The 889,270-nt window shown below is 71.6% G+C and carries 864 protein-coding genes, 3 rRNA genes, 7 pseudogenes and 2 riboswitches (2 of these 876 cut by a window edge); of the genes and pseudogenes, 348 read left to right on the top strand and 526 right to left on the bottom strand.

Going from position 1 to position 889,270, the window contains the following annotated elements; genetic code table 11:
* Positions 1-280: the 5' portion of a discoidin domain-containing protein gene (locus ACQUQD_RS37925; RefSeq protein ID WP_428956755.1), read on the bottom strand. The gene continues 1,595 nt to the left of window position 1, outside the view; 280 of the gene's 1,875 nt are visible here — the first part of the coding sequence; it begins with the start codon at positions 278-280; its stop codon lies beyond the left edge, outside the window.
* Positions 281-603: 323 nt separating this feature from the next.
* Between ACQUQD_RS37925 and ACQUQD_RS37920 the strand changes: the two genes are divergently transcribed.
* Entirely contained in the window at positions 604-2,358 is a 1,755-nt protein-coding gene (locus ACQUQD_RS37920; protein ID WP_428957754.1) for a coagulation factor 5/8 type domain-containing protein, read from the top strand.
* On the opposite strand, the gene ACQUQD_RS37915 is transcribed toward ACQUQD_RS37920, so the two are convergent.
* Together ACQUQD_RS37915 and ACQUQD_RS37910 are read right to left on the bottom strand one after the other, a co-directional pair.
* Positions 2,347-2,616: a DUF5133 domain-containing protein gene (locus tag ACQUQD_RS37915; RefSeq protein ID WP_428956754.1), complete on the bottom strand. Its 270-nt coding sequence runs from the start codon at positions 2,614-2,616 to the stop codon at positions 2,347-2,349. The two genes, ACQUQD_RS37920 and ACQUQD_RS37915, sit on opposite strands and share 12 nt — an antisense overlap.
* A gap of 114 nt (positions 2,617-2,730) precedes the next feature.
* Positions 2,731-3,450, bottom strand: coding sequence for a PP2C family protein-serine/threonine phosphatase (locus ACQUQD_RS37910; protein ID WP_428956753.1), 720 nt, complete (start codon positions 3,448-3,450; stop codon positions 2,731-2,733).
* 315 nt (positions 3,451-3,765) lie between these two features.
* Between ACQUQD_RS37910 and ACQUQD_RS37905 the strand changes: the two genes are divergently transcribed.
* Together ACQUQD_RS37905 and ACQUQD_RS37900 are read left to right on the top strand one after the other, a co-directional pair.
* Positions 3,766-6,129 carry an ATP-binding protein gene (locus ACQUQD_RS37905; protein WP_428956752.1) on the top strand — a complete coding sequence of 788 codons (2,364 nt, stop codon included), beginning with the start codon at positions 3,766-3,768 and terminating at the stop codon, positions 6,127-6,129.
* 76 nt (positions 6,130-6,205) lie between these two features.
* On the top strand, positions 6,206-7,936 hold the full coding sequence (locus ACQUQD_RS37900; RefSeq protein WP_428956751.1) for a sensor histidine kinase: 1,731 nt from the start codon (positions 6,206-6,208) through the stop codon (positions 7,934-7,936).
* 9 nt (positions 7,937-7,945) lie between these two features.
* Here the strand turns inward: ACQUQD_RS37900 and ACQUQD_RS37895 are convergent, their stop codons facing one another.
* The 3 genes from ACQUQD_RS37895 to ACQUQD_RS37885 all read right to left on the bottom strand — a co-directional run bounded on the left by ACQUQD_RS37895 (position 7,946) and on the right by ACQUQD_RS37885 (position 10,044).
* The gene (locus tag ACQUQD_RS37895) at positions 7,946-8,647 is read right to left on the bottom strand and encodes a response regulator (RefSeq protein ID WP_428956750.1); all 702 of its coding nucleotides are present in this window, start codon (positions 8,645-8,647) and stop codon (positions 7,946-7,948) included.
* Between the two features lie 95 nt (positions 8,648-8,742).
* On the bottom strand, positions 8,743-9,201 hold the full coding sequence (locus tag ACQUQD_RS37890) for a Crp/Fnr family transcriptional regulator (protein ID WP_428956749.1): 459 nt from the start codon (positions 9,199-9,201) through the stop codon (positions 8,743-8,745).
* A gap of 255 nt (positions 9,202-9,456) precedes the next feature.
* Positions 9,457-10,044, bottom strand: coding sequence for an Rv1733c family protein (locus ACQUQD_RS37885; RefSeq protein ID WP_428956748.1), 588 nt, complete (start codon positions 10,042-10,044; stop codon positions 9,457-9,459).
* Positions 10,045-10,306: 262 nt separating this feature from the next.
* On the opposite strand from ACQUQD_RS37885, the gene ACQUQD_RS37880 reads away from it, so the two are divergent.
* From ACQUQD_RS37880 to ACQUQD_RS37870, 3 genes are all read left to right on the top strand, one after another.
* Positions 10,307-11,170 (top strand): universal stress protein, encoded by an 864-nt coding sequence (locus ACQUQD_RS37880; RefSeq protein ID WP_428956747.1) that lies wholly within the window; start codon positions 10,307-10,309, stop codon positions 11,168-11,170.
* Positions 11,171-11,250: 80 nt separating this feature from the next.
* Positions 11,251-12,855 carry an alpha-amylase family glycosyl hydrolase gene (locus tag ACQUQD_RS37875; RefSeq protein WP_428956746.1) on the top strand — a complete coding sequence of 535 codons (1,605 nt, stop codon included), beginning with the start codon at positions 11,251-11,253 and terminating at the stop codon, positions 12,853-12,855.
* Positions 12,856-12,975: 120 nt separating this feature from the next.
* A complete protein-coding gene (locus tag ACQUQD_RS37870) occupies positions 12,976-13,884 on the top strand; it encodes a TIGR03619 family F420-dependent LLM class oxidoreductase (protein ID WP_428956745.1) in 909 nt (302 codons plus the stop codon).
* 30 nt (positions 13,885-13,914) lie between these two features.
* On the opposite strand, the gene ACQUQD_RS37865 is transcribed toward ACQUQD_RS37870, so the two are convergent.
* Complete coding sequence (locus ACQUQD_RS37865; protein ID WP_428956744.1) at positions 13,915-15,123, bottom strand: cytochrome P450; 1,209 nt, start codon at positions 15,121-15,123, stop codon at positions 13,915-13,917.
* A 148-nt stretch (positions 15,124-15,271) separates the two neighbouring features.
* Between ACQUQD_RS37865 and ACQUQD_RS37860 the strand changes: the two genes are divergently transcribed.
* Entirely contained in the window at positions 15,272-16,285 is a 1,014-nt protein-coding gene (locus tag ACQUQD_RS37860; RefSeq protein WP_428956743.1) for a LacI family DNA-binding transcriptional regulator, read from the top strand.
* A gap of 506 nt (positions 16,286-16,791) precedes the next feature.
* Entirely contained in the window at positions 16,792-18,252 is a 1,461-nt protein-coding gene (locus ACQUQD_RS37855; RefSeq protein WP_428956742.1) for a PP2C family protein-serine/threonine phosphatase, read from the top strand.
* A 46-nt stretch (positions 18,253-18,298) separates the two neighbouring features.
* Here the strand turns inward: ACQUQD_RS37855 and ACQUQD_RS37850 are convergent, their stop codons facing one another.
* Positions 18,299-19,792 carry a DNA-binding protein NsdB gene (locus ACQUQD_RS37850; protein ID WP_428956741.1) on the bottom strand — a complete coding sequence of 498 codons (1,494 nt, stop codon included), beginning with the start codon at positions 19,790-19,792 and terminating at the stop codon, positions 18,299-18,301.
* A 233-nt stretch (positions 19,793-20,025) separates the two neighbouring features.
* Between ACQUQD_RS37850 and ACQUQD_RS37845 the strand changes: the two genes are divergently transcribed.
* On the top strand, positions 20,026-21,177 hold the full coding sequence (locus tag ACQUQD_RS37845) for an aminoglycoside phosphotransferase family protein (RefSeq protein ID WP_428956740.1): 1,152 nt from the start codon (positions 20,026-20,028) through the stop codon (positions 21,175-21,177).
* A gap of 387 nt (positions 21,178-21,564) precedes the next feature.
* Complete coding sequence (locus ACQUQD_RS37840) at positions 21,565-23,544, top strand: N-acetylmuramoyl-L-alanine amidase (protein WP_428956739.1); 1,980 nt, start codon at positions 21,565-21,567, stop codon at positions 23,542-23,544.
* A gap of 77 nt (positions 23,545-23,621) precedes the next feature.
* Here ACQUQD_RS37840 and ACQUQD_RS37835 read toward each other — a convergent pair whose 3' ends face one another.
* The 4 genes from ACQUQD_RS37835 to ACQUQD_RS37820 form a co-directional block, all read right to left on the bottom strand.
* A complete protein-coding gene (locus ACQUQD_RS37835; RefSeq protein ID WP_428957753.1) occupies positions 23,622-25,844 on the bottom strand; it encodes a glycoside hydrolase family 95 protein in 2,223 nt (740 codons plus the stop codon).
* Between the two features lie 255 nt (positions 25,845-26,099).
* Positions 26,100-26,597 carry a hypothetical protein gene (locus tag ACQUQD_RS37830; RefSeq protein ID WP_428956738.1) on the bottom strand — a complete coding sequence of 166 codons (498 nt, stop codon included), beginning with the start codon at positions 26,595-26,597 and terminating at the stop codon, positions 26,100-26,102.
* A gap of 58 nt (positions 26,598-26,655) precedes the next feature.
* Positions 26,656-29,538: a helix-turn-helix transcriptional regulator gene (locus ACQUQD_RS37825; RefSeq protein ID WP_428956737.1), complete on the bottom strand. Its 2,883-nt coding sequence runs from the start codon at positions 29,536-29,538 to the stop codon at positions 26,656-26,658.
* A 100-nt stretch (positions 29,539-29,638) separates the two neighbouring features.
* Positions 29,639-30,271: a CGNR zinc finger domain-containing protein gene (locus ACQUQD_RS37820; RefSeq protein ID WP_428956736.1), complete on the bottom strand. Its 633-nt coding sequence runs from the start codon at positions 30,269-30,271 to the stop codon at positions 29,639-29,641.
* A 64-nt stretch (positions 30,272-30,335) separates the two neighbouring features.
* On the opposite strand from ACQUQD_RS37820, the gene ACQUQD_RS37815 reads away from it, so the two are divergent.
* Positions 30,336-31,058, top strand: coding sequence for a leucine-rich repeat domain-containing protein (locus ACQUQD_RS37815; protein WP_428956735.1), 723 nt, complete (start codon positions 30,336-30,338; stop codon positions 31,056-31,058).
* Between the two features lie 28 nt (positions 31,059-31,086).
* Here the strand turns inward: ACQUQD_RS37815 and ACQUQD_RS37810 are convergent, their stop codons facing one another.
* From ACQUQD_RS37810 to ACQUQD_RS37785, 6 genes are all read right to left on the bottom strand, one after another.
* Entirely contained in the window at positions 31,087-32,001 is a 915-nt protein-coding gene (locus ACQUQD_RS37810; RefSeq protein WP_428956734.1) for a universal stress protein, read from the bottom strand.
* A gap of 181 nt (positions 32,002-32,182) precedes the next feature.
* The gene (locus ACQUQD_RS37805; protein WP_428956733.1) at positions 32,183-32,425 is read right to left on the bottom strand and encodes a DUF397 domain-containing protein; all 243 of its coding nucleotides are present in this window, start codon (positions 32,423-32,425) and stop codon (positions 32,183-32,185) included.
* A gap of 95 nt (positions 32,426-32,520) precedes the next feature.
* A complete protein-coding gene (locus ACQUQD_RS37800) occupies positions 32,521-33,696 on the bottom strand; it encodes a thiolase domain-containing protein (RefSeq protein WP_428956732.1) in 1,176 nt (391 codons plus the stop codon).
* Entirely contained in the window at positions 33,693-34,757 is a 1,065-nt protein-coding gene (locus ACQUQD_RS37795; protein WP_428956731.1) for a thiolase domain-containing protein, read from the bottom strand. The genes ACQUQD_RS37800 and ACQUQD_RS37795 overlap by 4 nt, the downstream gene beginning before the upstream one ends.
* Positions 34,758-35,723 (bottom strand): Zn-ribbon domain-containing OB-fold protein, encoded by a 966-nt coding sequence (locus ACQUQD_RS37790; RefSeq protein ID WP_428956730.1) that lies wholly within the window; start codon positions 35,721-35,723, stop codon positions 34,758-34,760.
* 228 nt (positions 35,724-35,951) lie between these two features.
* Entirely contained in the window at positions 35,952-36,752 is an 801-nt protein-coding gene (locus tag ACQUQD_RS37785; protein ID WP_428956729.1) for a crotonase/enoyl-CoA hydratase family protein, read from the bottom strand.
* Positions 36,753-36,936: 184 nt separating this feature from the next.
* On the opposite strand from ACQUQD_RS37785, the gene ACQUQD_RS37780 reads away from it, so the two are divergent.
* Positions 36,937-38,556 carry an acyl-CoA synthetase gene (locus ACQUQD_RS37780; RefSeq protein ID WP_428956728.1) on the top strand — a complete coding sequence of 540 codons (1,620 nt, stop codon included), beginning with the start codon at positions 36,937-36,939 and terminating at the stop codon, positions 38,554-38,556.
* Positions 38,557-38,627: 71 nt separating this feature from the next.
* Positions 38,628-39,410: a GNAT family N-acetyltransferase gene (locus tag ACQUQD_RS37775; RefSeq protein WP_428956727.1), complete on the top strand. Its 783-nt coding sequence runs from the start codon at positions 38,628-38,630 to the stop codon at positions 39,408-39,410.
* 28 nt (positions 39,411-39,438) lie between these two features.
* On the opposite strand, the gene ACQUQD_RS37770 is transcribed toward ACQUQD_RS37775, so the two are convergent.
* On the bottom strand, positions 39,439-40,275 hold the full coding sequence (locus tag ACQUQD_RS37770) for an alpha/beta fold hydrolase (protein WP_428956726.1): 837 nt from the start codon (positions 40,273-40,275) through the stop codon (positions 39,439-39,441).
* A gap of 160 nt (positions 40,276-40,435) precedes the next feature.
* Between ACQUQD_RS37770 and paaK the strand changes: the two genes are divergently transcribed.
* Complete coding sequence (gene paaK / locus ACQUQD_RS37765) at positions 40,436-41,731, top strand: phenylacetate--CoA ligase PaaK (RefSeq protein WP_428956725.1); 1,296 nt, start codon at positions 40,436-40,438, stop codon at positions 41,729-41,731.
* A gap of 102 nt (positions 41,732-41,833) precedes the next feature.
* On the opposite strand, the gene ACQUQD_RS37760 is transcribed toward paaK, so the two are convergent.
* On the bottom strand, positions 41,834-43,345 hold the full coding sequence (locus tag ACQUQD_RS37760; protein WP_428956724.1) for an acyl-CoA synthetase: 1,512 nt from the start codon (positions 43,343-43,345) through the stop codon (positions 41,834-41,836).
* A gap of 117 nt (positions 43,346-43,462) precedes the next feature.
* Here ACQUQD_RS37760 and ACQUQD_RS37755 point away from each other — a divergent pair, with 117 nt between their 5' ends.
* The gene (locus tag ACQUQD_RS37755; protein ID WP_428956723.1) at positions 43,463-45,877 is read left to right on the top strand and encodes a penicillin acylase family protein; all 2,415 of its coding nucleotides are present in this window, start codon (positions 43,463-43,465) and stop codon (positions 45,875-45,877) included.
* 65 nt (positions 45,878-45,942) lie between these two features.
* Here the strand turns inward: ACQUQD_RS37755 and ACQUQD_RS37750 are convergent, their stop codons facing one another.
* Positions 45,943-47,499 carry an acyl-CoA synthetase gene (locus tag ACQUQD_RS37750; protein WP_428956722.1) on the bottom strand — a complete coding sequence of 519 codons (1,557 nt, stop codon included), beginning with the start codon at positions 47,497-47,499 and terminating at the stop codon, positions 45,943-45,945.
* Between the two features lie 210 nt (positions 47,500-47,709).
* On the bottom strand, positions 47,710-48,810 hold the full coding sequence (locus ACQUQD_RS37745) for an NAD(P)H-dependent flavin oxidoreductase (protein WP_428956721.1): 1,101 nt from the start codon (positions 48,808-48,810) through the stop codon (positions 47,710-47,712).
* A 169-nt stretch (positions 48,811-48,979) separates the two neighbouring features.
* Between ACQUQD_RS37745 and ACQUQD_RS37740 the strand changes: the two genes are divergently transcribed.
* Positions 48,980-50,800, top strand: coding sequence for a serine hydrolase (locus tag ACQUQD_RS37740; RefSeq protein WP_428956720.1), 1,821 nt, complete (start codon positions 48,980-48,982; stop codon positions 50,798-50,800).
* A 275-nt stretch (positions 50,801-51,075) separates the two neighbouring features.
* On the opposite strand, the gene ACQUQD_RS37735 is transcribed toward ACQUQD_RS37740, so the two are convergent.
* The 4 genes from ACQUQD_RS37735 to sigJ (ACQUQD_RS37720) form a co-directional block, all read right to left on the bottom strand.
* Positions 51,076-52,626, bottom strand: a complete 1,551-nt coding sequence (locus ACQUQD_RS37735; RefSeq protein WP_428956719.1) for a phytoene desaturase family protein — start codon at positions 52,624-52,626, stop codon at positions 51,076-51,078.
* A 101-nt stretch (positions 52,627-52,727) separates the two neighbouring features.
* Positions 52,728-55,007, bottom strand: coding sequence for a tetratricopeptide repeat protein (locus ACQUQD_RS37730; RefSeq protein ID WP_428956718.1), 2,280 nt, complete (start codon positions 55,005-55,007; stop codon positions 52,728-52,730).
* Between the two features lie 88 nt (positions 55,008-55,095).
* A complete protein-coding gene (locus tag ACQUQD_RS37725) occupies positions 55,096-55,968 on the bottom strand; it encodes an oxygenase MpaB family protein (RefSeq protein ID WP_428957752.1) in 873 nt (290 codons plus the stop codon).
* A 58-nt stretch (positions 55,969-56,026) separates the two neighbouring features.
* Positions 56,027-56,965 (bottom strand): RNA polymerase sigma factor SigJ, encoded by a 939-nt coding sequence (gene sigJ / locus ACQUQD_RS37720; protein ID WP_428956717.1) that lies wholly within the window; start codon positions 56,963-56,965, stop codon positions 56,027-56,029.
* A 150-nt stretch (positions 56,966-57,115) separates the two neighbouring features.
* Here sigJ (ACQUQD_RS37720) and ACQUQD_RS37715 point away from each other — a divergent pair, with 150 nt between their 5' ends.
* Positions 57,116-58,198, top strand: a complete 1,083-nt coding sequence (locus tag ACQUQD_RS37715) for an LUD domain-containing protein (RefSeq protein WP_428956716.1) — start codon at positions 57,116-57,118, stop codon at positions 58,196-58,198.
* 19 nt (positions 58,199-58,217) lie between these two features.
* Here the strand turns inward: ACQUQD_RS37715 and ACQUQD_RS37710 are convergent, their stop codons facing one another.
* Both ACQUQD_RS37710 and ACQUQD_RS37705 read right to left on the bottom strand, forming a co-directional pair.
* Positions 58,218-59,396 carry an acyl-CoA dehydrogenase family protein gene (locus tag ACQUQD_RS37710; protein ID WP_428956715.1) on the bottom strand — a complete coding sequence of 393 codons (1,179 nt, stop codon included), beginning with the start codon at positions 59,394-59,396 and terminating at the stop codon, positions 58,218-58,220.
* A 101-nt stretch (positions 59,397-59,497) separates the two neighbouring features.
* The gene (locus ACQUQD_RS37705; RefSeq protein ID WP_428956714.1) at positions 59,498-59,992 is read right to left on the bottom strand and encodes a ferredoxin; all 495 of its coding nucleotides are present in this window, start codon (positions 59,990-59,992) and stop codon (positions 59,498-59,500) included.
* A 171-nt stretch (positions 59,993-60,163) separates the two neighbouring features.
* Here ACQUQD_RS37705 and ACQUQD_RS37700 point away from each other — a divergent pair, with 171 nt between their 5' ends.
* On the top strand, positions 60,164-61,045 hold the full coding sequence (locus ACQUQD_RS37700; RefSeq protein WP_428957751.1) for a GNAT family N-acetyltransferase: 882 nt from the start codon (positions 60,164-60,166) through the stop codon (positions 61,043-61,045).
* A gap of 92 nt (positions 61,046-61,137) precedes the next feature.
* On the opposite strand, the pseudogene ACQUQD_RS37695 reads toward ACQUQD_RS37700, so the two are convergent.
* Positions 61,138-61,218: pseudogene (locus ACQUQD_RS37695) on the bottom strand (hydrophobic protein); the annotation flags it as partial.
* A 60-nt stretch (positions 61,219-61,278) separates the two neighbouring features.
* On the opposite strand from ACQUQD_RS37695, the gene ACQUQD_RS37690 reads away from it, so the two are divergent.
* The 5 genes from ACQUQD_RS37690 (at position 61,279) to ACQUQD_RS37670 (ending at position 65,451) form a co-directional block, all read left to right on the top strand.
* A complete protein-coding gene (locus tag ACQUQD_RS37690; RefSeq protein ID WP_428956713.1) occupies positions 61,279-62,250 on the top strand; it encodes a cation diffusion facilitator family transporter in 972 nt (323 codons plus the stop codon).
* A 73-nt stretch (positions 62,251-62,323) separates the two neighbouring features.
* The gene (locus ACQUQD_RS37685; protein ID WP_428956712.1) at positions 62,324-62,728 is read left to right on the top strand and encodes a VOC family protein; all 405 of its coding nucleotides are present in this window, start codon (positions 62,324-62,326) and stop codon (positions 62,726-62,728) included.
* Complete coding sequence (locus ACQUQD_RS37680; RefSeq protein WP_428956711.1) at positions 62,706-63,356, top strand: DUF6328 family protein; 651 nt, start codon at positions 62,706-62,708, stop codon at positions 63,354-63,356. Before ACQUQD_RS37685 ends, ACQUQD_RS37680 begins: the two co-directional genes overlap by 23 nt.
* Before the next feature lie 327 nt (positions 63,357-63,683).
* Entirely contained in the window at positions 63,684-64,175 is a 492-nt protein-coding gene (locus ACQUQD_RS37675; RefSeq protein WP_428956710.1) for a response regulator, read from the top strand.
* Positions 64,176-64,434: 259 nt separating this feature from the next.
* Complete coding sequence (locus ACQUQD_RS37670) at positions 64,435-65,451, top strand: hypothetical protein (RefSeq protein ID WP_428957750.1); 1,017 nt, start codon at positions 64,435-64,437, stop codon at positions 65,449-65,451.
* Between the two features lie 87 nt (positions 65,452-65,538).
* On the opposite strand, the gene ACQUQD_RS37665 is transcribed toward ACQUQD_RS37670, so the two are convergent.
* Together ACQUQD_RS37665 and ACQUQD_RS37660 are read right to left on the bottom strand one after the other, a co-directional pair.
* Positions 65,539-66,171 (bottom strand): HdeD family acid-resistance protein, encoded by a 633-nt coding sequence (locus ACQUQD_RS37665; RefSeq protein WP_428956709.1) that lies wholly within the window; start codon positions 66,169-66,171, stop codon positions 65,539-65,541.
* Between the two features lie 59 nt (positions 66,172-66,230).
* Positions 66,231-68,762 (bottom strand): ATP-dependent Clp protease ATP-binding subunit, encoded by a 2,532-nt coding sequence (locus tag ACQUQD_RS37660; RefSeq protein WP_428956708.1) that lies wholly within the window; start codon positions 68,760-68,762, stop codon positions 66,231-66,233.
* Positions 68,763-68,857: 95 nt separating this feature from the next.
* Here ACQUQD_RS37660 and ACQUQD_RS37655 point away from each other — a divergent pair, with 95 nt between their 5' ends.
* Positions 68,858-69,235 carry a DUF488 domain-containing protein gene (locus ACQUQD_RS37655; RefSeq protein ID WP_428956707.1) on the top strand — a complete coding sequence of 126 codons (378 nt, stop codon included), beginning with the start codon at positions 68,858-68,860 and terminating at the stop codon, positions 69,233-69,235.
* A 6-nt stretch (positions 69,236-69,241) separates the two neighbouring features.
* Here the strand turns inward: ACQUQD_RS37655 and ACQUQD_RS37650 are convergent, their stop codons facing one another.
* From ACQUQD_RS37650 to ACQUQD_RS37630, 5 genes are all read right to left on the bottom strand, one after another.
* A complete protein-coding gene (locus ACQUQD_RS37650) occupies positions 69,242-69,625 on the bottom strand; it encodes a helix-turn-helix domain-containing protein (RefSeq protein WP_428956706.1) in 384 nt (127 codons plus the stop codon).
* A gap of 104 nt (positions 69,626-69,729) precedes the next feature.
* Entirely contained in the window at positions 69,730-70,089 is a 360-nt protein-coding gene (locus ACQUQD_RS37645; protein WP_428956705.1) for a luciferase family protein, read from the bottom strand.
* 110 nt (positions 70,090-70,199) lie between these two features.
* Positions 70,200-71,420, bottom strand: a complete 1,221-nt coding sequence (locus tag ACQUQD_RS37640) for an acyl-CoA dehydrogenase family protein (RefSeq protein WP_428956704.1) — start codon at positions 71,418-71,420, stop codon at positions 70,200-70,202.
* A gap of 29 nt (positions 71,421-71,449) precedes the next feature.
* Positions 71,450-72,100: an HAD family hydrolase gene (locus ACQUQD_RS37635; protein ID WP_428956703.1), complete on the bottom strand. Its 651-nt coding sequence runs from the start codon at positions 72,098-72,100 to the stop codon at positions 71,450-71,452.
* Positions 72,097-72,909 carry an SDR family oxidoreductase gene (locus tag ACQUQD_RS37630; RefSeq protein ID WP_428956702.1) on the bottom strand — a complete coding sequence of 271 codons (813 nt, stop codon included), beginning with the start codon at positions 72,907-72,909 and terminating at the stop codon, positions 72,097-72,099. Before ACQUQD_RS37630 ends, ACQUQD_RS37635 begins: the two co-directional genes overlap by 4 nt.
* Positions 72,910-73,113: 204 nt before the next feature.
* Between ACQUQD_RS37630 and ACQUQD_RS37625 the strand changes: the two genes are divergently transcribed.
* Positions 73,114-73,764: a TetR/AcrR family transcriptional regulator gene (locus ACQUQD_RS37625; RefSeq protein WP_428956701.1), complete on the top strand. Its 651-nt coding sequence runs from the start codon at positions 73,114-73,116 to the stop codon at positions 73,762-73,764.
* Here the strand turns inward: ACQUQD_RS37625 and ACQUQD_RS37620 are convergent.
* The gene (locus ACQUQD_RS37620) at positions 73,740-74,324 is read right to left on the bottom strand and encodes a PadR family transcriptional regulator (protein ID WP_428956700.1); all 585 of its coding nucleotides are present in this window, start codon (positions 74,322-74,324) and stop codon (positions 73,740-73,742) included. The genes ACQUQD_RS37625 and ACQUQD_RS37620 overlap by 25 nt on opposite strands.
* Positions 74,325-74,402: 78 nt before the next feature.
* Here ACQUQD_RS37620 and ACQUQD_RS37615 point away from each other — a divergent pair, with 78 nt between their 5' ends.
* Entirely contained in the window at positions 74,403-74,795 is a 393-nt protein-coding gene (locus tag ACQUQD_RS37615; RefSeq protein WP_428956699.1) for a nuclear transport factor 2 family protein, read from the top strand.
* A 3-nt stretch (positions 74,796-74,798) separates the two neighbouring features.
* Here the strand turns inward: ACQUQD_RS37615 and ACQUQD_RS37610 are convergent, their stop codons facing one another.
* A complete protein-coding gene (locus ACQUQD_RS37610) occupies positions 74,799-75,719 on the bottom strand; it encodes a LysR family transcriptional regulator (protein ID WP_428956698.1) in 921 nt (306 codons plus the stop codon).
* A gap of 110 nt (positions 75,720-75,829) precedes the next feature.
* Between ACQUQD_RS37610 and ACQUQD_RS37605 the strand changes: the two genes are divergently transcribed.
* The gene (locus ACQUQD_RS37605) at positions 75,830-76,525 is read left to right on the top strand and encodes a type 1 glutamine amidotransferase domain-containing protein (protein ID WP_428956697.1); all 696 of its coding nucleotides are present in this window, start codon (positions 75,830-75,832) and stop codon (positions 76,523-76,525) included.
* A gap of 24 nt (positions 76,526-76,549) precedes the next feature.
* Here ACQUQD_RS37605 and ACQUQD_RS37600 read toward each other — a convergent pair whose 3' ends face one another.
* Positions 76,550-76,963: a Zn-ribbon domain-containing OB-fold protein gene (locus tag ACQUQD_RS37600; protein ID WP_428956696.1), complete on the bottom strand. Its 414-nt coding sequence runs from the start codon at positions 76,961-76,963 to the stop codon at positions 76,550-76,552.
* Positions 76,964-77,077: 114 nt separating this feature from the next.
* Positions 77,078-77,794: a TetR family transcriptional regulator gene (locus ACQUQD_RS37595; protein WP_428956695.1), complete on the bottom strand. Its 717-nt coding sequence runs from the start codon at positions 77,792-77,794 to the stop codon at positions 77,078-77,080.
* Between the two features lie 117 nt (positions 77,795-77,911).
* Here ACQUQD_RS37595 and ACQUQD_RS37590 point away from each other — a divergent pair, with 117 nt between their 5' ends.
* Together ACQUQD_RS37590 and ACQUQD_RS37585 are read left to right on the top strand one after the other, a co-directional pair.
* On the top strand, positions 77,912-78,700 hold the full coding sequence (locus tag ACQUQD_RS37590) for an electron transfer flavoprotein subunit beta/FixA family protein (RefSeq protein WP_428956694.1): 789 nt from the start codon (positions 77,912-77,914) through the stop codon (positions 78,698-78,700).
* A 61-nt stretch (positions 78,701-78,761) separates the two neighbouring features.
* The gene (locus ACQUQD_RS37585; RefSeq protein ID WP_428956693.1) at positions 78,762-79,724 is read left to right on the top strand and encodes an electron transfer flavoprotein subunit alpha/FixB family protein; all 963 of its coding nucleotides are present in this window, start codon (positions 78,762-78,764) and stop codon (positions 79,722-79,724) included.
* A 30-nt stretch (positions 79,725-79,754) separates the two neighbouring features.
* Here the strand turns inward: ACQUQD_RS37585 and ACQUQD_RS37580 are convergent, their stop codons facing one another.
* Together ACQUQD_RS37580 and ACQUQD_RS37575 are read right to left on the bottom strand one after the other, a co-directional pair.
* Entirely contained in the window at positions 79,755-80,342 is a 588-nt protein-coding gene (locus ACQUQD_RS37580) for a hypothetical protein (protein WP_428956692.1), read from the bottom strand.
* A 171-nt stretch (positions 80,343-80,513) separates the two neighbouring features.
* Positions 80,514-80,963 carry a cyclic nucleotide-binding domain-containing protein gene (locus ACQUQD_RS37575; RefSeq protein WP_428956691.1) on the bottom strand — a complete coding sequence of 150 codons (450 nt, stop codon included), beginning with the start codon at positions 80,961-80,963 and terminating at the stop codon, positions 80,514-80,516.
* Between the two features lie 213 nt (positions 80,964-81,176).
* On the opposite strand from ACQUQD_RS37575, the gene ACQUQD_RS37570 reads away from it, so the two are divergent.
* Complete coding sequence (locus tag ACQUQD_RS37570; RefSeq protein ID WP_428956690.1) at positions 81,177-82,253, top strand: D-alanyl-D-alanine carboxypeptidase family protein; 1,077 nt, start codon at positions 81,177-81,179, stop codon at positions 82,251-82,253.
* A 59-nt stretch (positions 82,254-82,312) separates the two neighbouring features.
* On the opposite strand, the gene ACQUQD_RS37565 is transcribed toward ACQUQD_RS37570, so the two are convergent.
* Positions 82,313-82,693, bottom strand: coding sequence for a hypothetical protein (locus tag ACQUQD_RS37565; protein WP_428956689.1), 381 nt, complete (start codon positions 82,691-82,693; stop codon positions 82,313-82,315).
* Positions 82,694-82,915: 222 nt separating this feature from the next.
* Between ACQUQD_RS37565 and ACQUQD_RS37560 the strand changes: the two genes are divergently transcribed.
* The 3 genes from ACQUQD_RS37560 to ACQUQD_RS37550 are packed head-to-tail and all read left to right on the top strand — an operon-like array spanning position 82,916 to position 85,254.
* Positions 82,916-83,431, top strand: coding sequence for a hypothetical protein (locus ACQUQD_RS37560; RefSeq protein ID WP_428956688.1), 516 nt, complete (start codon positions 82,916-82,918; stop codon positions 83,429-83,431).
* Positions 83,432-83,449: 18 nt separating this feature from the next.
* Positions 83,450-84,085: a class F sortase gene (locus ACQUQD_RS37555; RefSeq protein ID WP_428956687.1), complete on the top strand. Its 636-nt coding sequence runs from the start codon at positions 83,450-83,452 to the stop codon at positions 84,083-84,085.
* Between the two features lie 59 nt (positions 84,086-84,144).
* Positions 84,145-85,254 carry an aminotransferase class V-fold PLP-dependent enzyme gene (locus tag ACQUQD_RS37550; RefSeq protein ID WP_428956686.1) on the top strand — a complete coding sequence of 370 codons (1,110 nt, stop codon included), beginning with the start codon at positions 84,145-84,147 and terminating at the stop codon, positions 85,252-85,254.
* 45 nt (positions 85,255-85,299) lie between these two features.
* Here ACQUQD_RS37550 and ACQUQD_RS37545 read toward each other — a convergent pair whose 3' ends face one another.
* From ACQUQD_RS37545 to ACQUQD_RS37520, 6 genes are all read right to left on the bottom strand, one after another.
* On the bottom strand, positions 85,300-85,692 hold the full coding sequence (locus ACQUQD_RS37545; protein WP_428956685.1) for a hypothetical protein: 393 nt from the start codon (positions 85,690-85,692) through the stop codon (positions 85,300-85,302).
* Between the two features lie 47 nt (positions 85,693-85,739).
* A complete protein-coding gene (gene gap, locus ACQUQD_RS37540) occupies positions 85,740-86,738 on the bottom strand; it encodes a type I glyceraldehyde-3-phosphate dehydrogenase (RefSeq protein ID WP_428956684.1) in 999 nt (332 codons plus the stop codon).
* 118 nt (positions 86,739-86,856) lie between these two features.
* On the bottom strand, positions 86,857-87,813 hold the full coding sequence (locus tag ACQUQD_RS37535) for a GlxA family transcriptional regulator (protein ID WP_428956683.1): 957 nt from the start codon (positions 87,811-87,813) through the stop codon (positions 86,857-86,859).
* Between the two features lie 26 nt (positions 87,814-87,839).
* Complete coding sequence (locus ACQUQD_RS37530) at positions 87,840-88,523, bottom strand: lysophospholipid acyltransferase family protein (protein WP_428956682.1); 684 nt, start codon at positions 88,521-88,523, stop codon at positions 87,840-87,842.
* 112 nt (positions 88,524-88,635) lie between these two features.
* Positions 88,636-90,000, bottom strand: a complete 1,365-nt coding sequence (locus ACQUQD_RS37525; RefSeq protein ID WP_428956681.1) for a cation:dicarboxylate symporter family transporter — start codon at positions 89,998-90,000, stop codon at positions 88,636-88,638.
* Between the two features lie 255 nt (positions 90,001-90,255).
* Positions 90,256-94,713, bottom strand: coding sequence for an HAD-IC family P-type ATPase (locus tag ACQUQD_RS37520; protein WP_428956680.1), 4,458 nt, complete (start codon positions 94,711-94,713; stop codon positions 90,256-90,258).
* 206 nt (positions 94,714-94,919) lie between these two features.
* Between ACQUQD_RS37520 and ACQUQD_RS37515 the strand changes: the two genes are divergently transcribed.
* Positions 94,920-95,315, top strand: a complete 396-nt coding sequence (locus tag ACQUQD_RS37515; protein WP_428956679.1) for a hypothetical protein — start codon at positions 94,920-94,922, stop codon at positions 95,313-95,315.
* 51 nt (positions 95,316-95,366) lie between these two features.
* On the opposite strand, the gene ACQUQD_RS37510 is transcribed toward ACQUQD_RS37515, so the two are convergent.
* Positions 95,367-95,498: a hypothetical protein gene (locus ACQUQD_RS37510; protein ID WP_428956678.1), complete on the bottom strand. Its 132-nt coding sequence runs from the start codon at positions 95,496-95,498 to the stop codon at positions 95,367-95,369.
* Between the two features lie 387 nt (positions 95,499-95,885).
* Here ACQUQD_RS37510 and ACQUQD_RS37505 point away from each other — a divergent pair, with 387 nt between their 5' ends.
* Entirely contained in the window at positions 95,886-96,287 is a 402-nt protein-coding gene (locus ACQUQD_RS37505; protein WP_428956677.1) for an HIT family protein, read from the top strand.
* Positions 96,288-96,367: 80 nt separating this feature from the next.
* On the opposite strand, the gene ACQUQD_RS37500 is transcribed toward ACQUQD_RS37505, so the two are convergent.
* A complete protein-coding gene (locus ACQUQD_RS37500; RefSeq protein ID WP_428957794.1) occupies positions 96,368-96,601 on the bottom strand; it encodes a hypothetical protein in 234 nt (77 codons plus the stop codon).
* Between ACQUQD_RS37500 and ACQUQD_RS37495 the strand changes: the two genes are divergently transcribed.
* From ACQUQD_RS37495 to ACQUQD_RS37455, 9 genes and pseudogenes are all read left to right on the top strand, one after another.
* Complete coding sequence (locus tag ACQUQD_RS37495) at positions 96,500-97,795, top strand: transcriptional regulator (RefSeq protein WP_428957749.1); 1,296 nt, start codon at positions 96,500-96,502, stop codon at positions 97,793-97,795. The genes ACQUQD_RS37500 and ACQUQD_RS37495 overlap by 102 nt on opposite strands.
* A 196-nt stretch (positions 97,796-97,991) precedes the next feature.
* The gene (locus tag ACQUQD_RS37490; RefSeq protein ID WP_428956676.1) at positions 97,992-98,603 is read left to right on the top strand and encodes a toll/interleukin-1 receptor domain-containing protein; all 612 of its coding nucleotides are present in this window, start codon (positions 97,992-97,994) and stop codon (positions 98,601-98,603) included.
* Positions 98,600-100,930 (top strand): hypothetical protein, encoded by a 2,331-nt coding sequence (locus ACQUQD_RS37485; protein ID WP_428956675.1) that lies wholly within the window; start codon positions 98,600-98,602, stop codon positions 100,928-100,930. The genes ACQUQD_RS37490 and ACQUQD_RS37485 overlap by 4 nt, the downstream gene beginning before the upstream one ends.
* A 12-nt stretch (positions 100,931-100,942) precedes the next feature.
* Entirely contained in the window at positions 100,943-101,884 is a 942-nt protein-coding gene (locus ACQUQD_RS37480; protein WP_428956674.1) for a hypothetical protein, read from the top strand.
* Positions 101,881-103,131, top strand: coding sequence for an OmpA family protein (locus tag ACQUQD_RS37475; RefSeq protein ID WP_428956673.1), 1,251 nt, complete (start codon positions 101,881-101,883; stop codon positions 103,129-103,131). Before ACQUQD_RS37480 ends, ACQUQD_RS37475 begins: the two co-directional genes overlap by 4 nt.
* A 91-nt stretch (positions 103,132-103,222) precedes the next feature.
* Positions 103,223-104,665 carry a hypothetical protein gene (locus ACQUQD_RS37470; protein ID WP_428956672.1) on the top strand — a complete coding sequence of 481 codons (1,443 nt, stop codon included), beginning with the start codon at positions 103,223-103,225 and terminating at the stop codon, positions 104,663-104,665.
* Positions 104,662-105,075 carry a hypothetical protein gene (locus tag ACQUQD_RS37465; protein WP_428956671.1) on the top strand — a complete coding sequence of 138 codons (414 nt, stop codon included), beginning with the start codon at positions 104,662-104,664 and terminating at the stop codon, positions 105,073-105,075. The genes ACQUQD_RS37470 and ACQUQD_RS37465 overlap by 4 nt, the downstream gene beginning before the upstream one ends.
* Positions 105,076-105,285: 210 nt before the next feature.
* Positions 105,286-106,050, top strand: coding sequence for a hypothetical protein (locus ACQUQD_RS37460; RefSeq protein WP_428956670.1), 765 nt, complete (start codon positions 105,286-105,288; stop codon positions 106,048-106,050).
* Between the two features lie 385 nt (positions 106,051-106,435).
* Positions 106,436-106,593: pseudogene (locus tag ACQUQD_RS37455) on the top strand (arsenic resistance protein); the annotation flags it as partial.
* Between the two features lie 431 nt (positions 106,594-107,024).
* Here ACQUQD_RS37455 and ACQUQD_RS37450 read toward each other — a convergent pair.
* The 6 genes from ACQUQD_RS37450 to ACQUQD_RS37425 form a co-directional block, all read right to left on the bottom strand.
* Positions 107,025-107,351, bottom strand: coding sequence for a DUF1048 domain-containing protein (locus ACQUQD_RS37450; protein WP_428956669.1), 327 nt, complete (start codon positions 107,349-107,351; stop codon positions 107,025-107,027).
* Between the two features lies 1 nt (position 107,352).
* Entirely contained in the window at positions 107,353-107,709 is a 357-nt protein-coding gene (locus ACQUQD_RS37445; RefSeq protein WP_428956668.1) for a DUF1048 domain-containing protein, read from the bottom strand.
* Positions 107,706-108,032: a PadR family transcriptional regulator gene (locus ACQUQD_RS37440; RefSeq protein ID WP_428956667.1), complete on the bottom strand. Its 327-nt coding sequence runs from the start codon at positions 108,030-108,032 to the stop codon at positions 107,706-107,708. The genes ACQUQD_RS37445 and ACQUQD_RS37440 overlap by 4 nt, the downstream gene beginning before the upstream one ends.
* 531 nt (positions 108,033-108,563) lie before the next feature.
* Positions 108,564-108,962 carry an ABC transporter permease gene (locus tag ACQUQD_RS37435; protein WP_428956666.1) on the bottom strand — a complete coding sequence of 133 codons (399 nt, stop codon included), beginning with the start codon at positions 108,960-108,962 and terminating at the stop codon, positions 108,564-108,566.
* Between the two features lie 363 nt (positions 108,963-109,325).
* The gene (locus ACQUQD_RS37430; RefSeq protein ID WP_428956665.1) at positions 109,326-111,164 is read right to left on the bottom strand and encodes a glycoside hydrolase family 97 catalytic domain-containing protein; all 1,839 of its coding nucleotides are present in this window, start codon (positions 111,162-111,164) and stop codon (positions 109,326-109,328) included.
* 317 nt (positions 111,165-111,481) lie between these two features.
* Complete coding sequence (locus ACQUQD_RS37425) at positions 111,482-112,369, bottom strand: LysR substrate-binding domain-containing protein (protein ID WP_428956664.1); 888 nt, start codon at positions 112,367-112,369, stop codon at positions 111,482-111,484.
* Positions 112,370-112,452: 83 nt separating this feature from the next.
* Here ACQUQD_RS37425 and ACQUQD_RS37420 point away from each other — a divergent pair, with 83 nt between their 5' ends.
* Entirely contained in the window at positions 112,453-113,052 is a 600-nt protein-coding gene (locus ACQUQD_RS37420; RefSeq protein ID WP_428956663.1) for a nuclear transport factor 2 family protein, read from the top strand.
* 6 nt (positions 113,053-113,058) lie between these two features.
* On the top strand, positions 113,059-114,054 hold the full coding sequence (locus ACQUQD_RS37415) for an amidohydrolase family protein (protein WP_428956662.1): 996 nt from the start codon (positions 113,059-113,061) through the stop codon (positions 114,052-114,054).
* Positions 114,055-114,168: 114 nt separating this feature from the next.
* Here ACQUQD_RS37415 and ACQUQD_RS37410 read toward each other — a convergent pair whose 3' ends face one another.
* Positions 114,169-114,549 (bottom strand): helix-turn-helix domain-containing protein, encoded by a 381-nt coding sequence (locus ACQUQD_RS37410; RefSeq protein WP_428956661.1) that lies wholly within the window; start codon positions 114,547-114,549, stop codon positions 114,169-114,171.
* A 21-nt stretch (positions 114,550-114,570) separates the two neighbouring features.
* Here ACQUQD_RS37410 and ACQUQD_RS37405 point away from each other — a divergent pair, with 21 nt between their 5' ends.
* The gene (locus ACQUQD_RS37405) at positions 114,571-114,960 is read left to right on the top strand and encodes a hypothetical protein (RefSeq protein WP_428956659.1); all 390 of its coding nucleotides are present in this window, start codon (positions 114,571-114,573) and stop codon (positions 114,958-114,960) included.
* A gap of 315 nt (positions 114,961-115,275) precedes the next feature.
* Here ACQUQD_RS37405 and ACQUQD_RS37400 read toward each other — a convergent pair whose 3' ends face one another.
* From ACQUQD_RS37400 to ACQUQD_RS37390, 3 genes are read right to left on the bottom strand one after another with little or no spacing between them, the layout of a single operon-like run.
* Positions 115,276-116,181, bottom strand: coding sequence for a polysaccharide deacetylase family protein (locus ACQUQD_RS37400; protein ID WP_428956658.1), 906 nt, complete (start codon positions 116,179-116,181; stop codon positions 115,276-115,278).
* A gap of 24 nt (positions 116,182-116,205) precedes the next feature.
* On the bottom strand, positions 116,206-117,369 hold the full coding sequence (locus ACQUQD_RS37395) for a maleate cis-trans isomerase family protein (RefSeq protein WP_428956657.1): 1,164 nt from the start codon (positions 117,367-117,369) through the stop codon (positions 116,206-116,208).
* Complete coding sequence (locus tag ACQUQD_RS37390) at positions 117,366-118,700, bottom strand: MFS transporter (protein ID WP_428956656.1); 1,335 nt, start codon at positions 118,698-118,700, stop codon at positions 117,366-117,368. The genes ACQUQD_RS37395 and ACQUQD_RS37390 overlap by 4 nt, the downstream gene beginning before the upstream one ends.
* A gap of 169 nt (positions 118,701-118,869) precedes the next feature.
* Here ACQUQD_RS37390 and ACQUQD_RS37385 point away from each other — a divergent pair, with 169 nt between their 5' ends.
* Together ACQUQD_RS37385 and ACQUQD_RS37380 are read left to right on the top strand one after the other, a co-directional pair.
* Entirely contained in the window at positions 118,870-119,574 is a 705-nt protein-coding gene (locus ACQUQD_RS37385; RefSeq protein WP_428956655.1) for a GntR family transcriptional regulator, read from the top strand.
* Between the two features lie 125 nt (positions 119,575-119,699).
* Complete coding sequence (locus tag ACQUQD_RS37380; RefSeq protein WP_428956654.1) at positions 119,700-120,206, top strand: hypothetical protein; 507 nt, start codon at positions 119,700-119,702, stop codon at positions 120,204-120,206.
* 155 nt (positions 120,207-120,361) lie between these two features.
* Here ACQUQD_RS37380 and ACQUQD_RS37375 read toward each other — a convergent pair.
* Positions 120,362-120,547: pseudogene (locus ACQUQD_RS37375) on the bottom strand (transposase); the annotation flags it as partial.
* Between the two features lie 150 nt (positions 120,548-120,697).
* On the opposite strand from ACQUQD_RS37375, the gene ACQUQD_RS37370 reads away from it, so the two are divergent.
* Entirely contained in the window at positions 120,698-120,904 is a 207-nt protein-coding gene (locus ACQUQD_RS37370; RefSeq protein WP_428956653.1) for a hypothetical protein, read from the top strand.
* Between the two features lie 249 nt (positions 120,905-121,153).
* On the opposite strand, the gene ACQUQD_RS37365 is transcribed toward ACQUQD_RS37370, so the two are convergent.
* Positions 121,154-122,005 carry a helix-turn-helix transcriptional regulator gene (locus ACQUQD_RS37365; protein ID WP_428956651.1) on the bottom strand — a complete coding sequence of 284 codons (852 nt, stop codon included), beginning with the start codon at positions 122,003-122,005 and terminating at the stop codon, positions 121,154-121,156.
* 178 nt (positions 122,006-122,183) lie between these two features.
* Here ACQUQD_RS37365 and ACQUQD_RS37360 point away from each other — a divergent pair, with 178 nt between their 5' ends.
* Entirely contained in the window at positions 122,184-122,984 is an 801-nt protein-coding gene (locus ACQUQD_RS37360) for an NADPH-dependent F420 reductase (protein ID WP_428956650.1), read from the top strand.
* A gap of 250 nt (positions 122,985-123,234) precedes the next feature.
* On the opposite strand, the gene ACQUQD_RS37355 is transcribed toward ACQUQD_RS37360, so the two are convergent.
* A complete protein-coding gene (locus ACQUQD_RS37355) occupies positions 123,235-124,227 on the bottom strand; it encodes an AraC family transcriptional regulator (protein WP_428956649.1) in 993 nt (330 codons plus the stop codon).
* A gap of 28 nt (positions 124,228-124,255) precedes the next feature.
* Between ACQUQD_RS37355 and ACQUQD_RS37350 the strand changes: the two genes are divergently transcribed.
* On the top strand, positions 124,256-125,170 hold the full coding sequence (locus tag ACQUQD_RS37350) for an alpha/beta fold hydrolase (RefSeq protein ID WP_428956648.1): 915 nt from the start codon (positions 124,256-124,258) through the stop codon (positions 125,168-125,170).
* A 337-nt stretch (positions 125,171-125,507) separates the two neighbouring features.
* A complete protein-coding gene (locus ACQUQD_RS37345) occupies positions 125,508-126,275 on the top strand; it encodes an SDR family NAD(P)-dependent oxidoreductase (protein WP_428956647.1) in 768 nt (255 codons plus the stop codon).
* Between the two features lie 400 nt (positions 126,276-126,675).
* On the opposite strand, the gene ACQUQD_RS37340 is transcribed toward ACQUQD_RS37345, so the two are convergent.
* Together ACQUQD_RS37340 and ACQUQD_RS37335 are read right to left on the bottom strand one after the other, a co-directional pair.
* On the bottom strand, positions 126,676-126,984 hold the full coding sequence (locus ACQUQD_RS37340; RefSeq protein ID WP_428957793.1) for a hypothetical protein: 309 nt from the start codon (positions 126,982-126,984) through the stop codon (positions 126,676-126,678).
* 17 nt (positions 126,985-127,001) lie between these two features.
* Positions 127,002-127,465 (bottom strand): annotated as a pseudogene (locus ACQUQD_RS37335) (transposase); the annotation flags it as partial.
* Between the two features lie 447 nt (positions 127,466-127,912).
* On the opposite strand from ACQUQD_RS37335, the gene dhaK reads away from it, so the two are divergent.
* From dhaK to dhaM, 3 genes are read left to right on the top strand one after another with little or no spacing between them, the layout of a single operon-like run.
* Complete coding sequence (gene dhaK, locus ACQUQD_RS37330) at positions 127,913-128,905, top strand: dihydroxyacetone kinase subunit DhaK (protein WP_428956646.1); 993 nt, start codon at positions 127,913-127,915, stop codon at positions 128,903-128,905.
* Positions 128,906-128,949: 44 nt separating this feature from the next.
* Entirely contained in the window at positions 128,950-129,558 is a 609-nt protein-coding gene (gene dhaL, locus ACQUQD_RS37325; RefSeq protein ID WP_428956645.1) for a dihydroxyacetone kinase subunit DhaL, read from the top strand.
* Positions 129,555-129,968 carry a dihydroxyacetone kinase phosphoryl donor subunit DhaM gene (gene dhaM, locus ACQUQD_RS37320; protein ID WP_428956644.1) on the top strand — a complete coding sequence of 138 codons (414 nt, stop codon included), beginning with the start codon at positions 129,555-129,557 and terminating at the stop codon, positions 129,966-129,968. Before dhaL ends, dhaM begins: the two co-directional genes overlap by 4 nt.
* A 68-nt stretch (positions 129,969-130,036) precedes the next feature.
* On the opposite strand, the gene ACQUQD_RS37315 is transcribed toward dhaM, so the two are convergent.
* Positions 130,037-130,753: a glycoside hydrolase family 75 protein gene (locus ACQUQD_RS37315; protein WP_428956643.1), complete on the bottom strand. Its 717-nt coding sequence runs from the start codon at positions 130,751-130,753 to the stop codon at positions 130,037-130,039.
* 203 nt (positions 130,754-130,956) lie between these two features.
* Here ACQUQD_RS37315 and ACQUQD_RS37310 point away from each other — a divergent pair, with 203 nt between their 5' ends.
* The 3 genes from ACQUQD_RS37310 (at position 130,957) to ACQUQD_RS37300 (ending at position 133,856) form a co-directional block, all read left to right on the top strand.
* Complete coding sequence (locus ACQUQD_RS37310) at positions 130,957-131,952, top strand: fibronectin type III domain-containing protein (RefSeq protein ID WP_428956642.1); 996 nt, start codon at positions 130,957-130,959, stop codon at positions 131,950-131,952.
* Between the two features lie 161 nt (positions 131,953-132,113).
* Positions 132,114-132,611 (top strand): hypothetical protein, encoded by a 498-nt coding sequence (locus tag ACQUQD_RS37305; RefSeq protein WP_428956641.1) that lies wholly within the window; start codon positions 132,114-132,116, stop codon positions 132,609-132,611.
* A 144-nt stretch (positions 132,612-132,755) separates the two neighbouring features.
* Entirely contained in the window at positions 132,756-133,856 is a 1,101-nt protein-coding gene (locus tag ACQUQD_RS37300; protein WP_428956639.1) for a Gfo/Idh/MocA family protein, read from the top strand.
* A 13-nt stretch (positions 133,857-133,869) separates the two neighbouring features.
* Here the strand turns inward: ACQUQD_RS37300 and ACQUQD_RS37295 are convergent, their stop codons facing one another.
* The 3 genes from ACQUQD_RS37295 to ACQUQD_RS37285 form a co-directional block, all read right to left on the bottom strand.
* On the bottom strand, positions 133,870-134,415 hold the full coding sequence (locus ACQUQD_RS37295) for a PadR family transcriptional regulator (protein WP_428956637.1): 546 nt from the start codon (positions 134,413-134,415) through the stop codon (positions 133,870-133,872).
* Positions 134,416-134,477: 62 nt separating this feature from the next.
* Positions 134,478-136,493: an FAD-dependent oxidoreductase gene (locus ACQUQD_RS37290; RefSeq protein ID WP_428956636.1), complete on the bottom strand. Its 2,016-nt coding sequence runs from the start codon at positions 136,491-136,493 to the stop codon at positions 134,478-134,480.
* Between the two features lie 113 nt (positions 136,494-136,606).
* Entirely contained in the window at positions 136,607-136,876 is a 270-nt protein-coding gene (locus tag ACQUQD_RS37285; RefSeq protein ID WP_428956635.1) for a hypothetical protein, read from the bottom strand.
* Positions 136,877-136,968: 92 nt separating this feature from the next.
* Here ACQUQD_RS37285 and ACQUQD_RS37280 point away from each other — a divergent pair, with 92 nt between their 5' ends.
* A complete protein-coding gene (locus ACQUQD_RS37280; protein ID WP_428956634.1) occupies positions 136,969-137,418 on the top strand; it encodes a MarR family winged helix-turn-helix transcriptional regulator in 450 nt (149 codons plus the stop codon).
* 3 nt (positions 137,419-137,421) lie between these two features.
* Here ACQUQD_RS37280 and ACQUQD_RS37275 read toward each other — a convergent pair whose 3' ends face one another.
* Positions 137,422-138,168, bottom strand: a complete 747-nt coding sequence (locus ACQUQD_RS37275; protein ID WP_428956633.1) for a GNAT family N-acetyltransferase — start codon at positions 138,166-138,168, stop codon at positions 137,422-137,424.
* A 211-nt stretch (positions 138,169-138,379) separates the two neighbouring features.
* Here ACQUQD_RS37275 and def (ACQUQD_RS37270) point away from each other — a divergent pair, with 211 nt between their 5' ends.
* Complete coding sequence (gene def, locus ACQUQD_RS37270; RefSeq protein ID WP_428956632.1) at positions 138,380-139,027, top strand: peptide deformylase; 648 nt, start codon at positions 138,380-138,382, stop codon at positions 139,025-139,027.
* Between the two features lie 3 nt (positions 139,028-139,030).
* Here def (ACQUQD_RS37270) and ACQUQD_RS37265 read toward each other — a convergent pair whose 3' ends face one another.
* Positions 139,031-139,825 carry a VOC family protein gene (locus ACQUQD_RS37265; RefSeq protein ID WP_428956631.1) on the bottom strand — a complete coding sequence of 265 codons (795 nt, stop codon included), beginning with the start codon at positions 139,823-139,825 and terminating at the stop codon, positions 139,031-139,033.
* 286 nt (positions 139,826-140,111) lie between these two features.
* Here ACQUQD_RS37265 and ACQUQD_RS37260 point away from each other — a divergent pair, with 286 nt between their 5' ends.
* From ACQUQD_RS37260 to ACQUQD_RS37235, 6 genes are all read left to right on the top strand, one after another.
* The gene (locus ACQUQD_RS37260; protein WP_428957748.1) at positions 140,112-141,131 is read left to right on the top strand and encodes a LacI family DNA-binding transcriptional regulator; all 1,020 of its coding nucleotides are present in this window, start codon (positions 140,112-140,114) and stop codon (positions 141,129-141,131) included.
* 62 nt (positions 141,132-141,193) lie between these two features.
* Positions 141,194-142,792, top strand: coding sequence for an FAD-dependent oxidoreductase (locus ACQUQD_RS37255; protein ID WP_428956630.1), 1,599 nt, complete (start codon positions 141,194-141,196; stop codon positions 142,790-142,792).
* A gap of 83 nt (positions 142,793-142,875) precedes the next feature.
* Positions 142,876-145,008: a hydantoinase/oxoprolinase family protein gene (locus ACQUQD_RS37250; RefSeq protein WP_428956629.1), complete on the top strand. Its 2,133-nt coding sequence runs from the start codon at positions 142,876-142,878 to the stop codon at positions 145,006-145,008.
* Entirely contained in the window at positions 145,005-145,556 is a 552-nt protein-coding gene (locus ACQUQD_RS37245) for a hypothetical protein (RefSeq protein ID WP_428956628.1), read from the top strand. Before ACQUQD_RS37250 ends, ACQUQD_RS37245 begins: the two co-directional genes overlap by 4 nt.
* A 2-nt stretch (positions 145,557-145,558) precedes the next feature.
* A complete protein-coding gene (locus tag ACQUQD_RS37240; protein WP_428956627.1) occupies positions 145,559-146,845 on the top strand; it encodes a transporter in 1,287 nt (428 codons plus the stop codon).
* Positions 146,846-146,881: 36 nt separating this feature from the next.
* Positions 146,882-147,886, top strand: coding sequence for a twin-arginine translocation signal domain-containing protein (locus tag ACQUQD_RS37235; RefSeq protein ID WP_428956626.1), 1,005 nt, complete (start codon positions 146,882-146,884; stop codon positions 147,884-147,886).
* On the opposite strand, the gene ACQUQD_RS37230 is transcribed toward ACQUQD_RS37235, so the two are convergent.
* On the bottom strand, positions 147,887-148,501 hold the full coding sequence (locus tag ACQUQD_RS37230) for a TetR family transcriptional regulator (protein WP_428956625.1): 615 nt from the start codon (positions 148,499-148,501) through the stop codon (positions 147,887-147,889).
* 81 nt (positions 148,502-148,582) lie between these two features.
* Here ACQUQD_RS37230 and ACQUQD_RS37225 point away from each other — a divergent pair, with 81 nt between their 5' ends.
* On the top strand, positions 148,583-149,524 hold the full coding sequence (locus ACQUQD_RS37225) for an oxidoreductase (protein WP_428956624.1): 942 nt from the start codon (positions 148,583-148,585) through the stop codon (positions 149,522-149,524).
* 36 nt (positions 149,525-149,560) lie between these two features.
* Here ACQUQD_RS37225 and ACQUQD_RS37220 read toward each other — a convergent pair whose 3' ends face one another.
* Positions 149,561-151,303, bottom strand: coding sequence for a phosphatidylglycerol lysyltransferase domain-containing protein (locus tag ACQUQD_RS37220; RefSeq protein WP_428956623.1), 1,743 nt, complete (start codon positions 151,301-151,303; stop codon positions 149,561-149,563).
* A 160-nt stretch (positions 151,304-151,463) separates the two neighbouring features.
* Between ACQUQD_RS37220 and ACQUQD_RS37215 the strand changes: the two genes are divergently transcribed.
* Positions 151,464-152,693 carry an alpha/beta hydrolase gene (locus tag ACQUQD_RS37215; RefSeq protein ID WP_428956622.1) on the top strand — a complete coding sequence of 410 codons (1,230 nt, stop codon included), beginning with the start codon at positions 151,464-151,466 and terminating at the stop codon, positions 152,691-152,693.
* A gap of 10 nt (positions 152,694-152,703) precedes the next feature.
* On the opposite strand, the gene ACQUQD_RS37210 is transcribed toward ACQUQD_RS37215, so the two are convergent.
* Positions 152,704-153,417, bottom strand: coding sequence for a class I SAM-dependent methyltransferase (locus tag ACQUQD_RS37210; RefSeq protein WP_428956621.1), 714 nt, complete (start codon positions 153,415-153,417; stop codon positions 152,704-152,706).
* A 356-nt stretch (positions 153,418-153,773) separates the two neighbouring features.
* Between ACQUQD_RS37210 and rho the strand changes: the two genes are divergently transcribed.
* The 7 genes from rho to ACQUQD_RS37175 all read left to right on the top strand — a co-directional run bounded on the left by rho (position 153,774) and on the right by ACQUQD_RS37175 (position 161,507).
* A complete protein-coding gene (gene rho, locus ACQUQD_RS37205) occupies positions 153,774-154,943 on the top strand; it encodes a transcription termination factor Rho (RefSeq protein WP_428956620.1) in 1,170 nt (389 codons plus the stop codon).
* A gap of 30 nt (positions 154,944-154,973) precedes the next feature.
* On the top strand, positions 154,974-155,465 hold the full coding sequence (locus ACQUQD_RS37200) for a GNAT family N-acetyltransferase (protein WP_428956619.1): 492 nt from the start codon (positions 154,974-154,976) through the stop codon (positions 155,463-155,465).
* 75 nt (positions 155,466-155,540) lie between these two features.
* A complete protein-coding gene (locus ACQUQD_RS37195; protein WP_428956618.1) occupies positions 155,541-156,071 on the top strand; it encodes an inorganic diphosphatase in 531 nt (176 codons plus the stop codon).
* Positions 156,072-156,160: 89 nt separating this feature from the next.
* The gene (locus ACQUQD_RS37190; RefSeq protein ID WP_428956617.1) at positions 156,161-157,351 is read left to right on the top strand and encodes a CaiB/BaiF CoA transferase family protein; all 1,191 of its coding nucleotides are present in this window, start codon (positions 156,161-156,163) and stop codon (positions 157,349-157,351) included.
* Positions 157,352-157,636: 285 nt separating this feature from the next.
* Positions 157,637-158,950, top strand: a complete 1,314-nt coding sequence (locus tag ACQUQD_RS37185; protein ID WP_428956616.1) for a hypothetical protein — start codon at positions 157,637-157,639, stop codon at positions 158,948-158,950.
* Positions 158,951-159,159: 209 nt separating this feature from the next.
* On the top strand, positions 159,160-160,659 hold the full coding sequence (locus ACQUQD_RS37180; protein ID WP_428956615.1) for a DHA2 family efflux MFS transporter permease subunit: 1,500 nt from the start codon (positions 159,160-159,162) through the stop codon (positions 160,657-160,659).
* A gap of 122 nt (positions 160,660-160,781) precedes the next feature.
* Entirely contained in the window at positions 160,782-161,507 is a 726-nt protein-coding gene (locus ACQUQD_RS37175; RefSeq protein ID WP_428956614.1) for a dienelactone hydrolase family protein, read from the top strand.
* Between the two features lie 65 nt (positions 161,508-161,572).
* Here the strand turns inward: ACQUQD_RS37175 and ACQUQD_RS37170 are convergent, their stop codons facing one another.
* The 12 genes from ACQUQD_RS37170 to ACQUQD_RS37115 all read right to left on the bottom strand — a co-directional run bounded on the left by ACQUQD_RS37170 (position 161,573) and on the right by ACQUQD_RS37115 (position 177,260).
* Complete coding sequence (locus ACQUQD_RS37170; protein WP_428956613.1) at positions 161,573-163,537, bottom strand: M13 family metallopeptidase; 1,965 nt, start codon at positions 163,535-163,537, stop codon at positions 161,573-161,575.
* Between the two features lie 108 nt (positions 163,538-163,645).
* The gene (locus ACQUQD_RS37165) at positions 163,646-165,868 is read right to left on the bottom strand and encodes an NADP-dependent isocitrate dehydrogenase (protein ID WP_428956612.1); all 2,223 of its coding nucleotides are present in this window, start codon (positions 165,866-165,868) and stop codon (positions 163,646-163,648) included.
* A 141-nt stretch (positions 165,869-166,009) separates the two neighbouring features.
* Positions 166,010-167,554 (bottom strand): ABC transporter ATP-binding protein, encoded by a 1,545-nt coding sequence (locus tag ACQUQD_RS37160; RefSeq protein ID WP_428956611.1) that lies wholly within the window; start codon positions 167,552-167,554, stop codon positions 166,010-166,012.
* Positions 167,551-168,363 (bottom strand): ABC transporter permease subunit, encoded by an 813-nt coding sequence (locus tag ACQUQD_RS37155; RefSeq protein ID WP_428956610.1) that lies wholly within the window; start codon positions 168,361-168,363, stop codon positions 167,551-167,553. Before ACQUQD_RS37155 ends, ACQUQD_RS37160 begins: the two co-directional genes overlap by 4 nt.
* Positions 168,360-169,313, bottom strand: coding sequence for an ABC transporter permease (locus ACQUQD_RS37150; protein WP_428956609.1), 954 nt, complete (start codon positions 169,311-169,313; stop codon positions 168,360-168,362). The genes ACQUQD_RS37155 and ACQUQD_RS37150 overlap by 4 nt, the downstream gene beginning before the upstream one ends.
* Positions 169,310-170,884, bottom strand: coding sequence for an ABC transporter substrate-binding protein (locus tag ACQUQD_RS37145; protein ID WP_428956608.1), 1,575 nt, complete (start codon positions 170,882-170,884; stop codon positions 169,310-169,312). Before ACQUQD_RS37145 ends, ACQUQD_RS37150 begins: the two co-directional genes overlap by 4 nt.
* Positions 170,885-170,921: 37 nt before the next feature.
* Complete coding sequence (locus ACQUQD_RS37140; protein WP_428956607.1) at positions 170,922-171,731, bottom strand: class I SAM-dependent methyltransferase; 810 nt, start codon at positions 171,729-171,731, stop codon at positions 170,922-170,924.
* A 17-nt stretch (positions 171,732-171,748) separates the two neighbouring features.
* Positions 171,749-172,984, bottom strand: coding sequence for an MFS transporter (locus ACQUQD_RS37135; RefSeq protein WP_428956606.1), 1,236 nt, complete (start codon positions 172,982-172,984; stop codon positions 171,749-171,751).
* Entirely contained in the window at positions 172,968-174,047 is a 1,080-nt protein-coding gene (locus ACQUQD_RS37130) for a dipeptide epimerase (protein WP_428956605.1), read from the bottom strand. Before ACQUQD_RS37130 ends, ACQUQD_RS37135 begins: the two co-directional genes overlap by 17 nt.
* A complete protein-coding gene (locus ACQUQD_RS37125; RefSeq protein WP_428956604.1) occupies positions 174,044-175,138 on the bottom strand; it encodes a PLP-dependent cysteine synthase family protein in 1,095 nt (364 codons plus the stop codon). The genes ACQUQD_RS37130 and ACQUQD_RS37125 overlap by 4 nt, the downstream gene beginning before the upstream one ends.
* Positions 175,135-175,992 (bottom strand): Rossmann-like domain-containing protein, encoded by an 858-nt coding sequence (locus tag ACQUQD_RS37120; RefSeq protein WP_428956603.1) that lies wholly within the window; start codon positions 175,990-175,992, stop codon positions 175,135-175,137. Before ACQUQD_RS37120 ends, ACQUQD_RS37125 begins: the two co-directional genes overlap by 4 nt.
* Positions 175,989-177,260, bottom strand: a complete 1,272-nt coding sequence (locus ACQUQD_RS37115; protein WP_428956602.1) for an ATP-grasp domain-containing protein — start codon at positions 177,258-177,260, stop codon at positions 175,989-175,991. Before ACQUQD_RS37115 ends, ACQUQD_RS37120 begins: the two co-directional genes overlap by 4 nt.
* 216 nt (positions 177,261-177,476) lie before the next feature.
* Between ACQUQD_RS37115 and ACQUQD_RS37110 the strand changes: the two genes are divergently transcribed.
* Entirely contained in the window at positions 177,477-178,994 is a 1,518-nt protein-coding gene (locus tag ACQUQD_RS37110; RefSeq protein WP_428956601.1) for an alpha/beta fold hydrolase, read from the top strand.
* Between the two features lie 104 nt (positions 178,995-179,098).
* Here ACQUQD_RS37110 and ACQUQD_RS37105 read toward each other — a convergent pair whose 3' ends face one another.
* From ACQUQD_RS37105 to ACQUQD_RS37075, 7 genes are all read right to left on the bottom strand, one after another.
* The gene (locus tag ACQUQD_RS37105; RefSeq protein WP_428956600.1) at positions 179,099-179,872 is read right to left on the bottom strand and encodes an enoyl-CoA hydratase/isomerase family protein; all 774 of its coding nucleotides are present in this window, start codon (positions 179,870-179,872) and stop codon (positions 179,099-179,101) included.
* Entirely contained in the window at positions 179,869-181,116 is a 1,248-nt protein-coding gene (locus tag ACQUQD_RS37100) for a cytochrome P450 (RefSeq protein WP_428956599.1), read from the bottom strand. The genes ACQUQD_RS37105 and ACQUQD_RS37100 overlap by 4 nt, the downstream gene beginning before the upstream one ends.
* Positions 181,117-181,209: 93 nt before the next feature.
* Positions 181,210-182,598 (bottom strand): cytochrome P450, encoded by a 1,389-nt coding sequence (locus ACQUQD_RS37095; protein ID WP_428956598.1) that lies wholly within the window; start codon positions 182,596-182,598, stop codon positions 181,210-181,212.
* A 256-nt stretch (positions 182,599-182,854) separates the two neighbouring features.
* Complete coding sequence (locus ACQUQD_RS37090; protein WP_428956597.1) at positions 182,855-183,415, bottom strand: GTP-binding protein; 561 nt, start codon at positions 183,413-183,415, stop codon at positions 182,855-182,857.
* 3 nt (positions 183,416-183,418) lie between these two features.
* Complete coding sequence (locus tag ACQUQD_RS37085; protein ID WP_428956596.1) at positions 183,419-183,802, bottom strand: DUF742 domain-containing protein; 384 nt, start codon at positions 183,800-183,802, stop codon at positions 183,419-183,421.
* Positions 183,795-184,640: a roadblock/LC7 domain-containing protein gene (locus tag ACQUQD_RS37080; RefSeq protein ID WP_428956595.1), complete on the bottom strand. Its 846-nt coding sequence runs from the start codon at positions 184,638-184,640 to the stop codon at positions 183,795-183,797. Before ACQUQD_RS37080 ends, ACQUQD_RS37085 begins: the two co-directional genes overlap by 8 nt.
* Positions 184,637-185,779 (bottom strand): ATP-binding protein, encoded by a 1,143-nt coding sequence (locus ACQUQD_RS37075; protein ID WP_428956594.1) that lies wholly within the window; start codon positions 185,777-185,779, stop codon positions 184,637-184,639. Before ACQUQD_RS37075 ends, ACQUQD_RS37080 begins: the two co-directional genes overlap by 4 nt.
* Before the next feature lie 746 nt (positions 185,780-186,525).
* On the opposite strand from ACQUQD_RS37075, the gene ACQUQD_RS37070 reads away from it, so the two are divergent.
* A complete protein-coding gene (locus ACQUQD_RS37070; RefSeq protein ID WP_428956593.1) occupies positions 186,526-187,914 on the top strand; it encodes an MFS transporter in 1,389 nt (462 codons plus the stop codon).
* 42 nt (positions 187,915-187,956) lie between these two features.
* Here ACQUQD_RS37070 and ACQUQD_RS37065 read toward each other — a convergent pair whose 3' ends face one another.
* The 4 genes from ACQUQD_RS37065 to lnt (ACQUQD_RS37050) all read right to left on the bottom strand — a co-directional run bounded on the left by ACQUQD_RS37065 (position 187,957) and on the right by lnt (ACQUQD_RS37050) (position 192,994).
* Positions 187,957-189,894, bottom strand: a complete 1,938-nt coding sequence (locus ACQUQD_RS37065; RefSeq protein ID WP_428956592.1) for a helix-turn-helix domain-containing protein — start codon at positions 189,892-189,894, stop codon at positions 187,957-187,959.
* A 136-nt stretch (positions 189,895-190,030) separates the two neighbouring features.
* On the bottom strand, positions 190,031-190,819 hold the full coding sequence (locus tag ACQUQD_RS37060) for a 3-hydroxybutyrate dehydrogenase (protein WP_428956591.1): 789 nt from the start codon (positions 190,817-190,819) through the stop codon (positions 190,031-190,033).
* Positions 190,820-190,874: 55 nt separating this feature from the next.
* Entirely contained in the window at positions 190,875-191,354 is a 480-nt protein-coding gene (locus ACQUQD_RS37055; protein ID WP_428956590.1) for an NUDIX hydrolase, read from the bottom strand.
* A gap of 35 nt (positions 191,355-191,389) precedes the next feature.
* Complete coding sequence (lnt, locus tag ACQUQD_RS37050; protein ID WP_428956589.1) at positions 191,390-192,994, bottom strand: apolipoprotein N-acyltransferase; 1,605 nt, start codon at positions 192,992-192,994, stop codon at positions 191,390-191,392.
* A gap of 233 nt (positions 192,995-193,227) precedes the next feature.
* On the opposite strand from lnt (ACQUQD_RS37050), the gene ACQUQD_RS37045 reads away from it, so the two are divergent.
* Positions 193,228-194,304 carry an O-antigen ligase family protein gene (locus ACQUQD_RS37045; RefSeq protein ID WP_428956588.1) on the top strand — a complete coding sequence of 359 codons (1,077 nt, stop codon included), beginning with the start codon at positions 193,228-193,230 and terminating at the stop codon, positions 194,302-194,304.
* Between the two features lie 12 nt (positions 194,305-194,316).
* Here the strand turns inward: ACQUQD_RS37045 and ACQUQD_RS37040 are convergent, their stop codons facing one another.
* Both ACQUQD_RS37040 and ACQUQD_RS37035 read right to left on the bottom strand, forming a co-directional pair.
* A complete protein-coding gene (locus ACQUQD_RS37040; protein WP_428956587.1) occupies positions 194,317-194,880 on the bottom strand; it encodes a hypothetical protein in 564 nt (187 codons plus the stop codon).
* Positions 194,881-194,956: 76 nt separating this feature from the next.
* Positions 194,957-195,742 (bottom strand): glutamate racemase, encoded by a 786-nt coding sequence (locus ACQUQD_RS37035; protein ID WP_428956586.1) that lies wholly within the window; start codon positions 195,740-195,742, stop codon positions 194,957-194,959.
* A 58-nt stretch (positions 195,743-195,800) separates the two neighbouring features.
* Here ACQUQD_RS37035 and ACQUQD_RS37030 point away from each other — a divergent pair, with 58 nt between their 5' ends.
* On the top strand, positions 195,801-196,976 hold the full coding sequence (locus tag ACQUQD_RS37030) for a glycosyltransferase (RefSeq protein WP_428956585.1): 1,176 nt from the start codon (positions 195,801-195,803) through the stop codon (positions 196,974-196,976).
* 18 nt (positions 196,977-196,994) lie between these two features.
* Here the strand turns inward: ACQUQD_RS37030 and ACQUQD_RS37025 are convergent, their stop codons facing one another.
* Positions 196,995-198,257: a TerD family protein gene (locus ACQUQD_RS37025; RefSeq protein ID WP_428957747.1), complete on the bottom strand. Its 1,263-nt coding sequence runs from the start codon at positions 198,255-198,257 to the stop codon at positions 196,995-196,997.
* A 267-nt stretch (positions 198,258-198,524) separates the two neighbouring features.
* Here ACQUQD_RS37025 and ACQUQD_RS37020 point away from each other — a divergent pair, with 267 nt between their 5' ends.
* From ACQUQD_RS37020 to ACQUQD_RS37005, 4 genes are all read left to right on the top strand, one after another.
* A complete protein-coding gene (locus ACQUQD_RS37020) occupies positions 198,525-198,947 on the top strand; it encodes a DUF6643 family protein (protein ID WP_428956584.1) in 423 nt (140 codons plus the stop codon).
* 61 nt (positions 198,948-199,008) lie between these two features.
* Positions 199,009-199,833, top strand: coding sequence for an MOSC domain-containing protein (locus ACQUQD_RS37015; protein ID WP_428956583.1), 825 nt, complete (start codon positions 199,009-199,011; stop codon positions 199,831-199,833).
* Positions 199,834-199,996: 163 nt separating this feature from the next.
* Positions 199,997-200,611, top strand: coding sequence for an Rv1733c family protein (locus ACQUQD_RS37010; RefSeq protein WP_428956582.1), 615 nt, complete (start codon positions 199,997-199,999; stop codon positions 200,609-200,611).
* Positions 200,612-200,737: 126 nt separating this feature from the next.
* Positions 200,738-203,155, top strand: coding sequence for a right-handed parallel beta-helix repeat-containing protein (locus tag ACQUQD_RS37005; protein ID WP_428956581.1), 2,418 nt, complete (start codon positions 200,738-200,740; stop codon positions 203,153-203,155).
* On the opposite strand, the gene ACQUQD_RS37000 is transcribed toward ACQUQD_RS37005, so the two are convergent.
* On the bottom strand, positions 203,125-205,569 hold the full coding sequence (locus tag ACQUQD_RS37000) for a hypothetical protein (protein ID WP_428956580.1): 2,445 nt from the start codon (positions 205,567-205,569) through the stop codon (positions 203,125-203,127). The two genes, ACQUQD_RS37005 and ACQUQD_RS37000, sit on opposite strands and share 31 nt — an antisense overlap.
* Positions 205,570-205,779: 210 nt before the next feature.
* Here ACQUQD_RS37000 and ACQUQD_RS36995 point away from each other — a divergent pair, with 210 nt between their 5' ends.
* On the top strand, positions 205,780-206,607 hold the full coding sequence (locus tag ACQUQD_RS36995; RefSeq protein ID WP_428956579.1) for a DeoR/GlpR family DNA-binding transcription regulator: 828 nt from the start codon (positions 205,780-205,782) through the stop codon (positions 206,605-206,607).
* An 86-nt stretch (positions 206,608-206,693) separates the two neighbouring features.
* On the top strand, positions 206,694-207,188 hold the full coding sequence (locus ACQUQD_RS36990; protein ID WP_428956578.1) for an SRPBCC family protein: 495 nt from the start codon (positions 206,694-206,696) through the stop codon (positions 207,186-207,188).
* Positions 207,189-207,255: 67 nt separating this feature from the next.
* Here the strand turns inward: ACQUQD_RS36990 and ACQUQD_RS36985 are convergent, their stop codons facing one another.
* Positions 207,256-208,398 carry a PLP-dependent cysteine synthase family protein gene (locus ACQUQD_RS36985; RefSeq protein WP_428957746.1) on the bottom strand — a complete coding sequence of 381 codons (1,143 nt, stop codon included), beginning with the start codon at positions 208,396-208,398 and terminating at the stop codon, positions 207,256-207,258.
* Positions 208,399-208,725: 327 nt separating this feature from the next.
* Between ACQUQD_RS36985 and ACQUQD_RS36980 the strand changes: the two genes are divergently transcribed.
* Positions 208,726-209,040 carry a hypothetical protein gene (locus ACQUQD_RS36980; protein WP_428956577.1) on the top strand — a complete coding sequence of 105 codons (315 nt, stop codon included), beginning with the start codon at positions 208,726-208,728 and terminating at the stop codon, positions 209,038-209,040.
* Positions 209,041-209,243: 203 nt separating this feature from the next.
* On the top strand, positions 209,244-209,756 hold the full coding sequence (locus ACQUQD_RS36975) for an ATP-binding protein (protein ID WP_428956576.1): 513 nt from the start codon (positions 209,244-209,246) through the stop codon (positions 209,754-209,756).
* A 27-nt stretch (positions 209,757-209,783) separates the two neighbouring features.
* Here ACQUQD_RS36975 and ACQUQD_RS36970 read toward each other — a convergent pair whose 3' ends face one another.
* The 3 genes from ACQUQD_RS36970 to ACQUQD_RS36960 are packed head-to-tail and all read right to left on the bottom strand — an operon-like array spanning position 209,784 to position 213,414.
* Positions 209,784-212,345: an ABC transporter permease gene (locus ACQUQD_RS36970; RefSeq protein ID WP_428956575.1), complete on the bottom strand. Its 2,562-nt coding sequence runs from the start codon at positions 212,343-212,345 to the stop codon at positions 209,784-209,786.
* On the bottom strand, positions 212,342-213,112 hold the full coding sequence (locus tag ACQUQD_RS36965; protein WP_428956574.1) for an ABC transporter ATP-binding protein: 771 nt from the start codon (positions 213,110-213,112) through the stop codon (positions 212,342-212,344). Before ACQUQD_RS36965 ends, ACQUQD_RS36970 begins: the two co-directional genes overlap by 4 nt.
* Positions 213,109-213,414 carry an SHOCT domain-containing protein gene (locus tag ACQUQD_RS36960; protein ID WP_428957745.1) on the bottom strand — a complete coding sequence of 102 codons (306 nt, stop codon included), beginning with the start codon at positions 213,412-213,414 and terminating at the stop codon, positions 213,109-213,111. The genes ACQUQD_RS36965 and ACQUQD_RS36960 overlap by 4 nt, the downstream gene beginning before the upstream one ends.
* Before the next feature lie 180 nt (positions 213,415-213,594).
* Here ACQUQD_RS36960 and ACQUQD_RS36955 point away from each other — a divergent pair, with 180 nt between their 5' ends.
* From ACQUQD_RS36955 to ACQUQD_RS36935, 5 genes are all read left to right on the top strand, one after another.
* Complete coding sequence (locus ACQUQD_RS36955; RefSeq protein WP_428956573.1) at positions 213,595-214,191, top strand: TetR/AcrR family transcriptional regulator; 597 nt, start codon at positions 213,595-213,597, stop codon at positions 214,189-214,191.
* A 10-nt stretch (positions 214,192-214,201) separates the two neighbouring features.
* Positions 214,202-214,603 (top strand): (R)-mandelonitrile lyase, encoded by a 402-nt coding sequence (locus ACQUQD_RS36950; protein WP_428956572.1) that lies wholly within the window; start codon positions 214,202-214,204, stop codon positions 214,601-214,603.
* Between the two features lie 14 nt (positions 214,604-214,617).
* Positions 214,618-215,202 (top strand): DUF4865 family protein, encoded by a 585-nt coding sequence (locus ACQUQD_RS36945; RefSeq protein ID WP_428956571.1) that lies wholly within the window; start codon positions 214,618-214,620, stop codon positions 215,200-215,202.
* Positions 215,196-216,110, top strand: a complete 915-nt coding sequence (locus ACQUQD_RS36940) for a phosphotriesterase family protein (RefSeq protein ID WP_428956570.1) — start codon at positions 215,196-215,198, stop codon at positions 216,108-216,110. The genes ACQUQD_RS36945 and ACQUQD_RS36940 overlap by 7 nt, the downstream gene beginning before the upstream one ends.
* Before the next feature lie 148 nt (positions 216,111-216,258).
* Complete coding sequence (locus ACQUQD_RS36935; protein ID WP_428956569.1) at positions 216,259-216,549, top strand: hypothetical protein; 291 nt, start codon at positions 216,259-216,261, stop codon at positions 216,547-216,549.
* Positions 216,550-216,553: 4 nt separating this feature from the next.
* Here the strand turns inward: ACQUQD_RS36935 and ACQUQD_RS36930 are convergent, their stop codons facing one another.
* Entirely contained in the window at positions 216,554-217,663 is a 1,110-nt protein-coding gene (locus ACQUQD_RS36930; protein WP_428956568.1) for an acetamidase/formamidase family protein, read from the bottom strand.
* A gap of 146 nt (positions 217,664-217,809) precedes the next feature.
* On the opposite strand from ACQUQD_RS36930, the gene ACQUQD_RS36925 reads away from it, so the two are divergent.
* The 4 genes from ACQUQD_RS36925 (at position 217,810) to ACQUQD_RS36910 (ending at position 221,616) form a co-directional block, all read left to right on the top strand.
* Positions 217,810-219,060 (top strand): amidohydrolase family protein, encoded by a 1,251-nt coding sequence (locus ACQUQD_RS36925; protein ID WP_428956567.1) that lies wholly within the window; start codon positions 217,810-217,812, stop codon positions 219,058-219,060.
* A gap of 49 nt (positions 219,061-219,109) precedes the next feature.
* Positions 219,110-219,682, top strand: coding sequence for a DUF1097 domain-containing protein (locus ACQUQD_RS36920; RefSeq protein WP_428956566.1), 573 nt, complete (start codon positions 219,110-219,112; stop codon positions 219,680-219,682).
* Positions 219,683-219,709: 27 nt separating this feature from the next.
* A complete protein-coding gene (locus ACQUQD_RS36915) occupies positions 219,710-220,306 on the top strand; it encodes a TetR/AcrR family transcriptional regulator (RefSeq protein WP_428956565.1) in 597 nt (198 codons plus the stop codon).
* A 122-nt stretch (positions 220,307-220,428) separates the two neighbouring features.
* A complete protein-coding gene (locus tag ACQUQD_RS36910; RefSeq protein ID WP_428956564.1) occupies positions 220,429-221,616 on the top strand; it encodes an MFS transporter in 1,188 nt (395 codons plus the stop codon).
* A 7-nt stretch (positions 221,617-221,623) separates the two neighbouring features.
* On the opposite strand, the gene ACQUQD_RS36905 is transcribed toward ACQUQD_RS36910, so the two are convergent.
* The 6 genes from ACQUQD_RS36905 to ACQUQD_RS36880 all read right to left on the bottom strand — a co-directional run bounded on the left by ACQUQD_RS36905 (position 221,624) and on the right by ACQUQD_RS36880 (position 228,911).
* Positions 221,624-222,877 (bottom strand): ROK family protein, encoded by a 1,254-nt coding sequence (locus ACQUQD_RS36905; RefSeq protein ID WP_428956563.1) that lies wholly within the window; start codon positions 222,875-222,877, stop codon positions 221,624-221,626.
* 80 nt (positions 222,878-222,957) lie between these two features.
* A complete protein-coding gene (locus ACQUQD_RS36900) occupies positions 222,958-223,602 on the bottom strand; it encodes an alpha-ketoglutarate-dependent dioxygenase AlkB family protein (protein WP_428956562.1) in 645 nt (214 codons plus the stop codon).
* A 23-nt stretch (positions 223,603-223,625) separates the two neighbouring features.
* Positions 223,626-224,969, bottom strand: coding sequence for an MFS transporter (locus ACQUQD_RS36895; RefSeq protein ID WP_428956561.1), 1,344 nt, complete (start codon positions 224,967-224,969; stop codon positions 223,626-223,628).
* A gap of 102 nt (positions 224,970-225,071) precedes the next feature.
* Positions 225,072-226,835, bottom strand: coding sequence for a sulfatase (locus ACQUQD_RS36890; protein WP_428956560.1), 1,764 nt, complete (start codon positions 226,833-226,835; stop codon positions 225,072-225,074).
* Complete coding sequence (locus ACQUQD_RS36885) at positions 226,832-227,407, bottom strand: helix-turn-helix transcriptional regulator (RefSeq protein ID WP_428956559.1); 576 nt, start codon at positions 227,405-227,407, stop codon at positions 226,832-226,834. The genes ACQUQD_RS36890 and ACQUQD_RS36885 overlap by 4 nt, the downstream gene beginning before the upstream one ends.
* A 181-nt stretch (positions 227,408-227,588) precedes the next feature.
* A complete protein-coding gene (locus tag ACQUQD_RS36880; protein ID WP_428956558.1) occupies positions 227,589-228,911 on the bottom strand; it encodes a hypothetical protein in 1,323 nt (440 codons plus the stop codon).
* 612 nt (positions 228,912-229,523) lie between these two features.
* On the opposite strand from ACQUQD_RS36880, the gene ACQUQD_RS36875 reads away from it, so the two are divergent.
* Both ACQUQD_RS36875 and ACQUQD_RS36870 read left to right on the top strand, forming a co-directional pair.
* Positions 229,524-230,024: a hypothetical protein gene (locus ACQUQD_RS36875; protein WP_428956557.1), complete on the top strand. Its 501-nt coding sequence runs from the start codon at positions 229,524-229,526 to the stop codon at positions 230,022-230,024.
* Positions 230,025-230,097: 73 nt separating this feature from the next.
* A complete protein-coding gene (locus tag ACQUQD_RS36870) occupies positions 230,098-230,787 on the top strand; it encodes a hypothetical protein (RefSeq protein ID WP_428956556.1) in 690 nt (229 codons plus the stop codon).
* A 64-nt stretch (positions 230,788-230,851) separates the two neighbouring features.
* Here the strand turns inward: ACQUQD_RS36870 and ACQUQD_RS36865 are convergent, their stop codons facing one another.
* The 3 genes from ACQUQD_RS36865 to ACQUQD_RS36855 all read right to left on the bottom strand — a co-directional run bounded on the left by ACQUQD_RS36865 (position 230,852) and on the right by ACQUQD_RS36855 (position 234,250).
* Positions 230,852-232,042 carry a cytochrome P450 family protein gene (locus ACQUQD_RS36865; RefSeq protein WP_428956555.1) on the bottom strand — a complete coding sequence of 397 codons (1,191 nt, stop codon included), beginning with the start codon at positions 232,040-232,042 and terminating at the stop codon, positions 230,852-230,854.
* Positions 232,043-232,482: 440 nt separating this feature from the next.
* Positions 232,483-233,334 (bottom strand): class II fructose-bisphosphate aldolase, encoded by an 852-nt coding sequence (locus ACQUQD_RS36860; RefSeq protein ID WP_428956554.1) that lies wholly within the window; start codon positions 233,332-233,334, stop codon positions 232,483-232,485.
* A gap of 31 nt (positions 233,335-233,365) precedes the next feature.
* Positions 233,366-234,250, bottom strand: a complete 885-nt coding sequence (locus tag ACQUQD_RS36855) for an SIS domain-containing protein (protein ID WP_428956553.1) — start codon at positions 234,248-234,250, stop codon at positions 233,366-233,368.
* A 155-nt stretch (positions 234,251-234,405) separates the two neighbouring features.
* On the opposite strand from ACQUQD_RS36855, the gene ACQUQD_RS36850 reads away from it, so the two are divergent.
* From ACQUQD_RS36850 to ACQUQD_RS36840, 3 genes are all read left to right on the top strand, one after another.
* Positions 234,406-235,185 (top strand): DeoR/GlpR family DNA-binding transcription regulator, encoded by a 780-nt coding sequence (locus tag ACQUQD_RS36850; RefSeq protein ID WP_428956552.1) that lies wholly within the window; start codon positions 234,406-234,408, stop codon positions 235,183-235,185.
* Positions 235,186-235,312: 127 nt separating this feature from the next.
* Positions 235,313-236,512, top strand: a complete 1,200-nt coding sequence (locus ACQUQD_RS36845) for an MFS transporter (protein WP_428956551.1) — start codon at positions 235,313-235,315, stop codon at positions 236,510-236,512.
* Between the two features lie 50 nt (positions 236,513-236,562).
* Positions 236,563-237,294 (top strand): maleylpyruvate isomerase family mycothiol-dependent enzyme, encoded by a 732-nt coding sequence (locus tag ACQUQD_RS36840; protein WP_428956550.1) that lies wholly within the window; start codon positions 236,563-236,565, stop codon positions 237,292-237,294.
* Positions 237,295-237,320: 26 nt separating this feature from the next.
* Here ACQUQD_RS36840 and ACQUQD_RS36835 read toward each other — a convergent pair whose 3' ends face one another.
* Positions 237,321-237,731: a MarR family winged helix-turn-helix transcriptional regulator gene (locus ACQUQD_RS36835; RefSeq protein WP_428956549.1), complete on the bottom strand. Its 411-nt coding sequence runs from the start codon at positions 237,729-237,731 to the stop codon at positions 237,321-237,323.
* An 87-nt stretch (positions 237,732-237,818) separates the two neighbouring features.
* Here ACQUQD_RS36835 and ACQUQD_RS36830 point away from each other — a divergent pair, with 87 nt between their 5' ends.
* Positions 237,819-239,315, top strand: a complete 1,497-nt coding sequence (locus ACQUQD_RS36830) for an MFS transporter (RefSeq protein WP_428956548.1) — start codon at positions 237,819-237,821, stop codon at positions 239,313-239,315.
* 149 nt (positions 239,316-239,464) lie between these two features.
* Positions 239,465-240,040, top strand: a complete 576-nt coding sequence (locus ACQUQD_RS36825; protein WP_428956547.1) for a hypothetical protein — start codon at positions 239,465-239,467, stop codon at positions 240,038-240,040.
* Here ACQUQD_RS36825 and ACQUQD_RS36820 read toward each other — a convergent pair.
* The 3 genes from ACQUQD_RS36820 to ACQUQD_RS36810 form a co-directional block, all read right to left on the bottom strand.
* A complete protein-coding gene (locus ACQUQD_RS36820) occupies positions 240,001-240,663 on the bottom strand; it encodes a response regulator (RefSeq protein ID WP_428956546.1) in 663 nt (220 codons plus the stop codon). The two genes, ACQUQD_RS36825 and ACQUQD_RS36820, sit on opposite strands and share 40 nt — an antisense overlap.
* Positions 240,660-241,964 (bottom strand): sensor histidine kinase, encoded by a 1,305-nt coding sequence (locus tag ACQUQD_RS36815; RefSeq protein ID WP_428956545.1) that lies wholly within the window; start codon positions 241,962-241,964, stop codon positions 240,660-240,662. Before ACQUQD_RS36815 ends, ACQUQD_RS36820 begins: the two co-directional genes overlap by 4 nt.
* Positions 241,965-242,079: 115 nt before the next feature.
* Positions 242,080-242,805, bottom strand: coding sequence for a TetR/AcrR family transcriptional regulator (locus ACQUQD_RS36810; protein WP_428956544.1), 726 nt, complete (start codon positions 242,803-242,805; stop codon positions 242,080-242,082).
* 150 nt (positions 242,806-242,955) lie between these two features.
* On the opposite strand from ACQUQD_RS36810, the gene ACQUQD_RS36805 reads away from it, so the two are divergent.
* The gene (locus tag ACQUQD_RS36805) at positions 242,956-243,411 is read left to right on the top strand and encodes a nitroreductase family deazaflavin-dependent oxidoreductase (protein WP_428956543.1); all 456 of its coding nucleotides are present in this window, start codon (positions 242,956-242,958) and stop codon (positions 243,409-243,411) included.
* Between the two features lie 6 nt (positions 243,412-243,417).
* Here ACQUQD_RS36805 and ACQUQD_RS36800 read toward each other — a convergent pair whose 3' ends face one another.
* Entirely contained in the window at positions 243,418-244,641 is a 1,224-nt protein-coding gene (locus ACQUQD_RS36800) for a geranylgeranyl reductase family protein (protein ID WP_428956542.1), read from the bottom strand.
* A 133-nt stretch (positions 244,642-244,774) separates the two neighbouring features.
* Between ACQUQD_RS36800 and ACQUQD_RS36795 the strand changes: the two genes are divergently transcribed.
* Together ACQUQD_RS36795 and ACQUQD_RS36790 are read left to right on the top strand one after the other, a co-directional pair.
* Positions 244,775-246,136, top strand: coding sequence for a dipeptidase (locus ACQUQD_RS36795; RefSeq protein ID WP_428956541.1), 1,362 nt, complete (start codon positions 244,775-244,777; stop codon positions 246,134-246,136).
* 69 nt (positions 246,137-246,205) lie between these two features.
* Positions 246,206-246,961: an MBL fold metallo-hydrolase gene (locus ACQUQD_RS36790; protein WP_428956540.1), complete on the top strand. Its 756-nt coding sequence runs from the start codon at positions 246,206-246,208 to the stop codon at positions 246,959-246,961.
* A gap of 6 nt (positions 246,962-246,967) precedes the next feature.
* Here ACQUQD_RS36790 and ACQUQD_RS36785 read toward each other — a convergent pair whose 3' ends face one another.
* Positions 246,968-247,963, bottom strand: a complete 996-nt coding sequence (locus ACQUQD_RS36785) for an NUDIX hydrolase (RefSeq protein WP_428956539.1) — start codon at positions 247,961-247,963, stop codon at positions 246,968-246,970.
* Positions 247,964-248,116: 153 nt separating this feature from the next.
* Positions 248,117-248,752: an HAD-IA family hydrolase gene (locus tag ACQUQD_RS36780; protein ID WP_428956538.1), complete on the bottom strand. Its 636-nt coding sequence runs from the start codon at positions 248,750-248,752 to the stop codon at positions 248,117-248,119.
* A gap of 128 nt (positions 248,753-248,880) precedes the next feature.
* Between ACQUQD_RS36780 and ACQUQD_RS36775 the strand changes: the two genes are divergently transcribed.
* Positions 248,881-249,057: a hypothetical protein gene (locus ACQUQD_RS36775; RefSeq protein WP_428956537.1), complete on the top strand. Its 177-nt coding sequence runs from the start codon at positions 248,881-248,883 to the stop codon at positions 249,055-249,057.
* 31 nt (positions 249,058-249,088) lie between these two features.
* Here ACQUQD_RS36775 and ACQUQD_RS36770 read toward each other — a convergent pair whose 3' ends face one another.
* From ACQUQD_RS36770 to ACQUQD_RS36760, 3 genes are all read right to left on the bottom strand, one after another.
* Positions 249,089-249,754 carry an Lsr2 family DNA-binding protein gene (locus tag ACQUQD_RS36770; RefSeq protein WP_428956536.1) on the bottom strand — a complete coding sequence of 222 codons (666 nt, stop codon included), beginning with the start codon at positions 249,752-249,754 and terminating at the stop codon, positions 249,089-249,091.
* A gap of 129 nt (positions 249,755-249,883) precedes the next feature.
* A complete protein-coding gene (locus ACQUQD_RS36765) occupies positions 249,884-250,315 on the bottom strand; it encodes an NUDIX hydrolase (RefSeq protein ID WP_428956535.1) in 432 nt (143 codons plus the stop codon).
* A 364-nt stretch (positions 250,316-250,679) separates the two neighbouring features.
* Positions 250,680-251,579, bottom strand: a complete 900-nt coding sequence (locus ACQUQD_RS36760; protein ID WP_428956534.1) for an aminoglycoside phosphotransferase family protein — start codon at positions 251,577-251,579, stop codon at positions 250,680-250,682.
* A 314-nt stretch (positions 251,580-251,893) separates the two neighbouring features.
* On the opposite strand from ACQUQD_RS36760, the gene ACQUQD_RS36755 reads away from it, so the two are divergent.
* Positions 251,894-252,310, top strand: coding sequence for an STAS domain-containing protein (locus tag ACQUQD_RS36755; protein ID WP_428956533.1), 417 nt, complete (start codon positions 251,894-251,896; stop codon positions 252,308-252,310).
* 343 nt (positions 252,311-252,653) lie between these two features.
* A complete protein-coding gene (locus tag ACQUQD_RS36750) occupies positions 252,654-254,714 on the top strand; it encodes an NPCBM/NEW2 domain-containing protein (protein ID WP_428956532.1) in 2,061 nt (686 codons plus the stop codon).
* 82 nt (positions 254,715-254,796) lie between these two features.
* Here the strand turns inward: ACQUQD_RS36750 and ACQUQD_RS36745 are convergent, their stop codons facing one another.
* Positions 254,797-255,759, bottom strand: coding sequence for an ROK family protein (locus ACQUQD_RS36745; protein WP_428956531.1), 963 nt, complete (start codon positions 255,757-255,759; stop codon positions 254,797-254,799).
* Positions 255,760-255,976: 217 nt separating this feature from the next.
* Between ACQUQD_RS36745 and ACQUQD_RS36740 the strand changes: the two genes are divergently transcribed.
* Positions 255,977-257,014 (top strand): LacI family DNA-binding transcriptional regulator, encoded by a 1,038-nt coding sequence (locus ACQUQD_RS36740; protein WP_428956530.1) that lies wholly within the window; start codon positions 255,977-255,979, stop codon positions 257,012-257,014.
* Between the two features lie 75 nt (positions 257,015-257,089).
* Here ACQUQD_RS36740 and ACQUQD_RS36735 read toward each other — a convergent pair whose 3' ends face one another.
* The 5 genes from ACQUQD_RS36735 to ACQUQD_RS36715 form a co-directional block, all read right to left on the bottom strand.
* The gene (locus ACQUQD_RS36735) at positions 257,090-258,388 is read right to left on the bottom strand and encodes a DUF6986 family protein (RefSeq protein ID WP_428957744.1); all 1,299 of its coding nucleotides are present in this window, start codon (positions 258,386-258,388) and stop codon (positions 257,090-257,092) included.
* Between the two features lie 169 nt (positions 258,389-258,557).
* Complete coding sequence (locus ACQUQD_RS36730; RefSeq protein WP_428956529.1) at positions 258,558-259,520, bottom strand: electron transfer flavoprotein subunit alpha/FixB family protein; 963 nt, start codon at positions 259,518-259,520, stop codon at positions 258,558-258,560.
* Positions 259,521-259,577: 57 nt separating this feature from the next.
* Positions 259,578-260,366 (bottom strand): electron transfer flavoprotein subunit beta/FixA family protein, encoded by a 789-nt coding sequence (locus tag ACQUQD_RS36725; RefSeq protein ID WP_428956528.1) that lies wholly within the window; start codon positions 260,364-260,366, stop codon positions 259,578-259,580.
* A gap of 224 nt (positions 260,367-260,590) precedes the next feature.
* The gene (locus ACQUQD_RS36720) at positions 260,591-261,097 is read right to left on the bottom strand and encodes a flavin reductase family protein (RefSeq protein WP_428956527.1); all 507 of its coding nucleotides are present in this window, start codon (positions 261,095-261,097) and stop codon (positions 260,591-260,593) included.
* A 238-nt stretch (positions 261,098-261,335) separates the two neighbouring features.
* On the bottom strand, positions 261,336-261,656 hold the full coding sequence (locus ACQUQD_RS36715) for a TlpA family protein disulfide reductase (protein ID WP_428956526.1): 321 nt from the start codon (positions 261,654-261,656) through the stop codon (positions 261,336-261,338).
* Positions 261,657-261,894: 238 nt separating this feature from the next.
* On the opposite strand from ACQUQD_RS36715, the gene ACQUQD_RS36710 reads away from it, so the two are divergent.
* On the top strand, positions 261,895-262,623 hold the full coding sequence (locus tag ACQUQD_RS36710) for a lysophospholipid acyltransferase family protein (protein WP_428956525.1): 729 nt from the start codon (positions 261,895-261,897) through the stop codon (positions 262,621-262,623).
* A gap of 20 nt (positions 262,624-262,643) precedes the next feature.
* Here the strand turns inward: ACQUQD_RS36710 and ACQUQD_RS36705 are convergent, their stop codons facing one another.
* The 7 genes from ACQUQD_RS36705 to ACQUQD_RS36675 form a co-directional block, all read right to left on the bottom strand.
* On the bottom strand, positions 262,644-263,330 hold the full coding sequence (locus ACQUQD_RS36705) for a B3/B4 domain-containing protein (RefSeq protein WP_428956523.1): 687 nt from the start codon (positions 263,328-263,330) through the stop codon (positions 262,644-262,646).
* A gap of 8 nt (positions 263,331-263,338) precedes the next feature.
* Positions 263,339-263,938 (bottom strand): transglutaminase domain-containing protein, encoded by a 600-nt coding sequence (locus tag ACQUQD_RS36700; RefSeq protein WP_428956522.1) that lies wholly within the window; start codon positions 263,936-263,938, stop codon positions 263,339-263,341.
* 84 nt (positions 263,939-264,022) lie between these two features.
* Positions 264,023-265,093, bottom strand: a complete 1,071-nt coding sequence (locus ACQUQD_RS36695; protein WP_428956521.1) for a threonine aldolase family protein — start codon at positions 265,091-265,093, stop codon at positions 264,023-264,025.
* Complete coding sequence (locus ACQUQD_RS36690; RefSeq protein ID WP_428956520.1) at positions 265,090-265,851, bottom strand: SDR family NAD(P)-dependent oxidoreductase; 762 nt, start codon at positions 265,849-265,851, stop codon at positions 265,090-265,092. The genes ACQUQD_RS36695 and ACQUQD_RS36690 overlap by 4 nt, the downstream gene beginning before the upstream one ends.
* A 26-nt stretch (positions 265,852-265,877) precedes the next feature.
* Positions 265,878-267,287, bottom strand: coding sequence for a DUF6421 family protein (locus ACQUQD_RS36685; protein ID WP_428956519.1), 1,410 nt, complete (start codon positions 267,285-267,287; stop codon positions 265,878-265,880).
* An 81-nt stretch (positions 267,288-267,368) separates the two neighbouring features.
* Complete coding sequence (locus ACQUQD_RS36680) at positions 267,369-268,394, bottom strand: alpha/beta hydrolase (protein WP_428956518.1); 1,026 nt, start codon at positions 268,392-268,394, stop codon at positions 267,369-267,371.
* Positions 268,395-268,434: 40 nt separating this feature from the next.
* Entirely contained in the window at positions 268,435-269,562 is a 1,128-nt protein-coding gene (locus tag ACQUQD_RS36675) for an LLM class flavin-dependent oxidoreductase (protein ID WP_428956517.1), read from the bottom strand.
* A 165-nt stretch (positions 269,563-269,727) separates the two neighbouring features.
* Here ACQUQD_RS36675 and ACQUQD_RS36670 point away from each other — a divergent pair, with 165 nt between their 5' ends.
* The 4 genes from ACQUQD_RS36670 to ACQUQD_RS36655 all read left to right on the top strand — a co-directional run bounded on the left by ACQUQD_RS36670 (position 269,728) and on the right by ACQUQD_RS36655 (position 271,936).
* Complete coding sequence (locus tag ACQUQD_RS36670) at positions 269,728-270,273, top strand: FABP family protein (protein ID WP_428956516.1); 546 nt, start codon at positions 269,728-269,730, stop codon at positions 270,271-270,273.
* A gap of 40 nt (positions 270,274-270,313) precedes the next feature.
* The gene (locus ACQUQD_RS36665; protein ID WP_428956515.1) at positions 270,314-270,934 is read left to right on the top strand and encodes a PadR family transcriptional regulator; all 621 of its coding nucleotides are present in this window, start codon (positions 270,314-270,316) and stop codon (positions 270,932-270,934) included.
* A 76-nt stretch (positions 270,935-271,010) separates the two neighbouring features.
* Positions 271,011-271,136: a hypothetical protein gene (locus ACQUQD_RS36660; protein WP_428956514.1), complete on the top strand. Its 126-nt coding sequence runs from the start codon at positions 271,011-271,013 to the stop codon at positions 271,134-271,136.
* A 116-nt stretch (positions 271,137-271,252) separates the two neighbouring features.
* Complete coding sequence (locus ACQUQD_RS36655; RefSeq protein WP_428956513.1) at positions 271,253-271,936, top strand: glycerophosphodiester phosphodiesterase; 684 nt, start codon at positions 271,253-271,255, stop codon at positions 271,934-271,936.
* On the opposite strand, the gene ACQUQD_RS36650 is transcribed toward ACQUQD_RS36655, so the two are convergent.
* Positions 271,937-272,491, bottom strand: a complete 555-nt coding sequence (locus ACQUQD_RS36650) for a GNAT family N-acetyltransferase (RefSeq protein ID WP_428956512.1) — start codon at positions 272,489-272,491, stop codon at positions 271,937-271,939.
* A gap of 79 nt (positions 272,492-272,570) precedes the next feature.
* Between ACQUQD_RS36650 and ACQUQD_RS36645 the strand changes: the two genes are divergently transcribed.
* Positions 272,571-272,963 (top strand): VOC family protein, encoded by a 393-nt coding sequence (locus tag ACQUQD_RS36645; RefSeq protein ID WP_428956511.1) that lies wholly within the window; start codon positions 272,571-272,573, stop codon positions 272,961-272,963.
* A 128-nt stretch (positions 272,964-273,091) separates the two neighbouring features.
* A complete protein-coding gene (locus ACQUQD_RS36640) occupies positions 273,092-274,504 on the top strand; it encodes an NAD(P)/FAD-dependent oxidoreductase (protein ID WP_428956510.1) in 1,413 nt (470 codons plus the stop codon).
* Here the strand turns inward: ACQUQD_RS36640 and ACQUQD_RS36635 are convergent.
* Positions 274,497-275,969, bottom strand: a complete 1,473-nt coding sequence (locus ACQUQD_RS36635) for a PucR family transcriptional regulator (RefSeq protein WP_428956509.1) — start codon at positions 275,967-275,969, stop codon at positions 274,497-274,499. The genes ACQUQD_RS36640 and ACQUQD_RS36635 overlap by 8 nt on opposite strands.
* Before the next feature lie 89 nt (positions 275,970-276,058).
* Here ACQUQD_RS36635 and ACQUQD_RS36630 point away from each other — a divergent pair, with 89 nt between their 5' ends.
* The 5 genes from ACQUQD_RS36630 to ACQUQD_RS36610 all read left to right on the top strand — a co-directional run bounded on the left by ACQUQD_RS36630 (position 276,059) and on the right by ACQUQD_RS36610 (position 282,576).
* A complete protein-coding gene (locus ACQUQD_RS36630) occupies positions 276,059-277,048 on the top strand; it encodes a DUF917 domain-containing protein (protein WP_428956508.1) in 990 nt (329 codons plus the stop codon).
* Positions 277,045-278,385 (top strand): hydantoinase/oxoprolinase N-terminal domain-containing protein, encoded by a 1,341-nt coding sequence (locus ACQUQD_RS36625; RefSeq protein WP_428956507.1) that lies wholly within the window; start codon positions 277,045-277,047, stop codon positions 278,383-278,385. Before ACQUQD_RS36630 ends, ACQUQD_RS36625 begins: the two co-directional genes overlap by 4 nt.
* Before the next feature lie 114 nt (positions 278,386-278,499).
* Positions 278,500-279,906, top strand: a complete 1,407-nt coding sequence (locus tag ACQUQD_RS36620; protein WP_428956506.1) for a purine-cytosine permease family protein — start codon at positions 278,500-278,502, stop codon at positions 279,904-279,906.
* 38 nt (positions 279,907-279,944) lie between these two features.
* On the top strand, positions 279,945-281,513 hold the full coding sequence (locus ACQUQD_RS36615) for a hydantoinase/oxoprolinase N-terminal domain-containing protein (protein ID WP_428956505.1): 1,569 nt from the start codon (positions 279,945-279,947) through the stop codon (positions 281,511-281,513).
* Positions 281,506-282,576, top strand: a complete 1,071-nt coding sequence (locus ACQUQD_RS36610) for a DUF917 domain-containing protein (protein ID WP_428956504.1) — start codon at positions 281,506-281,508, stop codon at positions 282,574-282,576. Before ACQUQD_RS36615 ends, ACQUQD_RS36610 begins: the two co-directional genes overlap by 8 nt.
* Positions 282,577-282,605: 29 nt before the next feature.
* On the opposite strand, the gene ACQUQD_RS36605 is transcribed toward ACQUQD_RS36610, so the two are convergent.
* Both ACQUQD_RS36605 and ACQUQD_RS36600 read right to left on the bottom strand, forming a co-directional pair.
* Complete coding sequence (locus ACQUQD_RS36605) at positions 282,606-283,139, bottom strand: MarR family winged helix-turn-helix transcriptional regulator (protein ID WP_428956503.1); 534 nt, start codon at positions 283,137-283,139, stop codon at positions 282,606-282,608.
* Positions 283,140-283,167: 28 nt separating this feature from the next.
* Positions 283,168-284,877, bottom strand: coding sequence for an FUSC family protein (locus ACQUQD_RS36600; RefSeq protein WP_428957743.1), 1,710 nt, complete (start codon positions 284,875-284,877; stop codon positions 283,168-283,170).
* A gap of 176 nt (positions 284,878-285,053) precedes the next feature.
* Between ACQUQD_RS36600 and ACQUQD_RS36595 the strand changes: the two genes are divergently transcribed.
* The 6 genes from ACQUQD_RS36595 to ACQUQD_RS36570 all read left to right on the top strand — a co-directional run bounded on the left by ACQUQD_RS36595 (position 285,054) and on the right by ACQUQD_RS36570 (position 289,294).
* Positions 285,054-285,605 (top strand): DUF5134 domain-containing protein, encoded by a 552-nt coding sequence (locus ACQUQD_RS36595; protein ID WP_428956502.1) that lies wholly within the window; start codon positions 285,054-285,056, stop codon positions 285,603-285,605.
* Positions 285,606-285,731: 126 nt separating this feature from the next.
* Positions 285,732-286,667: a M56 family metallopeptidase gene (locus tag ACQUQD_RS36590; RefSeq protein WP_428956501.1), complete on the top strand. Its 936-nt coding sequence runs from the start codon at positions 285,732-285,734 to the stop codon at positions 286,665-286,667.
* Positions 286,668-286,701: 34 nt separating this feature from the next.
* A complete protein-coding gene (locus ACQUQD_RS36585; RefSeq protein ID WP_428956500.1) occupies positions 286,702-287,373 on the top strand; it encodes a phosphatase PAP2 family protein in 672 nt (223 codons plus the stop codon).
* Positions 287,374-287,406: 33 nt separating this feature from the next.
* The gene (locus tag ACQUQD_RS36580; protein ID WP_428956499.1) at positions 287,407-288,102 is read left to right on the top strand and encodes an HAD family hydrolase; all 696 of its coding nucleotides are present in this window, start codon (positions 287,407-287,409) and stop codon (positions 288,100-288,102) included.
* Between the two features lie 167 nt (positions 288,103-288,269).
* A complete protein-coding gene (locus ACQUQD_RS36575; RefSeq protein WP_428956498.1) occupies positions 288,270-288,494 on the top strand; it encodes a hypothetical protein in 225 nt (74 codons plus the stop codon).
* Between the two features lie 146 nt (positions 288,495-288,640).
* Positions 288,641-289,294 carry a hypothetical protein gene (locus tag ACQUQD_RS36570; RefSeq protein WP_428956497.1) on the top strand — a complete coding sequence of 218 codons (654 nt, stop codon included), beginning with the start codon at positions 288,641-288,643 and terminating at the stop codon, positions 289,292-289,294.
* Here the strand turns inward: ACQUQD_RS36570 and ACQUQD_RS36565 are convergent.
* From ACQUQD_RS36565 to ACQUQD_RS36555, 3 genes are all read right to left on the bottom strand, one after another.
* On the bottom strand, positions 289,266-290,405 hold the full coding sequence (locus ACQUQD_RS36565; protein WP_428956496.1) for a hypothetical protein: 1,140 nt from the start codon (positions 290,403-290,405) through the stop codon (positions 289,266-289,268). The two genes, ACQUQD_RS36570 and ACQUQD_RS36565, sit on opposite strands and share 29 nt — an antisense overlap.
* A gap of 415 nt (positions 290,406-290,820) precedes the next feature.
* On the bottom strand, positions 290,821-292,134 hold the full coding sequence (locus ACQUQD_RS36560; RefSeq protein WP_428956495.1) for a pentapeptide repeat-containing protein: 1,314 nt from the start codon (positions 292,132-292,134) through the stop codon (positions 290,821-290,823).
* Between the two features lie 91 nt (positions 292,135-292,225).
* The gene (locus ACQUQD_RS36555) at positions 292,226-293,398 is read right to left on the bottom strand and encodes an epoxide hydrolase (RefSeq protein ID WP_428956494.1); all 1,173 of its coding nucleotides are present in this window, start codon (positions 293,396-293,398) and stop codon (positions 292,226-292,228) included.
* 82 nt (positions 293,399-293,480) lie between these two features.
* Between ACQUQD_RS36555 and ACQUQD_RS36550 the strand changes: the two genes are divergently transcribed.
* From ACQUQD_RS36550 to ACQUQD_RS36540, 3 genes are all read left to right on the top strand, one after another.
* Positions 293,481-294,056, top strand: a complete 576-nt coding sequence (locus ACQUQD_RS36550) for a CGNR zinc finger domain-containing protein (RefSeq protein WP_428956493.1) — start codon at positions 293,481-293,483, stop codon at positions 294,054-294,056.
* Positions 294,057-294,149: 93 nt separating this feature from the next.
* Positions 294,150-294,731 carry a restriction endonuclease fold toxin-2 domain-containing protein gene (locus tag ACQUQD_RS36545; RefSeq protein WP_428956492.1) on the top strand — a complete coding sequence of 194 codons (582 nt, stop codon included), beginning with the start codon at positions 294,150-294,152 and terminating at the stop codon, positions 294,729-294,731.
* Between the two features lie 280 nt (positions 294,732-295,011).
* Positions 295,012-295,710 (top strand): TetR/AcrR family transcriptional regulator, encoded by a 699-nt coding sequence (locus ACQUQD_RS36540; RefSeq protein WP_428956491.1) that lies wholly within the window; start codon positions 295,012-295,014, stop codon positions 295,708-295,710.
* Here the strand turns inward: ACQUQD_RS36540 and ACQUQD_RS36535 are convergent.
* The gene (locus ACQUQD_RS36535) at positions 295,698-297,203 is read right to left on the bottom strand and encodes an LVIVD repeat-containing protein (RefSeq protein WP_428956490.1); all 1,506 of its coding nucleotides are present in this window, start codon (positions 297,201-297,203) and stop codon (positions 295,698-295,700) included. The genes ACQUQD_RS36540 and ACQUQD_RS36535 overlap by 13 nt on opposite strands.
* A 74-nt stretch (positions 297,204-297,277) precedes the next feature.
* Here ACQUQD_RS36535 and ACQUQD_RS36530 point away from each other — a divergent pair, with 74 nt between their 5' ends.
* Positions 297,278-297,946 carry a DUF305 domain-containing protein gene (locus ACQUQD_RS36530; RefSeq protein ID WP_428956489.1) on the top strand — a complete coding sequence of 223 codons (669 nt, stop codon included), beginning with the start codon at positions 297,278-297,280 and terminating at the stop codon, positions 297,944-297,946.
* Between the two features lie 24 nt (positions 297,947-297,970).
* On the opposite strand, the gene ACQUQD_RS36525 is transcribed toward ACQUQD_RS36530, so the two are convergent.
* Complete coding sequence (locus ACQUQD_RS36525; RefSeq protein ID WP_428956488.1) at positions 297,971-298,492, bottom strand: DUF6214 family protein; 522 nt, start codon at positions 298,490-298,492, stop codon at positions 297,971-297,973.
* A 181-nt stretch (positions 298,493-298,673) separates the two neighbouring features.
* On the opposite strand from ACQUQD_RS36525, the gene ACQUQD_RS36520 reads away from it, so the two are divergent.
* Positions 298,674-300,023: an NADP oxidoreductase gene (locus ACQUQD_RS36520; RefSeq protein ID WP_428956487.1), complete on the top strand. Its 1,350-nt coding sequence runs from the start codon at positions 298,674-298,676 to the stop codon at positions 300,021-300,023.
* A gap of 111 nt (positions 300,024-300,134) precedes the next feature.
* Complete coding sequence (locus ACQUQD_RS36515; protein WP_428956486.1) at positions 300,135-301,514, top strand: nucleobase:cation symporter-2 family protein; 1,380 nt, start codon at positions 300,135-300,137, stop codon at positions 301,512-301,514.
* On the opposite strand, the gene ACQUQD_RS36510 is transcribed toward ACQUQD_RS36515, so the two are convergent.
* The gene (locus ACQUQD_RS36510) at positions 301,428-301,808 is read right to left on the bottom strand and encodes an ArsR/SmtB family transcription factor (protein WP_428956485.1); all 381 of its coding nucleotides are present in this window, start codon (positions 301,806-301,808) and stop codon (positions 301,428-301,430) included. The two genes, ACQUQD_RS36515 and ACQUQD_RS36510, sit on opposite strands and share 87 nt — an antisense overlap.
* Before the next feature lie 126 nt (positions 301,809-301,934).
* Between ACQUQD_RS36510 and ACQUQD_RS36505 the strand changes: the two genes are divergently transcribed.
* Together ACQUQD_RS36505 and ACQUQD_RS36500 are read left to right on the top strand one after the other, a co-directional pair.
* Positions 301,935-303,014, top strand: a complete 1,080-nt coding sequence (locus ACQUQD_RS36505; RefSeq protein ID WP_428956484.1) for an NADH:flavin oxidoreductase/NADH oxidase — start codon at positions 301,935-301,937, stop codon at positions 303,012-303,014.
* A 159-nt stretch (positions 303,015-303,173) separates the two neighbouring features.
* A complete protein-coding gene (locus ACQUQD_RS36500; protein WP_428956483.1) occupies positions 303,174-306,554 on the top strand; it encodes a molybdopterin-dependent oxidoreductase in 3,381 nt (1,126 codons plus the stop codon).
* Positions 306,555-306,620: 66 nt separating this feature from the next.
* Here the strand turns inward: ACQUQD_RS36500 and ACQUQD_RS36495 are convergent.
* From ACQUQD_RS36495 to ACQUQD_RS36485, 3 genes and pseudogenes are all read right to left on the bottom strand, one after another.
* Positions 306,621-307,230: pseudogene (locus tag ACQUQD_RS36495) on the bottom strand (nucleotidyltransferase domain-containing protein).
* A 36-nt stretch (positions 307,231-307,266) separates the two neighbouring features.
* A complete protein-coding gene (locus ACQUQD_RS36490; RefSeq protein WP_428956482.1) occupies positions 307,267-308,832 on the bottom strand; it encodes a M81 family metallopeptidase in 1,566 nt (521 codons plus the stop codon).
* Positions 308,829-310,016: an ROK family protein gene (locus ACQUQD_RS36485; RefSeq protein WP_428956481.1), complete on the bottom strand. Its 1,188-nt coding sequence runs from the start codon at positions 310,014-310,016 to the stop codon at positions 308,829-308,831. Before ACQUQD_RS36485 ends, ACQUQD_RS36490 begins: the two co-directional genes overlap by 4 nt.
* Before the next feature lie 235 nt (positions 310,017-310,251).
* Between ACQUQD_RS36485 and ACQUQD_RS36480 the strand changes: the two genes are divergently transcribed.
* The 5 genes from ACQUQD_RS36480 to ACQUQD_RS36460 all read left to right on the top strand — a co-directional run bounded on the left by ACQUQD_RS36480 (position 310,252) and on the right by ACQUQD_RS36460 (position 317,242).
* A complete protein-coding gene (locus tag ACQUQD_RS36480; RefSeq protein WP_428956480.1) occupies positions 310,252-312,102 on the top strand; it encodes a peptide ABC transporter substrate-binding protein in 1,851 nt (616 codons plus the stop codon).
* On the top strand, positions 312,099-313,049 hold the full coding sequence (locus ACQUQD_RS36475) for an ABC transporter permease (RefSeq protein WP_428956479.1): 951 nt from the start codon (positions 312,099-312,101) through the stop codon (positions 313,047-313,049). The genes ACQUQD_RS36480 and ACQUQD_RS36475 overlap by 4 nt, the downstream gene beginning before the upstream one ends.
* On the top strand, positions 313,046-313,948 hold the full coding sequence (locus tag ACQUQD_RS36470) for an ABC transporter permease (protein ID WP_428956478.1): 903 nt from the start codon (positions 313,046-313,048) through the stop codon (positions 313,946-313,948). Before ACQUQD_RS36475 ends, ACQUQD_RS36470 begins: the two co-directional genes overlap by 4 nt.
* 45 nt (positions 313,949-313,993) lie before the next feature.
* A complete protein-coding gene (locus ACQUQD_RS36465) occupies positions 313,994-316,030 on the top strand; it encodes a dipeptide ABC transporter ATP-binding protein (protein WP_428956477.1) in 2,037 nt (678 codons plus the stop codon).
* Between the two features lie 123 nt (positions 316,031-316,153).
* Entirely contained in the window at positions 316,154-317,242 is a 1,089-nt protein-coding gene (locus ACQUQD_RS36460; protein WP_428956476.1) for a WD40/YVTN/BNR-like repeat-containing protein, read from the top strand.
* Between the two features lie 38 nt (positions 317,243-317,280).
* Here the strand turns inward: ACQUQD_RS36460 and ACQUQD_RS36455 are convergent, their stop codons facing one another.
* Positions 317,281-317,958 carry a uracil-DNA glycosylase gene (locus tag ACQUQD_RS36455; protein WP_428956475.1) on the bottom strand — a complete coding sequence of 226 codons (678 nt, stop codon included), beginning with the start codon at positions 317,956-317,958 and terminating at the stop codon, positions 317,281-317,283.
* A 153-nt stretch (positions 317,959-318,111) separates the two neighbouring features.
* Between ACQUQD_RS36455 and ACQUQD_RS36450 the strand changes: the two genes are divergently transcribed.
* Together ACQUQD_RS36450 and ACQUQD_RS36445 are read left to right on the top strand one after the other, a co-directional pair.
* The gene (locus tag ACQUQD_RS36450) at positions 318,112-319,113 is read left to right on the top strand and encodes an N-acetylglucosamine kinase (RefSeq protein ID WP_428956474.1); all 1,002 of its coding nucleotides are present in this window, start codon (positions 318,112-318,114) and stop codon (positions 319,111-319,113) included.
* A 128-nt stretch (positions 319,114-319,241) separates the two neighbouring features.
* The gene (locus ACQUQD_RS36445; protein WP_428956473.1) at positions 319,242-320,177 is read left to right on the top strand and encodes a sirohydrochlorin chelatase; all 936 of its coding nucleotides are present in this window, start codon (positions 319,242-319,244) and stop codon (positions 320,175-320,177) included.
* Between the two features lie 110 nt (positions 320,178-320,287).
* Here the strand turns inward: ACQUQD_RS36445 and ACQUQD_RS36440 are convergent, their stop codons facing one another.
* The 3 genes from ACQUQD_RS36440 to ACQUQD_RS36430 form a co-directional block, all read right to left on the bottom strand.
* Positions 320,288-321,322 carry a lactonase family protein gene (locus ACQUQD_RS36440; protein ID WP_428956472.1) on the bottom strand — a complete coding sequence of 345 codons (1,035 nt, stop codon included), beginning with the start codon at positions 321,320-321,322 and terminating at the stop codon, positions 320,288-320,290.
* Positions 321,323-321,378: 56 nt separating this feature from the next.
* Positions 321,379-322,659: a nitric oxide synthase oxygenase gene (locus tag ACQUQD_RS36435; RefSeq protein WP_428956471.1), complete on the bottom strand. Its 1,281-nt coding sequence runs from the start codon at positions 322,657-322,659 to the stop codon at positions 321,379-321,381.
* 245 nt (positions 322,660-322,904) lie between these two features.
* Positions 322,905-324,404, bottom strand: coding sequence for an FUSC family protein (locus ACQUQD_RS36430; protein ID WP_428956470.1), 1,500 nt, complete (start codon positions 324,402-324,404; stop codon positions 322,905-322,907).
* A gap of 310 nt (positions 324,405-324,714) precedes the next feature.
* Between ACQUQD_RS36430 and ACQUQD_RS36425 the strand changes: the two genes are divergently transcribed.
* On the top strand, positions 324,715-325,512 hold the full coding sequence (locus ACQUQD_RS36425) for a YhjD/YihY/BrkB family envelope integrity protein (protein ID WP_428956469.1): 798 nt from the start codon (positions 324,715-324,717) through the stop codon (positions 325,510-325,512).
* Here ACQUQD_RS36425 and ACQUQD_RS36420 read toward each other — a convergent pair.
* Positions 325,504-326,907: a DUF2252 domain-containing protein gene (locus tag ACQUQD_RS36420; RefSeq protein ID WP_428956468.1), complete on the bottom strand. Its 1,404-nt coding sequence runs from the start codon at positions 326,905-326,907 to the stop codon at positions 325,504-325,506. The genes ACQUQD_RS36425 and ACQUQD_RS36420 overlap by 9 nt on opposite strands.
* 124 nt (positions 326,908-327,031) lie before the next feature.
* On the opposite strand from ACQUQD_RS36420, the gene ACQUQD_RS36415 reads away from it, so the two are divergent.
* Entirely contained in the window at positions 327,032-328,336 is a 1,305-nt protein-coding gene (locus ACQUQD_RS36415; RefSeq protein ID WP_428956467.1) for a diacylglycerol/lipid kinase family protein, read from the top strand.
* Positions 328,337-328,355: 19 nt separating this feature from the next.
* Here ACQUQD_RS36415 and ACQUQD_RS36410 read toward each other — a convergent pair whose 3' ends face one another.
* Positions 328,356-328,817 carry a DUF7144 family membrane protein gene (locus tag ACQUQD_RS36410; protein ID WP_428956466.1) on the bottom strand — a complete coding sequence of 154 codons (462 nt, stop codon included), beginning with the start codon at positions 328,815-328,817 and terminating at the stop codon, positions 328,356-328,358.
* A gap of 176 nt (positions 328,818-328,993) precedes the next feature.
* Here ACQUQD_RS36410 and ACQUQD_RS36405 point away from each other — a divergent pair, with 176 nt between their 5' ends.
* Together ACQUQD_RS36405 and ACQUQD_RS36400 are read left to right on the top strand one after the other, a co-directional pair.
* Positions 328,994-329,263, top strand: a complete 270-nt coding sequence (locus ACQUQD_RS36405) for a hypothetical protein (protein ID WP_428956465.1) — start codon at positions 328,994-328,996, stop codon at positions 329,261-329,263.
* A gap of 129 nt (positions 329,264-329,392) precedes the next feature.
* Entirely contained in the window at positions 329,393-329,860 is a 468-nt protein-coding gene (locus tag ACQUQD_RS36400; RefSeq protein WP_428956464.1) for a LuxR C-terminal-related transcriptional regulator, read from the top strand.
* A gap of 72 nt (positions 329,861-329,932) precedes the next feature.
* Here the strand turns inward: ACQUQD_RS36400 and ACQUQD_RS36395 are convergent, their stop codons facing one another.
* The 3 genes from ACQUQD_RS36395 to ACQUQD_RS36385 all read right to left on the bottom strand — a co-directional run bounded on the left by ACQUQD_RS36395 (position 329,933) and on the right by ACQUQD_RS36385 (position 333,414).
* On the bottom strand, positions 329,933-332,215 hold the full coding sequence (locus tag ACQUQD_RS36395) for a LuxR C-terminal-related transcriptional regulator (protein WP_428956463.1): 2,283 nt from the start codon (positions 332,213-332,215) through the stop codon (positions 329,933-329,935).
* A gap of 156 nt (positions 332,216-332,371) precedes the next feature.
* Entirely contained in the window at positions 332,372-332,857 is a 486-nt protein-coding gene (locus ACQUQD_RS36390) for a DUF1269 domain-containing protein (RefSeq protein WP_428956462.1), read from the bottom strand.
* Positions 332,857-333,414: a DUF1269 domain-containing protein gene (locus ACQUQD_RS36385; RefSeq protein ID WP_428956461.1), complete on the bottom strand. Its 558-nt coding sequence runs from the start codon at positions 333,412-333,414 to the stop codon at positions 332,857-332,859. Before ACQUQD_RS36385 ends, ACQUQD_RS36390 begins: the two co-directional genes overlap by 1 nt.
* Before the next feature lie 138 nt (positions 333,415-333,552).
* Here ACQUQD_RS36385 and ACQUQD_RS36380 point away from each other — a divergent pair, with 138 nt between their 5' ends.
* Genes ACQUQD_RS36380 through ACQUQD_RS36370 form a run of 3 tightly spaced genes read left to right on the top strand, consistent with a single transcriptional unit; the run spans position 333,553 to position 339,199 of the window.
* Positions 333,553-334,986 carry a hypothetical protein gene (locus ACQUQD_RS36380; RefSeq protein WP_428956460.1) on the top strand — a complete coding sequence of 478 codons (1,434 nt, stop codon included), beginning with the start codon at positions 333,553-333,555 and terminating at the stop codon, positions 334,984-334,986.
* 20 nt (positions 334,987-335,006) lie between these two features.
* On the top strand, positions 335,007-337,706 hold the full coding sequence (locus ACQUQD_RS36375) for an MGH1-like glycoside hydrolase domain-containing protein (RefSeq protein WP_428956459.1): 2,700 nt from the start codon (positions 335,007-335,009) through the stop codon (positions 337,704-337,706).
* Positions 337,703-339,199 carry an alpha-amylase gene (locus tag ACQUQD_RS36370; RefSeq protein ID WP_428956458.1) on the top strand — a complete coding sequence of 499 codons (1,497 nt, stop codon included), beginning with the start codon at positions 337,703-337,705 and terminating at the stop codon, positions 339,197-339,199. Before ACQUQD_RS36375 ends, ACQUQD_RS36370 begins: the two co-directional genes overlap by 4 nt.
* Here ACQUQD_RS36370 and ACQUQD_RS36365 read toward each other — a convergent pair.
* Genes ACQUQD_RS36365 through ACQUQD_RS36350 form a run of 4 tightly spaced genes read right to left on the bottom strand, consistent with a single transcriptional unit; the run spans position 339,196 to position 345,069 of the window.
* Complete coding sequence (locus ACQUQD_RS36365; RefSeq protein ID WP_428956457.1) at positions 339,196-340,893, bottom strand: SulP family inorganic anion transporter; 1,698 nt, start codon at positions 340,891-340,893, stop codon at positions 339,196-339,198. The genes ACQUQD_RS36370 and ACQUQD_RS36365 overlap by 4 nt on opposite strands.
* Positions 340,894-340,900: 7 nt before the next feature.
* On the bottom strand, positions 340,901-343,636 hold the full coding sequence (locus tag ACQUQD_RS36360; RefSeq protein ID WP_428956456.1) for a cation-translocating P-type ATPase: 2,736 nt from the start codon (positions 343,634-343,636) through the stop codon (positions 340,901-340,903).
* Positions 343,633-344,634: a polyphosphate kinase 2 family protein gene (locus ACQUQD_RS36355; protein ID WP_428956455.1), complete on the bottom strand. Its 1,002-nt coding sequence runs from the start codon at positions 344,632-344,634 to the stop codon at positions 343,633-343,635. The genes ACQUQD_RS36360 and ACQUQD_RS36355 overlap by 4 nt, the downstream gene beginning before the upstream one ends.
* Positions 344,635-344,646: 12 nt before the next feature.
* On the bottom strand, positions 344,647-345,069 hold the full coding sequence (locus ACQUQD_RS36350) for a DUF7144 family membrane protein (protein WP_428956454.1): 423 nt from the start codon (positions 345,067-345,069) through the stop codon (positions 344,647-344,649).
* 166 nt (positions 345,070-345,235) lie between these two features.
* Between ACQUQD_RS36350 and ACQUQD_RS36345 the strand changes: the two genes are divergently transcribed.
* Positions 345,236-346,648, top strand: a complete 1,413-nt coding sequence (locus tag ACQUQD_RS36345; protein WP_428957742.1) for an MFS transporter — start codon at positions 345,236-345,238, stop codon at positions 346,646-346,648.
* A gap of 17 nt (positions 346,649-346,665) precedes the next feature.
* Here the strand turns inward: ACQUQD_RS36345 and ACQUQD_RS36340 are convergent, their stop codons facing one another.
* From ACQUQD_RS36340 to ACQUQD_RS36330, 3 genes are all read right to left on the bottom strand, one after another.
* A complete protein-coding gene (locus tag ACQUQD_RS36340) occupies positions 346,666-347,115 on the bottom strand; it encodes an RDD family protein (RefSeq protein ID WP_428956453.1) in 450 nt (149 codons plus the stop codon).
* Positions 347,112-347,618: a hypothetical protein gene (locus tag ACQUQD_RS36335; protein WP_428956452.1), complete on the bottom strand. Its 507-nt coding sequence runs from the start codon at positions 347,616-347,618 to the stop codon at positions 347,112-347,114. The genes ACQUQD_RS36340 and ACQUQD_RS36335 overlap by 4 nt, the downstream gene beginning before the upstream one ends.
* A 61-nt stretch (positions 347,619-347,679) precedes the next feature.
* On the bottom strand, positions 347,680-348,462 hold the full coding sequence (locus ACQUQD_RS36330; protein ID WP_428956451.1) for a DUF3152 domain-containing protein: 783 nt from the start codon (positions 348,460-348,462) through the stop codon (positions 347,680-347,682).
* A gap of 146 nt (positions 348,463-348,608) precedes the next feature.
* On the opposite strand from ACQUQD_RS36330, the gene ACQUQD_RS36325 reads away from it, so the two are divergent.
* A complete protein-coding gene (locus ACQUQD_RS36325) occupies positions 348,609-349,082 on the top strand; it encodes a hypothetical protein (protein WP_428956450.1) in 474 nt (157 codons plus the stop codon).
* Positions 349,083-349,091: 9 nt separating this feature from the next.
* On the opposite strand, the gene ACQUQD_RS36320 is transcribed toward ACQUQD_RS36325, so the two are convergent.
* Positions 349,092-349,958, bottom strand: coding sequence for an SDR family oxidoreductase (locus ACQUQD_RS36320; protein WP_428956449.1), 867 nt, complete (start codon positions 349,956-349,958; stop codon positions 349,092-349,094).
* 117 nt (positions 349,959-350,075) lie between these two features.
* On the opposite strand from ACQUQD_RS36320, the gene ACQUQD_RS36315 reads away from it, so the two are divergent.
* On the top strand, positions 350,076-350,786 hold the full coding sequence (locus ACQUQD_RS36315; RefSeq protein ID WP_428956448.1) for a TetR/AcrR family transcriptional regulator: 711 nt from the start codon (positions 350,076-350,078) through the stop codon (positions 350,784-350,786).
* 55 nt (positions 350,787-350,841) lie between these two features.
* Here the strand turns inward: ACQUQD_RS36315 and ACQUQD_RS36310 are convergent, their stop codons facing one another.
* The 5 genes from ACQUQD_RS36310 to pulA all read right to left on the bottom strand — a co-directional run bounded on the left by ACQUQD_RS36310 (position 350,842) and on the right by pulA (position 359,661).
* Positions 350,842-351,423, bottom strand: a complete 582-nt coding sequence (locus tag ACQUQD_RS36310; protein WP_428956447.1) for a hydrolase — start codon at positions 351,421-351,423, stop codon at positions 350,842-350,844.
* 37 nt (positions 351,424-351,460) lie between these two features.
* Positions 351,461-352,849, bottom strand: a complete 1,389-nt coding sequence (locus ACQUQD_RS36305; protein ID WP_428956446.1) for an MFS transporter — start codon at positions 352,847-352,849, stop codon at positions 351,461-351,463.
* The gene (locus ACQUQD_RS36300) at positions 352,846-353,322 is read right to left on the bottom strand and encodes a MarR family winged helix-turn-helix transcriptional regulator (RefSeq protein WP_428956445.1); all 477 of its coding nucleotides are present in this window, start codon (positions 353,320-353,322) and stop codon (positions 352,846-352,848) included. Before ACQUQD_RS36300 ends, ACQUQD_RS36305 begins: the two co-directional genes overlap by 4 nt.
* An 82-nt stretch (positions 353,323-353,404) precedes the next feature.
* Entirely contained in the window at positions 353,405-354,217 is an 813-nt protein-coding gene (locus ACQUQD_RS36295) for a MerR family transcriptional regulator (protein ID WP_428956444.1), read from the bottom strand.
* Positions 354,218-354,348: 131 nt separating this feature from the next.
* Positions 354,349-359,661, bottom strand: a complete 5,313-nt coding sequence (pulA, locus tag ACQUQD_RS36290) for a pullulanase-type alpha-1,6-glucosidase (RefSeq protein WP_428956443.1) — start codon at positions 359,659-359,661, stop codon at positions 354,349-354,351.
* 247 nt (positions 359,662-359,908) lie between these two features.
* Between pulA and ACQUQD_RS36285 the strand changes: the two genes are divergently transcribed.
* Positions 359,909-361,984 (top strand): carbohydrate-binding module family 20 domain-containing protein, encoded by a 2,076-nt coding sequence (locus ACQUQD_RS36285; protein WP_428956442.1) that lies wholly within the window; start codon positions 359,909-359,911, stop codon positions 361,982-361,984.
* A 66-nt stretch (positions 361,985-362,050) separates the two neighbouring features.
* On the opposite strand, the gene ACQUQD_RS36280 is transcribed toward ACQUQD_RS36285, so the two are convergent.
* From ACQUQD_RS36280 to ACQUQD_RS36265, 4 genes are all read right to left on the bottom strand, one after another.
* A complete protein-coding gene (locus tag ACQUQD_RS36280; RefSeq protein WP_428956441.1) occupies positions 362,051-363,712 on the bottom strand; it encodes a glycoside hydrolase family 13 protein in 1,662 nt (553 codons plus the stop codon).
* A gap of 52 nt (positions 363,713-363,764) precedes the next feature.
* Positions 363,765-364,682: a sugar ABC transporter permease gene (locus ACQUQD_RS36275; RefSeq protein WP_428956440.1), complete on the bottom strand. Its 918-nt coding sequence runs from the start codon at positions 364,680-364,682 to the stop codon at positions 363,765-363,767.
* Between the two features lie 19 nt (positions 364,683-364,701).
* Complete coding sequence (locus ACQUQD_RS36270) at positions 364,702-365,694, bottom strand: carbohydrate ABC transporter permease (protein ID WP_428956439.1); 993 nt, start codon at positions 365,692-365,694, stop codon at positions 364,702-364,704.
* A gap of 97 nt (positions 365,695-365,791) precedes the next feature.
* A complete protein-coding gene (locus tag ACQUQD_RS36265; protein ID WP_428956438.1) occupies positions 365,792-367,066 on the bottom strand; it encodes an extracellular solute-binding protein in 1,275 nt (424 codons plus the stop codon).
* A 379-nt stretch (positions 367,067-367,445) separates the two neighbouring features.
* Between ACQUQD_RS36265 and ACQUQD_RS36260 the strand changes: the two genes are divergently transcribed.
* Positions 367,446-368,480 (top strand): LacI family DNA-binding transcriptional regulator, encoded by a 1,035-nt coding sequence (locus ACQUQD_RS36260; protein WP_428957740.1) that lies wholly within the window; start codon positions 367,446-367,448, stop codon positions 368,478-368,480.
* Positions 368,481-368,489: 9 nt separating this feature from the next.
* Here the strand turns inward: ACQUQD_RS36260 and sph are convergent, their stop codons facing one another.
* Together sph and ACQUQD_RS36250 are read right to left on the bottom strand one after the other, a co-directional pair.
* Positions 368,490-369,473: a sphingomyelin phosphodiesterase gene (gene sph, locus ACQUQD_RS36255; RefSeq protein ID WP_428956437.1), complete on the bottom strand. Its 984-nt coding sequence runs from the start codon at positions 369,471-369,473 to the stop codon at positions 368,490-368,492.
* A 105-nt stretch (positions 369,474-369,578) separates the two neighbouring features.
* Positions 369,579-370,256 (bottom strand): esterase/lipase family protein, encoded by a 678-nt coding sequence (locus ACQUQD_RS36250; RefSeq protein ID WP_428956436.1) that lies wholly within the window; start codon positions 370,254-370,256, stop codon positions 369,579-369,581.
* Positions 370,257-370,448: 192 nt separating this feature from the next.
* Here ACQUQD_RS36250 and ACQUQD_RS36245 point away from each other — a divergent pair, with 192 nt between their 5' ends.
* Together ACQUQD_RS36245 and ACQUQD_RS36240 are read left to right on the top strand one after the other, a co-directional pair.
* Complete coding sequence (locus ACQUQD_RS36245) at positions 370,449-370,934, top strand: Lrp/AsnC family transcriptional regulator (protein WP_428956435.1); 486 nt, start codon at positions 370,449-370,451, stop codon at positions 370,932-370,934.
* A gap of 34 nt (positions 370,935-370,968) precedes the next feature.
* Positions 370,969-371,688: an HAD family hydrolase gene (locus ACQUQD_RS36240; protein WP_428956434.1), complete on the top strand. Its 720-nt coding sequence runs from the start codon at positions 370,969-370,971 to the stop codon at positions 371,686-371,688.
* On the opposite strand, the gene ACQUQD_RS36235 is transcribed toward ACQUQD_RS36240, so the two are convergent.
* Both ACQUQD_RS36235 and ACQUQD_RS36230 read right to left on the bottom strand, forming a co-directional pair.
* Entirely contained in the window at positions 371,636-373,300 is a 1,665-nt protein-coding gene (locus ACQUQD_RS36235) for an AMP-binding protein (RefSeq protein WP_428956433.1), read from the bottom strand. The two genes, ACQUQD_RS36240 and ACQUQD_RS36235, sit on opposite strands and share 53 nt — an antisense overlap.
* 11 nt (positions 373,301-373,311) lie before the next feature.
* Positions 373,312-373,953 (bottom strand): TetR/AcrR family transcriptional regulator, encoded by a 642-nt coding sequence (locus ACQUQD_RS36230; protein ID WP_428956432.1) that lies wholly within the window; start codon positions 373,951-373,953, stop codon positions 373,312-373,314.
* 86 nt (positions 373,954-374,039) lie between these two features.
* Here ACQUQD_RS36230 and ACQUQD_RS36225 point away from each other — a divergent pair, with 86 nt between their 5' ends.
* Both ACQUQD_RS36225 and ACQUQD_RS36220 read left to right on the top strand, forming a co-directional pair.
* Entirely contained in the window at positions 374,040-377,171 is a 3,132-nt protein-coding gene (locus tag ACQUQD_RS36225; RefSeq protein WP_428956431.1) for a carboxyl transferase domain-containing protein, read from the top strand.
* Between the two features lie 30 nt (positions 377,172-377,201).
* Positions 377,202-378,203, top strand: a complete 1,002-nt coding sequence (locus ACQUQD_RS36220) for a Ppx/GppA family phosphatase (RefSeq protein ID WP_428956430.1) — start codon at positions 377,202-377,204, stop codon at positions 378,201-378,203.
* Between the two features lie 23 nt (positions 378,204-378,226).
* Here the strand turns inward: ACQUQD_RS36220 and ACQUQD_RS36215 are convergent, their stop codons facing one another.
* The 3 genes from ACQUQD_RS36215 to ACQUQD_RS36205 all read right to left on the bottom strand — a co-directional run bounded on the left by ACQUQD_RS36215 (position 378,227) and on the right by ACQUQD_RS36205 (position 380,396).
* Positions 378,227-379,285: an LLM class flavin-dependent oxidoreductase gene (locus ACQUQD_RS36215; protein WP_428956429.1), complete on the bottom strand. Its 1,059-nt coding sequence runs from the start codon at positions 379,283-379,285 to the stop codon at positions 378,227-378,229.
* Positions 379,285-379,803: an SRPBCC family protein gene (locus tag ACQUQD_RS36210; RefSeq protein ID WP_428956428.1), complete on the bottom strand. Its 519-nt coding sequence runs from the start codon at positions 379,801-379,803 to the stop codon at positions 379,285-379,287. Before ACQUQD_RS36210 ends, ACQUQD_RS36215 begins: the two co-directional genes overlap by 1 nt.
* Before the next feature lie 95 nt (positions 379,804-379,898).
* Complete coding sequence (locus ACQUQD_RS36205) at positions 379,899-380,396, bottom strand: winged helix-turn-helix transcriptional regulator (RefSeq protein ID WP_428956427.1); 498 nt, start codon at positions 380,394-380,396, stop codon at positions 379,899-379,901.
* A gap of 168 nt (positions 380,397-380,564) precedes the next feature.
* Here ACQUQD_RS36205 and ACQUQD_RS36200 point away from each other — a divergent pair, with 168 nt between their 5' ends.
* Both ACQUQD_RS36200 and ACQUQD_RS36195 read left to right on the top strand, forming a co-directional pair.
* Complete coding sequence (locus ACQUQD_RS36200; RefSeq protein ID WP_428957739.1) at positions 380,565-381,422, top strand: AAA family ATPase; 858 nt, start codon at positions 380,565-380,567, stop codon at positions 381,420-381,422.
* Positions 381,419-382,771 (top strand): vWA domain-containing protein, encoded by a 1,353-nt coding sequence (locus ACQUQD_RS36195; protein WP_428956426.1) that lies wholly within the window; start codon positions 381,419-381,421, stop codon positions 382,769-382,771. The genes ACQUQD_RS36200 and ACQUQD_RS36195 overlap by 4 nt, the downstream gene beginning before the upstream one ends.
* A gap of 4 nt (positions 382,772-382,775) precedes the next feature.
* Here the strand turns inward: ACQUQD_RS36195 and ACQUQD_RS36190 are convergent, their stop codons facing one another.
* Positions 382,776-384,032: an amidohydrolase gene (locus ACQUQD_RS36190; RefSeq protein ID WP_428956425.1), complete on the bottom strand. Its 1,257-nt coding sequence runs from the start codon at positions 384,030-384,032 to the stop codon at positions 382,776-382,778.
* A gap of 330 nt (positions 384,033-384,362) precedes the next feature.
* Here ACQUQD_RS36190 and ACQUQD_RS36185 point away from each other — a divergent pair, with 330 nt between their 5' ends.
* Together ACQUQD_RS36185 and ACQUQD_RS36180 are read left to right on the top strand one after the other, a co-directional pair.
* A complete protein-coding gene (locus tag ACQUQD_RS36185; RefSeq protein WP_428956424.1) occupies positions 384,363-384,866 on the top strand; it encodes a response regulator in 504 nt (167 codons plus the stop codon).
* Positions 384,867-384,948: 82 nt separating this feature from the next.
* Entirely contained in the window at positions 384,949-386,715 is a 1,767-nt protein-coding gene (locus tag ACQUQD_RS36180; RefSeq protein ID WP_428956423.1) for a VanW family protein, read from the top strand.
* A 24-nt stretch (positions 386,716-386,739) separates the two neighbouring features.
* Here the strand turns inward: ACQUQD_RS36180 and ACQUQD_RS36175 are convergent, their stop codons facing one another.
* Complete coding sequence (locus tag ACQUQD_RS36175) at positions 386,740-387,795, bottom strand: chitinase (protein ID WP_428956422.1); 1,056 nt, start codon at positions 387,793-387,795, stop codon at positions 386,740-386,742.
* A 275-nt stretch (positions 387,796-388,070) separates the two neighbouring features.
* Between ACQUQD_RS36175 and ACQUQD_RS36170 the strand changes: the two genes are divergently transcribed.
* From ACQUQD_RS36170 to ACQUQD_RS36155, 4 genes are all read left to right on the top strand, one after another.
* Entirely contained in the window at positions 388,071-389,402 is a 1,332-nt protein-coding gene (locus ACQUQD_RS36170) for a uracil-xanthine permease family protein (protein WP_428956421.1), read from the top strand.
* Positions 389,399-390,724: an amidohydrolase family protein gene (locus ACQUQD_RS36165; protein WP_428956420.1), complete on the top strand. Its 1,326-nt coding sequence runs from the start codon at positions 389,399-389,401 to the stop codon at positions 390,722-390,724. The genes ACQUQD_RS36170 and ACQUQD_RS36165 overlap by 4 nt, the downstream gene beginning before the upstream one ends.
* Positions 390,725-390,947: 223 nt before the next feature.
* Entirely contained in the window at positions 390,948-391,934 is a 987-nt protein-coding gene (locus ACQUQD_RS36160) for an isopenicillin N synthase family dioxygenase (RefSeq protein ID WP_428956419.1), read from the top strand.
* A gap of 13 nt (positions 391,935-391,947) precedes the next feature.
* Positions 391,948-393,285: a nucleobase:cation symporter-2 family protein gene (locus ACQUQD_RS36155; RefSeq protein WP_428956418.1), complete on the top strand. Its 1,338-nt coding sequence runs from the start codon at positions 391,948-391,950 to the stop codon at positions 393,283-393,285.
* On the opposite strand, the gene ACQUQD_RS36150 is transcribed toward ACQUQD_RS36155, so the two are convergent.
* Genes ACQUQD_RS36150 through ACQUQD_RS36130 form a run of 5 tightly spaced genes read right to left on the bottom strand, consistent with a single transcriptional unit; the run spans position 393,282 to position 398,662 of the window.
* Positions 393,282-393,851, bottom strand: coding sequence for a hypothetical protein (locus ACQUQD_RS36150; RefSeq protein WP_428956417.1), 570 nt, complete (start codon positions 393,849-393,851; stop codon positions 393,282-393,284). The genes ACQUQD_RS36155 and ACQUQD_RS36150 overlap by 4 nt on opposite strands.
* A 36-nt stretch (positions 393,852-393,887) precedes the next feature.
* Positions 393,888-395,000 (bottom strand): XdhC family protein, encoded by a 1,113-nt coding sequence (locus tag ACQUQD_RS36145; protein WP_428956416.1) that lies wholly within the window; start codon positions 394,998-395,000, stop codon positions 393,888-393,890.
* The gene (locus ACQUQD_RS36140; protein WP_428956415.1) at positions 394,993-397,122 is read right to left on the bottom strand and encodes a xanthine dehydrogenase family protein molybdopterin-binding subunit; all 2,130 of its coding nucleotides are present in this window, start codon (positions 397,120-397,122) and stop codon (positions 394,993-394,995) included. The genes ACQUQD_RS36145 and ACQUQD_RS36140 overlap by 8 nt, the downstream gene beginning before the upstream one ends.
* A complete protein-coding gene (locus ACQUQD_RS36135) occupies positions 397,119-398,111 on the bottom strand; it encodes an FAD binding domain-containing protein (RefSeq protein WP_428956414.1) in 993 nt (330 codons plus the stop codon). The genes ACQUQD_RS36140 and ACQUQD_RS36135 overlap by 4 nt, the downstream gene beginning before the upstream one ends.
* The gene (locus ACQUQD_RS36130) at positions 398,108-398,662 is read right to left on the bottom strand and encodes a (2Fe-2S)-binding protein (RefSeq protein ID WP_428956413.1); all 555 of its coding nucleotides are present in this window, start codon (positions 398,660-398,662) and stop codon (positions 398,108-398,110) included. The genes ACQUQD_RS36135 and ACQUQD_RS36130 overlap by 4 nt, the downstream gene beginning before the upstream one ends.
* 206 nt (positions 398,663-398,868) lie before the next feature.
* Between ACQUQD_RS36130 and ACQUQD_RS36125 the strand changes: the two genes are divergently transcribed.
* A complete protein-coding gene (locus ACQUQD_RS36125) occupies positions 398,869-399,462 on the top strand; it encodes a TetR/AcrR family transcriptional regulator (RefSeq protein ID WP_428956412.1) in 594 nt (197 codons plus the stop codon).
* Positions 399,463-399,471: 9 nt separating this feature from the next.
* On the opposite strand, the gene ACQUQD_RS36120 is transcribed toward ACQUQD_RS36125, so the two are convergent.
* On the bottom strand, positions 399,472-400,254 hold the full coding sequence (locus ACQUQD_RS36120; RefSeq protein ID WP_428956411.1) for a LysR family transcriptional regulator substrate-binding protein: 783 nt from the start codon (positions 400,252-400,254) through the stop codon (positions 399,472-399,474).
* A 58-nt stretch (positions 400,255-400,312) separates the two neighbouring features.
* Here ACQUQD_RS36120 and ACQUQD_RS36115 point away from each other — a divergent pair, with 58 nt between their 5' ends.
* Positions 400,313-400,723, top strand: coding sequence for a DUF5997 family protein (locus ACQUQD_RS36115; protein WP_428956410.1), 411 nt, complete (start codon positions 400,313-400,315; stop codon positions 400,721-400,723).
* 8 nt (positions 400,724-400,731) lie between these two features.
* On the opposite strand, the gene ACQUQD_RS36110 is transcribed toward ACQUQD_RS36115, so the two are convergent.
* Together ACQUQD_RS36110 and ACQUQD_RS36105 are read right to left on the bottom strand one after the other, a co-directional pair.
* Positions 400,732-401,952 carry an MFS transporter gene (locus tag ACQUQD_RS36110; protein WP_428956409.1) on the bottom strand — a complete coding sequence of 407 codons (1,221 nt, stop codon included), beginning with the start codon at positions 401,950-401,952 and terminating at the stop codon, positions 400,732-400,734.
* Positions 401,949-402,518 carry a helix-turn-helix domain-containing protein gene (locus ACQUQD_RS36105; RefSeq protein WP_428956408.1) on the bottom strand — a complete coding sequence of 190 codons (570 nt, stop codon included), beginning with the start codon at positions 402,516-402,518 and terminating at the stop codon, positions 401,949-401,951. The genes ACQUQD_RS36110 and ACQUQD_RS36105 overlap by 4 nt, the downstream gene beginning before the upstream one ends.
* Here ACQUQD_RS36105 and ACQUQD_RS36100 point away from each other — a divergent pair.
* The gene (locus ACQUQD_RS36100) at positions 402,517-403,038 is read left to right on the top strand and encodes an N-acetyltransferase family protein (RefSeq protein ID WP_428956407.1); all 522 of its coding nucleotides are present in this window, start codon (positions 402,517-402,519) and stop codon (positions 403,036-403,038) included. The genes ACQUQD_RS36105 and ACQUQD_RS36100 overlap by 2 nt on opposite strands.
* 374 nt (positions 403,039-403,412) lie before the next feature.
* Here ACQUQD_RS36100 and ACQUQD_RS36095 read toward each other — a convergent pair whose 3' ends face one another.
* From ACQUQD_RS36095 to ACQUQD_RS36065, 7 genes are all read right to left on the bottom strand, one after another.
* Positions 403,413-404,654: an MFS transporter gene (locus ACQUQD_RS36095; protein WP_428956406.1), complete on the bottom strand. Its 1,242-nt coding sequence runs from the start codon at positions 404,652-404,654 to the stop codon at positions 403,413-403,415.
* On the bottom strand, positions 404,638-405,162 hold the full coding sequence (locus ACQUQD_RS36090) for a GNAT family N-acetyltransferase (RefSeq protein ID WP_428956405.1): 525 nt from the start codon (positions 405,160-405,162) through the stop codon (positions 404,638-404,640). Before ACQUQD_RS36090 ends, ACQUQD_RS36095 begins: the two co-directional genes overlap by 17 nt.
* Complete coding sequence (locus ACQUQD_RS36085) at positions 405,159-406,322, bottom strand: type III PLP-dependent enzyme (RefSeq protein ID WP_428956404.1); 1,164 nt, start codon at positions 406,320-406,322, stop codon at positions 405,159-405,161. The genes ACQUQD_RS36090 and ACQUQD_RS36085 overlap by 4 nt, the downstream gene beginning before the upstream one ends.
* On the bottom strand, positions 406,319-407,635 hold the full coding sequence (locus ACQUQD_RS36080) for a DUF6271 family protein (protein ID WP_428956403.1): 1,317 nt from the start codon (positions 407,633-407,635) through the stop codon (positions 406,319-406,321). Before ACQUQD_RS36080 ends, ACQUQD_RS36085 begins: the two co-directional genes overlap by 4 nt.
* Complete coding sequence (locus tag ACQUQD_RS36075; RefSeq protein ID WP_428956402.1) at positions 407,617-408,699, bottom strand: phytanoyl-CoA dioxygenase family protein; 1,083 nt, start codon at positions 408,697-408,699, stop codon at positions 407,617-407,619. Before ACQUQD_RS36075 ends, ACQUQD_RS36080 begins: the two co-directional genes overlap by 19 nt.
* Before the next feature lie 552 nt (positions 408,700-409,251).
* Positions 409,252-409,725, bottom strand: a complete 474-nt coding sequence (locus ACQUQD_RS36070; protein ID WP_428956401.1) for an iron chaperone — start codon at positions 409,723-409,725, stop codon at positions 409,252-409,254.
* A 144-nt stretch (positions 409,726-409,869) separates the two neighbouring features.
* Complete coding sequence (locus ACQUQD_RS36065) at positions 409,870-410,325, bottom strand: carboxymuconolactone decarboxylase family protein (protein WP_428957738.1); 456 nt, start codon at positions 410,323-410,325, stop codon at positions 409,870-409,872.
* A gap of 223 nt (positions 410,326-410,548) precedes the next feature.
* Between ACQUQD_RS36065 and ACQUQD_RS36060 the strand changes: the two genes are divergently transcribed.
* Positions 410,549-413,029 carry an ATP-binding protein gene (locus ACQUQD_RS36060; RefSeq protein ID WP_428956400.1) on the top strand — a complete coding sequence of 827 codons (2,481 nt, stop codon included), beginning with the start codon at positions 410,549-410,551 and terminating at the stop codon, positions 413,027-413,029.
* Here the strand turns inward: ACQUQD_RS36060 and ACQUQD_RS36055 are convergent.
* Together ACQUQD_RS36055 and ACQUQD_RS36050 are read right to left on the bottom strand one after the other, a co-directional pair.
* Positions 413,019-414,077 carry a VWA domain-containing protein gene (locus ACQUQD_RS36055; protein ID WP_428957737.1) on the bottom strand — a complete coding sequence of 353 codons (1,059 nt, stop codon included), beginning with the start codon at positions 414,075-414,077 and terminating at the stop codon, positions 413,019-413,021. The two genes, ACQUQD_RS36060 and ACQUQD_RS36055, sit on opposite strands and share 11 nt — an antisense overlap.
* A 189-nt stretch (positions 414,078-414,266) precedes the next feature.
* The gene (locus ACQUQD_RS36050; RefSeq protein WP_428956399.1) at positions 414,267-414,695 is read right to left on the bottom strand and encodes a YjbQ family protein; all 429 of its coding nucleotides are present in this window, start codon (positions 414,693-414,695) and stop codon (positions 414,267-414,269) included.
* Positions 414,696-414,840: 145 nt separating this feature from the next.
* On the opposite strand from ACQUQD_RS36050, the gene ACQUQD_RS36045 reads away from it, so the two are divergent.
* From ACQUQD_RS36045 to ACQUQD_RS36020, 6 genes are all read left to right on the top strand, one after another.
* Positions 414,841-414,924 carry a putative leader peptide gene (locus tag ACQUQD_RS36045; RefSeq protein ID WP_351373514.1) on the top strand — a complete coding sequence of 28 codons (84 nt, stop codon included), beginning with the start codon at positions 414,841-414,843 and terminating at the stop codon, positions 414,922-414,924.
* A 117-nt stretch (positions 414,925-415,041) separates the two neighbouring features.
* Positions 415,042-415,920 carry an ABC transporter permease gene (locus ACQUQD_RS36040; RefSeq protein WP_428956398.1) on the top strand — a complete coding sequence of 293 codons (879 nt, stop codon included), beginning with the start codon at positions 415,042-415,044 and terminating at the stop codon, positions 415,918-415,920.
* Positions 415,893-416,720, top strand: a complete 828-nt coding sequence (locus ACQUQD_RS36035) for an ABC transporter ATP-binding protein (RefSeq protein ID WP_428956397.1) — start codon at positions 415,893-415,895, stop codon at positions 416,718-416,720. Before ACQUQD_RS36040 ends, ACQUQD_RS36035 begins: the two co-directional genes overlap by 28 nt.
* Positions 416,721-416,782: 62 nt before the next feature.
* Positions 416,783-417,838 (top strand): ABC transporter substrate-binding protein, encoded by a 1,056-nt coding sequence (locus tag ACQUQD_RS36030; protein ID WP_428956396.1) that lies wholly within the window; start codon positions 416,783-416,785, stop codon positions 417,836-417,838.
* Between the two features lie 4 nt (positions 417,839-417,842).
* The gene (locus ACQUQD_RS36025) at positions 417,843-419,006 is read left to right on the top strand and encodes an LLM class flavin-dependent oxidoreductase (protein WP_428956395.1); all 1,164 of its coding nucleotides are present in this window, start codon (positions 417,843-417,845) and stop codon (positions 419,004-419,006) included.
* Between the two features lie 52 nt (positions 419,007-419,058).
* Positions 419,059-420,171: an NAD(P)-binding domain-containing protein gene (locus tag ACQUQD_RS36020; protein ID WP_428956394.1), complete on the top strand. Its 1,113-nt coding sequence runs from the start codon at positions 419,059-419,061 to the stop codon at positions 420,169-420,171.
* A 51-nt stretch (positions 420,172-420,222) separates the two neighbouring features.
* Here ACQUQD_RS36020 and mltG (ACQUQD_RS36015) read toward each other — a convergent pair whose 3' ends face one another.
* Positions 420,223-421,059 (bottom strand): endolytic transglycosylase MltG, encoded by an 837-nt coding sequence (gene mltG, locus ACQUQD_RS36015; RefSeq protein WP_428956393.1) that lies wholly within the window; start codon positions 421,057-421,059, stop codon positions 420,223-420,225.
* Between the two features lie 167 nt (positions 421,060-421,226).
* The gene (locus tag ACQUQD_RS36010; protein ID WP_428956392.1) at positions 421,227-423,038 is read right to left on the bottom strand and encodes an ABC transporter ATP-binding protein; all 1,812 of its coding nucleotides are present in this window, start codon (positions 423,036-423,038) and stop codon (positions 421,227-421,229) included.
* A 114-nt stretch (positions 423,039-423,152) separates the two neighbouring features.
* Here ACQUQD_RS36010 and ACQUQD_RS36005 point away from each other — a divergent pair, with 114 nt between their 5' ends.
* From ACQUQD_RS36005 to ACQUQD_RS35990, 4 genes are all read left to right on the top strand, one after another.
* Positions 423,153-423,620, top strand: a complete 468-nt coding sequence (locus ACQUQD_RS36005) for a MarR family winged helix-turn-helix transcriptional regulator (protein ID WP_428956391.1) — start codon at positions 423,153-423,155, stop codon at positions 423,618-423,620.
* An 83-nt stretch (positions 423,621-423,703) separates the two neighbouring features.
* Positions 423,704-426,646 (top strand): FAD-binding and (Fe-S)-binding domain-containing protein, encoded by a 2,943-nt coding sequence (locus ACQUQD_RS36000; protein WP_428956390.1) that lies wholly within the window; start codon positions 423,704-423,706, stop codon positions 426,644-426,646.
* Positions 426,647-427,174: 528 nt separating this feature from the next.
* The gene (locus ACQUQD_RS35995) at positions 427,175-428,614 is read left to right on the top strand and encodes a Gfo/Idh/MocA family protein (RefSeq protein WP_428956389.1); all 1,440 of its coding nucleotides are present in this window, start codon (positions 427,175-427,177) and stop codon (positions 428,612-428,614) included.
* 75 nt (positions 428,615-428,689) lie between these two features.
* A complete protein-coding gene (locus ACQUQD_RS35990; RefSeq protein ID WP_428956388.1) occupies positions 428,690-430,201 on the top strand; it encodes an ArnT family glycosyltransferase in 1,512 nt (503 codons plus the stop codon).
* A gap of 38 nt (positions 430,202-430,239) precedes the next feature.
* Here the strand turns inward: ACQUQD_RS35990 and ACQUQD_RS35985 are convergent, their stop codons facing one another.
* Positions 430,240-430,977, bottom strand: a complete 738-nt coding sequence (locus ACQUQD_RS35985) for a hypothetical protein (protein WP_428956387.1) — start codon at positions 430,975-430,977, stop codon at positions 430,240-430,242.
* Between the two features lie 364 nt (positions 430,978-431,341).
* Between ACQUQD_RS35985 and ACQUQD_RS35980 the strand changes: the two genes are divergently transcribed.
* Positions 431,342-433,219, top strand: a complete 1,878-nt coding sequence (locus ACQUQD_RS35980; RefSeq protein ID WP_428957736.1) for an ABC transporter transmembrane domain-containing protein — start codon at positions 431,342-431,344, stop codon at positions 433,217-433,219.
* Positions 433,216-435,006, top strand: a complete 1,791-nt coding sequence (locus ACQUQD_RS35975) for an ABC transporter ATP-binding protein (RefSeq protein WP_428956386.1) — start codon at positions 433,216-433,218, stop codon at positions 435,004-435,006. Before ACQUQD_RS35980 ends, ACQUQD_RS35975 begins: the two co-directional genes overlap by 4 nt.
* A gap of 29 nt (positions 435,007-435,035) precedes the next feature.
* On the opposite strand, the gene ACQUQD_RS35970 is transcribed toward ACQUQD_RS35975, so the two are convergent.
* Positions 435,036-435,830 carry a metal-dependent hydrolase gene (locus tag ACQUQD_RS35970; RefSeq protein ID WP_428956385.1) on the bottom strand — a complete coding sequence of 265 codons (795 nt, stop codon included), beginning with the start codon at positions 435,828-435,830 and terminating at the stop codon, positions 435,036-435,038.
* A gap of 97 nt (positions 435,831-435,927) precedes the next feature.
* Here ACQUQD_RS35970 and ACQUQD_RS35965 point away from each other — a divergent pair, with 97 nt between their 5' ends.
* The 3 genes from ACQUQD_RS35965 (at position 435,928) to ACQUQD_RS35955 (ending at position 439,968) form a co-directional block, all read left to right on the top strand.
* Positions 435,928-438,501, top strand: a complete 2,574-nt coding sequence (locus ACQUQD_RS35965; protein WP_428956384.1) for a DEAD/DEAH box helicase — start codon at positions 435,928-435,930, stop codon at positions 438,499-438,501.
* An 82-nt stretch (positions 438,502-438,583) separates the two neighbouring features.
* Positions 438,584-439,456: an acyl-CoA thioesterase gene (locus ACQUQD_RS35960; protein WP_428956383.1), complete on the top strand. Its 873-nt coding sequence runs from the start codon at positions 438,584-438,586 to the stop codon at positions 439,454-439,456.
* Positions 439,453-439,968, top strand: coding sequence for a tetratricopeptide repeat protein (locus tag ACQUQD_RS35955; protein ID WP_428956382.1), 516 nt, complete (start codon positions 439,453-439,455; stop codon positions 439,966-439,968). The genes ACQUQD_RS35960 and ACQUQD_RS35955 overlap by 4 nt, the downstream gene beginning before the upstream one ends.
* A gap of 18 nt (positions 439,969-439,986) precedes the next feature.
* Here the strand turns inward: ACQUQD_RS35955 and ACQUQD_RS35950 are convergent, their stop codons facing one another.
* Positions 439,987-440,865, bottom strand: a complete 879-nt coding sequence (locus ACQUQD_RS35950; RefSeq protein ID WP_428956381.1) for a DUF6397 family protein — start codon at positions 440,863-440,865, stop codon at positions 439,987-439,989.
* Between the two features lie 154 nt (positions 440,866-441,019).
* Positions 441,020-441,433, bottom strand: a complete 414-nt coding sequence (locus ACQUQD_RS35945; RefSeq protein ID WP_428956380.1) for a roadblock/LC7 domain-containing protein — start codon at positions 441,431-441,433, stop codon at positions 441,020-441,022.
* Positions 441,434-441,552: 119 nt separating this feature from the next.
* Between ACQUQD_RS35945 and ACQUQD_RS35940 the strand changes: the two genes are divergently transcribed.
* Positions 441,553-441,981 carry a PPOX class F420-dependent oxidoreductase gene (locus ACQUQD_RS35940; RefSeq protein WP_428956379.1) on the top strand — a complete coding sequence of 143 codons (429 nt, stop codon included), beginning with the start codon at positions 441,553-441,555 and terminating at the stop codon, positions 441,979-441,981.
* 12 nt (positions 441,982-441,993) lie between these two features.
* Here ACQUQD_RS35940 and ACQUQD_RS35935 read toward each other — a convergent pair whose 3' ends face one another.
* From ACQUQD_RS35935 to ACQUQD_RS35915, 5 genes are read right to left on the bottom strand one after another with little or no spacing between them, the layout of a single operon-like run.
* Positions 441,994-442,602 (bottom strand): GTP-binding protein, encoded by a 609-nt coding sequence (locus ACQUQD_RS35935; RefSeq protein WP_428956378.1) that lies wholly within the window; start codon positions 442,600-442,602, stop codon positions 441,994-441,996.
* A complete protein-coding gene (locus ACQUQD_RS35930; protein ID WP_428956377.1) occupies positions 442,583-443,044 on the bottom strand; it encodes a DUF742 domain-containing protein in 462 nt (153 codons plus the stop codon). The genes ACQUQD_RS35935 and ACQUQD_RS35930 overlap by 20 nt, the downstream gene beginning before the upstream one ends.
* 28 nt (positions 443,045-443,072) lie before the next feature.
* A complete protein-coding gene (locus ACQUQD_RS35925; protein WP_428956376.1) occupies positions 443,073-443,510 on the bottom strand; it encodes a roadblock/LC7 domain-containing protein in 438 nt (145 codons plus the stop codon).
* Positions 443,507-446,005 (bottom strand): nitrate- and nitrite sensing domain-containing protein, encoded by a 2,499-nt coding sequence (locus ACQUQD_RS35920; protein ID WP_428956375.1) that lies wholly within the window; start codon positions 446,003-446,005, stop codon positions 443,507-443,509. The genes ACQUQD_RS35925 and ACQUQD_RS35920 overlap by 4 nt, the downstream gene beginning before the upstream one ends.
* Positions 446,006-446,048: 43 nt before the next feature.
* Positions 446,049-446,822, bottom strand: coding sequence for an MHYT domain-containing protein (locus ACQUQD_RS35915; RefSeq protein WP_428956374.1), 774 nt, complete (start codon positions 446,820-446,822; stop codon positions 446,049-446,051).
* 216 nt (positions 446,823-447,038) lie between these two features.
* On the opposite strand from ACQUQD_RS35915, the gene ACQUQD_RS35910 reads away from it, so the two are divergent.
* A complete protein-coding gene (locus ACQUQD_RS35910; RefSeq protein ID WP_428956373.1) occupies positions 447,039-447,638 on the top strand; it encodes a class I SAM-dependent methyltransferase in 600 nt (199 codons plus the stop codon).
* 9 nt (positions 447,639-447,647) lie between these two features.
* Here ACQUQD_RS35910 and ACQUQD_RS35905 read toward each other — a convergent pair whose 3' ends face one another.
* Positions 447,648-448,400, bottom strand: a complete 753-nt coding sequence (locus tag ACQUQD_RS35905; RefSeq protein WP_428956372.1) for an alpha/beta fold hydrolase — start codon at positions 448,398-448,400, stop codon at positions 447,648-447,650.
* Between the two features lie 113 nt (positions 448,401-448,513).
* Between ACQUQD_RS35905 and ACQUQD_RS35900 the strand changes: the two genes are divergently transcribed.
* From ACQUQD_RS35900 to ACQUQD_RS35885, 4 genes are all read left to right on the top strand, one after another.
* A complete protein-coding gene (locus tag ACQUQD_RS35900; protein ID WP_428956371.1) occupies positions 448,514-449,047 on the top strand; it encodes a PadR family transcriptional regulator in 534 nt (177 codons plus the stop codon).
* A gap of 123 nt (positions 449,048-449,170) precedes the next feature.
* On the top strand, positions 449,171-449,512 hold the full coding sequence (locus ACQUQD_RS35895; protein ID WP_428956370.1) for a hypothetical protein: 342 nt from the start codon (positions 449,171-449,173) through the stop codon (positions 449,510-449,512).
* A 469-nt stretch (positions 449,513-449,981) separates the two neighbouring features.
* Positions 449,982-450,830 (top strand): hypothetical protein, encoded by an 849-nt coding sequence (locus tag ACQUQD_RS35890; RefSeq protein ID WP_428956369.1) that lies wholly within the window; start codon positions 449,982-449,984, stop codon positions 450,828-450,830.
* 112 nt (positions 450,831-450,942) lie between these two features.
* Complete coding sequence (locus ACQUQD_RS35885) at positions 450,943-452,319, top strand: tannase/feruloyl esterase family alpha/beta hydrolase (RefSeq protein ID WP_428956368.1); 1,377 nt, start codon at positions 450,943-450,945, stop codon at positions 452,317-452,319.
* Here the strand turns inward: ACQUQD_RS35885 and ACQUQD_RS35880 are convergent.
* Complete coding sequence (locus ACQUQD_RS35880) at positions 452,316-452,498, bottom strand: hypothetical protein (RefSeq protein WP_428956367.1); 183 nt, start codon at positions 452,496-452,498, stop codon at positions 452,316-452,318. The two genes, ACQUQD_RS35885 and ACQUQD_RS35880, sit on opposite strands and share 4 nt — an antisense overlap.
* Before the next feature lie 170 nt (positions 452,499-452,668).
* A complete protein-coding gene (locus ACQUQD_RS35875; RefSeq protein WP_428956366.1) occupies positions 452,669-453,736 on the bottom strand; it encodes a fatty acid desaturase family protein in 1,068 nt (355 codons plus the stop codon).
* Positions 453,737-454,076: 340 nt separating this feature from the next.
* Between ACQUQD_RS35875 and ACQUQD_RS35870 the strand changes: the two genes are divergently transcribed.
* The 6 genes from ACQUQD_RS35870 (at position 454,077) to ACQUQD_RS35845 (ending at position 461,996) form a co-directional block, all read left to right on the top strand.
* Positions 454,077-456,887: a DEAD/DEAH box helicase gene (locus ACQUQD_RS35870; RefSeq protein ID WP_428956365.1), complete on the top strand. Its 2,811-nt coding sequence runs from the start codon at positions 454,077-454,079 to the stop codon at positions 456,885-456,887.
* Positions 456,884-458,185: an SWF or SNF family helicase gene (locus ACQUQD_RS35865; RefSeq protein ID WP_428956364.1), complete on the top strand. Its 1,302-nt coding sequence runs from the start codon at positions 456,884-456,886 to the stop codon at positions 458,183-458,185. Before ACQUQD_RS35870 ends, ACQUQD_RS35865 begins: the two co-directional genes overlap by 4 nt.
* Positions 458,186-458,321: 136 nt before the next feature.
* A complete protein-coding gene (locus tag ACQUQD_RS35860; protein ID WP_428956363.1) occupies positions 458,322-459,404 on the top strand; it encodes a type III polyketide synthase in 1,083 nt (360 codons plus the stop codon).
* A complete protein-coding gene (locus ACQUQD_RS35855) occupies positions 459,401-460,621 on the top strand; it encodes a cytochrome P450 (protein WP_428956362.1) in 1,221 nt (406 codons plus the stop codon). Before ACQUQD_RS35860 ends, ACQUQD_RS35855 begins: the two co-directional genes overlap by 4 nt.
* The gene (locus tag ACQUQD_RS35850) at positions 460,618-461,151 is read left to right on the top strand and encodes a cupin domain-containing protein (protein ID WP_428956361.1); all 534 of its coding nucleotides are present in this window, start codon (positions 460,618-460,620) and stop codon (positions 461,149-461,151) included. Before ACQUQD_RS35855 ends, ACQUQD_RS35850 begins: the two co-directional genes overlap by 4 nt.
* 92 nt (positions 461,152-461,243) lie before the next feature.
* A complete protein-coding gene (locus ACQUQD_RS35845; protein ID WP_428956360.1) occupies positions 461,244-461,996 on the top strand; it encodes an SDR family NAD(P)-dependent oxidoreductase in 753 nt (250 codons plus the stop codon).
* A gap of 16 nt (positions 461,997-462,012) precedes the next feature.
* Here the strand turns inward: ACQUQD_RS35845 and ACQUQD_RS35840 are convergent, their stop codons facing one another.
* Complete coding sequence (locus tag ACQUQD_RS35840; RefSeq protein WP_428956359.1) at positions 462,013-463,239, bottom strand: acyl-CoA dehydrogenase family protein; 1,227 nt, start codon at positions 463,237-463,239, stop codon at positions 462,013-462,015.
* A 163-nt stretch (positions 463,240-463,402) separates the two neighbouring features.
* Here ACQUQD_RS35840 and ACQUQD_RS35835 point away from each other — a divergent pair, with 163 nt between their 5' ends.
* Positions 463,403-464,056 (top strand): TetR family transcriptional regulator, encoded by a 654-nt coding sequence (locus ACQUQD_RS35835; RefSeq protein WP_428956358.1) that lies wholly within the window; start codon positions 463,403-463,405, stop codon positions 464,054-464,056.
* A gap of 39 nt (positions 464,057-464,095) precedes the next feature.
* Here ACQUQD_RS35835 and def (ACQUQD_RS35830) read toward each other — a convergent pair whose 3' ends face one another.
* Complete coding sequence (gene def, locus ACQUQD_RS35830) at positions 464,096-464,647, bottom strand: peptide deformylase (RefSeq protein WP_428956357.1); 552 nt, start codon at positions 464,645-464,647, stop codon at positions 464,096-464,098.
* 140 nt (positions 464,648-464,787) lie between these two features.
* Between def (ACQUQD_RS35830) and ACQUQD_RS35825 the strand changes: the two genes are divergently transcribed.
* The 7 genes from ACQUQD_RS35825 (at position 464,788) to ACQUQD_RS35795 (ending at position 471,346) form a co-directional block, all read left to right on the top strand.
* Complete coding sequence (locus tag ACQUQD_RS35825) at positions 464,788-466,026, top strand: MurT ligase domain-containing protein (RefSeq protein WP_428956356.1); 1,239 nt, start codon at positions 464,788-464,790, stop codon at positions 466,024-466,026.
* A 36-nt stretch (positions 466,027-466,062) separates the two neighbouring features.
* On the top strand, positions 466,063-466,794 hold the full coding sequence (locus ACQUQD_RS35820; protein ID WP_428956355.1) for a type 1 glutamine amidotransferase: 732 nt from the start codon (positions 466,063-466,065) through the stop codon (positions 466,792-466,794).
* A 221-nt stretch (positions 466,795-467,015) separates the two neighbouring features.
* Positions 467,016-468,041: a 6-phosphofructokinase gene (locus tag ACQUQD_RS35815; RefSeq protein ID WP_428956354.1), complete on the top strand. Its 1,026-nt coding sequence runs from the start codon at positions 467,016-467,018 to the stop codon at positions 468,039-468,041.
* Between the two features lie 139 nt (positions 468,042-468,180).
* A complete protein-coding gene (locus tag ACQUQD_RS35810; RefSeq protein WP_428956353.1) occupies positions 468,181-469,134 on the top strand; it encodes a cytochrome c oxidase assembly protein in 954 nt (317 codons plus the stop codon).
* A gap of 101 nt (positions 469,135-469,235) precedes the next feature.
* A complete protein-coding gene (locus ACQUQD_RS35805; RefSeq protein ID WP_324768595.1) occupies positions 469,236-469,394 on the top strand; it encodes a hypothetical protein in 159 nt (52 codons plus the stop codon).
* Positions 469,395-469,534: 140 nt separating this feature from the next.
* Positions 469,535-470,251, top strand: coding sequence for a lysophospholipid acyltransferase family protein (locus ACQUQD_RS35800; RefSeq protein ID WP_428956352.1), 717 nt, complete (start codon positions 469,535-469,537; stop codon positions 470,249-470,251).
* A 60-nt stretch (positions 470,252-470,311) separates the two neighbouring features.
* Positions 470,312-471,346 (top strand): NAD-dependent epimerase/dehydratase family protein, encoded by a 1,035-nt coding sequence (locus ACQUQD_RS35795; RefSeq protein ID WP_428956351.1) that lies wholly within the window; start codon positions 470,312-470,314, stop codon positions 471,344-471,346.
* A gap of 77 nt (positions 471,347-471,423) precedes the next feature.
* Here ACQUQD_RS35795 and ACQUQD_RS35790 read toward each other — a convergent pair whose 3' ends face one another.
* The 8 genes from ACQUQD_RS35790 to ACQUQD_RS35755 form a co-directional block, all read right to left on the bottom strand.
* Positions 471,424-473,058, bottom strand: a complete 1,635-nt coding sequence (locus ACQUQD_RS35790) for an alpha/beta hydrolase (protein WP_428956350.1) — start codon at positions 473,056-473,058, stop codon at positions 471,424-471,426.
* Positions 473,059-473,189: 131 nt separating this feature from the next.
* Positions 473,190-473,978: an urease accessory protein UreD gene (locus tag ACQUQD_RS35785; protein ID WP_428956349.1), complete on the bottom strand. Its 789-nt coding sequence runs from the start codon at positions 473,976-473,978 to the stop codon at positions 473,190-473,192.
* Complete coding sequence (ureG, locus tag ACQUQD_RS35780; protein ID WP_428956348.1) at positions 473,966-474,643, bottom strand: urease accessory protein UreG; 678 nt, start codon at positions 474,641-474,643, stop codon at positions 473,966-473,968. Before ureG ends, ACQUQD_RS35785 begins: the two co-directional genes overlap by 13 nt.
* 43 nt (positions 474,644-474,686) lie before the next feature.
* Positions 474,687-475,361, bottom strand: a complete 675-nt coding sequence (locus ACQUQD_RS35775; RefSeq protein WP_428956347.1) for an urease accessory protein UreF — start codon at positions 475,359-475,361, stop codon at positions 474,687-474,689.
* A 19-nt stretch (positions 475,362-475,380) separates the two neighbouring features.
* A complete protein-coding gene (locus tag ACQUQD_RS35770; RefSeq protein WP_428956346.1) occupies positions 475,381-477,102 on the bottom strand; it encodes an urease subunit alpha in 1,722 nt (573 codons plus the stop codon).
* Positions 477,095-477,406 carry an urease subunit beta gene (locus ACQUQD_RS35765; RefSeq protein WP_428956345.1) on the bottom strand — a complete coding sequence of 104 codons (312 nt, stop codon included), beginning with the start codon at positions 477,404-477,406 and terminating at the stop codon, positions 477,095-477,097. The genes ACQUQD_RS35770 and ACQUQD_RS35765 overlap by 8 nt, the downstream gene beginning before the upstream one ends.
* 12 nt (positions 477,407-477,418) lie before the next feature.
* Positions 477,419-477,721: an urease subunit gamma gene (locus ACQUQD_RS35760; RefSeq protein WP_428957735.1), complete on the bottom strand. Its 303-nt coding sequence runs from the start codon at positions 477,719-477,721 to the stop codon at positions 477,419-477,421.
* A gap of 199 nt (positions 477,722-477,920) precedes the next feature.
* Positions 477,921-478,541, bottom strand: coding sequence for a TetR/AcrR family transcriptional regulator (locus tag ACQUQD_RS35755; RefSeq protein WP_428956344.1), 621 nt, complete (start codon positions 478,539-478,541; stop codon positions 477,921-477,923).
* Between the two features lie 124 nt (positions 478,542-478,665).
* On the opposite strand from ACQUQD_RS35755, the gene ACQUQD_RS35750 reads away from it, so the two are divergent.
* Positions 478,666-479,700: an ABC transporter permease gene (locus tag ACQUQD_RS35750; protein ID WP_428956343.1), complete on the top strand. Its 1,035-nt coding sequence runs from the start codon at positions 478,666-478,668 to the stop codon at positions 479,698-479,700.
* 86 nt (positions 479,701-479,786) lie between these two features.
* On the opposite strand, the gene ACQUQD_RS35745 is transcribed toward ACQUQD_RS35750, so the two are convergent.
* Positions 479,787-480,077, bottom strand: a complete 291-nt coding sequence (locus ACQUQD_RS35745) for a type II toxin-antitoxin system Phd/YefM family antitoxin (protein ID WP_428956342.1) — start codon at positions 480,075-480,077, stop codon at positions 479,787-479,789.
* Between the two features lie 98 nt (positions 480,078-480,175).
* Here ACQUQD_RS35745 and ACQUQD_RS35740 point away from each other — a divergent pair, with 98 nt between their 5' ends.
* The 3 genes from ACQUQD_RS35740 (at position 480,176) to ACQUQD_RS35730 (ending at position 482,132) form a co-directional block, all read left to right on the top strand.
* Complete coding sequence (locus tag ACQUQD_RS35740; RefSeq protein ID WP_428956341.1) at positions 480,176-480,811, top strand: ATP-dependent Clp protease proteolytic subunit; 636 nt, start codon at positions 480,176-480,178, stop codon at positions 480,809-480,811.
* A 7-nt stretch (positions 480,812-480,818) separates the two neighbouring features.
* Positions 480,819-481,127 carry a hypothetical protein gene (locus tag ACQUQD_RS35735; RefSeq protein ID WP_428956340.1) on the top strand — a complete coding sequence of 103 codons (309 nt, stop codon included), beginning with the start codon at positions 480,819-480,821 and terminating at the stop codon, positions 481,125-481,127.
* A gap of 531 nt (positions 481,128-481,658) precedes the next feature.
* Complete coding sequence (locus ACQUQD_RS35730; RefSeq protein WP_428956339.1) at positions 481,659-482,132, top strand: C40 family peptidase; 474 nt, start codon at positions 481,659-481,661, stop codon at positions 482,130-482,132.
* Positions 482,133-482,194: 62 nt separating this feature from the next.
* Here ACQUQD_RS35730 and ACQUQD_RS35725 read toward each other — a convergent pair whose 3' ends face one another.
* Positions 482,195-482,827 (bottom strand): LysE family translocator, encoded by a 633-nt coding sequence (locus ACQUQD_RS35725; protein WP_428956338.1) that lies wholly within the window; start codon positions 482,825-482,827, stop codon positions 482,195-482,197.
* A 112-nt stretch (positions 482,828-482,939) separates the two neighbouring features.
* On the opposite strand from ACQUQD_RS35725, the gene ACQUQD_RS35720 reads away from it, so the two are divergent.
* A complete protein-coding gene (locus ACQUQD_RS35720) occupies positions 482,940-483,860 on the top strand; it encodes a LysR family transcriptional regulator (protein WP_428956337.1) in 921 nt (306 codons plus the stop codon).
* A 7-nt stretch (positions 483,861-483,867) separates the two neighbouring features.
* On the opposite strand, the gene ACQUQD_RS35715 is transcribed toward ACQUQD_RS35720, so the two are convergent.
* Positions 483,868-484,326 carry an ATP-binding protein gene (locus tag ACQUQD_RS35715; RefSeq protein ID WP_428956336.1) on the bottom strand — a complete coding sequence of 153 codons (459 nt, stop codon included), beginning with the start codon at positions 484,324-484,326 and terminating at the stop codon, positions 483,868-483,870.
* A gap of 284 nt (positions 484,327-484,610) precedes the next feature.
* Here ACQUQD_RS35715 and ACQUQD_RS35710 point away from each other — a divergent pair, with 284 nt between their 5' ends.
* Both ACQUQD_RS35710 and ACQUQD_RS35705 read left to right on the top strand, forming a co-directional pair.
* Positions 484,611-485,462 (top strand): helix-turn-helix domain-containing protein, encoded by an 852-nt coding sequence (locus ACQUQD_RS35710; RefSeq protein ID WP_428956335.1) that lies wholly within the window; start codon positions 484,611-484,613, stop codon positions 485,460-485,462.
* Positions 485,463-485,521: 59 nt separating this feature from the next.
* Positions 485,522-485,755 (top strand): DUF397 domain-containing protein, encoded by a 234-nt coding sequence (locus ACQUQD_RS35705; RefSeq protein ID WP_428956334.1) that lies wholly within the window; start codon positions 485,522-485,524, stop codon positions 485,753-485,755.
* Here ACQUQD_RS35705 and ACQUQD_RS35700 read toward each other — a convergent pair.
* On the bottom strand, positions 485,739-486,908 hold the full coding sequence (locus tag ACQUQD_RS35700) for an 8-amino-7-oxononanoate synthase (protein ID WP_428956333.1): 1,170 nt from the start codon (positions 486,906-486,908) through the stop codon (positions 485,739-485,741). The two genes, ACQUQD_RS35705 and ACQUQD_RS35700, sit on opposite strands and share 17 nt — an antisense overlap.
* Positions 486,909-487,051: 143 nt before the next feature.
* Between ACQUQD_RS35700 and bioB the strand changes: the two genes are divergently transcribed.
* The 4 genes from bioB (at position 487,052) to ACQUQD_RS35680 (ending at position 491,034) form a co-directional block, all read left to right on the top strand.
* Positions 487,052-488,185 (top strand): biotin synthase BioB, encoded by a 1,134-nt coding sequence (gene bioB, locus ACQUQD_RS35695; protein ID WP_428956332.1) that lies wholly within the window; start codon positions 487,052-487,054, stop codon positions 488,183-488,185.
* Positions 488,178-489,455 (top strand): adenosylmethionine--8-amino-7-oxononanoate transaminase, encoded by a 1,278-nt coding sequence (locus tag ACQUQD_RS35690; RefSeq protein WP_428956331.1) that lies wholly within the window; start codon positions 488,178-488,180, stop codon positions 489,453-489,455. The genes bioB and ACQUQD_RS35690 overlap by 8 nt, the downstream gene beginning before the upstream one ends.
* Positions 489,456-489,460: 5 nt before the next feature.
* Positions 489,461-490,204: a dethiobiotin synthase gene (bioD, locus tag ACQUQD_RS35685; protein ID WP_428956330.1), complete on the top strand. Its 744-nt coding sequence runs from the start codon at positions 489,461-489,463 to the stop codon at positions 490,202-490,204.
* Positions 490,205-490,335: 131 nt separating this feature from the next.
* Positions 490,336-491,034: a class I SAM-dependent methyltransferase gene (locus tag ACQUQD_RS35680; RefSeq protein ID WP_428956329.1), complete on the top strand. Its 699-nt coding sequence runs from the start codon at positions 490,336-490,338 to the stop codon at positions 491,032-491,034.
* 3 nt (positions 491,035-491,037) lie between these two features.
* Here ACQUQD_RS35680 and ACQUQD_RS35675 read toward each other — a convergent pair whose 3' ends face one another.
* Entirely contained in the window at positions 491,038-491,376 is a 339-nt protein-coding gene (locus ACQUQD_RS35675) for a fic family toxin-antitoxin system, toxin component (RefSeq protein ID WP_428957734.1), read from the bottom strand.
* 50 nt (positions 491,377-491,426) lie between these two features.
* Positions 491,427-491,663 (bottom strand): toxin-antitoxin system HicB family antitoxin, encoded by a 237-nt coding sequence (locus ACQUQD_RS35670; RefSeq protein ID WP_428956328.1) that lies wholly within the window; start codon positions 491,661-491,663, stop codon positions 491,427-491,429.
* A gap of 104 nt (positions 491,664-491,767) precedes the next feature.
* On the opposite strand from ACQUQD_RS35670, the gene ACQUQD_RS35665 reads away from it, so the two are divergent.
* The 7 genes from ACQUQD_RS35665 to abc-f all read left to right on the top strand — a co-directional run bounded on the left by ACQUQD_RS35665 (position 491,768) and on the right by abc-f (position 500,760).
* On the top strand, positions 491,768-492,556 hold the full coding sequence (locus ACQUQD_RS35665; protein ID WP_428956327.1) for an ABC transporter ATP-binding protein: 789 nt from the start codon (positions 491,768-491,770) through the stop codon (positions 492,554-492,556).
* Positions 492,557-492,558: 2 nt separating this feature from the next.
* Positions 492,559-495,123, top strand: a complete 2,565-nt coding sequence (locus tag ACQUQD_RS35660) for an ABC transporter permease (RefSeq protein ID WP_428956326.1) — start codon at positions 492,559-492,561, stop codon at positions 495,121-495,123.
* Between the two features lie 111 nt (positions 495,124-495,234).
* The gene (locus ACQUQD_RS35655; RefSeq protein WP_428956325.1) at positions 495,235-496,104 is read left to right on the top strand and encodes a TIGR03621 family F420-dependent LLM class oxidoreductase; all 870 of its coding nucleotides are present in this window, start codon (positions 495,235-495,237) and stop codon (positions 496,102-496,104) included.
* Between the two features lie 58 nt (positions 496,105-496,162).
* Positions 496,163-496,591: a GNAT family N-acetyltransferase gene (locus tag ACQUQD_RS35650; RefSeq protein WP_428956324.1), complete on the top strand. Its 429-nt coding sequence runs from the start codon at positions 496,163-496,165 to the stop codon at positions 496,589-496,591.
* 185 nt (positions 496,592-496,776) lie between these two features.
* The gene (locus ACQUQD_RS35645) at positions 496,777-498,111 is read left to right on the top strand and encodes a hemolysin family protein (RefSeq protein ID WP_428956323.1); all 1,335 of its coding nucleotides are present in this window, start codon (positions 496,777-496,779) and stop codon (positions 498,109-498,111) included.
* Complete coding sequence (locus tag ACQUQD_RS35640; protein WP_428956322.1) at positions 498,108-499,121, top strand: hemolysin family protein; 1,014 nt, start codon at positions 498,108-498,110, stop codon at positions 499,119-499,121. The genes ACQUQD_RS35645 and ACQUQD_RS35640 overlap by 4 nt, the downstream gene beginning before the upstream one ends.
* Before the next feature lie 16 nt (positions 499,122-499,137).
* Entirely contained in the window at positions 499,138-500,760 is a 1,623-nt protein-coding gene (gene abc-f / locus ACQUQD_RS35635; RefSeq protein ID WP_428956321.1) for a ribosomal protection-like ABC-F family protein, read from the top strand.
* A 138-nt stretch (positions 500,761-500,898) separates the two neighbouring features.
* On the opposite strand, the gene ACQUQD_RS35630 is transcribed toward abc-f, so the two are convergent.
* Positions 500,899-501,183, bottom strand: coding sequence for a holin (locus tag ACQUQD_RS35630; protein WP_428956320.1), 285 nt, complete (start codon positions 501,181-501,183; stop codon positions 500,899-500,901).
* 121 nt (positions 501,184-501,304) lie between these two features.
* Here ACQUQD_RS35630 and ACQUQD_RS35625 point away from each other — a divergent pair, with 121 nt between their 5' ends.
* Genes ACQUQD_RS35625 through mug form a run of 3 tightly spaced genes read left to right on the top strand, consistent with a single transcriptional unit; the run spans position 501,305 to position 504,158 of the window.
* Positions 501,305-502,099 carry an SGNH/GDSL hydrolase family protein gene (locus ACQUQD_RS35625; RefSeq protein ID WP_428956319.1) on the top strand — a complete coding sequence of 265 codons (795 nt, stop codon included), beginning with the start codon at positions 501,305-501,307 and terminating at the stop codon, positions 502,097-502,099.
* Positions 502,100-502,158: 59 nt separating this feature from the next.
* The gene (purB, locus tag ACQUQD_RS35620) at positions 502,159-503,598 is read left to right on the top strand and encodes an adenylosuccinate lyase (protein WP_428956318.1); all 1,440 of its coding nucleotides are present in this window, start codon (positions 502,159-502,161) and stop codon (positions 503,596-503,598) included.
* Positions 503,595-504,158, top strand: a complete 564-nt coding sequence (gene mug, locus ACQUQD_RS35615) for a G/U mismatch-specific DNA glycosylase (RefSeq protein ID WP_428957733.1) — start codon at positions 503,595-503,597, stop codon at positions 504,156-504,158. Before purB ends, mug begins: the two co-directional genes overlap by 4 nt.
* Here mug and ACQUQD_RS35610 read toward each other — a convergent pair whose 3' ends face one another.
* The 4 genes from ACQUQD_RS35610 to ACQUQD_RS35595 form a co-directional block, all read right to left on the bottom strand.
* A complete protein-coding gene (locus ACQUQD_RS35610) occupies positions 504,159-504,965 on the bottom strand; it encodes an SAM-dependent methyltransferase (protein ID WP_428956317.1) in 807 nt (268 codons plus the stop codon).
* Between the two features lie 97 nt (positions 504,966-505,062).
* Complete coding sequence (locus ACQUQD_RS35605) at positions 505,063-505,482, bottom strand: hypothetical protein (RefSeq protein ID WP_428956316.1); 420 nt, start codon at positions 505,480-505,482, stop codon at positions 505,063-505,065.
* Between the two features lie 44 nt (positions 505,483-505,526).
* Positions 505,527-506,267 (bottom strand): ABC transporter permease, encoded by a 741-nt coding sequence (locus ACQUQD_RS35600; protein WP_428957731.1) that lies wholly within the window; start codon positions 506,265-506,267, stop codon positions 505,527-505,529.
* A complete protein-coding gene (locus ACQUQD_RS35595) occupies positions 506,264-507,187 on the bottom strand; it encodes an ABC transporter ATP-binding protein (protein ID WP_428956315.1) in 924 nt (307 codons plus the stop codon). The genes ACQUQD_RS35600 and ACQUQD_RS35595 overlap by 4 nt, the downstream gene beginning before the upstream one ends.
* Before the next feature lie 108 nt (positions 507,188-507,295).
* Between ACQUQD_RS35595 and ACQUQD_RS35590 the strand changes: the two genes are divergently transcribed.
* The 3 genes from ACQUQD_RS35590 (at position 507,296) to ACQUQD_RS35580 (ending at position 510,467) form a co-directional block, all read left to right on the top strand.
* Positions 507,296-508,513, top strand: a complete 1,218-nt coding sequence (locus ACQUQD_RS35590; RefSeq protein WP_428956314.1) for a sensor histidine kinase — start codon at positions 507,296-507,298, stop codon at positions 508,511-508,513.
* A 14-nt stretch (positions 508,514-508,527) separates the two neighbouring features.
* Positions 508,528-509,178, top strand: a complete 651-nt coding sequence (locus ACQUQD_RS35585; protein ID WP_428956313.1) for a response regulator transcription factor — start codon at positions 508,528-508,530, stop codon at positions 509,176-509,178.
* Between the two features lie 131 nt (positions 509,179-509,309).
* On the top strand, positions 509,310-510,467 hold the full coding sequence (locus tag ACQUQD_RS35580) for an ROK family transcriptional regulator (protein ID WP_428956312.1): 1,158 nt from the start codon (positions 509,310-509,312) through the stop codon (positions 510,465-510,467).
* Positions 510,468-510,533: 66 nt separating this feature from the next.
* Here the strand turns inward: ACQUQD_RS35580 and ACQUQD_RS35575 are convergent, their stop codons facing one another.
* Positions 510,534-511,295: a GntR family transcriptional regulator gene (locus tag ACQUQD_RS35575; RefSeq protein WP_428956311.1), complete on the bottom strand. Its 762-nt coding sequence runs from the start codon at positions 511,293-511,295 to the stop codon at positions 510,534-510,536.
* 278 nt (positions 511,296-511,573) lie between these two features.
* Positions 511,574-512,455, bottom strand: coding sequence for an RNA polymerase sigma factor SigJ (gene sigJ, locus ACQUQD_RS35570; protein WP_428956310.1), 882 nt, complete (start codon positions 512,453-512,455; stop codon positions 511,574-511,576).
* 219 nt (positions 512,456-512,674) lie between these two features.
* On the opposite strand from sigJ (ACQUQD_RS35570), the gene ACQUQD_RS35565 reads away from it, so the two are divergent.
* A complete protein-coding gene (locus ACQUQD_RS35565) occupies positions 512,675-513,505 on the top strand; it encodes an alpha/beta fold hydrolase (protein ID WP_428956309.1) in 831 nt (276 codons plus the stop codon).
* An 84-nt stretch (positions 513,506-513,589) separates the two neighbouring features.
* Here ACQUQD_RS35565 and ACQUQD_RS35560 read toward each other — a convergent pair.
* Positions 513,590-514,378 (bottom strand): annotated as a pseudogene (locus ACQUQD_RS35560) (DMT family transporter); the annotation flags it as partial.
* Positions 514,379-514,474: 96 nt separating this feature from the next.
* On the opposite strand from ACQUQD_RS35560, the gene ACQUQD_RS35555 reads away from it, so the two are divergent.
* Positions 514,475-515,923 (top strand): PLP-dependent aminotransferase family protein, encoded by a 1,449-nt coding sequence (locus tag ACQUQD_RS35555; protein WP_428956308.1) that lies wholly within the window; start codon positions 514,475-514,477, stop codon positions 515,921-515,923.
* Here ACQUQD_RS35555 and ACQUQD_RS35550 read toward each other — a convergent pair.
* On the bottom strand, positions 515,881-516,297 hold the full coding sequence (locus ACQUQD_RS35550; protein WP_428956307.1) for a VOC family protein: 417 nt from the start codon (positions 516,295-516,297) through the stop codon (positions 515,881-515,883). The genes ACQUQD_RS35555 and ACQUQD_RS35550 overlap by 43 nt on opposite strands.
* 272 nt (positions 516,298-516,569) lie before the next feature.
* Between ACQUQD_RS35550 and ACQUQD_RS35545 the strand changes: the two genes are divergently transcribed.
* Positions 516,570-518,153, top strand: a complete 1,584-nt coding sequence (locus ACQUQD_RS35545) for an alkaline phosphatase D family protein (RefSeq protein WP_428956306.1) — start codon at positions 516,570-516,572, stop codon at positions 518,151-518,153.
* Between the two features lie 120 nt (positions 518,154-518,273).
* Entirely contained in the window at positions 518,274-519,662 is a 1,389-nt protein-coding gene (locus tag ACQUQD_RS35540) for a GNAT family N-acetyltransferase (RefSeq protein ID WP_428956305.1), read from the top strand.
* On the opposite strand, the gene ACQUQD_RS35535 is transcribed toward ACQUQD_RS35540, so the two are convergent.
* Entirely contained in the window at positions 519,595-520,845 is a 1,251-nt protein-coding gene (locus tag ACQUQD_RS35535; protein ID WP_428956304.1) for a trans-sulfuration enzyme family protein, read from the bottom strand. The genes ACQUQD_RS35540 and ACQUQD_RS35535 overlap by 68 nt on opposite strands.
* Positions 520,846-520,905: 60 nt before the next feature.
* On the opposite strand from ACQUQD_RS35535, the gene ACQUQD_RS35530 reads away from it, so the two are divergent.
* From ACQUQD_RS35530 to ACQUQD_RS35520, 3 genes are all read left to right on the top strand, one after another.
* Positions 520,906-521,394, top strand: a complete 489-nt coding sequence (locus ACQUQD_RS35530) for an Lrp/AsnC family transcriptional regulator (protein WP_428956303.1) — start codon at positions 520,906-520,908, stop codon at positions 521,392-521,394.
* Positions 521,395-521,413: 19 nt separating this feature from the next.
* Positions 521,414-523,105: a DUF885 domain-containing protein gene (locus ACQUQD_RS35525; protein WP_428956302.1), complete on the top strand. Its 1,692-nt coding sequence runs from the start codon at positions 521,414-521,416 to the stop codon at positions 523,103-523,105.
* 75 nt (positions 523,106-523,180) lie between these two features.
* Positions 523,181-523,969: an ATP-grasp domain-containing protein gene (locus ACQUQD_RS35520; RefSeq protein WP_428956300.1), complete on the top strand. Its 789-nt coding sequence runs from the start codon at positions 523,181-523,183 to the stop codon at positions 523,967-523,969.
* 17 nt (positions 523,970-523,986) lie between these two features.
* Here the strand turns inward: ACQUQD_RS35520 and ACQUQD_RS35515 are convergent, their stop codons facing one another.
* Positions 523,987-524,481, bottom strand: a complete 495-nt coding sequence (locus ACQUQD_RS35515; RefSeq protein WP_428956299.1) for a rhodanese-like domain-containing protein — start codon at positions 524,479-524,481, stop codon at positions 523,987-523,989.
* Positions 524,482-524,632: 151 nt separating this feature from the next.
* Between ACQUQD_RS35515 and ACQUQD_RS35510 the strand changes: the two genes are divergently transcribed.
* A complete protein-coding gene (locus tag ACQUQD_RS35510; RefSeq protein ID WP_428956298.1) occupies positions 524,633-525,100 on the top strand; it encodes an Lrp/AsnC family transcriptional regulator in 468 nt (155 codons plus the stop codon).
* A gap of 92 nt (positions 525,101-525,192) precedes the next feature.
* On the opposite strand, the gene ACQUQD_RS35505 is transcribed toward ACQUQD_RS35510, so the two are convergent.
* The 4 genes from ACQUQD_RS35505 to ACQUQD_RS35490 form a co-directional block, all read right to left on the bottom strand.
* On the bottom strand, positions 525,193-528,306 hold the full coding sequence (locus ACQUQD_RS35505; RefSeq protein ID WP_428956297.1) for an AAA family ATPase: 3,114 nt from the start codon (positions 528,304-528,306) through the stop codon (positions 525,193-525,195).
* Positions 528,303-529,466: an exonuclease SbcCD subunit D gene (locus tag ACQUQD_RS35500; protein WP_428956296.1), complete on the bottom strand. Its 1,164-nt coding sequence runs from the start codon at positions 529,464-529,466 to the stop codon at positions 528,303-528,305. The genes ACQUQD_RS35505 and ACQUQD_RS35500 overlap by 4 nt, the downstream gene beginning before the upstream one ends.
* A gap of 367 nt (positions 529,467-529,833) precedes the next feature.
* On the bottom strand, positions 529,834-530,364 hold the full coding sequence (locus ACQUQD_RS35495) for an IS5 family transposase (protein WP_428956295.1): 531 nt from the start codon (positions 530,362-530,364) through the stop codon (positions 529,834-529,836).
* Positions 530,365-530,565: 201 nt separating this feature from the next.
* Entirely contained in the window at positions 530,566-531,186 is a 621-nt protein-coding gene (locus ACQUQD_RS35490; protein WP_428956294.1) for a YigZ family protein, read from the bottom strand.
* A 115-nt stretch (positions 531,187-531,301) separates the two neighbouring features.
* Between ACQUQD_RS35490 and ACQUQD_RS35485 the strand changes: the two genes are divergently transcribed.
* Complete coding sequence (locus ACQUQD_RS35485) at positions 531,302-533,272, top strand: APC family permease (RefSeq protein WP_428956293.1); 1,971 nt, start codon at positions 531,302-531,304, stop codon at positions 533,270-533,272.
* Positions 533,273-533,275: 3 nt separating this feature from the next.
* On the opposite strand, the gene ACQUQD_RS35480 is transcribed toward ACQUQD_RS35485, so the two are convergent.
* Complete coding sequence (locus tag ACQUQD_RS35480; protein WP_428956292.1) at positions 533,276-534,274, bottom strand: arabinan endo-1,5-alpha-L-arabinosidase; 999 nt, start codon at positions 534,272-534,274, stop codon at positions 533,276-533,278.
* A gap of 204 nt (positions 534,275-534,478) precedes the next feature.
* Between ACQUQD_RS35480 and ACQUQD_RS35475 the strand changes: the two genes are divergently transcribed.
* Positions 534,479-534,886, top strand: coding sequence for a CoA-binding protein (locus ACQUQD_RS35475; protein WP_428956291.1), 408 nt, complete (start codon positions 534,479-534,481; stop codon positions 534,884-534,886).
* A 10-nt stretch (positions 534,887-534,896) separates the two neighbouring features.
* On the opposite strand, the gene ACQUQD_RS35470 is transcribed toward ACQUQD_RS35475, so the two are convergent.
* From ACQUQD_RS35470 to fes, 10 genes are all read right to left on the bottom strand, one after another.
* On the bottom strand, positions 534,897-535,787 hold the full coding sequence (locus ACQUQD_RS35470; protein WP_428956290.1) for an NAD(P)-dependent oxidoreductase: 891 nt from the start codon (positions 535,785-535,787) through the stop codon (positions 534,897-534,899).
* Positions 535,788-535,855: 68 nt separating this feature from the next.
* The gene (locus ACQUQD_RS35465) at positions 535,856-536,659 is read right to left on the bottom strand and encodes a class I SAM-dependent methyltransferase (RefSeq protein ID WP_428956289.1); all 804 of its coding nucleotides are present in this window, start codon (positions 536,657-536,659) and stop codon (positions 535,856-535,858) included.
* Between the two features lie 202 nt (positions 536,660-536,861).
* Positions 536,862-540,746, bottom strand: coding sequence for an amino acid adenylation domain-containing protein (locus tag ACQUQD_RS35460; protein ID WP_428956288.1), 3,885 nt, complete (start codon positions 540,744-540,746; stop codon positions 536,862-536,864).
* On the bottom strand, positions 540,743-540,976 hold the full coding sequence (locus ACQUQD_RS35455; RefSeq protein WP_428956287.1) for a phosphopantetheine-binding protein: 234 nt from the start codon (positions 540,974-540,976) through the stop codon (positions 540,743-540,745). The genes ACQUQD_RS35460 and ACQUQD_RS35455 overlap by 4 nt, the downstream gene beginning before the upstream one ends.
* The gene (locus tag ACQUQD_RS35450; protein WP_428956286.1) at positions 540,973-541,614 is read right to left on the bottom strand and encodes an isochorismatase family protein; all 642 of its coding nucleotides are present in this window, start codon (positions 541,612-541,614) and stop codon (positions 540,973-540,975) included. The genes ACQUQD_RS35455 and ACQUQD_RS35450 overlap by 4 nt, the downstream gene beginning before the upstream one ends.
* 12 nt (positions 541,615-541,626) lie before the next feature.
* Positions 541,627-543,261 (bottom strand): (2,3-dihydroxybenzoyl)adenylate synthase, encoded by a 1,635-nt coding sequence (locus tag ACQUQD_RS35445; RefSeq protein ID WP_428956285.1) that lies wholly within the window; start codon positions 543,259-543,261, stop codon positions 541,627-541,629.
* Complete coding sequence (locus ACQUQD_RS35440) at positions 543,258-544,454, bottom strand: isochorismate synthase (RefSeq protein ID WP_428956284.1); 1,197 nt, start codon at positions 544,452-544,454, stop codon at positions 543,258-543,260. Before ACQUQD_RS35440 ends, ACQUQD_RS35445 begins: the two co-directional genes overlap by 4 nt.
* Before the next feature lie 390 nt (positions 544,455-544,844).
* The gene (locus tag ACQUQD_RS35435) at positions 544,845-545,663 is read right to left on the bottom strand and encodes a 2,3-dihydro-2,3-dihydroxybenzoate dehydrogenase (RefSeq protein ID WP_428957730.1); all 819 of its coding nucleotides are present in this window, start codon (positions 545,661-545,663) and stop codon (positions 544,845-544,847) included.
* Entirely contained in the window at positions 545,663-546,652 is a 990-nt protein-coding gene (locus tag ACQUQD_RS35430) for an ABC transporter substrate-binding protein (RefSeq protein ID WP_428956283.1), read from the bottom strand. The genes ACQUQD_RS35435 and ACQUQD_RS35430 overlap by 1 nt, the downstream gene beginning before the upstream one ends.
* A gap of 50 nt (positions 546,653-546,702) precedes the next feature.
* Entirely contained in the window at positions 546,703-548,025 is a 1,323-nt protein-coding gene (gene fes, locus ACQUQD_RS35425; protein ID WP_428956282.1) for an enterochelin esterase, read from the bottom strand.
* 89 nt (positions 548,026-548,114) lie between these two features.
* On the opposite strand from fes, the gene ACQUQD_RS35420 reads away from it, so the two are divergent.
* Positions 548,115-549,164, top strand: a complete 1,050-nt coding sequence (locus tag ACQUQD_RS35420) for a FecCD family ABC transporter permease (RefSeq protein ID WP_428956281.1) — start codon at positions 548,115-548,117, stop codon at positions 549,162-549,164.
* Positions 549,161-550,237 carry a FecCD family ABC transporter permease gene (locus tag ACQUQD_RS35415; protein WP_428956280.1) on the top strand — a complete coding sequence of 359 codons (1,077 nt, stop codon included), beginning with the start codon at positions 549,161-549,163 and terminating at the stop codon, positions 550,235-550,237. The genes ACQUQD_RS35420 and ACQUQD_RS35415 overlap by 4 nt, the downstream gene beginning before the upstream one ends.
* A gap of 209 nt (positions 550,238-550,446) precedes the next feature.
* On the opposite strand, the gene ACQUQD_RS35410 is transcribed toward ACQUQD_RS35415, so the two are convergent.
* The 5 genes from ACQUQD_RS35410 to ACQUQD_RS35390 form a co-directional block, all read right to left on the bottom strand.
* Positions 550,447-552,477: an RICIN domain-containing protein gene (locus ACQUQD_RS35410; protein WP_428956279.1), complete on the bottom strand. Its 2,031-nt coding sequence runs from the start codon at positions 552,475-552,477 to the stop codon at positions 550,447-550,449.
* 58 nt (positions 552,478-552,535) lie between these two features.
* The gene (locus tag ACQUQD_RS35405; RefSeq protein WP_428956278.1) at positions 552,536-554,581 is read right to left on the bottom strand and encodes a beta-galactosidase; all 2,046 of its coding nucleotides are present in this window, start codon (positions 554,579-554,581) and stop codon (positions 552,536-552,538) included.
* Positions 554,582-554,616: 35 nt separating this feature from the next.
* Positions 554,617-555,954 carry an ABC transporter substrate-binding protein gene (locus ACQUQD_RS35400; protein WP_428956277.1) on the bottom strand — a complete coding sequence of 446 codons (1,338 nt, stop codon included), beginning with the start codon at positions 555,952-555,954 and terminating at the stop codon, positions 554,617-554,619.
* Positions 555,955-556,031: 77 nt separating this feature from the next.
* A complete protein-coding gene (locus ACQUQD_RS35395; RefSeq protein ID WP_428956276.1) occupies positions 556,032-556,961 on the bottom strand; it encodes a carbohydrate ABC transporter permease in 930 nt (309 codons plus the stop codon).
* Positions 556,962-556,966: 5 nt separating this feature from the next.
* Complete coding sequence (locus ACQUQD_RS35390) at positions 556,967-557,893, bottom strand: carbohydrate ABC transporter permease (protein ID WP_428956275.1); 927 nt, start codon at positions 557,891-557,893, stop codon at positions 556,967-556,969.
* 255 nt (positions 557,894-558,148) lie between these two features.
* On the opposite strand from ACQUQD_RS35390, the gene ACQUQD_RS35385 reads away from it, so the two are divergent.
* Positions 558,149-559,138: a LacI family DNA-binding transcriptional regulator gene (locus ACQUQD_RS35385; protein WP_428956274.1), complete on the top strand. Its 990-nt coding sequence runs from the start codon at positions 558,149-558,151 to the stop codon at positions 559,136-559,138.
* 30 nt (positions 559,139-559,168) lie between these two features.
* On the opposite strand, the gene ACQUQD_RS35380 is transcribed toward ACQUQD_RS35385, so the two are convergent.
* Genes ACQUQD_RS35380 through ACQUQD_RS35370 form a run of 3 tightly spaced genes read right to left on the bottom strand, consistent with a single transcriptional unit; the run spans position 559,169 to position 561,260 of the window.
* On the bottom strand, positions 559,169-560,032 hold the full coding sequence (locus ACQUQD_RS35380) for a hypothetical protein (protein ID WP_428956273.1): 864 nt from the start codon (positions 560,030-560,032) through the stop codon (positions 559,169-559,171).
* A 45-nt stretch (positions 560,033-560,077) separates the two neighbouring features.
* Complete coding sequence (locus ACQUQD_RS35375; RefSeq protein ID WP_428956272.1) at positions 560,078-560,644, bottom strand: YbaK/EbsC family protein; 567 nt, start codon at positions 560,642-560,644, stop codon at positions 560,078-560,080.
* Positions 560,645-560,687: 43 nt separating this feature from the next.
* Complete coding sequence (locus ACQUQD_RS35370) at positions 560,688-561,260, bottom strand: helix-turn-helix domain-containing protein (protein ID WP_428956271.1); 573 nt, start codon at positions 561,258-561,260, stop codon at positions 560,688-560,690.
* 93 nt (positions 561,261-561,353) lie between these two features.
* On the opposite strand from ACQUQD_RS35370, the gene ACQUQD_RS35365 reads away from it, so the two are divergent.
* Complete coding sequence (locus ACQUQD_RS35365) at positions 561,354-562,220, top strand: EamA family transporter (RefSeq protein WP_428956270.1); 867 nt, start codon at positions 561,354-561,356, stop codon at positions 562,218-562,220.
* A gap of 14 nt (positions 562,221-562,234) precedes the next feature.
* Here the strand turns inward: ACQUQD_RS35365 and ACQUQD_RS35360 are convergent, their stop codons facing one another.
* Positions 562,235-563,542, bottom strand: a complete 1,308-nt coding sequence (locus tag ACQUQD_RS35360) for an MFS transporter (protein WP_428956269.1) — start codon at positions 563,540-563,542, stop codon at positions 562,235-562,237.
* 82 nt (positions 563,543-563,624) lie between these two features.
* Positions 563,625-564,239: a LysE/ArgO family amino acid transporter gene (locus ACQUQD_RS35355; protein ID WP_428956268.1), complete on the bottom strand. Its 615-nt coding sequence runs from the start codon at positions 564,237-564,239 to the stop codon at positions 563,625-563,627.
* Between the two features lie 69 nt (positions 564,240-564,308).
* Here ACQUQD_RS35355 and ACQUQD_RS35350 point away from each other — a divergent pair, with 69 nt between their 5' ends.
* The gene (locus ACQUQD_RS35350; RefSeq protein WP_428957729.1) at positions 564,309-565,208 is read left to right on the top strand and encodes a LysR family transcriptional regulator ArgP; all 900 of its coding nucleotides are present in this window, start codon (positions 564,309-564,311) and stop codon (positions 565,206-565,208) included.
* Here ACQUQD_RS35350 and ACQUQD_RS35345 read toward each other — a convergent pair.
* Positions 565,205-565,942, bottom strand: a complete 738-nt coding sequence (locus tag ACQUQD_RS35345) for an acyltransferase (RefSeq protein WP_428957728.1) — start codon at positions 565,940-565,942, stop codon at positions 565,205-565,207. The genes ACQUQD_RS35350 and ACQUQD_RS35345 overlap by 4 nt on opposite strands.
* Before the next feature lie 123 nt (positions 565,943-566,065).
* Between ACQUQD_RS35345 and ACQUQD_RS35340 the strand changes: the two genes are divergently transcribed.
* Complete coding sequence (locus ACQUQD_RS35340; RefSeq protein WP_428956267.1) at positions 566,066-566,602, top strand: gamma carbonic anhydrase family protein; 537 nt, start codon at positions 566,066-566,068, stop codon at positions 566,600-566,602.
* Positions 566,603-566,631: 29 nt separating this feature from the next.
* Here the strand turns inward: ACQUQD_RS35340 and ACQUQD_RS35335 are convergent, their stop codons facing one another.
* From ACQUQD_RS35335 to ACQUQD_RS35325, 3 genes are all read right to left on the bottom strand, one after another.
* Positions 566,632-567,279 carry a DedA family protein gene (locus ACQUQD_RS35335; protein ID WP_428956266.1) on the bottom strand — a complete coding sequence of 216 codons (648 nt, stop codon included), beginning with the start codon at positions 567,277-567,279 and terminating at the stop codon, positions 566,632-566,634.
* A 208-nt stretch (positions 567,280-567,487) separates the two neighbouring features.
* Positions 567,488-567,685 carry an antitoxin gene (locus tag ACQUQD_RS35330; RefSeq protein WP_428956265.1) on the bottom strand — a complete coding sequence of 66 codons (198 nt, stop codon included), beginning with the start codon at positions 567,683-567,685 and terminating at the stop codon, positions 567,488-567,490.
* 366 nt (positions 567,686-568,051) lie between these two features.
* A complete protein-coding gene (locus ACQUQD_RS35325) occupies positions 568,052-568,291 on the bottom strand; it encodes a hypothetical protein (protein ID WP_428956264.1) in 240 nt (79 codons plus the stop codon).
* A gap of 257 nt (positions 568,292-568,548) precedes the next feature.
* Between ACQUQD_RS35325 and ACQUQD_RS35320 the strand changes: the two genes are divergently transcribed.
* Complete coding sequence (locus ACQUQD_RS35320; protein ID WP_428956263.1) at positions 568,549-568,776, top strand: helix-turn-helix domain-containing protein; 228 nt, start codon at positions 568,549-568,551, stop codon at positions 568,774-568,776.
* 320 nt (positions 568,777-569,096) lie between these two features.
* Here ACQUQD_RS35320 and ACQUQD_RS35315 read toward each other — a convergent pair whose 3' ends face one another.
* Positions 569,097-569,354, bottom strand: a complete 258-nt coding sequence (locus ACQUQD_RS35315; RefSeq protein ID WP_428956262.1) for a hypothetical protein — start codon at positions 569,352-569,354, stop codon at positions 569,097-569,099.
* 37 nt (positions 569,355-569,391) lie between these two features.
* Between ACQUQD_RS35315 and ACQUQD_RS35310 the strand changes: the two genes are divergently transcribed.
* The 3 genes from ACQUQD_RS35310 (at position 569,392) to ACQUQD_RS35300 (ending at position 571,467) form a co-directional block, all read left to right on the top strand.
* Entirely contained in the window at positions 569,392-569,865 is a 474-nt protein-coding gene (locus tag ACQUQD_RS35310) for a hypothetical protein (protein WP_428956261.1), read from the top strand.
* 25 nt (positions 569,866-569,890) lie between these two features.
* A complete protein-coding gene (locus tag ACQUQD_RS35305) occupies positions 569,891-571,225 on the top strand; it encodes a hypothetical protein (protein WP_428956260.1) in 1,335 nt (444 codons plus the stop codon).
* A gap of 62 nt (positions 571,226-571,287) precedes the next feature.
* Entirely contained in the window at positions 571,288-571,467 is a 180-nt protein-coding gene (locus tag ACQUQD_RS35300; RefSeq protein WP_428956259.1) for a hypothetical protein, read from the top strand.
* 3 nt (positions 571,468-571,470) lie between these two features.
* On the opposite strand, the gene ACQUQD_RS35295 is transcribed toward ACQUQD_RS35300, so the two are convergent.
* Both ACQUQD_RS35295 and ACQUQD_RS35290 read right to left on the bottom strand, forming a co-directional pair.
* The gene (locus tag ACQUQD_RS35295) at positions 571,471-571,668 is read right to left on the bottom strand and encodes a hypothetical protein (protein WP_428956258.1); all 198 of its coding nucleotides are present in this window, start codon (positions 571,666-571,668) and stop codon (positions 571,471-571,473) included.
* A gap of 184 nt (positions 571,669-571,852) precedes the next feature.
* Positions 571,853-571,984 carry a hypothetical protein gene (locus ACQUQD_RS35290; protein WP_428956257.1) on the bottom strand — a complete coding sequence of 44 codons (132 nt, stop codon included), beginning with the start codon at positions 571,982-571,984 and terminating at the stop codon, positions 571,853-571,855.
* Between the two features lie 75 nt (positions 571,985-572,059).
* Here ACQUQD_RS35290 and ACQUQD_RS35285 point away from each other — a divergent pair, with 75 nt between their 5' ends.
* Positions 572,060-572,350, top strand: a complete 291-nt coding sequence (locus ACQUQD_RS35285) for a hypothetical protein (protein ID WP_428956256.1) — start codon at positions 572,060-572,062, stop codon at positions 572,348-572,350.
* A 114-nt stretch (positions 572,351-572,464) separates the two neighbouring features.
* Here the strand turns inward: ACQUQD_RS35285 and ACQUQD_RS35280 are convergent, their stop codons facing one another.
* Together ACQUQD_RS35280 and ACQUQD_RS35275 are read right to left on the bottom strand one after the other, a co-directional pair.
* Complete coding sequence (locus ACQUQD_RS35280; protein WP_428956255.1) at positions 572,465-572,656, bottom strand: hypothetical protein; 192 nt, start codon at positions 572,654-572,656, stop codon at positions 572,465-572,467.
* Positions 572,653-572,892, bottom strand: coding sequence for a hypothetical protein (locus tag ACQUQD_RS35275; protein ID WP_428956254.1), 240 nt, complete (start codon positions 572,890-572,892; stop codon positions 572,653-572,655). The genes ACQUQD_RS35280 and ACQUQD_RS35275 overlap by 4 nt, the downstream gene beginning before the upstream one ends.
* A gap of 55 nt (positions 572,893-572,947) precedes the next feature.
* Between ACQUQD_RS35275 and ACQUQD_RS35270 the strand changes: the two genes are divergently transcribed.
* Complete coding sequence (locus ACQUQD_RS35270) at positions 572,948-573,301, top strand: DUF6233 domain-containing protein (protein ID WP_428956253.1); 354 nt, start codon at positions 572,948-572,950, stop codon at positions 573,299-573,301.
* On the opposite strand, the gene ACQUQD_RS35265 is transcribed toward ACQUQD_RS35270, so the two are convergent.
* Positions 573,298-574,215 carry a Ku protein gene (locus tag ACQUQD_RS35265; protein WP_428956252.1) on the bottom strand — a complete coding sequence of 306 codons (918 nt, stop codon included), beginning with the start codon at positions 574,213-574,215 and terminating at the stop codon, positions 573,298-573,300. The two genes, ACQUQD_RS35270 and ACQUQD_RS35265, sit on opposite strands and share 4 nt — an antisense overlap.
* Positions 574,216-574,265: 50 nt before the next feature.
* On the bottom strand, positions 574,266-574,556 hold the full coding sequence (locus ACQUQD_RS35260) for a hypothetical protein (protein ID WP_428956251.1): 291 nt from the start codon (positions 574,554-574,556) through the stop codon (positions 574,266-574,268).
* Positions 574,557-574,626: 70 nt separating this feature from the next.
* Here ACQUQD_RS35260 and ACQUQD_RS35255 point away from each other — a divergent pair, with 70 nt between their 5' ends.
* The gene (locus tag ACQUQD_RS35255; RefSeq protein ID WP_428956250.1) at positions 574,627-574,812 is read left to right on the top strand and encodes a hypothetical protein; all 186 of its coding nucleotides are present in this window, start codon (positions 574,627-574,629) and stop codon (positions 574,810-574,812) included.
* A gap of 38 nt (positions 574,813-574,850) precedes the next feature.
* Here the strand turns inward: ACQUQD_RS35255 and ACQUQD_RS35250 are convergent, their stop codons facing one another.
* The gene (locus tag ACQUQD_RS35250) at positions 574,851-575,285 is read right to left on the bottom strand and encodes a hypothetical protein (RefSeq protein WP_428956249.1); all 435 of its coding nucleotides are present in this window, start codon (positions 575,283-575,285) and stop codon (positions 574,851-574,853) included.
* Positions 575,286-575,390: 105 nt separating this feature from the next.
* Here ACQUQD_RS35250 and ACQUQD_RS35245 point away from each other — a divergent pair, with 105 nt between their 5' ends.
* The 5 genes from ACQUQD_RS35245 (at position 575,391) to ACQUQD_RS35225 (ending at position 578,602) form a co-directional block, all read left to right on the top strand.
* A complete protein-coding gene (locus tag ACQUQD_RS35245; protein ID WP_428956248.1) occupies positions 575,391-575,603 on the top strand; it encodes a hypothetical protein in 213 nt (70 codons plus the stop codon).
* Positions 575,604-575,665: 62 nt separating this feature from the next.
* Positions 575,666-575,836: a hypothetical protein gene (locus ACQUQD_RS35240; protein WP_428956247.1), complete on the top strand. Its 171-nt coding sequence runs from the start codon at positions 575,666-575,668 to the stop codon at positions 575,834-575,836.
* A gap of 129 nt (positions 575,837-575,965) precedes the next feature.
* On the top strand, positions 575,966-576,835 hold the full coding sequence (locus ACQUQD_RS35235) for a recombinase family protein (protein WP_428956246.1): 870 nt from the start codon (positions 575,966-575,968) through the stop codon (positions 576,833-576,835).
* Positions 576,836-576,961: 126 nt separating this feature from the next.
* Positions 576,962-577,561, top strand: coding sequence for a hypothetical protein (locus ACQUQD_RS35230; RefSeq protein WP_428956245.1), 600 nt, complete (start codon positions 576,962-576,964; stop codon positions 577,559-577,561).
* Positions 577,562-577,882: 321 nt separating this feature from the next.
* Positions 577,883-578,602: a hypothetical protein gene (locus ACQUQD_RS35225; protein WP_428956244.1), complete on the top strand. Its 720-nt coding sequence runs from the start codon at positions 577,883-577,885 to the stop codon at positions 578,600-578,602.
* A gap of 23 nt (positions 578,603-578,625) precedes the next feature.
* Here ACQUQD_RS35225 and ACQUQD_RS35220 read toward each other — a convergent pair whose 3' ends face one another.
* The 27 genes from ACQUQD_RS35220 to ACQUQD_RS35090 form a co-directional block, all read right to left on the bottom strand.
* Positions 578,626-580,500: a hypothetical protein gene (locus ACQUQD_RS35220; RefSeq protein ID WP_428956243.1), complete on the bottom strand. Its 1,875-nt coding sequence runs from the start codon at positions 580,498-580,500 to the stop codon at positions 578,626-578,628.
* Positions 580,501-580,510: 10 nt separating this feature from the next.
* A complete protein-coding gene (locus ACQUQD_RS35215; RefSeq protein ID WP_428956242.1) occupies positions 580,511-582,826 on the bottom strand; it encodes a hypothetical protein in 2,316 nt (771 codons plus the stop codon).
* A 1-nt stretch (position 582,827) separates the two neighbouring features.
* The gene (locus ACQUQD_RS35210) at positions 582,828-583,145 is read right to left on the bottom strand and encodes a putative phage holin (RefSeq protein ID WP_428956241.1); all 318 of its coding nucleotides are present in this window, start codon (positions 583,143-583,145) and stop codon (positions 582,828-582,830) included.
* Entirely contained in the window at positions 583,142-583,354 is a 213-nt protein-coding gene (locus ACQUQD_RS35205; protein WP_428956240.1) for a DUF7620 family protein, read from the bottom strand. The genes ACQUQD_RS35210 and ACQUQD_RS35205 overlap by 4 nt, the downstream gene beginning before the upstream one ends.
* Entirely contained in the window at positions 583,317-583,634 is a 318-nt protein-coding gene (locus ACQUQD_RS35200) for a hypothetical protein (protein WP_420032214.1), read from the bottom strand. Before ACQUQD_RS35200 ends, ACQUQD_RS35205 begins: the two co-directional genes overlap by 38 nt.
* A gap of 24 nt (positions 583,635-583,658) precedes the next feature.
* A complete protein-coding gene (locus ACQUQD_RS35195; RefSeq protein WP_428956239.1) occupies positions 583,659-584,030 on the bottom strand; it encodes a hypothetical protein in 372 nt (123 codons plus the stop codon).
* Between the two features lie 9 nt (positions 584,031-584,039).
* On the bottom strand, positions 584,040-584,393 hold the full coding sequence (locus tag ACQUQD_RS35190) for a hypothetical protein (protein WP_428956238.1): 354 nt from the start codon (positions 584,391-584,393) through the stop codon (positions 584,040-584,042).
* Positions 584,390-585,313 (bottom strand): N-acetylmuramoyl-L-alanine amidase, encoded by a 924-nt coding sequence (locus ACQUQD_RS35185; protein ID WP_428956237.1) that lies wholly within the window; start codon positions 585,311-585,313, stop codon positions 584,390-584,392. The genes ACQUQD_RS35190 and ACQUQD_RS35185 overlap by 4 nt, the downstream gene beginning before the upstream one ends.
* 275 nt (positions 585,314-585,588) lie before the next feature.
* Entirely contained in the window at positions 585,589-585,855 is a 267-nt protein-coding gene (locus ACQUQD_RS35180) for a hypothetical protein (protein WP_428956236.1), read from the bottom strand.
* Positions 585,855-588,512 carry a hypothetical protein gene (locus tag ACQUQD_RS35175; protein ID WP_428956235.1) on the bottom strand — a complete coding sequence of 886 codons (2,658 nt, stop codon included), beginning with the start codon at positions 588,510-588,512 and terminating at the stop codon, positions 585,855-585,857. The genes ACQUQD_RS35180 and ACQUQD_RS35175 overlap by 1 nt, the downstream gene beginning before the upstream one ends.
* 18 nt (positions 588,513-588,530) lie before the next feature.
* Complete coding sequence (locus ACQUQD_RS35170) at positions 588,531-589,547, bottom strand: hypothetical protein (protein ID WP_428956234.1); 1,017 nt, start codon at positions 589,545-589,547, stop codon at positions 588,531-588,533.
* The gene (locus tag ACQUQD_RS35165) at positions 589,547-591,331 is read right to left on the bottom strand and encodes a Gp37-like protein (RefSeq protein ID WP_428956233.1); all 1,785 of its coding nucleotides are present in this window, start codon (positions 591,329-591,331) and stop codon (positions 589,547-589,549) included. Before ACQUQD_RS35165 ends, ACQUQD_RS35170 begins: the two co-directional genes overlap by 1 nt.
* A gap of 1 nt (position 591,332) precedes the next feature.
* A complete protein-coding gene (locus tag ACQUQD_RS35160; RefSeq protein ID WP_428956232.1) occupies positions 591,333-592,280 on the bottom strand; it encodes a phage distal tail protein in 948 nt (315 codons plus the stop codon).
* A complete protein-coding gene (locus ACQUQD_RS35155; RefSeq protein WP_428956231.1) occupies positions 592,280-598,039 on the bottom strand; it encodes a peptidoglycan DD-metalloendopeptidase family protein in 5,760 nt (1,919 codons plus the stop codon). Before ACQUQD_RS35155 ends, ACQUQD_RS35160 begins: the two co-directional genes overlap by 1 nt.
* A 12-nt stretch (positions 598,040-598,051) precedes the next feature.
* The gene (locus tag ACQUQD_RS35150) at positions 598,052-598,420 is read right to left on the bottom strand and encodes a hypothetical protein (protein WP_428956230.1); all 369 of its coding nucleotides are present in this window, start codon (positions 598,418-598,420) and stop codon (positions 598,052-598,054) included.
* Between the two features lie 35 nt (positions 598,421-598,455).
* Positions 598,456-598,884, bottom strand: coding sequence for a hypothetical protein (locus ACQUQD_RS35145; protein WP_428956229.1), 429 nt, complete (start codon positions 598,882-598,884; stop codon positions 598,456-598,458).
* 101 nt (positions 598,885-598,985) lie between these two features.
* Complete coding sequence (locus tag ACQUQD_RS35140; protein WP_428956228.1) at positions 598,986-599,573, bottom strand: phage tail protein; 588 nt, start codon at positions 599,571-599,573, stop codon at positions 598,986-598,988.
* Positions 599,574-599,583: 10 nt separating this feature from the next.
* A complete protein-coding gene (locus ACQUQD_RS35135) occupies positions 599,584-600,015 on the bottom strand; it encodes a hypothetical protein (RefSeq protein WP_428956227.1) in 432 nt (143 codons plus the stop codon).
* Positions 600,016-600,017: 2 nt separating this feature from the next.
* Entirely contained in the window at positions 600,018-600,350 is a 333-nt protein-coding gene (locus tag ACQUQD_RS35130) for a hypothetical protein (RefSeq protein ID WP_428956226.1), read from the bottom strand.
* The gene (locus tag ACQUQD_RS35125; RefSeq protein ID WP_428956225.1) at positions 600,343-600,552 is read right to left on the bottom strand and encodes a hypothetical protein; all 210 of its coding nucleotides are present in this window, start codon (positions 600,550-600,552) and stop codon (positions 600,343-600,345) included. Before ACQUQD_RS35125 ends, ACQUQD_RS35130 begins: the two co-directional genes overlap by 8 nt.
* Complete coding sequence (locus ACQUQD_RS35120) at positions 600,552-600,890, bottom strand: HK97 gp10 family phage protein (protein ID WP_428956224.1); 339 nt, start codon at positions 600,888-600,890, stop codon at positions 600,552-600,554. Before ACQUQD_RS35120 ends, ACQUQD_RS35125 begins: the two co-directional genes overlap by 1 nt.
* Entirely contained in the window at positions 600,890-601,228 is a 339-nt protein-coding gene (locus ACQUQD_RS35115) for a hypothetical protein (RefSeq protein WP_428956223.1), read from the bottom strand. Before ACQUQD_RS35115 ends, ACQUQD_RS35120 begins: the two co-directional genes overlap by 1 nt.
* On the bottom strand, positions 601,228-601,608 hold the full coding sequence (locus ACQUQD_RS35110; RefSeq protein WP_428956222.1) for a hypothetical protein: 381 nt from the start codon (positions 601,606-601,608) through the stop codon (positions 601,228-601,230). Before ACQUQD_RS35110 ends, ACQUQD_RS35115 begins: the two co-directional genes overlap by 1 nt.
* A gap of 3 nt (positions 601,609-601,611) precedes the next feature.
* The gene (locus ACQUQD_RS35105) at positions 601,612-601,959 is read right to left on the bottom strand and encodes a hypothetical protein (RefSeq protein ID WP_428956221.1); all 348 of its coding nucleotides are present in this window, start codon (positions 601,957-601,959) and stop codon (positions 601,612-601,614) included.
* Entirely contained in the window at positions 601,959-602,339 is a 381-nt protein-coding gene (locus ACQUQD_RS35100) for a hypothetical protein (RefSeq protein ID WP_428956220.1), read from the bottom strand. The genes ACQUQD_RS35105 and ACQUQD_RS35100 overlap by 1 nt, the downstream gene beginning before the upstream one ends.
* Positions 602,340-602,395: 56 nt before the next feature.
* Positions 602,396-603,253 (bottom strand): P22 coat protein - protein 5 domain protein, encoded by an 858-nt coding sequence (locus ACQUQD_RS35095; RefSeq protein ID WP_428956219.1) that lies wholly within the window; start codon positions 603,251-603,253, stop codon positions 602,396-602,398.
* Positions 603,254-603,272: 19 nt separating this feature from the next.
* Positions 603,273-604,061 (bottom strand): hypothetical protein, encoded by a 789-nt coding sequence (locus ACQUQD_RS35090; RefSeq protein ID WP_428956218.1) that lies wholly within the window; start codon positions 604,059-604,061, stop codon positions 603,273-603,275.
* 149 nt (positions 604,062-604,210) lie between these two features.
* Here ACQUQD_RS35090 and ACQUQD_RS35085 point away from each other — a divergent pair, with 149 nt between their 5' ends.
* The 5 genes and pseudogenes from ACQUQD_RS35085 to ACQUQD_RS35065 all read left to right on the top strand — a co-directional run bounded on the left by ACQUQD_RS35085 (position 604,211) and on the right by ACQUQD_RS35065 (position 609,531).
* Positions 604,211-605,083 carry a hypothetical protein gene (locus ACQUQD_RS35085; protein ID WP_428956217.1) on the top strand — a complete coding sequence of 291 codons (873 nt, stop codon included), beginning with the start codon at positions 604,211-604,213 and terminating at the stop codon, positions 605,081-605,083.
* Between the two features lie 14 nt (positions 605,084-605,097).
* Positions 605,098-605,613 carry a hypothetical protein gene (locus ACQUQD_RS35080; protein ID WP_428956216.1) on the top strand — a complete coding sequence of 172 codons (516 nt, stop codon included), beginning with the start codon at positions 605,098-605,100 and terminating at the stop codon, positions 605,611-605,613.
* A 2-nt stretch (positions 605,614-605,615) separates the two neighbouring features.
* Positions 605,616-607,055, top strand: a pseudogene (locus tag ACQUQD_RS35075) (PBSX family phage terminase large subunit); the annotation flags it as partial.
* The gene (locus ACQUQD_RS35070; RefSeq protein ID WP_428957727.1) at positions 607,055-607,729 is read left to right on the top strand and encodes an HNH endonuclease signature motif containing protein; all 675 of its coding nucleotides are present in this window, start codon (positions 607,055-607,057) and stop codon (positions 607,727-607,729) included. The pseudogene ACQUQD_RS35075 and the gene ACQUQD_RS35070, both read left to right, overlap by 1 nt.
* A 125-nt stretch (positions 607,730-607,854) precedes the next feature.
* Positions 607,855-609,531, top strand: a complete 1,677-nt coding sequence (locus tag ACQUQD_RS35065) for a hypothetical protein (RefSeq protein ID WP_428956215.1) — start codon at positions 607,855-607,857, stop codon at positions 609,529-609,531.
* A 487-nt stretch (positions 609,532-610,018) separates the two neighbouring features.
* On the opposite strand, the gene ACQUQD_RS35060 is transcribed toward ACQUQD_RS35065, so the two are convergent.
* From ACQUQD_RS35060 to ACQUQD_RS35030, 7 genes are all read right to left on the bottom strand, one after another.
* Positions 610,019-610,543, bottom strand: coding sequence for a hypothetical protein (locus ACQUQD_RS35060; RefSeq protein ID WP_428956214.1), 525 nt, complete (start codon positions 610,541-610,543; stop codon positions 610,019-610,021).
* A gap of 3 nt (positions 610,544-610,546) precedes the next feature.
* Positions 610,547-610,693, bottom strand: coding sequence for a hypothetical protein (locus tag ACQUQD_RS35055; protein ID WP_428956213.1), 147 nt, complete (start codon positions 610,691-610,693; stop codon positions 610,547-610,549).
* Entirely contained in the window at positions 610,690-610,854 is a 165-nt protein-coding gene (locus ACQUQD_RS35050) for a hypothetical protein (RefSeq protein ID WP_428956212.1), read from the bottom strand. The genes ACQUQD_RS35055 and ACQUQD_RS35050 overlap by 4 nt, the downstream gene beginning before the upstream one ends.
* A complete protein-coding gene (locus tag ACQUQD_RS35045; protein WP_428956211.1) occupies positions 610,851-611,138 on the bottom strand; it encodes a hypothetical protein in 288 nt (95 codons plus the stop codon). Before ACQUQD_RS35045 ends, ACQUQD_RS35050 begins: the two co-directional genes overlap by 4 nt.
* Positions 611,135-611,497 (bottom strand): hypothetical protein, encoded by a 363-nt coding sequence (locus tag ACQUQD_RS35040; protein ID WP_428956210.1) that lies wholly within the window; start codon positions 611,495-611,497, stop codon positions 611,135-611,137. Before ACQUQD_RS35040 ends, ACQUQD_RS35045 begins: the two co-directional genes overlap by 4 nt.
* A 9-nt stretch (positions 611,498-611,506) precedes the next feature.
* Positions 611,507-611,899 carry a hypothetical protein gene (locus ACQUQD_RS35035; protein WP_428956209.1) on the bottom strand — a complete coding sequence of 131 codons (393 nt, stop codon included), beginning with the start codon at positions 611,897-611,899 and terminating at the stop codon, positions 611,507-611,509.
* Positions 611,900-611,972: 73 nt separating this feature from the next.
* On the bottom strand, positions 611,973-612,191 hold the full coding sequence (locus ACQUQD_RS35030; protein WP_428956208.1) for a hypothetical protein: 219 nt from the start codon (positions 612,189-612,191) through the stop codon (positions 611,973-611,975).
* A gap of 121 nt (positions 612,192-612,312) precedes the next feature.
* On the opposite strand from ACQUQD_RS35030, the gene ACQUQD_RS35025 reads away from it, so the two are divergent.
* Genes ACQUQD_RS35025 through ACQUQD_RS35015 form a run of 3 tightly spaced genes read left to right on the top strand, consistent with a single transcriptional unit; the run spans position 612,313 to position 613,270 of the window.
* Positions 612,313-612,594, top strand: a complete 282-nt coding sequence (locus tag ACQUQD_RS35025) for a hypothetical protein (protein ID WP_428956207.1) — start codon at positions 612,313-612,315, stop codon at positions 612,592-612,594.
* On the top strand, positions 612,591-613,031 hold the full coding sequence (locus ACQUQD_RS35020; protein WP_428956206.1) for a DUF6221 family protein: 441 nt from the start codon (positions 612,591-612,593) through the stop codon (positions 613,029-613,031). The genes ACQUQD_RS35025 and ACQUQD_RS35020 overlap by 4 nt, the downstream gene beginning before the upstream one ends.
* A gap of 44 nt (positions 613,032-613,075) precedes the next feature.
* Positions 613,076-613,270: a hypothetical protein gene (locus ACQUQD_RS35015; RefSeq protein ID WP_428956205.1), complete on the top strand. Its 195-nt coding sequence runs from the start codon at positions 613,076-613,078 to the stop codon at positions 613,268-613,270.
* Positions 613,271-613,277: 7 nt separating this feature from the next.
* Here the strand turns inward: ACQUQD_RS35015 and ACQUQD_RS35010 are convergent, their stop codons facing one another.
* From ACQUQD_RS35010 to ACQUQD_RS34890, 25 genes are all read right to left on the bottom strand, one after another.
* Positions 613,278-613,466: a hypothetical protein gene (locus tag ACQUQD_RS35010; protein WP_428956204.1), complete on the bottom strand. Its 189-nt coding sequence runs from the start codon at positions 613,464-613,466 to the stop codon at positions 613,278-613,280.
* 8 nt (positions 613,467-613,474) lie between these two features.
* Entirely contained in the window at positions 613,475-614,014 is a 540-nt protein-coding gene (locus ACQUQD_RS35005) for a hypothetical protein (protein ID WP_428956203.1), read from the bottom strand.
* Positions 614,011-614,202, bottom strand: a complete 192-nt coding sequence (locus tag ACQUQD_RS35000; protein ID WP_428956202.1) for a hypothetical protein — start codon at positions 614,200-614,202, stop codon at positions 614,011-614,013. The genes ACQUQD_RS35005 and ACQUQD_RS35000 overlap by 4 nt, the downstream gene beginning before the upstream one ends.
* Complete coding sequence (locus tag ACQUQD_RS34995) at positions 614,199-614,507, bottom strand: hypothetical protein (protein ID WP_428956201.1); 309 nt, start codon at positions 614,505-614,507, stop codon at positions 614,199-614,201. Before ACQUQD_RS34995 ends, ACQUQD_RS35000 begins: the two co-directional genes overlap by 4 nt.
* A complete protein-coding gene (locus ACQUQD_RS34990; RefSeq protein WP_428956200.1) occupies positions 614,504-615,022 on the bottom strand; it encodes a hypothetical protein in 519 nt (172 codons plus the stop codon). Before ACQUQD_RS34990 ends, ACQUQD_RS34995 begins: the two co-directional genes overlap by 4 nt.
* A 13-nt stretch (positions 615,023-615,035) precedes the next feature.
* On the bottom strand, positions 615,036-615,206 hold the full coding sequence (locus ACQUQD_RS34985) for a hypothetical protein (protein WP_428956199.1): 171 nt from the start codon (positions 615,204-615,206) through the stop codon (positions 615,036-615,038).
* A 197-nt stretch (positions 615,207-615,403) separates the two neighbouring features.
* Complete coding sequence (locus ACQUQD_RS34980; protein WP_428956198.1) at positions 615,404-617,515, bottom strand: ATP-binding protein; 2,112 nt, start codon at positions 617,513-617,515, stop codon at positions 615,404-615,406.
* Positions 617,512-617,994: a hypothetical protein gene (locus ACQUQD_RS34975; RefSeq protein WP_428956197.1), complete on the bottom strand. Its 483-nt coding sequence runs from the start codon at positions 617,992-617,994 to the stop codon at positions 617,512-617,514. The genes ACQUQD_RS34980 and ACQUQD_RS34975 overlap by 4 nt, the downstream gene beginning before the upstream one ends.
* On the bottom strand, positions 617,991-619,304 hold the full coding sequence (locus tag ACQUQD_RS34970) for a hypothetical protein (RefSeq protein WP_428956196.1): 1,314 nt from the start codon (positions 619,302-619,304) through the stop codon (positions 617,991-617,993). The genes ACQUQD_RS34975 and ACQUQD_RS34970 overlap by 4 nt, the downstream gene beginning before the upstream one ends.
* 22 nt (positions 619,305-619,326) lie before the next feature.
* Positions 619,327-619,518 (bottom strand): hypothetical protein, encoded by a 192-nt coding sequence (locus tag ACQUQD_RS34965; protein ID WP_428956195.1) that lies wholly within the window; start codon positions 619,516-619,518, stop codon positions 619,327-619,329.
* Positions 619,511-619,717 (bottom strand): DUF4236 domain-containing protein, encoded by a 207-nt coding sequence (locus ACQUQD_RS34960; RefSeq protein ID WP_428956194.1) that lies wholly within the window; start codon positions 619,715-619,717, stop codon positions 619,511-619,513. Before ACQUQD_RS34960 ends, ACQUQD_RS34965 begins: the two co-directional genes overlap by 8 nt.
* Positions 619,717-619,935 (bottom strand): hypothetical protein, encoded by a 219-nt coding sequence (locus ACQUQD_RS34955; protein WP_428956193.1) that lies wholly within the window; start codon positions 619,933-619,935, stop codon positions 619,717-619,719. Before ACQUQD_RS34955 ends, ACQUQD_RS34960 begins: the two co-directional genes overlap by 1 nt.
* 31 nt (positions 619,936-619,966) lie before the next feature.
* A complete protein-coding gene (locus ACQUQD_RS34950) occupies positions 619,967-620,116 on the bottom strand; it encodes a hypothetical protein (protein ID WP_428956192.1) in 150 nt (49 codons plus the stop codon).
* A 17-nt stretch (positions 620,117-620,133) separates the two neighbouring features.
* Positions 620,134-620,277, bottom strand: coding sequence for a hypothetical protein (locus tag ACQUQD_RS34945; protein WP_428956191.1), 144 nt, complete (start codon positions 620,275-620,277; stop codon positions 620,134-620,136).
* A gap of 15 nt (positions 620,278-620,292) precedes the next feature.
* The gene (locus ACQUQD_RS34940; protein WP_428956190.1) at positions 620,293-620,463 is read right to left on the bottom strand and encodes a hypothetical protein; all 171 of its coding nucleotides are present in this window, start codon (positions 620,461-620,463) and stop codon (positions 620,293-620,295) included.
* Between the two features lie 133 nt (positions 620,464-620,596).
* On the bottom strand, positions 620,597-620,779 hold the full coding sequence (locus ACQUQD_RS34935; protein ID WP_428956189.1) for a hypothetical protein: 183 nt from the start codon (positions 620,777-620,779) through the stop codon (positions 620,597-620,599).
* Between the two features lie 118 nt (positions 620,780-620,897).
* The gene (locus tag ACQUQD_RS34930) at positions 620,898-621,050 is read right to left on the bottom strand and encodes a hypothetical protein (protein WP_428956188.1); all 153 of its coding nucleotides are present in this window, start codon (positions 621,048-621,050) and stop codon (positions 620,898-620,900) included.
* A gap of 154 nt (positions 621,051-621,204) precedes the next feature.
* Entirely contained in the window at positions 621,205-621,435 is a 231-nt protein-coding gene (locus ACQUQD_RS34925; protein WP_428956187.1) for a hypothetical protein, read from the bottom strand.
* 43 nt (positions 621,436-621,478) lie between these two features.
* On the bottom strand, positions 621,479-621,631 hold the full coding sequence (locus ACQUQD_RS34920; protein WP_428956186.1) for a hypothetical protein: 153 nt from the start codon (positions 621,629-621,631) through the stop codon (positions 621,479-621,481).
* A gap of 38 nt (positions 621,632-621,669) precedes the next feature.
* Positions 621,670-622,107, bottom strand: coding sequence for an NUDIX domain-containing protein (locus ACQUQD_RS34915; protein ID WP_428956185.1), 438 nt, complete (start codon positions 622,105-622,107; stop codon positions 621,670-621,672).
* 43 nt (positions 622,108-622,150) lie between these two features.
* Complete coding sequence (locus ACQUQD_RS34910) at positions 622,151-622,552, bottom strand: hypothetical protein (protein ID WP_428956184.1); 402 nt, start codon at positions 622,550-622,552, stop codon at positions 622,151-622,153.
* 170 nt (positions 622,553-622,722) lie between these two features.
* Positions 622,723-622,884 carry a hypothetical protein gene (locus ACQUQD_RS34905; protein WP_428956183.1) on the bottom strand — a complete coding sequence of 54 codons (162 nt, stop codon included), beginning with the start codon at positions 622,882-622,884 and terminating at the stop codon, positions 622,723-622,725.
* 13 nt (positions 622,885-622,897) lie between these two features.
* Positions 622,898-623,023: a hypothetical protein gene (locus ACQUQD_RS34900; RefSeq protein ID WP_428956182.1), complete on the bottom strand. Its 126-nt coding sequence runs from the start codon at positions 623,021-623,023 to the stop codon at positions 622,898-622,900.
* Positions 623,024-623,343: 320 nt separating this feature from the next.
* Positions 623,344-623,583, bottom strand: coding sequence for a helix-turn-helix domain-containing protein (locus tag ACQUQD_RS34895; protein WP_428956181.1), 240 nt, complete (start codon positions 623,581-623,583; stop codon positions 623,344-623,346).
* 145 nt (positions 623,584-623,728) lie between these two features.
* A complete protein-coding gene (locus ACQUQD_RS34890; RefSeq protein ID WP_428956180.1) occupies positions 623,729-624,484 on the bottom strand; it encodes a GntR family transcriptional regulator in 756 nt (251 codons plus the stop codon).
* Between the two features lie 178 nt (positions 624,485-624,662).
* Between ACQUQD_RS34890 and ACQUQD_RS34885 the strand changes: the two genes are divergently transcribed.
* The 4 genes from ACQUQD_RS34885 to ACQUQD_RS34870 all read left to right on the top strand — a co-directional run bounded on the left by ACQUQD_RS34885 (position 624,663) and on the right by ACQUQD_RS34870 (position 627,583).
* Positions 624,663-625,598 carry a GntR family transcriptional regulator gene (locus tag ACQUQD_RS34885; protein WP_428956179.1) on the top strand — a complete coding sequence of 312 codons (936 nt, stop codon included), beginning with the start codon at positions 624,663-624,665 and terminating at the stop codon, positions 625,596-625,598.
* A gap of 579 nt (positions 625,599-626,177) precedes the next feature.
* On the top strand, positions 626,178-626,549 hold the full coding sequence (locus ACQUQD_RS34880) for a DUF6907 domain-containing protein (protein WP_428956178.1): 372 nt from the start codon (positions 626,178-626,180) through the stop codon (positions 626,547-626,549).
* Between the two features lie 209 nt (positions 626,550-626,758).
* Entirely contained in the window at positions 626,759-627,112 is a 354-nt protein-coding gene (locus tag ACQUQD_RS34875; protein WP_428956177.1) for a hypothetical protein, read from the top strand.
* Between the two features lie 312 nt (positions 627,113-627,424).
* Positions 627,425-627,583, top strand: a complete 159-nt coding sequence (locus ACQUQD_RS34870; RefSeq protein ID WP_428956176.1) for a hypothetical protein — start codon at positions 627,425-627,427, stop codon at positions 627,581-627,583.
* Between the two features lie 439 nt (positions 627,584-628,022).
* On the opposite strand, the gene ACQUQD_RS34865 is transcribed toward ACQUQD_RS34870, so the two are convergent.
* Both ACQUQD_RS34865 and ACQUQD_RS34860 read right to left on the bottom strand, forming a co-directional pair.
* Positions 628,023-628,271: a hypothetical protein gene (locus ACQUQD_RS34865; protein ID WP_428956175.1), complete on the bottom strand. Its 249-nt coding sequence runs from the start codon at positions 628,269-628,271 to the stop codon at positions 628,023-628,025.
* Positions 628,272-628,337: 66 nt separating this feature from the next.
* Positions 628,338-628,613 carry a hypothetical protein gene (locus ACQUQD_RS34860; protein WP_428956174.1) on the bottom strand — a complete coding sequence of 92 codons (276 nt, stop codon included), beginning with the start codon at positions 628,611-628,613 and terminating at the stop codon, positions 628,338-628,340.
* 105 nt (positions 628,614-628,718) lie between these two features.
* Between ACQUQD_RS34860 and ACQUQD_RS34855 the strand changes: the two genes are divergently transcribed.
* Genes ACQUQD_RS34855 through ACQUQD_RS34845 form a run of 3 tightly spaced genes read left to right on the top strand, consistent with a single transcriptional unit; the run spans position 628,719 to position 629,808 of the window.
* Positions 628,719-629,330 carry a hypothetical protein gene (locus ACQUQD_RS34855; RefSeq protein WP_428956173.1) on the top strand — a complete coding sequence of 204 codons (612 nt, stop codon included), beginning with the start codon at positions 628,719-628,721 and terminating at the stop codon, positions 629,328-629,330.
* A complete protein-coding gene (locus ACQUQD_RS34850) occupies positions 629,330-629,566 on the top strand; it encodes a hypothetical protein (protein ID WP_428956172.1) in 237 nt (78 codons plus the stop codon). Before ACQUQD_RS34855 ends, ACQUQD_RS34850 begins: the two co-directional genes overlap by 1 nt.
* A gap of 50 nt (positions 629,567-629,616) precedes the next feature.
* Positions 629,617-629,808 (top strand): hypothetical protein, encoded by a 192-nt coding sequence (locus tag ACQUQD_RS34845; protein ID WP_428956171.1) that lies wholly within the window; start codon positions 629,617-629,619, stop codon positions 629,806-629,808.
* Here the strand turns inward: ACQUQD_RS34845 and ACQUQD_RS34840 are convergent.
* The 36 genes from ACQUQD_RS34840 to ACQUQD_RS34665 all read right to left on the bottom strand — a co-directional run bounded on the left by ACQUQD_RS34840 (position 629,805) and on the right by ACQUQD_RS34665 (position 649,721).
* Positions 629,805-630,212: a hypothetical protein gene (locus tag ACQUQD_RS34840; protein WP_428956170.1), complete on the bottom strand. Its 408-nt coding sequence runs from the start codon at positions 630,210-630,212 to the stop codon at positions 629,805-629,807. The genes ACQUQD_RS34845 and ACQUQD_RS34840 overlap by 4 nt on opposite strands.
* A 64-nt stretch (positions 630,213-630,276) precedes the next feature.
* On the bottom strand, positions 630,277-630,888 hold the full coding sequence (locus ACQUQD_RS34835; RefSeq protein WP_428956169.1) for a hypothetical protein: 612 nt from the start codon (positions 630,886-630,888) through the stop codon (positions 630,277-630,279).
* Positions 630,885-631,520 carry a hypothetical protein gene (locus ACQUQD_RS34830; RefSeq protein WP_428956168.1) on the bottom strand — a complete coding sequence of 212 codons (636 nt, stop codon included), beginning with the start codon at positions 631,518-631,520 and terminating at the stop codon, positions 630,885-630,887. Before ACQUQD_RS34830 ends, ACQUQD_RS34835 begins: the two co-directional genes overlap by 4 nt.
* Entirely contained in the window at positions 631,517-631,864 is a 348-nt protein-coding gene (locus tag ACQUQD_RS34825; RefSeq protein ID WP_428956167.1) for a LuxR C-terminal-related transcriptional regulator, read from the bottom strand. The genes ACQUQD_RS34830 and ACQUQD_RS34825 overlap by 4 nt, the downstream gene beginning before the upstream one ends.
* Positions 631,861-632,178, bottom strand: a complete 318-nt coding sequence (locus tag ACQUQD_RS34820) for a hypothetical protein (RefSeq protein ID WP_428956166.1) — start codon at positions 632,176-632,178, stop codon at positions 631,861-631,863. Before ACQUQD_RS34820 ends, ACQUQD_RS34825 begins: the two co-directional genes overlap by 4 nt.
* Entirely contained in the window at positions 632,175-632,435 is a 261-nt protein-coding gene (locus ACQUQD_RS34815) for a hypothetical protein (RefSeq protein ID WP_428956165.1), read from the bottom strand. Before ACQUQD_RS34815 ends, ACQUQD_RS34820 begins: the two co-directional genes overlap by 4 nt.
* Entirely contained in the window at positions 632,432-632,905 is a 474-nt protein-coding gene (locus tag ACQUQD_RS34810; RefSeq protein WP_428956164.1) for a hypothetical protein, read from the bottom strand. Before ACQUQD_RS34810 ends, ACQUQD_RS34815 begins: the two co-directional genes overlap by 4 nt.
* A 54-nt stretch (positions 632,906-632,959) precedes the next feature.
* Positions 632,960-633,343, bottom strand: coding sequence for a hypothetical protein (locus ACQUQD_RS34805; protein WP_428956163.1), 384 nt, complete (start codon positions 633,341-633,343; stop codon positions 632,960-632,962).
* Between the two features lie 215 nt (positions 633,344-633,558).
* Positions 633,559-634,266, bottom strand: a complete 708-nt coding sequence (locus tag ACQUQD_RS34800; protein ID WP_428956162.1) for a hypothetical protein — start codon at positions 634,264-634,266, stop codon at positions 633,559-633,561.
* A 74-nt stretch (positions 634,267-634,340) separates the two neighbouring features.
* The gene (locus tag ACQUQD_RS34795) at positions 634,341-635,087 is read right to left on the bottom strand and encodes a hypothetical protein (protein WP_428956161.1); all 747 of its coding nucleotides are present in this window, start codon (positions 635,085-635,087) and stop codon (positions 634,341-634,343) included.
* Between the two features lie 31 nt (positions 635,088-635,118).
* A complete protein-coding gene (locus tag ACQUQD_RS34790) occupies positions 635,119-635,358 on the bottom strand; it encodes a hypothetical protein (protein ID WP_428956160.1) in 240 nt (79 codons plus the stop codon).
* 365 nt (positions 635,359-635,723) lie between these two features.
* The gene (locus tag ACQUQD_RS34785; protein ID WP_428956159.1) at positions 635,724-636,125 is read right to left on the bottom strand and encodes a hypothetical protein; all 402 of its coding nucleotides are present in this window, start codon (positions 636,123-636,125) and stop codon (positions 635,724-635,726) included.
* Positions 636,122-636,400 (bottom strand): hypothetical protein, encoded by a 279-nt coding sequence (locus tag ACQUQD_RS34780; protein ID WP_428956158.1) that lies wholly within the window; start codon positions 636,398-636,400, stop codon positions 636,122-636,124. The genes ACQUQD_RS34785 and ACQUQD_RS34780 overlap by 4 nt, the downstream gene beginning before the upstream one ends.
* Positions 636,400-637,803 carry a replicative DNA helicase gene (locus ACQUQD_RS34775; protein ID WP_428956157.1) on the bottom strand — a complete coding sequence of 468 codons (1,404 nt, stop codon included), beginning with the start codon at positions 637,801-637,803 and terminating at the stop codon, positions 636,400-636,402. Before ACQUQD_RS34775 ends, ACQUQD_RS34780 begins: the two co-directional genes overlap by 1 nt.
* The gene (locus tag ACQUQD_RS34770; protein WP_428956156.1) at positions 637,800-638,510 is read right to left on the bottom strand and encodes an ATP-binding protein; all 711 of its coding nucleotides are present in this window, start codon (positions 638,508-638,510) and stop codon (positions 637,800-637,802) included. The genes ACQUQD_RS34775 and ACQUQD_RS34770 overlap by 4 nt, the downstream gene beginning before the upstream one ends.
* A complete protein-coding gene (locus ACQUQD_RS34765) occupies positions 638,510-639,424 on the bottom strand; it encodes a hypothetical protein (protein WP_428956155.1) in 915 nt (304 codons plus the stop codon). Before ACQUQD_RS34765 ends, ACQUQD_RS34770 begins: the two co-directional genes overlap by 1 nt.
* 42 nt (positions 639,425-639,466) lie before the next feature.
* Positions 639,467-640,045 (bottom strand): GIY-YIG nuclease family protein, encoded by a 579-nt coding sequence (locus tag ACQUQD_RS34760; protein ID WP_428956154.1) that lies wholly within the window; start codon positions 640,043-640,045, stop codon positions 639,467-639,469.
* Between the two features lie 127 nt (positions 640,046-640,172).
* Positions 640,173-640,349, bottom strand: a complete 177-nt coding sequence (locus tag ACQUQD_RS34755; protein WP_428956153.1) for a hypothetical protein — start codon at positions 640,347-640,349, stop codon at positions 640,173-640,175.
* On the bottom strand, positions 640,346-641,299 hold the full coding sequence (locus ACQUQD_RS34750; protein ID WP_428956152.1) for a DNA cytosine methyltransferase: 954 nt from the start codon (positions 641,297-641,299) through the stop codon (positions 640,346-640,348). The genes ACQUQD_RS34755 and ACQUQD_RS34750 overlap by 4 nt, the downstream gene beginning before the upstream one ends.
* Positions 641,296-642,171, bottom strand: a complete 876-nt coding sequence (locus tag ACQUQD_RS34745; RefSeq protein ID WP_428956151.1) for a helix-turn-helix domain-containing protein — start codon at positions 642,169-642,171, stop codon at positions 641,296-641,298. The genes ACQUQD_RS34750 and ACQUQD_RS34745 overlap by 4 nt, the downstream gene beginning before the upstream one ends.
* Positions 642,168-642,428: a hypothetical protein gene (locus tag ACQUQD_RS34740; protein WP_428956150.1), complete on the bottom strand. Its 261-nt coding sequence runs from the start codon at positions 642,426-642,428 to the stop codon at positions 642,168-642,170. Before ACQUQD_RS34740 ends, ACQUQD_RS34745 begins: the two co-directional genes overlap by 4 nt.
* The gene (locus tag ACQUQD_RS34735) at positions 642,425-642,844 is read right to left on the bottom strand and encodes a hypothetical protein (protein ID WP_428956149.1); all 420 of its coding nucleotides are present in this window, start codon (positions 642,842-642,844) and stop codon (positions 642,425-642,427) included. The genes ACQUQD_RS34740 and ACQUQD_RS34735 overlap by 4 nt, the downstream gene beginning before the upstream one ends.
* Positions 642,841-643,110 carry a hypothetical protein gene (locus tag ACQUQD_RS34730; RefSeq protein WP_428956148.1) on the bottom strand — a complete coding sequence of 90 codons (270 nt, stop codon included), beginning with the start codon at positions 643,108-643,110 and terminating at the stop codon, positions 642,841-642,843. The genes ACQUQD_RS34735 and ACQUQD_RS34730 overlap by 4 nt, the downstream gene beginning before the upstream one ends.
* On the bottom strand, positions 643,107-643,382 hold the full coding sequence (locus ACQUQD_RS34725; protein WP_428956147.1) for a hypothetical protein: 276 nt from the start codon (positions 643,380-643,382) through the stop codon (positions 643,107-643,109). The genes ACQUQD_RS34730 and ACQUQD_RS34725 overlap by 4 nt, the downstream gene beginning before the upstream one ends.
* 75 nt (positions 643,383-643,457) lie before the next feature.
* Positions 643,458-644,210, bottom strand: coding sequence for a hypothetical protein (locus ACQUQD_RS34720; RefSeq protein ID WP_428956146.1), 753 nt, complete (start codon positions 644,208-644,210; stop codon positions 643,458-643,460).
* Positions 644,203-645,069, bottom strand: a complete 867-nt coding sequence (locus ACQUQD_RS34715; RefSeq protein WP_428956145.1) for a PD-(D/E)XK nuclease-like domain-containing protein — start codon at positions 645,067-645,069, stop codon at positions 644,203-644,205. Before ACQUQD_RS34715 ends, ACQUQD_RS34720 begins: the two co-directional genes overlap by 8 nt.
* Complete coding sequence (locus tag ACQUQD_RS34710; RefSeq protein WP_428956144.1) at positions 645,066-645,407, bottom strand: hypothetical protein; 342 nt, start codon at positions 645,405-645,407, stop codon at positions 645,066-645,068. Before ACQUQD_RS34710 ends, ACQUQD_RS34715 begins: the two co-directional genes overlap by 4 nt.
* 128 nt (positions 645,408-645,535) lie before the next feature.
* On the bottom strand, positions 645,536-646,501 hold the full coding sequence (locus ACQUQD_RS34705) for a hypothetical protein (protein WP_428956143.1): 966 nt from the start codon (positions 646,499-646,501) through the stop codon (positions 645,536-645,538).
* 108 nt (positions 646,502-646,609) lie between these two features.
* Positions 646,610-647,107 (bottom strand): hypothetical protein, encoded by a 498-nt coding sequence (locus ACQUQD_RS34700; protein ID WP_428956142.1) that lies wholly within the window; start codon positions 647,105-647,107, stop codon positions 646,610-646,612.
* Entirely contained in the window at positions 647,104-647,313 is a 210-nt protein-coding gene (locus ACQUQD_RS34695; RefSeq protein WP_428956141.1) for a hypothetical protein, read from the bottom strand. The genes ACQUQD_RS34700 and ACQUQD_RS34695 overlap by 4 nt, the downstream gene beginning before the upstream one ends.
* Positions 647,310-647,732 (bottom strand): hypothetical protein, encoded by a 423-nt coding sequence (locus tag ACQUQD_RS34690; RefSeq protein ID WP_428956140.1) that lies wholly within the window; start codon positions 647,730-647,732, stop codon positions 647,310-647,312. The genes ACQUQD_RS34695 and ACQUQD_RS34690 overlap by 4 nt, the downstream gene beginning before the upstream one ends.
* On the bottom strand, positions 647,729-648,019 hold the full coding sequence (locus tag ACQUQD_RS34685) for a hypothetical protein (RefSeq protein WP_428956139.1): 291 nt from the start codon (positions 648,017-648,019) through the stop codon (positions 647,729-647,731). The genes ACQUQD_RS34690 and ACQUQD_RS34685 overlap by 4 nt, the downstream gene beginning before the upstream one ends.
* 11 nt (positions 648,020-648,030) lie before the next feature.
* Positions 648,031-648,240, bottom strand: coding sequence for a hypothetical protein (locus tag ACQUQD_RS34680; protein ID WP_428956138.1), 210 nt, complete (start codon positions 648,238-648,240; stop codon positions 648,031-648,033).
* The gene (locus tag ACQUQD_RS34675) at positions 648,237-649,076 is read right to left on the bottom strand and encodes a hypothetical protein (RefSeq protein WP_428956137.1); all 840 of its coding nucleotides are present in this window, start codon (positions 649,074-649,076) and stop codon (positions 648,237-648,239) included. Before ACQUQD_RS34675 ends, ACQUQD_RS34680 begins: the two co-directional genes overlap by 4 nt.
* Complete coding sequence (locus ACQUQD_RS34670) at positions 649,073-649,315, bottom strand: hypothetical protein (RefSeq protein ID WP_428956136.1); 243 nt, start codon at positions 649,313-649,315, stop codon at positions 649,073-649,075. Before ACQUQD_RS34670 ends, ACQUQD_RS34675 begins: the two co-directional genes overlap by 4 nt.
* A 118-nt stretch (positions 649,316-649,433) precedes the next feature.
* Positions 649,434-649,721, bottom strand: a complete 288-nt coding sequence (locus tag ACQUQD_RS34665) for a helix-turn-helix domain-containing protein (protein WP_428956135.1) — start codon at positions 649,719-649,721, stop codon at positions 649,434-649,436.
* Between the two features lie 528 nt (positions 649,722-650,249).
* Here ACQUQD_RS34665 and ACQUQD_RS34660 point away from each other — a divergent pair.
* The 3 genes from ACQUQD_RS34660 (at position 650,250) to ACQUQD_RS34650 (ending at position 652,606) form a co-directional block, all read left to right on the top strand.
* Positions 650,250-650,690, top strand: a complete 441-nt coding sequence (locus ACQUQD_RS34660) for a hypothetical protein (protein ID WP_428956134.1) — start codon at positions 650,250-650,252, stop codon at positions 650,688-650,690.
* Between the two features lie 156 nt (positions 650,691-650,846).
* Complete coding sequence (locus ACQUQD_RS34655; protein ID WP_428956133.1) at positions 650,847-651,287, top strand: hypothetical protein; 441 nt, start codon at positions 650,847-650,849, stop codon at positions 651,285-651,287.
* Between the two features lie 17 nt (positions 651,288-651,304).
* Complete coding sequence (locus ACQUQD_RS34650; protein ID WP_428956132.1) at positions 651,305-652,606, top strand: tyrosine-type recombinase/integrase; 1,302 nt, start codon at positions 651,305-651,307, stop codon at positions 652,604-652,606.
* 58 nt (positions 652,607-652,664) lie between these two features.
* On the opposite strand, the gene ACQUQD_RS34645 is transcribed toward ACQUQD_RS34650, so the two are convergent.
* Positions 652,665-653,117 carry a DUF4442 domain-containing protein gene (locus ACQUQD_RS34645; RefSeq protein WP_428956131.1) on the bottom strand — a complete coding sequence of 151 codons (453 nt, stop codon included), beginning with the start codon at positions 653,115-653,117 and terminating at the stop codon, positions 652,665-652,667.
* A 120-nt stretch (positions 653,118-653,237) separates the two neighbouring features.
* On the opposite strand from ACQUQD_RS34645, the gene ACQUQD_RS34640 reads away from it, so the two are divergent.
* The 3 genes from ACQUQD_RS34640 (at position 653,238) to ACQUQD_RS34630 (ending at position 656,446) form a co-directional block, all read left to right on the top strand.
* Complete coding sequence (locus ACQUQD_RS34640) at positions 653,238-654,299, top strand: hypothetical protein (RefSeq protein WP_428956130.1); 1,062 nt, start codon at positions 653,238-653,240, stop codon at positions 654,297-654,299.
* Between the two features lie 93 nt (positions 654,300-654,392).
* Positions 654,393-655,721: an MFS transporter gene (locus tag ACQUQD_RS34635; RefSeq protein WP_428956129.1), complete on the top strand. Its 1,329-nt coding sequence runs from the start codon at positions 654,393-654,395 to the stop codon at positions 655,719-655,721.
* 65 nt (positions 655,722-655,786) lie between these two features.
* Positions 655,787-656,446 carry a DUF2238 domain-containing protein gene (locus tag ACQUQD_RS34630; RefSeq protein ID WP_428956128.1) on the top strand — a complete coding sequence of 220 codons (660 nt, stop codon included), beginning with the start codon at positions 655,787-655,789 and terminating at the stop codon, positions 656,444-656,446.
* On the opposite strand, the gene ACQUQD_RS34625 is transcribed toward ACQUQD_RS34630, so the two are convergent.
* The 4 genes from ACQUQD_RS34625 to ACQUQD_RS34610 form a co-directional block, all read right to left on the bottom strand.
* Positions 656,433-657,299, bottom strand: a complete 867-nt coding sequence (locus ACQUQD_RS34625; RefSeq protein WP_428956127.1) for a spermidine synthase — start codon at positions 657,297-657,299, stop codon at positions 656,433-656,435. The genes ACQUQD_RS34630 and ACQUQD_RS34625 overlap by 14 nt on opposite strands.
* Positions 657,300-657,330: 31 nt before the next feature.
* Positions 657,331-658,191 (bottom strand): patatin-like phospholipase family protein, encoded by an 861-nt coding sequence (locus tag ACQUQD_RS34620; protein WP_428956126.1) that lies wholly within the window; start codon positions 658,189-658,191, stop codon positions 657,331-657,333.
* Positions 658,192-658,287: 96 nt separating this feature from the next.
* Positions 658,288-659,469 carry an elongation factor Tu gene (gene tuf / locus ACQUQD_RS34615; protein WP_428956125.1) on the bottom strand — a complete coding sequence of 394 codons (1,182 nt, stop codon included), beginning with the start codon at positions 659,467-659,469 and terminating at the stop codon, positions 658,288-658,290.
* Between the two features lie 311 nt (positions 659,470-659,780).
* Positions 659,781-660,488, bottom strand: coding sequence for a DNA alkylation repair protein (locus ACQUQD_RS34610; RefSeq protein ID WP_428956124.1), 708 nt, complete (start codon positions 660,486-660,488; stop codon positions 659,781-659,783).
* Between the two features lie 108 nt (positions 660,489-660,596).
* Here ACQUQD_RS34610 and ACQUQD_RS34605 point away from each other — a divergent pair, with 108 nt between their 5' ends.
* Entirely contained in the window at positions 660,597-661,304 is a 708-nt protein-coding gene (locus ACQUQD_RS34605; RefSeq protein ID WP_428956123.1) for a TVP38/TMEM64 family protein, read from the top strand.
* A gap of 43 nt (positions 661,305-661,347) precedes the next feature.
* Here the strand turns inward: ACQUQD_RS34605 and ACQUQD_RS34600 are convergent, their stop codons facing one another.
* The 4 genes from ACQUQD_RS34600 to ACQUQD_RS34585 all read right to left on the bottom strand — a co-directional run bounded on the left by ACQUQD_RS34600 (position 661,348) and on the right by ACQUQD_RS34585 (position 665,485).
* Positions 661,348-662,058, bottom strand: coding sequence for a cupin domain-containing protein (locus ACQUQD_RS34600; protein WP_428956122.1), 711 nt, complete (start codon positions 662,056-662,058; stop codon positions 661,348-661,350).
* The gene (locus ACQUQD_RS34595; RefSeq protein WP_428956121.1) at positions 662,052-662,993 is read right to left on the bottom strand and encodes a PmoA family protein; all 942 of its coding nucleotides are present in this window, start codon (positions 662,991-662,993) and stop codon (positions 662,052-662,054) included. Before ACQUQD_RS34595 ends, ACQUQD_RS34600 begins: the two co-directional genes overlap by 7 nt.
* Positions 662,990-664,144, bottom strand: a complete 1,155-nt coding sequence (locus ACQUQD_RS34590; protein ID WP_428956120.1) for a Gfo/Idh/MocA family protein — start codon at positions 664,142-664,144, stop codon at positions 662,990-662,992. Before ACQUQD_RS34590 ends, ACQUQD_RS34595 begins: the two co-directional genes overlap by 4 nt.
* A gap of 153 nt (positions 664,145-664,297) precedes the next feature.
* Positions 664,298-665,485, bottom strand: coding sequence for an MFS transporter (locus ACQUQD_RS34585; protein WP_428956119.1), 1,188 nt, complete (start codon positions 665,483-665,485; stop codon positions 664,298-664,300).
* Between the two features lie 70 nt (positions 665,486-665,555).
* On the opposite strand from ACQUQD_RS34585, the gene ACQUQD_RS34580 reads away from it, so the two are divergent.
* On the top strand, positions 665,556-666,539 hold the full coding sequence (locus ACQUQD_RS34580; RefSeq protein WP_428956118.1) for an ArsR family transcriptional regulator: 984 nt from the start codon (positions 665,556-665,558) through the stop codon (positions 666,537-666,539).
* A 246-nt stretch (positions 666,540-666,785) separates the two neighbouring features.
* A complete protein-coding gene (locus tag ACQUQD_RS34575) occupies positions 666,786-667,661 on the top strand; it encodes an undecaprenyl-diphosphate phosphatase (RefSeq protein ID WP_428956117.1) in 876 nt (291 codons plus the stop codon).
* A gap of 76 nt (positions 667,662-667,737) precedes the next feature.
* Here the strand turns inward: ACQUQD_RS34575 and ACQUQD_RS34570 are convergent, their stop codons facing one another.
* Both ACQUQD_RS34570 and ACQUQD_RS34565 read right to left on the bottom strand, forming a co-directional pair.
* Positions 667,738-668,436, bottom strand: coding sequence for a vWA domain-containing protein (locus ACQUQD_RS34570; protein ID WP_428956116.1), 699 nt, complete (start codon positions 668,434-668,436; stop codon positions 667,738-667,740).
* Between the two features lie 122 nt (positions 668,437-668,558).
* On the bottom strand, positions 668,559-669,266 hold the full coding sequence (locus ACQUQD_RS34565; protein WP_428956115.1) for an SDR family NAD(P)-dependent oxidoreductase: 708 nt from the start codon (positions 669,264-669,266) through the stop codon (positions 668,559-668,561).
* A 102-nt stretch (positions 669,267-669,368) separates the two neighbouring features.
* Between ACQUQD_RS34565 and ACQUQD_RS34560 the strand changes: the two genes are divergently transcribed.
* Both ACQUQD_RS34560 and ACQUQD_RS34555 read left to right on the top strand, forming a co-directional pair.
* Positions 669,369-670,256: a helix-turn-helix transcriptional regulator gene (locus ACQUQD_RS34560; protein ID WP_428956114.1), complete on the top strand. Its 888-nt coding sequence runs from the start codon at positions 669,369-669,371 to the stop codon at positions 670,254-670,256.
* A gap of 58 nt (positions 670,257-670,314) precedes the next feature.
* A complete protein-coding gene (locus tag ACQUQD_RS34555) occupies positions 670,315-670,479 on the top strand; it encodes a hypothetical protein (protein WP_428956113.1) in 165 nt (54 codons plus the stop codon).
* 34 nt (positions 670,480-670,513) lie between these two features.
* Here the strand turns inward: ACQUQD_RS34555 and ACQUQD_RS34550 are convergent, their stop codons facing one another.
* The gene (locus ACQUQD_RS34550; RefSeq protein WP_428956112.1) at positions 670,514-671,254 is read right to left on the bottom strand and encodes a glucose 1-dehydrogenase; all 741 of its coding nucleotides are present in this window, start codon (positions 671,252-671,254) and stop codon (positions 670,514-670,516) included.
* A 20-nt stretch (positions 671,255-671,274) separates the two neighbouring features.
* Positions 671,275-671,943, bottom strand: a complete 669-nt coding sequence (locus tag ACQUQD_RS34545; protein WP_428956111.1) for a hypothetical protein — start codon at positions 671,941-671,943, stop codon at positions 671,275-671,277.
* Between the two features lie 281 nt (positions 671,944-672,224).
* On the opposite strand from ACQUQD_RS34545, the gene ACQUQD_RS34540 reads away from it, so the two are divergent.
* Positions 672,225-672,695 (top strand): nuclear transport factor 2 family protein, encoded by a 471-nt coding sequence (locus ACQUQD_RS34540; RefSeq protein WP_428956110.1) that lies wholly within the window; start codon positions 672,225-672,227, stop codon positions 672,693-672,695.
* A 139-nt stretch (positions 672,696-672,834) separates the two neighbouring features.
* Positions 672,835-674,409 (top strand): apolipoprotein N-acyltransferase, encoded by a 1,575-nt coding sequence (lnt, locus tag ACQUQD_RS34535; protein WP_428956109.1) that lies wholly within the window; start codon positions 672,835-672,837, stop codon positions 674,407-674,409.
* A gap of 9 nt (positions 674,410-674,418) precedes the next feature.
* Here lnt (ACQUQD_RS34535) and ACQUQD_RS34530 read toward each other — a convergent pair whose 3' ends face one another.
* Both ACQUQD_RS34530 and ACQUQD_RS34525 read right to left on the bottom strand, forming a co-directional pair.
* Entirely contained in the window at positions 674,419-675,324 is a 906-nt protein-coding gene (locus tag ACQUQD_RS34530) for a Gfo/Idh/MocA family protein (RefSeq protein ID WP_428956108.1), read from the bottom strand.
* Between the two features lie 78 nt (positions 675,325-675,402).
* Positions 675,403-676,644: an FAD-dependent monooxygenase gene (locus ACQUQD_RS34525; protein ID WP_428956107.1), complete on the bottom strand. Its 1,242-nt coding sequence runs from the start codon at positions 676,642-676,644 to the stop codon at positions 675,403-675,405.
* 155 nt (positions 676,645-676,799) lie between these two features.
* On the opposite strand from ACQUQD_RS34525, the gene ACQUQD_RS34520 reads away from it, so the two are divergent.
* Together ACQUQD_RS34520 and ACQUQD_RS34515 are read left to right on the top strand one after the other, a co-directional pair.
* On the top strand, positions 676,800-677,417 hold the full coding sequence (locus ACQUQD_RS34520) for a TetR/AcrR family transcriptional regulator (RefSeq protein WP_428956106.1): 618 nt from the start codon (positions 676,800-676,802) through the stop codon (positions 677,415-677,417).
* Positions 677,418-677,497: 80 nt separating this feature from the next.
* Positions 677,498-677,965, top strand: coding sequence for a hypothetical protein (locus ACQUQD_RS34515; RefSeq protein ID WP_428956104.1), 468 nt, complete (start codon positions 677,498-677,500; stop codon positions 677,963-677,965).
* Between the two features lie 17 nt (positions 677,966-677,982).
* Here the strand turns inward: ACQUQD_RS34515 and ACQUQD_RS34510 are convergent, their stop codons facing one another.
* The 7 genes from ACQUQD_RS34510 to ACQUQD_RS34480 form a co-directional block, all read right to left on the bottom strand.
* The gene (locus ACQUQD_RS34510) at positions 677,983-678,534 is read right to left on the bottom strand and encodes a hypothetical protein (protein WP_428956103.1); all 552 of its coding nucleotides are present in this window, start codon (positions 678,532-678,534) and stop codon (positions 677,983-677,985) included.
* 88 nt (positions 678,535-678,622) lie between these two features.
* The gene (gene ung / locus ACQUQD_RS34505) at positions 678,623-679,306 is read right to left on the bottom strand and encodes a uracil-DNA glycosylase (protein ID WP_428956102.1); all 684 of its coding nucleotides are present in this window, start codon (positions 679,304-679,306) and stop codon (positions 678,623-678,625) included.
* Between the two features lie 129 nt (positions 679,307-679,435).
* Positions 679,436-680,938 (bottom strand): ABC transporter substrate-binding protein, encoded by a 1,503-nt coding sequence (locus ACQUQD_RS34500; RefSeq protein WP_428957726.1) that lies wholly within the window; start codon positions 680,936-680,938, stop codon positions 679,436-679,438.
* Between the two features lie 228 nt (positions 680,939-681,166).
* The gene (locus ACQUQD_RS34495; RefSeq protein ID WP_428956101.1) at positions 681,167-681,934 is read right to left on the bottom strand and encodes an SDR family oxidoreductase; all 768 of its coding nucleotides are present in this window, start codon (positions 681,932-681,934) and stop codon (positions 681,167-681,169) included.
* Between the two features lie 17 nt (positions 681,935-681,951).
* Positions 681,952-682,713 carry a 3-oxoacyl-ACP reductase FabG gene (gene fabG / locus ACQUQD_RS34490; RefSeq protein ID WP_428956100.1) on the bottom strand — a complete coding sequence of 254 codons (762 nt, stop codon included), beginning with the start codon at positions 682,711-682,713 and terminating at the stop codon, positions 681,952-681,954.
* 157 nt (positions 682,714-682,870) lie between these two features.
* Positions 682,871-683,254 (bottom strand): DUF3037 domain-containing protein, encoded by a 384-nt coding sequence (locus ACQUQD_RS34485; RefSeq protein WP_428956099.1) that lies wholly within the window; start codon positions 683,252-683,254, stop codon positions 682,871-682,873.
* Positions 683,251-684,063, bottom strand: coding sequence for a HipA family kinase (locus ACQUQD_RS34480; protein WP_428956098.1), 813 nt, complete (start codon positions 684,061-684,063; stop codon positions 683,251-683,253). The genes ACQUQD_RS34485 and ACQUQD_RS34480 overlap by 4 nt, the downstream gene beginning before the upstream one ends.
* A 108-nt stretch (positions 684,064-684,171) precedes the next feature.
* Between ACQUQD_RS34480 and ACQUQD_RS34475 the strand changes: the two genes are divergently transcribed.
* The gene (locus ACQUQD_RS34475; protein WP_428956097.1) at positions 684,172-684,624 is read left to right on the top strand and encodes a Rieske (2Fe-2S) protein; all 453 of its coding nucleotides are present in this window, start codon (positions 684,172-684,174) and stop codon (positions 684,622-684,624) included.
* Here ACQUQD_RS34475 and ACQUQD_RS34470 read toward each other — a convergent pair.
* A complete protein-coding gene (locus tag ACQUQD_RS34470) occupies positions 684,611-685,252 on the bottom strand; it encodes a cysteine hydrolase (protein WP_428956096.1) in 642 nt (213 codons plus the stop codon). The genes ACQUQD_RS34475 and ACQUQD_RS34470 overlap by 14 nt on opposite strands.
* 121 nt (positions 685,253-685,373) lie before the next feature.
* Here ACQUQD_RS34470 and ACQUQD_RS34465 point away from each other — a divergent pair, with 121 nt between their 5' ends.
* A complete protein-coding gene (locus tag ACQUQD_RS34465; RefSeq protein WP_428956095.1) occupies positions 685,374-685,841 on the top strand; it encodes a pyridoxamine 5'-phosphate oxidase family protein in 468 nt (155 codons plus the stop codon).
* A 55-nt stretch (positions 685,842-685,896) separates the two neighbouring features.
* Here the strand turns inward: ACQUQD_RS34465 and ACQUQD_RS34460 are convergent, their stop codons facing one another.
* Positions 685,897-686,814: a LysR family transcriptional regulator gene (locus ACQUQD_RS34460; protein ID WP_428956094.1), complete on the bottom strand. Its 918-nt coding sequence runs from the start codon at positions 686,812-686,814 to the stop codon at positions 685,897-685,899.
* 75 nt (positions 686,815-686,889) lie between these two features.
* Here ACQUQD_RS34460 and ACQUQD_RS34455 point away from each other — a divergent pair, with 75 nt between their 5' ends.
* Complete coding sequence (locus ACQUQD_RS34455) at positions 686,890-687,843, top strand: DMT family transporter (RefSeq protein WP_428956093.1); 954 nt, start codon at positions 686,890-686,892, stop codon at positions 687,841-687,843.
* Positions 687,844-687,862: 19 nt separating this feature from the next.
* Here the strand turns inward: ACQUQD_RS34455 and ACQUQD_RS34450 are convergent, their stop codons facing one another.
* On the bottom strand, positions 687,863-689,194 hold the full coding sequence (locus ACQUQD_RS34450; RefSeq protein WP_428956092.1) for an aminotransferase class I/II-fold pyridoxal phosphate-dependent enzyme: 1,332 nt from the start codon (positions 689,192-689,194) through the stop codon (positions 687,863-687,865).
* Positions 689,195-689,231: 37 nt separating this feature from the next.
* Here ACQUQD_RS34450 and ACQUQD_RS34445 point away from each other — a divergent pair, with 37 nt between their 5' ends.
* Both ACQUQD_RS34445 and ACQUQD_RS34440 read left to right on the top strand, forming a co-directional pair.
* Positions 689,232-689,915 carry a pyridoxamine 5'-phosphate oxidase family protein gene (locus ACQUQD_RS34445; RefSeq protein ID WP_428956091.1) on the top strand — a complete coding sequence of 228 codons (684 nt, stop codon included), beginning with the start codon at positions 689,232-689,234 and terminating at the stop codon, positions 689,913-689,915.
* Positions 689,915-690,559 carry an FMN-binding negative transcriptional regulator gene (locus ACQUQD_RS34440; RefSeq protein WP_428956090.1) on the top strand — a complete coding sequence of 215 codons (645 nt, stop codon included), beginning with the start codon at positions 689,915-689,917 and terminating at the stop codon, positions 690,557-690,559. The genes ACQUQD_RS34445 and ACQUQD_RS34440 overlap by 1 nt, the downstream gene beginning before the upstream one ends.
* 9 nt (positions 690,560-690,568) lie before the next feature.
* Here ACQUQD_RS34440 and ACQUQD_RS34435 read toward each other — a convergent pair whose 3' ends face one another.
* The 3 genes from ACQUQD_RS34435 to ACQUQD_RS34425 all read right to left on the bottom strand — a co-directional run bounded on the left by ACQUQD_RS34435 (position 690,569) and on the right by ACQUQD_RS34425 (position 693,477).
* Complete coding sequence (locus ACQUQD_RS34435; RefSeq protein ID WP_428957725.1) at positions 690,569-691,507, bottom strand: DMT family transporter; 939 nt, start codon at positions 691,505-691,507, stop codon at positions 690,569-690,571.
* 363 nt (positions 691,508-691,870) lie between these two features.
* A complete protein-coding gene (locus ACQUQD_RS34430; RefSeq protein ID WP_428956089.1) occupies positions 691,871-692,887 on the bottom strand; it encodes an EamA family transporter in 1,017 nt (338 codons plus the stop codon).
* Positions 692,888-692,967: 80 nt separating this feature from the next.
* Positions 692,968-693,477, bottom strand: coding sequence for a Clp protease N-terminal domain-containing protein (locus tag ACQUQD_RS34425; protein ID WP_428956088.1), 510 nt, complete (start codon positions 693,475-693,477; stop codon positions 692,968-692,970).
* 199 nt (positions 693,478-693,676) lie between these two features.
* On the opposite strand from ACQUQD_RS34425, the gene ACQUQD_RS34420 reads away from it, so the two are divergent.
* On the top strand, positions 693,677-693,865 hold the full coding sequence (locus ACQUQD_RS34420) for a hypothetical protein (RefSeq protein WP_428956087.1): 189 nt from the start codon (positions 693,677-693,679) through the stop codon (positions 693,863-693,865).
* Positions 693,866-693,987: 122 nt separating this feature from the next.
* Positions 693,988-694,416, top strand: coding sequence for a type II toxin-antitoxin system Rv0910 family toxin (locus tag ACQUQD_RS34415; protein ID WP_428956086.1), 429 nt, complete (start codon positions 693,988-693,990; stop codon positions 694,414-694,416).
* A gap of 116 nt (positions 694,417-694,532) precedes the next feature.
* Here the strand turns inward: ACQUQD_RS34415 and ACQUQD_RS34410 are convergent, their stop codons facing one another.
* Positions 694,533-695,150, bottom strand: coding sequence for a PadR family transcriptional regulator (locus ACQUQD_RS34410; RefSeq protein ID WP_428956085.1), 618 nt, complete (start codon positions 695,148-695,150; stop codon positions 694,533-694,535).
* Positions 695,151-695,518: 368 nt separating this feature from the next.
* Between ACQUQD_RS34410 and ACQUQD_RS34405 the strand changes: the two genes are divergently transcribed.
* Both ACQUQD_RS34405 and ACQUQD_RS34400 read left to right on the top strand, forming a co-directional pair.
* Positions 695,519-695,695: a hypothetical protein gene (locus tag ACQUQD_RS34405; protein ID WP_428956084.1), complete on the top strand. Its 177-nt coding sequence runs from the start codon at positions 695,519-695,521 to the stop codon at positions 695,693-695,695.
* A 92-nt stretch (positions 695,696-695,787) separates the two neighbouring features.
* The gene (locus tag ACQUQD_RS34400; RefSeq protein ID WP_428956083.1) at positions 695,788-696,597 is read left to right on the top strand and encodes a PhzF family phenazine biosynthesis protein; all 810 of its coding nucleotides are present in this window, start codon (positions 695,788-695,790) and stop codon (positions 696,595-696,597) included.
* A 3-nt stretch (positions 696,598-696,600) separates the two neighbouring features.
* Here ACQUQD_RS34400 and ACQUQD_RS34395 read toward each other — a convergent pair whose 3' ends face one another.
* Positions 696,601-697,401, bottom strand: a complete 801-nt coding sequence (locus ACQUQD_RS34395; protein ID WP_428957724.1) for a CPBP family intramembrane glutamic endopeptidase — start codon at positions 697,399-697,401, stop codon at positions 696,601-696,603.
* A 190-nt stretch (positions 697,402-697,591) separates the two neighbouring features.
* On the opposite strand from ACQUQD_RS34395, the gene ACQUQD_RS34390 reads away from it, so the two are divergent.
* On the top strand, positions 697,592-699,361 hold the full coding sequence (locus ACQUQD_RS34390; protein WP_428956082.1) for a substrate-binding and VWA domain-containing protein: 1,770 nt from the start codon (positions 697,592-697,594) through the stop codon (positions 699,359-699,361).
* A gap of 6 nt (positions 699,362-699,367) precedes the next feature.
* Here ACQUQD_RS34390 and ACQUQD_RS34385 read toward each other — a convergent pair whose 3' ends face one another.
* Entirely contained in the window at positions 699,368-700,888 is a 1,521-nt protein-coding gene (locus ACQUQD_RS34385) for a glutamate-cysteine ligase family protein (protein ID WP_428956081.1), read from the bottom strand.
* Positions 700,889-701,414: 526 nt separating this feature from the next.
* Between ACQUQD_RS34385 and ACQUQD_RS34380 the strand changes: the two genes are divergently transcribed.
* Both ACQUQD_RS34380 and ACQUQD_RS34375 read left to right on the top strand, forming a co-directional pair.
* Positions 701,415-701,999, top strand: a complete 585-nt coding sequence (locus ACQUQD_RS34380) for a hypothetical protein (RefSeq protein ID WP_428956080.1) — start codon at positions 701,415-701,417, stop codon at positions 701,997-701,999.
* A 332-nt stretch (positions 702,000-702,331) separates the two neighbouring features.
* Positions 702,332-702,532, top strand: a complete 201-nt coding sequence (locus tag ACQUQD_RS34375; protein WP_324767166.1) for a DUF5999 family protein — start codon at positions 702,332-702,334, stop codon at positions 702,530-702,532.
* A gap of 70 nt (positions 702,533-702,602) precedes the next feature.
* Here the strand turns inward: ACQUQD_RS34375 and gcvP are convergent, their stop codons facing one another.
* Positions 702,603-705,488, bottom strand: coding sequence for an aminomethyl-transferring glycine dehydrogenase (gene gcvP, locus ACQUQD_RS34370; protein WP_428956079.1), 2,886 nt, complete (start codon positions 705,486-705,488; stop codon positions 702,603-702,605).
* Between the two features lie 185 nt (positions 705,489-705,673).
* Positions 705,674-705,769, bottom strand: a riboswitch (glycine riboswitch).
* Positions 705,770-705,883: 114 nt separating this feature from the next.
* Here gcvP and ACQUQD_RS34365 point away from each other — a divergent pair.
* The gene (locus tag ACQUQD_RS34365; protein WP_428956078.1) at positions 705,884-706,258 is read left to right on the top strand and encodes a PRC-barrel domain-containing protein; all 375 of its coding nucleotides are present in this window, start codon (positions 705,884-705,886) and stop codon (positions 706,256-706,258) included.
* A gap of 18 nt (positions 706,259-706,276) precedes the next feature.
* Here ACQUQD_RS34365 and ACQUQD_RS34360 read toward each other — a convergent pair whose 3' ends face one another.
* The 13 genes from ACQUQD_RS34360 to ACQUQD_RS34300 form a co-directional block, all read right to left on the bottom strand.
* Positions 706,277-707,689: a DNA polymerase IV gene (locus tag ACQUQD_RS34360; protein WP_428956077.1), complete on the bottom strand. Its 1,413-nt coding sequence runs from the start codon at positions 707,687-707,689 to the stop codon at positions 706,277-706,279.
* Positions 707,690-707,735: 46 nt separating this feature from the next.
* Positions 707,736-708,356: a MerR family transcriptional regulator gene (locus ACQUQD_RS34355; protein ID WP_428956076.1), complete on the bottom strand. Its 621-nt coding sequence runs from the start codon at positions 708,354-708,356 to the stop codon at positions 707,736-707,738.
* A 193-nt stretch (positions 708,357-708,549) separates the two neighbouring features.
* Positions 708,550-709,023 carry a bifunctional nuclease family protein gene (locus tag ACQUQD_RS34350; protein ID WP_005475662.1) on the bottom strand — a complete coding sequence of 158 codons (474 nt, stop codon included), beginning with the start codon at positions 709,021-709,023 and terminating at the stop codon, positions 708,550-708,552.
* 86 nt (positions 709,024-709,109) lie between these two features.
* Positions 709,110-709,841, bottom strand: coding sequence for a MerR family transcriptional regulator (locus ACQUQD_RS34345; RefSeq protein WP_428956075.1), 732 nt, complete (start codon positions 709,839-709,841; stop codon positions 709,110-709,112).
* Positions 709,842-709,868: 27 nt separating this feature from the next.
* Positions 709,869-710,810, bottom strand: coding sequence for an FHA domain-containing protein (locus ACQUQD_RS34340; RefSeq protein WP_428957723.1), 942 nt, complete (start codon positions 710,808-710,810; stop codon positions 709,869-709,871).
* A gap of 82 nt (positions 710,811-710,892) precedes the next feature.
* Positions 710,893-711,759, bottom strand: a complete 867-nt coding sequence (locus ACQUQD_RS34335; RefSeq protein WP_428956074.1) for a DUF881 domain-containing protein — start codon at positions 711,757-711,759, stop codon at positions 710,893-710,895.
* Between the two features lie 5 nt (positions 711,760-711,764).
* Positions 711,765-712,097: a small basic family protein gene (locus ACQUQD_RS34330; RefSeq protein ID WP_031069011.1), complete on the bottom strand. Its 333-nt coding sequence runs from the start codon at positions 712,095-712,097 to the stop codon at positions 711,765-711,767.
* Complete coding sequence (locus tag ACQUQD_RS34325) at positions 712,094-712,999, bottom strand: DUF881 domain-containing protein (protein WP_428956073.1); 906 nt, start codon at positions 712,997-712,999, stop codon at positions 712,094-712,096. Before ACQUQD_RS34325 ends, ACQUQD_RS34330 begins: the two co-directional genes overlap by 4 nt.
* A gap of 89 nt (positions 713,000-713,088) precedes the next feature.
* A complete protein-coding gene (locus ACQUQD_RS34320) occupies positions 713,089-715,584 on the bottom strand; it encodes a sugar phosphate nucleotidyltransferase (protein WP_428956072.1) in 2,496 nt (831 codons plus the stop codon).
* A 114-nt stretch (positions 715,585-715,698) separates the two neighbouring features.
* Complete coding sequence (locus ACQUQD_RS34315) at positions 715,699-716,307, bottom strand: CDP-alcohol phosphatidyltransferase family protein (protein WP_428956071.1); 609 nt, start codon at positions 716,305-716,307, stop codon at positions 715,699-715,701.
* A 139-nt stretch (positions 716,308-716,446) separates the two neighbouring features.
* Positions 716,447-716,563, bottom strand: a 5S ribosomal RNA gene (gene rrf / locus ACQUQD_RS34310).
* A gap of 89 nt (positions 716,564-716,652) precedes the next feature.
* A 23S ribosomal RNA gene (locus tag ACQUQD_RS34305) occupies positions 716,653-719,776 on the bottom strand.
* A gap of 315 nt (positions 719,777-720,091) precedes the next feature.
* Positions 720,092-721,617, bottom strand: a 16S ribosomal RNA gene (locus tag ACQUQD_RS34300).
* The 16S, 23S and 5S rRNA genes sit together here, the layout of an rRNA operon.
* Before the next feature lie 695 nt (positions 721,618-722,312).
* On the opposite strand from ACQUQD_RS34300, the gene ACQUQD_RS34295 reads away from it, so the two are divergent.
* Together ACQUQD_RS34295 and ptsP are read left to right on the top strand one after the other, a co-directional pair.
* On the top strand, positions 722,313-722,762 hold the full coding sequence (locus ACQUQD_RS34295) for a PTS sugar transporter subunit IIA (RefSeq protein ID WP_428956070.1): 450 nt from the start codon (positions 722,313-722,315) through the stop codon (positions 722,760-722,762).
* Positions 722,763-722,838: 76 nt separating this feature from the next.
* On the top strand, positions 722,839-724,509 hold the full coding sequence (ptsP, locus tag ACQUQD_RS34290) for a phosphoenolpyruvate--protein phosphotransferase (RefSeq protein ID WP_428956069.1): 1,671 nt from the start codon (positions 722,839-722,841) through the stop codon (positions 724,507-724,509).
* Between the two features lie 70 nt (positions 724,510-724,579).
* On the opposite strand, the gene ACQUQD_RS34285 is transcribed toward ptsP, so the two are convergent.
* Both ACQUQD_RS34285 and ACQUQD_RS34280 read right to left on the bottom strand, forming a co-directional pair.
* A complete protein-coding gene (locus tag ACQUQD_RS34285) occupies positions 724,580-725,479 on the bottom strand; it encodes a hypothetical protein (RefSeq protein ID WP_428956068.1) in 900 nt (299 codons plus the stop codon).
* A gap of 103 nt (positions 725,480-725,582) precedes the next feature.
* The gene (locus tag ACQUQD_RS34280; RefSeq protein ID WP_428956067.1) at positions 725,583-727,556 is read right to left on the bottom strand and encodes an acetoacetate--CoA ligase; all 1,974 of its coding nucleotides are present in this window, start codon (positions 727,554-727,556) and stop codon (positions 725,583-725,585) included.
* A gap of 215 nt (positions 727,557-727,771) precedes the next feature.
* Here ACQUQD_RS34280 and ACQUQD_RS34275 point away from each other — a divergent pair, with 215 nt between their 5' ends.
* Positions 727,772-730,129 carry a glycoside hydrolase family 31 protein gene (locus ACQUQD_RS34275; protein WP_428956066.1) on the top strand — a complete coding sequence of 786 codons (2,358 nt, stop codon included), beginning with the start codon at positions 727,772-727,774 and terminating at the stop codon, positions 730,127-730,129.
* 36 nt (positions 730,130-730,165) lie between these two features.
* On the opposite strand, the gene ACQUQD_RS34270 is transcribed toward ACQUQD_RS34275, so the two are convergent.
* A complete protein-coding gene (locus tag ACQUQD_RS34270) occupies positions 730,166-730,699 on the bottom strand; it encodes an NUDIX domain-containing protein (RefSeq protein WP_428956065.1) in 534 nt (177 codons plus the stop codon).
* A gap of 72 nt (positions 730,700-730,771) precedes the next feature.
* Here ACQUQD_RS34270 and ACQUQD_RS34265 point away from each other — a divergent pair, with 72 nt between their 5' ends.
* The 6 genes from ACQUQD_RS34265 (at position 730,772) to glpK (ending at position 737,878) form a co-directional block, all read left to right on the top strand.
* Entirely contained in the window at positions 730,772-731,581 is an 810-nt protein-coding gene (locus tag ACQUQD_RS34265) for a M15 family metallopeptidase (protein WP_428956064.1), read from the top strand.
* A 163-nt stretch (positions 731,582-731,744) separates the two neighbouring features.
* Positions 731,745-732,203, top strand: coding sequence for a Zn-ribbon domain-containing OB-fold protein (locus ACQUQD_RS34260; RefSeq protein WP_428956063.1), 459 nt, complete (start codon positions 731,745-731,747; stop codon positions 732,201-732,203).
* Entirely contained in the window at positions 732,200-733,390 is a 1,191-nt protein-coding gene (locus ACQUQD_RS34255; protein WP_428956062.1) for a lipid-transfer protein, read from the top strand. The genes ACQUQD_RS34260 and ACQUQD_RS34255 overlap by 4 nt, the downstream gene beginning before the upstream one ends.
* Positions 733,391-733,487: 97 nt before the next feature.
* Positions 733,488-735,137, top strand: a complete 1,650-nt coding sequence (locus ACQUQD_RS34250; protein ID WP_428956061.1) for an EAL domain-containing protein — start codon at positions 733,488-733,490, stop codon at positions 735,135-735,137.
* 372 nt (positions 735,138-735,509) lie between these two features.
* Complete coding sequence (locus ACQUQD_RS34245) at positions 735,510-736,277, top strand: MIP/aquaporin family protein (protein WP_428956060.1); 768 nt, start codon at positions 735,510-735,512, stop codon at positions 736,275-736,277.
* 83 nt (positions 736,278-736,360) lie between these two features.
* Positions 736,361-737,878 carry a glycerol kinase GlpK gene (glpK, locus tag ACQUQD_RS34240; protein ID WP_428956059.1) on the top strand — a complete coding sequence of 506 codons (1,518 nt, stop codon included), beginning with the start codon at positions 736,361-736,363 and terminating at the stop codon, positions 737,876-737,878.
* 79 nt (positions 737,879-737,957) lie between these two features.
* On the opposite strand, the gene ACQUQD_RS34235 is transcribed toward glpK, so the two are convergent.
* The 4 genes from ACQUQD_RS34235 to ACQUQD_RS34220 are packed head-to-tail and all read right to left on the bottom strand — an operon-like array spanning position 737,958 to position 742,183.
* Complete coding sequence (locus ACQUQD_RS34235; protein WP_428956058.1) at positions 737,958-738,566, bottom strand: GTP-binding protein; 609 nt, start codon at positions 738,564-738,566, stop codon at positions 737,958-737,960.
* 51 nt (positions 738,567-738,617) lie between these two features.
* Positions 738,618-739,031: a DUF742 domain-containing protein gene (locus ACQUQD_RS34230; RefSeq protein WP_428956057.1), complete on the bottom strand. Its 414-nt coding sequence runs from the start codon at positions 739,029-739,031 to the stop codon at positions 738,618-738,620.
* Between the two features lie 9 nt (positions 739,032-739,040).
* Complete coding sequence (locus ACQUQD_RS34225) at positions 739,041-739,478, bottom strand: roadblock/LC7 domain-containing protein (protein ID WP_428956056.1); 438 nt, start codon at positions 739,476-739,478, stop codon at positions 739,041-739,043.
* Positions 739,475-742,183 (bottom strand): nitrate- and nitrite sensing domain-containing protein, encoded by a 2,709-nt coding sequence (locus tag ACQUQD_RS34220; RefSeq protein ID WP_428956055.1) that lies wholly within the window; start codon positions 742,181-742,183, stop codon positions 739,475-739,477. The genes ACQUQD_RS34225 and ACQUQD_RS34220 overlap by 4 nt, the downstream gene beginning before the upstream one ends.
* Positions 742,184-742,600: 417 nt before the next feature.
* Here ACQUQD_RS34220 and ACQUQD_RS34215 point away from each other — a divergent pair, with 417 nt between their 5' ends.
* The gene (locus tag ACQUQD_RS34215) at positions 742,601-743,017 is read left to right on the top strand and encodes a hypothetical protein (protein ID WP_428956054.1); all 417 of its coding nucleotides are present in this window, start codon (positions 742,601-742,603) and stop codon (positions 743,015-743,017) included.
* Between the two features lie 119 nt (positions 743,018-743,136).
* On the opposite strand, the gene ACQUQD_RS34210 is transcribed toward ACQUQD_RS34215, so the two are convergent.
* Positions 743,137-744,402, bottom strand: coding sequence for an NAD(P)/FAD-dependent oxidoreductase (locus tag ACQUQD_RS34210; RefSeq protein ID WP_428956052.1), 1,266 nt, complete (start codon positions 744,400-744,402; stop codon positions 743,137-743,139).
* 30 nt (positions 744,403-744,432) lie between these two features.
* Positions 744,433-744,753, bottom strand: a complete 321-nt coding sequence (locus tag ACQUQD_RS34205) for a bifunctional 3-phenylpropionate/cinnamic acid dioxygenase ferredoxin subunit (protein WP_428956051.1) — start codon at positions 744,751-744,753, stop codon at positions 744,433-744,435.
* A 160-nt stretch (positions 744,754-744,913) separates the two neighbouring features.
* Between ACQUQD_RS34205 and ACQUQD_RS34200 the strand changes: the two genes are divergently transcribed.
* From ACQUQD_RS34200 to ACQUQD_RS34180, 5 genes are all read left to right on the top strand, one after another.
* On the top strand, positions 744,914-745,750 hold the full coding sequence (locus ACQUQD_RS34200) for an IclR family transcriptional regulator (protein WP_428956050.1): 837 nt from the start codon (positions 744,914-744,916) through the stop codon (positions 745,748-745,750).
* 269 nt (positions 745,751-746,019) lie between these two features.
* Positions 746,020-747,105 carry an S-(hydroxymethyl)mycothiol dehydrogenase gene (locus tag ACQUQD_RS34195; RefSeq protein ID WP_428956049.1) on the top strand — a complete coding sequence of 362 codons (1,086 nt, stop codon included), beginning with the start codon at positions 746,020-746,022 and terminating at the stop codon, positions 747,103-747,105.
* 80 nt (positions 747,106-747,185) lie between these two features.
* Positions 747,186-749,648 (top strand): GcvT family protein, encoded by a 2,463-nt coding sequence (locus ACQUQD_RS34190; protein WP_428956048.1) that lies wholly within the window; start codon positions 747,186-747,188, stop codon positions 749,646-749,648.
* A 35-nt stretch (positions 749,649-749,683) separates the two neighbouring features.
* On the top strand, positions 749,684-750,841 hold the full coding sequence (gene solA / locus ACQUQD_RS34185; protein ID WP_428956047.1) for an N-methyl-L-tryptophan oxidase: 1,158 nt from the start codon (positions 749,684-749,686) through the stop codon (positions 750,839-750,841).
* Positions 750,842-750,851: 10 nt separating this feature from the next.
* Positions 750,852-751,976: an aromatic ring-hydroxylating oxygenase subunit alpha gene (locus tag ACQUQD_RS34180; RefSeq protein ID WP_428956046.1), complete on the top strand. Its 1,125-nt coding sequence runs from the start codon at positions 750,852-750,854 to the stop codon at positions 751,974-751,976.
* A gap of 9 nt (positions 751,977-751,985) precedes the next feature.
* Here ACQUQD_RS34180 and ACQUQD_RS34175 read toward each other — a convergent pair whose 3' ends face one another.
* The 4 genes from ACQUQD_RS34175 to ACQUQD_RS34160 all read right to left on the bottom strand — a co-directional run bounded on the left by ACQUQD_RS34175 (position 751,986) and on the right by ACQUQD_RS34160 (position 759,931).
* On the bottom strand, positions 751,986-756,665 hold the full coding sequence (locus ACQUQD_RS34175) for a hypothetical protein (protein WP_428956045.1): 4,680 nt from the start codon (positions 756,663-756,665) through the stop codon (positions 751,986-751,988).
* A gap of 40 nt (positions 756,666-756,705) precedes the next feature.
* Entirely contained in the window at positions 756,706-757,605 is a 900-nt protein-coding gene (locus ACQUQD_RS34170) for a hypothetical protein (protein WP_428956044.1), read from the bottom strand.
* Positions 757,606-757,636: 31 nt separating this feature from the next.
* Positions 757,637-759,163: a hypothetical protein gene (locus ACQUQD_RS34165; protein ID WP_428956043.1), complete on the bottom strand. Its 1,527-nt coding sequence runs from the start codon at positions 759,161-759,163 to the stop codon at positions 757,637-757,639.
* Between the two features lie 69 nt (positions 759,164-759,232).
* Positions 759,233-759,931 carry a GntR family transcriptional regulator gene (locus ACQUQD_RS34160; protein ID WP_428956042.1) on the bottom strand — a complete coding sequence of 233 codons (699 nt, stop codon included), beginning with the start codon at positions 759,929-759,931 and terminating at the stop codon, positions 759,233-759,235.
* 166 nt (positions 759,932-760,097) lie between these two features.
* Between ACQUQD_RS34160 and ACQUQD_RS34155 the strand changes: the two genes are divergently transcribed.
* Together ACQUQD_RS34155 and ACQUQD_RS34150 are read left to right on the top strand one after the other, a co-directional pair.
* Positions 760,098-761,411 carry an MFS transporter gene (locus tag ACQUQD_RS34155; RefSeq protein ID WP_428956041.1) on the top strand — a complete coding sequence of 438 codons (1,314 nt, stop codon included), beginning with the start codon at positions 760,098-760,100 and terminating at the stop codon, positions 761,409-761,411.
* Positions 761,408-762,205, top strand: a complete 798-nt coding sequence (locus tag ACQUQD_RS34150) for a putative hydro-lyase (protein ID WP_428956040.1) — start codon at positions 761,408-761,410, stop codon at positions 762,203-762,205. Before ACQUQD_RS34155 ends, ACQUQD_RS34150 begins: the two co-directional genes overlap by 4 nt.
* Before the next feature lie 3 nt (positions 762,206-762,208).
* Here the strand turns inward: ACQUQD_RS34150 and ACQUQD_RS34145 are convergent, their stop codons facing one another.
* From ACQUQD_RS34145 to ACQUQD_RS34125, 5 genes are all read right to left on the bottom strand, one after another.
* Positions 762,209-763,078: an SGNH/GDSL hydrolase family protein gene (locus ACQUQD_RS34145; protein WP_428956039.1), complete on the bottom strand. Its 870-nt coding sequence runs from the start codon at positions 763,076-763,078 to the stop codon at positions 762,209-762,211.
* The gene (locus ACQUQD_RS34140; RefSeq protein ID WP_428956038.1) at positions 763,075-764,238 is read right to left on the bottom strand and encodes a glycosyltransferase; all 1,164 of its coding nucleotides are present in this window, start codon (positions 764,236-764,238) and stop codon (positions 763,075-763,077) included. Before ACQUQD_RS34140 ends, ACQUQD_RS34145 begins: the two co-directional genes overlap by 4 nt.
* Positions 764,235-765,359 (bottom strand): glycosyltransferase family 4 protein, encoded by a 1,125-nt coding sequence (locus ACQUQD_RS34135; protein ID WP_428956037.1) that lies wholly within the window; start codon positions 765,357-765,359, stop codon positions 764,235-764,237. Before ACQUQD_RS34135 ends, ACQUQD_RS34140 begins: the two co-directional genes overlap by 4 nt.
* Positions 765,360-765,520: 161 nt before the next feature.
* Positions 765,521-766,933 carry a HEAT repeat domain-containing protein gene (locus ACQUQD_RS34130; protein WP_428956036.1) on the bottom strand — a complete coding sequence of 471 codons (1,413 nt, stop codon included), beginning with the start codon at positions 766,931-766,933 and terminating at the stop codon, positions 765,521-765,523.
* Positions 766,934-767,212: 279 nt separating this feature from the next.
* Positions 767,213-767,605, bottom strand: a complete 393-nt coding sequence (locus tag ACQUQD_RS34125) for an ankyrin repeat domain-containing protein (protein WP_428956035.1) — start codon at positions 767,603-767,605, stop codon at positions 767,213-767,215.
* A gap of 281 nt (positions 767,606-767,886) precedes the next feature.
* Here ACQUQD_RS34125 and ACQUQD_RS34120 point away from each other — a divergent pair, with 281 nt between their 5' ends.
* The gene (locus tag ACQUQD_RS34120; RefSeq protein ID WP_018534760.1) at positions 767,887-768,081 is read left to right on the top strand and encodes a hypothetical protein; all 195 of its coding nucleotides are present in this window, start codon (positions 767,887-767,889) and stop codon (positions 768,079-768,081) included.
* A 37-nt stretch (positions 768,082-768,118) separates the two neighbouring features.
* The gene (locus ACQUQD_RS34115) at positions 768,119-769,702 is read left to right on the top strand and encodes a hypothetical protein (protein WP_428956034.1); all 1,584 of its coding nucleotides are present in this window, start codon (positions 768,119-768,121) and stop codon (positions 769,700-769,702) included.
* 6 nt (positions 769,703-769,708) lie between these two features.
* Here the strand turns inward: ACQUQD_RS34115 and ACQUQD_RS34110 are convergent, their stop codons facing one another.
* Complete coding sequence (locus ACQUQD_RS34110) at positions 769,709-771,208, bottom strand: PLP-dependent aminotransferase family protein (protein ID WP_428956033.1); 1,500 nt, start codon at positions 771,206-771,208, stop codon at positions 769,709-769,711.
* A gap of 30 nt (positions 771,209-771,238) precedes the next feature.
* Between ACQUQD_RS34110 and ACQUQD_RS34105 the strand changes: the two genes are divergently transcribed.
* The 4 genes from ACQUQD_RS34105 to ACQUQD_RS34090 all read left to right on the top strand — a co-directional run bounded on the left by ACQUQD_RS34105 (position 771,239) and on the right by ACQUQD_RS34090 (position 774,772).
* The gene (locus ACQUQD_RS34105) at positions 771,239-771,979 is read left to right on the top strand and encodes a YczE/YyaS/YitT family protein (RefSeq protein WP_428956032.1); all 741 of its coding nucleotides are present in this window, start codon (positions 771,239-771,241) and stop codon (positions 771,977-771,979) included.
* Positions 771,976-772,743, top strand: a complete 768-nt coding sequence (locus ACQUQD_RS34100) for a glycerophosphodiester phosphodiesterase (RefSeq protein ID WP_428956031.1) — start codon at positions 771,976-771,978, stop codon at positions 772,741-772,743. Before ACQUQD_RS34105 ends, ACQUQD_RS34100 begins: the two co-directional genes overlap by 4 nt.
* Before the next feature lie 44 nt (positions 772,744-772,787).
* The gene (locus tag ACQUQD_RS34095) at positions 772,788-774,143 is read left to right on the top strand and encodes an MFS transporter (RefSeq protein WP_428956030.1); all 1,356 of its coding nucleotides are present in this window, start codon (positions 772,788-772,790) and stop codon (positions 774,141-774,143) included.
* Between the two features lie 254 nt (positions 774,144-774,397).
* On the top strand, positions 774,398-774,772 hold the full coding sequence (locus tag ACQUQD_RS34090) for an RNA polymerase-binding protein RbpA (protein WP_003977404.1): 375 nt from the start codon (positions 774,398-774,400) through the stop codon (positions 774,770-774,772).
* 96 nt (positions 774,773-774,868) lie between these two features.
* Here ACQUQD_RS34090 and fxsA read toward each other — a convergent pair whose 3' ends face one another.
* The 4 genes from fxsA to ACQUQD_RS34070 all read right to left on the bottom strand — a co-directional run bounded on the left by fxsA (position 774,869) and on the right by ACQUQD_RS34070 (position 778,921).
* The gene (fxsA, locus tag ACQUQD_RS34085; RefSeq protein ID WP_428956029.1) at positions 774,869-775,456 is read right to left on the bottom strand and encodes an FxsA family membrane protein; all 588 of its coding nucleotides are present in this window, start codon (positions 775,454-775,456) and stop codon (positions 774,869-774,871) included.
* Positions 775,457-775,610: 154 nt separating this feature from the next.
* Positions 775,611-776,384: a polyprenol monophosphomannose synthase gene (locus ACQUQD_RS34080; RefSeq protein ID WP_428956028.1), complete on the bottom strand. Its 774-nt coding sequence runs from the start codon at positions 776,382-776,384 to the stop codon at positions 775,611-775,613.
* A 418-nt stretch (positions 776,385-776,802) separates the two neighbouring features.
* Positions 776,803-778,416: an amidohydrolase gene (locus ACQUQD_RS34075; protein WP_428956027.1), complete on the bottom strand. Its 1,614-nt coding sequence runs from the start codon at positions 778,414-778,416 to the stop codon at positions 776,803-776,805.
* A gap of 64 nt (positions 778,417-778,480) precedes the next feature.
* A complete protein-coding gene (locus ACQUQD_RS34070) occupies positions 778,481-778,921 on the bottom strand; it encodes an Lrp/AsnC family transcriptional regulator (protein ID WP_018534770.1) in 441 nt (146 codons plus the stop codon).
* Between the two features lie 256 nt (positions 778,922-779,177).
* On the opposite strand from ACQUQD_RS34070, the gene ACQUQD_RS34065 reads away from it, so the two are divergent.
* Complete coding sequence (locus ACQUQD_RS34065; protein WP_428956026.1) at positions 779,178-779,621, top strand: hypothetical protein; 444 nt, start codon at positions 779,178-779,180, stop codon at positions 779,619-779,621.
* 1 nt (position 779,622) lies between these two features.
* Here ACQUQD_RS34065 and ACQUQD_RS34060 read toward each other — a convergent pair whose 3' ends face one another.
* From ACQUQD_RS34060 to ACQUQD_RS34050, 3 genes are all read right to left on the bottom strand, one after another.
* The gene (locus ACQUQD_RS34060) at positions 779,623-780,723 is read right to left on the bottom strand and encodes a phosphotransferase family protein (protein WP_428956025.1); all 1,101 of its coding nucleotides are present in this window, start codon (positions 780,721-780,723) and stop codon (positions 779,623-779,625) included.
* 28 nt (positions 780,724-780,751) lie between these two features.
* Positions 780,752-781,825, bottom strand: coding sequence for a hypothetical protein (locus tag ACQUQD_RS34055; RefSeq protein WP_428957722.1), 1,074 nt, complete (start codon positions 781,823-781,825; stop codon positions 780,752-780,754).
* 529 nt (positions 781,826-782,354) lie between these two features.
* Entirely contained in the window at positions 782,355-783,518 is a 1,164-nt protein-coding gene (locus ACQUQD_RS34050; protein WP_428956024.1) for an acyl-CoA dehydrogenase family protein, read from the bottom strand.
* A 375-nt stretch (positions 783,519-783,893) separates the two neighbouring features.
* Between ACQUQD_RS34050 and ACQUQD_RS34045 the strand changes: the two genes are divergently transcribed.
* A complete protein-coding gene (locus ACQUQD_RS34045) occupies positions 783,894-785,135 on the top strand; it encodes a glycoside hydrolase family 18 protein (protein WP_428956023.1) in 1,242 nt (413 codons plus the stop codon).
* 60 nt (positions 785,136-785,195) lie between these two features.
* Here the strand turns inward: ACQUQD_RS34045 and ACQUQD_RS34040 are convergent, their stop codons facing one another.
* Together ACQUQD_RS34040 and ACQUQD_RS34035 are read right to left on the bottom strand one after the other, a co-directional pair.
* Complete coding sequence (locus ACQUQD_RS34040) at positions 785,196-785,825, bottom strand: TetR/AcrR family transcriptional regulator (RefSeq protein WP_428956022.1); 630 nt, start codon at positions 785,823-785,825, stop codon at positions 785,196-785,198.
* Positions 785,826-785,959: 134 nt separating this feature from the next.
* On the bottom strand, positions 785,960-786,115 hold the full coding sequence (locus ACQUQD_RS34035) for an SCO1431 family membrane protein (protein WP_428956021.1): 156 nt from the start codon (positions 786,113-786,115) through the stop codon (positions 785,960-785,962).
* 186 nt (positions 786,116-786,301) lie between these two features.
* Here ACQUQD_RS34035 and ACQUQD_RS34030 point away from each other — a divergent pair, with 186 nt between their 5' ends.
* Positions 786,302-787,783 carry a M1 family metallopeptidase gene (locus tag ACQUQD_RS34030; RefSeq protein WP_428956019.1) on the top strand — a complete coding sequence of 494 codons (1,482 nt, stop codon included), beginning with the start codon at positions 786,302-786,304 and terminating at the stop codon, positions 787,781-787,783.
* Between the two features lie 72 nt (positions 787,784-787,855).
* Here the strand turns inward: ACQUQD_RS34030 and ACQUQD_RS34025 are convergent, their stop codons facing one another.
* On the bottom strand, positions 787,856-789,250 hold the full coding sequence (locus tag ACQUQD_RS34025; RefSeq protein ID WP_428956018.1) for a peptidase C39 family protein: 1,395 nt from the start codon (positions 789,248-789,250) through the stop codon (positions 787,856-787,858).
* 222 nt (positions 789,251-789,472) lie between these two features.
* On the opposite strand from ACQUQD_RS34025, the gene ACQUQD_RS34020 reads away from it, so the two are divergent.
* Both ACQUQD_RS34020 and ACQUQD_RS34015 read left to right on the top strand, forming a co-directional pair.
* Positions 789,473-790,114: a uridine kinase family protein gene (locus ACQUQD_RS34020; protein WP_428956017.1), complete on the top strand. Its 642-nt coding sequence runs from the start codon at positions 789,473-789,475 to the stop codon at positions 790,112-790,114.
* Positions 790,115-790,520: 406 nt separating this feature from the next.
* Positions 790,521-792,392: an AAA family ATPase gene (locus ACQUQD_RS34015; protein WP_428956016.1), complete on the top strand. Its 1,872-nt coding sequence runs from the start codon at positions 790,521-790,523 to the stop codon at positions 792,390-792,392.
* Between the two features lie 85 nt (positions 792,393-792,477).
* On the opposite strand, the gene ACQUQD_RS34010 is transcribed toward ACQUQD_RS34015, so the two are convergent.
* From ACQUQD_RS34010 to ACQUQD_RS33965, 10 genes are all read right to left on the bottom strand, one after another.
* Positions 792,478-793,554, bottom strand: a complete 1,077-nt coding sequence (locus tag ACQUQD_RS34010) for a hemolysin family protein (RefSeq protein ID WP_428956015.1) — start codon at positions 793,552-793,554, stop codon at positions 792,478-792,480.
* Complete coding sequence (locus ACQUQD_RS34005; RefSeq protein ID WP_428956014.1) at positions 793,551-794,888, bottom strand: hemolysin family protein; 1,338 nt, start codon at positions 794,886-794,888, stop codon at positions 793,551-793,553. Before ACQUQD_RS34005 ends, ACQUQD_RS34010 begins: the two co-directional genes overlap by 4 nt.
* Before the next feature lie 225 nt (positions 794,889-795,113).
* Positions 795,114-795,572 (bottom strand): PH domain-containing protein, encoded by a 459-nt coding sequence (locus tag ACQUQD_RS34000; protein ID WP_428956013.1) that lies wholly within the window; start codon positions 795,570-795,572, stop codon positions 795,114-795,116.
* Between the two features lie 32 nt (positions 795,573-795,604).
* Entirely contained in the window at positions 795,605-796,462 is an 858-nt protein-coding gene (gene hisG / locus ACQUQD_RS33995; RefSeq protein WP_428956012.1) for an ATP phosphoribosyltransferase, read from the bottom strand.
* Between the two features lie 53 nt (positions 796,463-796,515).
* Positions 796,516-796,788 carry a phosphoribosyl-ATP diphosphatase gene (locus tag ACQUQD_RS33990; RefSeq protein WP_018534786.1) on the bottom strand — a complete coding sequence of 91 codons (273 nt, stop codon included), beginning with the start codon at positions 796,786-796,788 and terminating at the stop codon, positions 796,516-796,518.
* A 34-nt stretch (positions 796,789-796,822) separates the two neighbouring features.
* On the bottom strand, positions 796,823-797,308 hold the full coding sequence (gene ribH, locus ACQUQD_RS33985; protein ID WP_428956011.1) for a 6,7-dimethyl-8-ribityllumazine synthase: 486 nt from the start codon (positions 797,306-797,308) through the stop codon (positions 796,823-796,825).
* Between the two features lie 52 nt (positions 797,309-797,360).
* The gene (locus ACQUQD_RS33980) at positions 797,361-798,647 is read right to left on the bottom strand and encodes a bifunctional 3,4-dihydroxy-2-butanone-4-phosphate synthase/GTP cyclohydrolase II (protein WP_428956010.1); all 1,287 of its coding nucleotides are present in this window, start codon (positions 798,645-798,647) and stop codon (positions 797,361-797,363) included.
* Positions 798,644-799,294: a nicotinamide mononucleotide transporter family protein gene (locus ACQUQD_RS33975; RefSeq protein ID WP_428956009.1), complete on the bottom strand. Its 651-nt coding sequence runs from the start codon at positions 799,292-799,294 to the stop codon at positions 798,644-798,646. Before ACQUQD_RS33975 ends, ACQUQD_RS33980 begins: the two co-directional genes overlap by 4 nt.
* Positions 799,291-799,905, bottom strand: a complete 615-nt coding sequence (locus ACQUQD_RS33970) for a riboflavin synthase (RefSeq protein WP_428956008.1) — start codon at positions 799,903-799,905, stop codon at positions 799,291-799,293. Before ACQUQD_RS33970 ends, ACQUQD_RS33975 begins: the two co-directional genes overlap by 4 nt.
* 165 nt (positions 799,906-800,070) lie before the next feature.
* Positions 800,071-800,201, bottom strand: a riboswitch (FMN riboswitch).
* 122 nt (positions 800,202-800,323) lie between these two features.
* Positions 800,324-801,523: an ROK family transcriptional regulator gene (locus tag ACQUQD_RS33965; RefSeq protein WP_428956007.1), complete on the bottom strand. Its 1,200-nt coding sequence runs from the start codon at positions 801,521-801,523 to the stop codon at positions 800,324-800,326.
* Positions 801,524-801,626: 103 nt separating this feature from the next.
* On the opposite strand from ACQUQD_RS33965, the gene ACQUQD_RS33960 reads away from it, so the two are divergent.
* On the top strand, positions 801,627-802,829 hold the full coding sequence (locus ACQUQD_RS33960; protein ID WP_428956006.1) for an MFS transporter: 1,203 nt from the start codon (positions 801,627-801,629) through the stop codon (positions 802,827-802,829).
* A 24-nt stretch (positions 802,830-802,853) separates the two neighbouring features.
* On the opposite strand, the gene ACQUQD_RS33955 is transcribed toward ACQUQD_RS33960, so the two are convergent.
* Positions 802,854-804,125, bottom strand: coding sequence for an alginate lyase family protein (locus tag ACQUQD_RS33955; protein ID WP_428956005.1), 1,272 nt, complete (start codon positions 804,123-804,125; stop codon positions 802,854-802,856).
* 193 nt (positions 804,126-804,318) lie between these two features.
* Here ACQUQD_RS33955 and ACQUQD_RS33950 point away from each other — a divergent pair, with 193 nt between their 5' ends.
* Positions 804,319-805,740, top strand: a complete 1,422-nt coding sequence (locus ACQUQD_RS33950; protein WP_428956004.1) for a uracil-xanthine permease family protein — start codon at positions 804,319-804,321, stop codon at positions 805,738-805,740.
* Here ACQUQD_RS33950 and ACQUQD_RS33945 read toward each other — a convergent pair.
* Positions 805,722-806,927: a glycoside hydrolase family 6 protein gene (locus ACQUQD_RS33945; protein WP_428956003.1), complete on the bottom strand. Its 1,206-nt coding sequence runs from the start codon at positions 806,925-806,927 to the stop codon at positions 805,722-805,724. The two genes, ACQUQD_RS33950 and ACQUQD_RS33945, sit on opposite strands and share 19 nt — an antisense overlap.
* Positions 806,928-807,044: 117 nt before the next feature.
* Here ACQUQD_RS33945 and ACQUQD_RS33940 point away from each other — a divergent pair, with 117 nt between their 5' ends.
* Together ACQUQD_RS33940 and ACQUQD_RS33935 are read left to right on the top strand one after the other, a co-directional pair.
* Entirely contained in the window at positions 807,045-807,758 is a 714-nt protein-coding gene (locus tag ACQUQD_RS33940) for a DUF5995 family protein (protein ID WP_428956002.1), read from the top strand.
* Positions 807,759-807,847: 89 nt separating this feature from the next.
* Entirely contained in the window at positions 807,848-808,777 is a 930-nt protein-coding gene (locus tag ACQUQD_RS33935; protein WP_428956001.1) for an LLM class F420-dependent oxidoreductase, read from the top strand.
* A 50-nt stretch (positions 808,778-808,827) separates the two neighbouring features.
* Here ACQUQD_RS33935 and ACQUQD_RS33930 read toward each other — a convergent pair whose 3' ends face one another.
* From ACQUQD_RS33930 to ACQUQD_RS33920, 3 genes are all read right to left on the bottom strand, one after another.
* On the bottom strand, positions 808,828-810,531 hold the full coding sequence (locus ACQUQD_RS33930) for a flavin monoamine oxidase family protein (RefSeq protein ID WP_428956000.1): 1,704 nt from the start codon (positions 810,529-810,531) through the stop codon (positions 808,828-808,830).
* Between the two features lie 259 nt (positions 810,532-810,790).
* Positions 810,791-811,243 carry an Lrp/AsnC family transcriptional regulator gene (locus ACQUQD_RS33925; RefSeq protein ID WP_428955999.1) on the bottom strand — a complete coding sequence of 151 codons (453 nt, stop codon included), beginning with the start codon at positions 811,241-811,243 and terminating at the stop codon, positions 810,791-810,793.
* A gap of 10 nt (positions 811,244-811,253) precedes the next feature.
* Positions 811,254-812,735, bottom strand: a complete 1,482-nt coding sequence (locus ACQUQD_RS33920) for an amino acid permease (protein ID WP_428955998.1) — start codon at positions 812,733-812,735, stop codon at positions 811,254-811,256.
* A gap of 446 nt (positions 812,736-813,181) precedes the next feature.
* Between ACQUQD_RS33920 and ACQUQD_RS33915 the strand changes: the two genes are divergently transcribed.
* From ACQUQD_RS33915 to ACQUQD_RS33885, 7 genes are read left to right on the top strand one after another with little or no spacing between them, the layout of a single operon-like run.
* Positions 813,182-814,066, top strand: a complete 885-nt coding sequence (locus tag ACQUQD_RS33915) for an STAS domain-containing protein (protein ID WP_428955997.1) — start codon at positions 813,182-813,184, stop codon at positions 814,064-814,066.
* Positions 814,063-814,464 (top strand): STAS domain-containing protein, encoded by a 402-nt coding sequence (locus ACQUQD_RS33910; RefSeq protein ID WP_428955996.1) that lies wholly within the window; start codon positions 814,063-814,065, stop codon positions 814,462-814,464. Before ACQUQD_RS33915 ends, ACQUQD_RS33910 begins: the two co-directional genes overlap by 4 nt.
* A gap of 16 nt (positions 814,465-814,480) precedes the next feature.
* Positions 814,481-814,906, top strand: coding sequence for an ATP-binding protein (locus tag ACQUQD_RS33905; protein WP_428957721.1), 426 nt, complete (start codon positions 814,481-814,483; stop codon positions 814,904-814,906).
* Entirely contained in the window at positions 814,903-815,916 is a 1,014-nt protein-coding gene (locus ACQUQD_RS33900) for an ATP-binding protein (RefSeq protein ID WP_428955995.1), read from the top strand. Before ACQUQD_RS33905 ends, ACQUQD_RS33900 begins: the two co-directional genes overlap by 4 nt.
* Positions 815,913-817,151 (top strand): PP2C family protein-serine/threonine phosphatase, encoded by a 1,239-nt coding sequence (locus ACQUQD_RS33895; protein ID WP_428955994.1) that lies wholly within the window; start codon positions 815,913-815,915, stop codon positions 817,149-817,151. Before ACQUQD_RS33900 ends, ACQUQD_RS33895 begins: the two co-directional genes overlap by 4 nt.
* Positions 817,148-817,540 (top strand): STAS domain-containing protein, encoded by a 393-nt coding sequence (locus ACQUQD_RS33890; RefSeq protein ID WP_428955993.1) that lies wholly within the window; start codon positions 817,148-817,150, stop codon positions 817,538-817,540. Before ACQUQD_RS33895 ends, ACQUQD_RS33890 begins: the two co-directional genes overlap by 4 nt.
* Positions 817,541-817,549: 9 nt before the next feature.
* On the top strand, positions 817,550-817,915 hold the full coding sequence (locus tag ACQUQD_RS33885; protein ID WP_428955992.1) for an ATP-binding protein: 366 nt from the start codon (positions 817,550-817,552) through the stop codon (positions 817,913-817,915).
* 33 nt (positions 817,916-817,948) lie between these two features.
* Here ACQUQD_RS33885 and ACQUQD_RS33880 read toward each other — a convergent pair whose 3' ends face one another.
* From ACQUQD_RS33880 to fmt, 7 genes are all read right to left on the bottom strand, one after another.
* Positions 817,949-819,391: a GuaB1 family IMP dehydrogenase-related protein gene (locus tag ACQUQD_RS33880; protein WP_428955991.1), complete on the bottom strand. Its 1,443-nt coding sequence runs from the start codon at positions 819,389-819,391 to the stop codon at positions 817,949-817,951.
* Positions 819,392-819,529: 138 nt separating this feature from the next.
* Entirely contained in the window at positions 819,530-819,850 is a 321-nt protein-coding gene (locus tag ACQUQD_RS33875) for a barstar family protein (protein WP_428955990.1), read from the bottom strand.
* Positions 819,847-820,236 carry a ribonuclease domain-containing protein gene (locus tag ACQUQD_RS33870; protein ID WP_428955989.1) on the bottom strand — a complete coding sequence of 130 codons (390 nt, stop codon included), beginning with the start codon at positions 820,234-820,236 and terminating at the stop codon, positions 819,847-819,849. The genes ACQUQD_RS33875 and ACQUQD_RS33870 overlap by 4 nt, the downstream gene beginning before the upstream one ends.
* Positions 820,237-820,324: 88 nt before the next feature.
* Positions 820,325-821,308: a sugar-binding transcriptional regulator gene (locus ACQUQD_RS33865; RefSeq protein WP_428957720.1), complete on the bottom strand. Its 984-nt coding sequence runs from the start codon at positions 821,306-821,308 to the stop codon at positions 820,325-820,327.
* 157 nt (positions 821,309-821,465) lie between these two features.
* A complete protein-coding gene (gene rpe / locus ACQUQD_RS33860; RefSeq protein WP_428955988.1) occupies positions 821,466-822,149 on the bottom strand; it encodes a ribulose-phosphate 3-epimerase in 684 nt (227 codons plus the stop codon).
* Positions 822,150-822,257: 108 nt separating this feature from the next.
* Positions 822,258-823,703: an RsmB/NOP family class I SAM-dependent RNA methyltransferase gene (locus ACQUQD_RS33855; protein ID WP_428955987.1), complete on the bottom strand. Its 1,446-nt coding sequence runs from the start codon at positions 823,701-823,703 to the stop codon at positions 822,258-822,260.
* 103 nt (positions 823,704-823,806) lie between these two features.
* Positions 823,807-824,736, bottom strand: a complete 930-nt coding sequence (gene fmt / locus ACQUQD_RS33850) for a methionyl-tRNA formyltransferase (protein ID WP_428955986.1) — start codon at positions 824,734-824,736, stop codon at positions 823,807-823,809.
* Between the two features lie 268 nt (positions 824,737-825,004).
* On the opposite strand from fmt, the gene ACQUQD_RS33845 reads away from it, so the two are divergent.
* Positions 825,005-825,547, top strand: a complete 543-nt coding sequence (locus ACQUQD_RS33845) for a hypothetical protein (protein WP_428955985.1) — start codon at positions 825,005-825,007, stop codon at positions 825,545-825,547.
* A 63-nt stretch (positions 825,548-825,610) separates the two neighbouring features.
* On the opposite strand, the gene ACQUQD_RS33840 is transcribed toward ACQUQD_RS33845, so the two are convergent.
* From ACQUQD_RS33840 to pyrR, 14 genes are all read right to left on the bottom strand, one after another.
* Positions 825,611-827,758 carry a primosomal protein N' gene (locus tag ACQUQD_RS33840; protein WP_428955984.1) on the bottom strand — a complete coding sequence of 716 codons (2,148 nt, stop codon included), beginning with the start codon at positions 827,756-827,758 and terminating at the stop codon, positions 825,611-825,613.
* Positions 827,759-827,864: 106 nt separating this feature from the next.
* Complete coding sequence (gene metK, locus ACQUQD_RS33835) at positions 827,865-829,073, bottom strand: methionine adenosyltransferase (RefSeq protein ID WP_428955983.1); 1,209 nt, start codon at positions 829,071-829,073, stop codon at positions 827,865-827,867.
* Between the two features lie 288 nt (positions 829,074-829,361).
* A complete protein-coding gene (gene coaBC, locus ACQUQD_RS33830) occupies positions 829,362-830,627 on the bottom strand; it encodes a bifunctional phosphopantothenoylcysteine decarboxylase/phosphopantothenate--cysteine ligase CoaBC (protein WP_428955982.1) in 1,266 nt (421 codons plus the stop codon).
* Between the two features lie 57 nt (positions 830,628-830,684).
* On the bottom strand, positions 830,685-830,957 hold the full coding sequence (rpoZ, locus tag ACQUQD_RS33825) for a DNA-directed RNA polymerase subunit omega (RefSeq protein WP_005319902.1): 273 nt from the start codon (positions 830,955-830,957) through the stop codon (positions 830,685-830,687).
* 48 nt (positions 830,958-831,005) lie between these two features.
* Entirely contained in the window at positions 831,006-831,563 is a 558-nt protein-coding gene (gmk, locus tag ACQUQD_RS33820) for a guanylate kinase (protein ID WP_428955981.1), read from the bottom strand.
* Positions 831,564-831,624: 61 nt separating this feature from the next.
* On the bottom strand, positions 831,625-831,948 hold the full coding sequence (locus ACQUQD_RS33815; RefSeq protein WP_026246651.1) for an integration host factor: 324 nt from the start codon (positions 831,946-831,948) through the stop codon (positions 831,625-831,627).
* Between the two features lie 270 nt (positions 831,949-832,218).
* A complete protein-coding gene (pyrF, locus tag ACQUQD_RS33810) occupies positions 832,219-833,064 on the bottom strand; it encodes an orotidine-5'-phosphate decarboxylase (protein WP_428955980.1) in 846 nt (281 codons plus the stop codon).
* Positions 833,061-834,167, bottom strand: a complete 1,107-nt coding sequence (locus ACQUQD_RS33805; RefSeq protein WP_428955979.1) for a quinone-dependent dihydroorotate dehydrogenase — start codon at positions 834,165-834,167, stop codon at positions 833,061-833,063. Before ACQUQD_RS33805 ends, pyrF begins: the two co-directional genes overlap by 4 nt.
* A 55-nt stretch (positions 834,168-834,222) precedes the next feature.
* Positions 834,223-837,531, bottom strand: coding sequence for a carbamoyl-phosphate synthase large subunit (gene carB / locus ACQUQD_RS33800; RefSeq protein WP_428955978.1), 3,309 nt, complete (start codon positions 837,529-837,531; stop codon positions 834,223-834,225).
* Positions 837,524-838,666, bottom strand: coding sequence for a glutamine-hydrolyzing carbamoyl-phosphate synthase small subunit (carA, locus tag ACQUQD_RS33795; RefSeq protein WP_428955977.1), 1,143 nt, complete (start codon positions 838,664-838,666; stop codon positions 837,524-837,526). The genes carB and carA overlap by 8 nt, the downstream gene beginning before the upstream one ends.
* Positions 838,663-839,235 carry a hypothetical protein gene (locus ACQUQD_RS33790; RefSeq protein WP_428955976.1) on the bottom strand — a complete coding sequence of 191 codons (573 nt, stop codon included), beginning with the start codon at positions 839,233-839,235 and terminating at the stop codon, positions 838,663-838,665. Before ACQUQD_RS33790 ends, carA begins: the two co-directional genes overlap by 4 nt.
* On the bottom strand, positions 839,232-840,518 hold the full coding sequence (locus ACQUQD_RS33785) for a dihydroorotase (protein ID WP_428955975.1): 1,287 nt from the start codon (positions 840,516-840,518) through the stop codon (positions 839,232-839,234). The genes ACQUQD_RS33790 and ACQUQD_RS33785 overlap by 4 nt, the downstream gene beginning before the upstream one ends.
* A 4-nt stretch (positions 840,519-840,522) precedes the next feature.
* Positions 840,523-841,500: an aspartate carbamoyltransferase catalytic subunit gene (locus ACQUQD_RS33780; protein WP_428955974.1), complete on the bottom strand. Its 978-nt coding sequence runs from the start codon at positions 841,498-841,500 to the stop codon at positions 840,523-840,525.
* A gap of 97 nt (positions 841,501-841,597) precedes the next feature.
* Positions 841,598-842,170 carry a bifunctional pyr operon transcriptional regulator/uracil phosphoribosyltransferase PyrR gene (gene pyrR / locus ACQUQD_RS33775; RefSeq protein WP_428957719.1) on the bottom strand — a complete coding sequence of 191 codons (573 nt, stop codon included), beginning with the start codon at positions 842,168-842,170 and terminating at the stop codon, positions 841,598-841,600.
* Between the two features lie 257 nt (positions 842,171-842,427).
* On the opposite strand from pyrR, the gene ACQUQD_RS33770 reads away from it, so the two are divergent.
* Positions 842,428-842,928, top strand: coding sequence for a transcriptional regulator BldD (locus ACQUQD_RS33770; RefSeq protein ID WP_093894511.1), 501 nt, complete (start codon positions 842,428-842,430; stop codon positions 842,926-842,928).
* Positions 842,929-842,998: 70 nt separating this feature from the next.
* On the opposite strand, the gene ACQUQD_RS33765 is transcribed toward ACQUQD_RS33770, so the two are convergent.
* The 15 genes from ACQUQD_RS33765 to ACQUQD_RS33695 form a co-directional block, all read right to left on the bottom strand.
* Positions 842,999-844,447 (bottom strand): pyridoxal phosphate-dependent decarboxylase family protein, encoded by a 1,449-nt coding sequence (locus tag ACQUQD_RS33765; protein WP_428955973.1) that lies wholly within the window; start codon positions 844,445-844,447, stop codon positions 842,999-843,001.
* A gap of 16 nt (positions 844,448-844,463) precedes the next feature.
* Positions 844,464-845,867 (bottom strand): MFS transporter, encoded by a 1,404-nt coding sequence (locus ACQUQD_RS33760; RefSeq protein ID WP_428955972.1) that lies wholly within the window; start codon positions 845,865-845,867, stop codon positions 844,464-844,466.
* 101 nt (positions 845,868-845,968) lie between these two features.
* Positions 845,969-846,403 (bottom strand): transcription antitermination factor NusB, encoded by a 435-nt coding sequence (gene nusB / locus ACQUQD_RS33755; protein WP_428955971.1) that lies wholly within the window; start codon positions 846,401-846,403, stop codon positions 845,969-845,971.
* Positions 846,404-846,405: 2 nt separating this feature from the next.
* The gene (gene efp / locus ACQUQD_RS33750; protein ID WP_428955970.1) at positions 846,406-846,972 is read right to left on the bottom strand and encodes an elongation factor P; all 567 of its coding nucleotides are present in this window, start codon (positions 846,970-846,972) and stop codon (positions 846,406-846,408) included.
* Positions 846,973-847,044: 72 nt separating this feature from the next.
* On the bottom strand, positions 847,045-848,163 hold the full coding sequence (locus ACQUQD_RS33745; RefSeq protein ID WP_428955969.1) for an aminopeptidase P family protein: 1,119 nt from the start codon (positions 848,161-848,163) through the stop codon (positions 847,045-847,047).
* Between the two features lie 85 nt (positions 848,164-848,248).
* Positions 848,249-849,082, bottom strand: a complete 834-nt coding sequence (locus tag ACQUQD_RS33740) for a Pro-rich N-terminal domain-containing protein (protein ID WP_428955968.1) — start codon at positions 849,080-849,082, stop codon at positions 848,249-848,251.
* 134 nt (positions 849,083-849,216) lie between these two features.
* Complete coding sequence (gene aroB, locus ACQUQD_RS33735; protein WP_428955967.1) at positions 849,217-850,308, bottom strand: 3-dehydroquinate synthase; 1,092 nt, start codon at positions 850,306-850,308, stop codon at positions 849,217-849,219.
* A complete protein-coding gene (locus ACQUQD_RS33730; RefSeq protein ID WP_428955966.1) occupies positions 850,305-850,820 on the bottom strand; it encodes a shikimate kinase in 516 nt (171 codons plus the stop codon). Before ACQUQD_RS33730 ends, aroB begins: the two co-directional genes overlap by 4 nt.
* Positions 850,817-852,001 (bottom strand): chorismate synthase, encoded by a 1,185-nt coding sequence (gene aroC / locus ACQUQD_RS33725; protein ID WP_428955965.1) that lies wholly within the window; start codon positions 851,999-852,001, stop codon positions 850,817-850,819. The genes ACQUQD_RS33730 and aroC overlap by 4 nt, the downstream gene beginning before the upstream one ends.
* Before the next feature lie 143 nt (positions 852,002-852,144).
* A complete protein-coding gene (locus tag ACQUQD_RS33720) occupies positions 852,145-852,978 on the bottom strand; it encodes a shikimate dehydrogenase (RefSeq protein WP_428955964.1) in 834 nt (277 codons plus the stop codon).
* Complete coding sequence (mltG, locus tag ACQUQD_RS33715; protein WP_428955963.1) at positions 852,959-854,599, bottom strand: endolytic transglycosylase MltG; 1,641 nt, start codon at positions 854,597-854,599, stop codon at positions 852,959-852,961. Before mltG (ACQUQD_RS33715) ends, ACQUQD_RS33720 begins: the two co-directional genes overlap by 20 nt.
* Positions 854,600-854,727: 128 nt before the next feature.
* On the bottom strand, positions 854,728-855,192 hold the full coding sequence (gene ruvX, locus ACQUQD_RS33710) for a Holliday junction resolvase RuvX (protein ID WP_428955962.1): 465 nt from the start codon (positions 855,190-855,192) through the stop codon (positions 854,728-854,730).
* Positions 855,192-857,864, bottom strand: coding sequence for an alanine--tRNA ligase (gene alaS, locus ACQUQD_RS33705; RefSeq protein WP_428955961.1), 2,673 nt, complete (start codon positions 857,862-857,864; stop codon positions 855,192-855,194). Before alaS ends, ruvX begins: the two co-directional genes overlap by 1 nt.
* Positions 857,864-858,229 carry a DUF6167 family protein gene (locus ACQUQD_RS33700; protein ID WP_428955960.1) on the bottom strand — a complete coding sequence of 122 codons (366 nt, stop codon included), beginning with the start codon at positions 858,227-858,229 and terminating at the stop codon, positions 857,864-857,866. Before ACQUQD_RS33700 ends, alaS begins: the two co-directional genes overlap by 1 nt.
* Positions 858,230-858,236: 7 nt before the next feature.
* The gene (locus tag ACQUQD_RS33695; protein WP_428955959.1) at positions 858,237-858,683 is read right to left on the bottom strand and encodes a DUF948 domain-containing protein; all 447 of its coding nucleotides are present in this window, start codon (positions 858,681-858,683) and stop codon (positions 858,237-858,239) included.
* Between the two features lie 187 nt (positions 858,684-858,870).
* Here ACQUQD_RS33695 and ACQUQD_RS33690 point away from each other — a divergent pair, with 187 nt between their 5' ends.
* Positions 858,871-861,087, top strand: a complete 2,217-nt coding sequence (locus ACQUQD_RS33690; RefSeq protein WP_428955958.1) for an ATP-binding protein — start codon at positions 858,871-858,873, stop codon at positions 861,085-861,087.
* A 30-nt stretch (positions 861,088-861,117) separates the two neighbouring features.
* Here ACQUQD_RS33690 and rpsD read toward each other — a convergent pair whose 3' ends face one another.
* The 6 genes from rpsD to ACQUQD_RS33660 form a co-directional block, all read right to left on the bottom strand.
* Positions 861,118-861,732: a 30S ribosomal protein S4 gene (gene rpsD / locus ACQUQD_RS33685; protein ID WP_428955957.1), complete on the bottom strand. Its 615-nt coding sequence runs from the start codon at positions 861,730-861,732 to the stop codon at positions 861,118-861,120.
* Between the two features lie 353 nt (positions 861,733-862,085).
* Positions 862,086-862,838 carry an HNH endonuclease family protein gene (locus ACQUQD_RS33680; protein WP_428955956.1) on the bottom strand — a complete coding sequence of 251 codons (753 nt, stop codon included), beginning with the start codon at positions 862,836-862,838 and terminating at the stop codon, positions 862,086-862,088.
* Positions 862,839-862,875: 37 nt separating this feature from the next.
* Positions 862,876-864,231: a replication-associated recombination protein A gene (locus tag ACQUQD_RS33675; protein WP_428955955.1), complete on the bottom strand. Its 1,356-nt coding sequence runs from the start codon at positions 864,229-864,231 to the stop codon at positions 862,876-862,878.
* A gap of 45 nt (positions 864,232-864,276) precedes the next feature.
* On the bottom strand, positions 864,277-864,918 hold the full coding sequence (locus ACQUQD_RS33670; RefSeq protein WP_428955954.1) for a vitamin K epoxide reductase family protein: 642 nt from the start codon (positions 864,916-864,918) through the stop codon (positions 864,277-864,279).
* A gap of 147 nt (positions 864,919-865,065) precedes the next feature.
* Positions 865,066-866,331 carry a histidine--tRNA ligase gene (hisS, locus tag ACQUQD_RS33665; RefSeq protein ID WP_428955953.1) on the bottom strand — a complete coding sequence of 422 codons (1,266 nt, stop codon included), beginning with the start codon at positions 866,329-866,331 and terminating at the stop codon, positions 865,066-865,068.
* 13 nt (positions 866,332-866,344) lie between these two features.
* Complete coding sequence (locus tag ACQUQD_RS33660; RefSeq protein ID WP_428955952.1) at positions 866,345-867,058, bottom strand: MBL fold metallo-hydrolase; 714 nt, start codon at positions 867,056-867,058, stop codon at positions 866,345-866,347.
* 178 nt (positions 867,059-867,236) lie between these two features.
* Between ACQUQD_RS33660 and ACQUQD_RS33655 the strand changes: the two genes are divergently transcribed.
* Positions 867,237-868,091, top strand: a complete 855-nt coding sequence (locus tag ACQUQD_RS33655) for a peptidylprolyl isomerase (RefSeq protein WP_428955951.1) — start codon at positions 867,237-867,239, stop codon at positions 868,089-868,091.
* 136 nt (positions 868,092-868,227) lie between these two features.
* Positions 868,228-869,460 (top strand): DUF349 domain-containing protein, encoded by a 1,233-nt coding sequence (locus tag ACQUQD_RS33650; RefSeq protein ID WP_428955950.1) that lies wholly within the window; start codon positions 868,228-868,230, stop codon positions 869,458-869,460.
* Between the two features lie 71 nt (positions 869,461-869,531).
* Here the strand turns inward: ACQUQD_RS33650 and ACQUQD_RS33645 are convergent, their stop codons facing one another.
* The 15 genes from ACQUQD_RS33645 to pgsA form a co-directional block, all read right to left on the bottom strand.
* Positions 869,532-872,045 carry a RelA/SpoT family protein gene (locus ACQUQD_RS33645; protein ID WP_428955949.1) on the bottom strand — a complete coding sequence of 838 codons (2,514 nt, stop codon included), beginning with the start codon at positions 872,043-872,045 and terminating at the stop codon, positions 869,532-869,534.
* Between the two features lie 170 nt (positions 872,046-872,215).
* Positions 872,216-872,755, bottom strand: coding sequence for an adenine phosphoribosyltransferase (locus ACQUQD_RS33640; RefSeq protein ID WP_428955948.1), 540 nt, complete (start codon positions 872,753-872,755; stop codon positions 872,216-872,218).
* A gap of 140 nt (positions 872,756-872,895) precedes the next feature.
* Entirely contained in the window at positions 872,896-874,014 is a 1,119-nt protein-coding gene (gene secF / locus ACQUQD_RS33635; protein ID WP_428955947.1) for a protein translocase subunit SecF, read from the bottom strand.
* 1 nt (position 874,015) lies between these two features.
* Positions 874,016-875,803 (bottom strand): protein translocase subunit SecD, encoded by a 1,788-nt coding sequence (gene secD / locus ACQUQD_RS33630; protein WP_428955946.1) that lies wholly within the window; start codon positions 875,801-875,803, stop codon positions 874,016-874,018.
* A gap of 149 nt (positions 875,804-875,952) precedes the next feature.
* Positions 875,953-876,438: a preprotein translocase subunit YajC gene (gene yajC / locus ACQUQD_RS33625; protein ID WP_428955945.1), complete on the bottom strand. Its 486-nt coding sequence runs from the start codon at positions 876,436-876,438 to the stop codon at positions 875,953-875,955.
* 166 nt (positions 876,439-876,604) lie between these two features.
* Entirely contained in the window at positions 876,605-877,678 is a 1,074-nt protein-coding gene (ruvB, locus tag ACQUQD_RS33620; protein ID WP_428955944.1) for a Holliday junction branch migration DNA helicase RuvB, read from the bottom strand.
* Positions 877,679-877,728: 50 nt separating this feature from the next.
* Entirely contained in the window at positions 877,729-878,340 is a 612-nt protein-coding gene (gene ruvA, locus ACQUQD_RS33615; protein WP_428955943.1) for a Holliday junction branch migration protein RuvA, read from the bottom strand.
* On the bottom strand, positions 878,337-878,867 hold the full coding sequence (gene ruvC / locus ACQUQD_RS33610) for a crossover junction endodeoxyribonuclease RuvC (RefSeq protein WP_428955942.1): 531 nt from the start codon (positions 878,865-878,867) through the stop codon (positions 878,337-878,339). Before ruvC ends, ruvA begins: the two co-directional genes overlap by 4 nt.
* Positions 878,868-878,971: 104 nt before the next feature.
* The gene (locus tag ACQUQD_RS33605; protein WP_428955941.1) at positions 878,972-879,724 is read right to left on the bottom strand and encodes a YebC/PmpR family DNA-binding transcriptional regulator; all 753 of its coding nucleotides are present in this window, start codon (positions 879,722-879,724) and stop codon (positions 878,972-878,974) included.
* Positions 879,725-879,771: 47 nt separating this feature from the next.
* Complete coding sequence (gene pdxT, locus ACQUQD_RS33600) at positions 879,772-880,380, bottom strand: pyridoxal 5'-phosphate synthase glutaminase subunit PdxT (protein ID WP_428955940.1); 609 nt, start codon at positions 880,378-880,380, stop codon at positions 879,772-879,774.
* A gap of 6 nt (positions 880,381-880,386) precedes the next feature.
* Positions 880,387-881,298 (bottom strand): pyridoxal 5'-phosphate synthase lyase subunit PdxS, encoded by a 912-nt coding sequence (pdxS, locus tag ACQUQD_RS33595; protein ID WP_428955939.1) that lies wholly within the window; start codon positions 881,296-881,298, stop codon positions 880,387-880,389.
* Positions 881,299-881,427: 129 nt separating this feature from the next.
* Positions 881,428-881,973, bottom strand: a complete 546-nt coding sequence (locus ACQUQD_RS33590) for a hypothetical protein (protein ID WP_428955938.1) — start codon at positions 881,971-881,973, stop codon at positions 881,428-881,430.
* A gap of 55 nt (positions 881,974-882,028) precedes the next feature.
* Positions 882,029-883,189, bottom strand: a complete 1,161-nt coding sequence (locus ACQUQD_RS33585; RefSeq protein ID WP_428955937.1) for a glycosyltransferase family 4 protein — start codon at positions 883,187-883,189, stop codon at positions 882,029-882,031.
* Positions 883,186-884,100: a phosphatidylinositol mannoside acyltransferase gene (locus ACQUQD_RS33580; protein WP_428955936.1), complete on the bottom strand. Its 915-nt coding sequence runs from the start codon at positions 884,098-884,100 to the stop codon at positions 883,186-883,188. Before ACQUQD_RS33580 ends, ACQUQD_RS33585 begins: the two co-directional genes overlap by 4 nt.
* Positions 884,097-884,759, bottom strand: a complete 663-nt coding sequence (pgsA, locus tag ACQUQD_RS33575) for a phosphatidylinositol phosphate synthase (RefSeq protein WP_428955935.1) — start codon at positions 884,757-884,759, stop codon at positions 884,097-884,099. The genes ACQUQD_RS33580 and pgsA overlap by 4 nt, the downstream gene beginning before the upstream one ends.
* Positions 884,760-885,030: 271 nt before the next feature.
* On the opposite strand from pgsA, the gene ACQUQD_RS33570 reads away from it, so the two are divergent.
* Complete coding sequence (locus ACQUQD_RS33570; RefSeq protein WP_428955934.1) at positions 885,031-887,247, top strand: elongation factor G-like protein EF-G2; 2,217 nt, start codon at positions 885,031-885,033, stop codon at positions 887,245-887,247.
* Between the two features lie 178 nt (positions 887,248-887,425).
* Entirely contained in the window at positions 887,426-889,174 is a 1,749-nt protein-coding gene (locus ACQUQD_RS33565; protein ID WP_428955933.1) for a hypothetical protein, read from the top strand.
* Here ACQUQD_RS33565 and ACQUQD_RS33560 read toward each other — a convergent pair.
* Positions 889,119-889,270, bottom strand: the 3' portion of a protein-coding gene (locus ACQUQD_RS33560) for a YczE/YyaS/YitT family protein (RefSeq protein WP_428955932.1). It continues 532 nt past the right edge of the window; the window shows 152 of its 684 coding nt (coding positions 533-684); the start codon falls outside the window, past its right edge; it ends in the stop codon at positions 889,119-889,121. The two genes, ACQUQD_RS33565 and ACQUQD_RS33560, sit on opposite strands and share 56 nt — an antisense overlap.

Here is an 889,270-nt window from a genome sequence, read left to right as displayed (position 1 = left end):
CGCCGAGGTCGACGCGCAGCCAGGCGTTGTCGGAGAAGGTGCTGGACCAGCGGGAGCCCGCGTCACCGTCGACAGCGGCGCCGGGACCGGTCCCGGCGTTCTCGCTGCCGGACGCGGTGACGGAGGCGGGGTTCGCGGCGTACGCGGCCGCGGCGAGGTCGGTGTTCCAGTCGGCTGCCACCGCGGCGGTGCGGGGTGCGGCGGTGGTCGGGGGCGCGACAGCCGTGGCCAGGGCGGCCAGGACCGCGGTGGTGCTGAGCAGCAGGAGGTGGCGACGCATGTCTCTCCTTCACGGAAACCCTCACGGACTCGGAAGGGAGAGCGCTCTCGGCGGAACGTACGAGGCGCCCCGCCGCGTGTCAACAGGGACCTGCGAGGAACACGGCGCGCACGCGCTTTCCATCACCTCCTGAAGCCCCAACTACCCTTTCCGCGGCTTTTGTTGACACTGAGACCCCACGAATCCCGCGAACTTCGGTCACAACTCTTGACGCTGGATTCACGCACCTGAAACATGCCACGCCAGGAGAGCGCTCCCACCACCCCCACTCGTTCACTTCATGAACCAGGAGAGCCGCTGTGCCCCACCTCCCCCACCTCCCCATGCCCTTGTCCCGCCGCAGCGTCCTCGGCGCGGCCGCCGTCTCAGCAGCCCTCCCCGCGCTGGGCTCGGCGGTCGCGTCCGCGGCCCCGGCCGCACCCCGCGAGACACTCGCCGGCGGTGGCGACCTCGGGCCCAACGTGATCGTGTTCGATCCCGCCACGCCCGGCATCCAGGCCAAGCTCGACGAGATCTTCAAGCAGCAGGAGTCGGCGCAGTTCGGTGCCGGGCGCTACGCGCTGCTGTTCAAGCCCGGCTCGTACAGCGGTCTGAACGCCCAACTCGGCTTCTACACCTCGATAGCGGGCCTGGGCCTGTCCCCCGACGACACGACCATCAACGGGGACGTGACGGTCGACGCGGGGTGGTTCAACGGAAACGCCACCCAGAACTTCTGGCGCAGCGCGGAGAACCTGGCGCTGGTGCCGGTGAACGGCACGAACCGGTGGGCGGTCTCGCAGGCGGCGCCGTTCCGCCGGATGCACGTGCGCGGCGGCCTCAACCTGGCGCCCGACGGCTACGGCTGGGCCAGCGGCGGCTACATCGCGGACAGCCGGATCGACGGCAGCGTGGGCCCCTACTCGCAACAGCAGTGGTACACCCGCGACTCGTCCGTCGGCGGCTGGCTCAACGCCGTCTGGAACATGGTGTTCTCCGGTGTCGAGGGCGCGCCCGCGCAGAGCTTCCCCGACCCGCCGTACACCACGCTCGACACGACGCCGGTCTCCCGCGAGAAGCCGTTCCTGTACCTGGACGGCGCGGACTACAAGGTGTTCCTGCCGGAGAAGCGGACGAACGCCCGCGGCACCAGCTGGGGCAGCGGCACCCCGCGCGGCACCTCGGTGCCGCTCGACCAGTTCTACGTGGCGAAGCCCGGGGACAGCGCGGGCACCTTGAACAGCGCCCTGTCCCAGGGCCTCCACCTCCTGCTGACGCCCGGTGTCTACCACCTGGACGCCCCGATCCAGGTGGACCGCGCGGGCACGGTCGTCCTCGGTCTCGGCTACGCCACGCTCGTCCCGGACGGCGGGGTGGGCGCGCTGAAGGTGGCCGACGTGGACGGGGTGCGGCTCGCCGGATTCCTGATCGACGCGGGGACCGTCAACTCCCCCACCCTGCTGGAGGTCGGCCCGCAGGGCGCGTCCGCGGACCACTCCGGCGACCCGATCACCGTGCAGGACGTCTTCGTCCGGATCGGTGGCGCGGGCGCCGGCAAGGCGACCACCAGCATGGTGATCAACGCGCGGCACACCATCGTCGACCACACCTGGGTGTGGCGCGCCGACCACGGTGACGGCGTCGGCTGGGACACCAACCGCGCCGACTACGGCATCGTGGTCAACGGCGACGACGTGCTGGCCACCGGCCTGTTCGTGGAGCACTTCAACAAGTACGACGTGCAGTGGAACGGCGAGCGCGGACGCACGATCTTCTTCCAGAACGAGAAGGCGTACGACGCCCCCGACCAGGCGGCGATCCAGAACGGCTCGGTGAAGGGCTTCGCCGCGTACAAGGTCGCCGACTCCGTGACGAATCACGAGGGATGGGGACTCGGTTCGTACTGCTACTACAACGTGAACCCGGCGATCCGGCAGGACCACGGCTTCGCGGCACCGAACACGCCGGGGGTGAAGTTCCACGGTCTGCTGGTCGTGTCACTGGGCGGACAGGGCCAGTTCGAGCACGTGATCAACGACATCGGCGCGGCCACGTCGGGCACCGACACGGTGCCGTCGACGGTGGTGTCATACCCCTGACGCCTGCGGGCGCGCCGCCCCCTGGGGGCGGGGCGCCCCGATGAGCGAGTCGTCGTGGACGCGGGCACCGGGCAGCCGGTGCCGGGCCGCGACCAGGGCGGTGTCGATGTCGCGGGTCCCCGTGGCGACGCAGAGCGTGTACGTCACGTCGTCCAGGCGGCGCCGGGCCTCGGCGCCGCCTGCGTCGGCGTCGAGGGCGATGAGCGCCTCGTACTGGCGGATCAGATCGGCCAGCAGGGTGGGGTGGGCCAGCAGCATCGGCGGGGCTCCTTGTCGTGGCGCGGCGGGTTCGACGCCCGTGTGCCCCGAGCCCGGGTCCGCAAACGGAGGGAACGGTCCGCCCTCCGGGAGGTGGTGCCGGGCCGACGGCCGCTACCTGCTGCGGGGGTGCAGCGGCTCCACGGCCAGCAGCGAGGCGTCGTCCTGCAACTGCCCCTGCGCGTGGTGGAGCAGGTCCGCGGCGAGCGCGGCCGTGAAGCCGGTGAGGGGCGTGGAGCTCAGCTCGGCGGCGCGTTCGGCGAGCGGGTAGAAGGTGCCGGTGGCGTCGCGGGCCTCGGAGGCGCCGTCCGTGTGGAGCAGCATCCGGTCCCAGGCGCTGTGCGGTATCGGCTGGGCCGCGCACCAGCCGTGGGCCAGGTCGAGCAGGCCGAGCGGGGGCGCCGGGGCGGGCACGGCGGCGGGCACCGCGCCGCCGTCGCGGAGCAGCAGGGGAGGCGGATGGCCGCAGCAGACGAGTTCGGCGGAGCCGTCCGGGACCACGGTCACGAGGGTGGCCGTGACGAACCGGTCGGGCTCGTCCGAATGGGCGACCAGGGAGTGCAGGCGTACCGCGAGTACCTCCAACGAGCGCTGGACCAGCGCCAGTTGACGCCATGCTTGGAGCACGGAGTCGGCAGTGCGGGACAGTTCGGGCCCCTTGCCCATGACGTCGCCGATGAGCAGCCGGGTACCGAACGGGGTGTCGACGACGCCGTGCACGTCGCCGCCGCTGCTGCCGTCACGCCCGGAACCCGAGGTCAGGCGGCGGGCACTGACCTTCAGGGTGCCGACCGTGTCCGGGAGCGAGCTGGTCGTGCGCGGGCGGGTCGTCATGGGGGCCTTCCAAGAGCGAGCCGGGCCATCGGATCCGGCGGGCGATGGCGGCGCGGCCGGTGTGACGTTCCGTGAAGTGTAGCCATTCGGATGCACTGTGTGACGGATTCTTTGAAGTGCGTACCGAATGCACTCCAGGCCTCCGGATCGTGGCACGGACAGACCTGCGCGGCGGGGTAGTTTCCCACCTCTGCCGCCCGTGCGCGTGGCGATCCGGTGAAGCTGTCCGGAACACGACCGGATCCTTCTAGCGTGAGGGCACAAGGCGCGCCGTCCTGTCCGTCGCTGCCCGCACCGTACGGAGTGAGACCTCTCATGAACCGCAGTTCCGGCCGTCGCACGTCGGGTGAACTGCCCGCCGAGGCAACCAGTTTCGTCGGCCGGCGACGAGAGCTGGCACAGCTGGCCGACGTGCTGACACGGGCCCGGCTCGTGACGCTGACCGGCCCCGGGGGCGTCGGCAAGACCCGCACCGCGGTGCGCTCCGCCTACGAACTGCGCGACCGCTTCCCGTCCGGGGTGCACCTGGTGGAGCTCTCGGCGCTGAGCGACCCGGAGCTGCTCGCGAACACCGTCGCCGCCGCGCTCGACCTGCCCGAGCAGACGGCCCGCCCGCCGATCGAGGTGATCGCCGACTATCTGGAGGGCCGGAACCTCCTGCTGCTGCTCGACACGTGCGAGCACCTGGTCGACGCGTGCGCGGTGCTGTGCGACGAACTCCTGCGCGCCGCACCGGGACTGAGGATCGTGGCGACGAGCCGGCAGCCGCTCGACGTGGCCGGCGAGCACGTCCTCGCGATCGGGCCGCTGAGCGTGCCCGAGCCGTCGGCCGTCGGCACGGAGCCAGGCTGCGACGCGCTGGACCTGTTCGCGGACCGGGCATCGGCGGCGGTGCCCGGCTTCACACTCAGCGACGACAACCGGGCCGACGTGCTGGCCCTGTGCCGTCGCCTCGACGGGATACCGCTCGCCATCGAACTCGCCGTGTCCCGGCTGCGGGTGCTCTCCCTCGACGAGATGCTGACCCGCCTCGACGACCGGTTCCGGCTCCTGACGGGCGGGCGCCGCACCTCGATGCCGCGCCACCAGACACTGCGCACCGCGATCGGCTGGAGCCACGACCTGTCCACGCCGTCGGAGCGGCTGCTGTGGTCCCGACTGTCCGTGTTCGCGGGCGAGTTGAGCCTGCAGGCCGCTGAGTCCGTCTGCGCGGACCCGGCCGGCGACGCCGCGCTGCCGGCCGACGACGTCCTGCCCGCCCTGATCGGCCTGGTCGAGAAGTCGGTCGTGATCAGGGTGGAGACCCCCGACGGCACCCGCTACCGCATGCTCGACACGATCCGCGAGTTCGGCCTGGAGCAGCTCGCGGCGCTCGGCGACGAGGAGCCCACCCGGCGCCGCCACCTCGCGTACTTCCTGGACGTGGCCCGGTCCTTCGACGAGGAGTGGACGGGCGACGCGCAGATCCCGCTGCTGCGGGCACTGGTGCGCGACCGGGCGAACGTCCGGATCGCCCTGGAGTACTGCGTGGCCTCGCCCCCGCTCTCCTGTCAGGGATTGCGGATGGCGACAGCCCTGTGGGGGTACTGGCACGCCACGGGCCTGCTCACCGAGGGCCGCTACTGGCTGCGCCGCACCCTGGACGGCTGCCGCGACGAGAGTCCCGAACGGGTCAAGGCGCTGTGGCTGACCAGCTGGTACATGGACATCCAGGGTGAACGCGGCCTCAACAAGGCTCTGTTGGAGGAGGCCGCGGAGATCGCCGCGCGCATCGACGACCCGGTCGGCGCCGCGTGGACACTCGCCTTCCAGGCGCACCGCCGCTACTTCCTCGGCCGGATGGAGGGCTGCGCCGCCGACTTCGAGGAGGTGCGCACCCGGATGACGGCGCTCGGCGACGACACCGGCCTGCTGATGCTCGGCTTCTACGGCGGGTTCATGATGATCCTGTCCGGGGACCACGAGAAGGGCATCGCCTGGTGCGACGACTCCCTCGTGCGCGGTGCCGCGCACCCGGCCGAGCAGTGGGCCCGGGGCTGGGCCCTGTGGGTCAAGAGCGTCGGGCTGTGGCTGCAGGGCGATCACGAGGCCGCCGTCGCGTGTTCACGGGAGGGCATGCTCAGCAAGGCGGCGCTGCACGACCTGCTGGGCATCGCCCACTTCATGGAGGGGCTCGCCTGGCACGCGGCACAACTGCGGCACTTCGAGCGGGTCGCCCTGCTCCAGGGCGCCGCGGACGCGCTGTGGCGCCGGTCCGCGAAGGAGGCGAGGTTCGGGATCCCGGTGCTGCACGCGCTGCACGCGGGTGCCGCGGCTCAGGCACGGTCCGCGCTGGGCGCCGACGGCTACCACCACGCGTTCACGGAGGGCGGCCTGCTTCCCCTGGACACCGTGGTGGACCTGGCCCTGACCGACGAGTCGGCGGCCGCCCCGGACGTGCCGCCGCAGCGCACGGGGCCCGCCGACGGACTCACGCCGCGCGAGCGGCAGGTCGCCGCGCTCGTCGGCGAGGGTCTGACCAATCGGGAGGTCGCGGCCGAGCTGGTCGTGTCCAAGCGGACGATCGACTCCCATGTGGAGCACATCCTCACCAAGCTCGGTTTCACCTCCCGTGCCCAGATAGCCGCGCTGCACCGCGCCACGGAGCCGGACGCGCCCGTTCCGTCACCCGAGCTGTGACGAAGCAGGTCACGGCGGGGACACCAGCCGCTACCGTGAGTGGAAGAACGTGCACCCTAGGTCCCGCGGAGGTCGGATGGGCGACGACGCTGCACGGGGGACCGGGCCCCTGCCGAGGCTGCGGCTCGACGAACTGCTGGAGGAACTCCAGGTCCGGATCGACGCCGTGCGCGGCACCCGCAACCGCCTCCAAGGTCTCCTGGAAGCGGTCCTGTCGGTCGGTCAGGAACTGAACCTCTCCCAGGTGCTGCGCCGCATCGTGGAGGCGGCGGTGGTGCTGGTCGACGCCGAGTACGGCGCCCTGGGCGTCATCGGCGAGGACCGGCGCAGGCTGTCGCAGTTCCTGCCGGTCGGCATCAGTGACGACCAGCGGGCCAGGATCGGCGACCTCCCGTCCGGGCACGGGCTGCTCGGTGAGCTGATCCGGCATCCCGAGCCGCTGCGGCTGTCCGACCTGGCCGACAGTCCGGCGTCGTCCGGGTTCCCCGCGCACCATCCGCCGATGCACACCTTCGTGGGCGTCCCGATCCGGGTGCGCGACGACGTGTTCGGCAACCTGTACCTCACCCAGAAGCGGGGCGGTATCGACTTCGACGACGAGGATGTCGCGGTCCTCCAGACGCTGGGCGCCGCGGCGGGCGTCGCGATCGAGAACGCGCGCCTGTACGAGGAGGTCCAACTGCGCGAGCAGTGGATCCAGTTGAGCGCGGAGTTCACCGGCAGCCTGTTGTCCGGCACGGCGGAGATGCCGGTCCTGCACCTGATGGTGGAGCGTGCGCGGGAGATCGCCGCCGCGGACCTCGGGATGGTGGCGCTCGTCGTCCCGGGCACCGACGAACTCCACGAGACCCTGGCCCTCGGGGAGTTCGCCGCGGCCCACCACGATGTGACGCTGCCGCGCAGGGGCACCTTCGCGGGCGCCGCGCTGGCGGCCGGCGAGCTCGTCACGACGGACGACGTGCGCAAGGATCCGCGGATCACCTACCAGCCGGCGCGCTGGGAGGGCGTCGGCCCCGCCGTCGCCGTGCCCATCGGCACGAACGCGAGTGTCCGCGGGGTGCTGACGCTCGCCCGCCGCGCCGAGCGACAGCCTTTCGCCGCGGCCGAGTTGGCGCCGCTGGTCGGGTTCGCGGGACAGGCCGCACTCGCCCTGGAACTGGCGGACCGGCGGCGAGACGCGGAGCAGATGAGCCTCCTGGAGGACCGTGACCGTATCGCCCGGGACCTGCACGACCTGGCGATCCAGCGGCTGTTCGCGACCGGCATGACGCTGCAGAGCGCGCAGCGGTTCGTGCAGCACCCGGAGGCGGCCGAGCGGCTGATGCGGGCCGTGGACGATCTGGACACCACCATCAAGATCATCCGTTCCACGATCTTCGGGCTGCGCGAGCAGGAGGCGCCGCAGACGGCCGCCGGGCTGCGGATGCGCACGGTACGGGTCATCGAGGACGCGGCGCGCGTGCTCGGCTTCACTCCGGCGCTGCGCATGGAAGGTCTGATCGACGTGGATGTGCCGGCCCCCGTCGGCGACGACGTCGTGGCGGTCCTCGGCGAGGCCCTGACGAACGTGGCGCGGCACGCGCGGGCGACCTCCGCCGAGGTCGCGCTCGTCGTACGCGGCCGGGCCCTGACCCTGACCGTGGAGGACAACGGCGTCGGCATCCCGGACACGCCGGACGGGCACCGCAGCGGTCTGGCGAATCTGGCGGCACGTGCGCGGGGCCGGGGCGGCACGCTCACGACCACGGCACGGGAGGCCGGGGGCACCCGCCTGGAGTGGCAGGTGCCGTTGAAGGACGGGGGCTGACAGCGCCGGCTACCGGGGCGGCGGCAGTCTGCTGGCCATCACCGCCGCCTGGATCCGTCGCTCCACCCCCAGCTTCGCCAGCAGCCGGGAGATGTTGTTCTTCACCGTCTTCTCGGACAGGAACAGCCGCAGACCGATCTGCCGGTTGGTGAGCCCCTCCCCCACGAGGGTGAGAATGTCCCGCTCCCGCTCGGTGAGTTCGGCGAGCTGGCTGTCGGCGGCGGGGCCGGCGCCGACCTGCCCCGCCTCACCGGCCTCGGGCCCGCGCAGGCTCCGCATCAGTCGCGCCGTCGTCGCAGGGTCGAGCATCGACTGGCCCGAGGCGACGGTGCGTACCGCGGAGACCAGGTCGGAGCCCTTGATCTGCTTGAGGACATAGCCCGCCGCTCCGGCCATGATGGCGTCCAGGAGCGCGTCGTCGTCATCGAACGACGTCAGCATCAGGCAGCTCAACTCGGGCAACAGTGCGCGTAGTTCACGGCAGATGGTGATGCCGTCGCCGTCGGGCAGGCGGACGTCGAGCACGGCGACGTCGGGCCGCAGCGCGGGCCCCCGGGTGAGGGCCTGCGCGGCGGTCGCCGCCTCCCCGACGACCTCCATGTCGGGTTCGGCGCCCAGCAGATCCCGCAGGCCGCGGCGGACCACTTCGTGGTCGTCGAGGAGCAGGATGCGAATGGGCCGGTCCGCGGAGAAACCGGGTGGCTGAGGCATACGTCCCCCTCGGATGTGGTGTCCCTAGATCCTGGGGCCGTGAGGGGTGATCCGCCAGGGCCGAACGGTCCCGATCGGTCCCGCGCGCGGCGCCGTCACGCCGCGTCGTATCCGTAGGGCGCGTAGACGTCGAGGAGCCGGGACCGGGTGACGCTCAGCCGGTGGGCGAGGACCCGGCCGACCCATTGGGCGACGAACGAGCCGAGCGCCGGGTCGGAGGCGCACATCAGGCGGACGGTGAACGCGTCGAACTCGTAGGCGCGCACCGGGGTTTCGGCCGCGGCGCCGAGCTGCCACACATAGGGCGGGAACAGCCAGGACCAGCCGATCAGCTCGCCGTGTCCGAGGGAGTCGACGACGGGCGCGGGCCGTCCCGGCAGCGGTATGTCGAGGGCGACGCTGCCGCTGCGCACGATCCAGAACCGGTCGGCGCGCGAGCCCGCGTCGAAGAGGCGGGTGCCCTGCGGGAAGGCCACCTCGCGGGCGATGCGCATCAGCCGGCCGTGGTGCTCGTCGGGCAGGGTCTGGCTCATGCGCGGGGCCATGGCGGTCATGAGCGGCCTCCTTCCGGGGCTCGGCACGACGGCCGGGAGATCTTCCCTCCGGCGTCCGCGACCCGGGCACCGTGGCTCGACGCCGGGCCCGGGCTGCGAAAGTCGCACTGGTCCGGACCGCCGTCGTGCGATACCTCGACGATCGCCGTCCGCGACCTGCGCGCCCAGGGGCCGAACGGCTCTGGCCTGGGGGCCTGTCGGATCCGGGGCGCCGCCCCTGTTGCTCGTCCACGGTCCGGGGCCTCGGGTGCCCCCCTAGGTCGGGCGGCGTCCCCAGTCGGGTCCGACGCGTCGCCATTCCCGTTCCCAGCCGGCGAGTCGGAGGCGGTCGAGAATGCGGTGCAGGACGAGCCGGACGGCGACGGCGAGCCCGGCGACGGTCGTGGTGACGAGGAGCGCCCTGGCGACGGTGCGCGACCAGATGTCGTCGCCGTTCCACGGTGCCGTGGTGACATCGCCGCGCGCGTCGAGCCAGACCGTGACGGCGTCGCCGTGCTCCAGGCCGGCCTCGACCGGGGCGAGGGCGGTGATCGTGCGGCCCTCCCGGTCGGTCCAGCGCACCGTCACCGGATAGGTCGGGATGTGCTGGACACCGTCGGCGGAGGGCGTGAACTCCGGTGCGTCGTCGAGGAGTCGGGCCCGGACCTGATGGCGGGCGGCGAGCTGGGTGCGGGCGTGGTCACGGGCGTCCGCGTGCGCCGCGCAGCCGCTCACCGCGCCCAGGGCCGGCGCGACCAGGAGGGCGAGCACGCCGAGCAGCAGCGCCGCCCAGGCCTCGACCACATCCGACCTGCGGCGCAGCGGGTTGCCCCGCCATACCCGGCTCGGCCAGTACCTCTTCATGGCCGCCTCCCTGCCTCACGCTCGCGCGGGCGGGCGGCGCGGCACAGGGGCCGAACGACCCCTCGCCCAGGGCCGGTCCGCCTCTGCCGACGGAAACGGCGCGGGTGAGATGGTCCGAGGCACGCCTGCTCCCGCACGCGGCGACGTGCCCGGCGCACGGCTCTCGCCGTGCACCCGGTTCCTGGGGACGGACACGCGTGACCGCTCTCTTGCGTGGAACCCGCGACGGAGCACACCGCTCACGTCATCGAGAGGTTCCGCCATGACCAGCATGCGCGTCCTGACCGTCGGGACGGACGGTTCGCGGGAGAGCATGGACGCCGCCCACTGGGCGGCTCGCGAGGCGCTGCGGCGCGGCCTGCCGTTGCGCCTGCTGCACGCCGACAGCGGAAAGCGGCTCGCGCCGCCGCTGGCCGACGTCGATCTGCCGGGGCGCGGCGTCCTCGACCGCGTCGCACTTCAACTCGCCTACGCGCACCCCGCGTTGGAGATCCTGGCCCGCCGTCGCAGCGCGCCGCCGATCACCGCGCTCCTGGAAGCGGCCACCGTGTCCGAGACACTGGTCCTGGGCTCGCGCGGCTTCACGGGGTACGCCGGGTTCCTCGTCGGCTCGGTGGCACTCGCCGTGACGGCACAGGCCGACCGGCCGGTCGTCCTGGTGCGGGCGGGCGAACTCCCGCAGGACGAGCACGTCCACGACGGCCCCGGGTTCCTGCCGGTGGTGGTCGGCCTCGACGTGACGGCCCCCGCCGACGAGGTGCTGTCGTACGCCTTCGAGGCGGCGGCCCTGCGCGGCACCGAGCTGCACGCCCTGCACGCCTGGACCCTGCCGCCGCTGCGTGGCGACTCGCAGGGCGCGGCGCTGCCGGGGGACGCGGCGCGCCGCGAGACGCTGCGCCGCCGGGCCCTGGCGGGCGCGCTCCAGGTGTGGCGGGCGAAGTACCCGGAGGTCCCGGTGGTGGAGCGGCTGGTGTACGGGCAGCCGGGCCACCACCTCCTGAAGGCGTCGACGGCGGCGAGCCTCACGGTGATCGGGCGCAGCTGCGCCACGGCCCGGCTGGGCTGCACGGCGCATTCCGTGGTGCATCACGTGACCAGCCCGATCGCGGTCGTCCCGCACACGTGAGACCCGGACCGGCCCGCTAGCCCTGGTCCGCCACTGCTCGTAGGCTCGATCTCCCTCGACCGAAAGGCAGTTGGCGCTCCATGACCGCGTTCCGCCCCGCCCCGGCCTGGCTGTCCGACGCCGTGTTCTACCAGATCTACCCCCAGTCGTTCGCCGACTCGGACGGGGACGGGATCGGTGACCTGGGCGGCATCGTCGAACGGCTCGACCATCTGGCCTGGCTCGGCGTCAACACCGTCTGGATCAATCCGTGCTTCGTGTCGCCCTTCCGCGACGCGGGGTACGACGTGGCGGACCATCTGACGGTGGCTCCGCGCTACGGCTCCGGCGACGACCTGGCCGAGCTGGTGGATCTCGCCGGGCGGCGCGGCATCCGGGTGCTGCTCGACCTGGTCGCCGGGCACACCTCGGACCGGCACCCCTGGTTCCGCGCGGCCGTGGACGACACCGCCGACCACCGCTACATCTGGACCGCGGACGGCGTCCCGGACGGCTTCGTGCCCTCCCCCGGCACTCGTGCGGGCGCGTATCTGCCGAACTTCTTCGACTCGCAGCCCGCCCTCAACTTCGGTTACGCCCGCGAGAGTTCGCAGGAGCCCTGGCGGCAGCCGGTGGATGCCGAGGGGCCGCGCGCCAACCGGGCGGCGCTGCGCGACATCATGGACCACTGGCTGCGTCTGGGGCTGTCCGGGTTCCGGGTCGACATGGCGGCGTCGCTGGTGAAGGACGACCCGGACAAGCGGGCGACCTCGGCCGTCTGGACCGAGCTGCGGCACTGGCTCGACCGCACTCATCCGCAGGCGGTTCTGCTGTCCGAGTGGGGCGACCCGCAGGTGTCCGTACCGGCCGGATTCCACGCCGACTTCTTCCTCCAGTTCGGTGGCCCCGCGGACGGCCTGCCGATGCGTTCGCTCTGGAACAACGGGGCGGGCACGATCAATGACGCGTGGGATCCGCTGGACTGCTTCTTCGACGCCTCGGGACGCGGATCACCCCGCCCGTTCGTCGAGGCCTGGCGCGCGGCGACCACCGCCCTGGGCGACACCGGCTTCGTGTCCCTGCCCACCGCCAACCACGACTTCTCCCGCCTCAACTGCGGTCCCCGCACGGCCGGTCAGCTCCCGGCAGCGTTCGCGTTCCAGCTCACCTGGCCGACGCTCCCGGCGATCTACTACGGCGACGAGATCGGCATGCGGTACGTGCCGGGCCTGCCCGACACCGAGGGCAGCGTCCTCGGCCCGCACTACAACCGGGCCGGTTCCCGTACGCCGATGCAGTGGGACGACGGTCCGGGCGCCGGCTTCTCGACCGCGCCCGAGGAGCGCTTCTACCTGCCGCTCGACCCCGACCCGCACCGCCCCTCGGTCGCCGCGCAGCGCGCCGACGAGCACTCCCTGGTGCATCTCGTGCGCCGTCTCGTCGCACTGCGCAGGTCCAGCCCGGCGCTGGGCCACGACTCCCCCGTCGAGGTGCTGCACGACGGCCATCCCTTCGTGTACGTCCGCGGGGACCGGTTCCTCGTGGTCGTCAATCCAGGCGCGCAGCAACAGAGCTGGAGCGCGGACGACCAGCGGCTGGCCGGGGCGCGGGAGGTCGAGGCGGACGGCGTGCGAGTGACCGGGGACGGGGTCACGGTCAAGGCGGACGGATTCGGCTACGGGATCTTCGCGCTGCCGGAGAGCTGACCCGACGGCACGGCCGCGCGCCTGTCCGGAGCCGCGGACGATCCCGGCAGCGGGAGGCGCGCGGCTTGAACTGATCGCCCGGCTTCGACGCCCCGCCTCAAATGATCAAGACTTCGCGTCATGCGATACGGCGTCAACCTCCTCAACTTCGGCTCCGGCACGACCCCCGAGAACCTGGTACGCCAGGCCACGGACGCCCGTGACCTCGGGTTCACCCTCGCGATGATCTCGGACCACATCGCGGTCACCCCGGACGTGCACTCCGTCTACCCGGCCCCGTTCTACGACCAGTTCCTGCTCGCGGCCCATCTCGCCGGACGGGTGCCCGGCCTCGCTCTCGGCACGACGATCACCGTGATCCCCTACCGGCATCCGCTGCACACGGCCCGGCTCGCCGCCAACCTGGACCAGCTGACCGACGGCGGGTTCGTCCTCGGCGCGGGCGTCGGCTGGTCGGCCGCCGAGTACCGCACGCTGGGCGTGCCGTTCGAGGAGCGCGGGGCCATCACCGACGAGTACCTCACCGCGATCCGGGCGGCCTGGACGCAGGACCCGTGCAGCTTCGAGGGGCGGTACGTGTCCTTCGAGGGCGTCCGCACGGCGCCGGCCCCCGCGACGTCGCCGCACCTGCCGGTCTGGGTGGGCGGCGACTCCCCCGCGGCGCTGCGCCGGGCGGCGCGGCTCGGCGAGGCGTGGCATCCGTTCCGGCCGACGCTCGCGGGGCTGCGCGAGCGGCTGCCCCGGCTGGCGGAGGAGGCGGAGCGGGCGGGGCGCCCGGTGCCGGAGTTCGCGCCGCGCGTCCAGGTGGCGGTGGGGTCCGTGCCCGACACGGACGACCGGCCGTTGGGGCACGGCAGCATCGAGCAGATCCGGGCCGATGTGGAGACGCTCGCGGAACTGGGGGCCACCCACGTGCTCTTCGACACGTATCCGGGAGACCCCGCGGCCCGGGGCAGCGCCGAGGACGACCGGCGCCTGCTGGAACTGCTGGCCGAAAAGGTGCTCATTTCAAGCCCCGTCGGCGGCTGAGGGACGGGACCCGGACGGGCCCCGTGGCCGTCACCAGGTCACCGGCAGCTCCCGCGGGCCACGGATGAACCCCTTGCTCTGCCAGACGATGTCGCCCGGATCGCCCGCGAGACGCAGCTCGGGGAAGCGGGCGAGCAGCCCGGCCAGCATCACCTCGGACTCCATCCGGGCCAGCATCGCGCCGATGCAGTGGTGCGGGCCGTGTCCGAAGGAGAGGTGCGCCGTGCCCGTACGGTCGAAGTCGACGGTGTCCGGGTCCGGGAAGGCGTCGGGGTCGCGGTTGGCCGCGAGGTACGAGGCGTAGACGGCTTCGCCGCGGCGGATGAGGACGCCGCCGACCTCGACGTCCTCGGTGGCGACGCGGGGCAGCCCCACGCCGTTGCGGTGCGGGATGTGCCGCAGGAGTTCGTCGACCGCCCCCGGCAGCAGCGCGGGTTCGGCCCGCAGCCGGTCGGCGAGCTCCGGGCGGGTGAGCAGCATGTAGACCATGTTCGCGCTGTTGTTGCGGACCGCGTGAGCGCCGCTGACCAGTACGGCGGTGGCCAGGGAGACGGTCTCCGCGTCGCTGATCTCACCGGCGTCCCGGGCCCGTGCGAGCACGGAGGCGAGATCGTCGTCGGTCGAGCCCGCCCGCGAGGCGAGGAGTTCGACGATGTACTGCCGCATGCGTTCCTTCGCGGCCTCGCTGGACTTGGGCCCGGGCCCGGCCGACAGGATCACGTCGGGCCAGTCGGCGAGCCGCGCGCGGTCCTCGGGCGGGACGCCCAGCAGATCGCTGACGACGGCCAGCGGGAACGGTCCGTGCAGGTGCGCCACCAGGTCGGCCGGCGCTCCCGCCTCCTCCATCGCGTCGAGCAGTTCGGCCGCGGTGCGCTCGGCGAGGGGCCGCAGCCCCTTCATGGTGCGGCCGGTGAACGCCTTCGTCATCACCTTCCGCAGCCGCGTGTGCTCGGGCGGATCCGCGTAGTTGAGGCCGACGGTGGCGGCGACGCGGTGCGCCATCATGCCGTTGACCTCGCGGCCGACGAGCGCGGAGCGGCTGAAGCGCGGGTCGGAGGTGACCAGGCGCACGTCCTGGTAGCGGGTGACCAGCCAGGCGTGCTGCTCCTGCCCGAACGGCATGCGCACCCGCGCCACCGGTTCCTCGCGCAGCACGTCGGCCAGCAGCGGATCGAAGGTGAGCTCCGGCAGATCCTCCAGGGCCCATTCGCGTACGGTGTCGGCGGTGTCGTTGTTCACGCGGCCATGCCTTCCCCGCGCCCGCACCGGAGCACTCCGGGCCCGCCGGTCCGCCGCCTGATCGGACGACCGGCCCCAGGCGGCGACCGTCGGACGGATGCCACCGGCACGCAAACGAGTCGCAAGCGTTGCGCTAATCTTGCGTTCCATGACGCGCAGACTTGCTCAGGTGGCGAAGAAGGTCGGAGTCAGCGAGGCCACGGTCAGCCGGGTGCTCAACAACAAGCCGGGTGTCTCGGAAGCGACGAGACAGGCGGTGCTGACCGCCCTCGACGTCCTCGGCTACGAGCGGCCGACGCAGCTGCGCGGCGAGCGGGCCCGACTGGTCGGACTCGTCCTGCCGGAGCTGCAGAACCCGATCTTCCCGGCGTTCGCCGAGGTGATCGGCGGCGCGCTCGCCCAGCAGGGGCTCACCCCGGTGCTGTGCACGCAGACCAAGGGCGGGGTCTCGGAGGCGGACTACGTGGAACTGCTGCTGCAGCAGCAGGTGTCCGGCGTGGTGTTCGCGGGCGGCCTGTTCGCGCAGGGCGACGCCGAGCACGGGCACTATCAGCGGCTCGCCGAGCGCAAGGTTCCCGTGGTGCTCGTCAACGCGTCGATAGAGCGGCTCGGCTTCCCCTGCGTGGCGTGCGACGACGCGGTCGCGGTCGAGCAGGCGTGGCGGCACCTGTCGTCCCTCGGGCACGAGCGCATCGGTGTCGTCCTCGGCCCCGACGACCACATCCCCTCGCGGCGCAAGCTGGTCGCGGCGCGTGCGGCCGCCCGGGCCGCGGGCGGGAAGCTGCCGGACGACGCGGTCGAGCGGGCGATGTTCTCGCTGGAGGGCGGGCACGCGGCGGCGGCCCGGCTGCTGGCCCGCGGCATCACCGGCATCATCTGCGCCAGCGACCCCATCGCGCTCGGCGCCGTGCGTGCCGCGCGCCGCGCCGGTCTGTCGGTGCCCGGTGACGTCTCGGTGGTCGGGTACGACGACTCGGCGTTCATGAACTGCACGGAGCCGCCGCTGACCACGGTGCGCCAGCCCATCGAGGCGATGGGCCGCGCCGCGGTCGAGCTGCTCGTCGCGCAGATCCAGGGCGGCGCGGTGCCGCCCGGCGAGCTGCTCTTCGAGCCCGAGCTCGTGGTGCGCGGCTCGACGGCACCGCCGCCGGCGACCGCGTAGCACGGGACGCCGGGACGGGGGCGACAAGATTCGGACACCTCGGGTCCGCCGGACATCGGCGGACCCGGGTGCCCATATCCCGCACAAACCCACTTGGTCATTCTTTTTGCGATGCACACGCGGCATCTTGCAGTCATTCAGCACCGTCACAGCGGCGCCGCATACGACACCTTCCAGTCGGCGGCACCCCGCCCACCAGTGACGCTCTCGACGACGGCCACCCGCCCGGTGACACGGCGGCGGGGCCGCGGGCGGCCCGCGGCGTAGGAAGCGCTACGCCGTTCGGCCACTCGCGCGGGCCCGACGGACCAGCAAGGCGTACGCCGAACCGGCCGTGCGTTCGACCATAAGGGCCGGGAAGGGCCTTTACGAGGACTGCGACATATGCCAGAAGCACCACCGCATCGTGTATGGCCAAATCCCTTACGGGGTCCGGCGGCCTGTGCCAAAGTCGTAACCGGTCCTTCCGTCCGCCGCGGCCACCCGTGCCAGCATCGGAGTTCGTCATGCCCCCCCATGTCTTCGCGGACCGCCCCGCCGGCCAGCCGCCGGAGCGTGGCACGGTCGACGCGCTGATCTCGCAGACACGCCGGCTGCTCGGCGACGTCGACGCGGTCCGCCGCGAGACCGCGGGCTCCACCGGCGACGAGGCGGACGCCGAGACCCGGTGGCAGCGCGCCCTCTACGAGCTGGCGGTGCATCAACTCAGCGATCTGGACCGGCACTTGGCCCAGCTGCGGGAGGACCCGACAGCCCGTGCCGGACTGCCGCCCCGGCACACCGCCGCCGAGTCTCAGCAGGGATCACTGCTGAGCCGGGTCGGCAGTGCCGAGTGGAACCTGCTCACCGACGAGGCCAGCTGGTCCGGGGAGCTCTACCAGATCTTCGGCCGGGACCCGGCCGCGCCCGCGCTCACCCTCGACGAGCTGCCGGCCCTGGTGCACGCCGACGACCAGTCGAAGCTGACCACGATGGTCACGGACTGCCTGATCGACGGCAAGCCGATCGACGGGGAGTTCCGCGTCGTGCACCCGGACGAGTCCGTGCGCACGGTGCACATGATGGGCGAGCCCGTGCTCGACGCCGACGGCTCGACCACCTCCATGTGGGCGGTCGTGCGCGACGTCAGCGAACTGCGCCGCAGCCAGCGTGCGGTGAGTGAGACCCGTGACTCGCTCCAGCGCCAACGGCACATCGCGCAGACCGAGCACCGGCTCGCGGTCGAGCTGCAGGAAGCCGTGCTACCGCCGTGGCGTGGCTCCCTGCGGCTCCCGCGCGGCGGCCCCGGCGCGGCCGACGGCCGGGCCGCACTCGATGTCGCCGCCCTCCACCTCCCCTCCACCACCGACAGACTGATCGGCGGCGACTGGTACGACGCCATCGAACTGCCCGACGGGCAGGCTTTGTTGGCGATCGGCGACCTGGCCGGACGCGGCGTCGCGGTCGCCTCCGGCACGGCGATGCTGCTCGGCGCCGTACGCGGCATGGCCGTCTGCGGCGCCGAACCGGGCGAACTGCTCGGCAGACTGAACCACCTCCTCGATGCCTCCGCAGGGCCCTCCCTCGCCAGCGCCCTGTGCTGCCGGTACGACCCGGCGGCCCGAACACTGGCGTGGGCGCAGGCGGGACACCCCGCCCCGCTGCTCTTCCGCGACGGGACGGGGCGTGCGCTCACGCCTCCTGAGGGTGTTCTCCTCGGCGTGACCTCCGGCGCCGTCTACGGACAGGCGGACCGGACGCTGCGCGAGGGCGACGTCCTGCTGCTGCACACCGACGGCCTGGTGCCGCGGCACGACAACAGAGCCGACGGAGCCGATGACACCGCCGAGGGCCGATGGAGCGCTCTGGCACCACGCCTGACCGCGGCCCGTGACGCACAGGAGTGCCTGCGTCTGGTCGTGGACGAGTTCGGCGCGGATGAGCGCGACGACGACTCCTGCGTGCTCGTCGCCCGGATCGGTTCCTGACGACGTACTGGACGTACGGGAAGATGTGCCGATCCTCGTCCGGGGCTCAGGCCTGGACGCGCTTCCCTGTCGCTCCCTTCGGCAGGGCCAGCTTGATCTCGCGCCGCAGATCCTCGATCTTCTGATAGCCCGCGAACTGGCCAGTGAGCCGGTACATCTCGCGCAGCCGGTCCCAGGTGCGATGCGACGAGTTCGATCCCATCGACGACAGGGCCAATCGCGCGTACCGGTCCGCCTGTTCGGGATCGTCGGCGATGAAGCAGGCCGACGCCATCGACAGGTGGTCGAAGATCTTCGAACGGTCACGGCCGCCCGCCCGCAGCTCGAGGGCCTCCCTGGCATGGCGCTGTGCGATGACCGCGGCGCCCGGCTCGTGCTCGGCGAGGGTGCGGTAGGCGAGGGCCTGCATGCCGTGCAGATCCGCCTCGTCGAACATCTGCATCCAGCTCGGCGGTGCCACGTCACCCCGGTCCGAGACGAAGAGGTCCTCCGCCTCGCCGAGGGTGCGGCGCATCGCCTGGCCCTTGCCCATCGACGCCTGTGCCCAGGCCTCGATGGTGTAGAGCATCGCCCTCGTCCGGGGCAACACCTCGTCGCCCGCACCGGACTTGGCCAGCTTCATGAGGTCCAGCGCCTCGTCGGGCGCGCCCAGGTGGATCTTCTGGCGGGCGGCCCGCGAGAGGGCTTCGCCGGCGCGCGGCCGGTCGCCGCCCTCGCGCGCGGCGTGCGCGGCGATGATGAAGTACTTCTGGGCCGTGGGCTCCAGACCGACGTCGTGCGACATCCAGCCCGCGAGCACGGCGAGATTGGCGGCGACGCCCCACAGGCGCCGCTGCAGATGGTCGGGGTGGCGGTAGGAGAGCATTCCGCCGACTTCGTTGAGTTGGCCGACGACTGCCTTGCGCTGCAACCCGCCGCCGCGGGAAGCGTCCCAGGCCCGGAACACCTCGACCGAGCGCTCCAGTTCCTCGATCTCCTGCGACCCGATGGGGGCGGCCTCGTAGCGGTCGAACCCAGCGGGGTCGGCGTGCAGGGGATCGTGGTTCCTGGGGGCGTCGGCCGCGAGGGCCGGGTCGGTGTGCAGCCAGTCGTGCATGGCGCTGCTGAGTGCGGATCCTGCGGCGAGCGCGGCACCCGCGCCCACCAAGCCGCGTCGGTTGAGCATGAGGTCCATTCCCGTGAATTCGGTGAGGACCGCAGCTGTCCGCTCGGGCGCCCACGGCACTCCGTCGGGACCCTGTTGCTCCAGGTCCCCGCCGCCCTGCCGTTTCCCCGTGCGCCCGTGTCGGACAAGACCGAGATCCTCGATGGTCACGACACGGCCGAGTCGCTCGGTGAACAGCGCCGCCAGCACCCGCGGTACCGGATCGCGCGGGATCTCTCCCATGTCGATCCAACGCCGCACTCGCGAGGTGTCCGTCGCCAGTTGAGGGTGGCCCATGGCCGCCGCCTGCCGGTTGACGAGTCGCGCGAGTTCGCCCTTGGACCAGCCGGCCAGGCCGAACAGGTCGTTCAGACGGGTGTTGGGTTGTCCGCTCACGTAAGCCCCCAGGTTCTCGGCTGAAGTTGACAGTAGCCCTCTGTCAGTTGCTGAGCGACTATTCGCCAGGGTTCGCCAGGGTGCGCCAGCTGTTGTGCTCCCGGCACCGGGGTGTCAGGTAGGAATGCGCCACCCCGACCCGGTCGCCGCAGGGCATTCCCCAGGGTGTACCGCATCGGCCGGGCCGGGCGGCGCAGGCAACTCGTCGGCACGCGAAGGGATCTGTATCGCCCATGTACGCAGCATCGTCCTCCGTGTCCGCCCCGCCCCGGCCGCCCCGCCCCGCCCGTCCGGCGGTGTCCGGCAGCGGCCCGTACCTCGACCCCATGCGGCCCGCGACCGCGGCGCTCGGAGGCGTCGGCCGGCCGCGTCGTGCCCCGGGGCTCGGCACGCAACCCCTCAGCGGGAGACTCGACTTGTCCGGCCCTCAGGGCGCCCAGCTGCGCACGGCGATCGCCTCGGTGCACCGGATCTGCCCGGAGTTCCATCCGGTGCAGGTGCTGCGCCGCAGTGCGCGCTCCGTGCTGCTCGTCGGAACCACCGGGCGCAGCACCGCCGTCGCGAAGTGTTTACTGGACCACTCCCCCGTGTGGACGGAGCGGATCCGGCACGAGATAGCCGCATACCGATCGTTCGTCCGACACCGGCCGCCGGTGCGGGTACCGCGTCTGATCGCGGCCGACCCGGACAACGGCACGCTGGTGATCGAGCGGATGCCCGGCCGGGTGGCGGCCCTGCAGCGTCACCCGGTCGAGGCACCTCCGCGGACGGACGTGCGCGCCGCGCTCGGCGCGATCTGCCGGCTCAATCAGTGGCGGCCTCCGGCGGGCACCTTCGACGCGCCGCTGGACTACGCGGAGCGGATCAACCGGTTCCATGACCTCGGTCTGCTGACCGACCGCGACATGGGCGACCTGCAGAAGCTGCTGCACGGCATCGCTCACACCTCGGGCCGCGGCGGCATGGGCCAGTTCTGCCACGGTGACGCCCTGCTGTCGAACGTCCTGCTCTCCCCCGCGGGTCCGGTGCTCGTGGACTGGGAGCACGCGGGCTGGTACCTGCCGGGCTACGACCTGGCGACCCTGTGGACCGTGCTGGGCGACGCCCCGGTGGCGCGGCGGCAGATCAGTCAGCTCGCGCAGTCCGGCGGCCCGACGGCGCGTGACGCGTTCCTGGTCAATCTGATGCTCGTACTGACCCGGGAGATCCGTACCTACGAGACGGCCGTGCAGCGTTCCCTGCACGAGCAGACCCCGGCGGCACCGGTTCCGGCCCACCCCGGTGCTGCGCCGTCCGGCGAGGAGCAGCGGCTGTTGCTGCGCCGGCTGCACGACGACTGCAACATGGCCCGCAAGGCGGTCCGTGCGGCGGTCGGCACTCGCTGACGGGGACGCGGGTCCGCGGTGCGCCCGGGAGGAAGACGGTGCACCGCGGATCTTCGTGGTTCTGGACGGGCGGCTGCAGGAGCCGTGGATCGGTGAACTCCACGCGGGCGTGGGGGAAGCGGAGCACTCCGCTTCCCCCACGCCCGTTCTCGTGTGCCCGCGAGCGTGGCCGCAGCCGCCCATTGGTCTACTCCACTGACGCACCGCAGGCGGTCGCACCACCGCACAGGAAACCCATATACACGCCCGCTGACATGGGAAATCCTGGGGAATTCCGTTGCCCGTCGGATGATTGACGGATCGTCGGTGAGCCGATACCACTGACGCACAACCCGCCCCGCACGCCCCGAGCAGCATCCCCACCACCCACGCTCCCAGGAGGCACCGTTGCATCGGTCCACCCGTTCCATCCCCGCCAGACGCCCCCGTGCGGGCGTGCGGGCGGCGGGCACGCTCGCCACGGCGGCCCTGCTGCTGCCGCTGCTCGGCGCGGCCCCGCCCCAGGACGCCGGAGCGGCCCCTTCGGCGCTGCTTCAGGGCGCGTTCGCCTCGGCCGCGGCCGAGTACCAGGTGCCGCAGAGCGTGCTGCTCGGCGTCTCGTACCTGCAGTCCCGGTGGGACGCGCACGACGGCGCGCCGAGCGTCACCGGCGGCTACGGCCCCATGCACCTCACCGACGCGCGGACCGCGATCGAGAACACCGTGGCGCACAGCCACGCGGAGGGCGACGCCCGCGGCGACGACTCCCGCGCCCCGCTCAAGGCCTCCGAGGCCGTCCCGACCGAGGGCCAACTCCCGGCCCGGCTGCGGACGTTGCCGCGCGCCGCGGAGCTCTCCGGCATTCCGGCCGAGCAGCTGCGCAGTGACGCGGCGGCCAATGTGCGCGGCGGCGCCGCCCTGCTCGCGGCCGCACAGAGGAAGCTCGGCAAGCCGCTCAGCGACGACCCGGCCGACTGGTACGGCGCCATCGCGACGTTCTCCGGCGCGGACGACACGGCGACCGCGGCGACGTACGCCAACGACGTGTTCGCGGTGATCCGCGACGGCGAGCAGCGGACCACGGACGCCGGCCAGAGCGTGACGCTCGCCGCCGACGCGGACGCGAAGCCGCGGGCCGCACAGCTTCAGAAGATGGGCCTGCGCAAGGCGGACACGTCCGACACCGAGTGCCCGAGGACCGTGTCGTGCGAGTGGATCCCGGCGCCGTACGAGGAGTTCGGCGACGGCGACTACGGCAATCACGACCTGGCGGACCGCCCCAAGGACCAGAGCATCGACTACATCGTCATCCACGACACGGAGGCGACGTGGGAGCAGACGCTGAAGCTGGTCCAGGACAAGACGTATCTGGCCTGGCACTACTCGCTGCGCTCGACCGACGGGCACGTCGTGCAGTCGATCAAGGCGAAGGACGTCGGCTGGCACGCGGGCAACTGGTACGTGAACGCCAAGTCGATCGGCCTGGAGCACGAGGGCTTCCTCGCGCAGCCCGACTCCTGGTACACGGAGGAGATGTACCGGTCGTCGGCGCGCCTGGTGTCGTACCTGGCGAAGAAGTACGACATCCCGCTGGACCGGCAGCACATCCTGGGCCACGACACGGTGCCGGGACCGACGACGTCGACCATCCCGTCGATGCACACGGACCCCGGCCCGTACTGGGACTGGGCGCACTACTTCGCACTGATGGGCAAGCCGTTCCACCGCACCGCGGGTCCGAACGCCGGGGTCGTCACGATCAAGCCCGACTTCGCGAAGAACCAGCCGCGCTTCACGGGCTGCGACAAGGCCGGTGAGGACTGCGCGCCGCACGGGTCGAGCGCGGTGCGCGTGTACACGGAGCCCAGTGAGGACGCCCCGCTCGTCAAGGACATCGGTCTGCGGCCGGGCGGCCAGGACTCCACGATCGACGTGAACGACATGGCGTCGCGTGTCTCGACGGGCCAGCAGTACGCGGTCGCCGACCGCAAGGGCGACTGGACGGCGATCTGGTACCTCGGCCAGAAGGCCTGGTTCAAGAACCCGGCGAAGCAGCCGACCGCCCTCGGCGCCAAGGGACTTGTGATCACACCCAAGGCGGGCGCGAGCGAGATCCCGGTGTACGGGCGGGCCTACCCGGAGGCCTCGGCCTATCCGGCGGGCATGACGCCGCAGGCGGTCTCGCCGCTGCCGTACAAGCTCCTGGCCGGGCAGCGCTATGTGATCGGCGGGCGGACGACGGGTGAGTACTTCTACTCGCCCATCTTCGACACGTCGACGCACAAGGTCGTCAAGGGCAAGGACGTGTACTACGAGATCCAGTTCGCGCACCGGGTCGCCTATGTGCGGGCGGCGGACGTCCAGGTGGCGCCGTCCACGGCGTCGTAGCCGGCCTTTCCGGTGGTGCGGTGGGGCCCGGGTCCGCGTGGGGGCGGACCCGGGCCCCACGGCTGCGCGGGGCACGGTCAGTCGAAGACGTACCGGCGTCCGGCCACGGCCTTGACGGTCTTCTCCCCGAACAGGGTGCTGCGCAGGGTCAGTTCGCGGGTGCGGGCGGCGGTGACGACGATGCGGGTGGCGCGGCCGCCCTGCCAGTCGATGTCGACGGTGGCGCCGCCGCGGGCCCGCAGTCCGCGCACTGATCCGTCGGGCCAGCTCGCGGGGAGCGCCGGCAGCACCTCGATCACGTCGAACTGGCTCTGCAGCAGCATCTCCACGACGCCGGACGTGGCACCGAAGTTGCCGTCGATCTGGAACGGCGGGTGCGTGTCCCACAGATTCGGCAGGGTGGACGCCTTGAGCTGTTCGGAGAGCATCTTGTGCGCGTGGTCGCCGTCGCGGAGCCGCGCCCAGAAATTGATCTTCCAGGCCTTGGACCAGCCGGTGCCGCCGTCACCGCGGGCGGTCAGCGACACCTTCGCGGCGTCGGCCCAGGTGCTGTCGGGCTCGATCTGCCGCCCGGGGTGCAGGGCGTACAGGTGCGAGACGTGCCGGTGGTCGTCGGTGGGGCTGTCGAGGTCGGTCTTCCACTCCTGGAGCTGCCCCCAGGATCCGACGCGCAGCCCGGGATCCAACTCGGCGAGGGTGTCGGCCAGTTGATCGCGGAAGGCGGGCGAGTCGCCCAGCGTCCGCGCCGCTTCCAGGGTGTTGGTGAGCAGGTCGTGGACGATCTGCTGCGACATGGCGGCGCCCGCCGTGAAGTCGCCGTGCTCGGGGGAGTAACTCGGCGTGACGACGAGGGTGTTGTCGCGTGGATCGGTGCGCAGGTTGTCGATCCAGAACTCGGCCGCGGACTTCATCAACGGGTACGCGGTGGTGCGCAGGTAGGCGGTGGACCCGCCGAAGCGGTAGTGCTCGTAGAGCTGCGCGGTGAGCCACGCGGCGGCCTCGGGGAACCAGAAGGAGGTCGACCAGTCGTGCACGCCCGTGAAGCCGTACGGGTTGGTCTCGTTGTGCACGACCCAGCCGCGTGAGCCGAACATCTCCTTGGCCGTGCGTTCGCCGGGGGCCCGTAGCGCCGTCACGAAGCGGTCGTACGGGGCCGTGGTCTCCGGCAGGTTGGCGGCTTCGGCGAGCCAGTAGTTCATCTGCAGGTTGATGTTGACGTGGTAGTCGGCGGACCAGGGCGGCGTCGTCGACTGGTTCCAGACGCCCTGCAGGTTCGCGGGCAGCGAGCCGGCCCGGGAGGACGCGATGAGCAGGTAGCGACCGTACTGGAAGAAGAGTGCCTCCAGGGCGCGGTCGGCGGGGGTCGTCCCGCCCGTGTAGCGCGCCAGGAGCTGGTCGGTGGGGACGCCGGCGGGCGGCGTCTGGCGGATGTCGAGGGCGACCCGGTCGAAGAGCGCACGGTGGTCGCGCAGGTGCCGGTCGCGCAGCGCCGTGTGGCTCTTCGCCGCGGCCCGGTCGACGGCGGCGGTGACCGCGGCGCTCGGGTCGGGCCCGCGGTAGGCGGGGTAGGTGTCCGCGTAGTCCGTCCCCGCGGCCAGGACGAAGGACACGCTGTCGGCGCCGGTGACGGTGAGGCTGCCGTCGTCGGTCGCGGTGAGCGTGCCGCCGGTGTGCCGGACCCGGACCTGCGCCTCGAACGTCAGCCCGTTGTCGGCGAGTTGCCCCCTCACGGTGATGCGGTCGCCGGTCGCGGTCGCCGTGAAGTCGGTGCGGGGCGAGGTGTAGCGCAGGGTGCAGGTGACGGAGCCGGGGCGGTCGGCGAAGAGACGGCCCGCGAGCACGGAGTCCGGGTGGGAGGCGAAGTACTCCCGCCCGTGGACGGTGTCCCCGTCCGTGTACGCGACCGTGGCGAGGGCGGTGCGCAGGTCGAGGGCGCGCCGGTAGTCGGCCGGGGTCCCGGCGGGGGCGCCGGGGATGTCGAGGCGGAGGTCCCCGAAGGTCTGGTGGGCGCCGTAGCCGATGCGGGCCTGGCCGAGCTCGGCGGCGACGGTGTCGGGGTCGAGCTGCGTCTCCGCGTCGAGCCTTCCCTGCACATCGGCGAGGGCGTCGGGGCGCGGACTGCGCCAGTTGCCGAAGTCGTAGCCGTCCTGCGCGCCGGGACCGCCGGTCCACAGGGTCTTCTCGTTGAACTGCAGCTGCTCCGAGGCGAGGGTGCCGAAGACCATCGCGCCGAGGGCGCCGCTGCCGATGGGCAGGGCCTCGCGCTCCCAGTCCGACGCGGGAGCCTTGTACCAGAGCAGCAATTCATCGGAGGGCTCGGCCTGCGGATCAGCAGCAGCCGATCCGGCGAAAGGACCGAGACCCGTGGCGAGCAGGGCGGCGCCGACGGCCGCACCTTTGACGGTGGTTCTTCGCTTGATGCCGTTGATGACGTTGGTGCCGTCGGTTCCGTCTGTCTCAGAGCGCTCAGGATTCCCAGAAGGCATGCCTCGTGACGCTAGAGGTCCGATGACTCTGCGACAAGGGGGGGAACGCTCCGGATCGGGCGGCCGGTGTCAGCTCTGCTGGAACAGCTCCGCGGGCAGCGGCTTGAGCAGCGCGTACAGGTCGTCGGTGATCGGACGGTCCCAGGAGGCGATCGTCACGAGCACGTTGTCGCTGCGGTCGAACTGGACGCAGGAGATGCGCGTCTCGGACAGCTTCAGGCGCCGCACGATGAGGAGGTTGTCGCCCTGCATCACCGGGACGTCCTCGACCTCGGTGACCGTGACCTCCTCGTCGTTCTCCAGCGCGATCAGCAGCTGGGCGACCTCGAAGGGGATCTCGCCCTCGGCGGTCTCCCGGGCCGGTGAGCCCTCGGGCAGATTGCCGATGATCATCGCGGGACCACGGCCGCCGAACAGGTCGTAGCGCAGGAACACACCCTGGCAGCTGCCGTCGGGGGCGGGCAGCAGGCCCGCGCCGAGGTTGCCCGGCCAGTCGCCCGGATCCATGGCCAGGACGTCGAAGTCGGGGCCCGCGGGGGTCGCTGCGCGGCGGCGGAGGAAGGACATGCTGTCCATCGTACGTCGCCGGTGGGCGACGGCCCGCCTCGGGGTTTGGCGGACCCGGCTACTCCTCCAGGGCCGCGGCGAGGCCGGTCGGGTCGGTGCCGACCTTGCGGTACACCGACGACAGGAGCCGCACGACGGTCTGCTCGTCGAGACGCAGCTTTCTCGCGATCTCCGCCGGGCACAGTCCGCGCACGGCGCACCCGGCGACCGCGCGCTCCCGCGCCGTCAGGGTGTCCGTCGCCGCGCCGCGCAGCGGGCGGGGCCGCAGCCCCGCGGCGGCGAGTTCGTCGCGGGCCCGCTCCACGAGGCCGTCCGCGCCGCAGGTGACCGCCGCGTCCAGGCCGCGGTAGAGCTGGTCGGCGGCTTCCTTGGCGCGGCCCGTGCGGCGCAGTTCCGTGCCGAGGGCGACGAGCGAACAGGCCAGTTCGTATCCCGCCGGTGAGCGTTCGAGGTGGGCGACCGACTCCTCCAGGAGCTTGGCGCGCGGCGCGCCGGAGGAGACCTCGGCGGCGGCGCGCAGGGCCTGTCCGATGGCGGACGGCGCCCCGAAGAGGCGGGCCCGTTCGACGGCGTCCTGGGCGGTGGCGAGGGCGCGCTCCGGAGCGTCGTGGGCCTCGGCGCGGGCGAGGTGCAGCTGCCAGGGGCACCAGGCGGGGTTGCGCATGCCGCGGGGGTCGAGCCGGCGTCCGGCCGCGGCGAGCTCGACGGCGGCTTCCTTGGTGCGGCCGAGGGCGAGCAGCAGTTCCCCGTAGACGGTCTGCGCGTCGGGGAAGACGACGGCGGCGGGGAACGGCTCCCCGAAGGCGTACGTCTCCGCCACGGCCTGCGCCTCGGGGACCCGGCCGCGGGCGAGGAGCACCTCGACGAGGGTGCCGACGGCGTACCAGTGGGCCGGGGTGCCGGGTCCGACGCGCTCGGCGAGGCGCAGGCCCGCGCGCGCGAAGTCCTCGGCCTCGGCCAGGCGTCCGCGCCGGTAGCGGACGTAGCCGAGGATCGTGTACGCGAAGGAGAGATGGGCGCCGCGCCAGCCCGCGTGCTCGAAGTCGGCGATGCCCTCGACGAAGAGTTCCTCGGTGCGGCCGGGACGGTCGGCGTAGAGGAAGGACATGGCGACGAGGACGGGGACCTCGAAGCCGCGGTCCTCGTCCGCGGCCCAGCGCAGTCCGCCGGCCAGGGCGCGTTCGGCGTGCCGGATCACGGTGGCGACGGGTTCGCCGCGCAGGGTGGCGTCCCAGGTGCGCAGCCCGATGAGGTAGCGCTCGGTGAGGTCGCGGCCGGTGAGCCGGTCGGCGAGTCCGGCCAGGCGCCGGGAGCGGGCCGGGGACTCGGGTTCGTCGGCGCGGAAGGCGTCCCACATGAACTGTTCGGCCTGCATGCGCAGGCGGACGCGGGAGTCCGTGGTGCGGCGCATCTCGCGGCGGAGGATCTCGGACGCCTCGGCCAGCCGGTCGCTGTGGGCGAGGACTTGGGAGAGCCGGTAGACGATGCCGTGGCGCAGCGCCGGGTCGGTGATGGGCTCTTCCAGCGCGGCGCGCAGATGGTTCACGGTGGTGGCGGGTTCGGTGAGCAGGGAGGCGCTGCCGAGTTCGTAGAGGACGACGGCCCGGTCATCGAAGGGCGGGGGTTCGCGCAGCGCGCGGGCCAGGTAGCGGCGGGCGGCGTCGGGGGCGCCCGCGCGGACGGTCTCGCGTGCGGCCGCGCGCAGTTGCTGCACGACCCAGGGGTCGCCGTCGGGGTGGGTCTCCAGGAGATGGCGTGCGGCGGCCGAGGCGCCGAGCCCCGCGTTGACGACGGTCCATGCGGCCTGGCCGTGCAGGGCGACGCGGACGCCGCCGGGTATGGCGCGGTAGACGGCGGTGGCGATGAGCGGATGGACGAATTCGAGGGTGTCCACCCCGGTGAGGATGCGGGCCGTACGCAGCCGGTCGGCGGCGTCGGCGGCTTCCTCGGAGCCCAACCCGGCGACGGCGGAGGCGAGTTCGGGGGAGATCTCGGTCCCGAGGACGGCGCAGGCCCAGGCGAACCGAACGGTGGAGGCGCCGAGGCGTTCGAGGCGGGCGACGAGACCGCTGCCCTTGACGGCCGCGGCGAGGTCGCGCAGCAGGTGGGCCCCGTTCTCCGTCGGGGCGAGACCGCGGTCGTGCACCTTCGCGGTCAACTCGACCGCCTCGAAGGGGTTTCCGGCGGTGACGGCCCAGCACTCGCGGCAGAACGCGTCGTCGGCGTGCGCGCCGAGGGACTCGCGGACCATCCGGGCGATGGCGGACGCACTGAGCGGTTCGAGGCCGAGAGGCCGGCGACCCGCGCGGCCCGGCAGACCGCGCAGCGCCTCGGCATGGTCGGGGAGCTCCTCGGGCCGGTAGGCGACGACGAGCAGCAGCGGGAGCTCCTCGGCGCGGGGCGCGAACGCGGCGAGCCAGCCCAGGGACTCCGGGTCGGCCCAGTGGGCGTCGTCGAGGACGAGGACCATGGGGGCGCGCTGCACGGCGAGGTGGGTGAGCACCCAGTCGAGGCCGTCGCGCAGGCCCTGCGGGTCGGGCGGCGCCCCGTCGGTGGCGGCGCACAGGCCGAGCGCGGGGCCGACGATGGCGTACCAACTGCCCAGCCGGGCACGGAGTTCGGTCTCGGGCAGTCCGGCGAGCTGGGGCTGGACGAGCTGGCGTGCGACGTGGAAGGCGACGCCCTGTTCCTGTTCGCCGCCGCGTGCGTACAGGACGGTGCAGCCCTTGGCGGCGGCCCGCCTGCGCACCTCGGCCAGCAGGGTCGTCTTGCCGAGTCCGGCGCGTGCGGCGACGGCGAGCAGTGCGCCGTGCGGCCGGTCGGGCGGCTCGAGGCCGGCGGGACGCAGCCCGGCCAGCTCGCCGAGTGCCTCGTCGACAGCGGCGAGCTCGCTGTCGCGCTCAAGCAGCGTCCGCCTGCCCCGGCTGCCGCGCTGAACCATGGCGCACCCCCAGCCGCGGCGGTACGGCCGGCGCGGGGAGCCGGTGCGCGCCACGGTTTCCAGATCTGTCAGCCTACGCCGAACAGTTCCGGCAGGAGTGTCATGTGGCGCTCTGCGTCAGGGAGTTGTGCCGCTCGTGGTGACGGGCCACTCGGGCCCGGTTCCCGCAGGACGGCTTGCACCACTCCTGGCGCGGGTGTTCCTTGAGGAAGTACCGCACGCAGCGCGGCGCGTGGCAGGCGCGCAGCCGCTGCCGGTCGGCGCCGGTGAGGAAGGTGAGTGCCGCGCGGGCGAGCGCCGCGGTGAGCAGGTCGGCCCCGGGTGCGTCGGCGGTGGCCGTCTCCCGCACGCTCGGGGCGTCGTCCCCGTCGGGCCAGTGCAGGACGGGGACGGTGGGCACGCGTGCGGCCGCCGTGTTCAGGCGGGTCAGGGCCTCGGGGACGGGGAGCAGGCGGCGCGCGTCGGCCGGGCTGGGCTCCCCCGGGCGGACGGCGCGCGCGAACAGGGCGCGCACGGCGGCCCGCACCTCACGGACCTGTCGCAGGGTCTCCTCGTCGCCGGTGAAGTCCGGGTCCAGGGGCAGCGTGGCGGAGTGTGCGCGCACCCATGCGGTGAGGCCGTCGGGCGCGAGGAGGTCGTCGGCCACGCCGCCGTTCCCGTCGTGCCGGATGGTGAGGGCGAGGTCGAGGACGAGCCGGGTGCCGTCGGGGCCGGCCGTGCTGATGTCACGCATGACCCTAATGATAGGTTCCCCGTCAACCATTAGCACGGGCGGTGGGGTGCATCGGGAGGGGACCATGCGGGACGGCACGCTCACGTACTGGCGGGCGGGTCTGGAGGCCGTGCCGGAGGAGGTGTGGAGCCATCCCGCACTCGAAGTGCTGCTGCTGCCCGACAACCGGCTCACGCACGTACCCGACCGCATCGGCACCCTGACGCGCCTGCACACCCTGGACCTCGGCCACAACCGGCTGACCTCGGTGCCCACGCGACTCGGCGACCTCACCGGCCTGACCCGGTTCCTGTATCTGCACGACAACCGGCTCACCGGGCTGCCCGACACGCTCGGCGCCCTCGACCGGCTCGGCTATCTCAACGTGGGCGAGAACCGGCTGACGTCACTGCCCGCGACACTGGGCGCGCTGGCCGGCCTCGTCGAACTGCGCGCCCAGCACAACCGGCTGACCGCGCTGCCCGACAGCGTCGGCGCGCTCGCCGCGCTGCGGGAATTGTGGCTGCGCGGCAACCGGCTCACGGATCTGCCCGCGTCGGTCCGGCATCTGCGGGAACTGCGGGAACTGGAACTCCGGGACAACGCCTTCGCCACCGTCCCGGAGGCGCTGCGCGACCTGCCCTCGCTGCGCCGGCTCGATCTGCGCGGCAACCGGCTGCGGGACCTGCCCGCGTGGGTGGCCGGGCTGCCCGCGCTGGAGAAGCTCGACCTGCGCTGGAACGACGTACGCGTCGCGCCCGGCCTGCTCGACGAGCTGACCGGGCGCGGGTGCGTCGTACTGCGCTGAGCCTCCCGTGGTCCGAGCCCCCGTCCGCTCAGTCCTCGTCCTGCCCGGCGGGCGGCACGACCGCGACCGGGCTCGCCGCGTGCAGCAGTACGGCGTGGGTGACCGAGCCGAGCATGGGAGCGGGGCGGGTGAGGCGGCGGCGGTGACGGCCGACGACGACCAGGTCGGCCTCCCGCGAGTTCTCGACGAGATGGCCCGCCGCGTCGCCGGGCGCGACGTACAGCTCGACGTCGACCTCAGGGTGAGACTTCCGCTGGGCGGCGACGGCGTCGTTGGCCAGATTCAGCGTCTCCCGCTCGGCGGCCTCCTGGTCCACCGTGGTCGGCGTGAAGTCGCCGAACGCGGACCAGGCGAGGACCGGCCACGGGTAGGCGGCGACGATCTGCAGCCGGGCGCCCGTCCGCGCGGCGTGCTCGAAGGCGAAGCGCAGCGTGGTCTCGTCCGGGTCGTCGGTCTGCAGGCCGACGACGACGCGCGGGCCGGGCGGCACGGGGGTGTCGCCGTGCACCTCGCGGCCCGGTGGCGGCACCACGACGACGGGGCAGAGCGCGTCGCGGGCGGCGGCCACCCCGTTCGAGCCGAGCAGCAGGCTGGCGAAGCCGCCGCGGCCGCGTGAGCCGAGCACCAGGAGCTGGGCCTCGGCGCTCATCTCGGGCAGCACCGCTGCGGGCAGCCCGTCACGGCTGATGAACTCCAGGGGCGGCAGCCCCTCGCGTCCCTCCAGTGCCGTGCGTACGTCCCCGACGACGGAGTCGCCGGCGGGTTCCTCGGGCCCGGCGACGAGTACGGCGGGCTGGAGGTAGGGCGCGTACTGCCGCACATGCACGATGCGCAGGTCGGCACCGCGTCGGGCCGCCTCGGCGAGCGCCCATTCCAGGGCGCGCTTGCTGTCGTCGGACCCGTCGACCGCGGCGACGACGGGCAGGGGCTGCGGCGTGCTCATGAGTGGTTCGCCTCCGACACCGGGCACGCTGACGGTGCCCTCATTGACCGGCTGTTCCTGTGGCCAGGCTCGCGCACACAAGAGCCACAGGACAGGGCCGAAGGTCACGTGTCGGAAACCGGGCGGGAAAACGGCGCGTCCGTCATGGCTCCCCAGGTGCGCCGCCCCCTCCCGCGCACCTCTAGGTCAGGTCGAACTCGCCCTCGCGGGCACCGAGGACGAACGCTCCCCACTCGTCCGGCGTGAAGATCAGCGAGGGGCTCTCCGGGCTCCCGCTGTTGCGCATCGCGATGAATCCCTCCACGAAGGCGATCTGGACATCGCCCAGACCCCTGCTGCTGGAGCGCCAGTCCGCCCCGCTCAGGTCCAGGTCCGGCTTGTCCCACCCCATGAGCGGGTGCTGGTCGACGGTGCTCTCGGCCACGTCCGTGCTCCTCCCGGTTCGTCGTCCGTGCGCCAGCCTAGCGATCGGTTCGGACCCCGCACAGGCCACGAAGGTGGCGATCGTTCATCGGGCGATCAACCGGTGGGCGGCTCGGCACCGACGAGCCACATGGCGAAGAACTGCGACCCGCCTCCGTAGGCGTGCCCGAGCACCTTCCGGGCGCCGTCGACCTGGTGCTCCCCGGCCTGGCCGCGTACTTGCAGGGCGGCTTCGGCGAAGCGGATCATGCCGGAGGCACCGATGGGGTTGGTGGACAGGACGCCGCCCGACATGTTCACGGGCAGGTCGCCGTCCAGTTCGGTCACGCCCGACTCGGTGAGCTTCCAGCCCTCGCCTTCGTCGGCGAAGCCCAGGTTCTCCAGCCACATCGGCTCGTACCAGGAGAACGGCACGTACATCTCGACGGCGTCGATCTCCCGGCGCGGGTCGGCGATGCCCGCCTGCCGGTACACGTCGGCGGCGCAGTCCTTGCCGGCCTGCGGTGACACGAAGTCCTTGCCCGCGAAGAGGGTCGGCTCACTGCGCATGGCGCCGCCGAGCAGCCAGGCCGGCGGGCGGGGTGAACGGGCCGCTCCCGCACGGTCGGTGAGGATCATCGCGCAGGCGCCGTCGGAGGACGGGCAGGTCTCGGAGTAACGGATGGGGTCCCAGAGCATGGGCGACGCCTGGACCTTCTCCAGCGTGATGTCGTGCTCGTGGAGATGGGCGTAGGGGTTCTTCAGGGCGTTGCGCCGGTCCTTGTACGCGACGAGGGATCCGACGCTGTCGGGCGCGCCCGTGCGCCGCATGTAGGCCCGTACGTGCGGGGCGAAGAAGCCGCCGGCCCCGGCCAGCAGGGGCTGCTGGAACGGGATGGGCAGGGAGAGACCCCACATCGCGTTCGACTCGGACTGCTTTTCGAAGGCGAGGGTGAGGACCGTGCCGTGGACGCGCCCCGCGATGAGGTTGGTGGCGACGAGCGCGGTCGAGCCGCCGACGGACCCGGCGGTGTGCACGCGCAGCATCGGTTTGCCGACGGCACCGAGCGCGTCGGCGAGGTACAGCTCCGGCATCATGACGCCCTCGAAGAAGTCGGGCGCCTTGCCGATGACGACGGCGTCGATGTCCGCCCACGTCAACTCGGCGTCTTCGAGTGCCTTTTGGGCCGCTTCGCGGACGAGCCCGGCGATCGACACGTCGCGACGGGCCGCCACGTGCTTGGTCTGCCCGATCCCGACGACGGCCACGGGCTCCTTGGCTGTGGTGCTCATCGCTGGTCCTCCCCTTCGAGTACGGCGACCAGGTTCTGCTGCAGGCAGGGCCCGGACGTGGCGTGGGCGAACGCCCGGTGGGAGGCGCCGCGGTGGATGCGGGCGGCGGCCTCGCCGATGCGGATCAGTCCGGCGGCCATGATCGGGTTGGCGGCGAGGGCGCCGCCCGACGGGTTGACGGCGACGTCCTCGCCGAGCCGCAGCGCCTTGCGCAGGACGACTTCCTGCGAGGTGAACGGGGCGTGCAGCTCGGCGGTGTCCGCGGGCCGTTCGAAGGCACCCGCGTTCTCGGCGGCGAGCCGTGTCGACGGCGAGTCGGTGAGGTCGCGCACGCCGAGGGAGTGGGCCTCGATCCGGTGGTCGATGCCACGGATCCAGGCGGGCCGCTCGCACAGCTCCCTGGCCCGGTCGCCCGCGGCGAGGATCACGGCGGCGGCCCCGTCCCCGATGGGCGGGCAGTCCCCGGTGCGCAGCGGATGCACGACGTAGTCACCGTGGGCCACGTCGGCGCCGCGCACCTGGGCGTGCGGGTTGGCCCCGGCGGCCCGGCGGCTGCGGGCGGCGACCCCGGCGAGGGCGGGCTCGTCGGTCTCGCCCGCGTCGATCAGGGCCTGCGCCTGGAGCGCGGCGAGCGCGACGGAGTCGGGCCACAGCGGGGCGACGTAGTACGGGTCGAGCTGCCGGGTCAGCACGTCGCGCACCGAACCGGGTGAGGACTTCCCGTAGGAGTAGACGAGCGCGGTGTCGGCGTCGCCGGTCAGCAGCTTGGTCCACGCCTCGTACAGCGCCCACGCGCCGTCCATCTCCACGTGCGACTCGGAGATCGGCGGCCAGGCGCCGACGCCGTCGAGCGCCATGGTGAAGGAGAAGGCCCGCCCGGCGAGGTAGTCGCTCGACCCCGAGCAGGTGAAGCCGATGTCACTGGTCTTCAGGCCCGTGGTGTCGAGCACGTCGTGCAGGACGGGCATGAGCATCTCCACCTCCGACTGTTCGTCGGTGGTGCGCCGGTGGTCGGTCTGCCCGAAGGCGACGACGGCGATGTCCCGGATCGGCGGCCGCATTCAGATCAGCTCCTTGTACGTGTCGTAGTCGGCGTCCGGTTCGCCGGTCGGCCGGTAGTGGTCGGGGTAGCGCCCGCCCTCGCTCCACACCGGTTCGACGCGCAGCCCCATCCGGACCTGGTCGTAGGGGATCCCGGCGATGCGCCCGTGCAGGGCGAGGTCGGCGCCGTCGAGCGCGATGTGCGCGTAGACGTAGGGCAGTTCGATGTCGAGGTTCTTGGCCTTGACGTTGACGATGCAGTACGTGGTGACGGTGCCGGCCGGGCCGACCTCCACCTGCTCGGTGGTGGCGACGCCGCAGGTGGGGCAGGCGCCGCGGGGCGGGACGTAGACCTTGCGGCAGGAGGGGCAGCGTTCGCCGACGGTGCGGTTGTCCGCGAGGGCGTTGATGTACCGGCTCTGGGCGCCGCCCGGGCTGTAGGTGTAGTCGAGGCGGGCCTGCGCGACGATACCGGTCACCTGGTCCTCGAACTGCCCTGTGTGAGAGGCGACTTGAGGGTCTGCGGCGGTGCTGTCGTCGTCCGGTTCGAAGCAGGCGATGTCCGTGATGGCGCCGACCCGCTCCTCGGCCCAGCGGATGCGGACGCGCTGACCGGTGTGGACGGCGTCCGGGCCGGGGGCGTCGAGGGCGTGCAGCACAGCGGCGTCGGCGCCGTCCAGCCTGACCAGCACCCAGGCGAAGGGCGTGTCGAGGGGCTGGCCGCGGCGGGGCTCGGGGTTCCAGGCCCACGTGGTGACGGTGCCGGAGGTGCCCACCTCGACCAGGTCGCGGATCTCGTCGGCGGTGACGGGGTCGTACTCGACCGGCGGCACGAGGACGCTGCCGCCGGCGGTGCGGACGCCGAGGACCGTGCGCTCGCGCAGACCGGTGAGGAAGGCGCTCTGGACGGGTCCGAGGGAACGGGTGAAGGGGAACTCCACGACCAACGGTGCGCGGAGTACCTCCGGTCGGGGCGTGGTTGTCATCTGGGCTCCTTCAGACGTGCAGGGGGTTGGGGGCGGGGGCTCGTCCGCCTGGTTGCTGTGCGGTGCCGGGAGCGGCATGTTGCGTGCGCACCCTCATGAGGCGGCAGCGGAGCCGCATGCCTCAGGGGCGCGGGGAACTGCGCGATCGGCCCCACCGGCTCCGCGCCCGGCACCGCACAGACACCCGGCAGACGCGTGACCGAACGGCACGGCCAGTTCGGGGAACCTCTACTCCCGCCGGTACACAGGCGGCCTCTTCTCCGCAAAGGCACGCGCACCTTCCTTCGCATCGGCCGTGTCGAAGACCGGCCACCCCCGCTTCAGCTCGGCGGCCAGACCGTCCGCCTCCGTCAGCTCGGCGGCCTCGTACACCGACGCCTTCACGGCCTCCACGGCCAGTGGCCCGCACGCGTTGATCCGCTCGGCGATCTCCAGCGCCGCGTCCAGGGCCGTACCGTCCGGCACCACCCGGCCCACCAGGCCGATCGCCGCCGCCTCGGCCGCCGGGTACGGACGGCCGGTCAGCAGCATCTCCAGCGCGTGCGTGCGCGGGATCTGGCGCGGCAGGCGGACCGTCGAGCCGCCGATGGGGAACAGGCCGCGCTTCACCTCGAACAGGCCGAACGTCGCCGACTCCCCCGCGACCCGGATGTCGGTGCCCTGGAGGATCTCCGTGCCGCCCGCGACGCAGTGGCCCTCCACCGCCGCGATCACCGGTTTGCGCGGGCGGTGGTGGCGCAGCATCGCCTTCCAGTGCAGGTCCGGATCGGCTTTCATGCGGTCGCGGTACTGCTCGCCGTCCATGCCCTTTCCGGCCAGCGCCTTGAGGTCCATGCCCGCGCAGAACGATCCGCCGGCGCCGGTGAGCACGATGGAGCGGACCGTGTCGTCGGCGTCGGCCTCCAGCCAGCCGTCGTACAGGCCGACGAGCATCGGCAGGGACAGCGCGTTCTTGGCCTCGGGCCGGTTGAGCGTGAGCACGAGCGTCGCGCCTTCGCGCCGCACGTCGAGATGTTCGGTCCCACCCATGACTGCCCTCCAGTCGGCTGACGCCTCAAGACCCCTGGGACCAGAACAGGTTGCAGGAGGGCGCGGGCCAGTTCAAGAGTTTTCTGACACTCAGTCAGATTTCTTGTGCGGGGCCCCTTCCCCCTTCCATCCGCCTCTGCTCTGATGACGGCCACACGAGATGACGCCAGGGTCAGGAGGAGCGGTGGAGTACAACCTTGCCGACCTGTTCGAGTCGGTCGTCGACGTGGTCCCCGACCGCGAGGCACTCGTCTACGTCGACCACCCCGGCACGGGTGCGGAGCGCAGGCTGACGTACGCACAACTCGACGCGGCGGCCAACCGCATCGCCCACCATCTGATCGACAGCGGGCTGCGCCCCGGCGAGCACCTCGGGCTGCACCTCTACAACGGCATCGAGTACCTGCAGACGGTGCTGGGCTGCCTCAAGGCGCGGGTGGTCCCGGTCAACGTCAACTACCGCTACGTCGAGGAGGAGTTGGTCTACCTCTACCGGGACGCCGATCTGGCCGCCCTGGTCTTCGACGCGGAGTTCACCGAGCGCGTGGCGGCGGCGCTGCCGCGGACGGAGAAGCTGCGGCACCTGGTGCGGGTGGGGACCCCGGCGGCGGACGCGCCGCCGCTCAAGGCCATGGACTTCACCGAGGCCGAGGCGACCGCGTCGCCCGAGCGCGGGTTCGCGCCGCGCTCGCCGGACGACCAGTTCATCATCTACACCGGCGGCACGACGGGCATGCCCAAGGGCGTGATGTGGCGTCAGGAGGACCTGTTCTTCTCGGGGTTGGGCGGCGGCGCACCGACGGGCGAGCCGGTGTCGCGCCCGGCGGAACTGGCCGAGCGGGTGGCCGCGGGCGGCGACGGCATCACTTTCTTCCCCACTCCCCCGCTGATGCACGGCACGTCCACCCTCACGGCCTTCATCGGCTTCAACTTCGGCCAACGTATCGTCATCCACCGCAAGTTCGTGCCGGAGGAGGTGCTGCGCACGATCGAGAAGGAGAAGGTGACGAGCATGTCGCTGGTGGGCGACGCGATGCTGCGCCCGCTCATCGACGCGCTGAACGGACCGCTGAAGGGTACGGACTGCTCGGCGATGTTCAGCGTCTCGTCCTCGGGCGCGATCATGTCGGACACGGTGCGCGCCCAGTTCCAGGCGCTGGTCCCGAACGTGATGCTGCTCAACAACTTCGGTTCGTCGGAGTCCGGCTTCAACGGCACCGCGACGGACGACTCGGGCGCCGGCCAGGGCTTCCGGCTGCGGGTCAACGCCCGTACGCAGGTGGTGGATCCGGCGACGTACGACCCGGTGGCCGTCGGCGAGGTGGGCCGCCTAGCGCAGCGCGGCCATGTCCCGCTGGGCTACTACAACGACCCGAAGAAGACCTCGGAGACGTTCTTCCAGAAGGGCGACGAGCGCTGGGTGCTGCTCGGTGACATGGCGACGGTGGACGAGGAGGGCATCGTCACCGTGCTCGGCCGCGGCTCCCAGTGCATCAACACCGGCGGCGAGAAGGTCTATCCGGAAGAGGTCGAGCAGGCCCTGAAGTCCCACCCTGACGTCTACGACGCGCTGGTGGCCGGCGTGCCGGACGAGAAGTGGGGCAACCATGTGGCCGCCGTCGTCCAGCTGAGAGCCGGCGCCCCCGCCCTCACCCTGGACGCCCTCCAGACCCACTGCCGCAGCCATCTGGCGGGCTACAAGATCCCGCGCCAGCTGATCGTGACGGACCGCATCCAGCGGTCACCGAGCGGCAAGGCGGACTACCGGTGGGCGCGGACCGTAGCGGCCGAATCGGCGCAGTGACAGCAGGTCCGGCGCGGGCCGCCCGCTCTCATGCAGTTGCCGAGCGACGGGCCCGCTGCTGAAGTGGCCGGATGGATCAAGAAGCGGTGCTGGCCCTGTTCGACCGGCAGCTGCGGCGTGCGGCGCGGCCGGACGAGCCGGGGGCGCGGGTCGAGCGGGTCGGCGATGTCGTCCGGCAGGTCGGGCCCGGCGCGGGGTGGAACGGGGTGCTGTGGTCGGGGCTCGACGCGGCGGGCGCGGACGCGGCCATCGCCGAACAGGTGCGGTTCTACCGCGGGTTGGGCGTCGAGGCCGAGTGGAAGGCGTACGGGCACGACCTGCCCGGCGACCTGGGGGCACGGCTGACCGCCGCCGGGTTCGTGGCCGAGGAGACGGAGACCCTGCTCGTGGCGGAGACGGCCGGGCTGCCCCTCGGCGTCGCGCCGCCGGACGGGATCCGGCTGCTGCCCGTCACCGAGGAGGCCCAGGTCGGGCTGGTCGAGCGGGTGCACGAGCGGGCCTTCGACAGCGGCCGGTCCTCGATCGGGCACCAGGTGCGGCAGCAGCTCGCCCACGATCCGGGGACCGTCCCGGCCGTGGTCGCGCTGCACGGCGACGAGCCGGTCAGCGCGGCCCGCCTGGAACTGCACGAGGGCACGGACTTCGCGAGCCTGTGGGGCGGGGGCACCGTGCCCGAGTGGCGCGGGCGCGGCATCTACCGGGCGCTCGTCGCGTTCCGGGTGCGGATCGCCGCCGAGCGCGGGTTCTCGTACGTCCACGTCGACGCCTCGTCGTACAGCAGGCCCATTCTGGAACGGCTGGGGTTCGTGGCACTGGGCACGACCACTCCGTACGTTCTGGGGGCGGCCGGGTAGCCGACGCGGTGACGGCCGGCCCGGCCCGTCAGCCGGCCAGGAACTCGGCCACCCGCGCCACGAAGAACTCCTCGTCGTCCAGCCAGGGGAAGTGCGCGGCGCCCGGCTGCACCACGACGCGGCCCCGCGGGTAGCACTCCGCGGCCTGCCGCGCGAGCCCGGGGCGCGGGCCTCCGTCCAGTTCACCGGCGAGCAGCAGCACCGGGGCGTCGAGCCGGGTCAGGGCCGCGCGCGTCGCGGGCGGGTCGTAGGCGCCTTCGGCGCCGTAGCGCACCTCGGCGCGTTCGTTGCTCTGGTCGTCGGTGCGGGCGGCGTGCGCCTGGGCGCGCTCGTCCCACCGTCCGTAGAAGAACGCGTCGTAGAGGTAGTCGGCGTCGTCCCGGCCGGCGAGCATCTTCTCGTACTCCACGTACGCGGCCTCGAACCATGTCTCGTGGCGCCTCAGCTGCGCGGCGGCGCGCCGGTCCGCCAGGCTCGCCCGCAGGCCCAGGGCCCACTGCGAGGAGGTGACCTGGACGAGCCGCGCGATCCGCTCCGGGTACCGGGCCGCGTACAGGGCGGCGAGGTTGCCGCCCGCCGAGTGGGCCAGGAGGTCCATCCGCTCGAATCCGAGGTGGGCGCGGAGCGCCTCGACGTCGGCGACCTGCCGGTCGCAGCGGTACGTCGCCTCGTCGGCCGGCACCGCGGACTGCCCGGTGCCGCGCAGATCGAGGAGGTACAAAGTGCGGTGAGCGGTGAGTCCGCCCAGGTCCCCGAGGTACTCGGACGCGCGCATCGGCCCGCCGGGCAGGCAGACCAGCGGCGGGCCCGACCCGCGTACGTGACAGACCAGTTCGGTGCCGTCCGGCGCGCTGAACGTGAACATGGCGTGATCATCACAGGCGGGCGGGCCCGCGACAACGCCTTTGTCGACGGCTCGGGCCAACACGTCCCGTCGTATGTCTTGACGCGGGCGGCTCCGTCTTGAATTACTGACGGCCAGCAGGTCAACCGAATGATCGGTCGGGAGTTCGGGAGTGCGGTCGATGACGACGCAGTGGTGGGACGAGGGCGAGCGCCTGGACGCGGCGGAGCTGCGAGCGCTTCAGCTGGAGCGGCTGCGGGCCACGCTGGGCCGGGTGTACGAGCGGGTGCCGTTCTACCGCGAGGCGTTCGACAAGGCGGGGGTTCGCCCCGAGGACTGCACGGCGCTGGAGGACCTGGCGCGGTTCCCGTTCACGACCAAGGCGGACCTGCGGGACAACTACCCGTTCGGGATGTTCGCGGTGGACCGGGCGGACGTGCGGCGGCTGCACGCCTCCAGCGGGACGACGGGTCTGCCCACGGTCGTCGGGTACACCGAGGACGATCTGTCGATGTGGGCCGACATGGTGGCGCGGGCGATCCGCGCGGCGGGCGGCAGGCCCGGGCACAAGGTCCATGTGGCGTACGGGTACGGCCTGTTCACGGGCGGGCTCGGCGCGCACTACGGCGCGGAGCGGCTGGGCTGCACGGTCATCCCGGCGTCCGGCGGCATGACGGCCCGCCAGGTCCGGCTGATCCTGGACCTGGAACCCGAGATCATCATGGTCACGCCGTCGTACATGCTGACGCTGCTCGACGAGTTCGAGCGGCAGGGCGTCGACCCGCGGTCCACGTCCCTGAAGGTCGGCATCTTCGGCGCGGAGCCGTGGACGCAGGAGATGCGGCGGGAGATCGAGGAGCGGTGCGGCATCGACGCCGTGGACATCTACGGCCTGTCGGAGGTCGTCGGACCCGGTGTCGCGCAGGAGTGCGTGGAGACGAAGGACGGGCTGCACATCTGGGAGGACCACTTCTTCCCCGAGGTCGTCGACCCGGTCACGGGCGCGGTGCTGCCCGACGGGGAGCCCGGCGAGCTGGTCTTCACGTCCCTGACGAAGCAGGCGATGCCGGTGATCCGGTACCGGACCAAGGACCTGACGCGCCTGCTGCCGGGGACGGCACGGCCCGCGTTCCGCCGCATGGAGAGGATCACCGGCCGCAGCGACGACATGGTGATCCTGCGCGGGGTGAACCTGTTCCCGACGCAGGTCGAGGAGATCGTGCTGCGCACGCCCGGCGTGGCCCCGCACTTCCAGCTCCGGCTGACCCGCGAGGGCCGGATGGACGCGCTCACCGTCCGCGCGGAGGCCCGGCCCGACGCGACACCGGACGAGCGGACGGCCGCGGCGCGGGCCATCGCGGCGGGGATGAAGGACGGGGTCGGGGTCACGGTGACCGTCGAGATCGTCGATCCGGAGACGCTGGAGCGCTCGGTCGGCAAGATCAAGCGGATCGTCGACCTCCGTGACCACCGCTAGGGCGTGTCCGGCGGATCAGGTCGCGTCCGGGTGACCCGTGCCGTTCTGTGCCGGACCCCGCGCCCGCGACACGATCCGCCGGACAGATCCTGGCTGCGGCGCTCACTCGGCGAACCGGTCCCTGAGCTCCCGCTTGAGGATCTTCCCGCTGGCGTTGCGCGGCAGTTCGTCCACGAAGACAACCCGCTTGGGCGCCTTGAAGCCGGGGAGCTTCTCGCGCGCGTGGGCGAGCAGGTCGGCCTCGGTGACCTCACGCGTACGGACGACGACGGCCGTCACCGCTTCGATCCACCGTTCGTCGGGCAGGCCGATCACGGCGGTCTCCGCGACCGCCGGATGCGTGTAGAGGGCGTCCTCGACCTGGCGCGAGGCGACCAGCACGCCACCGGAGTTGATGACGTCCTTCACCCGGTCGACGACGGTGAAGTAGCCCTCGCTGTCCCGCACGGCGAGGTCACCGGACCGGAACCAGCCGTCGCGGAAGGCCTCCCGTGTCTCCTCGGGCTTGTCCCAGTAGCCATCGCACAGCTGCGGGGAGCGATAGACGACCTCGCCGGGCGTGCCGTCGGGCACGTCCTTGCCGTCCTCGTCGACGATCTTCGCCTCGACGAACAGGACGGGCCGCCCGCACGAGTCCATCCGTCCCTCGTGCTCGTCGGGCCCGAGGACGGTGGCGAGCGGCCCGATCTCGCTCTGCCCGAAGCAGTTGTAGAAGGCGAGCCCCGGGAGCCGCGCGCGCAGCCGTTCCAGGACGGGGACCGGCATGATCGACGCCCCGTAGTACGCCTTGCGCAGCCCGCCGAGGTCCCGGGTCGCGAAGTCGGGGTGCTGGGACAGGCCGATCCACACGGTCGGCGGGGCGAAGATGCTGTCGGCCTCGCCCGTCTCGACCAGGTCGAGGATCCGCGCGGCGTCAGGGGCGTCCAGCAGCGTGTTCGTGGCGCCGACCGCGAGGTAGGGCAGCAGGAACACGTGCATCTGCGCCGAGTGGTACAGCGGCAGCGAGTGGACGGGGCGGTCCGTGTCCTTCAGATCGAGCGCGTGGATCGCGCTGACGTACTCGTGGACGAGGGCCCGGTGCGACATCCGGGCGCCCTTGGGCAGCGCCGTCGTCCCGGAGGTGTAGAGGAGCTGGACGAGGTCGTCGGCGCCCGGCTGCCGCCCGTCGTAGGGGGTGGCCGCCGCGAGACGCGCCAGCAGGGAGTCGTCCGCGTCGCGCAGCGCCAGGGTCCGGACGCCCTCGGGCAGGCGGCCGGCGAGGTCGGGGTCGCTGAGCACGAGCGCGCTGCCGGACTGCCGGACGATGTACGTGAGGTCGTCGCCGGTCAGGTTCTGGTTGACGGGTACGTGCACAAGGCCCGCGCGGGCACAGGCCAGGAACCCGACGAGGTACGCGTCGGAGTTGTGCCCGTAGGCGCCGACCCGGTCGCCGGGGTCGAGCCCCAGGCCGCGCAGGACTCCGGCCGCGCGCGAGACGGCGTCGTCCAGTTCCTCGTACGTCCAGGTGCGCGGCCCGTAGCGCAGGGCGACGCGCGCCGGGGTGCGGCGGGCGCTGCGTCGCAGGACCCCGTCGACGGTGCTGCCTGCCGCTTCGGCTGCCGGTGACCTCGTCATGGCGTGATCCTGTGCGGTGTCGGACGCCAGGTCAAGACGTGTGCGCACGACGCTCGGCAGGCGACATACCGATTGGTACGCTCAACCGCCCCTGTCCGCAATGCAGTTGGGAGCACGATGCGTACCCGTCTGAGACAACGGCGCCTCATGGTCGTCGGGACCGCTCTGCTGACCGCGCTCACCGCCACGGCCTCGCTGCCCTCGGCGGCGGCCGACCGGCACGACCGTCCGCACGGTGGCGGCCTGTCCGCCACGATCCGCTACACCGAGTACGGCATTCCCCACATCCTCGCCAAGGACTACGCGAACCTCGGTTTCGGCACGGGCTGGGCGCAGGCCGCGGACCAGGTGTGCACACTCGCCGACGGTTTCCTGACCGTACGGGGCGAGCGCTCGCGCTGGTTCGGGCCGGACGCCGCGCCCGACGGGTCGCTCTCCTCGGCGGCCAAGAACCTCTCCAGCGACCTGTACTTCCGTGGCGTGCGGGACACGCACACGGTGGAGAAGCTGCTCGCCACACCCGCTCCGGCCGGGCCCAGCAGGGACGTCAAGGACGCGATGCGCGGCTGGGCCGCCGGGTACAACGCGTGGCTGAAGCAGAACCGGATCACCGACCCGGCGTGCAAGGGCGCGGACTGGGTGAAGCCGGTGACGACGCTGGACGTGGCGGCGCGCGGTTTCGCGATCTCGGTGCTCGGCGGGCAGGGACGCGGCATCGACGGCATCACGGCGGCGCAGCCGCCGACGGCCGGCGCCGAGGGGAAGGCGGCGCCGTCGAAGTCCGAACTGGCGGACGCCGCGCGCGCGTTGTTCTCCCAGGACGACTCCGACATGGGCTCGAACGCGGTGGCGTTCAGCGGCGAGACGACGGCGAACGGGCGCGGTCTGCTGCTCGGCAACCCGCACTACCCCTGGCAGGGCGGCCGCCGCTTCTGGCAGTCGCAGCAGACGATCCCGGGTGAACTGGACGTCATGGGCGGCTCGTTGCTCGGCACCACGGGGATCTCCATCGGCCACAACGCGCACGTCGCGTGGAGCCACACCGTCGCGACGGGCGTCACCCTGAACCTGCACCAGCTGACCCTCGCCCCGTCCGACCCGACGGCGTACGTGGTGGACGGCAAGCGGGAGAGGATGACGAAGCGGACCGTGACGGTGCCGGTGCGGGGCGGCGCCGACGTGACGCGGACGCAGTGGTGGACCCGCTACGGCCCGGTCGTCACCTCGCTCGGCGCCCAGCTCCCCCTCCCCTGGACGGCGACGACGGCGTACGCGCTGGGCGACCCGAACGCGCTCAACATGCGGGCCTCGGACACCGCGCTCGGCTTCAGCAAGGCGCGCTCGACGGACGACGTGCTGCGGGCTCTGCGCCGCACCCAGGGCATCCCCTGGGTGAACACGATCGCCGCCGACTCGAAGGGCCACTCGCTGTTCACGCAGTCACAGGTCCTGCCCCGCATCACCGACGACCTGGCGGCGCGCTGCTCGACGCCGCTCGGCAAGGTCACCTACCCGGCGTCGGGGGTCGCCGTGCTGGACGGTTCGCGCGGGGACTGTGCCCTCGGCAGGGACAAGGACGCGGTGCAGCCGGGCATCTTCGGCCCCTCGCGGATGCCGGTCCTCAAGGACGCCCCGTACGCGGAGAACTCCAACGACAGCGCCTGGCTGGCCAACGCGGACCGGCCGCTGACCGGCTACGAGCGGGTCTTCGGAACGGTCGGCACGCAGCGTTCGATGCGGACGCGCGGCGCGGTCGAGGACGTCGCGGCGATGGCCGGCCGGGGCGGGCTGACGGTCGCGGATCTGCAGAAGCAGCAGTTCGCCGACCGGGTACCGGCCGGGGACCTGGCGGCGGCCGACACGGCGAAGGCGTGCGCGGCGCTGCCGGGCGGCTCGGCAACAGGCAGCGACGGCAGGGCAGTTGACGTAACGCAGGCGTGCACGGTCCTGGCAGGCTGGGACCGGACCATGAGCACCGGCAGCCGGGGCGCGCTGCTCTTCGACCGGTTCTGGCGGAAGCTGACGGCGACCGTCGCGGCGGACAAGCTGTGGAAGGTGCCGTTCTCGGCCGCCGACCCGGTGCGCACGCCGAACACCCTCGACACCCGGCAGCCCGGATTCGCGACGGCGCTCGCCGACGCGGTGGCCGAACTGCGGGGCGCGGGCATCGCGTTGGACGCGAAGCTCGGCGACGCCCAGTTCGTGGTGCGCGGCGGTGAGCGGATCCCGGTGCACGGCGGCACGGAGTCGCTCGGCGTGTGGAACAAGGTCGAGCCGACTTGGGACGCGAAGGGCGGCGGCTACACGGAGGTCGTGCACGGCTCCAGTTACATCCAGGCCGTCGGCTGGGACGGCGGCCGCTGCCCGGTGGCACGCACGCTCCTGACGTACTCCCAGTCGTCGAACCCGGACTCGCCGCACTACAGCGACCAGACGCACCTCTTCTCCGGGAAGAAGTGGGTCACGGAGCGCTTCTGCGAGCAGGACATCCTGCGCTCGCCCGCGCTGAAGGTGGTACGGGTGCGCGGCTGACCCGTCGGGAGGGGAGGCCCTGCCTCCCCTCCCCCGCGCCTGCTCCACGTCGCCCTCGTCCAGGATCAGACGGCCCGGGTCCGCCCTTCCCAGTACGGGTCCCGCAGCCGGCGCTTGTAGAGCTTGCCGTTGGGGTCGCGGGGCATCGTCTCGATGAAGTCGACGCTCTTGGGGCGCTTGTAGCCCGCGAGCTGCGTCTCGCAGTGGGCGAGGATCTCGGCGGCGAGGGCGTCGCCGGCCTCGCGGCCCTCGGCGACCTCCACCACGGCCTTCACCTCCTCGCCCCAGTCGTCGTGCGGGATGCCGAACGCGGCCGCGTCGGCGACGGCCGGATGGGTCAGGAGCGCCGACTCGATCTCGGCGGGGTAGATGTTGACGCCACCGGAAATGATCATGTCGATCTTGCGGTCGCGGAGGAAGAGGTAGCCGTCCTCGTCGAGGACGCCCAGGTCACCGACGGTGAAGAAGTCGCCGATGCGGTTCTTCTTCGTCTTGGTCTCGTCCTTGTGGTACGAGAATCCGCCGGTCTTCATCTGCATGTAGACGGTGCCGAGTTCTCCGGCGGGCAGCCGGTTCCCGTCGTCGTCGAAGACGGCCAGCTCACTGATGGGCCAGGCCTTTCCGACCGTGCCCGGTTTCTTCAGCCAGTCCTCGGCGGTGGCGAAGGAGCCGCCGCCCTCGCTCGCCGCGTAGTACTCCTCGACGCAGGTGCCCCACCAGTCGATCATGGCGCGTTTGACGTGGTCGGGGCAGGGCGCGGCGCCGTGGATGGCGTGCCGCATGGAGGTCACGTCGTAGCGGTCCTTGACCTCCTGCGGGAGCGCGAGGAGGCGGTGGAACTGGGTCGGCACCATGTGCGTGTGCGTGCACCTGTGGGTGTCGATGACACGCAGCATCTCCTCGGGCGCCCACTTGTCCATGAGGACGACGGGGTGCCCGATGTTCAGTGCGGCGCCCGCGAACTGCAGCACCGCCGTGTGGTAGAGCGGCGAGCACACGAGGTGCACGTTGCCGTCGAACGGCTTGATGCCGAAGATCCCGAGGAATCCGCCGAGGTAGGCCTCCTCGGGGAGCTTGTCCTGCAGGGGGCGGCGGATGCCGCGCGGGCGTCCCGTCGTGCCGGACGTGTAGTTCATGACCCAGCCGAGCGTCCGGTCGTCCGGGGCCGACTCCCGCTGTCCGTCGAGGAGTTCGGCGTAGGGACGGAAGGTGTCGACGCCCCCGACGGCGTACCGGTGCGTCGCGGGCAGCCCGGCCTCGTCGGCGGCGGCCCGCGCCTGCTCGGCGAAGCGCTCGTGGGCGATCAGCACCTTCGCCCCGGAGTCGGCGACGATCCAGGCGATCTCCGGTCCGACCAGGTGGTGGTTGACGGGCACGAGATAGAACCCGGCCTGCGAGGCGGCGAGGTAGGCGGTGAAGAACTCGACGCCGTTGGGGAGGACCACGGCGAAGGCGTCGCCGCGTTCCATCCCGGCCTCGCGCAGGCCGTGCACCATCTGGTTGACGGTCACGTGGAGCCGGCCGGCGCTCCATTCCTCGCCGTCCGGGGCGTGCAGGACGGTGCGGTCGGGATTCTCGGCGGCCTGGGCCCAGAAGCCGTTCGGGGGGTTCTGGTCGGACATGGGGTACGTCCCTTCTGCGGGTGGGTGGTCATCGGCTTCTCGTCTGCCGGGGGCCGTGCGGTGCCGGGTGCGGGTCCGGTGGGGCCGGTCGCGCGGTTCTCCGGGCGTTCGATGAGGCGGCAGCGAAGCTGCGCGTCCCCGGGGCGCGGGGAACCGCGCGAGAAGCCCCACCGGACCCGCCCCACAACCTGACCGCACTCCTGCGGCGCGCTACCTCCCCGCGATCCGGTTGACCCGGTCGATGGCCCGCTCGAAATCCCGGGTCAGGTCGTCGAAGACCGCCTGGACGCTGCGTTCCTCGTTCATCCGGCCCACGATCTGGCCGACCGGGGTGCCGAGCAGCGGCTCCACCTCGTACTTCTGGATCCGCGAGACCGCCTCGGCGACGAGCAGCCCCTGCAGCGGCATGGGCAGTGTGCCGGGCCCCGACGGGTCGTCCCAGGCGTCCGTCCACTCCGTACGCAGCTGGCGCGCCGGTTTGCCGGTCAGTGCGCGGGAGCGCACTGTGTCACCGGAGCCCGCGGCGAGCAGTTTGCGAGTGAGGGCGGGCGAGTGCATGTCGGCTTCCGTCGTGGTCAGCCAGACCGAGCCGAGCCAGACGCCCTGTGCGCCGAGCGCGAGCGCGGCCGCGATCTGCCGGCCGCTGCCGATGCCGCCCGCGGCCAGCACCGGCAGCGGGTCGACGGCCTCGACGGCCTCGGGGGTCAGCACCATCGACGCGATCTCGCCGGTGTGGCCGCCCGCCTCGTAGCCCTGGGCGACGACGATGTCGATGCCCGCGTCGGCGTGCTTGCGGGCGTGCCGGGCGCTGCCCGCGAGGGCGGCGACGAGGACGTCGTGCTCGTGGGCGCGCGCGATGACGTCCGCCGGGGGTGAACCGAGGGCGTTGGCGAGGAGTTTGATCGGATAGTCGAAGGCGACGTCGAGTTGGTTGCGGGCGACCTGTTCCATCCAGCCGGTGATCCGCCAGCCGGACGCCTCGCCCGCGGCGAGTTCGGGCACCCCGTGCTTGGCGAGGGTGTCCTGGACGAACTGGCGGTGTCCTTGCGGGATCATCGCCTCGACGTCGGCCTCGGTGACGCCCTCGACCTTCTTCGCGGGCATGACGACGTCGAGCCCGTAGGGGCGGCCGTCGGCGTGCGCGTGCAGCCAGTCCAGGTCGCGGGTGAGGTCTTCGGGTGCGGTGTAGCGGACCGCGCCGAGCACGCCGAAGCCTCCGGCCCTGCTGATGGCGGCGGCCACCGCAGGGAACGGCGTGAAGCCGAAGACGGCGTGCTCGATCCCCAGTTTCTTGCTCAGCTCCGTCTGCATGCGCGCAGGATGCCGCAGCGGACCGGCCGACGGAAGAGCTTTTCTGATGCAGCGTCAGATTCTTCACGGGCCGGTCACCGGACACGGGTGGTTGACACAGGGCGGCGCTGACATGAAAGTTTCACCCGTCGCGGAAGATCCCGAAAGATACTTTCAGGAGGGCCCGTTCATGGCCGCAGAGACCGGAGAGACCGGAGCAACCCAAGCAGCGGACAGACCCGGCGGCGCAGGAGCCGGACTCACCCGGCGCCGGCTCGCCGGGGCCGGTCTGGCCCTGGGCGGCGCGCTCGCCCTCGCCCCCTTCCCGGCCGGCCCCGCCGCGGCCGCCGGGCAGCCGACACAGCGGCGGCGCCCCACTCTGCGCCGGGGCTCCCCCGAACGCGCGGGCCTGCTCGCCGGCCATCTGCGCCAACTGGTCGCGGACGCCGAGAAGTTCCTCGGCCCGTCCCCCAAGCATCCGTGGTACGCCGGTGCGGTGCTGCTCGCGGGCCGCGGCGGCACGGTGGCGCTGCACCAGCCGATCGGCAAGGCGGTGCGCTACTCGCGCTACGACGAGACGACGGACACGGGGGTCGAGTTCCCCGCGGACCAGCAGATCGGCATGGCCGAGGACACCGTCTTCGACCTGGCCTCGGTGTCGAAGCTGTTCACGTCGATCCTCGCCGTGCAGGAGATCGAGCGCGGCGCGCTGGAGCTGGAGGCCGAGGTCGCCTCGTACCTGCCGGACTTCGCGGGCGCGGGCAAGCAGGACGTGACGATTCGTCAACTCCTGACGCACACCTCGGGTTTCCGGTCCTGGATCCCGCTCTACAAGGAGTCCACGCGCGAGGGGCAGCTCCGTCTCATCTGGAACGAGGCCCTGCTCAACCCGCCCGGCACCGCCTACCTCTACTCGGACCTCAACCTCATCTCGCTCCAGCTGGTCCTGGAGAAGCTCACCGGCGAGACCCTCGACGCGCTGCTGCGCGGGCGGATCACGGAACCGCTCGGCATGACGCGCACCCGCTACAACCCGCCCGCCTCCTGGAAGCCGAGGATCGCGGCGACGGAGGACGAGCGGGCGCCGTGGTCGGGCCTGGACCGGGGCCTGGTGTGGGGCGAGGTGCACGACGAGAACGCGTTCGGGTTCGGCGGCGTCGCGGGCCACGCCGGCGTCTTCTCCTGCGCGTGGGACCTGGCGGTCCTCGGCCGGACGCTGCTCAACGGCGGGGTGTACGGCAGCGCCCGCATCCTCTCCGAGAAGTCCGTGGAGCTGATGTTCACGGACTTCAACAAGGCCTTCCCCGGCGACGAGCACGGCCTGGGCTTCGAGCTCTACCAGCACTGGTACATGGGCGCGATGGCGACGCCGCGCACAGCGGGCCACACGGGATTCACCGGCACCTCGATCGTGCTCGACCCGACGACGGACTCGTTCCTCATCGTGCTGGGCAACTCCGTGCACCCCGTGCGCACCTGGCGATCCGGCTCCGCTCCCCGGGTCGCCACGGCCAACAACATGGCGCGCGCCGTCGCGGTGCGTCCCGCGCACGGACGTACCGCCTGGTTCTCGGGCATGGCCGGCGCCACGTCGGCCACCCTGACCTTGCCGGACCTGCGCCTCTCCTCGCCCGACGCACGTCTGACGTGCGCCCTGTGGTGGGACACGGAACCGCACTCCGACTTCCTCTTCCTTGAGGTGTCGACGGACGGCGGCTCCAGCTGGAAGCCTCTTGCCTTCACCACGGACCGTGCCGACGACCACCCGTCGGGCGCGGTGGACGGCTACGCGGGCCGCGCCTGGCACCGTCTGTCCGCGGACCTCGGCGGCTTCGGCTCGGCGTCCACCCGGGTGCGCTGGCGGTACACGACCGACCAGCTGTACGTGGGACGCGGGGTCTACGTGGACGGCGTGCGGGTCACCGACGGCCACCGGATCGTCTTCGACGAGGCCCGCCCGGCCGACTCGTCCCGGATCGAGGCGGTGGGCTGGACGGAGGCCCAGGACTGATCCGGCGCCACCCCACGAACCCGGTGGGCGGCTCGGGTGCGGCGAGCAGTTCCCGGGCCGTCGCACGGCCGAGCTCCGCGGACTCCTTGTCGCCGCACTCGCTGGTGGCGGCGCCCGGCCAGACCACCGCCGAGGCCGGGTCGACGCCGCCCTCCTCCAGCGCCGCGCGGAACCCGCGCAGCCGCTCGCGCCGGTCGACACTGCTGACCGAGCCGGAGAGGTCTGTCCCTCGTCCACCGTCTTCGCGGCCTGACCCGGAGCGGGGTCACCGGCTCTCAGCGGCCGAGCACCGCCATGGCCGCGTTGTGCCCGGGGATACCGCTGACCCCGCCGCCGCGCACCGCTCCGGCGCCGCACAGCAGCACGTTCGCGTGGGCGGTCTCCACGCCCCAGCGGCCCGTGCCGTCCTGTGCGTACGGGAAGGACAGGGCCCGGTGGAAGATGTTGCCGCCGGGCAGGCGCAGGTCCCGCTCCAGGTCGAGCGGGGTCTTCGCCTCGATGCAGGGACGGCCGTCGGTGTCCTCGGCGAGGCAGTCGGCGAGCGGCTCGGCGAGGTGGGCGTCGAGCTGCGCGAGGGTGTCCTTGAGGAGGTCCGCGCGGGCGGTGTCGTTGTCCTGCGTGAACAGGCGTGCCGGGGTGTGCAGTCCGAAGAGGGTGAGGGTCTGGTAGCCGCGGGCGACGAGGTCCGGGGCGAGGATCGTCGGGTCGGTCAGGGAGTGGCAGTAGATCTCGGAGGGCGGCGCGCTCGGCAGGGAGCCGGCCGCCGCCTCGGCGTACGCGGTCGCCAACTGGCCGTAGCCCTCGGCCACATGGAACGTCCCGGCGAACGCCTCGCGCGGGTCGACCGCGGTGTCCTTCAGCCGGGGCAGCCGCTTGAGCAGCATGTTGACCTTCAGCTGGGCGCCTTCGGCGGAGACGGGCGGGGTGTCGCCGAGGAGCCGGGCGAGGTCCTGCGGGGAGGCGTTGACGAGGACGTGCCGGGCGGCGACCGCGCCCTCGCCGTCCTCGGTGCGGTACGTGACCTCGGCCCGCTGTCCGTCGGTCTCGATCCGGGTGACCTCGTGGCCGGTGACGAGGTGGGCACCCGCCGCACGGGCCGCGGCGGCGAGCGCGTCGGTGAGCGCTCCCATGCCGCCCACGGGCACGTCCCAGTCGCCCGTGCCGTTGCCGATCACGTGGTAGAGGAAGCAGCGGTTCTGGGCCAGGGACGGGTCGTGGGCGTCGGCGAACGTGCCGATCAGCGCGTCGGTCAGGACGACGCCGCGCACCAGGTCGTCCTCGAAGGACTCCTCGACACCGACCCCGAGGGGCTCCTCGAAGAGCAGCCGCCAGGCCGCGTCGTCCCCGATCCGCTCCCGCAGCGCGGCACGGCTCGGCAGCGGTTCGGTGAGGGTGGGGAAGACGCGTTCGGCGACCTGCCGGGTGGTCTCGTAGAACCGGGTCCACGCCGCGTACTCGCGCTCGCCTCCCGTCAGCCGGGCGAAGGAGTCCCGGGTGCGGTCGGCCCCGCCGCCGACGAGCAGCCCCGTCGGGCGGCCGTCGCGGACGGTCGGCGTGTACGAGGACACGGTGCGCTGCCGCACGGCGAAGTCGAGCCCCAGCTCGGCCACGATCTTCCTGGGGAGCAGGCTGACCAGGTACGAGTACCGGGAGAGGCGGGCGTCCACGCCGGGGAAGGGCCGGGTGGACACGGCGGCGCCGCCCGTCCGCCCGAGGCGTTCGAGCACGGTGACGGTGCGGCCGGCACGGGCGAGATAGGCGGCGGCGACGAGACCGTTGTGGCCGCCTCCGACGATGACGACGTCGTACTGATCTTTTACGGGCATGGCTCTTGGTAGCACTCCTCGCAGCGGAATCAAGCCCCGCAGGCCGTATCGAGCCCCTCCGGCGATTGAGGAGCGGGGTCCGGGGCGGAGCCCCCGGGGCATCAGCCGCGGTTCTGCCCGCGCTGCCTCAGCGCCGCTGCACGCCGGTACAGCTCGGCGGCCTCGCCGCTCCGCCCCAGCTGCTCCAGACAGTGCGCCTCATCGTTCCTGCTGGCCAGGGAGTCCACATGGGCCTCCCCGAGAACCCGCTCCCTGGCGGCAGCCACCGTGCGGTACTCGACGAGCGCGTCCTGCCACCGCCCCAGCCAGCCGAGACCGACCGCCACCTCCCGGTGACTGATGAGGGTGTCGACGTGGTCGGGGCCCAGGACCCGCTCACGGATCGCGCACACGTCGCGGGCCTCGGCGAGCGCCTCCTCCCAGCGGGCCATGCGGCCGAGGTTGACGCCGAGGCCGTGCCGGGCGCGCAGCGTCTCGGGGTCGCTGGGGCCGCTGACCCGGGCGCGGTCGTCGATCAGGTCGCGGTAGAGCGTGAGCGCCTCCGCGCTGCGTCCGAGCCGGCCCAGGCTGATGCCCACCTCGTACCGCGCCGCCAGGGTGTCCGGGTGGTCGGCGCCCAGCGCCTGCGCCCGGGCCTCGGCCACTTCGCGGTAGGTACGCAGGGCCTCGCTCCAGCGCCCCAACTGGCCCAGTGTGTAGCCGACTTCGCAGCGGGTGACGAGCGTGTCGGGGTGGTCGGCGCCGAGCACGCGGGCCCGGGCGTCGGCGACCTCGCCCGCCATCCGGTACGAGTCCTCCAGGCGTCCGAGCCGGCTGAGGTTGAAGGCGAGGTTGTGGCGGCAGCGCAGGGTGTCGGGGTGATCGGGCCCCATGACGCGCTCGCGCGCCGCGAGGACCGCCGTGTACGCCTCGTGCGCCTCGAAGTGCCGGCCCAGCTTGCCCAGCACGTACCCCACTTCCTGGCGCGCCCCGAGCGTCTCGGGGTGGTCGGGGCCGAGCGCCCGCTCGCGCCCCTCGACCACGCGCCGGTACTCGCGCAGCGCGTCGGCGGCGCGCCCGGTGCGGCTCAGCGAGAAGGCGACCTCGTAGCGGCTGGCGAGGGTGTCGGGGTGATCGGGGCCGAGCGCGTGCTCCCGTTCGGCGGCGACCGCGCGGTGCACCTCGCCGGCCTCGGTCCAGCGGCCGAGCCGGCCGAGGCTGAGGCCCGCGTGGTGCCGGGAGGCGAGCGTGGCCAGCAACTCCGGTGCCGGAGCGGGGCGTTCGGACCGCTCGCCCGATGCCGTCCGGGTGCCGGCGGCGGGCCGCGGGACCCAGTCACCGGCGAGGCCGGACGCGGTGTCGGGCGGGGTGACGCGCAGTCCCGGTCCGCCGGTGGCCTTGTGGCCGGTACTCATGCCGCGCGTCCAGGACGGCAGGCGGGGCTCGCGCGGGCCCGACGGCCCGGTGCCGGTCTGCGGGTCCGGACGGAGTGCGATCTGCGGGGCGCGCACCGTCGGCACGTACGCTCCGCGCGCCGAGCGTCCGGTGGCGATGCGACGCCCCAACTCCCGTGCGTCGCCGGGGCGTTCCTCGGGGTCCTTGGCGAGCAGGTCGAGGATGATCCGGTCGACGTAGAGAGGCAGTTCGGGCCGGTGGCTGCGGGGCGGCTCGGGCGGGGTGTCCCGGTGTCCGACGAGGACGGCCCACGCGTCGTCCAGGTCGAACGGCGGCGCGCCCGTGGCGATCTCGTACAGCACGCACCCCAGCGAGTACAGGTCGCTGCGCTGGTCGACATGGATGCCGCCGATCTGCTCGGGGGACATGTAGTGCGGGGTGCCCATGGCGATGCCGGTGCCGGTGAGCCGGGTGGTGAAGCCGATGTCGTGGCCGAGGCGGGCGATGCCGAAGTCGCAGATCTTCGCCGTGCCGTCGGCCAGGCGCACGATGTTGGCGGGCTTCAGGTCGCGGTGCACGATGCCCTGTTCGTGGGTGTAGGCGAGGGCGGACGCGACCTGCTCGGCCATGTCGACGACGTCGTCCACGGCCAGCGGATGATGCCGGTTGTCCTCCAGGAGCTGACTGAGGTTCCTGCCCTCCAGGAGCTCCATCACCAGATACAGGACGCCCTCGTACTCGCCGAAGTCGTGCACGACGGTGACGCCGCGGTGCTGCAGCGCCGCCGCGACCCGCGCCTCTCTGCGGAAGCGCTCCCGCAGCACGCGGGTGAAGGACTGGTCCCGCTGCGGTCCGAGCGGCTTGAGGCACTTCACGGCGACGTGCCGCCCGAGCGACTCGTCGCGGGCACGCCACACCTCGCCCATGCCGCCGCGGCCGATGCGCTCGAGCAGCCGGTACCGCCCGTGGATCAGCCTGATGCTCCCGGTCTCCCCCGACTCCGCCATGTCCCGCTGTCGCCCCCCGTAGCCTCGCTGCGCCCTCCCCGGCGGGCTCCGTCGTCACCGCCGGACAGACACGGGCGTGACGACGGGCCTAGTCCAGTATGGCTACCCATCTGCCGACTTTGTACGGTGCCGGGCGGGCGTCGGGGCCGAGTCTCGCCATGGCGCGCAGGATGTGTTTCGGGGGCAGTTGCCAGCGCACGCGGGCGGGAACGCAGCGCAGCGCCGTGCCCGTGGCGCGCAGGCGGCGGGTGACGACCGCGGGGGCGGGAGCGGGCCGTCCGTACAGGTCATGGGCGTAGGGCGGCAGTGCGGCGTACGCCAGATTGGCCACCCGCCGCCACAGCGCCTCGCGCGCCGGGACCAACAGCGCCTGGGTGGGAGGTCGTTGCAGGAAGTCGTCGACGACGCGGGCCTCCGGGCCGGCGGCCAGTTCAGGCCGCACCTTCTCGAAGTACTCCCGCACCTCACTCTGGCTCGAAGGGACTTCGTCCGGGTCGAGGCCGACGAGGCGGGCGCTGGTGCGGTGCTCAGCGATGTACCGGTCGGCCTGGGCCTCGGTGAGCCGGAAGCCGGAGCGTCGCGCCACGTGCAGGTAGGAGTCGATCTCGGCGCAGTGCACCCACAGCAGCAGCCCGGGCTCGTCGACGCCGTACCGCTCCCCCGTGTCCGGGTCCGTGGCCGAGAGCATGCTGTGGATCTTGCGGACCCGCGCGCCCGCCTTCTCCGCCGCCTCGGTCGTCCCGTACGTGGTGGTCCCGACGAAGCTCGCGGTCCGCATCAGCCGGCCCCAGGCATCGCGCCGGAAGTCCGAATTCTGCATGACGCCGCGCACCGCGCGAGGGTGCAGCGCCTGGAGGTACAGGGCTCGCACGCCCGCCACCCACATCATGGGGTCGGCGTGCATCTGCCAGGTCACCGAGTCGGGCCCGAACAGCCCCGGATCCGCCGCACCCGCCCGCATCACGCGCGCCTCCTGTCGTCACCCTGGCCGACACGACCAGCTTACGCAGCCGTCGGTCTCAGCCGGTCCGCCAGAGACGGAGCTTCTCAGGGTTCCGCACCGCCCAGATGCGCCTGATCCGGTCGCCCGTGACCTCGAACGCGAACACGGTCACGAGCGTGCCGTCCTGCCGCGTCGCCAGGCCGGGCAGGCCGTTGACCGTGCATTCCAGGAACGTGGTGCGCTCACCCGACACCCGGGCGATCTCGGCGTAGGCGCGGGCGATCCGCTCTCCGCCCACGATCGGGTGCAGGTGGGTGACGGCCAGCCCGCCGCCGTCGGCGGTCGCGGTGGCGTCGGGGTCGAGCAGGCCGATCAGGGCTTCGATGTCCTGGGCCTGCCACGCCGTTCTGAACCGCCTGACGATGCCGGCCTGCCCGGCGCCCGGCCCCGCCGGGGTCCGCGCGGTGCGGATGCGGCGGCGGGCGGACGAGGCCAGCTGACGGCAGGCCGCCGGGGTGCGCCCGACGATGTCGGCGACCTCGCCGAAGGGATAGCGGAAGACGTCGTGCAGGACGAACGCGACGCGTTCGGCCGGGGTCATCGTGTCGAGGACGACCAGGAAGGCCATCGTCACCGACTCGTCGAGGGTGATCCGGTCGGCCGGGTCGGTCCCGCCGGCGCCGGAGGGACCGGTGATCCACTCCGTGGGTTCGGGCAGCGGCTCCGGGATCCAGCTGCCCACGTACGTCTCCCGCCTGGCCCGCGCCGAGCCGAGCAGGTTCAGGCAGATGCGGCCGGCGACCGTCATCAGCCAGGCGCCGGGCACCCCGATGTCCTGCCGCTCCCGTGCGGACATGGCGTACCAGCGGGCGTAGGTATCCTGCACGACGTCCTCGGCGTCGGCAAGGGACCCGAGGAGTCGATAGGCGAGATTGATCAGCCGGCGCCGCTCGCTCATGATCGCGTCGAGGCCCGGATCGTCCTGATCGTCGCCGTGCTCTGCTCTGGTGGTCATCGTCTCGCCGTCTCCCTCGCCCGCTCCCGTGCCACTACCCGGTACGACAGGACAGCCCACCGGAATGTGAGGCCGAGGTGCCGCCTCACATTCCGCGCGGCTGCGTTGTCGTACCGGCGAGGACGACAACCAGAGGGAGAGGGGACGTCGATGCACGACTTCCAGGCCGTCGCGGACCGCGTCGAGATCGAGGCGCTGCGCGGCGAGTTCACCGACGCGGCGATGATGCGCGACCGGCCCCGCCTGGCGTCGCTGTTCACACCGGACGGCGTGCTGCGCATGCCCGACATCCCCGTCGAGCAGATCGGCCGCGAGGAGATCAGGGCCGGGGGCGAGCGGCTGCAGAGCCAGTGGGACTTCTTCGTACAGACCACCCACCCCGGCAGCATCGTGCTCGACGGCGACACCGCGACGGGCCGCGCCTACATCCATGAGCTCGCGCGGACCCTCGACGGACGCCAAGGTCTGAACTACGCCGTCTACCACGACCGTTACCGGCGCACCGCGGAGGGCTGGAGGTTCGCCGAGCGGGTGTACGAGGTCAGGTACCTCGACACCTCCCCGCTGGCGGGCACGGCACCCCGTGCGGCGCGGGGCGGCACCGGGACCGGCCCGGCTGAGGCCGCGTCGTTCACCGACCCGGCACCGGCCGAACGACTGGAGCGGGTGGCCGCCGCGCTGCGCGCCGGCGGCTTCGCCACCGAGATCCTCGACGACGCGGCGGCAGCACGCGTCCGCGTCAGGGACCTGATCCCCGAGGGGGCCGGCGTGTTCACCGGGGCCAGCGAGACGCTCCGGCTGTCGGGGATCGACGAGGACATCAACACCGGCGGCCGGTACGACGCGATCAGGCCGCGCCTGCTGGCCATCGACCGTGCCACCGGCGCCGACGAGATCCGACGGCTGGCCGCGAGCCCCGATGTCGTCGTCAACAGCGTCGCCGCGGTCACCGAGACCGGCTCGCTCGTTCTCGCCTCGGGCAGCGGCAGTCAGCTCCCGGCCAACGCGGGCGGCGCCGCCCACGCGATCTGGATCGTCGGCGCGCAGAAGGTCGTGCCCGACCTGAGCACGGCCCTGCGCCGCGTCGAGGAGCACGCCCTCCCGCTGGAGAACGCCCGCGCCCGGGCGGCGTACGGGATGCCCAGCGCCGTCAACCGCCTGCTCGTCCTCAACGCGGAACCCCGCCCGGGGCGCGGCACCGTCCTGCTGCTCCGAGAAGCCATCGGTTACTGACCCGAACCACAGAAGTGACCTAGCGGCGCACCCGCGGCATCCCGAGTCCGATCCACGAGATGATCTCCCGCTGGATCTCGTTGTTGCCGCCGCCGAACGTGAAGATGACGGCCGACCGGTAGCCGCGTTCCAGTTCACCGTGGAGCACGGCGCCCGCGCTGCCCTCCTTCAGGGCGCCCGCGGCGGCAACCACCTCCATCAGCCAGGCGTACGCGTCGCGACGTGCTTCGGAGCCGTAGACCTTCACCGCGGAGGCGTCCTGCGGCATGAGGGTGCCTTCCTGGACGGCGTTCACCATCTGCCAGTTGAGGAGTTTCATCGCGTCGAGCTTGGTGTGGGTCTGGGCGAGCCGCTTCCTGACCCAGCCGAGGTCGATGACGCGGCGGCCGTCGGCGAGCTTGGTCTCCATGGCCCAGCGCTGGACGTCGTGCAGGGCGCGGATGGCCATGGTGCCGTGCGCGGCGAGGGTGACGCGTTCGTGGTTGAGCTGGTTGGTGATCAGGCGCCAGCCCTTGTTCTCGTCGCCGACGCGGCGCGCGGCGGGCACGCGGATGTTCTCGTAGTAGCTCGCCGTCGTGTCGTGCGAGGCGAGGGTGTTGATGACGGTGCAGGTGTAGCCCGGGTCGGAGGTCGGGACGAGCAGCATCGTGATGCCCTTGTGGGGCGGGGCGTCGGCGTCGGTGCGGACGGCGAGCCAGACCCAGTCGGCGGTGTCGCCGTTGGTCGTCCAGATCTTCTGCCCGTTCACGACGTAGTCGTCGCCGTCCCTGACCGCGCGGGTCTTGAGGGCGGCGAGGTCGGTGCCCGCGTCCGGTTCGCTGTAGCCGATCGCGAAGTCGAGCTCGCCGGAGAGGATCTTCGGCAGGAAGAACTCCTTCTGTTCGTCCGTGCCGAACTGCATGATCGTCGGGCCGACCGTGTTGAGCGCCATCAGCGGCAGCGGTACGCCCGCCTGGGCCGCCTCGTCGAAGAAGATGAACTGTTCCATCGGGGTCAGGCCCCGGCCGCCGTACTCCTTGGGCCAGCCGACCCCGAGCCACCCGTCGGCGCCGAGCCGGCGCACGGTCTCGCGGTAGAAACGCTTCTGGGCGGCCGGGTCCTCGTAGCGTGCGTACGCGTTGTCGGGCACGAGGTCGGCGAAGTAGGCGCGCAGCTCGGTGCGCAACTGCTGCTGCTCAGGCGTGTATTCGAGGTGCACGGCCCCTCCTGGCGGTCAACTGGGCGGCGTCGGCGCGGGTTTGACGGCGCACACAGTAGAACGCGTTCCAGAAATAGGGAATGCCGGGGACGGATCGGCCGTCAGTCGAGGATCGCCAGGAAGTCGGTACAGGCCCGCGCGCAGGCACGGCACTGCTCGGCGCAGTGCGCGGCGTCGGGGACCACGTCACAGGCGTGCGCGCCGTCCAGTACGACCGCGCGGCACCACTCGACCTGGAGCCGGAGCGCGTACTCGTCCTGGTGTGCGTCCTCCGCCAGGAGCCGGCAGGTCGCGTCGCAGACCTCGACGCACAGCAGCAGGGTGCGCCGCAGCCCGTGTCTGACCCCGGCCCGACCGGCGTCCCGTTCCGCCGCGAGCCGGACGGGGCCGTGCGCCGGCGGGACGATGGGGCCCGGCTCGACGGAGCTGACGAACAGGGCGCCGACGCGGGCGCACTCGGCGCAGCTCTGGGCGCAGGCGAACCGGTCCTCGAGGAAGCGGACGAGGTCGTCCTTCGGCGTCTCGGTCATCAGGGCGGGGTCAGCGGCCTCGGTGGTCTCGGTGCGGAGGTACGGATACTTGTTCGTGGAGGCCACAGGCCCGGCTCCTCTCCAGGGGACGTCTGCTCGCGCAGGCGGGTAGCCGGATCCCGGGTCCCCAAACCGGGCGGCCGGACGCCGTCGCGGTAATTCCTTTGCGGCCCACGGTCCACGGGGTTACGTTCTGCCCGCCCCGTCGCCACCGACTCAGGAGTGCCCTTGCCGCACGTGCCGCCGCAGCCGACCCCGCTCATCGATCCGCATGCCACGGCGGGCACGCGTCGCCTCGTCTGGCTGGCGCAGGACGCGCAGGGCGATCCCGTGGGGACGGCGTCGCTGCGCCTGTTCGACCGCGACGGGCAACGGCATCTGGCCGAGCTGGTGATCCGGGTGCATCCGGCCGAGCGGCGCGCGGGAGTGGGCTCCCGATTGCTCACGGCCGCCGTCGGCGCCGCCCGCGAGGACGGCCGGCGCTCCGTGCTCGCCTCGGCGGACGGCGACTCCCCCGGTGAACTCTTCCTGGCGGCGCGGGAGTTCCGCAGAGTGCTCCGTCTGACGTACGCGCGGCTCGTGCTCGCCGACGCGGATGTCCCGGCCCTCACGGCGGCGGCCGGGCGGGTCCCCGCCGGCTACCGGCTCGCGGAGTGGGACGGCACGGTCCCGGACGCCCTGGCCGCGTCGTTCGCGGCGTCGCGCCGGGCCATGGACGACATGCCGATGGACGACGCCGACCACGGCCGCGTCGAGTGGGACGTGGCGCGGGTACGGGCGGTCGCCGAGGCCGTGGCGCGCCGCGGCGACCTGCTGCACACGGCCGCCGCGATCGACACGGCGGACGGTTCGGTGGCCGGATTCACGGAGCTGGTCGTGCCGGGCGCCCGCGAGGGCGACGGGGAGCACTACGGCACGGGGGTGCTGCCGGAGCACCGGGGCAGGGGGCTGGCCCGCTGGATGAAGGCGGATCAGATCCTGCGGGTGCGCGAGCGCCATCCCCGGCTGACCGGGCTCGTCACGGACACCGCGGACAGCAATACGCCGATGCGCACGGTCAACGACGCGCTCGGCTACGTACCGACGCATCGCTCGTGCACCTACCAGCTGGACCTCTAGCGGCACAACACCCCCATCGGGCCTGACGCCCGGCGGGGGCTTCGTCCGCACGGTTCACCGGATCTTGGTTTACGGGACCGGGCTCCGGTTACTCACCATCGGTACCAGCGCGACCGCGATCCGCCTTCGGTCGTGCCGCGTACCAGGAATCCGAGCAGCCACAGAACCAGGACGAAAGCCATCACAGTCATTCCCTCTCTGCGCACCGAGTCCCGGCAAACGCCCCTCATACAATGCGAGTTGACGACGTGAGCGAGAACACGAAGTCCGGCACGTCCGAGGACCGCAGGACCCGGCTGACGGTCCTGGTGGCCCTCGCCGCCAATCTGCTCATCGCCGTGGCGAAGGCGGTCGGCGGTCTGATCGCCGCGTCTCCCGCGCTGCTGTCGGAGGCGGCGCACTCGGTGGCCGACAGCCTCAACGAGGTGTTCCTCCTCGCGGCGCTGCGCCGCAGCCGCCGCCCCGCGGACCACCGGCATCCCTTCGGGTACGGCAAGGAGCGGTTCTTCTGGTCGCTGCTGGCCGCGGTCGGCATCTTCGTGATGGGCGGCTGCTTCTCCTTCTTCCAGGGCTTCGAGGCGCTGACGACACCCGCCGCCGAGGAGTCCCGCACGGGCTATGTCGCCGGGCTCGTGGTCCTCGGCGTGGCACTGCTCGCCGAGGGCGCCTCCCTGGTCCGTGCCGTCCACCAGGTCAGGGCGCAGCCCGGCGAGGGCGTCGGCGCCGACCCCGCGCTGCGCACGGTCCTCGCCGAGGACAGCACGGCGGTGGCCGGGGTGCTGCTGGCCGCGGGTGGCATGGTGCTGCACAGGGTGACGGGCGACATCGTCTGGGAGGCGTCGGCGTCGCTGGCGATCGGCGTGCTCCTGGTGTACGTCGCGTACCGCCTCGGCAGGAGCGCGCGCGACCAGCTGATCGGCGAGGCCGTCGATCCGGAGCTGCGCCGCGGCATCCGCGAACTCCTGGACGCACAGCCGGAGATCGACTACCTGGCGGCGCTGCACACGATGCGCCTGGGCATGGACTCGACGCTCGTCGCGGCCCGCGTCGATCTGACGCCCGGGATCGACAGCGAGCGCCTGGAACTGGTCAGCGAGCGCATCAAGCGCAGCATCCGGAACACCTGGCCCGAAGCGGATCAGGTGTTCCTCGACGTGGTGGAGGTGCCGCGCCGGGTACGTGACCGGCCCCCGGCCACCAGGTGATTCGGGGGGACGAACGCGGGTACTCGCGGAGCCATGGCGAGCGCCGGCCTCGTCGGCGGGCAGGGGAGGTCCCATGAGCCAGGTGGAATCGGCGGTGCTGGTCCTGGACTGTGCGGAGCCGGAGGAGCTCGCGGAGTTCTACCGGGTGCTGCTCGACGGCGAGCTCGAGCGGCCGGCCGGCGACAACCGCATCGAGCTCGTCGGAGCGGGCGGCACCCGCATGGCGTTCCGCCTCGACCTCAATGCCGCCCCGGCCAGCTGGCCGCGCCCCGACGACTCCCAGCAGGCCCACCTGGACCTGCTGGTGGCCGTGGAGCACCTGGACGAGGTGGAACGCCAGGTGATCGGGCTCGGCGCGCGGCCGCTGGAGACGCGTGGCAACGTGGGACGGACCGAGACGCGTCTGTACTGCGACCCCGCCGGCCATCCGTTCTCCCTGCGCAGTGTGAGGGACCGTGCGCAACCGAAGTCGAACTGACCGAGAAGCGAGCGGCTCCCGCCCGGACCACCGACCGGGCGAGCCCACGGCGGGGGCGAGGGGGCCCCGGCGCGGCCGGAGCGAGTCCGTCGAGGAGCGGGCCGACCGGCAGTGGTCGGAGCTCATCCAGGAGCTGCGGGTGGCCCTGACCGGGGTGCAGATCCTCTTCGGATTCCTGCTCACCGTGGTGTTCACCCCGCGCTTCCCGGACCTCTCCGACACCGATCGCACCATCTACATCGTGACGGTCGTCCTCGGATCCGCGGCGACGGGCGCCCTGATCGGCCCGGTGTCCTTCCACCGGCTGGTCACCGGTCGACGGATCAAACCGCAGGCGGTGGCCTGGGCCTCCCGCCTGACCTTCGTGGGACTCGTGCTGCTGCTGTGCACGCTGGTGTCGGCGCTCTTCCTGATCCTGCGCATCGCGATGCACGACCCGTTCGCCCCCGTGCTCGTCGCCGTGCTCCTGGCCTGGTACCTGCTGTGCTGGTTCCTGCTGCCCGCCTGGGCACGCGCCCGCTACACGGAAGAGGACACCGAAGACACCGAGGACGCCGAGGATGACCAGGCCGTCGAGTACGCCGGCGAGGGCGCCGAGGACGGCAGCAAGGACCCGAGCGCCACTTGACGCACTGTGCGCACCTTCGATCGCTCGATGAACACAAAAGACCGTCTGCCTAGCCGTCTACAAGCCGAATCAGCCCACATTCGCCCGAGAAGAGGTCTCAACATGAACGAACGACTACGCGCACCGCACCCCGCGGAGACCAAGCACGAGGTCAGAGGCCGCATCCGCACCTGCCGCCCGGCCCACCGTGACGGACGCGATCCCTCCGAACCCGACAGGGACCGGGATCCGGACTGGAATCTGGTGCGCGGAGAGGACTGAGACCCCTCTTCCGCCGCCCGCGTTCCGGCATATGCTGTCGGTGCCGAAGAGGGGAGGCACCCGGCGATGCCCACCGCTGCACGGCCCAGAATCCTGCTCGTCGACGATCGCGACGACACCCTGTTCGCCATGGAGAGCGCCCTCGCCCCGCTCGGCTATCCGGTGGACCGGGCGAACACCGGGGACGACGCCCTCAAGGCGGTCCTGCGCGGCGGCGTCGCGGTGGTCCTCCTGGACGTCCTGATGCCCGACGTCAGCGGCTTCGAGGTCGCTCATTACATGGCGCGCCTGGAACAGACCCAGGACATCCCGATCATGATGATCACCGGCGCCGGACAGGACCCCGCGCTCGCCGCCAGAGCCTTCGAGCTCGGCGTCGCCGACTACGTCGTCAAGCCCATCGAGCCGTGGGTGATGCGGACGAAGGTCCGCTATCTGTACGAGACGAGCCAGCGCCTGCGCGTATTGCGGGAGCGGCTGCGTGCGTACGACGACGACGGATCACCCCCCGCCCCGGCGGCCGGCTTCGAAGGCCACCCCCTGCCCCGGCCGGCCTGACCCCGCCCCCTCTTCCGCCCGCGACGGTGTCGATGCTCACACCAGGTCAGGGGCGACCTCCCAGCATGTGGTTGTACAGTACAACTTGGTTAAGAGTTGTATAAGCCAACCTATGGAGGTCCTGCCCATGCCCGCCGACCACAGAGCTCAGCGGCCCGACAGCGCGGGTGCCGTACGCGGGGTGGTACGCGGGGCGGCGAACGGCGCGCACAACCCGGCGCTGCGCCACGTCCTGACGCATCTGCTCACCCCGCTCCTGATGTGCGTGGGCATGGGGCTCGCCTACCTCGGCGCCTTCGCGTCGCCCGAGCCGCACCATCTGCCGGTCGCCGTCGTCGGCTCCGGTCCGCAGGCCAAGGTGTTCGCGCAGACCGTGAAGGACAAGGCGGGCGACGCCCTCGACGTGCGCACCCTCGGCACCCGCGCCGCCGCGGTCGACCAGCTCAGGACGCGGGACATCGACGGCGCGTACGTGCTCGGCGGCAAGGCGCCGGAACTGATCGTCGCGTCGGCGGGCTCCGACACGACGGTCTCCGTGGTCGAGAAGATCTTCACGCCCGTCGCCGCGCAGCAGGGCGAGCCGCTCGAGGTGACGGACGTGGCGCCCCCGGTGTCCGACGACCCGACGGGGCAGGGCCTGTTCTTCCTGCTCGTCGCGCTGAGCATCGGCTCGTACGCCTCGGTGGCGGTCCTGGGCGGCGCCGGGGCCGCGCTGCGGATGCGGACGCGGGCGCTCCTCGCGGTCGGCGTCTCCGCGGTGGTGAGCCTGATCGGCGCGGCGTTCGCGGGGCCGGTCTTCCACCTCGCGCACACGAACCTGTGGGGCCTGTGGGGCATGGCCTGGGTGTACTCCGCGGGGATCCTGCTGATCGGCGTCGGTCTGCACACGTTCCTTAAGCGGTGGACGACGCTCGCCGTGATGGTGCTGTTCGTGATGCTCAACTTCACGAGTTCCGGCGGCATCTTCCGCCCCGAGCTGCAGAACGGGTTCTTCGGGAGCCTGCACGCCTTCTGGAACGGCGCCGGCTTCGTCGAGGGCGCCCGCAGCCTCCTGTATTTCGACCACTACGGCCTGGGCCGCTACGTGTGGACGCTCGTGGCGTGGCTCGCGGTGGGCGCGGTCGTGCTCGCGGTCGCTGCGCTGGCCGAACGGCGCCGGGAGCGGGCAGTCGTTGTGACCGCGGCCGCCGACCCGGCCCCCACGGCCCCGGCCACCGACCCGGCCGCGCAGGAAGCCGATGTCGAGGAGGAGCTGGAGGAGACCGTCGGCGTCTGACGCGCCGCTCCCCCGCACGGCACGGTGCCCCGCGCTCGTCGAGAGCGCGGGGCACCGTCGCGTACGTCATCCACGTCGCACAGGGCCTCAGACGCCGTGCGGCAGCTTCTTCGCGCGGCTGCGCAGCATGAACGCCTCGACGATCTCGACGACGCCCATCGCCACCAGCCAGCAGCCGCCGACGAGGGTGAGGACGGCGACCGACTCGAACGGCGAGACGATGAGCACGATGCCGGCCAGGGCGCTGACGATCCCGAGGAAGACCTGCCAGCCGCGCGCGGGCATCGCGGGGTCGGACGCCGCCGCGGCGGTCTGGGTGATGCCGCGGAACAGCCACCCGATGCCGATCCACAGGGCGAGCAGCAGGATCGACTGCATCGAGCCTCGGAAGCAGAACAGCCCCAGCAGGATCGAGACGGTGCCGCTGATGAACGCCATCACGCGCAGGCCCGTCGTCACATGCGTGCCGAATGCCGTGACCAGCTGGAAGACACCGCTGACCACGAGATAGACGCCGAACAGGACGCCCGCCGCCCACAGCGAGGCGCCCGGCCAGACGAGGACGAGCACCCCGAGGATCAGGGCGGCGACGCCCGCGAGGAGGACCGCCTGCCAGGCCATGTCGGCGAGTCTGCCGAGCGGGCCCTCGGGGCCGCGTGACGGCTCCTCCCGGTCGGCGCTGCGGTGCGTGCTCTGCGGGTCGTACGGTGCTTGGGTCATGTTCGACTCTTCGCACCGGCACCTGGCACCCACCAGCCGGGTGGACCGAACGGGTGACCTCAGGCGGGGGCGGGCTCGGGGTGCCGCACCGACAGGGCCAGGGAGTCGTCCGCGACGTCGACCACGATCGTGTCACCCGGGTCGGCCTCCCCGGAGAGCAGCAACGAGGCGAGCCGGTTGTCGAGTTCGGCCTGGATCGTGCGGCGCAGCGGGCGCGCTCCGAACTCGGGCTGGTGACCGTGGGCGACCAGGAGCTTCTTCGCCGCCTCGGTGACGTCGAGGGTCATGCCCTGGGCGTGGACGCGCCGCCTGCTCTGGTCCAGGAGGTGTTCGACGATCTCGCCGAGGTCGTCCTGGGTGAGCCCGTGGAAGACGATGATGTCGTCGATGCGGTTGAGGAACTCGGGCAGGAAGCGGGCCCGCAGCTCGTCCATCAGCGCGTCCTTCAGCGTCTGGTCGAGCGCCCCGTCCTCTCCCTGGCCGTCGCCGCGGTGGGCGAGGATGCGCTGCGCGCCGATGTTCGAGGTCATGATGACGACGCAGTTGCGGAAGTCGACGGTGCGGCCCTGCGAGTCGGTGAGGCGGCCGTCGTCGAGCACCTGCAGCAGGGTGTTGAACACGTCGGGGTGCGCCTTCTCCACCTCGTCGAACAGCAGCACGCTGTAGGGCCGGCGGCGGACCTTCTCGGTGAGCTGCCCGGCCTCCTCGTGGCCGACGTATCCGGGCGGTGCCCCGACGAGCCGGGAGACGGTGTGCTTCTCCTGGAACTCGCTCATGTCGAAGCGGATCATGCGGTCCTCGTCGCCGAACAGCAGCTCCGCGAGCGCCTTGGCCAGTTCGGTCTTGCCGACGCCGGTGGGGCCGAGGAAGAGGAACGAGCCGACGGGCCGGTTCGGGTCGCCCATCCCGGCGCGGTTGCGACGCACGGCCTGCGCGACGGCGGTCACCGCCTCGTCCTGGCCGACGACCCGCTCGTGCATCGCCTCCTCCAGCTTGAGGAGCTTGTCCTTCTCGGTGGCGGTGAGCTGTGCGACGGGGATGCCGGTACGGCGCGAGACGACGTCGGCGATGTCGTCGGCGGTGACCTCGACGACGCCCTCGCGACGCTCCTCGACCCCGGCCAGCTCGCCCGTCACCTCGGCGATCCGTGCCTTGATCCCGGAGGCCTTCTCGAAGTCCTCGTTGGCGACGGCCTCGTCCTTCTCCCGCTTCAGCTTGGCCAGTTCGTCCTCGCGGCTGACGACCTCGGTGGAGCGGCCGCGACTGCGCAGGCTCACCCGGGCACCGGCCTGGTCCATCACGTCGATGGCCTTGTCGGGCAGGAAGCGGTCGCCGATGTAGCGGTCGGAGAGCTCGGCCGCCGCGGCCAGCGCGCCGTCGCCGAAGCGGACCTGGTGGTGCGCCTCGTACGTGTCGCGCAGGCCTTCCAGGATGAGCACCGTCTCCTCGACGGTCGGCTCGGGGATCATGACGGGCTGGAAGCGGCGCTCCAGCGCCGGGTCCTTCTCGACGTACTTGCGGTACTCGTCGATGGTGGTGGCGCCGACGACATGGAGCTCCCCGCGCGCCAGGGCGGGTTTGAGCATGTTGCCGGCGTCCATGGAGCCCTCGCCGGTGGCGCCCGCGCCGACGACGGTGTGCAGCTCGTCGATGAAGAGGATGACGTCACCGCCCGCCTCCTGGACGTCCTCGATGACCTTCTTGAGGCGTTCCTCGAACTGTCCGCGGTACTGGGCCCCCGCGACCATCGCGGACAGGTCCAGCGAGACGACCCGCTTGCCGTCGAGGATGTCGGGCACCTCGCCCGCCACGATGCGCTGCGCGAGGCCCTCGACGATGGCGGTCTTGCCGACACCGGGCTCGCCGATGAGCACGGGGTTGTTCTTGGAGCGCCGGGAGAGGATCTCGACGGTCTGCTCGATCTCGTCGGCCCGCCCGACCACCGGGTCCAGCTTGCCGGCCTTCGCCTCCTCGGTGAGGTCACGGCCGTACTCGTCGAGGGTGGGGGTGTTGCTGTTCGGCGGACCGCCGGCCGCGGCGGGCACGCCGGCCGCGCGGGCCGCCGTGTCGGTGACGCCGCGCAACCGGTCCGCGTCCGTGCCCTGGGCCCGCAGCAGCCGGGCCGCGCCCGTGTCCGGGCTGTCGAGCAGGGCGCCGAGGATGTGCTCCGGGCCGATGTACGAGACCCCCGCGGCCTGGGAGAGCGCGTGCGCGGCGGTCAGGGTGCGCTTGGCGGCCGGGGTGAGGCCGGGCTGGGCGGACGGTACGGCACTCTCGGCGGGCAGGATCTCCGCGATCGTCCGGGCGAGCGCGTCGGGGTCGGCGCCGGCCTGCGCCAGCAGGCTGCGCGCCGGGTCGACCTGGGTCGCCGCCCACAACAGGTGCTCGGTGTCCAGGTCCGAACTGCCGTCCTCCACCGCCCTGTTGGTGGCGAGTCCGATCAGTTCGCGCGCCGAATCGGTGAGCAGCCGTCCGATCGGTACGCGCTGCACCGCGGGCGGCGCCGACCCCGGGGACATGCCGAAGAAGCGGTTGAGGAGCTCGCCGAAGGGGTCGGGCGATCCGAGGGGCGATCCGAAGGACATCGACATGGCGGGGTCTCCCGGTGGGACGTCACGGCAACACCTCTCACTGAAGCAACACCTCGCCCGGCTCGCAAAGCGTGAGAAAGCAGCACAATGGGCCCATGAACGCAATTCCGCCGTCCGGCCCGTACCCGGTCCGCCGCGTCTACGATCCGCCCGCCCCGTCCGACGGCACGCGCCTGCTGGTCGATCGCCTGTGGCCGCGCGGGATCTCCAAGGAACGGGCCGCCGTCGACGAATGGCTGAAGGACATCGCGCCGTCCAAGGAGCTGCGCTCCTGGTACCACGAGGACCGCGCGGGGCGGTACGCGGAGTTCGCCGAGCGCTACGGCGCGGAGCTGGCCGACCCGGTCCGCGCCGGCCTGGTCGGCCATGTCCGCACCCTGGCCCGGCGGGGTCCCGTCACGCTGGTGACGTCGGTGAAGGACGTCGAGCACAGCCACGTACCCGTGCTCGCCCGCCACCTGGAGGGATCCTGAGCCGCGTCAGGCCGCCAGGCAGACCGTGCCGCGCGCCCCGGCGCCGGATGCGCCCGATCCGAGCGCGGTGACCGCGGTGACCGCGGTGACGGGGACCGGCCCGCGCACCTGCGCGGCCCGCGCCAACTCGCCCTGCGCGAGCGACAGTACGTCGACGAGCCCGAGCCCGAGCGCACCGGCCGCGGCGGCGAGCATCTCCGAAGAGGCCTCCTTGCGGCCGCGCTCCACCTCGGAGAGGTAGGGCATGGAGATCCCCGCGACGTCGGCCACGTCCTGCAAGGTCCGTCCCTGCGCCCGGCGCCGACGGCGCAGCACGTCCCCGACGACATGCCGCAACAGCGGCTCCTGAGCGGCGGCGGGACGGGGCCTGCGGGTCTCGTGGTTGGTCATCGGCTCAGCGTACGGCGGGGCGGCCGTGCCGGGACCCGGCTTCGCCCAGGGCGATATCGGCGGGCCGGCCGATCGCGTGCGCCCTGACCCGAGAAGTGCGGAGCCTACGACGCCCGCGGACGTTCCCAGTCGCACGGCGGGGAGGGGCAGGCGTGCGCGTCGTGCTCCTTGAGCGCGACGCTCACCAGGCTCAGCAGCAACTGCACGTCCGTGTCGCACTCCAGGAGCACGGTGATCCAGGAGGCCCCGGGATGCACACGGATGGCGCTGTTGTGCCGCAGTTGGGGCAGGAGCCGCTGCACCACCGTCGCGGTGAGGTACAGATCGGCGCTGTCGTCGGCGTGGAAATGGACGAGTTCGTGGCCCGCCGCGCCGAAGGCGTGCCCAACCGAGCACCGGGGCGGGCCACTTACCAGGTTCGGCCATGTCCCGAGTTCGGTCATGGCGCGCTGGGCCGCGGTCATGCCTCCATCCTCGCGCACGCTTCACCTGGAGGACCACCCCCAGCAACCCCCGCGTACTTGCACGTTGTTGACGCGGGGGGCCACTGGACGTCACCGGGGCCCGAAGGAGGTCACCGCTCGCCGCGCTCGGCCTCCCGGCGACGCAGCTCGCGGCGGGCGATGGTCCGCTTGTGCACCTCGTCGGGGCCGTCGGCGAGGCGCAGGGTGCGCAGGTGCGCGTACATGCTCGCGAGCGGGAAGTCGTCGCTGACGCCCGCGCCGCCGTGCACCTGGATGGCGCGGTCGACGACCTTCAGGGCGACCTCTGGGGCCGCGACCTTGATGGCGGCGATCTCGGTGCGGGCCTGCTTGTTGCCGACGGTGTCCATCAGGTACGCGGCCTTGAGGGTCAGCAGCCGCGCCATGTCGATCTCGATGCGGGCCTCGGCGATCCAGTCCTGGATGTTGGCGCGGTCGGCGACGGGCGCGCCGAACGTGGTGCGCGCCTGCGCCCGGTCGATCATCAGGTCCAGGGCGCGTTCGGCCATGCCGAGGGAGCGCATGCAGTGGTGGATGCGGCCGGGGCCGAGCCGCGCCTGGCTGATCATGAAGCCGTCGCCCTCGCCGGCGAGCAGGGCCGTGGTGGGGACCCGTACGTTCTCGAAGAGCACCTCGGCGTGGCCCTCGCGGTCCTGGTAGCCGAAGACGGGCAGGCCGCGCAGGACGGTGACGCCGGGGGTGTCGAGCGGCACGACCATCATCGACTGCTGCCGGAAGGCAGGCCCGTCCGGGTCGGTCTTGCCCATGACGATGAGGACCCGGCAGTGCGGGTGGAGGGCGTTCGAGGTCCACCACTTGCGGCCGTTGAGGACGTAGTCGTCGCCGTCGCGCTCCATCCGCATCTGGATGTTGCTCGCGTCCGAACTGGCCACGGCGGGTTCGGTCATGGCGAACGCGGAGGCGATCTCGCCGGCGAGCAGCGGCTTGAGCCACTTCTCCTTGTGTTCGGCGGTGCCGAAGAGCGTGAGGACTTCCATGTTGCCGGTGTCGGGCGCGTTGCAGTTGGTGGCCTCGGGTGCCAGGTGGGCGCTGCGGCCCATGATCTCGGCGAGCGGCGCGTACTCGAGGTTGGTGAGGCCGGGGCCCCATTCGGGGTGCGGGTGGAAGAGGTTCCACAGGCCGCGCTTCCTCGCCTCGGTCTTCAGCTCCTCGATGACCGGCGGGTGGAAGTGCGGGTCGCCGGACTCGGCCATCTGCGCGGCGTACACCGCCTCGGCGGGATAGATGTGCTCGTCCATGAAGGCGAGCAGTTTGTCCTGGTACTCCTTGGCCTTGTCGGACGGCTCGTACACGGGTCCTCCCACGGGTGTCTGATGCGGTGTCAGTGGTGATCCAGCGGCGCGAGCAGCCGGGCGAGTCCGGCCGCGGTGGTCGGGGCGTCGCGGTGCACGACACCGGCGATGCCGAGCCGGGCCGCGGCCGTGATGTTCTGTTCGAGGTCGTCGACCATGACGGTCTCCTCGGGCCGCACGCCGAGCTGTTCGCAGGCGATCGCGTACGCGCGCCGCGAGGGTTTGCGCACGCCGATCTCGCCGGACACGGTGCGGGCGTCGAACAGGGCGGGCAGGTCGAACCCCGCGTAGCAGTCGTCACCGAGGGAGTTGGAGAGCATGCCGACCCGGTATCCGTCGGCCCGCACCTTCGCCACGAGGGCGACCATCTCGGCGTCGGGACGCAGCCGCGCCTGCAGCCCGCTCACGAGGCCCGGCCCGTCGTCACCGTCGTCGACGGCGACCCCGTGGGCCCGCAGCCGCGCCGCGAAGCCGTCCTCGAACTCCCGCTGCCCGATGCGCCCTTCCTCGTGCGCCACGAGCAGCGCGGCGCTCTCCTTGTCCTTCGACAGCAGCCGCAGCAACAGGCCCGGCTCGGCGCCGAGTTCGCGCCCCAGTCCCTCGAAGGCGGCGACGACGCTCGTGGTGAGGACACCGCCGAAGTCGAAGAGGACCGCGCGGCGCGCGGGAGACTCGGTCATCGCACGGCCTCCTGGTAGCGGCGCATGCCACGCAGCCACCGGTCGTAGTCGCTGCCCTTGTGGCGGAAGAAGTCGAGCACCTGCGGATGCGGCAGGACGAGGAACCGTTCGTCACCGACGGCCGCCACCACCCGGTCGGCCACGTCGAGCGGCCGCAGCAGGTCCCCGGAGTCGAGCACGGCGCGGGCGGCGGCGCGTTCGGCGGGGTCGGTGGAACGGGTGCCCGCCATGAGCAGCTCGGTCTCGACGCCCTGCGGGCACAGACAGCTCACCCGCACGCCCCGGTCGCCGTACGTGACCGAGAGCCATTCGGCGAAGGCCACGGCGGCGTGCTTGCTCACGGAGTACGTGGCGGAGCCGATCTGTGTCAGGAGGCCGGCGGCCGAGGCGGTGCTGAAGAAGTAGCCCTGACCGCGCTCCAGCCAGCCGGGGACGAGGAGCCGGGCGGCGCGCACGTGCGCCATGACGTTCACGTCGAGGGCACGGCTCCACTCCTCCTCGCTCGCGTCGAGACCGGCGCCGCCGCCGACCCCGGCGTTGGCGAAGTACAGGTCGACCGGGCCGAACCGCTCCTGCGCCGCGTCGATCAGGGCGCGCAGGTCGTCGGTGTCCGCGGCGTCGGCCGCCCGGCCCGCGACACGCTCCCCGTGCTCCTCGGCCAGCCGCCGCACGGTCGCGTCGAGGCGTGCCGCGTCGAGGTCGGTGAGCTGGACCCCGCGGGCCCCGGCCTCCAGGAGGCGCTGCGCGACGGCGGCTCCGATACCGCCCGCGGCCCCGGTGACCACGGCGACCCTGTCCTTGATCAGCATGCGCATCTCCCCTTCTCGGCACGGCCATCGGCACCGTACTTGAATCCGGGTTCAGGTTCAATGGAGGGCGGGCAGCGGGCTCGGAGCCTGCGGGACCGGCCGGGATCCCCTTGCGGACCTGGGCTGATAGCATCCACGGCCACCGGCGGGGTACACGGTGCCCCGCCTGCCCGCACCTGCTCGAACGACAGTGAATGGACCGACTTGACTGCCCAGGCCCCGGCCGCTGACGGCGGCCAGAAGCAACCGATCACACCCCGCAGCGCCCGGGGCGTCAGGACGCGCAATGCCCTGATCACGGCCGCGCGCGAGGTCTTCGAGCGCGACGGGTACCTCGACGCGCGGATCACCGACATCTCCAAGGCCGCGCACGTCGCCTCGGGGTCGTTCTACACGTACTTCAACAGCAAGGAAGAGATTTTCCAGGCGCTGGTGGAGCAGGTGCAGGAGGAGATGCTCCACCCGCATCTGCGTGAGCGCACCGGGATCACCGATCCGCGGGAGCTCATCGACGCCTCGAACCGCGAGTACTTGCGCGCGTACAAGAAGAACGCGCGGTTGATGGCGTTGTTCGAGCAAGTCGCCCAGGTCGACGAGCAGTTCATGAAGCTGCGCATCGAGCGGGGCAACGCGTTCGCGCGGCGCAACGCCAAGCTGATCCGGTCACTTCAGGAGAGCGGCGCGGCCGACGCGAGCCTGGATCCGCTGGTCACGGCGCACGCCCTGTCGGTGATGGTGAGCCGCATGGCGTACATGGTGTTCGTGCTCGGGCAGCGCATTCCGTACGAGCGCCTGGTGACGACGCTCAACAAGATCTGGGAGAACGGGCTTCAGCTCGCGGAGCCCGAGGCCTGAGCGGCGCGGGCGGCGCGGAGGTCCAGCACGTCCAGGGCGCGCCGCCCCCAGCGCAGGTACTCCTCCTCCAGGGCGATGCCGCCCAGCAGCGTCAGGTAGGGGCCGACCCGCTCCCCCTCCACGAGGAACTCCGCCTCGCCGAGGCCGCCGAGCAGATGCCGGCGCACCCGCTCGTAGCGGGCGAGCTTGCCCTGCGCCCAGGCCATCCGCTCCTCGATGTGCGCGCGCACCGCGTCGAGGTCGCCGACGTCGACGGCCTGCACCTTCACCATGAGTTCGTCGCGCATCGCCATCGGCTTCGGCTGCTTCGCCGTGAACGCGGCGAGATCGGCGCGGCCCGCCCCGGACAGCGTGAACATCCGCTTGTTCGGCCTGCGCTCCTGCGGCACGACCCGCGCGTCGATGAGTCCCTCGGCGGCCAGCCGGTCCAGCTCCCGGTAGAGCTGCTGCGGCGTCGCGGCCCAGAAGTTCGACACCGAGACGTCGAAGATCTTCGCCAGGTCGTATCCGGAGGCCTCGCCCTCCAACAGGGCGGCCAGGACCGCGTACTTGAGAGACATATGGACACCTTACAGCTCGGCGATTATTCTCTCTCGCACCTATTCAAATAGTTGTCTATCAAGAACGAGGTGGCGTCCATGCATCCCTTCCGCGCGGCGGTGGAGAAGGGCGATCTGGCGGCGGTCGAGGACCTGCTGGCCGAGGACGTGGTGTTCACCAGCCCGGTCGTGTTCAAGCCGTACCCGGGCAAGGCGATCACCGCGGCGATCCTGCGGGCGGTCGTCCGGGTCTTCGAGGATTTCCGCTACGTACGCGAGATCGAGGGCGCCGACGGGCGTGACCACGCGCTGGTCTTCGAGGCCCGGGTCGGCGACCGGCAGATCACCGGCTGCGACTTCCTGCACTTCGACGAGGACGGCCTGATCGACGACTTCATGGTGATGGTCCGGCCGCTGTCGGCGGCGCAGGCGCTGCAGGAGGCGATGGCCGCGCAGTTCGAGCGGATCTCGCGGGAGGCGGCCGGCGCCTGACCGTCACTCCTGGTGAGCCGACCTCAGGAGGTGGTCCCGCACGAGAGTGACGTGCGGGTTGGTCGACGAGCCGGGGCGCTGGACGAGGAAGGTGGTGTTGATCGGGGCGTCGTCCGGGTCGTGCAGCGGCACCAGCGCGCCGGAGGCCAGCTCGTCCGCGCACAGGTAACGGGGCAGCACGCTGAATCCGGCGCCGCCGGCCACGGCCGCGATCACCCCGCGCAGATCGGGCACGGTCACGGCGGGGGTGCGGGTCAGGCGGCTGCCGAAGACGTGGCGCCAGTAGCGGCGGACGATCGGCAGGTCCTCGGCGTACGCGACGAGCGGCACACCGTGCAGGGCGGCCGGTCCCTCGGTGACGAGGCGCGTTCCGATCCGCTCGGCCCAGGCGGGCGCGGCGACGAGGACGAACTCCTCGTCGGCGAGCGGCGCCGAGGCCAGGGTCCGGCCGCGCGGCCGGACGGTGGCGACGACCAGGTCGTGCCGTCCGGCGCGCAGCGCGTCGAGCAGGTCGTCGGTGAGGCCGAACGCGATCCGCAGCCGTACGCCCTTGTCGACGAGCGGGGCGAGCGTCGGCAGCACGCTGTGCGAGAGGTACTCGGCGGGGCCGGCCAGGTGGACGGGGTCCGCGTCACCCGCGCCGAGCGGACCGCCCGGGCCGCTGACCGCGCCGAGCTCGTCGAGCGGGGACACGACGCGCGCCGCCAGTTCGTCGGCGAACGGGGTCGGGGCGACCCCGCGCGGCAGCCGTGCGAACAGCTCCCGGCCGAGCTGGGTCTCCAGGGCGCGGATCTGCGTGGTGACCGTGGGCTGCGACAGGCCCAGCAGGCGGGCGCCCGCGGTGAAGGAGCCCGACCGGTACACCGCGAGGAACGTGCGCAGCAGGTTCAGGTCGGGCAGCCCATTGGCTTCCCTATCTCTCACATGGCCGAGCCTATTGGATTCCCATGGGTGCGCGGGCCTACGGTCGAGAACGTCGCCGCACTGACGCGCTCTGCACGAAGCGGCGGATCCGCACCCTGGGAGAAGCACTCATGTCGAAGATCCTTTTCGTTCTGACCGGCGCCGACCACTGGACGCTCGCCGACGGCACCCAGCACCCCACCGGCTTCTGGGCCGAGGAGGTCGTCGCCCCCTACCAGGCCTTCAAGGCGGCGGGCCACGAGATCGTCGTCGCCACGCCCGGCGGCGTCGTGCCCCCGGTCGACCACGGGAGCCTCGCGCCCGACTACAACGGCGGCCCCGAGGGCGCCGAGCGGACCGCGAGCGCGCTCGCCGCGATGACCGAGCTGCAGTCCCCCGTCAAGGTCGAGGACGTCGACCTCGACGACTACGCCGCCGTCTTCTACCCCGGCGGGCACGGCCCGATGGAGGACCTCGCCGTGAACGCGGACTCCGGCCGGGTGCTCACCCTGGCGCTGCGCAGCGGCAAGCCGCTCGGCGTGGTCTGCCACGGCCCGGCCGCGCTGCTCGCCGCGACGGGGGCCGACGGCACCAACGCCTTCAAGGGCTATGACGTGGCCGCGTTCACGAATGCCGAGGAGATCCAGGGCGGGCTCGCCGAGCGCGCGAAGTGGCTGCTCCAGGACCGCCTCACCGAGGCGGGGATCAAGGTCGACGTCGGTGAGCCGTGGGTGCCGCACGTGATCGTCGACCGGAACCTGGTCACCGGCCAGAATCCGGCGTCGTCGGCGCCGCTCGCCACGGAGCTGCTCAAGAAGCTGGGCTGACGACCCCGCGGGGCGGCGGCCGGCTCAGCGCAGGCCGTCGTCCCCGGCCGGGTCGCAGAGCTCGAAGACGACTTCCCCGGAGTCGGCGTGGGCGCCCTGCACGCCGCGCGCGCGGCGCACGGTGGCCCCCACCCACACCAGGTGCGGGGCCGTGCCCACGATGCGGCAGGGCACGACGAAGTCCTCGGGGAAGCGCACCAGCGACTCGTTGCGCGCCACCCCGGTGCCGCGGTGGACCACCCGCGACTGCACCACGATGCCCGGTCCCGCGCTGTGCTCCGTCTCCAGGTCGCTCGACGCGCAGACCGGACAGAGCAGCCGCCGGAACGACGCGGTGCCGCACCAGCGGCACCGCTGGTGGGCAAATCCCGTTTCGGTTTCCGTCCTCGGCGTCATGACGCCGATACCGCCCATGGACATCCCGGACACCTCTGACATCGGTCGGCCTCCCCGCGCTCACCCGCTGCGCGCCGGGCTGCGGCCACGGCGCCTCCTTCTCAGCGTATGGCACTCAGTGCCGCGCAGTAAAGACACCGAGTACCTTCGATGTCGTCAGTCGTTCCGCAACGCCGATTCCACCTGCTGGATGACACGCCACATGGGGGCGCCCTTGGCGGCGACCATGACGACGACCTCCTCGTCCGCTACGGCCGGGGCGGGCGCCTGCGCCGACCCGCCCCACACCTGCCGTACGAGGCCGAGCGCGCGGTCGACGGCCGTCTCGGCGTCGCCCTCGCCGCCCGAACGCAGCCAGGAACGGAGCCCGTTGTTGTGCGCGGCCACCACGGACGCCGCCACGACCTCGGCACGCAGCGCACCGTCCGCGGCGCCGCCCCAGCGACGGCGCAGATATCCGGCGAGGGTCCGCTCGTAGCGCCGCACGACGGAGAGTTCGTACGTCCGAAGGCCCGGTACCTCACGCGTCAGCCGGTAGCGCTGGACGGAGAACTCGGGGTTGGTGGCGTACATCCGCAGCACGAGCTGGGCGGCGTCGCACACCACATCGACCGCGTCCCGCTCGTCGCTCGCGGCGTCGAGGAACGCGGTCATGTCGGCCAGGCAGCTCTCGTGGTCCGGGAAGACGGCGTCCTCCTTGGACGGGAAGTACCGGAAGAACGAGCGCCGTCCGACCCCGGCCCGGGCCACGATGTCGTCGACGGTCGTCCGCTCGAACCCGCGCTCCAGGAACAACTGGAACGCCGCCTCGGCCAGCACCTCCCGCATGGGTGCCTTCTTCTGTGACCCGTTGGCCTCGCGCGCCTCGCTCATGCCGGGAACGTAACACCGCACGAGCCGTTTTGGCACTACGTACCTTTACAGAGGGAACTGAGTGCCATACGTTGACTCTCATAGGACTGTGAGGATGCTCTGAGCGAGGGAGCCGGCGTGAGCTTGAGGATCGTTGTCACCGTGAAGTACGTGCCCGACGCCACTGGCGACCGGGGCTTCGCCGATGACCTGACCGTTGACCGTGACGAGGTGGACGGTCTGCTGTCGGAGCTGGACGAGTACGCGGTGGAGCAGGCGCTGCAGATCTCGGAGAATTCCGATGACGATGTGGAGATCACCGTGTTGACGGTGGGTCCCGAGGACGCGAAGGACGCGCTGCGCAAGGCGTTGTCGATGGGTGCGGACAAGGCGATCCATGTCGAGGACGACGATCTGCACGGCACGGACGCGATCGGTACGTCGCTGGTGCTGGCGAAGGCGATCGAGAAGGCCGGTTTCGATCTGGTGGTCTCCGGGATGGCGTCGACGGACGGCACGGCGGGTATTGTGCCGGCGCTGCTGGCCGAGCGGCTGGGGGTGCCGCAGGTGACGTTGTTGTCGGAGGTGGCGGTCGAGGGCGGCGCGGTGACGGGCCGTCGGGACGGGGACACCGCCTCGGAGCAGCTTCAGGCCTCGCTGCCGGCCGTCGTGTCGGTCACCGACCAGTCCGGTGCGGCGCGGTACCCCTCGTTCAAGGGGATCATGGCGGCGAAGAAGAAGCCGGTGGAGGCCTGGGACCTGTCGGATCTGGACCTGGAGGCCGGGCAGGTCGGTCTGGAGGGGGCCTGGACCAAGGTCGACGCGGCCACCGAGCGTCCGGCGCGGACCGCGGGCACGATCGTGAAGGACGAGGGTGAGGGCGGCAAGCAGCTCGCCGAGTTCCTCGCCGGCCAGAAGTTCATCTGAGCTTCGGCCGTTCCGGCAAGTCCACCCCACCTTCTTTGTGATTGCAGGAGATTGAAGTCCCATGGCTGAAGTTCTGGTCTACGTCGACCACGTGGACGGTGCCGTCCGCAAGCCCACCCTGGAGCTGCTCACGCTGGCCCGCCGGATCGGTGAGCCGGTCGCCGTCGCGCTGGGTGCGGGCGCGGGTGACACCGCGGCCGCGCTCGGCGAGCACGGCGCGGTGAAGGTCCTCACCAACGACGCCGCCGAGTTCGCCGACTACCTGGTCGTGCCGAAGGTGGAGGCGCTGCAGGCCGCGGTCGAGGCGGTCTCGCCGGCCGCGGTGCTGGTGCCGTCCTCCGCGGAGGGCAAGGAGATCGCGGCGCGTCTGGCGCTGCGGATCGGGTCGGGCATCATCACCGACGCCGTCGACCTGGAGGCTGGCGCGGACGGGCCGGTGGCGACCCAGTCGGTGTTCGCCGCCTCCTACACCACTAAGTCCACCGTGACCCAGGGCGCCCCGGTCATCACCGTCAAGCCCAACAGTGCCGCCGTGGAGGCGGCCCCGGCGGCCGGTACCGTCGAGGCCCTCGCGGTGTCGTTCTCGGAGAAGGCGACCGGTACGAAGGTCACCTCGCGCACCCCGCGCGAGTCGACCGGGCGGCCGGAGCTGACCGAGGCCGCGATCGTGGTCTCCGGCGGCCGCGGCGTCAACGGCGCCGAGAACTTCGCGCTCATCGAGGCGCTCGCCGACTCGCTCGGCGCGGCCGTCGGCGCGTCCCGGGCCGCGGTCGACGCCGGCTGGTACCCGCACTCCAACCAGGTCGGCCAGACCGGCAAGTCCGTCTCGCCGCAGCTGTACATCGCCAACGGCATCTCCGGCGCGATCCAGCACCGGGCCGGCATGCAGACCTCGAAGACCATCGTCGCGGTCAACAAGGACGCCGAAGCCCCCATCTTCGACCTCGTCGACTACGGCGTCGTCGGCGACCTCTTCGACGTCGTCCCCCAGCTCACCGACGAGGTCAAGACCCGCAAGGGCTGAGTGACCCGTCGCCCGGCGCGCCCAGGACCGTCACAGCTCCTGGGCGCGTCGGCGTGCGTAGTACCCGGCCGCCCCCACCGAACCGGCGACCAGCGCGCCGCCCAGGACGAGCTGCACCGTGCTGAGGCCGCCCAGCGAGCCGCCGTCACCGGCGTGCACGCCATGCAGTTCGGTGCCGCCCCGGCCCGACACGGTGAGGGTCTGCCGCACGACGGTGCCGCTCTCGCAGCTCACCGAGATCGGGAACGTCCCCGGGCGCGCCCCGGCCGGCACCTGGAATTGCCCCACCACATCTCCCTGGTGGGTGCTCGTCTGCAGCGGGAAGTCTCCGGCGCCGAGGCTGTTGGCGTCGCCGGTGGCGCGCCGGTCCTTGCCGCAGGCGGTGGTGTTCGCCGTGACGGTGGTGCCGGGGCGGGCGTCGGCGGGGACGAGTTCGAGGGATCCGGACGAGGCGGCGGAGCTGTCCGGAACCTCGGTGTCGGAGGTGGCGCCGTCCCACGAGGGGCTGTCCCACGTCGTGTCGTCGCCCTCCGCCCAGGCGTGGGCGCAGAGCGGCGTGGCGAGGGTGAGCAGGGCGGCGGCGACGGTGGAGGTCGACCAGGACACGGTGCGACGCATGCGGGGCCTCTCGGGACGGGCCGGCGGCGCGGCCACGGACGGCGTTCCCGGCAGAGCCAACCCCGCAAGGCCGCGCGCCGCCTGTCGAGGCGTCGAGGTGGGTGACGAACGGGGCACGCGCGGGTGACGCCGGGCGCCCGTCCGGCGACTCCTCGTGTCCGGCCCCGGCTCCTAGAGGTGCCCGTGCACCCGGTGGGCCTCGACCAGTTTCACGCGTGCCGCTTCCAGGCGGTGCGCCATCACCTCGGCCACGCCGTGCAGCAGGGTCATGCCCAGGGCCGGTTCGAGATCGCACAGGCCGCGGACCGCGCCCGCGTCGAACTCGTAGGCGCGCACCGGGGTGAACGCCTCGGCGCCGAAGTCCCATTCGTAGGGCGGGAACAGCCAGGACCAGCCGAGCAGATCGCCCGGTCCGAGCGGGTCGCCGGGCAGCCTGGTGCGGTCGGAGACCCGTACGTCGAGCGTGACCGTGCCGGTCCTGATGATCCAGAAGCGGTCGGCCCGGTCCCCTTCCTCGAAGATCCGGGCGTCCTGGGGGAACGAGACTTCCTCGGCGAGTGCCATCAGCCGGTCGCGATAAGCACGCGGAAGTCGATTCAGCAGTCGTGTCTGGGCCGTCATGGCGAAACACCTCCACCGTCGTGTCATTCCAGCGTACGTGCGACGCGGTCCATACCGAGCGGGGCGAACAATCGCCCGAAAAGGGTAGTCCTTCCTCGTCCGGGGCGCACCTCGACCACATGGCGTAAGCGGATCGCGGGCCGACGATCATGCCCCTACGTTTCCGGCATGGCGAAATTCATCGGCTTTTACCCTGGTATTACCAAGGCAGTTGTGACGTCAGGGCTGTGCGCGGCGATCGGTGCCGGGGTCGTCGCCGGTCCGGCACGGGCCGCGGTCCCGGCTCCGGCGCCGCCCGCCGTGCCGTCCCTGTCGGCGCTGTCGTGGGAAGTCATGGACGCCGGCTCCGGGCAGGTACTGGCCGCGAAGGCGCCGCATCGCCGGCTGCCGCCCGCCAGCACGCTCAAGACACTGTTCGCGGTGACCCTTCTGCCGAAGCTCCGTCAGGACGTCGTGCACAAGGCGACGTCGGCGGATCTGGCCGAGGTCGCCGAGGGCAGCAGCCTGGTCGGGGTCGACGAGGGAAGCCGGTACACGGTCGCCGATCTGTGGCGCGGGGTGTTCCTCAGCTCCGGAAACGACGCCGTGCACACCCTCGCGCGGATGAACGGCGGGCTGTCGCGCACCCTCACCCAGATGCAGGCCACCGCCCGCCGGATCGGCGCCCGCGACACCCAGGTGCGCTCGCCCGACGGCTTCGACACGCCCGGCCAGTTCTCCTCCGCGCACGACCTGGCGCTGATCGCCAGGGAGGGCTTCAGGAACCCCGACTTCCGGCGCTACATGGGCACCAAGTGGGCTCGCTTCCCGGCTTCCGGCGGCCCGCGCGCGTACGAGATCCAGAACACCAACCGGTTGCTGGTCGGTTCGCACGGGGTGGAGCCCTATCGCGGGCTCATCGGCGTCAAGAACGGGTACACCTCGCAGGCCGGCAACACGCTCGTGACGGCGGCCACCCGCAAGGGCCGCACGATCCTGGTCACGGTGATGAATCCGCAGGAGGACTCGTCCAACGCGGTCTACGAGGAGAGCCGCGCCCTGCTCGACTGGGGCTTCGACACGGCGCCGCTGCGCCTGGTGCACGGCGCGGGACCCCAACGCCCCTCCACAGCAAGCAAGTTGGCTGCTGCTGCCGCAGCCGCGCCGGCCGCGCCGGCCGCATCGGTGGAGACCACGGACTCCGGTCCGGGCATCGGCCGCCATCTCGGCGCCGCGGCCGCGCTCCTCGTACTGTCCTGCGTCCCCGTCCTCGTCCGCAGGCGGCTGCGCAAGCGGCACGCCTCACGCTGACCGGCGCGCGGCCGTCACCCGTCGACGGCCGCGCGCCCTTCGGTCCCGACCGGTGTCGGTCAGCGGTGCACGTTGACGTGCACGACCGGGGAGACGGCGCCGCCGCCGACGATGCGCAGCGAGTTGTGCCCGATCAGGCCGAGCTTGACGCGCAGGTCGTAGCCGCCGGTGCGGTTGGTGGTCATGGTGATCGGCAGGGGCACCCAGTGCTTGCGGTTCCCCTGCCACTGCTGGAGCGTCACCCGGGTGCCCGCGCGCAGATGCTGGGTCTTCCCGTAGACGCGGAACTGCTGCCACGCCTTGACGCTGCCGACCGTCGCCTTCGCGCTGATCGACGGGCGCACGGCCTGGACCGTCGCGGTGTGCCCGGGCGCCGCCGCGGCCACCGGGCCGGTCAGCACCGCCAGGGCGGACAGGGCGGCGGCGGACGCGTACTTCATGCGATTCATATTCAACTCGCTGTTCTTTTCCGGGAGTTGTCCGAGCTGGTTACGCGGTCCAAAGATAGGCAAATCGCCGAGACGTCCCGATCAGCAACACGCTCCCCCGGAAATGCTTTTCGGTTTATTGTCCTGGACCACCCCCATTCGGCCCCACGAAATGGTCGGCTCGGGCCGGTCCTCATAACGTCGCAGGAGTCGCCTATTCTCCGGAGGACTCGCATGCGCTCCATATCCGTACTCTCGTCCGCGCTCGTCTCCCTCACCGTGATCGGCCTCGCCTCGCCGGCCGCCGTGGCCGACGACGGGGGTACGCAGCCCGATGTCACGTCCTTCGGATTCACCGTTTCGCCGCGCACGGTCGCCGCGGGCGGCACGGTCACCCTGAGCTCCACGGAATGCGACGTTCCGACGGTGCACGTGACGGCCCCGATCTTCGACAACGTCGAGCTCAATGAGGGCCACTCCGCCACCGCGCGGGTCTATCCGGACGCCAAGCCAGGCGCGCAGTACGACGTCACCTTCGAATGCAACGGCGAAAAGGGCACGACGTCCCTCACCATCGCCACCGGGAACACCGATCCCGGCACCACCGTCAACCGCGGCGTGAAGGCCGGGCTCGGCGGCAGCTCGGGCGGCACCGACCCCGCGCTCATGGCGGCGGGCGGCGCCCTGATCGCCGGAGCGCTCGGTGTGGGCTACCTGCGGCTGCGCAAGCGTCGCACCGACGGCTCCTGACAGGCAGGGACCCCGCCCGTGTCGTCGGCCCCGTCGAAGGCCCGCCGCCCCTCCTGGTCGCTGCTCGCCGTGATCCTGCTGGCGGGCGTGCTGCTCGTGCACCACGGTGTGTCCCAGGCGGACGGCCCGCCGCAGCCCGACCCCGGAGCCGCGAAGCTCGGCACCACGACGCCGCCCGCCGATCCGCTCCCGGCCTCCGCGCCCGTGCGGGTGCGCATCCCGGAGATCGGGGTGAACGCTCCGCTGACCCGGGTCGGCCGGGACAGCGAAGGCTGGCTGGACGCGCCGCCGCCCGAGAACGCCAATCTGGCGGGCTGGTTCACGGACGCCGTCAGTCCCGGTGAACGCGGCACCGCCGTCATCGACGGCCATGTCGACAACGCGAAGGGTCCCGCCGTCTTCTACGGGCTCGGCTCCTTGAAGAAGGGCGAGCACATCGAGGTCGACCGCGCCGACGGCAGGACCGCCGTGTTCGAGATCCACGGCATCGACGTCGTCGACAAGACCCACTTCCCCGACCGCCGGGTCTACGGCAGCACCGGGCTGCCCGAACTGCGCGTCATCACCTGCGGCGGCTCGTACAGCAAGCGCACCGGCTACACGGGCAACGTCGTCCTGTACGGGCTGCTCACCGAGGTGCGCGACCGGTCCTGAGGCGCGGCCCGCGAGGGCCGGTCCACCCGTCGCGGCGGCCGCGGGGCAGGATGCCCGCCATGGGACTTCACGATCTGTACGGGCTGACTCAGGTCATCAATGCCAGGGGGCCGTTCACACCGCTGGGCGTGTCGCGCAGCGATCCGAGGGTCGGGGCCGCCACGGCCGCGGCGCTGGGCGAGTTCTTCGTCATGGAGGAGCTGCAAGACCTCGCGAGCCGGGTGCTGGCCGAGGCCACCGGCGCGCAGGCGGCGACCGTCGTGCACTGCACCTCCTCGGCGATCACGCTGGCGGTCGCCGCGTCGATGACCGGGACGTCGCCGGAGCGGATCGCGGCGCTGCCGGACACCAGCGGTCTGCCCACCCGCGTGGTGCTCCCGGCGGGGCACGCGGTGCACTACGGCCATCCGCTCGTGCAGGACATCCGCCTGGCGGGAGCGACCCCCGTGCTCGCGGGGACCGGGGACGACTGCACCCTCGCCGACCTGGAACGGGAACTCGCCCACCCCGCGACGGCCTGCCTGCTGCTCGTGTCCTCACGCCTGGTGCGCGGGGCCTGCGTGCCGCTCGCGGACGCCGTGGCGGCGGCCCACCGGCGCGGGGTCCCGGCGGTGGTCGACGGTGCGGCGCAGGACTTCCGTATCACCGAACTCCTCGGCACAGGAGCCGACTTGGTCCTGGTGAGCGGCCAGAAGTACCTGGGCTCCCCCACCGCCGGCGTGGTGCTCGGCGGCGCCGGTCCCGTGCGCGCGGTGCGGGCGCAGGAGAAGGGCATCGGCCGGGCGATGAAGGCCGGCAAGGAAGCCGTCCTCGGGGTGCTCGCCGCGCTTCAGGTGCGGCAGGACACCGATCCCGACGCGTGGCGCCGGGCCCAGACGGAGAAGGTCGCGCGCTTCGTGGAGCGGGCGGGCGCCCTGCCGGGGATCCGTGCGACGCTCGCCGCCGACCCGACCGGGCTGCCCTTCCCCCGCGCGAAGCTCGGGGTGGACGCCGCAGGAGGTGGGCCGGACGCGGCGGCACTGGCCCGGTCCCTGCGCGCGGGCTCCCCGGCGATCTGGGTCCTGGACCACGCCCAGGACCAGGGGGAACTCCTCCTGGAACTCGTCCCGCTCACCGACCGGGAGATCGACGTCGTCCTGGACCGGCTCGCACGGCTCCTGGCGGCCTGAGGCGGTTCGTCACCCCTCAGGCCCGCCCGCGTCCCCGGCCGGCGGTCAGACGCGGCCGCCGGTCAGACGGGTGACCGGTCCCTGGCCGGCGCGTTCCGCGCGGCGTCCCGCCACGAAGGACGCCGCGGTCAGGGCGGACACCCCGACCGTGGCCCCCGCCGCGATCACCTTGGGGTTCTTCAGCGCGGTCCACGCGGTCGTGGCCGCGGAGGCCACCTGCCCGGCCGCGGCCGTGACGTTGTCGCGCGCGGTGGTGACGGCGGCCCCGGTCGTGGTCGCGGCCCGGCCGGCGGCCTCACCGGCGCCGGTCGCGGCACGCGCCGCCCCGGTGCCGGCCGACTCGGCGGCGCGGCCCGCGGCCTCTGCGGCGGACTCCGCCTTCGCCGCCGCCTTGCGTGCCGTCCTCGTCCTGTTCTCGTCGTCTCGTGAATACGTCATGGTGTGCGGTTAGCCGTCTTCGGCACACGCAAACACCGCGGGCGCGCTCACCGGCCGGCGAGAAGCTCCAGCGTGTCGATGACGCGGTTCGAGAAACCCCACTCGTTGTCGTACCAGGCGACGACCTTGATGTGCCGCCCGTCCACACGGGTCAGCTCCGAGTCGAAGATCGCCGAGGCCGGGTTACCGGTGATGTCGGACGAGACGAGCGCGTCCTGCGAGTACTCGAGGATTCCGGCCAACGGCCCCTGCGCCGCCGTGCGGTAGGCCGCCAGCACGTCGTCGCGCGTCACGTCCCGGGCGACGGTCGTGTTGAGTTCGACGATCGAGCCGACCGGGACCGGCACCCGGATCGAGTCGCCCGACAGCTTCCCGTCGAGGTTCGGCAGCACGCGGCCGATCGCCTTCGCGGCGCCCGTCGTGGTCGGTGCGATGTTGACGGCGGCGGCGCGGGCCCGGCGGGCGTCGCGGTGCGGGCCGTCCTGAAGGTTCTGCTCCTGCGTGTAGGCGTGCACCGTCGTCATGAACCCGTGCTCGATCCCGGCGAGTTCGTCGAGGACGGCGGCCAGCGGGGCGAGCGCGTTGGTCGTGCAGGAGGCGTTCGAGACGATCGTGTGCAGCTCCGGGTCGTACGCGTCGGTGTTGACGCCGTACGCGAGCGTGACGTCGGCGCCGTCGGACGGCGCGCTGACGAGCACCTTCTTCGCGCCCGCGTCGAGGTGCGCGCGGGCCGCCCCGGCCGAGGTGAAGCGGCCGGTCGCCTCCAGGACGATGTCGACGCCGAGTTCGGCCCAGGGCAGCCGGCCCGGCTCCCGCTCGGCGAGCACCTTGATGCGGTGGCCGTCGACGACGAGGTCGCTGCCGTCGGCGCTCACCGGGCGGCCGAGCCGGCCGGCCGTCGAGTCGAAGGCGAGCAGCCGCGCGAGCGCGGTGGGCTCCGTGAGGTCGTTGACGGCGACGACCTCCAGCTTGCTGTCGCGTTCGAGCAGGGCGCGCAGCACGTTGCGTCCGATGCGGCCGAATCCGTTGATGGCGATACGAGTCATGAGAAATGTCCCTTCTCTCTTCGCCCTCAACACTCGCGCGCGGCGCCCCCGGGTGACAGCGGCACGATCGCCACGGTCCGCAAGGATCCTGCCAACCGGTTCCGCCGCGGGTAGCGGGCTACGCCTGCCGGCCGAAGGTGCGCCGGTACTCGCTCGGTGTCGTGCCGAGGATGCGCTGGAAGTGCAGGCGCAGATTCGCGCCGGTGCCGAGGCCGACGTCGGCGGCGATCTGCTCGACGCTGCGCTGCGAGCGCTCCAGTTGTTCGCGGGCCACGTCGATCCTGGCCCGCATCACCCACTGCATGGGCGTGTAGCCGGTGTCGTCGAGGAAGCGCCGCGAGAAGGTCCGCGGTGACACCGCCGCGTGCTCGGCGAGGGCTTCCAGGGTGAGCGGTTCGCCGAGGCGGTGCAGTGCCCATTCGCGGGTGGCGGCGAACCGTTCGCCGAGCGGTTCGGGGACGCTGCGGGGCACGTACTGGGCCTGGCCGCCGCTGCGGTACGGGGCCGCGACGAGGCGTCTGGCCGCGTGGTTCGACGCGGCGACGCCGAGGTCGCCGCGCAGGACGTGCAGGCACAGGTCGATGCCGGAGGCGGCACCCGCCGAGGTGAGCACGCTGCCCTCGTCGACGAACAGGACGTTCTCGTCGACCCGCACCCGCGGATGCTTCGCGGCGAGCGCCCGGGTGTAGTGCCAGTGGGTCGTGGCGCGCTTCCCGTCGAGCAGTCCGGTGGCGGCGAGGGTGAAGGCGCCCGTCGAGATGGCGGCCAGCCGGGCGCCCCGCTCATGAGCGGCCGTCAGCGCGTCGACGACAGCGGGCGGCGGGTCGTCGCGGTCCGGGAACCGGTAGCCGGGGACGAACACGATGTCGGCCCACGCGAGCGCCTCAAGGCCGTGGGCGACGGTGTACGACAGCCCGTCCCCACCGGTCACCGGGCCGGGGGCGGCCCCGCACACCCGTACCTCGTACGGCATGCTCGCGCGGGTCGTGAACACCTGGGCCGGGATGCCCACGTCGAGCGGCTTGGCGCCCTCGCTGACCAGGACGGCGACGCGATGCAGGCGGGAGGCGGACACGGGGACGAGCGTACGCGGGGTCGAGGTCACCCGGCCTGCCGGGCGCTGCCGGCCGCCGGTCCCGCGAGCGCCCCGAGGTGCGCGGCGGCGGTCCGCCAGGCGTCCGTGACGGCGCCGTGCGCGCGGCGTGTGGCGGCGATCCGGCCGCCAGTCAGGGTGAGCGGTGCCCCCACGTGGACGTGCAGGGCCGGTCGGCGCAGCGGTGCGGTCAGCACCCCGGCGACCTGCTTGGCCACGCTGCCCGAACTGATGCGCCGCGCCCCGGCCTGGCCCACCGGCACGACGGGTGCCCCGGTGCGCTCGGTCAGCCGGGCGACCCCGCTGCGGAACGCGCGCGGGGCGGCCTCGCCCGCGTCGGCGCGGGCCGGTATCCCGCCCTCGGCGTAGACGAGCAGCAGGCGCCCCTCCCCCAGCGCGGCCGCGGCGAGGTCCAGGGCACGGGCGGCCCGGCGGTCGCCGCGGTGCACGGGGATGTACCCGTCGCGCGTGAGGGCGCGGCCGAGGAGCGGGGTCCGCCACAGTCCCGCGGCGGCCATGACGACGGGCCGCGCGTCGAGGCGGTGCAGCGCCGCGAGCACGACGGCCGGGTCCGTGAGCGAGGTGTGGTTGGCGACGATCAGGCTGCCCGGGGCGAGCGCGGCGTCGTCGTCCGTGGTCACGGTCAGGCGGCCGACGGTCGGCACCAGCAGGGCGGCGAGGCGACTGAGCAAGGGGACTCCCGGTCTCGGGCGATGGTGGGTTCATCGTCGGCCGGGGCGGTGACGGTGGGCCTGAGTGCGCGTACTCACTTTCGCATGAGGCCCACCGCCCGTGTCCCTCCGGTCAGGTCTCCGGGTGCGTCGCGGCGGGCGCGCTCTCCGGCTCCCCTGCGGACGCGCGCGCCGCCGGGGCGGCCGGCTCCTCACCGTTCAGGACCTTCTTGGCCGTGACCCGGTCCAGGGCGCCCTCCCACCGGGAGACGGCGAAGACGGCGACGCAGTTGCCGAGCAGGTTCGTGGCGACGCGCATCGAGTCCATGATCCGGTCGACGCCGAGGAGCAGGGCCACCGCCGCGGCCGGGATCACTCCGAGCGCGGAGGCGGTGGCGGACAGCGCGAGGAACGCCGAACCGGGCACGCCCGCCATGCCCTTGCTGGTGAGCATGAGGATCAGGACGACGGTGATCTGCTGGCCGAGGCTCAGGTCGACGCCGATCGCCTGGGCGATGAACAGGGTGCCGATGGAGAGGTAGATGGAGGCGCCGTCGAGGTTGAAGGAGTAGCCGGTCGGCAGGACCAGGCCGACGGCATCGTCCCGGCAGCCCGCCGCGCGCAGCTTCTGCATCATCCGCGGCATCACGGTCTCGCTGGATCCGGTGCCCAGCGCGAGCAGCAGTTCCTCGCGGGTGTAGCGGACGAACTTCCACAGGCTCAGGCCGGTCACGGCCTTGAGCGCGAGGGCGAGGAGGGCGAGGAAGGCGAGGGCGACGCCGTAGCAGACGGCGATCAGCTTTCCGTACGTCGACATCGCGCCCACGCCGTACTCCCCGACGAGGTGGGCGGTGGCTCCGAAGACCGCGAGCGGGGCGAGCTTCATGATGTAGCCGACGATGGTGAACACGACGTCCTGGGCCTGCTCGATGAACGGCAGGATCTGGGGCACCTTGCGCTGTCCCAGGTGCAGCAGCGCGGCGCCCACGAGGCAGGCGAGGACGAGGACTTGGAGCAGCGAGTTCTCGGCGAAGGCGCCGACCGCGCTGTCCGGCAGCGACTCCAGGATGAACTGGGCGGTGGACGGCAGGTGCCCGCCGCCCGTGGCGTCGTCGACCGCGCTCTGGTCCAGCTTGGCGGGGTCGACGTGCATGCCGGCGCCCGGCGCGAGCACATTGCCCGCGACGAGCCCGACGACCAGGGCGACGCTGGTGGCGACCTCGAACCAGATCAGTGCCTTGAGACCGATGCGGCCGAACGCCTTCAGGTCGCCGGCCTTGGTGATGCCGGCGACGACGACGCAGAAGACGAGCGGGGCGATCATCGCCTTGATGAGGCGGACGAATCCGTCACCGAGTGGTTGCAGCGACGAGCCGATCTGCGGCCACAGCCTTCCGACCAGGACTCCGAGCAGCAGGGCGAACAGAACTTGTGCGAACAGACTGGTGCGCAGGACACGTCCTGCGCGACGGACGATACTTCCGGTGGCGTGCGGCACGGGCACTCCTACGAGACGGTTGTTCTGCGATACGGAAACAAACTTCCGCGCCGCCTCACTATTACGGCCCTCGATACGTCACGAAAGATCTCCGATCAACTTCCGTGCAGATCTTGGAGATTGATCCAACACGGCGGTGCCCATGTGTCCGCCTTCGAGAGACTTGGGCGGGCCTCAGACGTCGGGGACGTCGTGGCGGCCGATCGGGATCACCAGCGGGGTGGAGCCGACCGGGTCCGTGGTCACCTTGGTCAGCTAAGGCAAGGCCAACCCTGTTTCTCCTGATGGGGCAGCCTCATCGCCCCTCGCGTCGCCGGAGCTCGACCACGCCCCGGGCGCATGCCGCGGAGGCTGCGACGAGTTGGCGCGGGACCTCCGGATCAGCAGACCTGCCATCACTGTTCCCGCGACGCTGGAGGCCGCGGCGATGGTCCATGCGACGGGGCCGAGCGGGGTGCAGCCGAAGAAGTGGCTGACCCCCGGGGTCTGTACGACGGCGACGAGTACGGCTGCGGATCCGAGGCCGGCCGCGATGACGGTCGCACTGCGGTGGCCGGCCAGCAGGGTCTGGCCCAGTTGGGCGCCGACGAGCGAGAGCAGGGCGACGGTGCGGGCCCGGGCCGCGCGGCCGGTGGGGCGGGCCAGCAGCCATCCGCCGAGGGCGGCCAGCGCGGTGGCGCCCGCGCGGATGCCGGTCTCGCGGGTCAGGGCGGTACCCAGGGAGATCTCGGGGCCCTCTTTGAGGGATTCGGATGCCAGGGCCTTGCGGGGCGGGCGGGTGGCGACGGCGACCGCGGGGACGAGGTCGGTGAACAGGTTGACGAGCAGCAACTGCCGTGCGGTGAGCGGGGACTGGCCGGTGAGGGCCGCGGCGGTCACAGCGAAGGCGATCTCCCCGAGGTTTCCGCCGACGAGGATGGCCAGGGCCTGGCGCACGGTGGCCCAGAGGGCGCGGCCTTCGATGAGGGTGGCGAGGACGGGTTCGAGGCGGCCGTTGGTCACGACGAGGTCGGCGGCGGCGCGAGCGGCCGGGGTGCTGCGCCGGCCGAAGGCGATGCCGACGTCGGCGAGGCGGATGGCGGGGGCGTCGTTGGCTCCGTCGCCCGTCATGGCGACCGTGCGGCCCTTGCGTTGGAAGGCACGGACGACGCGGACCTTGTGGTGGGGCGTGGCGCGGGCGACGACGCCGACCGTGGGGAGCAGGTCGTCGAGGCGGTCGTCGTCGAGGGCGTCGAGTTCGGCGCCGGTCACGACGCGGTGTCCGTTGACCAGGCCGAGCTCTTCGGCGATGGCCTCGGCTGTGCCGGGGTGGTCCCCGGTGATCATCACGATGTGCACGCCTGCCGCGCCGAGTCGGGCGATCGGCTCAGCGGCGCCGCCGCGTACCTGGTCCACGAGGAGGAGGAAGCCGAGGAAGTCGAGCCCTGTGACGTCCTCGTCGGCGAGCTCGTTGTCGTCCGGCGTCCGCTCACCGGCGGGGTAGCGGCGTTCGGCGACGGCGAGAACACGGTGTCCGTCCGCGGTCAGCTTCTTTCCCTCCGTCAGCACCGCCCGCCTGCCGGACCGGTCGAGGGGCCGGCCGTCTCGGGTGGTGCAGCGGGCCACGACCTTCTCGGGTGCGCCTTTGACGGACAGCAGCAGCCCGTCACGGTAGTGGCCCTGGGCCGCGTGGAATCCGCGGCTCGGCTCGAACGGCAAGGTGGCGGTGTGCTTCCACCCGGGCGCCGCTGTGTCCCGGCGTACGCCGTGCGCGTGGGCGCGGCTCGCGACGGCCTGGTCGGTGACGTGGGCCAGCCTGCGGCTGCCGCGCGCGCGGGGCGTGGCCCGCAGGCCCGCCGCCAGGACCGCGCGATGGTGCGGTTCCAGCTCGTCGAGGAATCGGGTGCGTCCCCGGGCGTGGACGGAGGCGAGGTCGAGGCGCCCGTGGGTGAGCGTGCCGGTCTTGTCGAAGCACAGGACGTCGGTACGGCCGGCCGCCTCGATGGTGCGGGCGTTACGCACGAAGACGCCATGGGTGGCCGCCAGGCGTCGTGCCGCGGCGAGTTGGGCGGCGGTGACCAGGAACGGCAGTCCTTCCGGCACGCTGGCGACGGCCAGTGCGACGGCTGCGCCGATCGTCTCGCGGACCTGGCGGCCGCGGAGCAGTCCCGCCGCCACCACGGCTCCCGCCGAGGCGAGGGCCGCGGGCAGCGCGGCCCTGGTGATCTGCCCCAGGCGGCGCTCGACCCCGGTCTGCGGGGCGTCCTCGCCGAATTCCGTGCCGCGTTCGGCTTCGGTGGCCGTGCCGGTGGCGACGACGACGGCCCGGGCGTGTCCGGCGGCCAGGGTGGTGCCCTCGTAGGCCATGGACGAGCGCTCGGCGAGGTGTCGGGCCAGGACCGGGGCGGCGGACTTGGCCACCGGCAGCGACTCGCCGGTCAGGGCCGACTCGTCGGCCTCCGCTCCGTCGGCCGTCAGCAGCCGGCAGTCCGCGGGCACGACGTCGCCCGCGTGCAGGCTCACGACGTCCCCGACGACGAGCCGCTGCGCGGGGATCTCCTGTTCCGCCCCGTCGCGGACGGCCCGGGCCGGGATCACCGAGCGGTGGTACAGGCGGGCCGCCGCCCGGTCCGCCCGGTAGCGCTGGGCGCCGCCGATCAGGCCCGACGCCGCGGTGACCGCCATGATCATCGCGGCGTCCAGGACCGCGCCGACCGAGGCGGACACGGCGGCCCCGCCGACGAGGACCGGGGTGAGGGGGTTGGCCGTCTCGGCGACGAACGCACGTGCCAGGGACGGCGGGGCGGTGCGCGGGGACGGCCGCAGCCGTGCCCGCACCTGATCGGCCGTCAGCCCCTGCTCCGCGCTTCCGGTCCTGGCGAGCACCGTGGCCGGGTCCATCGCGTGCCACGCGGGCGGCACCGCCGCGCCGGGAACGGGCCGCGTCAGCACGCGCGCGGCGGACCACACCGCTGCGGCCAGGCCCAGCACGGCGACCCCGTTCACGGTCAGCAGACTGCGCGCGAGGGGACGGCGGACGAGGACGTCGCTCACCGCGTTGCTCGCCGCTCCGAGACCGGCGGACACCTGGGCGAGCCGCACGCCCCAGTGCCCGACGGTCCGCTCGGCCTCGCACGCTTCCAGCAGCACGATCGCCTGGCCGAGCGCGGACCCGATGTGGACATGCGCGCCCCACGGCGGTTTCCCGTCGGTGCCGGTGACTCCCGCTCCGAGGTCGGCGGCCGCCAGGGCGTCCCGCTGTCGTGACACCAGCAGCACGCCCGAACCGTCGCGTTGGGCCGCCCGGACGGAGTCGATCAGCCGGGCGCCGCCCTCGACCACCCTGTCCCCGCCCGTCACCTCGGGCGCCTTCAAGTCCCCTTGCGTGGTCAGCACGGTGAGGCCGGCGCGCCGCGCGGCGGCGATGAGCCCGTCCCACGCCTCGTCCGCTTCCGGCACCACTCCGACCAGGGCGTGCAGCCGACCGTCGCGCACCAGACCCAGCACCTGGAGGGCGCCGCTCTGCTCCAACTGCATGTGCGCGTCGACGTACTTGGGGTACGACTCCGTGCTCTGCGGATCCGGTCGCGGGCAGCGGTCCACGGAATCGAGCCGCCACCGCCCTTCCTCGTGCGCCTGATCGAGGCGCTGCGGATCGAACAGCCGGTGTGCCGCGGCGGCCATCTCCCCCGCCTCCTCGCTCGCCTCGACGGGAAGCAGGTCCGTGAGCAGGTACCGGCCGGTCAGGAGAGAGTCGACGTCGAGGAGGGCGACATCGATACGGTCGAGCCGTCGCAACGCCGCGCTGTCGGTGACGAGCAGGCCACGCCGGGACAGCCCCCGCCCCAGCACACAGGCGAACGCCTCCCTGGCCAGCCAGGACGCTTTGGGAATCGCCGACACGGCCGCGCCCGCCGCGCGCAGGGGCTGACGGGTCATCGCGAGCGTCCCGGCGAACGAGGCGCCCGCCACGGCCGCGGCACGGTCGGCGTACCGCTCCACCGCACCGGCGCGCAGGGGCACCTCACGGGGCATCGGGCGCACGCCGACCGCGGCGAACCGTTCGGCGGTGCCGGTCAGGTGCGCCTCCGCCGCCTGCCAGGCGGTCTGTTGGGCGCGGAGTTCCCCCAGGCGCAGGGCATGGCGCAGTGCGTCGACGCCGAGGCCGAGGCTCAGGCCGGAGCCGGCGTTGATGACCGCGCCGAACAGGGCCCGGACGACTTCCGTGTCCTGCAGCCCGAGGACGCGCTCCACCGAGCGGCGCAGGCGCGGCTGCGCGTCCAGGGTATTCAGCACGGAGACCGTCAGTTCCGGGAGCGGAGCCCGGCCCGCCAGTCGTGCCAGCAGGGCCACCGGCACGGCCGTCAGGTGAGCGGCGAGCACCACCTGTGCCTGGCGCGTCGCCACGGGCAGCCAGGGGTGAGCGGGCAGTGCGCCGTCGGCCTCGTGCTCGTCCTCCAGCGCCTGGGCGGCGTCGGCCAGGACCTCGACCGTCCGGTCGCGGTCCACGGTGTCGTCGACGGCGGCGACGACGTGCCCGAGATGGCTGTTGACCGCCACCCAGCGCACCCCTGGCACGGCGGCCAACCGCTGCTCGCAGGCGCGGGCGAGACGCTCGGCTCCGGTGCCCCCGAGCCCGCGCACCGCGATGTGGATGCGCTCACCGCGCAGGTGGGCCCGCGCGTCGAACGGTACTCCCAGGCCGGTGAGGAGCGGCCGTACCAGCGCCCGCACAGAGACTGTTCCGAGGTTCCACATAGTGCGGCCCACCTCTCCGCAGCCTGGCGGCCCCGAGGTAGGTATCCTCCCGCACAGCTACCCCCGGGACACGGTCGCGATTCGGCCTTCGCACCCGGCAGACCGGGACAACCGGAGGATCGGCGTGACCCGACCGGGCACGGGTACGCAGAGCACTCTCAGGCAACGAGACAGGAGCTGAGATGCCCAGTCCAGCCAAGAGCAAGCGGGACACCGTCACCGTGCACGAAGCCTCGCCGCCGGAGGAATCCGTGCACGTCGAGGCCCACGAGAACGACCAGCACCTGACCATGCACACCCTGCATGCCAAGCTGCCGATCCCCTACTTCACGCCAGGTGACCTCGCAAGCAATACGCGGACCGTCACCGGCTGGCTGCCCTCGCCACCGCCGACGAAAGACCTTGTCTACTACGGTGGCCTGAGCGCTCTCGCCCTGGCGGGAGCCATCGAATGGCCAGTGGCTCTGGTGGTCGCCGGAGCGACCTGGGTGGTCCGGGGCACACGTGAAGCCCCCGCGCACCGCCCGCGCACCGCGCACGAAACGGAATCCGTACCGGTGACCGGTACCGGAAGCTGAGGAGAAGTCGTCCGCGTGGCGGCGCGGCCTGCGCCGCCACGCGTACACCACTCAGACGGTCGCCGTGCCGGCCTGCCGGTTCCGGACGTACGCCCAGTACAACTCGTACGCGAGCCGAGCGAGGATCACCTCGGCCACCATCAGCCCGACCTTCACCAGCAAGGCCTCCACAAACCCACCCATGGGTCACACTCCCGTTCACCGATCCACGTCCGGACACGTCCGGCCTCCGGCCCGCCGACGTCGCCGCTTCGCCGGGCAGTTGCCCTGCGGACAAGGCGGCCGGATGTCGACGGGGCGAACTCTGGTTGAAGCAGCGGTGACGAACGGGGGCACTCCTGTCCGGCGATCCAGTGGTACGGGACGAGGGGGAACCGGTGCTCGTCGCGCCGATGGTGCGCCGCGGGTACAACAGTGACGGGACACGCTGATCCGCTGATCCACCGATCTGCTGAAGACCCCGTACTCGACGTCAGTGACGCCTGCAGGGCGAGCCGCAGCCCGCGTCCGCGCCGACCCTAAGCTGGGCGCGGACGCGCTGAGGCGTCCAGGAAGCCGGGAGACATCCCTGTGAGTGCAGAGCTCGCCCCCGGGGCGCGTCCGCGATCCGCCGGATCGTCCCCGTACCCCGTGCAGGAGTCGTGCCCGTTCTGCCGCATCGTCGCCGGGGTGGCCCCTGCTCGAGTGCTGCGGGAGTGGCCGGACACCTTGGCCATCGTGCCGCTCGCCGCGGTCACACCCGGACACGTCCTGGTCATCCCTCGTGCCCATGTGGCGGACGTCGGGGTGGATCCCGCCGTATCGGCGCGCACCATGCGCCGGGCGGCGGAGTTGGCCGCCGACCTCGGTGAATGCAACATCATCACCTCGCGCGGGGAAAGCGCCACACAAACGGTGTTCCATCTGCATTTGCATGTTCTTCCCCGATACCCGGAGGACGGCCTGGCGCTTCCTTGGGCGCCCGCTTCTTGATCGGGCGATCCGCACTCCTATTTGTGTGCCCTTCGTGAAGATCCTTGGTTTGAGCCAAGATTGGCTGGATAAAAAGAGGATCAGACGAACTGCACGGCACTCACTTCAGCGGTGCAGCCGTCGTTCGGGGGGTTCAATTGATGGAAATCGCAAAGGCGTTCGGGCCTGAGTTGCGCCGACGTCGAGAAGAGGCAGGTCTCTCCCTTTCCAAGCTGGCGGACCTGGTCAATTTCTCCAAGAGTCACCTGAGCAAGGTCGAACGAGGGAAACGCCCGAGCGTTCAACTCGCCCGCGCCTGCGACCGAGCGCTCCACGCCGAAGGGGCCTTGAGTTCGCTGGCCGGTCCGCAGACGGGCACCTCGGCCCAGGGGGAGGAGTCCAGGGCCGCGTCTCCCGCCGCCACCGCGGACACCTGGTCCGCGCCCTGGACACTGCACCTCTCGGTGGACCGCGGAAACGACTTTATGGCTTTTCACCCAAGGGCCCTGTCGGATCCCACCGAGAAACCCGCGGTCATGTCCTGGCGCCTGCCGGAAAAGCCCGATGGAGAAGGTGAGCGCAGCCTCGCCTTACCTCATTTCCGTGCGCTCTTCGACGAGTGCCGCGCGCTGGGACAGACATTGGGTCCCGGAGTGGTCTCCCCTCTTCTCGTGACTGCCACAAACGCCCTGCGGACTCTCGCCGGTACCGCGCCCGGCGCCGAGCGAAGTTCGCTCCTGCGCCTCGCCGGCCGTTTCGCGGAGTACGCGGGCTGGATGTCCCAGGAAACCGGCGACGACTCCGCGGCGCTGTGGTGGACGGACCAGGCCGCCGCGTTGGCCGCCGCCTGCGATGACCACGATCTCGTCGCCTACTCCCTCATCAGGCGCGCGGAGATCGCCCTCTACGCCGAGGACTCCCGCGGCACCGTCGAACTCGCCCTGCACGCCGCCCGGCAGACCGACAATCCACGGGTGCAAGGGCTCGCCGCCCAGCGCGAGGCGCAGGGATACGCCCTTCAAGGCCTCGACTCCGCCTGCCGCCACGCGCTGGACCGGGCCGCCTCACTGATGTCCGCCGCTTCCGCCGACGGCCCTCCGGACCCGGACGGGCCGCCCGTGCTCGGCAGCCTGCACATGGACGACCCGACAGGCTTCGTGTCCGGATGGTGCCTGCTCGACCTCGGGCGGGCCGAGGAAGCAGCCGGCACCCTCGCGGCAGGTCTCGACACCGTGCCCGAGACGGCCCGCAGAGCCAGAGCGCGCCACGGCGCCCGGCTGGCCCTCGCCCTCGCCGACTGCGGCGAGCTCGAACACGCCTGCGCGGTCGCCGCACATGTCACGGCCTCGTTGCCGATGGTGGACTCCGCCACCATCCGCTCCGAGCTGCGCAGGCTCAACCGCGCCCTCAACCGGTGGCATCACGACCCCCGCGTGCGATCGGTCACGGCGGGAATCGCCGCCGTCCTGCACGCGGAAGGCCCCCGCCCGTACGGCGGAACCGGCGTCCGGGGACGCGCCGTTTTCTGACCGTCGTTCCGGACGGGACCCGGGGTGTTCCGTTGCCCCGGACACGGGGCGCGGGCAACTGATTGAACTCCCCCGACGCTGCTGAAAATCTCACCATTCTCGGCTCCGGCAACACCTGTGCCCGGTGCTGTCCTGAGCCACGCGATCCGAGGCCGCGTACCCACGCGGCCTGTTCCGGCTCCGAAGGAGTCTCTCGATGACCGGCATCTTCATCAACTACCGCACCGGCGACGGCGGCGAGGCCGCCGTACTGATCGACAACGATCTTCGCCTCCGCTTCGGGGACGATCAGGTCTTCCGCGACCGGCGCGCCATGGAGCCGGGCATTCACTACCCGCCGGAGATGGCCCGTCGCCTGGAGGCGAGCACCGTCGTCCTCGTGCTGATCGGCGAGCACTGGCTGAAGGTGACGGACGAGTCCGGCAACCGCCGGATCGATGACCCGGACGACTGGGTGCACTGGGAGATCCGCCGCGCACTGGACCTGGGGAAGATCGTCGTCCCTCTGCTCCTCGACGGCGCCGCGCTGCCCACGAAGGGTGAACTGCCTTCCCGGATTGCACAGTTGGCGGAGCGTCAGAACAGCCGGCTGGTCATCCCGTACGCGCACGAGCAGATGGCCCCCATCAGGGCGTTCCTGGAGCGGCACGTACAGCCCCGGCCCGCGGCTCCCGCCGTACCCCCGCCGTCCAAGTACCACGTCGCGTCGAACACGGGTGTCGTGGGCGACTGGGGCACGTACATCGAGAACGACAACTCCGGGCTCCGCGGGCGCCGGGACCCTGACGGCGACGGCAGGACCGCATGAGCGCGGAGAACGCGGCGGACGTTCCGCCGGCACCGGAGGCGGAAGCGGGCGCTGACGCCGAACACATCCCGGTGGAGTCCGCCGCGGAACCACGGACCGACGATGGCCTGATCGCGGAGGAGCACACCGCCGGCGAACCGTCTTCCGGACGGTCGCCGCAAGCGGCCAGGGACGCAGCCGGGGACGACGTACAGGACACCGCGGGCAAGGGGAGCGGGGACGAGGGCGGCACCGCCCGCAAGGACACCGCGAAGCGTTCTCCCGCCGACGACCTCCAGGGCGAGGAGCACGTCGACTTCGGGGCCAACGTGCGCGAGCGGCAGAACGGTCTCCTCGCCCACCGTGCCGCCGTCAGCGGCGACGGACTGGCCATGTACGTCGAGAACTTCAACGCGGACGGCCGACGGAGTGTCGGGGTCCGCATCAGCCGGTTCACCCAGGAACGCGTCCTCGACCTGTACGAGGACGTCCCGGGCCAGTCCGAGATCGAACAGGCCCTCAAGGAACACCGCGTCGTCGTGCTGTGGGGACGCGTCGGCAGCGGCCGCCGGTCCACGGCCGCCGTCCTGCTCGCCCGGCGGGTGGCCCGCTACCGCATCAGGTTGGTGCACGCGGACGGCGGTGGCGACCCGCTCCAGGCCCTGTGCGAGGCGCCGGGGCAGCTCGTCGAGGGCCACGGATACCTGCTGGACGCGGGCGACCGCCCGGTCACCCCGGAGATGCTGGACCGGCTGGTGCACGTGGTGACCGACCGGGGCGCTCACCTCGTGGTCATCGGTACCCGCGCCTCGACGGGCTCGGAACCGCTGCGCGGCCAGGTCTTCGAGCACGTCCATCCCGATCTGGCGCGAGTGCTCGAGAAGCACCTGGTCGCGCTGTTGGCCGGTCACGTCGACGGCTGTCCGCGGGCGCGTGGCCCCGAGCAGCACACGTGCGACACCGCGGCGGTCGACCGCTACGTGGCTCAGATGCTCGACCATCCCGAGGTGCAGCCCCTCGTCAAGGTGCCTCCCGTCGAACAGGTCGTCGACCTCGCCCGGTACCTGGCGAGCGCGATCCACTCGGAGGAGCCGGACCTGCTCGCGATATGGCGGGACCGCATGCGCCACCTCGCCCGGCGCATGCTCTCCGGCGACGGCGACCCCGAGGAGGGCGCTCCGGCCGCTGCGCACGTACAGCCCTTCCGCATGGCCTACGCGATGTTCCACCTGCATCCGCTGGCCGACGCCTTCACCGCGGGAGAGGTGCTCAGCGCCGAGATCCTGCCGCTGTACGAGACGCGCGAGTCCCCGCCGCCCGGCCATGTCTTCAACCGCGACCTCGCCCGGCTCATCCCCGTGGAGATGCGCTCCGCCGACGATGCCGACGGCGCGACCCCGCGCCGGGCACACCTCGTGGACGTGAACCTGCTGCATGCCTTCCTGGAGGTGGCCTGGCACGAGTACGACAGCCTCCGCAGTCCGCTGCTGAACTGGCTCACGGCGCTGCTGGGACGGTCCGACCTCGGGCTGGAGCGTGTGCGCGTCAGAGTGGCCGAGATCGCCGGGATCCTGCTGCGCCACGACTTCGACGGCGTCTACCGGCAACTGATCCGCCCGTGGGCGAACGGCGAGTCCGCGGTGTACCGGCAGTGCGCGGCGGTCGCCATGGAGGCCGCCTTCCTCGACGAGGGGCTCAAGGACCGGGTGGCCGGCCAGGTGCGCGACTGGTCGAACAGCCCCGGCCTCCTGCTGCAGGACAGCGCGGCGCGCACCTACGGCACGCAGGTCGGTCTGTCCGACGTGCCCGCCGCGCTGCGCCAGCTCACCTCCCTCGGCGCCCGGCCGGAGCTCGCGGCCCGCAACTCCGTGGCCTTCTCCACCGCGTGGCTCTACCTCAACGGCGAGGAGGACGCGGTCATCGCACAACTGGGAGCCTGGCTCGACGCGTCCAGCGACCATCTGACCCGTCACGCCGTCCGCACCACGCTGACCCTCAGCCGTTTCGGCTCCGGACCGGGGCGCCGGGGCCGGCCCGCTCTCGCGGAACGGGCGCTGGTGGACGAGCAGTTCCTGGATCTGCTGGCCGCCCTGCTGGCGAGGGCCCTGCTCTCGGCGGAGACCTCCACCCGGGCCTGGGACCTGATACGGCAGTGGCTGGTGGCGGCGGACGACCACGAGGACCTGGCGGCTCTGTTCGAGACACTCGCGCTGCGCATCTTCTCCCGGGCCCTGCGCTCCCGGGCTCTGTGGCATCTCCACGTCTGGGAGCTGCGCCACACGAAGTCACCCACTCTCCGACGCATCGACCTGGCCGTGCGGACCGCTTCCGGTCCGCACGGCCGGTGAAAGGGGACCGTCATGGCCTACCGAAAGGGCTTCTTCGCCCGGCTGCGCGACCGGTGGCGCGCCCGTCGCTCCGCCAACCGCGAGGTCGATTACGAGCCGCCCGGTCCTACCGAGGTCACCACGCCGGTGCCCGACGCCGAGGCCGATACGCCCGCCAAGCAGTCCGAGGTCGTGGAGACGGTGCTCGACGCCACCGATCTCACCGTGCCCGCCCGGGGCGAGCTGTTCGACTTCCACCTTCTGCCGTATTTCCGGTGGACCTGCGCCACCCTCGACTACGACGAACTGCACCAGCGTGTGGCGCGGTTGGAACCGGGCGCCCGAGCCAAGCTGGTCCGGCGGGCCTGGACGGTCTCCCGCGACCATGTCCCGGAGGAACCGGCGGCGGCCGAGAAGGCCATCAATCGCGAACTGCGGCCCGGCTGGTGCTACGAGGACGGCAAGCACATGATCTGGTGCCGGCCCCGGGTCGGTGTCCGCATGGACCCTGCCCTGCACCGGTTGGTCCAGCCGTTCCGGCTGACGGAGCGGCGCATGCGGGAGGAGCACGACCTGCGCCGGCTCAAGGCCGAACAGGCCCAGCACCTGACGCACGTCTGGCTCGACGTCATCGCCGAACTGGAGCAGCTCGGCGAGCTGCAGCCTGCCCAGGGCGATGTGCCGGCGCACCGTGAACTCACCCCGGCGCAGCTGCAGTTCCTCGCGCCCTTCGCCTCGGTGCTCGCCGACGAGGACTTCGCCGCGGCGATGGCCCGGCTGCGGGACGCCCGCAGGTCCGGCACCCATGTCCTCGCCGACGTGCTCGCCGAGGCGAGCAGGAACCACGAGCGGGTCGGCCTCTTCGAGTTCGCGAACGCCTACGACAAGGCGCACAGCAGCTTCTGCCAGCTCATGGGATTGCAGCCGTTCTCGTGGGTGGACCGGGCGACGGCGTCGCAGGAGGACCCCGCATGAGACGTTCCACCGGACGGGCGAGGGACCTGCTGGCCCCGGTCCTGGTCCTCGCCCTGTCGGCCGCCGGACTGACCGCGTGCGACACACCCCCGCCGCCGGACCCGTGCGCCTGGACGACGCAGGCGCCGAAGTCCGGGCTGGGCCGGACGGTGGTCATGGTGGACGTCTCGGCCTCCTTCCGCGACGCTCCCGGTTCGGGCACGGTGCGCGATCCGCGGGACGCCGTCGCGGAGTACGTCCGGCGGGCCGTACGGCAGAAACGGACCGTGTCGGTCGCCGCGTTCGACGGCCATGGCCCCACCGGCGTCCACTGGCTGAAGCCCCGCTCCACGGACTGGGCCGCCGAGGACGGCAATCCCGACGGTCAGGAGCAGCTGCGCAAGGACGCCGTCGACTGCATCCAGAAGGACGTCGCAGCGGCTGCCCGAACAACAGCCGCGAAAGACGGCACGGACGTGCTGGCGGCGATACGGGCAGCCGGCGGCGCACTGCACGACGTGCGCGGACGCCGGGAGCTGATCGTCGTCAGCGACGGTCTGGCGACCACCGGCTGCGCCGACCTGACCCGGTCCCTCTTCCAGGAACACGAGGAGATCGACGCGATCCTGCGCGTCTGCCGGAACCGCAAGGAGCTGCGGGACGGAACGCTCACCGGGGTCCGGACGGTCTTCACCGGACTCGGACAGCCCGCCGTCGACCAGCCGGTCCCCACGGCCGCCCAACAGCAGTGGCTGGTGGACCTGTGGACCGTGCTGTGCGCACGGTCCCATGCGCGGAGCGACCGGAGGGCTCGCTGCGACATCGCCGGCACCCAGCTGGCCGTCCGGCGCACCGCCGGGACGTCGGGCACGAGGGTGACGGCCGCCGCCGATCCGGCCGTCACCTTCGGCGACGGCCACCGGCAGCGCTACCGGCTCCCCGGCGCGGCCCTGTTCGACACGAACTCCGCGACGCTGCGGCCCGGGGCGAAGGACACGCTGGCCGAGATCGCCGTGGCCGCGCGCAGCGTGCCGGGCGCGCGGGTCCGCGTCGACGGCTACGTGGACCCGCGCGGCGATCGGGCGAGCGACGGGCCGCTGTCCCAGGCGCGCGCCGACGCGGTCGGCGACCAGCTGCGGGAACTGGGCGTCGACAAGGTCACGAGCCGTGGGCGAGGGCTGGCGCCGGGCTGCCCGGGCCGGGCGGCGTCCGCGGGAGCGGACCGGTTGCAGTGCGACCGACGGGTCGACATCGAGGTCGTCACATAGTCGCGGACATCGCGGGCCGGCCCTCGGACGGGGCCGGCCCGCGGATCGAACGGTCACCAGACGAGCGGGTACCAGGGAAGCGAGCCGAGGAATGAGCGTCAACGGTAATGCGCCGCAGGCGGCACGGCGGTCTCCGGGCGCGGTCACGTGCCCCGTCCAGGTCCTGCGACCGGCGGACGGCGGTGACGACGCCGGGCCCTGGCCGCCGGCCGGGCGGACGGTGGACCGGACGGACAGCAAGGAACGCGCCGCCCTCATGGCCGCGTTCGCCCTCGCCAACAGCGGACTCGCCCAGGCGCACGCCGGGCTGGGCGAGCGCGCCGCCGACGTGCAGCGGTCCGCCGACCGGGCCCGCGGTGCGCTGGAGGCCGTCGAACGCTTCGAGCACACCCGGACACCGGGGAAGGCCCGGCAGCGGGCCGAGGAACTCGACGCGGAACACGCCCAGGACGGGCCGGAGGATCTGCGTCGCTCGTCCCGGCTGTGGCGCTGGGTCCTCCTGCCGCTGGTCGTGCTGGCGGGCATGGCTTTCGACACCGCCTTCATCGGCACCATCCTGCAGGCCCTGATGAAGGTGGGCCCCCACCAGGCCGCGTACTACCTGGCGTATCTGCCGGGGCTGGCGGTCCCGATCTGTCTGCTGGCGGCGGGCACCCTGCTGGCCGAATCCTGGTTCCGCCACCGTGTCACGGCCGCCCGCGGTACGGAGCGGACGCGGCGCCGTCTCACACGCGAGGGCCGGCGCCTGCGCCTCGAGCGCGTCACCGAGACCCGTGAGCGGAGCAGCCTGCCCTGGCCGGTCGCCGGATGGCCGCTGTTGTTCACCCTGGGGATCCTCGCGATGTCCGGCTTCTGGGCCTACACCAGGACCGTGCAGGTCGGCAGCGACCGACTGGGCTTCCTCGCCGCGTACCGGCCCGCTGTGGTCGTCCTGCTGCTCATGCTGGGCCTCGCCACGGTGCTGGCCAAGATCATGGCCCACAACCCCTACGCCCACCGTGCGAAGCGCATCGTCGAAGGGGCGCAGGAAGCGGAGAAGACGGCCGCGGACCTGCTCGCCGCAGCCCGGAACGAGATCGCCCGGCTGCTCACCTCCTGGTCGAGGCTCAAGTCCGCGACTCTGGCGGCGGAGGATCAGGCGCACCGGGCTCTGGACGACGCCTGCATAGCCCTTGTCCAGGACCGGGCCCGCAGCGGTGTGGCCGGAGACTTCGCCTTCCCGCTGCGCGCGCTCGCCTGGCCGTGGCCGCAGGAACCTCTGAGCGACACCGCAGGTGGAACCGCGCCCCCTCCCCCACGGGTACGGATGGAGCTGCTGGAGGACATCCACACCGTCCTCACCCGTTGCGATCCGGAGCGACTGCACGAGGCCCTCACCAACGTGGCGCGCAGGATGAACACCCAGTGGAACCTCGACGCGGCGTCGGCTGCCCCGGGGACGAAGGAGGCAGCCGACGATCCGGCCGGCCCCGCGGCACCGCCGCGGCAGCCGGAGAGTGCGAACGACCCGCAGGTGACGGAGGAGGGCACATGATCCCAGCATCGTGGGAACAGCGGGCCAAGCACCTGGAGTTCCTTCAGAGCGCCATCGCCCGGCTGAGCACGAACTCCTTCCTGGTCAAGGGCTGGACCATGACCGTGACGGGCGCCTTCCTCGCCGTGGCGGCACAGTTCTCCACGTGGTCCGTGGCGGCGACGGCCCTGGCCGTGACCGTGGGTTTCTGGTGCTTGGACAGCTACTACCTCCGCCAGGAACGTCTGTTCCGCTCCTTGTACGAGAAGGCGGCGGTCGGGGATCCGGCCGCCGTGCCGCTCTTCACGATGGACGTCGACCGGTACGGCGGCCCGGTGGGCAACGCCACGGTGTTCCTGTCCCGCACGCTGCTGCTGTTCTACGGCATTCCGGTACTCATCGACGTGGCGGGCATTGCCGTCCTTGTCTGACTCCCGCCCGCCTTGGACCAGCCCCCTCGGTCCCCCGGGCGAACCATGAACGCGCCCTACCGGTGCCGGGTGCATCGCCTCGTGCGAGGCGAAGATCGTCTGATGCCCGATCGTGATCCACGGGTGTACAACCCCGTGCGGATCCCGGCTGTCTGAAAGGCGCCGGAGGACGAGTCTCCGGCGCCTTTCGGTACAGAGATCGGGGATCAGGTGGGGAAGAAGGTATGGAGAGCTGTCGTGGCCGGTGGCGCGGCGGCGGTGTTCACGGGCGTGGCCGCGGTGCCGGCCGGGGCGGCCGAGGGCGGGGTCTCGTTCACCCGTGTCCAGGTGAACGGCGGCAAGCCCATCGTGATCGGGGTGTCGAACGAGGTCGCGGTGCCCACCTCCTTCCGGATGGCGACCACCCACAAGTGGAAGTGGCCGGCGGTGTTCCTGTACCGCGGCAGTACAGGTGACCGACTGTGGCACGCCGTCGAGACGAGCGACTGCATCACGGTGAGCTCGGGCGTCTGCGACATCAACGAGACGATGTACTTCGACCCGAGCGAGTGGGACATGCTCACCAGCGAGGCCGGAGCCTGGAAGGTCGCGGCCGAGGTGTACTTCCAGGGCGGCGGCGGTGACGTCGATGACGAGGGCCTCACGGCCTACGTCAAGCGCAACTCCCGCCTGACCGTGAATGCCTCGCCCGAGCCGGTGTCCAAGGGCAGGACCATCACCGTGACCGGAAAGGTCACGCGGGCCAACTGGGAGACCAAGAAGTACGCCTCCTACGAAGGCCGCCTGGTGAGCCTGCAGTTCAAGCCCACCGGAGCCACCGCCTACACCACGGTGAAAAAGGTGTACGCGAACGCCTCGGGTGATCTCAGGACGACCGTGAAGGCATCCAAGACGGGCACGTGGCGCTGGGTGTACTACGGCAACACCACTACCGGGCCGTCGACTTCGGCCGGGGACAACGTCGTAGTGAAGTGAGTTCCCTGGCTGCCTCTCGAGCTGCTCGGCATCCAACTCCCCCACCCGTTGCCGTTTTCGTGGCTCCGCAGTCGGGCTTCCGACCTTCGGCTCCGGCACGGCTTCCCCTGTTGGACTGCTGGCCCATCCTCGTCGGCCTTGACGGCGGAGACGTGCGGTTCGGGACCCTGGATGAGCGACGTCTGTGGAGGAACCCGAGCGCCTGACGCTGTCCCGCAGCCACAGTTACGGGACAACCTTCAGCCTGAACAACGCGACAAAGGGGCCGGGCAACTGCCCGGCCCCTTCACGTGACCTTCTGCTGGCGAGCCCATCGGTCGAGATCCTCAACCGTGAACTGTTCATCCTCCAGGGCAGGCGCCCGCCGGTTCCTCACCGCGACCGGGTGGTGAACTTCGTGGTGGTTCCGCGGGCCGTCGCGGCGATGTACACATTCCTGCCGGCCGACCGGTCCATCCGGATCGAGGTCCTGCTGGTGCTGCCGTGCTCGTGCGTGGTCCATGTGATCGTCTTCTCCGCCTTGCTGGCGGATCAAGCCGCCGTCCGCCCCGAGCGGCTTTTCGCCGTATGACCTGCGGAGCCCGACGGCGGAGACGGCGCTCGGCGACGGAAGACCATCACCTCGCCTGGATGTGGGCATGACAGACATAGGCATGGTGCTTCCCTCCGGAGGCTGGAGAACTGAAGGCACAAGGAGGAGTGGAGCAGTTTCGGAACTCGGATCCACTGACCGTCCGTGACTACACGCCAGTCGTGTCGTCCCGAGACATGCAGTTGAGCGCGCCCGCCGCCGAGTACCTGCCCGCCACGGGCGCGGGCAGGGCTGAGCCAGGTCTCCCCAGCGTGCTCGCCCACCTCGGCGGACAGGATCTGCGGCGGCCTCTGACGACCAGTCGGTCCACGCCTGTTCGCGCTGCGTCGAGGCGAACGAATGGTGCCCGCGGGCCGGGCCCACTGGCATGACACGCCGGGTACTACTTCTCGGTCGTGCTTGATTCCCCACTGATGGACGCTCGGTAGATGTCCGCATAGGTACGCGAGTCCTTGACCAGGTCGTCGCAGAACGCGGCGACGTCCTCGCCGGTGAGTTCCAGGACCCCCCTGCCCGAAGCGGCGCCCTCCTCGAAGAAGTCGACGATCCCGGGGAGCAGAGGCCCGTCGGGCAGATCGACCGGTCCGATCTTGAACAGGTACTTCTGCATCTCCTTGTAGACGATCTGGTAGTCCGGCGGGAGCGCCTTGACCCGAGCCGTATGCGCCCGCCACTGCTTCTTGCCTTCGATGATGTCCTGGATGCCCACGTCAGCCTCCCAGCCGGCTCAGTTTCCGTGCGACGTTCCTGTTCAACTGCTCGCGCCATCGGTCGCGATAGGTTCGCGCCCCTTCTCCACCGGCCAGCGCCGCGCAAAAGCCCTGGATGTCGTCGCCGAGCACCTCCTGGACGCTCTGCCCGTCCGCCGCTGTCTCTTCGAGCAGCCCCAGGGCGGCGTCGAGGATCGGTATCAGGTTGCGGCCGGTGAAATCCCCGTGCGGAAAGAGGTGGGCCTTGATCTGTTCCCACGCCGTGCGGTAATCGTCCGGCAGGTTCGCGGCCCTGACTTCGAACGCCTTCCATTCCCTGGTGAGATCGCTACCGGTGATGGTCTCCCAGAAGTTCATTTCCCGCCCTCCTTCAGCCTGTTGATGCGTGATGAGACGTACTGCCACTTCACCCAGAACGTCGCGAGTTCCTCGCGTCCGGCGTCGTTGAGCGCGTAGAACTTGCGCGGCGGACCGACTCCGGAAGGCCGTTTCGTCACCTGGACGAGTCCGTTCCTCTCCAGCCGCAGCAAGATGGTGTACACCGTCCCCTCGATGACGTCGGCGAAGCCGAGCTCGTTCAGCCGGCGGGTGATGGCGTATCCGTAGGTTTCTTCCCTGCCGATGATTTCGAGCACGCACCCTTCGAGCGTGCCCTTCAGCATCTCCGTCAGGTCGTCCATCGCGAGTCCTCCTCGGCCCTAGCGGTACTGCGTAGTACCGAGTACCGCTATACGGTACCACCGAGTACTGGAGGGTGTCGGCGATCGACCGCGCCCGTACCCGAGGCGGGGCCGCGCTGAGCTGAGCAATGGGTCGGGCGAGTCACGACTCATGAGCGTGATCACCAAGAGAGTGAGGATGGGTTCGCAGTGCCCTGGCCGGGTCTCATGGTCACGGACCTTGCGGCGCGCGTGCAGCAGCCAGGCGAGCGAGCGCCCCGCGAGCCGAAGCGGCCCCCCGGGAAAACCTTCAGGCGGCCTCGCCAAGCCTCACTCATTGCCTCCAAAGAAGGCCATGCGCCTGCGAGTTGAGTGCGCTTCCCGTCGCGCCATCGGCGGCATTCTGGCGCTGTGCTCGAGGAGATTGACGCCGCGTTGACGGCGCGGGCGGCGGCCCGTCCGCGCGTGGCGGAGGCAGCCCCGGCCGGCTCGATCCCGCGCCCGCTCAGGACGTCCGGCGAAGTCCGTCAGGTGCGGCAGGGCCGGCCGTGTTCATGGGGCAACGGCGGCCTCTACCAGTTTCGTTCGCAGCGCGAGTGCCGTCGGAAGCAGGATCGTCACGAACGTCAGCACCACCGCGGTGGCGACGATCGTCACGTAGATCCAGCCGGGCCCGCTGGGCAGCACCGTCCCGTCCAGGGCCAGGCCGAAGGGGACCAGCGAGCCGGTGGCGACGCCGGTGCCGAGCACAATGCCGACGACCGCGGTCACCATGGCCTCGACGGACATCATCCACAGCACCTGGCGTCGGGTGGAGCCGATCAGCCGTCGTAGCGCGAACTCGCCGCGCCGCTCAGCGGTCGCCACGATCAGCGAGTTGACAAGCGCGATCACCGCATAGCCGACCACCACGGCGGCCAGCAGAAAGCCCTTCTCTGTCCCACGGCTCACCGAACTCCTTGCCGAAGACGCCGCCTCACAGCCGGACCCCCAGACCAACAGCGTGACCTCTTGAGCTCGCCGCCGACCGACACGAACGCCGTCTGGACACAAACGTCGTCGACACGCAGGCGCCGACTTGCTGCGTCAGGGCGAGCAGCCTTCCCACGATGCGTTGCCGTGCAGGCCGCGTACACCTCGCTGTCGACGCCAGACCAGGCCCGGACTGAGTGCCCAGCGCGGCGATGCGCCCGACACGTCCTCACACTGATCGCCACCACTGACATGGATGCGGACGTGGCGCGCCCGACGCGAACGCCTCGTGTGGCCGGCCACCGACGACGGCCAGCCGCACGGGGCGCATCACGTCGAACGTCAGGCCTTGTGGGCGACGGCGGCGAACCCGCCATTGGCCGGGACATCCACCTTCAAGGTGTCGCCTGCCGTCACCTTGTGGCTCTCCCGCACGAGTCCGTCCGGGCCGTCCCTGACCACGTCGATCGTGTACGTGCCGTGCTCCAGGAAACGAAGCGGCACCTTCTCGGTGTGGGCCTCGCCGGCGGTCACGTTGCCCAGGAACCATCGGTCGCCGTCGCGGCGGGCGATGGTGGTCTGCTTGCCGGGGTCGCCGGCGACGAGCTGCGTCTCGTCCCAGGCGGTGGGCACGGACTCGAGGAACTTCTCCAGCTCCGGGCGCTTGCGGTACTCGTCGAGTGCTCCCGCGAAGTTCTGGAACCCGGACTCGTAGACCACCGAGAGCGCCAGCTCCGCCGCATCGGACACCGGGATCTTGCCGGTCTGGAAGTCCATCGGGGTGAAGTCCATCGAACCGACCACGTTGCGGGTGTAGGGAAGCACCGACACATTGGCCGCCGTCACGTTCAACTGCTCCGCGCCGTGCACCGCTTCCATCGACATGACCTGCGGCCAGGTCCGTGCGATGCCGTGCGGAATGGTCGAACCGTGGAAGTCGACGAGGAGGTGGCGCGCCGCCGTCTCCTTGAGGATCTCGTCGTACCACTTGTAGCGGACCTGCTGGTCCGAGTCCATGAAGTCGATCTTGACTCCGACGACGCCCCACTGCGCCAACTTGTCGAACATGGCCTTCTGTTCGTCGGCGGTGTCCACGTCGCCGTAGTTCATCCAGAGCAGGATCTTGACCCCGCGCTCCTTGGCGTACGCGGTCAGTTCCGGCATCCAGTCGGTGGTGTTCCAGCCGTCGTCGACGAGGGTGTACTCCCAGTGGTGCTCGGCGGCGTAGTCCACCATGGATTTCTGCTTCTCCAGGCTGCGTTGGGCCTCGTGACCGCCGTCCATCCAGGACCAGGCGACCTTGCCAGGCTCGATCCAGGAGGTGTCCTCGATCCGGGATGCCGGGGCGACGTCGTCGTTGAGGGTCGACTCGGTGACCGTCGCCAGATCGCCGGTGGTCACCGTTCGCCACGGGGTGCTCAACGGACCGGGCGAGTTGATCTCGTCGTCCGCGAGCGAGACTCGGTACTGCCCGTTGCCCTTGGTGTGCGCCAGGTGGCTGCCGTCGTAGGTGCCGGTCACGTCCGACTCGCTCAGCAGCGCGTAGTCACCGTGGACACCCGTTCCTCGGGTGCGGAACAGCGCCGGGTAGGCGTAGTCGCCGTCAGCGGCACCGGCGGCCGACGGCGACTGGTGCGCGGCTTCATAGTTGCCGTTCGACCAGTTGTTCACCCACGCCGACGCGTTGTCGGGCAGCTCGAAGGTGGAGGCCTCCTTGGTGACTTTCACGCCGTCGCCCTCGGCGTCGGGCACCACGTAGCGGTAGGCGATGCCGTCGGCCGCGGCGCGCACCACCACTCCGAGCTTGGCGCCGTTCCCGTTCTCGAAGTCGAACCGGGACTCCGTCTGATCGACCGTGCGCTCCAGGCGCTTGCCGACCGTGGTGGTGTAGTGCTCCTGCACCCGTCTGTCGGTCCTGCGCACGAACTTCAACCCGGAGGTGAGGTCACCTTCGTCGGTGACGATCCCCAGGGCTCCAGGTTCCAGCACGGTACGGCCCTTGAGCTGAACTCCGAGCGAGAGCTTCCCGTCATCGTTCAGGCGGAGGGCGGCAGTTGGACCCGTTCCGCCGCGAGAGACAGCCCAGGACCGGTCGTCGGCCTGTGCCGACGGAGCGAGCACGCTGCCCGCCATGGCCGCGGTCAGAATGGCGACGAGCAGTACGGGTGGTCGTACACGCATGAGTTCCCCTTGGTCGCAGAAGCCCCGACATCGTTGTCAATGGCCCGAATCGAGCTGAGGGACGGCCTTCCGGACGGCACGTGCTCTCATGCAGCACAGAGAGCCGGACCTGAACCGAGCAGTTCACGTACCTGAACGCAGAACGGCACCGTGAACTCTCGTGCGGAGACGCTAGATCCAGAGCCACTCAGGGGTCAACCCTCCGGCACAGGAACAGCCGATCAGGGATGGCTCGCGCGGTCGACACGCTCCGGCCAACAGCGGCCGGCACGTCATCCACGCCGACGGCAACCCCGCGTCGCACCTGCAGCTTCCGGTCAGGACTGCGCGACCCGGGCGGGCCGGTCCCAGGAGCTGACGAACGCGCGGACCGGACCGGCCAGTTCGTCGGGGCGGCTGAGCCTCACCACCTCGACATCGGCCGCCATGTCCCGTAGCGGCCGGTAGACGATCTCCGGCAGTCCGATGCGTTCCGTGGCGGCCGGGACGACGGCCACGCCGACGCCGGCCGAGGCGAGCGCGAGCGCGCCGAGCGTGCCGGTCACCCGATGGACGCGCGCCCGCTGCTCGGTTCCCAGCCGGTCGAGCACGGTCCTGTCGTCCTCGTCAGCCGCGTACACGACGAGGCTCTCGCTCTCCAGGTCGGTGGGGACCACCGAGGCGGCGGCAGCCAGCGGGTGATCGTGGTGTACGGCGATCGACAGGGTCGTCCGCACGCCACGCCCCCTCACGAGGTCGTCCACGTCGCGCAGCCCATTGTCGGGGCTGTATCCGATGTCGAGCGTGCCGTCGCGCAGGCCCTGCACCTGTGCGGCGGGCGGGAGTTCGGTCACGTGGAGTTCCACGCGCGGGTGTGCCTGGTGGAAGCGGTGCAGGTCCGTGGACAGGATGCCTTCCAGCACGGCGATCCCGGAGAACCCGATCCGTACGGCGCCGGTCTCACCTCTGACCGACTGCCGTGCGACATCCAGGGCTCGGTCGGCCTGCGCGAGCGTACGGCGCGCCTCGACGAGCAGCAGCTCCCCCGCTTCCGTCAGCTCGACGCGACGGCTGGTGCGTACGAAGACCGGACCTCCCACCTCCCGCTCGAGCGCCTTCACCTGGGTGCTCAGCGTCGACTGGGTGACGTGCAGCCGTGCGGCCGCACGACCGAAGTGACAGTCCTCGGCGACAGCCACGAAATAGCGCAGGTGGCGAAGTTCCACGCGCGACCTCCGATCGTTCAAAGCGAACAATAGATCAGATCTATCAATTGGATCTATTGATGGAAGGGTCGGAGACTGTGGGTATGTCTGAATCGACCACACTTCAGGACCGTCAGGACATCGCCGACCTCATGACCGGGTGGATCCATCGTGATCTGGGGCAGTGGGACCGGCTCCGGGAGCTGTTCCACCCGGGCGCCCGGATCGAGATCACCTGGTTCGAGGGCGCGGCGTCGGACTTCGTCGACGCGTCCGCGCGCATGGCCACCACCGACCTGCGGACCAAGCACCTGATCACCGCACCCAGCGTGACCTTCTCGGCAGACGGCATCCGGGCGGTCAGCGAGACCAACGCGGTCATCGTCGCCGAGAACAGCACGCTCGACCTCGGCTGCAACGGCCACAACCGGTTCATCGACCGCATCGAGCGTCGGGACGGCGTCTGGCGCATCGTCGACCGCAAGAGCGTGTACGACTTCGCCACCTTCACCTTCCCCGCCGGGATCGTGGAGATCGACGCCGAGGTGGTGGCCAAGTACCCCCGTGAGTACGGCGCGCTGGCCTACGTACTGGACCGGAGCGGTTTCCCCGTCGAGCGCACCTTCGCGACCCAGGGCAGCGAACTGGAACGCGACATCAAGGAGTCGGCCTTCGCCTGGCTCGGCGCAGAAGCCGGAGCGTGACGCGCCATGAAGCTGATCACTATTGAGGAGCACACCCTCGACACCGCGGTGGCGCAGGCCTCGGCCGCGCGCGCGACGGAAGTGAGTCCGCACTTCGGGACGGCGTACTCGCCGGCGAGCGGACTGCCCTACTGCCCCACGCCCGAGGAGTTGGAAGACCTCGACGAAGGGCGCATCGCCGACATGGACGCGCACGGCATCGACATGCAAGTGCTGTCCAACCTCACCACACAATTCCTGCCGGCCGACGTGGCACCCGAACTGGTGCGGGGAGTCAACGACCGGCTTGCGGGCGTCTGCCGACGCCACCCCGACCGTTTCGCCGTCTTCGCCTCACTGCCCACGACGGCCCCGGAGCAGGCACCGGCCGAACTCAAGCGCGCCGTCGAGGAACTCGGTCACGTCGGCACGCTCATCCACGGCCGTACGGACGACGAGTTCCTGTCCGCCGAACGCTTCGACCCCATCCTGCGGGCAGCGGCCGAGCTGAGGGTCCCGATCTATCTCCATCCCGCCCCGCCCACCCGAGGCACCAGCGCGGTCAACTACGAGGCGGGGCTCGATCCCGTGGTCGCCACGCGGTTCGCCACCGCCGGGTGGGGGTGGCACAACGAATCGGGCATCCACTTCCTCCACCTCGTACTCAGCGGCGCGCTGGACCGCCACCCGGATCTGCAGTTCATTCTCGGGCACTGGGGCGAGATGGTCCCCTGGTTCCTGGACCGCCTCGACGAGGCTCTGCCCCAGCACGCGACGGGACTTGACCGGACGATCGGCGACTACGTGCGCCAGAACGTCTACTACACGCCCAGCGGCATGTTCACGGCACCACACCTGCGCTTCTGCGCCGATGTCCTGGGCACCGACCGAATGATCTACTCGGTCGACTATCCCTTCGTCGGCAACGCGGGCGCCCGCAGCTTCCTGGAGAAGTGTGACCTGCCCGCCGACGCCAAGCTCGACATCGCCCACCGCAACGCCGAACGGCTCCTGGGGGTGTGACGCGCACACGCCCCGGCGGATACACCCAGGTCCACAGCCTGCTCCTTAAGGGCTGTCCCGTAACTGATCTTCGCTGTCATCGGGGTGCGGCCGACCGTCGCGGGGTCCTGCCGCTTATCCGGCGAGGTTGAGGTTGTGCAGACGGGCGATGCCGAGCATGGCGTGATGGACGCCGTCGCCCTTGAGACGGCAGTCACGCAGGATCCTCCAGCACTTCATTCGGGCGAAGGCGTGCTCGATGCGAGCCCCTACCTGCTTGTGGGAGGGCCCGAGATGGTCGATGATCCGGTTGGCCGCCGACTTGGAGACGCCGAAGAGCGGGGCGTACTGGCGCAGCGTCAAGTTCGTGCGCCAGTACGCCGCGACCAGCAACACCCGGTCTTCCAAGGGCAGACTCCACGGCCGTCCACGCCGCGGCTCGTCTGCGACTTCACGGCGTACCACGGTCATCAACTTGCCGAAGCAGCGCGCGCTCTGGCAGACCAGCGCAATCAACGGCTCATATGCTCGTCGGCTGTGACTACTCCTTCCTTGTACGTCTTCATCGAAGAGGACGCCACCGAGCTCGAGAGCGTCGAGGGGAAAGTCCTCAGCCTGCATCGTTGGCATCTGGCGGCCAGCCAACATGTTGACGGAGACAGGGCAGCCGCCGAGGCCAGAGCTGAGGAACTTGCCAGCAGCCACATCCCGCAATACATAGGGAAGTGGCTCAAGGCCGGCGGCAGGCCATACCGGAGCGTGTTCCGCATGCACGACGGGACATGGCTGGTGAAGATGAAAAGCGGCTACGAGGAGATGCACTTCCGCGTGAGCACCGGCGAGCTCGTCCTCATGGAAGAGGAGATCAAGGGGCAGGATCCGCCCGCACCCGCCAGGAAGGGGCTCAAACGGTTGCTCGGCCGCTGAGCTGACCTGTCCGAGCCAGGCGACCGACGGTCTGTCGACAAGCCCCGGAACGCGCGGACACCGTTGCACAGCCCCGTCGTTCAAGATGCCGCGGCGCAAGGGGCGGCCGGAGATGCTTTACGGGACAGCCCTTGGCGCGCGGCGCAGAGCATCAGCTCGTGGCCGACCCGCTCTACTCCACGAGTATCCGCCTGCCCACGTCGCCAGGGACGACAACAGCAGGTCATCATGCTTCCCCATGCTGGAGCGATGCGGATCGCCGGCCCAGATCCGCCAGGCCGGACGGCGCATGCCGGGCGGTGCACGGTGAGGACCTCAGCGCACGTCGGCCGGCCGCGCGGCGCGCTCGAAGGGGTAGCGCCGCCGGAACTCGTCCGCCGCGTCCTCGAGCGTCACGAACGACACACCCTCGTGCCCGGAGACGTACTCGATGAACCGCTCCAGCATGAGCAGCACCTGCGGGCGGCCCGACACGTCGGGGTGCAGGGTCACCGGGACGACGGCGTAGTCCAACTCCCTGTGCACCCAGTCGAACTGGTCTTTCCAGTCCTGTTCCAGGGCTCGGGGCGAGACGTAGCCGTGGCTGTTGTGGGAGTGCTTGTTGAACATCATCGGCGGCAGGTCGTCGACGTACCAGTTGCCGCAGAACTCGACGAGGTCGACCTCGTGTCCGTGCACGAGCGGCTTCATCCAGTCCTTCGCCTCACCTGCATAGTCGATCTTCGTCCAGGAGTCGCCGACTCGGGCGTAGAAGGGGGTGAAGTCCCGGTAGTTCTGCGAGTGGTCGTAGGAGAAGCCGTACTTGTGCAGGAGCGCGGCCGTCGACTCGGACATCTCCCACCACGGGGCGACGTACCCCTTGGGCCTGCGCCCGGTGAACTCCTCGATGAGTTCCACGGACTTGGCAAGGACGTCCTCCTCCTGCTGAGGCGTCATCGCGATGGGGTTCTCGTGCGAGTAGCCGTGGGCCCCGATCTCGTGCCCCGCCTCCACGACCATCCGGGTCTGCTCGGGGAACGTCTCGATGGAGTGGCCGGGAATGAACCAGGACGTACGGATTCCATAGCGCTCGAACAGCTTCAGCAGGCGCGGGGTGCCGATCTCGCCCGCGAACACTCCGCGCTGGATGTCGTTCGGCGAATCCTGGCCGCCGTAACTGCCGAGCCAGCCGGCCACCGCGTCTACATCTACACCGAGCGCTATCTGGATGTTCTTGGCCATGGGTGAAGTGCTCCTCTTGTGCTTCTAGTTGGGAAGGAGGGTGCTGAGGTTTGCGGTCGCCGTGGCGAGGGCCCGGGTATCACCCGGTGTCCAGTCGCGTTCGCGCGCGCTGTGCACGGAGATCCATCCGGTGAGCGCGTCGCCCGACTCGACGGGCGACAGCATCTGGGCGCGCACGCCGTACACGTCGACGAGTGCCTGCGGCGGATGTGGCGCGGCGTTGAAGTGCGGCTGGATCAGCGGACGCCGCTCGGCCTCCAGCCACTCCACGGTGTTCAGGCGACGCTGGTCGAGGGAGGCGTCGCGGCGGATCGAGCGCTCGCCGGGGCGCAGCGCCTCGCCCGCGGTGAGATCGACGTGCAGACCGTGATCCGGCAGGTCGACGCGGAACGTGGTGCGGTCCGCGCCGGTCGCCCGCAGCAGCGTCCCGAGAACTTCCTGGACTCGGGCGCGAAGACTGCCGTCGCGCAGCAGCTGTCCGTAGCCGGACCACGACGGGTACGCCCCGGCAAGGTCGAGCGCGCGCCACAGCGTTGCCGTCACAGAGTCGAACACCGGCATGTTCAGGGATCGTTCGAGGCGCTCGGCTTCGAGGGCTCCGTGCACGTTGGTGCAGACGACGGCGACGGCCTGCGCGCCGTCGGTGGCGGCGCACTCGATCTGGCGGGCCACGTCGGCGGCCGGGATCCTGGCGAACGCCTCGTTGTCGTCCTCGCCGAAGGGCTCGGCGAGAACGCAGTCAATGCCCTCCTTCGCGTACGTCCTCACGATGGCGTCGGCCACGTCGCGGGTGTAGGGCAGGGCAAGCCCGAGCCGGGTCACGCCGTACGCGGCGCAGGCGTCGAGCAAAGCGAGCGTCGAGGTGGTCGCCGAGATGCCCGTCTCGGCGGTGAGTGCCTCGGCCAAGGCGCGGTCCCGCTCGATGCCGAGCCAGGAACCCGACGTCCCGTTCCAGACCAGGACGTCGGCCTTGGCGTCGGCCAGCTGTCTGGCCGCTGCGAGCATCGGCTCCTGGCCGAACTGGGCGTCACTGCCCGTGTCCAGGGCGATCCGGGTCACCGGTACCCGCGCGAAGTGCGCGGTGACCGGGCTCCCCGAGCCCTGGAGCAGTCCGTACGTCACGGGCTCCAGGCAGGTGTTGGACGACGGCGTGAGCATCCCCACGCGCAGCGGACGGTGATCGCTCATCGGACGACGAGCCTCCTCGAATAGTCGATGACCAGGGACGAGACGGTGAACAGGGCGCCCGCGCCGACGAAGTAGAGCAGGGCCCAGGTGTAGGAGCCGGTGCCGCCGACGATGAAGCCGACCGCGATGGGTGTGACGATCCCGGCGAGGTTCCCGGACAGGTTCATGGCGGCGCCGACCACTCCGGCGTTGGCGCGGCCGCCGAGCGTGGACGGCAGCGCCCAGTAGAGGCCGGCCCAGCGCAGGAAGAACAGGACGCCGGAGAGGAGCACGACGGCGGTCATCGCGTCGGGCACCAGGACCACACCGAGCAGCCCGGCCGTCACGGCGGCGCCCGCGACGCCCATGAGTGTGCGAAGGACGGTGTTGGCGCGGGTGCCGCGCGAGCGCCAGAGGTCGGCGAGCCAGCCGCCGGTCAGTTCCCCGACGAACCCGGCGCCGAAGATGAGCAGCGTGGACCAGCCGATCGACTTGATGTCGAAGCCCTTGGTCTCCGACAGGTAGAGCGGGCCCCAGGTGAGCAGCCCGTAGAAGACACCGTTGAAGCCCATCCAGCCCAGGCACATGCCCCAGAACGAGCGGTACTTGAGGTAGTCCACCAGGCGCGCGGGCCGGTCCTCGCCGGGCGCCGCGGCGTCCTCGGCGGCATGCGCCCGCTCGATGTGCGCGGCCTCCGCGGCGTTCACGGCAGGGTGCTCGCGCGGGGTGTCGCGCAGGAACCACAGGGCGAGGAAGCCGACCGCCACGGTCGCCGCGCCGGCGACGACGAAGCTGGTGCGCCAGCTCCCCGTCCAGGCGATCAGACCGGAGATGGCGACGCCGCCGAGCGCGGAGCCGAGCGGGGCCCCGCCGTCCATCAGGACCGCCCCCCGCCCGCGCTCGGCTGCGGGCAGCCAGTGGGCGTTGAGCTTGCCGCCCGCCGGCATCACCGGTGCCTCGACGGCGCCGAGCGCGAGCCGCGCGGTGAGCAGCGAGCCGACGCCGGTGGCCCCCGCGGTCAGCGCCGTGGCGACGCCCCAGCCGACACAGGCGCCGCCCGCCATCCGGCGCGGCCCGAACCGGTCGATGAGCCGTCCGGCCGGGATCTGCATCAGCGCGTAGGTCCAGAAGAACGCGCTGAGCACGAAACCGGTGACCTCTTTGGACAGATGCAGGTCGTCGGTGATGAGCGGCAGGGCTACGGACACGGAGCCACGGTCTATGTAGTTCAGCGTGACGATGGCGAGGAGGAGAAGGAAGATCCTCCAGCGAGTACGCGTGGGTGGCGCCTGGTCGGTTCTCGCGTCCTGGGCGGCCGCGCCGGAGACGTCGGCCGCTTTGGCTGATGGCATGTCAAACCCTCTTTCCGGCAGGGAAGAACTGCGTAAGGGGGTGTTGCAGGACAAGCAAGCACGCTTGTGACGTGCGGAATCCGCGCTATGGCATACCAAAGAATGCGACGGCCAACGCCCCGCGTCAAGGCGTTGGTATACCGTGAGGACTCATTGACGGGGAGGAAACATGGCACAGACGGCAGGCGCGGGCCCCGGCGCGGCGGGCTGGTTGCGCGACCAGGTCTGCGAGGGCATCCGGGACCGGATCATCTCCGGTCAACTCAGGCCCGGCGACCGGCTGTTGGAGCGGGACGTGGCCGAGGAGTTCGGCGTCTCCCGGATCCCCGTGCGCGAGGCGATCCGGGTGCTGCTCAGCGAGGGATTCCTGGAAGCCGTCTCGCCCCGCAGGATCGTCGTCAAGCAGCTGTCGTTCCAGGACGTGCTCGACCTCTTCGACCTGCGCGAGGCGCTCGAAGTGCTCGCCGCGCGCCGTGCCACCGAGCGCGCCGGGCAGCGGCAGGTCGACGCCCTCGGCCGGCTCCTCGACAGCGCGGGCAAGGCCACCCGCGCGGGCCGCGCCGACCGCATCTCCCGCGCCAACACCGCCTTCCACCACCACATCGTCGCGATCGCCGGCAACGCGCTCCTCGCCGCGACCCTGGAACCCCTCGAAGGCCGGATGCGCTGGCTGTTCCAGCAGGTGGACGACCCGCGCCCGGTCTGGGACGAGCACCGCGCGCTGTACGAGGCGATCGCCGCCCGTGACGCGGACCTCGCGGCCGACCGGGCGCTACGTCACGTACGGCACTACCGCGAGGTGGCGCTACGGGTGCTCTTCGACACGGAGGCCACCGCTCCGGCAGAAGTGGGCGACGCGGTCGGCGAACCCTGACGGATGTCTCCTACGACACCCGAGATTCGAACTCTCCGCCCGGTCACTGAGGCTCCTGGAGCCGTCTTGCTCCCCAGGCCGATCGAGTCAGGAAGCGCCGCGCATACCCCTCAGGGAGATTCCTCGTGGCCCTGTGCGATGCGCGCGTTCAGGTGCAGGTCATGGAGCATCTACGGCTGTTGCCGTGCTTCCGACGAAGCGGCACACCAGAGTGTTCGCTGAACGAAAGGGGCCGCATGTCACGCGATACAGCCGAAGCAGAGGCGGAGATGAAGGGGATCACGTTTCCCGCCGGGCACGGAAAGCACTACGTGACGCTGGCCGAACTACTGGTTCGCCTCGGCAGCTTCGGGCTGGACCTGACGTGGCGCGTCGAATGCGACGAGATCGTCGATCCTCGCTGTGTCGAGATGGAGAGACGGTCCGCCGATGCAGGCATGGACACGTTGACACTGTTGTCGTTGACGACCCCCTTCCTCCAGTTGATCGACGCCGAAGCACGTGGGTTCGCCGAGGACAAACTGGTGCTCGTCCTGACCGAATTCGACAGCTCCTTTTGGGACATCAGGGCTGTCGACGAGCGCGTACTCAGCGAACTTCGCCGCCACTACCCTGGTGCCAAGGACCTCTGAACGGGACGCTTCACTCCGGACGGAGCCATAGGCGGATCCCGGCCACGGGGATCGTGTACTTGATCTGGCGTCTGCGCAGGTGACGCCCGAGCGGGCGGCACCCGCCTTCCCCGGCGAGGTGAATCGTGCATGTGAGACCGCCTCGCGAGCGTCCCGTGAACCGTCTTCCAGCTACCGAAGCAGGGAGGCAGGTCCCGCCAGGGGAGGCCGGTCCGCTGCCGGAACAGAATCCCGTCGATCACACGACGGTGGCATTGCCAGCGTCCACCCCGCCCGCGATGCGTCGGCGAATGCGGCTCCAGCCGAGCCCACTCCTCATCCGAAAGATCTCCCCGTCCCAAGTCCCAATTCCCACGGAACGGGTACCCAGTGGGATCGTCACTCGACCCGTCGGACACGACCTAGGCGACAGCGCCAAACGAGAAGCCCTCGATCGAGGGATGTTCCCGCCCGGGCCGAACCATGATCAGCATGCGGGCGTCGCCACGGGCATGACCGATGAATCCGACCACCTGGACCAGCCCGGGATGGTACGCCTCACCATCGACGGCGCCGACACTCAGGCCGTACTCGCCCTCGCCTACGAACTGACCACCTGCCACAACCTCACCGGCCCCAGCACACCCGACCCCCTCCCCGACCATCCCGGGGCAAGGACCTACCTGTACGGCTACCCGGCCGTCATGCCCTACGACTGACCCCCACGTTCCTCACCCCGCCCATGACGCAGAACCCGCCGAAGGTGGACGACTCCTGCCGCATCAGCGGCGGCGAGTGGTCCGCCGCCACGAAAACACGTACGTCGACAACGCGCTCACGTTGCTTGCGGGCGGCGGGCGCGCCGTTCCCGGAGAAGCCCACGGGTCCCAGCAAGACGCGCTCCACCTCGGGCACGTTTCCGCCCTGCGGGACAGAGCCCACACGTGCGCCCGGAGCGGTGCCGGTCTTCAGTGTGCTGCTGTGGTTACCCGCTTACGGAGCAGGGCGAGCTTCTCGGCCGCGCCCGTGTTCGGAGCGGCCCAGTTCAGCACGATGTGCAGGTCGGCTCGTTCGATGGTCATGATGTCGCAGTCGAGGACGATCTCGCCGAGGTCGGGGTGGACAACCGTCTTGTGTGAGCGCCCGATCGGCAGGGTTTCGTAGCGGGTCCAGAGGTCGGCGAAGTGTGGGTCGGTCTCTCGGAGTCCGTTGATCAGTTCGGTGACGGCGCGGTCGTCGGGGTATCGGTCGGCGGCCCGTCGCAGGTCGGACACCATCATGCGTTCGAATGCGTCGGCGTGTGCGGCGTCGCGCTCGATGCGGGATGCGCCAGGTGCATACGGGGCGGCGAAGTGTCCCCAGATCAGGTTGCTCGATCGGGCATCGGTCGCGGCCGGGCTGCCGAACAGTGCGCCCCAGAGCGAGTTGCTCTGCACGAGGTCCCAGGAGGCGGTGAAGACGGCCAGCGGTGTGTCGCTCATGCGGTCGATCATGCGCTGCACGCCGGGTGGCACCTCGCGGGGCACCGTCCCGGACGGCGGGACGAGCGCACCTGCCAGCCGGTAGAGCAGTTCACGATCCACGGCGTTGAGCCGCAGTGTCTGCGCGAAGGCCGCCAGGATCTGGGGGGAGGGATTCTTCGCGCGGCCCTGTTCGAGCTGTACGAGGTAGTCGACGGAGATGCCGGCCAGGACGGCCAGCTCCTCACGCCGCAGGCCCGGAACTCGTCGGTTGCCTGCAACCGGCAGGCCGACCGCGGCCGGGCCGATGCGCTCTCTCCACGCGCGCAGTGCTGGGCCGAGCGCGGTGTAGGTGGTCATGAATCCAGTATGAGCCTGCTGGTGAGGGGCTGGGTGGTACTCGCGCTACCAGGGACGACAGCGCCTGGTGCACCCCTGCGGCCAGGCCGAGCATCGCCTTGTCGGTCCACATGCGTCAGAGGCACGGCGGCACCTTGCCGCCCGCTGACGGCACCTTTTGAACAAGGAGATACCCAAAATGGCACCCACCATCGGAATCATTGGCTCTGGTCTGGTCGGCGGCTCCGTCGCTCGTCTGGCTGTCGCCGCCGGCTACAGCGTTGTGCTCAGCAACTCACGAGGCCCGGAGTCGATCGCGGAACTCGTATCGGATCTCGGTCCGCTGGCGCGCGCCGCAACGGTCGACGAGGCGATCGCGGCCGGCGACATCATTGCCCTTCCTGTCCCGCTCGCGAGTTACGCGGCGCTGTCGGCCGACAAGCTGGCCGGGAAGGTTGTCCTGGACCAGACGAACTACTACCCGGAGTTCTGGCGCAACGCCGAACTGGATGCCGGGAAGCTCACGTCAAGTGAACTCGTGCAGCGGCACCTCAAGGACTCCCTGGTCGTGAAGGGCCTGCACAATCTGGACTGGAACCACATGTACTCCAACGCCCGCCCGAAGGGCGACGCCGAGCGGACGACCCTCCCGATCGCTGGTAACGACGCCGGTGCCAAGAAGGCGGTGACGCAGTTCTTGGAGGCGGTCGGCTACGACGTGGTCGATGCCGGCTCGCTCGCGGAGAGCTGGCGGATCGAGCCCGAGACGCCCATCTACTTCTGGCCGTACACCCCTGCCATCCCGGACGGGATCACTGGGGATGAGGAGAAGCGCTTCTACCTCGCACACCCGGTCCCGCCCGTCTCGCCCGAAGCGGCCCGCAAGATGATCGACAGCGCGGAGCGACCGTCACCCGTCGGTGGCACGCTGGCAGGGATGCCCCCCGCCCACGTCGCCATCTTCATGGACCAGGCGAGCGCCAACACCGTGAACAAGTAGCACCCGGGCGTGCCGAGTGCCGTCGTGCGGCACTCCTGCGCTGATTCCTCAGTCCTTCGCTGTCACCGCTCAGGTCCAGACTCGCGCGGCTCTTTTGGGCCAGAGTGCTCAGGGGTGCTCGAACGCCGGATCGGCATGCGGTGGGGCCCTGTCCGCTGGACAGGGCCCCACCGCATGGAAACCCCCGCGCTCGCCGGCCGCACGACACGACACCTCGATGTACAGGGCCGCGGTAAGAGCCGAGGGCCGGCTACCCCACCCCCGCCTGTTGGCGTGCCTCGTCGCGGAAGAATCGAGGAGAAGTCCCGACCACGCGCCGGAATGCCGTACTGAAGGCGCTCTCGGACTCGTAGCCCGTTGCGGCGGCCAGCTCGGAGATGGAGCGGGTGTCACTGCGCAGCGCGTCACGGGCCAGGCTCATCCGCCATTCGATGAGGTAGGTCAGCGGGGCTGTGCCGACCTTGGCTTTGAACGCCGCGGCGAACGCGGACCGTGACATGTGGCTGATCGCGGCGAGCTCGTCGAGCGTCCAGCGCCGGCTCACATCCGCATGCATCGCGCGCAGGGCCGCCCCGATGCCGTCCTCGACCAGTGCCCCGAGCCAGCCGACGGGATGATCGGTCTGATCAGCGTGGACGCGCAGCATGTGGACGAGAATGAGCTGTGCGAGGTGCTCCAGTACAAGGGATCGGCCGACGCCGGCAGATTCCATCTCCGCGACCGTGAGGGCGGAGAGGTTCGACAGGAGTGCTCCGCGCGGGTCGCCGGCCCGGACGAGGACGATGGGCGGCAGCACGTCGAAGAGCGCCGAGGCGTGGGCCTCCTCGAACACGAAGTCGATGCAGCAGACGTAGGTGTCCTCATCGGCCTCGGCGCCGATGCGCACCTCGCCAGCGTTCTCGCTCTCGTGAAAAGCAGTGGCCTGGCTCGGCGTCACATCGAGAATGCTGGCCAGTGTGTAGGACGGCGGGTTGTTGAGCAGGAAGAAGTCGCCCTTACGCAGCAACACCGGCTCGCAGCCGTCGAGGGCCATCCAGCACTCGCCCTCGAGGACGACGCCCAGCTTCACGTGCGGGTAGGGATCGAAGAGGACGGCCCAGGGGGAGGCAGCGTGCACCCGTGCCGGGACGACCGCCTGTGTGCGCAGAAGTCGCAGAACGTCGACGATCGGGTCGCCTGATCCGACAGCCCCATCCCGCCTGGACGATGCGTAATGTTTCCTGGAAGCCACGTTATTCATCATACGCGCGTGCGCTCCTACGGTTGAGCCCATGAGCAACGCACCGACGGTGTCCGCAACGGGCATCAACACCACGGACGGGCTGTCCAGCAAGAACTACAAGATGATCGATGCCCTCGGTCATCAGCTGCGGGTGTACGACGAGGGACCGGCCGACGCGCCGACCCTGGTCATGTTCCACGGCGCCCCGCACAACTCGCTCGAATTCCGCTTCAACGTTCCGGCGCTCGTCCAGGCCGGATACCGCGTGGTCATTCCGGAGCACCTGGGTGCCGGCGGATCGGACCGTCCCGAGGACGTGGAACTCTACTCGGGCCACCACGACTACGAGCGTGCCCTGGCGGTGGTGGACGCCCTGGGCATCGAGAAGTTCTACGTCGAAGGCGGCGACCGCGGAAGCCTCCCGCTGTGGATGCTCGCCGCCCTGAATCCCGAGCGAATCCTCGGTCTCGTCTCGGAGAACGTCAGCCACCTCAACGGCTTCTTCATCGATCCGGCCCTCGATCAGCGCAAGCGGTCGTGGTACATGTCCTACTTCCAGTTCGAGGCTGCGGAAGAGGCGCTTCGCGCGGACGACTGGGCTCTGGCGAGGGAGTTCTTCGACTGGCACCCGGACATGGAGCACATCATCGCGGACTGGGAACGGCCCAACGGCCTGAAGGCCAGCTGGCTCAACTGGTACCACGCGACGGTCAACCCCGACGACGCTCCCAAGGCGGAGCCGCTGCCCGACGTGACGGTGCCCGTGCTGCAGCTCTACTCCATGAACGACCCCTACATCGGCCCGGAGCAGCTGATCACCGGCCGCGAGTTCATCAAGGGTCCCTTCACCCTCAAGCGCATCGGTGGAGCGGGCCACTTCATCGCCCGCAACGCCCCCGACGTGTTCAACCGCGAGGTCATCAAGTGGCTCGGCGACCGCGAGAGTGAGCGTCGCGGCAACTGACGCCGGCCGACATGTCCTGAGCCCGTTCGCGGGACGGGCTCAGGACGACCTGCCCCACAGGGCTGCAGCCCGTCCGCGCGACGGTTGTCCGCAGGCGAGCGGCTCTTGCCGCCGTTCCCCTGCCTGGACGATCCGTAATTCCTCTCGGACTTCACGTTATGGAATGCGTTGACCCATGTCCCTCACTGTGAAGGACATGGGTCGCCCGGACGGCACATACCGAACGACGGACCTCAACTAAGCCCGGCTTCCTGCAGCACTCGCTGCCCAGATCGGCCGAAGCAGGCCGCAGCCACGCTCCTTCAACACCCACATCTTGCCCAGTAAGGAAATACTCGTGTCAAAGTCGCTCGCTGGAAAGACCGCCCTCGTCACCGGAGGGTCGCGCGGTATCGGGCGCTCGATAGCCGAGCGTCTCGCGGAGGAAGGCGCGCTCGTCGCACTCACCTACAACGCCAGTAAGCACGGCGCCGACGAGACGGTCGCAACGATCGAGAAGGCCGGTGGGAACGCTTTCGCAGTCCACGCGGACCTCGTCGACGCGGAGTCCATCCCCCACCTGTTCACGCGGCTCGACGACGAATTCATGCGGCGTAAGGGAACCCGAACCCTCGACCTGCTGATCAACAACGCAGGAAACTCGGGCTGGGGCGGCCTCGCGGACGCCACGCCGGACAGCTGGGACACGATGTTCGCAGTCCACGCTCGCGCGCCCTTCTTCATCGTCCAGTCAGCACTGAGCCGCCTCGCTGATGGCGGACGGATCATCAACGTCTCCTCCGGCGCAGCCTCGCGACCGATGCAGGCGGTCCCCGTCTACTCCATGGCCAAGGCAAGCATCAACAACCTGACGCATGCCCTCGCGATGGAGTTGGGGCCCCGAGGCATCACAGTGAACGCCGTCGCGCCAGGCTGGGTGCGTACCGACATGAACGCGGCCGTCCGCGAGAACGCCGAGATGGCGGCGGCGATCGAGGCGGACACCGCCCTGGGACGTTTCGGTGAAGTCGCCGACATCGCCTCAGTAGTGTCCTTCCTGGCCTCCGACGAAAGCCGCTGGGTGACCGCCCAGGTCATCGAGGCGAGCGGCGGCTACAAGCTCTGACCCCTGCAGAGGCACCGTGGCGAACGGGGGGGGACGGACCGGGCGCGCCTGAGCTGGCCGAGGGTGACCTCTGGCAGCCGCGAAGGCCACGAACAGCGCGGTTGAACCGTGTCCGCCGCTCCGTTCAGCCGGGTCAGCAGTTCAGGCTCTCGTTCGCCGGCCGGCCCGTCTGACTCGGCGTTTTCGGAAACCGGTCGGGCTGCGGCTGCGTGGGCAGCTCCCTGATCGCGGAGCCGGACTGCGATAGGGCACCACGCAGCTGCCGGTTCTCTACGGTCAGTTGGCTAGTGCACGGACGAGGCGCTCGATGTCAGTGCGCAGTTGGCACAGCTCCGCTGCGTCCTTGGGGAGCGTTACTGGTTGTGATCAAGGAGTGGCTCGTCTGACCTCTTGATCCAGATCATCGCGGCGCGGAAGTGGAGGCCAGCGAGGTAGCTTCCCTCGCACTCGTAGCGGGTGGCGATGCCTCACCACACTCACCGGCTGGCCTTTGGCAGGGCGGAATGGGGGAGCTCCACGAGCGGTCAACGAGGAGGTGGTTGGCGGCGAAGCCGAAGAAGGCCGCGCCGGTGACCTGTTCGAGGCGGCGGCGGAACGCGGGGCGTTGGATGCGGTCGCTCAGAACCGAGGCGGCACGGGAGAGGAACCAGTACCAGGCAGCCAGCTCGACCAGATCAATGACGGTGATGAACAGCGTCGCACTGAACACCAGCGCGTCTTGTGGGACGAACTGCGGGATTTGTAGAGGCCGACGTCGTGGCCGATGGGCCGACCGCCCTTCCTGCGCTTCTTCTTTCGGTTGGCGGCTGGGTCCCTCTTCTCCGGGATGACTGCTTTGATACGACGTCTTCGAAGAAAGACGCGGTTACCGCGGGACGAGTAAGCCTTACCTGCGGCGACTGCATCGGGTCGGGTGCAGGGGCGGCCAACAGGATCACGGATGCGCACCATCTTCAGTACGGGGATGAAAGCGGGCTGTCGGCTGCCTGCCCCGCGGTCAGCACGAACGCCAGCGGACGGCATTTGCGGTCGGTGGCGAGGTGGACCTTGCTGGTCTGTCCGCCTCGCGAGCGTCCGAGAAGCGCGGCCTTCAGGCGGAGCTTGCGTCTGCGCCGGATGCCCCGCCGTTCTTCCTGCTCCGAGCCGTCCGCGACATCCTTCCCGACTTGTTCTGCCCGGCCGCCCCTTACGAGATGATCACGTTCGTGTGCGGGGTCGAGCTGGTCCGTTGATGAGCTTGTCGCCCGGCCGTCGATCCCTCGCATCGGCCACAAGACAGGGCATGAGGCCACCTGGGTTCATGCCGTAGTTCACGACCGAGGGGCCCCGACCGCTCCGGGAGCTGACGCTGTGCCCCAGAGCTGAGCACCGGTCCGGTGCAGTATGCGGTCGCGACGTGCATCCCCATCGCAGCAGGTGCTTGACACCGACCGCCGATCGGTACTGACGTGGGACCACCACCACCGATCGCGCCGCCTGATGATCCGTCACCAAAGTCAGCATCAGGTCGGCAACAGCACCGCTCAGCCCCGCTGCAGACCGCCCGGGACCGCCAAGATCTACAACCGGGCATAACCAATCCGACCAGGCAAGACGCAGGTCAGAGCAACAACCGCTCACGTCACTCGGAGGTACCGATGAGAATGTTGATCAATGTGGCCGAGACTGTCGTCACCGATGCGCTGCGCGGCATGGCGGCCGCCCACCCCGAACTGACCGTGGACGTCGACAACCGGGTGATCCTGCGCCGGGACGCGCCGGTCGCCGGGAAAGTGGCGCTGGTGTCGGGCGGCGGGTCCGGGCACGAGCCGCTGCACGGGGGGTTCGTGGGCCCGGGGATGCTCTCCGCGGCCTGTCCCGGTGAGGTGTTCACGTCGCCGGTGCCCGATCAGATGGTGCGGGCCGCCGCCGCGGTGGACAGCGGGGCGGGCGTGCTGTTCATCGTGAAGAACTACACCGGTGACGTGCTCAACTTCGACATGGCGGCCGAACTCGCCGAGGACGAGGGCATCCAGGTCGCCAAGGTGCTCGTGAACGACGATGTCGCGGTGACCGACAGCCTGTACACAGCCGGACGGCGCGGGACCGGCGCGACCCTGTTCGTGGAGAAGATCGCGGGCGCCGCCGCCGAGGAGGGGCAGCCGCTGGAGCGGGTCGAGGCGATCGCCCGGCAGGTGAACGCCGCCGCGCGCAGTTTCGGCGTGGCGCTGAGCGCGTGCACCACGCCCGCGAAGGGGTCGCCGACGTTCGATCTGCCCTCCGGGGAGCTGGAGCTGGGCATCGGCATCCACGGCGAGCCGGGGCGCGAGCGGCGCCCCATGATGACGTCCGGGGAGATCGCCGACTTCGCCGTCGACGCCGTGCTGGAGGACCTGAACCCGAAGAGTCCGGTACTCGTCCTCGTGAACGGCATGGGGGCCACCCCGCTGCTGGAGCTGTACGGCTTCAACGCCGAGGTGCAGCGGGTGCTCGCCGAGCGCGGGGTGCCGGTCGCCCGCACCCTCGTCGGCAACTACGTCACGTCCCTCGACATGGCCGGCGCCTCCGTCACCCTGTGCCAGGTGGACGAGGAACTGCTGCGCCTGTGGGACGCGCCGGTCAGCACGGCCGGTCTGCGCTGGGGCATGTGACGGCCGGCGCCCTCGTCAACGTACCTACCACGCAAGGAGACCATGTGCTCGACGCCGATTTCTTCCGGCGCTGGATGGCGGCGACCGCGGCCGCGGTGGACCGCGAGGCCGCCCGGCTCACCGAACTCGACTCGCCGATCGGCGACGCCGACCACGGCAGCAATCTGCAGCGCGGCTTCACCGCCGTACGGGCCGCCCTGGACAAGGACGCGCCCGCGACCCCGGGGGCCGTGCTCACCCTCGCCGGGCGGCAGTTGATCTCCACCGTGGGCGGCGCGTCGGGGCCGTTGTACGGCACGCTGCTGCGGCGCACCGGCAAGGAGCTCGGTGACGCGGCGGAGGTGAGCCAGGCCGAGCTGGCCGGGGCGCTGCGCGTCGGGGTGGACGCGGTGGCCGCGCTCGGCGGGGCGGCGCCGGGTGACAAGACGATGCTGGACGCCCTGGTGCCGGCCGTGGACGCGCTGGTGGGCGGTGACTTCGCCGCGGCGCGGTCGGCCGCCGAGCACGGCGCCGAGGCGACGACTCCGCTCCAGGCCCGCAAGGGCCGGGCGAGTTATCTGGGCGAGCGCAGCATCGGGCACCAGGATCCCGGGGCGACGTCGTCGGCGCTGCTGATCGGCGCGCTGGCCGAGGCCGCGGGGGACGCCGCGTGACCGCCCCCGACAAGGCCGTCGGCATCGTGCTGGTGTCGCACAGTCAGGACGTCGCCGAGTCCGTGGCGCGGCTGGCGGCCGGACTCGCCGGGGGCGGCGACACCGCCCCGGTGGCCGCGGCGGGCGGCACGGAGGACGGCGGTCTCGGTACGAGCGCGGAGCGGATCTCGGCGGCGGCCGCGCAGGTCGACCGCGGCTCGGGGGTCGCGGTCCTCGTCGACCTCGGCAGTGCGGTCCTCACCGTGAAGGCGCTGCTCGCCGAGGGCGACGAACTCCCCGACGGCACACGCCTGGTGGACGCCCCGTTCCTGGAGGGCGCGGTCGCCGCCGTGGTCTCCTCCTCGGCCGGGGCGGACCTGGACGGAGTCGTGGCGGCGGCATCGGAGGCGTACACGTACCACAAGGTGTGACGACAGGACCCACGGGCAGGTCGCGGCGGACGTCCGCGGCCTGCCGGGGAACCGGTCGCATGGACGCGTCAGTGCGCGCGCAGCAGCTTCCTCGCCGCCGCCTCCCCCGCCGCGACGGCCGAGCGGTGGCTCTCGATGGGGCGGGCGGTCGTCCCGGGGAAGAGGATGTACGTGACCTCGCCGGCGGCGCCGCCGCGCACCGGGTGCGGGTTGATGCCGAGGGCGCGGGCCGCGGCGTACGAGGCCTCCCCGATCAGGTCGCTCGGGCCGGTGTCGCCCACGACGGCGTACAGGACCTTCCCCCGGTGGACGATCGCCGCGACGGTGCCGCCGCGGATGCCGGAGCGGGCCGGTTTCCAGATGCGGCTCGCGCCGGGCACGACGACGTAGGGCAGTCGCTCGGCGCTCAACTGCCGTCCGTCGGACTGCTGGTAGGCCGTCTTGTTGTAGAAGAGCGGGTCGGTGCGGCGGTTGCAGTGCCGGCCCGCGCGGCCGTCGCAGTCGACGTCGAGGTCGGCCTTCCAGTGGACGGCGCCGTGCTTGCCGCAGACCGGGATGTTCGCGCGGGCACCGTCGTCGCTGCGGTAGCGGCCGTGGGAGATCTGCCGGCAGCCGCGCACGGCGGCGAGCAGGTCGGCGGCGCGGACCCCGCCCTCCCGGGCGGCGGGCGCGCTGCCCGGATCCGCGGGGGCGGCCAGCCGGGCGGCCGTCGCGGGCAGGGTCGCGGGGGCGAGGAGGGCCGCGGCGCCGCAGACGGCGGCGAGCGTCAGGAAGCGAGGGTGCACAGGGAGATGCCTTCGGTCGGGGACATGGACGAGCGGGGACAGCGAACGGACGTGGACCACCAATCTGTGCCCCGCCGACGAGGGCGGCCACCGGTCGGGGGCCGGATGGGCCCGTACGCCCCCTTGTTGAGGACCCGTCACTCGTGCCATACAGGTGCCATACAGGTCTGTACCAATCCGGTCCGAGCGGAAGGCACCCGCCCGTGCGACGCGTCCCCTCACGCACCCTGCTCCCCCGCGCGGCCTGCGCCGCCGCGCTGCTGACGACGCTGACCGGCTGCGGTCTGCTGACGGACACAGACGGCGGGTCCGACGGACCGGCGCTGTCCGAACCGGTCGGCGTCACGGCCCAGGCCGGCAGCGCGACGTCCGTGCACGTCATGTGGAACCGCCCGGTGAGCACCGCGGACATCACCACGTACGAGGTGTACCGGGGTGCGGTGCGGGTCAGGAAGCTGCCCGCCGAGCAGCACATGGTGGACGTCACCGGCCTGCGCGCGAAGTCCCGTTACGTGTTCACGGTCCGGGCCCGCGGCAAGGACGGCACCCTCGGCCCCGCGAGCCGCCGCGTCACGGTCACCACCCCGGCCGCCGTCACGGCGGACCGGTCCGCGCCGACCCGGCCGGGCGGACTGCGCGGGGAGGCGGACGGCGCGCGGGCCGTGTCGCTGACCTGGCGGCGGGCGACGGACGACAAGGGCGTCGTCTCGTACGACGTCTACCAGGGCACCACGAAGATCCACAGCGTCGGCGGTACGCAGACGCGGGCGCTGCTGACCGGGCTGCGGCCCGGCACCGCCTACGCGTTCAGCGTGCGGGCACGCGACGCGGCCGACAACGTCTCCCCCGCGAGCGACACCGTGCGGCTGACCACGGCGCAGGGCAAGGACGAGGGACCCGGGACCGCGCCGGACGACTTCCGCGCGACGACACGGCGAGCGGACGGCGCCTACTACATCGATCTGGCGTGGACGCCGCCGGACACCGGGGGCGAGGTCCCGGCGTACCAGGTGTTCCTGGACGGGCGGCAGGCGACGACCGTGATGTGGGGCGAGAGCGCCCCGTCGGACGCGGCGAAGTACAGCTTCTACATCGGCGAGGACGCGGGAGCCCGGCACCGGGTGAAGCTCCGGGCGCAGCTGCCGGACGGGACGTGGGGCGCGTTCTCGCCGGAGCGCACGGTGACGACGGGGCGATAGGTCCCGGTGGGCCGGACGATGGAACGCGTCACCTGCCCGGCTGCGGTCGGCATGCGGGGGCTGCCGTACGCACCTTGAGTGAGCGTCAGGCAGCACGGGCTTTGCCGACTCGGGCGGGGCAATGGACGTACCGCCTCCCGTGCCGCCGGAGGGCAGACATCATGCGCACCACTTCGCTTCTCGCTCGCTGCGGTCTCACGCTCGCGGCCGCGGCCGCCGTGCCATGGGCTGCGGCCCCGGCGCACGCCGCCGGGATCGACGTCAGGTCCAGCGGTTCCACGGTGACCGCCACCACGACCGCGTGCCAGAACGGCGGCAACGCCTCGCTCCTGGCACCCGGTCAGGGCAGCTTCGCCCAGGGCAAGCAGACGCCTCTCAGTTCGGGCACCGCCTCGTGGCAGGGCCTCAGCTCGGGCACGTACCAGGTGGTGATCGCCTGCGCCGACGGCTCCACGGTGGGTCCCGCGTCGGTGACCGTCACGGCGAGCCCGACCATCTCCGCGACGTCCAGCCCCATCGGCGGTGTCCGGGGCGGGCTCGGCGGGGCGGTGCAGGACTACGGGACGCTCACCTTCGCCGCGGGCGGGACGCTGGTCGCCGCCGCGGCCGTGGGCGGCGTCTGGTACCTGCGGCGCCGCGGCACGGGGCAGCGCACCTGACCGCTCCCCCGCGACCGACGACGGCCGCCGCCCGCACTCCGGGTGGCGGCCGTCGCCCGTGCCCGGCCCTCTTGTGGGCGCGGCACGCCCCGGCTTACCGTCCCCGGAGCCGTGTGATCGTCCGCGAACGTCCTTGGGGGCAGCGTGAGTTCAGGTCCGGTGGGGGTCGCCGTCGTCGGGGCGGGCGTGATCAGCGAGCAGTACCTGCGGACGCTGTCCGCGTTCGCCGACGTCACCGTCCTCGCCGTCGCCGATCTCGACACACGCCGCGCGGAGGCCGCCGCGCGCGCCCACGGCGTCCCGGTCGCCGGGGACGTGGACACCGTGCTGGCCGTCCCCGAGGTCGAGCTCGTCGTGAATCTGACGGTGCCGGCGGCCCATGTCGAGGTGGCCGAGGCCGCGGTGCGCGCGGGCAAGCACGTGTACGGCGAGAAGCCGATCGCGCTGCTGCCGGGCGAGGCCGAGAAGCTGCTCGCGGAGGCGGCCGAGCGGCGGCTGCTGGTGGGCAGCGCGCCGGACACCTTCCTCGGGGCGGGGCTGCAGTCCGCGCTGCGGGCCGTCGCGGCGGGGCACATCGGGGCGCCGGTCGCCGCGTCGACGGCGCTGCGCAGCCTGGGTCCCGAGGGGTGGCATCCGGACCCGGCGTTCTTCTACCAGCCGGGCGCGGGGCCGCTGTTCGACCTCGGCCCGTACTACCTGACGGCCCTGGTGGCGCTCTTCGGCGGGGTGGAGCGGGTCGCGGCGTCGACGCGGCGGGCCCGCGCACAGCGGTCGGCCGGGTCGGGCCCGGCGGCCGGGCGGTCGTTCCCGGTGGCCGTCCCCACGCACGTCTCGGCGCTGCTCGACTTCGCCGCGGGGCCGACGGCGACGTCCGTCTTCAGCTGGGACTCGGCGCGCCCGCACATCCACTTCGAGGTCGTCGGCACGGAGGGCACGCTGTCGGTCCCCGACCCCAACACGTTCGGCGGCCCGCTGCGGCTGCGCCCCAACGGCGCGTCCGACTGGACCGAGCTGCCCGTACGGGGCCGCACGGACGGCCGCGGTCTCGGCGTCGTGGACCTGGCGCGGTCGATCCGCACGGGTTCCGCTCCGCGGGCGTCGGGGGCGCTGGCGCTGCATGTGCTGCAGACGATGACGGCGGTGACGGACTCGGCGGAACGCGGGGCGTTCGCGGTGCTCCCTTCGCAGGTGACGCGCCCCGAGCCGCTCCCGGCGGACTGGGACCCGGCCGGGGCGGAGCTGTGAGCACTGCCGCTCCTCAGTCGTCGGCGGGGCCCGTGCGCAGTTCCGCCACGGTCCTCTCCAGCCACTCCACCCAGAAGGTCTCCAGGTCGATCCCGGCGCGCAGCACCGCATGCTGCAACCGGTCCGCCGTCGTGTCCTTCTCCGGCGGGAAGTCCCGCTTCTCGATGTCCCGGTAGGTCTCCAGCTGCTGCCGGTGCAGGTCCAGATGACGGCTCAGCTCGCTGTCGATGCCGTCCGTGCCGACCACCGCGGCGGAGCGCAGCCGCAGGAACAGCGGGTCGCGCAGCGTCTTGGGGTCCTGGGGGGCGGCTGTCCAGCGAGCGAGTTCGGCGCGGCCCTCGGGCAGCACCTCGTACTCCTTCTTCTGACCGCGCGCGGGGACCGGGGAGGGCAGCGCGCGGATCAGCCCGTCGCGCTCCAGTTTGCCGAGTTCCCGGTAGATCTGCTGGTGCGTGGCCGACCAGAAGTAGCCGATCGACCTGTCGAAGCGGCGGGTCAGTTCGAGCCCCGACGACGGCTTCTCGAGGAGGGCCGTCAGGATCGCGTGCGGCAGTGACATGTCGACAGAGTAGGTGAGGGCGGTCACGTGGCCGGCGGGCCCGGCCGCGTGACCGCCCGGTCTCAGAGGGCCGCCGCGACCTCGGTGCCCTGCTTGATGGCACGCTTGGCGTCCAGTTCGGCCGCGACGTCGGCGCCGCCGATCAGGTGGGGCGTGCGTCCGGCGGCGACCAGGTCGTCGTAGAGCGTGCGGTGCGGTTCCTGGCCCGCGCACAGGACGACCGTGTCGACGGGGATCAGCGCCGGCTCGCCGTCGACGGTGATGTGCAGGCCCGCGTCGTCGATCCGGTCGTACGTGGCGCCCGCGACCATCGTGACGCCGCGGTGGCGCAGCTCGGTGCGGTGGATCCAGCCGGTCGTCTTGCCGAGGCCCGCGCCGACCTTGGACGTCTTGCGCTGGACGAGGTGCACCTGGCGCGGCGGCGCGGGCCGCTCGGCGCGCTTGAGGCCGCCGCGGTCGGCGTAGTCCATGTCGACGCCCCACAGGCGGAAGTACGTCGCCGGGTCCTGGCTCGCCTTCTCGCCGCCGTCGGTGAGGTACTCGGCGACGTCGAAGCCGATGCCGCCCGCGCCGATGACGGCGACGCGGTCGCCGACGGGCGCGCCGTCGCGCAGCACGTCGAGGTAGCTGACGACGCTGGGGTGGTCGACGCCGTCGATGACGGGGGTGCGGGGGGTGACGCCGGTGGCGACGACGACCTCGTCGTACGCGGCGAGCTCGTCGGCGTTCACGTAGGAGTTCAGCTCGACGGTGACGCCGTGGAGTTCGAGCTGCGTACGGAAGTAGCGCAGCGTCTCGTCGAACTCCTCCTTGCCGGGCACCTTGCGGGCGACGTTCAGCTGTCCGCCGATCTGCCCGGCGCCGTCGAAGAGGGTGACGTCGTGGCCGCGTTCGGCGGCGGAGACGGCGCAGGCGAGGCCGGCCGGTCCGGCGCCGACGACGGCGACGCGCTTGCGCGTCCTGGTGGGCGACAGGACGAGTTCGGTCTCGTGGCAGGCGCGCGGGTTGACCAGGCAGGAGGTGATCTTGCCGCTGAAGGTGTGGTCGAGGCAGGCCTGGTTGCAGCCGATGCAGGTGTTGATCGCCTCGGAGCGGTCGGCGGCGGCCTTGTTCACGAAGTCCGGGTCGGCGAGCATCGGCCGTGCGAGGGACACCATGTCGGCGGCGCCGTCGGCGAGCAGTTCCTCGGCGAGTTCCGGGGTGTTGATGCGGTTGGTGGTGACGAGGGGGACGGACACCTCGCCCATGACCTTCTTGGTGACCCAGGTGTACGCGCCGCGCGGCACCGACGTCGCGATGGTCGGGATACGGGCCTCGTGCCAGCCGATGCCGGTGTTGATGAGGGTCGCGCCGGCCGCCTCGATCTCCTTGGCGAGGTGCACGACCTCCTCCAGCGTGGAGCCGCCGGGCACCAGGTCCAGCATGGACAGGCGGTAGATGAGGATGAAGTCGGGGCCGACGCGCTCGCGGACGCGCCGCACGATCTCCACGGGGAAGCAGATGCGGTTCTCGTACGAGCCGCCCCAGCGGTCGGTGCGCCGGTTGGTGTGGGCGACGATGAACTCGTTGATGAGGTAGCCCTCGGAGCCCATGACCTCGACGCCGTCGTAGCCCGCCGACTTGGCGAGTTCGGCGGCGCGGGCGAAGTCCTCGATGGTCTGCTCGACGTCGGCGTCGCTCAGCTCGTTCGGGACGAACGGGCTGATGGGCGCCTGGATCGGGCTCGGCGCGACCAGGTCCTCGTGGTAGGCGTAGCGGCCGAAGTGCAGGATCTGCATGGCGATCTTGCCGCCCGCCGCGTGCACCGCGTCGGTGACCTCGCGGTGCTGCTCGGCCTCCGCCTCGGTGGTCAGCTTGGCGCCGCCGCCCCAGGGGCGCCCGGCCTCGTTCGGGGCGATGCCGCCGGTGACCATGAGGCCGACGCCGCCGCGGGCGCGGGTCGCGTAGAACTCGGCCATCCGCGCGAAGCCGTTCTCCGCCTCCTCCAGGCCCACGTGCATCGAGCCCATCAGGACGCGGTTGGGCAGGGTCGTGAACCCCAGGTCGAGCGGGGCGAGCAGGTGCGGGTAACGGCTCATGGGGCCCTCCGTGCGCGGCGAACGTCGTCACTGTTGTAGACGACCCCGAACCCCTTTTGCAACAAGTTGCAAAAGAGAGCTGCGCCACGCAAGGCAAGCCTTACCGGACCCTTCTAACCCTCGTCGGCGACCTCGGCCACCCACCCGTACGGCAGCTCCTCGCCGTCGACGGTCAGCGCCTCGACGGTGCGGGTGCGCGGGTCGATGTCGGCCTGCACCCCCTCGCCCTCGTAGCGGGGATAGCCGGACTCCCCCGTGCCGCCGGTGGCGGTCACCGGCACGGACCGCAGGGGGTTGCCGTGATCGGTGCGGCCCTCGGCGTCGGTCAGCCGGGGTTTGAGGACGACGGTGTAGCGGTCGGGCACTTCCGGCGAATGACTCATGCTCCGGAGGCTAGTGCGCGGCGCACGCCCCCGCCCGCCGTACCGCTTCTCGGTTGTAGAGTGCAACGAGCGCTTCGGAAAGGAACCCGCACGTGGCAGACCCCGACCGTCCGGCCGACCGCGAGGCGGCCGTGGAGACCATCCAGCGCGAGCTGACGTCCTTCGCCCGCCGCGCCAGGGCGACGGCGGCCCGGATGCACCCCGAGCTGTCGCTCGTCTCGTTCACCCTGCTCAGCCATCTCGACGAGCAGGGCGGCTGCCGTGCCACCGACCTCGCCGCGCACTACGCCCTGGACAAGTCCACGGTCAGCCGGCAGGTCGGCGCCCTGGAGCGGGCCGGTCTCGTGACGCGGCGCGTCGATCCGGACGACCACCGCGTCCAGGTCCTGCTCCCCACCCCGGCGGGAGCGGAGATCCTCGCGCAGGTGACCGTCAGCCGCCGGCAGATCTTCGGGGAGCGGCTCGCGGACTGGTCCGCACAGGACCTGGCCCGCTTCGCCGCATACCTGGAGCGCTACAACGAGGCGGCGCACGAGGGCTGACTCCTAGGCGTTCAGCAGGAGTTCGGGCGCTCTGGCCGCGCGGAAGCGGGTCGTGCGGCGCAGCCGGAAGCCGAGGGACTCGTACAGCCGGATCGCGTTCGCGTTGCCCGCGCCGGTGTGCAGGAACGGGGTCTCGCCGCGCTCCCGGATCCCGGCCGCGACGGCCCGCACGAGCCGCCCGGCGAGGCCCTGGCCGCGGTGGCCGGCATCGGTGCACACGGCGCTGATCTCGGTCCAGCCCGGCGGGTGCAGCCGCTCCCCCGCCATCGCGACGAGGACGCCCCCGCGCCGGATGCCGAGGTACGTGCCGAGCTCGATGGTGCGCGGCAGGAACGGGCCGGGCCGGGTGCGGGCCACGAGGTCGAGCATCTCCGGCACGTCGGCCGGGGTCAGCAGGGCCGCCTCGGGGTCGTGCGCCGCGGCCACGCTCTCGTCGACCAACTGCACGCCCGCGATGTCCTGCGTCAGCTCCCAGCCGTCCGGCAGGGCGCGGGTCGTGCCCGGCAGCGGCACCTCGGCGCCGGGCCCGGCCAGCGCGGCGAGGTCGGCCCAGTCCTGCGGGCCCGGGTCGTCGGGCAGCGCCAGCCAGGGCGAGACGTCGCGGGGGTAGCGCAGCACCCGGCCGCGCCGCTCGGCGAGGGGGGCGTGCGGTCCGGTCAGCGCGGCGTACGCCGGGTTGTCGAGCGGATGCGCGGTCCCGCCGGGGGCGGGCACCGACGCATGCCCTTCGTACGTCTCCGTCTGCGTCATCCGGACCCTTCTCTCGTGGCTCGGCTCGTGGGCTGCGCTGCCCGGCGCACCATGCCGACCATGGCCGCCACACCATCGAACCCCCAGGTCAGGGCCTCGCATTCCCCAGCACACGGAGTGTTCACGAGGTCGCAACGTGTTCATGCGAACGCAATGCGCCCGTACGGTTCCCGCGTTGCCGAGCGGTGATCGTGGTTGGCATGCTGGCGCGATGCCGTCCACGCCATTGAGTGAACACGTCGAGGCGCTGCTCGCCGACGCGACCGTGCTGCCGATCGTCGCCGCGGGCGATCCCGTCCTGCGCCGGCCCGCCGAGCCGTGGGACGGGCAGCTCTCCGACGCCCTGCTGGCGCGGCTCGTCGAGGCGATGCGCGCCACGATGCACGCGGCGCCCGGCGTGGGCCTGGCCGCGCCGCAGATCGGGCTGCCGCTGCGGCTGGCGGTCATCGAGGACCCGGCGACCGTGCCGGAGGATGTGGCCACCGCGCGCGGCCGCGTCCCGCAGCCGTTCCGGGTGCTGGTCAATCCGTCGTACGAGGCCGTGGGCGAGCGCCGCGCGGCCTTCTTCGAGGGCTGCCTGAGCGTGCCGGGCTACCAGGCCGTGGTCGCCCGGCACGAGCGGGTGCGCCTGCGCGCCCTCGACGAGCGGGGGCGCGCGGTGGACGAGGAGTTCAGCGGCTGGCCCGCGCGGATCGTCCAGCACGAGACGGACCACCTCGACGGCACGCTGTATCTGGACCGCGCCGAACTGCGCTCCCTGGCGTCCACCGGGACGCAGGCGGCGGTGGAGCGCTGGGCCCAGCCCACACCTCGGGCCGCCGCCCGGCAGCTGGGGTTCACGCTCCCCGGATCCGACTGACCGTCAGTCCAGCTGCGGCATCTCGCCCTTGGTCGAGCCGAGGTCGATGACGGAGAACGCGGCGCCCTGCGGGTCACCGACCGCCGCGAACCGGCCGAAGGGGCTGTCCATCGGGCCGAAGTGCAGCTTCCCGCCGAGGCGTTGGACGGTGGCGACAGCCGCGTCGCAGTCCTCGACGGCGAAGTACACGTTCACGTACGACGGCACGTGCTCCGGGAAGTCGTCCGTCATCTGCATGCGGCCCAAGGACGGCTGGCCGCCGAGCTGCCAGACGTTGAAGTCGACGTGCTCGTCCGCCATCTTCTTCACTTCGTACGGGAAGACGGACGTGAAGAAGGCGTCGGTCTTCGCCGCGTCACGGGAGTTGACCTCGGCCCAGCAGAACGCGCCGGGCTCGTTGACCTTCTCGAAGCCCTCGTGCGAGCCGGGCTGCCAGAGGCTGAACCAGCAGCCGGCGGGGTCCTGGGCGGTGACCATCGTGCCGAAGTCGCCGACCTGCATCGGCTCCATCGCCAGGGTGCCGCCCGCGCTCTTGACCTTCTCGGCGGCGGCCGCGATGTCCGACGTGGCGAAGTACAGGTTCCAGGCGGCCGGAATCCCCTCCATGCCCGGCATCTGCGGCGACAGCGCGGCGACGTGCTTGCCGTCCGCGGTCTTCGCCTGCGTGTAGTTGCCGAACTCCTCGGCCCCCGGGTCGTAGGACCAGCCGAACAGTTCGGTGTAGAAGGCCTTCGCGGCCTCCAGGTCCGGGAACATGGCGTCGGCCCAGACGGGCGCGCCTTCGGGCTGTGCGGGCATGACGCGAGACCCTTCCGTCGGGGCCGCCGGGCATGGCGGCCCCGGCGGCGGCACTTCCACGCTAGGCCGACGGCGCGCGCCGCGCCATCCGGACGGAAATTCCTGACGCGACCCTTGACGCGGCTCCGGGGCCGCCCCCACAGTGCTCGTTAATGCGCATTAGTAATGCGCATTAACGATGAGTGCGAGCGAGGGAGCGGCAGGCGTGGAGCAACCGAGGAAGCGGGCGAAGCCCGGGCGGACGGCGGCCCCCGCGGGCCGTACGTCGCGGCCGAGGCAGGCCGAGGTGGCCCGGCTCGCCGGGGTGTCCCAGGCGACCGTGTCCCTGGTCCTTTCGGCGCGCGGCGACGGCAAGGGGCCCACGATCTCCGACGAGACCCGGCAGCGGGTCCTCGACGCGGCCCGCAGCCTCGGCTACGTCCCGGACCCGGCCGCCCGGCGGCTGGCCGCCGCCCGCAACAACCTGCTCGGCGTCTTCAGCTTCACCGCGACCTTCCCGACCGACGTGCAGCACTCCTACTACCCGTTCCTGGTGGGCGTGGAGCAGGAGGCGGCCGCGCGCGGCTACGACCTGGTGCTGTTCACCGGATCCAGCAGGGGCGGCGCGGGGGCCGCGGGCCCGGACGCACTGAGCCGCGTGCGGCTCGCCGACGGCTGCCTCTTCCTCGGACGGCACGTGCCGCGCGCCGATCTGAAGCGGCTCGTCGCCGACGGGTTCCCGGTCGTCCACCTGGGCCGCCGCGAGGAGCTGGAGGGGCTCGCCTGGGTCGGCGCCGACTACGTGAGCGCGAGCTGTGAAGTCGTCGCGCATCTGGCCGGCGCGGGGCATCGCCGGATCGTCCTCGTCCGTGAGGACGACGACGCACCCGCGTCGTCGGACCGTCAGCGGGGTTTCCTCGACGGGCTCGCGGCGGCGGGCGTCGCGGACGGGCCGGACGCGGTGCTGCGCTGCGCCGATCCGGCGCGCGAGATCACGGCGGAGCGGGTGCGTGCGCTCGTCGCCGACGGGGTGACGGCGTTCGTGGCCGAGGAGACCGACACCGGGGCCGCGTGGCGGGCACTGAGCACGGCCGTCCGGGAGGCCGGGCTCTCCTGCCCGCGGGACGTCTCCCTCGGGCTGCTGGGCAGTCCGCCCGCGGATCTTGCCGGGGAGCCGGTGCCGATGGGCTTCGACATCCCGCGGCACCGCCTCGGCGCCGCGGCCGTGCGGCTGCTCGCCGCGCTGGTGGCCGGTGAGGAGGCCCACGAGCCGCTGGTGGCCTGCGAGTTCCGGGCCGGGCAGACCGCGGGAGCCGCCCGCGCCTGACCCCGCGCATCGCCGACTCATCGCCTACGCAAGCCAGTTCAAGCACGATCACAAGGAGCGCAGTGATACCCCAACCGGACATCCTGATCGTCGGTGGCGGCCTCGGCGGAGTCGCCGCCGCGCTCGCCGCCTGCCGTGCGGGACGGCGTGTGGTGATGACCGAGGAGACCGACTGGATCGGCGGTCAGCTCACGGCGCAGGCCGTGCCGCCGGACGAGCATCCCTGGGTGGAGGAGTTCGGCACGACGGCGACGTACCGGGCGCTGCGCGAGGGCATCCGCTCGTACTACCGGCAGTGGTACCCGATGCGGAGCGAGGCGCTCGGGCTCACGTACCTCAACCCCGGCGCGGGGCGCGTCAGCAAGCTGTGCCACGAGCCGCGCGTCGCCCTCGCCGTGCTGGAGGGCATGCTGGCGCCGCACCGGGCGTCCGGGCTGCTGACGGTCCTGACCGAGCACCGGGCCGTGTCCGCCGAGGCGGACAACGATGTCATCACGGCGGTGACGGTACGCGATCTGCGGACGGGCACGCTGCGGACGTTCGCCGCGCCGTATGTCGTCGACGCCACGGAGACCGGTGAACTCCTCGAGCTCGCGGCCGTGGAACACGCCAACGGCGCCGAGGCGCAGAGCGAGTTCGGGGAGCCGCACGCGCCCGCCGAGGCGCAGCCGGACAACCAGCAGGGCATCACGGTGTGCTTCGCGCTCTCGCACCACGAGGGCGAGGACCACACGGTCGACCGGCCCGAGACGTACGACTTCTGGCGCTCCTACCGGCCCGGCTTCTGGCCCGGTCCGCTGCTGGGGTTCCAGGCGCCGGACCCGCGGACCCTGGAGCCGGTGCCCCGCACGTTCGTGCCGAACCCGGACCTCGACCCGCTCGCGGTCAGCGCCGACCAGAGCGCGGACGCCGGGGACAAGGAACTGTGGGGGTTCCGCCGGATCCTGGCCCGGGGGATGCACCGGCCCGGCGCCTTCGACTCGGACATCACGCTCGTCAACTGGCCTTTGAACGACTACTGGTTGAAGCCGTACATCGGCCAGGAGGCGGAAGCGCTGCGCGAGGCACGGCAGTTGTCGCTGTCCGTTCTGTACTGGTTGCAGACCGAGGCCCCGCGCGCCGACGGCGGCACCGGCTTCCCCGGACTGCGCATCCGGCCCGATGTCACCGGCACCGCGGACGGTCTCGCCAAGTCGGCGTACGTGCGCGAGTCGCGGCGGATCAAGGCGGTGACGACCGTCGTCGAGCAGGACGTCGCCATCGACGTCGTCGGCCCGTACGGCACGAAGCACTACCGCGACTCGGTCGGTGTCGGCGGCTACCGGATCGATCTGCACCCCTCGACCGGGGGCGACACGTACATCGACATCGGTTCGGTGCCGTTCGAGATCCCGCTGGGCGCGCTCGTGCCGCGGCGGGTGCGCAATCTGCTGCCGGCCGGCAAGAACATCGGCACCACCCACATCACCAACGGCTGCTACCGGCTGCACCCCGTCGAGTGGAACATCGGCGAGGTCGCCGGCGCCCTCGCGGCGCACTGTCTCGCCGAGGGCCTGGAGCCGCAGCAGGTGCAGGCCGAGGACAAGCACGTCGAGGAGTTCGGGCGGGTCCTGGACCGGGCGGGCGTGCAGCGGCACTGGCCCGACGTCCGCGGCTACTGACACCGCCCGCTCCCCCTCACTCCCCTCCCCCCCCCACGCCTTCAGCAACGTACGCACGTCAACGCACAAGGAGGTGCCCTGACATGACCCCTGACCGTCGCATCCGCGTCGGCATCGACGTGGGCGGCACGTTCACGGACGCCGTGGCGGTGGACGCCACGACGCTCGCCCTGGTGGGCCAGGTGAAAGTACCCACGACCCATCACCACGAGGACGGTGTCGCGCACGGCATCGTCGCGGCGCTCGAACGGCTCCTGGAGCAGGTCGGCCGGACCCCGGCCGACGTCACGTTCCTGGCGCACGGCACGACCCAGGCCACCAACGCCCTGCTGGAGGGCGACGTGGCCAAGGTCGGGCTGATCGGCGTCGGCGGCGGGGCGGGGGCGGTGTTCACCCGCCGGCTCGCCGCGCTCGGCAGGCTCGAACTCACCCCGGGAAAGCGCCTCCCGCTGGCGTACGAGCATGTGGCCGACCCGTTCGACGCCGACGGCGTGCGGGCCGCCGTCGCCCGCGTCCGGGCGGAGGGGGCTCAAGTCGTCGTCGCCACCGAGCCGTTCGGAGTGGACCGGCCCGAGGGCGAGCAGGCCGTGCTGGACGCGGCGCGGCCCACGGGGCTGCCCCTGGCGGCGGCGCACGAGATCACCTCGCTCTACGGGCTGCACAAGCGGACCCGGACGGCCGTGCTGAACGCGGCGATCCTGCCGCGGATGCTGGCGACGGCCGACCTCGTCGACGCGTCGATCACCAAGGCCGGGGTGACGGCGCCCCTGATGGTGATGCGCTGCGACGGCGGCGTGATGTCGCTGGACGAGATGCGCCGCCGGCCCCTTCTCACGGTCCTCTCCGGTCCGGCGGCGGGGGTCGCCGGGGCGCTGATGCAGGAGCGGATCAGCGAGGGGGTGTTCCTGGAGACGGGCGGCACGTCCACGGACATCAGCGTGGTGCGGCGCGGCAAGGTGGCCGTGCGGCACGCGACGATCCTCGGCAAGGAGTCCTACCTCAACGCCCTGGATGTGCGCACCGTCGGTGTCGGCGGCGGGTCGATGGTGCGGGTCGCCGGGGGCCGGGTGGTCGGTGTCGGGCCGCGCAGCGCGCACATCGCGGGTCTGCCGTACGCCTGTTTCGCCGCGCTCGACGACCTGCGGGACGCGACGGTCGCCACGGTGCGGCCGATGGACGGGGATCCGGACGACTATCTGGTCCTCGACGCCGCGGGCGGCCGGTTCGCGGTGACGATGACCTGTGCGGCCAACGCACTGGGCCGGGTCCCGGAAGGCGACTTCGCGCGCTGCGACCAGGAGGTGGCGCGGGCCGCGCTCGCCCCGGTGGCGGCCGCTCTCGGCTCGGATGTGGCCGGTGCGGCGCGGGCCGTCCTGGACGCGGGGACCGCGCAGGTGAAGACGGTCGTGGACGCGATGATCCGGGACTACCGGCTCGACCGGGACACCGCCGTGCTGGTGGGCGGGGGCGGTGGCGCGGCCTCCGTGACCCCGCACCTGGCGGCGGACGCCGGTCTCGAAGGGCGGATCGCCCGGCACAGCGAGGTGATCAGCCCGGTCGGCGTGGCCCTCGCGCTGGTCCGGGAGCAGGTCGAGCGGATCGTGCCCGGGGCCACCCAGGAGCAGATCCTGGCGGTGCGCGCCGAGGCCGAGCGGGCCGTCGTCGCACAGGGCGCCGCCGCCGACGGGGTCGAGGTGGAGGTGACGGTCGACCCGCAGACCAGCACGGTGCGGGCCGTCGCCACCGGCGCGACGGAACTGCGCACCCAGGACCGGGCGCACCGCGCCGACGACGCGGAGCGGCTGCGGGCGGCCGCCGCGAGCCTGAAGGCGCAGGAGGCGCGGGTGCGGGTGCTGGCCGGCACCGGCGCGTACACCGTGTACGGCACGGAGGTGCGGCGCAGGCTGCGCGCCGACCGGCAGCCGGTCCGGGTCGTGGACGCCGACGGCGTGGTGCGGCTCGGTGTGTCCGACGCGCGGGTCGAGGCGACGACGGTGGGCGCGGCCGGGGAGACGCTCGCGTCGCTGGTGCGGGACGCCACGTCGTACGGCGACGGCGGTGTGCGGGCGCCCGCGGTGCGGCTGCTGGTGGGCGGACGGATCGCGGATCTGTCCGGCGTGCTGGATCCGGAGGCGCTGCTGGCCCTCGCGCGCAGTGAGCTGCGCTCGCGCGGCGGCGACGAGCCGGTGGTCGCGGTCGTGGAGTCCCGCACATGAGCGGCGACCACGACCTGGACCTCGCGGTGCGGCTGCTCGCGGGCACGCCCACGCACGAGGGCCGCGATCTTCTGACGCTACGTCAATGGGCAGTGGCTGCGGCGGAGTTCGGTGCCGTCATGACGCCCGATCCGGTGACCGTGCGGGTCGTCGAGCGGGACGACGGGCTCGCCGTCGGGCTGCTGGCGCGGTACCGGTCGAGGCCGGCGGTCGTCGAGGTGTACGTCGACACGGTCGCCCGCGCCGAACGGCTCGTCGACGAGCGGGGCTGGCGGCACTGGTTCCCCGCGGGGTCGGTGCGGGCGGCGGCGCTCGCGCACGAGCAGGCGCACGCCTGGCTCCATCACGCGCGCGTCCGGGCCGATTTCAAACGGGCCCTCGGTCACACGGCGCTGCGTGTCGGGCGGCGCCGCGTGTACGCGCACGTCGCGGGCGCCGACGAACTCGCGGCGCACGCCTACGCCCGCGCCGCCTGCGGCCTGGGCCGCAGTCCCCTGCTGCTCACGGAGGCGCTGGCCGCCGCCGCGTATCCCGAAAGCGAGAAGTGACCATGGGTGTCGTCATTCTGCTCGTCATGGCGGCGGGAGTCGCCGCCATGCTCAGCCGCAAGCTGCCCACCGCGTTCGCGCTGGTGCTGCTGGCCGTGGTCATCGCGTTCGTCTCGGGTGCGCCGCTGACCGGCAAGAACAGTGTGCTGGACACGGTGCTGCAGGAGGGCGCGCCCGCGCTGGCCGCGACGATGATCGCGATCCTGCTCGGGTCGTGGCTCGGCAAGCTCCTGGAGGAGACCGGCATCGCGGGCACGCTGGTCCGCAAGATCGTGGAGTTCGGCGGCGACCGGCCGGTGTTCGTCGCGCTCGGCGTGCTCGCGGTGTCCGCGCTGGTCGGCACGGTGACGGGTTCGGCGCCGGCGGCGATGCTGGCCGGGCTCATCGGCATCCCGGCGATGATCGCGGTGGGCATTCCGAAGGTGACGGCGGCGGGCACGATCCTGATGGGCATCGCGGTGGGCATCCCGTTCGAGCTGCCGGTGTGGCAGTTCTTCTCCACGGCGCTGGAACTGCCGGTGGACACGGTGCGCGGCTTCATGGTCAAGCTGTTCCCGTTCGCGCTGGTCGCCGCGGTCGCGTATGTGCTGGTGGAGTCGCGGCGCCGGGGCGTGGAGCACACGTGGTCGCTCAAGTCGCTCCAGGACAGACCGACTTCGCGCGACCGCCGCCGGCTCCTCGGTGACGCCCCGTGGTACGCGCTGCTGACGCCGGTGGTGCCGCTGGTCCTGGCCCTGGGGTTCGAACTGGCCATCATCCCCTCGCTGTTGGCGGGTGTGCTGTACGCGCTGGTGACGACGACGCGGCCGCGCGACATGAACCGCCGGCTGCTGCGCACGCTGTACGGGGGCTTCGAGGTCGCGGCGCCGCCCATCACGTTGTTCGTGGCGATCGGGATCCTGCTCGCCGCGGTGAAGCTGCCCGGCGCGGTCGACGCGCTGGAGCCGCTCGTCAAGGCGGTCAGTCCGCAGAACGCCGTGCTGTTCGTGCTGGTCTTCACGCTGCTGGTGCCCTTGTGCCTGTACCGCGGGCCGCTGAACGTCTTCGGTCTCGGCGCCGGCATCGCGGGCGTCCTGATCGCCACCGGCATCTACCCGGCCGTCGCCGTCCTCGGCATGGCCACCTCGTACAACCAGGTCTTCGGCGTCGCCGACCCGACCAGCACCCAGACGGTGTGGAGCGCCCAGTACGCGGGTGTCTCACCCCAGCAGGTGATGGTCAGGACGCTGCCCTACGTGTGGGCGGTGGCGCTCGGCGGCCTGTGTGTCACCGCGGCCACCTACCTGTGAACCAGCCCCGAAAACAACCGACTTCAGGAGCCGATCATGCATGAGCCGCAGTCCGGCCCGGACCGTCGTACGTTCCTGCGCACCACCGCCGTCACCGGCGCCGCGCTCGCCCTGGGCGGTCTGTCGACGCGGTCCGCGTCGGCCGCGCCCGGCGGTTTCCCCGACTACACCTACGTCCGCACACTGCTGACCCCGTCCCAGCTCACGTACAACCCGACCGGCGAGATCATCTTCCCGACCGTGCGCGGCGTGTACGACAAGCTGGCCTCCCCACTGGGCCGTTACTACCTCTACTACGCGCCGCACGACGCTCCGGGCGGCATCTGCCTCGCGTACGGCGACTCTCTGGAAGGCCCGTTCACGGAGTATCCGGCGAACCCGATCGTGTCGAACAAGTGGGACCCGCACTACTCGGTCAGCCATGTGTCGTCGCCGCACGTGCTGTGGAACGCGGACGCGAAGGAGTTCTGGCTGTACTTCCACGGCGAGAACACCACGACCCGGCTGGCCCGTTCGAAGGACGGTGTCCACTTCACCTACGACAAGGTCGTCCTGTCGACGTCGATGATGCCGTCGGGCACGACGGAGACGTCGTACGCCCGGGTCTTCCGGCACGATCTGCCGGCCCGCGGCGCGCACTACGTGATGCTGTTCATGCTGAACAACACCACCAACCACCGTGACATCTGCTGGGGCTGGTCGCCCGACGGCCGGACCTGGACCTTCGACCAGACGCCGCTGGTGCGCCACTCCGACGTCGGTGCGGTGAACGTCGGCGGCCCGCATCTGCTCACCCGCGACGGGTCCGCGTACGTGGTCTACAACAAGGACAAGGAGAGCGGCGGCGACCTCATGATCACCGAGGTGGGCGCGGACTTCTCGCTCCGCAAGCACCTGGGCGTCTTCTACGACTCGCGCTCCGGAGCCCCCGAGAACGGCCGGTCGGCGGCGCCGTCCTTCGGTACGCAGGGCGGGGTGCCGTACATGGTGTACGAGGCGGGCGAGCGGCTCGCGGGGGCGATCGCGGTGGCCCGGGGCTAATCAGATCCCTTCTCGGACCTCCAGAGCGCGGGCGACGACGGCGAAGGCCCGGTCGAGCAGGGCGACCGGGTCCTGGGCCGCGTCGCTCGCGCTCCAGCGTTGCAGCACGACGTGGAAGGCGGTCAGCGCGGCGCCCGCGGCGATGCGCGGGTAGAGGTCGGCCTCGGCGTCCAGGCCGACGCGGGACGCGAGTTCCTCGGCGAGGTCGTCACGCCACTGGACCTGGCGCTCCAGGAAACGGGCGTGCAGGGCCGGGGTGCGCAGGATCAACTGGACCACGCGCAGCGCCCGTTCGGAATCAGCGGCGCAGGTGGTGACGGGCACCCGGACCGCGTGCAACAGGGCCACGGCCGGCGCCTCGTCGGCCGGGCGGCCCGCGAGAGCGGCGCGCATGTCCGCGCCCATGTCGGCCAGGAACTGGACGACGACGTCCTCCTTGGACGCGAAGTAGCGGAAGAACGTCCGCTTCGAGACTCCGGCGGCCGCGACGATCTCGTCGACGGTCACCGCGTCGAAGCCCTTGAGGGCGAGCAACTGCAGCGCCGCCTCGGTCAGTTCGTCGGAGACGAACTGCCGCTTGCGCTGGGCCAGGCTCAGGTCGGATCGCGTACTCACACTCCCAGCCTACACGCCATGCCCTCGATGACACTTGGGCGCACCTTGACACCAAGTGCCATTGCGGTCAGCCTGTGTCACATGACACAGCGACAGCCTTGGAATGCCGATCGAATTCCCGACCAGTCGCAGCGCGTGGTCGTCGTGACGGGGGCAGGCAGCGGTCTCGGGCTCGTGACCGCCCGCGCCCTCGCCCGCCGGGGCGCGCACGTCGTCCTGGCCGTGCGTGATCCGGACAAGGGCCGTGCGGCCGCCTCGTCGATCACCGCCGGGCAGCCGGACGCGCGGCTGGAGGTGCGCCGGCTCGACCTCGCCGATCTCGACTCGGTCCACGCCTTCGCCGACGGGCTGCGCGCCGGTCATCCGCGCGTCGACGTACTCGTCAACAACGCAGGAGTGATGGCGCCGCCCCGCACTCTCAGCCCGCAGGGGCACGAGCTGCAGTTCGCGACGAACCATCTCGGGCACTTCGCGCTCACCGGGCTGCTGCTCGACTTGCTGGCGCAGGCGCCGGATCCACGGGTGGTGACGGTCAGCTCGCTCGAACACCGCAAGGGGCGGATCGACTTCGACGACCTGACGGGTGAACGCGGCTACGTGCCGATGGAGTTCTACCGCCGGTCGAAGCTGGCCAATGCCTTGTTCGGCCTGGAGCTGCACCGGCGCCTCACCGCGGCCGGCGCTCCTGTGCGCAGCGTGCTCGCGCATCCCGGCTACAGCGCGACCGGTTTGCAGACGAACGGCACGGTCCGCGTGCCGCGGCTGGTCTTCGGACATCTGGCCAGGCCGCTGGCCCAGTCGGCGGACCGCGGCGCCCTGCCGCAGCTGTACGCGGCGACCGAACCCGGCGTCCGGGGCGGGGAGTTCATCGGTCCCGACGGCCGGGGCGAGATGCGGGGTGCGCCGACCCGGGTGGAGCCGGCGCCTGGGGCCGCCGACGCCGCGGCGGGGCGGCGACTGTGGGAGGTGTCGCAGGCGCTGACCGGGGTGAGCTTCCCGCTGCGGGAGGCCGCCGCATCGTGAGGGGCAGGCGGCCCTTGGAGCCCCGTCCGCGCGGGCTCACGGTCCGGTGAGGTTCACCGGGCGGCCCGCCGGGACGTCGCCGCGGCGGGTCCGCGCCCATTGCCGCAGCCGCTCGGCGGGCCGGGGCAGCACGACGAACGCCTCGGCCTGCAGGCAGGCCCAGCTGATCCGCGGCAGATCGCGGGCCGTCGGGTAGACGACGAAGCGCGGCTGCCAGTCGGGGCGGAACTTGGCGTTGAAGCGGTACAGCGACTCGATCTGGAACCAGCGGGACAGGAAGACGAGCAGAGCCCGCCACACGCGCAGGACCGGGCCCGCGCCGAGGCGCTCTCCGCGCGCCAACGCCGCGCGGAACACGGCGAAGTTGAGGGAGACGCGGGCGATGCCGAGGCCGGGTGCGGCGCGCAGGGCGGCGACGATGAGGAGCTCGTTCAGGCCGGGCTCGGCGGTGCGGTCGCGGCGCATCAGGTCGAGGGAGAGCCCGTCGTCGCCCCACGGTACGAAGTGCAGCAGCGCCCGGACCTGTCGACTGCCGTCGGGGGCCTGCTGGTGGGCGGTGACGACGACGCAGTCCCCGTCGTCGGGGTCGCCGAACCGGCCGAGCGCCATGGAGAACCCGCGCTCGGTGGCGCTCCCCCGCCAGGCTCCCGCGGCCTCGCGCAGCTGCTTCTTCTCGTCGTCGGGCAGCTCGCGTACGCGCCGCACCTGACAGGAGTAGCCGCCGCGCTCGATGCGGTGGACCATCTGGCGTACGTTGCGCATGGTGCGGCCCGAGAGGCTGAAGGCGGTGCAGTCGACGATGGCCTCGTCGCCCAACTCCAGCGCTTTCAGGTTGCCTTCGCGGATCCAGACCTGTCCGCCGAGTTCGCTGCAGCCCATGACGGCCGGGGTCCAGGCGTGCCGGGCGCACCGGTCGAGGAACTCCTTGATGGCGCCCGGCCATGCCTCCGGGTCGCCGATCGGGTCGCCGCCCACGAGGGCGACGCCGGACACCACGCGATAGGCGACGGCGGCTTTGCCCGTCGGTGAGAACAGGACGGCCTTGTCGCGGCGCAGCGCGAAGTAGCCGAGCGAGTCGCGCCGCCCCTCGCGGTCCAGCAGGGCCCGCAGCCGCGCGCCGCCGTCGACCGGTGCGAGGCGCACCGGCCGCAGCGCCAGGTACGCGGTGGTGGACGCGGTGACCAGGCCGAGGGTGAGCAGCGACAGCTGGACGATGTCGGCGACGCGGTCGCTGTCGTAGGTGAGCGGGCCCGCCGACCCGACCATTCCGTAGGCCACTTGCCGCAGCCGGTCGGCGAAGGAGATGCCGTGGCCGGCTTCGTGGTCGGCCCGCAGACCGACGATCAGCAGGCCGAGGCCGATGCTGACCGTGCCGAGGACGAGCAGGTTGCCCAGGGCGCGGGTTCTGCCGCGCGGGTCGCTCAGCGCGTGGAACTCGCCCCGGAACCCGACGAGTCCGGCGCACAGCAGCGCCGACACCGCGGCGGCCACGAACGCGTGGTGGCGCAGCCCCTGTACGAGCGCGCTCACCGCGAGCAGGGCCACGGCCGCCTCCCAGGCCCGGCGCTTGCGGCGGCGCAGGCCGCGGGCCAGGAGCGCGAGGAGCAGGCCCGCGGCGAGCGCGGCGGCGCGCGCGAGGTCGTCGGCGAGCCCGGGGACGTAGGGCGCGAGGCCTTCGACGCGGCTGGCGCGCACGTGCGGGGAGACGGCCGTGGCGATGTCGAGGAGTCCGATGAGCAGGCAGGTGTGGCCGGCCACGGCGGCGGGGCGGGGGTTCACGGGCGTGAGCGTATGGGCGCAGGTCAGCGGTGGGGTAAGAGCCGGGGAGGAGAACGGTAAGAACGCGCGGACCGGCAAACCCGCCTGCCGGTCGCGGCCTCTTGTCCGGTGCAGGCTGCCCCTGGGCGGTCGACCGTTGCCGGCGAGAGGTGGAGCGAACATGGGCCTGACGAGTCGGGCGCTGGAATGTGCGACGGCGCTGGCCGCACTGGTGTGCGTGGGGCTCACGGTGTGGGCCTGGCCACGCCTCGCGCGCCGCGGCCCGGGGGCCGTGCTCGGCAGACTGGGTGTCATCGCCGCGACGCAGTGCGCGATCCTGACCGCGTGCGCGGTGGCGGTGAACGCCGACTTCGAGTTCTACGGCTCCTGGGACGAGCTGCTCGGCCGTGTATCGACAGCGCCCGCGCATCTCGCGGACCCCGGCGGTACCGGCGTCTACGCGGCGCGGGGCGGCCTGGTCGAGCCCGCCGGGCCGCAGGGCCTGGACCGGGTGCGGGGCCTGCCCGCCGGGCCGCCCGCGAAGGTGGGACGGGTGGAGTCGGTGCGCATCATCGGGCGGCGCACGCGGGCGATCGACCCGGCGTTCGTGTATCTGCCGCCGCAGTATTTCCAACGGCAGTACCACCGGCAGCGGTTCCCGGTGATCGTGGCGATGAGCGGCTATCCCGGCGGCATCATGAACCTCGCACAGTTCCTCCATGTCCCGCAGACGGCCGACCGGTTGGAGCGCTCCGGCGGGCTCCAGCCGACCGTCGTGGTGATGGTGCGGCCGACGATCGCGCCGCCGCGTGACACCGAGTGCGTGGACGTGCCCGGCGGCCCCCGGGCGGAGACGTTCTTCACCAAGGACCTGCCGGAGGCACTGAAGTCGGCCTACCGGGTGGGGCACGACCCGAGCGCGTGGGGTGCGCTCGGCTACTCGTCGGGGGGCTCCTGCGCGCTCCAACTCGCCCTGCGCGACCCGAAGGTGTACACGTCGGCCGCGTCCCTGTCCGGCGACTACCGCATCGACGACGACCTCACCACGGGCAGCCTGTTCGGCGGCGGCCCGGACGCCGGGCGGCTCCAGGAGCGGCACGACCTGGTGTGGCGGCTCGGTCATCTCCCCGTGCCGCGGGTGTCGGTGCTCGTGGCGAGCAGCCGGCAGGGCGAGAAGGACTACGGGGCGACGCTGCGGTTCCTCAAGGCCGTGCGGCCGCCGATGACGTCGGCGCGGATCATCCTGCCGCGCGGCAGCCACCACTTCACGACGTGGCTGCGGGAGATCGGGCCCGCCATGCAGTGGATGGGCCGCCAGTTGACGTTCCCTCAGGACACCACGCCGCCACCGAAGCCGCGCCGCACCGCGCGGGCGGCCTCCCCCGGTGCCGGCCGCGTCGTCGCACGGTGAGCCGCGACGCCTACGCGCGGCGCGTGGCCACCACGAGTCGGCAGCGCGGGCTGCCGTCGGACCGCTCGCCGAGCTCGGGCAGCGCCCGCAGCGCGACGTCGAAGCCGGCCCGCTCCAGCTCGCGGCGCACATCGCCGAGCCGGAACGGCCGGTAGTACATGACGAACGGCGGGCGCCACAGCGCATTGCGCACCCGCATGACTGCGTCGAAGCCGAGCATCGCCCAGTAGCCGCGCGATCCCGGCCGCGGGGGCGCCGGCAGCGGGAACGCGAACTGCCCGCCGGGGCGCAGCACTTGGCGCACCTGGGCGAACAGCTCCGGGTACTGGCCGGGCAGGAAGTGGCCGAACGCCCCGAAGCTCACCACCAGGTCGAAGACCGGCCCGAAGGGCAGCGCGAGCGCGTCCCCGCGGACGTACGAGGCCGTCGGCTCTCCGCCGCGGGCGACCTGGAGCATCCCCGCGCTGAAGTCGACGCCCACGACCGGCCCCGCGCAGACCTCACCAAGGACGCCGAGGCCCGCCCCCGTGCCGCAGCACAGGTCGAGTCCGGCCCCGAAGGGACCGCGTTCGCGCAGCGCACGGGCGACCGGGTCGAGCACGATGCCGGGGGTGCGGAACGGTGTGTGGTCGAACTTCGGGGCGAGCAGGTCGTAGCCGCGCTCGACCGAGGAAAGGGCCTGCACGGCCAGCTCGCGCAGGGTGGGGCCCTGGGGTGTGAACATGGCGGATCAGCATAGGGCGGCCGGCCCGTCGGCATCCGCTCTTGCCCAGGACCGGGGGTGGCGTGTTACCTTGCGAGTGGCACGTGTGTACGCCCACTCTGCGGCGCCGGTGCCGGTTCCACTTCTTCAGCGCTTCAGCGCATACGTGATCAATTCCGCGTCGTAGCGCGCATCATCCCTGGTCAACAGGTTCTCGGCGGGTTCTTCCCCGCCCCTGCACTGCCAGGTTCTCTCCCGGCCACGGGCTGTCCTGCCCGTTCCACGGGGCGTGATGTTCCCGCCCCGTCCCGGTCGCCGGATCCCCGTCCCTCCCTGCCCGCGTACCCACAGCGTTCGCGAAAGGACCCTGATCGACCATGACCAGCACCACACTCGAAAAGCCCAGCACCACCGCGGAACGGCCCCGTGCCGCGACCGCGCCCAAGGCCCCCGTCCGGGTCGCCGGTGTCCTCGACATCGGCGCGAACGGGCAGGGTTTCCTGCGCGGCGGCGACCTGCTGCCGACGTCCCGCGACGTCCAGGTCCCCGCCTCCCTCATCCGTCAGCTCGGCCTGCGCAAGGGCGACGCCGTGGCGGGCCTGTGCGAGCGGCAGCACACGCTCACCCATGTCGAGACCGTCGGCGGCGCGCCCGCCGGGGTCGCCCGCACCCGCCCCCGCTTCACCGACCTCACCCCGCTGCATCCCGCCGAACGGCTCCGCCTGGAAGGCCCGGCGAGCGGCCTCGGGGGCCGCGTCGTCGACCTGTTCGCCCCGGTCGGCAAGGGCCAGCGCGGCCTGATCGTCGCGCCGCCGAAGACCGGCAAGACCGTCCTGCTGCAACAGCTCGCCGCGTCGGTCGCCACCAACCACCCCGAGGCCCATCTGATGGTGGTGCTCCTCGACGAACGTCCCGAGGAGGTCACCGACATGCGGCGCTCCGTGCGCGGCGAGGTGTACGCCTCGACGTTCGACCGGCCCGCCAAGGCCCACATCGCCCTGGCCGAGCTCGCCGTGGAGCGCGCCAAGCGCCTCGTCGAGCAGGGCCGCGACGTGGTGATCCTGCTCGACTCGCTGACCCGGCTGTGCCGCGCGCACAACAACGCCGCATCCTCCGGCGGCCGCACCCTGTCCGGCGGTGTCGACGCGGCCGCGCTGCTCGGCCCGAAGCGCCTGTTCGGCGCGGCCCGGAACACGGAGGAGGCCGGCTCCCTGACGATCATCGCCACGGCCCTGGTCGAGACCGGGTCCCGGGCCGACGACTACTTCTTCGAGGAGCTCAAGAGCACCGGCAACATGGAGCTGCGTCTCGACCGCTCCCTCGCCGACCGCCGCGTCCACCCCGCCGTCGACATCACCCCTTCCGGCACCCGCCGCGAGGAACTCCTGCTGCCCGCAAGCGAGTTGGCGGCCGTACGCGGTCTGCGCCGGGTCCTCCAGAACCGGGACGCCCCGTCCTCGTACGAGACGCTGCTCGACAAGCTGCGCCACACCCCGGACAACGCGACCTTCCTGCGCCAGGTGCACCCGACGGTACCCACCGGCTGACCCCGCCCCCACGGATGTAATACTCACTGTATGACTCCGCGCATTACGCGCCCCGGCGGCGATCCGGCCGTCACCGTACGGCGGGCCACCGCGCGCGACGCCAAACGGCTCACCCGGCTCGTGCGCGGCTCGCGCGCCTACGAAGGCCCGTACGCGGCGATGGTCGCGGACTACCGGGTGGGCCCCGACTACATCGAGGCGCACCGGGTGTTCGTCGCGGCCGGCCGGGCCGACGAGCGGGTCCTCGGCTTCTACTCGCTGGTCCTCGCGCCGCCGGAGCTGGACCTGATGTTCGTCGCGGACGACGCGCAGGGCCTGGGTGTCGGGCGCCTGCTCGTCGCGCACATGCGGGACGAGGCCCGGGCCGCCGGGCTCGACCACGTGCGGGTCGTCTCCCATCCGCCGGCGGAGGGCTTCTACCGCACCATGGGGGCCCTGCGCACCGGGACGGCGCCCGCGCGTCCCCCGGTCGTCGCCTGGGACCGCCCCGAACTCGTATTCCCCATCGCCCCCACGGTCTGAGGGGTTCCGCCCTCGCCCCGTACGGCGCACACTCGGTGGCATCGAAGCGGGCGGCAATGGGGCAAGGAGGCCACATTGGGCGGCAGCGAGGCGCACGACGACGCGTTCGACGTGATCGTGGAGATTCCGCAGGGCTCCCGGAACAAGTACGAGATGGACCACGAACTCGGCCGGATCCGGCTCGACCGGATGCTGTTCACCTCGACCCAGTACCCCGCGGACTACGGCTACATCGACGGCACGCTCGGCGGCGACGGCGACCCGCTGGACGCGCTCGTCCTCACCGGCGACGCCACCTTCCCCGGCTGCACCATCGAGTGCCGGGCCATCGGCATGTTCGTGATGAGCGACGAGAAGGGACCGGACGAGAAGATCCTCTGCGTCCCCGCCCACGACCCGCGCCGCGCGTCGGCCCAGGACATCGAGGACATCCCCGAGTTCGACCGCCTGGAGATCACCCACTTCTTCGAGGTCTACAAGGACCTGGAGCCCGGCAAGTCCGTCGACGGCTCCCACTGGGAGGGCCGGGACAAGGCCTACGAGGAGATCCGCCGGGCCCGGGAACGACGCGCCACGGCACGGACGCCGGCCGCCGGGCGCGAATAGCCCGGTCGCCGGGGCGGACGGGCGCCGCGAGGGCGGGTGAGGCCGTCGCATAGCGTGCGGGCGACACCGTACGAGCACGGAGGATCCCCATGAGCGCCGCCCGCCTGCCCCTCGAGGGCGTCACCGTCGTCAGCCTGGAACAGGCGGTGGCGGCGCCGTTCGCCACGCGCCAGCTCGCCGACCTGGGCGCGCGCGTGATCAAGGTGGAGCGGCCCGGCAGCGGCGACTTCGCGCGCCGCTACGACGAGACGGTGCACGGCCAGTCCAGCCACTTCGTGTGGCTGAACCGCTCGAAGGACTCGGTGACGCTCGACGTCAAGACGCCCGGTGGGCGCGAGGTGCTGGAGCGGCTGCTCGCCGGCGCGGACGTCTTCGTGCAGAATCTGGCGCCCGGCGCGGCGGCCCGACTCGGCCTGTCGGCAGGCGAGTTGGCCGTGCGCCATCCGGACCTGATCGTGTGCGACATCTCCGGGTACGGCAGCGACGGGCCGTGGGCGCACCGCAAGGCGTACGACCTGCTGGTGCAGTGCGAGACCGGTGTCGTGTCGGTGACCGGCACACCGCAGGCCCCGGCGAAGGTGGGCATCGCGATCGCCGACATCGCGGCGGGCATGTACGCGTTCTCGGGCATCCTCACCGCCCTGTACGAGCGGCGGGCCACCGGCACCGCGCGTGCGGTCGAGGTGTCGCTGTTCGAGGCGCTCGCGGAGTGGATGGGCTACCCCGCGTACTACACGGCGTACTCGGGCCGTCAGCCGCAACGGGTCGGGGCGGCGCACGCGACGATCGCCCCGTACGGGCCCTACGACGCAGCGGACGGCGGGACGGTCCTGCTCGCCGTGCAGAACGAGCGGGAGTGGGCCTCCTTCTGCGCGGAGTTCCTCGGCGACGCCTCGCTGGCCGAGGACCCGCGCTTCCACCGCAACTCGGCCCGGGTGGCGCGCCGCGCCGAACTCGACGCGATCGTCACGGCGCGCTTCGCCGAACTCGACACGCAGGAGGCCGTCGCGCTCCTGGAACACGCCAAGGTCGCGAGCGCCCGCCTGAACACGGTCGACGACTTCCTGCGCCACCCGGTGCTGACCGGCCGCGACCGCTGGCGCGACGTCGCCACCCCGGCCGGCCCCGTCCGCGCGCTCGTGCCCCCGGCCTCGTTGAGCGACGTGGAGCCCCGGATGGATCCGGTCCCGGCGGTGGGCGAGCACACGGACCCGGTCCTCACCGAACTCGGCTACGACGCGGCGGGAATCCGGGAACTGCGGGAGCAGGGGGCGCTCTAGGAGCTTGCGAACCCGGGCCGTTCGGCCCACCACAAGGGTCACTCGGCCCGCTTTCAACGATGGCCCCCACTGACATGCTGCTGCGCAGAGCCTCCCGTGCCCTCGCTCTCCCGCCGCGGCGCACGGTCGAGGCCCGGGCCCGCCGGTCACAGAAGGGGGAACTGTGACCGGCGGGCCCGGCTACGGGGCCACGCCCGACGCGACAACTCGCGCGCAAAACATCCCAATCGGAGCGATAAAGTGTCGCGTCAACCTTCACGCGCCCGATCACCCAGGAGTACCTACGTGACCGTAGCCATCGACTCGTCCGAGGCAGCCGTCCCGTCCGGCGAGGACGCCGGGGACACGACCGTCGCGGAGCCCACGCCCGCGACGGACGTGCCGGAGGCGCGCCAGTCCGACGCGGACGGGGAGACGGCCGAGCCGGGGGACACCGCCCACACGTGGACCCCGTCGACCGACACGACCGACGCGACCGACACAGCCGCCCCGTCCGACCATTTCTGGCAGCCCGAGCCGGCCCCGGCCGACGCGTCGGCCGGGAATCTGATCGAGGACGAAGACGAGGAGGACGAGGAGGACGGGGAGGGCACTGACGCCTCCGGTGAGGTACCGGAGTCCATCGCCCGTGACGCCCACGATTTCGGCGTCTACGCCCGCACCGGCGGCTGGACCTTCGCTCTGAAGGTGGCCCGCAGCGTGCGTCCCGGCGGTCAGCCGGCCGCGCAGACGCCCAAGGTCTCGGCGCGCAGGTTCGCCGCGCTCGCGGGCTGCTCGGCCGACCGCGTCATGCGCTTCTACAAGGCGTGGGACAAGGCGGCGGACGACGGCCTGGTCCCGCAGTTCGAGGCCCTCGCGCCGGGCGTCGACGTCGAACTGCCGGACGCCGACGTCTGGTTGTCGTACTACGTCTCCCGGTCCAGTGCCTCCTCGGTGCGCGGCCAGGCGATCACCGAGGCCGCCGAGGCGGAGGGCATCCGGCCGACCAAGGCCCTGGAGGTCGCCGAGAACCCGACGGCGCTGCGGGCCGCGATCCTCGCCGATCCGGGCACCGCGGAGGCCGCTCGCAAGGCGCTGATGGACCGCCTGGGCGAGGACCCGGTGCTCCGCTCGGGCCTGGCTCGCGACATCGTGCGCGCCGACGACCTGAAGAAGGCCGTCGCCGAGGAGTCGAAGACCGGCGACCGCCTGGAGTACGTGCGGAAGATCGCCGAGGAGGGCCAGGTCAAGACGCCCGCCGGGCAGAAGATCGAGGCCCCGCGGCAGCTGCGCGAGGAGGCCGAGCGGCACCTGTCGCTCATCGACGAGCTCGATGAGGACGAGGAGGCGGGCGAGTGGGCCCGCGAGGCGTACGACACCGTGCGCACGCTCGTCGCGGAGGCCGTCGAGTCGGATCCCGAGCTGCGGGTGCAGGAGCGGCGCGCGAAGTTCTACAGCAGCCTGCAGAAGGCGACGAAGGCCTTCGAGGAGCTGACCTTCGACGACGTCCAGGAGATCGACGACATCTACGAGGACGACATGGTGCGGCGCCTGGAGGAGCTCCAGACGGCGATCTCGGCCTGCATCACGGCCCTGCAGACGGCCCAGCAGAAGGACTGACGCGCCACGCCCGTCCCGCCCCGGTGCCCGGCCTCCCCTCGTGGGAGTGCCGGGCACCGGCGTTTTCCAGGCATGTTGCGCGCGTCACTCTCCCAGCGAAACGTTGCCGTTTCGCTTAGGAGGTCGTACGCTCATCGAGTCGAGAACGAAACCGTTTCGTTCTCTTAGTGCTTCTCTGCTCCCCCGCGACTTCCCTGGAGTGGCCTCACATGTCCCAGACGACAGTGGCCGACGCCACCGGCACCCCGGCCCCGTCCGCCCCGCCGGCATCTGACCGGCGCTGGTGGATCCTCGGCATCATCGGCATCGCGCAGCTCATGGTCGTGCTCGACGCGACGATCGTGAACATCGCGCTCCCCTCGGCCCAGCAGGACCTGGGCTTCACCGACGGCAACCGGCAGTGGATCGTCACGGCCTACGCGCTGGCCTTCGCCTCCCTGCTGCTGCTCGGCGGCCGCATCGCGGACCTCTTCGGCCGCAAGCCCGCCTTCCTGGTCGGTGTCGCGGGCTTCGCCGGCGCCTCCGTGCTGGGCGGCGCGTCCACCAGCTTCGGGATGCTGGTGACGGCCCGCGCGCTGCAGGGCGTCTTCGGCGCACTGCTGGCACCGGCCGCCCTGTCCCTGCTCAACACCACGTTCACCGACGCCAAGGAGCGCGCCAAGGCGTTCAGCGTCTACGGCGCCATCGCCGGCGCAGGCGGTGCGGTCGGACTGCTGCTCGGCGGCCTGCTGACCGACGCGCTGGACTGGCGCTGGACGCTGTACGTGAACCTCGTCTTCGCCGTCGCCGCCTTCATCGGCGGCTGGGTCCTCCTGCACAACCACCGTGACGCCGCCGGATCCAAGCTCGACCTGCCCGGCACGCTCCTCGTCTCCGCCGGTCTGTTCTCGCTGGTCTACGGGTTCTCGAACGCCGAGACGCACGACTGGGGCTCCCCGCAGACCTGGGGCTTCCTGGCCGCGGGTGCTGTGCTGCTGTTCGCCTTCGCCGCGTGGCAGACCCGCGCGAAGCACCCGCTGCTGCCGATGCGCGTGCTCCTCGACCGGGACCGCGCCGCCTCGTTCATCACGGTGCTCATCACCGGCGCGGGCATGTTCGGCGTGTTCCTCTTCCTCACGTACTACCTGCAGCTGAACCTCGGCTTCAGCCCCACGAAGACCGGCGTCGCGTTCCTGCCGATGATGGCCGCGCTGATGGTCATGGCGCAGATCTCCACGACGGTGCTGGTGCCGCGGATCGGCCCGAAGATCGTCATCCCCGCCGGGTTCGCCCTCGCCGCGGTCGGCATGGCCTGGCTGACCGGGATCGGGCTGGACTCCGGGTTCGCCACGCACGTGCTGCCGCAGCTGCTGATCATCGGCGCGGGCCTGGGCGCCGTGATGCCGCCCGCCATGGCGCTGGCCACCAGCGGGATCGCCGCCGAGGACGCGGGCGTGGCCTCCGCGACCGTCAACACCATGCAGCAGGTGGGCGGCTCGATCGGCACCGCGCTGCTGAACACCCTGGCGGCGAGCGCCGCCACCAGCTACCTCGCGGGCCGCAACCCGGCGGACAAGCTGACACAGGCGCAGGCCACGATCGAGAGCTACACGACCGCGTTCTGGTGGTCGGCGGGCTTCTTCGCCGCCGGCGCGGTCATCGCCTTCCTGCTGTACCGGCGCGGGGCCGTGCGGCAGGACCCGGAGGCGGCACCGGTCGTCCACATGTGACAGCCGCCGCTTCCGGCCCCGGGGCCGCCGTCCGCAGGGAGACGGCGGCCCCCACGCGTGCCGCGAGCAGGGGCAGTGGCATCGTGGGACACGATCATCGAGCTCGGCTCAGGAGGCACTTCGTGTCGGACACCCCCAGCACCCCCCGATCCACCGGCCGTCCGGCCCACCAGAACGTGACGTTCGACAGCAACGGCACGCCCGCCCACGGCTATCTGGCGCTGCCGCCCGGCGGCAGCGGCCCCGGCGTCATCGTCATCCAGGAGTGGTGGGGTCTGACGGACCACATCGCCGATGTGACCGACCGCCTCGCCGCCGAGGGGTTCGTGGCCCTCGCGCCCGACCTGTACGGCGGCAATGTGGCACACGACTCCGCCGAGGCGTTCCGCATGATGCAGGAGCTGCCCGTGGACCGCGGCGTCGAGCTGCTGTCCGGCGCGGTCGACCATCTGCTGTCGCTGCCGGAGGTCACCTCCGCCACCGTCGGCGCCGTCGGCTTCTGCATGGGCGGCGGCTTCGTCCTCTACCTGGCGGCCAAGGACCCGCGGGTCAGCGCGGCCGTCCCGTTCTACGGCGTCATCCAGGGCGAGGTCCCCGACTTCTCGCACCTGAAGGCGGAGATCCTCGGCCACTACGGCGCCCGGGACGAGGGCATCCCGGTGGCGACCCTCGACGGACTGCGCGCCACGATCAAGAAGCAGTCGGGCGTCGACGCGGACTTCCGCGTCTACCCGGCGGACCACGCCTTCTTCAACGACGGCCGCCCCGAGGTCCACGACCCGGAGGCGTCACGCGTGGCATGGGCCGCGACGGTCGAGTTCCTCAAGGCGCGCCTCTCCGGCGCGTAAGGAGCGGCGCCCCCTGGACCGCGGGGCCGGGAGGCGTCCGCCTCCCGGCCCCGCGCCGCATCACGTCACCAGATCCGCACCCGGTCGGCGGGGTCGAGCCACAGCCCGTCCCCCGCCTTCGTGGCGAACGCCTCATGGAACTCGTCGAGGTTGCGCACGATGTTCGCCCGGAACTCCGGCGGCGAGTGCGGGTCGATCGTCAGGTACTGCTGCTCCTGCTCCTTGCGCCGCTTGGTGCGCCAGCAGAACGCCCAGTTGAGGAACAGCCGCTGGGAGCCGCTCGCGCCGTCCGCGTCGACCGGCACGTCCGCGCCCGCGAGCGCGATCAGGTACGCGGTGTGGCCGATGGTCAGGCCGCCGAGGTCGCCGATGTTCTCGCCGACCGTGAGCGAGCCGTTGACGAACTCGCCGGGCAGGTTGCGCGGCGAGAAGCCGTCGTACTGCTTGACGAGCGCCTTCGACTTGGACTCGAAGGCGGCCTTGTCGTCCGCGGTCCACCAGTCGTTGAGATTGCCCTGGCCGTCGTACTGGGCGCCCTGGTCGTCGAAGCCGTGCCCGATCTCGTGGCCGATGACGGCGCCGATGCCGCCGTAGTTCTCCGCGGCGTCCGCGTCCGGCGAGAAGAACGGCTTCTGCAGGATGCCGGCCGGGAAGCAGATCTCGTTCGTGCCCGGGTTGTAGTAGGCGTTCACGGTCTGCGGCAGCATGAACCACTCGTCGCGGTCGACCGGCGCGCCGAGCTTCGCCATCTGCCGGTCGTGCTCGAAGGCGTCGGCGGCGTGCGCGTTGGCCAGCAGGTCGTCGGCGGTCACGGTCAGCGCCGAGTAGTCGCGGAACCGGTCCGGGTAGCCGATCTTCGGGCGGAACGTGGCGAGCTTCTCGTACGCCCGCTCCTTCGTCTCGTCGGTCATCCAGTCGAGGGCGCCGATGGACTGCCGGTAGGCCTCCAGCAGATTGGCGACCAGCTCGTCCATGAGCGCCTTGGACGTGGGCGGGAAGTGCCGGGCCACGTACTCCTTGCCGACGGCCTCGCCCATGGCGCCCTCGACGAACGCGACGGCGCGCTTCCAGCGGGCGCGCAGCTCCGGGGTGCCGTTGAGGGTGCGCCCGTAGAACTCGAAGTTGACGCGCACGAACGGGGACGACAGGTACGACGCGTTGGCCCGCAGCACCCTGGCGAGGAGCCAGTCGCGCCACTGCTCGACGGGCGTCTCGGCCAGGACCGTGGACAGGTGCGCCAGGTAGGACGGCTGGCGCACGCAGGACTGGGCGAGCGTGTCGTCGTTGCCGCCGAGTCCGGTGACATAGCCGCGCCAGTCGAAGGCCGGGGCCAGCGTGGTCAGTTCGTCAAAGGTCGTGAGGTTGTACGTCTTCTGCACGTCGCGCGTCTCGGCGCGCTCCCAGTGGCCCTCGGCGAGCCGGGTCTCCAGGGCGAGGACGGTGCGGGCCGCGGCGGCCGGGTCGGCGTGCTCGGCGAGCGTGAACAACTCGGTGAGGTACGCCTCGTACTTCTCCCGGGTCTCGGCGAACTTCTCGTCGCGGTAGTAGGACTCGTCGGGCAGGCCGAGGCCGCCCTGGAGGATGTTGAAGAGGTAACGGTCGGAGTCGCGGTCGTCGGAGTCGATGTACGCGCCGAACAGGCCGGAGCCGCCGGTGCGCTCGAAGCGGCCGAGGAACGCGGCGAGCTGCTGTACGTCGCCGAGCCCGGCCACCTCCTCCAGGAGCGGCCGCACCGGGTCCAGGCCGCGGGCCTCGACAGCGTCCTCGTCCATGAACGACGCGTACAGGTCGGCGATCTTGCGGGCCTCGTCCGCGTCGAGGCCGGTGGGCCCGCCCGCGGCGATCTCCTGAATGATCTCCTTGACCTGCTGCTCGGCGACGTCGACGAGCTGCACGAAGGGGCCCCAGCTGGAGCGGTCGTCGGGGATGGGCTCGGTCGCCAGCCACTGCCCGTTCACATGGCCGAAGAGGTCGTCCTGCGGTCGGATCGCCGGGTCCATGCCCGGGCGCGCGTCATCCAGAGTGCTCATCGCCGCAGCCTACCCAGGTCAGAGGCGGGAAAGCGCACCGAATACGGCACCGCCCCGGGCGGCGGCGAGCCGTCCGGGGCGGTGAGGCCGATCCAGGGGATCAGATGCTCATCGGGCGAGCGTGGCCAGGGCGTCGTTCAGCGTCTGCGACGGGCGCATGACGGAGGCGGCCTTGGCCGGGTCGGGCTGGAAGTAGCCGCCGATGTCGGCCGGCTCGCCCTGCACGCCGTTCAGCTCGTCGACGATCTTCTGCTCGTTCGCGGAGAGCGTCTCGGCGAGCGCGGCGAAGGCCTTGGCCAGCTCCGCGTCGTCGGTCTGCTGCGCCAGCTCCTGGGCCCAGTACAGGGCCAGGTAGAAGTGGCTGCCGCGGTTGTCGATGCCGCCGACGCGGCGGGTCGGCGACTTGTCCTCGTTGAGGAAGGTGCCGGTGGCGCGGTCCAGGGTCTCGCCGAGGACCTTCGCGTGCGCGTTGCCCGTGGTGGTGGCGAGGTGCTCGAAGGAGACGGCCAGGGCGAGGAACTCACCGAGCGAGTCCCAGCGCAGGTAGTTCTCCTTGACCAGCTGCTGGACGTGCTTCGGGGCGGAGCCGCCGGCGCCGGTCTCGAAGAGGCCGCCGCCGTTCATCAGCGGGACGACCGACAGCATCTTGGCGCTGGTGCCCAGCTCCAGGATCGGGAAGAGGTCGGTCAGGTAGTCGCGCAGCACGTTGCCGGTGACCGAGATGGTGTTCAGGCCCTCGCGGATGCGCTCGACGGAGAGCTTGGTGGCCTCGACCGGGTTGAGGATCCGGATGTCCAGGCCCTCGGTGTCGAACTCCGGCAGGTACTGCTCGACCTTCTTGATCAGCTGGGCGTCGTGGGCGCGCTCGGCGTCCAGCCAGAACACGGCCGGGTCGCCGGTGGCGCGGGCGCGCGTGGCGGCGAGCTTGACCCAGTCCTTGATCGGGGCGTCCTTGGTCTGGCAGGCGCGGAAGATGTCGCCCTCGGAGACCGTCTGCTCCAGGACGACGTCGCCGGCCTGGTTGACCAGGCGGACGGTGCCGGTGGTGGGGATCTCGAAGGTCTTGTCGTGGGAGCCGTACTCCTCGGCCTTCTGCGCCATGAGGCCGACGTTCGGGACGGAGCCCATGGTCGACGGGTCGTAGGCGCCGTGGGCGCGGCAGTCCTCGATGACGGCCTGGTACACACCGGCGTAGGAGGAGTCCGGGATCACCGCGAGGGTGTCCGCCTCGGCGCCGTCCTTGTCCCACATGTGGCCGGAGGTGCGGATCATGGCCGGCATGGAGGCGTCGATGATGACGTCGGACGGCACGTGCAGGTTGGTGATGCCGCGGTCCGAGTCGACCATGGCGAGCTCCGGGCCCGCGGCCAGCTCGGCCTCGAAGGACGCCTTGATGTCGGCGCCGTTCGCCAGCGACTCCAGGCCCTTGTAGATGCCGCCCAGACCGTCGTTCGGGGTCAGGCCGGCGGCGGCGAGGTCCGCGCCGAAGCGGGCGAAGGTCTCCGGGAAGAAGGCGCGCACGACGTGGCCGAAGACGATGGGGTCGGAGACCTTCATCATGGTGGCCTTCAGGTGCGCGGAGAACAGCACACCCTCTTCCTTGGCGCGGGCGACCTGAGCGGTCAGGAACTCGCGCAGCGCGGCGACGCGCATGACGGAGGCGTCGACGACCTCACCGGCGAGGACCGGTACGGACTCGCGCAGGACCGTGGTGGTGCCGTTGTCGGCGACGAGCTCGATGCGCAGGGCGTCGTCGGCGGCGATGGTGGCGGACTTCTCGGTGGAGCGGAAGTCGTTGGCGCCCATCGTGGCGACGTTGGTCTTCGAGTCGGCGGTCCACGCACCCATGCGGTGCGGGTGGGCCTTGGCGTAGTTCTTCACCGAGGCGGGGGCGCGACGGTCGGAGTTGCCCTCGCGCAGGACCGGGTTGACCGCGGAGCCCTTGACCTTGTCGTAGCGGGCGCGGATCTCGCGCTCCTCGTCGGTCTTCGGCTCGTCCGGGTACGCGGGGAGCGCGTAGCCCTGCTCCTGGAGCTCGGCCACGGCGGCCTTGAGCTGCGGGATGGACGCCGAGATGTTCGGCAGCTTGATGATGTTGGCCTGCGGCGTCTTGGCCAGCTCGCCCAGCTCGGCGAGGGCGTCCGGGATGCGCTGGTCCTCGGTCAGGTACTCCGAGAACACGGCGATGATGCGCCCGGCCAGGGAGATGTCCCGCGTCTCCACGCGCACACCGGCGGTCGAGGCGTAGGCCTCGATGACCGGCAGGAAAGAATACGTCGCGAGGGCCGGGGCCTCGTCTGTGTGCGTGTAAATGATGGTCGAGTCAGTCACCGGGTGCTCCGCTCCACGTCTTCCGTGTCGTCTGCAGTGTTGCTCATAATTGCTCGACATCAAGATATCTCGTACCCGGCCCTTCTCCGAAAGGGCCCTGCCCCTCAAGATCGTGCGGCCGGTCGCCCGGGCCTTCGCTCCTCACGTGGCGCGACCGTTCCTGTCCCGGAAGGGACCGGCCTCCAGGACAGCCGGGGCCGGACCCTGGTCGACGAGTGCGCCCTTCTCCAGGACGACGACCCGGTCGGCGAGGGCCGCGGTGTCGAGGTCGTGCGTGATGAGGACGAGCGACAGGTCGTCCCTTTCGCGCAGCAGTCCCGCCAGCACGTCGAGGAGGCCGCGCCGGGTGACGGAGTCCAGGCCCGAGGTCACCTCGTCGCAGACCAGGACGCGGGGCCGGGCCAGCAGCGCGCGGGCCAGGGCGGCGCGCTGGAGCTCGCCGCCCGAGAGCTGTCCGGGCCGGCGCCGCACGAGACCGGCTTCGAGCCCGAGCTCCGCGAGGACGCCGAGGGCTTCCTCGCGGGCGGCGGCGGGGGTGGCGTCGCGCAGGGTGACGGCGGTGCGGGCCACCTGGTCGAGGACGTCGCGGAACGCGTCGAACGATCCGCGGGCGTCCTGGAACACGTACTGCACGGAGGCGAGCTGGGCCCGGTCACGGCGGCGCACGCTGCGCGGCAGGGCGGCGCCGTCGAGGAGGAGCCGACCGTCGTGGTCGCGGTGGAGTCCGGCGAGGCAGCGGGCGAGGGTGGTCTTGCCGCTGCCGGAGCGGCCGAGCACGGCGAGGCACTCGCCGCCGCGCACGTCGAGCGCGGGCAGCCGCAGGACGTCGACGGCCGGGCGGGAGCCGTCGCGGTGCCGGGCGACGAGGTCCCGCACGCGCAGCACGGGCGCGTGCCCCGGGCGGGCCTGTCGGGTCCGCTCCGGTGGCGGCGCGAGGAGTTCGCGGGTCCATGGGTGGCGGGGCGCGGTCCACAGCCGTTCGGGCGGCCCGGACTCGACGACGCGGCCGCCGCGCAGGACCAGCACGTGGTCGGCGAGACCGCGTACGACGTCGAGGTCGTGACTGAGCAGGACGACGGCCACGCCGTGCGCGGCGAGGGCGGCGAGGCGCTCGACGACGCGGCTCTTGGTCACCGGGTCGAGCCCCGTGGTCGGTTCGTCCGCGACGACGACGCGGGCCCCGAGCAGCAGCGCCTGGGCCAGCACGACGCGCTGCTGCTGCCCGCCGGAGAGCTGATGGGGGTATCGCCTCAACAGACGTGCCGGCTCCGGCAGTTGAGCGGCCTCGGCGGCCTGCCGTATCCGCCGCGACGTCTCGGCCCGGCGCGCCCGGAACGGCAGGTGGCGCACCTGGGCGCGGGCGATGTCGCGCAGCAGGGCGTCGGCGCTGCGGGCCGGGTTGAGGACGGCGGCCGGATCCTGCGGCACGTATCCCACGGGCCCGTCTCCGGCGACGCACACGTCCCCGGAGACCTCGGCCCCGTCCGGGAACTCGCCGAGCAGCGCGAGCCCGGTGGTGGTCTTGCCGCTGCCGGAGGTGCCGACGAGGGCGACCGTCTCGCCCGGGCGGACGGCCAGGTCGATGCCGTCGACGAGCGCGGTGCCGCCGATCCGGACGCGCAGCCCCCGGATCTCGGCGACGTGGTCGGCGGGGAGCGTGGTGGCGAGGGCGGTGTCCGGGGTCACCGGCGGAGTCCTTTCGGTGGGCGGCGGCGGGCCGGGCGTCCGCCCTCCAGCGCCGCGTCGAACAGCAGGTTGGTCCCGGTCGTCAGGGCCACGATCAGTACCGCCGGGACGATCACCGCCCAGGGCTGGACGGACAGGCCCGGGCGGTTGCGGTCGACCATGACCGCCCAGTCCGCCGCGTCGGGCGTGACGCCCACGCCGAGGAACGCGGCCGTCGCCACGAGGTACAGGGCTCCGGTGAGGCGGATGCCCGCGTCGGCCGCGAGGGTGCGCAGGCAGGTCCGGCCGACGTGGCCGACGGCCGTGCGCCACCAGGTCTCCCCCTGCATGCGCAACGCCTCCACGGACGGCGCGGCCGCGGGACCGGCCGCGGCGGCACGGACGATCCGGGCCGCGTCCGGGATGTTGACCAGGGCGATGAGCAGCGCGAGTCCGGACGCGCCGGGCGAGAACACCGCGGCGACGAGCAGGATCAGCAGCAGGGACGGCACGGCGAGCAGGACGTCCAGGGGCCGCATCATCAGGTCCTCGATGCGGCGGTGGTCCGTCAGCGCCGCGGCGAGGCCGAGCGGCAGCGCCACCGCGTAGGCGAGAACCGTGGCGGCCAGGGCCACGACGACGACGGTCCGGCCGCCGTGCAGCACCTGCGCCACCACGTCGCGCCCCATGAAGTCGGTGCCGAGCGGGTGCCCGGCGCCAGAGGTGTACGACACTCCGCGCGGCCCCGGCTCGCCGGTGAACAGCGGCCCCAGCAGGGCGAGGGCGAGCGGGACGCCGACGAGGGCCGCCCCGGGCAGGAAGCGTCTCATGCCGCCGCCCCCGCCCGCGGCGCGAGCCGGCGCGCGACCAGGTCCGCGCCGAGGTTGAGCAGCACGGTGAGGACGCCGAAGACGACGGCGAGGCCCTGCACCACGGGCACGTCGCGTTCGGCGACGGCGGTCATGAGGACGGTGCCGAGTCCGGGGATCACGTACAGGGCCTCCACGACGATGACACCGCACAGCAACCAGTCGGCGGTGCGGGCGAGTTGCTGCGCCGCCGGGGCGAACGCCGTCGGCAGGGCGTGGGTGTAGCGGACCCGCGCGCCGGGGACGCCGTAGCGGCGGGCCTGCGCCGAGTAGGGCGCGGCGAGCGCGTCGATCATCCCGGCGCGCACGATCCTGGCCAGGGAGCACACCGGCCGGGACAGCAGGACGAGGACCGGCAGGACGAGGGCCGCCGGGTGGGCGAGCAGGTCCGTGCCGTAGCCGACGGCGGTCGGCGGCAGCCAGCCCAGGCGCAGCGCGAACACGGTGACGAGGAGCACGCCGAGTGCGAACTCGGGCACCGCGTACACGCCGAGGGTGACCGTACTGACGATCCGGTCCGCGAGCCGTCCGGCGTGCCGCGCGGCGAACACGCCGAGGCCTACGCCGAGCGGGACCAGCAGGACGAGTGTCACGGCGGCCAGCAGCAGGGTGGGGCCGAATCCGCCGACGAGGTACGAGAGGACCGGGCGGCCCGAGGTGAGCGAGGTGCCGAAGTCGCCGTGCAGCAGGTCCCACGCCCAGGCGGCGAGGCGTTCGTGGGCGGGCCGGTCGAGTTCCATGGCGTCGCGGATGGCGGCGATCCGGCGGGGGTCGGGCTGGTCCCCGGCGAGCGCCACGGCGGCGTCGCCCGGCAGCGCCTCGGTCAGGACGAAGACCAGCAGCACGACGGCCACGGTCTGGGCGGCGCCGAGGAGCAGCCGGCGGGCGAGCCAGGAGCGCGGTCCGCTCACGCGAGCCACACCTTGTCGAAGCGCGCCCAGTCGAGGGTGTTGGCGGGTGCCGCGCGCTCGACGCCCCGGACGTTGCGGGCGGTGCCGATGATCCAGTCGGCGAACCCCCAGACGAGGAAGCCGCCCTCGGCGTACAGGCGGCGCTGCATGCGCCGGTACACCTCGGCCCGTGCATCCTTGTCGCGCGTCGACTGGGCCTGCTGGTAGAGCGCGTCGAAGTCCCGGTGCTGCCACTTGGTGGCGTTGGTGGTGGAGTCGGTGAGCAGGCGCTGCGAGATGTGGGACTCGATGGGCAGGGCGCCGGAGCGGTAGGAGCACAGGGTGCCGGAGTCGAGGATGTCGCTCCAGTAGGAGTCCTTGCTGCCGGTCCGCACGGTGATCGTGACGCCCGCCTCGGCCGCCTGGTCGCGGAAGATGCCGGCCGCCTCGGTGAATCCGGCGGCGACGTCGGACGTGTCGAGGGTGACCCGGAGTTTGTCGGCGCCGGCCTTTCTGAGGAGCGAGCGGGCCCGGTCTAGGTCCTGTGTGCGCTGCGGCAGGCCGTCGGCGTAGTACTCGTAGCCCTTGCCGAACAGGTCGTTGCCGATCTGGCCGGCGCCGGAGAGCGCGCCGTCGACGAGTTCGCGCCGGTCGGCGATGAGGAAGAACGCCTCGCGGACCCTTCTGTCGTCGAACGGCGGGCGGTCGGTCTTCATCGCGAACGCCTGCATGGCGCTGCCGCGCAGGCGCACGATCTCGATGCGGCCCTGGTTCTCGTGGGCCCGGGCGGTGGCGGGGTCCAGTTCGTGCGCGTACTCGACCTGCCCGCCGAGCAGGGCGTTGGTGCGCGCCGACTCCTCGTTGGCGACGACGAGTTCGAGCTCGTCGAGGTGCGGGGCGCCGTCCCAGTAGGCGTCGTTGCGGCGGTACACGGCGGTGCGTCCCGGCGCGAACGACACGAGGCGGAAGGGGCCGGAGCCGACGGGCTTGCGGTCGAAGTCGGAGGCGCCGTCGGGCACGATGTACGCGCCGAACGCGGCCAGCACGTTGGGGAATTCGGCTGTCGGCCGCTTCAGCACGAAGGTGATCGTGCGCTCGCCCGTCGCCCGGCTGGCCTTCAGGTCGATGGGTTCCAGCGACGCCTTGGCGCGGAACGCCCCGGCGGGGTCGGCTATGCGCCGGTAGCTGTAGAGCACGTCGCGGGCGGTGACCGGGCGGCCGTCGTGGAACGTCGCCTTGCGCAGGGTGACCTGCCAGTGGTCGAGGGTCCTGTTGGCCTGCCACTTCTCGGCGAGCCGTGGCCGCGCGGACAGGTCCGCGCCGTAGTCGGCGAGTTTGTCGTAGAGGGCCTTGGCCCGGGCGACGTCGGCGAACAGGTTCGCCAGGTGCGGATCGAGTGTCTCGCCGGCGCCGCCGCCCGCGAAGGCGGCGCGCAACCGTCCGCCGCGCCGGGGCGTGGAGCCGCCCGTGCCGGCGCCGTCGGTTCCGGTGGCGGTGCCCGAACAGCCGGTCAGGGCCAGGGCGGCGGCCCCGGACGCGGCGGCGAGGAAGCCGCGTCGGCGCAGGCCGGGGAAGGGGGTGGTGTCGTGCATGGCGTAGTACGTCCTTGTGGTGTGGGCGGGAGGTGCGTCAGACGAGGCGGGCGACGAGATGCAGCCGGTCGCCGTCGGCGCAAGCGGGATCGGCGGGCAACTGACCTTGCTGCCACGGGGGTTCGGTGCGCGGACCGGGAGTGTCGTAGAGCGCGAGGACCTCGAATCCGTGCGCGGTCAGGGCGCGTCGGATCTCCTGAGGGAACAGCAGCCGCCAGGCGGAGCGCTGTCGCAGGTCCGGGGTGTCGTCGTCGGCCGTCCATATTCGGGTGCGGCGCAGGAGTTGGGCGTCGCGGTCGAGGTGGAGCGTGGTGGTGGAGCGGTAGGTGACGCCGTGCCAGGCGACGGTGTCGACGGTCGGTGTGTCGAGGAGGTCGGTCCGGCCGAGGAAGTAGGCGCCGTTGCGCATCTCGGCGAGGAGCAGCCCGCCGGGCGTCAGGGCCCGGCGACAGGAGTCCAGGAACGTGTCGAGCTGCGCGTTCGTGTGGCAGTACAGCAGGGCGCTGTCCAGGCAGACGACGGCGTCGAACTCCCGCTCCCCCAGGTCGAACCGGCGCAGGTCGGCGTGGACGTACTCGGGCCCGGGGTGGTGGGCGCGGGCGTGGGCGAGCATCGGCTCGGAGAGGTCGGCCCCGACGACGGCACGTCCCGCGCGGCTCAGGTACGCGGCGTCGCGACCGGTGCCGCAGCCGAGGTCGAGGACCCTGGTTCCGGCGTCGTACCGTCGCAGACAGTCCTCGGCCCACCGCCCGGCGCGCCGCTCGGGGTCGGGGAAGCGCGCTTCGTAGAGGGCCGGGTTGTCGGTCAGCAGGTTGCTGTGGAGCGGGGGGTGCGGTGTCGTGTCCATGGGGCGGGGGTCGTGGTTCACAGCGCGGCCGCCAGCGCGCGTTCGCGGCCGGGCAGGGCGCCCAGGCGGTGCAGCCAGGCCACGCCCGCCGCGGAGACGAGGCCGAACAGGAGGCAGCAGGCCCAGGGCAGCCAGGCGGTGCCGCGGGAGCCGACGTCCATGGCCCGGCCGACGACGGTGTTGCCGACGGCCGCGGCGATGCCGGAGACCACGTAGAAGATCCCGAAGTACGTGCCGGTGAGCTCGGGGCGGCCGAACCCGGGGATCAGCTCCATGACGAACGGCTGCGCGATCATGACGCCGACGTACAGCAGCAGTGCTCCGGCGAGCACCGCGGCGGCCGCCGCCGCCCCGGCCCCACGGCCCGCGGCGGCCATCGGGGGCGCGAACGCGAGCGCCATGACGCCCAGCCCCACGGCGATCCAGCGCGCCCGGTCGCCACGGGAGGTGAGCGCCGCGGTGACGCGCATCTGGAGGGTGAGGTTCGCGACGGTGCCGACGAGGAAGACGATCCCGGCTGCGCCGTCCCAGCCGGTGGCCTGGCGGGCGCCTTCGGGCAGCAGCAGGTACAGCTGGTTCTCCAGGGTGAACATGCCGACCATGGCGAGCGCGAACGCCAAGAAGGCCCGGTTGCCGACGACTTCGCGCCAGTCGGCGAGGAGGCCGCCCTCGGCCGGTGCGACGGAGCGCGCGGGCAGCACGAGGGCCTGGGCGGCCGTGAGCACCGCGAAGATCCCGGCGGCGGTCAGCGCGGAGGCGCGGAAGTCGACCAGCAGCAGGGCGCTGCCGAGGAGCGGCCCGACCAGGGCGCCGGTCGTCGCGAACACGTTGAACAGGGCGAACGCCTCTGCCTTCCGCTCCCCCGCTTCCTGCGCGAGATACGCCCGCACCGCCGGGTTGAAGAGGGCGCCGGCGAGTCCGCTCAGCACGGACGCGGCGAGCAGCACGGGCAGTCCGTCGCCGAGCGCGAACAGGGCGAAGCCAACGGTGCGCAGTGCGCATCCGGCGATGATGACGCCGCGTGCGCCCAGCCGGTCGGCGGCGGAACCGCCGATGAGGAACAGGCCCTGCTGGCTGAGGTTGCGCACACCGAGGACGATGCCGACGACCGCCGCCGACAGTCCGAGGTCCTCGCTCAAGTGCGTGGCCAGGTAGGGGATGAGGAGGTAGAAGCCGGTGTTGACGCCGAGCTGGTTGACGAGGAGGAGGCGGATCGCGAGGGGGAAGCGGCGCATCTCATGCCACGTCTTCATGGCGCCCTCCGTCCGTCGTGACGTCGCGTCGCTCCTCGACTCCCAGGCCGGGCAGTCCGGTTGTCCGCACGGTGCCGTCCGTTCCGCCGATTCCGGTCCACGGGTCGTGGGCGAGGAGCAGGTGGCCGTCGAGGTCGGCCCAGCGGGCGCGGGCGGCGAGGTGGACGGCGGGGGCGAGGCCGAGGGTGCTGGCGGCGAGGCAGCCGAGCATCAGGTCGGTGCCGCTGCCGTCGGTGAGTTCGGCGATGCGCAGGGCCGCGTGGACCCCGCCGCACTTGGCGAGCTTCACGTTGATGCCGTGGACGCGTCCGGCGAGGCGGCGTGCGTCGGCGAGGTCGACGGCGTCCTCGTCGGCGATCAGCGGCAGCGGGGACCGCTCGGCGAGCGCGCCGAACGAGTCGGGGTCTCCGGGGGCGACCGGCTGCTCGACGGCCTCCACGCCCAGATCGGCGTATCGGGCGAGGAGTTCGGGGGCTCGGCGCAGGGTCCAGGCGCCGTTCGGGTCGAGGAGGATCCTGGCGTGCGGCGCGGCGTCCCGGACGACTCGGACGCGTTCGATGTCGTCCTCGGGGTCGGCGCTGCCGACCTTCAGCTTGATGAGCCGGAACCCGTTCGCGGCGAGGCGACGGGCCTCCCGGGCGGCGTGCAGCGGTGACGTGATGCCGAGGGTGCGGGCGGTGGCGACGCGGGGCGCGGGCAGGCCCACCAGCCGGTGCACGGGGCTTTCGGTCCGCTTGCCGACGAGGTCCAGGAGGGCGGACTCGACGGCGGCGGTCACGGCGGGCGGGATCGCCTGCCTCGTCAACTCGCCCTCTTTCAGGGCCTCCAGAGCATTCTCGGGACTGGTGAAACGGATCAGTTCCTCACGCGCGACCCGGTCGAGGTGGCGGTGGAGCGTGTCGATGTCGAGGCCGTAGTAGACGCTGCTGACGGCCTCGCCGTGGCCTCTTTGCCCGTCGTGTTCGAGGGTGAGCCACGCGGCGTCGCGCGCGGTGGTGGTGGAACGGGAGATCCGCAGGGGCTCGGCCAGGTGGAGGCGGGCGGTGCGGTGGGTTGCCTTCACGGGTTCTCTTTCGGGGCGGGGAGGTCGGGACGGAGGGGGTCGGTCACCGTGCGGCAGCGGGTCCAGCCGGTGGCCTCGGCGGCACGGGGGTGCGCAATCTCCGCGGGATCGGCCGCGGCGGCGGTGGGCCGCAGGCCGTGACGTGCCGTGAAGTCGTCGTCGTAGACGCTGCCGAGATAACGGTGCGGCCCGTCGGGGAACACCGTGGCGACGCAGGCGCCGGGGTGGGTGCGCGCGGCCCATGCCGCGACACGCGCGACGGCGCCGGTGCTCCAGCCGCCGGTGACGAAGCTGGACCGGGCGAGCCGGCGGCAGCTGTCCACGGCTTCGGCAGGGCCGATCCAGTGGACCTCGTCGAACAGGCCGTAGGCCACGTTGCGCGGGTGGATGCTGCTGCCCAGGCCGCGCATGAGGCGGGTCCTGGCGGGCTGGCCGAAGATCGTGGAGCCGGTGGCGTCGACGCCGATGAGTCGCATCGCGGGGAAGCGCTCGCGCAGCGGTCCGGCGATCCCGGCGCTGTGTCCGCCGGTGCCGACGCTGCACACCAGGATGTCCAACGTGTCGAGGCGCTCGGTGAGTTCGGTCGCGAGCGAGGCGTATCCGGCGATGTTGTCGGGGTTGTTGTACTGGTCGGGCCAGTAGGCGCCGGGCAGCTCGGAGAGCAGGTCGCGCAGCCGGGCGAGGCGGGCCGCCTGCCAGCCGCCCTGCGCCGCGGGCCGTCGCACCAGCTCGAGACGTACGCCGTGCGCGCGCAGCAACTGCCTTACGGAGGGCTCCAGTTCGGCGTCGCCGACGAGGACGACGGGGTGCCCGAGCGCCTGCCCCGCGAAGGCGAGGCCAATGCCGAGCGTGCCGGACGTCGACTCGACGACGGGCGCTCCGGGCAGCAGCTCGCCGCGGCGCCGGGCGCCTCGCAGCATGGAGACGGCGGCGCGGGCCTTCATGCCGCCGGCGGCGAGCCCTTCCAGCTTCGCCCAGAATCCGGGGTGCGGCCCGGGCAGGTCCGCGGTGATCCGCGCGAGCGGGGTCCGGCCCAGCAGACCGAGCAGTTCGGGCCGTGCGACGGCCCCGGGTCGGACGGCCGTCGTCATCGTCGCCGCACCCCCTCGGGAGCCGCGGCGCGGTAGCGGTGGAGGACGCCGGGCCCGCCGTCGAGCCAGAAGAACGGGTACGGCTCCGCGCACACGGCGCTCACCCCGTTCCCGAGGAAGCGCGGCAGCACGGCGCTTCCGGTCTGCGCGAACATCACCAGCTGCTTCTCCTCGCGCACCGCGTGCTCGCGCAGGGCGTCGAAGGAGCCGTTGCCGAGGGTCATTCCGGAGGCCATCACGGCGTCGCTGTGATCGAGCGCGGCGGCCGCGTCGGTGACGATCGGCTCACCCCATTCGGTCGTACCTCCCTTGAGGTCGCAGGGGATGCAGCGCAGCCCTCGGGAACGCAGCTCCTCCAGAAGGGAGTTGACGACGCCGACGACCAGCACGGTCGCGCCCGGCGAGAGCCTTCCCTGGTCGAGCAGGTCGACGACGGCCGCGGCCCGCGCCCGCGACTTCTCCAGGGACGTGCCGGGCGCGAGCGTCACCGTCCGCGCGCCATGGGCCGCGGTGTGGGGTCGCAGGTGCATCAGGTACGCGTCGAGCGCCGCGACCCGCACCGGCGCCAGCGGATGCGCGAGCAAGGTGGCCACGTCGGCGCCCACACAGTCGTCGATCGCCGCGTCGGGCAGGGCGCCGGGCTCGACGGCACAGGACCCGACGGCCTCGGCGAGGCGCAGGCTGAGCACCTCGTTGCGATAGCCGGCGCCCCGGCCCTCGTGCCGGACCGCCTGACGCGTGCCGAAGGCGACCGAGATGCGCAGGGTGGCCGGATCGGGCCCCCAGGCGCCCGCGCGCACCTCGTCGACGAGTTGGTCGTACGTGGCCGGTGCCGTCCGTGTCGTGGTGGTCACCGGATCACCATCCGGTCCCGTACGTCTGCCAGCAGTGCTTCGACCCGCTCGCGCGCCCCGGGGCCTGCCGGATCGCCGGCCATGACGTGTCCGAGGTACTCGTTGTTGCTGCCCGCTGCGCTGACCGCGCGCCCGGGTTCGGGGAGCAGAACTTCCAACACGTCGTCCTCCTGCAGGAGTTGTTCGTCGTCACCGACGGCGGTGAGCGTGCCGTCGGCCTCGGGCACGAGGAAGCCGATGGCGGCGCTGCGCAGTCCGGTGTCACGTACGGCGAGGTCGGGTTCGCGGCCGAGCGCCACGTCCACGGCGGCCGCGGCGAGGTCGACGCCGGTGACGTGCCGGACGAGTTCCGTGATGCGGTTCCCGGCGGGGCGCGGGTTGACCTCGACGACGCGGGGCCCCGCGGAGGTCAGCTTGATCTCGGTGTGCGCGACGACGCCGTCCGTGAGTTCCAGCGCCTTGAGCGCGGCAACTGTCGTTTCCTGGACGGCCGTTCGCTCGGTGGGGGTGAGCGGCGCGGGGAACATGTGACCTGTCTCGATGAACGCGGGCGCCCCGGCGACACTTTTGTCGGTCACCCCGACGACGCTGATGCGCCCGCGCGACGACACGGTCTCGACGCTGACCTCGGGCCCGTCGAGCAACTCCTCCAGGAGGACGAGGCGCGGGCGGTGCTGCCCGCGCGCGTTGACGGGGAAGTCGGCCAACGCCCGGCAGGCCGCGACGAGTTCGGCCTCGTCGTCCACGCGTCGTACGTACATGCCGGCGCACAGGTCGACCGGCTTGACCACGAGCGGGAATCCCAGGCCGCGAGCCGCCCGGACCTCCGCCGCGCCGGGTTCGTCGTCGGACTCCACGACCGCGAACCGCGGCCCGGGCAGTCCGGCGTCCTCGAGGATCCGCCGGGTGAGGTCCTTGCGGCAGGCGTGCGCGACCGCGTCGGCGCCCGGCCCGGGCAGACCGAGCCGCGCCGCGACGGCGGCCACGGTCGGCAGGTAGTAGTCGCACGAGCTGATCACGCCGTCGAAGGCGAGGGCCGCATGCAGCCGCTCGACGACCGGCAGCAGCGTGTCGATGTCGTTCGTATCGGCCGTGATCACGTTGCGGGCCCCGAGCAGGGGATGCCGGACGCCCTCGGGCGCCGCCCTCAGGTAGTGACTCAGGTCGCGTGTGAGGAACGTGAACTCGTGTCCCCCTTCGCGCAGCGCCTTGGGCAGCAGCCTGCTCATCGACCCGACCCAGCTCTCGACCACCAGCAGATGTCCCACAACTCCCCTTTCATGGCGCGCGGTTGACGTCACACGCGCGGCGGCACGGCAGCACGGCGCACCCCCGGTGGCGGGGGTCGCCGACTTGACCGGAGACACGTTATCGACAATCGTTTTCATTGTCATCTGACGGTTCATCGTCAGGCCCACGTCGCACCGGGCCGCCCCGACCGCACAGCCGTCGGCCGCCCGCGTACGCCGCCTCCCGACCACCGAATGCGAGCCCTGAACGCCGTGACGCCCCTCGCCCGCCGCACAACCCGATCACTGTCCGTCCTGCCGCTCCTGGCCGCGGCGCTCCTGGGGCCCGCGCCGTCCGCGGCCCAGGCCGAGCCCGCCGCCGCCCTGGAGTTCGGCGCCTGCCCGGACTCCGTGCCGGCCCCCGCCGCCCCGGCCCGCGTCGAGTGCGCCACTCTCGACGTCCCGCTCGACCGGCACCGCCCCGACGGCCCCCGCCTCTCCGTCGCCGTCTCCCGCGTCCCGGCCACCGGCACACCGGCGGAGCGCCGTGGGATTCTTCTGGTCAATCCGGGCGGTCCGGGCGGCTCCGGACTCTCCTATGCGGTCACGAAGCGGGCCAAACTGCCCGAGTCGGTGCGCCGTTCGTACGACGTCATCGGCTTCGATCCGCGCGGCGTCGGGCTCAGTTCGCCTGTCTCGTGCGGACGGATGGGCGGACTGTTCGACAGCCCGGGGGACGATCCGGTCCCCCGCGGCACGGCGGCCGAACAACGCCATCTGGGCAGCCTGCGGACGCTCGCCGACGACTGCGCGGCCGACGCGTCCGACGCCCTGCCGTACTTCTCGACCGAGCAGACGGCGCGCGACATGGATGCGATACGCGCGGCGCTCGGGGAACGCCGCCTGAGCTTTCTCGGTGTCTCCTACGGGAGTTACCTCGGTGCCGCGTACACGGCGCTGTTCCCGCAGCGGGTACGGCACATGGTGCTCGACAGTGTGGTCGGCCCCGAGGACTGGTACGCCTTCGACCTGCGGCAGAGCCGCGCCCTGCTCACCCAGCGCGACACCTTCTTCGCCTGGGCAGCCGCCCACGCGGACCGCTTCGCGCTCGGCACCGACGCCCGGGCCGTGCGTGCCTCGTACCTACGGGTGCGCCGGGGCGTCGAGGCCGATCCGGTGAGCGGCTTCGGGCCCGCAGAGTTCGACCGCGCCGTGTACCGCGCCCTGGGCCGCACGGAACGCTGGGCACCCCTCGCCGAAGCGCTGCACGCCTATTCGGAAGGGGGCGGCGTCGACGGCCTGCGCCCGGCAGCACCCTTCGACGGCCCCGACTCCCGCAACTACGAGGCCGCCAACCGCATCGTGAAGTGCGCGGACGGGCCCGGCCCCGCACCCCGGGAGGTCCTCGCTGACCTGCGCGCGCTCCGCACCCTGGACTCTCAGCCCGTCCTGACCGGTGTGGAGGCGTCGGCCTGCGCGTACTGGCACCACCGCCCCGCCCACCGGACGGCGCTCGGCTCCCCGGACGCACCGCCGGTCCTGCTGGTCAACTCCGCGCACGATCCGGTCACGCCCCTCGCCGGCGCCCGCGCGCTGGCCCGCACCCTTCCCGGCTCGCGGTTGATCACGCTCGACGCCGACTACTCCCACGGCGTGTTCGCCAGTCGCGGCAATGCCTGCGTGGACCGTGCGGTGGCCGCCTACCTCGACGACGGGACGCTCCCCGCGACGCCGGACCTGCACTGCACCGGCCCCGGGCTGCCCGCCGCCTGACCGCTCACCCGGCATGAGGCGGACCGGTCCGCCTCACGCCGCCGCGCAGCACCCCGGTACGACCCGGGGTGCTGCGCGGCGGTGCGTCGGATGGGGAATCGGGGTCAGCGGGCGCGGACCACCTGTGCGGCGAGAAGGTGGGAGTCGAGCAGCGTGATGTCGGCGGTGCGATCGGCCCGGGAGTACCCGGCCAGCATGCGCTTGGTCATGACCAGGGCTTCGGGCGAGCGTCTGCCGAGCGGTCTGGTCCACGCGGCGACGGCGCGCTCCAGTTCGTCGGGAGGGGTCACCTTGTGCAGGAGCGAGATCCGGTGCGCGGTGGTGGCGTCGAAGGTGTCGCAGGTGAGCATGAGTTCGCGGATCCTGGCGGCTCCGGCCTCGGAGATCAGTCGGCCCATGGCGCCGCCCCAGGCCGGGGGCAGGCCGACGCCCACCTCCGGCATGCGGAACCGGCAGGTGTCCGCGCCGGCGCGCAGATCGCAGTACGAGGCCAGCGCGAGGCCGGCTCCGATGACCCTGCCGTGGAGTTGGGCGATGGTGATGACGTGGGTGTTCTCGATCGCCTGGCACAGGCGGTGGGCCTTGTCCACGATGCGGCGCAGGGCGGCGCCGGTCGGGTCCTGCTCCATGGCCGCCTGGAACTCGGTGCGGTCGGCCCCCAGGCAGAAGTCCTCGCCCATCGAGGACAGCACGAGGATGCGGATGTCGGGCCGTTCGTGGAGATCGTCCAGTACCGCGATGAGGTCATCGAGGACGGCGACGCTCAATGTGTCGTCCTGCCCCGTGGGGTTGAGGCGGAGGTGGAGCACCGGGCCGTCCTGCTCGACGAGTATCGCCTTGCGGGACGGCACGGTGAGGAAACGATCCTGCTCAGTCATGCGAAGGTAACGTCCAAGTTCATGGGGCGCCGGAACGCCACGCGGGGCGCCCAGGCCGGCGGGCGGACCAGGGTGAGACGGGGAAGGCGCTGGGTCAGGCGGCGGAGAAGTGTCTGGGCCTCCAGCCGGGCCAGCGGGGCGCCGAGGCAGTAGTGGATGCCTCCGCTGAAGGCCAGGTGGGCGGGTTTGCGCAGGGGGTCGAAGCGGTCGGGGTCGCTGTGCCTGGCCGGATCGCGGTGCGCCGCCGCCACCATGAGGTGCACCATCTCGTCCCGCCGGATCTCGACCCCGCCCAGGATCGTGTCCCGGGAGGCGACCCGGCTGATCACATGGGTGGGCGGGTCGTGGCGCAGCGACTCCTCGACGAATGCGGGCACGAGATCGGGGCAGGTGGTGATGAGGTTCCACCGCTCCCGGTGCTCGACGAGCCGGAGTGCCATCGTTGTCAACAGGGTCGAGGTGGTCTCCAGAGCCGCCAGCACGACGAACAGGGCCAGCAGATAGACCTGCTCGTCGGCCTCGGCACGGTCCGGCTCGATGGCGTCCCAGGCCTGTATCCATCGGGAGACGGGGTCGTCGCCAGGGCGGGCGCGCCGGTTGCGGACCAGATCGACGAAGTAGGAGCGCAGTTCGGCGGTGGCGGCGTCCGATCTGGCCAGCTGGGTGGCGGAGGGCAGTAATTCCTGGGTGAAGACCTGCTCGTGGGTCAGGGTGCGCAGGCGCGGCCAGTCCGCGGCGGGCAGTCCGAGCCAGTGCCCGACGGTCGCGACGGGCAGTTCCTCGCTGACCAGGGCGGCGAAGTCGGCTTCGCCCTCCCGTAGTTGCTCGACCAACCCGTCGAGCAGCCGGTCGGTCACCTGCTCGACCGTCCGGCCGAGGTCCTGGATGGTGGTGCGGTCGAAGCCGCCGGCGGCCCGGCGTACCCGCGTGTGGTCCGGGGGGTTGAGCGCGGGCAGGGTGTTGCCCATCTCCCGTGAGGAAGGCGCGTTCCAGCGCGTGCCCGCCCCCTGCCGTTCTCGCCAGCGCGCGTCGGGTTCGAGCCACTCGCGACTTCGCAGGACCTGGTCACAGGTGTCGAAGCCGGTGACGAGGGAGCCGCCCCAAGGGGCGGGACTGACCTCGCCCCTTGCTGCGAGTTCGGCGTAGACGGGGAAGGGGTCGGCCTGCCCCTTGGCGGTTCGCAGTCGAGAGAACAGGGATACGGCGGCACGACGGTCGTAGGGCTGGGTGGAGACAGCTCCCATGGCGACGGCTCCTTTCTGAGCATCAGCCGCCATGGATACCCACAAGATCGTTGAAGCATCCAATAACCCACTGTCCTCACAGGGTTACTTTGATCACTCGCCTCTCGTCCATGCCAGGAATCGGCTGAACAGGCCCCCTTTGCGCTGCCTCGAAGCAGCGGAACCGGCCTCGACCTGGGCATTTCTCGCCAGCAGGGCGTCCGCGGGAACGGCCGCCGGCTGAGAAGCGGAACCTGTCTGCGGCTGACTGAAGTCGGTTGCGGCAAAGGGAATCGTTCGCGAAGTGAAACGGACGGGGAGCGTCACCAACGAGCGGCTCCACGGCGAGGGCACCCACGCGAGGGCCGCGAACGGCCGGCTCAGCTCGACGTCCGGGAGACGCTTGAGCAGAGACTCGACGGCAGTGACCGCGATCATGAACGCCGGGTCCTTGGCGGGGCAGCCGTGCGGCCCCGCTCCGAAGCCCAGGTGCGCCTTCGCGCTGAGCTGCTCACGGTGGACGCTCAGCTTGGGGTCGGTGTTGGCCGCGGCGAAGGAGATCAGCACCGGATCGTTGGCCCGGATGACCCGGCCGCCCAGTTCGACGTCGTGAGTCGGGTAGTGAGCCGCGTAGTTGGCGATCGGCGCGTAGTTCCACAGGGTCTGGGAGACGGCGCCCTCCACCGGCAGGCCGGCCTGCCACTGCTCGTCCAGGTACAGCGCGCTGCTCGTGCCGATGGTGGCCGCGAGGGGTGCCGTTCCGCCGGACAGCAGGGTCACGAGCTGGTGCAGCACCTCCTCGTCGCTCAGCCCGGCCGGGTGCTGCATCAGACGGGTCGTCAGGTCCGGGCCCGGACGGCGGTGCTTGAGGGCGATCAGCTCGGCGAGCGCGGCACCCAGGACCTCGTCGGCGCCGGGTGTGCCCTCGAAGATCCCGCTGATCCCGGCGATCACGCGGTCGCCGATCTCGGGCGGGCAGCCGAACAGATGGCTGAAGATCAGCAGCGGCAGCGGCTGGGCGTAGGCCGACATCAGGTCCGCCTGGCCGCCGGGCTCGGAACTGAAGCTGCTGATCAGGTAGTCGGCGGACTGCTGCGTCAGGCGGACGAGCTGGCGTTCGTCGACCGTGGCGAGGCTGTCGGTCACGACCTGGCGCAGCCGGGCGTGGGCCGCGCCGTCGCTGAAGAGCGCGTTCGGGCGGTAGCCCATCATCGGCAGGGCCGGGCTGTCGGCCGGGACGCGCCCCTCGTTCAGCGCGTTCCAGCGCCGGGAGTCGCGCACGAAGGACGCGGGGTTGTGCAGGATGTGCAGGGCCGCGTCGTAGCTGGTGACCAGCTCGACCTGGACGTCGGGGGCGATGTCCACGGGCGCGCTGGGGCCGGCGGCGCGCAGGTGCGCGTAGTGACCGTCGGGGTCGGCGCCGAACGAGGGACCGTAGAGGGCGAGGTTCTCGTGGGCGGGGCAGCCCGGCGGTATGTGCGAGGTCTGTGACGGCTGGTGCATTCCTGGGCTCCTAGGGCCTGTCCGGCGGATCAGGCCGCGTGTGGGTGGCGGTCACTTGTCGGTGCTGGTGAGCGGGGTCTGGCGCGCCGCGTTCGCTTCGCTCTCTCCGCCTCGGCTCTTCGCCGAGTTCTTCGGATGCCGAGCGCGGCTGCACGGCGGACGACCGAGGCGTCGCGGAGCGAGGGTGACCGAGGACGACGCAGCGGATGCGGCGCGTGCCGGGCCCCGCGCCCGCGACCGGATCCGCCGGACAGGCCTAGGCGAGCAGGGACATGAGGTGCTTCACGAGGGTGATGAGCGCCTGCGCCGCGGACTGCTCGTCGCGTACGTCGCATCGGATGACCGGGGTCTCCGGCGAGAGGTTCAGCGCCTCGTGGATCTCGTCGAGCGGGTAGTCGACGGTGCCGTCGAAGTGATTGACACCGATCGCGTACGTCAGGCCGAACCGTTCCACGAGGTCCAGCACGGGGAACGACTCGTCCAGGCGCTCGGGGTCGACGAGGACCAGTGCGCCCAGCGCGCCGCGCGACAGCTCTTCCCACATCTCCTTGAAGCGCTCCTGGCCGGGCGTGCCGAACAGGTAGAGAACGAGGGTGTCACTGAGGCTGAGGCGGCCGAAGTCCATGGCCACGGTCGTGGTCGTCTTGTCCGGCGTGCCGGAGAGGTCGTCGAAGCCGACGCTGGCCTCGGTGATCTCCTCCTCGGTCCGCAGCGGCTCGATCTCGGAGAGACTGCCGATGCAGGTGGTCTTCCCGACCCCGAAGTGCCCCACTATGAGGATCTTCACCGCATGGGAGACGTCTGGATCCAGGTACAAGAGTCACGCTCCGAATCGGTTCTTCAGGCCGTCGAGCACGGCGCTGACCAGTTCCCTGTCGACCCGTTCGGCGCGCGGGATGGGTTTTCTGACAAGGATCAGGCCGCTCTCCTCCAACTGCGCCAGCAGGATGCGCACGATGCCCAGCGGCAGGTGGGTGTGCCCGGCCACTTCGGCCACGGACAGGAATCCGTCGGCGACCAGGTCGACGACCGTGCGCGCTTCCGGTGACAGGGCGCGCACGGCTGCCTCGGCGTCGCGGGCGGCCGTCACCAGGGCGGTGTGTTCGTACTGGTGGTCCGGGGGCAGGGCACGCCCGTTCGTGATCACGAAGAGCGGCACTAACGGGGAGGTCAGCTCCAGCCCCTCATCCGGGTCTTCAGACATCGCCGGCTCCCCCTCCGCGCGGGGACCGCGCGGCAAGTTCGGGCACCACCTCGTGCAGCCGGGTGGTGAACTCCTCGATGTCGCAGTCGTGTTCGGCGGCCGCGGCCAGGAAAGCCCCGTCGCCGGCGGCGATCAGGAAGATCCAGCCGTGCGAGAACTCGATGACCGTCTGCCGCCACGAGGCGTCCTCGACGGCACCCGCGAACTGTGCCGTCACCCTGCTGTAGGCGTGGATGCCGGTCATCGCGGCGGAGATGGTGTCCGCCAGGTCCCGGGTCATCCCCGCGGTCGCCCCGCGCGGCAGTCCGTCACCGCCCAGGAGCACGGCGTGCCGGGCGCCTCGCACGCCGGCGATCACCCGGTCCAGGTCGGGCAGCACGAAACCGGATCCGCCCGTGGCCTCGTGGCGGGCCGCCTCGGCGGTGCCTCCCGCCGCGGCCTCGTCCGCCTGGACCCTGGGCGCCGACGTGAGGTTGTTGCCCAGCCGGGCCACCAGCCGGTGCATACGGAAGGAGATCTGCTGCATGTCCACGTCGGGCTCGGCGGCCGCGGCGAGGTAGGCGCCCTGACCGGCCCCGATCAGGAAGATCCAGCCGTGCGAGAACTCGATGACCGTCTGGCTCCACTGCCCGTCCTTCGCCGTACCGGCGAAGTGGGCGGTGGCCCGGCTGAGGGACTGCATGCCGGCCATGGCGGCGGAGATGGTGCCCACGTCCTTCGGGTCCAGCCCCTCCGTGGAGCCGCGGGGAAGGCCGTCGGCGGACAGCAGGACGGCGTGCCGTGCCCGGGGGACGTTCTGCACGATGTCCTCGAGCATCCAGGACAGGTCTGCGGTCATTCGTCTTCGGACCCTTCGGCCGACGCTGTGTCGAGGTTGCGGCCCGACATCGTTCCCCGCTGGAAGGCACCCAGGCTGCGGCCCGAGGTGCGCGGCACGTCCTCGGCGGCCGGGGAGGCGGGCCGGGGGGCCACGGCGTCGGGCACGCTCGCGACCGGCGACTGGCGCGCTCCCCGCTTCGGCAGCCCGTGCACCGTGCGCTTCGGGGCGGCGGTCCGCGCCTCGGGCTGGCGGAGGGGGCTGACGGGCGCCTCCTTGGCCGGCGACGGAGCGTTCTCGGCCTGCGGCGGCGTCTCCTCCATGGTCCACAGCTCCTCGGGCAGCAGGACGACGGCGCGGACACCGCCGTACCGGGAGACTCCGGTGACGTCCACCTTGAAGCCGTACTGACGGGCGATCAGACCGATGACGGGGAAACCGAACTTGGGCTGGTTGCCGAGCTGCGACAGGCGGGGGACGTCGTCGCCGGAGAGCAGCGCGGTCGCCCGCTGCCGGTCCTCGTCGCTCATGCTGACGCCGGCGTCGTCGATGACGATGCACAGGTTGTTCTGGATCCGCTGGAACGTCACCTCGATCGGTGCGTCCTGCTGGGAGAAGCTGGCAGCGTTGTCAAGGAGTTCGGCCACGGCGAGGGCGACGGGCGCGACCGCGGACGCCTTCAGCGCGAGGCCGGTCTGCTGCATGATGGCGACCCGGTTGAAGTTGCGGATCTGGCCCTGGGCGCTGCGCACCACGTCGTAGACGCTGGCCGGCCTGTTGCGCCGGCCGAGGGGCGCGCCGCACATCACGGCGATGCCCTGGGCCTTGCGCGCCATCTGGGCGTTGGCGTGGTTCACGTCCAGGAGGTCGCTGAGGACGGCGTGGCCTCCGTACCGCCGCTGAATGCCGTCCAGCAGCGTGGTCTGCTCGGCCGCCAGGCTCTGCAGGAAGCTGGCGGCGCCCTTGAGGACCGCCTTGGTGTTCTCCTCGGCGGCTTCCTTCGCCTCCAGGATGGCTCCGTCGCGCTCGTCCCAGATTCTCTGCAACTCGACGCGAGAGACGTGAAGCTGACTGTTCAGAGTGCTCAACTGCTGGCGCAGCTCGGCTTCTGCCTGCTGTTTCTTCGCCGCGAGGGCTCTGCTGCGGGCGGTGAGTGCCACAACGGCGGCGACGGATATTGCCGCTATTGCAACCAGGCACCACACAAGTGCATCTCGTGTCATGGAAACCTTTCTCGGCGCATGGCCAGCAGGAAGCGACAGATGCAGTTCGTCAGGGCCCGCGACACGGCCCGGGGCAGCGCCCGGCAGGCGCTGCACAAAGAGGGGTCACGTCGCAAGGAGGCGCGCGGGACGAGTGGATCAAGATCGCGGATGCCGGGATGCTATCACCGTGATCACCCCTCAAATCCCGCACCGAGACGCCCCCTTGTCCGGCCCGGAACCCGGGGGAAAGCCCGCGGCGCAGCGCTTGCGGGGCCCCGGCGACGGCCCTGCGGCACACCCTCGCCACCAGGCACTATGTCCGGATCTTGACGGGCCGCCGGCGGATGCCGCCCCTGTCCGGCCCATAGATGAAAACCTGGCGAACCGCCAGAGGGCACGAGATGTCGACGCCGCCGCGCACGCCTGACCGGCGGACGATTTCCGGTCAGCCGGACGTCAGAAGTTGGCTAAAATCTACAGTCATGTAGATGCACCCTGCGGCCGTGCGGCGTTCCGGAACTCCGCGCGTCACCGCTCGCGCGCACCACCCGGGCCGCGGACGCCCCTGTCCTGATGCGGAGCGCGGCGCAACTACACCCGGGCGCCAAAGTATGGTGCCCCACCACATGTGCCACTGACCTGCGTGTTCCTACCTTGTGCCAGCACGTAGACGTCCCCCTCCCCGCCTGGAAGTGGTGCACATGGCCTCCGCAGCAACCGCTCCGCCAACGCCCGGACACCTCAAGCGCATTGTCGCGGCGAGCCTCATCGGCACCACCATCGAGTGGTACGACTTCTTTCTGTACGGCTCCGCCGCCGCGCTGGTGTTCAACAAGCTGTTCTTCCCCGAGTCCGACCCGCTCGTCGGCACCCTGCTCTCCTTCCTGACCTACGCCGTCGGGTTCGCCGCCCGACCGCTGGGCGCGCTCGTCTTCGGGCACTACGGCGACCGCCTCGGACGCAAGAAGCTCCTGGTGCTCAGCCTCCTCATGATGGGCGGCGCCACCTTCGCGATCGGCCTGCTGCCCACCTACGCCACGGTCGGCGCGGCCGCCCCGGTGCTGCTGACCGTGCTGCGCCTGGTCCAGGGCTTCGCTCTCGGCGGCGAGTGGGGCGGCGCGGTGCTGCTGGTCTCCGAACACGGGGACGCCGAGCGCCGAGGCTTCTGGGCGTCGTGGCCGCAGACCGGCGCACCCGCGGGGCAGCTGCTCGCCACCGGTGTGCTCTCGGCCCTCACGGCCCTGATCTCGGACGCGCAGTTCACCTCATGGGGCTGGCGCATACCGTTCCTCCTCTCCGGCGTGCTCGTCATGGTCGGTCTGTGGATTCGTCTCTCTGTCGACGAATCGCCGGTCTTCAAGGAGGCGCTCGCCCAGGCCGAGGCCCGCAAGGCCGAGGCGGCCGACACGGTCGAGAAGATGCCGCTCGTCGCCGTCCTGCGACACCACTGGCGCGACGTCCTCGTGGCGATCGGCGCCCGCATGGCCGAGAACATCAGCTACTACGTCATCACCGCCTTCATCCTCGTGTACGCCACGACCTCGGCCGGGGTCTCCAAGCAGACCGCACTGAACGCCGTGCTCATCGCCTCCGCCGTGCACTTCGCCACCATCCCGGCCTGGGGCGCCCTGTCGGACCGGATCGGGCGCCGCCCGGTGTATCTGCTGGGCGCGGCGGGCGTCGGCCTGTGGATGTTCCCGTTCTTCTCCCTCATCGACACCGCGAGCTTCGGGAACCTGATCCTCGCCGTGACCGTGGGCCTGGTCCTGCACGGCGCCATGTACGCCCCGCAGGCCGCCTTCTTCTCCGAGATGTTCGCCACGCGGATGCGCTACTCCGGCGCCTCCATCGGCGCCCAGTTCGCCTCCGTGGCGGCGGGCGCGCCGGCGCCGCTCATCGCGACGGCCCTGCTCGCGGACTTCGACAGCTCCACGCCGATCTCCCTGTACGTGATCGCCGCGGCGCTGCTGACCCTGATCGCCGTCGGTGTCGCGAAGGAGACCCGCCACCGCGACCTCGCCGACATCGAGACGAAGGACACCACGAGCGAGGCGCCGGCCGACCGCCGCGCCGATGCCCACAGCGTCTGACCGTCCCGGTACACCGACCCCGTACGCCTCGCGCGTACGGGGTCAGCGTATGTCCGGGCCGGACAACCGGTGCAGCCTCAGGGCGAGTTGTATCTCCAGCGAGCGCGCCGGTGACTGCCAGTCCGGACCGAGCAGCCGGCCGATCCGCTCCAGGCGCTGGGCCACGGTGTTCACATGGACGTGCAGTGCGTCCTTCGTGCGGGCCGGGCTCGAACCGGACGCGAAGTAGGCGTCGAGCGTGCGCACGAGGTCGGTGCCTCTGCGCTCGTCGTACGTGACGACCTCTCCAATGGTGCGGCCGACGAACCCGCTGATGTCCCGGCTGTCGGCGAGCAACAGGCCCAGGAACCCGAAGTCCTCGGCGGCCGCGCCCTCACCGGCCCGGCCGAGCAGGCGCAGCGCGTCGAGACAGCGCTGTGCCTCGGCGTACGCGAGGGCCGCGGTGTCGGTGCGGGCGGCCAGGTTCGGGACGGGGGCGGAGGCGCCCACCGTGACCGTCTCGTGGATCGCCGCGGACAGCCGCTTGGCCACGTGCGCCGCGACACCGGACGCCGTGCCGCCGGAGCGCAGCGGCAGGAGCAGGACGGTGCCGCCGTCGCGGGCCGCGGCCAGGCCCTGCCGGGTCGCCGCCAGGTGGTTGGCCGCCGACCACAGGCGGCGGCGCGCGGCGGCCTCCTGTTCGGCGTCGGCGCCGGCCGTCTCCAGGCGGGCCGCGAGCACGACGTGCGTGGCGCCCAGGTCGGCGTGCAGCCGCGCGGCCCGCTCCTGCAGCAGCCGCGGGTCGCGGTCGCGGGCGTCGAGCAGGTCGTCCAGCAACTCGCCACGGACGCGCTGTTCGGCCTCGGAGGCGGAGCGCCGGGCGAGCAGCAGCAGCGACGTGACCATGGCGGCGCGCTCCAGCGTGCGCTGGTCGACCGGGTCCAGGCCGGGGTGGCCGCGCAGCACCAGGGCGCCCAGGAGCTCACCGCCGGCGGCGACCGCCGCGACCCAGTCGTCGCCGCGGCGCACCGCGTGCCCCTCGGTGCGGGACGCCTCGACGGCCTCGCCCGGGGCGGTGTCCGCGTCGGTGAACTCCACGGTCCCGTCGAGCACTTGGGAGACCGCGGCCGCGACGTCGTGCACGCCGCCGCCGCGCAGCACCAGTTCGGCGAGGCGGTCGTGCACGTCGGAGGCGCGCTCGATGACGCCGCTGCGGTCCCGGATGATCTCGTTGGCCCGCTCCAGTTCGCCGAGTGCCTCGCGGGTCTCGGTGAGGAGGTTCGCGGTGTCGATGGCGGCCGCGGCGAGCGCCGCGAACGAGCCGAGGAGCGCGATCTGTTCCCGCTCGAAGACCCGCGCGCGCCGGTCCGCGGCGAACAGCACGCCGATCACGTGCGGCCCCAGCATCAGCGGCACCCCGAGGATGGCCACGAGGCCCTCGTCGTGGACTCCCGCGTCGATGGTGCGGGTGTGCTGGAAGCGCACGTCCTGCCCGTAGTTCGCGGTGACGTACGGCCGTGCGGTCTGCGCGACGAGTCCGCCGAGCCCCTCCCCCATGCCGAGGCGCAACTGCTGGAAGCGGGCCGCGACGGAGCCCTCGGTCACCCGCATGTAGGTGTCGCCGCGGGCCGGGTCGTTCAGCGTCAGATACGCCACGTCGGTGCCGAGCAGCGATCTGGCCCGCTGGACGATGGCCTGCAGCACCGCGTCGAGGTCGCGCAGGCCGGCCAGGTCGTGCGCGGTCTCGAACAGGGCGGACAGCTCGGCCTCACGGCGCCGCCTGCCCTCCATCTCCTCCCGCACCCCGAGCGCGAGCCGCTTGGCGTCCTCGAGGGCCGCTATCCGCGCGGGTGCCGCACCCTCGGCGCGTGCGACCAGCACCGGCTGTTCGTACGCGTCGGCGGAGGCGCCCCTGGCGAGCAGTTCCAGGAACGGGGCCTGCGCGTCCCCGGTGGTCACCGGGGCGGAGGCGGCGGCTGAGTGCGGTGGGTGCTGCGACATGCTCAACAGGATTACCCGCCGTGGGGCGGGCCCGGCCAGCCCTGTGGACAACTCAGGATTTCCGGGAAGTGCGGCCACCCGTCCGAGCGACGACATTCCCTGCATTTCAGATGAAAAGGGATCATTGGCGTGCGGATCAGTGCGCGGTCCAGCCGCCGTCGAGCGACAGCGACGTACCGGTCATGAACGAGGCCTGCGGTGTGCACAGGTACGCCACCGCCTCGGCGACCTCGTCCGGCTCGATGAGCCGCTTGAGCGCACTGTCCTGCAGCAGCACCTCGCTCACGACCCGCTCCTCGGGGATCCCGTGCGCGGCGGACTGGTCGGCGATCTGCTTCTCGACGAGCGGCGTGCGCACGTAGGCCGGGTTGACGCAGTTCGAGGTGACGCCGTGCGGGGCTCCCTCCAGCGCCGCCGTCTTCGAGAGCCCTTCGAGGCCGTGTTTCGCGGCGACGTACGCGGACTTGAAGGCGGAGGCCCGCAGCCCGTGCACCGACGACACATTGACGATGCGCCCCCAGCCCTGGCCGTACATGTGCGGCAGCGCTCCCCGGATCAGCCGGAACGGGGCCTCCAGCATGACCGTCAGGACGGTGTGGAACACCTCGGGCGGGAACTCCTCGATGGGGCGCACCAGTTGGAGCCCCGCATTGTTCACGAGGACGTCGGTTCCCGCCGCCGCGGCCTCGGCGGCGTCGAGGTCGGTCAGGTCGAGGACGTAGGGCTCGATGCCGTCGGTCCGTTCGGCCAGTGCGCCGAGGCCCTCCCGGTCCCGGTCCACCGCTCTCACCTTGGCGCCCGCGGCGGCGAGCCGCAGCGCGCAGGCCCGGCCGATGCCACTTGCGGCGCCGGTGACGAGTGCGGTGCGGCCGGCGAGGTCGAGCGGCACAGCATGGGGTGCGGGGAGTGGCGTGCTCGGGGTCATGCTCCGCACCCTAGGCAGCCGATCAGCGCCGCCCGATGTGGTCGGCACCCATACTTCAGCGCTCGGTCATGGTCTCGAACCATGTCGGTCCTTCGGACTGTGCCTGCTTGATGCGGAACACCGCGTGCTCGCTGAGCTGCGGCAGCGCGTCCAGCGCGAACCATCCGACCTCGAGGGACTCGTCGTCGTTGACCCGCGCCTCGCCGCCGGTGGCGCGGCAGCGGAAGGTGATGTCCATGAACTGGCACTGGTCACCATTGGGGTAGGTGATCGGCTTCAGCGCCTGCACGAGGACGACGCGTTCGGCCACGCACTCGACGCCCGTCTCCTCCTCCACCTCGCGCGTCGCGACGTCGGCGGGCTGCTCCCCCGGCTCGGCGATCCCCGCGGGCACCGCCCAATGGCCCGTGTCGCTGCGGCGGCCCAGGAGCACCCGCCCCTCGTCGTCGAAGACGACGGCGCTGACGCCCGGCAGATAGAGCAGTTGGTGGCCGGCGGTGGCCCGGATGTCACGGATGAAGTCTGGAGTCGCCATGCCCTCGACCCTATCCGTACGGCCGAACCAGCACGTCAGCCGTCCGTACGCCGTCCCCGGCGAGACCGCACAAGGGCCCAGGCGAGGCCGCCGACGCCGATCGCGACCAGGAGTGCCTCGGGCGCGACGCCCGCGCGCGTGGCCAGGGTCCGGGAGGTCCGCTTGGGGACGTCGGCGAGCAGGGTGTCGGGCTCGAACATGCCGGTGTGCTGGGCGACGGATCCGTCGGGCCGGATGACGGCGCTGACCCCGCTCGTGACCGGGACCATCACGGCCCGCCCGTGCTCGACGGCGCGCACCCGGTCCATCGCGAGCTGCTGGTAGGTCATCTGGCTGCGCTCGAACGTCGCGTTGTTGCTCGGCACGGACAGGATCTGCGCGCCTTCGCGGACCTGGTCGCGGACGACGTCGTCGAACGCGGCCTCGTAGCAGGTCACGTTGCCGATCTTGGTGCCCGCCATGTCGAAGACGACGGCCTTCTTGCCGGGCACGAAGTCCCCGGCGCGATCGACGTCCTTGCTGAAGATCCGGAAGAAGCTGCGGTACGGCATGTACTCGCCGAACGGCTGCAGATGCCGCTTGTCGTAGGTGGCGCCGGGACCCTTCTTCGGGTCCCACAGGATGAGCCGGTTGTGCGTCGCGCCGTCCCTCGTGGTGACGACGGCGCCCACCGAGATCGGCGCGCCGACCGCCTCGGCGGCCCGCTGGATCTCGTCGTACGCGTCCTGGTTGACGTACGGGTCGATGTCGGAGGAGTTCTCCGGCCACAGCACGAGCTCGGGCCGCTTCACCTCGCCCGACTTGATCCGGGCGGCGAGCTTCATGGTCTCGCGGACGTGGTAGTCGAGGACGGCTCGCCGCTGGGCGTTGAAGTCGAGGCCCATCCGCGGCACGTTGCCCTGGATGAGCGCCACGCGCGCGGTGCCGGCCTGCGCCGCGTTCGACACGAACGGCATGACCGCGGCTCCGGCGATCACCGGTGCGACGGTGCACACCGCCGCGACGGCGACGGTACGGTCGCGCAGCACGCCCGCGTCACCCGAGCGTCGGAGGTCGAGGACGCGCAGGACGAGGGCGGCCAGCCCGAAGCCGCACAGCACCACGGCGAAGCCCAGCAGCGGGGTGCCGCCCAGGGAGGCGAGCGGCAGGAACACACCGCTGGGCTGTCCGAACGCGACCTTCCCCCACGGGAAGCCGCCGAACGGGAAGCGGGCGCGCAGCGCCTCGTCCGCGATCCAGACCCCGCTCGCCCAGAGCGGCCACAGCGGAAGCCGTGTCACGTACGCGATACCCAGACCGGCGAGCGACAGGACCAGCGCCTCGGCGACGGCGAGCGCGAGCCAGGGCAGCGGTCCGACGTCGACGCCGGTCCACGACAGCAGCGGCACCAGGTAGGCGAGACCGAAGACGAGCCCGAGTCCGAAACCCGCCCTCAGCCGCCGCCCGTGGAGGGCGAGCCCGAGGAGGGCGAAGGAGAGCGGCGCCAGCCACGGCAGTTCGCGCGGCGGGAAGCTTGCGTACAGCAGCAGGCCGGCGAGCACCGCCAGGCCGACGGGCACGAGCCGTCGCAGGTAGGAGGGACGAGCGGGCTGCGCGGCGGGCTCGTCCGACGGGGCGACGGGAGGTGCGGTGGCGGTCACCCGGGGAGTGTACGGCGCGTCACTGTCAGGGGGACATGGCGGTCGGCCCGCCGGGCCCTCGGGAGCACGCCTCTCCCAGGAGCCACGGCGTGTGCGGGCCACCGCGCCTCCGAAACGTTCCTGCGCAACTCCCGCGCACAGCGGCACACCAGCCGTTACCGTGTGCCCGAGTCCCCGACGTACCGCCGGATCCGGCCACCATGTCGGGGGCCGTCACGGTCGGGGGGCGGTGGGTGGGAACCACGGGGTGGTCTGCGGGCACCGGCGCGGGTGCGGCCCGGCACCGTGCGCTGACCGACGCGGCGGGCCTCGGCGTCCTCGGCGGCTGCGCCGTGTGGGCACTCGTCACGTCGACCGCGCGGGCAGGCCGGCCCGAGGGGATGCTCCTCGCCGTGCTCGCCGTCGCCGCGGGCTATGCGTGCGGCCGGATCGGCGGGGCTCTCCTTCCGGCAACCGCGTCCGCCGCGGCCGGGGCCGGCGGCCTGTTTCTGGCGGTGCTGTCCCCGCACACCGTTCCCGCCCCGGACACCATGGCCCCGCTCGGGCGCGCCGGTGCCACGGCCGCGCTGCTCGCCCTGTCGGCGGGCGCGCTGTGCTGCGCCGCGTGGTCGGCGCGGCACCGCGGGCTGCGGATCGCTCTGCACGTCCTGGCGGCCGGGACGGTCGTGGTCGCCGCCGTCCTCGGGTCCTGGGCCGGGATCGCCGCCTGCGCGGTCGTCGTCCTGTCCTCGCTCGCGGCGGCCGGAACACGCCACAGGGCGTTCGGTCTCGCGGGCCTCGGCGTGGCGACGGCCATGGTGGCGGGCCTCTGCGCGGCCCTGGCCCGGAACGTGCTGCCGGCCGGCCTGACCGCCTCGCTGGAGGGCCGGCTCACCGCGCACCGTGTCCTGCTGTGGCGCGACGCCCTGGACCTGGCCGCGTCCGATCCGGGGCTGGGCGTCGGCCCCGGCCGCTTCGAGGAGCTCAGCCCGACGCTCGCGCAGTCGCCGCTGCCCGACGGCAGACCGCACTCGGCCGTCCTCCAGGTGGCCGCCGAGCAGGGGGTCGTCGGTGTGGTCCTGCTCGCGGCCGCTTACTGCTGGCTGCTGTGCGCGCTGTGGCGCTCGACCCGCTCGACGCAGGTGGTCCTGGCCGCGGGCGCGGCGCTGACGATGGTGGCCGCGCTGGCGTCCCTCGGCAACGCCCTCAGTTTCACGACGGTGACGGCGGGCGTGGGCCTGCTCGCGGGCATCGCCACCGCGGAGCCGTTCCCGAACGACCCACCGCACGACGAGGCCGCCCCGGTGGATGTCCGGAGCGGCCACGGGTGAGCGGGCGAGGGGTCAGACGGCGGGGCCTGCCGCCTTCGGCTTGAGGCGGTCGCGGATGTGCCGCACGGCGTCCTCCGCGTCGTCCACGGTCACCGTGAACTTGCGGCCGTCACCGAGGCTGAGGACCACGCCCTCGCCGCGCCGCACCACGACGGCCGTACCGATCTCGGGACGCCACCGATAACCCCAGCCGCCCCACTGCCGGGGCGTGACGCGGGGCGCGAAGTCCGCGTCGACCACATGCGCCAGGGGGATGCGGCGCCGCGGCAGTCCGACATGGCCGCAGCGCACCTCGAGGTGGTCCTTGTCGACCTTCACGGCGACGTGGAGGAACGCGAGGGTGCCGAACAGGACGAGCAGCCCGACGGCGATGAGCCCGACGACGGACATGGCCAGGGCCGCGATGCCCGTGGCCCACGAGTTGTCCACGGCCAGCTCGATGCCGAGGGCCAGACAGGCGAAGCCGCCCATGGCCAGCAGCCACTGCACACGGTTGTGTGCGCGACCGGTCCAGATGTCGCTCGCGTGGGCGGAAGTGCGTCGCCCGGGGTGTTCGTCGGCGGCGTGTTCCCTCATGGACACGAGCCTACTCATGTTCCGGTGTCGAGGCACCGGCTTGCGGAGCGTGACTGCTCCGTATCGGGGTTCTCGCTCAGCCCGCGTGGCTGACTGCCTGCAGGGAGCGGCCTTCCGCGTAGGTGAGAGCGGCCTGCGGGAGCGGCTCCGTACGCCCGCTGAGGATCACCGTGAGGCTGCCGTGCGTGCCCGGAGCGGCCGGGGGTCGCTCGCCGATGCGGCGCAGGGCCTGCGCGGCGACGGCCCCGGCGCTGCCGTGCAGCGTGAGGGGCGCGGCGCCGGGCTGCTGCACCGCGGCGCGGATGCGCTCCGCCACCAGTTCGTAGTGCGTGCACCCCAGGACGAGGGCCTGGACGTCACGCGGTGTGAGCGCCGCCGCGGCCGCGATGGCCCGGTCGATGCCCTCCTCGTCGGCCCACTGCACCGCGTCGGCGAGCCCGGGGCACGGCACCTCGGTGACCTCGACCCCGGCGGCGAAGTCGCGGATCAGTCCGCGCTGGTACGGGCTGCCGGTGGTGGCGGGCGTGGCCCAGATGGCGAGGGGGCCGCCGCCCGAGGCGGCCGGCTTGATCGCGGGGACGGTGCCGATGACGGGGATCGCCGGTTCGAGCCGGGCGCGCACGGCCGGCAGGGCGTGCACGGAGGCCGTGTTGCAGGCGATGATCAGCGCGTCCGGCCGGTGCGCCGCGGCGGCCTCGCAGGCGGCGAGCGCACGCTGCGTGACGTCCTCCGGGGTGCGCGGACCCCACGGCATGCTGTCGGGGTCGGAGGAGAGCACGAGATCGGCGTCGGGCCGCAGGCTCCGTACCGTGGCGGCGGCCGCGAGCAGTCCGATTCCCGAGTCCATGAGCGCGATCTTCACCCGGAAACCATAGACGATGGCTCCGACGGAGCCGGGCCGGTGCGGCAGACTGCGGCGGATGGACGTCGTTGCGTGGATCACCGCGGCCTCGCTGGCCGCATGGCTGTGGCTGCTGCTCTGCCAGGGCTTCTTCTGGCGCACGGATCTGCGGCTCCCGCCGCGCACGGAGCCCGCGAACTGGCCGGACGTGTGCGTCGTGGTGCCGGCCCGGGACGAGGCGGCGGTCCTGCCGGACAGCCTCCCGTCGCTGCTCGCCCAGGACTATCCGGGCCGGGCGGAGATCTTCCTTGTCGACGACGGCAGTTCGGACGGTACGGGCGAGGTGGCGCGGGCCCTCGCGGAGCGGCACGGCGGACTGCCGCTGACGGTCGACTCCCCCGGCGAGCCGCCCGCGGGCTGGACGGGGAAGCTGTGGGCGGTGCGGCACGGCATCGGTCTGGCACGCGCGCGTGGACCCGAGTTTCTGCTGCTCACCGACGCGGACATCGCCCATGAGCCCGACAGCCTGCGCACCTTGGTGGCCGCGGCCGACGCGGGCGGCTTCGACCTGGTCTCGCAGATGGCGCGGCTGCGGGTGGCGAGCATCTGGGAGCGGCTCGTCGTGCCGGCGTTCGTGTACTTCTTCGCGCAGCTCTATCCGTTCCGGTGGATCGCCCGGCGGGAGTCGCGCACGGCCGCCGCGGCGGGCGGCTGCGTCCTGTTGCGGACGGCTGCGGCGGAGCGGGCGCGGATCCCGGACGCCATCCGGCAGGCGGTGATCGACGACGTCTCGCTCGCGCGGGCCGTGAAGCGCTCGGGAGGCCACATCTGGCTCGGCCTGGCCGAGCACGTCGACAGTGTGCGGCCGTATCCGCGCCTGGCCGATCTGTGGCGCATGGTGTCGCGCAGCGCGTACGCGCAGTTGCGGCACAACCCGTTGGTGCTGCTGGGCACGGTGCTCGGCCTCGCGCTCGTCTATCTGGTGCCGCCGGCCGCCGTGTGCGTCGGCCTGGCCGCGGGAAGCGCGCCGACCGCGTTGCTGGGCGCGCTCGCCTGGACCGTGATGACGGGTACGTACCTCCCGATGCTGCGCTACTACCGGCAGCCCCTCTGGCTGGCTCCGCTTCTGCCGTTCACCGCGTTCCTCTATCTCCTCATGACGGTCGATTCCGCGGTGCAGCACTACAGAGGTCGAGGCGCGGCGTGGAAGGGGCGTACCTACGCCCGTCCCGACGCCGCGCCCGAACAGCGGTGAACCCGGCGCTACGGAGAGCTACTTGCGGCCCGGCGTCCAGTTCATGCCCCACCCGTAGGCCTGGTCCACGGTGCGCTGGGGGCTGACGCCCCGGGCGGGGACGAGATAGCGGGCCTCGCGCTGGACGGTCAGGTCGCCGCCGTTGTTGGTGATGAGGGCGAGCGCGCACACCGTGGAGGGCACCGTGCACTCGTCCAGGGAGAAGTCGATGGGTGCCCCGTGCAACGGCTGCAGCGTCACCGTCGCGTGCAGGTCGGCGAAGCTGCGGGCGCCTTCGTAGATCGTCACGAAGATGAGAATGCGGCGGAACGCGTCCTTGTGGTCGAGGTTGATGCTGAGGTTCTCGCCGGTCGCGACGGTTCCGCTGCGGTCGTCGCCGTCGAGGTGGATGTACGGGGGCTGGTGCAGCGCCCCGAAAGCGTTGCCCAGGGCCTGCACGACGCCCTTGCGTCCGTCGGCGAGTTCGAACAGGGCGCACAGGTCGAGATCGAGATCGCGGTGCATCGCGGTTGCCCGGCCGCGCTTGCTCCCCCAGCCGCTGAACTGTTTGCGCATCTCCCAGTTGAGATTGACGCGCATCGCACCGGATGTGCCGCCCTGTTTCGCCAGAGACACGGTGGGAGCCGTCTTGGTGAGCGTGACCTTGGTCAGAGGCGCGGGGGCGGGCGACGGTGCCGTGGGCGGCGGGTTCATCGGGGCGGCCGGAATCCGCGGTGCGGACGTCGGCGCCGGTGCGGGTGTCGGGGCCGGCGTGGCATGTTGCGGCTCGTCGACCGTGATCCCGTAGTCGGTGGCGAGCCCTTCGAGGCCGCTGCCGTAGCCCTGACCGACCGCACGGAACTTCCAGGCGCCCTGGCGCCGGTACAGCTCGCCCAGCACGAACGCGGTCTCGACCGTCGCGTCGGCGCTGTCGAAGCGGGCGATCTCGGTACCGGCGGCCGCGTCGACGACCCGGATGTAGAGGCCCGGTACCTGGGCGAACGTTCCGCCGTCCGCGGACGCGGCGAGGACCACCCGCTCGATGGCCGGCTCCACGCGCGCGAGGTCGACGAGCAGGGTGTCCCTGACGGCGCCTTCCGCGGCGCTCTTGCCCTCGTGCCGCACCGCGCCGGACGCGTGCGCGGGCTGGTTGTAGAACACGAAGTCCGCGTCGGAGCGCACCTTCCCGGAGGCGAGGAGGAGCGCCGACGCATCGGTGTCGGGCACACCCGGGCCGGAACGCCATCCCAATTCGACCCGCACCGCCAGAGCCGGCACCGCGACATTCGATCCTTTGGCCATTGTCATGTCTGCCCCCAACGCTCATCTCCGGGTTCCCCCGTCAACCTATTCCCCGGCACGTAAAGGACCCCAGAGGCGCGTATGAAGATCGCTGGCCAACCCCTGGTAACCCTTCAGGAACTCGGCCTTTACACGATCACAACGCCGAACGGCGACCGATTTTCCCAAGTTCGCTCGCATTGGGGACACGCAGTCACGGCCGACGCGCAAAAGAACCCTCTTATCGGTCTACCCCAACGGCCACATCGTGGGCTTAACTTATGTGCCATGACCTCCCCCCGCTCCACCTATGGCGGCGGTTACTACTCCGCGCCGTCCTTCCCGGACACTCCGATCTACGACTCCCTCGTCGCAGAGCGGGGCACGCCCCAGATCGCCCCGATCCGGGTTCCCTCCGCGTACGACACCGGCAGTCATCTGCCCGCCCTGCCGGCGGCTCTTCCCGCACTCCCGTCCGCGCCCTCGCCGCAGTACGGCTACGGCGCCCAGCAGCCCGCTCCGATGCAGGCGGCCCCGACCGCGTACATCCCGCAGCAGGCCGCCGCGCCGCGTGGCTACCCGGGCCCGCAGGCCCAGCCGCAGCGACCGGCGCCCGGTACCGGCTACGAAGCGATGCGTCCGGCCGCGCCCCGGCCCGCCCCGGCGCCGTACGAGGATCCGTACAGCCGCCAGCAGTACCGCGGTTACTGAGCCACGACGATTCGCTCCGCCCGCACCCGGGGCTGTCGGTGCCTGCTGGCAGGATGGCCCCATGTCGCAACCTGTACTCAGTTCGATCCACGTCCACCCGCTGAAGGCGGTCCGGGGGTTCGCCCCGCGTGAGGCGGTCGTGGAGCCGTGGGGACTCGCGGGGGACCGCCGCTGGGTGCTGGTCGACGCCGCGAACAAGATCGTGACGCAACGCCCGCACCCGAGGCTGGCGTTGGCCGCCGCCGAGGCGCTGCCCGGCGGCGGCGTTCGCCTGTCCGCCCCCGGTAGGGACCCGCTGACGGTCGAGGTCCCCGAGCCCGGCGCCACGACCACGATCGAGGTCTGGAAGGACAAGGTCGAGGCGGTGCTCGCCGCCCCTGCGGCGCACGCCTGGTGGAGCGCGTACCTGGAGAGGGACATACGTCTGCTGCATCTGGACGACCCGGCGACCAGACGCCCGATCGACCCGGCGTACGCCCGCCCCGGCGAGACCGTCAGCTTCGCCGACGGGTATCCGCTGCTGGTGACCACCCTCTCCTCGCTCGACGCCCTCAACTCCCTCATCGCGCAGGGTGACCACGCGGACGAGGGGCCGCTGCCGATGAACCGTTTCCGGCCGAATGTGGTCGTCTCCGGGACCTCGCCCTGGGCCGAGGACGACTGGTCGCGCATCGCGATCGGCGAGGTGACCTTCCGCATCACCAAGAAGTGCGGCCGCTGCGTCGTCACGACCACGGACCAGGAGACCGCGGAGCGTGGCAAGGAACCGCTGCGCACGCTCGCCCGCCACCGCCGCTTCGGCGACCAGTTGTGCTTCGGGACGAACCTGGTGCCCGAGTCGGCCGGCTCCGTGCGCGTGGGGGATCCGGTCACCGTTCTCGAATAACCGTCACCCGGTCGGGGAACCCGACGGCCCGACACGCTCGTTGAGGGACAATGGCAGCGTCGGAACCATCGGCGTTCAGCGTCGCACGGAGTTGAGGTGGCTCTACCGGGCCCCAGCCGCGCGTGGACGCCGCCGTCCGGGGTCAGGACGGGAGCGGAAGGGGGTGCAGGCTGTGCGAGCGATCACCGGGCTCTGGCGTTGGCGCCGCAATCCGTTGCGCCGCAGGACCGACCTGGCGGAGGCGTGGGTCGCACTGGTCGCGCTGATGCTCATCGTCGTCGCCGCACCGGTCGTCGGCGTCGTCGCGGGATCCCTGTCGCGTGACGCGCTGTACCGCTCGGTCCAGGAACAGCGGAGCTTGCGGCACCAGGTCACGGCGACGGTCGTGCAGAAGGTGGCACAGCCGCCGCTCGACTCCGATCCGGAGACCTCGACCGCGCGGGACGCGCACAGCCGGGTCATCGCGACCTGGAAGGCGCCGGACGGCACAGCGCACCGGGACCGGGTCATCGCCGCGCTCAACACTCCGCACACGGGCGACACGTTCCCGCTGTGGATCGACGGGCGGGGCCAGGTCGTGGGCCGCCCGCTCGACCGCACGACAGCGACCACGCACGCGGTGCTGGCCGGATTCGGCGCCGCCGTCGCCGTCACCGGTCTCGTCGAGGGCACCAGGCGCCTGGTCGTGTGGCGCATGGTCCGTCGCCGGTACGCGCGTTGGGACCAGGCCTGGGACATCGCCGGTCCCGACTGGGGCAGGACGGGCACGGGCAGCTGACAGGGTGCGACTCCGGTCAACTACCGTGCTCCGCGCACGCTACGGTGGACCCACCTTTCGCAGGAACAGCGCCGGGCAGGGCGTGAACACGACCCGCGTACGACGAGGTGGGGGCAGATCAGCGCCATGGCACAGGGCACGGTCCAGGTGACGCACACCGGCACATCGCGGTGGCGGCGCCGCACGGGTGAGTACGCGTCACTGGCCGCCGCCCTGGAAGCAGCAGGTGATGGAGACGTCCTGACCATCGCCGCGGGCACGTACAGAGAGAATCTGGTCGTTCAGCGGGCGGTGACCCTGCGCGGCCCCGAGGGCTCCCCCGGCTCGGTGCGCATCGCGCCCGTCGACGGGGTGCCGCTGACCGTGCGGGCCTCGGCGACCGTGCAGGACCTGCACATCGAGGGGCAGGACGCGGCGGCGCCCGCGCTGCTCGTCGAGGAGGGCGCCCCGGAGCTGGTCGACATACGGGTCGTCACCCGGTCCGCCTCCGGGATCGAGGTGCGCGGCGGCGCGCGCCCGACCGTGCGGCGCTGCGTCGTCGACAATCCCGCGGGCATCGGCATCGCCGTCCTGGACGGCGGGGGCGGCGTCTTCGAGGAGTGCGAGGTCGTGGCCGCAGGTCAAGCAGGGGTCGCCGTACGCGGCGGCGCGCACCCGCGCCTGGAGCGCTGCCGGGTGCACCACACCTCGGGTTCGGGGCTGTCCGCGACCGGCGAGCACAGCGGCCTGGAGGCCGTGGGCTGCGAGGTGTACGAGGTCAAGGGCTCGGGCGTGCAGATCACCGGCCGCGCCACGGCCCACCTCACCGACTGCGACGTGCACCGCACGACGGCCGACGGCGTCACGCTCGACACGGACGCGGTGCTCACGCTCGCGGACTGCCGCATCCACGACATTCCGGAGAACGCGATCGATCTGCGGTCCCGGTCCGTGCTCACGCTGACGCGGTCCACGGTGCGCATGTTCGGGCGCAACGGTCTGTCGGTCTGGGACCCGGGCACACGCGTGGACGCCAATCAGTGCGAGATCCACGACAGCACCGGCGACTACCCGGCGGTGTGGGTGAGCGACGGCGCGACCGCCGTGCTCGACGCGTGCCGGGTGCACGACGTGCCGGACGCGCTGTTCGTGCTGGACCGCGGCTCGCGCGTCGACGTCGTCGACAGCGACCTGTCCCAGGTGCGCAACACCGCGGTGTCGGTGAGCGACGGGGCGACCGCGCAGCTGGACGACTGCCGCATCCGTGAGGCCGCGACCGGTGCCTGGTTCCGCGACCACGGCAGCGGCGGCACGCTCGCCAACTGCACGGTGGACACGATCCAGACCGGCGTCATCGTCACCAAGGGCGCCGACCCGACGATCGAGCGCTGCACGGTCACGGCTCCCGCGGAAGCGGGTTTCTACGTGTCCGCCGGCGGCCGGGGCAGTTTCACCGGCTGCCGCGTGACGGGCAGCGGCGGCTACGGATTCCACGTGATCGACGGCTGCCGTACGACCCTGAAGAAGTGCCGTACGGAGCGGTGTGCGCGCGGTGGCTACGAGTTCGCCGAGGACGGCCCGCTCGTGGAGGAGTGCACGAGCGACGAGAGCGGCGGCGTCCGCCCGGGCGGCGCGCCGGCCGCCCCGGAACCGGCCGTGCAGACCGCCACCCAGTCGGTCGGGCTGCTCAGCGCCCTGCCCGACCAGCGGCCCGCGGCGGCCGCGGAGTCGGCGGAGTCTGCGCCGAAGGCGTCCCGTCCGTCCCAGGACGTGCTGGGTGAGCTCGACGCCCTGGTGGGCCTGGAGAGCGTCAAGCGCGAGGTGCGGGCGCTCACGGACATGATCGAGGTGGGCCGCAGACGCCAGGAGGCGGGCCTCAAGGCGGCGTCCGTGCGACGTCACCTGGTGTTCACGGGCTCCCCCGGTACCGGCAAGACGACGGTGGCGCGTCTGTACGGCGAGATCCTGGCCGGGCTCGGCGTCCTGGAGCAGGGGCATCTCGTCGAGGTGTCCCGGGTCGACCTGGTCGGCGAGCACATCGGGTCGACGGCGATCCGCACCCAGGAGGCCTTTCAACGGGCCCAGGGCGGCGTGCTGTTCATCGACGAGGCGTACGCCCTGTCCCCCGAGGACTCCGGGCGCGACTTCGGCCGTGAGGCGATCGACACGCTCGTGAAGCTGATGGAGGACCAGCGGGACGCCGTGGTCGTCATCGTCGCCGGCTACACCGCGGAGATGGAGCGGTTCCTGTCGGTCAACCCCGGTGTGGCGTCCCGCTTCTCACGGACCATCACCTTCTCCGACTACGTTCCCGAGGAGCTGCTGCACATCGTGGAGCAGCAGGCCGACGAGCACGAGTACCGGCTCGCCGCCGGGACGCCCGAAGCGCTGCTGAAGTACTTCACGGCGATCCCGAAGGGCCCGGCGTTCGGCAACGGCCGCACGGCGCGCCAGACGTTCGAGTCGATGGTGGAGCGGCACGCGGGACGCGTCGCCCAGGTCGACGAGCCCAGTACCGACGACCTGACGCTCCTCTACCCGGACGACCTCCCCGAGCTGCCCTGAGGCTCGCGCTCGGGCCGCGGCTGCGGGAGGCCCGGCTTCAGGCGGGCCAGCAGCCGTCCCCGTTCCTCGGCGAAGACCGGGTCGGCCTGGTAGTCGCTGTGTCCCAGGATCGGTGCGGGCAGCGGGTGCTGCTCGGTGCGGCCGTAGGCGAGCGGGTCGAGCAGGGCCGGGTGGTCGACCTGCGGACCGCAGTCGCCGGACAGCCGGATCGGGCCGCCGATGGGGTCGGTCCTGCGGTGCAGGTTGCGCCAGCAGTCGACCTGGCGGTGCAGGGATGTCAGGGCGGCGGGTCCGAAGTGCGCCGGGAACCACCGCCCGTACAGGCGCTCCAGCGGTGATCCGTAGGTGAGCAGTCCGACGCGTTTGCGCACCGAGGGGTGGAGCTGCCAGGCGGCCGCCGCGGCGAGGACGCTGCCCTGCGAGTGGCCCGACAGGACCAGACGGCCGCCGGTGGTGCGCGTCCATGTGTCCATGCGCCAGGTCAGGTCGGGGACGGCGCGCTCCGCGTAGCAGGGGGGCGCGAAGGGGTGCGCGGCACGCGGCCAGAAGGTGCCCACGTCCCAGAGGATGCCGATGGTGCGGCGCGCGGAGGGGTCCTTGTAGGCGCGGCGTCCCCAGGTGACGAACAGTATGAAGCCGACGCCGATCAGCCAGGAGCCGAGCGCCTGCGCGGTGTCGGCGGCGCCCTCGACGACGGAGTACGTGCCCTCGGCCGCGGCCCCCGGGACGTCGCCGGTCGACCAGGCGCCGGCCACGGCGAGGGCGCCGAGCAGCAGCGTCACGGACGAGATGACGCCGATCATCAGCGGGGCCCGGTCGGTGAGGGCGGCACGCGCGCGCGTGCCCGCGATGCGATCGGTACGGGCCTCGTCGGAGGGTTCGCCGCTCGCGCCGGGCCGGCCGTCGAGGTGGTAGTCGATCCGGACCTGGGCGGTCTCGCGCTTCTTGACGCGCGCGGTGCGGACGGCGAGGGCGGCGCACAAGGCGGCGATGACGACCAGCAGCGGCGGGATCACCGACGCCTGCCAGGAGAGCAGGACCGGCGGGCCCTTGATGAGGCCGCTGGTGCCGTCGAGCCAGTCGGCGACGCGCTGCGCGACGCCGCCGGTCATCACGCCGCCGAGGGCGCAGGCGAGCATCGCGGTGGCGGGACCGCCGAGGCCGCGCAGGGCGGTTCGGCGGTCGGGGGCCCTGCCGTAGATCACCTTGGCGACGACGGCGAGGGCCACCACCAGGGAGCCCTGGACGAGGGCGATGCCGCCGAAGGTCACGTCGCCGGGCAGCCGTCCGGACGAGCTCCATCCGGGACGGGACCAGCCCGCGTACAGCATGCTCAGCGCGAGCAGGGCGAGCGCCCCGTACGGCAGAACGCGGACGAGGACGCGGTCCAGGCCGACGTCCAGCGTGTTCTCGCTGCGGCCGCGGTGGGCGACGACGCCGATGACGACGACCGCCCCCACGAGCAGGGCGCCGACGAGGATGCGGCCCAGAATGTCGAGGAGCACGGGGCCGCCGGGCGCCCGGTCGTGGCGGGCCGCCGCGGTGCCGACGGCGGCGGCGACGGTGAGCAGGCCGGCCGCGGAGTGCGCGGCGCGCAGCCGTGCGACCAGGCGGCGCCCGTACCAGAAGCCGGGTTTGCCGAGGGCGGTGCTGGTGTCGCCGTCGTCGGGTTCGGGCTGGTGCGACGGCGGGAGGTGGGACTCGTAGGCGCTCCATGTGCGGTGCGAGAGGTACCAGAGCAGGGCCGTGAGGGCGGTGGGCACGAGCGCGGCGAGAGCGAGGCGGCGGCCGGGCTGGCTCCACCAGCCGCCGTCGCCGTGCGCGTCGACGGCGAGGAAGCCAAGCCACGTCCGCTGTTCGCCGCACGCCGCGGTGCCCGCGCACTGCCATGCCGTCAGATCGAGGGCGACCTCGCACGCGGCGGCGACGAAGAGGACCGTGAGGGTCAGTCCGGCGAGGCGGACGAGCAGCCCGTAGAAGCGTACGGCGCCGGACTTGCGGAGGGCGTTGGGCCGCATCCAGTGGGCGAGGTTGACGATCATGAAGGGCAGCAGCACCAGCCACAGGGCCCGTGAGCCGTTGCCCGAGGTGAGGTTGCACCAGACGTACGCCTCGGGAACGGGCTTGCCCCGGTAGTCCTCGGGTCTGCTCTCCGCGTCGACGTCGTCGACGCGTCGGAAGACCGCCGCCGTCTCGTCGCCCGACACCCGCACGGTGCGCGGGTCGTCGAGCATCTCCTGGGGTGTGGTGCCGCCGACTCCGTGGACGAGCAGTTCCAGAGCGGTCTCGTCCGCTGCCCGTGCCTCGTGGGCCTGGTGGTTCTCGTGGGATGTGTGGTTCTGAAGATCCTTGTGCTTCTGAAGGTCCGCGTGGTTCTCAAGGTCTTCGCGGTTCTGAAGGTTCTCGCGCGCCATGTCGTGGTGTCCCCCGTTCTGAACTCCACCAGGATCCCGGCTCAGCGCTCCCGTCCGCACCCCTCGTCACGGAATCTCCCCGATCGTTGTGTCGGGGAGATGCAGGTCGCACGCGCGGGCGGTGGTACGCGTGTCGGTGGCGCGTGCGAGGATGACAGACCAGAGCAGGCCGTGTGGCAGGCGTGACCAGGCGAAGGGACCCGACGGGACGTGAGCGAGAATCAGAACCTCCTCGCAGAGCAGCGCCGCGCCCTGATCCTCGAGGAGGTCCGCCGCCGCGGCGGCGTCCGGGTCAACGAACTGACCAGGAAGCTCGGCGTGTCCGACATGACGGTCCGCCGTGACCTGGACGCGCTGGCCCGGCAGGGCGTCCTGGAGAAGGTGCACGGCGGCGCCGTCCCGGTGGTCGAGGCCAGCACGCACGAGCCGGGCTTCGAGGCGAAGTCCGGCCTGGAGCTGACCGCCAAGGAGGACATCGCGCGCGCCGCGGCGGCCCTGGCCGCGCCCGGTACGGCGATCGCGCTGTCCGGTGGCACGACGACGTACGCGCTGGCGCAGCACCTGCTCGACGTGCCGGACCTGACGGTGGTCACCAACTCGGTGCGGGTGGCCGATGTGTTCCACGCGGCGCAGCGCAGCTCGGGCAGCCGGCCGGGCGCGGCGACGGTGGTGCTGACCGGTGGCGTGCGCACGCCGTCCGACTCGCTGGTGGGACCGGTCGCCGACCAGGCCATCGCGGCGCTCCACTTCGACGTGCTGTTCCTCGGGGTGCACGGCATAAGCCCGGAGGCCGGCCTGTCCACGCCGAACCTCGCGGAGGCGGAGACGAACCGGCGGCTCGTGCAGTCCGCGCGGCGCGTGGTGGTCGTGGCCGACCACACCAAGTGGGGCACCGTGGGCCTGAGTTCGTTCGCGGCCCTCGATCAGGTGGACACGCTGGTGACGGACGCGGGGCTGCCGGTGGAGGCGCGCGCGGAGGTCTCCGAGCACGTGCGGCTCGTCGTCGCCGGTGAGCCGGAGTCCGGTACAGACATCTGACGGACTGCCAGCTATGGTGTCCGTACCCGGTCAACCAGTCTGTTCCGCTTGCCCGTTGGGGCGTCCAGTAGGGGGGCTGAACCTTCATGGCACGCCGTCTTCTGCCTGTCGGCCTCGATTTCGTCGAGACCGCCCCGGTCCGGCTCGTGTTCGCCCGCGAGGTGTCGGCCTCGCCCGGGGCGGTGTACCGGGCGCTCGCCGAGGACGTCGCCGGGTGGCCCCAGTGGTTCTCGGCGGTGACGCTGGCCCGGCCGCTCGACGAGGGGGCCCGGCGGGAGGTCCGCCTCAAGGGCGGGACGCGGTTCCTGGAGACGATCGTGGCCGCCGAACCCGAGCCGGACGCGGTCTACGCGTACCGGGTCGACGAGACGAACGCACCGGGGATCCGGGCCCTGTTGGAGGAGTGGCGGATCGTCGAGGTGCCCGGTGGCGCGCGGGTTCAGTGGACCTTCGCGGCGGACGGGGCCGCGCCGTTCCGCATCGGGCTGAAGGTGGGGCGGGCCGGGCTAGGGCGGGCGTTCCGGGACGCGGTGGGGGCGCTTGAGCGGCGGCTGGCTTCGGCACCCCGCGCCGAGAGTTGAGGTCACGGGGCGTCGCCCCGGACCTCGTTCCGCACGCGGCGCGGGGCCGTGATCGGCCGGAGGGGACCTATCGGGGCCACTCCCCCGTCTCCAGCAGCAGCCGGATCGCCTCCGCGTACGGCCCGATGTCCAGCCCCTGCTGCGCCAGCCACTCGTCCGAGTAGTACTTGTCCAGGTACCGGTCGCCCGGGTCGCACAGCAGCGTGACCACACTGCCCTTGCGGCCCTCGGCCACCATCTCCGCGACGATCTTGAGCGCGCTCCACAGGCCGGTGCCCGTCGAGCCGCCCGCCTTGCGGCCGATGGCCTGCTCCAGGGCGCGGACCGCCGCGACGCTCGCCGCGTCGGGGACCTTCATCATGCGGTCGATGGCGCCGGGCACGAAGCTCGGCTCCATGCGGGGGCGGCCGATGCCCTCGATGCGGGAGCCGCAGTCGCTGGTGGCGTCGGGATTGCCGGTCGTCCAGCCCTCGAAGAAGCACGAGTTCTCGGGGTCGGCGACACAGACGCGGGTGTCGTGCTGGTTGTAGTGCACGTAGCGGGCCAGCGTGGCCGAGGTGCCGCCGGTGCCGGCCGTCGCCACGATCCAGGTCGGGCAGGGGTAGCGCTCCAGCTCCATCTGCCGGTAGATCGACTCGGCGATGTTGTTGTTGCCGCGCCAGTCCGTGGCCCGCTCCGCGTACGTGAACTGGTCCATGTAGTGGCCGCCGGTGCGGGCGGCGAGGGCCGCCGACTCCTCGTACATCGTTCTGGAGTCGTCGACGAAGTGGCACTGGCCGCCGTGGAATTCGATCAGTCGACATTTCTCGGCGCTCGTCGTACGCGGCATCACTGCGATGAAGGGGACGCCGATCAGCTTCGCGAAGTACGCCTCCGAGACGGCCGTCGAGCCGCTGGACGCCTCGATGACCGGGCGGCCCGGCCGGATCCAGCCGTTGCACAGCCCGTAGAGGAAGAGCGAGCGCGCGAGGCGGTGCTTGAGGCTGCCGGTGGGATGTGTCGACTCGTCCTTCAGATAAAGGTCGATGCCCCAGTGCTCGGGGAGCGGGAAGCGCAACAGGTGGGTGTCCGCCGAGCGGTTGTTGTCGGCCTGGACCTTTCGGACAGCCTCTTTCAGCCACGTCCGGTATGCGGAGTCCGTGTGGTCGACATCGAGCGTCGTCATCGGCTCCCCCGCCGTACCGTCGCCCGCGGGGCGACCCTGCTGCATCATGCTCACCGCGCGGCTCCTTCGCGTCGTTCCGAGCGTCGGCCCGGGCGAGACCTCACAGAAGGGGGTGCCGTGCGAGCCGGTGCGGGTCCGGCCGAAGTGACCGGACGCCTCGATCATAGACACCTTCCACACGCTTCTCACCTGCATAAACACGCCTTTGAGCACCTCAAAGGCACGCCTGGCGCAGCTGGGGAACGCTCGGGCGAGGGGGCGCATATTCCGTTTGCGCCTACCGCTTCACACCGCGTCCACATGCACACTGGTGCTCCTGGCCCGGTGCGTGCAGACTGCACCGCACGAAGGCACTCAAGGGGGCGAAACAGCATGGCGGAGCCGGAGTTCACGGCGACGGGCGTGCGGATCGGGCGGCGGCTGCGCTCGCTGACCCGGGCCGGACAGATCCGGATCGCGGGTGGCAGGCTGGAACTGCTGACGAGTTACGGCAGCGAGATCGACAGCGCGCCGCTGCGTGAAGTCCGTGCGGGCAAGCCCTGGTTCGGCTCCGAGGACCGCGCCACGGCGGAGGTCGACGGCCGGCGCTATCTGCTGCGTCTCGGCGGCCAGAGCGGAGAGGCCGGGCCGCCCGCCGCCCGCCGGTTCATCGAGGCCGTCCGCAGCGCCGCGGCGCGCGCCACCTGACCCGGAGCAGCACCGGGAACAGCCGCCGAAGTTGCACGCCCGCATCCCCTGGGTCACGCTGGTCACACATCACTACTCAGGGTGCACCGGCGATGACGCTGCGAACCAGCCCGCCGGACACGTAGCGGGCGGTCCTGTCACAGCGTGGTCGCTCCGCTCGATGCGTTCTCGTCTTCCGGACCTCACTTCGGGGAGTCGCAGCCGTGATCAGCCAGCCGAGCAGGCATTGCGCGGTGGAGCTCCAAGCCCTGCCGTCGCGGATCGGACAGGTCCGCAGAATCGTATCGGCGCAGTTGCGTTACTGGCATCTCGATCCGTTGATCGACCTTGCCGCGCTCGGTGTCACCGAGCTGCTGACCAACGTCCACCGGCACGCCGAGCCGGACAAGATGTGCACCGTGGAGATCGAGCTGCTCCGTGAGCGGCTCACGGTCTCGGTCCTCGACCACGATCCACGCCTTCCCGTGGTGCGCGACGCGGAGCCGCTGTCGACCTGCGGCCGCGGTCTCGCCATGGTGGCCGCGGTCAGCGAGAGCTGGGGAGTGCGGCCGCACGGCGACGGCGGCAAGGTCGTCTGGTTCACGCTGCCCGCCCCGTCGCCCGCGGTGGCTCTGCCCCCGTATCCGGTGTACGGGTCCGCGGCCGCACTGTGTGCCGACGCTCCCGAGCGGCACGTATCGGGGCATGCTCCCGCCCGGTCGGCCGTCGCAGGCTGACCGGGCGGTGACGACCGCTCCCGTACGTCACTCGGTGGCGATGGCGCGCAGTACGTCCAGGCGTGCCGCCCTGCGGGCCGGTCGCAGTCCGGCAAGCGCGCCGGCCGCGAGCCCGACCAGGGCCACCACGACGAGCTGCGCCGGCGGCAGCGTGAACGCGAAGGCGCTGTCGCTCGCGCCGTCGGACGCCTCGACCAGGACCCAGCCGAGGAACCCGCCGAGGACGAGACCGCCGGCCGTGCCGAACGCGGCGACGAGGACGGACTCCCAGCGGACCATGGCGCGCAGTTGGCCGCGGGTCTGGCCGACGGCCCTGAGCAGGCCCAGTTCACGGGTACGTTCGTGCGCCGCGAGCGTGAGCGTGTTGGCGATGCCGAGCAGCGCGATGAGGACGGCCAGGGCGAGCAGCGCGTAGACGAGGGTCAGCATCATGTCGATGCCGCCCGCCGCGGACTGCGCGTACTCGTCGCGGGTCTGCACCTCCGGATTGCCGTACGCCGCGGCGACCTTCTCGACCGCGGCGGTGCCGTCGGCCTGGGTGACGCCGTCCTTGAACGTGACGGAGACCAGCGTGTCCGCGTCCTGGGTGCGGTGCGGCGCCCAGGCCTCGCGGGTGATGACGTAGTCGCCGGCGAGTTCCGAGCGGCCGTAGACGGCGCGGACCGTGAAGGGTTCCTTCGTCCCGTCGGTGAAGGCGAGCCGGACCGTGTCCCCGACCGTGAGGTGCTGCCGGTCGGCTTCGGTGCGGGTGAGGGCGATGCCGTCGGCGCCCAGGTCCTTCATGGAGCCCTGCACCGTACCGAGGTCGAAGGCCCGCTCCAGTGCGGCCGGGTCCGTGACGGTGAGGGCGCGGCCCTTGCCGTCGACGTCCGCGACGCCCCGGCCGAGCCCGACGGCCGTGGCGACTTCCGGCCGCTCGGCGACGGCGGGCGCGAGTCGCGGGCTGAGGCCGCTGCCGCCCGCGCCGAACGACGGGGTGGACACGGCGACGTCGCCCGCGAAGGACCGGTCGACCGTCTGGTTCATGGTCGTCTTCAGGGAGGCCCCGAAGACCGTGAACAGGCAGACCACGGCGACACCGATCATCAGGGCACTGGCGGTTGCCGCCGTCCGCTTCGGGCTGCGCAGGGCGTTGCGGCGGGCGAGGCCTCCGGTGACACCGCGCAGCCCGGCCACCGGGCTGCCGAGGACGCGTACGGCGGCGGTCGAGGCGACCGGGCCGAGCACGACGAACGAGACGAGGAGCAGAACGGCGCCGGTGCCGGCCGACGCGAGGGACGGCGAGGCCAGGACGCCGACCAGCGTGACGGCGACGGCGGCGAGACCGAGCGTGCCACCGAGGACGGCGCGGCGGCGGGAAGCACCCGAGGCGTCGACGGCGGTCTCCCGCAGGGCGGCGAGCGGTGCGGTGCGTCCCGCGCGCAGGGCGGGCAGCAGGGCCGAGCCCAGGCAGACGACGACGCCCACGGCCAACGGCAGCAGCATCGACAGGGCGCTGATCACCAGGTCGCCGTCGGGGAAGGGGAATCCGATGGCCGGGAACAGCGCCTGGAGTCCGGCCGCGATACCGATGCCGCCCGCGAGACCCGCGGCCGAGGCGAGGACGGCCACGGCGCCCGCCTCGACGAGCGTCGCCGCGGTGACCTGACGGCGGGCTGCGCCCAGGGCCCTCAACAGGGCGTTCTCGCGGGTGCGTTGGGCCACGACGATGGCGAAGGTGTTGTGGATCGAGAACGTCGCGACGAGCAGCGCGACGCCGGAGAAGACGAGCAGGAACGTGGTGAACAGGCTCAGGAACTGGCCGGAGATCATGTCGGTGTTCTCCTGCGCCGACTCCGCGCCGGTGAGGGCCTCGACTCCCCCGGGAAGACGAGCCGCCAGGGTGTCGACGAGCTGCCGCTGGCTCACGCCGGGAGCCGCGCGGACCTGGATCGTCGCGGCCTCCCCCGGCTTCGCCGTGAGGTACTTCTCGGCGTCGGCTTGGGTCAGGCCGGTGAAGGTGACCTGGGCCATGCCGTCCTCGCCGCCGAACGTGGCCAGGCCGACGATGGTCACCTGCACCGGCTCCGGGGTGCGCAGCGTCGTCGTGTCGCCGATCTTCAGGTGCCCCTGCTGCGCGGCGCCGCGGTTGACGACGGCCTCTCCGGACCTCTGCGGGGTGCGGCCTTCGGCGAGCCGGTACGCGTTGAGCTCCGGGTCGTCGATCCAGTTGCCGGCGAGGGTGGGCGGGCCCTGGCCGCCGATGGGTGAGCCGTCGGCCGCCAGGAGCTGGCCCGCGCCCTGGATGTTCGGTGCCGCGGCGGCGACCGCGGGCTCCTCGGCGAGGTCGTCCGCGAGTGAGGCGTCGACGGGGCGGCGGGTGCCCTGGCTCTCGCCGGGCGTGGTGATGACGCTCGTACTGCGTACGACGGCGTCGGTACCGCTGCTGGCGCCCGCGAACATGGAGTCGAAGCTCGCGCGGAGCGTGTCGCCCATGACGAGGGTGCCCGCGAGGAACGCGACGCCGAGCAGCACGGCGGTGAACGTACCGGCGAAGCGCCGTTTGTGGGCGGTCAGGGACTTCAGGCTGAGACGCACGGCTGCGTTCATGACGGACCTGCCGCTCGGGACGCGGTGCTGTCGAAGGCCTTCATGCGGTCGAGGACCTTCTCGGCGGTGGGGTGCTCCATGCGGTCGACGAGGCGGCCGTCGGCGAGGAAGACGACTTCGTCGGCGTGGGCGGCGGCGACCGGGTCGTGAGTGACCATGACGACGGTGCGGGCCGTCTGCCGCACGGTGCGGCCGAGCAGCCCGAGGACCTCCTCGCCGGAGCGGGAGTCGAGGTTGCCGGTGGGTTCGTCGGCGAAGACGACATCGGGCCGGCCCGCGAACGCCCGTGCCACGGCGACGCGTTGCTGCTGCCCGCCGGAGAGTTCGGCGGGCCGGTGGTGCAGGCGGTCGCGCAGGCCGACGGCGTCGATGAGCGTGTCGAGCCAGTCGGCGTCGGGGCGGGCACCGGCGAGGTCCGTCGGCAGCGTGATGTTCTCCGCGACGGTCAGCGTCGGCACGAGGTTGAAGGCCTGGAAGACGAAGCCGACGCGGTCGCGGCGCAGCAGGGTCAGTCGCCGGTCGTCCAGCGCGCTCAGGTCGGTGTCCCCGATGTGGGCGGAGCCCTCGGTGAGGGTGTCGAGCCCGGCCGCGCAGTGCATCAGCGTGGACTTGCCGGAGCCGGAGGGGCCCATGATGGCGGTGAACCGTCCGGCGCGGAAACCGACGCTCACGCCGTCGAGGGCACGGACGGCGGTGTCGCCGCGGCCGTACACCTTGACGGCGTGCTCGACGCGCGCCGCGGTGCGGGTGAGCGTCGCGGTGGTCATGCCACACCGCCCTTGGCGGGCCTGCCGCCGGTGGCGTAGTGCCCGAACTCCTCGTTCAGGACGGTCAGCCGGCGCCAGTACTCGTCCTCGTCGATCTCACCGGCGGCGAAGCGGCGGCCGAGCACGGCGATCGGCGAGTGCTCGTCGACGCGCGGCCCGGGCCGCCAGGGTCCGCGCCCGCCGCGCCGGACGGTGCGCCGCAGCAGCGTGACGCCGCCGACCACGACGGCCGCCCAGATCAGCGGGAAGAGAAGGATCCACGGGCCGGGGCCGTCGCCGCCGAAGTGCGCGAGGGTCTGCATCTTACTCATCTCCCAGGTCTGCCGGAGGGGGTTCCACCTGTTGTGGGTGATGAGTCGAGCGTCGCGCCGGCCGGGGGTCGACGTCGTCGTACGGCCAGCGGCACCCCGCGTACCACCGCGGGAGTACGAGGAGGGGTGCGGCCCTGCTCCCGGCCCCTCTTGCCTTCTGTAACTACTAGTATGTACGGTGAGCTCATGAGCACTCAGGAGCGACTGATCGAGACGACCCGCGAGCTCCTGTGGGAGCGCGGTTACGTCGGCACCAGCCCGAAGGCGATCCTGCAGCGCGCGGGCGTCGGCCAGGGCAGCATGTACCACCACTTCACCGGCAAGCAGGATCTGGCACTGGCCGCGATCCGGCGCACCGGCGAGGAGATGCGGGCCGTGGTCGACCGGCTGCTCGGCACCGGCGGGTCGGCGTACGAGCGGGTCGAGGCGTATCTGCTGCGCGAGCGTGACGTCATGCGGGGCTGCCCGGTCGGCCGTCTGACGATGGACCCGGACGTGATCGCCAGCGAGGAGCTGCGCGCGCCCGTCGACGAGACCATCGCCCACGTCAGGACCCGGCTCGCCGAGGTGGTCCAAGAGGGCGTCGACAGCGGCGAGTTCGCCCCGCACCTCGTGCCGCACGACATCGCGTCGGCGATCGTGGCGACCGTGCAGGGCGGTTACGTCCTGGCCCGCGCCTCGGGCGACACGGGCACCTTCGACGCCGGTGCGCGCGGCCTGCTCGCGCTCCTCGCCCCCTCCCCCGCCTCCGCCCCTTCGACCGACTGAGGACACGAACGTGCAGATCACGCGCACCCGCCCCGACACCCGGCAGGGCCCGGCCGAGAACTTCACCGGCGCGGTCTGGCTCGACGAGGTCGCGGCGCCCGAACTCCCCTCCCGGCTGCGGATGTTCAACGTCCACTTCGCCCCGGGCGCGCACACGGCGTGGCACACCCATCCGCACGGCCAGGTCCTGCACGTCCTGGAGGGCGAGGGCCGGGTGCAGCGCGAGGGCGGCGACGTCGAGGTGATCCGGGCCGGCGACACCGTCTGGATCGAGCCGGACGAGTGGCACTGGCACGGCGCGGGACCACGGACCTTCATGACGCACCTGGCGGCCGTCGAGGCGGCGCCGGACGGGACCACCACCTGCTGGGGCGAACACGTCGGCGACGACGAGGCCTACCCGGCGCGCTGAGGAAGGGCACGACGATGCACGCGATGCAGTACGAAGTGACGTTCCCGGCCGACTACGACATGGGGATCATCCGGGAGCGGGTGGCGACGCGGCACGCCTTCACGGACACGTTCGCGGGGCTCGGCGTCAAGGCGTACCTGATGCGCGAGAAGGGCGTCGACAGCTCTCCGGTGAACGCGTACGCGCCGCTGTACCTGTGGCGCACACCGGAGGGGATGAACACGTTCCTGTGGGGCCCCGCCTTCCAGGGCCTGGTGGCCGACTTCGGCCGGCCCGTGGTCCAGCACTGGGCGGGCGTCGCGTACGAGGAGGGTGCCACGGCCACGGGGGCCGCGCGGACCGCGGTGCGACGGCGCATGCCGGTGGAGGCGGGTGCCGAACTCCCCGAGCTGACGGCGGAGTCCGTACAGGAGGTGGCTCGACTCGCCTCGACGGACGGGGTGTTGTTCGCTGCGGCCGCTGTCGACCCGCGCACCTGGGAGCTGTTGACCTTCTCCGTCTGGGACGACACCCCGCCCAAGACGCCCGGGGACATCTATCAGGTACTGCACGTGTCGCAGCCCGAACGGGAGCGACTGCAACGAGGGAGGCAGTGGTGAACGAGGTCGTCCGCACGGTCCAAGGCGACATACGTCCACGTGAGTTGGGTGTCGTGGACGCTCATGACCACCTCTTCTTCCGCAGCCCGCTGCTGCCGGGCCAGGAGCTGGACGACGTCGGCCTCGCCCAGCGGGAACTGGAGGCGTTCGCGGCCGTCGGCGGCGGCACCGTCGTGCAGTGGACGCCGTACGGGCTCGGGCGGCGGGCCGAGGAGCTGCCCGCGCTCGCGGCGGCGACCGGGGTACGGATCGTGGCCGCGACCGGCATGCATCAAGCGGCGCACTACGCACCGCAGTTGCTGGCGGATCGCGCCGAGGATCTCGCCGAGGTGTTCGTGCGCGACCTCACCGAAGGCATCGCGGGCAGCGGTGTCCGAGCGGGTCTGATCAAGGTCGCCGGCGGGTTCCACGCGCTGGACGCGCATGCGCGATGGACGATGCGGGCCGCCGCCGAGGCGCACCACGCGACCGGGGCGCCGATCGCCGTGCACCATGAGCTGGGCACGGGCGCGCTCGATGTACTGGACCTGTTGTGCGGGGAGTTGGAGGTGCCGGCGCGCCGGGTGATCCTCGGGCACCTGAATCGCTCGCCCGACTTCGTGACGCAGCGGGAGGCCGCACGCTCGGGGGCGTACCTCGCCTTCGACGGGCCCTCCCGGGCGAACCACGCGACGGACTGGCGGATGCCGGACGCGATGGCCGCGCTCGCCGGGGCCGGGTTCACGGACCGGCTGCTGCTCGGCGGCGACACGACGACGGCCGGGGCGCGGTCGGTGAGCGGCGGGCCCGGTATGCCGTATCTGCTGCGCCGGGTGCGGCCACGGCTGGAGGAGGCCCTGGGCAAGGAGGCGGTGACGCGGGTGTTCGTGGACAATCCCGCCGAGGCGTTCGCGGTGGAGTGGGCCTGACGGCATCCTGGTGGATGAAGGTCCGGGCGAGCGTCCGGGCGGGTGCCCGGGCGGGCGAGAAGGGTACGGCGTGCTCTCAGGTGTGCTGGTCGCTGAAAGCCTGCGTAAAGAAACCGAGTTGAGTGGTATACCACTGACTCTCGTCCGGGTGCGTCGGGTGACCGGCGTCGGCGCCGGTCACGGGCAGCCCGCCGACTGGACGCTGCTCGATTTCGAGGCCGAGGAGCGGCACGGCCCGGCGCTGGCCGGCGCCCTCTCGGAGTGCCTGTCGCCGGACGGCGGCTGGTACGCGGACTTCCACAGCGACACCGAGGTGTACGTCGTCCTGGCCGGCCAGGTGTGCCGCTACCGGCGCGGCGACACGGCCGGACGCGAGCGGGCCCGCGCCCAGGCCCGCCGCTCGGGTGTCCCGGAATCGCAACTCGACTGGTCCGAGTAGGGGTTCAGCCGATCCGGCGGATCCGGAGCGGCTCCAGGTCCGCCTTGCGCAGCCGCCCGTGGACGCCCTTGACGATGTCGACGACCTGCGACACGTGGAAGTCGCCCGCCGCGCTGAGATAGGCCAGGGCCACCGGGCCCGGGATGCCGCAGTGGTGGTCGAGGAAGGCGAGGGCGTCACGGACCGCGTGCCGCATGGCCTCGTCGAGGTCGCGGTCGAGGCCGATGACGAGGTGCTCGTCGGCGGTCTCGGCGTACGGGGCGCGCAGTGCGGCCGACAGTGCGCGGGACGCCGGGTCGCGGTGCAGGGTCAGGCGGAGCGTCGCGCGCAGCGGCGCCTCGAACGCGGTGAGCGCGACCTCGCCGTCGCCCTGGCCGAAGTGCGGGTCGCCCGCGTAGAAGAGCGCGTCGGGCACCTGCACCGGCAGGTACAGGCGGGCGCCCGTGCCCAGCAGCCGGATGTCGAGATTGCCTCCGTGGCGGCCGGGCGGCACCGAGTGCACCGGCTCCGTGGTGTCCGGCGCGACGCCCATGATGCCGAGGAACGGGCGGAGCGGGAAGGCGAGTTCGCGGCCGTCGCCGACCGGCAGGCGGCCGGTTCCGTCGGCGCCGACGGTCGCGACGAGGCTGACCGGCGGGACCGGCGCTCCGTCCGGATGGCCTGCCGGGGGCTGCGGGTACTCCCCCGGCAGGGCGCCCTTGGCGTGCCGGTTGCTGATGACGCCGTAGGGCGCGCGGCGGCGCAGGGTGAGGACCTCGACCTCCAGGACGTCGCCGGGGCGGGCCCCGCGGACGGCGATCGGGCCGGTGACGACGTGCGGGCCGTGGACCTGGGGGTCGTGCGGGCGGGAGCCCGCCGCCAGGTCGACGGCGTCGCGGAGCAGCGCGTCACCAGGGATGCCGGACGCGGCGAAGAACGTCGCCGGGTCCCGGCCCTGGTCGCCGAGGATGCCTTCGTGGCTGATCGTGTCGAGGGTGACGCGTGCTCCCGGGTCCACGGTGAGCCGGGGCTTGCTCGCCGCGTTCGGCAAGAGCCCCCAGTGCACGGCGTCGGCCTCGGCGGGCAGATAGTGGTCGCCGTCCACGGGGCCCTGTCCCGGCTGCAGAGTGATCATGGCAGCCGACGGTCGCACAGCCGGGTTTCCCGCTCGTTACATCCGGTGGATCGCGCCGCGCCGTACGGGACTTCGGCCGAAACATGTCGTCCGTATACAGGATTCTGTCCACGCGCCGCGACGCTCCGAGAGGACCGAAGCCACCGATGACAGACCTCATGCTGCGCAACACCCGCCCCGAGCGGTCGCCCGACCCGGTGGACATCGCCGTCACCGACGGGATCGTCACCGGCCTGGCCGCGCACCTGCCCGGCACCGCCCGCGAGGAGATCGACTGCGCGGGCCGGGTGGTGCTGCCCGGGCTCATCGAATCCCATCTCCACCTGGACAAGGCCCTGCTGGACGATCTGCGGCCGAATCCGGACGGCAGTCTGGACGGGGCGATCTCCGTCACCGGCGAACTGAAGAAGGGCTTCACGTACGCCGATGTGCGCGACCGCGCGAGCAGGGTGATCGAGTGGGCCGTCACGCACGGCACGACCCTGATCCGCGCCCACCCCGACGTCGACCCGATCGTGGGCCTGCTCGGCGTCGACGTACTGCTCGAACTGCGGGAGAAGTACCGGGCGTTGGTCGATCTGCAGATCGTCGCGTTCCCGCAGGAGGGCATTCTGCGGGCGCCCGGCACCCTCGATCTGCTGCGTGAGGCGATGCGGCGGGGCGCCGACGTGGTCGGGGGCTGCGCCTACAACGAGGCCAACGCGGACGACTGCCGACGCCATGTGGACCAGGTGTTCGACCTCGCCGCCGAGTTCGACGCCCCCGTCGACATCCACGCCGACTTCGCCGACGACGCGAGCGACCCGCGCCAGGCCATGGCCGCGTACATCGCCCGGGCGACGGTGCGCGCCGGCTGGTCGGGCCGCGTGACGCTCGGCCACATGACGGCCCTGGGCGGGCTCCCGAAGGACGAACGGGAGCCCCTGATGAAGGAGTTGGCCGCCTCGGGGGTCGCCGTCGTACCGCTTCCCGCGACGGACCTGCACCTGGGCGGACGGCGCGACGAGTACGCGGTGCGCCGGGGCGTGGCGCCGGTCCGCGAGCTGTGGGAGCACGGCCTCACCACGGCGTACTCGTCGAACAACATCCGCAACGCGTTCACCCCCTACGGCACCGCGGACCTTCTGGAGGTCGGCCTGCTGCTCGCCCAGACCGGGCACCTGTCGGGCTCCGACGATCTGGCGCGGGTGGTCCACATGGCGACGCACGGCGCGGCCCGCGTGGTGGGGATCGCCGACCGGTACGGCCTGCGGCCCGGCGCCGCCGCCGACCTCGTCGTGCTCGACACCGAACGGTTCGACGACGTCCTCCTGGAGCGCCCGGCCCGTGCGTACGTGGTGAAGGCCGGCCGCGTGGTCGCCCGCACCCGGTCCACCACCGAGCTGCTGCCCGCCTGATCGCCCCGCCCCCCTCCTCACCGCCGCCTGCCACAGGAGTTGATCCGTCATGTCCGCGCAGCCCGAACTCCGCGAACGGATTCCGCACGAGATCGTCGCGTCCGTCCTCGCCGCGACCACCGCCTTCATCGGCGGCACCGCGCTCCATCTGCCGCCCTGGGCGATCTTCATCGGCTGGGCCGCGACCTTCCTGCTGGGCGGCCCGAGCACGGCGAACGCGAAGCGGCTGTGGTGCGCGATGCCCGCCGGGTCGACGTTCGCCCTGGCCATCGTGCTGGTGGAACAGCACGCCGGGGACACCTTCGGCACCGGCCAGTTCGCCCGCAACGCCTTCCAGGCACTGGTCATCCTCGTCATCAACTCGGCCCTCATGTACGCGGGGCGACTGAATCTCCTCTCCCTGATCCCGGGCATGTTCCTCGGCTTCGCCTCGTACTTCGCGACGTTCTTCGGCGGCTTCGGCTTCGACGCGGGCAACGCGTGGGCGGCCTGGGTGTGCGTGGTCGCGATGAACGCGCTGGGCCCGGTGTACGCCTGGCTGTCGACGAAGCTGACGTTTCCGGCGCGGCGGGCGGCGGTCCGGGAGGCTCCGGCCGCGGAGCCGGCCGAGGTATTGCACTGAGCGTTCCAAAACCGGTACGGTTCCCCCATGGCCCGACCGAGGACGTTCGACGAGGAGCGGGCCCTGGACGCCGCGATGCACGCCTTCTGGGAGCACGGCTACGAGGCCACCTCCACGCAGGAGCTGTGCGCCGCCACCGGCCTGGGCCGCAGCAGCATCTACAACACGTTCGCCAGTAAGCACGAGCTCTTCACGCGCTCACTGACCCGCTACATGGAGAACATGACCGCGGTCCAGGTGGCCGTCCTGGAGAACGTGGAGCGGGCGCCGCTCGACCGCATCCACGACCTGTTCGCGCTGATCGTCGACACCGAGATCGAAAACCGCAGGGACGGGCGCAGCCCCGGCTGCCTCACGGTGAACACGACCGTGGAGCTCGCCGGACGCGACCCGGACACGGACCGGCTCCTGGAGCGGGACCTGGCCGTCCGGCTCGCCACCATGGAGGGGGCGATCGCGGCCGGGCAGCGGGACGGCACCATCACGTCCCGGCGCTCCTCCGGCGAGCTCGCCCACTTCCTCAACGCCGTGATCGGCGGGATGCGCGTCTCCGGTCAGGGCGGCGCCGACCGCGCCGCCCTGGAGTCCACGGCGCGGATCGCCCTGGACGCCCTCACGCACTGACCCCCACACAGCCCCCGCACACCACCGGCCACCGGGCGTCGCCACATGACGCCCTGCCCGAATCAGCCATGCCCACATTTTGTACTGACCTATCCAAAACTAGGTTCTCCGGAGGAGCACCCATGCCCCGTGCCGTCTATGCCCTGGCATTCGGCATCTTCGCGATGGTGACCAGTGAGTTCGTCGTCGCGGGCCTGATGCCGCAGATGGCGGACGGTCTCGACGCGACCATCCCGCAGATCGGCTATCTCATCACCGCGTTCGCCGCGGCGATGGCCTTCGGCGGCCCGTTCCTCACCGTGGCCCTGCTCAAAGTCCCGCAGAAGCGGGCCCTGCTGATCCTGTTCACCGTCTTCCTCGCCGGCAATGTACTGGCCGCGACCGCGACGACCTACCCCGTGATGCTGGCCGCGCGCGTCGTGACCGGTGTCGCCTCGCAGGCCTTCTTCGGAGTGGCCCTCGCCCTGTGCGCGCAGCTGACCCGCCCCGAGGTCCGGGGCCGCGCCGTGTCCGTGGCGCTCAACGGGCTGATGCTGGGCACGCTGCTCGGGCTGCCCCTGGCCACGTACGTCGGCGAACGGCTCGGCTGGCGGGCCGCGTTCTGGGGCGTCTCGGCGCTGGCGCTGCTCGCCGCGGCGGCGACGCTGATCGGCGTGCCCGACCTGCCGGGCGCCGACGGTTCGGGACAACTCCGCGCCGAGTTCGGGGTGTTCAGATCGGCGCGGCTGTGGCTGACGCTGTCCACCAGCACCTTGGTGATCGGCGCGACGTTCGCCGCGTTCAGCTACCTCAACCCGATCCTCACCGGCATCTCCGGCTTCGGCGCGGGTACCGTGCCGCTGCTGCTCGTGGCGTACGGGGCGGCGACCGTGGTCGGCAACATGGTCGTCGGGCGGTTCGCGGACCGGCACACGCTGACCGTGCTGCTCGTCGGTCTTGCCCTCAACTCTCTTTTCCTGCTGGCCTTCGCGCTGTTCGCCCAGCTGAGTGCCGCGGCCGTGCTGTGCATGCTGGGCATCGGGCTGGTGGGCGTCACCATGAATCCGGCGATGGTGGTGCGGGTGCAGCGCAGGGCCAACGCGGGCGCCCTGGTGAACTCCGTGCACGCCTCGTTCATCACGCTCGGCATCGTCGTGGCGACCTCGGTCGGCGGTGTGGCCATCGACGCGTACGGGCTGCGGGCGCCGCTCTGGCTCGGCCTGGCGCTCGCCCTCGTCGGGATCGCCTCCCTGGTCCCGGATCTGACGGAGCGGAAGAAGCGCGCCGTCACCGTCCCGCAGGAGCCGGAGCCGGTCACCGCGCGCGTCTGATCGCGGGTCACCGGGCGAGCGCGCCCAAGGGGTCGTCGAGCACCGGCTGCCAGGCCAGCTCGGCGGCCCCGACCAGGCTGTTGTGGTCGAGCGTGCACGCCAGGATGGGGACGCCGCCGCTGCGTCCCCACAGGCTGCGGTCGGCCACCACCGCGCGCAGCCGCTCCGGGTCGGCGTCCAGCAGGGTGCGGTGCAGTCCGCCGAGGATGATGCGGTCGGGGTTGAGGATGTTGACCAGGCCCGCGAGGCCGAGCCCGAGCCGGTCGACGAGCGTCTCGACGGCCGTACGGACACCGAGGTCGTCCGGGGCGTCGCGCACCAGCCCGCGGGCCTGCTCCAGGAGCGAGCCGTCGGGGTCCGGGGTGCGGCCCGCCGCGGTGAGGAAGGCCAGCGGGTCGGCCTCCACGTCCAGGCAGCCGCGGCTGCCGCAGTGACAGGGCCGGCCCTCGGGATTCACGGTGAGGTGCCCGACCTCCAGGGCGAGCCCCGAACTGCCCGTGTGCAGACGGCCGTCGAGAACCAGGGCGCCGCCGACGCCGCGATGCCCGGTGGCCACGCACAGCAGGTCGCGGGCGCCGCGCCCCGCGCCGTGCCGGTGCTCGGCGAGCGCGGCGAGGTTCACGTCGTTCGCGGCGAACGCCGGGGTGCCCAGGGCGGCCTCGCGGACGCAGTCGGCGAAGATCTGGCGCACCCGGGATCCGGCGGGCCAGGCCAGGTGCAGCGGGTTGAGGGCGGTGCCCTCGGGCTCCGCGACGGCGGACGGCACGGCGAGCCCGGCGCCGACACAGCGCCGCCCGGTGGTCTCCAGCAGCCGGACGCCCGCCTCCACGACGGAGCGCAGCACGTCCGCCGGGTCGGGGTCGATGATCTCGCACCCGGGGGTGGTGGCGACGATCCGGCCGCCGAGTCCGACGAGGGCCGCGCGGTAGCCGTCGGCGTGCACCTGCGCGGCCAGGGCCACCGGTCCGTCCTCGGCGACGGACAGGCGGTGCGAGGGCCGGCCCTGCGAACCGGCCGCCGCGCTCGGCCGGGCGTCGATCCGGATCAGCCCGAGCGCCTCGAGCTCGGCCGCGACGGCGCCGGCCGTGGCCCGGGTCACGCCGAGTTCGGCGGTGAGGACGGCGCGGGTCGGCGCCCGCCCGGTGTGGACGAGTTCGAGCGCCGGACCGAGCGCGCTGCGGCCCCGCTCCAGGCGCGGTGGCCGCGCGGCACCGTCGCCCGCCGTGTGGCTCCCGTTCCCGGAGGCCGCCCTGCCGCCCATCAGCAACTCCTCGCCGTGATCACGGTCAGGAATGGTATCCGGTGAACGCCGCGCGCCCGGCCGGTGAGCGCCGCCACCGGTCACAGACCGCTGACCCGCAGGGTGATGTTGAGCCGCCCCTCGAGGCCCAGGTCCGGCGGGGCGGTCCCGCGCAGGGTCCGCGGCACCCCATGGAACGCGAACCGGGACGGCCCGCCGAACACGAAAAGGTCCCCGCTGTGCAGCTCGACGTCCGTGTAGGGCTTGGTCCGGGTCTCGGTGTTCCCGAACCGGAAGACGCAGGTGTCGCCGAGGCTGAGCGACACCACGGGCGCCGCCGATCGCTCGTCCCGGTCCTTGTGCAGGCCCATGTGGGCGCCGGCGTCGTAGTAGTTGATCAGCGCGATGTCGTACGTGTCCTGCGGCGCCCCGTCCCCGTACGCGGCGCTCACCGCCTGCCGGCCGAGCGCGGCCAGTTCCGGCGGCATCCCCTTCACCGGCTGTCCGTCCCCGTCGACGGCGGTCCGCGCGTACCCGTACGGGAACCAGTGCCAGCCGAGTCCGAACTGCCGCACCGTCATGTGCCCGCCCCCGGGCAGCCGCACCTCGCGCAGCCCCGCGGGCGGCCGCGCCCAGGTCCGGCACGACGCGACCAGCGCGCGCTGGCGGGCGGGGTCGAGCCAGTCCGGGACGTGGACGGCACCGGGGGCGACCTCCGCCCGCTCACGTGGGAACAGTCCGCTCATGCCCCCATCCTGCGCCCTGCGCGTCAGCCGTGCACCGCGCCCTCGCGCCGCTGGTCCAACGCGCGTTGGACGCGGCCGACATCCTTGGCGTACGTGCGGTACAGCGCGGTCAGGAGGAGGCCGTTGGCCGTCATGAGGACGACGAGGACCCACAGGAACACCGGCTGCAGTCCGAAGCGGTCACCGAGGAACCCGGCGCCGAGGCCGAACGCCGCCCATGCGATCGCCTCGAAGACGTTGATGTAGATCGCGAAGGCGGCCGCGCGGAGTTCCGGCAGCACGACGGCCATCACCATGGGCCGGTTCACCGGCGGGTTCACGCCCTGCGCGAGGCCCATCAGACCGAAGAACAGGGCGTACGGGCCGATCGATCCGTAGTCGAGCTGCGTGCCGAGGAACGCGAAGAGCGCGAAGGCGAACTGGGCGCCTTGCAGGACCGCGGTCAGTCCGCGGCGGGGGCTGCGGCGCACCGCGCGGTCGGCCGCCCAGCCGCCGAGGACGGTGCCAGCGAAATAGCCGATGCCCTGGGGCAGCAGGACCACGGCCGCCGTCTGGGTGCGGAACCCGTACACGTCGACGAGGTACACGATGCCGAACGTGGTGATCAGCAGGTGCCCGGACATCAGACGGGAGACGAGCAGCAGGGCGAAGCTGGGAATCCGCAGCAGGGCCGCGGCACGCCTCCAGGTGAGCCGCGGGTGGGCGCGTGCGTCGGCGTCGAGGCCGGCGAGCTGGGTCTCGGCCGCGCCGTGTGCCGGTTCGCGCAGCCATCGCCACAGGGCGAGACCGAGCAGCACGTTGAAGGCACCGATGCCCCACAGGCCCCAGCGCCAGCCGTCGTCGACGCGGGCGAGCTGCCCGGTGAGCGGGGCGATCACCGCCGCGGCCAGGGCCACGGCCCCGTACACGAAGCCGACGGCGCGCCCGCGCGTGGCACCGCCGAACAGGTCGCCGATGATCTCGTTGATGAGCGGATGGGCGGCGGCGTACCCGGCGGCGAGGATCGTGTACAGGACGAGGAGCTGGCCGAAGTTCTGTGCGAAGCCCGCGGCGATGCCCCAGACACCCCACAGTCCGGTGGCGACGACGAGCACGGACTTGCGGGAGTACCGCTGTGCCGCCATCACCCACAACGGTCCGGCGACCACGCCGACGACCTTGCTCGCGGCGGTGAGGGTGCCCAGTGCGCCCAGCGAGACGCCGAGCGACTGGCGGATCAGCGGGAACAGACCGCTGACCAGGCTGGCCTCGGTGCTGTCGACGAGCAGGGTGCCGCCGAGCAGCGACAGCTGCCGCCGGCGCCCGGGCGCTTCTGCTCCCGGGGACTCCTTCGTCGTGCGGGCGGGACCCTCGATAAGCTCGGGCATCGCGCCACCTCTTTTCTGCGTGTGAGACGTCGGGGACGGGGACGGTGCTTGCGCCGGTGACGGGGTGGCCGCCCCGTCACCGGCTTTTTCCTCAGGGGCCGCTCAGAGCTCGGCGAGCTCCTCGGCGACCCGGCGGAGGTCGGGCGGCGGGACGAGCCCGCCGGACATGGCCGCGACGTCGAGCAGGGGCGTCGGGCCGAGGATCTGGAGCAGTTCGGAGTCGACGACGCCGGGCAGGTGGCGGCGGAGGATCTCGACGGCGACGGGGTCGGAGACGAGCACCGCCATCGGGGTGCGCAGCGAGTAGCGGCCCTCGGGGTAGTCCTCGGCGCGGGGCAGCGGCTGCGCGGTGCGCGCGGCCTGTTCACGCTGGGCGCCGACGAGCAGATGCTCCTCGGTGACGGGGCCCTCGGCGGGCAGCCCGAGCCGCTCGTACTGGCTCGGCGGCGCCTCGTTCGCCCGCATCAGCTCGACCAGCAGGCCCGCCATGCGCAGCTCGACGGCGTCGTCGGTGAGCGGGCTGCGCTGCTCGGGGTCGGCGCTCAGGTCGAAGAGCAGGGTGCCGTGCGCGTACGGGTTGAAGAAGGAGCGGCCCGGCATGCGCAGGGTGCGGACGCCCTTGGTGAAGCCGAACGGTTCCGCGAGTTCGAGGTCCGCGAGTTCGGCGGGGGTGAACCGGCCGCGCATGTGGGTGGGCATCAACGTGTGTTCTTCGAGCGGGGAGTTGGCGGCGTCGGCGGGGGCGCGCATGTACACGTACCGCCCGTCGGTGACGTTGACGTGCCCGCCGTGGATGCCGAACAGGGCCGCCTCGCGCGCGGGCGTGTCGTCGGCGACCGGCAGGGGCGCGCCCTGCGTGTCCGGCGGGGTGTCGACCGCGAAGTAGTCGAGCAGCGTCGGCGCGATGTCGATGGTCTGCACGAGGGACGAGCGGCGTTCCCCGGCGGTGCCGTGCCGGGGGTCCCAGACGAACAGCGGGAGATGGACCAGTTCGTTGAACCAGGGCTGGACGCTCTTGCCCCACCAGCCCTTCTCGCCGAGCAGGAGCCCGTGGTCGGTGTTGACGATGAGCAGGGTGTCGTCCCACAGGCCGAGTTCGTCCATCGTGTCGAGGACCCGGCCGAGCGAGTGGTCGCACATGGACAGCAGCGCCCCGTACTCGTAGCGGGCGTGCGCGACTTGACCGTCCGTCTCGACGACCCGCTTGTAGTCGGGCCAGTCGAAGTGCGGCCCGTCGTAGGCGTGCGGGTAGAGGTCCTTGTACCTCTGGTGGCTGAAGAACGGCTCGTGCGGGTCGAACGTCTCGATCTGGACGAACCACTGGTCGGCGTCGGCGTTCGTGCGCACGAACTCCAGGCCCGCGTCGAAGGTGAGGGTCTGCGGGTGCCGGTCCTCGGTCGCCATGTACGGCCGGTTCACCCAGTCCTGCCGGTAGGCCCCGAAGCGCACCTTCTTGAGGTCCTCGGGTATCTCGGGGTCGGCGACCTGTCCCTTCCACGGGTCGCCCTCCTGCCCGCGGAAGAACTCCCAGGTGTTGTAGCGGCCGTGGTAGGTGGCGCCGCCGTCCTCCCAGTAGTGCGGGTGGTCGCTGACGAGGTGGGTGTGGACGCCGTGCTGCTTGAGGAGTTCGGGCATGGAGTCGTCGAACGGTTCGAGCGGCCCCCAGCTGCGGTGCAGGAAGTTGTGGCGCCCGGTGTGCAGTTCGCGCCGCGCGGGCATGCAGGGCATCGATCCGGCGTACGCGTTGTCGTAGGTGACGGTGCGCTCGGCGAGGCGGGCGAAGTTCGGGGCGTGGGTCCAGTCGCCTCCGTACGGCGGCAGCATGCGCCGGTTGAGGCTGTCGAACATGACCATGATGGCCTTCATGCGGAGGTCCCTTTCCGGCGGTCTTCGAGGAGGCGCAGCATCCGCTCCAGCCACTCCACCCAGCGGTCCACGGACGCGGTGCCGTAGGTGTGCATCTCGTCGCTGACGCGCTGGGCGAACTCCTGGTCCAGTTCGGGCAGCGCGTCCTCGAAGCGCATCGTGCGGTCGCGGTGGCGGTTCTGGGCGATCTGGGCCCGGCGGTAGGCGAGTTCGGTCTCCACGAGACGGATCGCGGCCGCGGTGTCGAGGGACGCGGCGAACTGGAACCGGGCCATGAAGTCGACGTCCTGGAAGCGGCTGGGCGGGTCGTACGGGGAGTGCACCCACTCCAGGAGCACGTCGCGGCCCTGCGGGGTGAGCCGGTAGACCTTCGCGTCGGGCCGTCCCTCGCGCGGGTCCACCTCGTACGTCACCCATCCGTCGGCGACCATCCGCGCGAGCAGCCGGTAGATCTGGCTGTGGTGGGCCCGCGAACGGACGAACTGGCCCTCCGTCTCGACCCATTTGCGCAGGTCGTAGCCGCTGCGCGGGCGGTACGACAGCAGCGCGAGCAGCACGTGCTCAAACCTCATGACGCCACAACTCTCTATGTGCACCTTCACCTATGTGCAGAGATTCATATAGGGAGGAGGCGCGGGGCGTCAACGGTTCCGGCAGTGGTGTGACACGGCGTTGTCGCGGCGTACACGAACGCACGATGTGCAGGTCCGCCCTGGCAGCAGCGGGGTCACGCGTGAGTGGCGCGAGGAGAGTTCAGGCCCACTGCTGGGCCTCGGGCTGCGGAAGCAGGGCCATCAGTTCGGAGTCGTGGACGGACAAGGCCACGGAATCCGGTGGGAGCGATGCGTCCCCCTGGACCGTGCGAGCTTCGTGCATCGCCTCGGCCAGCCGGTTCATGGCGTAGATACGGCTTCCGCCCAGCGATGCCTGCGGACCGAGGGCGCGGACGAGGCGGGTCAGTTCGGCCGCGACCATGCTGCTGGGGTCCTGGCCGGCGGGGATCGGCTGCACGATCAGGATGCGCTGCCCGCCCTGGGGGTCCCGCACGATGAGGGCATGCTTGCCGACGGCCGTGTCGCAGCGTCGGGCCGCGACGTCTTGACGCCCGGGCCGGGTCTTGATGACGTACGCGCGCGCCTTGTCGGCATGCAGGAGGCCGGGCGCCAGGTTGGCCATGACCCGCCTCGCCTTGGCGACCTCCCCTTCCAGGAGGAGTTCGAGGGCGGCGGTCCGCGCGGCGCAAGCGGCGTCGGACGCAGCGCGGTACTCGCGGGTGGCTTGGTCGACCAGACCGAGGAGCTTCGCAGCGTGGTGCAGCAGGCGCACGTCCACCCCGTCGAAGGCCGTCTCGCGCAGGACGGCGAGCTCGGTGTCGGTGGGGGTGCTCGGCCCGAAGGGAACCCTGTGCAGGTGCGGGCCGTCCGTCGACTGCGCGGTCGTACCGTCGACGCGCCCACGCAGGCCGGCTCGGGCGAATTCCTCCGCTGCGGTGTCCGGTGCGGCGGCAAGGACCCGATCGGGCTCCCTCACGAGCACCTGGGCGTTCAGGGTACGAGCCAGCCAGTCCGTGATGCGCTGGGTCGCGCGGGGGTCGGCGAGACGGGAAGGCAACTCCTGTACGAGAGAGCCGAGTTGTGCGGCCCTGCGTTCCGCCGTCAGTAACCGTGTGCGCTGAATGTCCTCGTGGACGCCCTGCCAGGTCTCGGCCGGGGCGGAGGTGACCAGCAGGGCGATGCCGTATCTGACGGCGTCGTTGACGGTGTCCCGAGGGAAGGGCTGGCGGGCCCCCGGCGCGAACACCGTCAGGGCAACGCTCCCCTTTGCGCTCATGTGCTTCAGCAGCCGGCCGAGCAAGGAGATGATGCGTCCGCGCAGTTGGAACGACGCGGTGCTGGTGATGAGGATCAGGGAGCCGTCCGGCAGTTGTGCGGGAACGCCGTTTTCCAGCAGTTCTTCGGGCGTGAGCGTCACGACACCGGTGATCTCCGCGGAGGGCGCCACGGTGGCACCCTTCGACGCGAAGGTGATTCTGAGTTCTGGTTTGTCGGTGGGCAGCGAGCCCAGTGTCGTCGGCATGGGGGGCACTCCTGGAGTGAGCCGGGCGAACGCATGAGCGTGGTGGCGCCTTGAGGCGCGGCCGCCGCGTCAGAACCTCATGCGTGGGCTTCCGCATCGCTGCCTCACCGCACGGGGGTTCCGCCGGCCGAGGCCGCTCGGGCGGGAGCGGTCAGAAACAGTGAGGGGCCGCTCGGGCCGGCCCGGGTTGAGGTTGAGGTTGAGGTTGAGCTTCCCTGCCACCGCCATCACGTCTCCTCCTCCCCCGTCTCTTCGCCACGGTTACGCGCAGGGCGCGGACGGGTCGAAAATCCTGGTCGTGCAGTTCCTCCGCCTTGCCCTCAAAACGTAAGGTTGCCGCGCACGGCCGCCGCGTGATCTTCACCTGGCGGCCCCGCAAGCAGGCCTTACAGCCTGTGCACGGCCATGAGCACAAGGTCTCGATCGCAGTCGTGATCCTGCCTTGCGCACACGGGGGTGTCAACTAAAGTACACAGGGCGCGAGTCGGGCGGAGCGAAAGACGGGGTTGTGAGCAGACATCGGGTGGACGAGCTCCGGGATCTTCCCGGCCGCCGTGGCCTGCGGTGAGTCGCGGAGGCCGTCCGTCACTGGCGGAGAAGCTCAAGAGCCTCATGGCTTCCGGGCGGGACGCAAAGGGCCGGCCCTACTCGGTCCGCACGCTGTCGGCGGCAGTCGAGGACCTTCCCGGCGACCACGTCTCCGTCTCGCACGCGTCGATCAACAAGCTGTCCAACGGGTCGCAGGACAATCCCACGATCGCCACCGTCCTCGCTCTGGCCGAGGCTCTGGGGGACGTTCCGCCCGCGCATCTGCTCCCGCACGGGCCCTACAGCGACGTGACCGCACTGCGGGCTTTCGAGGATCCGCGTGCGCGCCACGTCCTCGCTCTCCTCAGCGGTCTGCCCGAGGAATCGATGGACGAGGTCGTCGCCCAACTGGAGCGCAAGCGCGCCGAGTTGGGACTCGATCCGGTGCAGCCGTTCCGGGAGCCCGTCGAGGAACTCCCGCCCCGTCAGCACAAACCGAAGGATCCGCCCAAGCGTGGGCGCGGCCGTCGGCGCAGCGAGGAAGAAATCGCACAGTACGGTGCGGACAGTCTGGAAGGGTTCTGACGTGGACGGCATAGTCTTCGGAACGTGCGCCGTGGTCGGCTTGCTGGTCACGGCACTCTGCGCACGGAGAGCCGTGGGCACTCCACGAGTCTCCACCTGGTCCATAGCCTTCGCGTTCGGGGTCTGCACCCTCGGGGTGCTGTTCGCCGTGCCGACCGTCGCGCAGTGGGCCGAGCGCACCTCGGGGATCGAGAACATCGCGAAGTTGGTCGCGCACATCTGCGCCATCCTGTGGTGCGCGTTCCTGCAGGTGACCATGGTCGACCTGGCGTACCGCCCGGAGTACCTGAAGTGGGCGATCCTTCAGCGAGGGTTCGCCGCCCTCGCCTGGCTGGGGATCATGGTGCCCCTCTTCATGGCGACCAATGACCCCGGTGTCGCCTTCACCACTGCTCACGCGGACAACCCCCAGGTCACCGCGTACTTGCTGATCTACCTCGCCTATGTCCTGATCACATGCGGCGAGTTGGCGTTCATGTGCGGCCGCACCTCGTACCGCAACTGGGGCATCCGTCCTTGGTCCGGCGCGGGATTCGGGCTCTCCGCCGCGGCGGCCGTGCTCGGCGTCGCCTACGCCGTTTCCAAGGGCAGCTACCTCCTGTGCTACGCCTTGGACGTTCCGTGGTCGCTGCGGGTGGAGGAGGCGTTGAGCCCGGCGCTGGCCGGACTGGCGATCCTGTGTCTGTTCTCCGGGCTGACCCTCCCCATGATCGGTGTGCTGCGTGAGCGTCTTCGAGACAAGAAGGTGCTCGCCGCCGGCTGACGTCGCCCTCACATGACTGTGGCCCCGTTCGGTTGCCGAGCGGGGCCACAGTCATGCGGTGCGGTCAGACGCTCGGTCCCGACCGGAAGCTCACGCGCAGGCTCGTCAGTCCGCGGGCCCGCTGGGACCGGCGCCAGGCGGCGGGCCGGTCGCCGTCGAGGGCCAGGTGGGGGTAGCGGTCGAGCAGTGCCGTCAGGGCGATCTCCGTCTCGGCCCGTGCCAGTGGTGCGCCCAGGCAGTAGTGGATGCCGTGCCCCAGGGCGAGGTGTCCGGTGGCGTCGCGTTCGATGTCCGGTCGGTCCGGGGCCGCGAACCGGTCGGGATCACGATTCGCGGCGGACAGCGAGAGCAGCACCGTCTCCCCCGCGGGCACCGTGACGCCGCCCAGCGTGATGTCCTCGGTGGGGAACCGCCGGATGGCGAGCAGGGCGGGTCCCTCGACGCGGGCCAACTCCTCTACTGCCGCGGGCGTCTTGGACGGATCCGCGCGGAGGGCGGCGAGCTGCTCGGGATGCTGCAGCAGTGTCCAGATCGCGTTGCCGATGAGCTGGATGGTGTTCTCGAATCCGGCGTTGAGGATGAGGAACACCAGGCTCATGAGCTCGTCCTCGCTCAGCCGGCCGTCCTGCGCGTCGTGCGCGGCGATCATGTCGGACAGGAGGTCGTCGGCCGGCGCGTGCCGCTTGTGCGCGATGAGCTCGGCGAAGAAGCGCATCATGGCGCCCATGGCTTCCTTGCCGGCCTGCGGCCGGCCGGGATCCGGGGCGATCAGCGTCTGCACCCAGCCACGGAAGTCTCCGCGCCGCTCGCCGGGCACTCCCAGCAACTCGCAGATCACCGCGATGGGCAGCGGCGCCGCGTACGCGGTGATCAGGTCGGCGGTTCCCTCCGTGCCGAGCGCGTCCAGCAGCTTGTCGGCGATCGCGCGGATCGGGGCGCGCAGCTGCTCCACGCGGCTCGTGGTGAAGGCGCGGCCGACCAGGCGCCGGATGCGGGTGTGGTCCGGCGGATCCATGTTCAGGAGGTTCGCGTCGAGCGCCGACGGCAACTGCAGGCCTTGGTAGTTGCCGGGGAGTGCGTTGGTCTTGTCCAGGGAAAGGCGAGGGTCGGCGAGTCCGGCCCGCACGTCCGCGTAGCGGGTCACGAGCCAGGCCGGTTGCCCGTCCGTTCCCTTGATCCGGTGCACTGGCGACGTGGTCCGCAGCCGGTCGTAGACGCCGTACGGGTCAGAGATCAGATCGTCAGCGAGGTCCATGCCGGTAGCCTAGGCGTCGGTGTTACCAGCGGGTTCGGCGCCCCGCACCGGTGAACAGCCCGGCCTCTGCCCGCTCCGTCGAGTCCACCGTCTCAATTTCCTTCTCTTTCCGATGGGTTCACGGCCGTCCGCGGCAGGACCGAAGGCGCAGCGGGCACCATCAGGTCAGGCCGGGGCGTCGGTGTCCTGCGTGGGGGCCGCGGACACGTCGGGGCCCTGCTCCACCGCCCGCGGGCCCCTCCACCTGACCTGCCGGCCATGGCCGTCGAGGTCGAAGACTGCGTGCGTACATGAAGCCGCAGGCCTCGGCGCCGTCCACCTCAAAAGCCGCCCGGCGCGAGCGCAGCGGCGCTGCGTTCGAGGTCCATTAGGCATACGCACACACGTGTGTGCCCGGCAGTCCCACTGCCGGGCACACAGGGAGAGGGTGCGATCGGGGTTCAGCCCCGCAGCACCCCGATCAGCTCGCTGACGGTACGGATCATGGCCTCGCGGCCGACCGTCAGGTACTTGCGGGAGTCGACCGCGTCGGGGTGCGCAGCGAGGAACTCCCGGATGGCGGCGGTCATCGCGATGTTCAGCGCCGTGCCGACGTTCACCTTGGCGATGCCGCCCCGGACGGCGGCCGTCAGCTCGGCGTCGGGCACGCCGGAGGAGCCGTGCAGGACGAGCGGTACGTCGAGGCCCTCGGCGAGCTGCTTGAGGAGGTCGTGGTCGAGGGCGGCGGTGCGGGTGGTCATGGCGTGCGAGGAGCCGACCGCGACGGCGAGGGCGTCGACGCCCGCGTCCGTCACGAAGGCGCGGGCCTCCCCCGGGTCGGTCCGAGCGCCGGGGGCATGCGCGTCCAGCGGCGCGGCCCCGTCCTTGCCGCCGACCTCGCCGAGCTCGGCCTCCACCCACAGGCCGTGGGCGTGGCCCCAGTCGGCCGCGGCGCGGGTGGCGGCGAGGTTCTCGTCGTAGGACAGGCGCGCGGCGTCGTACATCACCGAGCTGAATCCGGCGTCGACGGCCTGTCGCAGCAGATCGTCGCTCTGTACGTGGTCGAGGTGGAGGGCGACGTCCACGCCGGCCTGTTCGGCGACGGCGGCCGCGGCGCGGGCCAGCGGCAGGAGCCGGCCGTAGCGGTAGCGGACCGCGTTCTCGGAGATCTGGAGGATGACGGGCGCGTCCGCGGTCTCGGCGCCGGCGACGACGGCCTCGACGTGTTCGAGGGTGATGACGTTGAACGCGGCGACGGCGCCGCGCCGGGCCGCGGCCGCGCCGACGAGCGTCCCTGTGGCTGCGAGGGGCACTGCCCCTCCTTTCCGGTGGGCGTGGGAGGGGTCAGTTGGCGTCGAGGATCACCGAGCGGGTGAGGTGGCGCGGCTGGTCCGGGTCGAGGTCCTGGCGTGCGGCGACCGCGACGGCCAGGCGCTGGGCGCGGACGAGCTCGGCCAACGGGTCGAGCCGGCCCTCGACCCAGAGCGCGCCGGTCGCGGCGACCTGTTCGGCCAGGCCCTCGGGCGCCTCGCCGAGCATCCAGGTGGCGGTGCCGGCGGTGGTGACGCTGATCGGGCCGTGGCGGTACTCCATCGCCGGGTACGCCTCGGTCCACGACAGGGAGGCCTCGCGCATCTTGAGCGCGGCCTCGTTGGCCAGGCCGACCGTCCAGCCGCGGCCCAGGAAGGTGAACTGGCCGCATTCCACGAGCCCTTCGGGCAGCGGCTCGGCGAGCGCGGTGCGGGCGTCGGCGACGGCCTGCTCGGTGTGCAGGCCGAGGTGGGCGCGGAGCAGGGTGAGCGCGGTGGTGGCGAAGCGGGTCTGCACGACGGACTTCTCGTCGGCGAAGTCGAGGACGACCAGGTCGTCGGCGGCCGCCTTGATGGGCGTCTCCGGGTCGCCGGTGATCGCGGTGGTGCGGACCGTGCCCTTGAGCGCGGCGAGCAGGTCGAGGACCTCGGTGGTGGTGCCGGACCGGGTCAGCGCCACGACCCGGTCGTACGCGCGTCCGGCCGGGAACTCCGAGGCCGCGAACGCGTCGGTCTCGCCCTGTCCGGTCTGCTCGCGCAGCGCGGCCGCGGCCTGCGCCATGAACCACGAGGTGCCGCAGCCGACGATCGCGACGCGCTCCCCCGCGGCGGGCAGCGCCGCCTTGTGCTGCGGTGCCAGGCCGGCGGCCCGCGTCCAGCACTCCGGCTGGCTGTTCAGCTCGTTCTCGACATGACTCATGCCGTGCCCCACTCCCCGATGTCGCGTGCGCGCCGCGCCGGAACGCGCGATGCTTGTTCCTGCAAGATATAGCGAGCTTTCAAGCAGTATCAAGCATTCCTGCGCAAACGGCTAAGGTCTGTCCGACCGAGCCGATCGACGATTGGAGGCCGCGGATGTCCCGCGACGCCCGCTGGAAGTCCCTCCTGGAGCTGCTCGTCGAGCGCGGCCGCCTCGACGTGGAGGAGGCGGCGGGCGAACTGGGCGTCTCCGCGGCGACGATCCGGCGCGACTTCGACCAGCTCGCGGAGCAGCAGATGCTGGTGCGCACGCGCGGCGGCGCCGTCGTGCACGGCGTCAGCTACGAACTCCCGCTGCGCTACAAGACGGCGCTCGGCGCGGCCGAGAAGGGCCGCATCGCCAAGGCCGTCGCCGAACTCCTCGGCCCGGGCGAGGCGGTGGGCCTGACCGGCGGCACGACGACGACGGAGGTGGCCAGGGCGCTCGCCGTCAGACCGGACCTCGCCTCCGGCACTCCCGCGCTCACCATCGTCACGAACGCCCTGAACATCGCCAACGAGTTGGCCGTACGGCCCCAGTTCAAGATCGTGCTGACCGGTGGCGTCGCGCGCCCGCAGTCGTACGAGCTGATCGGCCCGCTCGCCGACGGGGTGCTCGGCCAGATCACGCTGGACACGGCGGTGCTCGGCGTCGTCGGCCTCGACGTCACCCACGGCGCCTCCGCACACGACGAGGCGGAGGCCGCGATCAACCGGCTGCTGTGCGAGCGGGCGGAGCGGGTGGTCGTCGCGGCGGACTCCAGCAAGCTGGGGCACCGGGCGTTCGCGCGGATCTGCGACGTGGCGCAGGTGGACATCCTGGTCACGGACACCGCGGCGGACAAGGCGCAGCTCGGCCGGTTCGAGGAGGCGGGGGTCCGGGTCGTCGCGGTCTGATCCGACACGGCTCCGGCACGGCGCGCGAAAGGCGCGCGGGGCACCCGCCCCGCGCGCCTTTCGCATGCTCGGGCCCCACCACGGATCCCTCTTGTCCCGAGCGGAAGCAGACCCCTACTCTGACTTTGTGCCGCTACTGAACAAACTCGGGACCGTCAGCGCCGACGGCCCGCGCACCCCGTCCCTGGGCCGACTGCGCATCGCCCTGACCGTCTTCTTCGCCCTCGACGGCTTCATCTTCGCGGGCTGGGTGGTGCGCATCCCTGCGATCAAGGAGCAGACGGGGGCGTCGGCGAGCACGCTCGGACTCGCCCTGCTCGGGGTGTCGGCGGGCGCCGTCGTCACGATGATGCTGACGGGCGGGCTGTGCCGCCGGTTCGGCAGCCATGCGGTGACGGTGGCCTGCGGCGCACTGCTCCCGCTCACGGTCGCCCTGCCCCCGCTGACGCACTCGCCGCTCACGCTCGGCCTCGTCCTGCTGGTCTTCGGAGCGGCGTACGGCGGGATCAACGTGGCGATGAACAGCGCGGCCGTCGATCTGGTCGCCGCGCTCGGCCGCCCGGTCATGCCGAGCTTCCACGCCGCGTTCAGCCTCGGCGGCATGGTGGGGTCGGGCCTCGGCGGACTGGTGGCGGGGCATCTCTCGCCCACCCGGCATCTGCTGGCGATCACCGTGACAGGGCTCGTCGTCACGGCGGCGGCCGCACCGGCCCTGCTGCGCCACCCCGCGCCGCGCCCGCCGGAACAACTGCGCCAGGACGCGCCGCGCCGCGTCGACCGCAGGACCCGCGGCCTGGTCCTCGTCTTCGGGCTCATCGCCCTGTGCACGGCGTACGGCGAGGGGGCCCTGGCCGACTGGAGCGCGCTGCACCTGACACAGGATCTGCACGCCCACCCGGGTGTCGCGGCCGCCAGCTACTCCTGCTTCGCGTTCGCCATGACGATCGGCCGGCTCTCCGGCACGGCGCTGCTCGAACGGCTCGGCAGGACACGGACGCTGGTGTACGGCGGGGCGATCGGCGCGGCCGGGATGCTGCTCGGCTCGCTCGCGCCCTCGGTGTGGCTGACGCTCGTCGGCTTCGCGGTCACCGGGCTGGGCCTCGCGAACATCTTCCCCGTCGCGGTCGAGCGGGCCGGGGCGCTCGCCGGCCCCACCGGCGTCGCGGCCGCCTCCACCCTCGGCTACGGCGGCATGCTGCTCGGGCCGCCCGCGATCGGCTTCATGGCGGACTGGTTCTCTCTGCCCACGGCCCTGACGAGCGTGGCGCTGCTCGCGGCGGTGGCGGCGTCGATCGGCTTCGCGACCCGTCGCGCGGCGACCACCTGAATCACGCGAACCCCTGCCGCGGGCCGCGCTCCACCCGGCACACTCGCCTCATGGAGATTGCCGAACACCTTCACGTCCTGGACACGGAGGGCCGACGGCTCGCGATGGCCGCCGAGCAGGCGGGCGTCGACGCCAAGGTGCCCACCTGCCCCGGCTGGCAGATCCGCGATCTGGTGCGGCACACGGGGATGGTGCACCGCTGGGCGGCGGCGTTCGTCGCCGAGGGCCACACGGCGTACCACCCCGACGGGGGCCTGCCCGACCTCGACGGCGATCCGCTGCTCGACTGGTTCCGGCAGGGGCACGCCCATCTCGTCGACACGCTGATGCAGGCGCCGCCCGACGTGACGTGCTGGGCGTTCCTGCCGGCGCCGTCCCCGCTCGCGTTCTGGGCGCGGCGCCAGGCCCATGAGACGACGGTGCACCGGGTGGACGCGCAGTCGGCGCTGACCACGGCGCCGGACCCGATCTCCGAGGACGTAGCGGTCGACGGGATCGAGGAACTGCTGCGCGGATTCCACGCCCGCGGCAGGAGTCGGGTGCGGTCCGACGAACCCAGGGTGCTGCGGGTGCACGCGACGGACGCCGACGCGACGTGGACGGTCCGCATCTCCGCCGATCCACCGGTGGCCGAGCGGGGCGCGACGGGCGACGCCGACTGCGAACTGGCGGGCCCCGCGGCGCGCCTCTACCTTTCGCTGTGGAACCGGCTGCCCTTCCCGTCCCTGACGGGCGACGCCTCGGTGGCCGCGCTGTGGCGGGAGCACTCGGCGATCACCTAGAGAGCTGACCGGCCCGCCGCGGGCCGTCAGGCGTCGGGCTCCAGCATCCGGCTCAGGACGGCCCGCTGCAGCGGCCGCACCTCGCCGTGCAGGTCGCGGCCCTTCGGGGTGAGGCAGACCCGCACCCCGCGCCGGTCCTCGCTGCACATGCCGCGCTCCACCAGACCGTCCTTCTCCAGACGCCCGATGAGGCGGGACAGGGCGCTCTGGCTCAGATGGACCTGCGTGGCGATCTCCTGCACCCGGAAGCCGGACGTGCCGTCCTCCGCGGTGCCCTCGGCGAGCACGTCGAGGACTTCGAAGTCGCTGGCGCCCAGGCCGTGCTGATGCAGCTCACGGTCGAGCTCGCACATCGTGCGCGCGTGTACCGCGAGGATGTCCCGCCACTGCTCCACGAGGCCCGATGCGGCCCTCGCTTCCGACTTCTGTCCCGCCATGACCGCACCGTAGCAGAAAAGACGCCGTTTGTTGCATTGGAATTAAATGCACTTGCAGTCAATGCATGTGCATGTACTCTGCTCGGCATGACTTCTCCGCTCACCACCGCTCCGTCCTCCCCGGAGGCGTCCCCGGAGCGCTGGTCCCCCCGCCTCTGGGGGACCCTGCTCGTGCTCTGCGCCGCGATGTTCCTCGACGCGCTCGACGTGTCGATGGTCGGCGTCGCGCTGCCCTCGATCGGCTCGGAACTGGACCTGTCGACCGCGACGCTGCAATGGGTCGTCAGCGGCTACATCCTGGGCTACGGCGGCCTGTTGCTCCTCGGCGGCCGCGCGGCCGACCTGCTCGGGCGGCGCCGCGTCTTCCTGATCGCGCTCGCCGTCTTCGCGCTCGCCTCGCTGCTCGGCGGGCTCGTCGACTCCGGCCCGCTGCTCATCGCGAGCCGCTTCATCAAGGGCCTGAGCGCCGCGTTCACCGCACCCGCCGGCCTGTCCATCATCACGACCACGTTCGCCGAGGGACCGGTCCGCAACCGCGCCCTGTCCATCTACACCACCTGCGCCGCCACCGGCTTCTCCATGGGCCTCGTCCTGTCCGGCCTGCTGACGGAGGCGAGCTGGCGCCTGACGATGCTGCTGCCCGCGCCGATCGCCGTCATCGCGCTCCTGCTCGGCCTCAAGCTCATCCCGCACAGCGCCAAGGAGGAGAACCACCGCGGCTACGACATCCCCGGCGCCGTCACCGGGACCGCCTCGATGCTGCTGCTCGTCTTCACCGTCGTCCAGGCGCCGGAGGCCGGCTGGGGTTCGGCCCGCACCCTGCTGTCCTTCCTCGCGGTGGCCGTACTGCTCACCGTCTTCGTCCGCATCGAGCGGCGCTCGCCGGGACCGCTGATCCGGCTCGGCGTGCTCCGCTCCGGCTCACAGATCCGCGCCCAGATCGGCGCCATGACCTTCTTCGGCTCGTACGTCAGCTTCCAGTTCCTCGCGACGCTGTATCTGCAGTCGCTGCTCGGCTGGTCGGCGCTGAGCATGGCCCTCGCGTTCCTCCCGGCCGGCGCCCTGGTGGCCCTGTCGTCGACGAAGGTCGGCGCGATCGTGGACCGCTTCGGCACGCCCCGGGTGATCGCGGTGGGCTTCGCGCTCATGGTGCTCGGCTACGCCCTGTTCCTGCGCATCAGCCTCGACCCGGTCTACGCGGCCGTCATCCTGCCGACGATGCTGCTGATCGGCGCCGCCTGCGCCCTGGTCTTCCCGTCGCTCAACATCCAGGCCACGAACGGCGTCCACGACGACGAGCAGGGCATGGTCTCCGGTCTGCTCAACACGTCCGTCCAGGTCGGCGGCGCGATCTTCCTCGCCGTGGTGACGGCCGTGATCACGGCGAACGCTCCCGAGGGCGCCTCGCCGCAGGCGGTCCTGAACAGCTTCCGTCCCGGCCTCGTGGTCGTCACGGCCGTCGCCCTGGTGGGCCTGCTGGTCACCCTGACCGGCCTGCGCACCCGGCGCACCCAGGACACGGTCGTGATCGTCAAGTCCGTGCAGCAGGAGGCCGACGAGGAGCGCCTGGCGCTGCGCGACTGACTCCACTGCCGAGTTCGGGGGACGGGGCCCACGGGTGACATCTCACCTGCGGGCCCCGCGTGCGGTGCGGGAGGGCGCCACCGGTGGGCCGGACTTCACGGGGTAACCGGGAGGGAAACGTGTCCGGTGGAACCGAGGAGGTACATCCCGTGCACACCTTCAAACGGTGGCTCGACCACAGCCTGGCCGCCCAGGGCGCGCTGATCTTCCTGGTGGGTCTGGGTATCTCCGCCCTGCTCAGGCCGTCGGAGCATCCCGCGTTATGGGTGCTCAAGAGCGTGCTCTACACCGGGATCGCTCTCACCTTCGTGGCCGTGCAGCGGCGCAGGGCCGGCCGGGCGGCCGGCACCGACCAGCGGGGTCTGGTCGAACTCGCCCGGAAGATCCGGCACCGCGAGGCGCCGCGCGACCCCGCCGAGCGAACCGCGATGCGACGCCTGGTCGGCGACCAGCTGGAGCGCGTCGAGCGCGGCCGCCGCTGGCTGCCGTACTGGCTGGGCGCCATGGCACTGATCGCCGCGGGCGTGCTCGTCCTCGGCATCGTCTCCGGGGCGTGGATCCTTCCGGCCGTCTGCGCGGTCGGCATCGCCGTCTTCTGCTCCTGGGTCGTCTGGATGCGCCGCCGTTCCCTGGCCCGGCTGCACGCCATGGAGACGGCCCTGCGGGACGAGGGCGGGTACGTGCCTCAGCCCAGCCAGCCTGGCCGCACCAGCCCCGACTCATAGGCGAGGACGACCAGTTGGGCCCGGTCCCGGGCGCCCAGCTTGACCATCGTGCGGCTCACGTGGGTCTTCGCGGTGAGGGGGCTGACCACCAGGCGGCGGGCGATCTCCTCGTTGGACAGGCCGATGCCGACGAGCGCCATCACCTCGCGCTCGCGCTCGGTCAGCCCGGCCAGCGGAGCGGCGGCGGGCTCCTTGGACCGGGCCGCGAACTCCGCGATCAGACGCCGGGTGACACCCGGCGAGAGCAGCGCGTCGCCGTGCACGACGGCCCGTACGGCCCGCAGCAGTTCCTCCGGTTCGGTGTCCTTGACGAGGAACCCGGAGGCTCCGGACCGGATGGCCTCGAAGACGTACTCGTCGAGCTCGAAGGTGGTGAGCATGACCACCTTCACCGCCGCCAGGTCCGCGTCCTCGCCGATCCGCCGGGTCGCGGCGAGCCCGTCGAGGAGCGGCATCCGGATGTCCATGAGGACGACGTCGGGGTGCAGTTCGCGCACCATCCGCACAGCTTCCTCGCCGTCGGCGGCCTCCCCCGCGACCTCGATGTCGCTCTGCGCGTCGAGGAGGGCCTTGAATCCGGCGCGGACGAGCGACTGGTCGTCGGCGAGCAGAACACGGATCACCGGGGTGCCTCCGATGAGGACGAGGGCGGGGACGGCTCCGCGGGCGGGGCCGACGGGACGGATGTGAGCGGCAGTTCGGCGACGACGCGGAAGCCGCCGTCGGGGCGCGGGCCCGCCTGGATCGTGCCACCGAGGGCGGCGGCACGCTCGCGCATTCCGGCGAGTCCGTTGCCGCTGCCGCCCGCCTCGGCGTGACTCGTGGGCCCGTCGTCGTCGACGGTGAGCGTCAACAGGCCCTTTCCGTGATGCAGTCGGACCCGTGCCCGGCGCGACTCGGAGTGCCGTACGACATTGGTGAGCGCCTCCTGCACGATCCGGAACGCGGCGAGGTCGGCGCCCGGGGGCAGCGCCGCCCGCTCCCCGTCCGTGCGCACGTCGACGGTGAGTCCGGCGGCTTCGGCCTGCTCGACGAGTTCCGGGAGCCGGTCGAGTCCCGGCGCCGGCGCCCGCGGCGCGTGACCGGGCGCCCGGAGTGTGTCGAGCACCTGCCGGACCTCCCCCAGCGCCTCCTTGCTCGCGGCCTTGATGGTCGTCAGCGCGGTGCGTGCCTGTTCCGGATCAGAGTCGAGGAGGGCGAGCCCGACGCCCGCCTGCACGTTGATCACGGAGATCGAGTGCGCGAGGACGTCGTGCAGTTCCCGGGCGATGCGCAGCCGCTCCTCGTCGGCCCGCCGCCGCGCGGCCCGCTCCCGCTCCGCCCGCATCTGCTCCCACTGCTCGCGCCGCACCCGGGCCAGCTCGGCGACGGCGACGACAGCCAGCACCCATGCCGCGACGAAGCCCTCCTGCCCCCAGGATCCGGGTCCGTCCCCGGCGGGCGGCAGATACGCGTACAGCCAGTGGCCGATCGCGAGGTGCGCGGCCCAGAACAGCCCCACGGCCAGCCAGGCCGCGCGCCGGTGCCCGGCGACGATCGCCGAGAAGCATCCCAGCGCCACCACGAGGAACACCGGCCCGTACGCGTAGCCGCCTCCCAGGTAGACCGCCGCGCACAGCGCCGTACCGAACGCGACCAGGACCGGGTACCGGTGCCGCCACAGCAGCAGCAGTCCGCCGGCGAGCAGCAGCAGCCGCGCGAGGACGTCCAGGGGGACGCGCTCCGCCTGACCGTGCGCGGCGAAGTTCGAGCCGATGAGGACGAACGCGGCCACCAGCACCGTGGAACGCCAGGGCAGTCGGCCGCCGCCGGTCCGGTTCCACCACGCGGGCCCCCGGTCGCCCCACGGTGGCCCCTGCCGCAGCCACGGCGGTCCGCCCCATGACCGGGGCGGACCGCCGTCGCGCGCTCGCTGCTCGTCCATGCCGCAACGCTAAGGCTCCCGGGCCGCGCGGGGCGTCCGCCGGGCGAGGTGATCACGGGTACTCCCCGGGGAGTACGCCGGAACGGCCCCGGACCCTGGCTACCTCAGACCCGGGCTACCTCAGCAGACCGACCCCGTGGGCGAGTCCCGTGACGGCTTGGGTGAAGAACGCGGCGCGGTCCTCGACGACCCGGTTGAACTGGCCGAACAGCTCGAAGCCGATGAGCCCGAACAGTTGCGCCCACGCGGCGACGAGCGCGGCCGCCACCGCGGGCGGGAGGTCCGGCGCGACATCGGCGGCGATCCGCTCGGCCTCGGCACGCAGCTGGGCCGACAGCGGAGGCAGCGCGAGTCCCTTGCCCTCGTGGGCGTCGCGGACGATCGCGATGAGCAGCAGACCGACCCGGGAGGCCGCCGGGACCGTGGTCATCGGGGCGGTGTATCCGGGCACGGGCGAGCCGTAGATCAGCGCGTACTCGTGCGGATGTTCCAGGGCCCACGCCCGCACGGCCTGGCACACGGTGACCCAGCGACGGGTGGCCGTCGGGTCCTCGCCGACCTCGCGGAACGCCTCGTCCGCGGCCTCGGCCGCCGCGCCCAGCGAGTCGTACGCGTCGATGATCAAGGCCGTCAGCAGCTCGTCACGGCTGGGGAAGTAGCGGTACAGGGCCGAGGAGACCATGCCGAGTTCGCGGGCGACGGCGCGCAGCGAGAGCTTGGCGGCGCCGTCGTCGGCGAGCTGTCGGCGCGCCTCGTCCTTGATCGCGACGGTGACCTCCTGCCGCGCGCGGGCGCGGGCTCCCTGCGTGACGCGTGGCGGCGTGCTGCGGCTCTCACTCATGCGGGCCAGTGTCGCACGATGCGGGAGCACTGCCCACACTGCGGAACGTCGCACTAAAAAGAGAGCACTGCTCTTGCCGTGGATCACTGATCCGAGGCAGACTGCTCTCAAGCGAGAGCACCGCTCTCACACATCTCCCTGGGGGAGCCCATGTCCACGTCAGCGCACGTCCAGAAGCCCGGCTGGTTCACCGTCAACGTCCTGAACCGCTCGGTGGCCTGGCTGACCCGCCGGGGACTCAGCGTCTGGGGCTCCCGGGTGCTGGCCGTCCGCGGCCGCAAGAGCGGCGCGTGGCGCACCACCCCGGTCAATCTCCTGACCGTCGACGGTGAGTCCTACCTCGTCGCCCCGCGCGGTCACGTGCAGTGGACGCACAACATGCGGGCCGCGGGCGGCGGGGAACTGCGCCTGGGCAAGCGGGCCGACGCGTTCACCGCCACCGAGATCGCCGACGACGACAAGCCCGCACTGCTGCGCGCCTACCTCAAGCGCTGGAAGGCGGAGGTCGGCGTGTTCTTCAACGGGGTGGGTCCGGACTCGTCCGATGAGGAGTTGCGCCGCATCGCCCCGGACCACCCCGTATTCCGCGTCACGCTCACGGGCTGAGCCGCGTCAGGCGTCGAACCGCGACAGCGCCCGCCCCGCCATCGGATGCGTCCGCACGAGCTCGCCCAGCGTCGAGGAGCCGCGGGTGATCCTCGCGAACGCGTTCCACGCGGGGCGGAAGCCGGTCAGGGCCGCGTGCAGCAGACCGGGCTTGCGCTCGAAGACCTTCAGCATGCGCTTGCCGACGGCCATTTCGACGCCGAGGCCGGCCTTGATGGCGAACGCGTAGTTCAGCGCCTGGCGGCGGGCGTCCACGGCGTCGTGCGCCTCGGAGATGCGCACCGCCCACTCCCCCGCGAGCCGCCCCGAGCGCAGCGCGAACGAGATGCCCTCGCGGGTCCAGGGTTCGAGCAGCCCGGCCGCGTCACCGCACACCAGGACCCGTCCGCGGGAGAGCGGCGAGTCGTCGGCGCGGCAGCGCGTCAGGTGCCCGGAGGAGACCGACGGTTCGAACCCGGCGAGCCCGAGCCGCCCGATGAAGTCCTCCAAGTACCGCTTGGTGGCGGCGCCTTCGCCGCGCGCCGAGATCACGCCGACCGTCAGGGTGTCGTCCTTCGGGAAGACCCAGCCGTAACTGCCGGGCATCGGCCCCCAGTCGATGAGGACACGGCCGCGCCAGTCGTCGGCGACCTCCTGCGGAACCGGGATCTCGGCCTCCAGGCCCAGGTCGACCTGGTCGAGCTTGACCCCGACGTGCGCTCCTATGCGGCTGGCGCTGCCGTCCGCGCCGACCACGGCCCGCGCGAACACGGTCTCGCCGTCCTGGAGCACCACCGCGACGGTGCGCCGGTCGGGCACCGTGGATCCGTGCTGCTCGACCCGCGTCACGGTGACGCCCGTGCGCAGTTCGGCGCCGGCCTTCTGCGCGTGCTCGACGAGCTGCGCGTCGAACTCGGGCCGGTTGATGAGCCCGAACAGCATGGTCCTGGAGCGGCGGGTACGCCCGTACTTGCCGTTCAGGGAGAACGTCACCGCGTTGATCCGGTCCTTGAGCGGCAGCTCGAAGCCCGGCGGGAGCGAGTCCCTGGACGGGCCGATGATGCCGCCGCCGCACGTCTTGTAGCGGGGCAGTTCTGCCTTCTCCAGGAGCAGGACCCGTCGTCCGGCGACCGCGGCCGCGTACGCGGCGGACGCCCCCGCGGGGCCGGCGCCCACCACGACGACGTCCCACACCTCCATGGCCCGCTCGTCGTCCATGTCGTTGCCGCCCGTCGAGTTCTCGCTGCTCACGATGGTCTACTGCTCCCGATCCAGCTGCCTGCCGCACGTTTCCCAGGCATCCTACGGCGGGCGCTCGCGTGACCTGCTGTGGGAGGATCATCGGCGCACCCCGCACAACGTCGCACCCACAAGGAGCGTGCCCATGTCGCCGCATCCGATCGCCGCATCCGTCGCCTCGCTCATGCCGCGCGCGAAGGCCGAGCTGACCGAACTGGTGGCTTTCAAGTCGGTGGCCGACTTCGAGCAGTACCCGCGGAGCGAGAGCGAGGGCGCCGCGAACTGGGTCGCGGACGCGCTGCGCGCCGAGGGCTTCGAGGACGTCGCGCTGCTCGACACCCCGGACGGCACCCAGTCGGTGTACGGCTTCCTGCCCGGCCCCGCGGGCGCGCCGACGGTGCTGCTGTACGCGCACTACGACGTGCAGCCGCCGCTGGACGAGGAGGCGTGGGTGACGCCCCCGTTCGAGCTGACCGAGCGGGCGGACGGCCGCTGGTACGGGCGCGGCGCTGCCGACTGCAAGGGCGGCGTCCTGCTGCACCTCCTGGCGATCCGCGCGCTGAAGGCGAACGGCGGGGTCCCGGTCGGCGTCAAGGTGATCGCCGAGGGCTCCGAGGAGCAGGGCACCGGCGGCCTGGAGCGCTACGCCGAGCAGCACCCCGAGCTGCTGACGGCGGACACGATCGTGATCGGCGACGCGGGCAACTTCCGTGTCGGTCTGCCCACCGCGACGGCGACGCTGCGCGGCATGACCCTGGTCCGCGCCCAGGTCGACACCCTCGAGGGCAATCTGCACTCCGGCCAGTTCGGCGGCGCGGCACCCGACGCGCTGGGCGCGCTGGTGCGCGTACTGGACTCGCTGCGCGCCGAGGACGGCTCCACCACCGTGGACGGTCTGGGGTCGGCGGAGTCCTGGGACGGGCTGCAGTACGAGGAGGAGGCGTTCCGCAAGGACGCGAAGGTGCTGGACGGGGTCGAGCTGATCGGTTCGGGCACGGTCGCGGACCGCATCTGGGCGCGGCCCGCCGTGACGGTGCTCGGCATCGACTGCCCGCCGGTACTCGGCGCGACGCCGTCCGTGCAGGCGGGCGCCCGCGCGCTGATCAGCCTGCGCGTGCCGCCGGGCACCGACGAGGCCGAGGCGACGAAGCTCCTGATGGCGCACATCGAGGCGCACACCCCGTGGGGCGCGCGGGTGAAGGTGGAGCAGGTCGGCAAGGGCCAGCCGTTCCGGGCGAACACCTCCAGCCCCGCGTACACCGCGCTGGCGGAGGCCATGGCGGAGGCGTACGACGGCCAGGAGATGCAGTACGCGGGCCAGGGCGGCTCGATCCCGCTGTGCAACACGCTGGCCTCGCTGTACCCGCAGGCGGAGATCCTGCTGATCGGCCTGAGCGAGCCGGAGGCACAGATCCACGCGGTGAACGAGAGCGTGTCGCCCGAGGAGCTGGAGCGCCTGTCGGTGGCGGAGGCCCGGTTCCTGCAGAAGTACGCGGCCGCCAACTGACCCTGGCGGCTTCTCTGCCGGGAGCCAAGTCGTACGCGGTCGGGTGCGCGTCCTCCTTACGGTCGCCGCATGACGACCACCACACTGACGGACATCATCGATCTGACGCCCCGGCTCCGCCTCCTGCGCTTCACCGTGGGACAGGCCTATCTCTGGCGCGACGGCGCCGAGTTGACCCTGGTCGACGCGGGCCCGGCCGGAGCCGGGCAGCCGATCGCCGACGCCGTACGCGACTGGGGGCACGCCCCCGAGGACGTACGGCGGATCGTGCTCACCCACTTCCACGAGGATCATGCGGGCGGGGCCGGGGAGTTCGCGCGGCTGGGCGGGGCCGAGGTGTACGCGCACCGGCTCGACGCGCCGTTCGTGCGCGGGGAGGCGACGGAGCCGGAGCCGGTCCTGGAGGACTGGGAGCGCCCGTTCTTCGCGCAGGCGCAGGCCCAGCTGCCGCCCCGGCCGGCACATCCCGTACTCCCGTCGTCCGTGAAGGAGTTGGCGGACGGCGACGTCCTGGATTTCGGGGGCGGGGCGCGGGTGGTGGCCGCTCCGGGACATACCGACGGCTCGATCGGGCTCGAACTCCCGCAGCACGGCGTACTGTTCACCGGTGACGCGGTCGCCGCGTCACCGGTGGACGGACAGGTGATGCTCGGCGTCTTCAATCTGCACCGCGAGCAGGCCGTGGCCTCGTTCCGTCGGCTCGCGGCGCTGGACAGCGAGGTGGCGTGCTTCGGGCACGGCGACCCGGTGACGGACGGTGCGGCCGCGGTGCTGCGGGCGGCCGCGGTGCTGCGGGCGGCAGCGGCGGCCTGCGAACCGGCCTGACCCTCCTCACCCCACGGGCACTCCGGCCTCCAGATAGTGCGCGGCGCCGCGTTCACGCGCCCGCAGGGCCCAGCGCAGCCGCTCGTAGCGGACCGGTGGCAGCAGCGCGGCCGCCTCGCTCTCGCTCACGAACCGCCAGCCCCGCAGCTCCGGTCCGGGCAGCAGGACGTGCCGGGCCTCGGCGCTCGTGAGCAGCCCGCCGTCGAAGAGCAGCCGCAGGCCGCCGTAGGCGGGCGGCACCGGGGACTCCCAGTCGACGACCAACAGGCTCGGGACATCGGCCAGTTGGATGCCTATCTCCTCGGCGACCTCCCGCATCCCGGCGCGGGCGGGCGCCTCACCCGCTTCGACGACGCCGCCGGGGAACTCCCAGCCCGGCTTGTACGTCGGGTCGACGAGCAGGACCCGCCCCTCCTCGTCGAAGAGCAGCACGCCCGCGGCGACCGTCTCGGCGGTCGGCTCGGGCGTCTGCACGATGCCGCACGGGGGCGCGTCCCCGGTGCGCACCGCGGCGGCGATCCGCACGGCGGTGTCGTGCGGGGTCAGCGCGCCGTTGTCCACGAGATAGGCGTCGGCGGTGAGCCAGCCCGCGAGGGCGGCCCGGTACGGCCCGATGTCGGCGGGCAGTTCGCCGCCGGGGTCACGCCCGCGCAGGATCGTTTCCCCTGGAGCAAGGAGCACATGGCACACAGGAATCCGCCGGGCAGCGAGACCGCCGAAGATCTCGTCCCGGTACTCCTGGCGCAGCAGCCCCATCGGCACCACCAGCACCCCGCCCAGTTCGGCGAGCAGGGCCGCCGCGGTGTCCACCACGAGTCTGCGCCAGATCGATAGATCCTGATGGTCGCTCACCTCGGCGAGCCGCTTGGGCGGCAACAGCCGCTCGAGCGCGCCGTCGATCACCTCGGGGTCGAAGAGCGTGCAGTTCGGGATCAGATCGATCAGCTCCCGTGCGGTGGTGGTCTTCCCCGCGCGGGACGCACCGTTGACCCAGACGATCACGGTTCCCCCTCTTCTGTTGGCCCCCTGAGGCTTGCCCGCAACACCCTGTCACGGAAACCAGGCGCTGATGAGGGGGCTGATCCGCGGGCCACCGGCCCCGCGGACCTGGGCAGCCGTGCCGCTGCCGGGCCCGCCCCGGGCGGCCCCGGGCCCTCAGCCGTCACCCAGGAGACCCAGCGCCCGCCGCAGATCGGCGCGCTCCCGGTGGTGCACCCCGGTCATGCCGAGCGCGCCGGCGGCCTCGACGTTCTCCAGCCGGTCGTCCACGAACAGGCACCGGTCGACGGCGACTTCGGCCCGCGCGGCCGCGATCGCGTAGATCTCCGGGTCCGGTTTGGCCACACCGACCCGGGCGCTGCTGACGACGTGGTCCGCGAGATCCGAGAGCCCCATCGCCTCGAGGTCACGCTCCAGGTCCGGCGTCGCGTTGGTCACCAGCACCAGGGGCACCTGGCGCCGCGCCCGGCGCAGCAGGGACACGACGACGTCATCGGCCCGGAAGGGCGCATCGGCGAGCGCCTGCCCCAGCGCGCGGGCGCGCCCGGGCGGGACCTGGTCGCATAGTGCCGAGGTGATGGCGTCCGTCCACTGCGCCGTGGTGATGCGGCCGAGGAGCAGCGGCAGGTCGATGTCGGGGGCGTAGGCGACCGCCGCGGTGGTGCCGACGGCGAGGCCCGCGGCGCGTTCCAGCTCCGCCAGAGGAGTCATGTCGTAGAAGCGGATGACGTTGTCGACGTCGCAGAGCACCGCGTCGAAGGGTCTGCTCTTGGTCTTCCCGGAAGCCGTCACGCCCTTTGAATAGCACAGCCGTCCCCTGCCGCCCGACGGCCGTCGGACACCTGCAACGGCAACCTGATGACTCCCCGTGGTTCATAAGTCGGAGGCACGTTGTCAGTGCCGCCCGCTAGTCTCTTCACATGATCCCCACCGAGAGCCGTGGTTCCGTGCGGTCTGCCGACGAGTTGAACGAGCAGATCCGTGGCCTCATGGCGCGCTCCGGCGGGCGGTTGAGCGAGTCACAGCGCCGGGAGTACGAGATTCTCGTCGTGGAGTGGGCGGCCGCGGTCCGCGGGGAGATCGTGAAGGCCGCCTAGGCGTGTTCTCGCACCGGGCCCACGTCTCGCCCTAAGCCGTGTCGGTCCTGGTCGGTGATGCTGCGTAGGCCTCGCGGACGGGTGCGGGAACACGCCCGCGGTCGTGGACGAGACAGCCGTGCGCACGCGCCCACAGACGGACGGGCTCACCCTCCGGACGGGGATCGAGCCGGCGGGCTCCGCCAGGTCCGCTCCGGTCGCCCGAGGACACTCCTTCCCACTGGTCCGCCACATCCTGGAAGAAGGCGGACAGCGAGGTGTACTCGTCCTTTTCGGGGGACGAACCCTCGGTCCAGGACCCCACGGTTCCGGTGCGTGCGTCGAGGAACGTGCCGTAGAAGCCGTCGGGCTCCGCGGCGATGGGCACCCACTCCGTGCGCCAGGAAGGGGATTCAGGGTCACCGGTCGGTGCCGCCTCCTCCATGGCCGTCTTGTGGCGGTAGACACGCTCGACGTCCGTGAGGCCGAGCAGGAGTCCGCCACCGGGTAGGACTCCCGGGCATCCCAACGCCACCGGACACGAGCGGACATCAGCCGGCCCGCCGGCATCGATGTCGGTCATCAGAAGCCACTGCCGCATCTCCCTCGGCAGCTTCAGACCCATGCGCCGTTCGGCTTCACTGATGGCCGTCTGGTTCCCCGGGTCGCCGAGGGCGGCGAACACATCAGGGGCGTGTCGCTCCAGCCACGCGGTCACCCGGCCCCATGCCTGCCTACGTCTCCCGCCTCGGACATCGGTATCCCACTCATGGGCAGACCGTACGCGGGACCACTGACAACGGATGGTCACCGGCCGCGCCCCCGACGACCGACACCGACGGGCCCGTCAGGCCCCTGCAGCCACCCGCCGCAGCCCGTCGGCCGCCGCCGGGGACAGCGTCGCCTCGTCCAGCCCGGCGAGCGGACGCCACTCCACCGCCTCCGTCGTCCCTTCCTGTTCCACGACTTCCGGCGCGTCCCCCTTGAGCTCGACCGCGTAGAACAGCGCGATCAGGTGCCAGTGGACCCCGCCGCGTCGGACCGTGTACGCGCGGCTGTCGACGAGGCGGGCGTCGACGAGTTCCAGGCCGGTCTCCTCACGGAGTTCCCTCGCCAGCGCCTCCACCGGCTGCTCGCCGTGGTCGATCCCGCCGCCCGGCAGATGCCACAGACCGGGTTCGAAGACCGGTGACGTGTCGGAGAGGCGGGCGAGCAGGACGTGCCCTTCCTCGATCGCCAGGGCGTAGGCCGAGACGCGGGTCCGCGACCGCACCTCCATGCTGCTTCCCCTCCCTCGGGCGGCCACCTGGGGCGGCCGTGGCGAGAAGCACTCTACGGGGCACCCGCCCGCCGTCTTGGGGACAGAACGGCGGGCGGGCTTCCGCTGTGGGCGGCCGGGGGGCTCGGCGCAGCCCGCGACTCCGGCGACCGAGAGCCGGAGACGGATGGCGGGAGTACCGGAAGGCCGGGGTGTCCAGCCGCTGCCCGACGGCGGACCACCGGCCCATGACCGGCCTCCCGGTGTTCCCGCCAGTCAGTCAAGCGCAGCCGCACGGACGGCAGAAGCGTGTGCGCGGGCGCCGTTGCGGCACTGCGTTCACACGGGGTGTGCGGCAAACACACGGTCCGCGCGGCACGGCGCGCTAACCGGCCAGCGCCGCCCGGATCTGGCGCGACGTCTGTTCCGCGATCCGCGGGCTGGTGGCGGCGTACGCCGTGTACGCGCTGAGCCCGCTCGTCAGGGCCCAGCCGCGCCCGCGCAGCCACATCGCGTCGTCCGCGCCGAGTGCGCGGCGGAAGACCGCGCGGGTGTCCGGCGCCATCAGCGTGAAGGCGATCATCAGGTCGACGGAGGGGTCTCCGAGGCCGAATCCCCCGAAGTCGATGACCGCGGAGAGGCGGCCGTCGACGGTCAGCAGATTTCCGGTGTGGAAGTCTCCGTGGAACCACACCGGTGGTACCTGATGGCCGGGCGAGGCCAGTGCGGCGTCCCACAGTGCCGTCATCGCGGGCCCGTCGAAGACGTCGCAGACCGCGGCGATGGCGGCCCGCGTGCTCCCGTCCTGCTGGGCCAGTGCGGCGCCGGAGGTGTCCGGGCCGCCCTCCGGCCCTCCGTTCGCCCCCGGGTCGAAGTCCTGCAACGCCAGGAGGAACGCGGCCAGTTCACGGGCCGTCTCCGTCGAGTCGCCGAGCCCCTCGACCGTGGCCACCTCGCCGTCCAGCCAGCGTGTCACCGCCCACGACCACGGGTAGCCGAGCGCGGGCCGGCCCACCGCGACCGGGACCGGCACCGCCAGCGGAAGCCGCGGGGCGAGCCGCGGCAGCCAGTACTGCTCCTTCTCGGCCTGCCCGATGGCCCCGGAGTGCCGGGGCAGCCGGACCGACAGTTCGTCGCCCAGGCGGTGGATGACATGGTCCGACCCGGCCGGATCGACCGGCTTCAGGGGCAGCTCGGCCCACTGCGGGAACTGGGTGTCGACCAGGCGTCTGACCAGTGCGGTATCGATGGCGGGTCGACGGTCGGGGGCGCGCACTGTGGCCAAGTCGGCTGCTCCTGGCGAAGATGTGGGGTGGGGGGTACCGGACCGGTCCATGACAGCGGTCCGAACCCCTGCAGTCGAACGATTTTCCCAAACATCAGGCTCTTCAAAAGTCAAGCACTTCTGCATCATTTCACTCCATCAAGTGATGCGAAGGCGTCGGGAATCGTTACGCCACGACGCCGCGCGGGAAGTGCCGATACGGTGTCCGACCAGGCGCCCCAGCCCCCGGCGACCTCCCGAATCGTTCGCACGAATCATGTGGCAGCGCGGACGGCTCCCCAGGAGCCGGACAGGTGCTCGGCCCGGGGGGACCGATGCGACAGGGCAACCAACAGGACTTCCTCTTCGATGACTTCGGAGACTTCGACGGCATCACCGACATGTCAGGCCTCGACGAATCCGTGTGCGCTCCCGTGGTGCACACACCTGGCGACTGCGCCGTCATCGAACTCAACGGCGAGATCGACCTCCTGCCCTTCCAGCGGATGGCCCCGCTGCTCGACACCGTGGCGGCGGGCCCGTACCGCGTCGTGGCGATCGACCTCACCGGCACCACGTTCTTCGACTGCTCCGGGCTCTCGCTCCTGGTGCGCGCGCACCGCAGAGCCTCGGGACGCGGCGGACGCGTCGCGGTGGTCTGCCGCCACCGCCTGACACTCCGCATCATCGAACTCTCCGGACTGACACAACTGTTGAATCCGGTGGCGACGCTGGACGAGGCGTTGCGCTGAAGCCGGGAGCGGTCCTGGGGCGGCGGCCGGAGCCACCGCCCCAGGACCGCTGAGCACATCCGATGTCCCGCGAAGGCGCGCGGCAAGACGGACGGCGTCGGCCAGCGGCTGCGTCACGCCCCGTTCTCGGGCTCTTCGGACTCCCCGGGACGCAACTCAACACAACCGAACGCGAGACCGCATCTCACGCTCAACTCTCGTGTTCCTGAAGGGTTCTGACGCGATATCAAGCACCTCCTACCGCTCCCCTTCCAACACACTCCAACACGCTCTACCGTAAACGCGCGTCAGTGACACGTACATGCAGTGATCCAACCTTTCGGGAGTACGGAGGAACGTAACCATGCGTCGTCTTCCCACCCGCAGCCCCGGTGCCGTCCGGCGAAGAGTCGTCGGAGCACTGGCCGTGGCGGTGCTGGGCGCCGGCGGACTCGTGGCGGCACCCGCATCCGCCACCGCGTCCGCACCCGCGCCCCGCGCCGCGTCCGACGAGTCGTCCCCCGCGCTCGACGACGGGCCGGCCCTCACCCCGCCCATGGGCTTCAACAACTGGAACTCCACGCACTGCCGCGCGGACTTCGACGAGGCCATGGTGCAGGGCATCGCCGATCTGTTCGTGGACAAGGGGCTCAAGGACGCCGGGTACCAGTACGTGAACCTGGACGACTGCTGGGCCCTGCCCGAGCGCGACGCGGACGGGAAGCTGGTGCCCGATCCGGCCCGCTTCCCCCAGGGGATCAAGGCGGTCGCGGACTACGTCCACGCCAAGGGGCTCAAGCTCGGCATCTACACCAGCGCCGGGACCAAGACCTGCAGCGACATCGGTTTCCCGGGCGCGCTCGGCCACGAGTACAGCGACGCGCAGCAGTTCGCCGACTGGGGCGTCGACTACCTCAAGTACGACAACTGCAACAACCAGGGCGTCGACGCCAAGCAGCGCTACACGACGATGCGCGACGCCCTGCGCGCCACCGGGCGCCCCATCGTCTACAGCATCTGCGAATGGGGCGAGAACAAGCCGTGGGAGTGGGCCGCGGACGTCGGGCAGCTGTGGCGCACCACGGGCGACATCAGCGACAGCTGGGGCTCGATGCTGTCGCTGATGAAGCAGAATCTGCCGCTCGCGCCGTACGCGGGACCCGGTCACTGGAACGACCCGGACATGCTGGAGGTCGGCAACGGCGGCATGACGGACACCGAGTACCGCACCCATTTCTCGATGTGGGCGGTCATGGCGTCGCCGCTGCTGATCGGCACGGACCTGCGCACGGCGTCGGACACGACGTACGAGATCCTGTCCAACCGTGACGTGATCGCCGTCGACCAGGACCCGCTGGGCAAGCAGGGCTCCGTGGTCTCGTCCGAGGGCGGCCGCTGGGTCGTGTCCAAGGAGATGCGGGACGGCAGCCGCGCCGTGGCCCTGTTCAACGAGACGGGCTCCGCGCAGCGCATCGCGACCTCGGCGAAGGCGGTCGGGCTGCCCTCCGCCACCGCGTACGTCGCGCGCGACCTGTGGCAGCACAAGAACGTCAACACGGCGGGCACGCTCGCGGCGACGGTCCCCGCGCACGGCACGGTGCTGCTGCGCGTGGCCGCCGACCCGAAGTGGTCCACGTATCCCCCGGCCGCCGAACTCGGCCTGGACGAGGGCGTGTTCGTCGAGCCGGGCGGCTCCACCGGGACCACCGCCACGTTCGCGAACCTGGGCCGCACCGCGGCCCGTGACGTCGCCGTGTCGGTGAGCGGGCCGGCGGGCGAGGGCTGGAAGGTCGAGGCGTCCGGGCCGACGAAGGCATCCGTGGTGGCGAGCGGGAAGTCGCTGCGGACCCGATGGACGGTGAGCGCTCCGGCGGGCGCGGCCACGGGGTCGTACGACCTCACGCTGCGCGCCACCTACCGGTCGCCGCAGGGCACGAAGGTCACCAGTACGGTCCCGGTGACGGCGGCCGTCGCGACAGCGCCGCCGAGCGGTACCGCGTCCCTGGGCGAGCTGCCCTGGCTCGCGACGTCCAACGGCTGGGGTCCGGTCGAGCGCGACTCCAGCAACGGCGAGAGCGACGCGGGCGACGGGAATCCGCTCACCATCGGCGGGGTGGTGTACGCCAAGGGTCTCGGCGTCCATGCCGCCAGTTCCGTGGACTACTACGCGGCGCGTTCCTGCGAACGCGTCACCGCGCAGGTCGGCGTCGACGACGAGAAGGGCACGAAGGGCACCGTCGCCTTCGAGGTGTGGGCCGACGACCGCAAGGTCGCGTCGACCGGCGTGCTCACCAACTCCGATGCCCCGCAGGCCCTTTCGGCCGATGTGACAGGGGCCCAGCTGGTGCGGCTCGTCGTCACGGACGGCGGCGACGGGGTCGACTCGGACCACGCGGACTGGGGCGACGCGCAGCTGCACTGCTGAGCGGGGCCCCGGTCGGGGGCGTGCGGGTCCCGTCCCGCACGCCCTCACCCGCAGTCGGTGCCGGGCGGGCGCGGTCGCTCCGTCAGACGGCCTGGTGGCGCGCCCGGTTCACGGCGGAGCCGGACCGCAGCGCGGCGGCCGCCGCGCCCACGAGCCCCGCGTCGGTGCCGGTGGACGCCGGGGCGACCGTGAGGCGCCGCACGAAGGACAGCGTGGCGTAGTCGCGCAGCGCGCGGCGCAGCGGGGCGAAGAGGACGTCGCCCGCCTTCGCCACTCCTCCGCCGATCACCGCGATGTCGATCTCGACGAGCGTCGCCGTCGCCGCGATGCCGGCCGCGAGGGCCTGGGCCGCCCGCTCGAAGGACGCCAGGGCCGCCTTGTCGCCGGCGTGTGCCGCACGGGCCACGGCGGCGGCGGAGGCGTCCCCGTCGGCCTCCGGTCGCCAGCCGTCGGCGAGGGCGCGGCGGGCGATGTTGGGGCCGCTCGCGATGCGCTCCACGCAGCCGCGCGCCCCGCAGGGGCACGGGTCGCCGTCGAGGTCGACGCTGATGTGGCCGATGTGGCCCGCGTTGCCGGTGGGGCCGGGGTGGAGCTGTCCGCCCAGGATCAGGCCGCCGCCGACGCCGGTGGAGACCACCATGCACAGCGCGTTGTCGTGGCCGCGCGCCGCGCCCTGCCAGTGCTCGGCCGCCGTCATGGCCACGCCGTCGCCGACGAGTTCGACCGGCAGGCCGTCCGTGGCGGCCGCCACGCGCGAGACCAGGGGGAAGTCGCGCCAGCCCGGCACGTTCACCGGGCTGACCGTGCCGGCCGAGCGGTCCACCGGGCCGGCGCTGCCGATGCCGACGGCCCGCGTCCGGGGCCACAGCTCGGACACCGTCAGCTCGGTGAGCACCGCCTCCACCGCGCCCATCACCGTCTCCCCGTCCTCCTGAGCGGGGGTCGGCCGCTGCGCCCGCGCGAGGATCCGGCCCTGGTCGTCCACGAGGGCGCCGGCGATCTTGGTGCCGCCGATGTCGAGCGCGGCGACGAGGTCCATGTGCATCAGTGTCAGATCCCCTGGAGAAAAGGCAGGTCGGAGAAGGTCACTCTAGGAAGCGAGAAAAGCGGTGCACAGTCTCCCCCGAGCCTGACAACGTTGTCCAGGCCCTATGCTCGACGCCACACGCCCGTACAGGATGATGAGGCCTGACGAATCGGGCCCGTCACCCCTTCCGGGTGGCCGGCTTCCCGGCAGCGACGACAGGACAGGACAGCGCATAGTGGACCGCACCGCCCGCCGCACCGAGAACCGCTACGGCAATCGCCCGACGATGAAGGACGTCGCCGCGCGCGCCGGAGTGGGCCTGAAGACGGTCTCCCGGGTCGTCAACGGCGAGCCGGGCGTCACGCCGGACACCGAGCGCCGCGTACAGGAGGCGATCGCCGCCCTGGGCTTCCGGCGCAACGACAGCGCGCGCGTGCTGCGCAAGGGGCGTACGGCGAGCATCGGGCTCGTGCTGGAGGATCTGGCGGACCCGTTCTACGGCCCGCTGAGCCGCGCCGTCGAGGAGGTCGCGCGGGCGCACGGCGCACTGCTCATCAACGGCTCCAGCGCCGAGGACCCGGACCGCGAGCAGGAGTTGGTGCTCGCCCTGTGCGCACGCCGGGTGGACGGCCTCGTCGTGATCCCGGCCGGTGACGACCACCGCTATCTGGAGCCGGAGATCGCGGCCGGTGTCGCGACCGTGTTCGTGGACCGGCCCGCCGGGAAGATCGACGCGGACGTGGTCCTCTCCGACAGCTTCGGCGGCGCGCGGGACGGCGTCGCGCATCTGATCGCGGGCGGCCACCGCCGTATCGGCTTCATCGGCGACCAGCCGCGCATCCACACGGCCGCCGAGCGCCTGCGCGGCTATCGCGCGGCGATGGAGGACGCCGGGATACCGGTCGCGGAGCAGTGGATGTCGCTCGGCGTCACCGACCCCGAGCGGGTGCGGCGCGCGGCCGAGGAGATGCTGTCGGGCCCGGAGCCCGTCACGGCGATCTTCGCGGGCAACAACCGTGTGACGGTGACCGTGGTCCGGGTCCTGGCCGAACTCGACCGCAGCGTCGCCCTGGTGGGCTTCGACGACATCGAGCTGGGCGATCTGCTGAAGCCGGGGGTGACCGTGGTCGCGCAGGACGCGGCGCAGCTGGGCCGGACCGCGGCCGAGCGGCTGTTCCGTCAGCTCGACGGGGCGACGCTGCTGCCGGAGCGCATCGAGCTGCCGACCCGGCTCATCCAGCGGGGGTCCGGTGAACTCGGCCCGGCCGATTGACCGTTGACGCGCTACGGACACACCACTGCCCCTTCCCGACCGTCCTCGGGAAGGGGCAGTGGTGTGTCCGTGGGGTTATTCGCCGGTGGTCGTCAGGTCGCCCCGGCGCGGTCCCGCGTAGCCCTCCAGGCCGCCCAGGGTGAGGCCGGTCAGGCGGGCCACCTCGGCGACGTCGAGCGCTCCGCAGTCGAGGCCGCGCAGCAGGTACCCGGCGAGGGCCTTGGCGGTGGCGGGCTCGTCGGCGATGTCGCCGGCGGTCTGCTTCGCGTACGCGGCGAGGCGCGCGGCGGCCTGCCGGAAGCCCTCGCGGTAGAAGGCGAAGACGGCCGCGTAGCGCGTCGGGATGTGGCCGGGGTGCATGTCCCAGCCCTGGTAGTAGGCGCGGGCCAGAGCGCGGCGCGTGAGGCCGTAGTGCAGGCGCCAGGCGTCGTGCACCTTGTCGGTGGAACCGACGGGCAGCACGTTCGTGGAACCGTCGGAGACGCGGACGCCGGTGCCCGCGGCGGCGACCTGCATGACGGCCTTCGCGTAGTCGGCGGCCGGGTGGTCGCTGGCCTGGTAGGCGGCGGAGACACCGAGGCAGGCGCTGTAGTCGAACGTGCCGTAGTGCAGACCGGTCGCGCGCCCCTCGGCGGCGTCGATCATGCGGGCGACGGCGGCGGTGCCGTCGGCGGCGAGGATCGACTGGCTGGTCTCGATCTGGATCTCGAACCCGATGCGCCCGGCGTCGAGCCCGTGCTGCTTCTCGAACGCCTCCAGGAGTCGCACCATGGCCGTGACCTGCTCCGGGTACGTCACCTTGGGCAGCGTCAGGACGAGCCCGTCGGGCAGGCCGCCGTGCTCCATGAGTCCGGTGAGGAAGATGTCGAGGGTACGGATGCCGCGGTCGCGGACCGACGCCTCCATGCACTTCATGCGGATGCCCATGTGCGGGGCGGCGGTGCCGTTCGCGTACGCCTCGGCGATGAGGCGGGCGGCGCGGGCCGCCGCCTCGTCCTCGTCGGCGTCGGACGCGGGCCGGTAGCCGTCCTCGAAGTCGACGCGCAGGTCCTCGACGGGTTCGCGCTCCAGCTTCGCGCGTACGCGGCTGTAGATCGGCTCGGCGAGCTCGTCGGCCAGTCCGAGCACCGCGGCGAACGAGGCGGCGTCCGGGGCGTGCTCGTCGAGCTGGGCGAGCGCCTGGTCGCCCCAGGAGCGGATGGTGCCCTCGTCGAAGGCGTCCGCGGGGACGTAGACGGTGTGGACCGGCTGGCGGGTGCCGGGGTCTCCTGGGTAGCGGCGGCTCAGCTCCGCGTCGACCGGAGCGAGTGAGGCGCTGATGCCCTCGCTGACCGCGCCCGCGAGGCTCGTCGACACCTTCTCCTGCTGACCCATTCGTGCACCCTCCATACGCTCACTGTTTCCGCTTCACGGAATCAACAATCCGTATAGCGAAGTTAACGGGCCGGGTGACCTGCGTCAATGGTCCCCTTGCATGGTCCCGGTACGCGGACGGGGCCGCGCGGCGATGAACGCCACGCGGCCCCGTCGGCAGCCGGACAGGTCAGCCCTTGCGGGTCTTGACCTCGTCGGTGAGCTGGGGGACGACGTCGAAGAGGTCGCCGACGACGCCGTAGTCGACGAGGTCGAAGATGGGGGCTTCGGCGTCCTTGTTGACCGCGACGATGGTCTTCGAGGTCTGCATGCCGGCCCGGTGCTGGATCGCGCCGGAGATGCCGTTGGCGATGTACAGCTGCGGCGAGACGGACTTGCCGGTCTGGCCGACCTGGTTGGAGTGCGGGTACCAGCCGGCGTCGACCGCGGCCCGGGACGCGCCGACGGCCGCTCCCAGGGAGTCGGCGAGGGCCTCGATGAGCGCGAAGTTCTCGGCGCCGTTGACGCCGCGGCCGCCGGAGACCACGATCGCGGCCTCGGTCAGCTCCGGCCGCCCGGTCGACTCGCGCGGGGTGCGCGAGGTGACCTTCGTACCGGTCGCCTTCTCCGAGAACGACACGGTGAGGGCCTCGACGGTACCGGCCGCCGGGGCCGCCTCCACGGCGGCACTGTTGGGCTTGACGGTGATGACCGGGGCGCCCTGGGTCACGGTGGACTTAGTGGTGTAGGAGGCGGCGAACACCGACTGGGTCGCCACCGGCCCGTCCGCGCCAGCCTCCAGGTCGACGGCGTCGGTGATGATGCCCGACCCGATCCGCAGCGCCAGACGCGCCGCGATCTCCTTGCCCTCCGCGGAGGACGGCACCAGCACCGCGGCCGGTGCGACCGCCTCGACCGCGGCCTGCAGCGCCTCCACCTTCGGCACGACCAGGTAGTCGGCGAACTCGGCGGCGTCGTTGGTGAGGACCTTCACCGCGCCGTGCTCGCCGAGCGCGGCCGCGGTGTCACCCGCGCCCGCACCCAGCGCGACGGCGACCGGCTCACCGATCCGGCGGGCCAGCGTGAGCAGCTCAAGGGTGGGCTTGCGGACGGCACCGTCCACGTGGTCGACGTAGACCAGAACTTCAGCCATGGGAATCTTCCAACTCTCGCAATGTGATGACGACTTGGCGACTCGACGAGTCGGTGCCTAGATGAACTTCTGGCCGGCGAGGAACTCGGCCAGCTGCTTGCCGCCCTCACCCTCGTCCTTCACGATCGTGCCCGCGGTCCGCGCCGGACGCTCGGTGGCCGCGTCGACCTTGGTCCAGGCCCCCTCCAGACCGACCTGCCCGGCCTCCAGGTCCAGATCCGACAGGTCCCAGGCCTCCACCGGCTTCTTCTTCGCCGCCATGATCCCCTTGAACGAGGGGTACCGCGCCTCACCGGACTGGTCGGTGACCGACACGACGGCCGGCAGCGAGGCCTGGAGCTGCTCCGAGGCGGTGTCGCCGTCGCGGCGGCCCGTCACCGTGCCGCCCTCGACCGCCACCTCCGACAACAACGTCACCTGCGGCACCCCCAGCCGCTCGGCCAGCAGCGCCGGCACAATACCCGCCGTGCCGTCCGTGGACGCCATCCCGGAGACCACCAGATCGAAACCGGCCTTCTCGATCGCCTTCGCCAGCACCAGCGACGTACCGATCGCGTCCGTGCCGTGCAGATCGTCGTCCTCGACATGGATCGCCTTGTCCGCACCCATCGACAACGCCTTGCGCAGCGCGTCCTTCGCGTCCTCGGGACCCACCGTCAACACGGTGATCTCCACATCATCATCGGAATTCTCCGAGATCTGCAGCGCCTGCTCCACCGCGTACTCGTCCAGCTCCGACAGCAGACCGTCCACCTCGTCACGGTCAACGGTCAGGTCATCGGCGAAGCCCCGGTCGCCAGTGGCGTCGGGCACGTACTTCACGGTGACAACGATCCTCAAGCTCACGCCGGCTCTCCTACTGCAATCGTCTTTTACTGGGCGGCTTTGCTGCTGCGGCTGACAACGCCTTCTTGCAGGCAGCATAGGCGCCTGAAGCGGACTCTTCCGGTCGGGGCGGCCCGCGCTCCGAGCGAAATATTACTCGTCAGTACATCCACTCCATGCCCACTGAGCAAGCGCTTTGAACTGTGACCTTGCCAACGCTCCGTAATCGTGCGGCGCAGGAACTCTCAGTCGCGCAGCGCGTTGAAGCGACCCTGGTGATAGAGGAGCGGACGGCCGGCGCCGGCCGGGTCGCCGCAGACCGCTTCGGCGAGCACGATCCGGTGGTCCCCCGCGGGCACCCGCGCGATGACCCGGCAGACGAGCCAGGCCAGGACGCCGTCGAGGACGGGGACGCCCTCGGGTCCCTCGAACCAGCGGGTGGGGGCGCCGAAGCGGTCGGCGCCGCTCCGGGCGAAGGTGGCGGCGAGGTCGGCCTGGTGCTCGCCGAGTATGTGCACGCCGATGTGGTCGGCCTCGGCGACGGTGGGCCAGCTGGAGGCGCCCAGGCCGACGCCGAACGAGATCACCGGCGGTTCGGCGGAGACCGAGGTGAGGGAGGTGGCGGTGAAGCCCACGGGTGCGGCACCGGCCGCTGTGATCACCGCGACACCGGCGGCGTGCTGGCGGAAGACCGAGCGGAGCAGGTCGGGGGTGGCGGGCCGGGCGGTGCGCAGATCGGGCGTGGCCGTCATGGAGTTGTCCTTCTGCCGGAGGGTTCGAGCGGGGTCCGTGGCTGCGTCAGCAGACGCGACAGCGGGCGCTCGAACAGCGGGCCAGGTCGACGTGGACCCGCTCGTAGAGAAGGAGTTCCGGAGGCATACGGTCAGCGTGACGATACGTGGCGCGTGCAGTCAAGTGCGTTCCGTCATGTGGGAGATGCGTCACCGCTCCCCCTCGCCTCCCCCGCAGCCCACCGGCTCCTTCGCCGACTCAGATCGCTTCGCCCAGCGCGGCGATGACGTCCGCCTTGCGGGGCTGGCCGGCCGCGCGGCGCACCTCACGGCCGCGGGCGTCCAGGACGAGCACGGTGGGGGTCTTGACGACACCGGTCCTGCGTACGAGACCGAGCTCGGCCTCGGCGTCGATCTCGATGTGGGACACGCCGGGGACCATGGCGGCGACCTCCGCGAGAACCCGTCGGGTGGCCCGGCAGGGTGCGCAGAACGCGCTGGAGAACTGCACGAGCGTGGCGCGCTCCCCCAACTCCTCACCCAACTGCCCGGCATCCAGCGTCACTTCGGTCACGCTCACCCCACACCTCCTCGGTCCACCGCTTCACTTGCAGCGCCGAAACGTCTCGTCGCATTCCCGGTCACGTGACAAGGATCTCGCGCGCGGCCGGAACCAGGACTGGTCACTCGGCCGTTCTTGGGGCACGATCTGCGCAAGCCGGAAAACCTACGGCTGCGTAACTTACCGCCGGGAGCCACCTCCTCCGGAATCCTCCGGAAGAAACTCCCCACGGCAATAAGAAGGGTCCACCCCCTCCATGGCAGAGCTCGTCTACCGTCCGGTCATCGGCGCCGCGAAAACGATGTTCAAGGCGCTCGACCTGAAGATCGACTGCAAGGGCTCGGAGAACATTCCACGCTCGGGCGGAGCCGTCCTGGTCAGCAACCACATCAGCTACCTGGACTTCATCTTCGACGGCCTCGCCGCCCTGCCCCAGAAGCGACTGGTCCGCTTCATGGCGAAGGAGTCGGTGTTCCGGCACAAGATCTCCGGCCCCCTGATGCGCAGCATGAAGCACATCCCGGTGGATCGCGCCCAGGGTGAGCACGCGTATCAGCACGCCCTCCAGTCGCTCCGCTCGGGCGAGGTCGTCGGGGTCTTCCCCGAGGCGACGATCTCGGAGTCCTTCACGCTGAAGAGCTTCAAGACGGGCGCCGTGCGCCTGGCCCAGGAGGCCGGGGTGCCGCTGATCCCGATGGCGCTGTGGGGCACCCAGCGCGTGTGGACCAAGGGCCGTCCGCGCAACTTCAAGCGACAGCACATCCCGATCACGATCCGGGTGGGCGAGGCCATCGAGGCGTCGCGCGACCAGTACGCCGGGGCGATCACGCGCCGGCTGCGCGACCGTGTGCAGGAGCTCCTCGAAGCGGCGCAGCGCGCCTACCCCGTGCGCCCCAAGGGTCCGGACGACACGTGGTGGATGCCGGCCCATCTGGGCGGTACGGCCCCGACCCCCGAAGAGGTCAAGGCCGCCGAGGCGAACTAGAGCCCGTCCGGGGCCGCGCCTCAGGCCGCTGGGTGAACCGTGAGGCGTACGCCGGGGCTGAACTTCTCCAGGAGTTCGGCCAGCTCGACACCCGCCGCTTCCAGGCCCGCGTGCTCGCCCATGCCCTCCAGGAGGAACAGGGCGTCGACGGAGGTGTCGGTGAGCCGGGTGCGGGTGCCCTGGCGCCAGTTCCAGCGGCGGCAGGTGACGCCCTCGTCGTCGCACCAGACGACCTCCCCGGCGTCCGGGTGCTCGACCGCCTGCTCGCCGGACGCGACGGTGACGAAGTCCTCCTCGCCGGTGGCCCTGATCAGCCGCATGCCGCCCTTGATGTGGCCGAGGTCCTCGCCGCCGACCGGGATCAGGTGGGCGACGCTGATCGCGTTGTAGACGTCCACGAGCGTGTTGATCCGCGGCAGGCCGCCGTCGGCGAGCGCCCTCTTGGCGAGCGCCTCCGCGGAGTTCCGGGTGCGGTTGGGCTTGGCCCCGAAGGCGGTGTAGGCCGCGCGCCAGGCCGCCATGTGCGGGTCCTCGTGCGGCGCGCGTCCGTCGAGGCGCGCGGCCAGACGGCGTGCGGCGTCGTCGAGGAGGGCCGAGGTGCCGTCCGTGCTGGGCGCGTTGACAAGTCCGTACGCCTCGACGGCGATGTGCCGGAAGTCCGGGGCGATGGCGCGGACGTCGTCGGAGACGGTGAGCTGGAGGGACATGGCCTGCCTTACGAGGTGAGCGAGTCGGGGAGGTTCTCCCAGAGGTACGGACGGTCCGGGGCGCTGCGCATGACATCGAGCACCACCGGATGGGGTACATCAAAGAGTACCGGATAGTCCACCTCACTGAACTTCGGATCGGGCACCCAGGCCAGCCGCTCCCCTTCGAGCGAGAACCGGGCATCGACGCCCGGCTTGTTCCCTCGGCAGTCCTGCCGGTGCCATGAGCCGTGGAACCGTACGGCGATCAGCCCGTGCACACACCAGCCCGTCCCGACGTCGTGCGTCAGCCGCTGATAACAGAGGGCCGTGGGGATGTCCTCCGCGCGCAGCAGCGCGGCCAGGGCATGGGCCTTCGCATGACAGATGCCGGTGCCCTGCTCCAGGACGTCGGAGGCCCGCCAGGTGACGCGCATGTCGCCGCTGTCGGCGGAGTGCGCAATGGTGTCGCGGACGTACTCGTAGGCGGCGCGGGCGTATGCATATGAATCCGCGGAGTCTTGCGCGAGGCGTGACGCCACGTCCCGGACGAGCGGGTGATGGTGATCGATGACGTCGTCGGCCGCCAAATATGCCGACAGATCAGGGTTCTGCTGAATCAGCTGCATGGCACGGGAGCATAGGAACGCGACCGACCGCCAGTCAATGACTTTACGATCGATCGCATACCTATGCAGACTGAGAGAGGGTGGCTAGCGCGCCATCTCCTCCTTGAGGGCGGCGACGAACCCGTCGACGTCCTCCTCGCGGGTGTCGAAGGCGCACATCCACCGGACGTCGCCGGCCGCCTCGTCCCAGAAGTAGAAGCGGTAGTGCTTCATCAGACGCTCGGAGACGTCGTGCGGAAGGCGGGCGAAGACGCCGTTGGCCTGCACCGGGTAGAGGATCTCGACACCGTCGACGGCGCGCACCCCCTCGGCGAGGCGCTGCGCCATCTCGTTGGAGTGCCGGGCGTTGCGCAGCCACAGGTCCCTGGCGAACAGGGCCTCCAACTGCACCGACACGAACCGCATCTTGGAGGCGAGCTGCATGGACAGCTTGCGCAGATGCTTCATGTGCCGGACGGCGTCCTGGTTGATGACGACGACGGCCTCGCCGAAGATCGCGCCGTTCTTCGTGCCGCCGAGCGACAGGATGTCGACGCCGACCGCGTTCGTGAACGTACGCATCGGCACGTCGAGGGAGGCCGCGGCGTTGGATATCCGGGAGCCGTCGAGGTGCACGACCATGTTCCGCTCGTGGGCGTGGTCGCAGATCGCGCGGATCTCGTCGGGCGTGTACAGCGTGCCGAGCTCGGTGGACTGCGTGATCGAGACGACCTGCGGCATCGCACGGTGCTCGTCGTCCCAGCCGTACGCCTGCCGGTCGATGAGCTCGGGGGTGAGCTTGCCGTCGGGCGTCGGGATGGTGAGCAGCTTCAGACCGCCCATGCGCTCGGGGGCGCCGCCCTCGTCGACGTTGATGTGCGCGGACTCGGCGCAGATCACCGCGCCCCAGCGGTCGGTGACCGCCTGGAGCGCGACGACGTTGGCCCCCGTGCCGTTGAAGACCGGGAACGCCTCGGCGGTCGGGCCGAAGTGGCTGCGGATGATCTGCTGGAGACGGGCCGTGTAGTCGTCCTCGCCGTACGCGACCTGGTGCCCTCCGTTGGCCAGGGCCAGTGCGGCCATGATCTCGGGGTGGGCGCCCGCGTAGTTGTCGCTGGCGAAACCCCGGATCGTGGGGTCGTGGTGCCTGCGGGCGTCGGTCCTGGGAGGATTCACGGCTTCTCGGTCAGCCACAGACGGGTCCCGTTCACTTCGGCGGCGGGCCGCCTCCAGACGCCGGCGATGGCCTCGGCCAGCTCCTTGACGTCGGTGAAGCCCGCGAACTTCGCGTTGGGGCGCTCCGCGCGCATCGCGTCGTGCACCAGCGCCTTGACCACCAGGATCGCAGCCGCCTGCTGCGGTCCCGCGTCGCCCCCCGCCTTGCGGAAGGCGTCGCCGAGCGCGAGCGTCCACGCCTCGGCCGCGGCCTTGGAGGCGGCGTAGGCGGCGTTGCCCGCGGTCGGCTTGCTGGCGCCGGCCGCGCTGATCAGCAGGTAGCGGCCCCGGTCGGAGCGGCCGAGACCCTCCTGGAAGGCGAGCGAGGTGTGCTGCACCGTGCGGATCAGGAGCTTTTCCAGCAGGTCCCAGTCGGCGAGGTCGGTCTCGGCGAAGCTCGCGCTGCCGCGCCAGCCGCCCACGAGGTGCACCACCCCGTCGACCCGGCCGAAGTCCTTCTCGACGCGGCCGGCCCAGTCGCGGGTCGCGTGCAGGTCGAGCAGGTCGACGGTGTCGCCGATGACGGTGGCGCCGCCGTGCGCGTAGCGCGCCTCGTCGACGGCCTCGGCGAGGCGCTCGGGATCCGCGTCGGCGCCGACGACCGTGGCGCCCGCCTCCGCGAGCCGCTTGAGGGTGGCGCGCCCGGCCGGTCCCGCGGCTCCGGCGACCGCGATCACGGCACCGTCCAGCGTGTCCCTGGTCTCGTTGGTGTCGGTCATGGCAGTCGCCTCCTGTACGGGATTGCTCACGCGGCCACCCGCTCGGCACCCGCCGCGGTGATCCCCTTGGTCGAGGCGATCACGTTCTTCAGCTTCTTGGAGAGCGCCTCATAGAACATGCTGAGCGGAAACTCGTCCGCAAGCACCTCGTCCACCAGCTTGCGGGGCGGCAGGCTCGTGTCGAGGGCGTCGGGGCCCTTGGCCCAGCGGGAGCCGGGGTGCGGCGCGAGATACGTCGAGACGAGGTCGTACGCGGCGAACCAGTGGACCAGCTTCGGACGGTCGATGCCGTCGCGGTACAGCGTCTCGATCTCGGCGCACAGCTGGTTGGTGACCTCGGGGGCGCGCTGCCAGTCGATGTGCAGCTTGTTGTCGGTCCAGCGCACGACGTCGTGCTTGTGCAGGTACGCGAAGAGCAGCTGGCCGCCCAGACCGTCGTAGTTGCGCACGCGCTCGCCGGTGACCGGGAAGCGGAACATCCGGTCGAACAGCACGGCGTACTGGACGTCGCGGCCCTGCGGGACGCCGTCGGCCTCCAGCTTCACGGCCTCCTTGAAGGCGGTGAGGTCGCAGCGCAGCTCCTCCAGGCCGTACATCCAGAACGGCTGGCGCTGCTTGATCATGAACGGGTCGAACGGCAGGTCGCCGTGGCTGTGCGTGCGGTCGTGGACCATGTCCCACAGCACGAACGCCTGCTGGCAGCGGTCCTGGTCGCCGACCATCCGCGCGATGTCCTCGGGCAGTTCGACGCCGAGGATGTCGACGGCCGCCTCGGTGACGCGGCGGAAGCGGGCCGCCTCGCGGTCGCAGAAGATGCCGCCCCAGGAGAAGCGCTCGGGGGCCTCGCGCACGGCGATCGTCTCGGGGAAGAGCACCGCCGAGTTCGTGTCGTAACCCGAGGTGAAGTCCTCGAAGGTGATGCCGCAGAACAGCGGGTTGTCGTAGCGCGTGGCCTCCAGCTCGGCCAGCCAATCCGGCCAGACCATGCGCAGCACGACGGCTTCGAGGTTCCGGTCCGGGTTCCCGTTCTGCGTGTACATCGGGAAGAGCACCAGGTGCTGGAGGCCGTCCTGACGCCGCGCCGCGGGCTGGAAGGCGAGCAGCGAGTCCAGGAAGTCCGGTACCCGGTAGCCGTCGTCGGCCCAGCGCCGCAGGTCGCGGACGAGCGCCTCGTGGTACGCGGCGTCGTGCGGGAGCAGCGGGGCGAGCTGCTCCACCGCGGCTATGACACGGTCGACCGCCAGATCTGCGGTGGCCTTCGCGGGGGCGCCCTCGGCGCCGAAGTCGATCGACCCGTCCTTGTCCTGCCAGGTCCTGATCTCCTCCACGGCGTCCTTGAGCACGGGCCACGCCGGGTGCTCCACCACCCTGTCGCCGACCGTCGGAGCCGAAGGAACGATCCCCTCCATGCCCGCCTGCACAAGAATTTCCGTCATGTCCCATCCTCCACGGGAGAACCTCGCGTAAGGACACCGTATGCATGCGAGGTTCTCCGGGACAAGAGGAGACTCGGGAAATTATCCTGCGCTACCCCCGGTGTTACCGCTGTTTTTCCTGTCTCGCACGCTTGAAACGATGACCTGTGCCACATCCGCCCGTGCCTGGCGCGCATCGCCGAGCAGTTCGGGGAAGCCGAAGAAGCCGTGGAACATGTGCGGGAAGTGGCTCTCGGTCACCGGGACACCGGCGGCGCGCAGGGCTGTCGCGTACGCGCGGCCCTCGTCGCACAGCGGGTCGCAGCCCGCGGTGACGACGTGGGCGGCCGGCAGCCCGGCGAGATCCTCGGCGAGGAGCGGTGAGACGTGGGGGTGGGCGGGGTCGCCGTCGGACCCGAGGTACTGGTCGCGGAACCAGCGGCAGTGGGCGGCGGTCAGGAAGTACCCGGCGGCGTTGGCGTCGAAGGAGCCGGCCTTCTGCCGGGCGTCGGTCGCGGGGTAGACGAGGACCTGCCGGGCGATGCGCGGGCCGTCCTCGTCGCGGGCGATCTGCGCGACGACGGCGGCGAGGTTCCCGCCCGCACTGTCGCCCGCGACCGTCAACGCGCATGGATCCGCGCCGAGTTCACCGGCGTGGCCGGCGACCCAGCACACGGCGGCGTACGCGTCCTCGACGGCGGCCGGGAACCGGGACTCGGGCGCGAGCCGGTAGTCGACGGAGACCACGACGGCCCCGGCGTCCCGGCACAGGCCGCGCGCCGTCGAGTCGTGACTGTCCAGATCGCAGATGACCCAGCCGCCCCCGTGGAAGAACACGACGACGGGCCGGGGCGCGTCCCCGTCCGTCGCGCCGCCGGACTCCGGCCGGTAGATCCGTACGGGAATCGGGGGCGCCCCGGGCGGCCCCGGTATCTCCCGGTCCTCGACGGCGCCGACGACGGGCGCGGGGAACGGTGCGGCGGGCGCGGCCGCGAGGATCCTGCGGGCCTCGGCGGCGTCGGTGACGGCCCCGCCGAGGTCGGGGAAGACGGCTGCCATCGCGTCCACGAGGGGACGGGCCTCGGGGGCGAGGCGGTCGACGGCGTCGGAGGTTTCTTCGATGGACATGGGCGACTCCGGTGGTCGGGTGGGCGCAGGCGCGCGGGTCTCAGGAGAGTCCGCTCCTGAAGTGCGGGATGACCGTCTCGCCCCACTGGCGCAGCGTCTCCAGACAGGCCTCCTGGGGAACCGTGCCCATCTGGATCAGGCACATGATCTCGTCGGCCCCGGCATCGCGCAGACGCTCGACGTAGGCGATGGCGTCGGCCGAAGTGCCGTACGCGTGGTCCGCGTTGAAGGTGGCCGTGGCTGTGGGGCGGACCGGGACGCGCTGTTCGTTGAGGCGGGCGACGACCTGCTCGGCGGCCCGGCGCATCTCGGCCGCCTCGTCCGTGCCGTCGACGACGGCCTCGTCGGGGATGCCCGCACCGCCGTACCAGTGCCCGATGGACTGGGCGAAGAAACGCTGGCCTCGGATGCCGATCCGGCGGGCCGCCTCCCGGTCGTCCGAGACGATGGTGGGGCACAGCACCGCGAAGTGGTCGTTGACGGCCGAGGAGACGAGCCGCTCGGGGGTCCGGCCGGCGATCGCCGCGTCGTAGGCGCCCCGCATCTCGGCGATCGACTCGGGGCCCGCGAAGCCCATCACCAGGGCGCCGACGCCGAGTTCGGCCGCCTGGCGCAGGGTGTCCGTGCGACTGCAGGCGAGGAACAGCGGCGGGTGCGGGGTCTGGGCGGGCCGGGGCAGGATCGGGTGCGGGTCGATGTCGAGGAGCGGGCCGTGGTGCTCCAGCTCGTCCTTCTCCCAGGCCTTGCCGATGATGCGCAGCGCCTCCTCGACCTCCTGGGTCGTGCGGTCCTTGTCGACGCCGCACAACGACGTCTCCTGGACGGTGCCGCCGCGCCCGGCCCCGAGGTCGAGCCGGCCGCCGCTGAGCAGGTCGAGGGTGGCGGCGCGCTCGGCGACGCGGGCCGGGTGGTTGAACCGGAACGGCATGCAGACCACGCCGTGCCCGACGCGGATGCGGGACGTGCGGGCCGCTACCCAGGTCAGAAAGACCTCCGGCGCGGACATGTGCGCGTACCACTTCAGGGAGTGGTGCTCGACCGCCCAGATCCGGTCGAACCCCATCTCCTCGGCAAACACGGCCTGTTCGACGCAGTCGCGGAAGAGCTGGTGCTCACGCTCGACCGTGGGGTCGGCGAGCTGGGCCTCGAAGATGACGGAGAACTTCATGGCGCCTCCGGGTCGTTGCCTCCATATGACTCATAGCTATATGACGATCCGTCAGAAAAGGGAAGGGGCGGGCAGGCACCGGAGGAGCCGCACGCGAAGACCGGGGACGGGGTCGCGGGCCCTTTAGGCTGTGCTTCCCTGCCACCCCGACCCTGGAGCCCCGCCGTGTTCGACCCCGCACCCGAGTACCCGTACCACGACAGCGACCGGCCGGACGGGGCGCCCGCACCGCACGCGCTGCTCGCCCCCGTGCTCGGCCTGCTGGGGAGCTGGCACGGACGCGGGCGCGGTGGATACCCCACGATCGACGGGGAGTTCAGGTACGCCCAGGAGGTCACCTTCCGGCACGACGGGCGGCCGTTCCTCAGCTACGAGGCCCGGGCCTGGCTGCTCGACGCCGACGACGTGCCGGTGCGTCCGGCGGCCCGGGAGAGCGGCTGGTGGCGGCTGCAGCCGGACGGGCGGGTGGAGGCGCTGATCACCCAGCCCACCGGTATCGGGGAGATCGCGGTCGGGCGCGCGGCCGACGGCACGGTCGACCTCGCCACCGACAGCGTGGCACTGACGCCGACGGCCAAGAAGGTCGAGGGGACCCGGCGCCGCTACACCCTGGCCGACGCGGACACCCTGACGTTCGAGCACGATCTCGCCGCGGTCGGACAGCCGTTGCAGCACCACCTGTCGGCGCGGCTGCGGCGCAAGGCCGCTTAGGGCTTGCGCCGGCCCTCGCGGCTCACTTCAATGCGGACCCATGCCGACCTCACCGCTGCCACCGACCGCCTGGGCCGTGCTCGGACTGCTGTCCTTCCCGGGTGAGCGGACCGGCTACGAGCTGAAGAAGTGGGCCGACGCCTCGCTCCGGTTCTTCTACGGGGCGCCCGCCTTCAGCCAGATCTACGCCGAACTGCGCCGGCTGGAGCGGCTCGGGTACGTGACGTCGCGGCGTTCGGGGCCCGAGGAGCCCCGGGCGAAACGGGCGTACGCCATCACGCCGGCCGGCCGGGACGCGCTCGCCGACTGGGCGGCCGGCGGAACCGGCGCAGAGGACGCGGCCGCGGACGCCGTGACGCTTAGGCACCCGGTGGTGCTGCGGGTGTGGCTGGGGCATCTCGCCGCACCGGAGCGGCTGCGGGCCCTCGTCGAGGAGCATCTGGCGCGCACCGAGGGCGAGTTGAAGGAGGTACGGGACGCGCTGGCGCGGGCCGACGGGGTCGAGGCGTGGGCCCATCCGCAGATCGCCCTGCGCTGGAGCGAGCGGCATCTGCTGGCCGAGGTCGAGCTGACCCGGGGCCTGTTGGCGGATCTGGAGGCGCTGCCCCCGGCCGACGGCGGCGCGGGTCAACCTCCGCCGGACTCGCCCACCGACGGGTGACATGACCGCCCGTCCGGGTCCGGGCCGGTAGGACGGGCCGCATCCCTGTCCCGCGCCGCATGGGAGTGCGTCAGCCGTGAGTACCCGCGCCGTCCTCGTCGCCGCCGTCATCACCGGACTGCTCCTCGGGGTGGTGGGGGCCAGAGGGGACGACTCCGGCCACGCGCGCCGCGGCGGGCCGGCGGCGGAGGCGGGCCGCTAGCGGAACCGGACAGTACGGTCCCCCGGATGCCGTCCGATCCGCCGGGCAGGCTCTAGGCTCGGGGCCTGTCGCGTGCGCGCGACAGCCGAGTCGCCGTCGACGGAAGCGAGACAGTCTTGAACTTCCTCACCATCGGGCATCGCGGAGCCATGGGTGTCGAACCCGAGAACACCCTGCGGTCCTTCGTCGCCGCCGAGCGGGCGGGACTCGATCTCATCGAGCTCGATCTGCATCTGAGCAAGGACGGCGCGCTCGTCGTCATGCACGACGCCGACGTGGACCGCACCACGGACGGCACGGGTCCCATCGCCGAGCAGACGCTCGCCGAGCTGCGGACGCTGGACGCCGGACGCGGTGAGCGAGTGCCGGTCTTCGAGGAGGTCCTCGACGCTGTGAGCGCCCCGCTGCAGGCGGAGATCAAGGACATCGCGGCGGCCCGGGCGCTCGCCGAGGTGCTGCTGCGCCGCGATCTGGTGCACCGGGTCGAGGTGATCTCGTTCCACGACGAGGCCGTCGCGGAGATCGCGCGGCTGGTGCCCGGGGTGCGGACGGCGCTGGTCGCCAGCCGTTACGGCACGGACGTCGTGGAGCGGGCCGTGGCCGTCGGCGCCACGACCCTGGTCCTCAACATCCGGCGCCTGACGCAGGAGATCGTGGAGCACGCCCGCAAGGCCGACCTGCGGATCATCGGCTGGGTGGTGAACACCCAGGACGATCTGCGGCTCGTCCGGGCGCTCGGCCTGGACGGAGCGACCACCGACTACCCGGAGATCAAGCGGACCGGCCGCTTCACCGCCTGATCACACGAGCGGCTTGACCAGCAGCTCGAACTGGAGGTCGGCGCGCTGCGGCACACCGAAGCGCTCGTCGCCGTACGGGAAGGGGCTCATCTTTCCCGTACGGCGGTAGCCGCGCCGCTCGTACCAGGCGATGAGCTCCTCGCGCACCGAGATCACCGTCATGTGCATCTCGCGCACGCCCCACGTCGCGCACGCCGTGCGCTCCGCCTCGGCGATGATCACCTTGCCGAGACCGGCGCCCTGGAGGGCGGGGCTGACGGCGAACATCCCGAAGTAGGCGTGGTCGCCGCGGTGCTCCAGCTGGCAGCAGGCGACGATCACGCCGTCGCGCTCGACGGTCAGCAGGCGGCTGTCGGTGTGGTTGACGACGTCGAGCACGCCCTGCGGGTCGGTCCGCTGGCCTTCCAGGATGTCCGCCTCCGTGGTCCAGCCGGCCCGGCTGTCGTCCCCGCGGTAGGCCGACTCGACGAGCGCGACGAGCGCGTCCACGTCGGCCTCGGTGGCGTCGCGGAAGCTCAGGCCATCGGTGGCGGGGTGCGGGGCGGCGGCGGTCATGGGCGGCTCTCCGATCTCGTACGGGCTGGGGCCTGTCGGCGCCGTCGAGGTTAACCCGGTCGCACTACTGTGCGTCGGCATGGTTCATGTACTGAGCAGCAGGGTTCTGATCACGCCCGGCGATCCGGAGCGGTCGCGGGCCTTCTACGGCGAGGCGCTGGGCCTCGCGGTGTACCGGGAGTTCGGGACCGGGCCCGAGCGGGGCACGGTGTACTTCCTGGGCGGCGGGTTCCTGGAGGTGTCGGGGCGGGCCGAGCCGCCGGTGAAGCCGGGCCTGCACCTGTGGTTGCAGGTGGCGGACGTGCGGGCCGCGCACGAGGAGCTCACGGCGCGGGGCGTGCCGGTGCTGCGGGAGCCGCGGACGGAGCCGTGGGGTCTGGTCGAGATGTGGATCTCGGATCCGGACGGCACCCGGATCTGCGTGGTCGAGGTTCCCGAGGAACATCCGATCCGTTACCGGCCGGGCATCTGACGTGCGGTGACACGGTGTGCGTCGCAGGATGGCGCTGAGTCAGGGGATTCGGCGGCGCCGATCCGGATACATGACCGGCAGCGCTCCTCGCCTGTCCGCACACCGTCCAGCCCAGGAGAGATCCGACCATGACCGCTCCCCGTACCTCGACCGTGCCCCGGATTCTGATCATCGGCGGTGGGTTCGCCGGGATGGAGTGCGCCCACAAGCTGGAGAAGGAGCTGAAGCCCGGGGAGGCGGTGCTGAAGCTCGTCAGTCCGATGGACCACCAGCTCTATCTGCCCCTGCTCCCCCATGTGGCGTCCGGTGTGCTGACCCCGCAGTCGGTCGCGGTGCCGCTGCGCCGGATGCTGCGCCGCACCGCGATCATTCCCGGCGGCGCCGTCGGCGTGGACCCGAAGGCGAAGGCCGTCGTCGTCCGGAAGATCAACGGCGAGACCGTCGTCGAACGCTACGACCATCTGGTGCTGACGCCGGGCAGTGTGACCCGGCAGTTCGACATCCCCGGCGTCGAGGAGCACGCGGTCGGCGTCAAGACGCTCGCCGAGGCGGCCTGGATCCGCGACCACGTGATCTCGCAGCTGGACCTCGCGGCGGCAAGCTCGGACCCGGCCGAGCGGGAGGCGCGGCTGCAGTTCGTGGTGGTCGGCGGCGGGTACGCCGGCACCGAGACCGCGGCGTATCTGCAGCGCCTGACCACCTCGGCGGTCAAGCGGTACCCGGGGCTCGACCCGCGCGGGATCAAGTGGCACCTGGTCGACGTGGCACCGAAGCTGATGCCGGAGCTGGGCGACCGGCTCGGCGACAAGGCGATGGCGATCCTGCAGCGGCGCGGCCTGCACGTCTCCCTCGGGGTGTCCGTGGCGAAGGCCACCGAGAACACCGTGACGCTCACCGACGGGCGCGAGCTGCCCTGCCACACGCTGATCTGGACGGCCGGTGTCGCGCCGAGTCCGCTCGTCGCGACGCTGAACGCCGAGACGAACCGGGGCCGCCTCGTCGTCACCCCCGAGCTGACCGTGCCGGGTCTCGACGGGGTCTTCGCGCTCGGTGACGCCGCGGCGGTGCCGGACGTCGTCAAGGGCGGGGACGCGATCTGCCCGCCGACGGCCCAGCACGCGATGCGACAGGGCTGGGCGGCGGCCCGCAATGTCCTCGCGGCGGTACGCGGCACCCCGCTGACCCCGTACCGCCACAAGGACCTCGGGCTCGTCGTCGACCTCGGCGGCATCCAGGCGGTGTCGAAGCCCATGGGGGTGCAGCTCACCGGGCTGCCCGCCCAGATCGTGGCGCGCGGCTATCACCTGGGGGCGCTGCGGACGCTGACGGCGCGTTTCCGTACGGCGGCGAACTGGGGTCTGAACGCGGTCGCGGGCGACGACTTCGTGCGCACCGGCTTCCAGCGGAACCGGCCCGCCACGCTCAAGGACTTCGAGATGACGGACGCCTATCTGTCGCCGGAGGAGGTGCACGCGGCGGTGACCGCGCACGTCGCGGGGCAGGCGATGACGCCGCAGAAACCGGATCTGCCGATCAACTGACACCGCGGTCGGGCCGCATCCCGGACAGCCGCGCGCGGCACGCGAGTTGCAGCGCGAGGCGGGTCTCGGGGTCGGCGAGGTCGGCGCCCGTGAGGTCCGCCACGCGGCGGATGCGGGCGCCGACCGCGTTGCGGTGCAGGTGGAGGGTCTCGGCGGCGCGGGCCGGCGAGTTGTTGTGGTCGAGGTAGGCCTGGAGCGTGCGCAGCAGCGGCTCGGCCTTGTCCGGCCCCAGCTCCAGGACGGGAGCGAGGAGTTCACCGGTCGCCTCGTGAGCGGTGTCGGAGGCGTACCACTCCATGAGCATCCGGTCGAGGCCCGCCGCGTCGTGCGCGGTGACGGACGTGCCGTCGGGCGGCGCCTGGAGCGCGGCGCGGGCCTCGCGGGCGGAGGTGCGGATGCCGAGGGGGCCGCGGTGCGGGGCGCCCAGCCCGCCGCGCAGTGCGGCCTCGGGGTGGCGGGTGCGCAGCCCGTCCAGGGTGCGGCGGGCGAGGGCGAGGACCGCGCGGCGGGCGTCGGGGCCCGGGGCCGCGGGCCGGGTGCCGAGCAGGACGAGGGCGTCGTCGACGAGTGCGGCGTGCCATTGGGTGCCGTCCGCGGGGGCCCGCAGCCGGTTCAGGGCTTGGGGGGCGAGGCCGTCGAGGAGCCGGTAGCGGTCGGCTGCGGGCAGGCCGGGGGCGGCCACGCGCAGCGCGGTGTGGTGGCCGTCGACGGGCAGGCCGAGCGCGCGGCCGCGGACGGCGAGGCCCGGGGCCCGGTCCTGCGGCGCGGCGAGGAGTTCCGCCAGCAGATGGCCGCGGGAGCGGACGGGGACGTCGCCGTGGCCGCCGCCGGCCGCCGCGAGGGCCGTCGTCGTCAGGACGCAGCGCACCGCGGTGCCGAGGTGGCCGGGGCGGGCCGGGGCCGCGAGGGCGATCTCCCCGTCGGGGCCGGGGGCGCTCGCGCCCGCTTCGCCGGGCCCCGGGGCGCGCCGCTCGACGGGGATGCCCAGTGCTTCGGCGGCGGTGGCGGCGGCGCGCTCCGGGTCCCCGGCGACGCCCGGCAGGCGCTCGGCGGCGTCGGCGACCCGGGCCAGCGCGTCGGCGGCGTCCCCGGCGACGGCCCGGTCCACGGCGACGACCAGCGCGGCGAGGTCGCCGGTGGCGCCCAGCACGGCGACGCGGCCGCGGTCGGCGAGGGCGCGGACCGTGGCGGAGGCGGCCCCGTCCGGCAGTGCCCGGGCCTGCTCGTCGGCGGTGAGGACGATGCCCGCCGCCCCGGCGGCCGCCGCGTCCCGTACCGCGACGTCCAGAAGGTGACCGGGGACGGCCGACAGCAGGATCACGACGGTGCCGGGCGGGGCGTCGGGGAGGCGGTCCGCCCGGGTCTCCAGGCGCACGCCGGTCACCTCGGTGGCGGTCAGCGGACCGGCGAGGTGGCGCAGGCCGGTGAGGCCGGGGGCGGTGAGCAGATCGGCGAGCGCGGGCATGCACCGAAGTGTGCTCCAAGCACATCCTCGGGCTCAAGCCTGTGCTGATGGCCCATGGGACCGTGGGCCTGGCTCCGTACGCTGATGTCATGCACCTGGACGCAGAAGCGCTCGCCGACTTCGCGCGGGGCTGTGCCGTCCTCGGGTCCGGGGGCGGCGGCCCCGTCGCCGACACCGTGCCCGTTGCCGCGCAGGCGATCGAGGAGTGCGGCCCGGTGCCCGTCGTGGCGGCGGACGCGCTGCCGGACGACGCGCTCGTGATGCCCGTCAGCCTGGTCGGGTCCCCGGCCGTCGCCGCCGAGCGGATCGGCGGCCGTGCGGAGCCCGGCCGGCTCGCGGCGCGCGTCGAGGCGCTGCACGGGCGGCCGGTGGCGGCCGTGATGTGCGGCGAGATCGGCGGCCAGAACGGCTGCTTCACCGTCGCGTGGGCGGCCCGGCTCGGCGTCCCGCTGCTGGACGCGGACGCGATGGGCCGGGCCTTCCCCCGCATGGACCAGACCGTGCTCGAACTCGCCGGGCTCGCCGCCTCCCCCGCCGTGCTGGCCGACGAACACGGGCGCACCGTCGTGCTCGACCACGTGGACGGGCCCTATTTGGAGGAGCTGGTCCGGCCGGTCGTCGCCGCGTTCGGCGGGCGCGTCGTCTCCTCGGACTATCCGCTCGCCGCGGGCCAGGCCGCCCGGCACGCGGTGACGGGCTCGGTGACGCGGGCGCTGGCGCTGGGCCGGGGCGAGGGGCCGCGGCCGGTCCTGACCGGGAAGGTGGCGTCGGTGCGGCGGCCCGGTGACGGCGCGGCCGGTGTCCTGCTGGAGGGCGCCGGGGACGACGCGGGGCGGCTCGTGCTGCTGGAGGCGCGCAGCGAGTTCGTCGTGGCGATGGAGGACGGCAGGCCGCTGGCGCTCGTGCCGGACGTCATCGCCCTGATCGACGAGCGCACCGGCTGGGCGGTGCCGGTCGAGGAGGTCCGCTACGGGCTGCGGGTGCGGCTCGTGACGTTCCCGACGGCGCCCGTCTGGTACTCGGCGGCGGGGCTGGCCCTGGCCGGGCCCGCGGCCTACGGGCTGGAGGTGGCGCGGTGACCGTCGCGATCGGGGTGGACGTGGGCCCCACGAACACCGACGCGGTGCTGCTCGTCGACGGGCGCCCCGCGCACGCCGTGAAGGTTCCGTCGCGGCCCGGTGACACGGTCGGCTCGCTGGTCGGCGCCGTCGGGGAACTGCCGTCCGCGCAGCGGGCCCGTGCCCGGACGCTCGCGGTGGGCCTACGGGACGCCGCCCGCGCCGTGACCGGGCGCTCGGGGCTCGCTCAGGTGGGCGTCCTGCGGATCGGCGGCGCGTCCGCCGATGCCGTACGACCCCTGTTCGGCTGGCCCGAGGAGCTGCGGTCGGCGGTGTGCGCCGGGGTCGCCGACGTGGCCGGCGGCAGCGGGCTCGCGCCGCTGGACGGTGCACCCCTGGACGAGGCGGCGGTGGCCGCGTTCGGCGCCGAACTGGCGGGCCGAGCCGAGGCGTTCGCGGTCAGCTCGGTGTTCGCCCCGGTCGACGGCGCGCAGGAGCGGGCCGCGGCGGAGATCCTGCGCGCGCAGGCCGGGCCCGACGTGCCGGTGCTGCTGTCCGGCGCGATCGGGTCGCTGGGGCTGCTCCAGCGGGAGAACGCGACGGTGCTCGACGCGGCCCTGTGCCTGCTGGTGGCGCGGGTCGCCGACGATCTGACGGCCGCGCTGCCCGGGCTCGGGCTCGCACCGGACGCCGACGTCCTGGTCACCCGGCACGACGGCACCCTGATGAGCCTGGAGTATCTGCGCCGTCAGCCCGGACTGAGCCTCGGCTCGGGCCCGGCCTGCACCCTGCGCGGCGCCGGTCTCCTCGCCGGGATCGGGGACGCCGTCGTCATCGACGTCGGTGAACGGCGGGCCCGGGTCGGCGCGCTGACCGGCGGCTACCCGCGCGAGGCCGCGCCCGGCGAGCGCATCGGCGGCGTCCCCGTCAGTCTCCGCTTCCCCGACCTGCTGACCGTGGACGCCACCGCGCACCGCGAACTCGCCGAGGCCGCGGACCGGATGCAGCCCGCGGCGGACCGCGTCCCGGTGATCCTGGTCGGCGGCGGCGCCCCGCAGGTGCCGGACACGGCGCTGCCCGGCTGCGAGGTCGTGCGCCCCGGACACGGCGACGTGGCGGGCGCGTTCGGCGCCGCGGCGTCACCCGTCGGCGGCTCCTGCGAACGGATCGTCCAGCGGCCCGGCGCGCTCGACGCCGTACGGGACGAGGTACGGCAGCTGGCGCGGGCCAGTGCCGTGCGGGCCGGGGCCGATCCGCGCCGCGTGCGCACCGTGCTCGACCCGGAGGAATACGTGCCGTACCTCGCGGGCGCCGTGCTGTTACGCGCCCGCGCCTTCGGCCCGCCGTCCCCGCTCTGACCGCTCTCCCCCGCTCTCCCCCGCGTTCCGCATCTCCCTCTCGCCCCACGGCCGCCGTGCACCACGCCGCCGTGCGCCCCGTCCTGCCCTCATCCTTCGACAAGGACTGTCCCCATGACGAAGTCAGCGACCCGACCGTCCGCGCCGCCCGGCGCGGAGACCGCCCCGGAGACCGACGAGGACTACCCGCTGGAGCGCGTCCCGCAGGCCGCCCGCTACTCGTGGTTCAACGTGGCCGTGCAGCGCTTCGGCCAGCTCTCCGACCTCACCCAGTTCCTGCTCGGCGCGACGCTCGGCGCGGGCCTGTCGTTCTGGGGCGCCTTCTGGGCGTTCACGCTCGGCTCGGTGATCCTGGAGATCGTCTGCATCTTCGTCGGCATCGCCGGGATGCGCGAAGGCCTGTCGACCTCCGTCCTGGTGCGCTGGACCGGCTTCGGCCGCTACGGCTCGACGCTCATCGGACTGGTCATCGCGGTGAGCCTGTTCGGCTGGTTCGGCGTGCAGACCGCCGTGTTCGCCGCGGGCCTGCAGTCGATCGTGCCCGCGATACCGCTGTGGGCCTGGTGCCTGATCTGCGGCCTCGGGGTGACCGCCCTGGTGCTGCGCGGATTCCGGGCGATGGGCTGGACGGCCTTCGTCACGGTGCCGGCCTTCCTGGGGCTCGCCGGGTGGGCGATGACCGTGCAGATCTCCCGGCACAGCTTCGGCGACCTGGTCGCGTCGCCGCCGTTCGGCGCGCACATCAGCGTCGCCACCGGCGCCACGATCGTGGCCGGCTCGTACATCGTGGGCGCGGTGACCACGCCGGACATGACGCGCTTCAACCGCTCGACCGGTGACGTCGTCAAGCAGACCCTCGTCGGCATCTCGCTCGGCGAGTACGTCCTGGGCCTGGCCGGTGTGCTGCTCGCGTACGCCGTGAAGTCGTCCGACCTGATCGCGATCATCACGTCGAGCTCCGGCGTCGTCGGCGTGATCGTGCTGGTCTCCGCCACCGTGAAGATCAACAACTGGAATCTGTACTCGTCGGCGCTCGGCCTGATCAACGCGGTGGAGACCCTCTTCACGGTGCGCCTGGGGCGCGTCGCGACGACCGTCGTCATCGGTGTCCTCGGGTCGGTGGCGGCCGCGGCCGGGATCCTGGACCACTTCACCGGCTTCCTCACCGTCCTCGGCATCCTCACGCCGCCCATCGCCGGGATCATGGTGGCCGAGTACTTCGTGGTGAAGAAGTGGCGCCCGCAGCTGGACGCCTCGCGCCGCCTCGGCCGCCTCCCGGAGACGGAACCGTCCTGGGTGCCCGCCACGATCGCCGTGTGGGCCCTCGCCTCTCTTGTCGGCTGGCTCGGGGACCACTACCAGTGGTGGGGCATCCCCGCCCTCAACTCGCTCCTCGTGGCGGGCATCGGCTACGTCCTGCTCGGCCGGCTCGGTCTCGTCCGCGGTACCCGTGAGCTGCCCTTCGACCAGCCCGCACGAGCGGCCGCCCAGCTGGAGGCAGCCCCGGCCGCCACGCACTGAACACCCGAACTCCCGTACCGACAAAGGAAAGCAGCAGCATGCGCATCGGCATCGACGTCGGAGGCACCAACACCGACGCCGCCCTGCTCGGGGACGACGACCGGGTGATCTCGGCCGCCAAGTCGCCGACCACACCGGACATCACCTCCGGCGTGACGGCGGCGATCCGGGCCCTCGACCCGCCCGTGGACCGGGTGAGCGCGGTCATGATCGGCACCACCCACTTCCTCAACGCGCTGATCGAGGGCGCCCGGCTCGCGCCCGTCGCGGCGGTCCGGCTCGGGCTGCCCGCGACGGCCGCGCTGCCGCCGATGACGGACTGGCCCGAGCGCCAGCGCGCGGCGGTCGGCGGGCACGGCTATCTGTGCCACGGCGGCCGGGAGTTCGACGGCCGCCCGCTGTCGCCCCTCGATCCCGGCGAGCTGAGGCGCACGGCCGCCGACATCGCGGCCAAGGGGATCACGTCGGTGGCGATCTCCTCCGTGTTCTCACCGGTCGCGGAGGACGACGAGCGGCGCGCGGCACAGATCCTGCGGGGTGAGCTGGGCGACGGCGTGCACATCTCGCTCTCCCACGAGCTGGGCCGGATCGGCCTGCTGGCCCGCGAGAACGCGACGATCATCAACGCGGCGCTGCGCGACCTGGCCACGGTGATCGTCGAGTCCTTCGCCAAGTCCCTCGCGGAGGTGTCGATCACGGCGCCGTTCTTCCTGTCGCAGAACGACGGGACGCTGATGGACGTGGAGTTCGCGCGGACGTATCCGGTGGCGACGTTCGCGTCCGGGCCGACGAACTCGATGCGCGGCGCGGCGTTCCTGTCCGGGCTCCAGGACTGCGCGGTGGTGGACGTGGGCGGCACGACGGCCGACGTCGGCATCCTCGCGGGCGGCTTCCCCCGGGAGGCGGCGGGCGAGAGCGAGGCCGCCGGGATCCGCACCAACTTCCGTATCCCCGACGTGCTGTCGCTCGGCATCGGCGGCGGCTCTCTGGTCTCGCCGGAGGGCGACACCGGCCCGCGGTCGGTCGGCTACCGGCTCACCGAGGAGGCCCTCGTGTTCGGCGGCACGACACTGACGGCGACCGACCTCGCGGTGGCGGCGGGCCGCGCCGACATCGGCGACCCGGCCCGGGTGGCCCATCTGGACCGGGAGTTCGTGGACCGGGCACTGGACCGCATCGCTCATCGGCTGGCGGAGAGCGTCGACCGCATGCGGACGTCGGCCGCGGCGCTGCCGGTGGTCGCGGTCGGCGGCGGCTCCGTCCTCGTACCGGAACGGCTCCCCGGCTTCGACGACGTACGGCGTCCCGGGAACTTCGGTGTCGCGAACGCGGTGGGCGCGGCCATCGCGCAGGTCGGCGGCGAGGTCGACCGGGTCTTCCACGTGCCGCAGGGCACCCGGGAGTCGGTCCTCGCCGGGGCGCGGGAGGAGGCCGTGGCGCGCGCCGAGGAGGCGGGCGCGCGGCGCGGCAGTGTCCGCGTCGTCGACATCGAGGAGGTACCGCTCGCCTATCTGCCGGGCGGCGCGACCCGGATCCGCGTCAAGGCGGTCGGCGACCTCGACCTGAAGCACATCCCCGTCCGGACCGGAGTCACCGCCCATGCGTGAGATCACCCTCGACAACCTCGACGACATCGCGCGCGGCGCCGGGATCCTCGGCACCGGCGGCGGCGGGGACCCGTACATCGGCAAGCTGCTCGCCCGCGAGGCGATCCGCCGGCACGGACCGGTCAGGGTCGTGGACATCGACGAGGTGCCCGCGGACGCCACGGTCGTCCCGATCTCCGGCATGGGCGCGCCCACGGTCCTGCTGGAGCGGGTCCCGAACGGCGGCGAGGAACTGGCCGCGCTGCGTGCCCTGGAGAAGCACCTGGGCCGTCCGGCGACGCACATCGCGCCGATCGAGGTGGGCGGCGTGAACTCGATGCTGCCGATCGCCTGCGCCGCGCAGGCGGGGCTGCCGATCGTCGACGGCGACGCGATGGGCCGGGCGTTCCCCGAGGCGCAGATGGTGCTGCCCGGACTGATCGGCGTCACCAACTCCCCCATGGCGCTGGCCGACGACAAGGGCAACACGATCATCGTGGACGCGGTCGACAACCACGCGGCCGAGGCCGTCGCCCGCGCCGTCTGCACGGAGCTGGGCTGCCAGATCTCCTGTGCGGACACGGTGCTGCGCGGCGACCAGCTCGCCGACGGCCTGGTTCCCGCGACGCTGACCCTCGCCGAGCGCCTGGGCGCGGCGGTCCGCGAGGCGCGCGCCGAGCACGCGGATCCGGTCGGGGCGGCCCGCGCCCTCCTGTCGGGCGTCCACCTGCTCACCGGCAAGGTGGTCGACGTCAGCCGGCGCACCGAGGGCGGCTTCGCCCGCGGCCTCGCCGACATCGAGGGCGTCACGGGCGACGCGGGACGTTCCCTGCGGCTCGACTTCCAGAACGAGCATCTGCTGGCCACCCGGGACGGCGTGACCGTCGCGACGACGCCGGACCTGATCTGCGTCCTGGACAGCGAGACCGGCGACCCGGTCACCACGGAGGGCCTGCGCTACGGCCTGCGCGTGTCGGTCCTTGCGGCGCCCTGCGACCCCCGCTGGACCACGGCGCCCGGCCTGGACCTGGCGGGCCCGCGGTACTTCGGCTACGACGTGGACTATCTGCCCTTCGGGGGCTGACGCGGATCCGGCCGGGCGCGAGGCGGTCCTCAGATCCGGGGACCGCCGAGGCGCCCCTCCAACTGGGACAGCAGCTGCCCGAGGAGGGCGCTGAGGTCCGCGTCCCGGCCGCCGTCGAGGCCGGCGAGCACCGTCGCCTCGTACGCCAGCTGCCGGGGCAGGACCTCGTCGACGAGGTCCTGCCCCTGGTCCGTGAGACTCAGGTGCGACACCCGCCGGTCCCGGGTGTCGCCCCGCCGTGCGACCAGACCCCGCTCCTGCAGCTGCTTCAGCCGCTTGGTCACGGCCGCGCCCGACGAGAAGGTCTCCCGCGCCAGGTCGCCGGGGGTCAGTTCCCGCCCGGTGCGGCGCAACGTGCCGAGCAGGTCGAACTCGGGCCGGGTCAGTCCGGCGTGCCGCAGCGGCGCGTCCTCCGCCTGCTGCAGCAGCGCGGCACACCTGTTGATCCGGCCGATGATCTCCATCGGCCCGGTGTCGACGTCCGGACGGACGGCCTGCCACTGCCGTACGACGGACGACACGGTGTCGAGCGGCGCCGCCGCTGGGTCGTGCTGCGTGCTCATGCCTGCCTGACCGGACCTTCCTCGACCGTTACCGCTGTCCGCGGGCGCCGCTCGGGTCGCCCGCCCTGTCACCAGTGTCGTCGACAGCGGCGACCGGTCCGAGCGCCTGCCGCCGGACCGTCGCCGCGAGCGTACGGTGTCCGGTCCGCTCGGCGGTGATCACCCGGTCCTCCGGCAGGGCCCGCTGCCACCACTCGCCGGCCGCCGTGTCGGCGGCGGCGCGCAGCTCCACCAGGGCTCCGGCGAGCGAGCGCCGGGCGGTCTCCAGGGCGGCGTGCCCGGGCGCGTCCGAGGCGAGCGTGCGGTCGGCGGCGGCGCGGGCGGTGTCGACCCGGGCCAGTGCCGCCTCGATGTGGTCGCCGGCGCGCCGGTTGGTCACCGCGACGGCGGCGACCACGCCGAGCAGCGCCCCCACCAGCGTGTCGACGATCCGGTCGGTGATCAGCTCACCGGGTTCCTGGAACCGGGCGAACTCGGTGACGAGCAGGGCCATCGGGGTCACGCACAGGCTGCCCAGCCAGTAGTTCCGGGTGATGAGCGCCTCGGCCCCGAAGCTGAAGACGAGGCAGCAGAGCACCAGCGCGGCGGGGCCGAGGTGGGCGAACGGGACGACGGCGGCGAAGACGAGGACCCCTGCGAGGTTGCCGACGACGCGCTGGACGCCGCGGCTCCAGGTCAGGGTCACGTTGGCCTGGTAGAGCGAGGCGGCGGTGACCAGCGCCCAGTAGGGCCGTCCGATGCCGAGGGCGAGCGAGGCGTACCCGGCGAGGGCGCAGCCGACGACGGTGCGCAGGGCGACCGGCAGCAGGGGCGACCCGGGCCCGATCCGCCGCCACAGCGAGGGGGCGCCGCTCGCGAGTTCGGCCTCGACGCCGAGCAGTTCGTCGTCGATCCCGGCGATCCGGCCGGGCCGCGGCACGGCACCGGCGCCGCGCAGCCCGGCGGCCCAGGCGCGCAGCTGCGCCGCGTCCGCGTCGCCCGGCGCCGCGACGGCCACCTCCGCGCGGACGACGAGCCGCTCCAGGGCGCGCCGCGCGGCGGTCCGGGAGCCGGTGGCGAGCAGGGATTGCCAGGCGGCGTGCACGGCCGCCGCGGCGGCGCCGCGGGCGGGCGCGTGCTCGGGCCGCTCGGCGTAGGCGGCGGCCGCGTTCAGGGCGCGCGCGGTGGCCCGGCGCTCCGGGCCGTGGGGGCGGACGAGGGCGGGCGCCATTCCGACGAGCCAGGCGACGGCACCGGCGCCGAGGGTGAGCGCGAGATGGCCCGGCACCTGTCCGATGGTCTGCGGCGCGAACAGCGACGCGGAGCTGATGAAGGTGAAGATCAGGTGTCCGGGCGGGCCGATCCGGGTGGCGTCGCACAGCGTCTTCTGCGCGGCGGCGAGCAGCGCGCCCACCGCCACGAGGACGGCGGCGGACGAGGTGAGCGACGCGGCGACGAGGGCGACGGCGACGCTCGCGAACATCCCGAGCACCACTCCCGCCAGGGCCCGGGCCCTGGCCGCGTACGGCAGGTTGTGCCCGTACAGGGCGCAGAAGCTGCCGGCCATCGTGTACATCACCAGGTCGAGGCGGCCGAGGGCGAGCAGTGTGAGGTTCGGTATCGCGGCGGAGACGACGACGCTCGACGCCGGTTTGAACCAGATGTCCGACGGCTTGTTCGGACGCAGCACTCCGGCCAGCGGGAGCCGGCGGACGGTGACGGTGCGCGGGGAGGGCGGAGTCGGGGGTGTGCTGCTCATACTGCTCATACCTAAAACCTTAGCAGGTGTTTTACCTGTAAAAGATATGCGGGCGGGAAGCGGCCTCACCTCCCTCCGCGCGGCCGCGCGACCGTCAGTGCTCCCCTGCGCCGCCATACGCTCCCGCGTGCCCGGGCATCTCAACCAGAGCCGCTGGAGAAAGAGGGGGACCCGGGGTGCACGGACCGCTGTCGGCCGCCTGGCTGCTCGTCGCGCTGTGCGCGGCGACCGGCTCGTACTGCCTGCTGCGCATGCGCCGCGGCGCCGAGGACCAGCGCCGCACGGCGGGCGGGGAGGCGCTGATGGGGTTCGGCATGGCGCTGATGGCGGTGCCGGCCGCGGTCCTCACGCCGCCGGCCTGGGCCTGGATGCTCTACGCGGCCGTGTTCGGGGCCGCGGCGGTGCGCGCCCTGTGGGCGGCGCGGCGCGGGGCGCATCACCTGCATCACCTGGTGGGCACGTTCGCCATGGCGTACATGGCGGTGGCGATGGCGGCGCGCCCGGCGGCGCACGCGCACCACGGCGGGGCGGGCACCCCGGCACTGACCGGTCTGCTCCTCGCCTATTTCGTGGTGTACGTCCTGTGGTCCGGGGCGCGCCTCGTCCCCGCCGCGGCCGCGACCGCGAGCGGCCCCGCGCTCGCGGGCTGGGGCGACCGGCCGGAGCTGGCGCGGGCCTGCCGGCTCTCCATGGGGATCGGCATGCTGGCGATGCTGCTGACGATGTAGGGCCCGGGCGTCGCAGGACCGGGGCACTCCGCAGCCGCTCACCGGACCGTGAACGAAACCGTGGCGTACATCACTTGACGCGCCAGGCCATACCCCGGCGACGACCCGGCTCATAGGGTGACGACCATGACGGTCCCCGTAGCGCTGTTGCTGCTCGGCACCCTTCTCGCTGTCCTCGCCCCGCGACTGCTCGCGCGCGCCGACTGGCCGGAGCGGGAGCCGATCGTCGCGCTGTGGGTGTGGCAGTGCGTGGTGGCCGCGGTGCTGCTGAGCTGCGCCCTGTCGATGGCCCTGAGCGCGGCCGCGGCATGGCAGGCGGTGCGCGGCCATCTGTTCGCACCCGCTCCGCACGCGGTCGTGGAGGCATACGCGCTGCGCGCCTCCGGACCGTGGGCGGCCACCGTCGCCGTCGCCCTCGCGCTCGGCGGGGCATGGACCGCCGCGATGCTGGTGCGGGAAGTGCGCCGGGCCCGGGCGCGGCGCAGGCAGCGGCGGACCGAACTCCAGGTCCGCGCGCCCCTGTTGCCCGGCGAGGATCCCGGCTCGGACCGTCTGGTGATACTGGAGGGCGAGCGCCCCGACGCGTGGTGGCTGCCCGGCACCACACCTCAACTGGTCATCACCACGGCCGCGTTGCGACGCCTGAAAGGGCGTCAGCTGGACGCGGTGCTCGCGCACGAGATGGGGCACGCGCAGTGGCGGCACGACTGGCTGCTGCACTGTTCGGGCGCGCTGGCCGCAGGATTCCCCCAGGTCCCGGTGTTCGCCGCGTTCCGCGACGAGATGCACCGGCTGGTCGAGCTCGCCGCGGACGACGTGGCCTCGCGCCGTTTCGGCCGGCTCACCATCGCCCTGGCCCTGGTCGAACTCAACGAGGACCGCGGCGTGTTCGGACCGTGCCCGACGCCGCAGGCCCATGTCCCGCAGCGCGTGCACCGGCTGCTCACCCCGCCGTCGCGGCTGACCCCGGCCCGGCGCCTGCGGCTCACGGCGGCCGCCGCGCTGGTCCCCCTGATGCCGCTTCTGGTGACGTTCGTGCCGGGACTGCGCGCGTTGGGATAGTTTGCACGGCCCGCCATGGGTGAGGATCGTCTGCATGTATCCGGCGCAACTCGACTCCCCGCCCCGGTCGCACACTCCGCTCGCGGCGGCGCTCGCCCTGGCCAGTGTCCTGCTGCTGGTCCTCGTGGCGGTCCGCTGGAGCCCGCTGATGGGCCTGGACGGCGACATCGTGCGGGCCCTGCACCGGGAGGCGGTCGCCGAACCCGGTCTCACGCGGACCAACCGGGTCCTGACGGACTGGGTGTGGGATCCGTGGACGATGCGCGCGCTGATCGCGGTGGTCGCGGCGGGCGTGGTGTGGCGGCTGCGGGACCGGGTGCTCGGGGTCTGGCTGCTGGCGACGTGCCTGCTCGGCACACTCCTCCAGCAGGGGCTCAAGGCGGCCGTCGACCGGCCCCGGCCGGTGTGGCGCGACCCGGTGGACTCGGCGCACTACGCGGCCTTCCCCTCGGGTCACGCCATGACGACGGTGGTCGTGTGCGGGCTCGTGCTGTGGCTGCTGCGCCGGTACGCGGCCGGGCCCGTGCTGTGGGGCGCGGCCCTGGCCGTCTCGGTGGTCTCGGCGCTCGGCGTGGGCCTGACCCGGCTCTGGCTCGGGGTGCACTGGCCCTCGGACGTGCTGGGCGGCTGGCTGCTCGGGGCGCTGACGGTGACCCTGTCCACGACCGCGTACGAGAAGTGGCGTGCCCCGAACAGCCTCCCTTGACCGGCGACTTCGCCACACCACAGGATCGGACGCATGACGATCAAAGCGGTGCTCTTCGACTTCTCCGGGACGCTCTTTCGCATCGAGTCCACCGAGTCCTGGCTCCGTGCGGTGCTCGACGAGTCAGGGCTGACGCTGCCCGACGAGGACTTCACCGCCGCTGCGCGCGGGCTGCACGAGGCAGGGGCACTGCCCGGGGGCACCACGGACCATGTGGAGGTCCCCGCTCACCTCGAGGAGCTGTTCGCCGTCCGTGACGTGGACGCCACCCGGCACCGGGCCGCGTTCACGGGCCTGGCCCGCGAGGTTCCGCTCCCCGACGACCGGCTCTACGACGCCCTGTACGACCGTCACATGCGGCCTGCGGCGTGGCGCCCTTACCCGGACGCACTGGACGTCCTGTCGGTGCTGCGCGAGCGCGGGATCCCGGTGGGCGTCGTCAGCAACATCGGCTGGGACCTGCGTCCCGTCTTCGTGGAGCACGGGCTCGACCCGTACGTCGCCTCGTACGTCATGTCGTACCGGCACGGCGTCACGAAGCCTGACTCCCGTCTGTTCGCGGTCGCGTGCGAGGAGTTGGGCGTGGCTCCGCACGACACGCTCATGGTCGGCGACGACCGGCGGGCGGACGCCGGCGCCGCGGCACTGGGCTGCACGGTGCATTTCGTGGACCATCTGCCCACGGACCAGCGGCCCGACGGCCTGCGCCCGGTCCTGGATCTGCTTTAGCCGGCTGCGAGGAGCCGCGGTCGCGTCCGGCGCCACGGGCGCCTCTCCGCGCCGACGACCTGCGCCTCCCGGCCAGGGCCGTAGCTCAGTTCTTACTCAACTCGCGATTGGGTTCGCGCCTGGCGGGGGCATGATCGCTCCACTGTCGGGCGAACTGAGGAGGGGTCATGGCCAAGGCGGTGCGGGCTTCGTTGGGCGAGATGTGGATCACCTGTCAGGTGTGTCAGAGCGACCGCTTCCGCGAGCGGGGCGTGAAGCTCAACAGCACCGGTGGGGAGTTCTTCAACCTGGCCTGGGCGGACGAGACGGCGACGGGGCTGATCTGCTGGCGCTGCGGCTTCGTCCACCTCTTCGTCAACCGGGAGATCCAGTTGCACCGCGCAGAGAAGTGACAGCTCTGACACACCGGTTCACCGTCGTGCCCACGGGGCCTGCCTCATTTTCGTTGCCTGTGCGCGATGTTCGTCGTTTCTCGTTGGTGACCGCGCTTTCCTGTGGTTGCGTGCTGCGTGGTTGTCGTTCTTGAAGGACGTGTGTCATGTCTTCGGAGTTATGCCTTGAGTCGGCTCGCCGCGTCTGCGACGTGGTGGCGGGCGGTTCGCTGCCGGCGGGTTCGTCGGTGGCGGAGGTGGAGGCGCGGGGAGTGCGGGCGGTGCTGGCGGTCCGGCTGAATGCGGCGGAGGTCGAGCGGCGCCGGCAGGACGGCGTGGGGGCGGTGTTGGACGGCAGCGCGCTGGAGGGGCTGATGCAGCTCCCCGCCGGACTGCCGGTGCCGGTGTCGTCGCTGGCGCCCCGCGAGTGGTCGTCGCTGCGCCGCGCTCCTGGGCACGCGGTGGAGCGTGGTGACGGACAGGTGGTGCGTCGGCTGGTGGCGCCGCTGGAGGTGGATCTGGCGGTGGTGCGGTCTTCGAGTCCGGCCCGGAACGCGTTGAAGCGGGCGGGCCGGTTCGGCGCGTACGCGGCCTCGTCGGTGTGGCTGGACGCGTCGGCGGACGGGTCCGAGCTCCTGGTGACGGAGGCCGGTGTGTACGGTCTCGGGGTCGTACGCACCGGCCCCGGCGAGGCGCCGGAGTTGCTGGTGGCGCCCCGGTCGTCGTCGCGGTTCGGGCACACGTCCGCCGGCTGGCTGTTCGCGGAGCAGGTCTACGCGGAGTTGCTGAGGTCTAGTCAGGTTCTCCTGCCCACACCCTGAGCCAGCGGGGCGTGTCGAGAGCGCCGGGGTCCGCGAGTTCCTCGCGGAGCCGTTGATGGGCCTGGACCGCGTCCCGGCAGAGCTCCTGCCAGGCGTTGCGCCGGTCGGCGCCCGGGGCGGTCCGCTGGAGTTCGTCGGCCCACGGGAGCCAGGTGGCGAGGTTGTGGCGGTTGGCCTCTTCCTGGTCGTCGTAGGTGTGGTCGAAGCGCAGGAGGCTGCGGCCCTGGCAGACCGTGCAGTCGCAGCGGGGTGCGGGCAGCCTGCCGTAGTGGTCACGGAGCTTGTCCGCGTTGATGTAGTCCATGAGCTGCGGATGGAGGACGGCCGTGGTGACGTTGCTGCCGTTGCGGCGCGGTGGGCCGCTGTCCGGCGGTCTGATGTGGCGCTGCGAGGTCTGCATGCCGATGGAGACGAAGAGCGCGCCGTGGGCGTAGGCGTCGAGGCCGGCGAGGTCGGTACGGACGAGTGCGACGCGGTCGAGGCCGGTGATCAGCCTGCGGAGTCCCATGACGGAGCATCTGGTCCGGAGCGGGTTGTTGCTCGCGCCGAGGACGATGGCCTTGATGTGCGGCAGCTCGCCGAGTGCGCCGATGAGGTGGTCGAGGTCGTCGGGTGTGCGCAGCCATCGCTGGTCGAGGGGCACGGTGAGGATGGTCCGCTGCGGGTCGATGTCCCGGACCGCCGCCACCGCGGCGTCGAGGGCGCGACGGTCCCCGGGCCCGAGGTAGCGGGTGGGCGTGAGGCTTGCGGCCGCTCCCTGGAGCAGCTGTCCCTCTTGGGTGCGTTCGAGTTCGTCGTCCTCGCCGAAGAGGGACGTCTGCCCGGGGTGGTTGCAGCTCTCCAGTTGGAACGGTTGGTCGGCTGTGGCGTACCGCGCGTAGCCTTCCGGGTCGACGAGCCGGAGCGGCATGTCCGGCGTGTGGCGGTCAAAAGTTCCGGCGGTCGCCAGTGCGTCCGCTCCGCAGAGGACGATTCCGTCGTGGGCGGCGGCTGCGAGAGCCGGGCTCTTGCCGCTTCTGACGACGGCGCGGGTGTGCACGAGGATCTTGTCCTCGAGTACGTCCCATGCGGGCCGTGCGCGGCGTAAGTGGTCGCCGGGCTGTCCTGTCATCCGCCCTCCCCCGGTCACGGATCGCGAAGTATCCGTTTCAAAGAGTGCAAGGGGCAGGTAGAGGCGGGCAAGAGGGCGTACAGCTCGGGCAGTTGGCGGCGCGGCCCGTTCATTTCGGCCCTGAGCGGGACGCCGCGACCCTGGCGATCTTGACGCTCTTCGCTCTCGTGGTCCCGTCCGGCCTTCAGACGCGTTGCGGTGTCGGGAAGCGGGGGGGGGAGTGAGGGGCGAGGCGTGGGCAGCGTCGCCGCGGGAGGTGGCGGAGGCTGCGTGGGTGCCGTTCGACGAGGTCCCGGAGCGGATCCCGGGCGGTGTGTACGGGCCGGTGCGGGATCATCTCAGGGACTCCCCTCACTGAAGCCCGCCCTCGCCAGCACGACCGGATGATGGCGCATGCCTCTGCCCATCGACTCGGTCACCGTCCGCCTGTGGGCGGCTCTTCGCCTGCCGCTCTGGCTGCCTCGCATTGTGCGATGCGGGCGCGTACTTGGGGGTCGCCGGCGATGTCTGGCGGGAGATTTGTGGATGTGTAGACCTTGGCCTGATGGATCTGCTCTGCGGTGAGGCCTTCGGTTTCGGTGAGGTCCGTCTTTTCGAGATCGGCCATGGTCAGGGTCGCGTGCTTCAGGTCGGCGCGGATCAGCCGGACGGTCGTGAGGTCGGCATGGAAGAGGTTGGCCCCTTTGAGTTCGGCGCCCGTGAGATCGGCTCCGGTGAGGTCGGCGTAGGGCAACTTCGCTTTGTTGAGCGTGGCCTCGGTCAGCTTGGCGTATCGGAGTACCGCCTTGAGCATGTGCGCGTCCTGCATCCAGGCGCCCTTGAGATTCGCCCTCGTCAGGTCCGCCTTCTCCAGTTGCGCCCCTGCAAGGACCGCATCCTCAAGGATGGCTTCCTGTAGCTTCGCGCCTCTGAGGTGTGCGTCTGTGAGCTGTGCCTTTGTCATCCACGCGCCTCTGAGATCAGCTTCGCTGAGGTCGCGCCCACCGGTCTTGATGCTGCGGAGGTCCGGCCGTCTGTTGCGCTGGGCGGTGTTTCGGCCAAGGACGTTGAGAGCGGCGCGCACTGGTTCCTTGAGGGGCTTGAGTACAGTGACCGGCCCTGCGGCGGCCGAGTCCGGGTCGATGACGGATCGCGCCTCGACGTGTTTGTCGAGCGAGGTACGGACGTAGGCGGCGAGCACTTCGACCACGGTGGCGCTGTCCTTGCCGGAATCGCGCATGATGCGTTCGAGGGAGTAGATGCCGCCGAGCCGTTCATGGATCTTGTCGGATGCGAGGAGCTTGATGGCTTCGACGTAACGGCCGGTGACTTGCCCTTCGCGGGTGAGGTCGGCCTGCTCCCGGTCCTTGGAGACTGTGTGCAGGTGACTTCGATGGGTGTAGTACAGCCCGGCTCCTGCGATGATGCCGGCGGCGAGTGCGACGAGGCCGGTTCGGAAGCCGGTGATGACGACGCCGTCAGCGGGCTGGAGCGCTCTGCTGCGGATGTGGGCGCTGTCGAACCACCAGGGGCCCCGCCAGAACACGACGACGAAGGCCACTGCGCCGACGGCTATCAGGAGAGATGCTCTGACCGCGCGGTTGCGCAGCGGGTTCTCACGTCTTCTGCCTTGTGGGCGTCTGAAGCGGATGGCAACCCACGCCAGGAGGAGCGCGACCAGGCCTTCGATGATCCAGACCCAGGTCGTCAGCGGGAGGCCTGATGGCCAGGAGAGCGCGGCAGGAGACATAGGCCAAGATCCTGTCGGACTGCCGCTTCCCGCGGGAGCTGAACACCGCATTTGCCGCAGGCGGTGATCGAGTGCCGGCACCGAGCCGCGTTCACCGATGAGCGGCCAGCACTGCCGCGAGGCCCTCCTGCAGATCCTTGACGAAGAACTCGGGAACCTCCAGCGACGGGAAATGACCCCCGTTCTCCGGCGACCTCCACCGGACGATGTGCCGGTACCGCTCCTGTGCCCAGGGGCGCGGAGATTTCTCGATGTCGCGGGGATACATGGTGATCGCGGATGGGACGTCGACCCGAAGTTCGGGATCGAGCGAGTTGTGGCTTTCGTAGTAGATGCGGGCCGCCGATGCGCCGGTCCGCGTCAGCCAGTACAGGGTGACGTCGTCAAGAATGCGGTCTCGGGAAATCGTCTCGAACGGGCTGTCCTCGGTGTCCGACCACTCGGCGAACTTGTCGAGGATCCAGGCGAGCAGCCCGACCGGTGAGTCGACGAGCGAGTAGCCGATGGTCTGCGGCCGGGTCGCCTGCTGCTTCGCGTACGCCGCGCGGTGGCTCCAGAAATCGTGGGTCTCCTCGGTCCACTTGCGCTCGACCGCCGTCAGCCCGTCCGTCGTCAACCCGGGCGGCGCCTCCGCGAACAAGGTGTGGATGCCGAGAACGTGCGCCGGGAACCGGCCACCGAGGACCGTGGTGATATTGCCGCCCCAGTCGCCGCCGTGGGCTACGAACTTTCCGTAGCCGAGCCTTCCCATCAGCTCCACCCATGCGGCCGCGATCTTTTCGGTTCCCCACCCGATGGTGGCCGGCTTGTCGCTGTAGCCAAAGCCAGGCAGCGACGGGACCACGACGTGGAATGCCGGCGCGTCCGCGTCCTTCGGATCCGCCAACTCGTCCACTACATCGGTGAACTCGGCAATGCTGCCCGGCCAGCCGTGCGTCAGGATCAAAGGAGTGGCATCGGCGCGCGCGGACCGGCGGTGCAGGAAGTGGATGCCCAGATCATCAATGGTCGTGCGGAACTGGCCGATCCGGTTAAGGCGCTCTTCGAACGCCCGCCAGTTGTACCCGGTGCGCCAGTAGTTCACGACATCGACGAGGTCGGCGAGAGGAACGCCCTGCTCCCATCGGCGAGAGCCGGGCGCGGCGCCGTGGACCGTCTCAGCCTCCGGCAGTCGCGCCGCGGCCAGCCGCGCGCGCAGATCGTCGAGGTCGGCGTCGGTTGCGTGGGCTTCAAACGCGTGTACGTCGCTGGCGGGACGGGGCATGAGTCCTCCTGGCCATAGCGGAACCGTCTAAGACGGTTCTAACAGCCCTCCGAGTCACGCCGCAACCGGCTAAGGTGGTTCCATGCGTGTTGAGTTCCCCGACTTCCGCCTCGGCAAGGTGCTGGCGACGAGCTTCACGGGGACCCTGTCGGAGCGTCACGGCGACGCCGTGGAGCGCATTCCCACGCCGCAACGACTCGTCGACTGGCTGGCCGTCAGCGGCCTCGCCGTGGACTCCTGTACCGCTGCCCAGCTCGCCCTCGCCCGGGAACTGAGGGAGTCGATTCACGCCGCCGCGACAGCGGCCGCACTCCAGGACGCTCTCCCCGCGTCCGCCGTCCACGTCATCAATGACCGCAGCGCTCAGGGTCGGGCCGCGGCCGTCCTGACGCCCGAGGGCCGGCGGCGATGGCAGCTCGGCTCGGCTTCCTGCGTGGAGGACGCCCTCAGCGTGATCGCCGCCGACGCGGTCAGCATCATCGCGGGCGAACGAGACGGAAAACTGGCCTTGTGCGCCTCCCCCACCTGCCGAGCCGCCTTCTTCGACACCAGCCAGAGCCGCACTCGCAGATGGTGCGACATGAACACATGCGGCAATCGCCAGAAGAAAGCGCGCTTCAACGCCAACCAGCGGAATAACCCCAGACCAGCGGAGTGATCGTCACCTCGGCGCATCCATGCCAGCAGATCTGCAACTCGTCAGCGGCGGCATGATCAGCGCATCGATGATGAGCTGGATCGGCAGAAGGGCATGGCGGGCGACGACGAGGCCGGTGCAGAGTTCGCCAAGAGGTTTTACAAGTCGGCCGCGGGCACGACGCTCGACAAACGTGGCTCACGCTCTGGACGCTGCGGGATTGTGCCGCTCCGCCTCGGCGGTGCCAGGAACACTCCGAACAGCCCGGAGAATGCCTACCAGTTGCGGACTGCGGGCTACGCGGAACGGAAGATCCCGCTGCTGCCGACGTCGCAGTCCAAGTTCAAGGCTTCTGACTGCATGCGCCCTCCAGAGGGCTACATGATCGACTCCAAGTACGTGCTCGGCCAGTACAACGACGCGATGACCGCGAACAAGGAAATCCGCGGCCTGGAGATCGTCACTAACGACGAGGACGCCACGGCCTGCTGGCAGACCCTGATATGGCCCAAAAAGGCGTCAGAGTTCCTGCTCTGGCTCCGCGATCACTACCTGCCCTCTCCCGGCATCATCCGGTACACCACAGAGGACGCCGTAGAACAGGGGCTGCAAACTGACGGGCGGGTGCCTGCTGTCGGAAGCGCCTTGGAGATCAAGGACGAGCTGGAGCAGCATCTTCGAGTCGTCACAGCGTGACCTGAAGGCCTGCGAGCCCGACCCCCAAATGACCCCATTCCCGCCGTCCCGGGGTCGGGTGGCGGTCGGTGGAGTCCACACCTTCTGGTGATCCACGCTTGCGGCCTGCGCCTTTGGAACCGGCGGAGATCGGTGGGGGCCCTCCAGCGCGACCATATTCGGACGATCCCCCGCGTCGCCCGAATACGGCCGGCTGATCCGTGCGCACCGTGCCCAGGGGCCGGTGGCCGGACCGCGCTGAGTATAGTTGGCTGAGAGCCAGTCAACGCAGGAGTCAAGGATGTCCCCCCGCAGCGCATCGGTCAATGAGGAGTTGCGCCGACGTTCCCGTGAGCGGCTTCTGCAGGCGACGCTGGAGCTCGTCGGGGAGCGCGGCTACGACGCGACGACCCTCGGCGACATCGCGGACCGTGCCGGTTCGGCGCGCGGCCTGGTCTCGTACTACTTCCCCGGCAAGCGCCAGCTGCTGCAGTCCGCCGTGCACCGGCTGATGCACCGGACCCTGGAAGAGGCACTGGAGCGCCGGCCGCCGACGCAGGACGGGGACGAGCGGCTGGCGCGGGCCGTCGACGCGATCCTGGGTCTGGCCCGGGACCAGCCCGTTCTCATGCGGACGCACATGGCGGGCATCCTGCAGGCCGAGGGGTTCGTGCAGTGCCCGGAGCAGCAGCGGCTGGCGGCCCTGCTGCGTGACACCGTCGTACGGCACGGGACGCTCGACGTCGACCGGGACTACCCGCTGCTGCGCGCCCTGTTGATGGGCGCGGTGTTCGCGATGCTCGTACCGGGAGCGCCGATGCCGATGGCGGCGCTGCGCGCCGAGCTGTTCCAGCGCTACGGGCTGGAGTGGGAGCGGGGCTTCCCGCCGGGCGACGACGCGTCGCCCGACGAGAGTCCCGCACACGAGCGGCCGGCGGATTTCTCACGCTACTTCGAACCGTTGCGGCCGGCCGCGGACAACGACGGTCAGTCGAAGTAGTCCGGCTGCGTCTGGACGTTGAGCTCGTCCAGGTGGACCCGCTTGGCCGGATCCGTGCGCCGGTCGCTGAGCTTCAGGACGTCGAAGCCCTTCGCGATGTCGTTGGAGAAGATGTAGCCGTTGTAGTAGTACGCCGACCAGGAGCCGCCGACCTGCAGCGCGTCAGTGGTCAGCGGGCCGCGCTCGAAGTAGGCGATCTCCTTGGGCTTCGAGGAGTCGGTGAAGTCCCACACCGAGACGCCGCCCTGGTACCAGGCCTGGACCATGAGGTCCTTGCCCTTGACGGGGATCAGCGAGCCGTTGTGCGCGACACAGTTCTCGGTGTCGGCCTGGTGGCGCGGGATCTTGTAGTAGGAGCGGAAGACGAGCTTGCTCTTGGTGCCCTTGCCGACGATGTCGTAGATGCCGTCCGCGCCGCGGTTCGGGCCGATCTGCGCGTTGCAGGTGGCCGCGCCGCCGCCGCCGAGCTCGTCGGTGAACACGACCTTGTTCGCCTTCTGGTTGAAGGTCGCCGAGTGCCAGAACGCGAAGTTCACGTTGTCCTGGACCTGGTCGATGACCTTCGGGTTCTCCGGGTCCTTGATGGAGAACAGGATGCCGTCGCCCATGCAGGCACCGGCGGCCAGGTCCTTCGAGGGCAGCACCGTGATGTCGTGGCAGCCGGTGGTCTTGGAGACGCCCGGGTTGGTGGGGGCGCCCGGGTTGCCGCCGCCGTCCGCGCCCTCACCGGGGAACAGGACGGGGAAGTTCACCACGGCCGCCTTCTGCGGGGCCTTGCGCGGCACCTTGATGACCGAGATGCCGTCGTGCGGCGGCTGGCAGTCCGGGAACGTGGCGCTCGGCGAGTACGAGGAGACGTACACGTAGACGTTCTTCTTCTCCGGGACCAGGGTGTGCGTGTGCGAGCCGCACGCGGTCTCGACGGCGGCGACGTACTTCGGGTTCCGCTTGTCGCTGATGTCGAAGACCTTCATGCCCTCCCACGACGACTTCTCGGTCGCGGGCTGGGTGGTGGAGGCACAGGAGTTGTCGCTGCGGGAGCTGTCCGTGGAGAGGAACAGCAGGTTCCCGGAGACGGAGACGTCGTTCTGGGAGCCCGGGCACAGGACCTGGGAGACGGTCCTGGGCGACTTGGGGTTGCTGATGTCGTAGATGCGGAAGCCGTCGTAGTTCCCGGCGAACGCGTACTTGCCCTGGAACGCGAGGTCCGTGTTGAGGCCGGGGAGCACGTCCTTGGGGATGTTGGTGAGGTGCTCGATGTTGTCGGAGTGGACGATCTCGTCCTGTCCGGGTATCTCGTCGGCGGCTATCGCCGCCTTCGCCTCGGCCTCGGTGCTCTGCGAGACGCTCTTGGGGGCTGCGGATCTGTCGCCCGGATCAGGCGTCGCGGACACCGGTCCGGCGGTCAGCAGGGCCGCGAGGAGTCCGGCGGCCGCGGCCCCGACTCCCAGGCGTCTGCGGCGTGTTCGGGTGGAGTCCTGCAACAGGGTCACTGTTGTCTCCCTGATTGACGATGACGTCGTTGATACGTGAACGGTTCACGGATCCCCCGAGTATCGTCTTCCTCATGCACAGATCAACAGATGGCAACGGAATCGTCATCAAAGTTGGGGTTCCCGCCCTGCTCATGGCGCTCGCGCTGGGGTTGACCGCGTGCGACTCAGGGGGTTCCGGTGAGGCCGACTCCCCTGCTTCCGGCGGCCCTTCGGTCATCGCGCCGGGCAAGCCCGGTGAGGCCGCGGAGACACTCTCGGCCCGGGACGCGCAGCGACGCGGCGCGGACGACAAGCCCAACTCGGCCGACGTACGGTACGCGCAGATGATGATCCTGCACCACCAGCAGGCCCTGCAGATGACCGAACTCGCCCCGGAACAGGCCGAGTCGGAGCCGGTGAAACGGCTGGCCGAGCGGATCGCGGCCGCGCAGGGGCCCGAGGTCGAGATGATGCGCGGCTGGCTGGAACAGCACGGTCGGAGCGAGTCCCCGACGGGGCACGCAGGGCACGAGGCGATGCCGGGAATGGCGAGCGCGGCGCAGTTGAAGAAGCTGCGGGCCGCCCGGGGCGAGGCCTTCGACGCGTTGTTCCTGAAGCTGATGATCACCCATCACCAGGGGGCGGTGACGATGGCCACGGAGGTGAAGAGCGACGGGAACGACGTGCAGGTGGAGGAGATGGCCGACGACGTGATCGCCCAGCAGACGGCGGAGATCAACCGCATGCGGGACATGGACTGACGAGAGCGCTGCCCTGACGCCGCGTCACCGCCGGTTGTGGCGGGGCGCCAGGAAACCCGCGTCGCGAGCCGCGGCGATCAGCCGGAGGGACTTGCGGCGGCTGCGGCCCGTGACGCGCATGACTTCCAGGACCGGGTCGCGGCCCTCGTCCTGGGCGGCGCGGTAGACCTCGGCGACATGGCGCCGGCCCTCGGTGCCGCGCGGCCAGGACGGGCGGGCGCGGCGGCCCGGCGGCTCCTCGGGCGCGGCGGGGCGGGCGGGGCGCTCGTGCTGCTCGGCGAGTACCCGGCAGGCGTCCTCCAGGGGGCCCTCGATCCAGTCGGTGAGGGAGGCCAGGTCGTCGAGGGAGAGGGGCGGCTGGGAGCGGACGTCCTCGATGGCGACCCGGTCGTCCGTCACGACGGCGAGGACGTCGATGTTCCTGCCGTCGCCGAACATCAGGCGGACCTGGAACCACGGCGGCAGGACGTCCCCGCCCGGCGCCTCCTCGTCCCACGCCGCTGCCCCGGCGGTGCCGTGTCCCTGGATCTCCCACCGCGGCCACACTGGGACGTAACTATTCGGTTGAAGTTGATCAAAAACATCAGGAAATGAACTGTCCAGCACATGCGAACGGTATCCGTATGATCACGCATGGTCAGTTCACGGCACGCCGACAGCCCCTCCCCCCTGACCGCTCCCGGTGCCATGCTGAGGAACATCAGCGCGCCAGCGGAAGGAGCCGCCCGTGCCGCACATCGCCGTGGTCGGATCGGGGCCGAGCGGGGTCTACACCGCCCAGAGCCTGGTCCGGCAAGGCAGCCTCCCGGACGTCCGCGTCGATGTGCTCGACCGGCTGCCGTGCCCGTACGGCCTGGTGCGTTACGGCGTCGCGCCCGACCACGAGAAGATCAAGTCGCTGCAGAACAACCTGCGGACGGTGCTGCAGGACGACGGCGTCCGCTTCCTCGGTGGCGTCGAGATCGGCCCCGCGCTGCCGCCCGCGAAGCTGCTGGAGCTGTACCACGCGGTCGTGTACTGCGTGGGAGCCGCAGCCGACCGGCGGCTCGGGATTCTTGGCGAGGACCTGCCCGGCAGCTGGTCGGCGACCGACTTCGTGGCCTGGTACAGCGCGCATCCGGACGCCCGCGACGACGGATTCGTGCACGGCGCGCGCACGGCCGTGACGATCGGCGTCGGCAACGTGGCGGTCGACGTGACGCGCATGCTGGCCCGCGGCGCCGCCGAGCTCGCCCCCACCGACATGCCGCAGGCCGCCCTCGGGACGCTGGGCGCCAGCGAGGTGCGGGACGTGTACATGGTGGGCCGGCGCGGCCCGTCGCAGGCCCGCTTCACCACCAAGGAGCTGCGCGAGCTCGCCACCCTCCCGGAGACCGAGATCGTCCTGGACGAGGCGGAGTTGGCGCTCGATCCCGGCTACCGCGAGCCCGCCGCGCTGCCCGCCGCGGTCCGCCGCAACGTGGAGGTGCTGCGCGGCTGGGCCGCCCTGCCGCGCCGGGGCGCCGCCCGCCGGATCCATCTGCGGTTCTTCCTGCGGCCCGTCGAGATCACCGGGGACCGGGGGCGCGTCGCGGGGGTGCGGTTCGAGCGGACCCGGCCGGACGGACGCGGGGGCGTGACCGGCACGGGCGAGTACGAGGACATCGGGGCGCAGCTGGTGCTCCGGTCGGTGGGGTATCGCGGAGTGCCGCTGGAGGGACTGCCGTTCGACGCCGAGCGGGGAACCGTGCCGCACACCGCGGGGCGGGTGCTGCGCGGCGGCCTCGTCTCGCCCGGCGAGTACGTCGCGGGCTGGATCAAGCGCGGGCCGACCGGAGTCATCGGCACGAACCGGCCGTGCGCCAAGGAGACGGTGACGTCCCTGGTCGAGGACGCCCCCGCGTTCGTACGCAAGGACCTCGCGGGGGATCCGCTGGCCGGGCTGGTCGCCGCCGGCGCCCGGCCCGTGGAGTGGGACGGGTGGCGGGCGATCGAGCTGGCCGAGGCCGCGCTGGGGCGGTCGCTGGGGCGCGGGTCCGTGAAGATCCCGGACTGGGCGGGGCTGTTGAGCGCGGCGCGGGGCGCGCCCGGGGCCTGACACATCCCGGCAACAACCGCGAAATCAACAAACCGTTTAAGCCGATTACGGTCTCGTGCTGCCGCCTCCTCCCCACCCTGTCCCCGTGACGTTCCCGGTCTTGGAGCACGTATGAAGCATCCCGTCGATCAGGTCCCGCCCGCCCGCCAGTTGGTGGCGTTCGGACTGCAGCACGTTCTCGCGATGTACGCCGGCGCGGTCGCCGTGCCGTTGATCGTGGGCGGCGCGATGAAGCTGCCGCCCGCCGATCTCGCGTATCTGATCACCGCCGACCTGCTGGTGTGCGGGATCGCGACGCTCATCCAGTGCGTGGGCGTGTGGCGGTTCGGCATCCGGCTGCCGATCGTGCAGGGCTGCACGTTCGCGGCCGTCTCTCCGATGGTGCTCATCGGTACGACGGGCGGCGGACTGCCCGCGATCTACGGGGCGGTGATCGTCGCGGGGCTCGCGATGATGCTGCTCGCACCGGTCTTCGGACGCCTGCTGACGTTCTTCCCGCCGGTCGTGACCGGCACGGTCATCCTGATCATCGGCCTCTCGCTGCTGCCGACCGCGGGCACGTGGGCGGCGGGCGGTTCCGGTGCGGAGGACTTCGGGGAGCCGAAGAACATCGCGCTCGCGGCGCTCGTCCTGGTGATCGTCCTCGGCGTGCAGCGGTTCGCGCCGCCCGCCCTCAGCCGGATCGCGGTGCTGATCGGCATCGTGGCCGGTACGGCGGTGGCGATACCCACCGGGTTCACGGACTTCGGCGCGGTCGGGGACGCGAACTGGGTGGGCATCAGCACACCGTTCCACTTCGGGGCGCCGGAGTTCCACGGCGCGGCCATCGTCTCGATGCTCATCGTGGCCCTGGTGACCATGACCGAGACCACCGGCGACTTCATCGCGGTCGGCGAGATGACGGAGCGCCCGGTGGACCGGCGCGCGCTCGCCGACGGCCTGCGCGCCGACGGCTTCTCGACCGTCCTCGGCGGCGTCTTCAACACCTTCCCGTACACGGCGTTCGCGCAGAACGTCGGCCTGGTCGGCATGACGAAGGTGCGCAGCCGCTGGGTCGTCGCGGTGGCGGGCGGCATCCTCGTGCTGCTCGGGCTGCTGCCGAAGCTGGGCGCGGTGATCGCCGCGATCCCCTCGCCGGTGCTCGGCGGCGCGGGTCTGGTGATGTTCGGAACGGTCGCGGCGAGCGGCCTGAGGACCCTGTCCAAGGTGGAGTTCGAGGGCACGAGCAATCTGACCGTGGTCGCCGTCTCCGTCGCGCTCGGCATCATCCCCGTGGGCGTACCGACGATCTACGACAAGTTCCCCGACTGGTTCCAGACGGTGATGCACAGCGGGATCAGCGCGGGCTGCCTCACCGCGATCGTGCTGAACCTGCTCTTCAACCACCTTCCGGGGAAGGCGACTTCAGCCAACGGCGCCGTCGAGCCGGTCGGCCTGCCGGGCAGCCGCGTCGAGAACACTGTCGAGCAGCCCGGGGAACAGCGCGTCTAGATCGGCCCGGCGCAGCCCGTTCAGCTTGGCGGTCCCACGGTAGACCTGCTCGATCACCCCGCTCTCGCGCAGCACCCGGAAGTGGTGCGTGGACGTGGACTTGGTGACGGGCAGGTCGAAGTGCGAACAGGGCAGCCCCTGCGGCTCGGCCGCCTCGGAGGCCCCCATCTCGCGGACCAGCGCGAGACGCATCGGATCGGACAGGGCGTGCAGCACCGATTCGAGGCGGATCTCCTCGCGGGCGGGGTGAGCGAGCGTGCGGCTGCCGGTGGCCTGCGGTGCTGCGGTCGTCATGGCGGCTCCCCTTGAAGTGCGTCGTCCCGGCGTCATTGTACGAGACCTCTCGTAGTTTGACAGGCGCCGTACTACGATGCCTATCGTACGAGGCAAGCTTCTGAGCACGTACGAATGGAGTCCGCCGTGAGCGCGCTGTTCGAGCCCTACACCCTGCGGTCGCTGACCGTCCCGAACCGGGTCTGGATGCCGCCGATGTGCCAGTACAGCGCCGCCCCGGAGGGCCCGCTGACCGGTGCCCCCACGGACTGGCACTTCCAGCACTACGGCGCGCGGGCGGCCGGCGGCACGGGCCTGATCATCGTCGAGGCGACGGGTGTCAGCCCCGAGGGCCGCATCTCACCGTACGACCTCGGCATCTGGAACGACACACAGGTGGAGGCGCTGCGCCGGATCACGACGTTCCTGAAGTCGCAGGGGACGGTGCCGGGGATCCAGCTCGGGCACGCGGGCCGCAAGGCCTCCACCGACCGCCCCTGGAAGGGCGGCGCGCCGCTCGGCCCCGAGGACCACGGGTGGCAGGCGGTCGCGCCGAGCGCGGTCGCCTTCGACGAGAAGCACGCGGTGCCGACCGAGCTGACCGCCGACGGCATCGCCGAGATCGTCCGGCAGTTCGCGGACGCGGCGCGGCGGGCGCTCGACGCCGGGTTCGAGGTCGCCGAGATCCACGGTGCGCACGGCTATCTGATCGGCCAGTTCCTCTCCCCGCACAGCAACCGGCGCACGGACGGGTACGGGGGCTCCTACGAGAACCGCATCCGGTTCGCGCTGGAGGTCATCGACGCCGTCCGTGCGGTGTGGCCCGAGGAACTCCCCCTCTTCTTCCGGATCTCCGCGACGGACTGGCTCGACGAGGGCGGCTGGACGGCGGACGACACCGTCCGGTTCACCGCCGAGCTCCAGGCGCACGGCGTCGACCTGATCGACGTGTCGACCGGCGGCAACGCGGCAGGCGTCCGCATCCCCGTCGGGCCCGGCTACCAGGTGCCGTTCGCGGCGCGTGTCCGGGGTGAGGCAGGGGTGCCGACCGCCGCCGTCGGCCTGATCACGGAACCGCAGCAGGCCGAGAAGATCCTCGCGGACGGCGAGGCCGACGCGGTGCTGCTCGGCCGCGAGCTGCTGCGCGACCCCTCGTTCGCCCGGCACGCGGCGCGCGAGCTGGGCGGGGACGTGCACGTCCCGGACCAGTACCACCGGTCCGTCTGAGCCGTCCGCCCCGCAGCCGCCCCGGCCACCGTGCCGGGGCGGCTGCGGGCGCAGGGCCGTAGGACCCGAAGGTCGGGACCATCGGCGGGCCGCGGCGTGGGGGCCGGGGCGTGCAATGGAAGGCGACAGATACGCCGACCGTCCCTCCGGAGGCTTCGGGTGATCGAGGAGAAGCGGGGTTTCTGCACGCTCTGCAAGTCGCGCTGCGGTGCCGTGTTCACCGTCGAGGACGGCCGGATCACCGGGGTCAGGCCCGACCCCGGGCATCCGACCGGCGCGGCGATGTGCCCGAAGGGCCGGGCCGCGGCCGAGATCGCGCACAACAGTCGGCGGCTGACGACCCCGCTGCGCCGCACCCGGCCCAAGGACGACCCCGACCCGGGCTGGGAGCCGGTCTCCTGGGACGAGGCGCTGGACGAGATCGCGCGCCGGATGCGGGAGATCGCCGCCGAGAGCGGGCCGGAGGCGGTCGCGTTCGGGGTGGCCACGCCCAGCGGCACGATGATCTCCGACGCGACCGAGTGGATCGAGCGGTTCGTCCGCCGTTTCGGCAGCCCGAACACCGTGTACAGCGCCGAGATCTGCAACTGGCACAAGGACTTCGCCCACGCCTTCACGTTCGGCTGTCCGCTGCCGCCGCCGGACTACGCGCACGCCGGCCTCGCCCTGCTGTGGGGCTTCAACCCGGCCAAGACCTGGCTCGCACAGTCGGCAGCCCTGTCGGCGGCCCAGGCGCGCGGGATGCGGCTCGCCGTCGTCGATCCCCGGCGCTCCACCAGCGCGCTGCGCGCCGACCACTGGCTGCGGGTGCGTCCGGGCACCGACGCGGCGCTCGCCCTGGGCCTCGCCCATCTGCTGATCCGGCAGGACGCCTATGACGAGGAGTTCGTGCGGTCCTGGACCAACGGTCCGCTGCTGGTGCGCTGCGACGACGGGCGGTTCCTGTGCGCCGGCGACCTGGTGGCCGGTGCCGAGGGGTTCGTCGTGTGGGACGAGCGGACGGGCACGCCGGAGGCCTGTGACACGGAGCGGGCCGCCGTCGCGCCGGAGCGGTTCGCGCTGCGCGGGCGGCGCCGGGTCCGGCTGCGCACCGGCGCGACCGTGGACTGCGTGCCCGCGTTCGAGCGGTACGCCGAGGCGTGTGCGCGGTGGCCGGTGGAACGGGTGGCGGCCGAGACCTGGATCCCCGAGGCGGACATCCGGTCGCTGGCCGCGGAGATCGCGGCGGCGGACTCGGTGACGTACTACGGGTGGACCGGGGTCGGGCAGAGCGCGAACGCCGCGCAGACCGAACGGGCCCTGGCCACCCTGTACGCGCTCACCGGGTCCTTCGACCGGCGGGGCGGCAACCGGATCGCACCCCCGCCGCCCTACCGTCCGGCCTCCGGCTTCGGCGACTTCGACCCGGCGCAGCGGGCCAAGGCCCTCGGTCTCGACCGTCACCCGCTGGGGCCGCCCGCTTTCGGGTACGTCAATGCGGGCGACCTGTGCCGGGCGATCGAGGAACAACAGCCCTATGCCGTGCGGGCGTTGATCGGGTTCGGGGCGAATCTGGTGGTGGCGCAGCCGGGTTCGGACCGGACGGCGCGTGCGTTGCGGGCGCTGGACTTCCAGGTGCACCTCGATCTGTTCGAGTCGCCGACGAGCGCCAGTGCGGACATCGTGCTGCCGGTGAACAGCGCGTACGAGCACGAGGCGCTGCGATGCGGTTTCGAGATCGGGCACCGGGCGCAGGAGCAGGTGCAGCTGCGGCCGCGGATCGTGGAGCCGCTGCCCGGGACCCGCTCCGACACCGAGGTCGTCTTCGCGCTGGCCGAACGGCTCGGCATGGGCGGAGAGTTCTTCGGCGGGGACGTGACAGCCGCCTGGGACTGGCAGCTGGAGCCGCTCGGGCTGAGCGTCGAGCGGCTGCGCGCGACGCCGGGCGGCATCCGGGTGCCGCGGCCGGAGACGGAGCGGCGCCACGCCGTCACCGACGACGCGGGGCGGGTGACCGGCTTCGGCACACCGACGCGGCGCGTGGAGCTGTATTCACAGCGCCTTCTCGACCACGGCTACCCGCCCGTTCCCGAGCACCTTGAGCCGCAGGCGCCGGACGACGCGTTCCCCCTGGTGCTGACGTGCGCCAAGCACGGCCATTTCGTGCACAGCCAGCACCGTTCCGTGTCCTCGCTCAGGCGGCGCGCGCCCGATCCGTGCCTGGACCTGCATCCGGACACCGCCGCCGGGAGCGGCATCGCGCAGGGGCAGTGGGTGGAGGTGGCCACGCGGCGCGGCGCGATCCGGCTGCGGGCCCGCTTCGACGAGTCGCTGCACCCGGGTGTGGTGGTCGGCGAGTACGGCTGGTGGCAGGGCGCGCCCGACCTGGCGCTGCCCGGCGCCGACCCGCTGGACCCGGGCGGCAGCAACTACAACCGGCTCGTCGACCACACGACGACCGACCCGCTCAGCGGCTCCGCGCCGCTGCGCGCGCTCGCCTGCCGGGTCCGGCCGATCGCCGCGGACCACACCTGGCGCGGCACCCGCGCCTTCACCGTCGTGGGGCGGGGCGACGAGGGCCGGGACGTGCGCACCCTGCGTCTGGCGCCCGTCGACGGCGGCCCGCTGCCCGATCACGCCCCGGGACAGCATGTGACCCTGCGCGCCGCCGGTCCGGGCGGCCCGGACGCCACCCGCGCCTACTCGCTGACCGGACCGGCGACCGACCCGGCCCGCACCGCGTACACCCTGGCCGTGCGCCGGGTGCCCGCAGGCGCGCTGTCCCCGTACGTGCACGAGGCCCTGGCCGTCGGTGACCGGGTCGAACTGACGGCGCCCGGCGGCTCGTTCCGCATCCCGGCCGACACCGACCGTCCCGTGGTGCTGATCGCCGGGGGCATCGGCATCACCCCGTTCCTCGGCTACCTGGAGACCCTGGCGGCGGCCGGCGGCACGGTCCCCGAGGTCGTCCTGCACTACGGCACCACCGACGGCGACGATCACCCGTTCCGCGACCGGTTGCGTGAACTGGAGCGTCTCATCGGGACGTTGACGGTCATCACGCACTACGCGGCGCCGGGGCCGGGCGACCGCCCCGGTCACGGCCACGACCGGCAGGGCTTCATCACGGCGGCCGACGTCGATGCCCGGCTCGTCGGGCGCCGGGCCCGGTTCTATCTGTGCGGTCCCGAGCCGATGCTGTCCGGGCTGAGCGAGGGACTGCGGGCGCGGGGCGTGCCGGCCTTCGAGATCTTCAGCGAGCGGTTCCGGGTCGCCCGCCGCGCCGTGGACGTGCCGGAGGGGGCCCGGCGCACCGTCCGGTTCGCCCGCTCGGGGCGGGAGGCGACCTGGACCGCGTCGGACGGCACCCTGCTCGAACTGGCCGAGCGGGAAGGGGTGACCCTGCCGAGCGGCTGCCGGGTGGGACAGTGCGAGAGCTGCGCCTGCCGGGTGCTGGAAGGGCAGGTCGCGCATCTGGTCGAGCCGGGCGACGACCTGCCCGACGGCACCGCCCTGAGCTGTCAGTCGGTGCCGGCCTCGGACGTCACTCTCGACGCGTGACATCGGCCCGGAGCCACCGCGGGGCCGGGACACCCGGTCGCGCAGGCCTCCGCGGTCCGCCGCTCTTCACAGCCGGGCGGTCCAGGGCGTGCCCGTCGCCGTAGGTCGTGGTGAGCGCGTCCGCGAGCCACCGGCGCTGTCCCGGCGTCAGGACGGGCAGCGCCGCCGCGAGGTCCGCCTCGTCCTTGGGGCGGGCGTTCTTCGCCTTGTAGTAGAGCTGCACCTCGGGGGCGAGGAACGGGGTGCCGTCGGCGGCGACGCGGCCCAGCGTGTCGAGCGGCCGGCGCACGCGCGTGTCCCGCCGCGAGTACCACTCGGCGCCCTCGGACTCGTCGAGCATGAGCTGGATCCGCCAGGGGGCGCCGGGCCCCGGACGGCACCAGATGTCGTGCACGCCGGGCGGCAGCGTCTCCCCCGGCGCCCACGGCCGCAGTACTCCTGGCGGATCAGCGGCCCACAACTCCCATCCGGGCAGCGCGTGCTGGACCACGTGCTGGTCCCGGCGCAGCAGCAGGACGTCGATGTCGCCGTGGTCCCGCAGCCGTCGCCCGACGGCCAGTTCGATCGCGATGCCCCCGGCCACCCACCATCGGGCGCCGGCCCCCGCGAACCGCGCCACGACCTCGGCCGTGGGAGCCGGCTCCCACCGTCCGTACGGCGCACGGATGCGTCTCATCCGCCCATTCTCGCGGTGCGGCGAACCTGAGCCGAGCTACAGCAGGGCGGCCCTGAGGTCCGGGCCGTCCCCGGCCTCGTACGCGTCCTCGTCGAAGGGGTACAGCGGACGCTCCACCCGGTGGTGGCCCAGGCGCAGCAGGTCCTGGTCGACTCCGCCGGGGGTGAGCGCGAGCAGCCAGTCGGCGGCCATGTCGTACAGCTCCGGCTCCAGGTAGCCGATCTTGACGACGACGAGGTCGTACGTGCGCGGGTCGATGCCGAGGCCGCCGTCGGCGGGGCCCGTGAAGTCGGCGAGCGTGTGGAACGGCTTGCGGCGCTCGACGAGGATCACGGTGAGGCCGCCGACGCGGACGGCCGCCATGTCGACACCGCGGTCGTAGGCGCCGCCCTCGGCGCGGTCCTTCTGGTCGGCGGCGCGCTGCAACGCCTCGACGGTGCCGGTGAGTTCGTACGGTCCGCCGTGGTGGGTGTCGACCTTGCCGCCGACGGAGAGGGTCACCTCGGCGCCGACACCGGCCGCGAAGCAGGCGGCGACCGCGGCCGGGTCGGTGATGCCCGGGTGGACGGCGGTGACCTCGCCGGTGCGGATCGCGTCGTGCGCCAGCAGCTTCTCCAGCATGTACGCGAGGTCGCCCGCGCCGCCCGCCGTGGGGTTGTCGCCGGAGTCACTGATGAGGAAGGGCCTCTTGGTGGAGGCGACGGCCTGGTCGATGCATTCCTCGGCGCTGCCGGTCGGGCCGACGAACACGAAGTCCTTGCGGGCGTCCCAGTAGCGGCGGGCCAGCGACTCGGCCTCGCGGGCGGCGAGTTCGGCGTCCTCGCCGGTGACGACGATGGCGGCCTTGCAGCGCGGCTCGTCGGCCCAGGCGTAGCCGACCCACATCGCGGCGTCGAGGATGCCGTCCTTCGTCTCGATGTCGGCGAGCGAGGCGTAGAGGGACATGGCGGGTTCCAGGCGGGTGCTGGTCTTCTCGCCGGGCAGCAGGACCGGGACCTGGACCCAGGCGCGGTGCGGCCGGACTCCGTCCCGCAGGCAACGCACCAGATTGCGGGCGGCGCGCTCGCGGGTGTCCCAGGCGTCCTCGTGCGGGGCGAGCCGGTGGGCGGTGAGCAGGTCGACCGGCTCCGCGAACCGGCGGGAGACGTTCCCGTGCAGGTCCATCGCGGTGGAGATCATGGGGCGGCTCCCGTCGGGGGTGCCGATGTGGTCGAGCGCGGCGCGGACCGCCTCGGTCAGGTCGCCCTCGGCGTCGGTGAGGCCGATGACGCTCATCGCGCCGTGGATGTCGTACACGAGTCCGTCGAGGGGGCCCGACTCCCTTATGCGGGTGACCAGTTCGTCCTTCAGGGTCAGGTACGACTCGGCTTCCACCGGGCCGCCGGGCAGCGATGTCGCGTGCAGCAGCGGCACCCACTCGACGAGGTCGGCGAGGTCGCTGTCGGGCCGGGTCCACGTGTAGCGGTCGAGGAGGTCCTGGCCGCGGGTCTGCCGGAAGTCGTCGGTGGTGGAGCGGTGCGGGCAGAACGTGGACGACTCGATGCCGATGCCGCCGATGCCGATGCGCAGGCGGCGGCCGTGGACCGGGGTGGTGCGGGTCATGCGGGGGCGCTCTCTTCCTGGGGTGCGGGGATGGCGTTCGAGAGGTTCTGGTGCAGCGCGGTCAGGCCCGCGCCGAGCAGACCGGCGTCGGGGCCCGCCGTCGTGGTGGTGATCTCCAGGTCCGCGGTGGCGAGCGGCAGGCACCGCTCGTAGAGGACACCGCGGACGGCGGCGACGAGCGGTTCGGCGGTGGCGAGGACACCGCCGAGGGCGACGGCCTGCGGGTTGAAGAAGTTCACGACGACCGACAGGACGGTGCCGATGTGGCGTCCCGCGGTGCGTACGAGGGTGGTGGCGACGGGGTCGCCGTCGGCGACGAGCCGCAGGAGTTCGTTCGTGTCCGCCACCTCGACGCCCTGCGCGGCGAGTTCGCGGATGAGGGCGGCGCCGCTGGCGACGGTCTCCAGGCAGCCGATGTTGCCGCAGCTGCACGGCCGGTCGCCCGCCGCCTCGACGCGTACGTGACTGACGTCGCCGGCGCTGCCGGTGGCGCCGTCGTGCGGGCGGCCCGCGACGATGACACCGCTGCCGATGCCGCGGCCGGCCTTGACGACGACCATGTGGTCGAGATCGGGCCGGGTCGTGCGGTGCTCGCCGACGGCCATCATCGTGGCGTCGTTGGCGACGGTGACGGGCATGCCGAGCCGCTCGGCGAGGACCTCGCGCAGCGGGTAGCGGTGCCAGCCCGGCATCCGCGAGGGGCTCAGGACGCGGCCGTCGGCGGGCGCGACCGGGCCGGGAAAGGCCACGCCGAGGGCCCGCACCGTGCGTCCCGCCTCCCGCTGCGCGGCGGCGAGCCGGGTCACCTGCTCGCACAGCCAGTCGACGGCGGACTCGGGCCCCGCGGTGATGTCGTGCGGCAGGTCGAGGGCGTCGTGGACGGTGCCGCCGAGGTCGACGGCGCCGAGCCTGGCGTGGTGGCTGCCGAGGTCCGCGGCGAGCGCGACGCCGCCCTGCGCCGTCACCCGCAGCAGCCGTGGCCGTCGTCCGCCGCGCGAGGCGCCCTCGCCGGACTCGGTGAGCACACCGGCCGCGACCAGTTCCTGCACGCGCAGCGACACCGTGGAGGGGGCGAGGCCCAGTTCCCGTACGAGATCGGCCCGGGAGGAGGCGGCTCCGGAGGAGACGAGCCGGAGTATGTGCTGCGCCGAACCCGGCTCGCCGTCGTGCGATGTGTCGGCCATGCCGCCCCCTGGTCCACGTACTGTGCGCGTTCGGTCAGTTGGTTCGACCGGTTCGTTCGATGACGAGCCGAACATTAACCAGAGTCGAACCAAGTTGACCAGGGCTCCCCGGACTTTGAACTACTTTTCGAATGAACCTATTGACTTGATTCGAACGGCCGCCTTAGCGTTCGGGCGCCGCCCTGTCGATCCGTGGCACGGGGCAGGCTCCTGTCCCCCTTGGAGGCCCTTCGGCATGCGTTCCCTCAGGTCAACGGCGTCCGCCGCGCTCGCCCTCGCGGCGACGCTGGTGGCGCTCACCGGCTGCACGCACGAGGGCGGCCGGATCGCGATGGGCCCGACCGGCGGCACTCCCGTCGAGGGCGGCACGGCCACGATGGCGCTGCCGCCCGCGGCCACCCCGAACTGGATCTTCCCGATCGGCGCGCCGGGTTACGGGGCCTCGTACAACTACGCCATCCAGACGCTGCTGTTCATGCCGGTGTACGACGCGGTGCAGGAGAAGGGCGAACTGACCACGCACGGGCCGAGCACGCTCGGTCTGGAGCCGAAGTACAGCGACGGCAACCGGACGGTCACCGTGCCGCTGCGCCAGGGCGTGACGTGGTCCGACGGGAAGCCGGTGACCGCCCGCGACCTGGAGTTCTGGTTCAACCTCGTCAAGGCGAACAAGGCCGACTGGGGCAGCTACTCGGTCGGCACGATGCCCGACAACGTGAAGAGGTTCGAGGTCGTCGACGCCCACACGGTGCGGCTGCACCTCGACCGCGCGTACAACCCGGACTGGTTCACGGCCAACCAGCTCACCCTCATGCGGGCCCTGCCGCAGCACGCCTGGGACGCCACGCAGGACGGCGGCGAGGTCGGTGACCAGGACCGGACGACGAAGGGCGCCAAGGCGGTCTTCGCCCGGCTCACCCGGCACGCGAAGAGTCTGGGCTCGTACGGCTCCGACCCGTTGTGGAGGACGGTCAACGGCCCGTGGAAGCTGGCGGGTTGGCGGGACAGCGGACAGGTGACCATCGTCCCGAACGAGAAGTACACCGGCCCGCAGTCCGAGCGGCCCCACCTCGACCGAGTGGTGTTCAAGCCGTTCACCACGGCCGACTCCGAGTACAACGTGCTGCGTTCGGGCGGTGTCGACTACGGCTACATCCCGCCGTCGGTGATGGCGCAGAAGGAGAAGTTCCAGGACAAGGGGTACCGCGTCGACCCGTGGGAGGGCTGGGCGGCCACCTACATCGTCTACAACTTCAACTCCACCCATGCCGGACCGCAGATGAGCCAGCTCTACATCCGTCAGGCGATGCAGCACCTCGTCGACCAGGACGCGATGAGCAAGGTCATCTGGCAGGGCAGCGCGACCGCGACGCTGGGCCCCGTACCGGTCACACCGAAGAGCCAGTACCTGTCACCGGCGATGGAACGGAACGCGTATCCGTTCTCCGTCGCGAAGGCCAGGTCCCTCTTGTCGGAGCATGGCTGGCGGACCGTCGACGGCACCGCGCGCTGCGTCCGGCCCGGCACCGGTGATGACGAGTGCGGCCCGGGTATCGGGCGGAACGACCCGCTGGAGCTGACCCTCCTGTCCCAGTCCGGCTCGACCGAGACGACGAACATGATGCAGGAGCTCAAGTCGTCGCTCAGCAGGGCCGGCATCGACCTGACCGTGCGCCAGCAGCCGCTGAACTCCGTGCTCGGCAACTCCGTCCCGTGCAAGAAGAAGGACCCCGGCTGCGACTGGGACATGTCGTTCTTCGGCACCGCCGGCAGCTGGTACTACCCGCTCAACCCGAGCGGCGAGCAGCTCTTCTCGACCGGCGCGTCCGCCAACTTCGGCAACTACAGCGACAAGAAGGCCGACCGGCTCATCCGCGCCGTGCAGTACGCGCCCGACATGAAGGCCGTCCACGAGTACGGCGAGTACCTCTCCGCGCAGCTCCCGGTGATGTGGATGCCGAACCCGGCCTACCAGGTCTCGGTGATCCGCAACGACCTGCGGGGCATCGAGCAGAACCCGACGGTCACCTTCGCGCCGCAGCACTGGTACTACGTCAAGAACGCCAAGAAGGAGTCCACGAAGTGACCGGCTTTCTGGTCAAGCGCTTCCTTCAGGCGCTCGTCGTCCTGTTCCTCGTCTCGATCATCGTCTTCACGCTGCTGCACCTGCTGCCGGGCGGCCCCGCCCGCGCCATCCTCGGCCCCAAGGGCACACCGCAGCAGATCGAGCACTTCAACCACCAGCAGGGATACGACCGTTCGCTGCCGACCCAGTACCTGATGTACCTGAAGCGGCTGGTCACCGGCGACCTCGGCGACTCGTACAAGCTGAACTCGCCGGTCTTCGAGCTGCTGAAGCAGCGGCTGCCGAAGACCCTGCTGCTCACTGTCCTGTCGACGGTGCTCGCCGTGGTCATCGCCGTCCCGCTCGGCCTGCTGCAGGCGGTGCGGCGCGGCAAGGCCTCGGACTACGCCCTCACCGGACTGGCGTTCCTGCTGTACGCGACCCCGGTGTTCTTCCTCGGCCTCATCATGATCATCCTGTTCGCGCAGGTCCTGCCGATCTTCCCGGCGGAGGCCCCGCAGGGCGAGACGATCGGTCAACTCCTCGGCGACTTCACGGGGTTGATCCTGCCGGTGGTGACGATGGCGTTCGGCATCGTGGCCATGTTCAGCCGCTACATGCGCTCGGCGGTCCTGGACAACCTCACCGAGGAGTACGTGCGCACGGCCATGGCGAAGGGCCAGTCGAACCGCCGGATCATGGTCAAGCACGTGCTGCGCAACGCCCTGATCCCGCTGGCCACCCTGCTCGGCCTGTATCTGCCGACGCTGTTCAGCGGCGCGCTCGTCGTCGAGTCGATGTTCAACTACCCGGGCATGGGGCTGCTGTTCTGGAACGCCGCGCAGGGCTCGGACTTCCCCGTACTGCTCGGTGTGACCCTCGTCGTCGGCATCGCGACCGTCCTCGGCTCGCTGCTCACCGACATCCTCTACGCCGTCCTCGACCCCCGGATCCGGAGCGTGGCATGACGACCGCTGTGACCCCCCTGATACCCGGGCACGAGGAGGCCGCGCAGGCCACTCCCTCACTGGCCCGCCGCACCCTGCGCGTGTTCACCGGCAACAAGCTGGCCCTGAGCGGCGTGGTCCTGCTCGTGCTGCTGCTCGCCTTCTGCTATCTGGGACCGCTGGTGCACCCCACCGAGCAGGTCCACACGAACCTGGCGCAGGCCAATCTGTCGCCGGGCACGGCCGGGCACCTGCTCGGCACCACCGACCTCGGCTACGACATGGTCGGCCGGCTGATGGTCGCCGGGCGGACCTCGCTGGAGATCGGCCTGGCGGCGGGGCTGCTGGCCACGCTGTTCGGGACCGTGTACGGGGCCGTCGCCGGGTACTTCGGCGGCTGGGTCGACGCGGCGATGATGCGTGTCACGGACGCGGCTCTCGCCATCCCCGCGATGTTCCTGCTCGTGGTCGTCGCCGCGATCATCACGCCCAGCAAGGGCGTCCTGATCCTCATCATCGCGGGCGTCGCCTGGCTCTCCCCCGCCCGCCTGGTGCGCGGCGAGGCGCTGTCGCTGCGCAACCGCGAGTACGTGCAGGCCATGCGAATGATGGGCGGGGGCGGGGCGCGGGCCGTCTTCAGGCACATCGTGCCCAACGCCATCGGCACGGTCATCGTCAACTGCACGTTCCAGATCGCCGACGCCATCCTCTACGTCAGCTATCTCGCCTTCCTCGGCCTGTCCATCCCGCCGCCGTCCGCCGACTGGGGCTCGATGCTCTCGGCCGGCATCACCTACACGCAGAACGGCTACTGGTGGCTGATCTTCCCGCCGGGCATCGCGATCGTCCTCGTCGTCGCCGCGTTCAACTTCATCGGCGACGGACTGCGGGACGCGTTCGAAGTGCGGCTGCGCAGGTAGCGGGCCCGTGGGACCAGTTGACGCAAGGGATCTAGGGAAGCTGACATGACCGAGCCTCTGCTCAGGATCGACGACCTGCGGGTCGACATCGCCACGCGCGACCGCACCGTCCACGCCCTCGACGGCGTCTCGCTCGACCTCGCGCCCGGCGAGGCGCTCGGCGTGGTCGGCGAGTCCGGCTGCGGCAAGACCATGACGGCGCTCAGCGTGCTGGGCCTGCTGCCGCCCGGCGGAGCGGTGACCGGCGGCCGCATCCTCTTCGACGGGCACGACCTGGCCGCCGCGCCCGCGCCCGTCCTCCAGGACGTCCGCGGCAACACCATCGGCATGGTCTTCCAGGACCCGCTGACCTCGCTGAATCCGACGATGACGATCGGCGCGCAGGTCGCCGAGCCGCTCCTGCTGCACCGCGGCGTCTCGAAGAAGGAGGCGTGGGCGCAGGCCGAGGAGACCCTGCGGCTGGTGGGCATGCCGCAGCCGGCCGAGCGGATGAAGGCGTACCCGCACCAGCTGTCCGGCGGCATGCGTCAGCGCGTCGCCATCGCCATGGCGCTGGTCTGCGAGCCGAAGCTGCTCATCGCGGACGAGCCGACGACCGCCCTGGACGTGACGACGCAGCACCAGATCCTGGAGCTGATCGACGACCTGCGCTCGCGCCTCGGCATGGCGATGATCCTGGTCACGCACGACCTCGGCGTGATCGCCAACCGGGTCGACCGGGTGGCGGTGATGTACGCGGGCCAGGTCGCCGAACAGGCCGATGTGCGGGGCCTGTTCGCCCGGCCGCGGCACCGCTACACCGAGGCGCTGTTCGCCGCGCTGCCCGAGCGCGCCGCCGACCACGACACCGAACTGCACACCATCGCGGGTCTGCCGCCGAGTCTGACGGTGCGCCCGACGGGCTGCCGCTTCGCGCCGCGCTGCCTGTTCGCGACGGACGAGTGCCGTACGCAGGAGCCGGCGCTCACCGACGACGACGTGAGCGGCGCAGGGCACCGGTTCGCCTGTTTCCATCCGGTGCCCGACGCGCGGGAGGCGGCGCCGGAGGACGTGGTGGCGCCCGCGCCGATCCCCGCGCAGGTGACGGCGTCCGATGCCGTACTCCTCGAACTCGACGCGCTGGTCAAGGAGTTCCCGCTCAAGGGGGGCCCGTTCTCCCGCAGCAAGGGCACGGTCAGCGCGGTCGGCGGGGTGTCCCTGACCGTCCGCAGGGGCGAGACGTTCGGCATGGTCGGCGAGTCCGGCTGCGGCAAGACGACCCTCGGGCGGATCGTGGCGGGCCTGGAGGAGCCGACGTCCGGCGCCGTCCGCTTCGAGGGCCGCGACCGCGCGGAGCTCTCGCGCGCCGAACGCCGGGCGCACCGCAGGCGCGTGCAGCTGATGTTCCAGGACTCGACAGCGGCGATGGACCCGCGCATGCGGGTCGGCGAGATCCTGCGCGAGCCGCTCGTCATCCAGGGCGTGGGCGGCCGCGCGGAGCAGGAGAAGCTGATCGGCGAACTCCTCGACGCGGTCGGTCTGCCGCGCGGCGCCGTGCACCGCTATCCGCACGAGTTCTCCGGCGGCCAGCGTCAACGCCTCGGCCTGGCAAGGGCGTTGACACTCTCACCGGACCTGGTCGTGGCGGACGAGCCGGTCTCCGCGCTCGACGTGTCGGTGCAGGCGCAGATCCTCAACCTGATGCGCGAGCTGCAGCGCGAGCGCGGGCTCACCTATCTGTTCATCTCGCACGACCTGGCCGTGGTCCGGTACCTCGCCGACACGGTCGGGGTCATGTATCTCGGCAAGCTGGTGGAGGTGGGTCCCGCCGAGCGGGTCTACGCCCGTCCGCTGCACCCCTACACCCGCGGTCTGCTCGACACGGTGAACGTCCCGGACCCGGAGGCGGCCGCCTCCGGGACGCCGCTGACGGGCGAGACCCCGTCGGCCGCGCGGCCCCCGTCGGGGTGCCGGTTCCGCACGCGGTGCCCGGTGGCCCAGGACGTCTGCGCGACGACCGAACCGCCGGTGTCGGCGCCCGACGGTCCGGAACACCAGGTGGCCTGCCACTTCCCGCTCCAGGCCGCGCTGCCCGTCGGCTGACCGCCCCCAGCGGGCACGAACCGCCCGCTGAGCTGCGGCGGAGCCGTCTGCGGCGGCCATTGTCAGTGGTGGGGTGCAGACTGGCGGATACCTGGAGACAACGACGTTTCGGAGGTGTTCGGCATGACCGATGTACTGCTGGCGGTGGGCACGCGCAAGGGGCTGTTCCTGGGGCGCAGGCGCGGTGGCGCGGCCTGGGAGTTCGACGAGAGCCCGTACTTCAACGCCCAGGCGATCTACTCCGTCGCCCTCGACACCAGGGGCGAGGCACCGCGGCTCCTCGTGGGCGGGGACAGCGCGCACTGGGGACCGTCCGTGTTCCACTCGGACGACCTCGGGCGCACCTGGACCGAGCCGTCCGCCCCCGCCGTCAAGTTCCCCAAGGACACCGGAACTTCACTGGAGCGGGTGTGGCAGCTGCACCCGGCCGCCGCCGAGCCGGACGTGGTGTACGCGGGCACGGAGCCGGCGGCCCTTTACCGCTCGGCGGACCGCGGCGAGACCTTCGAGCTCTGCCGTCCGCTGTGGGAGCACCCGACGCGGTCACGGTGGGTGCCGGGCGGCGGCGGGGAGGGCCTGCACACGATCCTGACGGACGCGCGGGACCCGCGGGCCCTCACGGTGGCGGTGTCGACGGCCGGGGTGTTCCGCTCGGCGGACGGCGGCGCGAGCTGGGCCCCGGCGAACTCCGGGGTGTCCGCGGTGTTCCTGCCCGATCCCGACCCGGAGTTCGGGCAGTGCGTGCACAAGGTGGCGCGGGACGCGGCCGACCCGGACCGGCTGTACCTGCAGAACCACTGGGGCGTGTACCGCAGTGACGACGGGGGCGGGAAGTGGACCGACATCGGGGCGGGCCTCCCGTCGACGTTCGGGTTCGGCGCGGCCGCGCATCCGCACCGCGGGAACACGGCGTACGTCTTCCCGATCACCGCGGACGCGGACCGGGTCCCGGCCGACCGCCGATGTCGCGTCTACCGCACCCAGGACGCGGGCGAGAGCTGGGAGGCGCTCAGCGCCGGTCTGCCCGAGGACGACCACTACGGCACGGTGCTGCGGGACGCGCTGTGCACGGACGACGCGGACCCGGCGGGCGTCTACTTCGGCAACCGGAACGGCGAGGTGTACGCGTCGGCCGACGACGGCGACAGCTGGCGGCAGCTCGCGTCCCATCTTCCGGACGTGCTGTGCGTGCGCGCGGCCGTCGTGGGGTGAGGCGACACCGGCCCCTGCGCAGGTCGGACCGCCCGCGGTTACGGCAGGCGCCAGTCCACGGGCTGCGCACCCTGCCGCGTGAGCAGTTCGTTGGCCCGGCTGAAGGGACGCGAGCCGAAGAAGCCCCGGTCCGCCGACATCGGCGAGGGATGCGCGGACTCGATCGCCGGCAGGTCCCCGAGCAGGGGCCGCAGATTGCGGGCGTCACGCCCCCACAGAATGGAGACCAGCGGCCGGTTCCGGGCGGCCAGTGCCCGGATCGCCTGTTCGGTGACCTCTTCCCAGCCCTTGCCCCGGTGCGCGCCGGGAGAGCGCGGCGCCGTCGTCAGCGCCCTGTTGAGCAGCAGCACGCCCTGCCGTGTCCACGGGGTGAGGTCGCCGTTGGACGGCCGGGACAGCCCCAGGTCCGTGTGCATCTCCCGGAAGATGTTCTGCAGGCTGCCGGGCAGCGACCGCACCTCGGGCGACACCGCGAAGCTCAGTCCGATCGCCATCCCCGGTGTGGGGTAGGGATCCTGGCCGACGATCAGCACCCGCACCTCGTCGAAGGGCTGCTGGAAGGCCCGCAGGACGTTCGCCCCGGACGGGAGATAGGTACGGCCGGCGGCGATCTCGGACCGCAGGAAATCCCCCATGGTCGCGATGCGTTCGGCCACGGGCTCCAGGGCCTTCGCCCAGCCCGCTTCGACAAGTTCGTTCAAAGGTCGCGCTGCCACGACGCGTCACTCTACTGCCCCACCGCGGCCCCGTTCCCGACGGGGACGAAGCCCCCCGCACGCGCAAGCTCCTCGCGAAGCTACTGTTCCTCCTCGTCCGTTCCTCCCGGTCGAGGGAGAAGCGGTGGGGACAAGAGGGAAGAGGGGATCCGGGTGCACCCTGCGAACCAGTCGGCGACTGCCGTGACCGTGCCGGACACGGAGCGCCGGGTGCTCGGCGTCGACTCGGGCGGATCGGGGCTGCGGGTCGCGCTCGCCTTTGCCGACGATCCGGCGCGGGCCGCGACCCGGGTGTCCCGCGAGCCGGTACGGACCGTGGCGTCCGGTATCGACCCGGCCCACCTGCTGGAGCAACTCCTGCCCATGGCACGGGAACTGCTGGCCGAGGCCGGCGGTCCGGCGCCGGCCGCGGTCACCGTCGGCGCCGCCGGGATGGCGACCCTCGGCGACAGTCTGCGGGCCGAGCTGCCGGCCGCCCTGGAGCGCGAACTGGGCGTCGCACGGCTCGCGTTGGCCGGGGACGCCGTCACCGCGTACGCGGGCGCGCTCGGCCAGCGGCCCGGCGCGGTCGTCGCCGCGGGCACCGGCCTGATCGCCCTGGGCACGGACCTCGGCACCTGGCAGCGGGCCGACGGCTGGGGGCATCTGCTCGGCGACAGCGGCGGCGGCGCCTGGATCGGGCGGGCCGGGCTCGACGCGGCGATGCGCGCGTACGACGGACGGCGCGGCGGGAGCACGGCGCTGCTCGCACTGGCCGAGGAGCGGTTCGGCCCGGCGGGCGAGCTGCCCGGCCGGATCTATCCGCGCACCGACCGGCCCGCGGCGCTGGCCTCGTTCGCCCCGGACGTGGCCCGGTGCGCAGCGGCCGATCCGGTCGCGGCCGGGATCCTGCGCGACGCCGCCCGGCACATTGCGGAAGCCGCGGCGGCGGTCTGTCCGGCGGGCGGTGGAGAGGTCGCTCTCACCGGCGGTCTGTTCAGGACGGGCGAGCCACTGCTCGCCCCGCTCCGGCAGGAACTCGCGGAACAGCTCCCCGACGCGACCGTGACCTCCGCGGCCGGCGACCCCCTGCACGGTGCCCTCGTGATCGCGGGCGCCCTCGCCGCGGAGGAGCTGCGCCTGCCGCTGGACGGGCGTCTGCTGTACGTCCCGTAGACCCGGCGCACCCACGCGGACCAGGACACTTGAACCATCCGTAACTGAACGGACAATCAAGGACGGATACCGCTCAGCTGCCCCCTGACCGAACAACGGAGCCCTTCGAGCCAGTAGCATGCGGCGCCATGAGCTCCCCCACTGGGCCCGCTTCCGGCCTGCCTGTACGAATGCCGCGACCTCGCCAGCCCGGACGTCACCGTCGTCCGGAACCCGTGGCCGCTCCCGAGGGCGCACCCGCCCTCGTTCTCGCGGTGCCCGGCACGCCCAGTGCCGCCACGCGCATGCTCGCCGACGAGGTCGTGAGCATCGCCCGGTCCGAGCTGCCCGGCCTGGACGCGAGGGTCGGCTTCGTCGACGGGGAGGCCACCGACTTCCCGGTGTCCGCCGAGTTCCCCTCTCTCACCTCCGTGCTCGCGCACGCCGCGAAGGAGCGCACGGCCCGCTACGAGCAGGCGGTCGCCGCCGGCGTCGAGGCCAAGGAGCCCGACGGCCCCGTCGGGGTCGTCGTGCCGCTGCTGGCCGGCCCGGACAGCGCGCTGCTGCGCCAGATCCGCCAGGGCATCGCCGACAGCCGGGTCGCCGCCGAGCTGACCGACGTGCTCGGCCCGCACCCGCTGCTGGCGGAGGGCCTGCACGTGCGGCTCTCGGAGGCCGGTCTGGCGCGCGCCGACCGGGCCCGCCTGTTCACCGTGGCGACGGCCGCGGACGGCATCATCCTCGCGACGGTGGGCGGTGACGAGGCGGTGCAGGCCGCCGGGATCACCGGGATGCTGCTCGCCGCGCGGCTCGCCGTGCCGGTGATCGCGGCCGCCCTGGACGAGGAGGGCGCCGTCGCGGCGACCGCCGAGCAGCTGCGCGGCTCCGGCTCGCAGCAGCTGGCGCTCGCGCCGTACCTGATCGGGCCGGAGCTGGACCCGAGCGTGCTGGAGGCTGCGGCCAAGGATGCGGGGTGTGCTGCCGCGGAGCCGCTGGGTGCGTATCCGGCGATGGGGAAGCTGGCGCTGGCCAAGTACACGGCGGCGTTGGGGATCACTCCCCAGCCGGTTGCCTCCGGCGGTTGAGCGGAGCGACTGCGGGCCCGGGACTTCGTGTCCCGGGCCCTTTGTCTTGGACGGGTGGCGGTGGTCTCGTGGGATCTTTCGGCTCGTCCTCGATCGCCGGACGGGCCTGATCAGCCGAACACCACGCAGGAGGCCGCCGGGACCTGTACCGATCCGCCGCGTACCGGGGTGCCCGTGGTGTCGTCCACGGTGAACCAGGTCACGTCGCCGGAGCGTTCGTTCGCCGCGTAGAGGAAGCGGGCGCTGGGGTGCAGGGCCAGGTCGCGGGGCCAGTGGCCGCCGCAGGGGGTCGTCGAGCGGAGTGTGGGGTGCTCGCCCGTCGCGTCCAGGGCGAGGAGGGACAGGACGTCCTCGCCGCGGGTCGCCGTCCACAGGAAGCGGCCGTCGGGCGAGACGACCAGCTCGGAGGGGTAGGCGTCGCCGCGCGGTGCCCCGGGCAGGAGCGCGACTTCCGTCAGCGGCTTGAGGGTGCCGGTCGTGGCGTCCCACCGGCAGACGGTGAGGGTGGGGGCGAGTTCGTTGAGGACGTACGCGTGGCGGCCGGACGGGTGGAAGGCCAGGTGGCGGGGGCCGGAGCCGGGGCGCAGGGCCGTCTCGTGGTGCGGGGTGAGGCGGCCGTCGGTGAGGGCGCAGACGCGGACCGAGTCGGTGCCGAGGTCGACGCTGACCACCCAGTGGCCGCTCGGGTCCGGCAGGACCTGGTGGGCGTGCGGGGCCTGCTGCCGCTGCGGGTGCGGGCCCGATCCGGTGTGGCGCAGGACGTCGCGGCCGGCCGCGTCCGGGGTGCCGTCGGCGCGCAGCGGCACCGCGGTGACGCTGCCGGAGCCGTAGTTGGCGGTGAACACGTGGCCGCCCCGGACGGACACGTGGGTGGGGCCGTCGCCGTCGACCCGTACGGGCGGGGCGGCCAGGGTGACCGGCGTCGTGTCCGTACGGAACGCGGCGACGGTACCGTCGGCCGTCTCGCTGACCGCGTGCAGCAGACCGTCCGCGACCGCCAGGTACGAGGGGTCGGGCAGGGCGTCGGTGGCGCCGAGGAGGCGCAGCGAGCCGTCCGCCGTGTCGACCGCGGCGGTGGCGATACCCCGGCCGCCCGCCGCGGTGAACGATCCGATGTAGGCCCGCCCTGGCTGACTGCCGGTCACTGCTTCCCCTTTCGGCGTGCGGGCCCTGTGCCCGTGCGCCGACGGTAGCAGCGGGTCTAGACCAGGTCGTGCCAGGGAGTCCGGTGCCGCGCCGCGGGCGGCCGCTCCTCGCCGCGGGCCCGCGCGTGGGCGTCGGGGTGGTGCACGAAGGCCGGGGTGCTCTCGGTGGTGTCGTAGGTGCGGTGGAAGACCGCGGTGGCGGAGCCGGAGATCGGCGGCACGATCCAGGACCAGTCGGCGCCGACGGTGCGGCCGCGGGACTCCTCGCGGGCGAGGTGGGTCAGGAAGCGGTCGGACTCGGTGTGGTGGTCGGTGACGGTGACGCCCGCCCGGTCGAAGGAGTGCAGGACCGAGCGGTTGAGCTCGACGAGCGTCCGGTCCTTCCAGAGGGAGCGGTCGCTGCTGGTGTCGAGGCCCAGGCGGTGGGCGAGGTGGGGCAGGAGGTTGTAGCGGTCGGTGTCGGCGAGGTTGCGGGCGCCTATCTCGGTGCCCATGTACCAGCCGTTGAAGGGGGCCGCGCCGTAGCAGACACCGCCGATCTCCAGGCACATGTTGGACAGCGCGGGAACCGCGTGCCAGCGCAGGCCGAGCTCGGACCACCAGCCGAACTCCGGGTGGTGGAGCGGGACTTCGAGGATCGCGTCCGGCGGCAGGTCGAACCAGCGGGGCGGCTCGTGCGGGACCCGCTGCACGATCAGCGGGAGCACGTCGAAGGACGTGCCCGCGCCGCCGCGCCAGCCGAGGCCCCGGGCGAACTCGGTCAGGCCCGCGCCGCGCGGGTCACCGACGACGTGCCCCTCGGGCTGGACGTATCCGGCGTAGCGGATGAGCTGTTCGTTCCAGATGCGCGGTCCCGGCCTGCCGGGGGCGTCCGGGGCGAAGACGGTGATCAGCGGCCGGATGCGGCCGTCGGGGGCGGCCTCGCGCAGATGGTCGGCGCAGGCCGCGGCGATCTCCTGCGCGTCGGTGAGACGGCGCAGGTCGCGGACGCGCAGGGAGCGCCAGTACAGGCGGCCGATGCAGCGGTTGGCGTTGCGCCAGGCGACGCGGGCGCCGTGGACGAGTTCCTGCGAGGTGTGCGTGTAGGTGCCCGTGGCGGCGAGTTCCGCCTCGATCTCGGCGAGCCGGGGGGCGGGGTCGCCGAGCTCCTCCTCCGCGTGGTGGCGCCGGACGAAGTCGGCCGCCGCACGGGCCACCTCCCTCGTCGCAACACCGCCCGACCGGGGGCGGACGCCGTCGGCGGGCCGGGGCCCGCGCTCGTGGCGGGGTACGTCGGGAGTGGCGGACAGCCAGCCCTCCACGTCCCGTGATCCGTTCCTGCGCAGGTCGCTTCGCATGACACACCCCAGCGGCTCGACAACGGCGCACGGCTCGCTCCCGCGCGGCCGTGTGCCCAGGTGTCCAATGGCGCGGGGTTACCCCTCGGGCAGGCTGATCCACCCTGTACGCGCCCCGGGAAGTGCCTCACTCGGGGCCGAGTTGTCCACGCCGATGCGAGACAACCACAAGTCGGTCCCGGTCGGCGGCCGGGTGACGGACGTACGGGGAGCGCGGGGAACTACGCAGCGGCGCGCAGGCTTTCTCACGCGCCCAGGCTCGCGCGCCCGGCTCCGCGCAGTGGCACGGCGAGCTCGACGAGGGCCTGTTCCAGGGCGTGCAGATGGGCCAGGACGGGCTCGGCCTCGGCGGCTCCCGGTGCCGTGACCGTGCCGCGGGAGTAGGGGGCGGGCGCGGTGAGGGCCTCGACGGCTGTCTCCACGCGCCAGCAGGCGGCGGCGAGACGGGCGTCGTGCGAGGCCTCCGGGTCGGCGGCGACGGAGGCGAGCCCGCGCACCTCGCGCGCGCAGTCGTCGAGCAGTGCCAGCACCTGGCGGGCCCGTCCCTTGCGGGCCCGCAGCGGGCTGAGCGGGTGCACGAGCGGCGCGAGCGAGAGCCGTACGCGGCCGAGGAGGGACTCCAGTTCGCGGACGCGCGGGGCGGGGTCCGCCGCGGTGTCACCGGCGAGCCGGGCGGCGGCCTCGGCGGTGCACGCGTGGACACAGCGCAGGGCGCGCTCCACCCAGGCGTCGGTGACGGAGTGCGTGGTCACCGGGAGTACGAGGAGCACGGCGAGCGCGGCGCCCAGCGCCCCGACGGCCGTCTCGCCCACGCGCAGGGCCAGCAGCGCCGGATCGAGCACGCCCAGCAGCCCGTACAGCATGCTCGCCATCACGGTCACCGCGAGCATCATCCAGGTGTAGGACACGGCGGCGGTGTAGAAGATGCCGAAGACGCCGGCGGCAATGACCACGGCGGCCGCGGCCGGTACGTCGTGCAGGGGTACGGCGATCAGGAATCCCAGCACGATGCCGAGCACCGTGCCCAGGAACCGCCGGAAGCCGCGCACCAGCGTCTCGCCGCGCGAGGTGGTGTTGACGAACACCCACCAGGTGGCGCCCACGGCCCAGTACCACCGCTGGTCGGACAGCAGCTGGCCGACGGCGAGGGCGAAGCCGGCGCCCGCGGTCGCCTGCACGGCCTGCCGCGTGGTGATCCGGGCCAGCCCGGTGCCGGTGCCCGGCGCGACCACGGCCGCCGGTGCCGGGATCCGCCGCTCGTAGCACCAGGCCCCGAACCGCACCGTCGACGCCGCGGCGAGCGACATCAGCACGGCCGCGTACAGCTCGGGCAGTTGTCCGGGAGCGGTGTGCAGGAACTGCGCCGCGAAGAAGGTCATGAAGGCGAACACGCCGAGCGAGTGCCCGCGTGGCCCCCAGCGCCGCGCGTACACGCCCGCCCCGACGACGGCCAGGAACGCCAGGTCACGGGCGAGGGGCAGGGTGTGCAGCACGGCCGCGAGCGCGAGCACCGGGAGCCCGACGACCGGCAGCAGCGCCGTGGTGACGGCCTGCCCGCGCACCGTCGTGTCGGTGACGGTGAACAGGGCGAGCAGCGCGGCCAGACCACCCGTGATGGCCGCCGCCAGCGAGTGCCCGGCGGCCGCGCACACCACCACGGCCAGCCCGATCCCGAGCACCGCACGGCTCGCGAACCGCAGCCGCATCCGTCCCGGATCCGGCGCCACGAACGCCCTCTTCAGCAAGTTGCCCCGCCCTTTCCGCTCACCGGGCGCACCGCGACACGGGCCCCGACATGAGTAAGGCGCCGCGGAGATCCCGGAGGGTCCGCAGCGCCATCGACATGCATATCTCAGCACCTATGTGGCTCATGGTTCAACAAGGGTCGAAAGCCCTGTACCAATGGCCCAGGACATGGCCGTCCCTGGTGGCCGACAGGGGGCCAACGGACCATTTCCGGTCGGGCCGGGTCACCCCGCACGGGCGACGTGCGCGGGGCTGCCGCAGCCGAAGGTTCCGGGCAGGATCCAGCCCCGTGCCACGAGAGGACTCGCCATGGCGATCGCCGGTGCCGTCTGGCCGTTGGTCGGCCGCATCGTCCAGCAACTCGTCCGCGTCACCATCCTGGACATGGCCACGCGACTCGCGGCGCAGGCGTTCCTGGCCGTGCTGCCGTTGCTCCTCGCCATCGCGTCGTTCTGCCCGCGGGCCGTCCGGGACGATCTCGTGCGCTCGGTGAGCCTGCTGCTCGGGACGGGCGGGGCGCTGGCGGCCGGGGTGAAGGAGCTGAGCGAGGGCGGCGACACCGCCGCGCACAGCTGGGGTGTGACGGGCCTCCTGGTGGCGCTGCTCTCCGCGACCGCGTTCACCCGCGCCCTGCAACGTCTGTGCGAGCGGTCCTGGGAGCTGCCGCGCTCCGGAATCCGGTTCGTGGCCTGGCGGTGGCCCGCCTGGCTGCTCGTGTGGACCGTGGCGCTGATCGTGCAGGGCACGCTGCACCGCACCGTCGACGCGGGACCGGCCGTCGCGTACCTGCTGCAGCTGACCGTCACGGTGCCCATGTGGTGGTGGACCCAGCACCTCCTGCTCGTCGGGCGGGTGCCGTGGCTGCCGCTGCTGCCGGGGGCCGTGCTGACCAGCGCGGGAGCCGTCGCGTTCTGCGCATTGTCGGGGCTGTGGCTGCCGCGCACCCTGCGCGTGAGCACGGAGCGCTACGGCGCCCTCGGCTCGGTGTTCACCCTGTTGTCCTGGCTCATCGTGCTCTTCACCATCGTCGTGTTCGGGGTGGCCGTCGGCCGGACGCTGGCGCAGGAGGAGTTCCTGCGCCGCCGCCTCGGTGTCGGGTCAGGCTGACATCGCGGACACCCGGCCCGTGCGGACCGCGGCGGCCAGCGCCTCGTGATCGCGCGCGTTCTGGTCGGCGTAGGCCTCCGCGAAGTCGGCGACGGCCCGGTCGAAGACGTCGGACCGGCCCAGATAGGCGGCGATGGCGATCCGGTCGCCGGAGCGCGCGTGCGCCCGGGCCAGCGTCGCCCCGCACAGCCTGCCGAACAGCCGCATCTCGTCCGGGGTCATCAGATCGGCCTGGGGTATCGCCTTCCAGTCCCGCAACTGGCGTACGTAGAAGTCGCGTTCGGCACCGTCCAGACCGTGGACCCGTTCCCAGCCGAGGAACATGTCGCTGGTCGCCTGCATCAACCGCTGTCCCGCGACGACGCGTTCGCCCTGATTGGTGTGGCGGCTGCGGCCCGCGAACTCGGCGAGCGCCGAGGTCTGTGCCTCCTTCGCCTGCAGCAGGAGGGGATCGCGATCGTCGCGGCCGAGCAGCAGGACGATCCAGCAGCGCGTGCCCACGCTGCCCACACCGACCACCTTCCGGGCCATGTCGACCACCTGGTACTCGGCCAGGAGTGCCCGGCGGTCGGCGGGGAGGCTTCGGCCGTACCGCTCGATCAGGTCCCGCAGCCGCCCTTCGAGGTCCTTGCGCTCGACATCCGGCAGCAGGGTGTCGAGCGGTGTGATCAGGGGCGGGTCCGCGGTGAGCCGCAGCTCGCCGTCGACCACGTGCGCCAGTTTCTCCAGCGCCTGCAGATGGTCGCGGGTGCGGGCCTTGCCCAGGGCCCGGGACACCCGCCGCCGGGCGGGCGTGGCCAGCCGGCCCGACATCGTGCGGTACAGGTCGTCGGCGTCGATCCGGGCGTACCAGACGTCGATGGTCCGCATGCCGGCGAACCGGGCCATCCACCTCCGGTAGGCGCGGGCCGCCGACCGCACCACGCGGGCCCGCTCTGAGCGGCGGAAGCCGTTGGCGCGGCCGGCGATGACGAGGCTGGTGGCCAGCCGCTTCACGTCCCACTCCCACGGTCCGGGGAGCGTCTCGTCGAAGTCGTTGACGTCGAACATCAGGTGTCGCTCCGGGGAGGCGAGCAGCCGGAAGTTCAACATGTGCGCGTCCCCGCAGAGTTGGGCCCGCAGTCCGCTGGCCGGGGTGGCGGCCAGGTCGGCCGCCATCAGCCCGGCCGCGCCCCGGTAGAACCGGAACGGCGACTCGATCATGCGCCCGTAGCGGATCGGCACGAGGTCGGAGAGCCTGCTCGCCGACTGCCGTTCGATCACGTCCACCGGGTCGGGGCGGTCCGCGGCGGGCGCGAACTCGGCGTGGCTGGACCGCGGGACGCGGGTGCGGGCCGCACGGCCCCGGCTCGCCCGCTCCTGCGCGGTGTGGTGTCGGATCGTGGTCTCGGTCATGGCGCGCTCCCTCCAGGGGTGGGCACTGTGGTCCCGCGGCGGCCGCGCCCGCGTCACCCCGTCGGTGTGAGCTCGCCTGCCAGGGGTGAGGCCGGGCTCCCGGTGGCGTCCCAGACTGGCGGGCATGGAACCGACGATGCGTGGACAGCGGTGGCTGGCGCGTGCGTCCCTGGCCGCCGCCGCGGCCGCGGTCGTGGTGCTGGGAGTGTTCGCGGGGCTGCGTACGTTCGCTCTGCTCGCGGTGGGGATCGGCGGTCTGGCCATCACGGCGGCGGCGGTCTGGTGGGTTCTCAGCAGAAGGGGGGTGCTGAGGTTCCTCGCGCTGGTGCTGGCCGTGGCCGCTCCGGTGTGGGTCCTGGTGGCGTACGCCCGGCGGGACCTGCTGTGGGTGGTCCTCGTGTCGGGTGCGCTGTGGCTCGTCGCGGTCGGCGCCGGGCGGGCGGCGCTCGCGCCGGGCGCGGCCGCGGGCCCGATGCCCGAGCAGCCGGCGCCGCGGTTCCGCCACCCCGCCCTGATCATGAATCCGCGGTCGGGCGGAGGAAAGGTCCGCCGCTTCGAACTGAGGGAACTGGCTGCCGAGTTGGGGGCCGATGTGGTGCTCCTGGAGTGGCGGGAGGAGACCGATGTGGCGGCCCTGGCGCGCAAGTGCGCGGCCGAGGGGGCCGATCTCCTCGGGGTCGCGGGCGGCGACGGGACGCAGGCGCTGGTCGCCGAGGTCGCCGCCGCTCTCGACCTGCCCTTCCTGGTGATCCCGGCCGGCACCCGCAACCACTTCGCGCTCGATCTGGGCCTGGACCGCGACGACCCCGCCCGGGCCCTGGACGCGCTGCGCGACGGGGTGGAGCTGCGGGTGGATCTGGGCCGGGCCGGTGGGCGGCCGTTCGTCAACAACGTCTCGTTCGGCGCCTATGCGGAGGTGGTGCAGAGCCCCGCCTACCGGGACGACAAGACACGCACCACCCTCAGGCTGCTGCCCGATCTGCTCGTGGGGCACCAGGGCGCGAAGCTGACGGCGCGGGCCGGGGAGCAGGAATTCAGCGAGCCGCAGGCGCTGTTGGTCAGCAACAACCCCTACGGCGCGAACGACGTGGCCGGGCTGGGCCGGCGTACGCGCCTGGACGGCGGGGTCCTCGGCTGCGTCGGGGTGCGGGTCACGAGTGCCGCCCGGGCGGCGGGGCTGCTGCGCGGCGGGCGGTCGGCCGGGCTGACCACGGCGACGGCGACCTCGGTGGTCGTCGACGCCGACCAGGAGTGGATCCCGGCCGGGGTCGACGGTGAGGCGATGCGGCTGAGCGTCCCCGTGCGGTGCGAGGTGCGGCCCGGTGCCCTGCGGGTGATCGTGCCCCGGCGGCGTCCGGGCGCGTACCGCGCACGCGCACGGGTCGACTGGCGCCACATCGGGCGGCTCGGGCTGACCTTCCGGGGCTGAGCGGCGCGGTGTCCCGCCGCTACATGGGAGCTCCGTAGACCTTGTGCGCCTCGCGGGTCCCGTACATGACCAGCGCCCAGATCACCGTGATGTCCAGGGCGATGATGATGGCCGACCAGATCGGGTAGTACGGCGTGAAGAAGAAGTTCTCCAGCGCGCTCAGGCCCATGACGACGATGCCGACGACGCGGGCCCAGGTGCGCCCGCTGAAGAGGTTGAAGGCCGCCGCGAGGATCACGACTCCGGTGATCAGCTGGATCCAGCCGCGGATGTTGGGGTCGAAGTCGAACGGATAGTCGTTCTGCGCCTGGTAGAAGTTGTCGCTGAGGATCCCGGAGAGTCCCGCGATCGCCTGGTAGAAGCCGACGATGGCCATCACGCACACGGCGAAGACGACTCCGCCGACGGCCACCGCACTCACACGCGGCTGCGGCTCGGGAGCGCCGGAGGGCGCCCGGCCCGCCGAGGTCTGCTCACTCATCTCGAATCCTCCTCCTCGGGGAGGCTGAAGCGTCTCCCCGTTCCCGCCCCCGGGGTTCACCCGCGTCGGATGAGCCCGGCTCCCCCGGCACCGTCACCCGCACGAGGTGATGTGGCCGGCCCGGCCCCCGCGAGAAGGTCGGCCGTGGACCGGTCTGTCGCACAGGAGGTGACGTCATGGGCGGGGCACAGGCGGGCTCGGGTCCCGAACCGGCCGGGACATCGCCGGGCGCCGACTTCGAGATCCGGGTGCGGGGCCGGATCGGCGAGGCCTTCAGGTCGGGCTTCAGCGAACTCACGATCGTGCTGCACCCCGCCGAGACGGTGCTGCTGGGAGCGGGCCTCGACCAGGCGGCCCTGTACGGGATCCTCGACCGCATCCAGGCGGTCGGCCTCGAACTCCTCGAGGTGCGCCGGCTGCCGGGACCCCGCGACCGCAGAGCCTGAGGGCCGGTGCGCGGCGCCCCGTTCACGGCGGCCGGATCCGCCGTCGAAACAGGGCCGACAAGCCTCTTCCGGTGCCTCGGCTCCCCCGCCACGGTAGGGGCATGCCCTGCACATGGGGAGGTGAGGGGCATGCGCACAGGGGTGCTGAGCACGGGGCCCGACGGCTCCGTGCGGGGGCCCGGACGGGTGTCCGTCCTGCATCGGCGGCTGCGTTCGCTGAACCACGAGTCCACGGTGGTGGACGAGGCGGTGACGACCTGTCTGGTGTGGGTCGCCGGTGTCCTGGTGGAGATCGCGGGGGACGTCAGGAACCCGCGCGGCGCCAGTGAGCTGATGCACGAGGCGACGGCGGTACTGGCCTCGGTGCCCGGTCCGCGGCCGGACGCACCGGGGCCGCCGCTGACCGAACCGCTGACCAGTCGTCAGCTCGCGGTGCTGCACGAGCTGCAGCACGAGGTGCCGCTGCGGCAGATCGCGGACGGGATGTACGTGTCGTACAACACGGTCAAGAGCCATGCCCGCGCCGTCTACCGGAAACTGGGCGCGCGGTCGCGGGCCGAGGCGGTGGGCCGGGCCCGGGAGCTGGGTCTGATGTAGGGACCGGTGTCGTGCGCGGAGCGGGCCGCTCCCGGGCAGCGGGCGGTCCCCTGCCGGGGCCGGAGCGGCCGGTCACAGCAGCTGCAGTTCGCGGGCCCGCCGGACGGCGGCCGAGCGCCGGGAGACGGCGAGCTTGCGGTAGACGCTCTTGAGATGGGTCTTCACGGTGTTCACCGAGAGGTACAGCTCCTCGGCGATCTCCTCGGTGGTCATCATCTGCGCGAGCCGGTCCAGCACATCGTGTTCCCGTGCGCTGAGCCGCTCGGCGGGGTGCTGCGGGACCGCTCCGCGCTCCGGCACGGCGGCGGTTTCCTCGGCCCGTGCCGGGCGTGCGGACGCGAGCAGCGCGGTGCATGTGGGGGCCACGGTGCGCAGTACCGGGCCGGGGAGCCGGGCGGCGGCCAGGACGGCGCCGACCGGTGCCGTGGTCGCGCCGCCGCGCTCCACCACCGTGGTCAAGCGTGCCACCAGCGCACCGACCTCGGAGAGGAACGCGTCGGGCAGGGTGCTCAACGCGGCCTCGCCGCGGGCGAGTTCGTGCCGGGCCCGGGCGGGGGCGCCGCGGGCCAGTTCGACCCAGGCGCGCACGAGGTGCAGGGTGGCGCGGGTGGGCTCGGCCGCGGTCCAGGCGGGCAGCGGCGGCTGGGCCGCCAAGGTGGTGAGTTCGTCGGCGGCCCGGAAGCGCCCGCGCAGCGCCTCGATGAGCGCCAGTTCGACCAGGCAGTCGCGGCGCAGCGGTCCGTTCCCCGCGGAGCCGGCCGCCTTGAGCCCGCCGGTGAGGGTCGTCTCGGCCGCCTTGAGGCTGCCGGCCCTGAGTTCGCCGCTGCCCCGGACGGTCAGTGTGAGGGCGGCGATCTCCGGGCACTGTTGCAGCGCGGCATGCGGCAGGTGCGGCCGCGCGGACTCGGCGTCGGCCGCGGCGGCGCGGGCCGCCTGCGGGTCGCGTGAGCGCAGCCGCTCCATGCGGATCACGGCGTGGGCCAGCCGGCACCGCGCGGCGCGGTCCTCCTCCGGCGGCGCGACGTCGAGCAGCCGGGCGGCCTGTTCCAGCGCGCGGACGCAGGCCCGGTCGTCGTGGCGGGTCCGGGCGACGGCCGCGACGAGCAGGGCGGATTCGGGCGCGTCGGGCGCGAGGTCGTCGAGGGGCTGCCGAGTCAGTTCCGCGGGCAGCCGGGCCGTGGACAGGCCGAGGACCTGGCCGATCGCCAGGTGGTGCACGATCAGCCGGGCCGCCCGGTCCCCGTCGCCGGCGGCCAGCAGGTGCCGTACGGCGTCGGCGAGCAGCCCGTGGTCGCCGAGCCAGGCGGCCGCGCGCCGGTGCAGCGGGGCGACGAGGCCGGGGGTCTCGTGGCGCAGGCACATCCGCAGCACGTCGGCGAACATCTGGTGGCAGCGGTACCAGCCCTGGCCCTCCGGCTGCAGGAAGGAGTTCTCCCGGACGAGGGCCGCGAAGTGCCGGCCCGCGTCCTCGCCGGAGAGCTCGGCGGCCAGTTCGGCGTTGACCCGGCCGAGCAGGCTCGTCGCGAGCAGCAGGCGGCGCATGCCGGGCGGCTGCAGATCGAGCACCTCCTCGACGAGGTAGCTGGCGATCGCCTCGTCGTCGCCCGCGAACTGCGCCACGAACCGGTCGGGGTCGTGGCGCTTCTCCATGGACATCGCGGCGAGCCGCAGCCCCGCGGCCCAGCCGTCCGTGCGGCGGCGCAGCGCGCTCACCGTGTGCTTCGGTACGTCGATGCCGTGCTGGGCGAGCAGTGCCGCCGTCTCCCGGTCGTCGAACGCGAGGTCGGCGGTGCGCAGTTCGGTGACATCACTGGTGAGCCGGCCGCGGTGCAGGTGCAGCGGCGGGTCGCGGCGGGCGAGGACCACCAGGCGCAGCAGGCCCGAGGTGTGGCGCAGGAGGCTGGTGACGCCCTCCGCGATCGGTGAGCTGGGGGCCGGCTGGAAGCCGTCCAGGACCAGCACCACCGGCTCGTCGCGCGCGTTCAGCCGGGCGGCGAGGGCCGCCACGAGGAAGGGCCCCTCCCCCGCGGTGGCCGACTCGGGCAGATCGACCCCGGCCCGGCGCAGCGCGTCGGTCACCCGGGGCCAGAACACCCCGGCCTCCTCGGCGCGTCCGTCGCAGGAGACCCAGGCGAGCGGTCCGGGCGGGTGACCGGTGTGCGCCCACTCCAGGGCGAGGGTCGTCTTGCCGGCGCCCACGGGGCCGACGACGACGGTCAGCGGGCCGAGGGCGCCCCGGGCGAGCCGGTCCGTGAGGTGCGGCCGGGGGACGAGCCAGGCGGGCAGCGCGGCGATCGTGCAGGGGGCCGTGTGCTGCGGGCCGTCGTCCCGTCCGGGCGGTGACCACGCGTCCATGGGGCACCTCGCTCTCGGGGCGCAGTGGCGCGGCACAGGCCAGTGTGGGCCCCGGCGGGCGGGAGGGAGCGCGACGGGCACCATCTCATCCGGGTGAAGTTCCGGCGTGCGACGGCGCGTTGCGGGGCGCCCGGTGCGGGTGCCCCGCCGCTCGGGTCAGCTGCCCTGCAGGGCGGCGACCAGCTCCTCCTCCTTGTCCTTGGTGAGGGACGTGCGCAGCACGGTGGGCTGGAAGGGACGCAGGGCGTCACGCACGCGGTCGGGGGTGGAGCGCCGTACGAGGGCGAAGACGGCGGCGTGGCCCGGTTCGAGGGTGGCCGCGACCTCCTTCACGAAGCCGTCGTGGACACCGATGTCGGTGAGCTTCCCGGCCAGCGCGCCGGTGGCGGCCCCCACCGCGGCACCGAACACCGGCATCAGGAAGAGCAGCCCGAACAGCGAACCCCACAGGGCGCCGCCGGCCGCGCCGGCGGCGGTGGTGCTGAACGTCTGCTGCACGTGGATCTTGCCGTCGGCGGTCCGCCAGGCGAGCGCCGCGTCCTCCAGGTCGAGCAGTTCCTGCTTGGAGAGGTCCCGGCTGAGGCGCAGGACCGCTTCCGCCTTCTCCTTGTCCGTGAAACCGAGCACGACGAGATCGGCCATCAGGTCCTCCTGCGGTGGTTGCGGGTCGTCGACTTGTCGGGTTTTGATCGGGGCTCGACCGGCTCTCCCAAGCGCTCCGCGGCGGCGAGGAGCTCGGCGGCGACGGGTTCGAGTGCCTCCACGGTGAGGAAGCCCTCCGCGACGGGCACGCCGCCGACGTCGCGGATGGCCGCGCGCAGGTACTTCGCCCACACGTGCTCCAGCAGGACGAAGGCCGCCGAGCCGCCCGGATCCATGGACTCGGCCATCTCCCGGATCTCGATCAGGGACAGGCCGAAGGCATTTCCCTCGGCGAGGCTCGGGTACTCCTCCTGGGCCGCCTTGATCCGCTCCTTGGAGACACCGAGCAGGGCGGCGACCGTCTCGCCCATCCCCTCGGCCTGGAAGTCGAGGGTGAACAGGTCCCCGCTGAATTCCTTGCGGACGAAGAGCATGTCGAGGACACGGATCTGCCCGTTCGCCTCGAGGATCCCGAGCTCCTCGGCGATCCGCCCCTCGACCTTGGCTTCGGGGCCGAACTCGACCACGAGGAGTTGTACCGGTCCGATCCCTGTCATGGTTCCTCCTTCGACGCGACGGGCCTTCTCCGTCACGGCAGCCATGACAGCGGCGACGGGCCCGGGGCGCGTCACCCGCCGCAGGTGAGCAAGGCCCGGGCCGGCCCGGGGACGCTGGCCGGCGGAGGTGCGACGCCCATGAGCGATGAACGGACACCGCGGCAAGGCGACGGTGCCCCGGCCCCGGACAGCCCCGATGAATCCGAACTGGTACGTCTGCGCGCGGAGGTCGAGCGGCTGCGCGACCGGGCCGGCGCCGAGCGGCGCCGGCAGACCCGGATCCTGTCGGTCCGCCGCGCCGTCGCGGCGGTGCTGATCGCACTCGTCGCCGTGCTCTCGGTCACCTCGGTGATCGGACTGTGGGGGTCGCGGACGACGCTCGACACGGACCGCTGGGTCGCGGCGGTGGGTCCGCTGCCCGAGGACCCCGACGTGAACGCCGCCGTGTCCACGTACCTGACGAACGAGATCTTCGTCGAACTGGACGTCAGGCAGCGGCTGTCCGAGGCGCTGCCGCCCCGGGCGTCCTTCCTGGCGGCGCCGGTCACCGGGGCCGTGCACGACTATCTGCAGAAGTCGATCTCCAAGCTCATCGCCACCGACCGGTTCGAGGACCTGTGGCGCGCGACGAACCGGTTCGCGCACGCGCAGATCGTCGCGGTGCTGGAGAAGAAGAACGAGAACGTGCGGGTGAGCGGCGACACGGTCACCCTGAACCTGCTGCCGATGGTCAACAACCTGCTGGGCTCGATCGAGGATCAACTGCCCACGCTGTTCGGCAAGAAGCTCGATCTGCCGCCGCTGTCCTCCGGCGAGGTTCCGCCCGGACTGCACCAGCGGATCGAGAAGGCGCTCGGGGTGTCGCTGCCGGCGGACTTCGCGCAGATCCGCCTCTACAACCGGCACGAGCTGGGGCAGCTCCAGGAAATGGTGCTGTTGTTCAAGCGCGCGGTGGTGGGGCTGCTGATCGCCGTGCCGGTGCTGCTCGCGCTCGCCCTGTGGGCGTCGCCGAACCGTCGGCGCACCCTGCTGCAGCTCGGCCTGTGGCTGGTCGTGACGGTCACCGTGCTGTCGAGCGTGCTGCGGGCCGTGCGGGACCAGCTGATCGGCCAGGTGCAGCCCGGTGTCTACCGCGACGGCGTAGCGGCCGCGCTGCACACGGTGTTCACCACCCTGCGCGATCGGGGCGACCAGTTGCTGTGGCTCGGCATCGTCATCGCGCTCGTGGCGTACCTGGCCGGACCGGGACGGCTGCCGGTGGCGCTGCGTCAGCACACGGCGCAGGGCGCCCGGGCCACGGGCCGCTTCCTGGCGCGGGCCGGTGAACGGGCCGCCGGGAGGTCGCCGGTGCGGACGTGGCTCGTGCGGCACGCCGATGTCCTGCGGGTGGCCGGGGTGGTCGTCGCGGTCCTGGTCGCGCTGGCGCTGTCGTCGTGGACCGGCCTGCTCGTGGTGGCGCTCGTGCTGGCCGCGTACGAGATCGCGCTCACGCTCCTCGCGCGGGCCGGAGCCTCACCCCCGGCAGGTGAAGCCGCTGCGGGGGCACCCGCCAAGACTGGCGCATCCAGCTGACCGAGGGCAGGAGAGAGCGGATGAAGACGCAGCGGCACGCCGGTCGGGTCGGCCCGGTCGGCGACGACAGCGGACGGTCGCGCCTGTGGGGCCCGTACCTGAGCGAACGTCAGTGGGGTACGGTCCGCGAGGACTACAGCGCCGGGGGCGACGCATGGTCCTACTTCCCGCACGATCACGCCCGTTCGCGTGCCTACCGCTGGGGCGAGGACGGTCTCGGCGGCATCTGCGACGAGCAGCAGCGGCTGTGCCTGGCCCTCGCCCTGTGGAACGGGTCCGACCCGATCCTCAAGGAGCGCGCCTTCGGTCTCACCAACGGCGAGGGCAATCACGGCGAGGACGTCAAGGAGTACTACTTCTACCTCGACAGCACCCCGAGCCACTCCTATCTGCGGTACCTGTACAAGTACCCGCAGGCCCCGTACCCGTACAACGATCTCGTGGCGGTCAACCGGGCCCGCACCCGCCAGGAGTTCGAGTACGAGCTGCTGGACACCGGGGTGTTCGACGACGACCGGTACTTCGACGTGACGGTGGAGTACGCCAAGGCCGAGCACGACGACATCCTGATGCGGATCACCGTCGACAACCGCGGTCCGGACGAGGCGACGCTGCACGTGCTGCCGACGCTGTGGTTCCGCAACACCTGGTCCTGGGGCGAGCGGCCGGACGACGCCGTCCGGCCGCGGCTGCGGTCGGTCGAGGGGCCGCGCTCGACCGTCACCGTCCGGGCCGACCATCCCGAGCTCGGCAGTTACGACCTACGGTGCGCGGGGCAGGCGGCGCTGCTGTTCACGGAGAACGAGACCAATCACGAGCGGCTGTTCGGCTCGGCCAACGCGTCCCGGTACGTGAAGGACGGCATCGGCCGGTACGTCGTCGACGGCGACGAGGCCGCGGTCAACCCGGGGCGGGAGGGCACCAAGGCCGCCGCGCTCCACACGCTGACCGTGCCCGCCGGCGGGTCCGAGACGGTACGGCTGCGGCTGGGGCCCGCCGGTGCCCAGCTGTCGCTGGCCCGCGGCTTCGACACGGTGTTCAAGGACCGGATCACCGAAGCGGACGACTTCTACCGGAAGTTGACGCCCCGCGGGGCGAGCGAGGACGAGGCGCGGGTACTGCGCCAGGCGCTCGCCGGGATGCTGTGGTCGAAGCAGTACTACGCGTTCGACCTGGAGACATGGCTGGCCGAGCACGATCTGACGCCGTGGAGCCCGCCGCGCGACGGGGTACGCAACCGCGAGTGGTTCCACATGGTCAGCGGCGACATCGTGTCGATGCCCGACAAGTGGGAGTACCCGTGGTTCGCCGCCTGGGACCTGGCGTTCCACGCCGTGGCCTTTTCGGTCGTCGACATCGGCTTCGCCAAGTCCCAGCTCGAACTCCTGCTGCAGGACCGCTTCCTGCACCCCAACGGCCAGATCCCCGCCTACGAGTGGAACTTCGGGGACGTGAATCCGCCGGTGCACGCCTGGGCCGCGTACTTCGTGTACACGGTGGAGCGGGCCACGACCGGGCGGGCCGACCACGCCTTCCTGGAGCGCACGTTCCAGAAGCTGCTCACGAACTTCACGTGGTGGGTCAACCGCAAGGACCCCGGCGGCCGCAACGTCTTCCAGGGCGGCTTCCTCGGCCTCGACAACATCGGTGTCTTCGACCGCAGCGCTCCCCTGCCCACCGGGGGCACCCTGGAGCAGGCGGACGGCACCGCCTGGATGGCCCTGTACTGCCAGTCGATGCTGCAGCTCGCGCTGGAGCTGGTCGAGCACAATTCCTCGTACGGGGACCTGGTCGTGAAGTTCGTCGAGCACTATCTGTGGATCGCCGCCTCGATGGACCGGCTCGGGGACCTCGGGGACGAGCTCTGGGACGAGGAGGACGGGTTCTTCTACGACGTGCTGCGGCTGCCCGACGGGCGGGCGGACCGGCTGAAGGTCCGCTCCATGGTGGGGCTGCTGCCCCTGTGCGCGTCGACCGTGTTCCAGCCGGAGCAGTTGGCCCAGCTGTCCGGTCTCGGCGAGCGGTTGCAGCGGTTCGCCGACCGTCATCCCTCGCTGTCGGTGACGATGTCGTCGGCGACGGCCGGCACGACGGGCGGGCCGCGGCTGCTGTCCGTCATGGACGAGAAGAAGCTGGTACGGGTGCTCGCCCGCGTCCTGTCGGAGGACGAGTTCCTGAGCCCGTACGGGATCCGGGCGCTCTCCCGCCACCACGCCGAACACCCGTACACGTTCCGGGTGCACGGCGAGGAGTACAAGGTCTCCTATCTGCCCGCCGAGTCGGACACGGGCATGTTCGGCGGCAACTCCAACTGGCGCGGGCCGGTCTGGCTGCCGATGAACGCCCTCGTGGTGCGGGCACTGCTCAATCTGTACGGCTTCTACGGCGACGACCTCACCGTCGAGTGCCCGACCGGCTCGGGCGTGCACAAGAACCTGTACGAGGTGGCCCAGGACATCAGCGCCCGGCTCACCCGCATCTTCCTGCGCGGCGAGGACGGCGGACGGCCGGTGTACGGCGGCCAGCCCAAGTTCCGTGACGACCCGCACTGGCGGGACCTGGTCTCCTTCTACGAGTACTTCCACGGCGACAACGGCGCCGGTATCGGCGCCTCCCACCAGACCGGCTGGACGGGCCTGGTCGCCGCCCTGATGAAGATCTTCGGCACGCTCGGTCCCGAGGACTTCCGTCCCGGCCACAAGAGGAGGCAGTCCCGATGACCTCATTGCCCGCTCAGCCCGTCGTGTACGAGGTCAACACCCGGGTGTGGCTGCGTGAGACCGCGCTGCGCACCGGCCGCGCGACCGGGCTCGGGGACGTGCCGAAGGACGTCTGGGACGAGATCACGCCGGCCGGGACCGACGCCGTCTGGCTCATGGGCGTGTGGGAGCGCAGCCCTCGCGGGCGGGCCATCGCCCTGGAGAACCCGGCGCTGCGCGCGGCGTTCAGCGAGGCCGTCGGGGACATCGGCGAGGAGGACATCGCCGGCTCGCCGTACTGCATCCGCCGCTACGAGGTCGACGCGGCGCTCGGCGGCGCCGCGGGGCTGGCCGCCGCGCGGGCCGAACTCGACCACCGGGGCGTCGGGTTGCTGCTCGACTACGTGCCCAACCACGTGGCCCCGGACAGCCCGTGGGTGGGCGAGCACCCCGAGTACTTCGTGCAGGGGGACGTCCAGGACGCGGTACGGGATCCGGCGGCGTTCCTCGACACGGGGCGGGCCGTCCTCGCGCGGGGCCGCGACCCGTACTTCGCGCCCTGGCCGGACGTGGTGCAGCTGAACGCCTTCAGCCCCGAGCTGCGGCAGGCCACCGGCGAGGTGCTCGGCCACATCGGGGTGATCTGCGACGGCGTGCGCTGCGACATGGCGATGCTGCTCATGAACGACGTGTTCACGCGGACGTGGGGCGAGCGGGTGGGCGCACCGCCCGCGGCGGACTTCTGGCCGGAGGTGCTGACCGCCGTCCGGCGCCGCCACCCGGGAATGGTCTTCGCGGCGGAGGCGTACTGGGATCTCGAATGGGCGCTGCAGCAGCAGGGGTTCGACTTCTGCTACGACAAGCGCCTCTACGACCGGCTGCTGCACGAGGGCGCCGAGTCCGTCCGGGGGCATCTGCGGGCCGACGAGGAGTACCAGCGCCGGCTCGTCCGGTTCCTGGAGAACCACGACGAGCCCCGGGCCGCGCGGACGCTCGCCCCGGACAAGGAGCGGGCCGCGGCCGTGCTGATCGCGACGCTGCCCGGCGCGACGCTGTGGCACGAGGGCCAGTTCACGGGACGCCGGATCCATCTGCCGGTCTTCCTCGACCGGCGCCCGGCCGAGAGCGCGGACACGTCCCTGCGGGCCTTCCACGAACGGCTGTTGTCGGGTGTGCACCGCAGCGGTATGCGCACGGGCCGGTGGCAGCTGCTCGACTGCACCGGCTGGCCCGACAACGACTCGGGCCGTGATCTGATCGCCTCCTGCTGGACCGGCCCCGCGGGCCGGTTCCTGACCGTGGTGAACCTCTCCGGCCATCCGGCACAGGCCAGGATCCGGCTCCCGTGGACCGAACTCGGCACCGATTCCTGGGAGTTGACCGAGCTCCTCGACAACGACCGGTACGGGCGCTCGGGCCAGGAACTGCTGGAGAGCGGCCTGTACGTCGACGTGCCGCCGTGGGGCACGCATCTGCTGTCCGTCGTGGCGAACGGGGCGGCCCCGGTCGGCTAGCCGCCGCTCCAGTGGGCGCCGCCGTGTGACCGGAAGGCCGCGACGGCGCTCTCCACTGTCGGGAAGAAGCGCTCCGGGTCGAAGGTGCGGTCGAGGCCGTAGTGGTCGATCTTGCGCCGCACGGGATCCTTGAGTTCGGCGAAGACCAGGAGCACGCCCCGCTCCTGGAGGGTCTCGTCCAGTTCCACGAGGATGTCGGCCGCGGTCGTGTCGACGTCCGTGACCGGCTCGGCCGCGAGCAGCACGCAGCGCGGCGGCGGTTCGGCGCGGGTGGCCCGCAGGACCTCGTCGCGGAACGTCTTGGCGTTGGCGAAGAAGAGGGGCGCGTCGAAGCGCAGGATCACCAGGCCCGGCAGCTGCTCGGCGCCCGGGTGGGAGCGTACGTCGTGGTATCCCTCCAGGCCGGGTGCGCGCCCGAGCACCGTGCTGTAGGGCCACCACGCGCGCCGGAAGACGTTCAGGATGGACAGGCCCACCGCGACCGCGATGCCGGGCAGCACACCGAGCAGGGCCACGCCGAGGAACGCCGCGATGCACAGCCAGAACTCGGCCTTGCGCTGCCGCCACAGCCGCCGGGTCCCGGGCAGGTCGGCCAGCGACACCGAGGCCGTGATGACCACGGCGGCCAGCGCGGGCTGCGGCAGGTCGCGGAAGAGCCCGGGCAGCAGGACGAGCATGAGAAGGATCAGGACGGCACCGACCACGCCGGTGAGCTGCGTCCTGGCTCCGGCACGCTCGGCCACAGCCGTCCGCGAGCCGCTGGTGCTCATCGGGAATCCCTGGAAGAGCCCGGCGGCCACGTTGGCCGAGCCGATCGCGATCATCTCGCCGTTGCCGCTGACCTCCTGGCCGGTGCGGACCGCGAAGGCCGACGCGTTGGAGATGGTGTCGGCGAGGGACACCAGGGCGATGCCGAACGCCCCGGCCAGCAGCGGTCCGAGGTCGTCCCAGCGGATGTCGGGGATCGTGAACGGCGGCAGTCCCTCGGGCAGCCGGCCGACGAGGCGTACGCCGTGCTCCCCCAGGTCGAAGGCGACCGACGCACCGATGGCGAGCACCACCATGACGAGGACGGCCGGCACTTTCGGCAGCAGCCGCTGCAGGAGCAGGATGAGGGCGATGCCCGAGGCGCCCACGGCGATGGCGGCCGGCACGGTCTCCCCCTCGGCCGCCCCTCGCACGAAGGCGCCGAGTTCGGCGATCAGCCCGTCGGCCTCCGTGGAGAAGCCGAACAGCTTCGGCAGCTGGCTGACGAGGATGGTCAGGGCCAGGCCGTTCAGGTAACCGATCATGGTGGGCCTGGAGATGAGGTCGGCGACGAAGCCGAGACGTGCCACCCCTGCCAGGAGCGTGATCACTCCGACCAGGAGGGCCAGGGCCGAGGCGAGCGCCACAGCGCGGGCGCTGTCGCCGTCGGCCACGACCAGCGGCAGGACGGTCGCGGCGATCATCGGGCCGAGCGAGGAGTCGGGGCCGAGGACGAGGATGCGCGACGGTCCTGCCACGGCATAGGCGAGCAGGCAGAGCACGGACGTGTACAGCCCGGTGATCGGCGGCAGCCCCGCCAGTTCCGCGTACGCCATGCCCTGCGGGACGAGGAGCGTGGTCAGGACGGTCCCGGCGACAAGGTCCTTGACCAGCCAGGCACGGCGGTACTCCCGCAGCGTCCTGAGGCCGGGCGGCAACGCGGGCACCGCCCCCTCACCGCCGTCCGGCACCCGCGGGCGTCCGGCGCCGACGGGCCACCAGCTTGCCCAGCTCCCACAGCGCGAGCAGTGCGAGGGGCGGCAGCAGGGCCCAGCCGAACTGGCCGATGCGCAGCGGTACGGTGCCGAGGATCCGGTTGAAGGCGTCCGTCTGCGTCACCAGGACGGCGAGGACGAACTCGGCGAGGATCGTCCAGTTCAGCTGCTTGCTGTCGAACGTCTCCGTGGTCAGCACGGATCCTGTCTGGCTGCGGCATTCCAGGGCGGCCACGATCAGGCACAGCGCGAACGAGGTGAACGCGATGGAGTTGCCGATGCGCACGCTGTCGTAGCGCGCCGCCCCCAGCGCGATCAGGCCGAGCAGTCCCACGGTGATCGCCGTCCCGGCCAGTGCGACCGTCAGCATCAGAGCGGGTGTCATCACCGGTTCGCCGCGCGGCCTGGGGCGCCGGGCCATCAGTCCGGGGCTGACCCGGTCGAAGCCGAGGGAGAAGCCGAAGGCCGCGTTGACGACGAAGTGGATCCACAGCACCTGCGCGGGCGTGAACGGTTCGCCGTCCGCGATGTCGAACAGGGCGGCCCCGAGGAACGTCAGCACGAACACGACCAGCAGCACCAGCACGAAGCGGATGTACTTGGTGAGGTTGTCGTAGATCTTGCGGCCCTGTTCCACCGCGTGGAGGATCGTCGCGAAGTTGTCGTCGGAGAGGATCATCCGGCCGGCGTTCTTGGCCACGTCGGTGCCGGACCCCATGGCGATGCCGATGTCGGCCGCCTTGATGGCGGGGGCGTCGTTGACGCCGTCGCCGGTCATGGCGACCACGTCGCCCTTCTTCTTCAGGGTCTCGGCGAGCAGCACCTTGTGCTCCGGGGCGACCCGGCCGACCACGCCGATGCCGTCGATCCGGGCGAGCCGCTCCTCCTCCGGCAGGGCCGCGAACTCGGCGCCGAGGATCGCCTCTCCGCCGATCCCGACCTGCCGGGCGACCGCGGCGCCGGTGGTGACGTCGTCCCCGGTGACCATCCGTACGCGAATGTGGGCGGCCTGCGCGGCGGCCACGGCGTCCCGGGATTCGTCGCGCGGCGGATCGACCATGCCGACGAGGCTGGTGACCCGCAACTCCGTGACCAGGGCGAGCAGATCGCCGTCCGGCGCGAACCGTGCGGGGTCGAGGTCGCGAGTGGCGGCGGCCATCACACGGCGGCCCGCGCGCTCCATCCGCTCGACCTCGCGCAGCGCCCCCTCGCGCAGCGCGGCATCGAACGGGATGCCCGCACCGTCCGACAGGGCCGTGGTGGTGCGGGCCAGCACGGCCGGCGCCGCTCCCTTGACGAAACAGCGCACGACCGGCCGCCCCGCCGCGTCCGCGGCCGGGTGGAAGGTCGCCATCAGTTTGTAGGTCGGGTCGAAGGGCAGCGTGGCGAGCCGAGGCAGTCCCGCACGGGTGGCCGCCACGTCGAGACCCGCCTTGTGGCCGAGCACGAGCAGCGCGCCTTCGGTGGGATCCCCGACCACCTGCCCGTCGACCAGCGTGGCGTCGGCGGCGACGAGGTAGGGCAGGATCGCCTCGTCGATGCGGGGCGTGCTGCCCACCGCGTGGTGGATGCGGCCGTCGAGGCCGTAGCCGGTCCCCGAGACCGTGTACCGGTCGAAGGCGTCCACCACTTCGACCACGGTCATCTGATTGACCGTCAGCGTGCCGGTCTTGTCGGTGTTCACGGCCGAGGTGAAGCCGAGCGTCTCCACCGACGGCAGGTCCTTGACGATCGCGTGCCGGCGGGCGAGGTCGAGGCCGCCCCGCGACAGGATCGTCTGCGTCACCGTCGGCAGCGCCTCGGGCACAGCGGCGATGGCCAGCGACACCGCGCTGACGAACAGCACCTCCCACGGCGCGCCCCGGGCACGCCCCAGCGTGAACATCACGACCATGGTGATTCCGGCCGCCCCGACGATCCACAGCGTCAGCCGGTTCAACTCCCGGGTGAGCGGCGACTGCTCCTGCGGCGTGGCCGTCAACATTCCCGAGATGCGGCCCAGTTCGGTCGCGGCGCCGGTGGCCGTGACGACGAGGAGGCCGCTGCCGTGGGTGACCGGGGTGTTCATGAACGCCATGTCCGTCTGGTCCGCCGGGCCGAGCCCGTCGCCCTTCACCACGGCGCAGTCCTTCGCGACGGGGACGCTCTCGCCGGTGAGGGCGGATTCGTCGATCTGCAGGGCGCTCGCCGCCACGAGCCGCCCGTCCGCCGGCACTTCCTCCCCCGCGGCGAGCAGCACGACGTCCCCGACGACCACCTCCGTGGCGGGGATCTCGGTCTCCCGGCCCTCGCGCCGAACCCGCGCCGTGGCTTTCGTCATGGCCTTCAGGGCGTTCATGGCGCTCTCCGCCTTGCCCTCCTGCCGGAGCCCTATGACCGCGTTCACCACGGTCAGGGCCAGCAGCACCACCGCGGTGCCCCACTCCTGCACGGCGAGCGACACCAGCGCGGAGACGACGAGGATGACCTGCATGTACGAGGTGTACTGCGCGAGGAACCGGAGGAGGCCCGGCACCGGCCGCTCCTCCGGCAGGGCGTTCGGCCCGTCCTGGGCGCGCCGCGCGGCCACCCGCGCGGCGTCGAGGCCCACGGCCGGGTCGACGCCGAGTTCACCGGCCACCGCCTCGGCCGAGCGCGCGTACCAGGCCGGCGTGTGCGCGACGGGGGCTTTCCCTCCCGGCGCCTGTGCCGTCATCGCCGCCTCCGATCTCCACCGTGCCCCTGGTGTCCACGGCGCTTGACGGCGTACGGATCGGCCGCCGCGCCGGCCGGTGCCTCCTTCTCCAACTGCCGCTTCTCCAGCTCCAGTTCATGGCGACTGCGGTCGTCGATCGCCGGATAGTGCGGGTCGATCTCGATGAGGGTCCGGGCGAGGACGGCGGCCGCGCAGATCCGCGCGTACCACTTGTGATCGGCGGGCACGACGTGCCATGGGGCCCAGGGCGTGCTGGTGGCGGACAGCATGTCGGAGAAGGCCGCCTGGTAGTCGTCCCACCGGGCCCGTTCCCGTACGTCGGACGCGGAGAACTTCCAGTTCCGCTCCGGGACGTCGATCCGTTTGAGGAAGCGGACGCGCTGCTCCTCCTTGGACAGGTTCAGGAACACCTTGACGACCCGGAATCCGTTGTCCGTCAGGTACCTCTCCCACGCGTTGATCTCCCGGAAGCGTCGGCGCCAGAGCGCCTTCCTGCTCTTGGGCCGACCGGGCAGCCGCTGCCGGTCGAGGAGTTCGGGGTGCACCCGCACCACCAGCACCTCCTCGTAGTGCGACCGGTTGAAGATGCCGATCTCCCCGCGGCGCGGCAGCTCGCGGGTGTAGCGCCAGAGGTAGTCGTGGGCCAGTTCCCCGGCGGAGGGCACCCTGAAACCGGCCACGCGCACGCCCTGCGGGTTCACCCCGCTCATGACGTGACGGATGGTGCCGTCCTTGCCCCCGGCGTCCAGCGCCTGCAGGCACAGCAGCACCCCGTGGCTCCCGTCGGCGGCAAGTCTGCGCTGGTAGTCGGCGAGCAGGGCGACGCCGCTGCGCAGGATCTCCCGGCCCTCCTTCTTGTTCTTGATGCCCACCGTGCGCGCGGGGTCGAAGTCCTTGGACAGGTTCACCTTGGAACCCGGTTCGACGCGCAGACGATCGACGAATCCGGCGATCCGCTCGGCCTGCGCGTCCGTCGTACGCGCCCGTCCGTTCTTCATGGAGCACCTCGGCTAGGACAGCGGGTCGCGTTGCACGACACAAAGCCCCCAGATGATGAAGCCGTCCAGCGCGATCAGCGTGAGGGACCACAAGGGGTAGTAGGGCAGCGAAAGGAAGTTCGCGATCATCATCAGGCCGGCGATGACGATGCCGAGGATCCGCGCCCACTTCATGGCCGTGAACAGTCCGATGCTGACGATCACCGCGACGGCCCCGCAGACGAGATGGACCCAGCCCCAACTCGTCAGGTCGAACTCGTAGACGTAGTTCGGTGTCGTGAGAAACACCTTGTCCTCCAGTACGGCCGAGAGGCCGCGGAAGAAGCTCAGCGCTCCGGAGATGAACAGCATCACCGCCGCGAAGATCGTCAGTCCGCCGGCGGCCGCCGCCTTCGCGCTGCCCGGACTGTGGTGCGACGTCGTCGAGGTGACCATGACAGGACCCCCAGGTTCGAGGAGGGTGCCCACTGCACCGCTCTGCCGCCGAGTGTCACGGCCGCGTCACCGCCGGGCGTCACCCTCCGGGGGTGACGCCCGGCGGTGCACCTGTCAGGAGGCTGACGACGTCCGGTCCGTGCGGCTCGTGAGCGAAGGCGAAGTGATGACCGTGGTGTCCACCCCCGATGCGGCAGACGCCCGACGGCACAGCCGCAGCCGGCGGCGCCGGGTGCTGGCGCCGCTCGCCCTGGCCCAGTTCATCTGCAGTTTCGCCGGGTCGAACATGACCGTGATGATCAAGGACATCAGCACGGACCTGGACACCACGGTGCAGGGGGTGCAGATCGCGATCACCGCCTTCCTGCTGGTGATGGCCGCGTTGATGATCCCGGGCGGCATCCTCACCGAACGCTACGGCCGCAAACGCTGTCTCATCGTCGGCCTGACCGTGTACGGGATCGGAGCCCTGCTCAGCGCGGCGGCGCCCGGCCTGGGCGTCCTCATCCTCGGCAACTCGATCCTCGAGGGCGCCGGCACCGCGCTGCTCATCCCGCCCGTCTACATCCTCACCACACTGCTGTTCACGGAGGTGACGGAGCGGGCCCGGGCCTTCGGGACCATCATGGCCATGGCCGGTGTCGGTGCCGCCGCCGGACCGCTGCTCGGCGGGCTCATCACCACGGCGCTGAGCTGGCGGGCGGCCTTCCTCTTCCAGGCCCTGGTGGTCGCGGTGATCGTGCTGCTGAGCCGCCGGCTGGACGACCCGCTGCCGCCGGACCCGCACCGTCCCTTCGACACCGGCGGGGCGGTCCTGTCGGCCGGCGGCCTGGTCCTCGTCGTCCTCGGGATCCTCGCGGCGGACGACAACCTCTGGCTGTCGGTCGGGCTGCTGCTGGCCGGCGTCCTCGTCCTGGTGGGGTTCTTCCGCTGGGTGCGCGCGAGGGAGCGGGCCGGGGTCGACGCGCTGCTGCCGACCGCGCTGTTCCGCAACCGCACCTCCGATCTCGGCCTGATCACCCAGCACGTGCAGTGGCTGCTGCTGATGGGGCTGTCCTTCGTGGTCGCCACCTACCTCCAGGTCGTACGGGGATACTCCGCGATCGCCACCGGAGTGATCTTCACCGCGTCGACGGTCGGCCTGCTCGTCAGCTCGCTCGGCGCCGAGCGCTTCGCCAAGCGGCGCGCACAGCGCACGCTGATCATGGCCGGATTCGCCGTGACCATCTGCGGCATCGGCGTGCTCATCGCCCTGGCCCACGGCGCACCGAAGGCCTGGAGCTTCACCCCCGGGCTGCTCCTGATCGGACTGGGGCTCGGGCTGATGCTGACGCCGTCGGTCAACGTGGTGCAGTCGAGCTTCTCCGAGGACATGCAGGGCGAGATCTCCGGCCTGTCCCGCTGTGTGTCCAACCTCGGGTCGTCGCTGGGCACCGCGATCGCGGGCACCATCCTGGTGGCCGATCCGGCCGTCGGTCCGTATGCCGTCGCGCTCGTGGTCCTCGCCGTCATCGGGCTCGGCGGGCTGGGCGCCGCCGCGAAGCTTCCTCGGACCCCGGCCCCCACCCGCCACGGGTGAGGCCCGGAGGGACCGGGTCACGGCCGGTCGTAGGACACGACGCTGGCCACCACCAGATCCTGCACCGCCGCGCGGCGCCTGCTCAACGGGATCCAGCACAGGCCCAGCGGGAACGTCACGCACAGGACCGCGCGCGCCAGCGCGCGCGGCAGCCCCAGCGGGCGGCCCGAGCGGTCGGTGACGCGCAGCCCCATCAGCCGGCCGCCCGGCGTCCAGCCGACCGCGTGCCACGCACCGCCGAGGTAGACGACGGCCACGGTCCAGCTGACGGATCCGGTGAGCCAGCCGGGGAGTTGGGGAAACCGGAACGGGGGCCCGGTGACGAGCAGCAGGGCGCAGCCGGCGCCCACGTGGACGACGAGGCCCATCAGCGCCAGGATCAACGCGTCGATGACCGCCCCGACACCGCGCGAGACGATCCCCGCCGCCTCGCCACCGGTCCGGGGTCTGCCGTCCGGCGCGGTCACGGGGTCCGCCGCGCAGGCGGTGCGGCGGCGTCGTCCGGCGGGGGCGGGGGCGATGGGGACCTGCCGAGCAAGCGGTCGGCGAACCGGTTGACGCCGCGGTCGCCGCGCTGCCCCAGGAGCCGGAACGCCTCGACGGTCTCCACGGTCATCCCGCCCCCGGTGTCGCGGACGATCCGTCCGAGGTCGATCTCGCGCAGCACGTCGCGGGTGAGTCCGACCAGGTCGATCCGGTCGATCACCGCGTCGACGTCGACGCGGTCGGCGATCCGGTTCACGTCCACGCGCTCGGCGATCCGGTTCACCGCGACCCGGGCGGCGATCCGTTCGACGTCCACCCGGTCGGCGATCCGGTTCACGTCGACCCGGGCCACCACGGCGTCCAGGTCGAGACGGTCGAGCACGGCCGAGACCAGCGGACGCGCCAGCGCCCCCGTCACGTCCGCCAGGGTGTCCAGCGTCCACCGCGCCCACCGCGCGACGGGACCCGCATGTGCGCCCACCATGGTCCGAGCCAAGCAGGGTCCGGCAGGCCGGGGCATCCTCCGCGGCGGGTGAGCCGCCTCGTCAGGGGACGTGCGGTCCGCCGAGGTAGGTGCCCTCGCGGTCGAACGGCCAGGCGTTCGCGGTGCAGCCGTGGAGGCCCTTGATCTGCTGCATCATCGCGGGGGCGGGCCGGCCCGGCCCCGGACACGTCTCGTGGCCGTGGCCGATGCGGTGTCCCACCTCATGGTTGATGATCAGCGCCCGGTACTCGCCGATCGGCCCGTCGAACTCCGGTGAACCGCCCGCCCAGCGGCGGAGGTTGACGACCACCGTGCGCCCGATGCTGCAGTTCACCTCGCCGCCGGTGTCCAGACCGGCCGATCCGCAGAGGCAGTCCACCGTGTGCGGGGTGGCGATCTTGACGATGAAGTCGCGTGGTCCCGAGCCGACGAGCTGGAAGGCGTCGACGCCGTCGCGGCTCCAGCCGCGCGGGTCGGCCAGGATGCCCGCTATCTCGTGCGCGGCGTCGTCGGCGTGCAGGCCGGTGCCGTCCTCCACCTGCACCTTGTAGCGCCGCAGGTGCCCTGTGCCGACCCGGGTCCCGTCCCCTTGAGCGGTGGTGAACGTGCCCGGCCCGACCACGGGCACGACTCCCGGCACGGCGCCCATCGTGGATCCGGTCGGCGCGTGCCCGGCCCGTACGCAGCGGGCGATGGCGAGCGTCTTGGTGTGCTGCCAGTACGCGTACGCGGCCCCGCCCGCGACGAGCACGGAGGCGATCACCGCGCTCGGCAGCAGTATGCGCGCCAGGCGTCTTCGTATCCTCCCGGCACGGCGCGCGGCATGACGTCGTCGGTTCACCATGGCCCCCCTGGATCGTGAACCCCTTGATCCTGCCACTTGGTTCGGACCTGCGTTCGGCCGACCCGGCGGTTCGTGGTGCGACGACGAGGTCACCGGCGGGTCAAAGGCGCCCCGCCACCGCCCGGTTCACGGCTACCGTGCGGGTCGTGACCACGGCGGCGACAGGCGGGTACGCGCTGGAGGCCGGGGGCGGCCGGATCGATCCGGCCGGTCTGGTCCTCGCGCTCGCCGGGATGCTCGCGTTCGCGGCGTACGGCTTTCTCTACCGGCGGCGACTGGGCGATCTGCCGCCGTCGGCCGCGCTGCTCGGCGCGGCGACGGTGATGCTGCTGCCGTTCGCCGCGGCCGCGCGCGGGGCGACGCTCGCGCAGTGGGGCGGCATCGTGCTGCTGGGCGGCGCCGTGTACGCGCCCGCGTATCTCGTCCAGCACCGGCTGATCCTGCTGCGGGGCCCGGTGTTCACGGCGGCCGTGCAGCTCGCGGTGCCGTTCACGGTCCGGCTCGGGTCCTGGGCGCTGGGCACCGACGGGCCACCATCGGTGCCCGAACTGGCCCTGCTGGCCTGCGCGTTGTCCGGGATCGGCCTGGTCGCGCCGCGGCCCCGGCCCGCCGCCGCGTAGCCGGGGCGGTCACGGCGTCGCGCCGATCGCCGCCTTCAGCACGTCGCGCATCGGCGTCGGCGCGTGCCCCACGAGGGACGCGAGCGCGGGGTCGACCGCGGCGAACTCCCCCTTGCGGCCGGCCTCGAAGAGGCCCACGAGCAGGTCGGCCTGTGCCGTCGGGACCCCGTGGGCGACGAGTCCCGCGCGGTACTCCTCGTCCGGGACGACGATCCGCTCGACGGGGCGCCCCGAGATGTCGGAGGCGAGCGCCGCGATGTCGGCGAGGTCGAGGGACTCGGCGCCGGTCAGCGCCGGGGTCGGACCGTCGAAGCGGCCCTCGTCGGCCAGTACGGTCGCGGCCGCCTCGGCGAGGTCGGCATGGGCGGTCCAGGAGACCGGGCCGTCCTGCGGGGCGATCAGCCGCCCGGTGCGGACGGCGTCGCCGAGCATCATGACGGCCGACGTCGCGTAGAAGCCGTTGCGCAGGGACGTCCAGGGGACGCCCGCCTCCCGCAGGGCCCGTTCCGTGGCGGCGTGGTCGGGCATGGGCGCGAAGGGCGAGGCCGGGCTCGCGCCCATGTGGCTCGTGTACAGGATCCGGCGGGCGCCCGCGGTGACGGCGGCCGTGATCGCGGCACGGTGTCCGTCGACCGCCTGCGTGCCGGTGGAGTCGGTCGAGACGATCAGGACCTGCTCGGCCCCCTCGAAGGCGTGGACCAGGCTGGCGGGCTCGGTGAAGTCGCCGCGGCGGACCCGTATGCCGCGCTCGCGCAGGTCCTGTGCCGTGTCGGGGGTGCGGACGCTGACGGCGATCCGGTCGGCGGGGACCCGGTCGAGCAGCCGCTCGACGGTCTGCCGCCCGAGCAGGCCGGTGGCACCGGTGACGATGATCATGACGACTCCAGGCGTGGGGAGGAACGAGAGAAGCCAGCAGCCGTGAGCGGCGCTAACACTCTTGAGGTTAGCACCGATAAAATATCGCCGCTAACAGCATCCTGTTACCGTTGCCACATGAGCGTCGAGGAGATCACCGCCGAGGACGGCCCCCGCGAGCGGATCCTCGCGGCCACCGCCAAGCTGCTGTCCGAGGGCGGCCAGGAGGCGGTGTCGACACGCGCGGTCGGGGCCGCGGCCGGGGTGCAGGCCCCGACGATCTACCGGCTCTTCGGCGACAAGCAGGGTCTGCTCGACGCGGCGGCGGCCGAGGGCTTCGCGGCGTACCTCAGCGACAAGACCGGGCTCGAGCCGACCGGCGACCCCATCGAGGACCTGCGCGCGGGCTGGGACCTGCACCTCGGCTTCGGTCTCGCCAACCCGGCGCTGTATCTGCTCATGTACGGCCGTCAGCGGCCCGGCGCCACCCCTCCCCCGGCCGCCGTGGCGGGCACCGAGATCCTCGCCGCGCACATCCGCCGGATCGCCGAGGCGGGCCGGCTGCGGGTCACCGAGGAGCGTGCCGCGCAGCTGGTGCACGCCGCGGGCAGCGGCACGACCGTCACGCTCATCGGCCAGCCCGAGGGACAGCGCGACCTGGAGCTCTCGATGCTGGCGCGCGAGGCGGTCATCGCGGCGATCACCACCGGGGCGCCCGCGGCCGAGACCCCGGGCCCGGTCGGAGCGGCGGTCGCGTTGCGCGCGGCCCTTCCCGGGACCGAGGCGCTGACGGAGGCGGAGCAGGCGCTGCTGCGCGAGTGGCTGGACCGGATCGCCCGGAGCCAGTGAAGATCAGCGCGGACCCGGACGGGCCCGCGCTGATCGCCAAGGTGGTGCTCGTACGTCAGTTGCGCTCGGCCAGTACCTTCAGGATGTCGTCCGTCGGGCCGGTCTCGCCCAGGCGCGGAAAGATCCGCTCGACGCTGGAGCGGTGCGCCTCGGCGTCCACGTCGGTCATGGCGTCCGTGGCGAGGGTGACGTGATAGCCGTGCTCGTGGGCGGCGCGGGCCGTGGACTCGACGCCGATGCTCGTGGCGACGCCGGTCAGGACGACCTGGGTGACGCCGCGCCGGCGCAGGTGGAGATCGAGGTCGGTGCCGTAGAACGCGGACCAGTTCCGCTTGGTGACGACGATGTCCTCGGGGTGGCCGGCGAGCGCGTCGACGACCTCGTCCCAGCCGGCCGGCGGGGTCGCGGTGCGGCGGGGTGTGTCGGTGCGGCCGGGCGTCGCGTCGGCGCCGTCGGCGGCGTGGGAGACGCGGACGAGGACGACCGGCAGATCCTGGGCGCGGAACGCGTCGGCGAGCCGCACCGTGCGCTCCAGGACCTCGGCCGTGGTGTGGGGCGCGCCGGGCACGCCCATGACGCCGTTCTGCAGGTCGACGACGACAAGTGCGGTGCGGGGGTCGACAGTGGTGACGGGCATGAGGGAACCACCTTTCCAGCAAGGGGAGTTGAGTGCGCTACGTGTCGCGGCCGACGCGGCTCAGCGAGCGGTCGGCGAGGCACAGGAGCAGGAACGAACCGGCGACGGCGATCAGGAGCCACGCCAGGCCGTGCAGTCCGGCACCGGTGGCGCCGTCCTGGAAGAAGGCGGCGGTCGCCGCGGAGGCGAGCAGCGCGCCGAGATAGGAGAACGTGCGCAGCAGCCCGGCCGACGAGCCCATCCGGGCCGGGTCGGCCTGCGCGTACAGGGTGTTCTGGTTGGCGAGACCGATCAGCCCCTGGGGCACACCGAAGAGCGCGCCGATGACGACCAGGAGCCAGACCGGGCTGGCGGACCCGAGGAACAGCAGGGCGGCGCAGCCCAGGAGCTGGGTGATCGCGCCGACGGCGAGCTTGGCCCGGACCCGCGGGTCGCGCCCGGTCAGCGCCGTGACGACGAGGGCCGCCGCCGACATCGGCAGCAGGAGCAGCCCGGCGTGCGAGGCGCTGAGCCCACGGCCCTCCTGGAGCCACTGGCTGTAGCCGTACAGGAAGGCGTAGGACGTGGTGTACGCGAGGAGCTGACGCCCGAACGTGGCCAGCAGCGGCGCGTTCCCGCCCAGCACGCGCAGGTCGATGAACGGGTCGTCGGAGCCGAGCTCGCGGCGGGCGAACACGGTGCCCGCGGCCAGGCCGATCACCGGCAGGTACCAGTGGGCGGCGCCCGGGTCCATCAGGAAGAGCATGAACGCGGTCAGCGCCCCGGCGAACAGGACCATTCCGGTCACGTCGGTGTGCACGTCGGACCGGCGCGTCGCGGTCCGCGGCAGCCGCCGGGCGCCGAGCACCAGACAGGCCGCCGACAGCGGCACGTTGATCGCGAAGATCAGGTGCCAGCCGCCCGCGCCGATCAGCAGTCCGCCGAGCGTCGGTCCGACGACGGCGATGACCTGGTTGGAGACGGAGAGCGAGGCGAGGATGCCGCTGGGGCTCTTCATGCCGGTGCGGTCGGACTCGGTGCGCAGCAGCGACATGGACGCCGGGTACGCGGCCGAGGTGCCGAAGCCGAGCAGGACCCGGGAGGCGACGAGGACCCAGAGGTTCGGCGCGAGGGCTCCGAGCAGTCCGGCGACGCCGACCAGCGCGGTGCCCGCGAGATAGAGCCGCCGCGGTCCGAACGCGTCGACGAGCCGGCCGATGACCGGCTGGCCGACGGCCGTGGCGAGATAGAGGCCCGACACGAGCCAGGCGGTCTGCGAGGGCGGTGCGCCGAAGGCCCGGCCGATGGGGATCAGCGCCACGGCGAGCATCGAGGAGTTGATCGGGTTCAGGACCGAGCCGAGGATCATCGGCGCGATCAGGCGGCGGTCGAACCCGCCGGGGCCGGCCGTGCGCGCGCCACGTATGCGCTCGGCGAGCCGGATCACGCCTGCGCCACCTCGTCGAGCAGCTTCATGGCCGTGATGACGGCCCGCACCTCTTCCTCGGTGCCGTGCTCCTGCAGGGCCCGCGCGAGCCACGCCTGGCGGGCCAGCCGGTCGCCCTGGCGGCGCTCGCGGCCCCGCTCGGTGAGGGCGACGACCTGGCGGCGTCCGTCGTGCGGGTCCTGGCTGCGCTCGACGAGCCCGTCCCGCTCCAGCGAGATGACGGTCCTGGCCATGGACTGCGGCCGAACGCCCTCGGCGGCCGCGAGCTCGCTCGCGGACGCGGGGCCGGTCTTGGCGATACGGGTGAGGACGGAGGCCTGCGCCGGGGAGAGCTCCGCCTCCCCCTCGTGCCCCTTGACCTCTTCGAGGTTCTCCAGGGCCTTCAGCTTGCGGCGCAGCCGACCGAACACCACCCACAGGTCGCCGGCCGCCCGGAGGGCGTCGGCGGAAACGGGTTCTTCTTTCTCGGTCATGCCTCCACCGTAGATCGACAGCCCAGACTGCGCAACTCAGGGTGCGCAGCCTGGACTGCCGATCTCGCCTCGGCGGCCCGGGTCAGTGGAGCGGCTCCTGGAGTTCGGTCACCCAGTCCTCGCGGTTCTCGGGGCACTCCAGGTTGATCTCCCGGGGGTATCCCGCCGAGCGGTGGCCGTGCGCGTCGATCCAGCGGGCCAACGTCTGGACCGACGGCAGGACGGCCTCCATCGGGCCGCGGTGCACGAGGGTCGCGGCGCGCTCCACGGGCGGCAGGTCGAGCACCCACAGCCCGTCGCCGGTGCCGTCGCGCGGCGCGACGGCCACCTCGACGCCCGCGTGGACGAGGACGCCGCCGCCCGGCGCGTCCTCGTAGCGGGCGACGCCGGGCCCGGTCGGCGTGACACCGGCCGCACCCAGGCGCCGGAACAACTCCCCGTACAGGGGCTGGATGACCGGCCCGATCGAGTCGAAGTCGGGTGCAATGGAGGTGAGTTCGGCCACGCGCAGGCTCGGCAGGTGTTTGATGACGACGTCGTCGGCGGGCATGTGCCCCTCGCTCTCGATGGACCGGAGCCGCGCCTCGACCTGGGTCAGCCGGGCCGCCGCCGCGGCCATCTCCGCCGCCAGGTCCGCGCGACGCAGCCGCAGCATGCCGCGGAGCTGCCCGACGTCGGCCTTCTCGTCGAGGATCTCTCCGACCTGCTGAAGAGTGAAGCCGAGGTCCTTGAGGGCGATGATGCGGTTGAGCCGCGCGAGCTGGGCGGCGGTGTAGCGGCGGTAGCCGGTGGCAGGGTCGACCTCGGCCGGGTGCAACAGTCCCGTCGCGTCGTAGTGACGCAGCATGCGGACCGAGACACGGCCGTGCCGGGCGAAGTCTCCGATGGTGAACATGACGTCTCCCACTGCACAGGCTCACACGGTGTCAGGGTCAACCCCATCACACCGGCGCGACCACGGAAGGACTGGACGAAACGGTGCCCCCGGCCGTCCGGCCGGGGGCACCGTCAGGTCGCATCGGGCTCTCAGGCGCGGCGGAACACCGCGACGGTCCGGCCGGGCACGCTGAACGTCCCCGAACCCTTCGCGTACGAAGCCGACTTGACGACGTCGTCCGAACCGTCGGCCTGCGTCGGGTGCAGCCGGTATCCGGACCCGGCGAGCGCCGCGACCGTCTGGTCCTGCCGCTGCGGGGTCGCGTTGAGGACGACCACCAGGTCACCGAGGCGCATGGTGATGACGCCCGGCGCCTCGTCCTTGCCGGACAGCGGGAAGGAGAGCTCCCGCTGCACCTGGCCGGCCGTGGCCAGGTGGAAGGCCGGCTCGGCCGTGCGGATCCTCAGCAGGTCCTGGTAGGCGGCCGACGTGCCCTTGATCTCCCTACAGCCGGGCACCGCGACCGAGGCCAGCAAGGGCTTGGCGTAGGGCCACTTGGCCTTGTTGTCGGCGGCCGGGGGCAGCCCGCGCCCGAAGCCGTTGCCGGCCCGGCAGTCCCAGTGGACGGCGTTGAACCAGTCGCCGCTGTCGAACGAGTTGCGGTCCAGGGACTTGGACCGCAGCAGGTCGGTGCCCGCCTGCGACAGCGCCGGGCCCTGCGACAGCGCCGCGGTGGCCAGCGCGAGGACCTGCATGCGGGAGCGATCGGCGGCGCTCGTCGTCGCGGGCAGTTTGTAGGTCAGCGCGTCGTAGAGGGACTCGTTGTCGTGCGCGTCCGCGTAGGCGAGCGCGTCACCGGGGGCGTCCGCGTACCCGGCGGGCGCGCCGTTGTAGTCGACGTCGGAGCCCTTCACCTTCTTCCCGTCGCTGTCGGTGAACTCGTAGGCCGCGAGGTTGCCCGACAGACCCACCTTGATCAGGTCCTGGTAGTGCAGGAGGCGGGCCTTCTGCTCGGCCGATGTGCCGTTCGCCGTCGAGGAGTTGGGGTCGGTGTACAGCCCGGAGGCGAAGCCCTGCACGCCCGGGTCCTCGTCGAAGGGGCCGCCGCCGCGCACGGCGTCGCGCGCCCGGTCGGAGAAGGTGGCGATGCCGGTGCCCGCCATGTTCTTCTGCGTGGCCTGCACGAAGCGCGCGTCGTCGGCGACCTCGCCGAAGTTCCAGCCCTCGCCGTACAGGATGATCTTCTTGCCGTCGACGCCGTCCTTCTCGACGGTGAGGGCGTCGAGGGCCTTGCGGACCGCGAGGATGTTGGCCTTGGGGTGGTGGCCCATCAGGTCGAAGCGGAAGCCGTCGACCTTGTACTCCTTGGCCCAGGTGACGATCGAGTCGACGACGAGCTTGCCCATCATGGCGTTCTCCGGCGCCGTGTTCGCGCAGCAGGTGGAGTTCGCGACGGATCCGTCGGCCAGGAGCCGCTGGTAGTAGCCCGGGACGATCCTGTCGAGCACGGACGTCTTGTCCTGGCCGGCGGCCGCCGTGTGGTTGTAGACGACGTCCATGACGACGCGCAGCCCGTCCTCGTTGAGGGACTTGACCATCTGCCGGAACTCGACGGTGCGCCGGGTGCCGTCCGGGTCGCTGGCGTACGAGCCCTCCGGGACCGTGTAGTGGTACGGGTCGTAGCCCCAGTTGTACGCGTCCTTGGCGGCCGCCTTCGTCACGCACTCCTGCTGCTTGTCACTGTCGGCGGCATAGGACGCCACGTCACAGTCGGGTGCGGCCTGTTCGGACTTCTTCTCGGGGATCGTGGCGATGTCGAAGGCCGGCAGCAGGTGCACGTACGACGTGCCGGACCCGGCCAGGTCGCGCAGGTGCTTCGAGCCGTCGCTGTTCTTGTCGGTGAAGGCGAGGTAGGTGCCGCGGTCCTTCTCGGGTGTCGTGTGGTCCGCCACCGAGAAGTCGCGGATGTGGAGCTCCTGGATCTGCGCGTCCTTCATGGCGACGGCCTTGGGCTTGCGCAGGTCGGACCAGCCCTTGGGTGCGGTGGACCTGTCGTTCAGGTCGACGACGAGGCTGCGCTGCGAGTTCGCGGTCAGGGCCACCGAGTACGGGTCGGTCACCTCGTTCGTGACGAGCTTCTGGACGCTGGGCGCCCACACGGTCACGGCGTAGCGGTACTGCTTGCCGCGCCAGGCCGCCGCGGAGCCCGTGGCGGTCCACACGCCGCTCGCGGCGTCGCGGCGCATCGGCGTCCGCTTGCCGCCCAGGTCGAGGCGGACGTCCCGCGCGGTCGGCGCCCAGACGGACAGGGTGACCTTGCCGCCCTTGAACACCGGCCCCAGCGTGGCCTTCCCGGCCGCGCCGGCGTACACGTCGTCGAGGGCGCCGGGGATCTGGACCCCCGTGGCCGCGAGGAGGGCGCCGTTCGCCGCGCGCTGCGTCGCGACGAGCTGCCCCCGCAGGGCGTCGCGCACCCGGTCGCGGTCGCGCGGGTCGACGGTGAACGCCGGATAGTCCTTCAGGTGGGGGTACTCGGCCTTCTGCGCGTCGGTGAGCGCGCCGGGGTCGAGCCGCAGCCAGTGCCCCTCGCTGCTGAGGGCCCCGTCCTGGACGGTGATGCCGCCCTCGGGGGCGTAGACGAGCTGCTGGCTGGTGGCCGCGGTGGACGTCACCTTCCACACGACGGTGTCGGCGTCGATCCACTGCGCCTGCGCCTTGGAGAGGTCGAGGTCGGCGCCCGAACCGATCGACGGGAGCAGGTAGTCGGTGTCCCCCGCGTTGAGCCACACCTCCTTGCCGTACGTGGCGAGGTCGAGCGCGCGGTCGGTGGGGATGTCCTTCTCGTCGCCCTTGTGGAGGATGTAGCTCAGGGACGTCGCGCCGTCGGCGAGCGGCACCTCGAAGACCAGGCCGTAGGCGTCCTTGCCGGTGGGCTGCAGCGGCCTGGACCAGTCGGTGGGGTTCGCGGCGCCGGTCCAGGTGTGCAGGCCCCAGCCGTCGTAGTCGCCGTCGGCGCGGTGGACGTGGACGACGGCCTTCTTCTCGTCCTGCGGCGGGTAGGCGCCGTCGGGCCTGGTCGTCGCCTGGCCGTCCTTGCCCTGCTCGATCCAGACCTCTCCGGTCTTCGCCAGGTCGACGGTGCGCTGCGGCCCGTCGGCGCCGTCGGCGTTCCGGACGGTGTACGTCAGGGAACTCGCACCGTCGGGCACCTTCACCCAGGCGAAGGCTCCATAGGCGTCGCGCCCGACGAACTCACCCGTCGCGTCGCCGGACTTGAGGGTCCAGCCGGCATAGTCGCCGTCCGCACGCTTGTAGTGGACGACGGCGTGGTCGCGGTCGACGGCCGTGGGCTTGTCGGGCGCGGGCGGCTGTCCCGCCGTCGTACCGGCGAGGGCGCTCGCGGTGCGTCCGGCGCGGTCCACCACAACCGCCTTGTACCGCAGAGGCGTTCCGGCCGACACGGTGTCCGGCAGGTACTGGGTGATCCGGTACGGGGCGTGGTCGACGGAGCCGAGGGTGCGCCACGCGCCGTTGCCGGCCTGCGCGGCGAAGACGACGCGGGCCGAGGCGCTGTCGCCGGGGTCGGCGGACAGGGTGACCGTCCCGGTGGCACCCGCGGCCGGGGCCTTCAGCGACAGCGTGGGCCGGGACGCCGGCGCGGGGAGCTTGTTCTCGGCGCGCAGGACGAGGGACGACAGGGCCGGGACGGTGACCTCGATACTCCCGTCGGACGCCTCGGACGTGCCCGAACCGCCGTACAGGGTACGGAATGCCGCCGACTCGACCGGCAGCTCGACCGTCTTCGCCGAGGTCGCGTTGTTGACCGCCACGACGTACTCGCGGCCGGCGCCGGTGCGCGAGAAGGCGTACACCGAGTCCTTGGCGTACAGCTCCTTCTGCGTGCCGTCGGCGAGCGCGGGGTTGTCCTTGCGCAGCTTCGAGAGCGCGGCGATCGACTTGAACAGGGGATGCGCGGTGTCGTACGCGTCGTCGGCGTGGGTGCGGTCGGTGCCGAGCTCGTCGTCGTCGAGGTAGTCGGCCACCTTCGAGGCGAACATCGTCTGGCGGGCGTCCTTGTCGCCGCCGGGGCCGGTGAAGCCCTGTTCGTCGCCGTAGTAGACGACGGGGTTGCCACGTGACAGGAACATCAGCTCGTTGGCGAGCTTGTCGCGCCGCAGCAGTTCGTCGTCGCCGGCCTTCGGGTTGTCGGCTTTCAGGAAGGTGCCGATGCGCCCCATGTCGTGGTTGCCGAGGAACGTCACCTGCTCATAGGCGTTCGCCTTGTCGGTGGCGTACTTGTAGTCGTCGGCGAAGACCTTGGCGAGCTTGTCGGCGGAAGCGCCTTGCGAGGCGTAGGCGCGGGCCGCGTCCTGGAACGGAAAGTCGAGCGTCGCGTCGAGGCGGCCGCGCGTGACGTACGGGGAGGTGACGTCGGTGTCGGCGGAGTACACCTCGCCGAACATGAAGAAGTCCTCGCGGCCGTGCTCGGCGGCGTACTTGTCGAGCGCCGTGGCCCACTGGGTCCAGAAGTCCAGGTCGACGTGTTTGGTCGTGTCGATGCGGAAGCCGTCGACGGCGAAGTCCCGCACCCACTTCTCGTAGATCTTCTCCATGCCCTTCACGACCTCGGGCCGCTCGGTCCACAGGTCGTCGAGCCCGGAGAAGTCCCCGTACGTCGTCGACTCGCCCTCCCAGGTGGAGTCGCCGCGGTTGTGGTACATGGTCGGGTCGTTCAGCCACGACGGGACCATCTCGCCCGTGTTCTTCGGCGTGTACGGGAAGGAGTCGGCGTCGACCTTCGCCATGCCCTTGCTGTCGTCGAAGGGGCGGCCCTCGGTGTCCAGGTACGGGTAGGCGCCCTTGGAGCGGTAGCCGTAGGTCTTCTCGGTGTAGTCGACGGTGTCGGCGGTGTGGTTCGTGATGACGTCGAAGAAGACCTTCATGCCCTTGCCGTGGGCTCGGGAGATGAGGGTCTTCAGGTCGGCGTTCGTGCCGAAGTGCGGGTCGACCTGGGTGAAGTCGGTGATCCAGTAGCCGTGATAGCCGGCCGAGGCGTCCTTGCCCGCACCCTGCACGGGCTTGTTCTTGAAGATCGGCGCCAGCCATATCGCGGTGGTGCCGAGGTCCTTGATGTAGTCGAGCCGCTTGGTCAGGCCCTTGAGGTCGCCGCCCTGGTAGAAGCCCTTGTCGGTGGGGTCGTAGCCGGTCGCGAGGCGTGAACCGGTCAGTTTGCCCCTGTCGTTGGAGGCGTCGCCGTTCGCGAAGCGGTCCGGCAGCACGAAGTAGTACTGCTCGCGCGTCAGGTCGTGGCGGGCCGGCGCGGCGGCCAGCTTCGCGTCGGACGGCGGCGCGGGCGGGGCCGCGGCGCGCGCGGCGAGGGGCTGGGCGAGGGTGACCAGCAGCGCGGCGGCCGCGGTGTACGCGGCGGCCCGTCTGTGCGGGGTGGTACGGGTGCGGCTCAAGGCGTGAACTCCTCGCGGAATCAGGGCTCTTGGGAGGGCGAGAGGCCGGGGCGCGGGCGGGCGGCGCCGCTCCGCCGCGTGACCGTATCCCTTGCAGAGACTTTGCTGCAAGAGTTCTGCAACTCACAGCAAGAACTTTCAGCAGGGTTATTGACGTGACCTTCTCAACTCCCTCACGCTCACGGAGCGTTGCTCGTCCTCCGGCCCCGCCAGACCGGCCGGAATCCCCACATTCCAGGAGCCGCACATGAGACAGATCCCCACCCGGCCGTCCCGGCCACGGCGCCGCACCGCCGCCGCACTCGCCGTCGGTGCCCTCGCGCTCGGCGGCGTCGTCGCCCTGCCCGCGTCCCCGGCCGCCGCGGCCGACACGGGCGTCCCGAACGGCGACGTGATCGCCAACCTCTGGCAGTGGAACTGGGCGTCCGTGGCCAAGGAGTGCACGGACGTCCTCGACCCGGCCGGCTACGGCGCCGTCCAGGTCGCCCCGCCCGAGGAGTCCCTGAAGCAGGCGAACTTCTACTGGTGGGACGTCTACCAGCCGTACTCGTACAGCCTGGACAGCCGTTTCGGCAGCGCCGCCGACTTCAAGGCGATGGTCGACGCCTGCCACGGCGCGGGCATCGAGGTGTACACGGACGCCGTCATCAACCACACGGCCGCCCAGACCGGCACCGGCTACGCGGGCACCACGATCGGCAACAAGTACGACACCCCGGACTACGACCCGGCCGACAGCGACGACTGCACGAAGACCATCTCCAACTGGTCGGACCAGCACGAGGTCCAGCACTGCGAGCTGCTCGGCCTGCCCGACCTCGACACCGCCGAGTCCGGCGTGCGCGACAAGATCGTCGGCTTCCTGAACAAGCAGATCGACCTGGGCGTCGACGGCTTCCGCGTGGACGCCGCCAAGCACATCGAGACCGGCGACATGAAGGCCATCGTCGGGGCGCTGCACAAGACGACATCGGGCGAGACGCCGTACATCACGCAGGAGGTCTACCCCGGCACTCCCCCGGCCCTCGGCGACTACTACGCGAACGGGGACGTCCTCGACTTCACGTACGCCGCCGCGATGAAGTCGCAGTTCGGCGGCGGCGACATCGCCAACCTGTCCTCGTTCGGCAGCAGCTGGGGCCTGGCGAACGAGCAGAACGCCAACACGTTCGTCACCAACCACGACACCGAGCGCAACGGCTACACGCTCAGCTACAAGGACGGCGCCACCGCCACCCTCGCCAACGTCTTCCAGCTGGCCCGCGGATACGGACGCCCCTCGGTCTACGCGGCCTGGAACTTCGGCCAGAGCGACGAGGCCCCGCCGCACAACGGCAGCGGCTTCGTCACGGCCACCGACTGCGCGAACGGCTGGACCTGCCTGGACCGGGACACGGCCGTCGCGGGCATGGTCGGCTGGCACAACGCCGCGGCCGGCTCGGCCGTCGCCAACTGGCAGTCACCGGCGTCGAACGTCATCGGGTTCGGCCGGGGCAACGCGGGCTTCGTCGCGCTCAACAACAGCTCCGGCGCGCACACGTCCACGTACACGACGGGCCTGGCCGACGGCACGTACCCGAACGTCATCGACGGCGGCGCGACGTCCGTCACCGTCTCCGGCGGCAAGGCGACGCTGACCGTGCCCGCGAAGTCGGCGGTCGCGTTCTACGACAAGAACTACGTCTGCACCGTCAACTGCGGCGGCGGCAGCGGCGGTTCGGGCGGCTCCGGCACGGTCACGGCGTCCTTCGGCGCATACGCGGCCACCGCCTCCGGCTCGGACGTCTACGTCGTCGGCTCGACCGCGGCGCTCGGCTCCTGGAACCCGGCGAACGCGGTCAAGCTGTCCTCCACCGACTACCCGATCTGGAAGAAGGACATCGCGGTCCCGACCTCGGCGTCGCTGGAGTACAAGTACCTGAAGAAGGACTCCGCCGGGAACGTCACCTGGGAGTCCAACGCCAACAGGACGCTGAAGACGGCGAGTTCGCCGGTCCAGATGAACAACTCCTGGAACGTGGCGAACGCCGACGCCACCGATGTGACGTTCTCGGTGAACGCGACGACGGCCTACGGCACGAACGTCTACGTCACCGGTTCGCTGCCCTCGCTCGGCTCCTGGAACCCCGCCGACGCGATCCCGCTGTCGTCGGCCGCGTACCCCTCCTGGGGGCGGTCGGCCATCGTCCCCAAGGGCACGGCCTTCGCGTACAAGTACCTGAAGAAGGACGCGTCGGGGAACGTCACGTGGGAGTCCGGCGCCAACCGCACCTACACGACCGGGTCCGGAGCCGGGTACACGGCGAGGGACACCTGGAAGTGACGCCGAGAGCATGAAGAAAGGGGCCGGTCCGCACCGGCCCCTTTCTCCTGCGTCAGCGCCGGCGCGTCACGCCGTCTCCCACCACACGGTCGTGTCGGCGGGCAGCTCGATGCGGCCGCCCTCGACCGTGACCGGGCCGGAGGACAGCAGCACCCGGCCCGGCGCCTCGACGGAGACCGGGGCGCCGGTGGTGTTGACCGTGCAGGCGAACCCGGGCCGCTCGAAGAAGAGCAGCCCCGGGGGGACGTCGTCGTGCCACTTCACGCTGTCGCCGGCGCCGAGGCCCGGCCGCGTGCGGCGCAGGGCGAAGGCGGAGCGGTACAGCTCCAGGGTCGAGTCCGGGTCACCGGTCTGCGCCTCGACACTGAGCGCACCCCAGGTGTCGGGCTGCGGGAGCCAGCTGCCGCCGTCGCCGAAGCCGTACGACGGCCCGTCCACGGTCCACGGGATCGGCACCCGGCAGCCGTCCCGGAAGCCGTCCTGCCCCTGGGCGCGGAAGAACGACGGGTCCTGGCGCACCTCGTCGGGCAGGTCCGTGACGTCCGGCAGGCCGAGCTCCTCGCCCTGGTAGACGTACGCGGACCCGGGCAGCGCCAGCATGAGCAGCGTGGCGGCGCGGGCGCGGCGCAGGCCGAGCTCACGGTCGCCGGCGGTGCGGATCTGGGTGCCGCCGGGCGGATTGGCGTAGCGGGTGGCGTGCCGGGTCACGTCGTGGTTGGACAGCACCCAGGTGGCCGGGGCGCCGACGGGGCGCATCGCGTCGAGGGAGCCGTCGATGATCTCCCGCAGCTCCTGCGCCTCCCAAGGAGCGCTCAGGTACTGGAAGTTGAAGGCCTGGTGCAGCTCGTCGGGGCGGACGTAGTTCGCGGTCCGCTCGACGGTGGGGGTCCAGGCCTCGGCGACGAACACCTTGTCGCCGTCGTACTCGTCGAGGATCGTGCGCCAGGAGCGGTAGATCGCGTGCACGCCGTCCTGGTCGAAGAACGGCATGACGTCGTTGCCGAGCAGCTTCAGCTGGTCGTGCGAGCCGAGGTCCGGCAGGCCCTCGGCCTTGACGAGGCCGTGGGCGACGTCGATGCGGAAGCCGTCGACGCCCATGTCGAGCCAGAAGCGCAGGATCGAGCGGAACTCGTCGGCGACGGCCGGGTGCTCCCAGTTGAAGTCGGGCTGCTCGGGCGCGAACAGGTGGAGGTACCACTCGCCGTCCGGCAGCCGGGTCCAGGCGGGGCCGCCGAAGATGGACTCCCAGTCGTTGGGCGGGAGTTCGCCGTTCGCTCCCTGGCCGGCGCGGAAGTGGTAGCGCTCCCGCAGCGGCGATCCGGGGCCCTCGGCGACGGCCCGCTTGAACCACTCGTGCTGGTCGGAGGAGTGGTTGGGCACGAGGTCGACGATGATGCGCAGGCCGAGCGCGTGCGCGTCGCGGATCACCGCGTCGGCGTCGAGGAGCGTGCCGTACATGGGGTCGACGGCGCGGTAGTCGGCGACGTCGTAGCCGCCGTCGGCCTGCGGCGACGCGTAGAACGGCGAGAGCCACACCGCGTCGACCCCGAGGTCGCGCAGGTAGGGCAGACGGCGGCGGATGCCTTCGAGGTCGCCCGTGCCGTCGCCGTCGCTGTCGGCGAAACTGCGCGGGTACACCTGGTAGATGACCGCGTCGCGCCACCAGTCGGTGGTCGGGCGGGTCGTGGTGGCGAACGCCGGGGACTCGTCGGTGGAATGCTGAGTCATGGTGTCCTTGCTGCGTGAAGGAACGGTCAACTGGTCGGTCGTCGAAGCGGGATCAGCCCTTGGTACCGCCCGCGGTCAGGCCGGTGACCAGGTGCTTCTGGACAAGGTAGAAGAAGGCGGTGACCGGTATCGCGATCAACACCGCGGTGGCGGCCATCAGACCCCACTGGGCGTCGTGCTCGCTGATGAAACTCTGCAGGCCCACCGCGAACGTGTACTTGGAGTCGTCCAGCATGAACGTGGACGCGAAGGGGACTTCGGCGAAGGCCGTGATGAAGCTGTAGAACGCCGCGACGGCGATGCCCGGCTTGGCGAGCGGCAGGATCAGCCGGTAGAAGGTGCCGAAGGGGCTGAGTCCGTCGATGCGGCCGGCCTCGTCGATGTCGACGGGGACGGTGTCGAAGTACCCCTTCATCAGCCAGGTGCAGTACGGCACGACCGTGGTGCAGTAGGCGAGGATCAGACCGAGATAGCTGTCGACGAGCCCGAGCTCGGCGAAGATCTCGTACATCGGCACGATCAGCACGGCGATGGGGAACGCCTGCGTGAGCAGCAGCACCCACATCAGCGGCTTGTAGCCGGGGAAGCGCATCCGGGAGACCGCGTACCCGGTGGTCGCCGCGAACATCACACCGACGAGTGTGGTGCCGAGGGAGACGATCAGCGTGGACGTCATCCAGTTGAAGAAGCCGCTGTGCTGGAGGACCTGCGCGTAGTTGTCGAAGGTGGCCTTGCCTGCGATGTCGCCGGGGTGCAGGTAGTCGTCCTTGTCCGGCCCGAGCGACAGGTAGATCAGCCACACGATGGGGAACAGGGCGATCAGGCTCGCGACGGCGAGCACGCCGTGCGAGAAGGCCTTCGCCAGCGGACCGAGTTCGCCGCGCCGGCGGGTCCGGCGGGTGGCGCCGACGCCGGTGACCCGCGGGGCTGAGCGCTGCTCGGGGATCTGCGAGGCGGTCGTGGTGCTCATGGTGGTGACTCCTGCGGCGTCAGACGGCGAGCTGCTCATTGCGCCTCAACCAGCGGTAGTAGAAGGACGTGAACACGGTCAGGATCGACAGCAGCAGGACGCCGTACGCGGCGGACTGCGCGAAGTCGCGCGGCTGCTGGCCGAAGCCCAGGCGGTAGGCCCAGGTCACGAGGATCTGTGCGTCCGGCGCGGTGTTGCCGAACAGCAGGAAGATGATCGCGAACTGGTTGAACGTCCAGATCACGCCGAGCAGGACGACGGTGGAGCTGACCGAGCGCAGGCCGGGCAGGGTGATGTGGCGGAACCGCTGCCAGGCGTTCGCGCCGTCCATCTCCGCGGCCTCGTACAGCGAGGCGTCGATGGACTGCAGTCCACCGAGCAGCGAGATCATCATGAACGGCACACCGCACCACGTGTTGACGAGGATCGCGGCGGCGCGCTGGAAGAAGGGGTCCTCCAGCCATTGGGGCTGGGGCAGGTGGAGCGAGCCGAGGGTGGCGTTGATGACGCCGGAGTCGGCGAGCATGATGCGCCACGCGAAGACGGTGACGAACGTCGGCACGGCCCACGGCAGGATCAGCATCAGCCGGTAGAAGGTGCGCCCGCGCATCTTCTGGTTCAGCAGCAGGGCGAGACCGAGCCCGATCGAGTAGTGCAGCGCGACGCACAGCGCGGTCCAGACGACCGTCCAGATGAAGTGCGACCAGAAGCGGTCGTAGGAGGCGGGGCCCCACAGGATGTCGGCGTAGTTGTCGAGGCCGATGAACTTGTAGGTGGCGTCGATGTGGTTGACGCCGATGGTGCGGGCGGAGTTGAGGCTGTTGGCGTCGGTGAGCGTCAGGTAGAAGCCCCGCACCAGGGGGTAGCCGACGAGGACGCCGAGGACCACGACGACCGGGGCGATCATCGCGTACGCGTACCAGTATCTGCGGTACGAGTCCTTCAGGCGCTGGATCGGTCCGGGGCGTGGCTCACGGCTCGTGGAGGCCGGTCGGTCGACGGCGAGGGTCATGTGCGGGGCACCTTCTGAGTCGGGCTGCATCAGGTCGACGCCGGTTCGCGCCCTCCCCTTCGGGGCGCGAACCGGCTGGACTACGAGGACGCGGGCGTCACTTGGAGAAGTCGGGCACGAGCTTGGCGAACGCGGTCTCCACGTTGCCCAGGCCCTTGTCCAGGGACTCCTTGCCGGTGGCGACCTTCGGCAGCTCCTGGTCCAGCGGCGTCCACAGCGAGCTGTACTCGGGCAGCTCGGGCCGCGGCTGGGCGGCGGTCAGGACCTTCTGGTAGCCGGCGATGCCCGGGTCGGCGGTGACCTTCGCGGTGTACGCGTCCGAACGCGTGGGCAGCGTCGAGTTCTTGAGGGCGATCTGCTCCTGCGTCTTCGCCGAGGTCATCCACTTGACGAACGTCAGGGACGCTTCCTGGTGGGACTTGTCCGAGCCCGCGTAGACCGACAGGTTGTGGCCGCCGGTCGGGGCGCCCGCCTTGCCGCTGGAGCCGGCCGGGACGGTGGCGATGCCGAGGTTGCCCTTGTCCTTGAACGCGGAGCCCTTGTAGAAGTTCGTGATCTCCCAGGGGCCCTGGATGATCGAGGCGACCTTGCCGCTGACGAAGGCGTCCTGGATGTGGGCGTAGGCGTCCGCGGTGGCGTCGGCCTTGTGCAGGCCCTTGCCGTCGAACAGGCCCTGCCAGGTGGTGAGGCCCTTCTTGGCCTCGGCGGAGGCGATGGTGATCTTCTTGCCGGAGGCGTCGACGGTGTCGGTGCCCTCGCCGAACAGGAACGGCTGGGCGTAGTAGCCGGCCGTGGAGCCCCAGTAGCCGTCGGCGCCGGTCTTGTCCTTGACCTTGGCCGCGTCCGCCTTCAGCTCCTCCCACGTGGTGGGGGCCTCGGTGATCCCGGCCTTCTTGAAGAGGGCCTTGTTGTAGACGAGGGCGAGCGTGTCGGTGACCAGCGGGACGCCGTAGGTCTTGCCGTCGAACTGGGCCTGCTTGATCAGGCTCTCCTGGAACTTGCCCTGGTCCGCGAGGGCCTCGGTGCCGTCCAGCGGCAGCAGGTAGCTCTTCTTCGCGAACGCGGGCGTCCAGCCGACCTCGGCGCGCAGCACGTCCGGGGCGCCGCTGGCGCCGGCCGCCGTGTCGAACTTGTTCTGCGCCTGGTCGAAGGGCACGTTGACGTACTTGACCTTGATGTCGGGGTTGGCCTTCTCGAAGTCCTTGACCAACGCCTTGTACGTGGGCGCCTCGTTGGTGGCGTTCGACGTGTCCCACCACGTGATGGTGACCGGGCCCGACGCCTTGCCGCCGTCGTCGTCACTTCCGCCGCAGGCCGTCGCCGCGAGTGCGAGGGACGCCGCCACCGCGGTGGCCGCTATGCCACGCCGCATGAGATCTCCTAGAGGGTGAATGCCCGTGAGTGGGCGAGGAACGGTCCCGTCCGTTCCTCTGGCCTACTTGCCGACCGCGCCGTCGCCGCCGCCGGGCGACGTGAACGTAACAGCGCAGCAAGCCCGGCGAAAGACCTTGCAGCAAAAAATTGCAGCCACGGGGGCGAGTTACCGCTTCGTGACCGGCAAGGTGCGGACCAAAGCGGTGTGTTATGCCCGTTTTTCAGGCACTCTGTGGCCTTGCAAGGGTCTGCAAGGTCTTGCCACCAGCCGGTTGCGCAGGGATGATCGGGACTCTTGCCATCAGGATGTCCCCCCAAGGAGTGCGATGACGCAGCTGCCCGCACAGGCTGCCCGGCGACCGGCCCAGTCCCCACCCGTGACCGCGCGCCTCGCCGACATCGCGGCACAGGCGGGCGTCAGCGAGGCGACGGTCAGCCGGGTCCTCAACGGCAAGCCGGGCGTCGCGTCGGGCACCCGCCAGTCGGTGCTCGCCGCGCTCGACGTGCTCGGCTACGAGCGGCCCGTGCGGCTGCGCCAGCGCAGCGAGGGACTCGTCGGTCTGATCACCCCGGAGCTGGAGAACCCGATCTTCCCGGCCCTCGCCCAGACCATCGGGCAGGCGCTGACCCGCCAGGGCTACACACCGGTCCTGGCCACCCAGACCCCGGGCGGCTCCACCGAGGACGAGCTCACCGAGATGCTCGTCGACCGGGGCGTCAGCGCCATCATCTACGTGTCCGGGCTGCACGCGGACACCACGGCCGACACCCAGCGCTACGAGCAACTGCGCGCCCAGGGCGTGCCGTTCGTGCTCGTCGACGGGTTCTCGCCGAAGGTGCAGGCACCGTTCATCTCGCCGGACGACCGGGCCGCGATGCACCTGGCCGTCACGCATCTCGCGTCGCTGGGCCACGCGCGGATCGGTCTCGCGCTCGGCCCGAAGCGGTTCGTGCCGGTCCAGCGGAAGATCGAGGGCTTCGTGCGTTCGATGCAGGACCGGTTCGGTCTCGGCCCGGACGAGATCGAGCGCGATCTCGTCCAGCACTCCCTCTACACCTTGGAGGGCGGCCAGGCCGCGGCCTCCGCGCTGATGGACCGCGGCTGCACGGCGATCGTCTGCGCCAGCGACATGATGGCGCTCGGCGCGATCCGGGCGGCCCGGCAGCGCGGTCTGGAGGTGCCGGACGACGTGTCGGTGGTCGGCTTCGACGACTCGCCGCTGATCGCGTTCACCGATCCGCCGCTGACCACGGTGCGCAAGCCCGTGCAGGCGATGGGCCAGGCAGCGGTCCGCGCGGTCCTGGAGGAGATCGGCGGCACCCCCGCGCCGCACACGGAGTTCGTGTTCATGCCCGAACTGGTGGTGCGCGGCTCGACGGCGTCGGGGCCCGGGGTCACGGGCCGGCGCTGACCGGGCGCGTCAGCGCGCGGACGCCACCACGGGGTAGTGGTCGGAGAGGTCCGTGTACGTGTAGCTCGCGCCCCAGCTGGTCACGGTCCAGGGGGCGCTGCGCTCCGCGACGACCTCGTTGGTCCATCCGGCGGGACGGGCGTGGCCCTGCTTGAAGAGCACGTGGTCGAGATCCTCGCGCGGGTCGTCGGGGTAGCGGTAGCGGGCGACGGAGTTGTCCCGGGTGTCGAAGGAGTACGGGTGCCCGGTGCGGCCGTCGGCCGGGGTCAGGCCCGCGTCGGCCAGCATCGAGGCGTACTCGGTGCCGTGGGCGTCGACGTTCATGTCCCCGGCGACGACGACCTCCTCGTCCGCGGGGATGTGCCGGTCGGCGAGGAACGCGTCGATGGCCCGGAACTGCTTTGCGCGGTCGGCCCGCGCCTCTCCGTCGCCGCATCCGGAGTCGGTGGACTGCGTGTGCGTGCCGACGACGTGCACCTTGGTGCCGCGCACGTCCAGCACGGCGTACACGAACCCCTTGTTCGACCACCAGTCGGAGCCGCACGCGTCCGCGTAGACGTACTGCTCCTTGTGCAGGATCGGCCACTTGCTGAGCAGGGTGACCCCGCCGTCCTCCGGCGTCGTGGCGGAGTAGGCCCCGCCCGTGGCGTCCCACCCGCTCGTGCCGCGGCCGACGACGGGGGTCTGGTGGGGGTAGGCCCCGGCCGCCGCCCGCTTGAGGGCGTCCGAGGCGGAGTTGTCGAACGCCTCCTGGAGGACGACGACGTCGTTGCCCTGGAAGAAGGACGCCTTGGGGATCTGCGCCGCGCGGTGCTCCTGGCCCCAGTTCGGATACAGGTTCTGACTCATGAGGAACGTGTTGTAGGTCAGGACACGCAGCGCCGGTGCCGGCTCGGCGGCGGTCGCGGCCGGCGATCCGGCCGCGACCGCGGCGAGGGCGACGAGCGCGGCGGGGACCGCTCGGCGCAGGCGGGAGTGCGGGGCACGCGGCATGAGAGCTCCTGGGGGGGGTCGGCTTGTCGGCGTACATCCAAACAGAGCGGAGTACGCCGGGGTGGGCGGCGGGTGACGGCCGTGCGACGGGAGGCTGTCGAGGCGTCATGTCGCGAGGAACGCGCGCACCCCCTGTGAGACGCCGTCGTCCCCGAGCAGTTCGTTGTGGTCCAGGCAGCCGGCCGCGGTGTTGAGGGCCCCGGTGAGCGGCACGCTGTCGTCGGGGTTGATCACCTCGTCGCAGTTCGACCAGAAGGTGGCGTACCGGGCGGCGCCCGGGGTCTCGTCGCCCGCGGCCAGCCGCTTCTGGACGTAGCTGCCGGGCGACATGTCGCGGCAGGCCTGGTCCCAGGCGGCGCACGCCCAGGCCGTGTAGGTGCCGTGGTTGGGGCCGCCGAGCGAGATCCAGTGGGCGACGTGTGCCGTACCGCCGCCGTGGGCGAGGTACCAGCGGGTGGGCAGGCTGCCGAAGGAGTGCGCGACGATGTCGACCTGGTCGGCGCCCGTCCGCGCGCGGACGCCGTCCACGTAGGCGGCGAACTGCCCGGCGAGCGTCTCGTTGACCGACGCGTGCGTGTCGTAGCCCCAGCGGAAGATCTCGTCGTCGGTGTATCCGGACGCCTTGAGGTCGTCCGCCAGTGCGCCCCAGACCCCGGGGTCGGCGTTGTATCCGTGGACGAGGACCACGGGACGGTGCGGTGCGGCGGACACCGTCGGCGCCGCGTACAGCAGCCCGGCGAGCGAGCCCAACAGGGCCAGGAGCAGGGCGGGTCGACGGCGCATCGGTACCTCCGGCGTGGGGGGGGCGGAAGGAGACGAGACGGAGCTACTGGATGGTAGGGCTCCGAGGCGCAGAGGAACAGAGCGCCGCGGCATGTACACCGGCTGAACTGTCCGGCCGGCGAAAGGGCAGCTCGACCGGGCCATCGGTACAGTCGGTGACGATCGACCGCGCCACCGAAGGAGCCCGCCCCCATGGCCGTGGACCAGCTCGACACCCGCATCCTGCGGCTGCTCCTGGAGCAGCCGCGGACCAGCGTCCGCGAGTACGCGCGCATCCTCGGCGTCGCCCGCGGCACGCTGCAGGCGCGGCTCGACCGGCTCGAACGGGACGGTGTGATCACCGGCGCGGCGCCGTCCCTCTCCCCCGCGGCGCTCGGCCACCCGGTGCTGGCGTTCGTGCACATCGAAGTGACACAGGGCCACCTGAGCGAGGTCGGGGACGCCCTCGCGGGGGTGCCGGAGATCATCGAGGCGCACTCCATCACCGGCGGCGGCGACCTGCTGGCCCGGGTGGCGGCCCGCGACGCCGGTCATCTGGAGGACGTGGTCCAGCAGCTCAACCGGTTGCCCGGGGTGGTCCGCACCCGTACCGAGGTCGCCCTGCGCGAGCGGGTCCCGCACCGGCTGCTGCCGCTGGTCGAGGCGATCGGCCGGGCGGCGGCGAAGGACCGCGGGTGATCGCCGGGGCCGCGCTTCCTGCATCCTGGGAAGCATGAGCGACCCGCACCACGACTCCCCGTACCGGCTGCGCGGCACGGCGGTCGTCTTCGATCTCGACGGCACCCTCGTCGACAGCGAGCCCAACTACTACAAGGCGTCCCTGGGGACTCTCGCCCGCTACGGCGTCACGGGCTTCACCTGGGCCGACCACGAGACGTACGTCGGCATCTCGACGCTGGAGACCATCGGGATCTGGCGGCGCGCGTACGGCATCGAGGCCCCCGCCGACGAACTCCTCGCCGACATGAACGCCCGGTACCTGGACCTGGCCCGCGCCGACACCCACGTCTTCCCGCAGATGCGGCTGTTCGTGGAACGGCTGCACACGGCGGGTGTGCCGATGATCGTGGCGTCGGGTTCGTCGCCGGAGGCCATCGAGGCGATCCTGACCGGCACCGGTCTCGGTGCGCAGCTGACGCGGTACGTGTCGGCGGACGAGGTCGAGCACGGCAAGCCGGCCCCGGACGTGTTCCTGGAGGCGGCGCGCCGCCTCGGAGTGGAACCGGCGCACTGTGTGGTCCTGGAGGACGCGGCGCCGGGTGCCGCCGCGGCGCACGCGGCGGGCATGCGCTGCATCGCGCTGCCGTATGTCGCGGCGCAGGCGGACGACCCGGCGTTCACCACGGCGGACCTGCTGTTCAAGGGCGGTCAGGAGGAGTTCACGGCGCGGGCCGCGTGCGAGTGGCTCGAGCGGTCAGCTCCGTCTTCCTGATCTTGCCGGTGGGGGTCATCGGGAGGGCGTCGACGATCTCGACGGTGGGCACTTTGTACGTCGCCATCGTCGCCGCGGCCCATTCCCGCAGGCCGTCCCCGGTGAGCGTCGAGCCGGGGGCGGTGCGCACGAACGCGTAGGGCCGCTGCCCGCTGTCGGCGTCGTCGACGGCGACGACCGCGGCGGCGAGCACGTCGGGGTGCTGCCCCAGGAGCGTCTCGACCTCGGTGGGGAAGACGCTCATCCCCTTGACCTTGATCATGTCCTTGTCGCGGCCGAGGTAGTGCAGACAGCCCTCCTCGTCGAGGGCGCCGATGTCGCCGGTGTGCAGCCAGCCGTCGCGCAGGGCGTTCTCGGTGGCCTCGGGCGCGCGCCAGTACCGGGTGAGCACGGACGGGCCGCGCACGACGATCTCGCCGCGCTCGCCGAGCGGCAGCGGCCGCCCGGTGGCGAAGTCGACGACCATGAAGTCCGTGCCGGGGACGGGCAGCCCGCAGAAGACGGGGTCGCCGAGCAGGTCCCGGTCACCGTCCTGGAAGCCGAGCGTGTTGGTGTCGCTGGTGTGGGTCTCCGTCATCCCGTACGAGGCCTCGCGCAGCACGCTGTGGTCGCCGACGGCGGCCTTCCAGCGGGCGCGCAGCGACGGCGTGAGCTTGCGGACGAAGGAGACGGTCAGCGGGGCCGTGAGGCTCGACAGGTTGTGCCGCGCGAGGTCCGGATGCTCGAGGAGTTCGAGGTAGTTCTCGACGGTCCCGGCCATGGTGCTCACCCGGTGGGTGCCGATGGCGCGCAGCACGGCGTCGGCGTTCCAGCGGGTGAGCAGGACGCTGGTGCCGCCGGAGACGAGCGGGGCGAGCACGCCGAGGTTCTCTCCGGCGATCCAGAAGACGGGCAGGTAGCACAGGGAGACGATGCCGCGGGCGCGTTCGGCGGCGTCGGGCATCCGGCCGTTGTCGATGGCGGTGGCCGTGTAGACCATGTGCCGCTGGGTGTGCTCGCAGCCCTTGGGCAGTCCGGTGGTGCCGCCCGTGTAGTTGAGTGCGGCGAGCGCGTCGAGGTCGTCGGCGACGTGGTCCAGCGGCGGATGGGCGAGGGCGGCCGGCCAGTCGGTGTCGGCGAGGACGGTGCGGACGGCGGTGTCGGCGCGCACCTCGTCGAGGACCGGCAGCAGGGCGTCCTGGGTGAGGACGGTCCCCGGTCCGGCGTCGACGAGTTCGTGGCGGAGTTCGGCGGCGCGGAACATCGGGTTGACCGGCACGTGCACCGCGCCGAGCCGCAGCACGGCGAGCATCGCCACGACGAACCGGATGCCGTTCGGCAGGAACACCGCGACCCGGTCGCCGGGCCGCACGCCGCGCGCGTCGAGCCAGCCCGCCAACCCGGCGACGGCCGCGTCGAGTTCACGGTAGGTGAGCGTCTCGCCGCCGCTGACGAGCGCGGGCCGGTCGCCCTTGAGGCGGGCCCAGCGCGCGAGATGTGCGGGGATCGTCAACTCGCCCGCCCCGTGGACGGTTCGGGTGGGCTGGCGGCCCGCGCGGGCCTTGGCCTGGCGGGCCCGCAGGCCGTGCAGATACGTGTCGGTGTCTGTGCCGATGGATATGCCGGTGGACAACGTGCGGCTCCCTACTGGGGGTGTGCTGCTCCGATACCGAGGAGGTGCAGATACATGGCGGTGACGTCCCGCACCGCTTCGTCGTACGCCGCCGGCCGCTCGGCCACGAGCCGGGCGAACTCCACGCTCATGCCGCCGACGGCGCGGGACAGCGTGAGCGGGTCGACGACCGGGTGCGCCCGGCCCTCGGCCGCGACCCGGCGCACGTAGCGGGCGGCGCGGCGGACCGGCCGCTCGCGGATCTCCTCCCACAGCGCACGCACCTCGTCGTCGGCGCGGGCCTGCTGTTCGAGGAGGGCGAGCAGCGGGAGGTGGCGGGCGTAGGCGGCGATGAACGCGGCGGTGGAGGCCCCGGCGACCGAGGCCACGTCGTCGGTGTCGACGCCGGGCACGTCCTGGGCGGCGAGGAACGCGTCCCGGACGCGCGCCGCGAGGACCCGGAACACCTCCTCCTTCGACGCGAAGTAGACGTAGAAGCCGGCCCGGGACACCTCGGCCCGCGCGGTGATGTCGGCGATGGTCGTCGGCCCGTACCCGAGCCGCCCGAACACCTCCTCCGCCGCGTCGAGCAAGCGTCCGCGCGCCGGGGCGTCGGTCCGGTCCCGGGCGGTGCGGGTCGCCCATTCGTGCCGTTGCTGCGCTCTGCGTGCCACAGCGCCAGAGTATTGACGTTGACGTCAGTGTCAATGAGCATGGCGGCATCTTTCGAGGTCCGACCACGAACGTTCCGGAGGGGCTCATGGGGTCTGCCGCCGTACTCGTCGCCAACCGCGGGGAGATCGCCGTACGGGTGCTGCGCGCGGCCGCCGAGCTGGGTCTGCGGACCGTGGCGGTGCACGAGCCGGGTGACGAGGCGCATGTCCCGCTCGCGGACGAGGCCGTGCCGTTGGCGGCCGGGGGGTATCTCGACGCGGCGGCTCTGGTGGCCGCCGCGCGCCGGACGGGATGTGCGTATCTGCATCCCGGATACGGCTTCCTGAGCGAATCGGCGGCGCTCGCCCGGCGGTGCGCCGACGCGGGTGTCGTGTTCGTCGGGCCGTCGCCCGAGGTGCTGGATCTGTTCGGGGACAAGGCGCGGGCCCGCGCGCTCGCGGTCGAGGCGGGGGTGCCGGTCCTGCCGGGTACGGACGGTGACACGGACCTGGACCGGGCGCGGGCGTTCCTCGCGGACGGCCCGGTGATGGTGAAGGCGCTGGGCGGGGGCGGCGGGCGCGGGATGCGGGTCGCGCGCACCGCGGCGGAGCTGGACGAGGCCTGGGAGCGGTGCCGTTCGGAGGCTCAACAGGGCTTCGGACGGGCCGAGTTGTACGTGGAGCGGCTGTGGGAGGGCGCCCGGCACATCGAGGTGCAGATCGTCGCCGACGGCGGCGGCACGGTCGGGCATCTGTGGGAGCGGGACTGCAGCGCGCAGCGCCGCCATCAGAAGCTGGTCGAGATCGCCCCGGCGCCCGCCCTGGACCCGGCCGTACGGGAGCGGCTCCTCGACAGCGCGCTGCGCCTGGCCCGGGCCGCCGGGTACCAGGGGCTCGGCACGGTCGAATTCCTCGTCCGGGACGGGGAGTTCGTCTTCATCGAGGCGAATCCGCGGCTTCAGGTGGAGCACACGGTGACGGAGGAGGTGACCGGGGTCGACCTGGTCGCGGCGCAGCTGCGGATCGCGGCGGGCGAGCGCCTCGCCGATCTGGGCCTGGCCGGGGAGCCGCCCGCGCCGCGCGGTTGCGCGGTGCAGGTGCGGGTGAACGCGGAGGTCACGGCGGCGGACGGGTCGGTGCGTCCGTCGGGCGGGCGGATCGCACGCTTCGACGTGCCGACGGGGCCGGGCGTGCGCGTGGACACGGCCGCGCGGACCGGCACGGAGATCGGGACGCGCTACGACTCGCTGCTGGCCAAGGTCGTCACCCATGCGCCGGGCGGCTCCTTCGAGGCGGCGTGCTCGCGGGCGCGCCGGGCCCTCGGCGAGTTCACGGTGGACGGGGTGCGGACCTCGGTGCCGCTGCTGCGCGCCCTGCTCGGTCATCCGGGGTTCACGGCGGGCGGCATCGACACCGGGTTCGTGGAGCGGCACCTCGCCGAGCTGGCGCCGCCCGAGCGGCCGGAGCCCGTCGCCGCGGCGGGCACGGTGACGGCTCCGATGAGCGGCACCGTGGTCGCCGTCGAGGCGGAGCCCGGCCGGGCCGTCGCCGCGGGCGCCACGCTGCTCGTCCTGGAGGCCATGAAGATGGAGCACGTCGTGCGCGCCGGGCACTCCGGTGTCGTGCGCAGCGTCGGCGCGGCCGTCGGGGAGACCGTCGCGGAGGGCGCCGAGCTGGTCCTCGTCGAGGTGTCCGGTGACGGGTCCGCGCCGGAGGAGGAGGCGGTGGACGCCGACCCCGACGCGGTGCGCCCCGACCTCGCCCAGGCGCTGGCGCGGCACGCGTTCGGCCTGGACGAGCACCGCCCGCAGGCCGTCGCCAAGCGGCACGCGGCGGGGCGCCGCACGGCCCGCGAGAACATCGAGGACCTCTGCGACCCGGGCACGTTCACCGAGTTCGGGGCGCTCGCGGTGGCGGCGCAGCGACAGCGCAGGACGCTCGACGACCTGATCCGCTCGACGCCCGCGGACGGCATGGTCACGGGCACCGGCCGGATCGGCGGCGCGCCCGCGGTCGCCATGTCGTACGACTACACGGTGCTCGCCGGCACCCAGGGCCTCAACAACCACCGCAAGACCGACCGGATGCTCCAGGTGGCGGAGCGACGGAGCCTGCCGGTCGTGCTGTTCGCGGAGGGCGGCGGCGGCCGGCCCGGCGACACGGACACCACGTCGGTCGCCGGGCTGAACGTGACGACGTTCCAGCAAATGGCCCGGCTCAGCGGCCGGGTGCCGCTGGTCGGGATCGCGTCGGGCCGCTGCTTCGCGGGGAACGCGGCGCTGCTCGGCTGCTGCGACGTGGTCATCGCGACGCCCGAGGCGACCATCGGCATGGGCGGCCCCGCGATGATCGAGGGCGGCGGGCTCGGCGTGCACCGGCCCGAGGACGTCGGGCCGCTGTCGGTGCAGGTGCCGAACGGAGTCGTCGATCTGCCGGTCGCCGACGAGGCGGAGGCGGTGCGGGTGGCCCGTGCCTACCTCTCGTACTTCCAGGGGCCGCGGGAGAGTTGGGAGGCGCCGGACCGGCGGCTGCTGCGGCATGCGGTGCCGGAGAACCGGCGGCGCGCCTATGACGTGCGTGGTGCGGTCACCGGGCTCGCCGACACCGGCTCGGTGCTGGAACTGCGGCGCGGCTTCGGCGTCGGGATCATCACGGCCCTGATCCGCGTCGAGGGCCGGCCGATGGGGCTGATCGCCAATGACCCGGGGCATCTGGGCGGCGCCGTCGACCGGGACGCCGCCGACAAGGCCGCGCGGTTCCTGCGGCTGTGCGAGGCGTTCGGACTGCCGGTCGTCTCGCTGTGCGACACCCCGGGGTTCATGGTCGGTCCGGAGGCCGAACGCACCGCCACGGTGAAGCAGTTCGCGGATCTGTTCGTCGCGGGTGCGCGGCTCACGGTGCCGCTGGTCTGCCTCGTGCTGCGCAAGGCGTACGGGCTCGGCGCGATGGCCATGATGGGCGGTTCGACGCGGGCGCCGCTGGCGACGGCGGCCTGGCCGAGCGGCGAGTTCGGCGGCATGGGCCTGGAGGGCGCGGTCCGGCTCGGCTACCGGCGTGAGCTGGAGGCGATCGCCGATCCGGCGGAGCGGGAGCGGGTGTTCGCGGCGCGGGTGGCCGAGCTGTACGAGCACGGAAAGGCGGTGAACGCGGCGGCGGCGCTGGAGATCGACGCGGTCATCGACCCCGCGGACTCGCGGAGTTGGGTCCTTGCCGCGATGGACGCGGCACCGCGGCTTTGACCGGCGGACCATTCGGGTAATCGAACGATCATGCGTATAAGTGTGGTGGATGTCGGATCGAACACGGCGCGCCTCGCGATCGCGGACGCCCGGGACGGCGCACCGCTGCCGGTGCACACGGCCAAGCGCCGACTGCACCTGTCCGAGGACGTCGACAGCGACCGAAGACTCGGGCCGGGGGCCGTCGAACGGATCGTCGAGGCGGTCGCGGCCGCGTGCGCGGAGGCCGAACGGTGGGGCAGCGACGAGCCGTTCGCCTTCGCCACGGCCGTCGTGCGCGACGCGCCGAACCGGGACGAGGTGCTGCGCGCCGTGGAGCGGGGCACGGGGGTACGGCTGCGGGTGCTGCCCGGCGAGGTGGAGGCCGAGCTGACGTTCCTCGCGGCGCGCCGCTGGATGGGCTGGCGCGCGGGTCCGCTCGGCGTCCTGGACATCGGCGGCGGCACCCTCGAAGTCGCTTTCGGGCGGGGCCGGTTGCCGGACTTCGCGGTGTCGCTGCCGCTCGGCGCGGCCCGGCTGACGCGGGAGTTCCTGCCCGGCGGCGACCCGGCGACCGACGAGGAGCTGAAGGCGCTGCGCCGCCATGTGCGGCACAGGCTGCGGGACGTCGCGGCCCGCATCCGCTGGGAGGGGCCGCTCACGGCGGCCGCCACGTCCCGTACGTTCACGCAGCTGGCCCGGCTGTGCGGGGCGCCGCCCGGACGGCACGGGCCGTTCGTGCCGCGCCGGCTGGCGCGCAAGGACCTGGGCTCGGCCGTCACCGAGCTGGCGCTGCGCCCGGTGGCGCGCCGCGCGGAACTTCCCGGCATCTCGGCACCGCGCGCGGCCCAGTCGCTGGCCGGGGCGCTGGTCGGTCACACGGCGATGAAGCTGATGGGGATGCGCGAACTCACCATCTGCCCCTGGGCGATCCGTGAGGGCATCCTGCTGCGGCGCATCGAGGGGGACACGGGCTGGTGGTCGGGGAAGCTCGCGCCGACCACCCAACAGACCGTCTCAGCGGTGAAGTTGCGGCTCGCGGTGCCGCGCTGAGGCACGGGACGGCCGGGTCCCCCTCACCCGGCGTCCCGGTCCACGTCCCGTACGAGGTCGATGGCCCGCCCCAGCGTCGTCAGGCGCGCGGCAGGCGTGTCGCCCGCCGGGTAGAGACGGACGGTGTCGACGCCGGCGTCCCGCCACACCTTCAGCCGGGCCCGCACCATGTCCTCGGTGCCGATGAGGGTCGTGGCGAGGACCATGTCGTCGGTGACCAGGGCGGTGGCCCCGTCCCGGTCGCCGGCCTGCCAGCGCTCACGGACGGCGGCGGCGACCTCGGCCCACCCCTGCCTGCTGTAGGCCTGGTTGTAGAAGTTCGTCGTGGCGGACCCCATGCCGCCGAGGCTGAAGGCGAGCTCCTTCTTGCGGCTCGCGACGATCGCCCGCAGCGACTGCTCGTCCTCCGCGAAGTTCACCTCGGCACCCTGACAGATGTCGAGGTCGGCACGGGTGCGGCCGGACGCGGCGAGCCCGGCGTCGAGGTGGTCGAAGTACGCCTCCCCTGCGCCCTCCGGCACGAAGCTGGTGCCCAGCCAGCCGTCGGCCACCTCTCCGGTCAGCCGGAGCATCTTCGGCGACAACGTGGCCAGATAGACGGGCAGTTCGTGCTCCGCCCGCATCGACAGGCGCATGGGCTTCGCATCGCCGCCGGGCAGCGGGAGCGTGAACTCACGTCCCTGGTAGGCGAGTTTCTCTCCGGTCAGCGCCATCCTCACGATCTCGACCGTCTCCCGCATCCGCGTCAGCGGCCGGTCGAACGGCACTCCGTGCAGCCCCTCGATCACCTGCGGCCCGGACGGGCCGAGACCCAGCAGGAAGCGGCCCTCGGAGAGGTTGGAGAGGGTGATCGCGGCGCGGGCGATGGCGGCCGGGGTGCGGGTGGCGAGCTGGATGATGCCGGAGCCGAGCAGCATCCGTTCCGTGCGCGCCGCCAAGTAGCCGAGCGCGGACGGCGCTTCGGAGCCCCATGCCTCGGCGACCCAGCAGATGTCCATGCCGAGCTTCTCGGCCTCGGTCACGAAGTCGACGGTCTCCCGCCAGTTCCCGCCGGACGCCTCGATCGTCGTGGACGTGCGCATCAGACGGCCTCCTCTTCCGCGAGCGCCTTCAGGGCGTCGAGCGTGACGCCCATGTTCCGCTCGAACTCCCGCAGCCGCACGAAGACGATCTTCTGTTCCTTCTCCGGCGTCCGGTCGATGGCGAACGAGAGTCCGGAGCGGCCCGGGCCGAGCTGCATCCACTGGGTCAGGTCCGTGGTCCCGTCGTCGCGCGCTTCGAGGGTGAACCGCCATACGGCGCTGGGATGTTCGGGGTCCGAGACGGCCCAGGCGAACCGGTGCGGGGCGGCGCACTCGACGACGTACGACGTGGTCTCCCAGGAGCCGAACGCCTCGTGCCGGTTGCGGCCGACGAACCGGGCGCCGACCGCCGGGCCCGTCACCTCCCCCAGCCACTCGGCCGACTGCAGCTCGTCGCTCAGGCGCGGCATCAGACCGATGTCCGTCACCAGCTCCCAGACCCGCCGCGGCGCCGCCTCGATCCTGCGCCGCACCTCGACGGTCGGGGTGTCCGCGTACCGCGCGCCCGTCCACTCCATCGTGGCCCACCTCTCTGTTTCACCGGCTCTGACCACGAGAGTTTCGTAGATGGACTCACTACGTCAAGAGGGACGCCCTGGTCCGGGGCGATCGTTCAGCGGGTGAACCGCTCGCGGATGTCGGGGCGTTCGGCGAGGCGCCGGGGGTAGCCGGGGCCCATCCGGGGCCGGGTGTCGTCGGCCGTCATCGGCTCCCCGCAGTCGGCACACACGACCGCGGCCTCGGTGCGGTGACCGCAGCGGTCGTGCTCGAAGACGACGGGGGCGCCCGCGTCACCCGACAGCCAGCGGTTGCCCCAGGAGTTCATGGCCGCGAGCACCCCGAAGAAGTCGCGGCCCATCTCCGTGAGGACGTAGTCGTGGCGCACCGGCTCGGTCTGGTAGGCGCGCTTCTCCATCAGCCCCTCGTCGACGAGGCGGCGCAACCGCTCCGCGAGAGTGGTGCGGGCGATGCCGAGCTCCTGCTGGAAGCCGTCGAAGCGGGTGATCCCGTAGAACGCCTCGCGCAGCACGAGCGGCGTCCACCAGTCACCGAGGAGATCCATGGTGCGGGCGATGGAGCAGGGCCAGTCGGCAAAGGAAGTGCGCCTCATGCCGTCAGGATACGGAGGGCGCGCCAGTGGGTCCCTGTACGAGACTCAGCAGACGGCCCCGGGGATCGGCGGGACGTGACGTTCGCCATGAACCGGGCCGGCCGGTTGTGGCGGCCGCGCGGAGCTGATCAGCTGGAGCGACCGCAACGCAACCAGCTGGAGGCCCCGTTGTTCACTTCCGTGGACGATGTCACCGCACGCCTGGCCGAGACCGGTTACCTGGCCTCGCCCGCGGTCGCGACCACCGTGTTCCTGGCGGCCCGGCTCGGCAAGCCGCTGCTCGTCGAGGGCCCGGCGGGCGTCGGCAAGACGGAGCTGGCCAAGGCGGTCGCCGCGATCAGCGACGCGCGGCTGATCCGCCTCCAGTGCTACGAGGGCGTCGACGAGTCGCGCGCGCTGTACGAGTGGAACCACGCCAAGCAGTTGCTGCGCATCACCGCGGGCCGCGACGAGTCGTGGGACCAGACGCGCACGGACATCTTCAGCGAGGAGTTCCTGCTCACCCGTCCGCTGCTCACCGCGATCCGCGGCGACGACGCGAAGGTCCTGCTCATCGACGAGATGGACAAGGCGGACGTGGAGGTAGAGGGCCTGCTCCTGGAGGTGCTCAGCGACTTCCAGGTCACGGTGCCCGAGCTGGGCACGATCAGCGCCACCCGGCGCCCGTTCGTCGTCCTCACGTCCAACGCCAGCCGTGAGCTGTCCGAGGCCCTGCGCCGGCGCTGTCTGTTCCTGCACATCGGCTTCCCCGAGGAGGAGCTGGAGCGCCGGATCGTCGCGCTGAAGGTGCCCGAGCTCGACACAGTGCTGGCCGAGTCCCTGGTCCGGGTGGTGGGCGCGCTGCGCGCGATGGACCTGCGCAAGGTGCCGTCGGTGGCGGAGACGGTCGACTGGGCGCGCACGCTGCTCGCGCTCGGCGCGGACCGGCTGGACGAGGAGGTCGTGCGCCAGTCCCTCGGTGTCGTCCTCAAGCACCAGGAGGACGTGGCGACGGCCACCGCCAAGCTCGACCTGGACGCGGTGTGAGCACGCCGTCGGTCACGGACCGGGTGACGTCACTGGTCCGGGCGCTGCGCACGCACGGCATCCGGATCGGCACCGGCGAGAGCGTGGACGCGGCGCGGGCCGTCGCGGCGCTCGGTCTCGACCACCGCGAGCATCTGCGCGAAGGGCTCGCCGCGGCGCTGCTGCACGACCAGGGCCAGCGCGATGTCTTCGACCCGGTCTTCGACCTGTACTTCCCGCGCGACGTGGGGGCGCCGGAGCGGCCGGACGGCGCCTTCGACCGGGCCGGGCTGCGTGAGCGGCTCGCCGACGCGCTCGCCGCGAACGACCGGTCGGCGATGGCGCGGCTGGCCGCCGAAGCGGTCGACGGACTCGGCGGGTACGACGCGGACGGCTGGTCGTCGATGCAGACCCTCGACCGGCTGCGCCCGCAGACCCTGCTCGCCCGGATCATGGCCGGCATCCGGGAGGCGGGCGGCGGCTCCGGCGCGTTCACCGACCGCATCGAGGCCGACGAGATCCGGCGCCGGATCGAGGACTTCCGTGAGCAGGTGCGCTCCGAGGCGCGCCGCCGGGTCGCCGAGCGCCGCGGCACGGACGAGATGGCCCGCCGCGTCCCCGTGCGGACCCCCGACCGCACCCAGTTCCTGTACGCGGGCAAGGAGCAGCTCGCCGAGCTGCGCAGGACCGTGCACCCGCTGGCCCGCAAGCTGGCGACGCGCCTCGCGGCCCGTCGCCGCCGGGCCGCGCGCGGCCACATCGACCTGCGCCGGACGCTGCGCGGCTCGCTCTCCACCGGCGGCGTCCCGATGCGCCCGGTGCTGCGCAGACGCCGTCCCGCCCGTCCCGAACTCGTGCTGCTGTGCGATGTGTCGGGTTCGGTCGCGGGCTTCGCGAACTTCACGATGCTGCTGGTGCAGGCGCTGCACGCCGAGTTCAGCAAGATCCGCGTGTTCGCCTTCGTCAACCGGATCGACGAGGTCACCGACCTCATCGCCCGCGGCACCGCCGACCCGGAGGGGCTCGGCGACCGCATCACCACGCAGGCGGCGGTCACCGGCTGGCACGGCAGCAGCGACTACGGCACCGCCCTCGGGGAGTTCGTCGAGCGCTACGAGGCGGCGGTCGGCCCGCGCACCTCGGTGTTCGTCCTGGGCGACGCCCGCACGAACCAGATGGACCCGAACGTCGCGGCCCTGCGCCGCATCGCCCGCTCGGCCCGCCGCGTCCACTGGCTGAACCCGGAGCCGCGCTCCCTGTGGGACACGGGCGACTCGGCGGCCGGCGCGTACGCGGACGTCGTGACGATGCACGAGTGCCGCACGGCGCGCCAACTGAGCGCGCTGGTGGGGCGGTTGCTGCCGGTCTAGCTGCCTATGCGGCGCCGTCGAGCCAGGTGAGGGCCGCGACCACGAGGGCTTCGACGCCCGTGCTCAGGGTCGGCTCGACGAGCGGGGCGAAATGCGGCGAGTGGTTGCTCGGCAGGTCGTCGAGGCGGCCCTCCTGCAGCGCGGCGACCACCGTCCGCGTCTCCAGTCCGCCCCAGAACCAGAAGACCGTGGGCACGCCCAGCGCGTCGCCGAACACGCCGACGTCCTCGCTCGCGTTGACCTGCGGCATCGGCATCACGCGTTCCTGCCCGAAGTGCGCGGCGAACGCGGCCACCGTGGTCCTGGTCCCGTCGGGGTCGCTCACCAGGGCGGGCGCGCTGGCCAGCCACTCCAGGGTGGGCTCGGCGACCGCGGCGCTCGCCTTCGACTCGGCGCGCACGATGCGCTCCACGGCGGCGCGGACCAGGGTGCGGGTCTCCGGCGTGTAGGTGCGGATGTTGATGCCGAGTTCGGCCGTGCTCGGGATGATGTTGTCCTTCGTGCCGGCCTGCAGCCGGCCGACGGTGACCACGGCGGTATCGGCCGGCGGCACCTCACGGCCGACGATGCCCTGCAGCCGGGTGACGACGTTCGCGGCCATCAGCACGGGGTCGACGGACGCCTCCGGGCGCGAGCCGTGCGCGCCGCGCCCGTGCAGGGTGACGTCGAGGGAGTCGGAGGCCGCCATCACCGGTCCGGTGCCGAAGCCGATGAAGCCGGCCGGCAGCGGTCCGACGTGCTGGCCCAGTACGATCTCCGGCTTCGGGACCCGCTCGAAGAGGCCGGCCTCGACCATGTCGCGGGCGCCGCGCGCCAGTTCCTCGGCGGGCTGGAACACGACGAGCAGCGTCCCGGACCACTGCTCGCGCGCCCGGGCGAGCAGGGTGGCGGCCCCGACCAGGCAGGTCGCGTGCATGTCGTGGCCGCAGGCGTGCATGACCGGGACGTCGCGGCCCTCGCCGTCGACGCCGCGGACCCGGCTCGCGTACGGCAGGTCCGTCTGCTCCTCCACGGGCAGCGCGTCGATGTCGGCGCGGAGCATGACGACCGGCCCCGTGCCGTTGCGCAGCACCCCGGCCACGCCGGTGCCGCCGATCTTCTCGATCACCTCGTCGAAGCCGGCGTCCCGCAGCCGCCCGGCGAGCAGACCGGCCGTGCGCGTCTCCTGGAGCGACAGTTCCGGGTGCTGGTGCAGATCGCGGTACAGGTCGGCCAGCTCGTCCTTCATCGTGGCCAGCCCCGCGGTCACCGTCCGTGCCATGCCCCAGCCCTCCTCGCGCGCCGATGCGGGCACGCTACCGCCGGGGTGATCATGTCGCCAGCCCGGACGCCGGCCCAGGCGGGGAGTGCTCACGACAAGGGGCCACTGAGCACCGTGCGGGGGCCGTCCGGCCCCTGTCGTCACGCGGCCCGGACCCCACATTGTTGACGAGCGGCCCCTTGCGGGCCCGCCCCGTCCCCTTGCCCACCCCTGCTTTCTTCCAGTCCACTCCGCACGGCACCAGCAAAGAGTCGGCCGAGGCGTCACACGACAGCCTGCCCCGTACGCTGCGCGGGCCCCCTCGTGGAGCAGCCCACCAAGGACGGTGACATGCCGACGGAACTCACGGTGCTCCTCGTGGACAACCACGAGGAGACCCTCGTCGCCCTGGAGGGCGCGCTGACACCGCTCGGCTGCGCCACCGAGCGCGTGCAGAGCGGCGAGGAGGCGCTCAAGGCGGTGCTGCGGGGCGGCATCGACCTGATCATCCTGGATGTCGTCATGCCGGGCATCACGGGCCTCGAGGTGGCCCGGCATCTGCACCGGCTCGACCAGACCTCCGGCATCCCCGTGATCCTCCTGACCGGTCTGTTCCGGCATGCGCAACTTGCCGAGGAGGCCTACGAGTTGAGCGTGGCCGACATTCTCACCAAACCCGTCGACCCGTGGCTGCTGCGCATCAAGGTCTCCTCCCATCTGCGCTATCTGCGCCGCATCAAGTCCCTGGAGGCCGAAATCGCCCGGCAGTCGGCGGCGGCCCGGCGCGACGCAGCGGCCGAGAGCGACCGGGGCGGCTCGGCCGCCCGACGGGCAGGGCCTTCCTCGCGCCCTTAGGGTGGTGACGAGCAGATGCCTGATTGGTCCGTGTCGTCGCAGGTCAACGGCTTGCGCGCGCCCCACCGAGAGGGAGCACGCCATGTCCGATCCCGCCCCGGACGACATATCCGGCAGAGCTTCGGCCGGCCGCGGGGGCAGAGGCCGGCGCACCGCGTTGTGGGCAGGGGCCGCCGCGGGCCTCGTCCTCGGCGCCCTGTATGTGGTGGGCTTGCTGCGTTCCGGTGACGACATACCCGAGGGCACCCAGGTGCAGGGCGTCGACATCGGCGGCATGTCGCGCACCCAGGCCGCCGCGGCGCTCGAGAAGCAGCGCGGTGACGACTGGTCGGCCCCCGTCGCCGTACGGATCGGGGACACCGGCGCGAAGGTCGACCCCGCCGCGGCGGGTCTCACCGTGGACGCGGCGGCGACGGCACGGGACGCGGCGGGCAGCCGGGACAAGAACCCGGTCGCGGTCATCGGCGGGCTCTTCGGCTCCGGCGGGCGCTCCCTGGACCCGGTCGTCCGCGTCGACGGGACCAAGGCCCGCGCCGCACTGAAGGCCCTCGCCGAGGGCCACGACACCTCGGCCGAGGACGCCGCCATCGCCTTCCGCGACGGCACGGCGGTGGCGACGCAGCCACGGCAGGGCCGCACCCTCGACGTGGACCGGGCGGCGACCGCCCTGCGCGCCGCCTACGCGGAGCGCAGGTCGGCGTCCTCGGGCGACGCCCGGCCCGCCGACCTGCCGACGAAGACCACGCAACCGGCCGTCGGGCAGGACGAACTCGACCGCGCCATGAAGGAGTTGGCCACTCCGGCCGTGTCCGGGCCGGTGAAGCTCACCACGGGCGCGCACACGATCGAGGTGTCCCCGGCGGCGCTCGGCGCGCATCTCACCGTCGAGCCCGGCGACGACCACCGCTTCGCGCTGCGGCTCGACGGGCAGGGCCTGCTGGACGATCCGTCCGTGGCCCGGTCCGTGGACCGGGCCACGGACGGCCCGGTCGAGGCCAGGCTCCGTCTCGACGGCGACCGGGTGGTGGTCGCCTCCGACGGCAGGCCCGGCCGGACGCTCACCGCGGCCTCCCTGCACAAGGCGGTGCTGCCGCTGCTCGCGAAGACCGGGGACCGGGCCCGCACGGCGCCGGTGGCCACCGAGGCGGTCCAGCCCCGCCTCACCAAGGCCACCGTGGAGAAGCTCGGCATCACCCGGCGCATGTCCACCTTCACCGTGAACTTCGAGCCGGCCCCGTACCGCACCACCAACATCGGCCGCGCGGCGGAGCTGATCAACGGTTCGCTCGTGCCGTCCGACGCCGTCTGGTCGTTCAACCGCACGGTCGGTGAGCGCACCAAGGAGAACGGCTTCGTCGACGGCACGATGATCCAGGACGGTTCGTACGAGAAGGCGCCCGGCGGCGGTGTCTCCGCGGTGGCCACCACCATGTTCAACGCGATCTTCTTCGCGGGCGTCCAGCCGCTCGAGCACGGCGCCCACTCGTTCTACATCGAGCGCTACCCGGAGGGCCGCGAGGCCACGGTCGCCTGGGGCACCCTCGACCTCTCGTTCCGCAACGACTCCGGGCACGCCCTCTACATCCTGGCGAACGCGACGGACACGTCGGTCACCATCACCTTCCTCGGCACCCCCAAGTACGACGACGTCGAGTCCGTCACCGGCCCCCGCACCCGCATCACCCAGCCGAAGGAGCGCACCAGCGACTCGGAGAGCTGCGTGCCGCAGCCGCCGCTCGAAGGGTTCGACGTGGCCGTGGACCGGGTCATGAGCAACGGCGGCGAAGAGGTGAAGCGCGAGACGTTCCGCACGCACTACACACCACGCGACAAGGTCACCTGCGAGTGATGCGCGGGTGACCCGCAGGCATGGCTACTGCTGGAGGCTCTTCACGTTGTCCCCGAAGGTCCACCCCTTCGACCCGTCCCAGTTGGCGGACCAGGTCATCAGCCCCTTGAGGCCGCCGCCGTAGGTGTTCCAGGCCTGCGCGACCTGACTGGTCGTCATGTAGCCGCCGCCCGCACCGGGTTGTGCGGGCAGGCCGGGCACCTGCTTGTCGTAGGGGACCTTGATGGTGGTGCCCTGGACGACGAGGCCCTTGTTCAGGCAGTCGGTCTGGGCGGTGAAGCCCTGCACGGTGCCGGCCTCGTAGGTGTCGCCGGAGCAGCCGTACATGGAGCCGTTGTAGTACTGCATGTTGAGCCACCACAGGCGGCCGTTGTCCGCGTACTTCTTGATGACCGGCAGGTACGCGCCCCAGATCGACCCGTAGGTGACACTGCCGCCGGTGACGTAGGCGGTCTCGGGGGCCATCGTGAGGCCGAACCCGGCGGGCATCTGGGCGAGGATGCCGTCGATGATGCGGATCAGGTTGGTCTGCGACGTGGACAGCTGACCGATGCTGCCGCTGCCGGTGAGGCCGGTCTCGATGTCGATGTCGATGCCGTCGAAGTTGTACTTCTTCAGGATCGGGACGATCGTCTCGACGAAGCGGTCCGCGACGGCGGTGGAGTTCAGGTCGATACCGGCCGCCGCGCCGCCGATGGACATGAGGATCGTCTGGCCGGCGTCCTTGGCCTGGCACATCTCGGCGGGGGTCGCGACCTTCACGTTGGTGTCCATGCCGTCCTCCCACAGCGCGGTGCCGTCGGAACGGATCACCGGGAAGGCGGCGTTGAGCACGTTGTAGCCGTGCTGCGCGAGTGCGGGGTCGGTGATCGGGGTCCAGCCGAAGGGCGGGTGGACGCCGTTCGAGGCTCCGTCCCAGTTCTCCCAGTAGCCCTGGAGGACCTTTCCGGCCGGTCTCTGCTTGGTCGCGCAGGTGTCGGCGGCGGGGGCGGCGGGCGCCGCGACGAGGACGGTGGACAGGGCGGCGGCAGCAGCGAGGGCCGCGCCGAGGAGACGGGACGTACGACTGCGACGGGACATGGGGGGCCTCCGCAGGATCGCCGGTGAGTGGGGGTTGGCGTGAGCACGACGCACGCTAGAGAGGTCCAGACCTTTCGTCAATGGGTCTGGACCAATGGGCTGTCGAGGCGGACCGGCCGGGTTCCGCGACGGACTCCTGGCGGCAATGCCGGCGAAACACACCGTCCCTACGGTCGCCCGTACACCGGTCATGGCTGCAACGGCCGGTGCGCGCACGGACGTTGATCCGCGTCGGCGCTAACCAGCCGTCTTCCACCGAGTTTCAGGGAGGAACGATGGCTGTCACCACGCACGCCGTCGCGCCCGCGCCGGACCCGCACCCCGTCGACGCCCGGCCGCCGCTGCGCCGCCTGGTACCGCTGAGCCTCCAGCATCTGCTCGTCGCGTACGCGGGCCTGGCGACGATGCCGCTCCTCGTGGGCACCGCGCTGCACCTGCCCGAGGACCGCATACGGCTGCTCATCAGCGCCAATCTGCTGGTGAGCGGCCTCGCCACGCTGCTGCAGTCACTGGGTGTGAAGTGGCTGGGGGCGCGTCTGCCGATCGTGATGGGGTCGACCTTCACCGCCATCACGCCCGCCATCCTGATCGGCGCGGAGCACGGGCTCGCCGCCGTGTTCGGGGCGACGATCGTGTCCGGCCTGGTGACCCTGGCCGTCGCGCCGTGGTTCGGGCGGTGGCTGCACCTGTTCCCGCCGCTGGTCACCGGGACCGTCATCGCCGTCATCGGGTTCTCCCTGGTGCCGTCCGCGGCCGGGCTCGTCACCGGCGGGCACGGGGCCGGCGGCGGGCGCGGCCTCGCCCTGGCCGCGGTGACGGTGCTGCTCGTCGTGCTGGTGGAGCGCCTCGCGCCGCCCGCGCTCGCCCGGTTCTCGGTGCTCGTCGCGATGGCCGCCGGAACCGTACTGGCCGTGCCCCTCGGGCTGTTCGACGGCTCGGGCATCGCGGACGCGCAGGCGGTGACGGCTCCCGACCCGACCGCCTTCGGAGCGCCCACGTTCGTCGTCCCGGCGATCGCGGCGATGCTCGTCGTCCAGCTCGTGAACATGGTCGAGTCGGTCGGCGACACCCTCGCCGTCGGGCAGATCGTCGGCCGCGGCGACGACGCGCCCACGGTCGTACGGGCGCTGCGCGCGGACGGCGCCGCCACCGTGGTGTCCGGGGCGCTCGCCTCCTTTCCCGTCGTGACGTTCGGGCAGTCCGTCGGCCTGGTGAGCGTGACGCGGGTGCGCAGCCGTCATGTCGTGGCGCTGTCCGGCCTGCTGATGGTGGTGCTGGCGTTCGTCCCGGTGCTCGGCGCGGCCGTCGCCGCCCTGCCGGGACCGGTCCTCGGCGGGGTCTCGCTCGTCATGTTCGGCACGGTCGGCGCCGTCGGCCTGCGCATTCTGGCCCGCGCCGACCTCACCGACTCCCGCAATCTGCTGACCGCGGCGCTCGCCTTCGCGCTCGGCATGATCCCGGTCGGCGCCCCGGACTTCTACGCGCCGCTCCCCTCCTACGTCCGCACGGTCCTGGACAGCGGCATCGCCGTCACCGGGATCGTCGCCTTCGCCCTGAACCTGCTGTTCCACCACACGCTCCGCGCCCGGAAGGACCACGCCCGATGACGACGACCGACATCGACACGATCACCGACGTCACCGTCTACAGCGAGGGCCGCTGGCACCCGGGCACGGACGTCCATCTCGCCGACGGGCGGATCACGGCGCTCGTCCCGTCCGGTGAACTCCCCCACGGACGACGGGTCCTGGACGGAACCGGCGGACACCTCACGCCCGGCCTGGTGAACACGCACACGCACCTCTTCCAGGCGGGCCTGCGCGGCATCGGCGAAGGGCTGCCCCTGCTGGCGTGGCTCAGCGCGGTCGGCGAGGAGGCGGCGCTGCTCACCCCCGAACGCGCCTACGCGACCGCGGCCGCCGCCGCTGCCGAGGCCCTGCGCAGCGGCACCACCACGCTCGTCGAGCACATGTGGCCGCACCCCTCCCCCGCCGTGCACGACGCGGTGCTGCGGGCGCTGCGCGACAGCGGCGTACGGGCCGTGCTGTGCCGGGGCGTCGCCGACCGCGCCGACCGCAGCCGCAAGTGGGGCTTCGACCCGCGCCTGATGCAGCCGCTGAAGGAGGCTCTCGCGCACACCGACGAGCTGATCGCCGCCGCGCGCGGCAGCCGGATCGAGGTCGGCCTCGCCGTGCCCAATCCGCGGTGTCTGACACCGGAGGGAATGGCAGCCGTACGCGCCTACGCCGACGAGCGCGGGCTGCCCGTGTCGCTGCACCTGCTGGAGACGACGACGGACGACGCGATGTGCCGCGAGCACACGGGGGCCGGCGCCGTCGACTACCTGGAGCGGGCCGGGTTCCTGTGGGAGCGGCTGCTCGCGGTGCACTGCGTGGAGCTGGACGCGGCCGGCCGCGCGACGCTCGCCCGGCACGGCGTCGGTGTGTCGTACAACCCGCTCAGCAACATGCGGCTCGGCAGCGGGATCGCGCCGGTGCCGGACATGCTCGCCGACGGACTGCGGGTCGGGCTCGGTGTCGACGGCGCGGCCAGCAACGACACGCAGGACATCCTGGAGGCGATGCGGATCGGCGCGTACCTGCAACGGGCCGCGCACCGCAAGGCGGACCTGTTCGGCTTCCCCGAGATGCTCGCGATGGCCGCGAACGGCGCGAACCGGGTCCTCGGCCTGGAGGAGCGCCCGGACGGGGTGCGGCCCGGTCTGCAGGCCGACCTCGTCCTGCACCGGTTCGAGAAGGACTACGCGTGCCTGCCCGTACGCGATCCGGGGGCCACGCTGCTGACCTGTGCGGGCAGCAGGACCGTGGCCGCGGTCCTGGTCGGCGGGGAGGTCCTGGTGCGCGACGGGGAGCATGTCCGGCTTCCGTCGCGGGAGTTGGCGGCCGGGCTCGGCTTTACGGCCGCGTAACACCGTGATGCCCGGCGGAAACACACGCCGGGCAGGCTGAACGCATCGCGTACGGACCCCGCGCACCTCACGCTCCGGGGTCCGTGCCAGTCCACGGCGCCGGGCCCGCGAAGGGGTCCGCCGCGACCGTGCCCACGGGCCTCTGAGCGCCCGCGGTGGGGATCGCAGGGGCGGTGACTGCATCCCGGGAAACCCACGATCGCTTCGAGGAGCGACAGCCGCGATGAGTGACATCACGTACAGCATGGCCGAGTTGGCCAAGGAGACCCGTATGGGCGGGGCCGGGACGGAGACCTCCGACCGGGAGATCCGCCGCATCGACCTCAGCGACTTCGACGCCCGCAAGGCCGAGATCACCGAGGAGCTGTGGGCCGCCGCCACCGACATCGGTTTCTTCCAGCTCGTGCACCACGGCATCGAACAGGAGCTGGTGGACGGGGCGTTCGCCGACGCCGAGCGCTTCTTCGGACTGCCGGAGGAGACGAAGGCGCGGCACGGCCTGAAGAAGGGCCTCAACTCGGGCTGGGAGTCGATGACCCAGGTCCGGCCGTCGATCGGGACGCCGGACCAGAAGGAGTCGTACCAGCTGACCCGGCCGCACATGGACGGGCTGTGGCCGGACGACGCGCTGCCCGGCTTCCGGGAGCGCACGCTCGCGTTCGAGGCGCGCTGCCGGGAACTGGCGATGCGCGTCCTGTCGTGCTTCGCCGACAAGCTGGGGCTGCCCGAGGGCTTCTTCGCGCGGGCCCACGACCCGGTGAGCGCCCAGTACCAGTCGACGCTGCGGATGCTGCACTACTTCGCGGTGTCCGAGGACGCCGAGATCCCGGCGGACGTCTGGCGGGCCGGCGCGCACACGGACTTCGACTGCCTGACGCTGCTGTTCCAGCGCGACGGGCAGGGCGGCCTGCAGGTGTGCCCGGGCAAGGAGGCCGAGGCGCAGGAGTGGACGCCGGTCGAGCCCGCGGACTCCGTGATCACCTGCAACATCGGGGACATGCTGATGCGGTGGAGCGACGACCGGCTGCCGTCGAACTTCCACCGGGTCAAGTCCCCGGGCCCGGACGACGACCGGTCCGCCCGCTACAGCATCGCGTTCTTCGCGCAGGCCGACCGTGACGTGGTGATCGAGGGGCCCGCGGGCCGCTATCCGCCGATCACCGCGGCCGACTACATCCAGCAGCGGATCGCCGCCAACTTCGCACGCTAGAGGGGAGGCCGACGTGACGACGTCCATGAGGGAACGGGCCGGATCGGGGTTCGGACGGCTCGCGGTGCTGGGCCTGCAGCATGTGCTCGTGATGTACACGGGGTGTGTGACGGTGCCGCTGGTGTTCGGCGCGGCGGCCGGTCTCGACGCCGCGACGGTCGCGGTGCTCATCAACGCCGATCTGCTCGTCGCGGGCGTCGTCACGGTGGTCCAGGGCGCCGGGGTCGGCTGGATCCTGGGCGTGCGGATGCCGGTGATGGCGGGGGCCGCGTTCACCGCGGTGACGCCGATGATCCTGATCGCCGGGGAGTACGGCCTGCAGGCGGTGTACGGGTCGATGCTGGCGGCGGGGGTCTTCGGGCTGCTGGTGGCCTATCCGTTCGCGAAGGCGGTGCGCTTCTTCCCGCCGCTGGTGAGCGGTGTCGTCATCACGGTGGTCGGGCTCGCGCTGATCGGGGTCGGGGTGAACCTGGTCGTCGGGAACGATCCGAAGGCCGGCGACCACGCCGCGCCCTCGCGTCTCGCGCTCGCCGCCTTCGTGGTGATCGTGATTCTCCTGGTGGCACGCTTCGGGCGCGGCTTCCTCGCGCAGACCGGCGTCCTGCTGGGGCTGCTGGCGGGGACGGCGGTCGCGGTGCCGTTCGGTCTGGTCGACCTCTCGGCCGCGCGGACGGCGGACTGGATCGGGGTCAGCGCGCCCTTCCACTTCGGCGCGCCGCAGTTCCCCGCGGTCGCGGTGCTCTCCATGTGCGTGGTGATGCTGGTGCTGTTCGCCGAGTCGACGGCGGACCTCATCGCGGTCGCGGAGCTGACCGGGAAGCGGCTGACGACGGCGGACATGGCGCGCGGCCTCGCGGCGGACGGCCTGTCCGGTGTCCTCGGCGGCGTCATGAACGCCTTCCTGGACACGGTGTTCGCGCAGAATGTCGGCCTGGTCACGATGACGAAGGTGCGCAGCCGGCACGTCGCGACGGTCGCGGGCGGCATGCTCGTGGTGCTCGGCCTGATCCCCAAACTGGGCGCGCTGGTCGCCGGACTGCCCCAGCCGGTGGTCGGCGCGGCCGGTCTGGTGATGTTCGCGACGGTCGCCGCCGTCGGTATCGGCACGCTGCGCAAGGTGGACTTCGACGGCACGCACAACCTGCTGATCGTGGCGGTGTCCATCGGCGCGGGCATGGCCCCGGAGGTGGCCCCCGATCTGTACAGCCGGTTCCCGGAGGGGGTGGGGATCGTGCTGGGGTCGCCGGTGACGAGCGCGACGCTGGTGGCGTTCGGGCTGAACCTGGCGTTCAACGGGCGGGGCGCGCGGCGCACCCCCCTCCCGGAACCGGCCGTCAGACTGTCGGCCTAGTAGCTCACACGTCTCCGGCTCGCCCGCGTCGTGCTGCCGTCGGCGGCGTCGGTGCGGTCCCCGGGGGCCGAGCGGCCGGCGAGGGCGCGGAGGGTGTCGAGCCCCGCGAGGACGTCCTCACGGCGCGCCGCCGACGTCGTCCGGTCAGGCAGCCTGGGGAACATGTCCCAGGACGACGGCGTGCACCCCCGCTCCCTGAGGCGCGCGCCGACGTACGCGGCGAGCGCGTCCACGTGCTCGGCGTCGTAGGCCCACAGCACGTGACCCGCGCAGCGCACCTGCAACCACAGCGGGCGGTCGAAGAACGGCTCGGCCGGGCCGCCGAGCGTCACCCCCAGCCGGGCCCCGCCGCGGCGCTCCGGCTCCCACTCCTTCGTCGCACCGCACCCGGCGCAGGCCAGTCGGCGCGGCAGGAACAACAGCTCGATGTCATAACGGAGTTCGGGTCCGCCGGGCCGGGGCACGACGACGGCCCGGCCGCCGCACCGCGGGCACACCACGAGGATCCGTCCGGCGAACCGGGCCAGAGGCGTACCCCGGTCGGCGTGGCGGTGCTCGCTGTCCATGTGATCTCCCCCGGACGTCCGGACCGTACGGACACGCTAGCTGCCGTGGATCGGGCCCCGCTCCCCCGCCAGCGGCGCCCCGCTGCCGCCCCGCCGCACCGCGACGATCTCCGCCCCGATCGACACCGCCGTCTCCTCGGGGGTGCGACCGCCCAGGTCGAGGCCGATCGGCGAGCGGAGCCGGGCCAGTTCGGTCTCCGTCAGTCCGGCCTCCCGGAGCCGGCCGAGCCGGTCGTCGTGCGTGCGGCGCGAGCCCATCGCCCCGATGTACGCGACGGGCAGCCGCAGCGCCACCTCCAGCAGCGGTACGTCGAACTTGGCGTCGTGCGTGAGGACGCACAGCACCGTCCGCTCGTCGGTGGCCGTGTCGCGCAGATAGCGGTCGGGCCACTCCACGACGACCTCGTCCGCCTCGGGGAAGCGGGCCCGGGTCGCGAACACGCCCCGCGCATCGCACAGGGTCACGTGGAAGCCGAGGAGTTTGCCGACCCGCACGAGCGCGCCCGCGAAGTCGACGGCACCGAACACGATCATCCGGGCGGGCGGCACGCTCGACTCGACGAACAGGGTGACGTCGCCGCCGCACCGCGCCGAGCTCTCCGGCACCTGGCACACGCCGGTCCGCCCGAGGTCGAGCAGGGCGCGGGCCTGCGCGGCGAGCCCCGGGTCGTCGCCCGAGCCGATGCCGCTCTCGTACGAGCCGTCGGGACGGACCAGCAACAGGCGACCGCTCGCGGCGAGTTCGCCGGGCCCGTCGAGCACGCGCGCGAGGGCCACCGGCTCGCCCCGCCCCACCGCGGTGAGCGCCGTCTCCAGCGTGGTCCGGGCAGCGGACCCCGACGGCACCGGGACGACATGCACCTCCACGGCCCCGCCGCAGGTGAGGCCCACGGCGAACGCGTCGTCGTCGCTGTAGCCGAACCGCTCCCGGCGCACCGTCCCGTCCCGCAGGGCGTCGACGCACAGTTCGTAGACCGCGCCCTCGACGCAGCCGCCGGAGACGGAGCCGATGACCTCTCCCGCGGAGTCCACGGCGAGGGCCGCGCCGGGGGGCCGGGGTGCGCTGCCGCTCACCGAGACGACGGTGGCGACAGCGAACTCCCGGCCCTGCGCGGCCCAGTGGCCGAGCTCCGGGGCCAGATCAAGCATCCGTTCCGTCCCGGCCGGCCTCGGCGAGCAGGACCCGGTCGGGCCGGATCGGCAGGTCGCGGTGGCGGACGCCGGTCGCGTGCCACACCGCGTTGGCGATCGCGGCGGCCGTTCCGACGATGCCGATCTCGCCGATGCCCTTGATCCCGACGGGGTCGTCGGGGTCCGGGTCGTCGATCCACTCGGCCTGGAGGTCCGGCACGTCGGCGTTCGCGGCGACGTGGTAGCCCGCGAAGTCGGCGCCGACGTGCCCGCCGGACGCCGCGTCGCGCACCGCTTCCTCGTGCAGCGCCATGGAGATGCCCCAGGTCATGCCGCCGGTGAACTGGCTGCGCGCGGTGAGCGGGTTGATGATCCGGCCCGCCGCGAAGACGCCCAGCAGCCGCCGCACCCGCACCTCGCCGGTGCTCACGTCCACCGCGACCTCGGCGAACTGCGCGCCGTAGGAGTACCGCTCCTTCTGCGCGAGCGCCGCGATCAGTTCCGCGGTGTCCGTCCGGGCGGTGATCCCGTCCGCCGGGATGTCGCCGGGTGCCAGGGGCAGGCGCTCCCGCAGGTCGCGTGCGGCCGCCATGACGGCCCAGCCCCAGGACCGGGTGCCCATCGAGCCGCCGGAGACCCACGCGGGCCCGAAGTCGCTGTCGGCGATCCGTACCCGCACCCGGTCGGGCGCCACGTCGAGGGCTTCCGCGGCGATGAGGCCGAGGGCCGTGCGGGCACCGGTGCCGACGTCGGCCGCGGTGATCCGGACGGTGAAGGTGCCGTCCTGCTCGGCGGTCACGGTCGCCGTGGAGGGCGCCGCGCCGGCCGGGAACGTGGACGCGGCGGTGCCGGTGCCGAGCAGCCAGCGGCCCTCGCGGCGCACGCGCGGGCGCGGGTCGCGGTCCGCCCAGCCGAACCGGCGCGCACCCTCCTCGAAGCAGCCCAGCACGTTGCGGCTGCTGAACGGCAGGCCGGACACCGGGCCCACGGCGGGTTCGTTGCGGGCGCGCAGCGCGATCGGGTCCATGCCGAGCCGCTCGGCGAGTTCGTCGAGCGCGGACTCCACCGCGAACGAGCCGGGCGCCTCGCCGGGCGCGCGCATCCAGGTGGGCGTCGCGACGTCCACGGGCACGACCCGGTTGACGGTGTGGTGGGCGTCGGCGTCGTACATGCTGCGGCCGAACCCGGCGCTGCCCTCGACGAACTCCCGCAGGTTCGAGGTGAGGTTCTGGTTCTCGTGCGCGAAGGCGCGCAGCCGCCCGTCCGGGTCGGCGCCGAGCCGCACCCGCTGCGCGGTGGGGCTGCGGTAGCCGGTCGTCGCGAAGACCTGACGCCTCGTCAACACCACGCGGACCGGACGCTGCAGCTCGGTCGCGGCCATGACGGCGGCCACGTGGTGCGCGCGCAGCCCCTTGGAGCCGAAGGCTCCGCCGACGTGCTCGGAGCGGACGCGGACGGCGGACAGGTCGAGGGAGAAGAGGTTGGCGAGGTCGTCGGCGACCCATTTGCTGCCCTGGTTGGAGTCGAAGACCTCCAGGCGTCCGCCGTCCCAGCGCACGGTCACCGCGTGCGGTTCCATGGCGCCGTGATGCTGCTCGGGTGTCGTGTAGGAAGCGTCCAACACCACGGCGGACGCGGCGAGTTCGGCGTCGAGGTCGCCCTTGGCGGCCGCCGTGTCCTGCGGGGTGTAGACGCCGGGCCGGTCGGCGTAGAAGGCGACGTCGTGCGGCTCCTCGTCGTACTCGACGACGAGCGCCTCGGCGGCCTCCCGGGCCTGCTCGGACGTCTCGGCGACGACCAGGGCGACGGGCCAGCCGGCGTGCGGCACCCGGTCGTTCTGGAACACCTCGACGATCGGGTCCGGGCGGCCGAGCGCGCCGACGACGTCGTCCTTCACCCGCGGCGCGTTCTTGTGGTGCAGGACGGTCAGGACGCCGGGCAGCGCACGGACGGCCTCCTCGTCGATCGCGCGGATGCGGCCGCGCGCCACGGTCGACAGCACCAGCCAGCCGTGGGCGAGGTCGGCGAAGGGGATCTCGCCCGCGTAGCGGGCGGTGCCGGTGACCTTGTCGCGGCCCTCGACACGGGTGTGCGCGACGCCGACCGCGTCCGCCTTCGGCGTGGTGGGCGCTGTGGTCATCGGGTCGCCTCCTGCGTGAGTTCGGTGAGCAGCGCCACGACGAGATTGCGCGTCAGCGGCACCTTGTACGCGTTGTGGGGCAGCGGTTCGGCGGCCGCGAGCTCGGCGTCGGCCGCGGCCGCGAACGAAGCCTCGTCCGCGGGCGAGCCGATCAGCGCGCGCTCCGCGGCGCGGGCCCGCCAGGGCCGGGACGCGACCGCGCCGAAGGCCAGGCGTACGTCCTGGACGACGCCGTCGCGGACGTCGAGGGCGGCGGCCACGGAGCCGATGGCGAAGGCGTACGAGGCGCGCTCGCGGACCTTGCGGTAGCGGGACCGGGCGGCGACGGGCGCGGGCGGCAGGGTGACCCCGGTGATGAGCGCACCGGCGGGCAGCGCGGTCTCCAGGTGCGGGGTGTCGCCGACGGGCCGGTAGAAGTCCGCGAGCGTCAACTCCCCTGCTCCGGCGTCGGTTTCGTAGTGCACGACGGCGTCGAAGGCCGTGAGTGCGACGCCCATGTCGGACGGGTGCACGGCCACGCACGCCTGGCTCGCGCCGAGGATCGCGTGGTTGCGGTGCTCGCCCTCGACGGCGGGGCAACCGCTGCCGGGGACCCGCTTGTTGCAGGGCTTGCTGACATCGGTGAAGTAGCCGCAGCGGGTGCGCTGGAGCAGATTGCCGCCGACGGTGGCCATGTTGCGCAGCTGTCCGGACGCCCCGGCGAGCACGGCCTGCGTCAGGGCCGGGTAGCGGCGCCGTACGTCCGGGTGGGCGGCGAGGTCGCTGTTGGTGACGGTGGCGCCGATGCGCAGCCCGCCGTCCTCGGTCGGCTCGACGCGGTCCAGGGGCAGTTCCCGGACGTCGACGAGGCGGGCGGGGCGCTCCACTCCCGCCTTCATCAGGTCGACGAGGTTGGTGCCGCCGCCGAGGAAGCGTGCGTCGGGGTCGGCGCCGAGCACCGCCACGGCGCCCGGCACGTCGAGTGCCCGCTCGTATCCGAACTCCTTCACGCCACCGTCTCCTTCGTGGTGCCGGCGGCCTGCTCGACGGCCCGGACGATCGAGTTGTACGCACCGCAGCGGCACAGGTTGCCGCTCATGCGCTCCCTGATCTCCTCCGGTGTCAGGGGTGGGGCTCCGGCCTCGGGCCGCACGTCCTCGGTCGCGGCGCTCGGCCAGCCGGCCGCGTGCTCCGCCAGGACGCCGAGGGCCGAACAGATCTGGCCAGGGGTGCAGTAGCCGCACTGGAACCCGTCCAGCTCGACGAACGCCTGCTGCACCGGATGCAGTTCGTCGCCGTCCGCGACGCCTTCGATGGTGGTGATCTCGCGCCCCTCGGCGGCGACCGCGAGCTGCAGACAGGACACGGTCCGGCGCCCGTCGACCAGTACGGTGCAGGCCCCGCACTGTCCCTGGTCGCAGCCCTTCTTGGTGCCGGTCAGATCGAGCCGCTCGCGCAGGGCGTCGAGCAGGGTGGTGCGGTTGTCGACGGGCAGCGTGTACTTCTCTCCATTGACGTGCAAGGTGATCGAGCTGGACGTGGAGATGCCCGCTGGGGCCATGAGCAGCCTTCTTTCGCGTTTCCGGTGCGAGGAGAATCAGCGCTGTACGGAGGTGGGGGCGGGGGGACCGGCGTCGGCTCCGGACGCGGTCGCCGCTATGGTGGACGGAGCTGAAGCGGACACTTGTCCGCTCCATGGTCCACGAACGTAGTGGACAACTGTCCGGTCAGCAAGGACGTTTCCGAGCCACGGCCGAAGGAGGAGACGTGCGGCACCCGAAGAAGCAGGTCACGCTGCGTTCGGACGCGCAGCGCAATCGCGACCGCATCCTCGAGGTGGCCCTGGCCGAGCTGACGCACTCGGCGGACGCGCCGCTGAGCGTGATCGCGCGGAAGGCGGGCGTCGGACAGGGCACCTTCTACCGGAACTTCCCGAACCGGGAGGCGCTCGTGCTGGAGGTGTACCGGTACGAGGTGCAGCAGGTCGCCGAGACGGCGGCCCAGTTGCTGTGCACCCGAGCGCCCGAGGTGGCGCTGCGCGAGTGGATGGACCGGCTCGCCCAGTACGCGATGGCCAAGGCGGGCCTCGCGGACGCGCTGCGCGAGGCGACGACGGCCCGCGGCCAGCTCAAGAGCCTGGCGCACGGGCCGCTGACCGAGGCGGTCACGCTGCTGCTCACGGCGAACGAGCGGGCGGGCACCATCCGGCCGGGGGTCACCCCGGACGACTTCATGCTGGCGATCGCGGGGCTGTGGCTGGTCGACCCGCACAGCGACTGGCAGTCCCGCGCGGGACGCCTGCTCGATCTGGTGATGGACGGACTGCGGGCAGGAGCGCCTGGGCCGTCCGCGGGCGCGTAGCCGAGCGGGTCAGGACCGCTTGCGCGGCTTGCCGCGCTTGCCGCCCTGCTGCTTGCCGCCCTGCTTGGTGCCGGGCTTGGGACGGCCGCCGCCCCGTGCGGTGCGGTGCGCCGCGGGCGCCTTCCGGGCCCCGGTCGCGGCGGGCTTCTTCTTCTCCTGCGGGGGCTGGCTGCGGCCCCGGGAGCTGTTCACCGTCCGGCCCCGGACGATGCCGATGAAGTCCTCGACCTGCTCGGTGGTCCGCTCCTCGGGCCAGGCGAGCGCGACGTCCGATCCCGGCGCGTCCGTGACCGTGCGGTAGGTGAGGTCGCGGCGGTGGTGCAGCCGCGCCAGCGACTGCGGCACGACGAGCAGGCCCACGCCCGCGGCGACCAGCTCGACGGCGTCGGCCGTGGTGGCGGGGCGCTCGAACGCGGGCTGCCCGGGCGGGTTCTCCCAGTCCAGGACGTCGTCGAGGGGGTGCTGCACGATCTCGTCGGCGAGGTCGGCGAGGGTGACCTCCTCGACGGCGGCCACGACGTGGTCCTTGGGGACGATCACGACGGTGGTCTCGGTGTAGAGGGGGATGGCGCTGAAGAACGTACGGTCCACGGGCAGCCGTACGAGACCGGCGTCGGCGTCACCGCGCCGCAGCACGTCCGACACGTCGGCGGCGGCCACCGGGACGAGGGCGAGCGGGGTGCCGGGCAGGCGCTCGTTCCAGATCCGCACCCATTTGGCGGGGGTCGCTCCGGGAACGTACGCGAGCCGGAACGAAGGGGTCGCCGCGGGGTTCTCTTCCGTGCCTGTCACGCCGCAAGGCTACCCGTCGTGGTCGGAGCTCTCCTCCGCGCTGGATACCCTTGACCTCATGAGTTCGCACCAGAACGCCCAGACCATGAAGCCCGCCACGGCGGCGAAGAAGCTGGGCGTGTACCTCGAGGCCACGCCCGCCGAGTTCCGTGAGGGCGTCGTCTCGCGCAGTGAGCTGAGCGCGCTGCAGGCCGATCCGCCGCAGTGGCTGCGCGAGCTGCGCGAGAGCGGCCCGCACCCGCGTCCGGTGGTCGCGGAGAAGCTGGGCGTCTCCATCGCGGGTCTGGCCCGCGGTGGCGTCACCGAGCCGCTCACCACGGAGCAGATCGCCGCCCTCAAGGACGAGAACCCCGAGTGGCTGCAGAAGGAGCGGGCCACCCAGGCGGACGTCCGCAAGGAGAACGTCCGCGTCAAGAAGCTGCACGCCGAGCAGGCGGAGAAGCGGGCGGCGCGGGAGTCCCGGGACTGACCGACCCCTCACGAGGACGGCCGGGACGGATGCGTCCCGGCCGTTTTCCGTGTGCCGAGGCCCACGGTCCGTCGCTCGCCCGGGTCGCGGCGCAGCGCCAGGAGCCCGGCGAGGAGCAGCGCCCCGAGCACCGCGCCGGACGCCGCGGGCCAGCCGCCGGCCTCGATGAGGGGTGCGGCGAGGGCGGAGCCGACGACGCCGGCGAGGAAGTAGAGCAGCAGGTAGACGCCGCTGAGGCTGCCGCCGCGGCGCGGGTCGACGCCGAGGATGCGGGCCTGGTTGGCGGCCTGCGCGGTGAAGCAGCCCGCGTCGACGAGGGCCAGTCCCGCGGCGGTGACGGCGGGTGTGTCCAGGCCGGTGCAGAGCAGCGCGGCGCCGATGCCGGCCACGCCCATGCTCGCGCAGATCACCGCACGCGGCCCGAACCGGTCGCCGAGCCGTCCGGCGACGGGCAGCGCGGCGAAGCCGAGGGCCCCGGCCAGGCTGTAGAGGCCGATGGCCGCGGCGTCGAGCGCGTACGGGGGTTGCGCGAGGCGCACGGTGAGCGCGACCCAGACGAGACTGAACGCGAAGTACCACAGGCTCCCGCTCACCACGGCGCGGCGCAGCGTCCGGTACCGGCGCAGCAGTCCGGGCAGGGCCGTCAGGGTCGCGAGATAGCTGCCGGTGGGCGTGGGCCGCTCCCCCGGCAGCCACAGCCACGCCCCGGCGGCGCACAGCAGGACGAGCCCGGCGAAGACGAGCAGCATGCCGCGCCAGCCGAGCGTGTCCGCGAGGGCGCCGCCGACGAGCCTGCTGAGCAGGATCCCGGCGGACATTCCGGCGGCCACGAGCGCGACGGCCGCCCCGCGCCGCTCCCCGGGCACGCCGCGCCCGGCGATCGTCGAGGCGCCCGCGCTGACGCTCGCGCCCGCGCCGACGACCGCGTACGCGACGAGCAGCGGGCCGAGTCCGTCCGCGGCGGACGCGAGCAGCAGGCCGGCGGCGAGCAGGGCGAGCTGGCCGGTGACGAGCCGGCGGGGCGCCGTGCGGTCGGCGAGCGGCAGCAGGAGGGCGAAGCCCGCGATGCAGCCGGCCAGCGCGGCGGTGGTGACGAGGCCGACGGCGGCGACGGACGTGCCGGTGTCGCGGGCGACGTCGCCCAGGGCGGGCTGCACGGCGTAGTTGTTGGCGAGGGCGATCCCGGCCGTGCAGGCGAGCAGCGCGACGCCACCGCGGCGCAGGCTCACGGCGCCTCGCCGCGGACCAGGACGACGGCGTAACGGCACTCCTGGTCGCTGGCGTTGACGAAGACGCACGGCGCGGGCCGTCCCAGCTCGACGGTGTCACCGGCGGCCAGCTCGTGCACCGTCTCGCCCTCGTGGAAGGTGAGCCGGCCGTCGATGACCCAGATGATCTGCCGGTGGAACGCGAACGCGGCGGCGGGGTACGGGACCCGGGCTCCGGCGGGCAGCCGGATCTCGGCCACTTCGGCCGGGAAGCCGGGGCCCGAGAGCTGCCGGCGCACGTAGCCGGTCTCCGGGTCGAGCCACCGGGGCGCCGCGTCGCCGCGCCGCACCCGGTCCGGGTCGGCCTCCGGGTCGAGCAGCGTGGCGACGCTCAGCCGGAACGCGGCCGACAGCTTGCCGAGGACCACGGCGGTCGGATTGCTCTCGCCCCGCTCGATCCGGTTGATCATCGCCCGTGAGACCCCGGACGCCTCGGCGAGCTCCGACAGGGTCCAGCGGCGCCGGTCCCGCTCGTCCCGGATGCGGGCGCCGATCCGCTCGACCAGGGGGTCTACGATGTTGGACATGAATCCACCATACGAGACGGGGATGCGGGCGGTGACGGTCCGCCCGGCACTCTCCCACGACCTGGACGCGGTCCTCGCCATCCGCAACCACGCCATCGAGCACGGGACGGCGCTGTGGACCGACACACCGCAGTCGCGTGACGAGGGTGCGGCCTGGCTCGGCGCGCACCTGGGCCGCGGCTCCGCGTACGTGGCCGAGCTCGACGGCGCGGTCGTCGGGTTCGGGGTGTACGGGCCCTGGAAGGACTACTCGGGGTTCCGGCACACGGTCGAGAACTCGGTGTACGTCGCCGACGGCCATCACGGGAACGGCATCGGGTCCGCCCTGCTCGCTGCCCTGGTCACGTCGGCCGGGGCGGCCGGCCTGCACGTCATGATCGCCGGGATCGAGGCGGGCAACGCGGCGTCGGTCCGGCTCCACGAGCGGCACGGCTTCGAGCACGCGGGCACGGTGCGCGAGGTCGGCACGAAGTTCGGCCGGTGGCTCGATCTGACGCTGATGCGGCTGCAGTTGAGCTGACCGCGGGCCATCCCGCCCGCACCAGCGTCGCGTGCAGCGCGCTCCGGGTGGTCTCGGGCAGCTGTCCGCCGTCCGTCCACTCCACGCTCTGCTCGGCGATCTCCCGGAGCTTGGTGTTGGTGTGCTGCGAGACCTCTTTCAGGACCTCCCAGCCCTGGTCCGGCTCGAGACGGCCGAGCACGATGACGACCCCGACCGCCTGATCGACGACGGCGTGCACCGGTGAACTCCCGTACCCGGTGCGCGGGGAACTGGAGCGACAGCGCGCCGGGCCGCGGCAGCGCGAGGGCGGGAACCCGGACGTCCGGGAAGCCCCGGGTGACGGGCGGACGGGCGGAGCCTGCCCGCCGCCCGCCGAGCAGCGACCGCGCGGATCACGCCGTGCCGCTGCCGGGCACCGCCTCGGCCCGCGGCTCCGCGGCGCCCTCCCGCGGGGCGTCCTGCCACCGGATGCGGGTGCCGCACAGGCAGACGACGGCCGCCGCGCCGGCGACGACGCCCAGCCCCCACACCAGACCGGCCCCGTCCGCGACAAAGCCGATGACCGGCGGTCCGGCCAGCAGACCGGTGGTGCCCATGGCGGCGACCACGGCAAGCGTGTCGGCGCCCTGCCGGGCCGCGGCCACGTACACGCAGGGGGTCACCGCCGCGATGCCCAGGCCGACGCAGGCGAAACCGATCAGCGCCGGGACGACGCCGCCGCCCAGCAGCGCGAAGGCGAGGCCCGCCGTGGCGAGCGCGCTGCCGGTCACGACGACTCTGCCGTCGCCCCAGCGGCCGCGCCAGCCGTCGGCGAAGAGCCGGGCGAGCAGCATCATGCCGGAGACCACGGCGATGCCGAGCGGCGCCAACGCGTGCGAGGCGCCTGCGACTTCCTGCATGTACAGCGTGGACCAGTCGTTCATGGCGCCTTCGGTGACGGTGCCGAACGCCATGGCCGCGCACATCCACAGCGTCAGCCGCGAGGGCATCGCCCATCTGCCCCGGCGCTTCTTCCCGCTCTTGTCCTCGGGCGCGGCGGCCGGCTCGTCGTCGGCGAGCAGTCCGGTCCTGGCGTACACGCCCAGGAGCACCAGCAGGGCCGCGGCGACGGCGAAGTGCCCGAGGAGGGAGGACGTGAGGGCGCTCATCCGTGAGGCGAGCAGCGCCGCGAGCAGCGAGCCGCCGCTGAACGTGGCGTGCAGGCGGGCCATCGTGGTCCGCTCGAACCGGGCTTCCAGAGCGGCGCCCTGGGCGTTCATGGCGACGTTGAGACAGCCCACGAGGACGCCGTCGACGCCCAGCACGAGCAGCGCGAGCGGGTAGTTGGGGACCTCGGCCAGCGCGAGGAGCAGCGCGGCGAGGCCGAGCGCCGACAGCAGGGCGAGCCGCCGCGAGCCGAGCCGCCGCATCAGCGGGTCCACGAGCGGGAACGAGACGACCGCGCCGATCCCCGCGGCCATCAGGAGCACGCCGACCTGGGCCGGGGTGAGGCCGAGGTCGGCCTTCAGCGCGGGGATGCGCGCGGCCCAGGTGGCGTACTGGAAGCCGAGGGAGCAGAACAGCGCGGCGACGGCCCACTGGTGGCGTCGGAAGGGGTCGCGGGGGCCGGGGGCGGCATCAGGGACAGGGGACACGCACACCACTCACTTCGAGGGACAGGGACATGTAGACGGCGTTCGCGCCGTACTCGCCAGGGGTCACGACCCCGGGATGCGGGGTGAACCCGCGCGCCGACCAGAACGCTTCGGTCCCGCCGACGGAGACGAGGGACACGTGGTCGTACGCGTGGGAGCGCGCGGCCGTGAAGAGGTGCCGCAGGAGCTTGCGGGCGAGGCCCCGGCGCCGCAGTTCCGGCGCGATCACGAGGTCGTGGAGGTGCAGGTTGCGGGTCGGCGCGGTGGCCCGGCCGGCTCGCCCCAGGCCCGGGTAGGCGCCGTGCGGGTAGGGCAACGCCAGTGCGTAGCCGCCGAGTCGACCGCCGAGGTGCAGGGCGAAACAGGTGTCGGGCGAGGTGTCCCGCCGGGCGCGCAGGGCGGCCTGGCCCTCCGTCAGGCCGAGCCGGGTGTACGCGCGGGCCTCCAGGGCGGCGATGGCGGTCCAGTCGCGCTCGGCGATGCCGCGGATGCGGACGGCGTCGTTCATCGCGCGCCGCCGACGCAGGTGTGCGGGAGCGGGGCGAAGCCGTTGAAGCCGCGCGTCATGTAGCTGGCCGCGTAGGCGCCGCTGGCCAGCGCCCACACGGGGTCGCCGGACCTGAGGTCCGCCGGCACGAGCACCGGGGCGGGGAAGGCGTCGTCGCTGTCGCAGGTGGGTCCGGCCACCCGGGCGGGCACCCGGTCCGCGTCGGGGTGCGTGGGGAAGACGAGCGGGTACTGCAGGGCGTCCGTCTCGTACAGGCCGTTGAACCGTCCGGCGCTCAGGTACAGCCAGCGCCGGTACGTGCCGTCGGGCCCGCGGCGCCGGGTCGTACGGACCACATGGGCGCGGACGGCGCCGTGCTCGGCGACGAGGTGGCGGCCCGGCTCCACGACGAAGTCGAGAGGGCCGCCGTGCAGGTCCCTGAGGTGCTGCATGCCGTCGCGGAGCACGGCGAAGATCTTGTCCAGGGGCGGGTCGAGGGGCGTGCCGTACCGGTCGGTGTACCCGCGTGCGGGCAGGCCGCCGCCGAGGTTGACGTGATCGAGGACCACGCCGCGTCGGCGCAGCGCCTCCAGGGTCTGCGCGAGGTCGGCGAACGCGTCCTGCCAGGCGTCCGCCGTCATCTGCTGCGACCCCACGTGCACGGACAGGCCCGCGGGGGTCAGCCCCGCCTCCCAGGCCGCGAGGAGGACGTCGACCGCGTCGGCGGGGGCGCACCCGAACTTGTCGCTCAGGCCCCACAGCGCCCCGTCGCCCGTGGTCGCGAGCCGGCAGAAGACGCGAGCTCCGGGGGCGTGCGCCGCGACGGCCCGGACGTCCTCGACGCTGTCGGTGGCGTAGTCGCGTACGCCCGAGCGGTGGGCGTGCGCGATGTTCCGGTCGGACTTCACGGTGTTGCCGTAGTGGATCCGCTCGACGGGGACACCGGCCCGGACCGCCTGGGCGATCTCTTCGGGTCCGGCCGCGTCGACGCCGATGCCGCGCCGCGCGAGATACCGGAGGACCTCGTCCACCGGGCAGGCCTTCAGGGCGAACCGCACGTGTACGCCCGGGAGTTCGCGCCGCAGTTCGGCGCAGCTCGCGCCGATGCCGTCGAGGTCGTAGACGAGCCGGTCCTCCGTGGCGGCGGCCAGTGCGTCGCGGAGCGGTCCCGTGGCCGTCATCGGGTCGGCTCCGCGCCGGGCACGGGGGTGGTGCGGGCCGCGTGGACCAGCGCCTCCCAGGACTCCGTCAGCAGGGCGAAGTCCTCCATGTCGCGGCGCGCCTCGTCGAGCAGCCGCTCGCGTCGCGCCGCGAGATGGTCGGCCAACTCGACATATCTGTGGCCGAGTTGCCGGTAGGAGGCGTCGAGGACGTCGAGCCGTCGGATGTTCTCCGTCCGGTCGAGCGTGGTGCTCTCGCGGACGAGAGCGGCGACGGCATCGGCCCGCACCTGCCCCCGGTCGTCCAGGAGCGCCGGACCGGCCTCGGCCATCCGCTCGTAGACGTGGTGCAGGTACAGCATCGACAACAGGAACTTCGCGAAGCGCGTCTGGTACGCGAGGAAGCCGGGGCCGGTCCTGCGTTCGGCGGTGTGGAAGTTGACGATGTCGCGGTTGTGCAGGACCCCCGGCAGCCCGGCGTCGTGCACGAGGTGGATGAGGAAGTAGTCGCTGCCGATCGTGTCGGTGGCGGGCGGCAGCGGCACGCGTTCGTGCACGTCGTGGAAGGCGATGTTGCACATGTCGACGCGCATCGGGTCGACGAGGGTGAGCAGCGACCGGTCGTGGGTGAACGGTTCGGTCCCGGCGCCGAGGAACGACTCGGCCGCGAGGTCCGCGCGCTGCTCGGCCGACCAGTGTCCGGGCGCCCACAGGCCGATGATCTCGGTGTACAGGTCGGGGCGCAGGGCCTGTATCTCGGCGACGTCCACGGAGAGTTCACCGACGAACGACGCGCCGACCATCGCCACCCGCCGGTCCCGGTGCGCGACGGCCAAGGCGGTCTCGTCGACCGACGCGGCGGCGTCGGCGGCCCTGCGTCCGAGGCTGCGCAGTTCGTGGTGCACGGGGAAGACGGGGCGGCCCTCGACGCTCTGGTAGCGGCTGTCCGAGTCCCTGCGGTGGACGGAGTCGCAGCCGAGCGCGGCCGAGAGCAGGAACGCCCGGTTGGTGCAGGCCCCGTAGGAGACGCGGTCCGGAAGCATCAGGTCGAGCAACAGCTCGGGCTTGGGGGTGTCGGCACGGGCGATGACCCGGCGAAGGAAGTCGCGCTGCCGCGCCTCGTCGAGGTGGTGGACGGCGATCCGCGGATCGGCGGGCCGGTGGCCCAGGACCTCGCGGTGCCGCTCGCGCACGGCCGCGTCGCAGGAGTCCAGGACCAGCAGCCGCACCTCGGCGTCGAACGTCTCCGCGGCGTACGCCGCTTCGTCGCCGAGGGCCCAAAGGGTGTCGGTGCAGGGCCTGTTGGTCGGCAGGATCAGACAGATACGGGGCACGACGCCTCCTCCGCGGCCTCGCCCTCGCGCGGTTCGCGCCCGCCCCACGACTCCAGGCCGAGGAGCCTGGCGCCCAGGTCGGTGAGGTCGGCCGGGCCGTACCTGAGCGATTCGGGGCGGACCGCGTCGCCGAGCAGGGTCGGGTTCCAGTCCGGGGTGCTGAGGGTGCGCCAGGAGTCCACGCGGGAGCGGCGCAGCGTCTCGTGGGTCTCCAGGGCGGGCATCATCGACAGGTACTGGACGGCCCGGACGCTCGCGTCGGAGGTGTTGGGCGCGACGCCGTGCGCCAGCATGCCGTTGAAGATGAGCAGGTCACCGGCCGCCAACTCCGGCCGCACCACGGGCATTTCGTCGCGGTCGATGCGGGGCCGGATGGGGTCCCGGTCCGCCGGCTGGAGGGCGGCCCATCGGTCGAAGCGCCGGAACAGCTCGGGGCAGCACTGGAATCCGCCGGTCTCGGCGCTGGTGTCGTTCAGCGCGATGATCCCCTGCACGCGCTGCGGCAGCACGCTGGAGGTGGTGTCGACGTCCCAGTGGAGCTCGATGTCGAAGCCCTGCTCCGTGGGCGCGATCAGTTCGCGGGAGCGGTTCTTGATGTTGGGCGGGTTGAGGTTGAGCCGGTCGAGGGTGACCCACAGTTCCTCGCTGTCCCATACGTCGACGAACGCGTCGTAGACACGTGGGGACTGGCGGCTGTTCCACAGGAGCTGGTGGTGGTACGCCTCCACGAAGCCGTAGACGTGCAGGTCCCGGTCGAGGTCCGTCCGGAACTCCCGCTCCTGGTACCAGGTGTCGGGCCGGTCGGGATCGATGCCCTGGAACTCCCAGGTGAAGTCGAGGAGTTGACGGGCGGCCGCGGCGGGTATCGCCTGCTTCACCACGACGTAGCCGTAGGTCTGCCAGAAGGCGAAGTCCTCCGGCGAGAGCACTCTGAGCGGCCGCTTCTTGTCCAGGTGGCGCAGCTGGGTCTGGGCGAGGTAGGTCTCGCCGTCCGCGCTGAGGTAGGGGACCTCGCCGGCGGCGCGGTGGAGGTAGGGGGCGGGGGGTGTCGTGCGGTGTTCCAAGGCTCGATCCTTCGGTGCAACCGCGTCGACCGTCGGGCCGACAGGTACTGGAGTGCGGTTCTGAGGCTGGTGAGGCCTGAGTGATGCGAGTGGATGCCTGCTGGATGAACTGGTGCTGTGGAGTGGGGTGGTGGCGGGTGATGTCGCACGGAGGGCGACCGGTGGCCGCCCCCGGGGAAGGCTCCCGGGGGCGGCGGTCCAGGGCGGTCGGGACGGAGCGCTGAACGCGTCCGTCGGCGAACCGGCGTGCCCTCAATTTGGACTAGACCAACGAAGGCTGTCAACACCGGACGTGACCGCGCCGCCACCGTGGCCGCCACGACACCCGCACGTCATCCGGCCTTCCGACCTGCGTCAACTCGGCACTTGACGCGACGGGTTGGGCGGGTGGATGTTAGTGGTCTACACCACGAGGACAGCCCCTCAGGATGTGCGGCCGGCTCTTCGCCGCGCATCCAGAAGGGCTGTTTCGGAGGGCTGTCTCGTTGTTGGGTCTCTCGGTGCAATGGGTGTCTGGGCGCCGGGCGCCATGGTGTGGTGCAGGGGCGCGGCTCAGCTCACCGCGCTCTTCAGCAGGTCGACGATCCTCGCCTCGTCCTGGGCGGTCAGTCCCGTCAGGGCGTAGGACGTCGGCCACATGGTGCCCTCGTCCAGCTGTGCCTGGTCGCTGAAGCCGAGCGTCGCGTACCGGGCGTTGAACTTCGCCGCGCACTGGAAGAAGCAGACGACCTTGCCGTTCCTGGCGTACGCGGGCATCCCGTACCAGAGCTTCGGCGCGAGCTCCGGCGCGTTCTCCTTGACCAGGGCGTGGAGCCGCTCGGCCGTGCGCCGGTCCGGCTCGGCCATCTCGGCGATCTTCGCGATCACGGCGGCCTCGTCCTGTGCCGCCTTGTCGGCGCGCGATCCACGGCGCGCCGATGTCTTCAGCTCCTGGGCGCGCTGCTTCATCGCGGCGCGCTCCTCGTCGGTGAAGCCGTCGTACGAGCCGGCGGCCGTGGCGGTCTTCTCGGCGGTGTTCTTCGTCATGGTGGTTCCCTTTCGCGTACGCGGATCCAGATGGTCCAGCGGGCCTGGCGGATCTAGCGGATCTAGCGGATCTGCAAGTGGCATGGGCTTGGAGTAGTTCGTCGGGTGCTCGGTCCGGGGCGGGGCCGGAGGGGGCGGCTGCTGTCAGCCCCAGGCGCTGGCGATCTGGCGGGTCGTGGCGTTGAGGCGGTTGAACAGGTTGGTGACGCCGATCATCAGGACGAGCGCGGCCAGTTGCTTCTCGTCGAAGTGGGTGGCGGCCGCGTCCCAGATGTCGTCGCTCACCGCGTCGGGACGGTCGGCCAGCCGCGTCGCGGCCTCGGCGAGCGCGAGCGCCGCGCGCTCCGGCTCGGTGAAGTACGGGGCCTCGCGCCAGGCGGCGATCGCGGCGAGCCGCTCGTCGCTCACCCCGGCCTTGCGGGCCGTCTTCGCGCCGCCGTCGACACAGGCGCTGCAGCCGTTGATCTGGCTGACCCGCAGATGGACCAGTTCCAGCGTCTGCCCCTCGACCCCGCCGGCGTGCACGGCCTTGAAGAGCTGCTGGATGGAGGACATCGCGTCCGGCAGGACGGCGGCGGGGTTCTGCATGCGGGACTGCATCTGCATCGCGGTTCGCTCCTCGTTGCGGGAAGGTGCCCCGTTTCCGTCGGGGCGTGAGTCCATATCAGCCGGATCCGCTCGCCCCGACCACGGCGGTGGGACACCGTGGGACAGGTGAAACAGCCTTGAGCAGCGGCGACTTGGCCAGGTAGTTTTCCGTCGGGGCGGGACACGGGGCACCGCATGAACGGCGGGGCCCTCTGATGGAACGGCGGGGCAGCTGGTGGACGGACAAGAGAAGCACCGGACAGCGCAGGCCGACCCGGTCGTCGAGCTGGCCGACCGGCTGCGCCGGATCCAGGACCTGTCCGGGCTCGGCGTGCGGGCCCTCGCACGGGACGCCGGGCTCAGCTCCTCGTCGCTGTCGCGCTATCTGGGCGGGCAGACCGTGCCTCCCTGGCCCGCGGTGATCGCCCTGTGCCGCCTGGTGAAGCGTGATCCCCGTCCCCTGCGCCCGCTGTGGGAGCGGTGTTCCAGTCCGCTGCCCGCGCCGCCGAAGTCCAGCCGTCTGGTACGGCCGAGGCCGCGCAACGATCTGCCGCGCGACGCGGCCGACTTCACCGGGCGCGAAGCGGAGCTCGCCGCCGTGCTCACCGCGGTGGACAGCCATCGGGTCGTCGCCGTCGACGGCATGGCCGGGGTCGGCAAGACCTGTCTGGCGATGCACGCCGCCCACCGGCTCGCCGCCGACTACCCGGACGCCCAGCTCTATGTGGACCTGCACGGATTCACCGAGGGCCGGGAACCGCTGGACCCCGACTCCGCGCTGCGGATGCTGCTCGGCGCGCTCGACGTCCCGTCCGAGAAGGTCCCGCGCGAGGGCGTCGAGCAGCTCGCCGCGTGCTGGCGCTCCGAGCTGGCCGGCCGCCGGGTCCTCGTGGTCCTCGACAACGCGGCCGACGCCGACCAGGTCCGCCCGCTGCTGCCCGGCGCCGGAGCGTCCGTCGCCCTGATCACCAGCCGCAACCGCCTCCTGGGTCTGGACGAGGTGCCCCCGGTCTCCCTCGACGTGCTCAGTCCGCGGGAGAGCGCGGACCTGCTGGCCCGGGCCAGCGGTGAGAGCGCCAACCCGGACAGCCGGCTGGTCCGGGATCCGGAGGCCGCCGCCGAGGTGCTGCGCCTGTGCGGGCATCTGCCGCTCGCCCTCCGGCTGGCCGCGGCCCGGCTGCGGCACCGGCCGGGCTGGACCGTGGGCATCCTCGCCGAGCGGATGGCCGAGGGGGCGAGCGATTTCGACGCCGAGTTCAGCGCCGCTTTCGCCATGTCCGTACGGCAGTTGGACCGGGCCCGGGCCCGCCTCTTCCGGATGCTGGGCCTGCTGCCCGGCGGATCCTTCGACGAGTACCTGGCGGCGGCTCTCGTGGACGTGCCGCTGGGCAGCGCGCGGACGATGCTGGAGGACCTGGTCGACGCGCACCTGGTCCAACAGCCGACGCCCGGCCGCTACCGGCTGCACGACCTGGTCCGTCAGCATGCCCGCCGGGCCGGAGCGGAACAGGACTCGGCGGCCGAGCGGGAGCGGGCGCTGGGCCGCTTCCTCGACTACTACGTGCACGCGGCGGCCGCCGCGGACGCCGCGATGCCCTTCCTGTCCCCCGCCCTGCCGCCCTCCGCGGGCCTGCCCCCGGCCGCGCTGCCGCGGTTCCCGGACAAGAACGCGGCGCTCGCCTGGCTCGTCACGGAGTACGGGAACGTCGTGGCGGCCTTCGAGACGGCGGCCGCCGTCGGCGCCGACGCGCACGTCCGCGAACTGCCCCGCTTCCTGCGTGCGTACTTCGCGCGCCGCTGCGGCACGACGCACCTCAACGCCCTGTTCGAGCGTTCGGTGGCGGCCGCGGAACGCCTGGGCGACCCGCTTCACCTGGCGCTCGCATACTGCGACTTGGGTTTCGCACGCTACAACGCGGGACGGACGACGGAGGCGAAAGCCGCGTACGAGACGGCACAGTCCTGGCTGTCACAGTCCGACGACCTGACCACCGAGGCCGAACTCGCCCTGCGCCGGGGTTACTTGAAGTGGGACGAGGGAGACACCGAGGAGCCGCTCGAGCTCTTCGGCCTGGCAGGCAAGCTGTACGAGCAGGCCGAGAGTCCGGCGGGCTCGGCCCACGCTGCCGCGGCGGAGGCCTGGGCGATGCTGCAGCTGGGCCGACATGAGGAGGCCGCGCAACGGGCCCGTGAGGTACTGGAATTCCCCCACGCCGACCCCGCGTGGCCGCCCACGCTGACGGCCCGGATCACGCTCGGCGTCGCCATCGCCGACGAGGAGCCCGACGCGGCGGCGCGCCACCTCGATCAGGCACTGGCGCTGGCCCGCGAGGACGGCCACCTCAACAACGAAGCCTGGTGCCTCAACTGCCTGGGCGTCGCGCTGCGCCGCATGGGCCGCTACGACGAGGCCCTGACCCGCCACCGCGAGGCGTTCGCCCTGCTGGACGAACTGTTCGAGGAGCACTGGAAGGTGCGGTTCCTCAACGGCTACGCCGAGACCTGCCGCCTCGCGGACCTCCCCGACGAGGCCCTGCGTCTGCACCGCCGCACCCTGGAACTGGCCCCGCCCCTGGGATACCGGCTGGAGGAGGCGCTGGCCCACGAGGGCCTCGCGCTCCTCCTCGACCCGACCGACCCGACGGCCGCCGACCAGCACCGGGAGGCGGGGCGGGCCCTACGCGAGTGCTTTCCTCCCCTCGAATTCAGAGCATGATGAGCAGCCGCGTATTCGGCTTGAGTTTCCTGTTCACCGAACGGCTCTGCACGTACACCTCCAACTTCGGATTGTTCCCCGCCTTCACGGAGACGGTTCCCTGCACCCCCGTACCGAACAGAAGACTGCGCGCCGCATCACCCGTATAAGCGCGGTCGGTGTCCTTCTCGACCACGATGACTTCCTTGTTCTGCTGGACCTGAGCTCTGGCACCCAACTGGTAGTAGCAAGCGCCCCGTTCGTAGGCCACGCCCGGATGCGAATTCACGAAGGGGCGGATCTCGATCTCCTTGTCGACCTTGAGAAGCCGGTACCTGTCGGCCGGAATCGGTTCGAGATTCGCCCGCACCTCGTCGACGGATATGTCCTGACCGACGGCGAAGAGATTCTTCGTGCCGCGCACGCCCTGCTCCCGTCCGCGGAGGAAGCTGGTGGCGGCGGCGCGCACGGTGCCGATCGCCTCCTCGACGCCCTGCTGGGAATCCGCGTCCCAGATGGCGATGTTCCCCGCGGGGAAGCCGTAGTTCTGGGCGGTGCGCTTGGCCAGGGAGTTCGGCACGAGGATCGCCGACGTCCAGTGGACCGGCAGCCCGTTCATCTTCGCCGTGATCCGGTCGAGCCAGGGGCCGAGGATGGTCATGTCACCGTCGTGCCGGACGTCGCCGCCGGAGGCGTTCTCCTCGCCGTCCGTCACGACGATCTGGAGGAAACTGTGCTCACCGTATTCCTCCCAGATGTGCCCCAGGTCGTCCAGGGACTTCACGGAGGCTTCTATCAGTGCCGTGGCGCCATTGCGCACCTGGTACAGCCCCCGCATGGAAGGAAGATGCTTCACGTCCATGTCCCAGACCAGGTTCTCCACCTTGTGGTCGAAGGAATAGAGGCTGATCCGGGTCTCGTGACCGAGGCTGTCCGACTCGGCTTTCAGGCCGGCCACGAACTCGTCCACCACGCGGATGAGCTGACTCTGGTGCGGACGCATCGAACCCGAACAGTCCACTACCAGCGCGACGTGATTCACCTTGTGCTGAATCCTGTTTGCAGACACGTCTGTGCTCCCCCTCCGGCGTTCCCCGAGTGATGTATTCACTCTATGGGGAGGCACTGACAATGGCCTTTGACGCTCGATCACCTGCAAGCGTCGAGGGCCGTGCCTGGTATCGGCCGAGTCGCCGCCGGTGACGACGTTTGGCTACAACCGCCCGCGACCGCGCCGCGGTGGACCCGGGCTCCCTCGTCAGGAACCGGCGAGAAAGGACAGCCGAACCTTCCGCTCAGGGTTGTCCCGGTTCGTGTCCACCAGGCACACCGACTGCCACGTCCCCAGTTCCAGCCCACCCCCGACCACCGGCAACGTCGCATGCGGCGGTACGAACGCCGGCAGGACGTGGTCGCGGCCGTGGCCGGGGCTGCCGTGGCGGTGCTGCCAGCGGTTGTCCGCGGGCAGGAGGGTGTGCAGGGCCGCGAGGAGGTCGTCGTCGCTGCCGGCACCCGTCTCGATGACCGCGATGCCGGCCGTGGCGTGCGGCACGAAGAGGTTGAGCAGGCCGTCGCGGCCCTGGGCGGCTTCGCGGAGGAAGGACTCGCAGTCGCGGGTGAGGTCGACGACCCGCTCGGTGGAGCCGGTGGTGACGGTCAGGACTCGGGTCGTGAATGCGTCGGACATGGGCCTATTGTCGCCCCGAGCTGCCCGCCGCACGACCTTGGCCCCGGTCCTGATCACCCGTCCGCCGGACCGGAACCTGAAATCCCCGGTCCACACGGTGAGACACCATTGACCGTGTGTCGACAAGCTGGCTACGTTCTCCGGCATGTTGCGTTCAGTCCTGCTCACCACGCGCGGTCACATCGACCTGCTGCGGGTGGCCTCCGCCGCGTGTCGTCGCGGCCACTGACGCCTTCTCGAACCACCTTCCGCTTTCTCCTGTCGCCCCGGCTGCCCCTCTGCGCCGGCGCGCCGTTGACGCGCGCCCGCTGACGTCGGGGCGCGCCCTCCCCTGCCGTGGAGTGCCATGAGCATCAGTCATGCCCCGCCCAAAGTTCCGGCGCCGGACATATCCGATTCGACGGATACCGCACCCCGCTCGCCCGAACTCGAGCCCCTCGTCCCCTCCTCCACTCGCCGCACCCGCGTCCCGCGCTGGCTGCGCCGCACCTCCGGCCCCCTCCTGCTGCTGCTCGTCTGGCAACTCCTCAGCTCCACCACGGTGTTGACGCCCGACGTGCTCGCCTCACCGGGCAAGATCGCGCAGGTCGGCCGGGATCTCGTCGCCGACGGTTCCCTGCCCGGCGCCATGGGCGTGTCCCTGCAACGCGTCGCCGTGGGCCTGCTGTTCGGCGTCGTCGTCGGCGTCGGGCTCGCGCTGGTGTCCGGGCTGTTCCGGATCGGCGAGGACCTGGTCGACGCCAGCGTGCAGATGCTGCGGACGGTGCCGTTCGTCGGGCTCATCCCGCTGTTCATCATCTGGTTCGGGATCGGCGAGGCACCGAAGGTCGCCATCATCACGCTCGGCGTCTCCTTCCCGCTCTATCTGAACGTGTACGCGGGCATTCGCGGTGTCGACTCCCAACTCGTCGAAGCAGGCGAGTCGTTGGGGCTCAACCGGTGGGGCCTCGTACGCCACGTCGTACTGCCGGGGGCGCTGCCCGGCGCGATGACCGGACTCCGGTACTCACTCGGGATCGCCTGGCTCGCCCTGGTCTTCGCCGAGCAGATCAACGCGGACGCCGGGATCGGCTTCCTGATGGTGCAGGCGCGGGACTTCCTGCGCACCGACGTCATCGTCGTGTGCCTGATCGTCTACTCGCTCCTCGGCCTGCTCGCCGACTTCGTCGTCCGCTCCCTCGAAAGGCTGCTGCTGCAATGGCGACCGACGTTCACCGGCCGGTGACCCCCGCGACCGAAGGACTCGCCGTACACGTGGCGGGGCTCACCCGCTCCTTCGACGGACGATCCGTCATCGACGACCTCCAACTCGACGTGCAGCCGGGCGAGTTCGTCGCGCTGCTCGGGCGCAGCGGCTGCGGAAAGTCCACCCTTCTGCGCATCCTCGCCGGGCTCGACCGGGACATCGAGGGGACCGTGCTCGTGCCGCGCCGCAAGGCGGTCGCGTTCCAGGCGCCGCGGCTCATGCCCTGGAAGCGGGTCTGGCGCAACGTACTGCTCGGACTGCCCGGCAAGCCCGAACGGGCCCTGGCCGAGCGGGCGTTGGACGAGGTCGGCCTGGAGCACCGGACGAACGCCTGGCCCAAGACGCTGTCCGGGGGCGAGGCCCAGCGCGCCTCGCTCGCCCGCGCCCTGGTGCGCGAGCCCGACCTGCTGCTGCTCGACGAGCCGTTCGGCGCCCTCGACGCGCTGACCAGGATCAAGGCTCAGCGCCTGGTCGACGAGTTGTGGCAGCGGCGGGGCTGCGCCGTCCTCCTGGTCACGCACGACGTCGAGGAGGCCGTACTGCTGGCCGACCGGGTGCTCGTGATGGACGGCGGCGTCATCGCGTACGAGACGCGTGTCGATCTGGAGCGTCCTCGCGACATCACCGATCCGCGCTTCGCCGAACTGCGAGCCGAGCTGCTGCGGCGCCTCGGTGTCGAGCAGACCCATGAGACCCAGCGCACGGACCAGGCCCCGCAGGACGACCGCATCGACGGGGCCGAGACGCTCTCCTCCGTCGAGAAGCAGCCCGCGGTCTGATCCCGCCCCACCCCTTCATCCCTCCCGCGGACTCAACCACCCGCCCTTCGAACGGACTTGATATGCGACGCCCCCTCGGTTCCGCCCTGCCGGCCGCCGCCCTCCTGGCACCCCTCGCGCTGCTCCTCGGTGCCTGCTCCGCCTCACCCTCCGCCAGCACGAGCACCGCGGGCTCCGGCGGCGGCACCGACGGGAAAGGGTCCTTGACTCTCAACGTGGGTGACCAGAAGGGCGGTTCGGAAGCCGTGCTGCGGGCCGCGGGCGAACTCGACGATCTCAACTACAAGATCCACTGGTCCACCTTCACCTCGGGCCCGCCCCTCCTCGAAGCCGTCAACGCCAAGGCCGTGGACATCGGCGGCGTCGGCAACACGCCGCCGGTCTTCGCGGCCGGCGCCGGCTCGAAGATCAAGGTCGTGGCGGCGAGCCACGGGACCGCGAAGGGCGACACGATCCTCGTGCCCGACGACTCACCGCTGAAGAAGCCGGCGGACCTGAAGGGCAAGTCGGTCGCCGTCGCCCAGGGGTCGTCCGCGCACTACCAACTCGTCGCGTCCCTGCGGAAGGCGGGGCTCGGCCTCAAGGACATCAAGGTCAAGTACCTCCAGCCGGCCGATGCGCTGGCCGCGTTCACCAGCGGCAAGGTCGACGCGTGGGCCGTCTGGGACCCGTACACCTCGCAGGTGCTGCGCGGCGGGAAGGGCCGGGTGCTCACCGACGGCGACGGGCTCACCAATGGGCTCGCCTTCCAGGTCGCCTCCCCCACCGCCCTCGGCGACAAGAAGAAGACCGCCGCGATCAAGGACTATCTGGACCGGCTGCGCCGCGCCCAGGACTGGGTCTACAAGCACCCCGAGGAGTGGGCCAAGGTCTGGGCGAAGGACACAGGGCTCCCCTACGAGGTCGCGCTCGACGCGGTGAAGCGGACGAACGGCACCCGCGTGACCGTCGCCGTCGACAAGGCCGTGGTCGCCTCGGAGCAGCAGATCGCCGACGTCTTCTCCGAGTTGAAGCTGATCCCGGGCAAGGTCGACTTCGGCGACTTCGTCGACACGCGCTTCAACGGCGACCTGCCGGCCTCCTCCACCGCCCCCCGCACCTACGGCAAGGAGTCCTGAGACCATGACCGTTCATCTGCACTGGTTCCTGCCGACCGGCGGCGACGGCCGCACCCTCGTCGACCGGCACGCCTTCAGCGGCGGCGCGTCGGAGCGCACGCCCGGCCGGGCGATCGCCGGGGTACGCGCGCCCGACCTCGACTATCTCGTCCAAATAGCCAAGGCCGCGGAGCAGTTGGGATTCGAGGCGGTTCTCACGCCCACCGGGACGTGGTGCGAGGACGCGTGGCTGACGACCGTCGCCCTCGCCCAGCACACCCGGCGGCTCAAGTTCCTCGTGGCGTTCCGGCCCGGTGTCATCTCCCCCGTGCTGGCGGCCCAGATGGCATCGACGTATCAACGCCTCACGCAGGGAAGGCTGTTGCTCAACGTCGTCACCGGCGGCGACTCGGCCGAGCAGCGGCGCTACGGTGATCACCTCGATCACGACCGTCGCTACGCCCGCACCGACGAGTTCCTCTCCGTCGTGCGCGGGGTGTGGGGCGGGCAGCCGTACGACTTCGACGGCGAGCACTATCAGGTCGACGGCGGGTTCACCGCCCTGCCGCCCGACCCGCTGCCGCAGATCTTCTTCGGCGGTTCGTCGGCCGCCGCGGGGCCGGTCGCGGCGCGGCACACCGATGTGTATCTGACCTGGGGCGAGCCGCCGGAGCAGGTGAAGGAGAAGATCGACTGGATTCGGGCGCTCGCCCAGAAGGAGGGGCGCACGGTGCGGTTCGGCATCCGGCTGCACACCATCTCGCGCGACTCGGCGCAGGACGCCTGGGCGACGGCGAACCGGCTGCTCGACGACCTCTCCCCCGAGACGGTCGCCGCCGCGCAGGCCGCGCTCGGCCGCAGCGAGTCGGTGGGGCAGCAGCGGATGCTGGCGCTGCACGGCGGCACGCGCGAGGGGCTGGAGATCTCGCCGAACCTGTGGGCCGGGGTGGGCCTGGTGCGCGGCGGCGCCGGGACCGCCCTCGTGGGCAGTCACGCGGAGGTCGCCGACCGGATCGAGGAGTACCACGCGCTCGGCATCGAGCACTTCGTGCTCTCCGGCTATCCGCATCTGGAGGAGGCGTACTGGTTCGGGGAGGGCGTGATTCCCGATCTCGCGGCGCGCGGCCTCCTGCCGGCGGATGCGCCGGTCAGGGGTGGCGCTCCGCTGCTGGTGGCGGGCGGCCGCTGAGCGGGGCGCGGCGGGCGGGAAGATCTCGGACCCCGGTCGAGTTAGTAGAAACGTGAACGATATCGGGGCAGGAGACGGCACCGCCGCGGTGGGCGTCCGGCAGGTCGACGTGGTGGTCATCGGGGCCGGACAGGCCGGTCTGTCCGCCGCCCATCATCTGCGGCGGGTGGGGTTCGAGCCGGAGCGGGACTTCGTCGTCCTCGATCACGCACCCCGGCCGGGCGGTGCCTGGCAGTTCCGCTGGCCGTCGCTCACGTACGGCAAGGTCCACGGCATGCATGCGCTGCCGGGCCTGGAACTGACCGGGGCCGACCCGGCGCGGCCGTCGTCGGAGGTCATCGCTGAGTACTTCGACACGTACGAGAAGACCTTCGGCCTGCGGGTGCGGCGCCCGGTCGAGGTGCGCCGGGTCCGCGAGGGCGGCGGTGGGCGGCTGCTCGTCGAGACCTCGGACGGGGCCTGGTCGACCCGTGCCCTGATCAACGCGACGGGGACGTGGGACCGCCCGTTCTGGCCGCGCTATCCCGGTCAGGAGACGTTCCGCGGGCGGCAGTTGCACACCGCGCAGTACCCGGGTCCCGAGCAGTTCGCGGGGCAGCGGGTCGTCGTCGTGGGCGGTGGGGCGTCCGGCACGCAACACCTCATGGAGATCGCCCCGTACGCGGCGGAGACGACGTGGGTGACGCGCCGCCCGCCGGTCTTCCGCGACGGCCCGTTCGACGAGAACTGGGGCCGGTCCGCTGTGGCCATGGTGGAGGACCGGGTACGGCAGGGACTCACGCCGCTGAGCGTGGTCTCGGTGACCGGGCTGCCGGTGAACGACGCGATCCGCGAGGCCCGGGCGAACGGTGTCCTCGATCGCCTTCCGATGTTCGACCGGATCACGCCGACGGGCGTGGCCTGGGACGACGGGCGGGAGGTCGCGGCCGATGTGATCCTGTGGGCCACCGGGTTCCGGGCGGCGATCGACCATCTGGCGCCGTTGAAGCTGCGGGAGCCCGGCGGCGGGATCCGGATGGAGGGCACCCGCGCGGCACTGGATCCGCGGGTGCATCTCGTGGGGTACGGGCCGTCGGCGAGCACGATCGGCGCGAACCGCGCGGGGCGGGCGGCTGTGCGCGACGTCCGGCGGCTGCTCGCCGGGCGCAGCCCGGTGGCGGTCTGACCATCCCCGGGGGCGCCTCCGCTGACCTCGCGCCCCCGGGGTCCGGGCCGCTCAGCCGTCCGTCTTGGCCTTGCCCTGGTTCTTGTTGAACTCCGCGACGTTGCGCTGCTGCTCGTCGTAGTCCGCGGTGAAGCGGGTGTCGCCCGGCTTGACCGTCACGAAGTAGAGCCAGTCGCCCTGCGTCGGGCTGACCGCCGCCTTGAGGGCCTGGTCGCCCGGGTTGCCGATCGGCGAGGGCGGCAGCCCCATGCGCGCATAGGTGTTGTACGGGTTGTCGACCTTGGTGTCCTTCGTGCTGGTGTCCAGCGTGGACCGGCCGAGCGCGTAGTTGATGGTGGAGTCCATCTGCAGGGGCATGCCGTGGTCGAGCCGGTTGTAGATGACACGGGCGACCTTGCCCATGTCCTCCTTGTTGTCGGCCTCGGCCTCGACGATGCTCGCGATGATGACGGTCTGGTACGGGTTGATGGCGTTCCGGTCGGCGCCCGCGGTGGTCTGGCTGCCGTTGAACCTCTTGGTGGCCGTGTTGACCATGTACGACAGCACGGTCTGCGGTGTCGACTTGGCGTCGAGGGGATAAGTCGCCGGAAAGAGGTAGCCCTCGGGGTTGCCGCCCGCGTCACCCGGAAGCTTGAGGCCCGCCTTCGGAACGGCCTTCTTGGTGGTGCCGGCCGGGAGCTCGAGCGCCTTGTCGACGGCGTCGTAGACCTGGCCCGAGCGCCAGCCCTCCGGGATGACCAGGGCGGTCGGCCGTCCCTCGTCGCCGCCGGACACGGCCAGGGGAACCGCTACGGCGGTGGCCGCCACGACGGCCCCGGTCGCCATCAGGGCGACGCGCCCTCTGCGCGTGAGTCGGATCGTGCTCCGTCGCGGAGTCTCGTTCAGCATGCGGGAACGGTAACCCGCACATCAGGGCATTCCCGGCATATCTTCATGTCGGACCGGACACCGGCCCCGGCTGGGCCAGCGCGCGGTGCGGCGGTGCGGCCACCCGGCCCAGGGCTCCCCTCAGGCTCCGCTCGCCGTTCCGCCCGGGGCGTCGCTCACGGCGCTCCTCAGGCCGCCTTCTCCAACCGGGCGTCGCGCCGGACCAGCGCCGCGTACCGTCCGTCGCCGTCGAGCAGCTCCTCGTGGGTGCCGCGCTCGGCTATCCGGCCGCCGTCCAGGACCACGATCTGGTCCGCTCCGCGGATCGTGGACAGGCGGTGGGCGATGGTGAGCGTGGTGCGGTCGGCCGACAGCGCGTCGATGGCTTCCTGCACCGCGTGCTCGGTGCGGGTGTCCAGGGCGCTGGTCGCCTCGTCCAGGATGAGGATCGGCGGGTCGCGCAGGATGGTGCGGGCGATGGCCAGGCGCTGCTTCTCGCCCCCGGAGAACCGGTGACCGCGCTCGCCGACCACGGTGTCGTAGCCATCGGGCAGGGCGGCTATGTGGTCGTGGATCTGGGCGGCTCTGGCCGCCGCGTGCAGCTCCTCGTCCGTGGCCTCGGGCTTGGCGAACCGGAGGTTGTCGGCGACCGAGGCGTGGAAGAGGTACGTCTCCTGCGAGACGACCCCGACGGCGCGCGCGAGGGTGTCGAAGTCCAGGTCGCGCACGTCGACCCCGTCGACCGTGACCCGGCCGCCCGTGACGTCGTACAGGCGCGGCACCAGATAGCTGAGCGTGGACTTGCCGGAGCCGGTGGGGCCGACCACGGCGAGGCTGCCGCCGGCGGGCACGGTGACGTCGATGCCGTCGAGGATCGGGCCCTGCCGGTCGTCGGCGTCGTAGCGGAACTCGACGTCCTCGAAGCGGACCTCGCCCTTGACGGTGTCGAGATGGATCGCGTCCTCCCGCTCGGTGATGTCGACGGGCAGGTCGAGGTACTCGAAGATGCGCTGGAACAGGGCGAGGGAGGTCTGGATCTGGACGCCGGTCTGCAGCAGGCTCACCGTCGGCCGGAACAGTCCCTGCTGGAGCGAGACGAACGCGACGAGCGTGCCGATGGAGACGCTCGGCCCGCCGAGCTGGAAGGCGATGCCGGCCGCCCAGTAGATGAACGCGGGCATGGCGGCCATGACGATGCTGATGACGGCCATGCGCCAGCGCCCCGCCATGTTGGACCGGACCTCGAGGTCGACCAGCTGGTCCGACTCGTCGGCGAAGGACTTCGTGAGGGAGTCGGCGCGGCCCATGGTGCGGCCCAGCAGGATGCCGCTGACGGAGAGCGACTCGGTGACGGTCGCGGCCATCGCGGCCATCTGCTTCTGGCGCTGGGTGGCGATCTTCTTGCGCTCACGGCCGACGCGGCGGGCGATCCACACGAAGACCGGCAGCAGAAGCAGGGAGACGATCGTGAGGCGCCAGTCGAGGGCGACCATGGCGACGATCGTGGCGATGACGCTCGTCAGGTTCGAGACGAGGGACGTCGCGGTGGAGGTCACGGTCGCCTGCATACCGCCGATGTCGTTGGCGATGCGGGACTGGACCTCGCCGGTGCGGGTCTTGGTGAAGAAGGCGAGCGACATGCTCTGCAGCCGCCCGTACACGGCCGTGCGCAGATCGTGCATGACGCGCTGGCCGACGGTCGTCGAGATCAGGGTCTGCAGGACGCCGAAGACGCTCGTGACGACAGCGCTGAGGATCATGCCGAGGGCGAGCAGGCTGAGCAGCCCGGTGCGGCCCTGCGGGATGGCGACGTCAAGGATCTCCTTGAGCAGGAACGGCGTCGCGACCGTCACCAGCGAGGCGGCGCCGACGAGCAGGCCGACGAGGGCGAGCCGGGCGCGGTAGGGGCGGAAGAGGGACAGGATGCGGCGGATCTGCCGCGGCTGGCCCGATGCCTGGGCATCGGGAGGCGGCGTCCACGTGATTTCGTCGCGGGGCATGGGCCTCCTAGGCGTGGGGAGAGCCCGGCGGACAGGGGCCGAGCTCGACTTTGAGGAGCATAGCTCATTGTTACCTATACTCACAATGCACAAAGTCCTGCTAATGTTCCCGGCATGAGTACCCCGGACGCCGACGGCTTCCTCGCCGAGCAGTTGCTGCGGCTGACCCGCCGCCTGCACCGCATCCAGAGACGCCAGCTGGAGCCGGTCGGGATCACGCCCGCGCAATCCCGGCTGCTGCGCACGCTGGTGCACTACGAGACGCCGCCGCGGATGGCCGATCTGGCGCAGCGCCTGGAGGTCGTGCCACGCGCCGTGACCAGCGTGGTGGACGGTCTGGAGGCCGGCGATCTGGTGCGCCGCGTGCCCGATCCGACCAACCGCCGGGTCATCCGGATCGAGCTGACCGACAAGGGCCGGGCCGCCCTTCGGGAGCTGCGCAGCGCGCGCCGTGCGGCGGCAGAGGAGATCCTGGCCCCATTGGACTCACAGCAGCGCGCACAGCTGACGGTCTTGCTGAACGCGTTGTTCGAGTCGCCGCGCGACATGAGAGCCGAGTCGCCGCGCGACCACGAGAACTGATCGGACCGCCCGGCGGAACGAACAGCACCACAGCACGAAACAGCACCACAGCACGTAACAGAACGACGAGAGGCGAGAGTCCCATGCCGCTGCTGGAGCCGAAGCCGGAAGCCCTGCGTCCCGGGACCCGCCCGTCGGGTCCCGCGCCCGACCGGGTCACGGACGGACAGGCGGGCGGCACCCCCGAGCCGCTGCGCTCGGAGCTGACGCGGCTGCTGGGCGCGGACAAGGTCCTCACCAAGGTCTCGGACCTCGTCCGCTACGCCTCGGACGCGAGCCCGTACCGGTTCGTGCCGCAGGTCGTGGTGGTCGCCGAGGACATCGACGACGTGTCGGCCGTGCTGTCGTACGCGCACGGCAAGGGCCGCGAGGTCGTCTTCCGCGCGGCGGGCACGTCGCTGAACGGGCAGGCGCAGGGCGAGGACATCCTGGTGGACGTCCGCAGGTTCTGGGCGGGCGTCGAGGTCCTGGGCGACGGCTCACAGGCGCGCATCGGCCCCGGCACCACCATCGTGCGGGCCAATGCCACGCTGGCCCGGCACGGACGGGTGCTCGGCCCCGACCCGGCGAGCGCGATCGCCTGCACGATCGGCGGCGTGGTGGCGAACAACGCGTCGGGGATGACCGCGGGCACCACTCGGAACTCGTACCGGACCCTCGCCTCGCTCACGTTCGTCCTGCCGTCCGGCACGGTCGTGGACACCGCGGACCCGGCGGCGGACGAGGATCTCGCGCACGCCGAGCCCGCCCTGTGCGAGGGCCTGCTGGCGATCAAGCGGGAGATCGAGGCGGACGCGGAGCTGACGCGCCGGATCCGCGCCAAGTACGAGATCAAGAACACGAACGGATACCGGCTCGACGCCTTCCTCGACGGCACGACACCGGTCGAGATCCTGCGTGGCCTGATGGTCGGCTCGGAGGGCACCTTCGGGTTCATCTCCGAAGTCGTCTTCGACACCCTGCCGTTGGACCGGCACGTCTCCACGGCGCTGCTGTTCTTCCCGTCGCTGCCCGCGGCCGCCGCGGCGGTGCCCGTCTTCAACGAGGCGGGGGCACTGGCCGTGGAGCTGATGGACGGCAACACCCTGCGCGCCTCGGTCAGCGTGCAGGGTGTGCCGCAGGACTGGGCGCAGCTGCCGAAGGAGACCACGGCGCTCCTCGTGGAGTTCCGCGCGCCCGACGAGGAGCGGCAGGCCGCCTATGAGGAGGAGGCCGCGAAGGCGCTGGAGGGGCTCGACCTCGTGGCACCCGTCGCCTCGGTGACCAACGCGTTCACGCGGGACGCGAAGACGATCGGGGGCTACTGGAAGGCCCGCAAGGCGTTCGTGACGGCGGTCGGCGGCTCGCGCCCGTCGGGGACCACGCTCATCACGGAGGACTTCGCGGTGCCGCCGTCGCAGCTCGCCGAGGCCTGCGAAGCGCTCCTCGAACTGCAGACGCGGCACGGTTTCGACGCGGCCGTGGCAGGTCACGCCGCGCACGGCAATCTGCACTTCCTTCTGGCCTTCGACGCGGCCAAGCCGTCGGACGTGGACCGGTACGCGGCCTTCATGGACGACTTCTGCCGGCTGACGGTGGAGCGGTTCGACGGCTCCCTGAAGGCCGAGCACGCCACCGGCCGCAACATCGCACCGTTCCTGGAGCTCGAATGGGGGCCCAGGGCGACGGAGTTGATGTGGCGCACGAAGCAGGTGATCGACCCGGACGGGGTTCTCGCGCCCCGTATCGTCCTCGACCGCGACCCGAAGGCGCATCTGCGCGGCCTGAAGACGATCCCGAAGGTGGAGCTGATCGCCGACCCGTGCATCGAGTGCGGTTTCTGCGAACCGACCTGCCCCAGCGAGGACCTGACCACGACGCCGCGTCAGCGCATCGTGCTGCGCCGCGAGATGATGCGCCAGCCGTCGGGCTCCCCGGTCGAGGACGAGCTGATCGACGCGTACGGATACGACGCGGTGGACACCTGCGCCGGGGACTCCACCTGCAAGCTGGCCTGCCCGGTCGGCATCGACACCGGAGCCTTCATGAAGGGCTTCCGGCACGCGCGCCACTCGCCGCGCGAGGAGAAGGTGGCCGCGCTCGCCGCGAAGAACTTCAAGGCCGTCGAGGCATCCGCGCGGCTCGCCGTCGCGGCCGCCGAAAAGATCGGCGACGGACTGCTCACCTCCGTGACGACGGCTGCCCGTAAGGCGGTTCGGCCGGACCTGGTGCCCGAGTGGCTGCCGGAGGTCCCGGGCGCGGCCGCACGCAAGCTGCCGCGCACCGCGCGCGTGGGTGCGACAGCCGTGTACTACCCGGCCTGTGTGAACCGCATCTTCGGCACCCCCGGCGACGTGTCGCTCCCCCAAGCCGTCGTCGCGGTCTCCGCGCGCGCGGGAAAGCCGGTGTGGATCCCGGGTGACGTGGCGGGCACGTGCTGCGCCACGATCTGGCACTCCAAGGGTTACGACGAAGGCAACACGGTCATGGCGAACCGGATCGTCGAGGCGGCCTGGGGCTGGACCGCGGGCGGTCGCCTCCCGCTCGTCGTCGACGCGTCGTCCTGCACGCTCGGCATCGCGCACGAGGTGGTGCCGTATCTCACCGACGAGAACCGGGAGTTGCACGCGGAACTGACGATCGTCGACTCCCTCGTGTGGGCGGCCGAGGAACTGCTGCCGCGTCTCACGATCGAGCGGACGATCGGCTCTGCCGTGCTGCATCCCACGTGCTCCATGGAACACCTCGGCGACGTGGCCCAGTTGAAGGCGGTCGCCGAGGCCTGCGCGGACGAAGTGGTGATCCCGGACGACGCGGGCTGCTGCGCGTTCGCGGGCGACCGCGGCATGCTCCACAAGGAGCTGACCGAGTCCGCCACGCACAAGGAGGCCGCGGAGGTCACGTCCCGCGCCTACGACGCGCATCTGTCGGCGAACCGGATGTGCGAGGTCGGCATGGACCACGCCACGGGCCGCTCCTACTACTCCGTACTGGTGGAGCTGGAGCGCGCGACCCGTCCCGCGACGGGGGCACGCCGGCAGTCCTGACTCCGGACGGACCGCACCGGTCGGCACGGTGGATGCACTGGCAGGCGCCAGTGCGAGTACCAGTGCCGTGCCGGTGTCGGTGCCAGTGCCAGTGCCAGTGCCAGTGCCAGTGCCAGTGCCAGTGCCAGTGCCAGTGCCAGTCTCAACGCCGACGGCGCCCGGGTAGACACCCTGGGCACCTGACGCCGTGACGCAGCCGGTCGCCAGCGCGCGTTGCCGGTACCGCCGGTGTCCGTCTCGACCGGCCCTGGATGCCGGATCTCGTGCTGAACCTGAACCTACGTGCGTGAACCGGGGGCCGCTTCAGGCCATTCCGGCGTTTGACCGCGCCGTCGATCCGTCGATCCGTCGATCCGTCGAGACGGTCGGGGCAGGACCGCCCGCCGGCTGCCTTCTGTCACGTGAGTCCAAAGGGTCGGTAAAGGAAGTCCAACTCTCCGACCACTTCCGCCCCTTGCGCCCCGGTCTCGGCCCCACCAAGGTGGCAAGCGCTTGCCAGGCACCGCACCCGCCAGCTTCGGAGGTCCGATGCACGACAACGACAACCAGCCCCTGGACGAGACCGGTCCCGACGGTCATTCCCGACGTGATGTGCTGCGCACCGCGGGTGTCGCGGGGGCGGCCGGGATCGGTCTCGCCGCGTTCGGCTCGGGCACGTCCCATGCCGCGGAGCAGGCGCCCGTGCCCGTACAGGCCGCGGCCCAGGCGCCGGCCCGCCAGGGACGGACGATGGTCGGGGTGCCGTTCGAGCGGCGCTCCACGGTCCGCGTGGGGATCATCGGGCTCGGCAACCGCGGTGGCAGCATGATCGATCTGTTCCTGGCGGTACCGGGCGTGCAGGTCGTCGCGCTGTGCGACCCGGTGAAGGACAAGACGGCGAAGGCGGCGGCCAAGGTGACGGCCGCGGGCCAGCCGGCCCCGGCGACGTACACCAAGGGCGATCACGACTTCGAGAACCTCTGCAAGCGCGGGGACATCGACTTCGTGTACGCGGCGACGCCGTGGGACTGGCACTTCGAGATGGCGAAGACGGCGATGCTGAACGGCAAGCACGTCGGCGTCGAGTGTCCCATCGCGCTCCAGCTCGACCAGTTGTGGGAACTGGTGAACCTCTCCGAACGCACCCGTAGACACTGCATGCAGCTGGAGAACTGCTGCTACGGCCGCAATGAGATGCGCGTGCTGCGGATGGCCCACGCGGGCAAATTCGGTCAGCTGCTGCACGGGGCGGGGGCGTACAACCATGACCTGCGCGGTTTGATGTTCGACCCGGACTACTACGAAGGTCCTTGGCGCCGTCTGTGGCACACGCGGCTGCGCGGTGATCTGTACCCGAACCACGGCTTCGGGCCGGTCGCCAACTACATGGACATCAACCGGGGCGACCGCGCCACCCATATCTCCAGCTTCGGCACGCCGTCGCTCGGTCTCGCCGAGTACCGCGAGGCCAACATGCCCAAGGACGACCCGAGTTGGAAGGAGTCGTACATCGAGTCGGACCGCACGATCAGCCTGGTCCAGACGGCGAAGGGCCGTGTGATCCGTCTGGAGCACGACGTGAGCACCCCGCACCCGTATTCGCGGATCAATCAACTCGGCGGCACGAAGGGCGTGTTCGAGGACTATCCGGAGCGCATCTACATCGAGCCCGACCACACGAACGATGCCTGGGGCGACTTCGCGAAGTACGCCGACTGGGACCACTGGCTGTGGAAGGAGCACGCCAATCCGCCCGGCGGACACGGCGGCATGGACTACATCATGGTGTACCGCCTGATGCAGACGATGCGGCTCGGCCTCGTCCCCGACTTCGATGTGTACGACGCCGCGACCTGGACGTCCCCGGTCCCGCTGAGCCACCTCTCCATCAAGGCGAAGGGCGCGCCGCAGCAGATCCCCGACTTCACGCGCGGCGAGTGGCGCGAGAAGCGCGGCGGCGTCGACTCGGAGAAGCCCGCCGAGGAGTGACCCGCAGGACGCGGGGCCTCGACCGCTTCCCGTGCCGCCAGTACGCTCCCGGCGCACCGGGGGAAGGCGGGGGACATGGGCGAGGACACCGCGCGGTCGGAGCGGGACAGATCGACGCTCGCAGTGATCGCCTGGCGCCCGCTGCTGTGCGCGGTCGCCGCGTATGCGGGGGTGCTGACGCTGCTGTCGGGGCGTTACGGCTATCACCGCGACGAGTTGTACTTCGTCGCCGCCGGCCGCCGACTCGCCTGGGGCTACGTCGATCAGCCGCCGCTCACGCCACTGCTGGCCCGCGCCTCCAGCGCCGTCTTCGGTGACGAGCCGGCCGGGCTGCGGGTGGCCGCGACGCTCGCCGCGGCGGCGACCGTGCTCGTGGTGGCGCTGATGGCACGGGAGTTGGGCGGTGGGCGCGGCGCCCAACTCCTCGCGGCCCTGCTCACGGCGCTCGGCGCGCAGGTGCTGGCGGTCGGCCACATGGTGTCCACGGCGACGTTCGACCTGCTGGTGTGGGTGACCGTGAGCTGGCTCGTTCTGCGGGTGCTGCGCACCGGGGACGGGCGCTGGTGGCTCGCGGTGGGCGCGGTCACGGGGATCGGCGTGCAGAACAAGTACCTGGTCGTGCTGCTCGTCGGCGTGCTGCTCGTGGCGATCGGCGGCGTGGGGCCGCGCGCGGTGTGGCGCAGTGCTTGGTTCCTGGCCGGCTGCGCCGTGGCGCTCGCGCTGGCGGCGCCGACTCTGTGGTGGCAGGCGACGCACGGCTGGCCGCAGTTCACGGTGGCCCGCGGCATCAGCGAGGACGACGGAGCGGAGAATCGCGCCCTGCTCGTGCCGCAGCAACTCGTCTATCTCTCACCGCTGTTCGTGCCGGTGTGGGTCGCCGGGTGGCTGCGGTTGTGGCGCGGCGCGCGGCTGCGGTGGGCGCGCGCGTTCGCGGTCGCGTATCCGCTGCTGTGTGCCGTGGTGCTGGCCCTCGGCGGCAAGGGGTACTACACGGTGCCGCTCCTCGTGGTCCTGCTCGCCGCGGGGTGCGAGCCCGCGCTGCGGTGGGCACGGGCCGGGCGGGCGCGGCGGGCGCTGCTCGTGGCGGCCGTGGCCGTGTCCGCCGCGCTCAACGCTCTGATCACCCTGCCTGTGCTGCCGCCCGCCGCGCTGGCCGTGCCGATGGCCCTCAACAAGGAGCAGGGCGAACAGCTCGGCTGGCCCCAACTGGCCGACGCGGCACGCCAGGGGTGGACGCGGATCCCGGCAGCCGAACGCCGGCGAGCCGTCATCCTCACCAGCAACTACGGTGAAGCGGGCGCCCTGGAACGGTACGGTCCCGCGCGCGGGCTGCCCGCCCCGTACTCGGGCCATATGAGCTACGCCGACTGGGGGCCGCCGCCCGACTCCGCGGACGGGCCCGTCCTGCTCGTCCGGCCGGACGACGCCTCCGGCATCGAGCGGTACTTCACCGGCTGCCGCACAGCCGCTCACATCGACAACGGCCACGACGTGGACAACAAGGAACAGGGCGCGGCGGTCGTCCTGTGCGCCGGACCGGCGCAGAAGTGGTCGGCTCTGTGGCCGTCACTGCGCCACGCCTACTGACCTACTCACGCCTACTGACCTACTGATGAGGTTGGCCGTCACGCCTTGAGGTCGGCCCGGTCTCCCATGACGACGACCGGGTGCAGCTCGGGGTCGAGTGTCTTGAGCAGGTACTCCATGTTCGCCTTCGACTGGCTCACGCATGCCGAGGTCCCACTGCCGTGGTCCATGTGCAGCCAGATGCTGCCACCCTTGGACTGGCCCTGGGGGCGGGTCGGGTCGTTGGGCGGCGTGCCCTTGGCTCGGTTGTAGTCGATGGCGATGACGTAGTCGAAGTCGTGCCAGTGCGACTTGGCCCAGTAGTGCGGGGCCTGGATCGACGCGGTCTGCGTGTAGGGCAGTTTCGCGCCGGGATCGGCGAGCACACCGCCGGCATCACTGAGCGTGAACACACCCACGGGGCTGCGCTTGTCACCCTCCCGGTGGTTCGTCGTCCAGCCCTTCTTGCCGTTGTGTCCGGACCAGCTGCGCTCCTTCTTCCAGGTGTCGCCGGACTTGGTGAAGAGGGCGATGGTCGAGTCCGCGGAGTCCTTGCCGTCGCCGTAGACCGCGACGACCTGCCGCGCGTTCGCCGGGATCTGCTTCTGGTAGCGGTCGCCGACGTCGGGGATGCGCTTGAGGTCGACGGCGCGGGCCTCGTCGCTGCGGGCGTCGCTGTGCCCGTTCGACGTGTTCTGGTGGCCGCTGCCGTCGCCGACGCACGCCGCCAGTGTCGCCAGTAGGACTCCACACGCCGCCATCGCGACGCCCGCTCGAACCGCACCCTCACTACGCATGCGTTCCATGGTCGCACCACGCGTCGGGAACCCCTGTGCCGGGCCGGGGGCCGCCGTCGATCCGGGCCGAATCTTTGCTCGCCACCGGAAAACCGTTTGCCTCCGGTCACCGCGGGACGCGAACCTTTCACGGTTTGTTCCGCAGCCACGAACGCGCCGCCCCGAATCCATCCCCCTCAATCCGTCGCCCTGCATCCAACGCCCTGATTCGACTGCCTTGCTTGCTCAGCGGTCGGCTCGCGCCCTTCCCTCTTCCTCCTCCCGTCTCCTCCTCTCCCATCTCCTTCTCTCCGCATCCCCCTCCTCCCTCCTCCCTCCTCCGGTGCACTCCACCTCCGGATCCCCTTTCGAGCTCTGGGACGTCATGCAGATCTCCGACCTTCCGTATCCCGATCCGGGCGTGCCCGACGCGCGCTCCGGCCCCCGGTTCCTGCGCTGGCTCGGCCGGAACCAACTCGGTGGCCAGCTCAAGTCCCTCGCCTGGGGTCTGCTCCACTTCTCCTCGGTCGCCGGTCTGCCGTTCGGCGTCGGCTACGCCGTGCAGGCCGTGGTCGACGGCTCCGGTACGCGCCTCGCCGCGGCGGGCGGGATCATCGTGCTGCTCGGCATCGCCATCGCGTGCGGCGACACGATGCTGCACCGCACGGCGGTCACGAACTGGATCACCGCCGCCGCCCGGGTGCAGCAGTTGCTGGCCCGTCGGACCGCGGCGCTCGGTGCCGCCCTCACCCGCCGGGTCGCCGCGGGCGAGGTCGTCGCGGTGTCCACCGGTGACGTGGAGAAGATCGGCTGGTTCGTCGAGGCGCTCTCCCGCTTCGCCGCTGCCGCCCTCACCGTGGTGCTCGTCTGCGTCAGCCTGGTCGTCTACCAGCCCGCTCTCGGTGTCGTCGTCGCCGTCGGCATGCCCGTGCTGGCTCTCGCCGTGCTGCCGCTGCTGCCCCGCGCCACCCGGCGCGCGGACCACCAGCGCGAGAAGGCGGGCCGGGCCACCGAACTCGCCTCGGACACCGTCGCCGGACTGCGCGTGCTGCGCGGCATCGGCGGTGAGGAACTCTTCCTCGACCGCTATCGCCACGCCTCGCAGGAAGTCCGCAAGGCCGCCGTGCGCAGCGCCCGCATGTGGTCGCTGATCTCCTCGATCCAGGTGCTCCTCCCGGGTCTGCTGCTGATCGTGATCGTCTGGTACGGCGTCCATCTCGCGCGCGAGGGCCGGATCACCGTCGGTGAACTGGTCACCGTGTACAGCGCGGTGATGATCCTCAACTACCCGCTGCGGCACTTCGAGGAGATCGCCATGGCGTACTCCTTCTCGCGCCCCTCGGCTCAGCGCGCGGCCAGGGTCCTGTCCCTGGAACGCGTCACCGAGCCGTCGGGCGGGCTGCGCGACGCGGACGCTCCGGCCGGGGACCTGTACGACCCGGCCACCGGTCTGCTCGCCCCGGCGGGTCGGCTGACCGCCGTGGTGTGCGGGGACCCGGATCTGGCGGGGCGCCTCGCCGACCGGCTCGGCGGCCACGCGGCCTCCGACACCTCCGGTGAATCCGGCGATTCCGGCAGCGGCGACGCATCCGCACCGAGGACGCCGTCCGTGCTGCTGGGCGGGGTGCCGCTCGACGAACTGCCACTGGACGTGGCGCGCACCGCGGTGCTCGTCCAGGACAAGGACCCGGTGCTCCTGTCGGGCACACTCGCCGAGCTGCTCGACGTGCCGTCCGGCGGATCCGTCCACCCGGACGAGGCACTGGAAGCCGCGCAGTGCTCCGACGTCCTCGGCGCCCTCACCCAGGGTTCCCTGGACGACAACCCCATGAACGCCCGCATCACCGAACGCGGCCGGTCCCTGTCCGGCGGCCAGCGCCAGCGGCTCGCTCTGGCCCGTTCCCTGGTCGCCGACCCCGAGGCGCTGGTTCTCGACGAGCCGACGTCCGCCGTCGACTCGCACACCGAGGCGCGCATCGCCCAGGGCGTCCGCATGCTGCGCCGCGGCCGCACCACGGTGGTGCTCACCTCGTCACCGCTGCTGCTCGACCGCGCCGACCGCGTCGTGTTCGTGCACGACGGCGAAGTGGCCGCGGTCGGCGCGCACCGCGAACTGGTGCGCGCCGAGCCCCGGTACCGGGCCGTGGTCACACGCGAGACCGACGCGGAGGCGGCAGCGACCCGTTCCGAGCTCGAGGCGGAGCCCCGGCCCGGCACCGGGTCCGACATCGACATCACGATCGACATCGAGGAGACGGCATGATCGGCGTAGCGCCCCCGGCCTACGATCCGGCGGCCCCCACCACGGCGAACACCCTGCCGGTCGGCGCCCCGGCCACGGTCCGCGCCTATGTGCGCGAGCTGTACCAGCGCCACCGGCGCGCCTTCCTGCTGCTGATCGGGGTGAACACGGTCGCCGTGGTCGCCTCGATGGCCGGCCCGTATCTGCTGGGCGGGGTCATCCAGGACGTGGCGGACGGCACCGGCGGCCTGCGCGACCTCCATCTGGAGCGCACCATCGGCCTGTTCGCGCTCGCCCTCGTGATCCAGACCGTCTTCGTCCGGCAGGTGCGCCTGCGGGGGGCGATGCTCGGCGAACGGATGCTGGCGGACCTGCGCGAGGACTTCCTGGTGCGGTCCGTCGGGCTGCCGCCCGGCGTGCTGGAGCGGGCCGGCACGGGTGACCTGCTGTCCCGGATCACCACCGACATCGACCGGCTCGCGAACGCGATGCGGGAGGCCGTCCCGCAGCTGTCCATCGCCGTCGTATGGGCGGGTCTGCTCATCGGCGGTCTCGCGGTGACCGCACCGCCGCTGGCCCCGGCGGTCCTCGTCGCCGTGCCGGTACTCGTGCTCGGCTGCCGCTGGTACTTCAAGCGGGCGCCCTCGGCGTACCGCTCGGAGGCCGCCGGGTACGCGGCCGTCGCGGCGGCGCTCGCGGAGACCGTGGACGCCGGTCGCACCGTCGAGGCGCACCGGCTCGGCGAGCGCCGCGTGGCCCTGTCCGAGCGACGCGTCAAGGAATGGACGGCCTGGGAGCGGTACACGCTCTATCTGCGGTCGGTCTTCTTCCCCGTGATCAACGCCGTGCACTGCCTGGTCCTGCTGTCCGTCCTGCTGATCGGCGGGGTCTTCGTCCTGCAGGGCTGGATCGGGGTCGGCCAGCTGACGACGGCCGCGCTCATCGCGCAGATGCTCGTGGACCCGGTGGGTCTGATCCTGCGCTGGTACGACGAGCTCCAGGTCGCTCAGGTGTCCCTGGCCCGTCTGGTGGGCGTCCGCGACATCGAGCCGGACGCGGGCAACGCCGCGGTGCGGCCCGACGGCCGCGCCGTCCAGGCCGACCAGGTGCACTTCGGCTACCGCGAGGGCGTCGACGTGCTGCGCGAGGTGACCCTCGATGTCGCGCCCGGCACCCGGCTCGCCCTGGTCGGGCCGTCCGGCGCGGGCAAGTCCACGCTCGGCCGGCTGCTCGCCGGGATCTATGCGCCCCGGCTCGGGCAGGTCACGCTCGGCGGCGCGGAACTGTCCCGGATGCAGGCGGAGCGGGTGCGGTCGCATGTCGCCCTGGTCAACCAGGAGCACCACGTCTTCGTGGGGTCCCTGCGCGACAACCTCCGGCTGGCCCGGACCGGGGCCGAGGACGCCGAGCTGTGGGCGGCCCTCGGCGCGGTCGACGCCGACGGCTGGGCTCGCGGCCTGGCCGACGGCCTCGACACGGAGGTCGGCTCGGGCGCGGTGGCGCTCACCCCCGCGCAGGCCCAGCAGATCGCGCTGGCCCGGCTGGTCCTGGCCGACCCGCACACCCTGGTCCTGGACGAGGCGACGTCGCTCCTCGACCCGCGCGCGGCCCGGAACCTGGAGCGCTCGCTGGGCCGCGTCCTGGACGGCCGCACCGTCGTGGCCATCGCGCACCGGCTGCACACCGCGCACGACGCGGATGTCATCGCCGTGGTCGAGGACGGGCGGATCCGGGAGCTCGGCAGCCACAACGAACTGGTCGAGGCGGACGGGGCGTACGCGGCCCTGTGGCGGTCCTGGCACGGGTGACCCCGTGCCGGGTGGTGGTGCGGCCGGGCTCAGATGAAGTTGAGCGCGGCCGCGCACCCCACGCCGCCGAGCAGCATGAACGCGGGCATGAGCACCTTGAGCTCGATCCAGCTGCCGGCCCGGAACCGCATCACCTTGGGCGGACCGATCGGGTACCAGCGCTTGCGGCCGATCGGGATGGGCCACAGGATCGGGCAGCCCGAGACGGTGAGCGCGTCCCCGATGTCGTGCACCAGAGCGCCGAGCACGATCGGCAGGCCCAGCCACAGGTACTCCTGGCCCGGCTCGGCGAACAGCCAGTCCGCGCCGTTGCCCGGCTTGTCCAGGACCCCGGCGAGGATCCAGGCGCTGGTGGCGGCCAGCAGCCAGACCAGGACGTCGCTGCTGGAGCCCCGTGCGGCCCGCCACAGCAGGCCTTCGATGGCGAGCACCATGTGGACGAACAGGATCGCGAGGACGGCCCAGCGGCCCCCGGTGATCGCCGCGACGGACGTGCCCGCCCCGATCAGGACCGCCCACAGCCACGTATGGGTGAGTGTGCGGTGCCCGCCGGACCGGCGCGGGTCGCCCTGCTTGCGGGTGGCCTTGTAGACGGCGTAGGAGAGCTTGTCGACGATCTCGCAGAGCCACCGGGAGATCGGTCCGAAGGCGCGCGAGATGGTCGCCGCCTTGTGGTCGAGGTCGGGGGCGAGCGCGGCGCCGGCGCAGATCAGCGCTCCGACGAGGACGACCGGCCAGGGCATCGGGTGTCCGGCGGCGGCCGCGGCCGCGCCCACCCCCAGCCAGGCCGCCGCTCCTGACAGCGAGTGTGCCGGTCCCATCATGGTGGTGTTCCGCCCCATTCCTCTTGTGCCGACGCCCCGTTGCCCCCGTCGGGCCGTGCGCGTCCTGACGCTCCGTCGGCGACTCAGCGTAGCGTTCATGATCTTCGTACGGGCATCCGATTCCCGGATCGGGACGGAAGACAGGCAAGATGGTGACGTGACCCTTATCGATCAGCTTCCGCAGACCGCCGACCCGGACGCCCTCTATGACGCCTTCGAGTCGTGGGCCGAGGAGCGTGGTCTCACCCTCTATCCGCACCAGGAGGAGGCCCTGATCGAGGCGGTGTCGGGGGCGAACGTGATCGTCTCGACGCCCACCGGGTCCGGCAAGAGCATGATCGCGGCCGGTGCGCACTTCGCGGCCCTCGCCCGCGACGAGGTCACCTTCTACACGGCCCCCATCAAGGCGCTGGTCTCCGAGAAGTTCTTCGAGCTGTGCAAGCTCTTCGGCACGGAGAACGTCGGCATGCTGACCGGTGACGCGTCCGTGAACGCGGACGCGCCCGTCATCTGCTGCACCGCGGAGGTCCTCGCCTCGATCGCGCTGCGGGACGGGGCGCAGGCCGACATCGGCCAGGTCGTCATGGACGAGTTCCACTTCTACGCGGAGGCGGACCGCGGCTGGGCCTGGCAGATCCCGCTGCTCGAACTGCCGCAGGCGCAGTTCATCCTGATGTCGGCGACCCTCGGCGACGTCGCCATGTTCGAGAAGGACCTCACGCGGCGCACGGGCCGTCCGACGTCGGTGGTGCGCTCGGCGACGCGCCCGGTCCCCCTCTCCTACGAGTACCGGCTCACGCCGCTCACGGAGACCCTGACCGAGCTGCTCGACACGCGGCAGGCACCGGTCTACATCGTCCACTTCACGCAGGCGCAGGCCGTCGAGCGGGCGCAGGCGCTGATGAGCATCAACATGTGCACGCGCGAGGAGAAGGACAAGATCGCCGAGCTGATCGGCAACTTCCGCTTCACCACCAAGTTCGGCCGCAACCTGTCCCGTTACGTACGGCACGGCATCGGGGTCCACCACGCAGGCATGCTGCCGAAGTACCGCCGCCTCGTCGAAAAACTCGCGCAGGCGGGCCTGTTGAAGGTCATCTGCGGCACCGACACCCTCGGCGTGGGCGTCAACGTCCCCATTCGCACGGTGCTGTTCACCGCGCTCACCAAGTACGACGGCAACCGCGTCCGCACGCTGCGCGCCCGCGAGTTCCACCAGATCGCGGGCCGCGCCGGACGCGCCGGCTTCGACACGGCCGGCTTCGTCGTGGCGCAGGCACCCGAGCACGTCATCGAGAACGAGAAGGCGCTCGCGAAGGCGGGCGACGACCCGAAGAAGCGGCGCAAGGTCGTCCGCAAGAAGGCTCCGGAGGGCTTCGTCGGGTGGACGGAGAGCACCTTCGAGAAGCTGATCGCCTCCGACCCGGAGCCGCTGACCTCCCGCTTCCGTGTCACGCACACGATGCTCCTGTCGGTCATCGCCCGCCCGGGCAACGCTTTCGAGGCGATGCGCAAGCTGCTCGAGGACAACCACGAGCCGCGCAGGGCCCAGCTGCGGCACATCCGCCGGGCCATCGCGATCTACCGCTCGCTGCTGGACGGCGGCATCGTCGAGAAGCTGGACCAGCCGGACCCGACGGGCCGTATCGTGCGCCTGACCGTCGATCTGCAGCAGGACTTCGCGCTGAACCAGCCGCTCTCGACGTTCGCCCTCGCTTCCTTCGACCTGCTCGACCAGGAGTCGCCGTCGTACGCGCTCGACATGGTGTCGGTCGTGGAGTCCACGCTCGACGACCCGCGGCAGATCCTGCACGCCCAGCAGAACAAGGCACGCGGTGAGGCCGTCGCCCTCATGAAGGCGGACGGTGTCGAGTACGAGGAGCGCATGGAGCGCCTCCAGGACATCTCGTACCCGAAGCCCTTGGAGGAGCTGCTCTTCCACGCCTACAACACGTACCGCACGAGTCATCCGTGGGTCGGCGACCACCCGCTGTCGCCGAAGTCCGTCATCCGCGACATGTACGAGCGGGCGATGACCTTCACGGAGTTCGTCTCGTTCTACGAGCTCGCGCGCACCGAGGGCATCGTCCTGCGGTACCTGGCGAGCGCGTACAAGACGCTCGATCACACCGTGCCGGACGACCTCAAGTCGGAGGACCTGGAGGACCTGATCGCCTGGCTCGGCGAGATGGTGCGCCAGGTCGACTCCAGCCTCCTGGACGAGTGGGAACAGCTCGCCAATCCCGAGGTGATGACCGCCGAGGAGGCCCAGGAGAAGGCCGACCAGGTCAAGCCGGTCACCGCGAACGCCCGTGCCTTCCGCGTCCTCGTCCGCAACGCCATGTTCCGCCGGGTCGAGCTCGCCGCGCTCGACAACGTCGACGAGCTGGGCGAGCTGGACGCCGACTCGGGCTGGGACGCGGACGCCTGGGGCGAGGCCATGGACAAGTACTGGGACGAGTACGAGGACCTCGGTACGGGTCCGGATGCCCGCGGACCCAAGCTGCTCATGATCGAGGAGGATCCGGAGCACGGTCTGTGGAAGGTCCGTCAGACCTTTGCCGACCCCAATGGCGACCACGACTGGGGCATCAGCGCCGAAGTCGACCTCGCGGCCTCCGATGCCGAGGGCCGTGCCGTCGTCCGGGTCACGGACGTCGGTCAGTTGTAGATCCGGGACCGGGCGGACGGTAGTGTCCGCCCGCGCCCACGCGCCGGAGTCGTCCGGCCGCGCACACGAGAGAGAACCACGCATGACGAATCCTGCGGAGCGGCTCGTCGACCTGCTCGACCTGGAGCAGATCGAGGTCAACATCTTCCGCGGACGCAGCCCGCAGGAGTCCCTCCAGCGCGTCTTCGGCGGGCAGGTCGCGGGCCAGGCCCTGGTCGCGGCGGGCCGCACCACGGACGGCGACCGTCCCGTGCACTCGCTGCACGCGTACTTCCTGCGCCCGGGCCGCCCGGGCGTGCCCATCGTGTACCAGGTCGAACGGGTCCGCGACGGCCGCTCGTTCACCACGCGCCGGGTGACCGCCGTGCAGCAGGGGCGCACGATCTTCAATCTGACCGCCTCCTTCCACAAGCCCGAGGAAGGTGCCTTCGAGCACCAGTTGCCGCCGGCCCGCGAGGTGCCGGACCCGGAGTCACTGCCGACGATCGCCGAGGAGATCAAGGGCCATCTCGGCGCCCTGCCCGAGGCGTTGGAACGCATGGCCCGGCGCCAGCCCTTCGACATCCGGTACGTCGACCGGCTGCGCTGGACCCCGGAGGAGGTCGGGGCGGCCGAGCCGCGCAGCGCCGTGTGGATGCGCGCCGTGGGCCCGCTGGGCGACGACCCGCTCGTGCACACCTGCGCGGTCACGTACGCGAGTGACATGACACTGCTCGACGCGGTGCGTCTGCCGGTCGAACCGCTGTGGGGGCGGCGCGGCTTCGACATGGCCTCGCTCGACCACGCCATGTGGTTCCACCGTCCTTTCCGTGCCGATGAGTGGTTCCTGTACGACCAGGAGTCGCCGATCGCGACGGGTGGCCGGGGCCTGGCCCGCGGCCGCATCTACGACGTCGAGGGGCGTCTGCTGGTGTCCGTGGTCCAGGAGGGGCTGTTCCGGAAGCTCGAAGGGTGACGGCCGGATCGGACGGCCCGGGAGAGCTGCTCGCCCAGGCCGTGCGGTTGCGGGAGGCGGGCCACCATGACGAGGCCCGTGCGCAACTGCTCGGCCTGCGCGGCCGGTTCCCCGACGACGCCCAGGTCGCGTACCAGACCGCCTGGGTCCACGACTCGCTCGGCCTGGAGGCCGAGGCCGTCCCCCACTACGTCGATGCGCTGGCCGGAACCGGGCTGTCCGAGGAGGACCGCAGGGGCGCGCTGCTCGGCCTCGGCAGCACCTACCGCACGCTCGGCCACCATGCGGAGGCCGTGGCGACGCTGAGCGACGCCGTCGCCGCGTTCCCGGACGACAACGCCCTCAAGACGTTTCTGGCGATGGCGCTGTACAACGTGGGCCGCGCGCACGACGGGATGCGGCTGCTGCTCACGGTGCTGGCCGGGACCAGTGCCGACCCGGACATCGTGGGTTACCGGGGCGCCATCGAGCACTACGCCCAGGACCTGGACGCCGTCGAGGGCGCCGGATAGCTCTGCCGCGCGCCGCTCTCAGCCTCGTCTGCCGAGCAGCCGCCCCCACAGTCCGCGGCGCCCTTCGACAGCGGGCTGCGGATCGGGCGCGGCGCTGTCCGCCGACGGTTCGCTCTCCGGTTCAGGCTCGGTCGGCGCCTCCCGCGTCGTGGGCCGTGGGGCGGGGCGCAGGACGCGCGCCTGCGACAGGCTCAGCAGCAGGTTCGCCCGCAGCCAGCTGATCTCGTCCGGATCGTCGGCGATCAGAATGTGCTCGACGGCCCGCGCCGACGGCGACTCGGGCGCCCCGTACCAGGACTCCTCGGGCCGCAGCCGGTGCAAGTAGGCGCGCTCGAAGGGGTTCTCGACGAGGTCGGCGAGCTGGGTCGGGTCCAGCAGTGTGGCCATCGCGGCGGCCCGCTCCCAGGGGTCGCTGCTCTGTCCGAGCAGGTAGCCGGCCTGACGGGACCGCCACCTGCGCGGTCGCAGGTCCTCACCGGCCGAGAGCCGGGCGCGCATCTTGTCCGGCGCACGGCCGGTGAGCAGCGGGGCGTTGAGCTCGGACGCCGCGAACTCCTGGAGTTCCTCGGCCAGATAGAGCCACACCACCGTCCGGTAACGGTTCAAGTAGAACTTGGCCGGCGTGAGCAGCCCGGCGCGGGCGAGCCGGGTGAAGCGGGTCGGCGGGATGCCCATGAGGTGCGCACCCTCAGCCGTCCCCACCACCCTGACCTGCCGGCGCAGCGCCTCCGGGAAGCCCTCGGCGTCGCGGATCCGCTCGATCTCCTCGCGGGGAACGCGGCGCCGGCCGCCGTCCGGCGCCGCGACGGTGCGGATCCGGCCCAGGCGTACGGCGAGGTCGAACTCGCCTCGCTTGAGCCCCAGCTCGCGGGCCGCGCTGCCCTGGGGCCTGGTCATGATGTCGCCTTGCACGATGGTTCTCCCCCGTCGGTCGATGACGTGCGGTCACTCTCCGTGACCGCTCGGGAAAACCGTAGCCCGAATCGAAGAACCCCGTCCGAGCCTGTGGATAACTTCGCCGCACCCACGCAGCGCTGCGCCTTATCGCAGGTCAGCGGTCTATGACCGGCATTCGCTCGGGGTGCCGGGCGTCCACGGCCAGGTGCTCCCCGACCCGGTTGACGAGCAGCGTCATCTCGTACGCGACCTGACCGATGTCGGCCTCGGCGGCGCTGAGCACGCACAGGCAGCTGCCGTCGCCGGCGGCGGTGACGAAGAGCACCGCCTCGTCGAACTCGATCATCGTCTGGCGCACGCCTCCGGCGCCGAAGTGCCGGCCCGACCCCTTGGCGAGGCTGTGCAGTCCGGAGGAGACCGCGGCGAGGTGCTCGGCGTCCTCGCGGCGCAGGCCCGTGCTCGCTCCGGTCACGAGACCGTCGTTGGACAGGACCAGGGCGTGCCGCACGTGCTCGACGCGTTGCGTCAGGTCGTCCAGCAGCCAATCGAGTCCTACGTTCTGCCCCATGATCCCGTCTCCCCGCTTCCTGTGGCTCCCCGTGCCCCGGAGGGGACCGCTCCCCTGCCCGGAGGATCTCTCACGCCAGCCTTCCCCACGGTCGGCGTCCGGGCAAGGAGGATGACCTCATGGCACACAAGATGACCGATGAGGAATGGCGGGCCTTCGTCTCCGAGGGCACCCGCACCGGAAAACTCTCCACCGTGCGGGCCGACGGCAGCCCGCACATCGCCCCCGTCTGGTTCGTGCTGGACGGTGGCGACATCGTGTTCAACACCGGGAAGAACACGGTCAAAGGACGCAATCTGGCACGCGACGGGCGAGTGGCGCTGTGCGTCGACGACGAGCGGCCCCCGTTCTCGTTCGTGACGATCCAGGGCCGCGCCGAACTCAGTGAGGACCCTGCGGAACTGCTGGATTCGGCCACCCGGATCGGCGGCCGGTACATGGGCGAGGACCGCGCCGAGGAGTTCGGCCGGCGCAATGCCGTGCCGGGCGAACTCGTCGTCCGCGTACGGGTCGAGAAGGTCGTGGCGATGGGCGACGTGGCCGACTGATCCGGCCGCGGCTCAGCTCACGGAGTCGAGCAGCCGGGCGGTGTGCATCCGCCCGGCGTACTCGACCAGCCTGATCAGGACCTCCTTCCCCGAGTCCCGGTCACGCGCGTCGCAGAGCACCACCGGTGTCCCGCGTTCGAGGTCGAGGGCCCGTGCCACCTCGTGCGCGCCGTACGCCCTGGCGTTCGCGAAGCAGTTGACCGCCACGACGAACGGGATGTCCCGGTGCTCGAAATAGTCCACGGCGGGGAAGCAGTCCTCGAGCCGTCGGGTGTCCGCGAGAACAACGGCGCCGAGCGCGCCTTGTGACAGTTCGTCCCACAGGAACCAGAACCGGTCCTGGCCCGGTGTGCCGAACAGGTAGAGCGACAGTCCGGACCTGATCGTGATCCGGCCGAAGTCCATGGCGACGGTCGTGGTGGTCTTGCGTTCCACGGCCGCCGTGTCGTCCACGGACTGGCCCGCCTCGCTGAGTAGTTCCTCGGTGCGCAGGGGGCGGATCTCACTGACCGCGCCGACCAGGGTGGTCTTGCCCACCCCGAATCCGCCCGCGACCAGAATCTTCAGGGCCAGGTCGGCGGATGCGCCGGTGGCCGTGGTGTCAGAGTGCTCGGAGCCCATCGATGACTTCTCTCAGGATCTTCTCGTCAGGTAGCTGGGCGGGCGGCACCGGCCTGCTGACCTTGATGCAGGCCAGTTCCAGGAGGTCGCCGAGGAGCACCCGGACGACCCCCACGGGCAGCTCGGTGCCGGCGGCGAGTTCGGCGACCGTCTGTGTCTCGGTCCGGCACAGCTCGATGATCGAACGGTGCTCGGGGCCGAGGGCGGTGTCGTCGGCGGCGGGCGCGGCGGAGTCGAGCGAGACGAGGGCGATCAGGTCGAAGCGCGCTGCCTGAGGTCCTGCCGTGGTCCGCCCGCCGGTCATCGCGTAGGGGCGGACCATGGGCCCGGCCTCGTTGTCGAACCACTGGCTGCCCAGGTCCGGAGGGCTGCCCCTCTTCTCGTCGGTCTGCTGGGGGCCGCCGTCGAGCGCGCCCGCGTCCCGGTGCGATGCGTCGAGCATGTCCTCGTCCATGGCGCCGGCCGACCCGTCAGCCTGCGGTGGGCGGGTGCCCGGCCAACCTGGGCGCGGTGTGCAGGTGTTCGCCGACCCGTTTCACCAGGCGTGCCATCTCGTAGGCGACGAGGCCGATGTCGGCGGTGACGGTGCTCAGGACGGCGAGGCAGGAACCGTCGCCCGCGGCGACCACGAACAGGAAGCCGTCGTCCATCTCGACCATGGTCTGCCGCACTCCTCCGGTACCGAAGTGCCGACCTGTCCCCTTGGCGAGGCTGTTGAACCCGGAGGCGACGGCGGCCAGATGCTCGGCGTCCTCGCGGCCGAGTCCGTCGGAGGCGCCGACGGCCAGGCCGTCGTTGGACAGGACGACGGCGTGCCGCAGTTCGGCCACGCGGAGGACCAGGTCGTCAAGGAGCCAGTCGAGTTCGCCCGCCCCGGGGGCGGTGGCCGTGGTCGGTTCCTTGATCATGTGAGGTCTCCTTCACTGCTGTCGCTGCCGGGCCGGCGTCCGCCGCCCCTGGCCCAGCCGTCCCGGAAGGACGCCATGCGGGCCCGGACCTGTTCGGGGGTGCGTTCGCCCGTCTCCGGGACGCGCACGGGTGTGGCCTGTGCGTCGGGGCGCTCCCGCAGCTGGGGTGCGAGGCTCGCCTGGCGCACGCGGCGCGGGAGCCCGTCCTCGGGTGGGACATCGCCCTGCTGCGGAGCCGATGACCTCCGCATCCGCAGAGCGGTGACACCCGGCGGGTGCTGCGTCTCCTCGGGATCGGGGCCCGGCGAGGGGGCGAGTGCGGGACGTAGAGGCGGGGCGGGGACGGAATCGCCGTTCATGGGAGCTGCTTCGGGCTCGGGCACACGCGCGTAGCGGCGCTCTTCTTCGGACGGTGAGGGGTCGCGCCCGTCCGGTTGCGCACCGTCCTTGTGCAACAAGGAGGTGGGCAGCAGGACGACCGCATTGGTGCCTCCGTACGGCGAGGTACGCAGATGCACCTTGATGTCGTGACGATCGGCGAGCCTGCTGACCACGAAGAGGCCGAGCCGGTCGCTGTCGAACAGGTCGAGTGCTTCGGAGTGCTCGATGCGCTTGTTCGCCTCGTCGAGGGTCTCCTTGCCCATGCCGAGACCGCGGTCCTCGATCTCGATCGCGTATCCGTTGCCGACGGGCTCGCCGCTGATGCGCACCTTGGTGTGCGGCGGCGAGAACTGGGCCGCGTTCTCGACGAGTTCGGCCAGGAGGTGCGTGAGGTCGGCGACGGCGGCGCCCGCCACCTCGGCGGCGGCGAGGTGGCGTACCTCCACGCGCGCGTAGTCCTCGATCTCGGAGACCGCGGCCCGTACGACGTTCGTCAGGGAAACCGGCTTGCGCCAGGCCCGGCCCGGCGCTGCTCCGGAGAGGATGATCAGGCTCTCCGCGTGGCGTCGCATACGGGTCGTGAGGTGGTCGAGGCGGAACAGGTCGCCCAGTTCGTCCGGGTCCTCGGCACGGCGCTCCATGGTGTCCAGGAGACCGAGCTGGCGGTGGACGAGGGTCTGGTTGCGGCGGGCGAGGTTGACGAAGACGCCGGAGATCCCGCTGGCGAGTTCCGCCCGCTCCACGGCGGCGCGCAGGGCCGCGCGGTGCACGGTGGTGAGTGCCTCGGACACCTGGCCTATCTCGTCCTCGGCCGGGGGTCCCTGCGGCGCTTCCTTCAGTACGTCGATCTCCTCGCCGGCCCGCAGTTTCCGCATGGCGTGCGGGAGTTTGCGTCCGGCGATCTCCAGTGCCGTGTTGCGCAGGGTGGCCAGTTCGACGACGAGGCCGCGGCCGATACGGACGGAGATGAGCAGCGAGGCGATCACGGCGCCGAGGCCGAACAGGACCGCCGCTCCCGCGGATGTCAGCAGCCCCCGGGCGAACGGATCCGCCCGGTCGGCGGCGCTCCGCGCGGCGTCCGACGCGAGGGCGCGCATACCGTCCTGCACGCCCAAGTGCGCCAGGTCCCACGTCTCCGCGGGCGCCGCGGCGAGCGCCTTCTTCCCGGGCTCCGCGATGAGCGTCCGGTCCTCGACGGCGCGTACGTCGCGGTACGCGCTCCCCTCCACGAGGCGGTTCCAGGCGGCTCGTTCGGGCCCGCGCAGATCGGCGGCGGCCGTGGCGACGAGGGTCCTGCGCGTGTCGACGGCGCCGGTGAACAGACGCAGCCGCTCACCGTCCAGTGTTCCGGCGATGCGGGCGCTCGTCACGACCGCGTCCTCACGGGAGAGCATCTCGGCGGAGCGGCCGAATTCGAGCAGCACGCGCGCGTCGGAGCCGGCTTCGCCACCCTGGATGCCGGTCAGTGCTCCGCTCACCGTGTAGGCGCTGTCGATGGTCTTCGTGTACTGCCCGTATGCGGTGTCCCAGCCCGCACGCTGCTCCAGTACATCGGTGCGTACGGTGCGCAGGCGCTCGGCGTCGCCGACGAAGGCGCCGAGACGTGCGGCCACTTTGTGGGACAGGTCCGCGCCGTCCGCGACAGTGTTGTTCTTGCCGAGCCGCAGGGCGGCGACGGCGCGGTCGGTGGTGGTCGCGAGCCTCTTGAGGTCGTCACCACGGTCGGGTGAGGGGGCGCTCGCGTAGCCGACGGCGGCGGTGCGCTCCGCCTGGAGGGCAGCCAGCGCCGCGGCCACGGGCACGCGTACCGCGGTGTCGACGCGCTGCGCCCGTGTCTGCCGCGCGACGTCCTGAACGGTGCTCACCGTGGCGTAGGCCCAGAGGGCGAACAGCGACACCACCGGCACCATGAGGAGGCAGACGATCTTCGCGCGGACCGTGCGGGGGCGCAGGTGTCTGCCGCCCACGCGCGTGGGCGGCCCGTTGCGGGCGGACGTCGCCTCTGCCGCGGTGTCCTCTTCGGCGGGCGGCCCGGCGTGCGCGCGGCGTCCACGCGCCTGGGGCGCGGGTATCTGCGGCGGGCCGGGGCTGGGTTCGGTGCGGGGCGGGGGCATGGCCTCCTCATCCGGGGTCTGGGGCGGGGTCGGCGCGGTTGCGTCAACGGGCCAGGCTCTCCACCGGCGGTGGCGTCGTCGCGGAGGTCTCCCGCTGGTCGACGGTCGGGGACAGCGCGACGAACGCCGACGTCAGGAACAGGTAGGAGCCCAGTCCCACGGCGAGCGGGAAGATGAACTGCATCGCCGTCGCGCCGGGGAGCGCGGCCGAGGAGGGTGCCACGCGCACGCTCACCGCCATCATTCCGGTGTAGTGCATGCTGCTCACGGCGCCGCCCATCACGAGGGACGCGACAGCCACGGCCGCCGGCGACTTGATGTTGAGGCCGGCCCACAGGGCCACGGTCGCCGCGACGACGGCGATGGCGACGGAGAGCGCGACCAGAAGCGGTTCGTAGCCGACCCGGCCGTGCAGGCGCAGAGCCGCCATGCCGAGGTAATGCATGCTGGCGACCCCGAGCCCGGTGGTGAGGCCGCCCAGGGCGAGGGCGCGGCCCCGGTCGTGGCCGTAGCCGACGGCGAAGACCCCGACGCCGACCACGACCACGGCGACGACGAGGCTGAGGATGGTCAGCGGCACGTTGTAGCGGATCTCGGTGCCGCTGACGCCGAAGCCGAGCATCGCGACGAAGTGCATCGTCCAGATGCCGGTGCCGAGGGCGGAGGCCGCGGTCACGAGCCAGTTGCGGCGGGTCCGCCCCGTGGCGCTCAGGGCGCGCACGGTGCAGCGCAGCGCGAGTGCGGCACCGATGCAGGCCATCGCGTACGACAACACAGGGGTAAGCCAGCCGAACGCGGCGTGGTCCAGGTGTCCCATGGCCCGGGAAGCTAGTCGTGGTGGGGGCGCACAACAGGGGCGCATTTCGAAAGCTGCTGGGATATGACAGAGATGCGCTTCTGAACGATCGCTGCAGGGTCGAACATGTGCACCGCACGTGCATGCGACGGTTTCGGTTCGGATAGGGAGCTTTCGACCCGAGGTCCCTCCATCGTGTCGCGTCGTCTGTCGGTGGGCTGCGCAATCATGGAGCGCATGAGCGATGACGCCACACGCGTGCAGGAGTTCTTCACGGCACGGGCCGCCGACTGGGATTCCCGCTTCCCCGACGACGGTCCGGCCTACGCCGCCGCGGTCGCCGCGCTGGGCCTGCGCCCGGGCGGCCGGGTCCTGGACGCCGGCTGCGGTACGGGGCGCGCGCTGCCGCCGCTGCGCGCGGCGGTGGGGCCTTCGGGCGTGGTGCTCGGCGCCGATCTGACACCGGCCATGCTGGCGGCCGCCGTACGGGCCGGGCGGGACGGGCAGGGACAGTTGCTGCACGCGGACGTGTCGCGGCTGCCGCTGCGCTCGGCATCACTGGACGCGGTGTTCGGCGCGGGCCTCATCTCGCACCTTCCTCAACCGGCGGAGAACCTGCGCGAGTTGTGGCGTGTGGTGCGGCCCGGCGGTCTGCTCGCGCTCTTCCATCCGATCGGGCGCAAGGCCCTCGCCGCGCGCCAAGGGCGGCAGATCACGCCGGAGGACCTGCGGGCCGAGCCCCATCTGCGCCCTCTGCTCGCCGGTTCGGGCTGGCGCATGACGTCGTACGTCGACGAGGACGCGCGGTTCCTGGCGCTGGCGGTGCGCGAGGGCTGAGCGGGGAGGCTATCCCTTGACGGCCGCCGCGAAGGCGTCCGGGTTGTCGAACATGACGTTGTGCCCCGCGTCCGGAACGTCGACAACGTGGACACCGGCCGCCTCCAGGCCCTCCTTGCCGGGGAGTTCACCGGTCCGTACGCCCTGGAGGTAGACGCGCTCGGCCGTCGAGTCCTGCAGCATGCGCCGCATCGTGGGCTCCGTGCCGCGCACCAGCCCGACCGCCGTGCGGTGCAGGGCGAGCGGGTCGGCGAGACGCATGGTGGCGGCCCACAGCGGGCCGACCTTCTCGAGCACACGCGCGTGGCCGCCACCCGTCACGTACTCCGCCTCTCCGTAGCTCGCGATTCCGCTGCTGCCCGCGGTGGGACCCGGGTGCGGATCGAGGTTCCCCTCGGTGACGACCAGCCGCGAGACGAGGTCGGCCCGCCGGTGCGCCAGGACGATCGCCACGGCGCCGCCCATGCTGTGCCCGATGATCTCGGCCCCGCTCACCTCCGCGGCGTCGAGCGCCGCGGCCAGCGCGTCGGCGTGGTCCTCCAGGGTGTACCCGAATCCGGCGGGGCGGTCGCTGATCCCGTGACCGGGCAGATCCACGAACAAGGAGCGGCGGCCGGCCAGTTCGGGCCGGGCCGCGATGTGCGCGTGGTACACCGTCGAGGCCGAGCCGAGTCCGTGGACGTAGACCCTCGCGGGCTCCTCGCCCGGCGCTTCCGTCCACCGGATCCGACTCCCCTGCGCGTCGAACTGCGCCTGCCGCATGACGTCCTCCTTGTTCGCATCCTCAGTCGCACTGCCGACCGACCATACATCGGTCACGTAGTACTTCGTAAACGATGTACAGCGCGAGCGTTCCCGTGGGCCACAATGGGCACATGCTGGAGCTCGCCATCCTCGGATTCCTCTACGGAGCGCCGCTGCACGGCTATGAGCTGCGCAAGCGCATCACCGCACTCACCGGGCACGTGCGGCCGGTCGCCGAGAGCACGCTGTACCCGGCGATCAAGCGCCTGGAGAAGGCGGGACTGCTCGCGCGCGAGCAGCAGCCCGGTGCGGCGGCGGCGCCACGGCACGTACTGAGCCTCACCGAGGAAGGCCGCCAGGAGCTGCGCCGCAGGCTGCGCGAGCCGGCCCGGTCCGACATCACCGACGAGAACCGCTGGTTCACCGTGCTCGCCTTCCTGCGCCACCTGGACGACCCTCAGGAGCAGGCGGACGTGCTGCACCGCCGGCTCGACTTCCTGGAGGAGCCCGCGAGCTTCTTCTACGAGGGTGAGCGCCCGCTGCGAGCGGAGGAGTTGGAGGATCCCTTCCGGCGCGGGATTCTCACCATCGCGCGGGCCACGAGTCGCGCCGAGCTCGGCTGGCTGCGCGACACGCTCAAGGACCTGGAATCCGCGGGCTGCTGACCTCCCCAAGACGGGAACACCCCGACCCGCTTCTGTCACCATTGAGGCAACTCCACAACGGGTAAAGGCAGTTGACAAGTCGAAGGCCTACCCAGCGGCCATCGGCAGGGGACGGTGACGCGCATGCTCGGCAGAGTCCGGAAATCATGGAGCACCTGGCGCAAGAGGGTCGCCCGACGCGAGGAACGGCTGCGGGAAGCCGAACATTCCGTGCGCGAGGCCGGCCGGCCCGCCGAAGGACGGCGGCGCCCGCACAACCTGTTCGAAGCGGCAGCCACCTATGTGGCGGCCTGCGTCGAGGACGATCAGGAGCGGATCGACGAGGCCGCCGGCTGGGTGGAACCCGGCGCACTGGTCTTCGGTGTGAACGAATTGGCGTGCCGGGCCCTCATCGCCCTCGCACGGGAGCGGGACCAGCCGCCGAAAGCCGTGGCGCGGAGCCTCCTCGGCCTGCCCGCCGCCTGACATCGGCGTGCGACGGGTCGGCGCGCTGAAGGGCCGTGCGCGCGCAGACGCCGGTGCCGGCCGCGTGCGCGAGGCGTTCACGAACCTCGCGCGGCGTGCGCGGTCGATACCCGGGACCGCATCCGCGGCAGGCCGCGCGACAACGGATACCGGCCTCCAGGACCGCCCCGAGAGCGCGCCGGCCCGCGATGTCACGGCGCTCGGGCGCGGCCGGCGCCGCGCCCGCCTCGATCGACTTCCCCTCGCAGCGCGGGCGGACATCGCGCCGTGCCCGCCCGTGTGTGCCCGCCTTCTTGAACGAGACCCGGCACGCGAGGCACACAAAGTGCACACGAGATGTCGACATGCCGTCCACGGTGGGCGCGAGTAACCGGACTGACCACTGATTTTCCTGGTCATCGCCCCTGTACGACATCGTCCGCGACTGACTAAGGTCACGCCGACGGAACGAACCTCAGGGGAGGCTGGCATGGCCGGGACGGACGACGCTGTCGCCGTCGGGGACGACGCGCTGTACGTACTCACGGCGGTGTTGCTGACGCCCGCGAAGTTCCCCAGTGTGCTCGGCGACGACTACCCCGAGGCATGCGCGGCACTGGGTCTGGCGCCGCCTGCCGACGGGTACGGACTGGTCCTCGGCCAGGACGCGCAGGGCGCCCGCTGGACGGTGGTCGTCGACGACGTGTCCCTGGTCGCCGTGGCGATCGCCTCCTGGGACTGCGGCATGGAGTACGACCTCTCCCCCGACGAGAACAGCATGGTCGCCGCCCTGCCGGGCTGGCCGCTCGCGCTGGCGGTGGCGGCGCCGGGCGTGCCGGATCCGCACGATCCCGAGCCCGACCCGGACATCGACGAGATGCCGGCGCTCTGCCCGCCCGACACGCAGACGTGGGGTCCGGCGCAGCGGCGCCTGGGGGCGGACGAGATCGCGCTGCAGTGGGCCACGTGGCGTGAGCAGATCGACGACTCCCAGTTCGCCACCGGTACCGAGGGCACGGCGGCCGAGGAGGGCGCCGACGGGGACGACGCAGAGACCTCGTCGGGCGGTTCGCACCTGGGCATCCGGCGGGCTCTCGCCGAAGCGCGTGCCTACGTGGACGCTCCTCCGCCGCTGGGCCGGGTGCGGTCCGCGTTCGCGTCGGGCGACGCGCGGACGCTGCGGGCCGACGGACCGGGCTGGTCGATGGTGGCGCGCACGGACGACATCGCCTTCATCCTGCTCGACGACGAGCCGGGCGAGGTGCTGCCGGTCGGCCGGGGCCCGGAACTGCCCAGCCTCCTGGAAGCGCTCGACAAGATGGCCGTACGGCCGGTCTGAACCGCCGTCACCACATGGTCCGGGAGCGCCGCATGTGGCCCCGCACCATGGATGTGGACCGGCTCCACCTCGACGATGAGGTCTCTTCCCGCCACTTCGAGGAGGCCTCCCCATGCGCACGCCCAGATCCGTTCCTTTGTTGGCCACGGCGCTCGTGGCCCTGGCCGCTTCTGGGCCGCAGGCCGCGAGCGCGGCCTCCCCGCACGAGGCCCCTTGCACGCGCCAGACGCACGCGCGCGTGCCGGGCGCACAGTTCCAGCAACGGGCCTGCCTGGACGACCTGACGACCGCCGGTCTCGCGGGCACCCCGTACACCGACACCGCCGACCAGGCCGGTCTGACCGCGGCCGGGACGCGGAACCCGTCGGGCGTGCCCGGGATGCAGATCGACGGATACTTCGGTGACGACTCGCACACGAACACGACCCACGGCTGGGACCACGACGCCCAGTTCGTGGTCCGGCTGCCCGACCGCTGGAACGGCGGCCTGGTGGTGACCGCCTCGCCGGGCAACCGCAAGCAGTACGCGACCGACAAGGCGATCTCCGACCGGGTCCTGTCCCAGGGGTACGCGTACGCGGCGACCGACAAGGGCAACACAGGACCGGACTTCTACCGGGACGGGGCGCGTCCCGGGGACGCCGTCGCCGAGTGGAACGCCCGCACGACACAGCTCACCCGGGCCGCCACGAAGGCCGTGGCCCAGCGCTACGGTCGCGCGCCGCAGCGCACGTTCATGACCGGCATCTCCAATGCGGGGTATCTCACGCGCTGGCAGTTGGAGAACCGTCCGGAGCTGTACGACGGGGGTGTCGACTGGGAAGGCGTCCTGTGGACGGCGGACGGGCCCAATCTGTTGACTTCCCTGCCCACGGCCGTGGCGCTCGGGCAGGGAACGGCTGATGCGGGCGACATGTATGCGGCGGGTTTCGCGCGCGGCTCGGAGTTCCTGTGGGCGTATCACCAGAAGGCGTACTGGGGGCTCACGCAGAAGGTGTACCGCGCGGAGTTCGACCCCGGGTACGACGCCGACTGCCCCGGTACGTCCGCCGGTTCGACGACGGAGGAGATCCTCGCCCCGTGTGCGTCCGACGCCGTCTACGACTACGCGACACGCCCCGCCTCGGTGCGCCGGGCCGTCGCGCGCGTGGCGCTGACCGGACGCGTCGGGAAGCCGCTGATCACTCTCCAGGGCGATCTGGACACGCTGCTGCCGATCGCGACGGACGCGGATGTGTACGCGCGCATGACCGATGCCGAGGGGCGCGGCCGGCTGCATCGCACGTACAGGATCAGTGGCGGCACGCACACGGACGGCCTGTACGACACCTATCCCGACCGGCTCCGGCCGATCCTGCCGTGCTATCGGGACGCCTTCGACACGCTCACCCGTTGGGTGCGGAGCGGGACGAAGCCGCCCGCGGACCGGACCGTCGCACGGCCCACGGACGGTGACGTCGTCAACTCGTGCTCGGTGAGCGCCTCTTAGCGCCCGATCTCCCTGCGGGTGACGCGGCGGAGCCTGCGCCGCTGCGAGGAGTCGAGCATCAGGTACGCGGCGGTGGGCACGCCGAGCACGATGAGCAGGGCCGCCCACCAAGGCAGCCAGATCAGCAGGATGATCCCGGCTGCCACGCCTCCCGCGGCGATCTTCGCGTTCTTCGACATGTGTGTGGCCTCCTTCGGGGCGGCTCGCCCTCGGCTGGGTGGGGCGGGCTCGCCTCTGCTCTGAGAAACGGGCCCGCGACGTCCACGGTTCCGGCGCACGACCCTGATACGACCCTGATCCCGCGCCCCTGAGATACCCCCGGGACGGCGTACCACTGCCGGGAGGCACGTCAGATGTCGGCCCTCAGGGGCTCTCCCACTTCATACATGTGGCGCAGGGCCTGGCGATAGGAGTCGACGAGTCCGGTCTCCGCGAACGGGATGCCCAGGTCGCGGCAGTGGGCCTTCACCATGGGCTGCGCGAGCCGCAGATGGGGCCGGGGCATGCTCGGGAAGAGGTGGTGCTCGATCTGGTAGTTGAGACCTCCGAGGAACCAGTCGGTCAGGGCGCCGCCCTTGATGTTCCGCGACGTGAGGACCTGGCGTCGCAGGTGGCCCCACTTGTCGCCATCGGGGTCGGGCATGTCCATGCCCTTGTGGTTGGGCGCGAAGGCCATGCCCAGGTGCAGCCCGAACAGCGCCTGGTGGAGCGCGGCGAAGGCGAGTGCGTGGCCGAGCGGCATGGTGGTCAGCAGCAGGGTCACGTAGCCGACGACGTGGGCCACGAGGAGCGCACCCTCCACCAGGCGCTCCCGGCCGGTCTGCCGGCGCAGGTCCTGAAAGCCGTAGAGCTTCAGGGCGAGGCCTTCGAGCAGCGTGAGCGGGAAGAACAACCAGGCCTGGTGGCGGGTGAGCCAGCCGCGCAGGCCCACGCGTGTCGCGGCCTGCCCGCTGGTGAACACGAGCACGTCGGCGGCCACGTCGGGATCCTTGTCGATGTGGTTGGGGTTGGCGTGGTGCCTGTTGTGCTTGTCGTTCCACCACGCGTAGCTCATGCCCAGCAACAGGTTGCCGTGGATCAGGCCGATGACGCGGCTCGCCGACCGGTTTCCGGTGATCTGGGCGTGGCCCGCGTCGTGGCCGATGAATGCCGTGCGCGCACACAGGACGGCGAGGGCGGGGGCCAGGGCGAGTACCCACCAGGTACTGCCGATGAGCGCCATGCCGGTGACGACCGCGGCCAGGGTCAGGGCGTTGACTCCTATGGTGCGCAGGTACCAGCCGGTGCGCCGGTCCAGCAGGCCCTGCCCCTTGATGGCGCGGAGCAGCGGCGTGAACTCGCTTCCTCCTTCCGGTGGGGACTGCCGCGCGGCGGCTCCTGTGGCGTCTTCCGGGAGGGTTCCGACGGCCAAGGCCATGGCAGTTCTCCGTCTCTGGAGGGCGGGGTCGATACGGCGGACCTCGCATCGGCCCGGCCTCGAAAAACCTATGAATCAGGGGCCTTGGACAGCCATGGCGCCACCACCCGACTGCGGGAGGGGGCCAGCCCGCCCCCGACGGGGGGTTAGCCACACCCTTAAGGGTTCGGTGAGACACATCACGACATGAAGGCGTCCGTCCGGCGGTGACGGCGGTGTACCCTCGCCGACTCCAGGGCGAGTAGTCAAAATTGAGGAATACGAGGAAGCTGCCATCTCCGAGCACACGCATCCCGCACCCACTCCCGTCGAGACCTCCGAACTCGTCCGCTGCTGTGCGGTGTTCACGCCGGGAGACCCGGCGCGCACCTCGACCGTCGCCTTCTGGCGACCCGACGGCGGCGAGCCGCCCCTCCCGGACGCGGGCACCCGCGTCGAGCTGTCGCTGGCGCTGCCCGAGGACGGCGGTGCCGACGGTGTCGAGCGGGTGACGGTCACCGCGGTCGCGCTGCCCGTGCGGTCCGCGCTTCCGGTCCTCACGCGCGCGCGTGCCTCCGCGCAGGCCGACTCGACGACGGCCTTCTGGGGTGCGGCCGCCCTGCTCGCGCTCCAACTCGCCGCTCGGGGGATGCTGTTGCCCGGGCTGAGCGCCGATGATCACGACGCGTGGCGTGCCGGGCCGCTGCGGCCCGAGGATCTGGAACGGGTGCGGGAGCTGGCCGCCGCGATGCCGCCCGAGGCCCACGCGGCTCCCATGGACGACAGCGGACCGCTACGGCTGCACGCCCCCGAGCGGCTGCTGCGGGCCTTCCTCGACGCGGTGGCCGACACCCTGCCCCGCTCCCCCGCCGCCGCGCTCGCCACGGGCACCCCGGCGTTCGCGGCGCGGGCACCGCAACGGGTTCCCGAGCTGCGGCCGTGGGCGTCCGACGTGGCGGCCGGGCACGACGCGGGCGTGCGGATCTCGCTGCGTGTGGAGGTGCCCGGTCTCGCACAGGTCACCGACGACGAGACCCGCCTGCCGTTCCGCGCCGTGCTGCAGATGCACAGCGTCAGCGATCCCGCGCTGGTCGCGGACGCGGCCGAGGTCTGGGCGGGCGTCGGCGCCTCCGGCAAGGCGTTCGGGGCGCGGGCGCGGATGGACGCGCTGCTGGCCCTGCGACGTGCCGCGCGCGCGTGGACGCCGTTGGCCCCGCTGCTGTCCGCCACCGTCCCGGACGCGGTCGAGCTGGCCGACGACGAGGTGAGCGAGCTGCTCGGGGAAGGGACACGGGCGCTGTCCGCGGCCGGGGTCGAGGTGCACTGGCCCAGGGAGATGGCCCGCAAGCTGACGGCCCGGGCGGTGATCGGTCCGCCCGAGGGCGACGGCCAGGACGCGCTCTCCTCGGGCGCCCCGTCGTTCCTGTCCGCCGACGCGCTGCTGGCGTTCAACTGGTGGTTCGCCATCGGCGACCAGGAGTTGAGCCGCGAGGAACTGGACCGGCTCGCCGAGGCGAACCGTCCCGTCGTGCGGCTGCGCGACCAGTGGGTGCTCGTCGATCCCGAGCAGGCCCGGCGCGCCCGTGCCCACCAGGACCGCAAGGTGACGCCGGTCGACGCGCTGAGCGCCGTGCTGACGGGCTCCACCGAGATCGACGGCCGCCGGGTCGACGTGCGGCCCACCGGCTGGCTGACGGGGCTCAGGGACCGCCTGGCGGACCCCGAGGGCATGGACCCCGTCGGGCAGCCGGCCGCGCTCGCCGCCGAGCTGCGCGACTACCAGTTGCGCGGCCTGAACTGGCTGGCCCGCATGACCTCGCTCGGCCTCGGCGCCTGCCTCGCCGACGACATGGGCCTCGGCAAGACGATCACGCTGATCTCGCTGCACCTGCACCGGCAGGACGCACGGGAGACAGCCGGACCCACGCTCGTGATCTGCCCGACGTCGCTCATGGGCAACTGGCAGCGCGAGATCGAGAAGTTCGCGCCGGGTACCGCGGTACGCCGCTTCCACGGCGGGCGCCGCTCCCTGGAGGACCTGGCCGACGGGGAGTTCGTGCTCACCACGTACGGCACCATGCGCCTGGACGCTGCCCAACTGGCGGAGGTGCCCTGGGGGATGGTGGTCACCGACGAGGCGCAACATGTGAAGAACCCGCATTCGGCCACGGCCAAGGAGCTGCGCACCATCGGTGCCCGCGCGCGGGTGGCGCTCACGGGCACCCCGGTGGAGAACAACCTCTCGGAGCTGTGGGCGATCCTCGACTGGACCACGCCGGGTCTTCTGGGCCGACTCGGCACCTTCCGCACGCGCTACGCGCAGGCCGTCGAGGGAGGCAAGGATCCGGCCGCGGCGGAGCGCCTGGCGAAGTTGGTGCGTCCCTTCTTGTTGCGGCGCCGCAAGTCCGACCCGGGCATCGCCCCCGAGCTGCCGCCGAAGACCGAGACCGATCGGGCCGTCTCCCTCACCAAGGAGCAGACAGGCCTCTACGAAGCGGTGGTGCGCGAGACCCTCGCGGAGATCTCAGGAGCGGACGGTTTCGAACGGCGCGGCCTGATCGTCAAGCTGTTGACGGCCCTCAAGCAGATCTGCAACCACCCGGCGCAGTACCTGAAGGAGGACGAGCCGCGCATCGCCGGCCGCTCCGGAAAACTGGAGCTCCTCGACGAATTGCTGGACACGATCCTGGCCGAGGGCGCGAGCGTGCTGGTCTTCACCCAGTACGTGCAGATGGCGCGCCTTGTGGAGCGGCATCTGGCGGGGCGCGGAATTCCGTCGCAGTTCTTGCACGGAGGTACCCCGGTCGCGGGGCGCGAAGCCATGGTGCAGCGCTTCCAGGACGGGGACGTGCCGGTCTTCCTGCTCTCCTTGAAGGCCGCGGGCACCGGGCTCAATCTCACGCGCGCGGAACACGTGGTGCACTACGACCGCTGGTGGAACCCGGCCGTGGAGGCCCAGGCCACGGACCGCGCGTACCGCATCGGGCAGACCCGTCCGGTGCAGGTGCACCGGCTGATCGCCGAGGGGACGATCGAGGACCGCATCGCCGACATGCTGCTGCGCAAGCGGGAGCTGGCGGACGCGGTGCTCGGCGCGGGCGAGTCGGCCCTGACCGAACTGACCGATGCCGAGCTGGCCGATCTGGTCGAGCTGCGAGGGGGCGCCCGATGAGTGAGCCGTACGACGAGCAGGACGCGTTCCCCGACGACGCGGACACCGAGGAGCGCACGTTCGCCGCGCTGCCGGCCGCGCACGGCCGGGGCTTCGCCGGGACGTGGTGGGGGCAGGCCTGGGTGAAGGCCCTGGAGGACACGGCGCTCGACCTGGCACAGCTCAAGGCGGGACGCAGACTGGCGCGTGCCGGGGCGGTGGGCGCGGTGTCGGTGCGGCCGGGGCGCATCACCGCGGTCGTCGAGGACCGCGGCGGCGTCCTGCACCGCTCGGACGTGCTGCTGCAGCGGCTCGACGAGGACGCCTGGGACCGCTTCCTGGACATGGTCGTCGAACGCGCCGGGCACATCGCGGCTCTGCTGGACCGCGACATGCCGCCGCACCTGGTGGAGGACGCGGCCGCCGCCGGTGTGGAACTCCTGCCGGGTATCGGCGACTTGGAGCCGCGCTGCGACTGCGAGGCCTGGGACCACTGCGCGCACACGGCCGCGCTGAGCTATCAGCTGGCCCGCCTGCTCGACCAGGATCCGTTCGTGCTGCTCCTGCTGCGCGGACGAGCCGAGCGGGCGCTCCTCGACGAGCTCCAGGCCCGCAGCGCCGCGAGCGCCGAGCCCGAGGCCGAACCGTCCCAGGAGGTCGAGGGCGTGGACGCGGCGGAGGCCTACGCGTCCGCGGTCGTGCTGCCGCCGCTGCCCGGACCCCCCGGGCTGCCGCCGGAGCCGGGGCTGCCGCCGTCCTTGGACACGGAGGCGCCGCCGCCGGAGGACACGGATGTCGCCGCCCTGACGTTCCTGGGCGCGCAGGCCGCGGTGGAGGCGCATCGGCTGCTCGCCGAGGCACTCTCCGCGGGACACGAACAGCACGCCGCGTGGCCGGAGCTCTCCCTGTCGCAGGACGCCGTACGGCTGGCCGCCGCCGGACCGGAGCGGCACATCGCCGAGCGGCTCGCGCGGGGATCGGGCCGGGACCGCGAGGGCCTGGCGCTGGCCGTGCGCGCCTGGGAGCACGGAGGCGCGGCTGCCCTCGCCGTCCTGGAGGAGGAGTGGACCCTGGACCCGGAATCGGCGGCACGCGCGCGTGCCGCCCTGGCGACGGCCTGGGAGCCGGGCGAGGAGCCCGCGCTCAAGGCCGCCCGCGGCCGCTGGACCGTCTCCGGCGAGGACGCCCAGCTGCGTCTGGGGCGCGACGGACGCTGGTGGCCGTACCGCAAGGAGCGGGGCCGCTGGGCCCCGGCGGGTCCGGCGGTCTCCGACCCGGCATCGGCCCTGGCCACAGCGCTGGGGACCGGCGAGGAGTAGCGCTTCGCAAGCCCGTCGCACGACCGGCATGGAGTAGTCCGACGGGACGAACGGCGCGCGACGGGTGATCGTGGGTGAACCTCCCTCATCGAGGGAGGCATCCTTCAGCCGGGGGGCGACAAGAAGGCGCAGGCTCATGGCCACTTTGTGCAGACCCGCTGTCTCCGTACCGGAACATGTGATCACCATGGAGGAGACGCTCGCTCTGGCACGTTCCCACCATGCCGGTCACCCTCAACTCCCGCTGGCGCTCCGCCTGATCGAGAACACGGGCGTCCGGACCCGGCACATCGTGCAGCCGATCGAGGAGACCCTGAAGCATCCGGGGTTCAAGGAGCGCAACGCGCTCTACGAAGCGGAGGCCAAGGCCCGGGTGCCCGCGGTGGTCCGCCGCGCGCTCGACGACGCGGGGCTGCGCACCAAGGACATCGACGTGATCATCTACGTGTCGTGCACCGGCTTCATGATGCCGTCGCTGACGGCGTGGCTGATCAACGAGATGGACTTCTCCAGCGACACCCGCCAGATACCGATAGCCCAGCTGGGCTGTGCCGCGGGCGGCGCCGCGGTGAACCGGGCGCACGACTTCTGTACGGCCTATCCGGACGCGAACGCGCTGATCGTGGCCTGCGAGTTCTGCTCCCTGTGCTACCAGCCGACCGACCTCGGCATCGGCTCCCTCCTGTCGAACGGTCTCTTCGGGGACGGCGTCGCGGCGGCCGTGGTGCGCGGCCGCGGCGGTACGGGCATCACCCTGGAGCGCAACGGCTCGTACCTCATCCCGAAGACCGAGGACTGGATCGCGTACGACGTCCGCGCCACCGGGTTCCACTTCATGCTCGACAAGCGGGTGCCGACCACCATGGAGCCGCTGGCGCCGGCCCTCAAGCAGCTGGCCGGGATGCACGGCTGGAACGCCTCGGAGCTGGACTTCTACATCATCCACGCGGGCGGCCCGCGCATCCTGGACGACCTCAGCACGTTCCTCCAGGTCCCGCCGGAAGCCTTCCGGTTCAGCCGGGCCACGCTCACGGAGTACGGCAACATCGCCAGCGCCGTGGTGCTCGACGCGCTGCGCCGGCTGTTCGACGAGGGCGGCGCGCCCGACACGGCCCGCGGCCTGCTCGCCGGGTTCGGCCCCGGCATCACCGCGGAGATGTCCCTGGGGCGCTGGAGCCGCCAGGACCGGCCCGCAGAGCTCGCGGAGGCCGTCGTATGACCGAGGACACCACCACGCGCCCGCCGGTCCGCCCGTGGCCCGCTCTGGACCTCCACGGGGTCGACTTCGACCCGGTCCTGTCCCGGCTGATGGACGAGGGCCCGGTGACCCGCATCGAGCTGCCCAACGGCGAGGGCTGGGCCTGGCTCGTGACGCGCTACGACGACGTGCGCACGGTGACCAACGATCCGCGGTTCAGCCGTGAGGCCGTCGTCGGCCGTCAGGTCACCCGCCTGGCACCGCATTTCATCCCGCAGGCGGGCGCCGTCGGCTTCGCGGACCCGCCCGACCACACGCGGCTGCGCCGCTCCGTCGCGGCGGCCTTCACCGCGCGCGGCGTCGAACGGCTGCGGACACGGGCACAGGACATGCTCGACGAACTGGTCACGGGCGTCCTGCGGGACGGCCCGGCCGCCGACCTCACGGAGCGGCTGCTCGCGCCGTTCCCCATCGCCGTCATCTGCGAACTCATGGGCGTCCCCGCGGACGACCGGCAACTGATGCACACCTGGACGCAGTTGATCCTGTCGTCCGCGCACGGCGCCGAGGTCAGCGAGCGCGCCAAGAACGAGATGTCCGCCTACTTCGCGCGCCTGATCCGCTCGCGCGACGACGGCACAGGTGAGGACGTGACGTCCTTGTTGGGCACGGCGGTCGGCGCGGGCGAGCTGACCGAGGACGAGGCGGTCGGTCTGGCCGTGCTCGTCCAGATCGGCGGCGAGGCCGTCACCAACAACTGCGGCAACATGACCTACATCCTGCTCACCCGCCCCGACCTCGCCGAACGGCTGCGCGCCGAGCCGGCGCTGCGCCCTCGGGCCATCGACGAACTACTGCGCTACATCCCGCACCGCAGCGCTGTCGGCCTCTCGCGGATCGCCATGGAGGACGTCGACATCGCGGGCGTGCGGATCAGCGAGGGCGATCCCGTCTACGTGTCGTACCTTTCGGCCAACCGCGATCCCGACGTGTTCCCGGATCCCGACAGCATCGATTTCGACCGCGCGCCGAACCCGCACGTCTCTTTCGGCTTCGGCCCGCACTACTGCGTCGGCGGCATGCTGGCGCGCCTCGAGTCGGAGCTTCTGGTGGGGGCGCTGCTGGACCGCTTCCCCGATCTGCGTCTCTCCGTACCCGCCGAAGAAGTCCCCTTCCGCAAGGGGGCGTTGATCCGCGGTCCCGAGGCGATGCCGGTGACCTGGTCGGCGGCAGGATGACCGCGCTGACACCGTCCGAGGGACTTCTGGTGCCGCCCGGTCACGGCCGCACCGTGCAGACGGCGGCACAACAGGTCACGTTCAAGGTCACCGGGGACCATTCCCGCATCGCCTCGAGCTTCGAGGTCGTGGTGCCTCCCGGGTTCGACGTCGGCGCCCATGTGCACACGAAGAGCGAGGAGTTGTTCTACGTCCTCGAAGGCGAACTGGACGTCCTCGCCTTCGAGCCGCGCGTGCGCACCGTGGACAACTGGCAGCGCTGGCGCTCCCCTTCGGGGGGCGAGGTCGTGCGGGCCACGCCCGGAACCGTGATCGTCGTGCCGCCGGGCTGCCCGCACGCTTTCGCGAACCCGACCGACACGCCGGCGAAGATGTTCTTCCAGGCGTCTCCCCCGCCCGACCACGAACGCTACTTCGACGAGTTGCTGGAGATCCTCTCCGCGGACGGGCCACCGGACCACGCGGCGATCGCGGAACTCCGCACCCGGTACGACATCGAGCAGCTGACTCCGCTGCGCCACGGCCGGTAGACCGTCCGCGGACCGAGCCCGGTGGGCGGTGTCGGCACGCCACTATGCGTACGAGGACGAACCGGTCCCCCATGACGAGGAGTTGGTGCGCAGTGCTGCTCGACGGGAAAACGGCGCTCGTTTACGGAGCGGGAGGAGCCGTCGGCGGGGCCGCGGCGCGCGGGTTCGCGAAGGAGGGCGCCTCGGTGTTCCTCGCGGGGCGCTCCCTGGAGCCCGTGGAACGGGTCGCTGCCGCGATCAGGGAGGCCGGGGGCAGCGCCGAGGCCTTCCAGGTCGACGCGCTCGACGAGACGGCCGTACGCGGGTTCGTGGACGGGGTCGCCGAACGGACGGGGCGGATCGACATCTCGTTCAACCTCATCGGCGTCGGAGACATCCAGAAGCCCCTGACGGAGATCACCGTCGAGGAGTTCCTGGCCCCGATCGAGAACACGATGCGCACGCAGTTCCTCACCACACAGGCGGCGGCCCGTCATATGGCGGCCCGCGGGTCGGGCGTCGTCCTCGCCTTCGGCGGCTCCGGCACCGAGACCCAGCCGGGCCTGGGCGGTTTCAAGGTGTCCCTGGACGCCCTCGAGGGCCTGCGCCGGCAGTGGGCGTGCGAGCTGGGCCCGTCCGGCATCCGCGTGGTGACCCTCAAGACGGGCGGGATCCCGGAGAGTCTCCCCAAGGACTTCGCCGGCCGCGAGGAGCTCACCGAGATGCTGACGGAACCGACGCTCCTCGGGCGTACGGCGACGCTCTCCGACGTGGGCGAGGTCGCCGCTTTCGTGGCCAGCGACCGCGCCCGCACGATGACGTCCGCGACCGTGAACGTCTCGTGCGGGGCGCTGGTCGACTACTGAGGCCGGGCGCGACAGGCTAGCGGATCGGCATCCCGGAGAGGGTGCGGGCGATGACCAGGCGCTGGATCTCGCTCGTGCCCTCGAAGATCGTGTAGATCGCCGCGTCACGGTGCATGCGCTCCACGGGGTACTCCCGCGTGAAGCCGTTGCCGCCGAGGATCTGGACGGCCTGCGCGGTGACCTTCTTGGCGGTCTCGCTCGCGAACAGCTTGGACATGGAGCCCTCGGCGTTCTCGAACTTCTTGCCCGTGGTCGCCATCCAGGAGGCGCGCCACACGAGGAGACGCGAGGCGTCGATCTGCGTCCGCATGTCGGCCAGCTGGAAGGCGACACCCTGGTTGTCGATGATCGGGCGGCCGAACTGCTCGCGCGTCTTCGCGTACTCGAGGGCCTCTTCGTACGCGGCGCGGGCCGTGCCCACCGCCATGGCGCCGACGGCGGGGCGCGAGGCCTCGAAGGTGGCCATCGCGGCGTTCTTCACGCGCTCGCCGCCCTTCTTGGCCTTCTCGCGCGCGCGGGCGAGGCGCTCGTCGAGCTTGTCCTTGCCGCCGAGCAGGCAGGAGCCGGGCACCCGGACGTTCTCCAGGACGACCTCGGCGGTGTGCGAGGCGCGGATGCCGTGCTTCTTGAACTTCTGCCCCTGGGAGAGGCCCGGGGTGTTCGGCGGGACGATGAAGGAGGCGTGTCCCTTGGAGCCGAGCTCGGGGTCGATGGAGGCGACGACCACGTGGACGTTCGCGATACCGCCGTTCGTCGCCCACGTCTTGGTGCCGTTGAGGACCCACTCGTCCTTGGCCTCGTCGTAGACGGCCCGGGTGCGCATGGAGGCGACGTCGGAACCGGCGTCCGGCTCGGAGGAGCAGAAAGCGGCCACCTTCACGTCGTTCACGTCGCCGTACATCTGCGGGATCCAGGTGCCGATCTGCTCCTCGGTCCCGTTGGCGAGGACGCCGACCGCGGCGAGGCCCGTGCCCACGATCGACAGGGCGATGCCCGCGTCGCCCCAGAACAGCTCCTCCATGGTCATCGGAATGCCGAGACCGCTCGGGTCGAAGAACTGCTGCGCATAGAAGTCGAGGGAGTAGATTCCGAGCTTGGACGCTTCCTGGATGACCGGCCAGGGCGTCTCCTCGCGCTCGTCCCACTCGGCGGCCGCGGGGCGGATCACATCGGCGGCGAATCCGTGCAGCCAGTCACGGACTTCCTTCTGCTCGTCGTTGAGATCCATCGTGAACTCGGCCATGACCCCTCCAGGGCTGCAAACACTGCACATGTTACTTGCGGTAACGAGAGTCTGTTACTGGCCAGTAGCCAATGTCAACCTCCGAGTGCGCGTTCGATGCCGCAAAGCCGGTGAGTGTTACCTTTCGCGTGCGTCAAGCCATCGCACGGGCGGGGAGATCCTCATGGAGACCACACAGCGGACCGATCAGCGCGCGGAGCAGCAGTCCGCCGCCGAGCGCCGGCGGCGCGAGCTGCTGGAGGCCGCTGACCGCGTCGTGCTCCGGGACGGACCGGGCGCCTCGATGAACGCCATCGCGGCCGAGGCCGGGATCACCAAGCCGATCCTGTACCGGCACTTCGGCGACAAGGGCGGGCTCTACGCGGCCCTCGCCACACGCCACACGGACGCCCTTCTCGCCTCGCTGCGCGCCGCACTGGACGCGCCCGCGGCGCGCCGTGAGCGTGTGGAAGCGACACTCGACACCTACTTGGCGGCGATCGAGGCCAGGCCTCAGGTCTACCGGTTCCTGATGCATCCGGCGGAGGGGTCCCCCGGCGATTCCGGCTTCGACGTGGGACGCCACTCGGCCCCGCTGCTGCGCCGGATGGGCGAGGAACTGGCCGAGGTCATCGAGGAACGCGTGGACCTCGGACCGGGCAGCCAGCAGCTGGCCCGCGTCTGGGGGCACGGCATCGTCGGGATGATGCACGCCGCCGGCGACTGGTGGCTGGGCGAACGGCCCTGTACGCGGGCCGAATTGGTGCAGGGACTGGCCGACCTGCTGTGGGGACGGCTGGCCGCCGCCGGCGACAAGGTGGGCGGGCCCGGGTTCTGAGGCTCGCTCAATCGCGCCGGGCCGGCCGGGCCGGCCCGTCTACAGGGCCGTGCTCCGCGCCCAGGGTGCCCGCGCCGCCTGACGGAGCACCCGGCGCCGGCGCCAACCGGTGACCCGGTCCGTGTACGTACGGCCCTCCACGTGGTCGCACTCGTGCTGAAGGCACCGCGCGAACCAGCCCGTGCCGTGGATCACCACAGGGGCGCCCGTCATATCGAAGCCCTCCACGCGCGCGTGGTCGAAGCGGGGCGTGCCCGCCTCCAGGCCCGGCAGCGACAGGCAGCCCTCGGGGCCGCGCACGACGACGCCGTCCGCCTCGACCAGACGCGGGTTCACGACGTGACCTACGTGACGCACATCGTCGTCGTCCTCGCAGTCGTACACGAAGACCCGCAAGGATTCGCCGACCTGGTTGGCGGCGAGGCCGACGCCCTGGGCCGCGTACATCGTGGCGAACATGTCCTGCACCAGCGCCGCGAGCGACGGCCCGAAGTCCGTGACGTCCGCACAGGGTTGGTGCAGCACGGGATCGCCGAGCAGGGTCAGGGGTCGTACGCGCCCGGAGGCGCCCGGGATCGAGCCGTGTCGCATGGCCGTAAGGGTACGGTCCGACCTGCACCCCGATCCGCTGGTGGTGCCGCGGTTCGGGCTTGTCAGAGGATCTCGATAGGCTGAGGCAGGATAGCGATGCCCGGGGCAGGCGCGGCGCCGTACGCAAGGAGGACCCAGGAATGTCAGGCAACTCGGAGTCGATGACTCCGCGGGCCAAGCTGGCCGTGACGGCCGGGAAGGCCGCGGCCGCGGTGTCGCGAGCGGCGGGCCGCGGCAGCGGATCGGTGATCGGCGGCAAGGTCGCGCTCAGGCTCGACCCCGAGCTGCTCGGACGGCTCGCCCAGCACCTCGACGTCGTGCTCGTCTCGGCGACGAACGGCAAGACGACGACCACGCGCCTGATCGCCGAGGCGCTGCGCGCCAGCGGCCCCGTCGTCTCGAACGCGCTGGGCGCGAACATGCCGGCGGGCATCACGTCCGCCCTGGCCGGCGGCTCCGACGCCAAGTTCGGCGTCATCGAGGTCGACGAGAAGTACCTGGCCGGCGTCGCCCGCGACACCGGCCCCAAGGCGATCGCCCTGCTCAACCTGTCGCGCGACCAGCTCGACCGCGCCGCCGAGACCCGGATGCTCGCCGAGAAGTGGCGCGAGGGCCTGGCCGGTTCGAAGTCCATCGTGATCGCCAACGCCGACGACCCCCTCGTGGTGTGGGCCGCCTCCTCCTCGCCGAACGTGGTGTGGGTCGCCGCCGGCCAGGAGTGGAAGGACGACGCCTGGTCCTGCCCGGCGTGCGGCGGCGTGATGCAGCGCCCCGGCGACGACTGGTTCTGCGGCGAGTGCGGCTTCCGGCGCCCGACCGCGAGCTGGGCGCTGCAGGGCGACTACGTCCTGGACCCGCACGGTTCCGCCTGGCCGATCCACCTCCAGCTGCCGGGCCGGGCCAACAAGGCGAACGCGGCCTCCTCGGCCGCCGTCGCCGCCTGCTTCGGTGTGCCGCCGCAGGTCGCCCTGGAGCGCATGTACCAGGTGCAGGCCGTGGCCGGCCGTTACGACGTCGTGCAGTTCCAGAACCGCGACCTGCGTCTGCTGCTCGCGAAGAACCCCGCGGGCTGGCTCGAAACGTTCACTCTGATCGACCCGCCGCCCACCCCCGTGATCCTTTCGGTGAACGCGCGGGGCGCCGACGGCACCGACACCTCCTGGCTGTGGGACGTCGACTACACGCGTCTCGCCGGACACCCGATCTGCGTGATCGGTGACCGCAAGCTCGACCTCGCGGTCCGCCTCGAGGTCGCCGGCCTGGACTTCCGGGTGTGCGAGACGCTCGACGAGGCGGTGCAGCTGTCGCCGCAGGGCCGGATCGAGCTCATCGCCAACTACACCGCGTTCCAGGACGTCCGCCGCCGCGTGGGCAACTGACCGGATCTGCACGAGGACCAGCTAAGGATCATGAGCATGAGTGACAACAGCCTGCGTCTGGTGTGGGTCTACCCCGACCTGCTGAGCACCTACGGCGACCAGGGCAACGCCCTCGTGGTGGAGCGCCGGGCCCGTCAGCGCCGTCTTCAGGTCGAGCGCTACGACGTGCGCAGCGACCAGCCGGTGCCCACCTCCGGCGACATCTACCTGATCGGCGGCGGCGAGGACCGCCCGCAGCGCCTCGCAGCCGAGCGGCTGCGCCGCGACGGCGGTCTGCAGCGCGCCGTGGCCAACGGCGCGATCGTCTTCTCCGTGTGCGCCGGGTACCAGATCCTCGGCCACGAGTTCATCAACGACCTCGGGGAGCGCGAGCCGGGCCTCGGCCTGCTCGACGTCGTGTCCACGCGCGGCGAGGGCGAGCGGTGCGTCGGCGACGTACTGGGCGACATCGACCCGCAGTTGGGCCTGCCGCCGCTGACCGGTTTCGAGAACCACCAGGGCGTCACGCACCTCGGCCCGTCGGCGCGGCCGTTCGCCCGTACCCGGATCGGCAAGGGCAACGGCACGGGGGACGGCACCGAGGGCGCCTTCAACGACACCGTGTTCGGCACGTACATGCACGGGCCGGTGCTGGCCCGCAACCCGCTGATCGCCGATCTGCTGCTGAAGCTGGCGCTCGATGTGAACGCGCTGCCGCCGGTGGATGACCAGTGGTACGAGGCGCTCCGCAACGAGCGGATTGCTGCTGCTACCGCACAGCCCGCCTGAGCGTCCGCCCCTTCTGTCCGTCCCGCGGGCGCGGGTGCGTCGTGGTCGATCACGCGGTTCCCCGCGCCCCTTAAGGGCGCGTCCGCGCCCATCTGAGCGGGCCTGTCCACCTGGCGGACGCCCCTTACGGGCGCACCCCGGAACGCCGCTAAGGTAGCGGCGATCCAGCCGGACGATGTGGTCCGGTCATCGGCCCACGTTTGCAAAGGTATTCCGGGCTTATGCGTATTGGTGTCCTCACCTCCGGCGGCGACTGCCCCGGTCTGAATGCCGTGATCCGTTCGGTCGTGCACCGTGCCGTCGTCGACCACGGCGACGAGGTCATCGGCTTCCACGACGGGTGGAAGGGCCTGCTCGAGTGCGACTACCGCAAGCTGGACCTCGACGCGGTGGGCGGCATCCTCGCCCGCGGCGGCACCATCCTCGGCTCCTCCCGGGTCCAGCCCGCGCATCTGCGGGACGGTGTCGAGCGGGCCAAGGGGCACGTCGCCGATCTCGGTCTCGACGCGATCATCCCGATCGGCGGTGAGGGCACGCTCAAGGCGGCCCGGCTGCTGTCCGACGGCGGTCTGCCGATCGTCGGCGTACCGAAGACCATCGACAACGACATCGCCGTCACCGACGTGACGTTCGGCTTCGACACGGCCGTCGGTGTGGCCACCGAGGCGCTCGACCGGCTGAAGACGACGGCCGAGTCGCACCAGCGGGTGCTGATCGTCGAGGTCATGGGGCGGCACACCGGCTGGATCGCGCTGCACTCGGGCATGGCCGCGGGCGCCCACGCGGTCGTCGTGCCGGAGCGGCCCTTCGACATCGACGAGCTGGCCAAGAAGGTCGGCGAGCGGTTCGAGGCCGGCAAGAAGTTCGCCATCGTCGTCGCCGCCGAGGGCGCGAAGCCCCGGGCCGGCTCGATGGAGTTCGACGAGGGCGGCAAGGACGTCTACGGCCACGAGCGGTTCGCCGGGATCGCGCGCCAGCTCTCCGTCGAGCTGGAGCAGCGGCTCGGCAAGGAGGCGCGTCCTGTGATCCTCGGCCATGTGCAGCGCGGGGGTACCCCGACCGCGTACGACCGGGTGCTGGCGACGCGCTTCGGCTGGCACGCGGTGGAGGCGGTGCACCGCGGAGAGTTCGGCAAGATGACCGCGCTGCGCGGCACCGACATCGTGATGGTGTCGCTCGCCGAGGCCGTCGAGACGCTGAAGACGGTGCCCGCGGAGCGCTACGCCGAGGCGGAGTGCGTGCTCTGAGGTCCGCCGCTTCCACGGCTTCTCCCGTCGCGTCTTTAGTCGCGCTTTGAAGGAACTGCCCCCGGCCGAACCCTCGGCCGGGGGCAGTTCTACTCTGGTGGCGCACAATCCGTACGAAACGAGCAACAGGAGCCGGCGGATGGATCACAGCGGGCACGGCATGAACATGGATCTGCCGCCGTTCACGCTGGGGCGCGGCCTCGCCTGGTCGGCCGACCCCTTCTTCCTCGTCGGCTGCCTCCTGGCCCTCGCCCTCTACGGGTGGGGCGTCGTCCGGCTCGCGCGGCGCGGCGACTCCTGGCCGGTGGCACGGACCGTCGCCTTCGTCGTGGGTGTGCTCACCATCGGTCTCGTGATGTGCACCAAGCTGAACGACTACGGGATGGTCATGTTCAGCGTGCACATGGTGCAGCACATGGTCATCAGCATGCTGTCGCCGATCCTGCTGCTCATGGGCGCCCCGATCACGCTCGCGCTGCGGGCGCTGCCGGTCTCGGCGCAGCGCGGCAGCAAGGGTCCGCGCGAGCTTCTGCTGATGCTGCTGCACAGCCGCTACATGCGGATCATCACGCACCCGGCGTTCACGATCCCGCTCTTCATCGCCAGCCTCTACGCGCTCTACTTCACGCCGCTGTTCGACTTCTTGATGGGGTCGAAGGTCGGGCACATCGCGATGATGGTGCACTTCCTCGCCGTGGGCGTGGTGTTCTTCTGGCCGATCATGGGCGTGGACCCGGGGCCGCACCGTCCCGGCTATGTGATGCGGATGCTGGAGCTGTTCGCGGGCATGCCGTTCCACGCCTTCTTCGGGATCGCTCTGATGATGGCGAGCACGTCGATGGTCGGTACGTTCGACAACCCGCCGGCCTCGCTCGGCATCGATCCTCTCTCCGACCAGGTCGCGGCGGGCGGGATCGCCTGGGCGTTCAGTGAGGTGCCCTCCGTCCTGGTCCTGCTCGCACTGCTGTTCCAGTGGAAGAAGTCGGAGGACCGTCAGGCCCGCCGCAAGGACCGCGCCGCGGACCGGGACGGCGACAAGGAGCTGGCGGCGTACAACGCCTACCTGGCCTCGCTGAACGCGCGCGGACAGTAGCGCCACCACCCCCTCACGGGTGACTATGGCCTTCTGGCCGCGGCTCGGGCGCCGCACAACATCACCGTTCGCCGTCCGGGCTGCCGGGAGGAGCGTGTGTGATGCCCGGATCCACGAAGACGATGGGTGTGTTCACGGTCGGCGGCCTGGTGGCCGTCACCGCCTACACGGTCGCCCTCGGCAGCAACGGCTGGCTGTGGTTCGGCTGGGTCGTGCTCGGCCTGATCACGGTCGCGATGGTGGCCTCCCGCAGCGCCTGATCCCATGGATCGCGGGGTACGAGGGCCGCACAAGGCTTGATCGGGCTCTCGCGTGCGCGCTGCCGAGTGACTACTGTGCGCACGCACCACGTCCGTGCCGGCGATGCGGGTCACGGGCTCCATGGGGGAAGGCGACCGGCATGTTCTACCGACTGCTGAAGTACGTGATCCTCGGTCCGCTGCTGCGGCTGATGTTCCGGCCGCGGATCGAGGGGCTCGAGCACATCCCGGAGTCGGGTGCGGCGATCATCGCGGGCAATCACCTGTCGTTCTCCGACCACTTCCTGATGCCGGCGATCATCAAGCGGCGGATCACGTTCCTGGCGAAGGCCGAGTACTTCACCGGGCCGGGCATCAAGGGACGTCTGACGGCCGCGTTCTTCCGCAGTGCGGGGCAGATCCCGGTCGACCGGTCGGGCAAGGAGGCGGGGCAGGCCGCGATCCGTGAGGGGCTCGGGGTGCTGCGCCGCGGCGAGCTGCTCGGCATCTATCCGGAGGGCACGCGCTCGCACGACGGGCGGCTCTACAAGGGCAAGGTCGGCGTCGCGGCGATGGCGCTGAAGGCGCAGGTCCCGGTGGTGCCGTGCGCGATGATCGGCACGTTCGAGGCGCAGCCGCCGGGTCAGAAGATCCCGAACATGCGGCGGGTGACGATCCGGTTCGGTGAGCCGCTGGACTTCGCGCGGTACGCCGGGATGGACGGCGAGAAGGCGATCCTGCGCGCCGTCACCGACGAGATCATGTACGCGATCCTGGAACTGTCCGGGCAGGAGTACGTCGACAAGTACGCGGCGCTCGTCAAGGCGGAGGCCGAGGAGGCGAAGGCGCGGAGGTTCCCGAGGATGCCGCTGAGCTGACTCCTCTGCGCTGAGCAGAATCCGATGGGCATGCCGCGTCGGCCGACGTACGGTCCGGGCATGAAGACGGCTTTGGTGATCGGTGGGGCAGGGCAGATAGGGCGGGCCTCGGTGCGGGCGCTCGCGCGGGACGGCTGGGCGGTGACGACCGCCTCGCGCGGCGGCGGGCGGGACGCGTCCTGGCCCGACGAGGTGCGGTCGGTGCGGCTCGACCGGGAGGACGACGCGGCGCTCACGGCGCTGGTCGGGGACGGTGTCGACCTGGTCGTGGACATGGTGGCCTTCACGCGGCCGCACGGGCGGCAGCTCGCGGGGCTCGCCGACCGGATCGGTTCGGCCGTGGTGATCTCCAGTGGCGCCGTGTATGAGGACGATCAGGGCCGCAGCTTCGACACCCAGGAGGAGCCCGACGGCAAGCCGCGCTTCCCGGTGCCCGTGCCGGAGACGTGGCGGACGGTCGGGCCGGGCGACGCGACGTACGGGACCCGCAAGGTGCAGCTGGAGCAGGACCTGCTGGAGCTCGGCGAGAAGCTGCCGACGACGCTGATCCGCGCGAGCGCGGTGCACGGCCCGCACTGCCGGACGCCGCGGGAGCTCTACTTCGTGAAGCGGAACCTCGACGGGCGGCGCAGGCGTGTGCTCGCGTACAACGGGGAGAGCCGTTTTCATCCGGCGAGCGTGGCCAACCTGGCGGAACTGGTGCGGCTCGCGGCGGCCCGGCCCGGCTCGCGGGTGCTGAACGGGTCCGACCCGGACTCCCCCACGGTCGCCGAGATCGGCGCCAGGATCGACGCGCTGATGGGTGTGGAGACGGAGACGGTCCTGGTCGAGGGGCCGCCCCCGGCGCCGACGGTCGGGGACACGCCGTGGTCGCTGCCGTACCCGTTCGTCTTCGACATGTCCGCGGCGGAGCGGGAGCTGGGGTACCGGCCCGTCACGACGTACGCCGACGCGCTGCCGGAGACGGTGGACTGGCTGGCCGGGCGGCTGCGGGAGCAGGACTGGGTGGACGGCTTCCCGAAGATGGTGGCGTCGTACACGACCGGGATCTTCGACTACGCGGCCGAGGACGCCTGGCTGGCCGCCCGGGGCTGACCGCGCAGGACACGAGCAAGGCCCGGCCCTCGCATGCGCTGCGGGGGCCGGGCCTGTTGTTCGCGCTCAGGCGGACGTCACGGCTTCGGAGTGGCGTGCGGGGCGCACGTCACGTCCTTGCTGTCGGTCTTGCCGGTGAGCAGGTAGGTGTCGACACGGTCGTTGATGCAGGGGTTGGTCAGACCGGTGACACCGTGCGAGCCCGCGTCCTTCTCGGTGATCAGGCGGGAGCCCTTGAAGCGCTTGTGCAGCTCGACGGCGCCCTCGTACGGGGTGGCGGCGTCGCGCTCCGACTGGACGATGAGGACGGAGGGCAGACCCTTGCCCGTCTTCACGTCGAGCGGCGTCTGCTGCTTCGTCTTCCACGTGGCGCACGGCAGGTTCATCCACGCGTTGGCCCACGTCATGAACGGGTACTTCTTGTGGAGCTCGGTGTTGTCCTTGTCCCACTTCTTCCAGCTGGTGGGCCACTTGGCGTCGGCGCACTCGACCGCGGTGTAGACCGCGTTGCCGTTCTCCGAGGACGCGTTGCCCGCGGTGTCCGACATGTCGGGGGCGATGGCGTCCACCAGGGCCTGCGTGTCGCCGGCGACGTACTTGCTCCACGTCTGGGCGACGGGCACCCACGAGGAGTCGTAGTACGGCGCGCTCTGGAAGAAGCCGATCAGCTCGGCCGGGCCGACGACCCCGCCGAGGGGGCTCTTCTTCGCGGCGGCGCGCAGGGTCTCCCACTGCTGCTGGACCTTGGCGCGCGTGTCGCCGAGGTGGAAGGTCGCGTCGTTCTTGGCGACCCAGTCCTGCCAGTCCTTCCAGCGGCCCTCGAAGGCGATGTCCTGGTTCAGGTTGGCCTGGTACCAGATGTTGTCCTTCGCCGGGTTGACGACACTGTCCACGATCATGCGGCGGACGTGGCCCGGGAAGAGCGTGCCGTAGACGGCGCCCAGGTAGGTGCCGTAGGAGACGCCCAGGTAGTTGAGCTTCTTCTCACCGAGGGCGGCACGGATGACGTCGAGGTCGCGCGCGGTGTTCGGCGTCGTCATCTGCGGCAGCATCTCGCCGCTCTTCTCGTAGCAGCCGTCCGCGTACTCCTTGGCGAGCTTGCGCTGGGCGCGCTTGTCCGCCTCGGTGTCGGGGACCGGGTCGGCCTTGGGCGCCTTGACGAACTCCTGCGGGTCGATGCAGGAGATCGGCGCGGAGTGGCCGACGCCGCGCGGGTCGAAGCCGACGAAGTCGTACGCCTTCGAGGTCTTCGCCCAGAGCGGGTTCTTGGTGGTGACCCGGGTCGGGAACCGCATGCCCGAGCCGCCGGGACCGCCCGGGTTGTAGACGAGGGCGCCCTGGCGCTCGCTCTTGGTGCCCGTGCTGACGGCACGGTCGACGGCGAGCTTGATCTGCTTGCCGTACGGCTTGGCGTAGTCCAGGGGCACGGTGACCCAACCGCACTGGATCGGCTGGGCGAAGCCCCAGTCGGCGGGGCAGTCCTTCCAGTCGATGCCCTTCTTCGCAGCCTTGGCCGCGGCGACGGCGGCACCCTTCGCCTCACGGTCCTGGGTGCTGCTGCCGTGGTGGCGCGCCTCGGCGCTGGCGGAGGGGGCGGCGACCGCTCCCGCTATCAGCGCCGCCGCGGCGAACGCGCCCGCGGAGCCGATCACCACCTTCCGGCTGCCACGACTCGTCTGTCGAGTCCGTCTCAAGTGAGCCCTCCCGCACATCGATTCGATCGTTACGTCGATCGTGTTGCCGATCGGTACGCGGATCCTGTCGTGTGGAGGGTCCCTGACAACAGAGATGACAGACGTTCTTTACCAATCCGATAAACGGTATAACTCGTCCCGGTGAGCGGTCAGGCCAGTTGGCCCAGCGCGGCGTCCAGCGTACGGCGCAGTCGCAGCGCGTCGGGGGCGACCGCGGTGACCAGGACGGCGGGCCCCGCGAGCGGGGTGAGCGCGGCGGTGCCGTCCGCGTCGAGCACGGCGGCGGACGGCCGCTCGGCCTCGAACTCCGGCCGGACGACGACGAGTTGCCCCAGAGCGCGGTGCCCGGCCAGCACCGCGGGGCCGTCCCAGCCGCCGGGCGCGCCCGGGCCGCAGGCGAGTTCCTGGTCGAGCAGCGGCCGGCCGGCCCGGTACACGGTGAGGCGGCTGGTCAGCCGGCCCGGCTGCTCCCCCACGCGGCCGAGCACCTGCTCCTCGCGCAGCACGAGGGTGGCGTCGGGGGCCAGATCGGCGCGGGTCGTGACGCGCAGGTCGCTGCCGTCCGCCGCGATCAACTGCTCGGGCAGCCAGTCCAGTCGGGCGCCCTCGGCGACGGTGAGCCGGACGTCGTAGCGGGCCTCGCCCTTGTCCTGTCCGGGCAGGGAGAGGGTGGCCGCGACGGAGCCGAGGTGCAGGCGGGCGCCCGGCTCCGCGCGGGCCTCGACGGTGAAGTGGTCGCCGCCGAGGGGGCCGCTCATGGCGCCGACGAGCATCACGCGGGCCTCGGTGCCGGTGGCCCGGGTGCGGCGCAGCGCGAGCGATCCTCCGCTCTCCATGACGGGCAGGGCGGTGCCGCCCCGGCCGTCGCCGCGCGCGGCGACCCGGGCCAGGGAACGGACGCCCGCCCGGGCCTCGTCGCGCCCGCTCACGCGGTCCATGCGGCGAGCCGCCCGCGCACCCAGGCCGCGACGTCGCCGACGCCCGTCTCGGAGCGCAACGACTGCAGCACGACGGGGAGTTCGGCCCGCGACTCCTTGGCGTCGGCGGCCATCCGGGCCAGGTCGGAGCCGACGTACGGCGCCAGGTCGGTCTTGTTGATGACGAGCAGGTCGGCGGTGGTGACGCCCGGGCCGCCCTTGCGCGGGATGTCGTCGCCGCCCGCGACGTCGATGACGAAGAGCTGGGCGTCGACGAGGCCCTTGGAGAACGTGGCGGTGAGGTTGTCGCCGCCGGACTCGACGAGGATCAGGTCGAGCGGGCCGACCTCGTCCTCCAGGTCCTCGACCGCTTCGAGGTTGGCGGAGATGTCGTCGCGGATCGCGGTGTGCGGGCAGGCGCCCGTCTCCACCGCGGTGATCCGCTCGGGCGGCAGCACCGCCTCGCGCAGCAGGAACTCGGCGTCCTCCCGCGTGTAGATGTCGTTCGTGACGACGGCGAGGGAGAGCTCGTTGCGCAGGGCGCGGCACAGCGCGGCGACCGTCGCGGTCTTGCCGGACCCGACGGGCCCGCCGAGCCCGATGCGCAGGGCGCGGCGGGTGCCGTCGGGGCGATGGGCGTCGGCGGAGACGGCGGCGGGGCCGTCGTGGGAGTGGTCGAGGTGCATGGTCTACGGCTCCAGATCAGGTGGTTCGGGGGTGGGGTGCGGCCTACGAGGCGAACAGTCGCACCGGCCAGGCGGCATGCGCCTCGGCCCCGATCTCCAGCAGCGGCGCGGATCCGGCGGGCAAGGCGTCGACACCCTCGTCGACGGCCCGTCCCGCCGCGTCCACGGCGTCCCGCACGGCGATGTCGAGTTCGGGCGCGAGCCGGGCGAGGGCCGCGGTCGCGTCGAACGGGTCGAGGCTCAGCAGGCGCACGGCGGCGGTCGCGGGTCCGCTGACGCCTTCGTACGCGGAGCAGTACGCGGCGTCCTCGGGCCCGAGTCCGGCCGCGCGGGCGGCGAGGCCGAGCACCACCGGCTGGTGCGCCCCCTTGGGGAACTGCCGCGCCAGTGCGTCGAGTTCGGGATGCGGCCAGGTGGCGCGGGCGGCCCGCATCAGCTGCCGGCCGAGCTTGCGCGCGGCCACGCGGAGGGCTGCCGAGGGCGTTCGGGCGTCCGCCGCCGCGTCGAGGGCGACGGGGTCCATGCCGAGCGCCGCGGCGGCGGCGAGGGAGGCCGCCACGACGCCGCTGGTGTGCAGACGGCCGCGGCAGAACTCCTCCAGGCTCGCCGCGCCGGTGATGCGTCCCGCCTTGACCGCGGCCTCCGCCCCGCCGGAGTGGGCGTGCCCACCGGCGGGGAAGCGGCCGTCGGCCAGGACGAGCAGGGCTGCGCGTGTCATGACGTGTTCACCCGGCGGTTCAGAACAGGAAGTACCGCTGGGCGAGCGGCAGTTCGGAGGCGGGCGCGGGTTCCACGAGTTCACCGTCGATGGTCACGGCGAACGAGTCCGGGGTGACCTCGACACGGGGCAGGGCGTCGTTGTTGCGCATGTCGGCCTTGGTGCGGCCGCGGGTCGAGCGGATCGGGACGAACGTGCGCCCCAGGCCGAGGCGTTCCGGAAGGCCGTCCTCGATGGCCTGTTCGCTGGTGAAGTTGAACGAGTTGGCCGCGGGGGCCCGGCCGTGGGCGCCGAACATCGGGCGCGGCAGCACCGGCTGGGGCGTGGGGATGGAGGCGTTGGCGTCGCCCATCTGGGCGTAGGCGATCTGCCCGCCCTTGAGGACCACCTGCGGCTTCACCCCGAAGAACTTGGGGTCCCACAGCACCAGGTCGGCGAGCTTGCCGGTCTCGACGGAGCCGACCTCGTGCTCGATGCCCTGCGCGACGGCCGCGTTGATCGTGTATTTGGCGACATAGCGACGGGCGCGCTGGTTGTCGGCGCGGGTGTCGCCGGGCAGGAAGCCGCGGCGGCGCTTCATCACGTGCGCGGTCTGCCAGGTCCGCATGATGACCTCGCCGATACGGCCCATGGCCTGGGAGTCCGACGACATGATCGAGATGGCGCCCAGGTCGTGCAGGATGTCCTCGGCCGCGATGGTGGTGGGCCGGATACGGGACTCGGCGAAGGCGAGGTCCTCGGGGACCGCGGGGTTGAGGTGGTGGCAGACCATCAGCATGTCGAGGTGTTCCTCGACGGTGTTGACGGTGTGCGGCCGGGTCGGGTTGGTGGAGCTCGGCAGCATGTTGGGCAGCGACACCGCGGTGATCATGTCGGGCGCGTGTCCGCCGCCGGCGCCCTCGACGTGGAAGGCGTGCAGGGTGCGTCCGCCGACGGCGTCGAAGGTGTCCTGGACGAAGCCGGCCTCGTTCAACGTGTCGGTGTGGACGGCGAGTTGGGCGCCGGTCTCCTCGCACACGTCGAGGCAGGCGGAGATCACGGCGGGGGTCGCGCCCCAGTCCTCGTGGATCTTGAAGCCGAGGACGCCGGCGCGCAGCTGGTCGCGCATGGACTCCTTCGACATGGTGTTGCCCTTGCCGAGGAAGCCGATGTTGACGGGGCTGTTCTCCATCGCCGCGAACATCCGGGCGAGGTGCCAGGAGCCGGGGGTGATCGTGGTCGCCTTGGTGCCCTCGGCCGGTCCGGTGCCGCCGCCCACCAAGGTCGTCACGCCCGAGGCGAGGGCCTCGTCGACGATGGTCGGCGAGATGAAGTGGATGTGGGTGTCGATGCCGCCCGCGGTGACGATCTTGCCGTTGCCGGCGATGACCTCGGTCTCCGGGCCGATGACGAGGTCCGGGTGGACACCGTCCATGGTGTCGGGGTTGCCGGACTTGCCGATGCCGGTGATGCGGCCGTCACGGATGCCGATGTCGGCCTTGACGATGCCCCAGTGGTCGATGATCAGGGCGCCGGTGATGACCGTGTCGGGGGTGCCCTCCGCGCGGGTGGCACGCGACTGGCCCATGGATTCCCGGATGACCTTGCCGCCGCCGAAGACGGCCTCGTCGCCGGAGAGGCCGGGGCCGCCCGAGCGGTCCTCCTCGATCTCGACGAGCAGATCGGTGTCGGCGAGGCGGACGCGGTCGCCGGTGGTGGGGCCGAACAGGTCGGCGTAGGCGGCGCGGGACAGCTCAGGCATCGAGAGCACCTCCGGTCTCACCGCGCAGGCCGGGGACGACCCGGTTGCCCGCGAGGGGTACGAGTGCGACGTCGACGGGGATGCCGGGTTCGAAGCGAACGGCGGTGCCCGCGGCGATGTTCAGCCGCCGGCCGCGGGCGGCGGCCCGGTCGAAGTCGAGACCGGGATTGGCCTCGGCGAAGTGGTAGTGGGAGCCGATCTGGATGGGCCGGTCGGCGGCGTTGAGCACCGTCATACGTATGACGTCGCGGCCCTCGTTGTACACGACCGGCTCGTCGGCGAAGAGGACCTCTCCGGGAATCATGGCGCGCCCCCGTCAGACGATCGGCTCGTGGACGGTGACGAGTTTGGTGCCGTCCGGGAAGGTCGCCTCGACCTGGACGTCGTGGATCATCTCGGGGATGCCCTCCATGACGTCGTCCCGGGTGAGCAACTTCCGCCCGGAGGACATGAGTTCAGCGACGGTGCGGCCGTCCCGGGCCCCTTCGAGGATGTGCGAGGTGATCAGCGCGACCGCCTCGGGGTGATTGAGCTTCAGACCCCGGCCCCGGCGCTTCTCCGCCACGTCGGCAGCCACATGAATGAGCAGTCTCTCCTGCTCGTGCGGGGTCAGTTGCACGCGTCCCACCTCACAGTCCTTCGCTCCGGACCGTGCGGGGCCCGGCTGCCGCGGCCACCGCGACGGGTATAGATGTAACACACAAGAAATGCGCGCGATCTTGCGCACCCCGGATACAGAAACCCCTGGTGGCGTGGGGCGCAGGCTAGTTGGGCGGAGTTTCAACGAGGTTAACCGTCGCTTGACCGCCGCATTGCCGTCAGCTGACCTCCTCCATGCCCATCAGGCCGCGCAGACCGTTCTGCAGCGTCTCGATCGGCTCCTCGCCGAAGAGCGCCTGCTGGGCCACGAACCCCTGGGCCGCGGCGATCATCGTCCGCGCGACGGCGTCCGGGGCGGCGTCGGCGCGCATCATCCCCGCCTCCCGGTACCCCTCGACGATCGTGACCCAGGCCGCTCGCACCCGCTCGAAGCCCTCCCGGATCACGGCGGCGAGGTCGTCGTTGCGCAGGGTCTCCGTCCACACCTGGACGATGAGCCGCGGAAAGTAGGACGTTCCGTCGACCCGCAGCCCGGGCCGCTCGCGCAGCACCTCCCCCATGACCGTGCCGATGAGTTCGTACGGCGGCGGGGGCGGCGCCTGCTGTCCGGCCGCCTCGAACGCGGAGCGGAGGTCGTCGAGCACCTCCGTGACGATGGCGTGGATCAGCTCGTCCTTGCCGCGGAAGTAGCGGTAGACCGCGCCGGCCGAGAGGTCCACCTCCTTCAGGACGTCCTGCATCGACGTGGCATGGAAGCCGTTGCGGGCGAAGCAGAGCGCGGCGCCGTCCAGGATCTGGCGGCGGCGGGCGTCGAGGTGCTCTTGGGATACGCGGGCCATGGTCCTCAAAATAAAACGAACATTCATTCTTGACAAGCCACCACCCGGTCGGGAGAGTGGGGCGCATCAAGTAAAACGAACGATCCTTCGCTATGGCCGCTCGTATCCGTCCGCTGGAGCATCCATGTCCACTCCTCCCTCCGCCTCGCCCACCCCGCCCCCGCCCCGGCCGCCGCACGGCCGCACGATGGTCGGCGTGGCGCTGCTCGTCCCCCTGCTCGCGGCCCTGGCCCTGTGGGCGTTCGCCTGGCCCGCGGCCCGGACGGCCCCGCGCGATCTGCCGCTCGGCGTCGCGGGTCCGGCCGCCGCCGCAGGCCCCGTGGAGCGACAACTGCGCGCGCAGGACGGGGCGTTCGAGGTGCACCGGTACGCCGACGAGGCGGCCGCCCGCACCGCGATCGAGGACCGGGTCGTATACGGAGCGGTGGTGGCGGCACCCGCCGGCCCCAGGCTGCTGACGGCGTCGGCGGCGAGCCCGGTCGTGGCGCAGTTGCTGCAGCAGGCCGTGACGGCACAGGCGCCCGACGGAGCGAAGGTGACGACCGTCGACGTGGTTCCCGCACCGGCGGCCGATCCCCGCGGCTCCGTGCTGAGTTCGAGCGTCCTGCCGTTGGCGATCGCCGGGGTGGCCGGCGGCGCGATCGTGACGATACTGCGGCTGCGCAGCCTCCGGGCGGTCGCCTCGCTGCTGGCCGCCGCGTCCGTGGTGGGCCTCGCGGCAGCCGCGCTGGCGCACAGCTGGCTCGGCGTCCTGACGGGCAACTGGTGGACGGAGGCCGGGGTCCTGGGCCTGTCCTCCCTCGCGGTGGGAGCGACGGTGGCCGGCCTCGGGGCCCTGATCGGCCCGGCGGGGATCGGGGTCGGTGCCCTGTCGATGGTGCTGCTCGGCAATCCGTTCTCCGGGGTGGCCTCGGCGCCGCAGCTGCTGCCCGAACCGGTGGGATTCCTCGGCCAGTTGCTGCCGCCGGGCGCCGGAGGATCGCTGCTGCGCTCGGTCGCCTACTTCGACGGAGCACGGGCGACAGCGCCCGCGCTGACCCTCGCCGCGTGGGCGCTGCTCGGCCTCAGCGCCGTCCTGCTCGGCGCCCTGCGCGGGCGGCGCACGACGACGACCGCGCGGGCCGCGGAACCGGCGGGGACGCCGGCACCCGTGGGCTGAGCGAGCGCGCACACGAACCGGCCGTGCATCCCCGCTGTAGCGGACGGGGGTGCACGGCCTTGCGCGTGCGGGGACGTGGAGGGCGCTTAGCGGACGTCGGGGCCGCGATGCTCGGCGGCGATGCCGAACCGCTGCCGTTCACCCGTAGCGGACGTCAGGGAGCCGACGCGGGAGACGGAACTGATCACCGGCTCCTCCGCGGGGTCACCGGACGGCTCCCCCAGCGCTTCGAGTCGCTCCAGGTCAGCGGCCGAGACGAGGGCGACGAGCGGCTTGCCGTGCCGGGTGACGACGACGCGCTCCCCGCCGTACACCACGCGGTTGATCAAGTCGGCGAGCTCAGCCCTGGCTTGCGTCACCGGAATCTCGTAGGCCATGCTCGCCATCGTACGTCATGTACGTCCTGTACATTTTTTACAGAGACGGCTCTCCGGGCGGTCGGGGAGCCGTGACGAGCACAGGAGGCGCGAGCACCATGACCCGTCCGTCCGGCCGTTACGTCCTGCCCGAGTTCACGGAGCGCACCGCCTCGGGGCACCGCACGCTCGATCCGTACGGGAAGCTGCTGGAGGAGCGCATCGTCTTCCTCGGCACGCCGATCGACGACACGTCCGCCAACGACGTGATGGCGCAGTTCATGCATCTCGAATACGCGGCGCCGGACCAGGACATCTCGCTGTACATCAACTCCCCCGGCGGCTCGTTCAGCGCCATGACGGCCGTCTACGACACGATGCAGTACGTCAGTTGCGAGGTGGAGACGATCTGTCTGGGGCAGGCGGCGTCCGTGGCCGCGGTGCTGCTCGCCGCCGGGACGCCGGGGAAGCGGCTGATGCTGCCCGGTTCGCGCGTGGTGCTCGACCAGCCCGCGCTTCCCGAGCCCGCCCAGGGCCAGCCCACCGATCTGGAGATCCAGGCGCGCGAAATGGTGCGGATGCGCGCGCAGTTGGAGGAGCTGCTCGCGCGGCACTCGGGGCGGGAGAAGGAGCGGGTGAGCCGCGACATCGAGCGGGACACCGTGCTCGACGCCCAACAGGCGCTGGAGTACGGCCTGGTGGACCGTGTCGTACAGAGCCGCGGGACCACGCTCGGCGCACCCGGCGCGAGGTGACGCGTCGATGTATCCCCCCGAACTGCCACCGCTGCCCGCGCTGACCCGCGCCGAGTGCGAGCTGGTCGACAGCTATCTGGCGGTGGTCGATCTGATCGCGCGCATCAATCCGGCGCGCGGCGACGACACCTACCGGGGCCTGCGCGCGGCACAGGCGCTCGTCAGCCGCGCGACGGCGCTGCGGGACGCCCTGGCGCTGATGCACCGGCGGGGCGAGAGCGAGGTGCACGCGGCAACCCTGACGCGCGCGTTGCGCGTCCTTGACGGCGAAAGGCGGACACAGAGAGTCACTTTGCCGCCGGAAACGATCCATTGAGGACAGAGCTCGGCCGAGACGTCTGCGCCGGAGTCGAAACGGCCCAGATGGTGTACCCCCGAACGGACTAGACGTTCGTACGTCAAAACGCTCGCCAGAGTTGCGCACGGACGGTAGGCAGACTCCGGAATGAGGCGTTCCGTGCCTGGTACAGGCGTCGTCGGGCGTCTCGGACCCGGTCCGAAAGCCGCACTGTCCACCTGAACGGGCCAAGGGTGAGGAGCCTCACTTACCGCCGGTTCAGCTCGGCTTCGGCGACACGGGTGCGTGAAGATCCCTTCCGACGACAAGCCCCCGCCGCCGCGGCGGGGCGGTCCGTGCGGACGCCGAGTCCTGCCGCCGTGCGGATGCCAGGTCGACAGAAGTGCATCGGCAGGAGTGGAGGACCCAGGCACGACGGGCCGCCGGCCCACCTCGACGGAGGTGGCGCCCGAGGGGCCCTTGGGGTGAAGCCGCAACCCGCGGCCGGGCATCTTCGCCTGCCCGAACCCGACAGGTCATCCTTCACAGGCGGCTGACGAAGGGTTGCGCATGACCGCGCTCAATCGTGTTCCCTCGCTGCTGACCCGGGCCGGTACCGCATCGGTCCTCACCCTCGCCGTCGCCGGAGCCGGACTCATGGTCCCCGGCGCCGCGTCCGAGGCGTCGGCGGCCGCGGCCTCGACCAAGGCACTCAGGGTCGCGGCCTCGAAGAAGGGATCGCCGTACAGGTGGGGCGCCACGGGCCCGCATCGGTTCGACTGCTCGGGCCTGACGCTCTACTCGTTCAAGCGGGCGGGCAAGAAGCTGCCCCGTACCGCCGCGCAGCAGTACAACAAGACCCGCCACGTCTCCGCGTCCGGCCGCAGGTCGGGCGACCTGGTCTTCTTCCACTCCGGCCGGAGCGTCTACCACGTCGGCATCTACGCCGGGAAGGGACGGATCTGGCACTCCCCGAAGACCGGGGACGTGGTGCGGCTGCAGAAGATCTGGACGAAGAGCGTCTGGTACGGCCGGGTGCGCTGACCCCGCCGCGCAGCAGCCGGGTGCGGACGGACCGGGCGCCAGGCCCGTCCGCAGCCGGCCCCTCACGCGAACAGCGGCTCCCCCAGGAGGACCAGCGCGAGGATCACCAGCGCGCTGCCGGTGACCGCCTCCGCCGCGCGCGCCGTCCGCGGCCTGCGCAGCCACCGGCCGAGCCGGTCCACGAGCAGGGCAACGACCGGGAACCACAGCAGCGCCAGGGCCACGACGATCGCCGAGAGGACGGCCGTGCGCGGCAGCGCCGGGCTGCCTGCGGGCACGAACTGCGGCAGCACGCTCAGGAACGTGATCGGCGCTTTCGGATTGAGCGTGTTGGTCAGGAAGCCCTGCCGCAGTGCCCCGCCCGCCGGCCCCCGCTCCGCGTCGGCCCCCGCCTCGCTCCGCTCACCGAGCGGGCGCAGCGCCGATCGCAGCGTCCGCAGGCCCAGGTGGAGGACGTAGACGCCGCCCACGAGTTGCAGTGCGCGGAACAGCGCCGGTACGGCGGTCAGGACGGCGGCGACCCCGGCGACGGCGAGCGCGGTGTGGACGAGCAGACCGCCGGCCACCCCGAGCGCGCAGGCGACTCCGGCGCGCCGCGAGACCAGGGAATTGCGTACGACAACGGTGAAGTCCGCGCCGGGGAGCGTCACCATGCCCGCGGCGACGCCCGTGAAGGCGACAAGTTGAGCGTCCATGAGCGCCAGCCTGCCCGAGCCGGGCCTTAGGCAGGTATGTGCAATATTCTGGGGCTGCCTGAAGCACTGCTTAAGGCTTCCCTGTGCTCCCGTACGGCTCCGGAGGCGGTCGATGTACGACCCGACGCGGCTGACCGCGCTGGTGGCGGTCTCCGAGGCCGGTTCGATCACCCGGGCCGCGCAGCGCCTCGGGTACACGGTCCCCGCGCTGTCGCAGCAGCTCGCGAAGCTGGAGCGGGAGGCGGGGGCGGCCCTGCTCGTGCGGCACCACCGGGGCGCCCGGCTCACGGGTGCGGGCGAGGTACTGGTGGAGACGGCGCGGCGGGTGCTCGACGAGATGGAGCGGGCGCGGCACGAACTGGCCCGGCTCGCGGGTCTGTCGGGCGGCCGGCTCCGGCTCGGTACGTTCACGACGGCGGGCATGCATCTGCTGCCGCCGGCGCTGACCGCGTTCCGCCGGGCGCATCCGGATGTGGAGCTGACGGTCGCCGGGTACGAACCGCCGTCGGGGATCGCGGCGGTGGCGGCCGGCGCCGTGGATGTGGCGCTCACGCACGCCTATGCGCCGGCCGAGCCGGTCGCGGTGCCGTCGTCCGTGGCCCAGGAGACCGTTCTCGTCGAGGAGCTGGTGCTCGTGACGGCGCCGGGGCAGGCGCTGACGGCCGGGACGGCGGGGACGACGCGGCTGCCGCTGGCCGAGCTGGCGGGGCAGCCGCTGATCAGCATGGCGCCGACGTATCCGCCGCGTCAGGGGGCGGAGGCGGCGCTCGCCCGGGCCGGGGCGACGCCGTCGGTGCTGGTGGAGACGCCGAGTTACGCGCTGGTGTGCGCGCTGGTGAGCGCGGGGCTCGGAGTGGCCGTGGTGCCGGAGATGGTCGCGCGGATGTCCGCGACGCCGCTCGGGGTCAGGCTGCTGGAGCCGGGAGATCTGCGGCGGACCGTGTCGGTGGTGCACCGGGCGGACGAGACGAACCCGGCAGTGGACGGATTCCGAGCGCTGCTGCGCGGTGCGTTCGCCCGGTCCGGGAGCTGAGACTTCGTCAGCAGGCGGATGCGGGGCGGTTGTTGGCGCCGTTGACCCTGGTGATCCAGGGCAGGGCGATCCATACGGTCTTGCCGCCCTCCGGGGTGGGCGCCACCGAGAGTCTTCCGCCGCACTCCGCGGTGAGACAGCGGATGATGACCATGCCGCGCCCGTTGTCCTGCTGCACGGCGGCGGGCAGTCGCTTGGGGTAGCGCGGGTGGCTGTCGGTGACGCCGATGCGCAGGCGCTCGTCGCGTTCGAGCTCCACGTCGACGGTGAAGGTGGGCGACTGGCCGAGCGTGTGCTGCACCGCGTTGGTCGCGAGCTCCGAGACGATCAGGCGCACGGTGTCGGCCGCTTCGGTGTCACCCGGCATGCCCCATTCCGCCAGTACATTGCTGACGTACTTGCGGGCCGCTGGCACCGAGGCAGGATCGCTCGGCAGCGTGACGGATGCTTCCTGGTGGTCTGCCATGGCGACGTCGTCCCTTTCCCACCGGGGTCGCGCGCCCGACTCTGGCGGTTCGCTGGCGTGCGGCCCCCGACTGCTCTTCGCGCCAGACTGCCACTTGGATGCCCTTCCGTGGTGCCGATCCCTCAAGATATGCATATATCTGTCGCTCGAAGCGGTGAACTCTGCGACGGTAGACCGTATTTGGGCGAGCGCACGCCGGTTCCTCTACCGTCTCCTCAGGAGCCACGCCGCACGGGGCCAGGAAGGAGTCCGGCCGCGCGGCCCGAGGAGCGTGAGGAGTCGGCATGAAATACGGTCCCGCGGTCCGCCGTCGCAAGCTCGGTGCCGAACTGCGCGCGCTGCGCGTCGGGGCCGGACTGACCAGTGGCGAGGCGGCCCGGTTGGTCGGCTGGCACCAGTCGAAGGTGAGCCGGATCGAGACAGGACGCAGCGGCGTGAAGGCGTCGGACGTGCTGCTCCTGCTCGACGCGTTCGAGACAACGGACCCCCGGCTGCGGGAACTCGTGGTTGCGTTGGCGGGGGCGGAGGATGCGGGCGGGCACCATTGGTGGCACGCCTACCGGGGGCTGTTGCCGCCGTCCTACCGCGACTTCATCAGCCTGGAGTCGCAGGCGTGCCGGATCCGGACGCTGGAGACGAGTGTGGTGCCCGGGCTGTTGCAGACGCACGAGTACGCGCGCGCGGTGACTCGCTCGGTGCTGGCGGGTATGCCGGACCGGCACATCGAGGCGCTGGTGGAGGTGCGGCTCGCGCGGCAGGAGGTGTTGCGGGCGCAGCCGCCGCTGGAACTGACCGCGGTGCTCGACGAAGGGGTGTTGCGGCGCGAGGTGGGCGGATCCGGAGTCCTGCGACGGCAGGTGGCGCATCTGGTCGAGGCGGCCCAGATGCCGCATGTCCGGATTCAGGTGCTTCCCTTCTCCGCCGGTGGCCACATCGGCCTCACCGGCCCTTTCGTTGTCTTCTCATTTCCGAACACGTCTGATCTGGATGTGGTTGTTCTCGACCATCTGACGAGTAGCCTCTACCTCGAGCGGAGAGAAGACCTCAAGGCGTACACCGATGCCTTCGACACTCTTTCGCTCCGTGCGCTTTCACCCGAGGACTCGTTGGAATTCATCGCACAGATCGCCGGATAACCGAGCGGGACGAGGACGCCGACACCTCGCCCCGGGCCGGCACTGCGTAAGGGGGCACCATGTTTGCACTGCCTCGGCATGTTCCTTCCGTTCCCTCCAGCTCGACGCTCAGCGGCGCCCGGTGGCGGCGCAGCAGCCGCAGCACCGGCGCGAACAACTGCGTCGAGACGGCCCCCCTGGCCTCGGGGCCCACGGCCGGACTGATGGCCGTCCGTGACTCCAAGAACACCGCGGGGCCCGCCCTGCTGTTCACGTCCTCCGCATGGAAGGGGTTCGTCAACTCCCTTCGGTGAAAGCGCCGTAGGGAGCCGTGCGGCTGATCACCCCCACGGCCTCGCCGAGTTGCACGTCGGTGAGGTCGGCGCGGGCGGTCAGTCGCAGCCGCGAAATGCCGTCGGGTACGGACGGCGGGCGGAAACAGCCCACCGAAAGACCCGCCGTACGGCATTCCGCGGCCCAGCGCACCGCCTCCTCGGGTGAAGGCGCGCGCACGGAGACCACCGCCGCGTCCGGGCGGACGGCAGCCAGCCCGGCCGCGGTGAGCAGCTGATGCAGGGTCGTCGCGACCTCACGGGCCCGGTCGGCGCGCGCCGGTTCGTGGCGCAGCAGACGCAGCGCGGCCAGCGCGGCCCCGGCCGCGGCGGGGGCGAGCCCGGTGTCGAAGATGAACGTACGGGCCGCGTTCACCAGATGCTCGATGACGTGCGCCGGGCCCAGGACCGCGCCGCCCTGGCTGCCGAAGGACTTGGAGAGGGTGACGGTGGCGACGGTGTCCGCCGCGCCCGCCAGGCCCGCCGCGTACGGCGCGCCCCGCCCGCCGGTCCCCAGCACACCGAGGCCGTGCGCGTCGTCGACGAGCAGTCCGGCCCCGAACTCCCGGCAGAACGCCGCGAGTTCACCGAGCGGCGCACGGTCCCCGTCGACGGAGAAGACCGTGTCGGAGACGACAACGGCCGGTCCGTCGTGGGCGCCCAGGGCCTTGCGGACGGCGGCCGGGTCGGCGTGCGGCACGACCTGGGTGGCGCCGCGGGCCAGTCGGCAGCCGTCGATGAGAGAGGCGTGGTTGGCCGCGTCGGACACGATCAGCGAGCCGTGCGGGGCGAGCGCCGTGACGGCGGCGAGATTCGCCGCGTAGCCGGAGGACAGCACGAGCGCGGCCTCGAATCCGCAGAACTCGGCGAGTTCGCGCTCCAGCCGGGCGTGCAGCTCGGTGCTGCCGGTCACCAGCCGGGAGCCGGTCGCCCCGCCGCCCCAGCGGCGCGCGGCCTCGACGGCGCCCTCGACGACCTCGGGGTGACGGGCCAGGCCCAGGTAGTCGTTGCTCGCGAGGTCCAGCAGCGGGGAGTCGGCCGGGCGGGGACGCAGCGTGCGCACGAGGCCGGCGGCCTCACGGGCACGGCGCTGCTCGTCGAGCCAGCCGAACGCACGGACGGGGGCAGTGGCCATGACTCCCTCTGTTTGTAGGTAACGCACAGACCCTAGCCCTGCCGCTACAAGGTCAGGGTGTGGCAATACCCACACGTCGAACGCGGTCCTTTGTACGAAGTCTCCTTTCGCGGGGGTGTCCCGATAGGCAAGGATCAGGCGCCATGGACCTGCTGAACACGCTGGTGGACAAGGGGCTTCGGCGCGAGCTGCCGAGCCGTGAAGAGGCGCTCGCCGTGCTGGCGACGTCGGACGACGAGCTGCTCGACGTGGTCGCGGCGGCCGGCAAGGTGCGCCGCACGTGGTTCGGACGCCGGGTGAAGCTGAACTACCTGGTGAACCTCAAGTCGGGGCTGTGCCCCGAGGACTGCTCGTACTGTTCGCAGCGCCTCGGCTCCAAGGCGGAGATCCTCAAGTACACGTGGCTCAAGCCCGACGAGGCCTCCAAGGCGGCGGCCGCCGGTGTCGCGGGCGGCGCCAAGCGCGTCTGCCTGGTGGCGAGCGGGCGCGGCCCCACGGACAAGGACGTGGACCGCGTGGCGCGGACGATCGACGCGATCAAGTCCGAGAACGAGGACGTGGAGGTGTGCGCCTGTCTGGGCCTGCTCTCCGACGGGCAGGCGGAACGGCTGCGCGGGGCGGGCGCGGACGCGTACAACCACAACCTGAACACGTCCGAGGCCACGTACGGCGACATCACGACGACGCACACGTATGCGGACCGGGTCGACACCGTACAGAAGGCGCACGCGGCCGGGCTCTCGGCCTGTTCCGGCCTGATCGCGGGCATGGGCGAGAGCGACGAGGACCTGGTCGACGTGGTGTTCGGGCTGCGGGAGCTGGACCCGGACTCGGTACCGGTGAACTTCCTGATCCCCTTCGAGGGGACCCCGCTGGCCAAGGAGTGGAACCTGACGCCGCAGCGCTGCCTGCGGATTCTGGCCATGGTCCGCTTCGTCTGCCCGGACGTGGAGGTGCGGATCGCGGGCGGGCGCGAGGTGCACCTGCGCTCGATGCAGCCGCTGGCCCTGCACATCGCCAACTCCATCTTCCTGGGCGACTACCTGACCAGCGAGGGCCAGGCGGGCAAGGCGGACCTGGAGATGATCGCGGACGCCGGGTTCGAGGTGGAGGGCGCCGACCAGGTGACGCTGCCGGAGCACCGGGGCGGCGGATGCGGTTCGGTGTGCGCCTCCGACTCCGGGGACACCCCCGCGGCGGAGGTGCCCGAGGCGCGCACCGATCTGGTGGCGGTACGCCGCCGGGGCGCGGGGACGGATGTCGCGCCCAATGCCTGACCCGCGCATCGACGAGCTGCTGGCGCTCGACCGGCAGCACGTCTGGCATCCGTACGGTCCCATGCCGGGCCGGCAGGAGCCTCTGGTCGTCGAGTCGGCGGCCGGGGTGCGGCTGCGCATCGCCGGGCACGGCGAGCTGGTGGACGGCATGTCGTCGTGGTGGTCCGCGATCCACGGCTACCGTCACCCCGTCCTCGACGAGGCGGCGCGCGGCCAGTTGGAGCGGATGAGCCATGTGATGTTCGGCGGGCTCACGCACGAGCCCGCCGTCCGGCTCGCGAAGCGCCTTGTCGACATGTCGCCGGACGGTCTGGAGCATGTGTTCCTCGCCGACTCCGGCTCGGTGTCGGTGGAGGTAGCCCTCAAGATGTGCCTGCAGTACTGGCGCTCGCTCGGCCGGCCCGAGAAGCACCGGATGCTGACCTGGCGCGGCGGGTACCACGGCGACACCTGGCAGCCGATGTCCGTGTGCGACCCGGAGGGCGGGATGCACGGACTGTGGTCGGGGGTGCTGCCGCGGCAGGTCTTCGCGGACGCGCCGCCGAGCGCGTACGAGGAGTCGTACGCGGAGCATCTGCGGGAGATGGTCGGGCGGCACGCGCACGAGCTGGCCGCCGTCGTCGTGGAGCCCGTGGTGCAGGGTGCGGGTGGGATGCGGTTCCACTCCCCCGCGTATCTGCGGGTGCTGCGGGAGGCGTGCGACGCGCACGACGTGCTGCTCGTGTTCGACGAGATCGCCACCGGGTTCGGACGGACGGGCGCGCTGTTCGCGGCCGGACACGCGGCGGTGACGCCGGATGTGATGTGTGTCGGCAAGGCGCTGACGGGCGGCTATCTGACGCTGGCGGCGACGCTGTGCACGGCGCGGGTGGCCGACGGGATCTCGCGGGGCGAGGTGCCGGTGCTCGCGCACGGGCCGACGTTCATGGGCAATCCGCTGGCCGCGGCGGTGGCCTGCGCGTCGATCGATCTGCTGCTCGGCCAGGACTGGCGGGCGGAGGTCAAGCGGATCGAGACCGGGCTGCGTGACGCTCTGTCAGCTGCCGTGGATATGCCCGGAGTTCGTGAGGTGCGGGTGTTCGGCGCCATCGGGGTCGTCCAGCTGGACCACGAGGTGGACATGCGGGCGGCGACGCGGGCGGCGGTCGCGGAGGGTGTGTGGCTGCGGCCGTTCCGCGACCTCGTCTACACGATGCCGCCGTACGTCACCGATGACGAGGACCTGGCACGGATCGGGCGCGCGGTGTGCGCGGCCGCGCGGGAGGGATGAGCGGGATGAGTGGGGCGAGCGGGGCGACGCGTTCGACGGTGCTGGTGGTCACGGGGACCGGGACCGAGATCGGCAAGACGGTGACGACGGCCGCGGTGGCCGCGGTGGCGGTGGCCGCCGGACGGTCGGTGGCGGTGCTCAAGCCGGCGCAGACCGGCCTCGCGCCGGGTGAGCCCGGGGATGTCGACGAGGTGGTGCGGCTGGCGGGGCCGGCGGTGACGCCGGTGGAGCTGGCGCGGTTTCCGGAGCCGCTGGCACCGGGCACGGCGGCGGCGCGGGCGGGGCTCGCTCCGGTGCGGCCCGGCCAGGTCGCGGAGGCGGCGCTGAAGTTGGCGGCCTCGCACGACCTGGTGCTGGTCGAGGGGGCCGGTGGGCTGCTGGTCCACTTCGACGAGGAGGGGGCGACGCTGGCGGACGCGGCGCGGCTGCTCGGCGCGCCGGTGCTCGTGGTGGCGCAGGCGGGGCTCGGGACGTTGAACTCCACGCAGTTGACGGCCGAGGCGTTGCGCGCGCGGGGCCTCGCCCAGGCGGGGGTCGTCATCGGGAGCTGGCCGCGGGAGCCGGGCCTTGCGGAGCGGTGCAATGTGGGTGACCTGCCCGGGGTCGCGGGGGCCGCGCTGGTGGGGGCGGTGCCGGCCGGGGCCGGGGCGCTGGCGGGCGCCGCGTTCCGGGAGCGGGCCGCGCGGTGGCTCGGGCCCGAGCTGGGCGGGAGCTGGGACGGGGCGGGGTTCGCGCGGCGATTCGGGTGACACCGGGGAGCAGGCCGTACGCGTGGGGCGGGGGCGGGCACGGGTCCGGTCCCGGGCCTGGCAGAACCGTTCATTCTGGGCCCTCGGGGGAACAATCGGCGTAACCAGTCGGCCCGGCCTAGGAGGGTCCCATGGTGGACCGGAATCCGCCTCTCGGTAGCAATGCGGTGCGACGGGCATCGCGTGACGTGGTGCGCCATCCCGTGTTCGCGCGCTACTACGCCCGCGTCAGCGAGCGCGCCGAGCCGACGATGGGGCCGGTGCGCACCGAGCTGCTCGGCGGGTTGTCGGGGCGGGTCATCGAGGTCGGCGCGGGCAACGGGCTGAACTTCGCGTACTACCCGGGCACCGTCTCCGAGGTCGTCGCCATCGAGCCGGAGCGGATCCTGCGCCAGTTGGCGGTCGAGGCGGCGCAGCACGCGCAGGTGCCGGTGGACGTGGTGCCGGGGGCGGCGGAGGCGCTGCCGGTGAAGAGCGAGGGCTACGACGCGGTCGTGCTGTCCATCGTGCTGTGCAGCGTGCGCGACGTGGCGCGGGCGCTCGCCGAGGTGCGCAGGGTGGTGCGGCCGGGTGGCGAGGTGCGGTTCTTCGAGCACGTACGGGCGCCGAAGCGCGGTATGCGGGGCGTGCAGCGGGCGCTGGACCGGACGGTGTGGCCCCGGGTGTTCGGCGGGTGCCACGTGGGCCGGGACACGCTGGGCGCGCTGCGGGACGCCGGGTTCGAACTGGGCGCGTACCGCGAGCTGTTGATGCCGGAGCGGGGTCCGCGGCTGCCGACGTCGTACTGCGTCCTCGGGACGGCCAGGCGGCCCGAGGGCGACGCCCCGTAGCGGTCACCGGCTCCACTTGCGCAGTTCCTTCTCGATGTCCTGGACGCTCGCGCCGCCGTCCTTGACCAGGCGGGCCAGTTCGCGGACCTGCTCCGGCGAGGTGGCCACGTCGAGGCCGCCGGCGACCAGATAGGCGTAGGCGACGGCGGAGGCGAACATGGCGTTCGATCGCTCCAGCGCCGGTATGTGGATGAGGAGTTGGAGCAGCGCCGCGGCGCGGGCGTGCGGGGTCTCGTAGACGGGCACGTCGAAGATCCGCGCGTCGTGCCGGGCGACGGCCGCGACGAGGGCGCCCCAGTCGGTGACCTGGGGGTCGCCCGGGGTCTTCTGCTCCGCGATCATGAGCAGCCAGGCGAGATCGATACCGAGGGGCGCGGGGTCGCGCGGTTCACTCAAGCGGGACGGCGCCGGCCTTCGCGGTCCGCGCCGAACTCCTCGGCGAACACGGACTCGTACTGCCTCATGAAGTCGGCGGCGGCGTCGACGAAGGTCCGGCCGGTCTCGCCGGCGTCCCGTCGGACCAGCTCCTCGATGTACCGGTTGACGCTCATGCCGCGGGCGAGCGCGCGCTCCCGGGCGGCGCGGGCGGTGCCCTCGTCCACCCGCACGTTCAGCTGGGTCTTCGCCATGCCCTCACGCTAGCGTCGTTGCGCTAGCACCCGCAAGACCACTGGTGCGGGCTATCCTCGTACCGACCTGATGCGCAACTAGCTTTCTATGCAAGGGAGTTGGGGTGGGGGATGCGGATGTGGTCCGGGATGTGGCCGCCGCGCGGGCCAGGGGCCTGACGAAGGCGTACGGCTCCGGTGAGACGCAGGTGCTCGCGCTGGACGCGGTGGACGTGGACATCGCGCGGGGCCGCTTCACGGCGGTGATGGGTCCTTCGGGCTCGGGCAAGTCCACGCTGATGCACTGCCTGGCCGGTCTGGACACCGTGTCGGCGGGCCAGGTGTGGCTGGGCGGCACGGAGATCACCGGTCTGAAGGAGCGGGAGCTGACGCGGCTGCGGCGCGACCGCATCGGGTTCATGTTCCAGTCCTTCAACCTCATTCCGACGCTGACCGCCGCGGAGAACATCACGTTGCCGATGGACATCGCGGGCAGGTCCCCGGACCGCGCGTGGCTGGAGCAGGTCATCGACACGCTCGGGCTGCGGGACCGGCTGAAGCACCGGCCCGCGCAGCTGTCCGGCGGGCAGCAGCAGCGGGTGGCGTGCGCGCGGGCCCTCGCGGCCCGGCCGGAGCTGATCTTCGCCGACGAGCCGACGGGGAACCTGGACTCACGGGCGGGCCTGGAGGTGCTCGGGTTCCTGCGCGAGGCGGTCGACGATCTCGGGCAGACCGTGGTGATGGTGACGCACGACCCGGGCGCGGCCGCCCATGCCGACCTGGTGCTCTTCCTCGGCGACGGACGCCTCGTCGACGAGATGCACGAGCCGACGCCGGAGGCCGTCCTGGAGCGCATGAAGCGGTTCGACGTCGTCCGCGGCGCGGTGGCCGAGCAGCACGGCCCCGGGCAGTAGCCGTGCTGAGGGCGACGCTGCGGAGCTTCTTCGCGCACAAGGGACGCCTGGTGCTGTCGGCGCTGGCCGTGGTCCTGTCGGTGGCGTTCGTCGCGGGCAGCCTGATCTTCTCGGACACGGTGGCCCGCACCTTCGACCGGCTGTTCGCCTCGACGTCGGCGGACGTGCGGGTGAGCCCGAAGGAGGACGACCTCGGTGAGGCGGTGCCGTCCGGGGCGGTGCGTACGCTGCCCGCCTCCCTGGCCGACCGGCTCAAGGAGGTGGACGGGGTCGCCGCCACCCACCTCGACGCCGGGGTGGAGAACATCACGGTCGTCGACCGGCGGGGCGACTCGGTCGGCCCGACCACCGGCGCCCCCACCATCGCCACCAACTGGGAGCCCACCGACCGCAGTCCGGTCCGGCTGACGTCGGGGCACGCGCCGCGCGGCGACCGCGAGGCCCTGCTCGACGCGGACACCGCCGACAAGAAGCATGTACGCATCGGGGACACGCTCACCGTCATGGCGCGCCCCGGGTCGTTCAAGGTCGAGATCGTCGGCATCGCGACGTTCCGCACCACGAATCCGGGCGCGGCCCTCGTGTTCCTGAACACGGACACCGCACAGCGCCGCTTGCTCGGCGGTCCCGGCCGGGCGACGAGCATCTCGCTCGACGCGGCGGCGGGCGTGAGCGACGCACAGCTCAAGCGGAGGGTCGCCCAACAGCTGGGCAATACGTACGAGTTGGAGACGGCGGACGAGGACGCGAAGTCGGCGGCCGAGGATCTGGGCGGCTTCCTCGACATCATCAAGTACGTGATGCTGGGATTCGCGGGCATCGCCGTCCTCGTGGGCGTCTTCCTCATCGTCAACACGTTCTCGATGCTGATCGCCCAGCGGACACGGGAGTTGGGGCTGCTGCGGGCGCTCGGCGCCGACCGGAGGCAGGTGCGGCGTTCGGTGCTGACGGAGGCCGTGCTGCTGGGGCTGGTCAGTTCCGCCGTCGGCCTCGGGGTGGGGATCGGACTCGCCGCGGGCCTCATCAAACTGATGGGCGCCTTCGGGATGAACCTCAAGTCCACGGAGATGGTGGTGGGTTGGGGCACACCCGTCGCCTCGTTCGCGGTCGGCGTCGGGGTCACCTTCGTGGCCGCGTATCTGCCGTCGCGGCGGGCGGCCCGCGTCTCCCCCATGGCGGCGCTCGCCGACGCCGAGGTCGCCGGTGCGGGCCGGCCCCTGAAGGTGCGCGCGTTCGTGGGCCTGGTGGTCGGCGCGGCGGGTGCGGCCGCGCTCGTCGGCTGCGCGGCCGCCACGCGGACCGGGACGGCCGGGTCGCTGCTCGTGCTCGGGATCGTGCTGACGCTGCTGGCGACGGTGATCGCCGGGCCGCTGCTCGTCCGTCCCGTCATCCGCGTCCTGGGCGCCGCGTTCCCCGCCGTGTTCGGGTCGGTCGGCCGGATGAGCCAGCGCAACGCGCTGCGCAACCCGCGCCGCACCGGTGCCACGGCCGGTGCCCTCATGGTGGGGCTGGCGCTGGTCGCGGGCATGTCCGTGGCGAGTGCCTCGATGAGCAAGTCGTTCGACGAGCAGATCGACAGGACGCTGGGCGCCGACTTCACCGTGCAGAACGCGAGTTTCATGCCGTTCCCGCAGGAGGTCACCGAGAAGATCGAGGCCACCGACGGGGTCGGCCTGGTGGTGCGGCAGCGGTTCACCCCGCTCGCGGTGCGCATGCCGGACGGCGAGCGGGTGAAGACGACGGCCGCCGGGTACGGGACGCGGCTCGACGACGTCGCGCACGTGACGTACGCGCAGGGCGACACGGCGGCCGCCCTGGCGCCCCGACACGTGGCACTGCAGAAGGAGTTCGCGGACGACCACGGGGCGCGGGTGGGCAGTGTGCTGCCGGTGGAGCTGCCCGGCGGGCGGCGCGCCGAATTCACCGTGGGCGCCCTCACCGACCAGGAGGGCGGCGGCTTCGGCATGCAGGGCGGCTTCTTCATGGGGCTCGGCACCCTGGAGAAGTACGTGCCCGGCGGCCAGGACTCGGCGGTGTACGTGAACGCGGCGGCCGGCACCTCGCCGGACACGCTGCGCACCCGGCTGGACCGGACGCTCGACCCGTATCCGCAGGTGCAGGTGCGCGACCTGGCCGACTACAAGAAGCTCGTCCACGACCAGATCGCGGTCCTGCTGTATCTCGTGTACGCGCTGCTCGGCCTGGCGATCGTGATCGCGGTCCTCGGCGTCGTCAACACCCTTGCGCTGTCGGTCGTGGAGCGGACCCGGGAGATCGGGCTGCTGCGGGCGATCGGGCTCGCGCGGCGGCAGTTGCGGCGCATGATCCGCCTGGAGTCGGTGGTCATCGCGGTGTTCGGCGCGGTGCTCGGGCTCGCCCTCGGCCTGGTGTGGGGCGTGTCCGCGCACCAGGTTCTCGCCCTGGAGGGCATGGAGGCGCTGGCGATCCCCTGGCCGACGATCGTGGCGGTGGTGGTCGGTTCGGTGCTCGTGGGCCTCGCGGCGGCGCTGCTTCCCGCGCTGCGGGCCTCACGGATGAACGTGCTGGCGGCGATCGCCCACGAGTGACGGGCCGGGCCCGTGGGCCGGTGCGGTTCGCCGAGAGCCGACCCGGGCCCGCGACGGCCCGCGCGCTGCTACCCCTGGGAGGAACAACAGGCGGCGAACCGAGGAGAGTTGATGACCCGACCGTTCCGCTTCGGCGTCACCCTGTCGACCGCTGTCGACGCGGACGCCTGGCGCGCCAAGTGCCGCAGGGCCGAGGAGCTCGGCTACGACACGATCCTGGTGCCGGACCATCTGGACAGCCCCGCGCCGTTCCCGGCGCTCGTCGCGGCGGCGCAGGCGACGACCCGGCCGCGCGTCGGGACGTCCGTGCTCAACTGCGCCTTCTGGAACCCGGTGCTGCTCGCCCGCGAGGTCGCGACCACGGCCGCCCTCACGGACGGCCGTCTCGAACTGGGCCTGGGCACGGGATACGTCCGCGCGGAGTTCGAGCGGGCCGGCGTCGCGTGGGGCACTCCCGGCAGCCGGGTGGACCGTCTGCTGCGCACGGTCGAGGAGTTGGAGCGCCTGTGGGACCCGTCGGGCCCGGTGCCGCGGCCCCCGCTGCTGATCGGCGGCGACGGCGACCGCATGCTGCGCCTGGCCGCCGAGCACGCGGACATCGTCGGGTTCACCGGGACCCGGCCCCGCCCGGGGCACCCCGGCGCCCTGCTGCCGCTGCCTGCCGCCGAGCTCGACGGCAGGGTCGCCGCGTACCGGAAGTTCGCGGCGGACCGGGCCGAGCCCGCCGAGCGGAACCTCCTGGTGCAGCTGGTGGCCGTGACGGACGATCCCTCCGCCGCCGCCCGCCCCTGGCTGGAGCGCATGCCGGAGCTGACCGAGCGGGACGTGCTGGAGTCGCCGCTCGCCCTCATCGGCACCCGGGAGCAGATCGTCGAGCGGCTCCTGGCGCACCGCGAGCGGTACGGGTTCTCGTACGTCACCGTCCTGGAGCCGTACCTCGAAGCGCTGGGCACGGTCGTCGCGGAGCTGCGGGGCCGGTGAGTGTCCGCGATGTGAAATGTGCGGCTGTCCGGGTGAGGCCGGTGATGGGATCGGGGCCATGAGCGAACTCCGTATCCGATCCGCCTCTCCCGCCGACCTCGACGCCGTGCTGGCGTTCTGGAAGACGGCCGCCGAGGGCACGAGCATCAGCGACGACCGAGCGGGCGTGGAGCGCCTCGTCGCGCGGGACCCGCGGGCGCTGCTGCTCGCCGAGCGCGGCGGGGAGCTGGTGGGCACGGTCATCGCCGGGTTCGACGGCTGGCGGTGCCATCTGTACCGGCTGGCGGTACGTCCGGACGCCCGTCGGCAGGGGATCGGCGGGGCGCTGCTGGCCGCCGCGGAGGAGCGGTTCGTGGCGCTCGGCGGGCGGCGGGGCGACGCGATGGTCCTGGACCGCAACGAGCGGGCGCAGCATGCGTGGAAGGCCGCCGGTTACACGCCGGAGCAGCAGTGGACCCGCTGGGTGAAGCCGCTGGCCGAGGACTGAGCGCGGCGTCCCGGCCGACCCTGCTTTGCTGATCCTTTACCATGGGACAGTCATTCGAACGTCTGCGAAAGGTGTGAGCGTCCGCCCATGGGCGACCCTCCCAGTACCCGGTCCGTCCCCCTGCGCGGTCCCCGAGAGCGCGCGCCCCTCCCGCCCCTGGCCGATCATGGGACGGAGGTGACCCGATGACCGAAGTGCTCCTGCTCGCCGTCGCAGTGCTGCTCTCGCTGATCTGCGGCGCCTTCGTCGCGGCGGAGTTCTCGCTCACCACCGTCCAGCGCGGCGATCTGGAACGCGCGGTCGAGCGCGGTGAGCGCGGCGCCGCCGGCGCCCTCAAGGCCGTACGGAACCTGACCTTCCAGCTGTCCGGCGCCCAGCTCGGCATCACCGTCACCAATCTGGTGGTCGGCATGCTCGCCGAGCCGTCCATCGCGAAGCTCATCGCCGGTCCGCTCGAGGCGGTCGGCATCCCGTCGTCGGCGTCGACCTCGGTCGCGCTCGTGCTGGGCACCGCCCTGTCGACCGTGTTCCTGATGGTCGTCGGCGAGCTGGTGCCGAAGAACTGGGCGATCTCGTCGCCGCTGGCCGTCGCCAAGCGGGTGGCCACGCCGCAGCGCTGGTTCAGCGCCGCGTTCCGCCCGTTCATCACGCACCTGAACAACACGGCGAACCGTCTCGTACGCCGTTTCGGGATCGAGCCGACCGAGGAGCTGGCCTCCGCGCGCGGCCCGCAGGAGCTGATGGCGCTCGCCCGGCACTCCGCGAAGGAGGGCGCGCTGGAGGCGGACACCGCCGAACTGTTCGTCCGCACCCTGAACCTGGCGGACCTGACCGCCGAGAACGTGATGACGCCACGGGTCCAGGTCATGGCCCTCGACGTGCAGGCCACCTGCGAGGACGTGGCGAACGCGACCCGGGCCACGGGCCTGTCCCGGTTCCCCGTCTACCGCGGCAACCTCGACTCCGTCGTCGGTGTCGCGCACATCAAGGACGTGCTCGCCGTGCCCGCCGAGCAGCGGTCCCGCAAGCGCGTGGCCGAGCTGCTGCGCGAGCCGCTGCTGGTCCCCGAGTCGCTGACCGTGGACCGGCTGCTCGACCGGCTGTCCGGCAAGCGCACCATGGCCGTCGTCATCGACGAGTACGGCGGCACCGCCGGTGTCGCCACCCTGGAGGACATCGTCGAGGAGGTCGTCGGCGAGGTCCGTGACGAGCACGACCCGCACGAGACACCCGACATCGCGTCCGCGGGCACCGACGAGGAGGGCCGCACCCTCTACTCGGCCGACGGCGCCGCCCGCACCGACCAGCTCGCCCGCGTCGGGCTGCGCGTGCCCGACGGGCCGTACGAGACGCTGGCCGGACTCGTCGCGACCGAGCTGGGCCGCATCCCTGACGTCGGCGACAGCGTCGAGGTCGCCGGGTGGCGGCTGGACGTCGTGGACGCGCACGGACACCGCGCGGCCCGCGTCCTGCTGCACATGCCGCATCCCGACAGCGCCCCGCAGGAGGAGGCCCGATGACCGCGATCCAGTTGCTGATCGGCCTGGCGACACTGGTCGTCAACGCCTTCTTCGTCGGCGCCGAGTTCGCCCTGATCTCCGTGCGCCGCAGCCAGATCGAGCCGCACGCGGAGGAGGGCGACCGGCGGGCGCGCAGCGTCCTGTGGGGCCTGCAGCACGTGTCGGCGCTGCTCGCCGCAGCGCAGCTCGGCATCACCCTGTGCACGCTCGTGCTCGGCATCGTCGCCGAGCCGGCCATCGCGCACCTCCTGGAGCCGGTGTTCGACGCGGTCGGGGTGCCGCACGGGCTGGTCCACCCGATCTCGTTCGTGATCGCGCTGACCGTGGCGACGTATCTGCACATGCTGCTGGGCGAGATGGTGCCGAAGAACATCGCGCTCGCCGAGCCGGTGCGCTCGGCGCTGCTGCTGGGGCCGCCGCTGGTGGCGCTGGCGCGGGCCCTGCGTCCGGTGATCTTCACCGTCAACGCGTTCGCGAACACGCTGCTCAAGCTGTTGCGCGTGGAGGTCAAGGACGAGGTCGCGGCCACGTTCTCGGACGACGAGCTGGCCCGGATGGTCAAGGACTCCTCCGAGGCGGGCCTGATCGACGACCGGGCGCAGGAGCGACTGCACGACGCGCTGGAGCTGGGCCGACGCCCGATCAAGGACGTCGTCCTGCCGCTGGAGAAGGTCGTCTACGCGCGCGTGGGCGTCACCCCCGAGCAGTTGGAGCGGCTGTCGGCCGAGTCCGGGTTCTCGCGGTTCCCCGTGGTGGACGGCGGGCGGCGCATCGTCGGCTATCTGCACGTGAAGGACGCGCTGGACGCGGCGCCGCGCGATCTGCCGTTCCGGGTGCCGGACATGCGGTCCATCGCGCGCGTGCGGGAGACGACACCGCTCGACGACGTGCTCACCGCGATGCGCGGCAGCCGCACGCACGTGGCGGCGGTGCTCGGCGCGGACGGCCGGCTCGCCGGCATGGTGACGATGGAGGACGTGCTGCGGGAGCTGTTCGGTCAGAACGTGTGATGTCTCAGGGGGCCCGATGAGTCAGCTCGTGGTGAAGGACGTGTCGTACGGCTATCCGGACCGGCCCGTGCTCGACCGGGTGTCCCTGTCGGTGCGCCCCGGCGAGAAGGTCGGGGTCATCGGCGAGAACGGCTCGGGCAAATCGACACTGCTGCGGCTGGTGGCGGGCGAACTGATCCCGGCGGAGGGCGAGGTGCGCGTCGTCGCGGACGGCGGCACCGGCTACCTGGCGCAGACAGCGCCGTTGCCGCCCGACGCGACGGTGCGGGACGCCGTCGACCACGCGCTCGCCGGGCTGCGCGACCTGGAGCGGCGGATCAGGGCGGCCGAGGCCTCGCTCGGCTCCGCCGACGGCGCCCGCCTCGCCGCGTACGCCGATCTGGTGGCGGCCTTCGAGGCGCGCGACGGCTACCGCGCCGACGCCCGGGTCGAGGCCGCCCTGCACGGTCTCGGCGCCGCGCACCTCGACCGCTCGCGCACGCTCGGCTCGCTGTCGGGCGGGGAGGCGGCGCGGCTCGCGCTGGCCTGCGTCCTCGCCCCGCGGCCCGAGCTGCTGCTCCTGGACGAGCCGACGAACCACCTGGACGACCAGGCGCTGAGCTGGCTGGAGGACCGGCTGCGCGCGCATCGCGGCACCGTCGTCGCCGTCACCCACGACCGGGTCTTCCTCGACCGGGTGGCCGGTGCGATCGTCGAGGTCGACGGCGACCGCCGCTCGGTGGCTCGCTACGGCAACGGCTGGCACGGCTATCTGGAGCAGCGGACCGCGCTGCGCAACCGCTGGGAGGAGCGCTACCGGGAGTGGCGCGAGGAGGTCGAGCGGCAGGAGCGGATCGCCGAGGACACCTCCGCACGTCTGTCGAGCGGCTGGCGGATGCGGGACAGCAGCTCGTTCGCCAAGTTCTCCAAGCACCAGCGGTCCGTGGAGGGCCAGGTGTCGGGCGTCGTGCGCAACGCGCGCGAGCGGCTGCGGCGGCTGCGGGCCGAGCCGGTGCCGAGGCCGCCCGACCCGCTGCGCTTCACGGTCGGCGACGGGGCCCTGGAGGGCGGCGACCACCCGTTCCTGGGCTCCGTCGACGTGACGGACGCCGTGGTCGAGGGGCGGCTCACGGTGGAACGGCTGTCGCTCGCCCCGGGGTCACGGACGCTGGTGACCGGGCCGAACGGGGCAGGCAAGTCGACGCTCCTCGCCCTGCTCGCGGGCCGCCTCGCCCCGGATCGCGGCACGCTCCGGCTCCCGCCGCGCATCGGCTACCTGCCGCAGGAGGTCGCGCACCACGGTTCGGGGCTGCCGTTGCTCGACGCGTTCGCGGCCGGGCTCGGCGGGCTGCCCGAGGACCACGCCGGGCGACTGCTCGCGCTGGGCCTGTTCCGCGAGGAGGACCTGGCCGTGCCGGTGCGGGGGCTGTCCGTCGGGCAGCGGCGCCGGCTCGACCTGGCGCGGCTGGTCACCCGCCCCACCGACCTGCTGCTCCTGGACGAGCCGACGAACCACGTCTCCCCCGCGCTCGTCGAGGACCTCGACGCGGCGCTCGCCGGGTACGCGGGCACCCTCGTCGTGGTCTCGCACGACCGCAGGCTGCGGGAGCGGTTCGCCGGGCAGCGGGTGCGGGTGACGGACGGGGAGGTGCGGCCTTGAGCGGCTGTGCCGGTGACGTCGTGAGGCGCTGAGCTTCTGAGACGCTGAGCTCTTGAGGCGTTGAGCTTCTGCGGCCCTGAGGGTTCTTGATGTCCCCGATGTCCTTGAGGTCCTTGAGGTCCTTGAGGTCCTTGCGGGTCAGGCGGCCTGTTCGCCGGTCGCGGCCGGTTCGCCGGTGGCGGGCGCCGCTGCCGTGCTCGGGGTGGGCGCCTCCAGGATCCCGGGGCCGTGCGGCCCGACGCCCGCGGTGCCGACCGCGGTGAGCACGGCGAGCACCGCGGCGAGACCGGCCGTGCCGAGCGCCGCGGCCCAGTCGACGTCCAGCAGGTTCGTCGCCCCGGCCACGAGGACGGCGGCCAGGGCCTGGGCGAAGGTTCTGATGGCGCGCTCCGCGGTGGCCTTCCAGAAGGAACCGGTCCACATGGCGTACTCCCCCGTGACGTGATGCTGCGGTGTCTGTTCCCGGCACGCCGCCGACGGAAACCGCTGCCCGGACCTGCCGCGCGGGCAGCCGCTCACCGGCCGGGATACGATCTCAGGCGCCATGCAGATGAATGCCAAATACACCAGTCTTGTCGCGGTCGGCGACTCCTTCACCGAGGGCATGTCGGATCTCCTGCCCGACGGTTCCTACCGCGGCTGGGCCGACCTGCTGGCCGGCCGCATGGCGGCACAGAGCCCCGGCTTCCGCTACGCGAACCTCGCCGTGCGCGGCAAGCTCATCGGACAGATCGTCGACGAGCAGGTCGACGTGGCCGCCGCCATGAAGGCCGACGTCGTGACGCTCGTCGGAGGGCTCAACGACACGCTGCGCCCCAAGTGCGACATGGTCCGGGTGCGGGACCTGCTCACCGAGGCCGTCGAGAGGCTCGCCCCGTCCTGCGAGCAGCTCGTCCTGATGCACAGCCCCGGGCGCAACGGCCCCGTGCTGCAGCGCTTCCGGCCCCGCATGGAAGAGCTGTACGCGTGCATCGACGACCTCGCGGCGAAGCACGGCGCCCTGGTCGTCGACCTGTACGGGTCGCCGGTCCTGGCCGACCAGCGCATGTGGGACGTGGACCGGCTGCACCCGACGGCGGAGGGCCACCGGCGGATCGCCGAAGCGGTGTGGCAGGCCCTCGGCGGCGAGGCGGAGTCCGACTGGCAGGCCGTGCTGCCGCCGGCGGTACCGCCCCACTGGGTGGCGCGCCGCGTGGCCGACGCCCGCTTCGCCAAGCAGCACCTGGGCCCCTGGATCGGCCGCCGGCTGACCGGCCGCTCCTCGGGCGACGGCCGTCCGCCGAAGCGTCCCGAGCTGGTGCCCTATGAGCAGGACGGGACGAGCGAGCGGTCCTCGTAGCTTCGAACGAACGGGCCCGTGGCGTCGACCTGCACGAATCGCCAGTAGAATCCGTACACGTGACTGCGCCTGCCAAGCCCCGTATCCCGAACGTTCTCGCCGGACGCTACGCCTCCGCCGAGCTCGCCACCCTCTGGTCGCCGGAGGAGAAGGTGAAGCTGGAGCGCCGGCTCTGGCTCGCCGTGCTGAAGGCCCAGAAGGACCTCGGGATCGAGGTGCCGGACGCCGCGATCGCCGACTACGAGCGGGTGCTCGACCAGGTCGACCTGGCGTCGATCGCCGAGCGCGAGAAGGTCACGCGGCACGACGTGAAGGCCCGGATCGAGGAGTTCAACGCGCTCGCCGGGCACGAGCAGGTCCACAAGGGCATGACGTCCCGCGACCTGACGGAGAACGTCGAGCAGCTGCAGATCCGGCTCTCCCTGGAGCTGGTGCGCGACCGCAGCGTCGCCGTCCTCGCGCGCCTCGCCAAGCTGGCCGGCGAGTACGGCGAGCTGGTCGTGGCGGGCCGCTCGCACAACGTCGCCGCGCAGGCCACGACGCTGGGCAAGCGCTTCGCGACCGCCACCGACGAGCTGCTCGTCGCGTACGGCCGGATCGAGGAGCTGCTGACCCGCTACCCGCTGCGCGGCATCAAGGGCCCGGTCGGCACCGCTCAGGACATGCTCGACCTGCTGGGCGGCGACGCCGACAAGCTGGCGGACCTGGAGCAGCGGATCGCCGCGCACCTGGGCTTCTCGCAGGCGTTCACGTCGGTCGGCCAGGTCTACCCGCGCTCGCTCGACTACGAGGTCGTCACCGCGCTGGTGCAGCTGGCCGCGGCGCCCTCGTCGACCGCCAAGACGATCCGGCTGATGGCCGGGCACGAGCTGGTCACCGAGGGCTTCAAGCCGGGCCAGGTCGGCTCGTCGGCGATGCCGCACAAGATGAACACCCGCTCCTGCGAGCGCGTCAACGGCCTGATGGTCATCCTGCGCGGCTACGCGTCGATGACCGGCGAGCTGGCGGGCGACCAGTGGAACGAGGGCGACGTGTCCTGCTCGGTGGTGCGCCGTGTCGCGCTGCCGGACGCGTTCTTCGCGCTCGACGGTCTGCTGGAGACGTTCCTGACGGTCCTCGACGAGTTCGGCGCGTTCCCGGCCGTCGTCGCCCGTGAGCTGGACCGCTACCTGCCGTTCCTCGCCACCACGAAGGTGCTCATGGCGTCGGTGCGCGCGGGCGTCGGCCGCGAGGAGGCCCACGAGGCCATCAAGGAGAACGCGGTCGCCTCGGCGCTCGCGATGCGCGAGCAGGGCGCCGAGCGCAACGAGCTGCTCGACAAGCTGGCGGCCGACTCCCGTATCCCGCTGGACCGTGCGCAGCTCGACGAACTGATGGCGGACAAGCTGTCGTTCACCGGTGCGGCCGCCGGTCAGGTGGCGCAGATCGTGGCCCGCGTCGAGGAGATCGTGAAGCAGCACCCGGAGGCGGCCGGCTACACGCCCGGGGCGATCCTCTGACCCGGCTGACCCGCGCGGACCTGGAGGCCGCTCGTGACCGTCCGGTTCCGGACGTCGTCGCGAGCGGCCTCTCCGTGCTGTTCTGCGGGATCAACCCCGGTCTGATGACGGCGGCGACCGGGCATCACTTCGCGCGGCCCGGCAATCGCTTCTGGCCGGTGCTGCATCTGTCCGGGTTCACACCCCGGCAGCTCAAGCCCGCCGAGCAGGAGGAACTGCTGTCGTACGGGCTCGGCATCACGAACGTGGTCGCGCGGGCCACGGCGCGCGCGGACGAGCTGAGCGCCGAGGAGTACCGCGAGGGCGGCCGTCTGCTGGAGGAGAAGGTCGCGGGGCTGCGGCCGGCGTGGCTCGCCGTGGTGGGCGTGACCGCGTACCGGGCGGCCTTCGGCGAGCCGAAGGCGCGGATCGGGCCGCAGGAGCGGACGGTCGGGGGCGCCCGGGTGTGGGCGCTGCCCAACCCCAGCGGCCTGAACGCGCATTGGACGGCGGCGACGATGGCGGAGGAGTTCGCCCGGCTGCGCGTCGCGGCGTCCTCCCCCGACCTGCCGGGGCGCTAGCTACGGCTTGCGGGCCACGATCCCGAACTGGGCGACCAGCGGCCCTTCTTCGGTGCCTTCGGTGCGCCAGCGGGCGCACGAGACGAGACCGGGCTCGACGATCTCCAGGCCGTCGAGGAACGCGGTGACCTCGGCGCCGGTGCGGGCGGTGATCGGAGGTGTCGCGTTCTCGTTCCAGAACTTCATCGCCGCCTCGTTGCCCTCCCCGCCCAGTTCCAGCGTCGGGTGGGTCAGGACGACGTAGCTGCCCGAGGGGATCGCGTCGACGAGGCGGCGCACGATGGCCGCGGCCTCCTCGGTGTCGAGGACGAAGTTCAGGATGCCGAGGAGCATGACCGCGACGGGCCGGTCGAAGTCGAGGGTCTCGGACGCGGCCTCCACGATCGCCCGCGGGTCGCGCGCGTCCGCGTCCACGTAGCTGGTGGCGCCCTCGGCGGAGCTGGTGAGCAGGGCGCGCGCGTGGGTGAGCACGATCGGGTCGTTGTCGACGTAGACGATGCGGGCGTCGGGCGCGATGCGCTGGGCCACCTCGTGCGTGTTGTCCACGGTGGGCAGGCCCGTGCCGACGTCGAGGAACTGGCGGATGCCCGCCTCCCCGGCGAGGAAGCCGACGGCGCGGCCCAGGAAGGCGCGGTCGGCGCGGGCGACCTCGCCGATGCTCGGGTACATGGACGTCACCATGTCGCCGACCTTCTCGTCCACCTCGTAGTGGTCCTTGCCGCCCAGCCAGTAGTTCCACACACGGGCGTTGTGCGCGATGTGGCTGGCGATCCGCTCCCCCGGCTGCTGCGCGCTGTCGTCGCTCATGTGCTCTCCTTCGTGCGGTGTGCGGCCGGTGGGCTCCAGGCCGGGCTCAAGATCCCATGGTGGCACGGGAGTTCCGCACATGTGTGCCACTGGGGGGCTACGGAGGGGCGACATCCGTGATCACGGCGAGCAGTTGGTACGGCTGGTCGTCACCCTGGTGGGACACGGCGAGGGCCACCCATCGCTCGTCGGCGCTCCACAGATGGACGTCCTGGGCGCTGGCGCTGAGCCAGCCCCAGGGCTCGGGTATCTCCTCGCCGTGCTCCAGCGCCCGGGTGTGGACGCTCCACAGACTGAACCGGTACGGCTCTCCCCAGCGCGCGGTGAGCAGCGCGGACAGGCCGTCGCGGTCCGCGTCCGCCTGGGCCTCCGCCACGTCGCGCGGCCCGTCCCGCTCGGTCAGCTCCGCCGTCACGAACCCGGGCCCGCCCCAGCCCACGGCGGACCTGCCGTGCTCGGCCGGGAAGGGGGCGGCCCGCAGCAGGTCGATCGTCGCGAGTTGCTCCGCGGTGTTCATGCCTCCAGTAAAGCGGCCGCCACTGACAACGGGCCGACCGACCGTCAGGCGTCCCTGCGGCGCACCGTCCACCAGCCGGCGAGGACAGCGGCCGCGGACCACAGCGCGGCCACGGCGAGTCCGGTCCAGGGGCCGAGAGCGCCCACGGGGTCCTGGCGCAGGACCTGTTGGCCGGCGTGGTCGGGCAGGAAGTCGGCGGCCGATCCCGCGACGTCGCCGACGACGAACGACACGATCAGCAGGAACGGCACGAGAATGCTCAACACGACGACGGCGCTGCGCAGTACGGCCGTGAGTCCCGCCGCGAGCAGTGCCATCAGCGCGAGGTACAGACCGCCGCCGGCGCAGGCCCGCAGCGCGCCCGGGTCGTCGAGGCCGAGCGCGTCGGTCCCGAGGAACGCCTGCCCGGCGAGGAACGCCGTGAAGGACGTGGCGGTGCCCGTGACCAGCGCGCTGCCGCCCACGACCGCCATCTTCGCGCCGTAGAAGAGGGTGCGGTCGGGGACGGCGGCGAGCGACAACCGCAGCGCGCCGTTGAGGTACTCGCCGGAGACGGCGGTGGCGCCGAAGGCGAGGGCCGCGATCTGGCCGAAGTTGAGGGCGTAGAAGGCGCCGAAGAGCGGGTCGTCCCCGTTGTCGGCCTCGGCGCGGCCGACGGTGGCGGACACGAGAGCCGTGATCGCGACGGTGGCCACGAACACGGCGAGGAGCGAGCCGAGGCTGCCGCGCAGCGATCTGATCTTGATCCACTCGGAGTGCAGTACGGCGGTGGTGGACACGGTCAGGCCTCCTGGAGGGGCGTGGCGGCGAACTCGGCGTCCGCGGCGGTGAGGGCGAGGTAGGCCTCTTCCAACGAACCCTGTTCATCGGCGAGTTCGAGCACGGGGATGCCGTCGGCCGCGGCCAGGGCACCCACATCGGCGGCGGTGGCACCGGTGACGGTGAGGCGGCCGTCGTCCGTGGGTGCGACCGGGTGGCCCGCGCGCGCGAGCGCGGCGCGCAGCCGGTCGGGTTCGGTGGTGCGCACGCGGACCCGGCGGGTGCTGTGGGTGGCGATGAAGTCGGGCATCGAGGTGTCGGCGAGCAGCCGCCCGCGGCCGAGGACGACGAGGTGGTCGGCGAAGGTCGCGGTCTCGTTCATGAGGTGGCTGGAGACCAGGACGGTGCGTCCCGCGCGTGCGAGGCCGCGCATCAACTCCCTGATCCAGACGATGCCTTCGGGGTCGAGCCCGTTGGACGGCTCGTCGAGGAGGACCACGGCGGGGTCGCCGAGCAGCGCCGCAGCGATGCCGAGGCGCTGACGCATCCCGAGCGAGAACGTCTTCACGCGGCGGCCGGCCACCGCAGCGATCCCGGCCTGTTCGAGCACGTCGTCGACGCGCCGCACGGGGATGCGGTTGGCGGCGGCGAGCACCCGGAGGTGGTCGCGCGCGGTGCGGGCGCCGTGGGCGGCCTGCGGGTCGAGCAACGCGCCCACCAGGCGCAGTGGTTCGTCGTACGACGCATAGGGGCGGCCACCGATGAGCACCTGCCCGAAGGTGGGGCGGTCGAGGCCGAGGGCGAGGCGCATGGTGGTGGACTTGCCGGCGCCGTTCGGGCCGAGGAATCCGGTGACGCGGCCGGGCTCGACCCGGAAGGTCAGCCGGTCCACGGCGCGCGTCGTGCCGTACTCCTTGATGAGGTCCTGGACGTCGATGCTGGTCATGACATCAGCCTGGCCTGTGGGCGGGGCTTCGGTCCTCCCCCGCCGGTGGGCTCCCTCTCCCCCACGCGGGGGAGCCGTCGACGCCGGGGCGGCTGGCACGATGGCCGCATGCCACGCCTCCTGAGACCGCTGGTCCGCGCCGTGACCTACACCCGCTGGCTGCACCTGCTGTGCGCCTCGGTGTTCGCCTTCGTGTGCGGTGCGATCTATCCGGGGCTGTCGTCCCCCACGGTGGGGAACTGGGCGCTCGTCTATGCCGTTCCGGTGCCGGTGCTCGTGCTGGTGGGCCTGGTGCCGGCGGTCCGGCGCGCGGAGGGGCTGCAGGCGCGGCTCATGCTGTTTCCCGGCGGGCACGCGCGCGTGGCGGGCGACGGCGCGGAGCGCGGCATCTCGGTCGCCCCGTCGGCGTCGTGGCGGGACCGGGGCAGGACGGCGGTGTGGCTGGTGCTGCGTCTGTTCCTGGGCCTCTCGGTGGCACTCGCGACGAGCCAGCTGATGGCGATCGTGCTGGAGTCGGTGGGCGCCGCGACGGGGCAGCCGGCGGGCACGGTGTCGCCGCTGCCGCTGCCCGACCGGGGCTGGTGGTGCGCGCTGCTCGTCCCGGTCGTGCTGCTCGCCCTGTTGTACGTGGTGGAGGGCTCGGGACGGCTGATGGCGCGGGCCGCCCTCATGCTGCTCGGCCCCTCCGCGGCCGAGCGGCTCGCGGCGCTGGAGGAGCGCACCGAGCAGTTGCTGGAGCGCAATCGCATCGCGCGGGAGCTGCACGACTCCATCGGGCACGCGCTGACGGTCGCGGTGGTGCAGGCGGGCGCGGCGCGGGCGGCGGGCGATCCGGCGTTCACGGACCGCGCGCTGGACGCCATCGAGGAGACCGGCCGGGCCGCTCTGGAGGACCTGGAGCGGGTCCTGGTGGTGCTGCGGGAGGCGGAGCAGCCGGTGGGCGCCCGGCCCACGCTCCAGGACGCGGACCGGCTGCTCGACTCGGCGCGGGCCTCGGGCGCGAAGGTCGACGTGACGGTGTGCGGCCCGCTGGAGACGGTGCCGGGGCCGGTCTCGCGGGAGGGCTACCGGATCCTTCAGGAGGCGCTCACGAACGTCCTGCGGCACTGCGGCACCGTCCCGGTCCGGGTCGCGCTCACCGTGGCCGGCGGGCGGCTGACCCTGGACGTGCGCAACGACCTGCCCGCGGGGGCGGGCTCCGGAACCGGCGGCACGGGGAGCGGGCTGCGCGGGATGCGGGAGCGGGCCGCGCTGCTGGGCGGGCGGGCACGCACCGGACCGGTCGGGGAGGAATGGCAGGTGCACGTCGACCTGCCGGTGGGGTGACCTAGGCTGGCCGCGTGCCGCTCACCGTGCTTCTCGTCGACGACGAACCCCTGGTCCGCGCCGGTCTGCGCGCCGTGCTGGAGGCCCAGCCGGACATCGAGGTGGTGGGTGAGGCGGCCGACGGCGCGGCGGTGATCCCGCTGGTGCGTGAACTGCGGCCCGATGTCGTCGCGATGGACGTACGGATGCCGCTGCTCGACGGGATCGAGGCCACGCGCGCGGTGCTGCGCGCCGTGGACCGGCCGCCGAAGATCCTCGTCATCACGACCTTCGAGAACGACGAGTACGTGTACGGGGCGCTGCGCGCGGGCGCCGACGGGTTTCTGCTGAAGCGGGCGCGGCCCGCCGAGATCGTGCACGCGGTGCGGCTCGTCGCGGCCGGTGAGTCCCTCCTCTTTCCGGCGGCGGTGCGGAAACTGGCGGCCTCGTACGGCAACGCGTCGGCCCGGGCCGCGATGGAGCGGGCCGCGCTGACCGAGCGCGAGGCGGCGGTGCTGCGGCTGATGGCGCGGGGCCGCTCGAACGCGGAGATCGCCGCGGATCTCGTGGTCGGCACCGAGACGGTCAAGTCGCATGTCAGCGCCGTGCTCGCCAAGCTCGGGGCCCGCGATCGGACCCAGGCGGTGATCGCCGCGTACGAATCCGGTTTCGTCGCGCCGGCCTGAGGTCCGTTCCGTCCGTTTCGGTGATCGCCCGGGTGAGCAGTCGAGTCCACAGAAGTGCACCCGACTCTCGCCGGTGCGGTCCCTGACGAGTACCATCCGGCGAACACGCACAACTGCTGGGAGGACGGACGTTGGGGCAGCTGACCGGCGGGGATCCCTCTCTGCTCAGGCGGATCAATTCCGCAGTGGTGCTGCATGCGCTGCGCTCCACGGATTTCGCGACGCTCACCGAGATCACCCGGGTGACGGGCCTGTCACGGCCGACCGTCGAGGGCGTCGTCGAAGGGCTCATCGAGGCCGGCCTGGTCGTGGAGACCGCTGTCGCGGAGCCGGGCGCGCGGCGCCAGGGACGGCCCGCACGGAAGTTCCGCTTCCGGGCCGAGGCGGGGCATCTGCTGGGCCTGGAGATCGGGCCGCACCGGGTCGCCGCGGTGCTCTCGGCGCTCGACGGCAGGATCCTCGGCTCGGCGTCGAAGTCCGTCGACGAGACCGCGCCCGCGGAGGAGCGCATCGAGCGGCTGCGCGGGACCGTCGCGGATCTGCTGCGGCGCGCGGGGGTGGCGCGCAGTTCGCTGCGCGCGGTCGGTGTGGGCAGCCCGGGCATCGTGGAGGCCGACGGCACGGTACGCCTCGGCACGGCACTGCCGGGGTGGACCGGACTGCCGCTGGGCGAGCGGCTGCGGCGCTCCTTCAAGTGCCCGGTGATCGTGGAGAACGACGCCAACACCGCGGCCGTCGCCGAGCACTGGAAGGGCGCCGGCGTCGAATCGGACGACATGGTGTTCGTGATGGCGGGGCTCAGCCCCGGGGCCGGTTCGCTGATCGGCGGGCGGCTGCACCGCGGGTACGGGGGCGCGGCCGGGGAGATCGGGGCGTTGCACCTGCTGGGCCGTGAGGTGCGCCCGGAGACGCTGCTGTCGACGACCGACGAGCCGCTGCATCCGCTGGACGAGCAGGCCGTGGCGAAGGTGTTCGCACTGGCCCGGGAGGGCGACGAGCGGGCCGGCGCCGCGATGGAGCGGTTCATTCAGCGGCTCGTGCACGATGTCGCCGCGCTGGTGCTGGCCGTGGACCCGGAGCTCGTCGTGGTCGGCGGCTGGGCCGCCGGACTCGACGGCGTCCTCGATCCGCTGCGGCGCGAACTGGAGCGGTACTGCCTGCGGCCGCCGCGCGTGGCCCTGTCGTTGCTGGGCGAGGCGGCGGTGGCCACCGGGGCCCTGCGGCTCGCCCTGGATCACGTGGAGGAGCAGCTCTTCGCCACGGAGGGGACGGTCACGGCCCGCCGGTGACGGGGGCGCCTTGCACGGCGCCCCGGTCCGCGGTCTGCCGACCGCGCCAGACGTCCCTGCGAAGGGTCAGGACGCGCGCGTCTGCGGGGTGTGGTGGATCTCCACGCCGGTCGTGTCGCCGAAGGTGAGACGGCAGGTGTCCGCCCGGTAAGTCGCCAGGGACACGGCGGCCGTGACGCCCTCGCTGAAGTAGCGGGTCGTGACGACGAGGACCGGGGCGCCCGGGAGGCGGTCCAGTTCCTTCGCGTCGTCGGCGCGGGCCGAGCCCAGCTCGACCGCGCGGTCCTGGCCGTCGAGGCCGAAGCGGTGCAGCTCGCGCAGGACGGCACGCGCGCGTGCGGCGCCGGAGGGCGCGTCTATGGCGGTCAGGTCGGGCACCGAGGCCGACGGCACGTAGAGCAGCTCGGCCGCGACCGACTGCCCGTGCGAGACGCGCGTACGGCGCAGCACGTGCACGGTCTCGCCCGGAGCGGTCTCCAGCATGGCGGCGACGGCGGCCGGCGGCACGTCCGGGGCGCAGTCGACGGCCTGCCACGCGTCCCCGCTGGCGCCCGGCCAGTCCTGGTCGGTGGCGGCGACGGCGACACCCATCCGAGGCGGCGCGACGGTGGTGCCGACGCCGCGGCGGCGCTGCAGCCGGCCTTCGAGTTCGAGCTGTTCGAGCGCCTGGCGGAGCGTGGCCCGGGCGACGCCGAAGCGGGCCGCGAGGTCTCGCTCGTTCGGCAGGATCTCCCCGACGGTGAACTCGGAGTCGAGCGCCTCACTGAGCACGGTCTTCAGGTGCCAGTACTTCGGCTCCGGTGCCGCTTCCAACTGCGTGGTCCCCACCCTGTCCTCCGCAACAGCCGTGCCCCGGCGGCTTTTTAGCGCCCTTGTTTATTAAAGGTTCCTGCACTATCTCTGCGAGAGTAGGGCCGCCCCGGGGCTTGGTCAAGACCAATCCTCGATCGGTTACCGCCCGCACAGGGGCCCTGCCGCAGAGCATTCATGGAGGGCAGCAATCCGTTCATCCGGCGTTCGCACGGCACTCGACGGCACACGGAAGGGCCCGCCCACCGCGGTCGTGCGGGAGCGGGCCCAACTTCCGGTGATTCGTGCGGGGATGCCTACAGAAGCGACTGGAGCTTGTCCGGGTTGCGCACGATATAGACGTACTGAATCCTGCCCGCGGAGATGCCGAGCTGGATGACGGAGTCGGCCTTGCCCTCGGAGAGGACCAGAAGCCCGGGGCCGCCGTTGATCTCCACGGCACGGAACTCGAGTCCCACGGCACCCCCTTGCCGCACGGCGCCCGTGACGAGGCGGCCCACCTTGTCGGCGGTCTCGATGACGCGCACGGGCGCCTTGGACTTGCCGCCGCTGTCGCCGACGAGGCGCGCGTCCGGGGCGAGCAGGGCCATGAGGCCGTCGAGGTCGCCCTCGGTCGCGGCGGCGAGGAACCGCTCGGTGAGATCGCGCTGCTGCGCCGGGTCGACGTCGAAGCGGGGGCGCTTCTCCTCGACGTGTTTGCGCGCCCGGGCGGCCAGTTGGCGCACGGCGGGCTCACCGCGCTCCAGTGTCGCCGCGATCTCGCCGAAGGGCAGGCCGAACGCCTCGCGCAGCACGAAGACGGCGCGCTCCAGCGGCGAGAGCGACTCCAGGACGACGAGGACGGCGAGCGACACGGAGTCCGCGAGCACGGCGCGTTCGGCGGTGTCGGGGACGGTGGGACCGAAGTCGGTGACGAGCGGTTCGGGCAGCCACGGACCGACGTAGGACTCGCGCCGGGCCTGGGCCTGACGCAGTCGGTCGACGGCGAGGCGGGTGGTGATGCGCACCAGGTAGGCGCGCGGTTCGCGCACCTCGTCCCGGTCGGCCCGGGACCAGCGCAGCCACGCGTCCTGGACCACGTCCTCGGCGTCGGCCACACGGCCCAGCATGCGGTAGGCCACGCCCATCAGGACGGGGCGATGCTCTTCGAAGACGTCGCTCGCGAAATCGGTGGCCACGCCCTCCATCCCAGCCGACCGAACAGCGTCTGTCCAGGCGGCACCGGCACCTCCGCCCGGAGAACGGGCGGGCGGGCCCCGAAGTCGGCCTCACCCGGCCGGTGCGCACGGTCAGGGGTTTCGCTCCCCCTCTTGAACTGGACGCTACTCAGCGGTAATTGTTGCTGACAAGGAGTCTAAGGAACCGTCGAGGCGTGGCGGGGACAGGGAGCGAGCGACATGACGGAGCAGGCGTCCTTCACCATCGACAGCCCCGGCGGACCGCGCCGGGTGGCGGTCGCGTACGAGCGCACGGGCGCCGGGGAACCCCTTCTCCTGCTGCACGGGATCGGCCATCACTGGCAGGCCTGGCAGCCGGTGCTGCAGATCCTGGCGGCGGAGCGCGACGTGATCGCCGTGGATCTCCCGGGGTTCGGGACGTCTCCCGCGCTGCCGGAGGGCCTGGCCTACGACCTGTCGAGCGTGGTGCCGGTCCTGGACGCGTTCTGCCGTGAGCTCGAGATCGACCGGCCGCACGTCGCGGGCAACTCCCTGGGCGGGCTGCTCGCCCTGGAGCTGGGCCGCGAGAAGCTCGTACGGTCCGTCACCGCGCTGTCCCCGGCCGGTTTCTGGACCGAGGCCGAGCGCCGCTACGCCTTCGGAACGCTGCTCGCGATGCGGCAGGGCGCGCGGGCGATGCCGCTGCCCCTGGTCGAGCGGCTGTCCCGGTCGGCGGCGGGGCGGGCCGCGCTCACGGGGACCATCTACGCGCGCCCCGGGCGCCGTTCACCCGAGGCGGTGGTCGCCGAGACGCTGGCGCTGCGTGACGCGACCGGGTTCCGCGAGACGCTGGAGGCGGGCCGGAGCGTGCTCTTCCGCGACGACGTCCCCGAGATCCCCGTCACCATCGCCTGGGGCTCGCGCGACCGTCTCCTCGTCCGCCGTCAGGGCGTCCGCGCCAAGCGGGTCGTCCCCGGCGCGCGCCTGGTCCGGCTGCCCGGCTGCGGTCATGTGCCGATGAACGACGACCCGGCGCTCGTGGCCCGCGTCATCCTCGACACCAGCAGCTGACCGGCGGCTGAACACGCCCGAGCCCAGGGCGACCCCGGCGCCCACGAGCGCGCTGCCGATCGCCTGGGCAAGGCCGTACGTCCCCGAGCCGACCAGCGGCGCGGTGCATGCGGCCGCGACCGGGATGAGCCCGGAGAACAGCGTCGCGCGCTCCGCGCCGATCCGCTGCATGCCCATGTACCAGCACAAGAAGCCGATCACGGTGACGATCACGGCCTGCCACACCAGGGCGGCCGTCTCCGCGGCGTCGGGCATCCGCAGCCAGGAGGCGCCGTCGGCGAGGAGCCCCACGAGGGCCGCTTCGAGTGCGGCGATCCCGCAGACGACGCAGGACAGGAGCCGGGGGCCGAGCGGCGCCAGCACCGGCACGGCGAGCACGGCGAAGCCGACCTCACCGGCGAGGGCGCACACGGAGAAGGCGATGCCGGCGGCGTCCGTACGCCCCCACCCCTGGACGGTGAACGCGCCGGCCGCCACGAGCAACGCACCGTGGAGCACGATCCGTTGCGGCCGGCGCCCGGACAGCGCGGGCACCAGGACGGCGACGACCACGGGCGCGCATCCTACGAAGACACCCGGTACCGCCGGTTCCGCGGTCCGTTCCGCGGCGAGGATCGCGAGGTTGAAGGCGACCATGCCGACGGCCGCGAGCAGCGCGAGCCGGGCCCACCGACGCGCTCCCAGACGGCGCAGCGGGGCCGCGCCGCCGCGGCCGGCCAACGGCAGGAGAAGCAGGCAGGCGGTCCCGTAGCGCAGGAACTGGCCGCCCGCGTACGGGTAGTGGCCGAGGACGCTGTTGGCGGTGAAGGAGCCGCCCACCAGGACGCAGGCGAGAGCGGCGAGCAGGGAGCCCCGCAGGGATGAGGCGTTCATGCTGTCGACGCTAGGAGCGCCGGTGGTCCGGTTCGGGGTCCACCGAGGGGCCGTCATCGGGGACCAATCGAGAGCGTCGCATTAAGGTCCCTGCGTATGACGTCGCAGCCCGGTCCCCCCTCCGCCGCCTGGGAGTTGCTGCTGCCCGCGGCAGCGGCGCCGGCACGCGCGCGTGGTCGTTCGCTCCAGGCGGCGCTGCGGGCGGCGGTGCGCTCCGGGCGGCTCGCGCCGGGGACGCGGATGCCGTCGAGCCGGGATCTGGCCCGCGACCTCGGGGTGTCGCGCGGCCTGATCACCGAGGCGTACGAGCAGTTGACCGCCGAGGGCTATCTGCGCAGCGGGCGCGGCGCCGGGACCTGGGTGGGCGAGGCGGTGCGGGCCGCCGCTCCGGGTGCGCGGGACCTGGCCCCGCGCCCCTCCCCCGGTGTCCTGGCCGACTTCGTGGCGGGCAGCCCGGACCTGTCGCTGTTCCCGCGGGCCGCGTGGGCGGCGGCGCAGCGCGGCGTGCTCGCCGAACTGCCGCACCGGACGCTGGGATATCCCGATCCGCGCGGTCTGCCCCGGCTGCGTACGGCCCTCGCCGAACTGCTCGCCCGGCGCCGCGGGGTGGTGACGGACCCGGAGCGGATCGTCGTCTGTTCCGGGGTGACGCAGGCGGTGACGCTTCTGGCGATCGTGCTCCACGCGCGCGGACAGCGCGGCATCGGCGTGGAGAGCCCCGGCAGTCCGCAGTACGAGGACCTGTTCGCGACGGCGGGGCCGCGGGCGGTGCGGCTGCCCGTGGACGACGAGGGCCTCGTGATGGAGGCGCTGCGCGGCTCAGGAGTGCGCGCCGTGGTCACGACTCCCTCGCACCACTTCCCGTCGGGCATCGCGTACGCGGCCGCGCGCAGGGCTCACCTCCTCGACTGGGCACGGGAGGTGGGCGGGCTCGTGGTGGAGGACGACTACGACGGGGACTTCCGCTACGACCGCGCTCCGGTGGGCGCCCTGCAAGGCCTCGACCCGGAACACGTCGCCTATACGGGCTCGGTGAGCAAGTCGCTGGCGCCGGGGCTCCGGCTGGGCTGGCTGGTCGTGCCGGACGCGCTGGCCGAGGAGGTGGTGGCGCGCAAGCGGTACATGGATCTCGGCAACCCGGCGCTCGACCAGGCGGTGCTGGCCCGCTTCATCGAGCGCGGGGACCACGACCGGCACCTGCGGCGCTGCCAACGCGCCTACAAGGAGCGGCGGGACGCCCTGGTGGCCGCCCTGGACGCGTACCTGCCCGGCACCGAGGTCTCCGGGATCGCGGCGGGCCTGCACGCCATCGCCACCCTGCCCGCACGCTGCGGCCCGCAGGACGCCCTGCTGGCACGGCTGGCGGCGTCCGGGGTGGCGGTGCGCCCGCTCAGCCACTATGGGGGCGCCCCGGCGGGCGGCAGGGTGCCCCTGGTGCTCGGGTACGCTCATCTGACGCCCGCCCGTATCACCGAGGGCGTCCGTCTCCTGGCGGGCGCCGCTCAGGAGTTGGACCACGCGCGCGTGCACAGCACGAGGCGGTAGCCGTCGGGGTCCTCGACGGTGACGCCCCACTCGTTCCAGTACGGGTTGGGCGAGATGACGCGCTTGCCGCCGTGCTCCTCGAGGCGGGTCACGAGGTCCTCCGGGACAGGTCCGTCGACGTAGACGACGAGGAGGTCCTCCTCGGTGGGGCGGGGCGTCACGGGCGCCGCCCGTTCGTGGACGAGTTCGAGATGCCAGGAGGCGTCGGGCCGGCCGAGCATGAGCAGGTCGTGCTCGCCGGGGGTGGGACCGCCCTCGGCGCGGTACAGGACGCTCAGTCCGAGGCCGTGTCTCCAGAACTCCTCGGCGGCGGCGAGGTCGGCGGACGGGCGGGCGATGCGGATGTGGGCGGTGGCGAGCGGCTCCGCGGTCACGGGACGTCCCTTCGTCGGCAGGCCTCGACCCTATGGGCGTGGCGATCACCCGGGCATCGGGCGGCGGACCGGTGGGCGCCGGTCCCGGGTCCTAGGACTGGAGGTGCCCGGGAGGTGCCGTTCGTTCCGCGCGCCCGGTTCCCATGGCGGCGGGGGCGGTTGTTCACTTGGGGTTCGTGTGCACGCCGTGGCGGGACAGTAGGTGTGGCTCCGCGGCGTCGTGCGCAGTCCATGACACCGCACCGTCGTCGGAACCGTCACTGGAGGCGCTCATGACCCACCGTCCGCCCAGTCCCCTGCCCGGCCGCCGTGGAGTGCTGCGGGGTTCGCTCGCCGCGTCGGCGGCGCTCGCGCTGCCCTCGGTCGGCGGCGCGGTGGCTCCCGCGTTCGCCCTGTCGGGGCGTCCGGAGGCGGGCTGGGGTGTGCAGGCCGGCGATGTGAGCGCGCACTCGGGCCTGGTGTGGGTGCGCTCGGACCGCCCGGCGCGGATGATCGTCGAGACCTCGGCCACCGAGTCGTTCAAGCGGGTGACCAGATGGCGGGGACCGCTGGTCGGCCCCGACACGGACTTCACGGGGACGACGCGGCTGCGCGGGCTGCCGCCCGGCGAGCAGATCCACTACCGGGTGCTGCTCGCCGACCCCGACGACCCGCGCCGTACCGGTGCGCCGGTCGCGGGCACCTTCCGCACCGCGCCCGCGGGGCGGCGCGGCGGGGTGCGGTTCCTGTGGTCCGGGGACATCGCGGGGCAGGGCTGGGGCATCAACCCGGACCGCGGCGGCTACCGGGTCTACGAGGACATGCGGGCCCTGAACCCGGACTTCTTTCTGTGCAGCGGCGACAACATCTACGCGGACGGGCCGATCCTGCCCAGCGTGACGCTGCCCGACGGGCGGGTGTGGCGCAATGTGACGACCGAGGAGAAGTCCAAGGTCGCCGAGACCCTCGCGGAGTTCCGCGGCGCGTTCCGCTACAACCTGCTCGACGAGAACGTGCGCCGTTTCAACGCGCAGGTCCCCACCCTCACGCAGTGGGACGACCACGAGGTGCACAACAACTGGTACCCGGGACAGATCCTGGACGACGCGCGCTACACCGAGAAGAGCACGGACGTGCTGTCGGCCCGGTCGCTGCGGGCGTTCAGCGAGTACTTCCCCGTCTCGACGCTGGCGCCCGGCGAGGCGGACGGGCGGGTGTACCGGGTCCTGCGGCACGGTCCGCTGCTCGACGTGTTCGTGCTCGACATGCGTACGTACCGCAACGCGAACTCGCCGAACCGGCAGGCCGACGACGCGACCGGCATTCTCGGCGCCGAGCAACTCGCTTGGCTGAAGCGTGAGTTGTCGCGGTCGCGGGCGACGTGGAAGGTGATCGCCTCCGACATGCCGCTGGGGCTCGTGGTGGCGGACGAGGCGGTGAACTTCGAGGCGGTGGCGCAGGGCGACCCGGGCGCGCCGCTCGGTCGGGAGCTGCAGATCGCCGAGCTGCTGCGGCACATCAAGCACCGGCGGATCACCGGCACGCTGTGGCTGACCGCCGACGTGCACTACACCTCCGCGCAGCACTACGAGCCGTCGGGCGCCGCGTTCCAGGACTTCGAGCCGTTCTGGGAGTTCGTCTCGGGCCCGCTGGCCGCCGGCGGGTTCCCGGCGGTGAAGCTCGACGGGACGTTCGGCCCGCGGCAGGTGTTCGTCAAGGCGCCGGCGCGGGCCAACACCTCGCCCGCGGAGACCCCGCCGTACTTCGGCGAGGTGGACATCGACGGCGGCAGCGGGGAACTGACGGTGCGGCTGCGACAGGAGGGTGGCGACGTGCTGTTCTCCCGGACCCTGCAGCCGGGCCGCGTCGGACAGTGACCGAGACCCTTCTCAGGCAAATACCGAATAAAACGGGCATAGACACTCTTAACCCGTCGGTCACAAACCGTTCGTGATCACGCAACACCGTTCCTTCACAGTGGATGCATGAGTCAAGACATGTCTGATGTGACACGAGTGAAGCACGGTCGTCCGGTCCACCACTGGCGCAGGGATCTGGTGGAACTCGCCGCCCTGTTCACGGCGGTGGCGGTGGCGGACGCCGTGGCGAACATGATCGGGCACGGTCCCGACGGGCCCGGGCTCCTGGTGGTCTCGGCGGTGGTGCTGCTCGCCACGGCGGGGTTCCACGTGTGGTGGTCACGACGCCCGGGGCACGCACCGCCGTCGCCTGATACCGGCGCCCGGCCGTCCGCCTCCGACGAGGACGAGGCGGCGGCCGGGCGACAGGCCGGGGCGGCACCGCTCGACCCGGCGCAGAGCGTGCTGTGGCGGATGCGCACGACGGTCCGGGACGAGCCGGGTTCGCTCGCCGTGCTGTGCACCGCCCTCGCCGGGCGACGCGTGGACATCCTGAGCCTGCAGACGCACCCGCTGGCCGACGGCACCGTGGACGAGTTCCTGCTGCGCGCCCCGCACGACCTGCCCGCCGCCGAGCTGACCCGCGCCGTGGCCGGCGCCGGCGGATCCGGCACCTGGATCGAGCGGGCCGACGCCCACGACCTGGTGGACGCCCCCACCCGGATCCTGGGACTGGCCACGCGCACCGCTCTGGACGCGGCCGAACTGCCGCTGGCCCTGCGCCAGTTGCTGGGCCGGTGCACCATCAGGTCGCTGCCCGCCGCGGCGGCGGCACCGGTCGAGGGCGGCTTCGACGAGACCGCGATGCGGCTGCGCACCCCGGAGGGCGGGGTGATCACCGTGGAGCGGCCGTATCTGCCGTTCACCCCGACCGAGTTCGCGCGGGCCCGCGCCCTCGTGGAGCTCGACGCGCGCCTCGGCCCGCGCGTGCCGCGCGGTGAGCACGTGCTCACGCTGCCCGAGGGCAACGACATCACGGTGCGGCGCGCGGACGTCGCGGACCTCGCGGCGTCGAAGGAGATGCACGAGCGGTGCTCGCAGCGGACGCTGAGCATGCGCTACCACGGCCCCGTCGGCGACGCGGACCGCTATCTCAACCACCTGCTCAGCCCTCGCTTCGGCCGCACCCTCGCCGCGCAGACCGCCTCGGGCCGGATCGTCGCGCTCGGCCATCTGCTGTGGGACGGCGACGAGACCGAGATCGCGCTGCTCGTGGAGGACGACTGGCAGCGCCGGGGCATCGGCGCCGAACTGCTCGGCCGCCTCGTCGGGCTGGCGATCGAGGCGGGCTGCGAGAGCGTGTACGCGGTCACCCAGGCGTCCAACACGGGCATGGTCGCGGCGATGCGCGGCCTCGATCTGCCGCTCGACTACCAGATCGAGGAGGGCACGCTGGTGATCACCGCGCGGCTCGGCGCGACACCGGTGGCGTCCCGTCCGCCGTACGAGCAGGCCGAACAGCACTGACCACGTCGCGCCCGTGGCCCTCCCCGTCTCCGAGGGCCCGGTCGAGATCGGCCCACAGGTCCTCGACGTCCTCCAGGCCGACCGACAGGCGCAGCAGCCGGTCGCCGACGCCCGCCGCCCTGCGGTCGTCGGCGGCCACGACCCGGTGGCTGATCGAGGCCGGGTGCTGGATGAGCGAGTCGACGCTGCCGAGGCTGACCGCCGGGGTGACGAGCCGGACCCCGGCGGTCACCGCGTGCGGGTCACCGGCGACCTCGAAGGCCACCATGGCGCCGCCGATCCGCGGATAGTGGACGCGGGTCACGCGCGGGTCGCCGGCCAGGCGCCGGGCGAGTTCCGCCGCGGTCGCCGAGGCGGCGCGCACCCGTACCGGCAGCGTGGACAGGCCGCGCAGCAGGAGATATCCGGCGAGCGGATGCAGCACGCCGCCCGTCGCGAACCGCACCTTGCGCAGTTCCCGGGCGAGCGGCTCGTCGCACGCCACGACCCCGCCGAGCACGTCCCCGTGCCCGCCCAGGTACTTGGTGGCGCTGTGCAGCACCAGCCGCGCCCCGCTCTCGACGGGCCGTTGCAGTACCGGCGTGGCGAAGGTGTTGTCGACGAGCAGCGGTACGGAGCCGCAGGCATGGGCGACGGCGCGCAGGTCGACCTCGGCGAGGGTCGGGTTGGCCGGCGACTCCACCATGACGAGTCCCGTGTCGGGCCGGATCGCGTCGGCGATGCCCGCCGGGTCGACCCAGGTGACCTCCGAGCCGAGCGCACCCGCCGTCAGCAGGTGGTCGCTGCATCCGTAGAGCGGGCGGACCGCGACGACATGGCGCAGGCCCGCTCCGAGGCGTACGAGAAGTGTCGCGGTCAGCGCCGCCATGCCGCTCGCGAACGCGACCGCCGCATCGGTGCCTTCGAGGCGGGCGAGGGCCGTCTCGAAGCGGGCGACGGTCGGGTTGCCGAGCCGGCCGTAGACCGGCGGTCCGTCGTCGAGGACGCCGTCGGCGGCGAACGCGTCGATGCGGGCGGCCTCGGCGCGGCTGTCGGCGGACGGATAGGTGGTGGACAGGTCGATCGGCGGGGCGTGCAGGCCGAGGGCGGCGAGATCGTCGCGGCCGGCGTGCACGGCTTCGGTGGCGAGGGCCCGGGGGCGGGAAGGGGTCCGGGGGTACGTCACGTCCTCGTGGGTGTCCATGCGCCCAAGGCTGAACACCGGGCGGAGTGGAGGGGGCAACTCCCGTGCTACGTTCGGCGGATGGCCGACTCCGTCGTACTCGATCCGGTTGATCTGGAGATACTGCGGCTGCTGCAGAACGATGCCCGCACCACCTACCGCGACCTGGCCGCGCAGGTCGGTGTCGCCCCGTCGACGTGTCTGGACCGGGTGAGCCGGCTGCGCCGCTGCGGGGTCATCCTCGGGCATGTGCTGCGGCTCGACCCGGCGCGGCTGGGCCGCGGGCTGCAGGCGCTGCTGTCCGTCCAGGTGCGCCCGCACCGCAGGGAGCTGGTCGGCCCGTTCGTGGAGCGGATCAGGGCGCTGCCCGAGGCCCGCACGGTGTTCCATCTCACCGGGCCCGACGACTACTTGGTGCAGGTCGCCGTGCGCGACATGGCGGATCTGCAGCGCCTCGTCCTCGACGAGTTCACGTCGCGGCGCGAGGTGGCGCGCGTCGAGACCCGGCTCATCTTCCAGCAGTGGGAGTGCGGTCCGCTGCTGCCACCCGATGGTGACGCGGCCCCCTGACTCGTACGAGGATGTCCGCATGCCAGACACGTCGCACACCCAGCACCAGCTGCCCCGCCAGGTCGCCGACGCCTATGTCGACGCCCTCGTCGCCCTCGATCCCGTCAAGGGAACGTATCTCGGCGACCGCGCGTCCCACAGCAAGCTGCCCGATCTCTCGCCCGCGGGCCTCGACGCGCTGGCCGAGCTGGCCCGCGGGACGCTCGCGCGGCTCGACGAGGCGGAGCGCGCGCCGGGTGCCGACAGCGCGGTCGAGCGGCGGTGCGGGCGGCTGCTGCGCGAGCGGCTGACGGCACAGCTCGCCGTGCACGACGCCGATGAGCCGCTGCGCGCCGTCGCCAACCTGGGTTCGCCGGTCCACCGCGTGCGCGACGTCTTCACGGTCACCCCCACCGACACCGACGAGGACTGGGCGGCGATCGAGGAGCGGCTGCGCGCGGTGCCCGTGGCGTTCGCGGGGTACCGCGAGACGCTGGAGCGTGGCCTGGAGCGGAAGCTGCACGGCGGCCCGCGCCCGACGGCGACGTTCATCGGGCAGCTCACGGAGTGGGCGGGTCAGGAGCGCGGCTGGTTCGAGCAGTTCACCGCCGACGGGCCCGCGGCGCTGCGCGGCGAGCTCACCGAGGCGGCGCGGACCGCCGACGCGGCGACGGTCGGCCTGCGCGACTGGATGCGCGACGTGTACGCGCCCGCGATCGAGGGCTCCCCCGACGTGGTGGGCCGTGAGCGGTACGCGCGCTGGTCGCGGTACTACACCGGCGCCGACCTCGACCTGGACGAGGCGTACGCGTACGGCTGGAGCGAGTTCCACCGGCTGCTCGCCGAGATGCGCGCCGAGGCGGAGAAGATCCTGCCGGGCGCCGGGACGCCGTGGGTGGCGCTGGCCCATCTCGACGAGCACGGGCGGCACATCGAGGGTGTCGACGAGGTGCGGCAGTGGCTGCAGAACGTCATGGACGAGGCCATCGAGGCGCTCGACGGCACCCACTTCGAACTCGCCGAGCGGGTGCGGAAGGTGGAGTCCTGCATCGCGCCGCCCGGCAGCGCCGCCGCGCCCTACTACACGTCTCCGTCGGTGGACTTCTCGCGGCCGGGGCGCACCTGGCTGCCCACCATGGGCGAGACCCGCTTCCCGGTCTACGACCTGCTGTCCACCTGGTACCACGAGGGCGTCCCCGGCCACCATCTGCAACTGGCCCAGTGGACGCACGTCGCCGAGGATCTCTCCCGCTACCAGGCGACGGTCGGCGGGGTCTCCGCCAACTCCGAGGGCTGGGCGCTGTATGCGGAGCGTCTGATGGACGAGCTGGGCTTCCTCACCGACGCGGAGACGCGGCTCGGCTACCTGGACGCGCAGATGATGCGTGCGGCGCGGGTCATCGTCGACATAGGGATGCACCTGGAGCTGGAGATCCCGGCGGACTCGCCGTTCCACCCGGGCGAGCGGTGGACCGCGGACCTGGCGCAGGAGTTCTTCGGGGCGCACAGCAGCCGTCCCGCGGACTTCGTGGAGAGCGAGCTGACCCGGTACCTGTCGGTCCCCGGCCAGGCCATCGGCTACAAGCTGGGCGAGCGGGCGTGGCTGCTCGGCCGGGCCAACGCGCAGGCGGCGCACGGCGACTCCTTCGACGCGAAGGCGTGGCACATGGCGGCGCTGTCCCAGGGATCGCTGGGCCTGGACGACCTGGTGGACGAGCTGTCCGCGCTGTAGGTCCCGGTGGACGGGCGGGACGGACGGGGCGGAAATCCACTGGCCCCGCTGCCCCGCCCGGCCCATCCTCGCTTCATGAGTACGCCCCGCACCCTCTTCCTCTCGCCCCGTCTCACGGACACCGGCCAGGCGCTGGCGGGCGCCGCCCGACGGCGCGGGCTGCATGTCGAGACGCTGACGGCGTGGCGTACGCCGGACGTCTTGCGAGGCTGTCCGGGCGCGTCCCTGTACGCGGGGCCGCTCTTCGCGGACGCGGTCTCCCGCGAGCTGGGGCTCGGGCTGCTGGAGGCGGCCCCCGGCTGGCTGGCCGGGCTGCCGCGTGAACTCACCCGCAGGGACATCGAGTTGACGACCGTCGCCGCGGCCCGCGGGCTGCGGCGTCCGGCGTTCGTGAAGCCCCCAACGACAAGAGCTTCCCGGCCCGCGTCTACCCGGACGGCAGTCGGCTGCCGGGCCCGGACGCGGTCGACGACACCACACCGGTGCTGGTCAGCGACATCGTGGCCTTCGACGTGGAGTACCGGTTGTTCCTGCTCGACGGGGAGGTGCGCACCGCGAGCCGGTACGCGCGGCGCGCTCGCTGTGGTGCCGCTCGATGACGACCCGTTGCGCGGCGAGGTCCTGACGTTCGCGGCGCGACTGCCGGCCGCTCAGCTGCCGAGTGCGGTGGTCGTCGACGTGGGACGGCTGGCCCACGACGGCGGCTGGGCCGTCGTGGAGGCCAACGCGGCCTGGGCGAGCGGTCATTACGCCTGCGACCCGGACGCCGCCCTCGACGTGGTGCTGCGTGCGGCCTGTCCGGCGGGCTCTGTCGGCCGCCGGGACACCCGCTTCCTGCGCGCGTCGCCGCCCCGGGTCGGCTGACCGGCCCGGGGCCGGGTTCAGCAGCCGCAGTCGTCGGCGTCGACGGGCGCGGTCAGCGGGTCGGCGTCCTTGCGCGCGGGCCCCTCCCACGTCTCGTACGCGAAGCCCTCGCGCACCCAGTACTCGAACCCGCCGAGCATCTCCTTGACCTGGAAGCCGCGTTCGGCGAGGGCGAGGGCGGCCCGGGTCGCGCCGTTGCAGCCGGGGCCCCAGCAGTAGGTGACGACGGGCACGGCCTTGTCCAGGAGCTGCTCGGCCTGCTCCGCTATCAGCGCGGTCGGCAGGTGGACCGCGCCGGGGACGTGGCCCTGGTCCCAGGACGCGGTGGAGCGCGAGTCGAGGAGGACGAACCCGGGGTCGCCGTCCGCGGCCAGTGCCGCCGCCACGTCGGACACGTCGGCGTGGAAGGCGAGGCTCGCGCCGAAGTAGGCGGCAGCGGCGGCGGGCGAGGCGGGGGCGACCCGCAGGACCGGGTTGCCGGGGGTCGTGGCGGTCGTGGCGGTCGTGGTCATGCGGCGTCCTCCGTCGTTCGGTGCTCGTGGTGCGGGCGGTGCGGCGGCCCGTTCCCTGGCCAGAAATCTACGGGCAGTGATCGTCTTCCTGAAGGGTCGATCCCCGGCATCCCTCTTGATCCGCCGGGGAATCCCCTGCTATCTCTCGACCATGACCGCTGATTCCACCGCCGCGCCCGTCCATGTCCCTGACGCCACCGACTGGCGCATTCTGCAGGTGCTGCAGCGCGAGGGCCGCGCCAGTTACGCCGAGCTGGCGCGGGCCGTGTCCATGTCCGCGAGCGCCGTCACGGAGCGGGTGCGCCGGCTGGAGGAGGCCGGGGTCATCGCGGGGTACGCGGCGGTGGTGGTGCCGGAGCGGCTCGGCCTGCCGATCCTCGCGTTCGTACGGCTGCGCTACCCGAACGGGAACTACAAGCCCTTCCACGACCTGGTCGAGGTGACGCCGGAGATCCTGGAGGCGCACCACGTCACCGGCGACGACTGTTTCGTCATCAAGGTCGCGGCCCGCTCCATGAGTCATCTGGAGGAGGTCTCGGGCAAGATCGGCGCGCTGGGGTCCGTGACCACGAGCGTGGTGTACTCCTCGCCGCTGCCGCGCAGGGAGATCGGTCACTGAACAGGGAGATCGCTCACTGACCGGACGTCAGGGCCGGTCCCCCGCCCGCCCCCTCGGCGGCCGGGGCCTGAAGCACGCGCCCGGCCCCGCCGTCACGACCCGTCGGCCCCGCGCCGCCGCACCACCGATCCCGCCCGCCCCTTCACGACCTCCAGCTGCGCGTGCACACGGCGGCGCAGGTCACCGACGTGGCTGACGATGCCGACGCTGCGGTCCCGCTCGCGCAGCGCGTCGAGGACGTCGAGGACCTCGTCGAGGGTCTGGTCGTCGAGGCTGCCGAACCCCTCGTCGATGAAGAGGGTGTCGAGGCGGACACCGCCCGCCTCGTCGGTGACGACGTCCGCGAGGCCCAGCGCGAGGGCGAGCGAGGCGAAGAAGGTCTCGCCGCCGGAGAGGGTCGCCGTGTCGCGCTCGCGGCCGGTCCAGGCGTCGACGACGTGCAGTCCCAGGCCCGAACGGCCGCGCCCCGCAAGGGAGTCGGAGTGGACCAGCGTGTACCGGCCGGACGACATCCGGCTCAGCCGGGCGGTCGCCGCGGCCGCCACCTGTTCGAGGCGGGCGGCGAGGACGTACGACTCCAGGCGCATCTTGCGCTCGTTGTCGGCGGAGGTGCCGGCCGCGAGCGAGGCGAGCCGGGCGATCCGGTTGTACGTCGTGCGCAGCGGGCCGAGGCGGCGGGCCTCGGTGGCGGCGCGCCGGGAGAGCCGGTCCAGTTCGTCGCAGCGGCGGGCAGCGGCGTCCCGCGCGGAGTCCGCGGCGCGCACCCGCGCGTCGGCGGCGTCGGCCGCGGCGCGGGCGGCCACGACATCGGCCTCGGGCCTGCGGGCGGCCGCCGCGGCATCCTCCTCGGCGAGCGTCGCGCGCACCGCGGCCTGCTCCGACTGCCAGGCGTCCAGGCGGTGCTGGAGCTCCCGGTGCCCGGCGTCGTCGAGGAGGGCGGCGGCCGCGGCCCGCGGCGTGTCGAACCCGGCCCGGAACGCGGCGTCGGCGAGTCGTGCGTCCGCGTCCTTGAGCCGGGTCGCGGTGTCCTCGACGGCGCGGGCCGCGTCGGCCGCCTCGGTGAGCAGCTGTGCGTGCCGCTCCAGCTGGGCCGCGCGCGCCTCGACGCTCTCGGCGCTGCCGCGGGCCTGCCTCAACTCGCGCTCCAGTGAGGCCTGCTCACGCTCCAGCGCCTCCCTGAGGGAGGCGCGGGCGGCGGTCCGTGTGGCGGCTTCCTGGCGGGCCGTGAGCCGCCGGTCGTGCTCGCTCTCCGCCTGGGTGAGGCTCTCGCGCGCCGCGTGCACGGCGGACGCCGCGGCGCGGGCCTCCGCGTGTCGTGCCTCGAGATCCCGGACGGCCTCGGCGAGCCCGGCGGCCGCCTCGTCCCCGGCGGCGGCTTTCGCGGCGGCCAGTTCCTCCCGTACGGCGCCCAGGGCGCGCTCGGTGTCGGTGCGCCGCCCGTCGGCGCTGCGGTAGGCGGCGAGGGCGCTCTCCTCGGCGGCGCGGTCGACGTGGCCCGCGGACTTGCGCATCGGCGCGGGGTGTTCGGTGGCGCCGCACACGGTGCAGGGGGCGCCGTCGACGAGGCCCTCGGCGAGCTCGGCGGCGACATCGCGCAGCCGCTGCTCCTTCAGGCCGAGCCAGTGCTCGTGCGCGGCGGCCGCGTCCTCGCGGGCCCGCAGCACGGCGGCCTCGGCGTCCTCGGCCTGCGTCGCGAGCCGGTCCCGCTCCACCGCGGCGCGGGCCCGCTGCCGCGCGGGGTCCAGCTGTCCGGCGAGGTGCTCGGCGCGGGTGACCGCCTCCTGGGCGTCGTCGACCCCCATCTGGAGTGCGGCGCGGCGCGCGTCCCAGGCGGCGAGCCAGGTGCCGGCCTCGTCGAGGAGTTCGGTGTCGGCGCGCTCCTCCCGGTCGAGTCCGGCGCGCTCGTCCGCGAGCCCGGCGAGTCTGCGCTCGGCGCGGCGCGCCGAGGCGAGCCCGCCGAGCTCCTGGGCGACACGCCGTGCGGCCTCGGCGAGGGCGGCGGGTCCCGCGTCGGCGAGCGGCTCCGGTACGACGGCGGGGTCGGGCTCTTCTTGAACGGCCCGGTCGTCCGGTTCCGGGAACAGGCCGTCCGGGGCATCCGCCTCGGCGACCAGCGGCCGGGCCGCCCGGAGAGCGCCACGGGCCCGGTCCTCGTCCCGCAGCGCCGCCCGGTGCTCGGCCTCCGCCGCCTCGCGCAGGGAGAGCGCGGGCGCGACCGTCTCCGCCTTGCGGCCCCGCTCCATCCGCTGTTCGAGCTCCCGGTGCTCCTCGGCGCGGTCCGCGAGCGCGGCCGCCCGCGCCCGGGCCTGGGCGAAGCGGCGCTGCAGGCGCTCCGTCTCGGTGACGTCGACCAGGTCGCGCTGTGCCGCCGCGCGCGCCGACTCGGCCGCGGCGAGGGCGAGATGGGTGTGCGTGTAGTGCTCGCGCGCGGTGGAGCGGGCGGTCGCGGCCCAGGCCAGGACGGCGTCCGCGAGGCCGGGGTCACCGGGGGCCGCGTCGACCGGCGGCAGTTCGACGAGGTCGCCCGCGGCCTGCTGCATGCGGTGCGCCTCGGCGAGCAACGCGGTGTCCCCGGTGGTCACTTGCTTCTCCGCGCCGCGCCGGTCCTCGGCGAGCCGCTGCTCGACGGCGGCGAAGCGGTGCGTGTCGAAGAGGCGGCCGAGGAGCTTGCCGCGCGCCTCCGCGTCGGCGCGCAGGAACCGGGCGAAATCCCCCTGCGGCAGCAGCACCACCTGGCAGAACTGGTCCTTGCTCATGCCGAGCAGCTGGGTGATCTCCTCGCCGATCTCCTGGTGGGAGCGGCTGAGGTCCTTCCACTGTCCCGCCACGGCGTCGTACTCGCGCAGCCAGCTCTGCGCCTTCTCCGTGGTCGTCCCGGTGCCGCGCTTCTTGGGGCGGGCGAACGGCGGCTGCCGGGTGAGCTCCAGGCGGCGGTCCGCGACGGTCAGGTCGAGGACGACCTCGGTGCGCACGCCCGGCTCGGCGTGATCGCTGCGCAGGTTCTGTCCCTGGCCGCTGCCGCTCTGCCGGGCGCCGGGCACGGATCCGTACAGGGCGAAGCAGACCGCGTCGAGGACGGAGGTCTTGCCGGCGCCGGTCGGCCCGTGCAGCAGGAAGAGGCCGGCGGACGACAGCGCGTCGAAGTCGATCTCCTGTGTCCCACCGAAGGGGCCGAACGCCGTGATGCGCAGGGTGTGCAGCCTCACCGGGCGACCTCGCGCACCACGTCGTCGGCGCGGACGGCGTCGAACGCGTCCCGCAGCACCGCCCGCTCGTCGTCGTCGGGCCCGGCGCCCCGGACATGGGTCACGAAGTCCTCCGCGATCTCGTGGTCGTCACGCCCCTTGAGGCGCTCGGCGTAGGTGGCGTCCGGCCGGGTGTCGGCGCGGCGCGGTTCGAAGAGCAGGCTGAGGGTGTGCGGGAAGCGGTCGGTCAGCCGGGCCATGGGGTCGTCGGGCCGGACCGCGTCGGTGAGGGTGGCCTCCACCCAGGACTCCTCGTGGACGGTGAGGTCCGGATCGGCGAGCAGGTCCGCCAGGTCCCCGCGGACACGGGCGAGCGCCCGGGGCACGGGGCAGTCGATCCGCTCGGCGGTGACGGCGCCCGCCTCGTCGAGGTCGACGAGCCACATGCTCTTGCGGTGGTCGGCCTCGGAGAAGGAGTACGGCAGCGGAGAGCCGGAGTAGCGGACGCGCTCGGAGATGACCTGGCTGCCGTGCAGATGCCCGAGCGCCACGTAGTCGACGCCGTCGAAGACACCGGCGGGGACGGCGGCGACACCGCCGACCGTGATGTCGCGCTCGCTGTCGCTCGGCGCGCCCCCGGTCACGAAGGCGTGCGCGAGGACCACGGAGCGGGTGCCGGCGGCGCGCCCGGCGAGGTCGGCGCGGATCCGCTCCATCGCGGCGGCGAGCACCTGCTCGTGGCCCGCCTTGGGGACGCCGAACTCGTCCTTCACGAGCGCGGGCTCCAGATACGGCAGTCCGTAGAAGGCCACGTCCCCGTGGGTGTCCGGCAGGACGACGGGGTCGGCGCAGCGGCTCGGCTGCGTACGGAGGTGGATGCCGGCGCGCCCGATGAGTCCGGCTCCGACACCGAGGCGGCGGGCCGAGTCGTGGTTCCCGGAGATCATCACCGTGGGTACGCCGAGCTCGGCGAGGCGGTGCAGCGCGTCGTCGTACAGCTCGACGGCCGCGAGCGGCGGGACCGCCCGGTCGTAGACGTCGCCCGACACGACCACCGCGTCCACGCCGCGCTCGCGCACGGTGGTGACGAGGTGGCCGATGAACGCGGCCTGGGCGTCGAGCATGCTCACGCGGTGGAACGCGCGGCCCAGATGCCAGTCGGACGTGTGCAGCAGCCTCATGACACACGAGGCTAACCGCTGGGTCGGACATCACGGCCGGAACGGCCGAACCGCCCGGACCGGCCGGACCTGGCACAACGCCCGCCTCGCGCGGACCAGGAACCCGCGTTCCGCATCGTGGACGCGGTCCCGGACGGGCGCGGCCGATGGGGATTCCCTTCCAAGTACCGCTCCGGCATGGGGGTTTCGGCCCGCGCCGGCACTCCGTGGAAGGGATTCCCGACAGCCGCTTCGCCAAAGCCGTCTCGACCGCGGGACCGGCGGCTGGTTCGATCTCGACCATGTCCGACGAACGGCAGGAACTCACACGGCGACGCCACGTCGATCTGTCGCGTGTCTGGAGTGCCGTCTGTCGCCGCGCCGCCGCCTAGGTCGTTTCTGATGGCTCTTGGACGGTGTCGCGGAGCCAGATGACGAGCGCGGTGACGGTGAGGGTGCCGTTGAAGATGTAGTCGCGCTTGTCGTAGCGGCTGGCCACCGACCGGAACTGTTTCCACTTGCTGACGCAGCGCTCGACCGCGTTGCGACGTCGGTACTGGGTCTTGTCGAAGGCGAGTGGACGGCCGCCGGCCCGGCCACGGTTGTGGCGGTTGGCCCGCTGGTCGTCCGGCTCGGCGATGGTCGCCCTGATGCCCCGACGCCGCAGGTGGGCGCGGTTGTCGCGGCTGGAGTACGCCTTGTCGCCGCGCACCCGGTCCGGGCGGCGGCGTGGGCGGCCGGGCCCGCGGCGAGGAACACGCAGCGTCTCCAGCACCGGCAGCAGCATGGGGCTGTCGCCCCGCTGGCCCGGCGAGGTGAGCCAGATCAGCGGGCGGGCCCGGTCGTCGGCCAACAGATGGATTTTCGTGGTCAGTCCGCCCCGCGAGCGTCCCAGTGCCTCCCGCCCATCGGCCTCCACACGCGTCCCGCCCCTTTTCCGGGAAAGTCGCGGGGCCGCCGGTGCCGGGCCCCGGGCGGAGCACCTCAGGTCCCAGGGCTCCGCCCCGCACCGCGCTCCTCGGATCTCCTAGAGCCTGTCCGGCGGATCTTGTCGCGGGCGCGGGGTCTGGCACAGAACGGCACGGGCCACCCGGACGCGACCTGATCCGCCGGACAGGCCTTAGCCGTACGCCTCCCCGCCCAGCTCGAACCCGGCGCTGCCCGCGCTCACGTCCGCCAGCCAGCCCTGGAACCGCTCGACGTCCCCTTCGGGCAGCCCGATCTCGATGGAGACGGCCTCGCCGTAGCGGACGTCGCGGACCTCCCGGCCGGTGGCCCGCAGATCGTTCTCCATCTTTCCGGCCCGCGCGTGGTCGACGGTGACCGTGGCGAGCCGGAATCTGCGTCGGGTCACGGTGCCGAGCGCGTCGAGCGCCTCCCCCACCGCGCCCCCGTAGGCCCGGATGAGCCCGCCGGCGCCGAGTTTCACGCCTCCGTAGTACCGGGTGACGACGGCGACGACGTACCGCATCTCGCGTCGGGTGAGCATCTGCAGCATCGGCACGCCCGCGGTGCCGCCGGGCTCGCCGTCGTCACTGGCCTTCTGCACGGAGGCGTCGGCGCCGATGACGTACGCGTAGCAGTTGTGGCTGGCCGTCGGGTGTTCCTTGCGGATGCGGGCGACGAAGGCCTGGGCCTCCTCCTCCGTCGCGGCGGGCGCGAGCGCGCACAGGAACCGGGAGCGGTTGATCTCTGTCTCGTGCACGCCCTCGCGGGCCACGGTGCGGTACTCGTCCTGCATCGGACCAGCGTATGCGCCGGTGTCGCCGGACTCGCCCCCGCCCAGGGTGCGGGTGAGGATGTGGTGGATACTCGCACGTCGTCAAAGAGAGCCGCCCGACAGGAAGCATCCCCACATGACCGGCACCCCCGCCGAGAGCCCGGCCGCCTCGCCCGCCCCCACGCACCGCTGGCGTTCCTGGCTGCTGGAGGGGCTGAGCGACCGGACGGCCCGCCACCAGGGCCCGCACGGGCATGTTCCGGCGGAGCACCAGGGCCACAAGTGGTGGCGGGTGATGTGCCTGACCGGTGTGGACTACTTCTCCACGCTCGGCTATCAGCCCGGCATCGCGGCCCTCGCCGCGGGCCTGCTGTCGCCGCTCGCGACGCTGGTGCTGATCGCGCTCACCCTGCTGGGCGCCCTGCCCGTGTACCGCAGGGTCGCCAAGGAGTCGCCGCACGGCGAGGGCTCGATCGCGATGCTGGAGCGGCTGCTGCCCTGGTGGGCGGGGAAGCTGTTCGTGCTGGTGCTGCTGGGCTTCGCCGCCACCGACTTCATGATCACCATGACGCTGTCGGCGGCGGACGCGGCGGCCCACGTCGTGGAGAACCCCTTCGCGCCCGAGGCCCTGCACGGCGCGAACACCTGGATCACGCTGGTCCTGCTCGCGGCGCTCGGCGCGGTCTTCCTGAAGGGGTTCCAGGAGGCGATCCGGGTCGCGGTCGTGCTGGTCGCCGCCTATCTCACCCTGAACGTCGTCGTGCTCGTCACGGCCGCCGTCCATGTCCTCACCGCGCCGGTCAAGATCGGCAACTGGTGGGACGCGATGACGGCCGAGCACTCCTCGCCGTTCGTGATGGTGGGCGTCGCGCTGCTCGTCTTCCCGAAGCTGGCGCTCGGCATGTCGGGCTTCGAGACCGGTGTGGCGGTGATGCCGCAGGTCAAGGGCGATGCCTCGGACACCTTCGCCAGACCGGCGGGCCGCATCCGCGACACCCGCAAACTGCTCACCACGGCCGCGCTGATCATGAGCGGCTTCCTGCTGCTCTCCAGCCTGGCGACGACGATCCTGATCCCGCAGGACGAGTTCGAGTCGGGCGGTTCGGCCAACGGGCGTGCGCTCGCGTATCTCGCGCACGAGTACCTCGGCGAGGGCTTCGGCACGGTCTACGACGTCTCGACGATCTGCATCCTCTGGTTCGCCGGCGCCTCCGCCATGGCGGGGCTGCTGAACCTGGTCCCCCGCTATCTGCCGCGCTACGGCATGGCCCCGGAGTGGACGCGGGCCGTGCGCCCCCTGGTCCTCACCTTCATGGCGGCGGCGGTCGCCATCACCCTGTGGTTCAACGCGAACGTCGACGACCAGTCGGGCGCCTACGCGACCGGCGTCCTCGTCCTCATGCTGTCGGCGTCGTTCGCGTCGACGGTCGCGGTGCACCGGCGCGGTCACCGCCGGGCGGCGGTCGGCTTCGGCGTGATCACCGCGGTCTTCGCCTACACGCTCGTCACGAACGTCGTGGAACGCCCCGACGGCATCAAGATCGCCCTGATCTTCATCGTGGCGATCCTCGTCTCCTCCTTCGCCTCCCGGGTGCACCGCGCCTTCGAACTGCGGGCGGGCGCCGTCACGTTCGACGACGCGGCCGTGTCGATCATCGACGAGGCGGCGGCCCGCGGCCCGCTGCGGATCATCGCGAACGAGCCGCAGGAGCACAGCACGGCCGAGTACCGCGACAAGGAGTACTGCCAGCGCGAGGACACGCACATCCCCGAGGGCGGCCCGGTGCTCTTCCTGGAGGTCTTCATCCAGGACTCCTCCGACTTCACCGAGGACCTCGTCGTGCACGGCGACGAGAAGCACGGGGTGCGCCGCCTGCGGGTGCACGGCCCGGGCGTCCCGAACACCGTCGCCGCGGTCCTGATGAACCTGCGCGACCGTACGGGCGAGGTCCCGCACGCCTACTTCAACTGGACCGAGGGCCACCCCGTCAGCCATCTGCTGCGCTTCCTCGTCTTCGGCGACGGCGAGGTCGCCCCGGTCACCCGTGAGGTGCTGCGCCGCGCGGAGCCCGATCCGGAGCGCCGGCCGCGCGTGCACGTCGGCTGAGGATCAGTACGCGACGGGCCAGCCGCTGCTCCAGTCAAGGAGGTTGACGCCGAGCTTCGGCGTGCCGTTGTCGTTGCCGTCGTAGTAGTGGTAGACGATCAGGTCGCCGTCCGCGTCGTTCATGATCGACTGCCCGCCCGGCCCGATGACGCTGCCGTGCGACTCCAGCACGGGCGTGCCGCCGTTGTTCATCAGGGCGACGCCGTTCTTGTCGTAGTACGGGCCCTTGACGCTGCTCGCGCGCCCGACCTTCACCTTGTACGTGGAGGAGGTGCCGGAGCAGCACACGTCGTACGAGGCGAACAGGTAGTAGGAGCCGCCGCGCTTGACGAGGGAGGGGGCCTCGACGGCCTTGGTCCCGCTCGGGCGGGAGGCGAGGGCGTAGCGGGGGGTGTCGCCCGCGTACTGCTTGCCGGTGGACGGGTCGATCCGGATCATCTTGATGCCGGTCCACCAGCTCCCGAACGACAGCCACCACTTCCCGTCGTCGTCGACGAAGAGGTTCGGGTCGATGGCGTTGTAGTCGCTGGATGTGGTGGAGGTCAGGACGATGCCGTGGTCGGTCCACGAGCCGGGCAGTCCGGTGCTGGAACCGGCCAGGCCGATCGCCGACTTGTTGGAGCCGAAGGTCGAGACGGCGTAGTACATCAGGTACTTGCCGCCGTGGTACGAGATGTCGGGCGCCCAGGCCTCGGTGGCGTACGACGACCACCACGACGGCTTGCCGCCGAACGCGTCGGCGCCGGCCGTGAAGGCGATCCGGTCGCCCGAGGTACGGGACCCGAGCCCGCCGCCGGTCGCGTACAGCAGGTACTTCCCGGCCGGGGTACGGATCATGGTCGGGTCGTGGACGACGGTGTCGCCGGTCACGTGCCCGGGGTTCGGGTACGCGGACGCGGCCGACGGGACCAGGGCGAGGACGAGGGCCGCGGGGACGGCCAGCAGGGCGGTTCTGGTGCGGCGGGAGGTGCGGCCGGAGGTACGGCGGGAGGTGCGGCTCACGCGGGGCTCCTTGGCGCTGCGGGGACGGCTCGACGGACCCATGCGTCCGAAATCCCGGACAGTGGTCGCGACTTCGGACGGGACCGTAGAATCGAAGGCGTGTTGCGTCAATGGTTTCCGCAGGGCCGGCCGACATCCTGGAATCCGTGGCGTCCCTGAGAGGTTGCCCGGGGACAGGAAGTTCCGCGTCGCTAGGGAGTCAGCATGTACGCCGAACCAGGCACCATCCGGAAGATCCTCACGGAGTCCGGCGACACGTGGGCCGTCGTCGGGCTGTCGTCGAACCGGGCGCGCGCCGCGTACGGGGTCGCCGAGGTGCTGCAGCGCTTCGGCAAGCGGGTCGTCCCCGTGCACCCGAAGGCCGAGACGGTGCACGGGGAGCAGGGCTATCCGTCGCTGGAGGCCGTTCCCTTCCCGGTCGACGTGGTCGACGTCTTCGTCAACAGCGAGCTCGCGGGTCCCGTCGCCGACGAGGCCGTCGCCGTCGGCGCCAAGGCCGTCTGGTTCCAGCTCGGGGTCATCGACGAGGCGGCCTACGAGCGCACCCGCGCGGCCGGCCTGGACATGGTGATGGACCGGTGCCCGGCGATCGAGATCCCGCGGCTCGGCTGAGCGCGGCTCGTCACCGCGCGGGGTCCTCCTCGAAGGAGGCGAAGTAGGCGGCGGCCATGTCCTCGTCCCCGTGCCCCTGGTCGGCGGCGCGGGTCAGCCGGGCCTCGCTCGCCTCGGCGACGTCGAGGCGGACGCCGTGCTGCCGCCCCGCCTCGACGATCAGGCGGGCGTCCTTCGCGGCCGTGGACACCGCGAACTGGGCGGGGGTGAGCCGGTCCTCCAGGACCAGGCCCGCCTTGAGTCGCAGATAGGGCATGTCCAGGCCGCCGCCCGCGATGGCGTCGAAGAAGTTCTGCGGGTCCACGCCGAGCGCCTGCGACAGGGCGAGCACCTCGCCGGCGGCGTTGGTGGCGGCCAGCACCCAGCTGTTGGCCACGAGCTTCAGCCTGGTCGCGGAGCCGGCCGCGCCGTCCTCGCCGGTCCACACGGTGCGCGTGCCGACGGCGTCGAGGACGGGCGTCACGGTGTCCCGGTGCGCGCTCGGGCCCGCGGCGAGGACCAGGAGCTGTCCGGCCTCCGCGGGCTGGCGGGTGCCGAGCACCGGCGCGTCGAAGAGGACCAGGTCGTGGGCGGCGGCGAAAGCGGCCAGGTCGTCGAGCGCGTCGAGGCCCGCGGTGGTCGACTGCAGCCAGGCGGCGCCCGGCCGCAGCCCGTCCGCGGCCTGCCGCATGGTGTCCAGGGCGGCGGGCCCGTCGTAGAGCATCGTCAGGACGATGTCGGCGTCCGCCACGGCCTCGGCCGGGGTGTCGGCGATGTGCACGCCGTCGGCGGCCAGCGGTTCGGCCTTGTCGCGGCTGCGGTTCCAGGCCCGGACGGGGTGTCCGGCCCGTGCGATGTTCCGGGCCATCGCCGCGCCCATGATCCCGGTGCCCAGCACCGCTACGGTCGGCCTGTCGCTCATGGTGTCGTCAGCTCCCTTGTCGTTGCGTGCCGGTCGAGCTTAGGCCCGCGCATCCGGCCGGAAGCGGCTCACCCGGCTCCCGCGCGGCGGGCGAGGCGAAGTTCCGTCATGTAGCGCTTGGTGACATGTCCGCCGTGCCGTCGGTCGATGAGGGCGGCGAGACAGTCGTACAGTCCGGCGCGCGCCGTGGCGTCGAGGTCGCGGTGGCCCGAGTAGGTCGACAGCAGGTCGAGGTACTGCTCTGCCGTGTACGTCGCGTCCCATGCGTAGCGGCGGAAGACGACCGAGGTGAAGGAGTCCGATTCCGCCAGTTCCGCGCTGTCCCTGGGGATCCGCGACGCGGGTTCCAGGGTGATGCCGGGCCGGGTCGTCGGGTCGAACCGCTCGTAGCAGCGCTGGGCCGCGGCGAAGAACGGCTCGGTGCCGCCCTTGATGTGATGGGTCGACACCGTCGCGAGGCTCCCGCCGGGGCGCAGCGCGTCGGCGGCCTTCGCCACCCGGATCCTCGGGTCGATCCAGTGCCAGGACGTCGCCGCGAGCACCAGGTCGAAGGGGTGGGGCGGCAGCTGCCACGTCTCGAACTCGGCGACGACGACCTCCGCCCCGGGACGGTCCGCCAGCTTGCGGCCGGCCACCGCGGCCATCGCGGGGCCGAGTTCCACCGCGACGATCCGGCAGCCGCGCTCGGCGAGCGGCACGGTCATCTGGCCCGTTCCGGGGCCCACTTCGAGGACCCGGCAGCCGGGGCCCGCCCCCGCGAGGTCCGCCAGGTCGTCGTACAGCTGCGGCGGATAGCCGGGCCGCATGCGGTCGTAGAGTTCGGCGTCCTCGGTGAAGGTGCGGCGCAGGCGTTCACGGTCCTGATCGGTCATCCGGGCCACGCTACGGGCCCGCGCCGGGTGCCCGGCTCAGAACCGGACCGGCAGTCCCGCCAGACGGGTTCCGGCCGCTGACCGGGCTGGGTTCCCGCGGCGCACGGGACGGAGTGCGGACGCCGGTCGCGGCCGCTTCGTGATCATTCCTGGCGCGGGCGTCGCGGTCCCGCCCGGGTGAGCGGGGCGGGACCGCACGGCCTCAGTCGGCGAGCCGGTCCAGGCGCAGGGAGAGCGCCTTCGCGATCACCTCCACGTGGTCGTCCCGCAGCAACTCCGGGTGCGTGCACGGCAGGTCGTGGTTGGCCACCTCGCCGGTCACGTGCGGGCGCCAGGCCTCGCGGGTCAGCCAGCTCTCCGGGCGGGGCGCCGCCGCCGTGAAGAACAGGACGTCGCCGTCGAAGCGGCGATGGGTGTGGGCGCGCATCATGCGGGCGTGGTTCGGCACGATGTCGACGATGCGGGACAGCGTGCCGTCGGTGAGGCCCGCCAGGGGGCTGCCCGCCGTGCGGAGGGTGGCGAGGACGTCGTCGCGGGTGCGTTCGGTGCCGCGCTCGAATCCGGCCATGCGCAGCACCGCGGTGAGCGCGTCGCCCTCCTCCGGGGCCGGGCGCTCGCGCCACTGTTCCGCGGGGAAGGCGTCCAGGAGCGCGAGGAGGTCGACCCGCTCCCCCGCTTCCTGGAGCAGGACGGCGACGGTGTGCGCGAGGATGCCGCCGACGGACCAGCCGAGCAGCCGGTAGGGGCCCTGCGGCCGGATCTCACGGATGCGGGACACATAGTCGGCGGCCTGCTCCCACAGCGTGGCCGGCAGCGGCGCGTCCGTCGTCAGGCCGCGGGCCTGGATGCCGTGCACCGGCTGGTCCCGGTCGAGACGGGCGGTCAGGCCCGCGTAGCACCAGGAGATGCCGCCCGCCGGGTGGATCGCGAAGAGGGGCGGGCGCTCGCCCTGGGGGCGCAGCGGCAGGATCACGTCGAGGGCGTCGCCGGACACGGGGGACGCATCGGTGGTGCGGGCGGCCAGCGCGGCCGGTGTCGGGGCCTCGAAGAGGGAGCCGATGGTCAGCTCGGCGCCGAGTTCCTCGCGGATCCGGGCGACGAGGCGTACCGCGAGGAGCGAGGTGCCGCCCAGGTCGAAGAAGGCGTCGTCCGGGCCCGCCTGCGCGACGCCGAGGACCTCGGCGAAGAGGCGGGTCAGCGTCTCCTCGCGCCGGTTCGCGGGGCGCCCCGCGGCGCCGCTGCCGGCGAAGACCGGGGCGGGCAGGGCGCCGCGGTCCAGCTTGCCGTTGGGGGTGAGCGGGAAGGCGGGCAGCGGGACGACGGCGGACGGGACCATGTGCTCGGGGAGTTCGCGGGCCAGCGCGGCGCGCAGCCGGACGGGGTCCGCGTCGCCGGTCACGTAGCCGACCAGGCGGTCCTCGCGCACCAGGGCGCAGGCGCCGTCGACGCCGGGCTGCGCCGCGAGCGCGGCCTCGATCTCACCGGGTTCGATGCGCTGGCCGCGCAGCTTGACCTGGTGGTCGGTGCGGCCGAGGTACTCGACCTCGCCGCGCTCGGTCCAGCGGGCGAGGTCACCGGTGCGGTACATCCGGCCGCCCCGGAAGGGGTCGGGGACGAAGCGGTCCGCCGTCAGTTCGTCGCGGTTCAGATATCCGTCCGCCAACTGCCGCCCGGCCAGGTGCAGTTCACCCACGACACCGGGCGGGCACGGCTGTCCGGCCGGGTCGAGGACGTACAGACGGGTGTTCCAGACGGGGCGTCCGATGGGCACCGGGCCCGTGCCGTCCGGCGCGCAGGCGTGGTAGGTGACGTCGACGGCGGCCTCGGTCGGGCCGTACAGGTTGTGCAGCTCGACGCCCGGCAGCGCCCGAGCGAAGGTGCTCGCCGTGTCGCGCGGCAGTGCCTCGCCGCTGCAGAACACGCGGCGCAGCGCCGTCCCGCACGAGGGGGCGTCGGCCTCGGCCAGGAAGACCTGGAGCATCGACGGGACGAAGTGGCAGGTGGTGACGGCCTGTTCACGGATCAGCCGGGCCAGGTAGGCCGGGTCCCGGTGACCGCCCGGCTCGGCGACGACCAGTGTCGCGCCCTGGCGCAGCGGCCAGAAGAACTCCCACACGGACACGTCGAACGACGAGGGTGTCTTCTGCAGCACCCGGTCGTCGGCGCCGATCGGATACGCGTGCTGCATCCAGCGCAGCCGGTTGTCGATCGCCGAGTGCGGCACGACGACGCCCTTGGGGCGGCCGGTCGACCCGGAGGTGTAGATGACGTACGCGGGATGCGCGGGGGTGAGCGCGCGGGCCGGGTCGACCGGGGCGTACGGGGAGACGTCCAGGCCGTCGAGGACCACGAGCGGCGTCCCGCCGCCGGCGGGCAGTCGGCCCGCGCGGTCGGTGACCGCGCACACGGGCCGGGCGTCGTCGAGCATGTACGCGAGGCGCTGCTCGGGATAGTCCGGGTCGAGCGGCAGGTACGCGGCGCCGGACTTCAGGACGGCCAGGAGCGCCACGACCAGGTCGGCGGACCGGGGCACGGAGACCGCCACGATCTCGCCCGGCCGGGCGCCGAGGCTCTGCAGGTGCCGGGCCAGCCGGTTGGCGCGGGTGTCGAGTTCGGCGTAGGTCAGGGTGGTGTCGCCGTGGACCAGCGCCACCGCGTCCGGGGTGCGGGCCGCCTGCGCGCCGATCGGTCCGATGAGGGTCGTCGGGGGCAAGGCGCGTTCCGTGCGGTTGAACTCGTCGAGGACCAGGGCGAGTTCGGCCGGTGTCGCGATGGGGTGGCCGGCGAGCGGGGTGTCGGGGTCCGTGCGCGCGAGGCGTCGCAGGAGGTCGACGAACCGGGCCTGGTGCGCGGCGAGGTCGTCGTCCTCGTACAGGGCCGGGTTTCCGTCGTGGTCGATGCGCAGGCCGCGGCCGTCGGCGCGGTCGTAGATGTTGACGGTGAGGTCGTCGACCGGGCCCGCCGACAGGTTGTGGGCCCGCGCCGGGGCGCCCGCGAAGTCGGTGGCGTAGTCGAACGGCATGACGTTGACGAGCGGGCCGACGAGGCCGCGGTTCTCGCCGAGCAGGCCGAGGTCGCGGCGGATGTCCTCGTAGCGGTAGCGCTGGTGGCGCCGTGCCTCGCGTACGCCCAGGACGACGTGGCGGACGAGCTCGGTGAAGGTCGCCTCCGGGGTGACGGTCAGGCGCAGCGGCAGCACGTTCATGACCATGCCGGGCACGCGCAGGGCCACCGAGCCCATGCGGCCCATCATCGGCAGGCCGAGGACGACCTCGGTGCGGCCGGTGGCCCGCGCGGTGTACAGGGCCTGCGCGGCGATGAACACGTCGGGCCAGGTGGCGCGGGTCCGTCCGGCGAGTTCGCGCAGCTGTTCCGTCGTGTCCGGCGGCAGCTGTGTCGTGCGGCGCCGGAAGGTGCGCGACGGCAGGGCGCCGCGGCCCGCGAGGCGCGATGCCTCGGGCCGGTCGGCGAAGGCCGCGCTCCAGTGCGCGCGGTCGGCCGCGTGGTCCGCCGACGACCGGTACTCGGCGTCGAGCGCGAGCAGGTCGGCCAGCGTCTCGAACGGGCGCGGGCCGGGGTCGGTGCCGTTCACCAGCGCCGTGTAGACCTCGGCGGTGCGGCGCACCAGCAGGGAGTGCCCGAAGCCGTCGATGACGAGGTGATGGACGCGCTGGTACCAGAACCAGCGCCGCTCCCCCACCCGGAAGAGGGCGTGCGCGAACAGCGGCCCGGCCGCCAGGTCGCAGGGCCGGTCGAGATCCTCGCGCATCCAGGCGAGCGCCTGCTCCGCGTCGAGGTCCCGGCGCATGGTGAGCGGCAGCTCGACGAAGGCGGAGATCCGTTGGCGCGGCCCGTCGGGGGTGTCCTCGACGCGGACGCGCAGGGCGTCGGTCTCGGCGATGACGCGGCGCAGTGCGGCGGCGAAGACGGCGGGGTCGAGCTCCCCGTCGATCTCCAGGTACTCGGCCGTGTTCTGCGCGGGGCTGAGCGGATCGAGGGCCTGGGCGAACCACATGCCGGACTGGGCGGCGGTGAGCGGCAGGACGAGGTCACGCATGCCGGTGTCCTCCCTGATGACCACGGTCATGCGGCGGCCACCCCCAGCAGCGCGGCCCAGGCGTCCACGGCGGGCTTCTCGGCGAGGTCGACGAAGGAGGCGGTGACGCCGTGGTCGCGCCGCCAGCGTTCCAGGAGGGTCATGATGCGGACGGAGTCGAGGCCGTGGTCGACGAGGTTCTCGTCGACGGGGATGTCGGCGGGGTTCTCGCCGAGGCAGTCGGCGACGTCGGCGCGGATCTGTTCCACGGTGAGGGTCATGCGGTGCGTACCTCCTCGATGAGGGCGTCGGTGGTGGTGACGACGGCGCAGCGGCCCGCCGCCCAGCGCAGGGCCATGGCGTGGTCCTCGCGGGTGAAGTCGGCGACGGCGTCGGCGACGACGAACGCCTGGATGTCGCGCATCCAGGCGTCGGCGGCGCTGATGAGGACGCCGATGTGGGCGTAGACGCCGACGACGACCAGCTGGTCGCGGCCCGACTCCCGCATCAGCGACTCGAGTTCGGTGCGCACGAAGGCGCTGTACTTCCACTTGGTGAGGACCGTGTCGCCGGCCTCGGGCGCGACGGCCTCCGGCATGGCGAGCGCCGCCGGGTCGTCGGCGACGCCGGGCCCCCAGAAGTCGAGTTGCAGTCCGCGTTCCTCGGGTGTCTGGCCGCCGCGCTGCGCGGAGTAGAAGACGGGGAGTCCGAGCCGCCGGCTCTCCTTGAGGAGCCGGGCGGTGTTGTCGAGCATGCCCGTCAACGGCTCCGCGTTCTGGGGGTACTTGGCGAGGAAGTGGTGCTGCAGGTCGTGGACGAGCAGGACGGCGCGCGCGGGGTCGACGGTCCAGGCGACGCGGTTGGCCGGCAGCTCGTCCGGGCGGGGCAGGGGGTAGGCGGCGATGGCGGGCAGTGCCATGGTGGGGGCCTCTCAGTGCTGTTCGGCGGCGGACCGCTGCTGCTTCTTGCTGACCTTGCCGATGCCGGTCTGCGGGAAGACGTCGACGAACTCGACGAGGTCGGGGACCTTGTACGCGGCGATGCCCCGTTCCCGCACGAACCGCTTCACGGCGACGGGCTTGAGCGGTTCGGCGCCCTCGCGCAGGATCACGTAGGCCAGGGAGCGCTCGCCGAGGTACGCGTCGGGCACGGCGACGACCGAGACGTCGTGGACCGCGGGGTGGGCGAGGATGATGTTCTCGATCTCCTCGGGGGCGACCTTCTCGCCGCCCCGGTTGATCTGGTCCTTGGCCCGGCCCTCGACGACCAGGTGCCCGGTCGGGGTGCGGCGCACGATGTCGCCGGTGCGGTAGAAGCCGTCGTCGGTGAAGGCGCGGGCGTTGTGCTCGGGGGCGCGCCAGTAGCCGCGGATCGTGTACGGACCCCGGGTCAGCAGATGGCCGAACGCACCCTCGGGGACGTCCTCGTCGGCGTCGTCGACGATGCGGATCTCGTCGTCCGGGGAGATCGGCAGGCCCTGCGTGGTGACGACCGTCTCCGGGTCGTCGTCCAGGCGGGTGTAGTTGACCAGGCCCTCGGCCATGCCGAAGACCTGCATGAGCGGGCAGCCGAGCGCGGGCGTGAGGCGACGGGCGGCCGCCTCGCTGTACTTGGCGCCGCCGACGAGGATCAGCTCCAGAGAACTCAGGTCGTACCGCGTATCGGGCCCTGCCCCCGTCCACACGAGGGCGAGCGGCGGGACGAGGCCCGTCATGGTGATCCGCTCCGCCGCGACGAGCGGGAACGCCGTCTCGGGGTCGGTGCCCGGGGACATCACCACGGTGCCGCCCGCGTACAGCACGCCGAGCCAACCCGGCGAGCTCATGGGGAAGTTGTGGGCGGCGGGCAGGACGACCAGGAAGCGGGTCCCGGCGTCGACGCCGCAGATCTCGTTCGAGCCCCACAGCGAGTACAGGTAGTCGTCGTGGGTGCGCGGGATCAGTTTGGGGACGCCGGTGGTGCCGCCGGAGAGCTGGAGGAAGGCGAGGTCATGGGGCTCGGGCCCGCGGTCGAGCGCGGCCGGTTCGCCGAGCACGTCCGCCAGGGGCGTGTGCTCCCCCGCCTCTCCGGCGACGAAGACGTGGCGCAGGCTCGGCGTGTTCTGCTTGACGCGGGCGGCCAGTTCGCGGTGGTCGAAGCCCGCGTGCCGGTCGGGTATGACGTAGGCGACGGCCTCGGCGAACGAGCAGAAGTAGGCGATCTCCGTCTCGCGGTGGGCGGGCAGCGCGTACACGGGCAGGGCGCCGATCCGGAAGAGGGCGAAGACGACCTCGACGAACTCGCCGACGTTCGGGAGCTGGACGACGACGCGGTCCCCCGTGCCGATGCCCCGGGCGGCGAACCCGGCCGCCAACTCCTCGGCCCGCTCGTGGAGTTCACGGTACGTCCAGGTGCGGCGGGCCGGCGCGGGATCGACGAGGGCGATGCGGTCGGGGTGGGAGTCGGCGCGCTCGCGCAGCATGCCGGGGAAGGTCTCGCCGCGCCAGTAGCCGGCGGCCCGGTACCGCTCGGCGAACTCGGCGGGCCAGGTGGGCGCGTCCGGGACCGTGGAGGCGGCGGTGTTCACAGGCTCGCCCCCACGGCGTTGAGGAACGTACGGAATTTGGCGCCGGTCTCGGCGGTCTCGGCCTCCGGTGACGAGGCGGCCACGACACCGGCGCCGGCGAACAGGCGGAGCAGTCCGCCCTCGGCCTCGGCACAGCGGATGGTGACGACCCATTCGCCGTCGCCGTCCGCGTTCTGCCAGCCGACCATGCCGGTGTACGCGCCCCGGTCGAAGGGCTCGGAGTCCGCGATCACCGCGCGGGCCACATCCGTGGGGGTGCCGCAGACGGCCGGGGTCGGGTGCAGTGCCGAGGCGAGGTCGAGGGCGGTGGTGGCGGTGTCGGCGAGCTCCCCGGTGACGGTGGTCGACAGGTGCCACATCGCGGCCGTACGCACCAGGGTGGGGCGCTCGGGGACGTCGAGGCGGCTGCAGAACGGGGCGAGCGCGGCGCGTACGGCGGCCACGACGACGGCGTGTTCGTGCAGGTCCTTCGGGGACTCGAGGAGCGCGGCGGCGCGCCGGACGTCCTCGGCGAGGTCGGCGCTGCGGGGCGCGGACCCGGCGAGCGGGTTCGCGGTGAGGGTCGGTCCGCGCCGGGCGACGAGGAGTTCGGGGCTCGCGCCGATGAGCGTGCGGCCGGCGCCGCTGGGCACGGCGAACGTGTAGCCCGCGGGGTCGCGGCGGGCCAGGCGGCGCAGCATCGCGGGCAGGTCGGGGGCGACCGGGCCGGTCAGTTCGAGGGTGCGGGCGAGGACGACCTTGTCGAACTCCCCGGCCCGCATGCGGGCGACGGCCGCGGCGACCGCGGCGCCGTACTCCTCGGCGGCGGGCACCTCCCTGACCTGCCAGTCGGCCGCGTTCTCGGGGGGCGGCACGGGCAGGGCGATCAGCGGGTCCTCGCGCAGCGGCGGCGCCCAGCGCACGTTCTCCGGGACGGTGAGGGCGGGCGGCGCGGCGGGGTCGAACGGCAGGGCGCCCATGACGACGGGGTCGGGGTGGCCCGCGCGGCGGCGGTCGTCGAGGAGGGCGCGCACCCGCTGGCCCAACGGCCTCTTGTCGTGCGGGAGTTCGGCGGCGATGCCGTGGCCGAGGAGGGTGCGGTGGGGCGTGGCGAGGAAACGGTCGGAGTGCGGGCGGTAGTCGTCGAGGAGGGCGGTCGCTGTGCCGGTCACCTCCGGTGGGGTGGTGACGGGTTCGTGGACGGACGTGGTCATCGTTGCCTCCTGGGTGTGGGGGTGGAGTGGGGGCGCGGGAGCGTGGGGGTGGGGGTGGGTGCGCCCTTTCGCCGTGGCGGGTGCGGGTGCGTGGGGCGGGTGCGGGTGCGTGGGGCGGGTGCGGGTGCGGGTGCGTGGGGCGGGTGCGGGTGCGTGGGGCGGGTGCGGGTGCGTGGGGCGGGTGCGGGTGCGTGGGGCGGGTGCGGGTGCGTGGGGCTTCTCGCGCAGTTCCCCGCGCCCCTGAAGGCTGCGGCTTCGCCGCTCGCCTTCATCGATGGGAGATGGCGCACGCAGTGCGCATCTCCAGGGGCGCGGGGAACTGCGCGACCAGCCGCCACCCACCCGCACCCGCCGAACAAGCGCCCCCGGCGGACGAGAAGGCGGACCCCGCTACCCGCGGAGCGTCGCGCCGCCGTCGACGTACAGGTCGTGGAGCGTGATGTGCCGGGCGCGGTCGGAGGCGAGGAACGCCACGGCCTCCGCGATGTCGGCCGGGTCCGCGATCCGGCCGAGCGGGATGCCGGTGCGGTGGGCTCCGAGGTCGCCCTCGATGACGGAGCGCCGGGCCGCCTCGATGTCGGCGCCGGACTCCGCCCACATGCCGCGCTGCATGTCGGTGAGGGTCGAGCCGGGACAGACGGTGTTGCAGCGCACGCCACGCGCGGCGACTTCGAGGCCGAGGCATTTGGTGAACATCGCGGTGGCGGCCTTCGACGCGGCGTACGCGGACATGCCGGCGCGGGGGATGCCGGCCGCGTTGGAGGCGACGGTGACGATGCTGCCCGCGCCGCGTGCGCTCATCCGGCGGGCGGTGGAGCGGGAGACGTGGAAGACGCCGTTGGTGTTGACCGCGAAGGTGGCGGCCCAGTCCTCGTCGCTGAGCTCGACGGCGGGTGCGCTGCGCAGGATTCCGGCGACGTTGACCGCGATGTCCAGCGGTCCGAGCGTGTCCTCGGCGGCGGCGACGAGGGTCTCGACGGCGGTGGCGTCGGTGACGTCGAGCGGGCGGGCGACCACGTGGTCGCCGTCGTACCGTGCCGCGACCTTCTCGGCGGCGAGGCCGTCGAGGTCGGTGGCCAGAACGCGGGCGCCGCGCCCGGCGAGCGCGGCGACCACCGCCTCGCCGATGCCCCGGCCCGCCCCTGTGACGAGGGCGATCCGGCCGGCCAGTTCTCCCGCGGAGATGTCGGCGTGTACCTGACCGGATATCACTTGGCGAGCGCCCCCTTGAGGTCGTCGAGGACGATCTGCGCGGAGAGCGGGCCGCCGGCGCTGTTCCAGGCCGAGCCCTCGACGACCACGACGTGCTGGTCCTTCTCGGCGTGCAGCTTGGCGAAGTTGGTGACCTTCTGCGCCTCGCCGTACGCCTTCTCGCCGTCGGCCTTGTCGCCGAGCGTCCCGAAGAACAGCCAGTCGCCGTCGATGGTGTCGAGCTTCTCCAGGGAGACGGGCTCGCTGTGGCCGGTGCTCGCGCCCTGCTGGTCCTTCGGCCGGGTCGTCCCGAGCGCCTTGAGGGTGGAGGCGACGACGCCGTCGCCCTTGCCGACGACCGAGGGCGCGCCGTCCTGCCAGCGGATCACGGAGACGGACGTGCCGGCGTTGTCGCCGAGCCGCTTCTTGACGTCGGCGACCTCGCTGTCGAAGTCCGTCAGCCACTTCTCGGCGTCGGCCTTCTTGTTGAGGGCGTCGGCGGTGTCGGTGAAGGACTTCTTCCAGTCCTCGTTGAGCTTGGCGGTGACGACGGTCGGCGCGATCTCCTGGAGCTTGTCGACGGTCTTCTTCGCGCCGGTCGTCTCGTCGAGCAGGATCAGGTCGGGCTGGAGCGCGGCCAGTTTCTCCATGTCGGCCTCGGCGACGGTGGCGACGACCTGCGCCGTGGACGCCTTGTCGGCGAGGTAGGTGGAGACGCCCCGCTGGCCGCGGCCCGCGGTCACACCGACCGGTTCCATGCCGAGGGCCAGCGTGGCGTCGGTGGTCGGCTCGCTGAGCGTGACGACCTTCTGCGGGTCGCTGGGCACCTTGACCTCGCGGCCCTGGGCGTCGGTGATCTGTCGCGTGGTGGCCGCCGCCTTGTCCTTGCCGCCGCTGTCACTGTCGTCGCCGTTGTCGCTGCCGCAGGCGCTGAGGAGCAGGGCTCCCGTGACGGCGGCGGTGCAGGATAGCAGGACCGCGCGGCGGGAGGTTCGGTTGGAGGACATGTGCGTGATGCTCCTAAGGGCAAGAAGAGTGGAACGGTGGCGCGTGGGGACTAGTGGGTCCTGCCGGGCCCGGGGCCCAGCAGGCGGATGAGGGTGTCGGCCAGGGCGACGTGCCAACAGGCGTAGTCGTGCCCGCCGTTGAACTCGCGCCGGGTGACCTGGTAGCGGGCCGAGTGCAAGGTGTCGTAGAGGGCCCTGCAGTGGTCGACCATCGCGCCTTCGTGCAGGCCGACGTCGAGGTGGACGGTGACGGGCCGCGGCTCGGCGGCGGCGTACCGGGCGACGAGCCAGGGCACCCCGAAGACGTGTTTCTGCGGTACGTCCGACGGCAGTCCGGGCCGCCACCACAGGGACGGCGACTGGGCGATCACGTGGCCGAACCGGTCGGGGCGCAGATGGCCGGCGTGCAGGGCGGCCATGCCGCCGAGGCTCTGGCCGGCGACGACGGTGCGGGCCGGGTCGGCGGTGACGGGCCAGCGGCCGGCCGCCCAGGGCAGGAGTGCGTCGGCGAGGAATTCCACGAAGGCGTCCCGCGCGCCGAGTTCGCGGTTCCGGGTGGCGCGGTCGACGGCGTCGGGCGCGAGCACGGCGAGCGGCGGCAGCTTCCCCTGGGCGATCAGTGCGTCGAGGGTGTGCTGCAGTCCGATGCGGCCGAGCCACATGTCGCCGTCGCAGAGGACCAGGACGGGCAGCGGGTCGTCGTCGGGGCGGCGTCCGGGCGGCAGGTAGGTCCAGACGTCGCGGTGTCCGCCGAGCGGCGGGGCAGCCGTGCGGTGCCGCTCGACGCGACCGGCCGGTATCGCGCCGGGCGGGCGCGTCCACGCCTCGGCGGGCGCGTCCGGCAGGGCGAAGACCGATGTGTCGGCCGCGGTCCAACGGGTGGGCAGGGATCGGGGGTTGAGCGGGTCGCGGGAGGCGTGCACGGCGAGGGAGCGCAGGCGCGTCTGGAGGATGCCGGGATCGGCGGGCGGCTCCTTGGCGGAGATGTCGGCGGCGAGGCGGTAGGTGCCGCGGTGGTCGGCGCGCAGCCGCAGTCCGAGGTGCCAGATGTCGGTGCCGGCGGCGCGCTCCAGGAGGGATCCGGCCAGGTCGTCGCGGTCGACGAGCCGGTTGGCCAGGAGCAGCACCTGGCGGGTGGCCCGGTGGCCGCGCCACAGGAAGGTGACGGCCCGGTGGTCGGGCTCGCCGTCGAGCTCCTCGACGAGTGGGGTGCCGAGGGCCGTCACGTCCTGCCAGAACTCCTCGGCGAGGCGGGCCCGTCCGGCGTCGTCGGCCCCGGTCAGGCACTCCAGGAGGTGCGCGACGCGCGGTCCGGTGACGCGGATCGGCCGGTGGTCCGACAGGGCGGCGGGGTCCGCGGTCTGGACGCGCATGGCTCCTCTTCCTCCGGTCCGTCAACGACCAGGCATTTTCGTCAACGTAATTGTTAGCAGACTTAGTAAGGTTAGCCTAAGCTAATCACATGCTGACTGGAACGCGTCCCCGCCCGGGAGAAACACCGCGACTCTCGGCCACACCCCGCAGTCGTCCCCCACGGGTCACCGGTCTGGTCCTCGGTGTGGTCCTCCTCCTCGCGGCGTGCGCGTTGTCGCTGGCCGTGGGCGCGGAGCACATTCCGCCGGGCGACGTGTGGTCCGGCCTGTTCTCGCCCTCGGACTCCCGGTTCGAGAACATCGTGAGAGAGCTGCGGCTGCCGCGGACCCTCATCGGGATCGCCGTCGGCGCGGCGCTCGGTCTGGCCGGCGGCGTGATGCAGGTCCTGACCCGCAACCCGCTCGCCGACCCGGGCCTGTTGGGCGTGAACGCGGGGTCGTCGGCCGCCGTCGTCACCGCGATCAGCGTGTTCGGCATCACGTCGTTCACCGGATACCTGTGGTTCGCGCTGCTCGGCGCGGCCGTCGCGGCCGTGCTCGTGAACGCGCTGGGCGGCACCCGCGCGGCGACCCCGGTCCGCCTCGCCCTCGCGGGCACCGCCGTCAACGCGGCCCTGTTCGGCTACGTGAACGGCCTGCAGCTGTGGGATCTGAGCACCCTCGACTCGATGCGCCACTGGTCCGTCGGCACGCTCGAGAAGCGCGACCCCGAACTCCTGCTCACCGCTCTGCCGTTGCTGATCGCCGGCGCCCTGCTGGCCTTTGCCCTGGCCCGGCCGCTCGGCGCCCTCTCGCTGGGCGAGGACCATGCCCGCGCGCTCGGCACCTCGGTGCGGCGCACCCGCGTGCTGTCCATCGTGGCCCTCACCCTGCTGTGCGGCAGCGCCACCGCCGTGTGCGGGCCGATCGGCTTCGTCGGCCTGATGGTCCCGCACGCGGTCCGCGCGTTCACCGGCCCCGACCCGCGCTGGATGCTCCCCTACTGCGCCCTGTTCGCACCCGCCCTGCTGCTCGTGGCCGACGTGATCGGCCGGATCGTGGTGCCGCCGTCCGAGATCCAGGCGGACATCGTCACCTCGTTCCTCGGTGGCCTGCTCTTCATTCATCTCGTCCGCCGGCGGAAGGTGGCCCAGCTGTGACGACCCTGGTGAAGGACGGACAGCGGCCGGTCCGCGCCGAGTGGCGCCGGGGCCGGCTGCGCGCGGGGCGCTGCTCGCTCCGCTTCGACCCGCGCACGGTGCTCGTCTGCCTCGCGCTGATCGCGGTCACGGCGTGCCTGGTGGTGCTCTCCGTCGGCACGGGCACCTACGAGCTGTCGCCCGCACAGGTCCTGCGGACGTTCGCCGGGAACGGGCCGCCCGGCGCCGAGTTCATCGTGCTGGACCTCCGGCTGCCGCGGGCCCTCGTGGCCGTCCTGGTCGGTTTCGCGACCGGGATGGCCGGCGCCGTCTTCCAGTCACTCACCCGCAATCCGCTGGGCAGCCCGGACATCATCGGGTTCGGCAACGGCGCGTCGGCGGGTGCGCTCGTCGCGATCATCTTCCTGAACGCGGGCGCGCCGCAGACCGCCCTCGGCGCGCTGCTCGGCGGTTTCGCCACGGCCGCGGCGGTCTATCTGCTGGCCTGGCGCCGCGGTGTGCACGGATACCGGCTCGTGCTCGTCGGCATCGGCGTGTCCGCGGTGCTCGGGGCCGCGACGAGCTTCCTCTACATCCGTGCCGACATCGGCAAGGCGGCGCAGGCGGCGAGCTGGATGATCGGCTCCCTCAACGACCGCGGCTGGAGCGAGGTGCGGACGGCCGCGCTCGGCCTGGTGGCCTGTGTTCCCGTCGTCCTGGTGTACGGGCGGCGGCTGACCATGCTGGAGATGGGCGACGACACGGCGGGCGCGCTCGGTGTGCCGCCCGAGCGCAGCCGCCTGATCCTGCTGTGCGCGGGCACCGGCCTGACCGCGATGGCGGTGGCCGCGGCCGGTCCGATCCCGTTCCTCGCGATGGCCTCGCCCCAGCTGGCCCGCCGCGTCACCCGGGCGGCGGGTCCGAACGTGCTGCCCTCCGCGTGGACGGGTGCCCTTCTGGTGACGGCCGCGGACCTGGTGACGCAGCGCGTGACCGGTTCGGCGCTGATGCCGGTGGGCGTGGTGACCGGGGTCGGCGGCGGCCTGTTCCTGGCGTGGCTGCTGTTGCGGGAGCGCAGGGCGCAGCATGTGTGACCGGAAGGTCCTGACCGGAGCCCGCTCGGCGCCCCGGCCGGGCGTACGGGCCGCCTGGTGCGAGGAGTTCGTCGCGCGTGCCGTACGCGACGGGTCGGCCGGCGTCCGACGGCCTGGCGGCCACCTTCGCCGGGGGCCGCGTGCCGGTGCCGTGACACAGGAGCGCGCCCCACGGCACGAGGCCGTGGGGCGCGTGGGCGACCGTCCGGTCACGGCGTCACGTCCGTGACCTTCCACCGTTGGTTCGCCCCGGAGTTGGGCTGATACGTGGTGACGGCAGCGCCGTCGTGCGTGGCCTGCCCGCCGACTTCGAGGAGCTTGCCGGTCCCTGCGTTGACGAGGGTGTACGTGCCGTCGCCGGTCGACGACAGGATCCATCGGGCCGCCGCGTCACGCCGTCCGGTGTTCGGCTCGACGACCGGTACGTCGTCGCGTACGGCGAGCCGCTTGCCGCTCGCCGCGCCGGCGAACACGTACTGCTTCCGGTTGTCCGCGCTCCGGCCGCTGATCTGCCGCAGCGTCCACCGCTGCCCGGCGCCGGACGCCCCGGCCCTGATGACGAGCCCGCCGCCGTCGTCGGCGACCGTGAGGTCCTTGCCGCTCTGCACGCCGGTCAGCTCGTACGTGTGCCCCTTCCGCAGCGTCGCCGCGTCCTTCGCGACGCCGGACACCCCGTCGACCACGAACGAGGTCACCGACTGCGCCGGCACCGTGAACGTGGCCTTCTTGCCGCGGACCGGGACGGCCGCGTGCCGCTGGAGCTTGCCGTCGGCGCTGGTCACGACCGGGGTGACGGTGGCGCCGTGGCGGATCTTCGCGAACGTGGACAGGTCCAGCGTGACCGTACGGGCGTCGGTCGTGCGGTTGACGTGGACGACCGTCGCCCCCTTGCCGTTCTCCGGGACGGCCGCGGCGCTGCTGGTGTCGTCGACCTTGACCAGGCTGTCGCCCGGCCGGATGTAGTGCGTGAAGTTGCGGGCGGTGTCGAACTTGGTGTTGGTCCGGACCGGGCAGGACGCGAGGGTGTCCTTCGCGGTGCAGCTGAAGGGGAGCTGGATCTCGCCCCAGTTGCCGCCCTTCGCTGACTCGCCGCCCGGCTTCATGTTGTCGTGGTCCTCGACGGGCTGCCAGAAGACCCAGGCGGTGGGCTCCAGTTCGCGCAGGTCGTCGACCATCTGCTGGGCGAGCCCGAGGCCCGGCCGCATGTCGGTGAAGGACTGCCCGTCGCCCCAGTCGCCCTCGACCTCGCTCATCCACAGCGGCTTGCCGGCCGCCTTGGCGAGATCACGGACCGTGGTGCGGCCGCCGGTGCCGTACGTGTGGACGTTCATCTGCCCGACGAGGCCCTTCACGTCGGCCGGGTAGCTGTTCCAGTTCGTCGCGAAGATGCCCGGGTTGGTCTCGTCCATCGCGGCGATCTCCGCCCCGGTCCCGGCCTTCTTCAGGGCGGGCGCGAGGGCCTTGATGACCTTCTGCTGGAGCTCGGGACCTATGTGCGCGCCTTCCTGCCGGCCGCCGGTCGGCTCGCCGTCGGCACCCAACTGCGTGCCCCAGTAGCCGGTGTTGGGCTCGTTGAACGGATCGACGGTGTCGACCTTGATGCCCTCCGCCTTCTCCAGTCGCTCGGTGACTGCGGCGACGTACGCCGCGAAGTCGTCGACCGATCCGGTCTTGAGCTGGTCCTTGTTCGCGTCGAGGTTTCCGGAGACGTAGCCGCTCTCCGTCATGAAGTACGGCGGGGAGTTGCTGAACGTCTCCCAGTGATCGATGTCGTCCTTGATGCGGTTCACCCACCAGCGCTGGGTGGCGTCGGCGTCCGGGTTCCAGTCCGCCGGGTCGTCGGCGTCCCACCAGTCGGTGTCCTGGCGCGTGGTGCCCGCGGGCGCCTGCCACCAGCCCTCGACCGCACCGCCCGCCCTCAAGTAGTCCCGTACATCAGGGGCGTTGCCGCCACCGATGTTGTAGCGGGCGATGTTGAGGGCGAGCCCGTCGTCGCCGAAGAGCAGGTCGGCGAGCTTCTCCCGGATCTCCTTCGGGTAGCCGCCGGTGACGTTCGCGAACCAGACGAGGCTGGTGCCCCAGCCCTCGAACCGCTGCTGCCGGTACGAGGGATCGGGGGTGACCGTGACGGCCGCGGGCGCCGCGGTCACCGGCGGCGCGGTGGCCAGGGCGGCCCCGGAGACCAGGGCGGCGGTGCCGACGAGGCCGAGGAAACGTCTTGTGCGGGTACGGCGTGCCAACGTGCTCTCCCCACTCATGGCTACGGGCGGAAGGTTGGTGCGGCGGTGGTGGTGCGGCTCAGCGGGCGGGCTGCCGGAGCACGGCGACTTCGCGCGGCGGCAGGACCAGCGCGTCGCCCGGCTCCGGGCCGACGAGCACGTCACCGGTGATCCCGGGCAGCTCCACCGGCTCGTCGCTCCGGTTGACCAGGAAGAGGTAGCGGCTCTCGCCGTCGCGGCGTACCGCCGTCTCGACCGATCCCCGTGCCTCCGCCGGGAGTTCACTGCTCACTCCGGCCGGTGCGAGCAGGCCGGGCAGCAGCGCGGCGAGGCCGTCGGCACCGAGGCGCGTGGAGACGTAGGCGGCCGAGCCCCGGCCCGTGCGGCGGCGGGTGACCGCCGGCCGGGAGGCGTAGGCACCGGTCCGGTAACCGGCCAGCACCTCGACGTCCGTGCCGGTGACGGAGATCCGGTCGGTCCACAGGCTGCCGGTGGTGCCGTTGTCCAGGTCGACGGTGTCGCCGTCGAGCAGCGGCCCGAACTCCTCGATCCGGATGCCGAGCACGTCGCGCAGGGCGCCCGGGTAGCCGCCGAGCCAGACGTGGTCGTTCTCGTCGACGATCGCGGAGAAGTACGTGGTGACGAGGTGGCCGCCGCCCTCGACGTACCGGGTGAGCTCCTTGGCGAGCGGCTGCGGCACCACGTGCAGCACGGGCGCGATCACGACGTCGTACGCGGACAGGTCGGTGCGGTGCGCCGGGACGACGTCGGCGCGGATGCCGAGACGGTGCAGCGCCGAGTACCAGTCGAGGGCCTCACGGTGGTAGTCGAGGCGCGAGCTGGGGTGGGAGTCCTGCTCGCTGGTCCACCACGAGTCCCAGTCGAAGAGGATCGCCACCCGGGCGGGCTCGCGCTCGCTGCCCGCGACCGGGGCGAGCGCGTCGAGGGTGCGGCCCAGCTCGACCACGGAGCGGAAGAGTTCGCTGTCGGCGCCGGCGTGCGGCACCATCGCCGAGTGGTACTTCTCGGCGCCCGCCACCGACTGGCGCCACTGGAAGAAGCAGACGGCGTCGGCGCCGTGCGCCACGTGCAGCAGCGAGTCCCGGGCGAGCTCGCCGGGCAGCTTGGGTACGTTGACGGGCTGCCAGTTCACCGCGCTGGTGGAGTGCTCCATCAGGAACCAGGGGCGATGGCCGGCGATGCCGCTGCTGAGGTTGGCGGAGAAGGACAGCTCGTCGCGGTCCTGCGGGCCGGGGATGACGTAGTGGTCGTTGGCGACGAAGTCGACCTCGCCCGCCCAGTCCGCGTAGTCCATGCCCTTGGTGCCGCCCATCACCATGAAGTTGGTGGTGACGGGCGTGTCCGGAGTGAGTTCGCGCAGGATCGCGCGCTCGGCGAGGAGATGGTCCTTGAGCGCGTCCGACGAGAAGCGCTTGAAGTCGAGCTGCTGGGTGGGGTTCGGGTGCGAGGCGGCGAGCCGTGGCGGCAGGAGCTGCTCCCAGTCGCTGTAGCGCTGGGACCAGAACGCCGTCCCCCAGGCGGTGTTGAGGGCGTCGAGCGTGGTGTAGCGGCGGCGCAGCCAGGCCCGGAAGGCGCGGGCCGCGTCGTCGGAGTGGTCATAGACGTTGTGGCAGCCCAGTTCGTTGTTGACGTGCCAGGCGACCAGCGCCGGATGGTCGGCGTAGCGGGACGCGATCTTGCGGACGAGGTTCAGCGCGTGCGCGCGGAAGACGGGCGAGGTGGGCCGCCAGTGCTGGCGGGCGCCGGGCCACAGCGTCTCTCCGCTCGCGGTGACCGGCAGGATCTCCGGGTGCGCGGCGGTCAGCCACGGGGGCGGCGACGCGGTGGCCGTCGCCAGGTCGACGCCGATGCCGCCCGCGTGCAGCAGGTCCATGATCTCGTCGAGCCAGCCGAAGTCCCAGGTGTCGGCGGCGGGTTGGATCCGGGCCCAGGAGAAGATGGCGAGGGAGACGACGTTCACCCCGGCCTCGCGCATGAGCCGGATGTCGTCCGCCCACACCTCCCGTGACCACTGCTCGGGGTTGTAGTCGGCGCCGTAGCCGAGGCGCCGGGTGCCGTCCGAGCCCTTCGCGTACGGGAAACGGGAGGTGAGGGGGGCGGTCATGCAGGTCCTTTCGGAAGAGCGGGACGGAGGGAGGGCTACTTCTCGACCGTGAAGCCCTGTTCGTTGCCGTACTTGACGGAGGCGTCCTGCCACGCCGTGAGACCGGCGGTCAGCTTGGTCGAGGAGACGTACGCCTTGCCGACGGTGTCGTTGAAGATCGAGTTGGCGTAGACCTGGTAGGGCAGGTACTTCCAGTCGGCGGGTACGTTCTTCGCGGACTCGGCGAAGATCTTGTTGGCCTTCTGGCCGCCGAAGTACGGGAACGCGGTGTCCTGGAACTCCTGCGAGTCGAGGTCCTTCGTCGTGGCCGGGAACGCGCCGTTCTTGATGCGGGTCTGCACGCCCGCGCCGGAGTTGGCGTACTCGACGAACGCGTAGGCGAGCTCCTTGTTCTTGCCGAGCTCGGGCAGGGCGAGCGAGCTGCCGCCGTTCTCGGAGCTGGCGGTCGCGCCCTGCTCCCACTGCGGCAGCGGGGCCACGCGCCAGTCGCCCGCCGCGTCCTTCACTCCGGAGGCGAAGTTGGCGGGCATCCAGGCGCCGATGGGCAGCGTGGCGATGGTGCCGTCGCCGAGGCCCTTGTACCAGTCGTCGCTCCAGCCGACGACCGGCGAGACGAGCTTCTCGTCGATCAGCTTCTGCCAGGTGTCGGTGTACTTCTTCGCGCCCGCGTCGGTGAAGTCGATGCCGACCTTGGTGCCGTCGACCTTGTACGGGTGCGAACCGGCCTGCCACAGCAGGCTGGTGGTCATGCCCGCGTCGCCGACGTCGCTGGTGATGTACGCCTTCGGGTCGGCCTTGTGGAGCTTGCGGGCGGCCTCGACGTACTCGTCCCAGGTCGTCGGAACGGCGATCTTGTACTTGTCGAAGACCTTCTTGTTGTAGAAGAGCGCCATCGGGCCGGAGTCCATGGGCAGGCCGTAGACGCCGTCGCCGGACTTCACCGAGTTCCACGGCCCCGGCGAGTACGAGTCCGCCAGCTTCTCGGCGCCGTAGGGCTTGAGGTCGGTGATCTGCTTCGTCAGGGCGTACTGGCCGAGCGCGTAGTACTCGATCTGCGCGACGTCCGGGACGCCCTTCTTCGCCGAGATCGCGTTCGAAAGGGCCTTGTACTGGTCGTTGTTGGTGCCCGCGTTGACCAGCTTGATGTCGACCTTCGGGTACTTCTTCTCGAAGTCGGCGACGACCTGCTTCAAGGTGGGCTCCCACGCCCACACGGTGACGGTGCCGCCCTTCTTCAGTGCCGACCGGATGTCGGCCGCGCCGATCTGCTTGTCACCGGAGTCGTCGTCGGAGCCGCCGCAGGCGGTGGCCCCGAGGGCGAGGGCGCAGACGAGACCTATGCCGCGCAGGAGGCGGCGGGAGTGCTGGGGCATGGGCATGCTTCCACTTCGTCGTGGTCCTACAGAGGGTTCCCGAAAGAGAAAGAGGGGGGTGAACTGCGGTGCTGTGCCTACTCCTTGACGCTTCCGGCGGAGAGCCCGGACTGCCAGTACTTCTGGAGCAGCAGGAAGGCGGCGATCAGCGGCACGATGGTGAGCAGCGAGCCGGTGAGCACCAGCTGGGGGATGGCCTCGCCGCCGGCCGTCTGCGCCTGTTTGTTCCAGGAGTCGAGGCCGAGCGTGAGCGGGTACCAGTCGGGGTCCTTCAGCATGATGAGCGGCAGGAAGTAGTTGTTCCAGGTCGCGACCGTGGTGAAGAGCAGGACGGTGACGGTGCCGGGCGCGAGCAGCGGCAGGGCGACCTGGAAGAAGGTGCGCAGCTCGCTCGCGCCGTCGATGCGGGCGGCCTCCATCAGCTCGGCGGGGATCGCCTCGGTGGCGAACACCCACATCAGGTACAGGCCGAACGGCGAGATCAGCGACGGGACGATGACGGCCCACGGGGTGTCGGTGAGCCCCATCTTGCTGAACATCAGGAACGTGGGGACGGCGAGCGCCGTGCCCGGCACCGCGACCGCTCCGATGACGACGGCGAACACGGCGCGCTTGCCGGGGAAGGCGAACTTGGCCAGCGCGTAGCCGCCGAGGACCGCGAGGAAGGTGGCCCCGCCCGCGCCCACGACGACGTACAGCAGGGTGTTGAGGAGCCAGCGGGCGAAGACGCCGTCCTGGTAGGTGAAGGTCTCGGTGATGTTGTGCCAGAGGTCGAAGTCCCCGTCGAACCAGAGGCCGAACGAACGGGCCAGCCCCTGTTGGGACTTGGTGGCGCTGATCAGGAGCCAGACCAGCGGCAGCAGACTGTAGACGAGCACGACGCCGGTGAGCACGGTCAGCGGGACGCTGCGCCGGGGGCGCCCGGGTATGTGACGCCGCACGGTGCGCAGACGCGGGGCGGCGGCCTTGAGCGGTGCCGTCGACCGCACGGGGGTGGTGGTGGTCATCGCGCTCACGCTCCCTTGCGCATGCCGCGCAGCTGGACGACGTAGGCGACGATCATCGTGATGACGCCCATGACGATGGCGACGGTCGCGGAGTAGTTCTGCTGCTGGCCCGCGAAGGACAGCGAGTACGTGTAGAAGTTCGGCGTGTAGTCCGTGGTGATCGCGTTCGGCGCGAGCTTCTGGAGGATCGCGGGCTCGTTGAAGAGCTGGAAGCTGCCGATGATCGAGAAGATCGTGGCGATGACGAGGGCGCCGCGGATCGCCGGGAGCTTGATGGCCGTGATGACGCGCCACTGTCCGGCGCCGTCGATCTCGGCCGCCTCGTACAGCGAGTGGGGTACGACGCGCAGCGCGGCGAAGAAGATCAGCATGTTGTAGCCGACGAACTCCCAGGTCACGATGTTGCCGATGGAGGCGAGGACCAGGTCGGCGGAGAGCGGGTCGGGCAGCTTCGCGCCGAACGCGTCGTTCAGGTCACCGACCAGGCCGTAGCGGGTGCCGTACATGAAGCCCCACATGAGGGTGGCGACGACGGCGGGGACGGCGTACGGGAGGAAGACGGTGATCCGGAAGAAGTCCTTGCCGTAGAGGCGTCCGCTGTCGATCGCGAGGGCGACGAGCAGGGCGATGCCCAGCATGACCGGAACCTGGATCACCAGGAACAGGCCGACGCGGGAGACCCCCTCCCAGAACTGGCTGTCCTGCAGGGCCTGTTGGTAGTTGTCCAGGCCCACGAAGGTGGTGCCGCCGATGAGCTGGGTCCGGAAGAGGCTCAGGTAGACCGAGTACGCGAGCGGCGCCAGGAAGACCAGGGCGAAGACGAGCGCGAAGGGGCCGATGAACCCCCATCCCGTCCACGAGCGGCGCGCCGTGCGCACCGGTGGCCCGGCCGGTCGTGGCCTTGCGGCGGCCGGCGGTTGAAGCGTCGTCATCTCGCGTCCCTCGCTCGTACGTGCCTCGCGGATGGTCCCCGGATGTTTGCGTAAACATCACGGCACGCAAGCGGCCGACGGCTGTTATGTTTACGTAAACATTCGGTGGCGGCATGTCTACACTGCACCGCAGAGGGCGGTCAAGGGTCGCCCCGTGAACGAACGACTCGACGGGTGAGGCCAACGGTGGGAGCAACGGACAGCGCCCCGGCGCACGGCAGGGCCGATGCCCGGCGCCGCACACAGAACGCGTCGATGGCCGACGTCGCCCGGGTCGCGGGCGTCTCGTCCCAGACGGTCTCCCGCGTCTCGAACGGCTTTCCCGGCGTCAACGAGGAGACGCGCGAGCGCGTCCTCGGCGCGATGAAGGAGCTCGGTTACCGCCCCAACAGCGCGGCGCGGGCGCTGAAGCGGGGCGACTTCCGCACCATCGGCGTGATCACGTTCACGCTCTCCACGACGGGCAACATGCGCACCCTGGAGGCCATCGCGACCTCGGCCGCGCAGGAGGGCTACGCGGTCACGCTCCTGCCGGTCGCGGTGCCCACGCAGGACGAGGTGCGCGGCGCGTTCTCCCGGCTCGGCGAACTGGCGGTGGACGCCGTCATCGTCATCATGGAGGTCCATCTGCTCGACTCGGCGAGCCTCACGCTGCCGCCGCACGTGAAGGTCGTGGTCGCGGACTCGGACGCCGGCGACCGCTACGCGGTGGTGGACACGGACCAGGCGGGCGGCACGCGCGACGCGGTGCGCCACCTCCTCGACCTGGGCCACCGGACGGTCTGGCACCTGGCGGGCCCCTCCGAGTCGTACGCGGCCCAGCGCCGAACGGACGCCTGGCGCACGGCACTTGAAGCCGCGGGCCGCGCGGTCCCGCCCCTGGTGCGCGGCGACTGGTCGGCCGAGTCGGGCTACCGCGCCGGCCTGCGCCTGGCCGAACAGGCCGACTGCACCGCGGTGTTCGCGGCCAACGACCAGATGGCCCTCGGCCTGCTGCGCGCCCTCGACGAGCGCGGCCGCAGGGTCCCCGAGGACGTCTCGGTCATCGGCTTCGACGACATCCCCGACTCGGGTTCCTTCCTGCCCCCGCTGACCACGGTCCACCAGGACTTCGCCGAGGTCGGCCGCCGCTGCGTGGAGAGCGCGCTGCGCCAGGTGCGGGAGAGCGAGGCGGAGCGGGGGACGACGTTGGTGCCGACGCGGTTGGTGGTGCGGGACAGTACGGGGCGGGCGCCGACGGGGTGAGGCCCGCGGCACCCCGCGGGCAGCGCCGCGTCAGGCGGCGGGGCGGTGCAGCTCCACCTTGGCGGCGCGGACGAACCGGACCTCCGCGTCGGCGAAGCCCTCCGCCGCTGTCACATATCCCTGGCCGAAGGTCGGCGGCAGCGGCGAGTGACCGGCAAGCAGCGCGTCGAACTCCTCGTCCTCGAACGCCCCGGCCAGGCACGCTTCCCGGGCCGCCACGCAGGACCGGCGGGCCCGGTTCCGTTCCGCCGCGCCCGGCTCCGTGTCACTCGCCTCGGCACCCGTCGCGCCCTGGCGCCGGTGCAGGGCGCGCAGTTCGAGCAGTGCCTCGATGAGCTGTTCCGCCGCCGCGCCGACGGCCCGCGCCGGATCGTCGTCGAGCCGGACGAGCTTGCCCCAGGCCCGGGCGTAGACGGCTTCGTCCCACAGGTGCCGCGCCATCTCCTGAGCCGCGTCGACCATCCCCGCGGCGGGTGCGGCCACCTCGTCGGGGCCTTCCAGCTCGATGATCGTCTGGGCGGCCCGGAGCGCGGCACGCGCCTCGTCCGCGGCGGACTTCTCCGCCGCGGCCCGGCCCGGAGGGAGCTCCTCCGCACTGTCCGCAGCGAACCGCCGGCCCCCTTCCAGCAAGCGATGGGCGGCAAGGAGGAACGAGGCGTAGGCCTCGCGTCGGGTCCCCCGGTGCCACTGTTCCTGAGCGGCCCTCGCCTCGGCGCGGACGGCGTCCACCGCCGCACGATAGGCGGCCTGCGCCTGCGCCATCCCCGCGTCGGCGGTCGCCTCGGCCGTGCGCAGTGCGGCCTTCAACTGCCAGCGCCCGACGAGGACGGCGGTCGGGATGCCGATCAGCGCCACGCCGGCCGCGGCCAGCGCACCTATCCCCTCAAGATCCATGCCGTACATGGTGCCCGACCCGATCGCCGCCGGGCGTGCCCCCGATCACCCCTGGGCGCCGACACCGAGCCCGTCCAGCACCACGGCCCCCGGCAGCTCGGCCAGCGCCTTGCCCGGGACGATCAGCTTGCCGCGGCGGGTGCCGCTGCCGATGAGGACGTGCGGGAGGTCGACGACGGCCGCGTCCACCAGGACCGGCCAGTCGGCCGGCAGGCCGATCGGGGTGATGCCGCCGTACTCCATGCCGGTCTCGCCGGTGGCGGTGTCCATCGAGGCGAACGAGGCCTTGCGGGAGCCGAGTTGGCGGCGCACGGCGCCGTTGACGTCGACCTTGGTGGCGGAGAGCACCAGGCACGCGGCGAGAGTGGTCTCGCTGCCGCGCTTGCCCGCGACGACCACGCAGTTCGCCGAACTGGCGAGCAGCTCGGGCCCGTAGTGCTCGACGAAGGTGGCGGTGTCGGCCCACTCGGGGTCGGTGTCGACGTGGATCAGATCCTGCGCGGGGACCGTGCCGCTCCAGTGCCGGACGGCGTCGGCGACGGGGCGGGTGAGCAGGTCGAGGGCCTCCGGGGCCGGGCGGACGACGTCGAAGGTGCCGATGGGTGCGCGCATGACGGCACGCTAACAGCCGCCGTGCGCACGGGTTCCGGGCGTCTCAGCGTTCGAACGGCACCGACACCGCCATGACCAGTCGGGCCGCGACGGCACCGTCGTTGCGGTACTCGTGCGGCACGTCGGCCTCGAACGTGACGCTCGCGCCCTCGGGCACGAGATGCGGGACGCCGTCCACGACGAGGGTCAGCTCCCCCTCGGTGACGTGGAGCAGTTCGACGGTGCCCTGCGGGTGCGGGTCGGACGGGCTGCCGTCCCCGGGCTGCAACAGCCAGTCCCACATCTCCAGCGGCCCTGGCGCCTCGGTCCCGGCCAGCAGCCGGTGGTAGCTGCCCGCCTCCGTGGACCACAGGCGCACGGCCTGCTCAGCGGGCACGATCCGGACCTTGGGCCCCTGCTCGTAGTCGAGCAGCGTGGTGATGCTGACGCCGAGCGCGTCACCGATCTTCACGACCGTGCCGATGCTCGGGTTCGTGCGGGCCTGCTCGATCTGGATGAGCATGCCGCGGCTGACACCGGCCCGTCCGGCGAGCGCGTCCAGGGTGAAGCCGCGCTCGGCACGCCAGTGCTTGACGTTGCGGGCGAGCGACTGGGTCAGCAGGTCGAGGTCCGACACATTCCGTCCAATATTTTGGATGACATAGTCTAATTCACTGAACTACGGTGTGGTGCACCAGAACGTTCACCAAACTGTACTGCGAGGTCCGGCATGACAGCACTCTTCGCCCTGGCCACCAGCCTCCTGTGGGGCCTGGCCGACTTCGGCGGCGGGCTGCTGACCCGACGCCTCCCGGCGCTCACCGTCGTGGTGGTCTCGCAGTGCCTCGCCGTGACCGTGCTCGGCGCGATCGTGGCCGCGACCGGCGCGTGGAGCGAGGCCGGGCCGCAGCTCTGGTTCGCCGTGGGGGCGGGCCTGGTCGGGCCCGTCGCCATGCTCGCCTTCTACAAGGCGCTCGCCCTCGGCCCGATGGGCGTCGTCTCGCCGCTCGGCTCGCTCGGTGTGGCCGTGCCGGTCGGCGTCGGACTCGTCCTCGGCGAACGGCCGGGGCTGCTGCAGTTCGCGGGCATCCTGGTCGCCGTCGCGGGGGTCGTCCTCGCGGGGGGCCCTCAGCTGAAGGGCGCGCCGGTGCAGCGTCAGGCGGTGCTGCTCACGCTGCTGGCGGCGTTCGGCTTCGGCGCGGTGATGTCCCTGATCGCGGAGGCGTCGACCACGCTGACCGGCCTGTTCCTCGCACTGTTCGTGCAGCGCGTGACGAATGTGGTGGCGGGCGGCGCGGCGCTGCTCGTCTCCGCGAAGCGCGGGGGCCGGGTGCTGCCGCGGGAGGGGGGTGCCCAGCTGGTCGTCAGGTCCCTGCCCGCCCTGGCCTTCGTCGGCCTCGCGGACGTGGCCGCCAACGGCACGTACTCCCTGGCCGCCCAGCACGGACCGGTGACGGTGGCGGCGGTGCTGGCGTCCTTGTACCCCGTCGTCACGGCCCTGGCCGCGCGCGGAGTCCTCAGCGAGAGGCTGCGCGGGGTGCAGGCCGCGGGGGCGGGGCTCGCCCTGGTCGGGACCGTCCTGCTGGCGACGGGCTGAGCCGGCGGCCCGCGTCAGATCCGGTAGCGGCGCAGCGCCGGTACCGCGAGGGCCAGGCCCACCATGGCGACGACGACGAGGATTCCCCCGCCGGCGACCGCCGTGCGGGCGCCGAACGCCGAGCCCGCCGAACCGTGCAGGACGTCGGCGAGACGGGGGCCGCCCGCGACGACGACCGTGAAGACGCCCTGCATGCGGCCGCGCATCTCGTCGGTGGCGGCGGACAGCAGGATCGCGCCGCGGAAGACCATGGAGACCATGTCGGCGATCCCGGCCAGGGCCAGGAAGACCACCGCGAGCCACAGATTGCCGCTCAGCCCGAACCCGGTGATGGTCGCGCCCCAGGCGACGACCGCGCCGATCACCATCCAGCCGTGCCGGCGGGCCCGGGAGAACGTGCCGGAGAACAGTCCGCCGACCACCGCCCCGATGGGGATCGCCGCGAACAGCAGCCCGAGGGCGAGCCCTTCGCCGTACGGCGCGTAGGTCTCGGCGGCGAGCTGCGGGAACAGGGCGCGGGGCATGCCGAGGACCATGGCGATGATGTCGGCGAGGAACGAGAGCAGCAGCACCTTGTGCGCCGAGATGTAGCGGAACCCGGCCGCGATCTCGCGCACGCCCGCCCGCCGCTTCGTCGCGGAGTCGAGGGGCGGCAGCGAGGGCAGCCGGTAGACCGCCCACACCGTGACGCAGAGCGCGAGGGCGTCGATGAGGTAGAGCTCGGGCAGGCCGATGACGGGTATCAGGACACCGGCCAGGAGCGGGCCGACGACCTGGCCCGTCTGCATGACGGTCGAGCCGAGCGCGTTGGCTGCGGCCAGCTCGCCCGCGGGGACGAGACGGGCGATGGAGGCGTTGCGCGCCGGGGCGTTGAGGCCCCAGAACGCCTGCTGCATCGCGAGCAGGACCATCAGGGCGGCCACCGAGTCGAGTCCGGCGACGGCCTGGATCCAGAACAGCACCGAGGTCACGGCGATGCCGCAGTTGGTGATCAGGAGCAGCTTGCGGCGGTCCATGCTGTCGGCGACCGCGCCGCCCCACAGGGCGAACACGACGAGCGGCAGCAGCCCCGCCATGCTCGCGGCGCCGACCCACGCCGAGGACCCGGTGATGTCGTAGATCTGCTTGGGCACCGCGACGGCGGTGAGCTGACTGCCCACGGCCGTGACGATGGTCGACGACCACAGGCGGCGGTAGGCGGGGATGCGCAGGGGGCGGGTGTCCATGGCCCAGCGCTTCCAACCGCGCCGCTGCGGCCGTGCCGCCTCTGCCGCGGCCGCGTCCTGCGGGTCGGTGCCGGTACTGCTCTCGCTGGTGTCCACGGTCTTCCTGGTTGCTCGCTACATCTATCGAGTGCAGGGTTCACTATCGCAGCACCGCCCAGGGCCGCGGAACGCGCACTCCTCAGGTTCCGGCGAGCAGCGTGATCCCCATCGCGATCATCGTGGCGGCGACCAGACCGTCGAGCACCCGCCAGGCGGCCGGCCTGCCGAGGAAGCGGCTCAGCAGCCGGGCGCCGAACCCCAGTGCGGCGAACCAGCACAGGCTGGCGAGCACCGCGCCGAGCCCGAAGGTCCAGCGCATCGACCCGTGGCCCGCGGCGACGGAGCCCAGCAGGAACACGGTGTCGAGGTAGACGTGCGGATTGAGCCAGGTCATCGCGAGGCAGGTCAGCACCGCGCGCCGGCGCGAACCCGCCGCCTCGCCCTCCGCGCGCAGCGAGCCGGCCGGGCGGACGACCCGGCGGGCGGCGAGGACGCCGTAGCCGATCAGGAACGCGCCGCCGATCCAGCCGATCGCCGTGAGCGCCCCCGGCCACGCGACCACCACGGCCCCGACGCCGCCGACGCCCAGCGCGATCAGTACGGCATCGGACAGGGCGCAGATCCCGACCACGGCGAGGACCGCGTCGCGGCGGACCCCCTGGCGCAGGACGAACGCGTTCTGGGCTCCGATGGCGACGATGAGCGAGAGGCCGGTACCGAATCCCGCGGCAGCGGCGGCGAGTGAAGCAGTCATGTCCTCGACGCTACGGAGTGGATCACAGCGCGTACAGCTAAGGATTTTTACGTAGCATTAGCGCTCGTGATGATTCCGGAACTCCCGCTCGACCAGGTCAGGACCCTGCTCACGGTGGTGGACGAGGGGACGTTCGACGCGGCCGCCGCCGCGCTGCATCTGACGCCGTCGGCGGTCAGCCAGCGGGTGAAGGCCCTGGAGCAGCGCACGGGCCGGGTCCTGCTGGTGCGCACCAAACCGGTGCGGCCGACGGAGTCGGGCGAGGTCGTCGTCCGGTTCGCCCGCCAGCTGGCCCGGCTGGAGCGGGACGCGTACGCCGAGTTGGGCCTGAGCGCCGAGGAGGGACCGACCCGGGTGTCGGTCGCGGTGAACGCGGACTCGCTGGCGACCTGGTTCCTCGGCGCGCTCACCCGGGTGCCGCGGACCCCGGGGGTCCGCTTCGAGCTGCACCGCGAGGACGAGTCCCGCACGGCGATGCTGCTCAGGGAAGGGCTGGTGATGGCGGCGGTGACGTCGTCGCCCGAGCCGGTGGCGGGCTGTTCCGTACGCGCCCTGGGGCGGCTGCGCTACATCGCCGCGGCCCACCCGGACTTCGTGGCCCGGCATCTCGACGGGCCGCTGCGGGACACGCTCCCGCACGCCCCGGTGATCACGTTCGACCGCAGCGACGGTCACCAGGACGCGTTCGTGCGCGGCCTGCTCGGCGGCCGGGGCGCGGCGAGCGCGGTGCGGCACGCCGTTCCGACGTCGGAGGGGTTCGTCGAGTCCGTCGCGCTCGGCCTCGGCTGGGGCATGGTGCCCGAGGTGCAGGCGGGCCCGCTGCTGCGCGAGGGCCGCCTCGTGCCCGTCGCCCCGGACCGCCCCGTCGACGTCCCGCTGTACTGGCAGCAGTGGAAGCTGGACTCCCCCGCGCTGGCCGCGGTCGCGGCGGCGGTGGCCTCGGCCGCGGCCGAGGCGCTGCGCTCCTAGCTCGTCTCGTCCAACTCGGCGAGCGCCAGCAGTTGTTCGGGGGTGACGTCGGTCGGGATGGGCTGCGGGGCGGGGGTGCGCAGCGGTGGCTGCCAGCCCGCCTCCGGGTCCCAGGTCCGCACGATCCGGGCCGGCGCCCCGGCCACCACCGCGTGGTCCGGCACCTCGCCGCGCACCACGGCCCCGGCCGCGACGACGACGTTCCGTCCGATCCTGGCCCCCGGCAGGATCACGGCGCCGGTGCCGATCCAGCAGCCGGGCCCGATCTCGACCGGCTCCATCCGGGGCCACTGCCGGCCGATGGGCTCGTGCGGATCGTCGTAGGAGTGGTTCGTGGACGTGATGTAGACGTACGGCCCCATGTACACGTCGCTCCCGACGGTCACGGTCGTGTCGGCGATGACATGGCTGCCGCGCCCGATGACGACGCCGTCGCCGACGGTCAGGATGGGCTCGGGTCCCAGGTCGAGGTCCGGCATCATCCCGGCGGTCAGGGTGACCTGTTCGCCGATGATGCAGTGGGCGCCGAGCCGGATCCACGGCTCCCCGAACACGGTCCCCTGCGGGAACGCGAGCTTCGTACCGTGGCCGATCGCGCCGAACCGGTGCCCGCCCGGCTGCTCGGCGGTGACCGCGCCCGTGCGCTGCACCCAGCGCCAGCCCGCCTGCACGACGCGATGGGCGAGGCCGCCCCTGGCGGACCGTCCGTCCGGCGAGAACACGTTCCACTTCATCGGCACGGCGCCACGTTACTCACCCGTACCGTCCGCCCCCACCTCGACGGCCTGTGATCTTCACCCCACAGGTACGGTTCGCTCAGGCGCGACGCACGCACGAGACGTAGGGAGCGGCACCCCATGGGAAGCACTGGCCACGAGGCACTCGTCACCGGTATCGGCGGCAAGGACCCCAAGGTGGACGCGGAGGCGTTCACGGCGCCGAGGTCCGTGGTGATCGGTGACGTGACGCTGCACGCGGGCGCGAGCGTCTGGTACGGGGCCGTGCTGCGCGCGGAGTTCGAGCCGATCGTGCTCGGCGCCGACAGCAACATCCAGGACAACTGCACCGTGCACGTCGACCCCGGCTTCCCGGTGACGGTCGGCGAGCGGGTCTCGGTCGGCCACAACGCGGTGCTGCACGGCTGCACCGTGGAGGACGACTGCCTGATCGGCATGGGCGCCACGGTCCTCAACGGCGCGGTGATCGGCGCGGGTTCCCTGGTCGCCGCCCAGGCGCTGGTCCCGCAGGGCATGGTGGTCCCGCCGGGCTCGCTGGTGGCGGGCGTCCCCGCCAAGGTCAGGCGGGAACTGACCGCCGAGGAGCGCGAGGGCGTCACCCTCAACGGCACGGTGTACGTGGAACTGGCGAGGACCCACCGCGCGGCCCACGAGTAGGAGCCGCGCTCGCGGGGTGTCCGGCGGCGTCAGTCGCCGGCCACCGCCGGCTCCGGCTCGGCGGCGTGCTCGGCCGCGACCTTCGCCGCCCGCCGCTTCACGATCAGCATCGACGCGAGCCCGAACAGCACGGCCACGCCGAGGCCCACGTACGAGAACCGCTTCAGCCAGTCCTCGGCGACGACACCCAGGTAGTAGATGACGGCGGTCGTCCCGCCGGCCCACACGATGCCGCCCAGCAGGTTCGCCGTCAGGAACTTCCAGTACGGCATGTGCAGCACACCGGCGAGCGGGCCCGCGAAGATGCGCAGCAGCGCGATGAAACGGCCGATGAAGACGGCCCACATGCCCCACTTCTCGAAGGACCGCTCGGCCGTGGCGATGTGGGCGGGCCCGAAGTGCTTGGGGAACTTGCGTCCCAGCTTGGCGAGGAGCGGGCGGCCGCCCTTGCGTCCGATCGCGTACCCGATGGAGTCGCCGATGACGGCGCCGGCGGTGGCGCAGACCCCGAGCACGACCGGGTTGACGTCCCCGTGCTGGGAGGACAGCAGCGCGGCCGAGACGAGCACGATCTCCCCGGGCAGCGGAATGCCCAGGCTCTCGAGACCGATGACCCCGGCCACCAGGGCGTAGATGGCGACCGCCGGAATCGTGTCGAGCCATTCCTGGACGTGCAACGCCGTCGCCTCCGTACCCGTGTCGTCCCTGTGCCGCGCGTGCGCTCCCCCACTGGCCGCGCACGCCGCGCAGCCTACCTGCTCCCTATGACGCGACCGAGCCCCGCGCGGTGCATCGGCGAGCGCGGTGAATGACGGAAAAGCCCCGCCGCGGGTGCGGCGGGGCTTCCATGAGGCTCAATCGGCTGCCCGCGGGGCGGGCGGATGGTCACTGCTGGGGCGGAGGCTCCTGCCCCCGGTCACCACCGCCGAGCTGATCCTTCAGTTTCTGCTGGGCCGTGTCGACCTGGCCGCTGTACTTGCCCTGGGTCTTGTCGTCGACGAAGTCGCCGGCCTTGTCGATGCCCTGACCGGCCTTGTCCTCGTGGCCTTTGAGCATCTGCTTGAGCTTGTCCATCACGGACATGGTCGGCCTCCTCAGTTCGAGCCGTTGCCTCCAGCATGGGCGCCCGTCGGAGTTGCTGCATCCGCAGAAACTCGTAGGGCGGTACGTGAGGAGGCCGGGACCCGGCCGGGCAGGCGCGTCAGCTGTTGGGGCGCAGGGTCCAGACGACGGTCATCTCGCCGGTCACGGCTGTCGACCTGCGCCGCTCGTCTTGCGGCTTCTCGATAGAACTGTGACCAGGCAATACCGGTAGCTACGAGTTGAGACGAGGCGAGACGGAAGAGTACATCCAGGTACCCCTAGGCGCACCCTGGACGCCTGGCACTCCCTGGAACCTCCCTGAATGAGCGCCGCACAAAGGGGTGCTGAACTGCTAGTTCCGGAGAATCAAGCATCCCAAGCACCCACGAGTCCAGGCTCGTATTCGCGCCCCTCCCGGGCCGCGGCTTCGCGCCTCATCTCCTCCATTGCGAAGAGGCAGTCCACGCAGGCGCGGACGTCATGGACGTCCTCGCCGTCGATACGCAGCTGCTTCACGACGGTGGTCGACTGCTCGCCTTTGGCGGGATGGCGGAAGCAGACCCCGGGCGACCACTCGTAGAGGGAGAGGATCTGCTGGCGGTCCATATCTGCTCCTGGCCGGGTGCGAGGTTGATCCGATTGTTCCTTACTGTGCACAACGAGGCGCAGGTCAGCGGGGTGGTTCACACTTTCGAGTGAACACGCGTTCGATTCATTCACACTACCCCTAGCCCCAAGGGATCTCCCTAGGGGCTGTGTAGAGATCTTCACGATGGGCTCACTCCGGGGTCACGGGAGCAAGATCAAAAAATGCCTCAGATTTGCTGCTGACCTGAGAGCATGATCGATAAAGCGTTGCTCGGGTGCCAGCAGAACAGCCGCCGTGGATCCTCGACGCCCGCCGGGCCGTCGGCGACCGCATCCGCGTGCGCCGCCTGGAGCTGAGCCTGACCCAGGAATCCCTGGCCCACAACGCCGAACTGGACCGGAGCACCATCCAGAGGATGGAAGCCGGCCACGAGATGAAACTCAGCCACCTGCTGCATGTCGCCCATGCACTGCGCGTTCACGTCTCCGACCTCCTCCACTGAGTGCAACGGCCGCCGCGCCGGGGGGTGTCGCGCGACGGCCGAGTTTGAATGGTGTTCAGCATCTAAGTGCATATATCTGCGCAGTGGAAGCCTGCACCGTGCATGAGTCTTCGCATTCCATTCACGCCCCGTGCGAAGAAATCACTGCTGGTCAGGCTCGGGCCCACGGTCTGCGTTTCCCGGATAGCTGCTGCGTTCTGCGCGCCACGCACGTTCGAGATCTCGACCCTCCGGGCAGGTCTCGCGGCGGCCGCAGGCGGGGCAGGACTGTATGTGCGCGAGATGGCGGCGATAGCTGGGCAGCAGCGGCACGTTGGCGTTCACGGCCCGGCCCGCCGGGACGTCGTGGCAGCGCCGAGGAGGTAGGCGATGCGCTGGGCGCAGGCCTCCTCGCGGCCGCGGTCGCCGATCTCGTAGTCGAACCCGGTGTAGTAGCGGCCTCGCTTGAGGACGATTTCCTCGGCCAGGAGACTACTGATCGGGTTGGTGACCTGGAGTCGCTTCTCCGGGTCGCAGGGAGCGACGGTGAGGCCGTGTTTCTCCAGCTGTTCGACTAGGTTTTGCAGGTCGGTGTCCACGTGAAGACGATCTCAGCGGGCGACGGGGGTACGGGATATGACATCCAGTGACATGGAGTTGATCACGCGGTCGGTGGCCATCACCGGCACCCGCAACATCGGGCATCGGTCGCCCGCCGAGTACGCCGACCTGTTCGACTCCTACCTGGGCCCGTTCTCCGACCGGCACTTCTATATCGGCGGCGCGAAGGGCATCGACTCTCTGTCCCTGCTGTGGCTGGCCGGGAACACGCGGGCCGACATCACCATCGTCGTGCCCGGCCGTGTCGAGCAGCAGCCGGCCGAGGCCCGTCAGGCGATCGCGCGCAGCGAGACCCGCATCCGGCAGGTCGTCGAGCTGAAGGCCGTCGAACTGCGAACGCCAGCGTTTCACGAGCGGAACCGGTACATGGTCGACCGCTCGTCGCTGGTGATCGGCTTCCCGCATCACGACGAGCCGGAGTCGGGCACCTGGCAGACCATCAACTACTGCGCGGGGCTGGGGAAACCTCGCCTGATCGTCCCCATCTAGACCCGATTTGCGCAACGATGGTTGCGTGGACGACAGAACGGCGGGGGCTTCCGCACTGAAGCGGCTGAGGAATCGGCGCGCCTGGTCCCTGTCCGTCCTCGCCCACGCCCTCGTCGACGCCGGCCGAGAACTTCACGTGCCGCACATGCCGACCGCGGCCAGCGTGCAGCGCACTGTATCCCGCTGGGAAGCCGGCAAGGCGGTCCCCGACGACCGGTATCAGCTGCTGCTGGCCTACGTGTACGCCACCACCCACTGCGGGCAGGTCAGCCTCGGCGCGGGATCAGACTTTGCTGAGCTCTGTGATGCGCTCGGGCTGCTGGGGGTGGGCGCCGGGCAGGTCGGCGAGACGCGCACCGCGGTGATACGGCATCTCACCGACCGTGGCGGCGCGTCGCTGCTCGCCTTTCTGACGCCGGGCGGGCAGCAGGGTCTGGCTGGGGCTCTCGCGGATCCGTCCCGCACCGACGATGTGGTGCTGGGCGATCTGGCGGCGACGGTCGACGGGGTTAACGCCCAGGTCGGCAGCCTGCCGTTCGTGCGGCTGCAGCTGATGCTGTCCCCCGCCGTCGAGGCCTGCCGCACCCTGCTCGCCGGGCCGGTGCCGGAGCCGCTGCTCCCCCAGCTGCGGTCCACCGCGGTGGCTGCGTCGACGCTGGCGGGCCGGCTGGCGTTCGAGACGCGCGACGACACCGCTTCCCGCGTCTTGTACGCGGAGGCCACCAGGACGGCGGGCGAGCTGTCGGAGCCGTGGCGGCAGGCCGGGGTCCACATGTCGCATGCCCTGGTGACCCTGTACTCGCAGGACGGTCTCGAGCGCCCTCGTGCTCTCGTGGATGCGGCGGTGCGGGCGGCCAGGACCGGCGACAGTGTTCTTGTCCGGGCGCGTGCGCACGCATTGCAGGCGGAGATTGCGGCCCGCGCCAATCTGGACCGGCAGGTGCAGACGGCGCTCGGTCTGGCCTGGTACGACATGGAAGCCACGCATGCCGGGGACCCGTCGTCGTCCAGCTTTTCGCCGGGTCACCTGCGGGGCTTCGAGGGCGTCTGCCAGCTGTGGGTCGGCGACCCGGCACGCGCCCACGATCAGTTTGCTGAGTCGGCTGCCACGCTGACGGCGCCGCGGGAGCAGGTGCAGCGGGCGATCGTCCGTACCGACCAGGCCCTGGCACGCATTCGCATGGGCTCCCCGCAGGAGGCTGCTGAGCTGCTGCACACGTGCGTGACGGCCGCGGCGACGACGGGCGGCAGGGTGCCTGCGATCCGGCTGCGCAGGGCCCGCCGGGAGCTGCGGCCGTGGCGGCGCGAGGACTGGGTGGCGGATCTCGACGACCACCTGATGGATGCCCTCGGGGCTTGATCGGAATATGCCGTCTTCGCTGGTGGCTGGGCTGTGTCGTACCGGCCGCCTAGGATTGACGCATGTCCCCCACTCCCCCGGCCACGGGCCTTCCGCGCCCGGCTGCGGTCATCAACGAGGAGATCCGTCTCCTGTGGCCGCATCCTGCGGTGCGGCTGTCGACGGAGCAGCGGGCCCGGTACGAGCTGCTCGTGGTGGAGTGGGCGGCGGCGGTGCGCGGGGAGATCGTGACGGCGGCCTGACGGCTACAGCTCGTCGAGCGCCGAGGTGTCGAGCAGGTCGATCTCCATCCGGAACGCTTCGATGGCCACGGCTTCGGCGCGCTGTTCTGGCGTCGCCTCCAAGGGAACGAAGATCTCGCCCTTCCAGGGGTGAGGCTTGATGATGTCGCGAAGCTCCACCGGCTCCTTCGGGAGACCGAACCCGCCAGGCTTGAAGTCCATGACTCCATCCTAGAGATCCTGCAACAGAAAGACCCCGCCCCAACGAGGGGGCGGGGTGTTTTGCGTGGAGTCTGAGACCCTTGGCCGCCACGTCCCCTGGACGCTGGGCTCCGGCGTGCACGCCCTGCCGCGCTTCCACGGTACGCCGGGGACGCGCTCGCCGTGAGGGAATCGTAATGGCGGGTTAGGAGAGCGCCATCCAGGCGAGGCCTCCGAACATCCCGAAGCCGCTGGTCAGCCAGATGACCGCCATGAACGCTTGGAACAGGCCGTACCGCACACCGAAGGCTTCCCAGTACTCGCGCCAAAGTCGCATGCCAGCAGGATGACAGAGCTGCGGCCGGGGAGCGCCGCCGCCGTGGATGAATCGTGAACGATCTATGATCTCGGTGTGGCTGACATCGACTCCCTGATCCCCCTTGAGCGGGCCGCGCGCGACGCGCACCAAGACCTCATCGCCCTGCAGGAACGCTTCGCCAGCCAGGGCGGGGAAGGCGTGCGGGTGCCGCCCGGGGAGTGGTCCGAGGAGCAGCACGCGGAATGCGACCGACTGCTGGAAGCCTGGCGGCAGGCGGCTGAGAAGAGCCTCGCCGCGCAGGCCGAAGCCGAGGACCGGCGGGCCGCAGAGAAGGCCGTGAAGCTCGCCGTGTACCACCCGCAGCCGGAGAGCGACGCGACCTGACAGCCGAGTGCCCCGCACCCGGTGCTGTACGGGACGGGGCCTCGTCGAGTAGCCATCGATCCGCAAGGTTGATGGATGAAGAAACGGTACCCCGCGCCACTGACAACGCCGGGGCTACGGCCAGGCTTTGAGGACGTCGCTGGTCTCGGTGTCGACGAGTTCGATGCGGGCGCCGTCGCGCCCCTGCTCGCCGACCCAGCCGGTCCACTTCTTCTCTGCGGTGGCGAGCAGGTTCCACCAGCCGTTGGCGACGCGCACGCCGCCGACGGTGAGGCTGACGCGATATCTGCCGGGTTCCTCGGTCACGCACCCACCTTCTTCCCGGTGGCGACCAGCAGGTGGGTGCGACACAGGTCGAGCCAGCGGGGTTCGTCGTCGAGGGTGACGATGCGGGTCGCGACCGCCATCACGCCGCACACGGAGCAGGGCACCGAGTCGGGCGGGGCGAGACGGCGGCGGCTGATGCGGGACGGCGGGCAGCTGGAGGGTGCCACGTCCAGGCCGGCCGGGTCGATGGCGAGGGTGGCGAGCGGGTCGTTCATGCCGCCTCCCGGGGCTCGTGTGGTGCTCGTGTGACTCCAGCATAGAATCGAACTTATGAGCGAGACCAGTCCTGCCGCCCGCATCGACATGCTGCGATTCACCCGCCGCGTCGTCGAGCAGCAGGCCATGGACCAGCTCGCCCAGATCGACCGGTGGATCGCCGACGAAGAACGCCGAACCGTCGAACAGGAGCAAGCAGCCCGACAACGCCCGCCCGAGCCGGAGTGGCTCATCGAGATGGGGCTGCAAGGGCACCGGCCCGTGTACGTCCACGTCGGCGGCTGCCACATGGCCGGCAAACGCTCCAAGCCGATCACCGCGGACCAGGCGCGCGTCGCCCTCTATGACCAGGTGCCGCCCTGCAGCCACTGCAACCCGGACACCGAGCTGGGGATCATCGACGTCTAGGCCGGCTTCGCCTTGCCTGTCGGCGTCCGCTTCGTCGCCTTCTTCGCCGTCGCCTTCTTGGCCGGTGCCTTCTTCGCGGTCTTCTTCGGCTTCAGCTCGTGGACGTCGGCGCGTTCGCCCTCGCCGCGGGACTCTCGGGCCTTCTGGACGGACTGTTCGAGTGCGGCCATGAGGTCAACAACCTGCCCGGCCGGCGCCTCCTCGGCCTCCGCGGTCGGCAGCTTCTTGCCCGCGGCCTTCGCCTTGATGACGTCCGCGAGCGCATCCGTGTACCGGTCGGTGGCCCAGTCCGCGTCGGCGATCGGCTCCTCGAGGGTCATGGAGTCGATGAGGAGGATCGCCTCGTCGACCTCCTTGTCTGTGATTTCCGCGGGCTTCGGGGCCAGGGTCTCCGGGGAGCGGATCTCGTCGGGCCATTTCAGGGCGTGCAGGGCGATCGCGTTCTCGACGACCCGCAGCAGGCCAAGGCGCTCGCGGCCGTGCCAGGCGAACTTGGCGATCGCCGCCTTCGAGTTCCGCTCGAGGGCCTGCCGCAGCAGCACGTAGGGCTTCGTGGCGACCTGCCCGTCGGTCTCTAGGTAGTAGCCCTCGCCGATCTGGATCGGATCGATCGACTCGTAGGGCACGAACGCGACGATCTCGATCGCCTTCGCCGTCGGGAGCGGGATGTCGCGCAGTTCGTCGTCGGAGATGGCGACAACCGTGTCTTTGGAGACCTCGTAACCCTTGCCGATCTCCACGTTCGAGACCTCGCGGTCCTCGACCTCGCAAATCTTCTTCGTGCGCACCCGGGCCATGTCCTCCAGGTGGTACTGGTGGAAGCGGATCGAATGATCCTCGGTGGCGGCCGTGACCTTGATCGGGATCGTGACCAGGCCGAACGATATGGCGCCGGTCCAGACGGGGCGGGGCATGACGAACCTCCATGGTCAGCCCCGAGACCATCAGCCTAAGCAGGCTGCGATCACCTCGCCAGCTTGTGCCCACACGGGTGCAGAGTCACCAGCCAGCCCAGAGTCCCGGCGTGACTCTCGTACACGGAGCCCATGTCCTGGCGCAGTCCGTAGACGGCGTCCTGCTCGACGTTCGAGACCTCGGTGGTGCACACCGGGCACGGAACAGGCTCGCCGGAAGCTTCCTTGGCACGCGCCGTGGCCTCGAACTCGGGAGTCCAGTAGGCGTCAGGGTGCTGCCAGTCGGCGACAGGGCCTTCGAGTCGAGTGCCGCCAAGCGGAGTGGTCCAGGTATCGGTCATGCGGCCAGCATGGCACGACCGGCCGATAGCATTCCCTCCCGCTGTCAGCCCCGCCAGCGACAATCACCGCATGGCGATCAAGATGCAGAACTACGGACTCCGCTGGACCAGCCCCGACGGCAAGGCGCACGCCTCCGCCGTCAGCTACGACAAGGCCAGCGCCGAGCACGAGAAGGCCAGGCTCGAAGCCGACGGATGCACCGACGTCGAGGTGCTGCCTACCAAGGTCGGGGAACTCCTCGAACCCAGAGCGTGACGCGCCCCGCCCTCGCGGGAGGTGGGGGCGGGCACTCATCAGCAGACGCTAGTCAGGCGATTGGGGTCAGCGCACTCTGCGGCACGCGAAGCAGCCTCCGACAATGCGGCACTGTCCGCGTTTGCCGCCTGCTGATCCTTCGCGGTCTGAGCTCTGGCGCGAAGCTCGGCACTGAAGCACGACGGATTCTGCAACACCAAGTTCACGAGCGTTGAGGCACGCCGGGACTTCTCGGCCGGATCCTCATTCGTATCAGCGCCGTTCTCCTCATCGACCAAGCGATCCACCGCCCCCTTCGGCTCCGAACACGCGCCGGCCGCGCTCTGGTCCGACTTCGGCGCCATCGCCCGGCCAGCGCCAAAACCGCCAGCTCCTGCGGCGATGACGAGTAGCGCGACACCGATCACAATGCGCGGCGTTCGGCTCCCGCCGCGTCTCACGACCTGGTCACCTTCATTGATGGACTCGCTCATGAGGCCCCCCTCTGGTGTTGAACGAGGGGATCCTACGACCCGCCACGCTCTGCCCGAGAGGGAGAGGGGGGCAACGTTCCTGCGAAATGGGCTTACGGTCCGAACATGAGCACTCCAAAGACCATCTACAGCCAGTCCGAAGCTCGACGTCTCCGCGCCCAACCCTGTCCCGACTGCGGGAAGATGAGCCGCGTCGACCGCAAGCTGCTCCCCGACATGAGCGACAGCGTCGACCGCGACGTATCCGTCCTCTGGCACTGCCCCGACAGCCTCTGCACTGGATACGACGGGTTCTCAATCGAGCAACGAGAGAACTAGTGGTGCGGGCTGGTGGGACGATGCCTCACCAGTAGAAGCCTCTCGATCACCAAGGAGCACCCATGGCCGAGGAGACATACCGAGTGACGTGGAAGCACGTCGACACCGGCAAGGACCACGTGCACGTCCAAGAGTTTCGGGACATCGACCAGGGCTACGACTTCTACCAGATGATGCAGCGGGACGGGTACTGCTACCAGGTCCGGTGGAGGTCTGACGTCGAAGCGACCTGACCTAGCCTATGTTTCATAGGTGGTCCCTCGTGAACTGAAACGCCGAGCCGAGATCGCCGCAGCTCGGTTTGTTTCATGGGGTGTTGCAAAACCACTGCGGTCTGCAACACCCCCATGAAACAATCGGGCATGGCCGCCGACCCGCACATCCTCGTCGAGCAACACGACTGCCCGATGTCCACCTGCCAAGCCCCCGCCGGCTCCCCCTGCCGGACGACCAAGGGCCGCGTCGCGATCCAGTACCACACCGCCCGGTTCCGACTCGTGTCGCAACTGAAGAAGGAACTCTCCGTTCCAACTCCCACGGAGCGAAAGCCCGGACAGCGGTGGGAAGCCCTCCCCGCCCCGGCGGCGACCAAGACTGGCGGCGCTACGGGCAACGTCCGCATCGGCTACGCGCGTGCCTCCACCGCCCGGCAGTCCGTCGACTACCAGCTGGATGCGCTCAACGACGCCGACGTCAGCCGGATCTTCTCCGAGAAGGTCAGCACCCGCGTCAAGGCCCGGCCCGAACTGACCAAGGCCATCGAGTTCGCCCGCGAACTCCGCACCACCGGCCTGGAGGTGACGCTCGTCGTCCACGAGCACAAGCGTCTCGGCCGCGGTGCCGACCTCGTCAACCTCGCCGAGAGCCTCAAGGAGTACGGCATCCGCCTGGAGTTCCTCACCGGCGAACTCCGCGGCGAACACGACTCGTCCGGCCCGATGTTCGCGTTCTGCGCAGCCATGTCCGGCATGGAGCGCGAGTACATCCGCGAACGCACCCTCGACGGGCACGAGACCGCCCGCAAGAACGGCAAGACGATCGGCGGCGCCAGCGTCACCGACAACGACATGCTCGACATGGCACTCCGCCTGCGCGACCAAAACCTCAGCCTGCGCGAGATCGCAGGCAGGCTCGTCATCACCAGCGGCAAGAAGAAGGGACAGCACCCTTCCGCGGCGACCGTGATGCGGATGCTCCGCGACCACGACGAGGCGGCAGCCATGGCCAGCTGACCACCCGCGATACCGCATGTTATCGGGGGCGGCCCATGGTCAACTCGCGGCGCCCAAGGGAACGTTATGCGCTATCTGCTCGGCCAGGAGGTCGTTAGGGGGCGAGCCTGCCGCTACCCTCCCGGCATGACAGAACGAGCACCTTTCCATCCCGGCGACGGCCGGCAGCGGTACGTCGGCCCTGCCACGGTCGTCTTCTCGGACGGACGCGAGGTCGAAGTCTCCGCATCCCTCGTTCTTCGATACGACCCAACGCGAACCGACAACCGTGAGTCCGACCGGGACAGTACGTGGGCGGGCAGCATCAGCATCATCGACGAAGACTCCGGAGTGGACCTCGGCGATGCGTTCCCGGGGCTTCTCCGAATGCCCGACGGTCGCGAGAGCGCGTTCGTGGCCACCGGCGGGCCCAACACGAGCGGCTGTTCTGCCATCGGGCCGGCACCCTTCGGCCTGCCTATCCTTGAGGTCAGCGGACCCACTCAGGAAGATCTGGCGAGTCTCCTTCTGACGCACCAGGAAGTACTCGTCAAAGCCATTCGCGCCCTTGGCGGCACCTGGGACACGGCCCGTGCTGTCGCAACCTTGCACGATGCAGGCCATGGAGACGGGGACCGGAGGCAGCAAGAGAAGCGGGCCCGGCAAGCGCTTCGTGATGTTGCCGCCACAGGAGTCATCGCGAAGACCGATCCGAGGAGCGCCACGTACCGTCTCGTCGAGCAATAGCACCAGACGCAGAGGGTCGTTGCCTGCCGGCTCCGCGCATGCGGTGAGGCGCGGCCCGCCCCCGCCAAAGGGGATTGCACGAGCCGCGCCTCAGAAGGTGGGGTCAGCACCCAGTACGTCCACCGTAGGGGCAGCGGTCGGACGGCGGCCAGGAGTCCGCGAACCCGGACAGATCCTGAGCCAACCCTTCTCCCCTATATACGGAGTCCGCTACGCCCGGATCACGAGACGGTGACGGGGTGCACGGTTCAACCACATGTGGCATACCGTGTTCCGGCTAGCTCAACTCTGGGGGGAATCATGCGCGTTCGCGCTGCAGCCGTGACGGCTGCCCTGTTACTGGCCGGACTCACCGCATGCGGCGGTAGCGGCAGCGACGACAAGGCCGAGACGAAGCCGAGCCCGGCGAAGTCGAGCGCCAAGAACAAGGTCGACTGTACCGACGAGAGCCTCAGCCAAGCCGAGTGGATGAAGTCCTGCTCCGACGAAGGCGGCGACGCGAGCGCCGGCCCCGAGGAAGGCGCGGGCACCGGCGGCGACGGGACGGCTGGCACAGGCAAGCTGGCGTGGGGGAAGCCGGCCAGCACGACCGGCGACCAGGACTTCGACACGGGTGGCGGAACGCTCGAGGTGACGCCGACGACCATCACCTACCAGGAGAAGGCGATGGGGTCCGAGGCGGTGAACGGGCTATTCGCCATCATCACCGTCAAGGATGAGGCAGTCGGCGATGCTGCTGCGGCGGAGTCTGCTCCGGCTGGTGGCGGCGGCTGGCAGTGGATTGCCCCCGACGGGCAGGCATTGGACGAGGGCGAGAACGATGCGTCGAGCATCACGCCGCAGGGCTTCACGGGCGGCGGCAAGGTGCAGGCAGGTTCGTGGGCGTGGCGCACGATCGCGTTCGACATCAGCAAGACGCAGCGGGGCGGCAAGCTCGTCTACGTGGATGGCACCGGCCAGGCGTTCCAGTGGAAGGCGCCAGCGAAGGAGACTGGGCCGGAGCTCGCCAAGCTGAAGAAGGGCATGGAGGGCGAATATTAGACGCTACGAGGGGTGGGTATCGTTCAGTTGCCGATAGCTGCAAACGGTCCGGCGAAGTCCGTCCCCGCGTTGGACGCAGGGTTGAATGACGTGGGGAGTGCGGTCCGGCCGGACCCGTTCATGGCGAAGCAGTAGGCCTGCGGCGCCATGTTCAAGTTGGCGGCGGTCTCGACGCCGGTCCAGCCGGATGCCCGAGTCAGCGTGGGCGGGGTCGCGGCGTTGAAGACCATGCCAGCCCAGTAGAACGCGCCCGCCGCTACGTTCTGGCTACTGATCGTCGTGGACTTCGGGCCTGCTGAGGAGATGACGGAGTCGACATTCGCGGCGGCAAGCAGGTTGCCGCTGGAACTGTACAGGCCGACTTCGTTCCTGGCCGCGACGGGCGACGACCCGGGGTTGCCGATCCACCACCAGATCTTCGAGACGGGCCCGTCGGCAGCGACATTGATGCGCACCAGGTAGAGGACGCCGTTGACCAACTGCGTGCTGTTGACGGCAAGCGCCGGCGGATAGCACCAGCCAGCGAGCCCGTGAGCGGCTGGCGTGTCTTGGCCGAGCGCGTACCCAGTGGTGGCTAGCGGCCCCGTGAGGGTGCCGCCGGAGATCGGCAGGGCGCCGACGTCTGCTGCGGTGAGTGGGTCGCTGCCGCCCGTGGCGTGGCTGGCCTTGTGGGCGAGCGGGGTGCGCGCGTCGTTGAGGCGGCTGTCGTTTCCGGCGGCGACGGTGCCGCTGGTGGTGCCGACGCTGCGGGTTGCGGCGTCACCGAGTCCCAGGTTGTTGCGGGCGGTCGTTGCGCTCTGCAGGTCGGAGAGGTTGCTGGTCTTGGCGAGCTTGCCGTCGGCGTAGGCGCGATCCCCGTGCGGATCGGTCGCGGATGCGTGCCCGGCAAGCGCGGTGGCAGCGGCATCTCGATCGCCGTGCGGATCAGTGGCGGTGACGTGGGCGGCGAGGGCGTTGCTGGCCGCTGCTCGGTCTCCGTGCGGGTCGGTTGCCTCAGTGTGAGCAGTGACCTTGGCGGTGGCGTCCGTGCCCGCCGATGCGACGGCAGCGTTGGCCTTCGTAGTGGCGTCTGCTGCTGCGGCGCTGGTCGCGGCTGCCTGTGCGGCACTCGCGGAGCCGGCCGGGTCGTAGGCGTTGTCGGCGCGCTGCTGCTCGGTGGCGATCGCCGTGTTGACCTTGGCCTGCGCTCCGGTCTTCGTCTCGAGCGCCGTCGTGTCGGCAATGCCGTGGACGGTGCTGGTCGCGGCTGCGTGCGCGCCGAGCGCGGTGGTGGCGGCGGCGCGGTCGCCGTGGGGGTCTGATGCGGCGACGTGCGCACTGACCTTGCTGGTGGCGTCGGCCGCTGCGGCGATCTGGGCGGAGGTGGCTGCGCCCTTCGCGTCGTAGGCGTTGTTGGCGCGGGTGACCTCGCCGGCGATGGCGTTGTCGGTGTAGGCGTTGGCTGCGGTGAGCGATCCTCCCCCGGTGCCGTCGTCGCCCGGGTCTCCCTTGTCTCCCTTGGGGCCGGGTACGGCGATGTAGTCGGCCTTGGCGGGGTCGACTTGTTCCAGGTCGGCGAGGTCGACCTGCTCTTGGCTGGAGTCGATGAAGATTCTGAAGGAGCGTGCGGGGGTGCCGGTGACGCTGACGGTGACGAGCCATTGCCAGCCGGAGGGATTCATCCCGTCGAGGTCATTCGGGAGGAGCCTTACGCCGACGGCGCCTTCGGGGTCGACGAGGTCGCCGTCCGAGTTGAAGCTGTACGTGCCGCTGCCGGTGAACACGCGGTCGTGTTCGGCGAGGGCGATGACGGGGACGCTGGGCGTGAACCGCACCGTGCCCTCGGCTGGCGCGCCGCCTGCCGGAGTGTTGGCGCCGTAGGTGACGAGGACCGTGGGGATGCCGTCGGGGAAGTACATGGCAGGCTCCTCAACTGCTCATCTGGATGGCGGTGACCTGCACGGTGACCGGTTGTCCGAGGGCGAGCAGGCTCGTGTTCTTGAGGGTGACAGTGCAGCCCGTCGTGGTCTTGCTGGTGATCGGGTAGACCACGACGATGCTGCTGAGCAGGGTCTGTGCGCCGTCGAGTTGAACGATCGCCGTGTAGGTGGTGGACGGCATCGGGCTGTCGAACGTGACAGGGATTCCGACGCTCGCGCCGGCGCCGAGGCTGAGGGTTGGCGTGGCCTTGCCTGTAGTGCCTGTCAGCCTGCGGGTTTCCAGCGCGGCCGCCCGGGTCTCTAGGGCTGTGACGCGGGCGGCGAGCGCCGTGAGAGCTGCGGTGGTGGCGGCGCCGATGTCGGCAGGGTTGACGGGGTCGGCGCCGCTCGAGCTGTGACTCGTAGCGTGCCCTTTGGGGGTGCGCGCGTCCGTCAGCCGGCTGTCGGTGCCCTTGGCGTAGGCGGCGTCGGCTCTGGTCTGCTCGCCGTTCATTGCCGTCTGGATCGCCGAGTCGGCACGCGCCTTCTCTGTACCCACTTGCTGGTCGGTGTAGGTCTTCGCTGCGGACAATGCCGCTGTGGCAACCCCGGCGGCATCGTAGGCCCCGTCTGCCCGCTGCTTCTCTGCGGTCACCTGTTGGTCGGTGTACGTCTTGGCTGTGGCCACGGCACCGGTCGCGGCGGTTGTAGCGGCTCCCGTGGCGTCGTAGGCGCCGTCGGCCCGCGCCTTCTCCCCCGCCGTCTGCTGGTCCGTATACGTCTTGGCGGCGTCCAATGCGCTCTTGGCGGCCGAGAGTCCGATGCCGGACCGGTCGTAGCGGTCGTCGGAGACGGTGCGTTCCGTGGTCGCGGACGCCTGTACGGCGGCGGCCGTGTGCTCACGGGCCGCAGTCTGTGCGGCAGCTGCCGCGCCGGCGGGATCGTACTTCCCGTCGGATGTGGCCCGCTCGGTCGCAATAGCCTGGGCGAGCTTGGTACCCGCGTCCTGCTTCGCCTGGTCGCCCGCCGCCGTGGCGGCCCCGGCCTTGTCGTAGGCGCTGTCGGCTCGCTGCCGTTCTGCCGCCACCTGCGTGTCGGTGTACGCGGCCGCGTCAGTGACGGCCGCCTGTCGCGTCAGCCCTGCGGCGCCAGCTGGCTCGTAGGCCCCGTCTGCGCGTTGGCGTTCCGCGGCGGCGAGGCTGGCGGCTTCTCCGGCGGCGGCCTGGCGTGCCTGGTCGGCTGCACCGGCAGGGTCGTAGGCGGCGTCGGAGCGAGTGCGCTCTTGTGCGACGGCGGTGTCGATGTAGGCGATGGCCTCCGGCCCCGTCGTTCCGTCGGCTTCGCGGGGTTCGTAGGCGGCGTCGGCTCGAGCGCGTTCCGCGTCGACGGTCTCGGTCACGAAGTCGCGGAGCTGCTGGAGGGTGTTGGCGCTCGAGCCTGCGCGCTCGTAGGCGGCGTCGGCCCTGGATGCCTCGCCTGTGACGGCGGTGTCGGTGTAGCTGCGGGCGGTATCGAGGGCTGTGGCCGCTGCGCCTTTCGCCTCGTAGGTGGCGTCGGCTCGCGTCTTCTCGGCTGCGATGGCGTCGGCGGTGGTGGTCTCGGCCTTGGTGACGGCTGCCTGTTGCGCGCTCTGGGCGGCGCCGGTGGGTTCGTAGGCGGAGTCAGAGCGTTCGACTTCGGCGGCGAGCGCTTCGGTGGTGTGGCCGACGGCGGTGCTGACCGCGGTGGTCTTGGCCTGGGCTGCGGAGCCGGCGGGGTCGGCGCCGATGGCCTGCGGGGTGACGACGGTCCAGTCGACTGCGGCGGCGGGTCCGCGTTCGCCTTGCTCGCCCTGGGGGCCGACGAGCGTGGCCAGGAACTCGGCTTCGGTGCGGCCTTCGTTGCCGGGCTGGGCTTCCCAGATCTCGTAGGCGGAGGCGCCTGCCGGGCCTGCGACGGGCAGGTATTCGGTAGCGTCCGGGTCGACTTGCTGGATTTTGGAGAGGTCGATGACGGGCTGGTCGACGCTGAGGTGGATGGTGTAGGTGCGGGGTTGCTCGCCGGAGTGGTCGGTGACGGTCCAGTACCAGGTGGTGGGGTTGCAGCCGGGTACGTCGTTCGGGAGTAGCCGGACGCCGATCGCGCCTTCTGGGTCGACGAGTTGGCCGCGCCGGTTGAACCGGTAGGTGCCGGAGCCGGTGAACACGATCTCGTCATCCGCCATGGTGACCGCGGGCACGGACGGCGTGAACTTCACCCAGCGGCTGCGCGGGATGGCTCGGCCGCCGGCTGGCGTCATGGCGGTGTAGTGGACGCGCGTCGTGGGGGTGCCGTCCGGGAAGGGCATCTCACGCTCCGGGGTGTTCTCGCTGGGCTTTCAGGAGCAGGCGGGTGCGCTGGATCATGAGGGTGGCGATGGCGAGGACGGTGACGGTGCGGACGCCGCGCATGACGATGGCGAAGCAGCCGTCGGGCCAGAAGCTGATGAGCACCGTGTAGGTGCAGAGGAGTCCGACGGCGGCGGCGAACAGCATGAGGTTGCGGCCGATCTCGCCTCGCCACCATGTGGCTTTCGCGTGGTAGCTGACCATGAAAACCAGGCAGGCGATGGCTGCGATGGTTGAGCCGCCGATGTTGATCCACTGGTCCACGGTGATGTCCCTCATGATGTTGCTCCTCTGAACGCCTCAGCGATTCGTTCGGCGAGGTGGTTCTCTTGACGGGCCCGTCGGAGGGGGGCGACGGCTGCGTCGACGCTGGGCTGTCGTGCTTCTGCTGCTTTCCGTGCAGTCCGAGACCGCTCTAGGGCGGCCTCGGACGCTCGCAGGTCGGGTCGTTCATGGCCTCCGAGGAGGCGTCGGATCCAGGCGATCACCGGGGTTCACCTCCTCCCCGGCGCGTAGGGGCTGTGGGAGGGCGGCGAGAAGGGGGCCGGTGAGCTTGGCCATCTCGAGCAGCTCTTCGGTTTGATCATGGTCGGCCTTGCGGGCAGCCTCCGACTCGAGGAAGGCAGCCCGCCAGTTATCTCTGTCGGCTATCAGATCCTCGTGGGTGCGCCTCGGGATGAGCCGGCCGGTGAGGATGAACAGGACGACGAGTACTAGGAGTGCGACGGCTCCTGCGTCGGTGGGGGCGACGCCAAAGAACTCATTCACCGGAGCCTCCGCTCGTGGGTCTGATCAGGCTGCGGTCTTGACGGGGCTGGTCTGTTCGAGCCTGGTCTCGGGGACGGGGGCGGTGACCTTCTCGCGCAGCCACAGGGTCAGGACCGCTGCGATGGCGGCCATCACCTTGCTCTGGTGCTCGGCGGACCAGTCGAGCCCGAGGCCGACGCAGAGCGCCATGACGGCCTGGGCGAACTGGAGGAGCATGGCGGCGAGCGCGCCGTTCTTCAGGACGATCGCGGTGATGACGCCGACTGCCGCGGCGGAGACTGCGTTGATGGCGGTCTGGGTGCCGTCGGAGATGTCGACTCCGAACGCGGACAGGGCCTGGAGGGCGGCGGCGATGAAGCCGAGCAGGTAGACGGGCTCGCGGCCGAAGAGTCTCACGGTGTTCTCCTAGACGGGTTGGGCGAGTTGGCGGCAGCCGATGACGGTGCCGGTGCTGTTGCGGACTTCGCGGTAGGGGACGAGGAGGTCGCTGCGCCGGGGTGTGATGGCGAGGGCGACGGGGAGCGAGACGATGTAGCTGAGGCCGCCCTGACGGTCCGGGAGGCCCTCGATGTGTCCGTACTCGATGCGCTCGACGGGGATGCCGTCGCGATGCACTCGGGTTTGGGGTTCCATGTCGAGGCGGGCCGGGGTCGGCTCCGGGTTGATGACGCGCAGGAGTCCCCAGTCCGGTTCGTCGACGCCGTCGGGCCGGTCGTCGGCGTAGATCCGGATGGGGTGCGGCGTCAGGTTGAGGATCACGCGACGACCTCAAACCCGGCCTTCTTGCCGAGCGCGGTGAGCGAGCTCTTGCCGGGGATGCCGTCGGCGTCTTTGCCGCTGTAGCCCAGGGAGCGCTGCCACTTGGCGTAGGCGGTGACGGTGGTGGAGCCGAAGGAGCCGTCGCCGGCGTAGGCCTTGCCGAGGTGGCCGAGCTTGACGAGGGCGGCTTCGACGAGGTTGGTGCCCGCCATGTACGTGACGTGCCCCTGCTTGGCGCCCGGGTCGGTCTTCGCGGCGGCGACGAGCCGCGAGAGGTCGACGCGCGGTGTGGACGGGGTGGGCTTCGGCGTGGTGGCGGGCTTGCCGGGCTTGGTGGCGAGCTGCTTCTTCACGTCGGCGCGGAAGATGTCCATGTCGAATGACGGGTCGATCTTGCCGGGCTGGCATTCCTTGTGTCCGGCGATGGACTTTTCGGTCCAGCCGTGGGCGCGGCAGAGGGCGGCGGCCCACAGGACGGCGTTGCGGTACTGGGCGGCCGGGTATGGGTCCTTGCCGTTGCCGAGGTTTTCGATCTCCAGGCCGTACAGGCAGTCGTTGCCGTCGGCGTTGGCCTGGTCGTCTTTGGGGAGCGGGGACCTCTCGGCGCGGAGGGCGTTGAGGACGTCGAGGTCGACGAGTCCGGCATGGTTGGCGCGGCCGTGGCCGAGCATCCACAGGCCCGCGGTCTTGCCGAGCCAGGAGTGGCAGAGCGGTCCGGGTAGGTCGGAACGGCCGTTGTAGCAGAGTTCTTTGTCGCCACGTCCGGCGGTGTGGTGGATGAGCACGCCGATGACGGGGCCGAAGGTCTTGCCTGTGGCCTTGTCTCGGTTGTGGGTTGGCCAGCCCGTGTGTTCGTGGACGGTGAGGCCCTCCGCCTTGAGGGCGGTGAGCATCTGTTGGGCTGTCAGCGGTGTGGCCATGGGTGCCTCCGGTGCGGTGTGCCGACTCCAACGCAGCACTCACCTTCGAATCATAGGCTAACTAGCGCATCAAGCCTACGAATCGAAGGGATTGGCGTATGCTGCGGTGCGGGGAGTCCGACCGGTCCTTGCACTCCCCCAGCGGCGGGCCCGGTCGTGCGGGCCCGGCCCGCCGCCCTTCCCCGCCCGCCTGGAGTACGAGGAGAACGGCCGGACCTGGCAACTACGGGGAGAGGTGACGGAGATCGCCGATGACGGCACCCTCACCGTCACCGCTATCCCCGCACCCTGACGTCCAACGCCTGCCCGTAGGCGGCCCGGTACTGGTCTGGGGTCCACGCCTGTCCAGCCGCCAGAAACACCGGGTCCAGGCGCGCGCCGCCCGCCACGCCCGAGTCGGCGACCAGTACCCACGCCACGACCGCTCCCCCAGCCGGGATGTTCCCGCCGTCCGTCCCGGCCGGCGCAGTGACGTCCACGCGCAGTCCGGTCTGTGCGGGCAGCGCGCCAGCGATGCTGCCCGTCCGGAGTCCGTCGCCCATCAGCTGGCCAGGAGTGGGGCTACGGCGCCGGCCATGAACGCGAACCCGGCGTCGGACATGTGGACGGCGTCGGTGCCCGCGGCGCCCGTGCCTGCGCTGGTGCCCCAGTAGCCGAGGCTGTTCCAGTACTGCCAGCTGTTGCGGCCGAGGGTCCACCAGTTGACGATCGCGCAGTTGTAGACGTCGGCTAGGGCGCGGGCCCGTTCGGCGTAGTCCTGGTATTTGAAGTTGGTGGTGTCGTGGGTGCCGAGGTGGGGGGTGGCGAGGATGATGTCGGTGTCGCCGGTCGCGGCGCCGGTGTCCCGCACCGCCTTGATCCACTTGGCGACGTTGGCCGCCCACGTGTCGCCGGTGGTGTTCGCGGCGGCGTCGTTGGGTCCGGCCGTGTAGATGGCAAGGTCGCAGGGGTAGTCGACGCCGCCGTTCCAGGTGGCGTTCAGGGCCGTCGTCGCGTTGTTCGCGAACGTCGCGCTGGTCGCCCCGGCCAGGGCGCAGTTGTTGATGACCACACCCGAGGAGCGCTCCCCGGCGACGCCGCACACGGACAGATACTGGCCGGTGGATGCGGTGCCGACCTTGAGGACGACGGTGTGGGTGGCGTCGGACAGGCCCGTGATCGTGGTTGTCTGGATCGCCGCGGTGCCCGAGGGCTGGGCGACGGACACGTCCGCTGCCCCATCGATCGAGTACAGCATCGCGGGGCGGGTGCCGGATCCGACCACCGTATAGATCTTGACGGTGGTGCCGCGCGGCTTGAACGTCAGCGTCGACCCGGCCACGTCGTTGTAGATGTAGTTGGCGCCGGGGCCATACTTCGATCCGCCTTGCAGCCACGTCCCCGTCGCGGTGACGATGGCGCCGGCCGTGGTCCAGGCGGACAGCGCGGCGGCATCCCCGGACGAGAGGATCGCTGCGGACAGGGATGCCTGCTGGAGGCCGGAGCCGCCGTCGCCGTACAGGCCCTGGAGTGTGGTGGCGAGAACGCCGGGCCAGGACTTGGTGCGGGGGTTGGAGGCGTACATGCCCTGGGTTGCCGATCCGCCGAGTGTCACGATGCGGGCCAGGCCGGAGCCGGCTGCGGCGGCGTCTCTCTTGGCGGCCCAGGTCTTGCCCCAGCCGGGCGGTACGTAGATGCCGGGCCCGCCGGGGGTGTTGACGGTGGTGTTGCCGACGATGTTGCGGCGGAGGGTGCTGGCGGATGCGTTGACGCTGCTGGTGACCTTGACGTTGGTCTCGCTGTAGATGCGGCTGTTCTCGACGCGGTTGGGCGAGTTGACGTCGATGGTGTTGGCGTCGGCGAACAGCTTGCAGTTCGCGGCGGCGTACAGCAGGCCGGTCGACAGGACGGCGTTGTTGAAGGAGTTGGCGCCGAAGGTGAACGCGGTCAGGCCTGCCGTGGCGCGCAACTGGATGTGGTTGAACCGGAAGTCGTTGTCGGCCCCGCGTTCGACGTGCAGGAGCTTGTCGAAGTCTTCGAGGTTGATGCCGCGCCAGTGGGTGTGGGTGGTGCCCCATCCGCCGGTGCCGTTGATGTGGATGCCGGTGCAGCCGGTGCCGGATGCGATGGCTTCGCACATCATGAATTCGATCTGGTTCATGACGCCGTTGGTGGTGGTCGAATCCACCTGGTACGCGATCTTGTTGTTGCCGACGGACTCGACGAACATCCTGGTCACGATGCAGTCGCCGGGGTTGAAGTCGGCGTGCTCGGAGAACATGCGCATGCCGTTGCCGACGCCGCCGAGCTCAATGTTCTCGAACACCGACCGGAACGGGGAGCCGAGGTACAGCCCCCACCCGGAGTGCGAGCCGTCCCACGGCCCGTTGATCTGCAGGTTCTTGAACGAGGAGTGCCAGAAGCTGCGGTGGCCGGAGTTCGTCGCGTTCGTCGTCGCCGACGAGATGCCGTGCGTGCCGCCGACGACGCTCACGCCGAAGTCCCCGAAATGAACCCGGATGACCTTGGACAGGTGCATCGCCGAGACCAGCCCGGACGCAGCCACCAGCGTCGTCGACTTGGGGCCCTGACCGCGCAGCCGCACGTCGAGTTCGACGTTCACGTCGTCGGCGCCCTCGAATAGCAGGCGAGCCGCCAAGTTGAACGTGCCCGAGGTGAGAACGATCTCGCCGCCGCCGGCCGCCTTCGTGGCGTCGATGGCCTGCTGGATCTGCACATCGTCAGCGACGCCGTCGCAGACGTACTGGGCTGCGGCCTTCACGTCGCTCGGGGCGGTCGACGCGGCAACGAGCCGATAGGCGGAAGCGATGCTGCCCCCGCCGGAGCCGGTCGGAAGCTGGGACGCCAGCACCTTGCCCGTCTCGTCGAGTCCTGCGATACCGCCAGCCTGCCCCTTGGAGGCGATGAAGTCCGCCAGGACGCTGCCGAGGCTGGTGGTGGTCATGGCGTAGCGGCGGCCGTATCCGAAGTCGACGTAGACGAGGGTGACGCCGTCGGGGCCGAGGAAGGCGACGGCTCCATCGCTGTCGGCGGTGACCTGCGTGATCGGGTTGAGGATGGGGTCGGTCAGGTCGGTGTACTGGGTGCCGCCAGTGGCGGCGGACCAGACGGTGCCGACCGCGCCGGGCCGCAGCTGGAGCGTGCTCCCGACGCGCTCCATGGCGTAGTCCGCGGGGCTCCCGCCGAATGTGTAACGCATGGTCTTCCTTTCGGCGGATCAGTCGATCCAGTAGGAGCCGTCGATCGTCAGGACGTCGCCGGTGCGGATGTTGAAGGGCTGATTGGTCAGCAAGTTCAAGGCATTGGGGGTGTCGTTGACGCTGTTGCCGGTGGAGGTCGGATACCGCAGACGGGCGATCTTGTTGGTTCCGTCCGTGGTCGGGAACGTGAAGCCGAAGCCGCCCGCGCCGCCTTCTCCGTTGGCGCTGGTGAACGTCCAGGTGAAGACGGACCGGTGGGCGATGGTGCAGGGCAGACCGGGCGGCAACGTGACCTGGATCGGCTCCGTGTACGCGGGCGGATTGCCGGTGGGGATCAGCTGGATCGTGACGTCGACGCGTTTGCCGACAGCCTGGTAGCGGCCGATGTTCGTCGAGCCGGAACCCCAGTTGATGATGGTGGTCGACGAGTTCCACACCGGCGTGTACGTGGAGTCGTCGACGCCCTGCGTGGCCAGCCAGATCCATGAGGCGCCGTCGCCGATGTACAACTTCCCGCTATCCACCATCAGCTGGTTCTTGAGCGCGGGCGGGCGGGCGCCAGGAACCGCAGGCAGGACCCCTCGGCCGGTCATGACGCGCCGGTCGATCGTGTTGGCCGCGGCTACGACGGATGCTCCCGCGGCGACGGCGCACTGGGCAATCGGGATCTCCCACACGCCGTTCTCGACCTGCGTCAGGGTCGGTGCGGAGGTGCCTCCCGTCTTGTACTCGGCGGTGACCTTGTTCGCGGCCATGTCGGCGCGCAGCACGACGAGGTCGATGCGTGCCGTGCCACCCGCGTTGGCCGGCACGCTCAAGGTCTTGTTGGCGTCGTTGTTGTAGTAGAAGCCGTTGACGAAGGCCCCGCCGGGTGCGACGAGGACGGTGTTGGCGCCGGATGCGGTGACCTTCAGCGTGGAGTCGTTCGGATCGTAGGTGTGGACGCCGTCCAGGCCCCAGCGGCGGGCCATCCGGGACCACTGGAGTTCGGTGGTGATCGGGGCGCCGTCGAACGGCGCGGAGAACTCGGCCATCAGGCGGCCTTCCTTGTCTGCAGGCGCCCGAGACCCTTCTTGAGCTGGGCGATGTAGGAGTAGATGCGGGCGACGACGGTGTCGCTGGCGTCGCCGCCGATGGTGGCCTTGACCTGCGTGCCGTCCGCCGCGCCGTCGGTGAGCGTGACCTCGCCGACCGTGTCCGTGTACCAGTCGCCGCCGCGGAGCTGTGCGGAGATGACGTCGCCGACGTTGTAGTCACGGCCGTAGCGCAGCTCGGGGATGTCGACCGGGCTCACCGCGAGCGAGCCCTTGCCGGCACCGTTGGTGAGCGCCTCTGCGCCGGCCTGGTCCATCTGTGCGGCGAGGTCGACGGAGGCCGTGTCGACGGATGTCTGGTCGACGAACTGTTCCAACACCAGCCCCGGGAACAGGGGGTCGGCCCGGTCGTAGGTCTTGCAGACGCGGGGGCTGGTACCGCCGCCCGCTACGACGACGGCCCGGGTGCAGGTGGGTGGCGTCGTCGAGTAGCTGGCGTCGGTCAGGTTGCCCAGACCGAAGGAGAAGCGCGCGGTGCCGGATCGGTCGGCGGGTGTGTAGACCTGGAACTGGAGGTTGCTGGCGACCTGGATGACGCGGAAGCCGAGGTTGGCGGCGTTGGCGATGTCCTGGAGGACGGTCAGCAGGTTGTCGAACTGGTTGACCTCGCGGGCCAGGGCGGGGCCGCGGAGTCCGTTGGTGGCGAGGGTGAGCAGCGGGTGCTTGCGGCTGGCCTGTGCGCCGGGTCCGGCGTTGAGGTTGACGAGGTCGCGCATGCCGGTCTCGGTGGACGCCGTGCTGATCTTGTAGACGGAGGCGGTCTGGGACCCGATCGCCGACGTCGGGTTCGGCCAGCACGTGTACCGGGACAGCACCTCGGTGTCGTCAACGCCTCCCACCGTCAGCTTGCCCGGCTCCGTGGCAGACCGGGCCCAGTCAACCGTGCGGATCGGCCCGGACAGGACCGTGTCGCCCCGGCTGGTCTGCACGATCAGACCATTGCCCTCGACCAGCAGGCCGGTCTGCGGAGAGTCGGCAGAAATCTCCAGTGTGTACGCGCCGATCGCGTTCTTGCGCGGCACGACCGTGATGGTCGTGTGGTCGTCGATGCGGCCGATGCGCTGCAAGTTCTGGTCGCGGGCGAACACCCGCAGCCGGCCGTCGTCAGCCGGCGGCGACAGCACCGACGCCAGCGCGGCCACGTAGGCACGGAACGCGGGGGTGCGCTGCCCGGACTCGCGCATCGCCCGGGACAGGTCTCCGCCCGGGAAGAACGCGGCCCGCTGTCCGCGCGACAGCTCCAGTTGGACGCCGAGGCCTCGCCGGTTTCGCTGCGTGATGTTGAGCGGGTCATTGCCGTCGATCTCTGTGCTGGCGATGTCGACGGCGAACCCGGCCGCGGAGAGCGCCGCCCCGATCTCGTCGCGGAGCACGAGGTCGGCGCCGCCGAGGTGGGTGATCCGCTCATCGCCGCTGTAGCCGTGGTAGGAGACCGTGTAGTACACGGAGTTCTGCATGGCGACGGCCTGCGGTTCGTCGAAATGCGTCGACGTGATGTGCAGGACCGAGTTGCCAGTGTTCTTGAGGCCGAGCATCGAGTAGTACTGGCCGCCCGTCGCGAGCGCCGTAGCGTTGGCGAGCTCGGTCGTGCCGCCCTCAATGCCACCGCCGTGGATCGCGATGTGGGACATGTCCGAGTCGGTGGTGCGCACCTCGATGCGGTAGTCGACTCCGGCGGTCTCGGCTGCGGCGAGTGCCGCCCAGTTCGCGTAAGTGTCCGGCATGTCAGGCCCCCAGGTAGCGGGGCTGGTAGGTCATGGCGACGCGGGTTGTGGTGCCGGAGCCGGTGACGGTGAGCGTCAAGTTGTTGATGCCCTCTTCCAGGGTCCACAGATCAGATGCGGTCGACATGTCCGGCCACAAGTTGACACCTCCGTTGAGGACGGCGGTCTGGTGGCGTTCGCGGGTGTCGATGGTGACGACGTCGCCCGTGGCCAAAGTCCGGTTGATGACGAGGACTTGTCCCGTGCTGTCGTTGGTGAGGCTGATCTGGGTGGCGGGCCCGGTGACCGTCCACACGGGATAGGCGACGTCGTCGCCCGGGTTGTCGACAGTGACGGCGCCCAAGGTCTGAGAGTCGCCCACCGCCAGCGGCAGGACGGGGAAGAACAAGGCGTCGACAGCCGACTTCCACTCGTAGCCGACCGGGTCTCCGATCCAGTACGGGGACGGGCAGCCGAACGTGATCGCGTTGATGCACCAGGTGTTGCCGGCGGCGTCGAGGGACTCGTCGCCTTCGAGGCCGCCCGTGTAGTAGGCGCCGATCGTGCGGGAGTCGCCGTCAGGCTGGGTGAGCGTCAGTGTGCCGACGCCCCGCTTGGGGTTCATGGATTTGATGAAGGCGCGGCGGCGGGCGAGGTAGGCGGCCCGGCTGTCGTTGGCCCAGAACGCCAGCGGCAGAATGATCTCTTTGCCTTGGGCGCGGGTGCTGCGCAGCGCGTATCCGTCGATGCCGGGCGACTCGTCTTGCGCGAACTGGTACTGGGGCATGTCCAGCCCCTTGGCGCCGGGCTGCAGCAGCCAGCCGTTCTCCCAGTCGCTGAGCTTGGTGACCACGCCGCGCGGGTCGGTGAAGCTGACCTGCGGCATTTGGTTGATGAGGGTGGGCCAGGGCGCGCCCACCCATGGCGGCTGCTCCGGGCCGGTGTCGGTCGGGGGTACGAGGATGGGCATTAAACGACCACCGTCCGGTTGAGCATTTCGTCGACAGCGAGGGCGTCGAGGATGGCCTTCCTGGGCGCGACTTCGCGGGTCGTGGCGTTGAAGGTCAGGTGCCGGTCGCCGCCTTGCTTGATGTTGGTCTGCTGCTGCACCCGGGCCGTGGCGGTCGAGGCGGCAGCCCGGACGGTACTGGCCATGCGCTGTGTCGCTGCGACGGCTTCGGGGATCGAGGCCTCCACGCCGCCAGCGAAGCCCTGCCCGGTGAAGCGGCCGAGAGCATGCAGCACCCTCGACGGACTCTTGATCTTCAGTTCGACCTTGATGGTCTTCTGGATCGCCTTAGCGATCTTCGCCATCTGGGCTTCGATCGCCTTCTGGGTCGAGGCCAGTCCCGTCAGGTAGCCCTTCCCGGAGTCTGCGCCGGCGTCATACATCGCATCCGCCGCGTCCTTGCCGAACGCCGTGGTGACACTGGCGATGTTGGACTGGGCGGTGTTGATGTCCTTGAGCTGCTGCGGGGTGGCGTCGACCAGTGCCTGCGCGTAGGCGGCGCCGGACTCCGGCCCGGCCGAGATGAGCTGCTGTAGAAGCGTCTTGTTGAGGCCGCGCTTGGCGAGGGTCTGCAGGTTCTTCCCGAACGTCTTCACCTGGCCGAGGCGCACGTTCATCCCGGCGAGGATGCCTGAGGCGTCGAACGTGTTGCCGCCGTTCGGCAGCGAGGTGAGGGCGGTGAAGTTGACGGCGTTGGCGGTGGTCTCGGTGGCTAGCGTGTTCGCGGCGGTGATCTTCGCTTTGATTTCGTCGCGCGACTTCGCCAGCGTCTGCAACGCCTTGTTCTGTACCGACACGGCCTTGAGGAGCCGGTCGTCCAGGGTGGTCTTCACGCCCTTGAACGCGTTCTTCAGTGCTGTCGACACCTTGGTCATAGCGGCGCTGATCTGCGCGGCCGTGCCGGTGAGCGCCTTGAGGAAGTCGGAGCCGACGGATGCGGCGATGGGGCCGGTGTCGATGCGCTTGCCGCCGACGCGGATGATGCCGCCGGACGCGTACCCGCCGCCGCGCGGCAGGCCACGGTTGACGCGCAGCCCGCCGATGATGCCGCCGAGCGCGTAGCCGCCGGGCCGGTTGTAGGCGCGGGACAGGCTGCCGTAGCGGGCGAGCGCGTAGCGCATGGAGGCGTAGATGTTGGCCATCGGGTCGACGGAGACGCCGTACATGAACGGGCCGGTCCGCTTGTATTTCCCGGCGTAGGCCTGGAAGGTGCCGCGGATGACCTGCATGAGGCCGACGCTCGGGTAGCCGAGCGCCCAGTTGATGTCGTTGCGGTTGACCGCGCGCGGGTTGCCGCCGGACTCCTGGTTCATGCGGCGCAGGGTCAGTGTGACGTTCGACAGGGACTGGTGGACTTCGCCGAGGGCCTGGACGACGACGCCGCGCCACCGGTTGACGCCCTTGCCGCCGACGTCAGCGCTGTGCAGGTACGGCATCGGGTCGACAGCGCGCCCGTTCTTGCGGGCCTCCAGGTGGAGGTGGGGGCCGGTGACGTTGCCGGTCGCGCCGACGGAGCCGACCCGGTCGCCGCGGCCGATGATTTCGCCGGCCTTGGCGACCATGGCGGACATGTGGGCGTACAAGGATTGCAGCCCGCCCCCATGGTTGATCATGACGTGCTTGCCGTAGGGGCCGCCCGAGGTCGCCATGGACACGGTGCCGTTGTCGACGGCAACGACCCTCGTACCGGTGCGCGCCGGGAAGTCGAGGCCGGTGTGGCGGCCCGAGGACCACATCTGTCCGCGCACCCCGAAGCGGGTGCCGTAGCCGGCGTTGACGGGCTTCATCCACCGGCCGGTGCCGCCCGCTTCGGCTTCCTTGCCGCGGATGAAGCTGACGGTCTTGTCGATGAGGCTGTTCGGCATGCCTGCGACGAGGCCCGGCCACGTCTTGGTGTTGGTGCCGAGCACCTTCTTGATGCCAGCCTTGACCGGCTTGAACGCGGTCTCGGCGAGGTCGGCGAGGCCGCCGCGCACCGCGTCTGCTCCGCCGCTGAGGGCCTTGCCGATACCGGAGGCGATGTCGCCGACGATGCCGCCCTCGGCGAAGCCGCGGAACTGGCTGAGCGAACGGCCGGCCATGGCGGCGGCGTTGACGGCGTGGAGGCGCGCGCGCTCGTAGGGGTCCTGCATGGCTTCGGCGACGTACACGCCTTCTCCGCGGCGCATGGGGACGAGCTGGTCGTCGCCGTCGCGCCAGGTGGAGAAGCCGGGGAGGATGCCGCCGCGGGCGAAGCCCCTGGGGAGGGAGATCGGGCTGATCTCTCCAACTCCCGGCAGTTTTGCGGCCGTTGCGTTCCAGACTTTCCGGATTCCGCCGTTATAGACCGTTTTAATCCAGAATTCGATGGGGTCCTTCAGCGGCTCGCGGATCTTGCGCCAGATGTCGCTGATGTCTTCCCGCATGTTGCGGAACGCCCTGGTCAGGCCGTCACGGAACCGGTCGAAGCCGTCGCGAACCTTGCCCCAGGCGTCCGAGGCGGTGGTCCGCACGCTGTTCCAGAAGCGGCCCCAGATCCGCGACGCCCCGTCCTTCAGGTCCGTGAAGATCTGGACCGCCCTGCGGCGCATGTCGCCGAACCAGCGGATCGCACCGTTGACGATGTCCGGGATGATCGAGTGGCCGAGCAGGATGTCGTACAGCCACGAGAAGAACCCGGAGATCTTCTCGACCAGCCACTTCACGGCGTCGATCGCAGGCTGGAACTTCTTCCGCATCGACGCCATGAACGCGATGAGCCCGGCGAGGGCAGGCAGGACGATCTGGACGATGACCCAGGTCGCGAACTGCGTGAAGAGGATCATCAGCTTCGCCAGCGGCTCGGCCAGTGGCAGCAGTGCAGGCAGCAGTTGGGTGATCAGCTGCATGGACAGGGTGAGGATCTGCGGCAGCAGCGGAGTGATCGCGACCAGGATCTGAGCGATCGACTCGGCCAGTTGCACAATCACCGGGATCAGCAGCGGGACAACCGGCAGGAGAGCCTTGATCATGGCCATGAACTGCTGGCCGAACGCCAGACCCACCTGGACGAGCACCCCGACCAGGGCCTCGATGACCGGACGCAGGGTGACTCCGAGGAGCGTCGCCAGCATCGTCAGGAGCGGCGACAGGGCGTCGATGCTAGTAACCCACTGGTCGAAGAGCGGCATCAGTGCGGGCAGGGCCTGCGCCACTAGATCGCCGATAACGGTCAGGATCGGCAGCAGTGCAGTGACCAGCTTGCCTACGGCTTGAGCTGCGACGACGAGGATCGGGCCGAGCGCCTTCGCGATCGGCAGCAGGGCCTGGCCCAGCGCCGTCAGCAGGTCGTTGATGACCGGGCCGAGGATCCGTGTCAGCTCGACGACGATCGGGGCAAGCGCCGCCAGGACCGGCAGGACGGCCTGGATCGCCGCACCGAGAGCGCCCGCGAGCAGCCCGGCCACAGCGGAGATCGCCTTGAAGATCTTCGTGAGGGCGTCCTGCACTTCGGGGAGTTCGACGACGCGGCGGATCTCCTTGATGACCGCGCCGATCACGCCGAAGAAGTCGCCGCCGCCCGCCGCGGCAGCACTGAAGATTCCCTTGATGATGGCGCCGAGGTCGGCCAGCACGTGACCGAAGGCGATGGCGACGTCGAGGGCGGTGTTGATGGCGTCGGTGAGCTTGCCGTTCTCCAGGCCCTTCGCCAGCTTGTCCATGACACTGTCCATGGCCTTCGCCGCGCCCTTGGTCATGCGGTCGAAGGCGGGCTGCGCGGCGATGGACAACTGGGCGAGGCCGGTGACGAGCTGGCCGGGGATCCGGTTCAGGGTGGTGAGGCTGCCGCGGATGCCGTCGAAGACGCTCTTCAGCTGCCCGGTCTTCTGCAGGTTGGAGACAGCGGTGAGGGCGTTCTTGCCCATCGTGTTGAGCGCGCCCGCGGTACCAGCGAGGCCGGCGCGGACGGTCGGGAGGATCTGCCCGGCGACCTGCTGCAGGCGGGTACCGATCCCGGCGAACAGTCGGTCCTGGACGTCGAGGCGCATGTCGCGCCAGGCGGGGGCCATCTCGCGCAGCACGTCGACGAACCGGCGGGCGTTCGGTGACAGCTTGGCCATTGCCTGGTCGACGGCGCTGACCTGGGTGGCGGCCGTCTTGTGGGCTTCAGCGACCTGCTTGGCCGCGTCGGAGACGGCACGGTGGGCGTCCTGGAGGGCGCGTTCCTGCTGGGCGACCTGCTCGTTGGCCTGCCGGATGCGCTCCTTGGCCTGAATGACGACGTCGGAGCCTTCGACACCGGCCTTGTTCGCGGCCTTGGTGTCGGCGGCGAGGCGCTTCTGCTGGCGGGCCTGCTCGTCGGCGCTGGCCCTGGCCCGCTCGAGCGCCAGGTCGGCCTGCCGGATCTGCAACTGGGTGGCGGCGGGGTCGTTGCGGGTGTTCTGCAGGTCGAGTTCGGCCTGCTCGACATCGAGTGCGGCCTGCTTCTGGTCGAGGTAGCCCTGCTTGAGCTGGGCGTTCATGTCCTGCAGATCGCGGATGGCCTGGCGGCGGGCCCCGTTGAGCTCCTCCTGCGTCTGCCGGGCGGCACGCTGAGCCTGCGCCAGGCTTCGCTCCGCGTCGACGACTCCGCGCTGCGCATTGGCCAGGGAGCGCTGCGCGGTCTCAACACCTCTGGTGGCGGCGGCGGCAGCCTTGGCCTCGCCGGCAGCCGGCTGGAAGGCGGCCTTGATGGCGTCACCGATGCCGGTGGTGCCCACCTTGATCGCGGCGAACGCGCCGACGAGGGTGAGGACGGCGGGTGCTGCGGTCGCTGCGAGCGGCCCCATCTGGGCGAGGGCGGAGCCGAGGGAGCCGATGGCAGGCATGGCGCCGATGGCTGCGACGCCGAGCGTGACGATGCGGTTGGATAGGATGCCGAGTCCGCCGCCCCCTCCCCCGCCGAGGTTGCCGAGGGCTCCGGTGAGGGCGGCGAGGCCGGTGGCGCGGACGCGGACGTTGGCAGTGCGGTCGCGTGTCAGGAACGTCAACGCCGTATTGGCGGCGCCCGTGTCGGCGCGCGCCTGCACCGTCATGGTGCGGCGGCGGGTCAGGTTGGCGAGGCTGTCGGCGGCCACGCGCGTGTCGACGTCGACACCGATGCGGACCTTGCGGTTCTGCGTCAGGTTGCGGATCTCGTTCGCGCCGACCCGGGTGTCGACGGAAGCTCGGATGTTGACGACGCGGTCCTTGCACAGGCGGTCGAGCTGCCGCTGCGCCGTGTTATACGCGCCCTGCTGGATCTTCGGCAGGATGTCGACGGTGCGCTGCCCGAGGATGCTCTGCAGCTTGCCCTTAGCCCCGGCCTCGTCGACGTCGACGTCCACCTTGACCTTGCGGTCGCGGGTGAGGCGGTCGATGGACTGAGTGGCCTTGGTGTCGTCGACGTCAGCGGTGACCTTGACCTTGCGGTCGCCGGCCAGCTTGTCGAGCTGCCCCTTGGCGGCCCCCTCGTCGAGCTCGACGGAGACTTTGACCTTGCGGGGTGCGGTGAGCTTGTCGAGGCGCTCCTTGAACCCGGCAGCGTCGAGGTCCGCCTTGACCTTGACCGTCGGCTTCAGGGTCTCGAGGCGGCTCTGGATCGCGTCGCCGATCTCGTCCGCGGCCTTGATCGCGCCGGGCTTGACGACCTTGGGGAGCTCGACGGCAAGGATGGCACCGAATTTGGACGTGTCCGGGAGGAGCGATACCCGGGTGCGTCCGACGGTCGTTGCCTCGGCCATGCCGCCTCCCTCCTATGCGCCGTGTGCTTCGAGCTGCTTGATCGCCTGCTCCCATTCGGCGATCTCGTCGGGATCCGACTGGGGTGGGGCGGGGCTGTACTGGTTGAGCAGGTGTTCGCTGATCGCGACGGCCGCCTCGTCCTCGGTGGCGTCCGCTTCGAGGCTGGGCGGGCTGATCGCCTGCACGTCCGGGGGCTGGCCCTTGAGGTGGGCGACCCACAGGATCCGCACGAGGATCAACAGCGCGTTGTAGGTGGCGGCTTGCAGGAACGTCTGCTGGTTCCAGCGCTGCTCTTCCTGCTCACCGCCCGCGGTCGCCGCCTTGGTGGCGGAGTCCTCGGGCAGGGCCTGGACCAGGTCGCGGAGCTCTGCCCAGGACATGGACCCTTCGCCCCACGACATGGCCCAGAACTCTTCTAGGCGGCGGCCGGGGTAGTAGCGCTGGAGGTCGGCGCGGACGGCTCCTGCGTGCTCCTCAAGGAGTCCGAGGAGCCAGAGCCTTCCCCCTCGTCGGTGTCCGCCTCATCGGAGAGCTCCTCGACGAGCTCCTTGAGTTCGCCGACCGTGAGCTGCGCGACGGACACCAACTCGTCGAAAGCCTCGGGCGGGCTGGCGACCCGCTTGAGGACGTCGAACTGGTCGGTGTTGGCGGCGTCCTGCACACTGCGCACGATCTCGACGGGCCAGAAGTCCTGCTTGAGGAAGGAGCAGGTCTTCTCGACGAACGTGCCGGGTGCTTCGCCGGGCGCCTCGTAGACGACGTCGACGTACTTGATGCCGGCGGCCTCCGCCTGCTTCATGCGCATCTGCTGGAGGCGGATGACCTTACGGTTCGGCTTGGACATGATCGGTTCCTTCGTGGGCGAGGGCGGGGCGGGGGCAGTGCAGGTGGCCCGTCGTGCCGCCCCCGCCCAGGAGATGAGCGCGACGGACCACCAGTCAGAGATCAGGCGGGCTTCACGACGTCCGTGATCATGTGCTGGACGGACTGGGCGCCACCGGGCGCAGCCAGGGCGGTGAAGGTCAGCCCGAAGTTCGAGGAGTCCTCGGAGCTGTGCTTGACGGCCTCGCGGTCGGTGACACCAGCGCGGGCGATCATGATGCGGTGCCGCTTCCCCGACATGATCACGTCGAGGCCCAGGGCGATCTCGACCGTGTCCGACAGCGAGCCGGACCCGAACGACAGGAACTGCTTCTTCGGGCTGGGCGTGGTCACGGCTGCGGTGCTCGTCATGTTCGCCAGGCCCACCTGGTAGTACAGCGACAGCAGCTCGGCAGTCGTCTGCCGGAACACCAGCTTGAACGTCTGCGTGCGCTTCCGCGCCAGGTCGACGACCGGGGCGTCCTCGCCCCACGCGTCGAGCTGCGTGCGCTCCTCCGCCAGAGCCTCCTCCAGGCCGTCAGGGGTGATGAACCCCATGTCGGTGAAGTCGCTGCCCCAGACCTCTTCCGGGCCGGTCGGGAACGTCGCCCCGACGTCGCCCATGTATGCCTTGCCGGCTGTGCCGACGATGATGGTGGATGCGTCGCCCACGGTGGGCCTCCTAGCTGGTCACGCGGGGTGGGCAGACGCTCATCCCCAGGGTCATGCCGACGCGGTACACATCCGAGTTCGGCTCTTCTGGTCTGTCCTGCGGGCCGGTTTCCTGGCTGATGCCGGTGACTTCGCCGTCGGCGGTGCTCATGCCGGGCAGCAGCTCCCACTCGGCGCACACCCGCTGAGCGAGGCGCATAGCGGTGTCCTCGTCGGCGGCGTAGCAGTCGATGGAGAAGCGGGGGTTGTCCCTGGCGGCGGGGCCGTTCCAGCTGCGGACGTCGGCGACTCCGCCGATGCGCAGCACCCTGACCGCAGGCAGCACAGCGTTGAGCGCCGCGCCTTCGGGCGTCTTCGACGACACGTACACGCCGTCGAGAACAGCCGTCAGAAGATCGATGGCGATCTTCTTGCCGTCGGGGAGGACAACCGCGGTAGCCATGACTAGGCCGTCGCGCCCGTGGTGGCCTTGGCCACGTAGTCCTGCAGCTCGCTCTTGGTCGCCTTGTCGGCCTTGGCCTGCTCCATGCCGAGGGTGACCGCGTACAGCCGCCACTCGGCGACCGGGGCGCTGTCGGTGGGCTTCTCGGCGGGCTTCGGGTAGTCGCTGTCACCGGTCGGGTCGGCGGTCTGCCCGGACGGGTACGGGTCGCCGACCTGAACGGCGAAGCCCTTCCACCGGTGCACCTCGTCGGCGGGGACCTCGACGATGTCGCCGGGCTCCTTGCCGTCACGCCAGAACGTGAGCTTCATCTTCACGACGTCGCCGTCAGCCATGGCTGTTCTCCTTGTCGTCGCCCGGCCGGACAACGCCCTCTGCGAGGAGCTGTGCGACGACCGCGATCATGAGGTTCTTGTTGTTGTCGGGAACGTCCGGCCAGGGCTTTCGTGAGGCTTCACGGGTCTCGTAGCCGTGGTTGGGCGCGAGCTGCTCGTATGCCTCGTGGAAGCGGCGGGCGATGGCCTCTGCTTCGTCCATCAGTGGTCGCCTCCTGCGGCGTCGAGTGCGGTGGAGAGGGTGTAGCGGGGCGGGTGGATGGAGCGGCCATGCCGGTCGGTCTGGCGGGTGCCGTGCTCCACGTAGATCGCGTAGTGCGTGTTCGCCTCGACGTGGACGGCGCCGTCCGGGTCGTCCTCGTCGAGGCGGGAGATCCGGGACCGGTACAGGCCCGTGTCCACGGGGGCGATCTGCTTGGCGACCTCGACGACCTTGTCCATGCGGCCCTTGAGGTCGTCCTGCACCTCGTCGTCGTGCGGCAGCTCGAACTCGATCGCGGTGTCGTCGACTTCGACGTCGATCTCCACCAGGGAGGCCATCAGCCGGCCACCTCCCGCAGGTTGACGACCTGCCCCGCCAGCGGGCCTGTCGCTTCCGGGGCGGCCGGGACGCCGTCGACCTCCCACGTGCGGCTCTGCCAGGACACGCGCATCCACTCCGTGACAGCCGGAGCGCGAGCAGGCAGATCCAAGCGGGCTGTCGTGATGGTGCGATCCCCTGCGTTCTTGACCTCGGTCGAGCCGGTGACGTCGACCGTGCAGCCAGAGACCGGCGTCTCGACCGCTTGATCCCAGTCGCGGGCCCTCGCGTTGTACGCGCCCGCGACCAGCGGAGCATCGAGGATGGTGACCGTCTGGCGCCCGATATTGAACGGCATCAGCCCCACGTCCAGACAACGCCGTGGAAGAGGCCGGACACCTTCAGCACGTCGGCCGCCGACTGCGCCAGACGCTGCGAAGACGCCGACTCGCCGTCCTTCGGAGCGCGCCGCGTGAACGAACGCTGGCCAGTCGACATCGACGCCACATCGTCCTGCGCGCCCGTTTCGTCATCCCTGCCGATCAGCCAGTGGACCTGCCGCACACAGGCGCGCGACAGAACCTCCTGAACCTCCGGGTCGTCCTTGTCGTAGGCGAGCCCGTACAGCGCCCTGTCGATCGCCGTCGACGCCCGATCCAGCAGGCGCGCGGCGTTCGCAGGCGCAGGCTCAGGAGTGAGCCACGCCTCAAGGTCGCTGACGGTCGCATACGACGGCATGAGCTACTCCCCCGAACCCTCGGAGCCGCCCTCGGCGACCTCGACCCAGTCTTGGAGGTCCTTCTTCGTGGCCTCCTGCGCCTCCTCCTCGGGCATGCCGAGAGAGACGGCGTAGGTACGCCAGTCGTCGACCTTCGCGTTGGCGTTCGGGCGCTTCACGTCGCCGTCCGGCCCGGCAGGCGGATCCTGCGGGTCGAACGGCGCCTCGGGAGACTGCGGGGTCTCCTCGGCCTGCTCGTCGGCGACGGGCACGAGGTGGCCCTTGGCGACCTGCTTGGCCATCTCGTCGGAGAGCGGCTCATCCAGGTGCAGGCGCAGACCACCCGACCCCTGATATTCGCGGCCTGCCATCACAGGCCCGCCTTCGGCAGCTTCAGGACGGTGATGGTGCCGGTGAACCCGGACTCGAAGTCGACGAACATCGACGAGCCGCGCTGCTGGAACCGGGCAGAGGTGAACGGGCCGAGGAACTCGGATCCCGTGTTGGCGCCGACAGCCTGGACGTAGTCGCCCGACCCGGCGAGCCAGGACTGGCGGCCGGCGCCCGCCTTGACGGTGACGTTCTTCGCGCCGGTCGCGGTGTTGTTGACGCGGAGCAGCGTGCGCTCGGGGTCGACGCCGTTGATGACGACACCGTTCGTGACGAGCGTCGCGTCGATGGTGGTCCCGGCCGGGCTGGTCAGGTGCCCGTTCGCGACGAGAGGACTGTAGGAAACGGCAGTACGGGGCATGGGAGGGCTCCCGGGGTCAGAGTCGGATGCGGCGACAAGAAGCACGCCGGGAGGGGTTACGCCGGGTCGATGAACGCGACCGCGATACCGGTCGGGCGCAGCAACTTCGCGCCGTACACGTGCAGGCCACGGATGGCGTCAGCGATCGTGTTCTGCAGACGCAGCGCCTCGGTCTCCAGGATCTGCTCGGCGTAGGTGATCGCACCCGGGTAGCCGGCCTGGACGACCTGCGTGTCACCAGACGGGTTGGGCGTGTTGTTGGACTCGAGGATGTCGAAGCCCGCAGCCCGTCCGACCATGCCGTTGCGCAGGCCCTCAGTGGTGCCGGACGCGTCGACCTTCACGAACCGGTCGTCGTTGAGCATCGAGCCGATGAACTCGGGACTCGCGACGACGTAGCGGCCTTCCTTCGGCACGTTGCTGCGGTTGAGCTTGGTGCGCAGCGGCACGAGCACCTTGGAGTAGGCGTCGGTCGGCGAGGTGAAGGTGTTGATCGGCGAGCCGGTGGAGCCGATCGTGTTGGCGGCAGCGACGCCCGTGTACAGGTTGGCGACGTAGGCGTCGGCCTTGTCACGCAGCCCGTAGGCGGCGTTCTGCGCCATCTTCGTCATCGGGTTGAGCAGGGCCTGGGCCTTGTCGACGTCGTCGAGCTTGAACGCGAACGCCTTGGCCTGGTCGATGACGAGGTCGGTTCCGGCGGTTTCGACTTCCTCGTAGTTGAGGTTCGAGTTCTTGTCGTAGTCGAAGATCGTCGGGTCGCCGATGGTCGTGATGTGGACGCTCTGCCCCTGGCTGGAGATCTCGCCCTCGTAGTCGCGGTTGACCAGCTCGGGCTGGGCGTAGACGAGGGCGTTCTCCAGCGCGTCGAGGAGGAGCGAACTCCAGATCTCCGGCTTGAAGTTGTTGATGGACAACGGAGGCTCCTAGGGGAACTCAGCCGCCCAGGTAGGACTTGAAGCGTCCTTCGCGCACGGCCTTGGCCTTCTCTTGGGGTGTCATCCGCGCCGCGTCTGCCGCTCCCAGCTGCCGCTTGCCGCCTGGGGCCCCCTCCATCGGCGCGCCGCCCGCAGGGGTGGGCTCCGGCTTCGTCTCGGGCACCTTGGCCGCGAGCTTCGCGTTGGAGTCGACTGCCGCCTTCACTGCCTCACCGACCGCCTTGTCGAAGCCGTCCGCTGCGGGGTCGAGCTTCGAGATGGCGTTGGCGAAGGAACGCGAGTCGAGCAGTGCGTCAGGGTCGCCGCCGTGTCCTGCTGCCGTCCGGTAGACGGCGAGTTCGACCTTCATCTGGCGGGTCTCGTCGCGGGACGCCTTGGTCTCTCCGCGGGACTCCTCCAGCTGGGAGGCGAGCTCTTCGAGGGTGGGCGGCTTGGCCTCGTCGGTCTGGATGCCGAACGCTTCGGCGACCCGTTTCATCAGGTCGGCCTGGTCGTCGGCGGCCTTCTTCTCTGCGGCCTGACGCTTCTGCTTCTCGGCATCGACGTCGCCGCGGAGGTTCTCGACGAGCTTCTTGAACTTCGCGGGGTCGAAGTCGCCGTCGAACGTCGGGGACTTCCCCTTGGGTTCGTCGGCCGGCTTGGGCTCTGCGGGCTCAGGAGTTGTGGCGGGCTGGGCGGGTGCGGCCGGCTCTGGCGGAGTCGGTGCGGGTGCCGTCGTCTCGGGCGGGGTGGCCGGCTGGCTGCCGGTGTCCGTGGCCGGGTTGTCGGCGGGGGCGGGGGTCGTCATCGCGGTGCCTCCTTGGGCGGCTGGCGCTTGGCGATGCCTTGATCGCCTGCGTTAGCCCAGATGTTAACCCTGAACCCGCCTCAATGCTGCACAATCAAAGGCTAGAACGCAAGATATCCTTTGATTCGAAGACGAGAGGGGGTTGGTTCATGGTCGACAGCACACGCATCGCCGACATCGCACAGCAACACCCCGACCGCATCCGCACGTTGGAGCAGCGCACCATCGCCGCCGCCACCCAACCCCTCGCCCAAGCCCTCACTGCCGCACAGGCCGCAGCCGTCACCCGCTGGGTCCGCGACACCGCCCACCAGCAGATCGGCCCCATCGGTGACGCACTCCAAAAGCTCATCGACTACGTGCGCCAGCTACTGCGCAACGCCTTCGCCGACAAAGGCAAGCAAGCCCAACACCTGACCGAACGGGCCGCATTCAACGCCGCCCAGATCAGCGCTCGGCAGGCCTCCGGCATCGCAGCCGCCATGCGAGGACAGGCGCCGCCCCCGCTCGACGTCGAGGTCGGCGACGACGCGCAGCAGACCTGCGAAGCCATCCCCCAGGCCGTAGAAGAGGAGCACGGCGCGGCGCTCGTCCTGCTCACCACCGCAGGCCTCACCGCCATGGGGCTCGCCGGCCTCAACTCCATTTTCAAACGCGCCCGTCGAGCCGTCGGCCGAATCGCCCAGCACGCCGCGACCGCGCTCACCCAAGCTGCCGCCAACGCCAGCCGGCTCGCAGCCCTCGCCCTCGGCTCCGGCGTCCGCCTCCTGTGGGTCGCCGAGCCCGACGCGTGCGCAGCCTGCGCCGCCTACGCCGGACTCCACATCCGCCCCGGCGGCCAGTTCGTCGGCGGGCTCTCACTCGACCCGCAGCGCACGGTGTTCACGAGCCCTACCCCAGGCCCTCCTAGGCATCCGCACTGCCGCTGCGTACTGATCCCCTGGTCGCCGTCCTGGCGTCTCGACGGCCCGCCCCTGCCCACCCTGCTGCGCCAACGCGCCCGCAACGCCCGGAGGCCGTAATGCCACAAGGAGTCATGCACGAAGACCGCTGGGACGAATTCCGCGAGCTGCACACGCAGGGACTTGGGAGGAACGCGATCGCCCGGGAGATGGGCATCAACAGCAGCGTCATCTCCCGCACCGCCGCCCACCTCGGCCTCGACTTCGACCGGTCGAAGATCGCAGCGGCCACACAGGCACGGCTCGCCGACGTCGCCGAACGACGCAGCCTCCTCGCCGAGGACCTGATCGGTGACGCCGAGAAGCTGCGGGCCCAAGTCTGGCAGCCACAGCAGTACTTCGACTGGGGCGGCAAGGACCACGACTTCGACACTCACGACGCCGCCGAGCCCATCCCCGCCGACAAGCGGGCCCTCATGGGTGCCGCCGGCCTTGCCATCGACCGGTCGCTGAAGCTGGCCCCGCCGGAGGCGGCGTCGGGCGTCGACCAGGCGAAGTCGATGCTGGGCAACCTCGGTGAACTGCTGACGGCGTACTCGCGTGCGGCGGACCAGCAGGACGCGGCGCAGGCTGAGGGCGACGGGGCGTAGCCGTGCTGGATTCGCTGCCCCTGTCCCGCAAGCAGATCAGGTCTGTCGCCGAGTCGACGACGAAGATCTCGTGCTGGGAGGGTGCGATCCGGTCGGGGAAGACGATCGCGTCGCTGTTGAAGTGGCTGATCTTTGTGTCGCAGGCTCCGACCACGGGCGAGCTCGTGATCATCGGGAAGACGGCGCAGACCATCCACCGCAACCTCTTCCTGCCCCTCCAGGACCCCGCTCTGTTCGGCGACTTGACCAAGCTGATCCACTACACGCCCGGCGCCCCAACCGCGACAATCCTCGGCCGCACCATTCACGTGATCGGCGCCAACGACGCCAAATCCGAGCCGAAGATCCGCGGCATGACGCTGTGCGGCGCCTACGTCGATGAGGTCACGCTGGTGCCGCAGGTGTTCTTCGAGCAGCTCCTCGGCCGCATGTCGGTGCGCGGCGCCCAGCTGTTCTGCACCACCAACCCCGACAACCCGGCGCACTGGTTCATGCGGGACTGGCTCTCGCAGGAAGGGAAGAAGCCGCTGCGCCGCTTCTCCTTCACGATCGACGACAACCCGTTCCTCGACCCCGAGTACGTCCGCGACATCAAAGCCATGCACGAGGGCTTGTTCTACCGCCGCTTCATCCTCGGCGAGTGGGTCGCAGCCGAAGGCGCGATCTACGACTCGTGGGACCGCGACCGCCACATCGTCACCGCGCTCCCGAAGGCGGGTATCCACAAGTGGATCAGCCTCGGTGTTGACTACGGGACATCCAACCCGTTCCATGCCGTGCTCGTCGGTATTGGCGCCGACCGTCGCCTGTACGCCGCAGCCGAGTGGCGTTACGACTCGCGGCAGCACAAGCGGCAGCTCACCGACGCCGAATACTCGACGCGGCTGCGTTCCTGGCTCGGGGAGGTACCGCAGATCGGCTCGGTCCGGCCGCAGTTCATCACCGTCGACCCGTCCGCGGCGAGCTTCTCGACGCAGCTGCAGCGGGACAAGCTGCGCCCCACGCCGGCGAAGAACGACGTCATGGACGGCATTCGCACCGTCAGCTCGCTGCTGGCCGCGAACAAGCTGCTGGTGCACGAGTCCTGCAAGGACTTGATCACCGAGATCGGCGGCTACTCCTGGGACGACAAGGCCGCCCTCCGCGGCGAAGAGAAGCCGATCAAGGTTGCCGACCATGGATGCCTTGTCGCCGGAACGCCCGTAACGACAATCAGCGGCGAGATCGCCATCGAGAAAATTCGCCCGGGGGATCGCGTCCTGACTCGCGCCGGCTATCGGCCAGTTGTGGCCGCGGGCATGACGGATGCCTCGGCCCGGGTTTACCGGGTCGACCTGTCCGACGGAACTTCAATAACCGGAACTGGCAACCATCCCTTCTGGGTTGAAGGAAAGGGGTGGATTCCCCTCGATGAACTGCGTTATGCGGATATCCTTTTGTCATGCCGAAACGAGTCGAAACTGTTCGCTTCCAGGGCATCACTTTCCGCCGCTACCCGGAAGCTGAAGGCTGGGCAGAGCAGGCTTACTACACGCCCGGAATCGCCGACCGCCTCAATGGGAAACGTCGCCTCCATGAAGAAATCTGGATGGCACACCATGGCCGCGCAATACCTGCTGGCCACCACATACACCATCGAGACCACGATCCCCTCAACAATGACCCGTCGAACCTGGCCTGTCTCAGCCCAGCCGAGCACGCCGAGCATCACGCTGGCGAGCGGCGCGGAAGCTGCTCGCCGGAAGCTTTGGCCAACCTTGAGCGCATACGACCTCTCGCGGCCGTCTGGCACAGGTCCGCTGAGGGTCACGCCTGGCATGTCGAGCACGGCAAGCGGACCTGGGAGGGCAGGGAGGCCCAGGCCTTCACCTGCCAACAGTGCGGAGATTCCTACGAGTCACGTTCGTCGCACGGCCAGGAACGCTTCTGCGGCAACGCCTGCAAGGCTGCGTGGCGGCGTGCGAGCGGGGTCGACGACGAGCAGCGCAACTGCGAGCGCTGCACCTCCGGGTTCACCGCCAACAAGTACAGCAAGACTCGATTCTGCGGCCACTCGTGTGCTCGCCGTGACGCCCTTGAGCGGCGCCGCTCCCGTCTGGAACCTGACCGTCGCTGACTGCCCGGAGTTCTTCGCAGGCGGCGTACTGGTCCACAACTGTGACGCGTTGAGATACGCGGTCTTTACCACTCGGACCCTGTGGCGACACAAGATCGCCCAAGCCGCCTAGAAGGGACCCCGCTATGCCGCTCCCCCCGTCCGGGAACACGCCATGGCCGCCGCCGCAGTTGGAGATCCCGCACGCCGACATGGACATGTGGCGGGCCTGGTATTCCGGCAACACCGATCATTTGGCGGCGGTGTACGGCGGTCCGGCGAACTACCGCTCCAACGCGGTAGCCCGCCAGTTCTTCGAGGTCGACAAGCGGCGCGCGGCAGGAGGCGACGAGCTGCGCACCTTCTGGGGGCAAGACCCCACGCCGGGCCAGCAGGCGGCCAAGCTCCATATCCCGATCGCTGCGGACATTGCGGAGATGTCGGCGAACTTGCTGTGGGCGGACGTGCCGCAGGTGACCGTGGACGCCGACTCGACGGACGCCGACTCGGCCAAGACGACGACCGCACAGATCGGCCGCTACCTCGACGACCGGGGCCACGCCAAGATGCGCGAGGGCTCCGAGCTGACGGCCGGGCTGTCCAACGTCTACCTGCGGGTCGTCTGGGACACGACGCTGCGCCCGCGACCGTGGACGGACGTTCTGGCCCCGGAGGCGGTCGTCCCGGAGTGGCGGTGGGGTGCGCTCGCCGCGGCGACGGTGTGGCGGGAGCTGGCGCCGCTGAAGGACGCTACGGAGGTCTGGCGGCTGCTGGAGTACCACCAGCCCGGGAGCATCCAGTACGGCGTGTATAAGGGCGGCAGTGACACGCTCGGCATGCTCATGGACTTCGCCGACCACCCCGACAGCGAGTTCCTAGGGAAGATGGAGGGCGTCAACGCGGATGGCGTCCAGTCGACGGGCATCAACCGCCTCCTGATCACGCACCTGCCGAACGTCCTGCCGAACCGGGTGTGGGACGGGGTGCCCGGCACGGCCCCGCTCGGCCGCTCCGACTTCGCCGGCATCGAGCCGATCATGGACTCGCTCGATGAGGCGTGGACGAGTTGGATGCGCGATCTGCGGCTCGGAAAGTCGAGGATCCTTCTGCCTCAGTCGATGTTGGAGACCGACGGCCCCGGCTCCGGCGGCAGCTTCGACCTCGAGCAGGAGGTGCGCGTCGGCCTCAACATGCTCGACGTCGACGGCAAAGACGCGATCACCATGGTCCAGTTCGCGATCCGCGTTGAGGAGCACGAGCGGACGACGAAGGCTCTTCGCAAGCAGATCCTCTCGTCCGCCGGTTACAGCGCCCAGAGCTACGGCGAGGAGGGAACCGTGGCGGTGACAGCGACGGAGGTGGCGGCCCGCAAGGAGGAGTCGCTGTCGACGCGGGGCACGAAGATCTTGTACCAGCGGCCTGCCGTATTGGATCACCTGACCACGATGATGATGGTCGACGTCCGCCACTGCGGCGCCACGGGCGTCGACCCCACCGCCGAGCTCACCGCATCCTGGCCGCAGGCCGTACAGCCCGACCCGGAGGCCACGGCCCGCACCCTGCAGCTGCTCGACTCGGCAGGCGCAATCTCTGACTTCATGAAGGTGAAGTGGCGATCGCCCGAGCTCGACGACGAGGAGATCGAGGCGGAGGTGCGGCGGATCCGCGACGACAAGCGGGCCGACCTGATCCCGGCCGGCGACCCGTTCAACACTGGCGGTGGCGTCGATCCGAACGCGCAGCAGGACGAGGTGGGCAGTTCGCCTGTGGCCGGCTCGGACGAGGGGCAGGACGAGACGGGCGGCTTCGAGGAGGCGGCGTGAGCGCTTGTGGCGCTCGGTTGGTTCACGCTCACGGAGTCGCCGTGTGCGACCTGGCCCCGCACTCGCCGGATGGGCAGCACAGCGCACTGTGCGATCACTGCCTGGACTGCGACCCCGACTACGGGGATCCGAGCGACCGCCTGCGCTGGGATCGCGACGGCGAGTCTTGGGTGGGCGGGGGCTCGCGCGAGTCCTAGCGGCGGCGGACGCCCTTGCGCGCGGGGAGTCGACGGTAGCGGGTCACAGGCCCACCCTTCGTAGCGTGGGCCTTCTGGTGGGCGTAGCGGGCTCTCAGGCGCGGGTTCGCGAAGAAGTAGCGCCTAACCACTGCGCCTTGCTCGCGAAGCCTTTGTGCTTGCGTCCTGGCACAGTCCTCATCACCTCCCATGGTCGGCTACCCCCAGTGTTCCCCTTGCCGGGCCGCTTACCGCCTGGCACGCGTGAGCCCCGACCCTGTCGGCGGGGCCGGGGCTCTCCTGCGGGGCGGTCAGGCGGCGTCGGCGTCGAGGCTGTCAGCCCATTCGGTGAGCGCCTGAAGGTCGTGGTCGAGCAGGCCGAGTCGGGGGCTGATCCAGTGGAGGAGTGCAGGCCCGGCGTGGCGTCGGGCGACGTAGTCGCGGTCCTTGTCCGTGAAGTCGTCGTCGATCCACGCGAACGATCGCCCTTCAGCCCAGCGGACGACACCCTCGGTCTTCCAGAAGACTCCGTCGCTTCGTGCGGTGCGGGCGCTGTCGGGCCATTCGATGACGGGGAGTTCGGGGAGGCCGATGTGGGGCCCGATCCACTCGTTCGCTTCGTGCTGCCATGTGGTGCACCAGACAAGGTCGAACGGCAGGGCTTGGAGCTGGGCGCCGTGAGCGGGGTTGAGCCAGACGCGGAGCGGCTTCTGCCACGGGTTCTCCCAGCCGGACGGGCGCATGCGATGCGTTTGATAGCCCTCCGGGCGTCGACTTGGCTTCGCCGCATAGGGGTTGAGTGGGCCGTCGACGTCTATGAGGAGCAGCGGCTTCACGGTTCAGTCCTCGTCTCGGTTCCAGTAGAGCCTGTCCCGGCGGGCGGCTTCCTGCGGCGTCTCGTCGAAGTCCCGCCGCCGGGGCTCGACCAACTCGGCTGCCTCGACCGCGGGCTGCGGTTCGATGGCGGGGCGGGCGGGGGCGGTCACTCGGCGTCTCCGTGTGCGTGCGCGAGGAGCCGATGGAGCGTCCACGCGGGGCCGTCTCCGCTCTGCGCGGCAGTCCCGAGGACGTCACGGAGGGCGTGGGCGTCGCTGTCGGAGAGTTCGACTGTCGTGGTGCCGTCGTTCTCGATGCTGACGATCCTCATGGGTTGTCCTTCCTCTTCAGCCCGAGCACCTGGCCCCATCCGTAGACGTGGTCGGGCCCGTATCGGGCGAGCTGCTTGCTGGCCGTACAGAGCACGGCGTGGTGGTGGGCGGAGGCTTCCAGGCGGAGTTGGAGCGACACGGCGGCGAGCGGTCGGCCGGTGAGCATCCGGCCCGCCCGGGTCGCCTTGCCGATCTCCAGCCGTGCCTGCTTGGGGAGTTGCTGGCGGGCGAGGTCGGCGACCGCGTCCGGGACCGGCACGTCGGTGCGCGGGAAGGCGATCACGACGGGTCCTCCTTGATGATTCCGGCTAGCCAGTCGTCGCCGTCGACGAACTCCGGGCGACGCTCACGCCAGAAGGCCAGCACCTCCGCGAGGTTCCGCTCGAACCAGTCGCTCCAGCCGTGCATCTGGATGTTCCAGCGCCAGGACTGTCGGACGGACTCGTAGGCCTCGCGGCTGAGGTCGTGACCGGAGGTGGGGTCGATATCATCGACGTCCCGGCCCACGGCGACGCAGAGAGCTATTCGGGCGTCGTTTACGGAAGTGCGCTGCTCGACACCCTCGACGGTCTGCAGCGTGTCCCGTCGCAGCGCCAGCCGCATGATGCGCAGGCGCGCTTCTTTGGTGACCTTGTCGCGCATCAGGGCCTCCTATGCGGCCTCCGTATATGCGGCCTGGTAGAAGGCCGGGCGAGCGAGGTGCTGGGTCTGCCTGTAGCTGGCGAGGCCGACGTACAGGGCGATGTCGAACGGGCTGTACACGTGGACGTGAATCCACTTGCCGGTGGTGCGGTGCTGCGCCCAGACGCGGATCGGCTCGTGGCCGTTGGCGGCCCGGTACGCCTTGGCGACGTGTCGTCCGTACCAGCTCTGATAGCCATCCTTGAGGTCTTCGGCGCCGAGCCGGCTGAGGATGTCGCCGGTGCGCACCAGCTGCCCCATCTCGACGAGCGCAGCCACCGCGCCGGAGCGGGCCCGGTAGGCGAGGGCCTTGGCGACGGACTGGGCGGCGGTGCGGATACGGCGGCGAAGCTTGGCGTTCAACGGGTCCCCCTGGCTGCGGAAGTGCGGTGGATCGGCGGGCCCGGCCGACGGCGGACGGGCCCTGGGGTGGGGTCTAGGCGAGGCGGGCGGCGATCTCGCGAAGGTCGCCCATGGTGAGCCCGGTGCGGACGCCGTCGTCGTAGATGCCGTTCGTCGCCTCGACCATCAGGCGGTCATCCGGCTCGTCGGCGTACACCTTCAGCACGTGGGCGAGCGCCTCGGCCGTGTTCGCGGGGGCGTCGCCGTACTGGTCCATCACCTCGCGGCGGATGCGGTTCATGGCTGCGGACATTGCAGGCTCCTCGCGCCTACCGTGATCGCAAGTTAGTAGCGATCATTACTAGCGGTGGCGACACCTCAAACAGTACCCATGAGGCATCGCCACCGCAACCCGCTTGCGATACATTGATGCCATGACGTCGACCCCGCCCTCCCTCGAAGAGATCGCCGCAGTCGGTAACCGCCGGCTCCGCGACGCCGACCGCCTCAAGAAGTCCAGCGACGAGCTGAAGGAGCTCGTTCTCTCAGCGCTGCGCGAGGGCCACCTCAAGCCCACCGAGGTCGCCAAGGCCTCTGGGTGGACGGGAGCCCACGTGCGGAAGATGGCGCGCGACAACGGGATCGAACCCGACGAGCGATACAAGGAGCGCGCCGAGCGCCTCAAGAAGGCCCAGGCCGTGGAGGAGACCGAGTGACCGACGACAAGATCCCGTTCCTGCGCGCCCGCCTCAACGAGGACGAGGAGCTAGCCTTCGATGCGGTCGACGAACGAAAGGGCGCCGAATGGCGGGCCAACGGACCGTCGGTCGAGGTGATCGGTGGGCTGCCTGCCGATCCCACGGCCTTTGACGAGACGGTGGTCTTCAACGAGGGCTCGCCGACCGAGGAGCAGGCCGAGCACATCGCCGCCCACGACCCCGACCGCGTCCTGCGTGAGGTTCCCGTGAAGCGGGCCCGGCTCGCTCTCTACGAGGACGCTGCGCGGCGTTGGGACGAACTCCCGCCCGGGGAGCGCAGCACCCCGGACGGCGCCGCCCTGCGCAGCAAGGTCACCATCCTGGAGATCGTCATCCAAGGCGACATGCAGTCCTACGCCCGGCATCCCGACTTCAAGGACCAGTGGCTGATGTAGCCGTTCTCGCCCGGCTCCCCTACCGGCCGCGTCACACTGCCATCATGGACGACGTCGTGTTCATGGTGCGGGCGGGCAGCCGGGCGGACTGCTTAGAGCAACTCCGGCTGCTGTGTGAGCGGATGGGCTTGCAGCCCGCCACAACACCCACCGACTCGGCCGGGCGCGGCTGGGTCGCCCGCGCCGTACCCATGACGAAGGCCCCGGACGCCGATCAGGCGGACGGGGCCCTGTCGTAGACGGAGTTCAGCGGTCCAGGCAGCGAGTGACGACGAAGCCCCCACCGACGGCGACCGCGAGATAGACGACCAGCCCGATGAGCATCCCACCGGTACTCGGCTCGCCCGGCAGAAGGATCAGTGTGAGCGCGATCAGCCCGAGTATCAGCGGGGCGAGGATCACGTACATCCAGTACAGCGAGTGGTAGCGCTCCACGGATCCTCCTACTGCAGGCTGCTGGACCAGGCAGCCTCTGGCGCAGAATGCGTCTCGGGCCGGTGGATGCGGGTGACGGGGACGACGAGGTAGTCGCCGGGGTCGGCGTCGAGGATGGAGACGGCCTCCATGTCCGGGCAGCCGGCCGGGTCTCCGCAGCCGTAGCGCCGGTGCCGCAGGATGTCCGCCCAACCCTCGACAAGGTCGGTCGGTCCGAGGTCGCGCAGCTGCTGCGGCTGCTGGTGTCCCCATGCGGCGTGCGCGGCGACCGCGGCGAGCACCTGGTCGGTGGGCAGGTCGTGGCCGAGGACGTACAGGGTTTCGCACGGCATGTCCTCGACCCACGCCGCGTCTTCGGGTTCCAGGCCGGGCTGGGCGTAGGGCAGGCCCATGAGGGAGATGCCGCGCCAGGCCCGCATCAGGCCGTCGTCGACACCGCGGCGGGGATGCCACCACGCCACATGATCAGGGTCGATGTGCTGGTCGAGGAGACGCTGCTCCTGGCTCGGAGTGAGAGCACTCGTGCGGGGTTCGGTCGCGAGGCTCATCGGGACTCCTTCGGGCGGGTGTTGACGGCGGTCGCGACGGCTGCGGCACCGATCGCGAGTCCTCCGGCAGCGGCGGCAGCACTGTCGGGGAGGCCGGCCGCGTGGGCGCCGCCGACGATGACGCCGAGCGCCGCAACCGTGCCCGTGGCGTGGGCGATGAGGCGCTTCGGGGCGGGGAGTGTGATCACGCCGCCACCTTCTCGCCGAACATGTTCTCCGGGTGGGCCAGGTCGCCGTCGAACGCGATCGTCTGGACGAAGCGGGGGTTCTGGCAGCTGAGCAGGTAGGCAGCGAACCGGACGTCGACCGCGGCCGCGACCTCTGCCCCGATGCCCGCGGTCTCCTGTGCTTCGAGGATCGCGTCGTAGGACATCTGGACGACGGCCGCGGTGTGCGCGCCCGCGCGGTGGCACTTGAGGGCTTCGACGCCGAGGCCTATCGCCCGTTCACGCAGGGCCTGCACGTCGACGGTCTCGGGGCTGGTGATGGTCACGGCTTCTCCTTGGGGTTGTTGTTGGCGACGATTCCGAACGCCTTGTTCCTGCTGTGGTCCTGCCGGTTGTCCTGGGTGACGGGCGCTTCGTAGTGGTGGTGGTGCTGGTCTGGGACGAGTCGCTTGATGCTCTTGGTGAGGCTCCGCAGCGAAAGGAGCGCCGCTGGCGGAGTGGCGGCGATGAGCCCGACAACGACGGGGTCCGCCTTGACGGAGACGTACAGGACGCCGGAGATGGCGCCCCCTAGGGCGACGGTGAGCACGGAGGCGCTGAGCATGCGGGCGCTGTCGTCGACGGCCTTCTGGCTCATCGGCGGGCGGCCGGGCTGCTCGGCGGGCGGAGCTTGACCGATCTTCGGGGTCGCCGATTCGTCCTTGTATGAGGTCGGCGGCAGGTCTTCGGCTACCGCGGCGGCAGCCTCGCGAATCGCCCTCTCCAGGCTGTCGTGGGTCGGGTAGGGAAGCCGCTGCCCGTCCGTGATGGTCGGGCGCGGCTCGGGCGGCGGCGTGGGCATGGGGTGGGTCTCCCTAGCGGTCGTCGTTGGCCTTGTTGACGCGGGCGTGCGCGTTCCGGACGCGGCGGTCGAGGATGCGCTTCTGTCGGGTGGTGAGTCGCCCGCCGCGCATCATGGCGACCAGGCCGATGCCGAGGGTGACGGCAAGGTCTTTGTGGTCCATGCCGTCGTCGCTGATCTGCATTGCTTCTCCTTGGGTGGGGTTGAGGTGTTGTCGTTGCCTGGACAGAGCGTGGACAGGGGCGCGTTCTTGCAGGTGGGAGCCTGGACAGAGCGTGGACTCGACCGGGGTGAGGCTGGACTGGACTGTCCAGGGTCGGGCCCTCTTGTCCAGGCTGGTCCGGGCTCTGTCCAGGCTCTTGTCCAGGGTCAAAGCGGGATCTATCGGGCGTCGTTGAGGTCTTCGAGCCGATAGCCCATCGACCGGCCGCCATCACTGGTGGAGACCTTCACCGCCTCTGCGGTGACGCCTTCGTCGGCCATGGCGGCGGCGAGGAGCCTGCCGACGCGGGCGTTGTACGCGTTGTCGCTCTCCTCGTCGAGGCGCACGTACTCCGCGTCGACGGTCGCGAGGTGGGCGAACAGTTCAGCGCGGGTGACAACTCCGCGTCCGGTGACGGAAGCCGCCTTGATCATGTGATCGAGGATCGTGGCCTCGGCCTCGACCAGAACCGGTAGAACGCCGGCCTCCGCGCGCAGCCTGTAGGCCCTGCGCAGGATCACATCGACCTCGTCGTCGTCGTAGAAGAACGACTGCGAGAGTTCGGGCTCCGAGGTTTCACCGGTCTGCAGGAAGCCGACACCGCGCTGGGACTTGAGGATCCGCTGTGCGTTGTAGCCGGCCGATGCCCGCCCCTTGCCCAAGATGGTGTCGGACGCCTCGGGGGTCATGCAGCGACCCGCCCAGCGCGTCGACAGGATGTCGCGGATGCCGGTCGGCACGGCGGCCGAGTCGGGCTTCTGCGTCGCCGCGATGACGATCCCGGCGTAGGCGCGACCCTGCTGCGTGATCAGCCGCAGGAGCCGCTCCAGCTCCTTCTGCTGCTCCGGGGTGGCGGCCGCCATGTAGGACGCCCACTCGTCGATGAACAGGACCGTCCAGCGCACCCGCTTGTCCTCGGCGGCCAACGCCCGGGAGAACTTCCGCACCCGGTGGTCCTTCACGACCTGCTTCAGCCCGGGGAGGACCACCTCCCACACGTGCCGGAGGATCGCGAGCAGCACCTCCGGATCCCCTGCGGTATCGATCATCTGGGCAATGGGCTCGAACGGCGACAGGTCGAAGCCACCCTTGCCGTCGGCCAGGTACAGATCGGCGCGCACGTCCAGAGCTGCCAACAGCAGCGGATTGTTCGCCGCCGCCGACTTGCCTGACCCGGGTTCGCCGCCGAACAGGGCGGTCTTCTCGAACCACTCCACGGCCACGACGTCGCCACGCTCAGACACTGCCATCGGGGCGGGATCCCACAGGCTGGCCTTCTCCGCGGTCAGGAGCGGCCCCTTGTGGACCTCACCCGTGAACGGGATCTTGAGCGTGACTCGTAGAGTCAGCCAGTCCTCCCGCGCACCCTTGGCCTGCGACACCTGCTGGACGCTGACACCGAACCCGTTCGCCAGTTGCGGCGTCGCCCCGAGAGCCTTCGACGCAGGTATGCCGTCGGGGAGTTCAAGGCGAACCTCCCAGGCGGAGCCGTCCGCGGTGAGCGTGCAAGGCGACAGCAGCCTGACCTCGTCGTCCGCCGCGATGACCTTGGCGCTGCGGTAGACGCGGTTGACCATCTCGTCGGTCATCCGGTCCCCGTTACCAATCTTCGCGTCGCGGTCGGCGTACAACTCGCCCGCGCTCGTGCGCCGGCCGATCAGGGTGAGGGCGGCGAGCGCCGCCCCGGTCACGCCGAGGCCACCGGGCGCCCCGAGCAGCTCCAACCCCACGGTTTCGGCAGCCACCGCAGGCGCGACGACGATCGCACCGCGCACAGCACGCTTGAGGCGGGCTTCACGCTGCGTGGACCGGTAACGGCTCATCGCCTTCACCGAGTGGTCGAACGCGTCCCCCATCTCCCTGCGGCGCCTGTCCTTCTCCTTGCCGGGGATGAGACGTCGATCGTGCGCCCACTTCGCAGACTTGTAGTCGCGCTGCGTGTGCAGGATCTCGTGCCGGGCCGCGGTGACCTGAGCCCCCTCCGTGCCCTGGATCCACAAGAAGGTGCGGCGCAGGCCTCGGAAGGTCTGGGCGGCGTGGCCGTGTTCGGTGCGCTGGCGTCGGATCCACTTCCGGAACCGACGGGTGGAGTTGAGCCGGCCGACTGCGGTACGGCTCTTCCAGCCGGTCTTGCTGCGCGCCCACGCGGGCGTCAGCGGAGTGTCCCCCATCGGGTCGGTGGCTGGCCGGGCGGACGCGAGCGCGGGCTCCGCGTCGGAGGCGTTGAGGTGGCCGGAGATGAACCGCTCCCACTCCGGGTCCGGCGTGCTGGGGATCCTCTCTATGCTCACTTCGTGTCCTTCAGCGTCGTGTTAGTTGCTACTTGCTCCAGGCGCGCCTGGGTCCGGGCCATGAGGCTGTTCGGGAGGGCGTCACCCCGGACGCGGCGGGGCGGGGTTCCGCCGTTCCTGCGACGCCCGTCGGGCGGACCAGTCAGGTGCGGCGAGAGTTGGATGAGACCCGCCTGCTCGCAGACGACGTCCCAGACGTCGCGCACCGAGATCAGACCGAGGCTTGAGGTCTCAGTCCAGCCGCAGAGGGACATCTCGTTCCGCGACAAGTACGGCGGGATGAACCTGCGGAACCGGATCTCGAAGAGAGCGGCTTGCTCTATCCGCCGAGCCATGCCGTGCGAGGTGACTTCGAGGGTGCGGTACGCCTGCCATCCGTCACGCCCGAAGTCGGTCAGTCGCGTCGCCTTCGGCGTACTGAAACCAACCTTCACGGCACAGAAGCCGGGGTGTAGGAGGACGTAGGTAAGGCCTGTCATTCGGTTGCCTCCTCGGCTCCTCGCGTGGCTCGCTCGACGCCGATCTGGCGACGGGCGAGGGGGCTGTACGGCTGGGTGTCGCCGGGCTTACGGATGGGCGGGGTTCCGCCGTTGTTCCGGCGTCCGTCGGGCTCGTTCGGGTCCTTCTTGCGGCGCCCCCTGATTTGGGAATTGATCAGCGACATCGCGCCGAGAACGGGGGCCTGTTCGGCGGTCTTCGCGCGGGCGTCTGCGGCGCGCGTCTGCATGTCGAGGTCGAGGTCGACGCCGACCTGCTTGAAGCCCTTCACGCGGTACCAGGCTTCGGCCCAGATCTGCTCGGTGACGACCGCCGAACCGCGCGCTGATCGGATCGAGTCGGCGACCTCCCACGCTTCGGGGTGGTGCTTTCGCCGGTCGTCGTCGCGCCGCTTCTGTTCGGCCTCCGCCCGCTCCTCGGCGATCTTCTTGTCGGCCGCGGCCTTCGCCTCGGCGGCCTGCTTCTCGGCGCGCGACTTCTCTTCCGCAGCCGCCTTCGCCGCGGCCTCCTTAGCGGCCGCCTTCTTCTCGCGCCGGGACGGTTCGCCGTCGGCCTTCTGCGCGATGCCCCGCTCGTAGGTCATGAGAACGATCGGCCCGCCGAGCGAGGCGATCGCCCCGATGAGGCCAGCGTTGAAGCCGATCCGTTCGTCGACCATCCCGCCGTAGAGGTTGATCCCGGCAGCGATGAGGGCGCCGAGCATGATGCCGATCCGGTACGGGGTGACGTCCCGGCGGTGGGCGACCGCCCAGGCAGCGCCGAACGCGAGCACCAGGGCCAGGCCCTCCAGGAGCGCGGGCGCGGCGACGAGGAACGGCCGCTCGCGGTCCCAGAAGTGCATGAACTGCACGGGCGCGGCGATGATCAGGCCGACGGCGTAGATGCCGCGCGCCCCCCACTTCCAGTACTGCTCGGAGCGCTCTTGGTCGGCGAGCTGGCTCGCTTCCCGCTCGGCCTTGTCCGCTGCCGACTTGTTGATCTCGTCGGCTTCGGCATTGGACTTGGCGATCTCGGTGTTCTTCTTCGCGACGTAGGCGTCGTGGTTGACCTTGTCCTTCTCCAGGCGCATCGCCGCGCGCTCGTTGGCGAGCCGCTGCTTCTCCGCGTCTTCGGCGGCGCGGATCTTCTCGGCCTCGGCTTCACCCTCGGCCTTGATGCGGGCCGCGTCGGCTTCAGCGGTGGCCCGTGTTCGGATCGCCTCCGCCTCGGCCAGCGCCACCGGATCGAACCGGGGCTCAGGCGAGGTCTTCGGCGTGCCGTTGACCTTCTTCTCGACGGATACGGCGGTCACGATGATCGGTGTCCTCTCGGGCTCAGCCGCGCTCGGCGGCAGGAGTGGTGAACTTGACGACGTAGTGGCCGACGACCGCGCCGACGATCACGCCCACCGTGATGGCGAACGGCTTCGGCGCCCCCACCACGAGCGAGACCTTCACGGCCAATAGGCCGATCGAAGAAACGAAGACCACGGACAGCAGGTAGAGGAGGAAACCCACGTCACTCACCCCGCCTGCTGCGCCGGGTCGTGGTCTTGCGCCAGCCGAAGGGGCCAGGCAGGTCCATCGACGTGGTGCGACGGCCGGTCGAACTGCGGGTGTGCTTCGGCCCACTGTCGAAGCCGTAAGTCACCGACCAGGACTTGCGGTTGATGTTGAGCCGGACGCCGGGGAAGATCCGGAAGCTCTTGCGAAAGGTCAGCGGCATCAGGCCACCTGCTTCTTCGAAGTCGAGGCCTGCCGGTTCCGGTGCGCCACGAACAGCAGCACGACCGCCAGCCCGAACACGGCCGGCTGAGCCAGCAGCTGGAACGCGCCCGTGAAGACCAGGCCGAGCGTCGCGCCTACGAAGTCGCCGACAGCCGGCCACACGCCGACGATCAACAGGAAGGCCGCCAACAGCGACCACAGGACGAGCCGCTTCATGGCGGCCTCCCTCCAGGTAGATAGGGGTGGGTTAGCGCTGGATCATGTTGGGCGGGCAGCCGTTGACGTGGCCTTCGCAGGCACACGGCTTCTCGCCGATACCGAGGAAGCTGCGGTGCGTCTTCGAGCAGGGCCAGCAGAGTTTGCACTCGCCCCTCGGTACTTCGGTCGCCTTCGACATCGATTCCTCCTCTCAGATCAGTCGTCCTTGCACGAACCGAACATCGACTTCTTCTCGGCGTGCTCGATGCACCACACGCAGGGGTAGTTCGCGCCGCCCTCATGCAGGTGCAGGTGCCTCTCCGCCTCCGGGCAGCAGAACGGCTCAGCCAGAAGCTTCATCAGGCCTCCTTCCGGTCAGCTCAGGCGCTCGACCCGGACGTCCAGGTCCCGCGGGTCGTCCTTCGCGGCCGAGACACGGCGGTCGAGGTCGGCCTTGTCGTAGACCGTGATGCTGTCGCTGGAGCCACCCAGCGGATTGACCTGCTTGCCCGACCTGCTGATGGCGGAGAGCTTCCACTTCGGCATGCAATGTCCTCTCGGGTTGGAGATGGATGGTGGGGTCTGCACCTCACCTCTCACCGCCGGGCGTGCAAGATCCGGCGGATCGAGCTGAGGGCAGGCTGGTCAGCCGGAGTAACTACCGGCTGCGCGGCGGCGGCTATCGGCGGCGTCGGCCCAGCACCTCGTTCAGGTACGCCTCGTTCTCCTGCCGCCGCTTTTCGAGGTGCTCGTCGAACCGCTTCATGCGCTCCACGTGCTCCTCGTTGTAGCTGCGGCCGGGATCACCTGCAGCACGTTCCGCTCCGGTCTGTATGTGCGTGACAGCTGCACGTCGGGGCATGATCGGGTCCTCTCATATCGGGTGACGGGACACTGGCATCGGATTGGATGTGGGTATGCGGTGCGCGCCCCGGCCTGCACTTGCGGCATACGTCGTGGAACCGGACCGGGGCCGGGGGCTACTTCTTGTTGTCCTTCTCGTACTCGGCGTTGGCGGCGGCCAGCGCCTCGCTCACGGCGGCCGGAACATCCGCCACCTCACGCCGCTCGATCGCCGCATACACGGCCTCACCGGCCAGGAACTGGTAGTCGTCTCGCGTCAGACCAGCCATCAGAAGATCCCTTCCTGTCGTGTGGATTGGTTTCGGTGCGCGCCCCGGGCCGGCGTCGACTCGGCTCCCTCGCGGCATGGATGCCGGGGCTGAGACGATCAGCGGTTGTGGCCGTAACAGCGGGCGGCCTTCTCCTCCGGCTCGCGCCCCCACATCAGGCGGCCCGCCCGACGTGCAGGTCCAGGCAGCTGCGCGTCCAGTCCTGGTGCACCGGGCACGTCGACCGCTGGTCGTCCGGCACGTTGTACGTGGTCTCCCGGTACAGGGCCCGGGTCAGGTCATCGCCGAACTGGTCCGCCAGCAGATCGACGACCAGCGTCGACCTACGAGCCTGCTTGCCGATCTCGGTGGCACCCAGATCGCCAGAACTGATGAACGGAGACATAGCGGTGTCCTCTCAAGGACGCAGGGATAAGGGGATGGTGGATCTAGCGGCCGGCGTTCTTCGTGGTCCTGCCGCACCGGTGCTGGTCAGCCGTCTGCTGCATAGCCCTGGGGTCGACGGTGTACCGGCGCTTGCAGTTGCGGCAGGTGATGGTGACGTCGCCCTTGCCGATCTGCAGCCAGTCGAAGAGGGGCATGTGTGTCCTTCCTGAGGTCAGCGGGATTGGGGGCTGGGCTACGCGGTGGCGACGGCGAGGTCGCCGAGGATGTCGGCGTGGTCGAAGGCCAGCTGCGGCAGCTCGTTCAGTGGGAACCACCGGGCCGCACGGGCATCGTCACCAGCCGTGGGTGACGTCCGGTCGACGATGAGCGTGTAGGCGACGGTCACGTACCGGCCGCGCGGGTCACGGCCCGGGGCGTCGTACACGCCCAGCTGCTTGAGCGCGGCCGGGTCGACCTCGATGCCGGTCTCCTCGGCCAGCTCACGGGCTGCCGCCGCACGGGACGTCTCGCCCTTGTCGACGTGCCCGCCCGGCAGAGCCCACCGGCCCTCGAACGGGGCCCAGCCGCGCTCGATCAGCAGGACATCGAACGGCAGCGGACCGGCGGTGCGGTTCGGGGTGAGCAGGACGACGTCGGCGGTGTAGCGGATGGTCTCGGCGATCTCGGACATGGCGGGCAGAACCTTTCAACTCGATGGGCGTGGGATGGGGGCGTCAGCGACTGAGGGGGCAGCGGCAGTTCGGGCCGTGGTTCGTCGCCAGGGCGTGGAAGTCCTTGACGGTCAGATCGCCGACCTTGCCCCGGAACACCTGGTCCTTGAGGTTGCCGGTGGGCACCTTGTCGGTGGCCAACTGCCAGTCGCCTTCGAGGACCACAGTGCGACCCTTGCGGCGCATCGTGCCCGCACTGACGACCTGCTTCCGGCGGGCCTCCCGAGCGGCCTTCCGCTGCCTGTACTTCTCGCTCGACTCACGCTGCGCCTGGGTGGTGCCACCGGTACCGGGAGAGGGCGTGGGCTGCGCCTGAGGGGTGCTACCGGCGCTCTGGGGCTTCTGGGGAAGGGCGGTGGCGCCAGGCGTGGGTGACGTCGGGTACTTCGGAGTGAACAGGCTCATGACGGACTCCTTTCAGGCATGACGGCCCACAAGCAGGGCCACGAAGTTGAATTGGGGGTGGTGCTGGACGGATGGGAGGCGGCCGGCAACCGGGGGGACGAATGCCGGACGCCACCCACCCAGCCAGAGCCGGGGTTGGTGCGGGCCCGGGGTGACCCGGGCCTGCACTGCTAGGAGTCGTCGGAGAGACCGTTACGGCGCTCCCACTCACGGATGCAGCCCTGAACGATCTGCCGCGTGACACGATCCGAGCTGAACTGGTGCTCCTCGATCGCGGCCACCAGCTCCGCATCGGTCAGCTCGGGGATCGTCTTGTTCGGCCAGTTCGCCATCGCCTCTCCCCGGTCACTCGTTGTCGCGGGCGTCGAGCTCGGCCATGAACTGCTCGTACTCGGCCTGGTCCATGGCCTCGTAATCGGCGTGCATCTGCGCCAGCTCGGCCTGCTCCTTCTCGTACTCCTGCTGCGTCATGCGCGAGTCCTCTCGAATCAACGGGGTGATGGGCTGGTCGGGCAGAGAGTTGGAAGCCGCGGACCACGGAGGCCAGGGAAGGACATCCCCGCAGCCCGCGACCAGACAGGGGGCCTAGGCCGGGACGACGAGGAAACGATCACCGGAGAGGCTCATCCGCACCGTCGCCGGCGTACCAGCCGCCCTCAACCGCGCCGCCTCCTCCTCTGCCGGCCAACTGCCACGCGGATGACCCGCCGGGAACGACGCGAGGATCTCGCGGACATGAGACGCGGCAACATGCGCAGCCACGTCCGCGGGGGACAGAGTCGGGGTGGACATCAGGCGGCCTCCTCGGCGCTGAGCGTCGGGGCGACGGCCGCTTCGAGGAGGAAGCGGTCGAGCTCCGTCTTGGCGATACGGAATCGGGGGCGCCCGTCGCCGCTCTTAGCGATGTCGATCGCCGCGAGCCGGCCGGAGCTGATGAGTTGGCGCACGTGCTGAGTGGTGCTGCGGATGAAGTCGGCGACCTCTCCGGTGGTCAGGTAGTCGCCCGTGGGGGCGACGGAGACAGGCGTCACTAGGCGCTCCCCTGCGGTCGACTGGGGTGGACACCTAGATAGAAGCAGACCTCCCTAGAGCAATCAAGGCTACCTAGAGAGATTCACGGAAATCGAGCCATGCAAAAAGCCCCCTCCTGTACTGGAGGGGGCTCAAATCAGCAGGTCAGCCCTTGTAGTCGTAGACCAGCAAGAACTTCGACGCGTCCAGAATCATGCGGCTGACTTCAACCACTCGCCCATCCGGCCGCTTGGCGGATCGATGCTGCTCGATGACCGGAGCCCCTGCAGGCAAGGAGAGGTCGTCGACCTCTCGGGAGACCGCCAATCGGCAACGCACCTGCTCACTGAAGCCGAGAGGTCCGTGCCCAGCCTCACGCAAGCGCTCATAGACGCCGCCGTCGCCCGTATCAAGCTCGGTAATGCGGGTCCCCCTGGCGAACTCGTCCGGGATGTACGCCGTAGCGCGCATCACCGGCACCGAGTCGACCAAGTACCGACGATCCCGGATCCAGACCTTGAGGCCTTCTTCGACCTCCAGGACGCGCGCCACGTCGTCCGGAACGCGGGCCAACTGCACGGTGAGGTCGTCGACTTGCATGCGACGCCCCTCGATGTCGACCTCCCACATCGAACGCGCCTCGCCCCACTGGTCGGGATACAGGCGCTTGAGGGCGTTGCGGACGATGGGGCGCCACTCTGCGAGGTGCCAGCCGGAACCGACCCGGGACTCAAGGAGCCCTTCATCGCGGAGGACGGCCAGCGCCTGGCGAATAGTCATCGGGTGCATGCCGTACCGCTCGGCGAGCTTGCGCTCGGAGGGCAGCTTGCGATCCGCGTCGAACTCGCCGGCCTGGATCCGCTCGCGCAGGTCGTCGGCGACCCCTCTGTACTTCGGCCGCTCGCCGGGCGTGCGTGACACGGGCTCTCCTTCGGACGGATTCATCTAGAGCAACGCTACCCGCTCTAGATATCTGCTGGTCAATGCCCTTCTTGGGCGGATATCGCATGAGGGCTAGCTTCAATTGCTCTAGAGAGCTACGGTTTCGTAGTCAGCGAGTGGCTGTGCGTGAAGTCACTGACGCGACGAGAGGACATCCATGCCCGATTCCCCTGAGCGCACGGCGCTTTACCGCCTCTACGACGAGAACGATCGCCTCCTCTACGTCGGCATGAGTAACGAGCCGAAGGAGCGAATGAAGGCCCACGCGGCGGATAAGACCTGGTGGCCCGAGGTCGCGACCCGCGACTTCGAGTGGTTCGGCACCAGGGCCGAAGCCGCCCAAGCCGAGATCGAAGCCATCCGAGGCGAGCAGCCGATCCACAATCACACCCACAACACGGCGGCGGTACTCGCACTCCTGCCGCCGCCCCGCGAGGAGCCGCTGCAGCCACAGCTCGACCCGATCGCAAGGGATGGCCGCAGCGTCGCCCAACGAATGGCCGCCGAGATGCGCCCTCTGATCATGGCCGGCGACATGCCCACCGGCTCCCGCATCCCTTCCACGGCAGACCTCTGCACCCAGTTCAACACCTCGAACGTCACCGTCCAGCGCGGCCTCCGCATTCTGAAATCGGAAGGGTTCGCCGTCGGCCGCAGCGGGGCCGCCGTCTACGTCACCTCGCCTGCACCCCAGCACCTCGACGACGAGAACCAGCACGTCACAACAGAGATAGCCGCCGGCGAGATCGCTCCACCACGTCGCGTCGCACAAGCCCTCGCCACGGATCATGGGGAGGTCGTGCAGCGGCAGGAGTCACTCGTACAGGCTGACAACCGCCCGATACGGATCACCACCACGTATCGGCGCCTACAAGGCGGAGCCGGCATCCCGGTAGAGGCCCTGGACCAGATCACAGTCCGGCCGCCAACGACCGCTGAGCTGCTGCTCTTGCAGATCCCCGAGGAGGTCGCCGTCATGAACGTCTTCCGCCAGGTCCTCGACGGCGACGGCCACGTACTTGAGGTACAGAGCTTCGTCGAGCCCGGCAATCTCTGCCTCCGCCAGTACCGCACACCGATCGACCCGCAGTGAAGTACCGATCCCAACGCTTTCCAGCCGTCCTGCCCCGCCCCCACCGAGTGAGGTTCAGTGAGCTGCTCCGAGGATCGGTGAGATCCTCCGAGATCTTCGAGTTCCGGTTCTCGACGGTGCGGCCTGGCGGGCCGGTAGGTTCAGACCGTCGATAAGAAGACACTCGCCGATGATTCTCCGCCAACAACGCTCGCCGCCACCGCGGGTCTTGGGAACAGTTTCTGGGCCCGTCGGCGGTGAAATGGGGCGTCGCCTACTTGCCGCAAACGCGCAGGACGTACCTCTTGTGGAAGTGACACGAGCGTCGAGGCCAGATCTGTAATGCGTTCACTCGAACGAGGTACTTAGCGGGCCCTTGCACGGAGTTGGGCCGTCGTCAGCATCGTCTAGGTTCTTCCCAGGCCACAGGCAGTGCCTGGGGAACGCGAACGGCCGGACGGGTGCAACCGTCCGGCCGGTTCAACCAGCGAGCGCGAACTCGCTGATCAGAGTCAACCTGCTCCTACCAGAGAGAAGGCTTCACTGATGACTGTAGTACATCCCGAATCGCGGTTAAGCAACGCGGATGAGGGTTCGCGGATGGGCGAGGCTGCTCCTCGTCTGCGTCCGGCGTTGGTGAATGGCCAGCGCGTGCATCTGGAGTGTCCCGCGTGGTGCACCGCCGACCACATGATCGAGTCGGTCCGCTTCCTGGAGGATCTGGAGCATGCCGGCGAGATGACGGATCTGGTGATCCCGGGCGGTCCCGGCTACCGCCTGCTCGCGCATGCCCGTCTGGGCTCGGATCCGTTCGGCGACGACGCTGCCACCCGCAGCCCTTACGTGGTGGTGGATGACGGTTCGGAGCCGTTCGTCATGTCGCCGGCGGAGGCCGCGGTGTTCGCGGATCGGCTGGAGGTTTTCGCGCAGCAGGTGCGGGGGCTTGGCCGGGATGCGCAGAGCGCGATCTAGTCCCCAACAGGCCCTCTGATCAGCCCACTTGGGCCCCTTGAACCACTAGAATTGTCAGCAAAAAGCAGAGGCCGGACGGTGCCCACCGTCCGGCCATCTTGCGTATCGAGCGGGTCATCACCCCGCTGCGTTCGTACCCATCTGAAGAGTAAGGCACTGCGCATGACCATACCGATGAAGCCTCCTTGCCGCCAGCGATCGGCCGGCCTGTGAGGACGCACCGTTCGCGGCCCAAGTCCGGCGGCTGGACGCCCGTTAGTAACGAGCATGTCGCCCGCAACTACACGCTGAGCCTGAAGGCGAAGGGGCTGCTGCTGACGCTGCTCTCCTACCCGGACGGCGCTGACGTGACGACTAAGCGGCTGGTCGAGCTCCACGAGAAGGCGGGCGGCAAGGGCGAGGGCGAGTACGCGGTCCGCGCCGCACTGAAGGAGCTTCGGGAGGCTGGCCTCGTGGCCCACGTGAGGACGAAGAGTGAGGACGGCAAGTGGCGGACGACGACTGCGGTAAGTGACACTCCGCAAGGTCTGTCTCTGCTGCTCAGGCCGCCTGCTCCGGGGTGAGGTTTTCAGGAGTCCCGCTTGGCAGGAGTCCTGCCGGATGGGACTTCTGAATCTGGGAGTTCTTCTAAGAAGACGGTTACCTAGAAGAGTGCTGGCCTGGAAAATTCATCCCTCGAAGAGGGCAAGCCTCCTGGCTTGCTCGCCGTGTTTCGCGCGTGAGGCAGCTGGCAGGCAAGCGGGCGGGAATGCTGGCGAGCCTGATCGCTACCGGCTGTCACCGCCGGCCGGGCTGGCGCGCTCCCCACGGTGAGTCCCGCTACCGACTGCCCCTGTCCGTCGTTAGCTTGACCGTAGTCGTCGAGAGGGGTGGTCATGCCTGAGGAGCCGGTGCCGGGTCCGTTCGATACGGAGATGCGTGAGGCGTCGTTGCCGGACGGCAAGGTGGTGACGATCGCGGTGAAGCGGGGTCTGCCGCAGGATGAGGTGGATCTGTTGGCGGCTCGGATCTGGCAGGACATCCCCGGCGAGTAGATAGATCCCTCTGCGCCCCTGCTTCCGCCTGATACGGAAGCGGGGGCGCTGCCGTGCGCCGTGCTGCGCCCTTGCGGTGGCCCCGGTTCCGCCTGACCGTGAACGCTCAACTGCTGGTCGTTGCAGTCATTGGGGGGCGTCATGCGGGAGAGCTGGGATCGCTTAGCCGGCCAGGTCCAGTTGTGGCTGGCGGCGGTGTTGGAGCGGCGGGTGGCGGGGAGGGCGGCGAGGGCGAGGCTGATTCTGCGCCGGAACCTGGCGTTGGAAGCGGCGCATCGGCGTGGGGTGCCATGCGAGGTGATGGCGCAGCGGTTGGGGTTGCGGCCGAACACGGTCCAGAGGTTGGTGAGCAATCCTCGCAGCGAGGCGCGGAAGGCGGCCGGGCTCGAGGTGGTTCCATCGCCGCCTGCGGATGAGCAGCTGCCGGACGTGGGCTGATCTACCGCCCGCCGGCCCGCCCGTCGTCCTCGTTGTCGACGGGCGTGCCGATCTCCCCGGTCCCGCCGCATTGCCCGCATTGCACGGTGGTCTCGTTCCCGTCGGCGTCCCGGACGGTGATGGTCCCGCCGCTGCAGTTGCCGCACCTGGGCATGCGCGCCTCCAGGAGCCGCCGGGTGAGGTTGAGCAGTCGCCCGTAGCGCCAGTCCTGCTCGAGGGCCGGGATGTACCGCGGATCGACCCAGCCCATGGGGTGCTCCTCTCGTCGCGTTCAGCGTCCTCCCCGGGCAGGGACATCGCAACGCTTCCAGGTCGGTTAGCCGTCGGCCTTCTTGGCGCGTCGGCCAGTGACGGTCCCCTTGGCGATCTGGTCGACGCGCCCGATGGAGAGCTCGACGAGTTCGGCTACTTCCTTGAGGGTCTTGTCCTGCCGTAGCTCGCGGACGTCGGTCTCGCGCGCTTGCTTGAGCCGGGGGTCGTCTTCAACCGCCTTGAGGATGCGGGTGATTGTGCGACCTCGCAGGGCGGGGTCGTCGATGGCGAGTGCCTGCTCGATGGCCTGCTTGACGATGTCGTCGGGGGTGCCGGTCATGAGTGAACTCTAGACCTCTTGAAGATTCTTTTCTAGACCCCTTGACGCGAGTTATAGAGGTCTATAAATTGTAGTCATCGGGAACGACGGAGCAGGGAGACGAAAATGATCGAGCAGTCCATCACCATCGACGGCACCGAGACCGCGCTGACCGCCACCAGCGCCGTGACCTGGACCGCCTCGGACATCGCCCTCCGCCTCCGCCCGAACATGACGTGGCGTGCCACCCGCGGCGACATCACCGGCGACGGTGACACGGCCCAGGCCGCTACCGACAGCCTGATCGCCGCCGAGTGCAAGGCGGCCAAGGTCATGCAGCTCGCCGCCCGCTCCACCAAGGGTCAGAACTTCGCCCGCGAGATGCGCTCCTACCTCCAGATCGGCCCGCGCACCCGCCGCTTCAACAGCAAGAAGTGGGCCGTGGACGGTCACCGCGACGTCATCAACCTGATCGCCGAAGCCAGCTACAACCCGGGCATGTACAACGCCGACCGTGAGGCCATCTTCCGCACCGCTTTCGCCGCGCTCCGCTCCTGGGAGAAGCACATCGACGGCTACCGCACCGACGTGAACCTCGTCGCCCACATCAACGCGATGACTCCGTACCAGTTCGTCGCCTTCCTCGCCGACATGATCGACGCCGGCATCACCAACGTGGGTGAGGGCGAGCGCTACTTCGCCGAGATGGCCCGCCGCCTGTACGCGCAGGCCGCCTGATGGCGGGCCTGCGGGTCAACGAGGTCGTGGTCAACCTCTACTGCCCTCGCGAGGCGGCCAATTGGTGGGCCCTGTACCGGGCCCACGGGCCGGCCTCCCGCTTCACCACGATCACGGCGGCGATACCGGGCGATCTTGTCGAGGTCGCCTGCGAGGGCGCCGAGGATGCGAAATGGCTACGGGACATGCTGATGGAGCGCGGCATACCGAACACCGCGCTGAAGATTGTCACCTAGCCCTAGGCGGCGGGCCGTGACATCCGGCTCTCCGACCCGTTGTGCCGTGCATGGATCACACCGCCCCCGACGTCCCCCTGGCCGAGGACCCGCCGTCCCCGCTCCTGCCGCTGCTCACCTTGGAGGATGCCCAGGATCTGATGCTGCTCCTGGCCGCGGTGCTGGACGGCGGGGAGGTCGACGAGGGCTTCGCCCGGTATCTGTTGCGGAACCTGGCCGGGCGGGTGCCGTCGGCGGATTAGCCGACGTCCGGCTCCTCGCCGGGCGCGAGGTACCGAACGAAGTACGGCATCAGCGACTGATCGTCACGCACCCCGTCACGCGAACTCATGCCAACGCCTTCTACGTATCCGTTGACGTCGATCCGCCAGGCGATGGTGGGATCGGTGTAGGTAGTGCCGTCTGGCCGCTTAAGGAGAGCCGACCAGCCGGCGCCGGGAACGGCCGCCACTGCCCGCTCGTCCGCCTCCACTAGGCGCTCGAAGCCCTTATAGCCGGAAGCCGGCATCAGCTTGCCCCGCTCTAGGTCGACAACGAGAGCCCGGCCTTCGTCGTCCCACGCGATCACCGGCAGGCTGGAGTATTCCTGCGGCCCGTCTTCGTCTCGTTTGAAGAGGGCGTTGTACGAGGCGCTAGCTGGGATCACGATGCTCCTTCGGTCGAGAGGTGCGGAGTTCCTACCCCGATAGGCCTCGACGTGCGCATGCCGTTCACCGCCTCCGTGCGGGCCCGTAGGGCGTCTGCCATGCCGGGCGTCCGTCACGCCGCGGGAGGGGCGGACGTGGGCGCTGCGGCGGCTCGACGGGGGCGGTGCAGTCGTCGCAGTCTTCGGCTTCGGGCGCGTGCTGGAACGTCGCGGCCTGCTCTCCGATCCGCTGGAGGGCGCGGGCGAGGCAGGCTAGGGCTTCTGCGGCCCGTCGAACGCGTTCCTCTTCTGCCTGCTGGATGGCGGCGGCGAACTCTCCCCAGCTCAAAGGTGCGGGCTGTCCGGCGTTGGGGTTGGTGGTGGCCGGGTTGATGGTGAAGTCGGTTGTGCGCCGGATGTTGGCGGCGGCGCGCTGGAGGGCGTTGTCGAGGTGTTCGGTGTCCAGGGTGACGGTGGCGGTGGCGACGTCTCCGTCGATCTCGATGCTGCCGATGCCGTTGAGTTGCTGCCAACCCTCGTCGCCGATCTCGGTGCCGACGGGTGCGATCCACATCCGGGGCGGCTGGGGTTCCTCTGGCGGCGGCTCGGCCGCGGGCCGGCTGCGCATGGCGTCCGGCCCGACGGTCCAGTCCCCGAGGGCGTCGTTGATCTGGGCGAGGATGTCGTTGGTCTTCACGGGCGCTCCTCGATCGGGACACCCCGGGCCGGCGTAGGCGCCCGCAGTGCGTACTCGATCTGGTAGGCGATGTTGGTGACGGTGTCGCACCACAGGGCCATCGGGTGGTCCATGGGGAGTTTGCCGTCGACGCCGGTCTCGTGTTCCGCGGCCTGGGCGCGGAGTTCGGCGACGACAGTGAGGATGCGTTCGCGCATCGCCTCGACCGTGTCGGCTGGCTGGGTCGCTCCGGTCGCTGTGACGTTGATGCCGATGGTGGCGTGGCCAACGACGGGGCTGGCTGGTTCCTCGCCCACTCGGGCCTGCGCTTCGCGCATGATCTCGCCGATGGTCCGCGACTCGCGCTCGAGGCGCTGGAGCATGGCAGTGTGGTGCGGCTGAATGCGCTCGAGGTCGCGGAGGCTGGCCCGGGACACATGACCGCACGGTTCGGTGTGGATCGTGACCTCTTCGCGAAGGGGCTCGCGAACCCAGGCGGCGCGGGCGTCGTGAACCTTCGCGCCACAGTCGGGGCAGGGTGGCAGCGAGGACAGCAGGACGGTGATGCCGTCACGCTGCCGCTGATCGCGGTAGCCGAGCACGACAGCCCAGGTGAGGAGTTCGGCGTCGGTGAGGGTGCGGGGCTCGGTCATGCGGCGTCCTTCCGGTGGGCGCGTTGCTGTGCGGCGTGATCGGCGTTGGCGTTGCGGCAGGCCGGGCAGGGGATCTCGCCGCGGCGGAGGTGGCGGAGGTAGGCGGCCCGGTTGCCGCAGTCGGGGTGGGCGCCGATCAGTCCGCGGAGTGTGGCGATGTGGACGGCCTGGGTGATGGAGCGGGCGCCGAGTTTGCGGGCGGCCCGGAGCGCCATCTTGCCGATGCTCTTCTCCTGGTAGCCGAGGGTGCGGCCGATCTGGGCGTAGGTGTCGCCGTGGGCGGAGCCGGCGAGGATGGCGAGTTCGGCTTCGGTGAGGGGCTTGCCGGCGAGGTTCACGGTCACGGCTCCTCCTTGAGCAGGTGGAGTCGCTTGTCGCGGCGGGCTTTGGCGATGAGTGCGCCGGTGACGATGGCGGCGGGGACGTGGCCGGCGTAGCAGCGGTTGAGGATGCGCCGCCCTTCCGGGTTGATCCATTTGTTGGCGGCTTCGGCGCGGGCGCGGCGGGCGCGTTGGGCTTCGACGACGAGGGTGGCGATGACGTGCGGGTCGTCGATGATCAGGCCGGTTGTGTCGCTGTGGCAGCGGGCGCGAAGCAGCTCGACGAGGGCGGTGACTTGGGGGTCGTCGGACACTTCGACGGGGCGGATCAGGGTCACGACTGGCTCCCGTTGATCGCGCGGGCAACGGCGAGGGCTGCGGAGAGGTCGCAGGTGTCGGGGCTGCACCGGCTATCGCATTCCTCGTGCGCGGGACCGGCTTCACGGTTGCTGGACAGGACGCCCTCGAGGAGCGTTGCAATCGGTTCCCGCGCGGCGACAAGCGCTGCGACGGTGGGCGTCATGGTCATGGCTCCGGTGAAGCGGGCGTCGCGCAGCTTGTCGGCTGCGGCGGTGATCTCTTCGGCGGGTGTCACGACTGGTCTCCCGTCCGGCTGCGCCAGGCGGCGGGGTTGTGCTTGTGGTCGCGGTCGGGCATCACGATCTCGTCGCCGCGCAGGCCGTAGCCGATGACCTGGCCAGGGCGCAGGTGCGGGTTGCCTGCCGAGGTGCCGTCACAGTCGTCGGCGGGCCCGCACGGGTCGCCCTGGTGGCGGCCGTGCTGGCAGCGGTCGAGATCGGTGAGGATCTTGACGAGGTCCTGGGTGTCCGCGAGGGATCGCGCCATCGTGTTGTGCACGGGCTCCTCGGTTCGCATTCGAGCATGGGCGAGGCCGTTGATGGTGGCTTCGACCTTGGCGTGCAACGGGGAGTACATGACGCGCTCTGAGCAGTGGAGGGCGGCGTTCATCTCGGCGTGGCTGGAGAGGTGACGGAGGCAGGCGATGAGGGTCTCTTCGGCCTTCTCCAGCTCGCGGCGGAGGTCGGTGATGGTCGGGGCGGCCATGACGGCTCCTGTCGTTCGGGTGCGGGGCGGCGGCCGGAACCACCGCCCCGGGGGCTAGTTGGTGGCGGTCTCGTCGCGGACTGCGGCGATCACCCGTTGGCGGATGTCGTCCGGCATATCGGGGTGGAATGCGAAGTGGATGCGGACCAGAGGCCGGTCTTCAGCGATGTCGACGTGGTGGCTGCTGGGCTCAAGGTCGTCGGCGCCGAGGTTCACCGCCCACTCGGAGACATCGGCGGCGTCTTCGACGAGGGCGTCGACTGCACGCAGGGCCGTGTGCCACTGGTCCTCGTCGAGCTCTTCCCAGGCAGTGCCGTCAGTCAGCCGGTAGGTCGAGGCTTCGAGCAGGCCGTCGGTGTCGACGTTGTCGAGGGCGTACTTGATCTCGCGCGCAGCTTCGGCACGAAGGTCGTCGTCGGTGTACGGGCGGTCGGTCATGGGGTTCCTCCTGGGTGTGGGTGGTCGTTCGGGTTGAGGCTCTGTGCGGCGTTCTGACGGCCGTTCTCGGGCCCGGGGTAACCGGGGTGCCTCGTCGGGGAGTTAGGCCGCTGACGGACGACGGTGCGCGCGGGAAACGGCAACGGGGGTCACGTCGCGCCCCCACCGACGCACCGGGCGGCTTCCGGCGACGAGCACCCGGAACGGGCGGGCGGTCATCGGCCCTCCCCCGCCTGCTGCGCCTCGTCGGCCATGCGGCGGAGGTCGGGGTTGTCGTCGAGGAACTTCTCGGCGGCGGCGTCCCCGGCCGACTGCCCCAGGCGCCACAGGAGGTCGCGAAGCACGGCGGCCCGGTCGGCGGGCGGGCGGGAACTGTCCTTCTTGGATGCCGAGATCAAACCCCGCAGCGCTTCGTCCAGCCCCTCGTTCTCGGCACGCAGGCGGGCGATGTACCGCCTGTCGTGCTCCAGCGTCAGCCGGTCGTTCTCGCGTTCCGCGTCGGCGACGGCGAGGATGGCGTCGATCTGCCGGTCGAGGTTCTTGCCGTCGCGCATCATGCGGACGTTCTTCAGGGCGGCCGCGTACCGCTCGCGACGGTCGCGGAGGTTCTGGCCGGCGGGCGGGGTCGACGCGGCGGGCTCCCCCGGCATCCACTCGCAGCCGCAGCCGTTGGCGCACCCGTACACGCTGTGCTCGTCGACCGGGTGCTTGCAGCCGCATCCGGCTGCGCTGTGGGGCACCGCGCCGACCGCATGGTCCGACCAGCAGTAGCGCACACCCTTCTCGTCGGCTGGGCCCGCGTGATCGCCGTCGAACTGGCCGCCAGCGTGGCCCGCTTCGAGGGTGCAGCGATGGCGGCCGCCGCTGTGTTCGTTAACGATCTCGGCTGCGCAAGTGGTGGGCTCGGTCGGGTCGGTACTCATGGTCATCTCCGTAGATCGATGCGAGGGTGGGTGGAGCAGCGCCCGGCTACGACCCGGGCGCTGCGTGCGTGCGGTCACGGGGTGGGGCATTCGGGGTCGCAGAGTTCGTGGTCGCCCTCGATGTGGCCCATGAGCCGCTCGTGGGTGTCGCACGGCTCGCCGCCGTCCTCGCACGGGACGCCGGTGCACGGGGTTGCCGCATACTCGGCCTCGCCTGCCTTGCGGAGGAACGTCTCCATCAGCGAGAAGGCGGCGGAGGCTTCATCGGTGGCGCCACGCTCGGCGAAGGCACCACCCGCCTTGTCGCACTCGGCCATGGCCTCTCGCCACACGGTGGCCTGCGCCTCGCGGGCCGCCTGCTCGGCGGCCTCCTCGCGATTGATGGCGTCGTTGGCCCGCTGGTTCTCCGCGGCGAGCAGGCGTCGCAGCTCGTCGGCCTCGGCGGCGTGCTCGATATCGGCGACGGCCATCACCTCTTCCGCTACGGCCAGCACCGATGCGTGGTCCATGCCGGTCTCGACTGCGCGGATCGCGGCGTAGTACCGGTCGCGGCGCACGACCCGGCTGGGAGTCGGGGACAGCAGCGCGGACTGGGCGGTCGCGTCACCGCCCGGAGCCTCCGGGGCCCAGCTGTCCGGGGCGACCGGCTGCCAGTCGCCGTACCGGACGGGTCGGATGATCTGCACGCCACGGGAAATCTGGCCGGGTACCAGGTCACCGCCGCCTCCGGGGTGCGGGAACCAGGTGAAGAACTCGTTCTCCGGGGCGGGGATGCAGGGCAGTTCGCTCTTGCGGATGGGCTCGGGCGTCTCGGTAGTCATCGGGCTTTCCCTTCAGTCGAGTTGGGGTGGATCAAGGTCGGGGTGGGGTGGGCGGCGCGTCGTCAGGTGCGGGTGCTTCGAGGCCGAGTTGGACGGCGGCGAGGTCGACGGCGTCGCGTATCGACAGGCCTTCTTCGGATGCGGCCCACAGGGCGAGGGCTCGGGTGTGGAGGTCGTCGGCGAGGGCGAGTTCGGCGGGGGTGAGGTTGCGGATTCGGCCTTTGGGCCGGCGGGTTGGGCCCCATCGGTCGTCGGGGTTGGTATCGGTCATGTCGGGTTCTCCCGGATTGGTTGACGGTCTTCGGGCAACGGTCGAGGCTCTGTGCGCCCTTCTGGCGGCCTAACACACCCCCCGGTCGCCGCTCGGCTCCGGCGAGAGGGGTTCAGGGCGGCTCAGGGCCGCCTGAGCGGCTTCACGGGGGCTGAACCAGGGAGACGGAACGTCAGGCCGCGACTCGCGCGCCCGGATTGCGGCGGTACATACCACTTCAGGCGCGCCCCGTTCCGGCAAACCGGTCCCCGTCGCACCCGGCTCTGGCAGCAGCACATCCACCACCGGGCGGCCATCGACCACCGGCGGCAGGTGCGGGCGGAACACCGGCGCCCACTCGCCACACAGGCGGGACTCAACGGACGTCACGGCGCCTGCCAATCACCGGGGTGCGTCAGGTTCCGCACCGGCTTCCACGGCGGGCTGTAGCTGCCGGGGCACCGCTCGGACCAGCGCTCGACCCGGTACTTGGTGCGGCGGCGGTAGCCCCAGTGGTGGGCGCCCATGACGCCGCGCGCGGTCATCGCCCGGTCCTGCATGCAGTGGGCGCACCAGCCGCGGGGGCGGGCCGGCTCCGGAATCGCCGGGTAGATGATCCGGTAGGTCGGGTGGCCGATGGTGCGGCGCTTCTCGCCGTCGACGCGGAACCGGATGTACCCGCCGCCCGCGCCGGTGATCGTGGCGGGCTTGCCGTCGTAGGTGATCCGCATCCCGTGCCGGGCGGGCACGTCATAGGTGCGGCGGATCCATTCCATCGTGCTGGTCATGCCGCCTCCTCGTTCCGGGCCTGGCGGGTGGGCAGTTGGACGACGGCGGCCTGCTCGCACTTGATGCACGCGCACCGGCCATGCGTCGGTGTCGGGCCGGTGGCGGCGGTGCCGATGGGCCAGCCACCGCGGTGGGCGATCTCGTAGTCGGGGGCAGCCGGCTCCGGGGCGGCGGCGGACTCGGGCTTGGGGGCGCGGCCGGTGAGCGACAGCAGGTACTCGCGCAGGTCGCCCTGCTCGCGCATCGCGGTGATGTCCGCGGAGTCGACGCTCATCACGCCGCCTGCATGTCGACCAGGCGGGCATAGTGCAGCTGCGCAGCAACGGTGACCGTGGCGGTTGGCCCGTTGCGGTGCTTGCCGACGATCAGGTCGGCCTCGCCGGCTCGAGGGGACTCCTTGTCGTAGGCGTCCTCCCTGTGCAGAAGGATCACGATGTCGGCGTCCTGCTCGATCGCCCCGGACTCGCGGAGGTCGGAGACCATCGGCTTCTTGTCCGTGCGCTGCTCGGGGCCGCGGTTCAGCTGGCACAGGACGATGACGGTGATGTCGAAGTCCTTGGCGAGGAGCTTGAGTCCGCGGGACAGGTCGGCGACCGCCTGCTGCCGGTTCTCGGCTCGGCCGACCTGCATCAGCTGCAGGTAGTCGATGATCACGAGGCGTAGCCCCTTGGTGCGCACCAGGTTGCGGATGCGGGCGCGCAGGGCGGGCAGCGACAGCAGGGCCCCGTCGTTGATGTACAGCGGGGCTTCGGCGATCCGCTCCTTGACGCGGGCCGCGCCTCGGGCGAGGTCGACGTCGCTGACGACGCCTTGCCTCAGGTGGTGCAGCGGGATGCGCGCCTCGGCGCACAGGATGCGGTCGGACAGGTCGTCGCGGCTCATCTCCAGCGACTCGATCAGTGTGGGGATGCTGTTGAGGATGGCGGCGCCGCGGCCGATGTCCTGAGCGAGCGTGGACTTGCCCATGGCTGGCCGGGCGGCGACCACGACCATCTGGCCGGGGGTGAAGCCGCCGGACAGCAGCAGGTCGAGGTCGACGAATCCGGTGGGTACGCGGTGCTCGTTGGTGGGCGGGGTGATGGCGCGGATGAGGCTGTCGCCGACGAGGTCGCCGATGGACGCCAGGTTCTCGTCGTCGCTGGGGCGGGCGGCTCCGTCGAGTTCGGCCTGGAGGGCGGCAAGGTCGGTGTCCTCGTTGAAGGCCGGCGAGGTGGCCTTGAGGATGGCCTGCTGCCCGAGGGTCATGATCCTGGCGGCGACGGCCTTCTTGGCGACGCGGCGGGCGTACCAGGCGGCTGCTCCGTAGTGGGCTTCGTTGGTGAGCTGCATGAGCTGGTCGGCGCTCGGCACGCGGACGTTCATGCCGTTGTCGTGCAGGACCATGCGGCCCTCGGCGTGCCAGGTCTCGAGCTGGCGGTGGACGGCGAGGTGCTTGAGCTCTCCGTCCTGGAAGGCGGTGCGGAGTTCCTCGACGGCGAACCAGGTCCAGCGCAGCCAGTCGGTGGTGATGTCGGCCGGGTCGAAGCCTTCGGCTCCGAGCTCGTCGACGCAGGCGGGCTGCATGATGGCGGTCGCGGCGAGGACGCGTTCGGCCTCGAGGTCGCAGGGCCGCTCGAGCATCGTCGGCTCGGCGGTGGCTGCGGCTTCGTCGGCTTCCCAGAGGTCGGTGGTGGTCACGCGGCGTTCCTCCGGCGGTCGTTGCCCTTCATCGGGACGCGCTGGCACATTTCGGCGAGCCGGCTGATGACGCGGTCGCCGAGCCGGTTGACGAGCTCCTTGGGGTCGACGTTGGAGGTCATGAGGGTGGGGAGGTGGTGCTCGTAGCGGTGGTTGATCAGCCGGAAGTTGATCTCCTCGGTGAACTCGGTGGGCTTGCGCTCGGCGCCCAGGTCATCGACTAGCAGCAGGCGGGCGTCGCGGTACTTGCGGAACTCGGCCTCCGAGTCGATGCCGTGGCGGGGGCGCAGTGCCGCGTACAAGTCGGCCGCGGTGGTTACCTGCCACTGGGCGAAGACGCCGGAGACGGCGAGGGCGCGGGCGGCACCGTAGGCCTCGTGCGTCTTGCCGACGCCGGTCTGGCCGAGGAGCAGCAGCGACGGGCCGTGGAAGACGCTGGCGATCGGGCCGCCACGCTCCTCCTGGGCTTCGCGAGCGTCGGCGACGAGGGTGTCGATCCACTCGTGCAGTTGCGGCAGCGTGGGAACGGCGGCCCGGTAGTGGAACGGAATCTGCTTCGACGTCTCGTAGTACGTGTAGCGGGCGACGTTCGAGGTGGCGTGCACGTCGAAGTCGTTGGTGTTGAACCAGTCGGCCTCGAGATCGCGGGCGGCGAGCAGCGGGGCGAGGTCGTGGCCTCGGAGGTTGTTCGGCGGGATGTACTGCATCAGAAGTCCTCGTCGTAGACGGATTGGTCGGTGGGGTTGCGGTACGGCTGGTGGCCACCGGAGACGGCTCTGAGGTGGGACCGGTTGGCGCGCTCGCTGGCGAACTTGGCGGAGCGGCGGATCCACTTCTGCCACTCGGCCGGCCAGTTGGGGCGTCGGCTGCAGTTCGCGCGGAAGTGATCGATGAACTGCGCGGTCTCGTAGTCGAGGTCGAGTCCGGGGCCGAAGGTGCGTAGCGCCCAGGCGCGCATCGAGTCGGTGAGTTCGAAGCCGTCGACGTCGATCGGGGCGGGGCCGTCAGGCTCGCTCGCGCGCTCTACGTGACGTGCACCCTCCCCAGATACATCAGCCATATCTATGGGGTTCGGGTCGGGTCGGGTCGGGGCGCCGTTAGTAACGCCGTTACGAACTTCTGTGACCTGCGCTTCTTCGTTCGGTTCGGCTTCGTTTGGAGGCGCCGTCGTGTCGCCGTCGTGTCGCCGTCGTGTCGCTGTCGTGTCGTTCGGGTGCGATTCGCCGTTCTGCGTAACGCCGTTACTGCCGCCGTTACCATCCCCCTCGGGTGGGGGCGTCGGCTTGCCGTTCTTGCGACGGCGGAACCGCTCCTGCCGCTCCGCGTTCCTCTTCCGCTCCAGGAGCACCTGCTCGCGCGACGGGTTGTAATCCAAGTAGTCGTGGATCAGCCAGCCGTCATCGGTGCGGTCCCACACGCCGGCTTCCTGAAGCTGCTTCGCAGTCGCCTTGATCCCGCGGATATGGGCGACTAGCGCAAGCTCCCGGTCGGCGATGTGCCCATCGGTCAGATTCTCGGCGCACCAGCAGATCGCCGAGACGTGCAGCCTGAAGGCGCGGTCGGACAGCAGCGCGACCTTGCGGTGCGATGGAAATCGATCGTCCAAGCGGACCCAGGGCATGACGGCTTCTCTCTGGCAGTACGGGTGGGGAGTCGGTGCCGGCTAGCGGCTAGCTCTGCGGTTCAGGCGCGGCTTGTGCTGCTTGAGCAGCCGGTCTTCGAGCCGGTAGGCGTGCTCGCGGTCGTCGCAGGGATGCGCCTGCCAGCGGGCGAAGTGCTTGCCGCTCTTCTCGTGGGCGGTCATCCGCGGGCTGAACTTGTCGGTCGAGCCGACATAGACGGGCTCGTTGGCCTCGTCGAACAGCACGTAGACGACGGGTACGCCGTAGATCGGGCGGGGTGCGTCGAGGGGTATGGGGTACTCCCCCACCCAGCTGCCTTCGGGGCCGTTCGGGAGTTGCTTGGCCATCTGGCTCAGGCGCTTCCAGGAGACGCCGACAATGTCGTCCCAAGCGGTCATGCGGCCTGACATCTCCAGGCCCTTGATGGCCACCAGTGCGGTGCACAGTTGGTGCTGCGTGATCCGGCCGGTGCGGTAGTCGGATCCGATCCGGTGCAGGACCTGCGCGAGGGCCCTTTTGCGTGCCTCGGCGAGGCGCTGCTCCTTCTCCTGGATCAGGCGGATGTGCTGCAGCGTCGACTCGACCGACAGCAGCAGTTCCTCTGGCAGTTCGGGCATCATGCGGCTGCCTCCAATCGGGGCAGCCGGTCCTCGAACCAGCGGCGGAGCTCGTAGCCCATGGGGTTCTCTCATTCCTGGCGGTTCGGGTGGGGTGTCGGCTAGTCGCGGCCGGTACGCGGCCGGCGGGTCACGCGTGCTCGGGGCAGAGGTCGCGGCCGTCGCGGGTGAACCGCCAGCCGTCTCGCTGCTTGACCAGTCGCCGCAGTTCGCGGTGGGTGTGGGGCTCGAAGCGGACAGGCCAGTGGGTTTCGGCGTGGCAGTCGTCGCCGTCGCAGCGGAGGACGAGGTAGCTGTCGGCGGTCACTGGGTCGCCGCCTTGATCAGGTCCGCAGCCAACTGCACCGGGCAGGCATTGCCGATCTGCTGGGCTATGTCGCCGCCTCTCCACGGCCAGTCGCCGGGGAATCCCTGGAGCCGCCCGGCCTCCCCCGCCGTGAGCCGCTCGAGCTCGTTCCCGTCGGCGTCGACGAGCCGGAGCCGCGAGATCTTCCCGGTGACGGTGAACGCCGGCTCGTCGCTGGTGCGCCGCCCGCGGTTCTTCGGATCCCCGCCGGTCCCGTAGTTGCTGATGACGGTGAACGGGCCGCGGTGCGGGAGGACGTCACCCATGGACACCCACGGCTTCAGGCTCGGGTCGCCCTCGTGCTGCGGCACGCCCTTCCGGTACACCCGGTGGGTCGGCTCGGGCAGCCGCGCCTCCCCGTCGAGCCTGGCGATGAGCACGGCTCGCTTCCGGGTCTGCGGCACCCCGTACTGCTCGGTGCGCAGGATCCCGGTGGCGACGCTGTAGCCCTCCAGGCGGAGCATGTCGCCGACTGCCTCCCAGACGGGGAGGACCGCGGGCACCTGCTCCAGGACGATCGCCTTGTAGGGCCAGCCGAGGTCTATGGCTTCGATCGCCCACCGGAGCGGTTCGAGAACGAGCGGCGTGCGGTGGTCGTCGAACGCCGCAGTGTCGACCGTGGCGCGGGCCGCGGTCTGCTTCACGGCCTCGATGACCGCGGCGAGTTGCCGCCTGCCGCTGCCGTCGCCGGCGCCGCTGTAGGTCTGGCAGGGCGGGCCGCCGGCGAGTCCGTCGGCGGGCAGGGTGGCGGGCCCGTACTGGGTGACGTCGCCGTGGATGGTGGGCAGTCCGGCGGCGATGCGGGTGGCGACGGTGTTGGCGTCGTTCTCGATGCCGATCGTCGTGATGCTGAGTGCGGGGCCGGAGACTTCCATGCCGCCGGGGCCGGCGAACAGGCCGGTGAAGATCATGCGGCCACCTGCTTCTGCCGCTCGGGCCGGACCCGCTCGGGCCGCTGCCGCTTCACACCAGTGCGCCACTCCTGGACGATCTGCCGGACGGTGGAGATGGAGACTTCGCCGTTGAGGCGGTCGAGGATCTGCTCGGGCTGGTGGCCGCACCAGGCGAGGTGGATGATCTCCTCGCGGCGGATCGCAGCGCGCTCCAGGAAGTTGACCCCGATGACGGTCGGGTCCGGCTTGCAGTTGGGGTTGTCGATGTCGCCCCAGGCGGCTGGCGGCAGCCACCCGTTGCGGGCTGCGGCTTTGCGCGCCCTGGCGCTGTGACCGGGGGTGCAGATCAGTTGTCGGTAAGCGGCCCGGATGGCGCGGTAGGTGGCGGCCGTGACGGCGCCGCGCTCACCGGCGGCGATGGCCCACAGGTTGTAGGCCGAGACGCCGGTGGCCAGGGAGACGGAGGCGGGGCCGTGGCCGATCGCGTACAGCGCCTGGATGCGGCGCTGGGTGCCGATGAAGGGGACGCGGTCGGTGGCGCGCACGATCTGCGGCTGGACGGCGAGGATCTTCTCGGCGACAGGCCGGTTGATCTTCTCGTTCTTCCCGGCTGCGATGTTGGTAACGGTGGCCTTGGAGACACCGGCCGCGATGCTGATCTGCACGCGGCTCATGCCGCGGCCGAGGAGCGCGGTGATGTGCTCGGCCACCGGCCCGGCGGGAACCCTCAGGGAGCGTCCGCTCGAGTTGGCGAGGAGTCGCTCGGCGCACGCCTTCGTGTGGGAGTCGACGCAGGGCCGGCAGTGGCACGGCGGTCGGCTTCCGTTGCGGGTCCCGCGGTATCGGGCCGGCGTTCCGTGCGGCGGCGTCCTGTCATTGCTGGTGGTCACGACTGCGTCTCCTTCCGGGTGTCGGTGAATGCGGGGGCGGGAATCCGGTGTTCGTTCTCGACGTCGCGGCAGAGCTGGCGGGCGGCGGCGAAGGAGCGGTAGGCGCGGCGGACAGCGGCCCACGCGTTGCGGCCGGTGGCGATGACGAGCCAGGCGAGGGCGAGGTGCGCGGCGAAGAACACGGCGGATCCGGCCCACATGGCGATCTGCATGCCGGTGGCGTAGGTGTCGATCGCGGCGAGGAGGTCGGTCTTCATGCGGCGGCCGCCTTCCGTGCCTCGACGCGGCGGGCGATGCGCTCCCGGCGGGCCTCGGCCCGGTGTCGGGCGACGAGCTCGCGCTGGTGGGCGGGGACGCCGATCCATTCGCGGACGAGGCTGCCGTTGACGGTGCCGCGCCGGCTGGAGGCGACGGAGTGGGCGCGGATGATGCCGGCGTTGAGGAGCCGCTCGGGCAGGTGGCCCCACTGGTACTGGGGCTTGGGCGGGTCGGGGAGGTTCTTGTCGGCGGCGACCCCACTGATCGTGAACGGGAGGCCGGTGTCGGCGGCGTCGACGAATGCGTTCCACACCTCGTCGACCCAGGCCTCGTAGTCGTCGACGGTGCGGCGGGACTTGGCGGGGGCGGATGCGGTGAGCTCGGTGCCGTCGAAGGCAGGCTGGATGTGGGTCACAGCTGGTGCTCCTTCACGTGTGCGGCTTCTTCTGCGGCGTCGATGTCGTGGCAGCGGATGCAGAGCCGGATGGGCGGCCGGCCCTCGATGCGGCGGGTGCACCAGCGGTCGCCCTGGTCCTCGATCTCGGCGATCAACCGGGCGGCTTCGATAAGGTCGACGCGGCCGAGGGCGTCGATGCAGTCGTGGTCGGGCTTGCGGGCGAAGACGGGCCGCGGCTGCTTGCAGCGGTCGCAACGGCCCTCGACCGGGACGGGGGCGGTCACCAGACGTTCCCGGCCGGCTCGGAGTTCTTCGAGGGCACGCCTGCCGCCTCTCGCCAAGCCGCACTGTCGGCGTTGACGTGCGCGGTGGCGGACCCGCGGTCAGGGTTCGAGAGGGCGGTCGCTGCGGCGAGCGCGAGGGTGGCGTGCACCTGGGCCATGGCCAGGTGGTGAGCAGCGCCGACCGGGTCGACGGGATGTCCGCCGCGTCCGTTGGTGTGGGACGCTCCACTGAGGTGTCGTTCCGCTTGGCGGTAGTGCTCGGGTCCGGTCATGACAGGCATCTCCTGGGTGTGGTGTGCTTGGGGTGGGCCGCCCCGATTCCCGCGGGGCGGCCCGTGGCGTGCGGGCTACTGCTCGGGGGTGGGCGGCCAGTCGGTGGAGTCGTCGGCGTCGTGGTCCCAGTCGCCGTTGCCGACCTGCACGCTGTAGCCGGTGTCGGCGGCGGCCTCGGGCTGGGCGGGTGCGGAGAGCGCGGCGACGGACAGCGGGGCCTTCGCGGTGACGACTTCGGCGTGCGCGGTGCCGCCCAGTTCCTCGGCGACGTAGGGCATGCCGTGCAGGGCGTCGGAGGCGATCAGGCGGCAGAGTTCGCCGGTGGCGCGGGCGACGAGCATGGTCTGCGGCTGCTTCTTCCACTCGGACTTGCCGAGGAGGCCGAGCTGACTGGCGCGAGCGGTGGTCCACTCGACGGTCTGCCAGGTGTCGGAGTCCTTGCGGCGGCCTCGCATGACGCACCGCTCGGGCGTGGACTCGACGAGTTCGATCTGGTGGCCCTGCTTCTGGACGACGGCCCGCATGGCGTGCGCCCGGAGAGCCGGGGTGCCCTGGATGACGTCGATCGACTTCAGCGTTGCCATCGGCTTCAGCCCGAGCTCGGCGCCGGCGAGGATCGCCGCAGTGATGTCGCCGGGCTTGCCGCGCAGGGTGGCGGGGACGAAGGACGTGTTGGCGAGCTTCTGCGCCATCTGGTAGGCGAGGTCGGCCTCTTGGGCCCACGCCATGAGGGCGGTGGTGTTCTCGGTCGGCGCGGGAAGCTGGTTGGCCTCCTGCTGTACGGCGACGGCCTGCTGCTCGTCGCGGGTGGCGATCTCGTTACTCACCGATGTACTCCTCGAACTGTCGGATGGCGGCCCAGGTCGGAAGGCTGAGCTGGGGGATGGTGGGGACGGGTCCGGTCCAGTCGGGCCAGGTGTCCGTGGTCTCGCATTCGCGGTAGATGCGGAGGGCGCGTTCGTTGCGGGCGCGGCCGATGTCCTGGTCCTGGTCGGCGAGTTCGCGGACGGTGACGAGGTGCGGGGCCTTCTTGGACACGAAGATCCAGATGAAGCGGGCGCCCTCGGGAGCGAGACCCGCGGCCTGGACGCCGTCGATGTAGAGGGCGCCCTGCTGGTGGTAGGCGTAGGACTCGATCGACTTGCTGCACGCGTCCGGGCTGGCGTCCGCGACGGTCTTCAGGTCGACGATCAACGTGACCTGAGGGTGTTGCACCAGCCAGTCGGGGCGGACCCGGCAGCGCACGCCGGTCGCCGCGTCGGTCCAGTAGATCGACTGCTCTGCGACACCGTTCATCGTCAGGAGCGGGCCGGCGTCCGGGTGGTTGCGGACTGCGGCGGCCATCACCTTGACCTGAGCCATCTCCTTCGGCAGAAGCGGTACCTTGCCCGCGGCGTAGGCCTCACGCTTCGCTGCCTGCGCGGCGCCCGTCCTGTAATCCGGGTAGTCGAGGACGACGAGGTCGTGGCCCTCCCCCAGTGCGAGCGTGTGCGCGGCATTACCGAGGTCGAACTCCCGCTTTGGGGCCTGCCGGTTCTCGCGGTCGTACTTGAACTGCGCAGGGCAGCCGGGCTTGAGGAGGGCGCGCAGGCCGGACGAGGAGATCGACGTGCGGTCCGCGTGGTAGTCCTCTGCCGGGAGCCCGTCAACGATGGCGGGCGCCTCGACCTCGACGGCGGCGGTCATGCGGCGGCCTCGATGCAGTCCTCGCAACGGCCCGTCTTCGGGTCGAACGGGCCGACCGCGTTCCAGCAGTTGCTGGAGCTGCAGGTAAGCGGGGCCACCTGGAGTCCGGCGATCCGCTGGAGGGTGGCGATGCCTTCCTCGTCGTACTTGGCGAGGAGCACCGCGGCGCCGACCTCGGGGAAGGCGGTGACGAGCTTGGCCCGGTTGGTCATGTCGGCGCGGTCGATGAGGGTGATCAGGGACTCGGTCCAGTCGCCGGCCGGGTAGCCGCCGCGGCCGAAGTGACTGAGGACGTGAGCGGCGGTATCTGCCGGAATGCTGGGGTTCGTGGTGCTCATGAGGTCTCCGTGAAGGTGTGCGAGAGGAGAGGCCAGGTCCCCGACCGGGGGGGGTGCGGGGACCTGGCCCCTGGGGCGCCGCGGGGATGGAGGGGAGGCCCGCGGCGGGTCTTCGGTTGTGGCGTGGGTCAGGCGGCGGGCTCGGCCTCGTAGTCGTCCTGCCACTTCTGCGGGTCGTGGCCGGCCTGCTCGGCTGCGTCCCACGCCCACTCACCGATCTCGCCGGACTCCAGCTGCTCGTTGAGCTCGCGGACGGTCGCCTCGGCGAGGTCCGGGTCGGCCTTCTTGAGCGCTTCCAGCAGGCGGTAGGCGGACCAGGCGTAGATGCCGGAGTGGACCCAGGCGTTGAAGGCGGCAGCGCCCGACTCGGTGTCCATGTCGGCGCCGAACATCTCCGAGGTGGAGCGCAGGGTGTGGCGGAGTATGTTCTCTGCCAGCGCAGCAACGGCGCCGGGCTCGGGCAGCGGCGCCGGAACCGCGGCCGTGCCGCTGTCGCCGAGGCTTCCGGCCCACAGGTTGAGGGCGGTGGCCTTTTCCTTGACGTCTCCGCTGTAGCGGGCGGGCATCTGGAGGCCGAGGAAGTCGTCGCCGACGAGGAGCAGGGCCTTCTCGGGCTCGGTGTGCCAGACACGGAGGTAGGTGTCGGCGTCCTTCCAGCGGGCGAGCATCTTCGTGTCGGCGGACACCATGCCTCCAGCGGCGGAAGCGTCCTCCAGGGCGTCGCGGAAGAGCCCCTGCCACTTGGGGAAGGTGTGGTCCTTGGCCGGGATGACGAGGTCGCCACGGTCGTCAGTGATGGTCAGCCCGTTGTCCCCGGGCGTGAGGACCAAGATGGTGTCGCCCTCCTGGGTGTCCAGCCAGGCGGTCAGCCAGTTGAGGTCGCTCTCTCGGATGGTGGTGACCCACGCGTCTTCCTCGCGGACCTTGGTGCGGGCGGCGGCGAACGTGTACCGGTCGGTGGCGAGGACGTGCAGATGGACGCCGTCGCATTCAAGGCGGATGCCGTTGATCGCGGGCAGGGTGTCGTCGGGGCTGACGTGGGGGCGGGTTTGCGTGATCAGCCGCTGCAGCTTGTGGGCGTTGATCGTGGTCACGGGATCTCCCTGTGGGATGCTGGTCGTATCCCCGGGCGTCTCTAGCGCTCGGGGCTTTCTCTTGGCCCGCCGCCCTGCCGGCCGGTGTCTTCCGGCGGGCGGCGGTAGTCAGGCGGCGGTGATGCGCGGGATCGGCTGGGTGGCGGCCGGGTCGGCGCTGGCGCCGGAGTCCGACACCCGCACGACGGGCCCGAGGAGTCCGAGGTCGGCGGCCTCGCGCAGCGACCGGACGTCGATGGGTGCGGTGGCCTGGTCCTCCATGGCGCTGGTGTCGCGCTCGGCGGGCGGCACGTCGATCGCGTTGGCGTTGGCCTCGGCGGCACGGTGCGGGGCGAGCTCATCGAGCAACTGCTGCTTCTCGGATTCGAGCTGGGCGATCCGCTCCCAGGCTTCGACGAGGCCCTGCTCGGCCTGCTGACGGTGTTCCTTCTCGTTCTTCAAGGCGGCGTTCGTCGTGGTGACGTCGTCGAAGAGGATCGCGAAGAAGTCGTCGGCGGCAGCCTGCCGGTTGAGGAGCTTCGCGTTCTCGTCGCGCAGCTTGCGAATCACCGTGTCCGGGTCGTGCTTGCCGCGGTTACGGCCGGGAATCAGGCCGGTCAGGCTCACTGCTTCCTCCGGGGCTTGGGTCCGAGAACGGCTTCGAGGAGTTCGTTGAGGCCCTGCACGATGTGCGGGTCCTGGGCGAGCTGTTCGGCGGTGAGGCCGGGGTGTTCGCGGGCGACCTGGCGGCGGATCATGCGTTCGGCGGCCCGGACCTCGTCGCGGGTGTTGCCGTGGAGGATCAGGTTCGAACCGAGCTCGGTGTCGCTCACGACCGGCCTCCGACCCGCGCGCTGTACGCGTCGAGGGATTCGACGTATCCGGCATCCGCGGTCTCCCGGAACGCCCGGGACGCCTGCCCCCACGTGGTGAGGCTGTTCGTGTCCAGGTGCCACGTCTGCGGCCGGTTCCAGTCCGCGGTGGGGAAAGCGCCCTGTATGAGTGCCGCCAGCTGGCGGGAGCCGCCGTGCGGGATGCGCAGGTGCTGCTTGCTGCTGACGTCCCGGGCGGTGACGACGTAGATGCGATCCATCGGGCCGGCCGCATCCGTCCACACCGGCGTGAGGAGGACCGTGACGGCGCCCGGGACGATCGCATGGATGCTCGCAGCGAGACGGTTCACGTTCCGGCGGCGACGCGCAGCCGACGACTTGCGGGGGCGGACCGGCAGGTGCTCAAGCAGGACGCTCATGCCGCCTTCACCTCCGCCTGCGCCTTGGGGAGGGTGTCGCTGAAGCCGATGAGGACGACGGTGATGTCGTTGACCCGGGTGACAGCGCGAAGGTTTGTGCCGCCGAGGTAGTCGTTGAGGCACACGTCGTTGTGGTCGACGCCGAGAGCCTCACGCCAGTACTCGAAGTCACCGAAGCCGCCGTGGAGTCGGACCGTGATCTGCTCGCGGCCGATCTCGATACGGCCGGCCGGGACCAGCGGGTGGTGGGCGAGCAGCTGCTGGAGCGCGGCGACCGCGCCAGCCATGTCGATGAGCATCACGCTGCACCTCCGGGCGTCCAGTTCGGGTAGTCGGCTGCGGTGGAGACCGGGGCGTCGGGGTGCGTGACGAGGTACTCGTCGAGGCGGTAGGCGAGCAGGTCCGACGGGGAGTGCGTGCGCTTCTCCGCGGCGGTGAGCGTCAGCAAGCGGACGCTGGCCTCGACCTCGGCGAGCGGCGTGTCCAGGGCGGCGATGTTGGCGGTCATCGGGCCGCCTCCTCGGACTTGGCGGGCCAGGCGACGGGGAGTCCGAGCTGCTGCGCAAGCTGCCGCCGGGACTCGGCGTGGCCCTGCCAGCGCCAGTAGTCGTGCCTGTTGTTGGGGTGGCAGTTATTGATCGCGGTGACGTACTCGGCGCGCTTCGCGACGTGTTCGGCGACCTTCTCCAACTCGCCCTGCAGGCGGTCGACCTCGGCCTTGGGGGTGATGAGGTCGAGCGCGTTGGCCCACGGATCGTTCATCGACGAGTGCTCACCGATGACCTCGATCGGGGCGACCGCATCGGCCAGCTTGTCGGCGACCTCGTGGTACTCGTCGCGCTCCTTCATGACCTCGTCGAGATCACGCTCAGCCTTGACCTTGAGGTCCTCGATCTGGCACCAGGGGCAGGCGTGCGTGAACTCCGAGTCGACGAGCCAGTCCGCATGCTTGCCCTCACGGCACTGCTGCGGGTTCAGCGGCTCGTACTTCGCCAGTTCGGTGCGCGCCTCGTCGCGTTCGGCGCGGACCGCAGCCAACTCGGCGAGGAGCGCGGGCACGTCTTCGCGGGCGTGGGCGGTGAACTCGGCGTCAGCGTGGACCTGGGCCCAGTCCTCCTCAGCCGTCCAGTCGGTGTGGGCCGGGTCGTTGTCGAGGGGCTCTTCGTCGAATCGGGCGACGCCGCGGCGGGCCGTGTAGCCGGTCCCGGTTTCCTTCAGATCGGCGGCGACCTCGATGAGGCTCCCGCCGTGCCCGTACTCGTACAGACCCCACGGTCCGGGGGTTGCGGCTTCGGCGCGCTCGCGGATCTCGGTTTCGCGCTGCGGCGACAGGCGGGCGGTCACGAGGTGGCCCCGTCGGTGATGCCGTGCAGGATGACCTGCGCGGTGTCGACGAGCAGGCCGCCCGCGCTCCCGTAGCCGAGTTCACTCAGCGACGTCCCGGCCTTCGTCATCACCTCGACGCGGAACGCCTCGATGAGGGCGCTGGCCTCGCTCTCGGGGCAGCAGGCGCCGACGAGGGCCTGCTGGAGGGCGTCCTGCGCGGGGTTCGCGGATGTGGTCTGAGAGGATTGAGGCTGCACGTGCTGCCCCTTTCGTTTCGTGTTTCGGGTGGGGTGGTGCGTCGAGGTCGCTGACGGCGGCCTCACAAGGCCCTGCTGCCGGTGTGTGGAAGCCCGGTAGTGGGGCCGTTTGCCGCTCTCAGGCGGCGGCGCGGGCGGGGCGGCAGGGTTCAGCCGGGCGGGATTCGCCCTCGCGCTCGGCGTTGATCGCAATAGCGCCCTGGTATTGGGCTTCGAGGTAGGCGTCGAGGTCGGCGATGCGGTATGCGATGTACCGCCCGATCGGGAAGCCCTTGCGCCCTGGACCTTTGGCCTCGACGCGCCACTTCCGCAGCGTGGCGAGGGTGACGCCGATGTAGGCGGCGGCGTCTTCGATCCAGAGGCATCCGTCAGGCGCCTGCTGCTTGGGTCCCTTCCTGTTGTGCATGGTTACTCCTTGTCGGTGGGGGGATCAGAGGGAGACGTATCGTCCAGTTCTGGAGACGCTTTGGGTGCGAAGAGGACCAGCAGGGCAACCCCGAGGGCCTCCACGAGGGCGTGGGCGTCTGTCATGTCGGCGGACTTCTGCCTGCCGGTGGCGAGCTTTTCGATCAGGCCGGATCCGCATCCACTAGCTTCCGCCAGGCTGTCGTACCCGTAGGGAGCGCCCCGACCTGGGTGTTTCATGATCCATTTGAAGATCTGGGCACTTCGAAGCGTGTAGCGACGACTCAACTGTTCCCCCGTGGTGCGGAGCGGCCTTGATGAGACGAGTTAAGCATGACAGAGACGAATCGTCTACCAATCTGGACGACCGAGTGTCGGCTATCGGCAAAGTTCCTGGCTGGTTAGCATGCATCCGTAGACGATCCGTCTCCGGCAAGGGAAGGTTGTAGGGATTGACCTGCTACTTTTCCGGCGCCAACAACCGCGGATAGAGACAGTCGGTGCAAAAGTGACGCGAGAGGACGACGACATGACTGGCCCGGCAACGGCAGGCAACGCCGGTGCGGCCGAACAGTCGGCACCCACACCCGGCGCACTGTCCCAGCTCATCCAAGAAGCACTCGACAAGGGCGACTCCTACCAGCGGCTCGCCGACCGCGCCATCGACCCCGACAGCGGCGAGACCGTCTCCAAGCCCTACCTGCAGCGGATCGTGAAGAACCCGCCGGCCAATCCGCCCACTCCGCACATGATGAGCGCCATCGCCGCCTCCCTCGGGAAGCCGTTCGAGCGGATCCAGGCGGCCGTCGCCAAGCAGTGGCTCCTGTACGAGGCCACCGAACTCGCGGGATACGACGAGGAAGTTCGCATCATCGTCGGACATCTGGCAGGCAAGTCGAAGGCGGAGCTGGTGAAGTGGCGCTACATGATCGAGGCGGAAGAGCGCGCACGCCGCGAGTCGGAGCAGTAGCACAGACCGTGGCCGCGATCGCCAACTGATCGCGAATGTCCGCAAGTAGACATTTCCTCAACTGATTGTCGACGCCTCCCCCTACCCGTATTCTGCACCAACCGTGCATTTCTGGCCGCTCCGGCTCAGGTGCACCGTTGTGCCGCAGGAGGGGTCATGCTTGACGTCACATACGAAGCCGTCGCGATGGAACAGGGAAGACTCGCGAAGATCGAGGAAGACCGCGGAACGGTGCGAGTAAGCCTCGACAAAGATCAACCTTTGCCGGTCGTCGTGCGCCAACTGAACGTAGAGCTGGCCCAGTTGCTGACCTCGTCGTTCTGGTACCAGTTGTGGGGCGACGAGATCGTCAGCAAGGACACACCACTCCGGTCGCTTCGTGTTGTCTGCTATCTGCAGCGCCGCGAGGACGAGTGCGTCTTCATTGAGGAGCGTAAGGGGCTGGTCTGCATCTTCATCGACCCTGCCCTGGCAGTCGACGAGTTCGCCGCCGCGATGAACCCGGCCATCGTCAAGTTCTTGTCCCGCGGGCACTGGTTCCAGATGTTCGCCGGCGAGATCATAGACAACTCGGCGGAGCCCATGCGACAGGCCTGAGATCCCCGGAGTCGACAGTGCCTGGATATATCGAAGATCGCTGGACGAAGACCGGTCCCGTCGACCCGGAGACCAAGAAGGCGCCCCGCGTCAGAACCGATCTGTGGGGGAAGTGCAAGCGATACCGGGTGTGCGGCATCCCCGGTGTACGCAAGCGCTCCTTCGAGCGTAAGGCGGACGCTGAGACCTGGAAGTCGAAGACCCAGGCGGACATGCTCCGCGGCGAGTTCGTCGACCACCGTGACGGCAGCATGACTCTGGCCAGCTACGTCGCCACGGAATACTGGCCCACAAGGACCGGCGACCCTGCCACCCTGCAGACGATGGAATCCCGGATCAACAATCGCATCGTCGCCTTCCTGGGGTCTCAGCCGCTCAACACCATCAAGGCCCCGCAGCTGCGCCGGTACCTGGCAGACCTCAACGACCAGTACAGCGCGTCCACGGTCATCGAAACGTGGGGCACGCTCTCCGCGATTCTCCAGTCGGCAGTCGACGACGAGAAGATCCCTCGGAATCCCTGCCACGCGAAGACGCTCAAGCCTCCGTCCAAGCCTGAGCGCAAGGCGCGGGCATGGACCGGGGCGCAGGTCGCGGCAGTGCGCTCCGGACTCGATGCGCACCTGCGCGTAATGGTCGACCTCGGTATCGGCGCTGGCCTACGCCAAGGCGAGGTGCTGGGGCTGTCCATCGACGACATCGGCGAGGATGTCATCCACGTGAACCGCCAGGTGCGCGTGGTCCGTAACCGCCTGGTCTTCGCGCCGCCGAAGGGCGGCAAGACCCGGAGGGTGCCTCTGCCGAAGCGGCTGGCCGAGCAGATCGCCGCCCATACAGCAACCTTCCCGCCTGTCACGGCGACGCTTCCATGGGTGAATCCGGCGCCTCCGGAGAACGAGAAGCAGGCGGCTGAGCGTCGCCCACAGACGCATCAGCTACTGGTCACTGGTGAGCGTCGGCAGGGCGCCATGCGGCGGTCCGTGTTCAACGAGGGCCCTTGGAAGCGCGCCCTGGTGGCGGCCGGCTTCATCCCTGAGCCGCCCAAGCGGGAGCGCACGGAGGCCGACAAGGCTCGAAGGGCAAGCGGCAACATCAAGTACGCGGCATCGCCCGAGAACGGCTTCCACGCCCTCCGGCACACCTTCGCCTCAATCCAGCTCGATGCGCGCGAGTCCGTGGTGGCCGTGTCGCAGTGGCTGGGCCACGCGGACCCGTCGATCACGTTGAAGATCTACGCGCACATGATGCCGGAGGCGGATGGTCGGGGGCGTGAGGCCATGGACGCCTGGTTCGACGCGAATCTGAACGGATCTCCCTGAGCCCTCCCTGGCGCTCAGGGAGGGCGGGACTTGAGACCCTCCGTCGCAGCTCAAATGGTCAGCTGTTGGGGCGCAGGGTCCAGACGACGGTCATCTCGCCGGTCACCGCGCCGTCCTCGCGCCGGATCGCGATGGCCACCGGGAACTCGGGGCGCTCGCCGGCGTCCAGCTCAGCGACCACGTCGGCGGCCGGGCGGCCGAGCGTCGCCGTGGCGGTGACCCGGCCCATGGCCAGCTTCTTGTACGCGATCTCGGCGTTGACGGCCAGCGGCACGGCCCGCGAGAGCTGGTCCCCGAAGGCGGCGAGGACGATGGCGCCGCTCGCGGACTCACCAAGGGTGAACATCGCGCCGGCGTGCGGTCCGCCGACGTGGTTGTGGTAGTCCGCCTGGTCCGGCAGCGCCACGACCGCCTTCTCGGGCGTGGTCTCGAGGAACTCGAGGTTCAGGGTGCGGGCCATCGGCACCGTGGCGGCGAGCATCTCGCCGATCGACATCTGGTCTGCGCTCATGGCGCGAATGTTACCCATGAGTAGCAAGCTTGGCCATCCTCGTGTGCGCAGCGGAACCGTTGCACGTCCGGTACAGGGCAGGGATCCCGCAGGCCCCACGACCCTCTATCGTTTACGGCCATGTGGCCAGGACAGCAGCCGCCCGGGGGCGAGCAGAACCCGCAGGACCCGAACAACCCCAACTACCCCAGCAACCCACCGACGCCGAACCCGTACCAGCAGCCGGGTTATCAGCAGCCGAACCCCTATCAGCAGCAGGGGTACCAGCAGCCCAACCCCTATCAGCAGCAGCCGGGGTGGAACGCGCCGACGACGCCGATGGGCCCGCCGCAGCCGCCGAACAAGGGCGGCGGGGACAAGCGCACGAAGATCGTCGCGATCGTCGCGGCGGCGGCCGTCGTCGTCGCGGCCGGGGTGACCGGAGTTCTGGTGCTCGGCGGTGACAAGGACGACGACGCGAAGGGCGGGGACAAGAAGCCCGCCGCCTCGCAGTCCGCGAGCGAGAAGCCGAGCCCGTCCGCGTCGGCGGGTGCCAATCCGCGCGGCGGCGACAGCGCCGTCAAGCCGGTCGTCGCGGGCTGGCAGCCGGTGGTGAACGCCAAGCACAAGACGGTGTTCGACGTGCCGCCGGACTGGGAGGTCAGCCCGGGCGGATCCGACCAGATCATCGGGTTCGAGTACGACTACAAGGACAAGAAGGGCAAGAAGGAGCACAGCATGACGACTGTGTCCGCTCCTGCCGAGTACAAGTCCAAGTGGTGCTCCGACGACTCCGACAAGGACGGCAACAAGGAGGACACCTCACTCGCCGGTGTCGGCACCCGTGGCGAGGACGGTGCCAAGACCGCGGCGCAGGCCGCCGAGAACCGCGTGCCGTGGTGGATCTACGGCGGGTACACCGAGCCGGACATCAAGTCGGTGAAGGTCGGCAAGCCCAAGGAGTTCACCAACGCCCAGGGCGTCTCGGGCAGCCTGATCAAGGCGACGTCGGAGAACACGCCGCAGAAGGGCAAGTGCGACAGCGAGGGCAAGGCGGTCGTCTTCGCCTTCCAGAACGAGGTCGGGGACTACGTGTCCTGGGACCTGTGGGGCGCGAAGGGCGTCAAGGGCGAACTGGACGACGCGACGATCGACAAGATCCTCGACTCGGTCCGCTTCTACAAGGACCCGACCGCGTCCTGACCGGCCGGTCCCGACCGGTCGGCCCGTGCCGCTCCGGCCGGTGACCGAGGAAACGGTTTGGCAAACGGGCGTGCGGCGGCGGATAGTCCCTCAGTGACCTCAGCCGCCGCCTCCCCGCCGTCCCGCCCGCGCCGTCGTCCCGCCTGGGCCGGACGCAACTACACCCTGCTGGCCGTCGCGGCGTTCATCACGACGCTGGGCGCGCACGGCGCGCTCATCGCGTCCGCGTTCGCCGTGCTCGACGCGGGCGGTGACGGCGGCGACGTGGGGCTGGTGGCCGCGGCCCGCACGCTGTTCCTGGTGATCTTCCTGCTGGTCGGCGGCGCGGTCGCAGACCGGCTGCCGCGCCATCATGTGATGGTCGCGGCCAACGCCCTCAACTTCCTCTCGCAGGGCGCCTTCGCGCTGCTCGTCCTGCAGGGCGAGCCGAAGCTGTGGCAGATGATGGCGCTCAGCGCGCTCGGCGGCACCGGTCAGGCCTTCTTCAACCCGGCGGCCGAGGGCATGCTGATGGCCTCGGTCACCGGCGAGCAGGCGAGCCGCGCGTTCGCGATGTTCCGGATGGGCATGTCCGGCGCCGCGGTGGGCGGGGCCGCGCTCGGCGGCGCGATGGTCGCGGCCATCGGGCCCGGCTGGGTGCTCGCGGTCGACGCGGCGGCGTTCGCGGCGGCCGGCGCGCTGCGCATGTTCCTCGACGTGAGCCACATCGCGCCGCGCGTGCCGGGCAGCGGACTGCTCGCCGACATGCGCGACGGCTGGCGGGAGTTCATCGGCCGGCCCTGGCTGTGGACGATCGTCGCCCAGTTCTCGGTGGTCGTCGCCGTGGTGGGCGCCGCCGAGTCGGTGTTCGGGCCGCTGGTGGCGCGCGACGAGCTGGGCGGGGCCGGGCCCTGGGGCCTGGCGCTCGGCGCGTTCGGCGTCGGCACGATCCTCGGCGGTCTGCTCATGATGCGGTGGAAACCGCGGCGGCTGCTGTTCGCCGCGACGCTGTCGGTGTTCTCGCTGGCCCTGCCGTCGGCCGCGCTGGCGGTCCCGGTGCCGATCGGTGTCCTGGTCGCCGTGATGTTCGTCAGCGGCGTCACGATCGAGATCTTCGGCGTCTCCTGGATCACCGCGCTGCACCAGGAGATCCCCGAGGAGAAGCTCTCCCGCGTCTCGGCCTACGACTGGTTCGGGTCCGTGGCGATGGTGCCCCTGGCGACGGCGCTCGCCGGTCCCGCGGAGTCGGCGTTCGGCCGGACCCCGTCGCTGTGGGGCTGCGCGGCCCTGGTCGTACTGGCCACGTCGGCGGTCCTGTTCGTGCCGGACGTCCGCAATCTGCGCCGCAGGGAGACGGTCGAGGTCATGGCGTCGCCGGAGCCGGTACCCGCGCCGAGTCCCGTGGCGGAGACTCCCGTACTCGGGCGGACCCCGGCTGAGTAGCCGTACCCATACGGGCACCACCGGGGCCCGCCCATGATGGCGGGACCCGACCAAGGAGCCCTGCCGTGCCCGAGCCCGTCCTCGCCCTGCCCGCGCGTCCCCCGGTGTCCGGGCGGCGCACGCCCCGCGTGTCCCTGCCGGCCGTGCTCCTCGTGGCCGTCGTGGCGGGCCTCGCGCTCTCCGCATGGCACGCGCACGACACGACGACCTGGTTCCTGGAGACGGTCTGGGTCATGGTCGGGCTGCCGCTGCTCGTGCTGACCCGGCGGCGTTTCCCCCTCACGCCTGTGCTGTACTGCCTGCTCGCGGCCCACGCGTTCGTGCTCATGCTGGGCGGCCACTACACGTACGCGCAGGTCCCGCCGGGCGACTGGGTACGGGACTGGTTCGGGCTCGACCGCAATCCCTACGACCGGTTCGGGCATCTGATGCAGGGCTTCGTCCCGGCCGTCCTGGTGCGGGAGCTGCTCAGCCGGACGTCACCGCTGCGCGGCAGCCGCTGGCTGGCGCCCCTGACCGTGTGCGCGTGCCTCGCCTTCAGCGCGGTCTTCGAGCTGTTCGAGTGGGCCGCCGCGGTGATCGGCGGACACGCGGCCGATGACTTCCTCGCGACCCAGGGCGATGTCTGGGACACCCAGTGGGACATGTTCTGCGCGCTGATCGGGGCGAGTGTCTCGCTGCTGCTGCTCCGTCGCGCCCACGACCGGCAGCTCAGCCGACGCTGAACGAGCCGCCCGGCGGCTCCGGGGAGGGCACCGCGTCCGCGTCGGCGACGGGCCGGGCGTCGCCGACGAAGCGGCGCAGCCCGTCCCCGTGCTCGACCCGCGCCGGGAACGCGTCCCGGGCGGTGCGCCGGGCCAGCTCCGCCACGTCCGGCTCGGTGTCCGAGGCGACGAGCACGGCGTTGCCGAACCGCCGGCCGCGCAGCACCGACGGCTCCGCGATCAGGGCGACCTGCGCGAACGCGGCCGAGAACGTGGCCAGTTGGGAGCGCAGGAACGTGAACGGCGCCCCGTCCGCGAGGTTCGCCGCGTAGCTGCCGCCCGGCCGCAGCACCCGGGCCGCCTCCTGCGCGTACGCCTGCGTCGTCAGATGCGCGGGCACCCGCGAGCCGCCGAACACATCGGCCACGAGCACGTCCACGGAGCCGTCCGGCACCGTCTCCAGCCACTGCCGGGCGTCGGCGCCGTGCACGGCGATGTCCGCGCCGGGCGGCAGCGGAAGGTGCTCGGCGACCAGGGCGAGCAGCGCCCGGTCCGCCTCCACGACGTGCTGCCGGGACCCGGGCCGGGTCGCGGCGACGTACCGGGGCAGGGTGAGCGCGCCGCCGCCGAGGTGCAGCACGTCGAGCGGCCGCCCGTCCGGCGCCGCGCAGTCGAGGACGTGCCCGAGGCGGCGCGCGTACTCGAACTCCAGGTGCGCCGGTTCGTCGAGGTCGACGTAGGACTGCGGCGCTCCGTCGACGGTGAGCAGCCAGGCCCGGTCGCGGTCCACGTCGGGCAGCAGTTTCGCGGTGCCGTGGTCGACGGCACGGGTGACGGGGATCGGCTCGGGGTCGGGTGCGTTCACGTGCCCCATTGTGCCGGGGCCGCCGGGGGTCCGTGCCGCGTCAGCCGCTCCCCCAGGTGCGCCGCGCCTCCTCGGCGTGCGCGGCGGCCTGCGCGAGGCCCGCGCGGGCGGCCGGTGCGCGGCACGCCGGGTCGAGGCTGTTGGTGCCGAAGGCGCGGCGGGCGGCGCGGTCCGGGGTGACGAGGGTGACGTGGGCGCCGGCCGCGGCGAGCCGGGCGGCCTGGGTGCGGGCCGCGTGCAGGACGCCCCCGCCGGCCGCTATGGGCGCGATGACGACGACCCGTTCGTGGCCCTCGGCCAGCTGGGCGTTGGCGGGGGAACGCGTCCCGCCGTCGATCCAGCGTGCGGCCTCGATGGTGACCGGGGGCCAGACGCCGGGCACGGCGCAGCTCGCCGCGACGGCGTCGACGAGGCCGACGCCGCAGCTCCCGTCGAAGACGCGGAACTCACCGGTGCTCGCCTGGACCGCGGTGACGAGCAGGCGGCGGGGCGGCCAGTCGTGCGACAGGAGGCGGCCCGCGATCACGGAGCGCCGGGTCGCCTCGTCGGGGGTCCGGGCGGCCAGGGCCATGCGCCCGAGCTTGCGCCCGTAGGCCTCGACGGTGCGCGAGGACAGCGCGGCGCGCGCGTAGCGGAAGGTCGCGCTCACGCCGAACGAGCCGGTCAACTCCCCTGTAGGTGGGGCCAATTGACGTTCGTACAGGGCTGCCGTGGTCAGTTTTCCGGAGGTGAGCTGCGCGCCGACGATCGCGCCCGCGGACGTGCCGATCACAGTGTCGGCGTCGCTCAGGTCGACGCCGGCCCGTGCGAGTCCGTGCAGGATCCCGGAGATCCAGCCGATGCCGGCGAGCCCGCCGCCACCGAGTACGAGTGCCGTGCCCGCCACCGCGACCTCCGTCATGACCTTCGGGTGCACCGTCGAATTCGTCGTGTCCCGGTCAGTGTGACGTACGGAGGTGTGCGGCCGGGACCCATCGGTCCCGGCCGCGCACCGGTCTCACACGACGTCCGTCACCGTGCCCGCGCCGACGGTGCGCCCGCCCTCGCGGATCGCGAAGCCGAGCCCGGGCTCCAGCGGCACGTCGCGGCCGAGCTCCACCGTCATGGTGACGGTGTCGCCGGGCCGGGCGACGGCCGTGTCACCGAGGTCGACGTCCCCGACCACGTCCGCGGTCCGCAGATAGAACTGCGGCCGGTAACCGGTGGCGACGGGGGTGCTGCGGCCGCCCTCCGCCGCCGACAGCACGTACACCTGGGCGGTGAAGCGCCGGGCGGGCCGCACGCTGCCGGGCTCCGCGACGATGTGGCCGCGTCGCACCGCGTCGCGTGGCACCCCGCGCAGCAGCAGCGCCACGTTGTCCCCGGCCTGCGCCTCGTCCATCGGCTTGCCGAAGGTCTCCAGGCCGGTGACGACGGTCTCCCCTTCCTTGAGCGCGTCGGCGCCGTGGACGCGGACCCGGTCGCCGACGCGGATCCGGCCGCGCTCGACGGCCCCGGTGACGACGGTGCCGCGCCCGCTGATGGTCATGACGTTCTCGACCGACAGCAGGAACGGCGCGTCCACGTACCGCTCGGGCATCGGGACGTACGTGTCCACCGCGTCGAGCAGCGCCTCGATCGCCGCCTCCCACCGCGGGTCCCCCTCGAGGGCCTTGAGCCCGGAGACCCGGACGACGGGGACGGAGTCGCCGCCGTAGCCGTGCGCGGTCAGCAGCTCGCGCACCTCCAGCTCGACGAGGTCGGTGAGCTCCTCGTCACCGGCGTCCGCCTTGTTGATCGCCACGACGATGTGGTCGACGCCCACCTGCCGCGCGAGCAGTACGTGTTCGGCGGTCTGCGGCATGATCCCGTCGAGCGCGGACACGACGAGGATCGCCCCGTCGAGCTGGGCCGCTCCGGTGACCATGTTCTTGACGTAGTCGGCGTGACCGGGCATGTCCACGTGCGCGTAGTGGCGGGTGTCGGTCTCGTACTCGACGTGCGCGATGTTGATGGTGATGCCGCGCTGCGCCTCCTCGGGCGCCTTGTCGATCCGGTCGAACGGCACGAAGCTGCTCGCGCCGCGCGCGGCGAGCACCTTGGTGATGGCGGCGGTCAGGGTCGTCTTGCCGTGGTCGACATGGCCCATGGTGCCGATGTTCAGGTGCGGCTTGGTGCGCACGTATGCCGTCTTGGGCATGGCTGGGTGGTCCCTTCGGGAACATCCGAGTCACCGCGTCTGCGTCACTCGGACAGGCAATGGCCTCCTGCGGGAGGCGGGGACCCCTGATCCGTACCGACCCTCCCCCTGCGGGGTCCGCCGGAATGTCCGGAGAGGGTCAGCTTCGCGCGCCGTCGACGGCTGCTGCGAGGAAGACGGCAGCCTGAGCAGCGTCCGCGACTGCGGACGGAGCTGCGAGGTAGGCGTGCCGGAACATGTGCAGATCATCGCCGACGGGACGCCGCCCGTCGAATGGTTTTCCGTGCCCCGCGCGGCAGTTGCTCAGCCGGTCACGGTCCTACGTTCTTGAGGGCCTCCCGCACCGAGAGCGGCGCGAGCTCGCCTCGGTGCGCGGCGACGAAGGACCGTACGGCGTCGGCGTCGGTCTTCGCGTACTCGCGCAGGCTCCAGCCGATGGCTTTGCGGATGAAGAAGTCGGGGTGGCCCGCCTGCCGGAGGCAGTACGCGAACAAGCGGTCCGCGTCCGTGGACTCCTTGTACCGGAGCTGGTGCAGGAGCGCGGTCCTGGCCACCCACAGGTCGGGGTCCTCGATCCACGCGTCCATGTCGGCGGTGAGCTTCGCGTCGGCGGCGACGAGCCCGCCCACGACGTGCGCGGCGAGGGCGTCGACGGTGTCCCACCACGGCACGGTCGTGACCAGCTGCCTGGCGACGGGGAGGAAGCCGGACGACAGGCGGCGTACATGGCGGCGCAGCCAGTCGACGGCGAAGTACGCGTACTCGCGCTCGGGCAGTGCCCAGCAGCGCAGTGCGACGGCGGTGAGGTCGGCCTCGTCGGGCCGTGGTGTCCCCTCCAGCACGGCCTTGGACAGTTCCCTGCGCACGGGCGAGGTGAGCCCGAGGAAAGGGGCGACGTCCTTCATGTACGCGCGCATCTGCGCGGCCCGCTCCGGGTCGGCCGCCGCTCCGTAGACGACGGGAAGCCGGTCGAGGACGGTGTCGGCGAGAGTGCTGGGCGGCGGCGTGGTGACGGGCACGTGGCCCTCCCTCGGGACATTGCTGTGCGGGGAAAAGTGAGGAGAACTACTGGAAAAGTGAGACACAACCTACGGCGATCTTATGTATCCGTCGGTTAGTCTCCCCGGATGTTCGAACCCGTCCCCGCTCGTCCCGCCGGCCTCGCCGCGCGCTGCACCAGGGCTCTGCTCTCGCCCTGGTCGAGGCTGTCGCTCCTGCTGGTGCTGCTGGCCGCGGGGGCGACGTGCGTGCTGCTCTTCGAGCCGCAGCGGATCCTGGCGGACGGATGGCCGCCCGAGGTGGGCGGTGCGGCAGCGGTGGTGCTGTTCGCGGTGGCCTACGGGGTGTGCACGGTCGCGTTCGTCCCGCGTCCGCTCCTGAACCTGGCGGCGGGCGCCCTCTTCGGCTCGCAGCTGGGCCTGGTCGGGGCGCTCGGCGGGACCGTGCTCGGCGCGGGCATCGCCTTCGGGCTCGGCCGGGTGCTGGGCCAGGACGCGCTGCGCCCGCTGCTGCGCGGCCGCTGGCTGAAGGCGGCGGACGGCCAGCTGAGCCGGCACGGCTTCCGCTCGATGCTCGCGGCCCGGCTGTTCCCCGGTGTCCCGTTCTGGGCGGCCAACTACTGCGCGTCGATCTCCCGGATGAGCTGGAGTGCGTTCCTGCTCGCCACGGCCCTGGGCTCGATCCCGAACACGGCGGCGTACGTGGTGGCGGGCGCCCGCGCCTCGACGCCCACGTCCCCGGCGTTCCTGATCGCGATGGGCTTCATCACGGTCACGGGCCTGGCGGGCGCGGTGGTGGCCTGGCTCAAGCGCCACAAGCTGCGCGGCAACGCGTAAGGACGCAGCCGGACCACCACCCGCACCCCAGGTCCCGCGGGATTCAGTCGGTCCGGTACACGTCCAGCCGGCCGCACATCCCGAACTTCCCGCGCGCGGAAGGCGCCTCGGACCGCACCACGGCGTCCGCGAGATGCCCGGCGTCGCCGGCGGCGAGCCGGTCGAGCTGGTGGCCGGTCGCGGCGGACGCGGCGGCGGCACCCCGCTCCCACCGGTCGCGCCACGCGGCGAGCCGGTGCCGGACGAGCGCGGCCGCCGCCTCGTGGAAGGCGGGGAGCTCCTTCGGGTTCTCGCGCAGCCGCAGGTACCCCTCGATCGCGAGGTCGCGCCGGGCCCGCGCCACCCGCTCCTGCTCCTCCTCGGGGGCGTCGGCCGGGATGGCCGTGGCGGCGGCGTACGTCTCGGGGTCGGTCAGGTGGGCGGGCGGCAGCGTGAGCACCGCGTCGCCCGCCTCGGGCAGCCCGCTGTTCTGCATCAGGACGACGATCCGCAGGCCCCCGTCCTCGTTGACCAGCCGATGGATGGTGCCCGGCGTGAACCAGGCGACGGTGCCCGCCGTCAGCGGCGTCCGCTCGGCCCCGGCGGCGGTCAGCGTCTGGACGGCGCCGCTGCCCGCCGTGACGACGTACCCTTCGCTGCACGTCAGGTGCATGTGCGGGGTGCCGCCGCGCAGCCCGTCGGCGGCGGGCCAGTCGTACACCGACAGATGCGAGACCGCGACCCCGCCGGGCAGTCCTTCGTACGGGCTCACCACGGGTGCTCCGCCAGGTACTTGGCGATCTCCTCGCGCTCCCATGCCCCGTCGGCGACGACGACGCGGTAGCGGTGGGTGAGGGTGGCGCCGGGTTCCAGGACGAGTTCGTCGTAGTAGGCGAAGGACGGAGCCACCGCGGCGAACGGGTCGTTGCGCACGAACCAGTGCGCCGGGTGGGCGCCCCGCTCCCCCGCGTGGTCGTTCTCCAGGGCGTGTTCGAAGACGAGCGTGGCGTGTCCGTCGGCGCCGTCGTGCTCCGCGCTGTACGCGAGCCAGGGCGCCTGCGTCCCCATGACCTCGGGCCCTTCGGCGTCGGCCGTCAGGATCCGGCCGTCACGGAAGGCGCGCGGTCCGCGCCAGAACAGGCCGGTGTAGCCCGCGAGTTCACGGCCGTGGGTGGTGGGGCTGCCGAAGCGGAGCGGTTCGGCGCGGCGGTTGGTGACGGCGCTGGTCCAGGTCAGCGTCCAGGACCCGGCGGCCGGGTCGACGTCGCGCACCTCGACGCGGCGGGACTCCTCGGCCCACAGCGCACCGTCGTGGGGATGCCAGGTCAGCCGCTCGGCGATGACGGCGGTCCCGTCCGCGCGGGCGGCGATCTCGTCGAAACCGGCGTGCGCCATGGAGCCGACGCGTTCGGGCAGGGCCAGGTAACCCTCGCCGTGTACATAGGAGTTGCCGCCCCACAGGTTCTGCCCCGAGAGGTGGGAGGCGGTCATCTGAAGGCCCTTGTGCCAGCGGTGGTCGTTGGGCCGGTAGTCGGTGACGACGTGGCCGCCCAGCGTCCTGATGGGGTGGAGGTACGGCTTCGGGGCCTCCCAGGCGGCCTCGGGGCGGTGGACGTACGCGAACAGGTCGACGCCGGTGGTGGGCTCGGTGACGGTGACGCGGTCGCCGTGGGCGTGGACGAGGCGCAGCGGGCTCGGCTCGGTGGTCATGCGGTGGCCTCCTGGAGGGGCGCCCAGCCGGGGGCGTCGCCGTGCAGTGCGGTGTAGTACGGGTCGCCGGGGCCGATCTCGCCGGCGCGGACGGTGACGTCGGTGAACGCGGACTTGTAGAGCGCGGAGATCAGCTCCAGGCTGGTGCGCCCGTCGGGGCCGCTGCTGCGGGGGCGTTCGCCCGCGCGCATCGACGCGATCAGTGCGCGCAGCTGGGCGAGGTGGGAGCTGGGGACGTCGGTGCCGAAGTCCTGCCAGGAGGCGGCGAGTTCATCGGGTACGTCGCGGGCGGGGGTGACGGTCCAGTCCGCGTTCTTGTAGCCGTACAGATGGGTCAGTTCCACAGTGGCGCGCTCGCAGTCGATGCGGATGCGGCTGACCTCGTCGGGGCTGAGGACGCTGTTGACGACGGTGGCCAGGGCGCCGCTCTCGAAGCGGACGAGGGCGGTCGACACGTCCTCGGTCTCCACGTCGTGCACGAGCCGCCCGGCCATGGCCCGCACCTCGGACCAGCGGCCGAGGAGGTCGAGCAGCAGATCCATCTGGTGGATCCCGTGGCCCATGGCGGGGCCGCCGCCCTCGGTGGCCCAACGGCCGCGCCAGGGAACGGAGTAGTAGGCGGTGTCACGGTGCCAGGTGGTCTGGCAGTGGGCGACGAGCGGTCGTCCGACCTCGCCCTTGGCGAGCAGGTCCCGCACATGGTGCGCGCCCGAGCCGAAGCGGTGCTGGAACACGATGGCCGCGTACGGCCCGCCCTGCGCGCCCTCGGCCGCCTCGATGGCGTCGAACTCCGCCAGGGACGGTGTCGGCGGCTTCTCGCACCACACCCAGGCGCCGGACTCCAGGGCGGCGACGGTCTGTTCGCGGTGCAGGGTGGGCGGGGTGCAGACGGTGACGAGGTCGGGCCGCTGCTCGTCGAGCATGCGCCGCAGGTCGGTGTACGGGTGCGGGATCGCGCCGTCCGCGCAGAACCGGCGGACGGCGTCGTCGTCGATGTCGACGGCCGCGACGACCTCCAGCTCGCCCTCGGCGGCGAGCTGCTGGAGGGCCGGCAGATGGCTGCCGCGGGCGATGCCGCCGGCGCCGATGACGGCGGCCTTGAGGCGGTGGGTGCGGGGACCGGAGCGATCTGGTGCGGGTGCGCTGCGCATGGGCGCGTTCAACACTCCATCGGGGTGCGGTGGCAGGACCTGACGCGTGGGGGCGGCGCCGCGTAGCAAGCGCTTTCCCCCCGTCGACGCTAAGCGGGTGGGGCGACGGGGGTCAACAGGGCGTGGGCGGTTGGTCAGGTCCCCACCGGACGTTCACGGAACCGCCGTCCGGGGCTCGGGGCCCTCCACCCGGCGCAGGCCGGGCGCCAGCGCGAGCGTGACGGCCAGCGATCCGGCCGCGAGGGCCGTCATGGCCGTCGCCGGCGACGTGACCTGGGCCAGCGCCCCCGCGAGGAGCGCCGCGATCCCTTGCGCCGAAAGCATCCCAGCGGTGTGCAACCCGAGGGCGTGCCCGCTCAGTTCGTCCGGGGTCAGCGCCACCAGGCGCTCCTGGAGGAGCAGGCTCGCCGCGTAGCCGACGGAGGCGCACGCCACCGCGAACGCGGCCACCGGCAGCGCGGGGCGCACCGCGAACACCAGGTACGGCGCGGCGAGGAGCAGCCGCAGCGGCGCCCCGAGCCGGCCCCGCAGGCGTGCGGGCACGAAGCGTCCGGCGAGCGTGTCACCGGCGAGCATGCCGAGCGCGGCGGCGGCGAGCAACAGGCCCGCGTGCGCGGGGTCGTAGGGGACGAACAGGGCCTCGCAGCCGACGATCAGCCCGTTCGGCACCCAGAGGGCCAGGTACACGTACCGGCGCGGTCGTGACGACCACAGGAGCGCGTTGCCGCGCAGCGTCGCCGCGGCCGACGGGCGGCCGGTGGCCCGTGCCGCGCGCCGGGCCAGGCCCCGGCGGGCCACCGCCGCCGACAGGCCGTACAGGCCCGCGGCGATCAGCAGGGTGCCGCGCGGGGACAGGGCCTGCACCAGGGCGCCGCCGATCGCGTACCCGAGGATCTGGCAGGTGCCGGTGCTCATGTTCAGCACGGAGCGGCCGAGCAGGTAGCCGTCGCGGTCGAGGATGTCGGTGAGCAGGCCGTAGCGGACGCCGCCGCCCAGCGCCGCGGGCACGCCCTGCGCCAGCACGAGGGCGAGCGCGGCCGCGGTCGGCAGGCCGGGCGCGGCCTGGGCGGCGGTGGCGAGGCCCAGGAACAGCGACAGTCCGGCGAGGGCCGCGCGCGGCGGCAGCCGGTCCGCCGCCGACAACAGGGTGAACGCGCCCACGACCTGGGCGAGGGCGGGCCCGAACATGGCGAGCGCGGACAGCAGCGCCGACCCCGTCGCGGCATAGACGAGCGAGCCGAGCGCCAGGCCGGCCACCGTCTGGGCGGCGACCTGGAGCGAGCAGGCGAGGAAGAAGGGCGGGTACTCCGGCGTGCTGAACAGGTCGCGGTAGGTACGCATGGGTGGAGGCTGCGGGGCCGCGGCGGACGGACGTTAATGTTTCGCGGACCGGCGAAACGAGGGAGGCTCCGTGGGCGTCTGGCAGGTCGACGCGGACACTCTGGCCGGCAGTCGGTTCGTGGTGTCGTCGCTGGCGGAGACGACCGCGAGCCTGAAGAAGCTGGCGGATCCCGCCGCCGCGCACCCCGGCGAACGGCAGTGGCTGGACACGTACCTGCCCGCCTACCGCGCGCGGCTGGCCGCGGACCGGGTGACGGCGCTGCTGGTGGACGCCGTGTTCGGGGCGACGTGGAACGCGGACTTCGTCACGCCCACCCCGGCCGGGCTGCGCGCGCTCGACCTGGCCGACGGACTCGCCCGGATCCGTGCCACGCCACCGGACCGCGTACGCGCCGATCTCGCCGTCTCCTGCCCCGGCCCGCTGCCCGCCGCGCTGGCCCGCGCCGACGATCTCGCGGAGCGCACCGCCGCGCTCCTGGAGTGGGTGTGGCGGGAGACCGTACGGCCGCAGTGGCCGCGGCGGCGCCGGGTCATCGAGGCCGATGTCGTCGCGCGGACCCGGGAGATGACGGTCGGCGGCTGGGCGGCGGCGTTCGGCGCGCTGCGCCCCACCATGCGCTGGCTGGGCGACGGGCGCCTGCGGGTCAACGCGCACGACTATCCGCCGCAGGACATCTCCGGGGCCGAGCTGCTGTTCGTGCCCGTCACCCCGCAGCAGGGCTGGTTCTCCTGGGAGACGGCCGCGAACCGGTACGCCGTGGTCTATCCGTGCGCGGGCGCCCTCGCCGACGCGGGAAGGGCGGCGCCGCCCTCGGGGCTCGCCACGCTGCTCGGCCCGTCGCGCGCGCAGGTCCTCGTGCTGCTCGACCATCCCCTGACGACCACCCAGCTGGTCGCCCTGACCGGCCAGGGGCTCGGCTCGGTCGGCCGCCATCTGAAGGTGCTGCTCGACGCCCGCCTCGTACGGCGCCGCCGCGCGGGCCGCTCGGTGCTCTACTACCGCGCTCCGGCCGGGGACGCGCTGCTGGCGGCGCAGCGGGAGACCGGCGGCTAGGTGTCGTTGTCCTGTGCCGGTGAGCGGGGACAACGCCGCTGGTGTGGGTGCCAGACCCCGCGCCCGCGACAGGATCCGCCGGACAGGTCCTGGGCCTGTCCGGCCGCCCCCGTGGCAGCCCCGTCACTTTCGGGCGCTACGCTGCCCTCGCACGCGCCCGCGGCCCTGGCCCCGGGAGCTCGCAGACCCTTCTCCGGACCGCGTTCGCGGCCGGTTCCACCCGCACCCTGGATCGCGTATCTCCCCATGTCTTGGTTCGAATCGTTCATTCTGGGACTCGTCCAGGGGCTGACGGAGTTCCTCCCGATCTCGTCGAGCGCCCATCTCCGCCTCACCGCCGCCTTCGCGGGGTGGACCGATCCGGGCGCCGCCTTCACGGCGATCACCCAGCTCGGCACGGAGACCGCGGTGGTGATCTTCTTCCGCAAGGACATCGCGCGGATCATCTCCGCGTGGTTCCGGTCGCTGACCGACCGGAGCATGCGCGGCGACCACGACGCCCAGATGGGCTGGCTCGTGATCGTGGGCTCGATCCCGATCGGCGTGCTCGGCGTGACGTTCAAGGACCAGATCGAGGGCCCGTTCCGCGACCTGCGCCTGACGGCGACGACGCTGATCGTGATGGGCATCGTCCTCGGCGTGGCCGACCGTCTCGCGGCCCGTGACGAGACGGGCGGACGGCACCGGGCCATCCGTACCCGCAAGGAGCTCAAGGACCTCTCCGTCAAGGACGGCCTGATCTACGGCCTCTGCCAGGCAATGGCCCTGATCCCCGGCGTCTCCCGGTCCGGTGCGACGATCAGCGGCGGCCTCTTCCTCGGGTACACCCGCGAGTCGGCCGCCCGCTACTCGTTCCTCCTGGCCATCCCGGCGGTGCTCGCCTCCGGCGTCTTCGAACTCAAGGACGCGACCGAAGGCGGCCACGTCTCGTGGGGCCCGACGATCTTCGCGACGCTGATCGCGTTCGGCGTGGGCTACGCGGTGATCTCGTGGCTCATGAAGTTCATCTCGACCAAGAGCTTCATGCCGTTCGTGTACTACCGGATCGCGCTGGGCATCGCCCTGTTCGTGCTGGTCAGCGTGGGTGTGCTGAGCCCGCACGCCGCGGAGTCGGCCGGGTAGTGCCGCCCGGTGAGCGGCAGTCGTCTCCGCGCCTGGCAGCGACTGCGGCTTCACGGGGCGACTCTCCTTGCCGCGTTCAGGCGATGATCCCGGCGGCGCTCGCGGCCCGCAGCCAGTCGGGGAACTCGCCCATCAGCCGGTCGTAGAGGACCCCGTCGGGGATGGTCTTGGGGTCCTTCCCGGCGGCGAAGAACCCGGCGTTGTCGACGACGCGCTTCTCGGGGACGGCGAGTTCGTCGAGCTTGCGCAGGAAGTCGAACCTGTCCTTGCCGTAGCCGACGAACTGCCAGAACAGCGGCAGCTCGGCGGCCTTGCACAGGGTCTGTTCGGCGGCGCGACGGGAGTCGGGTGAGCCGTCGGTCTGGAAGATGACGAACGCGGGCGCCGTCGATTCGCTGTCGAGGTAGTGGTCGATGACGGCGTCCATGGCGGCCGCGTAGTTGGTGGTGCCCATGTGCCCGTACTTCTTGTGGAGTTCGGCGATCCGGCCCTGGTAGTTGTCGAGGCTGATGTCGACGGCCTCATGGGCGTCGGTGTCGAAGAAGACGGTCGGGACGATGCCGTCGTCGTCCAGGTTCGCGGACAGGGCCAGCGCCTGCTCGGCGAGGTGCTGCATGCTGCCGTTCTTGTAGTAGCGGTGCATGCTGCCCGAGCGGTCCAGCACCAGGTAGACGGCGGCCTGCCGGCCGGCGAGTCCCTGCTTGCGCAGCGAGACGGCGGCGGTCTTGGCGAGGCTGACGAGCCCGGCGGGAACCTTCTCGAAATCGGTCGGCATACGGAGTCTCCTTGCGTGGCGGTGCCATGGTTGACGACTCCTGAGGGCCAGAGGTTGCACTCACCGCTGAAGTGATTCGGTGGAACGGAGCTCCTCGGCGACGGGCGGTCCGGCCCGGCCCGTCACCAGTCGACAGGCCCGTGCGCGTCGAAGTACCCGCCCGTCGGCCCGTCCGGTCCCACCTGTGCCATCCGCACGATGATCTCGGCGCCCTCCTCGACGGTCTGGACGCCGGTGTTGCCGTTGAGGTCGGTCTTGGTGAAGCCCGGCTCGACGGAGTTGATCCGGATCTCCGGGAACGCCTTCGCGTACTGCACCGTGAGCATGTTCACCGCGGTCTTGGAGGCCGGGTAGGCGATGCCGGGGTAGCCGTACGCCGGGGCCGTGGGGTCGGTGACCAGGGCCATCGAGCCGAGGCCGCTGCTGACGTTCACGATGACGGGCGCGGTGGAGCGGCGCAGCAGGGGCAGGAAGGCGTGGGTGACGCGCAGCGTGCCGAAGAGGTTCGTCTCGAACAGCGGGCGCAGGGTGTCGACGGTCTCGTCGGCGGGGGCGACGATGCCGTTCCCGTCGGTGCGGCCCTCGATACCGGCGTTGTTGACGAGTACGTCGAGGCCGCCGTCGGTGTCGAGGGTGCGCGCCGCCGCCTCGACGGACGCGTCGTCGGTGACGTCGATGACGACATGGCGCGCGCCGAGCTCCGCGGCGGCGCGGCGCCCGCGCTCCGCGTCGCGGCTGCCCAGGTAGACGGTGTGTCCCGCGGCGACGAGGCGGCGGGCGGTTTCGCGGCCGAGGCCCTTGTTGGCTCCGGTGATGAGTGTCGTGGTCATGGGTCCAGCTTCCGTCCAGGGCGCCGGACCAGCCAGGAGTCCGGTCTTCCTGGGACTCCCGGTACCAGGAAGACCGGTGCCGGACGGGGCACAGTGGAGGGTATGGCGAGTGCGGAGTTCGGGGCCTTCGGGGATGCGGTGCGGCGCTGGCGGGACCGGATCCCGCCCGAGTCGGCGGGGATCACGGCGGTGGGGCAGCGGCGCGCGGCCGGGCTGCGCCGCGAGGAGCTGGCCCTGCTGGCCGGGATCTCCGCGGACTACGTCACCCGGCTGGAACAGGGCCGGGCCACCCGTCCCTCGGACCAGGTCGTGGAGGCGCTCGCCCGCGCCCTGCGGCTGTCCGTCGCCGAGCGCGCGCACCTGTTCCGGCTCGCCGGCCTGGCGCCGCCCGGTCCCGACACGGTGCCCGCCACGCTCACGCCGAGCGTGCACCGGCTGCTGCAGCGGCTGGCGGGCACGCCCGTCGCGGTGTTCGACGCGGCGTGGACGCTGCTCCTCGCGAACCCGCTGTACTCGGCGCTGCTGGGCGAGCGCCCCGACTGGCGCGGCCACGGGCGCAACGGCGTGTGGTGGACGTTCCTCGGGCCGCCGGGCCGCGTGCGGCAGAGCCCGGCGGCGCGGCGTGCGATGGAGTCGGCCCTGGTGTCCGACCTGCGCACGACCGCGGGCCGCTACCCGTCCGATCCGCGCCTCGCGGAACTGGTCGCCGAGCTGCGGGCGAAGAGCCCCCGGTTCGCCGAGCTGTGGGAGTCGGGGTCCGTCGGCCGGCACGAGGCGGCGCGCAAGACGGTCGAGCACCCCGGGGTGGGCCCGCTGACGCTGGACTGCGACATCCTCACGGTCGCGGGCGACGACCTGCGCGTCATGGTCTACACCGCCGAGCCGGGCACCCCGGACGCGGACCGGCTGACGCTGCTGGCGACGACGGCGGCGACCGCCCTCGCCCACGCGTCCGCGGACACCGGCTCCGGTACGGAATCGATCACTTGAAGCAAGCGGTTGCTCGCTCAGGGTTCCCAGGCGGCCGTCTCGCCACTAGCTTTGACGCATGCCTCCAGTCACGCCTTGTTCCGTGCGGTCCGCCGCCGAGGTGAACGAGCAGATCCGGGGCCTGTGGCTGCGCGCGGGCGGACGGCTCAGCGCCGAGCAGCGCGCGCAGTACGAGCTGCTCGTGTCGGAGTGGGCCGAGGCGGTCCGCGCCGAGGTCCCCTGACCGGGGCGGGCGACAGGCCCTGATCCGGCCCGCTTCAGCGACCGCCTGCCACCCGTAGGACGGTTCCCGTGGTGTACGCGGCCTCGTCGGAGAGCAGCCAGGCGATGGCCGCGGCGATCTCCTGCGCGGTGCCGGGGCGGCGCAGCGGGATGCCGGGCGCCGACTGCGCGGCCCGGTCGGGCGCGCCGCTCGCCGCGTGGAACTCGGTGTCGATGATGCCCGGCGCCACCGCGTTGACCCTGACGCCGACCGGGCCGAGCTCCTTGGCGAGGCCGAGGGTGAGGGTGTCGACGGCGGCCTTGGACGCGGCGTAGTGGACGTAGTCGCCGGGGCTGCCGAGGGTGGCCGCGGCCGAGGACAGGTTCACGATGGCGCCCGCTCCGGCGGCGCCCATGTCCCGGGCGGCGCGGCGGCAGCACAGCAGCACGCCGAGGACGTTGACGTCGACGACGCGGCGCAGTTCCTCGGCGCTCGTCTCGGCGAGCGGGCCGAGCGCGGAGCCGACGCCCGCGTTGTTCACGAGACCGGTGAGCGGCCCGAGCCGGTCCACCGCCTCGTCGAACATCCGCTCCACGTCGGCCTCTTGGGACGTGTCCGCGCGGATGAGGGCGCAACGGGCCCCGGCGGCGGTCACGGCTTGCGCGGTCCGTTCCGCCGCGTCCTTGTCGTGGACGTAGGAGAGCGCGATGTCGTGGCCGTCGCGTGCGAGGCGCAGCGCGGTCGCGGCGCCGATGCCTCGGCTGCCGCCGGTGACAAGGGTGGTGGGGCGGGTCAAGGGGGCCTCCCGGACGGTGATCATGTCGCGCGGGGTGCACCGTACCAGCGCCATTTCCCTACGCGATCACGCCCCGGGAGGTCGCCCCGGCCGGTCAGCCACAGCAGGGCGGGCCAGGGTGCGGCGTCGTCGGGGGCGTCCGGGAAGAGCCGGCGCAGCGACCGGTCGCAGAGGTCGGCGGGCGGCGCGAAGTCCGCGACACCGAGTCCCCGCGTCAGGTCGTGCGCGTGCAGCAGCGTCTCGACGACGCCCATCGCGGCGAAGCCCTCGGGATCGCTGACCCCGAAGACGTGATGGGCGCGCGCGCTCGCCGGTGTCACCCGCGTGACGGCGGCGAGCAGCCCGCCGCAGGACACGAGCACCTGGAGGAGTCCGGCCGGTCCGGCCTCCGGGTCGGCGGTGATGGTGTTCGCGGGCCCTTCGGGGCGGCGCCGCGACCAGCCGAGGGGTTCCCGGTCGTCCGTCGAGGGGCGCAGTGAACCGATGCGGGCCGCGTACCAGAAGAGGTCGTCCGCGAGGTGTTCGCCGGTCTCCCAGCAGGTCCACTCCAGCGAGCCGGCCGGGACGTCCCAGTCGGCGTCGAGGGCGGGGCGCAGCGCGGTCACGGCGAGTTCGACGGCCTGCGCCACGTCGTCGCCGGTGACGGGCCCCGGAGCCTGGGTCGCCGAGGTGTTCGAGTCTGCTGACATGGGGCGACCGTAGCAGCGATGCGCACGGCCGCCCCGGGGATTTCGGCCCGGCCTCAGGCCTTGCCCTGCCCCGCCTTCTTGGCGATGCGGCGCCTTTGACGCGGCGTCAGTTCCTTGCGGCCCGTCTGCCGCGCGTACACATCCTTGCGATCGGCGTTCTTCACCAACTACCTCCGCAACAGGGTGAGTTGACCGGTACTGCGGTGACCGTATGGTACGCGCGGGCATTCGGATCGCGCATGCCTCTTGGCTGTGCGCACCGCGGGCTCGACACTGACCCGATGACACAGCGTGTGGAACTCGCGACAGTGATGGACCGGCTCGCGGTCGACGAGTTGGTGACCGACTACGCGGTGGCCGTGGACGACGGCGACTGGGCGGCCTACCGCGCACTGTTCGCGCCGGACGGCCGCGCCGACTACCGGGACGCCGGCGGCGTGGAGGGCAGCGCGGAGGAGATCGCGCGCTGGCTGACGTCGACGATGGAGATGTTCCCGATGCGGCAGCACCTCATCGTGAACCGGCGGGTGCGGTTCGGAGCGCTCGACCGGGACGTCGGCGACACGGCCCGGGTCCAGGCCGACTTCATCAATCCCATGCGCTTCGCCGGTGAGGGCACGGCGCCGGACTTCGTGTGCGGCGGCCGGTACGCCTTCGGTCTCGTCCGCACGCAGCACGGCTGGCGGCTGCACCGGGTGACCGTCCACGAGAAATGGCGGCGCACCCCGGAGCACGCTCCCGCCGGCGCGTGACCGTCTTCCGCCCTTTCGACCGGTACCCGATGTCGCTCATTTCGACCGGTGCCCACTGTCGTTGATCGCTTCCGGCGCGCACACTGAAGGCACGTGGCGGGTGCCGTCGGGTGTCGTACGAGCAGGGAGGCGCGGGCCCATGGAGCGATGGCGGCAGCGGCTCGGCGCGTCGCCCTGGTGGCGCGGCGCGGCGGCGGCGTCGGCGGGTGCGCTGCCCGCCCTCGCCTTCCCGGCACCGTCACTGTGGTGGTGCGCCTATGCCGCGCTGGTGCCGTGGATGCTGCTGGCGCGCTCGGCGGGTACGCCGCGCCGCGCGGCCCTGGACGGCTGGCTCGGCGGCCTCGGGTTCATGCTGGCGGTGCACCACTGGCTGCTGCCGAGCCTGCATGTCTTCACCGTCGTGATCGCCGCGCTGCTCGGTGCCCTGTGGGCGCCGTGGGGGTGGCTGGTGCGCAGAGTGCTGCACGGCACTCCCTCACCGGGCCGGGCGGCGGCCGCGCTCGTGGCCGTGCCGTCGGGCTGGCTGATGGTCGAACTGGTCCGTTCCTGGCAGGGGTTGGGCGGCCCGTGGGGCCTGCTCGGGTCCAGCCAGTGGCAGGTGACACCGGCGCTGCGGCTCGCTTCGGTGGGCGGCGTCTGGCTGGTGAGTCTGCTCGTGGTGACCGTGAACACCGGGGTCACGGTCCTCGTGGTGGCGCGCGGGGCGCGCACCCCGGCGGTGGCCGGGCTGGTCGCGACCGTCACCGTCACCGGTGCGGCCTGGGCGTGGGCTCCGCGCCCGGCGACCGACGGGCAGGTGCGCATCGCCGTGGTGCAGCCGGGCGTCATCGCCGGCGCCGACAGCGGCGAGCGCCGCTTCGACCGCGAGGAGGCGCTGACCCGCCGGCTCGCCGGGCAGGACGTCGACCTGGTGGTGTGGGGCGAGAGCAGCGTCGGCTCCGACCTGGCCGACCGGCCCGATCTGGCCCGCCGGATCGCGGGGCTGTCCCGCGCCGTCGACGCGGACATCCTCGTCAACGTGGACGCGCGCCGCCCCGCCTCCGGCGCCGCGGGCCAGGGCATCTACAAGAGCTCGGTGCTGATCGGCCCCGACGGCCCGACCGGTGAGCGCTACGACAAGATGCGGCTCGTCCCCTTCGGCGAGTACGTGCCCGCGCGCTCACTGCTCGGCTGGGCGACCTCGGTCGGCAAGGCCGCGGGCGAGGACCGGATGCGCGGCACGCGCCAGGTCGTCATGGACGTGCGGCACGGGTCGCGGGACCTGCGGGTCGGTCCGCTGGTCTGCTTCGAGTCCGCGTTCCCCGACATGACGCGCAGTCTGACCCGGGACGGGGCGCGGGTGCTGCTCGCGCAGTCGTCGACGTCGACGTTCCAGCACAGCTGGGCGCCGGAGCAGCACGCGTCGCTCGGCGCGGTGCGGGCCGCGGAGACCGGCCGTCCGATGGTGCACGCGACACTGACCGGGGTGTCGGCGGTGTACGGCCCGGACGGGCGGCGTGCCGGTCCCTGGCTGGGCACCTCGCGGAGCGGGGCCCGTGTCTACGACGTACCGACCGCGCACGGCAGCACGCTGTACGTCCGCTTCGGCGACTGGCCGGTGCACGCGGCGGTCACGGTCCTCGCGGTGCTGGCCGCGACGGAGGCGGCGCGCCGGCTCCGTCGCCGGGCGGCGGCGTCCGAAGTACCGGCCGCCCAGGTCTCGCACGGCCGCTGAGGAACGGGGTCAGGCCGCGAGGCGCTGCACCTCGCGCACGACCCGCTCGCACAGCTCGTGCGTGGCCAGCGCGTCGCGGGCACTGAGCACCCGGCCCGCGCGGACGGCGTCGAGGAAGGCGAGCACGACCTGCTCGATACCGCGCTGGCGGGCGACGGGCACCCAGTCGCCACGGCGGCGCACGGTCGGCTGCCCCTTGTGGTCGACGACGTCGGCGAGATTGATCACCTGCCGCTTGGTGTCCTGTCCCGAGACCTCGAGGATCTCCTCGGTGGAGCCGCTGAGCCGGTTCATGACGCCGAGCGCGGTGAAGCCGTCACCGGCGAGCTGGAGGACGACGTGGTGCAGCAGGCCGTCCTCGACGCGGGCGCGCACGGTGACGTCGTCGACCTCGCCGGGCACGAGGAACCGCAGCGTGTCGACGACGTGGATGAAGTCGTCGAGGACCATCGAGCGCGGTTCCTCGGGCAGCCCGACCCGGTTCTTCTGCATCAGGATCAGCTCGCGCGGGTGCTCGACGCACTGCGCGTACCCGGGTGCGTAGCGCCGGTTGAAGCCGACGGTCAGACTGACACCGCGCTCCTCGGCGAGGGCCACCAACCGCTCCGCATCGGCCAGTTCATAGGCGAGCGGCTTGTCGACGTACGTGGCGACGCCCGCCTCCAGCAGACGCGTCACGATCTCGGGGTGCACGGCGGTCGGCGCGTGCACGAAGGCCGCGTCGAGCCCCTGGGCGAGCAGCGCGTCCAGCTCGGTGTGGCGCTGCGCGGCCGGGATGTGGTGCTCGTCGGCCACGCGGGCGAGGGTCGCGGGCGTCCGGGTCTGCAGATGCAGTTCCACCCCGGCCTGCGTGGTGAGCACGGGCAGATAGGCCTTCTGCGCGATGTCCCCGAGTCCGATGCAGCCGACCTTCACGTTCCCGTACTCCTCTGTAGCCGTACCCCGTCGCGTCCGGGCAGCATACGGGGAGGTGACCGCGGGGCGCGCCCGGCGCTACACCCGCTCCCCCGGCACCGCGTCGCGCGCGTGGGGCCGCCGCTGCGGGGGCCGCCAGTCCGCGATGCCGTCCAGGCCGCGCAGCATCAGCGTGGGCCCGACGAGGCCGGCGGCGCGGATCACGCCGTTGCGCAGGGCGATGCCCGGCCGGTTGCCGAGCATGTTCACGCGGCTGACCGTCATCGCCCTGCGCGCGATCATCGCGGTGCGCGGCTGTCGCGCCCGGGTGTATCCGGCCAGGTCCGGTGCCGCGTCGGGGGCGGCGTGGTGGGCGAGGACGACCGCGTCCTCGATGGCCTGGTTGCCGCCCTGGCCCAGCGTCGGCGCCATGGCGTGCGCGGCGTCGCCGAGGAGCGCGACCCGGCCGCGGTGGAAGGCGGGCAGCGGTTCGGCGATGTGGTGGACGTCGTGACGCAGCACCCCGCCGGGTTCGACCGCGTCGAGGATCGCGGGGATCGGGTCGTGCCAGCTCCCGTACAGGCGCCGGAGTTCCGCCCTCTCGTCGCCGTCCGCCGCGGTGCGCCCCGGGGGGAGCATGGCGGCGGCGTACGCGTAGATCGTGCCGTCGGCGAAGGGGTGCGTGCCCCAGAGGCGGCCGGGCCCCCAGGTCTCGTGCTGGACGAAGGGGCGGCCCAGCGGCGGTACGAGGACACGCCAGGTGGTGAACCCGGAGTACGCGATGCCGGGGTGCTCCGGGAAGAGGGCGCCGCGCACGGCCGAGTGGATCCCGTCGGCGCCGACGACCAGCTCCGCTTCCAGGTCACCCTGCGGGGTGACGACCCGGGCGGGCCGCGCCGGGTCGCCCGGATCCCCGGCGTCGGCGAGCCGCGCCCCGGACGCCGTCCGCACGATGTCGGCGGGCAGCCGGGCCGCCAGCTTCTCGATCAGGGTCGCGCGGTGCAGCAGGACGAGGGATCTGCCGAACCGCTCGGCCGCGAGCCCCGGATCGGCGCGCGACAGCCAGCGGCCCTTGGGGGTGAGCAGGCCGCCGTCCCCCGTCCAGGCGGCGAGCGAACGGATCTCGTCGCCGAGCCCGACGACGTCGAGGGCGCGCTGAGCGTTGGGCGCGAGGGAGATGCCCGCGCCGACGGGCTTCAGTTCGCGCGCCCGCTCCAGGACGGTCACCCGCCAGCCGCGCAGGTGCAGCGCCAGCGCCGCGGTGAGTCCGCCGATCCCGCCGCCGACCACGACGGCCCTGGCCTGCCGCGCCCCCGGTCGGGTGTCTCCGGTGGCTGTCATGACGCCTCCCATGGCATGGAACGACCCCCTTCACTACACCTGTAGTGAAGTCACGCCACGACCGTACTACAGCTGTAGTGGCATCGACAGACCGCGGCTGACTCCGCGACCGTGACGGCCACTACATCTGTAGTCATCGCGATAGGTTGTCCCTCATGTCCCGCACGACCGAGCCGCACGATCCCGCGGCCGCCGCTTCCCGCCCCGACCGGATCGCCGACGCCGCACTCGTGCTGCTCGCGGAGCGCGGGATGCGCGGCCTGACGCACCGCGCGGTCGACGAGGTCGCCCACCTGCCGCAGGGCTCGACGTCGAACTACGCCCGCACCCGGCTCGCCCTGCTCGAAGCGGCCGTACGGCGGCTCGCGGCGCGCGAGGGCCGGGTGCTCGCCGTGGACGAACTACCCAGCCCCACGGATGGCCTGGCCGCCCTGATCGACGGCATGGCTCTCGCCCTGCACCGCTACCTGACCCAGAACCCCCAACTCCTGATCTGCCGCTACGAGTTGGCGCTCGAAGCCACGCGCCGCCCCGAGCTGCGCACGTTCTTCGACGACACGGGCAGCCAGTTCCGTCGCCCCCTGACGGAACTCCTGCGCGCGGCGGGCTCGCGGGACCCCGAGCGGCACACCCTGTCCCTGGTGGCGTGGACCGAGGGCACGATGTTCTCGTGCGTGGCGGGCTCGTTCAGCACCGCGGTACCGAGCCTCGCGGAACTGCGACGGGGATACGGGGAGTTGCTGCACGGCATGCTCGGCTCAAAGGACGCCTGAGGCATCCACCGTCACCCGTGCGGGGCAACCTCGCCCCCTACGGTTCCCCCACCGCGGTCGCGTCCAGCAAAGTGGCGCGGGTGCCCAGAAAGTCCAGCTCAGCCACGCTCCTGCTGTCGGCGGCCGCCGCCGTCACCGCTGCCACCGCGTCCGGCTGCATGAGCGTCCACGCCCCGCCCGCCCCGGCCACCCCCTCGCCGTCCGTCACGGCTCCCGCGCCCCGCCCCGACGGCCACGCCGACCGGCCGCTGGTCCAGGCCCCCGCACGGGAGGCCCTGGAGCGCACGGGCCCCTCGCCCCACCGCGGCGCCGCCGGCCCGCGCACTGAGGCCCCGCCGCCCCCGCGTCCGGCCGCACCACCCCGGCGCGCGGCGCCGGAAGCCGCGCCCCACCGCACGGCCGCCACCAGGCCCGAGCCGGAGCCCGCCCGGACCACCGCACCCGAAGCTCCCGCCCAGACCGATGTCTGCGCGCTCGGCCGCCAGTACGGCGGCTGGGACCCGGACAGCCCGCAGTCCGTCATCTGTCAGGACGCCTACGGCAGTTGACGCCGCCGGCCGCCCGGTCAGGAGCTGCGGCGCGGCGGGCCCAGCGGCTCGCCGCCCGGGCGGCCGCCCTCGTCCGAGTCGTCATCGTCGGCCGGCAGGGCCGACACCCGCAGCTCGAGCCGGGTGAGGGCGGCGCGCACCCCGTCCCCGTACCCGTCGTCCCCGAGCGTCCCGACCGTCGCGCGGGCCCGTGCCAGATGGCTGCGGGCCGCGCCGGGGCGCCCCAGCTTCACGTAGTCCGCCGCCAGATTGAGGTGCAGCGACGGATACAGGGCGCGCAGCGCGAGGGACGCCTCGTCCGCCTGCGGCCGCTCGTCGGCGGGCCCGTCGGCGGCGGACAGCGCGCGCAGGTCCCAGGCCAGCTCGTCGGCAGGATCGTCCTGGGTGTCGGCCATGTAGTGCGCGAGGGTGCAGCGGTGCAGCGGGTCGCCGTTCTCGCCGATCTCCGACCACAGGACGAGGAAGCGGTCCCGCGCCTCCTCGCGGTCCCCGGCATGCGCCAGCATGACCACCTGCCCGATGCGGGTCATCATGGTGTCGTCCGCCGCCTGCTCGCGCCGCTGTGCCACTGGCTCCTCCAAGCTCACCAACCGGTCGGGTGCCGATCACGGCTTCCGACGCTAACGGCCGCCACCGGCAATCCCGATCAGGCGCGGCTCAGCCCAGATCCGGGATGCGCCAGTCGATCGCCTCGTGGCCCTGGGCCGCGACCGCCGCGTCGATCTGGGTGAAGGGCTGCGAGCCGAAGAACTTGCGCGCGGACAGCGGCGAGGGGTGCGCGCCCTTCACGACGATGTGCCGCTCGGTGTCGATGAGCGGGAGCTTCTTCTGCGCGTAGTTGCCCCACAGGACGAAGACGGCCGGGTCGGGGCGGTCGGCGACGGCCCGGATCACCGCGTCCGTGAACTTCTCCCAGCCCTTGCCCTTGTGCGAGTTGGCCTCGCCGGCCCGCACCGTCAGCACCGCGTTCAGCAACAGCACGCCCTGCTCGGCCCACGGCATCAGATATCCGTTGTCCGGGATCGGGGTGCCGAGCTCGGCCTGCATCTCCTTGTAGATGTTGCGCAGCGACGGCGGCGTCTTCACGCCGGGCCGCACCGAGAAGCACAGCCCGTGCCCCTGCCCCTCGCCGTGGTACGGGTCCTGGCCCAGGACCAGCACCTTGACCCGGTCGTACGGCGTCGCGTCCAGCGCGGCGAAGACCTGCTCGCGCGGCGGGTAGACGGGACCCTTCGCGCGCTCCTCCTCGACGAACTCGGTGAGCTCCTTGAAGTAGGGCTTCTGCAGCTCCTCGCCGAGGACGCCACGCCAGGACTCGGGCAGCATCGCAGTGTCGGTCACGTCAACAACCTCCGGGGTACGGGCACTTGCACGCCCGTGCGCGCGTCACCACGCGCACGGCCGCTTCGTCACCCAAGAACCTACCGGCGTCCACTGACAATCACGGTCCCGCCCGGGGACCGCCCGGCCTCACCAACTGGTCTTGCGCTGCAGTTCCCACATCATCATGATCGTCGACGGATCGAGGGCGCGTTCGCCGCCCGAGATCTCGTCGCTGGCCGCGATGTACTGCTTGCCCTGCCACAGGGGCAGCAGCCGGGCGTCGTCCGCCATGATCTGCTGGGCCCGCTCGAACTGCCGGACCGTCGCGCCCCGGTCGCTCTCGCCGCGCGACTGCGGCAGGATCTGGTCGGTGATCTCGGGCGACACGTAGGGCGTGCTCACCGCGTTCTCCTCGCCCACGAAGGGCGCGATGAAGTTGTCGGCGTCCGGGAAGTCCGGGAACCAGCCACGTCCGAACACCGGGTACTCACCGTTGCGGTAGCCCTGCTCGTACGTCTTCCACGGCCGGCTCTTGAGCGTCACCTTGAACAGCTTGGACGCCTCCAGCTGCTTCTTGAGGGCCTCGAACTCGGGGGCGGTCGCCGATCCGTAGCGGTCGGTGGTGTACCAGAGCGTGAGCGGCACGGGCCCGGTGATGCCCGCCTTGGAGAGGATCGCGGCCGCCTTGGCGGGGCTGGGATCGCCGAAGTCGTCGAAGAAGTCCGTGGAGTGGCCCGCGAGCCCCTTGGGGACCATGGAGTACAGCGGTTCGACGGTGTCCTTGTAGACCTCGTGCGAGATCGCCCCCCGGTCGACGACCTGCGCGACGGCCCGGCGCACCGCGCGCTTGCCCGCCCACGGGTCCTTCGGGTTGAAGACGAGGTAGCTGATCTCCGTGCCCGCGCCCTCGACGAGCTGCAGGCCGTCGCTGTCGTTCTTGCCCTGGAGGTGCACGACGTCCTCGGCGGCGAGGCCACGGAAGGTCGCGTCGATCTCCTTGGACTTCAGGGCGGTGACCATCTCGGAGGAGGTCTTGAAGTAGCGAATCGTCACTGCTTCGTTCTTGCGGTCGGCGAACCCCTCGTACTGGGGGTTCTTGACGAGTTCCGCCTTCTCGCCGTCCGTGTAGGCCTGCAGCGAGTAGGGACCGGACCCGGTGACCTTGCCGTCCGTGCGCAGTTCCTTGGCCGGGTACTCGTCGGGGTCGACGATCGACATCGCCGGCGTGGCGAGAACGAACGGGAAGGTCGCGTCCGGCTTCTTCAGGTGGAACGTCACGTCGCGGTCGCCCCGCGTCTCGACGCGGTCGAGGCTGCCGAGCAGTCCGCTCGGCCCGCCCTTGACCTTGATGGCGCGGATCCGGTCGATCGAGTACTTCACAGCCTCAGCGTCGAGCGAGTCCCCGTCGGAGAACTTCATGTCCTCGCGCAGCCGGCAGTGGTAGACACGGTTGGCGTTGTCCTTGAAGGAGCACTCGGCCGCGTCGGCCTCCGGTTCCGCGGCGCCGGAGGGGAAGGCGACCAGGGTCTGGTAGACGTTGCGGAACAGCTCCCAGGAGCCGTCCCAGGAAGCCGCGGGGTCCAGCGTGCTCGGGGCACTGGTGGTCCCCACCACGATCGGATTCTCGTCCTCGGAGCCACCGGTCTGCATCAGCCCGCACCCGGCGAGCAGGGCTATGGACGCAGTCGCCGCCAACGTGCGGGGGGCAAGCAACCGTTTGAACACGCGCACGCTCCTCGATCGGCCATGCCATGGGTCGGCAGACAATATCGCAGTGCCCCGCCGGATCAACTGCTTGATCCGACGGGGCACTTCATGCGCGAGGACGTTTGTCTGGCGATGTCAGCCGACGCCCATATTGCTCGGGTCACACATTGATCACGCGACGCCCGCGTTGAGGAAGATGCCGCCGTCCACGACGAGCGTCTGGCCGGTGATCCAGTCGGCCTGGTGCGAGGTCAGGAACGCGGCGGCGCCGCCGATGTCCTCGGGCACCCCGAGCCGGCCGAGCGGGTAGGCGGCCGCGGCCTCGGCCTCCCGGCCCTCGTACAGGGCCTGCGCGAACTTGGTCTTCACGACCGCCGGGGCGATCGAGTTGACCCGCACCTTCGGCGCGAACTCGTGCGCCAGCTGGAGCGTGAGGTTGACCATGGCGGCCTTGCTCATGCCGTACGCGCCGATGAACGGCGAGGCGGAGACGCCGGCCACGGACGCGATGTTCACGATCGCGCCGCCGTTCTCCTTCTGCCACGCCTTGTACGTCTGCTGGGCGAAGCCGAGCGCGGAGACGACGTTGGTCTCGAAGACCTTGCGCGCCACGTTCAGGTCGAGCTCGGCGATGGGCCCGAACACCGGGTTCGTACCGGCGTTGTTGACGAGGAAGTCGACGCGGCCGAACGCCTCCATGGTGCGCTCGACGGCGGCGGCCTGGTGCGCCTCGTCGTGGGCCTTTCCGGCTACGTAGATGACGCGCTCGGAGCCGAGGGTCTCCACGGCCTCCTTGAGCGCGTCCTCGCCGCGTCCCGTGATGCAGACGCGGTCGCCGCGGGCGACGAGGGCCTCGGCGATGCCGTAGCCGATGCCGCGGCTGGCGCCGGTGACGAGGGCGACGTTGCCGGACAGGGGCGGGAGTTCTGAAGTCGTCATGTCCGTTGCCTCCGGGCTTAGTTGAGCGGTCCGCCGGCCACGTACATGACCTGGCCGGAGACGAAGCCGGCCGCCTCGCCGGTGAAGAAGGCGATGGCGTTGGCGATGTCCTCGGGGCGGCCCACGCGCTGCACCGGGATCTGCGTGGCGGCCGCGGCCTGGAAGTCCTCGAAGCCCATGCCGACGCGCTCGGCGGTGGCGGCGGTCATGTCGGTGACGATGAAGCCGGGGGCGACGGCGTTGGCGGTGACGCCGAACTTGCCGAGCTCGATCGCGAGGGTCTTGGTGAAGCCCTGCAGACCGGCCTTGGCGGCGGAGTAGTTGACCTGGCCGCGGTTGCCGAGCGCCGAGGAGGACGACAGGTTCACGATGCGGCCGAACTTCGCGTCCACCATGTGCTTCTGGACGGCCTTGGACATCAGGAACGCGCCGCGCAGGTGCACGTTCATGACGGTGTCCCAGTCGGAGGCGCTCATCTTGAACAGCAGGTTGTCGCGCAGGACGCCCGCGTTGTTCACGAGGATCGTCGGCGCGCCGAGCTCCTCGGCGATCCGTGCGACGGCGGCCTCGACCTGCGCCTCGTCGGAGACGTCGCAGCCGACCGCGAGGGCCTTGCCACCGGCGGCGGTGATCTTCTCGACGGTGTCCTTGCAAGCGGCCTCGTCGAGGTCGATCACGGCGACGGCGCGGCCCTCTTCGGCCAGACGGATCGCGGTCGCGGCGCCGATACCGCGCGCGGCTCCCGTGACGATCGCTACGCGCTGCTCAGTGGTGGACATGCTCTTCGGTCTCCTCGCCCTAGAGGGCGGCCGCTCCGCTCCAGTGCGGGTGAGCGACCGCTTAGTACCCTGTGCGTGTGACGCTAGAAGCCCTGACACCCGGTGTCAACGTACCCACCGGGTGCCCCTGATCACTCGCCGTGCCGGACCGGCGCGCTCAGCGCACCAGCTGGGCGAGCAGACGCTCCGCCTCGGCGGCCGGATCAGCCGTCAGACCGGTGTGCACGGGCCCCGGCTGCACCACCGTCGAGCGGGGTGCGATCAGCCAACGGTAGCGGCGCCCCGCGTCGTCGTCCGCGGCCTGTCCGGCGCTGTCGCCGCCGCGGCAGTGCCGTTCGACGGCGTGGAGCACGGCGCGCACGCCGGCCACGTCGGCCTCGGGGTCGAGCGCCAGGAGCCGGGACTCGTCGAGATGCGTGAGCGCGGTGACGAACGACCTGGCCCGGCAGTACACGACGACGCCCGCGTTCATCTGCTCGCCTCGCTCGACGCGCGGCACGACCCGCAGCAGGGCGTACTCGAAGACATCGCGCTCGCTCATCGGTCCGCTCCTTCGGTGATCCAGCCGGTCGTGCGCGGCGTCCGGGCCGCGCCGCCCGCCGGCAGGTCGATGCGCTCGTGGACGGTCGCGGCGCGCTCCGCCAGCGTCTCGACGTAGGCCCGCCGCACCGCGTCGGGGTGGTCGAAGCCCGGCTCGTCCGCGAGCCAGACGTCGGGCACGTCGGCGGCGGCCCGCGCGAGGAGGTCCTCGGTGACGCGCGGCGCGAGTTCGGCGGCGGCCGCCTCGACATCGGGTCCGAACGGGGCGAGGGCGTGATCGGTCGCGTCGTACGGCCTGGCGGCCCAGGCGGGTGCGCCGCGCCAGTTGTGGTGCCAGATCATGCTCGCGCCGTGGTCGATGAGCCACAGGTCACCGCGCCAGACCAGCATGTTGGGGTTGCGCCAGGACCGGTCGACGTTGTTGATCAGCGCGTCGAACCAGACGACGCGGCCCGCCTCCAGGGGATCGACGGCGTACGCGAGCGGGTCGAAGCCGAGTGCCCGCGGCAGGAACCGCATCCCGAGGTTGGTGCCGCCGCTCGCCTTGAGCAGCTCCTGCACCTCGGGGTCGGGTTCGCCGAGACCGATGACGGGGTCGAGGTCGAGGGCGACGAGGTCCGGCACCCGGAAGCCGAGGGCCCGCGCCAGCTGTCCGCAGATCACCTCGGCGACGAGCGTCTTGCGGCCCTGTCCCGCGCCGGTGAACTTCATGACGTACGCGGTGAGATCGTCGGCCTCGACCAGGCCGGGAAGCGATCCGCCCTCCCTCAATGGAGTGACATATCGGGTCGCCGTGACTTCGGTGAGCATGCGCCCAGGTTATGAGATCGGCGAGACGTTGAACGCTCCGGGATCACGGCACGTACGGGAAAGTACCCCCACGGGATCCAGGTCCGCCCATCGAAAGGAACCGAGAGCATGACCGCTTCGCAGGAGACCGCACCCACGGGCCCGGCGCCCGCTCGCCGGACCGTCGTCGCCGCGGTCGGCGCCGCGGGGATCGCCGCGGCGCTGACCGCCTGCGGTTCGAAGGACGGCTCGTCCGAACCGGCGGGCAACGCCTCGTCGGCCGGCGGCGGCGGGAGCGAGGAGCTCGCGAAGACCTCGGACATCCCGGAGGGCGGCGGCAAGATCTTCGCCGACGCCGGCATCGTGGTGACCCAGCCGAAGAAGGGCGAGTTCAAGGGGTTCACCAGCACCTGTACGCATCAGGGGTGCGCGGTGACCAAGGTCGAGGGCGGCACCATCGACTGCCCGTGCCACGGCAGCAAGTTCTCCATCGAGGACGGCAGCGTGAAGAACCCGCCGGCGACGCGGCCGCTGCCCGAGAAGAAGATCACGGTGACCGGGGACTCGATCAGCCTCGCCTAGGGCGCTTCCACGCGGCGAGCACGTCCGGGGTCGCCGTGACGGTGGCGACGAGGGCGAGCGTGTTGCGGATCATCGCGGGGGTGTAGTCGGAGGGCACCCCCGCGATCGCGTCCTTGGGGACGACGACGGTGTAGCCGAGGTTCACGGCGTCGAACACCGCGTTGGGTACGGCCACGTTGGCGGAGACTCCGGTGACGACGAGGGTGCGGCAGCCGAGGTTGCGCAGCAGCGGGTCGACGTCGGTGCCCGCGATCGGCGAGAGACCGTGCAGCCGGCGTACGACGAGGTCCTCGTCGGCGACCTCGATCGGCGGGGCGATCCGGACGGCCTTGGATCCCGAGAGCTGTTGCACGGGGAGGCGTTCGGCGGCACGGAACAGGCGGCCGTTGCGGTTCGCGCCGCGTCCGTCGGGGCGCCGCTCGGCGACGGCGTGCAGCACCTGCACCCCGCTCTCGTGGGCGGCGGCCACGAGCCGCGCCACGTTCGCCAGCGCGCCAGACGTGCGGGCCTCCTTGGCGAGTTCGGGCAGGGCGCTGTCGGTGCCGACGACGCCCTGCTGGCACTCGACGGTCAGCAGCACGGTGCCCGCCGGTTCGAGCAGTTCGGCCAAGTCCTCGCGCGTCGGCATGGTTCCCCCTGTAGGTCCGGCCGGTCCAGGGTGCTGGAGACTAGTGACCATTGCGCGCGGACGGAAGAGGCCGCATGCTGCTTTCCTGACGCATCGTCAGCCAACGGACCGGGGAGTGCCCATGACCGTCACCCAGCGCCGGGGTCGCAGGATCATGATGACCTCGCAGGAGCTGGACACGTTCCTCACCGAGCAGCGCACGTGCCGGGTGGCCACGGTGTCGGCCGACGGCACCCCGCACGTCAGCCCGCTGTGGTTCGTCTGGGACGGGACGTCGCTGTGGCTGTACTCCCTGGACCGCAGCCGCCGTTGGGCCGATCTGCGGGCCGACGGGCGCGTGGCCGTGGTGGTCGACGCGGGCGAGGAGTACGGGGAGCTGCGCGGCGTCGAGCTGTCCGGGCGCGTCGAGTTCGTCGGCGAGTCCCCGCGCACCGGCGAGCCGTGCCCCGAACTCGACGCGCTGGAGCCGCTGTTCGCGCGGAAGAACTTCGGCATGGCCGAGATGTTCCACGACGGCCGCCACGCCTGGGCCCGGCTGACCCCCGACAAGATCGCGTCGTGGGACTTCCGCAAGCTGGCGGATCTATAGGGACGCGGATCTGCAGGGACGCGGACCTGTAGGACAAGGGCGCACCCCGGCCCCCTCAGCCCTCGGCGGACTGCCCCAGATCGGCCCCAGCCTTCTGCAGCGCCTCCACGGCCGCCCGGATCGAGGGCCGGCGGTCGGCGTCGGCACGCCACACCACGTACACATGGCGCCGCACCTGCTGCCGCACGGGCACGGTCACCACGCCCGGCGGCATCGGATCACGGCCGAGCAGCGGCGCCACGCACACCCCCAACCCGGCCGACACCAGGCCGAGTTGGGTGTGGGTCTCGGCGGCGCGATGGCCGACCTGCGGCTCGACACCCTTGGCGCGCAGCGTGAACAGCAGCCATTCGTGGCAGAACTCGCCCTCTCCCCAGGTGATCCACTCGTCGTCGGCGAAGTCCTCCAGGCCGACCTCGTCACGGCCGGCGAGCGGGTGCCCGGCGGGCATCGCGATATCGGCCGGGTCGTCGAGGATGCTCGCCTTGACCAGGCCGTCGGGCAGCGGCATCGGCTTGTTGTACCAGTCGAGCACGATCGCCAGGTCGAGGTCGCCGCGGATCACCCCGGCGACTCCGGCCTCCGGCTCCAACTCCTGCGAACGCACGCGAAGTTGGGGATGCGCGGCGCGCAGCGCGGAGAGCGCCGCGGGGAACAGCCCGCGCGCCGCGGTGGGGAACGCGGACAGCCGCAGCTCCCCCACCACCTGCCCCCGCTGCGCCTCCAGGTCGGACTGGGCCAGCTCGACCTGCGACAGGATGCGCGCGGAGTGCTCGGCGAGCAGCCGTCCCGCGTCGGTCAGCCGCACCCCGCGGCCGTGCTTGGCGAGCAGCTGCTGACCGACCTCGCGCTCCAGCTTGGCCATCTGCTGCGAGACGGCCGAGGTCGTGACGTGCAGCGCGTCGGCGGCGCCGCTCACCGATCCGTGCCGGGCGAGCGCGTCGAGGACGCGCAGCCGCTCCAGGTTCAACATGTAAGGGATGCTAAGCGATATCCCGCAAGAAGTCTCGCTTGTGCTACGAAGAGCGGGGGCGCGATCCTTACGTCCATGAGCACCGTCAGCGCCGCCCGGACCGCAGCGCCCTCCGCGTCCCCCGCCCCGGCCACCTCCCCCGCGCGCCGCGCCCTCGACTGGCGCGTCCGCTTCGGCGTCCTCTCCCTGATCTGGGGTTTCAGCTTCCTGCTCATCAAGGTGGGCACGCAGGGATACGCCCCGTTCCAGGTGACGCTGGGGCGGCTGGTGTTCGGCACGCTGGTGCTCGCGGCGGCGATGGCCGTGAAGCGGGAGCGGCTGCCGCGCGGCGCCCGCACCTGGGGGCATCTGACGGTCGCGGCGTTCCTGCTGAACGCGCTGCCGTTCTCCCTGTTCGCCTTCGCCGAGGAGACGATCCCGTCGACGCTGGCCGGGATCTGCAACGCGACGTCGCCGCTGTGGGGCATGGTGCTGTCCCTGGTCGCGCTGTCCGAGGACCGGCCGACCCGGCGCCGGGTCGCCGGCCTGGGCATCGGATTCCTGGGGGTGCTGACGGTCCTCGGCATCTGGCAGGGCTTCCACGGTCTGGACGTGACGGGCACGGCGATGGCCCTGCTCGCGTCGTTCAGCTACCCGGTCGGGTGGATCTACGTCCGCCGCACGCTCGCGCACACGGGCCACTCGCACCTGTCGATGACCGGCGCACAGCTCCTGCTCGCCACGGTCCAACTGGCCTTCGTCACACCGCTGTTCACGTCCTGGCCGAGCCGGTTCGGCATCGTCCCGCTGCTCGCGATCATCGCTCTGGGCGCTCTGGGCACCGGCGTCGCGGTCCTCATCCAGTACGGCCTGGTCGCCGAGGTCGGCCCGACGACCGCGCAGATGGTCACGTACTTCATCCCGGTCATCGCCACCGCGGCGGGCGTCGCCGTGCTCGGCGAGTCGCTGAGCTGGTCGACGCCGGTCGGTGCGGTGATCGTGCTGGCCGGCGCGGCGCTCACCCAGTCGCGGGCCCGGGCCCGCTCCTGACGGAACCGTCGGGCCCGCGTCAGGCGTAGGAGCGTGCCGGCGCGGGCCCGACGGCCGCCGCCACGACGTCCGCGACGGCCTCGATCTCCTCGACGGACAGCCGGGACACGGTGATCCGCACACCCGGCCCGGCGTTCATCCGGAACCGGGCGCCCGGCGCGACCGCCCACCCCGCGTGCAGCAGCCGCGCCACCGAGCCGGTCTCGTCGGGGACCGGGATCCACACGTTCATCCCGCTGCGACCGTGCGCCTCGACGCCCCGCTCGGCGAGGGCCGCGATCAGCGCGTCGCGCCGCTTCCCGTACGAGGCCGCGACCGCCCGCGCGTCCACCGCGCCGCTCGCCCACAGGCCGGTCACCGCCCGCTGCACGATGCGGCTGACCCAGCCGGGCCCGAGCCGCTGCCGGCCGCGCACCCGGTCGACGGTGGCGGCGTCGCCGGTGAGCACCGCGAGCCGCAGGTCAGGACCGTACGCCTTGGCGACGGAGCGGACGAACGCCCAGTGCTGGGTGACACCGGCCAGCGGGTGCAGCGGCAGGTCGACGATGCCGTGCCCGTGGTCGTCCTCGATGAGCAGGACCTCGCGGTGCGCCTCCAGTACGTCGCGCAACGCCTTCGCGCGGGCCGCACCGACCGCCGCACCGGTGGGGTTCTGCGCCCGGCCGGTCACCACGAGGGCCCGCGCCCCGTCGCGCAGCGCCCGCTCGACCTCGTCCGGCAGTGGTCCGTCGTCGTCCACGCCGACCGGCACCAGGCGCAGGCCGAGCGCGGGCACGAGGTCGAGCATGCTGCCCCACCCCGGGTCCTCGACGGCGACCGCGTCACCGGCCTTGAGGTGCGCGGCGAGCACGCGCTCGATCGCGTCCAGCGACCCCGAGGCGACGGCCACCGGCCCGTCCGGCACCCCGTCGGAGTCGAAGCCCGCCCGCGCCCGGCGCACCAGTTCCGGCTCCAGCGGGTCGTCCCCGTAGAGCACCGGATCGCGGTCCGCGACGGCGGCCGCGGCGGTGAACGCCTCGACGAGCGAGGGCAGCAGCGCGGTGTCCGGATTCCCGTCGGACACGTCCCGCACACCGGTCGGCACGTCCACCCGGATGTGCTCCCGCGCGGTGGTCGCCGGCTTCGGGCGCACCCGGCTGCCCCGCCGGCCCGCGGTCTCGATGACCCCGCGCTCGCGCAGGGTGCGGTACGCGGCCGCGACGGTATTGGGGTTCACCCCGAGCTGCTGCGCCAACTCCCGCATCGGCGGCAGCAGTTGCCCCGGCTCCAGGCCTCCGTCGGCCACCGCGCGCTCGACGCTCGCGGAAATCTCCGCGGCACGACGCCCCTTGATCGGATACTCTTCTAGCACAAACCACAGTTTGCACTAGTGCAATGGAGTTCGCAACATGAGCGTGGCCCCCGAGCAGCAGGCGACCGACACCGCCTACGTCCCCACGGACCGCACCGTCCCCACCCGCTCCAAGGACCGTGCCGCCTACGACCGCGCCCAGGTGCACGCGATACTCGACGAGGCGTACGTCTGCCATCTCGGCTTCGTGCGCGACGGCGCCCCGGTCGTGCTGCCCACCCTGTACGGCCGGGTGGGCGAGCGCCTCTACGTGCACGGGTCGACGGGATCGCGGCCGCTGCGCATGGCCGGACAGCAGGACCCGGGTCTGCCGGTCTGTCTCACCGTGACGCACGTCGACGGACTGGTGCTGGCCCGCTCCGCCTTCCACCACTCCATCAACTACCGCTCCGTGGTGATCCACGGCACCGCGCACCAGGTCACGGACCCGGACGAGAAGCGGCTCGCCCTCGACGCACTCGTGGACCACGTGGTGCCCGGCCGGTCCGCCGACTCGCGTCCGGCGAACGCCAAGGAACTCGCCGCGACGGCCGTGCTCAGCCTCGACCTCGCCGAGGTCTCGGCGAAGCTGCGCACCGGCGGCCCGAACGACGAGCCGGAGGACCTGGACCTGCCGCACTGGACGGGCGTCGTCCCGCTGCAGCGGGGGTACGGCCCGCTGATCCCGGCGGACGACCTCGCCGACGGCATCGAGGTCCCCTCCTACCTGCGGGACCTGTGATGCTGATCCACCCGTGGGACGCGGCCCGCGACGCCGCCGAGTGGCAGCAGTGGCTGGCCGCCCACGACTTCGGGCAGCTCGCGGTGAACGGACTGCCGGGCGAGCCGCCGTTCGTGCAGCCCCTGCACTTCGCGTACGACCCGTCGTCGGGCGGGGAGTTCGGCGAGGTCGTCGCCCATCTCGCCCGCCCGAACCCGGTGTGGCCCGCGCTCGACGCGAGCCCCGAGGTGCTGCTCAGCGTCGTCGACGACTACGCGTTCGTGCCGGGCCCGTGGCAGGCGCTGCCCGGCGCCCCGGCCGAGCACGGGACGCCGACGAGCGTGTACAGCGCTGTTCAGCTGCGGTGCACCGCCCGTGTCGTGGACGACCCCGAGGAGAAGGCCGCGCTGCTCAACCGTCAGGTGGGCCACTTCCAGCCGCCCGGTCTCTCGGCGACCGCGGCGGTGGGCGAGGCCCCGTACGGGCGCATGCTGCCCGGGATCCGCGGCCTGCGGCTCGAAGTGACCGATGTGCGGGCCAAGTTCAAGTACGCCGGGCACAAGCCGGAGGAGGTCCAGGACCGGATCGCCGCGGGGCTCGCCGAGCGCGGCGGGCCCCGGGACGCCGCCGCGCTGGCGGTGCAGCGGCGGCGCCGGGGCGCGTGAGCCGTCGGCTCAGTGCGGGGAGCGGGCCTCCGCCACGGCGAGCCCGAGGACCGCGGCCAGCATCAGCACCGTGCCCGCCACGGTGGCCGCGGTCAGCCGTTCGCCCAGCAGCGTCACGGCGATGACGGCCGCGCCCACCGGTTCGAGCAGCATGATCACGGACACGGTGGCGGAGCGCACGACCGCCGCCCCCGCGAAGTACAGGGCGTAGGCCAGCGCCGTCGGCATGGACGCCATGTAGGCCAGCAGGCCCAGGACCTCCACGGGGTGCACCGTGTGCGGGACCAGGCCCTCGGCCGCGCCGAACGGCAGCAGCGCGAGCGAGGCGACCGCGAACGTGCCCACGGTCGTGCCGAGTTGGTCACCGGCCCGGCCCGCGCGCCCGAACCACCGGGTGAGCAGTGTCATCACGGCGTACCCGGCCGCGGAGACGAGGGCCCACAGCACGCCCAGCGGGCGCACGGTCGCGCCCCCGCCGCCCAGGATGAGCACCGCGAGGCCGCCGAGGGCGCCCGCCACGGCGATCACTCCGCCGCGGCCGAGCCGCTCCCCCATGGTCAGCCGCGCGCCGAGCGCGATGAGCACCGGGCCCGCGCCGAGCGTGACGACGGTGGCGACGGCGAGCCCGGTCACCGCGACGGCGGCGAAGTAGGCGGTCTGGAACACGGTGAGGCACAGCCCGAGCACACCGAGCCGGACGGCTTTGGGGCCCAGCGGTTCGGTGGGGCGCGGGACGGGCCGGCGCCGCAGTGCCCGGGCTGCCGCGAGCAGCACCAGGCCTCCGGCGCACCGCCAGAACGAGAGGGCGGCGGGCCCGAGGTCGCTGTGCCGGAACACGAGGGAGGCGGCGGCGCCCGCCGTGCCCCAGGCCAGGCCGGCGACGGCCAGGTACAGCAGGCCGCGGGTCAGCGGGAGTTGCGGAGCGGGATGGAGCGGGGAACACGGCACGGCTGAGCCGACCGGGACTGCATTCGACACGTGGATCTCCACGGAGAAGGGACCCGCCGCGGCGGGTGCCGGGAACACGGACCGTCGTCGGCGGACGGCCGGGCCCCGGCCGAGCCGGGGATCCACGTTCGGGAGGGGCCGCCCGCGCCAGGGCCCGACGGGCGGATCCGTCCGGTCACGGAGAGATCGGCACCCGTCATCGGGAGGTCCGGCGCGGCACGCGGCACCGTACGGACCGGCCACCGGTCGGTGACGGTCACGGTGCGGCGGATCGCCGGACAGCCCGGGTCCGGCCGGTGGCCGGACCGGCCCTAGACGGCCGGCGGCGGCAGGACGAGTGCGCGTGAATGCATGATCGTCACCCTAGACGGCGCTGCCCGAGCGGGACAACGCGGTTTCCGGCTCGGCGGCGGAGGGCTGCTCCTGCCCCGCCGGCTTCGACGACTGCGCGATGAACGCGCCGATGAGCACCACCGCGCCGCCGAACAGTTGCGGCGCCGAGAGGTGTTCGCCCAGCAGGACCCAGGCGAGGACGGTCGCGATGACCGCCTCCAGGCAGGCCACGACACCGGCGACCTGCGGCGAGAGCCGCCGTACGGACACCACGCCGGTGACGTACGCGAGGACGGTGGCGATCAGCACGATCCAGCACAGCAGCAGCCAGGCGGGGACGGACGTGCCGTTCATGGCGGCTCTGCCCGCGAGCACGGACCAGTCCATGCCCCACGGGCGGGCGATGACGGTGAGGACGGCGGCGCCGATCAGCAATCCGTACGCGATCACGCCGAACGGATCGGGCACCTCGCCGCCGGAGTCGCCCGCGTCGCTGCCCTGGTCGGACAGGACGAAGTAGCCGACCTGGCAGCAGGCCGCGCCGAGCGCGAGGAGCAGGCCGAGCAGGTCGAAGCTGAGCCCCGACCAGACCTCGACCACGCAGGCGAGCCCGCCGACGGCGAGGACCACACCGAGCGCGGCGGCCCGGGTCACGGGCTTGCGCTGGACGAAGCGGACCCAGCCGAGGACCAGGGCGGGCGCCAGGTACTCGATGAGCAGGGCCACGCCGACGGGGATGCGGGAGATCGCCGCGAAGTAGCAGGCCTGCACGCCCGCGACGGCGAGCAGCCCGAAGCCGACGAGCAGCAGGGGCCTGCGGCGTACGAGCGCGCGGTGCCGCCAGGCGACCGGCAGCATGACGAGGGCCGCGCCGGCGACGCGCAGCCACACCACGGAGAGGGAGTCGAGACCCGCTTCGATCAGCGGTTTGGCCGCGACGCCCGATCCGCCGAACGCGAGCGCGGAGACCAGGGCGAGCCCCGGTCCGAAGCCGCGCCCACTGGTTTCCTGAATCCCCTGAGACCCCTTTGACCCGTGCACCGGCACATCATGACAGGGACGGTCAGGACCGTCACTCCCGATGACCCCTGTCTCACAGGGCGGACGGGGCCGCTCCGGAGGCGATGTCAGTTCAGCCGGGTCCGCAGCCCCGCCACGTCCACCCCGGCCCGGCCGAGCACCTCGACCGCGCGGCACTCCACGTCCGCCGCGAGCGCCGCGAGGACGTCCACGCCGCGGGCCCGCTCGTCCCCGCGGCCGGCGGCCCGCTCGACGCCGGACTCCATCGCCGCGGCGGCGACGGGGGACCAGCCGGGGACACCGCTGACGACGGGGACCGCGCCGGAGTCCTCCACGGCGCCCTGCCACTGCAGCCCGTAGCCGATGCTGCGCTGCACGAGATAGCCGAGCAGCCGCGCGACCTGTCCCCCGTCGGCGAAGGCGTCGCGCACCTCGGGGTCGGTCTCCAGGAGCGAGTGCAGCAGATGGGCGGTGTCGATCTGACGGTCCCCGTCCCGCACCGCGCGCCGCCGGGCCGCCGCGACGACCAGGGCCAGCTCGTCACTGAGCCGGGCGTCGGGGGTCTCTTCCTGGGGATGGCCGTGCGCGGTGGCGTCCGACGGGATAGGGCTTTGCACGTACCCCACCCCATCAGCCGCGATGCACAGGAACATCCCCGCCGGGGAGCATTTTCGTGTCCGACACAAGTTGGGCACGAATGAACGACTTCTCCTCCTCAGGGATGAGATCGCACCGCCCGCCGCTGCGGGGCGCGCGCCTCCTTGCCCTGCGCTTCGCGCGCAACCGCGACCCCCTCGGCGCTCGTCCGTCACAGATATGGAGAGCAGGTGCTGGCTCGTGGCCCTGCCCGCGATCGACGGCAGGCAATACGTGTACCGGGTGTACGCCCCGGACGACGCGCTGCCCGCCGACCTGTTCTGGGACGCCTGGCACTGCCACGACGAGGGTCCGCATCCGCGCGCGTACGACCTGTTCGACGCGGCGGAGATCGAACGCGTGGGCTGAGCAAGCCCTCCCCTGATTCCTGACGGTTCATCAGTATTGAATGTTCGAGGCCGGGCGGCTACTTTCCGCGACACCACAGCCCGTAGGGCTCTCGACAGCTCTCGACACAAAGGGGTGGCCGCATGGCCGAAGTCAGCGCGGAAGCACGCATCGAGGCGCCTGCCGAGAAGGTCTGGGCGCAGCTCACCGACTTCTCCTCGTACGGGGAGTGGAACGCCACCCACACCGACTTCCCCAAGGGCGGCCCCACCTCGCTGGAGGTCGGCGGCCGGTTCGAGGAGAACATGAAGCTGATGGGCTTCCCGGCCGAGGTCACCTGGACCATCGAGGAACTGGAGACCGCCCGCACCCTGGCGATCCAGGGCAAGGGCCCGATGGGCGTGAACGTCAGGACGCGCTACAGCCTCACCCCGGACGGGGACGCGACGGCGGTCCGCATCGACGGCGAGTTCACGGGCGCGGCCGTCTCCCTCATGGCCGGCAAGCTGAAGGACTCGGCGACGGCGGCGCTCCAGGAGTCGCTGCGCAAGCTGGGCGGCCTGGTGGCCTGACCCGTTCGGCCCGCCCCACCCGCGGGACGTCCCGGTACGCACGCGAAGAGGCGCCCCGTACATGTCGTACGGGACGCCTCTTCCGCGCTCTGCACCCTGGCTGGGCCCGCACGGGCTCAGTCCTCGTCGGCGAGGATCAGGTACAGCTTCTTGCGCGCGTCGTTGATGGCGGCGATCGCCTTCTCGCGCTGCTCCTTGCTGCCGGTCTTCCAGACCTGGCCGAACGCCTCCATCAGACCGAAGCCGGCCTGCCGGATCTCGTTCATGGCCTCCCAGTCGACACCGCGACCGGGCTCCTCCCAGGGGGCGTCGGGCCCCTCTTCGGCGGCGGCGGTACCGGCCTCGGTGAGCGAGAAGAGCTTCTTGCCGCCCTCGCTGGCACTGACGATCAGGCCCTCGTCCTCGAGCAGCTGGAGCGTCGGGTAGACGGAGCCCGGGCTGGGCTTCCACGCGCCGCCGCTGCGCTCGGCGATCTCCTGGATCATCTCGTAGCCGTGCATCGGGCGGTCCTTGAGGAGGGCCAGGATCGAGGCGCGCACATCACCGCGCCGCGCCCGCCCCCGGGGCCCGCCCCCGCGGCCGCCGCGTCCGCCCCAGGGGCCGGGGCCGAAACCCGGGCCGAAGGGTCCGAACGCCGCACGCCGGCCTTCGAAGCCGCCGCGCTCGAAGCTGCCCCGGCCCTCGTGGCCGGGTCCGTAGTGTCCATGTCCGTGGTCGTGTCCGTGGGTACGCATGGGAATCAGTCCTTTCGTAACTGATCGAAGGATTCATTGACCGCGATCATTGACCGATCGCGATGTCTCAACGATATATCGGAACAGTTCGCTTGGCAACACCTGCCGAAAAGAGCTGTCCGGGCACGTGCGGATCCGGGCCGTCGCCGATCGACGCAGAGGTGCGGGGCCCACCGGGACAGTTCGAGGGTGCAAGCCCACGACCAGGGAGAACGCCATGCCCGAGCTCCGCGTCTCTGCGGTTTCGCGGCGGGACCGCGCCAGCGCCTGGACACCCCCTTCGGAGACGGCGTCGCGGGGCTGCACGACCGGATGCCCGCGACGCGGCGGATGGCCGCGCCGTCCGCATCGGCGGCGGCCCCGCCACCGTGCGGCAGTACCTTCGCGCGGGCCTCGCCGGCGAGATGCGCCTGGCGATCGTGCCGCTCCTCGCGGACGGCGGCGAGCGGCTGCTCGACCATGTCGGGGACGGCATCGCCGACTGCCGCGTCGCGGAACTCGTCGGCTCGGACACGGTCGCTCCCGCCGCTCTCGTACGCCACTGAGCACCGGGCCCGCCGCCGCGGCGGGGCGGTCATGCCACCGGCGCGCGATTGGCCTTGGCCGGTGCCCCGGCATGCCAACTACCTTCTCCGACATGCGTATACGTATCGTCGACGCCTTCACCGACCGCCCCTTCGCCGGCAACCCGGCCGGCGTCCTCCTCCTCGACGCCTTCCCGGACGACGCCTGGCTGCAGAACGTCGCCGCCGAGGTCAACCACGCCGAGACCGCCTTCGCGCACCCGCTGCCCGAGGGCGGTGCGGCGGACTGGGCCCTGCGCTGGTTCACGCCCGCCACCGAGGTCGACATGTGCGGTCACGGCACCCTCGCCGCGGCCCATGTGCTGCACTCGACGGGCACGGCCCGGGGCCCGGTCCGATTCGCCACGCGCAGCGGCGTCCTCGTCGCGACCCCGCACGAGGACGGCTCCCTCACGCTCGACTTCCCGACGGCACCGCTCACCGAGGAGCCGGCGCCGGCCGGTCTCGCCGACGTGCTCGGCGCGGTACCGCTCTCGGCGCACGACACGGGTCCCTCGGTCGGCGACCTGCTGGTCGAACTGCCCGACGAGAAGACGGTCCGGGCACTGTCCCCCGACCTCAAGGCGCTGGCCGATCACTTCGAGCGCGGCATCATCGCGACGGCCCGCGCCGAGGACCCCGCCCGGGGCCACGACTTCGTCTCCCGCTGCTTCTTCCCGCGCGTCGGCATCGACGAGGACCCGGTGACCGGCAGCGCGCACACGGCGCTGGCACCGTTCTGGGCACCGCGCCTCGGCCGCACCGACCTCACGGGCCTGCAGGCCTCACCGCGCACCGGCCTGGTCCGGGTGGCACTGCGCGGCGAGCGCACTCTGCTGACCGGCAGCGCGGTCACCGTCATCGAGGGCGACCTCACCGCGTAGCCGTCAGGCGGTGGGCAGCCAGCCCACCTTGCCCGCGAGCAGCGCGTATCCGACGAACGCGCCGATGTCCAAGAGGGAATGGGCCACGACCAGTGGCCCGACCCGCCCCCACCGCCGGTACAGGAAGGCGAAGACGACGCCCATCGCGAGGTTCCCGAAGAACCCGCCGATGCCCTGGTACAGGTGGTACGAACCGCGCAGCACGGACGACGCGACCAGCGCCGTGCCGGGCGTCCAGCCCAACTGCCCGAGTCTGCGCAGCAGATACCCGACGACGATGACCTCTTCGAGCACGGCGTTCTGCACCGCCGAGAGGATCAGCACCGGGTACTTCCACCACACGTCGGGCAGCGCCTCCGGCACCACCGTGAGGTTGAAGCCGAGGCCGCGGGCCGCGAGATAGAACGCGATACCGGTGCTGCCGATCACGGCCGCGATCGCGGCGCCCCGCGCCCCGTCGAACCACGGCCGCGTCCGGTCGAAGCCGATCGTGCGCAGGCTCTCGCCCTCGCGCAGCAGGAGGTGCGCGACGAGCGCGACCGGCACGAGAGCGCTCGCGATCCCGAACAACTGCCACGCGAGATCAAGCCAGGGACGCCCGGGCGCGGCCGAGGCGTTGAGGGTCGCCGCCTGATCCTTCAGACCGCCCGGTTTGGTGACCGATCCGACAAAGCTGATCAGCGCGGACACGCCGCTCGCACCGAGCGAAAGCCCCAATACGAGCAGCGTCTCGTCCCGCAGAAATCGTCGCGAGAGCCCCTCCTGGGGATAAGAACCGGCCACCGACCCCGCCTCCACCTGCACACCTGCCTTCACTTGAGTAATCCCGCCTCATCCCTCACGCCGCCCCGCTAGGGTCTCGAATGCAGGTACGAAGATCGCGCGCGACAGGCCGAGGGGGGCGGAGCGCCGCAGTCCGGCGCACCTCTCCCCTCTCTTGCTTCATCGCTTATATCGCAACTGCCTTTACGGCTCAGGGAGGGGCACCACCGTCATGGGACGTCACAGCAGCATGCCCGACGAGTACGGGACGGCCACGGCCGACCCGCGTCCCCGTTCGCGGGGACGCACGGTGGCCATCGCGACGGCCCTCGTGCTCGTCGTCGCGGCCGGCACGGCCCTGGCGGTCCGCAGCGACCTCCTCGACCTCGGCGACTCCTGCGGCGACAAGGTGCACCTCGACGTCGTCGCCTCGCCGGACGTGGCACCCGCGCTGCAGGACGCGGCCGACCACGCCCGCGAGAAGAAGGTCACCTCGGACGGCAACTGCCTCGACGTCACCGTCACCGGCCGCGAGTCGTACAAGGTCGCCGACGCGCTGCGCGCGGGCAAGGGCAGACCCGACTACCAGGTGTGGGTGCCGGATTCGGACCTGTGGATCCAGCGGGTCGAGCAGAACGCGAAGGCGACCCAGCTCACGGCTGCCGGGGACATCGCCACGTCGCCGATCGGCGTCGGCATGGTGCCGTCGGCCGCCAAGGCCTTCGGCTGGCCCGACAAGACGTACAGCTGGACCCAGTTGACGGGCGCCGCGATGGAGGACGACAAGCTGCGCCTGGGCGCCGCCGATCCCGCCCGCAGCTCCACCGGTCTGCTCGCGCTCACCAAGCTGGCGGGCGCCGCGAAGAAGTCCGGCGACGACGGCACCCAGGCCGCTGCCATGGCGAAGGTGCTCTCACAGCGCACGTCCGACAGCGACGGGCAGCTGATGGACACGGTGGCCCGCGACGGCTCCGGCACCGAGCAGGGCAACCCGCGCCGCAACGAGGCACTGATCCTCTCCGAGCAGGCCGCCTTCGCGCACAACGCCGAGGCCGGCGACGGCGGCGCCCTCGACCTCTTCTACCCGAAGGACGGCTCGCCCGAGCTGAACTACCCCTTCTCCCTGGTCGACGAGTCCGCCCTGAGCACCGACGAGAGCCGCGCCGCCGTCCGCTTCATGACCCTGCTCGGCGCCCCCGACGGCCGGTCCGTCCTGGAGCGGCACGGCTTTCGCACCGAGGGCGGCTCCTCACCCGACACGGTCGCGACGGAGGCCGGCGCCCGCTCCCCGCAGCCGTACGCGGAGCCCACCTCGCAGCCGCCCGGCGAGGCGGACATCGAGGAGACCCTCGGCATGTGGACGATCACCGTGCAGAGCGCCCGCATCAGCACGGTCGTGGACGCCTCGGCCTCCATGTCCAACCTGGTGCCGGGCCGCGGCGAGTCCCGGATGGAGGTGACGAAGGCGTCGATGCTCGCGGCCCTGTCGACGTTCACGCCGGAGGACGAGATCGGCCTGTGGGAGTTCTCGACCCTGCTCGACGGCGACCGCGACTACAAGGAGCTGGTCCCGACCGAGCGCCTCGGCGACCGCAAGGGCTCGGGCACCCAGCGCGACAAGCTGTCCGCCGCGTTCACCTCCCTGCAGCCCGTCCCGGGCGGAGCGACCGGCCTCTACGACACGACGCTCGCCGCCTACAAGAAGGCCACGTCGTCGTACAAGAGCGGCAAGTTCAACGCCGTGGTCGTCGTCACCGACGGCGTCAACCAGGACCCGGGCTCGATGTCCCGCAGCAGCCTCATCTCCCAGCTGGAGACCCTGACCGACCGCGAGCACCCGGTGCCGCTGATCGCCATCGCCGTCGGCCCGGACACCGACAAGGACGAGATCGAGCAGATCGCCGAGGCGACGGGCGGCTCGGGGCACCAGGTCAGCGACCCGGCCGACATCCAGCAGGTGATCCTCAAGGCCATCGTCCAGGCGGGCGCGAAGAGCAACTGAGCCGCGTCAGCCGAGCCGGACGGCCGGCTCCGGCAGCCCGACGGGCCAGGTGTGCACGGGCTCGCCCAGGTGCATCAGCTCGGCGTACCGGCGCGTGGTCGCCGCGAGCGCCGCGTCACGCGCCAGGCCGCTCTCCAGTGCGCGGTGGTACGTCGCGGCCTGCCAGGCAGCTCCGTTGGTGCGCCGCGCACACCGCTCCTCGATCACGCCCAGATAGTGGTCCCGGTCGGCGGGTTCGACACCCCACGCGTCGAGCCCGGCGGCCGCGAGCGGCAGCAGCTCGTCCCGGACGAGGCTGACGGCCGGCACCAGTTCCGTGCCCCCGAACCGGCCCCGGCGCGGCCACTCCAGGCGCGCGTCGATCCCGTACCGGCACGCGGTGTCGAAGTTGCGGGCGGCCGCGTCGAAGGAGAGCCGCGACCACACGGGCCGCGCGTCCTCGGCCAGGGCCCGTACGACGCCGTAGTAGAAGGCGACGTTGGCGATGACGTCGGTGACGGTGGGCCCCGCGGGCAGCACCCGGTTCTCGACGCGCAGGTGCGGGACGCCGTCGGCGATGCCGTAGACGGGCCGGTTCCAGCGGTACACGGTCCCGTTGTGCAGGACGAGTTCGGCGAGGCTCGGCACACCGCCCTTGTCGAGGACGTCCAGGGGCCGCTCCTCGTCCAGGATCGGCAGCAGCGGCGGGAAGTACCGCACGTTCTCCTCGAAGAGGTCGTACGCCGACTCGATCCACCGCTCCCCGAACCAGGTCCGCGGCCGGACCCCCTGGGCCTGGAGCTCGGGCGACCGGGTGTCGGTGGACTGCTGGAACAGCGGGGGCCGCGACTCGCGCCACAGCTCACGCCCGAACAGGAACGGCGAGTTGGCCCCCAGCGCGATCTGCACCGCGGCGACCGCCTGCGCCGCGTTCCACACATCGGCGAACCGGCCCGGCGTGACCTGGAGGTGCAACTGCACGGACGTGCAGGCGGCTTCGGGCGCTATCGACGAGGACGTGCAGGTCAGCCGCTCGACGCCCTCGATGTCGAGCACGAAGTCCTCGCCGCGCGCGGCCACGATCTGGTCGTTGAGCAGGGTGTACCGGTCGACGTCCGACAGGTTCGCGGAGACGAGATCGTCCGCGCCCAGGGTCGGCAGAATGCCGATCATCACGATTCCCGCGTCGACCTCGTTGGCCTTGCGATGGGCATAGCCCAGTCCCGTGCGCAGCTCCTCCGCCAGCTGATCGAGAACGCGGCCGCCGAGCCGGTGCGGGGCGATATTCACTTCGAGATTGAACATCGCGAGTTCCGTTTGGAAATCCCGGCTCGCGATCCGCTCGAGTACTTCCGCATTCATCATTCTCGGCATCCCGTCGGGCCCGGCGAGATTCAGCTCGATCTCCAGCCCCATGAGATTCCTGGGCCGGTCGAACCGCTTCTCGTCCAGCAGTCGCTCGAGCCCCACGAGACACTCTTTGAGCTTGTCCCGGTAGCGCCGGCGGTCGGCCAGGTCGACCGCGCCCGCAACGACCTTCTCCCCCATGGAAGCGTCCCTCCTCGCACGGGCAGCCCGACGATCCGGCCGCGTGTCACGGTGGATGATGCCCCGGCAATGTGATCGATAACGCCCCGCGCGGGTCCACGGAGCAGTACGCTCAGAGCGGTTACCCTGCGGCACATTCCCTAGGCATGCGGCTTTTTGCAGATTCATCTACGGAACCCTGGTGAAAAACGCCGACGAGAATCGGCCGACCGCTCACTCGAAAGACATCGAGGTCACGCGGGGCTCGCTCACGGAAAAGTGGATGGACGTCGACAAAACGGCGCCGGGATGACGGCCGAATAGCACCTTGCGCAACCTGTCCGCGCAGGCAGCCGAAACATCATGTGAACACACGTCGTATAAACTCCGCGAACGAGACAGAGAGTTGGCGCACGTGGCCGAGGCCCCCGCCCCCTCTGGCCCGCGTACTTCTGCACGCTCCCGCGCACCACGCAGCAGACAGCGCCGTCCGCTCGTCCCGCACCGCCCTCGCACCACGTGCCTGTCGAATGAGAGGCGACCCACCATGCCGCTGCATGTTCCCCCGGCTCCCGCGCCCGCTCTCCGCAGCGTCCTCACGGCCCTCGGTTCCCCCACCGCCGTCCGTGAGGCCCGTACCCCTTCCCTGCGCGCCGCGCAGGGACCGGCAAGTCCCGAACTCCCTTTGCCCGTCCATGTGTTGGACCGCATCACCGATGCCACCGGACCGTCGCCCGCCCGCCTCACCGGCTGGCGCTTCCTGGTCCGCTGCTCGGACCGCGCCGTCGCCGCGGCCGACACGATGCTCACCCCGGACGGCTGGACCTTCTCCCATTTCTTCGAAGGCCCCTACGTGACGTCCACCGAGCGCGCCCTGCGCCAGGCGGAGTCCCTGCCGGGGATCTACCAGCCACGGCTGCTCTCGGTGCCGGAGCTGTACATGCTCACCCTGTGGCTGCACAAGGACCACACCGCCGACGCGGCGAGCGGGCACCCGGCGGCCGACGACATCCTGGTCCCGCTCGCACCGGCGCCGCCCGGCATCGCGGCCCATCGCCCGCACCGCGTGGCGGAACTGCTGCCGGTCCTCGCTCTGCGACTGACGCCACCACGGGCCGCCCTGCTCGCCTGACCCGACAGCAAGAACCACGGAACACGCCTCGCCGTTCCGACGCCGTGCCCCGCACCGCCCGGTCGCGGGGCACAGCTCTGCCCGACCGGACTAGCCCGGTCCGACCACCCCGAACCACCCGAAGGGACAGTGCAATTGGGCTGAACCGTCCGCACGGGTGACGCGTCTCCATCCAGTGAGGACCGCTGCAACGAAATCCCTGCGGAATGACGCCCGCAGGGCAACACTGGGTTCGGACCGACTGAATACGGGGGGCGGCCATGAAGAAGACTTCGAGCCGCAGCACAGACAGCACCGTCATCGAGATCACTACGCAGCGAAAGATCCCATCCATGTGCCAGCACCAGCCGTCGTGCCCCACAGCAGAATCCGCGGACAGGGAGGCCGCGCTCCCTGTGGCTCACCACCCGGAGCAGGGCTGGAGCCTCCTGTGCAACGGCGTCCTGCTCTTCGAGGACACCGGTGAACTGCTGCCCAACGGCACGATCATCGCGCCGCACCGCCCGCTGGGCGCCGTGGTGACAGCCGCCTGAGGCCTTCAGTACCGAGCAGAACCGCGCGACCGGCCGCACACGGCGGCCGGTCGCGCGGTCACGTCGGACCTCACGCCTCGTAGGCGTCCATGGGCGGGCACGAGCACACCAGGTTGCGGTCACCGAAGGCCTGGTCGATCCGGCGCACCGGCGGCCAGTACTTGTCGGAGGCGGCGACCCCGGCGGGGAAGACCGCCTCCTCGCGGCTGTACGCGTGCTCCCACTCTCCGCCGAGCATCCCGGCCGTGTGCGGAGCGTTCCGCAGCGGGTTGTCGTCCGCCGGCCACTGCCCGGAGGCGACCCGCTCGATCTCCCCGCGAATGGCGATCATCGCCTCGCAGAACCGGTCGAGCTCCCCGATGTCCTCGCTCTCGGTCGGCTCGATCATCAGCGTCCCGGCAACCGGGAACGACATGGTCGGCGCGTGGAACCCGTAGTCGATCAGGCGCTTGGCGATGTCGTCGACACTGACCCCGGTCGCCTTGCTGAGCGGCCGCAGGTCGATGATGCACTCGTGCGCGACGAGACCGCCGGGCCCGGTGTAGAGCACGGGGAAGTGCGGCTCGAGCCGCTTGGCGATGTAGTTCGCGGAGAGCACGGCGACCTGCGTCGCCCGCTTCAGCCCCTCGCCGCCCATGAGCCGCACGTACGACCACGAGATCGGCAGGATCCCGGCGGAGCCCCACGGCGCTGCCGAGATCGGCCCGACACCGGTCTCCGGACCGGCGGCCGGCTGCAGCGGGTGGTTCGGCAGGTACGGCGCGAGGTGGGCGCGCACACCGACCGGGCCGACGCCCGGACCGCCGCCGCCGTGCGGGATGCAGAACGTCTTGTGCAGGTTCAGGTGCGAGACGTCGCCGCCGAAGTGCCCCGGCTTGGCGAGCCCCACCAGCGCGTTGAGGTTCGCCCCGTCGACGTACACCTGACCGCCGGCATCGTGCACGGCGGCGCAGATGTCGGCGACGTGCTCCTCGAAGACACCGTGCGTCGACGGGTACGTGATCATGAGGACGGACAGCTGCTCGGCGTACTGCTCGATCTTGGCGCGCAGGTCCTCGACGTCGATCTCGCCGTCGTCGGCGGTCTTCACGACGACGACCTTCATCCCGGCCATCACGGCACTGGCCGCGTTGGTGCCGTGCGCGGACGACGGGATGAGGCACACCGTGCGCTGCTCGTCGCCGTTGGCCCGGTGGTAGCCGCGCACCGCCAGCAGACCCGCGAGCTCGCCCTGCGAGCCGGCGTTCGGCTGCAACGACACCTTGTCGTAGCCGGTGACCTCGGCGAGGCGCTCCTCCAGCTCACGGATGAGCGTGAGGTAGCCCTGCGCCTGCTCGGCCGGCACGAAGGGGTGCAGCTGCCCGAACTCGGGCCAGGTGACCGGCTCCATCTCCGTCGTCGCGTTGAGCTTCATCGTGCAGGAGCCCAGCGGGATCATGCCGCGGTCGAGCGCGTAGTCGCGGTCGGCGAGCTTGCGCAGGTAGCGCAGCATCGCGGTCTCGGAGCGGTGCTGGTGGAAGACCGGGTGGGTCAGGATCTCGTCACCGCGCAGCAGCCCCTCGGGCAGCGCCTCGGCGACCTCGGCGTCCAGCGCCTCGATGTCCGCGTCGACCCCGAACGCGCCCCACACGGCGGCCAGTTGGTCGCGCGTCGTGGTCTCGTCGCAGGCCATCGACACCTGGTCGGCGTCGACGAGCCGCAGGTTCACCCCGGCCTCACGGGCGGCGCCGACGACCTCCGCGGCACGGCCCGGCACCCGGACCGTCACGGTGTCGAAGTACGCCCCGTGCACGACCTCGACGCCGCCCGCCGTCAGACCGGCGGCCAGCAGCGTGGCGTAGCGATGGGTGCGCTGCGCGATGGACCTCAGGCCGTCCGGACCGTGGTAGACGGCGTACATGCCGGCCATGACGGCGAGCAGCACCTGAGCCGTACAGATGTTGCTCGTGGCCTTCTCGCGCCGGATGTGCTGCTCACGCGTCTGCAGCGCGAGCCGGTACGCCTTGTTCCCGTCGGCGTCGACGGACACCCCGACGAGCCGCCCGGGCAGGGACCGCGCGAACTTCTCCCGTACGGCCATGTAGCCGGCGTGCGGGCCGCCGAAGCCCATCGGGACACCGAAGCGCTGGGTCGTGCCGACGGCGATGTCCGCGCCCAGCTCGCCCGGCGAGGTCAACAGCGTCAGAGCGAGAAGATCGGCGGCGACGGTGACGACGGCGCCCAGCTCGTGCGCCTGGTCGATCACCGGCTTGATGTCGCGCACGGCACCGGAGGCCCCCGGGTACTGCACGAGCACACCCACGACACCGCGCTCGGCGACCTCGGCGGGGATGCCGTCGCTCAGGTCGGCGACGACGATCTCGACACCGGTCGGCTCGGCGCGGGTCCGGATGACGGCGACGGTCTGCGGCAGCGCGTCCGCGTCGACGACGTACACGCCGTCCTTGACCTTGCCGATGCGCCGCGACAGCGCCATGGCCTCGGCGGCGGCCGTGCCCTCGTCGAGGAGGGAGGCACCGGAGGTCGGCAGCCCCGTCAGCTCGGCGACCATCGTCTGGAAGTTGAGCAGCGCCTCGAGGCGGCCCTGCGAGATCTCCGGCTGGTACGGCGTGTAGGCCGTGTACCAGGACGGGTTCTCCATGACGTTGCGCAGGATCACGGGCGGCGTGAAGGTGCCGTAGTAGCCGAGCCCGATCATCGAGCCGAGCACCTGGTTGCGGTCGGCGAGGGAGCGGAGCTCGGCGAGCACCTCGGCCTCGGTCCGGGCGGCCGGCAGCGCCAGCGCCTCGGCGCTCTTGATCACATCCGGCACCGCGGCCGCCGTCAGCTCGTCGAGCGAGCCATAGCCGACCTGCGCGAGCATCTTGGCCTGAGCGGCGTCGTCCGGACCGATGTGGCGCTGCTCGAAGGGGATTCCCTGCTCCAGCGCGGAGAGCGGAATACGGTTGGCGGTCATTGCGGAGGCCTCCTGGTCACCCGGACCTGCGAGGGGCACCACGGCGTGGGTGCCCGGACGGCCTCCCCCTCTGTCATCTCAACCTGAGAGCTTCACCGGTCCGCCCCGCACGATCACGGAACACACCGGTTTTCACCGTCGGTGAGAGCGGAAAACGTGCACCCCGCCCTGCTTTCCAGAGTGACCTCGTCCGTGCGGTACAGGGGCCTGAGAGATTCCGGGGAGGAGTTGCTCCTTCGGCGCCTCCGACGACGATCGGAGGACTCTCCCGCACGGGGTCAGCAGCCGTCTGCCAGCCTACCAGCGGCGACATGACCGGAACCCTCGAGTGGCCGCCTTCCCCAATGTGCTCTTTCGTAGTGCTTACAGACGAGTTGCGAGCAGCTGGAGGGCCCGTGCACACCGACGTCGACCCGCGCAACCTGATCGGCCGCAAGGCGTTCGACCGCAACGGAACCAAGATCGGCACGATCGACGAGGTCTACCTCGACGACGCCACGGGCGTCCCGGAATGGGCGGCGATACGGACGGGCCTCTTCAGCCGCGACGCCTTCGTCCCGCTGGAGCCCAGCGAACTGGTCGACGGCGCCCTCCGTGTCCCCTTCGAACGCTCCCTGATCAAGGACTCCCCCGACTTCGGCGTGGGCCGCCACCTCTCCCCCGAGCAGGAACTCCAGCTCTACCACCACTACGGTCTCGACATCACGGCCCCGCAGTCCCCGGACGTCCTGTTCGGCCGCATTGCGGGGGCGGACGAGGACCCCACCTGAGAGCGCCGTTCGCTAGGGTCAGGCGCTCGACACCGGTCTCTCCACTGGTCTCTCTACTGGTCTCTCCACCAACGGCAGGGGCTCCGCGGGCTCCAGCAGGGGATCGTCGACGAGGAACGTCCTGACCCGTCCGGGCCCGGCCGAGTACGGCGTCTCGAACCGTACGGTCACCCGCCCGAGCCCGCTCCCCTGCACCCACCCGGCGCCGAACTCGGCATGCCGCACATCGTGCCCGGCCATCCACCGCCGCTCGACGGGCTCGGCGACCGTCTCCTCGACCTCCTCCGGGCTCACCGCCCGCGCGTCCTCCGCCTGGTCCGCGGCCTCTTCCGAGGCGGCCTGTGCCTCCTGGGCCGCCTGCGCCGCCTGCGCGAACAGGTCCTCCTGCGTGAAGTCGGCGAGCCCGCTCACCCCGACCCCGAGCAACCGCACGCCGCCCGTCGTGTCCACGGACTCCAGCAGCCGCGCGGCGGCCTCCCGGACCACCCCCGGATCGTCCGTCGGCCCGCGCAGCGTCTCGGACCGCGTCAGGGTCGAGAAGTCGTAGCGCCGCACCTTCAGGACCACGGTCCGCCCGGACCGCTCGGCGGCCCGCAACCGCTCCACGCAGCGGTCGGCGAGCCGCTGCACCTCCATACGGACGCGCACGCGGTCATGAATGTCCACGTCGTACGTGTCCTCGACCGACACGGACTTGGAATCCCGCTCGGCGACGACGGGCCGGTCGTCGTGCGCCAGCGCCATGGCGTACAGATGCCCGCCGTGCGACTTGCCCAGCAGCCGCACCAGCTCGTCCTCTCCCGCCTCGGCGATCTCCGCCACGGTGAGGATCCCGGCCCGCCGCAGATGGTCCCCGGTCGCCGGCCCGACACCCGGCAGGATCCGTACGGACTTCGGCCCGAGCAGCGCCCGCTCGGTCCCCGGCCGTATCAGCATCAGCCCGTCCGGCTTGGCCTCCTCCGACGCGATCTTGGCCAGCATCTTGGAGGCGGCGATCCCGACCGACCCGGTCAGCCCGGTCACGCGCCGGATGTCCGTCCGCAGCCGCAAGCCGACGGCCTCGGCGGAAGCCTCGTCCCAGGCCACCTCACCGGCCTCCAGATCGACGAACGCCTCGTCCAGGCTCAGCGGCTCCACCAGCGGCGAAAGCTCCCTCAGGAGCCCCATCACCTGCTCGCTGACCTCCCGGTACAGCCGGAACCGCGGCACGAGGTACGCGGCGTTCGGAGCGAGCCGGCGCGCCTGGCCCATCGGCATGGCCGAATGCACCCCGAACCTGCGCGCTTCGTACGACGCGGTGGCCACCACACCACGCGGCCCGAGCCCGCCCACGACGACCGCTTTCCCGCGCAGGCTCGGCTTCGCCGCCTGCTCGGCAGAGGCGTAGAAGGCATCCATGTCGAGATGCAGGATCGTCGGCGCGGCTCTCACGTCACCGATGCTGCCTCACGCCACTGACAACGCGGCCGCACGACCGTCACACGGCCCTGTTGCGCCGCCTCGCGAGCTCGTCCGCGGGATTGTGCCCGACGAGCGTCTCCCCGGTGTCCACCCGCTCCCCGTGCAGCTGCGACAGGGCGCTCTCCACGTCCCGCCAGACCACGCCCACGGCGATCCCGAAGATCCCCTGACCGCCCTGGAGCAGCTCGTGCACCTCGGTCGGCGACGTGCACTCGTAGACGGTCGCGCCGTCGCTCATGAGGGTCATGCGCTCCAGGTCCCTGAAGCCCCGCTCGCGCAGATGCTGCACAGCGGTGCGAATGTTCTGCAGCGAGACACCCGTGTCCAGGAAACGCTTGACGACCTTCAGGACGACGACGTCCCGGAAGCTGTACAGACGCTGTGTCCCCGACCCGTACGCGGGCCGCACACTCGGCTCGACAAGGCCGGTTCTCGCCCAGTAGTCGAGCTGTCGATAGGTGATGCCGGCCGCCGCGCACGCGGTCGGACCCCGGTATCCGATCTGCTCGGAAGTCGCTTCGCCGCTCTCCCCCGCCACCGCAGACACTGCCTGCGGGCGCTGCGGAGTGTGATCGGCCGCGCTGCCGTGAAACGAGTACGGACCGCCCGTCGCCGTACCGTCGCCGCTGCTTCTCACGCCGACCTCCTCATTGACCTGCCTTCTCGACGGTAGGCAGTCACAAGGGGTGCGTCAACGAACGCCACACTCGCCACGCCGAGTGATAATCACCCTACGAGTGGTTTCCCGTATCCCGCCGCCGGGAAAGGCTAGCCGAATGCGCCGAGGCGGCCGCCCCTCGGGCGACCGCCTCATGGTCATTGTGTGCCGATCACTGGCTATTGGTCCCGAAGTCCTCGGGCGAGATCTGGTCCAGGAACTCGCGGAACTTCTCCACTTCGTCCTCCTGCTCGTCCGGGATCGCGATCCCGGCGTCGTCCAGGACTCCGTCGCTGCCGAAGATCGGGGTCCCGGTGCGCAGCGCGAGCGCTATGGCATCGGACGGGCGGGCGCTGACCTCGACGCCGCTCGCGAACACCAGCTCCGCGTAGAAGACACCCTCCCGCAGGTCCGTGATGCGTACTTCGGTGAGCTCCTGACCGACCGCTTCGAGCACGTCCTTGAACAGGTCGTGCGTCAGCGGACGCGCGGGGGCCATGCCCTGCTGGGCGAAGGCGATCGCCGTCGCCTCCCCCGGTCCGATCCAGATGGGAAGGTAACGGTCGCCTCCCACTTCACGCAGGAGCACGATCGGCTGGTTGGAGGGCATTTCGACCCGGACACCTACGACGTCGAGCTCGTTCACACAGCAACCCTAGGACGTGCCCGGCCGGTTTGGGTAGTCGGGCATGCGCCGGGGACCGGGCCCACGGCACTCGCCCGCCCCTGCGATCAGGGCAGACGGACCCCGAGTGCGGTCTGCACGAGTGCGGCATGCAGCCGTACGGTCAGGCCCGCCAGCTCCTTGGCCCGCGCCTGCGCGAGGGCCCTGGTCTGCGGATTGCGGTGCACCTTGAGCGGTGCGACGACCGAGTCCACGAGCCCGGCCTCACGGTCCGCGGCCGCCCGCATGACCCGCAGATGCCGGGGCTCGATACCGAACCGGCCCAACTCACCCACCAGCTCGGCGACGGATACGGCCGCGGCGTCGTAACCGCCGTCCGGCAACGGGGCGATGAGCCCGTACGACTCCCACTCGTCGAGCTCCCCCTCGCCGATCCCCACGGCGGCGAGCAGCTCGTCCCGGCCGACGCGAGCGGCGGTGGGGCCGTCCCCGGCGTCGTCCGCGGCGTCGCCGGGCCGTCCGGGAGCGGGCACGGGCAGGGGCTCGCCCCGCTCCAGGGCGTCGAGCTGCTCCTTGATGACCTTCAGGGGCAGGTAGTGGTCACGCTGCATGCGCAGGACGTGGGCGAGTCGCTCGACGTCGTCCGGGCTGAACTTGCGGTAGCCCGAAGGCGTCCGCTGCGGCTCGATGAGACCCTCGGACTCCAAGAACCTGATCTTGGAAATGGTGACTTCGGGGAACTCGTCGCGCAGCATGTTCAGCACGGTGCCGATGCTCATCAGCCGACTGTCCGCGGTGGCGGTGCCGCTTCCGGCACCGCCCCTCGGTGTATGAAGCATGGACCTTCCTGAAGGTTCGCTGATGGGTCAGATACCTCGCTGGCTCGCGTAGAACACCAGCCGGTACTTGCCGATCTGCACCTCGTCACCGTTGTTCAGCAGCACGGAGTCGATGCGCTCCCGGTTGACGTACGTCCCGTTGAGGCTGCCGACGTCGGAGACCGTGAACGTGCCGTCCTGCTGGCGACGGAACTCCACGTGGCGGCGCGACACGGTCACGTCGTCCAGGAAGATGTCGCTCTGCGGGTGACGCCCCGCCGTGGTCAGGTCGCCGTCCAGGAGGAAGCGGCTGCCCGAGTTCGGGCCGCGCCGCACCACCAGGAGCGCCGAGCCCAGCGGCAGCGCGTCGACCGCGGCCTGGGCCTCGGGCGACAGGGCCGGCAGCTGCGTCTGACCGGTGGCCTCCGGGTCGTACGACTCGAGACCCGAGATGGAGATCGTGGACGTCGTCTCGGACGGCCCCTCGGCCGCCACCCCGCCACGCAGCGGCGCACCACAGTTGGAGCAGAACCGGCTGTTCTCGCCGTTCCGGTTTCCGCACCTCGTACACACCAGGGCCGACATGGACGGATCCTCCTGCCGCGGCTGCCCCGCGGGGGCGTGGGACGCGTACGGGTCGGAGCCGAACCCTCCACCCGTACTTGAGGTTGACGGTTCCCCGAAACCTATGCGGCCGGAACCGGCAGGGTCAACAGACGACGCGCCCTGTCCGCCCGAATTGTCACCGCCGACCTGGTCCCGGAACAGCGGGCGCTCGCCCACCTGTGTCTCCGGCACGTCTCCGTGGCGCGGCGCACGATGACGGGCGTCCTCACGCGCACTCTTGCCGAACAACTTCGCAAACAACTTCACGGGCGATTCCCCTTGACCGAAACAGACCCGCCCGTGGGGCAGGACGAACCCTGATTGCACACATCGGCGTACATCAATGACACGGACATCCTCACAACGTCCGTATCTGCCAAACAGTTTCCACCACGCACCCCGCCTACGGTGCGCCGACCCCCCGCAACCTCATGCCCTCGCATGACATCCCCCATGCGCCCGCGCCTCACTGCGAGGACGACCGAGCGTAGTCAGGCCGCTGCGCTGCCCGCAAGGCGTCCACAACGATCTTCTCCGAGCGGCTCACGGACACCGTGGCCTGCTCCTTCTCCAGTGTCTGCACCACACCTCCGGGGATGTTGAGGGCCGGTTCCAGGTCCTGCGGCTTGCCGATGACCTTGAAGACGTACGGCTGGCCGATCTTCTGCCCGTCCACGCTGACCCCCTTCCCTCCACTCGCGTCCGTAAGGTACGTGTTCGCCACGACGCGCACGTCGTTCACCTGGATCGCCTCGGCACCCGCCGCCCGCAGCTCCTGGATCGCGTCGAGCAGCATGTCCGCCTCGACGGCCCGATGGGTGTCGGTGACGGTCATGGTGATCCCTGGACCCTGCGCGCCCACGGTGCCCGCCAGAATGCCGAGCTGGCGCTCCTTCTCGACCGTCTGCTTGCGCGCCTCCTCCGCCTGGTCCGAGCTGTTCTCCAACTCGGTGCGCTGGTCCTCGAGACCTTGCTTCTCATCTTCCAGACGCTGCGTCCGGTCATCGAGTTCATCGAGAATGCGGACGAGATCTTCCTGCCGCGCACCTCGCAGAGCGCTGTTGTCGCTGTTGGAACGCACCTGGATGGCGAGTCCGAGGCCCAGCACGAACAGCAGCACGGCCACGGTCAGTTGGGCACGCGACACGCGCGGCGGCCACAGGCCTTTCACCAGCCGCTGACGCCCGGTCAGCTGCGGCTCACCGGCCGGCTCCGGTTCCGGTACCGGCTCCCCGGCCGCCGGCGCCACTTCGGCGGGCAGTTCCTTGCGCAGCCGGTTCTCCTGCTCGGCCGCGTCCCGGTCCTCGGCGTTGTCGCCGTGCTCAGCGTTCATCGGCCTCACGCCCGGAAGACGTGCCGACGGATGGCGGCCGCGTTGGAGAAGATACGGATGCCGAGGACGACGACGACGCCGGTGGACAGCTGGGCCCCGACGCCCAACTTGTCGCCCAGGAAGACGATAAGCGCGGCCACGACGACGTTCGACAGGAACGACACGACGAACACCTTGTCGACGAAGATCCCGTCCAGCATGGCGCGCAGCCCGCCGAACACCGCGTCGAGCGCCGCGACCACGGCGATCGGAAGGTAGGGCTCGACCACCGCCGGAACCTCGGGACGGACGAACAGCCCGACCACGACTCCCACGACGAGGCCCAGTACGGCGATCACGATGTGCCCTTCTGCTCTGCTCTCGGCTGTGCTGTACGTACGATCACGCTGGGTGCGGCGGGAAGCTTGATGTCCCCCTGGGCCGAAATGCTGGTCCGGATCCCGAAGTTCTCCTGCAGGGCGTGCAGATACAACCCGTCAGGACTGTTCTGGAACCGGGTGCTCAGCCGCTGTCCGTCCCCCACCGCGAGCACCGTGTAAGGCGGCACCAGCGGCTTGTTGTCGACCAGTATCGCGTCACCCGCGGCCCTGATGGCGGACAGTGCGGTGAGCCGCTGCCCGTTGATGCTGACGGCCTCGGCGCCCGACTGCCACAGGCCGTTGATGACCCTCTGCATGTCGCGGTCGCGCACCCGCCCGGTGTCGGAGAACCCGCTGCTCTCCCGCGGCCCGCTGCCGCCGCCGGACGTGGCCGACTTGGCGTCGTCGACCACGAGCTTGACGCCGGGCCCGTGCACGGCGACGGCGCCCGAGAGCACCCCCACCAACTCGCCCTGCTCACCGCCGTGCTTCTTCAGCGCCTCACGCTGCATGTCCCCCACGTCGGTCCGCAACGAGTCGACCTGGCCCTCCAGTTTGTCGGCGGACTCGGTCTCCTGATCGATGCGGTCGATGAGCTCCTCGCGCTCCTTGGCCACGACCGGCGCGGCCACCCGGGCCTGCGCGGCGCCGACGGTCACCACGAGCGCGGCGAGCACCAGCCCCGCGGCGAGCCCGAGCTTCGCGCGCAGTGTCTTCGGCAGCCCGCTCTGCCCCAGAGCCCGCCTGCGGGCAGCGGCTTCCGCGTACCCGTCGTCCAGGCTGTGGTCCATCACATTGGTCAGCAGCGACATGGAGGCGTCGGGGCGCGCGGGGCGCTTGGGGGTGCTCCGAACGGGGGGCTGCTGCGGCATGCCGCACATATTCGCACGTCGTGGCCGCTACCTCCGAATGGCCCCGTCGGCGAGCCGGTCGGCGCCCTCGACGGGCGCCGACCGGAGCCTGCGCGGACTCAGCGCCCGGCGCTGTCCACCACGGCCGACCACTCGTCGAGCAGCTGCTGCGCCGAGGCGTCGTCGGGCCCCTCGGCCCACAGATGGGTGACGGCCTCCGCCGGGTCGGGCAGCACCATGACCCAGCGCCCGTCCGCCTCCACGACCCGTACGCCGTCGGTCGTGTCCACGGACCGGTCGCCGGCCGCCTCGACGACCCGCCGCATGACGAGGCCCTTGACGGCCCACGGGGTCGCCAGATCGCGCTTCAGCACGTGTGCCCGCGGAATCCGCGCGTCGATCTGGCTCAGGGTCAGCTGCGTCCGCGCGACAAGACCAATGAGCCGCACGAACGCGGCAGCCCCGTCGAACACACTGCTGAACTCCGGCACGATGAACCCGCCGCGCCCGTCCCCGCCGAAGATGGTGCCGTCCTCACGGCCCACACGCGTGAGGTCGTCGGGCGACGTGGTCGTCCACTCCACCTGCGTGCCGTGGTACGCGGCGACCTGCTCGGCGATGCGCGTGGTCGTGACCGGCAGCGCGACGCGCCCGCTTCTGCGCTCCGCGGCGACGAGGTCGAGCATGACCAGGAGCGCCCGGTCGTCCTCGACGATCCGTCCCTTCTCGTCGACGAGCGACAGACGCTCACCGACCGGGTCGAACCGCACGCCGAAGGCGGCCCGGGCCGACGCCACGATCTCGCCGAGCCGCACGAGCCCGGACCTGCGGGCGTCCGCGGTCTCGGTGGGCCGCGATTCGTCGAGCCCGGGATTGATGGTCAGCGAGTCGACCCCGAGCCGCCCGAGCAGGCTGGGCAGGACCAGGCCGGCGCTGCCGTTGGAGGCGTCGACGACCACCTTGAGCCCGGCATCGGCGATGCCGGTGGTGTTCACGTTCCGCAGCAGGGACCCGGTGTACGAGTCGAAGACGCTGGACGGGAAGTGCAGGTCCCCGATCTCGCCGGGGAACGCCCGCCGGTACTCCTGCCGCGCGTACACGCGGTCGAGCTTGCGCTGGCTGCCCTGTGAGAGGTCGGCGCCGCGCTCGTCGAAGAACATGATGTCGACGGAGTCCGGGACACCCGGTGTCGTACGGATCATGATGCCGCCGGCGCTGCCCCGAGCGGTCTGCTGCCGCGCCACCGGCAGGGGCACGTTCTCCAGGTCCCTCACGTCGATGGCACTGGCCTGCAGGGCGGAGATGACGGCCCGCTTGAGCGCACGGGCACCACGTGAGTGGTCACGAGCGGTGGTGACGGTCGACCCCTTCTTCAGGGTCGTCGCATACGCACCCGCCAGTCGCACGGCCAGCTCAGGCGTGATCTCGACGTTCAGGATGCCGGAGACACCGCGGGCACCGAACAGATGGGCCTGTCCGCGGGACTCCCAGATCACCGAGGTGTTGACGAACGCGCCGGCCTCGACCGTCTTGAACGGGTAGACCCGCACATTGCCCTGGACGATCGATTCTTCACCGACGAGGCACTCGTCTCCGATGACAGCGCCGTCCTCGATCCGCGCGGATCGCATGATGTCGGTGTTCTTGCCGACGACACAGCCGCGCAGATTGCTGTGCTGGCCGATGTAGACGTTGTCGTGCACGACGGCCTTGTGCAGAAAGGCGCCGCTCTTGACCACGACGTTCGAGCCGACGACGGTGTGTTCGCGAATCTCCACATCGGCTTCGACCTTGGCGTAGTCACCGATGTAGAGCGGCCCACGCAGCACGGCGTCGGGATGCACCTCGGCGCCCTCGGCGACCCAGACGCCGGGCGAGATCTCGAAGCCGTCGAGTTCGACGTCGACCTTGCTCTCCAGGACGTCGGCCTGGGCCTTCACATAGCTCTCGTGGGTGCCGACGTCCTCCCAGTACCCCTCGGCGACGTAGCCGTAGACGGGCCGGCCTTCCTTCATCAGCTGCGGGAAGACGTCTCCGGACCAGTCGACCGGCACATCGGCCTCGACATAGTCGAAGACCTCGGGTTCCATCACATAGATGCCCGTGTTGACGGTGTCGGAGAAGACCTGCCCCCATGTCGGCTTCTCGAGGAATCGCTCGACCTTCCCCTCCTCGTCGACGATGGTGATGCCGAATTCCAGTGGATTGGGCACACGCGTCAGACAGACGGTGACGAGCGCACCCTTTTCCTTGTGGAAATTGATGAGCTCGGTCAGGTCGAAATCGGTCAGGGCGTCGCCGGAGATGACGAGAAACGCATCGTCCTTCAGCGCTTCCTCAGCGTTCTTGACGCTGCCGGCAGTACCGAGGGGCTTCTCCTCATTGGCATAGGTGAGCTCCATCCCGAGCTCTTCGCCGTCTCCGAAGTAGTTCTTGACGAGCGACGCCAGGAACTGCACGGTGACAACTGTTTCGGTGAGCCCATGCCGCTTGAGCAACCTGAGCACATGCTCCATGATCGGCCGGTTTGCCACGGGCAGGAGCGGCTTGGGCATGCTCGAGGTCATGGGGCGAAGGCGGGTACCTTCGCCTCCGGCCATTACGACGGCCTTCATGTCGGAAGCGTCCTCCTTGAAGAGACGACGGTCTGGCCGACTTCGCCCGTCCTCAATGACCCGCAGTGGTGATGCTGCGGGTCATCCGGCCTCACAGAACGCCCATTGGCGAGCTCAATCGGCCATGGAGTCCGCCCTGACGAGTCGGCGGACTTGAACCATGTACAGGATCCCTGCCCACCAGTACAGCGTTGTACCCCATCCTGCGAACGCCCATCCGAAAACAGCAGCGAGTTCGTGGATCCATCCGCTTCCGTCGCTGAGCAGCAGCAAGGGGAACGCGTACATCAAGTTGAAGGTAGCCGCCTTGCCGAGGAAGTTCACCTGCGGGGGCGGATAGCCGTGCCGCCTGAGGATCCCCACCATCACCAGGAGAACCAGTTCTCGCGCCAGCAGTACGGCGGTCAACCAAATCGGAAGAATCTCGCGCCAGGTCAAACCGACCAAGGTGGACAAAATGTAGAGCCGGTCAGCGGCGGGATCGAGAAGCCGACCCAGGTTGCTGATCTGATTCCAGCGGCGGGCGAGCTTCCCGTCGAGGTAATCACTGATGCCGCTCAGCGCGAGTACCAGCAGCGCCCAGCCGTCGCTCTTGGGGCCACCGAACTCAGGCCTGAGGATGAGCCACAGGAAGAGGGGTACGCCGACGAGACGCGCCATGCTGAGGATGTTCGGGATGGTGAGGACCCGGTCCGTCTGGACACGGGTCTCCTGGACCTCCACCCGGGGGCCTCCTGTGGGGAAACGAGCCAACGATGCCCCCTGACTTTACCCTCAGCCCCGGCCGGCCCGAGCGAGGGGGTCGCTGTAAACGCAGAAAAGCCCCGGACCGTATCCCGGTCCGGGGCTTTTCTCAACAATAGTTCGGCGGCGTCCTACTCTCCCACAGGGTCCCCCCTGCAGTACCATCGGCGCTGTAAGGCTTAGCTTCCGGGTTCGGAATGTAACCGGGCGTTTCCCTCACGCTATGACCACCGAAACACTATGAAACTGTCAACCGGAGCCGTAGCCAATCGGCTTCGACGGTTGTTCGTGGTTTCAGAACCAACACAGTGGACGCGAGCAACTGAGGACAAGCCCTCGGCCTATTAGTACCAGTCACCTCCACACCTTACGGTGCTTCCAGATCTGGCCTATCAACCCAGTCGTCTACTGGGAGCCTTAACCCCTCAAAGGGGGTGGGAGTCCTCATCTTGAAGCAGGCTTCCCGCTTAGATGCTTTCAGCGGTTATCCTTTCCGAACGTAGCCAACCAGCCATGCCCTTGGCAGGACAACTGGCACACCAGAGGTTCGTCCGTCCCGGTCCTCTCGTACTAGGGACAGCCCTTCTCAAGACTCCTACGCGCACAGCGGATAGGGACCGAACTGTCTCACGACGTTCTAAACCCAGCTCGCGTACCGCTTTAATGGGCGAACAGCCCAACCCTTGGGACCGACTCCAGCCCCAGGATGCGACGAGCCGACATCGAGGTGCCAAACCATCCCGTCGATATGGACTCTTGGGGAAGATCAGCCTGTTATCCCCGGGGTACCTTTTATCCGTTGAGCGACGGCGCTTCCACAAGCCACCGCCGGATCACTAGTCCCGACTTTCGTCCCTGCTCGACCCGTCGGTCTCACAGTCAAGCTCCCTTGTGCACTTACACTCAACACCTGATTACCAACCAGGCTGAGGGAACCTTTGGGCGCCTCCGTTACCCTTTGGGAGGCAACCGCCCCAGTTAAACTACCCATCAGACACTGTCCCTGATCCGGATCACGGACCCAGGTTAGACATCCAGCACGACCAGAGTGGTATTTCAACGACGACTCCCCCTGAACTGGCGTCCAGAGTTCACAGTCTCCCACCTATCCTACACAAGCCGAACCGAACACCAATATCAAACTGTAGTAAAGGTCCCGGGGTCTTTCCGTCCTGCTGCGCGAAACGAGCATCTTTACTCGTAGTGCAATTTCACCGGGCCTATGGTTGAGACAGTCGAGAAGTCGTTACGCCATTCGTGCAGGTCGGAACTTACCCGACAAGGAATTTCGCTACCTTAGGATGGTTATAGTTACCACCGCCGTTTACTGGCGCTTAAGTTCTCAGCTTCGCCAAGACGAATCTTGACTAACCGGTCCCCTTAACGTTCCAGCACCGGGCAGGCGTCAGTCCGTATACATCGCCTTACGGCTTCGCACGGACCTGTGTTTTTAGTAAACAGTCGCTTCTCGCTGGTCTCTGCGGCCACCCCCAGCTCAGAGTGCAAGACTCATCACCAGGAATGGCCCCCCTTCTCCCGAAGTTACGGGGGCATTTTGCCGAGTTCCTTAACCATAGTTCACCCGAACGCCTCGGTATTCTCTACCTGACCACCTGAGTCGGTTTAGGGTACGGGCCGCCATGAAACTCGCTAGAGGCTTTTCTCGACAGCATAGGATCATCCACTTCACCACAATCGGCTCGGCATCAGGTCTCAGACTCATGTGAACCGGATTTACCTGGATCACGTCCTACACCCTTACCCCGGGACAACCACCGCCCGGGCTGGACTACCTTCCTGCGTCACCCCATCACTCACCTACTACCAACTTGGGCCGGCGGCTCCACCACTTTCCATTCCCCGAAGGGTCCGGAACGGCTTCACGGCCTTAGCATCACTGGATTCGATGTTTGACGCTTCACAGCGGGTACCGGAATATTAACCGGTTATCCATCGACTACGCCTGTCGGCCTCGCCTTAGGTCCCGACTTACCCTGGGCAGATCAGCTTGACCCAGGAACCCTTAGTCAATCGGCGCACACGTTTCTCACGTGTGTATCGCTACTCATGCCTGCATTCTCACTCGTGAACCGTCCACCACTAGCTTCCGCTGCAGCTTCACCCGGCACACGACGCTCCCCTACCCATCACAGCACCCGTTGAGGCTTATTGCTGCAATGACACGACTTCGGCGGTACGCTTGAGCCCCGCTACATTGTCGGCGCGGAATCACTAGACCAGTGAGCTATTACGCACTCTTTCAAGGGTGGCTGCTTCTAAGCCAACCTCCTGGTTGTCTCTGCGACTCCACATCCTTTCCCACTTAGCGTACGCTTAGGGGCCTTAGTCGATGCTCTGGGCTGTTTCCCTCTCGACCATGGAGCTTATCCCCCACAGTCTCACTGCCGCGCTCTCACTTACCGGCATTCGGAGTTTGGCTAAGGTCAGTAACCCGGTAGGGCCCATCGCCTATCCAGTGCTCTACCTCCGGCAAGAAACACACGACGCTGCACCTAAATGCATTTCGGGGAGAACCAGCTATCACGGAGTTTGATTGGCCTTTCACCCCTAACCACAGGTCATCCCCCAGGTTTTCAACCCTGGTGGGTTCGGTCCTCCACGAAGTCTTACCTCCGCTTCAACCTGCCCATGGCTAGATCACTCCGCTTCGGGTCTTGAGCGCGCTACTGAATCGCCCTATTCGGACTCGCTTTCGCTACGGCTTCCCCACACGGGTTAACCTCGCAACACACCGCAAACTCGCAGGCTCATTCTTCAAAAGGCACGCAGTCACGACGCAAGGAACAAGTTCCTTGCGCGACGCTCCCACGGCTTGTAGGCACACGGTTTCAGGTACTATTTCACTCCGCTCCCGCGGTACTTTTCACCATTCCCTCACGGTACTATCCGCTATCGGTCACCAGGGAATATTTAGGCTTAACGGGTGGTCCCGCCAGATTCACACGGGATTTCTCGGGCCCCGTGCTACTTGGGTGTCTCTTAAACGAGCCGCTGACGTTTCGACTACGGGGGTCTTACCCTCTACGCCGGACCTTTCGCATGTCCTTCGCCTACATCAACGGTTTCTGACTCGTCCCACGGCCGGCAGACCGTGGAAAAGAGATCCCACAACCCCCACGACGCAACCCCTGCCGGGTCTCACACGCCGTAGGTTTGGCCTCATCCAGTTTCGCTCGCCACTACTCCCGGAATCACGGTTGTTTTCTCTTCCTGCGGGTACTGAGATGTTTCACTTCCCCGCGTTCCCTCCACACTGCCTATGTGTTCAGCAGCGGGTGACAGCCCATGACGACTGCCGGGTTTCCCCATTCGGAAACCCCCGGATCAAAGCCTGGTTGACGACTCCCCGGGGACTATCGTGGCCTCCCACGTCCTTCATCGGTTCCTGGTGCCAAGGCATCCACCGTGCGCCCTTAAAAACTTGGCCACAGATGCTCGCGTCCACTGTGCAGTTCTCAAACAACGACCAACCACCCATCACCCCGAACCAGTAGTCCGAGTGCACTGGGGCCGGCATTGAGGTCGGGAACAAGTCCGTACCCTCAGATACCCAACAGCGTGCCCGACCCGGTCCCGTCCGGAGATCATGTTTTCCACGCTCCGAAGAGCAGTACTCACAGCCTCCGACCCGTGAACCAGATCGAATAATCAACGTTCCACCCATGAGCAACCACCGTCGAACGTTTGCCGACGTAATGGCCCTGGACCACCGAGCAAGCCCGGCGGCCTAGATGCTCCTTAGAAAGGAGGTGATCCAGCCGCACCTTCCGGTACGGCTACCTTGTTACGACTTCGTCCCAATCGCCAGTCCCACCTTCGACAGCTCCCTCCCACAAGGGGTTGGGCCACCGGCTTCGGGTGTTACCGACTTTCGTGACGTGACGGGCGGTGTGTACAAGGCCCGGGAACGTATTCACCGCAGCAATGCTGATCTGCGATTACTAGCAACTCCAACTTCATGGGGTCGAGTTGCAGACCCCAATCCGAACTGAGACAGGCTTTTTGAGATTCGCTCCACCTCGCGGTATCGCAGCTCATTGTACCTGCCATTGTAGCACGTGTGCAGCCCAAGACATAAGGGGCATGATGACTTGACGTCGTCCCCACCTTCCTCCGAGTTGACCCCGGCGGTCTCCTGTGAGTCCCCATCACCCCGAAGGGCATGCTGGCAACACAGAACAAGGGTTGCGCTCGTTGCGGGACTTAACCCAACATCTCACGACACGAGCTGACGACAGCCATGCACCACCTGTACACCGACCACAAGGGGGGCACTATCTCTAATGCTTTCCGGTGTATGTCAAGCCTTGGTAAGGTTCTTCGCGTTGCGTCGAATTAAGCCACATGCTCCGCTGCTTGTGCGGGCCCCCGTCAATTCCTTTGAGTTTTAGCCTTGCGGCCGTACTCCCCAGGCGGGGCACTTAATGCGTTAGCTGCGGCACGGACAACGTGGAATGTTGCCCACACCTAGTGCCCACCGTTTACGGCGTGGACTACCAGGGTATCTAATCCTGTTCGCTCCCCACGCTTTCGCTCCTCAGCGTCAGTATCGGCCCAGAGATCCGCCTTCGCCACCGGTGTTCCTCCTGATATCTGCGCATTTCACCGCTACACCAGGAATTCCGATCTCCCCTACCGAACTCTAGCCTGCCCGTATCGACTGCAGACCCGGGGTTAAGCCCCGGGCTTTCACAACCGACGCGACAAGCCGCCTACGAGCTCTTTACGCCCAATAATTCCGGACAACGCTTGCGCCCTACGTATTACCGCGGCTGCTGGCACGTAGTTAGCCGGCGCTTCTTCTGCAGGTACCGTCACTTTCGCTTCTTCCCTGCTGAAAGAGGTTTACAACCCGAAGGCCGTCATCCCTCACGCGGCGTCGCTGCATCAGGCTTTCGCCCATTGTGCAATATTCCCCACTGCTGCCTCCCGTAGGAGTCTGGGCCGTGTCTCAGTCCCAGTGTGGCCGGTCGCCCTCTCAGGCCGGCTACCCGTCGTCGCCTTGGTGAGCCACTACCTCACCAACAAGCTGATAGGCCGCGGGCTCATCCTGCACCGCCGGAGCTTTCAACCCCCTCAGATGCCTGAAGGAGTGTCATCCGGTATTAGACCCCGTTTCCAGGGCTTGTCCCAGAGTGCAGGGCAGATTGCCCACGTGTTACTCACCCGTTCGCCACTAATCCACCCCGAAGGGCTTCATCGTTCGACTTGCATGTGTTAAGCACGCCGCCAGCGTTCGTCCTGAGCCAGGATCAAACTCTCCGTGAATGTTTCCCCGTACTCGGGGTGACACCACGAGAGCGGAACAAGGAGAGGAATAATCTCCCTGTTCACAGCGTCCTCGCTGTGCGCCTACCAGCCACCAGGACCGGCAGGACTTTTTCAAAGGAACCTCAACTCACCGAAGTGAGTCGGGGTATCAACATATCTGGCGTTGATTTTTGGCACGCTGTTGAGTTCTCAAGGAACGGACGCTTCCTTTGTACTCACCCTCTCGGGCTTTCCTCCGGGCGCTTCCCTTCGGTACTTCTTTTTAATGTTACTGCGTGTTTCCGACTCTATCAGACCGTTTCACCGGCCGACTTCCTCGGGGTCTTGCTTCGCTTTCCAGGAATTCCGCTTTCGCGGTTTCCTTTCCGGCGAGATCGAACTCTACCAGCCTTTTCTCGACCGTCTGACCACACGTCTGCGGGCATGCAGAAGCTGACCAGAGATAAGGTTCGACTTGATAGTTGCCGCCCGGATGAAGGACGCTCGATGGCGTCGGTCGCTCCCAGGCAGGAGTACGACAGTACATGGGGCCCCGGGTGCGGCGCAAATCGTTTGCCGAGCGCCCCTACGTCAGCCAACCGGTACCTCTCGTGCGGAACCGGGACTTTTTATGACTTACGCTTCTGAACAGTACGTCGTCCAGGACAGGTAGTGACGACGACCTTGAATCTCCGCCCCCTGGGAGGCTTGCCATGACCAGTGTGACGTCCCCTCTTGAAGGACGCGCCATCGGGCTCTCCGCCGTTCCTGACCCGGTGTTCTCCGGTGCGATGGTCGGCCCCGGCACCGCCATCGACCCCGTCCGCGAGCCCTCCGAGGCCGTCGCTCCCGTCAGCGGCATCGTCGTGTCCCTGCACCCGCACGCCTTCGTCGTGGTGGACGAGGAGGGTCACGGTGTACTGACCCACCTGGGCATCGACACCGTCCAGCTCAACGGCGAGGGCTTCGAGCTGCTCGTCAACAAGGGCGACACCGTGCAGCGCGGCCAGTCCGTGGTCCGCTGGAACCCGGCTGCGGTCGAGGCCGCGGGCAAGTCGCCGGTGTGCCCCGTCGTCGCGCTCGAGGCCACCGCGGAGTCGCTGTCCGATGTCGTCGCCGACGGCGACCTCAAGGCCGGCGACGCGCTCTTCGGCTGGAAGTGACGGGACGCCGTCACTGACGGCCGGCAGGACAACCATCGCGGCGGCAGGGCCCGCCGCACTATCGGAGACGGGTGAGATGGAGACAACGCTTCGAGGCGTCGGCGTGAGCCATGGCGTGGCGATCGGCGAGGTTCGGCACATGGGGACGGCGGTCCTCGAGCCGCCGGCCAAGCAGATTCCGGCGGAGGAGGCCGAGCGCGAGCAGGGGCGTGCCCGCCAGGCCGTCGAAGCTGTCGCGGCCGACCTGATTGCCCGCGGCAATCTGGCCGGTGGCGAGGCGCAGGCGGTGCTCGAGGCCCAGGCCATGATCGCTCAGGACCCCGAGCTCATCGCCGACGTCGACCGTCGTATCACCGTCGGCAGCACGGCCGAGCGCGGGATCTACGACGCGTTCTCCCACTACCGCGAGCTTCTCGCGGGAGCCGGTGAGTACATGGCCGGTCGCGTCGCGGACCTCGACGACGTGCGGAACCGCATCGTCGCCCGCCTGCTGGGTGTTCCGATGCCCGGCGTCCCGGACAGCGACGAGCCGTACGTGCTCATCGCCCGTGACCTCGCCCCCGCGGACACCGCGCTCCTCGACCCCGCGCTCGTGCTCGGTTTCGTGACCGAGGAGGGCGGGCCGACCAGCCACAGCGCCATCCTGGCCCGTGCTCTCGGTGTGCCCGCTGTGGTGGCGCTGCCTGGAGCCGGCGAGCTCGCGGAAGGCACCGTCGTCGCCGTGGACGGCAGCACCGGTGAGATCTTCGTGGACCCGACCCAGGAGAAGCGCGCCGCCCTGGAGGCCTCGGCCGCCGAGCGCAAGGCCGCGCTCGCCGCGTCGACGGGCCCCGGCGCCACCTCCGACGGGCACAAGGTTCCCCTGCTCGCCAACGTCGGTGGCCCGGCGGACGTCCCCGCGGCCGTCGAAGCGGGTGCCGAGGGCGTCGGTCTCTTCCGCACCGAGTTCCTCTTCCTCGACGACAGCAAGCAGGCGCCGTCCGAGGAGAAGCAGGTCGAGGCGTATCGGCAGGTGCTCGAGGCGTTCCCCGAGGGCCGTGTCGTCGTGCGGGTGCTGGACGCCGGCGCCGACAAGCCGCTGGACTTCCTGACACCCGCCGACGAGCCCAACCCGGCGCTGGGCGTACGCGGTCTGCGGTCGCTCCTCGACCACCCCGAGGTGCTGCGCACTCAGCTGACCGCGCTGGCCAAGGCCGCCGAAGGACTGCCGGTCTACCTCGAGGTCATGGCGCCGATGGTCGCCGACCGGGCCGACGCCAAGGCGTTCGCCGACGCCTGCCGTGAGGCCGGTCTGCAGGCCAAGTTCGGTGCGATGGTCGAGATCCCGTCCGCCGCGCTGCGTGCTCGCTCCGTGCTGCAGGAAGTCGAGTTCCTGTCGCTGGGCACCAACGACCTGGCCCAGTACACGTTCGCGGCGGACCGTCAGGTCGGTGCCGTGTCGCGTCTTCAGGACCCCTGGCAGCCCGCGCTCCTCGACCTGGTCGCGCTGTCCGCCGACGCGGCGAAGGCCGAGGGCAAGAGCTGTGGTGTGTGTGGCGAGGCCGCGTCCGACCCGCTGCTCGCCTGCGTGCTGACGGGTCTGGGTGTCACCTCCCTTTCCATGGGTGCCGCCTCGATTCCCTACGTCCGCGCGACGCTCGGCAAGTACACGCTGGCCCAGTGCGAGCGTGCGGCCGCCGCCGCTCGTGCGGCGGACTCCGCCGAAGAGGCGCGCAAGGCCGCGCAGGCCGTGCTGTCCGGCGAGTAGTCGCCACCAGGGCTGTTCCGGAGGGCGCTCCACCTGTGGGTGGGGCGCCCTCCGGCCTTTTGCCGGCGGGTCAGTGGTGATGCCGGCCCTCGGGGGCGGAGTCCTCCACTTCGGGTGCGGTGCAGTAGTCGACGCCGGGCTCCGGGGCGGTCAAGTCACCGGAGGCGGCGTCCGTGCAGTACGCGTCGAAGACCTGTGCGGCGGTGAGTTGCTGAAGGGACTCGTCCCTCAGGCGCCAGCCGTAGACGCGGTCGCTCTCGTCCGCAGTCGTGCGAACGACCAGTGCGCAGGGGCCCCGGGTGGCGATGGCCAGGGCCAGCACGGTCGTGAGCTCCATCGCCGGAGTCTCCTCGAGACGGACGGTGCCGGATGTCGTGGCATCGATGTGGAGCACCGCCAGCAGGGTCTGCTGAGCCGTGGGGACGCTGCACACCCAGTGGTGGATGCCTTCGCCGATGGTGTCGATCACTCGGGCCACCAAATACGAGGCGCGGGTGAAGGCGGTCCGTCCAATGTCCTGCCCGCACAGCGCGCAGGGGCCGAGGCGGGAGAGGACGGACGAGGCGTACTCCCAGGTCGCCTGGCGGACGGCTTCCTCGACGAGGTCGGGGACGAGATCCGCCAAGGGCTGTCCTTCGTACGGGATCGAGGGGCCCGTCGAGGCGAGTTCCGCGGTGAAGCGGGTGCGGCTGGTGGGCGTGTCCGGTTCGAGGCCCGTCTCCGCGCAGAATTCGGCGTACTCCTCCGGGTCGAAGAGCGCGACCGCGGTGTGTCCTCCCGCTTCGGCCAGGGATTTGAGGAGTGCTTCGACCTGCCGTAGATACGCCTTGTGGTCGTCGAAGACGAAGCTGCGGTAGCGCCGCATCTCCGTGAAGTCCTGCTCGTCGGCCAGGAGGCCGATGGTGCCCGCGATCTCGCGGCGCAGGATGTGCCGCGCACCGGTCGTCCGGCCGTGCTGTGTGTGCGTCATGATTCCCCCTGAGTACGCTCGGCGATCAATGCTCACTCAGAGTAATCATCGCCACTGACAACGCCGCAGGGATCGGCTCGCACGGCCGGACGCAGGGCGGTGGTCAGGCTCGCTTGCGGGCGATCTCCTCGTAGAACCGGAGCAGTTCGAGGTTGTCGACGGAGCCGGGGTTGACCGCCTTTTCGAGGAGGGTTCCCTGCAGGAGGCGCTTCACCGGGACTTCGATGCGCTTGCCTGTGAGCGTGTGCGGGACACCGGGGGCTTCGATGATCTCGTCGGGGACGTGCCGCGGCGAGAGGTGTTCGCGGATCGTCAGCTTGATGCGGGTCCGCAGCTCGTCGTCGAGGACGGCGCCCGGCACGAGGTGCACGAAGAGCGGCATCCAGTAGCCGCCGTCGGGCTGTTCCAGGCCGATGACGAGGGACTCGCGGATCTCGGGGAGGCGCTCGACCGCTTCGTAGATGTCGGCGGAGCCCATGCGGACGCCCTGTCGGTTGAGCGTGGAGTCCGAGCGGCCGTGGATGACGACGGAGCCGCGGGAGGTGAGCGTGATCCAGTCGCCGTGGCGCCAGACTCCCGGGTAGGTGTCGAAGTAGCTGTCGTGGTACCGGCTTCCGTCGGGGTCGTTCCAGAAGCGGATCGGCATGGACGGCATGGGGTTGGTGACGACCAGTTCGCCGACCTCGTCGACGAGCGGGTTGCCCTGGGGGTCCCAGGCCTGCAGGTCCGTGCCCAGGCCGGGGGCCTGGAGTTCGCCGATGTGGACGGGGAGCGTGGCCACCGCCCCGGCGAAGCAGGAGCAGACGTCGGTGCCGCCGCTCACCGAGGCGATCCACAGATCGGCGCGGACCTCGTCGTGGAGCCAGCGGAAGCCGTCCGGCGGGAGCGGGGAGCCGGTGGTGGCCACGCATTTCACGCGGGACAGGTCGTGGTCCCGGGAGGGGTGCACGCCGGCCTTGCGACAGGCCATGACGTACGCGGCGGAGGTGCCGAAGAGGGTCGCTCCGGTGCGTTCGGCGACGGCCCATTGGGCCCCTGTGTCGGGGAAGCCGGGGCTGCCGTCATAGGTGACGATCGTGGTGCCGGTGAGGAGGCCGGAGACGAGGAAGTTCCACATCATCCAGCCGGTGGACGTGTACCAGAAGAAGCGGTCGTCGGGGCCGAGGTCGCAGTGCAGGCCGAGCTGCTTGAGGTGCTCGACGAGGATGCCGCCCTGCGACTGGACGATGGCCTTGGGGAGGCCGGTCGTACCGGAGGAGTAGAGCACCCAGAGGGGGTGGTCGAAGGGCACCTCTTCGTAGACGGGCGGCACGTCCGCGGAGGTGAGGGCGGACCATTCGAGGGCGCCTTCGGGAGCCTCGGTGCCCAGGAGAGGGATGTGGACGACGGCCCGCAGGGAGGGCAGCTCGGAGCGGAGTTCCGTCACCGTGTCGCGGCGGTCGTGTTCCTTGCCGCCGTAGCGGTAGCCATCGACGGTGAACAGGACGACGGGCTCGACCTGCTGGAAGCGGTCGAGGACGCTGCGGGCGCCGAAGTCGGGGGCGCAGGACGTCCAGACGGCGCCGACGGCCGCGGTGGCCAGCAGTGCCACGACGGCTTCGGGGATGTTGGGGAGATAGCCGCTGACGCGGTCGCCCGGGCGGACGCCCAGGGTGCGCATTTCGGCGGCGAGCGAGCCGACCTGGTTGCGGAGTTCGGCCCACGTGACGGGGCGCTGTTCCTGCGACTCGTCCACATGGAGGATGGCGGGGGTGTCCGCGCGCGTGGGGTCGTCGGCGGCGCGCAGCGCGTGTGCGGCGTAGTTCAGGGTGGCTCCGGGGAACCACTCCGCGCCGGGCATCTCGCGGCTGCCCAGCACGCGCGCGTAGGGATGGGTGAAGCGGACGTCGAACCAGTCGGTGACGGCTTTCCAGAACGTCTCGAGTTCGGTGACCGACCAGCGGTGCAGTGCCTCGTAGCCGCCCTCGGCCGGCGCTCCGTAGTGCTCGGCGGCCCAGGCCTGGAACCGTGTGACCTGCGCGTCGGAGATCTGCTGCGGGTCGGGCTGCCAGAGCGGAGAGGGGTTCGCTGTGGTCATGGGGCGGCTCCCGGGAAGTACGCGGCGTGTGCGTCGGCGGCGCGCACGGGCTGGGGTGTGCGCGTGACGCGGCTGAGCAGGACGATGCCACGTGATCGACTTCGGCACCAGGGTGTCCCCCACATAGTCCGCCTCGTGAAGATGTGCCGCGGCCACGGGTGAACGGCAGTTGAACGCGGCCCGCGCGCGCGGGCCCGGGTGGCAGGGTGAGCAGCATGAACGGTCGTGACCTGGTGCGCTCGGTGAAGGCGGTCTCCGCGGTGGGGCCGGCCCAGGGGCTGCGCGCCGTGCGGGCCTCCTGGCGGCATCGTCGGGCGGACTCCGTGGGGCGTGCGCGTCGGGGTCCGGAGCTTGCGCGGGTCCCTGGCGGCGTGGTCGGGGTGAGCCCCGGGCCGGGCGGCGGTGTGGTGCGCTTCGACCGGTCCAGCCTGCGGGTCACGGTCACGGTGAGCGGCGCCGTCTTCTGGGGCTGGGACGGGGCCGGGCCGACCCCGTCGTACGGTGTGGCCGCCGGCTGCCCGGAGGCGGATCCGCGGGCCGTTCTGGAGCCGGACAAGGACGGCGGCTGGCGGGTGGTGTCCGAGCGGGCGACGGTCGCGGTGTCGCGGCACGGAGCCGTCGAGGTGTGCACGCCGGGCGGCGTGACGTTGCGTCGTGAGCTGCCGCCGCGGTGGTGGGAGCCCGAGGGCGGCGGGGAGGCCCGGTGGGTCCAGCGGTCGGAGGTCGCCGCGGATGCGCGGTTCTTCGGTCTCGGGGGCCGGGTGACGGGTCCACGGCTGCGCGACGGTGCGTACCCCCTGTGGAACGGCGGTCCGAGCGGATGGCCGGGTACGGGTGACGATCCCCTGTCGATCACGATGCCGGTCCAGTTGGTGGTCGCCGATGCCGGTACCCATCTGGTGTTCCACGACAGCACGTGGGACGGCGTGGTGAGTCTGCGCGAGGGCCAGGTGGGCGCGGGTTCGGGGCACGACCGGCCGGGGACCTGTGAGCTGCGCATGGAGGGCGGCCCGTTGCGGTGCTGGGTCGTGGTGGGCACCCCCGCGCGCGTGCTGCATACGTGGGCGCAGTTGACGGGTGCCCCGGCGGTGCCGCCTTCGTGGGCGCTGGGACATCACCATGTGCGCCGGGGTGTCGGGAGCGCGCAGGATGTGCGCGAGGTCGTCGCGGGACACAAGGAGCGCGCCCTGCCTCTGGACGCCGTGCATGTGGACATCGCCCCTCATGCGGCGCGGCCGGGCCGGTGCGACGACCGTGCGGGCTCGCCCTCGTCGTCGCGGCTTGCCGAGGAGGTGCGCGGGGACGGTGTCCGGTTGGTGTCCGGGGTCGGTCCGGCGGTCACGGCCGAGCGCGGCAGTGCCGTGTTCGACGGCGGGCGGGCGAGCGACGCCTTTGTGCGGGACGCCGCGGGCCGGCTCGTGCGCGGCGTCGCGCGGCCCTGTGAGTCGGTGTATCCGGACTTCACGGCGGAGGACGTCCGCAAGTGGTGGGGCGGGCTGTACGAGGAGCGTCTCGCGCAGGGTTCCGCCGGGTTCTGGCACGACGTGGGCGAGCCCGTGTCCTTCGGCGCGTGGGGCGGCCCGTCGTTGCCGCGGTCGGCCCGGCACGCGCTGGAGGGGCGCGGGGGCGACCATCGGGAGGCGCACAACGTGTACGGCCTGTGCATGGCCCGGGCCGGTTATGAAGGGCTGCGTGAACTGCAGCCGCAGGAAAGGCCGTTCGTGGTCTCCCGCACCGGTTGGGTGGGGATGCAGCGCTATGGAGGGGCCTGGTCGGGGGACGCGGCGAGGGGGTGGCCCGGATTGCGTGCCTCCTTGTCCCTGGTGATCGGGCTCGGGTTGTGCGGGGTGCCGTACTCGGGGCCCGATGTGGGTGTGCTCGACGGGGATCCGGGAGCGGAGCTGTACGTGCGCTCGCTCCAACTGGGCTCCTACTTGCCGCTCTTGCGTACGCAGTCGGCGGTCCGACCCGGTCGGCAGGAGCCCTGGGCCTACGGTGACGAGGTGCTGGGGCACGCGCGCGTGGCGCTCGACGAGCGTCGCCGGCTCTTTCCGTATTTCATGACGCTCGCTCACCTCGCTCGGCGTACGGGAGCTCCGTATGTGCGCCCTTTGTGGTGGAGGGCTCCGGAGGACCGTGGGCTGCGCGACTGCGAGGACGCCTTCTTGTTGGGCGACTGCCTGCTGGTGGCCCCCGTGCTGGAGCCGGGGGTGGAGCGCCGGACGGTGCGGCTGCCACGGGGACGGTGGTACGACACGGTGACCGGTGCGGTGTTCGACGGGCCGGGGCCGGTGACGGTCGACGCTCCCTTGTCGCGGATTCCGGTGCTGGTCCGCGCCGGATCGGTGCTTCCCGTGCGCGGGGCGAGCGGCGGGGTCGAGCTGGAGGTGTGGGCTCCGGAGGCCGGGCGCAAGGGTGGTGGCGTGTTCGTGCCGGACGTGGGTGATGGCTGGGCGGAGCCTGTGGTCGAGCGGTACCGGGTGCGCTGGAGTCAGGGGCGGGTGGTCGTGGAGGAGGGCGGCGAGGACGGCGGGGGTGAGCCGCCGTACCCGGTGCGCGTGCGCGGGCTCTGAGCGCCCTTCAGCGGGGTGCCGAGTCGGTCGTGGAGGTCAGTAGCGGCCCTCGAACCACGCCTTGACGGCCAAGGTGTGCAGCGGGAAGGCCAGTTCGGCCGGTCGGCGCAGCAGGTGCCAGCCGTCCGTCTCGTCTGTCGTGGCGCTGGCGGGCAGCTGGGCGGCCGGGCGTTCGGGCAGCAGGCCGAACAGCAGGAGGTGGCCGTCCGGGGCGCTCATGGCGTCCACGAGGCGTACGTCGCGGGAGGCGGCGTCGATGCCCGTCTCCTCTTTGAGCTCGCGGACCACGGCCTGCCGCCAGTCCTCGCGGTCGTCGATGAACCCGCCGGGCAGCGCCGCCTCCCCCTGCGCGGGCGCGATGGTGCGGGTGATCACGACCAGGGCCGTGCCGGCCGTGTCGTACACGGGCTGCAGGGCGATCGCGACGGGCAGCGGGTTGCGGTAGGCGACGGAGTCACAGGCCGGGCAGGTGCGCGGCCAGCCGTGCACGTCGGTCCCGTAGGCGGCTCCACAGCTGGAACAGTGGGAATCCGGAACGGGGTTGACCGTGGGGTGGGTTGATGCGGACACGGCGCGGACTGTATCCGATCACCCGTGGCCGGTCTTCCCCGGAGGGGTCGGCTCCTGATAGATGCAGGGGCCATGACCCGAACCGCCACCGCTCTGCGGAAACTCGCCGCCGTGACCGCCGCCGCACTGCTCGGCGTGGCCGCGGCCCCTTCGGCCGCCGACGCGACGCCCGACCCCAAGGCGCCCGAGGACTTCGTGGCTCTCCGTGACGTCGATCCCACGATCATTCAGGAGATCCGCTACTACACGGGGCACAACTTCGTGGGTGCGCCGGTCGACGGCTACAAGAAGCCGATGTGCATCCTCACGAGACCCGCCGCGAAGGCCCTCCACAAGGCTCAGCTCGGGCTCCTGAGGAAGGGCTACTCCCTGAAGGTGTACGACTGTTACCGCCCGCAGCGGGCGGTCGACCACTTCGTACGGTGGGCCAAGGATCTCGACGACCAGAAGATGAAGCCGGAGTTCTATCCCCAGGTCGACAAGACGCGCCTGTTCGCGGACGGTTACATCGCCGAGAAGTCGGGGCACAGCCGCGGCTCCACGGTGGATCTGACGATCGTGAAGCTGCCGGCCCGGCCCACGCGTCCCTACGAGCCCGGGGAGCGGCTCACGCCGTGTTATGGCCCCCAGCAGGACCGCTTCCCCGACAACTCCGTGGACATGGGCACCGGGTTCGACTGCTTCGACACGCTCGCGCACACGGATGATCCGCGCATCGGGGGTGCGCAGCGGGCCAACCGGGATCTCCTGCGGGGCGCGCTGACGGGCCAGGGGTTCAAGAACCTTCCGGAGGAGTGGTGGCACTTCACGTATCAGCCTGAGGCGTACCCCGACACGTACTTCGACTTCCCGATCTCCAGGAGGTCGCTCGCGGGCCGGTGAGAGGGAGGGCGCGACCGGAACCACCCCCGTGGATCCCGGTCGCGCCCTCACCGATGACACGGACGCACAGGAGGGGCAGACGGTTCTGCGGGAACCCTGACGTCGTCCGGTCGCCCGTGGCACACTTCTGACGTTCCGTCAGATCTACTGCCGGGGAGGAACTGTGGTGCGCTCGCGTACACCTGTCGTGGCCGATTGGTTCGCCGGGGAAGGGGACGACTTCCGCCTGCTGGGGACACGCTGCTCGGCGTGCGCGTCGGTGTTCTTCCCCCGCGAGGACGCGCTGTGCCGCAATCCCGGCTGCTCGGGCGGCGACCTGGTCGAGGTGCCGCTGTCGCGGCGCGGCCGGGTCTGGTCGTACACCGACGCCCGCTACCGGCCACCGGACCCGTACGTCTCCGACCGGGAACTTCCGTGGCAGCCCTACACGTTGATCGCTGTGGAGCTGGCGGCAGAGCGCATGGTGGTGCTCGGCCAGGGGGCTCCGGGGGTGCGGGTGGCCGACCTGGAGGTCGGCATGGAGGTGGAGGTCGTACCGGGGGTGCTGAACGAGGACGGGGACGCGGAGACCGGCACGGCCTGGACGACATGGCACTGGCGGCCGACGGGGGTGACGGCATGACGGGGGATGTGGCGGTGCTCGGTGCGGGGATGCACCCCTGGGGCAAGTGGGGGCGCAGCTTCGTCGAGTACGGGACGGCGGCGGCGCGGGCCGCACTGGCCGACGCGGGCCTGGACTGGCGGGACGTGGGCTCCGTGGTCGGCGCGGACACCGTGCGCGGTGGATATCCGGGCTATGTGGCGGGGGCGACGTTCGCGAAGGCGCTCGGCTGGCAGGGAGCCCGGGTCGCGAGCGTGTACGCGGCGTGCGCGTCGGGGGCGCAGGCCGTCAACACCGCGCGGGCCCAGATCCTCGCGGGGCTCGCGGACGTCGTGCTCGTGGTGGGGGCGGACGCCGCGCCCAAGGGATTCTTCCGGCCCGCGGGCGGGGACCGGCCGGACGACCCGGACTGGCTGCGCTTTCGGGTGCTGGGGGCGACGAACCCGACGTACTTCGGGCTCTACGCACGCCGTCGGATGGCCCTGCACGGCGACACCTTGGAGGACTTCGCCCAGGTCAAGGTGAAGAACGCGGCCTCCGGAGCGCTCAACCCGAATGCGCGGTACCAGAAGGCGGTGACCGCCGAGGAGGTCGCGGGGTCCGCCGTCGTGGCCGACCCGCTGCGGCTGCTCGACATCTGTGCGACGTCCGACGGCGGGGCGGCGCTGGTGCTGTCCAGCATGGAGTTCGCGCGGCGGCACGGGACCGCGGATCCTGTCCGCATCCGGGCCGTGTCCACGGTGACGCCGACGTATCCGAACACGGTGCTGGATCTTCCCGACATCGCCACGGACTCGGCCGCGGGCGTCGAGTCGGAAGGGCCGGCCTTCCGGGCCTCGATCGCGCGCGCCGCCTACGAGGAGGCCGGGATAGGCCCGGAGGACCTGTCGCTGGCGGAGGTCTACGACCTGTCCACCGCCCTGGAGCTGCAGTGGTACGAGGATCTCGGGCTCTGCGGCGAGGGCGAGGGGGCCAAGCTCCTCCGGGAGGGCGCGACGACCCCCGGCGGCCGCATACCGGTGAACGCCAGTGGCGGGCTCGCCTCCTTCGGTGAGGCGGTACCGGCGCAGGCGATCGCCCAGGTCTGCGAGCTGACCTGGCAGCTGCGGGGCACGGCCGGCGCACGGCAGGTGGCGGGGGCCCGGGTCGGGATCACCGCCAATCAAGGGCTGTTCGGGCACGGCTCGTCGGTCGTCGCCGTGCGCTGATCCGCCGCACTCGCACGCTGAGTGACCAGGCGGGAATGCTGCGTGAACAGCGCGTGAACTGAGCCTGGTGGTGCTGGTGCGGCGCCATCATGCTGGCGTGCACTCCTGGTCCGACCGTCTCCGCTTCGCCTTCCAGCCCGTGGTCAATCTGGCCACGGGGGCCGTGGCCGCGCTGGAGATACTCGCTCGCCCGGAGGCCGGTGACGTCCTGGCGCGGGCCCGCCGCGAGCCCGAGCTCGACGGACGTCTGGCCGCGTCGGCGCTGCGGGAGGCGGCGCGCCGGGAGACGCTGCTGCCGCTGCACGTGAACGTGTTCGCGGGGACGCTCGCCGACCTGGGCCGGCTCGCCGCCCTGCGGGACGCCGTGCGGGCGGCGGGCCGGCTGCCGTGGGAGGTGACGGTGGATGTGGGGCCGCCCTTCACGCACGTACCGCACCGGGCGCTCCTGGAGGCCGTGGCGGCGCTGCGCGGCGAGGGTTTCCGGATCTGTGCGGACGGGGTGGGTGACGGCGACGTACCCCTGCGGCTGCTCGACGAGCTGGCGCCCGACCTCGTCAAGCTGGACGCGTCGCTGCTGACGCGGACGGCGACCGTGCGGGCCATGCGGACGCTGTGCGAGGAGTCGGGCGCGCTGCTCGCGGTCGAGGGGGTGGAGACGGAGCTGCAGTGTGCCGCGGCCCGGGGCGCCGGCGCGCAGCTGGCCCAGGGCGATCTGTTCGCGCCGCCCGCCCGGCTGCCGACGTCCGAGGTGTACGTGCCCGAACTCCCCGGCTCGGTGGGGACGGTGCGGCCCGCGGGGCCGTCGGTGCGCGAGTTCGTACGACCCGCGGCGCTGTTGCCCGAGGCGGCGTCGGCGGAGCAGGTGCGCAGGCTGCTCACCGGGGCGCCCGAGGTGTCCGGGGTGCTGCTGGTGGACGGCGACGGCGTGCCGGTGCGCTCGGTGCAGCGCGACCGGTTCCTGCTGTCGCTGTCCGCGCGGTACGGGCACGCGCTGTACGCGGACCGCCCGGCGGCGCGCCTCGGGGACCGGCCACGGACCGTGGGTGTCACGGCGACGGCCTGGGAGGTCCTGGACGTGGTCGCGGACGGCGGGCACCTGCGCACGGCGGACGACGTCGCCGTGGTGGACGACGACGGACGCTGTGTGGGCGTGGTGCGCCTGGCCGATCTCGTACGGGCGCTGGCGGAGAGCCGGGTGGAGCAGGCCGCGGGCCTCAACCCGCTGACGCGGCTGCCGGGTTCGGACGCGGTGACCGGCGAGGTGGACCGGTGGGTGGCGCAGGGGCGGGGCTTCGCGCTGAGCTGGCTGGACATCGACGGGTTCAAGCAGGTCAACGACGGGGCGGGGTTCGCGGCGGGCGACGAACTGATCCGCTCGGTGGGGCGGACCCTTGCGCGTACGGAGTCGGAGGCCGTGCGGGTGGGGCACATCGGTGGCGACGACTTCCTGGTGCTGGCCGATCCGGAGCGGCTCGATCCGCTGGCCTGCGCGGTGCTGGACGCGCCCTGGTCGGCGGGTGGCCGGGCGGTGACGATGTCGCTCGCCACCGTGGTGTGCCCGCCGGGCAGCGTGCCCGATCACCGGCAGGCGGCCGCGCGTCTCGCGCCGCTCAAGCAGGCCGCGAAGGCGCTGTCCGGGGCGAGTTGGGTGTGCGGGAGGGCCGGGGACGAGAGCTTCGAGGTGCGGCGCGGTCCGGGCGCCGCGGCTGCCGCGTCACCACGGGAAGGTGCGCCGGGATCTTCATGACGGCGCCTCAAATGCCGTGCGGGCAGCGGCACTTAGAGGACGGTGCGCCACCGGTTAACCGTTGCGGTCCGCGACCTTGACGCTCCAGTACGGCCGGTGAACACTTCCGGTGTCAGTCGGCGTCGCCGCATGTCGGCCTACCGTCCGCTCGGGCCCCCTTGCCTGCCCTTGGGGCGCTTCCTGCCGGGTTGTGGCAGGTCGGGCCGCTCCCCCACGCGCGATCGGCGGCTGGACGGGCACGCTCGTCACGGACGCCGGGCGGGGCGCGGGAGACCCCTGCCTTCGGCCGACGTGGTCAGAACCAGCCATGGGAAACGCACCCTGCACGGAGGACCGGGGCGCACCGCCCCGGGCGAGGGCCTAGGAGCCGCCATGAGCAACGGAGACATCTTCGTCGGTGAGGTCATCGGCACCGCCATCCTGATCCTGTTCGGCGCGGGCGTCTGCGCCGCCGTCACTCTCAAGTACTCCAAGGCGAGAGCATCCGGGTGGATCGTCATCGCGTTCGGCTGGGGCTTCGGCGTCCTGGCCGGGGCGTACACGGCCGCACCGCTCTCCGGCGGTCATCTCAACCCGGCCGTCACCATCGGTATCGCCGTCGACACCGGCAAGTGGGACAAGGTCTGGGTCTATCTGTGCGGCCAGATGGTCGGCGCGATGCTGGGCGCCGTCCTCGCGTATCTGGTGTATCTCGCGCAGTTCAACGCCAACGTGAGCGCGGGCGCGGAGAACACAAAGGGCGCGGCGGTGGACGCGGGCGAGGAGGGTCCGATACCGACGCTCGGGATCTTCTCGACGATTCCCGAGATCCGGAACCTGGTCGCGAACCTGCTCACGGAGATCATCGCGACGATCGGTCTGGTCCTGCCGATCCTCGCCTTCGGCCTGACCAAGGGCCTGGGCCAGTCGGGCACGCAGGTGCTGATCGTGGCGCTGCTGGTGGTCGGTATCGGCCTGTCGCTCGGTGGGCCGACGGGGTACGCGATCAATCCCGCCCGCGACCTGGGCCCGCGCATCGTGCACCAGTTCCTGCCCATCCCCAACAAGGGCACCTCCGACTGGGGTTACGCGCTCGTCCCGGTCGTCGGACCGCTCATCGGGGGCGCGCTGGCAGGGGTCATCTACAACGTGGCGTTCTGACGCGCAGCGTCCCGAGCACTCTCGACAGCTCTCCCGAACGACTGTCTTCTGAAGAACGACCGTCTTCTCACGAAGGGGTAGCCATGCCCGACAACTCCGTGAAGTACGTCGCCGCCATCGATCAGGGCACCACCTCGAGCCGCTGCATCATCTTCAACCAGGACGGCGAGATCGTCGCCGTCGACCAGCGCGAGCACCGCCAGATCTTCCCGAAGCCCGGCTGGGTCGAGCACGACGCCACCGAGATCTGGTCCAAGGTGCAGGCCGTGGTCGCCGGCGCGCTCGCCAAGGCGGGTCTGCGCGCCGACCAGCTCAGCGCTCTCGGCATCACCAACCAGCGGGAGACCACGGTCCTGTGGGACCGGGCGACCGGCAGGCCCGTGCACAACGCGATCGTGTGGCAGGACACGCGGACGTCGGCGCTGTGCAACGAGTTGGGCGGCGCGGACGGGCAGGACCGTTTCCGCGAGCAGACCGGGCTGCCGCTGGCCAGCTACTTCTCCGGCCCGAAGGCCGCGTGGCTGCTCGACAACGTGCCGGGCCTGCGGGCGCGCGCGGAGCGGGGCGAGATCGCCTTCGGCACGATCGACTCGTGGCTGATCTGGAACCTGACGGGCGGCACCGCCGGCGGCGTCCACGTCACGGACGTCACCAATGCCGGGCGCACCATGCTGATGAACCTGGAGACCCTCCAGTGGGACGCGTCGATCCTGTCGGCGATGAACGTCCCCGAGGCGGTCCTCCCGGAGATCCGCTCGTCGGCCGAGGTGTACGGCACCGCGGTGGGCCAGCTCGCCGGGGTGCCCGTCGCCTCCGCGCTGGGCGACCAGCAGGCGGCCGTCTTCGGGCAGGCCTGCTACGACACGGGCACGGCGAAGAACACCTACGGGACGGGCAGCTTCCTGCTGCTCAACACCGGTAACCGGCCGGTGCCCTCGAAGAGCGGCCTGCTCACCACCATGGGGTACAAGATCGGCACCGAGGCGCCCGTGTACTGCCTCGAAGGGTCGATCGCGATCACCGGTGCCCTGGTGCAGTGGTTCCGCGACCAGCTCGGCATCATCAAGAGCGCCGACGAGATCGAGACGCTGGCGGCGAGTGTGGACGACAACGGAGGGGCGTACATCGTGCCCGCGTTCTCCGGTCTGTTCGCGCCGTACTGGCGCTCCGACGCGCGCGGTGTCGTCACGGGCCTGACCCGGTACGTCACCAAGGGGCATCTGGCCCGCGCCGTCCTGGAGGCGACGAGCTGGCAGACCCGTGAGGTCGTCGACGCCATGTACCAGGACTCCGGGGTGCAGATCACCACCCTGAAGGTCGACGGCGGCATGACGAAGAACAACCTCCTGATGCAGCACCAGGCGGACGTGCTCGGGGTGCCCGTCATCCGGCCCAGGGTCTCCGAGACGACGTGCCTGGGCGCCGCGTACGCCGCCGGGCTCGCGACGGGCGTGTGGAACGACCTGGACGAGCTCAAGGCCCACTGGCAGCGCGACGCCGAGTGGACGCCGTCGATGGACGCGCAGACCCGGGACCGTGAGTACCACAACTGGCACAAGGCGGTGGAGAAGAGCTTCGGCTGGCACGAGGACGGGGTGTAGGCCGGACCGGTGAGCCGGCACGCGCGCGTAGCGGCGTCGTAGGCCCTACGCGTGCGTGCGGCACGGCACGGATCCGTTCTCAGGTCACGGCGGGCTGCCGCCGCCGGGCGGCGGTCGCCGCGGCGTGCTCGACGACACCGATGAGGACGTCCTTCACGGAGTCCTTCTCGCGGGCGTCGCACAGGACGACGGGTACGCCCGCGTCCAGGTCGAGCGCCTGCCGCACCGAGTCGGCGGGGTAACGGGAGGCTCCGTCGAAGCAGTTGACGCCGACGACGAACGGGATGGAGCGCCGCTCGAAGTAGTCGACGGCGGCGAAGCAGTCCTCCAGGCGGCGGGTGTCCGCGAGGACGACGGCGCCCAGCGCTCCGGTGGCGAGCTCGTCCCACAGGAACCAGAAGCGGTCCTGGCCCGGCGTGCCGAAGAGGTACAGGACCAGGTCCTGGCGGAGCGTGATCCGGCCGAAGTCCATGGCCACGGTGGTGGTGTGCTTGCCCTCGACGCCCTGGGTGTCGTCGACGGGCCGGCCCGCCTCGCTCAGCAGCTCCTCCGTGCGCAGCGGCCTGATCTCGCTGACCGCGCCGACCAGGGTGGTCTTGCCCACGCCGAAGCCGCCCGCCACCAGGATCTTGAGCGTGACGGGCTCGACGGGGGCGGCCTTGCCGCGCTCGGAACGCCCGAAGATCATGGGTTGTCTCTCCTGCCTCACTGATGTCGCTGTGTGCTGTGCAAGGCCCGGTCAGAGGGCTCTGAGGCCGTTGATGACGTCGCGCAGAATGCCCTCGTCGGGCAGTTCCGCGGGCGGCACGGGACGGCTCACGTGGACCAGTTCGTCGTCGACGAGATCCCCTATGAGGACGCGGATCACGCCGATGGGCAGGTCGAGTTCCGCGGCGAGTTCGGCGACCGACTGCGGGGTGTCCCGGCACAGCTCGACGATGTCGACGTGTTCCGGCGACAGGGTCTGGTCGGTCGCGGGGTCGTCGCCGCGGGACTCCGCGACGACGACCGCGATCAGGTCGAGGCGATGCTGGCCGACGCTGGTGGTGCGGCCGCGTGTCATGGCGTACGGACGCACGACGGGACCGGCCTCGTCGTCGAACCAGTGGTCCGTCCCCGGCGTCCCCTGTATACCGTCACCGTCTGCGCTCATGCCGAACCACTACCCCCCGGCGGGCTGATCCGTGCGCGGAGCCGTCCCCAGATGTGCGCCCACCCGCTTGACCAGCAGGGTCATCTCGTAGGCGACGAGGCCGACATCGGAGTCCGCGTCGGACAGGACCGCGAGGCAGCTGCCGTCACCGGCCGCGGTGACGAACAGGAAGGCCTCGTCGAGTTCGACGACGGTCTGCCGGACGCCGCCCGCGTCGAAGTGCCGTCCGACGCCCTTGGCGAGGCTGTGGAACCCGGAGGCGACGGCGGCGAGGTGCTCGCTGTCCTCCCGGCTGAGGTCCTTGGAGACCCCTGTCGGCAGTCCGTCACCGGAGAGCACGAGCGCCTTGTGGATGCTGGCGACACGCTCGACCAGGTCGTCGAGGAGCCAGTTGAGCTCCCTCGAACCACCGTTCGTGGTGTGCGCGGTGGCCTTTGGTGCGGTCATCGACCGTCCCCCTCAGAAGTGGTTCCCTGTGCTGTGCCGTCGGCGCTGTCGTCGCTGGCGGCGTTCTCCTCGCGGCCGCGCCGCCAGCCACGCTGGAGCGAGGCCATCCGGCTGCGTACCTCATCGGCGTCCCGGTCGGCGGGCGATGCGGAGACTGTCTCGTCGCGGGCCGAGGCGCGGTCGGCGCGCGCGTCGGGCCCTTCCTTCAACTGCGGTGCCAGGTTGGCCTGTCGTACGCGCCGGGGCAGGCCCGCGGTGCCGGTGTCCGGGCGCTCGGGCTGCGCCGTCCCGGAGGACGCGGTGGCCCGGCCGCGCCGCCTGGGGAGGTCGGCCAGGGAGGCCGGCGGGGTGTCGCGCAGTCCGTCGCCGCTGTCGCGGTCGTGCCGCTCGCCCGGTTCCCCGGCGCCGCGGTCCGGCCGAGTGCGTGTGACGGGCCTGCCGTGCGAGCTGACCAGCTTGGGGGTGCGGCGGCGGGGCAGCGCCACGAGGCCGTCCGGTGTCGCGTCGGCCTCGTCGCTGTGCCCGCCTTCGGCGTCGGGGGCGGGTTCGTCGGCCTGCTGGTGCTGTTCGCCGGGGCTGCCGGCGACCGGGCGGCGGGGGCGGAACAGGGCGCCGCGTTCGCTGTCCTCGTCGCCCAGCGCGCCCGGGAAGGAGGTCATGTCGGACGTGGTGAGCGGCGCTTCCAGCTCGATCGGGCCGTCCAGCACGGAGGCCGGCAGGCCGGGCAGTCCCTCGGCGGCGCCGAGGCCGGCCGGGGCCGCGCGCCGCGCCGCGTCGGGCCGGTCGAGACGGAACCCGGCGCCTTCGGTGTCGGGGGCGTCCGTGAGCAGCGCGTCCGGGATGAAGACGACCGCGGTCGTGCCGCCGTACGGGGACGGCTGCAGGGAGACACGGACGTTCTGCCGCTGCGCGAGACGGCTGACGACGAAGAGGCCGAGCCGGTCGGTGTCGGACAGTTCGAACTCGGGGGTCTCGGCGAGCCGCAGGTTGGCGTCGAGCAGGGCGTCGGAGGCCATGCCGAGGCCGCGGTCGTGGATCTCCAGGGTGAAGCCGTTGGCGACGTGCTCGCCGAGGACCTGGACGGCGGTGTGCGGCGGCGAGAACACCGTGGCGTTCTCCAGGAGTTCGGCCACCAGGTGGGTGAGGTCGGCGACGGCGGGACCGGTCACCGCGATCCGCGGCAGGCGGCGCACCTCGATGCGCTCGTAGTCCTCGACCTCGGCGACGGAGGCCCGCACGATGTCCATCAGCTGGACGGGCTTGCGCCACTGCCGGGAGGGGGCGGCTCCGGAGAGGATCACCAGGCCCTCCGCGTGGCGGCGCATGCGGGTGGTCAGGTGGTCGAGGCGGAACAGGTCGGCTAGTTCGTCGGTGTCCTCGGTCCTGCGCTCCATGGCGTCGAGCAGGGTCAGCTGCTTGTGGAGGAGGACCTGGCTGCGCCGGGCGAGATTGACGAAGACCTCGGAGACGCCGCGGCGCAACTCGGCCTGTTTCACGGCCGCTTCGACGGCGGACCGCTGCAGGGTGTTGAGGGCCTGGCCTACCTGCCCGATCTCGTCCCTGTCGTACTCGAGGCGCGGGGCCTCGGTCTCCACGTCGACCGTCTCACCGGCGGCGAGGCGGCGCATCACGCCCGGCAGCCGGACGCCGGAGGCCTCGTGGGCGTCCAGGCGCAGGCGGCGCAGGTCGCGGACGAGGCCGCGTCCGATACGGACCGACAGGATCAGGGAGACGAGCAGGGCGAGGAGGCCGAGCACGCCGGCGACACCGGCCCGGATGAACACCTGGAGGGCGATCGGGCGGGCCCGGTCCTGGTAGCGCTCGGCGGCCGCGGTGTCGCGGTCGACGAGTTCGTCGAGGACCTGCCCGGAGGCCCGGTCCCAGCTGTCGGCGGTGACGCCCTTCGGCGTGCCGGGCGCCCCGCGCACGACGGCGTTCTCGGCGGTGCGCAGCGGATTGGTGTCGGGGCTGCGCCAGTAGCGCTGGAAGCGGGAGCGCTCGTCGTCGGGCAGCAGCGCGAGGCTGGTGTCGTACAGGAGGGTGCGCTGGGCGATGAGGTCGGAGACCTGGCGCAGTTCGTCCTGGGTGAGCCGGCGGGCGACGAGGCCGGAGCCGACCAGCGCGTCCTCCTGGGCGAGGAGTTCGCGGGCCTTCAGGATGCCGACCACGGCGCGGCCCTGACGTTCCACCTTGGAGTCGTCGAGGGCGGTGAGGTCGAGGAGGAAGTCGTAGGTCGGCTCGATCAGGCGGGTGTAGAAGTCCAGGGCCTGGGCGCGGGTGACGGTCCCCTCGTCGACGTTCCTGCGCAGCGACTCGATGCCTTCGAAGCCCTCGACGGCGGAGTCCAGGACGCCGCGTGCGTCGCCGTCCAGGCGGTCGCGCACGCCGGAGTCTGCGGCCTTCTGCTTGATCCGGGACATCTCCTCGTCGGCGGCGGTGCGCCGGGTCCGCAGCGCCGACTGGGCGTCCGAGGCGCGGGGGTCGGCGAGGTAGACGAGGGTCTGGCGGCGCTCCTCCTGCAGGGCGCGGCCGGTGTCGACCAGCGGATAGCCGATGGCGTCGGCGGCCTTGCCCGCCGAGAGCAGTTGCACGGCGGCGCGGCCCGTGATCACCGAGGCGAAGGCCCATATCGCCGTCAGCGACAGGAGCGGCACCAGCAGCAACGCCACGATCTTCCGGCGGATGGACTTCCCGCGAAAGCGCATGGCCTCCCCCAGATCGGCCCCGCACGGTCAGGGGCACACATGTGCGTCAACAAACGGCGCGAGCCTACTACTGAGACAGGAGCAACTCGAAGACCTGTCCGGATACTGTCTGGCGCAACACGGTTGTGGGCGTCATGAGTTGTCCGGGCATGAGGGGAGATTGCCGCCCGTATTTTCGGCCAGGACCGGCGGTCACTATCGGACGACGAGACACCGCAGTTGGCCGGAAAGGGCCGCTTCTTCGCAGCTCGTCAGGGCAGTTGTCCGATTCCGGGAATCTTCCGGCCTCGTCGTTCGTCTTCTCTCACGGGGCATACGTGAGCACGGCACGGACACCGAGCGGTGGCGTAAAGCAGAGCAAACCGGGCAGTCACTGTGCAGGCCGATGCGGGGGCATCCGGCCGGGGCCCGGGAGCGGTGGGGAGTGGCGTGGTGGCGGACATGGCAGAGCGTCGGGAGCTGTGGGTCGAGGAGCCGGCGAAGCGGCGCCGGATGCCCGATCCCGTCCGTACGGCGGCGGTGCGGGCCGTCCTCATCAGCTCGCTCACCCTGATCCAGGCGATGATCGCCTTCCTGTGCACGCTGGCCGACTCCTGGCTGGCGTTCCCCATGGTGCTCAGCAGTGTCGCCAGCACGGTGGTGGCGACCTGGGGCGTACTGGACGTCTGGGTGACGCGACAGGTGTGGAACCAGCGGCACGGGGTCGTCTCGGTCCCGGCCAGCACGGCCCGACAGCTGCGCAAGGAGCGGCGCCGCGCCCGGCGGGCGGCGCGGCGGGCGCCGGAGAACATACGGGGCCGGGGCGGCAGGGCCGGGCAGTTGACCCACACCTGAGACGACACCCGGGAGACGAGGCCGAGGCGACGGCACCCGGAGGGGCTCGGGGCGCACGCCGGTACGCCCCGATCGGATCTCGGCCGCCGTCCGGATCCGGCGACCGCAGCCGCGGCGAGCTACGCCACGGACACCTGCACAGGCGCGGGCGCCGGCACGCGCATCGGCACCGGAGTCACCGTCGGCGTGGCCGTCGGCTCGGCCTCGGCGCGGGCCAGTTCACGGCGGGCCTTGGTGAAGGGGCGCGGCATGTCGAGTGCGAGGACGGCGGTGGTCGCTCCGTCGCGTTCGTAGCGCGCGAGGAAGGGACCGTCCCCCGGCGAGCCCTCCACGACGCGCACGAGGTCGCCCTCGCGGCGCCGCCCGGCGAACTGGATGCGGGAGCCGTACTGATCCGACCAGAAGTAGGGCAGGGGGCGGGCGTGCTCCACGGTGTGCCCGGCCAGCAAGTTGCGCACGGCGACGCGGGGTTGGGCCGTGGCACTGGTCCAGTGCTCGGCGCGGGAGCCGCCGACGCGGGCCACGTCGCCGACGGCCACGACCTGCGGCAGGGCGGTGACGCAGCCGTCGTCGCAGAGCACACCGTCGCGCACGGCCGTCGCCGAGCCGGCCAGCCAGTCGGTGTTCGGCACGGCGCCGATGCCGACGACGACGATGTCGGCGGGGAGTTCACGGCCGTCGGTGAGAGCGACGCCCGTCACGCGCCGCTCCACGGCGACCGGCGCGGCCCCGTCGGTCGCACCCGGCGCGCCGAGCAGGTGCGCCACGCCCACGCCGGTGAGCAGCCGGGATCCGCCGCGGCGCTGCAACTCCGCGCAGATCATGGCCACTTCGGCACCGAGTTGGGGCAGCAGCGGCAGGGGAGCCGCCTCGACGACGGTGACGTCGTGGCCGAGCGCGACGCAGGACGAGGCGGTCTCGGCTCCGATGAACCCGCCGCCGATCACGACGACCCGTCGGGGGCCGCTCAGCAGGTCGGCACGGAGCGCACGGGCGTCGTCGAGCGTGCGCAGGCCGTGCACCCCCGCGAGGGGCGGGCCCGGCAGCCGGCGGGCGCGCGCACCGGTGGCGATGACGACGCCGTCACCGCAGACGGTGCGGCCGTCCTCCAGGATCACGCTGCGCCCCCGGGCGTCGAGCGCGCGGGCGCGGACGCCGAGCAGCCACTCGGCGTCGAGCTCCCGGGTCTCCTCGGCGTCACAGAGGGCGAGCCGGTCCTCGTCGGCCTTTCCGGTGAGGAAGTCCTTGGACAGCGGCGGCCGGTCGTACGGCGGATGCGTTTCCTCCCCGACGATCACCAGTCGCCCGTCGAATCCCTGGGCGCGCAGCTCGCGCGCCGCGTACAGCCCGGCGAGCGAGGCGCCCACCACGGTCACGGTCCTCATGAGGCAGTGCCCTTCTCTTCGCCGGCGGGACTATGCCGCCGTGTCCGCCGAGGCGGCCGGGTGGACATGGATCACGCCGTCGTCCACGGTCACCCGGTGGGTGCGTACCGGACGGCGGGCGGGCAGGCAGGTCGGCTGTCCGGTACGGAGATCGAATGAAGCCTCGTGGAGCGGGCATTCGACCTGACATCCCTCCAGCCAGCCCTCGGACAGCGAGGCGTCCTGGTGGGTGCAGGTGTCGTCGATGGCGTACAACTCCCCCTCCGCGTGGAACACCGCGATCGGTGGGACGGTGTCGATGCGGACGGATTCGCCGACGGGGAGGTCTTCGAGGCGGCAGACGGGAATCACGGGCCCCCCTCTGGGTCCAGGACTCTTCGGTAACATGATGTTTCATATGGCGCACGAGGGAGCGCCATGCGCAACAGAATCCGAGTCGGGTGCCCGTCGCGTCAAGGGCTTCTCGAAGATGCGGTCCGACAACGGGCCGCCAGGTGGTGAGAGTTGAGCTATGACCCGCAAGCAACTGCAGGTTGAGCCGGGTGCATCGGATCCGTCGGCCAACGGGGGCGCGGAGAAGCAGCCCCGGGGCGCGGCGGGCGCCGTCCAGTCCGTGGACCGTGCCGTGAGCGTCCTGGAGAGCCTCGCCCGGCACGGGGAGGCCGGAGTCACCGAGATCGCCGACGAGTTGGGCGTGCACAAGTCCACGGCGTTCCGGCTGCTCGGCGTGCTGGAGAACCGGGGCCTGGTCGGACAGGCCAAGGAGCGCGGCAAGTACTACCTGGGAGCGGGGGTACTGCGCCTCGCGGGGGCGGCCGCAGTGCGCCTGGACATCTCGCAGGAGGGCGGGCCGGTCTGCCGTGAACTCGCCGACGAACTGGGCGAGACGGTGAACATCGCGGTCCTCGACGAGGACATGGCGGTCAACATCATGCAGGCGCGCGGCCCGGCCTCGGTGACCGCGCAGAACTGGCTGGGCCGGCGCACCCCGCTGCACGCCACGTCCAGCGGCAAGGTGCTGTTCGCGCACCAGCCGCAGGTGCTGCGCGAAGGGCTGCTGGCGCGCACGCTGCCGCGTTTCACCGAGCACACGATCACCGGCACGGCCGCGCTGCGGACCGAGCTGGACGCCGTGCGGGAGCAGGGATTCGCCGTCGCCGTCGAGGAGTTGGAGCTGGGGCTCGCCGCGGTGTCCGCGCCCGCCCGCTCGCACGACGGGAAGGTCATCGGGGCGATCAGCGTGTCCGGACCGGTGTACCGGCTCACCCCGGAGAGCCTGCCGGCCCTCGCCGAGCGCGCCGTGGCGGCCGCCGCCGACCTCTCCCGCCGGATGGGCCACGGCATCTGAGACGGCCGCCGGCGCCGGAGGGCGGTCGCCGGACACGGAACGCGAACACCGGACGCGGAGTCAGGGGAACCTGGCTCCGCGTTCTTGTGTGTCGTTCGTGTTTCGCTCGGCCGGGCCGTTTTGCCAAGGCTTAACTCCCGCCCCTTGACGGCGTCTTGATGGCATTCCCACTATGGCTCCCAGTGTCTCTCATCACGCAACGCATCCTGCTATGCGCAACAGTCGCTCGCACCAGTCGAACAGTGGCGGAACAGCAGAGGAGTTGAGCCGTGTCCCATGAGGTCCGCGCCGTCGTCGCGGTGAAGAGGAGCGCACCCGTCGAGGTGCGGACGATCGTCGTACCCGATCCGGGCCCCGGCGAGGTCCTGGTCGGAGTGCAGGCCTGCGGGGTCTGCCACACGGATCTGCACTACCGGGAGGGCGCGATCAACGACGACTTCCCGTTCCTGCTCGGGCACGAGGCGGCGGGCACCGTCGAGGCCGTCGGCGACGGTGTCACCGACCTCGCCCCCGGTGACTACGTGGTGCTCGCCTGGCGCGCGCCCTGCGGCTCGTGCCGCTCCTGCCGCCGCGGCCGGCCCTGGTACTGCTTCGACTCGCGCAACGCCGTGCAGCCGATGACGCTGCTCGACGGGACCCCGCTCAGCCCCGCCCTCGGCATCGGCGCCTTCGCCGAGAAGACCCTGGTCGCGGCCGGTCAGGCGGTGAAGGTCGACCCGGCGGCGCGGCCCGAGGCGGCGGGCCTGATCGGCTGCGGCGTGATGGCCGGGTACGGCGCGGCGGTGAACACCGGGAACGTGCGGCGCGGCGACACCGTCGCGGTGATCGGCTGCGGCGGCGTCGGCAACGCGGCGATCGCGGGCGCGAGCCTGAACGGGGCGCGCAAGGTCATCGCCGTCGACATCGACGAGAGGAAGCTCGACCAGGCGGAACGGTTCGGCGCGACGCACACCGTCGACTCCCGGGGCACGGACCCCGTCGAGGCGGTCCGCGCCCTCACGGACGGGTTCGGGGTGGACATCGCCATCGACGCGGTGGGCCGTCCGGAGACGTACCGGCAGGCGTTCTTCATGCGCGACCACGCGGGCACCCTGGTCCAAGTGGGCGTGCCGGAACCGGAGATGAAGGTGGAGATCCCGCTCATCGATCTCTTCTCGCGCGGCGGTGCCCTCAAGTCGTCCTGGTACGGGGACTGCCTGCCCAGCCGCGACTTCCCGGTCCTCATCGACCAGTACCTGTCCGGCCGGCTCGACCTGGGCGGATTCGTGACGGAGACGATCCCGCTCGACCAGGTCGAGCAGGCCTTCGCGAAGATGCACCACGGCGAGGTGCTCCGCTCCGTGGTGGTGCTCTGACCCGGCCCGCGCCCCGCAGCCGTACGTCCTGAACCGCTCGGCCCACGCCACCGCCGTCCCCACCACGTCCTAGGAGGGGCATGTCCAGCGCACCCGAACCCACCGCCCTCAAAGTCGTCGTCATCGGCGCCGGCATCGTCGGCTGTTCGCTCGCCGACGAGCTCACCGCCCGGGGCGTGCACGACGTCACCGTCCTCGACCAGGGCCCGCTGCCCGCGCCCGGCGGCTCGACCTCGCACGCGCCCGGGCTCGTCTTCCAGACGGGGCCTTCCAAGACCCTGACCGCGTTCGCCCGCTACACGGTGGAGAAGTTCTCCGCCCTGGAGGTCGACGGCCTGTCGTGCTTCCACCCGGTCGGCGGCCTGGAGCTGGCGACGACCCCCGAACGCTGGGCCGACCTGCACCGCAAGGCGGGCTGGGCGGCCTCCTGGGGCGTGCGCGGGGAACTGGTCTCCCCCGCCCGCTGCAAGGAACTGTGGCCCCTTGTCGACGAGTCGATGATTCTCGGCGGCTTCCACACCCCGGACGACGGTCTGGCCCGCGCCGTGCTCGCCTCCCGCGCCCAGCTGAGCCGGGCGCGGGAACGCGGCGCCCGCTTCCTCGAACGCCACACCGTCACCGGCATCGAGCAGGCCGACGGCCGCGTCACCGGCGTGGTCACGGACCGCGGTACGTTCCCCGCCACCCACGTCGTGTCCGCGGCCGGCTTCTGGGGCCCGGTCATCGGCCGGATGGCGGGCGTCGACGTGCCACTGCTCCCGCTCGCCCACCAGTACGCGCGGACCCGGCCGCTGCCGGAGCTCGCCGGGGCGAACGATTCCCGCACCGAGGCCTCGAAGCCGATCCTCCGGTTCCAGGACCGCGATCTGTACTTCCGTGAGCACACCGACCGGATCGGCATCGGCAGCTACGCCCACCGGCCGCTGCCCGTCGACCCGTTCGCGGTCCTGCCCTACGACGAGGCGCGCGCCCGCGCCCTGGACATGCCGTCGTCGCTGCCCTTCACCGAGGAGGACTGGGCGCCCAGTTGGGAGGACTGCCGGCAGCTGATGCCCGCGCTGCGGCACACGGAGATCGAGGAGGGCTTCAACGGCGTCTTCTCCTTCACCCCCGACGGCATGCCGGTGCTGGGCGAGGCCCGGGCACTGCGCGGCTTCTGGCTCGCGGAGGCGGTGTGGGTGACGCACTCCGCGGGCGTCGCGAAGGCGGTCGCCGAGTGGATGGTCGACGGGCACCCGGCGACGGACCTGCACGAGTGCGACCTGCACCGGTTCGAGGAGGCGCAACGCTCCCCCGCCTATGTGCGCGACCGCGGGGCACAGCAGTTCGTCGAGGTGTACGACGTGATCCACCCGCTGCAGCCGATGGAACGGCCCCGCCCGCTGCGGGTCAGCCCCTTCCACGCCCGGCAGCAGGAGCTCGGCGCGTACTTCCTGGAGGGCGGCGGCTGGGAGCGCCCGCACTGGTACGAGGCGAACGCACCGCTCGTCGACCGGACGGGCCCGGCCGAGGACCGCGCCCCCTGGTCGGCCCGGCACTGGTCGCCCGTCGTCGCCGCCGAGGCCAGGGCCACCCGCGACCGGGTCGCCCTGTACGACATGACCCCGCTGCGTCGCCTGGAAGTCACCGGTCGCGGCGCGCTCGCTTTCCTGCAGCGCATGACGACCAACAACCTCGCGAAGAAGCCGGGCGCGGTGACGTACACCCTGCTCCTCGACGAGAAGGGCGGCGTCCGCTCGGATCTGACGGTGGCCCGGCTCGCCGCCGACCGTTTCCAGATCGGCGCCAACTCCCCCGCCGACCAGGTGTGGTTGGAGCGGCACGCCCCGGACGACGTCCACATCCGCGACATCACGTCCGGCACCTGCTGCGTCGGCGTGTGGGGCCCGCTCGCCCGCGCTCTGGTGCAGCCCCTGACCCGGGACGACTTCTCGCACGAGGGCTTCGGATACTTCCGCGCCAAGGAGACCCACCTCGGGCACGTCCCGGTCACGGCCCTGCGTCTGAGCTACGTCGGCGAGCTCGGCTGGGAGCTGTACACCACCGCCGACCTGGGGCTGCGGCTCTGGGACACCTTGTGGGAGGCGGGGCGGGAGCTCGGGGTGATCGCGGCCGGGCGGTCGGCGTTCAACAGCCTGCGTCTGGAGAAGGGGTACCGCGCCTGGGGCCTGGACATGACCGAGGAGCACAGCCCGTACGAGGCCGGCCTCGGTTTCGCGGTGCGGATGGACCGCGGTGACTTCCTCGGCCGCACCGCCCTCGAACACCTCCCGCCGCCTGAGCGCCGATTGACCGCCCTGCTCCTCGACGACCCGTCCGCCGTGGTCCTCGGCAAGGAGCCGGTGTACGTCGACGGGGCGCCGTCCGGCCATGTCACCAGCGCCGCGTACGGCTACACGCTCGGTCGCTGTGTCGCGTACGCGTGGCTGCCGCCGTTGCCCGCCGGATCCGCCGTGCACATCGAGTACTTCGGCGAGAAGGTCCCGGCGACCGTCGCCGAGGAGCCGCTGTTCGATCCGAAGATGGACCGCATCCGCCGCTGAGCATCTCCTCCGACCACCCCTGGGAGGCCCGGGAAATGTCCCCTACCTACGACGTGATCGTGATCGGACTCGGCGGCATGGGCAGCGCCGCCGCCCACCATCTGTCGGCACGCGGCGCCCGCGTGCTCGGCCTGGAGAAGTTCGGCCCGGTGCACAACCGCGGCTCCAGCCACGGCGGTTCACGCATCACCCGTCAGTCGTACTTCGAGGATCCGGCGTACGTGCCGCTGCTGCTGCGCTCCTACGAGCTGTACGAGGACCTGGAGCGGGCCACCGGCCGCGAGATCGCCACGCTGTGCGGCGGTGTCATGGTCGGCCGCCCGGACTCCCGCACGGTCGAGGGGTCGCTGCGTTCGGCCGAGCAGTGGGATCTGCCGCACGAGATGCTCGACGCGCGGGAGATCCGGCGCCGCTTCCCGACCCTCGCGCCGCGCGACGACGAGGTCGCCCTGTTCGAGGCGAAGGCCGGCCTGGTCCGCCCGGAGAACACGGTCGCCGCGCATCTCCAGCTCGCCACGCGGGCGGGCGCCGACCTGCACTTCGACGAGCCGATGACGCGCTGGGAGCCCTGCGCGGACGGCGTGCGCGTCCACACCGCCGAGAACGCGTACACAGCTGGGCAGTTGGTAATCTGCCCGGGCGCCTGGGCGCCGGCGCTGCTCACCGATCTCGGGGTGCCGTTCACCATCGAGCGGCAGGTCATGTACTGGTTCCAGCCGAGCACGGGCGTGGCACCCTTCCGCCCCGAGAACCATCCGATCTACATCTGGGAGGACGCGGCCGGCGTACAGGTCTACGGTTTCCCCGCCATCGACGGACCCGAGCTGGGCGCCAAGGTCGCCTTCTTCCGCAAGGGCGTCGTGTGCACCCCGCAGACCATCGACCGCACCGTCCACGAGGACGAGGTCCGTGCCATGGCCGCCCATATGTCCGGCTGCATCCCGGCGCTGCCCGGCACCTTCCTCAAGGCCGCGACCTGCATGTACTCCAACACGCCCGACGAGCACTTCGTCATCGCCCGGCATCCCGCGCACCCGGAGTCGGTCACGGTGGCCTGCGGTTTCTCCGGGCACGGCTTCAAGTTCGTACCGGTCGTCGGGGAGATCCTCGCCGATCTGGCGCTGACCGGCACCACCGAGCACCCCATCGAACTGTTCGACCCGCGCCGGCTCGCCGCCGCGCCCGCCGTCTGAGGAGTCCGCCGTGACGACGCTCCCCCTGCCGCCGAGCCTGGTGGCCACCCTGCCGGGCCGCTACTACACCGACCCCGAACTCTTCCGCAGCGAACAGGAGCGGATCTTCGAGCGCATGTGGTTCTGCGCCGTCCGCTCCGCCGACCTCGACAGGCCGGGCGCGTTCCGCACGGTCCAGGTCGGCCGCGAGAACGTCCTGGTCACCCGCTCCCGCACGGGCGCCCTGAACGCCTTCCTCAATGTGTGCCGGCACCGCGGCGCCCGTCTGTGCACCGAGGAGCAGGGCCAGGTCCGGCGCTCCCTGCAATGTCCGTACCACGCCTGGACGTACGACCTGGACGGCAAACTGATCGCCGCCCCGAACCTGACGCGGATGCCGGACGTCGACCGGTCCGCGTACGGGCTGGTCCCGGTGGCACTGCGGGAATGGCTCGGGTACGCCTGGGTGTGCCTGGCCGACGAGCCGCCGTCGTTCGAGGAGACCGTGCTCGGCGCGGCCGTCGAGCGGCTGGGCGACGCGGCGGCGATCGACCACTACCACGCCGAGGAACTCGCGCTCGGCAAGCGCATCACGTACGACGTCCGGGCCAACTGGAAGCTGATCGTCGAGAACTTCATGGAGTGCTACCACTGCGCGACGATCCATCCCGAACTCACCGAGGTGCTCCCGGAGTTCGCGGACGGCTACGCGGCGCAGTACTACGTGGGGCACGGTGCCGAGTTCGGCGACGACGTGAAGGGGTTCACGGTCGACGGCAGCGAGGGCTTCGGCACGCTCCCGGAGGTCACGCCGGAGCAGGACCGCCGCTACTACGCGGTCACCGTGCGGCCGACGGTCTTCGTGAATCTGGTGCCCGACCATGTGATCCTGCACCGGATGTTCCCGCTGGCCGAGGACCGCACGGTCGTCGAGTGCGACTGGCTGTACGCGCCCGATGTCGTGGCGTCCGGAGCCGATGTGTCGAAGTCGGTGGAGCTGTTCCACCGAGTCAACGCGCAGGACTTCGCCGCGTGCGAACGCACCCAGCCGGCCATGGCCTCCCGCGCGTACCGCGAGGGCGGCGTCCTCGTACCGACCGAGCACCACATCAGGATCTTCCACGGGTGGCTCAGGGAGCGACTGGACGCCGCCTAGGCGGATCGGTCAGGCGTCCTGTCCGGCGGGCTCGGAGGTCACCGACACCTGGGCCGGTACGGACGCCTGAGCGTCGTCGGCGGTCTCGGTGGGCCGCTTGAACATCCTGGTCGCCTTGATCTCGCCGTGCACCGTCTCCCCCGCCCCGTCCGCGTACTGCTGCGGCAGGCCCGGACGCAGGTGCTCCTCCACGCTGATGTACTTCAGGCCGGCGCGGAGGTCCGCGTCGTTGCGCAGACGGATCACGAGCGGGAACTCGGCGAGTGCCGTCGTGTCGAACAGGCCGGTGGTGTACAGGAGTTGGACGCCGAGCGCGTCGGACACGGCGCGCTGGAGCTCCAGCAGGTACGTGGCGTTGGCGCGGCCGATGGGGTTGTCGAGGAACAGCGTGCCCGCGTGGCGGTGCTTGTCGCGGCCCCGGTCGTTCGAGCGCAGCGCGGCCATCGTGCAGTACAGGGCGATGGCCGCGGTGAGCAGCTGGCCGCCCGAGAACACGTCGCCCATCTGTCCGACGGGCACCCGCTCGGCGCGCAGCACCGCGTCCGGCTTGAGGATCTCGACGGCGACGCCCTTGGGCTCCAGGGCGGCCGCGACGCCGCGCAGGAGCAGGGACATGCCGTCGCGCCGCAGGTCGGAGTTCTTCTTCACCGCCGCCCGGGTCGCCTCGTCGATGACTTCGCCGAGCCGCTCGGTGAGCGTGGCCTGGTCGGGCTCCTCGAAACGGATCCGCAGGAACTCCTGCCCGGACCACTCGCCGAGCCCTTCGGGGAGCCGGGACAGCCGCTGGGCGGAGCGGAGCGTGGCGAGCGACGACTCGACGAGGCCGCGCAGCCGGTCCACGATCGAGTCGCGGTTCCGCTCCAGCTGGGCGAGCTCGTCGGTCAGGACGCGCAGCCGGGGCGCGAACGCGTCCGCCCAGCGCTGTGCGTGCTCGGGCAGCGCGGATGCGGGCAGCTCCCGGATCTGCTGCCGCGCGGGCGTGCGCACCTGCTCGTACCGGGTGGAGTTCGCGTGCCGGACGAGAATGTCGCTCGCCTCGCGGACGGCGGCCTCGGCGGCGGACAGGTCGGCGGAGCAGCCGCGCAGCGAACGGCGGGTCTCGGCGGCGGCCGTGCGGGCCTCCTCCAGGGTGCCGGGGTAGGGCTCCGGCTCCTCCTGTTCCTCGCCGTCCGCGTGGTCGCGCAGCAGGTCGCGCAGGAGCGCGGCGGTCTCGTCGAAACCGCCGGCCCCGTCCTCGGCGGCCCGGTGGGAGTCGAGGAGCTCGCCGTGCGCGGCGCGGGCGGTGCTCAACGCCTCGGTGCGCGCGGCCAGTTCGGTGGTGGCGGTGCGCAGCAGGGTGCCGGCCTGCTCGGTGTCGGCGGGGACGAGGTCCTCGGGCAGCTCGGTGTGGGCGTCGCCGTCCTCGGGCGCGTGCCGCTCGGCCTCGCCGCGCAGCCGGCCGAGCTGCTCGCTGGCCGTGGAGGCGCGGGTCTCCAGGAGCTGGACGAGTTCCTCGGCGCGGGCGGCGGCGGCCTGCCGGGACGGCCCGTCGGAGCCTTCCGGTGATTCGAGGAGGGTGGCGGCCCGGGTGCGCACCTTGTTGCTGAGCCGGTCCAGTTCGGCGAGCGCGGCGGATTCGTCGCTCTCGGCTCGGGCCTGCTCGGCCCTCAGGTCGGCGCCGACGCCGACCTTCTCGTACACCTGGGACGCGGCGCGGTAGGCCTCGCGCAGCGCGGGCAGCGACGCCTGGGGCGCCTCGACCTCGGGGCCGACGGGGACATCGTCGGGGGCGCCCGCGATCTCGGCGCGCTCGGCGCGCAGCGCGCGGGCGGTGCGGCGGGCGTCGTCGGCGGAGCGCTGGGCGGCGCGCCGGTCCTCGTCGGCGGCGCGGGCGTGCTCCAGGCAGGACTGGGCACGGCCCTCCGACTCGACGGCCTCGTCGGCGAGTTCGCGGACCTTGGTCTGCCAGGCGGCGCGCTCGCGCAGCCGGTAGGCGAGTCCGGCGAGCGCGTCGGCGGCGCGGCGTGCCTTCTGTGCCGCTTCCTGGCGCTCGTCGCGTACCCGGGTCGCCTCGGTGGCGGCCTCGTCGGCCTCGGCGCGCACGGTGCGGGCCTCGGCCAGCTCGGCCTCGGCCTCCTCGGCGAACGTACGGGCTTCTGCCGCGGCCGCGGCGAGTTCGGCGAGGCGGCCCGCGGGGCAGCCGGAGCGCCAGGAGCTGAGCCGGGCCGTCAGTTCGCGGTCCTTGGCGAGGCGTCCGGCGAGCGTGCGGATGTCCTCGTCACGCCGGGCGGCGCGAGCGCGCAGGGCCTGCCGTTCCTCGTCGGCGGCGTGCTCGTCGTGCATGGCCGGGTTCGGCGGCACGAGGAAGACGCCCTCGTCGGAGGCGTTCTCCGCCGGGGTCGGCGCGAGCAGGGCTGCGGCGGTGCCGACGGCGACGGTGGAGCGGGGCAGCAGCGCCGCGCCCGCGAGGACCTCCCGGGCCCGCACGTGGGAGGCCGGGTCGGTGATGATGACGCCGTCGACCAGCTCGGGGCGGGCGGCGAGCACGCGCGCGTGGTCGGCCGGGTCGACGGACTGGGCGAGGTAGCGCCAGCCGGGCAGGGCGGGGATGCCGTGCTCGCCGAGGAACTCGACGGTGGCGGTCACGTCCGGGCCGGGCGGCAGCAGGCCTCCGTCGCCGAGCGCGCCGAGGATGCGGGAGTCGTCGGCGGCGGCCGTGCGCAGCTCGAACAGCTGGCGCTCGGCGGAGGCGACGGAGTCGTCGAGGAGGGTCTTGAGGTCGTCGGCGGCACGGTCGAGGTCCTCGGGGGTGAGGGAGGCGTCGCCGGCCGGGGACGCGTCGGCCGTGGCGAGCGCGCCCAACGGGCCGTCCACGCCGAGCAGTTCGGCCAGGCGCTCTTCCGCGGCCAGGGCCGCAGCGGTGCGCTCCTCGGCCTGGTGCGCGTGGTCCGCGGCGCTCGCGGCGTCGGCGGAGCGGGCCGCCGTCAGCTCGGCACGAGCCTCCACCGCGGCGGCCTCGCGGGCGTGCTCGGTGGCGCGGCGGGCGGCGTCACGGGCGGTGTCCCAGGCGGCGACGGTGGTCTTCTCGGCGTCGCTGGCGGCGAGCGCGGCGCGGGCCGGGTCGGCGTCGGGCGCGCTGTCGTCGAGCCAGCCGGCGCGGACGGCCTCGGCGGTCTCCTGCTCGACCTCGCTCAGGCGCTGGCGCAGGTGGCCGAGTTCGCTGCGGGCGCGCTGCGCCTCGGTGGCGGCGGCGGTCGCGTCGCGGTGCGCCCTCTCGCCCGCCTCCTGGAGGACGGCGGAGCGCTCCTCCTCCTCGTTCGCGTGGCTCTCGGCCTTCTCGGCGGCGCCGTGCAGGGCGCGGACGAGCTCGGACGCGGCCTTGGCGCGGGCGGCGAGCGCGGGGGCCGCGTCGCGCTCGGCCTCCCGGATGGCGACGGCCACGCGCGCGGAGCGGTCGGCGGCGGCGCGGTGGCGCAGTACGGCCTCGGCGGCCTGCCAGGCGGAGTACAGGGTCCGCGCGTCGGCCAGCTCGCGCTTCTGCGCGGCCGCGGCCTTCTCGGCGCCGGCGAGCGCCAACGAGGCGTGCCGGTAGGCCAGTTCGGCCGCGATGAGGGAGCTGCGCTCACGCGCGGACTCGGCCTCGGTGACGGTGTGCGCGGCGGCCGTGACCTGCTGGGCGAGGTCGCCGGCGCGGCCGCGCTCGACGGCGGCGCGGGCGGACAGCCGCCGGGCGAGGGTACGGGTGCGGCGCTCGGCGCCGGTGTGGATGTCCCGCGCGCGGGCCCGGGTGTCGGCGGCCTCGACGATGCGGGTGAGCAGGTCGACGGAGCCGGCGGTGAAGTCGCGCTCGGCGATCAGCTCGGCGCGCCGCCCCAGCTTGTTCCCGAACCCGCCGACGAGGTCGGCGAGCCCGTCCGTGTCGCGGGTGTCGGTGACGGCGCGCAGCAGCAGGTCGGTGAAGTCGGAGTCCTTCTTGACCGCGAAGAGGCCGGCCGCCTCGCCCTCGTCGGCGTTCATCTCCCTTTGGTAGCGGAAGAGTTCGGGGTCGAGGCCGAGGTCGCCGAGGTGCTCGTTCCAGCGGTCGTGGATCTCTTCCCAGTGCACTTCGAGGTGCGGGTACGCCTTGCCCGCGTCGGTCAGCGCGTCCCGGAAGCCCTTCATGGTGCGGCGGCGCCCCTGCGCGCCGGAGGCGCCCTCGGGGGCGGTCCGTACGGCCGTCGACTCGGCGACGGGCAGCGAGTCGAGGCTCATGCCGGGGCCGGGCCGCAACGAGTACCAGGCCTCCGCGAACTTCCGCGGGTCGTTGGATACCTGGCGTCCGCGCCACTCGCTGACCTTGCCGACGACGACGCACTCGCCGGTGAGCGTGTGCTGCCACTCCAGGGCGACGTGTCCGCAGTCGTCGGCGAGCAGGAACTTGCGCAGGACGCCGGAGCTGGCACCGCCCAGTGTGTTCCGGTGGCCGGGCAGCATCACGGAGAAGATCAGCTTGAGCAGGACCGACTTGCCGCCGCCGTTCTCCAGGAAGAGCACACCGGCCGGCGCCGGGCGGCGCGGCGGGCCGACCGGCTCGTCCTCGAAGAACTCCGCCTGGGTGGGCGCGGGGTCGGGCACGGGCGCGCCGACGCCCCGCAGGTCAAGCACGGTGTCGGCGTAGCGTGCACCGGCGGGCCCGATGGAGTAGAGGCGAACCCGGGACAGCTCGTACATGGCGGACTCTCGTGATAGGTACGGAAGTTCGAAAAGTCGGTCAGGAGTGGAACGGCAGGCCCGCGTCGGCGGCGAGCTCGACCGCGTCCTCGTCCATCGGCGGCAGCAGGCTCGCCGATCCGTCGGTCACGGGCACCACGCCCAGCTCCAGCAGTTCGGCCATGGCGGCGGTGCCGGCCATGTCGCGGACCTGCAGCTGGTAGCGGGCGGTGGTGCGGTACGTGCCGCCGCCGTCGTCGCCGGTTCTCTGCAGGAACCCCGAGTCGGTCAGGAACGCGACGGCCTTGCCGACGATGCCGGTCGTCGAACCGGCGAGGCGGCGCGCGTCCTTGGTGGCGCCGGTCGAGCTGCGCCGCGCCCAGATCCGCCAGGCCGCCTCGAGGCCCGGGGCGTCGGTGGCCGGGTCGGTGTTCTCACCCTGCTCCTCGGCGCGCTCCTCGAGCTTGCGGCAGGCCTGCCGGACGAAGCCGTCCACGCCGTTGACGCTGACGCGGCCGATGTAGCCGTCGTCGGCGAGGTCCTCGGGGCGGGGGAAGGCGAGCGCGGCGACCGCGAGATGGGCGAGGCCGTGCAGGAACCGGTCGGTGGAGTCGGCGGCGGTGCGGCGTGCGTAGTCGCCCATGCGGACGGCGAAGACGGAGTCCTCGGCGGCGGTCACGGCCATGCCCGCGCGCGGGGACACCTCCAGGACGACGAGGCCGAGCCCGGTGGCGACGGCGTCGGCGAGCCGGGCGAAGGCCGGGTCCTCGCGGTAGCGGCGCAGCAGCTCGCCGTACTCCTGGTCGCGGGAGGGCTGCAGCTTGGGCTGCAGTCCGAAGGAGACGAGCCGGGCCGCGTCGGCGGCGTCGGCGGGGGTGACCGGCGCGGCGGCCTTGAGCGCGCCCGAGCCGACGGCCTCGGGCTCGCCCCATTCGGCGTGCTCTTCGGGGTGCTCGGTCACGGGCGGTGCTCCTTGATCATGTCTTGGTACGTCATGCGGCCTCCGTCCGGTCCGCCGCCATCCCGGCGGCGTCGAGCAGGGCCGTGCCCACGACGAGGTCGGCGCCGCCGAACTCGGGGTCGTCGAGCTGTGTGCCGTCGTCCACGGCGAAGAGCAGCTTCTCCTCGCCCTGACGGTAGGCCGTGCCGACGGGCGGGCTCGCCGCGTGGACCGCCAACAGGGCGACCAGGTACGGCAGTTCGGTGTCGCGCCGACGCGCTTCGGCGAGCAGTCCGGACAGGCGGCGCGGCGCGTCCGGCGGCAGGTCGAGCAGTTCCTTGGCCTGGGCGAGCTGCTCCTCGCTGAACCGGCTGTCGTCCGGAGTGGCGATGAGGTCGGGCTCGGGCATCTCGGCGCCGAGGTGCTCCCGCTCCATCGGCGGGGTCAGCAGTATGTCGACGAGGTCGCCCACCCGTACGGAGACGGGGGTGCGCAGTCCGGTGCCGCGCGCGAAGAACGCGTCGGTCACCTTGAGCGCGCTCTCCACCGGCAGCGGGAGGAGGGGCGCGACGAGCTGTCCGTACAGGTCGAGGCCCGCGCGCGCGGAGGGCGTCGCGAAGGCCTGCCGGTCCTGCTCGGCCCGGAACAGCGGGCCGGCTTCGAGGAGGCGCGACTGCAGCTGCGTATGGCGCCGGATGCAGTCCTTGACGATGTCGACGAGCTCGGCCGCGCGGCGCTTCTGCTCCGGGTCCTCGGACTCGTCGCGGGCCTTGCGGATGTTCGTCAGGATCGCGTTCTCGTGGCGGTAGCGGTCGGCGACGTGGTCGAGCGCCTCGGCGATCATGTCGGGCACGGCCTGCAGCCAGTCGACGGCGCGCACATTGCGCCGCGTCGCGTCCAGCGCCTTGCGCAGCGTCTCCGAGTACTGCACGGTCCGGTACCGGGCCTGCTCGGCGGCGAGCTGGGCGTCCGCGAGGCGGCCGCGGCTGATCAGCACCTCGAGCTTCACCTCGGCGGCGATCTGCGCGCTGGTGACGTCGGTGTCGAGGGCGCCGACGAGCACGTTGACGGCTTCGTCGGTCGTCCGGAGGTAGACGCTGCCGCCGTATCCGGGCACTTCCTCGATCAGCTTGAAGTCGTAGTCGCGCCGCACATAGGAGCCGTCCGTCGCGAACGTGCCGTACACGGCACGGAACCCGCGGTCCACGCTGCCGACGTTGATCAGGTTCTCCAGGACCCAGCGGGCGACGCGCTCGTGCTCGGCGACGGGGCGGTGCGGGGCCTGCGCGGCGATGCGCGGCACCAGACGAGCCACTATCTGCTCGTGGTCGGCGCCCGTGTCGAAGTCCATGTTCAGCGTGACGAGGTCGATCGCGGAGAGCGCCACCTCGGCCATCCCGTACGTCGAGTACTCGCCCGCGAGGTTGGCCTTGCGCACGTCGAGATCGTGCAGCGGCGCGGTGCAGGCGAGCGCGCGGAGCCGCCGCGCGAGCCCCTCGTCGGCGGCCGGCCCCGGCGCGGGGCGCGGCCCCGCGCTGAGCTGGGGCGGAACGGATTCCGTGGTGGCAGGCGAAGTCACGGAGCACAGAGTAGGCGCTGGGTCCGACAACGGTCGAAACGACGCAGATACGACGGTGGCCGTGGGCGTCTACAGGTCCGCGGGGACCCGCTGCCCGTATACCTCGACGAGCCCGTCGCGGGAGTCGTCGAGGTAGTCGGCGAGCAGCGCCTCGGCGTCGTCACGGCGCCCTTCCCGCAGCGTCTCGACGATCTGGTGATTGCGGGCCAGGTAGGGCTCGTGGAGGCCGCGCGGGTCGTCCACGACGTGGAAGGCGAGCCGGAGTTCGGCCAGGACGCTGCGCATCAGTTCGTCGGTGCGCTCGCTGCGCGCGAGGGCGACGAGTTCACGGTGGAAGTGGATGTTGGCGGTCGAGACGCCCTTCCACTCGCGGGCCTTGGCGGCGCGCTGTCCGTCGGCGACGGCGGCGGCGACCCGGTCGAGGGCGTACGGGGGTTCACCGAGGGAGCGGACGACGGCGCACTCGATCATGCGGCGGATCCGGTAGATGTCCTCGACGTCGTCGACGCTCAGCACGCGCACGAAGACGCCGCGGTTGAGCCGGTGCTCCAGCAGCCGCTCGTGGGTGAGAAGCCGGAACGCCTCGCGCAGGGTGTTGCGCGAGACACCGAGGGCGCCCCCGATGCTGTCCTCCGACAGACGCGTGCCGGGCGGGAAGAAGCCTTCCGCGATCCGGCTCCTGAGGATGTCCGCGACGCGCTCGGCGGTGCTGGTGCGCCCCAGCAGCGCGCGGTCGTCCGCGAGTGCGTTCAGTTCTTCCGTGGCCACGGCCGAATTCAAGCGCAGATACAAGAACGAAACAACATGGGTATTGAGGGATCGTTCAACGATCCTCTACCTTGGCGATCGGGCGAGGTCCCGGACCGGGATCCGTCCAGCGCCCCTGCTCATCCCACACGCACCGCCACGCACTCCCATCCCTTGCGAGGTGCCCATGAGCACGACTCCACCGACGTCCGGCGCGACTCTCCCCGGCGGACCGACCGAGCCGCCGACCGCGTCCCGAAATCCCGTGTCCGAAGGCGCGTCGGGCTGGCTGCGCGATCTCGGCCCGCGTGGCCGGCGGGCCTTCGCGGGCGCCTTCGGCGGCTACGCCCTCGACTCCTACGACTACTTCACGCTGCCGCTGAGCATGGTGGCGCTGGCCGCCTACTTCGGCCTGGACAGCGGCCAGACCGGGCTGTTCACCACGGTCGCGCTGGTCGTCTCGGCGGTCGGCGGCGCGATCGCGGGGGTGATCGCCGACCGGATCGGCCGGGTCAGGGCCCTGATGATCACGGTCATCACGTACGCGGTCTTCACCGTGGCCTGCGGCTTCGCGCCCACCTACGAGACGCTCCTGGTCTTCCGCGCCCTGCAGGGCCTCGGCTTCGGCGGCGAGTGGGCGGTCGGCGCGATCCTGGTCGCCGAGTACGCCTCCGCGAAGCACCGGGGCCGCACGCTCGGCGCCGTACAGAGTTCCTGGGCGGTCGGCTGGGCGCTGGCCGCGATCGTCTACACCCTGGTGTTCCAGTTCCTCGACGCCGATCTGGCCTGGCGCGTCATGTTCTGGACCGGCGCGCTGCCCGCCCTTCTGGTCGTGTGGCTCCGTCGCCGCGTGCAGGACGCCCCGAAGGCGTCGCGGGAGCTCGAAGCGAGCGCCCGTAAGGGCTCGTTCACGGAGATCTTCAAGCCGGGCCTGCTGCGCACCACGCTCTTCACAGTGCTCCTGTCGACCGGTGTCCAGGGCGGCTACTACACGCTCGCCACCTGGGTGCCCACCTACTTGAAGTCGGACCGCGGCCTCACGGTGGTCGGCACCGGCGGCTATCTGACCTTTCTCATCTCAGGAGCGTTCCTCGGTTACCTGACGGGCGGCTATCTCACCGACCGGCTCGGCCGGAAGCGCAACATCGTCCTGTTCGCGGTGCTCTCCGCGGCGAGCATCCTCGCGTACACGAACATCCCGGACGGCGCGAACGGCCTCCTTCTGGTGCTCGGTTTCCCGCTCGGCTTCTGTATGTCGGCGATCTTCAGCGGCTTCGGCTCCTTTCTGAGCGAGCTGTATCCGACCGCCGTGCGCGGCACCGGGCAGGGCTTCACGTACAACACGGGCCGTGCGATCGGCGCGGTCTTCCCCACCCTCGTCGGGTTCCTCGCCGACAGCTGGGGGGTGGGCGGCGCCCTGGTGTTCGGGGCGATCGGCTACGGCCTGGCCGTCGTGGCGCTGCTCGGCCTGCCGGAGACCCGCGGGAAGGAACTGCTGTGAACCGTACGGAGGAACGCACCGCCACCTGGTCCCCCCGGCGGGCCCGCGCCCACTTCCGCACGGGCGCGAGCGCGCCCACCGCGGGCTGGTCGCGCGGCCACACCCAGGCCAACCTGATCGCGGTGCCCGCCGACTGGGCCTACGACATGCTGCTGTTCTGCCAGCGCAACCCGAAGCCGTGCCCCGTTCTGGACGTCACGGACGCCGGTTCCTGGACGAGCGTCCTCGCCCCGGACGCCGATCTGCGCACGGATCTGCCGCGCTACCGGGTCTGGCGGAACGGCGAGTTGGCGGCCGAGCCGACGGACGTCCTCGACCACTGGCGCGGCGACCTGGTCTCGTTCCTGATCGGCTGCAGCTTCACCTTCGAGTGGTCGCTCGCCGAGGCCGGGGTGCCGCTGCGCCACATCGAGCAGGACAGGAACGTGCCGATGTACGTCACCACGCGCGCGTGCCGCGGCGCGGGCCGGCTGCACGGCCCGATGGTCGTGTCGATGCGCCCGGTGCCGCCGCAGGCGGTCGGGGCGGCGATCCGGGAGAGCTCCCTGATGCCGGCGGTCCACGGCAGCCCGGTGCACCTGGGCGATCCGGGGGTGCTCGGCATCGAGGACCTCGGCTCGCCCGACTTCGGCGACGCGGTGGACTGCGCGCCGGGCGACACCCCGGTGTTCTGGGCCTGCGGCGTGACACCGCAGGCGGCCGTGATGGCCTCACGGCCGCCGTTCGCGATCACGCACGCGCCGGGCCACATGTTCATCACGGACACCCGCGACGAACAGCACCGGGTCGGTTAGGGCCTAGGAGGCGGCCCGGGGCACCACCTCTGCCGTGCCGGGGGACGACAGCGCCGACAGGGCGGCGGTCACCCCGGCCGAAGCCCGCAGGTCGAGCCGGGCGCCGGTGCCGCGCAGGCCGTGCCGTACCTCGTCGGCGGCGAGCGCCACGAGCTGGGGCAGCAGGTCGGTGCAGCGCCGGGCCACCCAGCCGGTGCCCGCGGTGGCCAGCCACCAGAAGCCGGCCGAGCGGGTCGGCGCGGGCCGCTGCGGCTCGGTGTCCGGCGCCGGGCCGCGGGCCGTTCCGGACGCGGCCAGGACCGCGTGGAAGCGGGCGGCGAACAGCCAGTGGCCCCGCTCCCCCGGATGCAGCCGGTCCGCGCTCCACATGGCGCGGTCGGCCACCCAGTCGTCCTCGGCGGCGTGCAGGTGGACGGCTCCGTGCCGTGCGGACAGGGCGTGGACCACGTCGTTGACCGCGCGCTGGCGCCGCGCCAGGGGGCGCGCCAGCGCTCCGGGCAGGCCCAGCATCGCGCCGGGGTCCGGCAGGCATGCCGTGAGCACGATCGTGCCCCGCTCGGCGAACGCGCCGTACACGGCGTCGAGGTGGGCGGCCACGGCATGGATGTCGAAGGTGCGGCGCAGGGTGTCGTTGACGCCGACGACGACGGACACGACGTCGGGCGAGAACCCGAGCGCCCGCGGCATCTGCCGCCCGCGCACGTCGGCCGTCTGGGCGCCGCTCACCGCGAAGTTGCGGAATTCCACCGGGGCTCCGGTGGGTGCGAGCCCGTCGGCGAGCAGCGCGGCCCAGCCCCGCCACCCGCCGTCGACCGGATCGCCGATCCCCTCGGTGAGGGAGTCGCCGAGCGCGGCGAACCTGAGCGCCTTCATGCCGCACCCCGCTCCGGGACCGGCTCCTGCACCCGTACCGGCGCGTCATGTGCCGCGAGAAAGGCCGCCACCGCGGTGCCCCACCGGAAGCACTCCGCACGCGCGCGTGCGGCTTCCCTGCGTTGCGGCGCGGGCCGGCCCAGCACTTCCAGCACGGCGGCCGCGAAGGCCGCACCGCTGTCACCGGCCACGGCACCCGCCGCCCCCACGACCTCGGGCAGCGCCGAGGAGGCGCTGACGACGACAGGGGTGCCGCAGGCCAGCGCCTCCAGCGCGGCGAGCCCGAACGTCTCGGCGGGCCCGGGCGCCAGGCACACGTCGGCCGTGGCCTGGAGCGCGGCGAGCGCGTCCCGGTCGGCGACGTGTCCGAGGAAGTCGACCGGCAACCGGCGTGCTCGCGCCCGCTGTTCGAGGCGGGTGCGCAGCGGCCCGTCCCCCGCGACGACGAGCCGTACGGGCACGCCGCGCCGGCGCAGCTCCGCCACGGCGTCGAGGCCCGTGCCGGGCCGCTTCTCCACGGACAGCCGCGTGCACATGACGAGCAGTACCTCGCCCACGCGCGCGTGCCGCTCCCGTGTGCCGCTGTTCGCGGCTTCGGGACGGCAGCGCGCCACGTCGACACCGAGCGGTGCCCGGACGACGTTGCGCGCGCCGATGCGCACGAACTCGCGCTCGGCCCACTCCGTGGTGCACACCACGCGCGCGTAGGCGTGCGCGGTACGGGAGTTGAGCACATCGGCGGCGCGGCGGGCGGCGCGCTCGGGCATGCCCCAGGTGCGCAGGACACCGTGCGCGGTCTCGTGCGACACCATCACGGCGGGCACCCTGGCGCGTCGCGCCCACTCGCCGGTCCAGCGCAGGGTCGTCCGGTCGGAGACCTCCAGGCGGTCGGGCCGCAGTTGCTCCAACAGCCGCTCCACGCGCTTGCGTTCGGCCAGCACGCGGTATCCGCCGGTGCCCGGCAGCGGCGTCCCCGGCAGGGTGAGGACCCGCCCTTGTGCGCTGTCCACGTCCGAGAAGCGCCGTCCCGGCACGATCAGCACCGGCTCGTGCCCGGCGGCGCGGTAACCGGCCCCCAGCTCCCGCAGAGCGGTGCGCAGACCGCCGGAGGACGGCGCGACGAAGTTCGCGAGCCGCACGATGCGCAGCGCCCCGGTCATGCCGCCACCGCCGTCCGCGCGCGCAGCACATCGGCGTAGTGCTCGACGAGCCGGTCCCCGACGGCTTCCCAGGTGCGCCCCGCGACGGCCGCGCGGCCCGCGGCCCCGTAGGCGGCGCGCAGCCCCGGGTCGGCGGCCAGCGACCACACGGCGTCGCGCACGGCGTCCGCGTCGCCGGGCGGCACGAGCAGCCCGGTCCGGCCGTGCGCCACGAGGTCCAGCGGCCCGCCGGCCGCCGGAGCGATCACCGGCACCCCGCTCGCCATGGCCTCCTGCACCGTCTGGCAGAACGTCTCGAAGGGGCCGGTGTGCACGAAGACGTCCAACGAGGCGAAGATCCGGGCGAGTTCGTCGCCGGTACGACGTCCGAGGAACACGGCGCCGGGCAGCGCGCCCCGCAGCGAGGTCTCGCTCGGCCCGTCCCCGACCACCACGATCCGCACCCCGCGCAGCCCGCGGACCCGCGCCAGCAGCTCCACCTGCTTCTCGGGCGCGAGCCGCCCCACGTAGCCGACGAGGAGTTCCCCGCCGGGCGCGAGCTGTGCGCGCAGCAGGTCGTCGCGCCGTTCGGGCCGGAAGCGCACGGTGTCCACGCCGCGCGGCCACAGCCGCACCCGGGGCACCCCGTGCGCCTCCAGGTCGAGCCGGGCGGCGCTGGACGGGGCGAGGGTCAGGTCGGCGGCGGCGTGCACGCCGCGGATCCGCCGCCAGGCCGCGGCCTCGCCCGTCCCCATGTACGTACGGGCGTAGCCGGCCAGGTCGGTCTGGTAGACGGCGACGGCGGGCACGCCGAGCCGCGCGGCGGCGGTCATGCCGCGCACGCCGAGCACGAACGGGCTGGCCAGATGGACGATGTGGGCCCGGTGGGCGGCCACGGTCCGGGTGACGCGGCGGCTGGGCAGCGCGACCCGCACCTGCGGGTAGCCGGGCAGGGGGACGGAGGGCACGCGGACCACCGGGCAGGGCGCGTCCGCGTCGGCTTCGGGCCCGGCGGCGGTGGCCGGGGCGACGACGAGGGGCTCGTGACCGCGGGCGGCGAGGTGCCGCGCGGTCTGCAGGGCGCAGTGCGCCACACCGTTGATGTCGGGCGGGAAGGACTCGGTCACGATGACGACACGCATACGGGCTTTGTCGCCGCGCCGGACGTGCCCACGTCAAAGTGGATCTTTCCTGGCGAGGAACGTCCCGTGAGCGTTGCACCGCTCCGGGAAACGGCGGGCGACCCGGGGAAACGGCGGGAGGCGGCCGCTCGCCGGCGGACCGCCTCCCGTACATCAGCCCGTCATGAGGCGGTCGCGTCGGGTCCGATCCTGGCGCGGACGGCGGTCTGCACCTCGTCCTCCTCGGCCGGGTCCGCGGCGAGCCGGCGCAGCTGGTCGACGACGCGGGCGTCGCCGGTCTCGGCGTGGCGCGCGGCGATCTCGCGGGTGGACTCCTCGCAGTCCCACAGGCATTCGACGGCGAATCCGGCGGCGAAGGAGGGGTCGGTGGCGGCGAGGGCGCGGGCGGCGTGCCCGCGCAGATGGGAGGAGGCGGTCTCGCGGTAGATGTGGCGCAGTACGGGGGCGGCGCAGGCGATGCCGAGCCGTCCGGCCCCGTCGACGAGGGGCCACAGGGTGGGTGCGTCGGGACCGTCGCCGCGCACCGCTTCGCGCAGGGCCCAGAGCACGAGTTCGCTGTCCTGGGCGCCGCCCCGGCAGGCGAGCGTGCGTCCCGCGGCGGCGCCGAGGGCGTCGGGCCGGCGCGCCCAGCGCCGGGCGCGCTCCACGGCGGCGACGCTGCGCATCCGCTCGAAGGAGTCGAGAGCGGCGTCCACGACAAGGCGTGAGGGTGACTCCACGGCGGCCTCGACGAGATCGAGCACCTCGGGATCGTGGGCGTCGGCCAGATAGCGCAGCGCCGTGCAGCGCGCCCCGTCGGTGCCGTCCTGGGCGGCGCGCACGATCTGCGCGCGGTCCTCGGGCCCGGCGACCGCGCTCAGGCAGCGGGCGGCGGGCACGTACAGGACGGCGCCGCGCTCGAAGCCTTCCTGCGCCCAGTCGAAGACGGCCTGCACGCTCCACTCGGGACGGGGCCCCGAGGGGTTCATCTGCCGCTGCCAGCGGTCGAACGACCCGGCCTCCTTGGCGGCACGCACGCGTGCCCCCACGTGCGGACGCGGATCTTCGGCCCACAGCCGCCAGGGCCGCGGCTCGAAGGCGTCACGGACGGCGGCGACGAGGTCGGCCTCGTCGTGCGCCGGGAACCTGGCGAGGATCGGCTCGGCGAGGGCGCGCAGCCCCGCGTCGTCGTCGCGCAGGGCCAGCTCGTCCAAGGCCCACGCCCAGTTCCCGCCGAAGGCCGCGTACCTGCGCAGCAGTTCCAGGGCGTCCCGCCTGCCGTACGAGGCGAGGTGGCCGAGGACGGCGAGCGCGAGCCCGGTACGGGACTCCTCGGTGTCGAGGAGATCCTCGGGGTCGAAGAGGTGCCGCTCGATCTCCCCGAGCCCGCCGTGCAGGTCGAGGTAGAGCCGGGCGTAGTAGAGCGAGCGGTTCTCCACCTGCCAGTCGTGGCGGGGGTCGCTCAGCACACAGTGATCGAGGGCCGCGAGAGCCTCGTCCCGCGGCGCTGTCAGCGCGTGCAGCGTGCCGTCGCCGCGACCCCGCTGCAGCAGGCCGAGCAGCGTACCGCTGGGCGCTATGACCGGTTCGAACATGGGAAACAGCCTCACATCAAGCGTCGACGCAACCGGGAACCTGCAACTACCTGGCCACGCGACAACACGTCGGAGCGCCCGCCGTCTCTTGCTTGCTGTAGACCATCTCTCTGCCTCTCGTCCAAGGCCCTGAACGGGCCGTTCACGGGCCGCGCGGCACGTGGGCACCACCTGCCCCGCCGTCGCGTCCGTAAAGCACGCCGTCATCATGACCCAGCGGTTCCGCCCGCCGCGACCACATTTCCTGCACCCCCGTTTTGCCTGATCAGAGCCTGTGCGTCAGGAAGCTCCGAAGAGCTCGACGAGGTCCGCCTTGCCGAACATCCGGGCCGTGTCGACGGCGGACGGCGTGCCCGCGGCCGGATCGGCTCCGCCGTCGAGCAGGGCCCGGATCACGCCCTCCTCGCCCTTGAAGACGGCGCCCGCGAGAGGGGTCTGTCCCTTGTCGTTGGCACGGTTGGCGTCGGCGCCGCGGGCCAGCAGGGCCCGGACCGCGTCCGTGTGCCCGTGGTACGCGGCGAGCATGACGAGCGTGTCGCCGCGGTCGTTCGTGAGGTTGGCCGGAACGCCCGCGTCCACATAGCCCACGAGCGCCTCCGTCTCGCCCCTGCGCGCGAGATCGAAGATCTTGGTGGCCAGCTCCACGACCTCCGGGTCGGGGGCTTCGCTCATCGGCCGAACCGCCTTTCGCATCCGTGCTGGTACGGCCGTGCGGCCGTACGAGTGAATCGCCAGAGTACTGCCCGCGGAGGCACATGGGCCGACCCCGTCGAGGCAAAGATCACCGACAGTGCGGACGACCGTCCGGCAGCACGCACGGGCAGCTCTCCAGCTGCCTGCCAACTGGGTGAAATCAACAAAATTCCACCCATTTGCACCTTTTGTCGTATAGATACATGCTGTGAGCCTGGAAGAACTCATGGTGACTGTCCCCACCAACCAGGAGAACCCTCATGATCCTGTCCATCTCGGGCGTCGTGCTGCTCGGCATCATCGTCTTCCTGTTCTTCCGAAAGGACGGCCTCAAGGCCTCGCACGCACTGGTCTGCGCCCTCTTCGGCTTCTACCTGGCGGGCACGGCCATCGCCCCGAGCATCAAGGCGGGCGGCGCGAGCCTCGCCAGCCTGCTCGGCGGGATCAAGTTCTGACGGCCCACCCACCCGCACACACCTTCAGGAGACCGACGTGGCCAGGCGCCCTCTCCCCCGCATTCTGAGCAACGGCAGCGCCTCGATCGCCCGGAGCCGGGAAATGGCACGGACGGCCGCCGACGGCGCCACCGACGTCCTCCATCCCCTCATCACGATCACTCGTGGACTGCGCCGGCTGGCAGCCGCCGGACGGCGCAAGTGGACGGGCACCCCCAAGGACCGGCGCGGACCGCTGCTGTTCCTGGTGGCCGCCGTGGTCCTGGTCGTGGTGTTCCTTCCGTACGGGCCGCTGCTGGCGCTCATCTCCCTGATGGCGGCGGCCGCATGGAAGGGGCGCGACCCCAAGCAGCCGCCGGCTCCGGCCGGCCCGGACGAGTCGCAGGTCCAGCGACTGTCGTCGCTCTACGAAGCGCTCGTCCCGTACTTCTCCGTCGCCGAGGACCCCAGTCCCCTGTACGCCCACGGCGGCGAGTGGGAGAAGGCGTTCGAGACCTACGACTTCGACGGCGACGGCCGCTTCGACCGTCTCTCGATCCGCTACCCCGCCTACTTCACCGACGGCGAGCCCGAGGCCCGCGCCCGCATCGAGCAGCTGCTGCACGCCAAGCTCGGGCGGGGCCGCGAGTACCACTTCGTATGGGACGAGGAGGGCAATCACCTGACCGTGACCGTCCTCGACCCGCTGCCCACGGACATCGCCGCCCAGCGTTTCGTCACGTCCCCCGGCGAGACCGTCCTCGGCTTCACCGACGAGACCGGCGTGCAGCGCACGCTCCCGGTCATGGACGGCGAGGAGCAGCGGGACGTGCCGCCCGTCGTGTGGCGTACCGGCATCCGCTCCACCGAGCCCCATCTGCTGATCGCCGGCCAGCCCGGCAGCGGCACGACGTCCCTCGTGCGCTCGATCGCGCTCCAGGCCCTGCAGCACGGTGACGTCCTCGTCGTCGAGGGCAGCGGGACCGGCGACTACGCGAGCCTGGTGGGGCGCTCCGGCGTCCTCGCCGTGGAGTGCGGCCTCGCCGGCGCCCTGGCCAGTCTCGAATGGGCCGCGCACGAGACCGAGCGGCGGCTGATCGCGGCCAACCGGGCCCGGCAGGCCGGGCACCCGACGCCGGACGACATCAAGCGGCCGCTGTGGATCCTGCTCGACCGGCCCAGCGCCCTGGGGCACCTCGCGGCGGCGGACGGGCGCAAGGATCCGCAGACCCTGCTGCAGGTCCCGCTGCGGCACGGCCGCGCGGCGGGCGTGACCGTCGTCGTGGCGGAGCAGTTCGACAGCCTCGACGCCCTGATCGAGCCGGTCCGTCAGCAGACCCGCGCGCGCGTGGTGCTCGGCCCGGCCACGCCCGGGGAACTGCAGGACGTCCTCGGCGCCCTGCCCCAGACGACGCCCACCGCCGACGTCCCGCCCGGCCGCGGCTACGCGCGCCTGGGCAACGGACCGGTCCACCGTCTCCAGGTGCCGGCCACGCCCGACCCGTACGACGACGCGACCAGCGAGGTCCACCGGCAGGCGGTTCTGGCCCTGCTGCCGGAGCGTGCCGCGCCCGCCGACGCCGCGGACACCGGCGCTGTCGAGGCGGTCCCGGACGAGGCGGAGGCGCTGGCCGACCGGTAGCGGCCCTCAGGCGATCAGGGTGCGCGGCACGTCCCCGCCGGCACCCTGACCGGCGCCCACCAGCCGGGCCGCCGCCGCGAGCCGCACCGCCGCCTCGTCGGCCACGGCACCGCCCACGGTGAACGGCAGCCGCACATACCCCTCGAAGGCTCCGTCGACGCCGAACCGCGGTCCGGACGGGACCCGCACCCCCACCCGCTCGCCGACCTCGGCCAGCCGTGAGCCCGACAGACCGCCCGCCTTGACCCACAGGGTCAGACCGCCGTCGGGCACGTCGAACTCCCAGTCGGGCAGCTCCCGGCGCACCGCCGCGACCAGCGCGTCCCGGTTCTCCCGTGCCTGGTCCCGGCGCAGCTGCACGGCCGCCTCCCAGCCCCCGGTGCTCAGCAGCCAGTTCACGGCCAGCTGCTCCAGCACCGGCGTCCCCAGATCCGCGTAGGCGCGCGCGGCGACCAGGCTGCGGATCACGTCCGGGGCGGCCCGCACCCAGCCGATCCGCATCCCCGCCCAGAACGCCTTGCTCGCCGAGCCGACCGTGATCACGGTCGAACCGGCGGGGTCGAAGGCGCAGACGCGGCGCGGCATCTCCCGGTCCGCGTCGAAGTACAGCTCGGTCATGGTCTCGTCGACGACGAGCACCGTGCCGGCCGAGCGCGCGGCGTCGACCAGCGAGCGGCGCTGCTCCTCGTCGGCGAGGGCCCCGGTCGGGTTGTGGAAGTCGGCGACCACGTACGCGAGCCGGGGCGCGGCGTCGCGCAGGACCTGCCGCCAGCGGTCCAGGTCCCAGCCCGCCAGGCCGTCGGCCATGGCGACGGGGACGAGCCGCAGACCCGCCTCGCGCATCAGCTGGAGGATGTTGGCGTAGCTGGGCGACTCGACGGCGACCCGTTCGCCGCGGCCCGCGAACAGGTGGCAGATCGCGTCGATGGCGCCCATCGCGCCGGTGGTGACCATGATCTGCTCGGGCATGGTCGGGATCCCGTGCGCGGTGTAGCGCTCGGCGATCATCGTGCGCAGCGCGGGCAGCCCCGCCGGGTAGTCCCCGTGCGTGTGGGCGTAGGGCGGGAGTTCCTCGAGTGCGCCCTGGACGGCGCGGGTCAGCCACGGTTCGGGGGCGGGCAGGGCCGCCGTGCCGAGGTCGATCATCGAGCCGAGCGCCTCGGGCGGCAGGGGTTCGAGGCCGCGTGCCGGCAGCGGGTTGCCCGCGGGGACGGCGGTCCAGCTGCCCGCTCCCCTGCGCGATTCGAGGAACCCCTCGCCGCGCAGCGCCTCGTAGGCCGCGGCGACCGTCGTGCGGCTCACGGAGAGCGCCTGCGCCAGCTCACGCTCGGCGGGCAGCCGGGTGGCGACCGGGACGCGGCCTTCCAGGACGAGCAGCCGGATCCCGTCGGCGAGGGCGCGGTAGGCGGGCGGGCGGCGGGTGCCGGAGCCCGCGGGCCGCGACTGCTGAGAGGTGAGCAGCCGGGCGAGCTGGGTCGCGCCGATCGCCGAAGTCCACTGAGCCATGCAGACCAGTCCACCTTCCCCGAATTGGCCATGGTTGGCATCTTGCACCGAGCCACAGAGTGTCATGGGTCAGTCCACTACCACCACAGGGGGCATCTCTTGTCCGCGTCGTCGTCCGCATCCTCCGGCGGGCACACCTTCCGCCGGCTCGTCCAGCTCTACGTCGGCCTGGTCCTCTACGGGACCAGCGACGCACTGCTCGTCCAGGCGGGCCTCGGCCTCGAACCGTGGGGCGTGCTGCACCAGGGCCTGTCGGAGCTGTCCGGCATCTCCATCGGTGTCGTGTCGATCATCATCGGCGCGCTGGTGCTCCTGCTGTGGATCCCGATGCGCCAGCGCCCCGGCCTCGGCACCGTGTCCAACGTCTTCCTGGTCGGCCTCGCGATGGACGCGACGATCGCGTTGGTGCCCGCCCCGGACGCGTACGCCGTGCGCATTCCGATGCTGGTGGCCGGTGTCGTGCTGAACGGTGTGGCGACCGGTCTGTACATCGCGGCGAAGTACGGTCCCGGCCCGCGCGACGGCCTGATGACCGGGCTGCATCGGCGTACGGGCCGCTCGATCCGCCTGATGCGGACCGCCATCGAGGTCACGGTGTGCGCCGTGGGCTTCCTGCTCGGCGGCACTATCGGCGTGGGCACGGTCGTGTACGCGCTGGCGATCGGGCCGCTGGCCCAGGTGTTCCTGCGCGTCTTCGCCGTCCCCGCGCCGGCCGCCGGCTCGACGGTGGTCGCCGGGGCGTCACCACGGCGGGCGATACTGCGACGGTGACCCAGCACGTGCGCCACCCCTACCTCGACCATCCCGGGCCGCTGGCCCTCGCCCATCGCGGCGGGGCGGCGGACGGCCTGGAGAACACCGTCGCCGCGTTCCGCCGCGCCCTCGACCTCGGCTACCGCTACATCGAGACGGATGTGCACGCCACGGCGGACGGACAGCTCGTCGCCTTCCACGACGCGACGCTCGACCGGGTCACGGACGGCAGCGGCCGGATCTGCGACCTCCCCTGGGACGACGTGCGCCACGCGCGCGTGGCGGGCAGCGAACCGGTGCCGCTCCTGGCGGAGCTGCTGGAGACGTTCCCCGACGTGCGCTGGAACGTGGACGTCAAGGCGGAGCCCGCGCTGCTCCCCCTGCTCGATCTGATCCGCCGCACGCGCGCGTGGGACCGCGTCTGCGTCGGCTCGTTCTCGGAGGCGCGCGTCGCCCGGGCCCAGGCGCTCGCGGGCCCCCGCCTCGCCACGTCGTACGGCACCAAGGGGGTGCTCGGGCTGCGCCTGAGGTCGTACGGGATCCCGGCCGCGCTGCGGCGCTCCGCCGTGGCCGCCCAGGTCCCGGTGGCGCAGTCGGGGATCCGGGTGGTCGACCGGCGCTTCGTGCGGGCCGCCCACGCGCGCGGGGTGCAGGTGCACGTCTGGACGGTCAACGACGAGGCCGAGATGCGACGTCTTCTCGACCTCGGGGTCGATGGCATAGTTTCCGATCACATCGAGACGCTGCGCGACGTTCTCAAGGACCGGGGAACCTGGGTCTGAGGGCGCCCGCCGCGCCGGGCCACGGGGACTTCAAGGGGACACGGGTGGGCACCGACACCGCACGGGAGACGGCGACCGGGGCGACCGCTCTTGCCGACCGCAAGCGGGAGCAGCGCGGCTGGTACTTCTACGACTGGGCCTGCTCGGTCTATTCGACGAGTGTGCTGACGGTCTTCCTGGGTCCCTATCTCACCTCGGTCGCGAAGGCGGCGGCCGACGCGGACGGCTTCGTGCACCCGCTCGGGATCCCGGTGCGCGCGGGCTCCTTCTTCGCGTACTCGGTCTCGCTCTCGGTGATCCTGTCGATCTTCGTGATGCCGCTCGCGGGCGCGGCCGCCGACCGCTCGGGCCGCAAGAAGCCGCTCCTCGCGCTCGCCGCCTATGTGGGCGCGGCGGCGACAGCGGGCATGTTCTTCCTCGACGGCGACCGCTACCTGCTGGGCGGCGCGCTCCTTGTGGTCGCGAATTCCGCGCTCGCCGTCTCGATGGTGCTGTACAACTCCTACTTGCCGCAGATCGCTCCTCCGGAGGAGCGCGACGCGGTCTCCTCGCGCGGCTGGGCCTTCGGTTACGCGTCGGGGGCCCTCGTACTCGTGGCGAACCTGGTGCTGTATTCGTCGCACGACACTTTTGGTGTCTCGGAGTCGACAGCCGTGCGCATCTGTCTGGCGTCGGCGGGCGTCTGGTGGGGCGCGTTCACCGTGGTGCCCCTACGCCGCCTGCGCGACCGCCGCTCGACGACCGCGCCGGGCGGCACGGCGCCGGGCCTGCGTCAGCTCGTGGCCACGGTGAAGGACATGCGCCGCCATCCGCTCACGCTCTCCTTCCTGCTCGCCTATCTCGTCTACAACGACGGCGTGCAGACGGTGATCTCCCAGGCGTCGGTGTACGGCTCGGAGGAACTGGGCCTGGACCAGTCGACTCTCATCGTGGCGGTGCTGCTCGTGCAGATCCTGGCGGTGGCGGGCGCGCTGGCGATGGGCCGTCTGGCGCGCGCGTACGGCGCCAAACGGACGATCCTCGGCTCCCTCGTGGCCTGGACCGTGACGATCGGGGCGGGCTTTTTCCTCCCGGCTCACGCGCCGACATGGTTCTTCGTTCTCGCGGCGGGCATCGGCCTCGTACTCGGGGGTACCCAAGCACTGTCAAGGTCACTGTTCTCGCATCTCGTGCCGGCCGGAAAGGAGGCGGAGTACTTCTCCGCTTACGAGATGAGCGACCGGGGCATGAGCTGGCTGGGGCCCCTGGTGTTCGGGCTCGCGTACCAGCTGACCGGGAGTTACCGGGACGCGATCGTGTCCCTGGTGGCGTTCTTCCTGATCGGCTTTGTTCTGCTCGCACGCGTTCCGGTGCGGCAGGCGGTGCGCGACGCGGGGAATCCCGTACCGACCCGGATTTAGCACCTGAAGCCAAAGGCCGGTAGTGTACGCGGTTGGCCTGCCAGGCGTACCGTTACTGCACGTCATTAGTGCAAAACGCTAGGTGACATCTGGTGTCAGATGTGACAAACCGGGCGCCGGTGGGTACAACAAGGGGCGGCTACGACGGCGACGCATGACCCGGAACGGGAATCTTTACCGCCGACCGGACGTTGACCGGATGACGACGACAGCGACACCTGTCCTGTGGGCGACAAGCCCGGGAGGCACGATTCATGAGTGAGCGAGCTCTTCGCGGTACGCGCCTCGTAGTGACCAGCTACGAGACGGACCGCGGCATCGACCTGGCTCCGCGCCAGGCCGTGGAGTACGCATGCGAGAAGGGACATCGCTTTGAGATGCCCTTCTCGGTGGAGGCCGAAATTCCGCCGGAGTGGGAGTGCAAGGTCTGCGGGGCCCAGGCACTTCTCGTGGACGGTGACGGCCCTGAGGAGAAGAAGGCGAAGCCTGCCCGTACGCACTGGGACATGCTGATGGAGCGGCGCACCCGCGAGGAGCTCGAAGAGGTCCTCGAGGAGCGTCTGGCCGTCCTGCGTTCGGGTGCGATGAACATCGCGGTCCACCCGAGGGACAGCCGCAAGTCGGCCTGACCCGACGGTGCTCGGCACCAGCAGAAGAACGGCCGGGGGCCGGACACACGGTGTGTGTCCGGCCCCCGGCCGTTTCTCATGCGCCCCCGAGGGCGCTCACGACGGCATGATCGGCGGGCGCGGGTCCGCGTCGTCGCGGCGGCCGCCGGGGGCCTCGTCCTCCCGGACGACCTCGCCCTGGATCACGGTGCCGCCCGGCTGACGCATACGGGCCTGCTGGAACGCGTCCCCGAACGTGCTCCGGGTCGCCGTGCTCATCTTCCGCTCGATGGCGCGCTCGGTGGAGCGGCTCAGCGCCGTGCGCACGGGCGGCACGAGCAGCAGCAGACCGAGGACGTCCGAGACGAGCCCGGGGATCATCAGGAGCAGACCGGCGAGCATCAGCAGTCCATTGCCCTGCGGGCGCTGCTCGCCCGCCTCGACCGTGGCCGCCTGGCCGCGCTGGAGGGTCTCGCTGAGGTTCTGGAAGGCGCGGCGTCCTGCCGCCTTCATCACGACGGCGCCGAGGACGAAGCCGGCCACCAGGAGCACGAAGAGCGTGAAGCCGCCGACCGCTCCCGCCACCACCGTGAGCAGCCAGATCTCCAGGACCACCCAGGCGGCGACGCCGAGCGGCAGAAAGGTGCGGACCCGGGAGCGCCGGGCCCCTGCGGGCTGGTTGCGGGGCGGAGTGCCAGTGGTCATGCCTCCAGTGTGCCTGGGGCCACGTCCGAGTGGCGTAAGCGGGAGATCAAGGCCGTCTCCCCGGTAGGACCAGGCAGAACCCGGCAGAACCCGGCAGGACCCGGCAGGACGCACAGGAGGGACCGGCGCGCTCGCGAGGGGCCCTGGCGCGCGCTCAGCGTCTCTCGGGCCTGCCGCCGAGGATCTTGCCCACCCGCTCCCCCACGCCCCACGTGGTGACCCGCCACAGGGCCTCCACGACGATGTCCTTGCTCATCTTGGAGTCGCCCAGCTCGCGCTCGACGAAGGTGATGGGGACCTCGACCACGTGGTAGCCGGCCTTCACCGCGCGGCGCGCGAGGTCGACCTGGAAGCAGTAGCCCTGCGAGGCGACCTCGCCGAGGCCGAGACCTTCGAGGGTCTCGCGGCGGAAGGCGCGGAAGCCGCCGGTGACGTCGCGGATCGGGACGTCCAGCAGCAGGCGCGAGTACGTGGAGCCGCCGCGGGAGAGGAACTCGCGGGACTTGGGCCAGTTCACGACGCGTCCGCCCGGTACCCAGCGCGAGCCGAGCACGAGGTCCGCGCCCTTGAGCGCGGTGAGCAGCCGCGGAAGCTCCTCGGGCTGGTGGGATCCGTCGGCGTCCATCTCGATCAGGACGCCGTAGCCCTGCTCCATGCCCCAGGCGAAGCCCGCGAGGTAGGCGGCGCCGAGGCCTTCCTTGCCGGTGCGGTGGAGCACGTGGACCTGTTCGTCCTCGGCGGCCAGCTCGTCGGCGAGCTTGCCCGTGCCGTCGGGGCTGTTGTCGTCGGCGACCAGGACGTGCGCCGCGGGCACCGCGGCTCGCACGCGGCCGACGATGCTCGTGATGTTCTCCGCCTCGTCGTAGGTCGGAATGATCACCAAGGCCGTACCCAGAGGGCCGAACCTGCGCCCGCCGCCGTCACTCACAGCTTCCCCTTAGAACTTCCGTGCACAGGGGACCACCATAGCGAGCGCCGCAGCTCAGGAAGACACTGCGGATCGGGGCCGGACGTCCTTCGGGCCGACCTGGGGCCCGCTGGCTGCGGGTCGACCGAAAGCCGTTGTCTACTGAACGCCCGGGCCCCACCCGGGTCGCACCTCGCCGACCGGCCGGAACGTTCCAGCGCCCCGTGGCGCGGGCGCCGGACTTCGTTCTACGACTGCCTGGATCTGCCCGGTCGTGCGAAAGGTGGTGGACCCGGCCGAACCTACCCGTCGACCGCGGCGGTCTGTCAACAGCCGTTTGACCTGCGCCTCTTCGCGAAGTCGCCTGGTCAGGGCGGAGGATTCGCAGGTCGTACGGGACGGTGCGGGGCCGGGATCCGGCACGCGCCGCCCCGGGATCTCACTCGTCCGGCCGTACGAAGACCGTCTGTCCGAACACCACCGTCCGCAGGCAGACCGGGAGTTGGGCGCCGGGCGTGAGGTCGGGCAGGCCGGGTGTGCCGGAGCGCGGGTCGGTCGACCAGCGGGCCACCCGGTCGTCCGGGGCCTGCACGATCAGCTCGTCGGTGCGCCACACGGCGTAGTCCGCGGGAGCGCCGGGCACCAGGATCCCGGCGTCGTCGCGGCCGACGGCGCGCCAGCCGCCGCGCGTGTGGGCGGTGAAGGCCGCGCGGACGGAGACCCGGTGTTCGGGCGTGCGGTGGAAGGCGGCCGCGCGGACGGTGCCCCACGGGTCGAGCGGGGTGACCGGGCTGTCGGAGCCGAAGGCGAGCGGGACACCGGCCCGCAGCAGGGCCGCGAACGGGTTGAGCGTGCGCGCCCGTTCGGCGCCGAGGCGGTCGGCGTACATGCCGTCCTCGCCGCCCCACAGCGCGTCGAAGGCGGGCTGCACGGAGGCGGTGAGCCCGAACTCGGCGAAGGCCGCGACCGTTTCGGGGGTCAGCATCTCGGCGTGCTCGACGCGGTGCCGGGCGGCGCGCACCCGCGCGAGCCCGACCTTCTCGGCGGCGGCGCGCAGCCCCTCGACGACCGCGGTGACGGCGGCGTCGCCGATGGCGTGGAAGCCGGCCTGGAGACCGGCCTCGGTGCACGCGACGACGTGCGCGGCGACGTCCTCGGCGGTCAGGTAGCCGGTGCCGGTGTGGGCCGCGTCGGCGTAGGGCGCGTGCAGGCAGGCCGTGTGCGAGCCGAGGGAGCCGTCCACGAAGAGGTCGCCGGCGGCGCCGAGCGCGCCGAGCGCCCGGGCCCGCTCGATGTCACGGTCGGCCCAGTAACCGGCGACGCGCGGGCCCGGCTCGGAGCGCGCGAGGTCGAGCAGTCCGGTGAAGTCGTCCTCGGAGGAGATGTCCGGGCCGCCGCACTCGTGGACCGAGCCGATGCCGAGGGAGGCGGCGTGCCGCAGCGCCGCGCGCTGCGCCTCGGTGCGCTGCTGGGGTCCCACGGCGCCGAGGGCGGCGGCGCGCACGGCGTGGTGGGCGTCGCGGGTCAGGGGCGCGTCGGGCGCGTACCCGGCCCGGTCCGTGACGCCGGGGACCAGGTCGAGCAGGGCGGTGCTCACCACGGCGGAGTGCACGTCGATGCGGGAGAGGTAGAGGGGCCGGCCGCCGGTGGCCTCGTCGAGTTCCGTGCGGGACGGCGGCCGGCCGTCGGGCCAGCGGGCGGCGTCCCAGCCGTGGCCGAGCAGGACCCGGTCGGCGGGGCGGGCCGCGGCGTACTCCCGTACGAGGGTGAGGGCCTCGGCGCGGGAGCGGGCGGCCGTGAGGTCGAGCCCGGTGAGGGCCAGGCCGGTCGACGTGGTGTGGACGTGGGCGTCGGTGAACGCCGGGGTGACCAGGGCGCCGTCGAGATCCACGACCTCGTCGACACCGTCCGCGAACGCCTCCGCCGCGCCTTCCGAGCCGACCCAGGCGACGTGTCCTGCCTCCACGACCATGGCGGTGGCGAAAGGGTCGGCGGGGCTGTGGACCTCGCCGCGTCGCAGGAGGACGGTGCGGGTGCTGGGGGGCGTGCTCATGAGGGACAGTCTCCCGCGCCCGGCGCCGCGCGCGGGCGCCGGGGTCCCTTTTGTCGGGACTCCCTCAGATACGCGGCGGCCGGGCCTCGTACGGGGTCGACAGCACGACCGTCGTGCGCGTCGAGACCCCGGCCAGGGACCGCACCCGCGCCAGCAGGTTCTCCAGTTCGTGCGGGGTCTCCACCCGGACCTTCAGGATGTAGTTCTCGTCGCCGGCCACGCTGTGGCACGCCTCGATCTCGGGGACGCCGGCGAGGCGCTCCGCGATGTCGTCGGGGGCGCTCGGGTCGAACGGCTTCACCGAGATGAACGCGGTGAGCGGCAGCCCCACCGCCTCGGGGTCGACGACCGCGGCGTACCCGCGGATCACACCGCGCTGCTCCAGGCGGCGCACCCGCTGGTGCACGGCCGACGTGGACAGGCCGGTGGCCTTGCCCAGGTCGGTGTAGCTCATCCGCCCGTCCTTGACGAGCAGCTGCACGATCTGTCGGTCGAGCTCCTCCATGCGGCAGAACCTACAGGGCAGGTGATCGCCCCGGATACCTGAGTGACGCCGCCGGACAGCCGATTCCCCGCGAAGCGGCCCGCGGTGGCCGTTACTTCTACCGTCCCACCGGCACCTGCAATCGGCATGTGACGAACGCCACACGTTTCAGGCCGTGTCCACCGGCATGGCGCGATTACCTCACGGACGGGGCGGGAAGTGCTTGCTGTGGTCGAGGCCGCGGCTCCTGGTCGGCCCACCCGAGGGGGAGAATCCCATGCAGAGTGTGAAGCGTCCCGGACGCCCTGCCACGCGAAATCGCACGCAGACCATCGTCGAGCCCCAGCCGGAGGGCGTCGAACCCGACGCCTTCGACGGGGACGACACCGACGCGTACGACACCTTCGAGATGTACCGGGTGCTCTGCCCGGACTGCGCGCAGCCCATCGCGCTCCTGGCGGACGAGGACGTCCTGCCCGAGCACGCGCTCTGCGCGACGCCCTGGAATCCGTTCGGGCTCACCGTCTGCGCGGGAACCGGACGCGCGGCCACCGAGGCGCGGCCCGCCGACGCGCTGACCGGCACTCAGGAGCAGGACACGTCCCTGCTGTTGACGCTCCCTCAGGGGCTCGACTGGCGCACCCAGCCGTTCTCGCACGTGGGCGGCCCCGGATCGCGTCCCATCCGGGTCCCGCTCCAGGCGCCCCGTCAGGCCGCCTGAGCTACCTCACCCCGTCCCAGTAGTCGCCCTGCACCATGGCCCGCAGGCTGCCGTGGTGCAGGATCAGCGTGTCCGGATCCGCGGGCACGGCGGTCTCGCCGAAGTGGACCTGGCGGTAGGCGACGCGCAGCATCACGACGGCGTGCCGCAGCGCCGCGTAGAGCGTGTAGAAGTCCATGTCGCGCGGCGCGTGGCCGGTGAGTTCGGCGTACTTCGCCTCGATCCGGTCGCGGCGCAGGAAGTCCGGCAGGCCGCGTTGCCCGAAGCTCTCGGTCAGGTCCTGGAAGAAGCGGTGCAGATAGACGGTCCAGCCGAGGTCCACCTCGCGCGGGGCGAGCGCCGCCATCTCCCAGTCCAGGACCGCGGTCGGCCTGAAGCCGTCGTAGATGATGTTGCCGATGCGGGCGTCGCCCCAGTTGAGGACGGCGTCCGTCACGTCGCCGGGCCACAGCGTCTCGAGGCGCTCGAAGGCGCTCTCGATGAGCGGTGAGCGCGGGAGTCCGTCCACCACCCAGGCGTAGTAGGCGCGTTGGGCCTCGACGTGCCGGCGCAGCGGGCTGCCCGTCCCCGGCAGGGCGAGGAACTCCGCATCGGCCGCGGGCACCCCGTCGTGCAGCCGGGCCAGCAGCCGCAGGCTCGCGTCCTCCAGCTCCGCGCGCTCCGCGTCCGTGGCCGCGTGCAGCCAGTTGCCCTCGTACGTGTACGGCATGACGTCCGGCGGCACCCGGCCGGCGACCCGTTCCATCACGAAGAAGGGGGCGCCGAGCGGCCCGGCGTCCTCCTCCAGCCAGAGCACGCGCGGCACCGGCAGACCGGTGCGCTCGGCCAGTCGCATCGTGCGGTACTGGCGCGGCATGTCGTACACCGGGAAGACCGTGTACGCGGACGGGTCCGCGGCCAGTCTCAACGCGCAGGCCCGGAGCGGCGGTTCGGGGTGTTCGATGTCGAAGAGCAGCGTCTCGCTGGACATGCCGTTGGACTCGGGGACGGTGACGTTCACCGCCTTGGCGCCGGGCAGCCGGCGGGCCAGCCAGGCGGTGAGCCGCCGGGCGATCTCCTCGGGTTCGCGGGTGGACGTGCGGGGGCGCGGTGCTGTCGCCATGGCCGGACTCCCTTTCCGTACCGGGTGATCAGGGGCGCGGAGGTGCCACCGAGTCGAAGCCGGTGAAGCCGCTCGGGTCGTGGCGGCCGAAGCTGCCGTGCTCGAAGATGCCGTGGCCGACCTGCCCGTCGAGGGTGAAGCGGGCGGCGTGGTCGATCACTCCGTAGGCGGCCAGGGGGTGCGCCGCCGGGTCGGCGAGGTCGTAGGCGCGGCGGTCGGTCCAGCCGGGGCCGCGCCAGGTCCCGTGCTGCCAGTCGTCGGCCGGTGGATAGCCGGCGCCGACCGCGAGGGGCGAGGAGGCGAGGATCTCCACGCCGACCTCGACGGGTTTGCGGTCCGTCGGGTCGGTGAGGTGGATGACCGCGCTGCGCGGGTGGCGGGTCCCGGGGACGTAGCTGATGTCCGTCTGCGGCCAGCCGAGTTGGCGGTCGCGGTGTCCCTTCCGGACGAGTGTGGCGTCGTTCAGGGTGCGGTGGCCGTCGGCGTCCTCCTGCGTGACGACCATCAGGAAGCGGTCGTCGAAGCGGACCGGGGCCCAGATCCAGTGGAAGCCCTCGGTGGGGTGCTGCTCGGCGAGCCGACCGCCCTCCTCGCCGGGGACGGGACGCACGCCCCAGCTGCGGTCGCGGGTCCCGGTCCAGCCGCGCAGTTCGATCTCGCGTCCGCCGACGCGCAGCCGGCCGTCGCACCGCCCCGCCTGCACGAACCGCTTGCCCTCCAGGGTGAGGCGGGCGCCGCGGCGCTGGGTGTGGTGCGGTTCCCACAGGGCCGGGAAGTCGGCGCTCCAGGTGATCTCGTACGCGAGCCCGTCGGGGTCGTCCGGGTCGGCGGCGCAGCTGAGGACGAACGTCTCCAGCGGGCGCTCGACCTTGATCCGCAGCGGGCCGACCTCCATCCGCGTACGGCCCTCGTCGCTCAGTGCGTCCGAGGCGCGGACGGCGTGCAGGGTGTCACCGACGCGCAGGGTGGCGTAGGCGTCGATCACGCCGAGGTTCGGGTAGACACCGAGGCCGAGGATGAGGAGGAACCGGCCCTCGGGGTCGAAGAGATGGAAGATGCACCGGTCGTAGGCGTTGCGGTCGCCGGTGGCGACGTGCTTCATCGACAGCGGCACCTGATGGACCGGGTACTCGTCGAACGCTACGGGGCGGTCGTCCTCGGCCACGGCAATCCTCCCTGGACGCACGGCAGTTGACGTCGCCCGGAGGGGTACGGCCTGCCCGGCGGCAGAGCTGACGGTACGTCAGCCGTGATGCGGAGGCCAGATGTTCGACCCGGCGGAGCCGTCTGCTCGGTTATGCCGCGAACTGAGGCTCGAATTCGTCAACCGGTGACCCACCCCCTCCCCCGCCGTTGATCTGGCATGACCCCGACGCAGACACCGGCTCCTGCGCCCACCGGCCGACGCAGGCGTGCCCTCGTTCCTGTCCCCGCAGAATCGGTTCACCAGGCACCACAGCCCCAGCCGTCACACACGACGCACCAACCGCAGCAAGCGCACGTCCACCCGCAGGACCCGCCCATCTACCGGGCCCTCATCAGCACCTGGGCCGAGCGCGGCAGGACCCTGCCGGGGCGCCACGACCCCGAGTGGGCGCTGCTGGTGGCGCCCACCGTGCGCACGGGGCAGTTCAGCGGGACTCGGGACCTGCGAGGTGACGGGCGATGACCATGCGCTGGATCTGGTTGGTGCCCTCGACGATCTGCAGCACCTTGGCCTCCCGCATGAACCGCTCGACGGGGAAGTCCGCGGTGTATCCGTAACCGCCGAAGACCTGCACCGCGTCCGTGGTCACCTTCATCGCCGCGTCGGTGCACAGCAGCTTCGCCATGGCGGCCTGCTTGGAGAACGGCCGGCCCGCGTCCCGCAGCCGGGCCGCCGACAGGTACAGGGCGCGGCCCGCCTCGATCTGCGTCGCCATGTCCGCCAGCATGAACCGCAGGCCCTGGAAGTCGGCGACGGGCCGCCCGAACTGCGCGCGCCCCTTCGCGTACGCCACCGCCTCGTCGAGCGCGGCCTGCGCCACGCCGATCGCGCAGGCCGCGATGCCGAGCCGGCCCGAGTCGAGCGCCGACAGGGCGATCTGGAAGCCCTGCCCCTCGTCCCCGATGCGCCGCGCGTCGCTCACCCGCACCCCGTCGAAGTGCAGCTGGGCGGTGGGCGAGCCCTTCATCCCCATCTTCCGTTCCGGCGCCGCCGCGCTCAGCCCCTCGGCGTCGCCCGGAACCAGGAACGCCGTGATGCCGTGCGCGCCCTCGCCGCCGGTGCGGGCCAGCACCGTGCAGAAGTCGGCGACGCCGCCGTGGGTGATCCAGGCCTTCGTGCCGGTGAGCACCCAGGCGTCGCCGTCACGCACCGCCTTCGTGCGCAGGGACGCCGCGTCGGATCCCGAGGACGGCTCGGAGAGGCAGTACGCGCCGAGCAGTCCGCCGCCGAGCATCGCGGGCAGATGTTCCGAGCGCTGCTGCTTCGTGCCGAAGTTGGCGAGCGCGTGACAGGCCAGCGAGTGCACGCTGACGCCGAGACCGACGGTCAGGCGCGCGGCCGCGAGCTCCTCGAGCACCTGGAGATACACCTCGTACGGCTGGTCGCCGCCGCCGAACTCGGCGTCGTACGGCAGGCCGAGCAGGCCGGACGAGGAGAGCAGGGCGAACGTCTCCCGCGGGAAGAGGCCGGCCTCCTCGCCCTCGGAGGCGTGCGGGGCGATCTCCCGCTGCGCGATGTCACGGACCAGCTGCATGAGGTCCTGAGCTTCGTCCGTCGGCAGCTGACGCTCGACTCCTGGCTCCGGCATGGCGACGCTCTCCTCCCTGTGCGGGCACTGCGGCGGTGCGCGCGGGGTGGGCGGCGCCGCCGGTCGGTCACTGTCGAGCCGATGCTGCCCTTCCGGGTCTCGAAAGGGGCTGACCAGCGGCTGCGGTGTGTCGAGTATTCCCGATCCCGGGCCGCGTGTCACCGGTTAACGACCGCTTACTCCAGGATGTGCGGACGAACGCAAGGGAGCCCGCGAAATTGGTTCGGACCATTGACCTCACTGGTCTAGTCCTCCTACTGTTCCGTTCAACGACTTAACGCGTTCATGTCACCCCTGGCGGGCGCGTTGAGTCGCACTCACGCAGGTCCACAGCTCGACTTCCCCCCATGTCCCCCTCCCCCACGAGGAGACACGATGCTCAGACCGCACCTCCCCCGCGCCCGTTTCAAGGCGCTCGCCGCCGCCGCGTGTTGCGCCGTCCTCGGCGCGGGACTGCTCGCCTCCGCGGGCAGCGCCGCCGCGCAGCCGGATGCCGCCCCCAAGGAGACCGCGGCCGGTTCCAAGGTCGTCGGATACTTCACGGAGTGGGGTGTCTACGACCGGAACTACCACGTCAAGAACATCGAGACGTCCGGCTCGGCGGACAAGCTCACCCACATCAACTACGCCTTCGGCAACGTCCAGGGCGGCAAGTGCACGATGGGCGACTCCTACGCCGCGACCGACAAGGCGTACACCGCCGACCAGGCCGTGGACGGCGTCGCCGACACCTGGGACCAGCCGCTGCGCGGCAACTTCAACCAGCTGCTCAAGCTGAAGAAGCTGCACCCGGACCTCAAGATCCTGTGGTCCTTCGGCGGCTGGACCTGGTCCGGCGGGTTCGGCGAGGCGGCCAAGGACCCGGCGGCGTTCGCCCAGTCCTGCTACGACCTGGTCGAGAACTCCAAGTGGGCCGATGTCTTCGACGGCATCGACATCGACTGGGAGTACCCGAACGCCTGCGGCCTGACCTGCGACACCAGCGGGCCCGAGGCCTACAAGAACCTGATGGCGGCGCTGCGTTCGAAGTTCGGCAGCAGCTACCTGGTCACCTCCGCCATCGCGGCCGACGCCTCGGACGGCGGGAAGCTGGACGCCGCCGACTACGCGGGCGCCGCCCAGTACGTCGACTGGTACAACCCGATGACGTACGACTACTTCGGTGCCTGGGACGCGCAGGGCCCGACCGCCCCGCACTCGCCGCTGACCGCGTACGACGGCATCCCGAAGGACGGGTACAACACCGACGCCACCATCGCCAAGCTCAAGGCGGCCGGCGTACCCGCGTCGAAGCTGCTGCTCGGCATCGGCTTCTACGGGCGCGGCTGGACCGGTGTCACGCAGGCGGCGCCCGGCGGCACGGCCACCGGTCCGGCGGCCGGCAAGTACGAGCAGGGCATCGACGACTACAAGGAGCTGAAGACCAAGTGCCCCGCCACGGGCACGGTCGGCGGCACCGCGTACGCGTACTGCGGCAACAACTGGTGGAGCTACGACACCCCGGCGACCATCGCGGGGAAGATGGACTACAAGAACCAGCAGGGCCTGGGCGGCACCTTCCTGTGGGAGCTGTCCGGTGACACGACGAACGGTGAGCTGATCAAGGCGGTCGACTGACCGTACGAGTGAACCACTTGGGCGGGGTCCGGCGTGCCGGGCCCCGCCCCTCGTGCTCGCTCAGGAGCGGGGCGGCGCCGGACACGTCGGATCGAACTCCTCGATCACGCGCAGCGTTTCGCCGAGCAGGCGCACCAACAGGGCGCGCAGCGTGTCCCGTTCCAGCTCCTGGTGGCCGATCCAGTCGAGCGTGATGCCCTCGACGCCGTACAGCCAGCCGAGCAGCGCCATCCGGGCGAGCTGCGGCACCTCGGTTCTCCCGTACGCACCCTGGGCGATGGTCGCGATCAGCGCCTCGCGCACCCCGTCCCGGATGGCCTGCACCTCGGTGTCGAAGCCGACGCCACCGGTGATGATCGTGCGGTACGCGGCCTGGTGGTGCTCGGCGTAGCGCAGATAGCCGTCGATGGTGCGGTGCAGGCGGTCGACGGGCGCCTGGTCCACGGCGCTGCTCGCGAGGTCGACGAGATCGCCGACGGAGTCCTCGATGATCGCGAGGTAGTAGCCCCGCTTGGACTTGAAGTAGTAGTAGATCAGCCCTTTGGCGACGCCCGCGTGCTGGGCGATGTCGTCCATGGACAGCGCGTCGTAGGACGTGTCGGCGAACAACTTCCGGCCGATGGCGATGAGTTCGGCGCGACGGGCGGTGGAGCGGTCGGTGCCGCGCGCCCGCTGTTGACTAGTATTCAATTCCGGCCCTGGCCTCCAGCTCCCTGCGGATCCCGCAGTATGGCACCTTCCGCGGCGCCGTCCCGCCCCGCACGCCCCGGGCGCGAGGGCCTCGGCGGGCGAGGGACGGTGCCGGAAGACCGAGGTGGCTCAGGTCACATCCAGCCGACCTGCGTGACGAACATCGCGAGCACCACCACGAAGGTCCAGCCCAGGACGTGCTCGAGGATCTTGGGGCCGTCCTCCTGCGGGCCGCCGGTGCGGGCGCGCGAGGCGGCAGGGGCGGGGCTGGCGGCAGAGCTTGCGGTCATGGGTGTCTCGCTCGGGTCGTGGGCGTGGTCGTGACTCCCCCCGGGGGCGCCCGGCTCCCCTCCGGCGCCCTATCCACCTTGCCACCGGAAGGCCGTTCTGCGACCGAGACCTTGGTCACGCACAACCGGGCCGGAATGCCGCGCGTCCCACACTGCGACGCGATCCGTCCGACCGGAAGGTTCCCGATGCGCACGTACCGGACGCACCACCGCAGGGCCCGACTCGCCGTCGCCGCGACGATCACCGTCGGCGCGGCACTGACCGGCCCGGCAACCGTCTCCCGGGCCGCCGCCGACGCTCCCACGCCGGGTGCCGCGGGGCTCGGCGATCCGATGTTCCCGCTCGACGGGAACGGCGGCTACACGGTCCGCCACTACACCCTCGACTTCGACTGGCGGGCACCGCGGACCCCGTTCGCCGCGGTGACGACGATCAGGGCCACGGCGACCCAGGCGCTCTCCCGCTTCAACCTGGACTTCGCCGGCAACACACTGCGCTCGGTCACGGTGGACGGCCGGCCGGCGCAGACCCGGCGGGACGGCGACGAGCTGGTCGTCACGCCCAAGTCCCCCTTACGCAGCGGAGGTTCCTTCACGGTGAGAGTCGGCTACACGGCCGACCCGACGCAGACACGCCACCGCGACGACGCGATCGAGGACTACGGCTGGATCCCCACACCGGACGGCACGGTGCTCTACCCGCAGCCCAACGGGGCCAAGCTGGTCTTCCCGGCCGATGACCACCCCAGCCGGCGGGCCCGCTTCACCTTCCACGTCACCACACCCGCCGGCCTGACGGCGGTCGCAGGCGGAAGACTCGTCGACCGGTCCACGCGCCCCGACGGCCGGGTCCGCTGGACGTACGACTCCGAGCAGCCGGTGGCCACCCAGCTCGTCCAACTGGCCATCGGACGGTTCCAGTTGGTCGACAGCAAGGGGCCGGGCGGGCTGCCGCTGCGCGATGTCGTACCGGACGCCCTGGTGGCGCCGACCAAGCAGTACCGGGACCTGACGCCCGATCATTTGACGTGGCTGGAGCAGCAGTTGGGCCCGTATCCCTTCAACCGGTACGGCGTCCTGGTCGGCGACACGGATCTGGGCGTGGCCCTGGAGACTCAGACGCTGTCCCTCGTCCCGAAGGCGGACCTGCTCGGCACGAAGGTCGACGCCGAGCGCAATCTGGTCCATGAGCTGACCCACCAGTGGTTCGGCGACAGCGTGGGCATCGCGGCCTGGTCCGACCTGTGGCTCAGCGAGGGGCACGCCCGTTTCTACGAGCGCCTGTACTCGCAGGCGCACGGCGGGGACAGTTTCGAGGCCGCGATGAAGACGGCGTACGAGAGCCACGACCAGTGGCGGCACGACTACGGCGCCCCCGCCGAACCCACCGAGCCGAACCTCTTCAAGCGCATGCGCTACGACGGCTCCGCGCTGGTCCTGTACGCGCTGCGCGAGCAGGTCGGCACGGACACGTTCCAGCGGATCGAGCGGGCGTGGGCTGCGGAGTACCGCGGCAGGACGGCGTCGACGGCCGACTACGTCGCGCTGGCGTCGAAGGTCGCGGGCCGGGACCTGTCGGGCTTCCTGCGCCCCTGGCTGTACGGCCCGAAGACCCCGCCCATGCCCGGGCACCCGGACTGGGTCGTGAACCCGGTCGTCACCGGCTGACCGGCCCCGGCCGGCGGTCTCCTCGCGGGGACCTCTCCCGCGAGAAGACCGCCGAGGCGGCGTGGCCACCGGTCAGCGCACGCCCACCGCCGCCAGCGCCTTGCGCTGCTTCGGGGTCGGGTGGGCCGGGAAGTAGAGGTAGCAGACGCCGCCGGTCCCGGAGACGACGCTGCCCGAGGCGTTCTTGCGCTTCGTGCGGAGCCAGATCGTCTCCCACTCCGACCTCTTGTAGACGCGGCGGACCGCCGGGTCGCTCGGCGAGGCCGGGTCGTTGGCGATCACGTCGCCCTCGGCGGTGAAGCCGATGACCGTCATGAGGTGCCCGGAGGTGCCGTAGCCCGCGCCGGTCAGCTCCTCCTTGAGGAACGACTGGGACGTTATGGCCGGGATACCGGCCGCGATCAGCGTCTCCAGATCGGTCAGGGAGGACAGCCGGGTGACCACGCCCTGCAGGTCCTCGTACGTCGCCGCGTACGCCGCGTTGAACGGCCAGTTGCCGCAGCCCTCGTACTGGTAGTCATACGTACCACGTGCGGCGTGGCAGACCTGCGGGTCGGCGTAGGCCGGGTCGACCCAGGCCAGCTGCTCGGCCGTGGGCTTGCGCCCCCAGTACTCGATGATCATCTGCGAGGAGGTGGGGCTGCACCAGGCCTCGCCGCCGTTGTCGTACTCGGGGTACTGACCGGAGTGGATGCTCTGCGAGTAACGCGGGACGGCCAGCTCCTTGGCGAGGCCGGGGGTGGACGCCGGCACGGTGAAGCGGTCCGGGACGTCCGAGCCCATCGCGCCCAGGCGCCAGACCGTCGGCGCCGCCTTCGAGCCCGGGGCGCGCAGCAGCGTCAGGCGCAGGCTGTAGGACGCGAGGCGGAGGCCGGAGGCCGCGTCGTCGATGGAGAACGTGTCCGTCCAGATGCTCGACCTGCCGTCGCTCTGGTCGTCCACGGAGGTCCGGCGGATGTCGACGTCCTTGTCGTCACCGGCCGTCCAGCGGCCCATCACATACCAGGGCGTCGCGGTCCCGTCGGTGTACGTGCCCTTCAGCTCGATCTGGATCCAGGTGCCGGCCGGGGTGTGCGCGTTCCACGAGGCGATGACCTCGGTGGCGGGGACGCTCAGCCGGTGGACCGGGGAGATCCACTGCGCGTACTCCCACTCGGCCGTCCTGTTCAGGTGCGGGTCGGTGTAGGTCGTGGTGCCCGCGACGCCGGCGAGCGTCACGCCGGGACGCGCCCCGGCGACGGCGCGGGTCCCGCGGCCGGTGCCGGAGCGCCAGTCGGTGTACGTCGTCCAGGTGCGGTTGTCCACGAGGCGGGCGGGGGCCTTCTTCCGTGTGGTTGCTGCGGTGGCCGGGGCGGCCGCGGCTCGGGCGGTCCCCGCGCCGGCCGCCGTGGCGGCGAGTGCGACGCCCGCGGCGGCCGTGAGCATGGTTCTGCGGGACGGACGGGAGTCCGGATCGGGTCGGGTCATCGGGTGGATCCCCCAGTCGACGGGTCGGGCGGAAGGGACGGACGGGCCGGGTGCGGGCCTGGTGGAACAGTGCGCCAACTATGGCCGCAGGAGCGGGATTTCCACCAGCGTTTCGAGGCCTGTCAGGGGCACCAATATTGGTCTCCACCACTGGCATGACCTGCGACGCCGTCATCGAAACCAGGTCCACCCGCCCGGCCCGCCCGGCGTACCCTTGCCGCCGTGACCTCTCTGCGCGTCCCCCTCGACCAGTACGCCGACCGCGTCCGGCGGCTGCCGGCCTCCTGCGGCCCCGTGCGCCTCGTCGGCATCGACGGCCACGCGGGTTCCGGCAAGTCGACCTTCGCGCTGCGGCTCGCCGAGGCGCTCGGCGGGGCGCCCGTACTGCGTCTCGACGACATCGCGAGCCACGACGCCCTCTTCGCCTGGACGGACCGACTGCGTGAGCAGGTGCTCTCGCCGCTGTCCGGTGGCGAGGCCGCGCACTACGAGACGTACGACTGGAACGCCCGCCGCTTCGACGGCACGCGCCTCCTCCCGGCCGCGGACGTGGTCCTGGTCGAGGGGGTGGGCGCGGGGCGGCGCTTCCTGCGGCCGTATCTGGCGCGGCTGTTGTGGATGGACCTGCCGCGCGACACGTCCTGGGCGCGCGGGCGGAACCGGGACGGTGCGGCCCAGGAAGAATTCTGGGACGGCTGGATCCCGGCGGAACGGAAACATTTCGCGCAGGATCCGTCCCGGCCCTTCGCTGAGGAATTGGTAAGAGAGTGCCCGCAGGGATACGAGATGCGCGAGGGACCTGGTGGGGCCGCGCAGACCCACCGCTCCGTCACTCACAGTGAAGGACCGCCAGCGGTGCGCTGAACCCCCCGAATCGGGCTTCCGCCAGTTTCCCGGAGTGCCCCAACTCGGCTTGACCCAGGGGCCGTACAGGACTTACGTTCTCAATGTGCGGCCTTTCGGGACCGCCCGTAGACGCGAAGCCCCCGGTTGTTCCCCCGTGATCGGGGGCTTCGTTCTGCCCATAATGCCCTTTCCCGAGCGCGCCGAGGCGTTTCTCGTTCACCCTGGGTCACCATGCGGCACCCCGCTCACCTGGGCGAAATCGCCGCTGTCCGCACCGATCCGACACCGTCGCGCCCTACGGCCGACCAGGCACCCGCAGGTACGATGCCCTCGGTGCGGCCTACGGACGGCTCGCTGTCCGCACCGTGACAACTCCCGTCCATGACAGAGCGGTTCATCGGGGGCACGGTTTGTGGGGGACGTGATGGACTTCGGCACTGGTGCGCCGACGGGCCCGGCCGACCTCGCCTGGCTGCGAGGCGTCGACGCCTACACGATGGGCGCCTATCCGCAGGCGGAGGAGGAGTTCCGCACCGCCGTCCGGCTGGACCCGGGGATGGCGGACGGCTGGCTCGGGCTGCACGCGCTGCGTATCGACACGACGACGGCGCTGCTGCGCATGTTCCGGCACCGCGACCGGTTCGGCGAGCAGCGCGCGCGGCACCGGCGCACCCTCAACTCCTGGTACTGGCTGGGCTGGTGGGTGCAGCCGGTCCTGGAGCACCCGCGCGACCTGTTGCTGGCGCACGCCTCGCACTGGCTCGACGGTCGCCACGTGCCGGAGCTGGACCGGGCGCTCGCGACGCTGCCGCCGGTCGACGCGGATCCGCAGGTGCGCTTCCTGCACGCGTGCCGGGCGTATCTGGTCAAGGACTGGGAGCAGTTGGTCCGGCAGACGGACTCGCTCATCGACGATCCGATGCTCGGCATCGAGGCCGGTCTCTTCGGCGGGATGGCGCGGGTGCGCCTGGAGATGTACGGGCAGGCGGAGCCGCTGCTCTCCGCGGCCCTGATGCGCTGCCGCAGCGAGCAGCCGCAGCGCAAGGAACTGCGGTACTGGCTGGCGAGGGCGCACGAGGGAACCGGCCGGTCGGCGGCCGCCCTCCCGTTGTACCGGGCCGTGCACCGGGTCGATCCGGCGTTCATGGACACCTCGGCGCGGCTCGCGGCGATCGCCGAGGGCGACGGGTACACGGACTTCGCCGACGGCCAGGATCTGGCTCCGATGGCGCTGACGGGGTATCAGGACGGCCTGGACGGGACGGAGTCGGTCGATCCGCTGTACGCGAGCGACGGGCGGGACCTCAAGGTCACCGAGCCCGTGCCGCCGCCGCCCGGTGGCGGTACGGAGGATCCCGACATGGTGCGGGAGAAGGCCGTGGTGCCGGTGTCGGTGCCGCTGCCGACGGGGCCCGCCGATCCGGTACTGCTGGAGGAGGCCCTCGCCGAGCTGGAGCTGATGGTCGGCCTGGAGCCCGTGAAGCGCCAGGTCAAGGCGCTCTCGGCGCAGTTGAACATGGCGCGGCTGCGGACCGGGCAGGGCCTGCCCGTCCAGCCGCCGAAGCGCCACTTCGTCTTCTCGGGCCCGTCCGGCACCGGCAAGACCACGGTCGCCCGGATCCTCGGGCGCGTCTTCTACGCCCTCGGGCTGCTCGGCGGCGACCACCTGGTGGAGGCGCAGCGGGCGGACATGGTGGGCGAGTACCTGGGCCAGACCGCGGTGAAGGCCAACGAGCTGATCGACTCGGCGCTCGGCGGGGTGCTCTTCGTCGACGAGGCGTACGCGCTGTCCAACTCCGGTTACGGCAAGGGCGATGCGTACGGCGACGAGGCGCTGCAGGTGCTGCTGAAGCGGGCCGAGGACAACCGCGACCACCTCGTGGTGATCCTGGCCGGCTATCCGGAGGGCATGGACCGGCTGCTCGCGGCGAACCCCGGTCTCTCCTCGCGCTTCACGTCCCGGGTCGACTTCCCCTCGTACCGTCCGCTCGAACTCACCGCGATCGGCGAGGCGTTGGCGGCCGAGAACGGGGACGCGTGGGACGAGGAGGCGCTGGACGAGCTGCGGTCGATCGCCGGCCATGTGGTGGACCAGGGGTGGATCGACGAGCTCGGCAACGGGCGGTTCCTGCGGACGCTGTACGAGAAGTCGTGCGCGTACCGGGACCTGAGGCTCACCGGGTACCTGGCCGAGCCGTCCCGGGACGACCTGGCCACGCTGCGGCTGCCGGATCTGATGCAGGCGTACGGAGAGGTGCTGTCCGGGCGGGGGCCGCAGGACCCGTCCGGGTTCTAGCGGAGGTCCAGCGGATTCCGCGGCTCCGTCACGTCGGCGGGGCCGCACCTCGGTGTTCGGTACGGCCCCGCGCGTTCGGGGAGGACTAGGTCAGCGCCCCCTCCCGCTTCCGGGCCTCCGGGACCTGTGCCTCCTCCCGGTGTGCCGGGTCACGGACCTCGCCCACCAGCAGCTCCAGGACGTCCTCCAGGGCGACCAGGCCGAGGACACGCCCCGACGCGTCCGCCACCTGGGCCAGGTGCGTGGCCGCCCGCCGCATCACGGTGAGGGCGTCGTCCAGCGGGAGTTCGGCGCGCAGCGTCGTCATGGGGCGCCAGATCTGCTGCGGGACGGCACGGTCCGTGTCGGGCCCGTCGATCAGGTCGAGGACGTCCTTGACGTGGAGGTAGCCCATGAAGGCGCCGCCGTCCGCGCAGACCGGGAAGCGGGAGTAGCCGGTACGGGCCGTCAGCCCGATGACCTCCGCCGGGGTGACCGAGGGGCCGACCGTGACCAGGTCCGAGCGGTCCAGGAGGACGTCGGTGACCGGGCGGGAGCCCAGCTCCAGCGCGTCCTCGAGGCGTTCCTGCTCCTCCGGGTCGAGCAGGCCCGCCTGGCCGGAGTCCTCCACCAGGCGGTTGAGCTGCTCGCTGGTGAAGACCGCCTCGACCTCGTCCTTCGGTTCCACCCGGAACAGCTTCAGGACCAGGCGGGCGCACGCGCCCAGCGCGATCGTGACCGGCTTGCACAGCCGGGCGAAGGCGACCAGGCCCGGGCTGAACCACAGCGCGGTCTTCTCCGGGGCCGCCATCGCCAGGTTCTTCGGCACCATCTCGCCGATGACCAGGTGCAGGGAGACCACTACGGCCAGCGCGATCACGTAGCCCAACGGATGGATCATGCCGTGCGGGAGGTGGACGGCCTCGAAGACGGGTTCCAGGAGGTGCGCCACCGTGGGCTCGGCCACCGCGCCCAGCGTCAGCGAGCAGACGGTGATGCCGAACTGGGCGGCCGCCATCATCTGCGGCAGGTGCTCCAGGCCGTACAGCACCTGGCGGGCCCGCTTGCCGGGGAGGGGTTCGATCTGGCTGCGGCGCACCGAGACCAGAGCGAACTCCGCTCCGACGAAGAAGCCGTTCGCCAGCACCAGCAGGACCGCGAAGAAGAGTTGCAGGGCGCTCATCGGGCCGCCTCCAGGACGGCCTGCGGGGCGTCCGCGACCTTGACGATGCGGACCCGTTCGGCCCGGTAGTGGTCGACCTGGCGCACGGAGAGCCGCCAGCCGGGCAGTTCCGCCTTGTCGCCGGGGGCGGGGATGCGGCCGAGGAGGTCGGCGACCAGACCGGCCACCGTCTCGTACGGGCCCTCGGGGACGTCGAGTCCTATGCGGCGCAGGATGTCGACGCGGCAGCTGCCGTCGGCGTCCCATGCGGGCCGTCCGTCCTCGGGCGGCGCGGCCGCCAGTTCCGGGAGGTCGAGGCGGTCGTGCTCGTCGCGGACCTCGCCGACCAGTTCCTCCACGATGTCCTCCAGGGTGACGACCCCGGCCGTGCCGCCGTACTCGTCGACGACGACGGCCATGGGCTGCTCGCTGCGCAGGCGGGCGAGCAGCGGCTGGACCGGGAGGGTCTCCGGGACCAGCAGCGGTGCCTGCGCGATCCGGCTCACCGGGGTGCGCAGCCGTTCGTGCGCCGGCATCGCCAGGGCGTCCTTGAGGTGGACCACGCCGATGACCTCGTCGATCCGCTCCCGGTACACGGGGAAGCGGGACAGGCCGGTGGCGCGGGTCAGGTTGACCACGTCCTCGGCCGTCGCGGACGCCTGGAGGGCGCTGACCTTCACGCGCGGCGTCATGACGTGCTGCGCGGTCAGTTCACCGAGGGACAGGGTGCGCACGAACAGGTCGGCCGTGTCCTGTTCCAGCGCCCCGGCCTGTGCGGAGTGGCGGGCCAGCGACACCAGTTCGCCGGGGGTGCGGGCGGAGGCCAGTTCGTCGGCCGGCTCGACACCGAGCGCGCGCACCAGGCGGTTCGCGACCGCGTTGAGCAGGGCGATGACCGGGCGGAAGAGGCGGGCGAAGACATGCTGGGGGCCTGCCACGAAGCGGGCCACCTGGAGCGGCCTGGAGACCGCCCAGTTCTTCGGGACCAGTTCACCGATCACCATCTGCACGGCGGACGCGAGCAGCATGCCGACGACGACCGAGACGCCGCCGACGGCGCCCTCGGGGACGCCGACGGCCGTGAAGGGGCCGCGCAGCAGCTCGGCGAGGGCCGGTTCGGCGAGCATGCCGACGACCAGTGAGGTGATGGTGATGCCGAGCTGGGTGCCGGAGAGCTGGAAGGACAGCTCCTTGAGGGCGTCGACGACGGTGCGGGCCCGCTTGTCGCCGGCGGCCGCCGCCTCTTCGGCGTCGGGGCGCTCGACGGTGACGAGCCCGAACTCGGCCGCCACGAAGAATCCGTTGGCGAGGATCAGGAGGAAGGCTGCCGCGAGGAGCAGCAACGGGATGGTCATGCCGCCGCCTCCGGGGACGTACGCGCGAGGGGCGCGCTATGTCGGGAGGGGGCGGCGCAGGTACTGCCGGACGATCCGTCCATCGCTGGAGGGAGTCACTCCTTGGTTAGCAGGAACCCCTGGCCGCCCGTCCGGGCGCTTCAGGGGCGGGATGGCTCACGACGCGCACCCCACCACCAGATTAATCAGGTCCGGGGGCGGGGCGGCAGGGCCCGGGCCCCTGAGTCAGCCCTGAATACCGGTACGGGTCTCGGCCAGGGCGCGTAGTGCCTTCGCGTCGCGGATGGCGCTCTGCCGGGCGATGCCGGGCTGGATGCCCATGGCGGCCAGGCTGGTGCCGTCGGTGAGGTTCAGGAACACCCACGGGTCGCCGGGCCGCAGGTTGACCTGGACGATCTCCGCCCAGGCCAGGCGGCGGCTGCGGGCGATGTTGACGACGGTGACGCCGTCGGTGTCGGCCACCACCTTGGGCCGTGCGAGCAGCGCCAGCACGGCCCAGAACAGGGCGGCGGTGAAGACGAAGCTGGTCCGCTCCCCCGGGCTCATGCCGTCGAGGATCAGCGCGATGACGGTGATCACGACGAAGGAGACGGCACCGAGCCCGTGCAGGATGGCACGGGTCCGCCCGGGCCGGAAGGTGACGGGCAGGTCAGGGGCGCCAGGGGTGCCAGGAGTATCGGACATGGCTTCGGTGTCCTCGGCTGTTCTCGGTGTCCTCAGAGGCGGCAGGCGTGGATGGCCGTGGTGAGGATGGCCCGTGCGCCCAGGGCGTACAGGTCGTCCATGATGCGCTGCGCGTCCTTGGCGGGGACCATGGCGCGCACGGCGACCCAGCCCTCGTTGTGCAGGGGGGAGACGGTCGGCGACTCGAGGCCCGGGGTGAGGGCGACGGCCTTCTCCAGGTGCTCGGCGCGGCAGTCGTAGTCCATCATCACGTACGTCCGGGCGACGAGGACGCCCTGGAGCCGCCGCAGGAACTGCTGCACCTTGGGCTCGGCGGCCTCGTCGGTGTCGGCGCCCTTGCGGCGGATGACGCAGGCCTCGGACTTCATGATCGGGTCGCCGAACACCTCGAGGCCGGCGTTGCGCAGCGAGGTGCCGGTCTCCACGACGTCCGCGATGGCCTCGGCGACCCCGAGCTCGATGGCGGTCTCGACGGCGCCGTCGAGGTGCACGACGGAGGCGTCCACGCCGTGCTCGGCGAGGTACTTGCCGACGATGCCCTCGTACGACGTGGCGATCGTCTTCCCGGCGAGGTCGGCGAGGTCCTTGACGGCGCCGGGCCGGGAGGCGAAGCGGAAGGTGGAGCGGGCGAAGCCGAGCGGCAGGATCGCCTCGGCGTTGGCCCCGGAGTCGATCAGCAGGTCCTGGCCGGTGAGGCCGATGTCGAGCTTGCCGGAGGACACGTAGATCGCGATGTCCTTGGGGCGCAGGTAGAAGAACTCGACCTCGTTGTCCGGGTCGACGGTGACGAGTTCCTTGGACTCCTTGCGCTGCCGGTATCCGGCCTCATGGAGCATCGCCGACGCAGGTCCGGACAGTGAACCCTTGTTGGGGACGGCGATGCGCAGCATGAGGTCGGATTCCTTTGCGTGGTGAGGGAGTTGAGAGAACTGACGGGGTCGGCTCAGAGATGGGCGTACACGTCGTCGAGGGAGATGCCGCGGGCGACCATCATCACCTGGACGTGGTACAGCAGCTGCGAGATCTCCTCGGCGGCGGCTTCCTTGCCCTCGTACTCGGCCGCCATCCAGACTTCGGCGGCCTCCTCGACGACCTTCTTGCCGATGGCATGGACGCCCTTGCCGACCAGCTCTGCGGTGCGGGAAGTGGCGGGGTCGCCGGTGGCGGCCTTCTGCTGGAGCTCGGTGAAGAGCTCCTCGAACGTCTTATTGGACATGGTGGTCCCTACTTTACGCGTCTGCCCGGGCCCCTTAACGCCAGGGTTCCGCGACCGTACGCAGCGTGGTCGCGGTGGCGACGGCCGCGGTGACCGCTTCGTGCCCCTTGTCCTCGCGGGAGCCCTCGATGCCCGCGCGGTCCAGGGCCTGCTCCTCGGTGTCGCAGGTCAGTACGCCGAAGCCGACGGGGACGCCGGTGTCGATGGAGACCTGGGTGAGGCCCTGGGTGACGCCCTGGCACACGTACTCGAAGTGCGGGGTGCCGCCGCGGATGACGACGCCGAGCGCGACGATCGCGTCGTAGCCGCGGCCGGCGAGGACCTTGGCGACGACCGGCAGTTCGAAGCTGCCGGGGACGCGCAGCACGGTGGGCTCGCTGATGCCCAGCTCGTTCAGGGCGCGCAGGGCGCCGTCGACGAGTCCGTCCATGACCTTCTCGTGCCACTGGGCCGCGATGACGGCCACCCGCAGGTCGCCGCAGTTCTTCACGCTCAGTTCGGGTGCACCCTTGCCGCTCACGCGCTTCTCCTCGTAGTACGTACGTAGACAGATAAGTGGACGGTGTTGCTCGTTACTGGCCGCAGGTGGACGACTTGGGGGCGTCCAGCCAGGGCAGGTCGTGGCCCATCCGGTCCCGCTTGGTGCGCAGGTAGCGGAGGTTGTGCTCGCCCGCCGTGACCGGCATCGGTTCGCGGGCGGTGACGGTCAGGCCGTGCCGGGTGAGGGCGTCGGTCTTCTCGGGGTTGTTGGTCATCAGGCGCACGCCGCGCACCCCCAGGTCGTCGAGGATCTGGGCACCGGCCGCGTAGTCGCGGGCGTCGGCGGGCAGGCCGAGTTCCAGGTTGGCGTCGAGGGTGTCGCGGCCCTGTTCCTGGAGCTCGTAGGCGCGCAGCTTGGACAGCAGTCCGATGCCGCGGCCCTCGTGGCCGCGCAGGTAGACGACGACGCCCCGCCCGTTCTCGACGATGCGGCGCATGGACTCCTCCAGCTGAGGGCCGCAGTCGCAGCGCAGCGAGTGGAAGACGTCGCCGGTCAGGCACTCGGAGTGGATGCGGGCGAGGACGTTCTCGCCGTCGCCGATCTCGCCGTGGACGAGGGCGACGTGCTCGACGCCGTCGACCGTGGAGCGGTAGCCGTACGCCGTGAACTCGCCGAAGGCGGTGGGGAGTTGGACGGTGGCTTCGCGCTTGACCGTGGGCTCGGCGCTCTTGCGGTACGCGATCAGGTCCTCGATGGAGATGATCGTCAGGCCGTGCTTGCGGGCGAACGGGATCAGCTCGGGCAGCCGCAGCATGACGCCGTCCTCGCCGGCGATCTCGACGATGGCGCCGGCCGGGCGCAGGCCCGCGAGGCGGGCGAGGTCGACGGCGGCCTCGGTGTGTCCGTTGCGGACGAGGACGCCGCCGGGCTTGGCGCGCAGCGGGAAGATGTGGCCGGGCCGGACGAAGTCGCCCGCCTCGGCTGTGCCGGAGGCGAGGAGGCGGAGCGTGGTGGCGCGGTCGGCGGCCGAGATGCCCGTGGTGACGCCGTGCGCGCCGGAGGCGTCGACGGAGACGGTGAAGGCGGTCTTCATCGACTCGGTGTTGTTGCCGACCATCTGCGGCAGGTCGAGCCGCTCCAGTTCGTCGCTCTCCATGGGTGCGCAGATCAGGCCGCGGCATTCGCTCATCATGAAGGCGACGATCTCGGGGGTGATCATCTCGGCGGCGACGACGAGGTCGCCCTCGTTCTCCCGGTCCTCGTCGTCGACGACCACGACGGGGCGGCCGGCGGCGATGTCGCGGACGGCCTGCTCGACCGGGTCGAGGCTCAGGTCGGTGTCCGCGGGGACCTCGTAGAGGTGGGCTGCCGTGCTCATGCGTGGGCTCCTTCGAGCGCAGGGGCGGTGGCCGTGGCCGCGCGGGACCGCAGCCACCAGTCGCGCATGCCCCACAGGACGAGCGCGCCGTAGATGACGTAGACGAAGCCGGAGAAGGCGAAGCCGTTGGCGAAGTTCAGCGGGACGCCGACCGCGTCGACCAGGAGCCAGGCGAACCAGAACTCGACCATGCCGCGCGCCTGGGCGTACATGGCGACGACCGTGCCGACGAAGATGTACGCGTCCGGCCACGGGTCCCAGGACAACGTCGGGTACGCGGTGAACAGGCCGCCCACGGCGAGCGTGCCGACGGCGGCGGCGCCGATCAGGATCCCGCGCTCGCGCCAGGTGGCGAAGCGGACGGCGATGGAGCCGTCCTGTGCCTGGCCCTTGCCGCGGTTCCACTGCCACCAGCCGAACAGGGCGACGACGATGACGACGAGCTGCTTGCCCGCGCTGCCCGAGAGGTGGGCGGTGGCGAAGGCGGTGAGCAGGATGGCGCCGGAGATCAGCTGGGCGGGCCAGGTCCATATGGAGCGGCGCCAGCCGAGCGCGAGGGCGATGAGGCCGATGGTGTTGCCGATCATGTCGGACCAGAGGATGTGCTGGCCGAAGATCGTGAAGGCTTCGGAGTTGAGCCAGTTCACTTGGTGCCCCCCTGGGCGCTTCCCCGGTCGCCGAGCATGCGCTCGACGTACTTCGCGATGACGTCGACCTCGAGGTTGACCGGGTCGCCGGGCTGCTTGAGGCCGAGCGTGGTCAGGTCGAGGGTGGTGGGGATGAGGCTGATGGTGAAGTAGTCGGCGCCGGCCTCGACGACGGTCAGGCTGACCCCGTCGACGGTGATGGAGCCCTTCTCGACGACGTACCGGGCGAGTTCCGCGGGCAGTGAGACCTTGACGATCTCCCAGTGCTCGGAGGGCAGGCGCTCGATGATCGTGCCGGTGCCGTCGACGTGTCCCTGCACGATGTGCCCGCCGAAGCGGCCGTCGGCCACCATCGGGCGTTCGAGGTTGACACGGGAGCCCGTGGCCAGCGCGCCGAGGCTGGAACGCTTGAGGGTCTCGGCCATCACGTCCGCGGTGAACGAGTCGGCGTCGTGCTCGACGACCGTGAGACAGACACCGTTGACCGCGATGGAGTCACCGTGCTTGGCGCCTTCGGTGACGACGGGGCCGCGGACGCGGAAGCGGGAGGCGTCATCGAGGTTCTCGACGGCCGTGATCTCGCCCAGCTCTTCGACGATTCCGGTGAACACTTCCCGGGTCCTCCCTCTTGGGGCACAGACTCCGGGGCACTGTCGTACGACGACGACAGAACGTACGGGCAAGGACACCGGGGACGACGCCGAAGGGCGGGACCGGCCACCTACGGTGGACGGCACCCGGAACAGCCGGCGACGCGCACACGGGGTGCCCGCCCGCCGCGCACTGCCTCCCATCCGGACTTTAACCGTCGGTCCAGGAATTTCACCTGGTCAACCGGCCACTGGAAGTGACCGGGTCGCGGACTGTAACCGCCGGTTCGGACTTTCACCGACCCCGGAGTGCGCTGCTTCTGGTACACGGCCAGTGTGCCACGTCCGGTCGATGTGCATGCATGCGTTTGTTGTGGGGTGACTCACAGGTCGTGTCGATGGTTTTCGGTCGCGCGGGGGAATACGGGGAATGCGTCGCTCACCGAGGTGACAGTGACACCCCGGGCGCGTCCGCGCCCGGTCCGAACACGTCCTCCTGCGCCGCTTCCCGCGCCATCAGCAGCGCCCCGCGCAGCACCGCGCCGCCGCCGAGCGCCCCGGCCCTGACCTCCGTCGCGAGCGGCGACATCCGGGCAAGCCGCTCCGCGACCCGTCGCGCCAGCACGTCGCCGCCCGCCCGGCCGACCTCACCGGCCAGCACGACGCACCCGGGGTCGAGCACCGCCACCACGGCGGCGGCGCCCAGCACCACGCGGTCGGCGAGGGCGTCCAGGAACGCGTGCGCGCCGCCGGCCACGGCGTCGCGCACCACACCGGCCGCCCGCTCGACCGGTTCGCCGGGGCCCACGAGCCCGTGCGCGGCGGCGAGTTCGAGGATCGCGGCCGCGCCGGCCAGCGAGTGGAAGCCGCCCTCGCACCCCGTGGCGGAGGGCACTCCGGCCGTGCCCGGAACCGGCAGGAACCCGACCTCCCCCGTCCCGCCGGAGGCACCGCGCCGCAGCCGCCCGTCCAGGACGACCGCGGCGCCGATGCCGAGTCCGAGCCAGAGCAGCACGAACGTGTCCCGGTCCCGGGTGGCCCCGTCGCGCTGCTCGGCGAGGGCCGCGAGGTTCGTCTCGTTCTCCACCAGCACGTGCGCGGGGAGCCGTTCCTGGAGGACGGCGACCAGGCGCCGGTGCCACTCGGGCAGCCCCGAGGAGTCCCGCAGCTCCCCCGAGGCCGGGTCGATCAGGCCGGGGGCGCCCACGCCCACGGTGTGCAGCCGTTCGGCGCCGGCCTCCTTCGCCGTACGTTCCAGCAGGGCGACCGCCCGCTCGACGGCGGCCCCCGTCGCCTCGCCCGCCTCGACGGGCAGGGCCGCCTCCGCGAGCACGGAGCCCAGCAGATCGGCGACGACGAGCCGCACGCCCTCGGTGCGCACGTCGAGGGCGCCGAGGTGGGCGCGGTCGGCGACGATCCCGTACAGCCGGGCGTTCGGACCGCGGCGCTGGGCCCCCGCCTCCCCGACGACCGCGACGAGCCCGGAGTCGGTGAGCCGCTCGACCAGGTCGGCGACGGTGGGCCGGGACAGACCGGTGCGGTCCTTCAACTGCCCCGCGGTCAGCGGGCCTTCCTCTTGGAGGAAGCGCAGCGCGAGCCGGTCGTTGATGGCTCGGGCGGTCCTCGGTGATGCGGGCATGGCCGGATCCTACGCCGAAACCGCTTAACTATCAGGCAGGGTTCCTGATAGTTTACGGCGGCCATGGGGACGCGCATGGGGAGACAGTGGGAGGGGCCGCCGGATGAGCGAAGTGACGTACGCGTTGGGGGAGTTGAAGCGGGCGCGCTATGCGGTCGCGACCGTGTTCGGCATCCACGGGGCGGTGACCGGCTCCTTCGCGACCCGTGTCCCGTGGATCCAGGACCACGCGGGCGTGAGCGCGGGCCAGCTCGGCCTCGCGCTCGCCTTCCCCGCGATCGGCGCCTCGGTGGCGATGCCGCTGGCGGGCAGCGTGAGCCACCGGTTCGGCGCGCGGACGGCGCTGCGCGGGCTGCTCGCCCTGTGGACGCTGGCCCTGGTCCTGCCCTCGCTCGCCCCGAATCTGGTCACGCTCTGCGCGGTGCTCTTCGTCTACGGCGCCACGGCCGGCATGTCGGACGTGGCGATGAACGCGCTCGGGGTGGAGATCGAGACCCGCCTCGACAAGTCGATCATGTCGGGCCTGCACGGCATGTGGAGCGTGGGAGCGCTCGTCGGCTCGGCGGGCGGCACGCTCGCCGCGCACCTCGGGGCGGACGCCCGGCTGCACCATCTGCTGGCCGCGGCAGTCCTCACCACGGGCGGGCTCGTCGCGTGCCGCTGGGTGCTCGACCTGCGCCCGGCCGAGGACGAGGAGGCGCCGCCGCGGTTCACGCTGCCGCCGAAGTCGGCGCTGCTGATCGGCGCGGTCGGGTTCTGCGCCGTCTTCGCCGAGGGAGCGAGCCTGGACTGGTCGGCGGTGTACCTGCGGGACATCCTCGACACCTCGGCGGGTCTCGCGGCCGCCTGCACCACGGCGTTCACGCTCACCATGGCCGTGGCCCGGATCGCCGGCGACGCCGTGGTGGACCGGTTCGGCGCGGTGCGCACCGTGCGGGTGGGCGGCGTCGTGGCCACGCTCGGCGCGCTGCTCGTGGTCGTGGCCCCGCACCCGGCCGTCGCCATGGGCGGATTCGGCCTGCTCGGCCTCGGCATCGCGGTCGTCGTGCCGCTCGCCTTCGCCGCGGCCGGGCGCAGCGGTCCGAACCCGAGCCAGGCCATCGCGGGCGTCGCGACGATCACGTACACCTCGGGCCTGATCGCGCCGTCGGCGATCGGCACGGTCGCGGACGCGACGAGCCTGGTGGTGTCGTTCGGTCTGGTGACGGCGCTGACCTGCGGGCTGATGCTGTTCGCCGGCGTCCTGCGCGGCGCCGACCGCACGCCGGTGGCCGCGCCGGACGCGTCCGTGGCCCGCACGAACTGACCACGGGCCGACCGGGATCACGGCTCAGCCCGCGATCGAGTCCAGTTGCTCGGCCGCGGGCCGCAGCGCCCACAGATCGCCGCCGGGCGGCGTCTCCAGCTCCGGGACGGCCCGGCGGGCGGCCGGGTCCCCCGCGTCGGCCGCCGCGTGCACGACGTCGCTCGCCGCGAAGCGGTGGAACTCCAGCTCCGGGTGGGGCCAGGCGGTCTGCCCCGTCGCCGCGGGCAGCAGATACTCCACGGCCTTGAACAGGCTCTGCCCATCGGGGCCTTGATGCGCCCACAGATCGACGCCGACCTGCCGTCCGACGGCGGCGAGCCGCGTGTAGGCGACCAGGTCGAAGGTCGAGTAGTGCCAGCTGCGGGTGCGCGCGAGCTCCTGGGGCTGGGTGCCGTCGCCCGCGATCTGGGAGTCGATGCGCCCGGCGCGGGCGTCGAGGACGGTGCGGCGCGCCAGGTCCGTGTCGCCGGTCGCGTACGCGAGGGCGGCGACCTGCAGGTCGTAGAACGTGCCGTGGTTGTTGTCGGCGGCGCCCTCCGCCTTGCCGAAGTCGCCGTTCACGAGCCAGTCGAGAAAGGCCTTGTTCCACTCGCCCATGCCCGCGCGGTCGGACCGCGACCAGCCGGGGGCGCCGGTGGCGAGGAGGGCAACGGCGTCGACCACGCTCGTGTACGACTGCGAGAAGTCGATGATGCCGACGGCGCGGCCGTCGTACATGCACGGGATGAACTGGGCGTGGTTCAGGTTCGGGGTCATCTTCGTGTCCGCGTCGAGGAACCAGGTGCGCAGGACCTGCCCGGCCTTCACGGCGTACTGCTTCTTGCCCGTGTAGTACCAGGCGAGGGCGAGCTCGTACGTGGAGTCGAAGACCTTCTCGACGTCCTGGCGGTCGGTGCCGGTGTCGACCTCGGGATTGCGCTGCCCGTGGGGCTGCACGTACGGGCAGCCCCACGGGTTGTCGCCGGTCGGCTCCTGGGAGGGCCACCAGTACGGGGCCTGGCTCAGATAGTCGTGGACGTCGCCGCCCGGTGCGGGCCTCGGCTTGTCGACGACGGTCCACGGGCCCTGGTCCAGCCAGGCGTCGGCGCGTGCCGCCAGGTCCCGTACGGAGCGCTGGAGCCGCGGGTCGCCGTGGGCGAGGCGGAGCCTGGTCTGCTGGAGGCGCTCGCCGTCGAGGACGGCCGTCCGCGGGGCGGCTTCGCGGGCGGCGGCGTCGGCGGCCGGGACCAGCACGGCGGCGAAGGTGGCGGCGGCCGCGAGGAGGGCGCCGAGACGTATCCGGGGTCTTGCACGCATCACACGACTCCATCCAGACATATACCTGAACGATGTTCACGGATAAGGCCGTGCGAGCGTAGACCTCCGGCGCCCCGCCAACAAGAACCCCCGCAAGCCCCTCGTGAACCAGGGCAAGAACCACGGCAAGAAGTCGCACTTACGTCGCATTAGCATGAGGCGATCATTTCGAGCCACAGAAAGCGGAACTCACATGGACCTCGGCGTGCGCTGGAAACTGCACGGCGACGGGCGCACCCCGGCCCCCGGTGCCGTCGTCCGCCCCGACGAGCGGCTGTCGTGGCCGCGCACGATCGGACTCGGCGCCCAGCACGTGGTCGCCATGTTCGGCGCGTCCTTCGTCGCGCCGGTCCTGATGGGGCTCGACCCGAACCTCGCGATCATGATGTCCGGCGTCGCGACGGTGATCTTCCTGCTCGCGACGCGCGGCCGGGTCCCCAGCTATCTGGGCTGTTCGCTCTCCTTCGTGGGCGTCGCGGCCGTGATCCGGGCGTCGGGCGGCACCAGTGCCACGGTCACCGGCGCCGTCTTCGTCGTCGGTGTCGTGCTGTTCCTGGTCGGCCTCGCGGTGCAGAGGTTCGGGGCGCGGATCATCCACGCCACGATGCCGCCGGTCGTCACCGGCGCGGTCGTCATGCTGATCGGCTTCAACCTGGCCCCGGTCACGGCCTCCACCTACTGGCCGACCGACCAGTGGACCGCACTGCTCGTGATGCTGTTCACCGGTTTGGCCGTGGTGTGCCTGCGCGGTTTCTGGTCGCGTATCGCGATCTTCCTCGGACTGATCTTCGGCTACGGCATCTCCTGGGTCTTCGACCGGATCTTCGGCCGGATCCACTCGGCGAACGGCGGCGGCGAGGCCGTCGACCACTGGCGTCTGGACCTGTCCGGCGTCGGCACGGCGGACTGGATCGGCCTGCCGTCCTTCCACGCCCCGTCCTTCCAGTGGTCGGCGATCCTCGTCGCGCTGCCGGTGGTCATCGCCCTGATCGCCGAGAACGCCGGGCACGTCAAGGCCGTCGGCGAGATGACCGGCGACAACCTCGACGCCAAGCTCGGCACCGCGATCTCGGCGGACGGCGCCGCGTCGATGCTCTCCACCGCGGTCGGCGGCCCGCCCAACACCACGTACTCCGAGAACATCGGCGTCATGGCCGCGACCCGGGTCTACTCGACGGCGGCCTACTGGGCCGCGGCCGGTTTCGCGCTCCTGTTCGGCCTGTGCCCGAAGTTCGGCGCGATCGTCGCGGCCATCCCCGGCGGTGTGCTCGGCGGCATCACCGTCATCCTCTACGGCATGATCGGCCTGCTCGGCGCGCAGATCTGGATCAACGCCAAGGTGGATCTGCGCAACCCGCTGAACCTGGTGCCGGCCGCCGCGGGCATCATCATCGGCGTCGGCAACGTCTCCCTGAAGTTCACCGACACCTTCTCCCTCAGCGGTATCGCCCTCGGCACGATCGTCGTGATCACCGGCTACCACGCACTGCGCGCGATGGCCCCCGCCCACCTCAAGTCGCAGGAGCCGCTGCTCGATTCGGGCACGTCGACGTACGACAAGGACGCGGCGCAGAAGAAGAACGAGCGGCAGGACGGTCAGTCGGCCAGCTCGTAGGCGTAGTCGGGGGTGAACGTGCCCGCCGCGCCCTTGCAGCCGTCGGACTCGCCCGGCAGTTTCACCCACAGGTAGGCGTCGATCCCGGACCGCCCGGTCCGCAGGGTCGGCGCCTGCCCCAGTTTCCGGCCGTCCGGGTCGCACCAGGCGCCGTCCGCCGGGGCGCCGTTGCCGTTGCGGCTGGTGTCGATGACGGCGCCGAGTCCGCTCGGCCCGCCCAGGGCCGCCAGAACGGCGCGGGCGTACCCGATCTCGTCCGAGGTCCGGTTGAAGTTCGACACGTTGGTGAAGACGCCGTCGGACGAGGCGGCCGACGCCGCGCCCGCCTGCCGCAGCCGCGCGGCCTGGGTGGCCGCCGGGTTCCATGCGGAGTGCCCGGCGTCGTAGTAGATCCGCGCCCGCGGATTCGCGGCCTTCATGACCCGGCCGGCGCGCGCCAACGCCGCGTACCGATCGGCCCGTTGGTCCTCGCTGAGGCACTCCGTCTGCGACAGGGCGTCCGGCTCCAGGATCACCAGGACCTCGCCGGATCCGAGCCCGGCCGCGAACCGGTCGATCCAGTCGTCGTACGCGCCCATGTCCGGGGCCCCGCCGTCGGAGGCGCCGCCGCAGTCCCGCTCGGGTATCGCGTAGGGCACGACCACCGGGACCTGACCGGCGCTCCTCGCCCCGGAGGTCACCGCGCGGACCCGGGACGTGATGGTGTCCGGCGTGAAGTCGGCGAACCAGACGGCGGCGGGCCGGTCCGCGATCCGCGACTCGATGAGGGGGCGGCGCGGATCGGACCGGTGGGCCCGCACCCAGTCCAGGACCTGAGAGTCGCCGTGCCGGTACAGCCCCGTCGGAGCGGGGGCCGAGGTCGCGGGCGCCGCGCTCGACGGCTTCGGCCGGGCGGGCGCCGAACTCCTGGGGCTCGGCCTCGGCGAACTCCTCGTCGGTGACGGTGACGTCACGGTCGGACTCGGTACCGCGGGCAGCGGCTGAAGACTCGGTGCCTCGCTGATCGTGGGCCGCGCCTCGTCGCCGCCGTCCGGGGCGCTGTCGAACGCGGACACCAGGCCCGTGACCGTCCCGACGGCCACCACGGCCGACGCCGCCGCCACCATCGCGCCCCGCCCGCGCCGGCCCGCCGCACGCCGTCGTGCCGCCCGCCGCTCGGCGAGCCGCCGCGCACGTAATCCTGACACCGCGCCGTCCCCTCCTCCCGCTCCTCCCGCACTCCCCCGGCCCGGCCGTTCGCTCGTTCTGGGGAAGCCCCCGGCCAGCCGACACCCGCGTCACCCTACGGCTGCGACCCTTCGTCCATGGCGCAGTTGGAACGGATCGCACGGGCCCAGGTCCCCGCCCACGGGATCGACGACGTGATCGCGCGGATGCGCGCGCTCGCCGCCGGTCTGCCGCCCCGGGACGGTGTCGCCGTCTTCAACCGCGTCTATCTCTCCGTCACGGAGGCGGTCGGCCGGGCCGTCGGCAGAGGCGGCACGGGCGGCTTCCCGGACCCGGCCGCCGCGATCACGCTGGACGTCCGCTTCGCCGAGCGCTACCTCACGGCCGTCGACGCGGCGTCCCACGGGGACCCCGGCCCCGCCTGCTGGCGCCCGCTCCTGCAGTTCCGCCGTCATCCCGGCGTACGCCCCCTGCAGTTCGCCCTCGCGGGCATCAATGCGCACATCGGCCACGATCTGGCGCTGGCCGTGGTGGACGCCTGTCGTACGCTCGGCTGCGAACCGGCCGCACTGGAGGACGAGTTCGAGCGCGTGGGCGACATCCTCGTGACGCTGGAGGAGCACATCCGCGAAGAGCTGATGCCGGGGCCCGACCTCCTCCAGGTCGCCGATCCGCTCACCCATCTGCTCGGCTCGTGGAGCCTGGAGCGGGCCCGCGACGGGGCGTGGGCGGCGGCCCGGGCCCTGTGGGCGCTGGGCGAACTCCCGGGCCTGGCAGCCGAGTTCACCCAGCGTCTCGACACCTCGGTGGGTCTGGTGGGCCGCATGCTGCTCACTCCGCTCCCCGACTGAGATCCGTCCGGCCGGTCCCGGAACTCCCCGACGATCTCGGCGCGTTGAACCGTGCGACACCCGATGCGCACGCGACGAAGGAGCACGGTATGGCGACCCGACTCGGCCTCGGCCTCCCGCAGATGAAGCAGTACGACATCGGCCGCGACATCCCGGACGTGGCGCGCGCCGCGGAGGCGACGGGGTACGAGAGCCTGTGGGTGTTCGAGCGGATCCTGTTCCCGGAGCCCGCCCGGCAGGGGCTCTACGGGGTCCCGGGCCTGCCCTGGCCGGAGCAGTACCGGTCGGTCGCCGACCCGCTGGTCTCGCTCACGCTCGCCGCGGCGGCCACGTCCCGGGCCCGGCTCGGCACGAGTGTGCTGGTGGCGCCGCTGCACGTCCCCTTCCAGCTGGCCCGCTCCCTGGCGTCGTTGGACGCGGCGAGCGGCGGCCGCGTCGTCGCGGGGCTCGGCACCGGCTGGTCGCACGACGAGTACGCCGCGGCGTCGGTGGCCCCCTTCGAGCGGCGCGGCAAGGTCCTCGACGAGCTGCTCGACGTGTGCCGCGCGGTGTGGGGCCCGGACCCGGTGGCGTACGAGGGTGAGCTGACGACCATCGCCCCGTCCGTCGTCGGCCCCAAGCCGGCCGGGCCGCTCCCGATCCTGCTGCCCGCGAACAGCCCGAAGGCCGCGCGCCGCCTGGTCGACCGGGCGGACGGCTGGATGCCCGGCGCGGCGGGGGCCGAGGAGCTGAAGCAGCAGTGGGCGGATCTCCAGGCTCTCGCGAAGGAGCGCGGCCGCACCGCCCCGCTGCAGAGCGTGCTCCGGGTGAACACGCTGTACACGCCCGAGGCGTACACGGGCGACGACCGCAGGCCGTTCCAGGGCAGCGCGGACCAGATCATCGAGGATCTGGCCGCGCACGACGAGGTCGGCCTGGAGGAGATCCTCATCGACATCCAGGGCAACCTCCGCGACGCCGAGGAACTGAAGGACCTCGCGGCGGAGATCTACGAGAAGGCCCGGGCCGCGGGGATCTAGGACCTGTAGTGCCGGGCCCCGGGCCCTCGACGAGATCCGCCGGCCAGTCCCTAGTCCTCGGGCAGCTCGACCGGGGCGATCTCGTCGTAGACGTCGCCGGGGCCCGGGTTGGTCGTGTCGGTGGCGCCGCCCAGATGGTGCATGACGCCCCAGACGGCGTTGAGCGCGGTCTGCACGGCGCCCTCGGCCCAGCCGGCCGTCCAGGAGATGTCGTCGCCGGCGAGGAAGATGCCGCGCCGGTCCGCGGGCAGCCGGTCCTGCATGAAGTGCGTGAACAGGCGGCGCTGGTAGCGGTAGTGGCCCGGCAGGTTGGCCTTGAAGGCGCCCATGAAGTAGGGCTCGTTCTCCCAGGACACGGTGACCGGGTTGCCGATGATGTGCTTGCGGATGTCGACCTTGGGATAGATCTCGCCGAGCGACTTCAGCATGACTTCGAGCCGCTCGTTGGCCGACAGCGGGAGCCACTTCAGGCTGTCGTCGCACCACGTGTAGGAGAGGCAGATGACGGCGGGCTTGTCGGGCCCGTCGTCCAGCAGGTAGGTGCCGCGCGTCATCCGGTCGGTGAGCGTCATCGACATGGCGTCGCGGCCGGTCTGCTCGTCCTTGTCCAGCCAGAACGGCCGGTCGACCGGCACGAACAGCTTGCTGGACTCCATGTAGTGGGTCCGCTCGATCGCCGTCCAGTGGTCGATCGGGAACAGCGCGTCGTCGCACGCCACCTTCGACAGCAGCATCCACGACTGGGCGGTGAAGATCGCGGTCTTGTACGTGCGGATGTCTCCGTCCGCGTCGGTGACCGTGATGTGGTTCCCGGCGGTGCGCGCGAGCCGCGTCACCGCGGGCCGCGGCGTGCGGTCCTCGTGGAGCGAGGCGAGCGAGGTCCCGTACGCCCAGTGCACGATCTTCTCGGGCTCCCGCTCCCACAGCCGCAGGGGCAGCTGCTGCGAGCCGCCGACGATGCCGCGGTGGTGGTCGTCGGCCTCGGTGTAGACGACGCGCAGGATCTCCAGGATCGAGTTCGGGAAGTCGGTGTCCCAGCCGCCCGTGCCGAAGCCGACCTGCCCGAAGATCTCCCGATGCCGGAAGGACTTGAAGGCCTCGGAGTCGCACAGGAAACCGTAGAAGGTCTGGTTGTCGAGCTTCTCGACGAGCTGCGACCAGATCTCCCGGATGCGCGGCACGTCCCGCTCGCGCATCGCCTGGTTCATGTCGGTGAAGTCGGCGCCCTCCTCCAGACAGGCGTTCCACGCGGCGGCGACGTCGCGGTAGACCTGCGGCAGGTCGTCGATCGTCTCGGCGTAGTGCGACTCGCCCTTGAGGTCGACGACGGTCGAAGGGGTCGCCGGGGAGAGCGGGTTGGGGAACGCCCGGGTCTCGAGGCCCACCAGGTCGATGTAGTGCTGCAGGGCCGTCGACGACGGCGGGAAGCGCATCGCGCCCATCTCGGCGCTCAGCCCGGCCGCGTCCGGCGGCGTCCCCTCGAAGCCGACCGTGCGCAGCCGGCCGCCGATCCGGTCGGCCTCGTACACGACGGGCTTGAGGCCCATCTTCATCAGCTCGTACGCGGCGACGATGCCGGACAGGCCACCGCCGATGACCGCGACCTCGGTGCCGTGCTCGGTCGCCGGTATCTGGCCGAGGCCCGCCGGGTGGGCGAGGAAGTCGTCGTACGCGTACGGGAAGTCCGGTCCGAACATGGTGATCGGCGGCTGCGCGTCGGTGTGCTGGACGGCGGTGGGCACCGTGGACGTCATGGGGCGCGGACTCCTTGCGGATACGGGCAGGACGGCACGAACCCCGGAAGGCACCGGGAGCGCGTACATGCGGAGGAGGGGACCGAGAAGGCCAGAACGACGGTACGTTTCGGCGGGTCGACGGGACAAGACGGGACCGTTGCGCGTCAGCGTGCGTTTTGTTGCGCGTGGGGCGGCCGGAGCGGCGATTCGTTGCGCGTACGCGAGGGCCCCCGCCGCATGGGTCCGGCGGGGGCCGAGAGGCGGCGAAACCCCTAGGTCAGGCGGGTGAGCCCGAGGTGAAGCGGCGCATCAGCGGGGAGAGCACGAGCACGGACCTCGTCCGCTCGACGAACGGCTCCCCCGCGATCCGCTCCAGGACCCGCTCGAAGTGCCGCATGTCGGAGGCGAAGACCTGGACCAGCGCGTCCGCGTCCCCGGTGACGGTGGAGGCGGCCGCGACCTCGGGGTACCGCTCCAGGCCGCGCCGGATCGCGTCCGGCGAGGTGTTGCGGCGGCAGTAGATCTCGATGAATCCCTCGGTCTCCCAGCCGAGCGCGGCCGGGTCGACCCGCACGGTGAACCCGGTGATCGCCCCGGTGGCCCGCAGCCGGTCCACGCGCCGCTTCACGGCGGGCGCGGACAGGCCGACGAGCTGGCCGATGTCGGCGTAGGAGCGCCGGGCGTCCTCGGCGAGGGCGTGCACGATGCGTTCGTCGAGATCGTTCAGCAAGGCAGGCGGTTCACTTCTGTGCTTCTGCGGCTTCCGCGGGGGCGGCGAGACGGGAGCGACGCATCCCGTAGCAGAAGTAGAACACGAGCCCGACGGCCATCCAGGCACCGAAGACGATCCAGGTGATGACGGACAGACTGCCCATCATCCAGACGCACAGCGCGAAGCCGATGACCGGCAGGAGCGGCGACAGCGGCACCCGGAACGTGCGCGGCATGTCCGGGCGGGTCCGGCGCAGCACGATCACCGCGATGTTGACCAGGGCGAAGGCGAAGAGCGTGCCGATGCTGGTGGCGTCGGCGAGCTGGCCCAGCGGGATCGCGGCGGCGAGCACACCGCAGAACAGGGACACGATGACGGTGTTGGCGCGCGGCGCCCCGGTCTTCGGGTGGACCTTCGAGAACACCTTGGGCACGAGTCCGTCCCGGGACATCGCGAACAGGACGCGGGTCTGCCCGTAGAGCACGGTGAGCACGACGGACGCGATGGCGATGACGGCGCCGGCGGCGAGCAGCGTCGCCCAGAACGACTGGCCCGTCACGTCCTTCATGATCCCGGCGAGCGCGGCCTCCGAGTCGCTGAACTGCTGCCACGGCCGGGCCCCGACGGCGACCGCCGCGACGAGGACGTACAGCGCGGTGACGATGACGAGGGACAGCATGATGGCGCGCGGCAGGTCGCGCTGCGGGTTCTTCGCCTCCTCACCGGCCGTGGAGGCGGCGTCGAAGCCGATGTACGAGAAGAAGAGCGTGGCACCGGCGGCGCTGACGCCCGCCATGCCGAGCGGCATGAAGTGCTCGTAGTTGCCGGACTGGAAACCCTTGAGGCCGATCGCGCAGAAGAGCAGCAGCGACACGATCTTCACGACGACCATGATCGTGTTGGCGCGGGCCGACTCCCTGGCGCCGCCCAGCAGGAACACCATGGCGAGCAGCACCACGATGAGGGCGGGCAGGTTGAAGACGCCGCCGTCGCCGGGCGGCGCGGACAGGACGTCCGGGATGGTGACACCGATGGTGCCGTCGAGGAGCTCGTTGAGGTACTCGCCCCAGCCGACGGCGACGGCCGCGACGGACACCCCGTACTCCAGGACCAGACACCAGCCGCACACCCAGGCGATCAGCTCGCCCATCGTTGCGTATGCGTACGAGTAGGAGGACCCGGCGACCGGGATGGAGCCGGCCAGCTCGGCGTACGACAGGGCCGAGAACAGGGCCGTCAGTCCGGCGATCACGAACGACAGCGTGACGGCGGGGCCGGCCTTGGGGACCGCCTCGCCGAGGACGACGAAGATGCCGGTGCCGAGCGTGGCGCCGATGCTGATCATGGTCAGCTGCCAGAGTCCGAGCGAGCGCCGCAGGGTGCCGCCCTCACCCTGGCCGCCCTCCGCGACCAGGCGTTCCACCGGCTTGCGCCGCATCAGACGGGCGCCGAGGCCCGCGGGTGCGGTCTCGACGTGCGGGGTGCGCGGGGATGCGCCGTGATCGAGCACGGACTGGCTCCTTCATCGCTGCCGGTCGGGGGACGGCCGCGGCGTGGGGGCGCGCGGCGGTCGAACCCGGTCGAACTCCGACCGGGGACCGCCGAGCAGGCCGTCCCCCGCCGTGCCACGTACAGCGGACGACTCTAGAGGACTCGACTTCCCGGCTGTAATGCAGCAACCTTGCGCACCGGCGCATGATCGTTGCGCGGATCCCGGTCACGCGCGCGTTCGTTGCGACGTCCGTTTCGTCTGTTGCGTTCAGCGTGTTCGGTGTCACATTCCCCGCCGGGGAGTGAACCCGTCGATCGTGGGTAGTCGCTAAAGCCGTCCCGCCCGTCGGCCGTGTGCCGGCCGGGCGGGACGGCTGCGCGTCAACACGGCTTGAGGCGGTGGGGGTTCGAGGCGTGCATCATGTGCAGGACGTACGTGACCGGAGACCGGTATGAGAGGGGCTTGTGAGTACCAGCGAGACGGACATCCGCAATCTGCTGCTTGAGGCGCTGCGCGACCAAGAGGGGCAGATCGCCGACCGGTGGACGACGCTCCAGCTGGAGCGGGCCGCGCTCGGCACCGACATGACCGAGGGCGAGCTCCGCGAGGAAGCGGCCCTGCTCATCGACGCCCTCACGGACGCGCTGGCCAGCGACACCCCGGTCGAGCGTCTGGTGACGTCGCACCACAATCTGCGCGCCACGGTGACCCAGTTGTCGCTGCGCAGAGTGCGGGCCGGCGCCACCCCCACCGACACCTCGCTCGCCGTGCTCTCCCTCAAGGAGGCGCTCCTCGCCGCGGTGCAGCACACCACGCGCGACTCGAGCGAGCTGTTCTCCGCGGCCGTGCTGGTCAACCGGATGCTCGACGCCGCGGGCGCCCTCTCCTTCGAGACGTACGTCGAGGGGCGCGACGAGATCATCCAGCGCCAGAGCCGTCAGCTGATGGAACTCTCCACGCCCGTCGTCCGGTTGTGGCGGCACGTGCTGGCCGTCCCGCTGATCGGCACGCTGGACACGGCCCGCACCCAGATCGTCATGGAGTCGCTGCTCCAGGCCATCCAGGACGACGAGGCCAAGATCGCCATCATCGACATCACCGGGGTGCTGACCGTCGACACGGCGGTCGCCCAGCACCTCATGCACACCGTCAACGCGGTCCGCCTGATGGGTGCGGACTGTGTCATCAGCGGGATCCGGCCGCCCATCGCCCAGACCATCGCCCAGTTGGGGATCGACCTGTCCACCATCCTGACCCGCGCGACCCTGGCCGACGCCCTGGCCGACGCGGTGAAACTGACCGACCAGCCCGCCGTCGGCTTCGCCGTGGCCGAGTCGGCACCGCGGTGAACTCCCCTCGCCCCACGGGCGTTCCCATCCTGCGGCTCGGCGACGTCCTCGTGACAGGGCTGCTCAACGAGCTGGACGACCGGTCGGCGGTCGCCTTCACCGACGAGCTGACCGAGCGGATCGCGGCCGACGGCGCGCGCGGTGTGCTCATCGACATCTCCCGTCTGGAGATCATCGACTCGTTCGTGGCCCGTACGCTGATGGAACTGACGACGATGGCCCGCCTGTTGGGCGCCCGCGTCATCGTCGCGGGCATGCGCCCCGCCGTCGCGATCACCCTGGTCGAACTGGGCATCCAGCTCACCGGCGTGGAGACCGCGCTCAACGCCGAACAGGGCCTGACCGCGCTCGGCTGGCAGCGGACCCCGGAGGGGCCTGGCCGTGACCATGTCGGATGAGCGTGCCCCGCACGCGATGCAGCCGGCCACGGACCAGGTGACCGTCCGCCGGGTCTACGAAGTGCGCTCGGAGGACGACCTGCTGACGGTGCGTCATGCCGTGCGCGCGGCCACCGTGGAGTCCGGCTTCGGCCTGGTGGACCAGACCCGGGTGGTGACCGCCGCCAGCGAGCTGGCCCGCAACGCCTACATCCACGGCAAGGGCGGCACGCTGACCGTCGAGCTGCTCAAGCGGCGCGGCGCCGAGGGCATCCGCCTCGTCATCCAGGACGAGGGGCCCGGCATCCCGGACGTCGGCGCCGCGATGACCGACGGCTGGACGACGGGCAGTGGCCTCGGTCACGGCCTGGGCGGCGCCCGGCGGCTGATGGACGCGTTCCACGTCGACACCCGGCCCGGCGCCGGCACGACGGTCACCGTGGTGCGCTGGACGGTGCGATGACGGCCTCCGCCGACATCGCCGTGACGGCGCATGTCGTCGTCGACCACGCCAGCGCCGTGCACCACGCGGCGACGCTGGCGAGGGACGCGGCGCGGGCGGGCGGGCTCGGCGGCACCACCGCCGAGCGGGCCGCGGTGCTCACCAGCGAACTCGCCGGGAATCTGCTGCGGCACGCGGTCGGCGGCGCCGTCTACGTGCAGCGCCACCCCCAGGGCGACGGCCTCGACGTGGTCGCCGTCGACCGGGGCCCCGGCATGGCGAGCCCGGACCGGGCCATGGTCGACGGGTACAGCACCGCGGGGACGCTCGGCTCCGGCATGGGGGCGGCCCGGCGGCTCGCGGACGAGCTGACGCTGCGCACCCTGCCGGGCGTCGGCACGCTGATCTGCGCCCGCTTCCACGCGCCGGGCGCTGCTCCGCCGCGGGCCGACGTCGGCCTGGTCTGCCTGCCGCTGCGCGGCGAGGAGCGGTGCGGGGACAGCGCGGCCGTGGCGGACGCGCCGGGCGGCCGGACGGCGGTCGTCGTGGACGGGCTCGGGCACGGCGCCGAGGCCGCCGAGGCGAGCGCGGCCGCCGTGGGCGTGTTCCGCGAGGGACCGGAGCGGCCCCTGCCGGAGCTGCTCGCGGCGATGGACCGCGCCCTGCGTTCGGGCCGCGGCGCCGCCGTCGGCCTGCTGCGGCTGCGCCCCGGCACGGTGGAGCACTGCGGGATCGGCAACGTACGGCTGCTGCTCGTCGGCCACGACGGCGTCGGCTCCCGGGCCACCGGGCAGCCCGGTGTGGTCGGCTGGAACATGCCGCGCCCGCTGCCGCGTTCGCTGCCCATGCCCGAGGAGTGTGCGGCGGTGCTGCACAGCGACGGCATCGGGGCGCGCTGGGCGGACACGGCCACCCCCTTCCTGCTGGGACTGCCGCCCCGGCTGCTCGCCGCGGCCCTGGGACACGGATATCGTTCGGCGCGCGACGATGCGACCGCCCTGGTCACCGGGGCGGCTAGGAGGAGTTCATGACCGATCGGGCCGCCGCGCCGACGCAGCGCACGACCCATCGCTCCCCGGCCGAACTGCGCACCGCTGTCCGGGCGTTGGCGGCCTCGTTCCGGCTGCCCGCCGAGCTGCGCACCCGGCTGACGATGTCCGTGGCGCGCGTCGCGGAGACCGAGCTGCGGGCGGGGCGGCCCATCACGCTGGAGTCGACGCCCGAACCGGCCGCGTCCGAGCCGACGCTGACGGTACGCCTGCGGGCCCCGCGGGCCCCCTGGACCGTACCGGTCGAGGCGCTGCCGCTGCCCGCGCGGCGCGAGGCGGACACGACGGTGTGGCGGGTGCCGCTGCCCGGCCAGGCGCCCCCGCCGGCCGCCGAGTCGGCCGGGGACTCCCCCGTCGAACTCCTGGAGGAGGAGCTGCGGGTGGCTGTCGCCCGCGCCGACGCCCTGGAGTCGGACCGGCGCAGGCTCACCCATGAGCTGGACGAGACGAACAGCGGAGTCCTCGCCCTGTACGTCCAGTTGGAGGAGCGCGACGAGCAACTGCGCCGCGCCCACGGCCAGATGCTCCGCGAGCTGGAAGACGCGCTGCGCCCCGCGCCGATGAAGGTCGACGGGCTCGAACTGGCCATCCACTACGCGCCCGCGGGTACCGACGCCCCGACCGGCGGCGACCTCTACGACTGGTTCCAGCTGCCCGACGGCACCGTGCACATCACGGTCGTCGACGCCCTGGGCCACGGCCTGACGAGCACCCGCAGCGCGCTCAACGTGACGCACGCCGTCCGCACGCTCGCCCTGGAGGGACACCCTCTGGAGACGATCGTGGCGCGCACCGACGCGATCCTGCTGCCCTACGACCGCGAGCTGATGGCGACCGTCCTGCTGGTCCGCATCGACCCGGTCTCGGGCCGCGTCGACCTCGCCAACGGCAGCCACCCGCCGCCCGTGCTGGTGACCGAGGACGGCACCGCCCGCTTCCTCGAGGTACGCGGCCGGGGCATCGGCTACCCGATGGCCGGCAGCGAACGACTGTGGCACGAGCACCTCGCCCCCGGCGACCTGCTCGTGCTGTACACCGACGGCCTGACCGAGAGCCGTCGCGACCCCTACGAGGGCGAGCGCCGGCTCGTGTCGGCGGCCGTCCGGCACCGGCATCGCCCGACCGACGAAATCCCCGGCGCCCTCGCGGAGGAGATGCACACCGTGATCCTGCACCCGGACGACACGCTCGCCCTGACCGTACGGAGAAGCCGATGACGCACGCGGCACCCGAGTCCATACCCGACGGACCGCACGGCTCGCTGGTCTGCGCCACCACGGACGGCCCCGAGGGGCCGGTCGTCTCGCTCACCGGCGACCTCGACTACGAGACGGCGCCGGAGCTGCTCGCGTCGGTGACGGCGCTCTGCGCACCGGCCGGCACCACCGTGACCCTCGACCTGTCGGGCGTCCGGTTCTTCGACAGTGGCGGCATCAACGTGCTGCTGCGGGCCCGCACCGCGCTCCAGGAGCGGGGCGCCGAGCTGGCCGTGCGCCGTCTCTCCCCCGTCGTCGAGCGGATCTTCCGGATCACCGGCCTCGACACGGTCCTCGTCCCGGGCACGCCGACGGGGCCCGGTGACGGTGAAGATCCGACCGCGGGGTAACAGCTACGCATGGAGATCGTGGTGGACGGTCCCGTCACCGGGACACAGGCCCGGAGCGCCGCTGCCCGGTTCCTCGCCGAGCACTGTCCGTGGGCCGACGCCGACGCGGTGCTGCTCGTGGTGTCGGAGCTGGTCACGAACGCGGCCCGGCACACCGGTGCCCTCGCGCGCCTTCGGCTGCGCGTCGACGCGGGCGGTCTCTCGGTGTCCGTGGAGGACGGTGACCCGCGCCCGCCGGTGCCGCGCGCCCCGGACCTGGGCGGTGGCGGCGGCTTCGGCTGGCACATGGTGGAGCGGCTGGCCGAGCGGCTCGCCGTCCGCCCGGCGCCGGGCGGCAAATGCATAGAGGCGGCGTGGGCGGCGCCGGCGGGGTGACCCCTCCGAGCGCCGCGCACACGGCCCCGGCGGTCAGCTCCAGCTGGCGTGCAGCGGCTTGCCCTCGGCGTAACCGGCGGCGGACTGGATGCCGACGACGGCCTTCTCCTCGAACTCGGCGAGCGAGTTGGCACCGGCGTACGTGCAGGACGAGCGGACGCCCGCGATGATCGAGTCGATCAGGTCCTCGACGCCCGGACGCTGCGGGTCGAGGAACATCCGCGAGGTGGAGATGCCCTCCTCGAACAGCGCCTTGCGGGCGCGGTCGTAGGAGGACTCGTCGGAGGTCCGGTTCTTCACGGCGCGCGCCGACGCCATGCCGAAGGACTCCTTGTAGGCGCGCCCCTGGGCATCGTGCTGCAGGTCGCCCGGGGACTCGTAGGTCCCGGCGAACCACGAACCGATCATCACGTTCGACGCGCCGGCGGCGAGCGCCATGGCGACGTCGCGCGGGTGGCGGACGCCACCGTCGGCCCAGACGTGCTTGCCGTACTTCTTGGCCTCGGCGGCGCACTCCAGGACGGCGGAGAACTGCGGGCGGCCGACGCCGGTCATCATGCGCGTGGTGCACATGGCGCCGGGTCCGACACCGACCTTGATGATGTCCGCGCCGGCCTCGATGAGGTCCTTGACGCCCTCGGCGGCGACGATGTTGCCCGCCACGATCGGGACCTGCGGGTCGAGCGCGCGCACGGTCCTGATCGCGCTGATCATCGACTCCTGGTGGCCGTGGGCCGTGTCGATGACGAGGGTGTCGACGCCCGCGTCCAGCAGCTGCTTGGCCTTGCCCGCCACGTCGCCGTTGATGCCGACGGCGGCGGCGATGCGGAGCTTGCCCTCGGCGTCGGTGGCCGGGGTGTAGAGCGTGGCGCGCAGGGCGCCGGTGCGGGTCAGGATGCCGGCGAGCTTGCCGTCCTTGTCGACCGCGGGGGCGTAGCGGCGGTTGGCGCCGTCCAGCTTGTTGAAGGCGTCGCGCGGGTCGATGTCCGCGTCGAGCAGCAGCAGGTCCTTGGACATGACCTCGGACAGCTGCGTGAAGCGGTCGACACCGGTCAGGTCCTGGTCGGTGACGACACCGACGGGGCGCAGCTCGTCGTCGACGACGACACCGGCGTTGTGCGCGCGCTTGGGCAGCAGAGCCAGGGCGTCGGCGACGGTCTGGGTCGGCGCGAGGACGATCGGGGTGTCGAGCACCAGGTGACGGGTCTTCACCCAGGAGATGACCTCGGTGACGACCTCGATCGGGATGTCCTGGGGAATGACGACGAGTCCGCCGCGGCGGGCCAGCGTCTCGGCCATGCGTCGTCCGGCGATGGCGGTCATGTTGGCGACGACCAGCGGGATCGTGGTGCCCGTGCCGTCCGGCGACGAGAGGTCCACGGCCTGGCGGGAGCCGACGGCGCTCCGGCTCGGCACCATGAAGACGTCGTCGTACGTCAGGTCGTACGCGGGCTTGATGTCATTGAGGAAACGCACGTGCGGACATCCCAGTCGGTAGAAGGGGTCCCCGGGAGGATCCCTCCGGGGCACAAAGCACGTACTTCATTTTCCCATGGGGCCGTCCGATCCGTCTCCGGGCCGAACGTCCCAAGGTCAGGCACCCCGCTTGGATGATCATCCCAGCGCGAGCAGCACGGTGACGGCGGACGCCTGCGCGAAGACCTCCCGCGCGATGTCCCACTGCCCCGGCTGCCGCTCCTCGAACCGCTCCCAGCCGCGGACCACCAGGACAAGGGCGCCCTCAGCCTCGGGCAGCTGTCCCGGGTCGCCCAGGGCGTCGGCGAGGGCGTCCCAGTTCCGCCCGAACCACCCGGGCAGGCCGAGAGCGGCGGCGCAGCGGTCCATGAAGGCCGCCTTGTCCACGATCCCGTCCAGGTCCAGGACGCGCACGGTCCAGTCGGCCGGGGACGCGGGGAGACTGCCCGTCCCGCTCATCGCAGCACCGCCTTGAACGACTCGTAGTGGTCATCGGTGTAGTACGTCTCCCCGCCGCTCCCGGTGACGATGCGCCGGGCCCCGCGGTCGCGCTCGCCCGGGGTGCGCACGGTGTACTCGTGGTAGTAACCGCGCTGGTGGCGGGGCAGCTCCCGCTCGAAGTTCCCGAAGACGCTGCCGTCCTTCTCGTACGGGAAGGGCCCGCCGTCGTCGATGAGCTCCAGTGTGCGTCGCGCCTCGGCGGGCAGCCGGGCCTCCGCCACGGTCGCCATGCCCGCGGCCCAGGCGGGCGTCCCGGTGCGCGTTCCGTCCGAGCCGGCGCACCCGCCGAGCAGCAGGCCGAGACAGCAGACAAGGGCGCCGAGCAGCAGCCGGAGGGAACGCATGGCCACGATGCTGCCACGATCAAGCCCCTCCGGCGATCGAGGAGCGGGGTCCGGGGCGGCGCCCCGAGACCTCAGCCCCGGTCCGGAGTCACACCCCGTCCGGGTCGGCCCGCTGCAGCGCGGGCTTGGGCGCGGACCCGGCGGTCAGCAAGAAGTCAGCCGCGGCGGTGTCGGTGACGAGGCTGGTCACCAGCCCCGACCGCAGCACCGCGTCGATGGCGGCAGCCTTCCGCTGCCCGCCCGCGATGGCCACGACCTCCGGTATCCGCCGCAGCCGGTCCGCCTCGACGGTGATGCACCGCTCCCCCAGGTCACGCCCGACCCGGCGCCCCTGCGCGTCGAAGAGGTGCGCGGACATCTCGGCGGCGACGCCGAGGGACGCGTAGTGCGCGCGCTCCTCGTCGCTGAGCATGTCGTGCACGGTCGAGATGCCGGGCTCCCACGAGCCGATCGACACACACGCCACGGTGACCTTGTCGAAGTACTCGAAGGCCCGCGCGATCCCCGTCTGGTCGCGCAGCGCGGCCGCGGTGGCCGCGTCCGGCAGCAGCATGGGGGCGTAGATCGGGTGGGCGTCGCCGCCCGACACCTGCGCGGCACGGCGCACGGCCTCGACGGAGCCGCGCTCCGCGGTCCCGGCGTCGTACACCCCCGTCAACTGCACGACGGTGCACGGCGGGAGCCGGTCGAGGGCCGCGGCCATGTGGATGGTGGAGCGGCCCCAGGCGAGGCCGAGGACATCGCCCTCGGTCACCAGTTCGCCGAGCAGGTCCGCGGCGACCTCGCCGAGGTTCTCGGGGTCGGGCGACTCCTCCGCCTCGGCCGGCGACTCGACGACGACCGCGTGCCGCAGACCGTAGCGGGCGCGCAACGCGTCGGAGCGCTCGGCGTCCAGCTCGGCCGGGACCCGGATCTCGATCCGTACGAGATCTCGTTCGAGGGCGGTCTCCAGGACCCGGGCCACCTTGAAGCGGCTGACGCCGAACTCCTCGGCGATCTGGATCTTGGACTTGCCCTCTAGGTAGAAGCGACGGGCCATGGCCGCCGCCTGCACCAGCTCCGCGGGTCCCATCCGCAGGGCTGACCGACCCGCCGATGATGCGGACACGGCGATCTCCTCACTGCTCTTCTGCACGACTCACTGCGTTCACAACCTGGATACGCCGTTCATCCTTGCAGATCCGGCGGGCTTGATCAGCCCTGATGAAAGCCGTTCACGTATCTGTGGCTCAGTGGCCGCACGCCCAGGCGGCCGAAGCGGTGGCGCTCTCGGCCTGCGTGCGCAATGCACGTACCGCCTCTGCCGGGTCCTTCGCCCCGTATACCGCCGATCCGGCGACGAAGACGTCGGCCCCGGCCTCGGCGCACCGCTCGATCGTCGACGCGGAGACGCCGCCGTCGACCTGGAGCCACAGCTCCAGTCCGTGCTTCGCGATCAGCTCACGGGTGCGCCGGATCTTCGGCAGCATGATGTCGAGGAACGCCTGCCCGCCGAAACCGGGCTCCACGGTCATGATCAGGAGCATGTCCAGCTCGGGGAGCAGGTCCTCGTACGGCTCGATGGGCGTCGCCGGCTTGAGGGCCATGGACGCGCGGGCCCCCTTGGCGCGGATCTCGCGGGCGAGGCGGACCGGGGCGGCGGCGGCCTCGGCGTGGAAGGTGACGGAGCCGGCCCCCGCTTCGACGTACTGGGGAGCCCACCGATCGGGGTTCTCGATCATCAGATGGCAGTCCAGCGGGGTGTCCGTCGCACGCGCCAGGGACTCTACGATCGGCACCCCCAGCGTGAGGTTCGGGACGAAGTGGTTGTCCATGACGTCGACATGGAGCCAGTCGGCGCCCTCGACGGCCTTGGCCTCGTCGGCAAGGCGGGCGAAGTCCGCGGACAGGATGCTGGGGTTGATCTGAGCCATGCACCAAGCCTGCCATGCCCGGCACCCGTTGCCCGCCCCGGTCCGTACCAGGGCCTGATAACGATGCCGAGCCGTGCCCTTCCGTGCCGTGCCGGGCGCGCGCGGACCTCAGCCGGTGCGCCGGATCAGCGCCAGGTACATCGCGTCCGTGCCGTGCAGATGCGGCCACAGCTGGACGTCCGGGCCGTCCCCGAGCCCGGGCACGCCCTTCATCATCGGCCGCGCGTCGATGAGTTCGGCCCCGTCGACCGACTTCAGCACGTCGTCGACGACGGCCCGCGTCTCGGCCAGGTGCGGGGAGCACGTGGCGTATCCGACGACGCCGCCGACGCGCACGGACTCAAGTGCCGTACGCAGCAGGGACCGTTGCAGCGGGGCGAACCCGTCCAGGTCCTCCGGGCGACGCCGCCAGCGCGCCTCGGGGCGGCGGCGCAGGGCGCCGAGCCCGGTGCAGGGCACGTCCATCAGGACCCGGTCGAACGTGCCGGGGTTCCACGGGGGACGCGTGCCGTCCGCGGCGATCACCTGGTACGGGCCCGGGTTCCCGTCGAGCGCCTTCGCGACGAGCCCGGCCCGGTGCGGCTGCTTCTCGGAGGCGAGCAGCGTCGCCCCGCGCCCGGCGGCGAGCCCGGCCAGCATCGCGGCCTTGCCGCCGGGGCCCGCGCACCCGTCCAGCCACTTCTCGTCCGGCCCCTCCAGCGGAGCGTTCGCGAGCGCGAGCGCGACGAGCTGGCTGCCCTCGTCCTGCACACCGGCCAGGCCGGACCGTACGACGTCGAACGAGCCCGGCTCGCCGCCCTCGGTGAGCCGCACGGCGTACGGGGACCAGCGGCCGGGCAGCCCGGATTCCTCGCCCACCTCGGCGAGCACGGCCTCGGCCGTGGTCCGTCCGGGCCGCGCCACGAGCGTCACCTCGGGCCGCTCGTTGTCGGCCTCCAGCAGGTCCTCGATCCCGGCGCGGCTGCCGCCCAGGGAGTCCCAGAGCGCCGAGACGACCCATCGCGGATGCGAATGCACCACGGCGAGATGGTCCTCGGGGTCCTCGTCGTACGCCGGCGCGACCCGCTCCAGCCAGGCGTCGAGATCGTGCTGCGAGACCTTGCGCAGCACGGCGTTGACGAACTTGGCCCGCCCGTCGCCGAGCACCACCCGCGCCAGCTCCACGGACGCGGACACCGCGGCGTGGGTGGGGATGCGGGTGCCGAGCAGCTGGTGCACCCCGAGGTTCAGCACGTCGAGGACCGGCGGGTCGACCTCGCGCAGCGGCCGGTCGATGCAGGCCGCCACGATCGCGTCGTAGGTGCCCTGGCGGCGCAGCGTCCCGTACACGAGCTCCGTGGTGAGAGCGGCGTCCCGCGCGTCGAAGTCGCCCTTCGCGCGGGCCTTGCGCAGCAGCGGGGGCAGCACGAGGTTCGCGTACGCGTCCCGCTCGTCGACCGCGCGCAGCGCCTCGAAGGCGAGGATCCGCACGGGGTCCTTCTTCGGGCGGCGGTGGGGCTTGCCGGGCCTGCCCGGGCGACGGTTCGGCTGCGACGAGGTCGGCTGGTCGTTCAAAGGTGCTCCGCTGGTGGGATCGTACGGGCGGTACGCAGAGGTCGTACGCCGAGGTGAACCCTCTCAGCGTACGACCCGGCCTCCGCAGGGGCGCCCGCGGGCCTCAGCCCAGGCGCTCGCCGGACCCGATGCGCACCCCGCGCGCCCAGTCGGCGGCGGCCATCGGCTTCTTGCCCTGGGCCTGCACCCACAGCAGCTCGACGGCGTGCGAGCCGGTGCCCACGTACAGGTTCTTCTTGCCGACGCCCAGCTCGCCCGGCGCCAGGTCCGTGTGGTCGGGCGCGAGCACCGCGGTGCGCACCTTCAGGCGCTCGCCGCGGAACTCGGTCCAGGCGCCGGGGGCCGGAGTGCAGCCGCGCACCACGCGGTCGACGCGCAGCGCGGGCGCGTTCCAGTCGATCCGGGCGTCCTCGACGGTGATCTTCGGGGCGAGCGAGACGCCGTCGGCGGGCTGCGGCACGGCCTGGAGCGAGCCGTCCTCGATGCCGTCCATCGTCGCGACGAGCAGCCCGGCGCCCGCGAAGGCGAGCCGGGTCAGCAGATCGCCGCTGGTGTCGGTGGACCGGACCGCCTCGGTCACGGTGCCGTACACGGGGCCGGAGTCCAGCCCCTCCTCGATGAGGAAGGTGGACGCCCCGGTGATCTCGTCGCCCGCCATGACCGCGTGCTGCACGGGCGCCGCACCGCGCCAGGCGGGCAGCAGCGAGAAGTGCAGATTGACCCAGCCGCGGGTCGGCACGTCGAGGGCGGTCTTCGGCAGCAGCGCCCCGTACGCGACGACGGGGCAGCAGTCGGGGCCGATCTCGCGCAGCCGGGCGAGGAACTCCTCGTCGCGCGGCTTGGCGGGCTTGAGCACCTCGATGCCGGCCTCCTCGGCCCGCTCCGCGACCGGGCTCGCGACCAGGCGGCGGCCGCGCCCCGCGGGGGCGTCGGGCCGGGTGACGACGGCGGCGACCTCGTGCCGGTCGGAGGCGATCAGGGCGTCCAGAGCGGGAACGGCGACCTCGGGGGTGCCGGCGAAGACGAGCTTCATCGGTGGCTAACGGCCTCTCGGGGCAGGGTCACGGGCAGCGCACCAGTCTATGGCGATGCTTCATGGGGCACACATGGGGCGCACGCCTGAACGTGCGCCCTGCGCATATGCGGATACGCCGGAACAGCGTGACCCCTCACTGAATGGCGCGTTGGTCAAGAAAGAGTTGACCAACCAATGGGCCGTGATCACTCGATCGTCAGCGCAGGCTGACGCTCGCTGCGATCGCGTCCCCATCCTTTTCATCGCCGGTTCGAGAGGCTTGTCAATGGCCGACCACGCAACCCACGACGCCCAGGCACGGGCCACCCTGCACCTCCTGGTACGGGACATCGAGCGGGTCCGCCGCCAGGTGGACGCGCTGCGCACCCTCACCGCGCAGCTCGGCAACGTCTACCGCCCGCGCCGCTCCGGCCCCTCCGCGGGGTTCGTCGTCTACGGGAGGGCGCCCGCCCCGACCGTCCGTCTCGCCCAGGAACTGCGGGACAGCGTCGAGACCCTGGTGACCGCCGCCGTGGACTTCGACCGTTCGCTGGGTTTCTCGTGGGACGCGGTGGGCTCCGCGCTCGGGGTGACCAAGCAGGCGGTGCACCGTCGGTACGGGGCCCGCAGGGCGGCCACGCAGGCCGCGGCGGACGCCGAGCGCGCCACGGACAGTCCCGCGCCGACCCGCCCCGCCCTGCCGCTGGGCGCCGGACCGCTGCCGTCGGTGCCCGCGGCCCGCTCGATGCCGACCCAGCCGACCGCGGGCAGCACGGGCCTGCGGGACGAGGCGCGGCCGAGCGCCTTCCCCGGTCCGCGCAACGGCTGAGCCGACATCCGACTGCCTCCCCGCATCGCACGTCCGGGGAGGCAGAGGCATGTCGGCGTCTGATCAGCCGATGTCGAGGGGGTCCACCCGGATCCGCACCGGCTCGATCCCGCCGCGCGCCATCCGCGCCGCCTGAGCCTGCTTGAGGGCACGGGCCAGCGCCGCGCCACTGCCCGGCGGCACCCGCACCAGCACCCGCTCCCACTGCTCCCCGGCCGGTGGCGCCCCCGGCCGCCGGGCGGCTCCCGGCCCGGCCTCGGGCACCGGCACAGGTCCGAGCACCTCCGCGTCCGCGGGCAGGTCGACCGCGCCGAGAAACCCGTGCAGGGCTTCCGGGGTCCCGCTCACCGACGCCATCCGGGACACCGGCGGGAACCCCAGCTCGGCCCGGTCGGCGAGCTCGCGCACCGCGTGCCCCACCGGATCCCAGCGCACCAGGGCCTGCACGGGCCGCAGCGTCGGCTCCGCCATGATCACCACGGTGCCTCCCGCCTCCTGGGGCCGGACCAGCGCCGACGCGGCGATCCAGCGGCGCAGCGCGTCCTCCCCCGCCCGCAGATCGGGCCGCCCGAGCATGGCCCACCCGTCGAGCAGCAGCGCCGCGGCGTACCCGCCCTCGGCGACGGGCTCGGCGCCCGGTGTGCTGACGACCAGCGCGGGCGCGCCCGACACCGTGTCGAGCACCTGCTCACGGCCCGATGTCCGCACCGGCACCGTGGAGAAGGCCCGGCCGAGCTCCTCGGCGGTGCGCCGCGCTCCGACGACCTGGGCGCGCAACCGGGAGCCGCCGCACTCGGCGCAGTGCCAGTTCGCCTCGTCCCGGCCGCACCAGCCGCAGGCCAGCACACCGGTCGCCTCCCGCGCCTCCAGCGGGCCCGCGCAGTGCCGGCACCGGGCGGGCTCCCGGCACCGCTGACAGGCCAGGCGCGGCACATATCCGCGCCGTGGCACCTGCACGAGCACCGGCCCGTCGCGCAGGGCGGTCCGCGCCACGTCCCAGGCGATGCTCGGCAGCCGGGCGGCACGGGCGGCCTCGTCGCGGGCGACGTCCAGGTCTCCCACGGTCCGTACCAGCGGGGCCACCCGCCGCACGGCGTCCCGGGGCGCGGCGACAGCGGCGGCCCAGCCGCTGCGCACGAGCTGCGCGGCCTCGACCGTGCAGCTCCAACTCCCCAGCAGGAAGGCGCACTTGTCCCGGGCGGCCCGCAGTTCGAGGACCTCCCGTACATGCGGGAAGGGCGCATGGTCGTCGCTGTGATGGGAGTCCCCGTCGTCCCACACCACGACCAGCCCCGGATCGCGCACGGGAGCGAACATGGCGGCCCGGGTCCCCACCACGGCCCGCACGGCCCCCCGCCGCACGGCGAGCCACTCCTGGTACCGGCGCTGCTGCCCGGCGTCGGCGGTCAGCAGGGCGTGCTGCCCCTCCCCCAGCGCCTCGCGCAGCGCGGCGTCGACCCGCGCCGCGAGCCGCACGGTCGGCACCACCACGAGCGCCCCGCGCCCCGATGCCAGGGTCGCCTGCACGGCCCGCGCGATCTCCGCGGCCCACTCGGGCCCGGGCAGCGCGGTCCACACGGCGCGCGGAGCGCCTCCGGCGGCGAGGGACGTCAGCAGATCGGCGCCCCGTTCGTACCGCTGCCAGGAGCCGGGCTCGGGCGCGGGCGGGGCCGGCGGCGGTGCCGGGAACTCGCGGGCCTCGGCCTTGGCATGCCGGGGCGGGACCGCGAGCTGCAGCACGTCCGCGAGGCTCCCCGCGTACCGGTCGGCCACGGCCCGGGTCAGTCCCAGCAGTGCGGCGTCGAGCACCGGCTCGGGCGACAGCACCTGCGCCAGAGCGGCCAGGGGGCCCTGGTACTCGGCCTCGGCGACCCGCTCGACCAGGAACCCGTCGATCAGGCCGCCGCCCTCGCGCCGCCCGTCCCGCACGTTCTTCGCACCCGCGCCGAACCGCACCCGCACCCGCACTCCGGGCTGCGCGACGGCGTCCAGTTCCTCCGGGACCGCGTACTCGAAGTACCGGTCGAGATGCAGCACTCCCTTGTCGACGAGCACCCGCGCCACCGGCAGTTCCTTGGCGAGCGCCGCCCCCCGCCAGGTCCGCGGCTTCGCCTTCGGCGCCTTCGCCCTGCGCACGCTCTCCCGGATGAACGCAAGCTGCTCCGGCTCGCCGCCGGCGGGCTCCTCGGGCGTGTCGTTCTCGCTGCTCACAGGTGCATTCCTACCAGAGGGGACCGACAGCGAACGGCCTGGGAAAACGCCGGGGCCCGGCCCTCCCGAAGGAGAGTCGGGCCCGCGGAGGTCAGCCGCCCGGGACTTACAGCCCCGCGGCCTTGCGCAGCGCGTCCACCCGGTCCGTCTTCTCCCAGGTGAAGTCGGGCAGCGCGCGCCCGAAGTGGCCGTAGGCGGCCGTCTGGGAGTAGATCGGGCGGAGCAGGTCGAGGTCACGGATGATCGCGGCCGGGCGGAGGTCGAAGACCTCACTGATCGCGGCCTCGATCTTGTCCGTGTCGACGGTGTTCGTGCCGAAGGTCTCCACGAAGAGACCGACCGGCTCGGCCTTGCCGATCGCGTACGCGACCTGGACCTCGCAGCGCGCGGCGAGACCGGCGGCCACCACGTTCTTGGCGACCCAGCGCATCGCGTACGCGGCGGAGCGGTCGACCTTGGACGGGTCCTTGCCGGAGAAGGCGCCGCCGCCGTGCCGGGCGTAGCCGCCGTACGTGTCGATGATGATCTTGCGGCCGGTGAGGCCGGCGTCGCCCATCGGGCCGCCGATCTCGAAGCGGCCGGTCGGGTTGACCAGCAGGCGGTAGCCCTCGGTCTCCAGCTTGATGCCGTCCTCGAGGAGGGCCTTCAGCTCGGGCTCGACGACGAACTCGCGGATGTCGGGGGCGAGCAGCGAGTCCAGGTCGATGTCCGACGCGTGCTGCGAGGAGACGACGACCGTGTCGAGGCGGACGGCCTTGTCGCCGTCGTACTCGATGGTGACCTGGGTCTTGCCGTCGGGACGCAGGTAGGGGATCGTGCCGTTCTTGCGGACCTCGGAGAGGCGGCGCGACAGGCGGTGCGCGAGGTGGATCGGGAGCGGCATCAGCTCCGGCGTCTCGTCGCACGCGTAGCCGAACATCAGGCCCTGGTCGCCCGCGCCCTGCTTGTCGAGCTCGTCCTCGTCGCCCTCGACACGCTTCTCGTACGCCGTGTCGACGCCCTGCGCGATGTCGGGGGACTGCGAGCCGATGGAGACGGAGACGCCGCAGGAAGCGCCGTCGAAGCCCTTCTTCGAGGAGTCGTAGCCGATCTCGAGGATCTTCTCGCGCACGAGCTGCGCGATCGGCGCGTACGCCTTGGTGGTGACCTCGCCGGCCACGTGCACGAGGCCCGTGGTGATCAGCGTCTCGACGGCGACGCGGGACGTGGGGTCCTCGCGCAGCAGCGCGTCGAGAATGGTGTCGCTGATCTGGTCAGCGATCTTGTCGGGGTGACCCTCGGTCACGGACTCCGAGGTGAACAGGCGACGGGACACAACGCTCCCTGTGGTTGCAGCGGCTGCTGGCTGATCATTGATGGACTGCCGGGGGCTGCGCCCGGCGGCGTCCGAGACCAGTTTATCGGTCACGCTCGGCCGCCGGACCCCGCGTCTCGCCACTTGGGAGCGCTGTGACCTGCGACACCGCATTCTGCGATACGACGATCGGTCTCCGGAAGACCATGGAGCGCCCGAAATTGCCGAGTTTCCAGGGATTCGGGGCGCCCGAAGGGGCGAACGTGGTTTTTCCCTCACTCCGGAGGCGGGGCCGGTTTCACCCGGATTTCATCCGGCGTTGTCCGCCGGGGCGAAGCGACGGACGACCTCGTCCCAGATCCGGTCGGCGAGCGCTTCCTTCGGGCCGTGCGGGATCTGCGTCTCGCTGCCGTCGGCGCCCAGGATCACGGCCTCGTTCTCCTCGGAGCCGAAGGTCTTGCGCTCCCCGACCTCGTTGACGACGAGCAGGTCGCAGCCCTTGCGGGCGAGTTTGGCGCGGCCGTTGGCGAGTACGTCGTCGGTCTCCGCGGCGAAGCCGACGACCACCTGGCCGGGTCGCGGCCGGTCGGCGGAGACCTCGGCGAGGATGTCCGGATTGCGGACGAGCGCGATCGGGGCGGGCTCCTCGCCGTCCTTCTTCTTGATCTTGCCGCTCGCGTACACCTCGGGGCGGAAGTCGGCGACGGCCGCGGCCATGACGACCGCGTCGGCGTCGGCGGCGGCCTTGAGGACCGCCTCGCGCAGCTGCACGGCCGTGCCCACGTGGACGACGTCGACGCCCGCCGGGTCGGGCAGGGCCGCGTTGGCGGACAGCAGGGTGACGCGGGCCCCGCGGGCGGCCGCCGTGCGGGCGAGTGCGTAGCCCTGCTTGCCGGAGGAGCGGTTACCGAGGAAGCGGACCGGGTCGAGGGGCTCGCGGGTGCCGCCGGCGCTGACGACGACGTGCTTGCCGGCCAGGTCGGACACGGCCGCGTCGGCACCGCGCGCCAGCACCCGGCGGACGTACTCGAAGATCTCCACCGGGTCCGGGAAGCGGCCCTTGCCGGTGTCGACGCCGGTCAGGCGCCCGACCGCGGGCTCGATGACGAGGGCGCCGCGGCGGCGCAGGGTGGCGACGTTCTCCTGGGTCGCCGGGTGCTCCCACATCTCGGTGTGCATGGCGGGTGCGAAGACGACCGGACAGCGGGCGGTGAGCAGGGTGTTCGTGAGGAGGTCGTCGGCGAGGCCGTGGGCCGCCTTGGCGAGCATGTCGGCGGTGGCCGGGGCGACGACCACGAGGTCGGCGTGCTGGCCGATCCGGACGTGCGGGACCTCATGGACGGAGTCCCAGACCTCGGTGGAGACCGGGTTGCCGGACAGGGCCGACCAGGTCGCGGCGCCGACGAAGTGCAGCGCCGAGTCCGTGGGGACGACGCGCACGTCGTGGCCGGACTCGGTGAGGCGTCGCAGCAGTTCACACGCCTTGTAGGCGGCGATTCCGCCGCTCACCCCCAGGACGACCTTGGGCTTGTCCACTGTCCGTGCCTCCCCGCACTCGAAAACGTACGACTCCATGACACACCACAGGCCCGGCAGGAGCACTGCCGGGCCTGTGGTGACGCGAACCGGGTGTTACTGAGCCGGGCCCTCGATGGCCTCGGACGTCAGCAGACCCGCGTTGATCTCACGAAGGGCGATCGAGAGCGGCTTCTCGTGGACGTGGGTGTCCACCAGCGGGCCGACGTACTCGAGCAGGCCTTCACCGAGCTGCGAGTAGTACGCGTTGATCTGACGCGCGCGCTTGGCGGCGTAGATGACCAGGCTGTACTTCGAGTCGGTTGCCTCGAGAAGCTCATCAATCGGCGGGTTGATGATGCCCTCGGGCGCGGTGATGGAAGAGGACACGCTCTGCCTTCCGATGGGTAAAGACTGGGGTGAGAACTACGGTGAAGATCAAACAACTTTCATCAAGGCTAGCAGCTCACGCGCCACGTCCTCGACGGAGGTGTTGACCAGGGTGGTGTCGAACTCCGCTTCGGCGGCCAGTTCCACCTTGGCGGCCGCGAGCCGGCGCTCGATGACCTCCGGCGCCTCGGTGCCGCGCCCGGTGAGCCGGCGGACCAGCTCCTCCCAGCTCGGCGGGGCGAGGAAGACCAGCTGCGCCTCGGGCATCGACTCGCGGACCAGGCGCGCGCCCTGCAGATCGATCTCGAGGAGGACGGGCTCGCCCGCCTCGAGGCGCTCGAGGACGGCGCGGCGCGGGGTGCCGTAGCGGTTTCCCGCGAATTCGGCCCACTCAAGGAGCTCGCCGTTGGCGATCAGCTTGTCCATCTCCTCGTCGGTGACGAAGAAGTAGTGGACACCGTGCTGCTCGCCGGGGCGCGGCTTGCGGGTCGTCGCCGACACCGAGAGCCAGACCTCGGGGTGTTCCTTGCGCATATGGACGACGACCGTGCTCTTGCCGACCCCGGAGGGGCCGGAGAGCACGGTCAGCCGCGGACGTTCACTCATGCAGCGATTATTCCAGTTGTTCCGGAGTGCCCGGACCAGCCCTCGGGCCGGCCAGTGGCGCTCAGGCTCCGGTGCTGCCGAACTCGCGCTCCAGGGAGGCGATCTGGTTGGAACCGAGACCGCGCACCCGGCGGGATTCGGAGATCCCGAGACGCTCCATGATCTGCTTGGCGCGGACCTTGCCCACGCCCGGCAGGGACTCGAGGAGGGCGGAGACCTTCATCTTGCCGATGACGTCGTTCTCCTGGCCCTGCTTGATGACCTCGTGGAGGGAGGCGCCGGAGTGCTTGAGTCGATTCTTCACCTCGGCCCGCTCCCGGCGAGCCGCGGCGGCCTTTTCGAGCGCGGCTGCGCGCTGTTCAGGGGTAAGGGGCGGAAGAGCCACGCCTACGTCACCTCGGATGTCGAACTTGTCGGATACGGACCGGTGAGGAACCTAGTAGCCCCACACCTGGGGAGCAACGAGCAACGCGCTCGCCCGTTCGCTCTCGACGGAGACTAGCGGCCAAGGCCGTCCGAGTCAGCGAGAACAGCGGAAAAGTCCTGGTCAGCCTCGCTCGAGCTGTGCATTTCAGACATAACGACCAGTAATCCGGTCAGGATTCGGACGCGAGGCCCAAGGTCGGCACGGAGTGCCACCCCCGGGTACCCCTCATCAGGCGTCCGCGACCGCCTCGCGCACCTCGTCCGCGAACCGCACGGCCGCGTCCCGCAGCGCGGTCACGGACGGCCCCGCCTTGAGGACTCCCCGGCTCACGTTCGGTACGACGTTGCGCGCGGCCGCGCCGAACACCGTGGGGAGATCGGCGGCCGTGGCGCCCTGCGCGCCGATGCCGGGCGCGAGGAGCGGACCGTTGATGTCCAGCTCGTACGAGGACAGGTCCCCGAGGGTCGCGCCGACGACCGCGCCGAAGGAGCCCATGGGGCTCTCCCCCGCGTTCTCCTCGGCCAGGTGCGCGAGCATGGTCGCGCCCACGTTGCGGCCGTCCGCGCGTACGGCGTGCTGGACCTCGCCGCCCTCCGGGTTGGAGGTGAGCGCGAGGACGAAGAGGCCCGCGCCGGACTCGCGCGCGAGGTCGACGGCCGGCTTCAGGGACCCGTAGCCGAGGTACGGGGACACCGTCAGCGCGTCCGAGAACAGCGGGGAGTCCTTGTGCAGGAAGGTCTCCGCGTACGCGGCCATGGTGGAGCCGATGTCGCCGCGCTTGGCGTCCATGACGACGAGGGTGCCCGCGGCCCGCAGATCGGCGACCGCGCGCTCCAGGACGGCGACGCCGCGCGAGCCGAACCGCTCGAAGAACGCCGACTGCGGCTTCACGACGGCGACGGTGTCGGCCAGCGCCTCGACGGTCGTGCGGGTGAAGGACTCCAGGCCGGCGATGTCGTCGTTCAGGCCCCAGGAGGAGAGCAGGGCGGCGTGCGGGTCGATGCCGACGCAGAGCGGGCCGCGCTCGTCCATGACACGGCGCAGGCGGGCGCCGAAGGGTTCCAGTGCGGTCATGCGGCTTCCGCCTTCTTCACATCGGCGCCGATCGCGTCGGCGAGCGTGGTGTACGGGGAGTTGTTCAGGCGGGCGGCGAGGCCCTTGTGGATCGCGCGGGCGTAGAACGGGCCCTCGTAGATGAAGGCCGAGTAGCCCTGGATGAGCGTGGCGCCGGCGAGGATGCGCTGCCAGGCGTCCTCGGCGTTCTCGATGCCTCCGACGCCCACGAGGGTGATCCGGTCCCCCACGCGCGCGTAGAGGCGCCTGAGGACCTCCAGGGAGCGTTCCTTGAGGGGAGCGCCGGACAGGCCGCCGGTCTCGTTCACGACGTCGCCCTTGGTGGCGAGGCCCTCGCGCTTGATGGTGGTGTTCGTGGCGATGATGCCGTCCAGGCCGAGTTCGACGGCGAGGTCGGCGACCGCGTCGATGTCCTCGTCGGCAAGGTCGGGCGCGATCTTCACGAGCAGCGGGACGCGGCGCGCGCGCACGGTGCGGTCGGCGGCCTCGCGCACGGCGGTCAGCAGCGGGCGCAGCGCCTCGGTGGCCTGGAGGTTGCGCAGGCCCGGGGTGTTGGGCGACGAGACGTTGACGACGAGGTAGTCGGCGAAGGCCGCGAGGCGCTCGGTGGACTTCACGTAGTCGCCGACGGCCTCCGCCTCGGGGACGACCTTGGTCTTGCCGATGTTCACGCCGACCGTGGTCCTGAACACCGGGTTACGGGAGGCCAGGCGGGCGGCGACGGCCAGCGAGCCCTCGTTGTTGAAGCCCATGCGGTTGATCAGGGCGCGGTCCGGGACGAGCCGGAAGAGGCGCTTCTTGGGGTTGCCGGGCTGCGGCTCACCGGTGACGGTGCCGATCTCGATGTGGTCGAAGCCGAGCATCGACATGCCGTCGATGGCGATGGCGTTCTTGTCGAAGCCCGCGGCGAGTCCGAAAGGACCGTGCATACGAAGACCGAGGGCCTCCGTGCGCAGCTCCTTGTAGCGGGGCGCGAGGGCGGCCGCCACGAAGGTGCGCAGAACGGGGGTGCGGGCCGCGAGGCGGATCCAGCGGAAGGCCAGGTAGTGGGCCTTCTCGGGGTCCATGCGCTTGAAGACGAGGTTGAAGAACAGCTTGTACATGATGGTGTCCTCATGAAGAGGGGGACACCGTTTCCGGTGTCCCCCTCTTGGGTTGCTAGTCGCGGGCCGCGGTCAGGTGTTCCGCGTGTTCCTGCAGTGAACGGACGCCCACGTCACCGTGGTTGAGGGCGTCGATGCCCTGGACGGCGGCGGCGAGTGCCTGGACCGTCGTGAGGCACGGCACGGAGCGGGCCACCGCCGCCGTACGGATCTCGTAGCCGTCGAGGCGGCCGCCGGTGCCGTACGGGGTGTTGACGATGAGGTCGACGTCGCCCGCGTGGATCAGCTGGACGATCGTCTTCTCGCCGTTCGGGCCCTCGCCCTCGGACTGCTTGCGCACGATCGTGGCGTTGATGCCGTTGCGCTTGAGGACCTCGGCGGTGCCGGACGTGGCGAGCAGCTCGAAGCCGTGGGCGACGAGCTCGCGCGCCGGGAAGATCATCGAGCGCTTGTCGCGGTTGGCGACGGAGATGAACGCCCGGCCCTTCGTCGGCAGCGGCCCGTAGGCGCCTGCCTGCGACTTGGCGTACGCCGTGCCGAAGACGGAGTCGATGCCCATGACCTCGCCGGTGGAGCGCATCTCCGGGCCGAGGACCGTGTCGACGCCGCGGCCGTGGATGTCGCGGAAGCGCGACCACGGCATGACGGCCTCCTTGACGGAGATCGGCGCGTCGAGCGGCAGCGTGCCGCCGTCGCCGGTCTTCGGGAGCAGGCCCTCGGCGCGCAGCTCGGCGACGGTGGCGCCCAGCGAGATGCGGGCGGCGGCCTTCGCGAGCGGCACCGCGGTCGCCTTCGAGGTGAAGGGGACGGTGCGGGAGGCGCGCGGGTTGGCCTCGAGGACGTAGAGGATGTCCCCGGCCATGGCGAACTGGATGTTGATCAGGCCGCGCACGCCGACGCCCTTGGCGATGGCCTCGGTGGAGGCGCGCAGGCGCTTGATGTCGAAGCCGCCGAGCGTGATCGGGGGCAGGGCGCACGCCGAGTCGCCGGAGTGGATGCCGGCCTCCTCGATGTGCTCCATGACGCCGCCGAGGTAGAGCTCCTCGCCGTCGTACAGGGCGTCGACGTCGATCTCGATGGCGTCGTCGAGGAAGCGGTCGACGAGGACCGGCCGCGAGGGGCTGATCTCGGTGGACTCCTCGATGTACGCGGACAGGCGGGTCTCGTCGTAGACGATCTCCATGCCGCGGCCGCCGAGCACGTAGGACGGGCGGACCAGGACCGGGTAGCCGATCTCGTCGGCGATGGCCTTGGCCTCGGCGAACGTGGTGGCGGTGCCGTGCTTCGGGGCCGGGAGGCCGGCCTCGGCGAGCACCCGGCCGAAGGCGCCGCGGTCCTCGGCGGCGTGGATCGCCTCCGGGGAGGTGCCGACGACGGGCACGCCGTTGTCCTTGAGGGCCTGGGCGAGGCCGAGCGGGGTCTGGCCGCCGAGCTGGACGACGACGCCCGCGATCGGGCCCGCGAGGGACTCGGCGTGCACGATCTCCAGCACGTCTTCCAGCGTCAGCGGCTCGAAGTACAGGCGGTCGGACGTGTCGTAGTCCGTGGAGACCGTCTCCGGGTTGCAGTTGACCATCACGGTCTCGTAGCCCGCGTCGCTGAGCGCGAAGGAGGCGTGGACGCAGGAGTAGTCGAACTCGATGCCCTGGCCGATGCGGTTCGGGCCGGAGCCGAGGATGATCACCGCGGGCTTGGTGCGCTGCGCGACCTCGGTCTCCTCGTCGTACGAGGAGTAGAAGTACGGCGTCTTGGCGGCGAACTCGGCGGCGCAGGTGTCGACCGTCTTGTAGACCGGGCGCACCCCGAGGGCGTGCCGGACCTCGCGGACGACGTCCTCGCGCAGGCCGCGGATCTCGGCGATCTGGTGGTCGGAGAAGCCGTGGCGCTTGGCCTCGGCGAGCAGGGCCGCGTCGAGGCGCTCGGCCGCCGCGAGCTCGTCGGCGACCTCCTTGATCAGGAAGAGCTGGTCCACGAACCAGGGGTCGATCTTCGTGTAGTCGAAGATCTCCTCGGGCGTGGCGCCGGCCCGGATCGCCTCCATGACGGTGTTGATCCGGCCGTCGGTCGGGCGCACGGCCTCTTCGAGGAGCGCGGTCTTGTCACCGGTCTCACCGATGAAGGTGAACTGCGAGCCCTTCTTCTCCAGGGAGCGCAGGGCCTTCTGGAACGCCTCGGTGAAGTTGCGGCCGATGGCCATGGCCTCGCCGACCGACTTCATGGTCGTGGTGAGGGTGGAGTCGGCCTGCGGGAACTTCTCGAACGCGAAGCGCGGGGCCTTCACGACCACGTAGTCGAGCGTCGGCTCGAAGGAGGCCGGGGTCTTCTCCGTGATGTCGTTCGGGATCTCGTCCAGCGTGTAGCCGACGGCCAGCTTCGCGGCGATCTTGGCGATCGGGAAACCGGTGGCCTTCGACGCGAGCGCCGAGGAGCGCGAGACGCGCGGGTTCATCTCGATGACGATGATGCGGCCGTCGTCGGGGTTGATCGCGAACTGGATGTTGCAGCCGCCGGTGTCGACGCCGACCTCGCGGATGATCGCGATGCCGATGTCGCGCAGCCGCTGGTACTCGCGGTCGGTGAGCGTCATCGAGGGCGCGACGGTGATCGAGTCGCCGGTGTGCACGCCCATCGGGTCGAAGTTCTCGATGGAGCAGACGACCACGACGTTGTCGTTCTTGTCGCGCATCAGCTCCAGCTCGTACTCCTTCCAGCCGAGGATGGACTCCTCCAGGAGCACCTCGGTGGTCGGGGAGAGCGTCAGGCCCTGGCCGGCGATGCGGCGCAGCTCCTCCTCGTCGTGCGCGAAGCCGGAACCGGCGCCGCCCATGGTGAAGGAGGGGCGGACGACGACGGGGTAGCCGCCGAGCGTGTCGACGCCCTTGAGGACGTCGTCCATGGAGTGGCAGATGACCGAGCGGGCGGACTCGCCGTGCCCGATCTTCTTGCGGACCTCCTCCACGACGCCCTTGAAGAGGTCGCGGTCCTCGCCCTTGTTGATCGCCTCGACGTTGGCGCCGATGAGCTCGACGCCGTACTTCTCGAGGACGCCTTGCTCGTGCATGGAGATGGCCGTGTTGAGGGCCGTCTGACCACCGAGGGTCGGGAGCAGCGCGTCGGGGCGCTCCTTGGCGATGATCTTCTCGACGAACTCGGGCGTGATCGGCTCGACGTACGTGGCGTCGGCGATCTCCGGGTCGGTCATGATCGTCGCGGGGTTGGAGTTCACGAGGATGACCCGCAGACCCTCGGACTTCAGGACGCGGCACGCCTGGGTGCCGGAGTAGTCGAACTCGGCGGCCTGGCCGATGACGATCGGGCCGGAGCCGATGACCAGGACGGACTGGATATCGGAGCGCTTAGGCACGCTGGCCCTCCATCAGGGAAACGAAGCGGTCGAACAGGTAGGCGGCGTCGTGGGGACCGGCCGCCGCCTCCGGGTGGTACTGGACGGAGAAGGCCGGCTGGTCGAGCAGCTGGAGGCCTTCGACGACCTGGTCGTTCAGGCAGACGTGGGAGACCTCGGCGCGGCCGAACTTGGTCTCGCTCACCTTGTCGAGGGGCGCGTCCACGGCGAAGCCGTGGTTGTGCGCGGTGACCTCGACCTTGCCGGTGGTGCGGTCCTGCACCGGCTGGTTGATGCCACGGTGGCCGTACTTCAGCTTGTACGTGCCGAAGCCGAGGGCGCGGCCGAGGATCTGGTTGCCGAAGCAGATGCCGAACAGCGGCGTCTTGCGCTCCAGGACGGCGGTCATCAGCGCGACCGGTCCTTCGGCGGTGGCCGGGTCGCCCGGGCCGTTGGAGAAGAAGACACCGTCGGGGCTGACGGCGTAGACGTCCTCCGCGGTCGCCGTGGCGGGCAGCACGTGCACCTCGATGCCGCGCTCGGCCATGCGGTGCGGGGTCATGCCCTTGATGCCGAGGTCGACGGCGGCGACGGTGAACTTCTTCTCACCGACGGCCGGGACGACGTAGGCCTCCTTGGTGGCGACCTCCTCGTACAGGCTCAGGCCCTTCATGACGGGCTGGGCCTGGACCTTCTCGACGAGCTCGGCGTCGGCCGGGAGCGTCTCGCCGGAGAAGATGCCGGAGCGCATGGAGCCGCGCTCGCGCAGGTGGCGGGTGAGGGCGCGGGTGTCGATGCCGGAGATGCCGACGATGTTCTGGGCGACCAGCTCGTCGTCGAGCGAGCGCTTCGCGCGCCAGTTGGAGGGGATGCGGGCGGGGTCGCGGACGACGTACCCGGAGACCCAGATGCGGCTCGACTCGTCGTCCTCGTCGTTCCAGCCCGTGTTGCCGATCTGCGGGGCGGTGGCGACCACGATCTGGCGGTCGTACGACGGGTCGGTCAGGGTCTCCTGGTAGCCGGTCATGCCGGTGGAGAACACGGCCTCGCCGAAGGTCTCCCCCACGGCCCCGTAGGCGCGGCCGCGGAACACGCGGCCGTCCTCCAGGACGAGAACGGCGGGAACCTTGCTGGTTCCCCTGGTGGAGGTGGTCATCGTGCGGCGCCTTCCGTCGTGATGTGCGTGTCGATCATGTTGTTGATTGCGGTGACCCAGTCCGCCTGCTCGGCGGCGTGGTCGGAGCGGAAGCCGGAGTCGATCAGCTTGTCGCCGTGCGCCCAGGTGACGATCAGCAGACCGCCCTCCGTGAGCACCTTGCCGGCGATGCCCTTGTCGAGCCGGGCCTCGCGCAGCGCCCGCGCCGGGACGAAGAAGTCGGCCGCTCCGGGGCGTACGACGTCCAGACCCTCGTCCGTGAGCGTCAGCTCGACGCGGCTGCGGGTACCGAGGCCGTGCGCCACGATGCGGTCGAGCCACTGCCCCGCGGTGGTGGAGCCGTGGTACCGGCCGCTCAGCTCAAGTTTCACCGGGCCGCGCCCACTCGGCGCGTCGGGCAGCGGCGGCAGGTCGCCCTGCAGGGTGCCGCGCCACTTCCAGCCCTGGCGCATCAGCCAGTAGACGAGCGCGATGAAGAGCAGCAGTCCGACGATCCAGCCGATGCGGTCGGCCCAGTCGGTCACGTCCGCCGACTTCTGTTCGGCGGCCAGGTGCAGCAGAGGTGTCACGCGAGCTTCCCGTCGGCGAGGGTGGCCTTGCCCCGCAGCCAGGTGTGGGTGACGCGCCCCGGCAGCTCACGGCCCTCGTAGGGGGTGTTGCGGCTGCGGGAGGCGAAGCCCGCGGGGTCAACGGCTCCACGGTAGTCGGCGTCGACGAGAACCAGGTTGGCGGGCTCACCTGCCGAGACGGGACGTCCATGGCCGGTGGCCTGCCCGATCTCGGCGGGCTTGACGGACATCCGGTCGGCGACGCCCGCCCAGTCGAGCAGGCCCGTCTCGACCATGGTCTGCTGCACCACGCCGAGCGCGGTCTCCAGGCCGACCATGCCCATGGCGGCGGCGGCCCACTCGCAGTCCTTGTCCTCGTGCGGGTGCGGGGCGTGGTCGGTGGCGACGATGTCGATCGTGCCGTCGGCGAGGGCCTCGCGCAGCGCCATGACGTCCTTCTCGGTGCGCAGCGGCGGGTTCACCTTGTAGACCGGGTTGTACGAGCGCACCAGCTCGTCGGTGAGGAGCAGGTGGTGCGGGGTGACCTCGGCGGTGACGTCGATGCCGCGGGACTTGGCCCAGCGCACGATCTCGACGGACCCGGCGGTCGACAGGTGGCAGATGTGCACCCGGGAGCCGACGTGCTCGGCGAGCAGCACGTCGCGGGCGATGATCGACTCCTCGGCGACGGCGGGCCAGCCGCCCAGGCCCAGCTCGGCGGAGACGGTGCCCTCGTTCATCTGGGCGCCCTCGGTGAGGCGGGGCTCCTGGGCGTGCTGGGCGACGACGCCGCCGAAGGCCTTCACGTACTCCAGGGCACGGCGCATGATCACGGCGTCGTGGACGCACTTGCCGTCGTCGGAGAAGACGGTGACGCCCGCGGCGGACTCGTGCATGGCGCCGAGCTCGGCGAGCTTGCTGCCCTCCAGGCCGACGGTGACGGCGCCGATGGGCTGCACGTCGCAGTAGCCGTGCTCCTGGCCGAGCCGGTAGACCTGCTCGACGACGCCGGCGGTGTCGGCGACCGGGAAGGTGTTGGCCATGGCGAACACGGCGGTGTAGCCGCCGGAGGCGGCGGCCTGCGTGCCGGTCAGGACGGTCTCGGAGTCCTCGCGGCCCGGCTCGCGCAGGTGGGTGTGCAGGTCCACGAGGCCCGGCAGGAGGATCTTGCCGTCGGCCTCGACGACCTCGGCGCCCTCGGCGGACAGGCCGGTGCCGACCTCGGCGATGACGGCACCGTCGATCAGGACGTCCTGCGGCTCGCCGCCGAGCACCTTCGCACCACGGATCAGGATCTTGCTCATGTTCTTACTTCTCCTCGGTACGAGAGTGGGTGACGGCAGGCTCGTTGCCGCCGAGCAGCAGGTAGAGGACGGCCATGCGGGTGTGGACACCGTTGGCGACCTGTTCGACGGCGGTGCAGCGGCCGGAGTCGGCGACCTCGGCGGTGATCTCCATGCCGCGGACCATCGGGCCGGGGTGCATCACGATGGCGTGCTCGGGCATCTTCGCCATGCGGTCGCCGTCGAGGCCGTAGCGGCGCGAGTACTCGCGCTCGGTCGGGAAGAACGCCGCGTTCATCCGCTCGCGCTGTACGCGGAGCATCATCACGGCGTCGGACTTGGGGAGCGTGGAGTCGAGGTCGTAGCTGACCTCGCAGGGCCAGGTCTCGACGCCGACGGGCAGCAGGGTGGGCGGCGCGACAAGGGTGACCTGGGCGCCGAGGGTGTGCAGCAGGTCGACGTTCGAGCGGGCGACGCGGCTGTGCAGGATGTCGCCGACGAGCGTGACGCGCCTGCCGTCGAGGCCCTTGCCGATCCCGGCGTCCGGGCCGACGAGGCGGCGGCGCATCGTGAAGGCGTCGAGGAGGGCCTGCGTGGGGTGCTGGTGGGTGCCGTCGCCCGCGTTGATGACCGGGGCGTCGATCCAGCCGGAGGTCGCGAGGCGGTAGGGGGCGCCGGACGCGCCGTGCCGGATGACGACGGCGTCGACGCCCATCGCCTCCAGGGTCTGCGCGGTGTCCTTCAGGGACTCGCCCTTGGAGACGCTGGAGCCCTTGGCGGCGAAGTTGATGACGTCGGCGGAGAGGCGCTTCTCGGCGGCCTCGAAGGAGATCCGGGTCCGGGTCGAGTCCTCGAAGAAGAGGTTGCAGACGGTCCGGCCGCGCAGCGCGGGCAGCTTCTTGATGGGCCGGTCGGCGACCCGGGCCATCTCCTCGGTGGTGTCGAGGATGAGGACGGCGTCGTCGCGGGTGAGGTCGGCGGCCGAGATGAGGTGTCGCATCATCTGGGGTGCTCCGTAAGGAAGTTCAGGAGATTTGGGGCATACGGGCGCGCGAGGGCACGCCTTCGGGCCGTACGGCGCGGCGCACGGCGAAGGAGTGCTACTGCTCGGCTGCCTTGGTGTCCGGCTTCGCACCGAGCAGCACGGCGTCGCGGCCGTCCTCCTCGGCGAGCTGGACCTTGACCGTCTCCCGCAGCGACGTGGGGAGGTTCTTTCCGACGTAGTCGGCGCGGATCGGGAGCTCGCGGTGGCCGCGGTCGACGAGGACCGCGAGCTGCACGGCGCGGGGGCGCCCGATGTCGTTCAGGGCGTCGAGGGCGGCGCGGATGGTGCGGCCGGAGAACAGCACGTCGTCGACGAGGATCACGAGGCGGCCGTCGATGCCGTCGCCGGGGATGTCGGTGCGGGCCAGCGCGCGCGGCGGGTGCATGCGCAGGTCGTCGCGGTACATCGTGATGTCGAGCGAGCCGACGGGGATGGCGCGGCCGGTGATCTCTTCGAGCTTCTCGGCCAGGCGGCGGGCGAGGAAGACGCCCCGCGTGGGAATGCCCAGGAGGACCACGTCCTCGGCACCCTTGGCGCGCTCGACGATCTCGTGGGCGATGCGGGTCAGTACCCGCGCGATGTCAGGGCCTTCGAGAACCGACCTGGCACCGGACTTCTGCGTGTCCATATGCTGCGTGTCCACAACGACTGGACCCCCTTCTCCGCCTCACGGGACGGACCTTAAAGGACGTCGGAATTGCGCCATCCAGACTACCAGCCCCTCAACATCGCCGATCACCCCCTGGAGGTGCGGGAACGCCCGTTTTGAGGGAAGGTCGGTACGGACCATTCGGCTTGACGCGGCCAAGTAACGCTGCGTAACCTCACAGTGAGTTACCAGCCACGCGGCGCAGCCGCACAGTGATGCAGTGTCCGGGGAGCTATATGTCCAGCGAATACGCCAAACAGCTCGGGGCCAAGCTCCGTGCGATCCGTACCCAGCAGGGCCTTTCCCTCCACGGCGTCGAGGAGAAGTCCCAGGGACGCTGGAAGGCGGTCGTGGTGGGGTCGTACGAGCGCGGCGACCGTGCCGTGACCGTGCAGCGCCTTGCCGAGCTGGCGGACTTCTACGGCGTTCCGGTGCAGGAACTGTTGCCGGGCACCACGCCGGGCGGCGCGGCCGAGCCCCCGCCGAAGCTGGTCCTCGACCTGGAGCGCCTGGCCCATGTGCCGCCGGAGAAGGCGGGCCCGCTGCAGCGCTACGCCGCCACGATCCAGTCGCAGCGCGGTGACTACAACGGCAAGGTGCTGTCGATCCGCCAGGACGACCTGCGCACCCTCGCGGTCATCTACGACCAGTCGCCCTCGGTCCTGACCGAGCAGCTGATCAGCTGGGGCGTCCTGGACGCGGACGCGCGGCGTGCGGTGGCGCACGAAGAGGCCTGAGCGAGACCTCTACCGCAGAAACGTCACATCCCATGGGGCGGAGCCGACCGGCTCCGCCCCATGGTGCTTCTCAGGCCCGGTAGAGCCGCCCGATGACCTCGGGCAGGAGCCGTTCGCTCAGCTTCGGCGGCAGGGCCTGCAGAACGGCGAGCACCGGCGCCATCCGCTCGGGCAGCCGTCCTCCCTCTCCGACCCCCGCGAGTGCCAGGGCCACCTCGACCTCCTCCGGGGTGAGCGCGTCCGGGTCGAGCGCGCCGGCGGCCTCGACGATCGCCGGATCGATGGGCACGGGACCGAGCGCGCGCGCCCGCGCCACGGCCTTCTCCAGTTCCCCGAGCAACAGCCGTACGGTCTCCTCGTCCGCCACCGCGGCGGTCACCGTCAGATGGAGATTGGCCGGGGACGCCCCGAACGCCGGCTGGGGCTGGAGATACCAGCCGCTCCCCCGGATCTCGTCCGCCACGACGAAGACGTCGAGGGCCGGGTCATCGGCGGCGACGGCGATCAGGGACGCCTCGGGCCGGGCGAGCAGCCGGAGCCCCTCGATCCGCCCGATGCCCTCGGCGAGGGCGTGGGTCGCCCGGTGCACGCGGGCCGACAACGCGGTGTAACCCTCGGTTCCGACCCGCTCGGTCACGGCCCAGGCCGCCGCGAGCGGTCCGGCCGACTTGGTGCCCTGGAGCGTGGAGTTGACCACGGGGTAGCCGGGCCAGGAGGCGTGCGCGAACCAGCCGTGGCGGCGCAGTTCGGCGTCCCGGAAGAGCAGGAGCGAGGCGCCTTTCGCCGTGTACGCGTACTTGTGGAGGTCCACCGACAGGGAGGTCACCCCGGGGACGGACAGGTCGAACTGCGGTATGTCCGGCGTGTCCTGGGCAAAGGCCCCGTCCTGGACCGCTCGCCTCAGGTGGCCCAGGTACCAGCCGCCGATGCAGGCGTCGACATGGCAGAGCACACCGCGCCGCGCCGCCTCGGCCGCGACCTCCGTGACCGGGTCGATGACGCCGTGCGCGTACGAGGGCGCGGAGACGACGACCAGGGCGGTGCGGTCGGTGATCGCCGCGGCCACGTCGGCGGGGCGGACCGTGAAGCCGGCCGGGTCGACGGGCACGCTCACCACCCGCAGCCCGAACAGTTCGGCGGCCTTGTGGAACGCGGCGTGCGCCGTCTCCGGCAGGACCAGCTCGGGGTCGGTCACGCCCCGCGTCCGGCGGGCGTGGTGTCGTGCCGTCAGGACGGCGAGCAGGCAGCTCTCGGTGCCGCCGCTGGTGAAGGTGCCGGCGCCGCCGCCGAGCAGCGCGGTGGCCCGGCGCACCAGGTCGTTCTCCAGCTCCACGACGCTGGGGAACGCCGTCATGTCGAGGCCGTTGACGCCGGCGAAGGCGGCCTGCGCGGCGTTCGCCAGCTCTTCGAGCCCGTCGAGCCCGGAGTCGTAGACGTACGCCATCGTGCGTCCGCCGCGTACGGGGAGGTCGCCCGCGCGCAGCGTGGCGAGGCGCGCCAGGATCGGGTCGGTCGTCATGCACACTCTCCGGTCGTCATGCGGTTCTCTGGTCTCGGTCGGCGGGGTCGGCGTCGGCGGCTGCACGCAGCCGGGTCAGTTCGGCCTCGGTGAGGCGGTAGCGGGCCAGCAGCGGAAGACTGAGCAGGAGCAGGGCGGCGGGCAGGGCGCCGAAGCCGACGACGATCGCGGTGAGCGCGGAGTCGGGCTGGGCGACGCGGTGGTCGGCGTCGGACGAGACGAAGTCGCCGAGCGCGAGCACGAGCCCGAACAGGCCGGGCCCCAGCGCGAGTCCGAGCGTCTCGCCCGCGGTCCACAGCCCGGTGAAGACCCCGGCCCGGCGGCGTCCGCTCGTGTACGCGTCGGCGGCGATCGCGTCCCCGAGCATCGCCATCGGCAGCATCTGCATGCCCGCGTATCCGACGCCGGCCGCGGCCACGGCGACGTAGATCAGGGCGGCCGGCAGCTCCCGCCCGGCCGCCGCGGCCAGCGCCCCGAGCAGGAAGCAGAGGGAGGCGCCGATCGCCGCGTTCCGCTTGCCGGTCCGGCGTCCCACGGCCAGCCAGAGCGGCATCGCGAGCAGCGACGGGACGATGAGGCAGGCGAAGAGCAGGGTCGTGGCGCCGGGGTCGTCGAGGATGTACGTCGCGAAGTACTGGGTGCCCGCCAGCATCAGGCCCGTCGCGGCGGCCTGGGTGACGAAGGCGCCGAGCAGCCGGGCGAAGGGCGCGTTGCCCCGGGCGGCGCGGAGCTGTGCGCGCAGGCCGGGCTCGCTCGTCGTACGGATGGCGCTCGTCGTCCCCGCCGTCGCGGCCACGGCGGCGAGCATGCCGACGGCGAGGAGCGCGCCGATCACCACGCCCATCAGCCGGTAGCCGCCCGCGCTGCCCCGGTCGTCGGCGGTGGATCCGGCGAGCAGCGGCGCGACGGCACCGGACAGCAGGATCGCGACCGCCAGGAACGCCACGCGCCAGGACATGACGCGGGCGCGCTCGTCCGGATCGGCGGTGAGTTCCGCGGGCAGCGCGACGTAGGGGACCTGGAAGCAGGCGTACGCGGAGGCGGTGAGCAGGAACAGGACGGCGACGTACGCGGCCGCGGGTCCGCCGTCGAGGCCCGGCGCGGCGAACATGGCGGCGAAGCAGAGCGGCATGGTGAGCGCGCCGAACAGCATCCAGGAGCGGCGGGGGCCGAGACGGGCCCGGGTGCTGCGGTCGGAGAGGCTGCCGATCCAGGGGTTGAGCAGCACGTCCCACGCCTTGGGCAGGAAGACGAGCAGTCCTGCGAGGCCCGCGCCGACGCCGAGGACGTCGGTCAGGTAGTAGAGCAGGAGCAGACCGGGGACGGTGCCGAAGGTGCCGGTGGCGAAGGAGCCGAGGCCGTAGCCGACGCGCACTCGCGCGCCGAGACCGCTGGGACGGCTGGGGCCTGTTGGGGACATGGCCAGAATTTAGTGAGGTCCCCGGGGAACGCACCAGGCCCGAAGCAGAACATTGTTCAAGTTCTGCTTCGGGCCTGCGGAGAACGGTGCGCTCTGCGGCGTTATGCCTGGTCGCGGCGGAGCGCCGGCTTCAGGTCCTTGAAGCGGGCCAGAAGTCCGTTGATGAACGCCGGGGAATCGTCGGTGGAGAACTCCTTGGCGAGCGAGACCGCCTCGTCGAGCACCACGGCGTCCGGCGTTCCGTCGACCCAGATCAGCTCGTAGGCGCCGAGCCGCAGGATGTTGCGGTCGACGACCGGCATCCGGTCCAGCGTCCAGTCGACGGCGTACTGCGAGATCAACTCGTCGATGCGGCGGGCCTGCGGGGCGTACCCCTCGACCAGCTCCATCGTGTACTCGCTGACGGGCGGCTGCTGGGGGTCGCTGTGCGAGTTCTTGACCCAGTCCGCGAGGACCGTCACGACGTCGGCGCCGCGCTGGTCGGCCTCGAAGAGGATCTGGAAGGCTCGCTTGCGGGCCGTGTTACGGGCAGCCACGGTTAGCTGTTCACCCGGCCGAGGTAGCCGCTGTCACGGGTGTCGACCTTGATCTTCTCGCCCGTGGTGATGAAGAGCGGGACCTGGATCTGGTGGCCGGTCTCCAGCGTGGCGGGCTTGGTGCCACCGGTGGAGCGGTCGCCCTGGACGCCCGGCTCGGTCTCCTGGACGACGAGCTCGACGGCGGCGGGCAGCTCAATGAAGAGCACCTCGCCCTCGTGCTGCGCGACGGAGGCGTTGAAGCCCTCGATCAGGAAGTTGGCGGCGTCGCCGACGGCCTTGCGGTCGACGTGCAGCTGGTCATAGGTCTCCATGTCCATGAAGACGAAGTAGTCGCCGTCCATGTACGAGAACTGCATGTCGCGCTTGTCGATCGTGGCCGTCTCGACCTTGACGCCGGCGTTGAACGTCTTGTCGACGACCTTGCCGGAGAGCACGTTCTTGAGCTTGGTGCGCACGAAGGCCGGGCCCTTGCCGGGCTTGACGTGCTGGAACTCGACGACGGACCAGAGCTGGCCCCCGTCGAGCTTGAGCACCAGGCCGTTCTTGAGGTCGTTCGTGGAAGCCACGGTTGCGGAATCTCCTGGACTGACGTGGACGACCCCGGGGCACACACTCGGCTCCTGGCCGGAATTCTCCGGCTAGAGCGCGAGCAGCTCCTTGGTCGTGATGGTGAGTAGCTCGGGTCCGCCGTCCGCCTCGGGGCGGACGACGAGCGTGTCATCGATCCGGACGCCGCCCCGGCCCGGGAGGTGGACCCCCGGTTCGACGGTGACCGGCACACAAGCGTCAAGTTTACCCATGGCGGCGGGGGCCAACTGCGGGTCCTCGTCGATTTCGAGTCCCACCCCGTGTCCGGTCAGCTGCGCGAGCCCGTCACCATACCCTCCCGCGTCCAGTACGTGGCGGGCGGCCCGGTCCACCTCACGGCACTCGACGCCGGGCACCAGGCTCTCCCGTCCGGCCCGCTGGGCTGCGAAGACGAGGTCGTACAGCTCGATCTGCCAGTCGGCGGGCGAGGTCCCGATGACGAAGGTCCGGCCGATCTCGCAGCGGTATCCGCGGTACGTCGCGCCCAGGCACACCGAGAGGAAGTCGCCCTCCTCGACACGGCGGTCGCCGGGGCGGTGGCCGCCGCGCCCGGAGTTCGGGCCCGTGCCCACGGACGTCGGGAAGGCCGGGCCGTCGGCGCCGTGGTCGACGAGCCGGCGTTCCAGTTCGAGGGCGAGATGGCGCTCGGTGCGGCCCACGAGGATCGATTCGAGCAGCTCGCCCAGCGCCTGGTCGGCGATCTCGGCGGCGATGCGCAGGCAGGAGATCTCGTCCTCGTCCTTGACCAGCCGCAGCTGCTCGACGGCCTTGTTCAGGTCGGCCAGGCGCAGCCCGGGCGCGACCGAGCCGAGCGCGCGGTGCCGGGCCATCGTCAGATGGTGCTCCTCGACGGCCAGCGAATCGGCGCCCTGCGCGGCGGCCACATCGGCGGCGGCGACGGCGGGATCCCCGCCAGGAGCGGCGAGGACCTGCACGCGCAGCTCCTCGTCGGCACGCCCCTCGGCGGTCTGGCCGCTGGGCGGGCGCGCGCACAGCAGTACGTCGCCGCTGCCGCCGGGATCCCGGCCCAGCAGGAGGACGGCGCCGTGCGGCGCCGCTCCGGCGAGATAGCGGACGTTGGCGGGGCGCGACACGAGGGCGGCCGCGCAGCCGCCCGCCGTCGCGCGCTCTCTGAGCCGGTCCCGTCGGGCCGCGTACACCTCTGCCATGAGGCCGAGCGTACGAGCGGGTGCGCCAGGTGGCCGGTTCAGCGCGTCCGGACGGGCGTCGGCACGTCCGTTCCCCGGGGGACGGTCACCACTGGGGTGGACTCGCGATGGCCCGGGCGAGCACCTCGTCCAGGACCTGCGCGGTGCCGGCCACGTCGAGCTGGGAGTTGTCGATGATGGGCAGGCCGGAGCCGTACCAGCCGGCCATGCGTCCGTGGATGCGGGCGACCTCCTCGTCGGTGAGGCGTCGGTTCCCGCTGCGCTGCGCGTTGCGCTCGAGGACGATCTCGAGGCCCGGCAGCAGGACGACCGGCAGCAGGCCGGGGCCGACGTGCCGCTTCCAGCCGCCGAGGCCGACGACCGGCCGGTCCGGGAAGACGGCGTCGTCGAGGATGCAGGAGATCCCGTTCGCCAAAAAGTTCCGTGCGGCGAAGCCGCAGGTGCGGCGGGCCAGGCGGTACTGCGCCTCGCTGTTGTCGTTCCACCCGGTCTGCGGGTCGGCGAAGCCGGAGCGCACCCATTCGCGTACGTCGTCGAGGCTGATGTGGGCCGTCGGGACGCGGCGGCTCTCCGCCCAGTACTTGGCGACGCTGGTCTTGCCGGCGCCGGCCGGGCCGATGAGCAGGACGGCGAGGGTCGTCGCGGCCGGGTCGGCCGGAGCCTGCGCGGGCGGCGGGCTCGGCACGGCGACCGGAGCGCCGGGCGGGAGCTGGACGTGCCCCGTGGTGTCGCGCTGCGGCGGGGCGGGCGGGCGCGGGGCCTGTGGTGCCTGCGGGTGCGGCGGCACCTGCGGATGGTGCGCCTGGGCACCGGCGAATCCGGGCGCGCCGGGGCGCGCTTGTGTCTGCGTCCACGGGACGGCCGGTCCGTGCCCCGGCCGATGGGGTGGTGGCAGCGGAGACCCCACTGCGTGCTGCATCCGGTGCCACTCCGTCTCGTACAACCGTCAATGAGGCGCCGGCGATCAGGGCGCTACCGAACGGTACCGCCCCCGGCCGCCGTTGTGTGAACGGCCGGGGACGTCACAAAGTGCCCGTAGTCGAACGAGGGGCGCTATTCGGCCACTTCGCCATAGGCGGCGAGGAGGACGGCGGGGTCGGGCCCCTCCAGGACGGTGGGCTTGCCCAGCCCGTCGAGGACGATGAAGCGCAGCAGGTTGCCGCGCGACTTCTTGTCGACCTTCATGGTCTCCAGGAGCTTGGGCCACTGGTCGTAGCGGTAGCTCAGCGGGAGACCGACGGACTCCAGGACGGTGCGGTGCCGGTCGGCCGTCGCGTCGTCGAGGCGTCCGGCCAGGCGGCCGAGTTCGGCGGCGAAGTGCATGCCCACCGAGACCGCCGCGCCGTGGCGCCACTTGTAGCGCTCGTTCTTCTCGATGGCGTGCGCGAGCGTGTGCCCGTAGTTGAGGATCTCGCGCAGACCCGACTCCTTCAGGTCGCCGGAGACCACCTCGGCCTTGACCTTGATGGACCGCTCGATCAGCTCGGCGGTGTGCGGGCCGGCCGGTGTGCGGGCGGCCTGCGGGTCCTCCTCGATGAGCTCCAGGATCCGCTCGTCGGCGATGAATCCGGCCTTGATGATCTCGGCGAGGCCGGACACGTAGTCGTGGACGGGGAGGGAGTCGAGCGCGGCGAGGTCGCAGAGCACCCCGGCCGGCGGGTGGAAGGCGCCCACCAGGTTCTTGCCCTCGGCGGTGTTGATGCCGGTCTTGCCGCCGACCGCGGCGTCGACCATGGCGAGCACGGTCGTCGGGACGGCGATCCAGCGCACGCCGCGCAGCCAGGTCGCCGCCACGAACCCGGCCAGGTCCGTGCTGGCGCCGCCGCCGACACCGACGATGACGTCGCTGCGCGTGAAGTGGGACTGCCCGAGGGCCTTCCAGCAGTACGCGGCGACCTCGGCGGTCTTGGCCTCCTCGGCGTTCGGCACCTGGATGGCGACGGCCTCGAAGCCCTGGTCGGCCAGGTCGGCGCGGAGCGCCTCGCCCGTCTCGGCCAGCGCCTCGGGGTGCACGACGGCGACCCGCTTGGCCTGGTCGCCGATCAACGAGCCCAGCTCGCCCAGGAGTTGACGGCCCACCAGCACCTCGTACGGGTCGGTACCGGCGGTGCCGCCGACCTGGATACGGGTCACTTCGTCACTCATGCCTGCTTCAACTCCAGTGCGTCGAGGACGGCCTGGGCCACCTCGTCGGGGGTGCGGCCGTCGGTGGCCACGACCACCCCGGCCACGTCGGTGTACAGGTGGCGCCGCGCCTCCATCAGTTCCCGCCACTGCTTGCGCGGGTTGACGGCGAGCAGCGGCCGGGCCACGTTCAGGCCGGTGCGCTTGGCCGCTTCCTCGACGTCCATCGAGAGGTAGACGACGCGGTGGCCGGCCAGCAGATCGCGGGTGTCGGCGTCGAGGATCGCGCCGCCGCCCAGGGCGAGGACCCCGTCGTGCTCGGCGAGCGCGGCCGCGACGGAGGCCTTCTCCAGCGCCCTGAACCGCGCCTCGCCCTCATCGACGAAGATCTCGGCGATGGTGCGGCCCTGCGCGGCCACGATGTCGTCGTCGGTGTCCCGGAACGCGCAGTCGAGGCGCTCCGCGAGCATGCCGCCCACGGTCGACTTGCCCACGCCCATCGGGCCGACGAGAACGACCTTCGGGCCGCTCACCGGATCTGCAGGTTGTCGAGGTACGACGTCACGTTGCGCCGCGTCTCGGGCACGCTGTCGCCACCGAACTTCTCCGCGACCGCGTCCGCGAGGACCAGGGCGACCATGGCCTCGGCGACGATGCCGGCGGCCGGCACGGCGGAGACGTCGGAGCGCTGGTGGTGGGCCTGCGTGGCCTCGCCGGTGGTGACGTCCACGGTCTTCAGGGCGCGCGGCACGGTCGCGATCGGCTTCATCGCGGCGCGGACCCGCAGCAGCTCACCGGTGGACAGGCCGCCCTCGGTGCCGCCCGCGCGTCCGGAGACCCGACGGATGCCCTCGGGGGTGTTGACGATCTCGTCGTGCGCCTGCGAACCCGGCACCCGCGCCAGGTCGAAGCCGTCGCCGATCTCGACGCCCTTGATGGCCTGGATGCCCATGAGCGCACCGGCGAGACGGGCGTCCAGCTTGCGGTCCCAGTGCACGTGCGAGCCGAGGCCGACCGGTACCCCGTAGGCCAGCACCTCGACGACGCCGCCGAGGGTGTCGCCGTCCTTGTGGGCCTGGTCGACCTCCGCGACCATCGCCTTCGACGCGTCCGCGTCCAGGCAGCGCAGCGGGTCGGCGTCCAGCTTCTCCACGTCGGCGGGCGTCGGGTACACGTCCTGCGGCGCCTTGACGGAGCACAGCTCCACGACGTGGCTGACGATCTCGATCCCGGCCGTCTCCTTCAGGTACGACCGCGCGATCGCACCGAGCGCGACCCGGGCGGCGGTCTCCCGCGCCGAGGCCCGCTCCAGGATCGGCCGCGCCTCGTCGAACCCGTACTTCTGCATGCCCGCGAGGTCCGCGTGGCCCGGCCGGGGCCGGGTCAGCGGCGCGTTGCGCGCGAGGTCCTTGAGGATCTCCGGGTCGACCGGGTCGGCCGCCATGACCTGTTCCCACTTGGGCCACTCGGTGTTGCCGACCATCACCGCGACCGGCGAGCCGAGGGACAGTCCGTGCCGGACGCCGCCGAGGAAGGTGACCTCGTCGCGCTCGAACTTCATCCGCGCCCCGCGCCCATACCCCAGACGCCGCCTGGCCAGGTGGTCCGCCACCATCTCCGTGGTGATCGGAACGCCGGCGGGAAGCCCCTCCAGCGTCGCGACAAGTGCGGGTCCGTGCGACTCCCCCGCGGTCAGCCAGCGCAACCTGCTCAACGGTGCTCCTCATGCTCGCGCTCTGCGTTACGGCTCGACGACCGGTACCGGGTGCGCGGCCCGGCCCGCCGTCGTCCCCCGATCCTCCCATGCCCCGCAGGTGAGCTGTCGCCCTGTCCGCCCTCCGGACGACGCGTGAGACGTCAGCCGAGCGCCCGCAGCGCCGCCTCGCGCATGGCGGCGAGCACCGGCCGCCGGTCCCCCGTGAACTGCTCGAACTGGAAGACGGCCTGGTGCACGAGCAGGTCGAGACCGCTCAGCACGTGGCCGCCTCGCTGCTGCCAGGCCGCCGCGAGGGGCGTCGGCCACGGGTCGTAGACCACGTCGAAGAGGGTCCCCACTTGCTGCGGCACCTCGGCCACCAGGTGGTCCGTGCCGCCCTTGGGCGTCGTGGAGATCACCAGGGGCGCCGCGAAGGCGCGCGCCGCGTCCGCCCAGTCCGCGGTCCGCACCCGGACCCCGAGCCGCTCGCCCCAGCCGCGCATCTCGTCGGCGCGCTGCTCGCTGCGCACGTAGGCGACGACCTCGCCGGTGCAGATGCGGGAGAGGGCGGCGAGTGCCGACGACGCGGTGGCCCCGGCGCCGAGGATCGCCGCAGAGTCGGTCTTCTCCACGCCGCGCTCGTGCAGCGCGGCGACGAGCCCCGGGATGTCGGTGTTGTCGCCGTACTTCCGCCCGTCGGGGTGGAGGACCACGGTGTTCACGGCCTCCACGGACGCCGCGGTGTCGGTGATCCCGTCGAGCAGCGGTATGACGGCCCGCTTGAGGGGCATCGTCAGCGACAGACCGGCCCACTCCGGGCCGAGCCCCGCGAGGAACCCCTCCAGCGCGGCCTCGTCGATGTCGAACCGGTCGTACGTCCAGTCGTGCAGACCCAGCGCCGCGTATGCCGCGTTGTGCAGCTGCGGGGACAGGGAGTGGGCGATGGGCGACCCGAGTACGGCCGCCCTGCGCGCATCAGTTGCCCTGGCTGGCATTGAACTTGTCCCTCAGCTTCTCGAACTCGGCGTGGGTCTTCGCGAACTCCGTCTTGTTCATGCCGTCCGTGGCCACGAAGTACATCCAGCCGTCGGTCGTCGGATTGAGCGTCGCGGCGAACGCCTCGTCACCGGGGTTGTCGATAGGCCCGGGCGGCAGACCCTTGCGCGTGTAAGTGTTGTACGGGTCCTTGTTGCTGTTGATCTCGGACTCGCCGATGTTGATGTTGCTCTGACCCTTGAGGTAGTTGAAGGTCGAGTCGAACTGCAGGAGCTGGTTGGTCTCCGTGTTCGTCGGCTTGAGGCGGTTGTAGACGACCTCGGCCATCCTGCGGAAGTCGTCGTGCGTCTTGCCCTCGGCCTGCACGAGGCTGGCCACGGTGAGCACCTGCCAGGGGCTCTCGAGGTCGAGACTCTTGGCCTTGCCCTCCAGGTCGAGCTTGTCGTACCGCTCGTTCGCCTGGCCGACCATCTGTTTCAGTACGTCGTCGGGCTTCATGCCCTTGGCGACGGCGTAGCTGGACGGGAAGAGGAAGCCCTCCAGCGGATCCTTCACGTTCGCGTGGTTCATCGCCCAGTCGGGCAGGCCGAGGCTCTTGTAGTCCTTCTTCGCGACCTTGGCCGTGGTGCCCTTGGAGACCTCGAGCTTCCGGTCGATCTGCTCGTAGATCCAGGCGTTCCGCCTGCCCTCGGGGATGGTCAGATTGGCCCGGCTCTTCGGGCTCAGCATCAGATCGACGGCGCTCGCACCCGACATCTCCTTCTGCAGGATGTAGGCGCCGGCCTGGATCGTCTTGCCCTTGGGGTCCGCCGACTGGGCGGCCACGAAGGAGTCGACGCTCTGGACGACTCCGGCTTCCTTCAGCGCGCGCCCGATGTCATAACCGCCCCAGCCCTTCTGGATGACGACGGTGACGTTCTCCCCGTTCCCGTCCCCCGAGAAGTCCGGCGCCGAGCCGAAACGATCCTGGTAGAACTGGTAGCCGAAATAGCCGACGCCGCCGACACCGGCCGCGAAGACCGCGGTCAGGACGAGGCACGCGCAACCGCTGCGGCGCTTCTTCGGTTTCCGGCCGCCTCGGCCGCGACGGCCGCCGCGACTGTCGTCCTCGTAGTCGTCCTCGTCGTCACCGCCACCACTGAAGAACGCGTGTTCTCCCTGGTCGGGGCCCGCGTCCCACTCCGGCTCGGGTTCGGGCGCACGGCGCCGGCCCGGCGGCTCGGGCGGCGGGTAGGCGCCGGGGGTGTCGTAGTAGTCCGGCTGTTCAGCGTTGTACGCGGCGGACTGGCCGGTGTTGTACGGGTCCATGGGGTCGGAGCCGTACGGGACCTGACCGTGCGTGCCGGTGGTGTCCCAGCCGCCCTGCCCCTGCTGTCCGCCGTACGCCTGCTGCCCGTATCCCGGGTCGTGCGCATACCCGGGATCCTGGCCGTACCCGGATTGCTGTCCCGCGCCCCAGTCACCCTCGTACGCCTGCTGCGACTGCTGGGGGTGGTACTGCTCGTGGCCGCCGTAGGCAGACTGGCCGTGCCCGGCCTGCTGCCCCCATCCCTGGTCCCCGTACAGCGGGTCCTCGGGATGCCACGGTTCGGAGCCTTGGCCCCGGCCATACTCAGTCATCGGTCCCCTACAAGCCGCGAGGCGGTGGGGAGCCCATGCCCGGTCAGGAGAGCAACCGTTCCGCCTCTTGATGCTGTGCGGCAGCTGTTCGAACGCCGCCGGTCGCGCGGAACGTTACCGTACCGCGATCAGATGACCACTTCGACGCCCTCACCGGGAGCAACGCCTGACGCCCGTTCGGACTCCAGTGCCTGCTGGAGGATGATGACGGCCGCCGCCTGGTCGATGACAGAGCGGCCCTTTTTGGACTTAACGCCGGAGGCGCGCAGCCCCTGACTCGCCGTCACTGTGGTCATCCTCTCGTCCAGGAGTCTCACCGCAACGGGTGCGATGCCCCGCGCCAGCTCCTGGGCGAAGCCGCGGACCTTGGCGGCCGCCGGGCCCTCGCCCCCCTTGAGGGAGCGAGGGAGACCGACGACGACCTCGATCGGCTCGTACTCCTCGACGAGTTGCTTCAGCCGTCGGTGGGCCGCCGGGACATCGCGTCCCGGCACCGTCTCGACGGGTGTCGCAAGGATCCCGTCGGGGTCGCAGGACGCGACCCCGATCCGGGCGTCCCCCACGTCGATGGCCAGTCGGCGGCCTCTGCGCATCAGTTGGCCGTCTCCCCGACCAGGCGCTCGACGGCGTCGATGGCGTCGCCGATGGCGGCCGGGTTCTGGCCGCCGCCCTGGGCGACGTCCGGCTTGCCGCCGCCACCGCCGCCGAGCGTCTTGGCCGCGGTGCGGACCAGCTCGCCGGCCTTGAGGCCGCGGTCACGGGCGGCGTCGTTCGTCGCGATGACCGTGAGCGGCTTGCCGTTGACCGTGGTGAACAGGGCCACCACGGCGGCGCGGCCGCCCTGGATGCGGCCCCGCACGTCGAGGACCAGCTTGCGCAGGTCGTCGGCGCCGGTGCCGTCCGGCACCTGGCCGGTGACGAGGGCGACGCCACGGACGTCCTTGGCGGAGTCGGCGAGACCGGCGGCGGCCTGCAGGACCTTCTCCGCGCGGAACTTCTCGATCTCCTTCTCGGCGTCCTTGAGCTTGCCGAGCATCGCCGAGATCTTCTCGGGCAGCTCCTCGGAGCGGCCCTTGACCAGCTCCTGGAGCTGGGCGACGACCGTGTGCTCCTTGGCCAGGAAGTTGTACGCGTCGACGCCGACCAGGGCCTCGATGCGACGCACGCCGGAGCCGATGGACGACTCGCCGAGCAGCTTCACCAGGCCGAGCTGGGCGGTGTTGTGCACGTGGGTGCCGCCGCACAGCTCCTTGGAGAAGTCGCCGATGGTGACGACGCGCACGCGCTCGCCGTACTTCTCGCCGAACTCGGCGATGGCGCCCTGCTTCTTGGCGTCGTCGATCGACATGACCTCGGCCTGCACGTCGAGCTCGCGGGCCAGGACCTCGTTGATCTTCTGCTCGACGTCCGTCATCACGGCCGTGGGCACGGCGGACGGCGAACCGAAGTCGAAGCGGAAGCGGCCCGGCTGGTTCTCCGAACCGGCCTGGGCGGCCGTCGGGCCGAGCGCGTCGCGCAGCGCCTGGTGCGTGAGGTGCGTGGCGGAGTGCGCGCGGGCGATGGCCCGGCGGCGCGTCACGTCGATGATCGCCTGCGCCGGAGCGCCGACCGTGACCTCGCCGACCTGGACGACACCCTTGTGGACGTAGACGCCCGGGACCGGCTTCTGGCAGTCGCGGATCTCGATCACCGCGCCGTTGTCCAGCTTGATGCGGCCGGTGTCGCCGATCTGGCCGCCGCCCTCGGCGTAGAACGGGGTGCGGTCGAGGACGACCTCGACCTCGTCGCCCTCGGAGGCCGCCGGCGAGGAGACGCCGTTGACCAGGAGGCCGACGACGCGGGACTCGCTGTCGGTCGAGGTGTAGCCGATGAAGTCGGTGGCGCCGGCGGCGTCCGCGATCTCGCGGTAGGCACCCATGTCGGCGTGGCCGGTCTTCTTGGCCTGGGCGTCGGCCTTGGCGCGCTCCCGCTGCTCCTTCATCAGGCGCCGGAAGCCGTCCTCGTCCACGGTCAGGCCCTGCTCGGCGGCCATCTCCAGGGTGAGGTCGATCGGGAAGCCCCACGTGTCGTGGAGCAGGAACGCCTTGTCGCCGGCGAGGACCGTGGAACCCGTGGCCTTCGTCTCGGTGACGGCGGTGTCGAGGATGTTCGTGCCGCCCTTGAGGGCCTTGAGGAACGCGGCCTCCTCGGCGAGCGCGACCTGCTCGATGCGCTTGCGGTCGGTGATCAGCTCCGGGTACTGCTCGCCCATCGTGTTGATCACGACGTCGAGCAGGTCCTGCACGACCGGTCCGGTGGCGCCGAGGATGCGCATGTTGCGGATGGCGCGGCGCATGATGCGGCGCAGCACGTAGCCACGGCCCTCGTTGCCCGGCGTGACGCCGTCACCGATGAGCATCGTCGACGTCCGCATGTGGTCGGCGACCACGCGCAGCGAGACGTCCGACTCGTGCTTGGCGCCGTAGGCGACACCGGTCAGCTCGGTGGCCTTGTCGATGACGACACGGAGGGTGTCCGTCTCGTACATGTTCTGCACGCCCTGCAGGATCATGGCGAGACGCTCGAGGCCGAGACCCGTGTCGATGTTCTGCGACGGCAGGTCACCGAGGATCTCGAAGTCCTCCTTGCCGATGCCCTGGCCGCGCTCGTACTGCATGAAGACCAGGTTCCAGATCTCCACATACCGCTCGTCGTTGACGATCGGGCCGCCCTCGGCGCCGAACTCGGGACCGCGGTCGTAGTTGATCTCGGAGCAGGGGCCGCAGGGGCCGGGGACGCCCATGGACCAGAAGTTGTCCTTCTTGCCCAGGCGCTGGATGCGCTCCTTGGGGACGCCCACGACCTCGTGCCAGATGCGCTCGGCCTCGTCGTCGTCCAGGTACACGGTGATCCAGAGCTTCTCCGGCTCCAGGCCGTAACCACCCTTGTCCTGGGGGCTGGTGAGCAGCTCCCAGGCGTACTTGATGGCGCCTTCCTTGAAGTAGTCGCCGAAGGAGAAGTTGCCGCACATCTGGAAGAAGGTGCCGTGGCGGGTGGTCTTGCCGACCTCTTCGATGTCGGGCGTGCGCACGCACTTCTGCACGCTGGTGGCGCGCGGCGCGGGCGGCTTGACCTCGCCCAGGAAGTACGGCTTGAACGGGACCATGCCCGCCGGCACGAGCAGCAGAGTCGGGTCGTCCGCGATGAGCGACGCCGAGGGCACGACCTTGTGGCCACGCTCCTCGAAGAAGCTCAGCCAGCGGCGACGGATTTCAGCCGACTCCATCAGTGGTCCTCATTCCGGTTGTTGTGCGGGTACTTCGAGCCAGCCGTGTGCTGCGTGTTCTCGATGTATTTGGGTGATGTCTTGGAGTGGTTCTCGACGACCACGAAGCGGCGCTGCGGGGGCAGTTCGGGATCCACCGGGTCGGTCAGGCCCAGCGCGTCACCGAGTTCGGCTTCGCGCTCGGCCATGTTGTCGCGGACGTCGAGGGCGAAGTCCTTGAGCCGGTGGCCCGCTTCGACGGCCTTGTTGGCGGCCTGGGCGGCGAGACTCTCGGGGGTCAGCTGCTTGAGCTTGCGGTTGACCTTGGTGGTGGCCCACACGCCGGCGGCGGCGCCCGCGGTGAACCAGAACGTACGGCGGAACATCGCTGGGTCAGTCCCTCTTATTCCGGTTGGCCCGCTTGGCGCGGCGCGACTCCGGGACCGTGCGGCCCACGATCACGGTACGACGGGTCTGCTTGGCCGGCACGTCCTTGGCGCGGCCGCCGATGGCCCGGCGCACCCCGTAGCCGAACGCGGCCACCTTGACCAGCGGGCCGCCGAAGGTGGAGGCCACGGTGGAGGAGAGCGCCGACGCGTTCGACGTGACTTCCTGGACGTCGGTGGCGATGGCGTCGACCCGGTCGATCTGCGTCTGGGCGGAGCGCACCGCGGCGGAGGCGTCGGCCAGCAGCGGGACGGCCTGTTCGGTCACGTCCGCGACCAGCTTGGTGGTCGCCCTGAGCGTCTGGGCCAGCCTCGCGAGCGCCACCGCGAGGAAGGAGACCAGGATCGCCCAGAAGACAGCCACCAGGATCCCGGCCACCTCTCCACCGGACACTTGGCACCGCTCCCTAGCTTGTTGCCGTCTGCTGTCGTCGACCGACCGCTGCCGAACATCAAAAAAGTCGTCCCCCGAGCCTATCGCGCCCCGCCCCGCACTCCGTACCGCATTCCGGCTCCGCGTGGGGGCACTTCGCCCGGAGCGATTGTACGGACTGCGTACGGATGAGTACGCTCCGTACCTCATGCAACGCTCTCTGCGCCCCGACGACATGCCGGCCGGTCCCCCGCGCCCCGGCAACCTCCCCCATGAAATGAACCGTTTCGTCGGCCGGGCGGCCGAACTCGACGCCCTGCAAGGGAATCTGGCGGCCACGCGCCTGGTGACGGTCACCGGTGCCGGCGGTGTCGGCAAGTCCCGGTTCGCCGCGCATGTCGTCGCCCGCACCCCGCGGGAGCTGTGCAGGGACGGTGTGTGGCGGGTGGAACTGGCGGCGGTGCGCCGGCCCGAGCTCGTCGAGTACACGGTCGCCGAGGCGCTCGGTCTGACCGATCACACCACGCGCCCGCCGCGCCAGGTGCTGGTCGAGCATCTCGCCGAGCGTCAACTCGTGCTCGTTCTGGACGGGTTCGAGCATCTCGTGGACGCGTGCGCCGCGCTCGTACGGGATCTACTGCGGGCCGCGCCCGGACTGCGGGTCGTCGCGGTGGGCCGCAGGCCGCTGAACCTGGCGGGCGAGCAGTTGTTCCCGCTGTCCCCGCTGACGGCGCAGGACGCGGCGGAGCTGTTCGCGGACCGGGCGACGGCGCTGCTGCCCGGCTTCCGCCTGGACGACGGCCGTCATCTGGTCGACGTCCTGGAGGTGTGCCGGCGCCTGGACTGCCTGCCGCTGGCGGTGGAGCTGGCGGCGGGCCGGCTGCGGGCCCTGTCTCCGCCGCAGCTGGTGGAGCGCCTCGACGACCGGTTCCGGCTGCTGACGGGCGGCGGGCGGGACGCGCTGCCGCGCCACCAGACGCTGCGGACGGCGATCGGCTGGAGCCATGAGCTGTGCACGGCGCCCGAGCGGATGCTGTGGGCGCGGCTGTCCGTCTTCTCCGGGCAGTTCGACCTGGAGGCGGCCGAGTACATCTGCAGCGGCGAGGGCCTGCACACGGACACGGTGCTGGACGTGCTGCACGAGCTGCTCGCGCAGTCCGTGGTGATCCGCGAGGAGTCCGCGGCCGGGGTGCGCTACCGGATGCTGGACACCGTGCGGGCGTACGGTGCCGAGTGGCTGGAGCAGATCGGCGACAGCGGCCGGATGCGGCGCCGGCACCGCGACTGGTACATGGGCCTGGCGACCTGGTGCGAGCTGGACTGGTTCTCGCCGCGGCAGGGCGAGGTGGCGGAGCGGATCGACGCGGAGCTGCCGAATCTGCGGGCGGCGCTGGAGTTCTGCCTGACCGAGCCGGGCGAGTCGCACCTGGGCCAGTATCTGGCGGGCACGCTGTGGTTCTACTGGGCGGGCTGCGGGCGGCTCACGGAGGGGCGGCACTGGCTGGACCGCAGCGTCGACCTGGAGGAGCCGGCCGAAGGGGGCGCGACGTCCGAGTACGGCGCCTCGCGGCTCAAGGCGCTGTGGGTGCTCGGTTACGTGGCGATCCTTCAGGGCGACACCGTGCCCGCGCTGGCCGCGCTGCAGGAATGCCACGACGAGGCGGAGCGCGGCGGCGACGCGACGGCGCTCGCGTACGCCGTGCACCGCACCGGCTGCCTGGCCCTGGTCACGGACGACATGCCGCGCGCCGAGCAGCTGCTGCGGGCGGCGCTGGCCAGCTACCGCGAGATCGGCGAGCTCAACAGCAATGTGCTGATGGGCCAGGTCGAGCTGGCGATGGCGCTGTCGTTCCAGGGCGAGCTGGCGGAGGCCGTGGCGCTGTGCGAGGACGTACGGCAGGTGTGCGAGGACCACGGTGAGCGCTGGACCATGGCGTACGCGCTGTATGTGCTGGGGTACGCGGCGTGGCACGCGGGCGATCCGGTCCGGGCACGCGCGCTCCTGGAGGAGTGCCTCGCCATCGACCACGAGTTCCACGATCTGCTGGGCACGGTGCTCGCGGTCGAGCTGCTGGCGCTGATCACCGTGACGGAGGGGGATGCCCCGGAGGCCGCGGTGCTGCAGGGCGCGGCGGCCCGGATCTGGCCATCGGTCGGGCTGCCGCTGTTCGGTTCGGGTCACTACAACGAGCCGCATGTGCGCTGCGAGACGCGGGCCCGGGAGGCGCTGGGCGATGCCCGGTTCGACGAACTGAAGCGCGCGGGCGAGCGGTTGGGGCACGACGAGGCGGTGGCCCGGGCGCTCGGCCGGGGCGAGCGGTGGATCGTGCCGGCGCAGGTGCCGCGCCTCGCGCGTGCGGCCGCCCCGGAAAAGCGTGAACCCGCCGCCTCCCCCACCGCGAACGGCGGGGAGACGACGGGCTGAAACGCAGGGTGAGCTACGTCCGCTGGTCGGTCAGCGGGCGTAGTACTCGACGACGAGCTGCTCGTCGCAGATCACGGGGATCTCCTTGCGGTTCGGGTCACGGTCCAGGCGGAAGGCCAGGGCCTTCAGGTTCACCTGGAGGTAACGCGGGGTCTCGCCCTCGGGGGCGAAGCCACCCTCACGCGCGACCTCGAACAGCGGCTTCTTGCGGCTGCGCTCGCGGACCATCACGACGTCGTCGGGACGGACACGGAACGAGGGCTTGTCGACCTTCTGGCCGTTGACCTCGATGTGGCCGTGGACGACCATCTGACGGGCCTGGTAGATCGTGCGGGCGATGCCCGAACGCAGAACCAGGGCGTCCAGACGACGCTCGAGCTCGACGACCAGAGCCTCACCCGTCTTGCCCTCGACCTTCTTGGCGCGGTCGTAGGCGCGGGCGAGCTGCTTCTCGCTGATGTCGTACTGGGCGCGCAGACGCTGCTTCTCGAGCAGACGGACCTTGTAGTCCGAGTTCTGCTTGCGGCCGCGGCCGTGCTCGCCCGGCGGGTAGGGGCGGGCCTCGAAGTACTTGACGGCCTTCGGGGTCAGCGCGATGCCGAGGGCACGCGACTTCTTGACCTTGGGGCGGGACTGGTTCGCCATGAACCAAACACCTCATGTTTCTGATGCGAATACGGCTTCACCAGGGTTAGGGGAGGTCGCATCCGCAGCTCGGGAAACCCCTCCATCGCGAGGATGGGTGGGCAGCCGCTCCCGGGTCTGGGCACATACGTGCAGCACGCGAGTGGCCCACCGACCTGTTCCCGGGGGTACCGGGAGGGTGGTGGGCTGCCCGCGACACCTTCGAGGTGCGCGACGCTCCTGGATCCCCTGTGCCTTGCGGTTCGGGGGATCCGGCTGGATGTCCCGCTCTGGTGGTGCCGGTTTCCCTTTCGGGAGACCGGGCGCGGGACGCAGCACTTCGCTGAAGTCTACCGGATCGGCCGGGGGCCGTTTCACTTCGGGCAGGTGGCCAGCAGATCCTGCAGGGCCAGCTTCTCCGGGGCGGTCACCGTCAGCTTGTACTTGTGCTTGATCCCGGTCCAGCGGCGCCCGTACTCGCACCAGTAGGCCCGGTTCGGCGGCTTCCACTTGTCGGGGGTCCGGCTGCTCTTCTCGTAGTTCGTGGTCTTGTCCGCGGCGAGCAGGACGTCGAGGTCGTTGGCGTACGTGAGCCGCTGCTGCGGGGTCCAGGCGTAGGCACCGGCCCGCCAGGCGGCGCCGAGGGCGACGACGTGGTCGGTCTGGATCTGGGAGGCACGGCGGTAGTAGTACGGCAGGTCCTTGCCGGTGTACGGGTCGTGGAGCGTGCCGGAGATCACCACGCAGGCGTTGCGGTCGCCCTCGCGCAGATCGCTGAGGTCGCGCCGCAGGACGTCGTCGCGGGTGTCGCACCCGTTGCGCCCGCCGGGGGCGTCCACGGCGTCGCTCCAGCCCTCGCCGAACTCGCTCCGCTTGTACGTCTGCCAGTTCTTGCCCCAGGCGACGGCGAGGGCGGCCAGCTGGCTGCGGGCCTCGGCCGGGCTCGGCGGGAAGCCCTTGCTCGCGAGGGTCTGCGGGGTGGGCGTGAGGGTCGGTGCCGCCGGCTTCGACGAGGCGGCGGGGCTGCGCCGGGCGTCGCCCCGGTCGAGCTGAGGCGGCGTACAGGAGACGGCACAGGCCAGCACGAGCACCGCCCCTGTGGCTCCCCGTCGCACCGCTCTGCCCATAGACCGAGGGTAAGTGGATCACTCCGAGGCGGCGCGCTCAGCCGCCTTCGCCGCGCAGCCGCTCCCTGACCCGCTCCACGACGTCCGCGTACCGCGCCTCGGCGCCGTAGCGCGTGGGCTCGTAGTAGCGCCGTCCGGCGATGGCGTCCGGCGCGTACTGCTGGGCCGCGATGCCACCGGGCACATCGTGCGGGTACACGTAGCCCTGGGCGTGGCCGAGCTTGGCGGCGCCCTTGTAGTGCCCGTCGCGCAGGTGCGCCGGGACGGGCCCGGCCAGACCCTTGCGGACGTCCTCCATCGCGGCGCCGATCGCGGTCGTCGCCGCGTTCGACTTCGGGGCCAGTGCCAGGGCGATCGTGGCGTGGCTGAGGGTGAGGGCCGCCTCCGGGAAGCCGATCATGGCGACGGCCTGGGCGGCGGCGACCGCGGTGGGCAGCGCCGTCGGGTCGGCGAGGCCGATGTCCTCGCTGGCCGAGATCATGAGGCGGCGGGCGATGAAGCGGGGATCCTCACCGGCCTCGATCATGCGGGCCAGATAGTGCAGCGCCGCGTCGACGTCCGAGCCGCGGATGGACTTGATCAGGGCGCTCGCCACGTCGTAGTGCTGGTCGCCGTCCCGGTCGTACTTGACCGCCGCGCGGTTGACCGTCTCCTCGACGCTTTCGAGGGTGATGGTCCCCTCGTCCTTGGCGATGGCCGCTCCGGCGGCGGCTTCCAGGGCGGTCAGCGCGCGGCGGGCGTCACCGCCGGCGACCCGCAGCAGGTGCTCCTCGGCGTCGGGTGCGAGCTCGACCGCACCGGCCAGACCCCGCTCCTCGGTGAGTGCCCGGGCCAGCAGGCCGCGCAGGTCGTCGTCCGTGAGCGGCTCGAGGGTGAGCAGGAGGGAGCGCGACAGCAGCGGGGAGATCACCGAGAAGTACGGGTTCTCCGTGGTGGCCGCGATCAGGGTCACCCAGCGGTTCTCGACGGCGGGCAGCAGGGAGTCCTGCTGGGCCTTGCTGAAGCGGTGGATCTCGTCGAGGAAGAGGACGGTCTCCTTGCCGTGGCCGCCCATCGCGCGCCGGGCGCCCTCGATGACGGCGCGGACCTCCTTGACGCCCGCGGTGATCGCGGACAGCTCCACGAACCGCTTGTTCGTCGCCTTCGAGACGACGTACGCCAGGGTCGTCTTGCCGATGCCCGGCGGGCCCCACAGGATCACGGACGACGCCCCGGCCGGGCCGGATCCGCCCTCGCCGACCAGGCGGCGCAGTGGCGATCCCTGCTTCAACAGGTGCTGCTGGCCGACGACTTCGTCGAGGGTGCGCGGGCGCATCCGTACGGCCAGGGGACTCGCGGACGGGTCCTTCTCCTGGCGGTCTTCGGCTGCGGCGGTGAACAGGTCGGGCTCCACGTCGAAAACCCTATGTCACCGCACTGACAACGCCGCGGGCAGCGGTCAGGCCCAGAGCTTGTCGCCCCAGCGCGTGAAGATCAGCACGGCGACGATGCCGATGTGCACGACGGGCAGCGCCCAGGTGAAGTCGGCGAAGAACGTCTTGAGCCAGCGCGGCGCCGGCAGGAAGTCGTTGCGGATGTTGGACGACGTGACGTACCAGAACATCAGGATCGTGGCGACCCACGCGAGGGAGCACCACAGGCACAGCGCGTTGATCCGGTACAGCGACTGGAACTGCAGCCAGGTCACGAATCCGACGCCGAAGAGGCAGCCCGCGTTGAACGTCAGCCAGTACCAGCGCGGGAAGCGGGCGCGGGCCAGCAGGCTCATGCCGACGCAGATCACGATGCCGTAGGCGACGAGGCCGAGCATCGGGTTCGGGAAGCCGAAGACCGACGCCTGGTCGCTCTTCATGATGCTGCCGCAGGAGATGACCGGGTTGATCGAGCAGCCCGGCGTGAAGTTCGGGTCCTCGAGGAGCTTGAACTTGTCGAGCGTGATGACCCACGCGGCGAGCACACCGGCCGCTCCGGTGATCACCAGGAGCAGCGCGAAGGCGCGGCTGCCGCCGACGGAGCGCGGGGCGTCCCCGGCACCTGAGTCGTGGGAGACGCTGTCGCTTGCTGTCGTCGTCTTGCTCATCACGCCGATCCGTAGGTGAGGTGTGTGGCCTGCGGGCAGGGTCATTGTGCCGCACGGGCCCCGGTCTTCACCGTTCGATGGACATAAGGACGGGCGCCCGGGAGGCGCGGAGCCCGAGGGCCCCGCGTCCCCTACGGGCCCGAGGCGTCACGCCCCGAGCTTGTCCTTGAGCACGGGCACGACCTCGGCCACCGCGACCGCCGTCTGCTCGCCGGACTCCATGTCCTTGAGCTGTACGACGCCCTCGGCGAGGTCCCGCTCACCGGCGACGATGGTGAAGCGCGCACCGGACCGGTTCGCGTTCTTCATGGCGCCCTTGAGGCCCTTGCCGCCGAAGGAGAAGTCCGCCGAGATCCCGGCCTTGCGCAGCTCCGTCACCTTGGTGAACAGCACACGGCGCGCCTCGTCGCCGAGCGGCACCGCGAACACGCTGGTGGTGGCGGGCAGTTCGAGCTCGACGCCCTCCGCCTCCAGGGCGAGGACCGTGCGGTCGACGCCGAGGGCCCAGCCGACGGACGGCAGTGAGGGGCCGCCGATCATCTCGGACAGGCCGTCGTAGCGGCCGCCGCCGCCCACCGCGGACTGCGAGCCGAGACCGTCGTGGACGAACTCGAACGTCGTCCGCGTGTAGTAGTCGAGGCCGCGGACCAGCTTCTCGTCGTCCTCGAAGGCGACGCCCTCGGCGAGGAGCAGCTCGCGCACCTGCTCGTGGTACGCCTTGCACGCGTCGCACAGGTAGTCGCGCAGCGAGGGCGCGCCCACGAGCTGCTTCTGGACGTCGGCCCGCTTGTCGTCGAGGACGCGCAGCGGGTTGATCTCGGCGCGGCGCAGCGTCTCCTCGTCGAGGTCGAGGCCGCGCAGGAAGTCCTGGAGGGCGGCCCGGTAGACGGGACGGCACTCCTTGTCGCCCAGCGAGTTCAGCAGGATGCGGAAGTTGCTGAGCCCGAGCGAGCGGTACGCCTGGTCGGCCAGGATGATCAGCTCGGCGTCCAGGGCCGGGTCCTCGGCCCCGATGGCCTCGGCGCCGACCTGGGAGAAGTGCCTGTACCGGCCCTTCTGGGGGCGCTCGTAGCGGTAGTACGAGCCCGAGTACCAGAGCTTGACCGGGAGGTTGCCCGCCTTGTGCAGGTTGGCCTCCAGGGCGGCGCGCAGCACGGACGCGGTGCCCTCGGGGCGCAGCGCGAGCTTGTCGCCGCCCTTGGTCTCGAAGGCGTACATCTCCTTGGTGACGATGTCGGTGGACTCACCGACACCGCGCGCGAACAGCTCGACGTTCTCGAAGCCGGGCGTCTCGATGTAGCCGTAGCCGGAGTTGCGCAGGGGCGTGGAGATCGCCTCGCGCACCGCGAGGTACTTCGCGGAGTCCGGCGGAATCAGGTCGTACGTGCCCTTGGGGGCCTGAAAGGTGCTCACGGGAGAAGTCTCTTCACATTCCTCGTCGGGGGGCCTGGGGCGAGTCCCCCTGGCCGGCGGCGGCCACCTGCCGCAGATACGGGTTGGTGGCGCGCTCCTGGCCGATGGTCGTCTGGGAGCCGTGCCCGGAGAGGACCACGGTCGAGTCGTCGAGCGGCAGGCACACACGGGCCAGCGATTCGAGCATGTCGTCCATGGAGCCACCGGGCAGGTCGGTGCGTCCGATGGAGCCGGCGAACAGCAGATCGCCCGAGAAGAACACCGACGGGATGTCCGCGGTCTCGGGCATCTGGAAGGCCACCGACCCCTTGGTATGGCCGGGCGCGTGCGCGACGGAGAAGTCGAGTCCGGCGAGCTTCAGCTGCGCGCCGTCGGACAGCTCCCGCACGTCGTCGGGCTCCCCCACGGTGAGCTCGCCCATCAGCGGCATGCCGATGGAGCGGCCGATGCCCTTCTCCGGGTCGCTCATCATGTAGCGGTCGGAGGGGTGGATCCACGCCGGGACGTCGTGCGCTCCGCAGACCGGGACGACCGAGGCGACATGGTCGATGTGCCCGTGCGTGAGGACGACCGCGACCGGCTTGAGCCGGTGCTTCCTGAGCGCATCCTCGACTCCCTGGGCGGCCTGGTGGCCCGGGTCGATGATCACGCACTCCTCACCGGCGGCGGGGGCGACCAGATAACAGTTGGTCCCCCAGGCCCCGGCCGGGAACCCGGCAATCAGCACGATCGTCCTTCGTATGTCGTCGAAACAGCGGTCACAGCCGTCACGGCCCTTGTTTCAGCGGAATGCGGCAGATCAGAGCCTACCGGCGCTGCCGTTTCCACAGCGAACCCATATACGGTACGGGGCACCAACCGACGGCCCGCAACCAAGGTCACGAGACGTACGAGGAGAACACCCGGTGGTCACCAAGGATCAGCGGCAGCGTCAGCTCGCCCGGGAGAAGTTCCTGCGCCAGCAGCAGCGGCGCGAGTCCGCGCGACGCAAGGCGCGCACCCGCAACACCGTGATCGCCGCGGTGCTCGCGGTGGCCGTCCTGGGCACGGGTGGCGCGTACGCCGCCGGGGCCTTCAAGGGCGACGACAAGAAGGCCAGCGCCGGCTCCGAGCCGAGCGCGAGCCCGTCGGCGTCGAAGGCGCCGGACCCGTGCGCGAAGCCCGCCGCGGGGAAGGCGAAGACGGCCACCTGGAAGAAGGAGCCGGCGATGACCATCGACAAGTCCGCCGACTACTCGATGAAGCTCGCCACGACCTGCGGCGACATCGGCATCGACCTGAAGGCGTCGGCCGCCCCGCACACGGTGAACTCGTTCAACTACCTGGCGAGCAAGGGCTTCTTCGACCACACCAAGTGCCACCGGCTCACCACCGAGGGCATCTACGTGCTGCAGTGCGGCGACCCGACGGGTACCGGGCAGGGCGGCCCGGGGTACACGATCCCGGACGAGAACCTGAAGGACTCCTCCCTGAAGAAGGCGGAGAAGACCCAGGGCACCCAGCTCTACACGTTCCCGGCGGGCACCATCGCCATGGCGAACACCGGGCAGAAGCACACGGGCGGCAGCCAGTTCTTCCTGGTCTACAAGGACAGCAAGCTCCCGGCGACGTACACCCCGTTCGGCACCATCTCCGATTCCGGGATGAAGGTTCTGAACAAGATCGCCAAGGCGGGCGCCCAGGCCGCGGACCAGACCACCGGCAACACCGCGCCGAACGCGACCGTGGTGATCAACAAGGGGACCGTCACCAAGTCCTGACCTGCCAGCTGCCAAACTTCGGTCGCGCGGGATGCGGACAGCCGCCCCGCCGGTCGCCTATGTTGGCCGTGACGAAACTGTGGACGATGCCCGGGGGCCCACGAGTCCCCCGCAGGCATCATGTGGAGGAGGCGCTGTGAGCAGCGACCCGTGGGGCCGCGTCGACGAGACGGGGACCGTGTACGTGCGTTCGGCCGACGGCACTGAGCGAGTGGTCGGTTCGTGGCAGGCAGGATCCCCTGACGAGGCCCTGGCCTACTTCAAGCGCAAGTACGACGGTCTGGTCGTCGAGATCGGGCTCCTCGAGCGCCGGGTGCAGACGACCGACCTGTCGGCGAAGGACGCCACGACCGCGATCGAGCACCTGCGCGAGCAGGTCACGGACGCGCACGCGATCGGCGACCTGGACGCGCTGGGCAAGCGGCTCGACAAGCTGGTGGAGTCCGTCGAGTCGCGTCGCGAGGAGCGCAAGGTCCAGAAGGCCAAGCAGTCCGACGAGGCGCGGCACGCCAAGGAGGCGCTGGTCGTCGAGGCGGAGGAGCTGGCCCAGTCCGAGCAGTGGCGGGCGGCCGGTGAGCGGCTGCGCGCCCTGGTGGACACCTGGAAGGGTCTGCCGCGGCTCGACCGCAAGTCGGACGACGAGCTGTGGCACCGCTTCTCGCACGCCCGGTCGGCGTTCTCGAAGCGCCGCAAGGCTCACTTCGCGTCGCTGGACGCGCAGCGCGAGGAGGCCCGCAAGGCCAAGGAGAAGCTGGTCTCCGAGGCCGAGGCCCTGTCGAACTCGACGGACTGGGGCGCCACCGCGGCCCGCTACCGCGAGCTGATGACGGACTGGAAGGCTGCGGGCCGAGCGCAGCGCGAGCACGAGGACGACCTGTGGAACCGCTTCCGCGGCGCCCAGGACGTGTTCTTCGCGGCACGCAGTTCGGTCTTCGCCGAGCGCGACGCGGAGCAGGGCGAGAACCTCAAGCTCAAGGAGGAGCTGGCCGCCGAGGCCGAGAAGCTCCTGCCGGTCGAGGACCTGAAGGCGGCCCGTGCCGCGTTCCGCTCGATCAACGAGCGCTGGGAGGCCATCGGCCACGTGCCGCGCGACGCCCGCCCCAAGGTCGAGGGCCGGATGCACGCGGTGGAGCGCGCCATCCAGGAGTCCGAGGAAGCCGAGTGGCGCCGGACGAACCCGGAGGCACGCGCGCGTGCCGCGGGTCTGACGGGTCAGCTGCAGGCGGCCGTGGACAAGCTCTCGGGCCAGATCGAGCAGGCCCGCGCGCAGGGCAACAACGCGAAGGCGGACAAGCTCCAGAAGGAGCTGGACGGCCGCCAGGCGCTGCTCGACTCCGCGCTCAAGGGCCTGGAGGAGTTCGGCGGCTGACATCGTCAGCCCGTACGTGAAGGGGCCCCGGCACTCTCCAGTGCCGGGGCCCCTTCACGTACGGGCCGTTCTCAGGGCCTGCGCGCGGACGTCACGCGGTACACGTCGTACACGCCCTCGACACCCCTGACCGCCTTGAGCACATGCCCCAGGTGCTTCGGGTCGCCCATCTCGAACGTGAAGCGGGACGTGGCCACCCGGTCGCGCGAGGTCTGCACGGCCGCGGACAGGATGTTCACGTGCTGGTCCGACAGGACCCGGGTCACGTCGGACAGCAGGCGCGAGCGGTCCAGTGCCTCGACCTGGATGGCGACCAGGAAGACCGAGGACTGGGTGGGCGCCCACTCGACCTCGAGGATGCGCTCGGGCTCACGCGACAGCGAGTCGACGTTCACGCAGTCGCTGCGGTGGACCGAGACGCCGCTGCCGCGCGTGACGAAGCCGATGATGGGGTCGCCGGGTACGGGCGTGCAGCAGCGCGCCAGCTTCACCCAGACGTCGTCGACGCCCTTGACCACCACGCCCGGGTCGGCGTTCGAGCGGCGCTTGGAGCGGCCGCGCGACGGCGGTGCGCTCTCGGCGATGTCCTCGTTGGCGGCCTCCTCGCCGCCGAGCGCCTGGACGAGCTTCTGCACGACGGACTGCGCCGTGACATGGCCCTCGCCGATGGCGGCGTACAGCGACGAGATGTCCGGGTAGCGCATCTCGTGCGCCAGCGTCACCAGCGAGTCGCCGGTGAGGATCCGCTGGATCGGCAGGTTCTGCTTGCGCATGGCCCGCGCGATGGCGTCCTTGCCCTGCTCGATCGCCTCGTCGCGGCGCTCCTTGGAGAACCATGCGCGGATCTTGTTGCGGGCGCGGGGCGACTTGACGAAGCCCAGCCAGTCCCGCGAGGGACCCGCGCCGGCCGCCTTGGAGGTGAAGACCTCCACCAGGTCGCCGTTGTCGAGGGTCGATTCGAGCGGCACCAGCCGTCCGTTGACCCGCGCTCCTATGGTCCGGTGGCCGACCTCCGTGTGGACGGCGTAGGAGAAGTCCACCGGTGTCGCCCCGGCCGGAAGCGCTATGACGTCGCCCTTCGGCGTGAAGACGAAGACCTCGTTGCGCGACAGGTCGAAGCGCAGGGACTCCAGGAACTCGCCCGGGTCCTCGGTCTCCTTCTGCCAGTCGAGCAGCTGGCGCAGCCACGCCATGTCGTTGAGGTGGTCGTCCTTGCCGGTCGACCTGGGCGCGTCGCTGCGCACCTTGGAGGCGCCGGCGACGGCCTCCTGCTTGTACTTCCAGTGCGCGGCGATGCCGTACTCGGCGCGGCGGTGCATGTCGAAGGTACGGATCTGCAGCTCGACGGGCTTGCCGTTCGGGCCGATGACCGTCGTGTGCAGCGACTGGTACATGTTGAACTTGGGCATCGCGATGTAGTCCTTGAACCGCCCCGGAACCGGGTTCCAGCGGGCGTGGACCGTGCCCAGTGCCGCGTAGCAGTCGCGGACCGTGTCGACGAGGACGCGGATGCCCACCAGGTCGTAGATCTCCGCGAAGTCCCGGCCGCGGACGATCATCTTCTGGTAGACGCTGTAGTAGTGCTTCGGGCGGCCGGTGACGGTCGCCTTGATGCGGGCCGCGCGCAGGTCGGACTGCACCTCGTCGGTCACTATGGCCAGGTACTCGTCGCGCTTGGGCGCGCGCTCGGCCACGAGCCGCACGATCTCGTCGTACATCTTGGGGTAGAGGATCGCGAAGGCGAGGTCCTCCAGCTCCCACTTGATGGTGTTCATGCCCAGGCGGTGGGCGAGCGGCGCGTAGATCTCCAGGGTCTCGCGCGCCTTCTTCTCCTGCTTCTCGCGCTTGAGGTACCGCATGGTGCGCATGTTGTGCAGGCGGTCGGCGAGCTTGATGACCAGGACGCGGGGGTCCTTGGCCATGGCGACGACCATCTTGCGGACGGTCTCGGCCTGCGCCGCCTCGCCGAACTTGACCTTGTCCAGCTTGGTCACGCCGTCGACGAGCAGGGCGACCTGGTCGCCGAAGTCCCGCTTGAGGGTGTCCAGGCCGTACTCGGTGTCCTCGACGGTGTCGTGCAGCAGACCGGCCATCAGCGTCGCCGGGTCCATCCCGAGCTCGGCGAGGATCGTCGTCACGGCGAGCGGGTGCGTGATGTACGGGTCGCCGCTCTTGCGCTTCTGGCCGCGGTGCCAGCGCTCGGCGACCTGATAGGCGCGCTCGATCTGGCGCAGCGTGGACGTCTCGATCTTGGGGTCGTTGCTGCGCACTATCCGCAGCAGCGGCTCCAGGACCGGGTTGTACGGGTTCGAACGCTGCACGCCGAGGCGGGCGAGCCGGGCGCGGACGCGGTTCGACGAGCCGGAGCGGGACGCCGGCTGGTTCGCGGCGGCGCGGATGGCGGGCGGCGGCGTGGGGCGGGGCTGCTCGGCGGGAGGCTTGGGGCGTGGCTCCTCGGCCGCCTTGGCGCCGGGCGTGCTGGTGGGGCCCTGACCGTTCTTCGCGGGCGTGCCGGAGGACGCCGCGGGCTGCGTGGCCTGCTGGTCGGGCTTGGCGGCGGTGAGTGGCTTGGCCTCGTCTGGCAACGGCGCTCCTCGTGCGCGACGGGTCCCCCGTTCAGGTCCCGGAGAGCCCATGGTATCGATCCGGCGCCCGGCGAACGTATTCGGCCGTGGGACGCCTCTGTACAGGAGCAACGCAAGAGGCGGGCGCCGGATTCCTCCGGGCCCGCCTCCACGTCTGTGACCTGGCGTTTTTACACGACGAGCAGCGCGTCGAGCGGGGCGCCCTGCAGCGCGGGTTCCAGCCGCGCGCGTCCGGGCAGGAAGCCCAGCTCCATGAGGACCGCGACTCCGGCGATCTCGGAGCCCGCCCGGCGGATGAGGTGCAGGGCGGCCTCGGCGGTGCCGCCGGTGGCCAGCACGTCGTCGATGACCATGACGCGGTCGCCGGCCGACAGGTCCTCGGCGTGCACCTCGATCTCGGCGGACCCGTACTCGAGGTCGTACGACTGCGAGAGCGTCGCGCCAGGGAGCTTGCCCGCCTTGCGTACGGGGATGAAGCCGAGGCCCGCGCGGAGGGCGACGGGGGCGCCCAGGATGAAGCCGCGCGCCTCCAGGCCGACGACCTTGGTGGCGCCGTGGCGCACGCAGAGCTCGGCGAGCGCGTCGGTGAGGGCCGTGAACGCCGCGGGGTCCGCGAGGAGCGGGGTGATGTCCTTGAACAGCACGCCGGGTTCCGGATAGTCGGGAACGTCGCGGATACGGCTGAGGAGCAGTTCCTTGATGTCGGTCATTTCTGCACCTCAGGGCGTGTGTGCGGGCTTTTTTGGAGGGTTTGCGCGGTCGACAACCCTAGCAGTCGACCCGGTCCGTGAACGACGCGGGCGCCAGGGGCCTCGACGGCTCCTGGCGCCCGTGTGGTGCGCTGTTCGGGTCAGCGGCGCTTGCCCGAGGGGCGGCCGCGGCCGCGGTTGCGGGCCGGCTGGTTGCGCGGTCCGGCACCGGCCGGGGCGGCATCCTCCGGCTCGGCCTCCAGCGCGCCGTCCGCCTGGTGGCCGACGACGGCGGCGGTCTCGGCCTGCGCCGCCGCGGAGGCCCGCTTGGCGAGCACCCGCTTCTTGAGGGCCTTCATCTTCGGGTCGCGCTCCTTGAGGTCGGCGACCAGCGGAGTGGCGATGAAGATCGACGAGTACGCACCGGCGGCCAGGCCGACGAAGAGCGACAGGGAGATGTCGTTCAGCATGCCGGCGCCGAGGAAGCCGCCGCCGATGAACAGCAGACCCGCGACGGGCAGGAGCGCGACGACCGTGGTGTTGATCGAGCGCACCAGGGTGCTGTTGATCGAGCGGTTGGCGATGTCGCTGTACGTCCAGCGGGTCTGCTTCTCGATGCCCTTCGTCTGCTCCTTGAGCGAGTCGAAGACGACGACCGTGTCGTAGAGCGAGTAACCGAGGATCGTGAGCAGACCGATCACCGTGCCCGGCGTGACCTCGAAGCCCACCAGGGCGTAGATCCCGACGGTGATGGTGATGTCGTGGATGAGGGCGACGAGTGCCGCGAGCGCCATCCGCCATTCGAACGCGATCGCCAGATAGATCACGACGAGGACCATGAAGATGGCCAGGCCCTGCCACGCCTTGTTGGCGATCGTGTCACCCCAGCTGGGACCCACCAGGTCGGCGTTGATCTTCTCGGCGTCGATGCCCATGTCCTTGGACAGCTCGGCCGAGATCTGGTCCGACTTGCCGGTGTCGATGCCCGCGATCTGGATGCGCAGGCCGCCGGTGCCGAGCTCCTGCACGATCGCGTCGTGCCCGGAGGCCTTCTCCGCGTACTCCTCCGCCTTCGCGGCCGAGACGCTGGTCTTGGGCGTCGTGAAGACGGCGCCGCCCTCGAAGTCGATGCCCATGTTCAGGCCGCGCACCGCCAGGCCGAGGATGGCCGTGATGGTGATCAGGATCGAGACGCCGTACCAGATCTTGCGCTTGCCGATGAAGTCGTAGCCGACCTCACCGCGGTAGAGCCTGGCGCCGAGATTGCCGAGCTTCGACATCTCACGCCTCCTTCGGGTCGACAGGGCCGGCAGCGGGAGCGGTGGCACGACGGGTGGCGCGCCGGCGCAGCGGAGGCTGGGCCCCCAGGCGCTTCGGGTCGAGGCCGGACCACTTGTGTCCGCCGCTGAAGAACTTCTTGCGGGCCAGGAGCGTCATCAGCGGCTTCGTGAAGAGGAAGACGACGACCACGTCGAGCAGGGTGGTCAGGCCGAGCGTGAACGCGAAGCCCTGCACCTTGCCGACGGTCACGATGTAGAGCACCGCGGCCGCGAGGAACGACACGAAGTCGGAGACCAGGATGGTGCGACGGGCCCGGGGCCAGGCGCGCTCGACGGCGGGCCGCACCGAGCGGCCCTCGCGGATCTCGTCCCGGATCCGTTCGAAGAACACGATGAACGAGTCCGCGGTGATACCGATGGCCACGATGGCACCGCAGACGGCCGGCAGGTTCAGCGCGAAGCCGATGGCCGGGCCGAGCAGCGTCATGAGCGTGTACGTGAGGATGCCGGAGGCGACCAGCGAGGCGAGGGCGATGACCGACAGGCCCCGGTAGTAGACCACCAGGTAGATGACGACCAGGGCGAGGCCGATGGCGCCCGCGATGAGACCGGCGTGCAGCTGCTCACCGCCGAGGGCCGCGGTCACCGTGGTGACGCTCTGCTCGTGGAAGGTGAGCGGCAGGGCGCCGTACGACAGCACGTTGGCGAGGTCCTGGGCGGACTCCTGGGTGAAGCTGCCGGAGATCTCGGCGTTCTGGCTCAGGGTGGAGTTGACGCTGGGGGCGGAGACCACGTCGCCGTCGAGCACGATGGCGAACTGGTTCATCGGCGACTGCTGGTCCTTGAGCTTGCTGGTCGTCGCCGCGAACTTCTTCGAGCCGCCGCCCGTGAAGTCCATGTTGACGACCCACTGGCCGGACTGCTGGTTGATGGTCGCCTGGGCCTTCTTGACGTCCTTGCCGTTCACCTCGGAGGCGCCGAGGATGTACTTCTCCCACTGGCCCTGCGAGTCCTTGCCGCACGCGACGATGGTGTCGGTGGCCTTGGCGCCCTCGTTGACGTTCGTCCGGGCCGCCTTGTCGGTGCAGTCGAGGTCCGTGAACTTCTTCTGCAGCGCGGCGGTGGCGGGGTCGGCGGACGAGGACGCGCTCGCGGACGGCGTCGGGGACGCCTTGTCGTCGGCCTTGGCGCTCGACGACGCGCTCGGCGTGGAGTCGGCCTTCAGGCTGTCGGTGACGGCGCGGCCCTGCGAGGTCGCGGTCGCCGAGGGCGTGGCGGACGAGGAGGCCTTGTCGGTCGCCTTGTCCGTGGCCTTGTCGGTCGCCTTGCTGCCGGACGAGGCACTCGGGGACGGGCTCGTCGAGGCGGAGCCGGTCGGGGCCCCGGCGGCCACCGTCAGGACGGGGCGGAAGTAGAGCTGAGCGGTCGTGCCGACCTGCTCGCGCGCCTGCTTCTGGTTCGTGCCCCGCGGGATGTTGACGATGATGTTGTTGGCGCCCTGCGTCTGGACCTCGGCCTCGGAGACACCCATGCCGTTGACACGGCGGTTGATGATGTCCGCCGCGGTGTCCATGTTGGTCTTGTTGATCGCGTTGGGCTGGCCCGGCTCGTTCTTGGCCTCCAGCGTGATGCTGGTGCCTCCCGCGAGGTCGATGCCGAGGCGCGGCGTGAACGTACCGGAGAGGAACATCCCCCCGACGAGCGCCACCATGATGATCACGATGAGGCTCAGAGCACGGCCGGGCTTGCTCTGGGTCCCTGCCCCTCGGCTCTTTTTAGGTGTGGCCACCTTCTCGTACTCCCTCTCCATCCGTCCGGCATCGGGGATCCGTGCCCCGGACTGCTCGGACGGCCATGAAATGGTCGAGAATCCGCGCGGGTCACGCACGAACCGGAACCGCGGCGACGCAAGCGGTCGCCCCGCGGCTCCGGTCGTGACTACTTCGCGTCGGACTCGCCGTCGGTCTTCTTCGGCTCGGCGCTGTCGGCCTTGTCGGCGTCGGCGGCCACGTCGGCCTCGTCCTTCTTGCCGAGGTCGATGCGCGAGTCGTCAGCGGCGGCGGTCTCGTCGGTCTCGGTGAGGGAGGACGCGTCGTCCGGCACGACGGCGTCGTCGGTCAGCTCGTCGTCCTCGGTGGCTTCCGCGCCGTGGACGATGCGGTTGTACTCGTCATCGGAGAGCACGGCACCGATCGCGTTCTTCGCGAACATGAGGTGGACGCCGGGGCCGGCGTCCAGGAGGACCGTGTCCTCGTTGACCTCCTTGACCGTGGCGTACATGCCCCCGATCGTGCGGACGCCGGAACCGGGCTGCATTTCGTTGCGCATCGTGGCGGCCTGCTGCTGCTTCTTCTTGGCCGACCGGGTCATCAGGAACATGGCCCCGATGAGCACGATGAACGGGAGGAGGGTCACGAGACTCACGGGTGGGAACTTCCTTCAGGCGACCGCGCCGGAGAGCGGCCTTGTTGGGTTTGGGGGTGCACCGTCGCCGTAAAGGCGACCGTCGGCGGAGTCTAAGCGAGTCCGCACTGTGGTAACAACGCTCAGCATGGCACCGGGGTTCCAAGCCCGGCGAGTACCCGCGCCGTCACGCCCCGAACAGGTCCTGTTGTCCGCTTGCGCCCGTTCTTCCCTGGGGCGGGGTGAGACCCAGGTGTGCCCATGCGGCGGGAGTGGCGACGCGGCCCCGGGGCGTCCGGGCCAGCAGACCCTCCCGGACCAGGAACGGCTCGGCCACCTCCTCGACCGTCTCGCGCTCCTCCCCCACCGCCACGGCGAGCGTCGACAGGCCGACGGGGCCGCCGCCGAACAGCTTGAGCAGGGCCTCCAGGACGGCGCGGTCCAGCCGGTCCAGGCCACGGCCGTCCACCTCGTACACGGCGAGCGCGGCACCGGCGATGTCCCGGTCGACATGCCCGTCGGCCTTGACCTGGGCGTAGTCGCGGACGCGGCGCAGCAGACGGTTGGCGATGCGCGGGGTGCCGCGCGAGCGGCCGGCGATCTCGGCCGCTCCCGCGGGGTCGATCTCCACGTCGAGGAGGTTCGCGGAGCGGTGGATCACCCGCTCCAGCTCGGTCGGCTCGTAGAACTCCATGTGCGCGGTGAAGCCGAAGCGGTCGCGCAGCGGGGGCGGCAGCAGGCCCGCGCGCGTGGTGGCGCCGACGAGGGTGAACGGAGGCAGTTCGAGCGGGATGGCGGTGGCGCCGGGGCCCTTGCCGACGATGACGTCGACGCGGAAGTCCTCCATCGCCATGTAGAGCATCTCCTCGGCGGGCCGCGACATCCGGTGGATCTCGTCGAGGAAGAGGACCTCGCCCTCCTGGAGGGAGGAGAGGATCGCGGCGAGGTCGCCGGCGTGCTGGATGGCGGGGCCCGACGTGATGCGGATCGGGGCGCCCATCTCCGCGGCGATGATCATGGAGAGGGTGGTCTTGCCGAGGCCGGGGGCGCCGGAGAGCAGGACGTGGTCGGCGGTGGCGCCGCGCGCGCGGGCGGCGCGCAGCACCAGGTCGAGCTGCTCCCTGACCTTCTCCTGGCCGATGAACTCGCCCAGGTCCTTGGGGCGCAGGGCCGCCTCGACGGCCTGGTCCTCGCGGTCGGCGACAGATCCCACCAGCCGCTCGGTGTCCGGCGCCTCGTCGGTCGTGTCGTCCCAGTTCATTGCGTGTGCCTCGCGTTGCGGTTCGAAAACGGGCGGGGTCGGGCGGTCGGCTAGCGCGTGCGGTTCAGCGTCTGCAGGGCCGCCTTGAGGAGCTGTCCGACCTGCGGTGTCCCCTCGGCGGCCTCGGCCTGCGGGGCGACGGCGGTGACGGCCTCGTCGGCCTCGCGGGTCGCGTAGCCGAGGCCGATGAGCGCGGCGTGCAGCTGCTCGCGCCAGCCGCTGGTGACGGCGGTGCCGAGGGCGGGGCCGCCGGTGCCGAGGGGCTCGCCGAGCCGGTCCTTCAGCTCCAGGAGCAGCTTCTGGGCGCCCTTCTTGCCGATGCCGGGCACGGCGGTGAGCGCCTTCTCGTCGCCGGTGGAGACGGCGCGGCGCAGGGCGTCGGGGCTGTGCACGGCGAGCATGGCCTGGGCCAGGCGCGGGCCGACGCCGCTGGCGGTCTGCAGCAGCTCGAAGGTCTGCTTCTCGTCGTCGTCCGCGAAGCCGTACAGGGTGAGCGAGTCCTCGCGTACGACGAGGGAGGTGGCGAGCTTGGCCTGCTGGCCGATGCGGAGCGTGGACAGCGTGTTCGGTGTGCACTGGAGGGCCATGCCGACGCCGCCGACCTCGACCACCGCGGCGTCGGGGGCGAGGGCGGCGACGGAGCCGCTGACGAAGGCGATCATGCGGTACGGCCTTTCGATGCGTGCAGCGCTACGGCTTGCTGCAGTCTGTTCTGCGCGGGGGCGCGCCAGATGTGGCAGATGGCGAGGGCGAGCGCGTCGGCGGCGTCGGCCGGCTTGGGCGGTGCGTCGAGTCTGAGCAGCCGGGTCACCATGGCGCCCACCTGTGCCTTGTCGGCGCGGCCGCTGCCGGTGACGGCGGCCTTGACCTCGCTGGGGGTGTGCAGGGCGACGGGGATGCCGCGGCGCGAGGCGCACAGCATGGCGACGGCGCTGGCCTGGGCGGTGCCCATCACCGTGCGCACGTTGTGCTGGCTGAACACCCGCTCCACGGCGAGGACTTCGGGGTGGTGCTCGTCGAGCCACTGCTCGATGCCCTGCTCGATGGCGACGAGGCGGTGGCCCAGCTCGGCGTCCGGGGGCGTCCGTACGACGCCGACGCCGTGCATCGTCAGGGGTCGCCCCGCGATCCCCTCGACCACACCGACACCGCACCGGGTCAGCCCCGGGTCCACGCCCAGTACGCGCACGCCTCGCCCCCACTTCCCTCGCCTGTTCGTGCAGGCTATCGGGTGCCAGTGACAAAGCGGCGGGCCGACGGGGTGTGTCCCGTCGGCCCGCCGCTGATGCCCGATCAGGCGTCGACCTTCTCCATGACCTCGTCGGAGACGTCGAAGTTGGCGAAGACGTTCTGCACGTCGTCGCTGTCCTCGAGGGCGTCGATCAGCTTGAAGATCTTGCGCGCGCCCTCTTCGTCGAGCTCGACCTGCATGGTCGGGACGAAGTTGGCGTCGGCCGAGTCGTAGTCGATGCCGGCGTCCTGGAGCGCGGTGCGCACCGCGACCAGGTCGGTGGCCTCGGAGATGACCTCGAAGGACTCGCCCAGGTCGTTGACCTCTTCGGCGCCCGCGTCGAGCACGGCACCGAGGACGTCGTCCTCGGTCAGCTCGCCCTTGGCGACGACGACGACGCCCTTGCGGTTGAACAGGTACGACACGGAGCCCGGGTCGGCCATGCTGCCGCCGTTGCGGGTCATGGCGACGCGCACGTCGGAGGCGGCGCGGTTGCGGTTGTCGGTGAGGCACTCGATGAGCACCGCGACGCCGTTCGGCCCGTAACCCTCGTACATGATCGTCTCGTAGTCGGCGCCGCCCGCCTCGAGGCCGGCGCCACGCTTGACCGCGGAGTCGATGTTCTTGTTCGGGACCGAGCTCTTCTTCGCCTTCTGGATGGCGTCGAACAGCGTCGGGTTGCCGGACACGTCGGCGCCGCCCGTGCGGGCCGCGACCTCGATGTTCTTGATCATCTTCGCGAAGAGCTTGCCGCGCTTGGCGTCGATCACGGCCTTCTTGTGCTTCGTCGTAGCCCATTTAGAGTGGCCGGACATCTGCCTGTCTCCTTCGCGTAACCAACCTCAGTACGAACGCACAGATCCTACAAGGAACCCGAAGCGTCCTTCGCCCGCACCATGTCCACGAACAAGGCGTGGATCCGGTGGTCACCCGTGAGCTCGGGGTGGAAGGACGTCGCGAGGGCACTGCCCTGGCGCACGGCGACGATGTGCCCCTCGTGCTCCGCGAGCACCTCGACGGCGCCGCCCACGGACTCCACCCACGGGGCGCGGATGAAGACGCCCTCTACAGGATCGCCCTCGACGCCCTGTACGTCGACCGCCGCTTCGAAGGACTCGTTCTGTCGCCCGAACGCGTTGCGGCGCACGATCATGTCGATGCCGCCGATGGTCTCCTGGCCCGAGCGCGGGTCGAGGATCTTGTCGGCGAGCATGATCATTCCGGCGCAGGTCCCGTATACGGGCAGACCGGCGCGCACGCGCGCGCGGAGCGGCTCCATCAGGCCGAACAGCTCGGCCAGTTTGGAGATGGTGGTCGACTCACCGCCGGGGATGATCAGGCCGTCGACCTCGGCCAGCTCTTCGGGGCGCCGCACCGGCCTGGCCACGGCGTCGGCCGTGGCCAGGGCGATGAGGTGCTCCCGTACGTCGCCCTGGAGGGCCAGGACGCCGATGACGGGGGTGGCGTTCATACGGGCTTACCAGCCCCGGTTCGCGTAGCGCTCGGCCTCGGGCAGGGTGTCGCAGTTGATGCCGACCATGGCCTCGCCGAGGTTGCGGGACGCGTCCGCGATGATCTTGGGGTCGTCGTAGAAGGTGGTGGCCTTCACGATGGCGGCGGCGCGCTTGGCCGGGTCGCCCGACTTGAAGATGCCGGAGCCGACGAAGACGCCCTCCGCGCCGAGCTGGCGCATGAGCGCGGCGTCCGCGGGCGTGGCGACGCCACCGGCGGAGAAGAGGACCACCGGCAGCTTGCCCAGCTCGGAGACCTCCTTGACCAGCTCGTACGGGGCGCGCAGCTCCTTGGCGGCGGCGTACAGCTCGTTGTTGTCGAAGCCGCGCAGCTTGGCGATCTCGTTCTTGATCTGGCGCAGGTGGCGGACGGCCTCGACGACGTTGCCGGTGCCGGCCTCGCCCTTGGAGCGGATCATGGCCGCGCCCTCGGCGATGCGGCGCAGGGCCTCGCCCAGGTTCGTGGCGCCGCAGACGAACGGCGTGGTGAAGGCGAACTTGTCGCTGTGGTTGATCTCGTCGGCCGGGGTCAGCACCTCGGACTCGTCGATGTAGTCGACGCCGAGGGACTGCAGGACCTGGGCCTCGACGAAGTGGCCGATGCGGGACTTGGCCATCACCGGGATGGAGACGGCGCCGATGATGCCCTCGATCATGTCCGGGTCGGACATGCGGGCCACGCCGCCGTCCTTGCGGATGTCGGCCGGGACCCGCTCCAGGGCCATGACGGCGACGGCGCCCGCGTCCTCGGCGATCTTCGCCTGCTCGGGGGTGACGACGTCCATGATCACGCCGCCCTTGAGCTGCTCGGCCATGCCGCGCTTGACGCGGGCGGTACCGGTGGCGGGGGTGGCGTCGGACTGGGTGCTGGTGGACACGGGTGACCTCACTCGGTGAAGAAGGCTTGTTGCAGCACCGAGGTAACCCCTGTGGACCAGGCCACTACAAGGGCCAATGGGTAGCCGGTGGCTCCTTTTGGCTCGCGTCCCGGGTCGGCGGCGTGCGCCCTATGCGGCGGCGCGGTCGGCCAGGGCCACCGGCGGCTCGTCGTCCATCTCGAAGGCCATCGGGAACGGGGCGTGCCCGGCGAGCCGGAACCAGCGGACCTTGCGGTGGCGGCGCAGGGCGCGGGCGGCGCGGACGGCGTCGTTGTGGAAGCGGCGGGCCATGGGGACCCGGCGCACGGCCTGGGCCAGTTCCTCCGCGGCCTCCTCGCCGCCGAGGGCCTCCCGGACGGCCTCGACCTGCCCGGCCTCGCCGAAGACCGCTCTGAGCGCCTGGCTGAGCTCGCTCTCGGCGACCTCGCGATGGTCCTCCTCGGCCTGTCGGGCGGCGTGCGCGGCCTCGTAGAGGACGATCGACGCGGCCGGGTCGAGGACACCGGACGTGGCCAGTTCCTGGGCGACGGAGGCGCGGCGCAGGAGCTGCGCGTCGAGGGCGGCGCGGGCCGCGTCGATGCGGGCGTGCAGCCGGTCGAGGCGCCCCGCGGTCCAGCTCAGGTAGAGGCCGATCGCGAAGAGGGCTACGGCGATCCAGATCAGGGTGACGGTCACGGGCGGCAAGGCTACCGGTGGCGGACCCCGGCCCCGTGCGCCCCCGTGCGTCCGCTCAGTCCCTGGCCAGGCCGAACCGTGCCCGCAGTCCCGTCCGTTCGTCCGCCGCCACGGCGGCCGCGCCCTGCGCCACCGTCTCGTAGACCGAGAGGATGTCGGCCCCGACGGTCGCCCAGTCGAAGCGGCGGACGTGCTTGCTGCCGCGTTCGCGCAGTTCGGCGCGTCGCTCGGGGTCGGCGAGCAGCCGCAGCGCCGCGCCGGCGAGCGCGTCGGCGTCCTCGTTCGTGAAGAGCTCGCCGGCCGTGCCCTGGTCGAGGACCTGGGCGAAGGCGTCCAGGTCGGAGGCGAGCACCGGGGCGCCCGCCGACATCGCCTCGACGAGGATGATCCCGAAGCTCTCGCCGCCGGTGTTCGGGGCGACGTACACGTCGACGCTGCGCAGCAGCCGTGCCTTGTCCTCGTCGCTGACCATGCCGAGGAACTCGACGCGCTCGCGCATCTCCTTCGGCAGCGACGCGACCGCTTCCTCCTCGTCGCCGCGTCCGGCCACCAGCAGCCGCGTCTGCGGCCGCTCCGCGAGGATCTTCGGCAGCGCCTTCATCAGCACCGGGAGGCCCTTGCGGGGCTCGTCGATGCGTCCGATGAACCCGATGGTGTCGCCCTGCCACTCGGGGTGGGGCTCGGCCCGCGCGAAGAAGTCGACGTCGACGCCGTTCGGGATGACGACCGCGTCGCCGCCCAGGTGTTCCACGAGCGTGCGGCGCGCGTACTCGCTCACCGCGATGCGCGCGCTGATCTTCTCCAGCGCGGGCTGCAGGATCGGGTACGCGGCGATCATGGCGCGCGAGCGGGGGTTGGAGGTGTGGAAGGTCGCGACGATGGGCCCCTGGGCCGCCCAGCACGTCAGCAGTCCGAGCGAGGGCGACGCCGGTTCGTGGATGTGGACGACGTCGAAGGTGCCGTCGTTCAGCCAGCGGCGTACGCGCGCGGCGCTCAGGAAGCCGAAGTTGAGGCGTGCGACCGAGCCGTTGTACGGCACGGGTACCGCGCGGCCCGCCGAGACGACGTAGGGCGGCAGCGGGGTCTCGTCGTCCGCCGGGGCGAGGACGGAGACCTCGTGCCCCAGGGCGATGAGGTGCTCCGCCAGATCGCGGATGTGGAACTGGACGCCGCCCGGCACGTCCCAGGAGTAGGGGCAGACGATTCCGATCCTCACGCCGGCCGCTCCTCGAAGTCGTCCAGGTCGGCGAGCCACAAGCGCTGCAGCATGTGCCAGTCCTCCGGGTGGTCCGCGATCCCTGTGGCGAAGGCATCGGCCAGCGCCTGTGCCATGACAGACGTCTTCTCGGCCCGCGTACCTGTCTCCGGTACCTCGATGGGCGGGTGGACGCGGCCGCGCATGATCGGCGAGGAGTCGTACCAGAGGGTCACCGGCAGCAGCAGCGCGCCGGTCTGCTGGGCGAGCATCGCGGGTCCCGCGGGCATCCGCGTCGTCTCGCCGAAGAACTTCACCTCGACGCCCGAGGACGACAGGTCGCGGTCGGCGACCAGGCAGACGAGGCCGCCCGCGCGCAGCCGCCGGGCCAGCGTCCCGAAGGCGGCGCCGCCGGTGTGCGGCAGCACCTCCATGCCGAGTCCCTCGCGGTACGCCACGAAGCGGTCGTACAGGGTCTCCGGCTTGAGGCGCTCGGCGACGGTCGTGAACGGGGTCTCCAGCTTGGTGGTGACCCAGGCGCCCGCGAGGTCGTAGTTGCCCATGTGGGGCAGGGCGAGAATGACGCCCTTGCCGGAGTCCAGGCCCTCGGTGAGGTGGTGGAGGTCCTTGGGCGAGAAGCCTTCCTTGATGCGCTCCCTGCTCCAGGCGGGGAGCCGGAAGGACTCCATCCAGTAGCGCAGGTAGGAGCGCATGCCGGCCCGGGAGAGCTCGGCGAGCTTCTGGGGCGTCGCGTCGGGGACCACCCGGGCCAGATTCGCCTCCAGGCGGAGCACGCCCTTGCCGCGCTTCTTCCACGCGGCGTCGGCGATGGTCCTGCCCAGGCGCGCCGCGACCGGCTCCGGGAGCTTCTTCACCGTGCCCCAGCCGAGTCCGTACAGCGCGTCGGTCACCCGTTCCTGAAGGCCGCTCACGAGGCGGTCTCCTCCTGGGCGGCGGCCGCCGCGTCGGCCTCGGCGGACTCGCGGCGCACGGTCACCACGCGCTGGATCAGCGTGACGAGGCTGCCCACGGCGACGATCCACAGCGCAACAGGGAGCAGGTACTGGATGCCGGGCACGCCGAACTTGTGCAGACCCGCGAAGCCGGCCGCGACCAGCGAGATGACGAGGCGCTCGGCGCGTTCCACGAGGCCGTTGACCGCGACGGGCAGGCCGATCGATTCGCCCCGTGCCTTCGTGTAGGAGACCACCTGGCCGCTGGCGAGGCAGAAGATCGCCACCGCGCACAGGACGTTGTCGTTCCCGGAGCCCGCGTACCAGAGGGCCAGACCGCCGAAGATGGCGCTGTCCGCGACCCGGTCGAGCGTGGAGTCGAGGAACGCGCCCCAGCGGCTGGAGCGGCCGAGCTGGCGCGCCATGTTGCCGTCCACGAGGTCCGAGAAGACGAACAGCGTGATGACGACCGTGCCCCAGAAGAACTCCCCGCGCGGATAGAAGACCAGCGCGCCCGCCACGACTCCGGCGGTGCCGAGGAGCGTGACCGCGTCGGGGCTGACCCCGCGGCGGATCAAGAACGAGGCGAACGGTGTGAGGACACGCGTGAAGAATGCACGCGCGTACTTGTTCAGCATGGCCTTCCCGAGGGTCGGTGCCGCGCGGCCCCTCTGGCCACCGGCTGGCCCATCGTAGCCACGCACGTACGGGAACGGCCGCCGGGCCACCACGCGCGCGTGCGATCGCGTACGACGTATGGACGCACCGTGACCCGAGTGGAAAGCTCGATGGCACCGCGGGCGTCGCCGAAGCCGCCTCCCAACACGCGGGTTCGCGTGTCCGCTTGCCGTATCTACGGCGTCCCAGCAAGGGCCACCTCACCGTGGAAGCGAACCGGGAGGCAAGGACATGGGCGACAAGGCGAACGGACACCCCGGAGCCGCCGGCAGGGCAGCAGCGGCCGACCATCCCGCGTCCGTACGGAATGTGGTGCTGGTCGGCCACAGCGGATCGGGCAAGACGACTCTGGTGGAGGCCCTCGCGCTGACCGCGGGGGCACTGAACCGGGCGGGCCGGGTCGAGGACGGCACCAGCGTCTCCGACTACGACGAGATCGAGCACCGGCAACAGCGCTCGGTCCAGCTCTCGCTCGTCCCGGTGGAATGGGGCGGATACAAGATCAATCTGCTGGACACCCCCGGCTACGCGGATTTCGTCGGGGAGCTGAGGGCCGGTCTGCGCGCCGCGGACGCGGCCCTTTTCGTCGTCTCGGCGGCGGAGGGGCCCCAGACCACCTCCGGCGCGACACGGATGGTGTGGGAGGAGTGCGCGGCCGTCGGCATGCCGCGGGCGATCGTCATCACGCACCTGGAGGCGGCGCGGGCCGACTTCGAGGAGATGACCCGGGCCTGCGCGCGGGTCTTCGGCGGCGACGACCCCGATGCCGTACTCCCCCTGTACCTGCCGCTGCACGGGCCGCAGGCACCGGACGGGCACGCGCCGGTGACCGGACTGGTCGGGCTGCTCTCGCAGCGCCTGTTCGACTACGCGTCGGGCGAACGCAAGGAGTCGGGCCCCGGCGAGGACCAGCTGCCGCAGATCGAGGAGGCCCGCAACCGGCTCATCGAGGGCATCATCGCGGAGAGCGAGGACGAGACCCTCATGGACCGCTATCTGGGCGGCGAGGACATCGACTTCAAGACGCTGGTCGAGGACCTGGAGCGGGCCGTCGCCCGCGGCGTCTTCCACCCGGTCCTCGCGGCGGCTCCGGCGGCGGAGGGCGCCCGGCAGGGCATCGGCACGGTCGAGCTCCTCGATCTGATCACGGGCGGTTTCCCGACGCCCCTGGAGCGCGAGGCGCCTGCGGTGAGCACGCCCGGCGGCGAGGCGCGGCCGCTCCGGGCCTGCGATCCGGACGGCCCGCTGGTGGCGGAGGTCGTGAAGACCGCGTCCGACCCCTACGTGGGACGGGTCTCCCTCGTACGGGTCTTCTCGGGCACGCTGCGGCCGGACGAGACGGTGCACGTGTCCGGGCACGGGCTGGCGGACCGGGCGCGCGGGGACCGCGCCCTGCACGAGGCGGACGAGCGGATCGGTGCCCTGTCGGCGCCGTTCGGCAAACAGCAGCGCACCCTCACGCACTGCATCGCCGGCGATCTGGCCTGCGTGGCGAAGCTGAACCGGGCGGAGACCGGCGACACCCTCTCGGCGAAGGACGATCCCCTCCTGATGGCGCCGTGGGACATGCCGGATCCGCTGTTGCCGCTCGCGATCCAGGCGCACAGCAAGGCCGACGAGGACAAGTTGTCGCAGGGCCTGTCCCGGCTCGTCGCGGAGGACCCGACGATGCGGCTCGAGCAGAACCAGGACACCCATCAGGTGGTCCTGTGGTGTCTGGGCGAGGCGCACGCGGACGTGGCCCTGGAGCGGCTGCGCAGCCGGTACGGGGTGCAGGTCGACGTCATCGCGCACCGGGTGTCGCTGCGCGAGACGTTCGCGGGCAGGTCGGCGGGGCGGGGCCGGCACGTGAAGCAGTCCGGCGGGCACGGGCAGTACGCGATCTGCGAGATCGAGGTGGAGCCGCTGCCCGGCGGATCCGGTATCGAGTTCGTGGACAAGGTCGTCGGCGGCGCGGTGCCGCGGCAGTTCATCCCGTCCGTCGAGAAGGGCGTACGGGCGCAGGCGGCGCGGGGTGTCGCGGCCGGGTACCCGCTCATCGACGTCCGGGTGACGCTGCTCGACGGCAAGGCGCACTCGGTGGATTCGTCCGACGCGGCGTTCCAGACGGCCGGCGCGCTGGCGCTGCGGGAGGCGGCGGCCGACGCCCGGATCCATCTCCTGGAGCCGGTGGCCGAGGTGCAGGTGCTGGTCGGCGACGACTACGTGGGCGCTGTCATGAGCGATCTGTCCGGGCGCCGCGGCCGCGTCGTCGGGACCGAACAGACGCAGGGCGGGCGCACTCTCGTACGGGCCGAGGTGCCGGAGATCGAGATCGGGCGGTACGCGGTGGATCTGCGGTCGCTGTCGCACGGGACGGCGCGGTTCGACCGCAGTTACGCGCGGCACGAGCCGATGCCGGCGCAGCTGAGCGAGAGGATCCGTGAACAGGCCCAGGACACCGCGTAGTTGAGAAGGGTTCACAAGGGAGGCGTAACGGCCACCGCCGACATCCCGCTTGTCGGAGCGGATGTCGGCGGTGGCCGTTACGCTGGTCGACGATCAGCCGGATCAGGACGATCAACTGATCAACAGGTGTGCGGGGCAGGGAAGTCGGGAAAAGCCGCAGCAGCGACGATGTGCGGTGATGGGGGCGGCAGTGGCGGACGACGCATTCGATTTCAGGCCTGGCGCGCAGGTCCCGCTCCAGGGGTCCGCGGGGCAGACGGCGGCGACCTTCGCCATCGCGTCGGCCGCCTACCGCGACGACCCGGCGGTGAAGATCGAGGACGCCAACAACGAGTGGCACAAGTCCGAGGTGAAGAAGGGGCGATGGTCCCTGTTCGCGCCGAATCTGGGTGAGGCGTTCTCGCGCGCGGTGCAGGTGCGGATGCTGGGCGGCGGGCGCAAGCCGCTCATCCAGTCGTTCGGTACGGAGCCCCAGGTCATCGTCGAGCACTGTCTGGCCGCCAACCGGATCCGGCGCGAGCGGGACAGGCGGCTGACGCTGGTGACCGTGGTGTTCGGCTTCCTGTTCCTGCCCGGATTCCTGCTGTGGCTGGCCGCTTTCCAGATCCGCCGCACGAACAACAACAGGGTGGCGCTGGCGGAGAAGGTGGTCCAGGAGTCCGCCGGCAAGCCGACCGAGGTGCAGAGCGCGGCGAAGAAGGCCGAGCGCAAGGCGCGCAGCCGGGCCGCGCTGGCGACGGCGGCGATGGCCGCGGTCGGCGTCGCCATCGTGATCCTGCTCGTCAAGCTGCCGTTCGACGGCTTCTGGGCCTGGTATCTGCGGGCCTCGTTCGTGGCCCCGCTCATCGGCGGGTTCCTGGCCCGGCGGATCTGCGAGCACAGCGCTCAGGACCTGCGCGACCGGTGGGACGGGCTGCTCTCCGGCGGCGGCATCGGCGCGAAGATCCCAGAGGCGGTGCCCGGCAGCCCGGGCGAGACCGCGGCCGAGCAGCTGCGCCAGAGCCTGGCCAAGCTCTCGGCGGAGCAGCAGTCGAACACGGTCTTCTACGCGGGCCCCAAGGGCATCCTCGGCATGGGCACCCGCTGGGGCAGCTGGCAGCTCGCCGAGGACCTGGTGTCGGGCGAGAAGGACAAGGAGATCCACCCCTTCCGCAGCTGGGACGTCATCCGTGCGATCCACGACCAGCTGCGGCTCATCGAGCGGGGGCCGCTGCACACGGGCGGGTTCCCGACCCCGACGATGAAGCACTGGATCGTCACGCCGATCGGGGAGAACGCGAAGCAGGTGGCCCGCCCCTCGGGCGAGGACGTCGACGCGTTCCAGATCAAGCAGCACGAGATACAGCGGATCTGCAACGAGCAGCAGTTCGGCAGCGGTGACCGCCACTACCTGGGGGTCCAGTTCACGCTCTGGGACGGCCAGTTGGTCATCACGATGCTGATCACGGTGACCGTGCTGCACGAGACGCTGCGCATCGAGGTGACGGGGCACGCGCTCGGTCCGGTCAATTCGCTGTTCACGTCGAAGCCGGAGCCGAAGACCGTGGAGATCGCCAAGTCCGTACGGTTCTGGGAGACCACGGAGAAGACGCTCCCGCTCATCGACGCGGACGAGGTCGTCCGTATCGCGGTCCGCGCTCCCTTCACCTGGTACCCGCCGCTCCTCGACCACCTGGGCGGCAAGCTCGTGCTGCCCGAGCCGTTCGGTCTGCGTCACGTCTGGGCGGACCAGCCCTGGCGGCACCGCTTCATGGCGGACGACGCGCTGCGCACCGCGACCCCGGTGCTGCGGGTGGTGCACGCCGCGGCCATCGGCGTGCTGGAGGACCACGGCGTGGACACGGAGAAGTTCGGCAACCGCTCGGGCGTGCTCAGCGGCCTGGTCCAGGATCCGGCGCCGCGGAAGGCCGACGTGTACGACGCGTAGGCGCGGGCGCGGGGTCCCGGTCCGCCCGGTACGCGCACCACGGCAGGCAGTACTGGGTGACGGCCCCCACCGTCACCGCGTACAGGACCGTGCCGG

It is taken from the genome of Streptomyces sp. cg35, from assembly GCF_050410835.1.
GTDB lineage: Bacteria > Actinomycetota > Actinomycetes > Streptomycetales > Streptomycetaceae > Streptomyces.
Note: the sequence above shows the minus strand (reverse complement) of the source record. Positions and strands in the feature narration are given on the sequence as shown.

Coding starts and splice junctions, on each gene's coding strand:
- ACQUQD_RS35510 (WP_428956298.1), top strand. CDS start 524,633: ATGACCGCTGATTCCACCGCCGCGCCCGTCCATGTCCCTGACGCCACC.
- ACQUQD_RS34655 (WP_428956133.1), top strand. CDS start 650,847: ATGCTTGACGTCACATACGAAGCCGTCGCGATGGAACAGGGAAGACTC.
- ACQUQD_RS37480 (WP_428956674.1), top strand. CDS start 100,943: ATGGCCTACCGAAAGGGCTTCTTCGCCCGGCTGCGCGACCGGTGGCGC.
- ACQUQD_RS36280 (WP_428956441.1), bottom strand. CDS start 363,712: ATGACTCAGCATTCCACCGACGAGTCCCCGGCGTTCGCCACCACGACC.
- ACQUQD_RS35970 (WP_428956385.1), bottom strand. CDS start 435,830: ATGATGGGACCGGCACACTCGCTGTCAGGAGCGGCGGCCTGGCTGGGG.
- ACQUQD_RS34845 (WP_428956171.1), top strand. CDS start 629,617: ATGGATCACACCGCCCCCGACGTCCCCCTGGCCGAGGACCCGCCGTCC.
- ACQUQD_RS34830 (WP_428956168.1), bottom strand. CDS start 631,520: ATGACCGAGCCCCGCACCCTCACCGACGCCGAACTCCTCACCTGGGCT.
- ACQUQD_RS35900 (WP_428956371.1), top strand. CDS start 448,514: ATGCTGGAGCTCGCCATCCTCGGATTCCTCTACGGAGCGCCGCTGCAC.
- ACQUQD_RS36830 (WP_428956548.1), top strand. CDS start 237,819: ATGACTTCTCCGCTCACCACCGCTCCGTCCTCCCCGGAGGCGTCCCCG.
- ACQUQD_RS37880 (WP_428956747.1), top strand. CDS start 10,307: ATGACCAGCATGCGCGTCCTGACCGTCGGGACGGACGGTTCGCGGGAG.
- ACQUQD_RS35835 (WP_428956358.1), top strand. CDS start 463,403: ATGGAGACCACACAGCGGACCGATCAGCGCGCGGAGCAGCAGTCCGCC.
- ACQUQD_RS36665 (WP_428956515.1), top strand. CDS start 270,314: ATGCCGACCTCACCGCTGCCACCGACCGCCTGGGCCGTGCTCGGACTG.
- ACQUQD_RS36510 (WP_428956485.1), bottom strand. CDS start 301,808: ATGACGACCGCAGCACCGCAGGCCACCGGCAGCCGCACGCTCGCTCAC.
- rpsD (WP_428955957.1), bottom strand. CDS start 861,732: ATGGCGAACCAGTCCCGCCCCAAGGTCAAGAAGTCGCGTGCCCTCGGC.
- ACQUQD_RS37290 (WP_428956636.1), bottom strand. CDS start 136,493: ATGAGCCGTTACCCGCACCTGCTCGCCCCGCTCGACCTGGGGTTCACG.
- ACQUQD_RS36385 (WP_428956461.1), bottom strand. CDS start 333,414: ATGACAGGGATCGGACCGGTACAACTCCTCGTGGTCGAGTTCGGCCCC.
- gcvP (WP_428956079.1), bottom strand. CDS start 705,488: ATGACCGCCAACCGTATTCCGCTCTCCGCGCTGGAGCAGGGAATCCCC.
- ACQUQD_RS36965 (WP_428956574.1), bottom strand. CDS start 213,112: ATGACCACCGCGACGCTCACCCGCACCGCGGCGCGCGTCGAGCACGCC.
- ACQUQD_RS35240 (WP_428956247.1), top strand. CDS start 575,666: ATGGCCGAGGAGACATACCGAGTGACGTGGAAGCACGTCGACACCGGC.
- ACQUQD_RS36150 (WP_428956417.1), bottom strand. CDS start 393,851: ATGGACAGCGAGCACCGCCACGCCGACCGGGGTACGCCTCTGGCCCGG.
- ACQUQD_RS34225 (WP_428956056.1), bottom strand. CDS start 739,478: ATGACCGCACCAAAGGCCACCGCGCACACCACGAACGGTGGTTCGAGG.
- tuf (WP_428956125.1), bottom strand. CDS start 659,469: ATGCCCAAGACGGCATACGTGCGCACCAAGCCGCACCTGAACATCGGC.
- ACQUQD_RS37235 (WP_428956626.1), top strand. CDS start 146,882: ATGCATGAGCCGCAGTCCGGCCCGGACCGTCGTACGTTCCTGCGCACC.
- ACQUQD_RS37145 (WP_428956608.1), bottom strand. CDS start 170,884: ATGCACGACACCACCCCCTTCCCCGGCCTGCGCCGACGCGGCTTCCTC.
- ACQUQD_RS36530 (WP_428956489.1), top strand. CDS start 297,278: ATGCACAGATCAACAGATGGCAACGGAATCGTCATCAAAGTTGGGGTT.
- coaBC (WP_428955982.1), bottom strand. CDS start 830,627: ATGGAGTCGTACGTTTTCGAGTGCGGGGAGGCACGGACAGTGGACAAG.
- ACQUQD_RS35455 (WP_428956287.1), bottom strand. CDS start 540,976: ATGACCCTCACCGTGGAACAGATCCGCGCCGACGTCGCCGACTGCCTC.
- ACQUQD_RS35555 (WP_428956308.1), top strand. CDS start 514,475: ATGACGTCGCAGCCCGGTCCCCCCTCCGCCGCCTGGGAGTTGCTGCTG.
- ACQUQD_RS35700 (WP_428956333.1), bottom strand. CDS start 486,908: ATGGCCACTGCCCCCGTCCGTGCGTTCGGCTGGCTCGACGAGCAGCGC.
- ACQUQD_RS36445 (WP_428956473.1), top strand. CDS start 319,242: ATGAGCTCCCCCACTGGGCCCGCTTCCGGCCTGCCTGTACGAATGCCG.
- ACQUQD_RS35110 (WP_428956222.1), bottom strand. CDS start 601,608: ATGCCGTCGTATGCGACCGTCAGCGACCTTGAGGCGTGGCTCACTCCT.
- ACQUQD_RS35355 (WP_428956268.1), bottom strand. CDS start 564,239: ATGACTGCTTCACTCGCCGCCGCTGCCGCGGGATTCGGTACCGGCCTC.
- ACQUQD_RS35155 (WP_428956231.1), bottom strand. CDS start 598,039: ATGGCCGAGGCAACGACCGTCGGACGCACCCGGGTATCGCTCCTCCCG.
- ACQUQD_RS35515 (WP_428956299.1), bottom strand. CDS start 524,481: ATGACCACGACCGCCACGACCGCCACGACCCCCGGCAACCCGGTCCTG.
- ACQUQD_RS36335 (WP_428956452.1), bottom strand. CDS start 347,618: ATGGTGGGCGCACATGCGGGTCCCGTCGCGCGGTGGGCGCGGTGGACG.
- ACQUQD_RS34460 (WP_428956094.1), bottom strand. CDS start 686,814: ATGTTGAACCTGGAGCGGCTGCGCGTCCTCGACGCGCTCGCCCGGCAC.
- fabG (WP_428956100.1), bottom strand. CDS start 682,713: ATGTCCACCACTGAGCAGCGCGTAGCGATCGTCACGGGAGCCGCGCGC.
- ACQUQD_RS37635 (WP_428956703.1), bottom strand. CDS start 72,100: ATGACCGAGTCTCCCGCGCGCCGCGCGGTCCTCTTCGACTTCGGCGGT.
- ACQUQD_RS36225 (WP_428956431.1), top strand. CDS start 374,040: ATGGGGTCTGCCGCCGTACTCGTCGCCAACCGCGGGGAGATCGCCGTA.
- ACQUQD_RS34990 (WP_428956200.1), bottom strand. CDS start 615,022: ATGCCCACGCCGCCGCCCGAGCCGCGCCCGACCATCACGGACGGGCAG.
- ACQUQD_RS35085 (WP_428956217.1), top strand. CDS start 604,211: ATGGTCGACAGCACACGCATCGCCGACATCGCACAGCAACACCCCGAC.
- ACQUQD_RS35330 (WP_428956265.1), bottom strand. CDS start 567,685: ATGTCCGTGATGGACAAGCTCAAGCAGATGCTCAAAGGCCACGAGGAC.
- ACQUQD_RS34725 (WP_428956147.1), bottom strand. CDS start 643,382: ATGACCGGACCCGAGCACTACCGCCAAGCGGAACGACACCTCAGTGGA.
- ACQUQD_RS37605 (WP_428956697.1), top strand. CDS start 75,830: ATGTCGAAGATCCTTTTCGTTCTGACCGGCGCCGACCACTGGACGCTC.
- ACQUQD_RS36815 (WP_428956545.1), bottom strand. CDS start 241,964: ATGGACGAGCAGCGAGCGCGCGACGGCGGTCCGCCCCGGTCATGGGGC.
- ACQUQD_RS34645 (WP_428956131.1), bottom strand. CDS start 653,117: ATGAGCGCAGACCAGATGTCGATCGGCGAGATGCTCGCCGCCACGGTG.
- ACQUQD_RS36205 (WP_428956427.1), bottom strand. CDS start 380,396: ATGAGGCGCACTTCCTTTGCCGACTGGCCCTGCTCCATCGCCCGCACC.
- ACQUQD_RS34865 (WP_428956175.1), bottom strand. CDS start 628,271: ATGGGCTGGGTCGATCCGCGGTACATCCCGGCCCTCGAGCAGGACTGG.
- ACQUQD_RS37655 (WP_428956707.1), top strand. CDS start 68,858: ATGAACGCAATTCCGCCGTCCGGCCCGTACCCGGTCCGCCGCGTCTAC.
- ACQUQD_RS34500 (WP_428957726.1), bottom strand. CDS start 680,938: ATGCAGACCGGTGGCTCCGAGGACGAGAATCCGATCGTGGTGGGGACC.
- ACQUQD_RS34070 (WP_018534770.1), bottom strand. CDS start 778,921: ATGGAGGAGCTCGACCGACAGATCGTGCAGCTGCTCGTCAAGGACGGG.
- ACQUQD_RS37420 (WP_428956663.1), top strand. CDS start 112,453: ATGTCTGAATCGACCACACTTCAGGACCGTCAGGACATCGCCGACCTC.
- ACQUQD_RS37875 (WP_428956746.1), top strand. CDS start 11,251: ATGACCGCGTTCCGCCCCGCCCCGGCCTGGCTGTCCGACGCCGTGTTC.
- ACQUQD_RS34025 (WP_428956018.1), bottom strand. CDS start 789,250: ATGACCCGACCCGATCCGGACTCCCGTCCGTCCCGCAGAACCATGCTC.
- ACQUQD_RS37065 (WP_428956592.1), bottom strand. CDS start 189,894: ATGTCGCAGCACCCACCGCACTCAGCCGCCGCCTCCGCCCCGGTGACC.
- ACQUQD_RS33930 (WP_428956000.1), bottom strand. CDS start 810,531: ATGACGTCCACGGTGCCCACCGCCGTCCAGCACACCGACGCGCAGCCG.
- ACQUQD_RS34005 (WP_428956014.1), bottom strand. CDS start 794,888: ATGACCATCCCGTTGCTGCTCCTCGCGGCAGCCTTCCTCCTGATCCTC.
- ACQUQD_RS36555 (WP_428956494.1), bottom strand. CDS start 293,398: ATGCCCCGTCCCGCCAGCGACGTACACGCGTTTGAAGCCCACGCAACC.
- ACQUQD_RS36925 (WP_428956567.1), top strand. CDS start 217,810: ATGACAGACCTCATGCTGCGCAACACCCGCCCCGAGCGGTCGCCCGAC.
- ACQUQD_RS36400 (WP_428956464.1), top strand. CDS start 329,393: ATGCGCACAGGGGTGCTGAGCACGGGGCCCGACGGCTCCGTGCGGGGG.
- paaK (WP_428956725.1), top strand. CDS start 40,436: ATGACGACGCAGTGGTGGGACGAGGGCGAGCGCCTGGACGCGGCGGAG.
- ACQUQD_RS34935 (WP_428956189.1), bottom strand. CDS start 620,779: ATGCCCCGACGTGCAGCTGTCACGCACATACAGACCGGAGCGGAACGT.
- rpe (WP_428955988.1), bottom strand. CDS start 822,149: ATGGCTCAGATCAACCCCAGCATCCTGTCCGCGGACTTCGCCCGCCTT.
- ACQUQD_RS36645 (WP_428956511.1), top strand. CDS start 272,571: ATGGTTCATGTACTGAGCAGCAGGGTTCTGATCACGCCCGGCGATCCG.
- ACQUQD_RS37815 (WP_428956735.1), top strand. CDS start 30,336: ATGCGGGACGGCACGCTCACGTACTGGCGGGCGGGTCTGGAGGCCGTG.
- ACQUQD_RS35535 (WP_428956304.1), bottom strand. CDS start 520,845: ATGGACACCCACGAGGACGTGACGTACCCCCGGACCCCTTCCCGCCCC.
- ACQUQD_RS34065 (WP_428956026.1), top strand. CDS start 779,178: ATGCAGAGTGTGAAGCGTCCCGGACGCCCTGCCACGCGAAATCGCACG.
- ACQUQD_RS33805 (WP_428955979.1), bottom strand. CDS start 834,167: ATGTACAAGCTGTTCTTCAACCTCGTCTTCAAGCGCATGGACCCCGAG.
- ACQUQD_RS36590 (WP_428956501.1), top strand. CDS start 285,732: ATGACGGTCCCCGTAGCGCTGTTGCTGCTCGGCACCCTTCTCGCTGTC.
- ACQUQD_RS36005 (WP_428956391.1), top strand. CDS start 423,153: ATGAGTACCCCGGACGCCGACGGCTTCCTCGCCGAGCAGTTGCTGCGG.
- ACQUQD_RS35680 (WP_428956329.1), top strand. CDS start 490,336: ATGGTGGACCGGAATCCGCCTCTCGGTAGCAATGCGGTGCGACGGGCA.
- ACQUQD_RS36310 (WP_428956447.1), bottom strand. CDS start 351,423: ATGCCCGTCACCACTGTCGACCCCCGCACCGCACTTGTCGTCGTCGAC.
- ACQUQD_RS34770 (WP_428956156.1), bottom strand. CDS start 638,510: ATGCAGTACATCCCGCCGAACAACCTCCGAGGCCACGACCTCGCCCCG.
- ACQUQD_RS36420 (WP_428956468.1), bottom strand. CDS start 326,907: ATGACCGAGACCACGATCCGACACCACACCGCGCAGGAGCGGGCGAGC.
- ACQUQD_RS36560 (WP_428956495.1), bottom strand. CDS start 292,134: ATGTCTCCTGCCGCGCTCTCCTGGCCATCAGGCCTCCCGCTGACGACC.
- ACQUQD_RS35800 (WP_428956352.1), top strand. CDS start 469,535: ATGTTCTACCGACTGCTGAAGTACGTGATCCTCGGTCCGCTGCTGCGG.
- ACQUQD_RS34900 (WP_428956182.1), bottom strand. CDS start 623,023: ATGACGCAGCAGGAGTACGAGAAGGAGCAGGCCGAGCTGGCGCAGATG.
- ACQUQD_RS36985 (WP_428957746.1), bottom strand. CDS start 208,398: ATGCAGCAGGGTCGCCCCGCGGGCGACGGTACGGCGGGGGAGCCGATG.
- ACQUQD_RS35040 (WP_428956210.1), bottom strand. CDS start 611,497: ATGCGCGACAAGGTCACCAAAGAAGCGCGCCTGCGCATCATGCGGCTG.
- ACQUQD_RS35405 (WP_428956278.1), bottom strand. CDS start 554,581: ATGACCGCCCCCCTCACCTCCCGTTTCCCGTACGCGAAGGGCTCGGAC.
- ACQUQD_RS35730 (WP_428956339.1), top strand. CDS start 481,659: ATGACCGCGCTCAATCGTGTTCCCTCGCTGCTGACCCGGGCCGGTACC.
- ACQUQD_RS36585 (WP_428956500.1), top strand. CDS start 286,702: ATGTATCCGGCGCAACTCGACTCCCCGCCCCGGTCGCACACTCCGCTC.
- ACQUQD_RS35390 (WP_428956275.1), bottom strand. CDS start 557,893: ATGACGACGCTTCAACCGCCGGCCGCCGCAAGGCCACGACCGGCCGGG.
- ACQUQD_RS37760 (WP_428956724.1), bottom strand. CDS start 43,345: ATGACGAGGTCACCGGCAGCCGAAGCGGCAGGCAGCACCGTCGACGGG.
- ACQUQD_RS35520 (WP_428956300.1), top strand. CDS start 523,181: ATGAGTACGCCCCGCACCCTCTTCCTCTCGCCCCGTCTCACGGACACC.
- ACQUQD_RS35365 (WP_428956270.1), top strand. CDS start 561,354: ATGACAGCACTCTTCGCCCTGGCCACCAGCCTCCTGTGGGGCCTGGCC.
- ACQUQD_RS37285 (WP_428956635.1), bottom strand. CDS start 136,876: ATGAGTCATTCGCCGGAAGTGCCCGACCGCTACACCGTCGTCCTCAAA.
- ACQUQD_RS37855 (WP_428956742.1), top strand. CDS start 16,792: ATGCCCCCCCATGTCTTCGCGGACCGCCCCGCCGGCCAGCCGCCGGAG.
- ACQUQD_RS37905 (WP_428956752.1), top strand. CDS start 3,766: ATGAACCGCAGTTCCGGCCGTCGCACGTCGGGTGAACTGCCCGCCGAG.
- ACQUQD_RS37490 (WP_428956676.1), top strand. CDS start 97,992: ATGACCGGCATCTTCATCAACTACCGCACCGGCGACGGCGGCGAGGCC.
- ACQUQD_RS36490 (WP_428956482.1), bottom strand. CDS start 308,832: ATGACCCGCACCACCCCGGTCCACGGCCGCCGCCTGCGCATCGGCATC.
- ACQUQD_RS33565 (WP_428955933.1), top strand. CDS start 887,426: ATGGGGGCGGCAGTGGCGGACGACGCATTCGATTTCAGGCCTGGCGCG.
- ACQUQD_RS37755 (WP_428956723.1), top strand. CDS start 43,463: ATGCGTACCCGTCTGAGACAACGGCGCCTCATGGTCGTCGGGACCGCT.
- ACQUQD_RS35770 (WP_428956346.1), bottom strand. CDS start 477,102: ATGCCTGAGCTGTCCCGCGCCGCCTACGCCGACCTGTTCGGCCCCACC.
- ACQUQD_RS37735 (WP_428956719.1), bottom strand. CDS start 52,626: ATGCCCGTAAAAGATCAGTACGACGTCGTCATCGTCGGAGGCGGCCAC.
- ACQUQD_RS33950 (WP_428956004.1), top strand. CDS start 804,319: ATGGACCTCGGCGTGCGCTGGAAACTGCACGGCGACGGGCGCACCCCG.
- ACQUQD_RS33680 (WP_428955956.1), bottom strand. CDS start 862,838: ATGGGCAGAGCGGTGCGACGGGGAGCCACAGGGGCGGTGCTCGTGCTG.
- ACQUQD_RS35940 (WP_428956379.1), top strand. CDS start 441,553: ATGGCACACAAGATGACCGATGAGGAATGGCGGGCCTTCGTCTCCGAG.
- ruvX (WP_428955962.1), bottom strand. CDS start 855,192: ATGCGCAGAGGCCGCCGACTGGCCATCGACGTGGGGGACGCCCGGATC.
- ACQUQD_RS36105 (WP_428956408.1), bottom strand. CDS start 402,518: ATGTCCAACATCGTAGACCCCCTGGTCGAGCGGATCGGCGCCCGCATC.
- ACQUQD_RS35825 (WP_428956356.1), top strand. CDS start 464,788: ATGTCAGGCAACTCGGAGTCGATGACTCCGCGGGCCAAGCTGGCCGTG.
- ACQUQD_RS34445 (WP_428956091.1), top strand. CDS start 689,232: ATGAGCGTGGCCCCCGAGCAGCAGGCGACCGACACCGCCTACGTCCCC.
- ACQUQD_RS35960 (WP_428956383.1), top strand. CDS start 438,584: ATGACGAATCCTGCGGAGCGGCTCGTCGACCTGCTCGACCTGGAGCAG.
- ACQUQD_RS34555 (WP_428956113.1), top strand. CDS start 670,315: ATGCCTCCAGTCACGCCTTGTTCCGTGCGGTCCGCCGCCGAGGTGAAC.
- ACQUQD_RS34050 (WP_428956024.1), bottom strand. CDS start 783,518: ATGCCGGAGCCAGGAGTCGAGCGTCAGCTGCCGACGGACGAAGCTCAG.
- ACQUQD_RS37890 (WP_428956749.1), bottom strand. CDS start 9,201: ATGACCGCCATGGCCCCGCGCATGAGCCAGACCCTGCCCGACGAGCAC.
- ACQUQD_RS35755 (WP_428956344.1), bottom strand. CDS start 478,541: ATGGCCCGCGTATCCCAAGAGCACCTCGACGCCCGCCGCCGCCAGATC.
- ACQUQD_RS36550 (WP_428956493.1), top strand. CDS start 293,481: ATGCGTGTTGAGTTCCCCGACTTCCGCCTCGGCAAGGTGCTGGCGACG.
- ACQUQD_RS36810 (WP_428956544.1), bottom strand. CDS start 242,805: ATGAGTGAGAGCCGCAGCACGCCGCCACGCGTCACGCAGGGAGCCCGC.
- ACQUQD_RS35100 (WP_428956220.1), bottom strand. CDS start 602,339: ATGCCCCGTACTGCCGTTTCCTACAGTCCTCTCGTCGCGAACGGGCAC.
- glpK (WP_428956059.1), top strand. CDS start 736,361: ATGCCCGACAACTCCGTGAAGTACGTCGCCGCCATCGATCAGGGCACC.
- ACQUQD_RS33960 (WP_428956006.1), top strand. CDS start 801,627: ATGAGCGAAGTGACGTACGCGTTGGGGGAGTTGAAGCGGGCGCGCTAT.
- mltG (WP_428956393.1), bottom strand. CDS start 421,059: ATGCTGAACGAGACTCCGCGACGGAGCACGATCCGACTCACGCGCAGA.
- ACQUQD_RS34140 (WP_428956038.1), bottom strand. CDS start 764,238: ATGACCGGGGCGCTGCGCATCGTGCGGCTCGCGAACTTCGTCGCGCCG.
- ACQUQD_RS36755 (WP_428956533.1), top strand. CDS start 251,894: ATGCGACAGGGCAACCAACAGGACTTCCTCTTCGATGACTTCGGAGAC.
- ACQUQD_RS37550 (WP_428956686.1), top strand. CDS start 84,145: ATGGGACTTCACGATCTGTACGGGCTGACTCAGGTCATCAATGCCAGG.
- ACQUQD_RS36030 (WP_428956396.1), top strand. CDS start 416,783: ATGCGACGCCCCCTCGGTTCCGCCCTGCCGGCCGCCGCCCTCCTGGCA.
- ACQUQD_RS34325 (WP_428956073.1), bottom strand. CDS start 712,999: ATGTGCGGCATGCCGCAGCAGCCCCCCGTTCGGAGCACCCCCAAGCGC.
- ACQUQD_RS34475 (WP_428956097.1), top strand. CDS start 684,172: ATGACCGCTTCGCAGGAGACCGCACCCACGGGCCCGGCGCCCGCTCGC.
- ACQUQD_RS35185 (WP_428956237.1), bottom strand. CDS start 585,313: ATGGCCACACCGCTGACAGCCCAACAGATGCTCACCGCCCTCAAGGCG.
- ACQUQD_RS37510 (WP_428956678.1), bottom strand. CDS start 95,498: ATGGGTGGGTTTGTGGAGGCCTTGCTGGTGAAGGTCGGGCTGATGGTG.
- ACQUQD_RS36910 (WP_428956564.1), top strand. CDS start 220,429: ATGCCCCGTGCCGTCTATGCCCTGGCATTCGGCATCTTCGCGATGGTG.
- ACQUQD_RS37060 (WP_428956591.1), bottom strand. CDS start 190,819: ATGACCCCGAGCACGCCACTCCCCGCACCCCATGCTGTGCCGCTCGAC.
- ACQUQD_RS35745 (WP_428956342.1), bottom strand. CDS start 480,077: ATGGCCTACGAGATTCCGGTGACGCAAGCCAGGGCTGAGCTCGCCGAC.
- ACQUQD_RS36650 (WP_428956512.1), bottom strand. CDS start 272,491: ATGACCGCCGCCGCCCCGCACCCCGCCACCGATGGCCTGAGCTTCCGC.
- ACQUQD_RS34035 (WP_428956021.1), bottom strand. CDS start 786,115: ATGACCGCAAGCTCTGCCGCCAGCCCCGCCCCTGCCGCCTCGCGCGCC.
- ACQUQD_RS36710 (WP_428956525.1), top strand. CDS start 261,895: ATGGCAGAGCTCGTCTACCGTCCGGTCATCGGCGCCGCGAAAACGATG.
- ACQUQD_RS35710 (WP_428956335.1), top strand. CDS start 484,611: ATGAAATACGGTCCCGCGGTCCGCCGTCGCAAGCTCGGTGCCGAACTG.
- ACQUQD_RS34575 (WP_428956117.1), top strand. CDS start 666,786: ATGTCTTGGTTCGAATCGTTCATTCTGGGACTCGTCCAGGGGCTGACG.
- ACQUQD_RS35930 (WP_428956377.1), bottom strand. CDS start 443,044: ATGCTCGACGCATCGCACCGGGACGCGGGCGCGCTCGACGGCGGCCCC.
- ACQUQD_RS33895 (WP_428955994.1), top strand. CDS start 815,913: ATGACCGATCGGGCCGCCGCGCCGACGCAGCGCACGACCCATCGCTCC.
- ACQUQD_RS35465 (WP_428956289.1), bottom strand. CDS start 536,659: ATGACCGATCAGGACCGTGAACGCCTGCGCCGCACCTTCACCGAGGAC.
- ACQUQD_RS34125 (WP_428956035.1), bottom strand. CDS start 767,605: ATGAGCGAAGCCCCCGACCCGGAGGTCGTGGAGCTGGCCACCAAGATC.
- ACQUQD_RS37785 (WP_428956729.1), bottom strand. CDS start 36,752: ATGGGTGGGACCGAACATCTCGACGTGCGGCGCGAAGGCGCGACGCTC.
- ACQUQD_RS35750 (WP_428956343.1), top strand. CDS start 478,666: ATGTCCACTCCTCCCTCCGCCTCGCCCACCCCGCCCCCGCCCCGGCCG.
- ACQUQD_RS37740 (WP_428956720.1), top strand. CDS start 48,980: ATGGCCGCAGAGACCGGAGAGACCGGAGCAACCCAAGCAGCGGACAGA.
- ACQUQD_RS37825 (WP_428956737.1), bottom strand. CDS start 29,538: ATGGTTCAGCGCGGCAGCCGGGGCAGGCGGACGCTGCTTGAGCGCGAC.
- ACQUQD_RS35150 (WP_428956230.1), bottom strand. CDS start 598,420: ATGTCCTGGGCAGAGCTCCGCGACCTGGTCCAGGCCCTGCCCGAGGAC.
- ACQUQD_RS33720 (WP_428955964.1), bottom strand. CDS start 852,978: ATGCCAGCCAGGGCAACTGATGCGCGCAGGGCGGCCGTACTCGGGTCG.
- ACQUQD_RS34660 (WP_428956134.1), top strand. CDS start 650,250: ATGACTGGCCCGGCAACGGCAGGCAACGCCGGTGCGGCCGAACAGTCG.
- ACQUQD_RS37180 (WP_428956615.1), top strand. CDS start 159,160: ATGTCCCAGACGACAGTGGCCGACGCCACCGGCACCCCGGCCCCGTCC.
- ACQUQD_RS33700 (WP_428955960.1), bottom strand. CDS start 858,229: ATGTTCCGCCGTACGTTCTGGTTCACCGCGGGCGCCGCCGCCGGCGTG.
- ACQUQD_RS37820 (WP_428956736.1), bottom strand. CDS start 30,271: ATGCGTGACATCAGCACGGCCGGCCCCGACGGCACCCGGCTCGTCCTC.
- ACQUQD_RS36790 (WP_428956540.1), top strand. CDS start 246,206: ATGACGACCACCACACTGACGGACATCATCGATCTGACGCCCCGGCTC.
- ACQUQD_RS37005 (WP_428956581.1), top strand. CDS start 200,738: ATGGCACAGGGCACGGTCCAGGTGACGCACACCGGCACATCGCGGTGG.
- ACQUQD_RS34915 (WP_428956185.1), bottom strand. CDS start 622,107: ATGTCCGAGATCGCCGAGACCATCCGCTACACCGCCGACGTCGTCCTG.
- ACQUQD_RS34220 (WP_428956055.1), bottom strand. CDS start 742,183: ATGCGCTTTCGCGGGAAGTCCATCCGCCGGAAGATCGTGGCGTTGCTG.
- ACQUQD_RS34810 (WP_428956164.1), bottom strand. CDS start 632,905: ATGGCCGCCCCGACCATCACCGACCTCCGCCGCGAGCTGGAGAAGGCC.
- ACQUQD_RS33770 (WP_093894511.1), top strand. CDS start 842,428: ATGTCCAGCGAATACGCCAAACAGCTCGGGGCCAAGCTCCGTGCGATC.
- aroB (WP_428955967.1), bottom strand. CDS start 850,308: ATGAGTGACGAAGTGACCCGTATCCAGGTCGGCGGCACCGCCGGTACC.
- pgsA (WP_428955935.1), bottom strand. CDS start 884,759: ATGCTGAACAAGTACGCGCGTGCATTCTTCACGCGTGTCCTCACACCG.
- ACQUQD_RS34860 (WP_428956174.1), bottom strand. CDS start 628,613: ATGACCGGCACCCCCGACGACATCGTCAAGCAGGCCATCGAGCAGGCA.
- ACQUQD_RS37355 (WP_428956649.1), bottom strand. CDS start 124,227: ATGATGAATAACGTGGCTTCCAGGAAACATTACGCATCGTCCAGGCGG.
- ACQUQD_RS34760 (WP_428956154.1), bottom strand. CDS start 640,045: ATGATGCCCGAACTGCCAGAGGAACTGCTGCTGTCGGTCGAGTCGACG.
- ACQUQD_RS35220 (WP_428956243.1), bottom strand. CDS start 580,500: ATGTACTTCCCCGACGGCATCCCCACGGTCCTCGTCACCTACGGCGCC.
- ACQUQD_RS37385 (WP_428956655.1), top strand. CDS start 118,870: ATGGCACAGACGGCAGGCGCGGGCCCCGGCGCGGCGGGCTGGTTGCGC.
- ACQUQD_RS36070 (WP_428956401.1), bottom strand. CDS start 409,725: ATGACGAAGAACACCGCCGAGAAGACCGCCACGGCCGCCGGCTCGTAC.
- ACQUQD_RS37900 (WP_428956751.1), top strand. CDS start 6,206: ATGGGCGACGACGCTGCACGGGGGACCGGGCCCCTGCCGAGGCTGCGG.
- ACQUQD_RS37870 (WP_428956745.1), top strand. CDS start 12,976: ATGCGATACGGCGTCAACCTCCTCAACTTCGGCTCCGGCACGACCCCC.
- ACQUQD_RS36090 (WP_428956405.1), bottom strand. CDS start 405,162: ATGAACGACGCCGTCCGCATCCGCGGCATCGCCGAGCGCGACTGGACC.
- ACQUQD_RS33740 (WP_428955968.1), bottom strand. CDS start 849,082: ATGCAGCACGCAGTGGGGTCTCCGCTGCCACCACCCCATCGGCCGGGG.
- ACQUQD_RS35565 (WP_428956309.1), top strand. CDS start 512,675: ATGACGGAGCAGGCGTCCTTCACCATCGACAGCCCCGGCGGACCGCGC.
- ACQUQD_RS35735 (WP_428956340.1), top strand. CDS start 480,819: ATGTATCCCCCCGAACTGCCACCGCTGCCCGCGCTGACCCGCGCCGAG.
- ACQUQD_RS35475 (WP_428956291.1), top strand. CDS start 534,479: ATGTACGCCGAACCAGGCACCATCCGGAAGATCCTCACGGAGTCCGGC.
- ACQUQD_RS34750 (WP_428956152.1), bottom strand. CDS start 641,299: ATGATCTTCACCGGCCTGTTCGCCGGCCCCGGCGGCATGGAAGTCTCC.
- ACQUQD_RS34800 (WP_428956162.1), bottom strand. CDS start 634,266: ATGAGTACCGACCCGACCGAGCCCACCACTTGCGCAGCCGAGATCGTT.
- ACQUQD_RS34075 (WP_428956027.1), bottom strand. CDS start 778,416: ATGAGCACGCCCCCCAGCACCCGCACCGTCCTCCTGCGACGCGGCGAG.
- ACQUQD_RS36140 (WP_428956415.1), bottom strand. CDS start 397,122: ATGACCACAGCGCCCACCACGCCGAAGGCGGACGCGGTCGGCGTCGCG.
- ACQUQD_RS34400 (WP_428956083.1), top strand. CDS start 695,788: ATGCGTATACGTATCGTCGACGCCTTCACCGACCGCCCCTTCGCCGGC.
- ACQUQD_RS34110 (WP_428956033.1), bottom strand. CDS start 771,208: ATGGCTCAGTGGACTTCGGCGATCGGCGCGACCCAGCTCGCCCGGCTG.
- ACQUQD_RS35880 (WP_428956367.1), bottom strand. CDS start 452,498: ATGTCGAAGAACGCGAAGATCGCCGCGGGAGGCGTGGCAGCCGGGATC.
- ACQUQD_RS37110 (WP_428956601.1), top strand. CDS start 177,477: ATGCGAGCCCTGAACGCCGTGACGCCCCTCGCCCGCCGCACAACCCGA.
- ACQUQD_RS34380 (WP_428956080.1), top strand. CDS start 701,415: ATGCCGCTGCATGTTCCCCCGGCTCCCGCGCCCGCTCTCCGCAGCGTC.
- ACQUQD_RS36360 (WP_428956456.1), bottom strand. CDS start 343,636: ATGACGGCACAGGCGCCGGGAGGGAAAGCCCCCGTCGCGCACACGCCG.
- ACQUQD_RS35325 (WP_428956264.1), bottom strand. CDS start 568,291: ATGGACCGCCAGCAGATCCTCTCCCTCTACGAGTGGTCGCCCGGGGTC.
- ACQUQD_RS35470 (WP_428956290.1), bottom strand. CDS start 535,787: ATGAGCGACAGGCCGACCGTAGCGGTGCTGGGCACCGGGATCATGGGC.
- ACQUQD_RS36405 (WP_428956465.1), top strand. CDS start 328,994: ATGGGCGGGGCACAGGCGGGCTCGGGTCCCGAACCGGCCGGGACATCG.
- ACQUQD_RS36330 (WP_428956451.1), bottom strand. CDS start 348,462: ATGGTGAACCGACGACGTCATGCCGCGCGCCGTGCCGGGAGGATACGA.
- ACQUQD_RS36245 (WP_428956435.1), top strand. CDS start 370,449: ATGGCCGTGGACCAGCTCGACACCCGCATCCTGCGGCTGCTCCTGGAG.
- carA (WP_428955977.1), bottom strand. CDS start 838,666: ATGACCACCTCCACCAGGGGAACCAGCAAGGTTCCCGCCGTTCTCGTC.
- ACQUQD_RS37650 (WP_428956706.1), bottom strand. CDS start 69,625: ATGACCAACCACGAGACCCGCAGGCCCCGTCCCGCCGCCGCTCAGGAG.
- ACQUQD_RS36735 (WP_428957744.1), bottom strand. CDS start 258,388: ATGGGTCAGCAGGAGAAGGTGTCGACGAGCCTCGCGGGCGCGGTCAGC.
- ACQUQD_RS36640 (WP_428956510.1), top strand. CDS start 273,092: ATGACCGCTCCCCGTACCTCGACCGTGCCCCGGATTCTGATCATCGGC.
- ACQUQD_RS35890 (WP_428956369.1), top strand. CDS start 449,982: ATGGCCGGGACGGACGACGCTGTCGCCGTCGGGGACGACGCGCTGTAC.
- ACQUQD_RS34030 (WP_428956019.1), top strand. CDS start 786,302: ATGCGCACGTACCGGACGCACCACCGCAGGGCCCGACTCGCCGTCGCC.
- ACQUQD_RS34545 (WP_428956111.1), bottom strand. CDS start 671,943: ATGTCAGCAGACTCGAACACCTCGGCGACCCAGGCTCCGGGGCCCGTC.
- ACQUQD_RS37095 (WP_428956598.1), bottom strand. CDS start 182,598: ATGCACCAGCCGTCACAGACCTCGCACATACCGCCGGGCTGCCCCGCC.
- ACQUQD_RS37200 (WP_428956619.1), top strand. CDS start 154,974: ATGACTCCGCGCATTACGCGCCCCGGCGGCGATCCGGCCGTCACCGTA.
- ACQUQD_RS34345 (WP_428956075.1), bottom strand. CDS start 709,841: ATGCTTCATACACCGAGGGGCGGTGCCGGAAGCGGCACCGCCACCGCG.
- ACQUQD_RS35170 (WP_428956234.1), bottom strand. CDS start 589,547: ATGGCCGAGTTCTCCGCGCCGTTCGACGGCGCCCCGATCACCACCGAA.
- ACQUQD_RS36960 (WP_428957745.1), bottom strand. CDS start 213,414: ATGCAGACCCTCGCGCACTTCGGCGGCGACGGCCCCGGCCCGTGGATC.
- ACQUQD_RS36915 (WP_428956565.1), top strand. CDS start 219,710: ATGGCCCGACCGAGGACGTTCGACGAGGAGCGGGCCCTGGACGCCGCG.
- ACQUQD_RS37370 (WP_428956653.1), top strand. CDS start 120,698: ATGACCGATGAATCCGACCACCTGGACCAGCCCGGGATGGTACGCCTC.
- ACQUQD_RS35850 (WP_428956361.1), top strand. CDS start 460,618: ATGACCGCGCTGACACCGTCCGAGGGACTTCTGGTGCCGCCCGGTCAC.
- ACQUQD_RS37040 (WP_428956587.1), bottom strand. CDS start 194,880: ATGAGGGAACACGCCGCCGACGAACACCCCGGGCGACGCACTTCCGCC.
- ACQUQD_RS37215 (WP_428956622.1), top strand. CDS start 151,464: ATGGGCCTGACGAGTCGGGCGCTGGAATGTGCGACGGCGCTGGCCGCA.
- ACQUQD_RS36470 (WP_428956478.1), top strand. CDS start 313,046: ATGACGACCGCTGTGACCCCCCTGATACCCGGGCACGAGGAGGCCGCG.
- ACQUQD_RS36875 (WP_428956557.1), top strand. CDS start 229,524: ATGGCTTCCGGGCGGGACGCAAAGGGCCGGCCCTACTCGGTCCGCACG.
- ACQUQD_RS35400 (WP_428956277.1), bottom strand. CDS start 555,954: ATGCCCCAGCACTCCCGCCGCCTCCTGCGCGGCATAGGTCTCGTCTGC.
- ACQUQD_RS34925 (WP_428956187.1), bottom strand. CDS start 621,435: ATGTCTCCGTTCATCAGTTCTGGCGATCTGGGTGCCACCGAGATCGGC.
- ACQUQD_RS35065 (WP_428956215.1), top strand. CDS start 607,855: ATGCCGCTCCCCCCGTCCGGGAACACGCCATGGCCGCCGCCGCAGTTG.
- ACQUQD_RS33845 (WP_428955985.1), top strand. CDS start 825,005: ATGGCCGACCACGCAACCCACGACGCCCAGGCACGGGCCACCCTGCAC.
- ACQUQD_RS37910 (WP_428956753.1), bottom strand. CDS start 3,450: ATGACGACCCGCCCGCGCACGACCAGCTCGCTCCCGGACACGGTCGGC.
- ACQUQD_RS34010 (WP_428956015.1), bottom strand. CDS start 793,554: ATGAGCGCCCTGCAACTCTTCTTCGCGGTCCTGCTGGTGCTGGCGAAC.
- ptsP (WP_428956069.1), top strand. CDS start 722,839: ATGGAGACAACGCTTCGAGGCGTCGGCGTGAGCCATGGCGTGGCGATC.
- ACQUQD_RS35540 (WP_428956305.1), top strand. CDS start 518,274: ATGTCTGATGTGACACGAGTGAAGCACGGTCGTCCGGTCCACCACTGG.
- ACQUQD_RS36250 (WP_428956436.1), bottom strand. CDS start 370,256: ATGCGCCGTCGACCCGCCCTGCTCCTGGCCCTGTTGGGCTCGCTCGCC.
- ACQUQD_RS37515 (WP_428956679.1), top strand. CDS start 94,920: ATGCCCAGTCCAGCCAAGAGCAAGCGGGACACCGTCACCGTGCACGAA.
- ACQUQD_RS35815 (WP_428956354.1), top strand. CDS start 467,016: ATGCGTATTGGTGTCCTCACCTCCGGCGGCGACTGCCCCGGTCTGAAT.
- ACQUQD_RS33890 (WP_428955993.1), top strand. CDS start 817,148: ATGACGCACGCGGCACCCGAGTCCATACCCGACGGACCGCACGGCTCG.
- ACQUQD_RS37085 (WP_428956596.1), bottom strand. CDS start 183,802: ATGTCTGAAGACCCGGATGAGGGGCTGGAGCTGACCTCCCCGTTAGTG.
- ACQUQD_RS34540 (WP_428956110.1), top strand. CDS start 672,225: ATGACACAGCGTGTGGAACTCGCGACAGTGATGGACCGGCTCGCGGTC.
- ACQUQD_RS36855 (WP_428956553.1), bottom strand. CDS start 234,250: ATGAGTCATGTCGAGAACGAGCTGAACAGCCAGCCGGAGTGCTGGACG.
- ACQUQD_RS37575 (WP_428956691.1), bottom strand. CDS start 80,963: ATGACGGCCCAGACACGACTGCTGAATCGACTTCCGCGTGCTTATCGC.
- ACQUQD_RS35490 (WP_428956294.1), bottom strand. CDS start 531,186: ATGCAGGACGAGTACCGCACCGTGGCCCGCGAGGGCGTGCACGAGACA.
- ACQUQD_RS34930 (WP_428956188.1), bottom strand. CDS start 621,050: ATGGCTGGTCTGACGCGAGACGACTACCAGTTCCTGGCCGGTGAGGCC.
- ACQUQD_RS37615 (WP_428956699.1), top strand. CDS start 74,403: ATGCATCCCTTCCGCGCGGCGGTGGAGAAGGGCGATCTGGCGGCGGTC.
- ACQUQD_RS34000 (WP_428956013.1), bottom strand. CDS start 795,572: ATGTCCGATACTCCTGGCACCCCTGGCGCCCCTGACCTGCCCGTCACC.
- ACQUQD_RS36630 (WP_428956508.1), top strand. CDS start 276,059: ATGCACCTGGACGCAGAAGCGCTCGCCGACTTCGCGCGGGGCTGTGCC.
- lnt (WP_428956109.1), top strand. CDS start 672,835: ATGGAGCGATGGCGGCAGCGGCTCGGCGCGTCGCCCTGGTGGCGCGGC.
- ACQUQD_RS34280 (WP_428956067.1), bottom strand. CDS start 727,556: ATGACCACAGCGAACCCCTCTCCGCTCTGGCAGCCCGACCCGCAGCAG.
- ACQUQD_RS34620 (WP_428956126.1), bottom strand. CDS start 658,191: ATGACGGAGGTCGCGGTGGCGGGCACGGCACTCGTACTCGGTGGCGGC.
- ACQUQD_RS35985 (WP_428956387.1), bottom strand. CDS start 430,977: ATGCGTAGTGAGGGTGCGGTTCGAGCGGGCGTCGCGATGGCGGCGTGT.
- ACQUQD_RS35500 (WP_428956296.1), bottom strand. CDS start 529,466: ATGAGGCTGCTGCACACGTCCGACTGGCATCTGGGCCGCGCGTTCCAC.
- ACQUQD_RS34015 (WP_428956016.1), top strand. CDS start 790,521: ATGGACTTCGGCACTGGTGCGCCGACGGGCCCGGCCGACCTCGCCTGG.
- ACQUQD_RS33905 (WP_428957721.1), top strand. CDS start 814,481: ATGCAGCCGGCCACGGACCAGGTGACCGTCCGCCGGGTCTACGAAGTG.
- ACQUQD_RS36805 (WP_428956543.1), top strand. CDS start 242,956: ATGTCCACGTCAGCGCACGTCCAGAAGCCCGGCTGGTTCACCGTCAAC.
- ACQUQD_RS34780 (WP_428956158.1), bottom strand. CDS start 636,400: ATGAGCGTCGACTCCGCGGACATCACCGCGATGCGCGAGCAGGGCGAC.
- ACQUQD_RS34200 (WP_428956050.1), top strand. CDS start 744,914: ATGACCCGCAAGCAACTGCAGGTTGAGCCGGGTGCATCGGATCCGTCG.
- ACQUQD_RS37660 (WP_428956708.1), bottom strand. CDS start 68,762: ATGTCGATGTCCTTCGGATCGCCCCTCGGATCGCCCGACCCCTTCGGC.
- ACQUQD_RS35895 (WP_428956370.1), top strand. CDS start 449,171: ATGCTCGGCAGAGTCCGGAAATCATGGAGCACCTGGCGCAAGAGGGTC.
- ACQUQD_RS37025 (WP_428957747.1), bottom strand. CDS start 198,257: ATGGCCAAAGGATCGAATGTCGCGGTGCCGGCTCTGGCGGTGCGGGTC.
- ACQUQD_RS35590 (WP_428956314.1), top strand. CDS start 507,296: ATGCCACGCCTCCTGAGACCGCTGGTCCGCGCCGTGACCTACACCCGC.
- ACQUQD_RS36425 (WP_428956469.1), top strand. CDS start 324,715: ATGGCGATCGCCGGTGCCGTCTGGCCGTTGGTCGGCCGCATCGTCCAG.
- ACQUQD_RS36850 (WP_428956552.1), top strand. CDS start 234,406: ATGTCCCGCGACGCCCGCTGGAAGTCCCTCCTGGAGCTGCTCGTCGAG.
- ACQUQD_RS34175 (WP_428956045.1), bottom strand. CDS start 756,665: ATGTACGAGCTGTCCCGGGTTCGCCTCTACTCCATCGGGCCCGCCGGT.
- ACQUQD_RS35230 (WP_428956245.1), top strand. CDS start 576,962: ATGACAGAACGAGCACCTTTCCATCCCGGCGACGGCCGGCAGCGGTAC.
- ACQUQD_RS34665 (WP_428956135.1), bottom strand. CDS start 649,721: ATGCACAACAGGAAGGGACCCAAGCAGCAGGCGCCTGACGGATGCCTC.
- ACQUQD_RS36065 (WP_428957738.1), bottom strand. CDS start 410,325: ATGCAGTCCCGCATGCAGAACCCCGCCGCCGTCCTGCCGGACGCGATG.
- ACQUQD_RS36220 (WP_428956430.1), top strand. CDS start 377,202: ATGCGTATAAGTGTGGTGGATGTCGGATCGAACACGGCGCGCCTCGCG.
- ACQUQD_RS36265 (WP_428956438.1), bottom strand. CDS start 367,066: ATGCGGCGTGGCATAGCGGCCACCGCGGTGGCGGCGTCCCTCGCACTC.
- ACQUQD_RS34320 (WP_428956072.1), bottom strand. CDS start 715,584: ATGAAGGCCGTCGTAATGGCCGGAGGCGAAGGTACCCGCCTTCGCCCC.
- ACQUQD_RS36515 (WP_428956486.1), top strand. CDS start 300,135: ATGAAGCATCCCGTCGATCAGGTCCCGCCCGCCCGCCAGTTGGTGGCG.
- ACQUQD_RS34190 (WP_428956048.1), top strand. CDS start 747,186: ATGTCCAGCGCACCCGAACCCACCGCCCTCAAAGTCGTCGTCATCGGC.
- ACQUQD_RS36085 (WP_428956404.1), bottom strand. CDS start 406,322: ATGACGGCCACGGGACCGCTCCGCGACGCACTGGCCGCCGCCACGGAG.
- ACQUQD_RS36145 (WP_428956416.1), bottom strand. CDS start 395,000: ATGCTTGATCTGGCCCCGGAGCTCGGCCACTGGGCCGCGCAGGGCCGG.
- ACQUQD_RS37585 (WP_428956693.1), top strand. CDS start 78,762: ATGGCTGAAGTTCTGGTCTACGTCGACCACGTGGACGGTGCCGTCCGC.
- ACQUQD_RS36035 (WP_428956397.1), top strand. CDS start 415,893: ATGGCGACCGACGTTCACCGGCCGGTGACCCCCGCGACCGAAGGACTC.
- ACQUQD_RS37915 (WP_428956754.1), bottom strand. CDS start 2,616: ATGCTGCTGGCCCACCCCACCCTGCTGGCCGATCTGATCCGCCAGTAC.
- mltG (WP_428955963.1), bottom strand. CDS start 854,599: ATGACTGAGTATGGCCGGGGCCAAGGCTCCGAACCGTGGCATCCCGAG.
- ACQUQD_RS36025 (WP_428956395.1), top strand. CDS start 417,843: ATGACCGTTCATCTGCACTGGTTCCTGCCGACCGGCGGCGACGGCCGC.
- ACQUQD_RS34210 (WP_428956052.1), bottom strand. CDS start 744,402: ATGAGGACCGTGACCGTGGTGGGCGCCTCGCTCGCCGGGCTGTACGCG.
- ACQUQD_RS37665 (WP_428956709.1), bottom strand. CDS start 66,171: ATGACCCAAGCACCGTACGACCCGCAGAGCACGCACCGCAGCGCCGAC.
- ACQUQD_RS36580 (WP_428956499.1), top strand. CDS start 287,407: ATGACGATCAAAGCGGTGCTCTTCGACTTCTCCGGGACGCTCTTTCGC.
- ACQUQD_RS37485 (WP_428956675.1), top strand. CDS start 98,600: ATGAGCGCGGAGAACGCGGCGGACGTTCCGCCGGCACCGGAGGCGGAA.
- ACQUQD_RS36575 (WP_428956498.1), top strand. CDS start 288,270: ATGGCCAAGGCGGTGCGGGCTTCGTTGGGCGAGATGTGGATCACCTGT.
- ACQUQD_RS37210 (WP_428956621.1), bottom strand. CDS start 153,417: ATGTTCACACCCCAGGGCCCCACCCTGCGCGAGCTGGCCGTGCAGGCC.
- ACQUQD_RS37560 (WP_428956688.1), top strand. CDS start 82,916: ATGCGCTCCATATCCGTACTCTCGTCCGCGCTCGTCTCCCTCACCGTG.
- ACQUQD_RS33885 (WP_428955992.1), top strand. CDS start 817,550: ATGGAGATCGTGGTGGACGGTCCCGTCACCGGGACACAGGCCCGGAGC.
- ACQUQD_RS35120 (WP_428956224.1), bottom strand. CDS start 600,890: ATGGCCTCCCTGGTGGAGATCGACGTCGAAGTCGACGACACCGCGATC.
- ACQUQD_RS35950 (WP_428956381.1), bottom strand. CDS start 440,865: ATGACCAGGCCCCAGGGCAGCGCGGCCCGCGAGCTGGGGCTCAAGCGA.
- ACQUQD_RS33570 (WP_428955934.1), top strand. CDS start 885,031: ATGGGCGACAAGGCGAACGGACACCCCGGAGCCGCCGGCAGGGCAGCA.
- ruvA (WP_428955943.1), bottom strand. CDS start 878,340: ATGATCGCCTTCGTCAGCGGCTCCGTCGCCGCCCTCGCCCCCGACGCC.
- ACQUQD_RS34790 (WP_428956160.1), bottom strand. CDS start 635,358: ATGACCGATACCAACCCCGACGACCGATGGGGCCCAACCCGCCGGCCC.
- ACQUQD_RS36750 (WP_428956532.1), top strand. CDS start 252,654: ATGCGTCGTCTTCCCACCCGCAGCCCCGGTGCCGTCCGGCGAAGAGTC.
- ACQUQD_RS34955 (WP_428956193.1), bottom strand. CDS start 619,935: ATGAAGCGGCTCGTCCTGTGGTCGCTGTTGGCGGCCTTCCTGTTGATC.
- ACQUQD_RS37000 (WP_428956580.1), bottom strand. CDS start 205,569: ATGGCGCGCGAGAACCTTCAGAACCGCGAAGACCTTGAGAACCACGCG.
- ACQUQD_RS35015 (WP_428956205.1), top strand. CDS start 613,076: ATGGACGACGTCGTGTTCATGGTGCGGGCGGGCAGCCGGGCGGACTGC.
- ACQUQD_RS35605 (WP_428956316.1), bottom strand. CDS start 505,482: ATGAACACCGCGGAGCAACTCGCGACGATCGACCTGCTGCGGGCCGCC.
- ACQUQD_RS36275 (WP_428956440.1), bottom strand. CDS start 364,682: ATGAGCACCACGACCGCCTCGCAGATCCCCGAGCAGCGCTCAGCCCCG.
- ACQUQD_RS36300 (WP_428956445.1), bottom strand. CDS start 353,322: ATGACCGAGAAAGAAGAACCCGTTTCCGCCGACGCCCTCCGGGCGGCC.
- ACQUQD_RS33935 (WP_428956001.1), top strand. CDS start 807,848: ATGGCGACCCGACTCGGCCTCGGCCTCCCGCAGATGAAGCAGTACGAC.
- ACQUQD_RS35725 (WP_428956338.1), bottom strand. CDS start 482,827: ATGGACGCTCAACTTGTCGCCTTCACGGGCGTCGCCGCGGGCATGGTG.
- ACQUQD_RS34155 (WP_428956041.1), top strand. CDS start 760,098: ATGAGCACGACTCCACCGACGTCCGGCGCGACTCTCCCCGGCGGACCG.
- ACQUQD_RS34090 (WP_003977404.1), top strand. CDS start 774,398: ATGAGTGAGCGAGCTCTTCGCGGTACGCGCCTCGTAGTGACCAGCTAC.
- ACQUQD_RS37715 (WP_428956716.1), top strand. CDS start 57,116: ATGCACGACTTCCAGGCCGTCGCGGACCGCGTCGAGATCGAGGCGCTG.
- ACQUQD_RS36765 (WP_428956535.1), bottom strand. CDS start 250,315: ATGGAGGTGCGGTCGCGGACCCGCGTCTCGGCCTACGCCCTGGCGATC.
- ACQUQD_RS35105 (WP_428956221.1), bottom strand. CDS start 601,959: ATGGCAGGCCGCGAATATCAGGGGTCGGGTGGTCTGCGCCTGCACCTG.
- ACQUQD_RS35430 (WP_428956283.1), bottom strand. CDS start 546,652: ATGTCCTCCAACCGAACCTCCCGCCGCGCGGTCCTGCTATCCTGCACC.
- ACQUQD_RS33690 (WP_428955958.1), top strand. CDS start 858,871: ATGCAACGCTCTCTGCGCCCCGACGACATGCCGGCCGGTCCCCCGCGC.
- ACQUQD_RS35130 (WP_428956226.1), bottom strand. CDS start 600,350: ATGGCTGACGGCGACGTCGTGAAGATGAAGCTCACGTTCTGGCGTGAC.
- ACQUQD_RS34570 (WP_428956116.1), bottom strand. CDS start 668,436: ATGCCGACCGATTTCGAGAAGGTTCCCGCCGGGCTCGTCAGCCTCGCC.
- ACQUQD_RS37545 (WP_428956685.1), bottom strand. CDS start 85,692: ATGACGTATTCACGAGACGACGAGAACAGGACGAGGACGGCACGCAAG.
- ACQUQD_RS36795 (WP_428956541.1), top strand. CDS start 244,775: ATGTCGCCGCATCCGATCGCCGCATCCGTCGCCTCGCTCATGCCGCGC.
- ACQUQD_RS35345 (WP_428957728.1), bottom strand. CDS start 565,942: ATGAAGTGGAACGTGTTCTCGCCGGACGGACGGTCCGCCAGGGGCGGC.
- ACQUQD_RS35690 (WP_428956331.1), top strand. CDS start 488,178: ATGCCTGACCCGCGCATCGACGAGCTGCTGGCGCTCGACCGGCAGCAC.
- ACQUQD_RS37440 (WP_428956667.1), bottom strand. CDS start 108,032: ATGGACGACCTGACGGAGATGCTGAAGGGCACGCTCGAAGGGTGCGTG.
- ACQUQD_RS35295 (WP_428956258.1), bottom strand. CDS start 571,668: ATGGACTTCAAGCCTGGCGGGTTCGGTCTCCCGAAGGAGCCGGTGGAG.
- ACQUQD_RS36690 (WP_428956520.1), bottom strand. CDS start 265,851: ATGACCGACACCAACGAGACCAGGGACACGCTGGACGGTGCCGTGATC.
- ACQUQD_RS37750 (WP_428956722.1), bottom strand. CDS start 47,499: ATGTCCGACCAGAACCCCCCGAACGGCTTCTGGGCCCAGGCCGCCGAG.
- ACQUQD_RS35380 (WP_428956273.1), bottom strand. CDS start 560,032: ATGGATCTTGAGGGGATAGGTGCGCTGGCCGCGGCCGGCGTGGCGCTG.
- ACQUQD_RS34295 (WP_428956070.1), top strand. CDS start 722,313: ATGACCAGTGTGACGTCCCCTCTTGAAGGACGCGCCATCGGGCTCTCC.
- ACQUQD_RS36355 (WP_428956455.1), bottom strand. CDS start 344,634: ATGAAGAACGGACGGGCGCGTACGACGGACGCGCAGGCCGAGCGGATC.
- ACQUQD_RS34045 (WP_428956023.1), top strand. CDS start 783,894: ATGCTCAGACCGCACCTCCCCCGCGCCCGTTTCAAGGCGCTCGCCGCC.
- ACQUQD_RS34560 (WP_428956114.1), top strand. CDS start 669,369: ATGGCGAGTGCGGAGTTCGGGGCCTTCGGGGATGCGGTGCGGCGCTGG.
- ACQUQD_RS35250 (WP_428956249.1), bottom strand. CDS start 575,285: ATGAGCGAGTCCATCAATGAAGGTGACCAGGTCGTGAGACGCGGCGGG.
- ACQUQD_RS37415 (WP_428956662.1), top strand. CDS start 113,059: ATGAAGCTGATCACTATTGAGGAGCACACCCTCGACACCGCGGTGGCG.
- ACQUQD_RS34785 (WP_428956159.1), bottom strand. CDS start 636,125: ATGACCAGCACGATGGAATGGATCCGCCGCACCTATGACGTGCCCGCC.
- ACQUQD_RS35670 (WP_428956328.1), bottom strand. CDS start 491,663: ATGGCGAAGACCCAGCTGAACGTGCGGGTGGACGAGGGCACCGCCCGC.
- ACQUQD_RS35765 (WP_428956345.1), bottom strand. CDS start 477,406: ATGATTCCCGGAGAGGTCCTCTTCGCCGACGAGCCGGTCGTGTACAAC.
- ACQUQD_RS34145 (WP_428956039.1), bottom strand. CDS start 763,078: ATGAAGGCGCTCAGGTTCGCCGCGCTCGGCGACTCCCTCACCGAGGGG.
- ACQUQD_RS34885 (WP_428956179.1), top strand. CDS start 624,663: ATGCCCGATTCCCCTGAGCGCACGGCGCTTTACCGCCTCTACGACGAG.
- ACQUQD_RS34385 (WP_428956081.1), bottom strand. CDS start 700,888: ATGGGGGAGAAGGTCGTTGCGGGCGCGGTCGACCTGGCCGACCGCCGG.
- ACQUQD_RS37250 (WP_428956629.1), top strand. CDS start 142,876: ATGACCCCTGACCGTCGCATCCGCGTCGGCATCGACGTGGGCGGCACG.
- ACQUQD_RS36945 (WP_428956571.1), top strand. CDS start 214,618: ATGCACGCGATGCAGTACGAAGTGACGTTCCCGGCCGACTACGACATG.
- ACQUQD_RS34795 (WP_428956161.1), bottom strand. CDS start 635,087: ATGACTACCGAGACGCCCGAGCCCATCCGCAAGAGCGAACTGCCCTGC.
- ACQUQD_RS37445 (WP_428956668.1), bottom strand. CDS start 107,709: ATGAACTTCTGGGAGACCATCACCGGTAGCGATCTCACCAGGGAATGG.
- rho (WP_428956620.1), top strand. CDS start 153,774: ATGACCAGCACCACACTCGAAAAGCCCAGCACCACCGCGGAACGGCCC.
- ACQUQD_RS34605 (WP_428956123.1), top strand. CDS start 660,597: ATGTTCGAACCCGTCCCCGCTCGTCCCGCCGGCCTCGCCGCGCGCTGC.
- ACQUQD_RS35875 (WP_428956366.1), bottom strand. CDS start 453,736: ATGGCCTTGGCCGTCGGAACCCTCCCGGAAGACGCCACAGGAGCCGCC.
- ACQUQD_RS37920 (WP_428957754.1), top strand. CDS start 604: ATGCCCTTGTCCCGCCGCAGCGTCCTCGGCGCGGCCGCCGTCTCAGCA.
- ACQUQD_RS37105 (WP_428956600.1), bottom strand. CDS start 179,872: ATGACTGAGCAGGATCGTTTCCTCACCGTGCCGTCCCGCAAGGCGATA.
- ACQUQD_RS36380 (WP_428956460.1), top strand. CDS start 333,553: ATGAGCGATGAACGGACACCGCGGCAAGGCGACGGTGCCCCGGCCCCG.
- ACQUQD_RS35395 (WP_428956276.1), bottom strand. CDS start 556,961: ATGACCACCACCACCCCCGTGCGGTCGACGGCACCGCTCAAGGCCGCC.
- ACQUQD_RS36900 (WP_428956562.1), bottom strand. CDS start 223,602: ATGAGCGGACTGTTCCCACGTGAGCGGGCGGAGGTCGCCCCCGGTGCC.
- ACQUQD_RS37225 (WP_428956624.1), top strand. CDS start 148,583: ATGACACAGCGACAGCCTTGGAATGCCGATCGAATTCCCGACCAGTCG.
- ACQUQD_RS33670 (WP_428955954.1), bottom strand. CDS start 864,918: ATGAGCAAGACGACGACAGCAAGCGACAGCGTCTCCCACGACTCAGGT.
- ACQUQD_RS34680 (WP_428956138.1), bottom strand. CDS start 648,240: ATGACCGCCAACATCGCCGCCCTGGACACGCCGCTCGCCGAGGTCGAG.
- abc-f (WP_428956321.1), top strand. CDS start 499,138: ATGAGTCAGCTCGTGGTGAAGGACGTGTCGTACGGCTATCCGGACCGG.
- ACQUQD_RS36895 (WP_428956561.1), bottom strand. CDS start 224,969: ATGCCCGAGCTTATCGAGGGTCCCGCCCGCACGACGAAGGAGTCCCCG.
- ACQUQD_RS37275 (WP_428956633.1), bottom strand. CDS start 138,168: ATGACGCAGACGGAGACGTACGAAGGGCATGCGTCGGTGCCCGCCCCC.
- ureG (WP_428956348.1), bottom strand. CDS start 474,643: ATGCACCTCGACCACTCCCACGACGGCCCCGCCGCCGTCTCCGCCGAC.
- ACQUQD_RS36000 (WP_428956390.1), top strand. CDS start 423,704: ATGCCGCTGCTGGAGCCGAAGCCGGAAGCCCTGCGTCCCGGGACCCGC.
- ACQUQD_RS34740 (WP_428956150.1), bottom strand. CDS start 642,428: ATGAAGACCGACCTCCTCGCCGCGATCGACACCTACGCCACCGGCATG.
- ACQUQD_RS36350 (WP_428956454.1), bottom strand. CDS start 345,069: ATGGTCACCTCGACGACGTCGCACCACAGTCCGGGCAGCGCGAAGGCG.
- ACQUQD_RS36285 (WP_428956442.1), top strand. CDS start 359,909: ATGAGACAGATCCCCACCCGGCCGTCCCGGCCACGGCGCCGCACCGCC.
- ACQUQD_RS37015 (WP_428956583.1), top strand. CDS start 199,009: ATGTCGCAACCTGTACTCAGTTCGATCCACGTCCACCCGCTGAAGGCG.
- ACQUQD_RS34335 (WP_428956074.1), bottom strand. CDS start 711,759: ATGAACGCTGAGCACGGCGACAACGCCGAGGACCGGGACGCGGCCGAG.
- ACQUQD_RS34940 (WP_428956190.1), bottom strand. CDS start 620,463: ATGCCGAAGTGGAAGCTCTCCGCCATCAGCAGGTCGGGCAAGCAGGTC.
- ACQUQD_RS35245 (WP_428956248.1), top strand. CDS start 575,391: ATGAGCACTCCAAAGACCATCTACAGCCAGTCCGAAGCTCGACGTCTC.
- ACQUQD_RS37465 (WP_428956671.1), top strand. CDS start 104,662: ATGATCCCAGCATCGTGGGAACAGCGGGCCAAGCACCTGGAGTTCCTT.
- ACQUQD_RS36745 (WP_428956531.1), bottom strand. CDS start 255,759: ATGCACATGGACCTCGTCGCCGCGCTCGACATCGGCGGCACCAAGATC.
- ACQUQD_RS37845 (WP_428956740.1), top strand. CDS start 20,026: ATGTACGCAGCATCGTCCTCCGTGTCCGCCCCGCCCCGGCCGCCCCGC.
- ACQUQD_RS34690 (WP_428956140.1), bottom strand. CDS start 647,732: ATGAGCGTCCTGCTTGAGCACCTGCCGGTCCGCCCCCGCAAGTCGTCG.
- ACQUQD_RS34585 (WP_428956119.1), bottom strand. CDS start 665,485: ATGCGTACCTACCGCGACCTGTTCAGCACGCCGGAGTACCCGCCCTTC.
- ACQUQD_RS34525 (WP_428956107.1), bottom strand. CDS start 676,644: ATGACAGCCACCGGAGACACCCGACCGGGGGCGCGGCAGGCCAGGGCC.
- ACQUQD_RS34855 (WP_428956173.1), top strand. CDS start 628,719: ATGATCGAGCAGTCCATCACCATCGACGGCACCGAGACCGCGCTGACC.
- ACQUQD_RS35865 (WP_428956364.1), top strand. CDS start 456,884: ATGAGTGAGCCGTACGACGAGCAGGACGCGTTCCCCGACGACGCGGAC.
- ACQUQD_RS36410 (WP_428956466.1), bottom strand. CDS start 328,817: ATGAGTGAGCAGACCTCGGCGGGCCGGGCGCCCTCCGGCGCTCCCGAG.
- ACQUQD_RS37745 (WP_428956721.1), bottom strand. CDS start 48,810: ATGCAGACGGAGCTGAGCAAGAAACTGGGGATCGAGCACGCCGTCTTC.
- ACQUQD_RS35300 (WP_428956259.1), top strand. CDS start 571,288: ATGTCCCCCACTCCCCCGGCCACGGGCCTTCCGCGCCCGGCTGCGGTC.
- ACQUQD_RS35050 (WP_428956212.1), bottom strand. CDS start 610,854: ATGAGGATCGTCAGCATCGAGAACGACGGCACCACGACAGTCGAACTC.
- ACQUQD_RS35265 (WP_428956252.1), bottom strand. CDS start 574,215: ATGCCCCGCCCCGTCTGGACCGGCGCCATATCGTTCGGCCTGGTCACG.
- ACQUQD_RS37795 (WP_428956731.1), bottom strand. CDS start 34,757: ATGCGGCCGCCGATCCGGGACATCGCCGTCGTCGCCTTCGGGCAGACC.
- ACQUQD_RS36970 (WP_428956575.1), bottom strand. CDS start 212,345: ATGAACGCAGCCGTGCGTCTCAGCCTGAAGTCCCTGACCGCCCACAAA.
- ACQUQD_RS36600 (WP_428957743.1), bottom strand. CDS start 284,877: ATGAGCAGCACACCCCCGACTCCGCCCTCCCCGCGCACCGTCACCGTC.
- ACQUQD_RS37305 (WP_428956641.1), top strand. CDS start 132,114: ATGCGCACCACTTCGCTTCTCGCTCGCTGCGGTCTCACGCTCGCGGCC.
- ACQUQD_RS35640 (WP_428956322.1), top strand. CDS start 498,108: ATGACCGCGATCCAGTTGCTGATCGGCCTGGCGACACTGGTCGTCAAC.
- ACQUQD_RS36880 (WP_428956558.1), bottom strand. CDS start 228,911: ATGCCGACGACACTGGGCTCGCTGCCCACCGACAAACCAGAACTCAGA.
- ACQUQD_RS36130 (WP_428956413.1), bottom strand. CDS start 398,662: ATGGCCCCAGCGGGCATCTCCACGTCCAGCTCGATCACCTTGCACGTC.
- ACQUQD_RS37600 (WP_428956696.1), bottom strand. CDS start 76,963: ATGTCAGAGGTGTCCGGGATGTCCATGGGCGGTATCGGCGTCATGACG.
- ACQUQD_RS34985 (WP_428956199.1), bottom strand. CDS start 615,206: ATGCAGATCAGCGACGACGGCATGGACCACAAAGACCTTGCCGTCACC.
- ACQUQD_RS37595 (WP_428956695.1), bottom strand. CDS start 77,794: ATGAGCGAGGCGCGCGAGGCCAACGGGTCACAGAAGAAGGCACCCATG.
- ACQUQD_RS36240 (WP_428956434.1), top strand. CDS start 370,969: ATGAGCGACCCGCACCACGACTCCCCGTACCGGCTGCGCGGCACGGCG.
- ACQUQD_RS34235 (WP_428956058.1), bottom strand. CDS start 738,566: ATGATCTTCGGGCGTTCCGAGCGCGGCAAGGCCGCCCCCGTCGAGCCC.
- ACQUQD_RS35420 (WP_428956281.1), top strand. CDS start 548,115: ATGCTGACTGGAACGCGTCCCCGCCCGGGAGAAACACCGCGACTCTCG.
- pyrF (WP_428955980.1), bottom strand. CDS start 833,064: ATGACCGCACTGGAACCCTTCGGCGCCCGCCTGCGCCGTGTCATGGAC.
- ACQUQD_RS34765 (WP_428956155.1), bottom strand. CDS start 639,424: ATGCCCTGGGTCCGCTTGGACGATCGATTTCCATCGCACCGCAAGGTC.
- ACQUQD_RS33605 (WP_428955941.1), bottom strand. CDS start 879,724: ATGTCCGGCCACTCTAAATGGGCTACGACGAAGCACAAGAAGGCCGTG.
- ACQUQD_RS33870 (WP_428955989.1), bottom strand. CDS start 820,236: ATGCGTTCCCTCCGGCTGCTGCTCGGCGCCCTTGTCTGCTGTCTCGGC.
- ACQUQD_RS36705 (WP_428956523.1), bottom strand. CDS start 263,330: ATGTCCCTCCAGCTCACCGTCTCCGACGACGTCCGCGCCATCGCCCCG.
- ACQUQD_RS36620 (WP_428956506.1), top strand. CDS start 278,500: ATGACGAAGTCAGCGACCCGACCGTCCGCGCCGCCCGGCGCGGAGACC.
- ACQUQD_RS35525 (WP_428956302.1), top strand. CDS start 521,414: ATGCCAGACACGTCGCACACCCAGCACCAGCTGCCCCGCCAGGTCGCC.
- ACQUQD_RS37620 (WP_428956700.1), bottom strand. CDS start 74,324: ATGTCTCTCAAGTACGCGGTCCTGGCCGCCCTGTTGGAGGGCGAGGCC.
- ACQUQD_RS36685 (WP_428956519.1), bottom strand. CDS start 267,287: ATGACGGAAATTCTTGTGCAGGCGGGCATGGAGGGGATCGTTCCTTCG.
- ACQUQD_RS33875 (WP_428955990.1), bottom strand. CDS start 819,850: ATGAGCGGGACGGGCAGTCTCCCCGCGTCCCCGGCCGACTGGACCGTG.
- ACQUQD_RS36680 (WP_428956518.1), bottom strand. CDS start 268,394: ATGTCCATCGAAGAAACCTCCGACGCCGTCGACCGCCTCGCCCCCGAG.
- alaS (WP_428955961.1), bottom strand. CDS start 857,864: ATGGAGTCGGCTGAAATCCGTCGCCGCTGGCTGAGCTTCTTCGAGGAG.
- ACQUQD_RS35310 (WP_428956261.1), top strand. CDS start 569,392: ATGACATCCAGTGACATGGAGTTGATCACGCGGTCGGTGGCCATCACC.
- ACQUQD_RS34285 (WP_428956068.1), bottom strand. CDS start 725,479: ATGACGCACACACAGCACGGCCGGACGACCGGTGCGCGGCACATCCTG.
- gap (WP_428956684.1), bottom strand. CDS start 86,738: ATGACTCGTATCGCCATCAACGGATTCGGCCGCATCGGACGCAACGTG.
- ACQUQD_RS35460 (WP_428956288.1), bottom strand. CDS start 540,746: ATGACCGTGGTCATCAGGGAGGACACCGGCATGCGTGACCTCGTCCTG.
- ACQUQD_RS37070 (WP_428956593.1), top strand. CDS start 186,526: ATGGCCTCCGCAGCAACCGCTCCGCCAACGCCCGGACACCTCAAGCGC.
- ACQUQD_RS37240 (WP_428956627.1), top strand. CDS start 145,559: ATGGGTGTCGTCATTCTGCTCGTCATGGCGGCGGGAGTCGCCGCCATG.
- ACQUQD_RS34060 (WP_428956025.1), bottom strand. CDS start 780,723: ATGGCGACAGCACCGCGCCCCCGCACGTCCACCCGCGAACCCGAGGAG.
- ACQUQD_RS36175 (WP_428956422.1), bottom strand. CDS start 387,795: ATGTCCCGTCGCAGTCGTACGTCCCGTCTCCTCGGCGCGGCCCTCGCT.
- ACQUQD_RS33745 (WP_428955969.1), bottom strand. CDS start 848,163: ATGGCAGAGGTGTACGCGGCCCGACGGGACCGGCTCAGAGAGCGCGCG.
- ACQUQD_RS35610 (WP_428956317.1), bottom strand. CDS start 504,965: ATGAGCGACGACAGCGCGCAGCAGCCGGGGGAGCGGATCGCCAGCCAC.
- ACQUQD_RS33980 (WP_428956010.1), bottom strand. CDS start 798,647: ATGAGCACGGCAGCCCACCTCTACGAGGTCCCCGCGGACACCGACCTG.
- ACQUQD_RS34910 (WP_428956184.1), bottom strand. CDS start 622,552: ATGAGCCTGTTCACTCCGAAGTACCCGACGTCACCCACGCCTGGCGCC.
- ACQUQD_RS37245 (WP_428956628.1), top strand. CDS start 145,005: ATGAGCGGCGACCACGACCTGGACCTCGCGGTGCGGCTGCTCGCGGGC.
- ACQUQD_RS33965 (WP_428956007.1), bottom strand. CDS start 801,523: ATGCCCGCATCACCGAGGACCGCCCGAGCCATCAACGACCGGCTCGCG.
- ACQUQD_RS35385 (WP_428956274.1), top strand. CDS start 558,149: ATGGCCGACGTCGCCCGGGTCGCGGGCGTCTCGTCCCAGACGGTCTCC.
- fes (WP_428956282.1), bottom strand. CDS start 548,025: ATGCGCGTCCAGACCGCGGACCCCGCCGCCCTGTCGGACCACCGGCCG.
- ACQUQD_RS34440 (WP_428956090.1), top strand. CDS start 689,915: ATGCTGATCCACCCGTGGGACGCGGCCCGCGACGCCGCCGAGTGGCAG.
- ACQUQD_RS37565 (WP_428956689.1), bottom strand. CDS start 82,693: ATGAAGTACGCGTCCGCCGCCGCCCTGTCCGCCCTGGCGGTGCTGACC.
- pyrR (WP_428957719.1), bottom strand. CDS start 842,170: ATGGACACGCAGAAGTCCGGTGCCAGGTCGGTTCTCGAAGGCCCTGAC.
- ACQUQD_RS35210 (WP_428956241.1), bottom strand. CDS start 583,145: ATGAGGGACATCACCGTGGACCAGTGGATCAACATCGGCGGCTCAACC.
- ACQUQD_RS36050 (WP_428956399.1), bottom strand. CDS start 414,695: ATGTCCGACGCATTCACGACCCGAGTCCTGACCGTCACCACCGGCTCC.
- ACQUQD_RS36885 (WP_428956559.1), bottom strand. CDS start 227,407: ATGAGGTTTGAGCACGTGCTGCTCGCGCTGCTGTCGTACCGCCCGCGC.
- ACQUQD_RS34230 (WP_428956057.1), bottom strand. CDS start 739,031: ATGAGCGCAGACGGTGACGGTATACAGGGGACGCCGGGGACGGACCAC.
- ACQUQD_RS33900 (WP_428955995.1), top strand. CDS start 814,903: ATGACGGCCTCCGCCGACATCGCCGTGACGGCGCATGTCGTCGTCGAC.
- ACQUQD_RS36395 (WP_428956463.1), bottom strand. CDS start 332,215: ATGGACGCGTGGTCACCGCCCGGACGGGACGACGGCCCGCAGCACACG.
- ACQUQD_RS37295 (WP_428956637.1), bottom strand. CDS start 134,415: ATGTCACTGCCGCACGCGATCCTGACGGCCCTCCTCGAGAAGCCGTCG.
- dhaK (WP_428956646.1), top strand. CDS start 127,913: ATGAGAATGTTGATCAATGTGGCCGAGACTGTCGTCACCGATGCGCTG.
- ACQUQD_RS35925 (WP_428956376.1), bottom strand. CDS start 443,510: ATGATCAAGGAACCGACCACGGCCACCGCCCCCGGGGCGGGCGAACTC.
- ACQUQD_RS34520 (WP_428956106.1), top strand. CDS start 676,800: ATGTCCCGCACGACCGAGCCGCACGATCCCGCGGCCGCCGCTTCCCGC.
- ACQUQD_RS36315 (WP_428956448.1), top strand. CDS start 350,076: ATGAGCGTCGAGGAGATCACCGCCGAGGACGGCCCCCGCGAGCGGATC.
- ACQUQD_RS36460 (WP_428956476.1), top strand. CDS start 316,154: ATGACCGATGTACTGCTGGCGGTGGGCACGCGCAAGGGGCTGTTCCTG.
- ACQUQD_RS37170 (WP_428956613.1), bottom strand. CDS start 163,537: ATGAGCACTCTGGATGACGCGCGCCCGGGCATGGACCCGGCGATCCGA.
- ACQUQD_RS37810 (WP_428956734.1), bottom strand. CDS start 32,001: ATGAGCACGCCGCAGCCCCTGCCCGTCGTCGCCGCGGTCGACGGGTCC.
- ACQUQD_RS34415 (WP_428956086.1), top strand. CDS start 693,988: ATGGCCGAAGTCAGCGCGGAAGCACGCATCGAGGCGCCTGCCGAGAAG.
- ACQUQD_RS35530 (WP_428956303.1), top strand. CDS start 520,906: ATGGCCGACTCCGTCGTACTCGATCCGGTTGATCTGGAGATACTGCGG.
- ACQUQD_RS35275 (WP_428956254.1), bottom strand. CDS start 572,892: ATGAACGACCCGCTCGCCACCCTCGCCATCGACCCGGCCGGCCTGGAC.
- ACQUQD_RS34495 (WP_428956101.1), bottom strand. CDS start 681,934: ATGACGACTTCAGAACTCCCGCCCCTGTCCGGCAACGTCGCCCTCGTC.
- ACQUQD_RS37470 (WP_428956672.1), top strand. CDS start 103,223: ATGAGCGTCAACGGTAATGCGCCGCAGGCGGCACGGCGGTCTCCGGGC.
- ACQUQD_RS36565 (WP_428956496.1), bottom strand. CDS start 290,405: ATGACAGGACAGCCCGGCGACCACTTACGCCGCGCACGGCCCGCATGG.
- ACQUQD_RS36295 (WP_428956444.1), bottom strand. CDS start 354,217: ATGTTCACCATCGGAGACTTCGCCCGGCACGGCCGTGTCTCGGTCCGC.
- ACQUQD_RS37190 (WP_428956617.1), top strand. CDS start 156,161: ATGAGCGCCGCCCGCCTGCCCCTCGAGGGCGTCACCGTCGTCAGCCTG.
- ACQUQD_RS36840 (WP_428956550.1), top strand. CDS start 236,563: ATGGAGATTGCCGAACACCTTCACGTCCTGGACACGGAGGGCCGACGG.
- ACQUQD_RS35945 (WP_428956380.1), bottom strand. CDS start 441,433: ATGGGGCAGAACGTAGGACTCGATTGGCTGCTGGACGACCTGACGCAA.
- ruvB (WP_428955944.1), bottom strand. CDS start 877,678: ATGAACTGGGACGACACGACCGACGAGGCGCCGGACACCGAGCGGCTG.
- ACQUQD_RS35545 (WP_428956306.1), top strand. CDS start 516,570: ATGACCCACCGTCCGCCCAGTCCCCTGCCCGGCCGCCGTGGAGTGCTG.
- ACQUQD_RS35630 (WP_428956320.1), bottom strand. CDS start 501,183: ATGTGGACCGGTTCCTTCTGGAAGGCCACCGCGGAGCGCGCCATCAGA.
- ACQUQD_RS35080 (WP_428956216.1), top strand. CDS start 605,098: ATGCACGAAGACCGCTGGGACGAATTCCGCGAGCTGCACACGCAGGGA.
- ACQUQD_RS35905 (WP_428956372.1), bottom strand. CDS start 448,400: ATGCGGCAGGCGCAGTTCGACGCGCAGGGGAGTCGGATCCGGTGGACG.
- ACQUQD_RS36435 (WP_428956471.1), bottom strand. CDS start 322,659: ATGCGAAGCGACCTGCGCAGGAACGGATCACGGGACGTGGAGGGCTGG.
- ACQUQD_RS34950 (WP_428956192.1), bottom strand. CDS start 620,116: ATGTCGAAGGCGACCGAAGTACCGAGGGGCGAGTGCAAACTCTGCTGG.
- ACQUQD_RS37395 (WP_428956657.1), bottom strand. CDS start 117,369: ATGAGCGATCACCGTCCGCTGCGCGTGGGGATGCTCACGCCGTCGTCC.
- ACQUQD_RS36185 (WP_428956424.1), top strand. CDS start 384,363: ATGCCGACGGAACTCACGGTGCTCCTCGTGGACAACCACGAGGAGACC.
- ACQUQD_RS36990 (WP_428956578.1), top strand. CDS start 206,694: ATGGCACGCCGTCTTCTGCCTGTCGGCCTCGATTTCGTCGAGACCGCC.
- ACQUQD_RS36165 (WP_428956420.1), top strand. CDS start 389,399: ATGACGACGACCGACATCGACACGATCACCGACGTCACCGTCTACAGC.
- ACQUQD_RS34595 (WP_428956121.1), bottom strand. CDS start 662,993: ATGACCACCGAGCCGAGCCCGCTGCGCCTCGTCCACGCCCACGGCGAC.
- ACQUQD_RS34710 (WP_428956144.1), bottom strand. CDS start 645,407: ATGAGCACCACGAACCCCAGCATTCCGGCAGATACCGCCGCTCACGTC.
- ACQUQD_RS36545 (WP_428956492.1), top strand. CDS start 294,150: ATGGCGGGCGACGACGAGGCCGGTGCAGAGTTCGCCAAGAGGTTTTAC.
- ACQUQD_RS36540 (WP_428956491.1), top strand. CDS start 295,012: ATGTCCCCCCGCAGCGCATCGGTCAATGAGGAGTTGCGCCGACGTTCC.
- ACQUQD_RS36210 (WP_428956428.1), bottom strand. CDS start 379,803: ATGGAGTGGACGGGCGCGCGGTACGCGGACACCCCGACCGTCGAGGTG.
- ACQUQD_RS35795 (WP_428956351.1), top strand. CDS start 470,312: ATGAAGACGGCTTTGGTGATCGGTGGGGCAGGGCAGATAGGGCGGGCC.
- ACQUQD_RS34870 (WP_428956176.1), top strand. CDS start 627,425: ATGCCTGAGGAGCCGGTGCCGGGTCCGTTCGATACGGAGATGCGTGAG.
- ACQUQD_RS35860 (WP_428956363.1), top strand. CDS start 458,322: ATGGCCACTTTGTGCAGACCCGCTGTCTCCGTACCGGAACATGTGATC.
- ACQUQD_RS35175 (WP_428956235.1), bottom strand. CDS start 588,512: ATGCGTTACACATTCGGCGGGAGCCCCGCGGACTACGCCATGGAGCGC.
- ACQUQD_RS34420 (WP_428956087.1), top strand. CDS start 693,677: ATGGAGAGCAGGTGCTGGCTCGTGGCCCTGCCCGCGATCGACGGCAGG.
- ACQUQD_RS36835 (WP_428956549.1), bottom strand. CDS start 237,731: ATGGCGGGACAGAAGTCGGAAGCGAGGGCCGCATCGGGCCTCGTGGAG.
- ACQUQD_RS34590 (WP_428956120.1), bottom strand. CDS start 664,144: ATGCGCAGCGCACCCGCACCAGATCGCTCCGGTCCCCGCACCCACCGC.
- ACQUQD_RS37830 (WP_428956738.1), bottom strand. CDS start 26,597: ATGTCCTTCCTCCGCCGCCGCGCAGCGACCCCCGCGGGCCCCGACTTC.
- ACQUQD_RS36930 (WP_428956568.1), bottom strand. CDS start 217,663: ATGATCACTCTGCAGCCGGGACAGGGCCCCGTGGACGGCGACCACTAT.
- ACQUQD_RS34130 (WP_428956036.1), bottom strand. CDS start 766,933: ATGTTCGAACCGGTCATAGCGCCCAGCGGTACGCTGCTCGGCCTGCTG.
- ACQUQD_RS35820 (WP_428956355.1), top strand. CDS start 466,063: ATGAGTGACAACAGCCTGCGTCTGGTGTGGGTCTACCCCGACCTGCTG.
- ACQUQD_RS35790 (WP_428956350.1), bottom strand. CDS start 473,058: ATGTGCGGGAGGGCTCACTTGAGACGGACTCGACAGACGAGTCGTGGC.
- ACQUQD_RS35125 (WP_428956225.1), bottom strand. CDS start 600,552: ATGGACGAAGCAGAGGCCATCGCCCGCCGCTTCCACGAGGCATACGAG.
- ACQUQD_RS35070 (WP_428957727.1), top strand. CDS start 607,055: ATGCCGAAACGAGTCGAAACTGTTCGCTTCCAGGGCATCACTTTCCGC.
- ACQUQD_RS37580 (WP_428956692.1), bottom strand. CDS start 80,342: ATGCGTCGCACCGTGTCCTGGTCGACCTCCACCGTCGCCGCCGCCCTG.
- ACQUQD_RS35450 (WP_428956286.1), bottom strand. CDS start 541,614: ATGGCACTGCCCGCCATCGCCGCCTACCCCCTGCCCCGCCCGGACGAG.
- ACQUQD_RS35165 (WP_428956233.1), bottom strand. CDS start 591,331: ATGCCGGACACTTACGCGAACTGGGCGGCACTCGCCGCAGCCGAGACC.
- ACQUQD_RS35625 (WP_428956319.1), top strand. CDS start 501,305: ATGCAGATGAATGCCAAATACACCAGTCTTGTCGCGGTCGGCGACTCC.
- ACQUQD_RS36635 (WP_428956509.1), bottom strand. CDS start 275,969: ATGCCCGCGCTCGCCGATCTGCTCACCGCCCCCGGCCTCACCGGCCTG.
- ACQUQD_RS34880 (WP_428956178.1), top strand. CDS start 626,178: ATGGGCGAGGCTGCTCCTCGTCTGCGTCCGGCGTTGGTGAATGGCCAG.
- ACQUQD_RS35855 (WP_428956362.1), top strand. CDS start 459,401: ATGACCGAGGACACCACCACGCGCCCGCCGGTCCGCCCGTGGCCCGCT.
- ACQUQD_RS35715 (WP_428956336.1), bottom strand. CDS start 484,326: ATGGCAGACCACCAGGAAGCATCCGTCACGCTGCCGAGCGATCCTGCC.
- solA (WP_428956047.1), top strand. CDS start 749,684: ATGTCCCCTACCTACGACGTGATCGTGATCGGACTCGGCGGCATGGGC.
- ACQUQD_RS37350 (WP_428956648.1), top strand. CDS start 124,256: ATGAGCAACGCACCGACGGTGTCCGCAACGGGCATCAACACCACGGAC.
- ACQUQD_RS36700 (WP_428956522.1), bottom strand. CDS start 263,938: ATGCAGCTGATTCAGCAGAACCCTGATCTGTCGGCATATTTGGCGGCC.
- ACQUQD_RS36610 (WP_428956504.1), top strand. CDS start 281,506: ATGCGTGAGATCACCCTCGACAACCTCGACGACATCGCGCGCGGCGCC.
- ACQUQD_RS36865 (WP_428956555.1), bottom strand. CDS start 232,042: ATGGACCTCGCTGACGATCTGATCTCTGACCCGTACGGCGTCTACGAC.
- ACQUQD_RS34485 (WP_428956099.1), bottom strand. CDS start 683,254: ATGAGCGAGCGCGATGTCTTCGAGTACGCCCTGCTGCGGGTCGTGCCG.
- ACQUQD_RS36980 (WP_428956577.1), top strand. CDS start 208,726: ATGGCGGAGCCGGAGTTCACGGCGACGGGCGTGCGGATCGGGCGGCGG.
- ACQUQD_RS36345 (WP_428957742.1), top strand. CDS start 345,236: ATGACCGTGGTGTCCACCCCCGATGCGGCAGACGCCCGACGGCACAGC.
- ACQUQD_RS37030 (WP_428956585.1), top strand. CDS start 195,801: ATGGACGTCGTTGCGTGGATCACCGCGGCCTCGCTGGCCGCATGGCTG.
- ACQUQD_RS37800 (WP_428956732.1), bottom strand. CDS start 33,696: ATGAGCACCACAGCCAAGGAGCCCGTGGCCGTCGTCGGGATCGGGCAG.
- ACQUQD_RS36955 (WP_428956573.1), top strand. CDS start 213,595: ATGTACGGTGAGCTCATGAGCACTCAGGAGCGACTGATCGAGACGACC.
- ACQUQD_RS35645 (WP_428956323.1), top strand. CDS start 496,777: ATGACCGAAGTGCTCCTGCTCGCCGTCGCAGTGCTGCTCTCGCTGATC.
- ACQUQD_RS36415 (WP_428956467.1), top strand. CDS start 327,032: ATGGAACCGACGATGCGTGGACAGCGGTGGCTGGCGCGTGCGTCCCTG.
- ACQUQD_RS37080 (WP_428956595.1), bottom strand. CDS start 184,640: ATGACCGCAGACCTGTCCTGGATGCTCGAGGACATCGTGCAGAACGTC.
- fxsA (WP_428956029.1), bottom strand. CDS start 775,456: ATGACCACTGGCACTCCGCCCCGCAACCAGCCCGCAGGGGCCCGGCGC.
- ACQUQD_RS34265 (WP_428956064.1), top strand. CDS start 730,772: ATGACCCGAACCGCCACCGCTCTGCGGAAACTCGCCGCCGTGACCGCC.
- ACQUQD_RS34960 (WP_428956194.1), bottom strand. CDS start 619,717: ATGCCGCTGACCTTTCGCAAGAGCTTCCGGATCTTCCCCGGCGTCCGG.
- ACQUQD_RS35260 (WP_428956251.1), bottom strand. CDS start 574,556: ATGACCGATACCTGGACCACTCCGCTTGGCGGCACTCGACTCGAAGGC.
- ACQUQD_RS34055 (WP_428957722.1), bottom strand. CDS start 781,825: ATGAAGCACGTCGCCACCGGCGACCGCAACGCCTACGACCGGTGCATC.
- ACQUQD_RS37885 (WP_428956748.1), bottom strand. CDS start 10,044: ATGAAGAGGTACTGGCCGAGCCGGGTATGGCGGGGCAACCCGCTGCGC.
- ACQUQD_RS34920 (WP_428956186.1), bottom strand. CDS start 621,631: ATGCCCCTCTTCGACTGGCTGCAGATCGGCAAGGGCGACGTCACCATC.
- ACQUQD_RS34120 (WP_018534760.1), top strand. CDS start 767,887: ATGATCCTGTCCATCTCGGGCGTCGTGCTGCTCGGCATCATCGTCTTC.
- gmk (WP_428955981.1), bottom strand. CDS start 831,563: ATGAGTGAACGTCCGCGGCTGACCGTGCTCTCCGGCCCCTCCGGGGTC.
- ACQUQD_RS35005 (WP_428956203.1), bottom strand. CDS start 614,014: ATGAGCCTCGCGACCGAACCCCGCACGAGTGCTCTCACTCCGAGCCAG.
- ACQUQD_RS35655 (WP_428956325.1), top strand. CDS start 495,235: ATGACCCGACCGTTCCGCTTCGGCGTCACCCTGTCGACCGCTGTCGAC.
- ACQUQD_RS34715 (WP_428956145.1), bottom strand. CDS start 645,069: ATGACCGCCGCCGTCGAGGTCGAGGCGCCCGCCATCGTTGACGGGCTC.
- ACQUQD_RS37670 (WP_428957750.1), top strand. CDS start 64,435: ATGTGCGTGGGCATGGGGCTCGCCTACCTCGGCGCCTTCGCGTCGCCC.
- def (WP_428956357.1), bottom strand. CDS start 464,647: ATGCGACACGGCTCGATCCCGGGCGCCTCCGGGCGCGTACGACCCCTG.
- ACQUQD_RS35785 (WP_428956349.1), bottom strand. CDS start 473,978: ATGGACCGCGTGAGCGGGCGCGACGAGGCCCGGGCGGGCGTCCGTTCC.
- secF (WP_428955947.1), bottom strand. CDS start 874,014: ATGTCGAAGCTCGGCAATCTCGGCGCCAGGCTCTACCGCGGTGAGGTC.
- ACQUQD_RS34625 (WP_428956127.1), bottom strand. CDS start 657,299: ATGGGGCACGTGAACGCACCCGACCCCGAGCCGATCCCCGTCACCCGT.
- ACQUQD_RS35990 (WP_428956388.1), top strand. CDS start 428,690: ATGGGCGAGGACACCGCGCGGTCGGAGCGGGACAGATCGACGCTCGCA.
- ACQUQD_RS37100 (WP_428956599.1), bottom strand. CDS start 181,116: ATGGGAGCTGTCTCCACCCAGCCCTACGACCGTCGTGCCGCCGTATCC.
- ACQUQD_RS37135 (WP_428956606.1), bottom strand. CDS start 172,984: ATGAAGACGTGGCATGAGATGCGCCGCTTCCCCCTCGCGATCCGCCTC.
- ACQUQD_RS33765 (WP_428955973.1), bottom strand. CDS start 844,447: ATGACGACCGACCCGATCCTGGCGCGCCTCGCCACGCTGCGCGCGGGC.
- ACQUQD_RS36190 (WP_428956425.1), bottom strand. CDS start 384,032: ATGGCACGGACGGTGACCGCGGGGCTGGCCACGATGAAGGACGAGCTG.
- ACQUQD_RS35440 (WP_428956284.1), bottom strand. CDS start 544,454: ATGACCACGTCCGTCCACGAACCCGTCACCACCCCACCGGAGGTGACC.
- pdxT (WP_428955940.1), bottom strand. CDS start 880,380: ATGAACGCCACCCCCGTCATCGGCGTCCTGGCCCTCCAGGGCGACGTA.
- ACQUQD_RS34480 (WP_428956098.1), bottom strand. CDS start 684,063: ATGCTCACCGAAGTCACGGCGACCCGATATGTCACTCCATTGAGGGAG.
- ACQUQD_RS36920 (WP_428956566.1), top strand. CDS start 219,110: ATGTCCGCGCAGCCCGAACTCCGCGAACGGATTCCGCACGAGATCGTC.
- ACQUQD_RS35180 (WP_428956236.1), bottom strand. CDS start 585,855: ATGGGCGACGGACTCCGGACGGGCAGCATCGCTGGCGCGCTGCCCGCA.
- ACQUQD_RS36905 (WP_428956563.1), bottom strand. CDS start 222,877: ATGGGCGGCAGGGCGGCCTCCGGGAACGGGAGCCACACGGCGGGCGAC.
- ACQUQD_RS35885 (WP_428956368.1), top strand. CDS start 450,943: ATGCGCACGCCCAGATCCGTTCCTTTGTTGGCCACGGCGCTCGTGGCC.
- ACQUQD_RS37360 (WP_428956650.1), top strand. CDS start 122,184: ATGGCACCCACCATCGGAATCATTGGCTCTGGTCTGGTCGGCGGCTCC.
- ACQUQD_RS37265 (WP_428956631.1), bottom strand. CDS start 139,825: ATGCCCGCACAGCCCGAAGGCGCGCCCGTCTGGGCCGACGCCATGTTC.
- ACQUQD_RS33780 (WP_428955974.1), bottom strand. CDS start 841,500: ATGATGCGACACCTCATCTCGGCCGCCGACCTCACCCGCGACGACGCC.
- ACQUQD_RS36320 (WP_428956449.1), bottom strand. CDS start 349,958: ATGATCATCGTCACCGGTGCCACCGGCCTGCTCGGGCGGCAGACCGTC.
- ACQUQD_RS37365 (WP_428956651.1), bottom strand. CDS start 122,005: ATGACCACCTACACCGCGCTCGGCCCAGCACTGCGCGCGTGGAGAGAG.
- ACQUQD_RS35255 (WP_428956250.1), top strand. CDS start 574,627: ATGGCGATCAAGATGCAGAACTACGGACTCCGCTGGACCAGCCCCGAC.
- ACQUQD_RS35235 (WP_428956246.1), top strand. CDS start 575,966: ATGGCCGCCGACCCGCACATCCTCGTCGAGCAACACGACTGCCCGATG.
- ACQUQD_RS37400 (WP_428956658.1), bottom strand. CDS start 116,181: ATGGCCAAGAACATCCAGATAGCGCTCGGTGTAGATGTAGACGCGGTG.
- ACQUQD_RS34275 (WP_428956066.1), top strand. CDS start 727,772: ATGAACGGTCGTGACCTGGTGCGCTCGGTGAAGGCGGTCTCCGCGGTG.
- ACQUQD_RS34685 (WP_428956139.1), bottom strand. CDS start 648,019: ATGGCTGGCGCGGTCGCCGCGCTCCAGCAGCTGCTCGCCCACCACCCG.
- ACQUQD_RS35740 (WP_428956341.1), top strand. CDS start 480,176: ATGACCCGTCCGTCCGGCCGTTACGTCCTGCCCGAGTTCACGGAGCGC.
- ACQUQD_RS34135 (WP_428956037.1), bottom strand. CDS start 765,359: ATGCGTGTCGTCATCGTGACCGAGTCCTTCCCGCCCGACATCAACGGT.
- ACQUQD_RS34975 (WP_428956197.1), bottom strand. CDS start 617,994: ATGACAGGCCTTACCTACGTCCTCCTACACCCCGGCTTCTGTGCCGTG.
- ACQUQD_RS36570 (WP_428956497.1), top strand. CDS start 288,641: ATGTCTTCGGAGTTATGCCTTGAGTCGGCTCGCCGCGTCTGCGACGTG.
- ACQUQD_RS34375 (WP_324767166.1), top strand. CDS start 702,332: ATGTGCCAGCACCAGCCGTCGTGCCCCACAGCAGAATCCGCGGACAGG.
- ACQUQD_RS37390 (WP_428956656.1), bottom strand. CDS start 118,700: ATGCCATCAGCCAAAGCGGCCGACGTCTCCGGCGCGGCCGCCCAGGAC.
- ACQUQD_RS36170 (WP_428956421.1), top strand. CDS start 388,071: ATGGCTGTCACCACGCACGCCGTCGCGCCCGCGCCGGACCCGCACCCC.
- ACQUQD_RS35810 (WP_428956353.1), top strand. CDS start 468,181: ATGGATCACAGCGGGCACGGCATGAACATGGATCTGCCGCCGTTCACG.
- ACQUQD_RS36160 (WP_428956419.1), top strand. CDS start 390,948: ATGAGTGACATCACGTACAGCATGGCCGAGTTGGCCAAGGAGACCCGT.
- ACQUQD_RS35025 (WP_428956207.1), top strand. CDS start 612,313: ATGACGTCGACCCCGCCCTCCCTCGAAGAGATCGCCGCAGTCGGTAAC.
- ACQUQD_RS34465 (WP_428956095.1), top strand. CDS start 685,374: ATGACCGTCACCCAGCGCCGGGGTCGCAGGATCATGATGACCTCGCAG.
- ACQUQD_RS34640 (WP_428956130.1), top strand. CDS start 653,238: ATGTGGCCAGGACAGCAGCCGCCCGGGGGCGAGCAGAACCCGCAGGAC.
- ACQUQD_RS35775 (WP_428956347.1), bottom strand. CDS start 475,361: ATGACACGCGCAGCCCTGCTCGTCCTGGCCGACGGCCGCTTCCCCGCC.
- fmt (WP_428955986.1), bottom strand. CDS start 824,736: ATGAAGCTCGTCTTCGCCGGCACCCCCGAGGTCGCCGTTCCCGCTCTG.
- ACQUQD_RS36480 (WP_428956480.1), top strand. CDS start 310,252: ATGCGTTCCCTCAGGTCAACGGCGTCCGCCGCGCTCGCCCTCGCGGCG.
- ACQUQD_RS35675 (WP_428957734.1), bottom strand. CDS start 491,376: ATGATCGCGGAGCAGAAGACCCCGGGCGACCCCCAGGTCACCGACTGG.
- def (WP_428956632.1), top strand. CDS start 138,380: ATGCCGTCCACGCCATTGAGTGAACACGTCGAGGCGCTGCTCGCCGAC.
- ACQUQD_RS35270 (WP_428956253.1), top strand. CDS start 572,948: ATGAGCGAGACCAGTCCTGCCGCCCGCATCGACATGCTGCGATTCACC.
- ACQUQD_RS36375 (WP_428956459.1), top strand. CDS start 335,007: ATGAAGACGCAGCGGCACGCCGGTCGGGTCGGCCCGGTCGGCGACGAC.
- ACQUQD_RS35980 (WP_428957736.1), top strand. CDS start 431,342: ATGCAGATCTCCGACCTTCCGTATCCCGATCCGGGCGTGCCCGACGCG.
- ACQUQD_RS35135 (WP_428956227.1), bottom strand. CDS start 600,015: ATGGCTACCGCGGTTGTCCTCCCCGACGGCAAGAAGATCGCCATCGAT.
- ACQUQD_RS36675 (WP_428956517.1), bottom strand. CDS start 269,562: ATGAAGTTCTCCGTCATCTTCGAGGCCCAGCTCGCCGACCCCACGGTC.
- ACQUQD_RS34905 (WP_428956183.1), bottom strand. CDS start 622,884: ATGGCGAACTGGCCGAACAAGACGATCCCCGAGCTGACCGATGCGGAG.
- ACQUQD_RS33990 (WP_018534786.1), bottom strand. CDS start 796,788: ATGTCCAATAAGACGTTCGAGGAGCTCTTCACCGAGCTCCAGCAGAAG.
- ACQUQD_RS37430 (WP_428956665.1), bottom strand. CDS start 111,164: ATGCGTGTACGACCACCCGTACTGCTCGTCGCCATTCTGACCGCGGCC.
- ACQUQD_RS36215 (WP_428956429.1), bottom strand. CDS start 379,285: ATGCGCACGTCCACGACGATCGAGGCGTCCGGCGGGAACTGGCGGGAG.
- ACQUQD_RS36730 (WP_428956529.1), bottom strand. CDS start 259,520: ATGGCTGAAGTTCTGGTCTACGTCGACCACGTGGACGGTGCCGTCCGC.
- ACQUQD_RS34850 (WP_428956172.1), top strand. CDS start 629,330: ATGGCGGGCCTGCGGGTCAACGAGGTCGTGGTCAACCTCTACTGCCCT.
- ACQUQD_RS35485 (WP_428956293.1), top strand. CDS start 531,302: ATGACCGGCACCCCCGCCGAGAGCCCGGCCGCCTCGCCCGCCCCCACG.
- ACQUQD_RS36775 (WP_428956537.1), top strand. CDS start 248,881: ATGATCCCCACCGAGAGCCGTGGTTCCGTGCGGTCTGCCGACGAGTTG.
- ACQUQD_RS36485 (WP_428956481.1), bottom strand. CDS start 310,016: ATGGCCGACACATCGCACGACGGCGAGCCGGGTTCGGCGCAGCACATA.
- ACQUQD_RS35805 (WP_324768595.1), top strand. CDS start 469,236: ATGCCCGGATCCACGAAGACGATGGGTGTGTTCACGGTCGGCGGCCTG.
- ACQUQD_RS37155 (WP_428956610.1), bottom strand. CDS start 168,363: ATGAGACGCTTCCTGCCCGGGGCGGCCCTCGTCGGCGTCCCGCTCGCC.
- ACQUQD_RS36180 (WP_428956423.1), top strand. CDS start 384,949: ATGTCCGATCCCGCCCCGGACGACATATCCGGCAGAGCTTCGGCCGGC.
- ACQUQD_RS35965 (WP_428956384.1), top strand. CDS start 435,928: ATGATCTTCGTACGGGCATCCGATTCCCGGATCGGGACGGAAGACAGG.
- ACQUQD_RS34470 (WP_428956096.1), bottom strand. CDS start 685,252: ATGCCGACGCGCGAGGACTTGGCCGAACTGCTCGAACCGGCGGGCACC.
- ACQUQD_RS36465 (WP_428956477.1), top strand. CDS start 313,994: ATGACCGAGCCTCTGCTCAGGATCGACGACCTGCGGGTCGACATCGCC.
- ACQUQD_RS35995 (WP_428956389.1), top strand. CDS start 427,175: ATGCACGACAACGACAACCAGCCCCTGGACGAGACCGGTCCCGACGGT.
- ACQUQD_RS34245 (WP_428956060.1), top strand. CDS start 735,510: ATGAGCAACGGAGACATCTTCGTCGGTGAGGTCATCGGCACCGCCATC.
- ACQUQD_RS37895 (WP_428956750.1), bottom strand. CDS start 8,647: ATGCCTCAGCCACCCGGTTTCTCCGCGGACCGGCCCATTCGCATCCTG.
- ACQUQD_RS35290 (WP_428956257.1), bottom strand. CDS start 571,984: ATGCGACTTTGGCGCGAGTACTGGGAAGCCTTCGGTGTGCGGTACGGC.
- ACQUQD_RS35720 (WP_428956337.1), top strand. CDS start 482,940: ATGTACGACCCGACGCGGCTGACCGCGCTGGTGGCGGTCTCCGAGGCC.
- ACQUQD_RS34390 (WP_428956082.1), top strand. CDS start 697,592: ATGGGACGTCACAGCAGCATGCCCGACGAGTACGGGACGGCCACGGCC.
- ACQUQD_RS36010 (WP_428956392.1), bottom strand. CDS start 423,038: ATGCCCCGCGACGAAATCACGTGGACGCCGCCTCCCGATGCCCAGGCA.
- ACQUQD_RS34410 (WP_428956085.1), bottom strand. CDS start 695,150: ATGCGTACCCACGGACACGACCACGGACATGGACACTACGGACCCGGC.
- ACQUQD_RS34945 (WP_428956191.1), bottom strand. CDS start 620,277: ATGAAGCTTCTGGCTGAGCCGTTCTGCTGCCCGGAGGCGGAGAGGCAC.
- bioB (WP_428956332.1), top strand. CDS start 487,052: ATGGACCTGCTGAACACGCTGGTGGACAAGGGGCTTCGGCGCGAGCTG.
- ACQUQD_RS35920 (WP_428956375.1), bottom strand. CDS start 446,005: ATGCCCCCGCCCCGCACCGAACCCAGCCCCGGCCCGCCGCAGATACCC.
- ACQUQD_RS35145 (WP_428956229.1), bottom strand. CDS start 598,884: ATGTCCAAGCCGAACCGTAAGGTCATCCGCCTCCAGCAGATGCGCATG.
- ACQUQD_RS37125 (WP_428956604.1), bottom strand. CDS start 175,138: ATGACGACGGCCGTCCGACCCGGGGCCGTCGCACGGCCCGAACTGCTC.
- ACQUQD_RS34805 (WP_428956163.1), bottom strand. CDS start 633,343: ATGACCGACCGCCCGTACACCGACGACGACCTTCGTGCCGAAGCTGCG.
- hisG (WP_428956012.1), bottom strand. CDS start 796,462: ATGCTGCGCATCGCCGTCCCCAACAAGGGTTCACTGTCCGGACCTGCG.
- ACQUQD_RS37020 (WP_428956584.1), top strand. CDS start 198,525: ATGACCTCCCCCCGCTCCACCTATGGCGGCGGTTACTACTCCGCGCCG.
- ACQUQD_RS33760 (WP_428955972.1), bottom strand. CDS start 845,867: ATGTCCCCAACAGGCCCCAGCCGTCCCAGCGGTCTCGGCGCGCGAGTG.
- ACQUQD_RS35375 (WP_428956272.1), bottom strand. CDS start 560,644: ATGCGCGCACCCATCGGCACCTTCGACGTCGTCCGCCCGGCCCCGGAG.
- ACQUQD_RS35840 (WP_428956359.1), bottom strand. CDS start 463,239: ATGGCCGAGTTCACGATGGATCTCAACGACGAGCAGAAGGAAGTCCGT.
- ACQUQD_RS37675 (WP_428956710.1), top strand. CDS start 63,684: ATGCCCACCGCTGCACGGCCCAGAATCCTGCTCGTCGACGATCGCGAC.
- ACQUQD_RS37685 (WP_428956712.1), top strand. CDS start 62,324: ATGAGCCAGGTGGAATCGGCGGTGCTGGTCCTGGACTGTGCGGAGCCG.
- ACQUQD_RS37630 (WP_428956702.1), bottom strand. CDS start 72,909: ATGCTGATCAAGGACAGGGTCGCCGTGGTCACCGGGGCCGCGGGCGGT.
- ACQUQD_RS37140 (WP_428956607.1), bottom strand. CDS start 171,731: ATGGACACGACACCGCACCCCCCGCTCCACAGCAACCTGCTGACCGAC.
- ACQUQD_RS35030 (WP_428956208.1), bottom strand. CDS start 612,191: ATGTCCGCAGCCATGAACCGCATCCGCCGCGAGGTGATGGACCAGTAC.
- ACQUQD_RS36270 (WP_428956439.1), bottom strand. CDS start 365,694: ATGACCCTCGCCGTCGACCGACCGGCCTCCACGAGCCGTGAGCCACGC.
- ACQUQD_RS37475 (WP_428956673.1), top strand. CDS start 101,881: ATGAGACGTTCCACCGGACGGGCGAGGGACCTGCTGGCCCCGGTCCTG.
- ACQUQD_RS37690 (WP_428956713.1), top strand. CDS start 61,279: ATGCGAGTTGACGACGTGAGCGAGAACACGAAGTCCGGCACGTCCGAG.
- sph (WP_428956437.1), bottom strand. CDS start 369,473: ATGCCGCGTGCCCCGCACTCCCGCCTGCGCCGAGCGGTCCCCGCCGCG.
- ACQUQD_RS36045 (WP_351373514.1), top strand. CDS start 414,841: ATGTTGCGTTCAGTCCTGCTCACCACGCGCGGTCACATCGACCTGCTG.
- ACQUQD_RS36890 (WP_428956560.1), bottom strand. CDS start 226,835: ATGAAGGCCATCATGGTCATGTTCGACAGCCTCAACCGGCGCATGCTG.
- ACQUQD_RS37055 (WP_428956590.1), bottom strand. CDS start 191,354: ATGGCGACTCCAGACTTCATCCGTGACATCCGGGCCACCGCCGGCCAC.
- bioD (WP_428956330.1), top strand. CDS start 489,461: ATGAGTGGGGCGAGCGGGGCGACGCGTTCGACGGTGCTGGTGGTCACG.
- ACQUQD_RS35160 (WP_428956232.1), bottom strand. CDS start 592,280: ATGCCCATCCTCGTACCCCCGACCGACACCGGCCCGGAGCAGCCGCCA.
- ACQUQD_RS35595 (WP_428956315.1), bottom strand. CDS start 507,187: ATGACCAGCATCGACGTCCAGGACCTCATCAAGGAGTACGGCACGACG.
- ACQUQD_RS36390 (WP_428956462.1), bottom strand. CDS start 332,857: ATGGCCGATCTCGTCGTGCTCGGTTTCACGGACAAGGAGAAGGCGGAA.
- ACQUQD_RS35115 (WP_428956223.1), bottom strand. CDS start 601,228: ATGCCGTTCAATATCGGGCGCCAGACGGTCACCATCCTCGATGCTCCG.
- ACQUQD_RS35910 (WP_428956373.1), top strand. CDS start 447,039: ATGAGCGATGACGCCACACGCGTGCAGGAGTTCTTCACGGCACGGGCC.
- ACQUQD_RS37770 (WP_428956726.1), bottom strand. CDS start 40,275: ATGTTCACGTTCAGCGCGCCGGACGGCACCGAACTGGTCTGTCACGTA.
- ACQUQD_RS33955 (WP_428956005.1), bottom strand. CDS start 804,125: ATGCGTGCAAGACCCCGGATACGTCTCGGCGCCCTCCTCGCGGCCGCC.
- ACQUQD_RS36605 (WP_428956503.1), bottom strand. CDS start 283,139: ATGAGCACGCAGCACGACCCAGCGGCGGCGCCGCTCGACACCGTGTCG.
- ACQUQD_RS36720 (WP_428956527.1), bottom strand. CDS start 261,097: ATGACGGCCACGCCCGATCTGCGCACCGCCCGGCCCGCCACCCCCGAC.
- ACQUQD_RS33940 (WP_428956002.1), top strand. CDS start 807,045: ATGGCGCAGTTGGAACGGATCGCACGGGCCCAGGTCCCCGCCCACGGG.
- ACQUQD_RS36115 (WP_428956410.1), top strand. CDS start 400,313: ATGAGTTCGCACCAGAACGCCCAGACCATGAAGCCCGCCACGGCGGCG.
- ACQUQD_RS34565 (WP_428956115.1), bottom strand. CDS start 669,266: ATGACCACGACACTCATCACCGGAGCCAACAAGGGCCTCGGCCGCGAA.
- ACQUQD_RS35090 (WP_428956218.1), bottom strand. CDS start 604,061: ATGACGACCCCCGCCCCCGCCGACAACCCGGCCACGGACACCGGCAGC.
- ACQUQD_RS35350 (WP_428957729.1), top strand. CDS start 564,309: ATGATTCCGGAACTCCCGCTCGACCAGGTCAGGACCCTGCTCACGGTG.
- ACQUQD_RS37645 (WP_428956705.1), bottom strand. CDS start 70,089: ATGACCGCGGCCCAGCGCGCCATGACCGAACTCGGGACATGGCCGAAC.
- ACQUQD_RS36615 (WP_428956505.1), top strand. CDS start 279,945: ATGCGCATCGGCATCGACGTCGGAGGCACCAACACCGACGCCGCCCTG.
- ACQUQD_RS35215 (WP_428956242.1), bottom strand. CDS start 582,826: ATGCCCTTCCCGGACGGCACCCCCACGACGCGCGTCCACTACACCGCC.
- ACQUQD_RS35915 (WP_428956374.1), bottom strand. CDS start 446,822: ATGGGACACCTGGACCACGCCGCGTTCGGCTGGCTTACCCCTGTGTTG.
- ACQUQD_RS34255 (WP_428956062.1), top strand. CDS start 732,200: ATGACGGGGGATGTGGCGGTGCTCGGTGCGGGGATGCACCCCTGGGGC.
- ACQUQD_RS35340 (WP_428956267.1), top strand. CDS start 566,066: ATGGGAAGCACTGGCCACGAGGCACTCGTCACCGGTATCGGCGGCAAG.
- ACQUQD_RS35705 (WP_428956334.1), top strand. CDS start 485,522: ATGTTTGCACTGCCTCGGCATGTTCCTTCCGTTCCCTCCAGCTCGACG.
- ACQUQD_RS37790 (WP_428956730.1), bottom strand. CDS start 35,723: ATGACAACCACGCCCCGACCGGAGGTACTCCGCGCACCGTTGGTCGTG.
- ACQUQD_RS33865 (WP_428957720.1), bottom strand. CDS start 821,308: ATGGGACCCGCGGAGCTGGTGCAGGCGGCGGCCATGGCCCGTCGCTTC.
- ACQUQD_RS33785 (WP_428955975.1), bottom strand. CDS start 840,518: ATGAGCAAGATCCTGATCCGTGGTGCGAAGGTGCTCGGCGGCGAGCCG.
- ACQUQD_RS36370 (WP_428956458.1), top strand. CDS start 337,703: ATGACCTCATTGCCCGCTCAGCCCGTCGTGTACGAGGTCAACACCCGG.
- ACQUQD_RS37860 (WP_428956743.1), top strand. CDS start 15,272: ATGACGCGCAGACTTGCTCAGGTGGCGAAGAAGGTCGGAGTCAGCGAG.
- ACQUQD_RS37775 (WP_428956727.1), top strand. CDS start 38,628: ATGGATCAAGAAGCGGTGCTGGCCCTGTTCGACCGGCAGCTGCGGCGT.
- ACQUQD_RS33640 (WP_428955948.1), bottom strand. CDS start 872,755: ATGACCGACATCAAGGAACTGCTCCTCAGCCGTATCCGCGACGTTCCC.
- ACQUQD_RS37725 (WP_428957752.1), bottom strand. CDS start 55,968: ATGCGGGCGGGTGCGGCGGATCCGGGGCTGTTCGGGCCCGACTCGGTG.
- ACQUQD_RS37730 (WP_428956718.1), bottom strand. CDS start 55,007: ATGGCGGAGTCGGGGGAGACCGGGAGCATCAGGCTGATCCACGGGCGG.
- sigJ (WP_428956717.1), bottom strand. CDS start 56,965: ATGACCACCAGAGCAGAGCACGGCGACGATCAGGACGATCCGGGCCTC.
- ACQUQD_RS36040 (WP_428956398.1), top strand. CDS start 415,042: ATGAGCATCAGTCATGCCCCGCCCAAAGTTCCGGCGCCGGACATATCC.
- ACQUQD_RS34105 (WP_428956032.1), top strand. CDS start 771,239: ATGGTTGGCATCTTGCACCGAGCCACAGAGTGTCATGGGTCAGTCCAC.
- ACQUQD_RS35650 (WP_428956324.1), top strand. CDS start 496,163: ATGAGCGAACTCCGTATCCGATCCGCCTCTCCCGCCGACCTCGACGCC.
- ACQUQD_RS36100 (WP_428956407.1), top strand. CDS start 402,517: ATGAATCCACCATACGAGACGGGGATGCGGGCGGTGACGGTCCGCCCG.
- ACQUQD_RS34455 (WP_428956093.1), top strand. CDS start 686,890: ATGAGCACCGTCAGCGCCGCCCGGACCGCAGCGCCCTCCGCGTCCCCC.
- ACQUQD_RS35935 (WP_428956378.1), bottom strand. CDS start 442,602: ATGGGCTCCGAGCACTCTGACACCACGGCCACCGGCGCATCCGCCGAC.
- ACQUQD_RS35975 (WP_428956386.1), top strand. CDS start 433,216: ATGATCGGCGTAGCGCCCCCGGCCTACGATCCGGCGGCCCCCACCACG.